General features: G+C 31.0%; 540 protein-coding genes, 3 tRNA genes, 5 pseudogenes and 3 riboswitches (1 of these 551 cut by a window edge). Of the genes and pseudogenes, 289 read left to right on the forward strand and 259 right to left on the reverse strand.

Annotation, left to right across the window (positions count from 1 at the left end; genetic code table 11):
* Nucleotides 1–144, forward strand: partial view of a gliding motility protein GldN gene (gene gldN, locus ACSIGE_RS12560; RefSeq protein ID WP_440882219.1) — the 3' portion only. It extends 720 nt beyond the left edge of the window; 144 of the gene's 864 nt are visible here — the last part of the coding sequence; its start codon lies beyond the left edge, outside the window; it ends in the stop codon at nucleotides 142–144.
* A 74-nt stretch (nucleotides 145–218) separates the two neighbouring features.
* The gene (locus ACSIGE_RS12565; protein WP_440880218.1) at nucleotides 219–1,262 is read left to right on the forward strand and encodes an NAD(P)/FAD-dependent oxidoreductase; all 1,044 of its coding nucleotides are present in this window, start codon (nucleotides 219–221) and stop codon (nucleotides 1,260–1,262) included.
* Here ACSIGE_RS12565 and ACSIGE_RS12570 read toward each other — a convergent pair.
* A complete protein-coding gene (locus ACSIGE_RS12570) occupies nucleotides 1,259–1,663 on the reverse strand; it encodes a DUF983 domain-containing protein (RefSeq protein ID WP_440880219.1) in 405 nt (134 codons plus the stop codon). The two genes, ACSIGE_RS12565 and ACSIGE_RS12570, sit on opposite strands and share 4 nt — an antisense overlap.
* 121 nt (nucleotides 1,664–1,784) lie before the next feature.
* On the opposite strand from ACSIGE_RS12570, the gene ACSIGE_RS12575 reads away from it, so the two are divergent.
* The 30 genes from ACSIGE_RS12575 to ACSIGE_RS12720 all read left to right on the forward strand — a co-directional run bounded on the left by ACSIGE_RS12575 (nucleotide 1,785) and on the right by ACSIGE_RS12720 (nucleotide 37,463).
* Nucleotides 1,785–3,704, forward strand: a complete 1,920-nt coding sequence (locus ACSIGE_RS12575) for an ABC-F family ATP-binding cassette domain-containing protein (protein ID WP_440880220.1) — start codon at nucleotides 1,785–1,787, stop codon at nucleotides 3,702–3,704.
* Nucleotides 3,705–3,707: 3 nt separating this feature from the next.
* Complete coding sequence (locus ACSIGE_RS12580; RefSeq protein ID WP_440880221.1) at nucleotides 3,708–4,640, forward strand: 1-aminocyclopropane-1-carboxylate deaminase/D-cysteine desulfhydrase; 933 nt, start codon at nucleotides 3,708–3,710, stop codon at nucleotides 4,638–4,640.
* 57 nt (nucleotides 4,641–4,697) lie between these two features.
* The gene (locus ACSIGE_RS12585) at nucleotides 4,698–5,477 is read left to right on the forward strand and encodes a glucosaminidase domain-containing protein (protein ID WP_440880222.1); all 780 of its coding nucleotides are present in this window, start codon (nucleotides 4,698–4,700) and stop codon (nucleotides 5,475–5,477) included.
* A gap of 1,291 nt (nucleotides 5,478–6,768) precedes the next feature.
* On the forward strand, nucleotides 6,769–7,284 hold the full coding sequence (locus ACSIGE_RS12590) for a gamma carbonic anhydrase family protein (RefSeq protein WP_440880223.1): 516 nt from the start codon (nucleotides 6,769–6,771) through the stop codon (nucleotides 7,282–7,284).
* A 23-nt stretch (nucleotides 7,285–7,307) separates the two neighbouring features.
* On the forward strand, nucleotides 7,308–8,705 hold the full coding sequence (locus tag ACSIGE_RS12595) for a glutamate-cysteine ligase family protein (protein WP_440880224.1): 1,398 nt from the start codon (nucleotides 7,308–7,310) through the stop codon (nucleotides 8,703–8,705).
* On the forward strand, nucleotides 8,706–9,971 hold the full coding sequence (locus ACSIGE_RS12600; protein WP_440880225.1) for a hypothetical protein: 1,266 nt from the start codon (nucleotides 8,706–8,708) through the stop codon (nucleotides 9,969–9,971).
* 588 nt (nucleotides 9,972–10,559) lie between these two features.
* The gene (locus ACSIGE_RS12605; RefSeq protein WP_440880226.1) at nucleotides 10,560–11,546 is read left to right on the forward strand and encodes an endonuclease/exonuclease/phosphatase family protein; all 987 of its coding nucleotides are present in this window, start codon (nucleotides 10,560–10,562) and stop codon (nucleotides 11,544–11,546) included.
* Between the two features lie 96 nt (nucleotides 11,547–11,642).
* Nucleotides 11,643–11,756, forward strand: a riboswitch (SAM riboswitch).
* 130 nt (nucleotides 11,757–11,886) lie between these two features.
* Complete coding sequence (locus tag ACSIGE_RS12610; RefSeq protein ID WP_440880227.1) at nucleotides 11,887–13,179, forward strand: O-acetylhomoserine aminocarboxypropyltransferase/cysteine synthase family protein; 1,293 nt, start codon at nucleotides 11,887–11,889, stop codon at nucleotides 13,177–13,179.
* A gap of 24 nt (nucleotides 13,180–13,203) precedes the next feature.
* On the forward strand, nucleotides 13,204–16,608 hold the full coding sequence (gene thrA / locus ACSIGE_RS12615) for a bifunctional aspartate kinase/homoserine dehydrogenase I (RefSeq protein ID WP_440880228.1): 3,405 nt from the start codon (nucleotides 13,204–13,206) through the stop codon (nucleotides 16,606–16,608).
* Between the two features lie 131 nt (nucleotides 16,609–16,739).
* Nucleotides 16,740–17,906, forward strand: a complete 1,167-nt coding sequence (locus tag ACSIGE_RS12620) for a trans-sulfuration enzyme family protein (protein ID WP_440880229.1) — start codon at nucleotides 16,740–16,742, stop codon at nucleotides 17,904–17,906.
* A 759-nt stretch (nucleotides 17,907–18,665) separates the two neighbouring features.
* Nucleotides 18,666–19,004, forward strand: a complete 339-nt coding sequence (locus tag ACSIGE_RS12625) for a hypothetical protein (RefSeq protein WP_440880230.1) — start codon at nucleotides 18,666–18,668, stop codon at nucleotides 19,002–19,004.
* A gap of 34 nt (nucleotides 19,005–19,038) precedes the next feature.
* Nucleotides 19,039–19,410, forward strand: coding sequence for a hypothetical protein (locus ACSIGE_RS12630; RefSeq protein WP_440880231.1), 372 nt, complete (start codon nucleotides 19,039–19,041; stop codon nucleotides 19,408–19,410).
* A 9-nt stretch (nucleotides 19,411–19,419) separates the two neighbouring features.
* A complete protein-coding gene (locus ACSIGE_RS12635) occupies nucleotides 19,420–19,614 on the forward strand; it encodes a hypothetical protein (RefSeq protein ID WP_440880232.1) in 195 nt (64 codons plus the stop codon).
* A gap of 492 nt (nucleotides 19,615–20,106) precedes the next feature.
* Nucleotides 20,107–20,514, forward strand: a complete 408-nt coding sequence (locus ACSIGE_RS12640; protein ID WP_440880233.1) for an RrF2 family transcriptional regulator — start codon at nucleotides 20,107–20,109, stop codon at nucleotides 20,512–20,514.
* 119 nt (nucleotides 20,515–20,633) lie between these two features.
* Nucleotides 20,634–20,888, forward strand: a complete 255-nt coding sequence (locus tag ACSIGE_RS12645; protein ID WP_440880234.1) for a DUF2061 domain-containing protein — start codon at nucleotides 20,634–20,636, stop codon at nucleotides 20,886–20,888.
* Entirely contained in the window at nucleotides 20,885–21,508 is a 624-nt protein-coding gene (locus ACSIGE_RS12650; RefSeq protein ID WP_440880235.1) for a phosphoadenosine phosphosulfate reductase domain-containing protein, read from the forward strand. The genes ACSIGE_RS12645 and ACSIGE_RS12650 overlap by 4 nt, the downstream gene beginning before the upstream one ends.
* A 16-nt stretch (nucleotides 21,509–21,524) precedes the next feature.
* On the forward strand, nucleotides 21,525–22,430 hold the full coding sequence (cysD, locus tag ACSIGE_RS12655; RefSeq protein WP_440880236.1) for a sulfate adenylyltransferase subunit CysD: 906 nt from the start codon (nucleotides 21,525–21,527) through the stop codon (nucleotides 22,428–22,430).
* A gap of 36 nt (nucleotides 22,431–22,466) precedes the next feature.
* On the forward strand, nucleotides 22,467–23,714 hold the full coding sequence (locus tag ACSIGE_RS12660; RefSeq protein WP_440880237.1) for a sulfate adenylyltransferase subunit 1: 1,248 nt from the start codon (nucleotides 22,467–22,469) through the stop codon (nucleotides 23,712–23,714).
* Nucleotides 23,715–23,725: 11 nt separating this feature from the next.
* Nucleotides 23,726–24,073: a 4Fe-4S dicluster domain-containing protein gene (locus tag ACSIGE_RS12665; RefSeq protein ID WP_440880238.1), complete on the forward strand. Its 348-nt coding sequence runs from the start codon at nucleotides 23,726–23,728 to the stop codon at nucleotides 24,071–24,073.
* A gap of 126 nt (nucleotides 24,074–24,199) precedes the next feature.
* Nucleotides 24,200–26,308: a nitrite reductase gene (locus ACSIGE_RS12670; protein WP_440880239.1), complete on the forward strand. Its 2,109-nt coding sequence runs from the start codon at nucleotides 24,200–24,202 to the stop codon at nucleotides 26,306–26,308.
* Between the two features lie 80 nt (nucleotides 26,309–26,388).
* Entirely contained in the window at nucleotides 26,389–27,156 is a 768-nt protein-coding gene (gene cobA / locus ACSIGE_RS12675; RefSeq protein ID WP_440880240.1) for a uroporphyrinogen-III C-methyltransferase, read from the forward strand.
* Nucleotides 27,156–27,770, forward strand: a complete 615-nt coding sequence (locus ACSIGE_RS12680) for a precorrin-2 dehydrogenase/sirohydrochlorin ferrochelatase family protein (RefSeq protein WP_440880241.1) — start codon at nucleotides 27,156–27,158, stop codon at nucleotides 27,768–27,770. The genes cobA and ACSIGE_RS12680 overlap by 1 nt, the downstream gene beginning before the upstream one ends.
* A 40-nt stretch (nucleotides 27,771–27,810) precedes the next feature.
* Nucleotides 27,811–28,866, forward strand: coding sequence for an NAD(P)/FAD-dependent oxidoreductase (locus ACSIGE_RS12685; RefSeq protein WP_440880242.1), 1,056 nt, complete (start codon nucleotides 27,811–27,813; stop codon nucleotides 28,864–28,866).
* Complete coding sequence (locus tag ACSIGE_RS12690) at nucleotides 28,866–29,198, forward strand: ferredoxin (protein WP_440880243.1); 333 nt, start codon at nucleotides 28,866–28,868, stop codon at nucleotides 29,196–29,198. Before ACSIGE_RS12685 ends, ACSIGE_RS12690 begins: the two co-directional genes overlap by 1 nt.
* 31 nt (nucleotides 29,199–29,229) lie before the next feature.
* The gene (epsC, locus tag ACSIGE_RS12695) at nucleotides 29,230–29,973 is read left to right on the forward strand and encodes a serine O-acetyltransferase EpsC (RefSeq protein WP_440880244.1); all 744 of its coding nucleotides are present in this window, start codon (nucleotides 29,230–29,232) and stop codon (nucleotides 29,971–29,973) included.
* A 24-nt stretch (nucleotides 29,974–29,997) separates the two neighbouring features.
* Nucleotides 29,998–30,894, forward strand: a complete 897-nt coding sequence (gene cysM, locus ACSIGE_RS12700; RefSeq protein WP_440880245.1) for a cysteine synthase CysM — start codon at nucleotides 29,998–30,000, stop codon at nucleotides 30,892–30,894.
* A 199-nt stretch (nucleotides 30,895–31,093) separates the two neighbouring features.
* Nucleotides 31,094–31,197, forward strand: a riboswitch (SAM riboswitch).
* Between the two features lie 51 nt (nucleotides 31,198–31,248).
* Nucleotides 31,249–32,247, forward strand: a complete 999-nt coding sequence (locus tag ACSIGE_RS12705) for a homocysteine S-methyltransferase family protein (RefSeq protein ID WP_440880246.1) — start codon at nucleotides 31,249–31,251, stop codon at nucleotides 32,245–32,247.
* A 142-nt stretch (nucleotides 32,248–32,389) separates the two neighbouring features.
* Nucleotides 32,390–35,068, forward strand: a complete 2,679-nt coding sequence (gene metH, locus ACSIGE_RS12710) for a methionine synthase (protein WP_440880247.1) — start codon at nucleotides 32,390–32,392, stop codon at nucleotides 35,066–35,068.
* 128 nt (nucleotides 35,069–35,196) lie between these two features.
* Nucleotides 35,197–36,153, forward strand: a complete 957-nt coding sequence (gene metF, locus ACSIGE_RS12715; RefSeq protein ID WP_440880248.1) for a methylenetetrahydrofolate reductase [NAD(P)H] — start codon at nucleotides 35,197–35,199, stop codon at nucleotides 36,151–36,153.
* A gap of 818 nt (nucleotides 36,154–36,971) precedes the next feature.
* Nucleotides 36,972–37,463 (forward strand): hypothetical protein, encoded by a 492-nt coding sequence (locus tag ACSIGE_RS12720; RefSeq protein WP_440880249.1) that lies wholly within the window; start codon nucleotides 36,972–36,974, stop codon nucleotides 37,461–37,463.
* 396 nt (nucleotides 37,464–37,859) lie between these two features.
* On the opposite strand, the gene ACSIGE_RS12725 is transcribed toward ACSIGE_RS12720, so the two are convergent.
* The 4 genes from ACSIGE_RS12725 to ACSIGE_RS12740 all read right to left on the reverse strand — a co-directional run bounded on the left by ACSIGE_RS12725 (nucleotide 37,860) and on the right by ACSIGE_RS12740 (nucleotide 42,611).
* Nucleotides 37,860–38,090, reverse strand: a complete 231-nt coding sequence (locus ACSIGE_RS12725) for a hypothetical protein (protein ID WP_440880250.1) — start codon at nucleotides 38,088–38,090, stop codon at nucleotides 37,860–37,862.
* Nucleotides 38,091–39,261: 1,171 nt separating this feature from the next.
* Nucleotides 39,262–39,882, reverse strand: coding sequence for a hypothetical protein (locus ACSIGE_RS12730; protein ID WP_440880251.1), 621 nt, complete (start codon nucleotides 39,880–39,882; stop codon nucleotides 39,262–39,264).
* 93 nt (nucleotides 39,883–39,975) lie between these two features.
* Entirely contained in the window at nucleotides 39,976–41,022 is a 1,047-nt protein-coding gene (locus ACSIGE_RS12735; RefSeq protein WP_440880252.1) for a M43 family zinc metalloprotease, read from the reverse strand.
* Nucleotides 41,023–41,561: 539 nt separating this feature from the next.
* Nucleotides 41,562–42,611, reverse strand: coding sequence for a zinc metalloprotease (locus tag ACSIGE_RS12740; RefSeq protein ID WP_440880253.1), 1,050 nt, complete (start codon nucleotides 42,609–42,611; stop codon nucleotides 41,562–41,564).
* Between the two features lie 537 nt (nucleotides 42,612–43,148).
* Between ACSIGE_RS12740 and ACSIGE_RS12745 the strand changes: the two genes are divergently transcribed.
* Both ACSIGE_RS12745 and ACSIGE_RS12750 read left to right on the forward strand, forming a co-directional pair.
* Nucleotides 43,149–44,180, forward strand: coding sequence for a S66 family peptidase (locus tag ACSIGE_RS12745; RefSeq protein ID WP_440880254.1), 1,032 nt, complete (start codon nucleotides 43,149–43,151; stop codon nucleotides 44,178–44,180).
* Nucleotides 44,181–45,126: 946 nt separating this feature from the next.
* Nucleotides 45,127–45,831, forward strand: coding sequence for a hypothetical protein (locus ACSIGE_RS12750; RefSeq protein ID WP_440880255.1), 705 nt, complete (start codon nucleotides 45,127–45,129; stop codon nucleotides 45,829–45,831).
* A 121-nt stretch (nucleotides 45,832–45,952) separates the two neighbouring features.
* Here ACSIGE_RS12750 and ACSIGE_RS12755 read toward each other — a convergent pair whose 3' ends face one another.
* The gene (locus ACSIGE_RS12755; protein ID WP_440880256.1) at nucleotides 45,953–46,312 is read right to left on the reverse strand and encodes a winged helix-turn-helix transcriptional regulator; all 360 of its coding nucleotides are present in this window, start codon (nucleotides 46,310–46,312) and stop codon (nucleotides 45,953–45,955) included.
* A gap of 463 nt (nucleotides 46,313–46,775) precedes the next feature.
* Here ACSIGE_RS12755 and ACSIGE_RS12760 point away from each other — a divergent pair, with 463 nt between their 5' ends.
* Together ACSIGE_RS12760 and ACSIGE_RS12765 are read left to right on the forward strand one after the other, a co-directional pair.
* On the forward strand, nucleotides 46,776–47,390 hold the full coding sequence (locus tag ACSIGE_RS12760) for a class I SAM-dependent methyltransferase (protein ID WP_440880257.1): 615 nt from the start codon (nucleotides 46,776–46,778) through the stop codon (nucleotides 47,388–47,390).
* A gap of 60 nt (nucleotides 47,391–47,450) precedes the next feature.
* Entirely contained in the window at nucleotides 47,451–47,723 is a 273-nt protein-coding gene (locus tag ACSIGE_RS12765) for an HU family DNA-binding protein (RefSeq protein WP_440880258.1), read from the forward strand.
* 322 nt (nucleotides 47,724–48,045) lie between these two features.
* Here ACSIGE_RS12765 and ACSIGE_RS12770 read toward each other — a convergent pair whose 3' ends face one another.
* The 3 genes from ACSIGE_RS12770 to ACSIGE_RS12780 form a co-directional block, all read right to left on the reverse strand.
* The gene (locus tag ACSIGE_RS12770) at nucleotides 48,046–48,444 is read right to left on the reverse strand and encodes a GlcG/HbpS family heme-binding protein (protein WP_440880259.1); all 399 of its coding nucleotides are present in this window, start codon (nucleotides 48,442–48,444) and stop codon (nucleotides 48,046–48,048) included.
* 106 nt (nucleotides 48,445–48,550) lie between these two features.
* A complete protein-coding gene (gene fdhA / locus ACSIGE_RS12775) occupies nucleotides 48,551–49,738 on the reverse strand; it encodes a formaldehyde dehydrogenase, glutathione-independent (protein ID WP_440880260.1) in 1,188 nt (395 codons plus the stop codon).
* A gap of 77 nt (nucleotides 49,739–49,815) precedes the next feature.
* Nucleotides 49,816–50,652, reverse strand: a complete 837-nt coding sequence (locus ACSIGE_RS12780) for a helix-turn-helix domain-containing protein (protein ID WP_440880261.1) — start codon at nucleotides 50,650–50,652, stop codon at nucleotides 49,816–49,818.
* Nucleotides 50,653–51,191: 539 nt separating this feature from the next.
* Between ACSIGE_RS12780 and ACSIGE_RS12785 the strand changes: the two genes are divergently transcribed.
* The 14 genes from ACSIGE_RS12785 to ACSIGE_RS12850 all read left to right on the forward strand — a co-directional run bounded on the left by ACSIGE_RS12785 (nucleotide 51,192) and on the right by ACSIGE_RS12850 (nucleotide 78,831).
* Nucleotides 51,192–52,481 (forward strand): sulfatase-like hydrolase/transferase, encoded by a 1,290-nt coding sequence (locus ACSIGE_RS12785; protein ID WP_440880262.1) that lies wholly within the window; start codon nucleotides 51,192–51,194, stop codon nucleotides 52,479–52,481.
* Between the two features lie 116 nt (nucleotides 52,482–52,597).
* Nucleotides 52,598–53,419: an oxidoreductase gene (locus ACSIGE_RS12790; protein ID WP_440880263.1), complete on the forward strand. Its 822-nt coding sequence runs from the start codon at nucleotides 52,598–52,600 to the stop codon at nucleotides 53,417–53,419.
* 458 nt (nucleotides 53,420–53,877) lie between these two features.
* Nucleotides 53,878–54,375, forward strand: a complete 498-nt coding sequence (locus ACSIGE_RS12795; protein WP_440880264.1) for a hypothetical protein — start codon at nucleotides 53,878–53,880, stop codon at nucleotides 54,373–54,375.
* Between the two features lie 1,621 nt (nucleotides 54,376–55,996).
* Nucleotides 55,997–58,723: a reprolysin-like metallopeptidase gene (locus tag ACSIGE_RS12800; RefSeq protein ID WP_440880265.1), complete on the forward strand. Its 2,727-nt coding sequence runs from the start codon at nucleotides 55,997–55,999 to the stop codon at nucleotides 58,721–58,723.
* A gap of 423 nt (nucleotides 58,724–59,146) precedes the next feature.
* Nucleotides 59,147–61,876 (forward strand): reprolysin-like metallopeptidase, encoded by a 2,730-nt coding sequence (locus ACSIGE_RS12805; protein ID WP_440880266.1) that lies wholly within the window; start codon nucleotides 59,147–59,149, stop codon nucleotides 61,874–61,876.
* A 1,227-nt stretch (nucleotides 61,877–63,103) separates the two neighbouring features.
* Nucleotides 63,104–65,191 carry a hypothetical protein gene (locus tag ACSIGE_RS12810; protein WP_440880267.1) on the forward strand — a complete coding sequence of 696 codons (2,088 nt, stop codon included), beginning with the start codon at nucleotides 63,104–63,106 and terminating at the stop codon, nucleotides 65,189–65,191.
* Between the two features lie 20 nt (nucleotides 65,192–65,211).
* Nucleotides 65,212–65,499, forward strand: a complete 288-nt coding sequence (locus ACSIGE_RS12815; protein WP_440880268.1) for a hypothetical protein — start codon at nucleotides 65,212–65,214, stop codon at nucleotides 65,497–65,499.
* Between the two features lie 130 nt (nucleotides 65,500–65,629).
* Entirely contained in the window at nucleotides 65,630–65,785 is a 156-nt protein-coding gene (locus tag ACSIGE_RS12820; protein WP_440880269.1) for a hypothetical protein, read from the forward strand.
* 1,304 nt (nucleotides 65,786–67,089) lie between these two features.
* Entirely contained in the window at nucleotides 67,090–68,250 is a 1,161-nt protein-coding gene (locus tag ACSIGE_RS12825) for an iron-containing alcohol dehydrogenase (protein ID WP_440880270.1), read from the forward strand.
* A gap of 894 nt (nucleotides 68,251–69,144) precedes the next feature.
* Nucleotides 69,145–70,674, forward strand: a complete 1,530-nt coding sequence (locus ACSIGE_RS12830) for a hypothetical protein (protein ID WP_440880271.1) — start codon at nucleotides 69,145–69,147, stop codon at nucleotides 70,672–70,674.
* A 238-nt stretch (nucleotides 70,675–70,912) separates the two neighbouring features.
* Nucleotides 70,913–72,046, forward strand: a complete 1,134-nt coding sequence (locus ACSIGE_RS12835) for a diaminopropionate ammonia-lyase (protein WP_440880272.1) — start codon at nucleotides 70,913–70,915, stop codon at nucleotides 72,044–72,046.
* A gap of 494 nt (nucleotides 72,047–72,540) precedes the next feature.
* Entirely contained in the window at nucleotides 72,541–74,736 is a 2,196-nt protein-coding gene (locus ACSIGE_RS12840) for a TonB-dependent receptor (RefSeq protein ID WP_440880273.1), read from the forward strand.
* Between the two features lie 615 nt (nucleotides 74,737–75,351).
* Nucleotides 75,352–75,843, forward strand: coding sequence for a hypothetical protein (locus ACSIGE_RS12845; RefSeq protein WP_440880274.1), 492 nt, complete (start codon nucleotides 75,352–75,354; stop codon nucleotides 75,841–75,843).
* Between the two features lie 1,905 nt (nucleotides 75,844–77,748).
* The gene (locus ACSIGE_RS12850) at nucleotides 77,749–78,831 is read left to right on the forward strand and encodes a hypothetical protein (protein ID WP_440880275.1); all 1,083 of its coding nucleotides are present in this window, start codon (nucleotides 77,749–77,751) and stop codon (nucleotides 78,829–78,831) included.
* A 112-nt stretch (nucleotides 78,832–78,943) separates the two neighbouring features.
* Here ACSIGE_RS12850 and ACSIGE_RS12855 read toward each other — a convergent pair whose 3' ends face one another.
* Nucleotides 78,944–81,229, reverse strand: coding sequence for a prolyl oligopeptidase family serine peptidase (locus ACSIGE_RS12855; RefSeq protein ID WP_440880276.1), 2,286 nt, complete (start codon nucleotides 81,227–81,229; stop codon nucleotides 78,944–78,946).
* 465 nt (nucleotides 81,230–81,694) lie between these two features.
* Between ACSIGE_RS12855 and ACSIGE_RS12860 the strand changes: the two genes are divergently transcribed.
* The 18 genes from ACSIGE_RS12860 (at nucleotide 81,695) to ACSIGE_RS12945 (ending at nucleotide 119,848) form a co-directional block, all read left to right on the forward strand.
* On the forward strand, nucleotides 81,695–82,036 hold the full coding sequence (locus ACSIGE_RS12860) for a cupin (protein WP_440880277.1): 342 nt from the start codon (nucleotides 81,695–81,697) through the stop codon (nucleotides 82,034–82,036).
* Nucleotides 82,037–83,368: 1,332 nt separating this feature from the next.
* Nucleotides 83,369–83,977: a hypothetical protein gene (locus tag ACSIGE_RS12865; RefSeq protein WP_440880278.1), complete on the forward strand. Its 609-nt coding sequence runs from the start codon at nucleotides 83,369–83,371 to the stop codon at nucleotides 83,975–83,977.
* Between the two features lie 389 nt (nucleotides 83,978–84,366).
* A complete protein-coding gene (locus ACSIGE_RS12870; RefSeq protein WP_440880279.1) occupies nucleotides 84,367–85,524 on the forward strand; it encodes a hypothetical protein in 1,158 nt (385 codons plus the stop codon).
* Nucleotides 85,525–85,902: 378 nt separating this feature from the next.
* A complete protein-coding gene (locus tag ACSIGE_RS12875) occupies nucleotides 85,903–86,673 on the forward strand; it encodes a hypothetical protein (RefSeq protein ID WP_440880280.1) in 771 nt (256 codons plus the stop codon).
* A 685-nt stretch (nucleotides 86,674–87,358) separates the two neighbouring features.
* On the forward strand, nucleotides 87,359–87,721 hold the full coding sequence (locus tag ACSIGE_RS12880) for a hypothetical protein (RefSeq protein ID WP_440880281.1): 363 nt from the start codon (nucleotides 87,359–87,361) through the stop codon (nucleotides 87,719–87,721).
* A gap of 1,630 nt (nucleotides 87,722–89,351) precedes the next feature.
* On the forward strand, nucleotides 89,352–99,275 hold the full coding sequence (locus ACSIGE_RS12885; protein WP_440880282.1) for an amino acid adenylation domain-containing protein: 9,924 nt from the start codon (nucleotides 89,352–89,354) through the stop codon (nucleotides 99,273–99,275).
* 108 nt (nucleotides 99,276–99,383) lie between these two features.
* A complete protein-coding gene (locus tag ACSIGE_RS12890) occupies nucleotides 99,384–107,525 on the forward strand; it encodes an amino acid adenylation domain-containing protein (RefSeq protein ID WP_440880283.1) in 8,142 nt (2,713 codons plus the stop codon).
* Between the two features lie 64 nt (nucleotides 107,526–107,589).
* Nucleotides 107,590–108,735 (forward strand): hypothetical protein, encoded by a 1,146-nt coding sequence (locus ACSIGE_RS12895; protein ID WP_440880284.1) that lies wholly within the window; start codon nucleotides 107,590–107,592, stop codon nucleotides 108,733–108,735.
* A 69-nt stretch (nucleotides 108,736–108,804) separates the two neighbouring features.
* Nucleotides 108,805–109,509, forward strand: coding sequence for an ABC transporter ATP-binding protein (locus tag ACSIGE_RS12900; RefSeq protein ID WP_440880285.1), 705 nt, complete (start codon nucleotides 108,805–108,807; stop codon nucleotides 109,507–109,509).
* Nucleotides 109,481–110,644, forward strand: coding sequence for an ABC transporter permease (locus tag ACSIGE_RS12905; protein WP_440880286.1), 1,164 nt, complete (start codon nucleotides 109,481–109,483; stop codon nucleotides 110,642–110,644). Before ACSIGE_RS12900 ends, ACSIGE_RS12905 begins: the two co-directional genes overlap by 29 nt.
* Nucleotides 110,641–111,915: an ABC transporter permease gene (locus ACSIGE_RS12910; RefSeq protein WP_440880287.1), complete on the forward strand. Its 1,275-nt coding sequence runs from the start codon at nucleotides 110,641–110,643 to the stop codon at nucleotides 111,913–111,915. Before ACSIGE_RS12905 ends, ACSIGE_RS12910 begins: the two co-directional genes overlap by 4 nt.
* 92 nt (nucleotides 111,916–112,007) lie before the next feature.
* Nucleotides 112,008–112,751: an outer membrane lipoprotein-sorting protein gene (locus ACSIGE_RS12915; RefSeq protein ID WP_440880288.1), complete on the forward strand. Its 744-nt coding sequence runs from the start codon at nucleotides 112,008–112,010 to the stop codon at nucleotides 112,749–112,751.
* 8 nt (nucleotides 112,752–112,759) lie between these two features.
* Nucleotides 112,760–113,479 (forward strand): thioesterase II family protein, encoded by a 720-nt coding sequence (locus ACSIGE_RS12920; RefSeq protein ID WP_440880289.1) that lies wholly within the window; start codon nucleotides 112,760–112,762, stop codon nucleotides 113,477–113,479.
* Between the two features lie 287 nt (nucleotides 113,480–113,766).
* On the forward strand, nucleotides 113,767–114,879 hold the full coding sequence (locus ACSIGE_RS12925) for a hypothetical protein (protein WP_440880290.1): 1,113 nt from the start codon (nucleotides 113,767–113,769) through the stop codon (nucleotides 114,877–114,879).
* Nucleotides 114,866–115,342 (forward strand): three component ABC system middle component, encoded by a 477-nt coding sequence (locus ACSIGE_RS12930; protein WP_440880291.1) that lies wholly within the window; start codon nucleotides 114,866–114,868, stop codon nucleotides 115,340–115,342. Before ACSIGE_RS12925 ends, ACSIGE_RS12930 begins: the two co-directional genes overlap by 14 nt.
* Complete coding sequence (locus tag ACSIGE_RS12935; RefSeq protein WP_440880292.1) at nucleotides 115,339–117,270, forward strand: DUF3732 domain-containing protein; 1,932 nt, start codon at nucleotides 115,339–115,341, stop codon at nucleotides 117,268–117,270. Before ACSIGE_RS12930 ends, ACSIGE_RS12935 begins: the two co-directional genes overlap by 4 nt.
* A 415-nt stretch (nucleotides 117,271–117,685) precedes the next feature.
* Nucleotides 117,686–118,603, forward strand: coding sequence for an alpha/beta hydrolase (locus tag ACSIGE_RS12940; RefSeq protein ID WP_440880293.1), 918 nt, complete (start codon nucleotides 117,686–117,688; stop codon nucleotides 118,601–118,603).
* Between the two features lie 585 nt (nucleotides 118,604–119,188).
* On the forward strand, nucleotides 119,189–119,848 hold the full coding sequence (locus tag ACSIGE_RS12945; protein ID WP_440880294.1) for a DinB family protein: 660 nt from the start codon (nucleotides 119,189–119,191) through the stop codon (nucleotides 119,846–119,848).
* Nucleotides 119,849–120,697: 849 nt separating this feature from the next.
* Here the strand turns inward: ACSIGE_RS12945 and ACSIGE_RS12950 are convergent.
* The 3 genes from ACSIGE_RS12950 to ACSIGE_RS12960 all read right to left on the reverse strand — a co-directional run bounded on the left by ACSIGE_RS12950 (nucleotide 120,698) and on the right by ACSIGE_RS12960 (nucleotide 121,206).
* Nucleotides 120,698–120,771, reverse strand: a tRNA-Arg gene (locus ACSIGE_RS12950).
* Nucleotides 120,772–120,815: 44 nt separating this feature from the next.
* Nucleotides 120,816–121,043, reverse strand: a complete 228-nt coding sequence (locus tag ACSIGE_RS12955; RefSeq protein WP_440880295.1) for a putative signal transducing protein — start codon at nucleotides 121,041–121,043, stop codon at nucleotides 120,816–120,818.
* A 10-nt stretch (nucleotides 121,044–121,053) separates the two neighbouring features.
* The gene (locus tag ACSIGE_RS12960) at nucleotides 121,054–121,206 is read right to left on the reverse strand and encodes an SsrA-binding protein (protein ID WP_440880296.1); all 153 of its coding nucleotides are present in this window, start codon (nucleotides 121,204–121,206) and stop codon (nucleotides 121,054–121,056) included.
* Nucleotides 121,207–121,994: 788 nt separating this feature from the next.
* On the opposite strand from ACSIGE_RS12960, the gene ACSIGE_RS12965 reads away from it, so the two are divergent.
* On the forward strand, nucleotides 121,995–122,936 hold the full coding sequence (locus ACSIGE_RS12965; RefSeq protein WP_440880297.1) for a calcium/sodium antiporter: 942 nt from the start codon (nucleotides 121,995–121,997) through the stop codon (nucleotides 122,934–122,936).
* 77 nt (nucleotides 122,937–123,013) lie between these two features.
* On the opposite strand, the gene ACSIGE_RS12970 is transcribed toward ACSIGE_RS12965, so the two are convergent.
* Complete coding sequence (locus tag ACSIGE_RS12970) at nucleotides 123,014–124,036, reverse strand: glutamine synthetase beta-grasp domain-containing protein (RefSeq protein WP_440880298.1); 1,023 nt, start codon at nucleotides 124,034–124,036, stop codon at nucleotides 123,014–123,016.
* 191 nt (nucleotides 124,037–124,227) lie between these two features.
* Between ACSIGE_RS12970 and ACSIGE_RS12975 the strand changes: the two genes are divergently transcribed.
* The 10 genes from ACSIGE_RS12975 to ACSIGE_RS13020 all read left to right on the forward strand — a co-directional run bounded on the left by ACSIGE_RS12975 (nucleotide 124,228) and on the right by ACSIGE_RS13020 (nucleotide 144,678).
* Nucleotides 124,228–126,411 carry a glutamine synthetase III family protein gene (locus tag ACSIGE_RS12975; RefSeq protein ID WP_440880299.1) on the forward strand — a complete coding sequence of 728 codons (2,184 nt, stop codon included), beginning with the start codon at nucleotides 124,228–124,230 and terminating at the stop codon, nucleotides 126,409–126,411.
* Between the two features lie 791 nt (nucleotides 126,412–127,202).
* Entirely contained in the window at nucleotides 127,203–128,384 is a 1,182-nt protein-coding gene (locus tag ACSIGE_RS12980) for an AIR synthase related protein (protein ID WP_440880300.1), read from the forward strand.
* A 650-nt stretch (nucleotides 128,385–129,034) separates the two neighbouring features.
* Nucleotides 129,035–130,195 carry a hypothetical protein gene (locus tag ACSIGE_RS12985; RefSeq protein WP_440880301.1) on the forward strand — a complete coding sequence of 387 codons (1,161 nt, stop codon included), beginning with the start codon at nucleotides 129,035–129,037 and terminating at the stop codon, nucleotides 130,193–130,195.
* Between the two features lie 100 nt (nucleotides 130,196–130,295).
* Complete coding sequence (locus ACSIGE_RS12990) at nucleotides 130,296–134,363, forward strand: hypothetical protein (protein WP_440880302.1); 4,068 nt, start codon at nucleotides 130,296–130,298, stop codon at nucleotides 134,361–134,363.
* Between the two features lie 5 nt (nucleotides 134,364–134,368).
* Entirely contained in the window at nucleotides 134,369–138,700 is a 4,332-nt protein-coding gene (locus ACSIGE_RS12995; RefSeq protein ID WP_440880303.1) for a DUF6443 domain-containing protein, read from the forward strand.
* Entirely contained in the window at nucleotides 138,700–139,170 is a 471-nt protein-coding gene (locus tag ACSIGE_RS13000) for a hypothetical protein (RefSeq protein ID WP_440880304.1), read from the forward strand. Before ACSIGE_RS12995 ends, ACSIGE_RS13000 begins: the two co-directional genes overlap by 1 nt.
* A 415-nt stretch (nucleotides 139,171–139,585) precedes the next feature.
* The gene (locus ACSIGE_RS13005) at nucleotides 139,586–139,942 is read left to right on the forward strand and encodes a hypothetical protein (protein ID WP_440880305.1); all 357 of its coding nucleotides are present in this window, start codon (nucleotides 139,586–139,588) and stop codon (nucleotides 139,940–139,942) included.
* A 340-nt stretch (nucleotides 139,943–140,282) separates the two neighbouring features.
* Nucleotides 140,283–142,679 (forward strand): AAA family ATPase, encoded by a 2,397-nt coding sequence (locus ACSIGE_RS13010; protein WP_440880306.1) that lies wholly within the window; start codon nucleotides 140,283–140,285, stop codon nucleotides 142,677–142,679.
* Between the two features lie 794 nt (nucleotides 142,680–143,473).
* Nucleotides 143,474–143,776, forward strand: a complete 303-nt coding sequence (locus tag ACSIGE_RS13015) for a hypothetical protein (protein WP_440880307.1) — start codon at nucleotides 143,474–143,476, stop codon at nucleotides 143,774–143,776.
* 470 nt (nucleotides 143,777–144,246) lie between these two features.
* Nucleotides 144,247–144,678 (forward strand): hypothetical protein, encoded by a 432-nt coding sequence (locus ACSIGE_RS13020; RefSeq protein ID WP_440880308.1) that lies wholly within the window; start codon nucleotides 144,247–144,249, stop codon nucleotides 144,676–144,678.
* Between the two features lie 120 nt (nucleotides 144,679–144,798).
* Here the strand turns inward: ACSIGE_RS13020 and thrC are convergent, their stop codons facing one another.
* The 4 genes from thrC to ACSIGE_RS13040 form a co-directional block, all read right to left on the reverse strand.
* Nucleotides 144,799–146,100 carry a threonine synthase gene (gene thrC / locus ACSIGE_RS13025; RefSeq protein WP_440880309.1) on the reverse strand — a complete coding sequence of 434 codons (1,302 nt, stop codon included), beginning with the start codon at nucleotides 146,098–146,100 and terminating at the stop codon, nucleotides 144,799–144,801.
* A 28-nt stretch (nucleotides 146,101–146,128) separates the two neighbouring features.
* Nucleotides 146,129–147,061 (reverse strand): homoserine kinase, encoded by a 933-nt coding sequence (locus ACSIGE_RS13030; protein ID WP_440880310.1) that lies wholly within the window; start codon nucleotides 147,059–147,061, stop codon nucleotides 146,129–146,131.
* Between the two features lie 27 nt (nucleotides 147,062–147,088).
* A complete protein-coding gene (gene thrA / locus ACSIGE_RS13035; protein ID WP_440880311.1) occupies nucleotides 147,089–149,530 on the reverse strand; it encodes a bifunctional aspartate kinase/homoserine dehydrogenase I in 2,442 nt (813 codons plus the stop codon).
* 234 nt (nucleotides 149,531–149,764) lie between these two features.
* Nucleotides 149,765–151,327, reverse strand: coding sequence for a hypothetical protein (locus ACSIGE_RS13040; RefSeq protein ID WP_440880312.1), 1,563 nt, complete (start codon nucleotides 151,325–151,327; stop codon nucleotides 149,765–149,767).
* 132 nt (nucleotides 151,328–151,459) lie between these two features.
* Here ACSIGE_RS13040 and ACSIGE_RS13045 point away from each other — a divergent pair, with 132 nt between their 5' ends.
* From ACSIGE_RS13045 to ACSIGE_RS13065, 5 genes are all read left to right on the forward strand, one after another.
* The gene (locus ACSIGE_RS13045) at nucleotides 151,460–152,635 is read left to right on the forward strand and encodes a 2-isopropylmalate synthase (protein ID WP_440880313.1); all 1,176 of its coding nucleotides are present in this window, start codon (nucleotides 151,460–151,462) and stop codon (nucleotides 152,633–152,635) included.
* Entirely contained in the window at nucleotides 152,636–154,018 is a 1,383-nt protein-coding gene (gene leuC, locus ACSIGE_RS13050) for a 3-isopropylmalate dehydratase large subunit (RefSeq protein ID WP_440880314.1), read from the forward strand.
* Nucleotides 154,019–154,618 (forward strand): 3-isopropylmalate dehydratase small subunit, encoded by a 600-nt coding sequence (gene leuD / locus ACSIGE_RS13055; RefSeq protein WP_440880315.1) that lies wholly within the window; start codon nucleotides 154,019–154,021, stop codon nucleotides 154,616–154,618.
* 21 nt (nucleotides 154,619–154,639) lie between these two features.
* Nucleotides 154,640–155,755, forward strand: a complete 1,116-nt coding sequence (leuB, locus tag ACSIGE_RS13060; protein WP_440880316.1) for a 3-isopropylmalate dehydrogenase — start codon at nucleotides 154,640–154,642, stop codon at nucleotides 155,753–155,755.
* A 292-nt stretch (nucleotides 155,756–156,047) separates the two neighbouring features.
* On the forward strand, nucleotides 156,048–156,914 hold the full coding sequence (locus tag ACSIGE_RS13065) for a M57 family metalloprotease (protein WP_440880317.1): 867 nt from the start codon (nucleotides 156,048–156,050) through the stop codon (nucleotides 156,912–156,914).
* Nucleotides 156,915–157,166: 252 nt separating this feature from the next.
* On the opposite strand, the gene argH is transcribed toward ACSIGE_RS13065, so the two are convergent.
* From argH to ACSIGE_RS13110, 9 genes are all read right to left on the reverse strand, one after another.
* Nucleotides 157,167–158,444: an argininosuccinate lyase gene (gene argH / locus ACSIGE_RS13070; RefSeq protein WP_440880318.1), complete on the reverse strand. Its 1,278-nt coding sequence runs from the start codon at nucleotides 158,442–158,444 to the stop codon at nucleotides 157,167–157,169.
* Between the two features lie 118 nt (nucleotides 158,445–158,562).
* On the reverse strand, nucleotides 158,563–159,627 hold the full coding sequence (locus tag ACSIGE_RS13075) for a M20/M25/M40 family metallo-hydrolase (protein ID WP_440880319.1): 1,065 nt from the start codon (nucleotides 159,625–159,627) through the stop codon (nucleotides 158,563–158,565).
* Nucleotides 159,624–160,403 carry an acetylglutamate kinase gene (gene argB / locus ACSIGE_RS13080; protein WP_440880320.1) on the reverse strand — a complete coding sequence of 260 codons (780 nt, stop codon included), beginning with the start codon at nucleotides 160,401–160,403 and terminating at the stop codon, nucleotides 159,624–159,626. The genes ACSIGE_RS13075 and argB overlap by 4 nt, the downstream gene beginning before the upstream one ends.
* Nucleotides 160,400–161,347, reverse strand: a complete 948-nt coding sequence (locus ACSIGE_RS13085) for an acetylornithine carbamoyltransferase (RefSeq protein ID WP_440880321.1) — start codon at nucleotides 161,345–161,347, stop codon at nucleotides 160,400–160,402. The genes argB and ACSIGE_RS13085 overlap by 4 nt, the downstream gene beginning before the upstream one ends.
* A 2-nt stretch (nucleotides 161,348–161,349) precedes the next feature.
* Nucleotides 161,350–162,495 carry an aspartate aminotransferase family protein gene (locus tag ACSIGE_RS13090; RefSeq protein ID WP_440880322.1) on the reverse strand — a complete coding sequence of 382 codons (1,146 nt, stop codon included), beginning with the start codon at nucleotides 162,493–162,495 and terminating at the stop codon, nucleotides 161,350–161,352.
* Nucleotides 162,492–163,292, reverse strand: coding sequence for a pyrroline-5-carboxylate reductase (gene proC, locus ACSIGE_RS13095; RefSeq protein ID WP_440880323.1), 801 nt, complete (start codon nucleotides 163,290–163,292; stop codon nucleotides 162,492–162,494). The genes ACSIGE_RS13090 and proC overlap by 4 nt, the downstream gene beginning before the upstream one ends.
* A gap of 41 nt (nucleotides 163,293–163,333) precedes the next feature.
* Nucleotides 163,334–164,311: an N-acetyl-gamma-glutamyl-phosphate reductase gene (argC, locus tag ACSIGE_RS13100; protein ID WP_440880324.1), complete on the reverse strand. Its 978-nt coding sequence runs from the start codon at nucleotides 164,309–164,311 to the stop codon at nucleotides 163,334–163,336.
* Between the two features lie 23 nt (nucleotides 164,312–164,334).
* On the reverse strand, nucleotides 164,335–165,519 hold the full coding sequence (locus ACSIGE_RS13105) for an argininosuccinate synthase (protein ID WP_440880325.1): 1,185 nt from the start codon (nucleotides 165,517–165,519) through the stop codon (nucleotides 164,335–164,337).
* Nucleotides 165,520–165,543: 24 nt separating this feature from the next.
* Nucleotides 165,544–166,110 (reverse strand): GNAT family N-acetyltransferase, encoded by a 567-nt coding sequence (locus ACSIGE_RS13110; protein ID WP_440880326.1) that lies wholly within the window; start codon nucleotides 166,108–166,110, stop codon nucleotides 165,544–165,546.
* 891 nt (nucleotides 166,111–167,001) lie between these two features.
* Between ACSIGE_RS13110 and ilvE the strand changes: the two genes are divergently transcribed.
* The 6 genes from ilvE to ilvA are packed head-to-tail and all read left to right on the forward strand — an operon-like array spanning nucleotide 167,002 to nucleotide 174,654.
* Nucleotides 167,002–167,889 carry a branched-chain-amino-acid transaminase gene (gene ilvE / locus ACSIGE_RS13115; protein WP_440880327.1) on the forward strand — a complete coding sequence of 296 codons (888 nt, stop codon included), beginning with the start codon at nucleotides 167,002–167,004 and terminating at the stop codon, nucleotides 167,887–167,889.
* Nucleotides 167,890–167,892: 3 nt separating this feature from the next.
* On the forward strand, nucleotides 167,893–169,569 hold the full coding sequence (gene ilvD / locus ACSIGE_RS13120; RefSeq protein WP_440880328.1) for a dihydroxy-acid dehydratase: 1,677 nt from the start codon (nucleotides 167,893–167,895) through the stop codon (nucleotides 169,567–169,569).
* A gap of 33 nt (nucleotides 169,570–169,602) precedes the next feature.
* Complete coding sequence (gene ilvB, locus ACSIGE_RS13125; RefSeq protein ID WP_440880329.1) at nucleotides 169,603–171,336, forward strand: biosynthetic-type acetolactate synthase large subunit; 1,734 nt, start codon at nucleotides 169,603–169,605, stop codon at nucleotides 171,334–171,336.
* 2 nt (nucleotides 171,337–171,338) lie between these two features.
* Nucleotides 171,339–171,863, forward strand: a complete 525-nt coding sequence (ilvN, locus tag ACSIGE_RS13130) for an acetolactate synthase small subunit (RefSeq protein WP_440880330.1) — start codon at nucleotides 171,339–171,341, stop codon at nucleotides 171,861–171,863.
* Between the two features lie 26 nt (nucleotides 171,864–171,889).
* Nucleotides 171,890–173,386, forward strand: coding sequence for a ketol-acid reductoisomerase (gene ilvC / locus ACSIGE_RS13135; protein ID WP_440880331.1), 1,497 nt, complete (start codon nucleotides 171,890–171,892; stop codon nucleotides 173,384–173,386).
* Between the two features lie 2 nt (nucleotides 173,387–173,388).
* Nucleotides 173,389–174,654 carry a threonine ammonia-lyase IlvA gene (gene ilvA, locus ACSIGE_RS13140; RefSeq protein ID WP_440880332.1) on the forward strand — a complete coding sequence of 422 codons (1,266 nt, stop codon included), beginning with the start codon at nucleotides 173,389–173,391 and terminating at the stop codon, nucleotides 174,652–174,654.
* 358 nt (nucleotides 174,655–175,012) lie between these two features.
* On the opposite strand, the gene ACSIGE_RS13145 is transcribed toward ilvA, so the two are convergent.
* Together ACSIGE_RS13145 and ACSIGE_RS13150 are read right to left on the reverse strand one after the other, a co-directional pair.
* Nucleotides 175,013–175,085 (reverse strand) — tRNA-Phe (locus ACSIGE_RS13145).
* Nucleotides 175,086–175,122: 37 nt separating this feature from the next.
* Nucleotides 175,123–175,195: transfer RNA gene (locus tag ACSIGE_RS13150), tRNA-Phe, on the reverse strand.
* Nucleotides 175,196–175,305: 110 nt separating this feature from the next.
* On the opposite strand from ACSIGE_RS13150, the gene ACSIGE_RS13155 reads away from it, so the two are divergent.
* The 7 genes from ACSIGE_RS13155 (at nucleotide 175,306) to ACSIGE_RS13185 (ending at nucleotide 185,469) form a co-directional block, all read left to right on the forward strand.
* Nucleotides 175,306–176,037, forward strand: coding sequence for a type III pantothenate kinase (locus ACSIGE_RS13155; RefSeq protein ID WP_440880333.1), 732 nt, complete (start codon nucleotides 175,306–175,308; stop codon nucleotides 176,035–176,037).
* Nucleotides 176,030–177,322 (forward strand): hypothetical protein, encoded by a 1,293-nt coding sequence (locus ACSIGE_RS13160; RefSeq protein ID WP_440880334.1) that lies wholly within the window; start codon nucleotides 176,030–176,032, stop codon nucleotides 177,320–177,322. The genes ACSIGE_RS13155 and ACSIGE_RS13160 overlap by 8 nt, the downstream gene beginning before the upstream one ends.
* A 17-nt stretch (nucleotides 177,323–177,339) precedes the next feature.
* Nucleotides 177,340–178,650 (forward strand): hypothetical protein, encoded by a 1,311-nt coding sequence (locus ACSIGE_RS13165; protein WP_440880335.1) that lies wholly within the window; start codon nucleotides 177,340–177,342, stop codon nucleotides 178,648–178,650.
* A gap of 7 nt (nucleotides 178,651–178,657) precedes the next feature.
* A complete protein-coding gene (lptC, locus tag ACSIGE_RS13170; protein ID WP_440880336.1) occupies nucleotides 178,658–179,221 on the forward strand; it encodes an LPS export ABC transporter periplasmic protein LptC in 564 nt (187 codons plus the stop codon).
* Between the two features lie 217 nt (nucleotides 179,222–179,438).
* Nucleotides 179,439–180,728, forward strand: coding sequence for a hemolysin family protein (locus ACSIGE_RS13175; RefSeq protein ID WP_440880337.1), 1,290 nt, complete (start codon nucleotides 179,439–179,441; stop codon nucleotides 180,726–180,728).
* 102 nt (nucleotides 180,729–180,830) lie between these two features.
* Nucleotides 180,831–182,951, forward strand: a complete 2,121-nt coding sequence (locus ACSIGE_RS13180) for a peptidylprolyl isomerase (RefSeq protein WP_440880338.1) — start codon at nucleotides 180,831–180,833, stop codon at nucleotides 182,949–182,951.
* Between the two features lie 706 nt (nucleotides 182,952–183,657).
* On the forward strand, nucleotides 183,658–185,469 hold the full coding sequence (locus ACSIGE_RS13185) for a T9SS type A sorting domain-containing protein (RefSeq protein ID WP_440880339.1): 1,812 nt from the start codon (nucleotides 183,658–183,660) through the stop codon (nucleotides 185,467–185,469).
* 194 nt (nucleotides 185,470–185,663) lie between these two features.
* Here the strand turns inward: ACSIGE_RS13185 and ACSIGE_RS13190 are convergent, their stop codons facing one another.
* Both ACSIGE_RS13190 and lpdA read right to left on the reverse strand, forming a co-directional pair.
* Nucleotides 185,664–187,445, reverse strand: coding sequence for a T9SS type A sorting domain-containing protein (locus ACSIGE_RS13190; protein WP_440880340.1), 1,782 nt, complete (start codon nucleotides 187,443–187,445; stop codon nucleotides 185,664–185,666).
* A gap of 157 nt (nucleotides 187,446–187,602) precedes the next feature.
* A complete protein-coding gene (lpdA, locus tag ACSIGE_RS13195; RefSeq protein WP_440880341.1) occupies nucleotides 187,603–189,003 on the reverse strand; it encodes a dihydrolipoyl dehydrogenase in 1,401 nt (466 codons plus the stop codon).
* Nucleotides 189,004–189,230: 227 nt separating this feature from the next.
* Here lpdA and ACSIGE_RS13200 point away from each other — a divergent pair, with 227 nt between their 5' ends.
* Nucleotides 189,231–189,704 carry a heme-binding domain-containing protein gene (locus ACSIGE_RS13200; protein ID WP_440880342.1) on the forward strand — a complete coding sequence of 158 codons (474 nt, stop codon included), beginning with the start codon at nucleotides 189,231–189,233 and terminating at the stop codon, nucleotides 189,702–189,704.
* 102 nt (nucleotides 189,705–189,806) lie between these two features.
* Nucleotides 189,807–191,054 (forward strand): glycosyltransferase, encoded by a 1,248-nt coding sequence (locus ACSIGE_RS13205; RefSeq protein ID WP_440880343.1) that lies wholly within the window; start codon nucleotides 189,807–189,809, stop codon nucleotides 191,052–191,054.
* Nucleotides 191,055–191,184: 130 nt separating this feature from the next.
* On the opposite strand, the gene ACSIGE_RS13210 is transcribed toward ACSIGE_RS13205, so the two are convergent.
* Complete coding sequence (locus ACSIGE_RS13210; RefSeq protein ID WP_440880344.1) at nucleotides 191,185–192,096, reverse strand: sterol desaturase family protein; 912 nt, start codon at nucleotides 192,094–192,096, stop codon at nucleotides 191,185–191,187.
* Between the two features lie 218 nt (nucleotides 192,097–192,314).
* Here ACSIGE_RS13210 and ACSIGE_RS13215 point away from each other — a divergent pair, with 218 nt between their 5' ends.
* Nucleotides 192,315–192,707, forward strand: a complete 393-nt coding sequence (locus ACSIGE_RS13215; protein WP_440880345.1) for a MerC domain-containing protein — start codon at nucleotides 192,315–192,317, stop codon at nucleotides 192,705–192,707.
* Nucleotides 192,708–193,019: 312 nt separating this feature from the next.
* Here the strand turns inward: ACSIGE_RS13215 and ACSIGE_RS13220 are convergent, their stop codons facing one another.
* The 5 genes from ACSIGE_RS13220 to ACSIGE_RS13240 form a co-directional block, all read right to left on the reverse strand.
* Entirely contained in the window at nucleotides 193,020–193,712 is a 693-nt protein-coding gene (locus tag ACSIGE_RS13220) for a PA14 domain-containing protein (RefSeq protein ID WP_440880346.1), read from the reverse strand.
* 341 nt (nucleotides 193,713–194,053) lie between these two features.
* Nucleotides 194,054–196,084, reverse strand: a complete 2,031-nt coding sequence (locus tag ACSIGE_RS13225; RefSeq protein WP_440880347.1) for a M3 family metallopeptidase — start codon at nucleotides 196,082–196,084, stop codon at nucleotides 194,054–194,056.
* A gap of 143 nt (nucleotides 196,085–196,227) precedes the next feature.
* The gene (purE, locus tag ACSIGE_RS13230) at nucleotides 196,228–196,707 is read right to left on the reverse strand and encodes a 5-(carboxyamino)imidazole ribonucleotide mutase (protein WP_440880348.1); all 480 of its coding nucleotides are present in this window, start codon (nucleotides 196,705–196,707) and stop codon (nucleotides 196,228–196,230) included.
* A gap of 6 nt (nucleotides 196,708–196,713) precedes the next feature.
* Entirely contained in the window at nucleotides 196,714–197,871 is a 1,158-nt protein-coding gene (locus ACSIGE_RS13235) for a 5-(carboxyamino)imidazole ribonucleotide synthase (protein WP_440880349.1), read from the reverse strand.
* A 65-nt stretch (nucleotides 197,872–197,936) separates the two neighbouring features.
* Nucleotides 197,937–198,362 (reverse strand): hypothetical protein, encoded by a 426-nt coding sequence (locus tag ACSIGE_RS13240; RefSeq protein ID WP_440880350.1) that lies wholly within the window; start codon nucleotides 198,360–198,362, stop codon nucleotides 197,937–197,939.
* A gap of 109 nt (nucleotides 198,363–198,471) precedes the next feature.
* Between ACSIGE_RS13240 and greA the strand changes: the two genes are divergently transcribed.
* On the forward strand, nucleotides 198,472–198,945 hold the full coding sequence (gene greA / locus ACSIGE_RS13245) for a transcription elongation factor GreA (protein WP_440880351.1): 474 nt from the start codon (nucleotides 198,472–198,474) through the stop codon (nucleotides 198,943–198,945).
* Nucleotides 198,946–199,017: 72 nt separating this feature from the next.
* Complete coding sequence (locus tag ACSIGE_RS13250; protein WP_440880352.1) at nucleotides 199,018–199,413, forward strand: HIT family protein; 396 nt, start codon at nucleotides 199,018–199,020, stop codon at nucleotides 199,411–199,413.
* 69 nt (nucleotides 199,414–199,482) lie between these two features.
* Here the strand turns inward: ACSIGE_RS13250 and ACSIGE_RS13255 are convergent, their stop codons facing one another.
* Together ACSIGE_RS13255 and ACSIGE_RS13260 are read right to left on the reverse strand one after the other, a co-directional pair.
* Complete coding sequence (locus ACSIGE_RS13255) at nucleotides 199,483–200,265, reverse strand: carbonic anhydrase (RefSeq protein ID WP_440880353.1); 783 nt, start codon at nucleotides 200,263–200,265, stop codon at nucleotides 199,483–199,485.
* Between the two features lie 571 nt (nucleotides 200,266–200,836).
* Entirely contained in the window at nucleotides 200,837–201,985 is a 1,149-nt protein-coding gene (locus ACSIGE_RS13260; RefSeq protein ID WP_440880354.1) for a sensor histidine kinase, read from the reverse strand.
* Nucleotides 201,986–202,061: 76 nt separating this feature from the next.
* Here ACSIGE_RS13260 and ACSIGE_RS13265 point away from each other — a divergent pair, with 76 nt between their 5' ends.
* Both ACSIGE_RS13265 and ACSIGE_RS13270 read left to right on the forward strand, forming a co-directional pair.
* The gene (locus ACSIGE_RS13265; RefSeq protein WP_440880355.1) at nucleotides 202,062–202,922 is read left to right on the forward strand and encodes a flavin reductase family protein; all 861 of its coding nucleotides are present in this window, start codon (nucleotides 202,062–202,064) and stop codon (nucleotides 202,920–202,922) included.
* Between the two features lie 7 nt (nucleotides 202,923–202,929).
* Entirely contained in the window at nucleotides 202,930–203,301 is a 372-nt protein-coding gene (locus tag ACSIGE_RS13270; protein ID WP_440880356.1) for a DUF3127 domain-containing protein, read from the forward strand.
* A gap of 294 nt (nucleotides 203,302–203,595) precedes the next feature.
* Here the strand turns inward: ACSIGE_RS13270 and ACSIGE_RS13275 are convergent, their stop codons facing one another.
* On the reverse strand, nucleotides 203,596–204,225 hold the full coding sequence (locus ACSIGE_RS13275) for a YqaA family protein (protein WP_440880357.1): 630 nt from the start codon (nucleotides 204,223–204,225) through the stop codon (nucleotides 203,596–203,598).
* Nucleotides 204,226–204,536: 311 nt separating this feature from the next.
* Nucleotides 204,537–206,093 carry an NAD(P)/FAD-dependent oxidoreductase gene (locus tag ACSIGE_RS13280; RefSeq protein WP_440880358.1) on the reverse strand — a complete coding sequence of 519 codons (1,557 nt, stop codon included), beginning with the start codon at nucleotides 206,091–206,093 and terminating at the stop codon, nucleotides 204,537–204,539.
* 63 nt (nucleotides 206,094–206,156) lie between these two features.
* On the opposite strand from ACSIGE_RS13280, the gene ACSIGE_RS13285 reads away from it, so the two are divergent.
* Nucleotides 206,157–207,536: a short-chain fatty acid transporter gene (locus ACSIGE_RS13285; protein WP_440880359.1), complete on the forward strand. Its 1,380-nt coding sequence runs from the start codon at nucleotides 206,157–206,159 to the stop codon at nucleotides 207,534–207,536.
* 67 nt (nucleotides 207,537–207,603) lie between these two features.
* Entirely contained in the window at nucleotides 207,604–208,227 is a 624-nt protein-coding gene (gene aat / locus ACSIGE_RS13290) for a leucyl/phenylalanyl-tRNA--protein transferase (RefSeq protein ID WP_440880360.1), read from the forward strand.
* A gap of 76 nt (nucleotides 208,228–208,303) precedes the next feature.
* Here the strand turns inward: aat and ACSIGE_RS13295 are convergent, their stop codons facing one another.
* On the reverse strand, nucleotides 208,304–210,229 hold the full coding sequence (locus ACSIGE_RS13295) for a CocE/NonD family hydrolase (protein ID WP_440880361.1): 1,926 nt from the start codon (nucleotides 210,227–210,229) through the stop codon (nucleotides 208,304–208,306).
* 473 nt (nucleotides 210,230–210,702) lie between these two features.
* Here ACSIGE_RS13295 and ACSIGE_RS13300 point away from each other — a divergent pair.
* The 5 genes and pseudogenes from ACSIGE_RS13300 to ACSIGE_RS13320 all read left to right on the forward strand — a co-directional run bounded on the left by ACSIGE_RS13300 (nucleotide 210,703) and on the right by ACSIGE_RS13320 (nucleotide 218,498).
* Nucleotides 210,703–212,663: pseudogene (locus ACSIGE_RS13300) on the forward strand (protein-disulfide reductase DsbD family protein).
* Between the two features lie 160 nt (nucleotides 212,664–212,823).
* Entirely contained in the window at nucleotides 212,824–214,779 is a 1,956-nt protein-coding gene (locus ACSIGE_RS13305; RefSeq protein ID WP_440880362.1) for a YgiQ family radical SAM protein, read from the forward strand.
* Nucleotides 214,780–214,828: 49 nt separating this feature from the next.
* Nucleotides 214,829–215,473 (forward strand): porin family protein, encoded by a 645-nt coding sequence (locus ACSIGE_RS13310; RefSeq protein ID WP_440880363.1) that lies wholly within the window; start codon nucleotides 214,829–214,831, stop codon nucleotides 215,471–215,473.
* Nucleotides 215,474–215,752: 279 nt separating this feature from the next.
* Nucleotides 215,753–216,388: a hypothetical protein gene (locus tag ACSIGE_RS13315; protein ID WP_440880364.1), complete on the forward strand. Its 636-nt coding sequence runs from the start codon at nucleotides 215,753–215,755 to the stop codon at nucleotides 216,386–216,388.
* A 244-nt stretch (nucleotides 216,389–216,632) separates the two neighbouring features.
* Nucleotides 216,633–218,498 (forward strand): Ig-like domain-containing protein, encoded by a 1,866-nt coding sequence (locus tag ACSIGE_RS13320; protein ID WP_440880365.1) that lies wholly within the window; start codon nucleotides 216,633–216,635, stop codon nucleotides 218,496–218,498.
* A gap of 43 nt (nucleotides 218,499–218,541) precedes the next feature.
* On the opposite strand, the gene ACSIGE_RS13325 is transcribed toward ACSIGE_RS13320, so the two are convergent.
* From ACSIGE_RS13325 to ACSIGE_RS13355, 7 genes are all read right to left on the reverse strand, one after another.
* Complete coding sequence (locus ACSIGE_RS13325) at nucleotides 218,542–219,081, reverse strand: sigma-70 family RNA polymerase sigma factor (RefSeq protein WP_440880366.1); 540 nt, start codon at nucleotides 219,079–219,081, stop codon at nucleotides 218,542–218,544.
* A gap of 539 nt (nucleotides 219,082–219,620) precedes the next feature.
* The gene (locus ACSIGE_RS13330; protein ID WP_440880367.1) at nucleotides 219,621–221,813 is read right to left on the reverse strand and encodes a DNA/RNA helicase domain-containing protein; all 2,193 of its coding nucleotides are present in this window, start codon (nucleotides 221,811–221,813) and stop codon (nucleotides 219,621–219,623) included.
* Entirely contained in the window at nucleotides 221,813–222,142 is a 330-nt protein-coding gene (locus ACSIGE_RS13335) for a nucleotide pyrophosphohydrolase (RefSeq protein WP_440880368.1), read from the reverse strand. Before ACSIGE_RS13335 ends, ACSIGE_RS13330 begins: the two co-directional genes overlap by 1 nt.
* Nucleotides 222,143–222,366: 224 nt before the next feature.
* Entirely contained in the window at nucleotides 222,367–223,056 is a 690-nt protein-coding gene (locus ACSIGE_RS13340) for an AAA family ATPase (protein ID WP_440880369.1), read from the reverse strand.
* 400 nt (nucleotides 223,057–223,456) lie between these two features.
* Entirely contained in the window at nucleotides 223,457–224,902 is a 1,446-nt protein-coding gene (locus tag ACSIGE_RS13345; protein WP_440880370.1) for a M20/M25/M40 family metallo-hydrolase, read from the reverse strand.
* Nucleotides 224,903–225,080: 178 nt separating this feature from the next.
* Complete coding sequence (locus tag ACSIGE_RS13350) at nucleotides 225,081–226,853, reverse strand: hypothetical protein (protein ID WP_440880371.1); 1,773 nt, start codon at nucleotides 226,851–226,853, stop codon at nucleotides 225,081–225,083.
* Nucleotides 226,854–226,888: 35 nt separating this feature from the next.
* On the reverse strand, nucleotides 226,889–229,909 hold the full coding sequence (locus ACSIGE_RS13355; RefSeq protein WP_440880372.1) for a tetratricopeptide repeat protein: 3,021 nt from the start codon (nucleotides 229,907–229,909) through the stop codon (nucleotides 226,889–226,891).
* Nucleotides 229,910–230,037: 128 nt separating this feature from the next.
* Here ACSIGE_RS13355 and ACSIGE_RS13360 point away from each other — a divergent pair, with 128 nt between their 5' ends.
* Nucleotides 230,038–230,727, forward strand: a complete 690-nt coding sequence (locus ACSIGE_RS13360; protein ID WP_440880373.1) for a cell division ATP-binding protein FtsE — start codon at nucleotides 230,038–230,040, stop codon at nucleotides 230,725–230,727.
* On the opposite strand, the gene ACSIGE_RS13365 is transcribed toward ACSIGE_RS13360, so the two are convergent.
* The 5 genes from ACSIGE_RS13365 to gyrB all read right to left on the reverse strand — a co-directional run bounded on the left by ACSIGE_RS13365 (nucleotide 230,717) and on the right by gyrB (nucleotide 237,540).
* On the reverse strand, nucleotides 230,717–231,844 hold the full coding sequence (locus ACSIGE_RS13365) for a hypothetical protein (protein WP_440880374.1): 1,128 nt from the start codon (nucleotides 231,842–231,844) through the stop codon (nucleotides 230,717–230,719). The genes ACSIGE_RS13360 and ACSIGE_RS13365 overlap by 11 nt on opposite strands.
* Nucleotides 231,837–232,931, reverse strand: a complete 1,095-nt coding sequence (locus tag ACSIGE_RS13370; RefSeq protein ID WP_440880375.1) for a glycosyltransferase — start codon at nucleotides 232,929–232,931, stop codon at nucleotides 231,837–231,839. The genes ACSIGE_RS13365 and ACSIGE_RS13370 overlap by 8 nt, the downstream gene beginning before the upstream one ends.
* Nucleotides 232,932–233,156: 225 nt before the next feature.
* The gene (gene mdh / locus ACSIGE_RS13375) at nucleotides 233,157–234,083 is read right to left on the reverse strand and encodes a malate dehydrogenase (protein WP_440880376.1); all 927 of its coding nucleotides are present in this window, start codon (nucleotides 234,081–234,083) and stop codon (nucleotides 233,157–233,159) included.
* Between the two features lie 364 nt (nucleotides 234,084–234,447).
* Nucleotides 234,448–235,485 carry a DUF6588 family protein gene (locus tag ACSIGE_RS13380; protein ID WP_440880377.1) on the reverse strand — a complete coding sequence of 346 codons (1,038 nt, stop codon included), beginning with the start codon at nucleotides 235,483–235,485 and terminating at the stop codon, nucleotides 234,448–234,450.
* Nucleotides 235,486–235,602: 117 nt separating this feature from the next.
* Entirely contained in the window at nucleotides 235,603–237,540 is a 1,938-nt protein-coding gene (gyrB, locus tag ACSIGE_RS13385) for a DNA topoisomerase (ATP-hydrolyzing) subunit B (RefSeq protein ID WP_440880378.1), read from the reverse strand.
* 531 nt (nucleotides 237,541–238,071) lie between these two features.
* Between gyrB and ACSIGE_RS13390 the strand changes: the two genes are divergently transcribed.
* Together ACSIGE_RS13390 and ACSIGE_RS13395 are read left to right on the forward strand one after the other, a co-directional pair.
* Nucleotides 238,072–239,241, forward strand: a complete 1,170-nt coding sequence (locus tag ACSIGE_RS13390) for a DUF3103 family protein (protein ID WP_440880379.1) — start codon at nucleotides 238,072–238,074, stop codon at nucleotides 239,239–239,241.
* Nucleotides 239,242–239,330: 89 nt separating this feature from the next.
* Nucleotides 239,331–240,290 (forward strand): hypothetical protein, encoded by a 960-nt coding sequence (locus ACSIGE_RS13395; protein WP_440880380.1) that lies wholly within the window; start codon nucleotides 239,331–239,333, stop codon nucleotides 240,288–240,290.
* 91 nt (nucleotides 240,291–240,381) lie between these two features.
* On the opposite strand, the gene asnB is transcribed toward ACSIGE_RS13395, so the two are convergent.
* Nucleotides 240,382–242,043, reverse strand: a complete 1,662-nt coding sequence (gene asnB, locus ACSIGE_RS13400; RefSeq protein ID WP_440880381.1) for an asparagine synthase B — start codon at nucleotides 242,041–242,043, stop codon at nucleotides 240,382–240,384.
* 593 nt (nucleotides 242,044–242,636) lie between these two features.
* Here asnB and ACSIGE_RS13405 point away from each other — a divergent pair.
* The 8 genes from ACSIGE_RS13405 (at nucleotide 242,637) to trpA (ending at nucleotide 250,211) form a co-directional block, all read left to right on the forward strand.
* A complete protein-coding gene (locus tag ACSIGE_RS13405) occupies nucleotides 242,637–242,807 on the forward strand; it encodes a hypothetical protein (protein ID WP_440880382.1) in 171 nt (56 codons plus the stop codon).
* 875 nt (nucleotides 242,808–243,682) lie between these two features.
* Nucleotides 243,683–245,074, forward strand: coding sequence for an anthranilate synthase component I family protein (locus ACSIGE_RS13410; protein WP_440880383.1), 1,392 nt, complete (start codon nucleotides 243,683–243,685; stop codon nucleotides 245,072–245,074).
* 31 nt (nucleotides 245,075–245,105) lie between these two features.
* Nucleotides 245,106–245,696, forward strand: a complete 591-nt coding sequence (locus ACSIGE_RS13415) for an anthranilate synthase component II (protein ID WP_440880384.1) — start codon at nucleotides 245,106–245,108, stop codon at nucleotides 245,694–245,696.
* 17 nt (nucleotides 245,697–245,713) lie between these two features.
* Nucleotides 245,714–246,703 carry an anthranilate phosphoribosyltransferase gene (trpD, locus tag ACSIGE_RS13420; protein WP_440880385.1) on the forward strand — a complete coding sequence of 330 codons (990 nt, stop codon included), beginning with the start codon at nucleotides 245,714–245,716 and terminating at the stop codon, nucleotides 246,701–246,703.
* 96 nt (nucleotides 246,704–246,799) lie between these two features.
* Nucleotides 246,800–247,588 (forward strand): indole-3-glycerol phosphate synthase TrpC, encoded by a 789-nt coding sequence (trpC, locus tag ACSIGE_RS13425; protein WP_440880386.1) that lies wholly within the window; start codon nucleotides 246,800–246,802, stop codon nucleotides 247,586–247,588.
* Nucleotides 247,589–247,592: 4 nt separating this feature from the next.
* Nucleotides 247,593–248,240 (forward strand): phosphoribosylanthranilate isomerase, encoded by a 648-nt coding sequence (locus ACSIGE_RS13430; RefSeq protein ID WP_440880387.1) that lies wholly within the window; start codon nucleotides 247,593–247,595, stop codon nucleotides 248,238–248,240.
* A complete protein-coding gene (gene trpB, locus ACSIGE_RS13435; protein WP_440880388.1) occupies nucleotides 248,237–249,415 on the forward strand; it encodes a tryptophan synthase subunit beta in 1,179 nt (392 codons plus the stop codon). Before ACSIGE_RS13430 ends, trpB begins: the two co-directional genes overlap by 4 nt.
* Before the next feature lie 13 nt (nucleotides 249,416–249,428).
* Nucleotides 249,429–250,211, forward strand: coding sequence for a tryptophan synthase subunit alpha (gene trpA / locus ACSIGE_RS13440; RefSeq protein WP_440880389.1), 783 nt, complete (start codon nucleotides 249,429–249,431; stop codon nucleotides 250,209–250,211).
* Nucleotides 250,212–250,304: 93 nt separating this feature from the next.
* Here trpA and ACSIGE_RS13445 read toward each other — a convergent pair whose 3' ends face one another.
* On the reverse strand, nucleotides 250,305–251,285 hold the full coding sequence (locus ACSIGE_RS13445) for a hypothetical protein (protein ID WP_440880390.1): 981 nt from the start codon (nucleotides 251,283–251,285) through the stop codon (nucleotides 250,305–250,307).
* A 2-nt stretch (nucleotides 251,286–251,287) separates the two neighbouring features.
* Nucleotides 251,288–252,316: a threonine ammonia-lyase gene (locus ACSIGE_RS13450; RefSeq protein ID WP_440880391.1), complete on the reverse strand. Its 1,029-nt coding sequence runs from the start codon at nucleotides 252,314–252,316 to the stop codon at nucleotides 251,288–251,290.
* A 128-nt stretch (nucleotides 252,317–252,444) separates the two neighbouring features.
* Between ACSIGE_RS13450 and ACSIGE_RS13455 the strand changes: the two genes are divergently transcribed.
* The gene (locus ACSIGE_RS13455; protein ID WP_440880392.1) at nucleotides 252,445–252,870 is read left to right on the forward strand and encodes an Lrp/AsnC family transcriptional regulator; all 426 of its coding nucleotides are present in this window, start codon (nucleotides 252,445–252,447) and stop codon (nucleotides 252,868–252,870) included.
* A gap of 126 nt (nucleotides 252,871–252,996) precedes the next feature.
* Complete coding sequence (recQ, locus tag ACSIGE_RS13460; RefSeq protein ID WP_440880393.1) at nucleotides 252,997–255,099, forward strand: DNA helicase RecQ; 2,103 nt, start codon at nucleotides 252,997–252,999, stop codon at nucleotides 255,097–255,099.
* Nucleotides 255,100–255,525: 426 nt separating this feature from the next.
* Here the strand turns inward: recQ and ACSIGE_RS13465 are convergent, their stop codons facing one another.
* On the reverse strand, nucleotides 255,526–255,783 hold the full coding sequence (locus ACSIGE_RS13465) for a hypothetical protein (RefSeq protein WP_440880394.1): 258 nt from the start codon (nucleotides 255,781–255,783) through the stop codon (nucleotides 255,526–255,528).
* A gap of 1,119 nt (nucleotides 255,784–256,902) precedes the next feature.
* Here ACSIGE_RS13465 and ACSIGE_RS13470 point away from each other — a divergent pair.
* Both ACSIGE_RS13470 and ACSIGE_RS13475 read left to right on the forward strand, forming a co-directional pair.
* Nucleotides 256,903–259,212 carry a TonB-dependent siderophore receptor gene (locus ACSIGE_RS13470; RefSeq protein ID WP_440880395.1) on the forward strand — a complete coding sequence of 770 codons (2,310 nt, stop codon included), beginning with the start codon at nucleotides 256,903–256,905 and terminating at the stop codon, nucleotides 259,210–259,212.
* Entirely contained in the window at nucleotides 259,212–260,681 is a 1,470-nt protein-coding gene (locus tag ACSIGE_RS13475; RefSeq protein WP_440880396.1) for a PepSY domain-containing protein, read from the forward strand. Before ACSIGE_RS13470 ends, ACSIGE_RS13475 begins: the two co-directional genes overlap by 1 nt.
* A gap of 347 nt (nucleotides 260,682–261,028) precedes the next feature.
* Here the strand turns inward: ACSIGE_RS13475 and ACSIGE_RS13480 are convergent, their stop codons facing one another.
* On the reverse strand, nucleotides 261,029–261,619 hold the full coding sequence (locus ACSIGE_RS13480; RefSeq protein WP_440880397.1) for an SRPBCC family protein: 591 nt from the start codon (nucleotides 261,617–261,619) through the stop codon (nucleotides 261,029–261,031).
* 339 nt (nucleotides 261,620–261,958) lie between these two features.
* Here ACSIGE_RS13480 and ACSIGE_RS13485 point away from each other — a divergent pair, with 339 nt between their 5' ends.
* Nucleotides 261,959–262,147 carry a hypothetical protein gene (locus ACSIGE_RS13485; RefSeq protein WP_440880398.1) on the forward strand — a complete coding sequence of 63 codons (189 nt, stop codon included), beginning with the start codon at nucleotides 261,959–261,961 and terminating at the stop codon, nucleotides 262,145–262,147.
* Between the two features lie 267 nt (nucleotides 262,148–262,414).
* On the opposite strand, the gene ACSIGE_RS13490 is transcribed toward ACSIGE_RS13485, so the two are convergent.
* The 21 genes and pseudogenes from ACSIGE_RS13490 to ACSIGE_RS13590 form a co-directional block, all read right to left on the reverse strand.
* On the reverse strand, nucleotides 262,415–262,810 hold the full coding sequence (locus ACSIGE_RS13490) for a YkvA family protein (protein WP_440880399.1): 396 nt from the start codon (nucleotides 262,808–262,810) through the stop codon (nucleotides 262,415–262,417).
* Nucleotides 262,811–263,503: 693 nt separating this feature from the next.
* Entirely contained in the window at nucleotides 263,504–263,644 is a 141-nt protein-coding gene (locus ACSIGE_RS13495; RefSeq protein ID WP_440880400.1) for a hypothetical protein, read from the reverse strand.
* Between the two features lie 110 nt (nucleotides 263,645–263,754).
* The gene (locus ACSIGE_RS13500) at nucleotides 263,755–263,979 is read right to left on the reverse strand and encodes a hypothetical protein (RefSeq protein WP_440880401.1); all 225 of its coding nucleotides are present in this window, start codon (nucleotides 263,977–263,979) and stop codon (nucleotides 263,755–263,757) included.
* 137 nt (nucleotides 263,980–264,116) lie between these two features.
* A pseudogene (locus ACSIGE_RS13505) lies at nucleotides 264,117–264,272 on the reverse strand (serine hydrolase); the annotation flags it as partial.
* A gap of 236 nt (nucleotides 264,273–264,508) precedes the next feature.
* Nucleotides 264,509–264,745, reverse strand: coding sequence for a serine hydrolase (locus ACSIGE_RS13510; protein ID WP_440880402.1), 237 nt, complete (start codon nucleotides 264,743–264,745; stop codon nucleotides 264,509–264,511).
* A 116-nt stretch (nucleotides 264,746–264,861) separates the two neighbouring features.
* On the reverse strand, nucleotides 264,862–265,347 hold the full coding sequence (locus ACSIGE_RS13515; RefSeq protein ID WP_440880403.1) for a GNAT family N-acetyltransferase: 486 nt from the start codon (nucleotides 265,345–265,347) through the stop codon (nucleotides 264,862–264,864).
* Between the two features lie 201 nt (nucleotides 265,348–265,548).
* Complete coding sequence (locus ACSIGE_RS13520) at nucleotides 265,549–267,381, reverse strand: serine hydrolase (RefSeq protein ID WP_440880404.1); 1,833 nt, start codon at nucleotides 267,379–267,381, stop codon at nucleotides 265,549–265,551.
* A 179-nt stretch (nucleotides 267,382–267,560) separates the two neighbouring features.
* A complete protein-coding gene (locus tag ACSIGE_RS13525) occupies nucleotides 267,561–268,619 on the reverse strand; it encodes a serine hydrolase domain-containing protein (RefSeq protein ID WP_440880405.1) in 1,059 nt (352 codons plus the stop codon).
* A gap of 153 nt (nucleotides 268,620–268,772) precedes the next feature.
* Entirely contained in the window at nucleotides 268,773–269,900 is a 1,128-nt protein-coding gene (locus tag ACSIGE_RS13530) for a helix-turn-helix domain-containing protein (protein WP_440880406.1), read from the reverse strand.
* Nucleotides 269,901–270,015: 115 nt separating this feature from the next.
* A complete protein-coding gene (locus ACSIGE_RS13535; protein ID WP_440880407.1) occupies nucleotides 270,016–270,834 on the reverse strand; it encodes a hypothetical protein in 819 nt (272 codons plus the stop codon).
* A 52-nt stretch (nucleotides 270,835–270,886) separates the two neighbouring features.
* Nucleotides 270,887–274,480 carry an ABC transporter permease/M1 family aminopeptidase gene (locus ACSIGE_RS13540; protein WP_440880408.1) on the reverse strand — a complete coding sequence of 1,198 codons (3,594 nt, stop codon included), beginning with the start codon at nucleotides 274,478–274,480 and terminating at the stop codon, nucleotides 270,887–270,889.
* 17 nt (nucleotides 274,481–274,497) lie between these two features.
* The gene (locus tag ACSIGE_RS13545) at nucleotides 274,498–275,382 is read right to left on the reverse strand and encodes an ABC transporter ATP-binding protein (protein ID WP_440880409.1); all 885 of its coding nucleotides are present in this window, start codon (nucleotides 275,380–275,382) and stop codon (nucleotides 274,498–274,500) included.
* A gap of 118 nt (nucleotides 275,383–275,500) precedes the next feature.
* Nucleotides 275,501–275,875 (reverse strand): hypothetical protein, encoded by a 375-nt coding sequence (locus ACSIGE_RS13550; protein WP_435262660.1) that lies wholly within the window; start codon nucleotides 275,873–275,875, stop codon nucleotides 275,501–275,503.
* 71 nt (nucleotides 275,876–275,946) lie between these two features.
* Complete coding sequence (locus ACSIGE_RS13555) at nucleotides 275,947–276,516, reverse strand: hypothetical protein (protein ID WP_440880410.1); 570 nt, start codon at nucleotides 276,514–276,516, stop codon at nucleotides 275,947–275,949.
* A 147-nt stretch (nucleotides 276,517–276,663) separates the two neighbouring features.
* Entirely contained in the window at nucleotides 276,664–277,158 is a 495-nt protein-coding gene (locus tag ACSIGE_RS13560; RefSeq protein WP_440880411.1) for a lipocalin family protein, read from the reverse strand.
* 86 nt (nucleotides 277,159–277,244) lie between these two features.
* Entirely contained in the window at nucleotides 277,245–278,462 is a 1,218-nt protein-coding gene (locus tag ACSIGE_RS13565; protein WP_440880412.1) for a hypothetical protein, read from the reverse strand.
* A 228-nt stretch (nucleotides 278,463–278,690) separates the two neighbouring features.
* Nucleotides 278,691–279,704, reverse strand: a complete 1,014-nt coding sequence (locus ACSIGE_RS13570; RefSeq protein WP_440880413.1) for a hypothetical protein — start codon at nucleotides 279,702–279,704, stop codon at nucleotides 278,691–278,693.
* A 72-nt stretch (nucleotides 279,705–279,776) separates the two neighbouring features.
* A complete protein-coding gene (locus ACSIGE_RS13575; protein ID WP_440880414.1) occupies nucleotides 279,777–280,916 on the reverse strand; it encodes a hypothetical protein in 1,140 nt (379 codons plus the stop codon).
* A 187-nt stretch (nucleotides 280,917–281,103) separates the two neighbouring features.
* Nucleotides 281,104–282,444, reverse strand: coding sequence for a hypothetical protein (locus ACSIGE_RS13580; RefSeq protein ID WP_440880415.1), 1,341 nt, complete (start codon nucleotides 282,442–282,444; stop codon nucleotides 281,104–281,106).
* 170 nt (nucleotides 282,445–282,614) lie between these two features.
* The gene (locus ACSIGE_RS13585) at nucleotides 282,615–283,139 is read right to left on the reverse strand and encodes a hypothetical protein (protein WP_440880416.1); all 525 of its coding nucleotides are present in this window, start codon (nucleotides 283,137–283,139) and stop codon (nucleotides 282,615–282,617) included.
* Nucleotides 283,140–283,298: 159 nt separating this feature from the next.
* Nucleotides 283,299–284,180: a tyrosine-type recombinase/integrase gene (locus ACSIGE_RS13590; RefSeq protein WP_440882220.1), complete on the reverse strand. Its 882-nt coding sequence runs from the start codon at nucleotides 284,178–284,180 to the stop codon at nucleotides 283,299–283,301.
* 333 nt (nucleotides 284,181–284,513) lie between these two features.
* Between ACSIGE_RS13590 and ACSIGE_RS13595 the strand changes: the two genes are divergently transcribed.
* A complete protein-coding gene (locus ACSIGE_RS13595) occupies nucleotides 284,514–285,263 on the forward strand; it encodes a thioesterase II family protein (protein ID WP_440880417.1) in 750 nt (249 codons plus the stop codon).
* A gap of 138 nt (nucleotides 285,264–285,401) precedes the next feature.
* Here the strand turns inward: ACSIGE_RS13595 and ACSIGE_RS13600 are convergent, their stop codons facing one another.
* Both ACSIGE_RS13600 and ACSIGE_RS13605 read right to left on the reverse strand, forming a co-directional pair.
* Complete coding sequence (locus ACSIGE_RS13600) at nucleotides 285,402–285,860, reverse strand: SET domain-containing protein (RefSeq protein ID WP_440880418.1); 459 nt, start codon at nucleotides 285,858–285,860, stop codon at nucleotides 285,402–285,404.
* Between the two features lie 469 nt (nucleotides 285,861–286,329).
* On the reverse strand, nucleotides 286,330–289,776 hold the full coding sequence (locus ACSIGE_RS13605; protein WP_440880419.1) for a methylmalonyl-CoA mutase family protein: 3,447 nt from the start codon (nucleotides 289,774–289,776) through the stop codon (nucleotides 286,330–286,332).
* A gap of 643 nt (nucleotides 289,777–290,419) precedes the next feature.
* Here ACSIGE_RS13605 and ACSIGE_RS13610 point away from each other — a divergent pair.
* The gene (locus ACSIGE_RS13610) at nucleotides 290,420–290,947 is read left to right on the forward strand and encodes a DUF4136 domain-containing protein (protein WP_440880420.1); all 528 of its coding nucleotides are present in this window, start codon (nucleotides 290,420–290,422) and stop codon (nucleotides 290,945–290,947) included.
* A gap of 278 nt (nucleotides 290,948–291,225) precedes the next feature.
* Here ACSIGE_RS13610 and ACSIGE_RS13615 read toward each other — a convergent pair whose 3' ends face one another.
* Both ACSIGE_RS13615 and trkA read right to left on the reverse strand, forming a co-directional pair.
* Complete coding sequence (locus ACSIGE_RS13615; RefSeq protein ID WP_440880421.1) at nucleotides 291,226–292,725, reverse strand: TrkH family potassium uptake protein; 1,500 nt, start codon at nucleotides 292,723–292,725, stop codon at nucleotides 291,226–291,228.
* Nucleotides 292,726–294,072: a Trk system potassium transporter TrkA gene (gene trkA / locus ACSIGE_RS13620; RefSeq protein ID WP_440880422.1), complete on the reverse strand. Its 1,347-nt coding sequence runs from the start codon at nucleotides 294,070–294,072 to the stop codon at nucleotides 292,726–292,728.
* A gap of 94 nt (nucleotides 294,073–294,166) precedes the next feature.
* Between trkA and radC the strand changes: the two genes are divergently transcribed.
* The 3 genes from radC to ACSIGE_RS13635 are packed head-to-tail and all read left to right on the forward strand — an operon-like array spanning nucleotide 294,167 to nucleotide 297,087.
* A complete protein-coding gene (gene radC / locus ACSIGE_RS13625) occupies nucleotides 294,167–294,853 on the forward strand; it encodes a RadC family protein (RefSeq protein ID WP_440882221.1) in 687 nt (228 codons plus the stop codon).
* Nucleotides 294,854–294,877: 24 nt separating this feature from the next.
* Nucleotides 294,878–296,185: a DUF7033 domain-containing protein gene (locus ACSIGE_RS13630; RefSeq protein WP_440880423.1), complete on the forward strand. Its 1,308-nt coding sequence runs from the start codon at nucleotides 294,878–294,880 to the stop codon at nucleotides 296,183–296,185.
* Nucleotides 296,182–297,087 carry a hypothetical protein gene (locus ACSIGE_RS13635; RefSeq protein ID WP_440880424.1) on the forward strand — a complete coding sequence of 302 codons (906 nt, stop codon included), beginning with the start codon at nucleotides 296,182–296,184 and terminating at the stop codon, nucleotides 297,085–297,087. The genes ACSIGE_RS13630 and ACSIGE_RS13635 overlap by 4 nt, the downstream gene beginning before the upstream one ends.
* Here ACSIGE_RS13635 and ACSIGE_RS13640 read toward each other — a convergent pair.
* Both ACSIGE_RS13640 and ACSIGE_RS13645 read right to left on the reverse strand, forming a co-directional pair.
* A complete protein-coding gene (locus ACSIGE_RS13640) occupies nucleotides 297,077–298,339 on the reverse strand; it encodes a hypothetical protein (RefSeq protein WP_440880425.1) in 1,263 nt (420 codons plus the stop codon). The two genes, ACSIGE_RS13635 and ACSIGE_RS13640, sit on opposite strands and share 11 nt — an antisense overlap.
* Complete coding sequence (locus tag ACSIGE_RS13645) at nucleotides 298,332–299,462, reverse strand: glycosyltransferase family 4 protein (protein ID WP_440880426.1); 1,131 nt, start codon at nucleotides 299,460–299,462, stop codon at nucleotides 298,332–298,334. Before ACSIGE_RS13645 ends, ACSIGE_RS13640 begins: the two co-directional genes overlap by 8 nt.
* Before the next feature lie 64 nt (nucleotides 299,463–299,526).
* Between ACSIGE_RS13645 and ACSIGE_RS13650 the strand changes: the two genes are divergently transcribed.
* From ACSIGE_RS13650 to ACSIGE_RS13665, 4 genes are all read left to right on the forward strand, one after another.
* Nucleotides 299,527–300,207, forward strand: a complete 681-nt coding sequence (locus ACSIGE_RS13650) for a YjjG family noncanonical pyrimidine nucleotidase (protein WP_440880427.1) — start codon at nucleotides 299,527–299,529, stop codon at nucleotides 300,205–300,207.
* A gap of 99 nt (nucleotides 300,208–300,306) precedes the next feature.
* A complete protein-coding gene (locus ACSIGE_RS13655) occupies nucleotides 300,307–300,852 on the forward strand; it encodes a hypothetical protein (RefSeq protein WP_440880428.1) in 546 nt (181 codons plus the stop codon).
* A complete protein-coding gene (locus ACSIGE_RS13660; RefSeq protein WP_440880429.1) occupies nucleotides 300,849–302,228 on the forward strand; it encodes a DUF5723 family protein in 1,380 nt (459 codons plus the stop codon). Before ACSIGE_RS13655 ends, ACSIGE_RS13660 begins: the two co-directional genes overlap by 4 nt.
* A 68-nt stretch (nucleotides 302,229–302,296) precedes the next feature.
* The gene (locus ACSIGE_RS13665) at nucleotides 302,297–302,998 is read left to right on the forward strand and encodes a hypothetical protein (protein ID WP_440880430.1); all 702 of its coding nucleotides are present in this window, start codon (nucleotides 302,297–302,299) and stop codon (nucleotides 302,996–302,998) included.
* Between the two features lie 24 nt (nucleotides 302,999–303,022).
* Here ACSIGE_RS13665 and ACSIGE_RS13670 read toward each other — a convergent pair whose 3' ends face one another.
* Nucleotides 303,023–304,294, reverse strand: a complete 1,272-nt coding sequence (locus ACSIGE_RS13670; protein WP_440880431.1) for a replication-associated recombination protein A — start codon at nucleotides 304,292–304,294, stop codon at nucleotides 303,023–303,025.
* A gap of 115 nt (nucleotides 304,295–304,409) precedes the next feature.
* Here ACSIGE_RS13670 and ACSIGE_RS13675 point away from each other — a divergent pair, with 115 nt between their 5' ends.
* Nucleotides 304,410–305,138 carry a rhomboid family intramembrane serine protease gene (locus tag ACSIGE_RS13675; RefSeq protein ID WP_440880432.1) on the forward strand — a complete coding sequence of 243 codons (729 nt, stop codon included), beginning with the start codon at nucleotides 304,410–304,412 and terminating at the stop codon, nucleotides 305,136–305,138.
* Between the two features lie 11 nt (nucleotides 305,139–305,149).
* Here ACSIGE_RS13675 and ACSIGE_RS13680 read toward each other — a convergent pair.
* From ACSIGE_RS13680 to ACSIGE_RS13715, 8 genes and pseudogenes are all read right to left on the reverse strand, one after another.
* Nucleotides 305,150–305,272: pseudogene (locus tag ACSIGE_RS13680) on the reverse strand (23S rRNA (guanosine(2251)-2'-O)-methyltransferase RlmB); the annotation flags it as partial.
* A 104-nt stretch (nucleotides 305,273–305,376) separates the two neighbouring features.
* A complete protein-coding gene (locus tag ACSIGE_RS13685) occupies nucleotides 305,377–306,861 on the reverse strand; it encodes a RagB/SusD family nutrient uptake outer membrane protein (RefSeq protein WP_440880433.1) in 1,485 nt (494 codons plus the stop codon).
* Between the two features lie 7 nt (nucleotides 306,862–306,868).
* Nucleotides 306,869–310,021 carry a SusC/RagA family TonB-linked outer membrane protein gene (locus tag ACSIGE_RS13690; protein WP_440880434.1) on the reverse strand — a complete coding sequence of 1,051 codons (3,153 nt, stop codon included), beginning with the start codon at nucleotides 310,019–310,021 and terminating at the stop codon, nucleotides 306,869–306,871.
* Nucleotides 310,022–310,340: 319 nt separating this feature from the next.
* Nucleotides 310,341–311,081, reverse strand: a complete 741-nt coding sequence (rlmB, locus tag ACSIGE_RS13695) for a 23S rRNA (guanosine(2251)-2'-O)-methyltransferase RlmB (RefSeq protein ID WP_440880435.1) — start codon at nucleotides 311,079–311,081, stop codon at nucleotides 310,341–310,343.
* A gap of 72 nt (nucleotides 311,082–311,153) precedes the next feature.
* The gene (locus ACSIGE_RS13700; protein WP_440880436.1) at nucleotides 311,154–312,551 is read right to left on the reverse strand and encodes a RagB/SusD family nutrient uptake outer membrane protein; all 1,398 of its coding nucleotides are present in this window, start codon (nucleotides 312,549–312,551) and stop codon (nucleotides 311,154–311,156) included.
* Nucleotides 312,552–312,561: 10 nt separating this feature from the next.
* Nucleotides 312,562–315,597, reverse strand: coding sequence for a SusC/RagA family TonB-linked outer membrane protein (locus tag ACSIGE_RS13705; protein ID WP_440880437.1), 3,036 nt, complete (start codon nucleotides 315,595–315,597; stop codon nucleotides 312,562–312,564).
* 418 nt (nucleotides 315,598–316,015) lie between these two features.
* A complete protein-coding gene (locus ACSIGE_RS13710) occupies nucleotides 316,016–317,512 on the reverse strand; it encodes a right-handed parallel beta-helix repeat-containing protein (RefSeq protein ID WP_440880438.1) in 1,497 nt (498 codons plus the stop codon).
* Nucleotides 317,513–317,565: 53 nt separating this feature from the next.
* The gene (locus ACSIGE_RS13715; RefSeq protein WP_440880439.1) at nucleotides 317,566–318,609 is read right to left on the reverse strand and encodes a glutaminyl-peptide cyclotransferase; all 1,044 of its coding nucleotides are present in this window, start codon (nucleotides 318,607–318,609) and stop codon (nucleotides 317,566–317,568) included.
* Between the two features lie 190 nt (nucleotides 318,610–318,799).
* Here ACSIGE_RS13715 and ACSIGE_RS13720 point away from each other — a divergent pair, with 190 nt between their 5' ends.
* From ACSIGE_RS13720 to ACSIGE_RS13730, 3 genes are all read left to right on the forward strand, one after another.
* Nucleotides 318,800–319,051 (forward strand): type B 50S ribosomal protein L31, encoded by a 252-nt coding sequence (locus tag ACSIGE_RS13720; RefSeq protein ID WP_440880440.1) that lies wholly within the window; start codon nucleotides 318,800–318,802, stop codon nucleotides 319,049–319,051.
* A gap of 92 nt (nucleotides 319,052–319,143) precedes the next feature.
* Nucleotides 319,144–320,655, forward strand: coding sequence for an FMN-binding glutamate synthase family protein (locus tag ACSIGE_RS13725; protein WP_440880441.1), 1,512 nt, complete (start codon nucleotides 319,144–319,146; stop codon nucleotides 320,653–320,655).
* Between the two features lie 37 nt (nucleotides 320,656–320,692).
* Complete coding sequence (locus ACSIGE_RS13730) at nucleotides 320,693–321,778, forward strand: class I SAM-dependent methyltransferase (protein WP_440880442.1); 1,086 nt, start codon at nucleotides 320,693–320,695, stop codon at nucleotides 321,776–321,778.
* Between the two features lie 28 nt (nucleotides 321,779–321,806).
* Here ACSIGE_RS13730 and ACSIGE_RS13735 read toward each other — a convergent pair whose 3' ends face one another.
* From ACSIGE_RS13735 to gcvP, 3 genes are all read right to left on the reverse strand, one after another.
* Nucleotides 321,807–322,475: a hypothetical protein gene (locus tag ACSIGE_RS13735; RefSeq protein ID WP_440880443.1), complete on the reverse strand. Its 669-nt coding sequence runs from the start codon at nucleotides 322,473–322,475 to the stop codon at nucleotides 321,807–321,809.
* 86 nt (nucleotides 322,476–322,561) lie between these two features.
* On the reverse strand, nucleotides 322,562–324,196 hold the full coding sequence (locus ACSIGE_RS13740) for a hypothetical protein (RefSeq protein WP_440880444.1): 1,635 nt from the start codon (nucleotides 324,194–324,196) through the stop codon (nucleotides 322,562–322,564).
* A gap of 298 nt (nucleotides 324,197–324,494) precedes the next feature.
* Nucleotides 324,495–327,344, reverse strand: a complete 2,850-nt coding sequence (gcvP, locus tag ACSIGE_RS13745; RefSeq protein WP_440880445.1) for an aminomethyl-transferring glycine dehydrogenase — start codon at nucleotides 327,342–327,344, stop codon at nucleotides 324,495–324,497.
* 128 nt (nucleotides 327,345–327,472) lie between these two features.
* On the opposite strand from gcvP, the gene ACSIGE_RS13750 reads away from it, so the two are divergent.
* The 3 genes from ACSIGE_RS13750 to ACSIGE_RS13760 all read left to right on the forward strand — a co-directional run bounded on the left by ACSIGE_RS13750 (nucleotide 327,473) and on the right by ACSIGE_RS13760 (nucleotide 332,853).
* A complete protein-coding gene (locus tag ACSIGE_RS13750; protein WP_440880446.1) occupies nucleotides 327,473–328,288 on the forward strand; it encodes a hypothetical protein in 816 nt (271 codons plus the stop codon).
* A 138-nt stretch (nucleotides 328,289–328,426) separates the two neighbouring features.
* A complete protein-coding gene (gene serA, locus ACSIGE_RS13755) occupies nucleotides 328,427–330,319 on the forward strand; it encodes a phosphoglycerate dehydrogenase (RefSeq protein WP_440882222.1) in 1,893 nt (630 codons plus the stop codon).
* Nucleotides 330,320–330,408: 89 nt separating this feature from the next.
* Nucleotides 330,409–332,853, forward strand: coding sequence for a T9SS type B sorting domain-containing protein (locus ACSIGE_RS13760; protein WP_440880447.1), 2,445 nt, complete (start codon nucleotides 330,409–330,411; stop codon nucleotides 332,851–332,853).
* A gap of 108 nt (nucleotides 332,854–332,961) precedes the next feature.
* On the opposite strand, the gene ACSIGE_RS13765 is transcribed toward ACSIGE_RS13760, so the two are convergent.
* Entirely contained in the window at nucleotides 332,962–333,747 is a 786-nt protein-coding gene (locus ACSIGE_RS13765) for an IclR family transcriptional regulator (RefSeq protein ID WP_440880448.1), read from the reverse strand.
* A gap of 137 nt (nucleotides 333,748–333,884) precedes the next feature.
* Between ACSIGE_RS13765 and kynU the strand changes: the two genes are divergently transcribed.
* The 7 genes from kynU to ACSIGE_RS13800 all read left to right on the forward strand — a co-directional run bounded on the left by kynU (nucleotide 333,885) and on the right by ACSIGE_RS13800 (nucleotide 341,187).
* Complete coding sequence (gene kynU / locus ACSIGE_RS13770) at nucleotides 333,885–335,144, forward strand: kynureninase (RefSeq protein WP_440880449.1); 1,260 nt, start codon at nucleotides 333,885–333,887, stop codon at nucleotides 335,142–335,144.
* Between the two features lie 56 nt (nucleotides 335,145–335,200).
* Nucleotides 335,201–336,613, forward strand: coding sequence for an FAD-dependent oxidoreductase (locus tag ACSIGE_RS13775; protein WP_440880450.1), 1,413 nt, complete (start codon nucleotides 335,201–335,203; stop codon nucleotides 336,611–336,613).
* A gap of 80 nt (nucleotides 336,614–336,693) precedes the next feature.
* On the forward strand, nucleotides 336,694–337,104 hold the full coding sequence (locus ACSIGE_RS13780) for a RidA family protein (protein ID WP_440880451.1): 411 nt from the start codon (nucleotides 336,694–336,696) through the stop codon (nucleotides 337,102–337,104).
* Between the two features lie 10 nt (nucleotides 337,105–337,114).
* A complete protein-coding gene (locus tag ACSIGE_RS13785) occupies nucleotides 337,115–338,560 on the forward strand; it encodes an aldehyde dehydrogenase (protein ID WP_440880452.1) in 1,446 nt (481 codons plus the stop codon).
* Between the two features lie 5 nt (nucleotides 338,561–338,565).
* Nucleotides 338,566–339,342, forward strand: coding sequence for an SDR family oxidoreductase (locus ACSIGE_RS13790; protein WP_440880453.1), 777 nt, complete (start codon nucleotides 338,566–338,568; stop codon nucleotides 339,340–339,342).
* 217 nt (nucleotides 339,343–339,559) lie between these two features.
* On the forward strand, nucleotides 339,560–340,087 hold the full coding sequence (locus ACSIGE_RS13795; RefSeq protein ID WP_440880454.1) for a 3-hydroxyanthranilate 3,4-dioxygenase: 528 nt from the start codon (nucleotides 339,560–339,562) through the stop codon (nucleotides 340,085–340,087).
* Nucleotides 340,088–340,098: 11 nt separating this feature from the next.
* Complete coding sequence (locus ACSIGE_RS13800; RefSeq protein WP_440880455.1) at nucleotides 340,099–341,187, forward strand: amidohydrolase family protein; 1,089 nt, start codon at nucleotides 340,099–340,101, stop codon at nucleotides 341,185–341,187.
* Between the two features lie 113 nt (nucleotides 341,188–341,300).
* Here ACSIGE_RS13800 and ACSIGE_RS13805 read toward each other — a convergent pair whose 3' ends face one another.
* The 6 genes from ACSIGE_RS13805 to rsfS all read right to left on the reverse strand — a co-directional run bounded on the left by ACSIGE_RS13805 (nucleotide 341,301) and on the right by rsfS (nucleotide 346,007).
* Entirely contained in the window at nucleotides 341,301–341,927 is a 627-nt protein-coding gene (locus ACSIGE_RS13805) for a YceI family protein (protein WP_440880456.1), read from the reverse strand.
* 66 nt (nucleotides 341,928–341,993) lie between these two features.
* On the reverse strand, nucleotides 341,994–342,263 hold the full coding sequence (locus tag ACSIGE_RS13810; RefSeq protein ID WP_440880457.1) for an acyl-CoA-binding protein: 270 nt from the start codon (nucleotides 342,261–342,263) through the stop codon (nucleotides 341,994–341,996).
* A gap of 19 nt (nucleotides 342,264–342,282) precedes the next feature.
* Nucleotides 342,283–343,077 (reverse strand): phosphatidate cytidylyltransferase, encoded by a 795-nt coding sequence (locus tag ACSIGE_RS13815; protein ID WP_440880458.1) that lies wholly within the window; start codon nucleotides 343,075–343,077, stop codon nucleotides 342,283–342,285.
* A gap of 3 nt (nucleotides 343,078–343,080) precedes the next feature.
* Nucleotides 343,081–343,665 (reverse strand): LUD domain-containing protein, encoded by a 585-nt coding sequence (locus ACSIGE_RS13820; RefSeq protein ID WP_440880459.1) that lies wholly within the window; start codon nucleotides 343,663–343,665, stop codon nucleotides 343,081–343,083.
* A 13-nt stretch (nucleotides 343,666–343,678) separates the two neighbouring features.
* Complete coding sequence (gene ftsH / locus ACSIGE_RS13825) at nucleotides 343,679–345,613, reverse strand: ATP-dependent zinc metalloprotease FtsH (protein ID WP_440880460.1); 1,935 nt, start codon at nucleotides 345,611–345,613, stop codon at nucleotides 343,679–343,681.
* Nucleotides 345,614–345,638: 25 nt separating this feature from the next.
* Nucleotides 345,639–346,007, reverse strand: a complete 369-nt coding sequence (gene rsfS, locus ACSIGE_RS13830; protein WP_440880461.1) for a ribosome silencing factor — start codon at nucleotides 346,005–346,007, stop codon at nucleotides 345,639–345,641.
* Between the two features lie 86 nt (nucleotides 346,008–346,093).
* On the opposite strand from rsfS, the gene ACSIGE_RS13835 reads away from it, so the two are divergent.
* A complete protein-coding gene (locus ACSIGE_RS13835) occupies nucleotides 346,094–346,825 on the forward strand; it encodes a biotin--[acetyl-CoA-carboxylase] ligase (protein WP_440880462.1) in 732 nt (243 codons plus the stop codon).
* Nucleotides 346,826–346,836: 11 nt separating this feature from the next.
* Here ACSIGE_RS13835 and ACSIGE_RS13840 read toward each other — a convergent pair whose 3' ends face one another.
* Both ACSIGE_RS13840 and pyrE read right to left on the reverse strand, forming a co-directional pair.
* On the reverse strand, nucleotides 346,837–347,226 hold the full coding sequence (locus tag ACSIGE_RS13840) for an SRPBCC family protein (RefSeq protein WP_440880463.1): 390 nt from the start codon (nucleotides 347,224–347,226) through the stop codon (nucleotides 346,837–346,839).
* A 21-nt stretch (nucleotides 347,227–347,247) separates the two neighbouring features.
* Nucleotides 347,248–347,892: an orotate phosphoribosyltransferase gene (gene pyrE / locus ACSIGE_RS13845; protein ID WP_440880464.1), complete on the reverse strand. Its 645-nt coding sequence runs from the start codon at nucleotides 347,890–347,892 to the stop codon at nucleotides 347,248–347,250.
* A 7-nt stretch (nucleotides 347,893–347,899) separates the two neighbouring features.
* Between pyrE and ACSIGE_RS13850 the strand changes: the two genes are divergently transcribed.
* Together ACSIGE_RS13850 and dnaK are read left to right on the forward strand one after the other, a co-directional pair.
* Nucleotides 347,900–348,505 (forward strand): NUDIX hydrolase, encoded by a 606-nt coding sequence (locus ACSIGE_RS13850; RefSeq protein ID WP_440880465.1) that lies wholly within the window; start codon nucleotides 347,900–347,902, stop codon nucleotides 348,503–348,505.
* Nucleotides 348,506–348,639: 134 nt separating this feature from the next.
* A complete protein-coding gene (gene dnaK, locus ACSIGE_RS13855; RefSeq protein WP_440880466.1) occupies nucleotides 348,640–350,547 on the forward strand; it encodes a molecular chaperone DnaK in 1,908 nt (635 codons plus the stop codon).
* A gap of 73 nt (nucleotides 350,548–350,620) precedes the next feature.
* On the opposite strand, the gene ACSIGE_RS13860 is transcribed toward dnaK, so the two are convergent.
* Genes ACSIGE_RS13860 through ACSIGE_RS13870 form a run of 3 tightly spaced genes read right to left on the reverse strand, consistent with a single transcriptional unit; the run spans nucleotide 350,621 to nucleotide 355,969 of the window.
* Nucleotides 350,621–351,916, reverse strand: a complete 1,296-nt coding sequence (locus tag ACSIGE_RS13860; protein WP_440880467.1) for an amidohydrolase family protein — start codon at nucleotides 351,914–351,916, stop codon at nucleotides 350,621–350,623.
* Between the two features lie 19 nt (nucleotides 351,917–351,935).
* Nucleotides 351,936–354,875: an amidohydrolase family protein gene (locus ACSIGE_RS13865; RefSeq protein WP_440880468.1), complete on the reverse strand. Its 2,940-nt coding sequence runs from the start codon at nucleotides 354,873–354,875 to the stop codon at nucleotides 351,936–351,938.
* Between the two features lie 53 nt (nucleotides 354,876–354,928).
* A complete protein-coding gene (locus ACSIGE_RS13870; RefSeq protein ID WP_440880469.1) occupies nucleotides 354,929–355,969 on the reverse strand; it encodes a WD40/YVTN/BNR-like repeat-containing protein in 1,041 nt (346 codons plus the stop codon).
* A 110-nt stretch (nucleotides 355,970–356,079) separates the two neighbouring features.
* Between ACSIGE_RS13870 and ACSIGE_RS13875 the strand changes: the two genes are divergently transcribed.
* Entirely contained in the window at nucleotides 356,080–357,003 is a 924-nt protein-coding gene (locus ACSIGE_RS13875; protein WP_440880470.1) for a patatin-like phospholipase family protein, read from the forward strand.
* Nucleotides 357,004–357,033: 30 nt separating this feature from the next.
* Nucleotides 357,034–357,933, forward strand: a complete 900-nt coding sequence (locus ACSIGE_RS13880) for a DUF72 domain-containing protein (protein WP_440880471.1) — start codon at nucleotides 357,034–357,036, stop codon at nucleotides 357,931–357,933.
* A 59-nt stretch (nucleotides 357,934–357,992) separates the two neighbouring features.
* Here the strand turns inward: ACSIGE_RS13880 and ACSIGE_RS13885 are convergent, their stop codons facing one another.
* Nucleotides 357,993–359,420: a S41 family peptidase gene (locus tag ACSIGE_RS13885; RefSeq protein ID WP_440880472.1), complete on the reverse strand. Its 1,428-nt coding sequence runs from the start codon at nucleotides 359,418–359,420 to the stop codon at nucleotides 357,993–357,995.
* Nucleotides 359,421–359,559: 139 nt separating this feature from the next.
* On the opposite strand from ACSIGE_RS13885, the gene ACSIGE_RS13890 reads away from it, so the two are divergent.
* The 5 genes from ACSIGE_RS13890 (at nucleotide 359,560) to ACSIGE_RS13910 (ending at nucleotide 365,725) form a co-directional block, all read left to right on the forward strand.
* Complete coding sequence (locus tag ACSIGE_RS13890) at nucleotides 359,560–360,069, forward strand: RNA polymerase sigma factor (RefSeq protein WP_440880473.1); 510 nt, start codon at nucleotides 359,560–359,562, stop codon at nucleotides 360,067–360,069.
* Nucleotides 360,056–360,535, forward strand: coding sequence for a hypothetical protein (locus ACSIGE_RS13895; RefSeq protein ID WP_440880474.1), 480 nt, complete (start codon nucleotides 360,056–360,058; stop codon nucleotides 360,533–360,535). Before ACSIGE_RS13890 ends, ACSIGE_RS13895 begins: the two co-directional genes overlap by 14 nt.
* A 46-nt stretch (nucleotides 360,536–360,581) precedes the next feature.
* Nucleotides 360,582–361,088 (forward strand): DUF4252 domain-containing protein, encoded by a 507-nt coding sequence (locus ACSIGE_RS13900; RefSeq protein WP_440880475.1) that lies wholly within the window; start codon nucleotides 360,582–360,584, stop codon nucleotides 361,086–361,088.
* Nucleotides 361,089–361,106: 18 nt separating this feature from the next.
* Nucleotides 361,107–361,652, forward strand: coding sequence for a DUF4252 domain-containing protein (locus ACSIGE_RS13905; RefSeq protein WP_440880476.1), 546 nt, complete (start codon nucleotides 361,107–361,109; stop codon nucleotides 361,650–361,652).
* A 275-nt stretch (nucleotides 361,653–361,927) separates the two neighbouring features.
* Nucleotides 361,928–365,725 carry a M36 family metallopeptidase gene (locus ACSIGE_RS13910; protein ID WP_440880477.1) on the forward strand — a complete coding sequence of 1,266 codons (3,798 nt, stop codon included), beginning with the start codon at nucleotides 361,928–361,930 and terminating at the stop codon, nucleotides 365,723–365,725.
* A 195-nt stretch (nucleotides 365,726–365,920) separates the two neighbouring features.
* Here the strand turns inward: ACSIGE_RS13910 and ACSIGE_RS13915 are convergent, their stop codons facing one another.
* The 14 genes from ACSIGE_RS13915 to ACSIGE_RS13980 all read right to left on the reverse strand — a co-directional run bounded on the left by ACSIGE_RS13915 (nucleotide 365,921) and on the right by ACSIGE_RS13980 (nucleotide 382,454).
* Nucleotides 365,921–366,970: a hypothetical protein gene (locus ACSIGE_RS13915; protein ID WP_440880478.1), complete on the reverse strand. Its 1,050-nt coding sequence runs from the start codon at nucleotides 366,968–366,970 to the stop codon at nucleotides 365,921–365,923.
* A gap of 9 nt (nucleotides 366,971–366,979) precedes the next feature.
* Nucleotides 366,980–367,273 carry a glycine-rich domain-containing protein gene (locus tag ACSIGE_RS13920; RefSeq protein ID WP_440880479.1) on the reverse strand — a complete coding sequence of 98 codons (294 nt, stop codon included), beginning with the start codon at nucleotides 367,271–367,273 and terminating at the stop codon, nucleotides 366,980–366,982.
* A 111-nt stretch (nucleotides 367,274–367,384) separates the two neighbouring features.
* On the reverse strand, nucleotides 367,385–368,392 hold the full coding sequence (locus ACSIGE_RS13925; protein WP_440880480.1) for a potassium channel family protein: 1,008 nt from the start codon (nucleotides 368,390–368,392) through the stop codon (nucleotides 367,385–367,387).
* On the reverse strand, nucleotides 368,382–368,684 hold the full coding sequence (locus ACSIGE_RS13930; protein ID WP_440880481.1) for an S-adenosylmethionine decarboxylase family protein: 303 nt from the start codon (nucleotides 368,682–368,684) through the stop codon (nucleotides 368,382–368,384). The genes ACSIGE_RS13925 and ACSIGE_RS13930 overlap by 11 nt, the downstream gene beginning before the upstream one ends.
* A 9-nt stretch (nucleotides 368,685–368,693) precedes the next feature.
* On the reverse strand, nucleotides 368,694–370,256 hold the full coding sequence (locus ACSIGE_RS13935; protein WP_440880482.1) for a polyamine aminopropyltransferase: 1,563 nt from the start codon (nucleotides 370,254–370,256) through the stop codon (nucleotides 368,694–368,696).
* Nucleotides 370,244–371,122: a DUF350 domain-containing protein gene (locus ACSIGE_RS13940; protein ID WP_440880483.1), complete on the reverse strand. Its 879-nt coding sequence runs from the start codon at nucleotides 371,120–371,122 to the stop codon at nucleotides 370,244–370,246. The genes ACSIGE_RS13935 and ACSIGE_RS13940 overlap by 13 nt, the downstream gene beginning before the upstream one ends.
* A gap of 19 nt (nucleotides 371,123–371,141) precedes the next feature.
* Nucleotides 371,142–371,975 carry a hypothetical protein gene (locus tag ACSIGE_RS13945; protein ID WP_440880484.1) on the reverse strand — a complete coding sequence of 278 codons (834 nt, stop codon included), beginning with the start codon at nucleotides 371,973–371,975 and terminating at the stop codon, nucleotides 371,142–371,144.
* A gap of 12 nt (nucleotides 371,976–371,987) precedes the next feature.
* Entirely contained in the window at nucleotides 371,988–372,539 is a 552-nt protein-coding gene (locus ACSIGE_RS13950; RefSeq protein ID WP_440880485.1) for a DUF4178 domain-containing protein, read from the reverse strand.
* 49 nt (nucleotides 372,540–372,588) lie between these two features.
* Entirely contained in the window at nucleotides 372,589–377,445 is a 4,857-nt protein-coding gene (locus tag ACSIGE_RS13955; RefSeq protein ID WP_440880486.1) for a DNA repair ATPase, read from the reverse strand.
* Nucleotides 377,446–377,563: 118 nt separating this feature from the next.
* Nucleotides 377,564–378,388 (reverse strand): GNAT family N-acetyltransferase, encoded by an 825-nt coding sequence (locus ACSIGE_RS13960; RefSeq protein WP_440880487.1) that lies wholly within the window; start codon nucleotides 378,386–378,388, stop codon nucleotides 377,564–377,566.
* Nucleotides 378,389–378,489: 101 nt separating this feature from the next.
* Nucleotides 378,490–380,586 carry a flotillin family protein gene (locus tag ACSIGE_RS13965; protein ID WP_440880488.1) on the reverse strand — a complete coding sequence of 699 codons (2,097 nt, stop codon included), beginning with the start codon at nucleotides 380,584–380,586 and terminating at the stop codon, nucleotides 378,490–378,492.
* Nucleotides 380,587–380,612: 26 nt separating this feature from the next.
* Complete coding sequence (locus tag ACSIGE_RS13970; RefSeq protein ID WP_440880489.1) at nucleotides 380,613–381,239, reverse strand: hypothetical protein; 627 nt, start codon at nucleotides 381,237–381,239, stop codon at nucleotides 380,613–380,615.
* Nucleotides 381,240–381,331: 92 nt separating this feature from the next.
* Nucleotides 381,332–382,048, reverse strand: a complete 717-nt coding sequence (locus ACSIGE_RS13975; protein ID WP_440880490.1) for a PspA/IM30 family protein — start codon at nucleotides 382,046–382,048, stop codon at nucleotides 381,332–381,334.
* Between the two features lie 10 nt (nucleotides 382,049–382,058).
* Nucleotides 382,059–382,454 carry a molecular chaperone Tir gene (locus ACSIGE_RS13980; protein WP_440880491.1) on the reverse strand — a complete coding sequence of 132 codons (396 nt, stop codon included), beginning with the start codon at nucleotides 382,452–382,454 and terminating at the stop codon, nucleotides 382,059–382,061.
* A 211-nt stretch (nucleotides 382,455–382,665) separates the two neighbouring features.
* Here ACSIGE_RS13980 and ACSIGE_RS13985 point away from each other — a divergent pair, with 211 nt between their 5' ends.
* The 5 genes from ACSIGE_RS13985 to ACSIGE_RS14005 all read left to right on the forward strand — a co-directional run bounded on the left by ACSIGE_RS13985 (nucleotide 382,666) and on the right by ACSIGE_RS14005 (nucleotide 390,789).
* Nucleotides 382,666–383,424 (forward strand): helix-turn-helix domain-containing protein, encoded by a 759-nt coding sequence (locus ACSIGE_RS13985; protein WP_440880492.1) that lies wholly within the window; start codon nucleotides 382,666–382,668, stop codon nucleotides 383,422–383,424.
* A 307-nt stretch (nucleotides 383,425–383,731) separates the two neighbouring features.
* Complete coding sequence (locus ACSIGE_RS13990; RefSeq protein WP_440880493.1) at nucleotides 383,732–387,073, forward strand: SusC/RagA family TonB-linked outer membrane protein; 3,342 nt, start codon at nucleotides 383,732–383,734, stop codon at nucleotides 387,071–387,073.
* A 15-nt stretch (nucleotides 387,074–387,088) separates the two neighbouring features.
* Complete coding sequence (locus ACSIGE_RS13995; RefSeq protein ID WP_440880494.1) at nucleotides 387,089–388,579, forward strand: RagB/SusD family nutrient uptake outer membrane protein; 1,491 nt, start codon at nucleotides 387,089–387,091, stop codon at nucleotides 388,577–388,579.
* Nucleotides 388,580–388,591: 12 nt separating this feature from the next.
* Complete coding sequence (locus ACSIGE_RS14000) at nucleotides 388,592–389,452, forward strand: substrate import-associated zinc metallohydrolase lipoprotein (protein WP_440880495.1); 861 nt, start codon at nucleotides 388,592–388,594, stop codon at nucleotides 389,450–389,452.
* 14 nt (nucleotides 389,453–389,466) lie between these two features.
* Nucleotides 389,467–390,789 carry a DUF4302 domain-containing protein gene (locus ACSIGE_RS14005; RefSeq protein ID WP_440880496.1) on the forward strand — a complete coding sequence of 441 codons (1,323 nt, stop codon included), beginning with the start codon at nucleotides 389,467–389,469 and terminating at the stop codon, nucleotides 390,787–390,789.
* A 395-nt stretch (nucleotides 390,790–391,184) separates the two neighbouring features.
* Here ACSIGE_RS14005 and ACSIGE_RS14010 read toward each other — a convergent pair.
* Both ACSIGE_RS14010 and ACSIGE_RS14015 read right to left on the reverse strand, forming a co-directional pair.
* Nucleotides 391,185–392,018 (reverse strand): annotated as a pseudogene (locus ACSIGE_RS14010) (IS982 family transposase).
* Nucleotides 392,019–392,186: 168 nt separating this feature from the next.
* Nucleotides 392,187–393,461 carry a phosphatidylserine decarboxylase gene (locus ACSIGE_RS14015; protein WP_440880497.1) on the reverse strand — a complete coding sequence of 425 codons (1,275 nt, stop codon included), beginning with the start codon at nucleotides 393,459–393,461 and terminating at the stop codon, nucleotides 392,187–392,189.
* Between the two features lie 236 nt (nucleotides 393,462–393,697).
* Between ACSIGE_RS14015 and ACSIGE_RS14020 the strand changes: the two genes are divergently transcribed.
* The 6 genes from ACSIGE_RS14020 to ACSIGE_RS14045 all read left to right on the forward strand — a co-directional run bounded on the left by ACSIGE_RS14020 (nucleotide 393,698) and on the right by ACSIGE_RS14045 (nucleotide 401,117).
* Nucleotides 393,698–395,002 (forward strand): NAD(P)/FAD-dependent oxidoreductase, encoded by a 1,305-nt coding sequence (locus ACSIGE_RS14020; protein WP_440880498.1) that lies wholly within the window; start codon nucleotides 393,698–393,700, stop codon nucleotides 395,000–395,002.
* On the forward strand, nucleotides 394,995–395,306 hold the full coding sequence (locus ACSIGE_RS14025; RefSeq protein ID WP_440880499.1) for a hypothetical protein: 312 nt from the start codon (nucleotides 394,995–394,997) through the stop codon (nucleotides 395,304–395,306). The genes ACSIGE_RS14020 and ACSIGE_RS14025 overlap by 8 nt, the downstream gene beginning before the upstream one ends.
* Nucleotides 395,307–395,920: 614 nt before the next feature.
* Entirely contained in the window at nucleotides 395,921–396,775 is an 855-nt protein-coding gene (locus ACSIGE_RS14030) for a PPK2 family polyphosphate kinase (RefSeq protein WP_440880500.1), read from the forward strand.
* Nucleotides 396,776–396,816: 41 nt separating this feature from the next.
* The gene (locus tag ACSIGE_RS14035; RefSeq protein ID WP_440880501.1) at nucleotides 396,817–397,644 is read left to right on the forward strand and encodes an exonuclease domain-containing protein; all 828 of its coding nucleotides are present in this window, start codon (nucleotides 396,817–396,819) and stop codon (nucleotides 397,642–397,644) included.
* Between the two features lie 28 nt (nucleotides 397,645–397,672).
* Nucleotides 397,673–398,158 carry an ABC transporter ATPase gene (locus tag ACSIGE_RS14040; protein WP_440880502.1) on the forward strand — a complete coding sequence of 162 codons (486 nt, stop codon included), beginning with the start codon at nucleotides 397,673–397,675 and terminating at the stop codon, nucleotides 398,156–398,158.
* 31 nt (nucleotides 398,159–398,189) lie between these two features.
* Nucleotides 398,190–401,117 carry a glycoside hydrolase family 3 N-terminal domain-containing protein gene (locus tag ACSIGE_RS14045; protein WP_440880503.1) on the forward strand — a complete coding sequence of 976 codons (2,928 nt, stop codon included), beginning with the start codon at nucleotides 398,190–398,192 and terminating at the stop codon, nucleotides 401,115–401,117.
* A 111-nt stretch (nucleotides 401,118–401,228) separates the two neighbouring features.
* Here ACSIGE_RS14045 and ACSIGE_RS14050 read toward each other — a convergent pair whose 3' ends face one another.
* From ACSIGE_RS14050 to ACSIGE_RS14070, 5 genes are all read right to left on the reverse strand, one after another.
* Complete coding sequence (locus ACSIGE_RS14050; protein WP_440880504.1) at nucleotides 401,229–401,825, reverse strand: DUF4159 domain-containing protein; 597 nt, start codon at nucleotides 401,823–401,825, stop codon at nucleotides 401,229–401,231.
* A 464-nt stretch (nucleotides 401,826–402,289) separates the two neighbouring features.
* Complete coding sequence (locus ACSIGE_RS14055) at nucleotides 402,290–403,498, reverse strand: helix-turn-helix domain-containing protein (protein WP_440880505.1); 1,209 nt, start codon at nucleotides 403,496–403,498, stop codon at nucleotides 402,290–402,292.
* Nucleotides 403,499–403,538: 40 nt separating this feature from the next.
* The gene (locus tag ACSIGE_RS14060) at nucleotides 403,539–404,249 is read right to left on the reverse strand and encodes a 16S rRNA (uracil(1498)-N(3))-methyltransferase (RefSeq protein ID WP_440880506.1); all 711 of its coding nucleotides are present in this window, start codon (nucleotides 404,247–404,249) and stop codon (nucleotides 403,539–403,541) included.
* Nucleotides 404,249–405,367, reverse strand: coding sequence for a GTP cyclohydrolase (locus tag ACSIGE_RS14065; protein WP_440880507.1), 1,119 nt, complete (start codon nucleotides 405,365–405,367; stop codon nucleotides 404,249–404,251). Before ACSIGE_RS14065 ends, ACSIGE_RS14060 begins: the two co-directional genes overlap by 1 nt.
* A 21-nt stretch (nucleotides 405,368–405,388) precedes the next feature.
* Nucleotides 405,389–406,900, reverse strand: coding sequence for a transporter (locus tag ACSIGE_RS14070; RefSeq protein ID WP_440880508.1), 1,512 nt, complete (start codon nucleotides 406,898–406,900; stop codon nucleotides 405,389–405,391).
* Between the two features lie 141 nt (nucleotides 406,901–407,041).
* Between ACSIGE_RS14070 and ACSIGE_RS14075 the strand changes: the two genes are divergently transcribed.
* From ACSIGE_RS14075 to ACSIGE_RS14090, 4 genes are all read left to right on the forward strand, one after another.
* Nucleotides 407,042–407,317 (forward strand): DUF4834 domain-containing protein, encoded by a 276-nt coding sequence (locus ACSIGE_RS14075; protein ID WP_440880509.1) that lies wholly within the window; start codon nucleotides 407,042–407,044, stop codon nucleotides 407,315–407,317.
* A 3-nt stretch (nucleotides 407,318–407,320) separates the two neighbouring features.
* On the forward strand, nucleotides 407,321–409,738 hold the full coding sequence (locus ACSIGE_RS14080) for a YfhO family protein (RefSeq protein WP_440880510.1): 2,418 nt from the start codon (nucleotides 407,321–407,323) through the stop codon (nucleotides 409,736–409,738).
* 104 nt (nucleotides 409,739–409,842) lie between these two features.
* Entirely contained in the window at nucleotides 409,843–411,129 is a 1,287-nt protein-coding gene (locus tag ACSIGE_RS14085; RefSeq protein WP_440880511.1) for a glycosyl transferase family 1, read from the forward strand.
* 15 nt (nucleotides 411,130–411,144) lie between these two features.
* Nucleotides 411,145–412,632, forward strand: a complete 1,488-nt coding sequence (locus ACSIGE_RS14090; protein WP_440880512.1) for a lipopolysaccharide biosynthesis protein — start codon at nucleotides 411,145–411,147, stop codon at nucleotides 412,630–412,632.
* Between the two features lie 187 nt (nucleotides 412,633–412,819).
* Here the strand turns inward: ACSIGE_RS14090 and ACSIGE_RS14095 are convergent, their stop codons facing one another.
* The 9 genes from ACSIGE_RS14095 to ACSIGE_RS14135 all read right to left on the reverse strand — a co-directional run bounded on the left by ACSIGE_RS14095 (nucleotide 412,820) and on the right by ACSIGE_RS14135 (nucleotide 421,081).
* Nucleotides 412,820–413,398, reverse strand: a complete 579-nt coding sequence (locus tag ACSIGE_RS14095; protein WP_440880513.1) for a Crp/Fnr family transcriptional regulator — start codon at nucleotides 413,396–413,398, stop codon at nucleotides 412,820–412,822.
* A 71-nt stretch (nucleotides 413,399–413,469) separates the two neighbouring features.
* Nucleotides 413,470–414,084, reverse strand: a complete 615-nt coding sequence (locus tag ACSIGE_RS14100) for a WbqC family protein (RefSeq protein ID WP_440880514.1) — start codon at nucleotides 414,082–414,084, stop codon at nucleotides 413,470–413,472.
* Nucleotides 414,084–415,655: a signal peptidase I gene (lepB, locus tag ACSIGE_RS14105; RefSeq protein WP_440880515.1), complete on the reverse strand. Its 1,572-nt coding sequence runs from the start codon at nucleotides 415,653–415,655 to the stop codon at nucleotides 414,084–414,086. The genes ACSIGE_RS14100 and lepB overlap by 1 nt, the downstream gene beginning before the upstream one ends.
* Before the next feature lie 61 nt (nucleotides 415,656–415,716).
* A complete protein-coding gene (gene dapB, locus ACSIGE_RS14110; RefSeq protein WP_440880516.1) occupies nucleotides 415,717–416,418 on the reverse strand; it encodes a 4-hydroxy-tetrahydrodipicolinate reductase in 702 nt (233 codons plus the stop codon).
* 3 nt (nucleotides 416,419–416,421) lie between these two features.
* Nucleotides 416,422–417,000 carry a DUF5683 domain-containing protein gene (locus ACSIGE_RS14115; protein ID WP_440880517.1) on the reverse strand — a complete coding sequence of 193 codons (579 nt, stop codon included), beginning with the start codon at nucleotides 416,998–417,000 and terminating at the stop codon, nucleotides 416,422–416,424.
* Nucleotides 417,001–417,888: a ParB/RepB/Spo0J family partition protein gene (locus tag ACSIGE_RS14120; protein WP_440880518.1), complete on the reverse strand. Its 888-nt coding sequence runs from the start codon at nucleotides 417,886–417,888 to the stop codon at nucleotides 417,001–417,003. It lies immediately after the preceding gene.
* Between the two features lie 9 nt (nucleotides 417,889–417,897).
* The gene (locus ACSIGE_RS14125) at nucleotides 417,898–418,662 is read right to left on the reverse strand and encodes a ParA family protein (RefSeq protein WP_440880519.1); all 765 of its coding nucleotides are present in this window, start codon (nucleotides 418,660–418,662) and stop codon (nucleotides 417,898–417,900) included.
* Nucleotides 418,663–418,939: 277 nt separating this feature from the next.
* Nucleotides 418,940–420,058: a DNA polymerase III subunit beta gene (dnaN, locus tag ACSIGE_RS14130; protein WP_440880520.1), complete on the reverse strand. Its 1,119-nt coding sequence runs from the start codon at nucleotides 420,056–420,058 to the stop codon at nucleotides 418,940–418,942.
* Between the two features lie 72 nt (nucleotides 420,059–420,130).
* The gene (locus ACSIGE_RS14135; RefSeq protein ID WP_440880521.1) at nucleotides 420,131–421,081 is read right to left on the reverse strand and encodes a lipid A deacylase LpxR family protein; all 951 of its coding nucleotides are present in this window, start codon (nucleotides 421,079–421,081) and stop codon (nucleotides 420,131–420,133) included.
* Nucleotides 421,082–421,146: 65 nt separating this feature from the next.
* On the opposite strand from ACSIGE_RS14135, the gene ppk2 (ACSIGE_RS14140) reads away from it, so the two are divergent.
* Together ppk2 (ACSIGE_RS14140) and ppk2 (ACSIGE_RS14145) are read left to right on the forward strand one after the other, a co-directional pair.
* Nucleotides 421,147–422,004 (forward strand): polyphosphate kinase 2, encoded by an 858-nt coding sequence (gene ppk2, locus ACSIGE_RS14140; RefSeq protein WP_440880522.1) that lies wholly within the window; start codon nucleotides 421,147–421,149, stop codon nucleotides 422,002–422,004.
* A gap of 4 nt (nucleotides 422,005–422,008) precedes the next feature.
* Nucleotides 422,009–422,791: a polyphosphate kinase 2 gene (gene ppk2 / locus ACSIGE_RS14145; protein ID WP_440880523.1), complete on the forward strand. Its 783-nt coding sequence runs from the start codon at nucleotides 422,009–422,011 to the stop codon at nucleotides 422,789–422,791.
* Nucleotide 422,792: 1 nt separating this feature from the next.
* Here the strand turns inward: ppk2 (ACSIGE_RS14145) and ACSIGE_RS14150 are convergent, their stop codons facing one another.
* A complete protein-coding gene (locus tag ACSIGE_RS14150; RefSeq protein ID WP_440880524.1) occupies nucleotides 422,793–423,434 on the reverse strand; it encodes a hypothetical protein in 642 nt (213 codons plus the stop codon).
* Nucleotides 423,435–423,515: 81 nt separating this feature from the next.
* Here ACSIGE_RS14150 and ACSIGE_RS14155 point away from each other — a divergent pair, with 81 nt between their 5' ends.
* The 3 genes from ACSIGE_RS14155 to ACSIGE_RS14165 all read left to right on the forward strand — a co-directional run bounded on the left by ACSIGE_RS14155 (nucleotide 423,516) and on the right by ACSIGE_RS14165 (nucleotide 426,567).
* Nucleotides 423,516–424,061, forward strand: a complete 546-nt coding sequence (locus tag ACSIGE_RS14155; RefSeq protein ID WP_440880525.1) for a Smr/MutS family protein — start codon at nucleotides 423,516–423,518, stop codon at nucleotides 424,059–424,061.
* Nucleotides 424,062–424,073: 12 nt separating this feature from the next.
* Entirely contained in the window at nucleotides 424,074–425,210 is a 1,137-nt protein-coding gene (locus ACSIGE_RS14160) for a cysteine desulfurase family protein (protein WP_440880526.1), read from the forward strand.
* Between the two features lie 433 nt (nucleotides 425,211–425,643).
* A complete protein-coding gene (locus tag ACSIGE_RS14165) occupies nucleotides 425,644–426,567 on the forward strand; it encodes a PorP/SprF family type IX secretion system membrane protein (RefSeq protein ID WP_440880527.1) in 924 nt (307 codons plus the stop codon).
* Nucleotides 426,568–426,805: 238 nt separating this feature from the next.
* Here ACSIGE_RS14165 and ACSIGE_RS14170 read toward each other — a convergent pair whose 3' ends face one another.
* From ACSIGE_RS14170 to ACSIGE_RS14205, 8 genes are all read right to left on the reverse strand, one after another.
* Nucleotides 426,806–427,003: a hypothetical protein gene (locus tag ACSIGE_RS14170; protein ID WP_440880528.1), complete on the reverse strand. Its 198-nt coding sequence runs from the start codon at nucleotides 427,001–427,003 to the stop codon at nucleotides 426,806–426,808.
* 104 nt (nucleotides 427,004–427,107) lie between these two features.
* Nucleotides 427,108–427,377, reverse strand: coding sequence for a hypothetical protein (locus ACSIGE_RS14175; protein ID WP_440880529.1), 270 nt, complete (start codon nucleotides 427,375–427,377; stop codon nucleotides 427,108–427,110).
* A 75-nt stretch (nucleotides 427,378–427,452) separates the two neighbouring features.
* On the reverse strand, nucleotides 427,453–428,145 hold the full coding sequence (locus tag ACSIGE_RS14180; protein ID WP_440880530.1) for an HAD family hydrolase: 693 nt from the start codon (nucleotides 428,143–428,145) through the stop codon (nucleotides 427,453–427,455).
* Nucleotides 428,138–428,878 (reverse strand): 3-deoxy-manno-octulosonate cytidylyltransferase, encoded by a 741-nt coding sequence (gene kdsB, locus ACSIGE_RS14185; protein WP_440880531.1) that lies wholly within the window; start codon nucleotides 428,876–428,878, stop codon nucleotides 428,138–428,140. The genes ACSIGE_RS14180 and kdsB overlap by 8 nt, the downstream gene beginning before the upstream one ends.
* Nucleotides 428,879–428,985: 107 nt before the next feature.
* The gene (locus tag ACSIGE_RS14190) at nucleotides 428,986–430,122 is read right to left on the reverse strand and encodes an energy transducer TonB (RefSeq protein WP_440880532.1); all 1,137 of its coding nucleotides are present in this window, start codon (nucleotides 430,120–430,122) and stop codon (nucleotides 428,986–428,988) included.
* Between the two features lie 521 nt (nucleotides 430,123–430,643).
* A complete protein-coding gene (locus ACSIGE_RS14195) occupies nucleotides 430,644–431,573 on the reverse strand; it encodes a peptidylprolyl isomerase (protein ID WP_440880533.1) in 930 nt (309 codons plus the stop codon).
* Nucleotides 431,574–431,596: 23 nt separating this feature from the next.
* The gene (locus ACSIGE_RS14200) at nucleotides 431,597–433,162 is read right to left on the reverse strand and encodes a hypothetical protein (protein WP_440880534.1); all 1,566 of its coding nucleotides are present in this window, start codon (nucleotides 433,160–433,162) and stop codon (nucleotides 431,597–431,599) included.
* Between the two features lie 39 nt (nucleotides 433,163–433,201).
* Nucleotides 433,202–434,791: a peptide chain release factor 3 gene (locus ACSIGE_RS14205; RefSeq protein ID WP_440880535.1), complete on the reverse strand. Its 1,590-nt coding sequence runs from the start codon at nucleotides 434,789–434,791 to the stop codon at nucleotides 433,202–433,204.
* A gap of 170 nt (nucleotides 434,792–434,961) precedes the next feature.
* Here ACSIGE_RS14205 and idi point away from each other — a divergent pair, with 170 nt between their 5' ends.
* Genes idi through ACSIGE_RS14220 form a run of 3 tightly spaced genes read left to right on the forward strand, consistent with a single transcriptional unit; the run spans nucleotide 434,962 to nucleotide 436,900 of the window.
* Nucleotides 434,962–435,483: an isopentenyl-diphosphate Delta-isomerase gene (gene idi / locus ACSIGE_RS14210; RefSeq protein ID WP_440880536.1), complete on the forward strand. Its 522-nt coding sequence runs from the start codon at nucleotides 434,962–434,964 to the stop codon at nucleotides 435,481–435,483.
* A gap of 5 nt (nucleotides 435,484–435,488) precedes the next feature.
* Nucleotides 435,489–435,902, forward strand: a complete 414-nt coding sequence (locus ACSIGE_RS14215) for a 6-pyruvoyl trahydropterin synthase family protein (protein ID WP_440880537.1) — start codon at nucleotides 435,489–435,491, stop codon at nucleotides 435,900–435,902.
* Between the two features lie 20 nt (nucleotides 435,903–435,922).
* Nucleotides 435,923–436,900, forward strand: coding sequence for a type I phosphomannose isomerase catalytic subunit (locus ACSIGE_RS14220; RefSeq protein WP_440880538.1), 978 nt, complete (start codon nucleotides 435,923–435,925; stop codon nucleotides 436,898–436,900).
* Nucleotides 436,901–436,920: 20 nt separating this feature from the next.
* Here the strand turns inward: ACSIGE_RS14220 and ACSIGE_RS14225 are convergent, their stop codons facing one another.
* The 4 genes from ACSIGE_RS14225 to ACSIGE_RS14240 all read right to left on the reverse strand — a co-directional run bounded on the left by ACSIGE_RS14225 (nucleotide 436,921) and on the right by ACSIGE_RS14240 (nucleotide 440,011).
* Complete coding sequence (locus tag ACSIGE_RS14225; protein WP_440880539.1) at nucleotides 436,921–437,376, reverse strand: hypothetical protein; 456 nt, start codon at nucleotides 437,374–437,376, stop codon at nucleotides 436,921–436,923.
* Between the two features lie 4 nt (nucleotides 437,377–437,380).
* Nucleotides 437,381–437,923 (reverse strand): hypothetical protein, encoded by a 543-nt coding sequence (locus ACSIGE_RS14230; protein ID WP_440880540.1) that lies wholly within the window; start codon nucleotides 437,921–437,923, stop codon nucleotides 437,381–437,383.
* A gap of 30 nt (nucleotides 437,924–437,953) precedes the next feature.
* The gene (locus tag ACSIGE_RS14235; RefSeq protein WP_440880541.1) at nucleotides 437,954–438,499 is read right to left on the reverse strand and encodes an RNA polymerase sigma factor; all 546 of its coding nucleotides are present in this window, start codon (nucleotides 438,497–438,499) and stop codon (nucleotides 437,954–437,956) included.
* 63 nt (nucleotides 438,500–438,562) lie between these two features.
* Nucleotides 438,563–440,011, reverse strand: a complete 1,449-nt coding sequence (locus ACSIGE_RS14240) for a TonB-dependent receptor (protein WP_440880542.1) — start codon at nucleotides 440,009–440,011, stop codon at nucleotides 438,563–438,565.
* A gap of 82 nt (nucleotides 440,012–440,093) precedes the next feature.
* Here ACSIGE_RS14240 and ACSIGE_RS14245 point away from each other — a divergent pair, with 82 nt between their 5' ends.
* Entirely contained in the window at nucleotides 440,094–440,879 is a 786-nt protein-coding gene (locus ACSIGE_RS14245; protein WP_440880543.1) for an MBL fold metallo-hydrolase, read from the forward strand.
* A 170-nt stretch (nucleotides 440,880–441,049) separates the two neighbouring features.
* Nucleotides 441,050–441,808, forward strand: a complete 759-nt coding sequence (yaaA, locus tag ACSIGE_RS14250; RefSeq protein WP_440880544.1) for a peroxide stress protein YaaA — start codon at nucleotides 441,050–441,052, stop codon at nucleotides 441,806–441,808.
* A 248-nt stretch (nucleotides 441,809–442,056) separates the two neighbouring features.
* Here yaaA and ACSIGE_RS14255 read toward each other — a convergent pair whose 3' ends face one another.
* On the reverse strand, nucleotides 442,057–442,950 hold the full coding sequence (locus ACSIGE_RS14255) for a Brp/Blh family beta-carotene 15,15'-dioxygenase (RefSeq protein ID WP_440880545.1): 894 nt from the start codon (nucleotides 442,948–442,950) through the stop codon (nucleotides 442,057–442,059).
* Between the two features lie 89 nt (nucleotides 442,951–443,039).
* On the opposite strand from ACSIGE_RS14255, the gene ACSIGE_RS14260 reads away from it, so the two are divergent.
* Entirely contained in the window at nucleotides 443,040–443,759 is a 720-nt protein-coding gene (locus ACSIGE_RS14260; protein WP_440880546.1) for a bacteriorhodopsin-like, read from the forward strand.
* A gap of 79 nt (nucleotides 443,760–443,838) precedes the next feature.
* Here ACSIGE_RS14260 and ACSIGE_RS14265 read toward each other — a convergent pair whose 3' ends face one another.
* On the reverse strand, nucleotides 443,839–445,266 hold the full coding sequence (locus tag ACSIGE_RS14265; RefSeq protein WP_440880547.1) for an L-serine ammonia-lyase: 1,428 nt from the start codon (nucleotides 445,264–445,266) through the stop codon (nucleotides 443,839–443,841).
* 88 nt (nucleotides 445,267–445,354) lie between these two features.
* Nucleotides 445,355–445,696, reverse strand: a complete 342-nt coding sequence (locus ACSIGE_RS14270) for a DUF2853 family protein (protein ID WP_440880548.1) — start codon at nucleotides 445,694–445,696, stop codon at nucleotides 445,355–445,357.
* 619 nt (nucleotides 445,697–446,315) lie between these two features.
* On the opposite strand from ACSIGE_RS14270, the gene ACSIGE_RS14275 reads away from it, so the two are divergent.
* From ACSIGE_RS14275 to ACSIGE_RS14340, 14 genes are all read left to right on the forward strand, one after another.
* Nucleotides 446,316–447,686: a tetratricopeptide repeat protein gene (locus ACSIGE_RS14275; RefSeq protein ID WP_440880549.1), complete on the forward strand. Its 1,371-nt coding sequence runs from the start codon at nucleotides 446,316–446,318 to the stop codon at nucleotides 447,684–447,686.
* Between the two features lie 463 nt (nucleotides 447,687–448,149).
* Nucleotides 448,150–448,548, forward strand: coding sequence for a VOC family protein (locus ACSIGE_RS14280; protein WP_440880550.1), 399 nt, complete (start codon nucleotides 448,150–448,152; stop codon nucleotides 448,546–448,548).
* Between the two features lie 547 nt (nucleotides 448,549–449,095).
* Complete coding sequence (locus ACSIGE_RS14285) at nucleotides 449,096–449,581, forward strand: cupin domain-containing protein (RefSeq protein ID WP_440880551.1); 486 nt, start codon at nucleotides 449,096–449,098, stop codon at nucleotides 449,579–449,581.
* A 627-nt stretch (nucleotides 449,582–450,208) separates the two neighbouring features.
* Nucleotides 450,209–450,964: a hypothetical protein gene (locus tag ACSIGE_RS14290; protein ID WP_440880552.1), complete on the forward strand. Its 756-nt coding sequence runs from the start codon at nucleotides 450,209–450,211 to the stop codon at nucleotides 450,962–450,964.
* Between the two features lie 74 nt (nucleotides 450,965–451,038).
* Complete coding sequence (locus ACSIGE_RS14295; protein WP_440880553.1) at nucleotides 451,039–451,572, forward strand: GNAT family N-acetyltransferase; 534 nt, start codon at nucleotides 451,039–451,041, stop codon at nucleotides 451,570–451,572.
* A 212-nt stretch (nucleotides 451,573–451,784) separates the two neighbouring features.
* The gene (locus tag ACSIGE_RS14300; protein WP_440880554.1) at nucleotides 451,785–452,651 is read left to right on the forward strand and encodes an alpha/beta hydrolase family protein; all 867 of its coding nucleotides are present in this window, start codon (nucleotides 451,785–451,787) and stop codon (nucleotides 452,649–452,651) included.
* A 100-nt stretch (nucleotides 452,652–452,751) separates the two neighbouring features.
* Complete coding sequence (locus ACSIGE_RS14305; RefSeq protein WP_440880555.1) at nucleotides 452,752–453,762, forward strand: FAD:protein FMN transferase; 1,011 nt, start codon at nucleotides 452,752–452,754, stop codon at nucleotides 453,760–453,762.
* Between the two features lie 421 nt (nucleotides 453,763–454,183).
* Nucleotides 454,184–454,519, forward strand: a complete 336-nt coding sequence (locus ACSIGE_RS14310; RefSeq protein ID WP_440880556.1) for a DUF2834 domain-containing protein — start codon at nucleotides 454,184–454,186, stop codon at nucleotides 454,517–454,519.
* A 363-nt stretch (nucleotides 454,520–454,882) separates the two neighbouring features.
* A complete protein-coding gene (locus ACSIGE_RS14315; protein ID WP_440880557.1) occupies nucleotides 454,883–456,103 on the forward strand; it encodes a DNA cytosine methyltransferase in 1,221 nt (406 codons plus the stop codon).
* Nucleotides 456,100–457,230 carry a restriction endonuclease gene (locus ACSIGE_RS14320; RefSeq protein WP_440880558.1) on the forward strand — a complete coding sequence of 377 codons (1,131 nt, stop codon included), beginning with the start codon at nucleotides 456,100–456,102 and terminating at the stop codon, nucleotides 457,228–457,230. Before ACSIGE_RS14315 ends, ACSIGE_RS14320 begins: the two co-directional genes overlap by 4 nt.
* A gap of 431 nt (nucleotides 457,231–457,661) precedes the next feature.
* Complete coding sequence (gene pfkA / locus ACSIGE_RS14325; RefSeq protein ID WP_440880559.1) at nucleotides 457,662–458,648, forward strand: 6-phosphofructokinase; 987 nt, start codon at nucleotides 457,662–457,664, stop codon at nucleotides 458,646–458,648.
* A gap of 12 nt (nucleotides 458,649–458,660) precedes the next feature.
* Nucleotides 458,661–459,695, forward strand: coding sequence for a type I glyceraldehyde-3-phosphate dehydrogenase (gene gap / locus ACSIGE_RS14330; RefSeq protein ID WP_440880560.1), 1,035 nt, complete (start codon nucleotides 458,661–458,663; stop codon nucleotides 459,693–459,695).
* Between the two features lie 166 nt (nucleotides 459,696–459,861).
* Entirely contained in the window at nucleotides 459,862–460,854 is a 993-nt protein-coding gene (gene gap, locus ACSIGE_RS14335) for a type I glyceraldehyde-3-phosphate dehydrogenase (protein WP_440880561.1), read from the forward strand.
* A 47-nt stretch (nucleotides 460,855–460,901) separates the two neighbouring features.
* Complete coding sequence (locus ACSIGE_RS14340) at nucleotides 460,902–461,264, forward strand: methylglyoxal synthase (protein ID WP_440882223.1); 363 nt, start codon at nucleotides 460,902–460,904, stop codon at nucleotides 461,262–461,264.
* Nucleotides 461,265–461,372: 108 nt separating this feature from the next.
* Here the strand turns inward: ACSIGE_RS14340 and ACSIGE_RS14345 are convergent, their stop codons facing one another.
* Nucleotides 461,373–461,753, reverse strand: coding sequence for a Rid family detoxifying hydrolase (locus ACSIGE_RS14345; RefSeq protein ID WP_440880562.1), 381 nt, complete (start codon nucleotides 461,751–461,753; stop codon nucleotides 461,373–461,375).
* 128 nt (nucleotides 461,754–461,881) lie between these two features.
* The gene (locus ACSIGE_RS14350; RefSeq protein ID WP_440880563.1) at nucleotides 461,882–464,503 is read right to left on the reverse strand and encodes a putative LPS assembly protein LptD; all 2,622 of its coding nucleotides are present in this window, start codon (nucleotides 464,501–464,503) and stop codon (nucleotides 461,882–461,884) included.
* Nucleotides 464,504–464,665: 162 nt separating this feature from the next.
* On the opposite strand from ACSIGE_RS14350, the gene ACSIGE_RS14355 reads away from it, so the two are divergent.
* From ACSIGE_RS14355 to ACSIGE_RS14405, 11 genes are all read left to right on the forward strand, one after another.
* Nucleotides 464,666–465,877 carry an N-acetylmuramoyl-L-alanine amidase family protein gene (locus ACSIGE_RS14355; RefSeq protein WP_440880564.1) on the forward strand — a complete coding sequence of 404 codons (1,212 nt, stop codon included), beginning with the start codon at nucleotides 464,666–464,668 and terminating at the stop codon, nucleotides 465,875–465,877.
* 65 nt (nucleotides 465,878–465,942) lie between these two features.
* Entirely contained in the window at nucleotides 465,943–466,893 is a 951-nt protein-coding gene (locus tag ACSIGE_RS14360) for an MlaD family protein (protein WP_440880565.1), read from the forward strand.
* 169 nt (nucleotides 466,894–467,062) lie between these two features.
* Nucleotides 467,063–468,379 (forward strand): 4Fe-4S dicluster domain-containing protein, encoded by a 1,317-nt coding sequence (locus tag ACSIGE_RS14365; protein ID WP_440880566.1) that lies wholly within the window; start codon nucleotides 467,063–467,065, stop codon nucleotides 468,377–468,379.
* 70 nt (nucleotides 468,380–468,449) lie between these two features.
* Nucleotides 468,450–469,229, forward strand: a complete 780-nt coding sequence (locus ACSIGE_RS14370) for a (Fe-S)-binding protein (protein WP_440880567.1) — start codon at nucleotides 468,450–468,452, stop codon at nucleotides 469,227–469,229.
* 856 nt (nucleotides 469,230–470,085) lie between these two features.
* Nucleotides 470,086–472,806 carry a TonB-dependent receptor gene (locus ACSIGE_RS14375; protein WP_440880568.1) on the forward strand — a complete coding sequence of 907 codons (2,721 nt, stop codon included), beginning with the start codon at nucleotides 470,086–470,088 and terminating at the stop codon, nucleotides 472,804–472,806.
* 279 nt (nucleotides 472,807–473,085) lie between these two features.
* Complete coding sequence (gene menA, locus ACSIGE_RS14380) at nucleotides 473,086–474,027, forward strand: 1,4-dihydroxy-2-naphthoate octaprenyltransferase (RefSeq protein WP_440880569.1); 942 nt, start codon at nucleotides 473,086–473,088, stop codon at nucleotides 474,025–474,027.
* 25 nt (nucleotides 474,028–474,052) lie between these two features.
* Nucleotides 474,053–474,730 carry a metal-dependent hydrolase gene (locus ACSIGE_RS14385; RefSeq protein ID WP_440880570.1) on the forward strand — a complete coding sequence of 226 codons (678 nt, stop codon included), beginning with the start codon at nucleotides 474,053–474,055 and terminating at the stop codon, nucleotides 474,728–474,730.
* Between the two features lie 12 nt (nucleotides 474,731–474,742).
* On the forward strand, nucleotides 474,743–475,300 hold the full coding sequence (locus ACSIGE_RS14390) for an SRPBCC family protein (RefSeq protein WP_440880571.1): 558 nt from the start codon (nucleotides 474,743–474,745) through the stop codon (nucleotides 475,298–475,300).
* The gene (locus ACSIGE_RS14395; RefSeq protein ID WP_440880572.1) at nucleotides 475,293–476,330 is read left to right on the forward strand and encodes an o-succinylbenzoate synthase; all 1,038 of its coding nucleotides are present in this window, start codon (nucleotides 475,293–475,295) and stop codon (nucleotides 476,328–476,330) included. Before ACSIGE_RS14390 ends, ACSIGE_RS14395 begins: the two co-directional genes overlap by 8 nt.
* A 3-nt stretch (nucleotides 476,331–476,333) precedes the next feature.
* On the forward strand, nucleotides 476,334–477,305 hold the full coding sequence (locus ACSIGE_RS14400) for a lysostaphin resistance A-like protein (protein WP_440880573.1): 972 nt from the start codon (nucleotides 476,334–476,336) through the stop codon (nucleotides 477,303–477,305).
* A gap of 3 nt (nucleotides 477,306–477,308) precedes the next feature.
* A complete protein-coding gene (locus tag ACSIGE_RS14405) occupies nucleotides 477,309–478,376 on the forward strand; it encodes an AMP-binding protein (RefSeq protein WP_440880574.1) in 1,068 nt (355 codons plus the stop codon).
* Nucleotides 478,377–479,363: 987 nt separating this feature from the next.
* On the opposite strand, the gene ACSIGE_RS14410 is transcribed toward ACSIGE_RS14405, so the two are convergent.
* The 4 genes from ACSIGE_RS14410 to ACSIGE_RS14425 all read right to left on the reverse strand — a co-directional run bounded on the left by ACSIGE_RS14410 (nucleotide 479,364) and on the right by ACSIGE_RS14425 (nucleotide 483,874).
* Nucleotides 479,364–479,837, reverse strand: coding sequence for a nucleoside deaminase (locus tag ACSIGE_RS14410; RefSeq protein WP_440880575.1), 474 nt, complete (start codon nucleotides 479,835–479,837; stop codon nucleotides 479,364–479,366).
* A gap of 132 nt (nucleotides 479,838–479,969) precedes the next feature.
* Entirely contained in the window at nucleotides 479,970–481,667 is a 1,698-nt protein-coding gene (gene ggt, locus ACSIGE_RS14415) for a gamma-glutamyltransferase (protein ID WP_440880576.1), read from the reverse strand.
* A 16-nt stretch (nucleotides 481,668–481,683) separates the two neighbouring features.
* Entirely contained in the window at nucleotides 481,684–482,277 is a 594-nt protein-coding gene (locus tag ACSIGE_RS14420) for an ACP phosphodiesterase (RefSeq protein ID WP_440880577.1), read from the reverse strand.
* A gap of 133 nt (nucleotides 482,278–482,410) precedes the next feature.
* On the reverse strand, nucleotides 482,411–483,874 hold the full coding sequence (locus ACSIGE_RS14425) for an aminoacyl-histidine dipeptidase (RefSeq protein WP_440880578.1): 1,464 nt from the start codon (nucleotides 483,872–483,874) through the stop codon (nucleotides 482,411–482,413).
* A gap of 126 nt (nucleotides 483,875–484,000) precedes the next feature.
* On the opposite strand from ACSIGE_RS14425, the gene recR reads away from it, so the two are divergent.
* The 5 genes from recR (at nucleotide 484,001) to ACSIGE_RS14450 (ending at nucleotide 488,772) form a co-directional block, all read left to right on the forward strand.
* Nucleotides 484,001–484,618 carry a recombination mediator RecR gene (gene recR / locus ACSIGE_RS14430; protein ID WP_440880579.1) on the forward strand — a complete coding sequence of 206 codons (618 nt, stop codon included), beginning with the start codon at nucleotides 484,001–484,003 and terminating at the stop codon, nucleotides 484,616–484,618.
* 544 nt (nucleotides 484,619–485,162) lie between these two features.
* A complete protein-coding gene (locus ACSIGE_RS14435) occupies nucleotides 485,163–486,053 on the forward strand; it encodes an ATP-grasp domain-containing protein (RefSeq protein WP_440880580.1) in 891 nt (296 codons plus the stop codon).
* Nucleotides 486,054–486,939: 886 nt separating this feature from the next.
* Nucleotides 486,940–487,386, forward strand: coding sequence for a peroxiredoxin family protein (locus ACSIGE_RS14440; protein ID WP_440880581.1), 447 nt, complete (start codon nucleotides 486,940–486,942; stop codon nucleotides 487,384–487,386).
* A 221-nt stretch (nucleotides 487,387–487,607) separates the two neighbouring features.
* Nucleotides 487,608–488,024 carry a DUF3592 domain-containing protein gene (locus ACSIGE_RS14445; protein WP_440880582.1) on the forward strand — a complete coding sequence of 139 codons (417 nt, stop codon included), beginning with the start codon at nucleotides 487,608–487,610 and terminating at the stop codon, nucleotides 488,022–488,024.
* Nucleotides 488,025–488,379: 355 nt separating this feature from the next.
* Nucleotides 488,380–488,772 carry a response regulator gene (locus ACSIGE_RS14450; RefSeq protein ID WP_440880583.1) on the forward strand — a complete coding sequence of 131 codons (393 nt, stop codon included), beginning with the start codon at nucleotides 488,380–488,382 and terminating at the stop codon, nucleotides 488,770–488,772.
* A 523-nt stretch (nucleotides 488,773–489,295) separates the two neighbouring features.
* Here the strand turns inward: ACSIGE_RS14450 and ACSIGE_RS14455 are convergent.
* The 4 genes from ACSIGE_RS14455 to ACSIGE_RS14470 are packed head-to-tail and all read right to left on the reverse strand — an operon-like array spanning nucleotide 489,296 to nucleotide 492,369.
* Nucleotides 489,296–489,883, reverse strand: a complete 588-nt coding sequence (locus ACSIGE_RS14455; RefSeq protein ID WP_440880584.1) for a CopD family protein — start codon at nucleotides 489,881–489,883, stop codon at nucleotides 489,296–489,298.
* A gap of 11 nt (nucleotides 489,884–489,894) precedes the next feature.
* Nucleotides 489,895–490,917, reverse strand: a complete 1,023-nt coding sequence (gene hemH, locus ACSIGE_RS14460) for a ferrochelatase (RefSeq protein ID WP_440880585.1) — start codon at nucleotides 490,915–490,917, stop codon at nucleotides 489,895–489,897.
* A 12-nt stretch (nucleotides 490,918–490,929) separates the two neighbouring features.
* Entirely contained in the window at nucleotides 490,930–491,442 is a 513-nt protein-coding gene (locus ACSIGE_RS14465; protein ID WP_440880586.1) for a TrmH family RNA methyltransferase, read from the reverse strand.
* Nucleotides 491,443–491,484: 42 nt separating this feature from the next.
* Nucleotides 491,485–492,369: a helix-turn-helix transcriptional regulator gene (locus tag ACSIGE_RS14470; RefSeq protein WP_440880587.1), complete on the reverse strand. Its 885-nt coding sequence runs from the start codon at nucleotides 492,367–492,369 to the stop codon at nucleotides 491,485–491,487.
* Between the two features lie 212 nt (nucleotides 492,370–492,581).
* Here ACSIGE_RS14470 and hemA point away from each other — a divergent pair, with 212 nt between their 5' ends.
* The 7 genes from hemA to ACSIGE_RS14505 all read left to right on the forward strand — a co-directional run bounded on the left by hemA (nucleotide 492,582) and on the right by ACSIGE_RS14505 (nucleotide 500,040).
* Nucleotides 492,582–493,853 carry a glutamyl-tRNA reductase gene (gene hemA / locus ACSIGE_RS14475; protein ID WP_440880588.1) on the forward strand — a complete coding sequence of 424 codons (1,272 nt, stop codon included), beginning with the start codon at nucleotides 492,582–492,584 and terminating at the stop codon, nucleotides 493,851–493,853.
* Nucleotides 493,834–495,426: a hydroxymethylbilane synthase gene (gene hemC / locus ACSIGE_RS14480; RefSeq protein WP_440880589.1), complete on the forward strand. Its 1,593-nt coding sequence runs from the start codon at nucleotides 493,834–493,836 to the stop codon at nucleotides 495,424–495,426. The genes hemA and hemC overlap by 20 nt, the downstream gene beginning before the upstream one ends.
* A 49-nt stretch (nucleotides 495,427–495,475) precedes the next feature.
* On the forward strand, nucleotides 495,476–496,453 hold the full coding sequence (gene hemB / locus ACSIGE_RS14485; RefSeq protein ID WP_440880590.1) for a porphobilinogen synthase: 978 nt from the start codon (nucleotides 495,476–495,478) through the stop codon (nucleotides 496,451–496,453).
* A 115-nt stretch (nucleotides 496,454–496,568) separates the two neighbouring features.
* Nucleotides 496,569–496,979 carry a hypothetical protein gene (locus tag ACSIGE_RS14490; RefSeq protein ID WP_440880591.1) on the forward strand — a complete coding sequence of 137 codons (411 nt, stop codon included), beginning with the start codon at nucleotides 496,569–496,571 and terminating at the stop codon, nucleotides 496,977–496,979.
* A 29-nt stretch (nucleotides 496,980–497,008) separates the two neighbouring features.
* Nucleotides 497,009–498,298 carry a glutamate-1-semialdehyde 2,1-aminomutase gene (gene hemL, locus ACSIGE_RS14495; protein ID WP_440880592.1) on the forward strand — a complete coding sequence of 430 codons (1,290 nt, stop codon included), beginning with the start codon at nucleotides 497,009–497,011 and terminating at the stop codon, nucleotides 498,296–498,298.
* An 88-nt stretch (nucleotides 498,299–498,386) separates the two neighbouring features.
* Nucleotides 498,387–499,412 carry a uroporphyrinogen decarboxylase gene (gene hemE, locus ACSIGE_RS14500; RefSeq protein WP_440880593.1) on the forward strand — a complete coding sequence of 342 codons (1,026 nt, stop codon included), beginning with the start codon at nucleotides 498,387–498,389 and terminating at the stop codon, nucleotides 499,410–499,412.
* 31 nt (nucleotides 499,413–499,443) lie between these two features.
* Nucleotides 499,444–500,040, forward strand: a complete 597-nt coding sequence (locus tag ACSIGE_RS14505) for a TlpA family protein disulfide reductase (protein WP_440880594.1) — start codon at nucleotides 499,444–499,446, stop codon at nucleotides 500,038–500,040.
* Between the two features lie 578 nt (nucleotides 500,041–500,618).
* Here ACSIGE_RS14505 and ACSIGE_RS14510 read toward each other — a convergent pair.
* Nucleotides 500,619–501,266: a hypothetical protein gene (locus ACSIGE_RS14510; protein WP_440880595.1), complete on the reverse strand. Its 648-nt coding sequence runs from the start codon at nucleotides 501,264–501,266 to the stop codon at nucleotides 500,619–500,621.
* A 631-nt stretch (nucleotides 501,267–501,897) separates the two neighbouring features.
* Here ACSIGE_RS14510 and hemF point away from each other — a divergent pair.
* Nucleotides 501,898–502,800 carry an oxygen-dependent coproporphyrinogen oxidase gene (hemF, locus tag ACSIGE_RS14515; RefSeq protein WP_440880596.1) on the forward strand — a complete coding sequence of 301 codons (903 nt, stop codon included), beginning with the start codon at nucleotides 501,898–501,900 and terminating at the stop codon, nucleotides 502,798–502,800.
* Between the two features lie 258 nt (nucleotides 502,801–503,058).
* Nucleotides 503,059–504,378: a dihydrolipoamide acetyltransferase family protein gene (locus ACSIGE_RS14520; RefSeq protein ID WP_440880597.1), complete on the forward strand. Its 1,320-nt coding sequence runs from the start codon at nucleotides 503,059–503,061 to the stop codon at nucleotides 504,376–504,378.
* Nucleotides 504,379–504,430: 52 nt separating this feature from the next.
* On the opposite strand, the gene ACSIGE_RS14525 is transcribed toward ACSIGE_RS14520, so the two are convergent.
* Together ACSIGE_RS14525 and ACSIGE_RS14530 are read right to left on the reverse strand one after the other, a co-directional pair.
* A complete protein-coding gene (locus tag ACSIGE_RS14525; RefSeq protein ID WP_440880598.1) occupies nucleotides 504,431–505,669 on the reverse strand; it encodes a glycoside hydrolase family 43 protein in 1,239 nt (412 codons plus the stop codon).
* Nucleotides 505,670–506,082: 413 nt separating this feature from the next.
* Nucleotides 506,083–506,712 carry a 7-carboxy-7-deazaguanine synthase QueE gene (locus ACSIGE_RS14530; RefSeq protein WP_440880599.1) on the reverse strand — a complete coding sequence of 210 codons (630 nt, stop codon included), beginning with the start codon at nucleotides 506,710–506,712 and terminating at the stop codon, nucleotides 506,083–506,085.
* A 359-nt stretch (nucleotides 506,713–507,071) separates the two neighbouring features.
* On the opposite strand from ACSIGE_RS14530, the gene ACSIGE_RS14535 reads away from it, so the two are divergent.
* A complete protein-coding gene (locus ACSIGE_RS14535; protein ID WP_440880600.1) occupies nucleotides 507,072–508,583 on the forward strand; it encodes a helicase HerA-like domain-containing protein in 1,512 nt (503 codons plus the stop codon).
* A gap of 46 nt (nucleotides 508,584–508,629) precedes the next feature.
* Entirely contained in the window at nucleotides 508,630–509,190 is a 561-nt protein-coding gene (locus tag ACSIGE_RS14540; protein ID WP_440880601.1) for a hypothetical protein, read from the forward strand.
* A gap of 251 nt (nucleotides 509,191–509,441) precedes the next feature.
* Here the strand turns inward: ACSIGE_RS14540 and ACSIGE_RS14545 are convergent, their stop codons facing one another.
* Both ACSIGE_RS14545 and ACSIGE_RS14550 read right to left on the reverse strand, forming a co-directional pair.
* The gene (locus ACSIGE_RS14545; protein ID WP_440880602.1) at nucleotides 509,442–510,128 is read right to left on the reverse strand and encodes a ZIP family metal transporter; all 687 of its coding nucleotides are present in this window, start codon (nucleotides 510,126–510,128) and stop codon (nucleotides 509,442–509,444) included.
* The gene (locus ACSIGE_RS14550; protein ID WP_440880603.1) at nucleotides 510,125–510,856 is read right to left on the reverse strand and encodes an SAM-dependent methyltransferase; all 732 of its coding nucleotides are present in this window, start codon (nucleotides 510,854–510,856) and stop codon (nucleotides 510,125–510,127) included. The genes ACSIGE_RS14545 and ACSIGE_RS14550 overlap by 4 nt, the downstream gene beginning before the upstream one ends.
* A 183-nt stretch (nucleotides 510,857–511,039) precedes the next feature.
* Here ACSIGE_RS14550 and ACSIGE_RS14555 point away from each other — a divergent pair, with 183 nt between their 5' ends.
* Both ACSIGE_RS14555 and ACSIGE_RS14560 read left to right on the forward strand, forming a co-directional pair.
* Complete coding sequence (locus tag ACSIGE_RS14555; RefSeq protein WP_440880604.1) at nucleotides 511,040–512,188, forward strand: THUMP domain-containing class I SAM-dependent RNA methyltransferase; 1,149 nt, start codon at nucleotides 511,040–511,042, stop codon at nucleotides 512,186–512,188.
* Nucleotides 512,189–514,654: 2,466 nt separating this feature from the next.
* Nucleotides 514,655–515,710, forward strand: a complete 1,056-nt coding sequence (locus tag ACSIGE_RS14560; protein WP_440880605.1) for a hypothetical protein — start codon at nucleotides 514,655–514,657, stop codon at nucleotides 515,708–515,710.
* 879 nt (nucleotides 515,711–516,589) lie between these two features.
* Here the strand turns inward: ACSIGE_RS14560 and ACSIGE_RS14565 are convergent.
* The 10 genes from ACSIGE_RS14565 to ACSIGE_RS14610 form a co-directional block, all read right to left on the reverse strand.
* Nucleotides 516,590–517,027 carry a lipocalin family protein gene (locus ACSIGE_RS14565; protein ID WP_440880606.1) on the reverse strand — a complete coding sequence of 146 codons (438 nt, stop codon included), beginning with the start codon at nucleotides 517,025–517,027 and terminating at the stop codon, nucleotides 516,590–516,592.
* A 34-nt stretch (nucleotides 517,028–517,061) separates the two neighbouring features.
* Entirely contained in the window at nucleotides 517,062–517,301 is a 240-nt protein-coding gene (locus tag ACSIGE_RS14570; protein WP_440880607.1) for a helix-turn-helix domain-containing protein, read from the reverse strand.
* Nucleotides 517,302–517,304: 3 nt separating this feature from the next.
* Nucleotides 517,305–517,466 (reverse strand): hypothetical protein, encoded by a 162-nt coding sequence (locus tag ACSIGE_RS14575; protein ID WP_440880608.1) that lies wholly within the window; start codon nucleotides 517,464–517,466, stop codon nucleotides 517,305–517,307.
* Nucleotides 517,467–517,480: 14 nt separating this feature from the next.
* Complete coding sequence (locus ACSIGE_RS14580; protein ID WP_440880609.1) at nucleotides 517,481–519,079, reverse strand: P-loop NTPase fold protein; 1,599 nt, start codon at nucleotides 519,077–519,079, stop codon at nucleotides 517,481–517,483.
* A gap of 54 nt (nucleotides 519,080–519,133) precedes the next feature.
* A complete protein-coding gene (locus tag ACSIGE_RS14585) occupies nucleotides 519,134–519,691 on the reverse strand; it encodes a hypothetical protein (protein ID WP_440880610.1) in 558 nt (185 codons plus the stop codon).
* 9 nt (nucleotides 519,692–519,700) lie between these two features.
* Entirely contained in the window at nucleotides 519,701–519,973 is a 273-nt protein-coding gene (locus ACSIGE_RS14590) for a hypothetical protein (protein ID WP_440880611.1), read from the reverse strand.
* A 2-nt stretch (nucleotides 519,974–519,975) separates the two neighbouring features.
* Complete coding sequence (locus tag ACSIGE_RS14595; RefSeq protein ID WP_440880612.1) at nucleotides 519,976–520,779, reverse strand: hypothetical protein; 804 nt, start codon at nucleotides 520,777–520,779, stop codon at nucleotides 519,976–519,978.
* A 77-nt stretch (nucleotides 520,780–520,856) separates the two neighbouring features.
* Nucleotides 520,857–521,048 (reverse strand): hypothetical protein, encoded by a 192-nt coding sequence (locus ACSIGE_RS14600; RefSeq protein ID WP_440880613.1) that lies wholly within the window; start codon nucleotides 521,046–521,048, stop codon nucleotides 520,857–520,859.
* Between the two features lie 49 nt (nucleotides 521,049–521,097).
* Nucleotides 521,098–522,072 (reverse strand): hypothetical protein, encoded by a 975-nt coding sequence (locus tag ACSIGE_RS14605; protein ID WP_440880614.1) that lies wholly within the window; start codon nucleotides 522,070–522,072, stop codon nucleotides 521,098–521,100.
* 215 nt (nucleotides 522,073–522,287) lie between these two features.
* Nucleotides 522,288–522,602, reverse strand: a complete 315-nt coding sequence (locus ACSIGE_RS14610; RefSeq protein ID WP_440880615.1) for a hypothetical protein — start codon at nucleotides 522,600–522,602, stop codon at nucleotides 522,288–522,290.
* Nucleotides 522,603–523,892: 1,290 nt separating this feature from the next.
* Here ACSIGE_RS14610 and ACSIGE_RS14615 point away from each other — a divergent pair.
* The 5 genes from ACSIGE_RS14615 to ACSIGE_RS14635 all read left to right on the forward strand — a co-directional run bounded on the left by ACSIGE_RS14615 (nucleotide 523,893) and on the right by ACSIGE_RS14635 (nucleotide 525,774).
* Complete coding sequence (locus ACSIGE_RS14615) at nucleotides 523,893–524,273, forward strand: hypothetical protein (protein WP_440880616.1); 381 nt, start codon at nucleotides 523,893–523,895, stop codon at nucleotides 524,271–524,273.
* Nucleotides 524,273–524,626 carry a hypothetical protein gene (locus ACSIGE_RS14620; protein ID WP_440880617.1) on the forward strand — a complete coding sequence of 118 codons (354 nt, stop codon included), beginning with the start codon at nucleotides 524,273–524,275 and terminating at the stop codon, nucleotides 524,624–524,626. Before ACSIGE_RS14615 ends, ACSIGE_RS14620 begins: the two co-directional genes overlap by 1 nt.
* Nucleotides 524,627–524,711: 85 nt before the next feature.
* The gene (locus ACSIGE_RS14625) at nucleotides 524,712–525,053 is read left to right on the forward strand and encodes an HNH endonuclease (protein ID WP_440880618.1); all 342 of its coding nucleotides are present in this window, start codon (nucleotides 524,712–524,714) and stop codon (nucleotides 525,051–525,053) included.
* On the forward strand, nucleotides 525,041–525,475 hold the full coding sequence (locus ACSIGE_RS14630) for a hypothetical protein (protein ID WP_440880619.1): 435 nt from the start codon (nucleotides 525,041–525,043) through the stop codon (nucleotides 525,473–525,475). The genes ACSIGE_RS14625 and ACSIGE_RS14630 overlap by 13 nt, the downstream gene beginning before the upstream one ends.
* A 50-nt stretch (nucleotides 525,476–525,525) precedes the next feature.
* A complete protein-coding gene (locus ACSIGE_RS14635) occupies nucleotides 525,526–525,774 on the forward strand; it encodes a co-chaperone GroES family protein (RefSeq protein WP_440880620.1) in 249 nt (82 codons plus the stop codon).
* Between the two features lie 35 nt (nucleotides 525,775–525,809).
* Here ACSIGE_RS14635 and ACSIGE_RS14640 read toward each other — a convergent pair whose 3' ends face one another.
* From ACSIGE_RS14640 to ACSIGE_RS14655, 4 genes are all read right to left on the reverse strand, one after another.
* Nucleotides 525,810–526,577 carry a phospholipase D-like domain-containing protein gene (locus tag ACSIGE_RS14640; RefSeq protein WP_440880621.1) on the reverse strand — a complete coding sequence of 256 codons (768 nt, stop codon included), beginning with the start codon at nucleotides 526,575–526,577 and terminating at the stop codon, nucleotides 525,810–525,812.
* A 145-nt stretch (nucleotides 526,578–526,722) separates the two neighbouring features.
* The gene (locus tag ACSIGE_RS14645) at nucleotides 526,723–527,055 is read right to left on the reverse strand and encodes a hypothetical protein (RefSeq protein ID WP_440880622.1); all 333 of its coding nucleotides are present in this window, start codon (nucleotides 527,053–527,055) and stop codon (nucleotides 526,723–526,725) included.
* 179 nt (nucleotides 527,056–527,234) lie between these two features.
* A complete protein-coding gene (locus ACSIGE_RS14650) occupies nucleotides 527,235–528,128 on the reverse strand; it encodes a hypothetical protein (protein WP_440880623.1) in 894 nt (297 codons plus the stop codon).
* A gap of 188 nt (nucleotides 528,129–528,316) precedes the next feature.
* Nucleotides 528,317–528,877, reverse strand: coding sequence for a hypothetical protein (locus ACSIGE_RS14655; protein ID WP_440880624.1), 561 nt, complete (start codon nucleotides 528,875–528,877; stop codon nucleotides 528,317–528,319).
* A gap of 95 nt (nucleotides 528,878–528,972) precedes the next feature.
* Between ACSIGE_RS14655 and ACSIGE_RS14660 the strand changes: the two genes are divergently transcribed.
* The 15 genes from ACSIGE_RS14660 to ACSIGE_RS14730 all read left to right on the forward strand — a co-directional run bounded on the left by ACSIGE_RS14660 (nucleotide 528,973) and on the right by ACSIGE_RS14730 (nucleotide 547,128).
* Nucleotides 528,973–529,740 carry an Ig-like domain-containing protein gene (locus ACSIGE_RS14660; RefSeq protein WP_440880625.1) on the forward strand — a complete coding sequence of 256 codons (768 nt, stop codon included), beginning with the start codon at nucleotides 528,973–528,975 and terminating at the stop codon, nucleotides 529,738–529,740.
* An 8-nt stretch (nucleotides 529,741–529,748) separates the two neighbouring features.
* Nucleotides 529,749–530,654 carry a hypothetical protein gene (locus ACSIGE_RS14665; protein WP_440880626.1) on the forward strand — a complete coding sequence of 302 codons (906 nt, stop codon included), beginning with the start codon at nucleotides 529,749–529,751 and terminating at the stop codon, nucleotides 530,652–530,654.
* Nucleotides 530,655–530,686: 32 nt separating this feature from the next.
* A complete protein-coding gene (locus ACSIGE_RS14670) occupies nucleotides 530,687–531,154 on the forward strand; it encodes a phage holin family protein (protein WP_440880627.1) in 468 nt (155 codons plus the stop codon).
* Entirely contained in the window at nucleotides 531,151–531,573 is a 423-nt protein-coding gene (locus ACSIGE_RS14675; RefSeq protein ID WP_440880628.1) for a TIGR02594 family protein, read from the forward strand. Before ACSIGE_RS14670 ends, ACSIGE_RS14675 begins: the two co-directional genes overlap by 4 nt.
* Before the next feature lie 17 nt (nucleotides 531,574–531,590).
* Complete coding sequence (locus ACSIGE_RS14680; RefSeq protein WP_440880629.1) at nucleotides 531,591–532,220, forward strand: hypothetical protein; 630 nt, start codon at nucleotides 531,591–531,593, stop codon at nucleotides 532,218–532,220.
* The gene (locus ACSIGE_RS14685) at nucleotides 532,221–532,817 is read left to right on the forward strand and encodes a hypothetical protein (RefSeq protein ID WP_440880630.1); all 597 of its coding nucleotides are present in this window, start codon (nucleotides 532,221–532,223) and stop codon (nucleotides 532,815–532,817) included. It abuts the gene before it with no gap.
* Nucleotides 532,801–533,415, forward strand: coding sequence for a hypothetical protein (locus tag ACSIGE_RS14690; RefSeq protein ID WP_440880631.1), 615 nt, complete (start codon nucleotides 532,801–532,803; stop codon nucleotides 533,413–533,415). Before ACSIGE_RS14685 ends, ACSIGE_RS14690 begins: the two co-directional genes overlap by 17 nt.
* 6 nt (nucleotides 533,416–533,421) lie before the next feature.
* Nucleotides 533,422–535,671 carry a hypothetical protein gene (locus ACSIGE_RS14695; RefSeq protein WP_440880632.1) on the forward strand — a complete coding sequence of 750 codons (2,250 nt, stop codon included), beginning with the start codon at nucleotides 533,422–533,424 and terminating at the stop codon, nucleotides 535,669–535,671.
* Entirely contained in the window at nucleotides 535,668–538,022 is a 2,355-nt protein-coding gene (locus ACSIGE_RS14700; protein WP_440880633.1) for a hypothetical protein, read from the forward strand. Before ACSIGE_RS14695 ends, ACSIGE_RS14700 begins: the two co-directional genes overlap by 4 nt.
* 83 nt (nucleotides 538,023–538,105) lie before the next feature.
* Nucleotides 538,106–539,227 carry a hypothetical protein gene (locus tag ACSIGE_RS14705; protein WP_440880634.1) on the forward strand — a complete coding sequence of 374 codons (1,122 nt, stop codon included), beginning with the start codon at nucleotides 538,106–538,108 and terminating at the stop codon, nucleotides 539,225–539,227.
* Between the two features lie 15 nt (nucleotides 539,228–539,242).
* The gene (locus ACSIGE_RS14710; protein WP_440880635.1) at nucleotides 539,243–540,619 is read left to right on the forward strand and encodes a hypothetical protein; all 1,377 of its coding nucleotides are present in this window, start codon (nucleotides 539,243–539,245) and stop codon (nucleotides 540,617–540,619) included.
* 45 nt (nucleotides 540,620–540,664) lie between these two features.
* Nucleotides 540,665–541,627: a hypothetical protein gene (locus ACSIGE_RS14715; protein ID WP_440880636.1), complete on the forward strand. Its 963-nt coding sequence runs from the start codon at nucleotides 540,665–540,667 to the stop codon at nucleotides 541,625–541,627.
* A 121-nt stretch (nucleotides 541,628–541,748) separates the two neighbouring features.
* Nucleotides 541,749–542,435 carry a hypothetical protein gene (locus ACSIGE_RS14720; RefSeq protein WP_440880637.1) on the forward strand — a complete coding sequence of 229 codons (687 nt, stop codon included), beginning with the start codon at nucleotides 541,749–541,751 and terminating at the stop codon, nucleotides 542,433–542,435.
* The gene (locus ACSIGE_RS14725; RefSeq protein ID WP_440880638.1) at nucleotides 542,435–543,256 is read left to right on the forward strand and encodes a hypothetical protein; all 822 of its coding nucleotides are present in this window, start codon (nucleotides 542,435–542,437) and stop codon (nucleotides 543,254–543,256) included. The genes ACSIGE_RS14720 and ACSIGE_RS14725 overlap by 1 nt, the downstream gene beginning before the upstream one ends.
* Before the next feature lie 2 nt (nucleotides 543,257–543,258).
* Nucleotides 543,259–547,128, forward strand: a complete 3,870-nt coding sequence (locus tag ACSIGE_RS14730; RefSeq protein WP_440880639.1) for a hypothetical protein — start codon at nucleotides 543,259–543,261, stop codon at nucleotides 547,126–547,128.
* A 210-nt stretch (nucleotides 547,129–547,338) separates the two neighbouring features.
* Here the strand turns inward: ACSIGE_RS14730 and ACSIGE_RS14735 are convergent, their stop codons facing one another.
* The 16 genes from ACSIGE_RS14735 to ACSIGE_RS14810 all read right to left on the reverse strand — a co-directional run bounded on the left by ACSIGE_RS14735 (nucleotide 547,339) and on the right by ACSIGE_RS14810 (nucleotide 556,104).
* Nucleotides 547,339–548,811 carry a nicotinate phosphoribosyltransferase gene (locus ACSIGE_RS14735; protein ID WP_440880640.1) on the reverse strand — a complete coding sequence of 491 codons (1,473 nt, stop codon included), beginning with the start codon at nucleotides 548,809–548,811 and terminating at the stop codon, nucleotides 547,339–547,341.
* A gap of 6 nt (nucleotides 548,812–548,817) precedes the next feature.
* Nucleotides 548,818–549,660: a ribose-phosphate diphosphokinase gene (gene prs / locus ACSIGE_RS14740; protein WP_440880641.1), complete on the reverse strand. Its 843-nt coding sequence runs from the start codon at nucleotides 549,658–549,660 to the stop codon at nucleotides 548,818–548,820.
* 65 nt (nucleotides 549,661–549,725) lie between these two features.
* A complete protein-coding gene (locus ACSIGE_RS14745; protein ID WP_440880642.1) occupies nucleotides 549,726–550,415 on the reverse strand; it encodes an NUDIX hydrolase in 690 nt (229 codons plus the stop codon).
* Between the two features lie 361 nt (nucleotides 550,416–550,776).
* A complete protein-coding gene (locus ACSIGE_RS14750; protein ID WP_440880643.1) occupies nucleotides 550,777–551,502 on the reverse strand; it encodes a hypothetical protein in 726 nt (241 codons plus the stop codon).
* Between the two features lie 94 nt (nucleotides 551,503–551,596).
* Nucleotides 551,597–551,860, reverse strand: coding sequence for a hypothetical protein (locus tag ACSIGE_RS14755; protein WP_440880644.1), 264 nt, complete (start codon nucleotides 551,858–551,860; stop codon nucleotides 551,597–551,599).
* 39 nt (nucleotides 551,861–551,899) lie between these two features.
* Nucleotides 551,900–552,130 carry a hypothetical protein gene (locus tag ACSIGE_RS14760; RefSeq protein WP_440880645.1) on the reverse strand — a complete coding sequence of 77 codons (231 nt, stop codon included), beginning with the start codon at nucleotides 552,128–552,130 and terminating at the stop codon, nucleotides 551,900–551,902.
* Nucleotides 552,131–552,155: 25 nt separating this feature from the next.
* Entirely contained in the window at nucleotides 552,156–552,296 is a 141-nt protein-coding gene (locus ACSIGE_RS14765; RefSeq protein ID WP_440880646.1) for a hypothetical protein, read from the reverse strand.
* A gap of 69 nt (nucleotides 552,297–552,365) precedes the next feature.
* Nucleotides 552,366–552,596, reverse strand: a complete 231-nt coding sequence (locus ACSIGE_RS14770; protein WP_440880647.1) for a hypothetical protein — start codon at nucleotides 552,594–552,596, stop codon at nucleotides 552,366–552,368.
* A 40-nt stretch (nucleotides 552,597–552,636) separates the two neighbouring features.
* Nucleotides 552,637–553,686 carry a nucleoid-associated protein gene (locus ACSIGE_RS14775; protein ID WP_440880648.1) on the reverse strand — a complete coding sequence of 350 codons (1,050 nt, stop codon included), beginning with the start codon at nucleotides 553,684–553,686 and terminating at the stop codon, nucleotides 552,637–552,639.
* A 49-nt stretch (nucleotides 553,687–553,735) separates the two neighbouring features.
* Complete coding sequence (locus tag ACSIGE_RS14780; RefSeq protein ID WP_440880649.1) at nucleotides 553,736–553,900, reverse strand: hypothetical protein; 165 nt, start codon at nucleotides 553,898–553,900, stop codon at nucleotides 553,736–553,738.
* Nucleotides 553,901–553,989: 89 nt separating this feature from the next.
* A complete protein-coding gene (locus ACSIGE_RS14785; protein ID WP_440880650.1) occupies nucleotides 553,990–554,133 on the reverse strand; it encodes a hypothetical protein in 144 nt (47 codons plus the stop codon).
* Nucleotides 554,133–554,411, reverse strand: a complete 279-nt coding sequence (locus tag ACSIGE_RS14790; RefSeq protein ID WP_440880651.1) for a hypothetical protein — start codon at nucleotides 554,409–554,411, stop codon at nucleotides 554,133–554,135. The genes ACSIGE_RS14785 and ACSIGE_RS14790 overlap by 1 nt, the downstream gene beginning before the upstream one ends.
* Before the next feature lie 16 nt (nucleotides 554,412–554,427).
* On the reverse strand, nucleotides 554,428–554,943 hold the full coding sequence (locus ACSIGE_RS14795; RefSeq protein ID WP_440880652.1) for a hypothetical protein: 516 nt from the start codon (nucleotides 554,941–554,943) through the stop codon (nucleotides 554,428–554,430).
* A gap of 25 nt (nucleotides 554,944–554,968) precedes the next feature.
* On the reverse strand, nucleotides 554,969–555,175 hold the full coding sequence (locus tag ACSIGE_RS14800) for a hypothetical protein (RefSeq protein WP_440880653.1): 207 nt from the start codon (nucleotides 555,173–555,175) through the stop codon (nucleotides 554,969–554,971).
* A 14-nt stretch (nucleotides 555,176–555,189) separates the two neighbouring features.
* A complete protein-coding gene (locus tag ACSIGE_RS14805; protein ID WP_440880654.1) occupies nucleotides 555,190–555,405 on the reverse strand; it encodes a hypothetical protein in 216 nt (71 codons plus the stop codon).
* 285 nt (nucleotides 555,406–555,690) lie between these two features.
* Nucleotides 555,691–556,104 (reverse strand): hypothetical protein, encoded by a 414-nt coding sequence (locus ACSIGE_RS14810; RefSeq protein WP_440880655.1) that lies wholly within the window; start codon nucleotides 556,102–556,104, stop codon nucleotides 555,691–555,693.
* Nucleotides 556,105–556,208: 104 nt separating this feature from the next.
* Between ACSIGE_RS14810 and ACSIGE_RS14815 the strand changes: the two genes are divergently transcribed.
* Genes ACSIGE_RS14815 through ACSIGE_RS14825 form a run of 3 tightly spaced genes read left to right on the forward strand, consistent with a single transcriptional unit; the run spans nucleotide 556,209 to nucleotide 564,817 of the window.
* Nucleotides 556,209–556,799: a hypothetical protein gene (locus tag ACSIGE_RS14815; RefSeq protein ID WP_440880656.1), complete on the forward strand. Its 591-nt coding sequence runs from the start codon at nucleotides 556,209–556,211 to the stop codon at nucleotides 556,797–556,799.
* Nucleotides 556,800–556,813: 14 nt separating this feature from the next.
* Nucleotides 556,814–558,457 carry a hypothetical protein gene (locus ACSIGE_RS14820; RefSeq protein ID WP_440880657.1) on the forward strand — a complete coding sequence of 548 codons (1,644 nt, stop codon included), beginning with the start codon at nucleotides 556,814–556,816 and terminating at the stop codon, nucleotides 558,455–558,457.
* 9 nt (nucleotides 558,458–558,466) lie between these two features.
* On the forward strand, nucleotides 558,467–564,817 hold the full coding sequence (locus ACSIGE_RS14825) for a hypothetical protein (RefSeq protein WP_440880658.1): 6,351 nt from the start codon (nucleotides 558,467–558,469) through the stop codon (nucleotides 564,815–564,817).
* A 55-nt stretch (nucleotides 564,818–564,872) separates the two neighbouring features.
* Here ACSIGE_RS14825 and ACSIGE_RS14830 read toward each other — a convergent pair whose 3' ends face one another.
* The 24 genes from ACSIGE_RS14830 to ACSIGE_RS14945 form a co-directional block, all read right to left on the reverse strand.
* Nucleotides 564,873–565,088, reverse strand: a complete 216-nt coding sequence (locus ACSIGE_RS14830; RefSeq protein ID WP_440880659.1) for a hypothetical protein — start codon at nucleotides 565,086–565,088, stop codon at nucleotides 564,873–564,875.
* A gap of 38 nt (nucleotides 565,089–565,126) precedes the next feature.
* The gene (locus tag ACSIGE_RS14835) at nucleotides 565,127–565,315 is read right to left on the reverse strand and encodes a hypothetical protein (protein ID WP_440880660.1); all 189 of its coding nucleotides are present in this window, start codon (nucleotides 565,313–565,315) and stop codon (nucleotides 565,127–565,129) included.
* Nucleotides 565,316–565,344: 29 nt separating this feature from the next.
* The gene (locus ACSIGE_RS14840) at nucleotides 565,345–565,755 is read right to left on the reverse strand and encodes a hypothetical protein (protein ID WP_440880661.1); all 411 of its coding nucleotides are present in this window, start codon (nucleotides 565,753–565,755) and stop codon (nucleotides 565,345–565,347) included.
* Nucleotides 565,756–565,807: 52 nt separating this feature from the next.
* Entirely contained in the window at nucleotides 565,808–566,251 is a 444-nt protein-coding gene (locus ACSIGE_RS14845) for a hypothetical protein (protein ID WP_440880662.1), read from the reverse strand.
* A 3-nt stretch (nucleotides 566,252–566,254) separates the two neighbouring features.
* Nucleotides 566,255–566,512 carry a hypothetical protein gene (locus ACSIGE_RS14850; protein ID WP_440880663.1) on the reverse strand — a complete coding sequence of 86 codons (258 nt, stop codon included), beginning with the start codon at nucleotides 566,510–566,512 and terminating at the stop codon, nucleotides 566,255–566,257.
* Entirely contained in the window at nucleotides 566,512–566,775 is a 264-nt protein-coding gene (locus tag ACSIGE_RS14855) for a hypothetical protein (RefSeq protein ID WP_440880664.1), read from the reverse strand. Before ACSIGE_RS14855 ends, ACSIGE_RS14850 begins: the two co-directional genes overlap by 1 nt.
* 17 nt (nucleotides 566,776–566,792) lie before the next feature.
* Nucleotides 566,793–567,134 carry a hypothetical protein gene (locus tag ACSIGE_RS14860; RefSeq protein ID WP_440880665.1) on the reverse strand — a complete coding sequence of 114 codons (342 nt, stop codon included), beginning with the start codon at nucleotides 567,132–567,134 and terminating at the stop codon, nucleotides 566,793–566,795.
* A gap of 109 nt (nucleotides 567,135–567,243) precedes the next feature.
* Nucleotides 567,244–567,399, reverse strand: a complete 156-nt coding sequence (locus ACSIGE_RS14865) for a hypothetical protein (protein ID WP_440880666.1) — start codon at nucleotides 567,397–567,399, stop codon at nucleotides 567,244–567,246.
* Nucleotides 567,400–567,404: 5 nt separating this feature from the next.
* Entirely contained in the window at nucleotides 567,405–568,058 is a 654-nt protein-coding gene (locus tag ACSIGE_RS14870) for a DNA cytosine methyltransferase (protein WP_440880667.1), read from the reverse strand.
* 189 nt (nucleotides 568,059–568,247) lie between these two features.
* Nucleotides 568,248–568,739 (reverse strand): hypothetical protein, encoded by a 492-nt coding sequence (locus ACSIGE_RS14875; RefSeq protein WP_440880668.1) that lies wholly within the window; start codon nucleotides 568,737–568,739, stop codon nucleotides 568,248–568,250.
* 9 nt (nucleotides 568,740–568,748) lie between these two features.
* Nucleotides 568,749–568,973, reverse strand: a complete 225-nt coding sequence (locus ACSIGE_RS14880; RefSeq protein ID WP_440880669.1) for a hypothetical protein — start codon at nucleotides 568,971–568,973, stop codon at nucleotides 568,749–568,751.
* 12 nt (nucleotides 568,974–568,985) lie between these two features.
* A complete protein-coding gene (locus ACSIGE_RS14885) occupies nucleotides 568,986–569,123 on the reverse strand; it encodes a hypothetical protein (RefSeq protein ID WP_440880670.1) in 138 nt (45 codons plus the stop codon).
* A 5-nt stretch (nucleotides 569,124–569,128) separates the two neighbouring features.
* Nucleotides 569,129–569,404 (reverse strand): hypothetical protein, encoded by a 276-nt coding sequence (locus ACSIGE_RS14890; protein ID WP_440880671.1) that lies wholly within the window; start codon nucleotides 569,402–569,404, stop codon nucleotides 569,129–569,131.
* Between the two features lie 8 nt (nucleotides 569,405–569,412).
* Nucleotides 569,413–570,120, reverse strand: coding sequence for a hypothetical protein (locus tag ACSIGE_RS14895; protein ID WP_440880672.1), 708 nt, complete (start codon nucleotides 570,118–570,120; stop codon nucleotides 569,413–569,415).
* Nucleotides 570,121–570,133: 13 nt separating this feature from the next.
* The gene (locus ACSIGE_RS14900) at nucleotides 570,134–570,289 is read right to left on the reverse strand and encodes a hypothetical protein (protein WP_440880673.1); all 156 of its coding nucleotides are present in this window, start codon (nucleotides 570,287–570,289) and stop codon (nucleotides 570,134–570,136) included.
* A gap of 9 nt (nucleotides 570,290–570,298) precedes the next feature.
* Nucleotides 570,299–570,868, reverse strand: a complete 570-nt coding sequence (locus ACSIGE_RS14905) for a hypothetical protein (protein ID WP_440880674.1) — start codon at nucleotides 570,866–570,868, stop codon at nucleotides 570,299–570,301.
* Entirely contained in the window at nucleotides 570,858–571,712 is an 855-nt protein-coding gene (locus tag ACSIGE_RS14910) for a hypothetical protein (protein ID WP_440880675.1), read from the reverse strand. The genes ACSIGE_RS14905 and ACSIGE_RS14910 overlap by 11 nt, the downstream gene beginning before the upstream one ends.
* On the reverse strand, nucleotides 571,705–571,911 hold the full coding sequence (locus ACSIGE_RS14915) for a hypothetical protein (RefSeq protein WP_440880676.1): 207 nt from the start codon (nucleotides 571,909–571,911) through the stop codon (nucleotides 571,705–571,707). Before ACSIGE_RS14915 ends, ACSIGE_RS14910 begins: the two co-directional genes overlap by 8 nt.
* A 290-nt stretch (nucleotides 571,912–572,201) precedes the next feature.
* Nucleotides 572,202–572,591: a single-stranded DNA-binding protein gene (locus tag ACSIGE_RS14920; RefSeq protein WP_440880677.1), complete on the reverse strand. Its 390-nt coding sequence runs from the start codon at nucleotides 572,589–572,591 to the stop codon at nucleotides 572,202–572,204.
* A gap of 5 nt (nucleotides 572,592–572,596) precedes the next feature.
* Nucleotides 572,597–574,684 (reverse strand): DNA translocase FtsK, encoded by a 2,088-nt coding sequence (locus ACSIGE_RS14925; RefSeq protein ID WP_440880678.1) that lies wholly within the window; start codon nucleotides 574,682–574,684, stop codon nucleotides 572,597–572,599.
* Nucleotides 574,681–575,361: a RecT family recombinase gene (locus ACSIGE_RS14930; RefSeq protein ID WP_440880679.1), complete on the reverse strand. Its 681-nt coding sequence runs from the start codon at nucleotides 575,359–575,361 to the stop codon at nucleotides 574,681–574,683. The genes ACSIGE_RS14925 and ACSIGE_RS14930 overlap by 4 nt, the downstream gene beginning before the upstream one ends.
* Complete coding sequence (locus tag ACSIGE_RS14935; protein ID WP_440880680.1) at nucleotides 575,361–575,792, reverse strand: hypothetical protein; 432 nt, start codon at nucleotides 575,790–575,792, stop codon at nucleotides 575,361–575,363. Before ACSIGE_RS14935 ends, ACSIGE_RS14930 begins: the two co-directional genes overlap by 1 nt.
* Before the next feature lie 31 nt (nucleotides 575,793–575,823).
* A complete protein-coding gene (locus tag ACSIGE_RS14940) occupies nucleotides 575,824–576,150 on the reverse strand; it encodes a helix-turn-helix domain-containing protein (RefSeq protein ID WP_440880681.1) in 327 nt (108 codons plus the stop codon).
* 240 nt (nucleotides 576,151–576,390) lie between these two features.
* The gene (locus ACSIGE_RS14945) at nucleotides 576,391–576,669 is read right to left on the reverse strand and encodes a hypothetical protein (RefSeq protein WP_440880682.1); all 279 of its coding nucleotides are present in this window, start codon (nucleotides 576,667–576,669) and stop codon (nucleotides 576,391–576,393) included.
* 88 nt (nucleotides 576,670–576,757) lie between these two features.
* Here ACSIGE_RS14945 and ACSIGE_RS14950 point away from each other — a divergent pair, with 88 nt between their 5' ends.
* Nucleotides 576,758–577,144, forward strand: a complete 387-nt coding sequence (locus ACSIGE_RS14950) for a hypothetical protein (RefSeq protein WP_440880683.1) — start codon at nucleotides 576,758–576,760, stop codon at nucleotides 577,142–577,144.
* A gap of 5 nt (nucleotides 577,145–577,149) precedes the next feature.
* Here the strand turns inward: ACSIGE_RS14950 and ACSIGE_RS14955 are convergent, their stop codons facing one another.
* From ACSIGE_RS14955 to ACSIGE_RS14990, 8 genes are all read right to left on the reverse strand, one after another.
* Nucleotides 577,150–577,335: a hypothetical protein gene (locus ACSIGE_RS14955; protein ID WP_440880684.1), complete on the reverse strand. Its 186-nt coding sequence runs from the start codon at nucleotides 577,333–577,335 to the stop codon at nucleotides 577,150–577,152.
* On the reverse strand, nucleotides 577,328–578,128 hold the full coding sequence (locus ACSIGE_RS14960) for a hypothetical protein (RefSeq protein WP_440880685.1): 801 nt from the start codon (nucleotides 578,126–578,128) through the stop codon (nucleotides 577,328–577,330). Before ACSIGE_RS14960 ends, ACSIGE_RS14955 begins: the two co-directional genes overlap by 8 nt.
* The gene (locus tag ACSIGE_RS14965; RefSeq protein ID WP_440880686.1) at nucleotides 578,100–578,288 is read right to left on the reverse strand and encodes a hypothetical protein; all 189 of its coding nucleotides are present in this window, start codon (nucleotides 578,286–578,288) and stop codon (nucleotides 578,100–578,102) included. The genes ACSIGE_RS14960 and ACSIGE_RS14965 overlap by 29 nt, the downstream gene beginning before the upstream one ends.
* A gap of 168 nt (nucleotides 578,289–578,456) precedes the next feature.
* On the reverse strand, nucleotides 578,457–579,236 hold the full coding sequence (locus ACSIGE_RS14970) for a hypothetical protein (RefSeq protein ID WP_440880687.1): 780 nt from the start codon (nucleotides 579,234–579,236) through the stop codon (nucleotides 578,457–578,459).
* Nucleotides 579,237–579,373: 137 nt separating this feature from the next.
* Nucleotides 579,374–579,985, reverse strand: a complete 612-nt coding sequence (locus ACSIGE_RS14975; protein ID WP_440880688.1) for a response regulator — start codon at nucleotides 579,983–579,985, stop codon at nucleotides 579,374–579,376.
* 113 nt (nucleotides 579,986–580,098) lie between these two features.
* Entirely contained in the window at nucleotides 580,099–580,470 is a 372-nt protein-coding gene (locus tag ACSIGE_RS14980) for a hypothetical protein (protein WP_440880689.1), read from the reverse strand.
* The gene (locus ACSIGE_RS14985) at nucleotides 580,467–580,796 is read right to left on the reverse strand and encodes a hypothetical protein (RefSeq protein ID WP_440880690.1); all 330 of its coding nucleotides are present in this window, start codon (nucleotides 580,794–580,796) and stop codon (nucleotides 580,467–580,469) included. The genes ACSIGE_RS14980 and ACSIGE_RS14985 overlap by 4 nt, the downstream gene beginning before the upstream one ends.
* The gene (locus tag ACSIGE_RS14990) at nucleotides 580,780–582,087 is read right to left on the reverse strand and encodes a tyrosine-type recombinase/integrase (protein ID WP_440880691.1); all 1,308 of its coding nucleotides are present in this window, start codon (nucleotides 582,085–582,087) and stop codon (nucleotides 580,780–580,782) included. Before ACSIGE_RS14990 ends, ACSIGE_RS14985 begins: the two co-directional genes overlap by 17 nt.
* A gap of 931 nt (nucleotides 582,088–583,018) precedes the next feature.
* Between ACSIGE_RS14990 and ACSIGE_RS14995 the strand changes: the two genes are divergently transcribed.
* From ACSIGE_RS14995 to ACSIGE_RS15005, 3 genes and pseudogenes are all read left to right on the forward strand, one after another.
* The gene (locus ACSIGE_RS14995) at nucleotides 583,019–583,987 is read left to right on the forward strand and encodes a phosphatidylinositol-specific phospholipase C (protein ID WP_440880692.1); all 969 of its coding nucleotides are present in this window, start codon (nucleotides 583,019–583,021) and stop codon (nucleotides 583,985–583,987) included.
* 364 nt (nucleotides 583,988–584,351) lie between these two features.
* A complete protein-coding gene (locus ACSIGE_RS15000; RefSeq protein ID WP_440880693.1) occupies nucleotides 584,352–584,627 on the forward strand; it encodes a hypothetical protein in 276 nt (91 codons plus the stop codon).
* 27 nt (nucleotides 584,628–584,654) lie between these two features.
* Nucleotides 584,655–585,322, forward strand: a pseudogene (locus ACSIGE_RS15005) (phosphatidylinositol-specific phospholipase C domain-containing protein).
* A 61-nt stretch (nucleotides 585,323–585,383) separates the two neighbouring features.
* On the opposite strand, the gene ACSIGE_RS15010 reads toward ACSIGE_RS15005, so the two are convergent.
* The 6 genes from ACSIGE_RS15010 to ACSIGE_RS15035 form a co-directional block, all read right to left on the reverse strand.
* The gene (locus ACSIGE_RS15010; protein ID WP_440880694.1) at nucleotides 585,384–585,923 is read right to left on the reverse strand and encodes a transposase; all 540 of its coding nucleotides are present in this window, start codon (nucleotides 585,921–585,923) and stop codon (nucleotides 585,384–585,386) included.
* Nucleotides 585,924–586,390: 467 nt separating this feature from the next.
* On the reverse strand, nucleotides 586,391–587,161 hold the full coding sequence (locus ACSIGE_RS15015) for a pentapeptide repeat-containing protein (protein ID WP_440880695.1): 771 nt from the start codon (nucleotides 587,159–587,161) through the stop codon (nucleotides 586,391–586,393).
* Nucleotides 587,162–587,361: 200 nt separating this feature from the next.
* A complete protein-coding gene (locus tag ACSIGE_RS15020) occupies nucleotides 587,362–587,634 on the reverse strand; it encodes an HU family DNA-binding protein (RefSeq protein ID WP_440880696.1) in 273 nt (90 codons plus the stop codon).
* A gap of 185 nt (nucleotides 587,635–587,819) precedes the next feature.
* Complete coding sequence (gene fmt, locus ACSIGE_RS15025; protein WP_440880697.1) at nucleotides 587,820–588,764, reverse strand: methionyl-tRNA formyltransferase; 945 nt, start codon at nucleotides 588,762–588,764, stop codon at nucleotides 587,820–587,822.
* A 66-nt stretch (nucleotides 588,765–588,830) separates the two neighbouring features.
* Nucleotides 588,831–590,720 (reverse strand): RecQ family ATP-dependent DNA helicase, encoded by a 1,890-nt coding sequence (locus ACSIGE_RS15030; RefSeq protein ID WP_440880698.1) that lies wholly within the window; start codon nucleotides 590,718–590,720, stop codon nucleotides 588,831–588,833.
* Nucleotide 590,721: 1 nt separating this feature from the next.
* A complete protein-coding gene (locus tag ACSIGE_RS15035) occupies nucleotides 590,722–591,258 on the reverse strand; it encodes an AAA family ATPase (protein ID WP_440880699.1) in 537 nt (178 codons plus the stop codon).
* A gap of 91 nt (nucleotides 591,259–591,349) precedes the next feature.
* On the opposite strand from ACSIGE_RS15035, the gene ACSIGE_RS15040 reads away from it, so the two are divergent.
* The 6 genes from ACSIGE_RS15040 (at nucleotide 591,350) to ACSIGE_RS15065 (ending at nucleotide 597,393) form a co-directional block, all read left to right on the forward strand.
* Nucleotides 591,350–591,631 (forward strand): DUF493 family protein, encoded by a 282-nt coding sequence (locus tag ACSIGE_RS15040; protein WP_440880700.1) that lies wholly within the window; start codon nucleotides 591,350–591,352, stop codon nucleotides 591,629–591,631.
* A 134-nt stretch (nucleotides 591,632–591,765) separates the two neighbouring features.
* Nucleotides 591,766–593,385, forward strand: coding sequence for a peptidylprolyl isomerase (locus tag ACSIGE_RS15045; RefSeq protein WP_440880701.1), 1,620 nt, complete (start codon nucleotides 591,766–591,768; stop codon nucleotides 593,383–593,385).
* Between the two features lie 65 nt (nucleotides 593,386–593,450).
* The gene (locus ACSIGE_RS15050) at nucleotides 593,451–594,248 is read left to right on the forward strand and encodes a hypothetical protein (protein ID WP_440880702.1); all 798 of its coding nucleotides are present in this window, start codon (nucleotides 593,451–593,453) and stop codon (nucleotides 594,246–594,248) included.
* Nucleotides 594,211–595,587 carry a peptidylprolyl isomerase gene (locus ACSIGE_RS15055; protein WP_440880703.1) on the forward strand — a complete coding sequence of 459 codons (1,377 nt, stop codon included), beginning with the start codon at nucleotides 594,211–594,213 and terminating at the stop codon, nucleotides 595,585–595,587. Before ACSIGE_RS15050 ends, ACSIGE_RS15055 begins: the two co-directional genes overlap by 38 nt.
* Before the next feature lie 84 nt (nucleotides 595,588–595,671).
* Nucleotides 595,672–596,625 (forward strand): AAA family ATPase, encoded by a 954-nt coding sequence (locus ACSIGE_RS15060; protein WP_440880704.1) that lies wholly within the window; start codon nucleotides 595,672–595,674, stop codon nucleotides 596,623–596,625.
* A gap of 315 nt (nucleotides 596,626–596,940) precedes the next feature.
* Entirely contained in the window at nucleotides 596,941–597,393 is a 453-nt protein-coding gene (locus ACSIGE_RS15065) for a DUF4440 domain-containing protein (protein ID WP_440880705.1), read from the forward strand.
* A gap of 73 nt (nucleotides 597,394–597,466) precedes the next feature.
* Here the strand turns inward: ACSIGE_RS15065 and fumC are convergent, their stop codons facing one another.
* Complete coding sequence (gene fumC / locus ACSIGE_RS15070) at nucleotides 597,467–598,864, reverse strand: class II fumarate hydratase (protein WP_440880706.1); 1,398 nt, start codon at nucleotides 598,862–598,864, stop codon at nucleotides 597,467–597,469.
* A 147-nt stretch (nucleotides 598,865–599,011) separates the two neighbouring features.
* Between fumC and ACSIGE_RS15075 the strand changes: the two genes are divergently transcribed.
* The gene (locus ACSIGE_RS15075) at nucleotides 599,012–599,185 is read left to right on the forward strand and encodes a hypothetical protein (protein WP_440880707.1); all 174 of its coding nucleotides are present in this window, start codon (nucleotides 599,012–599,014) and stop codon (nucleotides 599,183–599,185) included.
* A 366-nt stretch (nucleotides 599,186–599,551) separates the two neighbouring features.
* On the opposite strand, the gene ACSIGE_RS15080 is transcribed toward ACSIGE_RS15075, so the two are convergent.
* Genes ACSIGE_RS15080 through ACSIGE_RS15090 form a run of 3 tightly spaced genes read right to left on the reverse strand, consistent with a single transcriptional unit; the run spans nucleotide 599,552 to nucleotide 601,715 of the window.
* On the reverse strand, nucleotides 599,552–600,199 hold the full coding sequence (locus ACSIGE_RS15080; protein ID WP_440880708.1) for a Crp/Fnr family transcriptional regulator: 648 nt from the start codon (nucleotides 600,197–600,199) through the stop codon (nucleotides 599,552–599,554).
* Nucleotides 600,200–600,258: 59 nt separating this feature from the next.
* Complete coding sequence (gene coaD, locus ACSIGE_RS15085; RefSeq protein WP_440880709.1) at nucleotides 600,259–600,711, reverse strand: pantetheine-phosphate adenylyltransferase; 453 nt, start codon at nucleotides 600,709–600,711, stop codon at nucleotides 600,259–600,261.
* Nucleotides 600,712–600,740: 29 nt separating this feature from the next.
* Entirely contained in the window at nucleotides 600,741–601,715 is a 975-nt protein-coding gene (locus ACSIGE_RS15090; RefSeq protein WP_440880710.1) for a D-alanine--D-alanine ligase, read from the reverse strand.
* A 202-nt stretch (nucleotides 601,716–601,917) separates the two neighbouring features.
* Between ACSIGE_RS15090 and ACSIGE_RS15095 the strand changes: the two genes are divergently transcribed.
* The gene (locus ACSIGE_RS15095) at nucleotides 601,918–602,502 is read left to right on the forward strand and encodes a PASTA domain-containing protein (RefSeq protein WP_440880711.1); all 585 of its coding nucleotides are present in this window, start codon (nucleotides 601,918–601,920) and stop codon (nucleotides 602,500–602,502) included.
* Nucleotides 602,503–602,530: 28 nt separating this feature from the next.
* Nucleotides 602,531–603,538 (forward strand): RluA family pseudouridine synthase, encoded by a 1,008-nt coding sequence (locus tag ACSIGE_RS15100; protein WP_440882224.1) that lies wholly within the window; start codon nucleotides 602,531–602,533, stop codon nucleotides 603,536–603,538.
* 372 nt (nucleotides 603,539–603,910) lie between these two features.
* Here ACSIGE_RS15100 and cmk read toward each other — a convergent pair whose 3' ends face one another.
* Both cmk and porQ read right to left on the reverse strand, forming a co-directional pair.
* Complete coding sequence (cmk, locus tag ACSIGE_RS15105; protein ID WP_440880712.1) at nucleotides 603,911–604,603, reverse strand: (d)CMP kinase; 693 nt, start codon at nucleotides 604,601–604,603, stop codon at nucleotides 603,911–603,913.
* Between the two features lie 168 nt (nucleotides 604,604–604,771).
* Nucleotides 604,772–605,791 (reverse strand): type IX secretion system protein PorQ, encoded by a 1,020-nt coding sequence (gene porQ, locus ACSIGE_RS15110; protein ID WP_440880713.1) that lies wholly within the window; start codon nucleotides 605,789–605,791, stop codon nucleotides 604,772–604,774.
* Nucleotides 605,792–605,969: 178 nt separating this feature from the next.
* Between porQ and ACSIGE_RS15115 the strand changes: the two genes are divergently transcribed.
* The 13 genes from ACSIGE_RS15115 to ACSIGE_RS15175 all read left to right on the forward strand — a co-directional run bounded on the left by ACSIGE_RS15115 (nucleotide 605,970) and on the right by ACSIGE_RS15175 (nucleotide 672,649).
* Nucleotides 605,970–608,201, forward strand: coding sequence for a gliding motility-associated C-terminal domain-containing protein (locus ACSIGE_RS15115; protein ID WP_440880714.1), 2,232 nt, complete (start codon nucleotides 605,970–605,972; stop codon nucleotides 608,199–608,201).
* An 11-nt stretch (nucleotides 608,202–608,212) separates the two neighbouring features.
* Entirely contained in the window at nucleotides 608,213–610,054 is a 1,842-nt protein-coding gene (locus tag ACSIGE_RS15120; RefSeq protein WP_440880715.1) for a PorP/SprF family type IX secretion system membrane protein, read from the forward strand.
* Nucleotides 610,055–610,098: 44 nt separating this feature from the next.
* Nucleotides 610,099–624,756, forward strand: coding sequence for a lectin-like domain-containing protein (locus ACSIGE_RS15125; RefSeq protein ID WP_440880716.1), 14,658 nt, complete (start codon nucleotides 610,099–610,101; stop codon nucleotides 624,754–624,756).
* Nucleotides 624,757–624,762: 6 nt separating this feature from the next.
* Complete coding sequence (locus tag ACSIGE_RS15130) at nucleotides 624,763–625,710, forward strand: PorP/SprF family type IX secretion system membrane protein (protein ID WP_440880717.1); 948 nt, start codon at nucleotides 624,763–624,765, stop codon at nucleotides 625,708–625,710.
* Between the two features lie 73 nt (nucleotides 625,711–625,783).
* Nucleotides 625,784–626,596 (forward strand): 23S rRNA pseudouridine(2604) synthase RluF, encoded by an 813-nt coding sequence (rluF, locus tag ACSIGE_RS15135; RefSeq protein ID WP_440880718.1) that lies wholly within the window; start codon nucleotides 625,784–625,786, stop codon nucleotides 626,594–626,596.
* Nucleotides 626,597–626,709: 113 nt separating this feature from the next.
* Nucleotides 626,710–627,840 carry a tRNA guanosine(34) transglycosylase Tgt gene (gene tgt, locus ACSIGE_RS15140; RefSeq protein WP_440880719.1) on the forward strand — a complete coding sequence of 377 codons (1,131 nt, stop codon included), beginning with the start codon at nucleotides 626,710–626,712 and terminating at the stop codon, nucleotides 627,838–627,840.
* Nucleotides 627,841–627,843: 3 nt separating this feature from the next.
* Nucleotides 627,844–628,929 (forward strand): LptF/LptG family permease, encoded by a 1,086-nt coding sequence (locus ACSIGE_RS15145; protein WP_440880720.1) that lies wholly within the window; start codon nucleotides 627,844–627,846, stop codon nucleotides 628,927–628,929.
* Nucleotides 628,916–629,827, forward strand: a complete 912-nt coding sequence (locus ACSIGE_RS15150; protein WP_440880721.1) for a DMT family transporter — start codon at nucleotides 628,916–628,918, stop codon at nucleotides 629,825–629,827. The genes ACSIGE_RS15145 and ACSIGE_RS15150 overlap by 14 nt, the downstream gene beginning before the upstream one ends.
* Before the next feature lie 80 nt (nucleotides 629,828–629,907).
* A complete protein-coding gene (locus tag ACSIGE_RS15155) occupies nucleotides 629,908–630,861 on the forward strand; it encodes an acetyl-CoA carboxylase carboxyltransferase subunit alpha (protein WP_440880722.1) in 954 nt (317 codons plus the stop codon).
* Nucleotides 630,862–631,336: 475 nt separating this feature from the next.
* A complete protein-coding gene (locus ACSIGE_RS15160) occupies nucleotides 631,337–649,999 on the forward strand; it encodes a Calx-beta domain-containing protein (protein WP_440880723.1) in 18,663 nt (6,220 codons plus the stop codon).
* A gap of 258 nt (nucleotides 650,000–650,257) precedes the next feature.
* Nucleotides 650,258–669,457 (forward strand): Calx-beta domain-containing protein, encoded by a 19,200-nt coding sequence (locus tag ACSIGE_RS15165; protein ID WP_440880724.1) that lies wholly within the window; start codon nucleotides 650,258–650,260, stop codon nucleotides 669,455–669,457.
* A 332-nt stretch (nucleotides 669,458–669,789) separates the two neighbouring features.
* Nucleotides 669,790–670,713 carry a PorP/SprF family type IX secretion system membrane protein gene (locus ACSIGE_RS15170; protein WP_440880725.1) on the forward strand — a complete coding sequence of 308 codons (924 nt, stop codon included), beginning with the start codon at nucleotides 669,790–669,792 and terminating at the stop codon, nucleotides 670,711–670,713.
* A 31-nt stretch (nucleotides 670,714–670,744) separates the two neighbouring features.
* Nucleotides 670,745–672,649: an OmpA family protein gene (locus ACSIGE_RS15175; RefSeq protein WP_440880726.1), complete on the forward strand. Its 1,905-nt coding sequence runs from the start codon at nucleotides 670,745–670,747 to the stop codon at nucleotides 672,647–672,649.
* Between the two features lie 11 nt (nucleotides 672,650–672,660).
* Here ACSIGE_RS15175 and ACSIGE_RS15180 read toward each other — a convergent pair whose 3' ends face one another.
* Entirely contained in the window at nucleotides 672,661–673,773 is a 1,113-nt protein-coding gene (locus tag ACSIGE_RS15180; protein WP_440880727.1) for an ABC transporter substrate-binding protein, read from the reverse strand.
* Nucleotides 673,774–674,047: 274 nt separating this feature from the next.
* Nucleotides 674,048–674,241: riboswitch (cobalamin riboswitch) on the forward strand.
* A gap of 82 nt (nucleotides 674,242–674,323) precedes the next feature.
* Here ACSIGE_RS15180 and ACSIGE_RS15185 point away from each other — a divergent pair.
* From ACSIGE_RS15185 to ACSIGE_RS15210, 6 genes are all read left to right on the forward strand, one after another.
* Nucleotides 674,324–676,222 carry a TonB-dependent receptor plug domain-containing protein gene (locus tag ACSIGE_RS15185; protein ID WP_440880728.1) on the forward strand — a complete coding sequence of 633 codons (1,899 nt, stop codon included), beginning with the start codon at nucleotides 674,324–674,326 and terminating at the stop codon, nucleotides 676,220–676,222.
* A gap of 631 nt (nucleotides 676,223–676,853) precedes the next feature.
* Entirely contained in the window at nucleotides 676,854–677,009 is a 156-nt protein-coding gene (locus tag ACSIGE_RS15190; protein ID WP_440880729.1) for a hypothetical protein, read from the forward strand.
* Between the two features lie 601 nt (nucleotides 677,010–677,610).
* Nucleotides 677,611–678,318, forward strand: coding sequence for an ABC transporter ATP-binding protein (locus tag ACSIGE_RS15195; RefSeq protein ID WP_440880730.1), 708 nt, complete (start codon nucleotides 677,611–677,613; stop codon nucleotides 678,316–678,318).
* Nucleotides 678,311–679,540: an ABC transporter permease gene (locus ACSIGE_RS15200; RefSeq protein ID WP_440880731.1), complete on the forward strand. Its 1,230-nt coding sequence runs from the start codon at nucleotides 678,311–678,313 to the stop codon at nucleotides 679,538–679,540. Before ACSIGE_RS15195 ends, ACSIGE_RS15200 begins: the two co-directional genes overlap by 8 nt.
* Nucleotides 679,541–679,542: 2 nt before the next feature.
* Nucleotides 679,543–680,787: an ABC transporter permease gene (locus ACSIGE_RS15205; protein ID WP_440880732.1), complete on the forward strand. Its 1,245-nt coding sequence runs from the start codon at nucleotides 679,543–679,545 to the stop codon at nucleotides 680,785–680,787.
* A gap of 15 nt (nucleotides 680,788–680,802) precedes the next feature.
* Nucleotides 680,803–681,906 (forward strand): efflux RND transporter periplasmic adaptor subunit, encoded by a 1,104-nt coding sequence (locus tag ACSIGE_RS15210; protein WP_440880733.1) that lies wholly within the window; start codon nucleotides 680,803–680,805, stop codon nucleotides 681,904–681,906.
* Nucleotides 681,907–682,002: 96 nt separating this feature from the next.
* Here the strand turns inward: ACSIGE_RS15210 and ACSIGE_RS15215 are convergent, their stop codons facing one another.
* Nucleotides 682,003–682,500, reverse strand: a complete 498-nt coding sequence (locus tag ACSIGE_RS15215; protein WP_440880734.1) for a DUF1573 domain-containing protein — start codon at nucleotides 682,498–682,500, stop codon at nucleotides 682,003–682,005.
* Nucleotides 682,501–682,672: 172 nt separating this feature from the next.
* Here ACSIGE_RS15215 and ACSIGE_RS15220 point away from each other — a divergent pair, with 172 nt between their 5' ends.
* A complete protein-coding gene (locus tag ACSIGE_RS15220) occupies nucleotides 682,673–685,312 on the forward strand; it encodes a valine--tRNA ligase (protein ID WP_440880735.1) in 2,640 nt (879 codons plus the stop codon).
* A 1,224-nt stretch (nucleotides 685,313–686,536) separates the two neighbouring features.
* Here the strand turns inward: ACSIGE_RS15220 and folD are convergent.
* Nucleotides 686,537–687,415 (reverse strand): bifunctional methylenetetrahydrofolate dehydrogenase/methenyltetrahydrofolate cyclohydrolase FolD, encoded by an 879-nt coding sequence (folD, locus tag ACSIGE_RS15225; RefSeq protein ID WP_440880736.1) that lies wholly within the window; start codon nucleotides 687,413–687,415, stop codon nucleotides 686,537–686,539.
* 87 nt (nucleotides 687,416–687,502) lie between these two features.
* Nucleotides 687,503–688,831 (reverse strand): signal recognition particle protein, encoded by a 1,329-nt coding sequence (gene ffh, locus ACSIGE_RS15230; RefSeq protein ID WP_440880737.1) that lies wholly within the window; start codon nucleotides 688,829–688,831, stop codon nucleotides 687,503–687,505.
* 1,529 nt (nucleotides 688,832–690,360) lie between these two features.
* On the opposite strand from ffh, the gene ACSIGE_RS15235 reads away from it, so the two are divergent.
* The gene (locus tag ACSIGE_RS15235) at nucleotides 690,361–690,918 is read left to right on the forward strand and encodes a DUF3575 domain-containing protein (protein ID WP_440880738.1); all 558 of its coding nucleotides are present in this window, start codon (nucleotides 690,361–690,363) and stop codon (nucleotides 690,916–690,918) included.
* A gap of 133 nt (nucleotides 690,919–691,051) precedes the next feature.
* Here the strand turns inward: ACSIGE_RS15235 and msrB are convergent, their stop codons facing one another.
* On the reverse strand, nucleotides 691,052–691,525 hold the full coding sequence (gene msrB, locus ACSIGE_RS15240) for a peptide-methionine (R)-S-oxide reductase MsrB (RefSeq protein WP_440880739.1): 474 nt from the start codon (nucleotides 691,523–691,525) through the stop codon (nucleotides 691,052–691,054).
* A 14-nt stretch (nucleotides 691,526–691,539) separates the two neighbouring features.
* Nucleotides 691,540–692,412: an alpha/beta fold hydrolase gene (locus tag ACSIGE_RS15245; protein WP_440880740.1), complete on the reverse strand. Its 873-nt coding sequence runs from the start codon at nucleotides 692,410–692,412 to the stop codon at nucleotides 691,540–691,542.
* A 118-nt stretch (nucleotides 692,413–692,530) separates the two neighbouring features.
* Here ACSIGE_RS15245 and ACSIGE_RS15250 point away from each other — a divergent pair, with 118 nt between their 5' ends.
* The gene (locus ACSIGE_RS15250; protein WP_440880741.1) at nucleotides 692,531–693,340 is read left to right on the forward strand and encodes a M48 family metallopeptidase; all 810 of its coding nucleotides are present in this window, start codon (nucleotides 692,531–692,533) and stop codon (nucleotides 693,338–693,340) included.
* A gap of 59 nt (nucleotides 693,341–693,399) precedes the next feature.
* Entirely contained in the window at nucleotides 693,400–694,692 is a 1,293-nt protein-coding gene (locus ACSIGE_RS15255; protein WP_440880742.1) for an MFS transporter, read from the forward strand.
* Here ACSIGE_RS15255 and ACSIGE_RS15260 read toward each other — a convergent pair whose 3' ends face one another.
* From ACSIGE_RS15260 to ACSIGE_RS15270, 3 genes are all read right to left on the reverse strand, one after another.
* Nucleotides 694,693–695,556 carry a helix-turn-helix domain-containing protein gene (locus tag ACSIGE_RS15260; protein WP_440880743.1) on the reverse strand — a complete coding sequence of 288 codons (864 nt, stop codon included), beginning with the start codon at nucleotides 695,554–695,556 and terminating at the stop codon, nucleotides 694,693–694,695.
* A gap of 499 nt (nucleotides 695,557–696,055) precedes the next feature.
* Nucleotides 696,056–696,421 carry a hypothetical protein gene (locus ACSIGE_RS15265; RefSeq protein ID WP_440880744.1) on the reverse strand — a complete coding sequence of 122 codons (366 nt, stop codon included), beginning with the start codon at nucleotides 696,419–696,421 and terminating at the stop codon, nucleotides 696,056–696,058.
* A gap of 377 nt (nucleotides 696,422–696,798) precedes the next feature.
* Nucleotides 696,799–699,003: an endonuclease MutS2 gene (locus ACSIGE_RS15270; protein WP_440880745.1), complete on the reverse strand. Its 2,205-nt coding sequence runs from the start codon at nucleotides 699,001–699,003 to the stop codon at nucleotides 696,799–696,801.
* A 213-nt stretch (nucleotides 699,004–699,216) separates the two neighbouring features.
* Here ACSIGE_RS15270 and ung point away from each other — a divergent pair, with 213 nt between their 5' ends.
* Nucleotides 699,217–699,882, forward strand: a complete 666-nt coding sequence (gene ung / locus ACSIGE_RS15275) for a uracil-DNA glycosylase (RefSeq protein WP_440880746.1) — start codon at nucleotides 699,217–699,219, stop codon at nucleotides 699,880–699,882.
* A gap of 211 nt (nucleotides 699,883–700,093) precedes the next feature.
* On the opposite strand, the gene secA is transcribed toward ung, so the two are convergent.
* The 4 genes from secA to ACSIGE_RS15295 all read right to left on the reverse strand — a co-directional run bounded on the left by secA (nucleotide 700,094) and on the right by ACSIGE_RS15295 (nucleotide 704,951).
* On the reverse strand, nucleotides 700,094–703,447 hold the full coding sequence (secA, locus tag ACSIGE_RS15280) for a preprotein translocase subunit SecA (RefSeq protein WP_440880747.1): 3,354 nt from the start codon (nucleotides 703,445–703,447) through the stop codon (nucleotides 700,094–700,096).
* Nucleotides 703,448–703,569: 122 nt separating this feature from the next.
* Entirely contained in the window at nucleotides 703,570–703,791 is a 222-nt protein-coding gene (locus ACSIGE_RS15285; RefSeq protein ID WP_093668347.1) for a DUF2795 domain-containing protein, read from the reverse strand.
* 97 nt (nucleotides 703,792–703,888) lie between these two features.
* Nucleotides 703,889–704,461 carry a cob(I)yrinic acid a,c-diamide adenosyltransferase gene (locus tag ACSIGE_RS15290; protein WP_440880748.1) on the reverse strand — a complete coding sequence of 191 codons (573 nt, stop codon included), beginning with the start codon at nucleotides 704,459–704,461 and terminating at the stop codon, nucleotides 703,889–703,891.
* Between the two features lie 76 nt (nucleotides 704,462–704,537).
* The gene (locus ACSIGE_RS15295) at nucleotides 704,538–704,951 is read right to left on the reverse strand and encodes an acyl-CoA thioesterase (RefSeq protein ID WP_440880749.1); all 414 of its coding nucleotides are present in this window, start codon (nucleotides 704,949–704,951) and stop codon (nucleotides 704,538–704,540) included.
* Between the last annotated feature and the right edge of the window lie 175 nt (nucleotides 704,952–705,126).

A 705,126-nucleotide genomic window follows, 5' to 3' on the forward strand; every position in this document is an offset into this window, starting at 1 on the left:
GCTGTAGTTCAGAAAGAAGAAAATATGTACGGAGATAGACAGATTAAGGACTATGTAAGAGGAAATTCTTTATTTCAATTGCTTGAAGCTAATAGAATTAAAGAAGGTATAAGAGATAGAGAAATGGATATGTGGAATTACTAATTTCATATTTAACAAATAAAAAAAAGAGTATTTACATTGTGAATACTCTTTTTTTTATTGGTTATTTTTGTCAGATGAGTAATAAAGTCGATTATATTGTTGTTGGTCTTGGTTTAGCAGGAATTTCATTTTGTGAAAAGCTTTTAGAAAATAATAAATCATTTATTGTTTTTGAAAATAGTTCTCAAACATCTTCGTTGGTTGCCGGAGGAATGTACAATCCTATTATTTTAAAAAGATTTACACCTGCCTGGAATGGACACGAGCAGTTACAATATGCCATTCCTAAATATCAACAAATAGAAAATAAACTGAATATTAAAATTGATGTTAAAGTCAAAACTAAAAAAGCTTTTAATACTATTCAGGATCAAAATAATTGGTACCTAGCTCTAGATAAGCCAAATACAGGGTTGTATATGATTTCAGAAATCGAAAAAAATGAAATAAAAGGAATTATCTGTAAGAATGGCTTTGGAACACTAATTGGTACAGGTAGAATCCAGATGAGAGCATTTATTCATTCGTATAAAAATTATTTGAAAATTGAAAATAAATTAGTCGAGGATGATTTTATTTATGAAAAACTTGAGATTAATGAAAGTCTAAAGTACCAGGATTTAATTGCAGAAAAAATTGTTTTTTGCGAAGGCTTTGGTTTAAAAAAGAACCCTTTTTTTAACTATTTACCACTCAACGGTACTAAAGGAGAAACGATCGATATTTTTGCTCCAAAATTAGCTATTGATTTTGTTTTAAAGTCTTCCATATTTATTATGCCTTTGGGAAGTCATACTTATAAAATAGGAGCGACTTTTAATTGGAAAGATAAAACTACGGTGCCTACACAAGAAGGTGAAAATGAATTGATAAGCAAATTGAATAAAGTAATTAATGTACCTTATAAGATCATAGACCATTCAGCTGGTATAAGACCAACTGTAATTGATCGTAGACCTTTGGTAGGAACACACCCATTACATAAACAACTTGCCGTATTAAATGGATTGGGGACAAGAGGAGTCATGATTTCTCCAACCATAGCTAACAGCTTGTTTAATTATATAGAAAAAGGAATCCCTCTTGAAAAAGAAATATCTATCGAAAGATTTACTTAATTATAGTTTTTCTTAAGAATTTTACTGTTATTTTGTTGTTTGTATGAAACAAATAGATTAATCCATATAATTCTTGAAAGTCTTAGACTCACAGGAGTCAGCAAGAGAGAAACAATAACAATGGATATAAAGCTATGCAAAATAGAAAGCCCAATGAATACTTTTGCTATAATAAATATTGCAACGAAAAGAGCGACTGCTATGGCATAATTAACATACATAGCACCAAAAAAGAATGAAGGCTCCATCATATATTTCAAGTTACATTCAGAACAGTTGTCATGGAGTGTACTTATTTTTTTGGGATTAAAGGAAATTTTATATTTGAAAAAATCGCCTTCATGACATCTTGGACATTTATTTCTGAAAATACTGTATAGTTTGCTTCCTTTTCCGATCATAATAATAGGTATTTGAGTTAAATAAACTATTTGGTTTTTGTAAGTTTGTACGCATTTAAAGTATAAGTATAGAATCGCTTGTAATACGTTCTACAAAATTACATTAATTTAGTTCAAAAAAATGTTAAACGTACATAATTTAACGGTTTCTTTTATGGGAACCGATTTGTTTTCTGGAGTAACCTTTAAATTAAACAAAGGAGACAGAGTTGGCTTAATAGGTAAGAATGGTGCTGGAAAATCAACCTTACTTAAAGTACTTTCAAAGGATATAGAAAATAGTGGAGGAACAATAGCATTTGATAAAGAAGTAAAAATTGGTTTTTTAAGACAAGATATAGATTTTGTTCATGGCAGGACTATCTTGGAAGAAGCTTATCAAGCTTTTATAGAAATAAAAGATATTGAAAAAGATATAGAGTTTATCAATAAGCAATTAGTAGAAAGAACAGACTATGAAAGTGAATCCTATAGTCAATTGATTGTTGATTTGAACGAGAAAACGGAACGCTATGAGTTAATTGGTGGGTACAATTATCAAGGAGATACAGAGAAAATATTACAAGGCTTAGGTTTTAAAAGAGAAGATTTTGAAAAATTAACTGATACTTTTTCTGGAGGATGGAGAATGCGTATTGAGCTGGCAAAATTATTACTGCAGAATAATGATATTTTATTATTAGATGAACCGACGAATCACCTAGATATCGAATCAATTATTTGGTTAGAAAATTTTTTAAAAGGTTACCAAGGAGCAATAGTTCTAGTTTCTCACGATAAAATGTTTCTAGACAACGTAACCAATAGAACAATTGAAATTTCTTTAGGACAGATTTACGATTATAAAAAGCCATATTCAGAGTTTTTAAAACTTAGATCAGAGATAAAAGAAAAGCAGTTACAAGCACAAAAAAATCAGGAAAAAGAAATTGAGCACACACAGAAGCTAATTGAGAAATTTAGAGCCAAGGCAAACAAAGCTTCAATGGCGCAATCACTTATCAAAAAATTAGATAAAGTTGATCGAATAGAGGTAGATCAAGACGATAGTGCTGTAATGAATGTTAAGTTTGAAATTTCAAAAGAACCAGGCAAAATTGTTGTAGAAGCTGAAGGTTTGTGTAAAAATTATGGAGAGAAAAAAGTTTTAGAGAATATTGATTTATTAATTGAGCGAAATAGTAAAATAGCGTTTGTTGGTCAAAATGGACAAGGAAAATCTACTTTAGCTAAAATGATGGTTGGAGAAATTCCGTTTGAAGGACACCTAAAGCTTGGACATAATGTAGAAGTAGGATATTTTGCACAAAATCAATCGGAATATTTACCACAAGAAAAAACGGTACTGGAAATAATGGAAGATGCCGCTAATGATACTAATAGGATAAGAGTAAGGGATATGCTTGGAGCCTTTTTATTTAGCGGTGAAGCAGTCGATAAAAAAGCAAAAGTACTATCAGGAGGAGAGCGAAATCGTTTGGCATTATGTAAGCTATTATTGTCACCATTTAATGTCTTAATAATGGATGAGCCTACAAATCATCTTGATATTGCATCGAAAAATGTTTTAAAAAAAGCTCTCATAAATTTTAATGGTACTTTAATTATTGTCTCGCATGATAGGGACTTCTTACAAGGTCTAACAAGCACAATTTATGGATTTAAAGATAGAGAGATAAAAGAGTATTTAGGAGATATTGATTACTTTTTAGAACAACATCAGATAGAAAGTCTAAGAGAGGCAGAAAAAAAGACAGTTATTAAAGAAGATAAAAATTCATTTAATAAAATAGCTTTTAAACTATCAAAAGAACAAGAAAAAGAGCTCAAAAAACTCAAAAACAGATTGAATAAGATAGAAAATTCGATTCAAGAGCTTGAAAAAGATATAAAAAAAACAGACTTAGCATTGGCGGAAAATTATGATAAAGTTTCCTCCAAACCTGGTTTTTTTGATGAGTACAAGGCAAAAAAAGCAAAATTAGATGAATTAATGGAGAAATGGGAGAAAATAGAGGAAGAGGTTAATAATTATTCTTAATAGATGTTTGAATTTCATGATAAGATCATAAATCAAGAAATAGATTTACCTGTATTAAAGCAAAATCAAGTAAGGCTTTTTATAAAAAGAGAAGACCAACTCCATAATAACGTTTCTGGGAATAAATATAGAAAACTTAAATATAATATACTAGAAGCTAAAAAGTTAAAAGCTCAGACAGTTTTGACTTTTGGAGGAGCTTACTCAAATCATATTGTGGCAACTGCAACAGCAGCCAAAAAATACAATCTTAATGCAATTGGAATTATCAGAGGTGAGGAGCTAGGAAATAAGATTGAACATGTTTTAAAAAATAATAAGTCGTTAAAGTTTGCGTATGAGCAAGGAATGAAATTTAAATTTATTTCAAGAGAAGATTATAAAACCAAAACAAATAGTTTTTTTTTAGAAAAATTAAGGAATGAGTTTCGTGATTTCTACCTAATTCCTGAAGGAGGAACTAATAGCTTGGCTGTAAAAGGTTGTGAAGAGATTTTATTAAATGAAGATAAAAAATTCGATTATATTTGTTCATCAGTTGGAACAGGCGGTACAATTGCTGGTTTAATTAATACAGCTGATAAACATCAAAGAGTAATTGGCTTTCCAGCTTTGAAAGAAAACTTTTTAGAAGACGAAATTAAAAAGTATTCAAAAAATAACACTAGCTGGTATCTAAAAAAAGAATATCATTTTGGAGGCTATGGAAAGTTTAATAAAAATTTAATTGACTTTATTAATGACTTTAAAAAAAAGACGTTGATTCCATTAGACCCTATTTACACTGGAAAAATGCTTTATGGAATCATTGATATGGTAGCTAAAGGAGAGTTTATAAAAGGGACAACAATTTTAGCAATCCACACAGGAGGTTTGCAGGGAATTGAAGGTGCTAATGAAAAGTTAAAGAATAAAGGAAGAGAATTAATAGAATAGAAGCTTTTATGAATAAGTTTTTATTTGAGAAAACATAAAGGTTATTGAATGTATACGATGAAATTAAAAATAAGTATCACAATTTTGATAGTTTCCTTATTATTATCAAGTTGTGGGACAAAAAGAAGAACAGTAACTTCAGGCAGAAAAATTGTTATTGAGCATAGAGAGAAACAGCCTGAAATACCTCAATTGGAGCAAGTAAAAAAGGTTTCCACTACAACTCCAAGAAATACAGATGAGTATATTTTAAAATTTGCTTCCATTGCAATAGATAAAATGTACGAACATAATATTCCAGCAAGTATAACCTTGGCTCAAGGTATTTTAGAATCAGGAAGTGGAAGAAGTCCCTTAGCTATAAGATCCAACAATCATTTTGGAATAAAATGCCATAAAGGATGGAAAGGTAAAAGCGTTACTCATGATGATGATGAAAAAGGAGAGTGTTTTAGAAAATATAAATACCCTGAATCATCATATGAAGATCATTCGCAGTTTTTATTGACAAGAAAACGATATGCTAGTTTATTTAGATTGAAACATACAGATTACAAAGGATGGGCTTACGGATTAAAAAGAGCAGGTTACGCAACAGATAAAAGATACCCACATAAGTTAATTAGCCTTATTCATAAGTATAATTTAATGAAATATGATAGAAAAAGACCTACCAAAAGTAAATTAACTAAAAAAGAAGGTTCTTATCATGTAAAAAAAGGAGATACTTTATATTCAATTGCACGAAAGCATAATATCTCTGTGCAAAAATTAAAGCAAATTAACGGTTTAAATGATAATCAAATTAGTATTGGACAGCAGTTATTAATCAATTAACTAGCTCTTTTGATAACTTAGTATCAGTTTTTAAGCCTCTGAAAATAAAATAGTAATATTGTTTTACAGGTTTAAGTGGGTTAATATCATGTGATTGTGTTGCCAATTGTAATTGTTTTTTGCTTTTTAAAAAAGAGAACTTTACCCTTTTCATAATAATTTTTTTCATTCAATTTACTTTCATGTTATCTTATTACTCCTGATTGTAATGTTTTGTTTTACTAGCATTGTTAAAACGCAACTATGTTTTTATTAATAATTATAATTTCATTGTTATATAATGTTATTAGATGAAGTATGTTGTTATTATGCTTTATGTTAACCTCTAGTAATAAAAATTAATTTTTAATAATTTTATTTTTATTCCAAGTTAGATTCTTTATAAAGTTAAAAATAATTCACCATAATATTCACTATCTCTGTCTGTTTTGAAGGTGGCAATGTAGGTACTTAAAAATGTTATCTAAATCATTAATAAATGAAGTTGCTTTCCCAATAAAGGCACTTTTAAAATACAAAGCTTCTTAAACATATTTGCATGAAGAGATAATGGATTATCTCTTTTCGAGAAGGAATTTAAAGAAGAATTACCAAATTGAAGGAAAGCAGAAGCTTGATTATAATGAAAAATATTTACTTTTATTATAGGTAGTATTATTCAGTTTTTTAACGCGATATAATTTCTTCAAACCATAAACAAAACGTTTCAACTATTTTACTGTTGCCAAAATCACATTTCTATATCTGTAAAATTAGAGTGTGATAGATTATTAAGATAAAATTGATTAAGAGATTTATATTGATCAAAGAGTTCATTGAGATTATTATTCTATACTTCTTATATTTTTGAAACCTTTTATCGAAAATGTTGTTTGAAAAGAGGTACCTTATAAAAAGGAATAGGATATTTAAAGATTAACAAAGAGTAAATAGGCTGTTAGGGTTTAAATGTTTTATTTGGAGATAATGTTTAAGAATAAATAAAACTATTGAAGAAAAAATCTAAAAAAAAGAAAGAAAAATATTGAAGTTTTTAAAAAAAATAAAAGAATATTCTTATTGTAATACTTCATAAATCATATTTAGTTAACATAAATCCTAGTACAAAATATAATAAAAGAAAAGGAATAAGTGTTATTTTGAGAAATGGAAAAGAATTATCAATTTCTTCATGTAGAAAATCAAATTTGCGTTTTTTTTTTAAGTAATTTTATTTTGAAAAATGATAGTTATTATGTAGACAATTGTCGATATTTGGTAGCAAAACGTACTTTACTAACAAAAAAAACACATGAAAATAATAAAATCCGTGAAAGGAAAAGCTCCTCAAATTTCAAATGATTGTTATATAGCTGAAAATGCCACAATTGTAGGAGATGTTAAAATAGGAGAAGAATGTAGTATTTGGTTTAATGCTGTAATTCGGGGAGATGTCCATTATATTCATATAGGAAATAAGGTAAACGTTCAAGATGGAGCTGTTATACATGCTACCTATCAGAAATCGCCAACAAATATAGGAAACAATGTTTCTATAGGTCATAATGCAATCGTTCATGGTTGTACAATACATGATAATGTTTTAATAGGTATGGGAAGTGTTATTATGGATGACTGTATAATAGAATCAAACTCTATCATTGCAGCTGGGGCTGTTGTTACCCAAAATACGCATGTTGCGAGTGGAACCATATATGCAGGGGTTCCTGCAAAAAAAGTTAAAAATATTTCTCCTGAACATATTTCAGGCGAAATTAATAGAATAGCCAATAATTACATCAAGTATGCTAGTTGGTTTAAAGACTAAATAATTTAATTAATCCCCCAAAGATGAAAGAAAAAAGAACCAAAATTAAAGATGAGTTAACCACACAATTTAAAAACGCTTTTAAGTATGACAGTAAATTAAAACCAAGAGGAATTGGCATAGAATGTGAAATTCCAATTGTGACTTCCGATGGAAATATAGCTCCTTTTATAGTGATTAAACGAATGTTCAACTATTTGCATAAGGAAGGTTTTGAGTTGGTAAGAGATAAACAAAGTAGAGAAATAGAGTCAGCTAGAAGAATAAATGCAGATAGTATAGAAAAGTTTGATAGTTTTTTTGATACTATAACAACAGATGTTGGTTATAGTATAATAGAGTTAATTTTAGCACCTCAAAAGAATTTATTTATTCTTCAGGATCATTTATCTAAATTATTAAACCTACTTAAAAAATTTTTTAAAACGCAAGATTGCTTTATGTTAGGATATGGAATTCAACCATTAGGAGAACCTTCTGAAAAAATAATGATGCCCAAAGAAAGGTATTTTTTTTACAATAAATTTTCTTCGAATGAATTCATTTCCCAAAAGAGTGGATCAGATGCCTGTCTTTTAACAATTACAGCATCTAATCAATGTCATATTGAAATTGAATTAGAAAAATCAATACCAGCTGTAAATACACTGAACGCGTTATCTGCCTTGCAAATAGCGTTATGTGCAAATTCACCAATATGGCTAGGTAAAGTTGAAAAAGGAATTAAAGCTAATAGAGAAAACCTATGGAAACATTGTTTTCCAAATAGAAAAGAACAAATAGGAATACCACCTAGATTTAATCAAGAATCTGATTATATTCAATATTTACTTGACTTTAATCCCTTCTTGATTGAAAGAGAAGGACGATTTTATAAAATTTTAAATAAATCTACTTATCAAGAGTATTTTGAGAATGAGGAACCTTGTTTTGCAGAAGCTTTTAACGGAGAGGTTATAAAGGTGACACCAAAAATTGAAGATATTAATCAGTTATTTTCATATAGTTGGTTTAATACACGATTGGTTCCAAAGCATGGTACAATTGAGAGTAGAATGTGCTGTCAACAACCACCCCATGAGACCTTATGTTCTACAGCATTAACTCTAGGTTTAATAGAGAATCTTAAAAAAACACAAGCTTTTGAAAGTCAATATTCATTTGAGTTCTGGAAAGAACTGAGATTAAACGCAATTAAAGATTCATTAAATGTATTCATTGATAATATAAGTATTATTTCGTTAATAAAAGAACTACTTGATATAGCAAAAGAAGGGCTTATAAAAAGAGGGAAAGGGGAAGAACATTTTCTTGAACCGTTGTATACTAGACTAGAAGAGAAAAAATCTCCTGCTGATGCAGCAATTGAGTTTTTTAAGGACAAAGGAATAAAGAACCTTGTTAAAGAACTTTCTTTTTAGATGAATATTAAAATTAAGTCATCTCCCGTAATAGGAGGGCTTGACGGAGCATTTAAGTTAAAGAGAATCCCTGATCAAGTTTACAGAAGAATTTCTGATTATTTTGAATTGAATTACCAATTTAAAAATGGCAAAGAAATGCGATTGGGGAACTATTACCTATGTCTAGATAAAAAAATATCAGATAGCTTCGTAGCATTTATAAAACAGATTTTAGAAAGCAATTTTTCAGAAGGTGTTTTTCCTGAAGGTTTCAAGCCATCAAACGAAACATTAAGTGATGATGAAAGAAAAGGGAACTTTACCTTTGGTAGTTTCGATATGGCTGTCACTGAAAAAGGGCTGCAGAATATAGAATTTCAGGCGGTTGCAACTTATCCAATTAGCGCAGCTAAAATGAATACTATTTTACTGGATTCAATAGCAGAAACAAATGCTTTTGCCTTCCCTGACGATGTAAATATGAGATGGAATGATTTTATTCAGCATTACACTAACATATTTAGTAGTGAAAGCAATCATGTCGTCTTGGTAGATAGACGAATTAACCAACAAAAAACTAAATTTGAGTTTTTTGCAACTTCTAAAGAATTAGACATTCCCTTAAAAATTATCGATGTTAAAGATATTTTTGAAAAGAATAACTGTTTATATTTCAAAGAGGGTGAAAAAAATAATAAAATAACCACTTTTTATAATAGAATTTTAATAACTGAGGCATTATACAAAGACAATTACCCATACAATACGAACTATTGGAAATTCAGATTTGATAAAAAATATAATGATTTAAAATATATAAATCACCCATTAAAACAGTTTCAGATTTCAAAAAGATTATGTCCTTACATTAAGCATAATTATAATCCAGAATGTTACGAGCTTTCTGATATTAAGCATCTTTTTAAACAAGGAGAATTAGATTATAAAAAATTTATTTGGAAGCATAAATGGGGTGCGGCAGGAAGTGATCTCATTTTTGAACCAAACGAAAAAGAATTGAAAAAAATTGAGGATAAAACAGAGAATTATATTGCTCAAAACAAGATAAAATATAAACTTTTCAAGACAGATGATCATTTTGAAAAAATTGTTGAACTAAGATTTATGACAGGTGTTTTTAAAGGTAAATTAAATATTGTTCCAATGGCACGAGTTGGTCATGTTGAAAAAGGCAAGGGAGGCTCATTAAATTATAAAATACATTTTTCTGATAATAATAAAATGGGCTTTGGGTTTAGTCCTGTGATTATTTTTGATAATTAATAATTTTCTTGAGTGTTATTTTTATAAACTTAAGAAAATTATTCTTATTAAGATTTTGTTTTCGCCGGATCACTTTTTTATCGACTCTTTATTTTATTTATTTTTTAAACCAGTAGTCACTTTCTTTTTGAAATTTTATTCACTAGTAAAGGTATGGTTTTGTTTTTTTAAATATGGATGGGATCTAATATTAAACTCAGTCTTTTTTAAGTTAATTCGTTCCGTCGCCCTAATGTCGTCAAATTTTTAACTTATGTCTACTGTTATTTCGTTCAATATTGTGTTTAATACCATGAAAATACTACAAATGATTTTATTCTTTGCTTTTTGGAAGTTATCTCTTGTTGAATTAACGTTAAATACCCATTTCTTAGATTGATTTTAAAACTTCTATCGTGAATTAAATATCAGGGCATAAAATTTAATTACATTACTTTGGCAAAGCTTAATTAAAAAGGTTTAAATTTGAAAGCTATATTAACTTTATACAAAGTATTAATTCAAAACAATAGTTCCGTATCCTAATAATTATAATCTTTATTTTGTTCTATGGTATTTTGTGGGAATTTTAATTTAGTTTAATTCATAATGAAACAATTTTTTAAAGTACTGATCAAGTCGTTTGTAGTCTTATTTGCAATTCTATTAGTTTTTTTCTTTTGGGCATCTTCACCAACTCTTGATGAATCTAGTTATGCACAACTTTCAAAAAAAACATGTCCAATTTCAATCGATAATGATTCAATTTATAGTATTGTAACCTACAATATTGGTTATTTGAGTGGTATGACTAACAATAAGGCCGTTATAAAACCAAAAAAAATGTTTGAGAATAACTTAGAAAAAGTTCTTACTGAATTTAAAAAAGTAAATCCAGATATTATTGCCTTTCAAGAAATTGATTATGATGCATCACGTTCCTATAATGTTAATCAAGAACAAGAAATTTTGAATTTAGGTTATCCTTACTCTGCAAAAGGAGTTAATTGGGATGAGCGATATCTTCCTTTTCCTTATTGGCCTCCAAGCGTACATTTTGGAAAAGTAGTTTCTGGCCAGTCAATAGTCAGTAAATATCCATTAAAAGATTATGAAAGAATTATTTTAGAAAGAGTTTCAGACAGTCCCTTTTATAGAAAAGTTTTTTATCTAGATAGACTTTTACAAGTTGTAAAAGTAGTTCTAGAAGATCAAGAGGTTATCATTATGAATGTTCATTTAGAAGCTTTTGATAAAGGAACTAGAGAGAAACAACTAAATAAAGTAATTGACTTATTCAAGCAATATGCAAAGACAAATCCTACAATATTGCTTGGTGATTTTAATAGTGATCCGAATTATGAAGATGCTGTAATTAAAAAAGTATTTAGCATTCCAAATATAGGAAATGCTGCATATAGTAAAAATAATTATGAATTAACTTTCGATTCAGAAAACCCATTTGAAAGATTAGATTATATTTTTTACACAAAGAAATCAATTGAATATATAGATGGAAAAGTCTTAAAGGCTTTTGGAAGTGCTTCTGATCATTTACCATTAGAAATGAAGTTTAGTTTAAAAAATAAAGATTAAAAAGGGGGATTAATTAAAAAAAATAAAAAATATTTGGAAATTTAAAATTATTTTTAAAATATTTGTACTTGTAAAAGTTCAATGACTTATCTAACGATGTTATCAAGAAAGGTGGAGGGATTAGACCCTATGAAGCCTTAGCAACCCTTAGCTTAAAGCAAAGAAGGTGCTAAATTCTACCCGAAATAATAGTTTTAGGATAGATAACCCGAAAAAAGATTCAAATTACTTAAAAAAGAATCTTTTATTTTCTTAATAACATTTTTCTAGTAAGCAACATCTCATAAAAGGTGTGTTTTGACTTTTGTTTTAATTATTTATTAACTCAAAAACAGGAAAAATGAGTACACAAAAATTCGCAACAAACGCGTTGCATGCAGGACATGATGTAAAACAAAATGGAGGAACTAGAGCAGTGCCTATTTATCAAACTACTTCTTATGTATTTAATGATTCGAATCATGCTGCGAATTTATTTTCGTTAAAAGAATTAGGATTCATTTACACAAGATTAAATAATCCAACTAATCAAATATTGCAGGAGCGCTTAGCAGCATTAGAAGGAGGTATTGGAGCGGTTGTTTTTGCTTCGGGTACGGCCGCTATTTCAACAGGTTTATTAACTTTATTAAAGGCAGGAGACCATATCGTTGCTTCAAGTAGTTTGTATGGAGGTACTTATAACCTATTAAAAGTAACATTACCAAGATTAGGAATTACAACAACTTTTGTAGATGCTTCTAATCCTGAAAACTTTGGAAATGCAGTGCAAGAGAATACCAGAGCATTTTTTGTTGAATCTTTAGGGAATCCAAAATTAGATGTACTTGATTTAAAAGGTATTTCAGCTCACGCTGAGAAAGTACAAGTGCCATTTATTGTTGATAATACAGTGGCGACACCAGCATTATTAAACCCTATTGAGCACGGAGCAAATATTGTGATCCATTCTTTAACAAAATATATTGGAGGTCAAGGGAATTCTCTGGGAGGTGTAATTGTTGATGCAGGAACTTTTGATTGGTCAAATGGTAAATTCCCTGAGTTTACGGAGCCTTCTGCTGGATATCACGGATTAGTATATCATGAAGCATTGGGAGCGGCATCGTATACATTTAAACTAATTTTAGAAGGGTTACGTGATTTCGGAGGAGCCTTAAGTCCGACAAACGCTTTCCAAATAATCCAAGGATTAGAAACTTTAGAAGTAAGAATAAAAAAACATAGTGAAAACGCTTTAGCCATAGCTAAGTGGTTAGAAGAGCAGGAAGAGGTAGCTTGGGTAAATTACCCAGGATTGGAAAGTAGTAAGTATAAATCTTTAGCTGATGAGTATTTACCAAAAGGTCAAAGTGGTATTGTTACCTTCGGAGCAAAAGGAGGTTATGAAGCGGCAAAAACTATTGCGGATTCTACACAACTATTTTCTTTATTAGCCAATATTGGCGATACAAAATCTTTAATCATTCACCCAGCAAGTACAACACATCAACAATTAGCTGATGATGAACAGGAAAGTACTGGAGTTACAAAAGACTTAATACGTTTGTCTGTTGGAATTGAAAATGTTGAAGATTTGAAAAATGATCTTAAAGAGGCATTTGCTAAAATATCTAAAGAAATAGAAGCATAACGAATTGTTTTCTAAATACAATCAATGAGTTTAAATAAAAATTTAAATCACGTAACAGTTGAAAGTTACGTTACAGAAAGTGGTGCTCAGTTCAATAATTTACCGTTAAGTTATCAGTTGTTTGGTGAAGCACTGGGTACTGCACCTGTAATTTTAATAAATCATGCATTAACTGGGAACAGTGATGTTGCCGGAGAAGATGGCTGGTGGAAAGATTTAATAGGAGAGAATAAAGTAATTGATACCAATGAGTATACGATACTTTGTTTTAATATTCCTGGAAATGGTTATGATGATTTTTTAATTGATGATTATAAAAGTTTCGTAGCAAGGGATATTGCTAAGATTTTCTTATTAGGGTTGGAAAAACTTAAAATAGAAAAGTTGTTTGCTCTTATAGGAGGATCATTAGGAGGAGGAATTGCTTGGGAAATGGTAGTTATACAACCAAAAATAACTGAACACTTAATTCCTGTTGCTACGGATTGGAAATCGACAGATTGGTTAATAGCCAATTGCCAAATTCAAGAATTGTTTTTAACCAATTCGAACAATCCAGTGCATGATGCACGAATTCATGCCATGTTGTGCTACAGAACGCCAGAGTCTTTTAAGAAGCGTTTTCAACGAACTAAAAATGAAGAATTACAAATTTTTAATGTTGAAAGCTGGTTATTGCATCATGGAAAAAAGTTACAGGAACGCTATCAGTTGGCTTCCTATAAGCTCATGAATCAATTGTTAAAAACTATTGATGTAACAAAAGGTAGAGAAGGACTGAATGTATTAGAAACAATAGAAGCCGATATTCATATCGTTGGAGTAGATTCTGATTTATTTTTTACTGCCGAAGAAAACAGAGAAACACAAAAAGAATTAGCAGCAGTGCATCCAAATGTAACTTATGATGAAATTAATTCAGATCATGGACATGATGCATTTCTAATTGAATACGAGCAACTAAAAAAGATTGTTGAACCTATATTCAATAAAAATAGTACAAATAAAAAAATGAAGGTTTTAAAGTTTGGCGGAAAGTCATTATCGAATGACGGAATCCATGATGTAGTATCTATTATAGAACAAAAAATTAACGAAGGAGAAAAAATAGCAGTGGTTGTTTCTGCAAGAGGTAATGCAACCGATACTTTAGAAAGCATTTTAGAAAAAGCTGCTAAAAATGAAGTGTATACTGAACAGCTTGAAGCCTTCAAGAGAGAGCAAACGTTAGTAACCCCGCTTATTGATTTTTCACAAGAGTTTGATCGTTTGGAAAGGTTATTCGAAGGAGTAAGTTTATTGGGTGATTATAGCTCAAAAATTAAAGATGAGGTTTTAGCACAAGGAGAGTTGTTGTCTATTAAAACCGTTTCTGAGTTATTGGAGCAAAAAGGGATCAATGCAAATCCAACGGATGCTAGAGTGTTACTAAAGACCGACGAGAACTTTGGGAATGCCCAGCCAATTAATGAGGTTTCAAAGGAAAAAGTGACAAAATATTTTGAAACTAATAATGGAAATACAGTAAATGTTGTCACTGGTTTTATAGCATCAACATTAAACGATGAAACCACAACTTTGGGAAGAAACGGAAGTAATTATACAGCCTCTTTATTAGCGAATTACTTAAATGCAGGAGAATTACAGAATTATACACATGTTGATGGAATATTTACAGCGAATCCTGATTTAGTAGCAGATGCTAAGAAAATTGAAGAATTATCATTTTCAGAAGCGAATGAGTTAGCCAATTTTGGAGCGAATATCTTACACGCAAAAACTATCATTCCTTTATTAGAAAAAAATATCAACTTAAGAATTCTTAATACATTTAAACCGAATGATAAAGGAACATTAATAACCTCTAAATCTAGTCAAAAAGGAATTAAGTCATTATCAATCTTAGATAATGTGGCTTTATTAAACTTCGAAGGGAGAGGATTATTAGGGAAGGTTGGAGTAGATGCTCGAATCTTTAGAGCGTTAAGTAATCAAGATATTAGTGTAAGTATTATTTCACAAGGTTCGTCTGAAAGAGGAATTGGATTAGTGGTAGATAAAGCAAATGCCGAAAATGCTGTAAAAGCTTTAGAGGTAGAGTTTGAAAATGACTTTTATACAAAAGACGTAAACAAAATTTCTATTCTTGAAGACGTTTCTGTAATTTCAATTGTAGGTCAAGATTTAAGTGAGTTCCATCACCCGTATAATGCTTTAATTAAAAACCAAATTGTACCGTTACTTTTCAACAATACGATTACGGGTAAAAATGTAAGTTTAATTGTAAAAAAGAGTCAGCTTCATAAAGCTTTAAACGTTATTCATGGACAGGTTTTTGGAGTTGCAAAAAAAATAAATATTGCGGTATTTGGAAAAGGGTTAGTAGGAGGAACGCTTATTAATCAGATTTTAGACAGTACTAAGAGCATTTTAGAAAGAAAGAAAATTCAACTGAATGTATTTGCTATTACAAATTCAAAGCAAGTATTATTGTCTACAAATGGAGTAAATGGAGAATGGAGAGCAGCGCTAGATACCAGTGAAAAGAGCGATACCATTGTTCAAAGTGTAATTGATTATGCGAAAGAGCATCATCTAGAAAACTTAATCGCAGTTGATAATACAGCTAGTTTAGATTTTACAGCGAATTATATTCCTTTAGTAGAAGCAGGTTTTGACTTGGTTTCTTCTAATAAGATAGCGAATACAGTTTCTTATGATTTTTATAAAGAGCTACGTAAAACATTAGATTCAAATAGCAAGAGCTATTTATACGAAACGAATGTTGGAGCTGGATTACCATTAATAGATACCATAAAATTATTACACGATTCAGGTGAAAATATTACTAGAATTAGAGGTGTGTTCTCTGGATCATTAAGTTATATATTCAATAGATTTTCTGCAGATGAGGTTCCGTTTTCAACAGTACTTCAAGAAGCAATTGATAAAGGATTTACGGAGCCAGACCCCCGTGAAGATCTGTGCGGAAATGATGTTGCTCGAAAATTATTGATTTTAGCTCGTGAGTTAGATTTAGAAAATGAATTTGAAGATATCACGATTGAAAACCTTATTCCAGAAGCATATAGAGATATTACTGCGGATGAATTTTTATCAGACTTGACTAAGTTGAATCCATTCTTCCAAGAAATAAAAGAGAAGCAAGAAGAAAGTCATGTTTTAAGATATATTGGAGATTTACATGGAGATTTGCAACAAACAAAAGGGCAGTTAGATGTGAAACTGGTTTCTGTTCCTCAGAACTCCCCACTAGGAAGTTTAAAAGGTTCTGATGCGATTTTTGAAATCTACACAGAATCCTATGGAGAACAACCAATTGTTATTCAAGGCGCAGGAGCGGGAGCCCAGGTTACAGCGAGAGGAGTTTTTGGAGATATTCTAAGACTAGCAAAGAGTGGTAATTAAGACTTAACGATAAATAATAATTGAAATTATAAATAAAATGATGATAAAACTTTTACTTAATTGAGTGAAAGTTTTATCATATTTATTGTAGGTTTTTAAAGATTAATAAGATACGAAACACGAAAAATAAGATGAGCAAAAATTTTGAAACAAGAGCAATACGAACTCAGACTGAAAGAACTCAGTTCTCTGAGCATTCTGTTCCTTTATACTTAACTTCAAGTTTTACGTTTGATGACGCTGAAGACATGAGAGCTTCTTTTGCCGAAGAAAAAGAGAAAAATTTATACAGTAGATTTTCCAATCCGAATACAACAGAGTTTGTAAATAAAATAGTGGATATGGAAGGTGCTGAAGCAGGTTATGCTTTTGCTACAGGAATGGCAGCCGTTTTTTCAACTTTTGCAGCGCTTTTAAATTCAGGAGATCATATTGTCTCATCTCGTTCGGTTTTTGGATCAACGCATAGTTTGTTCACAAAATATTTTCCAAAATGGAATATTGAAACAAGTTATTTTAAAATAAATGAGCCTGAAACAATAGAAAGTCTTATTCAACCTAATACAAAGATATTGTATGCAGAAACTCCGACGAATCCTGCTGTTGATATTATAGATTTAGAGATATTAGATGGAATAGCAAAAAAGCATAATTTATTATTAGTAATTGACAATTGCTTCGCTACTCCTTATTTGCAAAATCCAATTAAGTATGGAGCGGATCTGGTTATCCATTCTGCAACTAAGTTAATTGATGGACAGGGAAGAGTGCTTGGTGGAGTAACTGTAGGTAGGTCTGATCTTATTAGAGAAATTTACTTGTTCTCAAGAAATACGGGGCCAGCAATGTCACCTTTTAATGCTTGGGTATTATCTAAGAGTTTAGAAACGCTTTCCATACGAGTAGAAAAACATTGTGGAAATGCATTAAAAGTGGCAACATTTTTAGAAGGACATGATCAAGTTAATTTTGTGAAGTATCCTTTCTTAAAATCACATCCACAGTATGAAGTAGCGAAGAAACAAATGCGTTTAGGAGGAAATATTGTAGCCTTTGAAGTCAAAGGAGGAATTGAAGCAGGTAGAACATTTTTAAATAGAGTCAAAATGTGTTCATTATCAGCAAACCTTGGAGATACCAGAACCATCGCGACGCACCCAGCATCTACTACTCATAGTAAATTAAGCGAAGCCGATAGATTAGAAGTTGGAATTACAGACGGATTAGTACGCTGTTCTATTGGTTTAGAGAATGTAGAAGATATCATTGAAGATTTAAACCAAGCTTTAAGTTTTTAATATTTATATTTCATAAGGTAGGCCTATAAGCTTACTTTATGAATATATTTTTATTAAATTCTCAATAAAAATAGTTAATGTATTTTTAAAATCTACTTGGTATACATAGTAGATAATTTTAATTACAATGAATGTAATATGATTTTCTGAATAAAGTATGACTGTTTTCATTTCTATTTTATAAGCTTCATAAAATTCATTCCGAAATGTTTTATTAATCTCCTTTCGTTTTTTGTGATTTTATAGATTTTCAAATAGTTCAGTTAAAAATATAATGCATGTAAAATTAATATTATTTACCTCTTATATAGTACTAATAATTCATTTTTAACTATTATTAGGCTATAAATCTTCTAAACAGTTTTTTGATGCAACCTTGAACTTATTTTTAATTATTTATTCTTTTTTTAGACACATCGTTTCTTTTTTTTTCCAAACATTACATTGTAAATACTTCATATTGTTTTTAACAACGGACTAAAAGTACTTTTGTCAAAACAATAAATATAATTCTCTTGATAAAGGGATAATAAATTTTTGATGCTATAATTAACGCTTTATTATAGTTGAAATATCTAAAAAAAGTATGATTTTTTTCTTTATGTAAAGAGGGATAATTTAAGAATTATCATAGCTATTATTCTCTTTTTATTCTTAAATAGAAGGTAAAAGAAATATCTTATAACGATAATTTCAACTTATAAAAGGTATAGGTAGCTAATTTTTATTTTTTAACAAATAACATTCTATAATATTATAATGGGAAAATTAGATCTTACTTCTATAGTAGAGAAGTCACAAGCAGAATCAGGGCTTATTTTCGATTCTGAAGGTCATATGTTAGATTCATATAAAGTATCAAATGAAAATAATGTTTCAGCAATGATAGGGGTAATTGTAACGATGTCAAATGAACTTCTTCAAGATACAATGGAAACAAAGATAGGAGATGATACTAACGCTATTTCTTTAGCTTCGAAAAGTGGATTTATAATTATTGAAAAAATAAGTAAAGATCAATTTATTTGTTTGATAACTAAAGATCTTTCAAATGCTAATTTTATGAAACTAACATTACGAAAAATAGTTTCAGCATAACAATAAAAAATTTTATTAATTCAATCTTTTAAATATGAAAGAAATTTTAAATGACCTAATTACAAATTTAAAAGTAATAGATGGGTTTATCGCAGTATCAATTACAGATGTATCTTCAGGTGAAGCTTACGATTCTTACACAGCTAATAAAGAATTTGACCCAGATTTAGCTTCTGCTTACAATTTAGAGGTAGTAAAGGCAAAGTTAAAGGCGATTGAAGCTTTAGGTTTAAATGAAAACATAGAAGACATTACGATTACATTGTCATCTCAGGTACATATTATCAATATCGCACCGAGCGGAAGTTATTTTATTTATCTAGCAATTGATTCAAAGAAAGCTAATGTAGGAATTGCTAAGGCTTTATTAAATAGGCATAAAGTTAAATTAAATGAGACTCTATAGAGTTAAAAAATGAAAAACACAAATCATTTATCGATAGACAAATCTTTAAAAAAACATTTGAATAACTATCTTAAAACATTCAGGAATTATAGAATATCAGATAGAGCTACTTTGATGAATAAAGAAAAGAATAAGAAGGTTTTTCTTGATGTATTATTTAAAGAATATGATAGTTTGGGAGAAATGATGAAGTCATTGTTTTAAAGAAAATAGATCTCTAAACCAAAAAAGGTGATAGGTGTGTAATTAAAAAAATATTTCTTGAAGAGATAACGAATAAATAATAAAATTTGATACTTATTAAATAAGTAATCATATTTGGATCAAAGTTAGCTTTATGAAATATATCTTATAATTCATAAGCCTTTTGCAAAGAACAATAAGGCTTATGGTTTTAATTTCTAATTAAAATATTCTTTTTTAGTTTAAACTTTCTAAAAAAATATGTTTCTATTTTTTAATTTAATTCTAAAAATGATTTACTTTAAAGATTTAGTGTTTTAGAATTAATATGTGTTTGAAAGCATGCTACAAATAGAATACTTCTTAAGTATATATTTCAGAATAGTATCGCTAATAAACTCTATTAATTTTAGTTGAAAATTGATTATTAATGACAATTGAGAGACGAACAATTTATTTATAATTTGAAATAATCTAAATTATTTGAAAGCTTAAAAATTTTATATTTGTAGCATGCTTTCAAAGAAAACTAAATATGGGATTAAGGCACTTACTTTTATTGCAAGGCAAGAAAAAGGAGTAAAAGTTCAAATAGCGACGATATCTCAACAAGAAAATATATCACATAAGTTTTTAGAAAGTATACTACTGACCCTTAGAAAGTCTGGAATTTTAGGGGCTAAAAAAGGAAAAGGAGGTGGCTATTATTTGTTAAAGAATTCTGGAGACGTTAAAATGACAGATGTTATTCGGACTCTAGAAGGTCCAATTGCCATGGTTCCATGTGTAAGTTTAAATTTCTATGAAAAATGCGATGATTGTCCAGATGAGGAAACTTGCTCTGTACACAAGTTAATGATTCAAGTACGTGATAATACGCTGAATGTTCTTCGAAATACTACGTTGGCTGATCTAGTCTAAATTTTATTCTAATCTTATCTAATTGTTAATTTTTTATTTTTTTCTTTCAAATTAAAGAAGAGTTTTTATATTTGTCAACTTAAAACCTACTATTCCGATAGGGTAAAAGGTAAAATTAAATGATTTTAGAACAAACAATAGAAGATAAAACAAATTATAAGACGGATAAGAAGTCCGAAAAACCAATTAGAAGTGTTGTAAAATCAATTAGTTGGAGAACTGTAGGAACCCTCGATACGATTTTGATTTCTTGGATAATTACAGGACAAGTAAAAACAGCTTTATCTATTGGAGGAATAGAATTAGTAACAAAAATGCTCTTATATTTTTTTCATGAGAGAGTTTGGAATAGTATAAAATGGGGTAAAAAATGAATTTAGAAACGATCGATTTAAAAGCAGTAAACGAACAATTAAAAAACAAAACACCTAAAGAGGTTGTGAAGTGGGCTTTGGATATGGGGCTAAAACCTGTGATTACTACAAACTTTAGACCTTATGAAGGTGCTATTCTACATTTAGTTACTTCATTAAATAATGATATTGAGGTTATCTGGTGTGATACGGGTTACAATACTCCTCAAACATACAAACACGCTGAGGAGCTAATACACAAGTTACAATTAAACGTACAGTTATATGTTCCAAAGCAAACGGTAGCGCATAGAAATGTAATCTTAGGATTACCAACTGTTGATGATCCTAACCATGCTTTATTTACGGAGCAAGTGAAACTAGAGCCTTTTAAAAGAGCGATGCAAGAGCATAAACCAAAAATTTGGTTCACTAATTTAAGAAAAGGGCAAACAGTTTTTAGAGATAGTATTGATGTTGTTTCACAAAGTAAGGATGGCGTAATTAAAGTAAGTCCTTTTTATAATTTTTCAGATGAAGAATTAGATGAGTATTTAGAAAAATTTGACATTCCAAACGAGTTCAAATATTTCGATCCAACAAAAGTAGAGAATAATAGAGAGTGCGGTTTGCATGTTTAAAAAATAGATTAGGAAGATGAATACGAAAGAAATTAGAGTAGGAGCCTTAGAAAGTGAAGCTATATATATATTAAGGGAAGTAGTCGCTCAATTTGAAAAACCAGTATTATTGTTTTCAGGAGGGAAGGATAGTATAACACTGGTGAGACTTGCTCAAAAAGCGTTTTATCCCGGTAAAATTCCTTTCCCATTAATGCACATCGATACAGGACACAATTTCCCTGAAACGATCGAGTTCAGAGATCGTTTAGTTGATGAGCTTGGAGTAGAGTTAATCGTAAGAAATGTTCAAGATAACATTGATGCAGGAAAGGTAAAAGAGGAAACAGGAAAGTACGCTAGTAGAAATATGTTACAAACAGAAACTCTTTTAGATGCTATTGATGAATTTGGTTTTGATGCTTGTATTGGAGGAGCAAGAAGGGACGAAGAAAAAGCAAGAGCGAAAGAACGTATTTTCTCAGTTAGAGATGATTTCGGTCAATGGGATGAAAAAAATCAACGCCCTGAATTATTTGATATGTTAAATGGACGTATTGATTTGGGACAAAACGTTAGAGTTTTTCCAATTTCTAATTGGACAGAATTAGACGTTTGGTCGTATATACAGCAAGAAAGAATTGAAATACCTTCAATCTATTTTGCTCACAATAGAGAAACTTTTGTTAGAGACGGACTTATTTGGTCTGCTAACGACGAAGTAGTCTATAGAGAAGACGATGAAAAAGTAGAAGAACGTATGGTGCGTTTTAGAACGGTTGGCGATATGAGTTGTACAGCAGCAGTATTATCGGTAGCAACTGATATTGATACAATAGTTGATGAAATAAGAGTATCAACAATATCCGAAAGAGGTGCAAGAATCGACGATAAAAGGTCTGAAGCAGCAATGGAGAAGAGAAAGCAACAAGGATATTTCTAAAAAAATAAAACGTAACTAAAAACAGAAACAAAGGCAATGAATGTATTGAAAATAGCAACGGCTGGAAGCGTAGATGACGGAAAAAGTACGTTGATAGGACGAATTCTCTATGATACGAAATCTTTAACAGATGATAAATTAGAAGCAATTGAAGAAAAAAGTAGACAAAAAGGGTTCGATTATTTAGATTTTTCACTGGCAACAGATGGATTGGTAGCTGAGAGAGAACAAGGAATTACGATTGATGTGGCTCATATCTACTTTTCTACTCCAAAAACTAGTTTTATTATTGCTGATACTCCTGGGCATATTGAATACACTAGAAATATGGTTACAGGGGCTTCAAATTCACAAGCTTCAATTATTTTAGTAGATGCTAGAAACGGAGTTGTAGAACAAACTTACAGACACTTCTCTATTAATAATCTTTTAAGAGTGAAAGATGTAGTTGTAGCGGTAAATAAAATGGACTTAGTAGATTTTTCGAAAGAGAAATTTGATCAAATAAAAGGAGAAATTGAGTATTTAGCAAGCAAAAGTGAGTACCAAAATCAAAATATAACATTCATACCAATTTCAGCATTACATGGAGATAATGTCGTGGATAGATCCGATAGAATTGATTGGTATAATGGGCCAAGTTTATTAGATCATCTTGAAAATTTAAATCCAGAAGATGTTCAAGAAGCTTCTCAAGTGCGTTTTCCGGTACAAAATGTGATCAGGCCTAAAACAGAGGAGTATCATGATTTTAGAGGATATGCAGGTAAATTATACGGAGGTGATTTAGCGATAGGTGATGAGGTAACCATCTTACCATCAGCAATAAATTCTAAAGTTAAAAGTATTCATTTCTTTGATAAAGAATATGAAGTAGCAAAAAGAGGAAGTTCAGTAAGTATAACTTTAGAAGATGATGTAAATATTAGTAGAGGTGATATGATTGTAAAGGCAGGTGAAGAGCCAAAGGTAGTGAAGCAATTGGATGCAACAATTTGTTGGATGGATAAAACACCTTTACAAGTGTCAGAGAAGTATTACATCAAACATGGAGTTAACGATGCTCAAGTAAAAATTATAAATATTTCATCAACTATTGAAACTGATTTTTCAGGAAAGAAAGGGTCTTCTGATCAATTAACCTTAAATGAAATTGGAGAAGTTTCGCTAAAAGTAAGCAAACAACTATTTATCGATAGTTATAAAAGTAATAAAGCTAACGGAGCATTTATTTTAGTAAACCCAAAAACTAATAACACAGCAGGGGTTGGTTTTATTAATTAAACGAGTGATCTATGGCAATTATAATAACCGATGAATGTATAAACTGTGGGGCGTGCGAACCCGAATGCCCAAACACAGCAATTTACGAAGGAGCCGTAGATTGGAACTATAGTGAAGGGACTTCCTTAAGTGGAAATGTGGAGTTCCCTGGAGGTAAGGAAGTTGATGCAAATGAGGCTCAGATGCCAATTTCAGATGAGTATTATTTTATCGTTGCTGATAAATGTACAGAGTGTAAAGGATTTCATGAAGAACCACAATGTGCGGCAGTTTGTCCAGTTGATTGCTGTGTGCCAGATGAAAATAATGTAGAGACGGAAGAAGATTTATTAGTAAAACAAAGCTTTCTACATCAATAGCCTTTGTCCTAGAAACCATAAAGAATAATAAAATTTAATTTCAAATTACAGAATATAATTAGCTATTAACTTGTAATTAAAATACTTTGAGAACTAATAATTTTTCAAAGAAAACTAATAAAAATCATGCAGAGTTTTAGATCAGAAATAGAAAACCCAGTTGTAGAAAAAGACATTCTAGAATTAGAACGCAAGATTCGTTTATTTAAAGAAGGTCAAATTGATGAAGAGCGATTTAGAAGTTTACGGCTAGCTCGTGGAGTATACGGACAGCGTCAATTAGGCGTTCAAATGATACGTATTAAATTACCGTATGGTAAAGTAACAAGTGAGCAACTTCATAGAATTGCTGACGTTTCTGACGAGTATTCTCGAGGTCGCTTACATATTACAACACGTCAGGATATTCAAATTCATTATGTGAGTTTAGATAGAACGCCAGAATTGTGGGCACAACTAGAAAAAGACGATATTACATTAAGAGAAGCCTGTGGAAACGCAGTACGTAATGTAACAGCATCGGAAACTGCAGGAATCGATCCTAAGGAACCTTTTGATGTTACTCCATATGCACACGCAACTTTTGAATTTTTCTTAAGAAACCCAATTTGTCAAGAAATGGGAAGAAAATTTAAAATGTCATTCTCGTCTACAGAAGAAGATACTGCTTTAAGTTTTATGCATGATTTAGGCTTTATTGCCAAAACTAAAAAAGTAGGAGACAAAGAAATCAAAGGATTCAAAGTTTTACTAGCTGGTGGTTTGGGGTCTCAACCTCGTCAAGCTGATGTAATGTATGAGTTTTTAGAAACGGATTTATTAATTCCTACTATTGAAGCAGTATTAAGAGTTTTTGACCGTCATGGTGAAAGAGCAAAACGAGCGAAAGCAAGATTAAAATTCCTAGTAAAAAGTTTAGGTTTAGACGGTTTCTTAGCATTAGTTGAAGCAGAAAAAAGAGCTTTAGCATATCAAACATATCCAGTTGATACCTCAAAATTTGAACAAGAATTAATTTTTGGAACGGATGAAATTCCGTCAGTGGTTATTGAAAATATAGAAGAATATAACGAGTGGAAAAAGACCAATATTTTAAAACAAAAACAAGAAGGTTTATACGCTATAGGAATCAAAGTTCACTTAGGAGACTTCTACACAGATAAAGCTCGTTTATTAGCTGATTTAATCAAGAAATATGCGGCGAATGAATTACGTTTTACTTTACGTCAAAATATTTTAATTCGTCATGTAAGAGAAGAGTTTTTACCCGTTTTTTATGCAGAATTAAAGAAGCTTGGTTTTACAGATGTTGGGTACAATACCCTTTTTGATATCACGGCGTGTCCAGGTACCGATACCTGTAATTTAGGAATTGCGAGTAGCACAGGAATTGCGGCCGAATTAGAACGAGTTTTAAAAACAGAATATCCACAATACGTAAACAATACAGATATCACAATTAAAATTAGTGGGTGCATGAATGCTTGTGGTCAACATAATATGGCTCATATTGGATTTCAAGGAATGTCGGTAAAAGTAGGAGCTTTATTAGCACCAGCTTTACAAGTGTTAATCGGTGGTGGTATTGTTGGAGACGGACAAGGTCGTTTTGCTGATAAACTTGTAAAAATACCAAGTAAAAGAGGTCCAGAAGCTTTACGAATTTTATTAAATGATTTCGAAGCTAATAAAGAAGAAGACGAAGAGTTCTTAAGTTACTATGATAGAAATGGGAAAACATATTTCTATAATTTATTAAAAGAATTATCGAATACTTCAAACCTAATTGATGAAGACTTTATCGATTGGGGACATAATGAAAAGTATATAAAAGCTATAGGGGTTGGAGAATGTGCCGGTGTTGTAATTGATTTAGTAGCAACTTTATTATTTGAAAGTGAAGAAAAAATTGAAAATGCTATTGAAGCTTTAAAAGAACAACAATGGGCAGATAGTATTTATCATTCTTATGCAGCGATCATTAATACTGCAAAGGCATTGTTAACTTCTGAAGGAGCTAAAACAAATACTCAAGCTGGAATTATAACCAATTTTGATAAGGTATTTGTTGAAACCAATAAGGTAGAATTATCAACTGCATTTGAGGAGTTGGTATATCAAATAAATAAAAATGAGCCTACTGAGGCTTTTGCAAAAAAATATTTAGAAGAAGCTAAAGCTTTCTATACAACAATCGATGTTTTTAGAAAAGCGAAGGTTGAATTAGAAAAATAAACATAGTAGGATGTTATTGTGTTAAACAATTGATTTTTAGTTGTTTTAACATTGTTTTCTTGCATTTAAATTGAGTAAAAATGAGTAAGCAACCTAAATTAACAGTAGTAGGAGCAGGACCAGGAGATGTTGAGTTAATCACGTTGAAAGCTATAAAAACATTGAAACAAGCTGATGTTGTTTTATATGACGCTTTGGTGAATCCAGAACTTTTAGAGCATGTGAATCCAATGGCAGAAATGATTTTTGTAGGAAAACGTAGAGGTTGTTACCGATATCAACAAGAACAGATTAATGAGTTAATTGTTGCTAGAGGTCATTCTCACGGACACGTAGTGCGCTTGAAAGGCGGCGATCCTTTTATTTTTGGTCGTGGTGCCGAAGAAATGGAATATGCTGCAGAACATGGGCTTTTAGTTGAAATGGTTCCAGGAATATCGTCGTCATTGGCGGTGCCAGCTTATCAAAATATTCCTTTAACAAAAAGAGGGGATTCTGAAAGTTTTTGGGTAATTACTGGAACAACAAAACAACACAAATTATCAACTGATGTGGCTTTAGCAGCCAAATCGAATGCAACTGTAGTCGTGTTAATGGGAATGGGAAAACTATCTGAGATTGTTGCTTTGTTCAAACAAGAAGAAAAAAACGAATTACCTGTAGCTATTATTCAAAATGGAACCACTCCACAAGAGAAAATAGGAATTGGAACCGTTGAAACTATAGAGGAAGTTGTTGCCGAAAGTCAATTGAGTAACCCTGCGATTATTGTTTTAGGAAGCGTGGTAAAGCATAGAGAGCAATTATTGAATTTGCAAGAAGAGGTGGCCTTAAAAGCTGTAGTTTAATGGAACAAGATAGAAATAATCTGTATCCAATTTTCTTAAAAGTAGAACAATTGGAAATATTAGTAGTTGGTGGGGGATTTGTAGCAGAAGAAAAACTTTCTTTTTTGTTAAAATCAAGCCCGAATGCAAAAGTAACTATGGTTGCTCCTTTTTTTAGAGAAACAACTTTAGAAGAAGCTAAAAAAGGAAATGTAGCCATAATTAATGATGTATACAATCAGAAATATTTAAAGGGTAAACATATGGTAGTTGCTACTACTGATGTACCCGAGATTAATATTAAGGTATATGAGCACTGTAGAAAACGATCTATTTTAGTAAACGTAGCTGATAATCCGCCGTATTGCGATTTCTATATGGGAGGAATTGTAACGAAGAAGAATGTAAAAGTTGCGATTTCAACAAACGGTAAATCGCCGACAACAGCAAAACGTTTAAGACAGTTTTTTGAAGAAGTAATTCCAGACGATATCAATCAATTTGTGAAAAACTTACATAATTACAGAAAAACGATTAAAGGAGATTTTGAACAAAAGGTAGATGAACTAAATAAGTTAACGGAAAATTTAGTAGCGAATCGAACAAATTATTTAAATCAAGATAAAATCAATTAGAATATTACTAATTTTCATTTAGTAAGTTAAATAAAGAAAAATGATAAAGACAGATATATTAATCATCGGAGCAGGTCCAACTGGCCTATTTACAGTTTTTGAAGCAGGATTATTAAAATTACGTTGTCATTTAATTGATGCATTACCACAACCAGGAGGACAGTGTTCTGAGATTTATCCAAAGAAACCGATCTACGATATTCCAGCATACCCAGAAATCTTGGCAGGAGATTTAACTAAGAACTTGATGGAGCAAATTAAACAATTTGAGCCAGGATTTACGTTAGGAGAGCGCGCTGATACTATTGAAAAACAAGAAGATGGTACGTTTATCGTAACAACGAATAAAGGGACAAAGCACCAAGCACCAGTAGTAGCAATCGCTGGAGGATTAGGTAGTTTTGAGCCTCGTAAACCAAAACTTGAGAATATTGAGAAGTTTGAAGATAATGGAGTTGAGTACATGATTAAAGAGCCTGAATTATATAGAGATAAAGATGTAGTGATTGCAGGCGGTGGTGATTCAGCATTAGATTGGTCAATTTTCTTAACAGATGTAGCAAAATCAGTAACGTTAATTCATAGAAGAAATGAGTTTAGAGGAGCTCTCGATTCAGTAGAAAAAGTACAAGAGTTAAAAAACTTAGGGAAGATAAACTTAATTACGCCAGCAGAGGTGAAAGGAATCTTAGGAGATGATAAAGTAACTGGGGTTGCTGTTGAGCAAAAAGATAGAGAGCCATATATCATTGATACGGATCATTTTATCCCATTATTCGGATTGGCACCTAAATTAGGCCCTATAGCTAATTGGGGATTAGAGATTGAAAAAAATGCTATCAAAGTAAACAATGCATTAGATTACCAAACAAATATTCCTGGAATTTATGCTATTGGAGATGTTAATACATATCCAGGAAAATTGAAATTAATTTTATGTGGTTTTCATGAGGCTACTTTGATGTGCCAAAGCGCATATCAAAGAATACATCCAAATAAAAAATACGTGATGAAATATACAACAGTTGGAGGGGTTCAAGGTTTTGATGGTACAAAGAAAGAAGCACCAAAAGCAGTAGTTAAAGCAATTGAGTAATGGAACAAGATATTAACATAAAAATAATTGATCGTGAAGGTGTAATGCATGAGGTATTAGCGCCGACAGATATGGCAATGAATCTAATGGAGTTGGTACGTTCTTATGAGTTGGCTCCAGAAGGAACAATAGGTGTTTGTGGAGGAATGGCTATGTGTGCTTCTTGTCAATGTTATGTTAAAACAGCACACAATTTACCAGAAATTACAGATGATGAGGATGCAATGTTGGCCGAAGCATTTGATGTTAAGTCCAATAGCAGACTAGGATGTCAAATCCAGATAACACATGAGTTGGAAGGTTTAGAAATAGAATTAGCACCAGAAAGTTAATTCGGTTTTCTTGTATAACTAAAAATATAAAATGAAGTTTAAACATTATAACTTATCAATAAAAGACGAAATAAAAAATTTTGCAAAACAGCTATTTTATTCTCTATTCGATGATGTTTGTCATAAAAAAGGAGCACATTTAAAAGATAGTTTTATAAATATTTTAGAAGTGCTTCAAATCGATAATGCAGAAAATATCTGGAAAGACTATCAAGAATCTTTTTGTAACATAAGAGAGCAATTAGATTTAGATGCTCAAATTTTTGAAAAAACAGATCCAGCTTGTAAAAGCTTATTAGAAGTGTATTTGGCTTATCCAGGGTTTCATGCTATTGCAATCTATAGATTGAGCCATAAGCTATATAAAATGCAAATTCCTATTTTACCAAGAATAATGAGTGAATATGCGCACAGTTTAACAGGTACAGATATTCATCCTGGAGCTACTATAGGAGAATCATTTTTTATCGATCACGCAACAGGAATTGTTATTGGCGAAACAACGATAATTAAAAATAATGTTAAAATCTATCAAGGAGTTACATTGGGAGGTTTACAAGTTAAAAAAGAATTAGCATCTGTTAAAAGACACCCTACTATCGAGAATAATGTTACTATTTATGCAAATGCAACTATTTTAGGAGGAAATGTTTCTATTGGAGCAGATAGTATAATTGGAGCAAATGTATGTGTAACAGAATCAGTTCCTCAAGGATCGATAGTTACCTATAAGTCAGAATATAAAATCACTACTAGAAAGTCATATGCCAAATGATTTTTGTGTGGTAAATACGAAAATATGAAAACTAAAACAATTACCGATAGTATTGGAAATACACCGCTAGTAGAGATTAACTCATTGCATAATAATAAAAATGTTAAAATATTATTGAAACTGGAGGGAAATAATCCAGGGGGGAGTGTCAAAGATAGAGCTGCCTATAATATGATTGCCGAAGCGATTCATAGAAAAAATATAAAAAAAGGAGATTATTTAGTTGAGGCTACTAGTGGAAATACAGGAATAGCGCTGGCATTAATGGCTAGAGTTTTGGGTGTTAATATGGTTTTAGTAATGCCAGAGAATGCAACTGAGGAAAGGATTAAAACAATGAAATCTTATGGAGCTCAGGTCATTTTAACCTCAGCAGCAGGGGGTATTGAAGGTTCTAGAGACAAAGCTTTAGAGCTTCGTTATAAAAAGGGATACTTTATGCTGAACCAGTTTGAAAATAACGATAATTGGAAGGCGCATTATAAAACAACAGGTCCAGAAATATGGAGAGATACAGAAGGGGAAGTAACTCATTTTATATCTGCAATGGGAACAACAGGGACGATTATGGGCGTTTCTTCATTTTTAAAAGAACAGAATCCAGATATTCAAATTATAGGAGCACAGCCAAAAGAAGGGTCAAGGATCCCTGGTATTCGAAGATGGTCTCCAGAATATTTGCCTACAATTTTCGATAAAAATAAAGTTGATCAAATAGCAGAAGTTAGTTCAGATGAAGCTATAGAAATGACTCGTAAATTGGCTCGTAATGAAGGTATAATGGCTGGTATGAGTAGTGGTGGAGCCCTTAAAATAGCTTTAGAAATTTCAAACCAGATTGATAAAGGAATAATTGTAGCAATTGTTTGCGACAGAGGAGATAGGTATTTATCTTCAGGTTTATATGATTACACTATTTAATAAAAAATAGTAATAAGGTGGATACTGAATTTTTAATGTTTATTTGAAAATATATTAGTGCTATCTTTTATTATTCGAAAAAATTATGATTTTACCCTTTTAAGAAACTAACTGATTTGTAATTGTTTTAAACAATAAGCTTTCATTATAAAGAATAATTCATTAAATTTGCTCTAATTAAGTTCATTTAACTCAATAAGTGTTATCAAGAAAGGTGGAGGGATTAGACCCGTTGAAACCTTAGCAACCCTTTGAATATCAAAGAAGGTGCTAAATTCTACTGTTAAAACAGAGAGATAACGAAAAGAAATACTTTTCTCTTTTCCTGATGACACACAACATAAAATGTCAGGAATGTCAAATATTTTTAAAGAAATACGTAACAGAATTTTAGTGCTCGATGGAGCAATGGGTACTATGCTTCAACGCTATCAGTTCACAGAAGATGATTTTCGTGGCGAACGTTTTAAGGATTATCCAATACCTTTAAAGGGTAATAATGATTTACTGTCAATTACGCAACCAGAGGCTGTAAAAGAGGTACATAGAAAATATTTTGCTGCAGGAGCCGATATTATTGAAACCAATACCTTTTCAGGAACAACCATTGCTATGGCAGATTATCAAATGGAGGATTTAGTATACGAACTAAATTTTCAGTCGGCAAAACTGGCCAAGGAAGTAGCTGATGAATTTTCAGTAAAAGAACCTCAGAAACCAAGGTTTGTAGCAGGCTCTATTGGCCCAACCAATCGAACAGCAAGTATGTCACCCGATGTTAACGATCCTGGCTATAGAGCTGTAACTTTTGATGAATTACGTATTGCCTATAAACAACAGGCTGAAGCTCTTATCGAAGGCGGTTCTGACATCCTTTTGGTTGAAACAGTTTTTGATACTTTAAATGCTAAAGCGGCACTATTTGCTATTGAAGAAATTAAAGCTCAAAGAAAAATAGAAATACCTATTATGGTTTCAGGAACTATTACGGATGCCTCGGGAAGAACTCTATCTGGACAAACTGCAGAAGCTTTCCTTATTTCTATCTCACATATTCCTCTTTTATCAGTAGGTTTTAATTGTGCTTTGGGAGCAAATCTATTACAGCCTCATTTAGAGTCTATTGCTCCTAAAACTAGGTTTGCAGTTTCAGCACATCCCAATGCTGGGTTACCAAATGCCTTTGGTGAATATGATGAAACACCAGAGGAAACAGCTGATCAGATAGAAGAATACTTAAAGAAAAGTTTAATTAATATTATAGGAGGGTGCTGTGGAACTACTCCTGATCATATCAGGGAAATAGCCAAAGTCGCTGCTAGATACAAGCCAAGAGAATTTAAATATGCTTGATCAATGAAAAAAGCTTAAAAATATGTTTAAAATGCTTATTGATGATTATATAATATGAAGTAAGTGTTTGGTGATTGTAATAGGTAGTATGATCACTTTTTTGAATAAAAAAGTACTTTATTAAAAAATAGATTATTGTGTAATGAGTAAAGTTGAAAGTAAGTATATGAAATTATCTGGGCTAGAGCCACTAATTATAACCCCTGAAAGTAATTTTATAAATGTAGGGGAAAGAACTAATGTAGCTGGATCCAGAAAATTTTTAAGACTAATTAAGGAGGAGAAGTTTGATGAAGCATTGGTAATTGCGAGACACCAAGTTGACGGTGGAGCTCAAATTATAGATATTAACATGGATGATGGTTTGATTGATGGTAAGCATGCAATGATCCGTTTTTTAAATTTGATTGCTTCTGAACCAGACATAGCTCGTGTGCCAATTATGATAGATAGCTCGAAATGGGAGATTATAGAAGCGGGGCTTCAAGTCGTTCAAGGAAAATCAGTAGTTAATTCAATTTCATTAAAAGAAGGAGAAGATAAGTTTATTTGGGAGGCAACACAAATAAAAAGATATGGAGCTGCAGTAATCGTTATGGCATTCGATGAAGTGGGACAAGCAGATACTTTTGAGCGTCGTATTGAAATTGCAGAGAGGTCATATAGAGTTTTAATTGATCAAGTAAATTTTCCACCTGAAGATATTATTTTCGATTTGAATATTTTTCCTGTAGCCACCGGGATGGAGGAGCATCGGAGAAATGCAATTGATTTTATTGAAGCGACCCGTTGGGTTCGTCAAAATTTACCTCATGCAAGTGTTAGTGGTGGGGTAAGTAATGTTTCCTTTTCATTTAGAGGAAATAATACGGTAAGAGAAGCTATGCACTCTGTATTTTTGTATTACTCAATAAAGGCAGGGATGAATATGGGAATTGTTAACCCTGCAATGTTAGAAGTCTATGATGATATTCCAAAGGATTTATTAGAGCATATAGAAGATGTAATTCTAGACAGAAGAGATGACGCTACAGAAAGATTACTTGATTTTGCTGAATCAGTAAAAGGAAGGAAAAAAGAAGAAGATCACACAGCTTTAGAGTGGAGGAAATTACCATTACAAGATAGAATTACTCATGCTTTAGTAAAAGGAATTGATACTTTTATTGTCGAGGATGCTGAGGAAGCTCGAAAAAGTGTCGATAAGCCATTATTAGTTATTGAAGGGCATCTTATGACAGGCATGAATGTAGTTGGAGATTTATTTGGAGAAGGGAAAATGTTTTTACCACAGGTGGTAAAATCTGCCCGTGTAATGAAGAAAGCTGTTGCTTACTTAAACCCTTTTATAGAAGCTGAGAAAAGTGAAGAACAAAAAGCTTTAGGGAAAATTTTAATGGCTACAGTAAAGGGAGATGTTCATGATATTGGTAAAAATATAGTAAGTGTTGTTTTAGGATGTAATAATTATGAAATTGTTGATCTAGGAGTAATGGTACCACCTGAAAAAATAATAGAAACAGCAAAAAGGGAAAATGTTGATGCAATTGGTTTGAGCGGTTTAATTACTCCCTCACTAGATGAAATGGTGTATTTAGCGAAAGAAATGGAACGACAGAATTTTGAAATTCCATTGCTAATTGGAGGTGCAACAACATCAAAGGCGCATACAGCAGTAAAAATAGATATACAGTATAAGAATGCGGTGGTTCATGTAAATGATGCTTCAAGAGCGGTAACAGTCGTAGGAGATCTATTAAATAAAAACACCAAAAATGATTACGTAGCAAAACTTAAAAACGACTATGAAGAGTTTCGAAATAAATTTTTGAAAAGAGGTAAAGAAAAGCATTATATATCAATAAAAGAGGCCCGAAAACGTAAATTTAAGATTGATTGGAGCTCAGTTAATATTTCAAAACCAAATGAATTAGGTGTTCAAAAGTTAGAGCAAGTAAGTCTGAGGGAATTAGTAATGTTTTTTGATTGGAGTCCTTTCTTTCGTTCGTGGGATTTACATGGTAAATTTCCCAATATATTAGAAGACGAATTGGTTGGTGAGCATGCGAGTAATTTATTTAAAGATGCTCAAGAAATGTTAACTCATATTATCGACAAACAATTATTGAAGCCCAAGGCAATTTTTGGGATTTTTGAAGCGAATAGTATTAATGATGATGATATTCTTGTCGAGAAAAAAGGAAAACAAATAGCTGTATTTAGAAGTTTAAGGCAACAGTTGAAAAAAAGAGAAGGAAAACCAAGTTACGCATTGGCTGATTTTATTGCACCGAAAGATTCTGGTAAGCAAGATTATATTGGCGCTTTTTGTACAGCTATTTTCGGAGCGGATGAGTTAGCTCAATTCTATAAAAATAACCATGATGATTACAATGCTATAATGGCACAAGCTTTAGCCGATCGTTTTGCCGAGGCTTTTGCAGAATATTTGCATCATAGAGTAAGAACAAAACATTGGGGATATGCGGTAAAGGAAGATTTATCAAATGAAGAATTAATAAAAGAAGCTTACAAGGGAATTCGACCAGCCCCTGGCTACCCAGCCTGTCCAGATCATCTGGAAAAAGAGACAATTTGGAATTTACTGCAAGTAGAAAAAAATATAGGAGTAACATTGACAGAGAGTTTAGCTATGTGGCCAGCAGCTGCAGTTTCGGGATATTATTTTGCAAATGAGCAAGCATCATATTTTGGCCTGGGAAAAATAGTTGATGATCAGGTAAGAGATTTTGCTTTTAGAAAAAATATTACGTTAGAAAAAGCAAGAAAATGGTTACACCCTGCAATTGCAGATAATTAATTTTAATAAAATAAAGCGCAATAAAATAGTTAACAAATAAAGCTTGTATTCCTTAAAGGTAAAGTGCTTGTAAGTTAGAATTTTAAATAGACATAACCAATAAAATAGCTCTTTATAAAGAGACATATATGAAAGTAACAGAACACATAGATAATGCTAAAGGAGAAACCTTATTTTCTTTTGAAATTGTACCTCCTCAGAAAGGCCAAAATATTGACGAATTATATAATAATATTGACCCATTGATGGAGTTTAAGCCACCTTTTATTGATGTAACAACCTCAAGAGAGGAGCATATATATATACCAAAACAGGATGGCTTATTAGAAAAAAAAATAACAAGAATGCGTCCAGGTACCGTCGGAATTTGTGCTTCGCTAAAGTATAAATACAATGTTGACGCAATACCTCATGTGTTATGTGGAGGGTTTACAAAAGAAGAAACAGAGTATGTATTAGTTGATTGTCATTATTTGGGGTTAGATAATATTATGGCACTTCGTGGTGATGCTAGGAAAGATGAACAATATTTTAAGCCCTCAGAAGGAGGAAATAATTATGCTTGTGATTTAGTGGAGCAAATAAATGATTTAAATAAAGGCAAATATTTACATGAAATTATTGAAACACCTTATAAGGCTGATTTCTGTATTGGTGTCGCTGGATATCCTGAAAAGCATTTTGAGTCACCTAGTTTAACAACAGATTTAAAAAGATTAAAACAAAAAGTAGATGCTGGAGCCGATTATGTTGTAACTCAAATGTTTTTCGATAATAAAAAGTATTTTGATTTTGTTAAAAAGGCAAGAGAAATAGGAATAAATGTTCCTATTATTCCAGGTATAAAGCCCTTAGCCATAAAAAAACATTTACAAGTTTTACCGCAGATTTTTAGGTTGGATTTGCCAGAGGAGCTTGTAGATGCAGTTGATTCATGCCAAAGTAATAAAGAAGTAAGACAAGTAGGGATAGAGTGGGCAATTCAACAAAGTAAAGAACTTATTAAAGGAGGGGTACCAGTACTTCATTATTATTCAATGGGAAAGTCAAGTAATATAAAAGCAATAGCCAAGGAAGTTTTTTAAGAAATCAAAATACAATTGCGAATAATAAAAAGATTTTATTGATCGATCGAATGATTATTATTTTTGTGTTGTTTTTGCTTTAAAATAGGAACTGCGCATTAATCTAGTTCATAGTATATAGTTAGAAGTTTGGTTAATACGCAGAATATTTATTAACAACCTTAACTTGCCCCTTAAACAAGTAAAAGCTGAACTTTAAAAATACATAAAATATTTTTATTAATGGTTAGGAATATCGTTTATGTTTAATATTAAGGGAGCTTTTATTATTTATAGGAAAACTTTAATAATATTAAGTAATTGATAAAAAGATTGTTGCTTGGGTTTGTTCAATTTTTTTATTATTAAAGACGAATTATTTTCAATTTAAATCGTACAAATACAAAGTTTGAAAAGTTCAAGAAAAGAAACTGCGCATTAACTTTTAATTAGAGTAATTTCTTAATTATACTGTTTGGTTAATACGCAGAAATTTTAAAATGCTCATACAAATTTGAATAAATAAAACGAAATAATAAATAGGTGATATTACTGAAAGTGTATCAGTAGATTTTTGTTTTTTAAATAGTAAAACTACTATTTGTGATTTTCAATCATTGAGACTAGGAATTAGTTTAATAAATGACTTCAAAAAGAATTGTATGTCTAATGTTGAATTAAAAGGGATAACTTACAAAAGTTAAATAACTATTTATTTTAAAAAAAAGCTTTGTTTAAGTAAATCAATTGTTTAGTGTTTATTGTAAAATAAGTGATGAATGAATTAGTAAAATTAATTTTAAATCAATATTTTTGATTACATAACTAAACCCATTACTATGATTTCAAAAACTATTAGTTCGTTATTTATTTTATTAGTGTTCGTTGTTTCTTGCAAACCAAAATTCAACGTAGAATTACATAAAGAATTAATGACAGTTCATGCTGACTTAGAAAAAGAACACGCAAAATTTAAAGAATCTCATAATGTTCTGAAAGAAAAACATAAAGTATGGCAGAATAAACATACATCTCTTCCAGAAACGGATTCACTTCACATTCAAATTGAAGAAAAGCATAAAACCTTAATTGAAAAACATGAAAAAATTATAGAAAGTCATAGTGTTTTGATGAAGAAGCATGCTGATATTGAGAGTAAGCATGAAAAGGGTACAATGACTGATGAAGAAGTAAAAGCAGAACACGAAGTGCTAAAGACCGAGCATGCTAGCATGCTTGCGGAGCATAGGAATATGGAGCAGGAACATAAAACTATGGAAACTGAACATGAAAAAATCATGAAGGAACATCAAAATCAAGAAACTAATTAATTCATAAAATAGATTTTCTATTAAAATTTTTATAAGATAGTTAATAGAGAGTAGTTCAAATATGATAAAACACCTATTTTAGGTGTTTTTTATTTTTAGAAAATAAAAGAATACATACCATGGTCAAAATGATTTTAAAATAAATAAAAAGGTTAGTTTATTATAAATAAGAACTGCGCATTAATTTAGTTCATAGTACAGATTGAAGTTTGGTTAATACGCAGATTTAAGATGTATAAGATACTCAAAGATAGTGAATTAAGTTATATGACGCAATTAGGGTTTTTACTGTTTTTTACTAGTGTTAACCATTAAGGGTTTTTTGTTTTTTAAATATATTCTAATGCTCTGAATATAAATTTAGACAAGAATGAAAATCGGTTATATTTAAAAAAATTACCTCTTTTTCCATTTCATATATCCTCTTACCATTAACAAGAAGTTAATGAAATGCATAACTGATAAAAACCATAATGAAGCCATTATGCATACAATAGTAGCCAAAATTTGCCCTAAAGCCATGACTGAATAACCTTTTATACTTTTTTGATTAATTAACTCAAAGGCAACTAAAATTAATATAGCCGATAAAATTTCTATGATTGTTTTTGGGAACTCAAACTCCATCTTTCTAGTTGTTTTAATTATTAAAAGTCTACAAAAATAAATATAAAGAATAATAGATAAAGTGTTTTTATTTGATTAAATAAGCTGAAGTACGTATAATAAACTAAGTTTTTTGTTACTTTTTAAATAATAAATACTGAAAGTAAAACACACCATTATTAACAAAATTATTAAAAATGACAGAAAACTGATTTACAATTTATAGGGTGATCAAAATAAAATTGTTTGACTCTTGTATGCATAAAACTGCGCATTAAACTATTTCAAAGTGTAGTTAGAAGTTTGGTTAATACGCAGTAGCAAACTAAATGAACCAAATAATTAAGATACTTAAATATACGAATAATAAAATGATAGTAGAAATAAAAATAATAAATAAGGAATAATTGGATAAAATACTAGATTTTTGAATCGAGAAAAACAACGAATATTTTTATTTGATACGATGAATTTAAAAGAATTGTTCGTTAGTTCGATATTATTCAAAAAGATATTTTTTTTATGAACTAATATAATATTTGATTAGCGGGGAATGATTATCGTGTGATTTTTAATTCATTCATTTTTTATGATATTTTTATTATTTTATAGAAAAAAATTAAATAAATTTGCTGGTGTTTAATAGTTACTGCGTGTTAACCAAACTTTCTACTATCTATATCCGACAACTCCATGAAGTGAGTTAATGCGCAGTTTTCCAAAGAGGCTTTATCGTATTTATTTGTCTATATATTTTTATTTAATAGTTCCTATATTTATTTTCATTATAACTTGACTACCATTTTAGCATAATTGCTTTTAGATGTTAATTTTAAGTAAATACATAAGCTTTAACTTTAAAACAAGAATGAATAGCTAATTTTTATTGAAAGAGATTGTTTGTTTTAAAAATAGATGGCTGGCAACACACTTTTACAGAAATTTAAAAATTTATTTATCTTTTATACTATCGTTTTAAAATTAAAAATTTCCTAAACTATTTTAGTCTAGAACTATACCTTATAAAACGATCATTAAATTTTTATTTACAGTAGCTATGATATCAAAAATAGTCAATAAGACTATGTCCTTAAAATCAGAAGAGCTCAGTTAAGAATTCTTCTGATTTTGTTTATCAAACAAGTTTTATTCTATTCTAAGAGGAAAAAATAAAACTCCTTGTTTTTTGATTTTACGTAGTTTCAACTGGTTTAATTTCAGTCACTTTCCATGCTAAAGTACCAGTATCGGGTTGCTCAATTTTCCAACGTATAACTTCAGTACCACCTGTCCCTGCTTCTGACTCTTGTTTATTCACTTTTACTTTACTTGGACTTTTCTGAATTTCCAAAATACAGTACATTCCAATTTCTACTGGTATTTTTCCAAGCGCTTTAACAAGAGTTCCATCTGATTTGAATACTTTATTAGTGTATCTAATCGTAAAACCTGAGTTTGGAATTACTGTTTCACTAACTTCTTTATCCTTGTAGATAAATAATTGGCTAGCGATAGTTTCTTCAGAGATAAAAAAACGACTCCCTGAAGCGCCTCCACAAACAAGGCTTCTTGGTATAGCGTGACTATCTATCATTGTCGCCTTTTTATTCCAAGAGCTATGTTTCGTTTTACCTTTTAGATTTCCTTTATTTTCGACACTTTCACTAATCTGACCATCCTCTGGTAAAATTCCGCCAATATCCTCATTGTTCTTTTGTCTAACATTTGCAACCGTTAATTTAAAGTTAGTTTCTTTGTAGCTAGCCGCAATAAAGTTTACTTTTGTTCCGGTAGGAATTCTTTCGTTAATCATTTATGTATTTATTTTTTGAAAATAATATTAATTTAATCTTAATCATTTTTTGAATCAAAAAAATGTATTAATTCGAAAAATTATTGTTATTTTTTATTTTATTAAACGATCCCTACCTCCTCCAGGCTTGAAGGTAGCTCTCATTCTTTCTACTTGCCCAAAAGTAAACATATGCATGCATTCATCATTTACATAATCCATGTAATTCATGAACATTAAACTTGTTTGGTATACTTCCTCTTTACCGCTAATTTTACAAACGATATCTTTTATCAAGGGATATGATGGACAATCATAATTGGGGTTAGAGGCATTTGGAGTATCATCTACGCCATCACCCAATTGACAGTATGTTGCTCCGCTTTTTTTATCGTTAGGTCCCCAGATATGAGATAAGTTTAAATAATGACCAATTTCATGTACTAATGTTTTACCTTGAGTATAGTCGTTTTTAAAATTATGACGTCCAAATGCTTTATATGTAACGACAACACCGTCATTAGAATCTCTTGTTTTGTATGGGTTCCAGGCATATCCTAAAATAGGATTGTCACTATTTGTTCCATAAATAGTATTGCATACATATACATTTAAGTACTTTTTGGGTTCAATAATTTTAGATCCTTCTTTTGGATTTTTTATAAGCTCTTCTGTTTTGTGCCAATTAATAATATTAGACTCTTTATTTATAATCTTATGAGTAAAAAATTCAATTTTAGGATTTGCCATTAAATCTTTAAATTCATCTGGAATATTTGATTTATCTAGCTTTTTGGGGTTATAGGCATCGTTTAAGGCGTTAATTTGGGATTGTATTATTTCTTTAGAAATTTTAGGCATATCTCCACTTCTCACAATATGAAATATAATTGGGACTTTTATAACGGGTAGGTCTTTATTATTTGACTTATTAAATTGCCCTGTTAAAATTTCCGTTTGTTTTTCAAGATGCTTTATTTTTTCTGCTTGCCCTTTGTTTTTGACTATTAAGTCTTGATCTGTGATTTCTTCATATCCGCAACTTCTTTGGATATATGCATAAGGGTCTTCATTTGTATTCTCAAATTGATTGCTTGTTTTTTCGCATGATACTAATGAAGTTAAAAGTAATAGAATGTGAAATAGATTTTTTTTTGTCATTATTTGTATTTTGAGGGCAAAGCTATTTTGTTTCTTGTGATCAATATTTATTATTAAAGCTCAATTTTATTTAAAAAATGATTTTATTTTGAATCGTATTCATAACATGTAGTAAAAGTAATTTTATAGTATTTTGATAAGTAATTGCCCACAGAAACACTTATTACACTGACAAAAAATAGCAACTATTTTAATTTTTTTTTAAAAGCTAAGGGGTAAAATATTTATTATTAACTAACAAACGTTTTAAAAAATAACGGTATTTATCCTTTTTGTTTTTTTGTGCATTCAAAATAAAAAAGATCGTAGATATTCTGTATTCGAAATTTATTAAGAGACGGAGGTTCTTCCAATTTGTATATATGAATGTAAAATAATTCTATATGATGACTAATTTTTTAAACCGTAGCGGTATTTTTTATAAGATTATTATACCTAAAGTTAGTTATGTAATTGATTAAGTTATGTAATAAAATTAATATTGCTTCATTAAAGGTCAATGAAGCAATATAGGTACAAAATATTTAGGGCTTATTTTTTTATTTTATTAGACGATCTCTTCCTCCTCCAGGCATAAAAGTAGCTCTCATTCTAGCTACTTGACCAAAAGTAAACATGTGCATGCAAGAATCGTCAACATAGTCCATGTAATTCATAAACATTTCATTAGTTTTAGACTTTTCTTCAATATTTCCAGTTCTGCAAATAATATCTTTTACAACAGGGTATGTAGGACAACCAAAGTTAGGGCTTGCAGCATTGGGAGTATCTTTTACGCGGTCTCCAAGACGACAATAAGTTGCACCTTTTTTATTGGTAGGTCCCCAGATATGAGATAAATTTAAATAATGACCTATTTCATGGACTAAAGTTTTACCTTGATTATATTCGTTATTTAGATTGTGGCGACCAAAAGCTCTGTATGAAACAACAACCCCATCATTAGAACTTCTGGTTTTATATGGGCTCCATGCATATCCTAAAATAGGGTTATTAGTATTTGATCCATATATTGTATTACATACATATACATTTAAGTATTTTTTTGGATCAATAATATCAGAACCTCCTTTTTTAGAATTTTTTATAAACTCATCTATTTTATACCACTCAGTAACGTCAGATTCTTTGTATATAACTCTATCAGTGAAAAATTCAATTCTTGGATTCGCCATTAAATCTTTGAAAAATAATGGAATATTTGATTTATTAAGTTTTTCGGGATTGTAAGCAGCGTTTAAAGCATCTATTTGTGATCGGATTAATGCTTTTGAAATTAAAGGCATTTTTCCGCTTCTTACAATATGAAAAATGATAGGAACCTTTATAATTGGTAAATTGGTTTTATTTTTTTTTTCAAAATTACTAGTTAAATTTTTGGTTTGTTTTTCCAGAGCTTTTATTTTATTTAGGTGGTTGTTATATTCAGTTGTATTTTCTATATTTTTATCTATGTTTTCTTGATGTCCACATCTTTTATAACTATTCAAGTATGTAGTTTCATCGATATTTTTCAAATTTTCATTGGTTTTTTCACATGAAGTTAACACAGAAAAGAGTAATAGAAAGTAATTTAATTTTTTTATCATTATTTTTATTTTGGCAGCAAAACTAATTTAAACACTACTTTATCTTTTATACATTTTACCTATGTAACTGAATTTTTTTAATAGCCAATGAAAATATGTATTTGAGAATATAAAGTGTAGCAGATTTATTTACCTACAAAAAAGGATCATAGAAAAACTGCGCATTAATTTATTTTCATGAAGTGGTTGGGTATAGGTAGTTAGAAAGTTTGATTAATACGCAGGATTATTATTCTTGAATAACTAAAATTAAACAATAATAATTTTAAATAAAACAAGTGTTAATGCTGAAAAACACACACTGTATTAATACTAATTTAATCAGGGGAACCCCACTGTGTAAAATCTCTTTTGGATATAATTCAAATATTCAAACTATGAATTATTAAAAGTATCATTGAAAAAGATTTTTGTTTAAATGAAAAACATATTTGATTGATGACTTTTTATGCTATAAGTTTAGTGTTATAAAATTTTTATTTTTGTTAAAAAATGATACTAAGTTATAATTTTAGCCTATTTGAAAAGAATAAAAAAATGATAAAGCCAAAGAAATTAAAAAGAGGAGATAAGGTTGCTACAATTTCACTTTCTTGGGGAGGGGCGGGAGATATTCCAAAAAGATATGCTGAAGGGAAGAAGCAATTAGAAAATATTTTTGGTTTGAAAGTAGTTGAAACAACAAATGCATTAAAACCATCAGAATGGATTTATGAAAACCCTCAAGCTAGAGCACTTGATTTAATGGAAGCTCTTGAAGATAAAAGTATCAAAGCAATAATTTCAAATATTGGGGGGGAAGATAGTATTCGAACATTACCATTTATTGATTTGGAATTAATAAGAAGCAATCCAAAAATATTTCTAGGTTTTTCAGATTCAACAGTAACTCACTTTTGTTTTTATAAAGCAGGAGTTACATCTTTTTATGGAACATCAACTTTAGTTGGTTTTGCTGAAAACGGAGGGATGCATCAATATCAAGTGAGCGATATAAAACGAACTCTTTTTTCAAGCAAAAAGATTTATGAAATAAAACCTAATTTAAATGGTTGGACTTCAGAAAGACTTGAATGGAAGGATGATAAAAATCAATTTATAAAAAGAAAGTTAGAAAAATCAAAAGGATGGCGTTTTCTTCAAGGAACTGGTAAGGTAAAAGGAGTTTTATTAGGAGGGTGCTTAGAAGTTATGGAGTTTATGAAAGATACAGATTTTTGGGTAAAACCTGCTGATTGGAAAGAAAAAATAATGTTTATAGAAACATCCGAAGCAAAAATGACTCCTGTTAATTTTAAGTGGATAATGCGAAATTATGCAGCTTCAGGAATTTTAAAAAATATCAAAGGATTAATCATGGCAAGACCTTATGATGATTTATATTGGAAAGACTATGATGCAATTTTATTACAAGTAATACATGATGAAGAGGGGCTAATTGACTTGCCAATAATTACAGGAATGGACTTTGGGCATACGTGTCCAACATTTACAATACCAATAGGGGTAAAAGCGGAAATTGATTCAGATAAACAAGTATTTTCAATTTTAGAAAGTGGAGTAGTTTAGTGGGTATGTATTTTCTGAATTGAAGTTAAAAACATGATTTTTTGAAAAAATAAAAACTGCGCATCAATTCATTTCTTTCGTAGTAAAGTTTGGTTAACACGCAGCGTATTTAAGATCAATATAAACTCTAATCATCCCAAAAGTGGGTAACTAGTAATCAAAACAAATATAGGTAAAAAAGAAGAATAAATAGAAAGTACTTAATTATTATTTACTTATTAATTGATTTTTAGAATCTTAATGTGTTGTTAGTCATTTTTTAATTAGTCAAATAAGATAGTAATCAACTTATTAAAAAATAGTTGTTTTACTAGTTGTTTAATAAAAAGTAAAAGAGAAAAAGATAGGTGTATTTATGATAAACAGAATTAGGCGGTTTACAATTTCACAAAATAACTAATGATCTACTTTTTAAATAGATTGATATTGTTTATTTATCAATTAGCGTTCTCTATAATTTATTTATGAGTTCTATAAATCTTTGTAGGATATTCTTGGATATTTTTTATATGATTAATATTCTATATTTGGCTAGAATTAATACTTATTTTATTCTCTTTTGATAAGAAAAAATAAGAGGTTACAAAAGTATAGAGGTGGTATAGGGGTTTATAGTTAAAAGGAATTAATAGTAAATAAAATTATTAGTTTTTTATTTATAAAACTTCTTAGACTATTTATTTATATCCTGATGTTTTTTGTAAAATTAGTTTCTAGTGATTTGCATTGTTTTGATTTTTAATTATGCATTCAATATTGTATTTATTGAGTTTAAGAAAATAGACTCTGTAATTTATTTTTCTAAAGGTAGTGTTAAATTATAAGATAGAACTTAGGTTCTCTCAGTATAAAATAAAAAATAGACTTACTTTTGCCTCCTTTTTTAAACGAAATCTACTTAGGTTAAAAAAAATGAGAACAATGAGAAATAAAAAGAATAAAAATTATGATAACTAATATTGATAAAGAACCTAGAGAGTATCTAAATGAACTTTTATTATATGCTAACTCTATGATAGAAGCTTCTGATAATAAAGGCTATGAAAACCTTGAAGAATCACCAGAATTATCAAATACATGGTATAATGTAAGTGAAAAATTTCAAGCTTTAATAGCAAATATAAAAATGGTTGAAAAATTACCTGATGTTGAAATTCCTGATTTAATTGAAACACTTGAAGATACTTTAGAGGAATGTAAAATTGCTTATAAAAAAGTAGAATCCGGAGAGGTAGAAGAGGTAAATAAAAAGTCTAAAAACGAGGATAAGAGTAAAGAACTTAAAGTCAATGGACTTTCAGCTAAAATTAACGCTTTACCAAATAGAGCAACTATGGCAAAGAAAGGAATCAAAGGAAATCAAAGTATTTCAAAAGCGAATAAAACTAAATTAACGAGCTTTTGTCAACAAATGATAGACTTAAAAGAAGATATGCTTCATAACGATGGTAATGCATTGATTAAATGGATGGAGTTATTTAATAAGCTTTTAGATTTTATACAAAATTTAAGTGAAATAAAACCAGGAGAGTATATGGCATTAATTCAATTGAGAGTTATTGATTCAGTAGGAGACATTGCCTCAATAGTTGATGGGGGAGAAATATGTAATGAAGAATTACCTCAAAGAATTTTAGAACAACTAAAGTAAAATTTTAATAAATAAGAAAAACTATCTGTCAATGAAATTATTTTTCAAGACAGTTTTTCTTATTTATTAAAAATAAGTTTAAATAATTCTTCATAAGTATTTATTATTGGTTTGGTAATATTTAATTATGTTGTTTAGCAGGAAGTTGATCACCATATTTTTCTGCAACAAAATCTCCCCAATCAGCAATAGATTTTATTATAGGGATCAGAGTTTTTCCAAAGTTGGTTAATGAATAGGTAACTTTTAAGGGCGGTTTAGTTGTATGAACTGTTCTGTTTATTAAATTATCTTTTTCAAGAGACTTTAGCTGTAAACTTAGCGTTCTTTCAGTCACTGTAGGCATAAGCTTTCTTATTTCATTATATCTTAATTTGTTATTCATTAAATGAAATAAAATAACTGTTTTCCACTTACCTCCTATAATTCCCATCGTTAAACTTGCGCAACATGGATATTCGTTTCCTTTAAACTTTAGCATTTTAATATAATTTAAGCTATTATTTTTTATTGTCATTACAAATATAAAACAAGAATTCAGTTTAGCACTATAAAAAGTATAGTGTTGTTGAATTGTAAATTCTTTATTTAAAGATAGTTCTTATTAAGGTTATTAATTTCTGAATTTATTTACTTAGTTTATTGATTTTTAACAAATAACATCAAAAAAACATAATAAATATAAAGTTTAAAATACTGCATCGTGTTGGATTGCCTCAATGAGGTCGGAATAAAATAAAGTAAAGCGAGCATTATTAAAACTTACAGCTATAATAAAAAGTATAAAGGTTGAACTAATTAGGGGCTTTGTCAAGGTAATAAAAACGAAATTGATAATTTAATTAGAATTAAATCTAATAGATAATTTTTTTGATATAAAATACTTCTATAGTATTGCAAAGCTTTACTAATTATTAGTTTTTTGCATGACAAATATTTAAAAAATGAAATTTGATAAAAAAACACATTGGGATAAGGTTTATAAGACCAAAACATCAGATCAAGTAAGTTGGACTCAGCCTATACCTACAACATCACTAAACTTTATAAAATCATTTGGATACAATAAAAATATTAAAATAATTGATATTGGGGGAGGGGATAGCCTTCTTGTTGATTTTTTACTAGAAGATGGTTATACAAATATTACTGTACTTGATATTTCATCAAAGGCAATTGAAAAAGCCAAAAATCGTCTTGGTGTAAAAGCAAAAGAAGTAAATTGGATCGTTAGTGATATCGTAAGTTTTGAGCCAGAAACCAGTTATGACATTTGGCATGATAGAGCAACATTTCATTTTTTGAGAGAACAACCAGAAATAAATAATTATTTAGAGCTATTAAAAAAATATGTTAAGGGGCATATTGTGATAGGAGTATTTTCAGAAAAAGGTCCATTAAAATGTAGTGGATTAGATATTGTACAATACAGTGAACAAAACTTATTAATAGAAATAGAAGATGATTTTGAGAGGTTAAATTGCTTTACTGAAGACCATATAACACCCTTTGAAACCAAGCAAAACTTTTTGTTTTGTAGTTTTAAGAAAATTGAATGATGATTTGTTTTTTATGTTTATTTTTTTAATTTGTAATATAATTTTAAATAAACCAAACTTATGAACAAATCAGAATTAATAGATCAAATAGCGTCTAAAGCCGATATTTCAAAACAAACAGCCTCGTTGGCTTTAGATTCTTTTATCGATGGATTAAAAGAAAATTTAAACAAGGGGGCAGAGGTTAGGATAGGAGGGCTTGGAACTTGGTGTGTTGCAGACAGAAAAGCAACAGAAGGAAGAAACCCGAGAACAGGAGAAAAAATTTCAATACCAGCACACAAGGTAGTGAAATTTAAAGCTTCAAAAGAGTTAAGAGAGTGCGTCAATTAAGTTTTAATTTCAGCGAGAATTATAAATATTGTTGCAATGTTTCTGTCTATTTAAAAAGTATTTCAAAAAACTTAAAGTATTTTAGTTAACTAAGTTACAGTTATGAATTTACAACTACTGAGTTTTTTTAAAACAGTAAAAGTTTTACTGTCAGATAATTGTTAATTATAGAATTCTATTTTTCAATGAAGAAAAACTTTTTTAATTTTCTGAAAGAGAGCTGATCTTTGAAGATTTCTTTTTTTAAGGTTAAAAAGAAACAAGTTTAGAAGTATCATATAATACCTCTAAACTTGTGTTCTTAATGCTACTTGTATTTTTCTTAAATTGCTAAAGCACCTGCTTCTGCTACCGTATGATCATTTTCTACTGTGCTTCCACTAACTCCGATTGCACCAATAACATTACCGTTGGCATCTTTTACAGGTACTCCTCCGGGAAATGTAATTAATCCGTTATTTGAATGCTCGATATTGTATAAAGAACCACCTGGTTGTGATAATTCACCAATAACTCCAGTATTCATATCAAAGAAACGTGCTGTTTTAGCTTTTTTAATAGAAATATCTAATGAACCTAACCAAGCTCCATCCATACGAGCAAAAGCTACCAAATTTGCGCCTGCATCAACAATTGCAATATTCATTTTTGTATCTAATTCTACAGATTTATTTTTAGCTGCTGAAATCATTTCTTCAGCTTGTTTTAATGTAATACTCATTTTTATTTATTTTAATTATTTTTAACTTCTGATGCAAATTTACAAATATATTTAAGTTCGTATTTTGTTTAAAAGTTCATTTGGTTATGAAAAAAGCTCATTTTTGTTAAGCTATTAACCCATGAGGATCAATTACAAATTTTTTGGCCACTCCTTTATCAAATTCAGCATATCCTTTTGGAGCATCCTTTAAACTTATCACCTCTACATTAACCGCCTTAGCAATATCAATTCTATCATATAAAATAGCGTTCATCAATTGTCTATGATATTTCATTACCGGACATTGCCCTGTATGAAAAGAATGCGATTTAGCCCAACCTAAACCAAATCGGATTTTTAGACTTCCTTGTTTTGCTTCATTAGCTTTAGCTCCAGGATCTTCAGTAACATATAGTCCTGGAATTCCTATTTGACCGCCAGCCCTTGTTATTGCCATAGCCTGATTAAGAACAACAGCAGGTTTTTCTTCAAAAGATTTTCCACTATGACTAACAGCTTCGAAACCAACACAGTCTATGAAACAGTCTACTTCAGGAATACCTACGATCATAGCTATTTGCTCTTCTATTGGAATGCCATTTGCAAGATTAATAGTTTCACATCCAAAAGTTCTTGCATGCGCTAATCGTTCTTCATTTAAATCTCCAATAATAACAACTGCTGCACCTAACAATTGACAACTAGCAGCTGCTGCTAAGCCAACTGGACCAGCACCAGCAATGTATACAATTGAACCTGCTTGAACCCCTGCTGTAACTGCTCCATGAAATCCTGTTGGCAGAATATCTGAGAGCATTGTCAGGTCTTTTATTTTTTCCATAGCATGATCCTTATTAGGAAACTTTAATAGATTAAAATCTGCATACGGAACCATAACATATTCTGATTGACCTCCTAGCCATCCGCCCATATCTACGTAGCCGTATGCTGCTCCGGGTCTTTCAGAATTTACGTTTAAACAGATGCCCGTTAATCCTTGTTTACAGTTTCTACATCGTCCGCAAGCAATATTAAAAGGTACAGAAACTAAATCTCCTTTTCTAATGAATTCAACATCATTTCCGCATTCGATAACTTCACCAGTTATTTCGTGTCCTAAAATTAGACCAGGTGAAGCAGTTGTTCTACCTCTTACCATATGTTGATCTGAACCACATATGTTTGTTGAAACTACTTTTAATATAACTCCATGTTCGCATTTTCTGTCACCCAAAGCTAATTTAGGGTAGTTTATTTCTTTCACTTCTACTTGTCCTTGGCCTACATAAGTTACGCCGTGATTTTTGCACATAGTAAATATTTTTTAAGATTGTTATAGCTCCAAAAATATTCTTTCATCGCTAAAAATGCTTATGAATAAAGGTCAAATTAGATCTCTGAAGGATTTATCCCAAAACGTTTTTTAAAAGCAATACTAAAGTTTGATAAGTTATTATAACCAAAATCAAGATAAATGTCTGATGGAGTTGTGTTTTCGTCAGATAATAGCTCTTTTACTTTTAATAAACGTTTTTCTTTAAACCACCTTCCTGGAGAGCACCCATATTCTTTAACAAACCGTCTTTTAAAAGTCGACAAGCTCATATTACATAAAAAAGCAATCTCTTCTAAAGCCAAATTGGAGTGTATATTTTGATTGATTACTTTTTTAAAAGGAGATATATCTTCGTTTACAAGCGAATGTAAGTAAGCTTCAAATGGCTTTTTATATTTATTTAACAGGTATAGTAGTAACTCTTCAAATTTAACAGATAGTAAATTTCCTATAAATAACGGAGGAGCAGTCATAATTGTTGATAGTGAATTCAGATAGGTGTCTATATAAGAGTCATTTCTTATAACAAAGTGTGAAGGTGTAATTTCTTTTTCTGAAGTTGAATTCACATGTTTATTTAAAAAGTCTTGTAATCTTTTTTCAGAGAAAAATAATAACTTACAGTAATAATTTTCTTTTTCCTTATCTATGAGTTCACTCCAAATACAATTTCCTTTTTTTATAAGTAATGATTGACTATTATTAATTTTTATGGAATCTTCCGCTAGATTTACTTGTTTCTCACCTGTCTGCAAAAAACTAAACATATGTCTCGTTAGAGTTACTTTTGTTTTAACGATATTATGTTGCATTTTTAAATCATATACGAATAAGTCTTTTAAATCGGTGGCTTTTTCAATATATATTTCAGGAATATTTTCTATTGGCATTTAAATTATTTTAGGGGTTAAATAAATTCTCTGTAAAAATAAAAAAACAGTCCATTTTCCATCTACAAAATTCATCATTATGTAACTTTACGTAATGATTTAACAGAAAAGATGAAATTATTACAGTATGAGATATTTTTAAGGTGTTTTTTTTTGGCTTATTCAAAAAAACATCTTAAAATTAATTTTTTGTTAATTCTTTGTGAAGATAAATTTGTAGGAAATGGAATTTTAAAAGTTTTGAAAATTTTTATAAAAATTGATAAAACTGCGCATTAACTTCTCTCATGAAGTTATGGGTATAGATAGTAGAAAGTTCGGTTAATACGCAGAATCCTTAATAAAATTCAAATTTACGTATTTATAAAGAAAAATATGATAGATAATACTACTAGTTTTTATTAAGTATAAACCATTAAGTAACTTCAAAATATTTATTGTTCTAATATAAAAGAATATTATTTTTACTTAAAAAAAATCAAATTAAACTTTTTTCACAAAAAAAGGTCAAAGTATAAAGTTAAAAAGTGAAATAAAAAATGATAGAGAAATTAAGCGTAACATTTGTGATTCTTATATTACTATTTTCTTGTTCTAAAGAAGACACAAATATTGTTGATTCAGGAATAAACCCTCCAAATATCCTTTTGATTATTGCTGATGATTTAGGCAAAGATGCAATAAATGGATATGCAGAGGGAAGTATCAAGCCAGCTACACCTAATATTGATGCGATAAGAAAATCGGGATTAACTTTTACTAATTTTTGGGTTTATCCTACATGTACTCCAACAAGATCTTCAATTATTACAGGTAAGTATGGCTACAGAACAGGCGTAAAATGGGCAGGAGATATCTTAAATAATACGGAAGAAATTTTACATCATTACATTAAGGAGCAAACCAATAATCAATATCAGACAGCTTTAATAGGAAAATGGCATTTGGCAGGAAATGTTAATACAACATTCAATCCAGAAGTTCTAGGAATGGATTATTATGCTGGGTTATTATCTGGTACAGGAGATTATTCTGCATGGAATTATTCAGAGGATGGAGTTGTTTCTGTTGAAAATGAGTATATAACTAAAAAACTTACTACTTTGGCTAAAGATTGGATAAATAATCAAACAAAACCATGGTTTTTATGGTTAGCATATACAGCTCCACATACTCCTTTTCATATACCTCCCAATGAAATGCACTCACAAGGAAACTTACCAGAATATATTCAAGGAATTGACCCAATTCCATACTATATGGCTGCAATTGAAGCAATGGATTTTCAGATAGGAAGATTATTAGAAAATATTTCAAAAGATGTAAAAGAAAATACAATTATTATTTTTATTGGAGATAATGGCACACCAAATCAAGTAGCTCAAATTCCTTATACAAATGATAAAGCAAAAGGAAGCTTATATCAAGGGGGAATTAATACACCAATGTTCATTTCTGGCGCAGGAGTTAATCGTCAAGGTGTCGACAATAATCTAATTAATGGGACAGACTTGTTTGCAACCATTGCATCATTATCAGGGATAAATGTTGATGTGATTTATGATAGTAAGAGTTTTACATCCTTGTTAAAAGATAATATTGATATTAGAAAATTTCAATACTCTGAAATGAGTAACGAAATTGATGAAATTTGGACTATTAGTAACGGAACCTATAAATTGATTGAAAATAAAAAAGGGAATATAGAATTATTTGATTTATTGATTGACCCTTATGAAGAACATAATTTAATAGGTAAAACATTAAATAGTAATGAAATTGATGCGAAACAAGAATTGGAAAACGAATTGTTAAAAATACGAAATTAAAAGAATAAAAAATATCAGTAAAAAGTATTATAGAAACAATAAAAATAACACAAAGTCAAAAGCAAATGATTATAACTTTGCTTTATAGTTCAATATAAAGTAATAATCGAAACAATATGAAAAAAGTAATTCTAATAACAGGAGCATCTTCAGGAATAGGTAAGGTAACAGCATTACAATTAATTAAAGAAGGACATATAGTATACGGGGCTGCGAGACGTTTAGATAATATGAATGATTTACTTCATGCAGGAGGAAAGTCTTTACAGTTAGATATTACAGACCCAAAACAAATTCAGTCAGTAGTTAGTCAGGTGATTGAGGAACAAGGTAAAATTGATGTATTATTTAACAATGCAGGATATGCTGTTTACGGTGCTCTTGAAAATGTAGATCTTGAAGATGCTAAAAGACAATTTGAAGTAAATATTTTTGGTTTATCGGAAATCACAAAGGCTGTTTTACCTCATATGAGAAAGCAAAACAGTGGTACTATTATAAATACGTCATCAATGGGAGGAAGAATATATACGCCGCTCGGATCATGGTACCATGCAACGAAACATGCTCTTGAAGGCTTGTCTGATTGTCTTAGACTGGAATTAAAACAATTCAATATCAATGTTGTTGTTATTCAGCCTGGAGGTATTCATACAGAATTTGGAGATGTATTGACCGGTCCTCTGGTAAAAAGAGCAAAAGGTACTGCATATGAGGAGATGACAAATACCGTGGCAAATGCTACAAAAAGAATGTATGACAAACCAGGAGAACTTTCGCCTCCTTCAGTAATTGCTGATTTGGTTAGTAAAGCTGTTAATACATCAAAACCAAAAAATAGATATGTTGCAGGAAAGTTTGCAAAACAAATGATGTTTATTAGAAAATATTTTGGAGATAATGTATTTGATAAACTTATTATGAATACGGTTAAATAATTTATTTCTACATAAAAAGTATAATGTATGCGGTGCTAATTATTAAGTGCTAGTTTGTTTATGAGTTACTTTTTTCTCGTAATTGATTCTTTATTATAATATGTAATTACATACAATTATTGAAAATACAATAGTTCTAAATTGATCTCAAGTAGGTATGGAGTTAATATTCATAAGTAGTCAGATTATTAAATTTTAGTTACTTTATATAAATTTTTGCTGTATTATAAAGTCTGTTAATAGATATTAAGAATAGATTTTTTTTAGAGAAAAATATAGGTTTATAGGATTGATTAGTATTTGTTAGTTTTTTAACTTGAAAAAAGAAATTTTGGAAAAAATAATGTTAAAGGATTTTACGAGAAGAACAACTCGAGAAATCACATAAACAATAATCGCTTTTTAAAAGCAGAATATCAGTATGCATAAGATAAATTTTTATAATTAATTTTAAATAGATGGATTTAGATTTTATAGAATATATAAATAATTGGGTAAAGAGTGAGGTAATTCAAGGTAGAATAATGATAGGTATAGGAATTTTATTATTATTTGCCTTTTTCGGAATATTGCAGAGTCAGAATGAATTATTAAAAGGAACATTAATACCGTTAGGTTTACTGATTTTACTTCTAATTGGTTATGGAAGTTATATATTATACAGTCGACCTAACCATGCTGAACAAAGTATTTTACTTTATCAGAAACAAAAAACAGAAGCCATTGAAAAAGAAAGAATAAAACATATAAATGATAATAAAGCAGGGAAGTTTCTAATGAAATTTGTTTATCCAGTATTTATGATATTGTTTGCAATACTATTAGTGTTTATTGATAATAGATACTATCAGGGTATGAGTTTAGGTTTTATCTTACTGTTTTTATCTACTTACATAGCTGATTATGGTTTTGTTTCTCGTTCAGATGAATTTTTAACTTTTTTAAATAACTTTTAACTTAAAAATTAAAAACGATAGAATTCAAGCTACTATAAAGTACAATGTACCTATTTGCGTTGAAATACGAATTTATTTAGACTATTTTGTTTAATCTGTTTTATAAAGAAGTAGAAAAGAAAATGGTATTTTAAACTGTAAAAACAATTGTTTCCAGAACTATGAGAATAACATTTATCAACTTTTAAATAGAAAAAAAGACCTTACAATACCAATAAATACTAATACTTTACGCTGTTTATTATCTATTTTTTAAAAACTTTTTTCAGAGATCAAGGGCTTTTTTTGATATACTAAAATTTCAAAAAAATTTTTTTTTATGTAAGGTGCTGTATACTAGGTGTGGTTAACAATAGTGAATATTTTACATTTATGATTAACCTTTTGTTAACAATTATTAGAAAAAAATATATATAAATTTGATCAACTTTAAACCCCTCAGAAAATGAAAAAAAGAAAATTACTTTCTTCTACTAAGCATAAAATCGTACTTATCACATCTGAAATTTTTTCTATAAAGAAGGCCTGATTGTTGGCTTTTAAGAGTGAGAGCTTTGTTTATATAATAAATATTTAAAAACTGTTTTCCTGTTTAAAATCACATTAATGCGATTCGAATTCACCATAGTTTACAATTGATTATTTAGAAACAAGGACGACTGTTTTAAAAGTTAAAATTAATAAGTAGAAATAATAATAATTATTTAGTTTAAATTTTAATCCCCTTTAGAATGAAAACCCTTTTATATTCCGTTATATTAATGACTTAGTATCTATTTACTAAATTATGATAATTAAAAAACAGAAACAGATTTTTTAATGAATACATTATAGTAAATAATAAAAACGACACAGTTTAAATTTTAATCCCCTTTAGAATGAAAACCCTTTTATATTTCTTTATATTAATGACTTAGCGTTTGTTTACTAAATTATGATAATTAAAAAAACAGGAACAGATTTTTTAATGAGTAAATTATAATAAATAATAAAAACGACACAGTTTAAATTTTAATCCCCTTTAGAATGAAAACCCTTTTATATTTCTTTATATTAATGACTTAGCGTTTGTTTACTAAATTATGATAATTAAAAAAACAGGAACAGATTTTTTAATGAGTAAATTATAATAAATAATAAAAACGACACAGTTTAAATTTTAATCCCCTTTAGAATGAAAACCCTTTTATATTCCGTTATATTAATGACTTAGTATCTATTTACTAAATTATGGTAATTAAAAAAACAGAAACAGATTTTTTAATGAATACATTATAGTAAATAATAAAAAACGACACAGTTTAAATTTTAATCCCCTTTAGAATGAAAACTCTTTTATATTCCATTATTAATGACTTAGCATCTATTTACTAAATGATAATAATTAAAAAAACAGAAACAGATTTTTTAATGAATACATTATAGTAAATAGTAAAAAACGATTCAGTTTAAATTTTAATCCCCTTTAGAATGAAAACCCTTTTATATTCCGTCATGTTAATGACTTAGACTTTCTGTACTATAAAATGATAATTTTATAAATAACAGATTTTCTGAAAATAACGACTACACTTAAACTTTATAAACTATTAATTTTTTAATAAAAAATACCCTTTAGAAAATGAAAAATAATTTATTTATCGCCATGGTTATGGTAAGTATTTCTTTGTTCTCTCAGAACAAAAATTTTTGGAAAAAAATTACACTATCAAAAAAAGCAATAAAAAAATCAGTAAATAACAAAAGTCTACCTACAAACAATATTTTTAGTCTGGATATTAATGCCTTGAGGGAAACTTTAAAGAAGGCTCCTAGCAGAGGTGTAAATGGAAGGTCTTCTCATCTTGTACTCTCGTTCCCAGATGAAAAAGGAAAACTTGAAGATTACAGAATTTTTGAAGCTTCTGTATTACATCCCGAATTAGCTGCTAAATATCCTGAAGCTAAGTCGTACGCAGGAGTAAATATAGCAGATTCAGGAGATAGAATTAGATTTAGCGTTTCTCCTGCGGGAATGCAAAGTATGCGTTTAGGAGTTGATAAAACAACCGTTTTTATTGAACCATACTCAAAGCAAGAACAAACCTATGCAGTTTTTGATAGAGCAGATAGACCAAGAAGTATTGGAGGGTTGAATTGTACAACCGATCCAAGTACTCAAACGAAAAACAAAAAAACAGGAAATGTAAATAAAAATGCGAATGATAGTGTTTTAAGAACTTATCGTATCGCTATTTCAGCTACTGGTGAATATACCAACTACCATGGAAGTAAAAGAGAGGCTCTATGGTCTATCAATAATACAATGACAAGAGTTAATGCCATTTATGAAACTGATTTTAATGTTACTATGATTGTAGTGCCAGGCACAGAAAGAGTAATTTACACGGATGCATCTGATGATCCATATAGTACTGGTAGACTCAATGGACAATTGCAAGCAACGCTTACAAGTATTATTGGCGAATCTAATTATGATATAGGACATTTATTTCATAAAGCAAGAAAAAATGGAAATGCTGGGTGTATAGGTTGCGTTTGCGTTGATGGGCAAAAGGGTAGTGCTTTTAGTAGCCATCAGAAGCCTGAAGGAGAAGAATTCGATGTTGATTTTGTAGCTCATGAAATAGGGCATCAATTTGGAGGTAACCATACATGGACCTTCGGCGGAAATGAAAGAACAAATGTACAAATGGAGCCGGGGAGTGGTTCTACGATAATGGGGTATGCCGGAATTACAGGAGATACTGATATACAAAAAAATAGTGATCCATATTTCCATGCTGCAACTATAGAACAGATAACAAATTACGTAAAGTCAACCTCTTGTCAAACAGAAAAAAATACTGGTAATAGTGTTCCTAGAGTAGAAGCAGGTCCAAATTATACCATTCCAAAAGGGACTCCGTTTGTTTTAACAGGAAGTGCTTCAGATGCCAATTCTAGAGATGTCTTATCATATTGCTGGGAGCAGTTTGATGAAGATAACGCAGCAACAATAAGCCCGAATAAAAATTCTCGTATGGGTGTTGCTTTTAGATCATTTCCGCCAACAAGAAAAACATTTAGGTACTTTCCAGATTTGGAGCAGGTTAATCGTGGAGCTACTGCTGGTCCATGGGAAAGTTTATCTGATGTTAGTAGAGAGTATAAATTTAGACTTACAGTAAGAGATAATAGAGAAGGCGGAGGAGCTAATAATAGTGATGATATGAGAGTAACTGTAAATGCAAACGCAGGCCCTTTTAAAATAACTTCACAAAACATAAAGGTTACTTATACTTCAGGGAGCGAGCAAATAGTAACTTGGAATGTTGCAGGAACAACAAATAATGGAATAAATGCCAAGTCAGTTGATATTTTGTTATCAAATGATAATGGTAGAACATATGAACATACTTTGGCTAAAAATGTTCCAAATAATGGTTCTCATAGCGTTGTAATTCCTGCAAGAGCAATTGGTAGATTAAATAAAATTATGGTAAAAGGGAGTAACCATATCTTTTTTGACGTATCAGATGAAAGTTTTAATGTTGTCGAGGGGGATGAAACAGAAAAACCTAAAGGAAGTTGCGAATCTTTAGATTTTAATGAATACAAAATTAATTCTTTTTCCAATCAAGATAAGGATGGAGATTTTTCTCTGCAATCTAATGGAAGCTCTATTAGCTTAAGAAATAATACATGGAAGTACATTAATTACCCTTACACTATTACTGCAAATACCGTTATTGAATTTGAATTTAGTAGTACATCAGAAGGAGAAGTTCATGGAATAGGTTTTGAAGATGATGATAGATTAACACCAAATAAATATTTTAAGGTTTTTGGAAATCAGAATTATGGAGTAGCTAATTTTAATAATTATGTACGTGGAACTAAAACTTTTTTAATCCCGGTAGGAGATTCATATACTGGAAAAATGAATAAAATCGTTTTTATAAACGATAATGATAAGGGATTAGGGAATAATTCTACATTTTCAAATGTTAAAATTTATGAGAAGTCTTGTCAGGAAAGTAAGCTAAAAGCAACCATAACTTTTGGAAATAGAGTCGATATCCTTGGAGACGAGAACGAAGAGTCGATATCTTTAATAGAAATAGCTCCTTCACCTGTTAAAAAAGGAGGGTACATAACTGTTTTATCAAGGACTAATCAAGATTTGTCCAATACTCCTTATGAAATATTTGATCTAAATGGTAAATTCATCACGAAAGGAATATTGAATAAAAAAGTATCAAATAATGTTATAGTGTATCTAAAAAACATAGAACCAGGTGTGTATATCATTAAGTTGAAAAATGATTTTATAGATACATCGAAGCGTTTTATAATAAATAATTAATCTTCTTATCGATTAATTGAATTTTATATTTTTATTAAACCTAGAAAGGTCAGAATTGTACAATTCTGACCTTTTTAAATACATGAGAAGTTTGAAAATTTCTAATTCATACTCTTTATTAAAATTTTAAAAACAAGGGTTTATACAAAAAAATATTTTTGAGTTAAAAGAATAAAAGTTTTTTTAAATCAGATAATTTTGGATTCCTCTATATTTTTTTATGTTTAACTCTTTATTAACAGTTTAATTGTTTTAAATTATTTCACTTATTACGAATTTTGTTGATCTAAAGAAGTGAGTTCAAAATAAATAGAATAGAAATAAAAAATAAGAAGACTTTATAAAAGTATTAAGAGTGTTATGATTTTCAATTATCATAGCAAAAAATAAGCTTTTTGAGTTAAAAAGACAACCCTTTATAAAATGAAAAATAATTTAGTTATTGTCATGCTGCTGATGGCAAGTCTTTCTTCGGTATCTCAAAATAACAATTTTTGGAACAAAGTTGTTCCATCAAAAAAAATAAAAAGCAGAAATATTATTGATAAGAAATTACCAATAAATAATATTTTTAGTTTAGACATTGAGAGCTTAAGAAAAGCCCTTACAAAAGCACCTTTGAGGAGAATTACATCAAAATCTTCTGATTTAATAATTTCATTTCCTGATGCAAAGGGTGTCTTTGAAAATTACAGAATTTTTGAAGCTTCTGTGCTACATCCAGAACTAGCAGCTAAATATCCTAATATAAAGTCTTATGCAGGAATAAATGTAGAAGATTCAGGAGACAGAATTCGTTTTAGCATTTCTCCAAAAGGGCTTCAAAGTATGCGTTTGGGAGTTGATAAAGCAACCGTTTTTATAGAGCGCTATTCTCAAAAAGAGCATATTTATAGTGTTTTTACCAAATCAGATAAGCCAAAAAGCTTTACAGGTTTTAACTGTACAACTGAACCAAAGATTAATAAAAAATCAACAAAAACAGTAGATCTCAAAAGAAATGCGAATGATGGTATTTTAAGAGTTTATCGGATTGCTATTTCGACTACGGGAGAATATACTAAATATCATGGGGGTACTAAGGAAGGGGCTTTGGCTGCTATCAACGCTACCATGACAAGAGTAAATGGAATTTTTGAAACAGAATTTAATGTTACGATGGAGATCATAGCAAATACAGATGCAGTTATTTATACAGATATGAATAACGATCCTTATTCAGCAGATTTAAATACCGAAACTCAAATAACATTAACAGGGGTAATTGGTGAATCAAACTACGATATAGGACATTTATTTCATATGGCATATCAAAATGGACAGGCATACGTAGCTAGCGTTTGTGTTGACGGAAAGAAAGGAGGTTCCTATAGTTGTCATCAAATTCCAGAAGGAGATGTTTTTGATGTAGATTACGTAGCGCACGAAATTGGACACCAATTTGGAGGAACTCATACTTTTACTTTTGACGAAGAATACCCAAGTAATGTACAAATGGAACCAGGGAGTGGGTCAACGATAATGGGTTATGCTGGGATTACATTAGATACTGATATACAGTCGCATAGTGATTCTTATTTTCATGCGGCAAGTATAGAACAAATAACAAATTATATAAAATCAACTTCTTGCCAGACAGACATAAATACAGGAAATAGTGCTCCAGAAGTTAGTGCAGGAGTAAACTATATTATACCAAAAGGGACTCCGTTTGTTTTAACAGGAATGGCTTCAGATGCTAATGCTTCAGATGTTTTATCATATTGCTGGGAACAGATTGATGAAAATGGCGCAGCACATACATTTCCAGATGCAAGTAAGACTTCAGGTGTTGCATTTAGATCTTACGCTCCAACAAGAAAACCTTATAGATATTTTCCTCATATGGATATTATTAAAAAAGGAGAAACACAATCGACTTGGGAGGTGATACCGAATGTAAATAGAGAATTAAACTTTAGATTAACAGTAAGGGATAATAGAATTGGTGGTGGAGCTAACAATAGTGATGATATGAAGATAACTGTGAATGCCGATGCAGGGCCTTTTAAAGTAACTTCGCCGAATACTGAACTTAGTTATCCAGCAGGAAGTGAACAAGTAATTAGATGGAGTGTTGCTGGTACAACTAGTAATGGAATTAACGCTAAGTCAGTTGATATTTTACTATCTACTGATGGAGGAGAAACATATCCAATTGTATTAGCAAATGGAGTTTTAAATGATGGATCTTGTAAGGTGTTGATTCCAAATTTATTAGGAGCTAAAAATAGGGTTATGGTAAAAGGAAGTGATCATGTTTTTTTCGATATCTCAAATAGAAATTTTAGTATTATTGAAAGTACAGCAAAACCAAAAGGTAATTGTATATCATTAGATTTTAATGAACATGAAATTAATTCTTTCTCAAATCAAGACAAAATAGGAAACTTTTCTCTTACTCCTGAAGGAAATGCTATTACTTTAAAGGACAACACATGGAAGTATATTAATTATCCCTATACGATAACACCGAATACTGTAATTGAGTTCGAATTTGATAGTACTTCAGAAGGAGAAATTCACGGAATTGGTTTTGAAAATGATAATGGTTTAACCCCAAATAAATACTTCAAGATTTTTGGGCGCCAAAATTTCGGAGTAACTAATTTTAATAATTTTGCTCAAGGTACAAAAACCTATGCTATTCCAGTGGGAGATTCTTATACAGGGAAAGTAGATAAAATTGTTTTTATAAATGACAATGATGAAGGTTCAGGAAATAACTCTACATTTTCAAATATAAAGATTTACGAAAAATCTTGTTTAGAAAGTAAGTTTAAAGGAAATATAATTTTTGGAAGCAGAATTGATATTTTGGGAGATGAGTATGAAGAGGGACTAACATTTTTAAATATAGCACCAAACCCGATAAAAAAAGGTAGTTCTTTAAAAATTTTGTCAACCACGAATAAGGATTTGTCAAACTTTTCTTTTATCGTAAATGATATGCTCGGTAGAATATTAATAGAAGGAATATTAGATAAGGGCAGAGTTACTAATTTGGAAAAAGATAAAGCAGAGGTTAATATTGAAAAACTAAACTCGGGAGTTTACATTATTCGATTAGAAAATGGTAATCTAAATGTAGTGAAACGTTTTATAGTAGAATAAATTGATAGAAGTCAATAACAGTAAAATAAATTTAAGGAAAGGATTAGAGTCAATGGATTCTAATCTTTTTGATTTATTCAAGTAAATGTTGAATTTTAAATAAATGATAATCAGTTATTTTACTGGGGTGTTAATTTTTCTTTTGAACGTATTTTAAACTTGTCTCATCGACAGATTTTATTAACTCATCTAATATTTTATCAAATCAATTTGGCTGTACGCTATATTTGGGTAAAATAGTTTGATATTTCAATTTTAGTTAGTTTGTATTAGTTTGGAGAGAAGAGTCTTTTATATAAAATAGCCTCTTCTCTTTATTATTTTGATATTGTAAACATGAATTTTTTTGAATTATTTATTGGATAAGTAGCTATTTGTAGTAGATAATTTTCATTATCTACATATTTCTGTTAATGGTTTTTACAGGTGTTTTATTAGTGTTTTTACCTATTTTTACGCAAGAAACTTTAAATTATATTTGAAAACGATAGAAGGGTACTGCGTATTAACTAAGCATAAAATTTATAAACAATGATTTAATTAATACGCAGTTTATTTTTTATTTCGCTTCCTCAAAAAGATATAATCTTTGTTTTTACGATTTTTTACTTCTTATCTTCCATTAGAATTATTATATTTACTTTTTATATTTGTTTTACTGCGTATTAACCAAACTTTTCATACTACTGTTTTTCTTTTAAGATGTTAGTACGCAGTTTTATAAAAGGTTATACACTTAATTTATTTTTTCTAAATCATAATTAAATTATCGCAAATGGAGAAACCCCTTCTTGTGACTGACCATCTTAGCAAAAATTTTTAAAAGCTATGTGTTAATGTCTTTGTAGATTATTGTAAGGAACATATTAGGTATATAAGTTTTTAATTATTTTAAAATTTAACCTCCCTTTTTAGATTACAATATTATGTTAATAAATCCATTCGTATGCTAGTATGAATATTTGAGTTCGTACAATTTTTATAGTATAATATTGGGGTTTCGATATTTTGTTGTTTGATATAGTTTTCTTTAAGTTTAATATCATTCTATCGTTTTTTTTAAAGAAAAGTTTAACACTTAATTAAACTCAATCTTTAGTACTATTGCAGCTTTTTAAAACAGTGTTTTGAAAAATTAATGTAATTCACAATCCTTAATAAACAATAATGCGAAAACAAATATTTAGTCAATTTTACATACGCTTAGTATTCTTTGTACTGTTTTTTATGAGTCAATTTTTAATAAAATTAAAAGCACAGGAAATAGAACAATTTGATCGAGGTATAAATGATTTTAGAACACTTTCTTATGCTCAATGGTATGTTTTAAATACCCATTTTCCTGCGAGTCAATTATATATTGATCAATGTCACGAAACAATGAATGAAGCATTAGTCAAAGCGACAGCTGAAGACAATAATGAGTTGTTAGCTTCGAACATGATTAGAACTTCTTTTTCTAATAACGAAAAGCTATTTATTGAAACAGCTTTATTTTTTTCATACGCTAATGATAAGATACCTAACTATCATGAGAATAAATTAACCTTGGAGGAGGTTGATAAAGCAATAAAATACTACAGTCGTCACCTTAAAGCTCAGTATCATTTTATAAAGGCAATGCAATTAATGGCCAATGTAAAGTCTTATCCTACAGCAGAAGATGTTGCTAAAGAGGCTCTTACTAAAGTTGGTTTAGACCCAGACTTATTGTATGTTTCTATCTACAATTTTTATTTATTGGGTGATAAAAAAGCGTATCCATTATGGAAGTATTACTTAAGATCAACTGCAGCCACAGGAAAATATAATCCTGTAATTGTACCTGATTACCCTCAGGACTCTATTAATAGCCGCAATATCGGTAAGTTCAAAGAGATATATTATTCTATGGAACTTGCTTCAAAACATTATAAAGATGTTACTAATAAGTTCGCTAACTCTCAGTCTTTTGACATAGACAAAAACTTTGAAATGAACTATATTTATGCAAGAATACTGAGTGACGACGGAGTAAGTGATGAAGTAGCTATGATGATAACAGAAAAGCCAGAGACAGCGCACTATTTAAGAGCGGCTTATTATGGAGATTCTGATAAGGCTTTGGTTTATCAAGATACAAGCATTATTGATTCTCAAAGAAAAATTTATCTTTTGCAAATCAATGGTATACAGTATGATATTTCTGTGTTTCAAAGTTTAAATGATTTTAAGTTAGCCTTATATAATAATCGCTATTTCTATGCTCCTCTGTGGACAAAAGTTGAAGAGGGAGATACCTATAGATATATTTATAACAACTTTAAAGAATATGCATTAGAGGATAATAGTGTATATATATGGGATCAGGCTAGATGGGAGCAAGGAATAAGTTTGGTACCTATAAATAAAGATTACCCAATAAAAGATTTAGTCAGTAAAGAATATAATTCCTTTATTAATACAAATTTAAATGAAATAACAGATATTGGAAGTGCTGCAAAAACTATTGTTAAAGAAATTGTTTCATATATTCCCGTAATTGGTCAGCCAATAGATTTTATTTGGAATTGTGTTGAAGGAAACGTTAAGGAATTATTACTTAATATTGCATTTATAACAGGAGAGATTACAGATGATATGGTTTCTGTTAATAATTTTTTTTCAGTTGGAAAAAGAACTGTTCAAATAACAAGAAACCATACAAGAAATATTAGTGAATCAATACATAGGTCATGGATTCGCAACCCTATTCGTTTGAAAGATGGACGATATGGGTATTTGGCAGGACCAACAAAGTCTCACGTTTTTCCTGGAATGGTACCAACAGTTGGAGATTTTGCTAAATTAAAAGCAAACTCAGCGGCTCATACCATTGAAAGGCATGGTTTTCATATTACTGAGGAAGCATTAAAAAGAAGAGCTACCGAAGGTGTTGCGCCAGATGGTTCATCCATTGCTAAATTACAAGGAGGGAGACGAATAGGAAATATAATACCTCCAATGTCATCTAAATTTATAGATGCCGGTAGTATAAAAAAGGCATTAAAAGCAGTAGATGAATCCACGGAGGTTTTTAAAGAAGCTTTAAGAATAAGTGAGACCGAACTTGGGAACGGAGAAACTGTGACTCAGTTTAAATTCCAAGTTGATCTAGGAGAAACTATCGGCTTAGGTTATAAAAAACCTGTGGGAGCACCGAATTATATTTTAACAGGTCAAAAGTTATCAGGAACGCCAATAAAGGTTAATGATTTAACCAAAATAGAAGTTCGTTATAAGTTAAATCGTACTTTAGGTAAATATGAAATAAATACAATGTTTCCAATAGAATAATTATGGTCAAATATAAAAAATTGAAATATTCAATCAAGGAGTTTTCGGCAGATTGGGAATTAACAAATGAAGAGTATGAGAATAATTTTAAAACTCTTTTAGAAATAAATCAAGGTTTAGCAGATGAAATAAAGGAAGAACTTATTCAAGCCTTACAAGATCCTGAATGGAGTTGGGTAAAAATAGGATATGATACCAATTTTATAGGTTCAGATGATTCAGAGGAAAATGTTTGGTTAACTGTAAAATATTTAATTTGGGATATTATTGCCCCTGATGAAGAGCCTCCTGCTAATAGGTTTGTCTAGTTTTGGTAATTTATTCATATTCGTTTTACTATTTTTCTTCTAGGCTTTAAAGTGGTGGATAACTTTATGATATAGACATTCCATTACTTTTAAATTTGGAGGATCGGGAGAAAAATTAAATATTGTTTTTATGCATGCTGCTATTAATAGAGTCAATAGTATTTTTATAAAACAATATGAATTAGAAGTAATTCGGTTAAAAGATCTTGATAATGTAGAAACGGTAAATGTTAAAACGGCTATCGAACATCAAATTGATATTTCCAGTTATTCAAAATTAGCTTAGAGTTTTTGACCATAAGAGTTTTCGATGATTAGCTGATTTTTACATTGGAAACATTTTATAAAATGAAAAAAGCTATCAGAACAATTAAAGGGGAAAAATATTGTGTTGGGGTGTTTTATTCTGATAGCTACAAAAAATTAACTATTAAGGGATAATTAATATTAGGGGGTTGATTAATTACACGGCAAATATATAAATGAATAGAGAAGGAATAATCAATGTAGTGTTTGTGAAGATGTAATTTACTTAAAATAGAAAAGAGATGTCCAAAAAGAGAAAAATAACTAACAAATTAAGTGTTATTTATATTTTCATTTTCAAGTATTTTTATTGGTTTGTTTAAAATAGACTTTACAAACATGAAGAATTATATTTAAAATAAGCTAATACATTTTTCTTTGATGAAGAAAAACAAAATTATGACCTGCTTGAAAAATAGAAAAAGCTATCAGAACATTAGAAGGGATGTAATCACATTTTGTATAATTTTTATTCTGATAGCTTAAGACAAAAACATAAATTACTCCAAGGAATAATTAACACTTAAAGGAAACGGCTGAAGATTTATAAAATTGTAAATGAATTAACTATTTTATTAAGCAAGAGATTTAATAAACATAAATTTTGTTTTAGAAATTAAGAATAGGTTTTGTAAAGAGGATTGCCTTCTTGTTGTATTATATTAAAAAAAATAATTATTAAATAAAGAGAAGAAAAAATAATCTAATTCAATCTTGATTTATAATAATTAATGCAAAAAAAAGAAAAGAAATGTCTAAAAAGAGACAGTCCTCTATTAATCATAAAGTCTGTTTGATGGAATTTATTATTACTTATCAAAATAATAGTTTTTATAATAATATAAGAAGCTACCAGAACCCTCTAAGATGAATTTATTTAATTCGTTTTTATTCTGATAGCTTAAGACAAAAACCATTATTTCTCTAAATGAACTAACATCAAGGAAATTAATAATATCATAAATTTATTACTACATTAATTGATAATACTAATTGTTGTGTTAATGAATAGGAATTTTACTTAAAAAATAAAAGAGATGTCTAGAAAGAGAATATTGTATGATAGGATATTATTTGATACTGAGAAATATAAAATTCATGAGCTTATTTCACTTTTAATTAAGGTTGTTTATTTGCCGTAAGGAGGGCTATAAGTAAACATTATTAAAATTCTTGTTGTTGGCTAATAGTAAGGTTATTAAGGTTAAAATTTTTATTAACATAGATCAACCTTATTTCGCTTCTGCTTATTTAAATTTGAAGTAATAAAGAAGAAAAACAAATATGAATAATTTTGAGTTTAAAAATCCGACAAAAATAATTTTTGGTAAAAATCAAATAGCTAAAATAGCTAATGAATTACCTAGAAATGCAAAAGTACTATTGTTGTATGGAGGAGGAAGTATCAAAAGAAATGGAATATATGATAAAGTTAAGCTAGCTTTATCAGAATTTGATGTGCTAGAATTCGAAGGAATACCGCCTAATCCAGAATATCAAGTTCTATTAAATGCTTTAAAAATTATTAAGGAAGAGAAAATAACTTATCTATTGGGTGTTGGAGGAGGATCAGTAATTGATGGAACTAAGTTTTTATCTGCCGCGGCATTATATGAAGGTAAAACTCCTTGGGATATATTAGAAAAAAAAATAAGAACTATAAAAGGGATTCCTTTTGGAACTGTACTAACATTACCAGCAACTGGTTCTGAAATGAATTCGGGAGCTGTTATTTCAAGAGCTGAAACTAAGCAAAAGTTATCAATGGGTGGTTCTGGTTTATTTCCTGAGTTTTCTATTTTAGATCCTGAAGTCGTTTATTCAATTCCATATCATCAAATATCAAATGGTTTGGCAGATTCCTTTACACATGTTTTGGAACAATATATTACATATCCAATTGGTGCAGTTTTACAAGATCGTTTTTCAGAAAGTATTTTACAAACAATTATAGAAACAGCACCAAGAATACTAGAAGACAAAACTGATTATAAGGCTGCATCTAATTTTATGTGGTCTTGCACTATGGCATTAAATGGGTTAATTCAGAAAGGTGTCCCCACAGATTGGGCAATTCACGGCATGGGACATGAATTAACAGCTCTTTTTGGAATTGATCATGCTTGCACATTGGCAATTCTCACTCCAAGTCATTACTATTACAACTTAGAAACTAAGAAAGAAAAGTTAGCACAGTATGCAGAACGTGTATGGGGAGTGACTTTTGGAAGTATAGAAGAGAAAGCGATAAAGGGAATTGAAAAAACAGAACGTTTCTTTAAAGATATAGGGATTTCTACAAAGTTATCTGATTATACAAATAATTATAAAGGAGCAGCACAAACTATAGCTAACACTTTTGAAGAAAGAGGATGGGTAGGAATGGGTGAACATAAAAAGATATCGCCTAAAGATATTGAAAAAATTATTGAAATGGCTTATTGATAATTTAGTTTTAAAAATGGTTTTGGAGTATTAAATAAACTCTGAAATTGATAGAATAATCAAAAAAGATAAAAAGCCATCAGAACTAAGAAACTGATATTGATTTGTTCTGATAGCTATGACAACGTTATATTACAAATGTATAATTTCATTACTAGAATAAATTTAATGTAGTACTAGTGAAGTACATATTTATAAAGTAAAAAAAGAAATAGTAAACATAAACTATCTGCTACAGCATTCTAATTATTAGAACTAGCTATAATCAAGGGCAAAACTTTTTTAAATAAAATAGGGCTTAGTAATATAGGAATAGTTTAGCATTCAAATTAAGAAAAGAAACTATTGGACTTTAAAATAAAGACTAAAATAAAATACTGAAAATTTGGTTAAACCCTTAAATAAGGGTTTACCAAACTTCAAAGCGGGAGACTTGCTTGCATGTCATATTAAGTTATTGTAATAGAGAGTTCTGAGGTTTTTATATACTCTATTTAAGTTAAAATTTTGTGTTCTAAATTAGAAATAGAAATGGAATTACGTAAAGTTTATAGTTTAAGGAAAGCATGTGTATTTTTAGCTCTACTAGTATTGATGATATCAAGTTCCATAATTTTGAAATTAATAATCTTTTTAAAAGGTTAATCGATTATTTATCAAATAGTATAAGTGAGATGTATCTAAGTAAATTATTCTCAACGTTAATAAAAAAATACGTCTTAAAAATAAAATAGATTAAAAAACTATTTTAATTGCCTTGTAATTACCGACTAGTATTTAAGGTTAAGATAAGTTTTTAATAATTATTTTGTTTAAATAGATCAATTGACAATGTAACCTTTTTGATTTTTTATTGTATTTATAATAACAATAGCCAAATTAATTTTAATAATTATGTTAGCGAAATACAGTATTTTTTTCTTTTCTCTTGGAGTATTATCCATTTTTAGTTGTTTAAAATATAAACAGGATCATAATAAAATAGCCTATACTTTATCATGGGACGGTAAATCTTCTGAATTAAAAGTACATTTAAAAATTCCTACAAAGGGGAAAAAAGAAATTATACTAGTTCATACTCCTGACCCTTTTGATACCGAATTTGAATGTATTTCAGAGTTTACCATAAAAGAGAATATTCCATTCATTAAAGAACATAATAAGTATACAATAAAGAATAAGGATCAAAAAAAAACCATAGAAATTAGCTATCGGATAAATGGTAAAAACAGATATGAAGAAAAACAAACATTGAAGAGTAATGATGTTTTTAGAATGTATTTTCTTCCTAATATAAAAGAAGAATATTTATCCCTATCAGGAAATCATTTTTTATTGAACCCTAAAGATGATGAAATAGCTTCCCTTTTACATACTGTTTCATGGGAAAATGTGCCAGATTATTTAAATAAGTTTGACATTATTGGTAATAAATCAGTAAAAACAGAAGAAATAAATAATTCCATTTTTATTTATAGTAGAGATTTAAAAGTTGAAAAATTTGATAAAAATAATATTTCCCATTATCTAATTGATATAGATAAATTAACACCATATAACCAAAAAAAGGTTAAAGAAGCAGTAAAGGTATTAGTTCCAAATACATTGCGTTTTTTTGATGATTATGATTTCCCATATTATATAGCCTATATTAGACAACCACCTGTAGCTAAATTAACAAAAGACATCTTAGGTAAAAGAAAAGGAGCCATGTCTGCAATGGCAAATGGGAATAGTTTTACTGCTGGTGTCATAGGTGAAATAGGAGAGCATGAATCTTTAATAATCCTTCATGAATCACTTCACAGATGGTTTAAATCTCTTGGGAAAACATTTGAACACCTCTGGTTTAATGAAGGGTTCAATGAGTATGTAACTTTTTGCATGGCAGTAGGATTAGATTATATAAGTGGAGAAAAATTTGAAGAAAATATTAATAGTAATATGAGGTATTATTATTCAACATTAAAGAATTTTCCAGAAAAAAGAAATAATGATTATGTTAGAAAAAATGTAGAAAAAAATCGCAGTTTAATGGGAGCTAACTATGTTAAGGGGTTTATTTTTGCTTTTTATTTGGATAATAAAATAAGATTAATCAGTAATGGATCAAAAACATTTCAAGATTTAATGATTGATTATGCAGTAGTTAGAAAAAACACAAAACTTCCACTGGGACAAAACATTAGTTTGGTAGCTTTTGAAAAAATAGTCGCAAACTATTTACCCTTAAAACAAGTGCAAGCTGATATTAAAAAATATATGATCAATGGAGAATATATAGATTTTAGTAAGGAAAAATTGATAAATGGCATAACTTTAAAAACGAAACCTATAGTTAATCATAAGAATGGGGAAACAGATACAATTCCGTTATTTAAATTTACTTCAAAAAATGAAATCAATGAAATGTTTAAGTTTTAAAAATTTTTTAACTAAATATTTTGTGTAATAACTTAAACATAGTACTTTTTCTAAACTGATTTACTTTTATGAAGTAAGTGAACTAGGAATTGAGCTATTTTAAAGGTGTAGTTGCAAAAAATGAAATTTTTTTATTTTTTTTGCGAAAAATCAAAAACACTAAGACTTTTATTACATGATTTAACTTTTTAAGTTGTTATTTTTCAGTATTGTAAGTTTGTGTAATAAATTATTAGATATGACTGATAAATTTTATAAAAATACTCCGAGTAAAAGTATTATTAATGATGAAGTAATAGATAAATTAAGAATGAATGATGCTTTTGATTTTCATAAATCTTTGAATGTATATCAATCAACCCCATTAATTAAGTTATCTGAGCTATCAAAAAAATATAATGTTGGAAATATTTTCGTAAAAGATGAATCTCATAGATTTGGTTTAAAGGCTTTCAAAGTTTTAGGAGCCTCTTACGCAATAAATCGTCTTTTAGCAAAAGATCCTTCTATAGAAACATTTTGTACAGCAACAGATGGAAATCATGGGCGTGCTGTAGCCTGGTCGGCGAAGACTTTATGTAAAAAGGTTATTGTTTTCGTGCCTCAAGATACAACAATTAAGCGTATTCAAGCTATCGAAAAAGAAGGAGCTAAAGTAATTCAGGTGAAAGGAAACTATGACGATGCTTGTAAACAAGCTAAGCAGATGAGTGAAATTTATGGTTATACACTCATACAAGACACTGCATGGGAAGATTATAAAGAAATCCCCAGTTTAATAATGGCTGGCTATTTAACAATGTTTAAAGAACTAGAAGAAAATCTAAAAACTGAAAAAGTAAAACAATTTGATGTTATTTTTTTACAAGCTGGTGTAGGAAGTATGGCCGCTTCTGGTATTTATTATTTTCTTAATAAATATGAAAAGAATAAACCTAAAATAGTTGTGGTAGAACCAAAAGAAGCTGATGGTATTTTGGAGTCATTTAGAAATAATAAAATATCAACATCAAAAGGAAATAGTAATACGATTATGGCAGGTTTAAATTGTGAAACTCCCTCTGTAATTGCATGGAATTTACTGAAAAGTGGTACGGACTATTCTGTTAAAATTGATGATGCGTATACAAAACAAGCTATGCGAGAACTTTACTTTCCAGAAGGCTCTGATGAAAAAATAATCTCTGGTGAATCGGGGGCCAGCGGTTTTGCTGGTTTTTTAACCATTGTAAATGAAAAAGACTTTTTATCAGTTAAAGAATCTTTGCAAATAAATAACCATAGTAATATCCTTTTTTTTAACACTGAAGGTAATACAGATGAAGATGTTTTTGAACAAATAATTAGTCCAAATTTCACTAAAATTACATAGTTTTTATAATCACAAATAAATCATCTATACTTTTGAAGATGTATGTTGAAAGTATATAAAAGTTTAATATTCAGAAATGCATAAAGTATTAGTTGTTTTGAATAAACATGTTGGATTATAAAATACACTCATCCTTGAAGTATTTATGAAGTTTAATTAGTTTCTAGTCTCCGAATCTCTTTTATCATAAGATAATGTAAAAAAACTAGTGTTTAACTTAAATTTAGCAATAAAGGAAGTGAAGATGTAACTTTTATCACATACTTCATTTTTCTTTTAGCATTAATTTTGGCCTGAATTTAAAATTAATAATGATTTTCTACAAAAAGATTAGGGAGTTTAGATACACGTATAGGTTTTGAAAAATACATACTGTTTAGTGTAAAAAAAGTATTCGTGAAAACTTTTTTCATAAACTCTTGATCTAAAAAATGTAGGAGATGGAATAATCAAATTTCATAATGAATAGAAAGAGGTTAGAAATTAAGAGCCGGATGATAGTATTTTTTATACTATTTATACAACAAATTTTTTCACAAAATATAAAAGGAAAAGTAATTTCTGCTGATAGTATACCTATTGAAGGAGCCTATATCTTAAATAAAAATAGTAATCATCATACACATAGTAACATAAAAGGTAATTTTGTGCTGTCTAATGTCAAAATAGGAGATACACTTATTTTTAGTCATATTAATTATATTAATAAACAAAAAATAGTAGATAATTTAAAGTCAATTTTTATTTCCATGAGAGATGATATAATGTCTTTGAAAGAAGTCACCATTGGTAAAAAAATAAATGCGCTAAACATAATTACAACAATAGATAGTCAAACGATACCAGTAAATTCGTCTCAACAAATTTTACAAAGAGTACCTGGTTTATTTATTGGTCAGCACGCAGGAGGAGGGAAAGCTGAGCAAATATTTCTTCGTGGCTTTGATATAGATCATGGGACCGATATAAATATTACCGTAGACGGATTACCAGCAAATATGGTATCGCACGCACACGGCCAAGGCTATGCAGATTTACATTTTGTAATTCCAGAAACAGTTGAACGAATAGATTTTGGCAAAGGTGCATATTATGGAAATAAAGGAAATTTCAATACAGCAGGTTATGTAAATTTTCAAACTAAATCTAGATTAAAGGATAATCTTATTAAGTTAGAAGCTGGGCAGTTTAACACACAACGGTTTTTAACTATGCTTAACGTGTTAAATTCAAGTAAGAAAAGTGCTTATATTGCCTCAGAGTATATGTCGACAGATGGTTATTTTAAAAGCCCACAGAATTTTAATCGCCTTAATTTATTTGGAAAGTACACAGTTGAGCTTACAGATACAGATAAAGTAGGAATTACTGCATCTCATTTTATGAGTAACTGGAATGCTTCTGGACAAATCCCTGTACGTGCTGTAGATAATGATTTAATAACAAGGTTTGGAGCAATAGATGATACAGAAGGGGGAAAAACAAGTCGCACGAATGTTTTATTTACATACGATAAAGTAATTTCGGATAATACATCAATTAAGAATAGTATTTTTTATAATACTTACGATTTTGAATTATTTTCAAATTTTACATTTTTTCTAGAGGATCCTATAAATGGAGATCAAATTAAGCAAAAAGAAAAACGTAATATTTTTGGAATTAGTAGCGATTACAAAAAAAACTTCACCAATTTAGATGGAGATATTTCAATAGGAATTAGTGTTAGAAATGATCAGAGTTTTGGTAATGAATTATCAAAAACTTTAAATAGGAAAACTGTTTTGAATAGTATTCAATTTGGAGATATTAATGAAATAAATTATAGCACTTATGTAAGTACGACTTTTAACTTTAACAAGGTTAATATCAATCCCTCTTTACGATTTGATTATTTTAATTTTCAATATAAAGATGCCTTGCAAACCAATTACCAAACATTTTCTGAAACAGCTAACATCGTAAGTCCAAAATTAAATGTTTTTTATAATTACAATCAAGACTTGCAATTATATTTAAAAACGGGTAAAGGTTTTCATTCAAATGATACACGTGTAGTTGTGTTAAAAAAAGGAAGAGATATTTTACCTGCTTCTTATGGTTTTGATTTAGGATTTCTTTGGAAACCAACTTCAAGATTAGTAGTTAATACAGCATATTGGTATTTATTTTTAGAACAGGAGTTCGTATATGTTGGTGATGCAGGTATTGTAGAGCCCAGCGGAAAAACAAATCGTCAAGGTATTGATTTTAGTTTTCGTTATGAGCTTATAAATCAGTTGTTTTTTAACGTTGATACCAATTACGCATATTCAAGAGCCTTGGAGAAAATAAAAGGAGAGAACTTTATTCCTTTAGCGCCAGACTTTACGTTAACAGGAGGTTTAAATTATAAGATAAAATCAGGTTTTAACGGAGGTTTACAAGTAAGGCATATCGGTGATAGACCTGCGAATGAGGATAATTCTATTATAGCCAAAGGGTATACAATAACAGATTTCAATTTAGGATATAAATTTAAAAATTTAACATTTGGTCTTCAAATTCAAAATATGTTTGATGTAGTTTGGAATGAGACTCAATTTGCGACAGAATCTCGTTTACAAAATGAAATCGTTTCTAAAGAAGAAATCCATTTTACACCAGGAACACCATTTTCTTTAAGGGGGTCTTTTACGATAGCTTTTTAGAAATATTAGATGATATATTGGGATAGTAATAGAAAAACAAAAACTCCTGAAGAACTATGCTTCAAGAGTTTTTTGAAAAAAACAAAAATATTCAGCCGATTTTTTTCAGTTCGTTTAAGACTTATTTCATATTTACTGCCTCGAACTAAAATTAACAACAAGTTTCCCCAAACTTATTTTGTCTTTATCCCCTTAATAATAAGAATGTCAAGATGACATACAAGTGCAAAGAAACAGGTTTTTCTAGACTAAATTATGTGACTTTTATCACAATTCTTATAATAAATAAGGATCGTTGAAGACAATGTGTTTTTAACACATTAGCGAGATATATCATATACTATAAAAAGAGAAGAAAGTTAAAAACTTTTATAAAGTAATTTAATTATAGGGTTGAAAACATATGTTTAGAATTATTTATGAAAATTTTATAAAGAACTAGATCGACTATAAGCTCTGAAAAGGAGTGTATTGACAACGTAAAAGAATTGGTAAAGAGTGCTCTTTATAAAAGAGTTCAATAAAAGTTTTAAAAATGTGTTTAAAGCCTAAACAAAATAGTAATTTTTAAATTTATTTAATATGAAAAATAATATGGTTGTATTGCTTTTAATATTGACATCAATATATCAAGTAAATGCACAAAAACAATTTACGAATGAACAAGAAGAAGAAAACGGTTTTAGGATAATTGGGATTATTGGACATACTCTTGTTAATAATAAAGGTTTGAATAATGTCATGGTACCCTCCTGGGGTTTGGATGTGGAGTATTGGTTTAATGAGCAATGGGGGATAGGATTTCATAATGATATTGAAATAGAAACTTTTATTATTAAAAATTCAAAAAATGAAGTGGTTGAAAGAGTAAATCCACTTGTTTTCACCTTAGACATGTTGTATCATTTTGGAAATGGATTTGTTCTTACTTTGGGACCTGGAGTTGAGATAGAAAAGGAAGAGTCTTATTATTTAGGAAGAATAGGTATTGAGTATGAAAAAGATATTAATAAATCTTTTTATGTCTTACCAAATATATTCCTTGATCAAAGATTTGATGGTTATAATACTTGGAATGTTGGATTAGGAATTGGGGTGCGATTATAACATATTATTCAAACTATTTTTTAGCAAATCTATTATATTTTTAGCCGTGCTAAAATAATTAGTACAATAATATATAAAAGTAATTGTTTATCGTTATTGTAAATATATTCCATCCAACTGACTGATTTTTATACCTAAGCGAATGCTTAATGTGTTGAAAACGAGTTTAAATTGATGTCGGTTGGATATGGTTATAAAATTATTTAGATGTCAAAAGATATATTTTATAAAAAAACATCTATTTATAATACTAGATACTTTTTTATACCAGTTATTATTGTTTTTTACTCTAAAAGAAAAGTGTAGAGTATAAGTTATCTTCTATTTAAAAATATAAGATTCTAACAGTTTTTTTGACCTAAGATTTGTGTTTAATTATCGAATTTATGGTTCCCTATTTTATAAAAAAGCGGAAAAACACTAAATAGCTGTCGGTTATCCCATTCTTAATAATCTTTTTAAGAGGTACCTTTATATTGTTGTTTTTTCAAGCACAGAAAATAAAGAGAATTTAAATTTTATTATTATGGGGAAATTATTGATAAAAAAAATGAAATTATTTTTAGGTCGCTTATTATTGATTTTAGGTGAATTTGGCAAAGGAGCGAGCTACGCTTTAAGACATTAAAAAACGTATCGAATCAAACTAATTTTAAATAAAACACTCTCAGAATATAATTCTTGAGAGTGTTTTATTTTTTAAGATATTTAGAGTTGTGGAAGTGTTGGTTTAATAAATTTATACTTAGGTTGAATTTCATCTCAATAGAGTTTAAAATATAAAATTTTATATTTTTTTTTAAAAAAAGAAAAATGATGTGCTTAATCATTTTAGGTAGTTCAATAAATTATTGAGAAAACGAAATGGGGTAATTAATTTTAATAATTATTAATTAGGCTATTTCGTTTACTACGATAGAATATAGAAATGATGATTATATAGATGTTTAATTATAAAATTATAAAGCATTGATGTTTATCAAGGCTGTTTACAGGTACTCAATAATGGAAAAAGTGTTTTTCGATTGACTTATTATAAAAAGAGTAAGAAGAAAATCATGTAGAAAAAAATAACTACGCTAAGTCGTTCTTATTTAAAAAATCCATAAGAGTATTTTTTACATTTGTTATAAGAACAAAAGATATTTAAAAATCAAATACAAAGAGAATGTTTATGTTGTTGTAAATTAATAACAAAGAGTTAAATGTATAGGGGGTATAAATGGAATCGAAAAAGATATTAAGTAACCAATTAAATGGTCACTTGAAAGCTATCTTCGAAAAAATAAAAATTTTACCAAGGAGGAACGGTAATGAAAATACTTATTTTTGAAAAAATGTTACAAATCCTTGTTATTAAAATAGTTCAATAAATTAAGAACTGCGTATTAACGATCACATGAAGTGTTGGATATAATAGGTAGTTTGAAAGTTTGGTTAATACGCAGTATTCAAAAAAATATAACGCTAAATTATACAAAAAGATTAAATAAATAAATAGTAGTACTACTGAAAGTATTCTACTTATTTCCCCTTTTAATAAAGGATGTTTAGATAATTTTAGGTAGATGGTTTTACTTCTGTATTTGTAGTTTTTTTATAATAAAAGAACTGATAATGATACTTTTAAAGTCAATAAAAAAAGGGATACAAATCTTAAGAAAGCTTCATTTATGTAATCAAATAATTTACTCCGAAAAGTAAAGAGAAATACTAATATTGAAAATGAACTATATTTGAATTGATAAAGTACAGATTAGTATTATTTATCATTAAAAGTATGAATTTTATGAAAGGATATTTTTAAAATTTAAACCTATCTTTTATTGTAAATAATAAAAGAAAATAAGAGCATAAACCTTTGATGGTCAAACAAACATAAAAAAGTAATTTTATTAAAACCAAATGAGTAAAATAGGGACACTAATTTTTTATTTTATGATGTGTAATTCTTGGAGTCAGGAATTGGCATTAACAAAAACATTTCCAAAAATAGAAATCATTGAAATAGATGAAGATAATCAACCAAATTTTGTTAAGTATGCCCAATTTCAAATTGAAGTACCTCTAAAGAAAGATAGTCAAACGGGGCTTTTTACTGTTCAAAATCCAAAACAACACACGAATAAAATAGTATCCTTAGTTAAAAAGAGTATTGAAATGAATGTGAATGTTCTCATATTCCCAGAATTGACAAGCAGTTTGCCAAAAAGCGAAAGGAATGAGTTAGAGGAAATCATATTAGAATTAGCAAAAAAACACGATTTATTTGTTGTATTGGGGAGTTATTATGATGTTACTAATAAGAGCCGAGTTTTAATAATTACTTCAAGAGGTATTTACAGAAGCTATAAAATAAAGTCTTCAAGATTTGAAGCATCTCCATTAAAAGGAAAAGGAATGGATTTAGGTGATTCATTGCTTGTATTTCAAACAAAATATGGAAATATATTGCCTATTACTTGTGTTGATCTAATTTCTGATGATATTCAGTACATTTCTCGTTACCTTAGTAACAATCAGATTATTGAGGTCTTAGTTAATATAAACTGGAATCCCGCAACATGGGAGTTCATGAGAGAGGTTTCGGCAATGGTAAATAGACATCCTCTTTTTGCAAGTATTACAAATAATGTAGTTGATATAACTAAGTTAAAGAGTAGGAAAACGAAAACATTTTCCTCTGGATGTAGTTTTTCAGGATACGGAGATTATGGAAATACTTCATTATTTGGATCTATTAGAAAAGATCAAAGGAAAAAGTTGTTGCCTTTTATTTCGAATTGTTTTAAACATTTTGAAAACAAAGAACTATTACCAAGTTATCAAAATTTGATTTATAATATAGAACCAGGAAAGGAAGCTATTTTAATTTATGATCTGAATTTAAGGGTTATAAGAGTACCCGAAAAAACGCAAGCACCTGATCAAGGATACCCTCTTGTAAGAAACATAGAACTAATCGATTTGAAAAGTACAGAATATTAATCATTTATTTTCAAGAGTGATACGAATTAAAAGTAAAAGGTATTAAAACAATCAAATCATTGAAGATAATTACAAAAAAAAGCCGTCTTATTTGAAACGGCTTTTTTTATATTTACTTGTTTTTTAGGTGTTTATGGTAGAATCCCATCATTGATTTATACAATGCTATGGTATTTTCTTCTTTACTAAATCCATGTCCTTCGTCGTATCTGACCATGTAGGGCACATCGAAACCTTTATTTCTTAAGGCACTTACAATTTGATCAGATTCATCAATATTAACTCTTGGATCATTGGCCCCTTGCACAACAAAAAGAGGTTTTTTTATTTTATTAATTTGGTATACAGGTGATACCTCATTCATAATAACCTTTTCAGTAGCTACATCTGAATCATACCATATTTCTTTTATAATTTTTATATAAGGTTTCCAATACGCAGGTATACTTTTCATAAAGGTGAATAAATTAGAAACACCTACATAGTCTACACCACAGGTATATAAATCAGGTGTTTTTGTTAAACCTCTTAAAACGGCATATCCACCATGACTAGCTCCATAAATAGCTACTTTATTTTTGTCAACCCATCCCTGATCAATAACATATTGAAGTCCATCTTCTACATCATCCATCGCTTTTCTTCCAATTTGTTTAAAACCGGATTCTAAAAATTTTCTTCCATAGCCACCAGAAATTCTAAAATTTACTTGAAGTGTAGCATAACCTCTACTAGCAAATAATTGTGCTTCTGGATTGAATCCCCATGAATCTCTAATACCTTGTGGACCTCCATGTGGATTAACAATAACGGGGACTCTTTCCCCTTTTTGTGCTTCTTTTGGCAATGTGATATACCCATGAATTGTAAGCCCATCCCTACTTTTAAAAGTAATAGGTCGCATTTCTGCCATATCTTTTTCGTTGAGATTAGGCATTAAATTATAAAGTAGCTTGAACGAATCCTTATTAGCATCATATGAATAGTAAGTTCCATATAGTTTATCACTTTGAAGGAAAATTAAATACTTACTTTCATCGTCGGTAACATCTGCTATAGAATAACTATACTTAGGAAACTGAGAAGTAATTCGCTTGTGTAATTTCTTGTAATAGGTGCTTACTGGAATAATATGGTCTTTCTCCCCTTCGTAGTAAAAATAGTCCAATTCATAATTTCTTTTTCTTGATAGAGACAAACCAGAAACATCATAGTTTTTATTAGAATATAATTTTTTTACAATTTTATTTTCTTTTAAGTTGTATAAGTATAATTGTGTTTTATCACTATCTAAATTTGAATAAACGTAGGCTTCATGTTTATTATCAGAAGCATAGTTGAAATTAATGATTGAAAATTTATCTTTCCAACTAAGTTTTTTTATAATTTCATAATTTTTACCATCGAGAGTATAATACATATCTACAAATACACCGTCTCTAAGTTTTGAAAAGCCTCTCAAGTTACCATCTTTATCAAAATCATATCCATCAATTGGATTAGCTAAATCTTTATTTTTGTATAGTTGTTTTAATTCACCGTTATTAATATTTATTTTGTAAGGTTCAAAAATGCTGGGATTATTTTTGTTCATTGAAACAATCATATGATCCTTATCTTCTTTTAAGATGTTTAATATTCTAACCTTAACACCATCAAAAGGTGTTAATTCTTTTTGATTTTTACCATCTATATCTACGGCAAATAAATGGTAATCTTCGTTCCCCCCTTTATCCATGACATATATTAATCTTTGATCATTTGCCCAGGCAAAACCTCTAATTAATTCCTCTCTCTCTTCAATAACTCTTTTTACAGTGCTCGTTTCAGTATTTTTTACATATATATGATTTTTTTTATTAGTATCTTTTTCTCGATATGACATATAAATACCGTTAGGCGAAAAACTAAAGCTTCTTGCCTTTGGTCTTGCAAAGTAATCTTCTACAGTATATTTGTAATTACCCGTATCAATATTCATTAATTTTTTTAACTCGTTTTCCGCTGTTGGTAAATCTGTGTTACCTGGAAGTGTTTTAACAGTTTTATTTAATATTAATTGAATTTCGCTAGGCCCTTGAAAAAGGGTTCCTTCAAATTTGTTTTCTTTCAGTTTCCCAACATATTTTAAGCTAGCTTTATTGAATTTGATAGTAAGTATGTTGTTTTCAAAAATTGTTTTATCCATTGGAATGCCAGTAACTCCAAGAGAGGGGCTATCCATTGTTGATGAATATGCACCGGCTTCAAACTTTACGTTAAAAAGTATGGGGCTACTATTCTCTTTAATGGTAAGTTTTCCTTCCCATGAGCCAGAGATATCTTGAGCATTTATTGGAGAGAATATACTAGAAAAAAGGAGTAATGTCATTAGACATTTCATAATTAAAGTTTTCATTGTTTAGTGAATTAAAAATTTTACTAATTGTTTAAATAATTTACTGTTTTTTTTAGTAAACTGTAATTCAGTCTATTATTCTATTAGATAAGAAGGTTTTTATTTTTTTTTGTTACATAAACTGTATTAATTAACAAAAAATTAAGAATTCAAGAAGGTTTCTTAATTTAGAAAAAAAATAAACTTTTTAATCTTTTGATTAGAAAAAGTCTTCTTTAAAATTGGTTAGTTTTTAATTTGGTAGTGGTGTAAATAAAAATTAATAAGTAAGCTAATACATGCTCTATTATTTGCATTTATATCTTAGCATAATCTCTGATCTCTAAAAAATAATTTCACCACAAAAAATTAATAAAAATCCAACAATTAACATAAAAAATAAATCGATAGAGTATGGCTATGATTCAAATCATATTTAAAATATATTTTAATGTATAATTTTAAATGATTACAAAATAATATTTTATGAAAACAGCCAATACCTATCAAGATATCTTATTTAACGCGAAAAGACCTATCATTAAAGTTTTATTGGAAACCGATTTTACTAAAGAACTAAGAATTGTTATGCAAAGAGGAACTATTATGAAAGAGCACAAAACCTCATACCCTATTGTAATAGAAATTTTGGAAGGAGATATTAATTTTGAATTAAAAGACGAAACAAAACAATTAGTAAAAGGAGCTTTAATTGCTTTAGACGGTAATGTAGTGCATGGTTTAAAAGCCAATAAGAATACCATTATTCGCTTGACTTTGACAAAAAAAGATACTGCAACAAGAGTAGAAAAGATAACTCGTAAATAAAATATGAGAAAAAAAATAGAAAACATTAATTAAGGACATTGGATACTTGTTAAGGTAAGACAAAATATTTTGTGTCCTGGAGGTAAAGAGTTTATGAAAAGCGAATATGAAATTTACAAATTAATTTAAAGGACGATGTTTTCGAGTTTGTAACAGAATTAGGTAAAACGGCTTCTACAGTCTTATTATATAACTCTGAAGCTTAAAGAGGTCTTGAAATCAATGAGGAAGTAGTTTGTATTCTTGATAAATTTTTTATAGGTAAAGAGCGGAAAATCATTCAAGCTAACGAAATTACATCTAAGTTGGAGTATAGTATTTGTAGAGGCAATTTTTATGGTAAAAGCTGATCTAAAGAAAATTGAAATTATAAGGTAAACTCATAGAATTTTGATAATTAAAGAACTATATGTGGTATGTATGAATTATTGTTGAGTCCAACACAGCTATATAGGTAAAAAAAATAAATACAAAAAGAATTAGCTAGGGTAATAAAAGTAAATTAAAGACCATTAATTATTATTGAATAGATATTTTTATTAGAAGAAAAAGGCTTCAAGGTTATACAAATAGAAATATGCTCGATACGTTTACTTGAATTTATATGAACCATTAGTGATGAGGGGGGGGCAGGTATTAAAAATTATTTACAGTATTGCACATAAAACAAACATAAATAAAATGGATTTTAGCAATGCAAAAGTTTTTAGAAAATATCAATTTTATTTAAATGTGATAAGTTTAATAGCTGAAAAAATAACGAGATGTAGCTAATATTTTAATGCAAATGATTCGAACAGGATTCTAAAATCATTGCTCTAATTAATTATTTATAGCAAGTGAAAAACAACTAAAATTATCATAGGCTTTCTTTTGAAAAATAGCTTGCTTTGTCCAAAAAAAAACACTAAAATATAAATTAAGGAAAGTAATTATTATTCATATCAATATAGGAAACTATAAAAAGTGTATGATGATGTTATTTAATCCCATATTTAAACCTAAAAAAATAAGTATTCATAAAATTTTTTCAGCAATTAAATACTTCAATTTTTCTGTTAGCTTTACTAATCTTAAATATTTTAATAGTTTTTATATCATGTAAATAGTGCTGTATTTGAATCAAATACCTAAATCATTGTAATTTGTGGTAAATGATGTTTTTACTGATTTTTTTATAGAAATAGTATAGAAAATTCCCTTAAAAATTAAAAAATGTGGTTTTCTGCAATTTATAACGAAGTAAACCGCATGTTTGATTTTAAAAATAAGTTGATCTTGTCAGCAGGGTATGAGCAAAAGCTTATGTATAATTTATAAAAAATAGATAGTATGAAACAAGTAATTAAAATGTTAGTTTGGGTAGGAATGCTTCTTCTTTTAGCAAGAGCTTATTATTTGATTATTCCTCAGATAGTTGGGAATATTTCATCAGCAGAACCACGTAACCCAAAATTAGAGATATCGGAGACAAGTGAAATTGGATGGTGGCCTTATCAGGAGTCTCTTACAATCGATTCTTTTACGGTTGAATTCGTTGAAAGTAAACTTAATTTAAAAAATAGTAAATCATTAATTAGGTATACTGTTAAAGGTAAATTAGTCAGTCAAGGTCATTTAAAACCATCAATCAAAAATATTCATGTTTCTAAAAGGTTTATAAGAAAGAGTGATGGAGAGCTAAATTCTAAACTTGATGCAGTTATAGAAATTACCCCAGTAATTCAGGTAATTAATGATAGAAATTACAATGGAGAAGTCTTGGATTTTGAATTCACTAATGAGTTGAAGTTAGAATCATTCCATTGGGGAAATAACTGGGTACGTTTTCAGTGTGTTGATAAATGGAAAGATTTAATTATGAAACAAAGAAAATTAACAATGTTGTTGCAGTATTATTCGCAAGTAGATGATTATGGGGTGTATAAACGTTGCGGGTGATTGCTTAATTCATTATTTAGAATACACTTAATTAAAAAATCTATTATGTGACATACATTTTGAGTTTTTTGTATTAAAGTGGATTACCTAAACATAGAATATCAAACTTAGCGTCCTAAAAATTATAAGTTGAACACCTATTTCTTATAAAAACTTTGCATAAGGTCATCAGAGTCCTGAGTGTTAAAGTTTTTATAAGAAATAGGTGTTTAAATTTATTATAAAATCATTTCAAAATATTATAACAATTTAATTTTGAGGAATAATGAAATTCTTTTTTATGTTTAATTTCGGTAAGCTACAAGAAAAAATATTTGAGAATAGAGCAACAAAATGACGTGATAAAAATGTAAATAAGTAGTACTTTAGAGGCTTAAATAAAATAAAAAATGATTAGTAAATTTAAAAAACTATCATCAACAACTTTGTTGATGATTTTATGTCTTATTGCTATTTCTTGCAGTAAAGACTTGCCAGACAGTATTATCGAAAATGAAAATTCTTTTGAGCAACATTCAAATTATGGTGCATTAAATGCAAAATATAATAAAAATTATGATGGACCAACTTCGGGTGTTGAGATCGAAAATCCTGCTAAATATAAAATTTGGTTAGAAAGATCCTTGGATCAAGGAGTAATAGCAGAGATTATGGTAGAGTCTACAGGCGAAATTATTGCTGATATTTCGACGGATATAGGAAAACAAAATGTCTATACTATTGAAAATAGAACTACTCCCGTAGTTGTAACAGATGTTAAAGGTCTTAATTTACGTAAAGAAGCACTTAAACTTGCTAAGGAAGCTATAGAAGATGCTGTAAATGAAATACATAGTCAAGCTATTCGGCCAGTCAGTAAAAATGGATTGAAATTAAAAGTTATCAAAGCAAAGCATAGTATTAAAGAAGATCGTAATACTGGAAGGCCTGGTGTGCAAGTTACACTTGGGGCTTCTTGGTCTGAAATGATTAATGACGCTCCACGCCTTGTAGGTGTTCTTAAAGATGCCAGAGGGAGGTGGATGGATCAGTATAAAACCTACAGTGAATCTTTTAAGAATAAATATCCTAAAAGTGGTAGAGGCGCTGTTGAGGTTTATGGAATGTTGGCTTCACTATTACATTATTATATGATAAGAATTGATAATTCGAATAAGAAAATAGCAATACAAAATAAGCTTGATTATGATACTATGGGGTCTCCTGGTATTGGAGGTAAAGGGGTGGATAATGACGAGTTAGTGAGACGCCCAAATATAGTTGATGCTAAGGAAAAAAATGCTTGGGGGTTATTACCAAAGACACCTCCTGGTAAATGGTTAGAGGGATTAAAGGATGAGCAAGATATATCAAATATAAAGACTGAATTAAGAAACATCCCTCCAGGTATTAATAAAACAGCTTGGAAGGAAATTAATACAGAACTTCTTAAAGGTAACATGATTGCAGGTCATAAAGTTCCTGAATTTACGATTAAAGGTGAAGTAGCATTTGCATTTGAAATTCGAACGCCAAGTTCAGTTGATAGACAACCTTATGGATTGTAAAATAAAAGTTATACACCAGATCTGATTCACTTGGTTATTATATGATAAGTTTTCTTAGAATAAGAAAAATATAAAAAACATCTTTTAAGAGGTGTTTTTTATATTTAAAAGTACATCTACAGCTTACATTATTTCATCAAAAAACTACCTTATATATTAAAAATTAATAAATTTTATCATTAGGCAATTAAAATAAAATCAACTGCTATAACAGGGCTAGTTAGATGCTGTGATTTTTGAGTTTAAAATATTTCATAATATCTATTTTTTAAAAGTGCTAAAAGTTAATGAAATTATAATTTTATACTAAAAAACCTTTTCAAACAAAAAATGATTTTTAAAACACTATTTTTGTCCGCAAATAAAATAAAATAAAAAATGATTGGTAAACTTAAAATGCTATCGACAGTATTGTTGATGGGTACAGTGATTGCAGTTACTTCTTGTAGCGATAATTTAACAGAAAACATAACAGATTCTACAAAGACAAAAAAAAATCTAAGTAATCAAAGAGGAAAGGAAAACAAGGACAAGGTTCTGTTTAATTTTAGAAATGATCCAGAATCATACATCAAAGAAGTTGACTTTATAGTAGAAGCAAGGAAGAGTTTTAAAAATACTCCTTTGATAGATAAAAGAACTGAATATGGTGGTCCTTGTACTTTGACTGCTGAAGATTCAGAAAATAAGGACGTATTTAGAGTCCATGTAAAAAATGGTGGGAATGATTATTATTTTCCATGGGTAAATAGAGGAGTAGGTGAAGTAAAAGTTCCTAAAGACGCTCCGAATGGAACAATCGTTACTACTGGGGGAATGAATGGTTGTGCACTAGTAGTAACAGAAGTGGGTAATCATTTTATATTTTATCATGATGCCGATTCTAACAGTTTAGGCGTAATTAAGGAAGCACAAGGACAAGAAGTCTTTAGGCTAGAACCAAAAGATTATGATCCCCTGGACACAGGCGTTAAATTAATGGAACAGAACCCAGGATCAGGAATATATTTTACTCATCAGTTTATGATTGTAAAGCACAAAGATAAATGGAAAGTTTTTACTAGTTCTATTCTTCTTGGCCCTGGAATAAATTTACCTGTAATAAGACCGTTTGCTGCAACAGCTTCAAAATATTTTGGTAGTTTTTAATCATAATAGATAATAGCTAAATTTTATATCCCGATTAAAAGCATCATCACATAAAAAAAGCGCCTTAAAAAGGCGCTTTTTTTATGTGATGATGCTTTTGAATAATTAATAATTAAATTAGATTTTCTCATAATTTAAAAAAAGTAAAAGCAGTTATTGATTTAAATTAATGGGACGTTTTAGGTTAGTTGTATAATACAAATAAAACCCGCTCAAAATTGAGCGGGAAAATTGCTATGAAAAAGAAAAGTCCAAAGACGTCTCTAAGGACAGTCTCAAATGTATTATTATTCTTTGGATAAAACCAATAAATTTGGCTATAATTTTCAAGAGGCTCAAAAATTAAATTAAGCCCAATTTTAAATCACCTAATTACTATGTTTTTAACAGGCAATAAATTAAAATAAACGAGTCCAAATTACGAATGACAAGCATCTGTTTCTTCATTTTTTATTATTAATTCTTTAAAAAAAATGATGTTAAATAAACATTAGAATTTTAACTGGTTTTGATAAAATGAATACTTATTAGTAAAAGTATAAGCTCATATTGAAAGCATGAAAAGTTATGTTTTATTAAAGTATGGTTATAATAATAGTATCTATCACAACAAAAAAACAGAAATACTGTTATACAGATTTTAAAGTAAAATCAAGTCTTTTAAAACATATATATATTATTTATCATGATTTGGAGTATTTTAATGTTATTGATTGTATTCTTGTTTTTTTTAACAAAATCAAAAATAGAGTATTGTAAATTAAGAAATCATTCCAAAAAAATCGAAGTAGAGGTTGTAGAATATAGAAAAGAAAATGGAGGAATGAAAAATGAACGAAAAAGTTTAAGCTATCCCTATGTGAGAATTAAAACAGAAAAAGATGAGTATGGCATTGTCAAATTACAATTTGCAAATAATTTTAAAAAGCCATTTAAAATAGGAGAAAAGATATTTGTTTTTTTGTATTTAGGCGATTTACTATATTGGAATGCTTATGATAATGAGATATATAAATATTTACCAGAAAGTTGGAGGATTACTAAATAGAACAATTACCAGATAAAATAAAAAGTGAAGCAATAAGTATAAATTTTTAGTTTTCTCTAAAGAATTATCTGCAAATTATAATTCGAAAAATTGATAAAATTCTAACTAATCATAGTCCATTTGTTAGGAGCAACTAAATTGATTAGCCTACAAGAGTTACTTAGAGAAAGAATTAAAGGTATTTTTGTTTGATCAAAAATTAAGTTTTAAAGATTTTTCCATAGGTAAATCTTATTTAGATGAATATTATGAATTTGCTTTAATGATAATGATTGCTTTTAGTATATTAATAAGAGTTTAAAAATCAAAATTTTGTATTGAACTCAGGTAGTAATAAACAAATTTAACTTACAGAGCCCAATTTTTCTAAAAGTAAAACTTCTAATGGTAGAAGGCTGTAAAATTTTAGAGTTAAAAATAGAAGTATCAAAACCTATTTATTAGTTGTACTTTATTTAACTTAAATAGTTAGGTGGAATATTTTGGAGAAAATTCAAAGACAATGTTTTTGAAAAAAAGTTGATGATAAAATGATTTTTAATTACAAAGTTTACAAGTTTTATAGATGAACCATATAAACATATAGACTATAAATAAGTTTTTCTTGTCATCTTTTTTAAATTAAAAACAGCTAATAACCCTAGGCTTAATGACGTAAAACCCGAGGTATAAAAATAGTGATATCACTATTTTTTTTTTCATTAACCTTTTGTAGGTTTGGAATAATGCAATAAAAAACATGATTTTTTTAAATTAATGGCATATAAAATAAATACTAAATTTTAATAAAATACTTAATATAAAATTAACTTTTTAAAATTATTTCTATATAAATTATAAAAGATTTTATAATTTAAAAATAAGAGAGGAGGTACATTAATCTTATCTCATAGTTTATTGAATAGAAATGTTGTGTCTTTAAATAGTTTAAAATGATGATATAAGTTGGTACGTATAAGTTGTTCTAAAAACATAGCTGAATTAAGATCTTCAACAATTATAAAATAAAGACTTAATATTTTGTATACGGGTAACATAATCGAAAAAAGAGGTGATAAATAATTTGAATATCAATAAAATAAATATAAAATTTTCAATTTTTTAAGTTTGCCTGATAACCAATGAGAATGGCAATCCATCTCTGTTAAGTCGCTTTTAAGTATCACATCATCAAAAGTATGTCATGTTAATATAATCATATTGTAGTTTTATATAGAAAAATGATGCTTGTATGTACATCAATTTCTTATATATGGTTTTTTATCATGTAGATGATATTTCTACTATACTAAAATCAAAGTAAAAGTCATATTTAATGAAGCTTCTCAAGTTTAAAAAAATAATTTTTGCGAGTTGAGGGATGAACAGTTGTGTTGATAATTGATAATATTTTAAGTGAAATATAAGAAAATCTACAGGTGGTTACACCTTATTATACCAAGGGGTTAAAAGCTTAAAATTGAAAAAGAACACTAATAAATTAACTGTTTTTCATTTTAGCGGTATTAAAAAGCTATATAAAACTGATTATAATTCTAAATACAAACTATTAAAACAGCTGTAAAGATAAATAATATACGTGTCGAAAGTCATTTTTACTTTCACAAACTATAAAACATTAACGAGCCATATGACCAAACTTAGTAATACAAACGATAATAAAAAAAAGGCATTAAAAAAAAATAAAAGCCTCACAAAATTTTCTATTAATGACACATTGGTTTTTAGACAAAAAACGAACTATCAAAAAAAAACCATTAAAATAGACTCACTAAGAAACATAAAGAATGAGTCTGATGACAGTATTAATTCTGGTAAAAGAGAAAAAATTAGTTGGCCAACTAATGCCCTTCCGTCTTTTGTGCAAGGAAAGAATTTAATGATACCATCAGATCATAAATATAAATTAGAGGACTTATTGAATAAAGCTGCCAACCAGCCCTTAACAAAAGGGATCCACTTTATAAATAGTGAAAATAAGGAACGGTTTATTAGTTATAATAGTCTTTATTTGGAAGCTCAGCAAAGGGCTTATGGGCTCCAAAAAAAAGGTATTCAAAGTGAGGATGTGGTTATAATGCAATATCATGAAAATGATGAGTTTTTAATCACATTTTGGGCTCTTATTTTTATAGGTGCCATCCCTACTCCTATGGGGGTTTTAAAAGACTTAAGAATAGAAAGTAGTGATGTAAAGAGATTAAAAAATGTTTCAGAACTATTAGATTTTCCTAAAATATTGTGCGATGAACTTCAAGAAGAAAAATTAAAGAATGTATTACAAGTTTGGGATGAGCTTTTTGAGAAGGATTCTAAAAACCCAGTTGTTATTAATACTGATTCATTAAAAAAAGAAGGGATTTTAGAGCCTAATTATAGAATTGATAGCGATTCAATAACCTTACATTTACTTACATCTGGAACTACTGGTAAACCAAAGTGTGTGCAGCATAGTCATAGAACATTATGTACCCATGTAGTTATTAATTCACAGGGTTTTGAATTAGAAAGTAACAGTGTTCATCTTAATTGGATGCCCCTAGACCATGTTGGAGGTATTGTTATGTCTCATTTACAAGCTTTGTATAAGCAATGTATTCAAGTACAAATTAATGTAAATCTCTTTGGGGCACAACCATCAAGATGGTTAGATTGGATAGAAAAATATAAAATAACACATACATGGTCTCCTAATTTTTCTTTTAATATCATAACTCAGCACATAAATAGTCAGAAAGAAAGAAAATGGAATTTAAGTTCTTTGAAAAGCATTTTAAATGCAGGAGAGCAAGTAACTAGCGCCGTTTGTCATGATTTTTTAAAGGCATTAGCTAAATTTGGTTTAAAAGATTCAGTTATGCAAGCAGGTTGGGGAATGTCAGAAACCTCTTCTGTCATGACAATAAATGATAAAATAACAGCTTTTAAAACAAAATCAGGAATACAAGGGATTGTCGGTTTTACAGAAGAAGGAGTAGTAATACCATCAGAAGAAGACTCTATAAACAAACAATTACTAGTTGAAATAGGAGAGCCTTTACCGGGAATTAGTATAAGGATAGTTAATGATAATTTACAGATTGTACCTCAAGGGGTTAAAGGACGGTTACAGGTTGCTTCTCCAACTCTAATGAGAGGTTATCGTAATAATGAAAAAGCAAATAAAGAAAGTTTTGTAGGTGATGGCTGGATGGATACTGGCGATGTTGCTTTTATGATAAATGATAGGCTAACTATTTCAGGAAGGGAAAAAGATATGATTATAATAAATGGGATTAATTATGCCTGCTATGATATTGAAGAAATATGTGAAAGTGTTTTTGGAGTAGAGGAAAATTGGTCCGTAGCCTGCAGTATTCCAAATGAAGAGGATGGGTCGGATGTTCTAGCAATATTTTTTGTTTGTAGTGGTACAGAACCTACTTTTATGACTGGTGTAATTACTCAAATTAAAGAGAAAATAACAGCTCAATTAGGTATTACACCAGAGTTAATAATTCCTATTGAAAAGAAAGATATTCCGAAAACAAATATTGGCAAAAAGCAAAGAGCAGCTGTTATAAGAAGTTATTTAGATAATAATTTTATTGAAGGAGAATCTTTTTATCAAACTAATAATAATTCAAAGAATACTATTCCAAACTGGTTTTCGCATATAGATTGGCAAGAAAAAAAGCTTATTAGAAATACAACTAAATCGAAACTACTAATTTGTTCTAAAAACTCGGATTGGAAAGACATAAAAAAAGGAAAAGTATTTGAAAATTGGCAAGGTTTAGTAAATGAATTAAATAAAAATGAGGAAAGTAAAAATATCGTAATTGATTTTACAGATAGAAAAGAGAATTTAGAATTCCAATTTTTAGCAATGTTAAAAGTATTTGATAAGGTGCAGAGCAGCATTGATAAAATATTGGTAATAACTAAGAATTTAATACCACATTTACAAAAAGATAGTACTTCTGGAATATCTGGAGTTTCGGGATTAATTAAAACATTACCACATGAGTTTGAACATATTAGATTAACCACTCAATTAGATGTTGATATTTTTAATAAAGACACTATAAAAACAATCATAAAAGAAGTAGAGAATGAAGAAGAAAACTGTTTGGTCTTAATCCGGAATAAACAGCGTTATGAGTTTGGATTAAAAAAATCAAGAGCTATTGAAGATGGAAGTTTTATAGATAAAAAATTACCACTTGAGCGAAATGGATTTTATTTAATTACTGGAGGGTTAGGTGGAGTTGGATTCCGTTTAGCGCACTTTTTAATTAAAGAATACAATGCCAAAATTTTAATTTCTGGTAGAAAAGCAAAAGAAGAATTAAAAGGAGAAAGTTTAAGTAAATGGGTTGATTTACAAGAAATAACAAGTGAAGTCTATTATACAAATGTTAACCTATCTTCTTATGAGGATCTTGAAAAAGAAATAAAAAACCTAGAGGCTAACTATAACCAAACTTTAGATGGAATATTTCATTTTGCAGGAATAATACAAGAAATTCTGTTGAAAGATTTAACAAAAAGTCAGTTAGAAGAAATGTATTTAGCTAAAGTGGAAGGAACAAAAAACTTGAGTAAACTGCTAGATTGTAGAAAAGAATGTTTATTAATCACTACCTCATCAGCTAGAGCGATCAAATCAGGAATGACAGTAGGAACCTACGCTGCTGCAAGTGATTTTGTAGAGAATTATACTACGAAACTGCATCTGGAAGGCAAAAAAGCCTATTGCTTTAGTTGGAGTTTATGGGATGGTGTCGGTATGGGAAAAGACTTAGCGATTAAACAAGTTTTAGCTTCTAGAGGGTATTTGCCTATGCCCGTTGAAAAAGCTTTTGCATCAATGCTAATAGGATTAAGGTTACATCAACCAGTAACCTATATAGGTCTTGATAGCAATGCGCATGAAATAGCTAGCTTATTAAATGAAACAACTGAAAGAAATGAAATTAAAACATTACTTTTTACTACGGATGACGATTCCATAGAAATTACTGAGGTTTTAAAAGAGTTTAGGAAAGATAAAAAAAGAGCAAAATCATTTCATGTTTTAAGAGTTACGCAAATACCTTATAAGGAGAATGGGGAAGTTGATTCGGAAAGAATTAATAGTTTATTAACGGCGAAACAAAAACAGTTTCAAGCACCCGAATCTATAACAGAGCAAAAATTAGCTGAAGTATGGAAATTAATTTTAAATATAGACTCAGTAAGTAAGACGGATAATTTTTTCTCATTGGGAGGAGATTCTTTAAAAGCAACAAGTTTAATAACCAAAATAAAAGAAGAATTCAATACAATTGTTAAAATTGAGCAATTATTTGAACTGGCAGAGTTGCAATCATTAGCAAAATTAATAGAGACGAACTCAGAAGAAAGTAATCAACTAAAGATTGAAGTAAAAAGAAGAACAAGTTTTCCTTATAAACTACCAATGTCATTGGCACAAAAGAGACAATGGTTTACATATATGTATGCACCAGAAAGTCCACTTTATGTAAATGCATTTTCATTACTATTTAACGGTAAGTTAAATGTTGAAATACTGAAGTCTACATTAAATATTATTGTAAAAAGGCATGAAGGGTTAAGAACTAATTTTAACATTGACTCAGAAAGTAATTTATGGCAAATTATTAAAGAGCCTTATCTTATTAATTTATCTATTATTGATTTAAGCCCTTTATCTATTCAAGAACAAGAAAAGGAGATCAATAAATTAAGAGAAGAGGAGAGTAATAAGGTTTTTCTTTTAGAAGAAGACAAAATGTTACGATGTAAGCTCATAAGAATTTCAGAAGAAAAGAATGAGTTGCTATTTTCAATACACCACATTGTCTCTGACGGATGGTCTGCAGGTGTTTTTGTTCGAGATTTACAGGCTTTATATGTAGCAAAAGCTAACAATTTAAAATTAGAGCTACCTGAATTAGCATTTCAGCCAGCAGATTTTGGAATATGGCAAGAAAATAATTGTAATATGGGAATTTATGATGAATCCATATCCTATTGGAAAAATCAATTGTTAAATACACCTAAAGTATTAGATTTTCCTTTTGATTACATACGCCCTGCAAGCCAAACATATAATGGAAGTGCCCAAATTTTATCATTAGACATAGATTTAAGCAAAAGGTTAAAGGCGTTTTCAGAAGAGAAAGGATGCACTTTATATATGACCATGATTTCTGCTTTTGCAATTTTAATCAAAAAGTATAGTAGGCAAGAGGAAATAGTTTTAGGGTCATTAATTGCTAATCGTCAAGATGCAACTATTGAGAAGCTTATTGGTTTTTTTGTAAATACATTGGCTATTAACTTTGACATGTCTGAAAACTTGAGTTTTGAGGAATTTTTACAGCAAACAAAAAAAGTAATTTTAAATGCATGGAAGCATCAAGATTTACCATTTGATAGATTAATTGATGAATTAGATGTAGAGAGAGAAGCCTCAATGCATCCATTGTTTCAATTTTTATTTGTTCAACAAAATGCACACGAGCAAAAAGTTGATTTAGGAGGGCTTAATGCCGAATTTATAATTCATGATCAAGAGGCAACGAGATTTGATTTAGAGTGTCATGTTTTTGATAGAGAAGCGCATGTAGATGTAAAAATTATATATAATACAAACTTGTTTAATTCAGCTACTATACATCAATTTTTAGAGCAATATGAAACAGTTCTAAATGCTGTTATAACTTCACCAGCGCTGTCAATAAATGAACAAAGCGTTTTACCAAAAACGCAAGAACATATTATTTTAAAAAAATGGAACAAAGAAATAAACTTTAATACTAAAGAAGCAACTGTTCAAGAACTTTGGTATGAACAGGTAGAAAAAAGAGGTGATGCTATAGCATTAAAAGGCTTAAAGAGAGAATATAGTTATCAATGGGTAAATACGTTTACCAACACAATTGCTAGCATAATACAAAACAAAGGAATTGAAAGCAAAACACCAATAGGATTATTATTCGATAGAGAAGACGAATTGTACCTCTCTATATTAGCTACTGTGAAATTAGGAGCAGTTTATATACCTATAGATCCAAGCTATCCAGAGGAAAGGATAAAGTGGATGATTGAGGATACCAAAGTTTCAATGATTTTATGTAGTTATCGTTTAGTAGATGTAGCTAAAGAACATAGCTCTGAAATTTTTGTAGTTGATGCTGATCTTATTTATGATAAAGAATCACTTAACGTAAACGATATAGTTGCCACAACAGAAGATCCTATATATATAAATTATACTTCAGGATCAACAGGAAAACCGAAAGGGGTGGTAGTACCTCAAAGAGGTATTTTAAGAACAGTAGTAAATAGCGAGTATACTGATTTTCATGAAAACGATGTTTTTCTTCAATTAGGAAACACAACTTTCGATGCCTTTACATTAGAAATATGGGGTGCATGGTTAAACGGAGGAAAACTTGTAGTTATTTCAAAAGATGACATATTAAACATACAAAAGCTATCAGAAATTATAGAGAGTGAAAAAATTACAGCTGGCTTTATGACTGTCACTTTATTTAATTCTTTAATTGATTTTAATCCTAAAGTTATCAAAACCTACGAGAAATTATTGATTGGAGGAGAGGCGATATCTGTTAGTCATGTAAGAAAGGCTCTAGAATACTTACCAAAAGGATTAATGAATGGATATGGTCCAACAGAGAATACTGTTTTTACAACCACATACCCGATTGATAAAGTTGTAGATAGACAGGTTTCTATTCCTATTGGATATCCTTTAAGGAATTCTAGGGTTTATATTCTAAATAAAAATAAAGAATTAGTACCACCAGGTGTTCCAGGAATTATCTATGCAGCAGGTAAAGGTATAGCTCTATCTTACTTAAATAACCCAGAAGCTACTCAAGAAAAATTTATTGAGGACCCTTTTGTAAAGCAAGGATTAATGTACCATACAGGAGATCTAGGAAGATGGCTTCCAGATGGTAGCATTGAATACTTGGGTAGGTTAGATAAGCAAGTAAAGATTAGAGGACACAGAATTGAATGTGGTGAAATCGAGACTAAAATTAATGATCATATAGATGTAAAAGATTCAGTAGTTGAAGTTTTTGTTGATCCAGCAGGAAATAAAAAATTAGCAGCATGGATTGTATTTAATAAGGAAGATAAAATAAATGAAATTCAATCTTATTTATTAGAAGAACTTCCGGGTTATATGGTACCAAGTTATTATACAACTATTGATACAATACCGTTAAATAATAATGGAAAAGTAGATAAGAAACAATTGCCTAACCCAGAATTAGGTACCATAAATGATCAAGTATTAGTTATGGCAGTAACAAAAGAACAACAAATATTATCTGAGGTATGGAAGAAAGTTTTAGGACTAAATGAAGTTAGTATAAAATCTGAATTTTTCTCATTAGGTGGTGACTCTATTGTAGTGGTGCAGATGATATCTAAATTAATGATAAAGGGGTATCAAATAAAACCAAAGCAAGTTTTTCAATTAAAAACTATTGAAAAGCTTGCAGAAGTAATGTTACCTGTAAGCAACAGATATTTAAAAGATCAAGGACAATTAAAAGGAAAAGTTCCTTTAGGTCCAATTCAAGAATGGTTCTTTGGTTTTAATAAAGAGGATGTTAGTCATTGGAACTTACCTGTTTTAGTCTCTTTAAAAACTAAGCCATCAGAAGAGCGTCTAAAAACAGCTTTAAATAGATTGGCAATACACCATGACATGTTAAGAGCTAAATATAAAAAAAATGGAAAAGAAAATTGGGAGCAGTTCGTATCAGAAAATATAACTCCAACTGTCATTGAATTTGTTACTTTAACTAATATCAAAAATCAAGAAAAGAAGCTATTAAAGCATGCAGAAAAAGTTCAAGAATCACTAAATATAAAAGAAGGAGTGTTATGCAAAGCAGTTGTATATGAGGTGGATGAAAATGATTTTAAACTGTTTTTATGTTTGCATCATTTGGTGGTAGACGGAATCTCGTGGCGGATTTTAATAGAAGACTTATTTTTATTATTAGAGAATCCGGAAGCAAAATTACCTCCTAAAACATCTTCTTTTAAGTCGTGGCAAGAAGCACTAAATAATTATAAAAGTAAACAGTTTAAAACACAAAAAAGATATTGGGAAAAGGTACAAGAGCAAATAGAAAATCAACAACTTTTAACAGAAATTAACTTTTCAAATAAAGATATAGAAGGAGATGCTTTTGAAGAAACCATACACTTAACCCGCAAAGAAACGAGTCAATTAATTAATAAAGTTCATCAAGTTTATAAAACAAATTATAATGACATTTTACTAATGGCTTTATCTAAGGCTATCCATGAGTTAACTTCTATCAATGATTTTATTGTAACTTTAGAAGGGCATGGTAGAGAATATATAAAAGATACTGTTGATGTTAGTAGAACAGTTGGATGGTTTACAACTGCTTATCCAGTAATTATTGCAAATAAACATGAAGCTAGTTTAAAAGAACAAATTCTAGGTGTTAAAAATATTCTTGGAAGCATACCAGAAAAAGGATTAGGTTACGGTTTATTAGAGAAAAAAGAGAACATTAAAACCCAAATTTGTTTTAACTATTTAGGCAGGTTAGATCAGTCTGAACGATCTTTTGAATTAGCACCTAACGCAACAGGGAAATTTCACGCTCCGACAGCAGTTAGGCCTTATCCAATAGAATTAAATTGTTGGATAAATGATGCAATTTTTACAGTAAAAGTTACAACTCCAGGTTATACAACGAAGTATAAAACATTAGGCGAATTATTTATAAAACATCTAAGGTTAATAATTAATCATTGCATAACAACAACAGAATTTAGCTATCAGGCAACTGATTTTAGTGGTGTGGAACTTTCCGAGAAAGAACTAAACTTACTGCCTTCAGGTATTAAGGATGTGTATCCTTTAACAAAAAACCAAGAAGGTATGTTGTATCAACATATTAATTACCCAAAGGCAAAAGTATATTTGACTCAAGTAAAGCAAGAGTTAATAGGTAAAGTAAATAAAGAAATTTTTCAAAAAGCAATTGAACAGGTTGTACAAAGTTACGACAATCTTAAAACTCAGTTTATTTGGGAAAATTTCAGAATTCCAGTTCAATTAATACATAATAATGTCAAAGCAGATATTAAATATACAAATTTTAGAAATAAAAAAAATCAACAAAAATATTTGCAAGAATTTCTAGATAATGATTTGAATAATTCATTTAATCTAGCCAATTTAACTACTCCAAGATTTAACCTTTTAGAATTAGAAGAAGAGCAGTCATTATTAGTTGTAAGCTTCCATCATATCATCTTGGATGGTTGGAGTTTATTTTTAGTTTTAAATGCAATCATAGATACCTATCATAACTTGTGTAATAACAGTAATTATGTACTGACAATTAATGCTAAATTTAACTTTAAGAACTACATATTAAAATACGGTAAAACCACCATCAATGAAGCGTTTTGGCAAAGATATTTAAGAGGGGTAGAGCCAATACCTGAGTTATCTTCAGAAGATAGAGAAAAAGGATTGATGAATAAAATTCGACAGGAATCAATTACTATTCCCCCTCATGAAACAGTGCAATTAAAAAAAATAGCTCAATTACAAGGTGTAACTTTAAACACAATGCTTCAAACAGCTTGGGCATTAACATTAGCTCAGTTTAAAGGTGTTAAAGATATATTATATGCCACAACTTTTTCAGGAAGGCTACCAGATTTTGAAGGAATAGATGAGGTTTCTGGGATGTTAATTAACAGCTTACCTTTAAGAGTAAATTTACATAATCAATATGAAACTATTTTAGAATTATGTAAAAGAATTCAGGGAATTGTGTTTGAGTTAAATGATTATCAGTTGGTTGAATTGAATGATGCCTACAGCGCGGCTAAGCTAGATGTATCAAGACAATATTTTGATTCAATTTTAGTCTTTGAAAATTATGTTAATGAGTCAAACACTGACCATAATTTGATTAAAATAGGAGAGACAACGGCTTATGAACATACTAATTTCCCCTTAAGTCTTGTCATTATACCAGAAGAAGATATATTGATCAGGTTATCATATCAAAGTCATATTTATTCAGAACATACTGTAGTTAGGTTACTAAATCAATTGAAAGTGATGTTGTATCAAATAGCAGAAAATATGAATGACTCGGTATTACGAGCACTTAATTTAACTCAAAATGAGGATACTTTTATAGTTGATGCACAAAACATAAGAATACACACTTTATACGAAGATCAAGAGGAAATCTATAGTATTCTAGACAAAGAAGAAGGAGCTCAGGTTTTTATATTGAATGAATCATTAGAAGAAATCAAAAATACAGAACAAATAGGAGAAATTTATTTATTAATAAATAATCCCATTGAAAGTTGTGGAGATTGGGGAGAATGGATGGAAGAAAATAAGATAGAAAATCCAACATTTAAAGGTTCATATTTGTATCCAACAGGAGATACAGGCAAGTGGAATAAAGATTCAACAATACAAATTCTAGAACTAGATGAGTACTAGATTCAAAAATATATTGAAATCATGTCTCTTTTTTCACCTATTTAGTAGGTGAGCTGAAGAGACCTGATTCAATTTTAACCAAACACAATCTTAAAAAATTACTACTATATGATGTTAACAACAAAAGCTAAAAAAGACACTAGTCTTATAAGGATTCATGGAAAAAGGTTTGATCTTTTGAAAATGACTTACAAGTTAATCGCAACGACTCAGATAAAAAATGCCTATCTTCTTCCTATTAAAAAAGACAAGGAAATCATAGCTTTAGTAGCTTGTATTGTTTCTGAAAGATTACTAAGTATATCAGACCTTACAAAGATTGATGACTTTTATAAGTTAAAAGATAAATTACATATTATTCATAAAGATACATTACCACTAACATCAAGTGGTAAAATAGATACGTTATTATTAAAACAGGATCTAGAACAACATATAAATAACCTTATAGCTACAAGTTCCCATAATTTGTTATTGAATGATAGTTGTTTATTACTAAAAGAAGTTGCAAACTATACCCAACCATTGCATCAATGGGATATTTCCTTAAATCCATTTAAAGAAGTTACATACACGCATAAAGAAGATTATTTATATAACGGAGATAAAGCTGAAAGCATTCCTTTAGCACACACCATAGGTCCAGAACTTAAATTACCAGAAGGCGCTCCTAAAACTCTAAAAGATGCATTAATTGGTACCGCTAAAAAATATCCACAGAGAGGTATTCAATTTATTTTGGATGATGGAAGTAGAGATTTTATTAGCTATGAAAGTTTATTAGTAAAAGCCCAAAAAGCATTAGCTGTATTTAGAAGTAAAGCAGTTAAGCCAGGAGATACTGTCATTCTTAACCTGGTAGATAATCGATTCTTTATAGAGGCATATTGGGGATGTATTCTAGGAGGTTTTTTACCCACTCCAGTGGGCGCCATCAGTGAATTTAAAAAAGAAAATGCCATAGTCCAAAGATTGGCAAATGTATGGAGGTTACTAGATAAACCTTTGGTAGTAGTTAATAAAGGCGATTTAGAAAAACTAAATTCTATAAAAGAAATATGGGGAGAAGAACCGCTAGAAGGAATAGAAGCTGAAGATTTTATGAAGGCAGAAGCTGATGAAGATGTGTTTGAGGCACAACCTGAATCACCCGCTATTCAATTGTTAACTTCAGGTAGTACGGGTGTTCCTAAGTGTATTTTACATAGAAACAAAACATTGGTGAATAGAATGTGGAGTAGTAAAACACAAGATTTTGGAAAAGAAGATGAAATTTCATTAAGCTTCCTTCCAATGGATCATGTAGGTGGATCACTAATGTTTTCTGCCAGAGATATTTATTTTGGATATCATCAAATAAATGTAAAAGTAAATCGATTCTTAGAAAATCCCACAAGATTGTTAGATTGGGTAGATGAGTTTAAAGTAACGATGACTTGGGGAGCTAATTTCGTTTTTGCACTTGTTAATGAACATGAAAATGAAATTCAAAAAGGAAGCTGGAACTTATCAAGCTTGCATCACATTATGAATGCTGCTGAGGCAGTGACTACAAACGTATGCCAAAAGTTTTTAGAGTTATTAACACCTTTTGGGCTCCCAAAGAGCGCTATGCAACCGAGTTTTGGTATGTCTGAAACAAGCTCATGTATATTAGTAAGTCATGAAATGAGGGCAGGAATGAAGTCGACAGGCGTAGCAATCGTAGAAAAAAGTTCTATGAATGGTTTACTAAAAGTGGCAACTCCAGATGATATAGAAAAAGGAATTGATGAAAATATTTATGCTTCTTTGCCTCATTGTGGTAAGATAGCGCCTGGTTCTGAAGCAAGAATTACTGACAAAAAAAACAATGTAATTCCAGAGGGAGTAATTGGTCGTTTACAGATTAAAGGAGCTACCATAATGGATGGTTATGTAGATAACCCGAAAGCAAATAAAGAAGCTTTTATAGGTAATGGCTGGATGAATACAGGTGATTTAGGTTTTATCTTAAATGAGAATGTATACATAACGGGGAGAGAAAAGGATTTAATTATTATCAATGGTGCTAACTTTTTATCTTTTGAAATAGAAGCGGTAATTGATGAAGTTCCTGGTGTTAAAAATACATTTTCGGCAGCTACAGGCATTTTTGATCCTTTAGAGGAAACAGAAAAATTAGTAGTGGTATACGTTCCAGAAGGAGAAAAAACATTGAATGAAGAGCTTATAACAATTGAAGCTGTAAAGAAGAGTATTTTAAGAAGTTTTGGATTAGAAGCGAGTTATATCATCCCTTTAGCAGAGGAAGATTTTCCTAAAACAATAAGTGGAAAAATACAAAGAGCTAAAATTAAAAACCGTTTTACTACAAACGAATACGACAAAACGATTAAAGCAATTGATGTATTAGAAAAAAATAAAAGGACAATACCACAATGGTTTGCAAAACCATCATGGCAGCTTAAAAAGTTAACGAACTTTAAAACAAAATCGCAAGAAGGAAAACGATTGTTGTTTGTAAATCAAAATGTTCATTCTGAAGATTTTATAACTGAGAATACGATTGTAATTCAAAAAGGCGAAGACAATGGTATTAAAGATACTTTACAAGGACAAACTTATATTATCAATCCATCATCAAAAGAAGGTTATAAATTGATAAATAATTTGTTGAAAGATGAAAAAATAAATGAAATAATCTACTTGTGGTCATACCAAAAAGAAGCGGTTCCTGTTAATAAAGTGCTTGGGAATCTTCATCATATGCTACAAAGTTTAATACCTTGTTTTACAGAGCATGTAAGGTTGTTAATTATTGTGGAAGATAGAGGGGAAGTAAAGCAATATTTAGGAGAAAATGAAGCCTTATTAGGGTATATAAAAACACTAAACGTTGAGCAAGAAACCGTAAAAGCGCAATTAATTAGTTTAGATAAACTAGATAGGCAAGCTTGTGAAGATATCCAAGATGAAATTCAACAGCCTATTATAGATGAAATTATATCATGGAGAGATTACAATCGATTTGTTTTAAAAATTGAAGCCTTAAGAGAAAAAGAAATAAAAACAAAATTATCATTTGCTGATACAACACAGTTTTACAATCAACAATGGTATATAACAGGAGGCTTTGGTGGCATTGGCGAAATTTTAGTGCCTCATCTACTTAAAAAATATAAGCTTAAGCTAGTTGTTTTGGGTAGAAAAGCATTATCAAGAGAAAGAGGCGATTTATTACAAAAATGGAAAAAGTTAGGAGATGTTTCTTATGAAAAAATAGATTTTGGAAGTGAAAAAGGAATAGAAAATGTAATAGTTAACTCAAAAAAAGAAATAAAGGGCTTCTTTCATTTAGCAGGAGCCTCATTAATTGAAAGCTTTGAAGAACCTCAAAACTATTCAGTGCTGAAACAACCATGGAGCTATATAGAAAGACAAATAAATGTAAAAGTCAGTATTACGGATAAAATTATAAAAGCATTAGGAAAACAAAAAAATAAAAGTCTATTCGTGCAATTTTCGTCTGTTAATGCCTTTTTTGGAGGAAATGGTTTTAGTGCATATTCGGCGGTTACATCTTATCAATCGGGGCTTTCTAATCAATCACCATTTGAAAAAGTATCAATTAAATCAATAGATTGGAGTGCTTGGGCAAAAATAGGAATGAATAAAGCTAGTGAAACTTCACTTTTAGCTAAACAAAGAGGATTCTTAAGCATAGATACTTCCAGTGGTTTGATAAGTTTTGATGTAGCAATGCAACTTGAAGAATCAAGAATTATGGTTGGATTAGATTTGAATAATAAATATATTAAACAAGAAATAATCAACAATGAAACAGAAATAGTTCCGGTATTATATACTACAAAACCGAATGTTCAAGAACTATTGTTACAAAATATAGCTGACCAAAACATAGTATCATGGTTTCAAAATGTTCAAATATTACAGCTATCTAAAATGCCCAAATTAGCTGATGACACCATTAATTCAAAAGAATTATTACGTCTTGATACTAAACAAAAAGTTAGAGAAGTACAAACTTTAGAAGGAGAATTACAAATAGCAATGGCTAAACTTTGGTCAGAGGTTTTAGAAGTACAAGTTACCGATGCAAAAGCTAATTTTTTTGATTTAGGAGGGCATTCAATAAAGGCAATTCAGTTAATATCAAAAATTAACAGTGCTTATAAAATCAATATAAATATGGCACAGCTATTTGAAAATGCTGTCCTTCATAAATTCGTTGATTTTATATCAGGACAAAAGAAAGCGAGTTATAAAAAAATAGCTCAGTACGGTAAAGCAGATAACTATCCATTGAGTCATGCACAAAAAAGAATTTGGACACTCATTGAACTAGAAGGACAAAGTAAATTATATAATATTTTAGGTGTTTGGCAAATTAGCGGCAGTATTAATGTAGAAAAATTAGAAGTCATTTTAGGTATTGTGCTAAGTAGACATCAAAGTTTACAGCTAGGATTTAGACAGGTAAATGGCGAACCAGTAATGTTTGAAAAGAAAAATGCAAAAATACCTTTGGAGTTTATTGATTTCTCTACAGTACCAGCTCAACTAATAACACAAACTTTAGATGATTTAATAAGCCAAGAGAGTGGTGTTGAATACGACTTAGAAAAAGGAGATTTAACACGTGTTAAGTTAGTGAAAATAAAAGAAGAAGAGCAAATATTATTAATAGGTCAACATCATATTATTTCAGACGGCTGGTCATTAAATCAATTGATTGAAGAAATAAATAGTTTATATAATAATACAGCAACAGAGGTTACAGAAAATAGTATTGACTATACAGACTATGTATATTGGGAAAAGGAGCAAAATACTAGTGATGCACAAAATTATTGGAGTAATAGGCTAAAAGATTACTCTAATGTATTGGAATTGCCAGTTGATACTACTAGACCAGCTTTGTATGAATACAAAGGAGATACTCAGATAATTAATTTGCCTCAACAATTACAAAAGGATTTAAGGTTATTGGCAAAAGAAAAACAAACTTCTTTGTATAATGTATTGTTTACGGCTTATGCCATCTTTATCAGTAAAATTACTAATGCGAATGATTTGTTAATAGGTACTCCAGTTGCAGGAAGAAACCACAAAGATTTGAATACTGTTGTTGGCATGTTTGTAAATACATTACCGATAAGAGTTCAAATAGATAATCAATTGAGCTTTGAAGAAAACTTAAAAATAAATACAGGTATACTTCAGCAAGACTTAACCCATGATAATTATCCTTTTGACCAACTATTATCAGATTTGAGTATCGTTAGAGATTTAAGTCGACCTCCACTAATCCAAACATTATTTGGTTTTTTAAGTGCAGATTTATCTATTGATTTTGCAGGCTGTAAAGCGACACCTTTACATGTTAAACACAAAATATCAAAATTTGAATTATCAGTTCAAGTACTTGATCAAGTAGATCAAATAGCTGTTAGCTTTGAATATAATACAAGTTTATTTAAGCCTGACACCATTGATAACTGGCAAAAGCTATTTGTTCAACTATTGAAAGAAATTACAGAATCTTCTTCATTACCTGTATTTAAATACACAATGCTTTCTAACAAAGCCAGCATACAATTAACAGAGACATTCAATCAAACAGAAACACCGTATCCTAAGGAAAGTACAATTTATGAACAATTCTTATTACAGGTAAATAAAAATCCACAGGCTATAGCTGTGCAATTAGAGAATAGATCGGTAACTTATAAAGAGCTAGATGAAAAAGTAAATAAATGGTCCAGAAGTTTACAGTCGCAAGGTGTTGAATGCGGACAGGTATTAGCAATATGTGCTAAAAGTTCTTTAGAACAAATAATTATTTTATTAGCCACGCAACAAATAGGAGTAACTTATGTAGCATTAGATTATGAATTGCCTTTAGAGAGAAGACAGTTTATTTTAGAAGATTCTAACGCTAAATTCTTGGTAATTCAACCTACATTAATGAATAGTATACCTTGGAATAAGGTTCCAATGATTGCATTAACTGAAGAACCCAATAAAAAAGGTATATTAAAAGCAGATTTAACACATGTTAAAGTTACCAGTGAAAGCAATTCTTATATCTGTTATACCTCAGGCTCAACAGGAGTTCCAAAAGGAGTAGTAGTGCCACAAAAAGCTGTTTTACGACTAGTTAAGAATACAAATTATTACAACGTAAAACCAGAAGATAGGTTTATGACAGTAGTAAATTTTGCTTTTGATACATTTACTTTTGAGTTTTGGGCTGCTATTCTTAATGGAGCGTCATATCATATACTAGAAAAAGAAGAAAGATTGAATCTTAAAAACCTGTCTAATTTTCTCATTGATAAAAAAATAACAGTAACCTTTTTTACGGTAACACTTTTTAATCAATTAATAGAACAATATCCTACCTGTATTAGTCATATGAAATGTGTTTTAGTAGGAGGAGAAGAGTTGTCAGTTTATCATATGAAAAAGGCACTTGAGTACTTGCCAAAAGGGCTATATAACGGTTATGGGCCTACAGAAAATACGGCTTTTTCAAATATATTTCCAATAACAGAAGTAAGTCATAAACAAAATTCAATTCCACTTGGAAAACCAATAGCTAACAGTAAATGTTATGTCTTGGATGACTTTTTACAACCTTTACCAATTGGTGTAATAGGTGAAATTTATTTAGCTGGAGATGGGTTAGCGACGGCATACTTAAATAGACCTACTTTAACGGCAGAAAAATTTATAGATAACCCTTTTGTTCCAGCAACAAAAATGTATAAATCTGGAGATTTAGGAAGGTGGACAAAAGATGGCTTTCTTGAGTATTGGGGAAGAATTGATAATCAAGTTAAAATACGAGGATATCGAATAGAGTGTGGAGAAGTGGAGCAAGTAATAAGTGCTATTTGTAAAGGGAAAGATGCAGCGGTGGTTCCTCAAGTAGATAAAAAAGGACATAAAAGATTAGTAGCATACTATACCGATAGTAAAATTTCAATTGAAACGATAATTAAAAGTTTAAAAGAGAAGTTACCCTCGTATATGATTCCTTCAGCTTTTATGTATTTGGACGAACTGCCGAAAAATGCAAACTCTAAATTAGATAGAAAAAGATTACCTAAAATTGAAGTAGCAAAATCTTTGGGGGAGATGGTTGCCCCAAAAACAAACTTGCAGGAACAATTATTTACAGTTTGGAGTGATGTTTTGGGTAGTAGTACATTTGGTATTGAAGACTCTTTCTTTGATTTAGGTGGAGACTCTATTTTAGCAGTTAGCTTAATCGGTAAACTTCAACGAGAAGGAATTCCATTAGACCCTAAAATGATTTTTATGTATCCTACTATTCAAGAACTCTCAGAAGCTATTGAGCAGGGTAAAAATAAAATAAAGCGAACTAGAACAGAAAAGGATTATCTAATGAAATTATCTTCTGGAAGTCAGGATAAGCCAAGAGTTTACTTTTTACCACCAGCGGGAGGAACCTTGATGGGATATATAGAGTTAAGTAGAAATTTAGAAAATGTTGGAGATGTTTATGGGCTTCAAGGACCTGGTTTATTTGAAGATGAAGTACCACAGTTTTTAAGTTATGAGCAAATGCTAGATATATTTGAAAAAGCAGTAAAAGATCACTTTAGACCGGGTGTAGATTATTTTGCTGGGCATTCTTTAGGCGGACACTTAGCCTTTGGACTTACACAGCGAATGGAGAAAAGGGGAATTCCAGCAAAAGGGCTACTCATTTTAGATACAGTTCCAAACATGTATGTTGAGGCAGAAGAAAAAGTAGAAATGTCTCAAGAAGAGTTAAAAATGCTAGCACTAGTTTTAGGAATGGGAAATATGGTTGGAATGCAACCAGACGATTTTAAAAATATGGATTATGAGTCGGCAAAAAAAATCATTATAGACAAAGCAAGAGAAGATGCAACAGTAAAAGAGTTTATGAATAATGAGTATTTAGATAAATATTTACAAATACAAATGAATCATATGCTTTTATCTCAAATGATGGAATTAGATACTACGCCAGTTCATACAAAAGTAACTGTATTTAAAACGGCATTTCACAATGAAGATTTTGAAAACCGATTTGATGAATGGAATGAATTAGCGATCAATCCAGTGCATATAATTCCTGCAGAAGGAAATCACGTAACCATGATAAGACGACCTCATGTGGTTAAGTTAGGAAATCAGATCGATGCACTTCTTCAAGATTTGACCATGGAAATTTTAAACGAAATATAAATTATTGAATACTAAAACATAAAGTAAACTACAGAAACTACTGTAGTTTACTTTAATATAATAGATGAAAATTATAAATAAAGTAAACTATCACACCTATATAATGTGTGGTATTTTAATAGTGTTCTGTAATAATCTATATGGGCAAAAAAAGGTGGAGTTTTCAGGACAATTATCAGGACTGGTAAATTATTCTCCCAATAATGAGATGAATATGTTTCTGGGGACAAGGTATATTCCAGAACTACAATTCAATAAAAAATTAGATACCATTAGCGATTTAAATATTGAAGCTTCGTTAAATGTATCTAGTAATTTATTATTTAAACCTTTTTATAAGTCGGTAACAACGAACGAAATTAATCCATATAGGTTGTGGATTCGGTATTCAAGAAGAAAATTTGAGGCTCGATTCGGACTTCAAAAAATTGATTTTGGATCAGCTTCTATTATTAGACCTTTACAATGGTTCAACCAAATAGACGCAAGAGACCCTTTACAGTTAACGAATGGTGTTTACGGAGCTTTATTCAAATACTATTTTAAGAACAATACTAATATTTGGGCTTGGGTATTATACGGAAACGATAAACGCAGAGGTTTTGATCTTTTTATCAGTGAAAAATACCAGCCAGAATATGGCTTTAGAGCGCAATTACCAATAACAAAAGGAGAAATAGCCTTATCATATCATAGTAGAGGTGTTTCTTTAAACTATAACCTACCAATAGATAATAGTCAAGAATATAGGTTTGGAGTTGATGTTAAATGGGATTTCATTGTAGGTGTATGGATAGAAGCTTCCCATATAAAGCTGCAAAAAAATATCGGAATTTTAACCAATCAATCTTTAATTAATGTAGGAGCTAGTTACACGTTTGGTTTAGGAAATGGATTGAATACAAATGTTGAGCATATGATCAATACCATAGAAGATGAAAGTTTTACTTTTCAAAACAATAACCATTTTACAGCCATTACACTGCAATACCCCTTTGGTTTTTTTGATAGCCTAAATCTTGTTAGCTATTTTACTTGGAAGGATAATTCTACCGTAGTTATGTTAAACTATCAACACCAGTTTGAAGCAGTAACAGGATATTTAATGGGGTATTACAACCCAACCAACGCTATAAACCTACCCGACAATCAATTTATAAATGCCTTTTCAGGCTTTGGAATACGATTAATGGCGGTTTTTAACCATTAAAAAGAGATGATATAACACAATAAATATATACCAATGCAAGACCAAAACATAGTAATAAAATTAAACAATATGTCTAAAAGCTTTCAAGTAGGAGGCAAGGACTTTTTAGCATTAAAAAACATAAATCTCAGTTTTCAATTAGGAGAGTTTACAGGATTAGTAGGGCCAAGCGGTTCTGGAAAAACAACATTACTCAATATTATAGGGAGCTTAGATAAACCAACAGCGGGAGAAGCAATTGTTTTAGATAAAAACATAGCCACTTTATCACACAAGGCAGCTGCAAAATTGCGTAATCAAACGATTGGATTTGTATTCCAAAGTTACAACTTATTGCCTATTTACACGGTATATGAAAACGTAGAATTTGCTTTAATTCTACAAAATAAAAGTGCTACCTACAGAAAAAAACAAGTTTGGGAAGTATTAGAGCAAGTTGGTTTACAAGACTTGGCAAATAAAAGACCCGATAAGCTTTCCGGAGGCGAATGTCAAAGAGTAGCAATCGCTAGAGCCATGGTTAAAAAACCTAAGATTTTATTAGCCGATGAACCAACGGCAAATTTAGATGCAGAAAATGCTCACAGAATAATGCAAACGCTACAAGAGTTAAATGAAAATTATGATACCACTTTTATTTTTTCAACACATGATGAAAAGGTAATGCAATATCTAAAAAGAAAAATAGTCTTGATAGATGGGGTTGTTGCGAATAATAGTGTTCAAAAAATAAAAATATCAAACCATGAAATTAGCACTCAAATTAGCCTTTAAAAATTGCATTAAAAGTGGTGTCAGAACTTGGTTAAATGCAGGAATTCTCTCCTTTGCTTTTATTTTAATTCTTTTCTTCAATGGATTAATGGACGGATGGAATGAAGAAACTAAAAAAGAAACGATTGCATGGGAATATGGAGAAGGTCAAATTTGGAGTAAAAAGTACGATCCTTTGGACCCTTTTTCATTGAAAAACTCAGTTACAGAAATGCCAGAAGAATTAAAAGGTGTAGGAACTCCAATACTAATTCAGCAAGGTAGTATTTACCCTCAACAAAGATTCATTCCTGTTCAATTAAAAGGAATCGACTTAGAGCAACATATTTTAAAAATTCCAACAGAGATATTGGCTCAAAGTAAGGCAGAAATTCCTGTATTAATAGGAAAAAGAATGGCAAAAATAACACAACTAAAAGTAAACGATCAAGTACTTCTTAGATGGAGAGATACGCATGGGGTTTATGATGCGAAACAGCTTACAGTGGTAGGAATATTTGATACAAATGTGGGAGCTATTGACAATGGTCAGCTTTGGATGTCATTAAAAACATTACAAAAAATGACCAGATTAGAGAATAAAGCCACTATTTGGATAGCAAATAACAAACAAGCGAAATACCGAGTCGCTGGATTAAAGGCATGGAAGTTTGTTGGGTTGAAAGAATTATTAAAAGATATTGAAGAAATGGTTGAAATTAAAAAATCTAGCAATGCTATTTTTTATTTGATGCTATTATCGATTGCTTTATTAGCCATTTTTGATACCCAAGTACTGTCCATTTTCAGGAGACAAAAAGAAATCGGTACTTATTTAGCATTGGGTTTAACCAAAACCAAAGTAATGCTCATATTTACATTAGAAGGTGTGATGTATAGTTTTTTGGCAATTCTCTTAGGAGCTGCCTATGGGATCCCTTTGTTATGGTATTTACAAAAAAAAGGTTTGTACATACCAAACTCAGATGATTTAGGAATGGCGATAGCAGATCGTATTTACCCTTATTATACGGTAGATTTAATCATACAAACTATTCTTTTAATCGTAATTTCTGCAACCATCGTTAGCTATTTACCAGCGCGAAAAATAGCAAAGTTAAATCCAGTCAATGCACTAAAAGGAAAATTATTATGATACAATTTTTTCTAAAAGGAATTATAAGAGACAAAGGAAGAAGTTTACTTCCGCTTACGATTATAGCTTCAGGAGTAGCACTAACTCTCCTATTAAGTGGTTACATACGTGGCGTTATGGGAGATATGGTAGAACAGAATGCAAATTTTGATACAGGACACTTAAAAGTAATGACCAACGCCTATGCAAAAGAAAGAGAGCAATTACCTAATGATCTTGCTATCCTAGCATTGGATTCTTTAAAAGGCACGTTGCAAAATAAATACACAAATATAACTTGGGTAGAGAGAATAAAGTTTGGTGGCTTGTTAGATGTACCTGATGAAAATGGAGAAACCTTAAAACAAGGACCGGTATCTGGTTTGGCTATTAATTTGAATACAGAGCAATCCTCAGAAATAAATAGACTGCATATCAAAGAAGCTATTGTAAAAGGGAAATTGCCCAATACTAAAGAAGAAATTCTTTTGGGAGATGCCTTATTTGAAAGGTTATCATTAAAAATAGGTGACAAAGTAACCTATATAGGAACGACTATGAACGGAAGTATGACTTCCTATAATTTCAGAGTTGCAGGAACACTTCATTTTGGTAATACGGTCATGGATAATAGTAGTATTCTGATTGATATTAAAGGAGCTCAAGTAATGTTAGATATGGAAGATGCTGCAAGTGAACTTTTAGGATATTTCAAGAGGGGGGCTTATAATGATCTAAAAGCTACCAATATTGCCGCTAACTTTAATGCAGCATTTTCGGAATCAAAAGATGCTTTTGCTCCTATCATGGAAACCTTAAAAAATCAAAATAATCTAGCTGCTTATATAGATTATACCGACCTATATGCAGGTTTGTTTATTATGTTATTTGTAATCGCGATGTCGGTTGTATTATGGAATACAGGACTTCTAGGAGGGTTAAGACGATTTCAAGAATTTGGTGTGCGATTGGCTCTGGGTGAAAGTAAAAATCACTTATATAAATCGTTGCTAATAGAAGCTTTTTTAATAGGTATTATAGGGTCGGTAATAGGAACAGTAATCGGAGTAGGAATGACTGTTTATTTGCAAGTGTATGGAATAGACATTTCGCCTTATTTGAAAAAAACATCCATGATGGTGCCATCAATCGTAAGAGCAAAATTTACTATAGATTTACTTTATATAGGATTTATACCAGGAGTATTAGCCATCATGCTAGGCAATATTTTATCGGGCATGGTAATTTATAAAAGAAAAACAGCTGAATTATTCAAAGAACTCGAAGTATAAAACAAAGTTAATATAAACAGAAAATAGTTGCAACACATATCGAAAGAACATTCAATAAATACCTCACCTGGTGAGGAAAAAACAACAAAATCATGAAAAAAATAATAAGCCTATTTATGCTAATAGTAACACTACACATATTAGGGCAAAAAAAAGCAGTAACAGCTGATCAAATACTAGCAAAAGTAGATGGAAACATAGTGTCTAAAGAACGTATAATACAATCGCAAATGGTTATTTATGGGAAAAGAAGAAATAGAACCATTGTCTCCAAAGGCTATTCTAAAGGGAATGAAAAATCGTTTATCGAATACTTACAGCCAAAAAGAGAAAGAGGTACTAAGATGTTAAAGTTAAAAAATCGTTTATGGATATACTCTCCTTCGTCAGACAGAACTATACAATTGTCAGGTCATTTACTACGACAATCGGTCATGGGATCAGATTTATCTTATGAAGATGTGTCAAGTAATGAAAAATATAGTGCCTTGTACCATTCAAAATTAATAGGGGAAGCTACTTTTAACGAAAGAAAAGCCTGGGTTATTGATTTGGTCGCTAAAAATGATGAAGTGAACTATCAAAAAAGAAAAATATGGGTAGACCAAGAAAGATTCATTCCTTTAAAAGAAGAAATGTATGCTAAAAGCGGACAAAAGCTTAAAGAAGTAAAGGTGTTGGATGTAATGAAAATACAAAGTAAGTGGTATCCTAAAGTAACCAATTATAAAGATGTACTAAAAGAAGGAAAGGGTACAGATTTTATCATTGAATCTATGGAGTTAGAAGCAACAATATCAGAAGATATTTTTAATAAATCATCATTAAAAAAATAAACGGACGTATGAAAATAATAGCATTTCCTTTTGCCGGAGGCAACAGTTATTCTTTTAAATTTTTAGAGACAGAGCTACTAAAGCATAACATCGCTATGGAAACCATTGAGTACCCAGGAAGAGGCAATAGAGTATCGGAAGCGTTAGTAGGCGATATTGAAGATATTAAGAAAAAAATAATGGCTCAAGTACTTCAAAAGGTAATGAATATTGGTGATCACGAACCCTACGTATTGTATGGTCATAGTATGGGAGGGCTCACCGCGTATTTAATTGCACTCGAATTAATGAAAACGAAATTACCTGCACCAAAACGTTTAATAGTATCAGGAAAAAGTGCTCCTGCTATTAAATACAATAGAGGAATTAGTAAAATGACAAGTGAAGATTTTTGGAGAACCATGCAGGCAATTGGAGGAACTCCTGAAGAATTATTGCAGAATGACATGTTAAAAAAGTTTTACGAACCCATTATAAAGTCAGATTACAAGGCCGTAGAGGATTTTGAATACAAGCAAGAAAGAAAACTAAAATATCCGATCGATGTTTTTTATGGGAGCGATGATATTTTTCCTTTGGAACAAATGACGCCCTGGGGACAAGAAACTGTTGAAAAGATGAAAACATACGAACTTACTGGTGGACATTTTTTTATTTATGATCACGTACCTGTTTTGGTAAATCATTTTAAATCTGTTCTAGAAGTTGGTAACGAATTGAAGGTATGATTGACTAACAATTACGGGTTGCCTTAACTCTAAAAGTAGTATCAAAAACTATTTTAGCGCTGGTAGTTCTGGTGACAAAAATAAAAAAACGTTTGTACTTATTGGTACATGAGTACAAATGTTTGTTGATATGGTTTTGGTTTTTAAAAGCTTAGTGTTTTAGGCAGGTTTAGGCGATTTTTTTAGACAAAAAGTGCTTAAAAAAAATATGAAATAGGCTATATTTACAAGAAAAATATATGTAATTCTGCATATCTGCTAGTTAATTCTTATAAATAGAATAAAATATGAGTTCGAAATCGGATGCTTCTACTAAAATTTTAGGCTTTAAATACCAAGAAATGGTTGCTTTAAAGGAATGTTTTGAAGCAAAAGATGGGACAAAAATTTATTTAGAATGCCTGGGAGATGTTTCGGACGGAAAAATATCAACAGAGGTTAAACACTCTATCCAAGATGATAAAAAATTAATCGATACCCATATTGACTTTTGGAAAACTCTTTACAATATAATTGAAGAATATGATACTTTTCGATTTTATGATAAATTCATTCTTCATACAACAGCAGAAATAAAAAAAGGATCAATATTTGAGCACTGGGAAACTTTAGATAAATATGCTAAAAAAAAGAAAGTAATTTCTATTGCATCAAATAAAACAATAAAAAAATATTCTAATAAAGTAAAAAAATTTGATTCAAATGGATTAGAGGACATTCTTGATAAATTTAAAATAAAGGACAATCAAAAATCAGCAAAAGAATATTATATAGATGTTCTTGTTAATCATATAGCAATCATAAGCATAATACAAGAACCATACAGAAAGCCTTTTTTATGTTCTTTACTTGGTTATATTTCAGTCTCGTTGATAGAATCTGAAGGATATAAATGGGAGATTGATATTGAGTCTTTTAGAGAAAACTTTCGATCATTTGCCAAACAATATGAAATTCAAGATCTAAAATTCCCAATTTCAAGTGTAACAGCAGATAAAACCTCCAAAGGTAATTTTCATTTCGTGAAAGCATTGGAAGATATAGGATATGAATTAAAAATAGGTTTGTCAATGAATAATTATTTAAAAGCATCAGATAGTCAGTTCAAAATAATTAAAGCAAGAAATAGTTTGAGTGAAAATCTCGAAAATTACGATGAAGATATTAAGGACATAGTTTTAGAGCTTAAAATTAGCCATATTGATCAACTTACTTCCAAATCTGATATAAATGAGAAGTCAAGACGTTTTTTTGATGATGGTATTGAACAAGTCTCTTCTAAGACAAAAATAGAAGGGATTACAAATACAAGAGCATATTATCCTAAAGGTCGATTATTACATAACATAGAAGTCAAAAACATAAATATTAATTTAGATACGAAAAATGAAAGCAACTGATTTAGAAAGATTGGTTTTTTCACCGTTTCATACAAGTAAAATTTTACATTACTTTTTAAGTGGTGCCAAATCTGTTAATTCAAAATGTATAAAAACGGAATTAGTATATCTTTTATTACCTTTTATCTATAATAATCAAATTCAAAGTAAACTAAAAAATTTAAAAACAAATTCTAAATTCAATGCTTTTATTGTCAACACAGATTTTGATATTTTCATTAGTTCTCTAAATCAAAGAATAAATGATTATCGTAAAACAACAAATACTGCTATTATTATTCTTGCAAATGAAATTGACTTAGATATAAATGAATTTTTGATTTCAAATATTGAAATTCATTACAGAGAAGAAAAAGATATATACTTAAAACCTATTTATAAATCAGCTTATAATTTAGGTGTTATATTAGGAAAAGAACAATATTTATCGGTATTTAAAAAGCTTAGAATTACAGAGATATGAGTACAACTATAAAACAAATAGCCATTTTTAATGATACTGGGAATAAGCGTTACATTCCTTTCAATGATGGTTTAAACATCATAACTGGCGATTCTAAAACTGGTAAAAGTGCACTTATCGAAATAATTGATTATTGTTTGTTTTCATCAAGGTCAAGTGTTCCTGTTGGTAAGATAACTGATTTTGCAAAGTTATTTGTAGTTGTTTATAAAGTAAACGAGTTTTACATTGTTATTGGTCGTCCTGCACCAAATACAGGGAATATGAGAAGTGCTTATCTAAATATTGAAACTGATTATAAAACAATTGAAGATATTAATTATGATTATTTTAATGAGATATCATTAAAACCAATTAAAAATGATATTCAAACTGAATTTGAAGAAATACTAGGTTTGTCGTTAAAAAATTTGGAATCAGATTACGAGAATTTCGGTAAATTATCGATTAGAGATACTGTTTCTTTTCTTTTCCAGCATCAAAACTTAATTGCAAATAAACATTCACTATTCTATAGATTTGATGAGATAGCCAAGCGTAAAAGAGTTATTCAAGCCTTACCCGTATTATTAGGTATAGTAGATAGTGAATATTATCAATTGGTAAAACTAATTAAAGAAACTGAAAGAAAAATAAAAGCTGAAGAAAAAGTTTTAGCTCGTATTCAGGAAAATAAAACGAACCAAATAGATAATATTAGAGACCAAATACAAATTTACTATACAATGTTAGACCTTACTCTAGAAGAAGGACTTTCATTACGTGAATTAAAAAAGATAGGTCTTAATCTCCCTATTCCACCAAAGATACTCACAGACCAAACAAAATCATTTACTAAACTAGCTCATTTAGAAAACGAAAGAGAAGTGCTCTATGTTGAGAAAAATGAAATTGAAAAAGCTATTTCCAGTCTTCTATCAAATTCAGAAGATAGTTTAGCTTATGCAAAACATTTACGACAAACAAAGGCTAAACAAAATTATAATACTTCAATTGATGAATTAGCTTGTCCGCTTTGTGACAATTCAGTTTCACATATAAGTGAAAATATTAATAAATTAAATGAATCTAAAAACAAATTAATTGAAGAATTAACTAAAGTAAATACCTTTTCAAAGGACAGTACCCAGATAATTGAGAAATTTAGAAAAGATAAAAAAGTTATTACAACCAAAATAAAATTAATTTCCAAAAATATTGAAATACTTACTAAAGAAAATATTGATTTAGAAAAAATAAAAGGAAAACGAGAATCAATAATACACCAAAAGGGTGTATTAGAAACGACAATCAAACATCTTTTAGAATCTAATGATTTAGCCAAGTTTAATACTGATTTAACTACTTTAAAAGAACAATTAAAAGAGTACAATAAAAGAATTTTAAAATATAATGATATCAAGCAATTCAAGGTTAAAACAGAATTATTCATAAAAGAACAAATGGATAGAATTGCGAGTAAACTAGATTTTGAAAAGGAACTTAAACCCATTGATTTTTATTTTAATATTGATGATTTTAGTTTTTATCATAAACACAAATCAGATAAGATAAGATTATATGAAATGGGAAGTGGAGCAAATTGGTTGGCTTGTCATCTTTCTTTGTTTTTATCTTTATTGCATTTATCTTGTAGCAATTCTGAATCTATAATTCCGTCATTTTTAATAATCGATCAACCAAGTCAAGTATATTTTCCAAGAACAGCTAAAAAAAGTGAATTAGACTCTGAAGACGCTAAAAAATATGATGAAAACATTGAACAAGTAATTAAAATATTTAAAGTATTAAATGAAGAAATTGAATTGATATTTAAGAATACAAATGTAAAGCCTCAAATAATTGTATTAGAACATGCTAATGAGAAGGAGTTTGAGAAATACATAATTAGAGATTGGGTGAAAAGTGAAGGTAAAGGATTAATATGAAAACGTCATATAATATAACATTGTTTACAATAAATAGCGGTTTTAGTACCAAAATATAAATGTAAAACCAAGGCTTTTTAAAAAAAGAAGAAGTTTATGTGTAAAAATTAATTGCTGTTCACACGCGAGATTTTTAGCAATAGCCTAAAATTCGAAAATTATACGCTTTGATACCAAATACTATAATTGATTAATTTAGTGGTTTTTCAATAAAAATAACTTATACCAAAGTATTCTTTATAATTCCGTCACCAACAGAAAACTTTGAGTAGGATATAGATTAGGCTAAGTTAAAACCTTAAGAATATAGCATACTATCATAATAAAATCATAAAAAAGATAAGTCTGTAACAAAAGTTACAATTACCAACATAGAAATAGCGTTTCTTTAGCTAAAATTTAAAAAATAAATAGCATGAAAGAACTTTGGAACTTTTTTTCAAGAGAGGAAACAGACTATCAGTACAGCCCAACACTTTGGACAAAACGTTTACCAAAGGAGGAATTACTTCCTACGCATATTGATAGTACAACAAATAGCAGTAATCAATATAGGGAAGCCATGGGTAATCAGCTTCAAACAGTGCCTTTCGGGAAAGGTGAATATGCTGGTCAGATGGATGTTTTTCGTCCAAATAATCTTCCTGAAAACGCCCCAATTGTTATCTACATCCATGGCGGATGGTGGCAATGGTTTTCAAAGGAACAATTTTCCTTTTTAGCAGCACCTTTCAATAAAAAAGGAATGGCGGTATATATGCCAGGGTATCGTTTGGCACAAGATTGGGAAAATGATGGGCCCATAGAGTCTATCGTTGCTCAAATGGAAGCTGCAGTAGCAGCCATACTGCAAGAGGCCTGTGATAAGAATTCGCCAGCAGTATACCTTATAGGGCACTCAGCAGGAGGGCATTTAGTATCGATGCTGCACCAAACTGATTGGAGTACCTACAATGTACCCAAAGAGGCACAGAATAAAATAAAAGCTGTTTTTTCTTTAGCAGGAGTGTTTGATCTTCGTTTTTTGCTTAACAGTTACGTCAATGATGTAATTAAAATGTCTATTCAATCGGCTGAGAAAATGAGTCCCCAATTACGAGAGAGGAATATAAACTCATTGTGTCCAATTCATTTAGTCTTGCCAGAATTTGATACTGCCGAGTTTTTTAGGCAAACAAAAGAATATCAACAAAAACTATTGCAAGAAGAACAGATCTGTCATTTACACGTGGCTCATAATAAAGATCACCTGAGTATCATAGAAGACCTAGAAAATGATCAGGACGAACTTTTCAATTACCTATTTCAGCACATGGAGAAAAGTAGGCAATAATAGCGTCAAAACTTAGATCACACTCATGGTCGGAACGTAATGCGTACCACTCTTTTGAAAGAATACAATTAGAAAACGTTTTGTAATTTAAAAATACAATTAAAAAAAATAAGCAGGAAGCCCTATAAAGCTTCCTGTTTTTTGCACCATAGTATCCTTGTAAAAGTGTTTTCTGAAATACAAAAAATATGAGTGAAAAAGTGCTTAAAAAAAATGAATAAAATTACACTCAGAAACAGTTGAAATACAATCTGAATTGATTACTTGACGCATTGGTATGTGTTTGTTTACAAGTATTCAATGTTAGTAACAAAATTGAATTGCGTTTATAAAGTATTTCCTATAATTAGATTCTTGTTATTTGGCTACATTTGTTAAGAAGAAAGCTATGTAAAAGTTAGATGCCTTACTAAATGATATTAAGCTTAAACATTGTAGTTTAGATAGATATATGAATTTTTTTCCTGATTGTTAGTAGAGAATGTAAAATAGTACATAAAAATGGAAAGCATAAAAGGAGCGAGAAAATCATACCATAGCTAATAAAGCAAAAATGATTAGCTAAAATTTTGAAATTTAATTATTATGAAAAATAATACAACAACCAGTCGAAGAAATTTTATAAAGAAAAGTACATTATTTGCTGTGGGAGCAGGAAGTACAATTGCTTTTCCAACACCTACTTTTGGAAATCACAAATCAGATTCAGAGAAAATTAATGTGATAGGGCCCAAAGAAGGGTATAGTTCACAAATAGGGACATTAGTTTCTATGATGAACTGGATGCGAAATACAATTTTAATGCCTGTAAAGGGAATGTCTGTTGAAGATTTAGATTTCTTAATAGATGATAAAGCAAATTCTATTGGAGCAATGCTTTGGCATTTAGCAGCAACAGAAAGGTTTTACCAAATTCACACATTCGAGGGGAAAAAATGGGGGGATTGGAGTTTGAAAGATAAGAAAGAATGGGAAATTGCATCTGGCCTAGGAGATAAAGCTCGACAAAAAATAAAAGGGAATAGTTTGGATTTTTATCTCGAAAAATTAGAGAATACAAGAAAAAATACACTTCAAGAATTTGCAAAACGCGATGATAATTGGTTAATGAAAGTTGATGAAGATTGGTTTTGGGGACCAACGAATAATTATTGTAAATGGTTTCACGTTTGCGAACATGAATCAAATCACAATGGACAATTTAAGTTTATAAAGAGTAGATTGCCATCAAGTAAGGAGGAATAAAATCTGTTTTTTTAAAAATCGTACTGAATAGGAGTACCGTAATTAAAGTAATTGATCATTTTAAATAAAGAGTCTCCTGGTGTTTCTATGGTAAAATAAAACAATACAAAAGTTGAAATCTTAGACTTGAGAAACTAGATAAAAAGTCTTAAAATAACCTGCTATTTTTAATAAAAAAAACCCGCTCAAAAAACTGAGCGGGAAAATTGCTATGAAAAAGAACTCAAGACGTCTCTTGAGTTTTGTAAAGTTACTGTATTTTTTGCTAACAAAATGCAACTAATTTCCTAAAGGAGCTTTTTTTTAGCTTTTAAGGTAAAAATTACTATAAAATTATATCATTTATAAGGTTATTGATTGAAAAAGAGAGAGGTATTGCTTTAAATAAGTAGCATAATAACGATTAATGGTTATAACAAGAGGTTTAATTTATTATAAGTAATTACTTTACTGTCTTAATATCATTTTAAATAGTGTATGCGTTAACAAACGCATTTAAAATAAAAGGTGTCGGAATTTAGTTTTTTAGATTCAGGTTAATTAAAATAATTTAAAATTTGTTGCCTTAGTTTTTTATTTAGCAAATCCCTTTGCTGAATAGATTCTAAATATGAGTTTTTTCTTTCTGTTTTTTTAGGTTAATACTCTGAAAAATGCACATAAAAATGATGATAATTAAAATGTAGAGGTAGTCGGAATTAGCTTGTTTAGATATATTCGCTATTTAATAAAAAAACTAAATGAAAAATTAGCAGTAAAGCGCTGGATTGAAGGGAATGTCAATATTTCTCACATACCTATTTTATAAAATAATAAAAGCTTCTCAATAAATTTATTGAGAAGCTTTTGTGACCTCGGCAGGATTCAAACCTGCAACCTCTTGAGCCGTAATCAAGTGCACTATTCAGTTATGCTACGAGGCCATTTTGCGGGTGCAAATATATAAATATATTTCAATTATTGAAGACTAATTTTCAATTTCTTTTTTAAAATTTTCAATAATTTTTTTAGCATTCTCTAAATCAGTATTTAATATGTGCAACTCAACAGAATCACCAGTAGTACCAAAACCAGCAAGCCTTGCCGATTCTTTTTCATCTTTAACAATGAACCTACTTTTGTTTTTTTCTAAAAGTGTGGCTAGGCGATTTACTAAAATGCCCGAACCAGTGTATACTCTAATATATTCTTCCATAATAATGATTTTATTTTAATGAATTTATAGTGACAAAAGCCCTCCATCCAATAATAGCTAGTTGAAGTTTTGAAGCTGAAGAAATGTCCAACTGTTTTTTTGTAAAGGAAGGCAGTAGAATTTTATTTAATTTGGCTAGTAATTTAAATGTGGTTGTTTTCATTTGGTGAATTTGATATAGTTCAAAAATAGTCAAAATAACTTTAGAATAGGCGGGTTTATCATCTCTTATGTATAGATTAACAGCCCTTCCTAAATTGAAGCTTTTCTAAAATGAATAAAATATTCTTCAGAGTTGTTACTGTTTTAAAAACAGTGTTTTATGTTTTGTTATATGGATGTATTTCTAGATAAAGGTACCCAAAAGAATCGTTTAAAACATACTGTTTTTGCAGAGTATTATATTTATTTTGATATTTTCAATAATATGTTCTCTAACAAAAAATACTGTTAAACAAATCATTTAAATATGGACTCTTTATAAAAAGACAAGCTAGACTACAAATCGATTTTTAATTCTAAAAAAGATAGCTTATTAAATTGATAATAGCTATAATTAATCTTAAGGTAATGTGAATCATAGGATTGGTTGGTTTTAAAGTAAGTTGTTCTTAATCATTGTGTTAATTCTTGTAAAGATAAGGTAAAGCCGACAGTCTGTACAAATGAAATTGAAAGTATTTTTTAAATGACATCCATAAGTGCAGTTAAATTGATGATGACCGCTTTATTAAGTTTATTATGTGTTTTTTGAGATGGATTGTGTTATTTGATCAGTACTTTTTTTAATTGTTTAACCAAATAAGAAAAACATTATTTTTCGAAATTCCATCCTATGGTATTTTTTAGCTAAGTAAGTACTAAAAATAGTTAGCTAATTGGAGTAGGATTTTACACAATTAAGAAAATCTTATACGTTTCAAAAACCCTATCTTCGCAAAAAAATATTCAATGAGCATTGTATATATTGTCATAGGTTTAACGCTGTTAGTTTTTGGAGGAAATTGGCTTTTAAAAGCTGCCGTAGGTCTTTCATTAAAATTGAACATACCGAAAATTGTAATTGGAATGACTGTTGTTTCTTTTGCTACTTCAGCACCTGAATTAATAGTAAGTATTAAGTCAGCCTTAGAAGGAGCTACCGGATTGGCTGTTGGAAATGTAATTGGTTCTAATATAGCAAATTTGGCATTGGTATTGGCGATAACAGTTATTCTATCGCCCATTCAAGTGGAAAAGAGTTTTTATACAACAGATTGGCCTATAATGATGATTGCTTCAGCAATGCTGTATTTTTTTATAGCTTACGATCATACAATTCAAACCTACGAAGGTGTAATTTTATTTATAACATTACTACTTTTTCTTATTTATTTATTACGTTTTCAGAAACAAGCAGTAGTAGACGAAATGCCTGAGGATGATGAGGCGTTACCAGTGCCCAAGATTATTTTCTTTTTAATTATTGGTGGATTCGGCTTATGGGGAGGCTCAGAACTTCTCATCAATGGATCCGTTACTTTAGCAAAAAGTTTGGCAGTAAGTGATGCTGTCATTGGCGTAACCATAGTTTCTGTGGGAACAAGTATTCCGGAGTTGGCTGCTTCTATTGTTGCTGTGCTTAAAAAAGAAAAAGCGATATCGTTAGGTAATTTGATCGGTTCTAACGTATTTAACATTTTAGCAGTATTGGGAATTACTTCTATTATTACACCTGTTTATGTGAAAAAAGAAGCAGTTAGTTTAATCAACCACGATATTTTTTGGATGTTAGCTATCTCATTCGTCATACTTCCACTAGTTTTTATTCCTAAAAGTAAAAAACTTAGTTGGAGGGATGGTTTGTTGTTGTTAGGAGCCTACGCTACTTTTATTTATTTAACCATTGTTTAGGAGTCAAAAAGTATCGTTAAAATATAGTTATAAAAAAACCGCTGATTTCAGCGGTTTTTTTGTTTGTATAAATAGTGTTATGCTTTAACTTCAATGTTAGCACTTTTCACAGTGTCAACAATTCTTCCAGCTACTTTATAAGGGTCTGCATTAGATGCAGGTCTTCGGTCTTCTAACCAACCTTTCCAACCTTTTTCAACAGTAATAATTGGAATACGGATAGAAGCTCCACGGTCAGAAATACCGTAGCTAAAATCATTAATAGAGGCTGTTTCGTGAAGTCCTGTTAAACGTTGATCGTTATATTCACCATAAACAGCAATATGTTCTTTTGTTACCGGACGAAAAGCTTCGCAAACCTTTTCATACACTTCTTGGCTACCGCAGGTTCTTAGTAAAGTGTTAGAGAAGTTTGCATGCATACCAGAACCGTTCCAGTCTCCTTTAACTGGTTTTGGATGGTACTCAATATAATATCCGTACTTTTCAGTTAATCGATCAAGTAAATAACGAGCTACCCATATTTCATCACCTGCTTTTTTGGCACCTTTAGCAAACAATTGAAATTCCCACTGACCAGAAGCAACTTCTTGATTAATTCCCTCGAAGTTTAATCCTGCAGCAATACACAAGTTAGCATGTTCTTCTACAAAATCTCTTCCGTGTGTGTTTTTACCACCCACAGAGCAATAATACATTCCTTGCGGACCAGGATAACCACCAATAGGGAAACCTAGCGGAAGTTGTGTGTGAGTATCCATGATAAAGTACTCTTGTTCAAAACCGAACCAGAAATCGTTATCATTGTCATCAATCTTTGCACGGGCATTTGTTGGATGCGGAGTTCCGTCAGCCTTCAAAACTTCGGTCATTACCAAAAAACCATTTTCACGAGCTGGGTCAGGATAAATAGCAACTGGCTTCAATAAACAGTCTGAGTCACCACCTTCTGCTTGTTTTGTTGAAGAGCCGTCAAAAGACCAAACAGGGCAGTCTTCTAATTTCCCACTAAAATCTGCGACAACTTTAGTTTTACTTCTCATGTTTTGAGTTGGATAGTAACCGTCTAGCCAAATGTACTCTAATTTTGATCTACTCATTGATTTTACTTTTTGTACTATAAAATATTGTTGTTGTGTTGTTAAGTGCAAAAATCAGTATTTTTTGTAATACCCCCAAATTTTTAGGGGTTGATTTTTAAAAATAAGTAAATTTTTTAATTGACCCTTGTTTTTTTGGGGGTGTAATTTAATATTTGTTATTTTTGATGTCTTAATATTAAGATTTTGTTATGTCGGTAAGTCGTTTTAGTGCTCTGAAAGAGGTTTTAAATAGAAAAGTTATCCCGGTTGAAGATAAAAAGAGAAGATCAGAGTTGTTTGGTGAGAATGTTTTTAATGAAAGGGCCATGCGTCAACACATGACAAAAGAAGCTTATCAAAGTGTAATGGATGCTATTGAATATGGTATTAAAATCGATAGAAAGATAGCAGATCAAATTGCCGTTAGTATGAAAGAATGGGCGCTTGCAAAAGGAGCAACCCACTATACACATTGGTTTCAGCCTTTAACAGGGGCTACAGCCGAAAAGCACGACGCGTTTTTTGAAACTATTGAAGGGGGAGGAGCAATGGAGCGTTTTGATGGAAGTCAATTGGTGCAACAAGAGCCCGATGCTTCTTCATTTCCTCATGGAGGAATACGAAATACTTTTGAAGCGAGAGGGTATACGGCCTGGGATCCTACCTCTCCTGCATTTATATACGGTACCACATTATGCATACCTACTGTTTTTGTAGCGTATACAGGTGAAGCATTAGATAATAAAGCGCCTTTGCTAAGGGCTCTTCAGGCAGTTGATGAGGCGGCAACGGCTGTTTGTAAGTACTTTGATAAGAATGTTACCAAGGTAAATGCCACCCTGGGATGGGAGCAAGAGTATTTTTTGATTGATAAAGCGTTGGCGGCTACAAGACCTGATATTATGATGACTGGTAGAACGCTTTTGGGGCATGCTTCTGCGAAGGGACAACAGTTAGATGATCATTATTTTGGAACCATTCCTTCAAGGATCATGAACTTTATGCGTGACTTAGAGCAAGAGTGTATGTTACTTGGAATACCGGTAAAAACACGTCATAATGAAGTAGCTCCGAATCAGTTTGAATTGGCTCCTATTCATGAAGAAGCAAATTTAGCGGTAGACCATAATTCGTTATTAATGGATGTAATGGAAAAGGTTTCACAACGCCATAATTTTAAAGTGTTGTTTCATGAGAAGCCGTTTGCAGGAATAAATGGCTCAGGGAAGCATAATAATTGGAGTTTGTCAACCAATACAGGAGTTAATTTATTAAGTCCAGGAAAAACCCCTATGAAAAATTTACAATTTTTAACCTTTTTTGTAAATACAATTAAAGCGGTTTGCGAATACGAGGAATTAATAAGAGCTTCTGTGGCCAGTGCAAGTAATGATCATAGGCTTGGTGCAAATGAAGCGCCTCCAGCAATTGTATCCGTATTTATTGGGTCTCAATTATCCAGTGTATTAGATGAGCTGGAAAATGTAACGAAAGGAAAGTTGTCTCCTCAGGAAAAAACGGACCTAAAGCTTAATATCGTTGGTAAAATTCCTGAAATTCTACTAGATAATACGGACAGAAATAGAACTTCTGCTTTTGCTTTTACGGGAAATAAATTTGAATTGAGAGCGGTTGGATCACGATCTAATTGTGCGGGGCCTATGACCGTGTTAAATACTATAATTGCGAAACAACTTAAAGACTTTAAAAATGAGGTTGATGAATTGGTTGATGGTAAGAAGTTAAAAAAGGACGAGGCAATATTTAATGTTTTAAGAGAGTATATCAAGGCTTCTAAAAAAATTAGATTTGAAGGAGATGGTTATGGGGAAGCATGGGAGAAGGAAGCCAACAAGCGGGGGTTAAGCAATAATAAAACAACTCCAGATGCTTTAAAGGCTCAGGTTTCTAAAAAAGCGATTTCATTGTTTGAAGAAATGAAAGTTATGAATAAGGTAGAAGTACAGGCAAGACACGAAATTGAGTTGGAAGAGTATGTAAAACGAATTCAAATTGAGAGTCGTGTGTTAGCAGATGTAGCTCGTAATCATGTAATTCCAACAGCAATTCAGTACCAAAATACGCTAATTAAAAATGTTAGAGGGCTAAAGGAAATTTTTGAAAACGAGTACGAGTCGTTTGCTAAAGAGCAAATTACATTAATAAAAAAAATATCCAATCACATTGCTGAAATTAATTCTACCATTGAATTGATGACAGAAGAAAGAAAAAAAGCAAATAAGTTAAAAGGTCAAAAAAGTGCAGATACCTATACGCAGAAGGTAAAACCTTACTTTGAGATAATAAGATACCATGCTGATAAATTAGAGTTGTTGGTTGATGATAATCTATGGCCTTTAACCAAATACCGTGAGCTTTTATTTATGCGCTAGTTAATTTAGGGCAAGTTTTTATGTTTACGTAGTTTACAAGGTAAAAAACATAAAAAAAACTTATCAAGTTTTAATTCTTGATAAGTTTGAGTGAAAACCAGCCAAATGTAATCCATTTGCTTTTATTATTTCAAATGTAGGTTGCATGAATGGAAGCGTTGTTTTGATTTTCGTCAATTTGTTTCAGTTTTTATTAAAGAGTTTCTTAAAAACGACAAGTAGTTGCTTTTTTTAAACGGTTAAATTATTTAAAAAAATAAGACAAGAATAATTGATTAGTTGAGTTAAAAAAAACTCCGATGAAGGAGTTTATTTCTATTTTAAAATAGCGTGTTATATACATTTTTGGAATGTATAAATATTTGAGATTCCCGTAACAAATATTACTTAAATTTAAATCAAAAAATACACAAAAGAAACTAGTAAAAACAGGTAAAAGTAACTAGGTGTTTTTGCTAGGTTTTAGCAAGGGTAAACACTTAGTTAAAAAAATGAAACCCACTCAAAAAAATGAGTGGGAAAATTGCTATGAAAAAGAAAGTCTTAAGACGTCTCTTAAGACGAGTGCAAATATCAAGAAGAAGAAGAAGTCAAACAATAGGTAGAATTACTAATTGATGCTCAGTGTAAAGCTGGTTTAGGTTAGGGTAATTGAGGGGTGTCTTTTGTTAAGTTATTTAAAGTCAGTGGTTTTTTTATGGTGGGTGCGATTTTTCTCTTAAATAATAAAGAGTATTCTCTTTGAAAGTTTCATGTTTTAAATTAATTTCGCGCAAACAAAACAACAACACATGAGTCAAGAAGTATCGAAAAGATATGCACAACGTGGCGTTTCTGCGTCAAAAGAAGATGTGCATAAAGCAATTCAGAATATCGATAAAGGATTATTCCCAAAAGCATTCTGTAAAATTGTTCCTGATTATCTTTCCAATGATGAAGAGTACTGTTTAATTATGCATGCTGATGGTGCGGGTACCAAAAGTTCATTGGCGTACATGTATTGGAAGGAGACTGGAGATATTTCAGTATGGAAAGGTATTGCTCAGGATGCATTGATAATGAATATAGATGATCTATTGTGTGTAGGAGCCACTGATAACATTATGCTATCTTCTACCATTGGTAGAAATAAAAACTTAATACCTGGAGAGGTGATTGCTGCTATTATTAATGGCACAGAAGAGTTGATAGAAGAGCTAAAGGAGTTCGGAGTAACTATTCATTCAACTGGAGGTGAAACGGCAGATGTGGGTGATTTGGTAAGAACAATCATTGTAGATTCAACGGTTACTGCTCGAATGAAGAGGGAAAAGGTGATTGATAATGCGAATATACAGCCAGGAGATGTTATTGTAGGATTGGCTTCTTTTGGACAGGCAGCTTATGAAAAAACATATAATGGGGGTATGGGAAGTAATGGTTTAACTTCTGCACGTCATGATGTTTTTCATAAATACTTAGCAGAAAAATACCCAGAAAGTTATGATGCATCGGTGCCTTCGGATTTAGTATACGCAGGAAATATAAAACTTACAGATGCGGTTGCAAATGCACCCATTGATGCAGGAAAATTGGTGTTATCTCCGACAAGAACGTATGCGCCAATTATTAAAAAGATTTTAGCAAGTTACACATCGGATAAGATTCATGGAATGATTCACTGTTCGGGAGGAGCACAAACAAAAGTTTTACATTTTACAGAAAAGAACCATGTGATTAAAGACAATATGTTTGATGTTCCGCCACTTTTTAAATTGATCCAAGAACAATCAAAAACAGATTGGAAAGAAATGTATCAAGTTTTTAACTGTGGGCATAGAATGGAGTTGTACGTATCGCCTGAAATAGCGGAAGATATTGTGGCTATTTCTAAATCTTTTAACGTAGAAGCTCAAATTATAGGAAGAGTGGAAGCATCTGACACCAAAAAGTTAACTATCAAAAGCAATTACGGTACTTTCGAGTATTCGTAAAAGAAATGAATTTCATATATAAAAGAAGAGATCCTTTAGAAAGGATCTCTTCTTTTATATATGAAATAACTGAATGAAGTAACTGAATGAAATTTGAAAAAGGATTGTTGAAAAGAATGAAAAAGTGAAGGGGTGGGTGTTGTGGAAAAGAAAAAATGTTAGTGAGTACTAAGAATACCATTTGCAATTTGAAATTATCGAAACAGATTGTTCTTTTTTTACTATTTCAACACCAAAATAAATAATAAAAAAAGCAATTTTTTTGCACTTAAATAAAAACAGAAGTTCTCTTATTTTTATATGTTTTTCTGTGTTAACTATATAAAAAACATTGTGCTGATTTATCGTTTCTAAAAGATGAAAAATAAATCATGGTTTAAGAATTTTTATAGGTGAATTTTTTGTAGAGTTGTTTGCTTAGTTTGTGTTAATATATATAGGGTAATTACAAAGCTCTCAAAAAAACAGTTTAGTTGTTTTAAACAAATAATTGGTATTTAGTGTGTTAAAAATATTTTTATATTTGCGCTCGGATATAGATGGATGTTTGCCATAAAAATATAAATCACCATACCATAGTTAAAATCGTTATGAACACTGTTTCCCTAAAATGGTTTTACTAGGGGGTAAAAATATCAAAAATAAAATAGATGAAAACAACAATGAAAATTGCTGCCATTGCTATGATGGGAATATTTTTAAATTTAAATGCTCAAAGTCATCATTTCGAAATAACAAAAAGATCGTCATACTTTCAGAATGATTCACCAAATCAAGTGGCATATATAGATTTTGGAGACGTTCAATTTTGGGGATATATGGAAGTAACTCTTACAGGCTCATGGAATCATCAAAATACTATTGGTAAATACACTAAGAGATATGAAATTGGTAAGAATGTCGGTAGACTATATCGAGCTACAAGCGAGGTTCCCACCTCTTTTGGCCTAGTTTCCAGTCAATGGAAATTAGGAGAAGCTGTATTAAATGATCATAATCACTTGGTAATACCTATTTACCATTTGGTAAGTACTGGTAATAAAATAACCATTAATATTAAAGGTGTTTCTACTTCAAGTTTTAATACAGAACAGGTCAAAATTACAGACCCTACTACAATAAATAATTCTGAAAAAAGAGATTATATAACTTTAAAAAATCAAATGAGTGTTTTAGGAAAAGTAGGTGTTGGCATAGTAGAACCTCATGAACAATTACATGTCGATGGTAATGGAATTTTCCAAAATTACTCGCCTTTATTGAAACTTAGAAGAAATACAGATACTGGCGGATTTATTCAAGGAATACAAACTCAGTTTAAAGATGGAACTCCAAACTTTTATTTTGGTAATTTACATTCAGAACAATGGATTATATCTAAAGGCGAGTACAATGGATCAAGATTATTAACGGTCAAAAGTAATGGTAACGCTGCTTTAAACGGTAAGTTTGAGGCAAAAGAAATAAAGGTAACAACTTCGCCAACTGCCGATTTCGTTTTTGAAGAGGACTATAAATTACCAACTTTAAAATCAATCGAAAAGCATATAAAAGAAAAAAAGCATTTACCAGATATTGCATCCGCAAAGGAAATGGAGAAAACAGGCGTTAATGTTGGGGACTTTCAAATTCAATTGTTGCAAAAAATTGAGGAGTTGACATTATATACCATTGCGCAAGAGAGAGAAATTAAAGAGTTAAAAAAAGGAAATTCAAAGATTGATAAACAACAAAAAGAGATCAATGCTCAGAAAAAAGAGATTGATGAATTAAAAGCGTTAGTTCAGAAATTATTAAAAGAGAAAAACTAAGCGTTTAAGCTTAAACAAAGTACAACCTTTATTAAAAAAGAGTTTGTGTAAAATAATAGATAAATGAAAATTAATTGCTAAATAAACATATTCAAACTATATGAAAAAATCAAAGTGCAATATTAAGGTGTTTAAAATAAAGTGTATAATTCAATTTATTTGGATGATTTTCTTTTTTAAGAATGCTTTTTCGCAAAGTAAATTATCAAAATTTTCTTCTGATCATTTTTACGATAATGCGGTACAAAAAATAACTTCACCAGATGCAAGTGCATTTCATGAATCAAAAATAAGTTCTTTAAATGGCGCTAGCGGTAGAGCTAGTATTAATGTACCTTTATATCAAATTAATCAAGGAGGGGTAACAATTCCAATTCAGTTAAATTATATTAGTTCAGGAGTTAAGGTCAATTCTTTGGCTTCAAATGTAGGTTTAAATTGGTCATTGGATGCAGGCGGTTCAATTACAAAGGTAATAAAAGGATTTGAAGATTTTTCTATGGTTTTTGCAGATGCTTTTCGAGATAAGTTTCCAGATGAACCAGCAATTACAAATGAATGTGGCGATACGCAATTATGTCAGTTTGAAAGAAAATTAAAATATGACGATTTTGATAGAGCAAAAGAAACTTTGCGTGGCTCAACTATAAAGTCAATAGGTTGGTTAGTAGGGGGGAAGGATCAGTCAATACAAGATTTTTTTGGTTATGAAAAGAATAGTAAAGATACCATTGTTACAAAAGATTTATTTAAACGTTTGGTTACAAAACAAGACCCATATCCAGATTTGTTTCTTGTCAATGCACCTGGTCTAAACACAAAGTTTACACATAAAAAAGATAAAACACCATTTGAAATAGATTATCAGGGAAATCAAATAGTTACTTCTATAGGAAAAAGTAATGTAATTCCTTTTTTAGATGTTTTTGAAAATACGAATATGCCTGCTATAATTCAAAAATTTCATGGAAGTAAGCCCAGAGCTATTACATGTATTAATAATATCGAGATTACCAGCAATAACGGAATTAAATATGGTTTTAGTGTGTTAGATGCTAATCAATATGTTACAAGAGGAGCTTCACGACAAGAATTATCTGATGGTGACGCTCATGTAAGTTCTCAAGAAATTACAACATATCATTTAAGTTATATAAAAGATAACAATGGCGATAAAATAGAATTTAAATACCAAGCATATCAAACGGCGCCAAGAATGTATAGTAAGTCTCAAAATTATGAGATTACAACGAATGAAAAATTTTATCCGTTAGGTTTACCTAATATAACAGAGGTGTTTTATCCGCAGTTACATCGTTTAACTAAAATTAAATTTAAAAATGGGGTGGTTGATTTTATATACTCACACAAACGAAAAGATGTAATTGGAGATAGAGCATTAACAAATGTTATTGTTAAAAATAACTCAAGAAGATTAATTAAAAAGTATACATTGAATTATGACTATTTTGTTGCAAATACAAATAATTGTAATAAACCAGAATGTTTACGATTAAAACTTAAAACTGTACAAGAGGAAAATATTTTTGGAGAAACGTTACCTCCTTATCAATTCTTTTACGATGAAACAAGACTGCCTGAATTTGGGGCGACTACAGTAGATTATTTAGGGTATGCAAATGGCATTAAAGATTCTTATGAAAATGACAAACACCCTTCAGTTTATATGGAGCCACCCACTTTATACTTTAGTTACAATAAAAAAAGATTTAGTTTTTCTCCTTTTAAAATATTTGATGATTCATATAAAACCAAAGGAAGAGATATTTCTTCCAACCTAAAATATACAAAAGCAGGTACTTTAGTGAGAATTAAAAAACCTACAGGAGCAAATCAATATTTTACGTATGAATTAAATACTTTTTCAACACCTACAGTTAAAAATATTTCAGCTGCTGGTTTGCGTTTGAAAAAACAACGTATTGAAGACGAAAAAAAGCATGTTAAACTATTGGAAGAGTATTTTTACGAAGATGAAAAAGGGTACTCTTCAGGTGTTATCAATAATTTACCGCTTTTTGGAGACATAAGGGTGACCCATGATTTTGCAAATAATTCCAGATTTGATGTACAAAATGGTATTAAACAGGGTAAGTTAGATATTCGGGTTTACTCTTCTTCTAAAAATCAAGTAAAATTAGCTGATGGAAATAATATAATTTATTCAAGAGTAATAGTGAAAAATGGCATCAATAATGGAGTCACTGAAAAAGAGTTTTCAACGGCTAATGAGTTTCCTGTTGAAGAGCCCGAATTACAGGATTATTTTGGAGGAGAGATATTTGATAAAGAAATAAAACGTTCTTTTGAAAATGGAGCTCATTTTTCTTTTTTAAATAATAATGATGTGAAATTAGGAAAATTAACCAAAAAAACAATAAGAGATGCTGAGGGTAAAATAGTTAAAAAAGAAACACATAATTATACCTATCAATTGTTTGATGCGATGAACCAAACAGTAGAAATGTCCAAGTCGCAAATTGTTCCTGTGTCGGGCCCTCGTGATTTTAAATTGAAATTTTTTCCGAAAATATTTTCCCATAGAAACTTAAAAACGGTAAGTGAAAGTAAAACGCATTATACAGATGGAGTAATAGATAGTAAAACAGAGATGGTTTATGATCCTTTGTATCCTTTTGTAAAGAAGCGTAAAACACAAATAGCGAAAGAAGAAACGTTGGTTGTTAAAAATTACTATCCAAATGATGTAATAAATAGTGGTTCAATTGGACATGAATTACTTAGTAATGAAGCATTGAATGCTATAAATCTTTTAAAACAAAAAAGACGTTTAGGTACCGCTGTACAAACGGAAAGCTATAGAGACGATCATTTACTAAGCACTCAACGGATAAATTTCAAAAACTGGGGTAGTGGAATTATAGCGCCAAGAAATGTAAAGATATCTAAGGAAAATAATGCTTTAGAGACAGGCGTAAAGCAAACATTTGATACCAATGGAAACTTGGTTGAAATTGCAAAAAACAAAGGAGTTCCCGTATGCTATATTTATGGTTATAATAACAGTTTTCCTGTAGCTAAGGTAGAAGGGGCTAGATTGGAAGATATTCCAGAAACGTATATAACTGAAATAAAAAATGCATCTAATAGAGATTACGATAGAACGTTGGATACGAAAAATAAGCAAGGAGTTGTAACCTCTTACGTAGGCTATGAAGGACAATTAAGAAAAGCATTGAATAAATTGTATAGCTTAAGCTCTTTGGCAAAAGCAGTAATAACAGTTTACACTTATGACCCGTTAATTGGTATAACAAGTACTACAGATACTAGAAAACGTACTACTTATTATGATTATGATACATTTAATCGATTACAATATGTTAAAAATCAAGAAGGAGAGGTATTAACACAATATTGTTACAATTACAAAGGAGAGAAAAAGGAATGTAATAAGGAAAATAATAGTTCAGGAAATGAAGTGAATAGCGATCCTAAGAATACAACAGATGAGGTGTCTGTAAGTATAGGAAACCTTAAAGAATACATGATTCCTTACCCTGCAAACAGATATGCGCCAAAATACTTTTGGAAACCTGAAGATATGTCGAGCGTATTAGCTTTTGATATTGTAAAAGATCAATTAATAAGCTATAATAATCTATTTTACACACCAACAATGATATCACGTCATGAAGGTGATATCATACCCGGTTCTATAGATGATCTCAATCGAAATTTTTATACATTAAATGATTATTTTCAAAAAGGTTATTTTCAAATTCTAAGAAAAGGTTATTCTTTTGCCTTGAACAATATAGAAAATTTAAAAAATATACCTGATTGTTATTACGTAAATGAAAAAATAAGAAAATGTAACTCTTTGCCCAATCAAAATAATTCTGAAGAAAATTTGAAATACAATTGGTACATTATTTCAGAAGGAAAACGTTATTCTTTGGCAAAAACCCTGGTTATTAAAACAGTGTTTTTTGTGCCAGCATGTTTGGATAATAAATTAGGAAAAGTTGTCTGTGAAATTTATAGAGATGATATAAGCACATCAAGTCCATATCAGACTATTGTATCACATGAAATATTATTTAAATCAGGTTTTAGAAAGAATGATAATAACAATTGGTGTCGTTTTAACATACCAATAGAAGAACTTCAAAAAAATAACTAAAAACTATGAAAAAAGTAATTTTATTAATAGCTATTGCATTGATTAATAGTTTTTCAATTTTAGCACAATTTAATAGTTTACCTCAAGCGATACCTGTTAAGCCTTTAGAATCAGTAGGTTTAGATGTTGCTTACAGGTTTGATATAGAAGGACCAATTACGGTATATGCATCTAAAATTGCTACTTATAAACTAGTAACGAGTATTAAAAATGTTGATTCGGTTGAATGGGCTGTTTTTGGAGGAGACATTATTAAAGAAACAAAGGATGAGATAACAGTTAAATGGACAGGCATTGAGTATATTATTGATCCAGTAACAGGGAATCCCTCGGTATTTGGTACTTCAAATTTAGCCTATGTGGAATGTTCAATTAAGGTATCTTCACCCACCCCTAATAGTCTCCAAATGCCTTTTCCATATAAGCATCTTCGTGTAAAATTTGATGAAGATTATGTACCTGTTGAAAAGCCTAAAAAACCTTTTATTAAAGCTCAATCTTGTGATAAAGCCATTATTCAAAAGCTAGCAGAACCCAATGATATAAAATGGTATTGGCAGGGAATGAATCCTTTGGGTACTGATACCTCTAATTCGAGCACAACTTTTGAAGCAAAAGTTTCAGGAACTTATTATTTAAGAGCGATGAGAAGTAATGGCGTATTTAGTGAAGAATCAAGTTCTGTTGATATTTTATTAACTGGTTGCGAAAAATATACTTCTGATGATGAAAATTATATTCATAAGATAGATTATCAGAGAGGGTATCAAGAAGAAGAGCTGACTAATTCAACTAATGAAAAGGTAGAAAGTATTACTTACTTTGATGCATTGGGTAGGGCTAAACAGATTGTAGGTGTAGGACAAAGTCCAAAGGGTAAAGATATAGTTTCGCATATAACATATGATGCAATGGGAAGGCAGGTAAAGGAATACTTACCTTATACATCTACTCAAGATAATGGAGCTTATAATAACGATCCAGAAAAATCGATTATTGAAACGTATACAGCTAAATTTTCGGAAGATATTAAAAAAAGTAACCCAAATCCATTCTCAGAAAAAAGGTATGAAAAATCGCCTTTAAATAGAGTGTTGCAGCAAGCTGCTCCTGGTTATGATTGGCGTATGGGGGGAGGTCATGAAATTGATTTCGAGTACCAACCTAACAAGGAAGAAGATCAGGTTAGGGAGTTTTCAGTAAGTATAAATAGTAATGGTAAACCTGTTTTAAATCAAGAAATTATAAAGTTCACTGAAGGCCAATTGTATAAAGTGATCACCAAAGATGAAAATCACAATGGAACAGCTAATAAGTTACATACCACTGAAGAGTTTAAGAATAAACAAGGTCAGGTAGTTTTAAAGCGCACCTATGCAAAAATAGATGGAGCCGAAGTGGCTCACGATACGTACTATGTTTATGATGATTATGGTAACCTAACATACGTTTTACCTCCTAAAGTAAATACCTCTAGTACTATTTCAATGGATCAACTGTCTGAGTTATGTTATCAATATATTTACGACCATAGAAATCGCTTGATAGAAAAGAAAATTCCTGGTAAAGGGAAGGAATATATCGTTTATGATGCCTTAGACAGACCTGTGTTAACTCAGGATGCTATGCAACGATCGTTAAGGCAATGGATGTTTACCAAATATGATGTGTTGGGAAGAGCTATTTATACTGGAATTTATACCCATGCAAGTGTATTGAGTCAACAAAAAATGCAGCATTATTTTAACGAAGAAAATTTACAAAATAGCACCGCTGATGATAGTAAAATGTATGAAAAAGAAAGTTCGACTGAAGCTTTACACTATACAAATACAAACTTTCCAAATGTAAATATTGAAGTGCTAACGGTAAATTATTATGATAACTATTCTTTTGATAAAGTAGAGGCACTATCAAGTATTACTGCTTTCGGAATAGCCAATACACAAAATGTTAGAAGTTTAGCTACTGGTTCAAAAGTAAAGGTATTAGGTACTGATAAATGGATTACCACTGTTTCTTATTACGATGAAAAAGCAAGGCCTATATATGTTTACAGTTATAATGATTATCTTGAAACTACTGATATTGTTGAAAGCCAATTGGATTTTGTAGGTAAAATAGTAAAAACCAGAACAACGCATATCAAAAAAGGAAAAGAGGCGCTAGTAACTATTGATAAATTTACTTATGATCATGTAGGTAGGTTGTTGTCTCAAAGCCAGTGTTTAGGGAATGCTAGTTTAACCGATTGTACTGCTGATGCGAAGGCATCAAATAGTGTTTTCCAAGCACCTATGGTACTAACGAATCACCGAGTTATATCAGATAAAAACTCCATAACATTGAAACAAGGATTTAGTGTAAAAGCAGCTATAGGTAAATCGGTTAGTTTTGTAATAGCCAAAGGGAGTGCTAATAGCATTATTAATAATACTTACGATGAATTAGGGCAGTTAAAAACGAAAGAAGTTGGGGGTGGATTGCAAAAAGTAGACTATGCTTATAATGTTAGAGGATGGCTAAAAAAGATCAATGCAGATACTCATAATGACAATGATTTATTTAACTTTACCATTAAGTATAATGATATTGATCAGGTGAACAAGCGTTTATATAACGGAAATATTGCACAAACAAACTGGGCTACTGCAAGTGTAAATGACACGCAGAGCCCCGTTAGCAATTCTTATACCTATAGCTATGATGCTTTAAACAGAATTACCACAGCTTTAGGAAGCAACACCTCAAATTACAATGTTTCAGGGATTACGTATGATAAAAACGGAAATATTTTAACACTTAATAGAAATGGTTGGCAAAATAAAGAAAGTTTTGCTAATATGGACCGATTAAAATATACCTACAATGAAAATAATACAGGAAATAAACTTATTAAAGTAGAAGAACTTTCTGGTGGAAATAAAACTTTTGGTTTCAAAGAAGGTAGTAATTCAGGAAATGATTTTGTTTATGATGACAATGGTAACATGATTAAAGATTTAAACAAAGGGATATCCAATATTACTTACAATCACTTAAACTTACCAACAAGGGTTACCATTAACGGCAAGCACATTGATTATGTGTATGATGCCAGTGGTGTTAAGCTTAGAAAAAAAGTAGAAAATACCACCACAGATTACGCTGGTAATTATGTGTATAAAAACAATACTTTAGAGTTCTTTAACCATCCTGAAGGTTATGTAACCAAAGACAATACAGGCTTTAAGTATGTGTATCAATACAAAGACCATTTAGGAAACGTTCGATTGTCTTATACTGATAATAACGGAGACGGCGTAATTTCAGCTAATACGGAAATCGTTGAGGAAAGTAATTACTATCCTTTTGGACTTAAACACAAAGGATACAATAACAACGTCTCATCCCTTGGGAATAGTACTGCGCAGAAGTTCAAATACAATGGTATTGAGTTAGAAGAATCGTTAGGGCTGAATTTGTATGAAATGGATTTAAGAAGCTATGATCCTGCTATTGGACGTTTTAACGGTATTGATCCTGTTACACATCATTCACAAGGAACAAGTGTTGCTTTTGATAATAATCCTGTTTATTTTGCTGACCCAAGTGGGGCAGATTCTATTTATAATTCTGATACAGGACAATATGTAATAAATGGGAAAGTTGTTACATTTGATGAAGCTCTTGCCTACGCTAAAAATGGAGGAAATGCTGATGGGAGTAATAATAATAAACCTGATAGTATTGCTAATGATAATAAAGAAGAAGCCCAAGCAATAGCAAATGATCTTAATAGAATATTTAAGGATAAGTTTGGACAAACACCTTTCTCTATTGAAAAATCTACAAGACTAGAATATAAATGGACTTTTTCACATTATTTCTTAGGAGGAGATCCAGAATATATAAAAGTAGAAACTTATAAAATTGTTGGAAGTATGGGGTTTGATTGGGATCAGCATTATTACGTAAGAATGTTGAAGGATATCATTGATGCTCATTCAGATATAGTAGTTGATATTGTTCCTGATAAATCAGATTATGATGGAGCTACAGGACATGGGTTAATGGTTGATTATTATGGAGGTCATACAGAATCACATCAATTAGTTATTTTATCTGATCTTTTAAAAATTTATTCAGGTAACTCTAGTCATTCAGTAGGAGGTGTAGCATTACATGAATTGTTAAGACATATACACCCAGAAGGAGATATCGATAATTCTGTAAATAGTATGAGAAAATATTTTAATCTAAAAAAAGGAAAAGAACATCACGGAGTTAGAGTAAAAAGTAATTATGGGATAAAACGTGATAGAAAAAAATTAGAAGAATTAAAAAATAGAAGATAATGGAGAACAGGATGTTTAGATTTACTATTTGTTTATTTTTTTTAGTAGTGAGTTATTCTTGTAAAGAGAATAAAAATATATCAAGTGATTTGTTTAATACGGACAACCTTAAAATAAAGATAAATTCTGTTTACGATTTAGATAATCAAGGTTTTATTCCTGAGAAGGGTAACATCTCTATTCTTAGCAAGAAAAATAAAGATACTATCATTAAACTTGAAGTAAATTTTGACCTTAAATGTTTAAATTCCAAAATATGGAAAGTAAAACTTAACTCTAATGACCGAATAGATATTGGAAATTTTCTACTTAAATATGATGTTCATTTACTAGGGCCATCTGGGTATTTTAATGATGAGGCTTATCAGGTACTTGCTATAAATTTTAAGACTAATAAACTTTTTGTTTGTACCGTTAGTAACGAAGAAGGAGGTTTTTATTTGACCATCAAGTATTATATACCCCGCTGATTGACATTTAGCGAAAGCGTAATGGCAATTAGTTAAAGGAAGTTTAAATAGAAAACGGTAGTATAAAAGCCATTTATTCACGAGAATTCTATTTTTAAAATCGGAGTTCATCAATTCACTTTGTTCGGGTGCAATGGCAAGTACTATATTAAAATAATAAAGATAAAGCCACGTTATAAGAGATTATAGCGTGGTTTTTTGCTCTTCAATATATTTTTTACAACATTAATTATTGCGACACCAACGCTTAAAGAATCTTAGTAAAGATGTTTTTTAATATCCAAGACTTAGCAACCGAATTATAAATAAAAAGTTGGTTCCATACTTTAAAAATGAAGAAAACCTTATTATATAATTGCGGTAAGTAACATGAACATATTATATTTTTGATCTATTTTTAAGAAAAAAGAATTAGATGCAAATACAGCCTACAGAACATCAGGTTCAATTAGTAAAAGATTTGATTAAGATAAAAAAAGAGATTTGGAAATCAGACTCAAGAGAAGAAATTATTAGCTTAGGGCAAAAGGCAATTGATCTATCAAAAGTAGTTATTCCAAAAACTTTTGTTCATTTTGATGGAAGAGAAATGATAAATTACAAAGGAAAAGAAAGTTGTATTGAAATAATAAACTATGATATTGCAGATATTGGTAAAGGTAGTTATAGTAATTTGGAAGCCGAACAAGATGCTCTTATTTTATCATTACACTTATTAATAGGATCGTTTGTAAGTTCGGATGATTCGAAAATGATTGAAGGTTTAAAGTGATGAAGTTAAATTGAAAAAGACATCAAAAACACACTCAAAAACACTTTAATTAAGGTGTTTTTTTATGTTCAAGATTTAGCAACCGAATCATAAATAAAAAGTAGATTCTATACTTAAAAAAATGATAAAGTTATTTGAGATCATGGTAGTAAATATAATAAACGTTTATAGTCTTTTGTAAATGGTTGTAAACGTTTGTATTCGGATAAAAGAAGTCTTTAAACTGTTTAAATTGTTGGTTTTTTCAAGGTTTATTAATAATTTCACGATAAAGAAGAAATATACACAATTGTGTATATCCACTAGTTGTGGGTAATGTAACAAGAGTAATAAGAAGTAAATGATTACAAAGTTTAAAACGATAAATAATCTTGCCGTATTTCAAGATTTTGATTGGAATTCAACCATTCGAGATAAAGGCAACAACATTGTTCTCTTTAAACCAATCAACATTATTTATGGTCGAAATTATTCGGGGAAAACTACCCTTTCTCGTATTGTTAGAGCATTAGAAACTGGAAATTTATCCGAAAAGTATGAGAACCCTCAATTTGAAGTTAGTATCACAGATGTTGCAGATAGCACACCTAACAATTTAACTGGACACGGAAAAAAAATCAGAGTTTTTAACGACGATTTTGTAAAAGCTAATCTTCGTTTTATAGTAAACCCAGATGAAAGCATTGCTCCATTTGCTATAATTGGTGGTAATGCTACAATAGAATCTGAAATTAAGGAACTAAAAAGCAAACTAGGTAAAAATGAAAACATTGAGGAAGAAATCGAAGCAACAGGATTTTACCTTGAATTAAAAAATGTTTCTGCAACGGCTAGAAATGCGCAGCTAGCATTGGAAAAAGCAAGTAAATCTTTAAACGACCAATTAAGTTATAAAGCAACTAACAATCCTAATGGAATAAAGTATAAGTCTGATAAGTATGGTGACCAAAACTATAATATTAACAAATTAAAAAAAGATATTGAAACTGTTGTAAAAGCCTCTTTTCAGCCTTTAACTGATGATGAAGTAGCCCAAAAACTTAATTTGCTTCGGGAGAGAACAAATCGAGATGTTCCAGAAATTTCAAAACCAAATTTAGAATTATCTACACTAAATTTAAAGGCAAAAGAACTTGTAACAAAGTCAATAAGTAGTTCTAATAAAATAGATCAGCTTCTAAAAGATGCTATTCTCAATCGTTGGGTTAAAGAAGGACGTCAACTGCACAAAGAAAAACTTGAACAATGTTCATTTTGCGGTAACGATATATCTCAGGAACGTTGGAAAGAGCTAGACAGTCATTTTGATGAAGAATCTGAAAAATTAGAAAAGGAAATTGACTCATTAATTACTAAGACGGAACATTCAATTCAAAATATTGACTCAGAGCTTCAAATAAACAAAAATGTGTTTTATTCAAAGTTTCATTCAGATTTGGACACTCTGATTATAAATAGGCAACAAACTATTAATTACATAAAAAATGAATTAAAAATTGTAAAAGAAAAACTTCAAGAACGTAAAGATGATTTACTTAATCCGAAAATATATAATGATATCACAGATTACAGTAAACAATTAGAAGATTGTTGGACAATGTTTGAAACTCTCAGAACGGAAGCAAACGAATACAGTAATTCTATAGGTACAGAAAAGGTAGAGGCGAAAAGATTATTACGATTAAGAGAAGTCAGTGACTTTAAAACAAACATTCATTATGATAATACAATAGCAGACATTCAATCTTTGAAAGAAACTTTTCATAGTGAAACACAAAATAAACAAGCTGTAGAAGAAAAAATCAAACAGCAAATTGCTCAAATTGAAGATAAAGAACGTTTGATACAGGATGAAGAAAAAGGAGCACTAAAAGTAAATGAGTATCTCAATAATTTTTTCGGTCATGACTTTCTATCATTAAAAGCTTTAGAGGAAACTGATGATTTTGGGGGTAAAAAAATAAAATTTGAAATTGTTCGAAATGGAATCAAAGCTCATCATTTGAGTGAGGGTGAAAGCAGTCTAATCGCTTTTTGTTATTTTATGGCAAAGCTTGAAGATGTCGAGACGAAAGGCAGTAAACCAATTATTTGGATTGATGACCCAATTTCAAGTTTGGATAGTAATCATATATTTTTCGTTTATAGTTTAATTAACGCTGAGATCATTTCAAAACAAGAATTTGAACAAATATTTATTTCTACGCACAGTCTTGATTTTCTAAAATACTTGAAAAGACTACCAAGTGCCTTAAATAAAAATCAGTGTAGCTATTTTTTAATCTCGAGGGCAAATGAAATTAGCAAGATCAATATAATGCCGAGATACTTAAAAGATTATGTAACAGAGTTTAACTTTCTTTTCCATCAAATTTACAGATGTTCGATTGTAGATGCTGAAGATGAAAATCAACACAATTTATATTATAACTTCGGAAATAACACACGAAAATTTTTAGAAGCTTTTCTATATTACAAATATCCAAATACTAATAGCGATATCGAAAAACTCACAAAGTTTTTTGGAAACAATAGACAAGCATCAACGATGACAGATAGAATCAATAATGAATTCTCGCATTTGGAAGGGCTGTTTGAAAGAAGTATGACACCTATAGATATTCCTGAAATGAAAAAAACAGCAAAATTCATTTTAGATAAAATCAAAGAAAAGGATGAAGAACAATATGACGCTTTATTACTAAGTGTTGGAATTGAAATGGAAAACGCAGTATAAAAAAACTACCCACAACAAAATTTATAGTGCATACCTCGCGGGATACGCACCATACACAAGCCGTTGCCATTCATATAGGAACACACTTAGAATCAAAAATAGATGATTAAAAAAATGCAGGAATTGTCTCTTTATTAATAGCATCTTATCTTACAATATACGCCCTCTTAAAAATACTAATCAAACCTACTCATTTATGGTTAGGTAGTAAAAAACTTTTTAGTGATAATTTTGAAACATTTACGATAGTTACATTGGTGTTTTACGGAGTATATCTTTTTATTATTTTCTTACTATTTAAATTTGGAATTAAATGGACAAAACTATTTAAAAGAACGGAACTAAATTAAAACTATATCACTGTATTTACTCCCGCTCCCGCACTGCCAGTTCCGTTATACGGAAAATCCTTTCGTGTGGATGTTATGAGTAAGCAATACAGAAATTAAAATTAAAAATACTAAAGATAAAGCCAGAGCAGGGATGTTGTGGTTTTATTGTTTTTTAGGAGTAGGCTTTTTGGGTTTTAACCCTGTTGATTGACATTTAGCAATAGCGTAATGGCAATTTAGTTACAGGAAATTTAAATAGATAACGGTACTATAAAAGCCATTTATAATTAGGAATAGTATCGTTTTAAAATTATAAGAATAGAGTTACAGCAGTAATTCGTAAAAATCAATTAAAAAGAAAATATGCACGTTTTAATAGAAGTATACGATGATTGAATAAACTTGGGTTTTTGATCAAAATAGAACAATATAGATTTGTCTTAAATATAAAATAATACAAAAATGGATAAATTTTTAGAACAAATGATTAACGAGATATATGCTGATGCAAAAGTATCTCCATCAGAAGTTATTAAATTAAATAAGTTTGCCGAAGAGACTATTGATAAACTGATAAGTTTTGAAGGTGGCGACGGTGTTTCAAGTGCTATGTGTAGATCTTTTCAAGTGACTAATCAGCTTGTTCAGAGTACATTATTGAAGATGCGTAAAAACAAAGAAACTGAGGAAAGAAAAAAAATATTTAAGAAAGTAATTGAAACTCAAATTGAATTATTAAAGGCTAATATGGAGTTGTTTTCGTAATTTGAAATCCGCTTTTAATAGTAATGAGTTAATAATTAGCGATTAATTTAAGAGTAATAAAAACCAACAAAACCACAACAGTAATGTTGTGGTTTTGTTGGTTTTTAGGAGTAGATTTTTCTGGTTTTAACATCGCGTAAAAAAGATATTTAACAAAGCAAATGAGTAATTTTTTGTCAAGTTCAAAATCCTATGGTTTTGGTTTATGATGACTTTTTTTTGAAGAGCCTTTGAATTAGTCATCTTACTTTAGAATAAGAGAGCATTAGTTTTGCAAGTGCTATCTTTATTTTTTTAGAAGATTTTTCAGAAATATACTTAAGAATATGTGTGTAGAAAAACGTTGTTTTTATGCTTTTCCATAGTTTAGAAAGTAAATAAATCCTTTATTTTATGGTATTCCATCAAAAGAGATAGAAATACTAGCTGATGGTAAAGTAAACAAAGTAATCAAACCATAACTTACCAAAATGAAAACAACCAACTACGATAAAAATCTTTTTATAATAGCCAGTTTATGGAATTTCGGAGCAGCCATACCTAGTTGGATCGGAATGCTATTGATACCAGATATTTTATTTCCGTATTTTGGAATGCCGATAGCCACATCTCTCTTCCCGTTTAATGCAATGTTTAGTTTGATCATTGTTTTTGGAATAGGCTACCTCATGGTTAGTGAAAATGTAACCCAAAACCACGCAATTATATTTACAGGTATGATTGGGAAAGTCCTCTTTTTTTGTAATTGCCTTATAGCCTTGTTTATCCAACAAGGAAACTTACTATTGATGTTTACAGGGGTAGTAGATCTTATTTTTGCTGTATTATTTTTACAGTTTTTACGTAAAAATAAATATGCATTTATTAAAAGAACAGAAAAGACCGTAGCGATAAAAAGCTAAAAAGAAATATTATTTTAAAAAATGATATCTTGAGTAAGAATACTTTATCGAAGTATTGATAAAAATAAAAAATGCCGTATAAAATTTATACCGGCATTTTTTATGATAATGAAATACTGTTTAAGCACGTATTTTTTCTGAGTTTAAAAAAGCTTTTAAATCACTATAAGTATTGATGAATTTAGCCTCTTTTTCTTTATGTAGAATTTCTTCAATTTGTTTCGGAATCTCTATATTAACAGAAAGGGTTGGTTCTACAACATCCAAAAATTTTACAGGATGAGCGGTTTCTAAAAAAATACATAAACTATCGGCATCATTTTTCTGATATTCTTTAGCTCCTAAATAACCAACAGCTCCATGAGGATCAGGTATATACCCCTCTTTTTGATGTATTTTTTTCATTGCTTCACGAGTTTCATGATCATTAAAAGCATAAGAAGAAAAGGTTTTTCTTAACGAAGAAATATCATTACCGTACAACTCTTGGATACGAATAAAGTTACTTGGGTTTCCTACATCCATGGCATTTGAAATGGTCATTTTAGAAGGTTTTGGTTCATAAACTCCTTTGACTAAGTAATTAGGAACGGTATCGTTGATATTAGTTGAAGCAACAAAATGTTTGATAGGAAGTCCTAATTTTTGCGCCATAATCCCTGCACAAATATTCCCAAAGTTACCACTTGGTACAGAGAAAACAACCTCTTTATGTTGCTTATAAACCTGTTTGTAGGCAAAGAAAAAGTAAAACATTTGGGGTAACCAGCGTGCTATATTAATAGAATTTGCCGATGTCAACACCCGGTTAATTTCAGTATCTAAAAAGGCTGTTTTAACCATTTCCTGACAGTCATCAAAAACACCTTCTACCTCAAGAGCAGTAATATTTTGCCCAAGTGTTGTCAATTGTTTTTCTTGAATATCACTGACTTTACCACTGGGGTATAAAATAACAACTTCTACACCCTTCACCCCCAAAAAGCCATGGGCTACAGCACCACCAGTATCTCCAGAAGTTGCTACAAGAACCGTTACTTTAGCATTATTATTTTTATTGAAATACCCCAAGCACCGCGCCATAAAGCGTGCTCCTACATCTTTAAACGCCATAGTAGGGCCATGAAATAATTCTAACGTAGCTGTATTTTCATCAATTGGAACAACAGGAAAATCAAAAGATAGTGTATCCTTAACAATTTCTTGAAGCGTTTCTTTAGGAATAGCATCTCCTACAAATTGTTGAATCGCTTTAAAAGCAATTTCTTCATTAGAGTATTTATCCAGATTAGCGATGAACTCTTTTGCTAAAGGTGTAATTTTTTCAGGAAAATACAAGCCTCTATCGGGAGCTAAACCGTTAACTACTGCTTCTTGAAAGCTAACATTAGGTGATTTTTTATGTAAACTATAATAATTCATTTTGCTTTGTTTATGTAATAAAGTTAGTTTAACTAGCGATGAGTGTTTTGACACCTTCTGTATTTATTTTAGACGTAAATACGTTAAAATCGATATTTGTATTGCTGTAAGTTGCGTCAATTGCGTTGGCCACTTTTTGAGCAACAACATCACCTTTACAGATTGCAAAAATAGTAGGACCAGATCCTGAGATGCCAGCTCCCAACGCTCCCGCTTTAATCGCTGCTGATTTTACAAGATCAAAATGAGGAATTAAATGCTTTCTAGCAGGCTCAACAATTACATCTGTAAGCGAATTGCTAATTAAATCGTAATTGTTAGAATACAGTCCGCTGACCAGCCCTCCAACATTAGCCCATTGCGTTACGGCTTTTTTTAAAGACACTTCAGTAGGTAAAACATCTCTTGCGTCTTTCGTTTTTACCTCAATTTGAGGGTGTATTGCTACCAATCGTAATTGATCAGGAACTGGAAGTTTTACAATATCCAAAGGCTGATAACTTCGTATCAGCACAAAGCCACCAAATACGGCAGCAGCAACATTGTCAGCAATAGCAGTACCACAAGCTGCTTTTTCGCCTAACATGGCAAACTTTGTTAATTCTAAATTAGAAAAAGGAGCTCCTAATAATTGATTAACACCATAAGCAGCCCCACTTGCACTGGCAGCGCTACTTCCTAAACCACTTCCAGGAGAAAACCCTTTATGCATTGTGATTTCAATACCAAAATCAGCAGGATGTTTCTCTAGCATTGCAAGTGCTACCACACCAGCTACATTTTGAGTTGGATCTAAGCTAAGGCCTTTTGTTCCTGAAATTTCGGTAATTTCGATGCCTTTCTGCGAGGTTTTTCGAAAAGTCATTTCGTCACCAACATTCTCTACAGCAAACCCCATAGAGTCAAAACCGCAAGAAACATTGGCAACAGTAGCCGGAGCAAATATTTTAATAAAATTCATTTCTTTAAAATTTCAAAAGGACATACCCTAGTTTCTACCTGTTCTAATAACATCTGCAAAAATTCCTGAAGCAGTTACATCGGCTCCAGCACCTGCCCCTTTAATTTGTAAAGGTTGAACAGGGTAACGATCTGTATAAAAAAGAACAATATTGTCACTACCCTCTAAATTGTAAAAAGGATGGTCACTTGGTATTTCTTGTAATCCAACACTTGCTTTACCATTTGCGAATTCAGCGACATACTTTAAACGACTGTTATTATCGGAAGCCTCTTGATAAAGCTTTTGAAAATGTGCTTCATACTTTAGTAGACTTTTATAAAAATCGTCATTATTAGTAGTTTCAAGTGATTCTTGAGGTAAAAAAGCTTTATTCTCAATATCAGTTAACTCTAATTCGTACCCGCTTTCACGCGCTAAAATCAATATTTTTCTGGCAACATCAATACCGCTTAAATCAATTGTAGGATCGGGTTCAGTATACCCTTGCTTTTGAGCATCTTTAACAACATCGTGAAAACTTGTAGTTGGATTAAAATTATTAAATACAAAATTTAAGCTACCAGATAGAACGGCTTGTATCTTTGAAACTCGATCTCCAGAAGCTATTAAATTCTTTAAAGTATCAATTATAGGAAGTCCAGCTCCAACATTTGTTTCAAATAGAAAAGGGGCGTTATACTTTCTTGATATTCTCTTTAAGCTTTGGTAGTTTTCAAGTTTTGAAGCACAGGCGATTTTATTACAAGTAACTACAGCAATATTATTTCGTAAATAGTTTTCATATACTTCCGATACCGCCTTATTGGCAGTATTATCAACAAAAACAGCATTTCTTAAGTTCAATGCTTTGGTTCGTTCAAAAAATTGTTCCAACGAAGCAGATTCTCCATTTTCCAATGTATCGTTCCAATTGTTCAGGTCAATACCATTTGGATCAAATACCATTTTTTTCGAATTAGATAAACCAACGACTCTAATATTCATTTTTAACTGCGCTTTCAAATAATCATTTTGTTGATGTATTTGTGCTAAAAATCGTTCACCTACATTACCAACACCAGTAACAAATAAGTTGAGCTGTTTTATTTTATCTTCAAAAAATTGTTCATGAAGCGTATTTAAAGCCTTTTTAGCATCATGACTGTCAATAACAGCAGAAATATTTTTTTGAGAAGCTCCCTGTGCGATAGCTCTAATATTAACATTATTTTTACCCAAAGTACTAAACATTTGACCACTTAGTCCTTGGTGGTTTTTCATATTATCACCAACCAATGCTATAATTGCCAAACCTTGCTCTATGGTTGCAGGGTTAATTTTATGTCTTTCAATTTCAATTTCAAATGCTTTATTAACAGCATGAATGGCTTTTGTTGCATCTTCGTCATAAATACCAACACAAATAGAATGTTCGGATGATGCTTGCGTAATAAGCACCACATTAATTTGGTGATTTGATAAGGTTTCAAAAAGTCTTTTTGAAGTGCCTGATACGCCAACCATGCCACTGCCTTCAACTGTTAGTAAAGTGATATTTTCAATATGCGTGATTCCTTTAACTGGCTTTGCATTAACAGAGTTTTTAGTGATTAGGGTACCTACGTTTTGAGGATCAAATGTATTTTTGATTACAATAGGAATGTTTTTCTCTAAAACTGGTTGAATTGTTGGTGGATAAATTACCTTGGCGCCAAAATGCGATAATTCCATCGCTTCCTGATATGAAATTTGAGGTATGGAAAAAGCCTGTTTTACAATACTCGGATTGGCAGTAAACATACCACTCACATCAGTCCAAATTTGAAGCTCATCTGCATTTAAAGCAGCCGCATAAATAGCCGCTGTATAATCAGACCCCCCTCTTCCTAACGTTGTTGAAAGCCCACTTTCTGATCTTGCAATAAAACCAGGTAATAGCGTAACTTGGTGTGTATTGTTCTCAAAAAAATCGCGACAATTTTTATTTGTTATTTCAAAATTAACTTGAGCTTTATCAAATAAGTTAGAGGTGGTAATAATTTCTCGACTATCCTTATAGGCGGTGTTTACGTTTTGTTTAACAACTTCAGAAATAATATATGAGGAAAGAAGTTCTCCAAAGCCACTTACCGTAGCCATTGTTTTAGGTGTGATATCTTTTAATAAATAACACCCTTCTAATAAGGTTTTTAGCTGGCTAAACATATTTTCAACGGTATTTCTGACGCTAGTTTGTTTATTTTCAGGAACTAACTCTTGAATAACTTGAAAATGATGTTGCTTAACTTCCTCATAAAGTTCTAGGTAATTAGGTTTATTATTTGCTGCATTATTGGCTGAACTAATTAGTTTATTCGTAGTTTTTCCAAAAGCTGAAACGACTACAGCAACCTTTGTTTCTGATGCAGCGTTATGTATGATTTGAACTACTTTGCTTATATTTTGACTATTTGCTACTGATGAGCCTCCGAATTTTAAAATTTTCATTTTAAAAAGTGATAAAATTGATTTATTATTAAAGAATGCTTGTTTTTTTTTTATTTTTTGTTAAAAAAATAAATAGTACGTAAAATGATATGTATTAATGCAACCCCCTAAAGGGTAATCCCAGTAGAAATAATAATTGTGCCAACAAAAGACACTCGCATAGAAGCGCTTACAACAGCTTGAATATGTCTTTTGTTAATTATCATGACTGCAAAAATACAAATGCTTTTTTAATTATTTAGCATATTCTTTAAATTTTTCTTGAATTATTTGTGATACGGTCTTGTTTTGTATTTTACTTTCAAGCCATGAAAGTATGTCAAGGTACAAGAAGGCTCGTTTTTCATATGGGTGATTTTCAAAAACTTTTAACCGGTCATATATTTTTTTAAATTCATTTTTGATTTGATGTGGGTAAACATCTCCTAAAGCTTTTATGGAAGAAATAAACTCTTTTTGCACTTCTTGTAAATTTTCCATTTTTATAAGAAAGCGGTAAGTGTCTTTAAATTGCATTTCTAAATGATAATCTAATCCTGATTCATAATGAGCAATTAGGCTTAAGACTCTGGCAAAACATTGTAGGTCTTCTGCTACATGTAAATTTTTAGAGTTTATAATTTTATTCAAGTAAAAAATGCACTCTGTATTTTTTCCCATTCCAAAATACAGACAAGCAATCTTATAATAAAAAACAACAATATGGTGGTTGTCTAGTAAATTTCTATAGAGTTCTATCTTTTCATTTATAATAGCTACTAAATATTCTCCTTCAATAAAACTACCCTCAAAAAAATGCAGATGAAGTTTATTTGTATAATAGTACTGAAACATTAAAATTTCAGTATTACTATTCTTAGGGATTACATTATTTTCGATTCCTTTTTCTAGGAACGAAAATTCTTCTTTCAGTTTCTTATAGTGTTTTATAAAAAATAAACTTTCTAATAAATAATTAACACCTTTAAGATAGAATACTGGATGTAAGGTTATGTTTTTGGGAGCCTCTTTAAATAAGTTAATCCATTTATTAGCATATTTATAGCTTTGTAAAAAGTCTTGAATTAAAAAGCTATGCCATAAATTAGCTTTGTAGAGCCAAAGTTTTTCCCTAAAACCAAGTTTGTCAAAGGCGTATTTAGGCAATCGTGCATTAAAATATTCATTTACCTTTTTTAGTTCATCATCATTTCTTACATACCCTTTTTTTAATAGGATTCCATATAACTGTAATGATAAGTTAGAAAGTTTACTTGTTATAACATTTTGTTGACTGATTCCCTTAGCTTGTATGGTTAATTCATCGGCTCTAGTATTGATGCTTCTTGTAATGTATTGGCTTTCAATAAGTTTTTCGAATTCAATAATTTCATAAGCCATGTTTTTTTCTTCACTATCTAAAGCCATATTTTTTGCTTTATCAAGTAACTTTAAGCTTTGTTTATAAAGTCCTTTTAAGTACAAAACAGTAGCAAAGTCTAATTGCTCTCTAATTTGAATTCTAATATTTTTATGAACAGGATTAAGCCGTAAACTTGTTAATATTTGTTTGTATAAATGTGCTTTCAGATTTGATAATTGTTGCTTGCTTACAATGCCAGTTTTAATGATCGTTTTTTCGTCGTATGTTTTTTGCTTTTCTAAAACTTTGAATAAAGCAAAAAATTTAGCATCAATATTTCCACCAAGTCTTCCTATATATAGATTGAATTGTCTTTTTTCTGATTTAGATAAAGACTTTATTAGTACAAAAAGAGAATCCGTTTGCTGGTTGGTTGATGTAATTGTTTTATTCATAATAAACTGTATTACAGTTATTTAAGTTTTTTTTTAATTAATTAAGTTTCGTAACTATCCCTTTATTTAGGGTGCTGTTACAAAATCCAATATATACATTTGATTTTAGAAACAGATCAAAAGATTTACAATATGTCAAAGGATAAAGTACAAATTTTTGATACCACTTTAAGAGATGGAGAACAAGTGCCAGGTTGTAAGTTAGATACAAAACAAAAACTTGTCATAGCAGAAAGACTCGATAGTTTAGGGGTAGATGTTATAGAGGCAGGTTTTCCAATATCTAGCCCAGGTGATTTTATTTCAGTAAGGGAAATAGCAAAAATTGTTAAAAACGCATCTGTTTGTGGGTTAACAAGAGCTGTTAAAAAAGATATTGAAGTGGCTGGACAAGCCTTAAAAATAGCTCAAAAACCGCGCATACATACAGGAATAGGAACTAGTGAGTCGCACATTAAATATAAATTTAACATTACGAAGGAAGAGGCTATTTTTAGAGCAAAAGAAGCAGTAGCTTATGCTAAGAATTTTGTTGATGATGTTGAATTTTTTGCCGAAGATGCAGGAAGAACAGAAAATTCATTTTTGGCTAAAATATGTGAAGAAGTAATTAAGGCAGGGGCAACAGTGTTAAATATTCCTGATACTACAGGGTATTGTTTGCCTGATGAATATGGAGCAAAAATAAAATATTTAAAAGATCATGTTAAGGGAATAGAAAATGTAACAATTTCATGCCATTGTCATAACGATTTAGGTTTGGCTACAGCCAATTCTATAGCAGGTGTTATGAATGGGGCTCGACAAATAGAGTGTACTATTAATGGAATAGGAGAACGTGCAGGAAATACAGCTTTGGAAGAAGTTGTGATGATTCTTAGACAGCATCCGTTTCTAAATTTAGACACTAATATTAATTCTAAGCTGTTATATGATACCAGTTTGATGGTTCGTGAAAAAATGGGCATGGTTGTGCAACCCAACAAAGCAATAGTAGGCGCAAACGCTTTTGCGCATAGTTCAGGGATTCATCAAGACGGGGTTATAAAAAATAGAGAAACGTATGAAATTATTAATCCCGCGGATGTTGGTGTTACTGAAAGTGCTATTGTTTTAACTGCAAGAAGTGGAAGGGCAGCCTTAGCATACAGAGCAAAGAAAATAGGTTATGAATTAACAAAAGTACAACTAGATAGTGCTTATGAAACTTTTTTAAATTTTGCTGATAAACAAAAAGAAGTAATTGATGAAGATATTCATTTAATTATGCAACAGGTTAATAAAATTTCAAAAATAGCAATAGCTTAAATGGGAAAGACATTATTTGATAAGGTGTGGGATGAACATGTAGTTGAAACAATACCAAATGGACCTCAAGTTTTATATATAGATAAGCATTTAATCCATGAGGTAACAAGTCCTCAGGCATTCAAAGAGTTGGAAGATAGAGGTATTTCAATAGCGCGTCCAGATAAGATTGTTGCCACAGCAGACCATAACACTCCTACGGTAGATCAGCATTTGCCTGTAAAAGATGCACTTTCTAGAAATCAGTTAGAGCAGCTTACAAACAATTGTAAAAAAAATAATATTAAACTTTTCGGACTTGGGCACAAATACAATGGAATTGTACATGTTATGGCGCCAGAATTAGGAATTACCCAGCCAGGTATGACCATGGTTTGTGGTGATAGCCATACTTCGACTCATGGGGCGTTTGGAACCATTGCTTTTGGAATAGGAACAAGTCAGGTAGCACAAGTTTTTGCAAGCCAATGCTTAATATTAGAAAAACCTAAAAGTTTGCGTGTTAACGTAAATGGTAAATTAAAAAAAGGGGTACTTCCAAAAGATGTTATTTTATATATCATTGCAAAATTAGGAACCAACTCAGGGACAGGATATTTTTGTGAATATGCTGGTAATGTTTTTGAAGAAATGTCTATGGAGGGGAGAATGACAGTATGTAACATGAGTATTGAAATGGGTGCAAGAGGAGGTATGATTGCTCCTGATGAAACCACATTTGAGTATGTAAGAGGAAGAGAATTTGCTCCTAAAGATGATGAATATGAAGCTAAATTAGCTTATTGGAAAACACTTAAAACAGATGAAGATGCTTGTTTTGATCAGGAATATTTCTTTAAGGCAGAAGATATTGAGCCAATGCTTACCTATGGAACAAATCCTGGTATGGGACTTAAAATTTCGGAGGTAATTCCAGAAGAAAATGATGCTTCCTTTGAAAAGGCATTGATGTATATGAATTTTAAGAAGGGAAAAAGCTTGATTAATACTCCTGTGAACTATGTTTTTATTGGAAGTTGTACAAATTCAAGAATAGAAGATTTTAGAGTTGCTGCGAGTTATGTAAAAGGAAAGCAAAGAGCTTCCAATGTAAATGCTTGGCTTGTTCCAGGCTCGCAACAGGTAGCAAAACAAATTAAAGAGGAAGGGCTTCAAGAAATATTTGAAGAAGCTGGTTTTAGATTGCGTCAGCCTGGATGTTCAGCTTGTTTAGCGATGAATAATGATAAAATTCCTGAAGGAGAGTATTGTGTATCAACATCAAATAGAAATTTTGAAGGTCGTCAAGGCCAAGGAGCACGAACTATTTTAGCAAGTCCTCTTATGGCAGCAGCAACTGCAGTAGAGGGTAAAATTATAAATTTCACCAAAAAATTAAATTAAATGGATAAGTTTGTTAAGTTAGTTGATACAGGAGTACCTTTGTCCATTGAAAATATAGATACGGATCAAATCATTCCTGCACGTTTTTTAAAAGCTACCGACAAAAATGGGTTTGGAGATAATGTTTTTAGAGATTGGCGTTATCGCAAGGATGGAGATTTGAATACTGATTTTATTTTAAACAATCCAATGTATAGAGGAAGTATTCTAATAGCAGGAGATAATTTTGGTTGTGGATCTAGCAGAGAGCATGCTGCTTGGGCATTAAGTGGATATGGTTTTAAAGTTGTTGTAAGTAGTTTTTTTGCCGATATCTTTAAAGGAAATGCTTTAAATAATGGGATTTTACCTATTCAAGTATCGAAAGATTTTTTGTCTAGGCTTATGGATATAGTTACAATTGATCCCACAGCGAGAATTATAGTAGATCTTGAAGAGCAAACATTAAAAACACCAATCGGAAAAACTAAATTTGAAATCGATTCTTATAAGAAAGTTTGTTTACTCAATGGATATGATGATATTGATTTTCTAATAAGTAAAAAAGATATTATAAAGAAGTTTGAAGAGGAAAACTTAAAACAAACAGTTTTAAGTTGATTGATAAAAATTAAAAAATAAATGAAAGTAAATATAGCCATAATTCCGGGTGATGGAATAGGACCAGAAGTAACTGAGCAAGCTAAAAAAGCTTTAAATGCTATAGCTAATGTTTTTGATCACACATTTTTGTTTAAAGAAGGGTTAATGGGGGCTTGCGCTATTGATGAAACAGGGACTCCCTTGCCAGATAAAACATTGAATTTATGCAAAGAATCAGATGCAGTGCTTTTTGGGGCAATAGGTGATCCTAAATATGATGAAGATCCAACATTAAAGGTTCGTCCTGAACAAGGGTTGCTAAAATTAAGAAAAGAATTGGGACTTTTTTGTAATATAAGACCTGTGAAAGCATACGAGACTTTAATTCATAATTCGCCATTAAAAGAAGAACGTATTAAAGGAACGGATATTAGTATATACAGAGAGCTGACTGGTGGAATTTACTTTGGTACAAAAGAATTAAGTAAAGATGGAACCATCGCAAAGGATGGTTGTACATATTCTGTTGAAGAGATTGAGAGAATTGCACATTTGGCATTTCAAGCAGCCCAATCAAGGCAAAAAAAATTAACTTTAGTTGATAAAGCAAATGTACTAGAAACATCAAGATTGTGGAGAAAAACAGTTACTTCATTAGCAGTCCAGTATCCTGATGTTCGACTAGATTATTTATTTGTTGATAATGCAGCTATGCAGTTAATATTAAATCCAAAACAATTTGATGTCATTTTAACTGAAAATTTATTTGGAGATATACTCTCTGATGAGGCTAGTGTTATTGGTGGGTCGATTGGTTTATTAGCATCAGCATCTATTGGTAAGAATAATGCTTTATTTGAGCCAATCCATGGATCATTTCCCCAAGCTAAAGGAAAAGATATTGCAAATCCCTTAGCATCCATATTATCAGCAGCAATGTTATTGGAGCATCTCGGATTACACGAAGAGGCAGGAGCTATTGATAAAGCAGTTCAAAAATCACTAGAATTAGGGATAACTACTGAGGATATAAATTTTGAAAAACCGTTTTCAACAAGTAAAGTTGGAGATTTTATTGCTGATTATGTTAATAATCAAGAAGATACGGATATTAATTTTCAAAATATCCATATGGGACAGAGTACTATAATTTAGATTCTTTTAAAGATATTTAACACAAAAGCTTATTCATTAAAATTATTTTCAATGAGTAAGTTTTCTTTTTTTAATTACTTTTATGAAGTAAATGTGTTTAATTTATATTTTTTTATTGTTTTGTTTGTTAATATATTAACATAACGTTGTTTTTTTTACATTTAAGTTACTTTTATGTTTAATTTTTGTGTTTTTTTAAGTTAAAGTTATGTTAAGGTTTATTTTTTAGTTAAGAATTGTGTAGTTTGGTTTCGATTTAAAACCCATTCTAAACAATTTAAACGCTAATATTATGAGCAAAGCTAAAATGGCCCTATACTTGGGGCTGATGGCAGGGGGAATCCTTGCGTCGTGTTCTAGTGAAAATGAACAAGTAAATGATTCTAATACTGATAATCAGGCAGTCGAACACCCTTGGACCAAGACCGTACCACAAAAAGTTGTTGATGCGGCGGCAAAACTAGAATTAAACGTCAACCATTTACGATATGACACTTTCTATTTCCCTGATGGGACTTCTGAAGATCGATTGTATGTTGAGGAAGACATTGCTATGACGGAGCAAGAAATTTTAACACTTGCAGCATCCAAAAAAGAAGACAAAACACGTCAATATTCGACCAATAATTTAGTCTCTCAAGGAAGAAATATTTCGATTATAGGTTACACCGGTGGTGGTGGGTATGGTCTTTCTTCAAAAGAAAGAGAAGGTCTACAGTGGGCTGTTAACAACTATAATAGGTTAGGGCTTTCAATAAGATTTACATTAACTTTTGGCACAAATTATAATTCAAAAGATATGGTAGTTTATCACAACCCGAATAATGGAGGTTCTGGAGGTCAAGCTGGTTTTCCTAGCGGAGGCCGTCCTTATAAGTGGATTCAAATTTATGGTTTACAGAATTATTCAACCAATGTTAATGAGCATGTAATTACTCATGAAATTGGTCATGCAATTGGATTTAGACATACGGATTGGTTTAGCCGTCAAAGTTGTGGTCAAAATTCAAATGAAGGATCTGCTGGTGTAGGGGCAAATCATATCGCAGGTACTCCAACAGGTTATGACGCAACTTCTATAATGGTTGCATGTTTTAGTACAAGTGCAGATGGTGAATTTAATAGTAATGATGTAAATGCACTAGAAAGATTATACTAGTTTTTAAATAGATTGTTATAAAAATTTTAAAAAAAGGAGCTCTTAAAAAGAGCTCCTTTTTATTTAACCTTAAATATAAAAGCCCCCCAGCTTTATTACTTAAATTACCTTTTTGACACATAAAAAAAAATAAGTCACATAAATATTTAGAAAAAAAGTAAAAAAAATATGAATTAATTAATAATGGGTGTTTTTTTTTGTTGATTTTTGTTTCGAAATTAAAATTCATTCTATTACCTAACCATAAAAAGATTAAACATCATTTAGCTTTCTATGTATTTGATCTAGGCTAAGATTATGTATGCTTCCTGTATGAATGTGTTTTTTTGATGTATCGGGAATATAAGATCCTTCAGATATTTCATTACCTATTTTTCTGTAGGCTTCTCTGAAGCTCATCCCTTGTTCTACTAAATTGTTTATGTTGTCAACAGTAAATAGATACTTGTATTTTTCATCATTTAGATCAATGTCTTTAACAATGATTTTCTTAATACTAAAATTAAAAATATCTAGAATGTCTTTAAAATCCTCAAAAGTACGTATCATATTTTCTTTTAGTAATTGATAGTCTCTGTGGTAACCACTCGGTAAATTATTAGTTAATAGGAGTGTTTCACTGTAAAGCGCCTGAATTTTATTGCACTTTGCTCTTATCAATTCGAAAACATCAGGATTTTTTTTATGAGGCATTATACTGCTGCCAGTGGTAAGCTCATCTGGAAAAGAAATAAAGTTAAAGTTTTGACTAATATAAAGACATATATCCATCGAAAAACGAGCTAATGTATTTGCTAGGCTTCCCAATGCCATTGCAGCTGTACGTTCACTTTTTCCTCTGCTCAATTGTGCGGCAACAACATTGTATTTTAACGTATGGAAGTTAAGTTCTTTTGTGGTAAATTCTCTATCAATCGGAAATGAACTACCATAACCAGCAGCAGAACCTAAAGGATTTTGGTCTACTATTTTCAAAGCAGCCTTAATAAGATGTAAATCATCAACCAATAATTCTGCATAGGCAGAAAACCAGAGCCCAAAAGAAGAAGGCATGGCAATTTGTAAATGAGTATAGCCTGGTAATAGTTGATTTTCATGATCTTTTGAAAGCGTTAATAAGGTTTCGAAAAGTATTTTTGTTTTTTGTATTATAATCTTAAAATTATCTTTGTAATATAGGTGTAGGGCAACTAATACTTGATCGTTTCTTGATCGAGCTGTGTGGATTTTCTTGCCAATTTCACCACAATATTTAATAAGTTCATGTTCTATCTTTGAATGTATATCTTCAAATGTATTATCAATACAAAAGGTTCCGTTTTCAATTTGATCAGATAAGTTTTTTAATCCTTCTAAGAGCTTAAATTGCTCTCGCTCTGAGATAATATCAGTTTTTGCTAGCATTTTAGCGTGAGCTATAGATGCTTGTATGTCATATGGTGCGATAAACATATCTATTTCTCTATCATTTCCAATAGTGAAATTTTCTATTTTTTTATCCATTTTTATGCCTTTATCCCAAAGTTTCATTTGTTTAATTGTTTGTGGTTAATATTATGTTATTTTAGTAAATGTTGAATAGAAATAATTTAAGCGATTACTCAATGATAACCTTATTATTGATTTGTTTTTACTTTTTGTAATCAATCTATATTAGTACTTTTTCAAGTAATTTTATATACAATTCAATTCCCTCTTTGATTTCATCCAAGAAAATATATTCGTTAGCGCTGTGAGAACGTTTGCTATCTCCAGGTCCAAGTTTTAAAGAAGGGCAATTCAATACTGATTGATCAGATAATGTGGGAGAACCATATGTTTTTCTTCCTAAATTAATGCCAGCCTGAACCAACGGATGGTCTTTTTGTATTGAAGAAGAATTTAAATTCAAACTCCTAGGAGTGATTTTATCACATGGCGCATTTTTTTGCAAAAAATCACTGATTTCTTGGTTGGTATATTTGTCATTAACTCGGACATCGATTACTAATGAAACATTTGCAGGAATGGCATTATGTTGTTTTCCAGCATTAATTTGTGTTACTGTCAATTTAACATCACCTAAGGTTTTGGAAGTTTTTTCAAAACTTATGTTTTGAAACCATTTTAGAGTATTGATAGTATTATAAATAGCATTGTTATTGTTGGGATGTGCTGCATGACTAGGTGTTCCAGTAATTTCAGCGTCAAAAACGACTAATCCTTTTTCAGCAATAGCTAGTTGCATTTGTGTAGGTTCTCCTACTATTGCTACATCGATATGAGGTAGTGTTTTTAGCAAGCTATTCAATCCATTTGGACCGCTGTTTTCTTCTTCGGCAGTTCCAGCGAATATAAGATTATAAGATAGATTATGTTGTTGATAAAAATAGGTGTATGTAGCTAATAATGATACTAAACAGCCTCCTGCATCATTGCTACCCAAACCATATAATTTGCCCTCTTCTATAATAGGTGTAAAGGGGTCTTTAGTGTATCCGTTATTTGGTTTAACTGTATCGTGATGAGAATTTAGTAATAATGTTGGTTTTGATGAATCGAAGTCTTTATGAATAGACCATACATTATTTTTTGTTCTTGTACATGGAATGTTATGGTATTTAAACCAAACTTCTAGTAGCAAGGCGCTTTTTTCTTCCTCTGATGAAAAAGAAGAGACTTCTATTAGGCTTTTTAATAAGTCTATAGCTTTTTGGGTAAGTTCTTGTATCATGATAAATGCAATGATGTATGCTTTTTTTGGCTATTTGTAATCATATCGATAGTTCCAATATTTACTTTAAGTACTTTATTTTTAAGTGCGTGAAAACAGTTGTCCAGTTTAGGAATCATACCGTCAGATATAATTTGTTCTTTTTTGAGTTTTAGATAAGTTTTTAAGTTAATTTTTTCAATTATAGAATCAGATTGATCAACGTTTCTTAGAACTCCATTTTTTTCGAAACAGTAATATAGCTCCGTAACATAGTTCTGTGCTAAAGCAATAGCTACTTCAGAAGCAATTGTGTCAGCATTAGTATTTAATAAATTGCCATTATTATCATGTGTAATTGCACAGAATACAGGTGTAATGTTGTTTTTTAATAATAATTCTATTATTGATGTATTTACTTTAATAACGTCACCAACAAAGCCAAAATCAATAGGTGTTGAAGGTCTTTGAATTGAGGTAATGGTATTAGCATCAGTTCCACTTAAACCTATGGCGTTTAACTTGTTTGATTGAAGTTGAGCTACAATATTTTTATTGATTTTGCCGGCATAAACCATCGTTGCGACATCAAGTGTGTTGGCATCAGTTACTCTTCTACCATCAATCATTTTCACAGGAATTCCGATTTTTTTAGATAGTTCAGATGCTAGTTTTCCTCCACCATGAACTAAAATTTTAGGGGTCTTTATTTCTGAAAAGTTTTTTAAAAAGATATCGAGAGTTTTTTTATTATTTACAATGTTACCGCCTATTTTTATGATTTTTATAGTTTTCACTTTATTTCATTTTTTTGTGTTAAAAGTTTTTTTAAAACTACTTGTGCAGCATAAACTCTATTATTTGCTTGTTCTGTTACTAGAGAGTTCATTCCATCAAGTACAGCGTCTTCTGCTACAATATTTCTGCGAATAGGTAGACAGTGCATGAATTTGGCGTTACCTAAAGTTTTATTAGTTATCATCCAGCTACTATTGCTATGCAGAACTCTACCGTAATTTGAAAAAGAACTCCAATTTTTTGCGTATACAAAGTCAGCATCTTTAAGAGCTTTTTTTTGGTTGTATAAGATAGGTATATCCCCTGTTATATTAGGGTCTAGTTCATATCCAGGAGGGTGCGTGATCATAAAATCAATATTTATTTTTTTTGCTAAATGAATAAAGCTATTTGCGACAGAATGTGGTAGCGCTTTTGGGTGTGGAGCCCATGACAACACTACTTTCGGTCTTTTTTTAGTTTTTTGCTCTTCTAATGTAATGCCATCAGCTAATGCCTGTAAAGGGTGATCTGTAGCGCTTTCCATATTTATAATTGGTACTGTAGCATATTTTTTAAAGCTATTAATAATGATTTCTGAAAGGTCTTTAGTTTTATCAGTTAAGGTAGGAAAAGCCCTGACAGCAATAATATCTGCGTATTGAGATATAACTCTAGCAGCTTCTTTGATGTGTTCAGAAGTATTCAGATTCATTTTAGTACCGTCTTCAAACTCGATATTCCAGGTGTTTGCTATATTTAAAATACTAACTTCCATGCCTAAGTTCTTTGCAGCTTTTTCAGTACTTAATCGTGTACGTAAACTGGCATTAAAAAACAACATGATTAAGGTTTTGTTTTTTCCTAATTCTTTGTATTGAAAAGGATTTCTTTTAAGCTGGATAGCCTTATTAATTATAACATCAAGATTTTGAATGTCATTTAAGTTAGTGTAATGTTGCATCGTTAATTAATTTTTTGTTTTGTACTTATGGTTCTTTTTAGAGCATTAATAAAAACATCAATATGTTTTTTTTGTATTGTTAGTGAAGGAAGTAATCTTAAAAGGTTTGGGTTTTTTGAATTTCCAGTGAAAATATGTTCGTTCAATATCAAAGATTTTCTGATAGAATTTACAGGGAATGAAAACTCTATTCCTAGCATGAGACCTCTACCTTTTATGGAATTTACCTCAGGAATTTCATTCAATTTTTTGATAAAGTATTTTGATGCTGTTTTAACATTAGTCATTAAATCTTCTTTTTGTAAAACATTAATAACAGCTAGTGATGCTGCGCAGGCGAGGTGATTGCCTCCAAAAGTAGTTCCAAGAAGGCCAAAAGAGGCTTCGATTTTTGGATGAATTAAAATACCACCGATAGGAAACCCGTTTCCCATTCCTTTCGCCATAGAAATAATATCAGGCGAAACATTATGCTTTTGATAGGCAAAAAAATCTCCTGTTCTTCCAAACCCTGATTGAATTTCATCCATAATTAGTAAAGTATTGTATTTTTTACTTAATTTCTCCAAGCCCTTATAAAATGAAGTTGAAGCTTCATTTAAACCACCAACACCTTGAATGGTTTCAATGATGATAGCGCATACGTCATTATTCTGTAAGGCTTTTTCTACACCATCTAAGTCCTCAAATTCTAAAAAGATAACTTCTTGTTGCCTATTTATAGGGGCAATTATCTTTGGATTGTCTGTTGCAACTACCGCTGCTGAAGTTCTTCCGTGAAAGGAGTTTTTAAAAGCAATAACTTTCTTTTTTCCAGTATAAAAAGAAGCTAATTTCAAGGCATTTTCATTAGCTTCTGCTCCTGAATTGCATAAAAATAGTTGATAGTCTTTACAGTTAGAAATTGTTGTGATTTCCTTAGCAAGTTTTGATTGTAAAGGATTTTGAATAGAGTTGCTGTAAAAACCAATAGTATTTACTTGATTGGAAATTGCCCTTGTATAGGTTGGATGTGCATGACCAATTGAAATTACAGCATGCCCTCCATACAAATCTAAATATTTTGTATCATTAATATCGTAAATAAAAACGTCTTTCCCTTTAACAGGAGTCACATTAAACAGGGGGTATACATTAAACAAACTCATATTTGTTCTTTTTTTATCGTATTAATTTTATTGAATGAGGCTACCATTCCTTGAATTAAAGCTGCGCTTAAGCCTTTATGTTCCATTTCATTTAGTCCCTCAATAGTACAGCCCTTTGGAGTGGTAACTTTATCTATTTCTTCTTCTGGATGATTTTTAGTTGTTATTAAAAGATTGGCGGCTCCTTCGCAGGTAAACATGGCTAATTCTTGGGCTTCTTTAGCATCAAAACCAAGTTGTATAGCTGCTTGTGTTGTGGCTCGTATTAAACGCATCCAAAAAGCAATTCCACTAGCGCATACTACGGTTGCTGCTTGCATTTGATTTTCAGGGATCACTAAAGTGTTTCCTAATACATTGAAAATTGAAGTAGCTATTTTTACATGTCCGTTGGCATAAGCATTGCTGCAAATGGAGGTCATGGATTTTCCTACAGCAATAGCTGTATTGGGCATAGCTCGAAGAATATTATTGTTTTTACCAATGGTAGCTTCAATTTTCGCTATTGAAAAGCCAGTAATGGTTGAAATTATAATATGTTTATCAGTGAGTATTGGTTTGATATCTAGAAGTATTTTTTCTAGATGCCTTGGTTGAACAGCAAAGATGAGTACTTCTGATTGTTTTACGGCTTCTGCATTGCTAGTACTTAAAAAAACATTTTTATTCTTATTAAATATATCTAATTCGTCTAAATTTCTTTTCGTTAAATAAAGACTTGTGAATGCGTTATTTTGTATTAATCCTTTAGCTATTGACTTGCCTAAGTTTCCTGTTCCTATAATGGCTATTTTCATTGGTATATGTTTAGTTTGATTTTGGTTTATTGTTTTTTTGTTTAGAAATAACTTGCTTTTAACTTTAGTCCAGTTTCTTCTGGTAGATTAAAAAGTAGATTCATATTTTGGATGGCTTGACCGGAAGCTCCTTTTAAAAGATTATCAATCACACTTGTTATTAAAATCTTGTTATCGTGTTTGTGAATATGTATCAGACATTTATTTGTGTTTATAACTTGTTTTAAATGAACTGGCGTTTCAGATACGTGTGTAAAAGGAGTATTTTTATAAAACGAAGTATAAAGTTTTTTAGCTTCCTCGAAACTCCCGTCAAAATCAGTGTATAATGAAACGAAAATTCCTCTTGAAAAATTCCCTCTGTTAGGTAAAAACAGAATATCAGCTTTAATGTTAGATTGTAAGTTTTCTATGGTTTGCCTTATTTCTCCTATATGCTGATGTGTGAAAGGCTTGTAATAAGAAAAATTATTATCTCTCCAAGTAAAATGGGTAGTTGATGACAATGAGGTCCCTGCTCCTGTAGCACCGGTAACTGCGTTAATATGAATATCATTTTTTATTTTTTTTGCATTTGCTATAGGTAATAATGCTAACTGAATAGCTGTAGCAAAGCAACCAGGGTTTGCTATATACTTACTGTTTTTAATAACTTCTTTTTGAAATTCAGGTAATCCATAAACAAATGTTTTGTCTTTGTATATATGATCTTTTTCCAATCTAAAATCATTGCTTAAATCAATGATTTTAGTATTTGAGGAAAAACAAGTTTTAGTTAAAAACTTGTTTGAGTTTCCATGACCTAAACACAAAAACAATAGATCAACGTTTTGATTGATCTCTTTCGTGAATCGAATTTCAGTACTTCCTTCTAGATCTTGATGGATATGTGATATTTTGTTTCCTGCGTTTGATGTACTGTAAACGAAATTAATAACTGCTTCAGGATGTTGTAATAACAATCTAATTAACTCTCCAGCTGTATATCCAGCCCCCCCTATGATTCCTACCTGTATCATGTTTTTAATATTTTTTAAAGGTTTTATGACAGTTGATTTACTTGTTGGTATATTTTATTTTGATTTCCAAAAAGTTTAATAAAACCTTTAGCTTCTTCAGCTGTCCAATCCTTATTTACCTCTCCGTAACTTCCAAATCTTACGTCCATCAGGTCATGAGGAGATTCAATACCATTTAAAGAGAAATGGTAGGGCATTAGAGAAATATAAACATCTCCCGTTACTTTAGACTGACTGCTCTCGAAAAAGGATTCAATATCTCTCATTACTGGATCTAAATATAGTCCCTCATGCAGATGCATTCCGTAAAAATTAGCTAGATATTCTTTGTGTTGCAACTGCCACTTTGTAAGCGTGTGTTTTTCAAGTAGGTGGTGTGCTTTTATTATTATTATTGCAGCAGCAGCTTCAAATCCAACTCTTCCTTTCATTCCAATAATAGTATCTCCTACATGAATATCTCTTCCAATACCATATTTGGAGGCAATTGAATTAAGTTTTTCGATGTTGATGATAGGTTGATTTTTAATACCATTAATTGCGGTTACTTCACCCTTTGCAAAGCTTATTTTTATATTTTGATGTTCAGTTTTCGTAATTTGAGAAGGATAGGCATGTTCGGGTAAAGGCTTTTTTGATGTTAAAGTTTCATCACCACCTATACTAGTTCCCCAAAGGCCTTTATTTACTGAATATTTTGCCTTTTCCCAAGATAGATTAATACCATTAGTTCTTAAATAATCAATTTCTTCTTGTCTAGAAAGTTTTAAATCTCTAATTGGAGTAATAATGTTAATTTCAGGAGCAATGGTTTGAAAAATCATATCAAATCGTACCTGATCATTACCTGCACCTGTGCTACCATGAGCGATATATTTGGCGCCGATCTTTTTTGCATAGGTAATAATTTCAATGGCTTGAATAATTCTTTCGGCACTTACAGAAAGAGGATAGGTGTTATTTTTTAATACATTTCCAAAGACCAAATACTTAACTACTTTTTCGTAGAAATTATTAATAGCATTAATGTTTTTGTAAGTGGAAACACCCATAGTGTAGGCGTTTTTCTCAATTTTCTTAATTTCTTCTTGAGAAAATCCGCCAGTATTTACGCTTACAGCGTGAATTTCATATCCTTGTTTTGCAAGGCTAACAGCACAGTATGAGGTGTCTAACCCTCCACTATATGCAATAACTAATTTTTCCATTTGTAACTGTTTTTTCTAATTTTATTAGGTTATTTCCATTTCTTTTTCTTCCTTATTTTTCAACTGTGTAGTTTTAGGATCGTAGAGCATTCCTGTACATAAGCACATTGTTCTATTGGTTCTTTGTAAGATATCATAATTTACACAGGTTTTACAGCCTTTCCAGAAAGAATTATCATCGGTTAGCTCACTAAATGTAACAGGTTGATAGCCTAGTTCGCTATTCATTTTGATAACTGGTAAACCGGTAGTAATACTGAAAATTTTTGCTTTTGGAAACTTGGTTCTTGATAGTTCAAAAATTTGTTTTTTAATTTGCTTAGCCAATCCAATGCCTCTGTAGGAAGGATGTACAATAAGTCCTGAGTTTGCCACAAATTTTCCATGTTCCCAAGATTCTATGTAACAAAAGCCTGCAAACTTTTCGTTGTCTAAAGCAATTACAGCATTACTTTGTTTTATTTTAGAAATTATGTAATTATGATCGCGCTTAGCAATTCCTGTCCCTCTTTTTTGAGCAGCCTTTTCAATAGTGCTACAAATAATCGAAGCATATGGGCTATGCGATGAATTTGCAATAACAATTTTCATTGGTGTATTTATAATTGAAAATTATTGATTCTTACTTGTTTATTAAATTGATTTTGTTGAGAGAAGAGCCGGACACACCTTAGCTCAATAAATTGAGTATCACCCTTACGGGCGAGGTCGCATTGATAAAGAAGAATAAGTAATGAAGTTATCTAGTATGACAACTTGATTGACTATGATAAAAAGATAAAAAGTTGATTTCAAAATTTGAAAATTAAATTATATAAATACTCAGTGATAAAAAGAAGTGGTTAGCGTAGTGAAAAACACCGCACTAACAAACTGGGTATGATATTATATAATTTGTTTTCTTGCATAAGATTGCAAATTTAGAAAAAATATTTTAATAATTAAAATAAGGAAGTGAAAAATAAGATTCAATTGTAATTTTTAAGAAATAAAATAAAAAATTTTTATTAAGTTAAAAATAATTTGTGTTGTTTGAAAAAAAAAGAGATATTTGCAACATAATGAGTAAAAATATAATAAATATAGTTTCAATTGTCATTATCATTGTGATTATTTCACTTTGTTGATAAGGAGGCGTTTGTTTATAAAAAATATATTGAAAGGCTTCCAAATTTTGGAGGCCTTTTTTAATTAAAGCTAAAATGAGTCAATATTTTAACATTATAAATATCATAATTATCGTCAATATTAACTTGCAGATGGGTTGATACAGATAACTTATGATATTTCAAAAGCCTGTGTCAATTAAAATGATTCAGGCTTTTTTTTGATATATGACCATCATTTATGTTTTTGAGTTAAATTGTTGTTTTTTAGTCTTTTAGGTGTTTTTCTGTATGGCTGAAAATCATTTAAATTATATATGAAAGAATTAAAGTAATGGAATATTAAAATAATTTCGAAAAATTCAAAAAGCAAGGTATGTATTACACAGATGAATCTATAATCTTTTACAATGGAAAGTTCGTTAAGGCGAAAGAGGTTTCTACTAGTACCTATGGTCAAACATTACATTATGGTAATGGTGTTTTTGAGGGTATTCGATCTTACAGTACCTCAATGGGAACAAAAATTTATAAATCAGATCAACATTACGAAAGATTAAAATTTGGTGTTAAGGTCATGGATATTGATTTTGATTATTCTATTCAAGAACTTACGGATATTACCTATAAATTATTAAAATTAAATAATCTGTCGGATGCCTATATAAGGCCTATTGTATTAGCAGGTGAAAATATGGGAGTTTTTTCAGCAAAAGGATCTGATTTGATTATTCAATGTTGGGAGTGGGAAAAGTTAATGGGAGACAGTCTTTTAAGGGTTAAAACCTCAAGGTTTCAGAGACCAAATCCAAAATCATGCTTTGTAGAGGCTAAAGTTACAGGTCACTATATCAATTCTATTTTAGCAAGTAATGAAGTAAAAAAAGCAGGTTTTGACGAGGCTTTACTCTTAGATATGAATAATAATGTAGCTGAGTGCTCGGGTGCTAATATCTTTATGGAAAGAACTGGAGTGATTTATACACCGCCCAAAGGGCATATAATGGCAGGAATAACAAGATCTACTATTATTGATATATGCAAGGAGGAAGGGATTCCTGTGCACGAAAGGCACTTTACTCTTGATGAGTTAAAGCAGGCGGATAATGCTTTTTTTACAGGGACAGCTGCTGAAGTTGTAGGTCTGAAATCAATAGATGAATATGAATTTCCTGTTAAATGGGAAGAGTCTTATGGATATAAATTAATGAAACTATATAAACAAGAAGTGTTAGGACTTCGTGAAAAATGCTTAACAAACTAACAAATGGAGTTAAATAAATTTAGCAAAAGAGTAACTCAAGATGATACCCAACCAGCAGCACAGGCAATGTTACACGCAATTGGGTTAAATAATGAAGATTTAAAAAAGCCATTCATTGGAATCGCAAGTACAGGGTATGAAGGAAACCCTTGTAATATGCATTTAAATGATTTGGCAAAATTAGTAAAGAAGGGAACGAATAACGAAGATTTAGTAGGGTTAATATTCAATACAATTGGAGTTTCAGATGGAATATCAATGGGGACACCAGGAATGCGTTTTTCTTTACCATCAAGAGATGTAATTGCAGATTCAATGGAAACTGTTGTTCAGGCGATGTCTTATGATGGCTTAGTAACAGTGGTAGGCTGTGATAAAAATATGCCAGGTGCATTGATGGCTATGCTGCGTTTAAATAGGCCTTCTGTTTTAGTGTATGGAGGAACTATCGAATCGGGGTGTCATGACGGTAAAAAGCTAGATGTAGTTTCTGCATTTGAGGCATGGGGAGAAAAAGTTGCAGGTAAAATTGATAATAAACAATATCAAAATGTTATTGAAAAAGCTTGTCCAGGAGCAGGAGCATGCGGAGGTATGTATACAGCAAATACCATGGCGTCAGCAATTGAAGCATTAGGGATGAGTTTACCTTATAATTCCTCAAATCCGGCAATAAGCGAGGATAAGAAATCAGAAAGTGTAAGGGCAGGTGAAGCGCTACGGATTTTATTAGAAAAAGATATTAAACCATCTGACATTGTTACTAAAAAATCTCTTGAAAATGCAGTACGATTGGTTACTGTAATGGGAGGTTCTACTAATGCGGTATTACATTTTTTAGCGATAGCAAAAGCAGCAAATGTGAAATTTACACTAGAGGATTTTCAAAGAATTTCAGATACAACCCCTTTTTTAGCAGATTTAAAGCCTAGCGGTAAGTTCTTAATGGAAGATGTTCATCGTGTTGGAGGAATTCCTGCTGTACTTAAGTACTTATTAGAGAAAGATTTACTTCATGGTGATTGTTTGACTGTTACAGGAAAAACATTGGCAGAGAATTTAAAGAGTGTTCCAAGTTTATTAAAAGGACAAGAAGTTATAAAAGCTGTCGAGTCTCCAATAAAAAAGACTGGGCATTTAAGAATGTTATATGGGAATTTAGCCAAAGAAGGGTCTGTAGCAAAGATTACAGGGAAAGAAGGATTGTTTTTTAGAGGAAAAGCTAAGGTGTTTGAGGGGGAGTATGATGCTAATGATGGTATTAGAGATGGTTTGGTTGAGAAAGGTGATGTTGTGGTAATCCGTTATGAGGGACCAAAGGGAGGACCAGGTATGCCAGAAATGTTAAAGCCCACGGCAGCTATTATGGGAGCAGGCTTAGGAAAGGACGTTGCATTGATTACTGATGGTCGTTTTTCGGGAGGAACTCATGGTTTTGTTGTTGGACATATTACACCAGAGGCTCAAGAAGGCGGTGTTATTGCTTTGGTTAAAGATGGTGATATTATCTCTCTTAATGCAGAGGATAATACGATTAATTTAGAGGTTTCAGAAGAGGAGTTAAAGGAGAGAAAAAGTAGATGGGAAGTTCCTCCTTTGAAAGTGAATCGAGGAGTCTTGTATAAATATGCAAAAACAGTTTCATCTGCATCAAAAGGATGTGTAACGGATGAATTTTAGATAAGGAGAATGTTAGTGAAAAAATAAATTAAGATGGCAACAAAAACACAAGAAAAGATGCAAGACACTACAAAGGTAAAAGAGACTATTACCGGAGCTGAGGCAGTTATAAAATCTTTGTTGGCAGAAGGAGTGGAAGTTCTTTATGGTTATCCGGGTGGAGCAATTATGCCTGTTTATGATGAGTTTTATAAGTATCAAGATAAAATACATCACGTCTTAACTCGTCATGAGCAAGGCGCTACACATGCTGCTCAAGGTTATGCACGAGCTTCAGGTAAGGTCGGAGTAGCTATTGCTACATCAGGACCAGGAGCAACAAATTTGATTACGGGAATAGCAGATGCTCAAATTGATTCAACACCAATGGTTTGCATAACTGGTCAAGTGGCTGAACATTTATTGGGAACTGATGCTTTTCAGGAAACTGATATCGTTGGTATTTCTACGCCAGTAACAAAATGGAATTATCAAATAACAAAAGCTTCTGAAATTCCGGAAATAATGGCAAAAGCATTTTATATTGCCAAATCTGGGAGACCAGGTCCTGTATTAGTTGATATTACAAAAAATGCGCAATTTGAAGAATTTGAATTCGATTACAAATTATGTACTTCTGTTAGAAGTTATGTGCCTAAGACAGTTGTTGTAGAAGAGTCACTAAAGGAAGCGGCATCTTTAATTAATACAGCAAAAAAACCAATGGTTGTATTTGGGCAAGGGGTTATTTTAGGTGAAGCTGAGGAAGAGTTTAAAGATTTCATTGAAAAGGCAGGTTTGCCATCTGCTTGGACAATTTTAGGGTTGTCTGCTTTACCTACCTCTCATAAATTAAATGTGGGTATGGTTGGAATGCATGGTAATTATGGACCAAATGTATTAACGAATGAATGCGATGTCTTAATAGCTGTAGGAATGCGTTTTGATGATCGTGTAACGGGGGATTTAAGTAGATACGCTAAACAAGCTAAAATAATTCATTTTGAGATAGATCCTGCTGAAATTGATAAAAATGTGAAAACTGACGTTGCTGTTCTAGGAGATGCAAAGGAAAGTTTGTTGCAAATTATGCCATTTATTAATTCAAATTCTCATGAGGAATGGTTGAAAGAGTTTAGGAATCATGATAAGGTCGAGTTTGACAAGGTTATCAAAGATGTTTTATACCCAGAAAAAGACGGTTTAACCATGGGAGAGGTTATGAAAGAGATAAATAACGCTTCTGGGGGCAATGCGATTATCGTATCTGATGTCGGGCAACATCAAATGTTTGCTTGTAGATATGCTGAGTTTAATCAATCTAAGAGTAATATTACATCAGGAGGTTTAGGAACGATGGGGTTTGCTTTACCGGCAGCAATAGGAGCAAAAATGGGAGCGCCAGAAAGAGAAGTTGTTGCTGTTATAGGTGATGGAGGGTATCAAATGACGATACAAGAGTTAGGTACTATCTTACAGACAAGAGCGGCAGTGAAAATTGTAGTGCTAAATAATGAGTTTTTAGGAATGGTACGTCAATGGCAACAATTATTTTTTGATAAACGGTATGCGTCAACAGAAATGGTTAATCCTGATTTTATAACTATAGCGAAAGGATATCAAATAGAGGCTACCAAGGTTACTAAAAGAGAAAATTTGAAAGCAGCAGTTAAGGAGATGATGCAATCAAAAGAAGCATACTTTTTAGAGGTCTGTGTCGAAAAAGAAGATAATGTATTTCCAATGATACCAACAGGTTCATCTGTTTCAGAAATAAGATTAGAATAATTATGGAAAATAAGCAAACGTATACTATATCAATCTATACAGAAAATAATGTAGGGTTGTTAAATAGAATTTCTTCAATATTTCAAAGAAGACATATTAACATTGAGAGTGTAAATGTTTCTAAGTCAGAGATTAAAAGTGTTTCAAGGTTTACTTTACTGGTAAAGCTAACTGAAGATCAAGTAAAGAAGATAATCGGTCAAATTGAAAAGCAAGTAGAGGTCATAAAGGCTTATTATCATAATGATGATGAAACCATTTATCAAGAATCTTGCCTTTTTAAATTACGTACAGATTTGTTAACAAGTAACGATGAAATTCAAAAAGTTATTAACGGAAGCAAATCAAAAGTAATTAATATAAATAAAGAGTTTTTTGTTCTCGAAAAATCAGGATCTAAAGAGGAGGTAGAAGAACTCTATCATATATTAGATAAGCATGGAATAATGCAATTTGTTAGATCGGGAAGAATAGCAATAACAAAAACAGCAATGCCAGTTTCTAAAATGTTAAAAACATGGCAATAATAACCAACATTAACTATATATAAAAAATGAAAAATTATTTTAATCAATTGTCATTAAGAGAGCAACTGGCTCAACTAGGAAAGTGCAGATTCATGAAGTCTTCTGAATTTGAAGGTGGAATAAATGCTTTGAAAGGGGCAAAAGTGGTGATTGTTGGATGTGGGGCGCAAGGTCTGAATCAAGGGCTAAACATGAGGGATTCTGGTCTTAATGTTTCTTACTCGTTGCGTGAATCGGCTATTAAAGAAAAACGTCAATCTTATAAAAATGCAATTGATAATGGGTTTGAAGTCGGAACTTATGATGAGCTAATTCCAACAGCAGATTTGGTGTGTAATTTAACCCCAGATAAACAACATACAAAAGTTGTAAATGAAGTGATGCCTTTAATGAAAGAAGGTTCAACACTAGCTTATTCTCATGGCTTTAATGTGGTTGAGGAAGGGATGCAGGTAAGAAAAGATATAACGGTAATAATGGTGGCTCCTAAATGCCCAGGCTCAGAAGTTAGAGAAGAATATAAGAGAGGTTTTGGTGTGCCTACACTAATAGCTGTACACCCAGAAAATGATCCGAAGAGTAAAGGTTTAGAAGAGGCCAAGGCTTATGCCTATGCAACTGGAGGGCATAGAGCTGGGGTTTTAGAGTCTTCTTTTGTTGCTGAGGTAAAATCAGATTTAATGGGAGAACAAACAATTCTTTGTGGTGTTTTGCAAACAGGTTCTATATTATCTTTCAATAAAATGGTAGAAGAAGGAATAGAGCCTTCATATGCATCAAAATTGATACAGTATGGGTGGGAAACTATAACAGAAGCTTTAAAACATGGTGGTATTACCAATATGATGGATAGGTTATCAAATCCTGCAAAAATTAAAGCGTTTGATTTGTCAGAAGAATTAAAAGTTATTATGCGTCCATTGTTTCAAAAACATATGGATGATATTATGTCTGGTCATTTTTCTAAAACAATGATGGAGGATTGGGCAAATGAAGATAAAAATTTGTTGAATTGGAGGGCAGAAACGGGTGAAACAGCTTTTGAAAAAACGGCTCCAATAAGTAAAGAAATTTCTGAGCAAGAATATTTTGACCATGGTGTGTTATTGGTAGCTTTCGTTAGAGCGGGTGTTGAATTAGCTTTTGAAACGATGACTGATGCCGGAATTATTGAAGCCTCTGCTTATTATGAATCACTTCATGAAACTCCCCTCATAGCGAATACTATTGCAAGAAAGAAATTGTTTGAAATGAATCGAATCATCTCTGATACAGCTGAGTATGGATGTTATTTGTTTGATCATGCTTGTAGACCTTTATTGGAAGATTTTATGAAAGGAATATCAACGAATGTTATCGGAAGGTCATTTAGTGATTCAAATGAAGTTGATAATCAGAGGTTAATTGTAGTTAATGATGTTATCAGAAACCACCCTGTAGAAGAAGCAGGAAAAGTTTTACGTACCGCCATGACCGCTATGAAATCACTAAAAACAGAGGTGGATAAACCTGTTCTGGCATAATAATGAATATAGAAAGTAAAACGTACTACCCGAAGTTAAAGGATATACAGAAAGCAGCTATCACCTTGAAAGAGGTGGTTGCTGTTACCCCTTTGTTTCCGAATCATACTTGTTCTGTAGAATATGAAGCAAATATTTTATTAAAGAGAGAAGATTTACAACAGGTTAGGTCTTATAAAATAAGGGGGGCATACAATAAAATAAATTCCCTGTCTAAACAAGAGTTATCAAATGGTATCGTATGTGCTAGTGCCGGAAATCATGCGCAAGGAGTAGCTTTAGCGTGCAGTAAGAAGAAAATTTATGGAACAATTTTTATGCCAGCACCTACACCAAAACAAAAAGTTGAACAGGTTAAAATGTTTGGAGGTGAATTTGTTGATATACAGTTGTCTGGAGATACTTTTGACGATGCGTACAATGCAGCAAAATATGTTAGTGATAGTTTGGGGAAAACATTTGTACATCCATTTAATGATAAAAAGATAATTGAAGGGCAGGGAACGGTAGGTCTTGAGATTATTGACCAATTTGAAAAATTCATAGATTATGTGTTTGTTCCAGTTGGAGGAGGGGGGCTTGCTTCAGGACTTTCTTCAGTATTCAAAATAATGTCGCCAGGCACTAAAGTAATTGGTGTGGAGCCAGAAGGAGCACCTTCTATGAAAACTGCTATAGGAAAAGGTAAAAATATAAAATTACCTAGTATAGATAAATTTGTAGATGGGGCTGCTGTACAACAGGTAGGAGACCTTACGTATGAAATTTGTAAAAAGAATTTGGCTGATATGATTACTGTTCCAGAAGGAAAGGTGTGTCAAACGATTTTAGACATGTATAATAAAGATGCTATTGTAGTTGAGCCGGCTGGAGCTTTGACATTGGCGGCATTAGATCAGTATCGAGATAAAATTAAAGGTAAAAATGTAGTTTGCTTGATAAGTGGTAGTAATAATGACATCACACGTACCGCTGAAATTAAAGAGCGGGCTTTATTATTTAAAGGGTTGAAACACTATTTCATAATAAGATTTCCCCAAAGGGCAGGGGCTCTAAAGGAGTTTGTAATGGATGTTTTAGGGGAAAATGATGATATAACTTTTTTTGAGTATTCTAAAAAAACAAATAGAGAAAATGGTCCTGCTGTTGTTGGGGTTGAGCTGGAAAAAATAGAAGATTTAAATCCTCTAATAGAAAGAATGAAAAAACGAAACTTTTATGGAGAATATTTAAACGATAAGCCAAATTTGTTTGAATTTTTAATTTAAAAATTAAAGATTAATCTTTAATTTATAGTGCTTAGAAGCGGGGAGTCGATTTTTTTGTAAAAGAGTTTTAAATAAATAAAAACAGATACATTATTACTTGTTTAATAAGTTTTAGAAAGAACTAACTTATTATTGTTTTTAGATGATATATGGTATCTGGTAATTTCTTTGAAGCGCGGAAAGAGAGAAAAGTAGATATCTTGTGTAATTTTATGTTTTCTGAGAAACTTTTATAAAAGGTTAATATATGGGCGTGTTTCCGAGTTGCTTGCAATTTTTTAAATCTCAACTTTTTTGAAAATGATCAGTTTTATATTTAAAAAAGCAAAAAGCCTAAACAAAGTGTTTAGGCTCTATGTGGTGCCTCCAGGAATCGAACCAGGGACACAAGGATTTTCAGTCCTTTGCTCTACCAACTGAGCTAAGGCACCATTTCGCTTAACGAAGTAGCTTTTAATTCTTACTGAGTGGTGCCTCCAGGAATCGAACCAGGGACACAAGGATTTTCAGTCCTTTGCTCTACCAACTGAGCTAAGGCACCAGTAAGCAACATTCGCTAAGCGGATGCAAATATACAAGGGTTTTTTAATTTACCAAAAGAAAAGAAATAAAAAAAGTATAGTAATTTTGAAACCTTATAAAAATTAAACAATGGACTTAGTTATTGATTCAGGAAATACTAGAGTTAAGGCAGCTGTATTTGAGAGAGGTAGGATTGTTGAACTTATTGTTTTTTCAAAAAATGAAATTTTTGAAAAATTAAAAAAAATTAAAGAAAAATTTAAGGTGGTAAATAGTGTTATTTCATCAGTAGCTGACTTTACTGATGAAGAAAGAGAGCATTTAGACGAACTATTAACCCCCTTATTTTTAAATTCAGAAACAAAAATTCCATTTATTAATAGGTACGAGACACCAAAAACTTTAGGCGTAGACAGAATTGCATTAGCAGCAGCAGCAGCAGATCAATATCCCGGTAAAAATGTACTTGTTATTGACGCAGGTACCTGTATTACTTATGAATTTATAACTAAAAGTAAAGAATATCTTGGAGGAGGAATTTCTCCAGGAATTGAAATGAGATACAAAGCATTAAATAAATTTACTTCAAAATTACCTTTACAAAAAGCATTTCAATTTGAAGGTCTTATAGGGGCAAATACCAGTGATTCAATTCATTCAGGTGTAGTTAATGGAGTATTTAATGAAATAAAAGGACTTATTTATGAATATAAAAGAAAATTCGAAGATTTAACAGTAGTTTTAACAGGAGGGGATACAAAATTCTTGGAAGAACAATTAAAAAGTGTCATATTTGCCCAACCAAATTTTGTTTTGGAAGGATTATACACTATTTTGATTTATAATTTAGCGAATGGTTAAGAGGTTTATATTTGGAATATTATTATTAGTAACAACTACAAGATTAGAAGCACAACGCAGCAACATATCACCATATTCTTATTTCGGAATCGGAGAAAGCTTTGGACAATTAACGGTGGAGCAGTCTTCTATGGGGGGCATTGGCGTTGCTATGAAAGATATCAATCATTTAAATTTTACAAATCCAGCTGCAATTGCTGATTTAAAAATAACTACTTACTCTTTGGGAGGAGAGGCAAGATTTTTAACCTTGAAGGAGTCAAATGCGATGACTTCAGGAAATTCAATAAACTTAAGTTATATTGCCTTAGGTATTCCGTTGGGGAATAAAATGGGGTTAACTTTCGGTTTACAGCCTTTTTCAAAGATGGGATATGCTCTTTTAAACAGAGAATACCTAGGAGATGAACTGCAAGAAGTTTCTCGATTTAGTGGAAGCGGAGGAACAAATAGGTTGTATGCTGGCTTTGGGGCCTATTTGATTAAAGGATTTTCTTTAGGAATAGAAGCTGGTTTTGTGTTTGGGAGTATAGAGAATAATATTTACAATCAAAAATATAATGTTTCTTTAGGTACAAAGCATGAGAGAGAATTAAACATTAGAGGCGGAGAAATTAAGCTAGGTGCTCAATATGAAACAGAATTAAAAAATAATCTAAAACTTACTACTGGAGCGACATTAGCTATGAATACGAATTTATCAGCCACTGGCTCTGAAAGATTATATTCACTTTCTTTATCGAATAATGGTTTAGAGATAGGTAAAGATACTTTATATTCAAAATCAATATCAGGAAATATTAAAATGCCTCTTAGGGCTATATTTGGAGTGGGTCTAGGAAAAAAAGATAAATGGTATGCTGAATTGAGTCAAGAATTCAGAGAAGAATGGTCAACATCGAACCAAATAAACCTATCATCTGGTCGATATCAATATGAAAGTGGAAGAAAACTTTCTTTTGGAGGGTATTATATTCCTAAAATTAACTCTATATCTAGTTACTGGGACAGAGTAACTTATAGAGCTGGTGTTCGGTTTGAGAAATTAGGTTTACTTGTAGATGGACTAGGAACGGGGAAATCCTTAACCTCAATAAATGATTATGGCATAAATTTTGGATTAGGATTACCATTACCAAAATTATTGTCTAGTGTAAACCTTGGATTCGAATATGGTCAGAGAGGAACAATTGATAATAATTTAATCAAGGAGAACTACTATAACATTAAATTGAGTTTATCTCTTAACAGTTTAAGTTGGTTCATTAAAAGGAAGATAGATTAATATAAAACTGATAAATGATGAAAAAAATTACGTATTTACTAACAGGAGTATTTTTGTTCGTAGCCGTAAATGGAGTGAAAGCACAAGCGAGTCAAGAATGTAATATTAAATATAACCTTTTCAAAGGGGATGTTACAAATAAAAAATATAATGGAGCTAAACCACACTTGGAGTATTTATTAACAAATTGTCCTTCACTATCAGTAAATATATATAAATATGGAGATAAGGTTGCTGAAAATAGTGGAGATCATGCATTAGCAAAAAGAATTTATGAAGGAAGATTAAAACACTTTCCAAAGAAAAATCCTGCAAAGGTTCATGGAGATTATGCAAATTATCTTTACAAAAATAAATTGGCAGGAGAAGATGAGATTTTTGTAATCCTTGATAAGGCCTTTAAGCTTGGGGCAAAAAATATGGGAGTTAAGAATATTCTTAGATATTTTGAACTCGTAACAGATAAATATAAAGATTCTGACCCTCAAAAAGTTTTTGATACATATGATGATGCTGTTGAATCAGTTCAGGAAAAATTAGACGATTACAGTAAAAGGTTAGCTATATTGGTGCCAAAAGAAGATGCTGGTACGCTAACTTCGAAAGAAAAAAGAAAACTAAAAGCTGCAAGAATTAATTCAACATCTCTGGGGCAAGTTGAAGGAGGTTTGGATGGTAAAATTTCTGAAATAGCAACTTGTGAGAGATTGATTCCAATTTATACAAGAGATTTTGATAGTAAAAAGACAGATGGAGTTTGGCTAAGAAGAGCCGTATCTCGTATGTATAATAAAGGATGTCAAGACGATCCGCTTTTTGAAAAGTTAGCAGTGGCTTATGCAGATGTAACCCAGTCTGCAGATGCATTTAATTTCGTGGCAGGGGTTTTAGACAAAAATGGAGATAAGAAAGCTGCTTTAGATATGAGAAAAAAGGCTTTCGATCTAGAAACTGACCCAATAAAAAAGGCTAAATTAAAATTAAGAGAAGCCCAAGGTACTTATGGTACTAGAGCTAGATCATTAGCACGTGAAGCATTAAAATATAATCCTAATTACGGTAAAGCATATTTATATATAGCTAGTTTGTATGCTAAATCTGCTAATTCTTGTGGTAGTGATGTTTTTGAAAAAAGAATGGTATACGTTGCTGCTTTAAACAAAGCACAAAAAGCACAAAAAGTAGATCCTGGTTGTGGAGCTGCTAGATATGTAAGGAATTACCGAGCAAATATGCCGACTAAAAAATTAATTTTTCAAAAAGGAGTAGCTTCAGGTTCATCTCATAAAATTGGTTGTTGGATTGGAGAAACAGTACGAGTTCCATAAAAAAAATATGAAAAAAATAATGAAAATATTTATGAAAAACATTGCTATCATTGGTTTGATAGCAATGTTTTTTTCATGTACAAATACAAAAAAAGAAGTTCAAGACTTTCTTGCTGATAAAAATCTACCGATTGCAATTGGAAAAAATATTTATCATGTTTATAAAGATTCGGGTAAAATAACTTCAAAATTAGTTACCCCAATATTACATGATTTTACGAATAGAAAAGAGCATCCTTACAATGAATTCCCGAATGGGATTAAAATTATCACCTACGAAAACAAAGGAAAAGATTCAATAACCATAACAGGTGATTATGCATTAACATATAATAAGACTAGAATTTCCGAAATTAAAGAAAACGTTGTAATTTTAAATCATAATGAAAAATCGAAGCTTGAAACAAATCAGTTATTCTGGGATCAAGAAGAAAAATATTTTTTTACGGAAGACGGTTTTAGATTAACAACTACTACCGATACTATTAATGGCTATGGTTTTGAATCTAAACAAGATTTGACAAAATGGATTGCTAAAGATATCACTGGTCAGATACTTACGAAAGAGTAATAATAAAGAATGATGAATAGACTTTGGAAATATTTACAGTTTGGTTACTTAGTAGTAGCTATTATTTTTTTTGTAGAGGGGTTGTTTAAACTTAAAACAGAACTTAATGAAGCACTCATAATGTTTGGTTTTGCGATATTTATTACACTTATATTTATATTTAAAAGACGTTTTAGAAAGAAAATAATTGATAGAAATAAACTTAATTAACTTTTTTATGGAGTTTAAGGTGGTAGTCATTCTTCTTTCTGTATTATTTTCAGCTTTTTTCTCAGGTATGGAGATAGCTTTCGTGTCAGCAAACAAACTTCATATTGAATTAGAAAAGAAGCGAGATGGTTTTTTATCTAAAATTTTATCGAAATTAACGGAAAAATCTTCTAAATTTATTACTACTATGTTGGTAGGTAATAATGTAGCTTTAGTTATCTATAGTTATTATATGGGAGAGCTTTTAATAATTTGGTTTCAGTTCTTTTTACCAACTGAAAATGTTATTGTAAATAATCTATTAGTGGAAGCAAAGTTACTTACTCAAACATTTATTTCAACTTTAGTTATTTTAGTAACAGCAGAGTTTTTACCTAAAACTATTTTTAGATTATATGCTAATGAAACTTTAAAAATTTTTGCAATACCTGCTTATATTTTTTATTATATTTTTTTCATCCCTACATGGTTCATAACAAAAATTTCTAATTTATTGTTACAAGTTTTTTTTAAGTCTAAGGAAGATTCGAGTCAAAAAGAATTTAGTAAGGAAGAGCTTGGAAATTATATTTCTGAACAGTTAGATGGAGGAATGAATGAGGAAGAGTTAGATTCTGAAATTCATATATTTCAAAATGCACTTGAGTTTCATAAGGTTAAAGCACGAGAAATTATGGTGCCTAGGATTGAAGTAGTAGCTGTAGATATTCATAGTTCAGTTGTTAGTTTAAGGCAATTATTCATTGAAACAGGTCTTTCTAAAATAATAGTTTACAAAAATTCGCTAGATGAAATTTTAGGTTATGTGAATGCATTTGAGTTGTTTAAAAAACCACGTACTATAAAGTCTATTTTATTACCTGTTGAGTTTGTGCCAGAATCTATGGTGAGTAATGATATATTGAATTCATTAATAAAAAAAAGAAAGAGCATTGCAGTTGTTGTAGATGAGTATGGCGGTACTTCAGGAATTATTACTATTGAAGACATTGTAGAAGAACTATTTGGTGAAATTGAAGATGAGCATGATACGATAGAGTTAATAGAAGAAAAAATTGATAGTAAGATCTATCATTTTTCAGCTAGGCTTGATGTGGATTATTTAAATGAAGAATATGGTTTAAATATCCCAGAAGAGGATGCTTATGAAACTCTGGGTGGATTCATAATATACCACACTGAAAATATTCCACATAAAGACGAAATATTAAGAGTATGTAACTTTGAAATTAAAATTTTAAAAGTAAGTGCTTCTAAAATTGAACTTATAAGTTTAGAAGTAATTGAGAATGATTAAGTGTTTATTATCATAGAAGCTACTCTAAAACAGCTAAAAAAACATTGCATTATTAAATGTGATATTGTATTTTCGCACTCAGTTAATTAAATAAAATGACGTATGGCAATTTTATCGAAGATTAGAGAGCGTTCAATGTTCTTGATACTTGTTGTGGGATTAGCATTGTTTGCTTTTGTTTTAGATCCTTCAACTATTTCAGATTTTTTCAATTCAACTAAGGTAAACGATATAGGGTCTGTAAATGGAGAATCAATATCTCGTCAAGAGTTTGCAGAGGCTTTAGACGCTTATAAACAAAATTCTGGAGGTAGAGTATCTGAAATGCAAGCAGCAAAAAATGTTTGGAATAATTTATTACGTCAAAAAATTTACGAAGGACAGTTAGAGAATGCAGGGATAACTGTTGGTGAAGCTGACATTATGAAAGCTTTAATTGAATCTTCAGGTGTTCAAAACCAAGAAAGGTTTAAAACTGAAGGTATTTTTGATAAGACCAAATTTACAGAGTTTCTTGCTACCATAAAAGATGCTAATTCCGATGAATGGAGAGCTTGGCAGAATTATATGGGGTCGTTAAAAGCTAACTTAGAAAAAACTACTTACGATAAATTAGTGTCATCTGGTTTAGGAGCTTCTTTGAAGGAAGGAGAGAATAATTATTTAGCAGAAAACACCAAGTTATCTGCAAAATATGTTTATTTACCATACACTTCCATAGCTGATAGTTTGATTACAATTACAAAAAAGGATATTAAAAATTATATAGATTCTAATGAATCAAACTTTAAAGTTGACGCATCGAGAGATATTAAATTGGTTAAGTTTAACATAGCACCTACAGCAGAGGATGAAAGTCGAATTGAAAAATCTGTGGGAGAGTTGATTGGAGATACTGAAAAAAATGGAATTATAGCTAAAGGACTAAAGAACACAACTGATTACGTAGAGTTCTTTGATGAGAATGATTCTGATATTGTTTTTGATGATAAAATTTTGTTTAAGGTACAAGTTCCTCAGGTAATAGCAGATAAGTTATTCGAAGGAGAACAAGGAGAAGTTTTTGGACCTTATAAAGATGAAAATTACTTCAAATTAACTAAAATTACGAAAGTAACCCAATTGCCTGATTCTGCTAAAGCGCGCCATATTTTAGTTCCTTTCGTAGGCGTTTCAAGTGCTGATCCAACAGTAAAGAGAACAGAAGAAGAAGCAAAGGTTTTGGCTGACAGTTTAATGAATGAAGTGAAAAAAAATCCAACTAAATTTGCCGATTTAGCGAAAGAGTTATCTTCAGACAAAGGATCTTCAACTAATGGAGGTTTGTATGAATGGTTTGGTTATAATAGAATGGTGCCTGAATTTAGAGATTTCGTCTTCGAAGGAAAGAAAAATGATGTAGGTGTTGTAAAAACAGCATTTGGGTTCCATGTAATCAGAATAGAAGATCAAAAAAACTTTCAAAGAGCATTAAAATTAGCAACTTACGGAAAAGAGATTATTGCTTCAGAAGCAACAGAAAATGCAATTTATCAAAAAGCAGAATTGTTTGCACAAGATTTAACAAACGGCAAAAATTATGATGAATTAGTAAAAGAGAAAGATTTATCATCTCAACCAGCAGTCGGACTAAAGGCTTTAGACGATAATGTACCAGGATTAGGAAGTGAAAGAGAGGTTGTAAGATGGGCGTTCGATAAAGATATACAAAAAGGCGATTTCAAGAGGTTTGATGTAAATGGTGGATATGCTGTTGTTATTTTAACAAATAAAACTGAAAAAGGATTGATGTCCGTTGAAAAGGCTACTTCTACAGTTCGTCCTATATTAGCAAATCAAAAGAAAGCCAAATTATTAATCGAAAAAATGGTTGGAAGTACTTTAGAAGAAATAGCAAAAAGTACAGGAGAATCTATTCGAAATGCTAGTAAAGTTAGTTTAAAATCTTCTACGATTTCAGGTATTGGATATGAACCAAAAATATTAGGAGCTATGCTTAACGCTAAAGAATCTGAATTATATAAAAATGTAATTGGAAATAGAGGTGTATTTAGCTTTTCAGTGGACTCGAAGGAATTACCTACAGTCTTACCAAATTATGATACTTATAGAAAAAGACTGGCTAACGATCGTAAAAATAAGTCTTACCAGATTTTCGAAGCAATTAAAAAAGCTTCTGAAATAGAAGATAATGTAGGGAGTTTTTACGGAATTGAACAGTAGTTAATAAAAGAAGTACATTCAAATAAAATAAAAAAGCTCAAAATATATTATTTTGAGCTTTTATATATATATTGTTTTATTAGGTTTTGAGTCTACTATATTATTTGTTATTTTAAACAAATATTAATTTATAAATACAATTGAATTAAATGTTCTTAATAAATATTGCTGATATTCAATGAGATATAAATTGCGAATACTCCTATTTAAATAAATGCTTGATCACAACGAAATAGCTGTTTTAATTTTGAAATTAGCAAAAACCTCTTTTTAAAGTAAACTGATCTTTATTCATAAGTATTCTTTTATGTAAATTAATATTTTTGATAAAATCAAAAATATAGCAACAAATAGGCAAATAAGAGAATGTCATAGGTAGGTTTTATTCTTTAAGGATGAGAAACGACTAAAATCTGTATACCATTAAACGAAGTTTGGGTTTGTAAAGTTTGAATCTGATAATCATAAAAAAACCTTATTTTAAAACACGATATTATAATTCAGTTTTTTATTTATGCTTAAATAATTAATTTAACGATATATAGAACTACCTACCTTTCACCATGTAAGATAAAGCTAATTTCTTTATCGTTGTAATTGAATTGTTATCATAAACCTGATCATATTTTTTGTTACAATATGATTTCAATTGTAAATTAATTAGTTTCTGTTGCAATAAACATTTATAACATAAAATTAATTTACCATGAAGTTAAAATTGTATTTTTTATTTTTTTATAGTAGTTTTTTATTTTCACAAAATTTTCAAGAAAAGCAGTTACCGTCTCCTGATAATATGAGTGTTTTCTTTGGGGGAGATTTAATTGATTCAACTATTCACTATGGTAGTAGACCTTCTAATTTTAATGGAGAAGTTATATTATTTAACCATGGCTATATTGATCTTAATCAATTTTTTTTTATTAATAATAAGTTCTATGAACAAACATATAATGAAGGCTATCAAGTTGTTTTTGTTTCAACTACACGTGGGCAGGGAATGTGGAAAAATGGTGAGTTATTAGCTGAGGCAATTGATATTATATGTGATAAGTATAATGTAAATTCACTTAGTATTATAGCACATAGTAATGGTGGTAAAGCCAGTGAAGTTGCCATGTATGAGTATGATAAAAATGATAAAGTAAAACGTGTATTTGCTCTTGGTACTCCGTATTGGGGTACTTTTATTGCAGATATTTCCCAGCAAAGTTGGTTTAACTGGTTGTGGAGCGTTACCGGACTGAACGATGGAAGTGTAACATCAACTACTTATTATTGCCGTGATGTCATACGTCCCTATTTTGATAATCATCCTAATAATAACCCAGAAAAATTTTTTATTATTGGAGGATCCGGATTTTCAAATGGTACAACTGGTTTAGCTCCATTAATGTTTGTTAGTGGTTCAATTTTATATATGCAAGAAGGGGCTAATGATGGTGTTGCTCCATATAAAAGTACTTTAAGGCCAGGAGCGAATTACTTATTTGAAGAAGGGGAACTTGGGTTAGATCATGTTGATATTATTTATGGACAAAATGTCTGGAAGTATATAGCACCAATACTCAGAGCAAATAAGAGGGAAACAAAATATGTGGTAAACAAACAATTTAAAAATAATAACATAGTTGTCAGCGACTATCAAATTGTTAATTCTGAAAATGAATATGAATATTTAGAATTAGATAGAAATAGTTCTGAAGGAAAGCTCATTGTTTTCCATGAAAACAAAAAAAAGTTATTGTCTTTAAAATCATCAGCTAAAGAATTTATACCTTATAAGTATCCTGAACCTTATGAAAAATCTAATTTTGAAAAACATATTAGTATCTATAAGGTGGCTTCAAGGCAAAAAAAAATAACACTGACTGCAAATTCAAAGTATGTAGCATATTTACATCAAGCAAATAAAGTGCGTATGATTTATGAAAACCATCCTTCTTCTAATCGTATTGAAGTAAAATTCAAGAATCAAAATACTAATATTGAGAGTACAAAAGTTACTGGTGTTATTACCCTTAAAACAGATCTAAAAGGAAATCCACTTTCTGAAAAAACGACTATCAAAGAATTCACTTTTAACAGGGGCACATCTAATTTTACACTTGATATTTCCAAATTTAAAGAAGGAGTATATAGTATTTTTATTTCTGCCGTTCATGATGATTTTAAGCGAAATATTGCTTCTGGATTTACAGTTGGAGAACTCAATAGTATACCAAAAGATAACGATTTTTATGAGGATATAGCTGAAGATAAAATAGATTTTAAGTTAAAAACTAGAATTATTAATGATTATTTATATTTTAAAATCTTAAAAAGACATAAAGAAAATACTGATAATTTTTACAATGTTGATGTATACAACATCAATGGAAAAAGAGTAATGCATAAAGCTAAAAATATAGATAACGAAATTTATAAGATAAGCATGGGAGGCCTAAAGGCAGGAGTGTATATTGTGCAAGTTATAAATAGAAAGTCTTTAAAAAGCTTTAAAATCCTTAAAAATTAGCCGTATTTATTATCGTAAATATTCGAAAATAGATCATACTAAAAAGAATGCTATGATCATAATAATGTTAATCTATTAATTTGGCACTTTTTATTACATCATAGTGATTTATTATATTAATTGTAAAGCCTAAATTTCGAAGAATTTTTCCTCAAAATTTAGGCTTATATTAATTTTAAATAAAAGAATGTACTCTATTGTTTTAATAATTTATAATTATCTAAATATTTGTTGTTTTTAATTTTAAGTATATACATTCCAGATACTAGGTGATTTATATTTAGGCTAAAATTGTTTTTTGTTACTTTTAATTGACGGTTTATTACTTCTTGACCGTTTAGGTTAAATACTTTGAAAGAGGTAGATGAATTTAAATTGTTATTATTGATATTATCAACAGTAAAATTTAAGTTATCGTCAACTTTTCTGTTAATCAGGTTAATTTTAAAAGAATTATTTAGATTATTAAAATCTTTAGGATTAGAGCTAGTATAACCTTTCAGGTTACCTATTGAAAAACCTGATATAATATTTCGTTTAAAATCATCATGAATAGCGGTAATATGAATCGTGTATACTCCTTTATCAAATTCAGATTTATCTAAGTAAAATCTATTTTTTAATTTGTCGTAATTTAATGTTCTTACAATTGTATTTCCTTTTGTAGTTTTACCAGTTATATCTGATTTTTTTGTTATAATTGCATTAATCTCAGTCTTATGAATATTATTTATTTGACGGTCGAAATAAATATTTATTTTATTTAAAATCTTATCATCTTTATAGACCATATTGATTCCTTCAGACTGCGTAAGAAAACCAACGTATTTTGAATTAGTAGACATAGAAAGCTTTCTATTTTCTGAATATATATTGAAAGAACTCACGTTATTACTTCCAGAAATTCTTTTGAATCTGGCATTTTCAGATGATTTTATTGCAAATTTATTATCTGATTTATGAAAGAAAGTTACCAGACCCTTCTTATTATTTTTGTCGAGTTTTAATTCATCGTATTTATTATCAGAGTAGAAGATTTGATAATTACTTTTTATGATTGAAAAATCATTTACAACGTTCTTGTTAGATGATTTGAATTTTGGTGCTTTTCCCGATAAAATGGGTTTAATATGTTGCCAAACCTTTTGACCTTCGGCTACTTCAGCATGATCTAAGTGAAGTTTATCCTTATTAAATAAGTAATTACCATTTGGTCTTTGTGTACTAGTATATGCGGCAATTCCATCATTACTTCCTTGAGCAATTTTTACAATGGATCCTGAAAAATAAAATAGAGCATTTGCTCTTGAAAAACTTGAGCCACCTACAATGTAAAATTTTTCAGGAGCATTATTAGGATGATTATCAAAATAGGGACGTATAACATCACGACAATAGTAGGTAGTTGATGTTGCTGTACCTTCATTGAGTCCTGTATGTTTCCAGAGCCAATTAAACCACCAAAATTGAGATATATCTGCCACATAGGTCCCCCAAAAAGGTGTTCCTAGTGCAAACACTCGTTTTACTTTATCATTTTTATTGTATTCATACATGGCGACTTCACTCGCCTTACCGCCATTACTGTGAGCAACTATATTTAATTGTTTAACCTTAAATTTATCACAAATTTGATCTATCGATTGTGCTAGAATTTCTCCATTTTTCCACATTCCATCACCGCGAGTAGTAGAGACAAAAGCAACCTGGTAACCGTCATTGTATGCTTGTTCGTAAAATTTATTATTAGAAAAATAAAGTTGAGTGAGTGCTGAAAAACCGTGTGTAAAGAGTATAACTTCACCGTTATAATTTTGAGGGGTGGCACCATAATGAATTGTTGACTGTTCTATTGTTTCAGTAATAGATGGAGTAATATTTTCAGGTGGATCTAAATGAACTTCATTTAAATTCTGAGAGAAAATAGCTTTAGAAAAAACAATAAGTACATAAAAGAGGAGTAATTTTAATTTCATAATTGGATTTTAATTTAATAATAGTCCGAAAAAATATGAATTTTACATCCTTTAAAATTGTATATATTGCAAATTAAGTATTCATTTATTGTAAATATTGCAAAAAAGCAATTCTTTATAAAGAATTGCTTTTCTATTATAATTGATTGAAGGTTGTTTATGCATTTAATGCTTTACCGTCCCAGGCAGCTTTTGCAGCTTCTTTTACAGCCTCTGAGTATGTAGGATGTCCATGACATATTCTAGCTATATCTTCAGCTGAAGCTCTAAACTCCATTGCAACAGCCATTTCCATAATTAGATCTGCAGCACGTGGACCAACAATATGTACACCTAAAACTTCGTCAGTAGTTTTATCAGCTAATATTTTTACAAATCCGTCAAGATCTCCACTTGCACGAGATCTACCTAGCGCACGCATTGAAAACTTACCAGACTTATAAGCTGTATTAGCTTCTTTTAATTCTTGTTCTGTTTTACCAATTGCAGCAACTTCTGGCCATGTATATACAATCCCAGGAATAAGGTTATAGTCGATATGAGGCTTTTGACCTGCAAGATACTCAGCCACAACAACACCCTCTTCTTCTGCTTTATGTGCTAACATTACACCTCTAACCACATCTCCAATAGCATATATATTATTAACATTAGTTTGCAGATGATCATTGACATCTATATGTCCTCTTTCAGATACTTTAATGCCAACTTTTTCTAATCCTAATCCATCTGTATAAGGTCTACGACCAACAGCCACTAAACAATAATCGCCTTTGAATTCGACTTCTTCTCCCTTTTTATTAGTTGCTTTGACAATTACCTCATTTCCAACCCTATTAACAGAAGTAACCCCATGACTTACGTTAAACTTAACTCCTTGTTTTTTCAAAACTTTTGTTAGTTCTTTTGAAATATCTTTATCCATCGTAGGCGTGATAGTAGGGGCATATTCAATAACTGTAACTTCAGCACCTAAACGTTTGTATACCGACCCTAATTCAAGGCCAATAACTCCACCTCCAATGACAAGTAAATGCTTAGGAACTTCTTTTAACTTTAAAGCTTCAGTAGAAGTTATAATACGTTCTTTATCTATTGAAATGAAAGGTAGAGAAGAAGGTTTTGAGCCAGTAGCTATGATGATGTTTATTCCTTCAATAGTTTCAGAAGAACCGTCACTTTGGGTAACTTTAATATGGTTTTTATCTTCAAATGAACCGATTCCTTCATAGACATCAACTTTATTTTTGTCCATTAAAAATTTTACACCCCCAGTAGTCTGATCAACCACTGAAGCCTTACGTGCAACCATTTTCGAAAAGTCAAAAGTAGGCTTTTCAACAGATATCCCATGCTCATCAAAATGATGAATCGCATCATAGTAATGGTGAGAAGAATCTAATAAAGCTTTTGAAGGAATACATCCAACATTTAAACAAGTTCCACCTAAGGTTGAATATTTTTCTACTATTGCAACTTTAGACCCAAGTTGAGCAGCTCTGATAGCAGAAATATATCCTCCTGGACCAGAACCAATAACGATTACATCGTATTTCATTTTTATGCGTTTTTAAAAGCCTGCAGCTTAATTTATTTAGTTCTTTTTAAGAAGTACAAATGTACAATTATTTACGATATTATAGCTTTTACTAAAGAATTACTATTTTTAAAGACTCAAAGAAATAAAATCTAAACAAAATGTTAAAAATAATAGATAATACTCTAAATTAGATGCTCTTTTAGAAACATATTAATATCATATATAATTTTGTATAAAGTAGTAGAATGAATATATATAAAAAGTTAGGTGTAGGAGTATTGGGAGGGCTTTTGATTAGTCAATTTTTTCAACCAGAAGATAATTTTGGTGATTATGAGAGTGTTAAAAATTTTTTAGTTGAAACAAATGCCGATTCAAATATTGAATCGATTCTTAAAAAGGCTTGCTTTGATTGCCACAGTGATAAAACAGTATATCCATGGTATAGTAAAATTACACCGATTAATTATTTGATATCTCATCATGTTAAAGAAGGGAAAGAACATATCAATTTCTCAAATTGGATTAATTATAGTATTGATAAAAAAGAACATAAAATGGAAGAGTTATACGAAGAGGTTGAAGAAAAACATATGCCATTAAAGTCATATAAAACTTTCCACAGTGGTGCTAGACTTTCTCCTAATGAAATTGACGATTTAGTTAATTGGGCAAAAAAAGTGCATGGGCAATATAAAAAGAGCTTATATTCTAAATAATTACTTTAAGTTTTTTAATCCAAAATCAATAAGGAATGTTAAACGTTTTTAACTATTTTTCGGGATTATGATTTAAAAAATAAAAATATTATACTGAGTTAATTGAAAAAACATATTGTAATTATTGGTTACGTTTGGGTTGAGCCAGATTCTTCGGCAGCGGGACAAAGAATGCTTCAATTAATTGATGTTTTCTTAAATAAAAACTTTACCATAACTTTTGCTTGCCCAGCGCAAAAAAATGAGCGATCGATTGACTTAACAAAAAAAGGAATTAAAGAAGAATTTATTTCTGTTAATTCAAGTTCATTTGATTTTTTTATAAAAAAAGAAAATCCATCTATTGTACTATTTGATAGATTTATGATGGAAGAGCAGTTTGGTTGGCGGGTTAGCGAAAACTGTCCTGAAGCAATGAAAATTCTTGATACTGAAGACTTACATTGTTTAAGAAAACTTCGTCATGAAGCATATAAGAAGAAAATAAAATTTGATGTATCCCAGTTAGTGATTTCTGATTTAGCTAAGAGAGAAATATCCTCTATTTTAAGATGTGATATCTCATTAATTATTTCTGAATATGAAATCCAACTATTAAGAGAGATTTTTAAAATAGATGAATGTTTATATGTTCATTTACCTTTCTTATTGCCAAATATAGATAATAAAATGCAAAAGGAATGGCATCCTTATTCAGATAGAAATCACTTTATTTTTATAGGAAACTATTTGCATGCTCCAAATGTTAATGCCGTTATTCAGTTAAAAAAGGTCATATGGCCAATAATTAGAGAAAAATTACCTAAAGCAGAATTACATGTATACGGTCCTTATGCACCTGAGCAAATTATACAAATGAATAGTAAGAAGGATAATTTTTTAATAAAAGGAGCGGCTAATATAGCTTTAGAAAGCATTGGTAAGTCAAGAGTGATGTTGGCTCCTTTGATGTTTGGCGCAGGGATTAAAGGAAAATTAATAGACGCTATGTTAGCAGGGACTCCAAGTGTGACCACTGAAATAGGAGTAGAGGGCATGAAGGGAGGTTTGTCTTGGAATGGCTTTGTAGAAAACGATTTACAAGCTTTTTCTGAAGCAGCTATTAGCCTTTACACAAGCGAAAGAATATGGAAGCAAAAACAATTGAATGGGGTAGAAATTATAAATAGAAGATACAACAAAGTAAGTTTAGAGTCTGCATTTTATAAGAATATAGAGAAACGATTGGAATCACTTGAGACAAATAGAAAAATGAACTTCATAGGAAGTATTCTTCAATACAAGACAATGCAGGCAACGAAGTACATGAGTAAATGGATAGAAGCCAAAAATGCAAGGGAGATTAAGTAGCATATTAAAATAATTTTTAGTTTCGTTTTTGTTATCTGAAGAAATTATTGAATTATAAAAACATAACTAGCTGATTTTAAATTAAAATTAAAGTGGTACTTAAACTTGTTTAGAAAAAATAATATAAATATTAACTATTTGTATAGTGCTTTGCAATAGCTTCTTTTCGAAAATCTTTTCCTAATTTACCTGTTTTCATATGGTTCCATCCTGGAGGCATAATTAAGTATTTAAATTTATTCGACCAGTTAGGAGCATTTTTTATGTCTTTATATAAGTCTATCCACATTTTAAATTGTGTAGATTTAAATTGTGTGCTATTGATTTCTCTATCCATTACTCCATATTTAGGTTTTACTTCTCTAATTTCTTCCTGGTAAGTTCCGAATAAACGATCCCAAAATGAAAACATATTTGCATAATTAGTATCCACGTACAATGGATTTCTTGAGTGATGAACTCTGTGTAAATGAGGTGTAATGAAAATTTTATCTAAAAAAGGTGTTTTTTTGAAGAAATTGTCATTAGCATGAGTAAACACTCCATAAAGTCTTGCTGTTATCTCAACGATATAAATCATAAAGGGATGAAACCCTAAAATAGGTAACCAAATTATTATATGAGGAGATATTAAAAAATCAAATAAAGAACCCCTTACAGCTACGCTAAAGTTCATTTCTTCAGGGGTATGATGAACACCATGTATGCACCAAAAGAAACGTACATTGTGACTTAGATAATGAACGAGCCACCAAATTAAATCATATACTATATAGCAAGAAATTAAAATAAACCACTGGTTAGGCAGTGTAAATAACCTAAGATTTTCATAGACCCAGAAGAGAATTTTATATTGAATAATAAAAATAATAAGTAAATAAGGAACTCCAGCTATAATATAATTTACAACATTCATAAATCCTTCTTTTTTGTTTTTAAAAAGTCCTTTTGAGAACAAAAAAATAAAATCGATGGCGATTACAGTAAAAAGAAATGGTTGTGAGAATTTTTCAACTATTGTAAAAACATGTTCTATATTCATTCTTTATTTCATTTAGTTGATGGCAAAACTAGTTAAATTAAATCAAAATAATGCTTATTTAGATTTAATTAACATATTAGTGTTAAATTTAGATAAGCGAATAGCTTGCAACAAAGAGAATAAATAGAAGTAATTAATGTTAAATAAAATCGTAAATAAATGATAATATCACTTAAAATAACAATATATTTGCAACTTAGTTGCTTTAATTAATGATTATGATCCGTAACGATACTATTGATTTTAATAACATAGGGATAATTAGTTCTACTCTGTGTTTTATACATTGTTTAGCCACTCCGTTTCTATTTTTAGCGAAGACATGTTCTGTAACTTGTTGTGATTCAAGTCCTGTTTGGTGGAGGGTACTAGACGTTCTATTTTTACTTTTATCTTTTTATGCGGTGTATTCAGCGACAAAAGAAACAAGTAAGAAATGGGTGAAAATAGCTCTATATATTACGTGGGTGTTATTACTACTGGTGATTTTAAATGAATATTTTCATTTTATATTATTATTCGAAGAAGCTATTTATTTCCCTTCGATTTTATTAATTGTGTTTCATTTTTATAATAAAAGGAGTTGTACAAATGGAAGTTGCAATATTTAACAAGCTAAAAATATGTAAATAGAATAACTATTATTTTTAGATCAGTTAATTTTTAATGTATTTGACTATATTAAGAAACGATTAGGAGTTTGTTATTTAGCTTCTTCTTTTTTTATCACAATTATTTATTGTCTTCTTAGAAATAAAAAAACACCAGGTAAATAATATTAATATAGTTCTATAATTAAGTCTAGTATTCAAAATTATATGAATTATAAAGTAATATTTTTTCTGATGTTTTTTATTAAATTTCCAATAGTAGTAATAACTTTTATGACATTACGGATTGCAAATATGTACTGATAAGCTATATTATTTTACAAAAAATTGAGAAGCTCTTATTGTTGAACCAAGAATGTATCCATCTGGATTGTTCCCCCATTTAAATTTCATGAATCCACCTCCTCTGTTCTGATAATACCAAAATTCAATCGAGTGTTCTCCTTTTGCTAGCGTAACATTACCAGTACTTTTTTTTATTTTTTGATCGTCCCAATTTTCAAGTATTAGAAAATTATCAACGTAAATTCTGGAACCATCACTTGAATGCGATATAAAATTAAATTTACCGGGATTATTTACTTTTAAAATTCCTCTTAAACATATAATGTATCCATTAGTTAAAGAGCTTATATTCTCTCTCAGGCGGTTGTTCAATCTTCCTTTAACACTACCACTAGATGTAGGAATTCCAAGTTTTGTGAAATTACTAATATCTGGTTTGGAAATATTACCAGTTACCCAAAAAAAATGCTGTAACCCCCTCTCTAATTCTCTTCCTGCTTTTATAGGTAACCAGTTGATCCCATTATAATAGTAGATTTTTCTGTTTTCTTTGTTCATAACTAACGAGCCTTCCTTCGGAGTAATAATACTTTTTAGCTCTAATTGTTTATTTATTGAAGGTAATGCAAGAAGTGAATTTCTGTCAATTTGAGCGTAAATTGAAGAAGTTATATTTAGTACAAAAACTAAAGAATAGTATGTGTTAATGGCCCAGTTCATTTTAAGTTTAGTGTTGATTGTTAAAATATTATTTTGAGTATTTGAATACCCATTTTAAATTTTGATTATAATAATCTTTGTAGTTTATAATCTTTTCTTAAAACTTTTGAAAAGTTACAAACACTAGTAGAAGGTTTGCTTGAAATACAAGGGCGGCAAATATAAAAAAAGGCACACTAAAAAATAATAACTACCCTTATAAAATAAGAAAAAGTAGGTGGTTTTTGTTTCTTTTTAACTACCTGAGAGAAATAGAATTTAATCAGTCTTTCATAAAAATAAAAAATCAATAACTGAATTATTGCAATTATTGATTTTTAAATACTGATTATGTTTAAGCTTTAGTCTTGATTAACAATTAAACCAGCCCTTTTAAGTAATGCATTTGAATCAGGTTCTTTCCCTCTAAAGCGCTTATATAGATTCATTGGTTTTTCGGTACCTCCTTTCGAAAGTATATTTTCCTTAAATTTATTAGCGACTTCCACATTAAATACTCCTTTTTCTTTAAAATATTCAAAAGCATCAGCATCCAGCACTTCAGCCCATTTATAGGAATAATATCCAGAAGAATATCCTCCTTGAAAAATATGAGAAAAAGAAGTACTCATACAATTTTCGGAAACATCGGGATACAGTTTTGTATTGGTGAAAGCCTTTTTTTCAAACTCCTTAACAGAGGTAGTTAGTTCTATAGATTGCCCAGTATGCCATTCCATATCAAGCAAACCAAAGCTTAATTGTCTTAAGGTTTGCATTCCTTCATGAAAGCTTGCCGATTCTTTTATTTTTTTTACATACTCCATAGGAATGGTTTCACCAGTTTCGTAGTGTTTAGCAAATAATTCTAGAGCATCTTTCTCGTAACACCAATTCTCAAGTAATTGACTTGGTAATTCGACAAAATCCCAAGAAACAGAAGTTCCAGATAAACTACCATAAGTTGTGTTGGCAAGCATACCATGTAAAGCATGACCAAATTCATGAAATAAGGTGGTTACTTCATTGAATGTTAGTAATGAAGGTTTGGTTTCCGTTGGTTTCGTAAAGTTACAAACAATAGAAACTTGTGGACGCTCATTCACGCCATTCAATATTTGCTGAGCTTTATATGAGGTCATCCAGGCACCATTTCTTTTTCCTGATCTCGGATGAAAATCAGTATACAAATACGAAATAAAATTACCTTCGTTGTCAGAAACAGCATATGTTTTTACTTCCTCATGGTATTTATCAATAGTATGAATTTCTTCAAAATTTAAATTGAATAGTTTATTAGTGATTTCAAACACTCCATTAACAACATTTTCTAATTTGAAATAAGGCTTTAAAAGTTCTTGGTCAAGAGAAAATAATTCCTTTTTTAACTTTTCCGAGTAATATGCGCTATCCCATTTTTCTAACCTATGAATATTATCAAGTTTCTTTGCATAATTTTCAAGGTTTAAAAACTCTTGTTCAGCAGCAGGCTTGGCTTTTTCTAGTAAGTCATTTAAAAAACTAAGTACTTTTTCAGGTGTTTCTGCCATGCGTTCTTCTAAAACGAAATTAGCGTGTGTTTTGTAACCTAATAAGTTCGCTCTCTCATGACGAAGTCTTGTTATTTGTAAAACAATATTTTCGTTATTGAATTCATTTTTTTGAAACCCTTTCTTCCCAAAAGCAATAGAAAGTGTTTTGCGCAGCTCACGATTATCTGCATAGGTCATAAAAGGAACATAACTCGGATAATCCAAGGTAATTACCCAACCCTCTTTGTTGCGTTGCTTGGCTAACATTTTAGCTCCCTCTTTAGCACTTTCAGGAAGTCCCGTTAAATCACTTTCTTTGGTAACATGCATTTCGAAGTCATTCGTTTCAGCAAGAACATTTTCACCAAATTGTAAGGATAATTTTGAAAGCTCAGCATCTATTTTGCGCAGCTTTAATTTACTTTCTTCATTTAGATTGGCGCCATTTCTAGAAAAGCTTTTATACTGCTTATCCAGAAGCATTTTTTGTTCTGGGGTTAAGTCTAAAAAATCCAGTTGATTGTATACTTTTTTCACACGATTGAAAAGCGTTTCGTTTAGAGTGATGTCATTTCTAAATTCACTTAACCAAGGAGATATTTCTTTTGCTATGGTTTGGATTTTTTCATTCGTTTCAGCAGCGTTTAAATTAAAAAATATAGAGGTTATTCTGTTTAATTTGCTACCAACTTTATCTAATGCGACAGTTGTGTTTTCAAAATTTGGTTTTGTTGTGTCTGAAATAATGGCATCAATTTCTTTTTTTGCAATAGAAATGGCTTCTTTTATCGCTGGTTTATAGTCTTTTTCTTGAATTTTAGAAAAGGGAGCAGTATCGAAATCTTGTAATAGTGGATTCATTTTCTAGTTTTTTAAAAGTCACTTTAGGTTTGTTATTCTTACTAAGATACTTATAATCTAATTGAAATAAATTATGCCTATTGCATAATTTGAGACTCAAAATATTTGAGTTCACTTTAGACTTTTTTGTGGTTGAAAGATACTTATTTTCTTACCTTTTTTGAGGCTTTTTCAACCTTTAATTTAAGTCCTTCTTTGTATGTAATTACTTTGTCTAAAACACATTTATCAGAAGCTCCTATAATTTGTGCTGCTAAAATTCCTGCATTTTTTGCACCATTTAGAGCAACTGTGGCTACAGGAACTCCTCCAGGCATTTGAAGAATTGAAAGAACAGAATCCCATCCATCAATAGAATTTCTACTTTTTACAGGAACTCCTATTACAGGGAGCGGACTCATGCTAGCAACCATACCAGGTAAATGCGCTGCACCACCAGCTCCAGCTATAATAACTTGAATTCCTCTTTTATGAGCATTATAAGCGTAATCAAATAATTTATTCGGAGTCCTATGAGCTGAAACAATATCAACTTCTATTTTTATATCAAAACTCTCTAAAATATCAATTGCTTCTTGCATTATTGGAAGGTCAGAGTCACTTCCCATTATTATTCCTATCATAATTTTTTATTTAGCGATAACCTTAATTGTTTCTTTTACTTTTTGAGCAATTTCACGTGCCTTTTTAATATCTGGATTTACTATAGTTACATGTCCCATTTTCCTAAAAGGCCTTGTTTGTTTTTTACCATATAGATGGGGAGTAACTCCCTCAATTTTTAATACTTCCTCTAGGTTTTCGTACACTACATTACCAGAGTAGCCCTCAGCTCCAACAAGATTCACCATAATTCCAGCAGCTTTACTTGTTGTTTTTCCTAAAGGCAAATTCAAAATACTACGAATATGTTGTTCAAATTGACTGGTGTAACTGGCTTCTATAGAATAATGTCCAGAGTTATGAGTCCTTGGAGCTACTTCATTTACCAAAATATTATCGTCTTTGGTTTGAAACATTTCCACGGCTAGTAGACCAACAAAATCAAAGGCATTAGCAACATCTAACGCTACTTTACGTGCTTTATTTGCAATTTCATCATCAATTCTAGCAGGACAGATTACGTATTCAACCTGGTTCGCTTCTGGGTGAAATTCCATTTCGACAACAGGATATGTTTTGATCTCTCCTTTTTTATTTCTGGCAACAATGACTGCTAGTTCATTTTTAAAAGAGATCAATTTTTCTCCAATACATTCTCCAGATGGTAAATTTTTTAAATCGTTTATTGATTTTATAATTTTTACACCTTTGCCGTCATAGCCAAATCGAGCCGACTTCCAAACAAAAGGAAAGTTGATTTTACCTTTCTTAATATCTTTTTCAAGTTCTTTGATCGAATTAAAGCGATCAAAGTTAGCGGTAGGAATTCCCTGATTTTTATAAAAGATTTTCTGAAGCGCTTTATTTTGTATAATTCTCAGGTTTTTGGGTTTTGGAAAAATAGGAAGTCCTTCTTTCTCAAGTTTATCAAGAGCATCAATGTTAATATTTTCAATCTCAATAGTTAGTAAGTCTACTTGTTTTCCGAAGTTATATACAGTATTAAAATCCAATAGACTTCCCTGATGAAACTCATTACATATTTGAGCACAAGGGGCATCTGAATTCGGATCTAAAACTACTGTATAAATATCAAATTTGTGTGTTTCGGTAAGTAACATTTTTCCTAGTTGCCCACCACCCAGAACTCCTAATTTAAAGTTCGAAGAAAAATAATTTTTCACGTTGAATTGTCAGTTATGTTGTTGAAACAACAAAAATAAGAATCTAATTCAAGTAAAATATGAATTTAATTACTTATTTGAAGAGTGCTACCACTTTGAGTAACCGTATATACTCTGGCTCCACCATTGCAATCGTTTTTCCCTGAAATTAAAGAGCCATCTAACATACTATACGTACTGGCATCACAAGAACATTTTAAAACAGGAGGGTTTACTATCATTGGCTCATTACAATTACGATTTGGTGATTTTCTATCAATCGCTATATATGGAGAAAATGTACCACCAGTCCCTTTATTAAAAAGAACAATACCATTCATGCCTCCATTTACGGTTACACTTCCGTTAGGAGTTAATAATCCGTTTAATTGTGGGTTATTTAAATCAAAAGAAAGTGGCTGAATAGAGTTACTGAAACAATTATTCTCAATAATGTTATCACCACAACTTACAAGAAATGCAATTATTAAAATAAAATGAAGTTTTTTCATGTATTAAGCAGATTGGTGTTTATATAACTTTACAAATTTACGAAAATTTTGTACATTTGTAATGCAATCTCATCCCAAAGGGTATGAGATTTTTAAATTTAAAACAGTTATGAGTAACGTATCTTACTACACAGAAGAAGGACTTAAAAAGTTAAAAGATGAATTAGCACACTTAGAGCAAGTGGAGAGACCTCGAGTGTCACAAGAGATAGCAGATGCCCGAGATAAGGGAGATTTAAGTGAAAATGCTGAATATCATGCAGCAAAAGAAGAGCAATCTTTATTGGAAACTAAAATAGCTAAACTTAAAAATGTTGTTGCTAGTGCGAGAATCATTGATGAAAGTGAATTAGATACTTCAAAGGTATTGATTCACTCTATTGTTGTTATAAAAAACACAATAAATAATATGGAGTTTAAATATACATTAGTAGCTGATAGCGAAAGTGATATAAAAAACGGAAAATTATCGGTTAATTCTCCCATAGGAAAAGGTTTACTAGGAAAAAAAGTGGGTGATTTAGCAGAAATACAAGTGCCTAATGGGAAAATGAACTTTGAGGTGATGGATATTTCTCGTTAACCACAAAAAGTTAAAAAATAATTGATTTTCAGGTTCATATAAATCTATAATAAACGTAAGTTAAATATCATTATGGCTAGTGTTTTTACTCAAATAGTTAAAGGAGAAATTCCTTCGTATAAAATTGCAGAGGACGAAAAGTTTTATGCGTTTTTAGATATAAATCCTAATACTCAGGGGCATACGCTTGTTGTTCCTAAAAAAGAAGAAAACAAGTTATTTGATTTATCAGAGAAAGAATACAGTGATTTAATGGCTTTTTCTTATCGAGTAGCAAAAGCAATTGAAAAAACTATAGATTGTGAGCGTGTGGGTATGAGTGTTATTGGTTTGGAGGTTCCTCATGTACATGTTCATTTAATACCCATAAAGAAAATGGATGATATACGTTTTATTTCAAAAGTAAAATTAACTAAAGAAGAGTTTATTACTACAGCTGAAAAAATTAAAAGTAATTTTATTGAATAATACATTAAAACTGGTTTATAGTTGTTTAAACCAGTTTTAATATACTTGTGAGCAAGTATTTTTATAAAATTATTCTGTCATTTGAATTTTTCTACCGTTTAAGGGTTGTTCTTTCCTATAATTATTTACAGGCATTAAAGTTTTTAAAATATTAACCTGTTCTACTGATATTGTAATCGGCTCTTTAAAGATAAACCACTTAACTCCTTCTGTACATGGAGGTGTTGTTAAAGATCCTGTATAGCTATAGTACCCTCTATTTAAAGGAAGATTATGATTTAAATTAAAAGGTTTGTTTATTTTTTTTACTTCACCTTTTTCTAAAGGTAAAAAGCTTTCAAGAAATTCAAAGGGAATACTTGTCTTGCCTTCTTTAGCCATAATAGCCAAAACTAAATACTCTCCTGTAGAATTTGCATGAACCATGTGGATAACTAAAGGATATCTGACGCCATCAATTGTATGTTCTGACGATTCGTGAAAATGAATTTGTTTCAAATTAAAACGTTCATTTTTGTAATTAATATAGTCTCCTTTTTCGAAATTATATTGTATCGAGTGGCCATTATTTTTTACGCTATGTATTTTTGTACTCTTTTCATAATGAATATCTAAAGAATTTAATTGACTATCAATTTTAGCATTAATACTAATTATATTGATTGGAGACTGAAATTTACCACCACATTCGGAGTTTTTTTCAAGTTCAGCCCAGTGCTCCGGACCACTTTCTCCGGAGTAACTCCAAGCTTCTTCTTCTTTATTGGTGTTTTTAGAAGATGTTTTTTTCTTTTGGCAACTAATTAGTATTACAAGTATCAAAAGAAATTGTATGTTATTTTTTAGTCTCATTTTTTTATGTTTTTATTTACCTAATAAGGTTATGAAGTTAAATTTTGTAAGATTATTTTTAGTGTTTTAAACGAAATAATTTTTAAACGACAATAAAAAATAAATAACCTTTTGGAGAAACTATTTAATATGATATAGATGTTTTTATTCGAATTTCGATGTGTTTTCCTTTTAAAAAATTGAAAAATATTTTTGTGAGATGTTATAAAGTTTTCTTTTTCTTCAAATGGAGAAAAATCTAGTACTTGAGTATGGAGTTTTATAGTATCTTTTATTATACTTTCGAAATTCTTTATAAAGTCAGCATCGGAAATTAAAGAGTTGTTTCCGTAGCTAATGGTTCTAGCAATTGATTTCGTGTTGGAAAAGAAAGTTAAAAATAGTAATGTAAGTAACTTTAATGAATGATATTTTAAAGTTTTGTTTTTCATAAGTATGGAGAAATAAAAATATATTGCTCTTATATTTCTCACTACAAAGATATTACCGACTTATTTTAGAAGCAAAAGAATAATTGCAAGTAATTTGTTAAATGTAAGTTAAATTAAATAAAAAATAAAATACTTAAATATTATTCTTTTTCTAAATTTATTTCAAATGTAGTACCTTTTCCAAGCTCAGATTTTTGGACAAAAATCCTTCCCTTATGATAGGTTTCAATTATTCTCTTAGATAAAGAAAGTCCTAGTCCCCAACCTCTTTTTTTTGTTGTAAATCCAGGGTTAAAAATATTTGTAAATTGTGATTTAGGGATCCCTTTTCCTGTGTCTGATATCTGAATGATAACATTCTTGGAATTTTCTGTTATCTTAAGAGAAATGGACCCTTTACCAGCCATAGCATCAATAGCATTTTTGATAAGATTTTCAATTACCCAACCAAATAACTCAACACTAATGCGAGAAGTTATATTTGAGCGAGAAGTATCGAAAAAGAAGCTAATTTGTTTTGAGCTTCGAGATTCTAAGTAATTGAAAACACGTTTCGTTTCATGAATAATATTATTTTTTTGTAAGTCGGGTAAAGAACCAATTTTTGAAAATCGATTGGCTATTATATTTAAACGATCTACGTCTTTTTCAATTTCGTTAACATACATTTCATTCACTTTTTCAAATCTTAAAATTTCAATCCATCCCAATAATGAAGACAAGGGGGTACCTATTTGGTGGGCTGTTTCTTTTGCCATTCCTGTCCAAAGTTTATTTTGTTCTGCTATTTTATTAGATTTAAAAACCATATAAATAATAGTTAGAAACAAAGCTAGAATTAAAAGCAGGGCTAGTGGATAGTATTTTAACTTGTAAAGTAAGTCCGAATTACGATAATAAATGTATTCTTTATACCCAGTATTTTTTATAACAATTGGATCATTTTGCCTTTTCATTAAAGAAAGTTGTTTTTTTAAATACAAAGTATCCTTTGACTTAATTGAGTCTAGATTATTGGTTCTAATAAAATTACCTTCTTCGTCAACAGCTAGTGCAGGAATATTTTTAATACCATCAAAAACCTTTATTTCTAAATTAAAACTGGCATTAGAATCAGGATTTGAGGCCATTTCTTTAATTGCTGATGCATACAATTCCATTTTCATTCGTTCTTCTTCCTTGAATCTCTGGAAGAATGTATAGGTGTTCCATAGTATTAATAGAACAATTATAAAAGATACAAGTATAACGATTCGTTTGATCCAAAAACTATTATAAGAAAAACTCATAGGTCAAATATAAACTATTCTCAGGTATAACTTCTTTAAGTAAACTGTAGTATATTTACACTAAAAATATAAAACGATGTTATCAATAGATCCTAAAAGCATTCCAACTTCAAAATTGCATGGGTATCTTCTTGGGGCTGTTGCACCAAGGCCAATTGCTTTTGCTAGTACAATAAGCGAAAAAGGGGTGCCAAATTTATCTCCTTTTAGTTTTTTTAATGTCTTTGGTGCAAACCCACCAATTATGATTTTTTCACCAGCAAGAAGCGTTAGAGCCAATAAAACAAAACATACTTTAGACAATGCAGAAGAGATAAGAGAGGTTGTTATTAATATTGTTAATTATGATATTGTTCAACAAATGTCATTAAGTAGTTCTATGTACCCAAAAGAAGTTAATGAATTTGAAAAAGCAGGTTTAACAATGCTTCCCTCAGATATAGTTAAACCTTATAGGGTTGCAGAGTCTCCTGTTCAATTTGAATGTAAAGTAAATGATATTATTTATACGGGAAACAATGGCGGAGCAGGTAATTTAATTGTATGCGAGGTTGTTAAAATTCACATTAACGAAAAAGTATTATCTGATGATGGAAGTATTGATCAATATAAAATAGATTTAGTTTCTAGGGCAGGCGGAAATTATTATAGTAGAGCAAGGGATGGTTTTTTTGAGATACCAAAGCCTTTATCAACCCTTGGAATAGGGGTAGATAAAATTCCGTTTGGAATTAGAAATAGTAAAGTATTAACCGGTAATGATCTTGGTATGCTTGGTAATGTTGAAAAATTTCCTACCGATGATGATGTTAATAACTTTGCTAAAGAACATCAAAGGTTTGTTGGTGTATCTGAAGAAAAAAAGCATACTTTTGCACACGAGTATTTACAAAATAATGACGTAGAAAGTGCTTGGAAAGTACTTTTATTAAAATAAATGATTAATGGAAGTAATTGGTAAAATTAAATTAATAAACGGAACACAAACTTTTGGAAGTAATGGATTTAGAAAGCGTGAGTTAGTAGTTACTACTGATGAACAATATCCACAAATGATTCTTATTGAATTTATTCAAGATAAATGTGATTTGTTAGATAGTTATCAAATAGGTCAAGACGTAAAAGTTTCAATTAATTTAAGAGGTAGGGAGTGGATTAATCCTCAAGGGGAGGCTAAATATTTCAACTCAATACAAGGTTGGAGAATAGAGAATTTAGCTCAAGCTTCCTCTAATCAAAGTATTCCTCCAGCTGATAACTTTGCACCAGCACCTGATTTATCATCAGATAATGAGCCTGATGATTTACCATTTTAACATAAAGAATTAAAATAGTTAATTAAAAGAGCCAGTTTAGGCTCTTTTTTTATGCTGAAACCTGAATTATATCGGAAATTACAATTTATTTAACGGAAACTACATTAATTATTAAGAAATAGCTACTTATATTTGAAGTATCCTCATTTAATGAGGGTGTTTTAAGGGGAAATAAAAAACCTTCTAGGTTTATCCTAGAAGGTTTAATGTAAAAGTTATTTTTACATAATATCGAGTTGTTTCTTTTACTAATTATTATTTTCTAATTAACTAGATGTTTCTTCCTGTTTTATATTAACTCACCATATTAAAAATAGCCCAAGCATAAATAGCGAATCGTAAAAAGCGAAACAATCCAAATGTGATGACACCTTTGATAGGATATTTAATCATTCCTGCTGTCATACAGCTTATCGAAAAAGGTAAAGGCAAAAGCGCACCAACTAAGATTAAAAAGCCCCCCCATTTACTTGTGTTTTTTAAATGCTTAGCCATTTTTACTTCTAAGTATTGATTGATGGTTTTTATTTTTCGAGTTGACCTACCAATAAAATAAGCGATAATACCTCCAAGATAAGATAAGAAAGCAAGTATCGAAAGATTAATTACAGGCTCTGTCGTTTTTTTTGACCAAGCAATAAAAATTTCAGGAGGAATTAACCCTAATATAGTTTCTGATACAAAGAAAGTAATTAATACACCAGCTCTAGAGAAGGTTTCTGTCATGGCTTGTAGACCATCATTGATATTATAAACATATTTATTGAAGATTATCAATCCTACGATAACAGCAATAATGGGACCTATAGCTTTTTTTAAACTTTCCCATATAAACATATAGAAACCAGTTCTCTTGTAATAAACATGTAGCCTTTTTGCTTTAGGAGATTTGTTTTTCTTTTTTCCTTTCTTACTATCTTTCATTTTATACCCGTTACACTCGTAATTTACGAGTTTGCAAAAATACAAGGTAATCCTTCATAAATCAAAGAAATAATATAATTATTAAAGGTTAATTGTTATTTATTTCAGTTGATACTATATTTTAGTTACTATATTTTTTCATGTTTATTTTATGATATGAGGTCAATATTTTTATTACGTAGTTTCTTCTTTTAAGTGGGGGTCATAAAGTAATTTTCTTTTTTATGATATTGTGATTTTTAAATATCACCTTTATCGAGTGCAACCGTTTAATTCACTATGTTGAATTGTTACTTTTATTTTAAGATATCTTACAAAATTTGCGAAGCAGCCTCAGCACAACGTTCACCATCCATTGCAGCAGATATAATACCTCCTGCATATCCACCGCCTTCACCACAAGGAAATAATCCTGTAACTTCAGGGTGTTCCAGTGTATTTTTTCTTGGGATATTAATAGGAGACGACGTTCGAGACTCTACCCCAATAATATTTGCCTCATTCGTATAATATCCATGCATCTTTTTTCCAAATGCAGTAAATCCCTTTCTGAGTCTACTTCCAATGGTTTTAGGTAACAAAGAATGAAGTGGGGATGATTTTAGTCCTGGTTGATATGAAGTAGTATTTAAGCTTGATGATAAATTCCCTTCAACAAAATCGGTGAGTCGTTGCGCTGGTGCAACTTGAGATTTTCCTCCAGCATTGAAAGCTAGCTTCTCAAGGTCACGCTGAAATTCAAGTCCTTTAAAAACACCAAATTTTTCATATTTTGGAATGTCTTCATCTACATTGATTTCAACTACAATCCCCGAATTAGCAAAAGCGTTGTTCCTTTTTGAAGGCGACATACCATTTACGACAACTTCTCCAGGGGCAGTTGCAGCAGGAACTATGAAGCCTCCAGGGCACATACAAAACGAATAAACGCCTCTGTTTTTCACTTGATGTACAAGACTGTAAGCAGCTGCAGGTAATAGTCCATTTCTTTGACCATTACAACTATATTGAATTTGATCTATAAGTTCTTGAGGGTGCTCAACACGAACTCCCATGGCAAAGGATTTAGCTTTTAAAAGAACATTTTTGTTATTAAGGAGTTCAAAAATGTCTCGGGCAGAATGTCCTGTTGCTAAAATAACGGCATTAACAGATAGCTCTTGCCCATTTTGAATTCGTATGGCTTTTAGTTTGTTGTTTTTTATGATAAAGTCCGAAACACGAGAATTAAAATGAATTTCACCACCGTATTTTAATATTGTTTCTCGAATGTTCTTAATAATTTTTGGAAGTTTATTCGTGCCAATATGCGGATGGGCATCAATAAGGATTTTTTCAGTTGCTCCATGATATACTAAATTTTCAAAAATACGTCTAACATCACCTCTTTTTAGACTGCGTGTGTAGAGTTTTCCATCGGAATAGGTTCCAGCTCCTCCCTCTCCAAAGCAATAATTAGAGTCTTTGTTGACTTCATGAAATTGATTTATGGCTCTTAAATCTCTTCTTCTATCTTGAACATTTTTTCCTCGCTCTAAAACAATGGGTTTGTAACCTAATTCAATACACCGAAGTGCAGCATACATACCTGCAGGTCCAAAGCCTACTATATGTATTTCTTTTGCACTGGAAACATCTTTATAGTCAAAATGGTATGCTGTTTGTTCAGGAGGGGGTTCATTTATGTAAGTGGCGATTTTATAATTAAAAAAAACTTCTTTTTTTCGAGCATCAATTGATTTTCGATGAACTTTTATACTAGTGATGTTTTCTGGTTCTACGCCTAGTTTTTTGGCAGCCTTTTTTATAAGTATATCCTGTATTGTTTCTTCAGTCAAACTAATACGAAGTTGTAGTTCTTTTACCATATTGCAAAGCTAGTAAAACAATTTAGTCTATTTGTTTATTTTTATCAAATCAAACTTTATAAAATGAATCTTACAGAAACCATAGAAAAAGTCTTCAAAAAGTATTTGCCATCTCCATTTACGATTGCAATTGTTCTAACCATTATCGCTTATTTATTAAGTGTGCTTTTTACAAAACCAGAAAATGTTTCATTATATCCTTATTCTTTAGAAGTGCTTAGTTTTTGGGAAAAAGGTATATGGACAAACGGATTATTGGTTTTTGCCTATCAAATGATGTTAATTTTGGTTTTAGGACATGTATTAGTTTTGAGTAATCCAGTAAGTAAACTAATTGTAAGGGTCACTAAATATTGTACAAATACGGCTGTAAGCGCCGCTATTGTTGCTAGTTTTACAATGCTGGTTGCTTTTTTTAATTGGGGGTTAGGCTTAATCTTTGGAGCTTTACTAGCAAGAAAAACAGCGGAGCATGCGCAAGCAAGAAATATAGCTTTGAACTATCCAATAATAGGAGCTGCAGGGTATGTAGGTTTAATGGTTTGGCATGGGGGGATTTCAGGTTCTGCTCCGATTAAAATTAATGAGGTAGGGCATATAAAAAGCATTATGACATCTGTGTCATCGAAAGATATTTTAAAACAGATCCCAAGCCTCATTGATTATTCAGAGACTGTTTTTAGTTTTTGGAATCTACTTATTTTCTTACTTGTACTTTTATCAGTAACAGTAACATTTTATTTTTTGGGGAGTAAATCAAAAGGCACAACGATAAATTTACCAGTATATAGTTTGTGTCCAAAAGAGGAAGAAAATGGAACAATGAGAACCTTAGATAGTTCTAAATGTTTAGCTTATGGTTTTGGTATAGCTATTCTTATAGTATTTTTTTATCAGTATGGTGCTGCTATTTTAGTTTTAAAAATAACTCCAAATTTAATCAATTTTTTTATGTTAGGATTGGGAATTATCCTGCATGGAAGTTTTAAGAAATTTACAAATGCAATTAACGAATCAATTAGTGATGTATCAGGTATTTTAATCCAATTTCCTCTTTACTTTGGTATTATGGGTATAATGAAAAGCACAGGAATGGTTGTTCTAATTTCTGATTTTTTCGTTTCCATATCGAACGCAACAACACTCCCGATATTTACATTTTTTAGTGCAGGTCTTGTAAATATATTTGTTCCTAGTGGTGGAGGTCAATGGGTTGTACAAGGACCAATTGTTGTTGAAAGTGCATTGAAATTAGGAGTACCTTTGCCTAAAGCAATAATGGCAATGGCTTATGGAGACCAAGTTACAAACATGTTACAACCATTTTGGGCGTTGCCCTTGTTGGGAATAACGAAATTAAAAGCAAGAGAGATACTACCTTATACGCTAATTGCTATGGTTGTTGGAAGTATTGTTTATTTAATAGGGCTTCTTGTTTTTTAGTTGGTTAAAAAATAACTATCGAAAGCTCTATGAGTTGCTTAATTTTTAAAATAGTAATTGAATTTATATGATATGGTTAAGTAAAGAAATTTCATTTCCACCATATAACACCGCTACAGAGGATGGTATTATTGCATTAGGTGGAGATTTATCAGTTGAAAGACTAAAGTATGCGTATCAGAAAGGTATATTCCCTTGGTTTAATGAAGGAGAACCTATTGTGTGGTATAGTCCTTATAAAAGAATGGTTTTATTTCCAGAAGAAATTAAAATTTCGAAGTCTATGAAGCAAGTGCTTCGGAAAAATGATTTTTTAATTACCGAAAATAAAGCATTTGCAGAAGTAGTTTATAATTGTAAATACATTCATAGATCAGATCAATTTGGAACCTGGATAACTGATGAAATGCAGGAAGCCTATTTGAGATTGCATAGATCGGGCTTAGCTAAGTCAATTGAAGTTTGGCGCAATAATAAAATTCTTGGAGGCTTATATGGAGTTGATTTGGGGAACGGTGTTTTTTGCGGAGAAAGCATGTTTAGCAAGGAGAGCAATATGAGTAAATTAGCTTTTATTCATTTAGCTAAAAACTGCAACTATAAATTAATTGACTGTCAAGTTTACAACGATCACCTAGCAAGTTTGGGAGCCCGAGAAATACCAAGGGAAAAGTTTTTAAAATATTTATAGTTGTTTTACACAAAACGTACAATGCTAATAACGCATTATTAGCATTGTGTGTTATAACATATCAAATAATTATTGTTTACTTAGCAATATTAAATTCAATAGTTGAATCTGTGAATACAGAATGTATTTGAGTTTTAAAGTCTTCCTTATTAGCTTTGTAAATGTTGTTAACGAAAGTTTGAGGATTAAGATCAATTAAAGGAAACCACGTACTTTGAACTTGAACTTGAATTTTATGCCCTTTTTTAAAAGTATGAAAAATATCTTGAAGCTTTATATTAACATTGGTTTTCTTGTTTGGGATAAATGGTTCAGGTTTAGAAAAACTATTTCTAAATCGACCACGCATAACCTCACTTCTTACCATTAAATGATAATTACTTAATTTTAGGTGTTTTTGCATTTCATCGTTATTATCTTCTAAGTCATGCGGATGTACATCAATAACTTTTACAATCCAGTCAGCAGCAGTACCCGTTGTAGCAACCTTAAGTTTGGCTAAAATATCTCCTGCTAAAGTAACATCATTATTTAAAACCTCAGTTTCAAATACTAATACATCAGGTCTTCTAGCCGCAAAACGTTGGTCGTCGGTCATATACTTTCTGGGTGTAAAAACTGTTTTAATATCCTCTGAATATGGAACAGGTTTTTTTACATCACTTATAAAGTTGATAGATTTCGATTTTGAGTGGGGAGTTGTAGATAGTTTTTGGTTGTCCGACAAAAAGAAAATTTGTTTGTTCGTGTTTTTTGGAGGCCAGGTATCATATGATTGCCATTTCTTTTTTCCTGTATCAAAAACATAAGCTTCTGGTAATGATAAGCTATTTGTTTCTTTGTTTTTTAAAAAATGGTTGAAAAATTTGGTTTCTATGTTTTTTTGAAAGTTTAAGGATATTGAGTCGCCGAAATAATAATTACCAACCGTGTTTTTGACTTTATCTCTAGACCAACCTCCATGATCCCATGGACCAAAAACTAAAATATTATTATTTTCAGTTTGATACTTTTCTATTGCTTTGTAAGTTTCAAGAGGTCCATATAAGTCTTCAGCATCGAACCAACCACCTACAACCATGGTAGCAACATTAGAAGGCACTTTGTTTAAGTGTTGTATAACCCCTTTACTTTCCCAAACGGAATCATAATTAGGATGCTCGGTAATTTCTTTCCAGAAAAAATCATCAATCAACTTTTTTGAGTCATCTTTATCTATCGAAGTATCGCTGTACTTAAAATAGTTATTCAAGTTTTTGATAGGGCCTTTATCAAGAAAAAATTGATATTGATCTTGGGTTTTCATTTCAGGAAATTGATACCAAGCGACATTAGTAGGTTGATCTTTGTAAGTTCCAAATAATGAAATAGCTCTAAAATAGCTAAGTAAAAACGCACCATTATGATGAAAATCATCGAAGAAGAAATCACCAATACATGCTTGAGGAGAAGCCGCTTTAAGCGCAGGGTGAGCGTCAATTGTTGACATTGTAGCGTAATGTCCAGGATATGAAATACCCCATGTTCCAACCTTTCCGTTATTATTGGAAACATTTTTTACTAACCAATCAATAGTGTCATAAGTATCGGTAGTTTCATCAGTTTGTTTTTCTGTTTTATTGGGAATGTAGGCACGCATATTATCATAAACCCCTTCACTCATCCATCTACCACGAACATCTTCGTAAACAATTATATTACCTTCTTTCATTAGGGTAATATTAGGACCTATTTTATCTTTGAATTTATTTTTACCATAAGGCCTACAGCTATAAGGAGTTCGTTGAAGTAAAATCGGATATTTTTTTGAAGTGTCTTTTGGACTATAAATTGTTGCATGAAGCTTAATACCATCACGCATGGTTATTTTTACTTCTTTTTTCTCATAGTTTTCTTTTACGTAGTTATTTTCGTTTTCCTCTATTATGAGAGATTTTTTATTAGAGGTGCAACTGCAGACTACTAATAAAAAAAGTAGTGTGGAGAAAAAATGTTTTTTCATAATTACTAATTTTTAAAAATACTAACAAAATTTTGTGAAATTAATTTTATCACTTTGATTTTGTAGTGAAGGATTGATAGTTTTGTTTTAAAAACAAAGCAAAACTAAATAATTAATTTTAGTTATATATAAAAGTTAACAGAATAGATAGCTGGTTTATGTTTTAAGGTGTCTTTTTTAGTGTGAAAATTTTTATGAATTATTCTTGCAAGGTGTTTATATTATTAGGAAGTATTTTAAGTAATAAAGGGCAGAAGTATTTATTATGTAGTATGCAAACATAAATCGTATAACACGATTTTGAGTTAAAATTTCATTTTTTAGTATTGTAACTAAGATTTGGCAGTTTTCGTAAGAAGTTGTCTTAGTATATTACGGCTGAAATTTTAAAATAACCATAAATTAAAAAATATTTATTTATTTTAAAATTTTATTTAATTACATTTATCGGATAATAAAAGCAAAATAGATAGATGAAATCAATAATAAACGTTCCCCTAAAAAGTAGTATTAAATTTATACTTGTTTTATTATTCATTACTTTTTCTAACAAAGGATTTTCACAAATATACGAGCCTGTTAAATGGAAGGCTTCTGTTGAAAAAATATCAGAATCAGAGTACAACCTTGTAGCAACTGCCATGATAGAAACGGGTTGGCATATTTATTCTCAGAATGTAAAACAAGGAGGTCCTATTCCAACAACATTCTTTTTTACTGAGAATAAAGGTTTCAAATTAATAGGAAAGGTTACAGAAGAAAAAGGGCATACTGTTATGGATGAAACGTTTAATATGAAAGTTAAATCTTTTTCAAACAAAGCATCTTTTAGGCAAAAGGTACAAGTTCAGAAAGGAACTCAAAAAGTTGAGGGATCAGTAGAATTTATGGTCTGTAGAGAAACACAATGCTTACCACCAACAGAGATTGACTTATCTTTTGATTTGACGAAAGCTAAAGCTCTTAAAAAAAAAAAGACAGTAGCACCGAAAAAGGTTTACTAGCTATATTTTTAATAGCTTTTCTTTCAGGATTTGCAGCATTGTTAACACCTTGTGTGTTTCCAATGATTCCTATGACTGTTAGTTTTTTTACAAAACAGAGTAAAAATAAATCGCAGGGTATAAGGAATGCCATTATCTATGGGGTTTCTATTATTGTAATTTATGTTGTTCTTGGTTCTATTGTTACAGGTGTTTTTGGAGCAAATTCTTTAAATGCTTTATCTACTAGTGTTTGGTTTAATTTGTTGTTTTTCTTTTTACTAGTTGTTTTTGCCATTTCATTTTTAGGAGCATTTGAAATTACCTTACCCAGTTCTTGGGGAACGAAAATCGATACGAAAGCAGATAAAGGAGGTTTAGTAGGCATTTTCTTTATGGCACTAGCTTTAGCGATTGTATCTTTTTCATGTACAGGTCCGATTGTAGGGACATTATTAGTTGAATCAGCTTCAAAAGGAGGACTTGCTCCAATTGTTGGTATGTTAGGATTCTCAATGGCTATAGCACTTCCATTTACTTTATTTGCAATTTTCCCTGGTTGGATGAATTCTTTACCAAAATCTGGAGGATGGTTAAATACAGTGAAGGTTGTTTTGGGTTTTTTAGAATTAGCATTAGCCTTTAAATTTTTATCAAACGCTGATTTGGTTCTGCAGTTGCACTTTTTGGAGCGCGAGGTTTTCTTAGTCATATGGATTGCTATTTTTGGAACACTTACTCTTTATTTATTTGGAAAAATTAGACTACCACATGATGACGCTTTATCACATATTTCTGTAGGAAGGTTAAGTCTTGGTTTGGTTTCATTGTCTTTTACATTATATATGTTACCAGGCTTATGGGGAGCCCCTTTAAATTTAATAAGCGCATTTCCTCCACCTCAGAATTACAGTGAATCTCCATATGGAGTAGGGTATCAAAAAGCGAGCTCAGTTTCTGTTTCTAAATCAAATGATTTTCAAGCAACGTTACCTGATGGAGCGCATTTAATGGCGCCTCACAATATACTAGCATTTAACGATTATGACAAAGGTCTGGCTTATGCAAAGCAGGTAAACAAGCCCGTGTTGATTGATTTCACTGGACACGCTTGCGTGAATTGCAGAAAAATGGAACAAAATGTCTGGGTGAAGGATAAAGTATTATCAGTGCTGAAGAATGAGGTTATTTTAATTTCCCTTTACGTAGATGATAAACGAGCTTTAGAAAATGATGAAATTGTAGCGTCAAAATTGCGCCCGGGAAAAAAGTTAAGGTATATTGGTCAAAAATGGAGCGAACTACAAACCATAAAATATAAAACAAATTCACAACCGTATTATGTTTTAATGGACTTAAATGAAGAAAATTTAATCGATCCTGTAGCTTATACACCAGAAGTAGATGAATATTATAACTGGTTGAAAAAAGGGATAAGCTCTTTTAAATAGTCAGTAATTAAAATATTGATTAAAAATACTTTCTATAGATAGAAAGTATTTTTTGTTAGCTTACTTTAATAGTCGAAAATAAAATAATTTAAAGACGTTATTTTAATGTTTCATAGTAACAACAGTAAATTAAATCAAAACAACGTACCTTTGCACTGGTATGAGAATTAGACGACTTTCAGATTGGTTACCTACCACAAATAAGGAGGTAAAGTTAAGAGGATGGGATGAATTAGATGTAATTCTATTTAGTGGCGATGCGTATGTAGATCATCCAGCTTTTGGACCAGCTGTTATTGGTCGAATTTTAGAAAGTTATGGACTACGAGTAGCGATTGTTCCACAACCAAGCGTTCATGATAATTTACAGGACTTCATTAAATTGGGTAAACCCCGATTATTTTTTGCTGTAACCGCGGGTTGTATGGATTCTATGGTAAGTAACTATACAGCAAGTAAACGGAGAAGAGATAAAGATGCATATACACCCAACGGAGACAAAGGGTTTAGACCAGATTATGCAACTTCGGTCTATACAAAAATCTTAAAAGAAAAATTTCCAGAGGTACCTGTTTTAATTGGAGGAATTGAAGCCTCTTTGAGGAGAGTAACGCATTACGACTATTGGTCTAATAAATTAATGCCCTCTATTTTGGAAAGCTCTGGAGCTGATATGCTGGTGTATGGTATGGGAGAACAGCCACTAAGAGAATTGGTAGAGCTTTTGCAAAAAGGAGTTCCCTTTTCAAGTTTAAAAACCATCAAACAGACCGCTGTTTTATTAGAAGATGGAGAAAAAATTCCCAAAAATAAAAACTGGAATGATATTGAAATTTCTTCACATGAAATCTGTCTGAAAGATAAAAAAGCATATGCCTCGAATTTTAAAATAATAGAACAAGAGTCTAATAAACTTTACGCAAGAAGAATTTTTCAAGCGGTAGGAGACAGGAAATTAATGATCAATCCACCGTTTCCAACGATGACAGAGAAAGAAATCGATGGTTCTTTTGATTTGCCTTACACAAGAATGCCGCATCCTAAATACAATAAGCGGGGTGCAATTCCGGCCTACGAAATGATTAAATTTTCAGTTAATATTCATAGAGGCTGTTTCGGGGGATGTAGTTTTTGTACAATTTCAGCACACCAAGGAAAATTTATAGCTAGCAGAAGTAAAGAATCGGTTTTAAAAGAAGTCGATGAATTAACTAAGATGGATGATTTTAAGGGATATCTTTCTGATATTGGAGGTCCCTCCGCAAACATGTATCAAATGAAGGGAAAAGTACAAGCAATATGTGATAAATGTGTTGCACCTTCTTGTATATCACCAGTTATTTGTAGTAATTTAGATACCTCACATAAACCGTTAACAGAGTTATATCAGGCTGTTGATAAGCATCCAAAAGTAAAAAAGTCATTCATAGGAAGTGGGATAAGGCATGACATGCTGGTACCTGAATTTAATAAAAATGCAGACCATAAGGAATTAGATGCCTATACAGAAGAAGTAATGTCAAAACATGTTTCAGGTCGGTTAAAAGTAGCACCAGAACATACTTCAGACCCCGTTTTGAAATTAATGCGAAAGCCTTCTTTTTCATATTTTCATAAGTTTAAGGAACGATTTGATAAAATAAATAAAAAGAGGAAGTTGAACCTTCAACTAATACCTTATTTTATATCAAGTCATCCAGCTTGTGAGCCAGAAGATATGGCTAACCTCGCTGCTGAGACAAAAGATATGGGGTTTCAGTTAGAGCAAGTACAAGATTTTACACCCACACCAATGACAGTAGCTACTGTTATTTATTATAGCGGATACCATCCTTACACTTTAAAAGAGGTAAAAACACCTAAAACAAAACAAGAAAAGTTAGATCAACATAAATTTTTCTTTTGGTATAAGAAAGAAAATAGAAAATGGATTAAGGATAAATTAACTAAAGTAGGTCGTGCTGACTTATTAAAAAAATTACTCCCAGAAGACGCATCGTGGCGAAAGAATTCACCGAGAAAAGCAAAGAACACATTTGATGATGCTATTACTTTTAAAGAGCATTCAAAATCACCAAGAAATAAATCAAGAAGATTAAAAAAGAAAAGAAGATAGTTTTACTTTTAATTTATATATTTGCCCCGAAATTGTTAAATTAATTATTATGAAAAAGCTATTAGTTGCTATTAGTATTACTATTTTATCTTTTAATTTTCTTAAAGCACAAGAAAAAGGAGACATCGAGTTAGGAGGAAATATTGGTGTTAATTTTTCGAATGTAACGCTTGGACGAAATACTTTTAATAATAGCAATCTAAGTACTGATCATACTACAGGGTTCAATATTGCTTTAACTGGAGAGTATTATTTCTCAGATCGTTGGGGAATTAAAACAAAACTTATTTATGATCAAAAAGGATGGGGTAATGGATTCTTAGATAATTATGATACAGGAGAGCGTGTTATTTCAGATTATGAGCTAAGTTATTTTACGATACCAGTTTTAGCGAATTGGCATTTTGGGTCAAATAGAAATTGGTACCTAAATTTTGGTTTATATGCCGGGTTTTTAATTGATGTTAATTTAAAAGATATCTCTACTAATATTGAATTAATGGAAAGCTTTGAGACGACAGATATTGGTTTAGCCTTGGGTATTGGATATAAGTTTCAGATAAGTGAAAATACACGTCTTTTTTTTGAATTTGATGGTCAAAGTGGTTTCAATTCCATTAATAAAGAAAATAATGGAGAAAATATAACAAACAGCAGAAGTTCTATTAACTTTGGTGCGCTGTTTTTCCTTTAAAAAAGTTAGTATACATTACTCACACCATAAAGTATATAAAATATAACCCCATTTTTTATGGGGTTTTTTAGTTGGCAAGAAGTCAACCTTTAAAATCTATATCTAAATAGGAATCATCAAAAAAATCTAAAATGAATAGGTGTTCTGCTCATAAAAAAAATAAACCATTAAATTTATCATGGCTAATTATAAATAAAAAACTGAATAGAGGAAATTTGTTTATTGTTTGTTTTTGTCAAATTATTATTTTTGATCTGCATTTAAAAAGATTACGCAGTAATGAAAGTTATTTTTCCCTTTTTCATGAGTATTATGATACCGTTTTTATCATATGCACAGCAAGATAATGTTGAGGTTATAGATGCTCAACGACCTACTTTAACAGAATCGTATTCGATTATTACACCAAATAAGCTACAATTTGAAAATGGATTGGATTTTTTTAATCATTTATCAGGTGTTCATTTTACTACTTTTTTAAGAGGTTCTATAACTAATAAAATAGAACTAAGAGTCGCTACTGATTATACAAGTTTAAATACAGCAGGCGTAAAATTTATGGTGATGAATCCTGAAAATACAAGTTATGGTATAGGTACTTCTTTTATTTACAATAGAGATTTAGTAAGTAATAAGAATGATTTCAGGTTGGCAATGTCCAAAAGTTTTAAAAATATATTTGTCAATTATAATCTTGGATATATTGATAATTTTTACAACATATTTTTAATTGGTACTCCTATTGGAAGTATGTTTGAATACTTTATCGAATATTATAACGACAGTGTTTTAAATCGTATTCATTCTGGTATTACATGGATCCCTCATAAAGATATTCAATTTGATATTAACGGGGGCTGGATGGATACTGATTCATGGTATGCAGGTATAGGTGTTTCATTTAGAATAAGGTAGAAAAAGTAAATATTAGATAGCACTTTTTGTGTTTGAAGAATAATAGAAAACTCTTTTTTAGGTCATATTTTAGTTGATCTGTTGGTTTTAATTAGAAGTATAATTTAACATATTAAAAATAGGAGCTTTCAATAATGATTTAAATTATTATCTTTGAGTAATTTAACCCCCCCCCCCCCCCACGTATAATATAATTAGTAATCACTAAAGAAACTTATTGATTGCAATTTTAAAAATATTTAGTATGTTAAATGTAGGGGTGTTCTCTTTTAAAAGTGTTAGGTTAGAATTCAAATCTTTAGTTATATTCTTAACACTATTTGTAAATCAAATAATCGTAGGTCAAATAGATCATTATAATGTTAGCACGGGGTATCGTGGATATGGCAATGAGAACGTAAATCATACCACCAATGTTGTCCTATCGTCTAATCTTCTCAATTCTTCAGCTCCTAGTGGGGGATATCGACTTTCATTTTCTTGGGCAGCCAATAATGGGCAAGAGGGAGAGGCTTGTTACTCAGGTGGAGAAAGCGCTTCTCTAGCTTTTCAGCTATTTGTAAATGGAATTGAATTTTGGTGGGCAAAAAGTCCAAGTAATCAGAATAGGGAGTCGGGAGATAATCAAGTTCGAAATGGTGCTAGTTGGGTTTCTGGTACAACAGGAAATTGGAATATGACTTGTAAATCACTTGCTCAAAATCCTAATATTTCTGCTGAGATTAGACTACCAACATGGGTTAATAAAATATCAAGTATTCAACTAAAATTGCACACTGTGAATCCTAATGGAAGAGGAGCTGATGATGGTATTTTAAGGTTGAATAGTGTTTTTAGAGGAAATGTAACAGGGGGTACTTGCGTTACTCAAACAGAAAATCCAAGAGTTGATACTGGATATCAGGGATATGGTAATGAAAATGTAAATCATACTACCAGTATTCCGCTATCTTCAACTATTACAAGTTCAACAGCTCCTTCTGGAGGTTACAGACTTCGATTTTCTTGGGCCGCGAATAACGGTCAAGAAGGAGAGGCATGTTATTCAGGAGGACAAAGTGCTTCACTCGCTTTTAGATTATTAGTAAACGGAACGGAGTTTTGGTGGGCGAAAAGTCCAAGTAATCAAAATGGAGAATCAGGTGATAATCAAGTTAGAAACGGTGCAAGTTGGGTTTCTGGAACAACCGGTATATGGCCCATGACCTGTAGGAGGTTAGCTCAAAATCCCAATCTTACTGCAGAAATACGTTTACCTAGCTGGGTAACCTCTATCAATAGAATAGAGTTAAAGTTAAATACGGTAAATCCTAATGGGAGAGGAGCTGATGATGGAATTTTAAGACTGGACAATGTTACTTATTGTCGTAAAACGAATACAACCAGCGCTGTAAACGATGGTTATAGTACTGACTACAATAGTATTTTAAAAGGAAATGTATTAGATAATGATAGTGATCCAGAAGGAAATACACAAACTGTAAGAAGCACTCCGGTAACCAACCCAAGTAAAGGGAATGTTGTTTTAAGCTCCAATGGAGATTTTACATATACACCAAGTCAAAATTATTCAGGAACAGATAGTTTTCGTTATCGAGTATGTGACAACGGAAACCCTCAAGCCTGTGATGAGGCAACAGTGACCATTACTGTAAGAAATTTTTCACCTCCCGATTACGCACCAACAATATATACACAAACAACTGTTGTTAATGGAAGTTCAGCTAATATTGATTTTGTTGTTGCTTTCGCTGAATCAAATGGAAATTTACCTAATATGGTTGATGCCATTGAATTTAGAATTGTAAACAGTAATACTTACACTTTAGACTTTGATACTGATTTGCTAGAATTGAATGGATATACTCTTAATAATTCTGACTGGGTATATACATTAGATGGCGGTTTGCATAAATTTGAATATAGAGGAAATGGAGGTGTTTTTCCTAGGAATTCATTGTCATATGTAGGAATAAAAGCCGTTTTTAATTCACCCAATAATTCTCAAGGAGAGGTGCCCTTAAAAGTAACGGTTAAAGGAAGCTCTGGAGGGCAAACCAATACCGTCAATGATAACGATCAGGACGTGATACGTTATAAAAATAAATAGGGGAAATTCAATTTGAAAATAGTTGGTAAATGATCACAATTTGTTACTGGCAAATTTTACAGTCATCTTTATCCTGAATTTCACCAACTAATTTGCCATTTTTATTCATAACAAAGCCGCAGCAATCCATAAACCCTTGTGCTATTAATTTTCGTGCTCTTTGGATTTGTGATTTCGTAGCAGCTAAACTTTGATTGAGTTGTTTAGCAATTTCCTGTTGCTTGAACCCTTTAATATCTGATAGAAATAGGGGCGTACGATATTTTTTGGGGAGATTTTTTAAAATAGCTCGCAAACAGTCTTGTTCAGTATGAGCATGATTTTCCTCCTCAGATGTTTCCTCAACATTGTGCGGGGTAGCTTTTTGACGGGACGTTTTAAAATAATCAATGATTGAATTTCTGGTAATACTAAAAATCCAAGGTTTTAATTTGGTGATGTCTTTAAGTGTATGAAGTTTTGTATGAATTTTTATAAACGTATCTTGCAGAATATCATCTGTAACACTTTGATCTTTTACTTTACTAAAGATAAAACGTTTTAAATCATCTGAATAGTTGCGCCAAACTTGTTTTGTTGTCATTCTATAAATTTACAAAAATACCGTTTATCAAAGCCAAATAGCTTTGATAAACGATGTTTCACACCATTTGATTACGATTTTAGTAATTAATTATATCGGGTGTTGGTTAACAATTACAATTAGTACACGTACAGTTAGTGCAGGTACAATTTTTACAGCTACCATTTGCACATCCATCACAGTTGCAAGAGCATTGATTTTTAAAGGTCATAATTATTGTTTTTATTATTCATATAATAGACGTATACTTTTTTAAAAAGATGCATTTAAAATAAATTTTTTATAGATTATTTTTTGAGAAAGTCGTTAAACCAGCATTTTGTTATGCTTATTGTATTTTGATATTAGTAGCTATTTTATTGTTAGAAAGTATATATGAAGTAAAGAAAGTAATCAAATTGACTAGAGCAAGTTTATTTAACAAAAGGAGGTAGCTATTTTATTGCCTCGTATAGTGAGTGTATTTTTAATATTTCGTGTATGGTGTCTTAGTAGTTCGAAGAATACTTTGAATAAAACACATTGTTATATTTTGGTTTTTAGTCTATTACACATTCAAAGATTCCTATTACTTTAAATGTAGACAAATCTTCATCTTTCAGTACTATATTTTTATATGAGCTGTTAGTAGATAAAGGTTTTAAAATAATCGATTGATGTTTCCAACCATCTTTATCTTCATATTTTTTACTTTCATATTCTTTAACTGTATAACATGAACCGAAATCGGAGTCATACATATTGGAGTTTTCAACTAAGACTATTTTACCATTTCTCGAACCTCCTGAATATTTTCTGAATAAGCATAATGCACCATTTGGAATTATCTTGTTCATAGACTCACCAATTACTTGACATGCAAATAAGTCTTTACTAGGTTTGATTTTTTTAGGAATTTTTAGCCATTCCATATCTTTTACTTGTTGTAATTTACCAAATACACCTGCTGCCACTTTTATGTTATAAAGTGGAATTGAATTTTCAAAAGGCTTGATATTACCAGTTTTTAATAATGTTTTGCTTTCATTCTGATTGGCTTTGTGTTTGTGTATAAAAAAATCAAAATGAGCTTTTAATAAGGGGTCACATACGTAAATGTACGTGCCTTTTATCCCCCTAAGCATAATAGTTTTGTATATATTTATAATAAAAGCTTTTAGTTCATTTGGGTCTTTAATGGATTGCTTCCCGTTTTTATCATAATAATTTTCTTCTTTTACTATAATTTCTTGTTTATCAGGGTCAAATGAAATTTCATTTCCGAAAATTATCCCAGAATAATTTAAGTCATAGCCTTGAGTAGTGTGTATACAGCCAACTTCATTAATTGCACCATCTGAATTAATCCAGTCATTTGATGTACCGTTCCATTTTAGGTGAACATCATTTATTTTGATATCAAAAGCATTTTTGTCTTTCTTTGATTTCCATTCCCATGAGTAACCAGCAATTAGCCTTGAAAGCCCACTTTCTTTATCACGTAGTTTTATTTGTTCAATCATAGTTTCTATTGAATCGAATAGAGTAAATTCGTACTCTTTAGAATTGAATTTTGCAGAGTCTAGATTTAACTTATTATTTAATAGAGAGTCTATGTACTCAACATAAGCATTTCCACCCTTTACTCTGAACTGAGATTTTAATTTTAGAATAGCGGTGTTTTTATCTTTTTTGATTAGGTCAAATTGTTCTTTTTTTACATCAGATGGCTTAATTGACTGTCCTTGATCATAGAATAATACAGTATGCTTAGATTGCATGGTTACCCAGTCCAATTCACTTGCATTATATTTATCAAGATCAAGTACTAGACAAGCTTTATCAAAAGCCCCGAAATAAGTGCCTAAGTTCACTCTTCTTCTTAACCTGTGGGACTCATCAACTACAAGTAAATCATATTTTTGTTTACTTACTTGAGCAGGCCCAATAACCATGCTGGCACTAAGTCCTTTTATACCTTTAAAAACTTTTTTTAATGTTGCTCTGAATGAGGTCATTGGTACAACTAATGCCATTTTAGGATCTGGAAGTATTTTTTTTATCTGATTAACTAAATCTAGATAAGTGTTTTCTTCTGCACCGAACTCTTTAAAACTAAAATCCTCTAATTGATTTGAAAGCATTTTAAACAAGAAAATGGCTAAAATTGTTTTACCAGTGCCAGCGCCTCCTTCGACAATAGTATTATTATATTTTTCTTTAGCAAGATTCTGTAAAATTTGAAGTAAACCTTGACTTTGTTCTTTAGTTAAACTTTTATAAGGTGAGTATTTAAAGAGGTCAGAATTGTTAATATGTTCTATTGAATGTTTAGATACTCCTTTTGATCTGAGTTGATTCCAAATCGTGTTAAAAATATCCCAGTATATCTCTTTTTTTTGATAATAATTGTGATTAGCAAGTCCAAGGTTTCCATTTAACAGAGTGAACTCATTATCCCCAGACATATATTTTATCAGATTGGATTCTATATCAAGGGTAGCAGATTTATTGAACTTTTCGCTTGTGATTAAATGGACAGATGAAAGTTTACTTTTAGTTTTATGTTTTAAGTGGGCTTTCATTCTAGAATAGGCATCAGTAGTCTCTCCAATATACGCTGTTTTGGTTTCGCCATCACTTAAAATGTAAACTAGGGGCCAAAGGTCTTTAGCAAAATGATTTGTGCTTAAATCTTCAAATAGACTGCTCTCAAAGTCGTAATGATTTATTTTAACTGGAGTTTTATTCATTAAAGCTCATTGTATTTTTTTGCAGTTCCTTTAGCTTTTTCCACGGGGTATTTTTCTGCGTTTTTCTTTATTTTGTCTAGTAGTATATTTTTGACATTAAACCCATATTTTTCAGCTAGCAGAAGTGAATAAGCAAGAACATCAGCTAATTCTTCTTTTACTTTTTCTTTATCTGCTTCTTCATGAGATTTCCATAAGTAGTTTTCTAAAAGCTCACCTGCTTCAATATTAAGAGCTAACGCGAGATCTTTTGGGTTGTGAAACTGCTCCCAATCTCTTTCATTTCTGAATTTAATCAGCGCTTCTGTTATTTCTTTTATGTCACTCATATTTTTTTGTTATTATTAATGAAATAAACATTTCGGTTATGATTAGTTCGGGATTAAAAGTAAAAAACTTTCCCGTTAAGAAACTTCCCAGAACTTTTTATTTTTTTAATTTTTTACTTTAAATCTGAATTTTAAAATTTGGCAATCTTTATTAATTAGCACAAAATTTGAGATCCACTTATTAACTTTATTATTTATATTGTCAGCTGTAGTTTTTAATTTTGTTATTTTTTAAATAACTCATGGAGCATTTTTTTAGGATTTTCTAGAAATGCTTTAGTTATTCTATAATGTTCAGTATCCTCATATTTTACTCTTGAGATTTTTTTGTCATTAAATTCATAGATAGTTGCCTTTGGATAGGCTAATAAAATTGGCGAATGGGTTGCTATAATAAATTGAGAAGAATCTGATGTTAAATCATTCATTCTTCTTAATAACGCAAGTTGACGAGTTGGAGAAAGAGCTGCTTCAGGTTCATCAAGTAGATAAATCCCTTTTCCTCCAAATCTATGAATCATTAGAGATAGAAAGGATTCCCCATGAGACTGCTCGTGCAGCGATACGGAACCGTAAGAATCAATAATTCGTGGACTACCTGGTTCTTTGTCTAAGTTTTCAATATTTGTAGCAACATTGAAGTAACTTTCGGCCCTTAAAAAATATCCATCTTTGGGTCTTTTATGAGATTTCGAAATTCTTAAGTATTCATTAAGATTTGAATGTGAATTACGTGTATTAAAGTTGAAATTTTTTGAGCCACCTTCAGCATTAAAACCCAACGAAACAGCTAGAGCTTCTAATAATGTTGATTTTCCACTACCATTTTCTCCTACAAAAAATGTAACTTCTTTACCTAACTTTAAAGAGTCAAGTTCACGTATTGCTGGAATTGAAAAAGGATAGCGTTCCATATTTTCAATTTTATTCCGTTTTAAAGATACTTCTATGATATATGGCAAGTTTTTCATTATAGCTAACTGGCGGATACACAAATTAGTATATGTTTCCATTACAAATATACTATTATTTGGAAATCAGAATATTTTGTTGTAAGCCAGTACTTTATGTTTTTTTACTTTTGTAAAGTAAACGTTTACAGGTTTTTATAAATAGTTGTAAACGTTTACCTCTCTGTCATAATTATGTTAAAAAAATCCCGTTTTTGAAGTTTTTTGTAATCTTTTGGTTTAAAGTGTGTTATTTGTTTTTGACATGACGCAATCATCTTTTGTTCCCATAAAATGAATACCGCTGTCTTATGAAACATCATTTCAAACGAGTATTAAAAGAAATAATAACAAGTAAATTAAACTATGGCTTCAAAGTATTTTTAGTGTATAGGTATTTATCCATTAAATAAATAATACTAGCCATTGAGGCACTTCCTAACTCAAGCTCGCGTTTATTTACTTTATCAAAAGTATCTGTTTCTGTATGATGATAGTCAAAATAGCGTTGCGAGTCTGGTCTGTATCCTATTAGAGTAATATGATCGTTTTTTAAAGGTTTAATATCGGCTCCAGCACCTCCTTTTAATAGATCATGTAGCCCGTAAGGGGCTAATAATTTTTTCCAACTTTTTACGAGGTCTACATTTTTCTCATTGGCGTCAATGGTAAACCCTCTGGGGGTGTGTCCGCCGGCATCCGCTTCTAAAGCACCAATATGTATTTCGTCATTTTCTTCGGCAAGTCGATTGTATTCTGTAGCACCCCGTAAGCCATTTTCTTCATTCATAAAAAAGACAACCCTCAGGGTGTTTTTAGGCTTTATACCATTCTTTTTTAATAAATAGGCTACTTCCAGTGACTGAACAACACCAGTACCGTCGTCGTGTGCTCCTTCACCTAAATCCCAAGAATCCAAATGACCACCGACAACCATGATTTTATCTGGATTTTCCGATCCATTGATTTGCCCAACTACATTAAAAGAAGGAGTGTCTGGTAAGGTTTTACAATTTTGTTTAAAATAGAATTTTAAGTTGGGCCTTTCTCTCAGGTGTTTGCTAAGATTTTCAGCAGCCCTAGAACTAATTGCTGCGGCAGGAATGTATTTGTTTTCTGGTAAATCTTTGTAGCTCATTGAGCCTGTGTGTGGGTAATCATCAATACCATTGGTCATAGAGCGAACAATCATACCAACGGCGCCAAACTTTCCAACAGTGGCAGCACCAGCAAACCGTTGTCCAACACACCCTCCATAAGCATGAAAAGTGTTAATTAGAGTATTATCAAAAGCGCCATTGAAAAAAACGATTTTACCTTTTGCTTTTTCGCCAAGAGCTTCCGCTTGGTCTAAACTTTTTACTTCAATTACTTCGGCTGTTATTCCTTCAGAGGGAGTTGCGATAGAAAAGCCAAGAGCACAAATAGGAACATTGACTTTTTTTCCGTTGTGTGTATAGTTTGCAATTTCTTTCTCGCCGCGAACCCAGTGAGGCACCATAACAGGTTGTAACCATACCGAATCTAACCCTACTTCCTTCATCACTTTTTCGCCCCAAACAACAGCTTTTGCAGCTTCTTCAGAACCTGAAAGTCGCCCTCCAATAGAAGTTAAATCTCTTAACCATTGGTAAGACTTACCTTCTGAAAGTACCGAGTTAAATAAGTGCTTAATATTGGTAGAATCTTTTTTTTCCTCGGCGGAAAGAGCTTTTGAGTTCTTTTGTTCCTGGGGTGTCTTGTGTTCCTTTTTACACGAAACAGTAAAAATACAAGCCATCGCCAGCGAAAGTATTGTTCGTTTTTTCATTTGTAAATTGATCATTTAATCTATGTAGTTGTTAAAGCTACGTAAAAATATGATAGTACTATAATTTAAATATGTTGCTGTTTTCTTGTAAATGTCTTTACTAACAAACCAAAAAGTCGAGGATTTATAGCTATTTAATCCTCGACTTTTTAATGATAATTATTTTGAAAATTGTTTGTTAAAATAAGGTGTCAAATTTCCAAGATATACCGGCCATTGCCTGAAAACCTTGCACTTGAAAATTAGTAAAGCGCTGGTAGTTATTACTAAGCACATTTTTAAGATTTAAGAAGACAGAAAAATCATCATGAAATTGATATCCTCCATTAAAGTTAATATCTATATAACTTTCTAAATCTACTGTGGTATAGGGAAAAGCACTGTTATTTTCATAAAGAATGCCTTTTCTATCACCTACGAAAAAGATATTGGCGCCAGCGTACCATTTTGATACTTTATATAAGCCCGCAAGTTCTCCTTTTATTTCAGGAGTATTCCACGGATGCTCAATATTTTCCAATGTAAATTGGTTGTACTGTAAATTGGCACTTAAGGCAAGGTCCTTAATTCCCTCAAAGGTAGCTTCTGCAGAAATAGTAACTAGTTTTACATTGTCATAAACTACTTTAAAAGAATTTCCGTATTCATAACCATAAAGTATAAAAGCATTTCCGTCGGTGGTTCTTTCTCCATTGGATTTTGAATGATTTAAAACAAAAAAGGGCATATCCTCAACATCAGAATAACTACCTTTTAAATTATAACCGAATTGTTGTCCCATTTTACCTCGAATGCCAGTAAATGCATTGTATTTTTCGTTAGTTTGAACAATATTCAAAGAAGGTGATAAGAAAGGGTTTTCATCAGTGAAATTTTTGTAACTGTTATTGTATAAGCCACCAGAAGCACCAACGTAAATATTAGCAAAGTTTTTAACAATTGGATGTGACAATAGTACATCCGGATACACCATTATATTATTAGTGTTGCTTTCGAGTTCAAGCGAAAAATAACCTTTGGCGCCTAGTTTAATTTCTAAATCATTTAATATAAATTCATAGGAGGGGTTTAAGCCGGCTGTAAAAAAACGATATTTCAACTCGTCTTGATTTTCATAGGCTTTATCGAACTTACTACCAATGTAGTTAAGGGTAGTTTTAAGAGATAAGTCATTAAGGTTTCTATGAATTCTATCCAATGAAAAATTAAAATCAGCCCCTAAATCAATATTAAATTCAGAGCTACTAAAGCCATCGGCAAAAAAAGAAATAGCACCATGCACTGTGTTAAGATAACTTTCGTCAAAATCAACACTACCATACAGTTTATAAGAACCAAAAGTTTGGCCTTCCTCAATGGCGTCTATTACACGATCTCTAAAGTTAATATTAGTAGGTAATCCATACCAATTGTATTTATCTCTATTAAGATCTAATCCAACTTTCCATGAAAAATAACGTTCCGATTGTTGATGATTTAAATCAAAATCAAGATTGTAGAAGGTACTACTTAATTGAGAGTTTTGAACCGGGTTTAAGGATAGTAAAAATTTAAAATAACCTGATAATTCACTCTCGTAGTTCATACTTCTTCTAAAATAACCCTCTAGGAAGGGAGCTGCCATATTGCCAAAACCAGCTGAGAGGTAATTGGCATAAAGTCTTTCACGTTTTCCGAGGTTAATTTTTTTTAATGAACCGCTTTTAGGAATGAAGGTAGAGGCTACAGGAACCGAATATATTTGATAATTAAGTTGTTTTTTTTCTGTTTCTTTAGTATGCGAAATAGTAGGCTTTTGCTTTATTTTAAAAGCGTCTGTGATTTTTGGAACATACGAAGTTACTACCTTAACAACTTCTGTTTTTACAGAATCTTTTACTTTTTGTTTTTTATCTTGAGCATTTATAATAGTTGTCACAAACACAACAAGTAACCATATATACTTTTTCATTGTTATAAATATTTAGCTTTGAGTTGTAACAATTATTAATTTTGTTTTGTTACTGATTCGTTGGTTTTTGCTTCTTTTATTTTTATTGTACTGAGTTGATTTTGAGCTTCTTCAGTAACATCAGGGAATTGCTTGAAGTTTTTTATTATATTTTCTAAGATATAAGTAGCTTGATAGGCATCTTTTAAAGCATAATAATTTTGAGCCATTATAACATAGCTTTTAACTCCCCAATATTTATAATTAGAATAATTAGCAATCAAATCTTGTACTGCTTGATTAGAGTCTTCATATGCTTTTTCGTCGTTTAAGAAAAAAGCATTGTAATAAAGACACTCAGCTTTTAACTTCCCGGAGGCACTTTTTCCGACTTCATGATAGAACTCTCTTGCCTTTTCATATTCATTGGTTCTAATAGAAGCACGTGCAATTATTATATTGGCATCTTCATTAACTTTTTTATCTACTTTCGGATTTTCAAGCACCTTCTCAGCATATTTTATAGCCTTTGCATATTCCTCACTTTCATAGTATCCTTTCATTAAATTGCTTTGCGCAAAAACAAGATTTTGTGGGTAATTGGCTTCATTTTCTAATTTATTCAGTACTTCAATTCCGTTTTTCCAGTTACCATTGTCTAAATAAATCTGCGCTAACTTAGCCAGTGATTCTTCTGTAAACTCATTTTTGGGTTGCTCTGTCACAAAAGAATAATGAGGAATGGCTTTATTTTCACTTCCTATTTTACTTAAAGACTGAGCTAAGTAAAAGTTAGCTTTTAGAGCATTTAATCCATTAGGAAAACGTTGAAGATAATTTGAAAAACCTGAGATGGCTTTTTCTGTGTTATTTTCTAAAAATTTATTTTCTGCGGACTGGAATGTTGCATCATCCAATTCGGTATCTGAAACATTTACAAATTTTATGTTTTTAACCCAAATAGCATATTCTTCAACTTTTCCTATATCGATATAGACATTTTTTATATTTGTTATAGCTTGACGAGACTCTGGAGAACTAGGAAACTTTGAAACAACAGCTTTATATTTTTCAAGCGCTTTATTGTTATTACCATTATTATAAAATAATAAGCCTTGCCTTAATAGTACGTTTGGAACATAGCTACTTTTGGGATGTTTTTTAAGTAATCTGTCATAGGTTGCTTGGGCGCTATCATCATTTCCTTTAGCGTTAAATGTATTTGCGACTTGATACAACGCATCATCTCTAAGCTGTGAATTTTGATAATTATTACTAACCTTTTGAAGGTTGGTTATTTTTTCATCACTTTTACCTAAAAAACCATAACTCATACCGGTTTGGTATTGCGCATAGTCAGCTCCAGCACCACCTTCTTCAATAACTTTTTTATATGCTAAAATTGCTTTTTCATAATTTTTAGAAGCATAAAAAGAATCTCCTAATCTGTTAGAGGCATCGTCATTTAAATCTGTATCATCACTGTTTTTACTTAAAAAAGCCTCAAAATATTTTGCTGCTTCTGGATAGTTTTTTAGTTTAAAATGAGCGTAAGCAATATTGTAGTGTAATTGATTGAATTCCTGGGTGTTATTTTCTAAAACTAAAGAAAAATAAGTAAGGGCTTCTTCATAATTTCCTTTTAGATACGAAGTTTCAGCTAACCAATAATTAGCTCTGTTAGCAATCTCTGTATTTTCAGCTTTTGAAGCATTTGTAAAAAACGAAACTGATTCAGCAATTTTTTGTTCATTGAATAGTTGAATTGCTCTGTAATACGATACTTCATTTACAAGAGCATCATTTCTAGTGTTTTTATTTTGCGTTAAATATTCTAGTGCTCCAACATAATCTTGTTGATGTAAATAGGAAGTGATCAGTAGTTCTTTTATACTTTCAGTTTCACTTGATAATGGGTATTTTTTTATGAATTCTTTAAGAACCTCAGGAACACTTTTGTACGGGTTTCCTTGTTCATAACTCAATTTTGCGTAATTTAACCAAGAACTTTCCGTAATTTTTGAATCGAAATCCATTTCACTCGAATTTTTAAAAGCGTTCAATGCTTCCGCTTTTTTGTCCAGTTCTAAATAACATTCTCCGAGGTGATAATAAGCATTTTGAGCTACTTTGTTTGTGCCACCAATAATTTTGTTAAAATTATTGATGGCAGTTTCATAATCTTTTTGTTTATAGTAGGCATAACCTAAGTAATAATAGTCTGTATTTGTCCATTTTCCTCCTTTTCCTCTGTATTTCTTTAAATAAGGAATTGCCAAATCGTATTTCTTTAAGTTAAAATAACTTTCACCTATTATTTTAGAGATTTGAGACCTCTTGTTTTTGTCTTTTGTAGATTCAAGTAATTTTTCACCAATTTGAACCGATTTATCAAAATTTCCACCTTTAAAGCTTATATCAAGAATATAATAATTTGCTTTTGATTGATACGTGGCATCATTCGCAAGTTGACTTAAATTATTTTCAGCTTCTCCAAAGTTTTCTTGCTTATAAGCAACGTAACCATAATAGTATCGAGCGTCGTTACCATAAACAGGATTTCCTAGCAATCTTTTGAATCGTGATTTGGCATCTTTGAGATAATTTGAAACTAAAAGAGAGTACCCCATTTTATAGTTTAACTCATCTTTTTCTTCTTGGTTAAGAAGATTTTCATTTACCTTTTGATACCAACGTAATGCATGTGATGCCTTGCGATTGGCAAAATAATAGTTACCGACTTTTAAAAAAGCAGTTTCCTTTTTGTTATGGTATGGGTGATTTTTTACAAAACCAAGTATTTTTTGATTGGCATTATCTTGGGTGAGTTTTATAGCGCACATAGCATCATAAAAATCAGCATTTCCTTTTAGTGTTGAGTTTGAAGGAGCCTTTTTTGAGGCATTTATAAATAATTTTTGAGCAGGAGCGTAAGCCTTGTTATTATAAAGTTCTAAAGCTTTATAATAGTCAGAACTATTATCTACATTCAGAGCAGTTTTTTGAGCAACTCCTTGCCAAGTCTCAACCAGTATTAGTAGAAAGAAAATTTTCTTTCTAAAACAATTAAATCTCATATTTTTTAGTTAACTAGAAACTATAACGTTTGTTTTTTGTATTTGTTTGCAGAATTATCTATCAAAAGTAATAAATGTTATATAGAATTAAATAATAAAATTTAATTTTGTAAAAATAATGTATGTTTATGGAATCACCTGTTTTACAACTTGAAAAGGCTGATATTTATCAGCGTGACAATTTAGTGTTATCTAAAGTCGATTTTACGCTTCATAAAGGAGACTTTTATTATTTAATTGGAAAAACAGGAAGCGGAAAAAGTAGTTTGCTAAAAACATTGTATGGCGATTTGAAGTTAATTCGAGGCTTAGGCAGCATTGTAGGTTTTGATTTAAAGAAAATGAAGCAAAAAGATATACCTTTTCTGAGAAGAAAACTGGGGGTTGTATTTCAGGACTTTAAGCTTTTGAGTGATAGAAATGTATATGAAAATTTGGAGTTTGTGCTAAAGGCAACAGGTTGGAAAAACAAGAATGATATGAAAGAGAAAATATACGAAGTGCTTAACAAAGTTGGAATGAAGGAAAAGTATTACAAAAAAACTTTTGAGCTTTCTGGGGGAGAACAACAACGTGTGGCTATAGCTAGGGCACTCTTGAATGACCCAGAATTGATACTTGCAGATGAACCAACAGGGAATTTAGATCCTAAAACATCACTTGAAGTTATGGGGTTGTTAAATGAAATTCATCAAAGTGGAAAAACAATTCTAATGGCAACTCATGATTATCAGCTTATTGTTAAATTTAAACAGAAAACAATGAAGTGCGAAGGAGGAGAGCTTTTTGAAGTCGTGCAACAACATGCTACAACTTAAAGATAATTGACTGGATACTAGCCGCAGCATTTACTGGGCAAAATTCTTTGAGTTTACGTTTTCTTTTTTTTCTGTCATTTTGAATAAACTCTTTGTAAAGAAGATTTTTTGTCTGTTCTAGTATTGCCTGTTTTGAGTTTGCCAAATGGCATAAGTCTTCAAGCCCAGTATCATCAATCATTTTAGTATTAGCGATAATGTGTTTGCCCTTGAATAAGCAATTCATCAATTTTAGTTTTATTCCAGTTTTTTGAAACGTAATAAGAATGTTTATTTGCGCCTTCGCTAGTAGTTCAGATAAATTATTTTTATCAGTGATGTTTTTAAAAGAAATGTTTTTATGCTTCGCTATTTGTTTTAAAATACGTTTTTTTTCAAAACTACTTGCTATCACGAGTCTGTAGGGTGAGTTTTTAAAAATATTTATCAAATAGATTGATGCTCTAATATTATCTGGTACACGAAGATCTCCATGATAAAGAAGAAATTTTTTAGTATTTGAGGAAATAGCAATAGAAGGTGTTGTGGTAGGGTGAAAGACAGGGATATATTTAGTTTTATATCCATATTTGGTTGAAAAATATTTTTGATCTGCTTTTGATATGGTAAATATTCCTTCGACTTTATCTAGTATTTTCTCATATTTTTTTAGCTTCAGGCCTTCTGTCCAGAAAAATATCTTTTTGAATATATTTTGTTCACTTTTACACAAGCCAAAATAAAATTGATGTTCAATATTATGCGTTCTCACAAATGCTCTTTTACACAATGCTTCATTATAAACAAGTGGAGAAGTGGTATGAAGTCCTTCAAAAATAATTGGGTAATGATTATTTTGTAATCTTTTAGTAAGTTTTTTAGAAGTTCTTGATACGATAATAAAAGGAGTTAACGAAAAAAAGTGTTTGAGGCTTCTTTTTCTATCATAGTAATAAACTTCTGTGCATAAATCATTGAGTTTTTTATTTTCTTTTCTGCTTCCGTATTTATAGGTATGCAAAATAATTTGACAACCAATTTCATTAAGCTTTTTGATTTTGTAGTAAATATCAATGACGCCTCCATAATTTGGAGGGTAAGGAATGTCAAAGGCCACTATGATAATAATATTATTCAAAAGAGTTAAATATTCGTTTTATAATAATTTCTTCGTTACCCCAAGTAAGTTCTTTTTTTGCATTTTTCAAATTTGCTGAATAATTTTTATTTAGGATATACTCAATTTTCTCAGCAAGTCTCTCTGGTGTTCTCTCTTCTAGAACTTCACCTATTTTATATTGATGTACTATTTTTTTCATTTCAGGAAGATTTGAAGTTATGACAGGGATTTGCGCATGTATATAATCGAATATTTTATTTGGTAAAGAATATCGATAACTAAGTCCTAAGTCCTCTTCAATACTTATGCCTACATGTGCTAAAGGAGTGATGTCTTTTAATTCTTGTGGTGCTATTTTTCCTAAAAAATAAACTTTATTGTTCAAGTTTTTCTGACTAACTAATTTATTAATTTCTTCAAAGATATCGCCATGACCTATGATTAAAAAGTAGCAATCTGTAAGGATGTCAATTGCTTCAATCATAAGTTCTATGCCTCTACCGACGTTAACAGCTCCTTGGTATAACACTATTTTTTTTTTAGTTATTTTAAAAGGAACTTTAGTAAAGTTCCTTGTTTTAGTCTTGGATAGAATAGGAATATTTCGAACAACATTAAAATGAGTATTGTATTCTTCCTTATAATAATGCGCAATGCTGTCGCTAACGGTATAACAATTTTTTAAATACGGGAGTAAAATTCTTTCAAGGGTTTTCCATATTTTTTTTTTAAAAGGGCGTTGTAAAAGTTCTGGAATTTCAGGAAATAATTCGTGGCTATCGTATACAAGCTCTTTATTTTTTATTCTACTAACTATAAAATTTGGAAGTAAAGTATCTAGATCATTAGCAAGAAGAATGTCACTTTTTGAAAAAAGTAAATAAAAGAATAAACGAATATTAAATTCGATATAAAATAAAACTCCTTTATTGAATAGTAATTTAAAGCGTTTGATTGGGTAGTGCCTTTTTAGATTTTTACTATTCGATAATTTTCTTCCAACTAAGCTTACATCATATTTTAAATTATAGAGTGTATCGCATACTTTTGACACTCTTTGGTCATTAGCGACATCATTGGTAACGGAAACTATTATTTTTTTCAATGAAGATCATTTATGACGAAAGATAAAAAACAAAACCCACTTCTAAAAAGAAGTGGGAAAATTGCTATGAAAAACTATGAAAAAGAAACATTATCGATGTTCCTTTGATTAATAAGACGTTTGTTTAAATATTAACTTACACCTTTCAAATAGTTTTTACTAAAAAAGACCTTAATAAATTTATTATTAGGTCTTTTTTAGTAAATAGATGAAAAAAGCTTTCTTTTAAAAAGTTAAAGCTTCATTATTTTTCTTTACTGCAGCAGCAGAGTCACTTAAATGTTTTTTCTCAGCATCACTCAAGTTGATTTCCACAATCTTTTCGATACCATTTTTACCTAATACAACAGGCACTCCTATACATAAGTCTGAAAGACCATACTCTCCTTCTAACAAGGTAGAGCAAGGAAAAATCTTTTTTTGATCGCATGCGATCGCTTGAACTAAACCAGAAACGGCAGCTCCAGGAGCGTACCATGCAGAAGTCCCTAATAATTTAGTTAAAGTAGCGCCTCCTACCTTAGTATCTTCTTTAACTTGAGTTAATCTTTCTTCAGATAAGAATTCAGAAACAGGAACTGAGTTTCTAGTAGCTAAGCGTGTTAAAGGAACCATTCCTTTGTCCGAGTGGCCACCAATAACCATTCCGTCAACATCAGAAATAGGAGCTTCTAATGCTTCTGCTAATCTGTATTTGAATCGAGCAGAATCTAAAGCGCCTCCCATACCTATAATTCTATTTTTAGGTAATCCTGTTGTTTTATGTACCAGATACGTCATTGTATCCATAGGATTGGAAACAACAATAATCATAGTATTTGGAGAGTGTTCTATTAAGCTTGCAGAAACAGATTTTACGATACCAGCATTGATACCTAATAACTCGTCGCGAGACATCCCTGGTTTACGAGCAATACCAGAAGTGATAACACAAATATCAGAGTCAGCCGTTTTACTATAATCTCCAGTAGTTCCAGTAATTTTGGTATCAAACCCATTTAAAGAAGCAGTTTGCATTAAATCCATGGCTTTACCTTCAGCAAAACCTTCTTTAATGTCCACTAAAACAACTTCTGAAGCAAAATTTTTAATAGCAATATACTCGGCGCAACTTGCACCTACAGCACCTGCTCCTACAACTGTTACTTTCATTTTTTTATTATTTAGTTAAGATAATTTATTAATAAGATGCACAAAAATAGCGATTTGCTAAGGGATAAAAAATAAAAGACCACCTAAATTTAGGTGGTTTTAACAAAAATTAGTCGTATTCGAAAATTTTAAACTTTTTAACAAAGGGGTAAATTATTAAGTAAATTTGTTGACGTTATATTGCTATTAAACTTCCATTGTCTTTATTTCTGTTGCGTTACAATAGTCTTTAATTTATCGGTTGTTATACCCAGGCTTGTTTTAATTTAAAATTAATTTTTTGTTTTTTTATGGTATTGATTTATATAAAATTTAAACTCAGCTTTAGTTAGCGCTTGAAGATGTTAAAATATTTCGATTTATTTTATCTAAAACTAAAGGCAATACCAGCATTTATGGTATTGTATTCTTGTAGAGAATAACTTCCGTATAATTTAAAAAAACCGAGACTTACCCTTGTGCCAATGGTTGCATTTATGCTCCCAGAGCTTGTTTTTATTGAGAAAGGATCAGTAATTGATTCCTCAACATCCGGTGCTCCGTTAATCGAAGTGTTATAGTTTAATGTGTAATTTCCAAGCATATTGAGTCGAATACTACCTCCATTATAACCGATGCCTCCAAAAACGTTTAATACAGGGAAGTTTAATGATGCAATAGCTTGAATTGTGTATGTATTTAAGCTAAAATTCGCAGAAGCATTTTGAGTAGAAACATCATTATTCACATTTCCAATTTCATAGTTAACCCCCATGTTTGAATAGGCTGCCAATATCGAAATATGTAAAGGAGTTTTATCTAAAGGACCCAATAATTCTGTAATTTCTTTTTTAATACCCAGTCCAAATATATCAGTTTTTACATCCTCAGAACCAACTTTTGGAACATACCGAATAATTAAATCAAGTTTAAATGGCAACCCAAAACCGACTTGAATAGCTGGAGCAGGAATAGTGTTTGCAGGAAGGTCTTCTTTTATTCCTGTTGGCATTGTAAAATTAGCAGAAACATTTTGTCCTTCTATTTGTGTAGAATATTGAAATTGTGCCGGACTTATTGAATTGCTACCAGCTACTGTTGGAGATGAAGTAGCTCCATTAGTTGTTATTGTATTGTTAGATAACTCAAGTTCAGCAATAGAAAATAGTTCTTCTTCGTTAGGAATAGTAGCAAAATTAGCACCGATAGAAATATCAAATCCAAATTTTTTATGAACTTTTGCGGTGTGGTACCAGCCATTGTTCATAGCGAAAATAAGCCCTTTAAAAGATGGGTTTAAATAAGCTTTTGTTAATTTCTGGGCATCATCTTTGGCAAGCAGAATTGTCTCTAATTCTTGTGAATATGAAGTAGAATAGAAAATAATTAATAGGAAAAGACTGATTTTTTTAAAGGTTTTCATTTTAAGTAAGATTGTGGTGTAGGGGTTAGTAAATTATCTTTAAGTTAAAATTTATATCACGAGATAAAAAACTTATATAAAAAAAACCTCAATTTTTGTTGAGGTTTTTAATATTATTTAAGCATCAATATTCGCATATTTAGCATTTTTTTCAATAAAATCTCTTCGAGGAGGAACGTCATCACCCATTAACATGGAGAAAACTCGATCAGCTTCAGTTAAATTGTCAATGGTTACCTGACGTAGCGTTCTGAATTCGGGGTTCATAGTTGTATCCCATAATTGCTCTGCATTCATTTCTCCTAGTCCTTTATATCTTTGAATATTAGCACCTCCACCTAGCTTTTGAACAATTAGATCACGCTGGTTATCATCCCAGGCATATTCTTTCTTCTGCCCTTTTTTTACAAGATATAATGGTGGCGTCGCAATATAAATATAGCCTTGTTCAACCATTTCTCTCATATAACGGAAAAAGAATGTTAAAATTAAAGTAGCAATGTGAGAGCCATCAACATCGGCGTCACACATAATTACGACTTTATGATAACGAAGCTTGGATAAATTTAAAGCTCTGGGATCTTCTTCAGTACCGATGGTAATTCCTAATGCGGTAAACATATTTTTGATTTCTTCATTTTCAAAAACTTTGTGTTGCATTGCTTTTTCCACATTTAAAATTTTACCTCTTAAAGGTAATATGGCTTGAAAATTTCTATCTCTACCTTGTTTAGCAGTACCACCTGCCGAGTCTCCCTCTACTAAAAATATCTCACAAGTTGCAGGATCTGTTTCAGAACAATCTGATAATTTACCAGGAAGTCCGCCAATACTCATCACTGTTTTTCGCTGAACCATTTCACGTGCTTTTTTAGCAGCGTGTCTAGCCTGGGCTGCTAAAATTACTTTTTGTACAATGGTTTTGGCATCGTTAGGGTTTTCCTCCAGAAAGTCATTCAACATTTCAGCAACTGCTTGAGAAACGGCTGAGGTCACTTCACGGTTACCTAATTTCGTTTTTGTCTGACCCTCAAATTGAGGCTCTGCAACTTTTACAGATACAATTGCTGTTAACCCTTCACGAAAATCATCACCTGAAATTTCAAATTTTACATTTTTTAACAATCCGGACTCATCAGCGTATTTTTTCAAGGTATGTGTTAGACCACGACGAAAACCAGAAAGATGCGTTCCTCCTTCATGCGTATTTATATTGTTTACATAAGAATGAAGGTTTTCTGAATACGATGTATTATAAACCATGGCAACTTCTACCGGAATTCCATTTTTTTCTCCTTCCATTGCAATAACATCAGAAGTCAATTGTTCTCTAGTACTGTCTAGAAACTTGACAAATTCTGATAGTCCTTCTGTGCTATAAAAAGTTTCGGAAAGATAATTCCCTTCATCGTCCTTCTCTCTTTTATCTGTTAAAACAACAGTAATACCTTTATTAAGGTATGCGAGCTCTCTCATACGAGCGGCTAAGGTGTCATAATTATACTCGGTAGTTTGTTGAAAGATACTTTTGTCTGGTAAGAAAGTTACTTCAGTACCTGTTTTGTCAGTACCACCAACGGTCTTAACTGGGTATAATGTTTTACCTCTTTCGTATTCTTGTTCCCATATTTTACCATCCCTATGTACGGTTGCCTTTAAGTGATCAGACAAGGCATTTACACAGGATACACCGACACCGTGTAACCCACCAGATACTTTATAAGAATCTTTATCAAATTTACCTCCAGCTCCAATTTTGGTCATAACTACTTCAAGAGCAGATACTCCTTCTTTTTTATGAAGCCCCACAGGGATTCCTCTTCCATTGTCTCTGACCGTAATTGAATTATCTTCATTTATATCAACAGAAATCTCGTCACAATGACCTGCAAGTGCTTCATCGATAGAGTTGTCAACAACTTCATATACTAAATGGTGTAGACCACGAACTCCAACATCTCCAATATACATCGAAGGACGCATTCGTACATGCTCCATTCCTTCAAGCGCCTGAATACTATCGGCAGAATAATTGTGCTTTTTTTCTTCGCTCATACTATTGAGTTTTTATTTCTATTTTTTTCTTATACTTTTTGGGATGACAATAACTTAATGGAATAAGAGTTTTATTCCTACGAAAAGTAAATTATGTGAAATCCCCCAAAAAAGATTATCAAAATGATAATCAATTTAACATACAAATTTACATTTTTTGATTCTTAAAATAAAGTTTTTAAGAGGCTTTATTTTGTCAAAATACAAAATATGTTGTTTTTCAAAAAAGTCCTTTAAAACCACTTAAAATGATTAAATAAGCTATTTAACAGTGTTTTTTATTTTAAAAAAAAAAGAAGTAGTGGAATAGTAGCTAAAAAGACCTTGTTTTTAAAAAATAATAAATCTTAAAAAAAAACAGTTGACCTCTTTTTTTTGTAAAAAAAATAATTTTTATGGCTTAATGTTGTTATTTTTTTTTCATATCTATTTTTTTGTTAGTTTTTGTTTAAAAAAACAACTTTTTTTTTGGTTGTTATTTCTTTGTTTTATAATTTTCTTCTTGAATATAATAACCTAAATTAGAATTAAATGAAAACCCTTCAATTTTTATTTAGAGGTCTTTTGACTTCTATGATCTTTGTTAGTTGCAACAATGAATCTTCAGAAATCGTTACACAAGATGAGCAACAAAATTCAATTAGTATTAATAAAAAAGAAATTGCTTTTAACCTTATTACGTTGATGAAAAATGATGCGTTTAAAAATGAAACTTTAAATGCACTTAATAATCAAAAACCAAGTGTTTTGCTATCTAAAATACTTAAAAAATCAGCGTCTTATGTTAATGATGAAAAAGCATATCAGAAGCTTCTTAAACAATCAACCAGTTTAGAGAAGAAAGCTTCTTCTAAAAAAGCCCCAGAAAAGATTGAGATTTTAGAAGTTTGGTTACATAATCCTCAAAAAAGAAAAAACTTATCCAACGTTTTATTTTCTTTTTCACCAGAAGGAGATGAGAAAAATTGGGAGCATTTGGTTGCTTATACACTTGATAAAGAAGAGGTTATTTTAGATGCAAAAAAAGCACCAGATAGGCCTGTAATTGTTATTGAAACAAATGGCTATGAAGCTCTAAAAAAAGAAGTTTACCATATGAATAAATATCTGAGGGAAGAAGGTGTTCAAAATCAGAGGTTTAATAAGAGTGATGCAGAGTTGAACAAGATGTTTTCAGGAAAAAATGCATTAGAAACAACGAAACTTGATAAAATCAGATTAAATAACGATGAAGAGCCATGGATTTCAGGAGCAGCTGAAATATACGCGATAACATCAGGTATAAAAGATGGTGGAAATAAGCCTGAAATAAAAGTGATTCCTATGTATTATTTGGATTATGATGAAACAGATTATTATCCAAATCAAATATTACTTTTTTGGGATGATTACAAATATCAAGCAGCGAATATTCAGTTATTTGAAAAAGACGATAATATAAATTATAAAAACTTAGTAACTACTATTGTCAATGGAGTCTTTCAAATAGTAGGTACTGTATCAACCCAACCATGGATTGGAGTTTTAGGACAAGTAGCTGGAGCAATTATTCAAGCTATGCCAAATGACTGGTATACTAATAATGACGATTATGTTGACTCTTTTTATACCATTGAAAAATATAAAGAATATCGAGATTATTGTGGGGCAAGAAAAAATGCAACAGTAGCTTTAAGTCCTTTTTATGTTTCTCCAAATTAATAACTAAGTAACACTTATAAAATAAAGCCTTTGAAGTAAAAGCTTCAAAGGCTTTGTTTTTTTGGTTTTAATTCAAAATTTATCATTTTATGTTTCAAGACCTTTTACTAAGTCAAATCAGAAAAAAAAACGCATCAAAGTCAATCATAGAAGAAATTTCAAAGGCTCTGGATATAAGTTATGATGCAGCACATAGAAGGGCTAGTTTGAAAAGTAAAATTTCTTTAGATGAAAGTGTTTTATTGGCTAATTATTTTGGTTTGTCGTTAGATTCGCTATTTGGTCAGGCTAATCATGGTTTTATTTCTATACAAAGAACCCCCCAAATACATAACGAAAATCAATTGGAAGAATATCTTAAAGGTTCTTACAAGTCATTAAAAAAAATACTTAATAAAAAAACAGCTAAAGTATTTTATTCCGCTAAAGACATTCCTGTTTTTCATTTATTAAAATCAAAAGAACTATGTCGGTTTAAAATTTATCTTTGGCTCAATTCATTTAGCAAAGATAAGGATAGTACCCCCTTCCATAAGTTCTATCCAAAACTCTCTACTGTTCAGGTAATAAACGATTTAATAGGCTTGTATAATCAAGTGTCTGTATCGGAAATATGGGATATAACCACAATTAATAGTTTATTAAAACAGGTCTATATTTTTTTTAAGAAAGGAAAGATAGCTGTAAAAGAAGCAATTATATTGTGTGATTCTTTAAAAATAGTATTGAAGGAAATTGTAAGTAAAGCGGTATTATCAAATAATAACTATAGGCTTTACCAAAATGAACTACTATTAGTAAATAATAACGTGTTGATTTGTAATGAGTATGAAAGAGCCCTTTTTGTGCCAAGTGGAATGCTTTCTTATTTTAAAACAAAGGACGAAGAAATCTGCGATAGAGCTTTAAAATATTTTGACAAACAAACTGAAAATTCTAGATCTCTGGATACTTATACAGAAATAGATCAAGATTTATTTTATAAAACTTTGGTGAAAAAGATAGAGGTTTTAATACGTCTATTGAAAGATGAAAAGACATGTGCTTAATTTTCTTGATAATTTTTCAAAGAGTTTCCATAAAAAAGACTGCCTAATAAGCAGTCTTTTACAATTTAAAAACCTATAAAATTTCAAGAATTTAATAAGAATCTTCATGAACAGTGGAAATCGCACGTCCACTAGGTTCATTTACGTTTTTGAAACTAGCATCCCACGCTAAGGCAGTAGGTGTACTGCAGGCAATTGACGGCACAGAAGGAACAGTCAATGAAGCGGTATTGCTAGGGTAATGCTCTTCAAAAATAGAGCGGTAATAATATTCTTCTTTTGCTCTTGGTGTCTGAATAGGAAAACGGTGTTCAGCACTTCTCATCATCTCATCGGTTACAGCTTTTTCAACAACCTCTTTCAATGTGTCAATCCAACTGTATCCAACACCGTCAGAAAACTGTTCCTTTTGTCTCCAAGCAACACTTTCAGGTAAATAGCTTTCAAAAGCTTTTCTTAAAACCCATTTTTCCATTCGTTCACCATTAATCATTTTATCTTCAGGATTGATTCTCATAGCTACATCCATAAATTCTTTATCTAAGAATGGTACTCTTCCTTCAATACCCCAAGCCATTAAACTTTTATTGGCTCTTAGACAATCATACTGATATAGTTTATCTAATTTACGAACATTTTCATCATGAAATTCTTGAGCATTAGGTGCTTTATGAAAGTACAAGTAGCCGCCAAAAATTTCATCTGCACCTTCTCCTGACAATACCATTTTGATTCCCATAGATTTAATTACTCTTGCCATTAAGTACATTGGTGTAGAAGCTCGTATAGTTGTAATATCGTAAGTTTCTAAATGATAAATTACATCTCTGATAGCGTCTAAACCTTCTTGGATAGTGAAAGTAATTTCATGATGTATTGTTCCAATATGTTCAGAGACCTTTTTAGCAGCTGCTAAATCGGGTGAACCTTCTAAACCTATAGAGAAAGAGTGTAGTTGAGGGTACCAAGCTTCATCTTTGTCACCTGACTCTATTCTTTTTCCTGCATATTTTTTTGCTATTGCAGAGGTTATCGAAGAATCTAATCCGCCTGATAATAAAACACCATATGGTACATCACTCATTAGTTGCCTATGAACTGCAGCTTCTAGAGCATCACGTAACTCATCAATATGAGTTTGGTTATTCTTTACAGCCTCAAATTCCATCCAGTCTCTTGAATACCATTTTTGTAAACCACCTTCTCTTGTATAATAGTGTCCAGGAGGAAATACCTCAATTTTATTACAGTAGCCTTCTAATGCTTTTAATTCAGAGGCCACATAAAAAGTACCTTTTTTATCCCAGCCCATATAAAGAGGAATAACCCCCATATGATCTCTAGCTATTAAATATTCATCGGTTGCAGTATCGTAAACAGCAAAGCCAAAAATTCCATTTAAATCGTCTAAAAAGTGTTCTCCCTTTTCTTTATATAAAGCTATAATTACTTCACAGTCTGATTTCGTTAAAAAATCATGCTCGTTTTTAAGCTGTTTTCTTATTTCTTTATGATTATATATTTCACCGTTTGCAGCTAAAACAAATCTCCTATCTTTACTGAATAAAGGTTGTTGACCAGATGTTGGGTCTACGATAGCTAAGCGCTCATGAGCTAAAATACTTTTATTATCACTATATATTCCGCTCCAGTCCGGACCTCTATGTCTAATTTTTTTAGCCATTTCTAGTATTTGAGGTCTCAAAACCTCTGATTTATCCTTTAGATCGAAAGCACACACGATTCCACACATAATTATAAATTTTATATTTACCTAGTTATTTAAATTGATAGTACAAATAAACATTAATAGTTTAATTATTTAAATTGTTTTTCGTTTTTTGATTATATATTAAAACTTTTAATACTTTTTTTGTTTAAATTATTAACTATAGTTGTCTTTTTTTATAAACTCAATGTAATATGTAAACTTTTCATTAAGAGACTATTTTATAAGAAAAAAGAAAAACATTCTAAATAGCTTATAGAATCAGATATAAGTACTTTGTTAAGTTTTAATAATCAGTTTTCTCTTAAATGGGTACAACCTCACCATAGAACTAGTAGCTTGTTTTTTCAGTCCATCTCAAATATGATTCTATTAAAGATTTGACGAAAAAAATACTATGTACTTCCTTAAAATGAGGCAAGTTAAAAGTTTAATAATGAGTTTTTAAAATTTTTGAATCAGTATAACTATAATGTAAAGACTCTTTTATATAAGTCTTTTCAGTTTAGTGAAATTTTTGACCCTAATGCATATTATAAAAAGGAATGCTACCAGTTTTACGGATCATATAGCATAAGGAATATGGAGTTTTTAAAGGGGATCTAAAGGATAAAGTCTTGAATGAAGTAATGGCAACATTCGGAGGGAATGCTAATTGTTTTGTTGCATATTCAGCAAATATAGTAGAAATTAAAGTGTCTCTTTATATTCTTAAAATAACTTCTACCTGTATTATTTCAAAAATACAGTTGTTTGAAGTAGATATTGAATTTTTTAGAGTAAATTGAGTTGAAACGCATAAATATGTATTAAAAATACCAGAAAAATTAAATATACCATATATTTCATCTTTTGACAATCCTTTGTTTTGGAAAGGGCATTCTTTAATAATAGATGAATGCGTTAAAGTATGAAAGGGCCAAATAAAGTTGTGGTTGCTTTAGAAGATTGTGTTTTTAGGGTATTCTTCTTGAGGGGATGCAAAGAAATAATTGAAATAAAGTTAAAGTGGTTGTTGCTTAAACAGAAGGAGTAGCTTCTTTTAAGGGAGATTAGTTGAATTGAAATAAATTACTACAAGAGATAAACAGCTTTGGTGCAAAGAAAATTGCTTTTATGGCTCTTGAAAGAGCTCAGGAATATGAGATAGAAACTTTTATAACAACAGCTAGAGATACTTTTTTAGCGTGTAAAATTTTTTTTGAAGAATTTTATATGTGATGGTAGAGTCTGCTTCTGGAGCAGTAATATTTTATATAAAATCTAAACAGTATATGAAGTCGCAATTAACAATACATTAACCATTACATGTGGAGGAGTAAATATGAGAACTGATAAATATAGGGAGCACTTAAATTATTTTGATTTTTAAAAGTAAATTTAAAGTTGCATCTTACCTAGGTGTTATCCTGACAGGATGTATTATTTTATGTTTTTATCGATGGTACCAATTTGATTCATAAGAAACAATTAAAAAATAAAAGTCAGATAAAATTTGTAAAATAAAAAATCTATTATAAATTTGTAATTCAATGATGATACAAAACAACATATGGTGGTGGAACTCTCTTAACTCAAATTAAGTGAGCGCATCCTCTATATAATAAATATAAAAAAAGGCTTATCTCACGATAAGCCTTTTTTTATGCTACAATAAATAAAGATGGAAAAAATAAAATTAAGAACAGTCTCGAAAAAAAAACTTTCAGATACGGTAACACCGGTTGGATTATATTTAAGGTTAAGGGACCGTTATGCGAATACACTATTACTAGAAAGTTCTGATTATCATAGTAAAGAGGAAAGCTTTTCATTTATTTGTATTGATCCTATTTTTGGAATGAAAGCAGAAAAAGATAATTTTACTGTTTTTAAGAAAGGAGTAGAAATAAGTTCAAACAATATTCAAAGTAATTTTAATTTCCTTTTTAATGAATTTACAAATTCAATCGATCTTGATTGCGCTTCAGAATTAAAGTCATTTAATGGACTATACGGCTACACAACATATGATAGTGTTCAATATTTTGAAACGATAAAATTAAATGTTAAACAAGCTCCTTCTTCAATACCAATGATGCAATATAATTTCTACAGATTTATCATTGCTATCAATCATTTTAATGATGAGCTTACCTTAATCGAAAATATAGAGGAGGGAGAAGAATCTAGTATTAAAGAAATAGAGACTATCGTTGAAGCACAATTTTACAACACGCAAAAATTTGAAATTGAAGGAGAAGAAAGTTCAAATTGTTCAAACGAGGAATTTAAAGAGTATGTTAAAAAAGCAAAAGAACACTGCAAAAGAGGAGATGTCTTTCAATTGGTTTTATCAAGGCAATTTCAGCAAAAATTTAAAGGAGATGACTTCAATGTATATCGAGCATTACGATCAATAAATCCCTCACCATATCTTTTTTATTTTGATTATGGAAGTTTTAAGTTAATGGGATCTTCTCCAGAAGCACAAATAAAAATAAACGAAGGAAAAGCGGTGATTAATCCTATTGCAGGAACTTTTAGGAGAACTGGTAATATGGTGGAAGATATAAAATTAGGGAAAAAGCTGTCTGAAGATAAGAAAGAAACAGCAGAGCATGTTATGTTAGTAGATTTGGCTCGAAATGATTTAAGTAAACATGCAGACAATGTAGAGGTAGAGGTTTTTAAAGAAGTTCAGTATTTTAGTCATGTTATTCATTTAGTATCTACCGTTCAGGGTAAGATAAAAGGTAATCCAATAAAAATAGTAGGAGATACATTTCCTGCAGGGACACTTAGTGGAGCTCCCAAATACAAAGCAATGAAATTAATTGATACATATGAAAATCAGTCTCGAGGATTTTATGGAGGGGCAGTTGGCATTATAGGTTTAGATGGAGCTGTTAATCTAGCTATCGCTATTCGATCTTTCGTGAGCAAAAAGAACGTATTATATTATCAAGCTGGCGCAGGGATTGTAATTCATTCAAGTGAAGAAGGCGAGTTACAAGAAGTCAATAATAAATTAGCAGCTTTGAAAAAAGCGTTGATTTTAGCGGAAAAAGTTTAATAGATAAAAGAACTAAATAGAAAATAAATCAATGAAAATATTAATTTTAGATAATTACGATTCGTTTACATACAACCTAGTTCATATGGTTGAAAAAATTACTGATATATATCCAGATGTGTATCGTAATGACGAAATCGGTATTGACGAAATCGGAGTTTATGATTTAATTATACTATCGCCAGGACCAGGAATACCAAGCGAAGCAGGAATATTAAAAGAGGTAATAGCAAGATATGCAGGAAAGATACCCATTTTTGGAGTGTGTTTAGGTTTACAGGCTATAACAGAGGTTTTTGGAGGAAGTATTCTTAATATGAATGAGGTTTTTCATGGTGTAGCAACAGAAATGAGAGTTGTGCAAAAAGAGGCTTCTATTTTTCAAGATATTCCAGAAACATTTCTAGCAGCAAGGTATCATTCGTGGATTGCTTCAAAAGAGGATTTACCAAATGTTTTGGAAATTACGGCTATTGATGAAGAAGGTGGTATCATGGCAATTCGCCATAAAGAATATCAAATAAGTGCGGTACAATTTCACCCAGAGAGTATTCTAACAGAGGTGGGAGAAAAGTTGGTAAGTAATTTTATAACCAGTGTTAGAAATAAAATTGTAGCTTAATTTAAAGAGTTTAAATAATGAAAGAAACCCTTGAAAAATTATTTGAGAATAAAAAGCTTTCAAAGTTAGAGGCCAAGAACCTATTATTAGATATTTCTCAAGAAAAGTATAATGAAGCTCATTTAGCATCATTTTTGACTGTTTATATGATGCGTCCAATTACTGTAGATGAGTTAGCTGGCTTTAGAAATGCATTATTAGATTTAGCCGTAAAAGTTGATTTTTCAGCTTATAATACGATAGATATTGTAGGAACAGGGGGCGATGGTAAAGATACTTTTAATATTTCGACATTAACATCTTTTGTCGTCGCTGGAACTGGTCAGAAAGTAGCAAAGCATGGAAATTACTCAGTTTCATCAAAATCAGGTTCTTCGGATATGCTAGAAAGTTTTGGTTATGAGTTTACAAATGATGAGCAAATACTAAAGTCTCATTTGGAAAGAGCAAATATTTGTTTTCTTCATGCTCCAAAATTTCATCCAGCAATGAAAGCTGTTGGCCCTGTTCGAAAAAGTTTAAAATTAAAAACTTTCTTTAACATATTAGGACCTTTGGTAAACCCTAGTAGTCCTCAAAATCAGTTTTTAGGTACCTTTGATTTAGAGGTTGCAAGGTTGTATAATTATATTTTACAAGAGGAGAAATCAAATTATGCCATTGTACATTCTTTAGATGGTTATGATGAAATTTCTTTAACAGGAGAGTTTAAATTATTCTCAAAAGATGGGGAACAGCTTATTAAACCTTCGGATTTAAACATGTTTAGATTGAAACAGTCTGACATACACGGAGGTAATTCGGTTAAAGATGCCGTTAAAATTTTTAAAGCTATTTTAAATGGTGAAGGAACAAAGGCACAAAATAATGTTGTTCTTACAAATGCTGCATATGCTTTAAAAATTATGAATAAACAAAAAACATTTGAGGATGCATTTGAGGAAGCAAAAGACTCGTTATTTGGCTTAAAAGCAAAAAAATGTTTAGAAAAATTAATAATGAATTGATAGAAGTACTATTATTTAAGGTTTTAAATTACGTTTTATTTCGATAAGATTAAAGTATTAGATAGTAGGCATAGATTGAAAGTTAACAATTAAAAAATGACAATACTTGACAAAATAGTAGCTTTTAAAAAAAAAGAAGTAGCTAAAATTAAAGCAGAAGTACCAGTAAAAAAACTAGTAGAAAGCCCTAATTTTAAAAAAGCACAATTTTCCTTAAAAGAGGGATTAATAACCAAATTTTCTACAGGAATTATAGCGGAATTTAAAAGACAATCACCATCCAAAGGAATTATAAATAATGATGTTTCTGTTCTAGAGGTTACTAAAGGTTATCTGGATGCAGGAGTTGCAGCACAATCAATTTTAACGGATACTTCATTTTTTGGAGGATCTATGACAGACCTAATGGAAGCAAGGACGATCAATCAACAAACACCAATATTACGTAAAGATTTTGTAGTTGACGGTTTTCAAATTGTTGAAGCAAAGGCGATTGGAGCAGATGCAATATTACTTATAGCAACATGCTTATCTAAAAAAGAAATAAAGGATTATGGTCAATTAGCTTCTGATTTAGGATTAGAAGTTTTGTATGAAGTACATACACAAGAAGATTTAGATAAAATTTCAGACTTAGATGGTAAAATTATAGGAATTAATAATCGAAATTTGAAAACGTTTGAAGTCGATCTCGAGCATTCTATCGACTTGGCTAATCAGATTCCAGATAGTGCGGTAAAAGTTTCTGAAAGTGGGATATCTGACCCACGAATTATAACAGGACTTAAAGAATACGGGTTTCAAGGTTTTCTAATCGGAGAAAATTTTATGAAAACAGATAATCCAGGACTTGCCTGTCACGAATTTATAAGTCAAATTAGATAAATAAATGAATAATATACCTATGAAGCTGAAAGTTTGTGGAATGAAGTATGTAGAAAATATAAAGCAGGTTGCCATATTGAAACCAGATTATTTAGGCTTTATTTTTTATGAAAAATCAAAAAGAAATTTTGAAGGAATTATTCCAGACATAGATAAAAGAATTAAGCGGGTAGGCGTTTTCGTAAATGAATATATAGAAATCGTAGTATCACTAGCAGAAGAATATAAATTATCTTTATTACAGTTTCATGGAGAAGAATCTACTGATTATATAGAAGAAATAAGAAAGTATTTACCTAATACAGAAATTATAAAGGTTTTTAGTGTTAAAGATACATTTGATTTTACAATGCTAGAGCCCTATGAAGGTAAAGTAAATTATTTCTTATTTGACACAAAGGGTAAAGAGAAAGGGGGCAATGGTGTCTCTTTTGATTGGAAGGTATTAGCTAATTATAATTCTAAGACTCCATATTTTTTAAGTGGAGGAATAGGATTAGAGGAATTAGATGCGATAAAAGCGTTTATAAAATTGCCACAGGCCAAACAATGCGTTGCTCTAGATGTAAATAGTAGATTTGAAATTCAACCAGGAGAAAAATCAATTAAAAAGTTAAAAGAGTTTATAAAACAAATAAAAAAAGAATTATGAAATTTCAACCTGATAATAATGGATATTATGGGCAGTTTGGTGGGGCTTTTATTCCAGAACTCTTATACCCAAATGTAAAAGAATTAAAAGATAATTATATTCAAATTATCAATTCATCAGAGTTTCAAGAAGCATATAAAGATTTATTAAAGCATTATGTAGGTAGGCCAAGTCCGTTATATCATGCAAAACGTCTTTCAGAAAAATACAATACGACTGTTTATCTTAAAAGAGAGGATTTAAATCACACAGGAGCTCATAAAGTTAATAATACTATAGGTCAAATCCTGATAGCAAAATACTTAGGAAAAACAAAAATCATAGCAGAAACTGGAGCTGGTCAGCATGGAGTAGCGACAGCTACTGTTTGTGCTCTTATGGGATTAGAATGTGTTGTTTTTATGGGAGAAACGGATATTAAACGTCAAGCACCTAATGTTGCTAGGATGAAGATGTTAGGAGCAAGAATTATTCCAGCTACTAGTGGAAGTAAAACTCTTAAAGATGCCACAAATGAAGCAATTAGATATTGGATACAGCATCCGGAGACTTATTATTTGATAGGTTCTGTTGTTGGGCCGCATCCTTATCCTGATATGGTAGCTAGACTACAGGCAATAATTTCAGAAGAAATAAAAATACAATTAAAGGATCAAACAGGTAATGAAAACCCTGACGCCATTATAGCCTGTGTTGGAGGCGGAAGTAATGCGGCAGGTGCTTTTTATCACTATTTGAATAATGATAAAGTTGAATTAATTGCAGTGGAAGCTGCTGGATTAGGTGTTAATTCAGGAGAAAGTGCTGCTACGTCGCAATTAGGTGAAGTAGGAGTTATTCATGGAAGTAAAACTATTTTAATGCAAGATGACTATGGACAAATAGTTGAACCTTATTCAATTTCGGCAGGTTTGGATTATCCAGGTGTTGGACCGTTGCATGCGTTTTTACATGAAAGTAAAAGGGCCAAATTTATGAATGCTACGGATAAAGAAGCTCTGCAAGCAGCATATGAATTGACAAAAATAGAAGGAATTATTCCTGCTTTGGAAACAGCACACGCACTTGCTGTATTGCCAAAAATGGATTTGTCTAAATACAATACAATAGTGATAAATTTATCAGGAAGAGGTGATAAAGATTTAGAGACATATATACAACACTTAGATAAATAAAGAAGAAATAATAATGAATACACTACAGAAGTTATTTAATCAAAAAACACACAATTTATTATCCATCTTTTTTACAGCTGGTTTTCCAAATCTAAATGATTCTGATAAAATAATTCATGAGCTTAATAGTGCAGGAGTTGATTTTATTGAAGTAGGTTTACCTTATTCTGATCCTATAGCTGATGGTCCAACAATTCAACATAGTAGTTCCGTAGCTTTGAAAAATGGAATGAATTTAGATGTTGTCTTTGATCAATTAGAAAGAATTAATGAGACTAATAAGACGCCATTGGTGTTGATGGGGTATGTAAATCAAATTATAAAGTATGGCGAGGAAGCTTTTTGTAAACGTGTAAAAGCTTGTGGTATTGATACTTTAATTTTACCAGATTTACCAATGATTGAATATGAAAATCATTACCAATCACTTTTTGATAAATATGGTTTAAGTAATGTGTTTTTAATAACACCTCATACATCAGAGGAGCGTATTCGAAAAATTGATCAATTAACTGATACATTTATTTATGTCGTTGCCTCTGCCTCTATTACAGGAGCAAAGGGTGAAATGTCTGATGATCAATTATCTTATTTTAAGCGAATAAAGAATATGAATTTAAAAAGTCATTTGATTATTGGATTTGGTATTTCAGATAATAAAAGCTTTACTTCGGCCTGTGAGTATGCTAACGGAGCTATTATTGGGTCAGCATTTATTAAAGAATTAGATAAATTTGGAATTAGTGGAGTACCTAATTTTATAAAGAAAATTAAAGGGGAAAATGCTTTAGTTTGATGTTCTTTTATGAGAAAGGAGCATTAATGCTTAAATGCTCCTTTTTTAGTTTAATCAATTCACCCTAATTTTATGATGAATAAAAAAGCAGTACTACGAAGACGCACTATTATGATAAACTTTCTTTGTATACATTGCAATGGACAGATCAAGAATTCCTACCCCAGTAAGGTCGCATATTATTAGATTATCGGTTTTTTTTCTAATTTTTTTTTGAATGCAAGCGTCACTAAATTCTTCAACTTTTGATAGATTTACAGAGCTGTCCTTTAAAACAGATCTTAACTCACCAAGCTCTAAAGATTGTGATTTTAAATCACATATAAATCGATCAGCAATTGAAAATAAATCAGTAGATAGCTCATTTTTGGTAGGAGCATCTGCTCCCATAGCTATGATTAATGTTGGTTTATTTTTATTTATCATAGCAGCGTTTAAAATAGGTTTTGTGGCACTGGTTGCGGTAATTATAATGTCAGCATTTTCAACTGCTTTTGCCGCAGAATTATAGGCTTTGCTTTTAATTTGAAGCTTATTTTCAAAAGATGTGGCTAATTCTACAGAGCGTTTAAAAGTTCTACTATAAATAGCAACGCTAGAGTAATCACACACTAATTGTAGGGCTTCTAATTGCATATTTGCTTGAAGACCAGCACCGATTACAGCCACTTTAGTAACTTTTTTAGGAGCAAAATAATATGCTGCAAGCGCCCCAGAGGCAGCGGTTCTTAACTGCGTTAAAACTCCACTATCATCTATAATTGTATCTAATTTGCCAGTTTTAGAGGAAAACAAACACATACAACCTTGAGATGTTTTTTCATTTATTTGCCGATTATTTGGGAAATTTCCTGCAATTTTAACTACGTAATATGGATACTTTGGATAATAAGCAGATTTAACGCATACTTGAGAGTTTATTTCTTGCATAGGGATTTGTTGAATTGAAGGAATGACTACTTCATTTTTATTTAGAAGACTAAAAGCTTCTTCCATTATAGGTAACAAGTCAATACTCAAAGTAATATTATTATTAATCCATTCAAAGGGTATAATTGATGGTGTATTTCTCATTATTATACTTGATTATAAAAAGTTAATGATTGATTCAGTATTTTTGAGTCTACATTTCGTCCACTTGCCACAGCAATTACGGTTTTACCTGTTAGTTTTTTATGTGTTTTACAGATAATTCCAAGACTACAAGCGGCACTAGGCTCTAAAACAATTCCAAAGTATTTCATAGCACAAGCGATTCCCATTAAGGCATCATTATCATTTACACAGGCTATGTGAGCTATTTTATTTTTTAAAATTTCCCAAGGAAGTATGCCAGGTATTGGATTTGGAGGCATGATAGCATCACAAATTGATTGCTCATTTACTGCTGTTTTTACTCTTGTTCCTTTATCTAAAGACGCAGCCCAGCAACGATTGGCGCTTGATTCAACTCCTATTAAGTCAGCATTTTTGAAAAATAGATCAGTACTTAATGAAAAACCACTTAAAAGTCCTCCTCCTGAAGCAGGAATATAAAACTGATCTGGGTTAATTTTTTTATCTCTTAATTGCATTGCGCACTCTAATCCTGATATTCCTTGTCCTGCAATCACATGAAAATCATCATAAGGGTGTATTAAAGTTAGTTTTTTTTCTAGTACATATTTTTTCGCAATTTCTTCTCGATTTTCGTTTTTAGGGTCAAATAATATAACATTTGCACCAAAATTTTTTGTGTTTTCAATTTTTATTTTAGGAGCAGATTTAGGCATAATTATGGTAACGGGTATTTTGAGTAAATTACCAGAGTAAGCCAATGCTTGAGCATGATTTCCTGTAGAAAAAGCAACAACACCTTTTGTTTTTTGTTTTTGAGATAAAGAATGTAATGCATAAAAAGCACCTCGTATTTTAAAAGCTCCAATCGGAGTTAAATTATCGCATTTTAAGTATAACTTAATTCCATATTTTTTGTCGAAAAGTGGAGAATAAAGTAAGGGCGTTTGTTGTATTATAGGCGCTAATATATTACTTGCATTTTGCACATCATTTATCGTGGGTAGCTTTATGTTTTTAGAAATAGATTTAGTGGTACTGTTTAGCATATAAATAATAAGATTTTAATAAAGCACAAAATTCGTAAGCATTGTGGTATTTGTGAAATGGATTTTAAGTTTTAAAGCTTCTTTTACCTTTGAAATAAAGTTTATCTTTATCAAAAAAAATAAAATCGATGGTTGATAATATTGATTTAAAAATTATTTCAATTTTAGAACAACATGCAAGAATGTCCTATGCAGAAATAGGAAGGGAAGTTAAGTTATCGTCTTCTGCTGTCAGGGAGCGAATTCAAAAAATAGAAGATTTAGGAATAATTGAAAAGTATACTATAAGGTTGAATCACAAATTGCTAGGGTATGGTTTGCAGGCCGTGGTACTTGTGAAAGCCCATGAGGGAAAATTATCTTTGTTGTTTAAAGAGGTTCAAAACTATTCAGAAGTACAAGAAGCTTTAAACATTATGGGAGAATATAATGTGCACCTAAAAGTTATAGTTAAAGATTTAGATGAACTTCAGTCTTTTTTAAATCAACTTATCGTTTATGGAGCAACTACTACTTTCATTACGAATAAAATTGATTTTCAGGACTCATTATAGGAAGTTAAGATTAATTTGCATAAAAAATATTTTTTGTTATTTCTTACAAGAAATAAACTTTAGAATTTTTAGTATCAATATCAATAATTGATTTACGATACTGTTTTTTTAAACTATTTTTGCGCTATGTCAGAGATTAAAGAAAAAGAATTATTATTAAAGCTTAAAGCTAACTTCGGGTACGACAGTTTTAGATTAAAACAGCAAAAAATTATTGAAAATATTCTTGCGAAAAGAGATACTTTGGTTATTATGCCTACAGGAGGAGGTAAGTCCATTTGTTATCAATTACCAGCGTTGTTTTTTAAAGGAATAACGATTGTAATATCTCCTTTAATTGCTTTGATGAAGGATCAAGTAGATAGTTTAAGAGCAAATGGTATTTCTTCAGCATATTTTAATAGTAGTCAATTACCGCAAGAACATGAACAGGTTTTTGACGGGATTGCAAAAGGTGTTATTAAACTTTTATATGTAGCCCCAGAAAGTTTACCGCTGCTACAAAATATACTTAATCAAACGTATGTAAGCTGTATTGCGATTGATGAAGCGCATTGTATTTCTTCTTGGGGGCATGATTTTCGGCCTTCATACAAGCAGTTGGGGTTTTTGAAAAAAAGTTTACCAGACATTCCTATAGTAGCATTAACAGCTACAGCAGATCGAGCAACACAAGAAGATATTTTAAATCAATTAGCAATTCCTCATGCAACACGATTTATTAGCTCTTTTAACAGAGAGAACATAACTTTAGAAGTTAGATCAGCAAATGATAGGGTAAAACAAATTATTAATTTTATAAAGGACAGATCAAATCAATGTGGAATTATTTATTGTTTAAGTAGAAAAACTACTGAACAACTAACAGAAAAGCTTAAAAGCAGTAATATTGTTGCCATTGCCTACCATGCGGGGCTCTCTTTTGAAAAAAGAGCCGAAGCACAAGAAGCTTTTATAAAAGATGATGTAGAAGTTGTTTGTGCTACAATAGCGTTTGGAATGGGAATAGATAAGTCTAATGTAAGGTGGGTTATTCATTACAATATGCCAAAAAATATAGAGGGGTATTACCAAGAAATTGGAAGATCAGGAAGAGATGGACTACCTTCAGAGGCTTTACTTTTTCATAGTTATGCCGACGTTATTCAATTAAGGAAATTTATAGAAAATACTGGAAATAAAGAGGTACAAGAGGCCAAACTAGAACGAATGAAACAGTTTGCAGAAGCTACTGACTGTCGACGAAAAATTTTGTTAAATTATTTTGGAGAACTTGTAGAAGAAAATTGTAATAATTGCGATGTATGTAAGAATCCTCCAAAGTTTTTTGATGGTACATTAATTGCACAAAAAGCATTATCTGCCATTTATAGATTAAAAGGTAAAGAAGCTATGGGAATTGTTATTGATGTGTTAAGGGGAGCGCAAAACGCTACCGTTATTGATAAGAACTACCAATTATTAAAAACATATGGAGTTGGTAAAGAGATTTCATGGAGAGATTGGCAGCATTATTTAATTCAATTAATGAACCAAGGATATTGTCAAATAGCATTTCATTTGAATAATGCGTTACACCTTACCGAATTTTCAAAGAAAGTACTTTTTGAAGGAGAAAAAATAAAACTAACGAGTCCTGTTGTAATTAAAAAGGAAGAAAATGTTGTTAAAAGAATTAAAAAAGAACGTTCAGATAATACGTTATTTGAAAGATTAAGGCAGCTTCGTTATCAAATATCTAAAGAAGAGGATATAGCAGCCTATTTAGTTTTTAGTGACGCTACTTTAAGAGAAATAGAAAAAGTTAGGCCAATAACAGATAACGAATTTTTATCTATAAGTGGAGTGGGAGAACGAAAGCTTGAGGTTTATGGAGGAGAATTCATGGAAGAAATTAAAAATTTTTTAAATGAAAAGAAAAAGAAGAGAAAGGATACTACTTTAGAAACTTATAAATTATATACGGAAGGCTTAACCGTTGAAGAAATAGCTATGAAAAGGAATTTAAAGTCAACCACTATTTTTTCTCATTTATCTAAACTATATCTTGAAGGGAAAGACATTAACCTGAATAAGTTTATAACACCAGATGTTTTAAAAGAAATTGTTAATGCCAAAAAAGTTTTGAAAGGTGAAGTTGCTTTAAAACCTTATTTTGAGTTTTTAGGAGAAAAAATACCTTATGAGCAAATTAGAATAGGGCTTACAATTTTACAAAAAAAAAGCTAGTATTTTTAAGTTGATTAATTAGTTTTCTTGTTGTAATTATAAGATAGAATTTGACTGAATTTTTAGAATTGAATTAATCATTTTAGTAATTTTTTTACCTTTTTTAATTTAGTTTGATAAGTTCTGAAGTTAAATTTTTTCTAGCTTGATATTCATATCTCTTTTTGAAAAAATCGGTCTTGTAAATTGAATCTTTTTCTAGAATCTTACTCAATACTTTTTTCCTTCCTTTACGATATATAAAATCGGGATATATTTTATATTCTTTCCTAATATTTCTAGTATATTTCAAATATTCTTTTTGACTTTGCCCTAAATTATTAAGTCCAAATCTAATAAAATATTTGTATCATAGTTGTTTGAAAAATTATGTTCTTTTGTAGCTTCAATTTGAATTTTACATTATTCAAATTAATAAAAGATGTATTAGATTCTCTTTTCAAAGGTCAATACACTTTGTAATTCATTATCACTTTGAGTTGGCTCGTATATAATGTCATGATAATAAATTGAAAATAATAAGCTGTCAAGATCTACTATTTTAGATTTAACTTTATCTAATTCAAATAACATTTTTTCGATGTGTTTAAGATTGTGATAATAACGATGTTTTGAGGAGTAACTGGCTTCAATTTCGAACCAACATTTCAAATTATAGCTTTTATTATTAGAGTATTTTTTCATTAGATCTAAAATTTTTTTTTAACCATATTTATCTTTTATTAACATTTGAAGCGTTATCGCCATTCTTTTTTTTAGCTAGATATTATAAAATATTTATTAGATTTTCATAAAACCTTTTTTTTGCTTTTGAATCATTATTATTAATAATAAATTGTGTCAATGGGTTGTTTCTTTGTTCTAATTTGAAATATATTTAATTGTTATTCAATTTATTATTTTTATAATGCATTATTGGGACCGATGGTTTGTTGTTGAGGTATAATTCTTGAGATTCACCAATAAAAAAAAATTTTTATTAGAACTTAAACCTAACAGTACTGGATATTTTATAACGGAGAGATCTTTATTTGAAATACTAAAACCATGTACTTGTACTTCACTGTCTTTTAATTCTTGCATTTTATTTAGATAGCTATTTTTTATTGGTGTTAAATTAAATATCCCGCTTAGACTAAAATAGAAAGAATATTTGAGCTTAAGCTTTTATTCATTAAGTAGGTTATAAAGGTAAGATGACCTCCTGCCGAATATCCACATAGTATATGTTTTTTTGAACTACCGTTATATTTAGATGCATTTTCGTGTATTCATCGGGTGGTCATTATGATATCATCTAAAATAGTTTTCATCGTTACAGCTTGGATAAGTCGATAATTAAGAGCATAAGTTGTTATGTTGTCCTTAAAAAAGGATTCTGTTACAAAATAATAACTTTTTATCCAAAGTTTTCCAATAGGCTCCATGAAAAAAAATAATACCGAAGAGTTTTTGTATTGGGCGGTAATATATCCATAGATTGTAAGATATTCTTTCCATATTTTAAATCCAAATAGGAGGAATGATGAGATCTTGTTCTTTCTGATTCGATTTTATTAATACTCATTAAATATTGAAAATCAAGATTTTTATTTTTTTAAAAGTAGCTTTTAAAAAAATATATTAATGCAACTATGTTGCATTAATATATTTTTTGCATATTTGCAACTCAGTTATTTTTACAGATTCATAATCGGAGTAGAAAGCAAAATAGGTTTGTATGCCTTCAAAATGAGTATTAAAGTGTATGTGTAACAAATTATTCAACTGGATATAATTATATAATCATTTTCTCTAAAAGTTATGAAGTTCAGGATCATTTTCACTTTATTATTGATTAGTCATTTTTTTATTTGCGCCCAAAAAAGCAAAGAAATTTCACTTGTAGACGCTAAAACAAACAATACGATCACTAATGCAAGTATTTTAAATAAAACTATAAATAGAGGTACTACATCTAATACTCATGGAGGTTTCCAGATTATTGGGAGTCCCAAAGACACAATTATAATTACACATATAAATTATATGAAGAGAATTTTCATACTTAAGGATATTCCAAAATTAATTTATCTACAACCCAATGAAACCAGACTAAATGAAGTAGCTATAACTGCTCATAGAAAAAAGATTTCAACGATTAATAAACTTTCCGTGAAGGACATTGATCTTCCTTTAATAACCAATGCTATTTCTGCTGGAATAATGGAAGAACGTAATCCAACAGATTTGGGGGATGCTTTAAAAAGTGCTACAGGAGTGCGTCCTATTAATAGATATGGAGGGTTTCAAACTTTCCGAATTAGAGGATTTAACAACTTTGTATTACTTGTTGATGGTGTTAGAGACGAGCGTCACAATCTTTCTACGAGTGCCCCATCAACTAATTTAGCAAATGTTGAACGTATCGAGGTCTTAAAAGGGCCTGCTAGTGTATTGTTAGGACACTCAGCTTTGGGAGGAGTCATTAATATTATTCGTAAAAAACCGACCTATTTTCAAACAGGAAATTTCAATGTTACATATGGTTCATTTGATACTTATAAAATGTCTTTAGGAATTGGTGGTCCTATTTCTAAAAACCTCCATTATCGTACTGATTTTGGCATTACAAGAAGTAGTGGATGGAGAGCTTTCGGTGTAGTAACAAACAATGGCTCTTTGATGTTTGATTACCAGCTTACAAAAAATGATAGAATAGAGATTTATCTGCAAGCTAACAATGATCAATATGATACGGATACTGGTATTCCAGTAGATGATGATGGTTCTCTTATAGAGGGGATGAATCCAGAAACGCGTTATAATGACCCTCAAGATTATTTAAAACACAAAAGAATTGATACACAATTAAAATATACCCATCATGTAAATGAAAAGCTAAGCTTTAGTAATCATTTTTCTTTGTCTGATGACAATATAGATTATCTTTCAACAGAATTTTTGGAGCTTAATAAAACCCGAGATACTCTTACTAGGTCATTCCCTTTTTATTTTAATCATAAAACTTTTACGCTTCAAAATCAGCTTGATTTAAATTACAATTTTAGTACTGGTACTATTAAGCATAAATCGTTGTTTGGATACAGTTTTAGTCTTCTTAAACGTAAGTCTTTTCGTGGAGATGTAATCGGTTCAGGTACTTTTACTTCGATTGCTATTCAAAATCCAATTCTTAATCAAGGTAATATTGAACCAATAGATAAAAAGGTTAACGTAAGAGAGGAATTAGTGAATGCTGTCTATTTTCAAAATTGGATGAAATTTTCAGATCAATTAAAGGCACTAGTAGGTTTAAGATACGATATATTTTCTGGAACATATTACGTAGATCAGCTAAACCCTGATAGAACTATTTTAAAATCAGGCGAACAAACGAGTATTCCTTCTACAGTTTTAACTTACCGGTTAGGAGCAGTCTATCAACCTATCAAATATATTAGTTTATTTACCTCTTATTCTAATTATTTTAAACCTTCAAGAACTATTGCGCCAAACGGAGCGATTTTTGATCCTGAAAAGGGATTTCAGGCAGAGTTAGGTATTAAATGGGAAAAGCCTACTTTAATTTCAGCTTCAATCTCTGGGTTTTATTTGGTTAAAAACAATATTGTAGAGCGGAATGCAATGGATGAGTTTGATCAAATTGGAGAAGCAGACTCAAGAGGTATCGAAGTAGATTTACAATATATAGCTACTCAAGGACTAAATATAAAAGGAGGGTACGCATATGTTGATGCTAAAGTAAGAGCATTTGATAAAATAGCTTTACAAGTAACTAGAGCAGGTAATAAGCTTAGATTCTCACCGGAACACATAGCAAACCTTTGGATTAGCTATGGTTTTCAGAATAAAAGTTTGAAAGGATTAGGGTGTGGTTCAGGAGTTAATTATACGGGATCTAATTATACAGACTCAGCTAATAGTTTTGAGTTACCTTCCTATTATAACTGGGATGCTACGATATTTTATAAAACGAAAGTAGGCATCAGAATTGCATTCAATCTTAATAACATAACGAATCAATTATATTTTACTGATGCTATTTATGGAAATCAATTTTTCCCAGGAATGGGGCGTAATTTTAAATTGTCATTAGGCTATCAATTCTAATGAAATTGAAGGATATATATAAGTTACATCATTATTTAGGAACATTTTTTTTCATAATGTTTTTAATCTGGTTTTTGTCTGGCTTTGTAATGATGTATAAAAGTTTTCCTTTTCTTTCTCAAAAAAAAAGAATAGAACATAATCAGGTTGTAAGTTTAGAAGAGAGTTCTTTAGTTCATCCTTCTATAGTTTTTGAAGAGTATCAACAAGAAAGTAACAACTCTCTGAGAGTGAATACTATTTTAGGAAAAACGGTTTATCATTTAGTTACGAATGAAGGCAAATTGGTTTCACGTTTTGCTCATAACAAAAAAGGCATAAAAATAAACAAACCTTTGGCAATAAAAATTGCCAGAAACTTTACAGGAATCAATTCAAATGCTATAGCAACAGTTCTTAATAAGGTTGATCAGTGGATTCCTCGTCCTAGATATTTGAAACATCTTCCTGTGTACAAAGTAAAATTTAAGGATCATCTAAATACTTTTGTTCATATTTCTTCACAAACAGGAGAAGTATTAAGCCAAACTTCATATACTGATCGTTTATGGGCATGGTTGGGACCTATTCCTCATTGGCTATATCTCAAAGAAATTCGTTCGTGTAAAACATTATGGAGCCAACTTTGTATTTGGTTATCTTTACTTGGCTTCATTATGTCATTAAGTGGCATTATCACTGGGGTTGCACGGTATAGAAAGAAACCTAAGGCAAGGTTTAAACGTTATAAAAATAAATGGTATAATGTACATTATTACACAGGTTTAGTTTTTGGGTTATTTATTTGTACTTGGATTTTTAGTGGGTTTATGAGTATGTCTCCATTCAATTGGTCTCAAGGTGCTATATTATCAGCAAAGGGATCAAAATTATGGCACGGGAGGTCTGATTATTTGAAGAACATAACCGATGAAGAATGGACTAATTTTAAGCACTCTATTATGTCTAAATCGGTAAAAGAAGCTCATTTTTCTTCTTTTTCAGGGAAGTTATTCTCCATTCAATTTCAGACGAATTTAACAAGTTCTATTTGTCTTAGTAATTTATCATATAGACTTTCGGAAGCTGATTTGTCAGAACAAGTTAATTATTTAGATACCGTTGATTTCGTATATAATATAGAACAAATTAAAGACTATGATAATTATTATTATGACAGACACAATAATAAAAAATTACCTGTATATAAGGTGTCTACTAAAAATGATATTGTATATTATGTTGATCCAGCAAATGGAAAAATGTTGTTGAGAAGTGATATTAAGAACAAACTTGAGCGTTGGTTGTATCACGGATTACATAGCTTGGATTTTCATTTTCTTATCAATAATCGTCCACTATGGGATATTGTTATGATACTACTTTTATTAGGAGGTACAACGGTAAGCCTTACAGCAGCAGGTTTAGGAATAAAATTTATTTTACGTAAAAGACGAGGTTTTTTAAAACGAAGGTATAAAAGAAGATAGGATCACATTAACATTCAGTACTTTTAAATTGATTATCATTTTTAGTCGATTTATATAATAATGTAATTACTTTACGTATTGGATAGCTTCAATTTCGAAAAAATAAATCAAATACTAGTTTTTATAATTTGTATATTTTTAAATTAAAATTAAAGTCTTCTGTTCGGTCATATTAATGTTTTTCTTTTCTCAAATATTACTTTATTTGTTTTTTTATTACAAACCTATCCTACCAAGATATTATAGAATATTGAAATTATCATAAAGTTTAATTTTTTATTAAAATTATATATGAAAAATAAACTACGAAAAATAATGTATTTAAATTTTTCGTAGTTTATCTTTCTTTATTCAATGCTCTCAACTTCTTGTTTTAGTTCAGTATTAAAAGTTATAAATAAGGGTAAACTAAAATTAGCAGCGCTCTCTGCAGTAAATATGTCATTTCCTTCACCATTATATTCATCAGACTGAATAAATCTTGTTTGGCAATCAGATATTTTTTCTACTATGTATTGATGATTATCAATAAATCCATCAAAAGGAGGCGATGTTTGATCAGACCATCCAAATCGCTCTCCCTCTACTAAAATTAATACATGAGGAAAATCAATTGTTTCATTTTCATTTAAAAAAGTAGCTTGTATTTTTCCTCCATTAGTGATATCTCCTGAAATACCTTGTAAAGAGGAGCTCCAGTTGGGCATGTGATTCCAGTCTGTTAAAACACTCCATACCGCTTCAGGAGAAGCATCAATAATTATCTCTGAATATATACTAAAATGATTTTCTTTAATTTTTGTTACGAATCCTGTGCTTTTTTCCATTGAAGTATTGGTTGTGCAGGGGTCAGTATTATCATCTCTACAAGTTGTAAATAGCATAGCTATTGCTAAAATTAAAGCGAAGTAATTCTTGAAATTGATTGATTTATTCATAATTATTATATTTTTTTTTGAAATTAAACAGAAGAATTTATTTAATTGTGTATTAATTACTGTTTATCTAGTCCTTTTTACTTTTTTCAATATTATGTGATTTTTGGGAGTTGTGTTTATCGAAAAAAACGGTCTTAAAAGTATCCGTAGATATTTTTAAAAAGGTAAGTAGTAGTATTTATCCCAACATATTTCATCAGTTAGTTCATCTTTTTGTTTTTGGAATAAAACGATTCTTATATTATTTTTTTGATTTTGTAATAAATAAACCTATTAACGGATTTCCATAAGTCCATATTCCTTCATAGGTTTTAGATTTATATAAAACTTCCTTTTTTTTTGATTATAATTTTAACGTTTAATAAACTAAATAGCTACAATATTTTTAACTTCAATTTGGTTGAGAGAGACAATGAAGGTATGAGTATTCTTTTTGGCACACACTTGAACGAAGTCCTTTTAGATTTCATTGGATGGTATATTGATGAATTAATTAAAGAATCTGGGAAGAAAATAACAAATAATTGAAACTGTTATATACTTTTAAAGGTAGTCAAAAAATAAATGAAAGGAGGTGTTTCTTTGAGTTGAGGTAGAATAGAAAACATATATAAGTAGTTTGTTTACAGGTTTAAAGACTTATAAAATTTTAAAACACTTGATTAATTAATATGAGCGAGTAGTTTTGTAGAAAGTGAATTTGACTGTTTATTAATAATAAAATTTAAGTTGCTAGTAACTAAAAGCTTATAATTTAAAGGTTCTAAAATTTAAATTTTAGAACCTTTAAATACCTTATTGTAGCTCTTTTTTATCGTAGTCACCAAACCACTCGCTAAGTTTGTTTTCCGCATTCTTTTTTACGTTAGCATCAATATGAACTGCAACAACAACTAATGCTGTTGCTAATACAGCTAAATCATCAGAATAACCAACCACAGGTGTTACATCAAGAATAACATCGATTGGAGCTATAAAATAGCCAAGTGCTCCAATGATAGTAGTTTTTGCCATTATTGGAGTTTCTTCTCTTTTGTAAGCATAGTAAAGTTTTAAACTTTGATAAATAACTTTAATTCCAGCTCTTTGAAAAACATCTTTTATTTTATTCCAAAAGTTATCATCTGAGTATTCACTTTCATACTTTGCTTTGTTTTCTTCAAAATTTTTTGTTGCGTTTTCAACTGACATAATATTTTTTTTGTTATTAACGAATATGTTATTTGTCTTTAAAGGTACTTATAGAAAAGACTAAATAAATTGGTAATTCTTTTAAACTGTCGTTTTGGACGAGTCAATTACATAAATATCCTTTTTAATTGATTTGATAATTAATTTATTGTATTGTTATTATGGGGTAACAATTGAAATAAAATATTCATGTGATTTTATTTGAGAATAAAATTATATGGTTTTTTGAAAAACTATATGAAGCGAATTGGATCGTAGAACGAAATAGGTTTAATAAAGTACTTTTTTGAACTATTCTTTCTTTATTCCGATGAAAATCAATTGTTCAAACTTCGTTATCTTTTACTACTCATAAAAGGATACTTATTTGCTGAGTTTCATTAGATTCTAAAAATTGTTTAATTTTTTTGAAAAATCATTGTGTTATAAGTTAATCTGATAGTAAACTATCGTATTTAAAACCTTTAAAATATCTCTGATTTGTATTAAATAAATTTATCTTTTTTGAAGAATATCCAATCTAAAAATCGATATATTTAGTTGTAATTTTTATTTTACAATGCTTTTCTATTTTTAAAAAAGATTAAGTATTCTATTGTTTTATAAACATATGCGCTTTATTTTAATTCTGAATATTAAAATTAGATTTTATCAAGTCAATAAACTCTGAATCGCTTAGCATTTTTCTTACTATTAAAAGAATTGTTCAGCATTTTCCCCAGCTCCATATCTTAGTGTGTCGGTATTGTCCGTTACAGTTTTAAAAATTACATAAATTACTTGTTCTGGAGTACCAATTGAATCTTCTTCTATTCTTTCATTAAATATATTCATTACTTTGAATACAAATTCATAGTATTCACTTAAGTTTTCATTGTGACGAAAATCCAGTCCACGACCACTAAAATCGGTATTAATTCCTCTTGGCTCTATAATTTTTACTTTTACACCAATAGGCTCTGATTCATAATGTAATGATTCATAAAAACCTTCAATAGTGTGTTTTGTAGCGTAAAAGATTGCAACAAAGGGAATGTTGTTTTACATCCTATAGAAGATGTGTTAGTGAATATTCCATTTATATTCTTCCTGAAATGAGGTAATATTGTTCTTGTAACATCAAGCTGTCTTGCTACGTTTTCTTTTGTTGTAAATTTAAATGTACCCATTAAAGCGTAACCAGCATTATTTAAAACAATATCAAATTTTTCAAACCTATTTATTTCTTTTTCATCTGCATTTGTTATAGTGTTTGCACCTTAAACATCTAACCTTGTAACTTAATCTATTTGGATTTTCAATAGTATCATTTGTTGAATTTGGATAACCAAAAAAAGGTATTATTCATTTCCAGTGGTTCTAAAATATTAGCTTTGATATATTTTTCAAATGATTGTTTTGATACTTTTTCTATAATTAATACTAAAATGTGATAGTTAGCATTAGAATATAGTTGATTTTCGTTTGGTTTATTTTTTTAGCTTTACATTTTCATAGTCTAATACCCTATCCAAAGCGTTTTCGCTCATATCTTTTAAATTCCAAGACTTGTTTTCATCAAGTTGTGAAAAACCCGCTTGAATGATAAAATAAATTTCTAATTTTTATTTGGTTAGAATAATTTGCGTTGTAAGTTTTGAAACTTGGTAAGTAAAGGGTTACTTTTTCATCTAAATCAATTGGCCCTTTTTCTGAAAGCTACATTATAGTAAAACCAGTAAAATATTTTGTCATCGATGCTATTCCAAATGCCGTTTTTGGTGTCATTTTAGAACCAGACTTTTTAATCAAATTAAATCCTTTTTCGAAATATACTTTTTCATTTTTCACGATAATTATAGAAGCTCCAATTACATCTTTTTCGTTGAATGTTTGAAGAATTAGTTTTTTAATTATAATTGTGTCGATTGCTCTTTTCTGCTGTGTGAAGAACAAAACGAAGTTGAAATAAATAAAAGTCCAAAGAATAGTTTTTTTAAATGTTTAATTATTAGAATAATGTTTTTTTATATTACTGCTAACGTTTTGGCTAAGTTACGTTTTAATGCAGTTTAGGTGATGTTGTAGTTAGTTTCATTCACCCATCTTATTTTTACAGCAGAAATTTTTTCTAATTCTAATCTATTTGCTGTCAATTTTCTAAATCCATTTTTTAGATAAAAGTTCAAAGGTGAATTGTATAACTCACCATTTTTCTTTTTGTCTTTATTATGGTCAATTACCCAACCATTTAATTCATTTTCTTGCTGTTTAGCGAGTTCAAGTAGTTTAGTTCCAAATCCTTTTCCATGAAGCTTTGAGTCCAAAATAATTGCAAACCATTTTTCGTTATCTCGCTTAAAGTCAAAGTACCAACCTTTAACTTTACGTTCTGAATTAATTAAAAGTAGATGCCTCTGTTCATTCAGATCATTGAGGTATACCTCAAATTCTTTAATAGAATTAAAAGACAACCTTTCAGGATATTCGTTGTTCCATAAATCAAAAATCTCAAGCTTTTCAGATTCTAATAATATAGGACGTTGTATGAGTTCCATTTTAGAGATTATTTTAATTAGCTACAACGTTAATTGTAAGAATAGTAAGGGGTTTTGGAATGCTTATTATTCGGTTAATCTTAGCAAAATTATAAATTTTGCGGACTTTGTAAAAAGTACTGAACTTTTTTTTAGGCAATAAAACCTTATTATTTTACACTTTGTTATGTATTTTAATTTTTTTATCAATAAATCTTGATTCTATTTCAAAGATTCAATTTTGATCTTAATTTCATTTTTATCTTTTTTGTCTTGTAACTTTGGCAGAAGTAGTTGATAATACTTTAAGGTTTCTTTCTTATTTCCTATGCGTTCATTTACTTGTGCTAAAACCCAAATGGCATCTGTACTTTCTGGATTTTCATTATGATTAAATTCAAGAATTTCAATAGCTTTTTCAATATCATTTCTCTTGTAAAACATTACACCTAATTCTAACAAGCTATTCGAGAAATCATATTCAGTTTCATCATTTTTTATCTTTTTATAGGTTTGCTTTGCTTCTGTAAAATCTGAAGTCGAGAAAGCTTCAACTAATTTAACTTTTACTGTTTTTAAAGTCTCAATTGGAATTCTCCATTTCTTATCTTCTCTTTCATTTTTCAAACGATGAATTTTTATAGTTTTTATTTCATTATTTGATTTCTCAAAAGTGATTAAATTAGGATAATTTTCAATTTTAAAAACATATTCTCCTAAGTGATACATTTTATTTTTTGGTTTTCCTGTTAATAACTTGAGAATTTGAGACGTAATATAGAGTTCCCCATTTTCATTTTCAATGGAAACTGTTTCCTCAAAGTTTCCGTACATAAAATCCAAATAACTCCCTACTACATTTTTTTCGAAAGTATCATCTAAGGGAATAATAGATAATTTAATATCTTCTCTCCAATTCAGTTGATTTATTACTTTTGAACGCAAGAAAACAAATACTGGCAATCTGTTTTTTGTTTCTCCATTAGCCAACATTACGATTCCTTTACCGTCTTTCATTGAAATATTTATCTCACCACCTACACCTGTATTTTGACCCATTATTGTCAACCAGTCTAAGTTACCAAATCCATAGGAACGCTGCCAGCCTAATGCACCACCACCTGCATACTTATAGGTAACTATTGTGCTTAATTCTTTTGCAACTTCGGAACTAATTACTTTGGTCTTTTGTCCGCCTAATGCCTTTTGTGTTTCTATTGCAAATAAAGCTAAATCTTTTGCTGTACTCCAAGTACCAGATGGTGCGAGTTGAGGGCAAATAGGTAATCCCGTCCGAATGATTTGTTGTTCTATGTTATGGACTTTGGCTACATTTTTCGAAAAACCTCTCTCATTTGGCTGGATCAATGTTGTATGGTTCATTTTTAAGGGTTGAAAAATGGTTTCTTTCACAATATCTTTGAAAGGTTTGTTTAAAGTATCTTCCAAAGCCATCTGTATAATCACATATCCACCACCACTATAATAAACGTCTGTTCCAGGCTCAAAAAGTATTTCAATTCCTTTATCGTAATTGGGAAGGCCCTCTCCATTTAGGATTTGCGTCAAAGAAGGGATTGCATCATTTTCATAAAAATCGGCATATCCGCTATGCGAAGTGCCACCTGTATGAGATAATAAGTGTCTAATTGTTAAATCCGTTTTTTCTAAATATTTAGACTTTGGCAGTGACCATCTCTTTAAATAATATCTAATTGGGCGGTCAATGTCTATTTTTTTAGCTTCATCTAAAATCAAACAAGTTGTTGCGGTTATTGCTTTAGTAATAGAAGCGGTCGAATAGGCTGTATTTTTATTAATTTCATTTTTTAATCCGTTTTCTTTGTAACCATACTCTTTACTCCATATGATCTCGTAGTTATCAATTACAGCAATACTCATTCCTGATAGTTTGTTTTCTTTCATAAGATCAAGTACTTCTGTTGTTAGATTTTCTAGTTTTTCAGTCGACTGTTTTATGTTTTTTTTATTTGTATTACAAGACACTAAAATTATTAATAGAAATAGAATATGTGTATTAGGAAGTTTTAGCATTATTTTTATTTTTTATTGCACATAACGTTTTGTGTATGATTAGTTGCGATTTTTTTATTCAAATGTATTTAAAAATTATTGTATTCTGTTTTTATAGAATACTTCCTAAAGTAACCTAAACTCAGCAATTAATTTTACATGGTGTTACCTGTAGGCTTTTCTATTCAGTTCTTAATAAATTAGTTCAATATTTTTTCATAAATATCATTCAATAATTTCTGACTCATTTTTGAGTTCCTTTGATCTATGAAGATTATAATGCCCCAATTTTTAATTCTATTGTAGCAAATAATGGAAGATTGCCCCATAGAGTCGCCTGATTTTAAAAATAATGTGTTATTATCATCAGTTATTATATTTAAACCTAATCCCATTTTTCTATTTCCATCTTCATAAAATATTTGCTCAGTTAAAATTGCAGCTTTTGATATTGGGTTTTCTTTATTTAATACAGCTTTTAAAAATGTAATCATATCTGAAGCATTTGATTTTACTATCCCAGCAGGTGCTGTTATATTCCATTTAATAAATTCCTGAATTCCACGAATAGGATTGTAACCATTAGTTCTGTTTTTTATATCAAAATCTTTAGTTAAGGTATTTGTCATTTGTAAGGGGTCTATTATTTTTTCTCTTAATATTTCATCATAACTTTTATTATAAACTTCTTCTAATATTTGTCCAAGTAATGTAAAGCCAACTGTGGAGTATCTGTATTTACCATAATCGATTAATTCATCACAATTATTGACAAGGGATGATAGTGTGTTTTCAGTAACGTTACTCACGGGTTGTTGTGGATTTAACTCTATTAACTTTCTAAAATCTAAATCGGGTAATCCTGATTGATGTGAAGCTAAATCAATTATTTTGATTTTATATTTTAGGTTTTTAGCTAATACATATTCCTTTGGAAGATAGTCATCTATATAATTATCTATTTTAATTTTATTTTCAATTACTGCTTGCGCAATTAAATTTGAAGTTAAAATTTTAGTTATAGATGCAATTTCAAATATAGAATTTTTATTGATAGCTATTTTACTACCTTTATTCAATCTGCCATAGGCTGTATAGTATTCTTCATTATTGTTTATAAAACCAATACTAACTCCAACCTCTGGATTGTTTAGATAGTAATTTTTTATTAATGAATCAATCTTTCGAGAAATTTTTTGTCCAAAAGAAAAGTTAGTTATTAAAATAAGTACTGTTAAAATTTTAAATGAATTTTTCATTGCATCGAGTTTTGGGTTAAAAATTATTTTCGATACAAATATGTCGAAGTAAATATCCTTGTGCGACCGAATAAAAATAGTCATACGCATTTACTTTAAAAAATAAGTATGAGTATTTTAAAGTTCAAGTACGAATAATCGCAAATTATTGATTTAAAATTTTTTACGATATGCTGTAGGTGTAGTTTTAGTGTGTTTTTTAAAAGCTGTATTAAAAGAAGATTTTGAATTGAAACCTACTTCATATAGAATTTCTAAAATTGTCAACTCACTTTTTGAATTATCTTTTAAAATTTCCATAGCTTCCTTAATGCGATAGCTGTTTACAAAGTCATAAAAATGCTGATTTAATTTATGATTAATAAGAAGAGAAAGTTCTCTAGTTGGAATTTCGATGGCATTAGAAATGTCTTTAATTGTCAAAGAATGTTTAAGAAATGGTTTTTCTTCAACCATGTATTTTTTTAATTTTAATAAATCCTTATTGTATTTGTTTTCATGTAATTGCCCATTCTGTTTTTCTTCTGAAATAATTTTTCTAACGAGTTTTAGTTTTGAATCAATAGTTCTAAAAAGATTAGGATTGTTAAGTGCTTTAAATAAATACCAGTTTATAATAACCAATTCAAATAGAAAAAGTCCAATTTTTAACAATTCTGCAACTTCTGTATATGTGGAAAATTTAAAAATATTTTTTAGAATAGCTAAAGAATAGAAAATTGAAATTGCCAATGTAAATTGAAATAGCCAATTAAGAGATTCCATACTTGCTCCTGCATAATTTTCGAGATATACTTTTTTTATTTTTCTTAATGTTGTAATGGCAAGAATTAGATAAAATACAATTTGAATATGAATGAATATATGATTAAACTGTATTTCTATCATACTACTACTTTTTTCAAGAAAACTAATTTTTGAATCGAGATTAACTGAATAAAATCGAGGTAATAAAATTAAGTTTGCTATTAAAAAAGGAATTATATGGGTTAAATGTTTGGTTTTCATGTTAAAATCAGAATAGCAAACAGATAGGACATATAAATAAAAAGTTGGAAGTTGTAAAAAGGTAAATAAGTTTCTAAACATTCCAATATTTGAAGGATTTTCATATAATAAGGAGAATAAACTTCCGCTAACATCAATTGCAGTTAAAATTAGAAAAAAAGCAAAAAGACGATTACTTAATTTATGCTCTGTTTTGACGGTAAACAAAAATAATGACAGAATGAATGAAATGAACATTGTAATTACTGCAACTAATAAATTTACTTTATCCATTATTTATATATTTATTTTCATAATCTCTTTTTGTAAAGTTGGTTTTCAGCTTGCAGGTAACGTATCTCAGCTAAACTGTCGTTTTAATGCGTTTAGCTTTTGTTGGCAATAGTTACTATTGCTCATTATCGATAAAACGTATTGTCTGAAAAATATTATTAACCCCTAGATTTAACCTGCTCAATCCAGCTATAACTTCTTTTTTATCAGGGAATTTATTAAGAAGAAATTTGGTAAATCTATATCTAGGAATTAAATATATATTATCGCTAATTTCTAAATAATAATCTTTTTCAACGGCGCCAAATAATTTATGTTGATTAATAATTCTTTTGTATTCATATAATTTTACATTTCCATTATAAATCAATTTAAGATAAGCTTTTCCTTTATCAAAAGGAGTTATTTTTCTTTTCTTTTTATAAAAATATTCAAATCCGTCTTTTCTAAAAAAATGAATAAATTTTGGTTTTATTTTTAGTTTTTTATTTACAAATTTAAATTTAGCAACATCATTACGAGATCGAATAACTCCTTTAATTGTATCTCCATTTATACTTAAAGCGTAATCTTGTCTAGATATCTTATCAATTTTATTGAAAAAAAGATGAGTTTTATCAATTGAAACTGGAATAAGAAAAGGAAAATAGTCTTCACCGTTCAATCTCGTTAAACTATCATTTTCAACAGAATTAAAACTTGTAGGAGAAACAGTTAAATTTTCATAAGTTAATCCTTGATAATACAATTTTACTATTGTTGAATCAATTACATATGACTTTTTGTCAAAATCATAAAATTTTGATTCTGCAAAATTAAAATTACCAAAGATTGTATCTTTGTTCTTTGTAATAAGAAAATCAGAGAACTTATTACTTTGGGAAAAAACATTTGTTGAAATTGCAATGATTAATAGTAATAATACCTTTTTCATATTTACCTTAAATTATTGCCAACGTCTGAATAAACACCTGTTTTAATGGTGTTTATTCTTTGTTAGGCATTGTTTCTTTTACAGTCTTTATATTATCACTATAAACTCTATCAATTAGCAAATGTTTAGGGTCTATGGCTAATTTAGCAGGAAGAGAATCAATGATAAAAGTGAATTTCATTTCAGGCTTGTTCACTTTTACTCGTTTTTGAAAAATTAAATTTTTCTCATCAGAATCGGCAAAAGCTCCCACATCAATCCAATCATTTAATTTCATAGGAGTTTCGTTTCCGATTGTATCTGCTAATAATTTTTTAGACTCAATGCTCATCGTAATTTGATATTTTCCATTATCTAATTTTTTATATGAAGCTTCTTTCATTCGGTTATCATATAAAGTGATTTCTTTAAACCAATCATTTATCAAATATTTCAAAGAATCAGGAACTTGTGGTTCTAAATGTTTCATGAAGTCCAAGGAAGTAGGATAGGGAGGCTTTCTGTATTTGAATTGTTCTAAGAAGTTTTTCATAGCCGTATTTACCTCGTCCTCACCAATGTAATCTTGTAAAGCATATAAAATCACACTTCCTTTTCCATAATGAATGTGTGTTTGGTTTTCAACTTTGTAAAGAGGTAGTTCTTTGTCATATTCACTACTTCGTCCTCTTAAATATCTATTATGATTATATTTTAAGAATTCACGCATTTTCATTGGAGTTTTAGAAATACTCTTCATTGTCATTAAAGAAGAGTATTCAGCAAAGCTTTCACTAAACATTGTTGCACCTTGCATTTCTGCTCCAACTACTTGGTGAGCCCACCATTGATGTGCCATTTCATGTGCAATTACAGCATCAACAACATTGTTTCCCTCTTCATCTTCTAAATTAATAACAAACCCAATAGCTTCAGAATATGGCATTGTACCAGGAAATGCTTGAGCAAAACTAGAATAACGTGGGAATTCTATGATTCTACATTGTTTATGCATGTACGGACCAAAGTTTTTAGTGTAATAAGCTAAAGATCTTTCTACAGCATCTAACATCATTTCAACATTTTGAGGATGTTTAGAATCGTAATAAACTTCAATGTCCACTCCTTGCCATTTTCGAGTTTTCACTTCGTATTTGGCAGACATAAATGAGTAGAAGTTTTGAGATGGATGGTCTACTTTGTAATGATAGTAGTTTCTCCCATCTTCTTGCCATTCTTTTAATTTTGTACCAGGAGCAATAGCAATTTGATCTCCAGCTGTAGAAATAATAGTTTCTACATTTATAAAATCGGAAGTTCCATTTGTTAGATAGTTTTTCATACAATGTTCAGAACAGTTAGATTCTAGTTCTGGCATTCTATCTTTTGGTTTTAAATCATATTTTTTACGCGTGTTTTTATCACCTAGTTCATTGCCAGCTTGATATCCTAAAGCAGGTAAAATTTGAAAGTTGTTTAAGAATGTTCCATTCTTTATAATTCCTGTATTTCCAATTTCATTTTCAAAACCTTTCGAAATATATTTAGTGTTTATTTCGATATTAATTCTATCACCCGGATTCATTGGCTTTGATAATTTGTAAATTCTATAGTCAAATTCTTTATCATCTAAAATGAGTTCCGCGTTAGGAATTAAAATTTCTGGTTCCCATCGTGAATCAATATTGTAGTGAATAGAATCAATTACTTTTTCTGATTCGTTTACTAAAGTCATTTTAGTATTTACAAATACATCTCTTTTGTAAGGAAACAAATCAATAGTATATTTTACATCATGAATTTTAGGAAGCGTAACTTTATCAAATTTTTTGTAAGTCTTTTCATAATTAGCGAAAAGTTGTTCAAGTTCATCAGCGGTCTTGTATTCGTTTAAAACTTGTGTGTTATAAAATATAAAACCAGCTACAGCAATCCAACAAGAAATTGTTCCTACAATAATTAATCTATAGCTTTTTGGGACTTGTTTTTTAGCTATTTGTATTCTTTCTTTTATAGAACTAATAGCACCCCTATTCCATAGTGCACCAGCAATTAACAAGCAAATAAATGAAAATAAAACCCAATAGAAGTTGAACCATATTACTCCAGTAAGTGATGGGCCAAATGAATTCATGTCAGAATATATTAATCCTGGTCTTCCACCAATTGTAAGCATATTTGATTGAACATCAAATATTGAAAGCATGATTTCCCAAACAAATACCACCATGATAGAAGCGAAATAGCCTATGTATTTGTTATTTAGTAAAACTTGAATCATAATCATTACTCCGCTCCAAACGATATAAGTTATTAAACTTGTAAATACAAAATCAAGTATATATACATCCAATTCAATTCGGGTAAATCCATTCAATAATTGATAAATAACTCCACAAATGATAAAAAATGCATGCAGAACAACGGTAATACTGACTAATGAAAGTGCTTTGGCTGATAATGATATTAATGATGTGTGTGGAGTAGCATCAATTACTTCATTAATTTTACTTTCTCTATCTCTCCAAATTAATTCTCCACTGAAGAATACCAAAATGATAATTACAAAAATTCCAGAGGCATTAGTAATTGTATCAATTAGCTTGTATGTAAGTGGATAAGCTTGTAATCCATAATATTCAAATCCCCCGATTAAGTTTGCTATTAAGATTATTGCACTAAAAGGAAACAGAATCTTGAAAGTGACACTTTTTACAATACTCAAAAAATTAATCAAAAAGAAACTTTTGAACTGGGTCCATTCTGTTTTACCTGTGTAAATAGGGTTCAGTTTAGGAAGTGTGAATATTTGATTGGATACTTTTTTATTTTCTTTTTGAATTTTAATTTTTTTATTTTTCTCTTGAAATGAGAAGCTGAAATATGAAATCAGTAGAACAACAACCCCAGTAACAATCCAAATCAATCTATTTAAAATTAATAACCCTGAAAAACTTGGGCTTAATGTGTTTTTCTCTATAGGAGTGTAGTATTTAGCATATAAAGAATATGCTCTAATTCCAAAAGTATCAGTTAATGCACCAATAGTTTCGTTATCTATATCAGAGATTAAAGTACCAGAAATGATGTATCCAATAATAATGATAAGCGAACCAACAAATGAAATAACAGTGCTTTTCCATTTATTTGCCATTGCAAAAATGATTGTTCCAGCAAAGAACATATTTGGTAAAATGAAGATAAAGTAATTGTTTACAAATGTTTCTAAATAGAAACTTCCAAAACGATCTGCATCAACCCATCCGAAAGCAGGCGCAAGTGTTGAACCTAATAAAACACCCAAAAAAACACCTAACATAGGGATAGTGGATAATACTAAAGCACCGAAAAACCTTCCGAAGAAATAACCTGATTTACTTAAAGGTGTACTAAATAATATTTCATTAAAATGATTTTTGTGATCTCGAAGAGCTGCATTGTTGTAAAATGCAGTAGCTATTAGTAGACCAAAAATTGTCATGATTGTTGTGTAGATAGTAATGATATGAGGAGCGTTTTTGTATACGTTCCCAACAGCACCACCAATAACAATATTATCGCTTGCGGTTGCTCCAAAAGTAAATAGAGCCATTAATCCCAAAAAGATGTAAACCATGGGTTGTTTGAGAGAATATTTTAATTCTGAAAGAAAGAAATTCTTAAACATGATAAATCAATTTGATATTAAACTAAAACATTAGATGTGTTGATTTTTGAGAAGAATACATCTTCCAAATTTGGCTTCACTAATTCAAATCCATTGTCAAGATTGGTTTCGCTAAACACATGAATCAATGGCAGACCACCTACCATTTTGTTAGAAATAATTGAATACTTATTTGCAAAACTTTCTAATTCTTCGCGTGCTACAATTCGTTGATAAACTTTTCCATCTAATTCGTCAATTGCATTTTGTGGGTTTCCTTGATACACAATTCGACCAGCATTCATCACTGCCATTTTTGTACATAACTCTCTTACATCATCTACAATATGAGTGGAAAGAATAATAATTACTTCTTTCCCTATTTCTGCTAATAGATTGTAAAAACGATTTCTTTCTCCCGGATCCAAACCAGCAGTAGGTTCGTCAACAATTATTAATTTCGGATTACCAATAAGCGCTTGAGCAATTCCTACTCGTTGCTTCATTCCTCCAGAGAATCCTTTTACACTTTTATTACGCTTATCGAATAAATTAACTTTATCCAATAAGTATTTTACTAATTCTTTACGTTCACTAGAATTTGTAATTCCTTTCAGAATACACATGTGATCTAGCAATTGTTCAGCAGTGATTCTTGGATATACACCAAATTCTTGAGGCAAGTATCCTAGATTTCTTCTTAATTCTTTAGGATTATTAAAAATATCAATGTCATCTAACATAGCTGTTCCTCCATCCGCTTCTTGCAAAGTAGCGAGTGTTCGCATCAATGAAGATTTCCCTGCACCATTTGGTCCTAAAAGACCAAACATTCCGTTTTCAATTTCGATTGAAACATTGTTAAGTGCTTTTACTCCATTAGGATAAGTCTTTGTAAGATTATTTATTTTTAAAGTTGCCATAGAATTTGTTTTTAATTTAAAGGTAGGACGATTAAGTGATTAATTTGTTACAGCTAATAATGTCTAACGTTTTGGCTAAGCTGCGTTTTAATGCAGTTTAGGTGGTGTTGTGTTTTCGTTATTTTTTGTTGTCATTTATATTTCCGTTTTTATCAAATCCAGGAGGCCATTCCCCATATTTAGATTTAAATTCCTCAGGAGTAGCTGGTTCTCCCATATTTCCATGAAATTTATACTTTTCTTTTTCTGCAATTAATTTATTCCATGTTTTATCGTCCATTGATTTTTTTCCGAATGAAGTTAACTTTTCAGTTTTAGAATAACTTAGGCTTTCAATTTTTTTATTAATCCTTACTTTTTGTTCTGAAGTTAATTTTTTTGCAATTGCTTTCCACAAGTCCGATATTGGATTATTAACTTGTAACATAGCCAATTTCTCAACATCCTGTGTTGTTAAGTTTTTAGGAAAATCATCTGGGTTAAATTCAGTCATAGGATAAAACTTCTAATCATATTTTTCAAATAAAACACAACGTTTTGTGTAAAATGCGTTTTAATGTATTTTTACATAGTGTTGGGTAGAGTTATTTTTATTCGTTCAATATTTACAAAAGGTTCTTTTTCCTCAACATATTCCAATAGGTCAAACGCGATTCCAGTTTTCCCTTTTTCAATTTCTACGTTTACAATTCGTTCCAATTTTTTTATTCCAATTGCATCAACACCATAATAATCGATAAGAATAGAATTGTTTTTTTCGAATAGAGCTTTTATTATCAATGCTTTTCGATTAATAAATCCTATTTTTTCAAATTTATCATTCAATTTAATTCCGATTTCGTCTGCAATTCTTATTGCGCTTCGCTTGTCAATCTTATTTTTCTTAATCAAATACTTCTCAACCGTAAGAGGAAATAATTTTTCCAAAATCGAATTTTGAGAGTAATTTTTCGCCCAAGGTAAATTGTTGTTCTTTTTTTGAAAACGCTTTATTAATTCAATGGTCAGGTCAAATCCAATAATTCTCACACTAGGAATGTAAAGTCGGACTAGTTTTCCGCTTTTTAATTCAAATTCAGGTACAGATATTCCGTTTAACTCAAACCCTTTGTTATAAAAAATGCTGTTTGTCATAATTGTACCCAACGGTCTAGTATAAGAATAGTAGCGGATTTTTAAACAGACTAGCTTTTCGGCTTATCACAGACCTTTTTTATATTTACTTACTTCTATTTTAGTTATTAAACCGCTATTATTTTTATACAATGTTACAAATCGTTTTTAATCTTTTGAATATTCTTGAATTAATATTGACCCAAATAATAAATTACCTGCTGCATCAAAACCTCTAGTTTCTTTTCGGACAGTCAAAAGCTTATTATTATTTGATAAAATAATTTCGTCATATTTTTGACTTAAATCAACAACGCTATTTTCAAAAATTACCATACCAAATATTTGATAACCGTTTGTTGAACTATAGGACCAAATTCCATTGGATATTGACTCAACTGAGTCGTAACACTCTCCGTTTGGGTCTTCATTAAATTTTGAGAAAGTATAATCCTGATTAGAAGAAAATGTCATAACATTTCTTTCTTTACATTCAGAAAGTGATTCTTCCGATATTAGGACTTCATCTAAATCGAGTTTTTTTTCGGATTTAAGATTCCAATTTCCAATAATTGGGTCTTGATTTCCAGATTCGTCCTCTCTCGAGCAAGATAAAATAATAAGCCCAATTAAAAATCCAATCAATAAATTCAGCTTTTTCATAGTATTAAATTTAATTCAAATTATTTGTAACGTTTTGTATAAACCCCGTTTTAATGGGGTTTATACGCTGTTATAAGCCGTTACGCTTATTTTTTATTTTTTAATAATTTCTGAACTAAAATTTCTAAATCTTTAATTCTAGAATTTTGCTCTTTCAACTCTTCAATTTCTTTTTGCTGAATGACTAATTTTTTCTCCTGCTCAATGGTATATAAAGTTAATTCCTCAATTTTTTGTAATAATTTAGCATCCATTTCGCCTAAAAAGAACCCATTTTGTTCTACCTCTTTAGCACTTGGAATATCTTTTAAATGTCCTTTTTCTTTTATATGATTTTCAACATCAAGTAAAGTTGGTAAGTGATAGTCTTCTTTAAACACGAAATCTGCCCAATTTGAATAAGTTGCAACTTTAACTTCTGTTGCTGCTATTTTCCCATTAACACCTAATTTGAAGCCTTTTGTGTTAGTTGTTCCTATTGCTACATTTCCTCCTGCATCATTCAATATTAAATCTCCTAAAGTACCATTTACCTTACTTCGAATATAAAGGTTACCAGTTGGAGCAATATTTTCCAAAACAAAATGGTTAGAACTCAATGAAGATGTCCTTATTTTAAAATAATTACCTAATTTAATACCATCATAATTGCTTAAACCACCTAGTTCCAATTTCATTTTAGGTTGGGTTACACCAATGCCGATATCTCCTTCATCTGAAATTCTCAATCTTTCATTCCCATTAGTAGAAAATTTAATAGAAGTATTTTCTCTGTTCAATAAATGAACCTCACTATCATTCTCATTTATAATAACAAATCCATCAGAGGCGTTACTTCCTGAGTGATTATTTGTTAGAGCAATCCTTGAATCAATTCCATTACTATGCACTTGTAAGTTCGTAAACGGGTTTTTTCCAATACCAATAAAACCATTTCTATTTATAAAAAACTTATCATTATTACCATTTTCGTCGACACTTCTAAAAATAGCAATACTTCCACCCGACTTAGCTCCAAAATATAATGTAGAACTTCCATAAATTTCATTTGGGTCAAGAATTAAAGATGATGAACTGGATCCTACTTTAATTGTACTATTCGCAGGATTCCAATATCCCCCAATAGTTGAAGTTGATGAAATATCTAGCTTTCCAATTGGGTCATTATTGCCAAGACTTATTTTACCATCCTTATATATAAAGTCTGACTTAGCTCCATTCTCCGTAGTTATTTTTTCCTGAGCTTCAACACTAATGTTCATTAATATAATAGCAATGATAGTAATTTTAATTTTTGTTTTCATAATAATTTAAATTTATAATTTTTTTTAAGTTGTTTTCTTTTATGGCTTATAACGTTAAATATATGGCAAGTAGGGCAGAAAATAAGTGGTTGTTTTCGGTTTAGCCACAAGCCAAATCTTTTTTATTTTGTTTCTATTTTTAATACCAAATCAAAAGATTTGGCGACTTTGTAAATAAGCAATGACCTTTCGTTTAAACACTAATCGCCCTATTTGCTATATATAGTGTTAGGCAATGCCATTTTTTATTTCTAATTCCTTTATCAGTTTTAAGATATCTTTTTTCGGCTTAGGTTCATCTAGAACTTTCTGTCTCCTCCTAATATTTAATTCGTTCATTTTTAAACTTATCATATCCCAGTCTTTTTCGTAACAAGGGAATTCAAATTCAGAATAGACAAACGCTCCGTGAATTTCATTTCCGCTTTTTACCACAGCTTTATTTGTCAACCTTTTAGATAGTTTAATTAAATTCTTGTCATTAGTTACAAAATAGGGCTTGTTTTGAATTCCGTTAAGAGGAATAGTTGATGAATACTGAGTATTTATTCGATAATGCATAATATCCCAAGCTGTTCCCCATAATTGTCTTTTAGCAAGGGTTTTATCATTTTTTAAACCAATCATTTGTAAAAAGTCATTTTCGCCAGCAAAAATTAGTTTAGCTAACTCTATCTCAGTACTTAAAATTATATCTAAGTCAGTTTCTAACCATCTTATGAAATCAAGAAAGTTATTAGTTGCATTTGTTTTTTTTGGATTATTATTTCTTAATTCTCTAATTTTTAACAAGCTACAATATGTATTGTTAAGCATAGGTGTTAGTGGAAATATATCTTCTTTAGAGATTATTTCTTTTTTTCTAAAACTAGAAAAATCACGAGTTTTTAATTTTTGAATAGGTAAATGCATAGCGAATTCAATTTTATTACCAAAATCACTAAATTTACTAACATCAATAGAATAGTTATTTCGATTATGAGATAGCTCTAGAACTCCAAATGAGCCTAGAATATCAATTTTAGAATTATCTGCATATTCAAATAAACCTATTATTTTTTTAGTTGTATTATCGTTCGTTTTTTTTCCGTCTATATAGTTAATAATATCAAGACAAATACAACTATCTAAAACTAATACGGGAGTTATTCCTTGGGCTAAATGTCCCAATACTTCAAATAGAGAAGGTAGTTCCTCACTTTTTAAAAAGTCAAAAAAATTATATTCTGTTTCGGAGTTCATTTTTGGTTTTGCCTAACGTTTTGTATAAACCCCGTTTTAATGGGGTTTATACGCTGTTATAAGCTGTTACGCTTAGTTTTTATCTTTTAATAATTTTTCAACCAAAGACTCTAATCTTTCAATCTTACCCCTTTGATTTTCGATTTCCTTTTGCTGTTTGTCAAATTTATCCTTTTGAGATTTCAATTTTTTTTCCTGCTCAATTGTATACAAAGTCAATTCCTCTATTTTTTGCAGCAATTTAGCATCCATTTCTCCAAGAAAAATTCCGTTTTTTTCTACCTCTTTAGCACTCGGAATATTTTTTAAATGTCCTTTTTCTTTAATATGTCGTTCTACTTCTTTTAAAGTTGGTAGTTTATAACCTTCGTAAAAGACAAAATCTGCCCATCCTCCTAACTTTATTTTAACTTCACTAGCTGTTAGTTTACCTCTTATGCCTAAATTACCAGTAGTACTATTTAAATACATTGGATAAAAATTTGGTTTACTTGCTGATTGTCCTGTACCCCAATAAAAATTTCCGTTAGAGTGAAGTCCAAACATAAGCTCGTTACTCTTTCCAGGGTTAAAAACTAGAGCTCCATGACTACCACCAATAAATTCTATCTTGTTTAAAAAACCATTTACTGAGGAGATTGAATTCGAACCTTTAATTTTTATTGAATTTGTAGTTAATTCTCCATTATTACCATTTAGATACATTGAATAATAATTTGGTCTACTTGCTGATTGTCCTGTACCCCAATAAAAGTTTCCGTTAGAGTGAAGTCCAAACATAAGTTCATTACTCTTTCCAGGGTTAAAAACCAGAGCTCCATGACTACCACCAATAAATTCCATCTTGTTTAAAAAACCATTTACTGAGGAGATTGAATTCGAACCTTTAATTTTTATTGAATTTGTAGTTAATTCTCCATTATTACCATTTAGATACATTGAATAAAAATTTGGTCTACTTGCTGATTGTCCTGTACCCCAATAAAAGTTTCCATTAGAGTGAAGTCCAAACATAAGTTCATTACTCTTTCCAGGGTTAAAAACTAAAGCTCCGTGAGACCTATCTGTAAATTGAATTTTATTATAAAATCCATTAACAGAAGATATAGGGTTATTACCTGATAGGTTAATACTTGAAAAATTCTCTTGTGCACTAATTCCGAAACTCATCCCCATCATAGCAATGACAGCAATTTTCATTGTTGTTTTCATAATAATTTAAATTTATAATTGTTTTTAAGTTGTTTTCTTTTATGGCTTATAACGTTTACTGTATGGTTAGTGGCGTTTTTATGATACTACAGTTTTCGTTAAGCAATATACTACATGAAAGAAACTTAACTTTAAGATAAACACTTTGTAGCCATTAACTATACAGATTGTTGTAATTAGTGTTTTCTTAGTTGCTACAATTTCCGTTTGTTATATCATCTACTGATGGGTTAAATAAATTATTTTCAACGCTATAACTTCCTGAAAAACCGTTATTAACTAATGGTGTGAGACCACAAAAATCATTCAAGGAATTATTTTTTTGAATGAATAATCCATCGGTAATTGAGGTTAGATTAGTTAGAGCATTTAAATTTTCTAATGATTGACATCGTAATATTTGCAAGAACTCTATAGATGTTAAATTAACTAAACCATTCAAATTTTGAAGATTTGTATTCAAATTAATTACTATTCTACCATTAAATGACGATAAGTTTTGAAGGCCATTTATGTCGAAAAGATTAGTATTATTTATTATAGTAAGGTTTTTAGAAAGGGTTTGAAGATTGTTTAAACCATTTAAATTTATGAGGTTGGGATTACTTTGTAAAATTAATGCCCCATTAATTGTTGTTATAGAATTTAAATCGAAAATATTATTTAAATTTTGATTTTGGTTGATAGATAAATTTCCGGTTATTGAAGTGATGTTATTTAGTCCATTTAAACTTGTCAAAGAATTGTTTTCTGTTATTTCACAAAAACCTTCTAGAATAGTAATATTTGAAAAACAATTAAGTGAAGTTATTTTGGGATTAAACTTCACTGATATAGATTTAAGAGTTGAAATGTTTTGCAAAGCACTTATATTTTTTAGATTTGGATTGTTGAAAATAGCACAGGTTTCTGCAGTTGTAATATTATTTAAACCATTTAGAGTTGTTAATTCACCATTTGCTGTTATACTCAAATCACCATGAATTTCTTCTAAAGTATTTAAATTAGACAAATCGGTAATTGGTGTTCCAGGATCATCTCCTTGAAATATGTCAATTTTCCCATTAATAACCCTATATTCATTGAGTGCAAAAGCATCAACATCCTCTTGATTTTTTAATAAAACATTTCCGTTAAATACATCTTCTACAACATCACTTATTGAAATTGATACAATACTTTCGGATGATATATCCCCATTAAAGACCTTAATTTTTCCAGTAATTTCTGTTATTATCTCGTAATCGTAAACTGAAACATTATCAACAAATAATTCGCCTGTACTTGAATTTATAGTAAAAGAATTTGCTGGATTTTGCTCATTTATGGAGAATTGAACACTCCCTTGATTTGTTGAGCCAATTACAGTACCAATAGATTGATTTTCATTTGGATTTTCATCAATGCTAAAATTCATATTTTGAGTATTAACGGTAACTGGAATTTCTTCTGGTGAGTCATCACTACTACACGATATAGAAAAAGTAATTATAAAAAACAGTACTATATAATAATATTTCTTTGTCATTTTATTTGGGTTTTAATTTTTTTTCTGAGTTGTTCTGCATTAATTACAACGGTCTAGTGTATGATTTCGTTGCGTGGTTTAAGCACTAAAGTTAGCAAATAAATCACAGATAGAAAGTCCGCGAGGACTTTCGTAAGTAGGCGAGTACTAGCAGTGAATTATACACGGTGTTACCTGCTGTTATTTTTCCATTCAATTAATATTTTCTTTCTCTTTTTTCTGTCTTTTCCTTTTACGCTTTTTAATCTATCCTCACTAAATAACCATTCCACGTATCTTTCTTTAAATACATTGTTATTTAGATAATTGTTTGTACTAAAATAATATTCAATTCTATTTGGATTATTTTCGCAAAAAGTCAGCGTGCAATTTTGAATTTGAGTAACAGTAAAATATGGCATAGGCTCAATTCTATCAGCCATTATGATTGCAATTTCTCCTTTTGTCAAATTCCTATTATGGCATTCCGATTTAATTTTTGTCAAGGTTGTATCAGTAAAATACTCCGCAAGAATTATCAAAGAATTTTCTCCAAATGCTTTTATTTTTTCGGCTTGAACGGTTTTTATTATTTCTTTTGAGTTTTCCGTTTCCGCAATTCCAATTAGCAAAGAGTCAATTTCAGATTCGGTTTGAGAAAATCCCGAGTTGAGATTCAGAAGTAGAATTGATATTATTAAACCAATTTTTTTCATTCGTTTCTATTTGTGTCCAAATTTACTTTTTGTTTAATTATTCAAAAACCTTAAATGAGTGAACAGTCGTTTTTGATTAGTTACAGGTGTTTTTTCATAATTGCAGGTAACTAGCGAATATACACAATTGTGTATATTTCCATTACAAATATAGATTAATTACTGAAAGTAATCGATAGGACTTTTTATATTGGTTAACATATCATTAGCTACGTGAGTGTAAATTTCAGTCGTTCTGCTTGAATTATGCCCCAATAGCTTTTGTATATATCTTAAGTTGGTTCCGTTTTCTAATAGATGGGTAGCAAATGAGTGTCTTAGGGTATGAACAGTTGCAGGAATATTGATCGCTGCTTTTTTCTTTGCTTTATGAAAAATTGAACGAATACTACTGCTGCTGTATTTTTGGTTATTTGGACCTTCAAAGAGCCATTCTTTAGGTTTGTATATAACATAGTAGTTCCTTAGTTCCTCTAATACTTTTGGAGATAATAGGGTAATTCGATCTTTTTTTCCTTTTCCTCCTCTAATCCATATCCGCATTGCTGATGAATCAATATCTTTTATTCGTAAGTTAATACATTCAGATATAAGTAATCCAGCGCTATAAATAAGACTCAGAATAGTTTTATGTTTTACATTGCTTGTAGCTTTGATAAGGTTATGAACTTGAACAGGAGTCAGAACACTTGGTAATTTTTTCTCTTTTCTAGGTCGTTCTAAATCAATTGATAAAATTGGTTTTTTGAGTACTTTTTCAAAGTAAAATTTTATTGTATTAATGCTTTGATTTTGAAATGATATAGATTTTTGGTGTTTAGTAATTAACGTTCTATGGTATTTCTTAATAATGATATCTGTTATTTTGTGAATTGGGATTGGATACACATTCTTAAGAAAAAGCGAAAACATATGATTGTATGATTTTTGAGTGTTTATACTGTAGTTTTTTCTTATTAAAAGATCCATTAAGTCTGCTATCGCTTGTTGATATTCTAAAGCTATTTGAGTTTTTTGATGGTTTAATTTTAAGGATTTTATGGGTTAAATATGAGAAAGATAAACTTAATTATCCGTTTACATTCATTTATAGTCGTTTGTAAACGTTTGTAAATGAATGTAAACGTTTAATATCGTTTAAAGGTTTTCTATTTATGATAAAGAATTTTTCAAGATAATTTAAAATCTTTTTTATATGTTTCGTCAAATTTAACTCAACGGAAAATTAATCTTAAATGATAAGGTCTTCTTAAAACAAAGTGTTGTGTTTGATTGTACTAGTTTTATAAGTATAATAAATAGTAAAAAAGTTTGCTTATATAGTGTTAATAGTAGTAAGTTCGTTAGAACAGATCTAACCAAATAAAAAGATAAATGATGAAAATAATAGCGCTGCCTTTTGCAGGCGGTAACAAGTATAGTTTTAAAAAATTAGAAAAATTTTTACCAAATTCTGTGGCTTGGATCACGCTTGAATTACCCGGTAGGGGAGGGCGATTCGATCAACCAATTTTAGAAGATATAAACCTAATGGTAAGTGATTTATTTGAGCAAATAAAGCTTTACGTGTCAGAGGATGAATACATGATTTATGGTCATAGTATGGGAACAGTGCTTGGATATGAGCTTACAAAGTTACTAGTTAAATTAAAGTATAAATTACCACAATGTTTATTTTTTACGGGTAGGGGAGCTCCAGGAGTTCACGAGATGGATAGAAGATCAATATTACCCAAAAATAAATTTTGGGTTAGGGTAAAAAATATGGGAGGATTACCAAAAGAAATTTTAGAACATGAAGAATTATTAGAGCTATTTTATCCAATTTTAAAAGCAGATTTTAAGGCTTTAGAAAACTATCAATTTATACCGATGCATACACCTCTTCCGATGCCTATTTTTATTAACATAGGAGCGGATGAGGTAGGGGATACGATAGATAAAATTTCAATGGAAGCCATTGAGGCATGGAAAAAAGAGACACTATTTCCGCAAAAAACTGAATTTATTCCAGGAGATCACTTTTTTATTTTGACCTACCCAGAACACGTTGTAACCAAAATAGTGAATGCTTTTCATACTGCTGTAAAAATTAACGAACAGCTAAAAAAAAGGATATATTAATATTATTTATAGATTGAAATTACTATCATAAAATTTTCTTTTTTTAGCAAAGAATCTTTATTCTTAGAATAAATTCAAATATTAAACGAAATAACACCAAAGTAGTCTATTCAATAGGCTACTTTGGTGTTATTAAATTTATTGAGGAACTAGATCCATTTCCAATAAGTAAGGAGCTGTATATTTCTTATACTTTAGTTTTAAAGACGCTGAAAGGTCTTTCCATCCTGTAATGGTTCCTCTACAATTTATAGCATTGCATTGACAGGTATACGGAAAAAAATCTACAGTATAGTTCCGCATGGCATAATCAAATGTAATTTCTTCATCCTGATTTATTTGTCGAATAGCAACAAAGTTATGCGCTCCAGTTTCATTTACCTCAATACCGCAATTAGGATTACAAGAGTGGTTTACCATTCGAATAGTCTTATTGTGCAATACAAAACGATTACTATCAATTTGTGAAGCATGAGAGTGGTTTTCGCTGAGTTCTTGTTCTATTTCTCCTATAATAACGGTTTCTCCTATTTCAATTTTTCTTGAAGCAAATACACCTTTACCTTTGTCTTTTGTTTGTTTTAGGGTTACTATCATTTTTTAGTAGTATTGGTTAAGTTTGATTGTTTGTACCATTCACATTTTAAAATTACCACAACATAAGGTTTTTATTCTCATATGGTCATTTTAAACATCAAATGGTGTTTTTTGTATATCATTTATTTCAATTTTGCTTTGAGCAAAAGAGAGTACCTAAATAATATAGCTGATGATTCATTTGAAGTATTTATGGTTAAATACAACAGTAATAATCACTCTAAAGTACTGTATTTACTGGGTAAATTAAAATAAAATAGGAGCTGGTGAAGTGGTTTTGCTTTATTGAATATGAATGGTCACTTTTATTGTCAGATGTGTAATATTTTCGTTTTTATTGCTTTTATTTTTATGATACTTCGTCTTTATTGTTTTTTATTTTCCAAACTGTGATGTCTTTTACAAAGTAATTAGATACTTAAAAAGTAGTAAGAAGTGTACTTTATTATTAAAGTACACTTCTTATTTTTTACATATTTCTTCTGTATTGACCTCCTACTTCGAATAAGGCAGCGGTTATTTGTCCCAATGAACACACTTTTGAAGCGTCCATCAATTTTTCAAAGATATTTTCATTTTGAATAGCAGCTTCTTGAATAGACTTTAATTGAGTTAAAACCTTTTCTTCATTCGCTTTGTTTAAATTTTCCTTAGTCTTTATCTGTAGTTGTTTCTCTTCTTCTGTAGCTCTAATAACTTCCTGAGGTGTTACTGTCGGAGATCCTTTAGAACTCAAAAAGGTATTCACCCCAATAATTGGAAATTCTCCTGTATGTTTTAATGTTTCATAATACAGACTTTCCTCTTGAATTTTAGAACGTTGATACATTGTTTCCATAGCACCTAGTACACCACCTCTCTCTGTAATCCTATCAAATTCTTTAAGCACCGCTTCCTCAACTAAGTCTGTTAACTCTTCAATAATAAAAGAACCTTGAATTGGATTTTCATTTTTAGCTAATCCAAGTTCTTTGTTAATAATTAACTGAATGGCCATTGCACGACGAACAGATTCTTCTGTAGGTGTGGTGATGGCCTCATCATAGGCATTGGTATGTAAAGAGTTACAATTATCATAAATAGCATATAGTGCTTGTAACGTAGTCCTAATATCATTAAAATCAATTTCTTGTGCATGTAAAGATCTCCCCGAAGTTTGAATATGATACTTTAACATTTGGGCTCTTGCATTTGCACCATATTTATACTTTAAGGCCTTAGCCCAAATTTTTCGTGCAACCCTACCAATTACAGCATATTCAGGATCAATACCATTTGAAAAGAAAAAAGATAAGTTAGGACCAAATTTGTTGATGTCCATTCCTCTTGATAAATAGTATTCCACGTAGGTAAATCCATTAGCTAAAGTCAAAGCTAATTGGGTAATTGGATTTGCACCTGCTTCAGCAATATGATAACCAGAAATTGAAACTGAATAAAAATTTCTAACATTTTTATCTATGAAATATTCTTGCACATCACCCATTAAACGAAGCGCAAATTCCGTGGAAAATATACACGTGTTTTGAGCTTGATCTTCTTTTAAAATATCAGCTTGTACTGTTCCGCGAACTTGTGTTAGTGTGGTTGCTTTAATTTCATTATAGATGTCTGAAGGTAAAACTTGGTCGCCTGTAATTCCTAAAAGAAGCAAGCCTAAGCCGTTATTTCCCTCAGGAAGCTTACCATTATACTGGGGCCTTTCAATTTTTTTATGATCGTATAGTTCTTGCAGTTTAGTTTCGACATCTGCTTCTAGCCCATATTCTTTGATATATTTTTCGCAATTTTGATCAATCGCTGCATTCATAAAAAAGCCCAATAGCATAGGAGCAGGACCATTAATAGTCATTGAAACAGAAGTCATGGCATGACTTAAATCAAAGCCAGAATATAATTTCTTTGCATCATCTAAGCAACAAATAGAAACGCCTGCATTTCCAATTTTACCATAAATATCAGGTCTGTGTCCAGGGTCATTACCATACAATGTAACGGAGTCGAAGGCCGTGGACAGACGTTTAGCTGGCATTCCTAAGCTTACATAATGAAAACGTCTATTGGTTCGCTCTGGTCCTCCTTCTCCAGCGAACATTCTAGTTGGATCTTCACCGGTTCTTTTGAAAGGATACAATCCAGAAGCATAAGGGAATTCTCCTGGAACATTTTCTTGTAAGTTCCAACGAAGTAAATCACCCCAAGCAGTGTATTTAGGTAAAGCTACTTTAGGAATGTCAGAATGTGAAAGTGATTTGGTATGTGTTTCAATATTAATCTCTTTATCTCTTACTTTAAAAGTATAAATAGGGTCTTTATACTTTTTAACTTTAGAATTCCAGTTTAAAATGAGTTCCCAATTGTACGGGTCTAAATTCATTTTAACACGATCAAACTCTTTGATTAATAGTATTAAGAATTGTTTGTTGTCTTCATTTTTACTAAATGTTAAAATTTCTTCTTCGTTAATTCCTGATTTATCTAAAAAAGAAACTGTAGATTTATCTATTTCAGCAACCGAAAGTATTGTCTGATAAATTCCGTAAAGCTTTTGAGCTACTTTCTCCTGATCATCAACTTTTTTATCGTAAGCTCTATTATTCTCTGCAATTTCAGATAGATATCTTGTTCTAGCTGGAGGGATTACAAAGATTTTTTCAGACATCTCTTTCGTAATCTCAAAAGTAGATTTTAAGTCAGCTCCAGTCCTATCAACAATTTTATCCATAATAGCTTTGTATAATGAATTCATTCCTGGATCGTTGAATTGTGAGGCAATTGTTCCAAATACAGGCATTTCATCCATAGGCACATTCCAAAGATCATTATTACGCATGTATTGTTTTTTTACATCCCGTAAAGCATCTAAAGCACCACGTTTATCAAACTTATTGATGGCTACTAAGTCAGCAAAATCTAGCATGTCGATTTTTTCAAGTTGTGTAGCTGCTCCAAATTCAGGAGTCATTACATATAAAGAGGCATCAGAGTGCTCTATTATTTCTGTATCAGATTGACCAATTCCAGAAGTTTCTAAAATAATTAAATCAAATTCAGCTGCTTTTAATACTTCAACAGCCTCATTTACATATTTAGATAGTGCCAAATTAGATTGACGCGTGGCCAGCGACCTCATGTAAACGCGGGGATTATTAATGGCATTCATACGAATACGATCACCTAATAAAGCCCCTCCAGTTTTACGTTTTGAGGGGTCAACAGAAATTAATCCAACAGTTTTATCAGGAAAGTCCACCAAAAAACGTCTTACCAATTCGTCAACAAGACTTGATTTTCCAGCACCACCTGTGCCTGTAATTCCAAGAACAGGGGTTTTTGACGTTTTGTTTTTTTTATGAATGGTTGCAAGAGTGTCTTTTGCCACTTCAGGAAAGTTTTCCGCTGAAGAGATAATTCTAGCAATACTCCCTATTTTTTTATCAGATAGATGTTTTACCTCTCCATTAAGAGTTTTTCCAATCGGGAAGTCAGATTTTTTAACAAGATCATTAATCATACCTTGTAAACCTAGTTCGCGACCATCATCAGGAGAGTAAATTCTAGTAATTCCATAATTCATTAACTCTTCAATTTCCTCTGGAAGTATTACACCACCGCCGCCACCGAAGATTTTTATATGACTAGCTCCTTTTTCTTTAAGTAAATCATACATGTATTTAAAATACTCATTATGACCGCCTTGGTAAGAAGTTAAAGCAATGGCGTTTGCGTCTTCTTGAATTGCGCAATTAACAACTTCTTCAACACTTCTATCATGTCCTAAATGAATAACTTCAACCCCTGTTGATTGAATAATTCTTCTCATAATATTAATAGCGGCATCATGACCATCGAATAAAGAAGCTGCTGTAACAATCCTTACTTTATATTTAGGTTTATAGGGAGTTATTTGTTCCATCCGTAATTTTAGTTGAATATTTAGAATGCAATTTACGGAAAACAAAAAAAAGATTAAGGTATTTTAAAAACTATATATAATTAAGAAAGGCCCAGGGCTTTCTATTATTTAAGTAATTAATATTTCCTTCATTTAAGTAGGCTTCTTTTTCAAAACTTATATTTTTATAGGCAAGTGCTGTATTTTGATATATCAGCAATTTTATAATCCATTCCATTATATAGAAAAAAAAGAAGAGTAAAATGAATGTTTCTCTTTGCTGTTTTAAGTGTATTTCTTCATGATTAATTAGGAAAATATCACTTTTAAGTGAAGTTTTCTTTAGAAAAATAAAAGGATATACTGCAAGCCCTGCGAAGCCTTTTGGAATAATGTATTTTGAAATAACTATCACAACACAAAGGTAGTCATTATTATATAGCTATAATTTGATTTCATATGTTATTCTTACTTTTTAAAGAAAAGGTTTAAATAATTTAATATTTATTTTGTTTGGCACTAAAATTGATAGTTATTTTATAGAAATACTACGAAGTATATCACGTAAATATAATCAAATTGGATCAACGGGAATCAACTGGTTTCTTTTAGGTGCTTAAGGTAAGCTAGTAAGCAGTGTAAAGAAGCTTTTAAATATATCAAAATGAGACTATCAAAGTTACTATTATTATTTTTTACTATCCTGCTTACTTCAGCATGCAGTTCGGTACGAGTATCAACCGATTACGATACAAGTATTGATTTTACGAAATATAAAACATTTGCTTTTTATAAAAAAGGTATTGATAAAGCACCAATTAATGATCTGGATAAAAAACGGATTTTGAGAGCTGTGGAGGCTAATTTAGTAGCCAAAGGAATGTCTAAATCATCATCTCCTGATTTATTGATTAGTTTATTTACAAAATCAAGAGAACGAATTAATATAAATGATAATAGGTTTAACGGATTTTGGTATCCATGGTATTATACACCAAATCCTTTAATTGTATCTCAACATACAGAAGGTACTTTATTTATAGATTTATTAGATGCGAAAAATAAAGAGCTTGTTTGGCAAGGTGTTGGTACAGGTGCTTTAATTATGAGAAATAGTAAGGAAAGAGAGGTTAGAATTAAAGAGTTTGTAAATGAAATAATGTTGAAATATCCGCCAGGAAATTTGCAATAAAAAATATATTTTAAGGGGGATCAAAGAGAAGTGTTGAGATTATTTATTAATCTTGAGCTTCTCTTTTCGCTAATTCATTTTATGTTTAAAGTTATCTTAAAATAAAAGCTTTACCGTTTTAACTGAATATTCTATTATTAGTAAGTGTTTATATTTCCGCCAAAAAAGGTTATTGAAGTATTTAATAAATACTACTAAAATGTTTGTTTAATTTGAAAACTTTGATGTTTTTGAATTTTATTAATTTATAAATACAAGTAAGTTAATTGGTTGGATAATTAATTTTTTTGCCAGAAAAAAGGTGTAAGTAAGATAAGAACAGTAAACAATTCTAAACGACCAATAAGCATTAAAAAAGAGCAAAACCATTTAGCTCCTATAGACAAATGAGAAAAGTTGTCCACAGGGCTTACACTGCCTATCGCAGGTCCGATATTTCCTAAAGAAGAAGCACATGCTCCAAGTGCTGATTTTAAATCTAATCCTAGGAATGCTAAAATAACTGCTCCTACTATAAAAATTAGCATGTATAAAATAAAAAAAGAAAGGATATTAAATACAATGGATTGATTTACCGCTTTTCCATCATATCGCACGGGTATTATGGCATTTGGATGTAAAGACTTTTTAAATTCTAAAAAACTATTCTTTAGCATTACAATATGACGAACAATTTTAATTCCTCCAGAAGTTGATCCAGCAGAACCACCAACAAAAAATAAGGCAAAAAATATTCCTGTAACAAAAAAATTCCACATTGTAAAATCAGCAGAAACAAAGCCTGTAGTAGTTACCACTGAGATAATGGAAAATAATGAATGTCTTATAGCACTTTCAATTGGACCAAAAGGCATTGGATGCTCTATAGTGGTTATTAGATTAGGATCATTAAAGAAAATAATTGCAAAAACAACGATTAATGAAATACCTAAAATACTGAATAAATAATATTTAAATTCTTCGTTTCTCAGAACTTTATTAATTTCTCCTTTAAGTGCATAATAAGTTAATACAAAATTTGTACCTGCTATGAACATAAAAAAAATGATAATGTATTGAATTATAGGTGTGTTATTCCAATGGGCTATGCTTGCATTTTTAGTAGAAAAGCCCCCCGTACTTACGGTTGCCATTGAATGGTTTATTGCATCAAACCAGGTCATACCAGCAACTTTTAGCAATAAAAATTCTGCAGTTGTTAACAAAACATAGATAAGCCATAATCGCTTTGCCGTATCCGTTATTCTTGGATGCAGTTTATCTGCTGAAGGACCAGGGGCCTCAGCCATAAAAAGCTGCATACCTCCAATTCCTAACAATGGCAAAATAGCAATTGTCAAAACAATAATTCCCATTCCTCCAATCCAATGAGTTGCGCTTCGCCAAAAGAGTATTCCTTTTGGCATGGATTCAATATCTGTTAATATGGATGATCCAGTAGTTGAATAACCAGAAATCGTCTCAAAAAATGCGTCTGTAATAGAAGAAATTGCCCCTGTAAGTAGGTACGGAAGCATACCTGTGGAAGTTAGCATTAGCCAACCTAAAGTAACAATAAGGTAGCCTTCTTTAGCTTGAATATTTTTAGAATTCGGTTTATTAAAAAAAAACAAAAGGGAACCGATGGTTATGGTGATAATTCCAGCATTTAAAATACCGAAAGCTTGATCTTCTTTGAAATATAAGCTAAAAGGTACTGCCATCCACATAAACAAACCGTTTAAAATAGCAGTAATACCTAGAAATCGATAAATGATTTTAATATTTAGATTTTCCATCTAGTTAAATAAATCTTCCACAATTGTTATTGATTCTGGTAAACAGAAGACAATAGCCTTATCTCCACTTTGTAATTGGAAATCACCAAAAGACATCAGAGCTTTACCGTCTCTTATAACACCTCCAATAATAGCTTCTCTTGGGAATCTTAATTCTTTGATGATTTTCTTTGTTACTTTAGCATTGGGTTGAACTTCAAACTCAAACACTTCAGCGTCAACATTGTGAAGGTTTGCTAAGGCTAAAATCTCTCCTTTACGAATGTGACGAAAAATATTACTTGCGGCGATCAATTTTTTGTTAATTAATGTGTCAATACCTATTGTTTGAGATATATTTATATAATCCATATTTTCAACAAGCGCTACCGTTTTTTTTACGCCTTTTGATTTAGCAACTAAACAAGACATTATATTCGTTTCAGAATCCCCTGTAACCGCTACAAAAGCATCCATTTCTCTAATATTTTCCTCTTCTAAAAGTTCTAAGTCCCTACCATCACCATAAATAACTAAAGTGTTACGAAGTTCTTCAGCTAACGCAAAGGCTTTATCTTTATTTTTTTCTACAAGCTTCACCTTGAAATCATCCTTACAAAGCTTTCTTGCTGTTTTTCTTCCAACCCTACTACCCCCGAGAATCATAACATTTTTTATATCAATGTGTTCTTTTCCGATAATTCCATAGAGTTTATCAATACTGTAATTTGGAACAGAAAAATAAACTTGATCATTTAATTTGTAAGTAGTATCTCCTCTAGGGATAATTGTTTGACTAACGCCTTCTCTTTTAATAGCAATAGTTATAAAGTCAACCAAACAAAATTTATCTTTAGCCTCTTTTACAGTTAGGTCTAGTATCGGAGATTTGTAACCGAGCATAGTTCCCATTACGTTGAAGACACCGTTTTCAAAGGCTACTGTATCGTTAAAAGAAGATTGATTTAATAACTGTTTAATTTCTTTGGCAGCAAGATCTTCAGGAGAAATCATGAAATCAACACCAAACTTTTTAAAATCAACAGTTTTATTACTTAAAAATTCAGGATTACTTATTCTAGCAATGGTTTTTTTAGCACCTAGTGATTTACCAATAACAGAAATCGTAAAATTGGTGTTTTGACTCTCTGTAACTGCCAAAAGTAAATCTGCACTATCAATTCCAATTTCTTTTAGAAGCTTAATGGAAGTGGCATCTCCTTTTTTTGCAATAACATCTAGGTGATTATTTATATAATTTAATTTGTCCCCATCATAATCTATGATGTATGTATCCTGAGATTCGTAGGACAATAGTTTAGCCAAATGAAAGCCTACGTCTCCGGCTCCGGCTATGATTATTTTCATATCAAAATAAAAAAAAGATATCATGCAAAGATACGCTGCTATGTTTGTCTGTGCAAAAAATGGTTTATATTTAAAACAAAAATTAATACAAAAAATGGAAAAGTTATCTATTAAAGCTTGGGCTATAGACGATAGACCACGTGAAAAAATGTTGTTAAAAGGAAAAGAATCATTATCTGATGCAGAACTCTTGGCCATACTTATAAGCTCAGGAAATAAAGAAGAGAGTGCAGTACAATTGTCAAAAAGAATTTTGAAATTTGTCAATACAAGCTTGGTAAAGTTATCCAATAGTACAATAGAAAAGCTTATGGAGTTTAGAGGAATAGGTGAAGCTAAAGCTATTACGATTATGGCAGCTTTAGAACTAGGAAAACGTAGGCAGTTTGAAGGGAAAACAAGTTTAAAAAAAATAACAAGTTCTTCAGAAGCTATGACTATAATGAAGCCTATATTGAGTGATATCCATCATGAAGAATTTTGGGTTTTGTACCTCAATAATGCTAATAAAGTAATTGCTAAAAAACAAGTAAGCAAAGGTGGACTAACCGCAACATTAGTAGATGTTCGTATTATATTTAAAAAAGCGATAGAGTTCAGTGCAGTTGCAATAATTCTGTGTCATAATCATCCGTCAGGAAAACTGAAACCAAGCAACGCAGATATTAATTTGACGCAAAAAATAAAAAATGCTGCTGAAATACTAGATATTAGACTACTAGACCATCTTATTGTAAGTGAAAAAACATATTTTAGTTTCGCAGATGAAGGAATTTTGTAAGTTTGTTTAAATGATTGAACAAAGATGCTTATAGTATACACGCATAAATTAACTCCAAGAATTAGATATGTTTTTAAGCATATATTAACAAGAATTCTTCAAATCCCAATCGGCTTTACCACTAAAGTCGAAGAATTTGTAGCACATAGCGGACCGAAATTTTCATATTCAAAAGTTCCGTTAGGAAAAGAGTTTTTTGTAAAGAGCCATGAGTTACTTTTTCAGCAAGGGATAAAAGATGTTGAGTTATCAATTGGGAAATGGGATGGGGTTCCTTGTTTTTTTTACCAAGGAGACAAATCAGACATACCGTTTGATATTTTTTCAGCTAGTTTTTATTTGATATCGAGATATGAAGAATATTTACCTCACATTAAAGATAATTATGAAAGGTTTAAAGCTTCTGAAAGTATTGCGTTTAAAAATAATTTTTTAGAAAAACCTGTTGTTGATATTTGGGCATATCAATTCTTGAAAGAGCTTAAAGCAAGGTATCCAGTATATACCTATAAAGAAAGAGTATTTCAGTATATATCAACGATAGATGTAGATAATGCTTATGCATATAAATATAAAAGTTTTGCAAGAACAATGGGAGGATTTTTAAAGGATATTTATCAATTAGAAGTTTTTAATATTTGGGATCGATTGGCAGTTATTTTTAATCTAAAAAAGGATCCTTTTGATACTTTTCAAAAAATAATTGACAGTAAGAAAAAACATGATGTTAGAACTATTTTTTTCTTTTTGATAGGTAATTATACTTCTTATGATACAAATGTTTCTGCTGCAAAACCTAAATTTAAGTTGCTTATAAAAGATATGGTAGACTATGCAAGGGTTGGGCTACATCCTTCTTATTATACGATGAAGAATTTTGAGATGTTAAAAAAAGAGAAGAATAGGCTAGAGTCAATAACAAACATGCCAGTAATTAGATCACGACAGCATTACTTGCGTTTTTCATTACCTGATACATATCGAAAATTGATTGATTTAGAGGTGTTAGAAGACTATTCAATGGGGTATGCTAGTAAGGCAGGTTTTAGAGCAAGTACCTGCACTCCTTTTTATTTTTATGATATAGATTTTGAAATTCAAACGCCCTTAAAAATTTTTCCATTTGCCGTAATGGATACTACACTTAATGATTATATGAAACTTACTCCGAAAAGAGCATTAGGAAAAATAAGTGATTTAAAAAAGGAAGTAAAAAAAGTAAACGGTTATTTTATTACTCTATTTCATAATGAAAGTTTAAGTAATTATCAAAGATGGAGAGGGTGGAGTAGGTTGTATGATTCTATGTTGAAAATTGTAAAAAGCGAATGATAAATTATTTAGAAAGAGAAGATTTAGATTTGAAAAAATACGATGATTGTATTCAACAATCTATTCAATTTAATGTTTTTGGATTTTCATGGTATTTAAACACTATTTGCGATCAATGGGGAGCGTATATTCTTAACGATTATGATGCGGTAATGCCAGTTCCCTGGAGGAAAAAAGTATTTATTAAATATGTTTACCCTCCTTTTTGGATGATATATTTAGGTATTTATTCTAAGAATTACGAGGATGAAAATGAATTTTTGATTGAACTACTTGGGGATTTTAAATTTGTAGAGCTGCGCATGAATACTAAAAATTCATTCAGTATGTTTAAGAAATTTCAAATAGAAAAAACGACCCAAATTATATCACTCAATAAAGAGTATGGAGAAATAAGGGCTACTTATAATAGAAATAGAAAAAGAGAATTGCAACGAGCAATAAAATTAGATCTAACAGAAAGATGGGAAGATACTCCAGGTGGTTTTATTGAGTTATTTAAAAAAAATATAGGAAAACGAATTCGTAAAGTAAAAGAGAGTGATTATAAAAATTTACAAGAATTAATAAATAATTGTTTAGAAAAAAGGGTAGGGGAGTTATTAACGATTTATGATAAAGACAATCATCTAGTTTCCGGAGCTTTTTTTTTAAAACAGAAAAATAGGGTTACTGAGTTAGTTTGTGCATCTGACTTTAATAATAGAAAAAATGGAGCTAATACTTTTATGAATGACCGTGCGATATATAAGTATCAAAAGCATTTCGAAGTTTTTGATTTTGGGGGGTCTTCTATGAAAAAAATAGCTAGGTACTATAAGAGTTTTGGAGGTATTGATGAAAAGTATGTTTTTATAAAATACAATAATTTACCCTTTTTTGTTAAGCTATTTAAGCGTTAGTGTATTTTTTATAATGATAAAAAAAAGCAAAACAGGAAGCCAAACCTGTAAGCCATAAAAGTATAGCTGATGTAATAGCCGCTCCCTTTATACCTAACTTTGGTATTAATAAATAGTTGGATACGATGTTGATAAAAATAGCAGTCATTAATATTAGGTAATTGCTTGTAGCTTTCCCTATAGAGGAAAGCAGATTGCCAAAAAGCCCTCTTAATATCAAAACACCCGCTGCGCCAAAAGATATGATGAAAAGAGTCTCCCTGTAAATGATGAAAGAAGTATCAAAAAAAGCTAATATATAAGAGCCAAAGTAAGCAACAATACCAAGAAAAACAATGCTAATTATTGAAAAGAGTTGTATGTAATTTCTTATGTAATTACATACATATTTTTTGTTTTCAATATTTTCTGTGACACTAACAAAGTCTGTTGCCATAAATACCCGAGGTAAAAAAAATAGACTATAAGGAATAAGAGTAATGTATTTTAAGGCTGTAATTTTCTCTGATAATTCCATAAAATATCCAATGCTTAAAATATCAATAGAAAACAAGAAAGTGGTTACTACATTTGAAAGGCTAGTGAATATACCAAATTTCCAAAAATTGTGATCGATTAATGGATAGGGAGGTCGATTTCTAAGACGAATATTAAGAAAAGAATCAATATGAAATAGCAAGACTATTGTGGGGGCAGAAATTAATGCAATAATATACCCAATCTCTTTAAAAAAATAACTAAATAAACTAACGAGTAATACAAGTAATATATTAAGTTTAATGTCAATAATGGCGTATGATTTATTCTCGAAGTTTAAACGAAACTTAGCTTTCACCATTTCAATTAAGAAATTTGGAATAAATAATAAAGACATGAAACATATATACGTTCCAGTATATTTAAAATTAAAAGGAAAAGCAATGCCTAAAAGATTCACTAAAATAGTCAGCCAGAAACAAATAATAATACCTTTTTTAATGACATAGTCAAATAGAATATTTTTATTTGATATGCTTTTTAATAATGCCCCGTATCTGATATAGCTTTGATGAAGGCCTAAACCGATAAATGGAAAAAGAAATAAAATGATATTCCACGCATATAACACTTCGCCAAGCTCTTTATTTGGAATCAATTTTATGGTGACCAAAGATGTTGTAAATGAAAGGACTCTTGAAATAACTGTTGCAAGCAGGACATAAGCTCCAGATCTGCCTAGAAAATCATAAATATAATCCTTGAGATCACTCATTTATTAACTTTTCATAAAGTGATTGAAACTTAAAGGCTATATTTTTTTTGCCAAAGTGTTTTAGTGCATAGTTGTGCATTTCATTAGTATTGATAAAGCTAGTTTTATAAATTTCTATTAAAGCGTTTTTTAGAGCCAGTTTATTGTTTTTATCAATTAAAAAACCAAAATTCTTAGGGAAATACTCGGGTATTCCACCGACATTGGTACTAATTACAGGAGTTCCACAAGAGAAGCTTTCTAAAATTACACAAGGTAAATTTTCATAGTTACTAAATAAGAGAAATACATGTGCCTTACTCATTTTTGAGGCTACATCTTTATGAGAAATATGTTCGAAAAATTGTACTTTGTTATGTATTTTAAGCTGGTTTACTTTTTTTTTATATTTCTCAGATCCTTCACCAATTAATAAAAGTTTAAAGTTATCAGTAACCAAAGAAAATTCTTTCACAGCATTTAAAATCCCCGAAATATTTTTTTGTGTATCTTTCATGTTAGATACATGAATAATGGTGAATATTTCATTTTTTTGTTTGTGTGGTTTAAAAACTTCACAGTCAACAACATTAGGAATTGGTTTATAATTACCAAATAAACCAAATGAAATCATTGCATCTCTTAGGTTATTAGAAACAGGGCATACATAGCTAGATTTTTGAACTATAAGTTTTGAAATTAAATATTCACCAAAACCTATCTTACTATTTAAAGGAGTGTGATAGCCTGTCCAATGCTCAGAAATTATATATGGTTTTTTCTTTACTGTTTTGAGATAAACAGCAAAAATCCCTAGAGGATAAATTCGGTTAACATGAACAATATCAAAGTCTCCTATTTGCTTCAAAATAGTCCTAAAAGCTTTTAAAAAAAGGACTCCTTTAAAAATTAGGTTTTTAATTCTTTTTACATAAGCAATATAGGTGTTAACATTATTAATATTCTGGTAATTAATTTCAATTTTTTTTTCAGAAAGATTATCTGTGATTATATGTAAAATAGAGACCCTATTATATCGAGCGACAGCTTCTGCATGCCGCATGATAAAGTCTCCGTTATTCGGTAATACTCTTGATGGATACCAGCTGCAAATGAATAAGATATGTTTTTTTTTATTTATCAAAGTTTTAAATAAATTTAAAATAAAATAGCTTTTTAGATGATAAAATATTTAAATTCGACCTATGATGAATACGAAACACCTTTTTTTTGATTTAGACCACACCCTATGGGATTTCGAAACCAACTCAGAGCTTACATTTAAACAGATTTTTAAGGAACAAAATATTGCCATCAATTTTTCGGAGTTTTTTAAAATTTATTCGCCAATAAATATGAGATATTGGAGGTTATACAGAGATAATAAAATTAGTAAAGAAGAATTACGTTACAAAAGATTAAGAGAAACATTTGATACGTTAGCCTATAAAATTTCAGATAATTTAATAAATCTTATAGCACGAGATTATATTGATTATTTACCAAACTATAATAACCTTCTTGAAGGAACCATTGAAGTTTTAGAATATCTTAAATTAAAATATAAACTCCATATCATAACAAATGGATTTGAAGAGGTACAGAAAAAGAAACTTGAAAAGTCAAATTTGTTGCGATATTTTGAAATCATTGTGACATCGGAGTGTGTGGGAGTAAAAAAACCCAACCCTAAGGTTTTCGAACATGCTATGGAAAGAGCATTTGCTAGTCCAGCAGAATCAGTTATGATTGGAGATAGCTTGGAAGCTGATGTGCATGGAGCAATTCAAATAGGAATGAAAGCAATCCATTTGACCAAAGAAGACAATAACAATTCAAGTGATTTCTTAAATATAAAAACGTTGAAAGAATTAAAAAAATATTTGTAAAAAATTAGTAACTTTAAACAAATGAAAAATTTTAACAAATTGATAGGTAGTTGTTTGTGTTTTTTTTGTTTTGAAAAAGAAAGTTTAAAATTGTAAAGTATGCGATCAAAAGTTATGAAATATGCGCTCTGTTTTTTTATTTTTTTTTCTTGTGTTGAAGATTTAGATTTTAATCAAGCAGATAAAATAGTATTAACGCCTGTTTATAATGTATCTCTTATCTATTCTAAATTACCCCAGACCTCGCTTGTAACTCCTTCAGGTGTTGAAATTAATCAAATATCCGATGTTACAAAATTAGAATTATTTACAAACTCCGTAGCTGATCAAATAAAAAAAATAGATCTTAATTTCGAATTAACAAATCCGTTTAATAGAGTATTTAAATTAAGTTTCAGATTTCGAAACGAAATGAATGAAGAGGTTTATAGAGTTCCCGATATTATAATTAACGAAAATGTTCAAAAATACAAGGTTAAGGAAGAGATATCTTTAACAGCGGGTGATCCTATTTTAGGGGCTACCAAAATAGAAGTGGTTATAGAGTTGTTGCCAAGCGCTGACGGTTCAATAATCGACATTAATAAAAATAAAAATTTAATTTTTAAATCAGCAGGAACTCTTTATTTCGAAATAAATTCATGAAAAAGTTAAGCGCTTCAATAGCATTATTTATGCTAGTTATTTTTAATTCAATATACAGCCAAAATCGGCAAGTACTCTATGGATTTGATCATATCCCTCAAACATTGTTATTAAATCCGGGCGGTGAAGTTGATTACAGGTATTCAATAGGTATTCCGTTGCTGTCTGGAATTTCTTTAGAAGCAGGAATGTCAGAATTGACAGTAGCAGATCTTTTTAGTGCTGATGGGGAAGACATAAATATTAAATTGAGAAACACTTTAGATAGAATAACTAGTAATGATTATTTACAGATTAATTCTCAAACTGAAATAATAAATATTGGCTACAGATTAGATCATCAGTATTTTATATCTGCTGGTTTTTACACAGAAATAGATATTTTTGGAAATGTACCAAAAGATGTTCTTACTTTGTTAAATGAGGGGAATGGGGTTTATGTAAACAAACAATTTTCTTTTTCACAAGGAAATTTTAAAGCCGAAGCTTTTGGTGTTTTACATTTTGGTGTTTCGAAAAAAATCAACGAAAAACTAAATCTAGGAACTCGTTTTAAGGTTTATTCAGGAATAGCAAACTTAACGACATCTAATAATACAGGAACTTTTACAACAAGGTTAGGTGAAGATAATATTTACAGACATTTTTTAAATGATATCAATATTGCAGCGTATAGTTCAGGTATATATGATAAAAATAATCAAACTATTAAACCTAATGTATTATTAGGGCGTTCCTTTTTTGGCGGTAACTTAGGAGTGGGTATAGATATAGGTTTCTCTTATAATGTAAATATGAATACAGAAATAACGGCAAGCCTTCTTGATATTGGTTTTATTGAATATTCTGAAGATAATAGAAATGTGCGGATTAACGGTACTTATTCTATTTCAGGAATAGAATTTCAATATGATGGAAGTACAAGTAATTATTGGGAAGATATTAAGAATGATTTTAAATCTAAACTACCATCAGAGGAGCATAGAGAGGTTTATTCTGTGATAAGACCAATTAAATTCAACTCTTCGGTAAAACATTCTTGGGGTAAAAGAAGAAAGGAAGAGAGTTGTGTGGATACAAGTTACTATGATTACTTTGATAATGGAGTAGGGGTTCAATTATTTTCTGTTTTTAGACCCACAGGACCAAAATTTGCGTTTACAGGTTTTTATGAAATAAGACTTTTGAGTTCTTTAAAGGGAAAGATAACGTATACTGTTGACGATTTTTCGTACACTAATATTAGTGCGGGTATTTCTGCTAAACTAGGTAAAGTTAATATTTATAGTATATTTGGAAATATATTTGGATGGCAGAATTTAGCTAATACAAATACAGCTTCAATGCAATTTGGAGTAAACTTAGTTTTTAATTAGTAGGATACCTCATAAAACTAATAGAATAAATGAAAAAAAAGATACTTTTTTTAACTGTTTTCTGTATTATGACCTTGAGCATAGTCGGTCAAAGCAAAATTAATAATTATAAATATGTCATTGTTCCAAGTAAATTTGAATTTCTGAAAAAAAAGGATCAATATCAAACCAGCTCTCTTACCAAGTTTTTATTCGAAAAATATGGTTTTAAAGCTTATTTAGATAGTGATAAATTACCTGGAGACTTAAATAAAAATAGATGTCTTGCTTTGACAGGAGTTGTAAAAGACGCCTCGAGTATGTTTACGACTAAAAGTTTCGTTGAGCTAAGAGATTGTTATAATAAGGTTGTATTTACTTCTGTTACAGGTAAAAGTAAGATAAAAGAGTACAAAAAAGCATATCATGAATCGATAAGGAAAGCCTTTTTGTCATTAAAGAGTTTAGGATATAAGTATTCAGTTTCAGAAAATAAAGAGTTAGAAAATAATACAGAAAAATCATTCAGTAATATTCCAAAGAATACTGCAGAAAAATATAGTGTGAATAATAATTCTTTTCCGTTGCTCTATGCACAGCCGCTAAGTAAAGGTTATCAGTTAATTGATGATCAACCTAAAAAGGTTTTTGTGATATTGAAAACAGAAAAAAATAATGTCTTTATACTGAAGAATAAAACAGGAATTGTTTATAGAGAAAAAGACTATTGGAAAATAGAATATTATGAAGGGGATCAAAAAATAATAAAGCAATTTAATATAAAATTCTAAAAATAAATTTATTTAGTGAAATCCCTAATAATCATATTTGTCTTTCCAACGTTTTTTTAAAGTATTTCTAAACTGAGTCTCACGTGCATTATTACTTGGCTCATACAACTTCGTGTTTTTTATTTCTTCTGGCATAAATTCTTGTTCTATAAAGTTTTCAGGATGGTTGTGGGCATATAAGTAATCTTTACCGTAGTTTAAATCACTCATTAATTTAGTTGGAGCATTTCTCAAGTGTAATGGAACAGATAGGTCGCCAGATGCTTTAACCAATTGTTGAGCATCATTAATAGCTGTGTATGAAGAATTACTTTTTGCCGAATTAGCTAAATATACGGTACATTGACTCAGTATAATTCTAGATTCAGGGTTTCCTATTACTGATACAGCTTGAAATGTATTATTAGCTAATATCAAAGCCGTTGGGTTTGCATTACCGATATCTTCAGAAGCGAGAATTAATAGTCTTCTAGCAATAAATTTGACGTCTTCTCCTCCCTCAAGCATTCTAGCTAACCAATATACAGCTGCGTTTGGATCACTTCCCCTTATTGATTTTATAAAGGCAGAAATAATATCATAATGTTGCTCCCCTGTTTTATCATATCTTGCTGGTGATTTTTGAATCTTCTTTAAAACAAGTTCATTTGTTATGGTAATCTCATCCTCTGCACCAACGAGTAAATCAAAGGTATTTAATAGTTTTCTGGCATCCCCTCCTGATACTCTCAACAAAGCTTCCGTTTCTTTTAGTACAATTGTTTTCTTTGATATGATTTCATCTTTTTCTAGTGCTCTATTCAATAACATAATTAGGTCATTTTTGTCAAATGAGTTCAGAATATAAACTTGGCATCTAGATAATAGGGCGGGAATGACTTCAAAGCTTGGGTTTTCGGTTGTTGCACCGATTAATGTAATCCAGCCTCTTTCAACAGCTCCGAGAAGTGAGTCTTGTTGCGATTTACTAAAACGGTGAATTTCATCAATAAAAAGTATCGGGTTTTTTTGTGTAAATAAACCATTGCTTTTTTTAGCTTTTTCAATAACTTCTCTTACATCTTTTACACCTGAACTAATAGCGCTGAGTGTAAAAAATGGACGTTCAGACTCTTTAGCAATAATATTTGCCAATGTTGTTTTACCAATTCCTGGAGGACCCCATAAAATTAAGGAAGGAATAATACCTTGTTTAATGTGATTCGTTAAAATACCATTGGGGCCAACTAAATGCTGTTGACTTATATAATCTTGTAAAGATTTTGGTCGTATTCTTTCAGCTAGGGGTTGATTCATTTTAAAGTGTATGAGTTAATTCAAAGTTACTAATTATTTTGACTAATTTTATTCTTAATGATCTGACAAATTTTCAGAATAAATTAATTGGTTGTGTTTTTGATAATAAATGATTATGAGTGAGAAAAATGAATTAAAGTCTTTAGAAAAAATAATTATAGTTCCTATAGTATTTGTTTTAATAATTTGGACCATTTACTGGTTTGAAATCAAATTTGGATTTAATTTCAATAAGTATGGCGTGTATCCTAGATCATTTAAAGGTCTCAGGGGAGTATTGTTTTCTCCTTTTATTCATAGCGGGGTTAGTCATCTATTCAATAATTCTGTTCCTCTTTTTGTATTGGCAAGTTTAACTTTGTATTTTTATAAAGAAGTGGCTGTTAAAATTTTTATTTATGGAGGTCTTTTAACAGGTTTTTTAACTTGGCTAATAGGTAGAGAATCTAATCATATTGGAGCCAGTGGGATTGTTTATTTGCTGTTTAGCTTCATATTTTTTAGTGGTATTATCAAACGACATTTTAGACTTGTCGCTGTATCCTTAGTAGTGATATTTTTATATGGAAGTATGATTTGGTATGTATTTCCGATAAAAGAAGGGATTTCATGGGAAGGACATTTGTCAGGTTTTATAGTTGGGGTGATTTTTGCTTTTATTTATAGAAAAAAAGGAGTTGTTAAAGAGAAATTTGTGTTTTCTAAGAATGGGTTTGATGATATGTTTGATGAAAATGGAAATTATATACCACCAGTTGAATTGGATGAGAATGAAGAAGAGATCAATAGTGTCCAGACAATAACTTATAAATATATTTATAAAGAAGATTCAGAAGATATCTAAATCTTCTTTTTTTATAGTGATCGTTGTCTTAGGGTTTCATATAAAATAGCGCCACAAGCAACAGATACGTTTAGTGTCTCAATTTCTCCTAATAATGGCTGTTTTACCTTGTAGTCGGATAACTTTAAAACAGCATTGCTGAATCTGTTATTTTTTAAAATATAATTATAATCTCTAAAATATTTAAAAAAACCAGGAAATATTTTCCTGGTTTTTTTAAAGTATTATTCCTTTCGAATTAGAAATTAGGGTTAGCGTCGATTTCTTTTTGAGGAATTTGAAAAATCATTTTAGGATCCATAGCAGGAATTACAAGATCTGCACCAGGCATTACTAGATTGGTTCTACCATCTTTTCTGTTTAATCCTACCCCATTTCTAGCCATATCAAAAGAAGCAAGCCCATCTCCCCAAAGTTCAATTCTACGATACAACAAAATTTCATCAATTAAATCTTGTCCTGTTTTTGTAGAAATAGTATAATTTGGATCTCTAACTGAGTTTAACTCAAATAAAGTTTGCTGTGCTTCAGTATTTTTTCCCTGCTTTGCTTGGGCTTCAGCTTTTGTTAAGTAAAATTCTGTATTTCTTAGATAAATATAATCACCTATGAACTGACCAGGTCCAGGGTGAGCAATAAATTTCAAGCTAGTATATTTAGGAGTAATGTTGTAATGAGACCAAGTACCAGGTACAATGACAACACCGTCACTATATTGTTTATCTGCAAACCAGGCTTTTCTCTTATCTGAATCTGGTATCATGTCATAAAGATTTGAATTCACTGTTTTAAAGTGATTCCAACCACTATATCCATCATTTATTTGACTTGCATGTGAAAAAAATGATGCATATATTTCGGAAGTTTGATTTGTTACAATAGCTCCCCATATAGCTTCTGATAAATTAAGTTCATCAAATCCATGCATTACATCGTTGCTAATACTTCCTGCTTGCATGGCAATATTGGCATAGAGCTCTGCTTCAGCCCAATTTTCATAAGTCAGATGATACCTAGCTAAATAGGCAGCAACAACATTTCCGTCAATTTCCTCTTTTGACGCTCTAGTATAGTTTTTTAAACCATCATAAGCTATTGTTAGGTCATCCAGTATTTGAGATTTAACTTCTAATACCGTAGATTTTGGTTGTCCTACAAAGTTACCAAAGTCGATAGGAATCGCTTCGGTAGCATCAGAAGCTTTGGTGTGTTGATATATTCTTAATAAATAAAAATATGCAATGGCTCGGTAAGTATGTGACTTAGATCTAAAAATTATTTGCTCTTCAGTAGGATTATTACCTATCGAGTTAATTACGAAATTAGCATTGTTGATTATTTTGTAAAAGAATTCCCACATAAATTCATTATTACGATTAGTTAAAATAACATTATCATAGTTATTGAATAATCCGAAATGGGTACTTACACTCATGTCAATATCGTTGCTTCTCATATCCATTCCTAAATCTACAGCCTTTAAACCGAATTCGATTGTACCATCCTCTCCGTCTCTTAAGTATGATAAAATTCCTGAATCGATAGCCTTAATACCTTGTGTGCCTCCGGTTGCTGCAATATCCTGATAATGAGAGTCTGTAAGGTATCGTTCATCTGAAAAGTCTTGATCAAAATCAGCACAGGAGGTAAAAAAAGAGGTTATTAAAAATATTGATAATATTTTTAGGAAAGTATTAATATAAAGTATTTTAAATTTTTTCATAATTAGTTTATTTTAAGTTGATATTAACACCTAAAGCAACGGTTCTGTTAGCACCGTATTCTGCAGATGAACGTCCAGTTGAGTTTAAACGCGGGTCATATCCTTGTCTAGCACTATAAAGTAAAAAAGCATTATTAATAGTCCCATAAAGTCTAACGTTATCGATGTGTAGTTTTTTTAAATACTTCTTATCAAGAGTATAAGATAAATTAATATTACTTAAACTCAAATAGCTAAGATCAACAAGATAAAGGCTAGATACCTGGTATTGATCTATTCTAAGAGGATCAACTCTAGGCAATTCTGCTTTAGGGTTATTTAATGTCCATGTTTTATCATAATCAACGATATTAGTAATATTAGAGGTAGAAGATAGTAATGAGATGTATTCTCTATCATAACCATAACCTCCAAATTGATATGCAAATTGCATTCCCAGAGAAACATCACCCAATTGAATGTTAGTACCAAACCCGCCTGTAAAGTCTGGAATGGCTTCCTTATTTAGATAGGTTCTTCCAAATTCAGCAGCGTTAGCATAATCTTCAGTAACAATTCTTTCTCCAGATGTTTGGTCTACTGTATAATATTGAGCATTACCGTTGTCAGGATTTACTCCTGCAAATTCTACCATATAGTATTCAAAAAGGCTCTTTCCTTCTTCTCTTCTAAAATTTCCGACTTGAATTGCTGTTCCGTTTGGTAGTTTTGTAATTTCATTGTTTAGAGTAGAAGCATTAGCATTAAAATTAAGTTTAAAATGCTCTTTATCGATTATATTCCATGACAATTCAGCCTCTAGACCACTATTGATCATGGTTCCTGCATTTTGAGGCTTTGAGGGTTGTCCAGTAGATAAAGGTATGGGAACATTGAATAGAAGATTATCGGTCTGTTTTCTGAAATACCCTAAAGACAAATTTAATTTGTTGAATAAACCTATTTCATATGTTACGTCAAAACTTGCCGATTCTTCCCATGTTATATCTTTACTTCCAATGGTATATAATTGTTGTGTTAAGGCTCCATTACTTTCATCGATACTGTATTGATTTTCATATGCGACAAGATTTCTTGTAGAAGTATTTGGATAAAATAATCTATCATTTCCTGTAGTACCATAATTTAGAGATAGTTTAGAGAAGTTAATAGTTTTAGAATCTCTTAAAAAATGTTCATTACTCATAACCCACGAAGCTCCTGCTGACCAAAAGAATCCCCATCGTTCATCTGGATGGAATACTGAAGAAGCATCATAACGTCCTGTTAGATTTAGATAGTAAGTATTATTTAATCCGTAAATAAATCTTGAAAAATAACCTTCTGTTAAATATTTTGTATTATAATTACTTGCAGAAGAATACACTGATGTATTATCTAAAATTGGACTGAAATCACCAATTATATTTCTTTTTGATAGCGCTAAAGTAGTAAATTTTTCTTCATAAGTCTCATGTCCCAGTAGGATATCAAAGTTATGATCTCCCAATTTTTTTACCCAAGTTAATAATTGCTGATTAGTAAAGGTCGTACGACTATTTCTATTATTTGTCAAAAGTCCATTTTGAGCCTTAGCGAATGCTCCAGCACCAGGCTTTGTAAAATCAGTGCCTTGATTCCCTTCTGATAAGTAGTTCATGACATATTTAAATTTAATATCAAAAGGTAGATCAATTTGAGCACTCATTCCACCATTAAAATTATCTCTCTTATTTGTTTCAATAGTATTTTCAATTACGGCCAAGGGATGTTCTCCAACAGCATATTGTCTTGAACCTCTACTTGATCCGTCAGAAAATATTTGAGGAGTTCCAAAATCGTATGCTAAACCACTAGGCGTATTAGGATCAAAAATAGGATTCCAATCTTTATCGTATTGGAAAACGGGATATATGGGAGCAATTCTTCGTGTCCATTGAAAAGTATTAGAGAAGAATGTAGTTGGTACACCATTTGCATCAAGCGTAGATGGAATTGCTTGACTAGACGATCTTGCATAGGCAACATCTCCACTAAGTGTGACAGCATCAAATATTTTTGCAGACGTAGCTTTTAAGCGAGCAGAATGTCTTTTGAAATTACTTCTTACTGAATAACCGTTATTAGTTTCAGTTCCCAAAGATAGGTAGTAAGTAACATCGTTAGAACCTCCTGATAAACTAATGTTATTTGAGTGAAATGTGGCAGCATCTCTAAATAAAGCATCTTCCCACTTATCGTTTACTTGTAAAACAGCAGCACTGTTCAATTTCCCTGTTAAGGGGTTTACTAGTTGATCGTCATCAACGTTATAAAGATTGTAATTTCCTAATTTAGTGATGAGGTTGTCAGAGGCGTATTGATTAGCTTCCTCTAAAGTTATGGGAGTTCCGTCATTATTTTGCTTGTAAAACTCAGAGTTAGCTAAAACACTGTGGTAAGTTTCATAAAATTTTCCAGGTGATGTAATAATATTATACTCTTTAGCTCCCCTTTGAGTAAATCCAATTCTACTATCGATACTAATATTTAATTGATTTTTTTTTCCTTTTTTAGTAGTAATCATTAAAACCCCGTTAGCAGCTTTATTACCGTATAAAGATGTTGAAGAAGCATCTTTTAATACGGTTGTAGATTCAATATCCTTAGGATTTATGCTACTAAGACTGCCCGAATATGGAATCCCATCTAAAACAATAAGAGGAGAGCTATCAGCAGAAATAGAATTGAATCCTCTTATTCTTATTATTGGATCTGCTCCTGGATTACCATCAGCTTGAATAACTCTCAATCCTGAAACCATACCCTCTAAGCTTTTTACAGGGTTAGAAAAGGTTGCGTTTTCAACTTGTTCTTGGTTGATGACACTTACAGATCCAGTAAGTGAATTTTTAGATTGTGTACCATAAGCCACAACTACCACTTCACTAAGTAGGTTATCGTTTTCTAATAAAACATCTATCCGATTTTTAGTTCCAACTGTTTTTGAAACTTGTTTGGTTCCAACGAAACTAAATGTTAGAATATCTCCAGATTTAGCTTTGATTGAATAGTTTCCATCAAAATCTGTCTCGGTACCTTTGGTAGAGCCTTTGATAAGTATTGAGACACCCGGTAGAGGGCCTGATTCATCAGAAACTGTTCCTGTTATTGTTCTAACTTGAGCAAAGATAGTTTGCACAATTAACACAAGGAACAGTGTTAAAAATTTATTACACATTGTTTTCATTAAAGTGATGTTTGAATTAATTAGCCACTAAATTCCTAAAAATATGTTAATTAAACAATTTTAATACAATGAAATATAAAAATTATGTTAATTTATGACAAGAAATCTTTTTATTCAAAACAAAATGACAACTTATTTTTCAAACAGTGATTTTTTAATGTGTTCGTTAATAATATATATTTAAATTTTGCGTTTTAAGGACTACATCAAAAAGATAAAGAAGGTGTCGTATTTCTTTAGAGAAAATCAATATACATTCAAACTTTCTGTTTTATAAAGAACGCTGTCTTATGGTTTCATATAAAATAGCACCACAAGCAACTGATACGTTTAGAGACTCAATGTCTCCTAATAGTGGTAGTTTTACCTTGTAGTCAGATAGCTTTAAAACAGCATTGCTTACTCCTTTATGTTCAGATCCCATTATAATAGCAATTGGTTGATTTAAGTTGACATCATAAAGAATTTCATCAGTTTTTTCGGTAGCTGCAACAAGTTTTATATCGGCAGATTTTAAATGAAAAACAGCATCTTTTATATGATCAACTTTGCAAATAGGTACTTTAAATGCAGCTCCTGCAGAAGTTTTGATGGTTTCAGCATTAACTGGAGCACTACCTCCTTTAGCTATAATAATACCATTAACTCCTGTACATTCAGCCGTTCTTATAATTGCTCCAAAATTGCGTACATCAGATACTTGATCTAAAAGAAGGAACAAAGGCGTACTATTATTTTTTAAAGTATCATTAATTAGAGTGTCAAGGTCACTAAAGTCTACTGGAGAAATCTTAGCAACAGCACCTTGATGATTGTTATGTTTTGATAAGCGATCCAATTTTTCTGTTGGAACAATGCTAGTAGAAATTTTATTTTTCTTAACTAGTTTTTCTAGCTGGTAATAAAGATCACCTCTTAAGCCTTTTTGTAAATAAATTTTGTTTAAAGAAGAACCACTTTCAATGGCTTCTATTATGGCTCTAAGTCCAAAAATAATTGTGTTTTCTTGCATAGTAGCAAAGGTATATTAAAAAAGAAAAACCTTTAGATATTATCTAAAGGTTTTTAAAAATCTGTATATTTTTTAGAAACTACCTGGGCTTTGAGTAATATTCGGGTTCAAATTCATTTCATCATCAGGTATTGGTAGTATAACTTTATCAGCACCTGGAGCTGATTCTACCCCATTATCGGGTCTCAAGTTTCTATTATTTCTTAATAAATCCATACGTCTATGTCCTTCGAAACAAAGTTCTTTTCTTCGTTCTGTAAGAATCTGATCAATATTTACAGAAGCTAAAGCAGGTAAACCAGCTCGTGATCTTAAACGATTAATATCATTTAGAGGTGTGTCACCAATACTTGATCCAGCATTTAGGTTTGCTTCAGCTCTGATTAAATACATTTCTGTTATTCTTAAAACGGGAGATAAAGATGCCGCATTTGTACCATCAGAATATTTTGTAGTGAAAAATGTGTTATTACCCCCAGCATCCGCTGCAGCAACAGAGAGGTCAGAAAACCTCAAATCTCCAGCCTCATCATTGAATGCATCTATAAGGTTTTGAGAAAATGGGGCATCACCTCTTCCTAAAGGAGCTGCGTTATAAAAAGCTGTAGAGCCACTTCCTACAATAGGATCAGCGCTCGAATTTATAACAGTAAATATGTGTTCTGGATTTTCACTTTTATCATTGTAAAAGTCATAATTACTAGACAAACTGTACTGACCAGATTGTATTACTTCGTTAGCTAAATTAGCGGCATTACTCCATTGTTCTCTATAAAGATATAATCTAGCTAAGAGAGCCTGAGCAGCTCCTTTAGAAGCTGAACCATTACTTCCATTAGGTAAATTAGCTATAGCATCGTTCAAGTCACTCTCAATCTGATTATGAACTTCATTCAAAGTTGACCTCTCCTTTTGAAATGGACTTATATCACCTTTGAAGAATTCAAAAACTAGGGGTATACCAAGATTTGTACCACTAGAAAATTGATAAGGTTGCGCAAATAAATTAACTAATTCAAAATTTGAAAGAGCTCTTATAAATTTTGCTTGTGCAATATAGGATCTCTTTTCAGCTTCCGTGATTAAATTACTAGAAATAGCAGGGAAATTTGTTATAATAAAATTAGTTGCTGCTATGTTTTCAAATGTATCTATCCAATACCCATCTATTGATCTATTGGTAGCAAGTGTTTGGTAATCTCTTATATCTCTTAAAGAAGGGAAACTTCCAACAAAGTCTACATTGTCAGCCATAAATTCAGCAACCATTTGTGGTTGTCCATAAATATCCGAATCTTGTAGCTTACTGTATATTCCTGTCACTGCACCTTTTATTAGGTTTGGACTTGTAAGAACAACACTTTGTTCGATACTATCTTCTGGTTTTAAATCTAAATTATCATTACACGCACTTATTGATAGTAATAGTGCAATGAAAGAAACTTTATATAATTTTATTATTTTCTTCATATTTGATTTTTTAAAAAGTCAATGTTAATCCAATTGAATACGATTTGGCTTGTGGCGCAGTAAAAAAAGACTCACCTTGAAATCTTGGGTCGATATCATCAGTTACTTCAGGGTCAATACCTTTTAATTCACTAGATTTGATAGTAAATAAGTTCGTTGCAGTTGCATATAACCTTGCACTTGTAAAGAATTTCGAGGTTCCTAAAATATCATTGGATATATTGTAGCCAAGTGTTATGTTTTTTAGTCTTAAATAGGATCCATCTTTTAGTTGTAATGTAGATGTTTGGGCATAACTATCAGCAGTAGAGCTTGAAGGGCTTGGTAAAAAAGCATCATCACCAGGATTCCTCCAAAAATTTAAATTTTGTTCTCTAACATTACCAATTCCGCCAATAGCATTAAAACCATCAATAAATCGCAGACCGTTAATCATTATTTTATTACCGTAAGAATAGTTCATTAAAAATGAAAGATCAAAATTATTATATCTAAATGTATTTGTGATACCTCCAGAAAAATCAGGTAGAGGATTACCTACTACAACACGATCATTTGAATTAGGGGTTGTCGTTTTATTGCCGTCTATATCTAGCCATTCAGCATCACCTGTTTCTGGGTTAATTCCCGAATATCTAATTAAGAAGAAGTTGTTTAGAGATTCTCCTACAATAGCTCTTTGATTACCATTGTCGAGTATTTTTCTGCCTTCATTATCTGTGGCTGCTTGATCAAATAGTTCAGTTATTTTATTGTCTATAAATGATATATTAAGACTAGTTTTCCATTCAAAATTATCGGTTGAAATATTGGTTGATGATAAATCAAATTCGAATCCCGAATTTTCCATCGCCCCCACATTAGCTGTTACAGTATTATACCCTGTTTGAGGAGGTAATGGGACACTCAATAAAAGATCATTTGTTTTCTTGATAAAGTAATTAGCATTTAACGATATTTTATTATTTAAAAATCTAGATTTGATTCCAATATCAAAAGTAGCGCTTTCTTCCCACTTTAGATCAGGATTCTCTGGTTGACTTGGAATAATACCAGATTGACTATTATAATTTCCTTCTGATCCACCTGAAAATAAGCCTAAGGCAGGTAGATAACCAATTCTATCATTACCCACAATACCATAACTACCTCTTAACGATAAGTAATTAAAGAAACTATTGTTCATGAATTCTTCTTGTGAAATAACCCAACCTCCTGAGACAGACCAAAAGTTACCAAATCTATTATTTCTTCCAAATCTAGAAGAACCATCACGCCTGAAAGATCCTTCTACTAAATACTTGCCTTTATAATCATAAGAAAGTCTTGAGAATAAACCATATAATCTATTCGCATCACGGTCACCTTCACCCCTTACAAAACTTACATTTTCTTGATTAGCTGCACCTAGGTTTCTAATGTCATCAGATATAAATTCTGTACCAGAAATATTAGATCTGGTACGCAATGTCTCTTCATAAGTTAAACCTGCAGTAATGTTTAAATTATGGTCATTAGCGAAAACTGTACTATAATTTAACGTTTGATTTGTCAACCATCTATCTTCATTAACTAAAAGTTGTTGGGCACTTCCTCCTGGTTTACCGTCTGCTCCGGGAGCATTGAATTCCGCTTGTCTTCCAAATTCTTCCAGTCTTAAGACATCTATTCCAAATTCAGATCTATATTTTAGATTAGGAAATAATTTAACCTCAGCGAAGGTGTTTCCGATTATTCTAAAGGTTTTCAAAACGTTTTCATTTAAATCAACACGCGCAAAAATATTCGGAATGAAAGTGCCTGATTGCAAGAAATTTCCTTCATTATCATATGCCAACTTTGTCGGGTTCTGTAAAAAACCTGTTGTAAAAGGTGCGTTAATTGAATTTTCAACAGCTATTCTGTTCAGAGTTGTATGAGTAACCCCCATGTTTACCCCCAATTTTAACCAGCTCTTAGCGTCCATGTCTAAATTAACTCTTGCGCCAATTCTTTCTTGGTCGTTTCCAATAATAAAACCTTCTGCATCTTGATAATTTAGTCCGAAAAAATATGAATTTTTTTCACTTCCTCCTCTTGCGCTTAAAGAGTATCTTTGGGTATAACCAATTTTTTGAACACCGTTTAGCCAGTCTGTTCCAGGGTCACCGAGTGCACCATGACCTAAATCTTCTGGATTAAGATTTGTTCCTTCTTGTATGTTGTGAACGTCAGTTCTGAATGTTCTCCATTGGTCAGCGGAAAGTATATTGGGCGTGTCAGTTGCTTCAGTTATTTGAGTACTTACGTCTACAGTTATTTTAGCATCTGTGTTTTTTCTTCCTTTTTTTGTAGTAATTAAAATTACACCATTTGCACCTCTAGACCCATAAATACTAGTTGCTGCCGCATCTTTTAAAACGGTAAAAGTACCGATGTCATTTGGGTCAATATACGACAAAGGATTTGCACCAGTATTCCCACCATTATCACTTGTATTATCTGTATCCGTTATTGGCATTCCATCAATAACAATTAGTGGCTGACTTCCAGCACTAATAGTGCTGATACCCCTTACTCTAATTACAGAGGCAGCACCTAAAACGCCCGAAGAGTTTACCAACTGCACTCCAGAGGCTTGTCCTTGAAGTAATTGATCAGCAGAGGTCACTTGAAGATCCTCTATATCTTTCTCTTTTACAATAGATACATTTTGAATAATTTTCTTCTCTGTTTGTTCACCATATCCAACAACAACGATTTCATCTAATAAATTGTCATTTTCCATCAAAACATTAACCTGGTTTGAATTGGCGACTGTTTTTTCAATATTTTTCATCCCTACGAAACTAAAAATAAGGACATCTCCTGTTTTCGCTTTGATAGAATAATTTCCGTCAAAATCAGTTTCAGTTCCCGTTGATGTTCCTTTTTTTAGAACTGAAACCCCTGGTAAAGGTCCGGATTCATCAGAAACTGTACCCGTGATAGTACGGTCTTGTGCAAACGATATCTGCACAGCCAACGCTAGAAACAGCGTTAAAATTCCGTTAAATTTTGTTCTCATTTATATAACTATTTGAATTAATTATTGGCTAAATTCTTAAATAAATCTTAAAGAAACAATTTTTTAACAGGAAAAAGAACTTGAAAGTTCAAAAAAAGCAAATAAAACGTTAAAGTATGCACTATTATTACTGTTTGTAGATGTTAATAAAAATTAACATAAATGTTTTTTATAAATTGAGTTGATCGAAAATTATTGAGCAAATTGTTTAAACAGTTTTTTATACTTAAACAATTATTTTTAAATAATTTTTTTAAGTATTTCTATCAACAAATCTCTCTTGAGAATGTTCTTAATATAAATTATAGAGAGATTATACACATACGTGTAGTGATCTGATACATTCTTGTTTGTAGAAAAGTTTTAAGGCTTTTTCGGAGCATTAACCTAAAGAAGAAAATGTATTTTATGTTTGAAGTTATTCTTCTACAAACTGAAAAGCTCCTATATCAATGCGTGTATTTCTTGAATTTCCCACAATATCTTCAGATATACTAGATCTAGTTCCTTTATTAATAGCATCACTATCTTTTAAAATAGAAAATTTATTTTTATTAATATTTTTGAATGCAGGGTTGCCATTTAATATATTATTTTGGTAATGAACATTATTGTTGAAGTTTAGTTCTTCAATATCGTCATAATTATCGTTGATATCGTTGAACTGAATTAAGCAATTTTTAAAATTATAATTAAAAAGACTTGTTTGTAATTTGTCTAGTACAAGTTCAATATTACTATTTCCATCAATAATCGAGTTGGTAAAGTTTGCTTCCATCAAATCTCTTATTTCAGTTACTTCTACACCGTCGTCATTTGTATAAGTAAAATGATTGTTTATAATCACGGCAGGCAATTCTCGTAATCCTTGTGACCAATTATTGGCAAAAGTCGCATGTGTAAAATTATACTTGCCTCCATGTGTACAGGCAAGAGAAGACTGTCCAGCATCTCCTATTACCAAATTATTGGCGATAATGTTTGAATTTCTAGCAAAAAGCCCATAGGCTCCTGAATCATAGATTTCACAATTTTGAATAGTAAGCGATGGTGTAGGAGAAAAGCCTTCGACTAAGGTTCCAACAACCGCATTTTTTATTAGTACGTTACTAAATTGATTATTTATACTACCAGATCTTATCCAGATAGTACCCCATTGGCTTGGAACATCATCAAACCGATGCTCTAAACGATCTCCTTGAAAAATGATTTTTTTATCTATCGAACCATTAGCTTTTACTTGTGCATTACGATCAACTACAAGTCCTGAGTTTTCATGAAAATGAATATTAGTGCCTTCTTCAATGGTTAATGTTTTACCTGAAGGAATGGCCGCATAACCATATATTATATAGGGTTTTTCTGCAGTGAAAATAAGCTCTGAATCTTTTAGAAATCGTCCTTGGATATCAGTTTTTTCTCCATTGATAACTAAGGTTTCTATTTGCAAGCCATTTTTATCTGGATAAATAAAATGGGCATCTTTAACCAATGTTACTAAGTCAACTATTTGTTCCTTATCACCATTATCAAATAACAGTTTGTCTGTATAAAGAGGATCTGATAGAGAAGCGTGATCAATTGTTGTTTCTATAAATATGTATATACTATCTTTGGCTAATATATCTATGTTATCGAATTCCTTACCCGGTATACCGTCTACATTCAGACGATAGTTAGAGCTAACTCCATTTTTGAGTTTTATTTTCGGAATGGTTAGATCATTGTTACTTCTGTTGTATACTTTTAGGTTGTAAGTTGAAGAACCAATATTACTGAAAATGGTATCTAAAAAAACAGTGTCCTTTGAAAATTCGAGTTTTCCTTGGTTTGGTTTAACTTCAAAATCTTTTCTACAAGAACCGATAGAAAATAAAATTAAAATAACCCCAAAAAATAATATACCTGATCTCATGAAAATACTAGAAGAAAATTATAGCCATTTTTAATAACCTATTATATCGTGAATTATTGTTTAACTATTTCTATTTCAAATAACTTGTTCCAGTGCTTTCCTGTTACAAAGAGCCTGTCATTTTCTTTATCGAAAGCTATTCCATTCAAAACTTCATCTTCATCAACTATGTTTTGCGTTTTCTTTACAGTTTTAACTAAGTCAGTTAGGTTAATAATACCTTCTACCGTTCCATCGTTTGAGTTTATTTCAGCGATTAGTGGTTTTTGCCAGTAATTTGCATATATTTTGCCATTGATTAACTCTAATTCATTAAGTCGTTTAATAGCTTTTTTATTTGTGTATACTTGTATGCTTCTCTTTTCTTTTTGATCTTTAGGGTCTAAGAACCATATTTTGTTGGTGCCATCTGATTTTATTAATTCTGTCTTGTTATGCGTTAATCCCCAACCTTCATTACTTTTGTCATAGCTAAAACTTCCTAGCCTTTCAAAAGTTTCTAGATTATAAATAAAACCTTTACGAGCTTGCCAAGTAAGCCAGTATATTTTATCATCATAAATGGTCATTCCTTCACCGAAATATTTCTTTTCTAGATCCTTTTTTTGTAAAACTTTACCTGTTTTAATTTCTACTTTTCTTAAGCTAGATTTTCCTCTTCTTCCTGTTGTTTCGTAAAGAAATCCATTATGATATTCTAGCCCTTGTGTATAGGCTTTTGAATCATGTGGAAATGTATTTTTTATTTTAAAAGAATATAATTTTGGAGATTTTGGAGCGAAAATTTCAATAGAATTATTGAGTTTTTTAGTTTTATTGGGATAAAAAGCGATAGCAGTAACCAAATGTTTTCCAACACCAAAGTCTATGGTATTTATAGTAATTGAACTTTCGTTTGTATTTACACGATTGCGATTAACATAAATTTGAACAGAATCAATTTTGTTACCTGTTAATTGTTCAAACTTTATGTTTGCCTTTTCTCCCAGTGTAGTTTTTTGGGTAGTATTTAGTTTGAATTTATAATTATTATCACTGCAAGACACACATAGTCCTAGAACTAAGCAAATAAAAATAAGGTGATTACTGATGTTCATGATAGTTTGATGATTTATTTTCAAATTTAATTTTGCACTACAAATTAAAACAATTTATTGTTTGGATATTAAAAAAAAGAATTAAATTTGCAAACTCAAAATAGCCATTGCAGGTTTTTGGTCTTTTGAATAAACTAAAAGATTTACCACCTTTTAGTAAGTTCAATAAAAAATTTAAAGTTACAAAAAAATGAAAAAAGGTATACATCCAGAAAATTATAGGCTCGTTGCATTTAAAGATATGTCAAACGGAGATGTATTCATTACAAAATCTACTGCTAATACAAAAGAAACTTTGGAAGTTGAAGGCGTAGAATACCCTTTAATCAAATTAGAAATTTCAAGAACTTCTCATCCATTTTATACTGGTAAATCTAAATTAGTAGATACAGCTGGTCGTATTGATAAGTTCAAAAACAAATATGCTAAATTCAAAAAGTAATTTGGATTTTACACAAAATCAAAGCTCTGAGTTAATCAGGGCTTTTTTTGTGTAATAGAACTTAGTATTTTTAGATTTTGTAACCTGTTATTATGAGAGATACCATTTTAGCTATTGTGCTTATAATTAATGCTTTGAGTGCAGTATTGACTTTTTTTAAACCAGAAACGGGAAGTTTTATATTATTAATTATCTCAACCTGCTTAACACTTTTAGCACTTTTTGATGCCTTTATTCAAAAAAAACATTCGTTAATGAGATCATTTCCGATTATAGCTAGACTTCGCTGGGTTTTTGAAGAAGAAAGAGAAAAAATTCAACAATACTTTATAGAAGATGATTTAAATGGAACGCCAATCAACCGAGAGAAAAGAAGTATTGTATATCAAAGGTCAAAAAAAGAAATAGAGACAGTGCCATTTGGAACTCAACACAATGTTTACGGAAAAGGATATGAATTTATTAAGCATTCATTGTTTCCTGACAACTATAAAAATATAAAAGGAGAACGTGTTTTGATAGGGTCGGATAAATGCATTCATAAATACAATGCATCTATAATTAATATTTCGGCAATGTCATTTGGATCCTTAAGTAAAAATGCTATTATGGCGTTAAATCAAGGAGCAAAAATGGGAGGATTTGCACATAATACAGGAGAAGGAGGGATCTCTCCATACCATCTACAAGGAGGAGACTTAATATTTCAAATAGGAACAGGGTATTTTGGTGCGGGTAAAACAGAGGGAGGTATTAGAGTTTTTGATGAAGAAATTTTTAAAAATAATGCAGTCAGACCCGAAGTGAAGATGATTGAAATAAAATTCTCACAGGGGGCAAAGCCTGGGCATGGAGGTATTTTACCAGCAAAAAAAAATACAGAAGAAATAGCGGAAATTAGATCGGTTGAACCTTTTACAAGGGTAGATTCACCTCCGATTCATTCTTCTTTCTCGAATTTTGAAGAAATGATATGTTTCATACAAAAGGTACGTGATCTTAGTAATGGAAAGCCTGTTGGGATTAAACTTTGTGTTGGTGATACAGAAGAAATAGAAACAATGATTAAACAGTTTTCCGATTTTAATAATTATCCTGATTTTATTGCAGTTGATGGAGGGGAAGGCGGTACAGGTTCTGCTCCTTTAGAGTTTACAAATTATATAGGAACGCCATTAATTGATGGTCTTGTTTTTATACATAAAACATTGATAAAGTATAATTTAAGAGATCAAGTTAAAATTATTGCAAGTGGGAAGGCTGTTGATGCTTTTGATGTGGTTAAATATTTGGCACTTGGAGCTGATGTTATAGGAATGGCTAGGAGTTTTATGTTAAGTTTAGGATGTATTCAGGCTCGTGAGTGTAATTTGGATACGTGCCCTGTTGGTGTAGCTACACAAGACGAAGACTTGGTTGAAGCTCTTGTTGTATATGATAAAAATCAAAGAGTTAAAAATTATCATGAAAAAACAATTGTAGCTGTTAAAGAGATGGTTGCCGCAATGGGTAAAGATTCTATCTCTAGTATAGAATCCAAAAATATTTTTAAGAGAGTTGAAGGGAAGGAAATCATAAATTACGAAGATATATATTACAATTAAAAACAAAACTTTAATTCAATATTAATTAAAAAAATCATTGGTTTTAGAAATTTATCAAGAGGAAGTTATTTTAGAACGTTATCCGAAAACAAACGACGCTAGTTTACGAGCTTGGAGTAATGCGGAGTTAATGTTACTTGAATATATAAAGGATTATCCTTCTCAAAAAGTTTATACATTTAATGATCGCTTTGGAGTATGGAACTGCGTTTTAAAACAGCGCGATATTAAAACTGTTGTTACTTATGCAAGCCAGCAAAAGGCAATACTTAAAAATATGGATTTAAATTCTCTTAATTTTGATCCGAATTTTGTGAACCCTTTGGATAAATATATAGATATTGATCTTGCATTGATTAAGATTCCTAAGTCTTTAGAGCTTTTTGAGTTGTTTTTACATAATATATGTAAAGATGCAAATGAAAATACGGAGGTGATATGCTGTTTTATGACAAAATATTTTACAAAAAAGATGGTAACTATTGCTAGCTTGTATTTTAATATAGTAGAGCAAACCAAAGCATGGAAAAAAGCACGCTTGATGATTCTCAAATCTCCTAAGAAGGAAATTCTTTCAAAAAAAATGATGAATTCGATTTTATTTAAAGAAAAGCAGTTTTTTCAATATTACGGTGTTTTTTCATCTAGTGGAATTGACTTAGGGACACAGTTTTTATTAAAGCACTTATCGCTTAGAAAAAATGAAATAAATGTTCTTGATTTGGCATGTGGGAATGGTGTTATCGGGTGCGTTATTGCTGATCAAAATCCAGATACCATTATTACATTTGTAGATGATTTTTCGCTGGCTATAGCATCTTCAAAGATCAATGCAGTAAATATAAAATCCAATTTTATTTATGCAGATACTATTGAAAGTCTAAAGGGAAGTAATTTTGATATTATTATTTCCAATCCACCTTTTCATTTTGAACATGAAAATAACATAGAAGTTAGCCTCTCATTATTTAAAATGGTTTTTTCCTGTTTAAAGAATGGAGGAAGGTTTGTCGTTGTGGCAAATAAACACTTAAATTATAAAACACACTTAATTAAAATTTTTTCTAAAGTTCAAATTTTAAATCAGAATGAAAAGTTTGCGGTATATGAATGTTTAAAATAATTTTTTATGGGTTATATGAGAGTTTTTTTCATAGAAAAATAGCTAAACCAAAGATTAAGTTTTCAGAATTAAAGTTAAAGTTTATGTTGCTTGATAATGTTTCTTTGTTTAGATCACTTGAAACTGTAGCAACAGAATAAAAACTTAAAAAACCAAAACTAGCTTCAAAAGCAATATTTTCGGATATAAATAAAGAAATCCCAGGTCTTAATCCTATTTCAAAAATATTAGACTTAATGTATGAAGTATTTGAGTTATTTTGTTGTTCATTATTGTTTTTTGTTTTTTGAGAAACATTGGTATCGATTAATTCGGTTTGAACAGAGAGTAAAAACCTATTATTTACAGTTAAAAGTTTTTTGACGAATAAAAATAAGCTTTCCGAATTGTATTCACTGCTATAGGTGGTATTATTACCATTAAAATTTTCACTATTATTATGGGTTATACGCATTCCAATACCAATAGATAAATTATCATGTATAAAATAGCCTAATTTTGTAGCTATATTGTACCCAAATATTTTGCTTTCGGGATATCTATTTATGCTACTTAAATTTCTGTTTTCAGATGAAATTGCTATGCCACCATAAAAATAAATATCTCCTTTATAAATGGTTGTCTTTTGTCTTCCAATTTGACTAAACGCATTTCCAAATATTAATAAACATGTAGTTATAAATAAAAGCCTTCTCATGAGAATGAAACTTCTGGAACAATATCAGTTATTTATAAGGTACGCATAATTCACTCAATAAAAATGTTTCGAGAAATATTTTTGTTTTAAATATTTGATTTGCCTATTCTAAAATTAAATATAAATGATTGAGCTTTGTAATATTTATCTTCGCTATTTTTCCAATTCGACTGTTTAACGTTACAATAAATCACATTATTATCATCGGGAAAAATCAAAAGTGTTTTAAGGTCAGGGTCAGCTTTAAGAAAACTTGGAAATTCGAAATGGGTGAACAAACCATGGTAATCAAAAACTTTATCATAGTTTGCTAAGAACCTGTTTGAAGGACTGCAAGCTCTAACAGGGGTATCAAAAGTTCTTAATATGTTAAGATCGCCATTTAACTGATAATTCTTCCAAAAAATATTTTGATTATCAGTTGAAAAGAAAAGCTCAGGAGATTCATCAGGTTTTATTGACTTGCTCAAAGGTTGTTCAATTAGTTTAATTAAATTGTTATTGTAAGAATAAGGGTATAATTGGCTATTGTAAGAATTGTTTTTTCCTGCGTAAATCGTATTACTTTTTGAATTGTAAATGATGTCTGAAAATGTTAATGGACTTACAATTGACTCCATTATAAGCGAGCCTGTATTGTTGTCTAATATTGTGAATTTTGATCCTGGTCTGCTATTTGAATTACTATAATAAAGTAATTTTCCACCAGAGCCAAGCCTTATTTTATTGATATTCCAATTATCATTAGAAGTCATTAAAGTAGAGGGTTGAAGATTGTCTAAGTTAAGTTTTATTATTTTTTTATTTTCAGATAAAAACAGGGTGCTACTATTTTTAGAGACTTCAAGATCAGTAAAAAATGATTGCTTTAATATGTGAGAAGAAATATGAAAAGTGTCTTTTGTTTGATTAATTATAACAAGTCCATAATTGTCAGATTCGTAATTTGGGTGTCCGATTAGTGCATATAATTGCGGTCTATTTGGGTCTTTAATAATTTTTCTAATATAATATGGAAATACTATGAATTCTCCAGGATGTGCTCTTTCAATATTACTACCGACGATATGCTTTGTGAGTTTTTTTGTTTTAACGATAATTTGATAATTTTTTTCATCAATGAAAGATTCGAAATTTTTATACTCTAATTTTAAGGTGTTTATATCATTTATTTCTGCTATTGGTTCAAATTTTTCGCTGAAAATCTGATATGAAATAAAGTCATTACCCTCATATTTTGTCCAATTTAATTTTACTGATCGGCTCGTATTTTTTGCTATTAACTGAATAGTGTTAGAAAGTGTTATAGAATCTTTTGATATGATTTTTTTATCTTTTAAAAAGGCTTCAAAGTAAATAGTATGAACTCCTACACTCAACTTTTTTGAGATGTTACTTTCAAAATCAACATCTGGTGAGCCTCTAAAAAGAATTCCATCAATACTGCTTTTCCAAGTAACTTCTATGTCTGTGTTTTTATAGGTAGCTGAATTATTATCAGTATATTTTAAGGAAACAAAACCGCTAAATTGTTTCGTGTTTTTTGGATTTTCAAAAATTCCCGTTTTTCCTTGACTATAAAAGGAATAGTCTCTTGATTGAATAGGGGACTTTATGGCTGTCGAAACATTGACTGTTTCTAAAATTTGGTTTTGATCAGAAGATATAGATCCTGAAAGGGATGCCAACTCATCTGAGCAACTAGAGATTACTACTAACATAAGTAGCAACAGAGTACAATTTCTCATTAAAGTATAAATTAAGATTGGTTTTTTAGCAGTAAGCTTTAATTTTTCATTTTTTTATTCTAAATCGATTTTTGAGTTAATAGTTTTGGGGTTATGGTTAAATCACGACGAAGGTAGGTTAAGAGAAATTCTGTTTGAAGTATTTTCTTTTACCGATAGTGTTCCCTCGTTTAGTGGTCTGTTTTTAAGGTTGAATGGGAAATGCATTAAATAAAAAAAGAGTAACAATATTGTTACTCTTTTTTTATTTAATTTAAGGCTTATTTATTATTTAAGCTTCGATGTAATCCTCAATAGGGTTGCATGAACATATTAAATTTCGATCGCCATAAGCATCATCTACACGTCTGACTGAAGGCCAAAATTTATTTTCGCTGATGTAGTCCAATGGAAATGCAGCTTCTTTTCTTGAATAGGGTAAGTCCCATTCATCTGAAGTTAGCATCTCTTGTGTATGAGGAGCATTTTTTAATAAGTTGTTTGTATCGCTTGATGTTGAGCTATCGATTTCTTTTCTTATAGATATTAAGGCATCACAGAAGCGATCTAATTCTTCAAGACTTTCACTTTCGGTAGGTTCAACCATAATCGTTCCAGCTACAGGAAATGAAACTGTTGGAGCATGAAATCCATAGTCCATTAATCTTTTAGCGATGTCAACTACTTCAATTCCGTTTTGTTTAAAAGCTCTACAGTCAAGAATCATTTCGTGTGCTGCCCTACCCATTTCACCCGTGTAAAGTGTGTCAAAATGCCCATGTAAGCGTTCTTTCATGTAATTAGCGTTTAAGATGGCATATTTTGTAGAATTGGTTAATCCTTCACCTCCTAACATTTTTATATATCCATATGAGATTAAGCAAGCTAAAGCAGATCCCCATGGAGCTGCTGAAATTGCAGAGATTGGCTTCTCTCCTCCGGTATTAACTACAGGATTTGTAGGTAAAAAAGGTACTAGTTGTGGAGCTACGCAAATAGGCCCTACACCAGGACCACCACCGCCATGAGGAATAGCAAAAGTTTTATGTAAATTTAAATGGCAAACGTCGGCGCCAATGGTTGCTGGATTAGTGAGTCCAACTTGCGCATTCATATTGGCTCCATCCATGTAGACTTGTCCACCATTTGTGTGAATTATTTGTGTAATCTCTCTGATGGACTTTTCATATACTCCATGTGTAGATGGATAAGTTACCATTAGAGCAGCTAAATTGTCTTTGTGCTGTTCTGCCTTTAAACGTAAATCATCAATATCAATATTGCCATTTTCGTCTGTTTTCGTAACAATAACTTTCATTCCTGCCATAACTGCTGAAGCTGGATTAGTTCCATGAGCAGATGAAGGAATTAAACAGATATTTCTGTTTCCATTTCCATTTGCCTGATGATAAGCTCTAATAACCATCAGTCCAGTAAATTCTCCTTGAGCACCTGAGTTAGGTTGCAAAGAAGTTCCAGCAAAACCAGTGATGCTATTTAATTGGGTTTCTAAAGTTTTTAAAACTTCTTGGTAACCTTTAGCCTGCTCAATAGGAACAAATGGGTGGATATTACCCCAATTTGGATTGCTAAGCGGAAGCATTTCAGAGGCAGCGTTCAATTTCATGGTACAAGAACCTAATGAGATCATAGAATGATTTAAAGCCAAATCTTTGCGCTCAAGTTTTTTAATATATCGCATCATTTCGGTTTCTGAATGATACTTATTAAAAACTTCATTCGTTAAGAAGGTTGTTTTTCTTTGAATTTCTTTTGGTATAACATCGTTAGAAATGAATTCCTTAACATCGATGTCTTTAATATTGAAAGCTTGTTCGAAACAATCAATAATGTCATTTATTTCTTTCAATCCAACCGTTTCATTGATTGAAATAGAAATGTTATTGTCATCAATATAATTAAAATTGATTCCTTTTTTTTCGGCAACTTCTTTTAGTTGTTTAGTTTCAACTTCAATAAGTAGTGTATCAAAATATGATGTGTTCTTTTGTTTAAATCCAAGTCTGTCTAGCGCAGAGGCTAAAGTGGTTGTGGCATTATGTACCCTTTCAGCAATGTATTGAAGTCCCTCTTTACCATGATACACAGCATACATCCCAGCCATAACGGCAAGTAATACCTGTGCTGTACAAATATTAGAAGTTGCTTTTTCCCTTTTAATATGTTGTTCGCGAGTTTGAAGAGCCATTCTCAAGGCACGGTTACCATTTTTATCTTTAGTGACGCCTATAATCCTACCAGGAATACTTCTTTTATAGGCCTCTTTTGTGGCAAAATAGGCTGCATGTGGACCTCCATAACCTAGCGGGATTCCAAAGCGTTGCGTAGTTCCAACTACAACATCAGCACCCAATTTTCCTGGAGCTTCTAATTTTACTAGCGATAGTATGTCCGCAGCAACAGCAACTTTTATATTGTTTGAGTTTGCGGAATTAATAAAATCCGAATAATCAAAAATTTGACCATATTTTCCAGGGTATTGAATAAGTGCTCCAAAGAAATCGTTGGAAAAATCAAACTCCTCATGATTACCAATAACTAATTCAATACCAATAGGAACAGCTCTCGTTTTTAAAACAGATAGTGTTTGAGGTAAAATTTCATTTGACACAAAAAATTTATTCGCTCCCGATTTCTTTTTACTTCTTTCTCTTACATCGAAAAGAAGTGTCATAGCCTCAGCTGCTGCTGTACTTTCGTCTAATAAAGAGGCGTTAGCTAATTCCATACCAGTAAGATCACAAACTAATGTTTGAAAGTTTAGTAAGGCTTCAAGTCTTCCTTGAGCAATTTCAGCTTGGTATGGTGTGTAAGCAGTATACCAACTAGGGTTTTCTAGTATATTTCTTTGAATTACACTAGGCAAGATAGCTTCATGATACCCAAGGCCAATGTAACTTTTAAAGACTTTGTTTTTTTGAGCGAGTTCGTTAATATGATTTAGATATTCGTATTCACTTAAAGCAGGTGCTAAGTTGAGGTCAGTATTTAAACGAATATCATCAGGAATTGTCTCGTCAATAAGAGTTTCTAGAGAGGCAATACCTATAACTTTTAACATTTTTTCTTGATCCTTTTCATTAGGACCAATATGTCTTAATTGAAATGAATTTGTGTTCATTTGTGCTGTCTGTTTTTGGTGTTTCAAAAATAACGAAAATTCGTGATTTCTTCTCTATCTTTTTAATTGTAAATTGATTATTTGTAAACTATTATCTTAGTTGTTATTTGAAGCTTTATTTTTGCTGTATGAATTATTTAAAAATAGCCTTAAGGTTTTACATTAATTCTAGTATACATGTAGCATTATCTGTGTATTGTTTACTGAATATCACTTATGTATATTGGGGTTTTACTCAAAAGGAAGAATTGAGTAATTTTCTTTTTTTTGGTACCATTATAGCATATAACTTCATCAAGTATTTTGAAGTTTCCAAGTTGCATTACAGCGGCTCTATTAAAAACTTAAAACAAATTCAGTTTTTCTCTTTCTGTTGTCTTCTCTTTTTTTGTTATTATTTGTTGCAGCTAAATTTAAAAACAATTCTTTTTATCATTCCTTTAGGTATTATAACTGTTTTATATGCTGTTCCTTTCATAGAGGGGTTTCGTAAAAATCTTCGAAGTATTTCTTATCTAAAAATACTCATTGTAGCACTAGTATGGAGTAGTTTAACCGTTGTTTTACCTATATATGATTATGGAATAAATATTGAAAATAAAGGCACTTTAATATTGATGACTGCCCAAAGATTTTTATTGATTTTTGTATTTGTACTCCCCTTTGATATTAGAGACATGAATTACGATGCCGCTTCATTACGTACCTTACCGCAAAAAATTGGATTGAGAGCTACAAAAAGAGTTGGTTTGCTAGTTCTTATATTGTGTTTAGTGTTAGAGTTAATTATTTCAAATGATCCAAAATTTTTGAAATGTTTTTTTGTTGTTTTTATAACTACTCTTGTTCTTTTAATGAGAGCTTCAGAAAAACAATCGTTTTTTTATAGCTCTTTCATAGTTGAAGCAATTCCTATAATTTGGTTTATAATACTTACAGTTTAAAAGGTTAGAAAACAAAATAATAAATTTTTTTAAGTAAAAAAAAGCGATTTTAAAAATGTTATCGTTTTGTGATACTTTTTTGTCAGAACCTTTGTAATTTGCACATCACAACACAATATATACTAAAAGATGAATACATTGAACGCTACGAAACGAAATTATATATTTGATTTTGACAGCACTTTAACTAGGGTCGAGGCTTTAGATGTTTTAGCAGAGATTACCTTAGCGAATAACCCTAAAAAAGACGAAATAATTGAAGGGATTGTAAATTTGACTAATCTTGGCGTTGATGGAGAAATTTCATTTACTGAATCATTAGAGCGAAGAATTAAGTTATTAAACGCAAAAAAGTCAGATTTAGAGCTTTTAATAAAGGAGTTAAGAAAGAAAGTGTCAAAATCTATTGAGAGGAATAAAGAATTTTTTGAAAGCTATTCTGATAATATCTATGTTATTTCAGCTGGTTTTAAGGAGTTTATAGAACCTATTGTTAAGGAGTATAACATACCAGGAGAAAGAGTATATGCAAATACTTTTGAGTTTGGAGATGATGGAACCATTGTAGGTTTTGATAGAGATAATGTTTTGTCAAAGCATAATGGAAAAATAAAATGCTTGAAAGATTTAAACCTTAAAGGAGAAATACAAGTAATTGGAGATGGTTATAGCGATTATGTAACCAAAGAAGCAGGAGTGGCTGATAAGTTTTTTGCATATACAGAAAATGTTTTAAGAAACAAAACGATTGCAAAAGCAGACCATGTTACTCCAAATTTAGACGAATTTTTATTTATAAACGATTTGCCAAGAAATATATCATATCCGAAAAATAGAATTAAAATACTTCTGCTTGAGAATATTCATGAGGATGCAAAAAAAAGACTAATAGAAGATGGATTTTCAGTAGAAACTGAATCAAAAAGTTTATCCGAAAATGAATTGATTGAAAGAATTAAAGAGGTACATGTTTTAGGTATTCGATCAAAGACCCAAGTGACCAAGAAAGTCATTGAGGCAGCAGAAAAATTAATGGTTGTTTCTGCATTTTGTATTGGAACAAAGCAAATTGATCTTGAATCATGTAAAGAAAAAGGGATCACTGTTTTTAATGCTCCTTACAGTAACACACGTTCAGTGGTTGAATTAGCTATTGGCGAGATTATTATGCTTATGAGAAGTGTGTTTCAAAGAAGTACAGAGATACATAATGGACAATGGAATAAAACAGCACAGGGTTCAAAAGAAGTTAGAGGAAAAAAAATAGGAATTGTCGGTTATGGAAATATAGGTAAGCAATTATCAGTTTTGGCAGAAGCACTCGGTATGGATGTTTATTATTATGATGTAGAAGATAAATTGGCTCTGGGAAATGCTACTAAAATAAATTCACTTAAAGAATTATTGAACATCTCGGATGTTGTTACCCTTCATATTGACGATAATTCTAATAATAAAAATTTTATAGGTAGGGAAGAAATAGCTCAGATGAAAAATGGGGCTCACTTAGTTAATTTGTCAAGAGGCTTTGTGGTTGATATAGAGGCTTTAGTAGAGGCTCTTGAATCAGGGAAGCTAGCCGGAGCAGCTGTTGATGTATATCCTGAAGAGCCAAGAAAAAATGGTAATTTTTATACAAAATTAAAAGGTTTAGATAACGTCATTTTAACTCCTCATGTTGGAGGAAGTACAGAAGAAGCCCAAAGAGACATTGCAGATTTTGTACCTAGTAAAATTATGGCATATATTAACTCCGGAAACACAGTTGATGCCGTAAATTTTCCAAATATTAGACTGCCAAAGCATAAAGATGCGCATAGGTTTTTGCATATTCATAAAAATGTTCCAGGGGTGATGGCTAAAATAAATAAAGTCCTAGCTAAATTTGAATTAAATATTATTGGACAGTATTTGTCAACTGATGAAAAAGTTGGTTATGTTATTACAGATGTTAATAAAAAGTATAATCAAGAAGTTATAAGTGATCTTAAAAAAGTTGAAGGAACGATTAGATTTAGAGTTTTATACTAATCAGTTCAAAAGAAAATATGAAAAATAGCTATTTACTGTTTATTTTTATAATTACAACTAGAGCTTTGTGGGGTCAGAATGATTGTAGTATGCCCTTAATAGTTTGCGGAAATGAAGGTTTTAATAATATTGAAGTTTCTGGACCAGGAATACAAGAGTTACTTGGAACAAATTCTTGTGCCAGTCAAGAGCATAATAGTTTGTGGTTTGATGTAACTATTAAAAATGGGGGTAAATTAGCTTTTACACTTAAACCAAAATCAACGGATATAAATGAAGATTTTGATTTTTTTGTTTTTGGTCCTAATGCTAGTTGTACAAATTTAGGTCAGGCCATACGGTGCTCAACAACAAACCCTGCGGCAGCAAGATTATCTAATAATCACACAGGGATGTCTCTTGCAGCTAATGATAGTTCAGAGGGACCAGGTGCTAATGGAGATAGTTTTGTGTCTTCAATTGATGTTAAAGCTGGAGAACGATATTTTATCGTTATTGATAGGCCGATTGGAAGCAGTAACTTTACAATTGATTGGACTGGAACAGCTGAGTTTAACGACGCTCCACAGGTAGAGATTCCTTCTGGATCGACAATAGACCTCGAAGAGTGTGATAATAAGGCTCCTTTTGATGACTTGATAGCAGTATTTGATTTGACAAAAAATAATTTTGTGATTGGTAATCAGGGTAATGTAACGATTAATTATTATGCTAATAATACAGATGCTAATACAGGAGCTAATCCAATTTCAAATCCAAGTAGCTTTGTTAATTCCTCAAATGACCAAAAAATTTATGTAAGATTAGAAAATAGTATAACAGGTTGTTACACCATATCTAATTTCAACCTTAAAGTTCTAAACGGAGCAAATATTCAGGAAACAAGTTTGGAAGTCTGTGACCAAGATAATGATGGTTTTGTTAATTTTAGTTTGAGTGATATAAATGCCACCGTTTTGGTTTCTGGTAGCCCTAGTGATTATAATTTTTCTTATCACCTTACTGAGGTAGACGCCAGAAATAATGAGAGGTCTCTAAGTAATAGCTATACTAATGCTACTCAAAATGAGCAAGAAATTTATGTGCGTGTTGTAAATAAAACTAATAGCTTTTGTAGTAACATCTCAAAAGTTAAATTAGTGACGGTGCCTACTCCAAAGTTGTCAAACACTGTTGAACTAGTTCAATGTGATGATGATATTGATGCCATAACTTTTTTCAATTTAGAGGAGGCAAAAAGTAAAATTTCCACAAACCATGAGAATGAGAGTATAACATTTTATGAAAGTCTAGTAAATGCACAGAATAATGTGAGTCAAATTATTAACACGATGGCTTATAAAAATAGCATACCGTCAACTACTAATATTTGGAGTCGTATAGAAAATGAAAAAGGATGCTTTAAAATTAAGGAGATCATACTTAGGGTATCAACAACTAATATACCAGATAATTTCTTGAGAGAGTTTGAGAGCTGTGATGATATTGAAAATGATAATTTAAATGGGGTGTCGTTATTTGATTTTAGTTCTGTTGATGGAGAAATAAAACGTATGTTTGAGAATATAAATCAACAAGTAATTATAAGTTATTATGAGAATCAATCAGATGCTTTATCAGAGGTTAATGTAATTAAGAATATTTCAAGTTATCGAAATGTAAATTCTCCATACCAACAAAAGATTTATGTTAGAGTTGATAGTAAAATAAATAATGATTGTTTAGGGTTAGGGCATCATGTGACATTAACTGTAAATCCATTACCTGATTTTACAATTACCGCGCCAGCTTTTTTATGTCAAAATTCTTTTGTGACATTAAAATCTGATATAGTGAATGACAGTCTAAATTACACTTATAAATGGAGGCATAAAGGTATGTCATCTGTACTAGGTGTTAATAAACAATTAATGATTTCTGACGCAGGTGAGTATGAATTGACTGTAACTAATGCTTTAACAGGTTGTAATCGTGTTAAATATGTAGTAGTGGGTTTGTCAGGAAGTCCAACTGTTAATAAAAACGATATTCTTATTTATGATGACTTAACAAGTACATTAAATGAATATAAAGTTATTGTAAAAAGAGAAAATATAGGAGTTGGAAATTATGAATTTAGTATCAAAAGTGAGGAGGGAGTGCAACGTCCATTTCAACTGAATTCAGAGTTTGAAAATTTAGATTCAGGGAAATATAAGTTGATTATTAGAGACGTTAATGGTTGTCAGCCTAATGCTGAAATTGATTTTAATATATTAAGACTGCCTAGGTTTTTTACTCCAAATAATGATGGAGAGAATGATATTTGGGTAGTTAAAGGTTTAGATCAAGCTTTATATAAAAGAGGAGAAATAACAGTAGTTGATAGGCTAGGAAACGTTATGTATAATGACTCTGTTTTTGGATTAGGGTGGGACGGAAAATTAAAAGGAAAAAGAATGCCAAGTGACGATTATTGGTTTTTTATGAGTCTAACAGATAAGCTAGATAATAGTTATAAATATGAAGGCCATTTTTCTTTACTTAGAAAGTAAATATTTATATTAACATAAAGAAAAGAAGTTGTCTTACTTAAATCTATAACTTAAAATCGAAGAAAGTGTGTTTATAGCTCAATAAATTTATGTTCAAAAGGTGAAGTTTTAAGAAAGGTTTTCAAAATCATAAAAAGCTTTCTCTATATTTTTTATTTCCTTATTTAGAATACCAATGTATTTGGTAATGTTTTTCATTCTAAACCTACTTAAAGGTCCTGAGGCACTTAGAGAAGCAATAATGTTTCCATTTTTATTTTTAACAGGGATGGCAATACAAATAAGCCCTGGTTCTAGTTCTTCAATGTCTAAAGCAAAACCTTGATTTTTAATCTTCTCCAGCTCTTTTAATAGTTCATTTCTAGATGTTATTGTGTTTTTAGTATATTTTTTTAAATCAGTATTGTTTATGATATTTTCTTTTTCATCCTCGTCTAAAAAAGAAAATAAAAGTTTGCCTGACGCTGTTGCATAAATAGGTTGGTATGCCCCAATTGATGTGTTCATTTTTAAACCATGTAAACTATCTGCTTTATTGATATGAAAAACTTGATTGTCTTTTATGATGCTTAATAGAACTGTTTCTTGAATTTCAAGCGCGGTTTTTTTAATCGAATCATTGGAGAGTTTGCGGATTGATTTATAAATAGAAACCCTATTACCTAGTTCAAATAATTTACTGCCTAAGCTATATTTGTCATTTGAGTTTTGATGAATAACATTAAGTACTGACAAGGTATTTAATATTCTATAAACCGTACTTTTGTTGTACCCTGTTTTTTGCGCAAGTTCTCTAACTCCCCATGTATTTTTTTCTACTGTGAAAGCATTTAATAATTCAAAAGCTTTGATAATAGATAGATTTAATTTTTTGTCATTATCAGTTGATTCCAAGGTTAATTCTTTCTTTTTACTTGCTAATATATAAAAAAATAGTTAATTTTATAAAACACCGTTTTAAATAGTGAAACGAATTTTAATAAAAATTAAATTTTATTTAAATAATCTATCTAATTTTAAAATAGATAAGCATGCATCAAAACACGCTAGAATATGCTCTACAACAAGATAAGAACGACCCACTTTCTTATCTTAGAAAAGAATTTCATATTCCAAAAGATAAGCACGGTAATGAATGGCTTTATTTTACAGGAAACTCTTTAGGGTTGCAACCTAAGAGAACACAAAAATACATTCAACAAGAGCTTGATGATTGGGCTAAGTTTGGTGTAGAAGGGCATTTTGAAGGGAAAACTCCTTGGTTACCATATCATGAATTCCTTACCGAGGGTATGGCGAAGATTGTTGGAGCAAAGCCTAAAGAAGTAGTTGTTATGAATACGTTAACTACTAATCTGCATTTACTGATGGTTTCTTTTTACAGACCAACGAAAGAGAAGTACAAAATAGTAATTGAATCAGATGCCTTTCCGTCTGATAGGTATGCTGTAGAGTCACAATTGAATTTTCATGGTTACAATATAGAAGATGGCCTTGTTGAGTGGAACCCTAGAGAAGGAGAAGAGTTATTAAAGATTGAAGATCTTGAAGAAATTATTGAAAATGAGGGGGAAGAAATAGCTTTAATATTAGTTGGAGGAGTAAATTATTATACCGGGCAATATTTAGATTTAAAACGAATAGCAGAGATAGGTCATCGTCGTAATTGTATTATAGGGATTGATTTGGCTCATGGAGTGGGAAATGTTTTACCAAAACTTCATGAAAGTGGAATTGACTTTGCAGCTTGGTGCACTTATAAGTATTTAAATTCTGGTCCTGGAAGTTTAGCAGGGCTATTTGTCCATGAAAGACATGCATATAATAAAAATTTACCTCGCTTCGCTGGATGGTGGAATCATAACAAAGATACTCGTTTTAATATGCGCCAACCTTTTGATGTTATGCCTGGTGCTGAAGGCTGGCAATTAAGTAATCCTCCAATATTATCAATGGCTGCTATACGAGCTTCTATAGATATGTTTGACGAAATAGGAATGGATGCTCTACGGTCTAAGTCAGAAAGATTAACAGGTTACTTTGAGTTTTTAATAAATGAAATTAAAACAGATAGAATTAAGGTGATTACTCCTAAAAATCCAAAAGAACGAGGGTGTCAACTTTCTATTCAAGTAAAAAATGCAGATAAGAAATTACACGAAAAATTAATAAATGAAAATATAATTACCGATTGGCGCGAACCAGATGTTATTCGTTGTGCACCAGTTCCAATGTATAACAGTTTTGAAGATGTTTTTAGAATGGTAGAAATTTTAAGAAAATTACTTTGACTTCTAATTTTTATTTAATAGTAATTTATGATTTTAAAATTATAAAAGAATAAAAAATGATAAAAAAAGATAGAGTATTAATTATTGGAGCAGGGCTATGCGGGAGTCTACTGGCGCTTAGGTTGGCGCAGAGAGGTTACAAGGTAACAGTTTTTGAAAGTAGATCCGACCTTAGAAAAGAAGATGTTTCATCAGGTCGTTCAATCAATTTAGCGCTCTCTAATAGAGGGATTAAAGCATTACGCTTGACAGGTATTGATGAAAAGGTAAAAAATATTTGTATACCTATGTATGGTAGATTAATGCATGATAAGGAAGGAAGAACATTTATTTCGAATTACTCAGGAAGAGAAGGAGAGTATATTAATTCTATTTCTAGAGGGGATTTAAATGGAATTTTACTTAATGAAGCAGAAGCTCATGAAAATGTAGTAGTTTATTTTAATTCGAAATGTTTATCCGTTGATATAGATAATACCAAAGCTCTGTTTAAAAATTATAAGACAAAAGAGGAGTTTGAAATAGAGGCTGATGTGATCTTTGGAGCAGATGGAGCAGGATCTGTTCTGCGAAAAAATTATTATTTAGACAAGAAATTCTTGTTCAGTTTTAGTCAAGATTATTTAGCACATGGATATAAGGAGTTGGAGATCCCAGCGAACACTGAAGGGAAGCACCAAATTAGTAAAGATTATTTACATATTTGGCCTAGAGGAGGTTATATGTTGATCGCATTGCCTAATTTAGACGGTAGTTTTACAGTTACGTTATTTTTGAGTTACGAAAAAGATGAATATAATTTTAAAAATTTATCCTCAGAAGATAGCATAAAAAAATTTTTTAAAGAGCAATTTCCAGATGCACTGGAATTAATTCCAGATGTAGCCTCAGAGTTTGCCAATAATCCGACCGGTCCACTAGGAACCATTAAATGTTCTCCGTGGTGTTATAAAGGAAAAACATTAATAATAGGAGATGCAGCCCATGCTATAGTTCCTTTTTATGGTCAAGGAATGAATGCTTCTTTTGAAGATGTTTGTGTGCTTGATAGCGTATTAAATGAATATGAGGGAGATTGGGAGGTTGTATTTAAAGTTTATCAAGAACGAAGAAAGATCGACACCGATGCTATTGGCAATTTAGCAATTGAGAACTATTATGAAATGCGTGATCATGTGGCAAATCCATTGTTTAAAGAAAAGCGTGCTTTAGAAATGGAACTTGAGAAAAATTTTCCGAAAGAATATTATTCAAAATATTCAATGGTAACTTTTAATGAGGGGATTGGATACAATGAAGCTCGAACCAAAGGTAATGCTCAGGATAAAGCTTTGCTCAATTTAATAGCTAATAATCAATTGAGAATAAAAGATAATTCCTGTAAAGAAGAATTATTACTACTTCTAAAAAGAGTTCAGGTTGAAACACAAGAAATATTGAAGGAAGATGAGGTAGCGGGACTCTCCTAAATCAAGTTTTTTTAGAATTTTAATATATATAGAGTTTGAAAGAAGTAAATAGTTGTAATAAGTGATAAATAAAGAAAAAAATGAATAGCAAAGTAATAAAAGGAAAGGCCATCCCCCGAGGTAAATTTCCTCATGTAAAAAGAGTAGGTGATTTTATTTATGTTTCTGGAACGAGCTCGAGAAGACCAGATAATACTTTTGAAGGGGTTGAGGTAGATGAGTTTGGAACGACAAATCTGGACATAAGGAAACAAACACGTGCAGTAATTGAGAATATTAAAGATATTTTAGTAGAAGTAGGAGCTAGTTTAGAACATATTATTGATGTAAGTTCTTTCCTTACGAATATGAACGATTTTGGAGGTTATAACGAAATCTATTCACAATATTTTGATTATGATGGTCCAACAAGAACAACAGTTGCAGTTCATCAATTACCACATCCTCATTTGTTAATAGAAATGAAGGTGGTTGCATATATGCCTAAGTAATAAACAAAGCATGAAACAAATTATTAAGAATTACATTGGGGGGGAATTTGTGAATCCAACGAATGATGAATGGATTGATAATTTGAATCCTTCGAATGGTGAAGTTTATGGGAAAATTCCTAATTCATCTGTTAAAGACATTCAAATGGCAGTTGATGCAGCAAAAAAAGCTTTTCCTATATGGTCAAATAGTACATTGAATAAGCGGAGTGAAATTTTAGCTAAAATTGCAAGACTTATTCAAGAAAAACAACAAGAACTAGCTACTGCTGAGGCAAAAGATAATGGGAAACCATTAGCTCTAGCAAAAAAAATAGATATTCCGAGAGCATCGTCTAATTTTCAGTTTTTTGCAAATGCTATTACACAATTTTCTTCAGACTCACATGAAAGTGTTGGCTATGATGCTTTTAATTTTACAGTTAGAGAACCTTTAGGAATAGTGGGGTGTATATCACCATGGAATTTACCACTTTATTTATTTACATGGAAAATAGCTCCAGCAATTGCGGCAGGAAACTGTGTCGTTGCAAAGCCAAGTGAAATTACACCGTTGAGTGCTTTTTTGCTTGGTGAAATATGTAATCAAGCAGGTTTACCAAAAGGTGTTCTAAACATAGTTCATGGTAAAGGAAGTTCTGCAGGAGAAGCTATAGTAAAACATCCTGAAATTAAAGCCATATCGTTTACGGGAGGAACTATTACTGGTTCACATATTGCAAAAATAGCATCCCCAATGTTTAAAAAATTATCACTCGAACTTGGAGGAAAGAATCCTAATATTATATTTTCAGATTGTAATTATGAAGACATGTTAATAACTACAGTTCGTTCTTCCTTTGCAAATCAAGGACAAATTTGCTTATGCGGAAGTAGAATTTTTGTAGAAGAGGGTATTTATGAGAAATTTAAAAAGGATTTTATAGCGGAAGTAGGTAAATTAAAAGTAGGAAATCCATTTGATGAGAGTACAGATATAGGTGCTTTAGTTTCGAAAAAGCACTTAGAGAAAGTAAAGTCTTATATTGATGCTAGTGAAGATTATGGAGGTAAAATTCTTTATGGAGGAGAAAAGGTAAATATCGAAGGATGTGAGAAAGGTTACTATTTACAACCAACAGTTATTGAAGTGAAGGACAATCAATGTAGATTAAATCAGGAAGAAATTTTTGGACCAATAGTAACATTGATGCCTTTTAAAAAAGAGAAAGAGGTCATAGAAATGGCAAATGGTGTAAAGTATGGTCTATCAGCTACTTTATGGACCAATAATTTAAATAGAACAATGCGAGTTAGTAAGTGTTTAGAAGTAGGAGTTTTATGGGTAAATACTTGGTTGCTTAGAGACCTCAGAACTCCTTTTGGAGGTATGAAAGCTAGTGGAATCGGAAGAGAGGGAGGGTTTGAAGCACTTCGCTTTTTCACAGAGTTAAAAAATATCTGTATAAAATATTAAAAACAATGAATTTAAAGTTACGAAATAAAAATGCTTTAATATGTGGAAGCACGCAAGGAATTGGAAAGGCAGCAGCAATATTATTAGCTGAAGAAGGGGTTAATGTAACTTTATTAGCTAGGGATGAGTTAAAGCTAAAAAAGGTTTTAAAAGAATTACCAAACCAAAGTCAAAAACACGGGTATTTGGTAGCAGATTTTTCCGACCCTAATATGCTTAAAAATAAATTGAAGCAGACAAGCTTGAACTTTCATATTTTAGTTAATAACACAGGAGGTCCTGCTGGCGGACCTGTATTTGATGCTAAGTTAGAAGAGTTTGACATAGCTTTTGCACAACACTTGAAATGTAACCATATTTTAACACAGGCTACAGTTCCTTTCATGAAAGATCAAGAATATGGAAGAATTATTAATATAATTTCTACCTCGGTTAAACAACCTTTAGATGGTTTGGGTGTTTCTAACACTATAAGGGGAGCTGTAGCCAATTGGTCTAAAACAATGGCCAATGAACTTGGTCAGTATAAAATTACAGTTAATAACGTGCTTCCAGGAGCAACGAATACGAAAAGATTAAACGAAATTATTGTTAATAAGGCAAATAAAACAGGAAAAACTCCAGAGGAAATAAGTGCACATATGAAAAATGCTTCACCAGCAAAAAGATTTGCAGAACCTTCTGAAGTAGCTAATGCAATTGCTTTTTTAGCTAGTGAAAAGGCTAGTTTTATTAATGGGATAAATATTCCTGTAGATGGAGGGAGGACAAAAAGCCTGTAAATATAATTGTAAATAAACATATTTTGTAGACTCAATAAGATGAATTTTTATTGTAAATTAAAAACAAAAAACAACTGGAATTTTTTTCAAAACGGTTGTAAGGCTGAGATATAGGAACGGTATTAGATTTACAGTAAAAATAGCACTAAAAAAAGAGTAAATAAAAATCATTATTTAAACTTTTTAATGAATATAAACTTTTCTAAATTTAAATAGTATGAGTAAGCTAGTAAAGCCGTTAAATTTTAAAAGATGGATTGATGAAAATCGTGATTTATTAAAACCTCCCGTTGGTAATAAACAAATATGGAAAGACGGAGAATACATTGTCATGGTAGTTGGCGGACCTAATGGAAGAAAAGATTACCATTATAACGAAACACCTGAGTTTTTTTATCAAATAGAGGGAGATATGGTTTTGAAAATTATTAACGATGAGGGGGAAATGATCAATGTTGATATAAAAGAAGGTGATATATATTTATTACCAAGTAAAATACCACATTCACCGCAACGAAAAGCAAATACAGTTGGCTTGGTAATAGAGTATCCACGACCTGAAAATGTAAAGGATGCCCTTGAATGGTACTGTGAAAACTGTGGTAACAAATTGTATAGAGAAGAATTTGCTTTAGATAATATTGAAACTGATATGCCTAAAATTTTTGACAGGTATTATTCCGATATAAATAAATGCACTTGTTCAATTTGTGGTACGAAAATGGAAGCACCGATAAAAAAATAAAAATTAGAAATTTGAAAAAAAGACTTCGTATTAATGGGCATTCCCATTTGTTACCATACCCTGAAGAGATACCGCAATTTATGAAAGATAAAGGGATTTTTTGGGTAGATAAAGATAAAAAGTTCATGTTACAAAAAAACTGGAAACGCCCAGTAACTGATTCTAGTTTTTTTCTTAATGAGAAGCTAGCTTGGATGGAACATTTTGATATAGATCATGCCGTAGTTCTCAATCTTTCTCAATTATATGGAAATGGTTTACGTCTAGAGGAAATGAAACAGGCGCTTCGGTTTCAAAATGATTTTAATGCAAGGGTACAACAAGATCACCCCTCTAAGTTTACATGTGGTTTTGTTGTTCATCCAGGTTTTGTAAGAGGAGCTTGTTGGGAAATTGAAAGATGTGTAAAGGAGCTAGACATGAGTTTGTTGTGTTTGCCTACACATTACATGGATACTATAGGGACATGGCGATGTATTTTTGATGAAGAAAATGAACCTATTTTTGAATTGGCTAATGAATACAATTTAGCCGTAGAAATTCATCCATATGATGGTGAAAAGTTTATTAAACTTGAAAATACTTCATGGAGATTTCATTTGATATGGATGTTAGCTCAATGTGCTGATGCTTATCACTTCTTAACATTAAATGGTTATTATGATAAATATCCTAATATGAGAATTTGTTTTGCTCACGGTGGGCAATTAGCGCAAATGAATCTAGGTAGAAGAATTCAGGGCTTTGATGGTAGGCCTGATTTATTTGAAGGTAAAGAACACCCAAGAAAAGCGGTTGGTCATAAAAATATTTTCTTTGATACACTAGTGCATGATACAGGTTCTTTAGATTTATTGATAAAAAATCAAGGTTCTAAGCAAGTATTAATTGGACTAGATGATCCTTATCCTTTGGGAGAAATGGAAAGTCATAAACAATCTTCTTACCCTGGGAAGATATTAGATTTAGCAATTAATAGAGAAATTATATCGGAAGATGAAAGAGACGATATGTGGGAAGGAAATGTCTTAAGATGGCTATTTGGAGATAATGAAAGTCTTAAAAGAAGTTTGATTGATAAAATAAATAATCGATTCTAATTTATAAAAAATGATATCAGTAATACTACTCAGTGTGTGTGGAGTTATTAAAAAAAAGAAACCTTAGTATATATAAATATCTAAGGCTTTATTTTTAAATTAGCGATGTTTTATTATTTAAATACTGTAGTAATTTCAATATCAACATCATCCCATGTTTTTGATACGCCATCTGCACCTTTATGTAAGTCTTTACAAACTGCATTAAGAGAATCAAGAGCTTTTTCAGCTTTCCATTGGCTAATTTTCATCGCAGCTTTTAAGCTAAATATTTTATTATTCAGATTATAAATGAAAGGTAACTTTTTTGTTACACCATTCATCGTAATTTCGGTATAGCCAATTGAATCATTCTCTAAAAATAATTTTCCAGATAATAATTGGGTTTTGTCCATAACGCCAAAAAAGAATTTTTTTATTTTGTAGTCTCTACTAGTATCGCTTGTAAAAATACTGCTCACCGGAACTGAAAAGCTAGCGTTATTAATAGCTTCTTTTATATTTTTACCTTCACCACCAGAAGTAATTTTTACTTTTTTAAACTGTCCTTTAACAGGAATTTTTTCAGTAGTTTTATAAGCAGTCCAACTTATTGTATTTTGTGCATTTTGCAACGAAAAAGGAGCTTGTTTTTTTTCAACAATAGGTTTATTCTGTTCTGTCTTATTTGTTTCTTTTTTACAAGAAATTAACTGCATAAAAAATAGACATGTTGATAAGCACAATGCTAAGTTTTTCATAATAATTGATTTAGAGTCTAAATTAAAATATAAAGATAAGTACAATAGATTAAATACAAACTATTGTTAATCGATTTCATCTATTATTGAATTAACAAGTTTGATATATTCTTTTTTAGCTTGTTTGGGACTCATTCCTTTAAGTTGAATCCATGCATTGAATTTGAAAGCATTTCTTAGTCCTTTATCATTATAAGTTGAAAATTGATCTCCTTTTACAGCTTGCTTATAGTATGCATACAGCCGAAGCATTACATCAGGAGGAAGTTTGCTTTCTATGTTTGATGCTTTTTTGAAGGCCTTATTAAACTCAGAATCAAGATTATTTTCTTGCATAAAAGAAAAAAGTTACTGACTAAATTATAAAATGAATATACAAATATACAAAAGGACTTAAAAAAAACAGACTGTCAAGTCTGTCAAGCAAGCCCCCGTGTCCAGGCATAATAGTGCCACTATCTTTTATATTGGCCAATCTTTTAAACTTAGATTCTACTAAATCACCCAATGTACCAAAAATTGAAATGATTAAAGAAATAAAGATCCAATCAAAAATAGAGAATAACGATGAATAGAAACCAATTATTCCACCTAAAATAAGAGAAGATAAAGCACCTCCTATAAAACCTTCAATTGTTTTCTTTGGAGATACACTTTCAAATAATTTGTTTTTACCAAAATTTTTACCAAAAAAGAAGGCAAAACTATCATTAGACCAAATTAATAAAAGAATATAAACTGTAAGATATTTATCATAAATACCATTAATAACTGGTAATTGAGTTAGAAAAAGAAAAGGAAGAATAACATAAGTAATCGAAAGATCAAATTTGTCAAACTGTTTATTGATGATTTTATTTTTTTTAGAATATAAGCTGACGATAAGTCGTATTGAACTTACTATTGTGATGACTAGTAGTATAAGAATTGTTTTATTTGATAATAGTGTTTTTTGATAAAAAACAGAAAGAGGTAAAATAAGAAAAGGAATTATACTTTTTAAACGAATAATTTTATTGAACTCCCATAGGCATATGGCAGAAATAAGTGTTACTAAAATTGTATATGACTCGATCGAATATATGGTAGCACAAATAAATAGAGTAGCATAAATAAGTGCAGAAATACTTCTTTTTACTATGTTTTTCATTTTTTATAGATCTTCGAAAAGAAGTAAATAAAGATTTTTAGAATTACTGCTGCCATAGCTTAAAAAATCATCATTATTCTTTTGTATTTTGTAATTGGTTACAGAGCTTATATTGGTGGGGATATTTCCTTTAAAATGCGTTTTAATACCTGTTAAGCCTTCACTTGTATTTTTTACTAACTGACTTGTTGTTGCATAAACAATAAAACACTCTGGTAGTTCGTTGATTTTTTTACTCCTTAATTGGTTGGAAGAGAATAGAATATCTCCTTTATTTGCTATTAAATGTTCACATGGTGTGAAAAAGGGAGTAAATTTATATGGTTCACTTTTTATATTTACTAAATTCTCAGGAATTAATTTTACTAAATCGAAATCAGTGCATGTAATTTGATTCCAGCTGTTTTCTTTAATTATGTTTTCTAAGTTGGTAATAATTTCATCAATACTTGTAGAATATAGAAACTTTCCTCCTTTATTGATAAAGTTATGCACAAACAAATCATCTAAAGAGAGGTTAACAAATTCGTTATTGATTTCTTCTTTAGATGATTTGTTTGATTTAAATAATTTCTTGAAAAAATTCATTAAAATAAAAAGCTTATTCTTCTGTAATTTTATTTTGAGTTTCGTTTTTTATTTCATCTTTTTCAAAAGGTCTTTTTCCAAATATTTTTTCTAGATCATTTTTGAAAATAACTTCCTTTTCTAGCAGCCTTTCTGCTAGTAATGTAAGCTTATCTTTATTTTCTTTTAAGATTTTAATAGCTCTAATATACTGTCCTTCTATTATTTGTGATATTTCATCATCAATAATTTTTGCAGTTGAATCGCTATATGGTTTTACAAAAGAATCATTTCCAGAAGAATCATAATACGTAATGTTTCCGACTTTATCATTTAGACCATATACCGTGACCATCGCTCTAGCTTGTTTTGTTACTTTTTCAAGATCGCTTAACGCACCTGTTGATATTTTATCAAAAATAAGTTTTTCAGCAGCTCTACCCCCCATGGTAGCGCACATTTCATCAAGCATTTGCTCTGTTTGAACAATTTTTCTTTCTTCGGGTAGATACCATGCGGCTCCTAAAGATTGTCCCCTAGGAACTATAGTTACTTTAACTAATGGAGCAGCATGTTCTAACATCCAGCTTACTGTCGCGTGACCAGCTTCATGAAAAGCAATAACCTTTTTTTCTTTAGGAGTAATTACCTTATTTTTCTTTTCTAATCCTCCCACTATCCGATCAACAGCATCTAAAAAATCTTGGTGTTCAATAAGGTCTTTACTTTTTCTTGCAGCTATAAGTGCAGCTTCATTACAAAGATTAGCAATATCAGCTCCCGAAAAACCAGGCGTTTGTTGTGCTAAAAATTCAACATCAACACTTGGTTCTAGTTTCAAGGGTTTTACATGTACTTCAAAAATTTCTTTACGCTCACTTAGATCAGGAAGGTCTACATATATTTGTCTGTCAAAACGACCAGCTCTCATTAAGGCTTTATCGAGTATATCAGCACGGTTTGTTGCAGCTAATACAATTACATTAGTGTCTGTACCAAAACCATCCATTTCAGTTAATAATTGGTTTAAGGTGTTTTCTCTTTCATCATTTCCTCCAGTCATACTATTCTTTCCTCTCGCTCTACCTATGGCATCAATTTCATCAATAAATATTATTGAAGGAGATTTTTGTTGAGCTTGTTTAAATAAATCCCGAACACGTGAGGCTCCAACACCTACAAACATTTCAACAAAATCCGATCCTGAAAGTGAGAAAAATGGAACTCCTGCTTCTCCTGCTACAGCTTTGGCAAGTAATGTTTTTCCTGTTCCAGGAGGACCAACTAATAAAGCTCCTTTTGGAATTTTTCCTCCAAGTTTAGTGTATTTTTCTGGACTCTTTAAAAAATCAACGATTTCTTGAACTTCTTCTTTAGCTCCTTCCAAACCAGCTACATTTTTAAATGTTGTTTTTACTTTTGTATCTTTATCAAATAATGTAGCTCGTGATTTTCCTATGTTAAAGATTTGTCCTCCAGCACCTCCTCCGTTTGCTCCTGACATTCGTCTCATAAAAAATAACCAAATAACAATAAGTAAAATAAAAGGAAGAAAACTTACAATACCATCAATAAAGCTTGTTCTTTCACCATTTTTTATATCAAAAGTTAGATTATTTTTTATTCTTGATTCTTGAAGGTTTTTTTCAAAATTCTGAAGATCTCCAAAATTATAAGTATAAAGAGGTGCTCCCTTTCTGTGAAAAGGATTACTCATTATTTTTTTATGACGCTCTTTTTTTACAGCTTCATCTTTTATATATATTTCCGCAAAGGATTTGTTTACTACCAGTATCCTTTCGATGTCGTTTTCATTTAATATTTCAGAAAATTCGTTTTTTGAAATATCACTAGATCCCATGTTTCCAGAATTGAAAAATGTAAGACCTATGAATAAAATTGCAATGGGAATATAAATCCAAAAGGAATTAAAACTAAATTTAGGTGTGTTTTTTTTATTGTCGCTCATAAAATTTGTTTCAATCGGTTATAAATTAAGCGGGATTAATTTGGGTTATTTTTGCATCGCCCCAAAGACTTTCTATATCATAGATTTCACGCACATGTTTTTGAAAAATATGTACCACAACATTTACATAATCCATCAAAACCCACTCTGAGTTACCTTGTCCTTCAACATGCCAAGGTTTGTCTTTTAATTCTTTTCCTACTGCTTTTTGTATTGATCCAGAAATTGCATCTACTTGAGTATTTGAGTTTCCTGAACAAATAACAAAATAATCACACACTGTGTTGTCAATCTCTCTTAAGTCTAGGAGCTGTATATTTTGCCCCTTGACATCATCAATTCCTTTTATAATGACAGCTAATAGATCGTCTGTACTGGGTTGTTTTTTTATCATTAACAAAAATAAAGTTTTAGCAAAGTTATTATTTTTTTGCGAGTAAATTGTGTAATATTGGTACTAGTTTTACTTTGAATACTATAATGAAAATAATCAAACTTGATGCCATCGATTCTACAAACACTTTTTTGAAGAAAATGGCAGAAGATTCATTAATTGAAAATTTTACAGTTTTATGGGCAAAAAATCAAACTTCAGGAAGAGGTCAGATTCATACAAAATGGATTTCTGAGAACGGTAAAAACCTTACTTTTAGTGTATTTGTTCGTATAAATGATTTACCAATTAAGCATCAGAAATTCTTGAATTTCAGTGTGTCGTTAAGTGTCTATGAAGCCCTTTATGAAATGAAGATACCCAAAATTTCAATAAAATGGCCAAACGACATAATGGCAGGAAAAAGAAAAATATCTGGTATTTTAATTGAAAACAGTTTAAAAGGAGAAATTATATCCTCTTCAGTAATAGGAATCGGACTAAATGTAAATCAAAAATTTACTTCTGAGAATAAGTTAAACGCAATCTCTGTTAAAGATGTTATTGGAAAAGAGATTGAATTAAATAGTATGTTAGATAAAGTACTCAAAAAACTAGAAAAAAATCTAAAGGATTTAGAAAACAAAAATCTTAGGGTGCTGGAAAATAGGTATTTAAATGTGTTGTACAAAAAAAACATTCCAAATATGTTTCGAACGAATCAGAATGTTTTGTTTATGGGTAAAATTATTGGCGTGTCACCAGAAGGTAAACTCAAAATAGAGTTAGATAATGAAACAGTTCAAGAGTATGGCGTCAAAGAAGTCTCATTTTCCTAAATTTATTTGCTTTAAAGTGCAGAAATATTTTTAGTTAACGTTTCTATAAATTTTGTCAATGGTTTTTTTACCATCATGGCCATCATGGGATTAAAATCACCATTAAATTTTAAGATAATGTTACTTTGGTTTTCAGATAATTTACTTATTTCAGACGTTAGTGTAAAAGGTAGTTTACTACTAGCTGCACCAAGAGTTACATTAGAAAACTCCGTTTTTTCTTTCATAACCAATCTTATCTCAGGCATTCCTTTTAGCCCAAAAATAAAACTATCACCATCAACTTCGAATTTTTGAGTGCTTTCAGGCATTAACTGCTCATAATTTTCAAGTTTCGTTAAAAATTTGAATAATTCTTCTGGAGATTTATTTGTAGTTACCGTATTTCCTATTATATCCATTATTTATTTTTATTTAAGGGTTTAGTTTTGCTTCCATTCTTTAGGATTAAGTCTCCATTGCTCAAGAGTTTTTAGCTCTTCATTAGAAATATAATTATTATCTAAAGCTTGTGCTATTAAAAAATTAAAATTGCTTAGAGTACTTAATTCAATATTATGTTTTTTGAAATTATCTGAGGCAACCTCAAAGCCATATGAAAATATAGCTACCATACCTTTAACATTAGTTTCAGCCTCTTTTAGCGCTTGTACAGCTTCAAGACTACTTTGCCCTGTACTTATTAGATCCTCAATCACTACAATATTTTGACCTTTTTCAAAATAGCCTTCTATTTGATTTTTACGACCATGTTTTTTAGGTTTTGGGCGTACATAAATAAAAGGAATTCCTAATTCTTGAGCAACTAAAATACCGATTGCAATGGCTCCGGTTGCTACCCCTGCAATTACATCTGGTTTACCGTATTTGTTCTCGACTAATTTGGCTATTTTTTCTTTTAAAAAGTTTCTGACAGGAGGATATGATAGTGTTATTCTATTGTCACAATATATTGGTGATTTCCATCCAGAGGCCCATGTGAAAGGAGTTTTCGGACTTAGTTTTATAGCTTTTATCTTTAGAAGAAGTTCAGCTGTTTCTTTTGCTGTATCTTTGTTAAAATCCATATCACAAATGTATAAAGTTTTTATTAATGATAAACCAATAATTTTAACAACTTCAACAAATAATGAAAAAGATTATCCATTACTTTTTTTTAATAACATTATTTTTGAAGAAGTGGTTGAAAAATTAAAATCAGCTATTTTTAAAGGTGTTTATTTATTCTCTACAAACAAAGAAAGAGATTTTAATAAAATAAAAAAAGTTTATAAACCCGTAGTTGCAGGTGGAGGTTTAGTGATTAATGAAAGAGAAGAAGTACTTTTTATTTTTAGAGAAGGAAAGTGGGATCTACCGAAAGGAAGAGTTGAAAAAGGGGAGAAGATTCAAGAAGGAGCCATTAGAGAAGTTGAAGAGGAATGCGGTATAGGGAATATTTCCCTTAAGAAATTATTATTAGTTACCTATCATTTATTCGTTTATAAAGAAAATAAAAGGTTAAAAGAGACTCATTGGTATTTAATGCACTCTAGTTCCAATCAACTATTAAAACCTCAATTGGAAGAGGGGATAACCGAAGTTTGTTATAAATCTAAAAAAGAAATAGAAAAGGCATTATTAAATACGTATGCAAATATTAAATTAGTTTATCAGAGTTACATTGATTTACAGTTATAGTGTCAATATGACACTAATTTTTGTATTAAGTGCGTATGTGCCTGCCAAAAGGTAGTTTAAAACTCTATGGCATGCACTTTGACTAATACTTAATCGTAAAATTGAATTAAAAATTTAAACTGTAAATAAAGATTATGAGTAAAATTATAGGTATAGATTTAGGTACTACTAATTCATGTGTGTCTGTAATGGAAGGAAATGAACCTGTAGTGATTCCTAATTCAGAAGGAAAAAGAACAACTCCATCTGTTGTAGCTTTTGTAGAAGGCGGTGAACGTAAAGTAGGTGATCCAGCAAAGCGTCAGGCAGTAACAAACCCAACTAAAACAGTTTACTCTATTAAACGTTTCATGGGGAATAAATATTCTGAATCTCAAAAAGAAGCTGACAGAGTACCTTATGAAGTTGTAAAAGGAGACAACGATACTCCACGTGTAAAAATTGATGATAGATTGTACACACCACAAGAAGTTTCAGCTATGGTGTTACAAAAAATGAAAAAGACAGCTGAAGATTATCTAGGGCAAGATGTAGCAGAGGCAGTGATTACTGTTCCAGCTTATTTTAATGATGCACAGCGTCAGGCGACAAAAGAGGCAGGAGAAATTGCAGGATTAAAAGTTCGTCGTATTATAAATGAACCAACAGCAGCTGCTTTAGCATACGGTTTAGATAAATCAAATGAAGATAAAAAAATAGTAGTTTTTGATTTTGGAGGTGGTACTCATGATGTTTCTGTTCTAGAGTTAGGAGATGGCGTTTTTGAAGTGTTAGCTACTGATGGTGATACTCATTTAGGAGGAGATGATGTTGATGAAAAAATTATTAATTGGTTAGCAGAAGAGTTCAAAGCTGAAGAGAATATGGATTTACGTAAAGATCCAATGGCTTTACAACGTTTAAAAGAAGCTGCTGAAAAAGCAAAGATTGAGTTATCAAGTACTACTTCTACTGAAATTAATTTACCTTATATTACGGCTACCGCATCAGGACCAAAACATTTAGTTCGTTCATTAAGTAGAGCTAAATTCGAGCAATTAATTGATGATTTAGTAAAAAGAACAATTGAGCCATGTAGAACTGCATTAAAAAATGCTGATTTATCAACCTCAGAAATTGATGAAATTATTTTAGTTGGGGGCTCTACTCGTATTCCTGCAATTCAAGAGGCAGTTGAAAAATTCTTTGGAAAAGCTCCAAGTAAAGGAGTAAATCCAGATGAAGTTGTGTCTTTAGGAGCTGCAATTCAAGGAGGAGTTTTAACTGGTGATGTTAAAGATGTATTATTATTGGATGTTACACCTTTATCATTAGGTATTGAAACTATGGGAAATGTATTTACAAAATTAATCGAAGCAAATACAACAATTCCTACTAAAAAGTCTCAGGTGTTTTCTACGGCAGTAGATAATCAACCGTCTGTTGATATACACGTATTACAGGGTGAGAGATCTATGGCAGCAGATAACAAAACAATTGGACGTTTTCAATTGACTGACATTCCTCCAGCTCCAAGAGGGGTTCCTCAAATTGAGGTAACGTTTGATATCGATGCTAATGGAATTATAAATGTTTCAGCAGCAGATAAAGCTACAGGAAAGTCACAAAACATTCGTATTGAGGCTTCTTCTGGCTTAACTGATGAAGAAATTCAAAAAATGAAAGCGGATGCAGAAGCTAATGCGGAAGCTGATGCTAAAGCAAAAGAGACTGCAGATAAAGTTAATGGAGCAGACTCTATGATTTTTCAAACAGAGAAACAACTAAAAGATTTTGGTGAAAAATTATCAGCAGATAAAAAGCAACCAATAGAAGCTGCTTTGGAAGAACTAAAAAAAGCTCATGAGTCTAAAGATTTAGCTCAAATTGATTCAGCAATGGAGAAAATAAATGAGGCATGGAAAGCTGCTTCAGAAGAAATGTATGCGGCTCAACAACAAGCTGGGGATGCTGGTTCAGGAGCTCAGCAATCGGAAGCTGACGCTAGCGGACAATCTCAAGGAGATAATGTAGAGGATGTTGATTTTGAGGAGGTAAAATAGTTTTCTCTTAAATAAATAAAAAAACTCATTGCATACGCAATGAGTTTTTTTATTTATATTCTTTTAGAATATCTTAATTTTTATATTTTTTCTCATATCGTTTCCACAGTTTAGTTTGATGAGTTTCTAAACTAATCTTTCGCCCTTGAATAAAAGCATTTGTTAAAATATTACCTCTCATATCCAATGCATTACCTTTTGAAATAAAGAGTGTAGCGTCTTTACCAACTTCTAAAGTACCAGTAAAATCATCAATTCCGAGAATTTTTGCATTATTTTCAGTAATCATTTGGATAGCTTTTTCTGTTCCTAAACCATAAGCTGCGTAGGTGCCTGCATAAAAAGGTAGATTTCTTGTACTCATTCGTTCCATTTCTCCATTCATGCCTAAACCGATTAAAATACCTACATCAGAGAGAATTTTTGCTGTGCGGTAAGAAATATCAATATCATCGTCTTCATTTGATGGTAATCGATGAGATCGTTCTAAAACAACGGAAATATTTTTTGATTTTAACAAATCAGCTACTTTTTCTGCTTCATAACCACCAACAATTACTATGTTTTTGATACTTAATTCATCGAAAGTGCTTAATGCATCTACAATTCTTCTATGTCCATTTACATGAATAAAAACTTTTTTATTCCCCTTAAAAAGATCCTTAACAGATTCGTAGGGTAGACTTATTTTTTTCTCTTTTTTTGCTAAATAATTTTTAGCGTCAGTAAAAAACTGTTCTATGTTTTTACAGTTGTTAACGTATTTTTCATCAGGTTTTAGCTCTGAGGATTCACCTAACCACCATTTTCCTTTTTTAAAATTTTTTGGCCAATTTACATGTATTGCATCGTCTAATTTTATAATTGCATCTTCCCAATTCCAAGCATCTAGTTGAACCACTGAAGATGTGCCAGAAATAGTACCACCTCTTGGAGTAATCTGCGCCATTAGAATACCATTAGGTCTTATAGACTCTATAATTCTACTTTCGGTATTATAAGCTATAATACTTCGAATATGTGGGAGCATTCCACCAATTTCATCATCATCTCTGGTAGCTCTAACCGCATCTATTTCAGCTAAGCCGAGTGTTGTATTAGCCGCAATAAAACCAGGGTAAACGTGCTTTCCTTTAGCGTTAATAACAGTGCCAACTCTGGCAATTCTCGCATTGGCATTTCCAATAAATGAAATTTTACCATTAGAAAACATAATTAACGAATTTTCAATTACAGTTCCGTTACCAATGTGCGCAGTAGCTCCCTCAATAGAAAAGTCTATTTTTTGTTTTGGCGCAGGAGTTTGTTGTCCAACTATAAATCCAATAGATAAGAAGTATAGTAACTTATATAAAATAATATTTTTCATTTGTAGAAATAATAAATTCTTATTCTGTATCACAATGAAACAGTTTTTTAATTTTTTTACTTGGGTTTTGTGTCGGCGATCCTTTTATCTTTTCTTTAAGCATTAGGTTAATTAATTTCGTGCGCTCTTCCTTAAGTTCTTCACGTTTGAGTCTGTCTTTTTGAATGTCAAAAAAAATAGCTCCATCAATTATTGTTTTTTCAACTTTAGCAAAAATAGATAAAGGGTTGTCACTCCATAGAACTACATCGGCATCCTTTCCAACTTTTATACTTCCTGTTTTTTTATCCAAATGAAGTAATTTGGCTGGGTTGATTGTAATCATATTCCAAGCCTCCTGTTCAGATAAATTACCGTATTTAATAGTTTTAGCAGCCTCTTGATTTAGGCGTCTTGACATTTCCGGATCATCTGAATTAATAGCTACGGTAATCCCTTGATTGTGCATAATGGCAGCATTGTATGGAATTGCATCATTTACTTCATATTTATAGGCCCACCAATCAGAAAAAGTAGAACCGCCAACGCCGTGCTCTTTCATTTTATCAGCAACCTTATAGCCCTCTAGAATGTGTGTGAATGTATTGATATTAAAATTGAATTTTTCAGCTACTTTCATTAACATATTTATTTCTGATTGTACATATGAATGACATGAAATAAAACGTTGCTTATTTAAAACTTCAGCTAGAGCTTCTAATTCAATATCTTTTCTGTAGGGTTTACCGCTTTTTTTAACATTATCATACTCTTTTGCTCGCTGGAAATAATCAATATAAACTTGTTCGACTCCCATTCTTGTTTGTGGAAAACGCGATGTATTATGATCTCCCCAGTTTGATTGTTTAACGTTTTCACCTAGTGCAAATTTGATAAACTTAGGACTGTTCTTGTAAAGTAATTTATCAGCACTCTCTCCCCATTTTAGTTTGATAATTGCGGAGCGTCCTCCAATTGGATTGGCGGAACCATGTAAAATCTGGATTGAAGTAACCCCTCCAGCAATATTTCTATAAATATTGATGTCATCTGGATTAATAACATCCTCTATTGTGACTTCAGCAGAAGAATTATGTCCTGCTTCATTGATGGCAGAGGCAGCAATATGAGAATGCTCATCTATAATTCCTGCTGTCAAATATTTGTTAGTACCGTCAATAATTTTAGCTTTTGTTGAAGAAAGATTTTTCCCAAGTTTTGAGATTTTTCCATCAGAGATCAATAAATCTGAATTTTTAAGAACTTTATTGTTTTCAGACGTCCAAATTGTTGTATTTTTTATCAAAATGGTTTCTTGCTTTGGAATCGTATAATTACCAAAACCCACGTTTGGATAACTCGAAGCGAATACTTCTGGTGCTTTTTTATTTTCTGTAGATTTTTTTGTTTTCTCTTTCTTTTGCTTTATAGCCTGCCAATTAATTTGATTTCCGTTATGATCAATGCCACTACCTTCTAATTTACTAGAAGTATTTGAGACCTTGGCTGTAATTCTTGAGAAACTATTTTTATCGTTAATTGTTAGCTGTATCCAATTATTTTTAAAGGAAAAATTAGCCTTGATTTTTTGATTTTCTCTTTTAATGGAGGCTTGGTATTTTCCCTTTTTTTGAGAAATATGCATTTTGTATTCTTTATCATCAATGGTTAATGTGTACTCTCCAATAATTTCAATACTGTTCATTGGATTAATTATGTGCTTAGTTCCTTGGATCCAGTTTTCATATAGCGTTGTTTTTTTATCGAAAAGATCTCCAGAGCAAATAATGAAATTAGCATAACTTCCAATATTAAGATTTCCAATATATGGGTTTTTTAATATTTGAGAAGGAATTGTTGTTAACGACTCAAGAGCGACAGTTTTGTCAAGTCCAAAGTTAATGGCTTTTCTTAGATTTAAATAAAAGTCGTCTAATGATTTAAGTTTATAAAGAGTTGTGGCAAATTGAATATTGTTTTTTTGTAAAACTCCAGGGTTAGAGGGTTCTTGATTCCATTTACGCAGGTCTCTTAATGAAATTTTTTTAGCTAGTTCTATATCTGTTACATCGTACGGTTTTCTAAAATTAAGCGGTATAATAAAAGTTGCGTTACTTTTTTTAATTTCTTTAATTCTTTCGTATTCATCACCACCGCCAAGTATAACATATTGAATTTCGAATTCATCACCTATTTTATCTGCCCTAATGGCGTTTAAATAGTCTCCTGCTTTAAAAATATGTGTTAGATTTCTATTATTATTTAATGCTTCAAGAGCTAAATCAGTGGTTTGAACATGTCCCTTTTCATACCATTGAGCGTCTAAATAGGCTTGCCTTAAGAGTGCCATTGCTCCCATTTTAGAGGTTGGGTACACTTGTTTTGATTTACTTTTTGAAAAAGATAAATAATTTCCTGACCGCTTAGAAAGTATTCGATGTGCCTTAGTACTTTTTGTGTTTAAAGTAACTAATACCCCACTACCTTGCATTATGCCATCATCTACGTGGGTATTAACAACACCAAAACCTTGTTTTAGTAACTTAGAAGCTTCTTCTTTATCAAACACAAATTCGTCAAAGGCATTAATATCTGGTCGAATATGATCATTCCAGTAATAACCTTTTCTTTTAGCATCGTATTGAGGATTTTCTCTGAAGTTAAAAGATTGTTTTGGTTTTTTTATTCCAAATTCAGAGTAAACATCAATAAAGGAAGGGTAAATTGATTTGTTTTTAAGATCAATAACATGTGTTCCTTTTGGTATGGCAATATTTTTACCTACATTAACAACTTTTCCTTCTTTTATTAATAAAGTTCCATTATTTATAATTTTCTTAGGAGTTATAAAAATTCTAGCATTTTTAAATGCAATTGATTTGTCTTTATAAGTTTTAACACCCGAGTTAATTGGGAAGTACTCCTGTGATCTTGCCTTAACTAGGCCAAAGAAGAGTAATAGAATTAAAAGTTTTTTCATTATTTATTGTTGATTTTTAAAACTGAAATATTCAGTAAATTATTTTATTGGGTTTATGGTTGTTTTAAATTTAAAATTCCAATTCTTCCTTGCCCTCCTAACCAGGCAAATGATTCGTTTATAAATTGAATAACAAAAAATGATTCGTCACTTAATTCTATCCAATTTTTGCCACCATCTTTAGAGTAAGAGATTCCTGTTTTACCAACAGCAATTATTTTCTTTCCTTTTGAATTAGGGATATATTTTACACAACTCTTATAACCTGGCCCTGCATTATCGGATATCAATTTCCACGTTTTACCTCCGTCTTTTGTTATGGCTTTATTAGCATTGTTACTTTTAGGTTTTGTAAAGTCTCCACCAAAAATAATTCCATTTAGTTCATCATAAAAGTCAACAGAGTAGATACCTTGAGTGTTTTTTCCTTGTATAATCGGAGTATCATGAATGGTCCATGTTAGACCAACATCTTCAGATTGCAGTACTCTGGCTTTTGAACCACCACTAACTAACCATATTTTTTTTTCAAAAATTTTGATATTCGTATTGCTTGCGGCAAAAAAGGCTTCTCCTTCTTCAAACTTTGGTAAGTAATTGCTTTTAATTTTTTTCCATGTGTTTCCATAATCATGAGAGATAAGTATGGATGGGAATACATCAGTTGGATCGCCAACAGCTATTGCTACTTTACCATCTTTTAAAAATTGCATTGAATCATAGAATACTTTTGGGTGACTTTCAGAGTAGATGAGTTTAGTAGAGTTTTTATAAGTTTTGTATAACAACGCAGGGGTACCTATTGAGAGAGAGAAAACAGTATCTTTATTAACAGCAATACTTCTAAAATTAGGAATTAGACGATCATTATTTTTAATAGATGTCTTTGACCATGATTTTCCTTTATTGTAAGTATAACCAATATTTCCTTTGGAATCAGCATAGTAAAGAGTGTCAGTACTTGTACCATGAATAGCTCTTATATCACCCTTACTTACTTTAAAATCTATAATACTAATTGATATAGGTTTTTTACTTCCTTTACAGGAAAATAAAAAAAGGATATTGAAAAAAAGACTAAGAAGACGGAGCATTTTTTGATATTTTTACAAACCTAAATATAGGTAAAAGTCATTTGATTTTTGTTAAAATTTAAATCAAGTAAAATATTACTTGTGTTTAAATAATTAAAAAATAGTAATATATGAAAAAAGCATTGGTTATTTCTGGAGGTGGGAGTAAAGGAGCGTTTGCTGGAGGTGTAGCAGAGTTTCTTATAAATAAGAAGAAAAAGGAATACGATTTATTTTTAGGAACATCTACTGGAAGCTTGATGGTTTCTCATCTATCTTTAGGACAAGTAAGAGAACTTAAAGAATTATATACAAATGTTAATCAACATACTGTTTTTAGTAATAGCCCATTTAAGATTAAACATGTAAAGGGAGAAAAAGTTATCTCAATAAGACACAGTAATACTTTATGGAATTTTATCAAAGGAAGAAAAACTTTTGGAGAAAGTAAAAACTTAAAAAAATTAATAAAGAAAAACATTACAAAAGGTATGTTTGATGAGATACGGCATAAGAATAAAGAGGTGGTAGTTACCGTTTCAAATTTAACAGCTAATAAGATTGAATATAAATCTATCTTAGATTGGAGTTATGAAGATTATTGTGATTGGATTTGGGGTTCATGTAATTACGTTCCTTTTATGAGTTTATTGGAAAAAAATAGTTGTCAATATGCAGATGGCGGTTTTGGTTGTTTAGTACCAATACGAGAGGCTATTTTAAGAGGAGCAAAGGAAATAGATGCTATTATTTTAGAGACAGAAATGACGCAAATAAATAGGTTACCTGCGAAAAACCCTTTTTCTTTAATGCTAGATGTTTTTGACTTTATGCTAGGACATGTTGAAAAACATAATGTTACAATTGGTAAACTATTAGCTAGAAATAAAGATGTTAAATTAAATTTATATTATACTCCGACTGTCTTAACGACAAATTCATTAGTTTTTGATAAAAAATTAATGTCAAAATGGTGGGAGCAAGGTTTTGACTATGCTAAAAAGAAAAATGAAAATAAAATGAATGATTTCAAAACAGAATTGATAGATGATTGATTTATATTCTAACATATAACAAGATGAAATATGAAATTTGGAAAAGTCGAACGTCCTGAAGTTATAGATTTTTCGCTGCCAGATACACATCCGAATACAACTATTGTACTTAATAGCAAAAAATATAAAATGAAACAGCAAAACGTTTATATTGGTTGTGCTAAATGGAATAAATCAGATTTGAAAGGTTTTTATCCTCAGGGAATTCAAGATGAACTTCAATATTACTCTAGTCAATTTAATTCAATTGAATTAAATGCAACATTCTACAAGTCGTACTCTGCTGATCAGTTTCTTAGGTGGAAGTATAAAACCCCTAAAGATTTTAAATTTTTTCCTAAATTAACACAAGAAATAAGTCATTGGAAGAGACTGGAAGGAGTTCAGGATAGCGTAAATGATTTTTTATTTCAAGTTCAACATCTTGGGGAGAAATTAGGAACTATTTTTTTACAATTAAATGAAAACTTTGGACCTGATAACTTTAAGAGAGTGGAAAATTTTGTAAATAGTTGGCCTAAAGAAATTAAACTAGCTATTGAAGTTAGGCATCCAAATTGGTTTTCTGATAAAAATTTCTCTAATGAATATACAACTTTACTTCGTGACAATAATATCACCAATATTATTGTTGATACTGCTGGAAGAAGAGATATGTTACATATGAATTTGACATCAAATGAAGCATTTATAAGATATGTTGGTTCTAATCATTTTTCTGATTACGATAGGTTGGATAATTGGGTCTTGAGGTTAAAAAAATGGAAAGAACTTGGATTACAAAATATTCATTTTTTTATACATCAAAATTTAGAGAAGGAATCTGTATCACTTGCAAGTCATTTCACTAAAAAAATAAATGAAAATCTTGGGTTCTCGTTAAAAATACCAGATCTTAAAAAAGAGAGTAATCAAATGACTTTATTTTAAATAATAATTAATATATAAATGAGATCATCTCCTATCTATTCAATGATTAATTACTGACATTATTTAGGCTCACCTATGTACATATTGTTGTATGTAGGTAGTCGTGATTTTGAACTATTAATAATTCTAAGTCTATTAGAAAGACTTTTTCTTGCTATTTTCTCTCTACGATTACTTCTACTTCCAGTGGTTATTAACTGGATGGTTCGTTGAAGTAATGGTTCGTCTATTTCACCTAAATTTCCTAAATTTCCAAAATCTTCTTCTATTTCAATAAAAGGGATGATTCCTTCTTTTTGATTTTTGTCGTCTTTATTAACAGTTTCCGACACAATTGGTTGCATAGCCCAATTATGATTCGGATTGATGTTGTTTTTCGAAGAAAATGTAGGTGAATCATAAAGAGTTATTGAAGCGACATATTTTCCTCGTGTTTTAGTACCGATTGTTTTTACGTCAATGTAAGGATCAAGACTATTTATAATAAGTTCTGAAGCAGAGACAGTACTTGCGGTTGTAATAAAGTAAATTCTTGACAAATTAAGGCTATTAATAGCAGTATTATTTCCTAGAGTACTTGGAAACCTATCAATTAAGAAATCAGGATTAACAACGCTCATGTATTTATTATTCCAAAGTTGCTTTGCAAATATTTCATTAGTAAACTGCCCAGTAATCATACTACCGAGTCTTGCTGCAGATTTTACAAAACCGCCATAATTATATCTAAGGTCTATGATAAGATCAGTAATTCCTTCAGATTTAAAATTAGAAAATGATTGGTTCAACTGATCGTCGAAAGAGCTTACAAAGGCATTATACATTAAATAACCAATTTTTTGGCCACCTACGTCAAGAGTTTTTGATATATGAACAGGATTTTCAGTGTACTTATCTTTAGTAAGGCTTATGGTGTTGGTTGTAGCTATCGGGTTACCAGAGTTGTAATCTGCTAAAGTGATTGTTATGGAAGGAGTGTTAGAAAATAAGAGCTCTCTATAATTACTTTTTGTTAATTTTACACCGTTAACTTCATTGAAAACCATTCCTCTTTTTATTCCTTTTATCATAGCATCTGTTCCCGGATTAACATACCTAACGGAACCAAACATATTTGTTGATTGATCTTTATATTCAATAATTTCAAATTCCATACCTGTAGTCAAAGAGGTGCCTTGAAGAGCTTCTTCTAGAGTGATATAATTGTCTACAATCCAAGACCATTTATCGACTATGTTTTTTTGATAAAGAAGGTTTTCGAAAAGAGTTTTAGGCGAATCAAATCCAGATAGGTAGTTGTATAATTGTTGATCTGAAGTAAAGCGGGTATCTGATAGGTCTGGAATATTTTCTTGCCATAAATAATAGGCATTAAGCCCTTTCCAAACAAAATTGTTAATTTCTACATCATTAGGCGCTTCATCTCTACTACAAGAAAAAACACTCGATAAAACAATAAAAACAAGGAATAATTTGTAAACTTTCATCCGAAACATCTTAAAACTAAAACAACGCAATTTAGTGAATAATATTATTTTTTTGCGAAATCACGTAACAAACTTTGCGCTTAATCGTCATAACACTGTGAACACTTAAAATTAAAGTAGTTCATCTAAATCAACCACAATGAAACAATCAGACTTTTTAAAAGCTGTTTTGCCTTTTAAAGATAGAATTTTTCGATTAGCAAAAAGACTTCTAGTTTCTACAGCAGAAGCTGAAGATGCGACACAGGAACTTTATCTAAAATTATGGAAGAATAAAGAGAAGTTAAAGAGGTATAAGAGTGTTGAGGCATTTGCAATAACAATGACCAAAAATTATTGTTTTGATAGATTGAAATCAAAACAAGCAAGTAATTTATCCTTGGTTCATACTAATTACAAAGAGAAAGGAATTACGTTAGATAAAAAGATAGAAAATAACGATGCCGTAGCTCAAGTAAGACTTTTAATTGAAAAATTACCTGAACAGCAAAAAGCAATTATTCAATTAAGAGATATTGAACAATATGAACTAGATGAAATATGTAAGATAATGGAAATGAAATCAACTGCAGTTCGAGTGGCTCTTTCAAGAGCTAGAAAGAAAATAAGACAAGAACTCATAAAAAGATATAATTATGGAGTTAGCTAATATAGAAAAATTAGTAGAAAAATATTTAAATGCAGATACTAGCTTGGAAGAAGAACAAGTATTATATAAATATTTTACTTCAGAAAAAGTAGCAGCGCATTTAGAGGAATTTAGTATACTTTTTAACTACATCAAAGAAGATAGGCAAGAAACTTTAAAAAAGCCCATATGGCTGAAGCCTGAAATTAAAATAAAGAAAAATTTTGAATGGCTATCTGTAGCAGTATCTGTAGCTTTGTTATTCGGTTTTTATTTAGGGTATAATATTTATCAAAAAAATGAGCAAAAAAAGCAATTTATGCAAATAAAAGAAGCTCTTCAAATGGTTTCTTTAAACCTTAATAAAGGAAATGAGGCACTATATACAGTGTCAAATAGTTTAAGTAAAAGTCAAGAAGCAATTGGATATATTGCGACCTATGAAAGGGTTGTAAATGAGGCGTCCAGAACAATAAGCCAAGAATAAAAAGATTTAAAAATAAAACCAAATAGATATTAAAATTAAGAAAGTCATGAAAAAAATATTGTTTTTACTAGTTGTCACACTAGCATCTAATTTAGTCTTCAGTCAATCATTTGATGAGTTGGAAGATTTAGATGCGGTTTCTTCATTTGTTATGACTAAAGACGCATTTGAACTGATATCAAAATTTCCCGAAGCAAAATCTGAAAGCCTAGAATTTTTTAATGTATTAAAGGGGTTAAATGAGTTAAAAGTATTTTCTTCCGAAAATACTAATGCGGTCGTAAAGATGGAGGCTATGGTTAACGATGCTGTGAAAAATTCAAGTTTAATTCAGTTAATGAGAGTAAAAGATAAAGATTCTAGAATTAGAATATATGTTAAATCTACCGCAAATAAAGATCTTGTAAATGAGGTTTTAATGTTTCAAAAAGAAACTAACAGTAAAGGGCAGATTAAAATTTCTATAATTTCTTTGATAGGTGAAATAAATGTTAATAAGCTTTCTAAGATAGCAAACAAGTATTCTGAGAAAGGAGAGATTAAAATAAAATAATTTAAGAATAATTAAATAATGAATTTATATAAATTAGTACCACTCTTTTGCTTAACACTAATATTATTCTCATGTAATAACAAAAAAACATTACAAAGTTATCTTGTTGAAAGTCAGGATAAAAATGGTTTTTTGAATGTGGATATACCTGTTGGTGTTTTTGAATTGACAGAAGATATTCTAAACGAAGAAGATAAAAAGATATATGAGAGTGTAAAAAAAATCAGTTTAACTGCTTTACCGATAAAAAAATCAAATGAAATTTCTTACGAAAAAGAGAAAACAGAACTAAAAAGTATATTTGATGATTCAGATTATAAGAAGCTTATAAGTTATAAGAAGAGTGGAAATAATATAAATATATATTATTTGGGAGAAGCAAATAGGATAGGAGAAATTATAGCCTTTGGTTATGGAAAAGATCTAGGTGTTGGCGTTGCTCGAATACTTGGAGAAGAAATGAATCCTTCCAAGATTATTTCTCTTTTTCGAAAAACGAATTTAAACTTTGATGGTGATGATGCTATTTTTGAAAAAGTAAAATCCATATTTAATGAGCAATAGATAGTATAAAAAATATAGTAGTAAATAGGCATCATATTATGATGCCTGTTTTATTTATAGACAGTGTTTTTCGAGAATAGTTAATTGATAAAAGAGATTGATCCTTAGACTGAAAAATATATAATTTTAAGCATTTAAATTTTTTAAAAAAACAAAAATTAAGCTTAAAAGTTAATTTTTTTGTTAAAATTTTAATTTTATTTTAAAGTTAGGTGATTTTTTGAAATGTTTTTTCATACATTTAAGTAATTTTTAAACCCTTCTAAATCAATATTATGAAAAAATATTGTCTGTTTGCCCTTCTACTTATGACTGGGCTAACAAACCATTCGCAAACAAAAAAGTCTAGTGATCTAGATGTAATTCAAAAACACTTTAACAATTTAAAAAAGAAAAGTAAAAAAGTAGCTAATGATTTTTCTGAATGGAAAGTATCTAGTTCAGCTTCCTCTTTAAAAAAAGGACTTACACATTATTATTTAACGCAATATTATAGGGGGATTCCAATTGTTAATGGAACTTATAATATGTCTGTTTTTAATGGAAAAGTAAATTTTACAAATAATCAGTTTATATCAAATATTCCAGAAAAAATATTACAAAGTAAATCTGTTATTATTTCAGAGAATGAGGCTATTGACGAAGTTATTAAAAGTCATCAATTGAAACCAGGTAATCGATTGGTTAAAACCATGAAAAGAAACAGAAATGAGGATGAAGTTTCTGTCTATAATAACACTGGTATTACAGAGGATAATGAGCCTATTTTAGTTAAAAAAGTTTATGTTTTTCATAAAAATAAACTTCATTTATGTTGGAATGTTAACCTTTACGAAAAAGGTGGTGATAATTGGTGGAATACTTTTGTTGATGCAACCTCAGGAAAAATTTTAATAGAAGATAACTGGGTAATATCATGTAGTTTTGGAGAAGAAAATGATCGTGCACATCAGTATCATACACATCCAAAAAAAATAATTGAAAAGCAAATCAATGAAGAAAGGATACCTTACAAGAAAGGAACTAGTATGGTAGCATCAACTTCTTACAACGTTTATGCAATGCCTCTTATGAATCCAGATGACGGAGGTAGAACAGTTGTTTCTGATCCATCAAATTCTGTAGCTTCTCCGTTCGGGTGGCATGATACGAATGGTGTATCTGGAGCTGAATACAATATTACGAGAGGAAATAATGTTTGGGCTCAAGAAGATACTAATGGAAATAATGGGACAGGAGCTTCGCCCGGCGGAGGAAATTCTTTGAATTTTAATTTTCCCGTTAATTTAAATCAGTCGCCAAGTAATTATCAAGATGCATCTACAACAAATTTATTCTATTGGAATAATATAATGCATGATGTATGGTATCAGTATGGTTTTGATGAAGCTTCTGGAAACTTTCAGGAGAATAATTATGGAAAAGGAGGTACAGGAGGTGATTCTGTTAATGCAGATTCTCAAGATGGTAGAGGAACAAATAACGCAAATTTTGCTACACCAGGTGATGGATCAAACCCTCGAATGCAAATGTTTTTGTGGAATAGAACGAACCCTGGTAGAGATGGTTCTTTTGACAATTTGATAATAGCTCATGAATACGGGCATGGAATTTCAACCCGCTTGGTTGGAGGACGATTTTCAAATGCTTTAGGTGGGTCTGAGCAAATGGGTGAAGGTTGGTCAGACTGGTTTGGATTAATGCTAACAATGAAGCCAGGAGATACTGGAGCAGATAAAAGAGGAGTGGGGACTTACGTGCTTGGGCAATCTTTAGATGGCTTAGGGATTCGACCAACAGTGTATTCAACAGATAGATCAATAAATGATACGGATTATGCCGATATAGGGGGCCTGAGAGTACCTCACGGAGTAGGCTATGCTTTTGCAACTATTTTATGGGACATGACTTGGCTGTTAATTGATCAAGAAGGATTTGATACTGATTTTTACAATGGAAAGGGAGGAAATAATATTGCTATGGCTTTGGTAATAGAAGGCTTAAAAAATACAGCTAGTAATCCTGGTTTTGTGTCGGGACGTGATGGGATTCTTCAAGCTGATAAAGATTTGTACAATGGTAAATATAGCTGTTTAATATGGAAAGCTTTTGCAGAGAGAGGCGTAGGAAAAGACGCAGATGAAAACAGAAATGGTGGTTCAAATACTAACAATGATCAAACGGTTTCTTTTGAAAATCCTTGTGGCGGAACGCCAACTCCAACTACTTGTGATGGAGATGTAGCTTCATTTCCATTTACTGAGAGTTTTGAGAGTGGCTTAGGTATGTGGAAAAATGCTTCGAAAGGTGATGATATAGATTTTATTAGAAATTCTGGAGGCACTCCTTCAGATGATACAGGACCAGCAGGAGCAGCAGATGGTTCGAATTATATTTATGTTGAAGCTTCAGGGAACGGTACAGGTTTTCCAAATAAACGAGCTATACTAAACTCACCTTGTATAGATTTAACTGCGTTAACATCTCCAAAGCTTAATTTTCAATACCATATGTATGGTAGTACAATTAATAAATTAACTGTTGAAGTTAGATTGGATAATTCAGGTGATTGGAATTCTATATTTAGTAAATCAGGTAGTCAAGGTAATTCATGGAAAGAGGCTAATATAGATTTAAAATCATACGCGGGCAGATCAAGTGTACAATTAAGATTTAATATACTTACGGGCATAGGAGATGATGGTTGGCAAAGTGATATTGCTATTGATGCTGTTAGTGTTTCTAATGATGATGGTGGGTCAAATGGAGGTTGTCAAGATGGAGAAGTAACTTCTTATCCCTTTAATGAGAGCTTTGAAAGTGATTTAGGTTTATGGAAAAATGCTTCTTCGGGAGATGATATAAATTTCACAAGGAACTCAGGAGGAACCCCCTCAGAATCAACGGGTCCTACTGGTGCAACTGATGGTTCAACGTATATCTATGTTGAGGCTTCAGGGAACGGTACAGGTTTTCCAAATAAACGAGCAATATTAAATTCACCATGTTTAAATTTAAGTAATTTATCTTCTCCAAATCTTAGTTTTAAATATCATATGTACGGTAGTGCAATTAATACTTTAATAGTTGAAGCTAGGACTAATAATACAGGTGCTTGGACTTCAGTATTTAATAAATCGGGTGATCAAGGTAACTCATGGTTGACAGCAAATGTAGACTTAAGTTCTTATTCAGGACAATTAAGTGTTCAATTAAGGTTTAATGTTTTAACAGGTTCTGGATCTAATGGTTGGCAAAGTGATATTGCTATTGATGCTATTTCTATTAATAACGATGATAATGGGGGAGGTTCAGGAGACGATTGTCCAGCCTTGAACTTTAATGATTTTTCAATAAATTCATTTTCAAATCAAGATAATGACGGTAATTATTCAGTATCTACCTCAGGAGAATCACTAACGTTGACTAATAATACATGGAAGTACATCCCAATGAATTACACAGTTACAGCAAATACAGTTGTAGAATTTGAGTTCAGTAGTACAGCTGAAGGAGAAATACATGGTATTGGTTTTGAAAATGATAATTCACTATCTGATTTTAGATATTTTAAAGTGCATGGTACTCAAAATTACGGTATTACAAATTATGACAATTATGCAGGAGGAACGAAAAAATATGTTATTCCCATAGGAAGTTCTTATTCAGGTGTAATGGATAGACTTGTTTTTATAAATGATAATGATGCGAGCTCAGGAAATAATTCAACGTTTACAAATGTTAAGGTTTATGAGGGCTCTTGTGGTAATTCTTTAGTTAATATAGATTCATTTGTGTCAAGAGTGGATGTATTAGGAAATCAAGATGAGGAAGTATTTAGTTCTTTACAAATAGCACCAAGTATTATTACTAAAGGATCGCCATTAAATTTAATAGGAGGTAGTAAAGGTCTCAATGAAATTGATTACGAAATAGCTAATTTAATAGGTCAAATTTTTGACACAGGAAAGTTGAAAGGCAAAACAATAAATATTGACTTAAAACCGGGAATATATGTGTTAAGTCTTAAAAATGATTTTTCTAAATCAAATAAACGATTTATCATAAAATAACTTTAGTAGATAAAATAATTTTCGGCAGAAAAACTCATAAAGTTTAAACTTTATGAGTTTTTTTAAATATTGTAAAAGTTAGCGAGAGCTATATGTGAATTCTAAAATAGAATCATAATATTGTTTGCAGTTTTTGTTCTGGAATGGCAAGCAAAAAAGAATGTTATACTACAATAATTTTAGGTTCTAAAAATACTAGTCACCACCACAAGAAGAACAACTTGAACAAGAACTACAGCTTGAATCAAAAAAACTAGAATCGGAGTCACTTCCCCATGAATCAAAATCAAACCAACTACTAGAACTATCTGCTTCAGGTTCATTAATTACCATCGGGTCATTTTCAAAGGTTGATGAAACTGTCTCTAGGTCGGTTTCGGGATCAAAAATATTATCTTGAGCATTCAATTCATTAGCGTACCCTAAATCTTCTCCGTCCTCGTTTTCATAATAAGATTCTTTGATGAGAATAGGTGAACTATCATGCATAATATCAGACCAAATTAAACTGTAGAATAAGTAGTCGTCAAAGCCATGATAACCACCATAAACGCCACCTCTTTGTGTGTTATGAGGGATCTCTTTTTTATCTTGAATTTTACGTTTCGGTAATATGAGTTTATTTTTTATGAAAGATTTAATATCATCGGTTTCAATTTCTTTTTTTAGCTTAAGTTTAATTCTATTCAAAAAGTAATCGAAGGCTTTTACTTTGGTATCTCTAAATTCGTCAAACACTTTCTGACTGCTTACCGCGTTGTTTATCTTATTTTTGAGGTTTCCATGTGAAAACTCTTTAAATAACCCAGATACTTTAATAACTATTGGATAAACTCCAACTTCATGATCTCTGTTTATTTCAACCTCGATGAGGTATTTGAAATCATTGTCTTCATGCTCTAAAACTAGTTTTAGTTGCTGAAAATGGATTGACATTGCTTCATTTATCTCAATTTCATACGTGTCTAAAGCTTCCTTTAAATCATCTTTCTTTCCATCTCTATCATGATAAAAATCAATATCATCATGAGCAATTTTAATGATATTAGTAATATTCAATCCTCGGAAAGTCGCGTTAAATTGCTGAAGTATGGCTACAGCTGTAAAAGTTTCTCTTTCTTGTTTGTCAGAGATTGTACCGAGAGTTAAATGATGGAAAAACTTTTTGAAAGCTTTGGAGGGCTTTACTTTTTTTATTTCAGTTAACTGAGATGGGTCGATTGTAAGAATTCCTTCTAAATACATAGTTGATTTTTAGTTATGACAGGCGCCGCAATCACTTGCAGCCCATATGTTAGTGGCATGCGATCCCCAGATGATTTCTGAAGGCTTACCATAATGTTTTATATAAAGTTCTATTGTTTTTTCGTAAATGGTATGATCACTGCCTTCACTTGGTATATGGTGAATAAATCGTCCAAAATGCGTTTTACAAAACTCGTGATAATGCCTAGTGAATAATATGAATTCATGCCATGCGAGATCAACTATTAATGATGGTGATAATTTTTCATTTGTTAGGTGAATAAGATTAAGAAATCTAAGCATTTCAAGAATCAAAATTTCCCCATTAATATCATGTTTGATAGCTATTTTTTCAATTTTTTTCTTGAGTAATGGAATATAAATTACAATATCATTTAATTGTTTTTTCATAGACTAAGTTAAATATTGTTTGTTTTCCCCATTTGCAATATAAACTAAAATATCGCCTTTAATTAGTTTGAAATTATTTTCTGGATTTTTTATGAGTTCACCATTTCTGCTGATAGCGACTAAAGTGATACCTAAATCTTTTTTAAGTTTAATAAATGTATCAATAAAGTTTGTGTTTACATGTTCACTGCTTTCTGATAATTGAGTTTCACAAATATCTAAATTGCTTTTTTCTGCTGAAGTTGAAATTAAATCTTCCGTTAGCAAAGCTACATTAGGTTCAAAAATATAGCTAGCAATGAATTTTGAAACAATTTCTTTTTTAGGAATTATAAATTGCACTCCCAGATAGTTGAAAGAAGACTTAAGTTCTACATTTTCAATCGCAACAACACAATTAATGTTTTCGAATCGCTTTTTTAAACTGATGGTGTAGACTAAAGTATCTGTGTCACTTTCAAAGCTGATGTATACTCTTCTTGAATCTATTATGTTTACTTTTTCGATAGCCTCATAGTCTTTCAGATTTGTTTGTAGAACAAAGCATTGATTATCTGTATAGAGTTGTCTGATTTCTTTTAAATCAGTTTCTCTATCAATCACAATGGCCAAGGGTTCATTCGCTTTAACGATTTGTTCAGCTACGCGTTTTGAAAAAGAATTCCAGCCAATAATTATACAGTGATTTTTCATTTTAGTTCCAAAAAATCCCATTTCTCTTTTTTTTAAATATTCTGATATTTTTACACTTAATTCCGTAATTAGGTACCCTAAGAACCCAAGACTTCCTATAACAAATAAAATTCCTATCAATCTTCCCCAAAATGTTATCGGATAAAAATCTCCATACCCAACGGTTGTTAGGGTAACTAATGAGTACCAGTAGGAGTCTGCCAAATTTCGAATATTCGTATTTTCGAAGTTCGATTCAAAATAATATAAACCATATACCAATAAATTATAAATACTTACGATTATAATTAGTGGTATGAATTTATGCTTACTTTTCATTTGCCATTAATTTTTGGAATTGATTTCGTTTTTCTTCATTGCAACTACTTAGCTCTAAATAAGTCTTGTTACTTTCAGGGAACGTATGAATAGCTAAATGACTTTCTCCTAACAACCAAAAACAGGTGTAGCCTTCCTTATCGAAATAATGTTCACTAAAATTAAGGATAGTGAAATTGCATTGAATAAGCAAAGCTTCGAATTTTTCTTTTAAATATTCAGGATTCGTAGGGATAATCCATTCTTGAAGATTAAATATTTTAGCTTCTATTTTTTTATATTCAGTATTCATTCGCTTTTTTTAGTATAAATCCCAGTTGCCATCGAGGTAATATTGATACAATACAGGGCTCTGAATTTTATTAATTTCTACTTCATTGACATTGGCATTGAAAAAATCATTCTTTCCAAATGATGTTAATAAAAGCATAGCTTCTTTGTGTATCCATTTTGTTTTTATTGACGAAAAATTTAAACTATGTAGTTTTTCTTTAAACTTTTCTTGAGATATCGTTTTATCTTTTGTTCCAATGATCCATCCCCATTCTCCCATGGATAAAATTTGATTGTGCATAGGAACAGTGATGAAGCCTGCTGATTGCAATGTTAGGTTAATACATTGAAAAGCTTTGCTTGCATAATATGGACTCCCAGACTGCGTAACGATAAGTCCATTTGGTCTTAATTTACGATAGCATAACGAATAAAATTCGTGTGAATACAGTCTTCCCAGTTCCACGCTTCTTGGGTCAGGTAAATCGATAATGATGATATCATAGAAAGATTGATTGTCCTGCTCTAAATGAACATACGCATCTTTGTTATAGATCGTCAACTTATCACTACTCATCGAACCTTCATTAATATTGATTAGGACTGAATGATTCTTACCTAGATCTGTCATGTTAGGATCCAAATCAACCATATCAATTTTATCAACTGAAGGATATTTCAATATTTCTCTAACAGCACATCCGTCACCACCTCCGAGTATCAAAACTTTTTGTGGATGTGGATGCGTTTGCATAATAGGATGAACCAATGGTTCATGGTACATTTTTTCATCGATAGAGCAGAATTGTAAATTTCCATTTAAATAAAGCCAATGCTCATTTTTCCATTCCGTGAGTACAATTTTTTGGTATTTACTCTGATTGGCATAGATAACCTTGTCTTTGTATTTTTTTTGTTCTCCCCATGTAATGATTGAATCAGTAAAACTTATTCCTGCTACTAATATGATACATACAACGGTCATCATCGTTAACATAGTTTTTAATTGGTTTTTAACCATTTTACCTTTGAATCGGTAAAATACCATGCAAGCAACAAAAAAGTTAATAAGTCCTAGGAGAAATGGAGTATAAGTAAGTCCAAGAATAGGAAGGCCTATAAAAGCAAAAAATACACCTCCTAGCAAACTTCCGTAATAATCTTTTTCAAGAATCGAGGAGATATTTGTTTTTAAATCTTCGTACTCCTCGTTGATTCGAACTACTAATGGAATTTCTAACCCAATTAACAAGCCAACGAGCATGCTCAAAAAATAAATAACAATGTCGTAATAAGAAGAAACAGCCGCTAAGGTATATACGAGGACCGAAGAAAATGCCACAATAAGAGATAACGAGAGTTCTAAAAGTAAAAAGTTTCGAATCAGGTTAGTTTTAAAAAGCTTACTAAGACGACTTCCTAATCCCATACAGAAAAGCATCAATGAAACAATCATTGTCCATTGAAAAACAGAGTTTCCTATGAAATAAGTAGCTAGTGTAGATAAAACATATTCGGCTACAATTCCGGCAAAACCAGTAGCGAATATCGCTAGTTTGAGAATAAATGAATTACGTTTTATATACTCCATGTAATTAAAATAGCTGACCCAACATAGGCAAATGCTTCAATTAAACCAGCCCCTATGTTTGGCTTTTCCTGATTTATAATTTCATCGGTTAAGTTGCGTTCAGGGATTAGAACTTTATCTGTGATAAATCGCATAATAGGCAGTAAAATGATGCCTAAAACGGTTTGTAAAAGTACATCAATTATAGTAGTTGTCCAATCAATAAAAGGATCGATTAAAGCATTCATAATAACAATTCCAATGGCTAAAATGGCCCCACTAAAACTAACACCAACGGCTACATTATCAGCTTCAATTTCTTTGTGAACATCAAAACGAATCCATACTGTATAAATTTTTGAAGCTGCAATTAGCATAATATTCCCAATAAACCAATAAGTAATAAAGGTGATAATCCCTTCTTGTAAACTTGTTGATTCTCCGATAAGAGCACCATGAAGTAACAGAGCGTTTGAAACATAGATACTTGCTTCAATAACACCTGTTCCGTTGTTTTTATCTAAAAGAATTTCTTTTTTAATATCAAAGTTGGGTAAAATAAGTCGATTGCTTATTCGAGTAGAAATTTGTAACAATACAATTCCTAATATACCGTAAAGACCTATATGAGCAAGATCAGTATAAAAGCCTAAACTTTCACCTAAAATTGTACCGCCAACAACAATAACTAATGCTACGAAATAACCAACATAAGAAAGGATAAAAGCGAAGTTGTCTTTATGAACTAGCTCCGCTGTAATGTCTGTTTTGGCATTTGACAATTTAAACACGATCTTACCAATATAAAAAATAGTTAACGAGACTAGCATATAACCTAGCGAATGACCAAAACCAGTAAGATCAATATATTCATTCAAATTTTCCATTTGTTTTTTTATTTAGTTGTTATTTACCGAAACCACCGCTTCGCGATCGAAAAGAAGAACTTCTATATCTCGATTGACTTCTGCTAGTTTTACTATAGCTCTTTCTTGAGGTGTATCCTCTTGATTTTAATTCGGAAGAACTTCTAGAAACTTTTGATTGAACTTTACTTTTGAAAGATTGCGGTTTATTAGCCCAAGAGGTGTTTCTATTGCTATTAGATCTTGTTCCATATTCATTTGTTTTACCGTAGTATGGTTTCTTATTTCGATAGTTACGATTGTAATCATTCCAATCAGTTCTTGGATAGCCATATCTGTATCCATAACCATAGGAAGGGCCAAAGAATAAATCAGAAAAAAGTCGATAACGACCATAAAAAGCCCAAAAAGAGCCTCCGTTACTATCTGTTTTCCATTCTCCATATTTGGAATTTCCAACATAGTTATTGACTCCTGCTGGGGATGAGTTTTTATCTAACTGACCGTTTTTTTTACTCAAAACTGTCATACCTAAATCGTTTTGATATTCTTCAAAAATGATTGGTGATACTTCTTGCCAGTCAGTATTGATGATTTTTATATCTGTTGGACTAGAAATGGTGTCGTTTAATTGTTCTCGAGTTAATGTGGGTTGGGATTCCTCAATTAGAATACGGTATTTATGAAAATATTTATCCATATCTTCCTTATAGTCCATATCAGATAAAATAACACTATAATTACTCTTATCAATATATTGAGTAATGATATGGTCTAGAGGAGATTTGATAAACTTTGGTTTTTGCTCTGTACTACATGAATATGTAACAATACTGGTGGCGATTAATAATATTAAGTATTTATAAAAAAGCATCGTTAATTTCTTTTATTTTGAGTAAGGAAGAATGTTGCTAATTTCAAAGTTTTTGATTTTTTTTCCATAACTAACCTCAAAATCATTATCGTCCCATTGTTCTATTGTTAAACATTTTTCTTCATCTTCATCTAAATAGCTGAAGGAAATAAGTTCTTCCCAATCAGAAGCTTCTACATTTCTGTAATAACCTGGAGATTCTTCCGATAAATAGTAGATTACATTTTCGTGTGTAATCTGTTTTGGAGGCTTTCCGTGGTTTTCAATATGAGTAATGACCTCCGGGGCTAGCTTTCGATATTTTAATTCTTTTGACATAGTAATTGTAAGATCATCATCTTCTTCGATATGCAAAAATAGTTTTTCTCGCTGAGATTCAATAGTAAACTCACGTGTAAAATAATTATTTCCCCAATCGTATTCGGACATTTTTATAATGCTCCAGGTTTTTAAATCGTAATCAAGTAAATACCCCTTTTCAAGATCCGTTATTTTTATATTGGTAGGATCGTAATGTGTTTCTTCTTTATCCTTGTTATTTTTAAATAGATCAAAAAATCCCATGTTTTTAATAGTTTAAATGTAAAATAAATTTTTTTAATAATTTAACATATTATTTCTTTAGTCCCTTTTCTAAAACTGATTTGATACCCTCTAAACTCTCAGTAAAAGCCATCATTTGATTTAATATTTGTGCCATCTCGTTATTATTACCTAAACCTTTAAGTTTATTGTTTTTGGCGAAAATATCCTTTATAATAGACCAACGTTCTATTTCTTCTTCGGATAAATTATCAATCAATTCTTTATATTTTAAAAGGTTTGCTTCTGCTGAAGAAGTTAGTGTTTGAGATTCACTTTCGTAATGCGATAATAATAATCGCTGTAATTCTTCTTGATTCATAATAGGAACAATTTTAGCAACAAGCTTATTCATGTCACGATAAGAACCTTGGAGTTTAAAAGAAGGTTCTGTTCTATAATCGTCTTCCATTGCTGCGGATTGAATATATGCCTGATTCACCTTTAAAATGGTATCACGAATCGTAATTACTTTTTCAAGAATAGCTGTATAATCTTGCACTTCTTGATTGGTATGGTTTCCTTTTAGATTAACATCTTTGGTATTGTTTTCAACCTTATCAATTAAAGTATACACATCTTCAAAATATTTACTACTTAATTGATGTAATACAGGATTAGAAGTTAAAGAGTTTTCTATTAAACTAAGTTTGAATAGCTGTGCTGTATCGCCAATAATATCTCCCAAATTATAAATATCAGCTCTGTTGGCTAACATGTCTGGAATTTGAAATTTATCACCACTTTCGGTATATGGATTTCCGGCCATGATTACACAGAATTTCTTTCCACGTAAGTCGTAAGTTTTAGGCTTGTTATTATAGACACCTTCTATTTTTCTGGTTCCATCAGAAAGTGAAATGAACTTTTGCAAAAACTCAGGGTTACAATGTTGAATATCATCAAGGTATAACATCACATTATCTCCCATTTCAAAAGCTAAATTCAATTTTTTAAGTTCTTCTCTTGAAGCGGAGTTACTAGCAGCCATTGGATCCACCGAAGTAACTTCATGTCCAATAGCAGGTCCATTGATTTTCATAAATACCAACCCTAATCTATTAGAAATATATTCCATTAAGGTTGTTTTACCATATCCTGGAGGAGAAATTAGTAAAAGCATTCCCATCCTATCAGTACGCTTGTTGTCTCCAACGGTACCAAGTTGTTTTGATAAGTTGTCTCCAATTAAAGGGAAGTATACCTGATCAATCAGTTTGTTTCTTACAAATGAAGACAATACTCTTGGTTTAAACTCTTCCAGTTTCAACTCTTCTTTCAGGTCTTCTGTTACTTGGTGTTTCGCTTCTTTGTATTGAATAAAGTTAGGAACCTCTACTTGAGTAAAGTGTTCAAGGTCTTTTATGAATTGATGATAATTGAACTCCCATTTTCCTTCATTAATAGTAGCGTGATTTCCTTTTAAATCTTCAATGATGGTAACCGGATGTACGTTAATGGTGTCTGCCGCTGAGAGGTCTTCAAATAATAGTAACGCCACGGTTTCATGGATATATTCATCCGTTTCAATTCCTGTTTCTAAAACGAAAGAACTTACCCATTGTATTGCTAATTGAATACTTTCGATATGGCTTTCTTGCTTTTGAATCCCCGTTTTAAATTTATGTAATGCGTTTTGCTTGTCTAATGTCTTAAGGAAGTTTTCCTTAAGATTCAAAGCAATATTACTCGTGTGAAAAATAGTATCACTTTGAAGTTCCTTAAACAAATACAAAGCGATTCTTTCAGAATATTCTGTAGCGAATAATTGAGATTTTTCAGCAAATGAATTTAAAGAGCTTGTCAGGTCATCAATGATATAATTATGTGTTACACTTTTCGGAAATACTTTTAATACTTCTCCTGAAGCTTTGATGTTCGTATTGTATGAATTTTGATCAGCTTCGGAAAGATGTTTCCAAAAATAGCGAGCAAAAGCTCTAACATCTGGTGTAAAAGTAAGTAGTCCAAGTTCATGGTGTTTGTGCATCAGTGTATACAATATCTTGGATGCATCTATATCGTGAACTCCTTTTACATAACCTTCAGCATACAAATTACTACTTTCCTTTTGAACAAGTTGTAAAACTTCTTCTTTAGTAAGGTTAATGAGTGCTGATTCGCTAAAATTTTTAAATAATTTGTAGGCTAAGTATGCTGATCTGTAAATAGTATCATTTTCTGACACTAATTCTTGATTCCAGTATTTTTTAGAGGTAAGTAATATATCATTCGTTATTTCTTCGTAAAAATCTGTACCAGTTAAGTGATAACACAATTGTTCGTTTTTATAAACAATGGTTAAATCTAAAACTTGTTTATTTACTCCAAATTTATGGCTACCTAATTTAATGATGTTTTCACCGTCTTCATATAACTCCTTTTTATCTTTGAGCTTACGCAAGGTGTCTTCTTTAGCAACTTTTAATTTTGTCTCAACAGTTTCTGCTTTTCCAATATCATCAAGTTCTTTTAATTGTTTTACAATATCACGCACCTTGTTGATTATGAGATCGGCGGCGAAATAACCATTGATATCTTCAATAGAATCAAAAGAAGTGGCTTTCTTGGTAATTCCTTTTAAAATACGTTCAGCAGCAGTTTGTAATGCGATCGTTTTTTTATTCCGCTTTTCAATAAGGCTATTCTTACGATTGTCAAATGCGGTGTGAACTTCTTCACGCTTTTCAATAATCTGAGTGGTGAATTCATCGTAATCAGCAAATTTGCCTTCTAATTCTTCTAGCTGAATCGTGATTTTCGTTAAAAATTCATCACATTTTTCAGGAGTATTCGCAATATCAATATAATTGATAATACTTTGATCAATTAATTTAAGTTGGGCATTAAAGTCAGCTATCGCTTCTTTACTTCCTAAGCTTTTAATGCTGTTTTTTATACCTGATTTTAACTGATTAAGTGTGGCAAATATTAAAGAAATATTGTCAATGATTTTTGTAGATTGAGAAGTATCTTCGATTTCTAGGTTCGATACAATATCGATAAGCATTTCTAAATCAGTAGTAATTTGATTGACCTCTTTTTCTAAGGCTTTTGCTCCTACCACTTTTTTAATGGTTGGTAAAGCTTCTTGCTTTTCAATAACCCGCACATGGTATGGTTGAAGTGCTTTGTCATCAAGAAGAAATTGAACACATCGTTTCGAGATTACGTTGTTTTGTTCTGTAACTTGTTCTTCTAGTTCCTTAAGCAGATTTATATTGATATAGCGAATGTCATGAAGACTTATCACTTCACCACGCAATGAGCGTAATTGACTTAAGAGCACAACGAAATCGTCAATAGATTTAAACGAGGTGCTTTTAATTTTACCAAACAGTTTATCAGATTTTTTGTTGATCTCGTTGGTTTCTTTTTCCGCTTGTTTTTTTAACTGGACAACTTTCTCGAATTCTTCGATGGCAGCATTGGCCGACTTATTGATCTCGGAAACTGGTTTGTTAAGCTCAAAAGTTTCTTTTTCGTGTAACCAATAATAGGTGTCGTTAATGTCTTTAGAAGTTTTGGCAATATCAGAATATAGACCAGTATAGTTATCTTCTTTGTTTAATAAAGTAATCAATTCGTGACATTCAGCCATGGCACGTACAATGTCTTTATTACCAATTTTATATAGTAAGCTATCTTCATGTTGTGAAGGCATATAATCGCCTTTTAAATAGGGGGTTTGCCATATTTGAACAACATGATGTTTAGTTTGCTCATTTTCTGTTTTAAAATAACAGAGTTCTCCATTTTCTAAAATGGTAAAACCATTACAAATTATAGGTGTTTTAACACTTTGCTCAATGATATTATATGACATAAGGATATATAACCCTCTTATGGTTGCATAAAAAACGTATAAAAAGTCTTCACCATTTGGTGAAATAATCTTTTCTTGGAATTTAACCTCTTTAATATCACTCTCGAATATCTTGTGCTCTCCAGTTTGAAGATAATATCCATTTGGAAAAATAATTCCTTGATCATCGGGAAGCTGAACAGCAGTATCCTTAATGCTATCTATCTTCTGAACTTCCTGAAGTTTATGGTTGTATACAAAGTGTCTTGGAGGTTCTTGAAATGGCTTAATTTCAAGGGCTATTAAATTTCCTAAATCGCCAAAGCGAAACTGACCATCATCTAAGGTTTGATCGATATGTTCAACAGGCTCTGAAAGTATTCCTTTTCCATCATTTGTATTGTTTTCAACTTTGATGGTTAAATCACCTCCAATAGTTTCAACAAATATTTTATCGAGAATTGATACATGTGAATGAGTACCGTAACGATGCATATCACGAGTTACTTCTTGCCACTTAAATTCGTGCTGAGTTGGGAATTTGTATTCATGCTCACTACGGTTATCAATATATCGTAGTGAATTATCATTGATTAACCATTTGAAAGCTTTAATATCACTTTTATTTTCACTTAATTGGAAAATCATATACAAATAGTTTCCAATAACAGCGAATTTTGAGAAAATAGTATTTCGGTAATATTTATATAAATTGGTAAAGTCATCAAGGAAAAGAGGATCATTTAATAACTCTAATGATTGTACATGGAATTGTCGGTCTTTAAACTCATAGATGCTAAAAACATCTGATAGTTTGATATCTGTTCTCAATCCAAAATGAACGTTATAACCGAAAATAGATATATTCCCTAATGAAATAATATCTCTAGCAATACAGTTATTTTCTGTATTGATTCTGTTATTTGCAATTAGTTTAGTTTCTATGGTGCCAAATACATGTTTTCTGGCATCATTTAAGTTATGAAGTCGTTCTTGTAGATGTTGCTTTTGTTTTTGTAATCTACTTTGAATGATTTCATACGTTCCACCATCTAGTTGTTGTTCGGTATGTTGGTTTTCCATAGGTGATTATAGGTGTTAAAACTTCTGTTTTTCGAAGTTTTTTATCTTATTCTTTAATTAATTATTGGTTACAACTACTATCTTCTTTAATTTCAAAGGCGCTCGTCATAGGTAGTTGTTATATTTTTAATTCCATCTCAAACTGATCAACAGTATTGGTTAATTTTACTTTGTTCAAAATGGAGTTTTTTTCATTCAATGTTTTATCAACATTATTGATCTTTATTTTTTCTGAAACTTGTTTAATTCCAGAAAATAGTCTGTCCCAGTTACCATTTTTAGTATTAAACACATCAAACTGGGCGATATAGTTGAGGTCTTTATTAATGATAAAATACGATTCAACTTTTCCATCTACGATAACTTCAAAATAGTTATAGTTACTATTTTTTATAGATTCTTTCTGATTGTCCCATGAATAGGTATCCTGATTTGGTAAGGCGTTCCATTCAATTGTATCTAAAGAAATTTCTTTCAAAAGAATAGCATGTTCTGATGTGTTGTTTTGAATATCCCCTTGATAGCAATGGTATTCTTTGCAAATGTTAAATCCGATTTTTTTATATAGTTGAATAGCAATTTTATTCTTGGTAATAACCTCAAGTGTTGTTTCTTTTATACCATATTTTTTTAAATCAGAAAGAGCATGATCGTATATCGTCCGTATGATACTTTTTCCTCTGTATTTAGGTATTACTCCTGTGCCAGTATTAAATGCTGTTAATTTCCCATTTCTGGTATCAATGGCATGTATAATAAAACCTACTAGCTTTTCGTTATGAAACATCCCATAGGATAAATTGAAATCTACTTTTGTAACTTTCCATCTGTTAATATAGTAGTCTCTTTCTGTAGACATTTTAACAAAGTAATTGTCAAAAGCCAGCAGAAGCGATTCTATTATTTCATCAATAGCTGTATTTCCTAGGTTTCTTACGTCCATTTTCAAATTGAACACTATTAGTGGTAGAAAATTAAAGTAGGGGAGTGTCAAAATAAAACAAAAGAAGTCGTTACAACTTCTTTTGTTTATGCTTTATATTATTATAATTTCTTATCAGATAAACCTAAGCCTTTAGCTAAATTGAAGAGGTTACTAAATAAATTTTCCTCATCAGCAGTAGAAGCTTTAGATTTTAAGTCTACTAATAAATTAGCAATGCTTAAGTTCTTTATGTCTTCAGAAGAGATGCCGTATTTAGTAGCAAAGTCTTTTACTTTTTCAAGTAAGTTTCCTTTTACATCGTCACTACCTAAAATAGCATCTTTTACATCCTGAATATTTGAACTGTGTTGAACAAGTCTATCAACACCCTTTGCTTTCGTAATTTGTCCAATGATTTGCTCGAAGAACATCGTTTCACCTCCAACAATATCAATATTTGCAGCTTTTAATGCGTCACCAATAACTTGCGCTTGAGCGTCAGCAATATCTTTTTGAATATTAATATGCGCTAAATCTACTTTTAATTCTTTTTCTAAACGCAGTTTAAACTCTTCGTGCTCTTTACCAACACCATCAAGTTTCTTCATTGCTTCGGCTTTTTCCTCAATACCGGCAGCCTCTGCCAATGCTATTTCTTTATCACCAGTAGCTTTTGCAAGTGCTTTTTCTTTGATAACTTCGGCCTCTGCAATACCTTCCTCTTTCAATGCTGTTGCTTTTGCTAAAATACCCTCAGCTTCGGCTTTTGCTTTCTTTTCAATAATGGTAGCCTCAACAAATCCTTCCCTTTCATAAGCATCAGCTTTGGCATGCATTACTTGCGCTTCAGATAACCCTACAGTAGCTTCTTCTTTCGCTTGTGCTTCCGCTAATGTTTTTCTAGCTTCTGCTTCTTTTTCACTTGCTTCTTTTTGAGCTTGTGCTTCGATATTAATTTCTTCTGCCTTCTGTTTGGCAGCTTCTTTTTGAGCTTCTGCTTGCTTCACAGTTTTAATTAATGCTTCTTGAGCTTGAGCTTCAGCAATGGTTATTTTAACTTGCTTGTCACGATCCGCTGTTTTAAAAGCCTCAATGTCTTTCATATTCTCTTTTTCCTCAACAACACCTTTTTCCAGCATTACACGATCGCGAATAACATCTTGGATATTCTTGTTTTCAATTTCAACTACTTTTTCCTTTTCAATTTGAGCAAGTGTTACAATTCTTTCACGTTCGGTAGCTTCTAGCGCTCTATCTTTTTCAACACGTTCCGCTTCAACAGCTTCCGTACGTTGTTTGTTTTTTTCTGCAACAATAATTTGACGTTGCATATTTTCTTCAGCAACTTGAACTTTTTCTTCGGTAGAAATTCTTGCCGACTCTGATTTTAAACGTTCTTCTTCTGCAACTTTTAATATTTCAGCTTCTTCACGAGCTTTGATGTTCGCTATTTCTCTTTTTTGTTGTTCCTCTTTTTCTGCTAATTGTTTGTCTAATTCTAAAATAGCTTCGCGAGCTTCAACATCCTGCTTACGAATAACTTTTTCTTCGTCACGCTTAATTAAGTTCGCTTTAATGTTTTGATCGGCAGTTAACTCGGTAATTTTTTTAATACCTTCAGCATCTAAAATGTTATCTGGTTTTAAGAATTTTACTGGAGTTTGCTCTAAATAATCGATGGCACAGTCATCAAGGACATATCCATTTAAGTCAACTGAGATAATATCTTTAATTTCATCTCTAAATTCTCTTCGAGCTTCATATAATTCAATGAATTGGAATTTTTTTCCTACAGTTTTAAGTGCTTCAGACAACTTTGCTTCAAATAGATCTTTTAAAGTTTCAATATGAGATGCTCTTTCACAACCAATCGTTTCAGCTACCTTTTTGATATCCTTAACATCCTCATTGATTCTTATAAAAAAAGCAACTTTAATATCGGCTCTAACGTTATCTTTACATACTAAGCCATCAGATCCTAATCTTTCTATTTCAATTTTTTTTACAGAAATATCCATTGTTTCTACTCTGTGGAAAACAGGTACAACGTAAAGTCCTTTATCCGTTGCAATTCTGGCTCCCTTAAATCCAGTTCTAACAAGAGCTTTCCCTTGTGGTACTTTTTTGTAGAACATCGCAACAATGGCGAAGTATATAATTAATAGAAATAGTAGCAAGCCTATTCCTATACCAAGAATTTGATAAATAATATCCATAGTAATTGTATTAGTTAATTTGATAATTAGTTGTCGTATTTCTGAGCGTAATAAAATGTTTTATCATCGCTTTGTTTAATTATAAGAATTGTGTCTTGATAATTAATAATTTCGTTATTAAGAGATTTTATATTTATGGTAAGGTTCTTATTTTCAGTTTTAACCTCTGCTGTTCCTAGTTTATTTTCTCTTAAAGTTGATAATGAGATTCCAGTAAGGCCAATGAAGTCAATGGGGTGGTCTCCGTTTTGATTTAAATTCTTAAAAAAGTTTTTAAAAGGAGTAGTAAAAATTTTTGTTAATATTAATGAAGGGATAATTCCGCCAAGCATCAGAATAAAGCCAAGATTACTATTTATGCTATAGGTAATTGTTGTACTTAGTATCGTCATTATCCACCAGATAAAAATCCAAGAGGTAAATGTGAACATGAAAGGTAATCCAACAAAGTTGAAGTATATCAAAAGAACTTGCCACCATTTTAAAGGTTTTCTCTTCTTCTGAATAATATCTTCTTTATTGATTTCTGTATTTGAAATGTCGTGGAAATCAATATTAACACCCTCAATTCCTGTATCGATATCGACGTCAGTGTCTATGTCAACATCGACGTCAATATCTACATCAAGATCGAAGTCAATACCAGATATCATTGTTACAAGCCAATAAACAATAAGGATTATAACTAGAATTGTTAGAGTTATATTGACATTAGAAAACAGTATATCGGTTAGTGAGTTCAAATTTACCCTTCGTTTTTATCGTTAAGCCCTAATTGCTTTTTCAGCTTAGCTAAATCGTCTTCGGCGTTATTATTTGTCTCAACTACGGCATCATTCAATTCGTCGTCAATCGTTTTTGTTGAATTCGCTAAGTCGCCATAAGCATCTGCTAACGCTTCTTCTTGAGCGACTTTGTCTTTCATTTGTTCAAGCATTGATACAGTACTACTACTATCTAATTCAGCCATTTGTTGGTTTAAATTTTTAGTAGCTTTCGAAACTTTTACGCGTGCTTTAAGAGTTTTGAGTTCATTTTCCCATTTTTGTATGTTATTTTTAATCTCTTGTACACTTTTTTCGAGTTTTGTAACTGAAGCATCTAGCTTATCAGATTCTAATTTCGTTCTATTTACTTCTTGAATGTTTTCCTCTTTTTTTACAAGAGCTTGTTTTGCCAGTCTATCAGCTTCACTAGCTTCTATTTCACCTTTTTTGGCTTTTTGAAGAATTAACATTGCTTTTTGTTGATAATCTTCAGCTTTTAGTTTGTAATTTTCGAGTTCGTTTCTTGAACGTATTGCTAAGGCTTTAATTTGTGCTAAAGATTCAATGCTTTTTTCTAAATCATCTTTTAGGTCTCGGATTCCTTGTTCTGTCATTTTGATAGGATCTTCCATCTTGTTGATCGCTGAATGTGCTTCTGCTTGTCCTATTCTAAATAGTCTTTTGAATATATTCATTATCTATTTTTTAATATTTTGAAAATGTAATAATTTGTTCGGAGTACTCGCTTAATAATAGGCTTAAAGAATTCAAACTTCCTTCAAGTTCATTTAGATCTAAGTTCTCTAGTTGTAATGTATCTCTAAATATTACTCGTTCACCTGTATCATCAAGAACAAAAGCACCATGAACAATATCTCTGTTTTTTATAAGTAAATTTTTGAAAATATCTTCGTTAGGTTCATTTACTTTAAAAATAAATTGTTCAATAATTATTATTGGATATGCTATGCCAATAATTAGGTTTTTAATTCCAGAGTTTTCTTTGTTAATAACTAAAATTCCGTTCTCAATATCTTCTTTATAGATATTGAAATTTAACTTTTGTAAAAAGTTTTTTGTTTTTGTAAAATGGTTGTCCATCTAGCAATTGAATTAGTTTGTTTATAGTTTCTTTTAGCGATGTAATATTACAAAAAAGTTCTTAATAATACGCTGAAAATGTAGAGTGTTATAATACTCATGCTTTTAAAATTGTTAAGTTGCTATTTTTTTTAGTTTTTCATATATTAGCTAATATTATTAGTGTAAAGATACATTTTATTTTTAAAATTGCAAATTATATTAGCATTTTATGTCTTTTTTTGGAAAAAATATTAAAAAAATAAGGAAAGTTAAGGGATTGAATCAGCACGCTTTTGCAGAGTTATTTGGTTTGAAGAGAGCTACTTTAGGTGCTTACGAGGAGGGAAGAAGTGAGCCTAAAATTGATACAGTTATTAAAGTTGCTAATTATTTTAGTATTTTAATTGATGATTTGCTAAGGTCCGAATTGACAGTAAATCAATTATTACAATTCAAAGAGGATTTAACTCTTGAAATTGAAAAGTTAGAAAAAGAAAGTATATTGAATATACCTATTGTCACTGGTAAAAATCAAACAGACTATCTAAAATATTGTGATAAGCCAAAGTTTGTTAAAGATTTACCTGTAATTTGTTTGCCTGTCGAGTCTAATTCAGATTTGAGGGCTTTTACAGTGCATAATCTAGAGATGACTTCAGGGGAGACTGGAATTTACCCTGGCGATATTGTCATTGCAGAAAAATACCCAATCGACCTTGTCCATCTTATCAAAAAAACTGATTTAGTAGTAGCGATTGTTGAAGATGAACTTGTACTCAGGTATGCCGAAAAAAAAGATGATTTATTGATTTTAGAAGCGGCTCACAAAAATATAAGTGCTAAAAATATTCTTATCCAAAATATAAAAGAATTATGGTTGGTTAAGCATGTTTTTTTAATGAACCTTCCTAAGCTTAAAGATACTTTTGAAGAGAAGTTGATCTTTTTAGAAAAAGAGCTAGCTAAACTAAATTCCAGTAAAAAATAGTTTTTTCACGAGATGTAAAATTATAGATAGCTTTTTTATTGTTTCTTCAGCTTGTTTTATCAATTTTTTTTGAAGTTAATTGTTGAAATTATATTTTATGATTTTGCCTATTTATAGAGAGGTTTTTTTTAAAAAAAAACAGATAGCTCTGTTAATCAATTGGTTAATTTTTATGCTAAAATAATAGTTTTTATTGTTTTTTTTGGCTTTAAAAATATGTATGATTTAATGTTTTATTGTTATTTTTTTGTTATTTGTATTAATTTAACATAGTTTTGGGAAAATAAAACTTAATTACAATTAATGAATGAAAAAAAAATTACAATTAATTATCACCTGCATCCTGCTGGTGATAACGCAAATTAGTTTTGCACAGGAAATGGTAGTTTCCGGAATCGTCACAGACGATTTTGGTCCTGCGACAGGAGTATCTGTAATAATTAAAGGTACAGTAAAGGGAACTGAAACAGATTTCGACGGTAAGTATTCTATCAAGGTTAATAAGGGAGCTACTTTGATGTTTATGTTTTTGGGTAAAGAAACCAAAGAAATTAAGGTGGCTGATTCAAATGTTATCAACGTTAAGTTGGAAGATTCTTCTGAACAGTTAAACGAGGTTGTTGTGACAACGGGTTATGAGACGATAAAACGTAAGAAGTTTACAGGAGCATCAAGTATCGTAAAGGGAGCAGATTTAAAAATTGATGGTGTTGTAGATGTCACTAGAATGTTGGAAGGACGAACAGCAGGTGTTAACATTCAAAATATTTCTGGAACTTTTGGTGCAGCACCGAACATAACCATTAGAGGGGCATCTTCTGTTTTTGGAAATAATTCGCCATTATACGTTATTGATGGAATCGTTCAAGAGGATATAATAGATTCAACTGGTTTAGAAGCTATTACTAATGGTGATTCACAAACATTATTGAGTTCTTCAATTGCAGGGATCAATGCAAATGATATTAAAGACGTCCAAATTTTAAAAGACGCTTCAGCTACTGCATTGTATGGAGCACGTGCTAGAAATGGGGTTGTTGTTATAACTACTAAAGCAGGTAAGAAAGAAGCACCTTTAAAAGTTACTTATAATCTGGAGCAGGCGCTGAGGGATATTCCTTCTTATAGTAATTTTGATATCCTTGACTCCAAAGAAAACATGAGTATTTTAAAAGAACTAGAGAGTAAAGGTTTTTTAAATCCGTCTGCCGTAGCTCAGGCAAGGTTTGGAGGAGTTTATTCCATTATGCAACAGCAGATTAATACGTATAACCCCTCAACAGGACAGTTTTTGTTACCAAACACTCCTGAAGCAAGGAGTCGTTTTTTACAACAGTATGAATTGGCTAATACGAATTGGTTTAAAACTTTATTTAGGAGGTCGATGACTCAAAACCATTCAATTAGTGTTACAGGCGGAAGTGAAAAAAATGCTACTTACGCCTCATTGAGCTTTTTTTCGGACCCAGGGTGGTCAATTTCGGAAGAAGTAAAAAGATTGACTTCTAATTTAAGGAATACTTATTTTTTCTCAGATAAATTTAATGTTACGGTAGCAACAGTTGCTTCTATTAGAGATCAAAAGGCCCCAGGGACTTTTAGTAGAGAGAGCGATGTTGTTAATGGAACTGTTGGACGTGATTTTGATATAAATCCGTTCTCATATGCTTTAAATACCTCAAGAACCATACGACCTAGAGATAATGCCAATAATTTGGAGTATTACAGAAATAATTGGGCACCGTTCAATATTTTAGAAGAGCTTGATAATAATTTTATTGACTTAAATGTTAATGATATACGTTTTCAGTTAGATGCTAATTATAAGGTTAATGATAATTGGACTTATACATTTAATTCTGCTGCTAGATACGTAAATAGTGCTACAGAACACCAGGTTAGAAGAAATTCAAATGTAGTAGGGGCTTATAATGCCAATGAGACTACCATTGTAAGAGATGCTAACATTTTTCTTTACAGAGATCCAGATAATCCATTATCTGATCCTATACCTGTTTTTCCAAGAGGAGGTTTATTTATCAAAACAAATAATTATATGACTTCGTATTATTTGCGTAATACATTGTCATATAGTAATCTTTTCAATGAAAACCATGGGTTAGATTTATTTATGGGACAAGAAATGAGGTATGTGGATAGGGTAAAAGATAATTTTACTGGGTATGGTTTACAGTATAATAATGGATATACGCCGTTTACAGATGCACGTTTACTCGAAAAACTTATTGCCGATGGGGAAAACTACTTTGAGGTAGAGGAAGAAAGAGAGCGAACTGTCGCTTTTTTCGGAAAAGCAACTTATTCTTTTAAAGACAAATATATTTTTACTTTAACAGGAAGGTATGATGGGTCAAATAGACAAGGGAGAAGTTCAAGTTCTCGTTGGTTACCTACTGGCTCTGTTAGTGCTAAATGGAATGCTACGGAAGAAGATTTTGTGATTAATTCACGTTCTATTAATAATTTAGGTGTTCGAGCGTCTTATGGTTTAACAGCCACCCCAGGGAATGCAACGAATTCTCTAGCTATATATCGAAGTCAAATTACTGATCGATTAAATGTTTCTGATAGGGAGAATTTTTTAAATATAGAGGATCTAGCTAATAATAATTTGACATGGGAAAAACAATATGAATTGAATCTAGGGGTTGATTTGGGCATGTTTGATAATTCCATTCAATTAAGTGCTGATTTTTTTAAAAGAGATATTTTTGATAACATCGATTTTGTAAGAAGTTCTGGTATTGGAGGTGAATTTATAAAACAAGGAAACAATGCTACCGTTGATGTAACTGGGTATGAACTTAACTTAAACACTAAAAATATTCGTACCGATGATTTTAGTTGGACAACGAACTTTAATGTTTCTTACATAAACCAAGAAATTACGGAATTGAAAAATCAACCTATTGCATTAGATTTAATCGATCAAACAGGTGGAAATTTAGAAGGATATCCAATTCAATCTTTGTTTTCCTTCAAATTTGATGGTCTTAACGAACGAGGGTATCCAACATTTGATTTAGGTGAAGGTAAAGACCCAGTTAACGATATTTATTTTCAGGAAACAGAAGGGCTGGCCGATTTATTGCACTATGAGGGATCAGTAGTTCCAAATGTTCAAGGTGGTTTTACCAATAACTTCAAGTATAAGAATTGGGATTTAAGTGTTTTGATTTCTGGCGCTGGCGGTAATAAAATAAGGTTAAATCCATTATTTGAAGATGAATATGATGACTTAGATGTTTTCTCTAAAGATTTTCAAAACAGATGGGTGTTACCAGGAGATGAAAATGTGACCAATATTCCGACAATAGCTTCTCTAAGGGATATTCGTAATAATACAAATTTAGAACGTGCTTACAATGCTTACAATTACTCTACAGCACGAGTGGCAGACGGTTCTTTTATTAGAATGAAAAATATTGCATTAGGATATTCTTTTAATAAAGAATTAACGGATAACTTAGGGTTGGATTATTTAAGGCTTAGGTTTCAGGGGACTAACTTGTTTTTAATATACTCAGATGACGCTTTAAATGGTCAAGATCCTGAATTTTATCAAACAGGTGGTGTGGCATTACCTATAAGGAGACAATACACCTTTTCAATTAACCTAGGATTATAATTAACAATTAATATCATGAAATTAAATTATAATACACATATAAAATTAATGTTACTTGCCTTGATCTTTATGTCATTAGGCTGTGACGAGTATTTATCTGAGCTTCCAGATAATAGAACAACAATTGATAGTCCTGATAAAATCTCTCAATTAATTACAGGTGCTTATTCTGAGGGTAATTATCAAAGAATGGCTGAAATTATGTCGGATAATTCAGATAGAAAAACAGCACTCAATGATGACAATCGTTTTGAAACAGATTTGTATAATTGGGATGAACTTACTGATTTTACGACAGATTTAGATTCTCCAAATTATTTTTGGAATCGTTCTTATGAAGCAATTGCTCAGGCCAACGCTGCGTTGGATGCTATTACAGAATTACAAGGAAAGTTTGATTTGGATGCGCAAAAAGGAGAGGCATTACTAGCAAGAGCTTACAATCATTTTATGATTGCTAATTTTTGGTCAAAACCTTATGATCCAAACACAGCTTCTGCAGATTTAGGTATTCCTTATGTGTTAGAATCAGAAGAAGAATTTATCAAAGAATACAAACGAGGTACTTTACAGGAAACTTATGACTATATTGAGTCAGATTTGCTTGAAGGGTTAAATAAAGTCGAAAATAGATATGATTCACCTAAGTTTCATTTTACAAAAGAAGCAGGTGCTGCTTTTGCAGCTAGATTCTTCTTATACAAAGGAGATTGGGATAAGGTTATAAAGTATGCTTCTGATGCAGTATCAAATCCACAAGTGCAATTAAGAGATATGGTCGCTTATCGTCCGCTAACGTATGATCAGAACAGTCTATTGTATGCAAGTAAAGACGAGGAGTCTAATTTGTTAATGGCTTCAACTTTAAGTGTTTGGGCAAGACGTTTTACACGTACAAGTTATGGATTGTCAGTAAGTAAATTGGAAGAATTATTTATTAATGGTAATCCTTTTGTAAAGCCTTGGGCTTATGCTGTTTATGGAACTGATCAGTTTTTTAGACTTCCTAAGTATGAGGAATATTTTAGAGTAACCAATCCTACTGCAAATATCGGTTTGCCATTTGTTGGTGTGGTTTTATTTGATAGAGATGAGGTTTTATTAAATAGGGCAGAGGCATATGTTATGAAAGAAGATTACGGCAGTGCTTTAAATGATCTGAATGTTTATCTTTCAAAAAAGACAATGAATCATGATCCTGCTACTGACGTATTAACAGAAATTATGGTTGAAAGCCAGTATCCCGTTGTGCCTAATGAATATACGCCATTTTATACAATGAATGCTAAGCAAACTTCTTTCGTGAAGTTTATAGCAGAGTTAAGAAGAAGAGAGTTTGTTCATGAAGGCTTAAGATGGTTTGATGTCAGAAGGTTTAATTTACAAGTAGAGCATAAAATAACACAATTTGGAGCACCTCTAGTTCTCGATAAAATGGATCTAAGAAAAGTGTTAAAAGTACCTGTTACCGCCATAAATGCAGGTTTAGAAGATAATCCTCGTTAAAAAAGTAGTAGTATGAAAAAAATAATTTTATTAATATTTGTTGTAACTTTAAGTGTTTCTTGTAATACAGAAGAAAAGGTTACTATTAGTGATTTAGATACTTCAACTCCAGTATTAACAGAGTTGGATGTGTGGTTGAGGGATAATTTTGTTGTTCCTTATAATATTGATGTTCAATATGAATGGGATGATGATGAAGTTGACTTTAATAGGTTTCTATTTCCACCTAAAGTTGAACGTGTAAAGCAAGCAATGGAGGCTGTTAAAACGATATGGCTTGATTCTTATAGTCAAGTAGGAGGAGAAGATTTTGTGAAAATTATTGCTCCTAGAAGTATTGTTTTAGTTGGTGGGTTCAATTTAAATCCTTCAGGGACCATTACTCTAGGGTTCGCGGAAGGGGGTAAAAAAATTGTTTTTTTTAATGTTGATACGATTGATTACTCTGATAGAGATTCCAATAATCTTGGAAGTATTATGCAATTTTTATCAACCATTCAGCATGAATATGTACATATTTTAAATCAAACAATTCCTTTTGACGAGCCTACGTATTCTCAAATAACACCAGGTAATTATACAGCACAATGGTATAATGAAACAATTCCGGGATCAAGAGAGTTGGGGTATATTACTGCCTATGCAAGATCAAATCCTTTTGAAGACTTTGCTGAGATGGTAAATATTATGCTTTCTAATGATAAGTCAAGTTATGATGCTATTATTGAGGGTATAACAAGTGATGAAGCAAAGCAAAATTTAAGGATTAAGGAGGCTTTTGTGGTAGATTATTACAAAAAAGAGTTTAATATAGATTTATACGAATTACAAGCAGTAGTAGCCGCTAATGTAGACAAAGTGATTGTTCCTTAAAAAAAATGAAAATTATGAAGTTATATATACAGAAAATTATTTTTATCGCATTGACACTGCTATTGTTTAACGCATGTCAAGATGATGATAGCGGGGCTCTTTTTGATCAATCTGCCACTGTTAGAAAAACAAAAAAAACTGAAGAATTAAGAAATATACTGATGTCTTCGGAAAATGGATGGATAGCTAGATATTTTACTGATGAGGAAGTATTAGGAGGGTTTACTTTTTTCTTTAAGTTTACGGATGAGAAAATGGTTGAGATGGCCTCTGATTTTACAAGTGACTTAACATCTACAATTAGCCAATATAATATTTCAGAAGGGGCAACAGTGCAATTAAGTTTTTCGACTAAAGGAAGAATTCATGAATTATCTGATGCTACCAATTTTCCGGATGCTGGATTGCGTGGTCAAGGTTATTTGGGTGCTTTTGAATTTTCAATATATAGTATTGAAGAAGATAAGTTAGTATTTAGAGATGTGAAGAATTTTAAAGAGTTGATTTTTGAGAAAGTTGATTCAGGGATAGATTGGACTACTGTATTGACGGCAAATAGAGACATGTTAGCTGATAATATCATACAAAATCCACTCAAATCAATATACAGGGATATGATACTGGAGTCTGAAGGAGAAACAAAAATATTTTCATTTAATTTTAATGAAAATAGAAGATATGTACAAGCAGTGCACATAACCGAAAATGGTGGTGAAGAAAAATTTGATTTTGGTTTAAGTCCTACTCAAAATGGATTTAGTATTAAACCTGCAATTGAGTACGGTGGTGGTGTTTTATCTGATTTTGTATATGATGCAGTTACTGATGAGTTTATAGCGGAGTCAAATGGAGTGAAAATAACACTTAAATACGTTAATGCACCTGCTATTTTACCTGATGGTTATCTGGAATTACCCTCAGTATTGTGGTTTCATCAACCAGCATACAATAGTCCTAACTTTAGTCCAGATTATTCTTCACCGGCATTTATTAATCTTTTACAAGGGTTGAATAGTGCTAATCCTTTTGAAATAAGACAAATTAATTTTATTAATTTAATTTCGGACAGTGGAATTTTTGAAGTTGAAACTGACATTGGAGTTATTCAAGTTGGCTTTACAAAGCAAATTGTGGATAAAAAAATGATATTGACTCAAACGGGCTCAAATGCTCCGGGTATTTTACCTTTTATACAACCATTGTTAGATGTTGTTTTTGATCCTAGCGGGTTGTATGTAGATCAACCTGCAAAATTGGATAATTTTGTGAATTTAGTCTTTACGTTTGTTCCTGTAAGTAATACAAGTATTAGATATAGTGCTATAAAAATAAGATAAATTAATCAAAACAATAATCCTGATTAATTAAAAAATCCTCATATAATTATGAGGGTTTTTTGTTTAAAGACAGGTAATTTATTATTCAATGAGTTAATATTAATTCAAAAAAGTATACTTTTTTAACCATTGACCGCCTTTTTATGGTTATTCTAGACTCTAGAATCTCAGTTATGGTTTATTCGTAAAATATATTGTAAGAGTATAATGTTACTAATTTGGGTTACGTTGTTTTTGTTTGGAGCATTTTATATCTTAATCTAAAATGACTTTGATGGGATTTCATAGAATACGTTACTTTTTAAAAAAGAACTTTTACTATTTAAGAGTGTTTATACTAACCCGCTGTGCATTAAGGTGGTGTTAATTTTCAGTTTATTAATATTTCTATTGAATTAAAACCTATTCATGTTCAAGCCTGTTAACGAATTGAATTACTGTCATTACTGTAATTCTAGATAATATTCTATTTTTAAATACTTCAAAAGATTAAGTATAATTTTTTCTAATCATAAATTGATCATAAAGTTGGAAAACAATGTTTCTATTCGTTTTTAGATTTTTTAAATATATAATGTTGCTTTTATAGTTATATTGGTTAATTCTCACAGGAGTTTGTATTCTGATATTATAATTTTCAAATAAATTTAGTTGATAGTCGGCAGATAAATATCCTCTAACTTCTAACAAGGTACAATCTTTGAATTGATATTTAATATTTTTTAAATAATTGATATTATGTGCCGAAGCTGGACTAATATCCGTATTTTCTATAAGGCTTTGTACAGAATAGACGTGAAGTTTGTATCTTCGCTTGACTAGCGCAATAGTCTTTCTCAGGCAACCTATAGTCTTGCTCTTTACAAATCTTACTTCTAGAACTTTTCGATAGCTTACATACCTCTAAAGGTATGCTATCAACAATATAACATTATGCAGATTGACTCAGTTTAAGAACCATAGATTTACGAAGTGATTTCTTGAAATAAAACAATTTACGTTTTCGTTTATTATAGATGCTATGCTCTATTTTTGTTAATAAATTACATGGAAGTATTCTGAAAAGTTGACATTCACTATCATACTTACATATTATGAAGTTAAATCAATAGCTATTATTTCTTTATTCTAAGTTTAGGTTTGCGAATTTGATATAAATAATTCATGTTAGAGTCTAATTCTTTTAAAACCCTAAGTATTTTATCGTAATTTACTTGAAAGTTGACCATGTAAACTAAAGTATTTAAATTTCAAATTACTGATATTTAATTATTTGTGTGGCTTTTTCAAAATGCGCAACGGGTTTGTAATAATTTGATTTTAATTAAAATAAAGTAGGCCAGATACTAAAATAGTACCAGGCCTACATGCTTTAAGACATATTTATGGGGGTCTTTTTATTTGCAGTAAACAGCAGTTTGACCGTACTGAAAATGAATAGGGTTTTGCTCAGGATCGTTTTTAAATAAGTATAAGTCTTTTGGTTGTTTTTGGAATAACATAATAACATCTGATCCTCCAAATTTAAATTTACCAAATTCTTGTCCTTTTACAACATTTTTATCTTGTAAGTCAGTGTACATATCAACACCTGACACATGACTCATTCCAATAGGTAAAATAGCAACTAAACCAACTTCAGGTCCAGCATCCATAATTACTAAACCTCTCGATTGATTAAATTCATAGCCATCTTTAGCATTATCAGGAGCATCCCATTGACCGTCTTCCATCAATTCAACACCTAAGTAGGTTTTTCCTTCAATTGGTTTAATTTCAAGTATCTTTCCGCTTACAGGAGTATGGAATCTGTGGTAATCGAAAGGACTTAAAAAATAATGAACAAAAGTACCATTATAAAATTCAGAAGCGAATTCACTGTCTTTTAAAAGTTCATTGATTGTTCCAATCTTGTGAGTACCCTTTAATGAAATACGAGTATTGATTCCTTCTTTGTCAAGAACATTTCCTTGACCATCAATTGGATAGTGTTGCTTGTAAGTACAATCAGCTGGAGACACAATTGTTTTATTGTTCATAGGTTCAGCGATAGGTCTTAAAGGACTTATTCCAGTTTCAGGATCTACGTCATTAAACTCTCTGTAGAAAAATTGGTTGAATGTTTTCCAGTTTTTTTCATCATTAGCGTATAGAGGAAAGTTATACATTGGATCGTGCTTAAACGACAATAAACTTTCTTTTGTTAATGACTCTTCTGTATCAAGAAAGCTTCCCCAAGTTTTAGAAAAATCTACTAACCAATTAGCAAATTTTTCAAAACTAGACATCGATAAATTTGTACCAGGTATTTTTTGATCTATAAGCCAATGAAATTGACACAAAAGATCATATACCTTTTGATTGTATCCATTTTTTTGATTAGTGCTTTTCCAGGCATTGGGATATTCTGGATCGATATTTTCGTTAGGTATTAAACGTACATAAAGATCAAGATAATCTAAATAGTGAGTAACAGTAGTAGGCCATCCGTTTCCTTGGAAAACATGATCTATGGCTTTGTATAATTCTTTATTAAGTTTTTTCTTTGCTGTTCTATCAGCAATATTTAATGAAGATTCAAGTGCTAATGACATTTTTGGATCTTCAGATAAAATCTCTTGCAACGCAGCTACCACGGGCTCGTGCGTAGCGTATGAGATAAGTGTTTCCATGTTTATTGGTTTTTAATCGTTTATGATATCTTCAAATTTCAATAAAAAAAAGGCGTATTAACTCGATTATGTCATGAAGGTAAAGTTTTGATGCTTGAAAGTTTTAAATTTTGTCACGAAAGATTATTTGTTGTAATACAGTGTGTTATGTATTTTTTGGTATTGTGATTTAAATTATTTTATTAATATCAATAGAATCATTGTTTTTATTAACTTTGTTAATAAATAAATAATTTATGAATATACCCCAAACCAGTTATCCAAGAGTTCTTATTATTGGAGGCGGTTTTGCTGGATTGGCTGTTGCTAGAGGATTAGAAAATCAAGAACTACAAGTTGTACTTATTGATAAACACAATTACCACACTTTTCAGCCTTTATTGTATCAAGTAGCTACGGGTGGGTTGGAACCCGATAGTATAGCGTTTCCACTGAGAAAAAGGTTTAATGATGTAGAAAACTTTTACTTCAGATTAGCTGAAGTTCTAAAGGTTGATCCAGAAACATGCAATGTTGAAACCACTATAGGATCTCTAAATTATGATATTCTAGTAATGGCAACAGGGTCAAAAACTAATTTTTTCGGTATCCAAAATATTGAAAAGTATTCAATGGAAATGAAATCAGTTCCACAAGCGCTGAACATAAGGAGTTTAATTTTAGAAAATTTTGAAGAAGCGTTACTTGAATCTGACTTAGAAAAACGAAGAGCTCTTATGAATTTTGTTATTGTAGGAGGAGGTCCAACTGGAGTTGAATTGGCAGGTGCATTGGCTGAAATGAAAAAAGGTATTTTACCAAAGGATTATCCTGATTTAGACATAAGACAAATGAAAATTAATCTTATTCAAAGTGGTAATAATTTACTTGCAGGAATGAGTAAGAAAGCTTCTAAAAAAGCAGAAGATTTTTTAAAAAAATTAGGGGTAGATGTATGGAAAGATTTAAGAGTTTTAGATTATGATGGCGGTACGGTGATTACTAATGGAGAGGATAATTTTCGAGCCGAGACAGTTATCTGGGCCGCAGGTGTAAAGGGAGCATGCATAGAGGGTATTTCAGTTGATTCTATCGATGTTAAATCAAATAGAATTGGCGTAGATGAGTTTAGTAAAGTGTTGGGGCATGAAAATATTTATGCAGTTGGAGATGTGGCATGCATGAAAAATGATAAGTTTAAAAAAGGGCACCCTATGATGGCACAACCTGCTATTCAACAGGGTAAATTGCTGGCTAATAATATTATATCGGATTTAAGAGGTGAGTTGCAAAAATCATTTGTTTACATTGATAAAGGCTCAATGGCTACTATTGGAAGAAATAAAGCAGTAGTAGATCTGCCAAAATTAAAGTTTCAAGGGGTTTTTGCTTGGTTTGTATGGATGTTTGTACATTTATTTTCATTAATAGGGTTTCGTAATAAAGTAATTGTGTTTATGAATTGGGTATATAATTATATACGGTTCGATCGGGAAACTAGGCTTATCATAAGGCCTTTTAAAAGAAAAAATAAGTATTCTTTTGATAAGCAAAATGTCTAAAATTAATTCACTAATAAAGTGTAAGTATTGTGGTTTTTTTTCTGCAAATTCAGAGAATTGTAAAAATTGTGGTGCCCTGATATCTTTTAAAAAAGAAAAAAAACTTAAAGAAGAGAGTTTTAAAAAACAACAAATAGAATTAGCTAAAATAGAGCTTGAAAATCCAGGATTAGCAATTCGGTTAATTCGACATCCATTTTTTATATATCAAATTGCTGGGTGGATTCTACATTCTGTTTTCTTAATTATTAGTGCAGTAGGGGCTTTTTTGGCTTGGTTCATAGCTATGGTTGCAGCAGGATAAAATTAAATTTTGAAAAGAGAAACGTATATTTTTGGGTACTTTTTGTTCTCTTGTATCAGTGGGCTATTAGTTTACTGTTTACAAAAATTAGAAATTCCTTTACCAACAATTATTCAGTTTTATTTAAATGATTTGTTGATAGTCCCTATAGTTCTTTTAGTTTGTTTATTTTTAATAAGAAGGTTAAGGCGTGACTATGTTTTTATAATCCCCACAATATATATATTATATGTTTGCTTTGGGTACTCTATTTTTTTTGAATACTATTTACCTAAGATTTCAAACAGGTATACATCAGATTTTGTTGATGTTTTTTTATATTTTATAGGAGGGGGGCTGTTTTATAGGCTCCAAAAGATTTCATAATTTTAAATTTAAGCAACTGAAAGCGGGTTTTTTATATGTGAATAGAAATTGACAAATTCTTTGACTTTTCGAATACTATTTTTATTTTAATATTTGTTTTATTCCTGTATTTGATGTTTGTAATATAAAAGTACTGAATAATTAGAAATTTGTCAAAATAGTTTTTAAAATACTGTTTAAATAGCAACTGTAAATAAACGATAAAACACTTTAATTTTAGTATTTTTATCCTATCATTAAAACAGGTCATGGACGTAAATAATTATAGAGCTTCTGATACATCTTCTTTGAATAAAATTTCAACCAAAGAGCTAATAATAGACGCAAAGAAGGGATTAAAAGTACTAAGAAAAAAAATTAGCAAACTCCAGGATACGATGTATGCAGAGGGTAAAAGAAGTTTTTTAATTTGCATACAAGGAATGGATACAGCGGGTAAAGATAGTTTAATTCGCGAAGTATTTAAAGATGTTAATGCAAGGGGAGTTATTGTTCATAGCTTTAAAGTTCCAACAGAGAAAGAATTAAAACATGATTTTTTGTGGAGGCATTATATCGCACTCCCTGAAAGAGGAAAAATAGGGGTTTTTAATAGAACTCATTACGAAAATGTTTTGGTAACAAGAGTTCACCCTGAATATATTTTATCAGAAAATATTCCATCAATTAAAAATATTGATGATATTAATGATGATTTTTATAATGAAAGAATAGACAGAATAAATCAATTTGAAAATCATGTAAAAAAAAGTGGTACTACAATTCTAAAATTTTTTCTACACCTTTCTAAAGAGGAACAAAAAAGTAGATTGTTAAGGAGGCTGAATACCCCTGAAAAAAATTGGAAATTTTCTGAAGGAGATTTAGAAGAGAGAAAATTATGGGATAAATATCAAGAATATTACGAAGATACTATTAAAAAAACATCTACATTTTATGCTCCTTGGTTTATTATTCCAGCTGATGATAAACCGACTGCGAGATATTTAGTGGCAAAAATTTTATGCACTGAAATGGAAAAGTGTAATTTTCAAGAGCCTAGATTACCTAAAGATATTATTGATAAATTAGAATTTTTTAAAAAACAATTAAATAACAAATAAAAGAAAAGGGATTAAGAATAAAGATCTCATGAGATTAAATAATGGAATTAAACTTAAAAAAACCAATCGTATTTTTCGACTTAGAAACAACAGGAATTAATATAGCAACAGATAGAATAGTCGAAATTTCTATTCTAAAAGTATTTCCTAATGGTAATAAAGAAAGTAAAACGTGGCTTGTAAATCCGGAAATACAAATATCAGAGGAGGCTACAGCTGTTCATGGGATTACAAATGAAAAAGTTGTGTCAGAGCCAACTTTTAAAGAGTTAGCATTAAAAGTTAACGAAATGATTGCAGGAGCTGATTTAGCTGGTTTTAATTCTAATAGATTTGATATTCCTTTATTGGCAGAAGAGCTTTTGAGGGCAGGAATAGATTTTGATATGGAAAATAGAAAAGCAGTAGATGTTCAAGTAATATTCCACAAAAAGGAACAAAGAACATTGAGCGCGGGTTATAAATTTTATTGTGGTAAAGATTTAGATGATGCACATTCTGCTGAGGCGGATACTTTAGCAACTTATGAGATTTTAAAAGCACAGCTTGAGAAATATTCAGATATTGAAAACTCAGTTGAAGCTTTAAGTGAGTTTTCATCTCATAGAGAGAGAGCTGATTTTGCTGGGTTTATTCTTTTTGATGATGGAGGGCAAGAAATTTTTTCATTTGGAAAGTATAAAGGAAGGACAGTAGAAGAAGTACTAAAAGAAAATCCAGGTTATAACTCATGGATTCAAAATGCAGAGTTTCCTTTGTATACTAAAAAGGTTTTAAGACAAATAAAAGAGAGAATGACAAAACCAAGAAAAGTGATGTCAGATGAAGAAAAATTAAAAGCTTTGCAAGCAAAGTTTAATGTAAGGTAATAATTTTTTAGGTGTTAAATTAAAAACAATGTATGTAAATTATAATGAGTTACCCAATGACTCGAGAGTTTGGGTTTACCAGTCTGATAGAGAGCTTACAGCTGAAGAGGTAATGCATATCAGTAAAAAAGCAGAGATGTTTATAAACAATTGGACTAGACATGGAGATGATTTAAAAGGTTCATATATAGTTAAGTATGGTTACTTTTTAATTTTGTGTGTTGACGAAAGTTTTAATAATGTCTCTGGTTGTTCGATAGATGCTTCTGTAAGATTTATTAAGGAATTAGAATCTGAACTACAAGTAGATTTAATGGATAAGATGAATATTTCATTTAAAGATGGAGGGCATATAAACGTTGTTAAGTTATCTGAATTTCAAGATTACATCAAAAAACAAAAAATAACGGGAAAAACAACTGTATTTAATAATATGGTTAACACAAAAAATGATTTTGAAAATCAATGGGAAGTAGCTGTTAATGAAAGTTGGCACAAAAGGTTTTTGGTATGATCATTGATTTTTAACAGAAAAAGATAAATCCATGAAAGTAAAAATATTTTTATTGTTAGCTATAATGCTATCTATGTTTGTTGTTGGTCAAGGGAATGATCCTTTAAAGTCTAACAATTTTACGCTTCAAGATAAATGGGTAGATAGCATAATGAAATCCATGACAATTGATGAGAAGCTAGGTCAAATGTTTATGATTCAGGCTTATTCTAATAGAGATGATAAGCACAAAGCTCATATTGAAAAAATGATTACTGAATATCATATTGGAAATTTAATATTTATGCAAGGAACTCCTCGTAAGCAAACTATTTTAACTAACTTTTACCAAGAGAGAGCGAAAATACCTTTGTTAATCGGTTTTGATGGTGAATGGGGGCTTGATATGCGTCTTAAAAAAGCATTTCGTTTTCCTTGGAATATGACTTTAGGAGCTATTCAAGATGACGAATTAATTAAAGAAACAGGTAAAAGGATAGGTGAACATTGTAAAAGAATAGGTGTTCATATAAATTTTGCACCTGTAGTAGATATTAATACAAATCCAGATAATCCAATTATAGGAAATAGATCTTTTGGAGAAAACAAAGAAAATGTTGCAAAAAAAGCAGTTCAATTTATAGAGGGTATGCAAGGAGTTGGTGTACTTGGAAGTGCAAAACACTTTCCTGGTCATGGAGACACAGCATCAGATTCACATATTGAACTACCAATAGTTGATTTTTCTAAAGATCGACTTGATTCAGTTGAATTATATCCATATAAAAAAGTTATCAATAGTGGTGTAGCTAGCATAATGGTAGCGCATTTAAGTTTACCACAAATTGAGAAGGATGTTAATTTACCATCTTCATTATCAAAAGTAGTCGTAACAGATATGTTGAAAAATGAACTAGGTTATCAAGGGTTGATTATAACCGATGGATTAAATATGAAAGGGGCAGCTAATTATAATACCTCTGCTGAAATTAATATAGCTGCAATTGAAGCAGGAAATGATATATTGCTAATACCATCTGATATCAAGGGTACATTGAAATTATTAAAAGCATCAATAAAAAATGGAAAGATAACAGAAGAAAGGATAGATGAGTCAGTAAGAAAAATTTTAAAAGCAAAATACCTGGTTGGGTTGAATAAGTATAGTCCTTCAAAACTTGAGAACCTTCATAAAGACATCAATAGTGTAGAAGATCAGATGCTTCACAGAAAATTAGTAAGAAATTCAATTACTGTGATTAAAGATGTAGTCAACAATATTCCTTTTAAACATTTAGAAAAAAAGAAAATAGCTTACGTGTCTTTGGGAGATGATAAAGGTGATGATTTTTTATCTATGTTAAAGAATTATACCAAAGTTGAAAACGTATCAAGTAAGTATTTGAAAACACTTCTTAAAAAGTTAAAAGGATTTAATACAGTAATTGTAGGCTTTCATAAGTCTAATAAAAACCCATGGAAGAGTTATAAGTATTCTGAAAAAGATATGAAATGGCTCCGTGCAATAGCAAGTGAATGTAATGTGATTTTATGTAATTTTGCAAGCCCATATAGCCTTTTAAGTATTGCTGAAGAAGATATAGAAACTATTGTTTTAGCGTACCAGAACAGTAAAATAGCACAAGAATTGACAGCACAGGCTTTATTTGGAGCTTTCGAACTTAAAGGAAGGCTTCCTGTTAGCATTAATTCTTACAAAGTGGGTACTGGGATTGAAAAATCTAGACTAAATAGATTACAGTATACAATTCCTGAAGAAGCAGGAGTTTCTTCGGAAAAATTAAAGAAAATAGATCAAAGAATTGATACGCTTTTAAAAAAAAAAATGACACCTGGGGGCCAAATTTTAGCGGCTAGAAATGGTAAAGTGTTTTATTATAAGTCATTTGGATACCACACATCTATGAAGAAAAAAAAGGTGAAAAATTCCGATATTTATGATTTAGCATCATTAACCAAAATCTTAGCCTCGTTACCTGCTGTAATGAAGGCAGAAGAGGAAAAAAGATTAAGTCTTTTTTCTAGTATAGGAGATTTGTTACCTGAGTACCGTAATTCAAATAAAGATACACTTATTTTAAAAGAAATACTATCACATTATGGTCGTTTAAAGTCTTGGATACCGTTTTATTTAGAAACGCAGCACGAGAAAACAGGAGAGAATTTAAAAAAGTTTTACAGAGATAGGTGGTCTGAAGAGTTTAGTATAAAGGTTGCCGATAATTTGTATCTAGTAAATAGCTATAAGGACTCTATAAGTAAAAAAATAAAAGAGTCAGATCAAAGAAGTAATTTAGGCTATAAGTATAGTGATTTGGGGTATTATATGATAAGAGAAATTATTGAAAAAAAATATAATAAGCCACTTGATATTATTGTAGATGAACTGCTTTACAATTCATTAGGAGCTTATAGGACATCATATTTGCCTTTGAAAAAGTTTAAGGAGTCCGAAATCGTTCCGACCGAGATAGATCATTATTTTCGTAAGCAGTTATTGCATGGTTTCGTTCATGATATGGGGGCGGCAATGTTAGGAGGAGTAGGAGGACATGCAGGATTATTTTCAAATGCAAATGATGTCGCAAAAATTATGCAAATGTATTTGCAAAAAGGAGAATATGGAGGAGTTAGGTATTTTAAAGAAGAGACCATCGATAAATTTAATAAAAGATATTATGCAGAAAAAAAGGTGCGCCGAGGTTTAGGTTTTGATAAGCCTCAAATAAAATTAGAAGAAAAACCAACTTGTGGTTGTGTGTCTGAAGAAAGTTTTGGTCATAGTGGCTTTACGGGAACTTATGCTTGGGCTGATCCTCAGAGTGGTATTCTATATGTATTTTTGTCAAATCGAGTATACCCAACTGCAAGAAATCGCAGACTTGTTAAAAGCAATATGAGAACAAAAATTCAAGCAGACCTTCAAAATGCTATTATAAAGAAGTCTATATCCATATAAGTTGTTTTTTCGTTAAAATCGGTTAGAAAATCACAAGAAATATTCTATTGTAGAAAAGAGACAAAGCTATAAAACATTAAAATAACTAACTTATCCTAATAGCAAATTCTATTAATTTGTAAAAGCATATTCAATGATATTAGACCCCATCTTGAGTGCCTTTAACCTTATATTTTTCGGATCATTATGAATTGATTGATCCTCCCAACCATCACTCAAATCACATTCGTAATCATAAAACACTACAAGTCTTCCTTTATGGAAAATTCCAAGTCCTTTTGGGGTATTATTATCATGCTCATGTATTTTAGGAAGTCCTTTAGGAAATTTATAGGTCTGGTTATAAATAGGATGAGTGCTGGGAATCTCAGTAAAATTATCGGAAGGGAAAACTTTTTTAAGTTCTTTTCTAATATAATTATCAAGGCCATAATTATCGGAAATATGCAGAAACCCACCTGAAATTAAATAATCTCTTAGTTTTTGTACATCTTGGTCGTCGAAATAAACGTTTCCATGTCCTGTCATAAAAACTATAGGATATGTATAAATTGCATTATCTCTTAGAGTGACTACTTGGGGCTCTTTTGAAATAGCGCATTTCGTAGAAGTATTAACAAAGCTTATAAGATTGGGTAACGCTGTCGGGTTTGCATACCAATCACCACCGCCTTGATATTTTAAAATAGCGACTTCTTGAGATTGCATTTGGCATACGCAGATCAGAAGTAAAAGGGTACAAAAATTTTTCACAAGTATTAAATTTGGTTACAATATAGTAAACTTCAAATAAAAACACCAACCTAAAAGGTTGGTGATTTTTCCCCTTAAGAAATCAATATCATTAAATAACGATTTCACTCCAAAGTTAAACTATAAAGAAAAAATAGGAGTTCGAATTCATCCAGAATAAGTGATTTTGGACTTGTTTTAGGTTAGTTTGAATAAAAAAAACATCAACAAAATATTGCTGATGTTTTTACATGGATTTCTTTCTTTTTCATGATTAAGCGATGGTCACTTAATAATATTATTTGATGTAAATTTTAGTTAAATGTATTTTATATTAAAGCTATTTTGTTTCAAAGCTCACATGTATACAAACTTATATAAACTTGATGATATGGCAGTTCAGAAACACCTGTTTTGGATGATTTCGAACTAACTTTTAATTAACTTAAAGTTGATTTCAAGGATTTTTCTCTAAAAGAGAAAGGCGTCAAGCCTGTATGTTTTTTGAAAACGGTATAAAATGTAGATTTTGAATTGAATCCAGACTCCAAACCTATTGCAGTTATGGTGTAATTTTCATAATGTTCATCCGTTAACAATTCTTTAGCTTGTTCAACACGCATTTCGTTTAAATATTCAATAAATGTCTTTTTTGAAATATTATTAATTATAAGTGAGAGCGTGCTTTGGCTAAATTCAGTTTCTGAAGCAAGATTTTGGAGGGTATAACGAGGAAGTAAAAATTTTTTTTCAGACTTAATCAATAGATCTATTTTTAAAAAATACTTTTGATATTTTTTATACTGCTCTTCCGTAACTGAGATATTACTATGTGATGATAAAATATTTTTTTCGTTGTCTTTTTTATTATTTTTTTTTAGTCTTTTACTGTTCTTTTGGTTGTTTATAATTTTATTTCTTATTTGCTTACGTTCTTTTCGAATTCGAGCCTGTTTTAACCCTTGATAGCCTAACCAATATATTAAAACAGTTGTATAAATTCTTAAGGGGTAATAGGAAAAAATAAACCCTTTAAAATTCAAGCAAACTTTTACGATCAATGCAATTATCCAAAGTGTATAACCTATAGATGATAATTTAAAAAATGTATCGATCCATTTAAAGTTATCATAAGATAAAGTTTTTTCCAGAATATTTTCTTTTTTATAAAATAGATAATATGAATAAAGAAATAGACTAATTGAAATAATAAAACTAATTATCTCCTCAATTGATGTATATCTTTCATAAATAAAATCTAGATTTTTTTGACTATCCTTATCACAATAGAATAGTACAAATGATATTTGTGCTACAATAGCAAAAAAGAATACAGGAAGTATAATTTTTAAAAGATTATATGTTTTTGATTTTAAATTAATGTAGTTAATTAAAAACATATATAAAAAAGGCATGGCTAAAAAATGCCAAGGAATTTGAATATAGTCAAGTACAAATTTGTGCTGGAAAAGTTTGTTTGCTAAAGCCCAAGATTGAAAATTATTCAAAGAAATGGAAAGTATTAAAAGATTCAAATATAACATACTCTTTCCACTGTCATTTTTAGAGTTGAATAGAATAAGGCTAAAAGCAAATCCGTGTAAGGAGCTAACCAAAAGAAAAATATTGAAAAAGTCCGACGTACTCAAAAAAATAGGTTAATCTTTGGTCTAAAGATACAAAAAAGAATTATTGATGTAAAAAATTAATATTTTGACAGCAAGTTATGCCTGCTGTTTCCGTTCGTAATCTAGTTTTTCCTAAATTGATAGGAATAAAGCCATTTTTTTTAGAATTTTCAATTTCATCTAAAGAAAAATCCCCTTCAGGACCAATTAGAATTGTATATCTTGAACGAAGCTTTACTATATTTTTTAAATAGTATTTTTTATCATCATTTTCACAATGAGCAATAAAGCCTTCTCCGGTAAACTTATTGTTAATAAAGTCTTTAAAGTCAGTTAAGCCGTTTAATTTTGGTAATTTATATTGAAGAGATTGTTTTAGTGCAGATTGTAAAATTTTATTTAATCTATCTATTTTTAGGTGTTTTCTTTCAGAGTTCTTACATAGTAATGGTGTTATTTCATCTATACCTATTTCTGTAGCTTTTTCAAGAAACCATTCAAAACGATCTATATTTTTTGTAGGTGCAATGGCTACATGCAAGTGATAATTTCTGTTATTTAATGTTTTCTGAAAATCTTTAATTTCAACAACACATTTTTTATCATTTGGAACTATTATTTGTACATTAAACAGATAATCATTTCCGTTTGTTATATGTAAAGTATCTCCTTCTTTTTTTCTTAAGACTTTTATAATATGTTTACTTTCTTCTTTACTAAAAGTAAACTTTTTTTCTTCGCTTGAAATTTCTGAGTTATAGAATAGTTGCATTATAGATCAATTCTGTATGTTCTTCTTCTTTTGTGGATAGTGGGAGAAAAGTCTTTCCAGATTTTATGAATAGCTATGTTATCTTCTAACTCTGGTGTTCTTATACAATTCTCAATTCCTTTATTTCTAAATGTTTTAGCGAATTCTCGGAAGATCACAGCGGTAACTCCTTTATTTTGATAATCAGGATGTACTCCTATTAAATAAAAAATAACATCTTTTGATTTTTTTCGTGCATTTAGTAATCGTAACAAACCAAAAGGAAATAATTTACCTTTATTTTTTTGTAAAGATTTCGAAAACGAAGGCATAACAATTGCGAAAGCAACCATATTTTCATCCCTATCCATTACAAATTTAATATATTCAGGGTTTATAAAAGAAATATATTTCTTTTTAAAATATTCTATCTGTTCTTGTGATATAGGAACGTAGGTTGATAGTTTCGAATACGTTTGACTAAATAAATCAAACATTTCATCTACATAAGGAATAATATCTTTCGTTGATTTAAAGTTAACTTCTTTTAAATCATATCTTTTTTGAATTAAATTACCAGCTTTAGTGTATTTTTCGAGATTAACATTTTTAAAAGGAAACTTACTTTCGACATATTCTTTTTCTTTTTTAAATCCTAATTTTTCTAAATGATCTTTATAATAGGGATGGTTATACCAGGTAATCATTGTTCCTATATGGTCAAATCCATCAACAAGAACTCCTGTTTTATCTAAATTATTAAATCCAACAGGGCCTTCCACAAAATTTAAGTTATTGTTTTTACCAATTGCTTTTACTTTATCTAATAAAGCTTTACTTACGTCAAGATCATCAATAAAGTCAAACCATCCAAAACGCATTTTTTTAATGTTCTGTTTTTTTACTTCATATGTGTTAACTATAGCTATAATTCGCCCTACTACTTCATTGTTCTTGTATGCAAGAAAGAAATTAGCATTTGCATGTTCAAATATTGGATTACTATTTGCATTGAAATTAGCTAACTCGTCATTAATGATCGGAGGTACCCAATAAGTATTATTTTTATATAGCGAGAAAGGGAACATAACAAACTGTTTCATTCCCTTTTTATCTTTTACTTCTTTAATAGATATCATTTACAATTAATGATTTTTCTTTTAATTATCATTCTCTTTTTTTTCTTTCTCTTTTTTTTCTTCCTCTTCTTTTATTTCTTCCTCTAATTCTTTTATTTCTTTCTCTAACTTTTCTTTTTCTTTTTCTTTCCTTTTTGCTTCCTTTTCAGCCTCTTTAGCTTCTTTTTCTTTCGCTTTTCTAGCTTCTTTTTCAATTTTCTCCTTTTCTTTTTGTGCTTCTTTAGCTTCCTTTTCTTGTGCTCTTTTTATTTCTTTTTCTGCTTTTTCTTTTTCTTTTTGTGCTTCTTTAGCTTCCTTTTCTTGTGCTTTTTTTATTTCTTTTTCTGCTTTTTCTTTTTCTTTTTGTGCTTTTCTCGCCATCTTTTCTTTTTCCTTCTTAGCTTTTTTTGCTGCCTTTTTTATTTCTTTAGCTGTTTTTTTCTTCTGTTTCTCATCTTCTTTCGTGATAACATCAACTAATGATTTTTGTCTTTCTCTTCTTGGTTTTTCTAATTTTTTATCTTCACCATTCTCGTCTTTGCTATTTGGAGAGATATCTAAGTCTACTTTTTGATTATTTTTGTTTTTTGTAAAAAGCTTCTTTATTTTACTAATTAATCTACCAAAAAAGTTTCTATTCTCATCATACTTTATTGGTTTGTCCTCTTCTATTTTATTTCCAGTGTCATCGAGTTCTACAAATGCATCTTCATGTTTATCTAATCTATAAGAAACACCTAGAGTAGAGGTTATACCAAAAAGGTTTCCTTCCAGATTACCTCTAACTGATGCGTTAAGTTGCAGATTAGGGTTTAATAAATAAGCTGCTCCACCACCAATACTACTTTTCTTTTGATATTGTTCAAAAACTCCTTGTAATTCAATAAAGCTTGACCAGTAGTCGTTAATGTTATATGTACTGGTTACAATAAATGAGTACTCAGAATAATCGGTGCCAATTTTATCTAAGAATACATTAGAAATAACGTTAAGTTTATTTGAAAATTCGTTTTGTAAGAGAAGACCAACTCTTGTAGAAAAGCCTCCTTTTTTGTAATAGTCTGTTAGAAAATTATCGAAATTAATTCCTGCAAAAATACCAATATGTGGAATCCATCTTTTCCAATCGAAAGAATGTCTCGCTCGCCAGCTTCTTATTTCTTTAGATTTATCCGAATAAGTGGGGGCATAAATCATGTATTTTGCTCCTAGTGTAAAGTTACTTAAACCGGTTGTATTGTAAGAGGAGCTAAAAAGATTTTTAAAACCTATTTTATCATGAGATAGTGAGGTGTTTAAGTTAAATTCTAATTGCTCAAGAAAGAAACTAGTTCTGAAAAGCAAATTTAAACCAAAAGATTCTGGATTGCTAAAAGTTTCAATAAGAGGCATGTTTCTATAGAATAACGAAGATTCCAACTGATATACACCAGATCCAACACTATATGGACTTTCAGAAATACCAGGTCTATTTGAATTTATAACTGTAGTGTACTGAGCTTGAACAAACACTGACGTGAAAAACGTAAAAAGAATAAAAAGCCTGTTAATCATGTTATAAAATCAATTTATGAGTAGCACAAAAATACCATAAAAATATGAAATACTATATAGTTACAAGATTTGTAATGTATTTAACGTTGCCTTTTCTATCAAATTGTTATTTTTGGATAATTTTTTGAATATTCTTTTAAGATGACGATACATCAAGCAGGTCTTATAAATTTCATAAGAACATTTCTCACAATTCTCTTTATATACTATTTAGTAAAGTTTATTATAAAATTATTGGGACCTTATTTACTAAAAAAGGCTGTAGATAAAGTCCACAAAAAAGCTCAAAGCCAATACGGTTACAAAGAAGAAACGATAGTGGAGGAAGGTAAAACGGTAATTGATAAGAAAGATACAAAACCCAATAGAAATGATAAGAATATTGGTGAATATATTGATTTTGAAGAGATAGATTAAATCATGGACAAAAAAAAGTTTTTACCGTACGTTTCTGTCGGTATTATATTTGTAATTGCCTCTTTGCTTTATTTTAATCCTGTTTTAAGTGGAAAAAAAATAAAACAAGGCGATATTATGCAGTATAAAGGAATGGCTCGTGAATCTACAAATTATAGGGTAGATCATGGCAAAGATTCCTATTGGTTAAGGAATGCATTCAGTGGTATGCCTACCTATCAAGTAGGAGCTCAGTTTCCTAATGATTTTATAAAATATATTGACAAAGTAATACGCTTTTTGCCAAGACCTGCAGATTATTTATTCTTATATTTTTTGAGCTTCTTCATTTTATTAACAGCTTTAAAAGTAGATTGGAAACTAGCAGTGTTGGGAAGTTTATCCTTTGGTTTTTCAACCTATCTAATAATTATTTTCGGAGCTGGACATAATGCAAAAGCACACGCCATAGGGTATATGCCAATGGTTCTTGCTGGTTTTATATATGTGTATCAAAGAAGGTATCTTTTTGGGTTTATTTTAACTTCAGTAGCCATGGCTTTAGAGGTTGTTTCTAATCACCCTCAGATGACGTATTATCTTGGCTTCTGCTTGTTAATGTTTCTCATATTCGAGTTTGTTGATGCATATAAGAATAATGAATTAAAACTGTTTTTTAAACATATTGTAATCGTTTTTACAGCATGTTTTTTAGGACTAAGTGTAAACGCTACGCGCTTATTATCTACAAAAGAATATGCAAACCAAAGTACGAGAAGTAAATCTGAGTTAACAATAAATCCAGACGGAAGCCCTAGGGAGAAATCTTCAGGGCTAGATAAAGCTTATATTACAGAGTACAGTTATGGAATATCGGAAACTCTAAATCTTTTAATACCAAGATTTATGGGTGGTGGGACAGTAGAAAGGCTTGACGAAAAATCTGCATTTTATGAAACAGTAAAACTAAGAGCGGGTGATCAAGTAGCAAAACAGTTCTCGAGCGAAGTATTAACTTATTGGGGAAAACAACCAATTGTTGAAGCTCCTGCCTATATTGGAGCAGTAGTTTTCTTTTTGTTTTTCCTAGGTGTTTTTCTACTTCAAGGAAAAGTGAAATATTGGTTAGTAAGTGCTACTGTATTTTCAATAATTATGAGTTGGGGAAAGAATTTTTCATTTATAACAGACCTATTTATTGATTATTTTCCTTTATATGACAAGTTTCGGGCTGTATCGTCAATTCAAGTGATAGCAGAACTTTGTGTCCCTTTATTAGGTGTTTTGGCATTAAAACAGTTTTTCTCAGATGAAGTATCAAAAGAAAACAAAAAAGAGGCTCTAAAAAAAGCATTATATCTTACCGGTAGTATTACATTGTTTTTTGCTGTTTTAGGTTTTAATTTATTTGATTTTCAGGGTTTAAGAGATGCTCAATACCAACAACAACTTCCTGAATTGGTGGATGCTTTAATCACAGATAGAAAATCTATGTTGAGAGGTGATAGTTTTAGGTCATTTATACTAATTTTGTTTACGGGGGGAGTTTTATGGGCATTTATCAATAAAAAAATAAAATATAATGTAACTATAATTATTATTACCTGTCTGATTGTTTTAGATTTGGTTTTAATCGACTTAAATTATGTTAATAAAGAAGATTTTACTAATGCAAGAAATGTTGATAAACCTTTTGTAGCTAACAATGTAGATAAAGAAATTTTAAAGGATAAAGGGTATTATCGTGTGGCAAACTTTTCAGGGAATGTATTGAACGAAGCAAGAACATCATATTTTCATAATTCAATTGGTGGATATCATGCAGCAAAAATGAAGCGTTATCAAGAGCTATTTGAGTATCAAATCGCAAAGAATAACTTAGAAGTGTTAAATATGCTAAATACCAAATATTTTGTGTTAGGGGAAGGTAAAGTTCAGAAAAATACAGAAGCTAATGGTAGTCAGTGGTTTATTAAAGAATTGAAAGTTGTAGAATCTGCGAATAATGAAATTTTAGGATTAGATAGTTTAAAAACAAAAGAGGGAGCGATTATCAGAAAAAAGGATTTCGAAAGACTTAGCATAGATAAATTAGTGAAATTTGAAAGAGATTCGACTGACTTTATCAAGTTAGTTGATCATAATGCAGCAAGTTTGAGGTACAAAACATCTGCGAAATCAATTCAATTTGCTGTTTTTTCAGAAATTTATTACCAAAAAGGATGGAATGCCTATTTGGATGGAAAATTAGTTCCTCATAGCAGGGTAAATTACGTATTAAGGGGAATGTCGATTCCAAAAGGTAACCATGTAGTAGAATTTAAATTTGAGCCTAAAGTTATAACTGAAGGAAGAGTGATTAGTTTAGTATCATATGTTTTTATGTTTCTAATTCCTCTAGGAGGGTTTATAATTAAAAAAAGAATGAAATCTATAACCTAAAGAGCCCTAAATAGACAGATATTGAATAGAAATTTGATGAAATTAAATTTGAAGCATGCGTTTAAAAACTTTAAAGTAATGTTAACTTATTATTATAAATTATATTGAAAGTACTAATTGTAACTTATTATTGGCCTCCTGCTGGTGGTCCAGGTGTACAACGTTGGTTAAAGTTTGTGAAATATTTAAGATACTATGGCGTAGAACCTGTTGTATTTACAGCGAAGAATCCTGTTTACCCTTTAACAGATGTAACACTTGAAAAAGATATTCCTGAAGGTACTGAAATTATAAAATGTCGTATTACAGAGCCAAATGCAATTCTTTCAAAGTTCAAAAAATCAAACGTACAAAACAGTATGGGGTTCTTGAACCCTAATCCAAGTTTATTTGAAAAATTATTACTTTATATCAGAGCAAATTTTTTTATACCTGATGCACGAATGTTTTGGGTAAAACCATCAGTAAGGAAATTAGAAAGGTATTTAGAAGAAAATAAAGTGGATGCTCTAATAACAACTGGACCACCTTATAGCGTGCATCTTATAGGATGGCATTTAAAAAAGAGATTAGCTATTAAGTGGATAGCCGATTTTCGTGACCCTTGGACCAGTGTAGATTATTTTCATTTATTACCGTTAAGCCAAAAGGCAATTAAAAAGCATCATTATCTTGAAAATTTGGTTGTTAGAGATGCGGATAGTGTCCTTATGGTTAGTAATCATGCGAAACAAAAATACAAAGATAAGGCTAGTTTAATTGATGTTATCACTAATGGCTATGATGAAGATAATGATTTCGTTAAGGAGGATACAGTTATAGACTCGAAATTTACATTAACTTATATTGGAATGATGAGCTCAGAAAGAAATCCTAAAGTATTATGGGAAGTTCTATCTGAAATTTCAGAGAACGACAGTAATTTTAGGGATGATTTTGTTCTACGATTCATTGGTAAAATTGATGATACGGTAAGTAAGAGTTTAAAAGAAAGTAACATAAAAAATATTGAGAAAATTGGTTATGTTCCTCATAACGATGCTAAAAGATTTCAAAGAAAATCGCAGGTCTTACTTATAGTAGTAAATGATTATCCTAGTGCGAAAGAGATGATCCCAGGAAAAACATTTGAGTATTTACAAGCAAGAAGACCGATATTAGGCATAGCGCCAACTGAAGGAGACTTGGCGGATATAATCAGAGAAACTAAATCAGGTGAAGTCTTTTCTTATCATGCAAATAAGAGAAAACTTAGGAGTTATATATTAAAGCTTTATAAATGTTACAAAAATGAAGGCATTGATATGTTAACAGAGGATATATCTCAATTTCACAGAAAGAAGTTGACGGAAAAACTAGTAACTTTTATCCACAAAACTATCAAAAACTAAAAAACGCATTTTACATTGGGAATTATTTTCAAACAATCGCTAAAAAACACAGTCATTATATATCTGGGTTTTTTAATTGGAGGTATTAATACGATCTTTCTTTATGCTCGTTTTTTAAAAGAGGATTATTATGGATTGGTAACTTTTGTTCTATCTTCTTCAAATTTAATTATGCCTCTGATTGTTTTAGGTATGCATAATACGATCATTAAATATTTTACAAGTTATAGCACCAAAGACGAAAAGGATAAGTTTTTAAGCTCTATTATGTTTTTGCCGTTAATTATAGCTTTATTAATTGGGTATTTTTGGGATATTTTTCACCATGGTATTTTAAGCGCTACAATTAAAGACAATCGCATTATTGAAAATTATACAATTTATATTTATATAGTTGCAGTAAGTTGTGCTTATTTTGAAATGTTTTACTCTTGGGCAAAAGTGCAACTACAGTCTGTTTTTGGAAATTTATTAAAAGAATTATACAATAGAGTAGCAGTAATGGTTCTGCTATTTGCAGTTTATTTTGATCTACTTAGCAAAGAGAATTTTATTGTATACTTATCTTATGCTTATATATTTCGTGTAATACTGATGATGTTATATGCATTTAAGTTATATAGACCTAAGATTACACTAAGCTTACCTCATAATTATATAGAAGTATTAAAGTATTCAGCATATATTTTGTTGGCAGGTAGTGCAAGTGCTATAGTTCTTGATATAGACAAAGTTATGATTCCAGGAAAAGAAGGATTTGCAAAGGCAGCGTATTATAGCGTAGCAGTTTTCATTGGTAGTTTTATTGAGGCGCCAAGTCGTGCAATGACTCAAATAATTCAACCCCTTACTTCAAAATCAATAAATGATAACAATGGAAAAGAGTTATTGTCTTTGTATAAAAAAAGCTCTATTAACTTATTGGTGATTGGAGGATTGTTTTTTGTGTTAGTAAATACTAATGTAACAGATTTATTTAAAGTAATGCCAGAAAAAGGGTACGCAGGGGGTGAGTTAGTAGTATTAATGATTTCACTTGCAAAATTATTGAATATGTCTTTAGGAAATAATACTGCCATAATTAATAATTCAAAATTTTATAAAATTGCATTACCTGTTAGTTTTGGCATGGCCTTTACAGTATTTTATTTGAATAATTATTTTTATTATGATTTGAACTTTGGAACCAATGGTTTGGCATTAGCAACATTTTTAGTGGTTTCTTTTTTTGGTTTTTTAAAGTTATGGTTTGTTAATGCTAAATTAAAAATGTTTCCTTTTACAATGAAAACACTTACTGCTTTTTTAGTGATAATTTGTTTTTATATTTTATTTAAAAATATAAATTTTAATCTTGCTGAATTTTATGTTTATAATTTTAATATAGCACCAGTACTGAATATAATTGGCAAAAGCATCTTAATTATTATATTATATACTTTTATAGTTTTAAGATTGAAAATATCTGATCAGCTTAATGATTTACAAAAGAGATTCATATAAATAAAGTTTTAAAATAAATATAAGGAGGAATTCTTTTTAGAAAGAATTAGAAAAGAGAAAAGGTTTGTAATAACAAACCTTTTTTCTGTAAGGGGAAACCAAATATCTGATAACAAATCAGATATAATATTTTATGGTGCAAATATATGTTTAATATCAAACAAAAAGATTAACATATGTTTATATTTTAAATAGAGTATATTTTTTTCCTAATACGACTGAGCTGTACAGGAGTAATATTTAAAAAAGAAGCTATATGGTATTGTGGTATAAGATTATCAATATCAGGTACATCTTTTTTAAGTTTTAAATAGCGTTCTGTAGCGTTTAGCAAAGCAAGTTCATCTAATCGTTGTTCTGTACGAATAAAAACTTTTTCTAAAACTTTTGAATATAAAAGAGAAATTTCGTGATGATTTTTAATTATTTTAATTAGTTCATTAAAGTCACCTATGAAAAATTCACAGTTTGTTAAGCATTCATAGGTAGCATTTGAACTCGACTTAACACTTAATGATGAAAGCGGACCAAATGTTGTTATTCCTGTATAAATAGTTCTTGTATGTTCTTTATTTTTAAGATTAACAAAACTTCTAGCAACACCATCAACTAATATATAAAAATTAGTAGGAACCTGCCCTTGTTTAATTATGGCTTTACCTTTTGGAAAGGATTCCCTTTTAATAATTGAGCCTAATATTTTAAGAGAATGGCCAGAAATTTCAGGCATAAAGTGTCTAGCAAAGGGTTCTAAATGATGTGGCATTATTTAGCTATATTGATACAAGGGTTGTTTAACGAAATAGATTCGTTATTTTTTAAGGGATAGTTAAATTTTTATAAATTTACTGAAATTTTATTTAAAAAGCTAAGAGAATTTCTTCCTTCCATAAATAAAAGGTCTAATATGGAAAGATTAGGAATAAACCCATGTTTGTCATCAAACATTTGAACATAAGTATCCATGTTAATAGATGTTCCTTTTTTAGCAATCGCTAGAGTACGAAAATCGTCTTCTGATGTTAGCACGTATTCACTAGTTTTAATAAATACAGGATCCAGTCCCAATGAGTCCATTATAAAAAAATGTGTATCAAACAAAAGATCGTGCAAATATTTATAATTTTTATTAAAGATTTTATGTAGATCATCTTCAAAAAACTCAAAAAAAGGAGAAGAACGATAAGCCGTTTGAAGCGATTTTAAATGTTGTTTTTGCCAGGGAAAATTTCTTTCTACTAGGGTATCCTTTGTTTTTTTTCTATCTTTATTTAAATTATGTTTTACAGGAACGTTTAAAGATAACTTACCGTTTGAACCATATATATAACATCGGTTTCTGTAGGTTTGTTTTTGAAAATTATCATTTACTTCAAATACAATATTTTTTGATTTATAAATTGCTGCATATTGAGAAATAGGAGCAAAATATGCTGGGATAAATAAAGACATTAAACTCTTTTCTTTTTTCTTTTTCTAAAACTATATAAAGCATATAACAATACTAGAGCAACAACAAGCCATAGATAAGAAACAGGCTTTCCATTACCGCCTACTGTTGTAAATAATCGTTCCCATCTAATTTTATTAAGATCACTATCAAAGCTAAACCAAATCATAACAGGTTTTCCAACTACATGATCGAAAGGAACATATCCCCAGTTTCTAGCATCTAATGAATTATGGCGGTTATCACCCATCATCCAAAAGTAATCTTGTTTAAAAGTGTAAGAAGAGGCTTTTTTGCCATTTATATATATGTCATTTTCAAATATTGTTAAATTATTATTTTCATACCTTCTAATAATTTGTTCATAAAAGGGAATGGTGTTTTCATTTAAAGAAACTGTTACCCCTTTTTTAGGAATGTAAATTGGTCCAAAATTATCAGAGGACCAAGGGTATTTTGGGTTATGTGGGAACACCGATTTTTGATATTGCCCCTTGGGTTCTATATGTTTTTTTATACTTTTAACAATTTTATTTTTCTCTAAGGAGGCTGCCTCTTCATCAGTCAAATTTAATAGATAAAGACCGTTTCCTAATATGCGTGATTCTTTTTGTAACTTATATTTTACAATATCATTACGACTAAATTCTTTTCCACCAGTATTCACTTCAAAATACCATTGCGGTTTTGCTCTATCTGGTAGAATGGTTCTTTTGTTATTTATATAAACATACCCATTTCTAACTTCTAAACTATCTCCAGGAATACCCACACATCTTTTAACATAGTTAGTTCTCTTGTCGATAGGTTTATAAGTTTGCTTTCCAGAAACATCTCCCCACATTGTTTTTGTTGTATCTGCAGGCCAATTAAAGACTACAATATCATTTCTTTTTATTTTCTGAATGCCAGGAAGCCTTAGATAGGGTAATGATAATTTATTTTTCCAGTTGTTTTGTTTCTTAGAATCATCTTCTGATACGAATGATTTAATACCTATTCCAGGAATTGTATCGTGTACCATAGGAAAAGATAAAGCGGTCATTGGGGGGCGTGCTCCGTAGTGAAACTTACTAACAAATAGATAATCCCCGACTAGAAGTGTTTTTTCTAAAGAAGACGTGGGAATTGTATAAGGTTGCATAAAATAAGTATGTACTATTGTAGCAGCAATGATAGCAAAAGAAATAGAGCCCAACCATTCATCAAAAGGAGTAGGAGCTTTGGTACTTCTATTTTCTTTATAAGGATCATTTGTGAAATAATTGATATAATAAATATAAAAACCTAAGGTTAGTATGGAAAGTGTTGTGTCTTTGCTCTTATTATATCCAAAACTTCTACAAGTCTCTATCCAAATTATAGGGAACATTAAAAGATTTATAATTGGAATAAATAATAAAATTACCCACCATTTTGGTCGGTTAATGATACCCATTAAAATAATAGCGTTATAAATAGGAATCGAAGCTTCCCATGATTTTCTTCCAGCTCTTACATAGAGCTTCCAGGTACCAATAAAATGAATAACTTGAATTATTAAAAAAAAGATAAACCATTCAGTAAATGTCATAATTTTATATTTTAAACTCTATTTATTATTAATACGGGTGTTTTGTTGCGAAAATTACCTTTTAAGTTAGACTTAATACATCTCTCATATTAAAAACCCCAGTTTTACCAAGTAGCCATTCAGCAGCAATTACAGCTCCAAGTGCAAAACCTTCTCGGTTATGAGCTGTGTGTTTTATGTCAATTGAATCTACAATTGAATTATAAGAAACGGTGTGTGTACCTGGAACATTAGGTGTTCTAATAGCCGTAATAGGAATATTATTATTATCATTATCACCTTCTAGAGTCCAAGAATTCATTGATGAACTTCCAATAATGTTTTCAGCTAAAGTTATAGCCGTTCCACTAGGAGCATCTAATTTACTTGTATGATGAATTTCTTCGATTGATGTACTATATTGTTCCAAATTATTCATTATTCGCGCTAATTGCTTGCTTAATTCGAAGAATAAGTTAACTCCTAAGCTAAAATTCGAGGCATAGATGAAAGCGCCCTTTTTATCATTACATTTTTGGATTACTTGATCATATTTTGCTAACCAGCCTGTTGTTCCGGATACTACTGGGATATTATGATCAAGGCAGTTTAAAATATTATCATAGGCAACATCTGGAAGGCTGAAGTCTATTGCAATATCTGCAGATGTTATATCATATTTTTCTTTTCCAGAATATTTTATAACAATTTCATGTTTTCTTTGTAAAGCTATTTTTTCAATCTCTTTACCCATTCTACCGTATCCTAATAAGGCTATTTTCATTTTTTAGAAAGAATATTTAAAAGTTAAACCAACCTGCGGAGTTTCTTGTAAAATCGAATTTATCTTTAGAGATGGTTTTATTGTTAGATTGTCATTTGTTTCAAATTGAAGCAAATGAGCATTAACACTAGCTTCAACTATTTGTAATACATACAGAAGTATCCCCGTTAATAACGATAAATCTCTATTTCTTCTAAGAACTCTTTGAGCATTTTCTAGTCCTGAAGTTGAAATTAGTTGATTACCGTTTTCATCTGTAAATTCATCTTTTAACCCTTGTGATCTTAATTTAAAGGCAGTTCTAAATCTATCGTAATCATTACTATTAATAACGTAATAATAAACACTAGAGCCTATAGCTCCCCATACAATGGGTGCTTTCCAGTATTTTTTATTATATATCTGCCCTCCTCCAGGGAAGATAGCTGAATAAAAAGCTGCTTTAGAAGGAGACAATGGATTATATAAATCTTCTACTACAAGTGTTTTTTTTACTTTAATGTTTAACGAATCTTTCTGAGCAAAAGAGAATGTAACGAAACATAAGTAAACAAAAATGAATATGAGTTTTTTTATGAACAATTATTGTAATAATTTTTTTATTCGATTAAAATCTTCCTCTGAATTAAAGTTGATAGCTATTTTTCCTTTCCCTTTATCGTTGACAGTAACATCAATTTTGTTGCCAAAATAGTTTGTCATTTCTTTAACACCGTCAGTAATATATTTGGGTAGAGCTTTTTTCTTAGAGGTTTTAGCTATTTTTCCTTCTTTTAAGTTTTTTACTAACTCTTCAGTCTGTCTAACAGACAATTTATCTCGAACAATTTTTTCATAAATATTCAGTTGATCTGAGTTACTATCAATATTTATTAAAGCTCTGCCATGGCCCATAGAAATAAAACCATCTCTCATTCCTGTTTGAATGATCGGGTCTAATTTTAAAAGACGAAGGTAATTTGTTACAGTTGAGCGTTTTTTTCCAACGCGAGTACTAAGTTCTTCTTGCGTTAATTTAATTTCATCTATAAGACGTTGATAAGATAGAGCAACTTCGATTGGATCAAGATTTTTTCGTTGAATATTTTCAACTAATGCCATTTCTAGCATTTCTTGATCATTAGCTAATCTTATATAAGCAGGAATTCTTGCATTTCCTATTAGTTTAGAAGCTCTATAACGACGCTCTCCAGAGACTAATTGAAATTTATCACTGGTAAGTTTACGTACTGTAATTGGCTGAATTACACCTAATTCTTTTATTGAACTAGCTAGCTCCCTTAAAGCTTCTTCATCAAAATAAGTTCTGGGTTGGAAAGGGTTAACCTCTATTGAATTAATGTCTATTTCAATGATGTTTCCCACTAATTTATCAGCATTTTTATCAGAAGCCGAATTAACTTCAGCTGTTTCTTTTAGTAAAGCGGATAAACCTCTACCTAGAGCTTGTTTTTTAGTTGCTTTTGCCATTATTTGTTTTTAAACTTTTTTATTTAAAATTTCATTTGCCAAATTTAAGTAATTTACAGCACCTTTACTGGTTGCATCATAAGAAATAATGCTCTCACCGTAACTAGGGGCTTCACTTAAGCGAATATTTCGATGAACTACTGTTTCAAAAACCATAGAACTAAAATGTTTTCTGACCTCTTCAACGACCTGATTAGATAATCGCAAGCGAGGATCATACATGGTTAATAGCAGACCTTCAATAGCTAAATTTTGATTGTGTATTTTTTGAACACTTTTGATTGTGTTGAGTAATTTACCGAGACCTTCAAGTGCAAAATATTCGCACTGTATAGGAATAATTACCGATTGAGCTGCCACTAACGAGTTTAATGTAATTAAACCAAGTGAAGGAGCGCAATCAATTAGGATATAGTCGTATATTTCTTTAACACTTTCTAAGGCAGTTTTAAGCATAAATTCACGCTGTGCTTTATCTACTAATTCAATCTCAATAGCAACTAAATCTATGTGTGCGGGAATTATATCAACATTAGGAGAATCGGTAGTAACAATGATGTCTTTAGGATCAACTGTATGTTCTAAAACTTGATAGGTACCGGCTTCAACAGACTCAACGTCTATACCTAGTCCTGAAGTTGCGTTTGCTTGAGGGTCAGCGTCTATTAATAGTACCTTCTTCTCTAAAACGCCTAAAGCAGCTGCTAAATTTACGGTAGTTGTTGTTTTACCAACTCCACCTTTTTGATTTGCTATTGCAATAATTTTACCCATTGTAAATTCCTCTAATTTGAAAAACGTAAATTTACAATTATTTATGGTTTTTAAAAGGGAAATGTTTTAACAATAATTAAAGAGATGTTAATTTATTTTTCGTTTAAAATATTTCCCAAAAATTATTAAAAATATTTTTTACTTTTTTTATCTTTTATTAAAATAAATAGCTCGAGAACTGTTCTTAAAACAATAAATATTTATTTTTAAATAAAAAAAGTATAATTAATTCTGCTGTAATTATACTTTTTATTATTTATTAATATTTTGTGGTTATTTAGGTGTTCAACATTACTGGCATAACTAACATTGTAATTAATTCTCCTTCTTCTGTCCCATCAATAGGTGTCAAAATTCCTGCTCTATTCGGTAAACTCATTTCTATTAAAACATCATTTGAGTTCAGGTTATTTAACATCTCACTTAGAAATCGCGAGTTAAATCCAATTTGCATATCATCTCCCTGATAATCGCATATTAATCTTTCATCAGCTTTATTTGCGTAATCTAAGTCTTCTGCAGAAATATTTAATTCTGTACCTGCCATTTTCAAACGAATTTGATGCGTAGTTTTACTAGAGAAAATAGAAACACGGCGAACAGAATTCAAAAATGTAGCTCTGTCAACAGTTAACTTATTCGGGTTTTCTTTTGGTATTACCGCTTCATAATTGGGGTATTTGCCATCAATTAAACGGCATATTAGAATAATGTTTTCAAATGAAAATTTAGCATTTGTATCGTTATATTCAATTAAAACATTTTCTTCTGTCGATCCTAGTATTCCCTTTAAAAGGTTAAGAGGCTTTTTGGGCATTATAAATTCTGCTGACTTGTCGGCAGTAATATCTGTTCTAGTGTATTTAACTAGCTTGTGAGCATCAGTAGCTACAAAGGTTAATTCTTTTGAATTAAACTGAAAAAAAACACCACTCATAACAGGTCTTAAATCATCATTTCCTGTTGCGAAAATAGTTTTGTTTATGGCAGCTGCCAAAATACGAGATGGAATTTCACTACTGCTAGGCGAAGGAAGTTCAACAGCCTTAGGAAATTCATCTCCATTAAAATAAGCCATATCATATTTTCCTTGTTCAGAAATAATCTCTATGGTGTTTTCTCCTTCGGTCTTAAATGTTAAAGGCTGATCAGGAAACGTTTTTAAGGTATCTAAAAGTAATTTTGCGTTAATAGCTATAGAACCTGAGTCTGTACTTTCTACTATAATTACGGAACTCATTGTAGTTTCAAGATCAGAAGATGATATTTTGAGTTGATTTTCTGATAGCTCGAGTAAGAAATTGTCTAGAATCGGTAATGTATTGTTGCTATTTATAACCCCTCCTAAAACTTGTAGTTGTTTTAATAATTGAGAGCTAGATACGATAAATTTCATGAATTATTTTTCTAATGATTCGAATTACAAATATATTTTAATTTGATGATTTTTAAAATTTATTTTTATGAACTATTTAAATTGATAATTAATTTGAATAGTACCAAAAAAGTTTCCTCTCGGAACTTGAGTGCTTTTTAGTTTTTTTGAGTGGTAGTTTACAGTATATCCAAAATGAAACTTACCAGAGGTGAAGCAAATTCCTATTTGATTTGTAAAAACAAAAGGCATTACAGGATAAGTTATAGGACTATCGTTGTTTAAGAAGCTACCTTGAATAGTAGCATCGTAAAATATATATTCAATTTTTGGTTTAATGAATAAAAAAAATTCTTTTTCATTAAAAGAGTTACTTCCTGATGCATTTAAGTTACTGCCGAAGGCGATAGAGTTTGTTACTTCTTGAAGTTGTATTAGACTAAACCTACCTAACAATCCTGTGTTAACATTACCTAAAACAGTTCCTAAACTGGCTTCACTAAGCCAGTTTAGATCAAAATATTTTGAGTTTGTTTCAAACAGTTTGGTACCAAAAGTTGTTTTAAAATTGAAAGCGAAAGCATCTTTTATTTGATATTGCCATCCGACAGCTCTTTTAAAACCATAAATATCGTGTATAAAATTTTGTAGTTCTTTTGCTATCGAAATTGGACCAATTGCACCAATCTCAATAGAATTTTTTATAAATGAATCGTCTTCATAAAATTGGTCGATACCAAATCCACCATATAAATATCCAGCAAAAGGCCTGTCATGGAGTTCTGGGGATTGAACAACCGCTTTAAACGGTGTGTACATTTTATGACCGAGTTGGATGTTGTATATTTTTTTTACAGCTTTAGATTTATTATTTGTATCGATAAATCGATATGTTAGAAATATCCCATTTGTATAATATCTATCTTGGTAATAAGAAATGTAAAGATCATTATCATTGATAAAGCTGAATTCTTTACTATATTGCTTTTGTGAATAACAATAAAAAGGAATAATAATAAATAAAAATGCTTTAAAATTTTTCATACTGCAAATATCATTTTATTTTAGCCTATCATGTGTTAAAAAATCAAAAATATTTATCATCTTTTATGAAAGAAAAAATTAAGCTAACCAGTTTTGATTTTCAAAATATTGGTTCTAATACTGAGCTGTTAGAATTGATTAAGAAGAAGGGAATCTCTATCGAGAAAGTTAAAACAAAAATTAATTATGAGAATGAATTAAAATTACTTCAAATAGAGTTAGTTAAATTACAGCAGTGGATAGCTAAAAATAATAAAAGAGTGGCAGTAATTTTTGAAGGAAGAGATGCTGCAGGTAAAGGAGGAAGCATAAGAAGATTTACTGAACATTTAAATCCGAGAGCAATGCGCTTGGTAGCACTCAATAAACCAACTGAAGTTGAAAAGGGACAATGGTATTTTCAACGATATATAAAAGAACTTCCAAATCCAGGAGAAATTGTATTCTTTGATAGAAGCTGGTATAACAGAGCTGTAGTAGAACCCGTAATGGGATTTTGTGATGATGGACAGTATAAGAAGTTTTTAGTTCAAGTTCCCGAATTTGAACATATGTTGTACGAGGATGGTGTGGTTATTATAAAGTTTTGGCTTTCTATATCAAAATCAGAACAATTAAGAAGATTTAATGCAAGAAATAATAACCCATTGAAGCGCTGGAAGTTTAGTCCAGTAGATAAAAAAGGACAAGAGCTATGGGATAAGTATACCTTCTATAAAGATGAGATGTTTAGTAAAACTCATACAGCCTATAGCCCTTGGATTGTAGTTAAAACAAATGATAAGAAAAAGGCAAGAGTTGAGTCAATGCGACATGTTTTATCTCAGTTTGATTATGAAGGGAAAAAAAAAGCACAAACAATCTTGAATCCAGACCCTAATATAGTAACACGTTATTATCGTTCTGTAAACCATTTAGACTAAATTTATGGAAAATCTAAGCAAGAAAGATGTTAATAAATTAAATTCCGTGAGAGGCTTAAAAGCTATTTTATCAAAAGAGCCATATAACCTTGAAAGAGCGATTCGTTATGTGAATTATGAGCGAAAGTTAAAAAAACTCCAGGTAGAATTAATTCGATTACAAACATGGGCAATTCAAAATGAGGAAAGAGTAATTGTTCTATTCGAAGGAAGAGATGCTGCAGGAAAAGGAGGTGCCATAAGAAGAATAACTGAACGAATTAATCCTAGACATATGAGAATTGTAGCTTTACCAAAACCTAATGAGGATGAAAGAACGCAATGGTATTTTCAAAGATATGTAGAACAGTTCCCAAAGGCAGGAGAAATGGTCTTTTTTGATAGGAGTTGGTATAACAGAGCTGTTGTTGAGCCTGTTAATAACTTTTGTACAATCGAAGAATACAATATTTTTATGAATCAGGTCAATGATTTTGAGAGAATGATACTCGAATCGGGTATTCGACTAGTAAAGATATATATGTCTATTAATAAAAAGGAGCAAGCAAAGCGATTTAATGAGATCAAAAATGATCCGCTAAAGCAGTGGAAAATGACTCCCGTTGACGAACGTGCTCAAGAGCTTTGGGATGAATACACAGAATATAAACGTACTATGTTTTCGAAAACGAATACAGAGATCTCTCCATGGAAAGTTATCAGAGCTAATAGAAAAACAATTGCAAGAATTAATGTTATTAATTATATCTTAAAGAGTATACCGTACGATAAAAATACACAAGTATAGCTTATATTTTAAGTATCTGACGATTTATTTCTTCGAAAATAAAGTATATTTCACCTGCAATAAGATTACTTGTTTCTAGATACTCTTCACGAGTTTTATGGGTATTGTCAAAAATTTTAGGATCAGAATAAGGTAAATGAAGCCTATGAATTGCATCTGGAATAAAAGGACAGCTTTCATGAGCATTATTACATGTGGTTATCGCTATGTATGGGAATTCATTAATAGGATCTTCAAATATTTTTGAAAAAGCTCTCAAAGGAGTTTTACACCCTTTAAATGATACTAGATATTTAGGATTTTGATGAGAAAAATTGTCTAGGTCAAATTCAAACCCAGCGTATTGTAAAACTTTTACTGCATTTCGATGAAATTTAGTAACTTCAGTTCCACCAGACAAAGAAAAAATATTAGGAAGTTGAAAGTAATTAATAGCAAAAAAAGCCCATACTTGTGCAAGTTGACTTCTTCTTGAATTATGAGTACAAATAAAATTTATATTTATTTTTTGCCTATCCAAATATGCTTCAGCAATGGTATCTGCTATTTCAATCAATAAACTTTCTCTTTTTTTTGATAGAAATAAATTGTTTTTCGCGTTTTCAAATAAAACTTTTGTATTGATGTTTTTTGAGCTAGTCATTTATTTAGTGTTCTTTTGCACATAATATTATTTACAAATGTAAATGCTAATTTATTTTAGTTAATTAAATAATAGTTAATTATGTGTTTTGAAATTGGAAACAAAGTAGCTGTAATTGATGATAAAATAGAGGGAGTAGTGATTGATATAGTTGAAGAAGAGGTTTGTATCAAAGATTCAGATGGTTTGAAATATCGATATTATAAGAGCGATTTAATAAAAATAGATGATAAGACAACGGATTTAGACAGTAAATTCAATTTAAGCGGTTTGAGTTGGAAAGAGAAAGATCGTCAAAATAGGAAAAAAAGAAAACTTTTTGTTAAGTCAAAGAATGAGGTTGTTTTGGAAATTGATTTACATATTGAGAAATTAATTCATTCTAATAAAGAGATAAAAAAGATTGATATATTAGATTATCAAATTAAAATAGCTCGAGAAAAAATAGAATATTGTATTAAAAAAAGGATTAATAAAATTGTTTTTATACATGGTATTGGTGAAGGTATTTTGAAGTCAGAGTTATATTTTCTACTTGATTGTTATCCGGTAGAGTATTATGATGCATCATATCAAAAATATGGATTGGGAGCAACTGAAGTTTATATATATCAAAATCCAAATTAGTACTTTTGTTTTATGGATAAGATATATTTAGATAATGCAGCTACCACTCCTATTTTACCTGAGGTTGTAGATGTAATGAGCAAATCAATGTTAGAGAACTTTGGAAATCCATCATCTACACATGGGTTTGGTAGAAAAGCTAAAGCAGCTTTAGAGGAGGCCAGAAAAAATATTTCTAGTTATTTTAACGTTTCAAGCAGTGAAATTATTTTTACTAGTGGAGGTACAGAGGCTGATAATATGATTTTAAAAAATGCCGTAATCAACCTAGGGGTAGATACCATTGTAACAACTAAAATAGAGCATCACGCTGTTCTCCATGTAATCGACTTTCTTAAAGAAACATATAATATAAAAGTAATTTATTTAGATATTGATTTTAAAGGTAATATCAATCTTAATAACCTATCAAATATACTTTCAAATTTAGAAGGTAAAATATTAGTCAGTTTAATGTGGGTGAATAATGAAGTTGGAAATTTATTGCCAATTAAAGAGGTAGCTACTATTTGTAAAGCGAATGGAGTTTTATTTCATTCAGATACAGTACAAGCTATAGGGCATTATAAGTTAGACTTACAAGAGGTTTCACTTGATTTTATGGTAGCGAGTGCACACAAATTTCATGGCCCCAAAGGTGTAGGTTTTACATTTGTTAAAAAAGGTATTGATTTAAAACCGATGTTACATGGAGGGAACCAGGAAAGAGGAGTTAGGTCTAGTACCGAGAATTTACATTCGATTTTGGGTATGGAAAAGGCGTTAAGTTTATCTTATATAAACTTAGATAATGATATGGCTTATATAAAAAGATTAAAAGAATATTTTATTAATAAGCTTAAGAAAGAGTTTGAAGGAGTAGAATTTAATGGAGAATCAGAGAATTTAAATAAAAGTAGTGATACTATTTTAAATGTTAGATTGCCTTTTAGCCACGACATGCTATTATTCTCATTAGACTTAAGCGGTGTTTCAGTGTCTGGAGGGAGTGCTTGTCAAAGCGGTAGTAACATAGGGTCTCATGTATTAAGTGAATTACTATTAAAACCAAAAGATCAGAATAGGTCATCCGTGCGTTTTTCTTTCAGTAAATTAAACACTTTTAAAGAGTTAGATTTTACTATAAATTTATTGAAGAAATTTAAATAATTCATTAGTATCAAACTAAAGCAATATTTTTTAATACCCTTTTTGAGAATGTTAAAATCTCGATAAGTATTAGTTGAAGTTATTTTAATTTCTTGTTGTATAAGATAAAGTTATTATTGATTAGTTTTTAAACTTCTTTTATTCCAAAAGAATAATAATTTATCTATGACTTTGACCTTTATGAATAACCTTAAGAAAACGTTTCTTATAATAAAATAATACTCAAAATTAATGCTTTTAAACTTTGATACTAATTATTTAAAGTCAAAATTTAAAGGATGTTGATAAAATTAAATTTATAGTCTGTTATTTATAACAAATATTAGAGTTTTTGTCATGTCATATTTTATATTTTAGATCTTTTAATATAATGGTGACGCGTGTTTACAATATATTAAAATAAAACTATACAATCAGACTAAAGAAACTAAAAATGAAACTACTTTTAACGTTAATTTGTATTTTTTGTACATTTTTTTCAAAGAAAACTTTTGGACAACAAGACCCTCATTTTACGCAATATATGTTTAATACAATGAGTATTAACCCTGCATATGCTGGTTCGCGAGGTCAGCCTGTAATTACTGCATTAGCACGTAAACAGTTGGTAGGGTTTAAAGGAGGGCCAAATACTCAAAATCTTAGCTATGATTCTCCTCTTGGTTCCTCAGGGCTTGGTGTGGGGGGTAATTTGATGAATGATAAAATAGGTCCCTCAAATGAGATATATTTTGATTTTAATTTATCATATGTAATAAAAACAAGCGATTTAGGAAAACTATCGTTAGGTTTAAGACTAGGAGGAAGGATTTTAAATATTGATTGGAGCTTGGGGAGTGTTATTGACGATGAAAGTTTATTTGAAAATAATATTAGTGGTAAGTTCTTACCAACTGTAGGTACCGGGTTGTATTATTATAATGAGAGTTGGTATATAGGGCTTTCTGTTCCAAATATATTGAAATCAGAGCATTATGATGCAGTATTAGAAAGAGAAGCAATTACAGCTGTTGAAAAAATCCACTTTTTTTTAATATCAGGCTATGTATTTGATTTAAATGAAAGTGTTAAATTCAAACCATCAGCTTTATTAAAACTTGTTTCCGGAACTCCTTTATCTTTGGATGTTTCTGCTAATTTTTTACTAGATAATAAGTATAGAGCCGGTATTGCTTGGAGGTGGGGAGATTCAATAAGTACTCTTTTCGCATTTCAGATTACCGAATCGTTTCTTTTAGGATATGCTTACGATTTAACAACATCAAATTATAATATTGCAAATTCAGGTACACATGAGGTAATGCTTAGATATGAACTCTTAGACTTGCTAAATTTTAGGTCTCCAAGATTTTTTTAAATATTAGATAATTTATTTCTGTCAACAAGATGTTTTCTACAAAGGTTAAAATATAAAGTTATGTTAAATTTATGGGTTATAATGGGTGTGAGAAAGGGGGGGTGTAGCTTTTTTTATTTGATTAACCTTATGACTGATAACGATTTTGTGATAAATATTATTTATTTAAAAATGATAAGCTAATTAATAAAATAAAAAACTTCTAAAATTTAGAAGTTTTTTATTTATAACAGAATTATTATTTCTTAACAAGGAGTACATTTGGTAAAAGATCCGGTTTGTTAGCGGTATATTCTTTAAGCCAAATTTTTAACTCTGTTATCTCGTGTGGTAAAAGCCTAGTCAAAGCTTTTTTAAGTTCTTTACGAAACAACTCAGAGTTAAAACTAACTTTTTTAAGTATAGTTTTTGTGTACTCGTACATAGCTCTAGCCATATTCAGGGGATTTAGTTAATTTAATGTAATCTAAATTACAAAAAAATAAGAAGTAATATGTTAAAATAGAGCAAAAAAATCTGGTATTTACCAGATTTCTTAATTTATAAGCTGTTAGCTCTTTCAAGTAAAGCTATTGCTTTGCTCTCAAGCTCTTGACTGATTTCTTTAAAGTGATTCTTTACATTTGTGATATCACGCTTTTGATTTATTCTGTTTAATAGATCGTCATATGTATTATATGCATCATCAAGTATAGCGTTGGATAAAGACATATCACTAGTAGCGTTTAATTTTTGCCACTCGTCACAAATGGTTGCAATTGCTCCTAAAGTATAATTGATATCTTTTTTTAAGTTTTTAATACTTGCCATAATTATATTTTACGGCAAATTTACAGGTTTTATTATTAATAGATATATAATAAGCGAATTTATTATAATTTGTGACTAGAGCAATTTAAGTAAATCTTTTATTGTGTCCAATGTTATGTAATTTTCATTCAAATTATCCGAATTAACTTGTTCATATTCCCAAGTTATATGAAAAGGAATATGAATAGCAGATCCTCCAATATTTAGTATTGGAAGAATGTCTGATTTAAGAGAGTTTCCAATCATTAAAAAATTTTCAGGTTGAATATCAATATGTTTAAGTAATTTTATATAATCATTTTCTTTTTTTTCACTCATAACTTCAATGTGATGGAAGTATTTTAAAAGACCTGATTTTTCAAGTTTTTTTTCTTGATCAAGAAGATCTCCCTTTGTAGCAACAATTAACTTATATTTTTTGTTAAGATTGTTAAGTACTAATTCAACATCATTAAGAAGAACTACAGGTTTTTCAAGCATTTTTTTTCCTATTTGAAGAATTTCATTGATGCTTTTACCATTAAGTCGATTATTAGATAACTCCATAGCGCATTCAACCATAGATAGAACAAATCCTTTTATACCGTAACCGTATAATGGCAAGTTAGCAATTTCTTTTTTCATTAATTCTTGCTTAATCTTGTTTTTGGTTTCGTAAGCTGATAATAAAGAAGCAAAATTATTTTCAGCTTCTCTAAAATATGTTTCATTTACCCACAGAGTGTCATCTGCATCAAATGCAATAACTTTAATATTATTTTTATTCATTGGTATTATTAAAAAATTCTATGGCTTTATCTAGATCTTCTGGGGTATCAATACCTATACTTTCATGCGTAGTTTCAATCATTTTAATTTTTTTGCCTATTTCTAAATAACGCAAACATTCAATTTTTTCTGATAATTCTAAAGGAGTTACAGGAGTTTTGTAAAATTCAATCAAAGCATCTTTTCTAAAAGCGTATACTCCCTTATGTTTATAGTAACTTACCTTTGCATCATTGTCTCTTAAATAAGGAATAACACTCCTTGAAAAGTATAGTGCAAAATCATTATTATCGGTAATAACTTTTACATTATTTGGGTTTTCAATTTGTTTTCTCTCAGTAATTTGTACCTTTAAAGAGGCTAGGTCTATTTGTTTATTTCTATCATCTGTAAATGCTTCTAGGAGCATTTTCAAAGAGTTTTTATCGATAAAAGGTTCGTCACCTTGAACATTGACAACAATATCAATATCTAATTCTTTAACAGCTTCTGCAATTCTATCGGATCCGCAATTATGATCTTTTTTACTCATTATAACTTTGCCACCAACAGCATTTATTGTGTCTTTTATTATTTCAGAGTCTGTGACGATATATACATTATCAAATAGCTTTGAGGCTAAGGCGCTTTTATAAGTTCTTACAATTACTGGTTCACCGCCTAAATCTTTCATTAATTTTCCAGGAAATCTAGTTGCATTGTATCTTGCAGGAATCATTGCAATTATTCGCATGTTCTATGTTTTTAAACAAATATAACATTATATGTTTAATAAATTAAAGTCATAAAAAAAGGAGTAGACTAATATCTACTCCTTTTAAAATTTATTTTATTACTTATTTAGTTTAATCTAAAATTAATAGGTATTGTATATTTGACATTGGTAAATTTACCTTCATGTTTACCTGGAATAAAATCTGGTAATTTTGAAACCATTCTTCTAGCTTCTTCTTCTAATAATTCGCCATTCTTAGGACCTCTCATTTTTATATTTCTTACTTTACCTTCAGAACTTATGATGAAAGTAACCCAAACTTTACCTTCGATATTTTCCCTCGCAGCTGCGGCAGGATAATGAAAGTTTCTTTGAATATGACTAATCATTCTTTCATTAAAACAGTTTAGTTTGTCAAAGTCAGAAGCTTTTGCACAAGCTTTGAATTGAGGAATAGAATGAGCTTTATTAAATTGTACAAAGTCCGTAATTTCTTCTTCAACAACGGTTGGTTTTACTTTCTTTACTTTACGTTTTTTAGCCACCACAGGTTTAGCCTTTCTAGCACTTTTGTTAGCGCTACCGGGTGTTCTAAACGTTATAGGTATTCCATATTTTACCTTTACTAATTTTCCATTATGTTTACCAGGAATAAACTTAGGGAGTTTTTCTATCAATCTTTTGGCTTCACCTTCTAATAAATCTCCGCCTTTAGGACCTCTTAATCTAATATCTTCAACATAACCTAGCTGGTTAATAGTGAAATGTGTTAAAACTCTACCTTCTATACCTTTACTAAGTGCTTCTTGTGGGTAATTAAAGTTTGAAAGTATGTGTTTAGCCATTTGTTGTTCAAAACACTTAGATTGTTTAATCAATGGTTCGTTTTCACATTTTTTGAATAGAGGTATTTCTTCCACTAAATTAAAAGGAATTTTTTCTAGTTTTACACCAGAGTCTTCCAATTCCAATTTACCTACTAATAATGTAGTTTTCTTAACGTTGGCAATTTGACGTGTACCACTATCTACACCTAAAGCAACTGCGGCAGCTTTGTTTTTTCTTACAACTCGTCTTCTTGTAGAAACTTCAATCGAAACTTGTTTGCTGGCATTACCTTCGGCATCTTTAACCTCTTCAACAGCACATTTTGTTATACTGTTCGGATCAGCGATATCCTCATCAGGGCTATCACAGTGCTCTTGAGCTATTGTTATTGTCGACAACAATATAGCTAAAATTAACAAGGGGAATCTCATCATAATCTTGCTTAATTTAGGGGTTAATACTTAAATTCATTATGTAAACGTAATAAAACTATACTTAAAAACAAAAAAATGTGTAATATTTTTTATAAAATAACGTTCTTCGTTTACTTTAAAAAGAATAATATAATTTACTTCTTCTATCTATTTAGACGCAAAAATATGTAAAAAGTTACAGTTTACATAATTTTATTGCTGATTTTTAAGTGTTTATGTGTTTTTTTTGTTAGCTCAAACTTTTTAAAACCTGAAATTACACTATATTCTCTATAAACATTAAAAAGGATTTTAGCCTTATAATAATTAACCTTTTAATTAAAGAAAATCTTTTTAAAATTATCTTTTACTTCCTTACCTCTTTAATTTGATTATTTCAGCTTTTTGATTTGTTAAACAATTAGTTTGGTTGGGTTTCGATTTTTTTTAATAGGTTTTTATTTGAGAAAGTTTTATAAAATAACAATTAGTTTTATGAAAAGTAGCATTTAAAAAAAGCCCTACTTAAGGGCTTTTTATGATTATTTTACTTTAACTAATTCAACATCGAAAATTAATGTTGCATTTGGAGGAATAACTCCTCCCGCACCATTTGCACCATACGCTAGTTTTGAAGGTATTACAAGTCTAGCTTTTTCTCCAACACTTAACAATTTAATGCCTTCATCCCAACCAGGTATAACCTGGCCTGTTCCAATTGCAAATTCTATTGGTTGTTTTCTTTTGTATGAAGAATCAAACACCGTTCCATCTAATAATTGTCCTTTGTAATGTACCGAAACCATTTCTCCATTTGAAGGTTTTTTGCCTTCTGCGTTTTGGAGTATTTGATAACGTAAACCGCTTTCGGTTTCTTTATAGCCTGAAGCTACCTCATCCATTAACTTTCTTTCACGTTCTTTTTCTTCAGCTTCTCTTTTTTCACGAGCTCCTTCAAAAGTTCTAAATGCTTCTACAGCATTCCATTTTTCCGCATTTTCACCAATACGAATTATTTCTAATTGCATTTCATCATCTTGTGCAACAGCATCAACAACATCTTGCCCTTCAATAACATTTCCAAAAACTGTGTGCTTTCCATCCAACCAAGGAGTTGCAACATGGGTAATAAAGAATTGAGAACCGTTGGTTCCTGGTCCCGCATTAGCCATTGACAATTTCCCAGGAGTATCATGTTTTAATTCAGGATGAATTTCATCATCGAATTTATATCCAGGATTCCCAGTTCCTGTTCCTAAAGGACATCCTCCTTGAATCATAAAATCAGGAATTACTCTATGGAATTTTAACCCATTGTAATACGGAGTTCCTTGAGGTTTTGCTGAATTCTCTAAGTTTCCTTCTGCCAAAGCGACGAAATTACCTACTGTACCTGGAGTTTTCTCATATTCTAAGTTAACTAAAATTTCTCCTTTAGGAGTAGAAAATTTTGCATAAATTCCGTTATTCATTTGTTCGGTTTTTTATTTATTATTTAATTTAAAGAGAATAAACTAGCAAAATTAAAGTTTATTCCTATGTTTATACTTGTTGAGTTAACGTTACCAAACGGAGCATAAAACTTGCCCGCTGATGTAGTTAACGATATGTTACTGCTTAAATTATAATTAATTCCAGCGGTGGCTCTAATAACAATTCCTTCTCCTGTATCTACTCCTGCACCACCAGCGGCACCACCTGAAACTTCAGCAAATAAATTTATTTTATTTTTTAAAAAGTTATTTGTTCTAGTTCCAAGCCCTACCATCCCATGAGCATAGCCTCCTGATCTACCGTTGTAAGCAAAACCAGCTTCACCAAGTATATATAAGTTCTTCGTTAGATCATAATTGATTTGAAGTCCTAAAAGTTGCAAGTCCACACTTAAGATTTCATCTCTATCATCTGTCTTGGCAACATCTAAGCATGATTGATTTTCTATACTGAAAACAATTCCTTTTGTTTTAAATATTGAATTATTATCGGTATTTTCAGTACCTCCGTTTTTACCTAGGTATTTAATACCAAATCCATATGTATAAGCTTCTAGGTCCCCAGAAATCGCTCTATAGTATCCAGCATGACCACTTAAAGCAATATGATTTGAAAGTCTTAAGTCGATTCCCGCTGAGGGATAAATCATTAAACCACCCTCAGGAGCAACGCGTCCTCCTGCGGCTCCTACGCTTAGTTTAGTAAACAGGTTTACAGAATTAGATTTGTAGGGGTGATATCCTGCTCCGAAAAATAAATCCATGAAACCAGCTCTTAATCCTTTATAGATAGCATCAGTATGCGCAAATATAAAAGTGTTTTCGTTTAAATATTTCTGATATTCAAAGCCTAAAACATATAACGTTTCTGTAAGTGGACTTCCATTGTCTTTTCTTGAATTGCCAATCGGATTGAAGAAATCAAAGCGTAGTTGTTGCACATTTTGTACAGTAGGGCGTTTCCAAAAACTATCGTTTTGTAAATTTTTATTGATGAATTCTTTATGAGCGGTATCGTAATCAGAAAATCTCAAAATACTAGGTATTTCAAGGAAGAATGAAACTGAATTACTTTTAATTTCTCCAGAATAGAAATTTACATGACTATATTGAATTCCGAAAGAATACCCTTTTTTCTTGTACTGTAATCCAATGTTCGGATTAATAAAGCCACCGTCATTTACTAAATAACGATACCCACCACCACCTCCAAAGTGGAAATTAGCATCAAAATATAGGTTTTTATAGAGTTGCTTGTTTACACCAAGTTCTATTCCTAAAGTAAATAACCCACCTTGATCACCAGTTACGGCAGCATACATTCCAGCACCTGTGTACAACCAATCGTTTAATGGAATATTGTATTGTAATCCCATCATTCCCATAGTAGGTTTCAAGTTAAGAAACTTGTCATTAGGCATGGTAACAGGGATAAAGTTTAAACGAACTTTATTATGCAATTCTTTTCCTGAAAGATTGTTTAGATCATTTTGAGCATTTAATGAAGTCTGAACGCATAAAATTACTCCGACAATCCCTATTAGGTGTGAATTTAAATATTTTTTCATGATTATTTTACAGCTGTAAGTTTTCAAAATTGGTTTTGATTACTTGAATTCACTAGTAAAGTGAAGCTTTACAGTTGGATATTTACTTTGAGTCATTTGAATTGTAAACGCTGAATCGGCTAAGAATACTAATTGTCCTTGTTTATCTTTTGCCAAATAGCGTTGTTTAACCCTTTTAAATTCTTTAAATTCTTCGTTTTTTTCATCTTCAGCTTGAACCCAGCAAGCTTTGTGAACGGATATGTTTTCATAGGTGCATTTTGCCCCATATTCATGTTCTAACCTATATTGAATAACTTCATATTGTAGGGCACCAACGGTTCCGATGATTTTTCTACCATTCATTTCTAATGTAAAAAGCTGAGCCACTCCTTCATCCATTAATTGATCTAAGCCTTTGTATAATTGTTTGGCTTTTAGTGGGTCTGCGTTGTTTACATAACGAAAATGTTCTGGGGAAAAGCTTGGAATTCCTTTAAAGCTCATCTTTTCGCCCTCGGTTAAAGTATCTCCAATTTTAAAGTTTCCAGTATCATGGAGTCCAACAATATCTCCAGGAAAAGATTCATCGACTATTTCTTTTTTTTCTGCAAAGAATGCATTGGGACTTGAGAACTTTACTTTTTTACCTAATCTAACATGCAAGTAAGGGGTATTTCTTTTAAATGTTCCGGATACAATTTTTACAAAAGCTAAACGATCTCTATGCTTAGGATCCATATTTGCATGAATTTTAAAAACAAACCCACTCAATTTTTCTTCTTTCGAATCAACCAAACGAGAATCAGATTGTTTAGGCTGAGGATTAGGAGCAATATCAATAAAGCAATCTAGTAATTCTTTTACTCCGAAGTTATTCAATGCAGAGCCAAAGAAAACAGGTTGTTGATCACCCGTAATATAGTCTTCCATTTTAAATGGAGGGTATACTTCATATACTAACTCTAATTCCTCACGTAAAGTATCAGCTGCTTTTTTACCAATAATTTTTTCTAATTCTGGAGAATTTATATTGTCAAATTCAACACCTTCCGAAATGTTTTGTTTGTTATCTCCAGAAAATATATTTAATTTTTTATCCCAAATATTATAGATACCCTTAAAATCATACCCCATTCCAATAGGGAAACTTAAAGGAGTAACTTTTAATCCAAGTTTTTGCTCTACTTCATCCAGTAAGTCAAAGGCATCTTTCCCTTCACGATCTAATTTGTTGATAAAAACAATCATAGGAATTTTACGCATTCGACAAACTTCTACTAGTTTTTCAGTTTGTGCTTCAACACCTTTTGCAACATCAATTACAACAATAACACTATCTACAGCAGTTAAGGTTCTAAAAGTATCTTCAGCAAAATCCTTGTGTCCAGGTGTATCTAGGATATTAATTTTTTTGTCTTTGTATAAGAAAGCTAATACAGAGGTTGCAACGGATATTCCTCTTTGGCGTTCAATTTCCATGAAATCTGAGGTTGCGCCTTTTTTTATTTTATTGTTTTTTACAGCACCAGCCTCTTGAATAGCTCCACCAAAAAGAAGTAATTTCTCTGTTAAGGTGGTTTTACCAGCATCCGGGTGGGATATAATACCAAATGTCCGTCTTTTTTGTATTTCTTCTAAAAAACTCATCTATAAAATTTAAGGGAGCAAAGTTAGTCTTTTAAAAGAGTTTTGACAATACCGTTTTGTAATTAATAAGTGTGATAATGATCATTATTATTTCAAAAAAATAGAGCATGATTTGTTGAAAATAGCGATAAATTCTATTTTTGTATGTTTATTTAGGAATATTGTAAATAATGAAGGAACAGGTAATTTTAGTTGATGAACAAGATAACCCCATAGGTTCTATGGAGAAAATAGAAGCTCATCAAAAGGCTTTGTTGCACAGAGCTTTTTCAGTTTTTATATTCAATAATAGAGGAGAATTAATGTTGCAACAAAGAGCAAAGAAGAAATATCATTCCCCATTGCTTTGGACAAATACTTGTTGTTCTCATCAAAAAGCAGGAGAAACTAATTTAGAAGCTGGAAAGAGGCGGCTTCAGGAAGAAATGGGTTTTTCTTGCGATTTAGAAGAAGTTTTTAGTTTTATATACAAAGCTCCTTTCGATAATGGGTTAACAGAACATGAATTAGATCATGTTATGGTCGGAAAGTATGAAGAAGACCCAAAAATAAATAAAGAAGAAGTAGAAGCGTTTAAATGGATGTCTTTAAAGGATGTTAAGAAAGATATAGGGAATGAACCTGAACTTTATACTGAATGGTTTAAAATTATATTTAAGGAGTCATATGAAAAAATTTCAAAACATATTTAGAGAGCATGCCGAGAGTAACAGTTCATAGAAAAGCACACTTTAACGCCGCCCACCGTTTGCATAACCCAAACTGGTCTGATGAGCGCAACTTGGAAGTTTTTGGTAAATGTAATAATCAATATTATCATGGTCATAATTATGAGCTAATAGTTTCATTAACAGGTGAAATTGATCCCGAAACAGGTTATGTATACGATTTAGGGAAACTAAAAAGTTTAATAAAAACTGAAATTGAAGACACTTTTGATCATAAGAATATAAACATCGAAGTTGAAGAGTTTAAGACTTTACCAGTTTCAACTGAATACATGGCCGTTGTTATTTATGATAAGCTTCGAAAACGTATAGAAGAAAAATTTAAATTGAAAATAACATTATACGAAACCCCAAGAAATTTTGTGACTTATGAGGGAGAATAGTTAGAAATACATTATTATACATGCCAATTAAACAAAGTTTTATAAAATTCAGTCCTATTCTAAAAGAAAAAATTTGGGGAGGACGAAAATTAATTTCTCAACTAAATAAAAAATCAGAGATTGATAATATTGGCGAAAGTTGGGAAATTTCTGATATTGAGGGAGATGTTTCAGTTGTAATAAATGGACTATTAAAGGGGTGCTCTCTGAAAGAGTTAATAGAAAAGTATAAAGGTGATTTATTAGGAGAAAGTGTTTATGAAAAATTTGGAAAAAAGTTTCCTTTGTTGATAAAATTTATTGATGCTAAAGAAGTACTTAGTATTCAATTACATCCTGATGACAATTTGGCAAAAGAGCGACATAATTCTTTTGGAAAAACAGAAATGTGGTATGTAATTCAAGCAGATGATAAAGCCAATTTAATTGTTGGGTTTAAAAAAGATTCAAATAAAAAAGAGTATTTAAAAAATTTAAAAAATAATTCTTTGCTTGATATTTTAAATGTAGATGAGGTGGCAAAAGGAGATGCTTATTTTATTCCAGCAGGAAGAATTCATGCCATTGGAGCAGGGGTCATGCTGGCAGAAATTCAACAAACTTCTGATATAACTTACAGAGTTTATGATTGGGATCGTCAAGATGCTAAGGGGAATTATAGGAGATTACATACAGAGGAGGCACTCGAAGCTATTGATTACTTAGCAGAAGATAAATATCACATCGATTACCAAAAAAAAGTTAATGAGTCTTCTGAAATTATATCTTGTCCGTATTTTACAACAAATATTTTATGTATTAATGGTGAGTTAGACAATAAAAATAAGGTAGATAGTTTTAAAATATATATGTGTACAAAAGGAAAAGTTACTTTTTCTAATGAAGAATACAATGAAGTATTAGAATATGGGGAAACATTATTATTACCAGCAAATGTTAAGGAATTTAATATTAGATCAACTCAAAAATCAGAATTATTAGAAGTTTACATTTCATAAAAAAAGAATAATTTTTTTAATTATTCTTTTTTTGATTGCCTTAACTTTCTCAAAAGCTTTCTATTGAATTCATGTTCAGTAACTTTCAATTTAAGTATTTTTCGATAGGATAGGAATGTAGATATTTTGTTGAAGAACGAGAATTTAAGTTCATTTCTTCTTTTTTCAATAGACTTTATGTGCTCAAGAATTTTTTTAGCTTGATTCTCATTTAATTTATTAATGCCGCCAAGTTTATCTATTTGTTTTTTTATTTTAAAACGTTCTTCTTTGTGAAGCTCCATTATCTGATTATTATAATCATTATATATGGGCCAGAATTTTTCGGCTTCTTTAGAGGAGAAATTGAGCTTATCAGTTATATGAGCAACTTTATATGCACGAATTTTTTCATGACGTCTTTGCTTATTATGATCCTGGGCGCTTAAGAGTGAGCTCAAAAAAATTAAGGTGAAAAGTAGTATGTGATTTTTCATTTTATTAAATTTCATTTATTATGGTACTTTCTTCTATGTTGTCTAAATAACCTTCTATATCTTCATAATCGAGTATGATAGAATTAAAAGCTTCATTTTCAAAATTAATATCAGTTTCGTCAAATGCAACAATTAATTCATTCTCAGAAGTGTCAATATAACCATCCTCATACCAATTTTCAATTTCTAAAGTTGATATGGTACCAAAATCTATAGAACTTTTAGTTTTTATATGCATGTATCCAGCTATAATCAATAAAGCAGCAGCTGCAGTTGTGGATAAAAGTTGAACTAATTTTTTGTATAAAGGAATAACTTTTTTCTCAGAATTCTGATCGTCTTTGATTTTTTTAAACAGCGTTTCTTCTAAGGATTCAAAATATGAGTCAGGTGTTTTAAAAGGTGTTTGTTTGGGTAAACTAACGTCTTCTTGATTTAATATTTTTACATTAAAATTATTTAAATAATTTTTTGGAACAACAAAGCCACTTTTCTTTTTAGTGCTCTTGTTAAGGAAATCGATACTGTTTCTTAAACCGTTACTCATACCTATAAGACTATTTGTTTACCAAAAGGTTTAATTTATGCTTTTAATGTATCGTTCTATTTTTTTTACTGCATGATGGTAGGAAGCTTTTAAACTACCAACACTGACACTAAGTATTTCAGAAATGTCGTTATATTTCATTTCGTCAAAATACTTCATGTTAAAAACTAGTTGTTGTTGTTGAGGAAGTGTAGCTATAGCTTTTTGTAAAATGAGCTGAATCTCATCTCCATCAAACCAATAATCACTACTTAAATTAGATGTAATTTGTTGTTGATAATCAGTAATATCAAGATTTTGCTCCTTTGCTTTTTTATTTATAAAGCTAATAGCTTCATTCGTGGCGATACGATATAGCCATGAGTAAAGTTTACTATTCCCTTTAAAAGAGTCAATATTTTTGTACACCTTTATGAAAGTGTTTTGAACAACATCATTTGCATCCTCGTGTAAATAGACTATTTTTCGTATATGCCAATAAAGACATCGCTTGTATTCATCAACACAGGTTTTAAAAGCAATTTCTTTTAAAGATCGGTCTTGTAGTTGTTTGATTAAAAGTTTCTCGTCTATCAACTAATATTAATTTAGTTTTTAGACTATAATTTATTAAAAAGGTTTAATTTGTACAAACAAAAGTTAACGCACTCTTTTTTTAGAGCATCCAAACAAACGTTTTTCCTTTATTGTTTCAGCAACCCCCTCAGGTAACATTTCTTCCCAACCTTCTTCGTTATTTTGAATCTTAGATAATACTGTTCTTGAGAAAATATGTAATACTTCAGGGTCAAAATTCTTTAAATCTACAAGACGACCATTTATCTTAAAGAATTTATAAAGTTCTTTAATTCTTGGATGCACTTTTAAGTTTTCACTAGTAAGGTATTCACCTGTGTCTTGCACCTTATAAGGGTATAAATAAATTTTCAGATCTCTATAAAATAATTTCCCAAAAGCTTCAAGAATTCCACCGCTTAACCCTCTATAGTATTTTTCATCAAATATTTGTATTAGGTTATTAACACCTATAGCTAATGCCATGCGTTCACGAGTAAACTCACTGAAATATTCAACAAGCTTAAAGTATTCTTGATAATCTGTTATCATAACGTTTTGTCCTAAGGAACATAGTAATTCTGCTCTGTCAAGAAAGTCACGTTCATTAATTTCTCCTCCTTCAGCTTTTAAATTACTCAAGGTAATTTCAAAAATTATTTGAGTTTTTTCTGGGTCTACTTTTTTCTCATTAAGAAATAGTTCCTTTGATTTCTCAAACATATCCATGTTTACCTTTGTAACGGGTCTGAAGCTACCTCTTAAAGCAAGAATATTTCGTTTATATAATACTTGAGCAGGAAGTAAATTATTTCCATCAGGTCCAAACATAACCGCATTTGTCATTCCATTTTTAACTAGCTGTAAGCTCATTAGACGATTATCGACATACATGAAACGAGGTCCAGAAAAATTAATCATATCTATTTCTAAACGATCTTTATCAATATTATCGTAAAAAGATTTTAATAATTCCTTTGGATTGTCATTTAAATAAAAGGCACCATAGATTAGGTTTACCCCCAAGATACCTAAGGTCTCTTGTTGTAACCTAGCATCCGTTTCTTTAAACCGTAAGTGAAGAATAATTTCATTGTAATCTTCTAAAGGGTCTAACTGAAATCTGATTCCTACCCAACCATGACCTTTGAATTTTTTTGAGAAATTTATCGTTGCTACTGTATTTGCGTAACTAAAAAAGAGTTTGTCTGGGTGCTTTTGACGGTCTAAACGATCCTCAATAAGAATCATCTCGTGTTTAAGCATTTTTTTCAACCTTTCTTCGGTAACATATCTTCCGTCGTTTTCTATGCCATAAATAGCATCTGAAAAATCTTTATCGTAAGCACTCATGGCTTTTGCAATAGTACCAGAGGCACCACCAGCTCTAAAGAAGTTTCTAACAGTTTCTTGACCAGCACCTATTTCAGCAAAAGTACCGTAAATGTGTTGATTCAAATTTATTTTTAAAGCTTTTGCCTTAACTGTTGGTACTGAGTTGATTTTCTGATCTCCTTTTAACGTAATTGCCATTATGTTTTTTTTTGTTACGCGGAACAAATGTACTGAAAATAGGTGCTATCAGTCAATTTTTATTGTATTTTTGTTAAAACAAATGAGTATTACAAAACAGTTAAAAATTACTTTTCTCGGTACAGGAACATCTACAGGAGTTCCTATGATTGGTAGCCAGCACCCGGTGGCTCATTCGAATAATCCAAAAGATAAAAGGTTAAGATCGTCTATCATGATTTCATGGGATGAATATATCTACGTAGTGGATAGTGGTCCTGATTTTAGACAGCAAATGATTCGGGAGAATGTTATGTCAATTGATGGAGTTTTATTTACACACGAACATTCTGATCATGTTGCTGGATTTGAAGATGTAAGGCCTTTTAGTTTTAGGGGTGGTGAAGTTCCAATATATCTAACGGAAAGGGTGTTTAAAGCGTTAGAAAAACGTTATGATTATATTTTTGCAGTAAAAAACAGGTATCCAAGCGCAGCTAAGGTTAAACCTATTATTATTTCAAAAAATGACTTTTTTCACCTCCACGGAGTTAAGGTGTTACCAGTAGAAGTAATGCATGGGAAATTACCTATTTTAGGTTTTAGGTTTAATAACTTTGCATACCTGACAGATATAAAGTACATTACAGATGAAGAGAAGAAAAAATTAAGCCAATTAGACTCTTTAGTTGTCACAGGATTAAGGAAAGAATTACATGATACTCATTTTAATTTGGAAGAAGCACTAAATTTTATTCAAGAATTAAAACCTAAACAAGCTTTTCTTACTCATATTAGTGAGTTATTAGGGTTTCATGACGAGATACAAAAAGAGTTGCCAGATAATGTTCATTTGGCTTATGATGGTCTTCATTTTATGAGTACTTAATGACATGGCCTAAATAGCTTTATTAAATAATACTATAAAATATAATTTGCTTTTCTTAAAATTTATATAGAATATTAAAATTATTTTTACTTGTTATTATTTTAGTTTTAATCTTTTTTTGATGGATCTTAAGCTAAAGATTAACATAATTTTACAGATAAATATCAAATATGAAAATTATAATCTCACCAACAAAATCGCTTGACTTTGATACAAAGGCGCAAACAGAAGTTTTTTCACAACCTCGCTTTCTTGAATATTCTAAAAAATTAAATAAAAAGTTAAAAACATATTCGAAAAGTCAGTTATCGGAATTAATGAAAATATCTGATAATTTGGGAGCATTGAATTATGAAAGGAATCAAAGATGGAATCCAGAGTTTACTGTTGATAATGCAAAACAAGCTGTTTATTCTTTTACTGGAGAGGTTTTTAGATCAATAGATGTTAATTCATTAACAGATGAAGGAGTTTCTATGCTGAACAAAAAAGTAAGAATATTATCAGGATTATATGGGATATTAAGACCTTTAGATCTCATTCAGCCATACAGACTAGAAATGGGTACCAAAATTAAAGTTGATAATACCGATAATTTATATAAGTTTTGGGGAGACTTACTTGCAGAGTCACTAAATAATGAAATGGAAAAAGGTGATTTATTGTTAAACCTAGCAAGTTTAGAATATTTTAAAGCAGTACCCAAAAAAGCATTAAAAGTACCTATGATTACTCCTATTTTTAAAGATTTTAAAAATGGTGATTATAAGGTGATTATGACCTATGCAAAAAAAGCACGTGGCTTAATGGTAAGATATATAATTGATAATAATATCGAAACTTTGGAAGAACTTAAGGGGTTTAATGTCGAGGGATATGCGTTTTCCGAGCCAATGTCAACAAATGATGAACTAATTTTTACAAGATAAAGCGTTATTCATCAATTTAAATCAATAAATATTAACTTTATTTTGCGTTTTTGTTTTCTTGAATAAAAGTAGAGGTGTTTAAATATAAAGATCATAAGCTCTTTTAAATAAATTTGCTTTAATAGGTAATTGAAAATCTAAAAAATGGCTCATACCTGTTACGATGTTAATATCCATAATTTTAAAACCTTGTATTTAAATAAATAATCATTTAATTAAAAATGTAATTATAACTAGCTTATGAGAATCTACGATTTCCTACTTCTATTTTTGAAGTAGGAGTTCATTATATTTATTATGAAAATATGAGGTATTGATATAATAAAAAGAATCGCAAAAATAAAGCTATTGAATAAAATGCTTTCTTTTAAATAGATAAAAGAAAGTGTTACAAGAAAGAGGCTAATTAGCCATAACAAAGAAGATTTTTTGAGGTAGAGTATTACTAATGATTTTGATTTTTTTTTATACAAAAATTCTATTTGATCAAAAATAGAAGGGATGCTATGCCAAATTATAAAATAAATACTAAAACTAACAATAAGAGAGGTAGCTTTAAACAAAATATAAAAAAAAGTGAAATTGAGTATTTCTTCCAATAAAGTTTTATAATCGTTATAAAGAAACCAATTATAAATTAGTATCATCGCATAGCAAAGACCTGAAAGTATTGAGAGAACTGTTATAAAATTAGAACTAACTATAATTGAGAAAAGAGATTCTGATATTGTAGTTACTTCATTTTTTTGATTTAAAAATAAAATTGAAAACAAAAATATTCCATGTAGTATTTGAAGCATGTTTTTTATGTATTTTCCTTCGAAATTTTTGTGGTTGAAATGTTGCTCACCAAAATGATAAGAGCTCAAAAAAATAAATACATAAAATGTAATTTTTTTTAAAAAAATAAAAAAAAGAATTGCTATAATTATAATACTAACGTAGCTTTTTATTCCATTTTTTTTTAAATCACTTTCTTTTTCAAATGAGTCTATTATTTGTAGATCATTACTGCCATGAATTATCCCTAAGGTAAGTATAAAAAAGTAACAAAAAAAATTGATTATTTGTTCTGGAACTAGTGTCATAAACCAAAATAAAAATAAACTAACAAAGATTTTAAAGTGTTGGTTTTGTGTCATTTTTGCTTCTTTTTTTATTAGTGAAATTAATAATTTTTTGTTAAATTAGTTTAGAGTTATTTATTTATTGTTAAACAAAAATATTATTTATGAATACTATACCAAACTTTTTAGCCATTGGTAAAATGGCAACAAACGATTATGTCGGTTTTACATTTTTTGTCGGATGCATGGCAATGATGGCAGCTTCTGTATTTTTCTTCTTTTCAATGAATACTTTTGATAAAAAATGGAGAACTTCTATTTTAGTTTCGGGATTAATTACTTTTATAGCAGCAGTTCATTACTGGTATATGAGAGATTATTGGAGTACGTATGGAGAGTCTCCAACATTTTTTAGATACGTTGATTGGATTTTAACTGTTCCTTTAATGTGTGTCGAATTTTATTTAATACTTAAGGCAGCAGGGGCTAAAAAATCATTGATGTGGCGAATGATTTCTTTATCAATCGTGATGCTTGTTACTGGATATATTGGAGAAGCCGTTAACAGAGATAATGCTCAGATATGGGGATTAATTTCTGGAATAGCTTATTTTGCAATAGCTTATGATATTTGGTTTGGAAATGCTAAAAAGTTAGCATTAACTGCTGGAGATTCTATTTTGACCGCTCATAAAGCTTTATGTTGGTTCGTTTTGGTAGGTTGGGCAATTTATCCACTTGGTTATATGGCGGGTACGCCAGGTTGGTACGATGGATTAAACGGTTTAAGTATGGATGTTATATATAATGTTGGTGATGCCATAAATAAAATAGGCTTTGGGTTGGTTATTTATAATTTAGCTGTTCAGAAGCAAAGTGAATAAAATTAATACGCATGGGATAAACTTATCCCATGCGCAATCTATAAAAAATAGTGGCTATTAATGGTTTTTAAACGGATATCTAACAATCTGCTAACCCTACGGTTACTGCTAGCCCCCCTTCAGAGGTTTCCTTATAATTTCTATTCATGTCTTTTGCTGTTTCCCACATAGTGTCAATAACCTTATCTAATGGAACTAAAGATGATTTTGGGTCTGTTTCAAGTGCTAATTCAGCAGCATTTATTGCTTTAATAGCTCCCATAGCATTTCGTTCAATGCATGGAACTTGGACAAGTCCGCCTATAGGATCACACGTTAATCCTAAGTGATGTTCCATTGCTATTTCAGCAGCTACCAAACATTGCGAAGGAGTACCACCTAATAATTCTGTTAAAGCACCAGCTGCCATTGCTGATGAAACACCAATTTCAGCTTGACATCCTCCCATTGCAGCAGAGATTGTGGCATTTTTTTTAAATATACTTCCAATTTCTCCAGCGACTAGCAAAAACTTTTTAATTTCCTCAAAACTTGCATTGTGATTTTCAATTACAAGGTAGTACATCAACACTGAAGGAATAACACCAGCACTCCCATTAGTTGGGGCTGTGACTACACGTCCTAAAGATGCATTAACTTCATTAACAGCTAAGGCAAAGCAACTTACCCACTTTAAAATTTCTCTAAATTTTACTTCGGTACCTCTAATAGCCTTTATCCACTCTTCTTGATTACTATATATAGATGATTTAATGAGTTTTTTGTGCGTTTCAAAGGCGCGACGTTTGACATTCAGTCCTCCAGGAAGTGTGCCTTCAGTATGACAGCCAATATACATACATTCTAGCATGGTATTCCAAATTTTTTTTAGTTCTGCATCAATTTCTTTTTCAGGTTTTAAAACTAATTCATTCGCTAAAACTATTTCGGATATGTTTTTTTTATTATTGTAGCAATAGCTTTCTAATTCACTTGCTCTATTTATTGGAAAAGGAAAGTTCTTTTTATTAATTAAGTTGCATTCTGAAATATCCGTGCTTTCTTGAATAACAAAGCCCCCTCCAATAGAATAAAAGGTTTCGTTTGAAACGATGGTATTAATTTTAGAGATTGCTGTAAATGTTATTCCATTTGAATGAAAAGGAAGGAACTCTTTATTGAATATTATTTGATCAAAAGAAAAGTTTATAATATTTTCATTGTTAAAATTAAGCTTATTAGTATTTCTTATATCGGCAATAATACGTTTAATGTCTACAATAGGTATGTATTCAGGATCAGTACCACATAAACCTAAAACAACTGCTATGTCGGTGGCATGTCCTTTTCCAGTTAAAGATAAAGATCCGTAAAGGTCAACTTTAATGCTTTTAACACTTTTAATTTGGTTACTTAATTTTAACTTGCTTATCCATTGTTGAGCAGCTCTCCATGGTCCTAGAGTATGAGAGCTGGAGGGTCCCACTCCGATTTTTAGCATGTCAAAAACACTAATAAATTGAGACATAAAAATATGGTTGTTTGTTGATGGCTAAAATAAAAAAATCCTGTATTAATTTTTAATACAGGATTTAATTTTTATTTACTAAAATGTTTTAAAAACCATAAATTGATTGCTTATCAAATTTTTCAGCTAACATGTAATAAACTACGGCTCTATACTTATTTCTTTCAGATTTTCCAATTTTTTCAATAACCTCAGCGATGGCTTCATCTAACTGTGGCCCATCTGATAGTCCCAACTTCTTAATTAAAAAGTTTTTCTTTACTGTTTCAAGCTCTTTTTTATCTGATCCGGATACCGTTTCAGCATCTTTTTTATAAATAGATGGTCCTAGACCTTTAGTTACTGCGTTCAATAAATCAGAATTGACAGAGATACTTTTATTATCCATAAACTTTTTGTACAATTCTACTTTTTCGTCAAACTTACTCATGATTTTTTGTTTAGATATTATATTTATTCATTTGAATATTAATTCTCTCAAATATAGAAAAATAATTGAATCATTCAAATTTCATCTATGAAGCTTCTTCTTTAAAAAACAGACTTTTTCTAATATATTTTAACCAAAAAAAGGAGTGAATACATAAAACTTTAAAACAAGTTAATAGAAAGAAAAATAATATTAAAAAAAATGAATGTTATTAAAAAAATAACTTAACTACACTAAATTAAATAATTTCTATATGAGTAAGTTATACTTGTTTATGTAAATAAAATTCCTTATATTAAGGTGTGTAACTTAAGTTTTTATTGGATAAGTAATAAAAATAACATTTAAGTTTCAATTAAAGCGATATGCGAATATTTGCAAAGGAGCATAAATTGATTTTATCCTTTCATTTTGATAAGGAACCAGAAATCATTAAAAAACCAATGATATTTTTTTCTGAGGCATTTAATTGAATCAGGGCTTAAAAAAAATAATTCTATGTGTAAGTAAGAGAGCAGGTTATTAAAATTGTTAATTACTTTGTTAACAATAAATGTGAAGAAAGGTAGGAAGCTAGCTATGTTGTTGTAATTTTAGATGTTTATCAAAGGAAAAGAATATGCCAGTATCGAAATTTGAATCAATGCTAAAGACAAACGATATTTATTTTTTTGATGCCACAGAGTTCGAAGAAATTATAGAACATTATTTAAATGTAGGAAAGCATTCGTTAGCAAAAAAAGCTGTTAAATTGGGGTTAGAACAGCATCCGACGTCAATACAGTTGAAATTAATGCATATCGAATTGTTGATATTTGATGAAAAGCTTTCACTCGCAACTAAATTACTAGCAGATGTTGAAGCAGTAGAGCCTTATAATGATGAGGTTTTTATTCAAAGAGCAACAATTTTATCTAAGAACCGAAAGCATAAAGAAGCGATATCAATTTTGAAAACATCTCTTGAGTTTGTAAAAGACCCGGAGGATATATGGTCAATGATAGGTATGGAATATTTATACTTAGATGATTATGAAAATGCGCTTTCAAATTTCAAAAAATGTATAGATGCAGATATAGAAGATTATTCGTCTCTTTATAATATTGTGTATTGCTATGATATGCAACAGAACAACAATGGAGCAATTAGATATCTAAATAGATATCTTGAAAAGAACCCTTTTAGTGAAGTAGCATGGCATCAAATAGGTCGTCAGTATTTTGAAATTGGGATGTTTGATGAAGCACTGCAATCTTTTGATTTTGCTGTTATTATAGATGATGCATTTATAGGAGGTTACTTAGAAAAGGCTAAAACACTTGAAAAACTTAAAAGATATCAAGAGGCAATTGATAATTATTTAATTACATTGGAGCTTGATGATCCTACTGCTTATGCCTATATTAGAATAGGAGAATGTTATCAAAAACTTGATAATTTATCTACTGCAATACATTTTTACAAAAAGTCTGTTCATGAAGATCCTCTTTTGGATAGAGGGTGGATGGCACTTGCTGCGGCTTACTACACAAATAAAAATTATCCTAAGTCACTTTATTACATCAATAAAGCAATAAGTATTGATGAATATAATTCGTTGTTTTGGAGAAAATATGGAGACATCAATTTAAAACTTAACTTTTTTGAAGAAGCAGTAAAAGCTTTTTATAAATGTATTGAATTGGAGGATAATGCGATTGAGATTTATGTTGCGCTATCAGATGTATTGTTGTTTCTTGGTGAATATGATGAAGCTCTCACTGTAATGGTAAAGGCAAAAAAGGTATATAAAGAGTTTGCAGAGATAGAATATAGATTATGTGGATTATTTATGGTTTTAGGAAAGGAAGATTATAGTTTAACTCATTTAAAAAATGCTTTAAGTTTAGATTATGAATACCATTTCATATTAAAAGATCTTTTTCCAAGTGAATTTTACCATAAAAAGATACAGGAAATAATTTTACAGTTTAAAAAGGTTATAAAATAAATCAACATAGTACCAAGCTATTTCTTCAATATTCTTTCTCTACATAATAGTAAATATTTGTTGTTAAGTGTTTGGTTTATACAGGTGTTTTTTTGGGGGGGTATCAGAGGTGTTAATTTTTGTTTTTTCGATATTTTCAAATTCATTAGGCAAGTTATCAAAAAAAGTAAATTTATAAATATTTCTTCAATTAATTATGTACGCTAAATTACTCCAAAAATTGAGGAGTTGATTTTGTATACCATTGATTAACAAAAAGAGAGTAACTCTCAGAAAAAGGAGATTGAACAATTGAAAAAGCAAAATTTTAGGATTAAGGATTTAGAAATTTTAGTTCAGAAATTATTAAAGAATAAAAACTAAGCGTAATGACTTATAACAGCGCATAAAACCCATTGAATGTGGTTTATACAAACCGTTATCGTTTTACGTAATGTGAATAAATAAGTACAAATACTGAATTTTGAAAGCGATAATAGGACATATAATATTAAACGTAAAAGATTTTAATGATTCTGAATTGTTCTATGACAAACTCATGATGGAATTGGGATTTAAAATTGATCATATTGACCAAGGTGATTTTGGTAAAATGAAATCATACAAACAAGCCCAGCATAATCTTTGGATAAGATTTGATAATCATAAAGCGAGTGAACCATTTGTTCGAGATGTGGGGCTCGACCACTTGGCCTTTGAGTTAAAAACTGATAATGAAGTCGATAAAGTTTATGAACTTATTAAAAAGCTGAATGTAACTATATCTCGTGAACCAAGAAAATATCCAGAATATACAGGCTCTTATTATGCTTTTTATTTTAGAGATCCAAATGGAATTCCTTTGGAGGTCTATAAACAATGAAATAATTGAATTTAATAAGTAATATTAGAAAAGCACTGTTCACAACAACACCAAAACTGACTTAAAACAATTTTGTGCGAAATTTTTAAAGCACACGCGCTAAAAAGTACCTTTTACGGTGTTTTTTATGCCTAAATTTTGTAAAACTGGCGATCAAAAATCTAAAATTTTTATTGCTAGATGTAAATGTTTGTAAATATTTATGTTACATGAAAATATCATTACAAAGCTCATAAACTCTACAAATAAATCCTTTTTTGATTTGAGTTTTTATTTGTTTATTAATAGATTCGTCTTTTTAAAAAGAAATATAACAGTTGTATATAAATGCTAGTTTGATACAATTCCTGTTTTTCGGAAAAGGAAATAATTTCTTCAAGCTAATTTTTAAGTAGCTGTAACAAAAAATTAAGACTAAAAATCAAAGATATTAACAGTTGGTCTTTAAAATGATATAAAAATATTAGTCAGAATTATGCATATTACACTTCGTATTCAAAAAATTTCAATACTTATACTCTTGAGTATATTTAGTTATAGTTGCAAAATGAATAATAAAAAATCCCTCCCAAGAAATAATGAAAATTCTAACAACCTAATACATGTAAAATCTGAGCAAGGTGAAGAATGGAATGTTTTGGGAGTAAAGATTGTTGGAAAAATTTTAAGTAGTCAAACAAATGATGAGTACTCAGTTATTATTTCCGAAACACCGCCTAATCAAGGCCCCCCTCTCCATGTTCATAAAAATGAAGACGAACTTTTTTATATTTTGAAAGGTAATTACGTGTTTAATTGTGGTAGTGAAAAAATTGAAGCAAAGGAAGGTGATTTTATTAAATTGCCGAGAGGCATACCCCATACTTTTGTAAATATGGATAGCGTTGTAGGTATTACTATGAATACTATTACTCCGGGTGGATTTGAAAATTTTTTTAATGAAATCTCAAAAGAATCAAAAGAGAATAAACTGACAAAAAATAAAATTGATTCCATAGCAAATAAATATGGAGTTTCCTTTGTGAAACGTTAACTGTATCTAACAAAGTATAAAAAAATAAGAGTTAAGTTCTAAATCCAACAAGTAAGTACGTTTTAGCCTATACTATTCTTATACAAAACGCCAAAAACACACGTGTCGAAAAGCACCTTTTAGGATGTTTTTTTATGCCTAGATTTTAGTGAAACTGGTGATCAAAAATTGAAAATTTTTATTGTTAGATTTAAATATTTGTAAACGTTTATATTTGCAACTGAAATATATAATTGTGTATATCCGCTAGTTCTACTTCAATAAAAATAGAAAGTGAAACGAATAATATTATCAGTTTTAATTCTTGTAAGCTAACAAACTTTATATGCCTGTAAATGTGTATCTAATTCACTGAAAATAGAAATAGAAAATTCTTCTGAAATATTTAAAGGTACAGTATTGGAGTTTAAAGAAGTAAATGACGGATACATTTATAAATTCAAAGTTGAAAAAGTATGGAAAGGTAATAAAGAGGAAATCAAAAATATTAAAATGTGATTTGGAGGAGGAGATTTTAGATAGTATTCGTTGAAACCAAAAACAGATAATTTTTATTTACATTTGGTAAAAAATCGCAACAAACCATACCCAAAACGTTACAAACAATTTGAAAGCAAAATTAATAATATGAAAAAGCATTTTTTAATAAGCACATTTTTATTCTTAATACTAGGATGTTCATCGATTGAAGATTCGATTGAGCCTTCTACAGAAAAAAAATACTATGTAAAAAAAAATACAACAGAAATAGGGGGTGATATTCAGGTGTTTGAGTACAGGTTTGATTTAAATTTTAGACCAATTGAATTTTTTAAAAATAACTCTAGTTACTTTAAAATAATATATTCAAATGCAAGAGTAGATAAAATAATAAGTAGCTATGATAATAGTTATTTTAGTATTTTTGAGTATGAGAATAATAAACTTACAAATATAAAGTCTTACGAGAATAATTCTCATTTTAAAAATACTTCTTATACCTACGATCAATATAATAGAGTAAAAAAAATAGAAGAATGTAATATTTCTTCAGATCTATGTGAAAAGTATGAATTTGAATATAATTTATTGGGAAATATAACTAAATGGAAATCTCTTTCTGGTAATTCAAATAACTACGAGATTAATTGGGAATTGAATAATCTTTCGTTTGATGTAATGAAACATCCATTTCTAAATTTTGATGACGATTTTAAATTGTATTTATTAATAAATAATAATTCCGTGAATATTAATAATGTAATTAAAAATAAAAGAGCTGAAGAAACGAATAAATATATTTACGAATATAATGAAGATGGCTATCCAATAAAAGTTCAGAGATATAATGTAGATAATACTCTCATATCTACTGATTTTATAGAGTATGAAATTCAAGAATGAACCTGTTTATAACACCACCCAAACTGCATTAAAACGCAGCTTATTTAAACCGTCATCACACATTAAAAAACTAAATGGAGAATTACACATTTAAATCTGAAAGATTAGGATTTAGAAATTGGACAGAGCAAGATAAATTTAAAATGGGACTAATTAACTCTGCCCCAAAAGTAATGGAGCATTTCCCAACTATTCCAACACAAAAACAGACTGATGAATTCATTGACCGAATGAAAAGTCAATTTTCTGAAAATGGATTCTGTTATTTTGCGGTTGACAAACTTGAAAATAATGAATTTATAGGCTTTATTGGAATTGCCAAACAGACATTTGAATCTGATTTCACCCCTTGCGTAGATATTGGTTGGAGATTAGCTGAAGCAGAGTGGGGAAAAGGTTTTGCTACAGAAGGCGCAAAGAAATGTCTTGAATATGCATTTGATGAATTAGGACTGAAAAACATTAAATCAATCTGTCCTAAGGTAAATGACAAGTCGGAAAAAGTTATGAAAAAAATAGGAATGAAAAAGATTAAAAATTTTAATCATCCTCTACTTTCTGAATTCACGAAATTAGAAGAGTGTGTATTATATGAAATTAAAAAATAACGTATGGTAATAAAGTATATAGTTAATTGCGACTCCTTGTCAAACTAAAGGTAAGTGATTTTTTATAAAGTTAGTGTTTAGCTGAAAAAAATGTACATTTAAAGACGCAACTAACCATACACAAAACGTTGTAGGCAATACGACAGGATTATGAAGAAAATTATATAATGAAATTAACAAATCGACTCTTATTATTAATCCTAATTGTAACTATGAACAGTTGCAATAAATCAGTCAAACAAAAAAAAATAACATCTACTCAAGAAAAAATTCAATCGATTGATTCTATAAAAACAGAAAATGTAACTTTTGAAAGTGAAGGGGTTAAATTGGCGGGTACAATTTATACTCCTAATCATCCACATTCAGCAGTCGTCATTGTTCACGGTTCTGACCAAGTACCTCGAATGACAAAGTTTGCCGAATTTTTAGCCAAGAACGATATTTTAGTATTTACTTATGATAAACGTGGGGTTGGAGAATCTGGTGGAGTTTATGCAGGACCAGAGGTAGGAACGAATAATATTAGTGTTGAAAATATAATTCTATTAGCAAAAGATGCAAGTTCCGCTGTTAATTTAATTCATAGTAAAGAAAAAGATTTACCCATTGGACTTATTGGTGCGAGTCAAGCAGGTTGGATAATTCCCATTGTAGCAAATGAAAATCCATTAGTAGAATTTATGGTTTTAATGAGTAGCCCTACAATAACTACTCTTGAACAATTGAGATTTCAATTCTATACAAATGGGAGAACCGATTTTTGGGATAATCATACAGAAAAAGAAGCACGTAAACATATTAAAAACGACCCCGATAGATTTCAATTTGAGGCTACTGATCCAAAAGAAGTTTTAAGAAAATTATCAATTCCGGGTCTTTGGGTATTTGGAGAAAAAGATATTCAAATTCCTGTAAAAATGTGTATTGAGCATCTCAACGATTTAAAATTAGTGAACAAACCATTTGAGTATGTTTTATTTCCATCATTAGGACATAATACTAATAAGACAGAACCAATAAAAATTTCTGTTAATTGGATAAAACAAAAATCATTGGAAATTAAGAATAACAAATAGAAATAGAACTACTGCTTACAACACCACCTAAACTGCATTAAAATTCAGCTTAGCTAAAACGTTACCAGATATTTGATAAACACATTTAAACACAAAAAAAATGAAACATTTAAGCTTATTCTTGTTGACTCTTTTGCTATTGGGATGTGCAAATAAAAAGGAAAAATTAATAACGCTGAACGGACTTGCTTTTGGAACTACATACAAAATTGAGTATTATAATTTTAACACAGACAATAACATTAAAAAGGGAATTGATTCTGTTGTTATTGCAATTAATAAATCTTTAAGCACTTACCTGCCTGAAAGTGATATATCCAAAATAAACAAAGGAAATACAGCTATAAAGACGGACATCCTTTTTCAGGATGTTTTTATGCTTTCAAAAGAAATACACCTAAAATCCAAAGGTTATTTTGACCCAACTGTTGGAGTTTTAAGAAATGCTTATGGATTTGGAGATACAAAACCGATAAAGTCTATTTCTAAATTTAAACTGGATTCTATGATGAATTATGTTGGGTTCGATAAAGTAGAACTTTTAAAAACTGGCCAAGTCATTAAAGAGAAAAAGAATATCTATCTTGACTTTAATTCGATTGCAAAAGGTTACGCTATAGATAAAATGGCAGAATATATTCAAAGTAATTCGATTGACAATTTTAGAATAGAAGTTGGTGGAGAAATAAAAACTATCGGCAAAAATTTGGCTTATGATATGAATTGGACTATTGGTATTGAAAGAATCGATTCCAAAGTGGATAATAGAAAATCAAGAGCAAGAATAGAATTGATTAACAAATCAATAGCTGGCTCTGGAAATTTCAGAAAAAATAGAGTTGACCCTATTACAAATAAAAAATATGTTCATACAATTAACCCATTAAATGGAAATGCGGAACAAGGGAATGTTTTGAGTTCATATGTAATTGCTAACACTTGTGCAGAGGCAGATGGTTATGCAACTGCATTTATGGCTATGGGAATTGAAAAATCAAAAAAACTTCTTTCCGAATTAAAAGAAATAGATGCTTATTTAGTTTATTCGGACTCTTTAGGGGAAACAAGAGTCTATATTACAAAAGGTTTTAAAAAATTAATTATAAAATAAAAATGAGTAGAAGTAATGTGTTTAAGTTGTTGTTATTGAGTTATTTAACATGGAGTTAAGAAGTGTTTGAAAATTTGGCTTGTGACTCAACCAAAAAATAATCACTAACTTGTAGGCAACAAGCTTTGCACAAAATCGTTGTGCGCCATATAAAACCAAACCGAAATAACAGCGCTGAAAGCAATGAATAGTTGATTTTTGAAACTAAAAATAACTACTCTAAATTGAAATAAAGCTGAAATATTTTATACTTATTTATAAACATAATATGTGTTTTAAAATCGACTCCTAAATCGAAAACTCCAGAAAAATGAGTTTGTAGCGAAAAGGTCTTCTAAATCTTTACCTTTACTCCTACTGTATGTTTTAAGGTAAAAGATGAGAAGAAAATATTTCAAATTATTTATTAAAAAATTAAATTATGTACAATAAAATCTTTTATAGTTTATTAGCTATTTTTTCCGTGTTCTATACGGGATTGTTTTTATGGCTTTTTGTTCCAGCACAAATTTCAAATCCAGATATGATTTTTGCTCTAACATCTGGTTTTGTGAATCCATACTCTTCCGTTTATTCGGCTGACCTATTAGTCTGTTGGGCTATTTTGGCGCTTTGGATTTGGTACGAAGCAAAAGTCCACTCTATAAAACGTGGATGGCTATGTATCCTTTTAGGTTTTGCTCCTGGAGTGGCTGTTGGTTTGAGTGTTTACCTGATTATGCGAAACAGACAGCTTAAAGTTTTGAGAAAGGTTTAAAAACAAACGTACCGAAAAGCACCTTTATTTAGGTGTTTTTTTATGTTCAAGATTTAACAAACGAATTATAAACAGAAGATTTTCCGACACCTTAAAAACGGAAAAAGTTTTTTGACATAATTGTGCTAAGTGAAATAAACGTATAGTAATTTGCAAACAATTGTATTCGGATAAAAAGTGTCCTTAATTTATTTAAGTTGTTGGTTTTAAGGTTTTTTTTAAGTGGTTTAAATCAATGTTATATTGGTTGTGAATATACACAATTGTGTATATCCGTTAGTTACCTACAAAGCAGTAAAAATTCTATCCACAAACTGATTTAGAAATAAAATGATATTTTTGTAAATATAAATAACTTGACCTTTGATAAAAACAAAAAATAGTGTGAGTATTGAAGAATTTGATGGTAAAAACTATCAAATAAAATTTGTTGAGCCAGAAGATAAAGCTGTTATAACTCATTATTTGCGCAATGTTCACAATGGAATTTCTAAACATTACAAAGATGATGCTCTAAAAATTCTGAAAAATTTCGTAAAATACAAACAAGGTGAAAATTATTCAATTGCAGAAGAAGAAGTTTTACAACAATTACTTTTTGAGGTAGAAAATGTTCCATTTCCTACACCCGAAAATTATTCTTTTAAGTTTATTGACCTATTTGCAGGGATTGGCGGTTTTAGAATGGCTCTACAAAACACTGGTGGAAAATGTGTTTATACAAGCGAATGGGAAAAAGCTGCTAAAATAACTTACAGAGAAAATTATGGAGAAATTCCGTTTGGAGATATAACAAAAGAAAGTACAAAAAATTATATTCCTAACGAGTTTGATATTTTATGCGCGGGCTTTCCTTGTCAAGCATTTTCAATTGCCGGAAAAAGAAAAGGTTTTGCGGACACAAGAGGAACTTTATTTTTTGATGTAGAAAAAATTATAGAGAAACACAAACCAAAAGTTGTTTTCCTTGAAAATGTAAAAAACTTAGTTTCACACGATAAAGGAAATACATTTAAAACAATTATTGAAGTTTTAGAAGAAAAATTAAAGTATAAAACTTATAGCTCTGTTTTAAATTCTATGACTCACGCAAATATACCTCAAAATAGAGAACGAATTTTTATTGTTGCTTTTGATCCAAATCAAGTTAAAAATCATTCTAATTTTAAGTTTCCTAAAAAAATAGAATTAACTAAAAACATTCACGATATTTTAGAAAAAGGAAAGCAAGAAGAAAAATATTACTATCCTAAAAATCACAAATACTATCCTGAATTAGAAAAAACAATGACTTCAAAAGACACTGTTTATCAGTGGAGAAGAGTTTATGTTAGAGAAAATAAAAGTAACGTTTGTCCTACTCTAACTGCAAATATGGGAACTGGCGGACATAATGTTCCTTTAATAAAAGACAATTATGGAATTAGAAAGTTAACACCAAGAGAATGTTTTTCTTTTCAAGGTTACCCAAAAAATTATATTTTACCAAACCTTGCGAACAGCAAACTATATATGCAGGCAGGAAATTCTGTAACTACAACTTTAATAGAACGAATTGCGAATGAGATAATGTCAGTTTTATGAAATCATTCGCAGAAATTGACATTGAAAGCAATGGTGACTATTTAAATTTACTTTCAGCGGTTTCTAAATTATCAGGACTTTTTAGTGATAGTGCAATTCCATTGATTAATTATAGAGTTGCTGAAAACATATTTTGTAGAAGTTTTCAAGCCAATAATCTATCTCGTTCAGATACTGCATTTGATGCAGATTATAATTCTATTGGAATTGGTTTAAAGACGTTTATTTCAAAAAATGACAGCAGTACTGAAAAAGTTGCAGAATTTAATAGTCTTTCACGAGATTTAAAAAATTATAAAGGCAAAGAACTTGCTTTAAAATTGGGAGAATATAGAAATGAACGGATTAATTTAGCAAATAGAGTTTATAACATTGATTCTTCTCTTTATCATATTGTTGCAAGACGAAAAAAAGAATTATTACTTTTTGAAACCGATTATAATCAAATTGATATTACAAATATACATTCCGTAAAAAGTAATAAAGCAAGTTTACAATTTGAAGATGGGTATAATTTTTATTCTTTTAATTACTCAAAAAATACTTTATTTAGAAAGTTTATAATACCTCAAAATGTTTTTCGTTTACCAGTCGACATAATCGATGACCCCTATAGTTTACTTCTTGATTTGTTTTCAAGTAACGATTTTAAATCAGCAACAGATAAATTGATAAAAGGAAATAACTATATAGTTTTACCTCTTTATGGAATTAAACAAAAAGAGAGATTTGTTTATGAAAAAAGCGGATTAAATCAATGGAATGCAGGAGGTAGAAAAAGAGATTTTGGCGAAATATATATTCCAATTCCGATAAATATTCATAAATATTATCCTAATTTTTTCCCAGAAAGAGATACTAATTTTAGTTTGCAAATTCCTACAGGAGAAATATTTGAAGCAAAAGTTTGTCAAGAAAACTCTAAAGCATTAATGACAAATCCAAATAAAGCATTATCTGATTGGCTTTTAAGAAAGATTTTACAATTAAAAGAGGGAGAATTAGCAACAATTGAAAAACTAGACAAATTAGGTTTTGATAGTGTGATTATAACTAAAAACGACAAATCTGAGTTTAAAATTGATATAATGAAAACCAATTCTTTTGACAGATTTTGGGAGAAATAAAAAAAGCAAATTAGGTAACAAAATATATTAATTATATATAGGTGTCACAATAGGTGTCAAATTTTATTAATTGAATTACAAGAAATCAATAAATAACCCCTAATAAAATGGATGTAATGTTGGTTTTTAGCGTTTTATTGTAAGGAGTTACTTAATTGTATAAAATCGTAAGAAAATACCTTTGCTATACATAAGATAAAGGATATTTTATTTGTATTTGAAATGTTACGAGAATATTTAATTAACACTCAAAACTGTTATTATGATGCATAATCTATACTAGATTTTGATAAAAAGTGAATTTAATTAATTTTATTGAACTAAGATTTATATGGCTGTTTTATAGGTCTCAATGAGGGGGATAATCGAAAACGATTTCGTTTTTTTAAATAAGACGAAACGAAAAAACAGTTAATTTTGATAAACAAATTATGAGAGAAAAATTAAAAAGAATAGCAGTAATGACATCGGGAGGTGATTCTCCTGGTATGAATGCCGCAATAAGGTCTGTGGTAAGAACGTGTGCTTATTATAAAATAGAATGTATTGGCATATATCGAGGCTATCAAGGGATGATTGAGGGAGATTTCATTAATATGACAGCTAGAAGTGTAAATCATATAATACACAAAGGAGGAACGATATTAAAGTCTGCTCGATCAAAAGAATTTATGACCAAAAAAGGAAGACAAAAAGCCTATAAGAACTTAATAAAACATGATATTAATGCTTTGGTTGTAATTGGAGGAGATGGTACTTTTACAGGAGGAGTTGTTTTTAATAAAGAATTTAAATTTCCTGTTGTTGGTATTCCAGGTACAATTGATAATGATATTTATGGTACTTCTCATACGTTAGGTTATGATACAGCTTTAAATACAGCAATGGAAGCAATAGATAAAATTCGAGACACGGCCTCTTCACATAATAGGTTGTTTATTGTAGAGGTAATGGGAAGAGATGCAGGATTTATTGCTTTAAATGCTGGGGTTGGAGCAGGAGCGGAAGAAATTTTAATTCCAGAAGAAAATTTAGGATTAGATCGAATGTTGGAATCACTTAAAAAGAGTAAAAGCTCAGGTAAATCCTCAAGTATTGTTGTTGTAGCGGAGGGAGACAAGTCAGGTAAAACTGTTTTTGAATTAGCAGATTATGTAGAAGAAAACCTCCCAGAGTACGAGGTGCGAGTTTCGGTTTTAGGGCATATGCAACGTGGAGGTTCACCGTCTTGTTTTGATAGGGTATTAGCAAGTCGTTTAGGTGTTAAAGCTGTTGAATTACTCATTGATGGTAAAACAAATATAATGGTTGGGTTGAAAGACAATCAGGTGGTATCAACAAGTTTAGAAAAAGCAATTAAAGGTATACAGGAAATTAATATGGAACTTTTGAGAGTTTCAGACATAATGACCACATAAAAAAGATATATTATGATAAAAATAGGAATAAATGGATTTGGAAGAATAGGTAGATTGGCTTTTAGATCTGCCATAAAGCGTTCAAATGTTCAAATAATAGCTATTAATGATTTACTAGACGATGTAAATTATTTAGCTTATATGTTAAAATATGACTCAGTACATGGTGAATTTGATGGAGTTGTTGAGGTTGTTGATAATAAACTTTTTGTTAATGGAAAAGAAATTAGAGTCACAGCAGAACGTAATCCAGAAAAATTGAAATGGAATGATGTAGGTGTGGAATACGTTTTAGAATGTACAGGTTTTTTTAAAACTATTGAAAAGGCACAATTACATATCACTGGTGGAGCTAAAAAAGTAATTATTTCTGCTCCATCACCAGATGCACCAATGTTCGTAATGGGGGTGAATAATCATAAGTTAAAAGATAGTGATGTTATTTTTTCTAATGCATCCTGTACCACAAATTGCTTATCACCAATAGCAAAAGTCCTCAACGATAAATTTGGTATTGAAGAAGGGTTAATGACTACAGTGCATGCGACTACAGCAACACAAAAAACTGTCGATGGGCCTTCCTTAAAGGATTGGAGAGGAGGAAGAGCTTCCTTACATAACATAATACCATCTTCCACAGGGGCTGCAAAAGCAGTAGGTAAAGTAATACCTGAATTGGACGGAAAACTTACAGGAATGGCTTTTAGAGTTCCTACTATGGATGTTTCAGTAGTAGACTTAACTGTTAGATTAAAAAATAAAGCGTCTTACGAGGATATAAAACTAGCGATGAAAGAAGCTTCACAAGGAGAAATGAATGGAGTTTTAGGTTACACAGAGGAACTCGTTGTTTCTCAAGACTTCGTTGGTGATACCCGCACTTCCATTTTTGATGCCAATGCAGGAATTGCACTATCTGAGAATTTTATTAAGGTTGTTTCATGGTATGATAACGAAGTGGGGTATGCAACTAAACTAGTAGACTTAGCAGAGTACTCGGCATCATTATCAAATGTAGAAAAAATAGAATTTTCTTCTTCATTATAAACGAATATTATAAATCTGTTCAAAACTTTTAGGAATTCTATTGTAACCAGTTTTTTTGTACTAATATGGCTTATATTTGTACTCCTTAGTAGGTAAGGTTTAATAATTTTTAAATCTTGTTTACCGGATTATTTGAAAGTTTTAATATGATAAATTAAAAAGGGACATGATAAAAGTAGGGATCAATGGTTTTGGTAGAATCGGAAGAATTGCTTTTCGTTCTGCTGTGATGAGAGAAAATATCCAAATTGTAGCAATAAATGATTTACTTGATGTAGATTATTTAGCTTACTTGTTGAAGTATGATTCAGTACACGGTCGATTTCCTGGCACAATAAGCGTGAAAGAAGGAAATTTAGTTGTAAACGGACAAGAAATTCGAGTTACTGCTGAAAAAAAACCTGAAAATTTAAGGTGGAATGAAGTTAATGTTGATTATGTGATCGAATCTACAGGCTTTTTTACTGATAAAGACAAGGCAGCACTTCACATTAAAGCAGGAGCTAAAAAAGTTATTATTTCAGCACCATCCAAGGATGCGAATATGTATGTAATGGGTGTCAATCATCAAAAATTGACAGCCGATGAAATAGTTTTTTCAAACGCATCTTGTACTACAAACTGTTTGGCACCTGTAACCAAAATAATTAATGATGAATTTGGTTTCAAGGAAGGGCTTATGACCACTGTTCATGCGGCTACATCTACTCAGAATGTAGTTGATGGACCGAATAAAAAATGGAGAAGAGGTCGTACAGTAGTAAATAATATTATACCAACAAGTACAGGAGCAGCAAAAGCTGTTACGAAAGTTATACCTGAGTTAAAAGGAAAATTAACAGGTATGGCTGTTAGAGTACCTGTTCCAGATGTGTCTTTAATTGACTTAACTTTTAGAACAGAAAAGAAAACATCTTTAAAAGAAATATTAGCTGCTTTTAAAAGAGCTTCTATTGGAGATTATAAAGGAATAATAGGATACACGACTGACGAAGTCGTTTCTCAGGATTTCGTCTCTGAACCTAGGACATCAGTAATTGATGCAGACGCTTCTTTAGAGCTAAATGATAATTTTTTTAAAGTAATTTCTTGGTATGACAATGAATTCGGTTACGCAACTAAAATAGTCGATTTGTTGTTATATTCGGCAAGTTTATAAACTAAAACATTAATTTTCCCGTTTTAATGCGGGATTTTTTATATTACATGGAAATTGCAATAATAGCACATAATGGTAAAAAAGAAGAGATGTTAAAATTTTTAGATGAAAATAGAAGCATTTTACTTAATAAAAAAGTTGATTTAATAGCTACGGGAACAACAGGTGCAATAGCTGAAAAATCTGGTTTTAATGTCAGGAAATTTTTATCAGGTCCTTATGGAGGCGATGCGCAAATTGCAGGTAGGGTAGCAGAAGGAATATGCCAAATGGTACTTTTTTTTAGAGATCCCCATGAAAAACACCCTCACGAACCAGATATTTCAATGCTTATGCGCTTATGTGATGTTCACAATGTTCCATTGGCTACAAACCCATCAACAGCAAAATTGTTAGTTAGAGCAATTTGACTTTCATTATGAATATATATATAAAATATTAAGAACTAAAAGTTCCTAATATTTTATTACAAAATAAACGTAAAAATTTATGATTTTAGTTTGCTATTGAAAATATAATTATTTAATAGCAATCATGCTAATCTCTACATTTACAAATTTAGGTAAATTAGCTACTTCTACAGTTTCTCTAGCTGGAGCAGTATTATCACTAAAATACTCTCCGTATACTAAGTTTATTTTTGAAAAATTATTCATATCAGAAATAAAAATTGATGTTTTTACAACATCTTCAAAAGTCATACCTGCTGCAGCTAAAACTTCTCTCATATTTTCCATAACTTGTTTAGTTTCTTCTTCAATTGATGATAAAACTAATTCACCAGACGTAGGATCAATAGCTATTTGACCAGAGGTATATAGGGTATTACCTTTCAATATAGCTTGATTATAGGGACCTATTGGCTCTGGGGCTTTTGTTGTTGTTATAATTTCTTTCATAAGATTGAATCATTTATTAATAAGTTATCAATATTAGATTGTAATAATAATTAAAATTATTTAATTACTGATTTTGATATGTTTTAATTAAGAAAGTCAGAATTAAATATTATAAAATGATTTTTGGTTTAGAATAAAACTCTATCTGGTGGTTTATTTTTATCCCATTTTAAATCACTCATAACCGATGATTTTACCCCAATGAAAAAATAATAAGCCGTATTTCTACCAAATGGTGTCCAATTAAAGTTAAATCTCCAGCTATCAAGGTCTCTAGAAAAACCTAACCTTGTAAAAGTAAAGGCATCATTTTTTATATCGTATCCAGAAGAGAAATCGACTTTCCATTTGGGAGATAATTCAAGGTTACCACTAAACATCAAAGAATTATTTCCAATACCGCTAGTTATTCCATTACTGGAATAGTTCATAGCATAAACTAGGTTTAAACTCCAAGGAATTTTTGAATTATATAATTTTGAAACTTTTGTTTTAGAAATATTGTTGCTATTAGTTCTCGTTTCGTTTACAAAAGCATTGCTGTTAGGTAAGTTTTGACCAAAAACATCAGGTGTATTTTGGGCTCCGTTACCATTGTTTTTTGAGTCGTCTTTTTCATCTTTTTCGAAATCTTGACTGGATATGGAGTAATTAGCTGTAACACCAACATTGGTTACACGGAAAATAGATGCGTTAAATTTGTTAATTCTAGTTCCTCTGTCATTTACTTGGTAGGGATCGAGTGTTGCATTTAAGTTTAAGGCTAATTTATCTTTGAACAACCTTGTACCCGCATTTGCACTAACAGGACTCCATTTTAAGCTATCTGCGGCAATATTATAACTTGTACTAAAGTTTAGGTTATTTAAAATGGTTACTTTTTTTAATTCTTCTTCACTATCTGGATCTTTTGGAGCAACCTTAGCTTCAATAACATTATTGATGGAAATTCCTATGGAATTGGAAATACCACTACTTGGTGCTCCATAGATACCGCCTTCAAAAGGAGTGTAGGTAAGTATATCATTAGGGTCACTACTGTTTTGGACTGTTAGTTCGTGTGCCTCTGCAAAATTGGGACGGTAACTATAAGAAATTGAAGGTCTAATAGTATGTCTAATGGCTTTTAATCGTCCTTTTTTAAAATTAAACGTTCCATAGATATTAGTTGACAGTGATGCTCCAAAATTATAATCATGAAACCTTGTAAATCCATTAATTGTATCATTTACTACAGCACCTTGATTTCCTTGACTATTTATTACATTAGAATCATATCTCTTATGAATACTTTTAAAATACCAAACATCTTTATAACTAACTGAAGGAGATATAGTGAAATATTTAAGAGCTTTTAAATTGGTATTAGTACTTAAGTTGTGTTGAATACCAGATTTGGCTTCTCTAAACATTTTTTTACTCAGGAATTCTTCATCTGTTGTGGTGATACTATATTGGCTGCTCATACTATAGTTTAACCCCATTTTTTGAATAGGATTATTTTTGATTCCTCCTTTACCTGTAAATGGATAAATCCTATCCATATTTACTTGCAGTGATGGAAAAGTCATCGAAATGCTGTTGTTATTTGTATTTTGCTGATGTGTAGCTGTCACATTCATATTAAAGGGTGTTCCTACAAAGTTTTTGTAATACGAAATAGATGAGCTTAATGTATTTGTTAGCCTTTGAGAATTATTAAATTCATTCAAAGATTGACTATAGTATTGACTACTTCCTAAATTAACAGAGGCTGAAAATCGGGAGTTTGGACTTGCTTTTGAATCTTGACTATGACTCCATTGAATATTAAAGTTTGATGATTTGTTGTAATTACTTAAACCTCTTATTCCTTGAATAATATTCTCAAATCTTACACTAAAATTACCACTAAATTTGTAACGCACGTAGTAATTCGAATCAGTTCGTAATCCCCAGCTCCCATTTGTGTAAATATCACCTAGAGCAGTCAGGTCAAAATAATCATTTATAGCGAAATAATATCCTCCATTTTGTAGAAAAAACCCTTGACTATTACTATCTCCCCAAGTAGGAATTATAAAGCCAGAACTTCTTTTATCTGTGAGGGGAAAATAAGCAAAAGGTAAGTATAAAGGGGTTGGAACATCTGCAAGTACTAAATGACTTCCTCCCACAATAATTTTTTTACCAGGGACAAGTTTTGCTTTGTTAGTAGCTATATAATAATCAGGAATTTCTTTCTGAGATGTAGTGAAACGTAATTTACGCATATAAATTGTAGAATCATTAACTCGCTTTGTTTTGGTTCCGTAAGTAATTATTTCATCTTGAATTGTTTTTACCCCATAAATTAAGGCTTTTTTAGTTTTAAAATTAAAAATAATAGAGTCCTGTTCACTTTCTTGTTCTCCTTGCTTAAACTGAGGAATCTGATGATATCCTAGGCTATCTTTAATTCCCTTGGCATAAACAGTATTGTTTTTGTAATCTAAAATTATTATTCCAGCTTTTAAATCTATATCAGTATATGTGACTCTTGCCTCATTGTACAGTGTAATAGTTTTGTTTTTTGCGTTTTGGATAGTGTAGTCTTTAGCATCATGTGTAATGATCCCGTCAATAACTTCTTTGGGTTTTGTAATGGAATCATTTGAAATAGAATCATTTGAATTAAGTAGCTTTTTTTCTAACTTTTTTTTATTTAAAGTATCATTTCGTTTATCTAATGAAGTTGCCTTTTTTAGCTGTAAAGTATCTTTAATACTCAAATTTTGAGAGTAACAAAGATGAATACTAAAGAAACTTAAAAATAAAACTATGTTAGTTAGATTTGTTCGCAATACTATAAATACTATTTTTGTGTTAAATTAAATTTTGGTCTTTTATTTGATTATCCAAATTCGAACGCCAAAATTACTTAAAAATAATTGATGAGAATCTTAAAATGTGGTAAATATATTATCAAAAAGTTAACTTTTACACTTTTTTTGATATTTACCTTTTCTTTGGGAATAAAAACAATAAGCGCGCAAAAAAAATTTACTATTGTTCTGGATGCAGGTCATGGTGGTAAAGATTATGGGGCGTCAAGAGGTGGTTATGTAGAAAAAAAAATTGCATTAAGTTTAGCTCTGAAAACAGGAGAAATTCTAAAAAAAGAAAAAGATTTAGATGTAATTTTTACTAGAAAAAAAGACGTTTTTATAGAACTCCACAATAGAGCAAGAATAGCAAATGAGAAAAATGCAGATTTATTTGTTTCGATTCATTGTAATGCAAATAAATCAAGTAAACCCCATGGAGCAGAAACCTATGTTTTAGGATTACGAGGCAATAAGGAAAATTTTGAAATTGTAAAGAAAGAAAATGAAGTAATCTTGTTGGAAGATGATTACAAGAAGAATTATGACTACGATCCAAATTCCCCAGAAACAGTTATAGCACTTTCTGTTTTGCAGGAAGAAAACTTAGATTTGAGTTTGGCTTTTGGTGGTTTCGTACAATCGAATTTTAGAGGTATCAAAAGATTTGATAGAAAAGTAAAACAAGCAAATTTTTTGGTTTTGAGAGAAACAGTAATGCCAAGTGTTTTAATTGAATTAGGTTTTATATCCAACAAAATTGAAGGTAAATTTTTGAATTCTAGAACAGGTCAGTATAAAATGGCAAAGGCGATAGCAAGTGCTATTGAAAAATATGTTAAAAGGATCAGAATAAATTCAGTAAAAGAATTGCCAAATATTTCAGTAAATACAAAAGAAACTACAAAAGAAATAATTCGTAATGACACTATTAAAAAAGAAATTTTGAACCATCCGCCAAAGAAAATAAAAGTAGAAAATCAAAATGAGGATACAAAATTAGAAACGATATCGATCAAAAACAAGATATATTTTAGCGTACAGATAGCTGCATCTAAAACTAAGTTGGGGGGTAAGGGTTTGAAATTTAAAGGGTTGAGTGGTGTTAGGACACTTTTTATCGATGGTTACTATAAATATTACTATGGTGAAACTGCTAGTTTTCAAGAGGTTAAAACATTTCAGTCAAATGTAAGAAAGTTAGGGTATAATGGAGCTTTTGTTGTAGCATTCAAGGGAAATAAAAAAATAACCTTAAAAGAGGCTCTCAATTCTTTGTAATTTAGATTAAATCTACATGATAACTACTAAAATAATTACTATTTTCGCTATAAGAATCAATTTGCATGTCTAAAGAATTAAAAACAGGAATAGTTTCAGTAATTATAATCGCTCTATTTATATGGGGGTATAATTTTCTTAAAGGTCAAAATATATTCAATCCTGGATCAAGATATTTTTATGTAGAGTTTGATAACATAAGTGGTTTAAATGAAGCTAGTATCGTTACTATTAATGGTCTGAAAGTAGGTAAAATTTCAAAAATAACGATTAATAACAGTCAAGAAAAAAGAGGTCAACTAATTGTTCGATTTACCATTGAAAATAAATTTAGGTTTGGTAAAAACAGTACTGCAAAAATATATTCAGCTGGTCTAATGGGAGGACAAAATTTATCAATAATACCGGATTATTCAGGAGAAGAGGCTGTCTCAGGAGACTATTTGCAGGGTAAAGTTGAAAAAGACCTTCTGTCTTCATTGAATGATAAATTAACACCAAAGATCGCACATACAATGGAAGGGGTTGATTCTTTGGTTACAGGATTCAACCAAATACTAGATATGAAGTCAAGAGAGAGTTTAAATAGATCTATTCTGAATTTTGAGAAAATTACACTCGATACAAAAAATAGTTTAACATTATTAAACTCAGTGATAAAAAATAGTAAGGAAAATATTGAATCATCAGCTAAGAATGCAAAAAAAATAACAGAAAATTTTTCAAAAATTTCTGAGAATCTAGCGAATTCTAATTTAAGTAAAACAGTTAAAAAACTAGAAACAACTCTAACAAATGTTAATGTTGTTTTAACAGATTTAAAACAAGGAAAGGGGACATTGGGTAAGCTGATGAAGGACGAAACAATGTATATGAATTTAACACATGCGTCAAAAGAACTGGAAGAGCTTTTGAGAGAAATAAAATTAAACCCAAAGCGATTTGTACACTTTTCATTGTTTGGAAAAAAAACTGAGCCATATACAAACAATAGTAAAGGTATAAAAACAAACTAATAGTTTAGTATAAACCAAAACTATGTATAAATTAACAAAACTAATCAATTATAAAATCTTAAGATTTTAGGAGATTATTTTTATCCTATAAAATCTCTTGATGAATATACTGCTTTATTTTTAATTTAATCGTACAATTTGAATTACCACAAATAATAATAAAAAACAAATGGAAAATTACGTGTCAAATATATTTTTTGCAATTACTCTAGTTGTAGGAATAGGATATTTTGTAATGAATGTTCGAAAGCTTATAAGGAATATAAAGCTAGGGAAAGATGTAGACAGAAATGATAGGAAGCCTGAACGATGGAAAAATATGGCCAAAATAGCTTTAGGTCAATATAAAATGGTAAGACGCCCTGTGTCAGGAATATTACATATTGTTGTTTATGCTGGTTTTGTCATAATTAATATAGAAATACTTGAAATTATTATTGATGGTTTATTTGGTACTCACAGGGTATTTCAAAAACCACTTGGAAATAGTATTTACGGTTTTTTAATAGGGACTTTTGAAATATTAGCAGTGCTTGTTCTAGTTGCAGTAATCATATTCTGGTTTCGAAGAAATATAGAAAAGGTGAAACGTTTTTGGAATAAAGAAATGAAAGGATGGCCCAAAAATGACGGAAATATTATTTTATATTTCGAAATAGTTTTAATGTCATTGTTCTTAGTTATGAATGCTACCGATGTAACTTTTCAACAGACAGGTGCAGGTAACGTAATCTCTCAATTTTTGGCTCCTTTATTTCAGGATTTTTCTTCTGATCAATTACATGTTATCGAAAAGGCAACTTGGTGGGTACACATTGTAGGAATACTTATTTTTTTAAATTATTTATACTACTCAAAGCATTTACATATTTTACTTGCTTTTCCAAATACTTTTTATGCAAGTTTAAATCCTAAAGGACAACTAACAAACGTAGATTCAGTTACAAAAGAGGTTAAAATGATGATGGATCCTGATGCAGATCCTTATGCGATGCCCGAGGATAGTGGGGAAGAAGGAGATCCGGAAAAGTTTGGTGCCTCAGAAGTGACTGATTTAAACTGGGTCCAGTTAATGAATTCATATACGTGTACAGAGTGTGGGCGTTGTACTTCTTCCTGTCCAGCTAATTTAACAGGTAAAGAATTGTCACCTCGCGCGATTATGATGAAAACTCGAGATCGTCTAGAAGAAGTTGGTAACAACATAGATCTTAATGGTGGGGAATTCAAACCAGATGGGAAACAATTATTAGATGATTACATCACAAGAGAGGAATTATGGGCTTGTACAAGTTGTAACGCATGTGTTCAGGAATGTCCAATAGGAATAGACCCTTTGTCTATAATTATGGAAATGAGGCGTTATTTAGTAATGGAAGAATCAGCGGCACCACAAGAACTGAATATGATGATGACCAACATTGAAAACAATGGAGCTCCTTGGCAATATAGTCAAATGGATAGATTGAATTGGAAAGATGAGTAATCATTCTAAATTTGATAAAGTAAAAATAGATCAATTAAGGAATATATCAATAATTAAACGTTAAAGAATTATGAACGTACCAACAATGGCAGACATGATGGCACAAGATAAGCAACCAGAGGTCTTGTTTTGGGTCGGAGCAGCAGGGAGTTATGATGATAGGGCAAAAAAAATTACAAAAGCCTTTGTTAAAATTTTAAATGAGGCAAATGTTGATTTTGCAGTATTAGGTACTGAAGAAAGCTCAACGGGAGATGCGGCTAAAAGAGCTGGAAATGAGTTTCTATTTCAGATGCAAGCGATGGCAAATATTGAAATATTAAATGCCTACGGTGTTAAAACTATTGTTACATGTGATCCCCATTCATTTAATACTTTTAAAAATGAGTATCCTGGTCTAGGTGGTAAGTATAAGGTATTTCACCACACACAATATATTAGTAAACTAATTAGTGAAGGAAGGTTGTCTGTCAAAAATCAAGTACTGAAGAGCAAAAGATTAACTTATCATGATCCCTGTTATTTAGGTAGAGCTAATGAGGTTTATGAAACACCAAGAGAACTAATAAAGCGTTTAGGTGTTAAGATGACAGAAATGAAACGGAATAAATCTACTGCTTTATGTTGTGGAGCAGGAGGAGCTCAAATGTTTAAAGAACCAGAAAAAGGGAGTAAAGACATTAATATTTTAAGAACCGAAGACGCACTTGAAACTAATCCGCAAATTATAGCTACTGGCTGTCCCTATTGTAATACGATGATGACTGACGGGGTTAAGTTCAAAGAAAAAGAAGAACAAATTCAAGTAAAGGATATTGCAGAATTAATTGCTGAAGCAAATAATCTATAAAGATTAAAGATAATTTAATTATTAGAAAAAGACAGTAGTTTGATCAAACTACTGTCTTTTTTATTGCTCAAGGAATTTTTTTAATTAAAAAGAACCTAAGCTATAATAGTTATTCGAAAATCATTCTTCTAACGTTTAATACGAGATAAAAAGATTTTATTTAGTCAACTTAGTATACGTTTAAATTTATTTATTTAATACAACTATATCATTTTATTCCTTAGCAAATGCCAGTAATAGTTAATCGCTAATAAATTCTGTTGATTGGAGTTTTAAAAGGAAACAATATCAAAAAAAATCAATATATAGTATTCATACAATATAGATTCTTTCTCCAAAAAATTTGCGTAATTAGATTTATTTTAGGGGTGAAATTGACAATAAAAAACTCTAATTTTAATTTTATTTTGAATAAATATCTCTAATAAAATAAATAATTTTTTTTATTGTAATTTCTTTTTTATTGATTAACAATTTGTTAAAAAGAGATGCTGTTTTTATTACTTTTTATTTGCATAAAGAGCCATTAAAAATTTGTTGTCTTAATTGAATATTTGTTAATTTGTCTTGGCTATAGATGGTTTCCCGACCTAAAATTATGAGTATTGTTACCAGTAAAATATTATGGTTTCAATGATTATTTTAGGCTTCATATTTACTAAATAATTCTTGCTTTTAATATTAAATTATTTAAGATTAAGGCTCATGATTATTTAAAATTCCAATTAAAAAATTTCATCGTCCTAATTAAATAAATGTGTTTTAGTTAGTCGCTAAAAATAATCTCCCGTAAAATTTATTTTATTGGCACAGGTGAATATTGAAAAAGTATTTAGATCAAATAATAATTACACAAATGAACAATCAATTAAAACTTAAGCAATGGTTTGCATTGTTTTTATTCTGTTATTCAACATCCATTATCTCCCAAACAATTAAAGGGAAAGTTGAAGATATAGATGGTAACGGATTTCCTTTCGCGGATGTAATCGTAAAAGGAACTTTTAACGGCACTGAAACAGATGAAAATGGAAAATTTACCTTAAATGTTTCCAAATTACCGACAGTGTTGGTTTTTAGTTCAGTTGGTTATAAAACTGAAGAAAAAACAGTATCAAAAATATCAGACATACGAATTATTTTAGAGGAAGATAAAGGTATTCTCGATAAGATAGTGATAACAGGTAACAGATCGAAGCCAAGGACTATTCTAGATTCTCCTGTGCCTATTGATAATATTGCAAGTCATGAATTACAGATGACGGGTAAGTCAAGTATTGATCAAATGTTAACTTATACTTCTCCCTCTTATAATTCAACAAATCACGCTGTTTCTGATGCAACATCTCACTTTGATCCAGCTGATTTAAGGGGCTTAGGACCAAGTAGAACTTTGGTTCTTATAAATGGAAAAAGAAAAAATCAGAGTGCCTTAGTTTATGTAAATGATACAGCTGGAAAAGGTGAAGTAGGAACAGATATGAAAAGTATTCCTACAGCAGCCATTGAGAGAATAGAAATTTTAAGAGATGGGGCTTCTGCTCAATATGGATCAGATGCCGTTGCAGGTGTGGTAAATATTATTCTTAAAAAAAGTATAAACACATCAAAAGTTAATATAAACTCTGGAATTACCTCTCGAGGAGATGGATTTAATGCAGATGTAGATGTAAACCATACACTGAGTTTTGCTAACGGATCTTTTATAAATGCTACTTTAGGGGTTGGACATCAGGATTCTACAAATAGAGCAGGAACACCAGGAAGAGACAGTTTATATGGCTTACGATATGTTGACGGAGAATATCCGATTGAAGCTGCTGATGGATATTTTGCAACGGATGGTGTTTTGGCCACCGGAGCAGACATTCTCTATGGTAACACAGATTGGTTAAAAGCAAACCCAGATTTAGGAATGACTATAGGTTTGCCAGAAATGACAAAAGGAGATATTTATTTAAACTCAGAATTTCCGTTAAATGATAATTCAAAAATATATGCTTTTGGAGGGTTTAATTTAAGAAAAGGAAAAAGTTTTATGATTTACAGAGCGCCATACTGGCCTGAAATACCTGGTCAAAATTCACCACAAGATAATGCGCTTTTTAATGGTGACGGCTTTTATCAAGGCTTTCAACCAACTTTTGAAACAGATATTAAGGATATTTTATTAACTGCTGGTAGTGAATTTTTAATTGCTGGTTTTAATGCAGATTTAAGTGCCACTTTTGGTAGTAATAAAGTCGATTACACTGTTAATAATACGATAAATCCTACCTTAAAATCAAGTAGTCCTACTAAGTTTAATGCAGGGGCCTATTCTTTTAGTAATTTTATTGGTAATTTTGATATTAACAGAACCTTTGGAGAGTTAAGTATGGCATTCGGTATTGAGGCTAGACAAGAACGATTCAAAGTAACTGAAGGTCAAATAGAATCTTATGTAGGTAAAGGAGCTTTATCTTTTCCAGGTCTACAACCAAGTAATGCGTTGAATGAGACTAGAACCAACATAGGATTATATGGAACATTGGATTGGGATATTTCTGATACATTTTTAATAGGTGGGGCAGTACGTCATGAAAACTACTCTGATTTTGGAGGAAATACTTCTTGGAAAATTAATTCAAGATATAAAATTGGAGAAGCTGGAGTTCTTAGAGGAGCTTATAGTACCGGCTTTAGAGCTCCTTCTTTACATCAAGTTTACTTGAGTAATATACAAGCAATTGTCTCAGGTAGTTCAGTGTCGAGTCAAGGTACCTTTAATAACGAAAGTGATGTAATTCAAGACTTGGGAGTTGCGTCTTTATTTGCTGAAACTTCGGAGAATATTTCTGCCGGATTAACGGTAAAAGCATCAAGAGATTTTACAATCTCATTAGATTATTACAATGTAAAAGTGAATGATCGAGTGTTATTTTCTGGAGAGATAGATGATTTTGATGATAATGGTGTTGCAAACCCAGTAATTGAGAAAATTTTAGATGATAATAATGTACAAAGTATTAAATTTTTTATCAATGCATTAAATACAATTACGCACGGTCTTGATTATACCATGCGTTATAAGAATATTGATTTTGCTTCAGGTAAATTAGGGGTTAATTTAGCTCTTAACGTTAATAAAACTAAATTAGATGGAGAAGTAGAAACTCCAAATAAACTAAGTGGTTATAAGAATGAAATTTTTAATAGAAAGGAGCAATCTAAAACTACAAGTGCTAGACCAAATATGAAATTTTTATTTGGAGGAGATTATAGAATTGGCAGTTTTTCAGCAAATTTAAATAATACTTATTTTGGAGAGATTACTTGGCAACATCCTTTTGCAAGGACAAAAGATCAAACATTTACAGGTAAAGTAATTACAGATTTATCAATTGGTTATGATCTATCTACAATGGTAGCTTTCAGAGCACAAGTGAATAATTTATTCAATATCTATCCAGATGAAATTGATCCTAAAGGGGATCCAAAAACAAATGTTGGAGGACGTTTTAGATATCCATTTGAAATAAGTCAATTTGGCTTTAATGGAACCTCATTTAGGGCAGGGCTAACATTCAAGTTTTAACAAATTTATTTTTTAATTAATTTAAAAAAGGGGAGGCAAATTAAATTTGTTTCCTCTTTTTTATTAATTGGACCTTTTAGATATTAATATTTGGTAAAGCGATTGAAGTATTATGTATTTAAATAATGAGAATAAGTATCATAACTGTATTTTAATGTCAAATAAGTATCTTTGATGTTTTATAAAAGTTAAATGATCTATGTGTCTTGATTAATAGTGTATGTGGTATGCATTTATTATGTTTTTTGACTATAGATTTATTATAATTTTAGCAAACAAATGAGAAATTATATAAAAGCGGCACGCTTACGAACTTTACCATTATCTGTTTCTGGCATAATTGTTGGAGCTTCTATAGGTTTTACTGAAGTATTAAAAAGCTCTGTAATAGAAAATTTACAAACAACCACACCAAATACCAATTTATTACAATCCTCTATTTTTTGGTTGGCTACATTAACAACTATTGGTTTTCAAGTATTGTCTAATTTCGCTAATGATTATGGAGATGGAATAAAAGGTACAGATGATAATAGAAAAGGAGAAGCTCGAATGGTCTCTTCAGGGGCTATTTCTCCTAATCAAATGAAACGAGCTATAGTAGTAACCTCTATTATTAGTATAGTTACAGCCATTTTATTAATCTATGAGGCTTTTGGCGAAGAAAATTTTGGTTATTCTATGCTATTCCTTATTTTAGGATTGATATCAATAGTTGCAGCTATAAAGTATACAATAGGTGAATTTTCTTATGGATACAGCGGATTTGGAGACTTGTTTGTTTTTCTGTTTTTTGGTTTGTTGGCAGTAGTTGGTACTTATTTTTTATATGTTAAACAATTAACATATATTGTTTTTTTTCCTGCTTTCACAATTGGATTGTTAAGTACAGCTGTTTTAAACTTAAATAATATGCGCGATAGAGTATCGGATAAAAATTCAGGAAAAAATACCTTAGTTGTAAAAATAGGTTCTGAGTTTGCAAAATATTATCATTATTACTTAATTGCTTCTTCATTTTTATTCACATTTCTATACTCAGTTTTGCAATATCGCTCCCCTTATCAATTTTTATTTATGGTAGCATATGTTCCACTAATAAAACATGTATTATTCGTAATGAAAAATAAAGAAGAAGCAAAATTAGATGGAGAATTAAAGAAAGTAGCTTTGAGTACTTTTCTTTTCGCGATACTCTTTTCAGTAGGATTATTTTTATAAAACATATTTAAATACAGTTAATTAAATGGACATTATATTTTACGGACATGCTTGTTTTGGAATAAAAGTTAACGGCATCAATATTCTCGTTGATCCGTTTATAACGGGAAATTCAAAAGCATCTAATATAGATTTAAATAGCATTAAAGCAGATTATATTTTAGTTACACATGCACATCAGGATCATATTCTGGATGTTGAATTACTGGCAGAAAAGACAGGCGCATTGCTAGTTTCGAATTTTGAAATAGTAATGTATTTTGGTGAAAAAGGTATCAAAGGATATCCTTTGAATCATGGAGGTACTTATCATACAGAAAATTTTTCTGTAAAATATGTAAATGCTGTACATACCTCATCATTTCCTGATGGAACTTATGGAGGGCAACCAGGAGGGTTTGTAATTACAGGAGAAAATAAATCTATTTATATAGCGGGAGATACAGCTTTAACAATGGATATGAAGTTAATCCCAATGACTACAAGTCTGCAAGCCTCAATTCTTCCAATAGGAGATACTTTTACGATGGGGGTTGATGACGCCATTATAGCTAGTGATTTTCTTGAATGTAATAAAGTAATAGGATGTCATTACAATACTTTTCCACCAATAGAAATTGATGAAAAAAAAGCAAAACAACAGTTTTCTAGTAAAGAAAAAGAACTTCTTTTATTAGAAATAGGGGATAGTATAAGCCTTTAAAAGTATCTTATCATGACAAAGAAAAGAAGCGCAGACAAGATAAAAATGAGGTACGTAAAGGTTATTTTAGGAATTATTATAGTTTTATCATTAGTGTTTTTTGCTCTCGGAGTTATTTTTCAAGAGATAAATTATACATCTAAGATAGTTATAAAAAAACCACTATCTGAAGTTTTTAAAATATTCAATGATGATTCGAAACTGATGGATTGGATACCAGATATAACATCTATAAAACCTATAACTCAGACAGAGTCAGAAAAAGGAAGTTTCTACGAAATTGAGGTTAATAATAATGGAAGTAAAATTATTTTAGAAGAGCGAGTTTTAGAGTTTATTCAAAATGAAAGAATTAAGTTATTCTTCAAAGGAGGCGGAATGTACAAAACAGATGATTATCTGTTTGAAGCAGCATCAAATGAAGTTACTACTTTAATTTTGAAGACTAATATTAAAAGTGAGAGTTTTATTTTAGGTTGTATGTTACCATTGGTTAGTAGTAAATTATCAAAACAGGATCAAGAGTATTTGAATAATTTTAAAAAACTTGTAGAAAGAGAAAATGATTAAAGCAGATTGCAGAAAATATATATTAGAATTTAAACAAGCCAGCGGAACTTCTAGAGGAATTTTGAAAACCAAAGAAACATGGTTTATCCTTTTGGAGAAGGAGGGAAAGAAAGGAATAGGTGAGTGTGGTTTGTTCAGGGGATTGAGTATAGATGATAGGCTTGACTATCAGACCAAGATAAAATGGGTTTGTGAGCATATAAATCTAGGTATTGAGAAGTTGTTAGAGGCAACTATAGAGTTTCCTTCTATTCAATTTGGCCTAGAACAAGCCTTTTTATCGCTGAATAGTAAGAATCCATATTTATTGTTTCCATCAAAATTTACAGAATCCAAAAAAAATATAGCTATTAATGGACTTATTTGGATGGGAGATAAAGCTTTTATGCAAAAGCAGATTAAAAATAAATTAAAGGAAGGCTTTACTACTATAAAAATGAAAATTGGAGCGATTGATTTTGATACAGAAATTTCACTTCTAAAATCAATAAGGAGTGAGTTTTCAAAAGAAGAAATAGAGTTAAGAGTAGATGCAAATGGCGCTTTTTCTTCTCAAAATGCACTAGAAAAATTAAAAAAATTATCGGATCTTGAGTTGCATTCTATTGAACAACCAATAAAACAGGGGCAATGGCAAGAAATGGCAGTGCTTTGTAGTAAAACACCTTTACCAATTGCCTTAGATGAGGAGTTAATAGGAATATTTTCTTTAGAGGAGAAGAGAAAGTGTATTGAAACAATCAAACCACAATTTATAATTTTAAAACCAAGTTTAATTGGAGGGATAAAAGGAAGTAACGAATGGATAAAAGTTGCGTCTAATTATAAAATTGGAAACTGGGTAACAAGCGCTCTTGAAAGTAATGTAGGTTTAAATGCAATAGCACAATGGACTCATTCTATGGGTAATCCTTTACCTCAAGGGTTGGGAACTGGAGGCTTATTTACAAATAATTTCGACTCCCCTTTAGAAGTCATTCAAGGAGGGTTGCATTATAATAAAGATAAAAAATGGAGCTTTAATTTTTAAATTATGAATTTTATACAGCAAGCTTATAAAGGAAGAAACGAATGGTTCATTTATTTAATGACGTTATTTGTTGTTGGTTTTGGTTGGCAGTTCTTAGGAGTAATTCCTTTACTGATCACTGCATTTGGACATGCGGAAGATATAAATGAATTTCACGCTGCTGCGCAAAGCAATTTTACAGGATTGGGTATTAATAGTAATCTTTACCTATTTCTAATTATTCTAATGTTTGCTTTTGGATTATTATTTTTAATGTTAGGAGTTAAATTTCTTCACAAAAGACCTTTTAAAACGGTCATTACAAGTAGAAATCGTATTGATTGGAAACGATTTTGGTTTAGTTTTATTAGCTGGGGACTTATTTCTTTTTTTGTTGTAACTATTGGAATCATGATAGAGCCAGAGCACTACACATGGAATTTTAAACCGTTGTCATTTTTAGTGTTAGTATTAATTTCATTTTTATTTTTACCAATTCAGACTTCTTTTGAAGAACTGCTGTTTAGAGGATATTTAATGCAAGGACTTGGAATACTGGTAAAAAATAGATGGTTTCCTTTAATTATGACCTCAGTAATTTTTGGTCTTCTTCATGGGGCGAACCCAGAAGTTGCTAAGTTAGGCCCTATTACGATGGTTTTTTATATCGGGACAGGCTTGTTGTTTGGCGTTGTTACTTTACTGGATGAAGGAATGGAATTAGCATTAGGATTACATGCAATTAACAATATCGTAGCTGCATTTTATGTAACCACCGATTGGACTGTATTTCAGACAGATGCTTTATTTATTGACTCATCAGAACCTTCGGTAGGATTAGAAATGTTTTTACCTGTACTTGTTTTATATCCAATACTATTGTTTTTCTTTTCGAAAAAATATGAATGGAAAAATTGGAAGGAAAAATTATTTGGTAAAATAGACCTTCCAAGGCAAGAAGCTATGAGTCAAATGGTAAATGATTCTAATTCATAATTAATGTATTTCCATTCAAGTTTCAAACTAAATGGTAGATCATTTGCATCATCAAGTGATATCCAAAAATTCACAAAGAATATTTCTGGAAAAGTTCACGATTTTCTTTATGATTGGTTTAATAGTAATAAATTTATTATTGTAAAAACTTCTGGGTCTACTGGTAAGCCGAAGCATATAAAGTTAAAGAAGGAGTTTATGATAAACTCTGCAAAAGCAACTGGAGAATTTTTTCAATTATATGAAAACACAACAGCATTGTTATGTATGTCTGTTGATTATATTGCAGGTAAAATGATGCTAGTTAGGGCAATGGTTCTTGGTTGGAATATAGATATTGTTCAGCCAATAGCGAATCCTTTAGCTAGCACAAAAAAAAGTTATGATTTCGCAGCGATGGTTCCTTTGCAGCTGCAAGCAAGCTTAAAAGACTTAAATAAGTTAAAAAAAATAATTGTTGGCGGAGGAGTTGTTAATAATGATACTCTGAAACAACTCCAAAACTTTTCTACCGAAGTTTTTGCAACTTATGGAATGACCGAAACGGTTACCCACGTGGCAGTTAAAAAACTTAATGGTTTTATTTCTAATACAGAAAAACCCTGTTATGAAGCACTTACAGGAATTTCATTTGAGAAAGACGATAGAGGATGTTTGGTAATTCATGCTCCTAAAATATCCGAAGAAATAGTTGTTACTAATGATATTATAAAATTATATTCAAACAGTTCTTTTGAATGGGTAGGGAGGTACGATAATATTATCAATTCTGGAGGTATTAAATTGAATCCTGAAGTTATTGAAGAAAAATTAGTGCAAATAATTCTAAGACGTTTTTTTGTAATGGGAATTCCGGATAAGGTTTTAGGACAAAAATTAATTCTTATTATTGAGGGAGAAGAAGTGAATATGAATCTTTCAGATTTAAAGAAAAAAATAGATAACTTAGAGATATTAGGAAGGTACGAAAAACCAAAAGAAATCTATGTAATTTCTAAATTTGTGGAGACGGATACTCAAAAAATTCAGCGTAAAAAAACAATGAATTTGATTTTAGAATCAAAAAGTTAAAAAAACAGCATAGTGTATGTATTGGTATAAAGTTGGTTTAGATATAGTTTTATAATTCCAGCTTTGTCTTTAAAAATTCCATTAGTATTATTTTGATTGTAATTTCACTCCATGGTTCAAAACAAATGAGAGAAATACCTTCTCTTTTTGTCCAGAAAGCAAGGTGTTTTCAATTTTGAATGTAAAAAATTATACCAGCCATATGTTTCTTACATTTTAAGCGTATTTTTTAAAATTGATTTTTTAAAAAATTATAGAAACCTTGTGTAGTGATTTGATATACAGGTTTTTTTTAATCTAATTTTATTCTTCTGAAGTCATTTTTAGGTTTTATATGCATAATAGGAAACCCTCTTTTGTCGAATTCGATATAGTGATCTTGAAAATTGAAGTTTTGTCGTTAAACGACTATTAGAAGTAGAATTAGTATCTTTGGTGAAAAAATAGTATCAGTATCGTAACTACAATCTCATTTTAAACTCAAAGGTATTTTATTTGTAAATCAAATTTAAAGAGATATTTTAAAAGTGTATTTTCTTAATATAGAATTTCAAAAAGAATATGTTTATTAGATTTTTCAATAATATTGAATGGTAAGTTTCCAGCGAAACCATTTCAGGTTAGTTTATACTCTGATTTTTTAGTTCGATAGGTATTAATGATTAGTTTACTACAATTCGAAATAATACAGGGGGTTTACGTTTCAAATAAATAGGATTATCAATGCATAGATAGTTTAATTTTGTTTTCTTTTAAAAATTTCATAAAGTTATAAACCTAGTATCTTTAATAGAATTCTTAAATATTCATTATCAAGTATTATTATAAGTTAAGGCGATGCTCTCTATTTTATTTAAAAGTATAAACAATTCATAGCCAAGTAAGCTGTCAAATTAAAATAGAACAAGCAATATTATTTACAAATAATACTGCTTGTAATTCGTTGTTGTATAAACTTTTTTGATAAAAAATGAATTGTATCAATTTTTAATAAGTGACTTTATCATTTTTATGAATCCATTTTTCAAAAGGTATAAGGGCCATTTCTCTTCCTATTTGTTCAAATGGAATATTTCTTTCATGGTAAGACAAAGGAATTTGTTTGTATATAAAAGAATCGTCAAAGCCTATTTTAGCGGCATCTTTTTGCCCACATCCATAGTATACTTTGTCAGGTCTTGCCCAATAAATTGCTCCTAAACACATAGGGCAAGGTTCGCAAGAAGTGTAAATAGTACAACCATGTAATTGGAAACTGTTCAGTTTTTTACAAGCATTTCGTATGGCTGTAACTTCCGCATGAGCTGTTGGATCATTGGTAGATGTAACTTTGTTATTTCCTTGCCCGATAATTTCACCATTTTTAACAATTATACATCCAAAAGGTCCTCCTTCATTATTTTTTATACCAATTATTGCAGCTTTAACTGCTTCGCTCATGAATTCGTGATGTTTGTTCATTACTTATATTTTTTTAAATGTAATGAATAACCATTGCAAAATTTGTTATTTCTAATTTTATTAGTCAATTGGTGTAAAGAAAAAATAGTAACTATATCATAGAGAACCTTATGGAATCATTTATTTTTAAGTTTAAAAACCAATGGCAGTGTCGTCACCTCTATGATCTGCTCCTCCTTCTAATTTGCCGTTGGGAAGTACTAAAATAGCATCAACTTTACCGATTACAGGTGCGTTTGTTTCATCTATACTGTATCCTTTTTCAGAAAGCATTGATTTTACCTCATTAGAAAAACTATTGGGTTCCATTTTTATCACATCAGGAAGCCATTGATGATGAAAACGAGGTTTACTTACAGCTTCTTGCATTCCCATTTTATATTCATGTACATTTAAAATGGTTTGCAACACGGAAGTAATGATAGTAGAACCACCCGGAGTTCCAACAACCATCCATAATTTATCATTTTTTTCAACAATAGTAGGTGTCATAGAACTCAGCATCCTTTTTTCAGGAGCAATTTCATTTGCTTTAGCTCCAACAAGTCCAAACATATTAGGCTCACCAGGCTTGCTGCTAAAATCATCCATTTCATTATTTAAGAAAAATCCAAGTTCTGATGTGAATAATTTAGCTCCATAAGCACCGTTAAGTGTTGTTGTTACGGATACAGCATTTCCAAATGCATCAACAATTGAGTAATGTGTAGTTTCATTGCTTTCAACAATTTCTACATTTCCATGTGATAAATCACTTGATTTAGTAGCTTTCTCAAAGGAAAAAGAACCCATTCTTTCAGAGGTATATTCTTTACTTGTTAATTTTTTAGTAGGAATAGATACAAAATCAGGATCTCCCAAAAAATAACTTCTATCTGCATAAGCCCTTCTTTCTGCTTCTGTAATTACTTGAATTGATTTTGCAGAATTATGCCCGTATTCATGAAGATCGAAAGGCTCAATAGCGTTCATGATTTCTGCTAAACATATACCACCACTAGATGGAGGGGACATTGAAATAATAGTTAAATCATCATATGGAAAAACAATAGGTTTTCTCCATTTAGCTTCGTATTTGGCAAGATCCTCTTCAGTAATATAGCCTCCTTCTTTCTGTAAAAATGCAGCTAGTTTTTTAGCTGTTTCGCCTTTATAAAATTCATCTCTACCATTCTTCTTAATTTTAGTTAATGTTTCCGCCAATGCGTTATATTTTATAGTATCTCCTTCTTTCCACGGACGTGTTAATAAGAATGTATCTTTATTAACCTCTAAAAAAATGTCTCGATATTTTTGTAATCTTTTCTCTTGTTTTTTTGTTATAACAATACCTTTTTTAGCTAAATCAATTACTGGTTGAATAATTTGTTCTATGGGGAGTGAACCTAATTTTTTATGAGCTTCAAAAATACCAGCAATTGTACCAGGAACTCCCACAGCAGAAGCGCCTTTAGTGCTTTTACCTGGAATTATATTTTTTAGTTCATCTAAATACATATCTCTATGAGCAGAAAGAGGTGCTTTTTCTCGATAATCTAACGCCCCGATTTCACCAGTCTGTGTTCGGTATACCATAAAACCACCACCACCAATATTACCTGCGTATGGATACGCTACCGCCAAGGCAAGTTCAGTGGCCATCATAGCATCAAAAGCATTACCACCTTTTTTTAAAATAGTAATTCCTATTTGAGAAGCTTCTTGTCTTGCTGAAACAACCATCGCGGTATTAGCAATTACACCAGTTGTATTTTTCTCTTTTAGGTAATTTGTTTTACAATTACTAAACAGGTAGCAGAGGCTGAGTATTACAATTAGTGATTTTTTCATTTGTTTTAAAGTTAAATTAGTTATTCAAAAGTTCTATTATTTTAATTTCAGAAAAATTTTTAAGGTCTTTGAAGAATATTGTAAAATCATTTTTAAAGTTATCATAGTGCAATAGTAAGTCTTCAATAGCTAAATTCATGTTTGATTTCCCATTTGTTCTATTATTCATTCCATTTAGTACTGCTTTTATCCCTTTAGCAAATTGATAATTATAAAGCCAATTATATTTTATCATGGAAGGAAGAATATCTTGTGTTTTCTGAGGAAGTGTATTGATATTTGATTGAAGTAAATCATATACTGAGTTCACGAAAATATCCAAAGGTATTTCTGAATAATCACGCCAGTTAATTGCTAGGAAATGATCATAAAATATATCGATAATAACCCCGTCATAATGACCATATCGTTCATGTAATCTTCGTTTACTGGTTCTTACAATTTCATGAGTATCTGTGTAACTATCGATAGCCCTATGAAGTAAAATTCCTTTCTGAATATTATCTTGGAAAAGAGAGAATTTATTCCCTTTTACATGGTCGGCAATAAAATTGCCTATCATTAACCCTTTGTTGTTATTTGAAAGATATAAATGTGCCAGAAAATTCATTGAGTAAAAGTAAAAAAAAAACAAGGATTTAAGTCCTTGTTTTTTAATAACCTTGAAATTTAAAATCTGTAGTACGTTGTTATAATAAATTTGAATTTTTTATGTGTTGACATGATTGTTCATGAACTAGATTTTAATTTTTACTAGGAGTATTTTTTAAAATTTCAATTAAAAAATTCCAAAACTTTTTAGTTGAAGAAATTTGGGCCTTTTCATCAGGAGAGTGAGCGCCTCTAATGTTAGGGCCAAAAGAAACCATATCCATATTTGGGTAGTTTTGACCTAAAATACCACATTCTAGTCCAGCATGACATGCAGCTACATTTGGTTTTTCTTTATAAAGCTCTTCGTATAATTTTGTAACTGTATTTAAAATTTCGGAATTAATGTTTGGTAGCCAACCTGGATAAGACCCGGAAAATTCAACATTAAAACCTGCCAATTCAAAGGAAGATCTTAAAGAGTTTGCTAAATCCCATTTGTTAGTTTCTGAAGATGATCGCGTTAACGAACCAATCATTATGTTTCCGTCTTTAACAATGACTCTTGCTATGTTATTTGAAGTTTCAACTAAGCCTTCAATATCTGGACTCATTCTATAAACTCCATTTAATGCTGAGTAAATAGCTTTAATAAGCTCCTCTTGAACTCCTAGATCCATGATTTTTTTTGGTAAAGGAATTTCTTTTAATGTAATCAAAAGATTTGGCTCAATACTCTTGTATTCTAATTGTATCGAATTAATTAAATCATTTAATTCAAATAAAAAGGGCTCTTTAGAAGCTTTGTCAATCACTATATTCGCAAAACTTTCTCTTGGGATGGCATTACGTAAGCTGCCCCCATTAATCTCGCTAATACGTAGCCCGAAATTGGTAAATCCATCAAATAATAGTCGATTCATTATTTTATTGGCATTACCGAGACCTTTATTTATATCCATTCCAGAGTGACCTCCATTTAAACCAGTAACAGCTATTTCGTATGAAATAGATTCGGTTCCAACTTCATCTTCCTTATATTTTCTTGTAGCAGTTATGTCAACACCTCCTGCACATCCCATACCAATTTCATCATCTTCTTCTGTGTCTAAATTTAATAGAATGTCACCTTTAAGAATATTTCCTTCAAGTCCCATAGCACCTGTCATACCTGTTTCTTCATCTATCGTAAATAAAGCTTCAATAGCTGGGTGCATAATATCAGTTGATGCTAATATTCCCATAATAGCAGCAACTCCTAAACCATTATCAGCTCCTAAAGTTGTACCATCGGCTTTTACCCAATCACCATCAATAATCATTTTGATACCCTCAGTATCAAAATTGAAATTTGTATCAGAATTTTTTTGATGAACCATATCAAGGTGTCCTTGTAATACAACGGTTTTTCTGTTTTCCATACCAATCGTTGCTGGTTTTCTAATAATTACATTTCCAACTTTATCTACAAATGTTTCTAATCGTAATTTGTTTCCAAAATCAACCATAAATTGAATGACTCTTTCTTCTTTTTTTGAAGGGCGGGGAACAGCATTTAAATCAGCAAAATGACTCCATATAGCTTTGGGCTCTATATTTTTTATTTCTAAATTCATAATGAAAATTTTAATTTTTGTTAAGCGGATCAAAGGTAATTATTTTGATAATGTTTGCCTAAAAAGAAGACTAGATTATAGCCCTTAAGTTAAGATATATAAGTTATAATATTGTAATTTTGCGGTATGGATTTTTCGTCAAAAATACTCGAAAATGCCGTAAATGAAGTAAGTCGTTTACCAGGCATAGGAAAGCGTACAGCATTAAGGTTGGTGTTGCACTTATTAAAGCAACCAAAAGAGATGACTAAATATTTAACGCAAGCGTTAAATACTATGAGAAACGAGTTGAAATCGTGTAGAAAATGCCATAATATTTCAGATAATATTTTGTGTGATATTTGTGCAAATCCAAAAAGAAATTCTGAAATAATTTGTGTGGTGGAAGATATTCGTGATGTAATGGCTATCGAAAATACGTCTCAATTTCATGGTCTTTACCATGTTTTAGGAGGTAAAATATCTCCTTTAGAAGGGGTTGGTCCGCAGAATTTACAAATAGAATCGCTGGTAGGTAAAGTTAAATCTGGAGAAGTGAAAGAGTTAATATTTGCTTTAAGCTCCACTATAGAAGGAGATACAACGAATTTTTATATTTATAAGCAGATAGAAGCGTATAATATAGTTACTTCAACTATAGCTAGAGGTATTTCAGTAGGTGATGAATTACAGTTTGCAGATGAAATAACACTTGGACGCAGTATTGTTAATAGAATTCCTTTTACAAATTCATTAGAGAGGTAATTAAAAGTTAACAAATATCACTTTTTTGCGTTAATTTGTAAATTACAAAGTAAGCTTTATGTTTGGATCTATGAAAAATTTCACCTTTCTTGAATTGAAAAGCTTTATAATATTGTTAATCATTTGCTTCCATTATCATACGTAATTATGTTAACCGATTTTTTTAATTGAATTACCTAAAAATTGGATTTTTTAACGCTAATGATAATGAATATATAGGTTTTTACAAATAATTACTTTAACTTATTTAATCATAAAAAATAGATTCAGTTATTGAAAGTACAATAACAATTTATTATAATATTATTCTTTTAGAATTTATAAATAGCCATGGGGTTTTGCTATTATGATGCTTAGTAGTAAATAAATACTAAAACAAGTAAAAAGAAAATTGAATCTCTTAGATTATCATTTTAGAGAGCATGTCTAATTTAAATATTTAGTGTTGAGTTTTGATTTTTAGTGTTTTAATATATATTTGTCTTAAAAATTTATTGTTTAATTGAAAAGTTATTTAATGTAGCTTGAATTTCATATATTTTGAATGGTAGATATTACAATATTAACACAAAGAAGCTATCATAAGCCTACTGAATTAACTCCTTATATTCAAAACATTTTAGAGGAAGCATATTTGTTAAGTAACGCTATAGAAAGCAAAGGATTGACCGTAGCTAGGACATATTGGGACAACCCCAATTATGATTGGACACAAACAAAAGCAGTTGTATTTAGAACTGTTTGGGATTATTTTGAACGGTTCGAAGAATTTAATAAATGGTTGGATGAGGTTAATCAACAAACAAAGTTGATCAATCCATTGAAGCTTATTCGATGGAATATAGATAAACACTATTTAAAAGATTTGTCTTTAAAAGGAGTAAAAATTATAGCCACAGAATTTATTGATACGGGGAAGCATAAATTATTATCAAGTATATGTGAATCTAGAGGATGGTCAGATATTGTGATTAAGCCTGCGATTTCAGGAGGTGCTTTTCATACCTATAAAATTAAAAAAGCGAATATATCAGAGTATGAGGCACTATTTAAAGAACTAGTGGCTGAACGTGATATGTTAGTCCAAGAATTTCAGCCAACAATAATGAGTAGAGGAGAAGCGTCATTAATGGTTTTTAATGGTAAGTATACGCATGCTATTTTAAAAAAGGCAAAGCCAGGAGATTTTAGAGTACAAGACGATTTTGGTGGAACCGTACATTCTTATGAACCTTCTAAAGATGAAATAAAATTAGCAGAAAAGGTTTTTACTAGTTGCAATCCTCTACCGGCCTATGGAAGGGTAGATATCGTTTGGAATGATAAAGGGGCACCGATGCTTTCTGAATTAGAAATTATTGAACCTGAATTATGGGTTCGTAACAATCCTTCATCTGCAAATAATTTAGTGGATGGAATTATGCAATATTTATAGTTCGTAGAGAATATGAATAGCTCACCGAATAGCAGGGAGAATAGTATTAGGAGGTAATAAAAACGATCTCTATAAAATGTTTATTGTTATAGTTTTATGAGCTCTTCAAAAAAAGAGTAATTGAGTTATTATGACAGGTGTCAGAAACACAAATAATTATGAGAATATAAAATTGTTCGATCAATTTTAAATGGATGATTTTGAAAAAATATGATATCTCCAAAAATATAAAGGAATGATCGGATAGTAAAAAGAAGTATTGGTTAGGGGGTTCCATAAAAAAATGGTAAACAATCTATTTATGATAACTTATTTTTAACTTAATAAATAATTTCTTATTAAAAATTTTTTGTTGTAAAAAACAGTTTTTTGAATAGGTTAAAACAAAAATAAAGACACAAAGAGACAGTAAATAAAAAAAACACTTTAACATTTTGTTTTTAGATGGTATTTTGTGGTTTTTTATGAGATAAATTTCACAAAACAACAGCTTCATTTGTGTGAACATCTTAATCCTAGTGATATGAGTAATAAAAAATAAGTAGTAGGTATAATTCTATTATGAGAAATTCTTTTTCGTGCTTAAAATTGTTATAAATAGTCATAAGGTAATCACCTTGTCTAAGGTTTTAATAGAGCAACTATTCATTATATAAATGTAGTTATTAGATTTAAATTGAAGGTTATTAGTTATTTTAAGAAAAGAATAAGTAATCTGTTTTTAGCATAGAAAATTACTTTAGAAAAACCAACAAGAATAATTTTTTACATATTGTGTAACTTTATATAAAATGTATTGTCTTGAGGTTATAATAAAATAATCATGAAATATATAAAAATAACAACCGTAACAATTTTGCTTTACATTTTTAGTTGCTTAAATACAATGGCGCAAAAGAAAGTTAAAAGTAGTTTAATCGGAATGAATGCGCCTGTCTTTTCAGTAACAGATATTAAAGGAAACAAAAAATCTTTAAATAGTTTAAAAGGAAAAATAATTGTTTTGAACTTTTGGTTTATTGAATGTAAGCCTTGTGTAAGGGAAATGCCAGAACTAAATAATCTAGTTAAAAAATATCACGATGATAACGTTGAGTTTTTAGGTTTTTCAGGGAATGGAGGTGCACAAATTAATTCTTTTTTAAAAGAACAGGAGTTTTTATATCATATAATACCGAATAGTAAGAGTGTTATTAAAGATTATAAAATATCAAGTTATCCAACGAATATTGTCATTGATGAAAATGCTAAAATTGTCTATTTAACTAAAGGGTTAAAGTCGACAACTATTAATGAAATAGAAGAAGTTATTGAAAGTCTGATAAAAGAATAATTGTCTTAAGTCATTCACTTTTAGTCTTGTTGTTTTTTTAGAATGAATAAAAATAATAGCCCTTGATTTTAGAAATGAATTGATGTATCCATAGTCATCAGTGCATGCTGCCAAATAATTATTATAAAAAGAAAAAATACAAGTATGGTATAAGAGAAGTAAAAGTTATGCCATTGATAAAATCTCTATATTTGGTGTTTTAAATATTCAAAAATAAAACTATGTTAGTTTTTGTTATGATAGGGGGAGTACTCTTATTTTTTGGTATAAAAACAGGAATAAAAAGAAAGTTACTTCAAAAAAATGGAAAAAAAGCTACGGGAATAATAATTGATAATGAACTCTCAGAGTTTGGAGAAAGTGTACTTTACTACACAATTGTAGAAGTAGAAGATACTAAAAATAATAAAAGAAAATTTAAGTTATCTACAGCAACTAATATAGCTAGGGAAGTTGGCAAACCTATTGACATAGTTTATGATCCAAATTATGAGAAAAGTGAAGTATTCGAGAACAGAAAAGTTGCGTCAGCTTCAGAAATAATTCTTAAAGTGGTAGGTGTTTTTTTTATTGTTATAGGGTTAATAGATAGCAAATCTATTTTTCACAATTTAATTTTAAAACATGTACTTAACTAAAAAAATGTAAGTATTCCATTTATGAACACCTTATTTAAGGTGTTTTTGTTTTTAAAGTTAATGCTTAGAATTACTGTAAAAGTAATTAGAATCGATTTTTCTATAGAGATAACATAGTTTAGTTGTTATTACTTATGTTGAAATAGAAAGGGAAAAATAATATTTATTTAGGTATACGTTTTTAAGTTTTCTTGAATTGATAAGTCAATTTTTTGAGAATAGACCTATTATATAGTCTATTCGTCTTACCATTTTTATATGAGGTTGTACTTTAACCTATGTTTTTTTGATTTTAACTAAAAATTAAAATTTTAGTTTTTTTGAAAAGTAACTTTAGAGCTCTTTGTTTTTTAGTATGTCAGAAATAAAAGTAGCAATTGTCGAAGAAAAGCAACGACTTGTTGAGAGTTATATTTCCTTGTTTAAATTTGAGGATTCTATAAAAATTGAAAAAATATTTACCTCTCATGATGAGTTTATTGAGTGGAAAAAACAACATAAGGTAGATGTAGTAATTGTTACTTTTAGTATACCACACTTTCATAGTATAGACTTATTAGAAAAGTTGAAATACAATAATTTAATAGAAAATGTTTTAGTGTTAAGTGAATATCAGCCAGTTGAATGTGCAAAAATTGCACGTTTTTTAGATTGTAAAGGATATGCCTTAAAAAGTGAACCTGAAGCAATTATTAAAGCTGTAAAATCAATATATGCAGGAAATAATTTTTTTATTAATTATAACTAAATATTATTATCATTTTTATGTGTAAAAAATCATATTAAATTAGAAAAGAATACTTTAAAAAAAACTACGCATTAACTTAATATGAATGAAAGGAATCACGTTGCTTGGTTAATACGTAGTAGTTTGAAAACGAGTTTACAAATTTCAGTAAATAAAATTAATTTTTATATAGATAATATTACTAATAAATACACTAGTATTAACCATTATTTGTATCTTGAAAATACTATTTTAAAGATATTTTAAATTAGTTAAGGTTTTGTTTTTAAGTGATATATTTTGGAGTGATATGCTTTTTTCGAGTTGTTTGTTTTTAAGAATGCTTACATAAAAGATAAATAAGTTTAAAAAAAGAAAAGAGAAAAGGCCAACTAGTTAGAAAACCTCTTCTCCCAACAACATATTTAAATTTACTTTTTAATTACTTTAAATTAAAGTAAATTAGCTAGGTTTACTTAATTTTAAGGTAAAGTTTAAATAGTTGTAGATGAATAAAAAGATATTAGATGGCATAAAAAAGATGTTATTCTTCTTTTTTTTCTTTTTTTAGAAGTTCTCTTTCGTATTTATCCCAGTTTTTTTTTTCCCTTGCTTTTTTGTAGCTTTTTATTCCAAACATTAATAAAAAAGAAAATAAAATAATTCCTATTACCCCCCAAACCCAGCTTATAGCATCTTTTAGAACAACCAAAAAAACTACAGAAAATAGTATAATGGTAGCTACCTCGTTCCATATTCGAAGTTTTAATGAGGAATATTTAATTATATTATTTTGTAACTGTGTATATATTTTATGGCAAGAAAAATGATAAAAATAAAGGGCGAGGACAAAAGATAATTTTACATGCATCCAAGACATTTCCAGATATATAGGGTTTTGATATAACATTAAAAAAGCAAAAAGACTAGCCAAAATAGCCGAAGGCCATGTGATAATATACCAAAGCCTTTTTTCCATTAACTTATATTGGTTTTGAAGTATTGATTTAACAGGTTCCTCTTCTTTTTCAGCCTCTACGTGATATATAAACAAGCGAACAATATAGAATAATCCAGCAAACCAAGTAACTATAAAAATAATATGGAGTGCTTTTACATACAGAAAATCCATTAAATTATTATTTATGGTTTTAAATTAAAATCATTAATCCATCCAGAAAGGACATTTACCCATTCTTCATTATCATTTATACAGGGCACAGTATAGAAATTTTTACCCCCAGCTTCAATAAATTCTTCCTTACCTTCCATTGCAATTTCTTCTAGTGTTTCCAGGCAATCAGACACAAATGCAGGGGTAACGATGGCTAAGTTTTTAATACCATCTTTTTCTGCTTTTTTAACGATAGTTCTATCAGTATAAGGTTGCAACCATGGATCAACACCAAGTCTAGATTGAAAAGAGGTACTTACTTTTTTATCATCTAATTTTAATTCATTAATTACATTTTTAGTAGTTTGATAACATTGGTGTCTGTAGCAATACTTATGAGCTTTTGAGGGAGTGTTACAACAACTACCATCAATTTTACAATGAGATTTTGTAATGTCTGATTTTCTAATATGTCTTTCTGGAACACCATGATAAGAGAATAATAAATGATCATAATCTTTATCGGATAAATAGTCTTTAATGCTATTTGAAAGTGCTTTAATATATTCAGGTTTATTATAAAATGCTGGTATATCCTTTATGGTTAGATCCTGAAAAAATTGTTGTCTTAATTTTTCGGCTAAAACTGTAATAGTCTCTGTTGTGGCCATTGCAAATTGAGGATATAAAGGTATGAGTAGAACTTCTTTAACTCCTTTATCGTAAAGCTCTTGTAGACCATTTTTAAGAGATGGGTTACCATAGCGCATCGCCAAAGCTACTGGAAGTTCTGTTTTTTGTTGAACTTTTTTTTGTAATCGTTCCGAAAGAACAATTAAAGGAGAGCCTTCTTTCCACCATATTTTTTTGTAAGCTTTTGCAGACTTCTTAGGTCTAGTATTTAAGATAATTCCTTTGACAAGAAAAGTACGTAACCATAAAGGGAGATCTATGACTCTTTCATCCATTAGAAATTCTCCTAAATATTTTTTTACATCTTTTGGATCAGTACTATTTGGTGAACCAAGATTTACTAATAAAACACCTTTCATTAAAAATATATTTTATGTATTAATTTTTGTTAACTGATTGGTTACTTCATACAGAGTAATGGCAAGACTATGAATTACATTCATAGATGAATTTCTTCCGTACATTGGAATAGAAATGGTTGCGTCAGCATAATTTATATCTTTTACTCCATGTCTTTCACTTCCCAAAAGTAGTACAATTTTCTGATGAAGCGTGAAATCATAATCGCTAATGTTTATGCTTTTATCGGTTATTTCAATACCTATAATAAAGTTATTTTTTTTTTTTAAGTTTTCAATTAATTTTGAAAAATCAGAGTAAGTATCGTACTTAATTTGGTCTAATGTATTTCTTGCTGTTTTTTTAACAATTCTATTATCTACAGAAGGAGATTGCTCATGTAAAAATATTTTAGCAACACCAAAGCTCTCTGCAATTCTGAAGCACATACCAATATTTTCTGGTGTTCGTATTGCATCGCATACAATAGTTAGAGGAAATTTTGTTTTGTTATTTTTAACATCGTAGTGTGTAAGCTGTTCCATGTTTTCGTAAATCTATAAATTGAAAATAAAAACTACTTGTGTTTATTGATTAAGATTAATAATATACTGTTTCGGTGTAGTTCCAAATTTTTTCTTAAAAGCGGCAATAAAATGACTTGAGGTGCTATACCCTACTTGAATACCTACTTCATTTACATTAAAACGATTACTCTCTAGAAGTTTTCGTGCGTATTCCATTTTATAATCAAATAAAAAACTATATACAGTATCTCCGTATATCTGTTTAAACCCTTCTTTTAATTTTTTTAGATTGAGCCCTACCTCATTAGCTAATTTTTGAAGTGTTGGAGGTTCACTCATATTTGAAATAATGATATCTTTTGCTTTTCGTATTTTTAATACTTCTCTGTCATCAACTAAAAAAGGACAATATTCATCATTTGTTTTTTTTCCACTATCAAATTGAAGACTCAACAATTCATATGTTTTTCCTTTTAGGTATAGATCTTTAATTGAACTATTACTATCGGCAGCGAATATTTCCTGTAATACAAATAAGACGGAGTTTTTAATTTCGGTATTATCGTAATACTTTTTATTCTTGTTTTTTTCACTTAAGAAAGGAATGTATTCAGCTTCTTTTGAAAACAAAGAATGAAACTTTTTTATTGAAATTAAAACTGAAATCACCCATGTTTTTGGAAGTATTTCCATGTCAATTGGTAATTTTTGCTGTGGGTTGTATAAAAATATAGAATGCTTATCTAAAACGTTAAAAACGTAATTACCATTATTAAAATTAAATTTAATGTTGCCTTTTATACAATAGTGAATTTGAATAAAAGTGTTATCGATGTCCCTTTGGTATTGATCTGCCTCTCCAGTATTGTTTTGAAACTTTAGAATGTAAAAACCTTTTTCAAGAGGAATTTCTCTAAATGTACTTTTTGCGACATTTTTTGACATGATTGTTTTTTATTAGCTAATTACTTTTATTTAGAATAATTCTATATTATAGTGTTTAAAGCACCTACTATCACTACAAAAATACACATTTTTAGGCTGTTTAGCTATAATACTGCATCAAAAAACTTGAAACGATATTAAAAGTTCTTTTAGCGGTGTTTTTAACGAAGTAAAGTTTCTATTTTTGAATGATTTTTAGGAAGAAGATATCGATGTATAAAGATAAAAGACCAACAAAATTTTATAATATAGGAATCAGTTATGTAAAAGCAGATGCCACAATAAGGGGGAAGTTTTCTTTGTCAAAAGAGAATCAAATCGCTCTTTTAGAGGAGGCTAAGGGCTTGGGGATGAATGAGCTTTTTGTTTTGTCAACTTGTAATAGAACCGAAATTACTGGTTTTGCAGAGCATCCGTTTCAACTAATCAGTATGCTTTGCAACCATTCAAAAGGTTCCGTTGAAGAGTTTGCTAAAGTATCGTATGTAAACAAAGGGAAAGATGCTATTCAGCATTTATTTAGAATAGGAACAGGACTAGACAGTCAGATTCTTGGAGATTACGAAATCGTAGGGCAGTTGCGTCAAGCCTTTAAACAAGCTAAAGAAATAGGAACTACTAACGGCTATTTAGAAAGGCTGTTAAGTAATGTAATGCAGGCGAGTAAACGTGTTAAAAATGAAACTAAACTAAGTTCAGGAACCACATCTGTTTCGTATGCTGCAGTTCAATATTTAATTAATAATTTAGAAGATTACAATACTAAAAATATCTTAGTTTTTGGTTTAGGTAAAATGGGAAAGCATACCTGTAAAAACTTAGCTGAGTATACTAAGAACAAGACAGTTAGTCTTGTAAATAGAACAGAGCATAAAGTAGAGGGTTTTATAAAGGAAAACAATTCTATAAGGCATGCTAAATATGAAGATCTACATCAAGAAATAATTAAGACGGATGTTCTAATTGTTTCGACTGGAGCTGGTCAGCCAACGATTGATAAAAGCCATATACCAATAGGTAAAAAAATATTGATTCTTGATTTATCAATGCCGGCAAACGTATCACCATCGTTAAAACAACAAGAGGGCGTAGAGATAATAAATCTCGATGAATTATCTAAAATAACAGACAAAACCTTGGCTATAAGAAAAAAAGAAATTCCTCTAGCTGAGTCTATTATCCTTACACATAAGGAAGAGTTCAATGAATGGTTAAATCATAGAAAATTTACACCAGCAATTAGTGCTTTAAAACAATCCTTACAAGCGATTCAAAAAGATGAAATTGATTTTCATAAGAAAAAAATAGAAAATTTTAATGAAGAACAAGCGGAGGTAATCACCTCTAGGTTAATTCAAAAAATAACAACACAGTTTGTAAAACATTTAAAAAACGAAAATACCTCAATTAACCAAAGTATCGAGGTTATGTCTAAAGTTTTTGGGAACAATTTAGAAACAATTAATGCAACAGAAGATTATTAGAATTGGTACGCGTGAAAGCGAACTAGCCATGTGGCAAGCGAATAAAGTAAGAAAGCAACTTGAAGATCATGGATATGAAACATATATTGTACCGATAAAATCTACAGGTGATATTGTTTTAGATAAGCCTTTATACGAATTAGGTATTACTGGAATTTTTACGAAGAATCTTGATATAGCTATGCTGAATGGTGATATAGATATTGCAGTTCATTCTATGAAAGATGTTCCAACTGTTTTACCCAAAGGAATTGTACAAGCAGCGGTTTTAAAAAGAGCAAATCATCATGATATCCTGGTCTTGAAAGATACTGAAGAGTTTATGGCGCAAAGGGAAGGAATAATAGCAACAGGTAGTCTTCGAAGAAAAGCACAATGGTTAAACAGATATCCAACCCATGAAGTAGTAGATTTAAGAGGAAATGTTAACACACGTCTTGAAAAGCTTGATAACAATGACTGGAATGGAGCTGTTTTTGCGGCTGCAGGATTAGAAAGAATTGGAAAAAGACCGAAAGGAGCTATATCCTTATCCTGGATGGTTCCAGCACCAGCTCAAGGTGCCATAATGATAACAGTTCTAGAAGACGATGAGTTCTCAAAAGAAGCATGTGCTTTAATTAATGATAGAGATACAGAAACTTGCACGAAAATTGAACGGGAGTTTTTGAATCGTCTAGAAGGTGGTTGTACAGCACCTATAGGTGCTTTGGCAATGATCAATGAAGTAGATAAAGAAATAAACTTCAAAGGGGTATTATTAAGTAGAGATGGGCGTAAGAAGCTAGAGGTTTCTAAAAAAGTAAAGTTGGGAGCTCACAAGTACTTGGCAAAAGATTGTGCTACTAAAATTATAGAAAGAGGAGGAAAGTTAATAATTTTAGAAGATGAAGGTATTGAAAAAGATTTTTCAATTTATTCAACTAAAAAACTTTCAGAAGTACAAAAAAAATTATTACCAAGTAGCATAAAAGTACAAGATAGTGATTTTATTAAAATTAGATTCAATAGAATTGCACCAAAAGAGGTTAAGAACGAACTAGAAAATGTAGTTTTAACAAGTAAAAATGGTGTTGAGGCTTTACTTTATAATTTTACGAAAGATGAGTTAAAGTTTAAAAATATTTTTTGTGTAGGAAGGCGTACAAAAAAGTTAATAGAGCAAAAAATCGGAAAAGTAACCCATGTAGAGAATAATGCCCAAAAGCTTGCCAAATATATAGAGGAGAACGTTGTGTCAAAAAAAATCACCTACTTCTGTAGTAGTTTAAGATTAGATGTTTTACCGACTTTATTAAGAGTAAAAGGTATTCTAGTTAATGAGGTAGAAGCTTATAAAACAATGTACAGTCCGGTTAAACTTGAAACTAAAATAGATGCTGTTTTATTTTACAGCCCTTCAACTGTTGAAAGTTATATAAAAGAAAATAATGCAGAAGAAATAGCTTTCTGTATTGGCGATTCAACAGCTAAGGAAGCTGCTAAATATTTTAAAAATGTACAAATAGCTAAAATACCTACTGTTGAGAGTGTTATTGAAATGGTAGGGATACATTTTGCTGCAGAATCATAAAATAAAAGAGATAAATTTTTATCTCTTTTTTCTATAATAAAAACTATTAATGTTACAAAATAGACGACCAAGAAGGAATAGGAAGTCTGGGGCCATTAGAGCGATGGTTGCAGAAAACACGCTAACAGCAAATGATTTCATTTTTCCATTATTTTTAATACCAGGGGTAAATGAAAAACAATCAATAAGCTCTATGCCAGGTATATATCGTTATTCTCTTGATTTATTACTTTTAGAAATAGAAGAATGCATAAGACTTGGAATTAAAGGTTTCTGTATATTCCCTTCTTTAGAAGACGATCAAAAAGATAAGTATGCAACTGAAGGTTACAATAAAAATGGATTATATATCAAGGCTTTGAAAGAGGTTAAATTACAGTTTCCGGATATTGTATTGATGACAGATATTGCTATGGACCCGTATTCAAGTGACGGACATGATGGAATTGTTGAAAAAGGAGAAATAATTAATGACAAGACTCTTGAAATTCTTGGTAAAATGGCTTTGATACAGGCTCAAGCAGGAGCTGATATCTTAGGACCATCAGATATGATGGATGGTCGAGTGGGATACATTAGAAGAATACTAGATGAAGCAGGATATACCAGCGTTTCCATTATGTCATACACAGTAAAATATGCAAGTGCCTTTTATGGACCCTTTAGAGACGCTTTAGATTCGGCTCCTAAGTTTGGTGATAAAAAGACATATCAGATGAATCCTGCAAACTCTAAAGAAGCACTTATAGAAGCCGACCTAGATATCGAAGAGGGAGCTGATATGATAATGGTAAAACCAGCCCTTTCATATCTTGATGTCATTAAGTCTTTAAAAGACAACTATAATGTACCCATTACAGCTTATAACGTCAGTGGAGAATATGCGATGATTAAGGCAGCAAGTGAAAAAGGGTGGCTTGATGAAGACAAGGTTATTATGGAAAGTTTACTATCAATGAAAAGAGCTGGAGCTGATATCATCCTTACTTATTTCGCTAAAGAAGCAGCTAAATTGTTAAAAAAGTAATTTTTCTTGTAGCATTTATTTAGAAGTTCTTTTACTTAGAGCTCTTAAAAACATGGATAAATTAATATTATTTTTATGAGTTATCTTTATTTTAGTAGTCAAAATAATTCCACTTATGAAAAAATACCTTATTATATTCGTTCTGTTTTGGTTTACGAATATTAATAGCCAAAATCTAAAAAATGAAGATATTTCAGGTGTTTGGAAAGTAACAAAGGTGTTGAGGTTACCGAATAAAAATATTGATAAAAAATTGATCACTAGTTTTAAAAGGGCTTTTTTTTATTTTAAAAAAACACAAAATTTTGGTTTGAAAACAGAACATATGTCTGAATCATTTGCTAAAGTTACATTGTCGTTATCAGGACGCAAATGGAAGATTGAAGGAGGTAAAATATATATAGGTTCAGAAAAAAACAACTACCATTCATTGATAATCAAGCCGTTTATAAAGAATAAAATATATCACTTTGAATTTTTTAAGAATAAAGATTTGTCTTTTCTTTTAAGGGTTGAAAAACAATAAAATAAATCAATAAAAATACGATCTAGTTTATGGATTTTAAAAAATCACAAGAACTTTATAATAAAGGATTAACAAATTTAGTTGGAGCGGTAAACTCTCCAGTGAGGGCATTTGCATCTGTTGGTGGAAATCCTTTGTTTGTAAAAAAAGCAAAAGGGAGTAAGATTATAGATGTTGATGGCAACACTTATGTAGACTTGGTATTGTCTTACGGCCCTATGATTTTGGGTCATCGTCATAAGAAAGTTCAAAAAGCTGTTTCAAAGGCACTGAAAAATGGTTATTCTTTTGGAGCTTCAACTAAAAACGAAATTAAATTAGCTAAAATTATTTGCGAAGCGTTTTCTGGAATGGATAAAATTCGTTTTGTAAGCTCAGGAACTGAAGCCGTTTTAAGTGGTATTCGGTTGGCCAGGGCATATACTGGAAGGGACAAAATTATAAAGTTTTCAGGTTGTTATCATGGACATCAAGATGCATTACTGGTAGCAGCAGGTTCTGGTTTAGCAACGTTGAGTTTGCCTGGAAGTAAAGGGGTTCCTGAAGGGGCTGTCAAAAATACATTAATAGCTAATTACAATGACCTTGAAAGTGTAAAAGCGCATTTTGAGGAACATGATGACATTGCTGGCGTTATTTTGGAGCCTATCGCTGGAAACATGGGAGTTGTTGTACCTCAAAACAACTTTTTAAAGGATTTAAAAAAACTAGTTAATTCAAAAGGAGCATTACTTATAGTTGATGAGGTAATGACAGGATTCAGATCGAATTTTGGAGGTGCTCAAGAGAAGTTTGATGTAGAAGCCGATATAACATGTTTAGGAAAAGTTATAGGAGGAGGATTCCCCGTAGGAGCTTATGGAGCTCGTAATGAAATTATGGAGATGGTAGCTCCTTTAGGTGGTATGTACCAAGCAGGTACATTAAGTGGTAATCCTATTGCAATGGCAGCAGGTATATCTACTCTTTCTGAATTAAAAAAACAAGATCCTTATGAAAAGTTTAACGAGATAGCAAAAATATTAGAAGTATTTTTGCTGGAGACAGCAAAAAAATATGATGTGAAAGTTACGGTTAATAGGTTTGGATCAATGATCAATACATTTTTCACAGATGTACATGTGACAAATTTCGAGGAAGCTCAAACTAGTGATACTAAAAAGTATGCTGTTTTCTTTTGGGAAATGATTAGAAATGGTGTTTTCTTACCTCCATCGCAATTCGAAGCATGGTTTTTGACTTCAGCTATTTCTAACAAGGATTTAAAAAATATAACAAAAGCGATTGATAAATCAATTCAAGCAGTATCGAATATGTAATTTAAAAAGTCTTTACTCTTTTGTAAGTTTCTGTTTTTTAGTTTGTTAAAAAATACTTTATTATATTAGAGGAGGCGTAATATTAAAAATGATTAAAAACGATTTATTTTTAAAAGCCTTAAGAGGTGAAACGGTGGATAGACCGCCTGTATGGATGATGCGACAAGCGGGTAGGTATTTGCCAGAATTTATGGAGTTAAAGAAAAAGTATGACTTTTTTACAAGGTGTAAGACTCCAGAGCTGGCCTCAGAAATAACAGTGCAACCAATTCGAAGGTACGGAATGGATGCAGCTATTTTATTTTCTGACATTCTGGTGGTTCCTCAAGCAATGAATGTTGAGGTTGAAATGAAACCCGATTTTGGCCCTTACTTGCCAAATCCTATTAGAGATCAAAAAGGATTGGATAATGTTATTGTTCCAGATATTCAAGAAGAATTAGGGTATGTTATGGATGCTATTAAGTTAACTAAAGAGAAGTTAAATGATGAAATCCCATTAATAGGTTTTGCAGGATCTCCATGGACAATTTTATGTTATATGGTTCAAGGACAAGGCTCAAAAAATTTTGATAAAGCTAAAGAATTTTGTTTCAGTAAACCAATTTTGGCACACGAATTGTTAAGTAAAATAACAGCGACCACTATTGCTTATTTAAAAGAAAAAGTAAAGTCAGGTGTAAATGCTGTTCAAATTTTTGATTCTTGGGGAGGTATGTTATCTCCGACGGATTACAAAGAGTTCTCATGGCAATACATAAATCAAATTATTGAGGCTCTTAAAGATGAAGCACCTGTTATCGCCTTTGGTAAAGGATGTTGGTTTGCGTTAAATGAGATGGCTAGGTCTAATGCCTCAGCCTTAGGAGTAGATTGGACCTGTTCTGCAAAAAACGCAAGGTATTTAACAGGCGGAAATATAACTTTACAAGGAAATTTTGATCCTTCACGGTTATTGTCTCCCCCTAAAGACATAAAAAAAATGGTACACCAAATGATAAATGAATTTGGTAAAGATAAATATATTGTTAACTTGGGGCATGGAATTTTACCCAATATTCCTTTAGAAAATGCGCAAGCATTTATTGATGCTGTAAAGGAATATAAAGTTTAAAATAATAATCCCCTTAATTATCCTAAAGTATATGAAGAAAATAGTATTCTTATTAAGTATTTTGTTTTCGATCGGAGCCCTTGCTCAAGAGAAAGTATATTACAATTTTGCCGTAAATAACTGTGAGGCAGAAACTGCGGAAGGATTAATAAGTGATTGCCTAATAGGTTCTTATCTCTTAAATTATGATTTCGTAGCAATTGATGGAAAAAAAATAAGTACAGACAAGGTTAAAAAACCTATAGTTTTGATAGCTGCGTCCACAAGATGTGCTCCATGTTGGGGTGATATTCCAGCCCTAAATAAAATGGTTGAAAAGTACGCTGGTAAACTGGAGTTTGTTATGTTCTTTTGGGACGACTTGAAAGGTATTCAGAGAATGCAAAAAAAGCTTGATCCACGAATTAAATTAATTCCACCAACAAAAAAATTTGATAATAAAGCCTATACAGAGTCTTTTGGTTTTTTCCATAAATTAGATTATCCTACAACTTATTTGATTAGTAAAGATAAGAGATTTCTTAGTGTAAGAAGAGGTGCCGCATATCCTTCTAAACAAATGAATTGGGAAAAAGTTAATGAAATTAACGAAAAAGAATTAGAGGAGTTTATAAAACCAGTACTTTAATAGAAAAACAAAATATTATAAATAACCAACCTCTTTCGTTTAAGAAAAGAGGTTTTTTTGTTATTTCAACTTATGGTTATGGATCCAAATGTTTTAAAAGGTATGAGTTTTTATACAAAGACATTAAAAGTAATTTTTAAATTAAAATTATGAAAGTTCTTTTGAGTGCCTATTTCGATAAGTTTACAGATATCAATAGTAATAGGACATGCCTTTACTTTAGTACTAAATAGGTAATTTCTTTTTTATCCATAATCAATTACCATTTTTTTATCAAAATGAAAAGTAATATAGGTAAATTAAGAAGGGGTAAAAGGTCAATTTTCTAATTTTTAACGATCTTTAAAGACTACGTTTTTATTTCTGCTTGATAGTATTAGAAATTAATATAGTAATTGTCCAGACTATTGTTTATGCTCTCACCTAGGGTATTTACGTTTCTTTTATTTCCTTGAATTATCATATAACCACTATTCTTTATTGGTAGTAAGCTTTCTAAATTTTGGTCATAAAAAACACTATAAATGTGCTTTGTATAACTGTATTTTTAACGGTCTTGTATAAGAATAGTGGTGGTTTTAAGACCACAAACTTTTCAGTTTAGACCAAAGTTTATTGTTATTACTGTTCTTGATTTTAGCAGAATTTCCGCCATTATTTTTATACTTTGTTGTAAGCAGTTTTTCTTTGATTTGCTTATGAATGGAATCAAATTTCTTCGCTATTTTTGAATATTCATTACTCCAACCATTTGACATTGCTAATTCTTGATAAGTGCTGGTCGGTAAAAATTCCACCATTATTTTCTCAAGAGTATCAAAATCCAAAAGTTCTATTTGTTTTTGGTCATAATCAAGTTCTTTTATCAAAACCTCCGTATTGTCAAATCCAGCCCAAACACTATCAGTTTCATCATTAATTCTTGATTTGATATTATCTACTATTTCTGAAACTTCTTTAAAGTCCGAATAAAATGGAATTTTGAATTTGAAATAGTCTTTGGTTTCCAAATCGCAATTTTCATTTAGCTTGATTAAAGATTTTTCTCTATATTCTTTTGATACAAGTCTATCAGAAATCAATTTTATATCCTGTTCAAATTCGTCAATTAAGAACCAATCATTATAACTAATCAAGTTTTTTTCAGTCGATTTTCCGACTCGGACTAATCCGTCAATGTCTCCGCCAAACTTGTTATAAATTTTTATTTTCTCAATGGTCAGCATTGGTTCGGTTTAATTGCTTACAACTAGTGGATATACACAATTGTGTATATTTCCGCTACAAATGTAATATTAATTTAAACCATCTAAAAAGCTTAAAAAACAACATATTATATAGTTACAGGGTGCTATTTATCCGAATACAAACGTTTATTTTATTTACCACAATTATGTCAAAGAACATTTCCCTTTTTAAGGTATTGGAGAACTTAAATTAATTTTCCGTTTTACATAAGTTTTTATATGACTTTTAGATTTAAAATCTGTCCTTTCGCCGTTGTTAGATGGGGATAATTTTTATTGTATTGTTTTTACTTGTTAAGTTGTATTGTAGTTGAGTTAATATCATCAATGTATTCTTTTTTTACTAATTAAAGTCTATTAAACGGAATCTGTAAATGTAGATTCTACTTTTGAAATATAATAAGGGTATTAAGAAAGCATCAATGTTTCTAAAGAATAAGGTATTGCTATAGTTAATTGAATTGTTTTTAAGTTAATGATGTTGATTCCCGTATTGAGTACTGTTTTCATTTTCCCCTTTTCTGTTATAGAAGTAATCGAAGAAACAATCAAAAGAATTTATACTTAGAATAGTCAGATTATTTATTTTTGTAATACAAATATTCAACAAATGAAAGATAAGTTTTACGCATATATACAAGAACTTCAGGACACCATAACAGACAAGTTAGAGGAAGTTGATGGTAAGGCAAAGTTTAAAGAAGATTTATGGAAACGTAATGAAGGAGGTGGAGGGAGAACAAGAGTAATTGAAAATGGGAATATTTTTGAAAAAGGAGGGGTTAATATATCAGCAGTTCATGGACAGTTACCTGATGTTTTAAGAAAACAATTTAACGTAGCAGAAGGTAATTTTTATGCGTGTGGATTAAGTTTAGTGATACACCCAAAAAATCCTTTTGTACCTACAGTACATGCAAATTGGAGGTATTTCGAGATGTATGATGAGAATAATAATGTTGTAACCCAATGGTTTGGAGGGGGACAAGATTTAACTCCATATTATTTGTTCGAAGAAGATGCATTTCATTTTCACAGTATTTGCAAGGAGGCGTGTAGCAAGCATCATGAAAATTATTATGTAGAATTTAAAGAAGCTTGTGATCATTATTTTTGGAATAAGCATAGGAATGAAGCTAGAGGAATTGGTGGTTTATTTTTTGATTATTTAAAAGAAACAGATACTTTCTCAATGGATGATCGATATAATTTTGTAACGGAAGTAGGAAATAGTTTTTTGAATTCATACATACCCATTGTTGAAAAAAGAAAGGACACCGAATACAATCAATTACAAAGAGAATGGCAAGAGGTACGAAGAGGTAGGTACGTCGAGTTTAATTTAGTGCACGATCGAGGAACTTTATTTGGGCTTAAAACGAATGGAAGAATAGAGAGTATCCTTATGAGTTTGCCACCGACTGTTAAATGGAAATATGATCATCAACCAAATGAAGGATCTCAAGAAGCTGCTTTAATTGAAGTTTTAAGAGAACCCAAAAAATGGGCGTAAATAAATATATAACGATCGTTTTTTGTCTAAAAAAATAATAGTAATACTAAATTAACTTGTTTTTTTTAGATAATTCGCAATATGAATTACGTAAAAAAAATATCGTTTTATATGATTATATTTTGTTTTAATATGTGATTAAGTGTTTTTTTTATGAATAATATAAAAAAAATAAAATATTATTGTAAATCTTTTGTGTCAAAATCATAGAAAAATCATTAGTTTTTACTAAATTCGCAAGCATCAAAATAATTGAATATGGCTAGATACGAACTCAAATTACCAAAAATGGGTGAAAGTGTTGCAGAAGCAACAATTACTTCTTGGTTGAAAGAAGTTGGAGATACGATTGAATTAGATGATACCATTGTAGAAGTTGCAACTGATAAAGTAGATAGTGAAGTGCCTAGTGAAGTTGAGGGAAAACTTGTAGAGATTTTATTTGAGAAAGATACGGTTGTTCAGGTTGGACAAACAATTGCAGTTATTGAAATAGATGGAGAAGATAACGAGGTAATCACTGAAAAAGAAGAAACCAACGATGAAGTGTCTTCACCAGCTGCTTTGGAGATAGAAAAAACAATTCAAAATGTTAAGAAAGTAAAAGATATTACAACCGAAACAACTTCAGGAGATCGTTTTTATTCCCCCTTAGTAAAAAGTATTGCCCAGGCAGAAAAAATTTCTTTGGGAGAGCTTAATGATATTCAAGGTTCAGGAAAAGGAGGGAGAGTGACAAAGACTGATATTTTGAACTTTATAGAGAATAAAAAAAATAATAGTTCCAAAAAAGCTTTCAAGCAGGAGGCTACCAGACCTTCTTCCTTAGAAGAAAATAAACAAGCTTCGACACCGATAACCCTTGGAGGGCAAGATCAAATTATTGAAATGAGTCGTATGGGTAAGCTCGTTTCAAAGCATATGATTAATTCAATTCAGACCTCTGCTCATGTTCAGTCATTTATAGAAATTGATGTTACAAATATTGTAAATTGGAGAAATAAAGTAAAGACAGCTTATCAGAAAAGAGAGGGTGAAAAGTTAACTTTTACACCAATTTTTATGCAAGCCGTTGCACAAACTATCAAGAAGCATCCTTTAATTAATATTTCTGTTGATGGTGATAAAATAATACAGAGAGGGAATGTTAATTTAGGTATGGCTGCAGCGCTTCCAGATGGAAATTTAATTGTTCCTGTGATTAAGAATGCAGATCAATTGAGTTTAGTAGGCATGACAAAGCAAGTCAATGATCTAGCTTCTAGATCAAGAGAAAATAAATTAAAGCCAGACGAAATACAGGGAGGAACATATACCGTTACAAATGTAGGTAGTTTTGGTTCAATAATGGGAACGCCAATTATTAATCAACCACAAGTAGCGATACTTGCATTGGGAGCTATTAGAAAAATGCCATCAGTAATTGAAACACCTGAAGGTGATTTCATAGGGATCAGACATAAGATGATAGTCTCTCATTCATATGATCATAGAGTTGTTAATGGGGCTCTTGGAGGAATGTTTATAAAGACATTAAAAGAAATATTAGAGTCTTGGAATGTTAATCAAGATTATTAAAAATAAAAAAGTCGTGTTTAACACGACTTTTTTATTTTAACACTTTATTTATTTACATTTTAGATGGATTTAATGCGTTTGGGGATATTTTAAGAATACCATTTGCATCGAATTTTATCTTATCCACAACAATATATCTTGTGTCGTTTTCGTTAGTGAATGTCCATTTTGGTGTAGATTTTTGATGATAAAATAAATATTCATTTCCATCATATCCTTTGAGATACGACGCATGACCGGGGCCCATAACATCTGTATGGATTTGAGATAAAAAAGGATTCTTTTCATATTTTTTAAAGGGACCAAGAGGAGAGTTTGATGTGGCATAACCTGTTGCATAACCGTTATTGAAATAAAAATCTCCTGAATAAATTAGGTAATATAAATCAAATTCTTCTTTATAAACAACTGTCGGGGCTTCTGTAATACCAAAAGGAATAATTAAAGGTCCATTTTCCCATTTTTTATCAGCTCTCATTATAAAAAATTCTTTTGAGTCAACTTTTAATGGATTCTTCATTTTTCTGACTACCATGTCATTAGTAGCATAAGGACCATTATCATAATTTGTATAGTATAAGTATAAATTTTGGTCTTTAGGGTCTCGAAATAAATGAGCATCAATACCAGAAGCAATCACACCGTGGTCTATAAATGGCCCAAAGGGAGTTGAGGATTTGGCAACACCGACTTTAAAGTTGACAGAATAATACAAATAAAACATGCCATCTGTGTGTTTGTATACATCAGGAGCCCATACATTGGGTTTATCAGAACTAAAAGCAACACCTTTATCGACCCAATCATAAAGGTTGTCTGATTCATAAACACGATACTCTCGCCCATTAGAAGTTGGATAGAGATAGTACTTGCCATTATGCTTAATAACACATGGGTCTGCTAGTCCTTTTTTACTAATTATAGGGTTGTGCGAATTGTAGTCAAATGCATAGCGATCTGAATGAAGTCTACCAAAAAAGTCGCCGAAAAAGTCAGAAAATAATCTAAATAAAAAATTATCGGTTAAGTTATCAAGTGTTAAAATACTTGTTTTTTGAGAAGAATTATTGTAGGTGTCGATGTAGGTTTTTAGATCTTTAAATAGCTTTTTTCTATCAGAAGCAGTATAGTTTTTAAGTTCATTTTCTAAGATTTTCTGAAAAGCTTTTGACTCAAAATTATCGACTTCATTAGATGTATTATTTTCAAATTGTTCTTTTGAGCAACTAAAATGAATTAAGAAGCAGCATGTAAAGATAAGAGCATAAAATCTCTTTGTAAATATTGTCATTTTATTTTTATATTTTGTTTTTTATAAAAATATGTTAAAAAAACAAACTACCTGATTTTAAGTGTTTTAGTTTTTGTAATAAATGCAATTTTAAGATTTCATTCTTCTTTAACTAAGTAGATAATCTAATTGTTTTTAAAGAAAAGTTGTTTTCTAGGTGCGTTTATAATAGATAAAGGTAAAGTGAATCTGACTGTTTAGGCTACTTATTTATTCAAGTATCCTTATATTTGAGAGTCATTTTATTTTTTATGTAACTATTTATACACGTTTCTAAGAAATTACCTCAAGGAAAGCCATTGTTTTTATTTAGAAAATGTGACAAATTCTAAATAAAAAAATAAGCTTTTTAAGTAGAATGGAGTTTCACAGTTTTGTAAGTTATGTTTTATATTAGCAAATATTGTTGTCAATTAAGGAATATTTAAATACTTATGAGTCTGTAATGATATTCTCCACTTAGGATTTTTCATAACATAATCAATTATCAAAGGAGTCATTTTTTCTTTCTTACTCCACTCTGGTTGTAAAAATAATTGACATTTTGTATTAACCTTTTTTGACTGCTCTTCTGCAAATAAAAAATCACTTTTATTATGAATGATCATTTTTAGTTCATTTGCTTCATTGTAACTTTTTTCTAATGGGAGTTTCGTTTTTTTTGGAGACAAGCAAAACCAATCCCAATTACCAGAAAATGAATAAGCGCCTGACGTTTCTATATGAGTCTTGATATGGTAACTTTTTAGTCTATTTGTCAAATAATCTAAATTCCACATTAATGGTTCCCCTCCAGTAACAACAACCGTTTTAGCATATTTTTTTGTGTTTTCAACAATAATATCAGCATGTGTTGGAGGGTGAATTGCGGCATTCCAACTTTCTTTTACATCACACCAATGACAACCAATATCGCAACCACCTATTCGAATAAAATATGCTGCAGTACCCGTATGAGCTCCTTCTCCTTGAATTGTATAAAACTCTTCCATTAATGGAAGCATTTCGCCTTTATTTACTAATTCTTTCGTCTTATTATCCATCTACTTTAAAATTTGATTTAGGTATCTTCCAATAAAATAAATCGGATGCAAAGGTAGTTCTTGTATGTTTATTTTAAGATAAATATTTATGGAAAATTCATTTTAATCTTGTTTAGACTAAAGAGAGTACTAAATTACTAATATGTTTTGTCAAAAATTATTAAAATCATTAACTGTTTTGTTAAAATAAAGATTAATACGAAATTGTGTTTGCTTATTATCTATTAGTTCAGATACACTTATAAAACATAATCTTGTAAAAGAGAATAGTTTGTATGGAGTTAATTTTATCAAGATTTTTAGAATCTTGTATTTGATTTGAAGCAATAAATAGTATTTTTATCAAAATTTAAACTACAATGAGTAATAAAAAGGCTTTTTTTAATCACATTGAGGAAGGATATGCTTGTAAAGGTGATTATTTAACTTTAGGTGCTGGTATGTTAGAAGAAGAAACAATAACAAAAGCATTTGTAAATATTCCTCTAAAAACAATAAATCGCCATGGTTTAATTGCTGGTGCTACTGGAACAGGTAAAACAAAAACATTACAGGTTTTAGCCGAAAATATGTCAGAAAAAGGAATTCCTGTATTACTTATGGATGTCAAAGGAGATCTCAGTGGTTTAGCTCAAAAAAGTTCAGGACATGTAAAAATAGATGAACGACATGAAAAAATAGGGATTTCATTTGATGCTAAAAAATTTCCTGTTGAAGTTTTGACAATTTCAGAGCAAGATGGAGTCAGGTTAAGAGCAACAGTGTCAGAATTTGGTCCAGTACTTCTTTCAAGAATATTAGACCTTACAGAAACTCAAGCAGGTATAGTAGCTATTATATTTAAATATTGCGATGATAATCAGTTGCCACTGCTAGATTTGAAAGATTTTAAAAAAATACTACAGTTTATAACAAATGAAGGAAAAGAGGATATACAAAAAGAGTATGGAAGAATATCTTCCTCTAGTACAGGAGCAATTTTAAGAAAAATAGTTGAAATAGAGCAGCAAGGAGGTGATTTGTTTTTTGGAGAGAGGTCTTTTGATGTTGAAGATTTAACACGTATTGACAATGATGGTAAAGGAATTATCTCAATTTTAAGACTGACTGATATCCAGGATAAGCCTAAGCTATTTTCCACTTTTATGTTGCAGTTACTAGCGGAGGTTTATGAAACTTTTCCAGAAAAGGGAGATAGTGGAAGCCCAGAGCTTGTTATATTTATTGATGAAGCACACTTGGTTTTTGATGAGGCATCAAAATCTTTATTAAGTCAGATTGAAAGTATTGTAAAACTTATAAGATCAAAAGGGATAGGATTGTATTTTGTAACACAAAACCCCAAAGACATACCTGAAGATGTTTTGGCTCAGTTGGGTATGAAAATTCAACATTCTTTAAGAGCTTTTACAGCCAAGGACAGGAAAGCTTTAAAGTTAGCTTCTGAGAATTATCCAGATTCTGAATACTACAAAACCGAAGAAGTTTTAACTCAATTGGGAATTGGAGAAGCTTTAGTTTCTGTATTAAACGAAAAAGGAATTCCAACACCTCTAGTAAGAACTATGCTAAGAGCTCCAATGAGTAGAATGGGTATTTTAACCGATAAAGAACTTAATGAACTTATAGGAAATTCACAATTAGCTAAAAAATACAATGATATTGTAGACAGAGAAAGTGCTTATGAAATGTTAAACAAGAAAATTGAAAGATTAAACAAAGAAGAAGAAAAAAATAAAGTAAATACAAAACCAGTAAGGAGAACATCCGCTTCTTCAAAGAGATCAACACCTATGAATCCCGTTGTAAAAGTACTTACAAGTGCTACTTTTATAAGGAGTGTGTTTGGGATATTAAAAAAAATAATTTAAGAACAATTTTAATAAAAAAAAAAACGTTATAAATAAAATTAATTACATGATAAAACTATTTAAAACACTAACAATTACAATTATAACTTTGACTTTTATTCACTGCAATAACAGCAGGTTTAATGTATCAAAGGGAAATGTGGGTAATTTAACTACAAAAACTAAAATAAATGAAATTGATGTTATTTTCGAAAACGATTCTATCGTAAAAATTTTAAGTGAAGGAGAAAAAGGAGAATATGATCTCAGTGAGGACGATAAGTATGAAATTTATGAAAAAGGAGGAAAACATTTACTTACTATAATTCCTAAAGATCAGCTAGATTTAAACTCAACAATTAAGAGTATCGAAATTTTTGATGAACGATTTCAAACTAAAACAGGTTTGAATATAAACTCTGATTTTCAAGAAATAAACGCGAACAATAACATAACTAAAGTAGAAACTTCTTTTTCCTCAGCTACGCTTTTTATTGATGATTTAAATGCTACTATTTCAATTGATAAATCTGACCTTGGATTAAAAGAGTTTAGTATGCAGAAAGTAAGCATTGATCAAATACCAGATTTAGCTAAAATTAAGTCTTTTACAATATGGTTTAACTAAAACTATGATAAAAAATTCTGGCTTATGTCTATTGTTGGTGTTAATTAAAATATTATTATAAACATAAGCCTTTGTTTTATTGAACATAAAGGTATACTAATTGAAAAATTATTGGTTCTTAATTATACTATTTTAAAAGTAAATTAATGATTAATTTGATTTAAGCTTAAAAATTGTTACATATTACTTTAAAGAATGTCTTTTTATTTTTCCTGACAAAGAAAATGAGTACTGTAATCTAAAAAAAATTACTAAAGGGTTAGTATAGTTAATAATATACCGAAAATTATAGCAGTAAATTTTTGAATGTTAAATTTATGATTTTCTGAACTTTCAAATAGAATTATTGTAGATATATGGAAGAAAATACCAATTGTAAAAGCGGTAATTTCAGAATGAAGTTTATGAATAAGTTTAGAGTGCTCAGATATTAGAATTCCAAGAGGACTCATTAGTGAAAAGAAAATTAAGAAAAATAAAATTGTTTTTTTGGAGTATTTTAATTTCAATAAAAATGTTGTTAATATAATAGCTATTGGTATTTTATGAATAAAAATAGCCCAAAGTAAATTGCTTTGATGACCACTATGTTCATGAATGGGCAACCCCTCTGTAAAGGCATGTATGCTTAAGCTTATAAATAATAGCTTAGGAAAATTTTTTTTATTTAGTGGTAAATGGATATGACCATGTTCAGCACCTTTTGAGAAAGATTCAAGTATTGATTGTAATAAAATTCCAAATAATATTAATATTCCAATTGTTTTAGGAGTATTTGAATCCAAATAGACTTCTGGAAGTAAATGTAAGACAGTAACAGAAAGTAAATAAGAACCACTAAAGGCTAAAAGTAAACTTATAAACTGTTTTGTTGGTTGAATAAATAAAACAATAAATGCTCCAACCAAAACCGATAAAATCAATAAAATAGAACTCATTCAGCTATAAGGATTAATCTATCCGAATTTAATTTTTCAAATTTGTTTAAAGAATAGTCGCCAAATATATGCTTAATTTTTAAACCAGCGGAATCAAAATAACGACGCATTTTATTAAGTGATAATAGCTTTACCTGTTCAGTATATGAGTATAGTTTGTTACTTGCTTTAAAATCAATGTGTTTTAATATGTAGTCATTTTTGATTTCTTTCTTTATTTTAAACTTAATCCCATCGATTGTTTTTTCCTCGTAAGGTATTAATGTCCTTTTAACTTTATCAACATTTAAAAAGTCTAGTACTAATTTACCTTTATTTTTTTTCAATGCTTTTTTAAAATTATTCAATACTAAAATATCTTCTCGATCATCTTTAAAGTACCCAAAACTTGTAAATAAATTAAAAATAACATTGTAGTCATTTTCCATAGGAGTTCTCATATCCCAAACCTCAAATTTTAATGTTTCATTTTCGAATTTTCTTGCGTACTCAATACTGTTTGGACTTAAGTCTCCCCCGTGAACATTAAAGCCAAGAGAATTTAGAAATAAAGAGTGTCTTCCTTTTCCACAAGGAATATCAGCAACCCAATCATTTTCTTTAATATTCAAAAACGAGGTTATGTTTTTAATGAAAAACTGAGCATCACTGTTATTTCTGTGCTTGTATAGTATGTGATAATATGGTGTATTGAACCATTCGGTAAACCAATCTTGTTTTGCTTCCATAGTAAAAAGTGTCGACAAAAATACGTAAAACTTGCAGTTTAACTATAAATCATTCGTTAAAAATCAATATATTCTTAGAATAAATGAAATAATGATTTTTTATAAATGTAAGAACTTAATTACCTATAATATTATTGATAGATTTTAAATTAATAGTACTTTTGTTTTGAATAAATAATGTACATGGAGAAAGATTTTAAAATGACAGCTATAACTATTGCTGGGTTAGAAGGGGTTTTAGCAGATGAGTTACGCAAATTGGGAGCAATGCAAGTTGCAGAAGGGGTTAGAAATGTTAGCTTCAGAGGAGATAAAGGGTTTATGTATAAAGCTAATATAGCATTGCGTACGGCTATAAGAATATTAAAACCAATAAAACGGAGTAAGATTTTTGATGAAGAAGATTTATATGAAGCAATACAAAGAATTAAATGGGAGCGTTATCTTGACGTAGAAGGAACATTTTCTATTGGAGCAGTTGTTAATTCAAAAAATTTCACTTCAAACTCTCATTATATTAGTTTAAAGTCAAAAGATGCTATTGCAGATTATTTTAATCATAAATTTAAGAAAAGGCCAAATGTAGATTTGAAATACCCAGATTTAAAAGTACATATTCATATCCATCAAGAGTGGCTAACAGTATCATTGGATTCTTCAGGAGAATCACTCCATAAAAGAGGTTATAGAAGTGCAACTAACATTGCTCCAATAAATGAGGTTTTAGCAGCTGGTTTAGTATTATTATCAGGATACAAAGGAGAAGAAAATTTTATTGACCCTATGTGTGGTTCTGGCACATTATTGATAGAAGCTACTATGATTGCTAATAATATACCAGCGAATATTAATAGAAAACATTTTGCCTTTGAGAATTGGAATGATTATGATGAAGATTTGTATTTTGTTATTCAAGATTCTCTTTTAAAAAAAATAAGAAGTTCTCATTTTAAAATCATGGGCTTTGATAAAGCTCCGTCAGCTGTAAAAAAAGCCAAACAAAATATTATAAATGCTAATTTAGATGAGTTTATAGGTGTACATCATGTAAATTTTTTTAATTCAAAAAAAGAGGTTTTTGGTAAAACAACAATACTTTTTAACCCTCCATATGGAGAACGATTGAATATCGAGGTAGAAGAGTTCTATAGAAAAATAGGAGATACTTTAAAACACAACTATACTAATTCAACTGCATGGTTAATAACCTCAGACATAAAAGCTTTAAAAAATGTAGGTCTTAGAACTTCGAAAAGAATACCTTTAAAAAACGGTGATTTGGACTGTAGATTTGTTAGGTACGAGCTTTATGAAGGAAGCAAAAAGAAATAATTAATAACTATTAAAATAATAATCACGAAAATTATTTCGGTTGTTAGGTAGCGCTTATTTAATTGAAGAGTATAATTTATATGTTTGCATCATAGTTACTTTTATTAAAAAAACGTTGAGTTTTGAGTTATATCCTATTTATTTATAAGAGGTGATTCAAGAACTCTAAATATCCCTTTTTAGAAGTATTACAGTAGTGTAAATATTTTTAAAAATTAAAATAATCAATTGTCTTAACGTATAATATTGTTTTTATTACATGGAATAATTAAAGTGTAATAAATACTGCGTATTAACGCTTTCTTAAGAAAGGTTTTTAATAAATAGTTAGAAAGTTTGATCAACACGCAGTTTAAAAACATATTTAATATAAAGTAAATAATTGAAATAAGAAAATGTTTTTTTTAAAATAAAATTACTTATTTAAGTTTGCTACTTGAGAATCTTTTCAATAAATCATTTTGTACATTATTTGAATACTCATATTAGAGGATAAAATTTTCATGTTTAAAAGTCAATTTTCATTAGTTGGTGTCGTAACTAGATAAACAGATCAGATTAAGTTGAATACGTTAAAATTTAAATAAAACAAAAAAACGAAAGAGTTTTAGTGCAATGCATATTTTATTATAGTCAATAATTATAGATATACTTTTATTTTTTAAAGAGAAAACGGAACTCTTCTTTTTCTAGCTAAATTTATTTTCATTGAAAATTGATTAAAAGATTCTTATCATTTTTAGAAGCTATTTCGAGATTACAAATATTCAAAAAAAGTTTAATTTGCCCTTTTGACAAATTTTTATACTTATTTTCGTGTTAATAAAAGCTTAAAAAAGTACGACATATGTACAACATCTATGTTTCATTATTTTTATTTTTTTATTTTTTAAAATATTTGAATATGAGTGTTTTATGTGGTTCAGACTGTTGCTTATAATAGTTGTAACATTTATTCAATGATTAAATTTGAGATTAACACACTTTAATAGGCTATATAAATATACTACACATGGTCAATTTTTCTTTTTTAAGTAATAATTTTGTAGAGTGGTTAAATTATTATAGTCAAGATCTATTATTTACCTTTTTCATAGGAAAAGAAATATTTTAAATTCCTTGAACAAAAGTTGTTTTTTTAACTCTCAAAAAAGAACCTGCTCAAAGAACTCGAGCAGGTTAAAATAAAATAAAAAATAAATATCTTAGATTGTTTCTAAGAGAATACAAATTAACAACTTATTATTAAATATACAAATAAGTAGTATCACTATTTTTAGTACAGTGATTACCATTAGTGTTTATGGGGGTTTTTGATAGGTTTTGGCTAATAATTTTGATTTTTTTTTCATTATTAGTGATATAAAACTCCTTATAGATTTCTAAAAAGGACTGTTTTAGAGTTTGAAAAATCTACAAAACACTGTTTACATCTTATTTGCGATCATAAAATTATATTGCTTATAATTTTATGCTAAGAATTTATTTGGTGAAAATGTTGCAAAATAATTATGCTCATTAGTACTATGTTTGCAGTCTTTTGAATATTTAAAATTAATAGTATCCAAAGTATCATATATAAGAAAAACAATAAGTTATATAATGAACTAATATGAGAGGTAATTGTAAGTTTGTGCGTGGTAATAACAACTAAAAGCTTTTTATGACTTAAATATTTTTATAAAGTTTAAACATAAATAAAAGTAACAGCCATCATTAATCATAATAAAGTTTAGAATAATTAATTTGACGGCTATTAAAAAATTAAATGTTCAAGATTTTGTGTTATAGTTTAGCTTATAACATCTTACAGTTGTAAAAGTATTTTATTTTTTTAAATTGAAATTAGGTGTAGTATTTTTGAAGTATTTGTATTTAATAATAAAAGCTATCAGAATTACATATTGAGTGTCATTTTATTCTGATAGCATAAGACAAATAGCTTTAATTATTCAAAATGAATAATTAATTTAATCACACTTTAAATTTAATACTTAATTGTCAATTAGCTATTAACAAATGTTAATGAACTTTTTTTATCTATAATTTAAAAATATTTTTTCAAAGTATTAATCGGCTGAATAGTTATCTTCCTTTTAGAAAAATTGCCAAATCTTGTTGAGAGCTCTAGTTTGCATCGATTAATCAGCCCTATGGTTACCCCAAATTATCTCTAAATTGTTTGGTCTTACTCCCAGATTTTAATAGTCCTTCTATAATTACCTTTAATTGTTATCATATTTTTTACTATAATCTATTATATAAATACTTTATGGGCTCTAAAAAAATCGCCACAACAAAGGTAGACACTCCTTTGTTTTTGTGTAAGATTAGTTGATAAATAAAAATAAACTCCTATAAAACATACAAGTATCGAATTTATTTGGTATAATTTTTGTATTTTTTTAAAAAAAACAGCTATTGTTAGTGTGTATGTAATTGCTATTGTTTTTTAAATTTAAAATTATGAATAAAAAAATATTTACAATTATTGCTATTTGGTTTATGGGTTTTAAGCTTAATTCTCAAAGTTTATCTATAAATTTTAATTATCAAGACGGTACTATAAATACAATTTATAAAAGCATAGACAAATATGTTTTTAAATTAAGCGAAAAGGGTGAATTAATCAGTATTTATGCTTTTAATTCACAAACCCAGGCCACTCGATTTTTAAATAGACCTGATTTTAATAGCATCCCCACTCATCATTTTGTTTTATCTAGAATAGGTTTTTATGTAAGTAATTTTAGCTCCATAGATTATATAGACTCTTATAATTCTGAAAATCGAGGTAAAATAAAGCAAATTAATGATATAACTTTTGATTATTATTCTTCTCATACAACAAGTCCTGGCAATGTAAATAGACTTTCAAGGATTCGAAATATAGCCATTAGATATGATAATATGGGTAGAGTGACTCGATTAGGAACCTTTAATATAAGATATTTTTCTTCATACTATTCAAATACGGGAAAAATTAGATCACTGGGTTCAGTTAATGTAGATTATTTTTCTTCATATAATTCTGTAAATGTTGGAAAGGTTCAACGTATTGGTCAAGTAAGAATTAATTTCTTCAATCGTTCTAACGGTTCTGCTAAGCAAGGTAAATTTAAAAGTATAATAGGTAATGACGATAGATTTGTTTTTGTTAATTCTATAAATAACCTAAACAATAATCAGGAACCATCTCCTATTAATAGTCCTACAGAATTTCAAAATAATTCTTTAAATAACAGACAAACAAGACCTAATGCAAATGAATTGTTAGAGGGTTTAAATAGTGAAGAATTTTTACAAAAGTCTAAGGAAGATTTTAAAAACTTTTCAGATACTTTTATACAAAACTCCATTAATCAGCAAAGAAGTGCTGAAGAAGATTTAGAAAGATCTATGAATAAATACAGTAAAGAGGAGTTATTATTTCTGTATGAGTTGAGAAAAAAAAGAAGAGAAGAAAGAAAAAAAAGAAGGGCAGAAAGAAAAAAAAGAAGAGAGGAGAAATTAAATAAATAAACGATATACTCTATATACTTAAGTTGAGTTTATTGTTAAAAAAAGCATGTTTTTTGCGGTAACTGTATTTATTAATTTATGATAAATGTGGCATTTTATCTATAACAAATTGTTTTTTTGCTTTTCAAACGTAAACTTATTTTGCAACTTTTTCAATTCTACATATTTGTGTAGTTGTTATATTCAAAATTACAAAATCAATATACTACTTAATTTTTAAGTAAGGACTAAATAGGTGTAATTTGTTAAAAATTTGACTCGTATTGTTCTTTGTTTTTTAAAAAAGTTTAAATATCATATGTAAATAAAACATGCTTATAGCTTGTTTTCCTATAAGTTCTTTCATGTTTAGGTAATATGAAATCATTAGAAGCTATAAAAAAAACCTAATGAACAAAGTTGCAAAGCGGCTTATAAAGCGAACAAAATAAGGCAAGGGATTACCTGTTGAAAATGTGGTATTACAGCTCACTATTGGAAGTGATACCGAGAGCAAATAGAATGTAAAAAGTGTAAACACCGTACTAAATTAAAAATCGGTACAGTGATGTAAAGTAGTAAGTAACCTTTTCAATATTGGTCTATAGCTATGCATTTTATTATGAGTACAAAGAAATCATTCTCAGAAATAGAGATTTAACATCAATTAGGATATAAAAATTCACGAGCCTATTTGATATATGGTTCACAAACTACGAAGTGCTATGAAGCTTAGATACGATTAGTATCAGCTTGAAAAACGAGATAGAACTTGGTGAGGGCTTTTTTGAAACTGTTTCGATAATAAATTAGTTTGTTTTTTATTAATGTTTTATTTCTAGGGGGTTATGTTTGTTTATTCTCAGTTTTTTGACGACCATTTGAAGACAGTGAAAGAGCTTAAAAAGCTCTTTTCCAAACGTCTTTGATTCCTGGGAACTCTCCAGATACTTCGTTCACCTCGTCCACTATCTCTGTAAATTCAAAAGTATTTTCATCAGGAAAGTTAATCCATGCTTGTTTTTGATAATCTCCGTCGTAAATAATCATTCTATCATCGGTTAAATCAAATCTGGTCGTCTTGGTGCCATTTTCTTTGCACTCCCCATTTATAATTTCGAAATTAATGTAGTCATATGTGCCCGTCGGTTTAATAATAAGAGTTCCTTTTTTCGAACACTCATCAATATCTAATGATTTTCCGTTCTCATCAAGTCTTTTGGTGAGTTTCCATGAGCCATAAATAAGCTCTTTATTTTTATTAGTTGATTTTTCGCTTTCACTACTGCATGATAAAGTTAAGGCTATTAATCCAACTAATGCTATCAATTTTTTCATTGTCTTTTACTTTTTTGGTTTTAATAATTTTTGTTTAATGTTCGATAAAATCTATAGAGCAATTTAAGCGATCTAAAATAAGACTTAATGTTTTAAGATTTGGCTCTCTTTTTCCATTTTCTATATCGTTTAAATAACTATTTTGAGACTCACTTCCATAAATAAGAATAGAAAATTTTCGAATTGAAAGTCCTTTCGCAATTCTTTTTTCTTTTAAGAATTGCGAAAATTTAGCTCCTATTTCACTAGTTGTTTTTTCGTTTTTTTGTTCCATTGCTTATTCGATTGTTAATGCTTTTATTTCTACTGTATTTATTTTCGAATCGTCTGTATAAAACAATTTTCCAATCGAAAATTGTTTTCTTATTTCAGGGGTTGTACCCGTAACTCGGTGTTTGTGTATACAACCATCAGAATAAAATATTGTCGCTGTTCTCATTTTTGATTTGTAAATTATTCTATTTCTTTATCTAATGTGATGTACTTTTCAAATGCATTTTTTACTAGTTGAGTAAAAGGAAGGTTAATTGAAATTGTGTCATTTTTTCCGTACCAATCTATTTCATGTTTATTATAGTTAATTTTATGTATTGTTGCAGTTCTGACACGGTTCTGTCTTGAAAATTCTTGTATGTAATCAATTTGTAGTTTTAAATCAGTATCAGTGAAATTGACATGTTTTTTATCTGAAAAACCTTTTTGTTTATGTTCTAGAAAAGGAATTATATATGATAAAATATAAAAATGAGTAAAACTAATTCTTTTTAAAGGTTTTTTTTGAATCAATTTATCAAGTGCTATTTTAACATTGTTAATTGATCCAAAAAATAATGTTAAAAGTTCAAAGATTGATAAAAGAGGAAATAATCTATTTGACATTGTTTTTAAATCACTTGAATAATAGAAATTAAAATATTCAAAAGAATATTTTTTTCCATATAATTTCAACAAGTTACGCATACTAAGGAGGTCAGAATTTATAAATTCAAAAAGTAGCTCTCTCAAAAGGTAAGTGCCTATGTTATTTTCATCTTTTAGATTTAAAACACTATCTGAGATACCAATTGTTTCGAGTGAATTTAAAACATAGTTTACAGTTTCATAAGTAATTTTTGTATTATTTAAATAAAAAATTTCTCTACTATAAAACTTGTCAATATAACCAGTAAAGTCAACATTAGCTCCATACTTAGTATGGAAGATGTTTCTAATGTTTTCTACATCACAAACTAGAATTATTTTATCAACTCCAAACTTATTGCCGTTTTCACCTTCTAAATCAAAGTGACAAGCAAATACATTTAAAATCCTAAAAATATGTTCAGGATCCAGTCTGTCTAAATCGTCAATAACTAAAACAACTTCTTTTTCATCTTCTGTTTCTTTATTTTTAAGCTTTTCAATTAAGATAGATATTAATTGAGTTATTCTATTTTCTTCATAGATAGAACCAATTTTTTCTGTGAATTCTTTTGAAAAATCAGTTAATTCTTTTTTCTCATCAATATTGACTTCTTTATTGTGTTTTTTGATGTTATCGTTTATCTCCTTTATGCTCTCATAAATGCCACTAATGGTTTTTCCTATTTTTACCGCATTCTTTGCGAGGATTGAAGCAGTATCTAAAAAGTTATCTTTTAAATAGTGTTCAGATGATAGTAATAAAGAAAAGTCCGTTTTTTCGAAGTCAATTTTTTTAGAAAGAAGATTAAATGCTAAATCGTTTTTAATATACTCTATTACGTCGTCATTTTTTGAAATGGAATAGTTTACTGGCGATAATTTTAATGCTACATACTTATCTTTATTTTCTTTAAAAAACTCTTTTATAAAGTGAGTTTTTCCTATCCCGAAAACGCCAGATAAAATAGTTTTGTCGTTGAAAGGAATGTTTAAGTGATCATAAAACCTTGAGTTCTCATTAGAGTTTTTAATTGGTTCTATTCCTGTTTTTATTTCTTTTTTTATTTCTTTTTTTGTTTCTATTTCTGGATTCATTTCTCTTTTTTGTTGATTATCAATTCTTTTTTTTAAAATTAAAATGGGAAGCAATATAGTTAAATTAATGAGTGGGGGGGAAGTCAATTTTCTAGCCTTTAACTATGTTTAAGCTCGTGTTTTTATTTCCGCTTGATAGTTTTCTAGAAACTTCTTTTTGTCGTCTTCTTTCAAGTACTGGAAGAATGCTGTGCCTTCTGGTTCATAGCTAGTTTCAATCACGTCTGGAAGTTCATCTTCGAAGACTTTCATTATGAATAAATGATAATCTCTTATAGAATGGTATTCCCAATATTTAAAACAATTATCATTACATTCTCCGTTTGATATTTCAGCCCATCCTCCAAAATCGCAGCCGCCTTCTTCATAGTCATATTCAATATGTAGTTTTGGGAATTCTTTACTTAAGGTTGTGAAAAGTGGTAGAGCTGGACTCCATGCACTGTCTCCAGTTATTGTTAAAGTTTCTTCGTCTGTTTTGTCTAAATCAATACAAAACCAACGTGTTCCAAGTTCTGTGTAATAATCCTTTATTTCGTCTTTTTGTAATAGTTTAGTGAAGCAAACAAAGTCATTATCTAAACTTTTTTCTATTCTTTCGTGTAGGGTATTTATGTCTTCTTTGTTTCCTTGAATTGCTATATAGTTGCTGCAGTAATTTGCCATGATGTTTATTTATTTTTTGTCAAGTCCTAATTCTTCGGCATGAAAATCGATAGCAAACCGGATTTGATCAATTGTTGCTTCATTGCAAAGGGCTTCTTCTAGTACTTCCATTGCTTCCTCCTCTGTACATTCATATTTGTTTTGTACATCTTTAATTTGCCATAGATTTAAGGTTTGAGATTCAGGGCAGATTTCTGGCATACTTTCCTTGCTATTTATTAACAACCCTTTTAAGTTATCTATCTCTTTTGGGTTTCCCCTTAGTATTATTTTTTTACGCATTTTCAAGCTGTTTTGTTGTGATTAAATATTGAATACTGTATGTTTTGATCTTTTCTTTTTAATTTAGGAGATTCGGAGAAATCGAAATTGACTATTTCAACTTGTGGGCTTACTCCTTTCCATTCATTTAAGTATAGTGAAGTATCTAATCCTAAATTAAATTCATATTCTAAATCAGTTTCTTTTATGAATTTTTTTACTTTGGGAGATGGGTCAACCCTTGTTAAACCTTGTTTTCCAGAATACTCAAAGGGAGTGCTCATTTGAGGTAAAATAAACGTTCCGTATTTGCTTATTTTTGATGCTATTTCAATTGTTTTTAGTTCAAACTCTGAGCCTTTGTAGTTTAGTTTAGTCTTAGTTTCTGATGTAGATTTAATTTTGCCAAATGGAGGGTTTGAAATTGATTGAAAAAAATTAGATCCAGCCTTTAGCAAAGTGTTTTCATCTAAAATGTTGCCTTCGATCCAGTTTGCTTCTGGTAACAGTTTTTTACCCACTCTTATGTAACCAGGATTTAATTCAATACATGTTACATTGCATTTTCTATAGTGATAAGCAAAAAAGGATAAGGTTCCTATTCCAGCACATAAGTCTATTATGTCACTGTCTGAATAAATTTCTAAAGAAAAATCATTTGCAAGACCTTGAGGAGTAAAAAAAGCGCCAGTTTTTGAATTCATATTTAATGCTCCTTCTTGCCAGTTCTTAAAGACAAATAGCTTTTCATCAAATGTAAGGTTGTCTTTTTTTAGTATCTCCTCTGATTGTTCGTGTAGTTTTATTTCTTTTTTAGATAGTTTCATAGTAAAAATATTTTAATAAGGCTTCAGTCTTTCATGAAGCCTTGTTTTTTAGATAGGTTTATTAACCCTTAAAGGCTTTAATTTTCTTCTTTTTCTAACTTGTAAATATTATTATCAGCAAGGCAAATGAATCCTTTTACTTTTTCTCTATCCATTTTTCCCGTAAATGCTTGGTATTTATATGGTTCTCCAAACTTTTGAAAAATCTCAAATTCATCTAGTCTTTTAAAGTTCTCTATTGCTGTATGTTGGTTTATTTGGAATGTCATTTGATGAGTTTTAAACCTCCCCAAACTAACTAGTCGGGGAGGAGGTTAATTATAGGTTTAAAAGTTGTTTAACTTCTTCTTGTTTTGTTTTTGGAAATACCCATCCAGCCCCGCAGGATAATCTGAAGTTAAACCTTCCGCCAAGTTTTTTTAAGTCGTCTTTAATTGGCTTTGTGTTTCCTATAACTGCAATAGCTTTTTCTGAATAGTCGATTATTTGGATGTCTCCAACATTTAAATTATTGTTTTCTTTTGTTGGTTTCTCAGTAGGAAAATGACAACGATTTTCAGCCGCTGCAATGTATATCATGTTTCTATTTTCTTCGTTGCTCAGATCAAAGAAAGAATCTGTTTTATTAACTTTTAATCCGAACCAATGATCAGTACCGATAAAAAAATTGGGTAAATAACTACTACTTTTTTTATGCTCTCCCGTTTCGGGATCATTTAATAATTCTTTTGTTTTTTCCCAGTTTTCACAAGCTTTTTTTAGTTCGTTCATGTTGTTACGAGTTGTACGCGAGAAAGCTAAATAATTGATTTCTTTAATGCTTGTTGAAAAATAATCAGTCATAGTATCGCTGTCATTTTGATAGTGGTCTGCAACTATAACAGCTTTTGCCCATTCGGGGATAGTTATAAGTTTCTTTCCTTCCTCAATTTTAGCGTTTCTTAGTTGTTTTTGTAGTAGTCTTTCTGATTCTTCGGCTTTTTTGTCCTCTTTGGCTTTTTTATGTGCATCAATTACCAAATTATCTAATTCGTCTTGTGTTCCATCGAATTTATATTCAGGTAAAAAATAACTACCAATACCGAAAAGATTATTATAATTTTTTACGAAATCTTTTGTCTGTAGTGCTAGTGTTGTTTTTTCAACGGTTAAATATTTTATACCAAATTTAGTATGCTCTATTTTGTATACAATATGCTCGTTTTTTGCGCTTCCTTTTGTTTTTCCGTAGCCGTCTAAAAATATAATTGTGCCAATTTCTGGCGTTGCCTTTGTATTTGTTATATTTGCCATGTTATAAGATTTTATTTATAAAATTTTATGTTTAAAACCCGTCCTTTCGTCGCTGTTAGACGGGTTTACTTTTTATAATTGTTTCGGTGTTTTAATTTCTTAATGCATAGCTTGCGCCTTTGCCGAACTCCTCTAATACGTTTAATAATTTCACTGTTTGTTTTTTGATAAAATTTGTCGCTGTTTTCATGATTAAAAATTTTTGTTTGTTGTTGTTAATTTATTAGTTCTTGTAGTTCTTCTAAACTTGATATAGCTGTCCACTGGTTGTTTTTACGGTTGTATAGGTGTGTATCTCTGCCATTTATAAAGCAATCCATTTCTAAGGAATAAATATTTTTTGCAGTTTCAACTATTCTACTTAATAGTAAGCTTTGATAAATATTTGTGAAGTATGGTATCTCTTCATATTCTCGCGCTATCTCCCAAACTTCGGAGTCTTTTATTTCAACATCTAAAAAAGACCCTATTTCTTCAAACTGCTTAATATTTACGGAAAGTGAATTTTCGTTATAATTAATAAAAGCCATGATTAAAAATTTTTGTTTGTTGTTGTTTTTTATTTGATTGCTTTCGCTATACAAATATACGGCAAAAGAATTAAAAAAGAATTATAATATAATACTTTTTGAATACAAATTGATACTAAGAATTTATAAAAAACATATTTTGTATAGTTTTAATTTATTTAGAATACAAAAGAGCTTTTGCAAGGGCAATAAGTATATAATAATTATAAATTTTAGAAGTACAGGCCATAGAAAGAAGAGCGAAATAATAAAAAGATCAAAACACTAAAGAGCATTACAAACGCTACAAATAAGATCAAAGAAGATATAAAAAACAAGTATTAGAAAGTGTACAATCTAAAAGACACAAACCCAATAAACAAAAGGGATAAGAATTAAAAAAGAATAGCTTAAATACAAAAAGAACAACAAAAGAAATAACAAGACAAAAACAAAACCAATTAAACTAAAAGCCTATAACAAAAAGAACGACCAAGTAAAAGAAAAGTAACCAAGCTAAAACAAAAGAACAACAACAGATATAATATAGAGACTATAAACAAAACACTATACAATCAATAAGGGAAACAATAAAATCTAACTTAGTTTAAATAGTAAGCTTATAAAGTAAATAAACTAAAAATGTTTTACACACACTAAACCAAAATTTTAAAAAAGCTGAGGCGAACTTGAACGCAGATAAAAAAAATATGTTTCTGAAATTCTATGTTTTAATATTGTTTAAAATAGTAGTTGTACAAATGGTCGTCAAAATGATATACTTAAATCAGTTTTCCCCAATAAAAACAAGGTGTTAGAAAACTAAGTATTATTTCATACAAAAGTAAACACCGAGCTAATACCAATAATTAGGCTAAACTAGAAAAGCTGAAAAACTACAGAGAACTAATAACAAAAAGTACCCCCATACCCTAAACAAAATCACTTTCTGAACGTGACATTTGCCTCGCAAGCCCCCCAACACTTCCAAACCTACTCACATAGATCATTTTTTTTATGAATTAGCTCGAAATCAGTTTTTTTTAAATATTTGCTTTTTAGGTAGTTAGTCTACTTCCTACACCGTGTGGATACAAGTTTTAATTCTTTTAGTATTCTATTATGTTTTTATATAGTTTTATTATTTGATTCTTTTATTTAAACTATTCTTTTTTAATTCTTTTTTTATTCTATATTTGTATTATAGATCGACTCAGACATTTCTTTGCTTGTCGGCAAGGTTGCTATCAATTATGTATTCGAATGGATATTGTTAAAGGTTGAGTCGAGGGGATTTGATACCCTTTTAAGTTGCCTTTAGAGAATAATTGTAAGACTGACTTTGGTTGTGGGAAAGAAACAACACCTAACTGGAAATATAACAAAATGAAATTTACTGAAGGAGAGTTTATTGAAACTATAGAGTCTATTAAAGATCAATTTAGCTATGACAAGAAAAAAGTAAAGCTTATTGAAGATAGTTTAAAACATGCTTTAAACACAAAAGAGACGGTTGTGGGCCCATATGATAATAGTAGGTTGGTAAATCAGCTTTTTAAATTATTACACTCCCAATTCCCCCCTTTAGAGAATAATTGTAAAATTCAACAGTATTGTTTCGATCATAACTTTGAAAGAGGAACAATCAAAGAGCTTTGGGAAGAGCTAAATAAAGAAAATGAAATAGTTTAATGGAAAAAGATTTAAGAATAGATGGTTTAAAGGTGGTCATGTTGAGCGCACTTCTAAGTGAAGCTATTGACGATATGAAAGGAACAAATCTTTACAAACAAAACATAAAGAAAGCCGGAAATAATTTTCAGAAGATGTTAGAGCCTTTTGTTAAGCAAGTGGACGGTATATATGAATCCAATCCAGAACTGACTTTAAATTTATTTAGAGAGACTGAGGAGTTTATTGAAAAGGTTGCGAAATTCAATTTAGTCGATTTTGCAATGATGAATCAAATTCGTGAAGCATACACAAAAGACCCAAGGAAGTTTCAAGAAGATTTTTCTATTGAATTAAAGAAAATTAATACTTAGTGAAGATTGGATAATATTAGACTAGATCGATTGCTAAACCTACCATAGCCAGTTGAGCAGAATTATTTAAATATCGATGTTTTAGATGCAGAGTTATACTAGAGTTTATTTAAAATCTTTTGGGTTAGATGAATCAGACTTTTGTCAATGCGAAACATGCTCAGAAAAGGTTAGAGCTACAGATATTCATCATATTTTGACTCGAAAAAAACACCCAGAAGGATTAAATCAGATTGAAAATATAATGGCAGTATGTCGCGAATGTCACAATAACTATGGAGATAGGATTTATTTAATACCCATTCTGTTTCGAATCCATAGAAAAGTATTGCAATTATGTGGAGTTAGGCACAATGGTATATGGATTAAAAAACAAATAGAGAAGTACGAAAATTTAGCAGCTTTAAAAGAACAATGCACATTTTAATAGGGATTGATCCAGATGTAGACAAAAGTGGCGTAGCATTAAAGATTAACGACCATATTGAAGTATTTAATCTCTCTTTCTTTGACTTGTTCGTGTTTCTAAGTGAGAAAAGTGAAAGAGTTAAAACAACCAAGGAAAATATTTTGGTTGTTGTAGAAGCAGGATGGCTTAATAAAAGTAATTGGCATAAAAATAAAAACGGTTCAGCCGCTATTAATGCGGAGATAGGAAAACGAACTGGTTCTAATCATGAAACAGGAAAGAAGATTGTTGAAATGATTGAGTTTTTAAAACTACCATATAGAACAATTAAGCCTAGAAAATCAAAAGTAAATAGCAAGTTTTTTAAAAGTATTACAGGAATAAATCGAAGTAATCAAGAACAACGAGATGCATATATGTTAATACACGGAATAAAGTGAGTTAGGTGCCGATTTTGAGTCTAAATAAAATATTAATTGAAATAAACAAAATGAAAATTTTAGGAGAAAGGGTCCTAGTTGAACCTATTAAATCGGAAAAGAACATTAATGGAATCTTATTACCGGGGACCGCGCAAAGTCAACAAATAGGAAAAGTACTAGAGGTTGGAATAAAATGTAAGGTTGTTAAGAAAGGGGATAGGGTAAAGTATTATTCAAATACAGGCGTTCCCTTCGAATATGAAAATATTGAAGGGTTGATCTTTCAAGAAAGTACTGGTTTAATAGCTGTTTTATAGCAGATTTATATATGTTGTAGGTTAATAGTATTTTTTCAATTGATAGGTTCTTTATATAATTGTTTACCCCAAAGCTGAATGTCTCTTTCAGGTAAATGAGAATGATTCATTAGTTGATAAATCTCGTCTTTAATTTCTTGGATGGCATTCGGGTCTTCTGTTCTTATTCTACTTTCGTAATTATTTTTAGTTCCATTAGATGTAAAATTTAGAGAGCCTAAATACGCTATTTGATCATCAATTAAATAGATTTTACTGTGGATAAATGTGTCACTTTGATCAGATTTGTCAGGTGACATGTAAACTTTAAAAGGGAAAAGTTGAGAATACCAATAGGAATAAATCTGCTTATTCTTTATTTTGTTTTTATAAAGTTTAACAATTAAAAACAGAATTATAATTGGGATTAATCCAAATATCATTTTTATGTTTTTAACATAGTAAGTAATACCGATTAATATTGTGAGAAGTCCAAATGCAATATAAGTTAGAATTTTAGAAATGGTTTTCCATTTTTCTCTTTTTTCAACGGCTATTTCGTCGGTTTCTACATTTTGATTTATTAGCTTATGTATGTTTTTGTCGTAATTTCCATAAAAGTCTTCAATATTATCTGTTGTTATTAATTCAATATCAAGATTTCTCTTTCGGAATTTTATTAATTCTGTAATTAAAAATGGAGATAAATATGGCGAAACAATTTTAATAGATTTCCGTGCATTACGTATGTCACTTAAGAGCTTTTTTCCTGCTCCCTTTCCGATATAGATATCACAATTTGCTCCATTATAAAACATTCCCATTCAGTTTGTTTTTTATTTTTTATTCACCGTTTCAGGTATTCTAGTCAGTTTTATTAAATGTTATAAAAAACAGATAATTACCTTATGAACTAGTCTAAACAGCTATAGTATTTAAAACTTTATTATTTTATCGTTATTTAATATTTTAGTTTGGACTGCTTGAAAACTTAATATCATCATCTTCTCCTATTTTCATTGTAATTGTTTCGATTACATCCTTTCTACGGATAAAATTATTTGCAACTGAATTTATACTGATAATACAATCATATTTATTACTACCGATTGCTATTTCATAAATTGGATGTTTTTTTTCTCTGAATGAAACTGGACCTTCAATTATTTTGTTTTTTTCAAGAACACTGGGGACTTTAGATAGTTTTCCAGTGTATATGCTGTTATCTTTTTTTATTTTAAGAGAGTATTCTTTACTTCTCCAAGAATTTCGTAAATGCTCTAAATTGATATCGGTTTTCATGATCTATTTAAACTTTAGATTTTTCAATAATTTTATCTATTAAATTTGTAGAGATATTTATGGATGGGTCACATGTTTTTTAACAGTCTCGGCTATGAGTGATTGCTTGGTTTGCTACTAACTTTCAGAAGTAGACGAGAACAAGCAATTTCTTAAAGCCATCGTCGGGCACAGTAATTTTAATTTATTTTACTCAGTTTATCAGCTATTGATTTACGCTTTTTTTCACGTTCTTTTCTCTCAATTTCTTCGTCTAAGATGATTTGAATTGCATCATTTAAAATTGGAAAAAAATCCTTGCATTCGTTTTCTTCTAATTCGTGGATTCCTTTACTCAAAATAGAATAAATTTTTCTGTTTTCAACTAGAAAATCAGGTGTTTTACTTTTTACGAGCTTAATTTTGCTTTTAAAATCTGATCGATCTATTTCTTCTTGAGTTATTGATTGCTCATTTAAAAGTTCATCAAGTTTAGGAGAAACAATATGTTTTTCAATGATACGTCTTAAATATACAAATGAACCAACTCCAATTCCGTGAGACGCTAGTCCAATTGCTTTATTTAGTTCTTGATATATATCTTCTTTTAATGCTCTATATTTTGCAATTTCTTTTTTTGATAGATCAGCAATTGAAGGGCTTTGTCCAACTTTAATAATTTTAGAGTCTTTAACTCTAAATATAAAAACTTGGTCGTGTGACGAATTACTTTCTGGTCTAGGGCATTTGAAGACTCTCTGATAGACTCCTTGGAGTTCTCTCTGATGGGTTCCTTTTTCCTTTAATATTTTTAATATTTTTACGTTATCTTTAGTAGGATCCCGTAAAATTTGATTTACTACATCTAAATCCGTAACACTACTAGTAAAAGTAGTTTCTTTATTGCAAACTGTGCAATAACTATCTATGGTTTTAAACTTATTTACAATGTGATAATCTCCAATTCGACAATGTTCATGAAAAAATAGAATGCTTAAGGTTTCCTCTAACCTTAAAGTATATAAGTCAAATTCAGAGTATAAAGGTTTCTTTAAAAAGAATTCTAGTATGTCAGTTTTTTGTTTACTCTCCATTCTGTTCTTATTGTGTGTTTAACTTTCACATCGTTAAATTAATAATAACCATTCAAAAATCTTCAAAAAAATCAACAATTTATATGGTTTTAGAACACTATTTATCCGAACAAAAACGTTTACAATCATTTACAAATGACTATAAAGATTTGTTGTACTTGTCACAATTTTGCTATGTAGTTTCTTATTTAAGAAAATAGGCTTCTTTTGTGTTCTGGGACCTCTAACTGATTTAGCTTTCTAATTGTTTCCATCTTCTTTCGGTCAAATGGTTTCTGTGTTTTTTTATTGGCCATGGGGTTATGGACACTATCTTCGGGTATTTTTTCTTCACCGGAAAGATATTTGTAAAATTTAATAACAATGTTTCTTCCTTTTGAGTTAAGTGTCCACATTCTTTTTTCGACATCGGGATGATCCATTATTAAGTTTAAGTAGCCACTTTTTACTATAGAATCCCATCGTGAATAAGTAAAGCTCTTCGAGATTTCAGAATATAGAGCCCGGGTAAAAATTTTCATTCCCATTAGCTTTAGTAGTATTTCTAAAATATGTCTATCAAGATCATAACGTTTTTGGATATAAATTCTTACAGGGTATAAATTTTCTAGAAAATCATACCCTTTATATACATAAGCAAATCTTTTTTTAGAATAATGGTCATTATCCTTGTTTACAAAAACAGGGCTGATTTTAGTTCCTTTCAGTAATTTCTGAGCATCGTTAGGTAATTCTTTTTTTGTACTCATGGTTCAAATATAACTATAAGTATTAAAAAAGTATTAATTTAGAATATAATAATAAAAATATTTTATATTTTTGTTTAAAGGAATAATATTTTCTTATGGCGAAAGCAAGTGATTTAAAAGTGTATAAAGTCAAGACTCCAGAAAAAGGAGACCTTGTTTTTGGAACATGCCGTAAAACAGGCAAAAACGTAAACTTTCTGATCGAAAGTATATGCGGTATTTGTAAAGGTAAGCCTAAAGATGCATTACAAGCAGTAGCAGTTAATGATGAGTTTAGTGTTAATATGAATGAAGTCTTAACAGGAAATGTATCTCATAATGATCAACTCGGAGATGGCGAAAATAAATTCACTAAAGCTTTTGAAACCAGTAATGGAAATTTGGATTTTTCAAACGATGGTTCTTTTACTTATAAGCCAAACTTAAATTATTTCGGAAGAGATCAGTTTGCATATAGTATATCTAATTCTGATGGTACTAACAGTCAGGGAGTAGTTCATATTGAGGTTATAGATACCGTGGTTGAACCTCCAGTTGAGTATTATAGTTTTCAGTTCAACAATTTGAATAAAGGGATTGATAACTTATCTGAAGTAAATGACTCATTTTTATCTAATTATGGAACATTGCATTCTGAGGACTCAGTATATGATGGTAAAAAATTTGTTTTTAAAAATGTAGGCAGGTATGGTTTTGTAATTAAAAATATATCAAGAGGAGATGAACCAATTATTTTCGATTTTTTGAATAACGACGTGACTGACATACTTTTTCATAAACAGTATGATGAAGTAACCAAAACAATATACTTCTTAAGTAAAGAGTATGTTGCTCCTTCAACAATATTTTATAAAATAGATTAAAAAATAAAATGAAAAATAGCAAAGTTCAAATTGGTAGTTCTATAGAAGTAGCAACTCAATCTCCTCTTGATGGTAAAACGATGTTTTTAACTCTAGATGAAATGAGGTTGAATATAGAGATAAATGCATTTAAGTATTATGAGGATATGGTCGTGAGGTGCATAAAGACTCATAAAGAATATATATGGAGAGAAACAAAACAATCGGATAAAATTTCAGATAAGGTTTTGAGAAATGATTTTACCTATCCAGATGGGGCTATTGCTTTTGGAATTAATTATTCAAATAGAAAGTTTAATTTTTTTGAAAAAAGGAATGGAGACGATTTAGGAGATCACACAGCTACTCAAAACCTAGATATGGCAGGGTATCGTATTATAAATGTAGAAATAATATCTCCTAAGAAAAATTCAACAGTAAGGATTTTAGGACATACTGAGATACATGGTATAGCTACTAATTATGTTCAAGCAAGAGACTCTGTTACTTGTAGTACAGCAGTAATGACTGGAACTTCTGGTGTAATGATTGGCGGAAATACAACTGAAAAAGGTTCTAGAGCATCAGGTTTCAAAATAGGAGCGACAGAAACCAATAAAGTTGTTTTTGGTTTAAGACATTCGGATTATGCTTTTTTGTTAGATGTTTCCGGTATAACAAGTAAACGCTCTTTAACAGTACAAGACAAAGATGGTACTGTTGCTCACTTGGATGATATAATGAACACACAGAGTCATGATTTATCTAACCCTACGGATGCAATTTTGAATAAAAAGTTTCCATTTGATAAATATCCTGTAGGTTTTAAAATAGTCAATACTAATCCAAGCAAACTTGGATATTATTATGTTCGTGTATCTGAAAATCAGTGGGCTTATGAAAAGTTGACTTTACTAGGTGCTAACGTAGAGTAGGAGTTTAAAAAAGATATCAGATGGAATAACTAATGGAAGTAGATTTTAGTTTAAAAGGAATTATCCAAGCTGTGAGTTATTTAGCAATATGTTTTTATTCATGGTTAAATAGTGTAGGAATAGATGCTTATGCGTTTCATGTTCTACTACTTTTCATGGTATTAGATATGTTCTTTGGAGTATTAAAAGCAAAGAAAATACCAGAGTTGAAAAATCCATCTTCCAGAGAGGCAAAAAAAGGAATTGTATCAAAAATTATAATGTTTTCGATACCTGTTGTCGTAGGTTTTACTTGGGGATTATTTGATAAAAATAATGCTATTAGAGTAGTAAACACCTCCTTAATTGCCTTGGCTATAGCAGAAGGATATTCAGTTGTGGCTAATGCAGGATCAGTTTATTCAGGAAAAAATTTACGAGAATACGACGCTGTTACTTACTTATTTAAAGTTGTAACACGGCTAATAAGAGGATTGTTAGAAAAATTTTTAATAAGATGAATAAAGTATTAGAAATAGCTCTTTCTCAAATTGGAATAGCTGAGATAAGAGGAAAAAAAGATAACCCAGAAGTTTTAAAGTATTTTAATGAAATAGGGTTTAATGGTGAGATGCTTAAAGATGAAACAGCTTGGTGTTCTGCTTTTGCGAACTGGTGTTGTCAGAGGGCAGGGGAAAAAATGACTAGAAAATTAACAGCAAGAAGTTGGTTGAAAATAGGCAGGACAGTTCACGATAGCCCAAGAATGGGAGATATAGTTGTTTTATGGAGAGAGAGTATGGAGAGCTGGAAAGGTCACGTTGGCTTTTTTATAAGACAAGATGAGAATTGGATTTGGGTGCTTGGTGGAAATCAAAATAATAAAGTTTGCATTAAAGCATATCATCAAAATAGGTTATTAGATTTTAGGAGATTGTAGATTTTTTAATTCTAAAAATGAATAAAGAGCGGATAGTATATTTTTTAATAATAGGGCTCCTTCTTTTCTTTTTTTTGGGAAGGAAAAATAAAAAGAACCATTCAAAGGATACCAACATCATTAGTGTTGATAGTTCTTTGGTGGTCAAGATAATCCCCGAAAAGTCTAATTCATTTAAAATAGAAAAGCCTAGAGAAGTTAATAAGGTAGTATATAAAGATAATAATGAACAGTATGTTAGATTGATTAGAGAGCTTGAGATCAGAAATAATCAAAAAGCAGATTCTCTTATGATATTACGGGAGTTATTGAAAGCTATTCAATTACGGGAATATAAAGAGATTGTTAAGGATAGTTTTCTTTCGGCCAAGATTAATGTAAAGACTAAAGGAACTCTAGAAAGTATCGATTTCTCATACAAAGTATTTCCACAGGAAACAAAGTATTATGAGAAGGTAATAAAGATTAAACCAAGATATTCAATTTTAGGAGGAGCAAGTATCATAACCTCAGACATTATTAATAAAACATCAATTGAATTAAACACAGGATTTCAAACCAAGACGGGAAATATACTTGAATTAGGAATTAATTCTAATAAAGGAATTAGGATTGGTTACAAATGGAATCTATTTACAAAATATTAAATGAAAGGACTAATTAATTATATCATAGAATTAGAAACTCCGTATGGCGAGAAGTTTAAAACAGAAAGTGGTATTGAACTCTTTGGAAACGTTGATTTTAATCCCGAAAGGCTATCTAATAGAGTTGCTTTAATTAAAGGAGTCCCGGCACTTCATGAAGGAGATTTAAAAAAAGGTCATGAGGTATTAATAGACTTCACCATTTTTTATAGACAAATCTATCATGGTGTTAAGCAATGGTATAATAGTGTTATAGATGCAGACCAGAATTTGTATCATATAACACCAAATATGATTGTTTGCTATCGTGAATCAAAAAATCATGATTGGAAAGGTTTTAATAAGAACTTACTGGTAAAACCAGTACTGGAGGAAAAAGAAATTAAATCAACATTATTTCTACCTGATAATGTTAAGAATACAAAGGAATTTAAAGGAAAGGTTAAGATAGTTTATGTAAATTCTGAACTACAAGATCAAGGAATTAGTAATAATGATGTTGTATTAATGGACCCAAGAGGAGGAGTTCAATTTTGGATTGAAGGAAAGGAGTATTGGTGGATAAGAACACAAGATGTTTATGGAAAGATTGTCTAGTTATAGAAAGGAGAAACTTCCGAGCTACATAAGAAAATTAAAAAGCATGGTAGCTCTAAACTATGAAGTTATGACAAAGGAAGTAGATAATGTTATTTCTGAGGATAAGTACCACAACATAGTAAAAGGAAGAAGACAAGCGGCTGAACAGTCTATTTGGGGTATGAAAGAGGTAGATAGAGCCTATAAAGAATTAAATAATTTATCTGAAAATGAACTGTCTAGTTATTACAAAGAGGAACTCCCTGAATTAATTGAGCATTTGAAAACCATGTGCGATTTGAATTTGGAAGTCATTGATATTGAATTGAACCCTCATGAAGATGATTACAATGAGTTAGTTTCAGTTGAGAAAGAATTGAATGAAATGTTAGGTCCAGATGTAACTAAGGCGGTTATGAGAGCAGGAAAAAACATATCTGTAACGGAGGATAGACTGCATAATGTAATTAAGTCAAGACAAATGGCCGCTATTGATTTTGATTGGGGGATTAGTAAAATTGATGAACTAGAAACAGAATTAAACTCTAAAGAGGAAGTCGGACAAAAAAAGAGTTGGGCAAAAAGGACAGCATCTAAGAATAAACAAACAAAATAATTTTAGATGATATTCTACTTAGGAAATAAAATAACAGATAAAGTTGAAGAAAAGGTTCGCTTAGGAAGAAATAAACTCAAGTCATGGTCTTATGGTTACGACCATGAACATGACATTATAGTTATATCTAAAGATGGTACTCTTGGATCAGTTTTTTATGTTAATGGAATTCATATTGGTTTGCCAGAACCGCCTTCAGACAGAAAAGAGATTATAAATTGGGATAAAACTACAAAGAATCAAAAATGGAAAAGAGATGAAGAACCGAAAGGGCTAAACTCAAAAACACAGTTTGAACAAAAATACGAGGGGTTTATTGAGAGACAAATAAATCTTCGTCTTTACGGTACCTTTATTTTTATCAAAGGGGAATTGGTTTACATGCCTGGTTCTTCACATTTCTTCTATCAATGGAATAAGTTAGATGAAGGCTACCCAGTCTTTAGAATCATTCAAAACGAATTGCTGATTTATTGGGAAGCCTGTAAAGCTGATCATAGGTGTTATGGTGTAGATTATGTAAAAAACAGGCGTTGGGGATGGACTTCTATTTGCAACTCTGAAGGAATAAATCTTGGAACTTCTAATGAAAACAAAGAAATAGGGATTATCTCAAAAACAGGAAAAGATAGCCGAAAAAACTTTGGAAAATTAGTAAGAACATTTAAAAAGCTTCCTGTCTTTTTCAAACCTTCATGGGATGGTTCCACAACACCGAAAAAAGAATTAGTTTTAACCGAACCAACTCGCAAAAAGAAACTAGGAGAAGATGAAGATGATTTTGAAGAAGGTCTAGACACAACCATCGAATGGCATAATACTGTTTTGAATTCAATGGATGGAGATAAAATTTTCCTGAGTTTAATTGATGAAGGAGGTAAATTCCCAAAGGAATGTCCATTCGATCAGTATTGGAGAATCGTAAAAACGTCACATAGGCAAGGAAAAAGGATTGTTGGTAAATCTATGGTAGGTTCAACGGTGAATTCCAAGAAGAAAGGAGGTAGAGAGTTTGAAACTGTTTTTATGCAATCGGATCCAAGGGAAAGGAGTAAAAATGGACAAACGGCTAGTGGTTTATACAACTTGTTTATCTCTGCGGCTTATGGTTTAGAAGGATTCTACGATACTTATGGCTTTAGTATTGTTGATGATCCAGAAAAACCAGTTCTTAACGATTTAGGTGAATGGATAACTATTGGTGCAAACACTCATTTGGATAATGAGCTAGAAGCCTTAAGAGAAGACCCAGAGGCATATAATGAGCAGTTAAGACAGTTCCCTAGAACTGTTAAAGAAGCTTTCAGAGACGAAAGTGAAGACTGTGAATTCAATTTGTCTAAAATTTTGGAACAAATTGATTACAATAAAGAAGAGCTGGAAGAGAAATTTACTGGAAGTGACCCTATAATAAATAATGATATTGAAAGAGGGAATTTTACATGGGAAAATGGAATTCAGGACACTAAGGTTGTTTGGAATCCTGATCCTTTAAATGGTCGTTTCTGGATTAGAAAAGGTTGTCACCCTCCATTAGAGTATAGAAACATAAAGGAAAAGAAATTTAAAAACGGTGTTCTAGCATGGACACCAAAAGGAGAGCATTTAGGTTGCTTTGGTGTAGACCCATATAATAGAGATAAAAGTGCTGATGGTAGAGGCTCAAAAGGAGCTATACATTTATCAACTACTTATAATACATCTACTTTGCCTAATGATGCATTTATTTTGGAATACATTGATAGAGCAAAAAAAGTCACCATCTTTTTTGAAGAGGTTTTGATGGCTATGGTTTATTATTCAATACCTATGTTGGGTGAGCTTTCAAACGAAGCTTTTTTACAATATATCTCAGACAGAGGATATCGCCATTATTCATTAAATAATCCATTTAAAAGCTATAACCAATTAAACCCAACAGAAAAGAAATTAGGTGGTGCTCCACCCCAAAATTCAAAAATTGCAGATCAACAATTTTACGCTATTGAAAGTTATGTCGAAGACCATATTGGTGTGGCTAGAGATGACAGAAATAGGCCTAAAGGAAATATGGGAGATATGCCATTTACTAGAACTTTAGAACAATGGAAAGATGTTGATTTAAAGGATAGAACAAAGTATGACGCTTTTATTTCAAGTTCATTAAGCCGACTTGGTTGCCAAAGAAGAATAAAGAAGCCAGATGAAAAGAAAAAACCAAGAAGAAACCCATTTAAAAGATACGACAATTCAGGTAATATATCCCAAGCAATATGAGTAAAACAACATTTCCAGACCCATTAGAAAAATGGAGTAATAAGTTAGATGATAGTTATGGTTTAGCCTTTGCAAAAACAATTTCTCAAGATTGGTTTAATGGAGGGTTGACAGATAGCGAGTGTGAATATTCTTATCGTTCAGCAAAGATTCGAGAAAATAGACTTTATGCTAGGGGGGAACAAGACACAAAAAAATATAAAGACTTATTTATGCGTCAAGACGGCGATTTAAGTTTGGTTAATTTGGATTGGCGGATCATAAATGCTTTGAAAAAATTTTGCCGAGTGGTAAGCAATGGAATTAGAGACGATCATTACAAGATTGATATACGAACTAACGATCGACTTTCTTTAAATATTAAAGCTAAAGAGAGGGAAAAGCATTTAAAGAATATGAGAGCAATGCCTTTACTCAAGGAAGCTACAAAATCACTAAAAGTTAATTTAATGCCTCAAGGTTTTGTACCAAGAGATTTACAGGAATTCAATATCTATGATCAGCTAAAAGAAAAGACTAAGATTGAAATAGCGGAAGAAATTATTATTAATCATGTAAAAAAAACAAATCGCTGGTCCATTATTGAAAAAAAGAAGAATAAAGATTTAGTAGAAAATGCAATTTGCGGTGTTCGTATTTATACAGATAGTCGAGAGGGTATTAAAATAGATTCTTTTGATATTGAACAGTTAGTTCATAGTAATGTAACGGAGAATGATTTTTCCGATGCCTTTTATTATGGGGTAGTCGACACTATTACGATCAATGATTTGCAAAGAGAATCCGGTCTTGAAAGCTCAGAATTAAAAAAAATAGCAAAAACGTATTCTAAAAGAAATAAATCCAATGATGATTTTAAGGATATAGGGTGGTGTAAAGTTGATATTTTACGATTTGCATTTAAAACAACGAAAGAGGAAAATTATAAAGTTATCAAAAAGAAGGGGAGTGCCATTCATATTTCCAAAAAGGACGATTCTTTTGAGCCTCCGAAAAGATCAGATTATGAGAAGAAGGTTGATTTTAAAGATACCTGGATGGAGGGTTCCTATGTGATTGGAACCGAATTTATATATGACTACAAAGAGAGTGAGAATATTATAGAAGATGAGTTAAATAAAGCGCAATCACCCTTCGTAGTTTTTTCTTCTGATATGTATGAAAATCGCTTACATTCATTCTTAGATGATATAAAGCCATTAGCTGATGAGCTACAGAACATCCACATAAAAATTCAACATTTACGTTCGGAACTAAAACCGGACTTAATTCATATTGACTTAGACCAATTAGCGGAATTGGAAACCGAAGGAGATAAGAAAAAAAATTGGGAACATTCCTTATCAATTTTAAATGTAAAAGGGGTTGTATTTAGTCAACGCATTAACATGGGAGAAGACGGGATGAAAGATGGTGCAGCAGTGCGTCCAATGTCTCAACAACAAGGAAGTGGTTTAGTTCAACTTTTAAACTTGTATGCTCATTATTATAATCAAATACGAGATATAACAGGAGTGAACCCAGCTCGTGATGGAAGTATGCCACATGATGCACTTTTAGGAGTTAATCAGCTGAATCTTTTGAGTAGCAATACTACCACGGAACATATTGTTGATGCTGCTTTAGGATTTAATAAAAAAGTTGCTGAAGTAATTAGTAGTCGTATTCATGCCATTTTTAGGAATCCAAAGGCCAAACACTTAAGGAAGAAACTCGAAAGAGCTGTAGGTAAACAAAATTTAGAAGCCTTGGAAAGTTTAAAAGATAGGCATTTACATGATTTTGGATTTACCATAGAAATACTTCCGACACAACAAGAAATTACTGAATTCAAAGAGGATTTAGGTTTATACTTACAGCAAGGATTAATCTCTCCAGAGATTAAGAGTGAAGCAGTGCGTATAGCTAAAACAAACATAAAGTTAGCTGTTCAGTACTTAGCGTATATGTCAAGACGAAGAATGGAGCAAATGAATGAGGAAAAGAAAGCTACCATGCAAATGAAAACTCAAAGTGATATTGCTGCAGCAAAACAAGCTTCGTCAGGAAGAATTGAAGAAGAACATATAAAAGCAAAGATGAAAATTACGATTGAAAAAGCTCTCAGTAGCATTAGAGTTGCAGAAGAGGTCGCCATCCAAGAGATAAGAGAGCCAGAAAAAGAGAAAAAGTTTCAGCAAGAAGTTTATTTGGAAAAATTAAAGAAATTATCTGAATTTGATATGGCTAAATTTAAAGAGAAAGCTAAAGACGATAGGCAAAATGTTAAATCGTCACATCAAAGTATGTTGATAGATCAACGAAAAAGAGATTCTGACCCTCATGATTTTAGTTTAGATTTACTTGATTAATTCTTTTTAAGTTCTTATTTAATTCTTTATTGTTTTTATTTAATTCTTTTATTATTTTTGCGTAAACTATAAATTATACTTATATGTCTTTTGGACTTCAATTTGGTAAAGGGGAAACAAATGGAAATACAGATGTGTCTAATCCTTTTGGGAGCGCATCTATCTTATCTACGGGTAAACAAGAAGACAGCACTAACACTCCAGATGGAGGTCAATCAGAGCAAACTAACCAAGTTGAGTTATCGGATGACGCAGTTCTTAGCTATATAAATCAAAAGGTTGGAAAAGAGTTCAAACAATTTGACGATATCTTTCAGGTTAAAGAAAAGGAAATTGAAAAGATCGTAGAAAAAACGGTTAATCCTTATGAGGGGGTAATGGATCAAAATGATATAAATTATTTTGAATTCAAAAAGAATACAGGAAGATCAAGAGATGAATATGATTTTATTCAGAAAGACTTAGACGCTATTTCTGATTTTGATTGGGTTAAGAAAAAACTTCAAAAAATTGACCCAAATAGTAAAATTAGCAATGAAGATGTTAACCAATATTTAGAACATAAGTTAAATATTGACTTAACAGACGAAGATAAAAGTCAGTACAACGCTTTAGAAATAAAATCCTTTGTAAAGGATATAATAGAAGAATCAAAAAAATTACAAGAAGAATATAAAAAACCTACTCAAAATTATAATCCTAATCAGCAAAAAGAGGAATTTGTAACTCTTGAAAACGGTCAGAGAATGTTAAAGTCTCAATACGATACTTTAATGGATGATCGTAAAAAATACATTGAATCAATGAAGCAAGGTGTGAGCAGTGCTGCATCATTAGCGGTTGAATCAATTATTGAAAATGACGGAGAAAAAACACCTCTAAACTTTACCTATGAATTTACGGATGATGACAGGCATAGTATGCTGTCAGATGCTTCAGACGTTGATTCTTTTATTCAAAAGAATTTCATGGGGGAAGATGGTTTGAACCATAAAGAATTGGCAACCTTTATTCACAAAGGAATCAATTTTGATAAATATATGGGGATGGCAATGAAACAAGTTAGAGCTAAAACTATTGAGGAATTCATAGCGAAATCCAATAATGAGAACTTCACACGCAAAGAAATCAAAAAAAATAACAAGAAAACAGGTTATGGAAGTTTTACGGAAAGAAATAATAGTGGGTTTGGAGTTAAATATTAATTTAAAATTTTAAAAATGGCTTTTGAGTTAAAACAAAATACAGTAACGGGACAATCGTCTTTAATATCTCCTTCAGGGCAATTAGCAACATCGGCTAATTTTATTGACCCTTATTCTTATGGAATGGTTTATGCACCAGACCAAATGAGAGAAATCCACTTACAACGAGGAAAGGGAAAGCTACTCCCTTTTTGTTCTATGATGGGTAGTTTGCTCACATTTGCTTCAGATCAAGTACAACACGCAGAGTTAGGTGATTTACATCAATCGCTTCGTGATGTTTCGTTTAACCCAACAAACGGTACATTTACTACTACGACAAAACACAATTTACGTGTAGGCGAAATTGTTATGATTTCTGACGGAACAATGGAAAGGCAAGCTGTGGTTGACCAAATTACTTCCGATACTACTTTCATAGGAAAGAATAAACAAGCAGGAAGCTTTGGTTTAAATGGAAGCTTAACTATTTCTAAGTTCTCAAACAGTTGGGGTAAAGGGGAAGGTAATTTTACAAAAGGAAGAAAAGACACCCCTGAGTTTAAGTATAATTATCCACAAATAATTAAAGATTTTTACGACACCCCCGAATCGGATATGGCGCATAATATATGGGTAGAAACACCCGGTTATGCAGGTGGAGAAGGGTGGTTTAATCCCGAGTTTCAGCGTACCATTGACTCTTACGATAACTTAATTGAATTAACACATCTTTTACATAGACGTTCAGATGATGATTCTGAAGCTACCGCCGCTGGTTATGCTAAAGGAATGAAAAGTATTGTTCAGCAAGTTGAAGAAGGTGGAAATATAGGAAACAGTACTGTGGAAGATATAGAAGAACTTTCTGATATTGCTTTTAGGATTAAGCAACAAGGAGGGGCAACTTCTTACTCATGGTGGCACGATCATAAACAAAGTGCCGCTTTTAGAAGAATGCTTGCATCAGTTAATGCCAATTATTTAAATGGTGGAAATTATGGAATGTTTAACAACAGTAAAGAAACTGCTCTAGAACTTGGATTTAAGGAGGTCTATATAGATGGTGTTACTTTCCATTCTTCAGAACTAACAACCTTAGATGAACCAGAATTATTGGGGTCTCAAAAGTTTAGAAATACGAGTGTTCAATCATTAATGATTCCGTTGGGAGAAGCAAATGTTTTGGAAAATGGAAACCACTATTCAAGACCTCGTTTAACGATTAGATACCGTCAAAAAAATGGTATTAATAGATACCGTAAGACAAAGATTTTTGGAGGTCCTTATGGAACAGAACATAAGGTAGATACTATGGAAATGCACATTGAAACTGAAATGACGAATCAGGTTATTGGGGCAAATCAATTCTTTGTATTCAGAAGAGGAACAGGGGTTTATACTGGAAATTAAATTTAATAAGGCAGTTGTTATGGCTGCCTTTAACAAAGTATTATCATGGGAGAGATTATATATAGATTAAAAGAATTTAAACAAGCAAAAAGTTTTCAAGTTCCGCTAAGGGGATTAACTCTTGAGAAATTTGTTGAAGATTTTAATAGGTTGAAGTCTTTAGGGCAACGCAGAGTTAAGTATGTACCAGGAGCCAATTCAATTTATGAGGAAGATCTAAAAGGAGATTATAAAGCGATTCCTTCTATTTGGTTTGAAAATGGAGAGTTAAGAGTACCCGAATCAGATATACTACTTAATGAAATTTTACAAAAGCATCCTTGGTATGGCAAGTATTATTATATATGGTCAGAAGAGGCAGAGGTTAATCAAAAATTAGCAGAGCATAAAAAGAGAGATGAAGTTCTAACCATCATAAACGAGACTTCAGACGATCAAAGAAAAGCAATTGCTTTGGCTGTTTTTGGAATTAATGCTATTCAGTGGACAGATAGTAAGGCTGAGCTTGAGCTACGTGAATATGCGAGGTTGAAACCTTTTGAATTGAAAAAAGTTTTAGAATCCAAAGATTATGAGAGTAAGTATTTAGCGGCCTTAGCGTTTAACAAGAAAATTGTGAAAAACAATTTAGGAAGTACCGCTGTAGTTTGGAATGATACTGAAGGTGGCGAAATATTACCTTTAGCTCGTGGAGAAAATGGCTTAGTTAAATTAGGTGATTTTCTTTCTAAAAACACAGAAGACAGCTTGTTGGTTTTAAATGCGCTTAATCAAAAAATTGACAACGTAGTTATCTCAAGCCAAGAAGAAAGTTTAAAGAATAATGAGCTTGAAAGGGAAAATGCTGAGTTAAGAGCAGAATTGGCGAAATTAAATAGTGTCTCTCAAGATCAAAGCGAAATAGGATTACTTAGAGACGAGTATTTTAAGAAGACAGGAAAAAAAGTGCCTAATGCCTTTTTAAATAAGGAAGAATGGATAAGAGAAAAATTAGAAGAGCATAGATAAATTTATATTCCCCTTCATTTATTGGTTGAAAAGGTCCTTGTATATAATGCAAGGGCTTTTTGTATTTGATAAGTATTAGAAAAGAATTAAATTATAATTATATTTGTTTGAAAATAATTAAATGGTTTCTGTTAATTCAATTCATAGGCTAGTAAAGGAATGGTCCAATACAGATAGTGTTGGAAACGCAAAACCAGAAAGCATAGACGGATTTATTAACTCATCAGTTCAAGAGTTATATGAAGAAATGTTTTTTGATGTAAATAGGTCTATAAATAGGCAAAATAGAGGATTAGTTAGTACACTTACTGAGAACACTACTCAAAAAATAAGAGATCGAATTCAACACTATCTTAATAAAGAAAATGCACCATTAATTAAGAATACTATTCAGCTTCCGCTTAATCTAAGATATGTTGATTTAATTTATGTTGGAGCCAATGAAGTTGAGCTATGCAAGGATAAAAGAGCATTTCTGTTAAACAAAGATAATGCAAGCAATAGCTATCCAATAGGATTAAGAGATGGCAACAGCGTACAAATATTTCCAGAACCTAAAAGCTCTGTAGAATTGTTTTATTTGAGAGAACCAAAACTAGCTAAATGGACCTACAGGGAGTTTAACGGTGTAGCACTATTCGACCCTTCGAAAAGTGATTTTTCTGATGTAGATATTCATTCTTCTCAGAAGTATGAATTACTTATAAGAGTCCTTCAAAAGCTAGGGATAAACTTAAAGGATAAAGATATTACCGCAATTGCTCAAAATGAAGAACAGAATATGTTTAATAAAGAAATCGCGAACTAATGAAACTTACTCCATTTCAATATCACAATAAAGAAGATTTACATGGTAGCTATCAATATGTAACATTGCAAAAAGTTGTTCAGCATTTTGAGAGAATCTCTTTGGATGATGACAGCCTTTTAAAACACATAAAACGTTCACAGATTATAGCTTCGATAAAGGCTGGCATATCAGATTTGACCTTGAATAAATTGAACGAAGTAAAACTAATGGAAATTCATGTTCCCGAAAGCTTGAGAATAGCATTGCCACACGATTTTGTTTCGTTGGCTAGACTTAGCGTTTTACTTTATGATCAGCTTAGTGAGTCATACAGATTATTTCCTTTAGACAAAAACAATAACATGCACACGGCCATAGCTTACTTGCAGGACCATAAACATGAAATTTTGTTTGACAAAGATGGATATGTACTAAAGGCTGACGCATATAATGCTCAGAATATACCTTATAAAAAATATGTTTTTCATTGTGGAGGGGACGCAAAACAGTACAGTCGAAATGGAGAATATAGTGTGACAGATAAAGAGATCGTATTTAGTAGTGATTTATATGATAAACCAATTGTTTTGGAATATTTTTCTGATGGATTATCATATGACACCTATGGAGAAGAAGAAATAAAGGTTCATAAAGAAATACTTAATGTTCTCATTGATTGGGTTTATTTTGATTTAATACAATTCAAAAGAAATGTTTCTCAATCAGAAAAAATAAGAGCTTCGAATAAACTAAAGTCTAGCCAGCATCAAGCGAAACTAAAAAGATCAAAGTTTAATTTAATCGAGATTGCTAGAAAGGCAAGAAATTCTAATTTTTAATTATGTCTAGAATATCTAATAATTTTGTTTCAGCACGAATGAATAAGGATGTTGACGAACGTTTATTAAGAAAAGGAGAAATAAGAAACGGTTTAAATATTCGTGTAATAAATAGTGAAGGTAGCGATGTCGGAGCTATTGAAAAAAGTTTAAGTAATAAACAACTAACAAGTTTAGAATTAGGATCAGATATAAAGACTATCGGTGGTGTTTCGGATGAATTCAATGAAAGCCTTTATTGGTTTGTAAAAAGTTCTTTAGGAAGCTTTATTATAGAGTATGATATTATAAATAAAGAAACTCAATTTGTTTTAAAAGACACAAGACTTCAAAATGTATTGAACTTTAAAGAGGAGTATCTTATAACATCATCCAGAATACTTATAGATACTGATAATAATTCTAAGTTCCTTTTGATAACGGACAACTATAACCAACCGTTATTTATAAATATTGAAAGAGCTAAAACTTTTATTGAAAACGGCTTTGATTTGGATGATATTATCTTAATTAAACGGCCCCCCATATTTGGACCTAAAATTTCACTAAAATTAAATTCAAGTCGAGAAAACAATTTAGAAGAAAAGTTTTTAAGGTTTGCTTATCGTTATGTTTACCGTGATGGAGAGTATAGTCCATTATCTCCTTTCAGTAGAGTATGTTTTAGACCAAAAGTGTTTGAATATGATTACTATACTTCTACTAATAAAAGCATGATAAACTCATTTAATGAAGTAGAGATAGAGTTTAATTCAGGGAGCAAGAATGTTAAGGCCATCGAGGTTGTTTTTATTGAATGTGGAAAAAATATTATTTACCTAGTAGATAATTTTAATAAGAAAAACAAAGGATGGAGTGATGATACAGATTATAAAACGTCCTTTTCGAAGAATAAAATAACTAGAAGCCTCCCTGAAGAAGAAATTTATAGATTATTCGACGCTTTACCATTGAAGGCTAAAGCATTGGAGCTAATTAACAATACACTCATTTTTGCGAATTATACCGAGAATTATAATTTGGTTAATCAGAACGGAGAGCAAATTTATATTGACTTAGAATTGGGCCAAAATAATGTTCCTTTTTCTGGTGTAGCTGAAAGTTGTAAAACAAATAGAGATTATGAAGTTGCTATCGCTTATTTAGATAGTTACGGAAGGCAGACAACACCTTTGGTAAGTGAAAACAATACTACTTATATTGAACACTTAAATACCAAAAATAAAAATAGCTTGGTTTTAAAAATAAAAAACAAAGCTCCATATTTTGCTAAATACTATAGAGTCTATATTAAACAGAATAAACTTGGATATCATACCATTGTACCTAATATCTTTTATGAAGAAAATAGTTTTGTATGGGTTAAATTAGAAGGGAATCAAAAGGATGCAGTGGTCGAGGGTCAGTACTTAAATGTGAAATCTGATACAAGAAAAGTATTAGACGATATAATTAAGGTAAAAGTAATTGAAGTAGTAAAAAAGGACAAAAACTTTTTAGATACAACAGGCACAGCAGAGTTTAAGCAATTACCTGGTTTATATATGAAGATTAAACCTGAAAAATTTAGTTTGGACTTAGAGGATTTGAATAGGTATTATTTTAATGGTTTTGAATGGAGTACGAGACCCTATTTTCCCATAAAGAATAATAGAAACGTGATACAGCCTCCAATTTTTTACGGAATTAGTTCTTTAAATGACCTTACTATTTCTGGTGATTATTTTGGAAATTCAGATAAAAGCTTCCATATAAAAATAACTTTTCAGGGGGATGGCAATACCACAAAAGATAAATTTATAGTAGAATATAATAATGAGATTATAGTTGAAGAGCAAGAAATTGAGTCAGATATTGAGGTCCCAGTTGCTGATGGTATTTCTTTGAAATTTGAGAATGAAATAGGGCATGTTTATAATGACGAATGGGTCTTGAGAGCTAAATCATGGAGAACAGCACATGATGATTGGACAGGAAGGTCATTAGCTGTTTATAGGGGGTTAGAAGATGATTGGATTGAAACAGGCTCTATTATTGATATAATCTATGAAGAATACAACAATAAGAATCAAAAACTCTATTTTCATTACATATCGACAACTAGTTATGAAAACTTAGAGGAATGGTTTTATGGAGATAAAATCGATATAGATTTTGCAAAAAAGGGAATCGCATCTAATCGATTTTTTTTTAGAAGAGGAGATGTGGGGACTCATGGTGTAAAAGACCCAGAAAGATATGTTAATATCAGTTCTGATGGAAAAACAGGAACTATGAATTTGTTAATTAAGTCCCTTGGGTATGAGGATGGAGGGAGGGATGATTCAACTCGTATTAGATTCATTATTGAGATTAAGCAATTCAAAAACAGAGTTATTTTCGAGACTGACCCAGTAGAAGAGAACTCTGATGTATTTTACGAGACAGAAAGAACCTATAAAATTGATCAAGGGTTTCACCTTGGTTTTGATGATTCCGATACATCGCAAACTGCAAATAGCCACGTCGTTTTAAACCTTCCTTTTTTTAACTGTTTCTCTTGGGGAAATGGTTTTGAAAGCTATAAAATTAAAGATCAGTTTAACGCAAAAGAAATGTCAATTAAAACTAGACCATCTTCGCCAATAGACGATTATAGGGAGAATATTAAAATATCTGGATTGACATATAGTAAGCCTTACGATCAAAGTTTAAACTACAACGGCTTAAACGAGTTTAATTTATCTACATTGAACTTTAAAGACTTGGATGATAAATATGGAGAGATTCAGACAATAATGGCATATAATACCGATTTAGATGTTTGGCAAGAAGATAAAGTACACCAAGTTCAATATGGTAAGACCACACTCTATAATGAAGATGGGAATTCGAATGTGGCTAAGAGCGATTTATTGCTAGGAAGTGTAAAAGCATATGTAGGAGAGTTCGGAATTAGTAAAAATCCTGAGAGCTTAGTTTCTTTTGGTAATTATAGATATTGGACTGATAGAAAAAGAGGAGTAGTTTTAAGAAAGGGGCAAAGTGGTATTGAGGTAATTTCTAATAAAGGAATGACTAATTGGTTTAGAGATTATTTTAAAAACAGTAATAATTTAAAGAATTTATTGGCTTATGATCCACATTATAACCAATTAACTTTATGTTTAAATAATCAAACACTTACTTTTGATGAAAAGGTAAAAGGGTTTACTTCCTTTCATTCGTTTTTACCAGATTGGGCCTTACGAATGAGTAATAACTTTTATACATTTAAAAATGGTCAGTTATGGGAGCAAAACGCTAAAGGAGCAGGGTATAATAATTTTTACGGTGTTCAATATGAATCAAAAGTAACTACTGTTTTAAATGATTTTTCAAAAACTGATATTATTTATAAAACACTCATACAAGATGCTTATGATAGCTGGTCTGTTAGGTTTAAAACAAACTTATCAAAAGGACATCTAAAATCATCTGAATTTCATAAAAGAGGATCACGTTGGTACACACATTTCTTCAAAGATGAGAGCCTAGAAAACCTATACGGAAGTTCACAAGGTTTTGGTACCGCAATAAAAATCAATAAGAATAAGTTACAATTCCATGAAGTACCACCCAATGTAAGTGTTGGTGATATTCTTTGTTTTATAGATGATGGTAATAAAGTTAATTCTCTTGGAAGAATTTTAGATATAAGCTCTAATACGATTTCTATTGACAATAGCAAGCCGATGAATTTGAATTGGTTTTATTTATCAAAGAAAAATAATCGAATTGAAGGTGGAGATATAAGAGGGTACTTTATTGAAATTGAGTTATCAGATAATTCAAGAGAAGCAAATGAATTATTTTCTGTAAGTACTGAAGTTGTTCCTTCTTACATAAAATAAAAAACACCTAAATAAAAGTGTTATGCGGTAAGTATGTTTTTCAACGTTTAGCATATGAGACGTAGGGCAGTAGACACGTATTTTCGCTTCAGTTTTGCATTTAGCTAAATAAAAATATTTTCCGTTTTAAATGGAAAATTTTATGTTTAGTGGACTTTGTAAATAAGAAAAGACGTTTGAGCTTAGCACCCAAACGCCCTATTATGTGTTTTATATACATTGTCGTAAAACGTTTTCGCGTATACGGTCTCTTATTTCACTTAATTTTTCTTCAATTAGGATTTTCCCATCTTTGAAAACCTCTTTTAATTCTCCTTGTTTTTCTTCTTCCCAACTAACTTGGTCATAGAGTTTATATTCTTCATTTTCCAGTTCTATTTTTAGAAGTCCTTTGGCAGATTTTTTTGTTCCATCATCAGTTATTGGGTCTTTAAAAATCTCACGACCAAGACCTTTAACCTCTCCATATGTTGCTTTCATAGCAAAACCAAAGGTATCTCTAGTATTGTATTGGTATGTGAAAGAACCAATACCTAAAACAACATTGGTAGAAGCAAAACCTTTTTGTTTTAAACGTTCACAAATTTGCGTTGCTCTATCTAATGTAATACTATCACCATAAATAGCTCCAATATGACTATCTAACTCTTTAAAACCTTTTTGATTTGTATTTCCTCCAAATGTTTCCCAGAGTAATTCTATAACACCTTTTTTCTCTTCTATACTTTTCCCATTAGGATTACCACAAATAATATCTACAGGATCACCACTATCTGGTCTAACTACGACTTTTCCATCACGAGCCAATACTTCATTTTTTAGATTTGGTAAATACTCTTTTAAAACTTTCCATAAATCCCAAGTATCAGATACTATTGAAACTATTCCGTTTGGATATACTTCTGTAATTAGACGTTTAAATGTTTCTTGCTCACCAGTATTTGTTCCCATACACATTACAGAGTGTTCCGTAGCTGCAACTGAACCACCAATTAACTCATTGTCTGAATTAGCGTTGTAATATTCTTCAAAAAAATCTATTGTAGGAATTGTATCTGTTCCTGTAAAACTTAAGAGATGTCCTGCTGAACTAATTGTTGCTGCTTCTAAACCAGCCATTCCCCTCATTGAAAAATCGTGACCTTGCCAATCTACAAACTCAGGAATAGATGATGTTTCGTTTGCGTATTTATCTAATATCATTCGATATTGTTTAGCGATAGTTGCCGAATTACAAGGCATCCAAACTGTAGTAGATAACAATGTTTCAAAATAATTAGTTAACCAGAAAAAATCGGGTAAAGTATTATACATTGTAAACATAGGAACTCTAATTGGTACAGAAACCCCTTCTGGCAGTGCTTTAATTACCATAGGAATATATCCTAAATCGTGTAAATCTTCAATATGTTTTATTCCTACTGAATTTTCGCCTAAATAGTTATTGATACGTCTACTATATTTAGTACAAACTACTTCTTTTGGTTGATTAAAGAAATTATTTTGAAAATCTTGAATGATGTATCTTTTTATAAAATATTGTAATCCAAAAAACACAACGCTATCTATACCTTCAATTCTACTTTTTCTTGGTGTCCAATTAGAATAAACTAATGTTGTTTGATTAGGGTACTGTCTTCTGTGGTCTACCTTGTAGCCGTCTGTATATAATAATGGATTCATAGTGTTTTATTTAATAATTTCTAAAATATTAATTTGTTCAAATTTTGTTTCTTTTTCAATTGTTTTAAAAGAATCGGTAGTAAATGTTTTATCAAAATATTTATCTATTTCTTCAAATCCTTTACTAAATATTCCGTGACTAATAGCTAAGTATAATTTTCCTGCATTCTTTTCTTTTAATTCATTTGCAAGGCCTAAAAATGTTCCTCCTCCATCACAAATATCATCTACAATTAAGCAATCTTTTCCTTTTAAATCATCTGAATAGACTTTAAATCCAGATAGTTTACCATTTTTAACATCTCGTGATTTAGAACATTCAACTACCTCATAATCTTTAAGATACTCGGCTACTTTATAAATTTTTTTTAAAGCACCTCCGTCTGGTGATATTAATAATAAGTCCTTTGGTAATTGCTTTGTAACTTTTTCTATGAATTTATAGTTTTCAATTACTTTACAGTTATTTAATAGGGCAGGTGTAACTTCTGAGTGTGGGTCAAATATTGTAACAGAGTTAAAGTTTTGATTGTTTATCAAGTCAGCATATACTTTAACCGAGAGGGCTTCTCCCGTAACCATTAATCTGTCTTGTCTTGCTGCTGGAAAATAAGGTAAAAACAAGTTGATTGTTTTTATACCTATATTTCTTAAGGCATTCACAGATAGAAATAGTATTCCTATATCATTAAATGATTTTACTCGATGACTAATGTTTACTTCTTTTACAGCTTCAAGATTTGACTTGATTTTTATGTGTGGTTCTCCCCCTGAAAATGTGAAGTACTCAAATTCAATTTCTTTTTGATTATCGTAAGGTTTAAAATCTTTGTCTAAGTTTAAAATCATATTGCGTTATTTTTACACAAATCTAAATGTTTTTATTTCCTCTGCAAAATTATTTTGTGTTTTTTTTACGCAAACTTAATTTCGAAATGGAAACCATTACTTTCTAACTCTTTATATTTTTTTTGATTAAATTGAAATAGCTTAGCAGGACGTCCACTTACTGGCTTATATATTTTTTCGGTTTCTTCTAAAAAACCAAAACTTAAAAGTTTTTTTCTGAAGTTTCTCCTGTCAATTTTTCTATTTAGTATTGTTTGATATAGATTTTCTATGTCGGAAAAGGGAAATTCTTTTTTTAATAATTCAAATCCGATAGGTTGGTAGTTGATTTTATTTTGTAATCGGGTTAATCCTGTTAGAAGTATTTTGTTATGGTCAAAAGCTAAGTTAGGTACTTCACTTATACTAAACCACTTTACATCTTTTGCATCTGTATCAGCTTTTATAGTAAAGTTTTTAGGGTTCAATAGTGCTAAATATGATATTGAAATAATCCTATCTCTTTTGTCTCTATCTAAGTTCCCAAACGTATATAATTGCTCCAAATAATTTGCTTTTACTCCTGTTTCCTCTTTCAGTTCTCTAATAACTGCTTGGTCAAGTGTTTCGTTATCTCTTACAAAACCTCCAGGTAAAGCCCATTTATTTTTTTCAATTCCAAATTTTTGTTGAATGAGTAATATTTGTAGTTTGTTCTCTGAATATCCGAATACAACAGCATCTACTGCAACCTTTATATTTTGAGGAATTTTCATTTTGTGTTGAATTTACACAAATGTACGGAAGTTTTTTTCAAAAGCTTGTTAGATATTTCGTAGGATTTTCTCCATATCTTAAATTTTACTGTTTTTGATTGTTTTTACTTTGGTATCTTCCTGCTAAAAAACCGATTACCTTAAAAATCATTATTGTAAAAAATGTTGTTTTCATACTACAGATTTAAAAGCCATCAAAGTCTGGCAATTCGTTCAATTCATCTTGTGTCATTAGCTCCTTAGTTAAAACATCGGTACAAAAAGCATTTGCGCGAAACTTCCCGATAAATGTTTACTTGTATTGCTTTCCACCCATCAAAGGGATCTTGTGTGCAATTTCTTTGATAGCTAATAGCTACAATTAATTAGATATATCCTCAAGGTTAGTAATTGATACTTTTATATCTCGAAGCGTTTTATGTTTGGAATAAAAGTCACAAGTCAATTCTTTCATCATCGCACTAGGATATTTTGAATTAATCAACCTTATTAACCTGTTTATATTTTCATCTGAGATTATAACACACTCATCTTCATTAAAAGAAAAACCTAAATCAATTAAATATTTTAGTTTTCTTTCTTTAGTAATCCTATCAGGTTTAGCATAATAACCTTCGCTAATCATACCAGAAAAAACTATTTCCATATGACCGTTCTGACCATATCCAATTTTAGAAGTATGACCAAAACCAAAAATATTCCACCATTTTTTTACCGATTCTGAAAGGTTTTTCATTTTTTCTCTGGCATCTTCGTTTGACACCTTTTCACCTAATTTTTTTCTCAATTCTCTGTTCTCATCATTTAAAGACCTAATTTCTGAAAGTCTTTTTTCTTTTTCTTTAGCCAGTATGCTATCATAATTAGCTTCCTTTAAAAAATCTATGGTGTAACTTTCAGTTAGAGATAAATGTGTTTCTTTCATTCCTTCCGTTAACTTTCCTTCTTTAAGTTGCTCGAAGCAAGAGGCTAGGTTTAAGTGTATATAACCATATAGTTTTTCTAATTTATTCGCTAAATTTCCGTCTTTATCTACTACCAAAGTAGGATCATCGTTTATTCTGAAATTGATTTTTCTTTCTTCCATTTCGTATCGTTTTTATTACAGGTTAAATGTTTACTTATATTGCTTTCCACCCATCAAAGGGATCTTGTGTGCAATTTCTTTGATAGCTAAATAGCTACAGTTCTTTGAATATTACTGAACCTTCCATGACCCCAAATGAAGATTCTTCTTTAAAAAGATATCGCTCTATCGGTTCACCTTCTCTTCTTTGTCTTGTCAGGTACCACAAATCTTTTCCTTTCCAAGTTGCTTCAATCAGTTTTTGACCTTTTGGCAATTTGACTTCAAATTGTCCCCCAAATGATCTAGATCTTTGTTTTTCTGTACAGGAGGTTAGTGTAGTGACTAAGATTATTGCTAAAATTTTAATTGATTTCATTGTATTTATATTTTATTTACTTGCGGAAATGCTACTGTCTTAAAATTGTTCTATTCTTTCTGTTGGAGGATACCACCAAACAAAGGGTTGGAGCATACCATTTTCATAAGGATCGGTTAAAGTATCTGTATGAAATTGCCATTCCTTATCTTTGAAATGATAGAAGCCGATATTTAAAAAACCATCAGGATTTGATGTAATAACATCAACAGAATAATTTTCATCTGCTTTTGAAACTTGCGGATATTCTGTGTTTTTGTGAAATTTCATAGTTTCTATTTTTACTACACAACTTTTAATATTCGATTTGTTCTTTTCTTCTGTTGTATCTCAACATCTTATTAATTATTTTGACTCTTTCTGTATTGATATCTCCAAAAGGATCATCATCTCCATCTCCTGAACCACCAATACTAATAGCGTTTTCTTCAGCCATTGCAAAAAATGCTTCAAATTCATCTTTTTACATTCTTAAAATTATATCTCTTGACATACTAACTACAATTTAAATTGGTTTTTGCTCTATTACAATTTTCTTAAAATCCTCTTCTCCTAAATAATATTTAAGAACATCATCAAAACTTTGTCTTACTTTATTTGAAGGGGCATTTCTTTTTTTAATTAAGTCTTCAACTGTAATTTTAAAAACTTGCTGATAAGCAATTTTTACGCTGATATCTAAACTGTCTTTTAATTCTTGATGATGCTTTAGTAATTCTAATTCTCTTTTCTTCATTCAGTATTGATTTTGATTTCAATTATTAATTGATTAGATGTTACTTTTCTGAATTGAAGAAAACCTTATAAAACTTCATTTTTTTACTCTCATCGAAACCCCTCTCTAAATATTCTGCGGAAGCATCTGGTGAATCGACATCAATTTTAATTTGAATTTTGGTATCTAATTTGATCTCTGTTTTTAATTTAGATTTCTCCTTTTTAAATACGAGATCAGAAACTTCGAATTTATCTTCTATTTGTAGGTCATTTGATTTTTGGAAATTATCTATATATTCTTTAAACAGATTTTTTTGTTTATCAAGAAGAGTTTGTTCTTGAAAATCCGCAATATCAATACTCTCATTTTCTTTAAAATAATCTACCGTATTTGCTAAGAATTTACTTTGTTCATGCTTTCCGAATTCCAGTTTAATTACTTCTTCTGAAAATTCTTTACATAAGTTTATATAATTGTAAGTGTGTAAGTTTCTATCATTAGCATACTTTACATCTAAGAAATTTTTAATCCAGTATTGAGTATCATAATTATTATTATCTACTGATAAAACCACATTTCCTTCAACATCTGAGGAATTTAAAATAAGGCATCCTTTATCAAGTTTTTTTGATGAAATTCCTTTTTGAACAGCTACATCATAACTCTCTTCATCATCTAAATATGTTTGGAAAAAATCTACCTTACTCTCAATTTTAAACACACCTATAGCTTCAACTAAAACATCTCTATATTCGAGTCCATCAAAATAAGCAACAATTACATCACCCGTTTTTATGTTAGCTGAGTTTGATTGTTCATACAAATGATTTACGATGTTTTTAGAATGTTCAATAAAAGAATCTTCTTCCTTAAAAATCTCTATTGAATACTTATTCATCTTGTTTAGACTATTATCAAATCGATGGTTAAAACGATAGCTTTGTGTAACAGAGCTAAAAGGTTTTAAAAGAAAAGGAAGAAATAATTCATAGCTTTTTTCATCAAATTTTATTAATTGTTCCGAAAGTGAATTTTTTCCTGTATTAAATTTATTAGCGACTTTGTGTACAATACACTTATTTAATTCTGATCTCGTTCTTTTTATCATACTTTTTTATTTTGGTGATTATTAAAATGTTTTTACAAGGCAAACATTTCTAAATTGAAATGATGGTTTTATCAGGTTTGGATATTTTTTTTCTGCAATCAACACAAATGAGCTCCGTTTCTTCCCATTCAGCAAAACCCGCAATTATGACTATCGATGTATTATTGTGCTTACAACCTAATACTGAAGGTTTATCTTTTTGACTTATTATCATCGTTTATTTATCCATTCTTTTTTTATTTTTTCTTGCTAAGTCATAATTTCTACAGTTCAAATTGATTTTTACTTTATTACAGACTTTAATTATTCTTCATCTTCCGGGACTGGTCCATATTTTTTTAACATCTTTATGCATTCTTCGTCCCATTCTTCATGTGTATATGGTTTTTCTGAAGCCCCAAAAACGTTGATCAATATTATTGCTACTACTATTACTATTATTTTCATTATTTCTTTTTATTTGAAAATTGAAAGCACAACTTGTTAGCGATATGATTAAAATCTAAAAAGTTTACTTTATCATCTACGTACTCGGCATAAAAAAATGTTGGCACACAATTAGCCAATACATGAAAAAACTCCGGTAATGTTTCGCTTTCTTTCATTTCACTAAATGAAATATGATTATCGCTGTCCTCATCAAAACATCCCTCTTGTAGAGCTGCTATTATTTTTAATTGATATTGATAAATAACCTCTTGTTTTTCTGTTGAATTTTTACTCATTTTATTGTTTATTCAATTACTGTTTTAGTGATTCGTTTATTATCAGAAGAGCTTCTAAGTATTTTCTGTTATTCCCATACCACAAATGTTTTAAACCTTCGTAAAATTTAATAATGTGGTCGTGGGTTTTAAATACTTCTTTTGGTAAATGGTAGGTGTATTCTTGTTCATAGTTGAAATTTATTTCTTGTCCGCTTTTGTAGTAGTCTAAAAGACATTTTATTATGGTTCGTGATTTATCCGCACTACAAGGACTACCTTCTTTTTGTTCTATTATTCGGGCGTAATTGTGCTCTATGTAGTTTTGATTTTTAATGATGAAAACTACGTCTTCATTATTAGCGATTTTACTTTTTACGAACCCTCTTATGAATTGGTCAAATGGGTATAAAACGCCATGGAAAAATTCCTCGTGATCTTTAAAGTTGGTAATTTCACTTGACTCAATTATTGACTTGAATAAATTGATTTCTTTCTGTTCTATGCTACCAGCTATAGAATCTAAAAAATTTGTTAAGTCTCGTTTTTTCATTTCGTATCGTTTTTATTAAGTTATTTTATGGTTCGACATAGTTTGCTTCTAGAATATCATTGACATGCTTGATATCTTCTTCAGTCAAAAAGTTTTTGTCTTCCATTATAACATTTGCTATTGGCATGTGTCTTAGCCCCCTTGTCGTATCGTATGATTCGTAAACAATATTATCTTCAATCCAAAAAAAGTTGTGATTATTTCGTTTAGTTAAACTTCTCGTGTTATTCATTTTCAACAGTTTTTTTAATTCATTATAAACTTGCTAGATTTAGATTTACATCTATGATAATCTCCATTTATGTTTTCCTCTAAGTAGCTAAACTTAACAGGAAACCCCATAGATTTAAATTCTTCAGGGTTTTGACTCCAAAGCTTTTCTCCCGTATTTGTATCAATCAATGCATAATGACTTAATGCTCCATTATCGGTATATATTTCTATTATTTGTGGTTTTTTCATGATATAGATAAATTAGATTTAAAAGAGGTAGAGCGTTTACTATTCGATGTTGGTTTAGCTTCACTTACACAATTTCTTGCTTTTTGTTTTTGGTTTGCCTCACTTTCGTTATACTCTAGCCTTTCACATCGCGCGATTGCTTCTTGACTGTACCTCTATTATTGACACTCTCCTGCCTAAAGCGGGGAGGATTCTTGCACAACACACGTACTAATGCACCACGTTAGCGTACATTGGCTCTGCCCGAGCCAAAATATTTTTAAAAAGAATAACCTTCTTTTAAGTTCAAAGTTTACAGACAACCTCAGTTGTATTTTTAGACCCACTTATAAATCCACATATCTCATAATGTTTTAATAAGTTTTCATTTCTAAGACTAGAGTAGATATACTTTACACCTTTAGATTTTGCTATTTCTTTTATTGTGTTAATCAAGAATTCTATGGCATTTTTTCTTATTTCTTTATTTTTAACCTTATGGGTTGAAACAATAAACTCCATCATACCATATGCTTTTGCGTTTGTAAAATAGATGAAACCCGCACAAATATTTTCATCTCCGAAACTGACTATTAGCCCGTATTTTAAGTTGTCTAAAAGATCGATACTCGGTATAGGGAAACGGTGCCATTTCCACCATGATTTCAATTCTTCGTAATCTGTGATTTTTGTATTTCTTATTTCTAGTCCTAATTCCAAATCTATTCTTTTGAGATGCTAAACTAATACTTTTACACTTCATTTGTTTTCTTTTTGTATTCTTTTTATTTATTATAATTATATTTGTAATAAATCAGAATTATATGGCAGCAGTTACATCAGCAGTGCTAGGAGCAACATCAGCAGCGTATTCTATCTACGATGGAGAACAGCAAAAGGCAAAAGCAAAAGAGGCGATAGCTAATTTGGAAATACCTGAATTAAAAAATCCATATGAAGATGTTCGCATAAGCACAATGGGGAGTGATTTAATAATAGAAGAAGGTCAAAGAAGGACAGCTAATATTTTAAATTCACTTCAAGGTTCTGGGGCTAGGAACATGTTAAGTGCATTACCCAAAATAGTTTCAATGAATAATCAGATTAATCAAGAAGCAATGAGGGATATAGATTCTCAAATGATTAAGAGAGATTATGCGATTGCATCATATGAAGAAAAACGAAATAGATTTGAAGAAAATAGATATCAGAATGAACTTGCTGGTTATGGACAAATGTATGATGTAGGGCAACATTCGGTTTGGAATGGAATTAAGACAGGAATTTCTTCATTAGGTAGTATTGGAAGACAAATGAATTTTGGAGGAAACTCTTCAAATAATTTTGAAAGAGGAATGTTTGGAGGAATGGATAGTCATGAATTGAATTTTGAGTTACCAGCTCTTTCTTTTTAATTAAAAAGCATAAAATGAATACTGGACAAGGAGCTACTTGGCAAAGACTTTCTAAGCCTAACAATGATCTTTCAGATACTATCTTGGTTCAAGAGAAACTTAATGATCAAAAGAAAAAAGAAGATCAGGCAAGATTAGATTTAGAAAATAAAAAAAAAGAAAGGGCTTTAAATAAAAAAGCTTCGGAGCTTAAAGGAATCAATAGTGGAAAATCTACAAAATACTTACATTTTGAACATTCCTTAAATGATGCATTTAGAAAAGAAGGTGGCTTAATTGACAAGTATGCTGAAGCTCAGGAAACATTAGAATCAGACCCTGGTAATACCAATGCCATAGCTATTAAAACCAATATAGAACAGCAAGTACAAAGAATTGCGGGGATAAAGAATGCCATTTTAGGCTACAATAAAAAGTTAGCAGAAGGCATTGCAAGTGGAAAGATTAGTAAAAAACTAAATGAAGGTTATTTAACTAATATGGATCGCATTAATAATGGAGAAGTTGAATTTGAAATTGGCGATTATGGTAATGTTCGAATATTAAACAAAGGTAACGTTGATTTAGATGGCGATGGGTTACCAGATGAACTTTCATTAGAATCTCTTTCAGATATAAATAATTTCGGAGTTTGGGAGGCTGATTTCAATTTAAATAATTTTAACACAGAGCTTAAAAAACAATTTGCAGAAAAGCACACGAAGAATGATGATGGAACTTTTACAACAAAAGAAAAGTTAGGTTATAATTTATCTCATACAGAGGATGTTAAGAATAAGTATCGAGAAGTTTTAGGAACGGATGTTAATTCTCTAACTAATCAAGGAAAGTCTTTTTTATATCAAAAAGGATATACACCTAGACAGGTTCAAGAAAATCCTGAAATATACGAAGGTATTATAGGTGAATTGGAACAAGATTTTAGAAACCTTTATAAATCTAAAGACTTTGAAACAACAAATCATAGTGCAAAGAATGCTAGAAGTAAAAACTCTTTAGCTTGGACCAAGTACAATAAAAAAGATAAGCCTAGTAATAGTTTAAAAACGACAGTGGATGGCATTTTAGTTGGTGATGACACCTATTTAAAGTCTTTAGAAAATCAAAAACTAGAAGAGCAGGGAAGCGATGGTAAAGATGTTTATATAAGAGAAGTTGATTATTCAGACGGAAAAATTGTTTTAAGATTAAATGATCAAAACCTAAAAGTTATTGATACGGCTGACAAAAAAAGTGCGGTAGCTAAAATTTTAAAAATGATCAGACCTAATGACGATCCAGATAGCAGAGAAGAGGAGTATAGAAAAGGGGTTTCGGAGGTAGAATATAAAAAGAACGAGAAAAAAGGAATCACAAAATTAGAAATAAGCAATAAACTTGGGAAGACTTCAAAATCAGGTGAATTAACTAAGAAACTTGCAAAATTAGGAATTATAAATGTTAAAGACTTGGGGGGGTGGTTTAAAAATAACATTTCAATTAATGGTAAAAAATTTGAAAATGTAGATACCGAAGACGGAATGAATTCACTAAAAGAATATATAGAAAACCATTGGGAGGCACTTACTACTCAAAAAAAGGATGATGAAGAAAAAAAGGATGTTAAATCAAAACAACAAAGTTTTAATAAAACTCATCTTCCAGAAGGAGGTTTTTAAATAGTATTTATGACAGATAATATAGATCCGCCTAAAAGAGAAAAATTATATAAGTTTTTGTCGCAAAACAACCTAACAAAATCCTCTTTTAAAGAGTTTGAAGTAAAATACGGAACAAATAAAGAAGCGTCTAACAAACTTTTTATGTTTTTAAAAGACAACTCTTTAACTAATGGCAAAAATTTTAACTCTTTTCATGATGAGTATTTTGGAGATATTACTGAAAAATCAAAAACGCATTATTTAACTAAAAATGGAGCAGTCAATAAGCATGAATCCGAGCAAGAAAGGAACCATAGGTTAATGAAAGAGAATGTCCCTAGTTACAGTGAATCAATAGACAAGTACAAACAAGCGACTCAATTAACCTCTGAAGAAAAAAATATCATAAATGCAGAATTGCAAAAAGACATTGAGGGTAAAGGTATTTGGAATACTTTAAAGAATAAAGCAAAGAGTTTATGGAATGATATATTTGATGAGGAAGGTTTAAAAGCAGACATTAGTCCTTTAGCTCGATCTAAAGAAGAAGTTGTAAAGCATCTTAAAGATAGTAAACAATTAGAACAATATTCAGAGGAAGAGATAAACACGAAAGCTAAGGAATTAGAGCTTCTAAAAAGAGAAAGGTCAAAAGAGGAGAAGAAGAAACAGGATTATCTAGAAAATATTCCAGAAACAGAAAAAACATTGTTAGCTGTTTATCAAAACTTCGAAAGAAAAAGTTTTAATAGAGAGGATAAAAGGCTTTTAACAGAGCAAGAGTTATTACGAGGAAAACTAGAAGGAGTTGTCAATGATATAAAAAATATAGGAGAAAGAAAGAAGCATGAGGGGGATTCTCAACATATTAAAAGTGAGTTGGTAGAGAAGAACAAAGAATATCTTCAAACATTAAACGAGGTTAAAGATAACTTTGTTAAATATTCAGAGAACCGAGATCAAATCGGAAACGTAGATGATAATCTTGATTTATTTAAAAGAGATTATAGCTTTTTTAAAAATTTAACAGAAAATGTGCGGGCCACGACTGCTGATTTAATTGGGGGTGGTATTGCAGGTTTGGCTTATCTAAACGATATGAAAGAACTTGCTGGTACAGGAATTAATTCTTATGATCCTGTTTCGGAGACTTTATTAAAAGGAGCTAATTATTTTAAAGAAGACGCTGATAACATAAGAAAAGGAATCAAAAGACCTATGAGTGTTGAACAAATCAGTTCAATGGGAGACTTTGGAGATTGGTTCATGAATACTGTAATAGCTCAACAGTTACCAATTTTAGCGATTACTTCAACAGGAGTAGGAGGTGTAAGTTATATTGGTGCATCTAGTGTCGGTAGCAAGTATGCTGAAATGACGGAAGAGGGTGGATATGGAAATATTGAAAAAATGTTGGTTCCTTTCGCTTATGGTAGTGCGGAAGCGGTAGGTTCTTTAGTGGATTTATCAGTAATGAAGAACGCTGGAAGAATTATTAAGTCGGCTTCAGCAGTTGAACGAAAATCAATTGCTCAAGGAATGTTTAATAGGGCCAAAGAGTATGCAAAAGATTCTTTCAAGATGATTTCTGCTGAAATGACAGAGGAAGGAGGAACACAGTTTTTTCAAAATGTCTTAGATCGATATGCACTTGGAAAAAAAGAAGTTCATTTAAGTGATGGTTTAAAAGACGCAATAGCGTCAGCAGGTGTTTTAGGTGTTAGTTTATCAAGCGGAGCGCATGGAACTAAGTTACTCAAAGAGACAATAAAGCCTTTTTTAAATAAAGAGTCAAAATTAAATTCCATTATCAATGAAATTTCTGTTTTGGAGAAGGAGCTAAATGAATCGGATAATTTACCTGAAGAAATTAAAGAGAAGCTAAAAAGTAAAGTAGATCAAAAGAAAATCAGTCTGAAAGATAACTTCAAAGAGGTAAGTGAAACGGTATCTAATTTAACAGATAATAATTATAGTGAAATTCTGAAGAAAGAAACTAAAAAAGAACAATTAGTAGAAGAATCAGACAAAATAAAGGGCAATAAACAAATTTCTGAAAATGTTCAGAAGATTCTTTTAAAAGATGCAAAGGAAGATTTTCAAAGATTAGAGAATGAGCAAAAAGAAATTCTAAGTTCACCAATAACCGAGAAGAAATTAGATTCTGATTCGGTAAAGATTTCAAATAAAGCATCAACTATAAAACTTTCAGAGAAAGGGAAATCATATAATGTTGTTTTTAATGAAGAAGGTTTGTCTATAACTGGTGCTAATAATGAATCAATTAGTCAACCTACATATAGGAAAGTAAGAGATAAGTATGCCGAAGGATTTGATTTTACGATAGGAGAGACGGCGAATATAATTGAAAATGAGGATTATCATAAAAGCATAGCTCAAAGTTCATTCAATCCTGGAGAAATAGCGGAAAGCTTATTATCTATAAGAAATACAAGTTTTATTGAAAACAATATTGATTACAAACAAAGAATAATAGCTGAAAATATAGGGGTTATTAGTAGGGATCAATTCATTAAATTTGGCGATGAAAATTTAATAAATAAATCTCTAGCAAAATCTTACTTAAGGAAAGATGGTAAAGCAATTGATACTTTAAGTGAAGAGTTATCAGAGGACCACAATATAGAAATATCTTCACAAGATATTATTGACTTCATAGTTGATAACCCAAATGGTAAAGAAGAGGTTTATCGGAAATTAAAAAATGAGCATTTCAAACCACTTGAGAATAAGTTTAGTGAACTAACAGGTTTACCAGCTAATGACAAGTATTTGGAAATGGCAATTAACCAGAAGCTTAAAAAAGAGAATGATTCTCATTTAATTGATAATTTAAGCGACGAGGAAGTTTTAGCATTGGCTAATGAGTATTTAGATTTTAATAAAGATTATTATTATGACAAAGCAAACACACAGCAAAGGAATGATTCAGAAGTTGAAACTGGACTTACTTCAGAAACAAAAGAAGGACCCGAAACTGAAGGAGAAGTTAGAGTCTCTAAAGAGAACGGAGAAAAAGACAGAGGAGGAATAACACATACTCTTGAAACTTGGGATAAAAAGTTAAAAGAAATTGATGATTATCTAAAAAAAGCCGGGTCAGAAACTTTAGGTATGAATATGCCTGTGGTGGTAGCTAGAGGTATGATTCAGGCCATGAGATTAGCTGTTAAGACTGCAAAAACTGGATTCGATATTCTTGAGGCTGGACGTAAATATGTTACTTCTACTGATTGGTATAAAAACTTAAATAAAGAAGAACAAAGCAAGGTTCTTAATGTTTTAAAAGACGAGAGAAACGTCTTCAACAACTTAAACAAAGTTATTGATGATGTTGTTAAAAGAGAGAAGAAAAAATCAGACATACGAGCTGAAAAACTTAAAGATACTACTAGAAGATTAAGAAAAAAGCATGCTGACGTTCAGGGGTATAAAAAAGACCTTATCAAAAACATAAAAGAAAGGATCAATTCTGAGACAATATCTAATTTTACTAAAACAGATATTTCTTTGATTTTGAACAGAATGAATAAGGCTAATTCTTTTAAAAGAGTAGACGCTTTGGCTGAAAAGGTAGGCTACACTATTTCTTTGGCGGAATACAAAAACATCGATAAAAAAGTTTCTACCTTATTAAAATACCCCAAAAAGTTTACAAAATCTATTCAAGGAAAACAGAAAGCGGCTATTGTCGATAATGATACTCGAAAATTGTTTAATTATATACTTAGGAAGTTAGATGAAAGTGTGGATTCAAATTATAACCGAAGTATTGAACTAGATGAAAGAATTAATGATGGAGACATCTCCGATAAAATTCTAAACGAGAAAGTTGCAGTAGAGACAGTTTTAAAAATAAAAGAAGCTGAAAAACTTTTTAAGGATACCAAGAAGATAGAGAACAAGAAAAATAACAAAGAAAACTCTGAAGCGGTACAAATAGCAACCTATTTGAAAGAAACTGTATTTAATGATTTAGAAGCTTTACTTAACGAGGGAAAATATAAGTTAAAAGAATTGCTAATAGAAGAATCACAAAGATTAAAAGGCATAACAGATACTTTTACAGAAGCTACCAATCATAAATGGAATGATGTAAAAAGCAATAATAAAAAAGCTACGGAACTAGAAAAAAGAAAAACATCTATTCTTGGAAAAATTACAGGGAAAAGAAAAAATATAAATGCTTTCTTTACTCAACCGGTTACAAACTCTTTCGAGTATCTTTTAGGGTATTTTGATCAAGTTCATAATCATGGAGAAGGAGATATTTATAAATATTTTTATTCTGGTGAAAATGGAGTTGTTCAGCTAGATGCAAACTTTAAGAAAGATCAAAAGCAGATCAGAGAGGATGTTAGAGTTGCTTTTGAAAAGATTTTAGGAAAAAAGTTAAACTCTCTTATTCGAACTCATAAATATGACAAAACGATTAATGAAATTAAACAAACAGATATAAAATTAATTGTAGATGGAGAAAGGCAAAAAGTTTCGCAAGAACTCTCTATTGGTCAAGCTTTATACATACATCTCGTTTCAAAAATGGAAACCGGAAAGGATAAGCTAACCAAGCAAGGGTGGGATGAAATTGCTTTTGAAAATCTTAATAAATTTCTAGGAGAAAAATATGTTAAGTTGAGTGAGTTTATGACAGATTATTTGAAAGACAAGTATAAAAAGTACAATAAAACTTACAATGATCTTTTACGAACTGATTTGAATTTCGAGGAAGGTTATTTTCCTTTAAAGTATCGCGAGGAGGATTTAACAATTAAAGTTGATTTAGGAGGAAGTAATTTTACTTTACCCAACGTCTCAAATGGTCATTTAAAAAACAGAGTAAAAAATAAAATTGAAATTGATACCACTACGAATGCTTTTGATGTTTTTGATGGTTATCTAAAATCAATGGAAAGGTTTCATCATTATGGAAGGTTTACAAAAGACCTAAACGCGGTGTTATCAAATAAGAATGTAAGAAGAAATTTAAAAACCTTAGATGAGCAGTCTTTTAATGATTTCACTAAGTTAAGTAAAGCAGTTATAGGCGATGTTTCAGAGATAAGGTCCCATGTATGGGAAAATAAGATATATAAATTTAATTCAGCTATTGCAGCGGGGTATATCGGTTATAAAGGTTATACAGCATTGAAACAGTTTCTTTCAATGCCTGCCTATACAGAAAAAGCAAATGACGTTCATATTGGGCTTAATGGGCATCAAATTCGGCTACCTTTTGTTGGTAAAATTGCTTTTGGTTCTAAAATGCTTATAAGTTTGAACCCTGCTTCAGTATTAAAATCTTATAAATTCTTAAAGAAAAACTCGCAACATTTTAGTGATAGAATAAGTAGAGGGAGTATTGGTGATGAGTTTATAGATAATTTATTTTCTCAAAAATCTAATTCATTTTATCAAAAGACGTTGAAAAAAATAGCTCAATTAGGAATTACACCGAATAAGTTTATTGATGCAATAACAATTAGTACAGGAGGAAAAGTTTATTATGATCAACAACATAAAAAATATATTAAAAAAGGATTAAGTAAAAAGGAAGCGCATAAAAAAGCAATTAGAGATTTTGAGATTAGTTTTAAATTATCTCAACAGTCGTCTGATGCATCCGATTTGAGTATTATACAGCACGGAAAAGGAGTTTTAACAAGTTTGTTTGTTCCTTTTAAAAACTCACAATTTAGTTATTTTAGAAGAATTTCGGCAAATAGTAATAACATACTCAGACGGTATAAAAACTATAAAGAAGAGCAAATCAATAAAGGAATAAATAATTCAAAAGCCTCTCGAATAGCTTTTAAAAGGGTTTCAAAAGAAGGAGATACTTTCAAAGATTTAGAGAATGTATTACTCTATACTCATTTATTGCCGATGTTATGGCAGTATGTAGCTAGCGGTGTTCCTGGTGTTTTAACAGATTGGGATGATGATGACGTAGATGAGATTACAAGAGCAGGGTTACTTGGGTTATTTGATGGTGTTTTTATTCTAAGTGATGTTTTAAAATGGGGCTACAATAATGCTGTTTTAGATAAGAATTGGAATTATCAATCTTCAATTATTTTTTCTGAAATGGAAACGATATTTAATGATATAAAAAAAGAGTATAAAGATTCCGGAGAGTTTAATGAGAATGTGCTTTTTGAATTATTAAAAGGCTATTTAAAAACGAAATCTATAAATGCTGATACTTTTAAGAATATTTATGATGGTGTTGAAAATATGATTCTAGGTGGGGATTATAACCAAGAAAATTTAATGAAGTTTTTAAACGCACCAAAGGAACTAAAAGAGAATAGTAGTTTGAAAGATAACGAGATAAAAAAAATAGGATACAACTAGGAAGTTTATTTCAAAAAAATAAAACTCGGAATTGCTTTTTCCGAGTTTTATTTTTTTATTCATCGTTGTCTCTAAAGTGTGAAGAAGGTATAAATGTTCTTAAGTACTCCATTGATGCATTTGCATGAGGGATTGTTTTTTTTATCAAGGGTAAAATTTTTTCTTTTTTTATTTCCCCCGTTTTAGGAGAAAAATATTCTTGAGCGAAACATATAAAATTTTGAGCTCCTTGCATTCTCTTTCTCAATAAATGTAGGTCATCGTCTTTCATATTTTTTTTAAATTTTAAATGAAGTTATTTTCTTTTAATTAAAAATTCAGGATTTTGTATTTGTGCATTTTTAAAGGATCAGAGGCTTTGATTTCATTAATCCTTTTGTTAGCCTCTTTATCAGAGTTAAATTGTTGCGCAAATTCTATTTTAGTAGTTCTTGGTGGATTTCCTTGTGGCCACCCTGCAACAAAGCAAGTCTCGTCTATTTGAATAATACATCTCATACCTATAAAGTTAATTTTAATTATCTTATTTATCTCTTGTTTTCCATGGTATTCATGAATTTATAAAAAGCAGTTAAAAATGGTTTTTCATTAGCTGAAGAACTCCATCCTGCAAAACCTATGAAGTGATTTCCATTTTTGTCTGGTGTGTTAAAGGAAATAGCTTCACGGTCTTTAAAAAGCTGTTCCAGACTATTTTCAATTAAATAACCATTAACAGTTAAAAAACATTTTTTGAGAGTTCCGTCTTCGTTGAATTCAATATCTTTTTTTCTTACTTTTTGTAATGTCATTCTAAAGCCGTTATTGTTAAATTTAGCGAGTTCTATCTTCAATATTTTAATAAGGATTCCTATTTCTTTACTTCCTATATTTGAGTATGAAAATCCTTTATTCTTAAATGTTTTTCTAGCTAAATCTGTTTTTCTTAATTTTTTCATTTTATACTGTTAGTTTAAATTTGATTTTGTTGTTTGTTCTTTTTTTTGATACTCATGATTTTATTTTTTTCAATTCATCATTAAATACGAAAACGGCTCTCCCAGTATCCCATAAAATACTAACCGCATAAATTAATACAGTTATCAAAATTGTATTAACTGCGAAGTCTTTATCTTCATAAGATATTTTAGAATTATCTAAAATTAGCAGGCAAATAATACTTACCAGAATCAATATTGCCTGTTCTAAAAGTGAAATTTTCATTTCTTTTTTTGTGTTGGAAAAGTTTAATTTTGGGTATTTAATTAAAGTATTATGAATTTTTGATGCGATTAAAACTAACATGGTGGTATTAATAGTCAACATAGCTAATAAAATACCAATAACATTTTGCCGTAGATAATTAAATAAAAACTTAAAGCTCAACACTTCTGTAATCAATGAAATTATAATTGCTATGCATACATAAAATGATATATCTTTTATTAGCTTCATTTACTACAAGTTTAATTGCTGTTGTTCATTCTTTGTATCTTTGAAGAAGTCGAGAACATGGTTTAATGCTGTTTTTTCATCTTCGAAAAATTGAAAGTGATTTGATTGTTTGTTCACAACACCAAATTCTTCAAAAAAACTAAATATAATCACATCGTTAATTTTATGGAGATGATATTTTTCATGACTAATGAACTCTTTCGCAAAAACCTTTTTTTGCCTTCCATTCATGAGATTGAATATGCTTGAATTTTTTTCCATTATCTCAGTATTTTAATTATTGATTTTACCTTATCTATTTTTAAAAAATTATCATAGTCCCAATTATGGAGTACCACTAAGTCCGTTACTTCGTTAGAAGCATCATCATCTTTTTGACCTATTACCATCATCTCGTTAGGTGTACCTATACAGGAAATTGATAAGAATCTGCCTCTAGAAAAATTGTAATTAAGAGGATTTCCTATTGCAAAATGTGATAATTCTTTGAAACCTATTTCTTTTAATTCTTCTCTTGTTATCATGATTTCTACTGTTTGTTTTACATTTCGTAATGAAAAGTAAAATACTTTTCATTGGTTATTTTTATCCAAATTTGCCCTGCGAAGTCATCTCCAGTATAGCCACCATTTCTATATTGATTAACCCAAGCGACCTTGATTAATTCGTAATCGCTTTCATCTTGTTTATGTTTATCATTTGGAGAATCATTTGTTAAATTATATTGTGAAGTATTGTCGCATTCCTCTAAATATTCCTCTAACTCCTCAAAAAAAGATTGGCTAACCATTTCTTTAACCAGATTCAATACTTCTTGGTTTTTTTCGTAAATCTCGTTTTCAGCTTTCGCCCAAACATTCATATAATCTTCATGTGTTTCCATATCTAAAATTTTACTGTTTTTGATTGTTTTTACTTTGGTATCTTCCTGCTAAAAAACCGATTACCTTAAAAATCATTATTGTAAAAAATGTTGTTTTCATACTACAGATTTAAAAGCAATCAAAGTCTGGCAATTCGTTCAATTCAATCCGAGTAAAATATGATATTCCTACAAAATCAAATACATTTTCTTCTCCTTCAACTATACATCTTAGTTTATGCGGTAAGTACAGTGCTATTTCTTCTGTTTTCAGCGTTCTTTTCATTAGTTCTAAGATTTTTCTAATAAGTCAAATATGTCTATTTGGTTTATATTTTGTTTTACTCTGACACCGGAAGCACAATTCAAAATGAATTTTCCTAACTTGGGATCAACCATGTTTCTTAATGCTTTACGCTTATTTTTAATTTTAGATTTACTAATATTGAAACCGTAGACTGTTGAATTTCCTGTAATTTTATCATGTCTACGTTCCTGTTTATCGACTTCATAATTACCTATAGGAAAATTGGACCAATATAAATGTCTGTGTAACTTCTTTGTTGCTGGTATCAATGGATCATAATAGGGTATTACATTTTCTATAACCCATTTAGTTCTTTTAGGTGCAAAATTTTGTAAAAGAATTATTTCTTGATATAAAGTCATTTCAGGATACAAGGCATTGTATTGACCTGAGTGAACTCCACACCGGCGAATGTCAGAATGAGTCGGACAAGGTGGAGAACTCCAAATAAAATCAAAGTCTTTATGGTAATCTAGGATAAACTTATGAGCATCAGTAACAATAACATTATCATTAGGAAAATAGTTACTATATACTTCTGCTGTTGCTACATCAAATTCTATTGCTGTAACTTCATGCTCAGTTCCCCACAATTTTCGATTTCCACCGATCCCTGCATATGCGTTTAGTATCTTCAAAATTTATTATTTTAGTTTATTCATAATTCTATTGTTTTAAAAATCGGTACAAAAAGCATTTGTGCGAAACCTCCCGATAAATGTTTACTTGTATTGCTTTCCACCCATCAAAGGGATCTTGTGTGCAATTTCTTTGATAGCTAGTTGCTATCGTAGTTCGTGATTAATATTTCGTTTTTAACCCAAAATCTATTTCATTTTTACTACTGTTATTCCTAATTTATCTGCTTTTGATTTTTCGATACCCATTAAATCATCTCCAAATCCCCAGGGCATTTCATCTTTGCTTTCGATATAATCATACTCTTTTGAATTAGAGTAATTTTTCATCCCTTCAAAATCGACGCTCCAAGCAATTGGGCAGGTAAAACTGAAACAAAGTCCAATAGTCTTGACTCCTATTTTAGTAAGTTCCATTCGTAAATCTGATTTTCTTGCTTTCTTCAAAAATTTTTTAGCTAATCTTCGATTGCATTTAATGTTCCTTTTTGTAAAGGATTGGGCAACCAATCGTATAGCTGTGTTGTTTTCAATTTCCGTTGTATAACCATCATTATCAACGGTAACCCAATCACTACAATCTGAATGAGAGCAAGCATAACCATTATTTGCGTTGGTGTTCGTATTAAAATAGCCACATCCATTGCAAACAGAATTCAAATCAGTTATAACACATTCCATATTCTACAGTTATTTAATTGGTTTAAATTTTGAAAGATGATCGTTCCAATTCTTTTTAGCTTCATCTTTAGATATTGGGTTATCGCTATCATCCAAATCAATCCATTGATTTTTTGGAAGTGATTCCAAAAGTTTTAAACGTTCTTCATCTTCCTTTCCTAGAATCGCTCCACTATCTTTAGCTGCTCTCAATATTCCAGCTTGAATACCTCCGTTATAAATTTGCTTTGCCATTTTTACTACTGATTAAATGTTAATTTTAGTTTGCTCATCAATTACGCTATCAACATACGATGTATTAAAATCATTTATGTCGAACTCTCCGTCTAATGCTCCTGAACTCAAATAAAAACCTCTAATAATTTCAATTATTAAATCTTCCACTATTTCTACAGATTTAATGTTTTTACTTTCCAAAAATTAATTGGCGGTCTTCCTGGTTCTTCACATCCGTACTCATAACAACTCGCACAAGTACTTTGACAATTTCCGCTTATAGATACTTTTTCAATCATACTTATATCTTTCATTTTTTTACAAAAAGAAATTACTCTTGATTTAGGAACTAAAAATTCCTTTGATAAAAATTCAGACAATGATTTGAATGTAAATTCAGTTATCTTATTCTTTTTCAAATATTTTAAGAACTCCTCAAATGTTTCCATAACTACAGTTAGTTTTTTATGTTTTTTGGATTCATTTTACATTTGTCTATGTGAGGATTCAAAGCCTTTTTAGATGTAAATGTTGTGTCGCAATGTGGACAAGTTCGTTCCTTTAAATCTTGTTCTATTATTGCTTTTTGTTGCTCTACTTCTGTTTTTTCTTGTTCTAATGTGCTAAGAGCTTGTTTTACGTTGTCAAGTTCTTGCTCTGTATTGTTTAGGGTTTGCTTCTTGTTGCTAACTTCTTGCTCTAAGTTGTTTAGAGTTTGTTTTGCTTCGTTAAATTCTTGCTTTCTTTTTGTTACAAATACATTAATTAAGTTGTAACCAACAAAAGCCATAAACACACTTAGAAATGATGTTGTTATTATATCTGTTCCTTGAGAGTTCAGAACATCAAATAGTAAGAATAAAGCAATGGCATCCATTAAGGCAATCAGGTAAGGTGTTTTCTTGTTATTCTCATTAACTGATACAATTAACAAGCCTACTGATAATGCTAATGCAGTAAATAAAGAAGTAGGTATTCTGATGTAGATGTTAGGGATTTTAGCGTTTAAAGCATCGCTAAATAGTACGGTAAGTTTAGCTGCATAGCCAATAATGTAAAAAATTACAGCAATTGAAACAGCTCTTAAGCTTGTCATTCTATCTTCTAATGACAAACTAAATGACGTATCGAAATAACCCTGTTCTTTTATTTTGTTTTTTGACATAGTTTTTTAGAATTTAATTTCTGAACCCTTTTTGATAGGCTTGTACTTTCCATCCTTCTTTCTTCGCCTTTTGGAATATATTCTCGTATCTTTTCATTGTCATAACCTTTGTCATCACTACTTCGACTTCAGTATTTGGAGGTAATTTGAATGATTTTGATTTAGCCACGTTAGAGGTTTATTTTTTATTGAAATTTTCCTTTGCAATTCTGACTCTCTCTTTAGCTTCGGATCTTTCTTTATTTCTTCTTAAAAAACTTTTTGCTTCTCGTATCGAGTTTCTGAAATCTGACTTTTCAGTATCTCTGGGAACATCTCTAAAAAAGTTCTTTGATTTAAAATGTTGGTTATCGCTGATTTGAGCAGCTGTGTTACATCTTTCATTGAAATATTCAATAAACCAATTAATTATAATATCGGGTCGAAGTCTGCCATAAAGCTTCCCGTAACCTCCAGCATAGGCTTTTTTGAATACGAAACTTAAATCGGCTATGTTAATATTTGAGAATTCAAATCGCTCCGATAAGATGTCTGCTGTATTTTCTATCTGAAATTCAGTTAAAGCCTTGTCTCTGTCGTTGCCATATATAAACTCATTTAGCCCAGCAATCCAAATAGAAATAGTTGACTTAACAAAGTTGATTCCTTTGTCTTTTTTTATCATTCCGAAAGTCTTCAAGTTATTTTCCTTGGCAAAAGTTAACACTCCTGAAATGCTATTAGTTCTGACTATTTTATTAACCACCATTGGAGCCAAATCCAGAGGTGTGTTTGCGGTAGAAATCTTCTGAATAGATTGTTCCTGTTGGCTCTGAATTATTAATTGATTTGATTTTTTTTGCATTTTTAATGAATTTTTCATTGAAAACAACGACATATGGAATGCCATCTGGATTGTTTTTTCTTAGTTTAGGAATGCTTAGAAAATTTGTTGCCCAGAACCTGTCTGCTCTCGTTTTGTTTACTATTTCTTCGATAAGTTTAAAAGGGATTCTATCAATTCTATTCAGCTTGTCTATGGTTTCTTTCCATTTAAAAATTACATCATCCTTTGGGTGAAGGTTTACAGGGAAATGGATTAGACAGTTTTTGTAACATTTTTCGACTTCGTTGCTAAATGATTTTTCTGTTAAGTTACCTGTGATTCTTTTTTTGATTTTTTCACTTTTAATTTCATCTACATCTACATCTACATCTTCTTCTACATCTTCTTCTTCTTCTACAAGCTTAAAGCAAGCTTGATTTAAGCTTGGTTGAAGCTTAAGGTTGTTTTTCTTTATACTCCTGAAAAGAGGTTTGTGGGGATTATAATTCTCCTTTAATTTTGAAAAATCACAATAGTTTATAACAATGTAATTTTTTAAAAGAACTTTCCCATTTGAAGCTTCAATTTCATTTGGTAGAGCTTTAGTCAAGCTTGAAGTATCGATTTCAAATCCATTCTCAAACTCGAAGAAATCTTCATCTATTTCCCAAACTCCAGATGGGTCGCAGTTATTCCAAAGCCAGTACCAAGTTAGTTTTAAGTTTGAATCAAGCTTGCGCCAAGTTTTGGGCAAGGTTGAAATATCAATAAATCGCTTTTTAGACATCTTTTTTACTATTAAATTTTAGTTCATTTCCAATTGCCTCCATTGGTTCTTTTGATCTAAAAGAGAACTTCTGCTTCCATTTTAGACGATTACATGCATCGATAGTAGAGAAGTATATGGCTGTATGTGTAGAGGGGGCTTTTTCGGTGTTTTCAAATGAGAAATTAAACCACCTTTTTGATAAAATAGAAGTATTCATCTGTTGTTGATTTTATTAAGTTTAGTTGCGCTCTTTAATAAGAGCGATTAATTTATCTACTATGTAACACACTTCTTAAGTGTTAAGATGTGTAAATACGTAGTTCTTACGGTTAATGATTTAGTTAATTGTTGCTCGTTAATATTCAGCATCTATGATTATTATTCTTTGTGCTAATAAGCTTAAAATGCTTTTAGGTGAGAGGGGAGGAGTTGGTCTATAAAGGCTTTCCTTTTAGATTAATTGTTCCTTATCAGCTACTATTTTCATAAATCATTGTTGTTTTAATTTTAAAATGGTAAATCATCATCGTCGTTACTTTTTATCTTATTTGGCATATTATCCAAAGGTGTTGGTCTTTCAGTTTTTTCAAGGAATATCACTTTATTTATATGAACTTCGGTAATATATTTTTTGGGTTCTCCATAGCTTCTGTGTCTTGGTTCGCCTTCTAGATAAACTTTACTTCCTTTTTTTAGGTATTGATGAGTTAAATCGGAATATCTACCTGAAGCAACTATATTATGCCATTGTGTGTCCGATTTCATTTCGTTAGTTAGCTTATCCCTCCATTTTTTGGTGGTGGCAACAGAAAACTTTGTTATTGAGCCTCCGTTTTCAAATGATATTTTTTCTGGGTCATTTCCTAGATGACCAATAATTTTGTGTTCGTTTAGCATAATTTTTATTTTTTGTAAAACCCTTGAAATCTCACTAAATCTGTGTACTCTGGTGAGTTAATTAAGCCATCGCCCTTACCTGTTAAAGTTTCAGCTCCTGGTTCTCCTAGAACTACTTTTGAATCTATTTCTTTAGGTACTCTGAAGCATATTTGAACAGGGAAGTTCACCTTGGTATCACCTGATATTACTTTTACGGATGCTCTTTGTGTAGCGGCTACAATTCTGAGCCCTGTAGACCTACCTTTTTGTGATAAAATTTTTAAGTTTTCTTCAAGAGATTTTTTGGTGTCTACATGTATTTTTTTTGTTTTTTCTCGACCATCTTTGTAATTACCGATAACTTGATGTTCGTAAACTTTCAGATCATTCCCTTTACTAGATGATGATAGGGCATCGGCAAATTCATCGAATATTATTAAGCGTAATTTTTGCTTGTGATTTTTAACATATCTATTCATTTCTTCCACTAATAGTTCCATCATGGACTCTATATCGTCAATGTCGCTATAAACATTTATGTTAGGGTTTTCATTGTATCTTCCAAACTCGTATTTGGGATCAAAAATTACGATGTCCTCAATTCCTGAAGCAATAGCATATTCTAACGTACTTTCGAGCATTTTTGATTTACCCGATCCTGTTGCCCCACCAATGATTGCATGAGGTGTAGATTGGTTTTCTAAATCCCAAAAAACCACATCACCGAAATTATTTATGCCAATTGGAATCTTTTTACCATGAAGGTGTTTTAAATCGAAATTCAGTATTTCTTTTCTCTTCTTTGGGGCTTCAATGGCCAAAAACGATTGTTCGTTATGAATAATAAGCTCTTTTTTTATAATTATGCTTGGAACATTCAGAGCGTGCGCTAGATCTAACTTGTATTTGTAAATACTTCCTAAGTTTGTTCCGGATGAAGCTTCTAGTAAATAGGTATCACTTGAATATCCTTCTAAAACGGTATTTACCTTAACTAAAACATTCAAGGTTCTCAAAACGTGTTCTATCTTTTCCTCATTCTTCATGTCTTTATCATTTAAATTGAATTGTATAAATTCTGATGCGTTCTTTTTGAATTTTTTTATAGCTATGGGGGAGATATTTGCTATTGATGAATCCCTGATTTTTTTAAGCCTTTTTTCGATAAGCTCTTTCTTAGATTCAGGAATATTGAAATCATCTACTTCTGCTATCATTGTTCTGGACCAGAAAGCATTTAACTCAGCTTTATCTACTAGGTTGTCGCTATCATTAAGTAAATAGACATAATTAGGATCTGAAACTGCCTCAATCATTCTTTTTAAAGGCTCGTATAACAAAGCTTCGTAGACAGCCCTATTATCTTTATTTAGCTCTATGTTAAAGCATGTAAGTTGATTGCTTCCATTTCTATTTTTACTGTATTTGTTTTCAATAAACCAAACTTCATCTACCTTTTGCTTGGTTTTTGCTTCAATTGATTTTACATAGGTAATGGCTTGTTTTCCTATGCTTAAAGTAATTTCCTTTTGATCAGAGAAAGATTTTTTAGACTTATGATCTATGATAATAATTTTATTATCTTTTTTTACTATCAAATCAATTTTTGAATGACAAGGTATAGGGATGTCCACACCGTTTATAGTCAAGAGTTCTTTGTTGTATATTTCTACAAAAAGTATTTCATCAAAGTCATAGACATGTTTTTCAGAATAGAAATTTGTAATAAGTGAGGTAACTGTTTTATTTGCTGAAAGAACACAAGCTTCAATGTTTGGTGTTGATTTTTGAATCTTCCACTCATTAGAAGGTACTTCTTTTATATACTTAAAGGCAACTTCTTGTATGTCTACAATATCTTTTTCTACTCCCTCTTTTTTGTTAGAGAAATAGTATTCTAAAGCTTCATGATATGCGCTACCTGCTATAGTAGTACTTGATTTTTTGAACGCTTCATTGTAGATGTATTGCTTTTCAAATGCTTTTTCATTTCTTGAAAAAGTATTGACTTTTGAATAGCTCCAGCTCTCTATCAAATAATTACTAAATAGCTCTTCGTATTGATCAGTACTTAACCCTTTGTATTGATGTATTCTTTCTGGTTCTATCATGGTAATTCAGGTTTAGTTCCTTTCTTTTTTAAAGCTTCTTTTTTTTCTTCAAGAGTTAAAGTGTTGTTTGGTATAGCAATACCATTTTTTATATTGAATTCGTATTCGGATTGTATTCCGCTAATACCGAATGCTTTTTTTAGGGCATGGGCTTCCGCAACTTTCTTAATCATTTCGGCTGGATGACTTTTCCAAGTGTTATAACCTTTGTTGTATGTATCGAAATCGGCAAATTCAATTGTTGGTTCACCATCCTTTCTAAATACAATACAATAGCCTCCAATGACGTTGCCTCTTTCTTTTAAAGGTTTGGTTATATCGTGTTTAATATGCCCATTAGGAATATCAATTTTCCAGTCATCATGTTCTCTAATTTCACCACTTCTTATTCCATTAAATAATGGGTTTTTTTGTGCTTTAGAAAGGAATCCGTCTCTACCAGCGAAAATTAGTAAGTTGCCTTTTTTGTCTTTATAGCACCATACTTCTTTGTTAAATGGATTTAGCTCCATTGTTTTACAAACATTGATAAAGTAGGCCAGTTCTACCTTAGAGGTGTCTTTGGCTACACTTTTTTGAATTACGGCAATTTCTGATGGTGAATACCCGAAAGTTTTAGCGATACTTTCATGTGACTCATTTGCCTCAATAAGTGTAAATTCCTTTTTTTCTCCCATTATGCTAAAGCTTGTTCGGTTGTTTTTAAGAAATTAATACATGTTTCACCGTTGTTCTTTGTAGTAAACCACATTGTTTTGTTTATGTGATTAATAAATAAACAGTTGCTTTCTGAGAAGGATTTGTGACTGTTGTTAAGCTCATGATACCCATCTTTTTCTAACTTTTCATAACTAGACCAAGGATCAGAAGTTTTCAATTCAAATTCATTTTTTAATCCTCTTTCAGAAAGGAGTGATTTCAGAATGGTCAATCTTCCACCGTTGTCTATTGTGGTTAAACACATTCTTTTACTATTATGATCAACAAAAAGAGAATTACATTCTGCTTTTGAATGTGTTGGGTTGAGTTCTTGGTAGTTGTTGTCTTCTGATTTTAAGTGTTTAAGCTTTTTTAGGTGATCAGTATATATTAATTCAAAGTTCTTCATCTTTTTAATATTTTATCTAAGCAGTGTTTTATTAAAATCTATTATTTATGTATTCTTGATAAGCTTCTGCGGTAATTCTTTTTTGCCTTCCAGGTCCGAAAGCTTTTAAATACCCTTTTTCTATATGTTTGTGTATCGTTTGAGTTGATAGCTTTGTGTTTTTGGCTATTTCTTGTGGAGTATATACGGTTGCTAGGATTTCAGCCTTTTTGATTTCAATGGCTTTTTCAGTTATTTTTTTAATAAAATTTTTTTTGGATGTCCTAATAAGTTCTTGAGCAATTTGTTCGTAAAATTTGCCTGTCATGGGTAGTTTAATGTCTATAGAGTTATCATTTTGTCCTGTTGGATTTTCCATATGTATATGTTTTTGATTTGAAAAAGGAGAAAAGGTGTAGATGACCTATTTTGAGTGAAATTAGAATCCTTTTACCATTCTACTTTATTCTCCTTTTTGTTGTTTAACAAACTTTAGTTTATCTTCTATTTTAAATTTTATTATCATCTTTTTAAATAAAGAGGGGAGGTCTTCCCCTCTTTTCTACAACAAAACAAAAATCATGACCGTTCTGAACTTATACAGAATTATCAAATTTTATTAGTTTAATGGAGGTAATCCACTGTGCTGTTTAAAAGAAGGTTTGTTTAAAACGGGAACCTTCAAAGTGTTAATTTTATATATGAAAGGTTTATAAACTGTGGGGTTTAGATTTTTACCGTTTGATTTTGAAACCATTTTAATTTCATCATAGTGTTTTTTCAATAAAATTTTAATATTGCTTAGTAAGGTTTTACTCTTTTTTTTAAAAATGTTTTTACTAGAATCAAAAATCATTCTTCTTGTAATAATTACTTTATAAATGGCTTTAATGTTCATTTTTTCATATTTTTGTTATTGTTGTGTAGCAAATATAGTACACTTTACGTCACTTTGCAACACAAAGGTTAACTTTTTTGATGTATTTATGAATAAAATTGATGAGACTTATAAAAAAGCACTTAAATACCTTATTGATAATGAGGTTACTGCTTATGAGATTCATAAATTTTCAGGTCAAAGTCAAACTGGATTGAGAAAAGTTTTCGAAGGGACTGTAGAAAACCCAAGAAGAAAAACAAAAGAAATAATTATTGAATTTTATAACAATCTAATAGAGACAAATAGTAATGTTCATAAAATAAATTCAGATTATACAAAAGGTCTGGAAAACTTCACAATTCACCAGATTGCAACGTATGTTATAGATAATGCTGATAAATTTGATAAAGAAGAGATGATGAAAGTGTTATATGAAAAATCAATTTTAGAAGAAGCAAACAAGCTTTTAGAAGCTAAATTAAAAGAAACCTAATATCACTACTTATTGTTTAGTTTTTGAATGTTGTTTAAAAGTTTGTTTTCGAGTCTTTCTTTTTCGTTTTGAAGCTTTTCAATATTAAGTTCATTTATACTTTTAATAAAGAAATCTTTATTCATTTCTTTTATTAATCCTTTTTTCTTGAGATTTCTATAAATATTATATCTTCTTATAATCTTATCCATTCTCGATAACATGTTCTAATGTGTTTAATAAATCATTATCAAAGTTTTCGCTAATGCTTGCTACACTTTTGCCATTTTTTAATGCTTCATCATACATTTCTGCATGAAGAGCTTTTGAAGCAATTTCCGGATAGTGTTTATTTCTAGCTCTATAAATAAAATCAACAAGTATTTGTACCGATAGTTTTTTACTTGCAAATAGCTTTATGGTTTTAAAAATTATAAAAAAGACAATAAGACTGAAAGTTAAAAACATAAAAAGATATAACAGGTTGTTTTCATTAATTATTGAGTTGAAGAAAACCCAAAATAGCCAAAAAAGAGATATACTTCCTGTGCAATATGATGCTATACTTGCAATTTTTCTAAGCATTATATCTTTATTATGATTTGAAAAAATAGAAAGAATAGATGTGAACACTAAAAGACAGATTAGAGACAGCATAAATGTAAATTGTCTTTTTGATTGAAAATTGAAATAAGAGTGTTTTTCTAATATTTCTCTCTTTCTGTTGTAGTATTCTTTTTCTTTCTGCTCGCTCTTTTTGATTGATTTGTCAAATTGAGAAGAAAATTTATTAATTGATATTTCGTTAGAAATCAATTTTTCTTTTAACTTGATTAAAGAGTTTATTCTAGCGTTTTTTATTTCAGGAATAAATGTTTTTCGATGCTCTGCTAACTCTCTAGGAACCTTTTCTTGGAAATAATGAAAAAAGGTTCCTGAAATTGATAATAGTGTAAAAATTATTAAAAAAGATATTTTAACCTTCTTCGCTACCTGACATATCATCTCCTGGTTCTCCTGTTTCAGAGGGAGAGATAAATATTTTTTGAACTTTTTTGTTGTTTTCATTTATTTTTTCTAGTTCTTCAAGGGTTTGGTCATTTGTACATGAGCTTATAGACATTGCGCTAATAAGCAATAAAGTAATAGCTGTTGTTTTTTTCATTTTACTCAATGATTTTAAATTTAAAGCAAGGTAAAATGAATAATTTTATAGAGGCTTGATATTGCTATATACTCTCTTAAATAGAAAATATTTTATTATTAGGGTGATGATTTTTTTTAGAATGTAGAAGGGGGGATTGATTGTTCATTTTTACGGGGTTTAGTATGTTTATTTTTTCAATAGATTGTCAATATATTTTACCATTTCCTCTCTTTTTGAAGGATCAGCGTTTTTAATAGCGGTTTCTGCTAGGTCTATGAAAGCTTTATTTCTTATTTCGTTATACTCTTTTCTGTCTTTAAAAAGATAGTATGAAGCAAAAGTTACTAAGCAACATACAATTATAGCCATAGAAAAGTATTCTAATTTTGACAAGTCTTGAAACTTTTGAAAAATCCAAAAATATGAGAATATAGTTGACAATAGAAAAACAAAAGCCATGAATGCTTTACCTAATAATCTATAAATAGGTTCCTCTTTGTGTTTCTTTAAAAAAGTTATCAGAACCCATAGAGAGAAAATAAAAGAACATGTAGTACTTCCAAAACGTTCAACAAAAAAATGGAATGACTTGAAGCCGTTAACCGATTCCTTAGTTTTTATTTTATTGAAATTATTTTTTGATTCCCGATATTTATTATTAATCTTTTCATAAGCAATAAAAGAGTTTAGTTGTTTTTCTTTAGCTTCTTTCTTTACTTTTTTTAAAGCTTTTGTATTTTCATTTTGTAACTTTTTAGCTTCTTTTAGGGCAATAATATAGCTATCGCTGTATTCATTAGTGAATTCATACGCATATTTAAGAGAAGCCAAAAGAATACTAAGTATTACGGTTTTGACAAAAAAAAGCAGGTTTTTATTCTTCTTCCAGTTCTGGTGTGTTTCCGTTGCTGTTTGGTGTAGTGGAATCTTGTTTTTGAATTCCATATGCTGCTTCGATGAGTCCATTTTGTTCTTCTGTTTGGTCTGTACAAGATGTAAATACTAAACAAATACCAAATACTAATAATGCTAATTTTTTCATTTTATCGATTAAAAAAGTTAATCGATAAAGATAATTATTTAGCAGATTTTACTAAACTTTATCAGTTTGTGATATCTAGGTATTTAGCTATTCCTGCATTGTTAAGTATGTTCAATTTTTTCCTTATTCTCTCCGTATATGTTCTAAAAGTGCTTTGACTTTTAATATCTAATTTTTGTTGAATTTCTTTAGGGTTTAGTCTTTTTGAAAAAAGATCTACAATATCTTTTTCCTTTTTTGAAAGCGTCTCAAAACACTCTATCTTTTCCTTTATTTCACAGACGAGAGGTCTTATTTGATGTGAAAAAATTTCTTTGTTATGATAGACGCTTCTAACTGCTGTTGCTAGACATATATCGATATCCTCTTTTAATATGTAGCCTTTGACTCCATATCTGATACTGTCTAAAATAAATTTTTCTCCATTAAATGCAGAAATAACAATAGTCTTAACATTAATGTTTTGGTTTTTTATAAATTTCAGTACTCCAAAACCATCTACAAGGGGAAGTGATATGTCTAATAATAGAACGTCTATTTCTTTTTTTATTAGGGCTTCAATAGTTTGTTTTCCGTTTAGAGAGTAACTACTTACTTTCATATTGGATTGTTGTAATAAGCTATCTACACCACTAATAAATAGTTTATGATCATCAGCAACATGTATTTTCATTCTTTTACTTTTTTAAGCTTCACAAAAATATATTTCTGAAAATAATTTTTTGTAGACGTTTCCCTGAGAATTCAGTTAAATTTTTGCCATTTTAATATTTATGTTTGTAATTTTTACAAGTTGCGATTATATATTTTCATTAATATCTCGTTTGTTTTTTTTTGTTCTTCAAGAAGTTGTAAAGTTAACTTAGGTAAATCGTTCAAAGTGTAGTTTGTTTTATCGCCCTGAAGTTCTATTGATGTATTTTGTTTCAGAATAGTTCCTTCTCCTTTTCTGAGAAATAATTTATCTACTAAAGGGTATCTATCTGTTATCTTAGCTATTAATTTTTCAGATATATTTTTTCCTTTTTCACCTCTTAAAATATTAGAAATTGCAGACCCATTAGCATAACCGAGTTCTCTTGAAAAGTGACTTGCATTAGTTATACCTAATTCATCCATAACTTCTTTTAAAATTTCTGAGTCAGACTTTGTTTTCATTGTATTGGTTTTTTATAAAATATATTTTGGGTTTTTGCTTTTAAACGAAAAGCTTTTTCCAATTGCGAAATTACTAATTTATACTTTTTATTCAAAATAAATACTTTTTTAATTCTTATGAGTGTTATAAACATTTTTAACTTCCTTTCAGAAAGATTTTTCAGGTAAAATGCCTGCGATTTTTTTTGATTTTTTCTATTTTTAATTTCATCTTCATCTTCATCTTCATCTTCATCTTCATCTTCATTTACATTTACTATATTGTTAACGATTGGTTCAACCATTGGTTGAACGAGTTTATGAATTCTTTTATTTTTTAGAACCATGTTCATTATATGTTTCGTCCCAATAATTTTTTAGTTTTGAGGCATATTTTGTTGGTCTAGTTTTAACATAATGATGCATTATTTCCTTGTTTTTCCAGCCTCCAATCTTCATTATTATTTCTTCGTCAATCTCTCCGAAATGATTCGTAGCAAATGATCTTCGTCCTATATGGGATGTTACCAATTTATATTTTTCGTAAGTACCTCTTATTTTTCGCTTTTTTTCATTGTCAAAAACAGATCCTTCGGTCAATTCATTAATTCCGCATAGTTTGCATACCTCTTTGATCCTTTTGTTAAAAAGGCTGTCTCTAACTTTGTCGGGGAGTTTTCCATCTCGTTTTTTTAGAATATATTTCACAACAGGGTGTAAAGGAATAACAACTTCCGCACCCGTTTTTGTTGTTTCTAAAAAAATATGACCATCTTTAGATATATTTTCTTCTGATAGTTTGTTGTTGAAATCTGAAATTCTTAGAGCAGTCCAACAAGCTATTAAAAGATTGTCTCTAGCATCGTCGAGTTTTTTATCTTTTATTTCGATTTTAAATATTTTTTGAAGTTCTTCAATATTTAAAAAAGGATAAAGAATTTCCTTCTCTTTAGGAATGAAAATTCTCCTTTGATAGCTTGTGTCGACTTCTAAATTATCTTCTACCGCTCTGCTTAGAAAAAAACGAAGTCTACTCTTCTTTATATTCACAGTACTATTAGAATGTCCCTTGTTTTTCAAATACTGAATATACTTTTTCAATGTATCATGACCACAATCTTTTAATAAAAGCTTTTTACTGTTGAGATATTCACTTTCAATAAAATTTGATAATGAATTAATAGAATTTTTATATCCATGTATTGTGTTTTTGCTAAAGGAAGTTTTGCCAGATGAGGAAGCCCAGTCATCAACTTTTTCTTCAATCCACCATTTGCAATAGTCTATTAGATAAATTTGTCTGTTTGGGATTTTTTCTTTTAAATCTTCAGTTGGTCTTTTAAAGAATTTTTTTATTGAATTTTCTAACCATAGTTTGTCAATTAAAACACCATTAGAATATGATTCATTAAAGTCATCGATTATATGTTGTTTCAGAAAACTGAGTTTTCTGTTTATATCGTTTCTGTTTTTTACCTCTAATGTGTTTTTAATTTTTTGTTGTTTTGCGTTCCAAAATTTTGGGTTGATGAAAATATTAGTTCTAGCTCTAAATTGATATTCTCTTGTGTGAATAAAACGACAATATATGTTTGATGGGGTGCTTTTTCCAAGCAGGTTAAAATTTACAGTTGCCATGTTTTTATAGTATTTTGTTGACGACTTAATGACGACGGGTAGTATTTATTAATATTTGTAATATTCTTTTTTGATTCTTTTTTAATTCCAAATATATAAAAAACTATTATTTAACCAATAATAAGTGTTTAAAAAGTATAATTATTACTTCGATAATAAATAGTAAATCCGAACCTTTGAGCGCTGTAAAGGTAGCCAACGTCAATACACGGTTCTTGTAAGTGTTGAATTCAAAAAGGCTAGTGGCAAGCAAAGCCTCACAAAGTACAGTATAAAAAATAAGTACGGTATTTAAATATGAAAGTTGTCGAATCTTTAAAAAAGAAAACTACATTTTTATAGAGCTCATTTTATAAATGCTTTACTCTTATTGAGTTAATAAAGGTCTCACTAAATTTTTTTCAGGAGATTTGTATTTAAAAGGATAAGCTATCAGAGGGGCTAATAGATACAAATTTATATCTTAAAAGTTTCATCTGATAGCTATTAACAACTTATGCATTTCAAATTTATATATTGAGAGGTAAATAAAGTCAGATGTAGTATTACTGAAGTATTTATTTATAGGTTTAATTTAATATATTGTAATAGGAAATTTCTATTGATTATTAATATTTATAAAATTGTAATCGAAACTTGGTTAGAAATTAGGTAGCAATAATACTAATAAGTAAGCATTAAGGTTGTCACTTGAGTTAGTTAATTAAAGAATAATTTTATGTTAATTGTCGTGTAATAAAAGTGAATTTATTTATGCTAAAAAATAGAAAATAGAATTGTGTAATGGTTTATTTATAAGTTTAATAATAAAATCAGTTTTGTTTTTAAACGAAATTTAAGTAAGACGTTTACAGTGATAATGTCTGTTAGATCAACTTCAAAAACTAATAATAAGCTTTCTAAAGTAACGTTCTGGTTTAAAACCAATATAATGAAATTATATAAATTACTATTATTATTCAATTTTTGTCTTTTAATGAGTTGCTCTAGAGATGATAGATTAATAGATGAAAACACTATTAATTTTCATAAAAGTGAAAAAGATAAACTCAAAGAAATAGGGTCAAAATCTTATAATGATGAAGAATATACATCTTTAAATAATTCAAAATGGATGTCCCAGCTTTTTGATTCAGTAAAAATTGAAGAAATTTCTATACCAGGAACTCATAATACATGTGCACTGTATGGTGGAAGCATTGCAGAGTGTCAATCAATGAATATTCAAGAACAATTAAAATCAGGAATTAGATTTATGGATATAAGATGTAGGTTAATTGATCAAGTATTTACAATTCATCATGGAGTTATATATCAAAAAATAAATTTTGGCGAAGTAATTATTAGTTTAAAAAAGTTTTTAAAAGAAAATCCTAGTGAAACAGTTTTTATTCGGGTAAAAAAGGAATATTCAGATGATGTGAAAGATAATGATTTTATTGAAGTTTTTGAGAAATATCTTGATAAGCATGGAAGACATAATTTTTATGTGCCAAAATCAAGTGAAGAACACAATATACCAGAAAGTTTAGGAAGTGTTAGAGGGAAAATAGTAATTATAGAGAATGTTTCGGGTTTACCTGGAATTAAATGGAATAGTTTGAAAATACAAGATGATTATAAAGTCGAAACGCTTTTTAATATTGATGAAAAATATAAAAAAATTACGAACCATCTTGAAGCTTCAACTAAAGATAAAGATAACATTTATTTAAATTTTACCAGTGGGAATTCGTCGTATGGGTTAGCACTTCCATATTTTATTGCAGGGCATATTAATGAGGATCTACTTGACTATTTAAAAGTTAACTCTAGAATTAAAACAGGTATCGTTGCTATGGATTACCCAGGAGATGATCTTATACAAGCTATTATAAATACGAACAATTTTATTAAGTAAATTTTTTACATAAAAAACGGTTAAATAAAGTTAATATTTATTTAACCGTTTTATATTTATTTATGTTTTATGGAACATAAAAGCTATCAGAGTAAAATTTTATTCTGATAGCCATAAACAAATTAAAAATTTAATAGAAATTATTATTATAATCTTATCTATTTTCAAATATACTTTTTAGGTTTAGTATAAAATTCAATGTAGTACTTCTGAAGTAATTAAAATGAATTTAAGTTATCGTTTTATTAAGAGAAAACTTGTTTTCTAATTAATATTTATGTTATTAAAATCAATCTAAACGTTAATTTTTTGTAAAATTTATTTTTTATTTATGATCTTTTTGTAAAAGATAAAATAAAAAATAATGAATTTTAAATTAAAGCTGACCGCTCTCGCGGTTGGGATAACGCTTCTTATAAGCTGTTCAAAAGATGACAGTTTAGAAGAACAAAATACTACTAATTTAACAATAGCTAGTAAGCAGAGATCAAATAATTTAGGATCAGAACACTATAATTCAGGGGAACTAACTAATTTGAATAACTCGAAATGGATGTCTGCTTTACCAGATTCAAAAAAAATAGGTGATATTTCTATTCCAGGTACACATGAAACTTTTGCACTTTATGGTCGTTTATGAGCGGATCTTTATGTGCAATGTCAGTCAATGAGTATTGAAGAGCAATTAAAAGCAGGTATCAGATTTATTGATGCTAGATGTCGATTCTTAAAAGAAGGTACATTTTCTATTCATCATGGAGCATTTTTTCAAAAAAAATTTTTGGAGAAGTGATTATGGCTTTAAAAAAGTTTCTTAAAAATAATCCAGATGAAACTATATTTATGAGGGTCAAACAAGAATATTCAACAGAATCGGATGAGAATTTTATAAAAGTTTTTAATGATTATTACAGAAGATTTGGAGGAGATGATTACTTTTTTGATCCAGAAGATCCAAATTCGTGCAATTTACCTGAAGATTTAGGAGAGGTAAGAGGAAAGATTGTTATTATTGAAAACGTCTCTGGTTTACGGGGAGTAAAGTGGAACTGTTTACGAATACAAGATGATTATAAACTAAATCTTTTTAGTTCTACTCACTCAAAGTATAAAAAAGTTGAAAAACATCTTGAAGCATCAAATAAGGATAAAGAAAATATTTATTTAAATTTTTCTAGTGCAACAGGTTGGTTATTTCCTTATGTTATAGCAGATGATGTAAATGAGTATTTACTAGACTATTTAAAAGCTAATCCAACAATTAAAACAGGGATTGTTGCCATGGATTACCTAGGAGATGATCTTATACAGGCTATTATTAATACAAATTTTTAATAATTAAGCCACATACATAAAAAAGACACAATTAATGTTGTGTCTTTTTATGTAAATGAAACTATTTTACATATTCTGGTTTGAGGGAAATATAAGGATCTCTAATAGTTCCTAGTTTTATTATGAATTTTTGATTTTCAAGCTGTCTATTAATTTCTTTAGTTAACGTGTTTTGTAGCTTTAAACTTTTTAAATTTTGATGAAATTTTGTGAGTGTTTTATGGTTTGGAGTTGTTTTAGCAGTATCTAAATTGCAAAATAATTTAAAAGACATCTTATCGTTTATTTGATGTTCTATTTCATTCTCATTTAATCTATACCATACTTGAAGTAAGCAGATTTTAAAAAGTAAAAGTGTGTTATAACTTCTATTTTCATGATAAAACTCATCGTTTTTAAAATATTTTTGTAATGCTAATTTTATTGGATTCCAATTTATAAGTTGATCAATTTGATTCAGGAATGTTTTTTGATGCTCATTTTTTTTTGAGGTAATTTTAGAGTTATTAATTTTTAATTCATTTGCTAAATAATTGTATCTGTTGATAAAGGAACCGTGTAAAGGAACTGTATTGTATCCATCGTTATATGTGTTACTCATCTTTATAATTTCATGTATATTTAATTGGTTTTTAAACTTGTAAGAGTGTTTTATTTCCGTAGTTAAATAAGTTATTTACTAATTAATCGTTATTAATATGTTTAATTTTTCATCAGCAAATTGATGATTTTTAGTAAATAGATCATACGGTAAACCGTAACTTATATGTAGTTTACTAGTTGTTTTTAATTTTAAATAGAGGTACGATAAAGATTTACCACAGGAGGATAATATGTAAAATAGCTGGTTTATTATTATAGTTCAAAAAATATATTTTGAATGAAATTAGTATAACGCTATTTAAATTTCAGATAAAAAGAACTGAAGTAAGTAATAAAATATTTGGATTACTTTTTTGTTTTAAAATTATCGATAAGCTATTGAAAGAAGGCTACAAAATTATTAAAGTTTTTAATTTTTACAAATTACATGATATATTTAAGAGGAACAAAACTACTTTTTAGATTTTATTTATTAGTTTGGTATTTGTTGAAGCTCTCTCCATTTATATTGGTATATTTTGCATCAATATTAAAGGTAACTTCCATATTTTTAATGTCAAAAGGTCCCTTTACTTTAGCATACTTCAGGTTTAAATCTTCTTTGAACTTAACATTATTAAATGACACACCTCTGTTAAATTTTGTGTATTTAAAAGATGCTGTTTCGTCGAAAACTGAATCTTCAAAGCTTATATATTCTTCAAAGTTTGCGTATTTAAAGGTTGTAGGTTCGTCAAAATAAGTGCCTTTAAAATTTGATTTATCCTTAAATTTAGCATATTTAAAAGTAGTATCGTTATAGAATTTAGATAAAGAACACTCAACTTTTTTATCAAATTCAGAGTATTTAAACAACGCTTTTTTTCGAAAAAAACAGTTTTTGAATGTAACTCTATTTTCAAAGTTAGCAACAAAGGTGTATCCGCTTTCTTCATGAGGAATGTACGCGAGTACATCATCTATAAAAGTGCAGTTTATAAAATAAATTTCATTTTTTATTTCTTTAGTAACTGTATTGGAACCGCTACTATTCCACCAACGATTGCGTTTTGATAGTTTTGGAAGGGTTTCGTTCATGAAGGTGAAATCTAAAACTCCTTTAATCGTTGTATTGGAGTACCTAATATCGCCTCCATTTTTAATAGCTAACATAATGTCTGAAGCATTGGTTATGCTTTGAGCATTTATAGTTCTTGCTGTAAGTGTAAGTAATATTATTAGAAATATATCTTTCATTATTGAAGTTTATGTTTATGTAATAAAGACACCATTGTTTTAAAAATGTTACGTCTAAAATTTAATTTATGAAATAAAAATATTAATTAAAGTATTGATTTTACCAAAAATATATGGAAATACCGAACTGATTATTTATTTAAATAAAAAAAAGACTACCAATTTTGGTAGTCTTTTTATATAAATGCTTTTGAATATTCTTAATTTACAGTATCATTTAGACCAGCACCTGGCTTAAATTTTACTACATTTTTCGCAGCAATTTGAATTTTTTTACCTGTTTGAGGGTTTCTTCCTTCTCTAGCAGCTCTTTTAGATACAGACCATGTTCCCCATCCAACTAAAGCTACTTTCCCACCACTTTTCAAAGTGCTAGATACGTTCTTAGTGAATGAATCTAATGCAGTTTTTGCATCGGCTTTTGAAATTCCAGCATCAGCAGCCATAGCCTCGATTAAATCTGTTTTGTTCATAATTTTAATAGATTTTAAAAATTAATTAATATTTCTCGCTAATAAGCTTAACAAAAATAGACGGAATGGACGATTGTACAACATTTGTGTGAGAAAAAATAGAGATTTGTTAATAAAAATCAAATAATTGTTAATAACCACTGTGCTTTAACTAGGAATAACTATAAAACCTTATAAATAAAGGGCTAGAGAGCTAATGCATCTTCATAAAAATGATAACCATTTAAAAGACTTTTCGCATCCATTAATTTTTTGCCAGGAAGCTTTAATTTAAGGACAACTAGAAATCCATCTTTTGTTGCAATTTTTAATCCGTTTTTAGAAGTGTAAATTTTGCCAATTTCTAAATTATGCACAGAATATTCTTTCGCAACATCATATATTTTTGTGTTCATCTCGGTATTATTATTTTTTATTGTGGTCCATGCTGCAGGATATGGATTTAAACCGCGTATATGATTAAATATTTCATTAAGTGACTTTGACCAATCAATTTTGCAGTTTTCAGGAAAAAGTTTATGAGCAGGCTTTTCTTCCCTTTTAGGTTGTTTTGTGGTAGTAACATTGCCTTTTGAAATTAAATCAACAGTTTCTTTCACAAGCTCTGCTCCCAAAAACATGAGTTTGTCATGAAGCTGTCCGCCCGTTTCGTTATCTTCAATATTCGTTTCTTTTTGAAGAATAATTTCTCCAGTGTCTATTTTGTCGTCTATAAAAAATGTTGTTACACCAGACTTAGACTCTCCATTTATAATAGCCCAATTTATTGGGGCTGCTCCACGATATTCTGGAAGTAAAGAAGCATGTAAATTAAAAGTGCCATATTGGGGCTTTGACCAAACTGAACGTGGTAACATTCTAAAAGCAACAACAATTTGTAGATTTGCATTCAAAGCCTCTAGCTCTTTTTGAAAATTTAAATCTTTTAAATTCTTAGGTTGAAGTAGTGGCAAGTTTTGAGATAAAGCGTATTTTTTTACCGCAGACACACTAAGTTTTCGACCTCTGCCAGCAGGTTTATCTGCGGCGGTTATGACCCCAACTATGTTGTAATCATTTTCAATTAAATGTTTTAAAACAGTAGAAGCAAATTCAGGTGTTCCCATAAAAACGATACGTAGGTCTCTCATATTGATTTTGTATTTTTAAATTCGATTAAAGTGCAAATATTTAACAAAGGTAAAATAATAGCAAAATTATTTTAAGAAATACTTATTGTATCGAGTAACTCCAATAATGTCGTTTGCAATTAATTTTCTTAATTGAATTAATATTTCTTCTTCATCGTTATTTAATAGCCTGCAAATTTCATGAGAGAATAATTCTTCTCTTGAATTAGAAAGAAGTTCTAAAATATTTTTACTTAAATCAGCTTTTTTTGTTTTCTGGTTTCTTAAACAAATATCACATATTCCGCATTCCTCTCCTTTTTCATTAAAATAGTTGAGTAGTACCATAGCTCTACAAATGCTTTTATTTTGAGTAAAACTTAGCATATACTGTGCTTTTTTAATTTTTTGATTAAAAAAAGAGTTGATATTTTTTGAAATTCGGTTTATACTTAGATCATCTTCTCTTGGTTGAAGAAAATAAAGATCTAAACCTTTATCAGTCTTATGATAGCTCAGTATACCTTCTTTCATTAATTTTTCCAATAGTTCAATAACAGTAAAAGAGGTTACATTCAGTTTTTTTGCAATATAAAATTCATCAATTTGAATTTGCTGTTCAAAGACACCTCCATAGAGACGTAAAATTATTTTAATAAGGGAACCATAAATTTTACTTTTTCCAATTTTAATTAGTTGCTTACTAGAAATTAAAAATTGAAGTGTTGATTTTTTTTGAATTGATTTGTTTAATTCAATTATACCGTTTGAATTAAGTAATTGAAGAATTACTGTTGTTTTTTTTATTGAAAAATGATATTTTTCACAAAACTCTGTTAAATTAAAATTAAAGCAAGATGAAGTAAGTTCACCCTTGGCAATTTGAAAGTGTTGATATAATTTACTATGAACAGCTTTAATTTCATTAATAGTTGGGATTTTATTTATATGTCGTTCTTTAAACGAGATGAAATCATTTTCATTCACTAGAGTTACTGAGTATGCTTTTTTTAAATCTCTACCTGCTCTTCCTGCTTCTTGAGTATAATTTTCAATCGAGGAAGGCAAATCTAGATGAATAACTGCTCTCACATTAGATTTGTCTATTCCCATACCAAATGCGTTTGTGGCGACCATGATAGGTTTTTTTTCCGAAAACCAATCACGAAAAGAAATTTGTTTTTGTATTGAAGTTAGACCGCCATTATAGAAGGTAGTCTTAAAGCCTATAGCATTGAGGTAATTACTAATGTCTTTGGTTTTCTTTCTAGTGGAAACATAGATGATTGTCGGAGCATTTATCTTTCGTATAATTCTTTCTAAACGACCTAATTTATCATTAACTTTTAGAATTTGATAGGCAAGATTTTTTCTTAAGGAAGATTTTTTAAAAATTTTTGGATTTTTTAAACCCAAACTTATAGCAATGTCGGCAAGTACTTTTTTTGTCGCTGTTGCTGTTAAGGCAATTATTGGAGTATTAGGTAATAAAGGTCTTAAGGTTTTTATATTGAGATAAGAAGGACGAAAATCGTGTCCCCATTCCGAAATGCAATGCGCTTCATCTATGGCTATGAAATTAACATTTAACTGTTTTATTTTATTTTGAATGAATTTCGATTGCAAGCGCTCGGGAGATAGGTAAAGAAACTTATAGTTTCCGAAACGTATGTTATCAAATAAAGTGATAATATCATCTTGTTTCAGCCCAGCAGGTATTGTTGTTGCTTTAATGTTTTTTTCAGTTAAGCCATTAATTTGATCCTGCATAAGAGCAACAAGCGGAGATATAACAATACATATACCCTCTTTTTGAAAAGCTGGTAGCTGAAAACATAATGATTTCCCTCCTCCTGTAGGCAACAAAACAATTGTATCATTATTACTTAAAATAGATGAAATAATTTCATTTTGTAGAGGTCTAAAGTATTCATATCCCCAATATTTTTTTAATAAATGGAGGACTTCCTCTGACATATTAATCGTTTATTGATTTTATTATAAAATCACAACGATCTTTTACTGAGCCAAAGGGAACATCTATTATTGAATATCCCAGTTCTTCATATGTTTTTCGTAAAAATTTATCTAACTCTATGGCTTGTTCAAATGATTCATAACGCTCATTGTCTTGAATATAAATTTCTTTCCATGGTCTTAGCATAAATACTTTATCATATTTATATTCATTACATTTTTTGATGTAGGTGTCAGGATAGTCTGTTTTTAAGTAGTCCATATAAGCATGAACATCAGGCATTCCTCTATCAAAAAATACCAATTTTTCACTTGATAAATCAGCATCTATGAACTGTTTTTCTCTTCCCTTTAGTAATAGCTCACTAAATAGTAATGGTTTCTCCAAAAAAAGTTGATCTATTCCTTCTTTTTGAGCTTCCAGAGTAACTTCTCTTGATATTTCAGGCATACATTCATAACCCCTACTAATAAACTCTTTTAAAACCGTAGATTTACCTGTGCCAGGACCTCCAATAAGAACTATTTTTTGTTGCATTTTGCAAAAATATAAGATTCAATTTATAAATTTAATAAATAGTGTAATTTTGTCCTGACAAGATATAAAAAAATACTGACGAAAATTAATTATGGCGGATAGAGAAGAATTTTATAAAAAGTTAAAAGCTCAATTGGACGATACAACAGAGTTTCCCTCAAATTATTTGTATAAGTTTATTGTTCCAACAACTCAAAATCAGTTAGCAGAAGTACAAGACTTATTTAATGATGGAGGAGCGGTAATAAGCACTAAGAAATCAAGAACAGGTAAATACATAAGTGTTTCAGTTCAAATAAAATTGAACACTTCTGATGAGGTAATTCAGTATTATAAAAAAGCTGAAAATATTGAAGGTATAATATCACTTTAGGTTCTCAAAAAATATAAAATATGTGCTATTTTATAAATCTCGAAATTAGTATATTACGATCAGGTTAAATTAGTAATTCTAGCAATTCATTTTAATATAAAGAAATAAACCAAACTAAATAAGCGTAAAGATTTATGAAACATACTATTTTAGTAATTTTTTTAATATTACAAGTAATTACAACTAATATTAGCTCTCAAACAAAAAGTAGAGAATTATTTAGAATTGATGATACTTCTGTTTCTGTGTCAGAATTTAAAAGAGTTTACGAGAAAAATCTGGGGTTAGTAGTAGATGATGATTCAAAAAAGATAGATAATTATTTAGATTTATACATTAATTACAAGCTTAAAGTAAAGGAAGCGTATGATTTAAATTTAGACACGTTAAAATCATATCGAATAGAATTAGAAAATTATAAAAATCAATTAATAGCACCCTATTTACAAGATAATAGTACTATAAAGAGATTGGTTGAAGAAGCTTATTTTAGAACAGTTAATGAGATAAAAGTCAGTCATTTACTAATTAAAGTTTCAGAAAAAGGAATTCCAGAAGATACTATTAAGGCTTATAATAAGGCATTAAATGCCAGAAATAGAGTTCTTAAAGGTGAAACTTTTGAAGAGGTTGCTTTAGATGTTTCTGAAGATCCATCAGTAAAAGTAAACAAAGGAAATTTAGGTTATTTTACAGCTTTTAAAATGGTATATAACTTTGAGAAAAATGCTTACAATACTAAAGTAGGGGAGGTTTCACAACCTTTTAGAACTAAATTTGGATATCATATAGTTAAAGTTGACAATTTACGGAAGTCAAGAGGAGAGTTTGAAGTAGCACATATTTTAATCAGAGATCAATCTTCTTTTGGAAAGGTAAGAATTGATTCTATATATCAAAAATTAAAGAAAGGATTACAATTCCATAATCTGGCCAAACAATATTCAGAAGATACAGGAACGAAAAACATAGGAGGTAAATTACCGAGGTTTGGCTCCGGAGTAATGGTTGAGGAGTTTGAAAATGAAGTATACAATATTAAAAAAATAAATGGCATTAGCAGTCCTTTTAAAACCCGTTTTGGTTGGCATATTGTGAAATTATTAAAAAAAATTCCAGTACCTGATTTTGAGAGTATCAAAAAGAAAATTGAACTAAGGGTTAAAAGGGGAGAAAGATCAAAGTTGTCTGGAGAGGTGATGATGAAAAAATTGAAAAATAAATACCACGTTCAAATTAATGATACTTTTTATAATGATTTAAAAGTTTCTTCAATTCCAGATGTATTATCATTTGAAAAGAATAAAACGATTTTAACAATTAATAAAAGTAAAGTAAAACTAGATAAATTTCAAGATTTTCTGAAATTACGAAATGGCCATAATCTGAAATTATTATTTCAACGATTTATTGATGAAGAATTAATAGAGTATTTTAAAAAAGATTTGATTAATATTGAACCAGAAGTTAGAAATACATATTCTGAGTATAAAGAAGGACTGTTATTGTTTGAGTTAATGCAAAAGAAAATATGGGAGAAATCATCAAAGGACAGTATAGGTTTGAAAAAATTTTATTTTTCCAAATTAGCTACATATAAGAGTCAGAGTTTAGAAGAAATAAAAGGTAAAGTAATTAGTGACTATCAAAAAACTTTAGAAGAGAAATGGATTAGCGAACTTCGAAAAAAAAGTAAAATAATAATAAGAGATAAAGAACTTAAAAAACTAAAAAAAACATATAATCAGTCATAATTGTGAAAAGAATTTTCTTATTATCTTACATACTTCTGTTCTTTGTGTCGTGTGATCTATTTACATTGAAAAAGCAAAATATAAATGAAGAGCGACCAATTGCTACTGTGTATAACAAACATTTATATAGAAAGGATGTAGTTGACTTATTGTCAAAAAAAATGACTAAGGAAGATAGTATTATTATTGTAAAGGGATTAATAAACACTTGGGCTAAAAAACAACTTTTTTTAATTAAAGCCGAAGAAAATATTTCAGAGATCAATAGTCTTGAAATAGAAAAGCTCGTAAGGGATTATAAGTCAAGTCTCTATATTAATCATTATAAAGAAAGACTCATAAAGCAGAAATTAGATACCGTTGTTTCAGAGCCCCAAGTTTTAGCTTTTTATAAAAAAAATAAAACAAATTTTCGTTTAAATAAAGAACTTGTTCAATTTGAATACGTTTATTTAGGAAAAGATCACTTTGAAAAAAAAGAAATCATAAACAGTTTTAAGTCATCAAAAAAAGAAAATAAAGAGAATCTAGAGAAGTATCTTTTGAGTTTAAAGTCATACAGACTTCAAGATTCATCTTGGGTAGATCTCGAATTTCTAAGAAGAGAAATTCCTGTATTTGCTACAGAATCAAAAGAGAATCTGTTAAAAATATCAAAATTCATACAAAAAGAAGATAGTTTAGGAGTATATTTGGTGTCGATAAATAATTTTTTGAAAAAAAACAGTATTGCGCCTTTAGATAATGTTAAACATAGGATTAAGCAAATTGTTTTACATAAGAGAAAACGAGAATTAATTAGAGAGATTGAAAAAACACTGATAAATGATGCTATTCAAAACAAAAATTTTAAAGAATATTAGTATACTACATATAATCCTATTTAGTATAGCAATTAACGCTCAAAAAAATAAGATTGATGGAGTAGCCGTTGTTGTTGGTAAGAATGTTGTACTTAATTCAGATATTGAAAAATTCAAGAAAGAAGTCGAATTAAGAAGCGAGGGAAAAATTAACTTTTCTGATTGTGAAATGTTAGAAGAGTTGATGAAACAAAAACTGCTTGCGCATCACGCAATTATTGATAGTCTTTCAGTATCTCAAGGAGAAATTGATAAAGGTGTCCAGAGAAGTATTGCCTTTTTTACAAAAGAATATGGGTCTGAGCAAAAAGTTGTAGAAGCTTATGGTTTTAATGATATTGAAGACTTAAGGAAAGAATTGGAGAAAGTTAAAAAAGAAAGCGAGCTCATACGTCTTGAGGAACAAAAGATTACTGAAAATATTGATGTCACTCCAGAAGAAGTAAGAGTATTTTTTAATGGTTTGAAAGAGAAAGGAGAACTTCCTGAAATACCTGCAGCTGTAGAGCTAGCTCAATTAGTTTTAAATGCTGAACCAACATCAGAGGAGGAACAAAGAGTAGTAAAAGAGTTGACTGAAATTAGAGAAGAGATAATAAATGGTTCTAGTTTTAGTATGAAGGCTATAATTAATTCAGATGATCCAAGTGTTGCACAAAACAAAGGTAATTTAGGGCTTATAGATAAAGAGACACCATTTATTAAGGAGTTTAAAGAGGCTGCCTTTTCTTTAGATGAAGGGCAAATATCGGAGCCAATAAAAACTCAATTTGGTTACCACATTATAAAACTTCATAAAATAAGGGGTAAATCAAGAGAAGTTTCACATATATTGTTACAACCTAAAATTTCAAGTGAAAAGTTAAACAAAACGAAAAAAGACATAGAAAAAATTGTTTCGGATGTGAAGAAAGGTATTTTAACCTTTGAAGAAGCTGCAACTAAATTTTCTGAAGATGAAAGTACAAAATTCAGTGGGGGAAAGTTAATAAATGAGTATACAGGTGAACCTCAATTTGAATTAACCAACATGGCACCTGATTTATTTGGAAGGATTAGTGAATTAAATGAAGGAGAAATGACAGATGTTTTTTATGATGAAACGCGTTCTGGTGAAAAAATGTATAAGGTTATTTTAGTACGTCAAAAAACAAAAACTCACAAAGCAGATATTGTCGAAGATTATGTTAGAATGCAACAATTCGCTTTAGAAAAAAAGAAAGAAGAAGCGGTGGATAAATGGTTAAAAGAAAAAATTTTTGAAACCTATATTAAATTAAATAGCGACCATAAAGAATGTAATTTCAAGAGAAACTGGAAAAAGAAAGAAAGCAAATAACGGTCAGCTAGGTTATAAGCTATCTTGAAATAAAGAGTTTGTTAGTTTTATTTTTTTATATAATTTTAAAATACTTTTAAGAATATGTCAGAAGTCACAGCTGTAAACAACTTAGTAAAAAAATATAAAAAATTACAACAAGAAATAGGAAAAGTAATAATCGGCCAAAGAGAAGCTGTTGATTTTACACTACTTTCTATATTTTGTGGAGGGCATTCTCTTTTAATAGGAGTTCCTGGGTTGGCAAAGACGTTGTTAGTAAATACAATTTCTGAAGCTTTAGGCTTAAACTTCAAAAGAATTCAATTTACCCCAGATCTTATGCCTTCTGATATTCTTGGAAGTGAAATATTAGATGAAACACGTCAATTTAAGTTTATAAAAGGGCCCATTTTTTCCAATATAATTCTAGCAGACGAAATAAATCGTACACCCCCTAAAACACAAGCTGCATTGTTAGAAGCGATGCAAGAAAGGTCAGTTACAGTGGCAGGACACCATTATAAATTAGATTTACCTTTTTTTGTTTTAGCTACTCAAAATCCTATAGAGCAAGAAGGAACATATCCACTTCCAGAAGCTCAATTAGATAGGTTTATGTTTTCAATTAATCTTGAATACCCAACTTTTGAAGAAGAGGTTGAGGTAGTTAAAAATACAACCTCTGCTGTAAAGCAAAATTTAAATAGCTTTTTTTCAGCTAACGAAATTATTGAGATTCAGGATTTGATTCGAAAAATTCCTGTTACAGACAATGTGATAGAGTACGCTGTAGGTCTTGTAGGTAAAACAAGACCAAAATCTGAACTAGCTACAGATTCTATTAAAAAATATATTGATTGGGGAGCTGGTCCAAGAGCTTCTCAAAATCTTATTTTAGCGGCTAAAGCACATGCTGCGGTAAACGGAAAATATTCTCCAGATATAGAAGACGTGAAGGCAGTAGCTATACCTATATTGTCTCACAGAATAGTAAAAAACTACAAAGCAGAAGCTGAAGGAATTACAATTAGTGAAATTATTAGATCACTATTTTAGTCTTTATTTCTAAAACAAAGTTTAGCTATTTTAGTTTATCCAAAGAAGAGCACAAAAGCCATATAATTCTGAATTGAAAGATGTCAATCAATTTATTGATAATAATTTTATATAAATGTAAATTATCTTATTTATCAAATTAACATTATGTTTTTTACCCACCTTATGAGTAAATGCTAAGTCTCTTATTGTTTGACCGTTTTAAGGTGATTTAGCGTATGTAATTAAGTATTTTATTTAAGTTTTTATAAAAAATATACATAATTAACAATATGATTATTTTCTTTATAAAGAATATTAACCTAAATTTTTAATATGATTATTAATTTTAAAGCTTCCAAATTTTTATCTGCTGTATTTTTTCTTATAGGATGTAATAATTTCGCTCAAAATGACCATAGTAAACAGGATATGAAGGAGATCATCTCTGTAATGAAAAAACAGGAAGAAGCTTGGTCTAAAAATGATTTAGAAGGCTTTATGAAAGGATATTGGAAAAGTAATTCATTAAAATTTTTTGGAAAAAATGGTCTTACTGAGGGTTGGAAAAATACTCTTAATAATTATAAAAAGAATTATCCGACGAAAGAACATACAGGTAATTTAAGTTTTAAAATAAGTGATATCTCAAAAATAAACAACGGTGCTTATTTTGTTATGGGAGAATACTTGCTCAAAAAAAAACAAGAAAAAGCTAAAGGAGTTTTTATGGTTATTTTTAAAAGAATAAATGGAAAATGGAAGATTATAGCAGATATGTCTTGTTAAAAGTCAAACGATTATTATAAAAAAAACCTTAATCTAAGATTAAAGGTTTTTTTATTCGTTTTTTTAATTTTTATTATTTTAAGCTTCCTGTCATGTCCTCGGGCTTTACCCAATCATCATAATGCTCAGCAGTGACATAACCTAAGTTAATAGCTTCTTCTTTTAAGGTGGTACCATTAGCATGAGCGGTATTGGCTATTTCGGCAGCCTTATAATAACCTATTTTAGTGTTTAAGGCAGTAACAAGCATTAGTGAATTATTTACAAGCTCCGTTATTCTTGCATAGTTTGGTTCAATACCAGAAGCGCAGTTTATATCAAATGAAACACAAGCATCTCCAATTAATTGAGCTGATTGCAGAACGTTAGCAGCCATCATAGGTTTAAAAACATTTAACTCATAATGCCCTTGAGTTCCCCCAACAGTAACAGCAACATCATTCCCCATAACTTGGGCACAAACCATAGTCATGGCTTCAGCTTGTGTCGGGTTTACTTTTCCGGGCATAATGGAAGACCCTGGCTCATTTGCAGGAATTATTAATTCTCCAATTCCAGAACGTGGTCCTGAAGCCATTAAACGAATATCATTAGCAATTTTGTTTAACGAAACAGCCAATTGTTTTAATGCGCCATGAGTTTCAACTAAAGCATCATGAGCCGCTAAGGCTTCAAATTTGTTTTCAGCAGTTATAAAAGGAAGGTTGGTAAATTCAGCAATATATTTAGCAACCAACACATCGTATCCTTGAGGAGTATTAAGACCGGTACCAACAGCAGTACCTCCTAAAGCCAATTGAGATAAATGAGCCATTGTATTTTTTAAAGCCTTTAAACCAAAGTCTAATTGAGCTACATAACCCGAAAATTCTTGTCCTAATGTAAGCGGAGTAGCATCCATTAAATGTGTACGCCCAATTTTAACAACATTTTTAAACTCTTCAGATTTCTTTTGTAGAGTATTTCTTAACTGCTCAACACCAGGAATGGTAACTTCTACTATTTTTTTGTAAGCAGCGATGTGCATTCCAGTAGGAAATGTGTCATTTGAAGATTGGGATTTATTGACATCATCATTGGGTTGAATAGTTTTTTCACCTTCACCAATTATTTTTCCCGCTATTTCATGTGCCCTATTTGCAATAACTTCATTAACATTCATGTTTGATTGCGTTCCAGAACCGGTTTGCCAAATGACTAAAGGGAACTGATCATTATGTTTACCTGATAAAATTTCATCACAAACCAAACCAATTAAATCACGTTTATCATTAGTTAAAACGCCTAAGTCAGCATTTGCATAGGCTGCAGCCTTCTTTAGGTAAGCGAAGCCATAAACAACCTCTAAAGGCATAGAACCAGCTGGTCCAATTTTAAAATTATTTCTTGAGCGCTCTGTTTGAGCTCCCCAATATTTATCAGCAGGTACTTCTACCTTACCCATAGTGTCTTTTTCGATTCTGTATTTCATTATTTAGTGATTTAAATATGCTAAGAATTAATCATCATCAAAATTACAAATTCTACTGATTTTAATAGATGATTTTTATTAGATTTTATTGTTTGATATAAAAAATAGTTATAATTTTGCTACGTAACAATTATTAATGTAATACAAATGTTAGATTTTTCACAGTTTTCAGGATTAGTTTTGTTCATGTTTATTTTTACGGCTGGTTTTTGGTTGTTGATATTCTTATTAACATTTGTGGTTCCTTACTGGATAGGTGGTACTATCTGGGAAAACTTTAAATTGAAAAAAGAGGCAAAAAAAGCTGCTGAAGGTAAGTAGTTTTTATATATAAAATTTTAATTAAACTCGTTTCTAAAAGTAACGGGTTTTTTTATTTGATAAACATACCTTATATAAAATTAATTGACAAAATTTTTATTGATAGGTACTTGGTTTCAAGTAAACTTTTCTTTTTTAGAAAACCTTTCTTCTATTAAACATAAATTAATGTTATAAGGCCTTCAAATATATACAGATAAAAGCGAACTCATTTTATGAACAGGTGTCAAAAAAATAATTAAAGTTGTGAGTTAGAGGTATTCGTTTCTGAAGTTTCAACAATGTATTTATGATTGGTTTAAATATAGCTTTTGTAATTTTTATTTTTTTAAAACACTTTCATCCATAATTTCATTCCTAAAGAAACTATTCTAAGTATGCATCAGGCTTACAAAGTTCTATTTGTTTAAATTTTAATTTTACAATACCTGATAATTCAAATTGTTTTAAGATTTTAGAAATTACTTCTCTTGTTGTACCAATTTCTTTAGAGAGTTCATTGTGCGAGAGTTTTATAATATTTGTATTCTTTTTTTGGGTGTATAATTTTAAATATTCAAATAATCTTTTATCAATTTTATTAAAGGCAAGGTTTTTAAACGAATGAAGAAGATCTTGATAGCTAAAAATAAATGAGCTGGTTGTGAAGTTATTCCATGATTTATATTTAAAACTCCATTCTTTCACATACCGAACAGGAATTTTAATAATGGTTGTCTCCTCTTCTGCTTTTGCTTGTACAAGGCTCAAACAGTCTCGAAAAGCAGCAGATAAAGATAGAACGCATGTTTGAACAGGAGTAACATAGTAAAGTAGAATTTGTCGATCTTCGTTTTCCTGCCAAACCCTAACTTTTCCTGATATTACAATAGCTAACCATTTTATATATTTACCTTTTTCAACTATAAAGCTTTCTTTGTTTACTGTTTGCACGATAGCATTATCCAAAATGTCTTTTTTTAGATTTTCTTCAGTAATAGATAAAGACTTAAATAATTGATCAAACTCTTTCATAGTTATGATTTTGTTGTTGTTTTAAAATTTTTTTGTTTCGGAAACTTAAACTTTTTAAATTATAAACTCACAGCGTTAGGAACTAATCCTTTATAATTACCATTGTTTCTTATAACGTCTCTTACAATAGATGATGAAATATAACTTTTACCTGACGAGGTGAGTAAAAAAACTGTTTCAATTTCAGAGAGTTTCCTATTCGTATGTGCAATAGCCTTCTCAAATTCAAAATCTGCAGGATTTCGGAGACCTCTTAAAATAAAATTAGCATTTTGTTCTTTACAGAAATTAACCGTTAGACCTCTATAGGTAAGAACTTTAATTTTTGGTTCGTGTATAAAAGTTTTTTCAATAAATTTTTTTCGTTCTTCTAATGAAAACATATATTTTTTTTCAGCATTGATACCAATGGCAATAATTAACTCGTCAAACAAGGTAACTCCTCTCTCTATTATGTCAACATGCCCAAGAGTTATGGGGTCAAAGGAACCAGGAAAAACAGCTTTTTTCATAAAGGTAGAAATGTATAATAGGTTGTTTATTATTTGTTTAAAGATTGTTGTACAGAATTATTAAATAATTCGGACAGTTCTATACCATATTCTTTTGCCTGTTTTGGTAAAATACTAGCTTCCGTTAAACCTGGTACAGTATTCATTTCCAGAAAATGAGGAACATCTTTCACAAGTATATATTCAGAACGTGAAAAACCAGTCATATTTAATATGGTATAAACTTTTTTTGCCATTTCTTTTACTTTCGTTTCTTGAAACTTGGTAAGCCTTGCAGGTGTGATTTCTTCAGATTTACCGTTATATTTTGCGTCATAATCAAAAAAATCATTTTCAGATACTATTTCAGTTATTGGGAGTACAGTTACTTCCCCTTTATATTCTATAACACCAACGGAAACTTCAATACCATCTAAAAAGCTTTCAATAAGTATTTCAGAGTCTTCTTTAAAAGCTTTGTCAATAGCTTTTGATAAGTTTTTTTCTTTATAAATTTTCGAAATCCCAAAACTAGAGCCAGCATTATTCGGTTTAACAAAACAAGGGAGTCCAACTTTTTCTATTATTTCAGAAGTAGTGTAATTAGCTCCTTTATTAAGGTAAACAGATTCTGCAGTAGGAATACCGTAATGTTTAACCGCACTTAAAGTGTCTCTTTTGTTAAAAGTTAGCGCCATTTGGTAAAACGGTGCAGATGTGTGTTTCATATTTATTAATTCAAAATAAGCAAGAAGCTTTCCATCTTCTCCTGGGCTACCATGAATTGCATTAAATACACAATCAAATGTTATTTTTTTATCACCTTTAAAAAAAGAAAAGTCTTTTTTTTCAATTTCATATTCCTTGTTATTATCAATAACTACCCATTTATTAGGTAAAATATGAACTTGGTACGGGTTGAATTTCTCTTTGTCAAGATGTTTAAAGGCGACACTACCACTTTTCATAGAAATAGCAACTTCCGAAGAGTACCCCCCCATAACAACGGCTATATTTTTTTTCATTTATAAATTAAGTTATCAATTATAGTAAAAGTAGTTTTTACAAACTTACCAAAAAAGTAAATTACATGTAATTTGTCAATTAACTTTAACAATAAGATGTTATCAATAAAACATAAACTAAAATAAAGAGAGCATTCGATAATTATTATAAACTGAGTTAACTATTTTTGGTGTAAATTTGTGTGATTTTACTAAAATTATGATGAGCAACATTTCAGAAAAAATTAAAGGAGTATTATTATTTCTAAAAAGTAAAAACTTTTTAAAACAAGTTGTGATTTCAGTTATTGGAATATTTTTAGCTGTTGTCTTGTTGCAATGGTGGCTAAATCTAACTACGAATCATGGGCAAAAAATTCAAGTCCCAGATTTAGATAAACTATTGTTAGAAGAGGTAGAAAGAAAGTTAAATGAGCTTGATTTAAAATATTTAGTTATTGATAGTGCTAGCTATAATCCAAATTATCCTAAAAAATCAGTGATAGATCAGAATCCATCGGCAGGTGATTTTGTAAAAGAAAAAAGAAAAATATACTTAACCTTAAACCCATCGAGATATAGAGATGTTGAAATACCTGACTTAAATGGCAGGACAAGAAGACAAGCAATTACACATTTAAGATCCATAGGTTTTGTAGTGGGAGAAAAAATTACATGGGTAAAGGATTTAGGAAAAGATGTTGTAAGAGGTTTGACTTTTAAAGGAAAAAAAATCAAACCAGGAGCTAAAATACCAAAAAGATCTAAAATTAATTTAATTTTGGGTGATGGGAACGGAGAAGAATAAAAAATCTAAGGAAGATAAAAGCCAAGATATGGATAATGATGAGTTATACGAACACTATCGTTTTATAGCTAATGAGGGGCAGGCTCCTTTGAGAGTGGACAAGTTTTTAATGAATTTTATCGAGAACGCTACTCGAAATAAAATACAACAAGCTGCTAAGGCGGGAAATATTTTAGTAAATGAAATTCCAGTAAAAGCAAATTATAAAATTAAACCAAAAGATGAGGTAAAGGTTGTTTTGGCATATCCTCCTCATGAAAATTTATTGGTAGCTGAAAATCTGCCTTTAGATATAGTGTATGAAGATCAAGATGTTATAGTTGTTAATAAATCACCAGGCATGGTGGTTCATCCTGGTCATGGAAATTACTCAGGAACTTTAGTAAATGGATTAATACATCATATAGAAAATTTACCAAATAATTCTAGTGATCGCCCAGGGCTAGTACACAGAATTGATAAGGATACAAGTGGTTTACTTGTAGTGGCAAAAACAGAACATGCAATGGTGCATTTATCAAAACAATTTTTTGATAAAACAACAGAGCGCTTGTATTACGCATTGGTTTGGGGTAGTGTAGAGGAAGACAAGGGTACAATTAAAGGGAATATTGGTAGAAGTCTAAAAGATAGAATGCAGATGTCAGTTTTTCCAGATGGAGAATATGGAAAACCAGCAGTAACCCATTATGAAGTAATAGAAAGATTTACCTATGTTACTTTGGTAAAATGTAGACTCGAAACAGGGAGAACTCATCAAATAAGAGCCCATTTTAAACATATAGGTCATACTTTATTTAATGACGAACGCTATGGAGGAAATCAGATACTCAAAGGAACTACTTTTAGTAAGTATAAACAATTTGTAGACAATTGTTTTAAAGAGTTGCCAAGACAAGCATTACACGCAAAAACATTAGGCTTTGTACATCCAAGGAGTGGTAAATATTTAGAGTTTAATTCTGAACTTCCAATAGATATTCAAAATTGCATTGAAAAATGGAGACGGTATTCTAAAAGCTCTACTACTGAATAATAAAATTATTGAATTTCTAAGAGTGTATTATTGTGTCAAAAAATAAGTTCTACATTTTTTGTTTTTACTATGCGAATAGTTAATATAAACAATACACAACTTATATACTTATTAAGTAACACCATACTGAATGACAAACAAAAGAAACCAAAGCTGTTCGGTTAATTTTTTGAACTTAATTAAAAACCTTTAATGTTAAATTAAGTAATCGAATCCATATTCGTAATTAAGTCTTTTATTTTGAAGGGGTTATTGTTTTTTTGTTTTTTTTAAGTGTTGATTATTAAAAGCTTTTTTGTAATCGCTGAGAATTGGATATTTCAAAAACTTTTGCGTAATTGGTTTAATATTAAAATCTCAGAGTAGTTTTTTTTATGTCAAAGCATGAGTTTTTACTAAGTTCAAAATTCTTTCAAATTGTTCTTTCAATCCCATGTCTGAATTATCAAACTCAATAGCATCTTCAGCAACAACTAATGGAGAATCAGCTCTTGTTGAATCAATTCTGTCTCTTTCTTGTACGTTATGAAGAATTTCTTCATAGTTGACACGATCTCCTCTGTCTACCAATTCTTTGTAGCGTCTTTTGGCACGTTTATCAGCCGAAGCAGTCATGAATAGTTTAAGCTCAGCATTAGGAAAAACAACGGTTCCAATATCTCTCCCGTCCATAACAACTCCTTTATTTTTACCCATATTTTGTTGCTCGCTGACCAATTTTTTGCGTATTTCAGATATTGTTGCTACTTTACTAACCAGTTTAGAAACCTCAATCGTTCTAATTTCTTTTTCAACATTAGTGCCATTTAAATAGACTTCAGCATAGCCTAGAGAGGGGTTAAATACAAAGGAAATAGAAATACTACTTAGATCATCGATTAGTTCTGTAGTGTTGAAATGATTTTTTGAGATTAAATTTTGTTGCATTGCATATAGTGTTACAGCTCTGTACATTGCTCCTGTATCTACATAAATATATCCTAATTCTTTAGCAAGTTGCTTGGCAATAGTACTTTTTCCTGTAGAGGAAAACCCATCAATGGCTATTGTTATTTTTTTGGTCATAAAATTTCTGTAATTATAACAAATATAGTGTATATTCTTATAAAAGATGGCTCAAATAAATAGAAAGATTTAGAGAGAAATCACAATAATTTAATTTCTATTTACATAGTAATTTGAATATTATTTAATAGAAATGGTTGCTTTCATAATTAAATATGACTAATGTAATTAATCTTTGTCAAGGTCAATTTGAATACCAAACGTATTTGTATTTGTAGCTGAATGAAACTTTGAGTAAGCATAATTGAACTTGAAATATTTATTTTTGATACCAATACCAAACGATAGGCCACCAAAAGAACGTACATTTTGCAATTGCAATTCTTTACCTCTTCTAAAGTTATACCCCATTCTTAAATTTATTGCTTTGTTTTTAAATAGTTCAGCTCCAAAACTTACGTGTCTTATTAAATTATTGAGAAAGGATATATTTTCTTCGTACTCGTTGCCTTCCAAATCTGTTTTCTGATTAGAAGGGTTAGGAACGCCTAACTTCCATTTTTGTAAGTTATCAACGGTTATATGCCATGTAAGTGGCATTTTTTCCAGATTATAGGAAAAAGCAATTGCTATGTCAAGTGGCAGTTTTTCACGAGTATTGATGAATGGAGTTAATTGTTTTCCAATATTTCTTAATAGTATGCTAAATATAAAAGGAATATTTTTCTTTCGATAAGAAAAACCTAGGTCAAAAGCAATTCCCGTAGAAGAAAATGTATCTATGTAAGCATAAATAAATTTAGTATTTATGCCCAAATACAAATTACAATCACATAATTTTTTTGCATAACCTATTGATAAAGAGATGTCATTTGCGTTAAAAGAACCGTTTTCTCTTCCTTCTTCATCAATTCTAAGCAAAGAACCATAGGTTAAATAGTTTATATTTCCGTATAAAGTCCCAAAACTTTTGTTGATATAATGCGCATATGATAAAGATCCAATTTGAATATCCGATAAATAGCTGGTGTAGTTGACTGATATTTGTTTGTGTAAAGTATGAGTTATAATAGAAGGGTTCCAGGCAGGTTGGTCAATGTCATTTTCTAACGTATATATCTTACCGCCCATCGCAACTTGCCTTGGTGAGCTAGAAATATTAAGAAATGAAAAAATAGAGTTACCACCTGTTTGAGTAAATGAAGGTGTGTTAAAAAGAAGCAGTAATAAGCTAAATTTTATGTTCACAGGTTTAAATTTATCTTAATCAAAAAGGTAATGAATTATTTTATTTTTTTGATTGTATTGAAATGTTTTTTTGTAAATGTGAGGATTATTTTATATTTTGCCCGCTGGCAGATTATTTATATGTTGCTATTTATTAAAACAATATGTATCTTTCCGCCCCCTAAAAAGAATTCCTTAGATGAGTGAAATATTAGCTAAAAGCATAAGAATACTTTTAGTAACAATGATGTTATTTTTAAGTTTGGTCCTAAAAGGACAATCATTGCTTGCTCCAGACTTAGGAGATATTGATGTTAATAATTTTGTTTGTAGTCAAGGTTCTAATGTTGACTTCGACTTGACTTTTAAAATTACAGGGGGGTTATTTGAACCTGACAATGTGTTTCAAGTTGAGTTATCTGATGAAAATGGTACATTTACTTCGACTCCGGATAGGTTTATTAGTCGAATAGCAAATAAAAATAATACTTTTCTGGATATACCAGCAACGTTTCAATTCCCTGCAGGTACTTTTGGAACAAAATATCGGATAAGAATTGTTGCTTCTAATCCACCAGTCCAAGGTCCAGCCTCCGATTTTTTTTCAGCTTATGATATGATAGATGATAACATACCTACGACGTCTCCAGGAACACAATACATTTGCGGTAATTCAGGAGATGCTGTTGAAATTGTTTTAAACACAACGAAAACAGCAAAATTTGAATGGTATAAAGATGGTGTTTTTTTAAAAGAAACGAATGAGCCGAGAATTAGTGTAAACGACGAGGGGAGATATGTAGCAAGGATTGAATATGGTGCTTGTGGAACTGTTAGTTCTATATCAAGTAGGGTGATTGTTGTAGAAAGCAATGTAGCAAATATTCTAGGGCAAAATGAAATTGAAATATGTTCAGATGAAACACATACTTTTGAGGCAGAAGATATTACTGTTCCTGGTGTCACTTTGATATATAATTGGTATAAAGATGATGAGCTAGTGACTTCTTCACCTTCTAGAACTTATACTACGCCTAATACACGTCAATTTGGAACCTACCACTTAGAAGTACAAGCAGGTAATAATTGTACTTTTCGGTCACAAGATATTATTTTAAGGCAAAAGTCAACGGCAAGTTTTACAATAACCAATAATCAAACAGGGAAAGATATAATACTACCCGGAGAAACAAAAGAATTAACGTTTGAAATAGAGCCTGCGTCTACTTCAGTTGATGTTATTTGGTTTAAAGACGGACAACAAATAAGTGTTTTTTCACAATCACTCAACGCTATAGAACCTGGAAAATACTATGCAAGAGTTACAGAAACAGCAGGTGCCAGTGGATGTCGTTTTTCGCAAGATTCTGAAATTTTTGAACTAGTAGGTTTAGATGAATTTGACTTAACCATTCGAACTTCTAATAATTATGTTGAATGTGATAGTGATTCTACAGATCTACTAATGGTTGGTGTTACAGCTATAGGAACAGATGGTGAAGAATATCAATTATCAGATGATCAAATAAATGAAAATTTAAACTACAAATGGTTTAAGAATGGTGTTGATACAGGAGTAACAACTAGTAGCTTAAATGTTCTATCTTACACAGAAAATGGATTATATAAATTAGTAGCGAGTACCCGATCTGGTAATAGCATTAGTAATGAATCAAATGAGATAGATGTCAAACTAACAGTAAGATCTCCAGAAATTTTATCAAGTTCAACATCCAACTCCTTGTGTGACGGAGGAACTATTACTTTATCTTTTTTAGAAATGGTTGCTGGATTTACGTATACATGGTTTAAAGATAATGAAGAGCTGACATTAAGTGATCCTAAAACTTTAGAAGTTATTGAGCCAGGAGAATATAAATTGCAAGTCTCTGGCTTTGGCTGTTTAAAAGAATTAGATCCTGTTAATATAATACCCTTTGATGATTCGGCTGTTCAGGTGACACCATCTCAAATAGTAGTACTACTATCAGGCGAAGCAACAATAATAACGGCAAGTGGAGCCGAATCTTATGAATGGTATGAAGAAGATTCAGGAGATTTATTGTCAACAAATGAAACAGTTGAAGTAAATAATATCGGACTTTATTCGTTAATAGCTAAAGTAGGTGATTGTCGGGTGACAAAAATGATAGAGGTTGTTGAACAAGATGATCAAATTATTGTGCCAAATATTATATCTCCTAAAACAATAGACGGAATAAATGATACTTGGCAAATATCAAATAGATATTCTTTTCAACCAACGGTGACCATTAGTATTTATAATTCTAACGGGGGCGAGGTTTTAACAACAACCGAATATAAAAATGATTGGCCTAAAGATGATTTAGGAAATCAAAGAATATTTTATTACAAAATAATAAGAGATGAGAAGCTTGTTAAAGCAGGAAGTATCTCAGTAATAGACTAGAAGGGAAATATATGATTAAAAGAAATATTATTTTAGGACTGCTCATGTACTCAGCCATAGTTGGGGCCCAGGTTTCTGGTGGTTCGCAAAAATATAATAGCTTTACATCAAGGAATTTTATGAAGTTTAATCGCTTTCTTACAGTGCCTACTTTTTCGGCTTTAAGAGAAAATAAAACTTCCTTAAATGCAATTGTTAGGAATAGTTTTGTTGATTTTGAGGATTCTCCAAAGTTATATCTTTTAAGTTATGCAGGTAAAATGAGAGAAAATGTAGGTGCAGGATTAGCGGTTTATCAGCAAGAAGTAGGAGTATTTAAAGATTTTGGAGCTTTAGCTAATTACGCTCACAGAATGCAACTTAGTGATAATTTAGATCTGACATTTGGTTTTAATGTACTTTACAGTAGGAGAAGTGCAGATGGCTTAAAAGTCAACACACAGCAACCAGACCCTGCCATAAGTAATTTTCAAGATATTCCTATAGTTAATTGGCAACCGGCAGTTACTTTGTCTTTTGGCAAGTTTGATGTTGGAGTGTTTTTTGAAAATTTATTGGATTTTGAACTTAGAGAAAATAAAATGGCAACATCATTCTCAGAAAAAACATATTCAGGTCATTTAGTATATACCCATGAGTTTACTTATGCTGGAGGAATTTTTGAAGCTGCAGTTTTCAGAGTTTTAGGTTTAGCTAGAAAGCCAGGTGATGGTGATTTTGGTTATGGAGGAAATGTTATTTTTGATCTACCTAAAGCAGGTTGGCTAAAAGCAGGTTATGATAAGGAATATGGCATTTCAGCAGGAGCAGGTGTTAATTTATCAGATAAAATTTCCATTGGTTTTTCATATGAAAAAGGAGATTTCGCAGCTACCAATGAGATAGGAATCATCTATAATTTTGGCGAAAAGAGTTTTTCAAGAAGAGTTCCAAAAAGGAGGTCAGGAAGTGTTAGTGTAAAACTTCCTGAAAGAAAGCCGAAAAATAAATTTAGAGCCAATGATTCATCTAAAGAATTAAATAGCGCTTATGATTCAATTAATAAATTAAATAAAAAAGTTGATGAAATTCTGCGAATTTTAAAGGAAAATCCGCCTCCAGCTAAAGAGTTGCCTGAGGAAAAAGATACTTCTGAACTTGTAGTAATTCCAGAAAACGAAGAAAAAGATACATCTTTAAGAAGAAGAACTGATACACCGTGGAGAAGAAGTACTATAACAAGAACAAGAAACGGTGGTAGTAGAACAGCTTATTATGTGGCAGCCAATCAATTCAAAAGTAAAGAAAATGCTGAAGCATATATAGAAGAAAAGAAATGGAAATTTGAAAAAGAAGGTATAGATGCTAAGTATGTATATGACTCGAAAACCAAGTTTTACTATGTTTATTTTGATAGTTTTGCTAAAAAAGAGAATGCAGAAAGAATGACCGAAGAATTCAAAGATAAAAAACTTTTCGATGGAGAAGATAATGATCCTTTGGCTTTAAAGAATAAAAAAACATATAAAGAAGCTGTATTTATTGTAAAAATAACTACAGGAGATGGTAAACAAACTTATAAAGAGCGGAAACCACAACCACCAGCAAAAATTTTAACAATAAAAAAAGTTGGAAATATGGAAGAAGGTTATTATATTCAGGTCGGTGCTTTTGGTAATAAAGCGTATGCAGATAGATTTGTAGATGAACTACAAAATGATAATATAGCTGCTGGTTACTTTATACATCCAAGTACTGGGCTAAGACACGTATACATATTAAAAACGATAAGCAAAGCGAAGGCTATTAAACTATATGAAAATAACCTAAATGGAGCTTATTACGATCGAAAATCAATCGTAAATATTAAATAATTTAAATTAAAAAAAGTACTAGTTAAATAAATTTTCCCCTTATCATGAAAAGACTTATACTTACCCTAACACTAATGCTCTACAGTCTGCTGTTCTATTCGCAAGAACATGAATTGGCTGGAAAAGAAATGACTGCAAAAGAATTAGCCATTTTGAAAGCTAATGCAGCCTTATCCGATGTGGATTTTACAAAACGTTTTCCTTTGATAGGTGATGGTAAACCGATTCGAGGTGATATGACTTTCATAGCAAATAACAATATTAACTTGCATCGCACCAATCCACATAATGGAAATGCAAGTAATGGAAGAAGTAATCTAGTTTATGTAGATATAGACAACGATCCAAACACTTTTTCATCATCAGCAGCAACACTCAATGTTCCAAGTTGTGCTACGATCGTATATGCAGGGCTGTATTGGGCAGGGATATACCCATATGATACCTGGGAAAATGAAGGAGCTCCCAGCCCCGATTTCAATAAGATTAAGATAAAATTACCAGGGAATTCTAGTTACCAACAAATAGAGGCAGGAATATTAGACCCTAATGAAATAATCTTTAATAACGGAAGTGCTACGTCACGTCCTTATGTTTGTTATAAAGACATTACTAATATAATTAACAAAAATAGTCCGAACGGTGAATATATCGTTGCAGATGTCAGAGGGACAATAGGCCGAGACAGGGAAAGAGGTTTAGGTGGAGCAGCTGGATGGAATATTGTAATTATTTACAAAAACGAAAGAGATACAAGTAAAGAATTCTTTACATTCGATGGTTTTTCATCTATATCTAGTGGAAATAATAGGACAGTTAATATCAGTGGATTTAGAACAGTTCCTTTTGGTCCGGTTAATGCAAAAGTTTTAGTAGCAACTTTAGAAGGTGATAAAAGTATTACTGGTGATCAATTTATGATTCAACAGAGAAATACAGCAAGTTTTTCAACTATTTTTAGTTCAAACAATAATAATAATCCAAGTAATAACTTTTTTAATAGTTCTATAACCAATATTACTGGGGCTGGTAGTCATCAACATGTTACAAACAGGCGACCAAACAGTCGAAACACATTGGGGTATGATGCAGATATTTTTAAACTAGATAATGATACTAAGTCTATACTTACCAACAATCAAACCTCCACAAATTTACGATTTTCATCTACTGGAGATATTTACTGGCCTTTTTTGGTAGGGATGTCCATTGAAGTTATTGAACCAAAAATACGTATTTTAAAAACAGTAGAAGATGCAGCTGGAAATGATATGGCTGGGCAAACAATAGGTTTAGGTGAAGAGCTTTATTACAAATTAACTTTTGAAAATATAGGTACTGATAATGCGATAAATACAGTAATCTCCGATATTTTACCAGCTAATGCTGATTTAGTGATTGATCCATCAACAAATCAACCTTCTGATTTATCTGTGCCTTTAGGCGTTACTCATACTTATACACCTGCTTCAGGAACTACAGGCGGAACAATTACTTTTAGAAATCTTGATCATTTAGTTCGCAAACAATCCGGTAGAAGTGAAATTAGGTTCAGAGTTAAATTAGTAGAAACTTGTAATGATTTGAGGGATGCTTGTTCTGATGTCATTGAGAACCAAGCATTTGCAAGTTATAGTTTTGATGAAGGTGGTGGAGATAGAGTTATAAATGAATCTAGTATTTTTGGTCTTGATCCTTGTGATTCTGGCATTACAGGACCTACTAACTTTTTAGCAGATATCTCTGGTTGTACTTTTGAGCATGAAGCAGTCGTTTGTGATGGTAGAACAGTTAAATTAGTTGCAGCATCAGGGTTTCAAAGCTATGAATGGAGAAATGAGTCTAACGTAGTAGTAGGGAATTCTCAATCTCTTACGGTACGTTCTTCAGATGTAGGAGTCTATACTGTAACAACAACAGCAAAACCTGGTACGGGTTGTATAGAAAAAACGGAAATATTTAACGTTAAGTTAATAGGGGCTGCTTCAAATCCTATTGAATCTTCTTTTGATAATTATTTAAATAGTTGTACATCCAATAACTTAAAGTTAGGTGAAATATATTTGTGTGGTGATGGAAGCTTTCGTACCTTAAATACTGGTGTTGATACCTCTGATGGTTTAACAACAATACAATGGAAGAAAATGGTAGAGGGAAGTTGCCCAGATGTAACAAATAATTGTGCTAATCCTAATAATGCCTGTAATTGGAATGATGTGCCAGGGTCATCTAACCAAAGCTCAATTGATGTTTCAGAAGAAGGGAAGTACAAATTAAAAATAAATTACAATGGTGAATGTACTAGCATTTATTATTTTAATGTTTACAAATCTACATTATCACCAAATATTTCAAAAAAACATATAATTTGTGATACTAATGGTGAAATTACTGTTAATAATATACCAAATGGGTATGAGTACAAATTAGAAGGACCTGGAGGAGCTATATTTCCTTATCAAGGAACAGGTACATTTACGTCCATTGCAACACCAGGCGACTATACATTAAAAATAAGACGAATAAGTAGTTCAGCAGCGGCCTCTTGTGAATATACATTTCCAGGTATAAATATTAGGAAAGAAGTACTTGAGGTAACGGTATCAAAACAAGATATTTTATGTCATGGGGGAACATCACAGGTCTCTATAGGGGTAAATAATAACGTGCCGGGTAGATATACTTATCAGTTATTGCAAGGTACAGATGTAAAAGCAGAAAAATCTTTTAATGATAACCGCCCTGTTACATTAGATGTGCCCGGTGCAGGTACTTACCAAGTTAGTGTAAAAACACCACAATGTGATTATATTGAGGAAATTACAGTAAGTGAGCCAGATGAGTTAACATTATTGGCCACTAAAACTAAAGATATTACATGTTTAAATGGATCTTCAAATGGAATAATAGAGTTACAAGCCAATGGAGGTATAACTACAGGTGTCTATAGTTATGCTCTATGGAAAAAACAAGGAGTTGATTTATATACTAGTATTTCAGATATATTACCATCTGATTTATTAACTTCAACTACCTATACTATCCCTAATGGTGAAGAGGGTGAATACGTGTTTGTAGTAATTGATAGCAATAATTGTTTTGCATTTTCGAGTCCAATAAACGTTTCACTTGAAGCACCTATAACTTTTACGCCTTCTATAAAAGACATATCTTGTAGTGGCCAAGCAGATGGACAAATTATTATTAATACTAACGATAAAAAAGGGTATACTCTAGATTATAATATAGATAACGGATCAGGACCAGGATCATGGAATATTGATAATAAGTTTATTAATTTGGCACCAGGAACTTACACCGTTAATATAAGAGCTACAAGAGATACTTTTCAATGTTTTTATCAATTAACAGATTTAGTTATTAGTAATAAAACAGCTCCATCTGTAAATGCAAGTGTTACACAAAATATTGATTGTGTTACAAGCGGTGGACAGATAACTTTCACCGGTGCTACTGGAGGAACGAGCCCTTATACTTATATTGTTGGAACAGAACAGTCAACGACGAAGACGGTATTTGATAATTTAACCCATGGTGATTATATTGTTAAAATAAGAGATAATAATGGTTGCGAATCAACACCTCAAACTTTAACAATTGATCCCTTACCAATAATTCCTGAATTTACTTACGATGTAACGTATAATTGTGATGGTACTGGAAATGTTACGCTCAATGCTCCAGCAATTCCGGTTTTAATTTATACTTATACTGATCAATCTATAGGAACTGTAAATCCTACAGGTAATGTTTTCCAAAATTTAGCAGTAGGATCCCATAACATTATAGTAAAAACAGATAGAGCTTGTGATAAAATAGTCACTGTGAATGTTGCACCAGGTAACCAATTTGGAGGAAATTTTGTTGATAGCTCAAATAATTTTTGTTTAACAGGTGGAAGTGGAAAAATACAAATTACTGCAGAAAATTATCAAGGGGGTGATTATGAGTATTCTGTTAATGATGGAGTTAGTTGGGATGTAGCAACGACATCACCTTTTGAAATTGTTGGTCTTCCAGCAGGAAATTACGATGTAAAAATTAAGGATCAAGGATGTATAATTGATTTGGCAGATGTAACTATTGAAGACTTTCCAGAACTTGATGTGCAAGCTACATTGACACCTGCTACTTGTGATAGTGGTGCCATCATTACAGCAGAAGGATCTGGAGGTATTCCTCCTTATGAGTATCGAATAATTGGGGTTAATGGAGATGCTTGGCAAACTTCGCCTACATTTACAAACATACCACCGGGTACTACTTCAACTGATTATACGGTTGAAGTAAAAGATAGCCGTGATTGTAGTGAATGTATTTTTGATACTGCTGTAACGGGATGTACAGATCCAAAAATAGATAGCTCAACAAGTTTAAATGATTTATTTGTATTTGACTTTGATACCGTTATTGATGATCAATTTACAGCGACCTTAACTCCTGCTTTAAATATGCAAAGAGGAAACTTAATGTCTAAAAATAAAATTTCATTTTCAGAAAGTTTTAAATTAGATTTTCAGGTTAATCTTGGATCAAAAAAAGGAAACGGAGCAGATGGAATTACGTTTGTGTTTCACAATGACCCAAGAGGTTCTGCTGCTGTAGGTGATTCTGGAGGAGGTCTAGGTGCCTCAGGAATTCAAAATGGAATCGCTTTAGAAGTAGATACATGGAATAATGGACCACCTAAAAACGATATTGCCGATGATCATGGAGCAATTTTTGACACTGATAATGATGCGGCTTTAACAAGTCCAATCGGATTTTCAGAGTTAGAAGATGATAATTGGCATAGCGTTCAAATAACGTGGAACGTAATTACCAATACGCTGTCATACACTATTGATGGCGCTAATGCAGGGTCTCATACAAATTCAGATTTTATAAATACCTATTTCGGGGGGTCTGACGCTATTTATTTTGGTTTTACCTCTGCTACAGGAGCGGCTAACAATAGACATCGAATTAGATTCAATGATTTTTGTAAACAAATTCCTTATTGTCCTATAAGATGTCAAGAGGTTTGTTCAGAAACTGATTCTACTGTAGTTACGGTAAATGCACCGATAGTAGTTACGCATACAGCAACACCGGTAGACTGTTATGACGGCTCAAATGGAGAAATTGTAGTAAATGTTGATCAAGGACTTAAAGACTATATGTTTAGAATTGATGGCGGTCCTTGGATAGAGCCAGTACCAAAAGATGCATCGACTCATACCTTTACAGGACTTTCACCAGCTACATATAGTATAGAAGTTAAAGATGGTGCAGGTTGTATTTCAGTAGCATCTTCTCATACAATCAATCAACAATTATCGGCTTCAGAAGCAATTAAAAACGTTACCTGTACCCCAGGTAGTGTAACTATAAATGCTACTGGTGGTGATGGAAGTTATGAGTTTGCTATTATAGAAACAGGTAGTGGTGCTACACCAGTTTACGGAGCTGTAAACCCATTACCTATAACAACATCAGGAAGTTATGACTATTTTGTTAAAGATGGCTTAGGATGTGTATTTACAAAGACCGTTAATGTTCAACTTGTAGCAACTTTAAATGTTACAACCAATATAACACAGCCCAGCTGTATTGGCGATAATGGAAGTATAGAAGTTGTAATCGCTGGAGGTTTAGCTCCCTATACAATTAATTTTGATGGAACAAATTTAGCATCAGGAGTAACATTACAGTCTGGTTTGGCACCTGGTGACTATCCAATACTAGTTACAGATGCTAATGGCTGTACTTTTGGACCATTTACCGAAACAATAAACACATTAACAAGAGTTGCCAGCACAGCAAGTAAAACAACAGACTTTACTTGTAACACTGATGGAGTGATTACATTTACAGCTGCTACTGGCGGAACACCTCCTTATACTTATGGATTTAACGGTGTTTATAGTGATGACTTAGTATATGATAATTTAACTGATGGGACATATGTATTAACAGTTAAAGATGATAAAGGATGTACAGAAGCTGTAGATACGATAGTAATTGATCCTTTACCAATAATTCCTGAATTTACTTACGATGTAACGTATAATTGTGATGGAACTGGAAATGTTACGCTTAATGCACCAGCAGCTCCGGTTTTAATTTATACTTATACAGATCAATCTATAGGAACTGTAAACCCTACAGGTAATGTGTTCCAAAACTTGGCGGTAGGAACTCATAATATTATAGTAAAAACAGATAGAGCTTGTGATAGAATTGTTGCAGTAACAGTTGAGGCTGATAAAGAGTTTAAAGGTCAAATATCTAATAGTGAAAACCCTTCCTGTAATGGTGGATCCGATGGAGAAATTATCATAACAGCATCTAATTTTAATGGCTCTTATCAATACAATGTAAATAGCACAGGTTGGAACACAACAAGTACTGCTCAAACCACTATTTCAGGTTTAACAGCAGGTGCCTATAATATTCAGATAAGACCTGATGCTAGTTCATTAGCGGTTTGTACTATTGATCTGCTTCCAGTACCAACATTAGTGGAACCAACTGCGTTATTAGCCCCTACGGTTAATGTGATCAAAGACGTAACATGTTCAAATCCAACTGATGCTAGTATCAGACTAACAGATGCAGCAGGAACCTCTGGAACTACACCTAATTTAGGCGGAACACCTCCTTACAAATACAGTATTGATGGAGGAGCATCATTCCCATTCCCAGTAAGTGAAAATGTATTTGATTTACCTCCGGGCAACTATACTTTCGTAGTAGAAGATGCTAATGGATGTACTTCACCCCCAACCGTTCATACAATAGATCCGGCGGAGAATATTGTTTTTACTGCGGTACCAACCAATTGCTATGACGGTACGAATGGTGAAATAGTAATAAATGTTACAGGAGGAAATGGAGAATATCAATTTATTTTAAATGGCGCTTCACCTCAAACACCTTCACCAATAAGTTCAGGTACATATACTTTTTCAGGATTATCTCCAGCAACCTACACGGTAGATGTTGTTGATAAAGCGGGTTGTACTGGAATTCAGAAAACTGTTACCATACATAAGCAAGTTACAGCTTCATATACGATTGAAGACGTTACCTGTAATGATGGAAATATTACGGTAAATGGGCAAGGAGGAGATAGTAGTTATCAATATGCAATCGTTGGAGTTGGCAGTGGAGCAACACCTAGTTTTGGAACTACTAATATTTTCCCTATCACAAGTCCAGGTGATTATGAATATTTCGTACGAGATGGATCGTTGTGTGAATATTCTGAAGTAGTTACTGTTAATCAAGTTCCTAATCCAACATTTACGTTAGCATTACCAAACGCAGAACATGAATGTAACAAAGAAACAGAATCGATTAATGTTGCTATTTCAGATGGTAAAGGACCTTATACTATTACGATAACAGATGGAGGAACATACAATAATAATGTTGTAACTGAAAATTTAAATCATTCATTTCATTCATTACCAGCAGGGAACTATGAAGTAAATGTTACAGACGCTAACTTATGTTCTCCAGGTAGTCAGTTCATTGAAATTTTTGAGTTACCTGAATTAACAGCTACAATTTCAGGAAGACTTCCTTCTACTTGTGTTAATTTTATTGATGATAGCAGTCAATATGGATTTGAATATGATTTATCAGGGACTACTTTACCAGTAGCACCATATATTCTTCAATTGCGCAGGTTAGATGGAACCTGGACTGCAGATCATACTGAAAATATATTTTTAAATATACCACCTGGTACATCAGTGGATCCAGCTATGAGAATTGTAAACGCTTCAGGTGACGTTATTTGTCTAGAGTTTTTAGAAAGATTTGAAACCCCATTTATTGTTGATGGATTAATAATAAATCCAATTGCAAATCCTTCAGATTGTTCAACAGGGTTTAGTGTTACAGTAGAGGCAGTAGGTGGTGTTGGACCTTTTGAATTTGCTATTGACGATATTACTGTATGGGTTGGACCTGATACTTCTAGTCCACCACCATTACCTCCAGCGCCTGTACCTTCGCAGGATCGTACTTTTACCTTTACAAATTTAGTACCTGGTCGTACTTATGATTTTTATGTAAAAGATACTAATGAAAATGCAGGTGGAGCAATACCAGGAGATCCAAGTGATGATTGTATTAAACTAAACGATGAAAAACTTGAATTTAAATCAAGTGTTCCAATTACGCCTGTTGTAGATTCTAATCAATGTAATACAGCAACGAGTTCATCAGCTACAGGAGAAATTACTTTTAATATAGATACTTCAGACCCAAATGTTACTTCTCCATTTACTTGGACGTTATTTAAGCGTGATGCCCTTAGTGTAGGAATTCCAGTTGCAGCTTTTGTTAATGTACTTCATAATTATACCGGTAATGCTACAAGTGTAGTGGCTACTGGATTAGATGAAGGAGAGTATTACATTGATATAACTTCAGGTGCTTCAGGTGTTTGTTCTTGGTCAAGTGAAGATACCTTAATCAAAAAAGGAGAACCAATAACAGGAAATGTTAATGTTGGAAATGATATATCTTGTGGACAAAGCGGTGTTATAAATATTACAAACGTTAGAGGAGGTTTTCCAGGTTATACATTCCAACTTAATGTAACGAATGCTACTGGTATTACAACACCAACATCACTAACTTCAATAGAAATACCTTATGCAAATGTGACAAATGTTGCATTACCTGTAGGTGTAGAAGTTACAGCAGTAGATTCTAATGGATGTTCTGATATCATTGGAAATGTAATCTTGAATGTAAGCCAATTACCTGTCATTAATTCGGTTAATTTAAATAGTTGTGGTGTAAATAATTCAATAACAATTGAAATGGCAAGCGGTTTAGCTCCATATCAATATTCTACTGATAATGGTGTAACATATACACCATCTTCATCAGATAGTCCCTATATAATTGCGGGAGTAGCAGAGGGTAATTATGATATAGTTGTGAGAGATGCAAATGGTTGTGAAAGTGTTAGTCAGCCTTTAACAATTCATCCAGATATTGATTTCAATTTATCGGTTTCTCAAAATCTTAATTGTGTACCGGGTGAAGCAGTCATAGATATTGAAGTATTATCTGGTGGACCAAGCAATTTCACTTATACGATTGCTGGTATTTCAGGAGGTGCAGTTACACCGGCAACAAATGCTGGAAATATAATAGGAGTTTCATCCACAGTATCACACACTGTAAACGCAGAAGGTGTATACAGAATAGAAGTAACAGATATGGCCTCTGGCTGTGTTGATTCTAAGGAAGTTACAGTAGCTCCTGTAATTAATCCAGATTTTATAGTGGAAGCAACTCAAAATAATAAATGTGATGGTTCTAATGCAGGTGAAATAAGAATTACTGAGTCAACAAACGCCAGTAGTCCTTCAGACTACACAATTTTTGTGGTAAGTGGAGGTCCTTATTCAGGTACCATAGATACCAGTGATTTAACCTTCAAAAACCTTCCTGAAGGGCAATACACAATTACTGGAACGAGTACCGTTAATGGTTGTTCAACCACAAGTCCAATCATTGAAATTAAAGAATTAGACCCAATTGAGGTAGTAACTTCAATTAACGATGCTTTTCCTGTTACTGAATTTGGTTGTACATCGGGTAATATTATGAATCAAGCTGTAATTACAGCAATTCCTTCAGAATTGAAAGGAGGTTCAGGAATCTATAACTATAACTTTGTTTACACACCGAATTCCGGTACTCAAGAAACTCTTGATTTACCTAATGGAACAACGCCTTTACAATTTACAACAATGAATGTTTCTGGCGGTCCAGTGGTTATTACAGTTACAGATAGTGAAGGTTGTACAGGTGTGTTTAATACACAAATTTTACCATTTAACGAGATAAGTAATGTTCGTGCAGATATAGATAAACTTATTGATTGTAATACTGGTGACAATATTACCATATTGTACGATGTAACTCCATCAGGAGCTACACCAAATGTAGAGTTCAGTGTTACAGGAATAAATGGTACAAGTTTTGCAAAGCTAACACAAAGCACGCCTTCATTTACAAATCTTCCAACAGGAACCTATGAAATAGAAGTTCATAATACAAATACAGGCTGTAAAGCAGTAGGAGTACATCAAGTAAACCCTGCCCCTGTATTTACTTTAAGCTTAAACCCTTTAAGCAATGTTTCATGTAAAGGGGATACCGACGGTTCTTTTGAATTCGCTTTTAGCGCGACTCCACCTTATACAGGAAATTATGATTATCGTGTATTTAATACAAATGGAACAACCGTTACAACAGATGATACTCAAGTTGGATCTTTAACAACGGGCGTATCTGGAAGTTCAACAGTGACCGGTTTGGGAGCGGGAACATACTATGTAATTGTAGTACAAAACCCTGATAGTCCATTTTGTACTATAACCTCTAATACTATTGAAATTGAAGAATCAGACATCGCCTTAACATTATCGGCGGTGCAAACACCGGTAAAATGTCATAATGGCAATGATGGAAAAATTGTTGCAGAAGCTTTTAACGGATGGGGTGGTTATAGATTTAAATTAGATCCTCTCACAGGAACTTCACCCGCTGTACCTTATTCAGGTTCTGATACTTTTAATAATTTAGCTTTCGGAGATTATAGAGTAACTGTAATAGATGCAAACGGTTGTGAGCAATTTCAAGATGTAACAGTAGGAAATCCTGCTCTTGTTGAGTTTACTTTAACTAAAGATGATAATTCATGTGATTTAACAACAGGTGGTAGCATTACTGTTATACCTACGGGAGGATCTGGTGACTATATTTTTGAATTAGTTGACCCAAGTACAGGGGAGACTATTAGAACAGAAGAAGGAACAGGTTCAGGAGTACCTTTTACATTCCCCGATTTAGCTCCTAATACGTACGAAGTAAATGTAAGAGATACTAATAATTGTTCTGCGGCAAGTCAGCCTGCACAAACATTGTTTAATAATCTTGAGTTTAATGTGTTACCAACTAAGGATATTGATTGTAGTACGTCAAGTCCAGATGGAGAAGTTACCGTTACGATTTCATCAGGTTCAGGGTCTTATGAATACGAAGTGAAAACTAGTGCAGGCGGAGATTTAGTACCTAGAATAGGTACCGGTGGTAATACGGTTACATTTAATGTACCTTCTACAGATACCTATACTGTGCGAGTTTTTGATACGGGTGCAACACCTAATTGTTCTCGTGAACAAGATATTACAATTCATCCGAAGAAAGATGCTCAGTTTACGTTAGCAGCTAGTGTAAATAATATTTGTAATGGAACTGCCTTAGGAGAAATTACAATCAATGAGGTTAACAATGGTATTAATCCATTGACGTATACCATTTCTCCAGATCCAAATGGAATAGGTGCAACAAACGAAAAGGTATTTGTAAATTTACCAGCGGGTATATATACGATAACAGGAGTGGGTACAAATAATTGTAGTCATAATGATGTTATAGAAATTGAAGAAAACAATCTTATTGAATTATCTAGCGCAGCTACGGTCACACCTTTTGGTTGTACTTCAGGAAATGAAACAAATTTAGCGACTGTAACAGTAGATCCAGCTTTAATAACAGGAGGAACAAATGTATATAGTAGTTATTCTTTTATATACACAGCTAATAACGGTACGGTTCAACAACTACTAAATAGCGCAACACCTTCGTTTAATGCAGTAGACCAGTCTGGAGGAACTGTTCAGATAATTGTTTATGACAGTAATAATTGTGAAGGCACTGCGTCTGTAGTTATTCCTGAATTTAATGCGATATCAAATCCAACTGTTGCAGTTGATAAACCAATTTATTGTACCACTGGAGAGGAAATAACCATTAGTTTCACTTCTGTGTCTTCAGTTGCAAATGTAGAGTATAGCGTTGAAGGTGTTAATGGAACAATTTTCCCTAAGGTAACTCAAACGTCTGGTACTACAACAAACCCGGAGAAGTTTATTGGCTTAGGAACAGGTGAGTACACTATTGAGGTTTATAATCCAGACACAGGGTGTAAAATAACGACGTCATATCGTGTAGGAAATCCTCCTGTATATACTATTGGTATATCCAAGAAAAACAGTGTTACTTGTTTAGGATCACCTACTGGATCATTTGATTTTGATTTAAATTCGAGTATCCCTTATACGTTAAGTTATGATTATAATATTGTTAATGCTAACACTGGCTTAACCACTGGAATCACTGGATCAGCATTAGGGTCAGCAGGTGCAATAACTGTTAATGGTTTATTAGCTGGAGTTTACCGTGTTGTTATAACACAAACTGATGCTCCATTCTGTCAAATTACATCAGATGATATTACCATTGAACAGCCTGCAACAGCATTAAAGTTGAATATGAAACCAAATTTAATAAGTTGTGTGAGTCCTACTTCAGGTCAAGTTGAATTAGATGCTTCAGGTGGTTGGGGATCATACGATTATCAATTGGTTAACGTATCAGCTGGAAATACAATAGTTCAGAGTTTTGATAAAAATAATATCATAAACGGATTAGCTGCTGGTGAATATGAAGCTTCAGTAAGAGATTCAAATGGATGTATCGAATCTGACACTTTTATATTGCTAGACCCAACACCAATTACAGCTATTCCAGTAGTTACAACAAACCTTTGTAATGGAGAAGAAACTGCCATAATAACGGTTACGAACACTACAGGAGGGCAAGGAGCCCCACCGTCATATAGGTATACATTAACTATGCCTAATGGAATAACAACAGATAGACAAGAAACTAATGTATTTACAGGCCTAAGAGAAGGAGTATATCAGATAACAGTCCATGATGAGTATTCATGTTCTAGTAGTCCTATTCCTGTGACGATTACAGATCCTTCAATGGTTGTAGCAACCGCAAATCTTAAAGAATTAATTACCTGTGATAGAAATCAAGCTGTTATTGAGGTAAGTGGTTCTGGAGGAACGGGTGGATATACCTTTAGTACTGATGGAGTTAATTTTGTCGCTGGGAATACATTTAATGTAGATCCAGGTACGCATAATTTCTATGTGAAAGATGCTAACCAATGTATTTCTCCACGACCTGATATTGTTACGGTAGCAGACTATGTTGATTTGGAAGCAAGAATTAATGTTGATTCAGGATTCGTAACATGTAATGGAGATGAAAATGGAGCGCTTTCAGCTGACGTTAGTGGAGGGCTTCAAACTTATGAGTTCGAGTTATTAGATGGTGGAGGAACAGTTGTTCAACCACGTCAAAATAGTAATTTATTTTCAGATTTAGGTGTAGGTACTTATAAGATTAAAGTATATAGTTCAAATCCAAATGGAGATGTTTGTACAGCTGAAACAGCTACCGTAGAAATAGAACAACCAGATCCACTGATGGTATCAGAGTCTCACACAGATGTTGGTTGTAATGGAGGAAATGATGGTAGTATTACAGTAAATGCAATTGGAGGAAATGGTGATTATGAATATAACATAATCGGAATGTCACCAAACAATCCTAGCTCTTTCCCTAATAATAAATTTGTAAAAGACCGTGTTTTCAATGACTTGTACCCAGATACGTATACCATAACGATTAAAGATAAAGTAGGTTGTTATGAAGTATTAGAGGTAATCATAGGAGAACCAACTGATTTAAATATTATTTCAACGAATGTTAACAATCAGGTTTGTATTTCAGATCCAGGCCCTAGTTTCACAATGAATGTTACGGGGGGGGCTTTAGCGGGCACAACAGCATCGTATATTTTAACTTTAAACGGAAGACCCATTTCAGGAACTTTCTCTGAAGGAATAATAACTTTAGATGCTAGTCATGGAGTTGAAAGCGGTAATAGATATGTTGTCTCTATTTTACCTGTTGGCAGTACTTGTGAGCCTAAAGAAGTTCCTTTTGAAACAGAAGAAGCAATTGAGCTACTTTTAGACTATAAACTATCTTATAACTGTCCAACTGGAAACACTCTAGATGTTGGAGTTCAAGATAAATATAAAGATGTAGTTGTTTATTCTTTGTATGACGGTGGTGGCTTAATTGATACGAATGATACTGGTTTATTTAGTAACTTACCTGCTGGTAATAATTATAAAGTAGAAGCAGAGCATATAAGTAAAGGATGTCCAGTTTCAAAAGATGTAGAAGAGATAAGAGAATTTAAAGCCTTAGAACTTTTTGTTGATGATTCTGAAAAGAATAAACTTATTGCGTCAGGTAATTTTGGACTTCCTCCATACGAATATAGTTTTGATGGTGGCAGTTTTAGCCCAGATAATGAAATGTTAATTCTAGAAACTAGAGATTACAAAGTAATCGTTAGAGATGATAGAGGTTGTGAGGAAGAAGTGATTATCGAAGGAGTTTATATTACAATTGAAGTTCCTAATATATTTACACCTGATGGTGATGGAGTAAATGATACTTGGTACCCTATTAATGTTGAAGATTACCACGATGTTAAAGTTCATATATATGACAGATATAGTCGTGGGATAACCAAATATGAAGGCCCAGGAGGAAGTCATAAACATAGAAGTGGCAGAATCGCTACACTTCAAGGGTCACACGAAGGTTGGGATGGAACTTATGAAGGAGTGGCACTTCCTTCAGGTGATTACTGGTATACGATTTATTTTAAAGAGTTATCAGGGCAAGAAAGACAAATAATGGGGCATTTCACACTATATAGATAGAAGAGAATGAAAAAGATATTTATAATTATAAGTATTGTATTTTTTAGTGCAAAGTTATCTGCACAGGAAGTAGATTTACCACAATATGTAAGCCATTTAGCTGATAACCCATTTTTAGTATCTCCCGCATATGCAGGAATTGGAACAGGGTTTCAGTTAAGGCTTAATGGGGTAAGTCAATGGGTAGGATTAAAAGGAGCTCCTGATACACAGTCTCTTTCAGTAGAGACTCGAATTGCCGATACATTTGGTGGAGGGCTCACGGTTTTTAATGATAAGAATGGTTTTACTTCACAGCAAGGAGCAAGATTATCACTTGCAAAACATTTAACCTTAAGTGATTTTCATGACAGTTTTTTATCATTTGCTTTTACATTTAGTTATACGCAATTTAATATTGATACTTTTGATAATAATACAACCCAGGCTGTACCTAATAGAGCATTATCAAATTCAAATTTTGATGTAGGATTATTATATAGATATGAATTTTTTAGCATTACAGCGAATGTAGTAAATCTATTAGACCGTAAAATAGAAGACTTTTCTTCGAATGAACCAAAAGTTCTCAGAAAATATAATTTCTTTGGTTCATATGTCTTTACTAGAATTAGTCGAGATTTTGAATTAGAGCCTTCTGTAATGGTTGAATACAGAGAGTTTGATAAACGTTCTAGAACTGATGTAAATATTAAAAGCCGAAGGCGTATAAAGGATGGTTATGTTTGGACAGGTTTAAGTTATACCTTTTTAAATGATCAGTTTTTTAAACCAAATGCTATAGCTCCGTTATTCGGACTTAAGAAGGGGGCTTTGTATGCATCATATGGATTCAGTATAAATCTAAATGAAACACAGGATTTTAACTATGGAACACATATGATTACGCTTGGATTTGACTATGAACGTAGACCAAGTTTAGCACGTTGTACCCAAAAAATGATAATATTCTAGAAATAAAGATAAAAATTGTTTAAAATCCTCAAGATCTATATAAATCTTGAGGATTTTCTTTTACTTTGCATTAATGAGTAATCAAGATTCAATTAATTTAAATAAGTTCATTAGTAGCACAGGTATTTGTTCGAGAAGAGAAGCCGAAAAATACATTATTGAAGGAAGAGTAACAATTAACAACCAGATTGCAAAGTTAGGAAATAGAGTTTTTGATGGAGATATTGTTAAAGTTGATAACAAGTTATTAAAAAGTAGACCAAAAACTTTATACATTGCTCTAAATAAACCCATAGGTATTGTCTGTACAACAGATAGTAAAGAGAAAAAAAATATTGTCAAATTTATTGGGCATTCAGAGAGGCTGTTCCCTATTGGAAGGTTAGATAAACCTTCTGAAGGACTTATATTTCTTACAAATGACGGAGATATTGTAAATAAAATTTTAAGAGCTGGAAATAACCACGAGAAGGAGTATACTGTTACAGTTGATAGAGATATAGATGAACGTTTTATTAAACGTATGGCTAACGGTATCCCAATTTTAGGAACGGTAACAAAAAAGTGTAAAGTTGAACGCATAAATAATAGAACTTTTAAAATTATTTTAATTCAAGGGTTAAATCGTCAAATACGGCGAATGTGCGAGTATTTAGGATACGAAGTCAAGAAGTTGATAAGAGTAAGAATAATGAATGTCACTTTAGGTAATTTGAAGGTCGGTGAATGGAGAGAACTAAGTAATAAAGAAATGTTAATAATTAATACCCTAGTCGCTGGTTCATCTAAAACAGAAGAGGCTTCCAATCTGGTACCTAAAAATCAAAAAGGGGTAGGGTTTACAAAAAAAACCAAGCAGAAGTGGGGAAGAAGAAGATCTTCATAAAATGATATTTCCTAAACATAATTAATAAGTTTAGTATAAAATCTTATTAATTAAAATAAACTTTTAACTTTCTACTTTTCAACATTAAACTTACATACGTATATTTGCTGACTATGCAGTTTGATTTAAAAATAACAGATTCCAAAAGTAAAGCCCGAGCGGGAGTTATTACTACGGATCACGGAACGATTGAAACACCTATATTTATGCCTGTAGGTACGGTTGCTACCGTAAAAGGGGTACATCAATCAGAACTTAAAAATGATGTTAATCCTGATATTATTTTAGGTAATACTTATCATTTATATCTACGTCCACAAACTGAAATCCTAGAACAAGCTGGGGGTTTACATAAGTTTATGAGTTGGGATAGAAATATTTTAACAGATAGCGGTGGATACCAGGTTTACTCTCTTTCAGGAAGACGAAAAATTAATGAAGAAGGGGTAAAGTTTAAGAGTCATATAGATGGATCTCTACATTTTTTTACACCAGAAAACGTTATGGAAACGCAACGTTCCATTGGAGCCGACATCATAATGGCATTTGATGAATGTACACCTTATCCATGTGACTATAGCTATGCTAAACAATCAATGCATATGACACATAGATGGCTTAATCGTTGTATTAAACATCTAGAGAAAGTACCACCAAAATATGGATATGAACAAACACTCTTTCCAATTGTGCAAGGTAGTACGTATAAAGACTTGAGGTTACAGTCTGCTGAATTTATAGCTTCAGTTGGAGCAAATGGAAATGCTATAGGAGGATTATCAGTCGGAGAACCTGCTGAAGAAATGTATGCCATGACAGATGTGGTATGTAGTATACTGCCCGAAGACAAACCAAGATATTTAATGGGGGTAGGAACACCAATTAATATTTTAGAAAATATAGCTCTAGGCGTTGATATGTTTGATTGCGTGATGCCAACAAGAAATGCAAGAAATGGAATGTTGTTTACAGCTCATGGCACTATTAACATTAAGAATAAGAAATGGGAAAATGACTTTTCGGCTATTGACGAAATGGGACATACTTCTGTTGACACAATGTATTCAAAAGCATATTTAAGACATTTATTTGCTGCAAGAGAGATGTTAGGAAAGCAGATAGCTTCTATACATAATCTTGGTTTTTATTTATGGTTAGTACGTGAGGCTAGGAAGCATATATTAATAGGAGATTTCACAGAGTGGAAGAATAAAATGGTAAAACAAATGGACAAACGACTATAGAGATTGAAGCTTTTAGATAAATATATACTAAAAAGGTACTTGACTACATTTTTATTTACCTTGCTTATTCTAATACCTATTGCGGTAGCTATTGATATTGCTGAAAAAATAGATAAGTTTTTAAGGCATGAAAACTTGTCATTATTTGAATTAGTAAATGATTACTACAAAAATTTTGTTATTTATTATGCCAACACCTTTATGCCATTGGCTTTATTTATAGCTGTTATCTTATTTACATCACGGTTAGCAAATAATACAGAAATAGTTGCTATAAATAGTTCACAAATATCGTTTACTCGCTTTCTATACCCTTACTTCATAGGCGCAACTATTTTAGCAACGCTAGCATTATTTATGAATCACTATTTCGTGCCAAACAGCAGTAAGACTAGAAGAGGATTTGAAAAAAAATATCTTTCTCGTGTTAAATATGAAGATAAAACTGTTCGAGATTTTAGTTTACAATTAAATGATAGCACTTATATTTTTATTCAAAATTTTAATCTTGAAAGAAATTCAGGATATAATTTCTCAACAGAAATATACAAAGGAATTCATCTAAAATATAAGCTGACAGCTGATAATATTAATTGGAACGAAAAAGATAGTACATACAAATTATACAATTGGAAAGAAAGAAAAGTTTTAAAAAATAGAGATAGTATTTTTACGGGAAGTTCCTTAGATACAACTTTTACCTTTACACCAAATGATTTAAATTATAAATCAATAGTAGCTCAAGAGATGAGATCAGGTGAAATTAAAGATTTTATTAAAATTTCTAAAAAAAGAGGAATAAAAAATTTAAATGCTTACTACGTAGAATTATACAAAAGATCAAGTTTACCAGTAGCATCCTATATTTTAACCTTAATAGCTGTCGCCTTAGCTCATAAGAAAAAAAGAGGAGGTTTAGGAGTCAATTTAGCTTTGGGTATTGCGGCAATGTTTGTTTATGTATTTTTTATGAAAGTAGGCGAAGTTCTTGGCGCTGTTGCAGGCGCAGACCCATTAATTAATGTTTGGATACCCAATATTATGTTTGGTATTTTTGCAATTTATTTATTTTGGAATGCAAGAAAATAAGCTAAAGAATTATTTGCATCTCCATTTAATTGTTTTTATTTGGGGGTTTACTGCTATACTAGGAGAACTAATATCGATAGAAGCGGTACCATTGGTTTGGTTCAGAATGTTTTTGGCTGTTATTTTTATACTTTGTTACTTTTTAATTAAACGAGAAAATCTTAAAATTGATACCAAAGCAATTTTTAAATTCTTCTTTTCTGGAGTTATTATAGCTATTCATTGGATTACTTTTTTCAAGGCTATTAAAGTTTCAAATGTTTCAGTAACATTGGTAACAATGAGTACAGGTGCTTTTTTCGCTTCTATTATTGAACCTTTGATTTTTAGGAAAAAAATACAACCACTTGAAATTTTTATGGGGCTATTAGTGATATTAGGATTGTATATAATTTTTAATTTTGAAGGCCAGTATATTTGGGGAATCGTTTTTGCGCTAATATCAGCTTTTTCATCTGCTTTATTTTCTGTTCTAAATGGGTTGTATATAAAAAAACACAAAGCAACTGTAATTTCATTTTATCAATTACTTTTTGGTGGAATAGGGGTCACTATTTTTTTGTTTTTTTCAAACCAATTCACCAATAATTTTTTTTATTTAAAAGGCTCAGATTGGTTTTATTTAGTGCTTTTAAGTAGTATTTGTACCTCCTATGCATTTATAGCGTCGGTTAAAGTAATGAAATATTTAACACCCTATACTGTTATGTTAACAATTAATTTAGAGCCCATTTATGGAATAATATTGGCTTTACTTGTATTAGGGGAGAAAGAACAAATGAATCCAGAGTTTTACTACGGGGCGCTAATAGTATTACTCGTGGTGATATTAAATGGAGTTATCAAAAATAAGAGCGTGTTGATCAGAAAAATATCGATAAAAAAATCACTCAAGTAAGTAAGCTGCATATTTTTTTTAGTATGTTTGTCTTCATTTAAACAACTGAAAAATTAAGTAAAAAATCAAACTATAACACTATGGAATATTTAGATTTTGAAATGCCTATTAAAGAATTAAAAGATCAATTGGCAAAATGTTATGACATAGGAAAGGAAAGTGATGTAGATGTTACTGAAATGTGCAGTAAAATAGAAAATAAATTAGAGAAAACTAAGAAAGACATATATAAAAACTTAACTCCATGGCAAAGAGTACAGTTATCACGTCACCCGAATAGACCGTATGCTTTAGATTATATTCATGCACTTTGCGGTAATACTTTCATGGAATTACATGGTGATAGAAGCGTTAAAGATGATAAAGCAATGATTGGAGGTTTAGGAAAAATCGGAGATCAATCTTTTATGTTTATAGGCCAGCAAAAAGGCTATAATACAAAAACTCGCCAATACCGTAATTTTGGGATGGCAAATCCTGAAGGGTATAGAAAAGCATTACGCCTAATGCGTATGGCAGAAAAATTTCGTATACCAGTTGTAACTTTTGTAGATACACCTGGGGCTTATCCAGGCTTAGAAGCAGAGGAAAGAGGTCAAGGTGAGGCTATTGCTAGAAATATTTTTGAAATGTGTCGATTAAATACACCTATTATAACAATTATTATTGGTGAGGGTGCTTCAGGAGGAGCTCTTGGTATTGGAGTCGGAGACAGAGTTTTAATGCTTGAAAATTCATGGTATTCAGTAATATCTCCAGAAAACTGCTCTTCAATCCTTTGGAGGAGTTGGGATCAAAAAGAAAGAGCAGCAGAAGCACTAAAGCTCACAGCTGATGATGGCATAAAGCTTAATATTGTTGATGGTATCATAAAGGAACCGTCAGGAGGAGCACATTCAAATAGAGAAGAAACATTTGAAGCAGTAAGGAATCAAATTATGACTGCATACAAAGAGTTAAATACTCAGGAAATATCTACAATAGTTAATGATCGTATGAATAAATACATTAACATGGGAGTTTATAAAGAGTAATAACGAAAAATAATCAAACTAAAAATAAAAGCCGAAAGTAAGCATTACTTTTGGCTTTTATTTTTAGTTTTCCATCCGTCTACATCTAATGGTATCTTATAGAAATTTATAGCATACTTGAAAGTCTATCATCTAACTTGTGTTTGATAGCGTTTTTGATATTTTACATGTTTATAAATTAGGGTTCGATAAATAGATTCATATGAAAAATAGCAACTAATTTATAGGATAACTATTATTTGATAATACTTTCAAATAAAAAGTAATTTTTTAGTTTTTTTCGAAATCGTAGTTATAAGTTTTAGTGTTTTTTGAGCTATTCAAAGTTCTCTAATTTTTCTTCAATAACGCTTCTAAAATTATTACTAATAACTCAAGCATATCACTTATAGTGTTTTAGAAGAATAAAATCAAAATAATTGAATTTATAAAATAGCTCTAAAATAAGTGGTTGTATACTAAATTATAAGGTAAAATGGAAAAACGAACCAAGAGAGGGAATTCTATTTTAAATTCAGTAAACGGATATTTTAAAAAAGAGTTTTTCACTTTGCTTTTTTTATTTATTGGCTTGATAAGTGTAAAAGCGCAATTAAGTAATTTACATTATCTACCACCATTAAAACAATATTCAAATAATGATGCAATTAAAGCTCAATCTATTTATCTTTCTACACCAGAAACGACAGGATTTACAGTACGCATATATAAAGGTAATGATCCTACTCCCATAAAAACATTTACTAATTTATCGAGAACTAATCATAAAGAATATGTATTGTCTACTATAAATCAAAATGGTGATAATAATATAACTTTAGTTTCAAATGCTAACACAGGAAAAATATTAACAAAATCTGGTTTACGAATAGAATCTGATAATGGAGAAAAATTTTATGTAAATTATAGAGGCCGTAGCTCAGCTCAGGCAGCGTCATTAACTTCAAAAGGGAGAAGTGCTTTCGGTAAAAAATTTCGTTGGGGTGGAATGCCTTTATATTCTTCTACGACATCTGCAATGTCAGCTACTTTAGGTATAATGGCTACAGAAGATAATACACAGATAACAATTTCTGGATACGATCAAGATTGCGTTTTTAGAAAAGGAAATGATATAGCAGGAATTACTGATGATACAATAGTTGAAACCTTAGATGAAGGAGAGTCTTTTGTGCTTGAAGCGAAAGTTGATGCTGCAAATGCCAATAGGCATGGTTGGATTGGAGCTCAAATTGAATCGGATAAAGATATTGTTGTAAGTAATGGTGGATTACTTTGTCAGGTACTCAATGGTTCTGCTTCTAGGGACGCTGGTATTGATCAGGCTGTTCCAGAAGAAAGGTTAGGTAAAGATTATGTTCTTGTTCGTGGCTATGGTTCAGATGGAATGGAGAGTCCTATAATTATTGCAACAGTAGACAATACAGAAGTATATATAGGGGGAATATTAAGACATACGATTCCAAATAAAGGAGATTTTTATTTAGTTCCAGGAAGTTATTATTCAGGAAATTCAGCCGGAGATAATATGTATATAAAGACAACCGAACCGGTTTATGTTTATCAAGCCTTGTCAGGATCTGGTGAAGCTCAAGGAGGATTGAATTTTATAGCTCCTGTTAATTGCCTAATGCCTGATACTCTGGATAATATACCTAATATAAGAGACGTAGTGGATGTGAATTATACTGGAGGAATAACAATAGTTTCATCTTCTGCAATAGCTGATTCAGACGTAAAGGTTTATCAGAATGGAAGTTTAGTAAATATGGGGTCTTCAAAGACGGTGGTTGGTAGTTCAGACTGGAGGACTTTTTTTAAGGCTGGTCTATCAGGAGATATTAAAGTAGAGTCAACAGGTCCAATTTCTGTTGGATTTATCGCACAGTCTGGCTCGGCAGGTATTGCAGGGTATTTTTCAGGGTTTGATACAGCACCAAATCTAGATATAGAGATCACAAGTAGCACAGGAAGTGGATGTATACCAGGGGGAACAGTTTCAGCATCAACAGAATTTAATACATATCAATGGTATATGGATGATGTTCTTCTTATTGGAGAAAATTCAAATACATATACTCCACCAAGCTATAAAACGTACGCCAAATTACACGCAGTGGTGACCAAAGGGTCCTGTGAATTTACAACAAACTCTTTACAGGCTTACTCGTGTGAGGCAGACATCGTTTTAAGTAAAACATCAGACAAAACAAGTTGCAAAATAGGAGATACTGTTACTTTCACAATTACGGTTGAGAGTAAAGGTGTTGATCCAGTAACTAATTTAGTGCTAACGGATATTATGCCTACTGGGTTAACAATTGTAAGCGGATCAGAAACTATGACTGCGGGTTCTTGGTCTTCACCAAACTGGTCCATTGAGACTATGAATTCTGAAGAAAAGCATACGTTAACATTAACGGCAACGGTTAATAGCGATGTTGCATCACATTATTTAATAAATACGGTTACAAATACACAAGATCAGGTTGATGGAAATAATACAGTCGATGATCCTTCAGAAACAATATTAATTGATTTTGACGGAGATGGTTTTTCTGGAATAAATGATTTAGACTCTGATAATGATGGAATCTTAGACATAAATGAAGGTACTTGTAAAGGTACTTCTTCAAATCGTTTTACAACTTTAGGAGCAGCGAGAAGTGTTGCTGTAGCTGGAATTTATTATTTTGATCTGAATGGACAAACATTTTCAACCTATGTAAATGAAAATGGATATGTTCAAGTTGCCATTGATTTTGGGGATGGTACAGGTAACTTACCACAATTAACAAGCTTAACAAATGCGACAAGAGGGTTGCTTTCTAATATTATTTTAGCTCAATTAACAGATGCCAATGAGATACGATTTACCTCCTCAACTGGCGAAATCGATGTAAGGACTTATAATACAACTTTATTATCACGTTTAGTAGCGGGTCAAACCTTACATGGAGGGTCCGCTAATAATGGTTTGCATGATGAATGGATAGGAACTAACAAACACTATTTAAGGGGTGATGCTATTTGTACATCCACATCAGGAACTATGTTAGCAGCCAATATTTTTCATCCTTGCGGAAATACCAATACCGTGCATTGGATTCCATCGAATGGTGTAGTCAGTGTAAGAAATGATTTAGGAAATATAGAAGCTACAGAAACACTTACTTTATGGGTTAGAGCTGGAGATACAAGTTGTGCAACGGATACAGATAGTGATCAATTACCAAATTATTTAGATTTAGATAGTGATAATGATGGTTGTTTCGATGCATTGGAGGCATCAGGATCATACAATTATACACAGCTAACAGATGGAGTATTTACGAGTGGAGTTGATGGAAATGGTATTCCTTTAACAACCTCAGGAGGGCAAGCAACAACGGCAGCAGTTACTAATATTTCTGACACCACTGCATGTTGTGATGTTTCCATTTCTGGTTTTTCAGACAATGACTCTGATGGTATAGCAGATTCCTGTGATTTAGATAATGATAATGATGGAGTCTTAGATTCTGTTGAATGTTCTTTAGAAGAGGTAGTAACGCCTATTAGTGTTTCCAGTACGGACAGTGATTTTAATTCACCAGTTAATGGAGTAGGTCTAGCTGGATCATTGAATAATACAATTGATGGTGATTTGGGAACCTATATTGCAGATGCGGCTTCAAGCGGAGGTTATTCGGATGTATCATATACATTTCCGGAAACGGATATGAAAAAAATAAGAATATATAACAATGGAGGAGTAGTTTTAAGTGACGCTCAAGCCATAAGTTATATTGGTGAAATAAGATTGTATGATGCGTCAAATATATTAAAAGCTGTTATAGCTGGTAGGTCAATTCCAAATGGAGATTCTGGAGGAAATCCTTTTGAAATAGATGTTCTTTACCAAGATATTACTCGAGTAGAATTTCTGAACTTGTCTGGCTTATCGGGAGGAATCGCATGGAGAGATATACAACTCATTGCATGTGTAGATTCAGATGATGACGGAACTCCCGATTATTTAGATTTAGATAGTGATAATGATGGTTGTAATGATGTTTTGGAATCAGGAGGAACCGATGGTGACTCTGATGGAGACTTAGACGGAACAGGATTTGATAGTAATGGACAAGTCACTGGAGGATCAGGAGGTTATGATGGAGTAACGGGTAACGAAACAGAAGCTACCAGTTTACAAGTAGATACCCAACCTAGCGATGCAACCATCTGTTTAGGTGATAATGTAACCTTTACGGGAGTAGCTTCCTCTTTAAGCACAACGATATTTACAGGAACAGCACCGACAACCACGCCAAATTATAGTGGAAGTACACCCAATACCACAGATTTAGAATATCAATGGCAAGAACAAGAAGGAGGATCGGGGCCATGGACTAATATTCCTAACGGAGGAGTTTATAGCAATGCGACTACAGCAAGCTTAACTTTAACAAATCCTTTAATAGGAGCGTCGAATAATAAATATAGATTATTAGTAACCAGTACAAAAAACACATGTGCGAGTGTAACTACTTCGGAAGCTACTTTAATCATAAATAATGTAACAGGTGGAACTGTTGGAGGAAATCAAACAATTTGTTCAGGAGATGATCCGGTAGCCTTTACAGAGACAGTAGCTTCAACAGGAAGCGGAATTTTAAGTTATCAATGGGAAAGCAGTACCGATGGATCTATTTTTACACCCATTGGAGGAGCTACTAATGCCACGTATGATGCAGGAGTGCATACTCAGAACATGTGGTATAGAAGAGAAGTATCGTCTTTGTTTAATGGAGTTACTTGTACCGCCTTAAGTAATCAATTAAAAGTAACAGTTAGTTTAGTCGAATCGAGTATTCTAAATCCAACGGTTATAGAAAATAATGTTTTATGGTTAGAGAGTAATGATCCTAACGGAACAGGAACACCTCCCTCTGACGGTAGCATAATAAATACTTGGGTGGATAAATCTCCTGAAAGTAATAATGCTACAGTACTTGCAGGTCAAGGACCAGCAGTATATGATTCAACAAATTCTATCAATGGAAATTCTGTGATGTCTTTTACAAGAGATTCAGGTTCGAATGGAGATGTATATGAAGTATCAGGTTTAGATATTAGACCTATAACTAATCCTGATGTATCGATATTTGTAGTTTACAAGCCAAAATCTATATCGGGTACTACGAATGGTATTTGGGGTGTAGATAATGGTACTTGGGATCGATTTTTTTACATGAATTACAATGGTTATGGTGGATCCGAGGATGGCATTGTTGGATTAGGTCCTGGAGATGATTACGCACTGATTAATGGAGGATCTACTTTAGGTGACACCAAGTTGTTATCAGTAGTTTATGACGGAGAAGTTAATGGAGGTGTAAATAGTGGTCCAGTTAATGGGTCATTGGTTAGGTTTGGCTCAGAAGTTGTAAAAACCTTTACTGATAATACCCAAATTTTAGATCAACAAAGTACGTTAAGAATAGGTTTTGATGGAGATGGTGGCTTTGGAAGTTTTTATTTAGCTGAATTTATTGTTTACAATAGGTTGTTAACTGAATGTGAGACGTTTAGGGTGGTTGAGTATCTAAGTAATAAATACGGAGAAAGTTATTCATCAATGATTACAACGCAACCAACTGATCAAGTATCTTGTACATCAGGGGTAGTTAATTTCACATCTCAAGTATCTTCCGAGGTAACTTCTATGGAGTGGGAGGAGGAAACTTCACCAGGAATTTGGAGTCAGATCAATGACAATAGTATATATAGTAATTCAAATACATCGACATTAACAATAACAAATCCGCCAGTAAATTATTCTGGACGAAAATATAGATTAAAAACGGTCTTATCCTCAGGGTTATGTCCATGTATAGATTATTCCGAAGAAGTAACTCTAACAGTGAATGATGTAAGTCCAGGAGTTATAGCATCGGATCAAACGATCTGTAGTGGTGATAGTCCATCGACTTTTACAGAAACTACTGCTTCATCAGGTGATGGAATAATAACCTACCAATGGCAAAGCAGTACAGATGGATTAAGTTTTACTAATATTGCGGGAGCAACCAGTGCTACTTACGATGCAGGAATATTAACACTAGATACTTGGTATCAAAGAATAGTTACTTCTACCTTATCAGGAGTAGCATGTACAGCAATTAGTAATTCAATTAAAATTACTATTAATGATGTAACAGGTGGAACTGTTGGATCAAATCAAACAATTTGTTTAGGAGATGATCCGGTCGCCTTTACAGAAACAGTAGCTTCCACAGGAAGCGGAACTTTGAGTTATCAATGGGAAAGTAGCACCGACGGATCTATCTTTACACCTATTGGAGGAGCTACTAATGCCACGTATGATGCAGGAGTGCTTACTCAGACCATGTGGTATAGAAGAGAAGTATCTTCTTTACTTAATGGAGTTACTTGTACTGCCTTAAGCAATGTTGTACAAATTACTGTAGATCCAGTTCCGACGATTAGCATTGATGATGTTACGGTTGCTGAAGGAACCATAGCAAATTTTACAGCTACCATAAGCCAAGCGATAGCCTGTGATGTTACTTTTGATGTAACTACGAGTGATGGCACGGCAATGGGAGGAAGTGATTACACATCACAAACGAGTCAAAGTTACACGATTACCGCAGGAAATACTACGGTAACGATTCCAGTAGTAACGACTAATGATAGTACGTATGAACCAACGAATGAAACGTATACAGTAACATTGAGTAATGTTCAGACAGGAACGGGAACTTTAATTACAACAACTGACTTGGTAGGATCCGGAACGATTACCGATTTAGGTGATAATGCTCCAACGATTAGTATCGATGATATTACAGTTGCCGAAGGAAGTACAGCAAACTTTACTGCTACCTTAAGTCATCCCTCCCAATATGATGTTACTTTTGATGTAAGTACGAGTGATGGCTCGGCCACCGCAGGCGATGATTATACAGCCCAAAGTAGTCAAAGTTATACGATTTTAGCCGGAAGTACCGTAGTAACGATTCCGGTGGTAACGATCAATGATACTACCTACGAGCCAACCAATGAGACCTATACTGTTACGATGAGTAACGTGAGTATTGGTTCAACTCCAGCAGAGGCCATTACAACAACTGACTTGGTAGGATCCGGAACGATTACCGATTTAGGTGATAGTGCTCCAACGATTAGTATCGATGATATTACAGTTGCCGAAGGAAGTACAGCAAACTTTACGGCTACCTTAAGTCATCCCTCCCAATATGATGTTACTTTTGATGTAAGCACGAGTGATGGCTCGGCCACCGCAGGCGATGATTATACAGCTCAAAGTAGTCAAAGTTATACGATTCCAGCAGGAAGTACCACGGTTACGATTCCAGTAGTAACGACTGAAGATAGTACGTATGAGCCAACTAATGAGACCTATACTGTTACGATGAGTAACGTGAGTATTGGTTCAACTCCAGCAGAGGCCATTACAACAACTGACTTGGTAGGATCCGGAACGATTACCGATTTAGGTGATAGTGCTCCAACGATTAGTATCGATGATATTACAGTTGCCGAAGGAAGTACAGCAAACTTTACGGCTACTTTAAGTAATGCTGCTCAGTATGATGTTACTTTTGATGTAAATACGAGTGATGGCTCGGCCACCGCAGGCGATGATTATACAGCTCAAAGTAGTGTACTTTATACGATTTTAGCCGGAAGTACCACAGTAACGATTCCGGTGGTAACGATCAATGATACTACCTACGAGCCAACTAATGAGACCTATACTGTTACGATGAGTAATGTAAGTATTGGTTCAACTTCAGCAGAGGCCATTACCACGACAGATTTGGTAGGAGCCGGAACGATTACCGATTTAGGCGATAGTGCTCCAACGATTAGTATCGATGATATTACAGTTGCCGAAGGAAGTACAGCAAACTTTACGGCTACTTTAAGTCATCCCTCCCAATATGATGTTACTTTTGATGTAAGCACGAGTGATGGCTCGGCCACCGCAGGCGATGATTATACAGCTCAAAGTAGTGTACGTTATACGATTCCAGCAGGAAGTACCACAGTAGCGATTCCGGTGGTAACGATCAATGATACTACCTACGAGCCAACCAATGAGACCTATACTGTTACGATGAGTAACGTGAGTATTGGTTCAACTCCAGCAGAGGTCATTACAACAACGGACTTGGTAGGATCCGGAACGATTACCGATTTAGGTGATAGTGCTCCAACGATTAGTATCGATGATATTACAGTTGCCGAAGGAAGTACAGCAAACTTTACGGCTACCTTAAGTCATCCCTCCCAATATGATGTTACTTTTGATGTAAGCACGAGTGATGGCTCGGCCACCGCAGGCGATGATTATACATCACAAAGTAGTGTACGTTATACGATTCCAGCCGGAAGTACCACAGTGATGATTCCGGTGGTAACGATCAATGACACTACCTACGAGCCAACCAATGAGACCTATACTGTTACGATGAGTAATGTAAGTATTGGTTCAACTCCAGCAGAGGCCATTACCACGACAGATTTGGTAGGATCCGGAACGATTACCGATTTAGGTGATAGTGCTCCAACGATTAGTATCGATGATATTACAGTTGCTGAAGGAAGTACAGCAAACTTTACGGCTACTTTAAGTAATCCCTCCCAATATGATGTTACTTTTGATGTAAGTACGAGTGATGGCTCGGCCACCGCAGGCGATGATTATACGTCACAAACGAGTCAGATATATACAATTACCGCCGGAAGTACCACAGTAACGATTCCGGTAGTAACGATCAATGATACTACCTACGAGCCAACTAATGAGACCTATACTGTTACGATGAGTAACGTGAGTATTGGTTCAACTCCAGCAGAGGCCATTACAACAACGGACTTGGTAGGATCCGGAACGATTACCGATTTAGGTGATAGTGCTCCAACGATTAGTATCGATGATATTACAGTTGCCGAAGGAAGTACAGCAAACTTTACGGCTACCTTAAGTCATCCCTCCCAATATGATGTTACTTTTGATGTAAGCACGAGTGATGGCTCGGCCACTGCAAGCGATGATTATACGTCACAAACGAGTCAGATATATACAATTACCGCAGGAAGTACCACGGTTACGATTCCAGTGGTAACGATTAATGATACTACCTACGAGCCAACCAATGAGACCTATACTGTTACGATGAGTAACGTAAGTATTGGTTCAACTCCAGCAGAGGCCATTACAACAACGGACTTGGTAGGATCCGGAACGATTACCGATTTAGGCGATAGTGCTCCAACGATTAGTATCGATGATATTACAGTTGCCGAAGGAAGTACAGCAAACTTTACGGCTACTTTAAGTAATCCCTCCCAATATGATGTTACTTTTGATGTAAGCACTAGTGATGGCTCGGCCACCGCAGGCGATGATTATACAGCCCAAAGTAGTGTACTTTATACGATTCCAGCCGGAAGTACTACGGTAATTATTCCAGTATTAACGATTAATGATAGTACGTATGAGCCAACTAATGAGACCTATACTGTTACGATGAGTAATGTGAGTATTGGTTCAACTCCAGCAGAGGCTATTATAACAGCTGACTTGGTAGGATCCGGAACGATTACCGATTTAGGCGATAGTGCTCCAACGATTAGTATCGATGATATTACAGTTGCCGAAGGAAGTACAGCAAACTTTACGGCTACCTTAAGTCATCCTTCACAATATGATGTTACTTTTGATGTAAGCACTAGTGATGGCTCGGCCACCGCAGGCGATGATTATACAGCCCAAAGTAGTGTACGTTATACGATTCCAGCCGGAAGTACCACAGTAACGATTCCGGTGGTAACGATCAATGATACTACCTACGAGCCAACCAATGAGACCTATACTGTTACGATGAGTAACGTGAGTATTGGTTCAACTCCAGCAGAGGCCATTACAACAACTGACTTGGTAGGATCCGGAACGATTACCGATTTAGGTGATAGTGCTCCAACGATTAGTATCGATGATATTACAGTTGCCGAAGGAAGTACAGCAAACTTTACGGCTACCTTAAGCAACCCCTCCCAATATGATGTTACTTTTGATGTAAGTACGAGTGATGGCTCGGCCACCGCAGGCGATGATTATACATCACAAAGTAGTGTTCTTTATACGATTCCAGCCGGAAGTACCACAGTAACGATTCCGGTGGTAACGATTAATGATACTACCTACGAGCCAACTAATGAGACCTATACTGTTACGATGAGTAACGTGAGTATTGGTTCAACTCCAGCAGAGGCCATTACAACAACGGACTTGGTAGGATCCGGAACGATTACCGACTTAGGTGATAGTGCTCCAACGATTAGTATCGATGATATTGCAGTTGCCGAAGGAAGTACAGCAAACTTTACGGCTACTTTAAGTCATCCCTCCCAATATGATGTTACTTTTGATGTAAGTACGAGTGATGGCTCGGCCACTGCAAGCGATGATTATACGTCACAAACGAGTCAGATATATACAATTACCGCAGGAAGTACCACGGTTACGATTCCAGTTGTAACGATTAATGATACTACCTACGAGCCAACCAATGAGACCTATACTGTTACGATGAGTAACGTGAGTATTGGTTCAACTCCAGCAGAGGCCATTACAACAACTGACTTGGTAGGATCCGGAACGATTACCGATTTAGGCGATAGTGCTCCAACGATTAGTATCGATGATATTACAGTTGCCGAAGGAAGTATAGCAAACTTTACGGCTACCTTAAGTCATCCCTCCCAATATGATGTTACTTTTGATGTAAGCACGAGTGATGGCTCGGCCACCGCAGGCGATGATTATACATCACAAAGTAGTGTACGTTATACGATTTTAGCCGGAAGTACCACAGTAACGATTCCGGTGGTAACGATCAATGACACTACCTACGAGCCAACCAATGAGACCTATACTGTTACGATGAGTAATGTGAGTATTGGTTCAACTCCAGCAGAGGCCATTACAACAACGGACTTGGTAGGATCCGGAACGATTACCGATTTAGGCGATAGTGCTCCAACGATTAGTATCGATGATATTATAGTTGCCGAAGGAAGTACAGCAAACTTTACGGCTACTTTAAGTAATCCCTCCCAATATGATGTTACTTTTGATGTAAGCACGAGTGATGGCTCGGCCACCGCAGGCGATGATTATACGGCTCAAAGTAGTGTACTTTATACGATTTTAGCCGGAAGTACCACAGTAACGATTCCGGTGGTAACGATTGATGACACTACCTACGAGCCAACTAATGAGATCTATACTGTTACGATGAGTAATGTAAGTATTGGTTCAACTCCAGCAGAGGCCATTACAACAACGGACTTGGTAGGATCCGGAACGATTACCGATTTAGGCGATAGTGCTCCAACGATTAGTATCGATGATATTACAGTTGCCGAAGGAAGTACAGCAAACTTTACCGCTATTTTAAGTAATCCTTCACAATATGATGTTACTTTTGATGTAAGTACGAGTGATGGCTCGGCCACCGCAGGCGATGATTATACAGCCCAAAGTAGTGTACGTTATACGATTCCAGCCGGAAGTACAGTAGTAACGATTCCGGTGGTAACGATCAATGATACTACCTACGAGCCAACCAATGAGACCTATACTGTTACGATGAGTAACGTGAGTATTGGTTCAACTCCAGCAGAGGCCATTACAACAACGGACTTGGTAGGATCCGGAACGATTACCGATTTAGGTGATAGTGCTCCAACGATTAGTATCGATGATATTACAGTTGCCGAAGGAAGTACAGCAAACTTTACGGCTACCTTAAGCAACCCCTCCCAATATGATGTTACTTTTGATGTAAGCACTAGTGATGGCTCGGCCACCGCAGGCGATGATTATACATCACAAAGTAGTGTTCTTTATACGATTCCAGCCGGAAGTACCACAGTAACGATTCCGGTGGTAACGATTAATGATACTACCTACGAGCCAACTAATGAGACTTATACTGTTACGATGAGTAACGTGAGTATTGGTTCAACTCCAGCAGAGGCCATTACAACAACGGACTTGGTAGGATCCGGAACGATTACCGACTTAGGTGATAGTGCTCCAACGATTAGTATCGATGATATTGCAGTTGCCGAAGGAAGTACAGCAAACTTTACGGCTACTTTAAGTCATCCCTCCCAATATGATGTTACTTTTGATGTAAGTACGAGTGATGGCTCGGCCACTGCAAGCGATGATTATACGTCACAAACGAGTCAGATATATACAATTACCGCAGGAAGTACCACGGTTACGATTCCAGTTGTAACGATTAATGATACTACCTACGAGCCAACCAATGAGACCTATACTGTTACGATGAGTAACGTGAGTATTGGTTCAACTCCAGCAGAGGCCATTACAACAACTGACTTGGTAGGATCCGGAACGATTACCGATTTAGGCGATAGTGCTCCAACGATTAGTATCGATGATATTACAGTTGCCGAAGGAAGTATAGCAAACTTTACGGCTACTTTAAGTCATCCCTCCCAATATGATGTTACTTTTGATGTAAGCACTAGTGATGGCTCGGCCACCGCAGGCGATGATTATACGGCTCAAAGTAGTGTACTTTATACGATTTTAGCCGGAAGTACCACAGTAACGATTCCGGTGGTAACGATTGATGACACTACCTACGAGCCAACTAATGAGATCTATACTGTTACGATGAGTAATGTAAGTATTGGTTCAACTCCAGCAGAGGCCATTACAACAACGGACTTGGTAGGATCCGGAACGATTACCGATTTAGGCGATAGTGCTCCAACGATTAGTATCGATGATATTACAGTTGCCGAAGGAAGTACAGCAAACTTTACGGCTACCTTAAGTCATCCTTCACAATATGATGTTACTTTTGATGTAAGCACTAGTGATGGCTCGGCCACCGCAGGCGATGATTATACAGCCCAAAGTAGTGTACGTTATACGATTCCAGCCGGAAGTACCGTAGTAACGATTCCGGTGGTAACGATCAATGATACTACCTACGAGCCAACTAATGAGACCTATACTGTTACGATGAGTAACGTGAGTATTGGTTCAACTCCAGCAGAGGCCATTACAACAACTGACTTGGTAGGATCCGGAACGATTACCGATTTAGGTGATAGTGCTCCAACGATTAGTATCGATGATATTACAGTTGCCGAAGGAAGTACAGCAAACTTTACGGCTACCTTAAGTCATCCTTCACAATATGATGTTACTTTTGATGTAAGTACGAGTGATGGCTCGGCCACCGCAGGCGATGATTATACATCACAAAGTAGTGTACTTTATACGATTTTAGCCGGAAGTACCACAGTAACGATTCCGGTGGTAACGATCAATGACACTACCTATGAGCCAACCAATGAGACCTATACTGTTACGATGAGTAACGTGAGTATTGGTTCAACTCCAGCAGAGGCCATTACCACGACAGATTTGGTAGGATCCGGAACGATTACCGATTTAGGTGATAGTGCTCCAACGATTAGTATCGATGATATTACAGTTGCCGAAGGAAGTACAGCAAACTTTACGGCTACCTTAAGTCATCCTTCACAATATGATGTTACTTTTGATGTAAGCACGAGTGATGGCTTTGCCACCGCAGGCGATGATTATACATCACAAAGTAGTGTACGTTATACGATTTTAGCCGGAAGTACCACAGTAACGATTCCGGTGGTAACGATTAATGATACTACCTATGAGCCAACTAATGAGACCTATACTGTTACGATGAGTAACGTGAGTATTGGTTCAACTCCAGCAGAGGCCATTACAACAACGGACTTGGTAGGATCCGGAACGATTACCGATTTAGGTGATAGTGCTCCAACGATTAGTATCGATGATATTACAGTTGCCGAAGGAAGTACAGCAAACTTTACGGCTACTTTAAGTAATGCTGCTCAGTATGATGTTACTTTTGATGTAAGCACGAGTGATGGCTCGGCCACCGCAGGCGATGATTATACATCACAAAGTAGTGTACTTTATACGATTTTAGCCGGAAGTACCACAGTAACGATTCCGGTAGTAACGACTGATGACACTACCTACGAGCCAACCAATGAGACCTATACTGTTACGATGAGTAACGTGAGTATTGGTTCAACTCCAGCAGAGGCTATTACAACAACTGACTTAGTAGGAGCCGGAACGATTACCGATTTAGGTGATAGTGCTCCAACGATTAGTATCGATGATATTACAGTTGCCGAAGGAAGTACAGCAAACTTTACGGCTACCTTAAGCAACCCCTCCCAATATGATGTTACTTTTGATGTAAGCACGAGTGATGGCTCGGCCACCGCAAGCGATGATTATACATCACAAAGTAGTGTACGTTATACGATTCTAGCAGGAAGTACCACTGTAATGATTCCGGTGGTAACGATCAATGATACTACGTATGAGCCAACCAATGAGACCTATACTGTTACGATGAGTAATGTAAGTATTGGTTCAACTCCAGCAGAGGCCATTACAACAACTGACTTGGTAGGATCCGGAACGATTACCGATTTAGGTGATAATGCTCCAACGATTAGTATCGATGATATTACAGTTGCCGAAGGAAGTATAGCAAACTTTACGGCTACTTTAAGTAATGCATCGCAGTACGATGTAACGTTTGATGTTTCAACCAATGATTTAACTGCTACATTTGGAACCGATTATTTACAACAAATCAATGTAAGTTATACAATACCTGAAGGAAGTACAACAGTTATTATTCCAATAACAACTATTGACAATAATGTTTATGAGACAACAGAAACTTATGAAGTCTTATTGAGTAATGTTTTTATAGGTTCCCCAAGTCCCGAGGCGATAACTATGACAGATTTAGTTGGTGGAGGAACAATTACAGATAATGATGTAAACAATCCATGTTTACCAGATTCAACAGATACTGATGGCGATGGTTATTGTGATGCTATAGATCCAGGTCCCAATGATCCTTGTATTCCCGATAATACCGATGCTGATAATGATGGCGTTTGTGATACGGTTGATCCAGATCCAAGTGATCCATGTATTCCTGACAATACCGATGCTGACAATGACGGTGTATGTGATACAGTAGATCCGAATCCAAGCGATCCCTGTATACCAGATGCTACCGATGCCGATGGTGACGGTTATTGTGATACAGTAGATCCGAATCCGAGTGATCCTTGTATACCAGATAGTACGGATGCTGATAATGATGGCGTTTGTGATACGATAGATCCAAATCCTACAGATCCTTGCGTTCCTGATAATACCGATGCTGATAATGATGGCGTTTGTGACACGGTAGATCCAAACCCGAGTGATTCTTGTGTTCCCAAAAGTACTGACACAGATGGTGATGGTTATTGTGATATTGTTGATCCAGGTCCCAATGATCCGTGTATACCAGATGCGACTGATAGTGATGGCGATGGTTATTGTGATACTGTTGATCCAGGTCCCAATGATCCGTGTATTCCAGACGCTACAGATGCCGATGGCGATGGCGTTTGTGATACTGTAGATCCAGAAGTTGTAACACCTTGTAGCTCTCTTGATTTAGATAGCGATGGCGACGGGATATGCGATAGTGTTGATCCTAACCCAACAAATCCATGCGTTCCCAATGGAGCAGATAGTGATGGCGATGGCGTTTGTGATATTATAGATCCAAATCCAAGTGATCCATGTGATCCCAATTCATTAGATGAAGATGGCGATGGTTATTGTGACACGGTAGATCCAAATCCCACAGATCCATGTATACCAGATGCGACAGATGCTGATGGTGATGGCGTTTGTGATACGATAGACCCAAATCCCAATGATCCATGTAATCCAAATTCTATGGATGAAGATGGTGATGGTTATTGTGATACTATAGACCCGAATCCCACTGATCCCTGTATACCAGATGCTACAGATGCTGATGGTGATGGCGTTTGTGATACCATAGATCCGAATCCGAATGATCCATGTGATTCAGATAGTGCAGATAGTGATGGTGATGGTTATTGTGATACTGTAGATCCCAATCCCACAGATCCCTGTATTCCAGATGCCAGGGATGCAGATGGCGATGGAATCTGTGATACGATAGACCCAAATCCAAATGAGGCATGTGATCCGAATTCAGTTGATGCTGATAATGATGGCGTTTGTGACACGGTTGATCCAGATCCAAGTGATCCCTGTATACCGAATGCTACAGATGCCGATGGTGACGGCGTTTGTGATACGGTTGATCCAAATCCAAATGATCCCTGCATTCCTACTGGAAGTGATATAGATGGTGATGGCATTTGTGATGTTGTTGATCCGATAGTCACTGACCCCTGTCCTGTAGGAGCTCCAGATAGCGATGGTGATGGTGTTTGTGATACGGTTGATCCAGATCCAAGCGATCCCTGTATACCAGATGCTACCGATGCAGATGGTGATGGCGTTTGTGATACGGTTGATCCAGATCCAAATGATCCCTGTATACCCGATAATACAGATGCCGATGCAGATGGTGTTTGTGATACGGTTGATCCAGATCCAGGTAATCCATGTATCCCAAATAGTCATGATGAAGATATGGATGGTGTTTGCGATACTATAGATCCCGATATAACAGAACCTTGTGTGCCTGATAGCGCCGATAGTGATGGTGATGGTATTTGTGATGTCATAGATCCAAACCCGAGTGATCCTTGTATTCCAAATAGTAACGATGAAGATATGGATGGCGTTTGTGATACAGTTGATCCAGATCCCACAGATCCATGTGTTCCAAATAATACAGATGCTGATAATGATGGGGTCTGTGATGTAATAGATCCAGATCCAGGTAATCCATGTATTCCCAATAGTCATGATGAAGATATGGATGGTGTTTGCGATACAGTAGATCCCGATATAACAGACCCATGTATTCCAGATAACACAGATGCAGATGGTGATGGGGTCTGTGATGTAATAGATCCAGATCCAAGTAATCCATGTATTCCAGACAATACAGACAGTGATGGTGATGGTACTTGTGATATTTTGGATGTTATGCCTAATGATTCTTGTATGCCAGATCCATTTGCTATAGGAACAGCAGACTGTGATGGTGATGGTATTAGTAATGCTGATGAATACGATTCGAATGGTGACGGCAGTGGTCCTGATGATCAGGATGGTGATGGAATATTAGATGTATTAGATATCGATGATGATGGTGATGGTATTTTAACTAGCGTAGAAGTAGGAGATGATAGAACGAATCCTGACGATACTGATGGTGATGGAGTTCCTGATTACCAAGATTTGGATAGTGATAATGATGGTATTTCTGATTTAGTAGAAGGAGGAGGAGATTCTAATTTGGATGCTAATAATGATGGTGTTATTGATGATCAAACAGATAGTGATAATGATGGCTTACCCGATTTGGTTGATTCAGATAATGGAGGCACAGTTTCCAGTACTCCTGATACTGATGGTGATGGAGTTCCAGATTATCAAGATTTAGATAGTGATGGCGACGGAATTAATGATGTTATTGAAGCAGGCGGAGCTGATACTAACAATGATGGTCAAATAGATACAGACAATTTGGTCGATGGTACCAATTTACCAGATGAAGATAATGATGGTACTCCCGACACTCAAGAACCAAATAATGATGCTTTGTCAGGAAGTTTAGACGTAGATGGTGATGGTGTTATTGATGACCAAACCGACAGTGATGGTGACGGAATAGCAGATGTAGTTGATGGCTTGGATGGCTTTGGAGATGCCTTGACAACGGATACAGATGGCGATGGCATAGAAGATTTATATGATTTGGATGATGATAATGATGGTATTTTGGATGTTGTAGAACAATTAGGAGACGAAAATAGAGATACTGATAATGATGGAATTCCAGATCATTTAGATTTAGATAGTGATGGAGACGGAGTTTTAGATTTAGTAGAAAGTGGACAAAACGCTAGTATTGTTGATGTTGATGGAGATGGTGTATTAGATAGCTTGCTTGATGCTGACAATGATGGAATTATCGATACAGCTGATGCTGACGATAGCGATATTAATGCAGGAAGCAAAACAATATTAGATGATACAGATGGAGATGGTAGACCTGATTTTCAAGATTTAGATAGCGATAATGATGGTATTTCAGATTTAGTAGAAAGTGGTACAGATATATCATTAGATATTGATGGAGATGGTGTTATCGATGATCAAAGTGATACTGATGGCGATGGTTTAGCTGACGTTGTAGATCCGAATCGAGGAGGTATGCGTCCTCGTATTCCAGATACAGATACTGATGGTATTCCAGATTATCAGGATATAGATAGTGATGATGATGGCGTTACGGATTTACAAGAAGGAGGCAGTGATCCATTATTGGATCTTGATGGTGATGGTATACTAGATACTTTCCTTGACAGTGATGGCGATGGTATGTTAGACTCAGTAGATCCTGATACTAATGGAGATGTGCCAGATACTCCAGATTTTGATGGTGATGGTTTACCAGATTACCAAGATATCGATGATGATGATGATGGTATTTTAACGATTTTAGAAGATGTTGATGGCGATGGTAATTTAAGTAACGACGATAGTGATGGCGATGGACTTCCCGACTATTTAGATATCGACGATGATGGTGATGGTATAGCCACGATTGATGAGTCAGCAGATCAAAATGGCGATGGAGGTCCAGAGGATGCATTGGATACAGATGAAGATGGAACTCCAGATTATTTAGACCCAGATACACTACCATGTTTGACGGTTTATAATGAGTTTACTCCCAATGGTGATGGTGCTAATGATACCTTCGTAATTTCTTGTATAGGGGAGGAACGTTATAAGCACAATCGATTAGAGATTTATAATCGTTGGGGAACTTTAGTTTATAGTAAGAATCGATATGATAATAGTTGGTCGGGTTTATCTAATGGACGTTTTAACATTCAACAAGAGGATGAATTACCATCAGGTACTTATTATTATGTATTGGATTTAGGGACTGGAGCTAGTCCAAGGATTGGTTGGCTATATATCAATAGGGAATAAATTATAAAAGTGTTTTTCTTTAGTTATTATAACTAAAAGCATATGTAATTATATTAAGTGTACTTTAAACTTTAGTTTTTTTTACTTTGGTTTGAATATGGTGACGGTTACCCTTTCATATATTTTTATTCATTATTTAACGACACATACTTGTATTTAATCAAAGTTTTATAGTGAGCTTTAATAAATTATTGAATTTTATAAAAAATAGTAGTTAGTATTTTATTAAGGGGATAATGGTAGTTAAATGTAAAATTTATGATAATACGTCTCTCTCAAAATATATTTTTTATATATATACTTATTTCTTTAGGAGTTACCAACAGTATTTTTTCTCAGATTCCAAATGCTCAAAAAGCTGGGGCTAATGCATATTTTAGAGGGAATTATATTGAAGCAGGGTTATCAGATAGAGGAACTTTTGGAGCACCTAATGGAACGAGGCCATCAGGATATCACAATTCAAGGATGTCATTGCTTGGTTTCATAGCCAATCCTGCAAAAGATGGTTGGATTAATTATGATGGAGATTATTTTATACCAGGTAGTCCAGAGGAAGGCTTTGCTTTAGAGATTAATACAATAGCTTATAACAATAATACACGTGATGCTTTAAAGCAAATAGGAGGTGCAATTACTTATGTTAACTCTAATATAAGTTATTGTGGAGAAAATGCCGCTGAAGTCATATGGGAGGGAGCTATTGGGGGAATAAATATACATAGATCTTACTTACTAACAGAAAACGGTTTGTTTATTAAAATGACCACTACTTTAACAAACATAACATCGACAGATTTAACAAATATTTATTGGATGCACAATGTTGATCCTGACAATAATCAAACTTTATCAGGAAATTATACAACAACTAATACAATTGAAGCTCAGTCATCGAGTTTCTTAGATAAATTAGCAGTTGTAAAGGCAGAACAAGGTGCGGTAGGAGGTGCAACAGATCCAGATGGATCTGTTGTATCAATAATGGCTTCAGATGATAGAGCACGAGTTACATATGGAGGTTTTTCCAACAGAGATCCATCAGCAATTTGGAATGGTACAGATAGTGGTCTGGTCAATACAGAAGGAGCATCCTTGTCAGCAGATGAAGCGATCTCAATAGCATTCAATATTGGTACTTTAAAAGCAGGAAAAAGTACTGAATTTACATATTTTTATATTTTAAGTACAGATTATGCTAGTGTATTAAATTGTAGTGATGAAGACGGTGATGGAAATCCAGATTTAAATGATCAGGACGACGACGATGATGGAATTTTGGATATTGAAGAATCTCATGGGAATCAACCTGATGGTGATGAAGATGGTGATGGTATTGTAAATTGGCAAGATAATTTTGATAATGGTTTTACTGGTGATGGATCTGTAACCGATTATACGGATGCAAATAATGATGGTATACCAGATGTATATGATAATGACCAAGATTTAATACCGAATCATTTAGACCTTGATTCTGATAATGATGGATGCTATGATTCTTTGGAGGGGAGCAATTCATTAAATCAATCAGATATTGATGAAAATGGACGCTTGACAGGTGGTGGAAATTTGCTAACAGGAATACCTTTAGTTGTTGGTAGTGGACAAAATGATATTAGTTCGCAAAATTCAATGATTACAGGAAATCAATGTGATGATGATAATGATACTATTCCGAATATTTCTGATCTATGTAATGGATATGATGATAGAATCGATTCAGATTCAGATTCTATACCAGATAGTTGTGATTTAGATTCAGATAATGATGGAATTTTAGATGATGAAGAATGTTCTTCTAGTTCAAGTAATTTTACTGTTGCGTCATCAACCAGTGGTAGTTTTATTTTAGCTAATTCTGGAGGAACAGCCAATTGGATAATATCTAATAGTGGACAAAATACAATAACTTCTAATGGTCTTTCCGATAAAAATGAACTTTATTTTGTTTATGAAGGAACAACTCCATGGGATTTGACAACAACATTTCAAATAAATGATCTCCCTAGTGGATCAGAGATAAGACTTAAATTGTATGGTTTTGTAGATAAAATATCTTCAGATTTTGAAGCTTCTTTTGGTTCTAGGTTTAGTACATATACAGTTTCTTGGGTTGGTGGTAATGGAAATGCTAAAATTTATGATCCAGAAGGGACTCAGATTTCTGGAGGAGAACAGTTTATTTCTAATGGAGGAAGCTTTACTCAAAATATAGGAGATAGATCAAGTGGCGCATGGAGTAATAATTTATTAGAATGGTATATCGTATTTCCTGTGGGAGCTACTGAATTTACTATTTCAGCTATTGGAGGTGCAGCAAAAGAAGGATTTAGGTTTACAGCTGATGAAGTATATTGTCCTGATTCGGATATAGATGGAACACCAGATTATTTGGATTTGGACAGTGATAATGATGGTTGTTATGATGCCATTGAGGCTGATGAGGAGGTTAAAGAATCTGATTTAGATTCAAATGGAAGAATAGCTATTGCGATCGATGGCCATACAGACGGAGTTCCTAATTTAGTGAGTTCAGGAGGAGTTGCCGATCTAGGAGGTGACGAAGGTCAAGGAATTACTGAAGGTGTTAAAGAGGCTTCGACTCTTGAAATTGATTTAGAACCAAGTGACATTACAATTTGTTTAGGTGAGAATGTAACCTTTACGGGAGCAGCTTCCTCTTTAAGTACAACGACATTTACAGGTACAGCACCGACAACCATACCAGATTATAGTGGAAGTACACCCAATACTGCAGATTTAGTATATCAATGGCAAGAACAATTAAATACTAGTAGCTCATGGACTAATATTCCTAACGGAGGAATTTATAGCAATGCAACAACAGCAAGTTTAACTTTAACGAATCCTTTGGTAGGAGCTTCGAATAATAAATACAGATTGTTAGTAACCAGTACAAAAAACGGATGTGCTAGTGTAACGACTTCGGAAGCTACTTTAATTATTAATGATGTAACGGGTGGAACTGTTGGATCAAATCAAACAATTTGTTTAGGAGATGATCCGGTCGCCTTTACAGAAACAGTAGCTTCCACAGGAAGCGGAACTTTGAGTTATCAATGGGAAAGTAGCACCGACGGATCTATCTTTACACCTATTGGAGGAGCTACTAATGCCACGTATGATGCAGGAGTGCTTACTCAGACCATGTGGTATAGAAGAGAAGTATCTTCTTTACTTAATGGAGTTACTTGTACCGCCTTAAGCAATATTGTACAAATTACCGCAGATTCAGTTCCGACGATTAGCATTGATGATAATACAGTTGCAGAAGGAACCACCGCAAACTTTACAGCTACCATAAGTCAAGCGATAGCCTGTGATGTTACTTTTGATGTAACTACGAGTGATGGCACGGCAATGGGAGGAAGTGATTACACATCACAAACGAGTCAAAGTTACACGATTACCGCAGGAAATACTACGGTAACGATTCCAGTAGTAACAACTAATGATAGTACGTATGAACCAACGAATGAAACGTATACAGTAACATTGAGTAATGTTCAGACAGGAACGGGAACTTTAATTACAACAACTGACTTGGTAGGATCCGGAACGATTACCGATTTAGGTGATAATGCTCCAACGATTAGTATCGATGATATTGCAGTTGCCGAAGGAAGTACAGCAAACTTTACGGCTACCTTAAGTCATCCCTCCCAATATGATGTTACTTTTGATGTAAGCACGAGTGATGGCTCGGCCACCGCAGGCGATGATTATACAGCCCAAAGTAGTGTACGTTATACGATTCCAGCAGGAAGTACTACGGTAATTATTCCAGTAGCAACGACTGATGATAGTACGTATGAGCCAACTAATGAGACCTATACTGTTACGATGAGTAACGTGAGTATTGGTTCAACTCCAGCAGAGGCCATTACAACAACTGACTTGGTAGGATCCGGAACGATTACCGATTTAGGCGATAGTGCTCCAACGATTAGTATCGATGATATTACAGTTGCCGAAGGAAGTACAGCAAACTTTACGGCTACTTTAAGTAATGCTGCTCAGTATGATGTTACTTTTGATGTAAGCACGAGTGATGGCTCGGCCACCGCAGGCGATGATTATTCATCACAAAGTAGTGTACTTTATACGATTTTAGCCGGAAGTACCACAGTAACGATTCCGGTGGTAACGATCAATGATACTACCTACGAGCCAACTAATGAGACCTATACTGTTACGATGAGTAATGTGAGTATTGGTTCAACTCCAGCAGAGGCCATTACAACAACGGACTTGGTAGGATCCGGAACGATTACCGATTTAGGCGATAGTGCTCCAACGATTAGTATCGATGATATTACAGTTGCCGAAGGAAGTACAGCAAACTTTACGGCTACCTTAAGTCATCCTTCCCAATATGATGTTACTTTTGATGTAAGCACGAGTGATGGCTCGGCCACCGCAGTCGATGATTATACATCACAAAGTAGTGTACTTTATACGATTTTAGCCGGAAGTACCACAGTAACGATTCCGGTGGTAACGATCAATGATACTACCTACGAGCCAACTGATGAGACCTATACTGTTACGATGAGTAATGTAAGTATTGGTTCAACTCCAGCAGAGGCCATTACAACAACGGACTTGGTAGGATCCGGAACGATTACCGATTTAGGTGATAGTGCTCCAACGATTAGTATCGATGATATTACAGTTGCCGAAGGAAGTACAGCAAACTTTACGGCTACCTTAAGTCATCCCTCCCAATATGATGTTACTTTTGATGTAAGCACGAGTGATGGCTCGGCCACCGCAGGCGATGATTATACATCACAAAGTAGTGTACGTTATACGATTCCAGTAGGAAGTACTACGGTAATTATTCCAGTAGCAACGACTGATGATAGTACGTATGAGCCAACTAATGAGACCTATACTGTTACGATGAGTAACGTGAGTATTGGTTCAACTCTAGCAGAGGCCATTACAACAACGGACTTGGTAGGATCCGGAACGATTACCGATTTAGGTGATAGTGCTCCAACGATTAGTATCGATGATATTACAGTTGCCGAAGGAAGTACAGCAAACTTTACGGCTACCTTAAGTCATCCCTCCCAATATGATGTTACTTTTGATGTAAGCACGAGTGATGGCTCGGCCACCGCAGGCGATGATTATACAGCCCAAAGTAGTGTACGTTATACGATTCCAGCCGGAAGTACCACAGTAACGATTCCGGTGGTAACGATCAATGACACTACCTACGAGCCAACCAATGAGACCTATACTGTTACGATGAGTAACGTAAGTATTGGTTCAACTCCAGCAGAGGCCATTACCACGACAGATTTGGTAGGATCCGGAACGATTACCGATTTAGGTGATAATGCTCCAACGATTAGTATCGATGATATTACAGTTGCCGAAGGAAGTACAGCAAACTTTACGGCTACCTTAAGTCATCCCTCCCAATATGATGTTACTTTTGATGTAAGCACGAGTGATGGCTCGGCCACCGCAGGCGATGATTATACAGCCCAAAGTAGTGTACGTTATACGATTCCAGCAGGAAGTACTACGGTAATTATTCCAGTAGCAACGACTGATGATAGTACGTATGAGCCAACTAATGAGACCTATACTGTTACGATGAGTAACGTGAGTATTGGTTCAACTCTAGCAGAGGCCATTACAACAACGGACTTGGTAGGATCCGGAACGATTACCGATTTAGGTGATAGTGCTCCAACGATTAGTATCGATGATATTACAGTTGCCGAAGGAAGTACAGCAAACTTTACGGCTACCTTAAGTCATCCCTCCCAATATGATGTTACTTTTGATGTAAGCACGAGTGATGGCTCGGCCACCGCAGGCGATGATTATACAGCCCAAAGTAGTGTACGTTATACGATTCCAGCCGGAAGTACCACAGTAACGATTCCGGTGGTAACGATCAATGACACTACCTACGAGCCAACCAATGAGACCTATACTGTTACAATGAGTAACGTAAGTATTGGTTCAACTCCAGCAGAGGCCATTACAACAACTGACTTGGTAGGATCCGGAACGATTACCGATTTAGGTGATAGTGCTCCAACGATTAGTATCGATGATATTACAGTTGCCGAAGGAAGTACAGCAAACTTTACGGCTACCTTAAGTCATCCCTCCCAATATGATGTTACTTTTGATGTAAGCACGAGTGATGGCTCGGCCACCGCAGGCGATGATTATACGTCACAAACGAGTCAGATATATACAATTACCGCAGGAAGTACCACAGTAACGATTCCGGTGGTAACGATCAATGATACTACGTATGAGCCAACTGATGAGACCTATACTGTTACGATGAGTAATGTAAGTATTGGTTCAACTCCAGCAGAGGCTATTACAACAACTGACTTGGTAGGATCCGGAACGATTACCGATTTAGGTGATAGTGCTCCAACGATTAGTATCGATGATATTACAGTTGCCGAAGGAAGTATAGCAAACTTTACGGCTACCTTAAGTCATCCCTCCCAATATGATGTTACTTTTGATGTAAGCACGAGTGATGGCTCGGCCACCGCAGGCGATGATTATACATCACAAAGTAGTGTACGTTATACGATTCCAGCCGGAAGTACCACAGTAATGATTCCGGTGGTAACGATCAATGACACTACCTACGAGCCAACCAATGAGACCTATACTGTTACGATGAGTAATGTAAGTATTGGTTCAACTCCAGCAGAGGCCATTACAACAACTGACTTGGTAGGATCCGGAACGATTACCGATTTAGGTGATAGTGCTCCAACGATTAGTATCGATGATATTACAGTTGCCGAAGGAAGTACAGCAAACTTTACGGCTACCTTAAGTCATCCCTCCCAATATGATGTTACTTTTGATGTAAGCACGAGTGATGGCTCGGCCACCGCAGGCGATGATTATACAGCTCAAAGTAGTATTCTTTATACGATTCCAGCCGGAAGTACCACAGTAACGATTCCGGTGGTAACGACTGATGATAGTACGTATGAGCCAACCAATGAGACCTATACTGTTACGATGAGTAACGTGAGTATTGGTTCAACTCCAGTAGAGGCCATTACAACAACTGACTTGGTAGGATCCGGAACGATTACCGATTTAGGTGATAGTGCTCCAACGATTAGTATCGATGATATTACAGTTGCCGAAGGAAGTACAGTAAACTTTACGGCTACTTTAAGTCATCCCTCCCAATATGATGTTACTTTTGATGTAAGCACGAGTGATGGCTCGGCCACCGCAGGCGATGATTATACATCACAAAGTAGTCAAAGTTATACGATTTTAGCCGGAAGTACCACAGTAACGATTCCGGTAGTAACGATCAATGATACTACCTACGAGCCAACCAATGAGACCTATACTGTTACGATGAGTAACGTGAGTATTGGTTCAACTCCAGCAGAGGCCATTACCACGACAGATTTGGTAGGATCCGGAACGATTACCGATTTAGGTGATAGTGCTCCAACGATTAGTATCGATGATATTACAGTTGCCGAAGGAAGTACAGCAAACTTTACGGCTACCTTAAGTCATCCTTCACAATATGATGTTACTTTTGATGTAAGCACGAGTGATGGCTCGGCCACCGCAGGCGATGATTATACGTCACAAACGAGTCAGATATATACAATTACCGCAGGAAGTACGACAGTAACGATTCCGGTGGTAACGATCAATGACACTACCTACGAGCCAACCAATGAGAGCTATACTGTTACGATGAGTAATGTAAGTATTGGTTCAACTCCAGCAGAGGCCATTACAACAACTGACTTGGTAGGATCCGGAACGATTACCGATTTAGGCGATAGTGCTCCAACGATTAGTATCGATGATATTACAGTTGCCGAAGGAAGTACAGCAAACTTTACGGCTACTTTAAGTAATGCTGCTCAGTATGATGTTACTTTTGATGTAAGTACGAGTGATGGCTCGGCCACCGCAGGCGATGATTATACAGCTCAAAGTAGTCAAAGTTATACGATTCCAGCCGGAAGTACCACAGTAACGATTCCGGTGGTAACGATCAATGATACTACCTACGAGCCAACTAATGAGACCTATACTGTTACGATGAGTAATGTAAGTATTGGTTCAACTTCAGCAGAGGCCATTACCACGACAGATTTGGTAGGAGCCGGAACGATTACCGATTTAGGCGATAGTGCTCCAACGATTAGTATCGATGATATTACAGTTGCCGAAGGAAGTACAGCAAACTTTACGGCTACTTTAAGTCATCCCTCCCAATATGATGTTACTTTTGATGTAAGCACGAGTGATGGCTCGGCCACCGCAGGCGATGATTATACAGCTCAAAGTAGTGTACGTTATACGATTCCAGCAGGAAGTACCACAGTAGCGATTCCGGTGGTAACGATCAATGATACTACCTACGAGCCAACCAATGAGACCTATACTGTTACGATGAGTAACGTGAGTATTGGTTCAACTCCAGCAGAGGTCATTACAACAACGGACTTGGTAGGATCCGGAACGATTACCGATTTAGGTGATAGTGCTCCAACGATTAGTATCGATGATATTACAGTTGCCGAAGGAAGTACAGCAAACTTTACGGCTACCTTAAGTCATCCCTCCCAATATGATGTTACTTTTGATGTAAGCACGAGTGATGGCTCGGCCACCGCAGGCGATGATTATACATCACAAAGTAGTGTACGTTATACGATTCCAGCCGGAAGTACCACAGTGATGATTCCGGTGGTAACGATCAATGACACTACCTACGAGCCAACCAATGAGACCTATACTGTTACGATGAGTAATGTAAGTATTGGTTCAACTCCAGCAGAGGCCATTACCACGACAGATTTGGTAGGATCCGGAACGATTACCGATTTAGGTGATAGTGCTCCAACGATTAGTATCGATGATATTACAGTTGCTGAAGGAAGTACAGCAAACTTTACGGCTACTTTAAGTAATCCCTCCCAATATGATGTTACTTTTGATGTAAGTACGAGTGATGGCTCGGCCACCGCAGGCGATGATTATACGTCACAAACGAGTCAGATATATACAATTACCGCCGGAAGTACCACAGTAACGATTCCGGTAGTAACGATCAATGATACTACCTACGAGCCAACTAATGAGACCTATACTGTTACGATGAGTAACGTGAGTATTGGTTCAACTCCAGCAGAGGCCATTACAACAACGGACTTGGTAGGATCCGGAACGATTACCGATTTAGGTGATAGTGCTCCAACGATTAGTATCGATGATATTACAGTTGCCGAAGGAAGTACAGCAAACTTTACGGCTACCTTAAGTCATCCCTCCCAATATGATGTTACTTTTGATGTAAGCACGAGTGATGGCTCGGCCACTGCAAGCGATGATTATACGTCACAAACGAGTCAGATATATACAATTACCGCAGGAAGTACCACGGTTACGATTCCAGTGGTAACGATTAATGATACTACCTACGAGCCAACCAATGAGACCTATACTGTTACGATGAGTAACGTAAGTATTGGTTCAACTCCAGCAGAGGCCATTACAACAACGGACTTGGTAGGATCCGGAACGATTACCGATTTAGGCGATAGTGCTCCAACGATTAGTATCGATGATATTACAGTTGCCGAAGGAAGTACAGCAAACTTTACGGCTACTTTAAGTAATGCTGCTCAGTATGATGTTACTTTTGATGTAAGTACGAGTGATGGCTCGGCCACCGCAGGCGATGATTATACATCACAAAGTAGTGTACGTTATACGATTTTAGCCGGAAGTACCACAGTAACGATTCCGGTGGTAACGATTAATGATACTACCTACGAGCCAACTAATGAGACCTATACTGTTACGATGAGTAACGTGAGTATTGGTTCAACTCCAGCAGAGGCCATTACAACAACGGACTTGGTAGGATCCGGAACGATTACCGATTTAGGTGATAGTGCTCCAACGATTAGTATCGATGATATTACAGTTGCCGAAGGAAGTACAGCAAACTTTACGGCTACTTTAAGTAATGCTGCTCAGTACGATGTTACTTTTGATGTAAGTACGAGTGATGGCTCGGCCACCGCAGGCGATGATTATACAGCTCAAAGTAGTATTCTTTATACGATTTTAGCCGGAAGTACCACAGTAACGATTCCGGTGGTAACGATCAATGATACTACCTACGAGCCAACTAATGAGACCTATACTGTTACGATGAGTAACGTGAGTATTGGTTCAACTCCAGCAGAGGCCATTACAACAACGGACTTGGTAGGATCCGGAACGATTACCGATTTAGGTGATAGTGCTCCAACGATTAGTATCGATGATATTACAGTTGCCGAAGGAAGTACAGCAAACTTTACGGCTACTTTAAGTAATGCTGCTCAGTATGATGTTACTTTTGATGTAAGCACGAGTGATGGCTCGGCCACCGCAGGCGATGATTATACAGCCCAAAGTAGTGTTCTTTATACGATTCCAGCCGGAAGTACCACAGTAACGATTCCGGTGGTAACGATCAATGACACTACCTACGAGCCAACTAATGAGACCTATACTGTTACGATGAGTAACGTGAGTATTGGTTCAACTCCAGCAGAGGCCATTACAACAACTGACTTGGTAGGATCCGGAACGATTACCGATTTAGGCGATAGTGCTCCAACGATTAGTATCGATGATATTACAGTTGCCGAAGGAAGTACAGCAAACTTTACGGCTACTTTAAGTAATGCTGCTCAGTATGATGTTACTTTTGATGTAAGTACGAGTGATGGCTCGGCCACCGCAGGCGATGATTATTCATCACAAAGTAGTGTACTTTATACGATTTTAGCCGGAAGTACCACAGTAACGATTCCGGTGGTAACGATCAATGATACTACCTACGAGCCAACTGATGAGACCTATACTGTTACGATGAGTAATGTGAGTATTGGTTCAACTCCAGCAGAGGCCATTACAACAACGGACTTGGTAGGATCCGGAACGATTACCGATTTAGGCGATAGTGCTCCAACGATTAGTATCGATGATATTACAGTTGCCGAAGGAAGTACAGCAAACTTTACGGCTACCTTAAGTCATCCTTCCCAATATGATGTTACTTTTGATGTAAGCACGAGTGATGGCTCGGCCACCGCAGTCGATGATTATACATCACAAAGTAGTGTACTTTATACGATTTTAGCCGGAAGTACCACAGTAACGATTCCGGTGGTAACGATCAATGATACTACCTACGAGCCAACTGATGAGACCTATACTGTTACGATGAGTAATGTAAGTATTGGTTCAACTCCAGCAGAGGCCATTACAACAACGGACTTGGTAGGATCCGGAACGATTACCGATTTAGGTGATAGTGCTCCAACGATTAGTATCGATGATATTACAGTTGCCGAAGGAAGTACAGCAAACTTTACGGCTACTTTAAGTAATGCTGCTCAGTATGATGTTACTTTTGATGTAAGCACGAGTGATGGCTCGGCCACCGCAGGCGATGATTATACGGCTCAAAGTAGTGTACTTTATACGATTTTAGCCGGAAGTACCACAGTAACGATTCCGGTGGTAACGATTGATGACACTACCTACGAGCCAACTAATGAGATCTATACTGTTACGATGAGTAATGTAAGTATTGGTTCAACTCCAGCAGAGGCCATTACAACAACGGACTTGGTAGGATCCGGAACGATTACCGATTTAGGCGATAGTGCTCCAACGATTAGTATCGATGATATTACAGTTGCCGAAGGAAGTACAGCAAACTTTACGGCTACCTTAAGTCATCCTTCACAATATGATGTTACTTTTGATGTAAGCACTAGTGATGGCTCGGCCACCGCAGGCGATGATTATACAGCCCAAAGTAGTGTACGTTATACGATTCCAGCCGGAAGTACAGTAGTAACGATTCCGGTGGTAACGATCAATGATACTACCTACGAGCCAACCAATGAGACCTATACTGTTACGATGAGTAACGTGAGTATTGGTTCAACTCCAGCAGAGGCCATTACAACAACTGACTTGGTAGGATCCGGAACGATTACCGATTTAGGTGATAGTGCTCCAACGATTAGTATCGATGATATTACAGTTGCCGAAGGAAGTACAGCAAACTTTACGGCTACCTTAAGCAACCCCTCCCAATATGATGTTACTTTTGATGTAAGCACTAGTGATGGCTCGGCCACCGCAGGCGATGATTATACATCACAAAGTAGTGTTCTTTATACGATTCCAGCCGGAAGTACCACAGTAACGATTCCGGTGGTAACGATTAATGATACTACCTACGAGCCAACTAATGAGACCTATACTGTTACGATGAGTAACGTGAGTATTGGTTCAACTCCAGCAGAGGCCATTACAACAACGGACTTGGTAGGATCCGGAACGATTACCGACTTAGGTGATAGTGCTCCAACGATTAGTATCGATGATATTGCAGTTGCCGAAGGAAGTACAGCAAACTTTACGGCTACTTTAAGTCATCCCTCCCAATATGATGTTACTTTTGATGTAAGTACGAGTGATGGCTCGGCCACTGCAAGCGATGATTATACGTCACAAACGAGTCAGATATATACAATTACCGCAGGAAGTACCACGGTTACGATTCCAGTTGTAACGATTAATGATACTACCTACGAGCCAACCAATGAGACCTATACTGTTACGATGAGTAACGTGAGTATTGGTTCAACTCCAGCAGAGGCCATTACAACAACTGACTTGGTAGGATCCGGAACGATTACCGATTTAGGCGATAGTGCTCCAACGATTAGTATCGATGATATTACAGTTGCCGAAGGAAGTATAGCAAACTTTACGGCTACTTTAAGTCATCCCTCCCAATATGATGTTACTTTTGATGTAAGCACTAGTGATGGCTCGGCCACCGCAGGCGATGATTATACGGCTCAAAGTAGTGTACTTTATACGATTTTAGCCGGAAGTACCACAGTAACGATTCCGGTGGTAACGATTGATGACACTACCTACGAGCCAACTAATGAGATCTATACTGTTACGATGAGTAATGTAAGTATTGGTTCAACTCCAGCAGAGGCCATTACAACAACGGACTTGGTAGGATCCGGAACGATTACCGATTTAGGCGATAGTGCTCCAACGATTAGTATCGATGATATTACAGTTGCCGAAGGAAGTACAGCAAACTTTACGGCTACCTTAAGTCATCCTTCACAATATGATGTTACTTTTGATGTAAGTACGAGTGATGGCTCGGCCACCGCAGGCGATGATTATACAGCCCAAAGTAGTGTACGTTATACGATTCCAGCCGGAAGTACCGTAGTAACGATTCCGGTGGTAACGATCAATGATACTACCTACGAGCCAACTAATGAGACCTATACTGTTACGATGAGTAACGTGAGTATTGGTTCAACTCCAGCAGAGGCCATTACAACAACTGACTTGGTAGGATCCGGAACGATTACCGATTTAGGTGATAGTGCTCCAACGATTAGTATCGATGATATTACAGTTGCCGAAGGAAGTACAGCAAACTTTACGGCTACCTTAAGTCATCCTTCACAATATGATGTTACTTTTGATGTAAGTACGAGTGATGGCTCGGCCACCGCAGGCGATGATTATACATCACAAAGTAGTGTACTTTATACGATTTTAGCCGGAAGTACCACAGTAACGATTCCGGTGGTAACGATCAATGACACTACCTATGAGCCAACCAATGAGACCTATACTGTTACGATGAGTAACGTGAGTATTGGTTCAACTCCAGCAGAGGCCATTACCACGACAGATTTGGTAGGATCCGGAACGATTACCGATTTAGGTGATAGTGCTCCAACGATTAGTATCGATGATATTGCAGTTGCCGAAGGAAGTACAGCAAACTTTACGGCTACCTTAAGTCATCCTTCACAATATGATGTTACTTTTGATGTAAGCACGAGTGATGGCTTTGCCACCGCAGGCGATGATTATACATCACAAAGTAGTGTACGTTATACGATTTTAGCCGGAAGTACCACAGTAACGATTCCGGTGGTAACGATTAATGATACTACCTATGAGCCAACTAATGAGACCTATACTGTTACGATGAGTAACGTGAGTATTGGTTCAACTCCAGCAGAGGCCATTACAACAACGGACTTGGTAGGATCCGGAACGATTACCGATTTAGGTGATAGTGCTCCAACGATTAGTATCGATGATATTACAGTTGCCGAAGGAAGTACAGCAAACTTTACGGCTACTTTAAGTAATGCTGCTCAGTATGATGTTACTTTTGATGTAAGCACGAGTGATGGCTCGGCCACCGCAGGCGATGATTATACATCACAAAGTAGTGTACTTTATACGATTTTAGCCGGAAGTACCACAGTAACGATTCCGGTAGTAACGACTGATGACACTACCTACGAGCCAACCAATGAGACCTATACTGTTACGATGAGTAACGTGAGTATTGGTTCAACTCCAGCAGAGGCTATTACAACAACTGACTTAGTAGGAGCCGGAACGATTACCGATTTAGGTGATAGTGCTCCAACGATTAGTATCGATGATATTACAGTTGCCGAAGGAAGTACAGCAAACTTTACGGCTACCTTAAGCAACCCCTCCCAATATGATGTTACTTTTGATGTAAGCACGAGTGATGGCTCGGCCACCGCAAGCGATGATTATACATCACAAAGTAGTGTACGTTATACGATTCTAGCAGGAAGTACCACTGTAATGATTCCGGTGGTAACGATCAATGATACTACGTATGAGCCAACCAATGAGACCTATACTGTTACGATGAGTAATGTAAGTATTGGTTCAACTCCAGCAGAGGCCATTACAACAACTGACTTGGTAGGATCCGGAACGATTACCGATTTAGGTGATAATGCTCCAACGATTAGTATCGATGATATTACAGTTGCCGAAGGAAGTATAGCAAACTTTACGGCTACTTTAAGTAATGCATCGCAGTACGATGTAACGTTTGATGTTTCAACCAATGATTTAACTGCTACATTTGGAACCGATTATTTACAACAAATCAATGTAAGTTATACAATACCTGAAGGAAGTACAACAGTTATTATTCCAATAACAACTATTGACAATAATGTTTATGAGACAACAGAAACTTATGAAGTCTTATTGAGTAATGTTTTTATAGGTTCCCCAAGTCCCGAGGCGATAACTATGACAGATTTAGTTGGTGGAGGAACAATTACAGATAATGATGTAAACAATCCATGTTTACCAGATTCAACAGATACTGATGGCGATGGTTATTGTGATGCTATAGATCCAGGTCCCAATGATCCTTGTATTCCCGATAATACCGATGCTGATAATGATGGCGTTTGTGATACGGTTGATCCAGATCCAAGTGATCCATGTATTCCTGACAATACCGATGCTGACAATGACGGTGTATGTGATACAGTAGATCCGAATCCAAGCGATCCCTGTATACCAGATGCTACCGATGCCGATGGTGACGGTTATTGTGATACAGTAGATCCGAATCCGAGTGATCCTTGTATACCAGATAGTACGGATGCTGATAATGATGGCGTTTGTGATACGATAGATCCAAATCCTACAGATCCTTGCGTTCCTGATAATACCGATGCTGATAATGATGGCGTTTGTGACACGGTAGATCCAAACCCGAGTGATTCTTGTGTTCCCAAAAGTACTGACACAGATGGTGATGGTTATTGTGATATTGTTGATCCAGGTCCCAATGATCCGTGTATACCAGATGCGACTGATAGTGATGGCGATGGTTATTGTGATACTGTTGATCCAGGTCCCAATGATCCGTGTATTCCAGACGCTATAGATGCCGATGGCGATGGCGTTTGTGATACTGTAGATCCAGAAGTTGTAACACCTTGTAGCTCTCTTGATTTAGATAGCGATGGCGACGGGATATGCGATAGTGTTGATCCTAACCCAACAAATCCATGCGTTCCCAATGGAGCAGATAGTGATGGCGATGGCGTTTGTGATATTATAGATCCAAATCCAAGTGATCCATGTAATCCCAATTCATTAGATGAAGATGGCGATGGTTATTGTGACACGGTAGATCCAAATCCCACAGATCCATGTATACCAGATGCGACAGATGCTGATGGTGATGGCGTTTGTGATACGATAGACCCAAATCCCAATGATCCATGTAATCCAAATTCTATGGATGAAGATGGTGATGGTTATTGTGATACTATAGACCCGAATCCCACTGATCCCTGTATACCAGATGCTACAGATGCTGATGGTGATGGCGTTTGTGATACCATAGATCCGAATCCGAATGATCCATGTGATTCAGATAGTGCAGATAGTGATGGTGATGGTTATTGTGATACTGTAGATCCCAATCCCACAGATCCCTGTATTCCAGATGCCAGGGATGCAGATGGCGATGGAATCTGTGATACGATAGACCCAAATCCAAATGAGTCATGTGATCCGAATTCAGTTGATGCTGATAATGATGGCGTTTGTGATACGGTTGATCCAGATCCAAGTGATCCCTGTATACCGAATGCTACAGATGCCGATGGTGACGGCGTTTGTGATACGGTTGATCCAAATCCAAATGATCCCTGCATTCCTAATGGAAGTGATATAGATGGTGATGGCATTTGTGATGTTGTTGATCCGATAGTCACTGACCCCTGTCCTGTAGGAGCTCCAGATAGCGATGGTGATGGTGTTTGTGATACGGTTGATCCAGATCCAAGCGATCCCTGTATACCAGATGCTACCGATGCAGATGGTGATGGCGTTTGTGATACGGTTGATCCAGATCCAAATGATCCCTGTATACCCGATAATACAGATGCCGATGCAGATGGTGTTTGTGATACGGTTGATCCAGATCCAGGTAATCCATGTATCCCAAATAGTCATGATGAAGATATGGATGGTGTTTGCGATACTATAGATCCCGATATAACAGAACCTTGTGTGCCTGATAGCGCCGATAGTGATGGTGATGGTATTTGTGATGTCATAGATCCAAACCCGAGTGATCCTTGTATTCCAAATAGTAACGATGAAGATATGGATGGCGTTTGTGATACAGTTGATCCAGATCCCACAGATCCATGTGTTCCAAATAATACAGATGCTGATAATGATGGGGTCTGTGATGTAATAGATCCAGATCCAGGTAATCCATGTATTCCCAATAGTCATGATGAAGATATGGATGGTGTTTGCGATACAGTAGATCCCGATATAACAGACCCATGTATTCCAGATAACACAGATGCAGATGGTGATGGGGTCTGTGATGTAATAGATCCAGATCCAAGTAATCCATGTATTCCAGACAATACAGACAGTGATGGTGATGGTACTTGTGATATTTTGGATGTTATGCCTAATGATTCTTGTATGCCAGATCCATTTGCTATAGGAACAGCAGACTGTGATGGTGATGGTATTAGTAATGCTGATGAATACGATTCGAATGGTGACGGCAGTGGTCCTGATGATCAGGATGGTGATGGAATATTAGATGTATTAGATATCGATGATGATGGTGATGGTATTTTAACTAGCGTAGAAGTAGGAGATGATAGAACGAATCCTGACGATACTGATGGTGATGGAGTTCCTGATTACCAAGATTTGGATAGTGATAATGATGGTATTTCTGATTTAGTAGAAGGAGGAGGAGATTCTAATTTGGATGCTAATAATGATGGTGTTATTGATGATCAAACAGATAGTGATAATGATGGCTTACCCGATTTGGTTGATTCAGATAATGGAGGCACAGTTTCCAGTACTCCTGATACTGATGGTGATGGAGTTCCAGATTATCAAGATTTAGATAGTGATGGCGACGGAATTAATGATGTTATTGAAGCAGGCGGAGCTGATACTAACAATGATGGTCAAATAGATACAGACAATTTGGTCGATGGTACCAATTTACCAGATGAAGATAATGATGGTACTCCCGACACTCAAGAACCAAATAATGATGCTTTGTCAGGAAGTTTAGACGTAGATGGTGATGGTGTTATTGATGACCAAACCGACAGTGATGGTGACGGAATAGCAGATGTAGTTGATGGCTTGGATGGCTTTGGAGATGCCTTGACAACGGATACAGATGGCGATGGCATAGAAGATTTATATGATTTGGATGATGATAATGATGGTATTTTGGATGTTGTAGAACAATTAGGAGACGAAAATAGAGATACTGATAATGATGGAATTCCAGATCATTTAGATTTAGATAGTGATGGAGACGGAGTTTTAGATTTAGTAGAAAGTGGACAAAACGCTAGTATTGTTGATGTTGATGGAGATGGTGTATTAGATAGCTTGCTTGATGCTGACAATGATGGAATTATCGATACAGCTGATGCTGACGATAGCGATATTAATGCAGGAAGCAAAACAATATTAGATGATACAGATGGAGATGGTAGACCTGATTTTCAAGATTTAGATAGCGATAATGATGGTATTTCAGATTTAGTAGAAAGTGGTACAGATATATCATTAGATATTGATGGAGATGGTGTTATCGATGATCAAAGTGATACTGATGGCGATGGTTTAGCTGACGTTGTAGATCCGAATCGAGGAGGTATGCGTCCTCGTATTCCAGATACAGATACTGATGGTATTCCAGATTATCAGGATATAGATAGTGATGATGATGGCGTTACGGATTTACAAGAAGGAGGCAGTGATCCATTATTGGATCTTGATGGTGATGGTATACTAGATACTTTCCTTGACAGTGATGGCGATGGTATGTTAGACTCAGTAGATCCTGATACTAATGGAGATGTGCCAGATACTCCAGATTTTGATGGTGATGGTTTACCAGATTACCAAGATATCGATGATGATGATGATGGTATTTTAACGATTTTAGAAGATGTTGATGGCGATGGTAATTTAAGTAACGACGATAGTGATGGCGATGGACTTCCCGACTATTTAGATATCGACGATGATGGTGATGGTATAGCCACGATTGATGAGTCAGCAGATCAAAATGGCGATGGAGGTCCAGAGGATGCATTGGATACAGATGAAGATGGAACTCCAGATTATTTAGACCCAGATACACTACCATGTTTGACGGTTTATAATGAGTTTACTCCCAATGGTGATGGTGCTAATGATACCTTCGTAATTTCTTGTATAGGGGAGGAACGTTATAAGCACAATCGATTAGAGATTTATAATCGTTGGGGGGTATTGGTTTATAGCAAGAATCGATATGATAATAGTTGGTCGGGAGAATCTACAGGTCGATTTAGCATCCAAGTAAAAAAGCAATTACCATCAGGTACTTATTATTATGTATTGGATTTAGGGACTGGAGCTAGTCCAAGGATTGGTTGGCTATATATCAATAGGGAATAAATTATAAAAGTGTTTTTCTTTAGTTATTATAACTAAAAGCATATGTAATTATATTAAGTGCATTTAGCATATCATTTGTTTAAATGCACTTAATTTTATTTAAATCTCCTATACTACATGCTAGATGAATTGGTCATTATTAACGATATTCTGTTTAACATCTTAAAAAGAAGTTTAGTCTAAAGGTATAGTTATCATGCCGTCATAACTTATAATTATATTGGTTAAAGAATTACCTTAGTTTACATACGGGTAGGGGTATTTTAAACAAACATATAATAAATAATAATCGAGACGTGTAGTATAATTATAAACCCCTAAAGTATACGAAGATGAATAAGATAGTACAGAACCTTATAATGCTAGGCCTTTTATTTACAGGCGCTACCCTTTATAGTCAACAAGATCCACATTATACACAGTACATGTTTAATACGATGAGTGTTAATCCTGCTTATGTAGGCTCTAAGGGACATGGAGTTATCAATTTATTAGGCCGAGTCCAATGGGTTGGTATTGAAGGCGCTCCTCAGACGTTTAATTTAAGTTATGATACTCCATTAGGCTATAGTGGAGTTGGTTTAGGTATCAATTTGGTAAATGATGTTATAGGTCCTTCACGTGAAACTTATATAGATGCGAATGTATCTTATACAGTGCGGACTTCTAAGGAAGGTAATTTATCTTTTGGCTTGAAACTAGGTGGAAGGTTATTCAATATAGATTGGACTAAGGGGATTTACAGAGATAAGGGCGATGAACAATTATCAGTTCCTATTAATAGATTTTTACCAACGATAGGAGCAGGTGTTTATTATTATACGAATAAATGGTATTTAGGTTTGGCTGTTCCTAATATTTTACGGACAGAACATTATGATGACACTTTAGCTGGAGGTAGTGTTGCCGTTGAGCGTATGCATTACTTTTTTATAGCGGGTTATGTTTTCGCTTTAAGTAAAAGTGTCAAGTTTAAACCAGCTTTACTAACTAAGGTTGTTAGTGGGGCACCATTGTCATTAGATGTTTCAGCTAACTTTTTATTCAATGAGAAGTTTCGCGCAGGTATTGCATGGCGTTGGGATGATTCGATTAGTGCTTTGTTAGGTTTTCAAGTAAGCAGATCATTATCTTTAGGTTATGCTTATGATTTAACAACATCGAATTATAGTAATTATAATTCGGGTACCCATGAATTCTTATTGCGTTATGAGTTATTTAGACCTCAAACGGTGAAATCACCCAGATTTTTTTAACATAATATAATAATTACAAAAACAGGAGATTATGAAACGGATTATAGTTATACTATTATTAGTTGTTTTTTTTAGCAGTTATGGTCAACGACGTTATGCTGCTGATCGTTACTTTGAAGAGTATGCTTACAGTAAATCAGCGGAGTTATATCAAGGACTTTATGATAAAGGAGATCGTTCTTATGAAGTTATTAGTAAGTTGGCAGATTCTTATTATTTTATTTCATCATATGCTCAGGCGTCTAATTTTTACGAAGTTTTAATGTCTGACTATCAGGGAGTAGCTTCTCCGGAGCATTTATTTCGATATTCACAAGTGTTAAAGAGTACAGGAAACACGATAGATTCCGATAAGTGGTTGTTGAAGTTAAAAAATTTAAAGAGTGATGATAGTAGGGTTATATCATTAGAGGGTAATACGAGTTATTTTTCAGACTATACCAATCGTCCTAAGACATATATTCATATTGAAAATATAGCTGTTAATACAAGATATTCAGATTTTGGAGGTTTTGTTCATGATGGGTATTTATATTTTTCATCCACCCAACCCGATTCGGATAATAAGAAGTTATACAAGTGGAATAATCAACCTTATTTAAATATTTATAGGTCATTAGAGGATCCGTTAAAAGAAGGAGCTAGTTTAAATGTTGGATCCTCTGAGAAGTTGAGTTCTTTAAGTAGTTCCCTTCACGAGTCCAATGCAATTATCAATAAAGAAGGTACGATTATTTATTTTACAAGAGATAACACTTCAGGAGATAAGAGCAAGACCGCTAAATTGAAGATTTATAGAGGCTATAAACAGAATGATGGTAGTTGGGGAGCGATAGAAGAATTACCTTTCAATGATGATGATTACTCAGTGGGTCACCCTTCATTAAGTTTTGATGAAAGTACGCTTTATTTTGTGTCAGATATGCCAGGGGGCTTTGGTGAGACTGATTTATATAAAGTATCGATTTCATCAGATGGGAGTTATGGAGTTCCGGAGAACTTGGGAGGTATCATTAACACAGAAGGTAGAGAGATGTTTCCTTACATTGGTTCTAATAGCCGATTGTATTTTGCTTCAGACGGACATTTAGGGTTGGGCGCATTGGATGTTTTTGAGAGTAGTATTGAAGGATCAGATTACGAGAAACCGATGAATTTAGGATCTCCAATAAATGGTCCTATGGATGATTTTGGTTTTATTTTAGATGATGTTCGTAAAGCGGGTTATTTTTCATCAAACAGGGATGGCGGTAAAGGCGATGATGATATTTATAGTTTTCGTATCTATCAGTGTAAAGAGTCAATAAGTGGTATTATAAGTGATTCTGTTACAGGTTCTGCGATTTCAGGGGCTTCAGTTCGTTTGATAAATAATAAAGGAGAACCACTATCAGAGCAGTTAACAGATAGTAATGGGTCTTATAATTTTACAGAGCTTGATTGTGATCAAGATTTTACAGTAGTAGCATCACAGTCAGATTACAAGCAAGGACAATTAGAGCAATCCACACTTGATGAAGATAAGAAGTCGCTTGAGGTAAATATATCATTACGTTCGTTAATAGTTGATGATCAAATAGTTATTAATCCTATTTATTTTGATTATGGGTCAGCTGCTATCCGTGCAGATGCTGAGTATGAATTGGAACATATTGTTAGTGTAATGAATAGCCATCCTACGATGGTGATTTGTATTGAATCTCACACAGATAACAGGAGCTCAGTATTATTTAATCAACGATTATCACAGCAGAGGGCAAACGCTACACGATCATATCTTTTATCAAGAGGTATTACCCCTGATCGTATAGAAAGTGCGATAGGTTATGGAGAGAGCCAGCCTCAGAATGATTGCGGATCAAATTGTTCGGAAGAAGAACATGAGCAAAACAGAAGGTCTTATTTTTTTATAACAAAAGGATATAAAGGAATATAAGATAGTTAGGGTTATTTTAACTTACTGAAAAAAGTTAATTCGTAATTATCCAATAAAGAGGGATTTGTGATTTTAATTAAATCTTTTAAAACTAAGTCTGGTCTCATTGGAGAAAGCTCAAAATATATTAATCCACCTGTTTCTCCTTTTTTATGAGCGATTGTATAGATGTTATTGTTGTTAAAACTTTTAAAATTTTTGAAAATATAATTTGATTTTTTTAGTTGATCCATAGTTTCAAATAAGCCACAATTTAACCAAAAGTCAGCATTTTTGCCTTTTTCAAGAACGCTTTCAAAATTTAAATTTAAACTACCTGTACCCTGCGTATCTTTCCAAGCGTAGTTTAAATTAGCATCTTTAAAAAATAAAGCAAGATAGCTGTTACCAGCAGGTACGTTCCATACATCTTTAAACATATTTCCAGATATCACAGTAGATTTATTTCTATAATCTTTAACAAGGGATTTAACCCTTAGATATTCACTTTCTATTTTAGAAAAAATACTGTCAGCTTCCTTTTCTTTGCCGTATAGCACACCAAAGAATTTAATCCATTCAGCTCTTCCTAAAGGAGATTCTTCTAACCAATCACTATTTAAAATAACAGGGATGTTTATTTTTTTTAGATACTTATAAAGCTTATTATTTGGATGTAAAGAATAGCCTACCACTAAATCAGGTTTTAGGTTTATAAGCTTTTCAGTATTGATCTCTTGTTTGATTCCTAACTCCATTATTTTTCCCTTTTTTATTCTGTCACGGGTAATTTTAGAGGAAATATATTGAGTATTGGGAAATCCAATTAAAGAAGGTTCAGTATTTAATGATTCAAGGATCGGAATGTGATTTGTACTTGTTAGAACTATCGATTGAATAGGAACTTTTATTTTATTTTCAAAGACATTTGTTTCATTACCTAAAATAAAAGTTTGTCGTTTATTATATGCTTGAGACATTCTTTTAAGTACTAATTTTTTTTCATTACCATCAATGATAATATCAAATCCCTTTGCATATTTAATGAAAGACTTATTTACTAATTCTTTTTTGTGTTTTTTAGCTTGATTCTTACATTGTACTAATGAATGAAGAGTTATAAAAAGAAGTAAATAATATTTCATAGTATGGATGATTGAAGTGTTTTATGATACAGCTAACCTAATATTTTTATTATTAAAATATTAAGATAAATTAGATTGGTCAATAATTTTAATAGCTTAACAAATATACATAAACAATAAAATACAATTAAAAAATACTTTCAAGTATCTGTATACATATCTTATTTAGAAAAGCTACTTTTTGTTATAATGTATAAATAAAAAATTAATTTTTTATTTATTGAAAAAATAATTAAAAGGTTGACTTTTAGTTGTTGTTATGAAATAATAGAATATATTTACCGCGATTTTTGGTTTTTCTTTAAAATCGTTTGAAGAAAATTAAAAGGGAATTCGGTAAAAATCCGAAGCTGTTCCCGCAACTGTAAGCTATTATGCTTGTAATTAAACTTTAGCCACTGTTTTATCAAATGGGAAGGCAAATTACAAGACGCAAGCCAGGAGACCTGCCATTTATCAGTATAAAACAAACTTTCGGGATAAAGGTTTGATATGGCATTGCTATATGCATACTTTTCCTGATAACAAAATTTAAAATAACTAATTAAGGATGAAAAAAAAGGTACTTTGTTTAAGTGTTTTAACATCAATGTTTGCGTTGAGTAGCTATGCTCAAGAGAAAGTGAAAAACGTAGAATTAGATGAAGTGGTAATTTCTGATTCAAAATTTAAATTGAAAAAAGAAAATTCAGGAAAGGTAATTCATAAAATTACTCCAGAAATTATTGAAAATAATGCAGGGAGGAGCGTGGTAGATGTAATTAATGGTATTGCTGGAATTGAGATTAATGGAAATACAAGTTCTCCAGGACAAAACATTGATTTATTTATTAGAGGAGGTAGATCGAAAGAGGTTGTAGTTCTTATCGATGGAGTACAAGTTTCTGATCCTGGTAACTTTTCAGGATCATTTGATTTGAGATATCTTGATTTAAGTAATGTTGAATCAATAGAGGTTGTAAAAGGAGCGGCAAGTACTTTATATGGAACAGGAGCAGCAACAGCAGTAATTAATATTAAATTAAAAGAGGCTCAGTCAGGAAAGTCAAACGTGGCGTTATCTATTTTTGGCGGAACGAATAATGATCAAGTATCAAGTAACGGTACTTCAATCCAAAGCTCGGTAAATGTAAATGGTAAGATTGAAAATTTTGATTACATAGTAAATTTCTCATCTTTTGACACACGCGGAACTTCTTCAGCAAAAGCAGAGGACGGGACTACTTTTATTGATGACCCGTTCCAAAGAATTGCTACAAATATAAAATTAGGATATAAGTTTAGAGAAAAGTTTTCAATAAAGACTTTTGGTAGTTATTCTGAATTTAACAATAGTTTTGACGCTGGTTCTTTTGCAGATGGAATAAACAATACACTAGATAAGAGTTACAGACTTAGTGTGAGCCCAAGATACACCTATAGAAAAGGAAGTATTCAAGTAAATGCAGCATATAGTAGATACAATGCTAATAGAGAAAAAACAAGTTATCCTGCGACGATGGAATCTGAAAACTATATCGTTGATGCTTTTGTTAAGCATCAATTCGATAAGTTTTATGTAGTTGGAGGATTAAATTTTCAGTACAATGAAGTTGTTGATGCTTTTAATACTCCTTTTGGGGCAACTAGCTTAACAAAAGTAAATTATTCTGAATCTCCAATTACGAGACTAATCGATCCTTATTTGAATGCAGTTTATGTTTCTGGATTCGGATTAAACGTAAATGCAGGAGCACGTTTGAATACTCATAATAAATATGGAAATCACTTTGTATATAATATTAATCCGTCGTATAGAATCAAACTACCAGAGGGTTATGTTAAGTTTTTAGGTTCTTATAGTACTGCATTTTTAGCACCAACAATTCAAAATTTATATGATGTACAATATGGTAATTTAGATTTGGAACCTCAAGAAAGTAATACAATCGAAGGAGGAGTGGAGTACAAATACGGCAGTTTAGTTTTAAATACTGTTTATTTTAATAGAGATTTAGAAAATATTATTGGGTTTGACAGTAACACTTTTAAATCAATAAATCAAGGTAAAGCAAAAATTCAAGGTATTGAGTTTAATGTAAATTATAGTATTTTAAATAACTTAAAAGTAAATGCAAATTATACTTACACGGATAACGAAGATTTGGTAGTAAGAATTCCAAAGCATAAAGTAAATGCTGGAGTAAATTATGGATTGAAAAAAACAAACTTTGGTATAACATATCAGTATGTTAGCGATAGAGATGATACAGATTTTAGAAATTATCCTTCGGTAAATGTTCCATTAGAAGCATATTCTTTATTAAACTTTTCAGCAAATCACGAATTAAACAAAAATGTTAAATTGTTTTTAGTTGCTACGAATATTTTCAATGAAGATTATCAAGAAGTTTTTGGTTTTACAACTTTAGGAAGAAATTACAATATAGGAGTTCGTTTGAACTTTTAAAAAAAATAAACAATAAAAATACACTAATTGTAATATTCTTTTTGTCTTTTATTTAATGCTAGACTAAAGTTATAAATAATGATTTGATTTATATTCAAAGTACTGAATTTATAAATAAGAACATAATAAACCATATAAATTTTATATTACCTATAAAGTTGAGAGACCTGTTGGGATAGAGTCAATATTCTAATATTGAAGTAAGATTATAGATTTATTTAACATAAACTTTGGAAGAAAGCTATTTCCTTAGGAAAGACTGAAGTTTACAAATGTTGGTATTATGCCAGTAAGGCGCAAAGATTTGCAGTTAATTGCGGCAAAAATGGATATTTAACTACAGCAATAACTAATGGAGTTAAGTTTTTTTACAATTTCTGATATTTATAATAATTGAAATAATAGGATTTTTGTAGATACCGATTCAGATGGAGATGATGTTTATGATGACCAGAACGATTGTCTTAATGAATATGGGCGTTTATCTAATAGAGGTTGTCCTCTCGATGTAGATTTATTATTTGATTTAGTTAATACAACTCAAACAAATGACTGTTATGATTGTATCGAATTTACCGACCGAATAAAAAAGAATAATATTATACCTGTTATTAATAGATATGGAGGAAATATGACTATAAATCCTATTGCATTAAAGGATTTAGGGGGCAACATGAATACACCTGTAAAGGTTAGATTCTATTTATACGAAAACGAAGTGTTATACTCAGATGATAAAGGAATTGGTAACCGAACTCGTATTTCACAAAACCTAGGTGGTTTTTAATCAACTTGTACAGATCGTTTTAGTAATAATTGTGAAATGTTAAGGGGTTCAAATGAAGGTCGTGATATTGGTGATAGTTTGGAATATAAAGACTATTATTTAATTATAGGTATTGACGAAGAAGAATAATTAACGCTTGAGACCAATCGAATTAATAATTAAATAGTTTTTAAAGTTAGGTGTACAGGGCAGAGACGAAGGACTTCTATCAAATCAGTAGATTTATAGTTTAATAAAGTTTTCGATATCACAGGAAATCTTATTAAATCTATTTTAGAGGATAAAGAAATGAATATCTATTTATCCTTAGGAAAACTATTATCACTGACAGGCAGAGGAGGAAAAGAATGAAAGTATATAAGAATTAAATTCTCTTAAGAGCAAAATAAGTTACTTAAAAAAAGACTTACCGTTGATGGTTTTTTTATTTATATGTTGTTTTTCTAAACATGTATTAATTTTTGAAAAACTTATAAAATACTTTATACCTAGTGTAACATTAATTTAATATAAACGTCTTGTATTAAGGAGATTGATGAATTAGTTGTAAAAATATATCATTCACCTTTTTAAAAGCTATTAGGCATAAAATAAAATATAAATGATAAGAATAGAAAATCTTCATAAATCTTATCCGATAGGGAAAGATTCTCTTCATGTTTTAAAAGGACTAAATCTTCATATAAAAGAAGGAGAATTTGTTTCTATTATGGGGTCTTCTGGTTCAGGGAAATCTACACTTTTGAATATCGTTGGATTGTTAGATACTCATGATGAGGGAAGATATTATTTAAATAATCAATCGATTGAAAATTTGAATGAGAAAAAGGCAGCAATTTTACGTAACAAATTTTTGGGATTTGTTTTTCAATCGTTTAATTTAATTTCTTATAAGACAGCACTTGAAAACGTAGCCTTACCACTTTACTATAAAGGTGTTAATAGAAAAGAAAGATTGAAAACGGCTTTATTATTTCTAGAAAAAGTAGGATTAAAGCAATGGGCAAATCATTTACCAAATGAATTGTCTGGTGGTCAAAAGCAACGTGTTGCTATAGCAAGGGCATTGGTAACGAAACCAATAGTTGTATTAGCAGATGAACCAACTGGGGCACTAGATTCAACAACTACTGATTCTGTAATGGATTTATTAAAAGAAATTAATGATGAAGGAATGACTGTTTTTGTAATTACTCATGAAGAAGATGTTGCTGAACAGACTGATAGGGTCGTAAGGTTGAAAGACGGAATTATTATAAGTGATGAATTAACAAATACAGGAAGATCTAAAGCTCATAATTATGTTTGATCTAGATCGTTGGAGGGAAATATTTCAGAGTATTAGAAAAAATAAACTTCGTTCAATTCTTTCAGGTTTTACAGTAGCTTTTGCTATTTTGTTATTCACATTACTTTTTGGAATTGTAACAGGTCTTCAAAACCAATTTAAAACAGCTTTTGTAGACGATGCTCAAAATGCGATTTTTGTAAGGGTATGGAAAACATCAAAACCATACAAAGGTTTACAAGCAGGACGAAAAGTTCAGCTTGAGAATAAAGATTTTGATTTTGTAAAGAAGGAGTATAAAAATAAAATTCAATACTTAACAGCAAGAATTTATAAGAATGTTAATATTTCATTTGGAAGAAATAAAAATAATTATTCATTAAGAGCGGTTCATCCAGATCATCAGTTTTTAGAGAAGACGATAATAGATGAAGGAAGATATATTAATGATCTAGATCTTCAGAGAAAGTTGAAAGTAGTTGTCATTGGGAGACTTATAAAAAAAGATCTTTTCGGGGGAAAACCAGCTTTAGGAAAAAGAATTAATATTAATGGTATTTTATATAAAGTAGTGGGAGTTTTCTCAGATGAGGGGGGAGATAATGAAGAAAGAATAGCTTACATGCCAGTTACAACAGCACAAAGATTATATGGGAATAGTGAATATATTGATCAAATTAACATAGGTTACGATCCCAAGTTAAGCTTAAGTGAGGCTGTTATATTAGGGAATAGAATGGAAAAAGAGCTGAGAAGCAAACTTGATATTCACCCAGATGATCAAAGTGCCTTATCAGTACATAACTTAGCTGAGGCAAATCAAGGAATAAATCAATTTATGTTAGCCTTATATTTCATAGTAATTTTTGTTGGTTCAGGAACTTTAATTGCTGGAATTATTGGAATTAGTAATATTATGATTTTTGTTATTAAAGAAAGAACAAAGGAATTTGGTATAAGAAAAGCATTAGGGGCGCAACCAGCATCTATTATTGGAATGGTTATACAAGAATCGATTTTAATTACTGCTTTATCTGGTTACATTGGCTTGTCAATAGGGACCTATATTTTAAGTGCCATAGGAGATAGTTTAGAGGAGTTCTTTATCAAAGATCCAAGTGTTAGCCCAAGAATCGTAATTATTGCAACTATTATTCTTATTTTATCAGGATTAATAGCTGGGTATTTACCTGCTAAAAAAGCCGCACAGATAAAACCAATTGTAGCACTAAGAGCTGATTAGTTATGAAATTTTTATTTGATACCGATACATGGCAAGAAATTTACGGTAGTATCCGTAAAAATAAAATTAGAACTGTAATTACAATTATAGGTGTTCTGTGGGGGATTTTTATTTTGGTCGTATTACTGGGAGCCGCAAGAGGAATGGAAAATAATTTTAAAAAATTATTTGGAGACTTTGCAACGAATAGTGTTTTTATCTGGACTCAAGCAACAGATAAACCTTTTAAAGGTTTTCAAAAAGGTAGAAGTCTAAACCTAACTTTTGATGATATTGAAATATTAAAACGTACATATAAAGATGAAATAAAACTATTAGCTCCTAGAAATCAGACTAACAGTAGGTTGATGAGAAATTTTAAGACAGGAGATTTTAAAATTAGTGGAGATTATCCAGTATTGGATAAAATTCAAAAGAAAGATCTGGTATATGGAAGGTTCATAAATGAAAGTGATATTACCAATACAAGAAAAGTATGTGTTATTTCTGAAAATATTTATAAACAACTTTTTGAAAAAAATGAATACCCAGTAGGAGAGTATATAAAAATTAATGAAGTAACCTATAAAGTTGTGGGTATTTATAAGTTGTCAAGTGGTGTTGAAATTGATGGAGAAACGGCTTACATTCCTTTTACCACTTTTAAAAAGATATATAATACAAGTAATAATATTGACTGGATGATGGTGACTGCTAATAAGAACATTGATATTGAACAGATAGAACAAAATATGATCCAAACATTAAAAGCCTTGCATAAAGTTCATCCTGATGATGAAAGAGCGTTTGGATCATTTAATCTTGGAACTAGAATAGATAAACTAAATGGATTTTTGAAAGGAATGCAGTTTTTGACATGGTTTGTTGGAATTGCAACTTTAATAGCAGGAGTTTTTGCAATTGGTAATATATTATTAATAACTGTAAAAGAAAGAACAAAAGAAATTGGAATACGCAGAGCTTTAGGAGCAACTCCATCAAGTATTAGAAGGCAAATTATATTAGAATCTGTTTTTTTAACAACGATAGCAGGTATGTTAGGGATAATATTGGGAGGAGGTATTCTTTTTTTATTAGATACTACGATAGCATCAGGAGAAAATCCAATATTAGTAAATCCAACGGTGAATATCCCCATAATAATAATTTCATTTTCAATATTAATTATACTAGGTACATTGATAGGATTAATACCAGCACATATGGCAACATTAATAAAACCAATAGAGGCCTTAAGAGAGGAATAAAACAATTAATAAATTATGAGCAGAAGATCAAAAATCATTTTAGTAATTATAACAGTTTTATTTATAACTGTTCTAATTTGGTTAGGCAAAAAAAATAAAGAGAATATTGTTACTTACGATACAGAAAAACCATTTAAAGCGACTATTGAAAAAAAGGCGGTGGCAACAGGTAGAGTTATTCCTTTAGAAGAAGTAGATATTAAACCACAAATTTCTGGTATTATTGAAAAAGTATATCTTGAAGAGGGCGTAATTGTTGAGAGTGGAGATTTAATTGCAACAATAAGAGTAGTACCTAATGTACAGTCTTTAAATTCTGCAAACGGAATTGTCAAGAATGCTCAGTTAACTTATGAAAATGCTAAAATACAGTATGATAGAAATAAAAAGCTATTTGATAAAGGTGTCATATCCGGTCAGGACTATGAAAATTCTCTACTAAGTTTTAATAATGCAAAGCAAGGTTTAAACAATGCTAAATCTGATTTGGATATTATAAAAAGAGGTACAACAGCAGGATTAGGAAGAACAGCGAATACAAATATTAGGGCAACAACATCTGGTATGATTGTAGAGATACCTGTGAAAAAAGGATATCAAGTAATTCAAAGCAATAATTTTAATGAAGGAACAACGATTGCTACAATTGCAGATATGACAAAAATGATTTTTGAAGGAAATGTAGATGAATCTGAAGTTGGTAAATTAGTAAAAAATAGCAATATAGAGGTTTCTATTGGAGCGATTGAAGGAAAAAAATTCCCAGCAAAGTTAAATTTTATAGCCCCAAAAGGGACAGAAGAGAATGGTGCTGTTCAATTTAAAATAAAGGCTGACGTATTTTTAGATGATACTCATTTTGTCAGAGCAGGTTATAGCGCTAATGCTAACATTATTTTAGAGAAAAAAGATAGTGTTCTATCAATTAAAGAATCATTACTTAGGTTTGATAAGGACACAGAAAAGCCTTATGTTGAAATTAAAACTAATGAAAATGACGACTTTGAAAAGAAAAACCTCGAGCTAGGAGTATCTGATGGAGTAAATGTAGAAGTCTTAGGAGGATTAAAAGAAAACGACGAAGTTAAAGTTTGGAATAAAGCATCAAAAGAAAAATAAAATTTAAGTTAGCAAGGTTCTAGTCTCTTCGAAATTACATTCATAAAAAAAGTCCTGTACATTACAGGACTTTTTTTATGAATAAGAGTTTGTTTTTTATTTTTCATCTGAAACCATGCTTTTAGCTTTAGCAGGAACAATTTTATTATCAACAAAACCTTTAATTTTTAATACTGTTCTTCCAGATTCTCTTGAAGTAGAAGCTTTTTTAGCTAATTTTTTAGCTAATTTTTTAACTTTATTCATTTCAGCTAACTTCTTTGGTTCTACAGATCTCTTTGCGTTTGAGATAATAGTAATTGCTTTTGAGAATCCTCCTTTTCTTTTGGTATCATAAGAAACTTCAATTTCACCTTTTTCTCCTGGCATTATTGGTTTTTCTGGCTTTTTAGGAACGGTACATCCACAAGTAGATTGAACACTTTCTATTATTAAGGGCTCATCTCCAACATTTGTAAATTTAAAAACTCTTTTTCCTTCAGAGCCCGGTGCAATTTTTCCATAATCAATTGTTTCTTCGTCAAATTGAATTTCTTGAGCATTAACAGTTAATGCAATAAATAAAATAGTTACAAACGATAAAATTGTTTTCATAAATGTTATTTTTTAAGGGGTTATTTAACCAATGTACAAATTTAAAATTATTTTTTTTGTTTTAAAAAAAACCAAACTATTTTTCCATTGCAGAGAGATAGTTGTATTTTTGCTTTACTATTTTCAAAAATAATGCCAAAAAAAATATTTAGGCTAAATATAAAAAAAACATATGAATATTCCATCAAAATATAACGCTAAAGAAGTAGAAGGAAAATGGTATGATTACTGGATAGAACATAATTATTTTCATTCAGAAGTAGATGAAAGAGAACCGTATACAATTGTTATACCTCCACCAAATGTTACAGGAGTTCTTCATATGGGACATATGCTTAATAATACAATTCAAGATGTTTTAATTCGAAGGGCACGTTTGCAAGGTAAGAATGCATGTTGGGTTCCAGGTACCGATCATGCTTCTATTGCCACGGAGGCTAAGGTTGTTGCTAAATTAAGAGAACAAGGAATTAATAAAAATGACCTAACAAGAGACGAGTTTTTAAAACATGCCTGGGAATGGAAAAATGAATATGGAGGCATTATTTTAGAGCAACTAAAAAAGTTAGGAGCTTCTTGTGATTGGGAAAGAACTTCTTTTACAATGGATCCTGCTTTGTCAGAATCAGTTATAAAGGTTTTTGTTGATTTATATAACAAAGGATTTATTTACAGAGGGTTCCGTATGGTAAATTGGGATCCTGAAGCAAAAACAACATTATCTGATGAAGAGGTAATTTATGAGGAACGTCAAGGAAATCTTTATTACTTGCAATATGATTTAGTAAATTCTGATGAAAAGGTAATTATTGCAACTACGCGTCCTGAAACTATTTTAGGTGATACAGCTATATGTATTAATCCTGAGGATGAACGTTACACTCATTTGAGAGGTAAACAAGTAATTGTTCCTTTATCTAATAGAGTAATTCCTATTATTGAAGATGATTATGTTGATGTAGAGTTCGGAACAGGATGTTTGAAAGTAACTCCTGCACATGATGAAAATGATAAGGTTTTAGGAGATAAACATAACCTTGAAGTTATTGATATTTTTAATGAAGATGCAAGTTTAAATTCATTTGGTTTACACTATGAAGGAAAGGACAGGTTTGTTGTAAGAAAAGAAATAGCAAAAGAACTTGAAGAGAAAGGTTATTTAGTAAAAATAGAACAACACACCAATAAAGTAGGAACTTCTGAAAGAACGAAAGCGGTAATTGAGCCAAGATTATCGGATCAATGGTTCTTGAAAATGGAAGATTTAGCCAAACCTGCTTTAGATGCTGTATTGGGAGAAAATAGAGATGTAAAATTATATCCAAGAAAGTTCGAGAATACCTATCGTCACTGGATGGAAAATGTTCGTGACTGGAATATTTCGCGTCAATTATGGTGGGGACAGCAAATTCCTGCTTATTACTATGGTGAAGGTAAAGAAGATTTTGTAGTTGCTGAAACTATTGAAAAGGCTTTAGCATTGGCAGTTGAAAAAACTAAAAATAATGATCTAACAATAAAAGATCTTCGTCAAGATGAAGATGCCTTAGATACTTGGTTCTCTTCTTGGTTATGGCCAATGAGTGTTTTTGATGGGATAAGAAATCCAGAAAATGAAGAAATTAAGTATTATTATCCAACCAATGATTTAGTAACGGGTCCAGATATTTTATTTTTTTGGGTGGCTCGTATGATTGTTGCTGGATATGAATATAGAGATCAACGTCCGTTCGAAAATGTGTATTTGACAGGTTTAGTGCGTGATAAACAACGTCGAAAAATGTCAAAGTCATTAGGTAATTCTCCTGATGCCTTAAAACTCATTGAAGATTATGGAGCTGATGGTGTTCGTGTTGGTTTATTATTAAGTTCTGCAGCAGGTAATGATCTTTTATTTGATGAAGCTCTTTGCCAACAAGGAAAAGGTCTAGGAAATAAGGTGTGGAGCGCTTTTTATTTGACAAATATTTGGGAAGTTTCAGAATCTTTGGAGCAGCCACAATCTAGTAAGATAGCATTAGACTGGTACAAAGCAAAATTCCAAAAGAACTTAACGGAAATTGAGGATCATTACAGTAAATATCGTTTGAGTGATGTAATCATGTCGATATATAAATTAATCTATGACGATTTCTGTGGATGGTTATTGGAGATCGTAAAGCCTGGATATAAGCAACCAATAGATGAGAAAACTTACAATGAAGTAATTGCATTATTTGAAGATAATTTGAAAATCTTACATCCGTTCATGCCATTTATTACAGAGGAAATTTGGCAAGCTATTGCTAACAGAACTCCTGAAGAGGCATTAATTATAGCGAAGTATCCAACTTCTCAACAAGTAGAGGAAAGCTTAATCACTCAGTTTGATTTTGCATCAGAGGTGGTTTCTGGTATTAGAACAATCAGAAAAGAAAAGAATATAGCTTTCAAAGAAACCATAGATTTAATAATTACTAATAACGAAAAAGTTACAGCTAATTTTGATAATGTAATTAAGAAGTTAGGAAATATCGAGGTATTATCATACTCTGATGAGAAGATAGAAGGAGCTTTGAGTTTTCGCGTGAAATCAAATGAGTATTTCGTACCAATATCAGCGGATAATGTGAATGTGGAAGAGGAGGTTCAAAAATTAACAGAAGAGCTTAATTATACCGAAGGATTCCTTAAATCAGTACAAAAAAAGTTGGCTAATGAGCGTTTTGTGAGTAATGCACCAGAACAAGTAGTAGCTAATGAAAAGAAAAAAGAGGCTGATGCTTTGGCAAAAATTGAAACGATAAAAAATAGTTTAGCTAGTTTACAGTAAATAAGAAATAGTATAATTTATAAAAGGGACTGTCGTATTTGAGAGTCCCTTTTTTAGTTATAAGAGCTAGTCAAGTTTTTAATATGAAATACCATTTTGAGTTATTTTTTTAGAATGCTAGCGAAGAAAAAAAGGCATTGAGAACTCTATATAGTTTTAAAAAAATACTTCTTGATGGCAGATTTTGCGAAGTCCTAGTGTTAATTTTTAGTTATTGCCTTTTATCTTTTAGGCATATGAGTTTTGTTCTGAAGATACTATGTATTTTTCTAAAATAACTTTTTACTGAAATTACAGAATTTAAAAATATTTTTATAGTTGTCTTCTTTGTTTTTTTAGAAATCATAAACCGAGTTAAGCACATTCGAATTTCGTTCGAAGGCTTCGGATTTCTGTCATTTAAAAACAAGAAAAGTTGTTAAGGTGAAAGACAAAAGTAAAGAACGCATTGCCAAATCTGCTCCCTAAAAGTTTAAGGTACAATTAGGTAAAACAGCAGTTCTAGTAGTTCAAGAATCAGCGAAAGAACAAAGGAGCATGTAGAAATAGATAATCTAGGAACATAACAAAATAACGCAAATCCAATCCAATTTTCTGGAGTAATAATTACGGTTCTAGTACTACAATTTCCTAGGCGAATAAAAAATAATGTTAACCCTAAAGAATACCCGCCGTTTGCTATGGAAAAGAAAGGGAAAGAAGAAAACATTCGTACGATTAAAAGTGTCGCAGAAGATTCTAGTTTTATCGCCTTAAAAACAGCACTTACCAGTAAAGCTAACTAACAAAGTCATCACAAGTGAGGGGAGGTGAAGTAGCATAAAAGGCTCAGCGTTCGACACCAGTACCAAGTAATGAGCGAATAAATAGTTCACAAGCCAATCAGATAGCTGCGATGGAACAGCAAGAATCGGGTGAATTTAATACTGTTGCTTTTAAAAAGCAATTGGAAGGCAAAATTACCAAAATGATGTTAACCTTAGTTTTAAATTTAAGCTGCTAAAAAAAGAAATATTAGGTTTTAGGAGTATATTATAGATATACAGCAATTATATTACATGCATCCTGTTCCAGAAAAAGAGTAGTCTGATGCTTTTAGGAATTATTATGAGGACTTAGTAAAGTTTTTTTCAATTCATAAAGGATACAAAAATGTCCATATTTTAAAATAAAAAAGACTACAATTCCGATTTATAGCCTTTTTTAGGTTTCTATGAATTAAATTTAGTTTTCTTGTCGATAATAAGCTAATAAGGTGTTTTTTAACAGCATCGCAATCGTCATTGGCCCAACTCCTCCAGGAACAGGGGTAATATGAGAAACTTTATCTTTTACCGCATTAAAATCTACATCACCAACCAACCTAAAACCATTTTTTTTGGAAGCATCTGCAACTCTTGTAATACCAACATCAATAATGATAGCACCTTTTTTTACCATATTACCTTTCAAAAATTCAGGGATACCAATTGCGGCAACTATTATATCGGCTTCCTTAGTTAAGGTTTCTAAATTTTGTGTCCTACTATGTGCCAACGTTACGGTTGCATTTCCTATTTTTCTTTTTTGAGAAAGTAAGATACTCATGGGGCTTCCAACAATATGACTTCGTCCAATAACAACGACATTTTTGCCTGAAGTTTTAATATGGTACCTTTCCAATAATTCGATTATTCCAAATGGTGTAGCTGAAATAAAAGTAGGTAGGTTTAATGCTAATTTACCGACATTCATAGGGTGAAAGCCATCAACGTCTTTTTTGGGGTCTATGGCCATTAGTATCTTGTGTTCATCAATATGATCTGGAAGTGGTAATTGCACTATAAATCCGTTAATGTCATTATCAACATTAAGAACCGCTATCTCATTAAGAAGTTCCTCTTCGGTTGTTTTTTCAGTTAGTCGAATTAATGTAGATTCAAAACCTACCCGTTCACAAGCTTTTACTTTCGCATTTACGTATGTTAAGCTAGCTCCGTCATTTCCTACTATTATAGCTGCTAAATGAGGTGGTTTTTTATCTTGATTTTTTAATTCTGAGACTTCTAGAGCAATTTCTTCTTTAATATCAGCTGAAGTCTTTTTTCCGTCAAGTAATATCATGATTTTTGTGTTGTGGTTTTATCAAGTATAATAAAATATAAAAAGAGAAGTTTTTACTTCTCTTTTTATATTGTTTATGTTTTAATTTTATCTCATTCCTCTCATCATTTGCATCATTTTCCTTCCACCGCCACCTTGCATCATTTTCATCATCTTACTCATTTGATCAAATTGTTTCATGAGTTGATTTACTTCCTGAACGGAAGTTCCAGATCCTTTTGCAATTCTTTTTTTACGACTTGAGTTAATCATGGTAGGGGTACTTCTTTCAGAAGGAGTCATAGAATGAATAATTGCTTCAATTCCTTTGAAAGCATTATCGTCTATATCTATATCTTTTAAAGCTTTTCCAGCTCCAGGAATCATGCCAACTAAATCTTTCATGCTTCCCATTTTTTTAATTTGTTGAATTTGGCTTAAAAAATCATCAAAACCGAATTGATTTTTAGCAATTTTCTTTTGAAGTTTTCTTGCTTCTTGCTCATCATATTGTTCTTGGGCACGCTCCACTAGGGAAATAACATCTCCCATTCCCAGTATACGGTCAGCCATACGATCTGGATGAAATATATCTATAGCATCCATTTTTTCTCCAGTACCAATAAATTTTATTGGTTTGTCTACAACTGATTTGATAGATAATGCTGCACCACCACGCGTATCTCCGTCTAATTTGGTTAGAACAACTCCATCAAAATTTAAAACATCATTAAAGGCTTTAGCCGTATTAACAGCATCTTGACCTGTCATTGAATCCACTACAAAAAGTGTCTCTTGCGGAGTAACAGCTTTATGGATTTCAGAGATTTCAGTCATCATCTCTTCATCTACAGCTAGTCGACCTGCTGTATCTATAATAACAACGTTTTTACTGTTTGCCTTCGCATGTTGAATAGCATTTTTAGATATTTCAACAGGGTTTTGATTACCTTCCTCAGCATATACTTCAATACCTATTTGTTCTCCAACTACGCGAAGTTGATTGATGGCCGCAGGACGATAAACATCACAACCGACTAGTAATACTTGTTTAGATTTTTTTGTTTTTAAAAAGTTTGCAAGTTTACCAGAAAAAGTAGTTTTACCAGAACCTTGTAGCCCTGACATTAAAATTACTGTCGGGGATCCTCCTAAATTTATGCCAACAGCATCTCCACCCATTAAATTTGTTAATTCATCCTTAACAAGCTTAACCATTAATTGTCCAGGGTTCAACGTAGTCAATACGTCTTGCCCAATGGCCTTTTCTTTGACAGATTTTGTGAAATTTTTAGCTATTTTAAAGTTAACATCAGCATCTAGTAAAGCTCTACGGACTTCTTTTAAAGTTTCGGCAACGTTAACTTCTGTGATTTTTCCGTGACCTTTTAGCGTATGTAACGCTTTATCTAATTTTTCGCTTAAATTATTAAACATGTATAGGCATCATTTTAGAGTTGCAAATATAGGGAATTTGTATCATATGTGCTTGTTTAAGAAAGACAAGTTTTATTTTGAAAAGTATAAAAAAGAGTCATTTTTTCTTCCACAATTTCTAGTTATACAACTTCTTTAATTGAATATTTTTAGATTTTAAAAAGAGAAAATACAATTGGCTATATAAAATTTACAGCTCATTAAATCTGAATTTTTTGACTAAGATTTCGCTATTACTTTTGATAAAAGATTAATTAAAAGATACCCTAATAACAGCTATAATTAGATGGTTAACTTTGTATTTGGAAATCTGTAAGCAAAACATTTTTATGGTTTAACGAACACTGAAAAGTACTGTTACTCTATTTTTATAGTAATAGAGTTTCCAATGTACGTTTAAAAAATAAATCTAATTTGTAAATTACAATTTGAGTGGTAGGTAACTCCATTAGAAGGCGATAAGAATATTGTAAGCTTCTCCGATAGAGGTTATTTTGAAGTGAAAATTTTAGTTTTGGATAACTAGGGAAGTAGTCATTAGATTATTAGGCAACTTATTACAAAAAATATCATAAAATATGGAGTGAGAAAAAAAATCAGCAGGAAAAAAATGGCTAGCGGAAATTCTTCTGGGAATCATTAAAAATTGTATTATCGGATCAGAGTCTATCAATAATAATATTAATCACCAATGATAATAAAAAGTTTATTATTGATCTCAAACTAGAAGAACTAGTTGAATTATCAAAGTAATTCAAGATGATATTGTATATTTTACTAATGGATTAAAAATCAATCAAGTGTTTTTATAGAAAAGGAAATTACAATAACTTGGGAAAATGGTTTCAAAATTTAAATATTTGTTTAAAGGAGTAAATGATTAAAAAGTGGTTTCATATTTTTTTAAAAATTGGAAAAATGAATAGAAGTCTATTACTAGTATCATATTTGAATAAATATAGGTTAAGATTTAAAATTATAGTTGATCAATGTTAATTTTTATTTAATTTGTCCAACCACTAATTGTCATGGATTTAGATTTAAAGTGATTCGAATGTTTTGACTAGATATTTTTTTATTTGATATATCTTGTAAAATATTTTAGCTATTAAAATGTAACATCAGTATTAAGTAAAGTTTAAAATTTTTTAGTTTCGACGATAGTAACCTTTTTAATTTTTTCGAGATCTTTTAGCCTATGTAAGGCTTTATTTACTTTTAGCTTAAAGTATTAAACACGCATTGATATTATTTTAAAGTATGGTAAATAGAAACTTTACTTATACAAATATCTTTTTATTGGTAACTTGATATTAATATTTTTCATAAAGGGCATAAGGAGCTACTATTATATGAAAATTTCTAGAGTATCATCTGTTTTTTAAAAGCTAAAATAAGACAGAAAACAATAGGAAAGCAAGAGGAAATTTTAATAAAATATATTTTTTTGTAAGCATTATTATTAGTTAGCTTTGCCCTTTTTAAAAAAAAGTATTTTGAGAAAGGTTCATGTTTTAATTTTTTTGTGTTTGTTATTAAAGATTCATTCTATTAATGCACAGATGGAGTTTAAATTCAATGCTTTAACGGGAGTTTTTTTAATTCCGAATGTAGGGTTGGAAGTTCAATTAACAGAAAAGAGTAGTGCTCAACTTGATGTATTAGCTTCTTTCTGGGATTCATTTAACGGAAGTCCTCTTCATATAACCCAAATTTTTCCCGAGTATAGAAGGTACTTTAAATCGAATATGAAAGGCTTTTTTATTGGAGGACATATAGGAGTTGGAATGTTCACATTAAAAAAGTATGGTAAAGCAAAGTATACTTATCAGTCAGGGCGTAATACTTACTTTGGGTTTACAGTAGGTTATAAACTAGATATTGGTAAAAACTGGGGACTAGAGTTTTTTGTCGGCGGGGGTAGCCAACAAGCTAATTATCGAGGATATGATAGTAATGGACAACGTGTTGATAGTAAAGATGAAATTAGACCTCGTCCTTTTAATTTGAGTGGTGAATTAATTCCTTATAGAGGAGGTATTATGGTTGTTTACCGAATTCCTTTATTTAAAAATGAAAAGAAATAATTTTAAATTTAAAATAGTCATACAAGATTGAAAATTGATGATTTTACATTTAGAAGTATCAATTTTTTATTGTACTACAAGACTGTTAAAACAATATTATTTAAATTAATATTTAATTGATACAGGATAAAGATCATTTAAAAGGAATAAATTTTAATGCAGTTCCATTGATACAATGACGTTTTCCTGTTGTCTTTTTAGGCCCGTCATTAAATAAGTGACCTAGATGCCCCCCACAGGAATTACATTTTAATTCTGTTCTTGCATAGCCAACTTTATAGTCAACATCAGTTTCAATACTACCGCTGATTTCTCTATCAAAAGAAGGCCATCCAGATTCAGAATTATATTTGTGTTCAGATTTATATAAAGGTGTTTTGCAAGCAGCGCAAACATAGGTACCTTTTTGATAATTATTATCTAATGAACTACTAAAAGGGCGCTCTGTACCAGATTCTCTCAATATATGGTATTGTTTTTCTGTGAGAATTTTTTTCCATTGGTCATTTGATTTAGATATTTTATATTCTTTTATCTGAGCAACAGATAATGAAGAGAATAAAGAAATAAGTAGGATAGTTAATAATTTACGTTTTTTAATTACCATGGATGAAATTTAATTTATTTGTTCGTTTTTATAAAGTCAATAATCCTTGAAGTTACTTTTTGATTCCTGAGTATTTTAGTGTGCCCCAATCCTTCAGTGATTAAAATTTTACCTTGTTTCAAGCTTTGACGAATTTTAAATGCAGAACTTACAAGGACATCATTATCCATACTGTCGTGAATAACTAATGTTGGAATAGATATGTTTTTAGAAACAATACTAGATGAATGATCATCAATATTTTTATGCCATTTTGTATCGAATGTTTTCTTTATTTTTTTAGAAATTACTTCTTTTAATTCCATACTATCAGTGAATCTTCGGATAACTTCTGATATTTTATCTGGAGCTCCTATAGTAATAATTTTCTTTACAGAAAAGCCTTCAGCTATAGAATTATACAAACACATTCCACCGAAAGAATGCCCAATGGCCACATCAAAAGGACCAAATTGTAAATTGATCTCTTTTATTGCTTCAATAAATTCAGGCATTGAAGTAGAGTTTCCAGATGAATTACCATGAGCAGGACCACTAAAAGAAATATACATGTATCCATTCTCTAAAAGCCTGTCTGCAGTTAAAAAAAGTTGAGTACTTCTACCTGACCATCCATGCACAAAAAGAACTTTTTTTTTCGAGTATCCATATTGTAAAACTTCAATTGTTTTACCTATGCTAGAGATGGTTAAGCTAGTTTTTTGAGCGCTTTTATAAAGCATTTTTTCTCTTTCAGTAGGAGGGAATTTAGCAGGTGTAACAAATAATTTTGCAGCAAATTTAGTAACCATTGATTTTGAAAAAAATTGTATTACTTTTCCTATTAGAATTATTTTTTTAGGTATTTCAATACTTCTTTGAAGTAATTTTTTTTGGTTAATATCCATTAAAACTTTTTATTAAGAATTGTATTTTGTAAAATTAATTAAATAAATAATTATTTGTTTTGTGACATGAAGTGTATTTTTGTGTCCAACGTTTAATAATATGAAAAAATACGGAAGCATGAAAAAAATAATAGTTTTATCATTCATTAGCATTTTTTTAATTCAATGTAGTACAGTACCCATTACAGGAAGAAAAAGATTAAATATGGTAAGTGACTCACAGGTTTTACCAGCTAGTTTTGCTCAGTATGAAGGGTTTTTAAAAGAAAATAAACTATCGAAAGATGTTTCTAAATCAACACAAATAAAAAGGGTTGGAAAAAGAATTTCAGAGGCTGTTGATAAATTCATGAGAGTTAATGGAATGCAGGCAGAGGCAAATTCTTATAAATGGGAGTTCAATCTTGTTGAGGATAAAACTGTTAATGCTTGGTGTTTACCTGGAGGGAAGGTAGTTTTTTATACTGGAATAATGCCTATATGTGCAAATGAAGATGGAGTTGCGGCTGTAATGGGACACGAGGTTGCTCATGCTTTTGCAAAACATGGTCAAGAACGTATGTCTACCGGTCAATTACAACAAATTGGAGGTGTAGCTGTAGCATTAGGGACAAGAAATAGTGAAAATGCGGCTTTATGGAACACTGCCTACGGAATAGGAAGCCAAGTAGGGGTAATGTTACCGTTTAGTAGAACTCACGAAACAGAGGCAGATAAATTAGGGTTAGTTTTTATGTTGATGGCAGGCTATAATGGTAATGAAGCAGCTGAAGTATGGGTGAGAATGAGCCAACGAGCAGGAAAAAAATCACCTCCTGAATTTATGAGTACGCATCCCTCGAATGAAACAAGAATTCAAACCCTAAGATCATATTTACCTGAAGCACGTCAATTGGCTTCAAAATATAATGTATCTGCTAAAAAATAAGTTATATTTTATATTATATTGCGAACCGTTCTAATAATAGAGCGGTTTTTTATTCTACTATGCATAAAATTGGAAGTAAAAAAATAATAAAGAGTTGGGCTTTTTATGACTGGGCCAATTCAGTTTATTCTCTAGTTATTAGTACATCTATTTTTCCTTTGTACTACGGAGCAATAACAGAAAATAAGATAGTAAACTTTTTAGGAGTTAAATGGGAACATCCAGAGGCTCTTTATAATTATGCTTTGTCTTTTTCATTTTTAGTAGTCGCTTTTATCTCTCCTATACTTTCCGGAATAGCTGATTATACAGGAAATAAGAAACAGTTTCTTAAGTTTTTTTGTTGGATCGGATCCTTGTCTGTAATGAGTTTATATTTTTTTGAAGACACAGATTCAATATCAATCGGTATTTGGTTTACCATTTTAGCAAGTATCGGCTTCTGGGCGAGCTTGGTTTTTTATAATGCATATTTACCTGAAGTAGCACTACCAGAACAACAAGATAGAGCAAGTGCAAAGGGGTTTATATTCGGATACGTGGGGTCAGTTATTCTTTTACTAATATGTTTGGGGATGATTTTATATCAAGAAAACAATGAAGATAAATTGACAATGATGCGTTATTCATTTGTTATTGTTGGAATTTGGTGGGTAGGTTTCGCTCATCTTACCTTTCGAAGGTTACCCAATAATATTTATAATAAGAAACCAGATAATGATTATATATGGAAAGGTTTTCGTGAACTTAAAGTTGTGTTTTTTGAATTAAAAAATTATGCTTCTCTAAGAAAATTTTTAGTTTCATTTTTTTTATTGAGTATTGGAGTTCAAACAATAATATTGACATCAACTATTTTTGGTTCAAAAGAATTAGGCTTGGATTCAACAAGTATGATAATCACTGTTTTGTTAGTTCAAATCGTAGCTATTTTTGGTGCATTTCTTTTTTCTAGAATTTCTGAAAAATTCGGTAACATTCGTGCTTTAAAAATAACACTAGCGGTTTGGACTTTAGTTTGTTTTTGCGCTTTTTTACTTGATAAAAATCAAAAAAATGTAGATGTTTATTTCTTTGGATTGGGGGGGTTGTTAGGGTTTGTATTAGGAGCTATTCAATCGTTGACAAGGTCTACTTATTCAAAATTATTACCAGATACTCAAGAACATGCGATTTACTTTAGCTTTTATGATGTAACAGAAAAAATAGCTATTGTCTTGGGTACTTTTGTATATGGGCTATTGTACGCTATTACGAGTTCTATGCAATGGAGTGTTCTGTGTTTAGCAATTTTCTTTTTAATATCTTTTGTGATCTTAAGTACTTTAAAAAAAACCAAATATGTAGCGTAGCTACTTTTTTTTCACTGATTTAATGTAAGCTTTGGGAGAAACACCAACATGCTTTTTGAATACGGTAGCAAAATATTGAGAAGAATTGTACCCTAAGTCATAAGCTATTTTCGTTACTAGGGTATCGGTTTTTTTCATCATTTCTTTTGCGTATTGTATTTTTATGCGGCTTATGTACGTATTCGGTGGAGTCCCAAAGTTTTGCTTAAACCAAATTTTAAAATATGCAGTGGATAAAGAAAAAAGAGTAGCTAGCTCGTCTACATAAATTTGTCTGTGTATATTTTTTTTTATGTAGTTTTCTATTTCATTTAATTTTTGAGTGTGGTCTTTAAACTCTTTTTTATTACTTTCAATAAAGGTTTGTATCAAAAGTTGAATAATTAAATTTTTAATACATATTTTATTAAAATCGTTGTACTCTCCCTCTAAGTATTCTAATATTTTTTTTAAAATAGGTTTTAAATTGAATGCTCCTTTAAAAATTTTTCTTTCTCTAGATCTTAATTTTTTTATTAAGTGTTTAGATTCATCTTTTGATAAATAGCATAAATTATCATTTTCACATAATTTTATTTGTAACCAAAACAGTTCACCAATGTTTTCAGGATAAGAACCTGATCCATGTGGAATGTTAGGAGGGACAATAAGAAAATCATTGCCACTTAACTTAAAAAGTTCTTGTTCTATTTCATAGAATTGTTCACCTTTTAAGTAATAACATATTTCTATAGAATCGTTATGCTTATGTATTTCTAGGTTAGGTTCAGCTATATGATAGTTATAATATCCAAAGTCTAAGCAACCATTGATACCAATTTTCTCAAGATCAAAAACTTTTCTTTTGTTATTAGGATGATACATTTAAATATATTAGGGGATTTCTTAATAGTTATAGTAGGAAGCATAATTAAAGAAAAGCAACTTAAAATTAATGTTTTTTTATAAAAAAATATAATTAAAATGAAATTTTGTTTTTTTTAATTTTTTATTTGCCCTTTTTAAAATAATTCTAATAAGTGTAATATAATAGCAGATAACAATATTAATAGAAAATTAATTATTTAATTATTTTATTTGTATTAAAATAGAAAAGACTGTTTTCAAAGTTTACAAAAAAATATAAATATTAGGTGAAGGGGATACCTTGTTTATTGGGTAAATTCAAATTGTTAAAAAGCAATAAGAATTTACCCTTTTTCTGTTAATGACTGTTTTATAGTTGTTCAGGTTGGTTGTTAAGGTGCCAGGAGTATTTCTTTATTTCGTCCATAAAAATAATTTTAGAAAGAATGAAAAAATTAGTTAAAACCAGCTTAGCTTATTGTTTAATATGAAAAATAAATAATGTTAAATTGTATTTCTATTGTTCTCCATCAAGTTTAATGCTAAAATTAATGGGTAGTTTTAGACCTATTGTTTTACCTTCTTCTATGGTTATTCCAAAATCTAATTTCGGTAAATTTTCAATTATTTTAACACTCTCTTTTATGAAAATTTCATGCGGACCTTCTGCTGTCACATCGACAGTTTTTCCCTCATGGTTAACTCTAAATCTTACTATAGTTTCAACTTGTTCACCGCCTTTGTAACCAATTGATTTAGCTAGACTATCAATTTTAGAACTATCATAGCTGTTAATAGCATTGGAGATAACTTCTTCATAATTTCCTTGGCAAATTGCAAAATGAGACACTAATAAAAGTAAGAAAGTTAAGAACTTTTTCATGGGATTAATTTAAGATTATACAGGATGGTAAATATAGCGTAAACTGCTGAGAAAACAAGAAGTATTTTTGATTTAAACAGTTACTGTTGTTCAATATTTTAATAATGCTTTATCTCTTTTTTGATTTTCAAAAAAGGGAATTAATTGACAAAATAGACTTTAATATAATCATTAAATTCTACTTTTTTAAAAAAACTATTTTTGTTGCAAGCATTAATAAATTTCGAATTAAAAATTACGATTTTTGAACAAATTCAAAATATTATTTCTGATAAATTGTTTATGTTAACGAGCATATTGATGCTAACAAATATTTTGAAAAGTTAAATTATTTTAATGTTACTCTAAATTTAGTTTATTATTTCAAGTAAAAATAATTATTTTGTTCTTTGTACTAATTCTAGTTGTTCAACCTTTGCCTCCGTGGTAAAAAAGCCATAATTTACAAAGATTTTGCTTTTTTCTATTTTATCAATAGTTCCTACAGCATTGCCATCAACTAATCTTACTTTATCACCTACCTTAAATATATACTCAGCCTTGGCTTTAGCAATTTTTTCTGCTTCAACTCTCTTTTCCTCTCTGACTTTGACTACTTTTTTGAGGACTTCTTGTTCTACCTTTTTAATTGCTTCATTTTGCTTTTTTTGAGCTATTAAGTCTTGCTTTTTTTCATTTTTTGTCTTCTTTTTTAGAGGATTTTTCTTTAAGAATTTAGTCTTTTCCGTAGTCACCCATTTAAAAAAGTTTGTTGAAAGCTCTTTTTTGTTATTAGTTTGAAAGTATTTGTTTAGTAATTCATTAACAGATCTTCCTAGTGACAGCATACGTTGATTATTGTCATACAATTCTTGAAAGCCTTCAAGTTTTTCACGAATTTTTTGTTCTCTATTCTGAAGATTTTCTATGTGTTCTTGTTCCTTAGTTTTTTGTTTTTCAAGTGTATCAGATGTTTTTTGCAGTCTATTCCTTTCTTTTTGAAGTTTAGAAATAGTTTTATCTAAACGAATTTTTTCATTTTCAACACGCTTTTTTGCTCGGTTGATTAAACTAAAGGGTATCCCATTTTTTTGAGCGACTTCAAAAGTAAAGGAACTACCTGCTTGTCCTATTAAAAGTTTATATGTAGGTTCTAATGTTTTTTCATTAAACTGCATATTAGCATTAGTTACATTATTTAATTCATTAGCTAAAACTTTTAAATTGGCGTAATGTGTCGTAATGATACCAAAGGCTTTTTTATCATAAAATTCTTCCAAGAATATTTCGGCCAAGGCGCCACCTAATTCAGGATCAGAACCAGTTCCAAATTCATCTATTAAAAAAAGAGTATTATCATTACATTTTCTTAAAAAATATCTCATGTTTTTTAAGCGGTAGCTATATGTACTTAATTGATTTTCAATTGATTGATTGTCTCCAATATCAGTTAAGATTGTATTGAATATAGATGTTTCACTGCGCTCGTGAACAGGTATTAATAACCCACTTTGGAGCATCAATTGCAAGAGACCTATCGTTTTTAAAGTAATACTTTTACCTCCTGCATTTGGACCAGAAATTACAATAATCTGTTGTCTGTCACTTAACTCAATGGTTTGGGGAATGGTTGTAATATTGTTTTTTTTATTTTTTCTCCATAAAATAGGATGATAAGCGTTTTTAAGATAAATTTTTCTATTATTTTGTATTTTAGGAAGTATAGCTTTGATTTCAAAAGCATATTTTGCTTTGGCTCCAACTGTATCCATATGTACTAAATATTTCAAATAACTTTCTAATAATGGAACATAAGGTCTTATTAAATCAGAAATTATTCGTAGTATTTTTATAATTTCTTGTTTTTCCTCATCTAATAAATTCTGAAGTTCCCTACTATAAGTCAATGTAGCTTGTGGAGCAATATATACTATATTTCCTGATTTTGAAGACCCTAGAAGGCTTCCTGAAACTTTTCTTCGATGCATTGCGAGAACTGCTAACACTCTTTGATTATCTATAATTGTTTCTTTTATGTCATCAAGGTAGCCGTTAGAAATATTTTTACTTAATGCCCTAGAAAAACTTTCTGAAATTTTTCCTCTTACATTGTTAATTTCTTTTCTTATTCTTTTTAGGTCTGTTGAAGCATTATCTTTGATTTCTCCATAAGTGGTTATCTTTTGAGTTATACTATCAATAATAAATGTAGTGTGTTCAATTGAGCTACTCAATTCATTAAGTTTAGGGTAGTACTCTCTAAATTTATGAAAAAAATGCTTTAGTTCATTTACAGTTGCTGACGTAGTTGCTATTTTTAGATAGCTATCAATTTCTAAAAAATTATTTTCGATACTTAATTTTTTAGTAAATTCAGTTATGTTGTCAAAGTAATGATTTGGTATTCTATTTTCATTAACAAAAGAACTTACATACTCGTTTACTAGGTGTAATTCAAAGTATAATAAACGCGGTTTTGAGATAGGTTTTATTTGTCTAACTACATTCTTACTCAATTCTGATGAACAGAATTCCGTCACTTGTTCTAAAACAGTATTAAACTCTAGGTCCTGTATTGTTTTCGTTATAACTTGTTGATTCAAAAAATATTTTATTTAGAAAACAAATCTATAAATTCTTTTTTGTCGATATAAAAAAGTTTGAAGCTTTTTTTAGTTGTTTTGATGTCTTTAAAAAATTAAAAATAAACTTGTTTTAAAAGATTAATAACAGAAAGTAAACTAAATTATTTTCTAACATGATAATTTTATATTGAAATTATTTTATCACTTATCTTTGAATTTTTAATATATTTTATGCAGATAAAAATTGAAGATAGTTGGAAGAAAATATTGAGTGAGGAACTAGATAAAAAATATTTTAAAGATTTGATTTCCTTTGTAAAGGAAGAATACAAAACTGAAGTTTGTTATCCAAAAGAAAAAGATGTCTTTGCTGCTTTCAATCAGTGTTCTTTTGAAAGTTTGAAAGTAGTTATCTTAGGTCAAGATCCTTATCATGGACAAAATCAAGCAAACGGACTTTGTTTTTCTGTTCATGAAGGTATTACTCATCCACCTTCGTTAGCCAATATTTTTAAAGAAGTAGGCAAAGATTTGGGAGGTCCGTATCCATTATCTGGTGATCTATCCCGATGGTCAAAACAGGGTGTTTTATTATTAAATTCAATTTTAACTGTTAGAGCAGGAAGCCCGGGAAGTCATCAGAACAGGGGGTGGGAATTGTTTACCGATGCTGTTATTTCAAAAATTTCAAAATATAAGGAAGATGTAGTTTTTTTATTATGGGGTGGTTATGCTAAAAAAAAGGGGGTAAAAATAGATAAAAAAAAGCATACTGTTTTGACATCAGGTCATCCTTCACCTCTGAGTGCTAATAGAGGATATTGGTTTGGAAATAAACATTTTTCTATGACCAATGAGATATTACAAGCTAAAGCTAAAACAATTATAAATTGGTAATGATATAAGCTAATAATGATATTAACTTTCCTAAATCTAATGTTTTTTATATCTACTTTTTAAACATAGTTTTAGCGTTACTAATCATTTAAAACGAATGAATATTTAGTAAAATCTTTCATAAAAAAGAAAAACGCGATTTATAAACCGCGTTTTTCTTTTTTATGAAAAAAATATTTTCTGAGTCATTAATAAAAAGCTATTCCTTGGTTTACTTATTATATAACACCCAAGTTCCTTGTTCTAATAGAGGAATTGCTTGTTTAAATTTTATAGTTTTTTCTTCACCACTCATAACATTTTTTATTGTTACTCGCTCATTCCTCCCGATTTTAGGCTGTTCTCTTATTACAGTTTCTATTACCTGTTGTTCCTGAGTTTGTTGGTTTCTTGCGCTGTTTATTGCCTGTTGTGTTGAATTTTGCACTTCGTCTTTACGAAGATCTAATTTTTCTCTTACTTGCTCTTTCGCTTCAGATATTTGAGATTCATCTTGATTAGGAAGCTTTCCTTTAAATAAGAATGAAAGTACTTCTTTGTTTATTTTATCTAAAGTTTGTTCAAATACTTTGAAAGCCTCAAATTTATAGATCAACAATGGGTCTTTTTGTTCGATATGAGCTGTGCTTTGAATAGAATGTTTAAGCTCATCTAATTTTCTGAGATGATCTTTCCAATTCTCATCAATGATGGCTAGCGTAATGTTTTTTTCGAAATCATTTACCAAAGATTTTCCTTCTGATTCGTAAGCTTCTTTAAGATTTGTAACAACTTGAAGTGTCTTAGTTCCATCAGTAAAGGGAACCACAATACGTTCGTAACGATCTCCTTCATTTTCAAATACATTTTTGATTACAGGGAATGCTAGAGAAGCATTTCTTTCTGAATCATTTCGGTAGTGCTCAGAAACAAGATTATATAATTTTCCGATTAATTCGTCTTCTTGCATTGAGTTAAATTCTTCTTCAGAAAAAGGAGAAGTCATTGAAGAGAATCTAATAAGTTCAAATTCAAAATTTTGATAATTTTTTACTGACTTGTTTGTTGTTACAATAGAATCACAAGTGTCATAAATCATATTTGCGACATCGATTTCTAGTCGTTTTCCATCAAGAGCATGACGACGTCGTTTATAAATAAATTCACGTTGAGAGTTCATTACATCATCATATTCTAGAAGACGTTTACGAATTCCAAAATTATTTTCTTCTACTTTCTTTTGAGCTCTCTCTATTGATTTGGATATCATTGAGTGTTGGATAACTTCTCCCTCTTTTAATCCCATTCTATCCATCATTTTAGCAATTCTTTCAGAACCAAAAAGACGCATTAGATTGTCATCAAGAGCCACATAGAATTGAGAAGAACCCACATCACCTTGACGCCCTGCACGTCCTCTTAACTGGCGGTCAACACGTCGCGAGTCATGACGTTCTGTTCCAATAATAGCTAAACCTCCAGCTGCTTTCACTTCGTTCGATAATTTAATATCTGTACCACGACCAGCCATATTAGTCGCTATTGTAACTTGACCTGGTTTTCCTGCTTCAGCCACAACATCCGCTTCTTTCTTATGAAGTTTAGCGTTTAAAATGTTGTGAGGTATTTTTCGAATTTTAAGCATCCTACCCAGTAATTCTGAGATTTCAACAGAAGTAGTTCCAACTAGTACAGGTCTTCCTGCATCAACTAGCTTCACAATGTCTTCAATAACAGCATTATATTTTTCACGAGTTGTTTTATATACCAAGTCTTGCTTATCGTCTCTCGCAATAGGTCTATTAGTAGGTATTTCAACTACATCTAACTTATAGATTTCCCAAAATTCACCAGCTTCAGTAATGGCAGTACCAGTCATACCTGATAATTTACGGTACATTCTGAAATAATTTTGAAGTGTTACAGTAGCAAAGGTTTGTGTAGCATCTTCAATTTTGACATTTTCTTTAGCTTCTATAGCTTGATGTAATCCATCAGAGTAACGGCGACCATCCATAATCCGTCCTGTTTGCTCATCAACAATCATTACTTTATTATCCATAACAACATACTCAATATCCTTTTCAAAGACAGTATATGCCTTTAATAATTGATTCATTGTATGGATTCGTTCGCTTTTAACACTAAAATCTTGATAAAGCTCTTCCTTTAAGTTCCCTTTTTCTTCTGGAGAAATATTTTTTTTATCAATTTCGCCTATTTTAACACTTATATCAGGTAATACAAAAAATTGTTTCTCGTTTGTTATTTCAGACAAATAAGCAATTCCTTTATCGGTTAAATCAATTTGATTATTTTTTTCTTCAATGGTAAAATAGAGTTCAGCATCAACTTCTGGCATTAACTTATTATTGTCTTGCATGTAGAAGTTTTCTGTTTTTTGCAATATTTGCTTTACCCCTTCTTGTGATAAAAATTTAATTAAAGCCTTGTTTTTGGGTAATCCTCTATATACACGTAATAATTGGAATCCACCTTCTTTTAGGTCTCCTTCTTTAATTAGTTTTTTAGCTTCGGCTAATACACCTATAAGGTATTTACTTTGAAGTGATACTAAATCCGAAACTAGGGGTTTTAATTCATTAAATTCATGACGATCTCCTTGTGGAACTGGACCTGAAATAATTAAAGGCGTTCGAGCATCATCAATTAAAACAGAGTCTACTTCGTCAATAATAGCGTAGTTTGGAGCACGTTGAACCAGATCTTCTTTTGAACTAGCCATGTTGTCACGCAAATAATCGAAACCAAATTCATTATTTGTTCCATAAGTAATATCGGCATTGTAGGCTTTTCTTCTATTTTCTGAATTTGGTTGATGGTAATCAATACAGTCTGTACTTAAACCATGAAATTCAAAAATAGGAGCCATCCATGCACGATCTCTTTTTGCAAGATAATCATTCACAGTTACTACATGTACTCCTTTTCCTGTTAATGCATTCAAGTATATTGGTAATGTAGAAACCAGTGTTTTTCCTTCTCCTGTCATCATCTCAGCAATTTTTCCTCCATGCAGTACAGAACCGCCTATAAGTTGTACATCGTAATGTACCATATCCCAAACAACTGATTTTCCAGCAGCATCCCAAGAGTTTTTCCAGGAAGCTTGATCATTTTTCAAAATTATATGATCTCTTGTTGCTGATAACTCTCTATCAAAAGATGTTGCAGTAACAGTGATTTCTGTATTTTCAGTAAAACGTTTAGCGGTTTCTTTTACAACAGCAAAAGCTTCGGCCATTATGTCTTGTAAAATAATTTCAGAGGCTTCATAAGCCTCGTCTTTTAATTTATCTATTTCAATATATATTTCCTCTTGCCTATCAATATCTGCATCTAAAACTTCTTTTTCTAAAATAATAATTTTATCATTTATTGGTTTAGTAGCCTCTGAAATTTTTGCCTTAAAATTAAGTGTTTTTGCCCTTAGTTCATCGTTAGAGATGGTGCTTAATTCACTTTCAAAAAACTTAACTTTATTTATGATAGGCTGTAAAATTTTTAAGTCTTTTTGTTGTTTGTCCCCAACAAATATTTTTATTATTGAATCTAAAATACTCATTTTGTATGCTGTTATTTTCTGTTTTAACTAGTCTGTGTTGTTAACGTAATTAAATTTTATTCCGTATGTTAAAAATAAGCAAAAAAAAAGCCTCTGAAATGAGACTTTTGTATGTTATTTGCTTAATATTCATCTTCATTCCAAAGATAATCTTCTTCGGAAGGATAATCAGGCCATATTTCTACAATAGAATCGTAAGCCTCTCCTTCGTCTTCTATATCCTGAAGATTTTCTACAACTTCTAAAGGCGCACCTGTACGAATTGCATAATCAATTAGTTCGTCTTTTGTTGCTGGCCAAGGCGCATCCGCTAAATAAGATGCTAATTCAAGTGTCCAATACATTTCTTTATCGGTTTTTTTGATTTTCGCAAAAATAATTTTTTTTTCTAAAAAGTCAAGTTTTTTTTAAAAAAACTGTTCTATTAATAAAAGAACTTAATTAGAGCTTTTCAGGAATCCATTTAACTTCCTCAGCCCCTAGGTCTTTTGACAATTTTCGTGCCAATACAAAAAGATAGTCAGAAAGTCTGTTTAAGTACTTTAAAATGCTGTCATGAATGTTTTCCTCGTCATTTAATGCAACCGTTAAGCGTTCTGATCGTCTACAGACGCATCTTGCTATATGACAAAATGACACGATTTTGTTTCCTCCAGGGAGTATAAAATGAGTCATTGGCGTCAGGTAATTATTCATTTCATCAATTCTATTTTCTAAAAAGGTTATTGAGGTTTCATTTATTTTAGAAATATTTAAACGTTCTTTTCCATTTTTTAGTTTTTTCATTTCATTGGGTGTCGCAAGCATGGCACCAAGTGTAAACAAATCAGTTTGAATTCTTACGAGCTCTTTTTTCAAATTTTGTGTTGTTTGTATATCCTTTATCAACCCAATGTAAGAGTTTAATTCATCAATAGTTCCGTAGCAGTCTATTCTAAGATGATGTTTTGGAACACGAGTCCCACCGAAAAGAGCGGTGGTTCCTTTGTCTCCCGTTTTTGTGTATATTTTCATTATTTTTTTAAGTATTTATTTGAAAAATTAACTTTTAATGATTTCGAAGTGTAGCGTCATAGAGTTATTCTGTTTTTTAACACTTTAGGTTAACTTCTTTTAATTTATCAAGAATGAATTCAGGGCAGCGAGTTGGTTTCATAGTCGTAGCATTTACAAATACCAAAATAGTATTTCCTGTACATAAAATTTCATTTTCTTTATTTGTAATTTCATAATCAAATTCTATTTTTACTGAAGGTATTTTTTTTATGTAAGTGTTAATTGTGATAATTTCATCGTAAAAGGCAGATTTTTTAAAATTAGCTTGTAATGAAACAACAGGTAACATTATTCCACTTTTTTCTAACTGTTTATAACTTGTTCCTAGATTCCTTAACCACTCTGTACGACCTACTTCAAAAAAGTGAGCGTAATTACCATGATGAACGACTCCCATTTGATCTGTTTCACCATATCTTATCCTTATTTTTGTTGAATTTTTTTGCAAAATAATTTGTATCTGTTCTTTTATAACATTACGTAAAAAAAAAATAATAATCAATAGCTATTTGGTTTTTTTTTACTGAATTTTATTCACACTTTTGTCACTCAAAGATGTGATTTTAGAGTCCCCTATAATCTGAATAATTTTTAATAAAGAAATTAATCCTTTTTTCACCAAT

The sequence above is a fragment of the Tenacibaculum profundi genome, from assembly GCF_052050075.1.
Lineage (GTDB): Bacteria > Bacteroidota > Bacteroidia > Flavobacteriales > Flavobacteriaceae > Polaribacter.

Coding starts and splice junctions, on each gene's coding strand:
- ACSIGE_RS12600 (WP_440880225.1), top strand. CDS start 8,706: ATGAATATTAAAATTAAGTCATCTCCCGTAATAGGAGGGCTTGACGGA.
- ACSIGE_RS13595 (WP_440880417.1), top strand. CDS start 284,514: ATGATGAAAATAATAGCGCTGCCTTTTGCAGGCGGTAACAAGTATAGT.
- ACSIGE_RS15040 (WP_440880700.1), top strand. CDS start 591,350: ATGGCGGATAGAGAAGAATTTTATAAAAAGTTAAAAGCTCAATTGGAC.
- ftsH (WP_440880460.1), bottom strand. CDS start 345,613: ATGAGCGACAATAAAAAAAACACACCTAAATTTAGTTTTAATTCCTTT.
- ACSIGE_RS14100 (WP_440880514.1), bottom strand. CDS start 414,084: ATGTCTTTATTTATCCCAGCATATTTTGCTCCTATTTCTCAATATGCA.
- ACSIGE_RS12745 (WP_440880254.1), top strand. CDS start 43,149: ATGATAAAGCCAAAGAAATTAAAAAGAGGAGATAAGGTTGCTACAATT.
- ACSIGE_RS13890 (WP_440880473.1), top strand. CDS start 359,560: ATGAAACAATCAGACTTTTTAAAAGCTGTTTTGCCTTTTAAAGATAGA.
- ACSIGE_RS12660 (WP_440880237.1), top strand. CDS start 22,467: ATGAATGTATTGAAAATAGCAACGGCTGGAAGCGTAGATGACGGAAAA.
- pyrE (WP_440880464.1), bottom strand. CDS start 347,892: ATGGATTTTAACAAAGATACAGCAAAAGAAACAGCTGAACTTCTTCTA.
- ACSIGE_RS14830 (WP_440880659.1), bottom strand. CDS start 565,088: ATGAAAGACGATGACCTACATTTATTGAGAAAGAGAATGCAAGGAGCT.
- mdh (WP_440880376.1), bottom strand. CDS start 234,083: ATGAAAGTAACAGTTGTAGGAGCAGGTGCTGTAGGTGCAAGTTGCGCC.
- hemE (WP_440880593.1), top strand. CDS start 498,387: ATGATTAAAAACGATTTATTTTTAAAAGCCTTAAGAGGTGAAACGGTG.
- ACSIGE_RS14205 (WP_440880535.1), bottom strand. CDS start 434,791: ATGAGTTTTTTAGAAGAAATACAAAAAAGACGGACATTTGGTATTATA.
- ACSIGE_RS13810 (WP_440880457.1), bottom strand. CDS start 342,263: ATGCAAGAAAATAATCTTGATTCTGAGTTTAATAAGGCCTTCAAAAAA.
- ACSIGE_RS14375 (WP_440880568.1), top strand. CDS start 470,086: ATGAACAATCAATTAAAACTTAAGCAATGGTTTGCATTGTTTTTATTC.
- ACSIGE_RS14770 (WP_440880647.1), bottom strand. CDS start 552,596: ATGAAGAAAAGAGAATTAGAATTACTAAAGCATCATCAAGAATTAAAA.
- ACSIGE_RS14690 (WP_440880631.1), top strand. CDS start 532,801: ATGGAAAGATTGTCTAGTTATAGAAAGGAGAAACTTCCGAGCTACATA.
- ACSIGE_RS14215 (WP_440880537.1), top strand. CDS start 435,489: ATGCCGAGAGTAACAGTTCATAGAAAAGCACACTTTAACGCCGCCCAC.
- ACSIGE_RS13395 (WP_440880380.1), top strand. CDS start 239,331: ATGTTTCAAGACCTTTTACTAAGTCAAATCAGAAAAAAAAACGCATCA.
- ACSIGE_RS14575 (WP_440880608.1), bottom strand. CDS start 517,466: ATGAGAACAGCGACAATATTTTATTCTGATGGTTGTATACACAAACAC.
- ACSIGE_RS14295 (WP_440880553.1), top strand. CDS start 451,039: ATGGAGAATTACACATTTAAATCTGAAAGATTAGGATTTAGAAATTGG.
- ACSIGE_RS12780 (WP_440880261.1), bottom strand. CDS start 50,652: ATGCCAATAGAAAATATTCCTGAAATATATATTGAAAAAGCCACCGAT.
- lpdA (WP_440880341.1), bottom strand. CDS start 189,003: ATGAAATACGATGTAATCGTTATTGGTTCTGGTCCAGGAGGATATATT.
- ACSIGE_RS14790 (WP_440880651.1), bottom strand. CDS start 554,411: ATGAGTAAAAATTCAACAGAAAAACAAGAGGTTATTTATCAATATCAA.
- ACSIGE_RS13910 (WP_440880477.1), top strand. CDS start 361,928: ATGAAAAAATATTGTCTGTTTGCCCTTCTACTTATGACTGGGCTAACA.
- ACSIGE_RS14685 (WP_440880630.1), top strand. CDS start 532,221: ATGAAAGGACTAATTAATTATATCATAGAATTAGAAACTCCGTATGGC.
- ACSIGE_RS13905 (WP_440880476.1), top strand. CDS start 361,107: ATGAATTTATATAAATTAGTACCACTCTTTTGCTTAACACTAATATTA.
- ACSIGE_RS13580 (WP_440880415.1), bottom strand. CDS start 282,444: ATGACAAAGAAATATTATTATATAGTACTGTTTTTTATAATTACTTTT.
- ACSIGE_RS13175 (WP_440880337.1), top strand. CDS start 179,439: ATGGAGTTTAAGGTGGTAGTCATTCTTCTTTCTGTATTATTTTCAGCT.
- ACSIGE_RS15245 (WP_440880740.1), bottom strand. CDS start 692,412: ATGGATATTAACCAAAAAAAATTACTTCAAAGAAGTATTGAAATACCT.
- lptC (WP_440880336.1), top strand. CDS start 178,658: ATGAAAAAAATAATGAAAATATTTATGAAAAACATTGCTATCATTGGT.
- leuD (WP_440880315.1), top strand. CDS start 154,019: ATGGATAAGTTTGTTAAGTTAGTTGATACAGGAGTACCTTTGTCCATT.
- ACSIGE_RS12900 (WP_440880285.1), top strand. CDS start 108,805: ATGTCTAAAAGCTTTCAAGTAGGAGGCAAGGACTTTTTAGCATTAAAA.
- ACSIGE_RS13270 (WP_440880356.1), top strand. CDS start 202,930: ATGGAAGTAATTGGTAAAATTAAATTAATAAACGGAACACAAACTTTT.
- ACSIGE_RS12730 (WP_440880251.1), bottom strand. CDS start 39,882: ATGATTAACGAAAGAATTCCTACCGGAACAAAAGTAAACTTTATTGCG.
- ACSIGE_RS13660 (WP_440880429.1), top strand. CDS start 300,849: ATGAAAAAGTTAAGCGCTTCAATAGCATTATTTATGCTAGTTATTTTT.
- ACSIGE_RS14930 (WP_440880679.1), bottom strand. CDS start 575,361: ATGGGAGAAAAAAAGGAATTTACACTTATTGAGGCAAATGAGTCACAT.
- ACSIGE_RS14410 (WP_440880575.1), bottom strand. CDS start 479,837: ATGAACAAACATCACGAATTCATGAGCGAAGCAGTTAAAGCTGCAATA.
- ACSIGE_RS15290 (WP_440880748.1), bottom strand. CDS start 704,461: ATGAAAATATACACAAAAACGGGAGACAAAGGAACCACCGCTCTTTTC.
- ACSIGE_RS12690 (WP_440880243.1), top strand. CDS start 28,866: ATGGAACAAGATATTAACATAAAAATAATTGATCGTGAAGGTGTAATG.
- ACSIGE_RS12635 (WP_440880232.1), top strand. CDS start 19,420: ATGAAAAACACAAATCATTTATCGATAGACAAATCTTTAAAAAAACAT.
- ACSIGE_RS14635 (WP_440880620.1), top strand. CDS start 525,526: ATGAAAATTTTAGGAGAAAGGGTCCTAGTTGAACCTATTAAATCGGAA.
- ACSIGE_RS14995 (WP_440880692.1), top strand. CDS start 583,019: ATGAAATTATATAAATTACTATTATTATTCAATTTTTGTCTTTTAATG.
- ACSIGE_RS15190 (WP_440880729.1), top strand. CDS start 676,854: ATGACTATAAATCCTATTGCATTAAAGGATTTAGGGGGCAACATGAAT.
- ACSIGE_RS14240 (WP_440880542.1), bottom strand. CDS start 440,011: ATGGCAATTACGTTAAAAGGAGATCAGAAAATCAACTCAGTACCAACA.
- ACSIGE_RS12965 (WP_440880297.1), top strand. CDS start 121,995: ATGAGCATTGTATATATTGTCATAGGTTTAACGCTGTTAGTTTTTGGA.
- ilvC (WP_440880331.1), top strand. CDS start 171,890: ATGAAAAATTATTTTAATCAATTGTCATTAAGAGAGCAACTGGCTCAA.
- leuC (WP_440880314.1), top strand. CDS start 152,636: ATGGGAAAGACATTATTTGATAAGGTGTGGGATGAACATGTAGTTGAA.
- ACSIGE_RS14590 (WP_440880611.1), bottom strand. CDS start 519,973: ATGCGTAAAAAAATAATACTAAGGGGAAACCCAAAAGAGATAGATAAC.
- ACSIGE_RS13760 (WP_440880447.1), top strand. CDS start 330,409: ATGCCCTTAATAGTTTGCGGAAATGAAGGTTTTAATAATATTGAAGTT.
- ACSIGE_RS12880 (WP_440880281.1), top strand. CDS start 87,359: ATGATTTGGAGTATTTTAATGTTATTGATTGTATTCTTGTTTTTTTTA.
- ACSIGE_RS13190 (WP_440880340.1), bottom strand. CDS start 187,445: ATGAAATTAAAATTACTCCTCTTTTATGTACTTATTGTTTTTTCTAAA.
- ACSIGE_RS13255 (WP_440880353.1), bottom strand. CDS start 200,265: ATGAGACTAAAAAATAACATACAATTTCTTTTGATACTTGTAATACTA.
- ACSIGE_RS13530 (WP_440880406.1), bottom strand. CDS start 269,900: ATGGATAAAGTAAATTTATTAGTTGCAGTAATTACAATGTTCATTTCA.
- ACSIGE_RS13000 (WP_440880304.1), top strand. CDS start 138,700: ATGGAGAACAGGATGTTTAGATTTACTATTTGTTTATTTTTTTTAGTA.
- ACSIGE_RS14665 (WP_440880626.1), top strand. CDS start 529,749: ATGAAAAATAGCAAAGTTCAAATTGGTAGTTCTATAGAAGTAGCAACT.
- ACSIGE_RS14520 (WP_440880597.1), top strand. CDS start 503,059: ATGGCTAGATACGAACTCAAATTACCAAAAATGGGTGAAAGTGTTGCA.
- ACSIGE_RS12765 (WP_440880258.1), top strand. CDS start 47,451: ATGAACAAATCAGAATTAATAGATCAAATAGCGTCTAAAGCCGATATT.
- ACSIGE_RS14175 (WP_440880529.1), bottom strand. CDS start 427,377: ATGGCAAGTATTAAAAACTTAAAAAAAGATATCAATTATACTTTAGGA.
- ACSIGE_RS15285 (WP_093668347.1), bottom strand. CDS start 703,791: ATGTATTGGACACTTGAATTAGCATCTTATTTAGCGGATGCGCCTTGG.
- ACSIGE_RS12630 (WP_440880231.1), top strand. CDS start 19,039: ATGAAAGAAATTTTAAATGACCTAATTACAAATTTAAAAGTAATAGAT.
- ACSIGE_RS14360 (WP_440880565.1), top strand. CDS start 465,943: ATGTCTAAAGAATTAAAAACAGGAATAGTTTCAGTAATTATAATCGCT.
- ACSIGE_RS14880 (WP_440880669.1), bottom strand. CDS start 568,973: ATGGCAAAGCAAATTTATAACGGAGGTATTCAAGCTGGAATATTGAGA.
- ACSIGE_RS12735 (WP_440880252.1), bottom strand. CDS start 41,022: ATGACAAAAAAAAATCTATTTCACATTCTATTACTTTTAACTTCATTA.
- ACSIGE_RS14155 (WP_440880525.1), top strand. CDS start 423,516: ATGTGTTTTGAAATTGGAAACAAAGTAGCTGTAATTGATGATAAAATA.
- ACSIGE_RS13960 (WP_440880487.1), bottom strand. CDS start 378,388: ATGGACGTAAGAAACCTAGGAAATACAGCTATTGATGAAATAATAGAA.
- ACSIGE_RS12995 (WP_440880303.1), top strand. CDS start 134,369: ATGAAAAAAGTAATTTTATTAATAGCTATTGCATTGATTAATAGTTTT.
- ACSIGE_RS15200 (WP_440880731.1), top strand. CDS start 678,311: ATGTTTGATCTAGATCGTTGGAGGGAAATATTTCAGAGTATTAGAAAA.
- ACSIGE_RS12720 (WP_440880249.1), top strand. CDS start 36,972: ATGATTTCAAAAACTATTAGTTCGTTATTTATTTTATTAGTGTTCGTT.
- ACSIGE_RS12585 (WP_440880222.1), top strand. CDS start 4,698: ATGAAATTAAAAATAAGTATCACAATTTTGATAGTTTCCTTATTATTA.
- ACSIGE_RS13390 (WP_440880379.1), top strand. CDS start 238,072: ATGAAAACCCTTCAATTTTTATTTAGAGGTCTTTTGACTTCTATGATC.
- ACSIGE_RS14490 (WP_440880591.1), top strand. CDS start 496,569: ATGAAAAAATACCTTATTATATTCGTTCTGTTTTGGTTTACGAATATT.
- ACSIGE_RS14895 (WP_440880672.1), bottom strand. CDS start 570,120: ATGTCAAAAAACAAAATAAAAGAACAGGGTTATTTCGATACGTCATTT.
- ACSIGE_RS13860 (WP_440880467.1), bottom strand. CDS start 351,916: ATGAAAAATATTATTTTATATAAGTTACTATACTTCTTATCTATTGGA.
- ACSIGE_RS13945 (WP_440880484.1), bottom strand. CDS start 371,975: ATGCTTTTTTATAAATACTTAATATTATTAATCGCCACCAGTATTGTT.
- ACSIGE_RS13540 (WP_440880408.1), bottom strand. CDS start 274,480: ATGTTTAAGAATTTCTTTCTTTCAGAATTAAAATATTCTCTCAAACAA.
- ACSIGE_RS13040 (WP_440880312.1), bottom strand. CDS start 151,327: ATGAATAAAACAATTACATCAACCAACCAGCAAACGGATTCTCTTTTT.
- ACSIGE_RS14395 (WP_440880572.1), top strand. CDS start 475,293: ATGATTAAAGCAGATTGCAGAAAATATATATTAGAATTTAAACAAGCC.
- ACSIGE_RS13380 (WP_440880377.1), bottom strand. CDS start 235,485: ATGAAAACCTTTAAAAAAATCAGTCTTTTCCTATTAATTATTTTCTAT.
- ACSIGE_RS12945 (WP_440880294.1), top strand. CDS start 119,189: ATGAAAAATAATACAACAACCAGTCGAAGAAATTTTATAAAGAAAAGT.
- ACSIGE_RS14040 (WP_440880502.1), top strand. CDS start 397,673: ATGTATGTAAATTATAATGAGTTACCCAATGACTCGAGAGTTTGGGTT.
- ACSIGE_RS13360 (WP_440880373.1), top strand. CDS start 230,038: ATGGAATCACCTGTTTTACAACTTGAAAAGGCTGATATTTATCAGCGT.
- ACSIGE_RS12985 (WP_440880301.1), top strand. CDS start 129,035: ATGAAAACAACAATGAAAATTGCTGCCATTGCTATGATGGGAATATTT.
- ACSIGE_RS12785 (WP_440880262.1), top strand. CDS start 51,192: ATGATAGAGAAATTAAGCGTAACATTTGTGATTCTTATATTACTATTT.
- ACSIGE_RS13675 (WP_440880432.1), top strand. CDS start 304,410: ATGAGTGAGAAAAATGAATTAAAGTCTTTAGAAAAAATAATTATAGTT.
- ACSIGE_RS14825 (WP_440880658.1), top strand. CDS start 558,467: ATGACAGATAATATAGATCCGCCTAAAAGAGAAAAATTATATAAGTTT.
- ACSIGE_RS15195 (WP_440880730.1), top strand. CDS start 677,611: ATGATAAGAATAGAAAATCTTCATAAATCTTATCCGATAGGGAAAGAT.
- ACSIGE_RS15125 (WP_440880716.1), top strand. CDS start 610,099: ATGAAAAGACTTATACTTACCCTAACACTAATGCTCTACAGTCTGCTG.
- ACSIGE_RS14305 (WP_440880555.1), top strand. CDS start 452,752: ATGAAACATTTAAGCTTATTCTTGTTGACTCTTTTGCTATTGGGATGT.
- ilvD (WP_440880328.1), top strand. CDS start 167,893: ATGGAGTTAAATAAATTTAGCAAAAGAGTAACTCAAGATGATACCCAA.
- ACSIGE_RS15260 (WP_440880743.1), bottom strand. CDS start 695,556: ATGTATCATCCTAATAACAAAAGAAAAGTTTTTGATCTTGAGAAAATT.
- ACSIGE_RS13075 (WP_440880319.1), bottom strand. CDS start 159,627: ATGATACAAGAACTTACCCAAAAAGCTATAGACTTATTAAAAAGCCTA.
- ACSIGE_RS13310 (WP_440880363.1), top strand. CDS start 214,829: ATGAAAAAGCTATTAGTTGCTATTAGTATTACTATTTTATCTTTTAAT.
- ACSIGE_RS14025 (WP_440880499.1), top strand. CDS start 394,995: ATGTCTAAAATTAATTCACTAATAAAGTGTAAGTATTGTGGTTTTTTT.
- ACSIGE_RS15165 (WP_440880724.1), top strand. CDS start 650,258: ATGATAATACGTCTCTCTCAAAATATATTTTTTATATATATACTTATT.
- ACSIGE_RS12855 (WP_440880276.1), bottom strand. CDS start 81,229: ATGAAAACTTTAATTATGAAATGTCTAATGACATTACTCCTTTTTTCT.
- ACSIGE_RS13180 (WP_440880338.1), top strand. CDS start 180,831: ATGGCAATTTTATCGAAGATTAGAGAGCGTTCAATGTTCTTGATACTT.
- ACSIGE_RS13705 (WP_440880437.1), bottom strand. CDS start 315,597: ATGAGAACAAAATTTAACGGAATTTTAACGCTGTTTCTAGCGTTGGCT.
- ACSIGE_RS12760 (WP_440880257.1), top strand. CDS start 46,776: ATGAAATTTGATAAAAAAACACATTGGGATAAGGTTTATAAGACCAAA.
- ACSIGE_RS13790 (WP_440880453.1), top strand. CDS start 338,566: ATGAATTTAAAGTTACGAAATAAAAATGCTTTAATATGTGGAAGCACG.
- ACSIGE_RS13470 (WP_440880395.1), top strand. CDS start 256,903: ATGAAGTTCAGGATCATTTTCACTTTATTATTGATTAGTCATTTTTTT.
- ACSIGE_RS14710 (WP_440880635.1), top strand. CDS start 539,243: ATGGCTTTTGAGTTAAAACAAAATACAGTAACGGGACAATCGTCTTTA.
- ACSIGE_RS13820 (WP_440880459.1), bottom strand. CDS start 343,665: ATGAATTTTTTCAAGAAATTATTTAAATCAAACAAATCATCTAAAGAA.
- ACSIGE_RS13280 (WP_440880358.1), bottom strand. CDS start 206,093: ATGGTAAAAGAACTACAACTTCGTATTAGTTTGACTGAAGAAACAATA.
- ACSIGE_RS14975 (WP_440880688.1), bottom strand. CDS start 579,985: ATGAAAATACATGTTGCTGATGATCATAAACTATTTATTAGTGGTGTA.
- ACSIGE_RS14845 (WP_440880662.1), bottom strand. CDS start 566,251: ATGAAGCTAATAAAAGATATATCATTTTATGTATGCATAGCAATTATA.
- ilvA (WP_440880332.1), top strand. CDS start 173,389: ATGAATATAGAAAGTAAAACGTACTACCCGAAGTTAAAGGATATACAG.
- ggt (WP_440880576.1), bottom strand. CDS start 481,667: ATGAAAAAATCACTAATTGTAATACTCAGCCTCTGCTACCTGTTTAGT.
- ACSIGE_RS12625 (WP_440880230.1), top strand. CDS start 18,666: ATGGGAAAATTAGATCTTACTTCTATAGTAGAGAAGTCACAAGCAGAA.
- ACSIGE_RS13735 (WP_440880443.1), bottom strand. CDS start 322,475: ATGAGAAGGCTTTTATTTATAACTACATGTTTATTAATATTTGGAAAT.
- ACSIGE_RS12930 (WP_440880291.1), top strand. CDS start 114,866: ATGAAAGCAACTGATTTAGAAAGATTGGTTTTTTCACCGTTTCATACA.
- ACSIGE_RS14985 (WP_440880690.1), bottom strand. CDS start 580,796: ATGGTTCTAAAAAATAAAAGAATTCATAAACTCGTTCAACCAATGGTT.
- ACSIGE_RS14540 (WP_440880601.1), top strand. CDS start 508,630: ATGATAAAACTATTTAAAACACTAACAATTACAATTATAACTTTGACT.
- ACSIGE_RS14700 (WP_440880633.1), top strand. CDS start 535,668: ATGAGTAAAACAACATTTCCAGACCCATTAGAAAAATGGAGTAATAAG.
- cobA (WP_440880240.1), top strand. CDS start 26,389: ATGAGTAAGCAACCTAAATTAACAGTAGTAGGAGCAGGACCAGGAGAT.
- ACSIGE_RS14875 (WP_440880668.1), bottom strand. CDS start 568,739: ATGGAATGTGTTATAACTGATTTGAATTCTGTTTGCAATGGATGTGGC.
- ACSIGE_RS12685 (WP_440880242.1), top strand. CDS start 27,811: ATGATAAAGACAGATATATTAATCATCGGAGCAGGTCCAACTGGCCTA.
- ACSIGE_RS13490 (WP_440880399.1), bottom strand. CDS start 262,810: ATGTCAGTTGAAAACGCAACAAAAAATTTTGAAGAAAACAAAGCAAAG.
- ACSIGE_RS14125 (WP_440880519.1), bottom strand. CDS start 418,662: ATGGGTAAAATTATTGCAATAGCAAATCAAAAAGGTGGAGTTGGTAAA.
- ACSIGE_RS14835 (WP_440880660.1), bottom strand. CDS start 565,315: ATGAGATGTATTATTCAAATAGACGAGACTTGCTTTGTTGCAGGGTGG.
- ACSIGE_RS15185 (WP_440880728.1), top strand. CDS start 674,324: ATGAAAAAAAAGGTACTTTGTTTAAGTGTTTTAACATCAATGTTTGCG.
- ACSIGE_RS13640 (WP_440880425.1), bottom strand. CDS start 298,339: ATGAGTGATCTCAAGGATTATATTTATGATTTTCTAGGCAGATCTGGA.
- ACSIGE_RS14705 (WP_440880634.1), top strand. CDS start 538,106: ATGTCTTTTGGACTTCAATTTGGTAAAGGGGAAACAAATGGAAATACA.
- ACSIGE_RS15150 (WP_440880721.1), top strand. CDS start 628,916: ATGCAAGAAAATAAGCTAAAGAATTATTTGCATCTCCATTTAATTGTT.
- ACSIGE_RS12800 (WP_440880265.1), top strand. CDS start 55,997: ATGAAAAATAATTTATTTATCGCCATGGTTATGGTAAGTATTTCTTTG.
- ACSIGE_RS15170 (WP_440880725.1), top strand. CDS start 669,790: ATGAATAAGATAGTACAGAACCTTATAATGCTAGGCCTTTTATTTACA.
- ACSIGE_RS12830 (WP_440880271.1), top strand. CDS start 69,145: ATGTTAGCGAAATACAGTATTTTTTTCTTTTCTCTTGGAGTATTATCC.
- ACSIGE_RS14015 (WP_440880497.1), bottom strand. CDS start 393,461: ATGGAAACACTTATCTCATACGCTACGCACGAGCCCGTGGTAGCTGCG.
- ACSIGE_RS13980 (WP_440880491.1), bottom strand. CDS start 382,454: ATGGACAACCATTTTACAAAAACAAAAAACTTTTTACAAAAGTTAAAT.
- thrA (WP_440880311.1), bottom strand. CDS start 149,530: ATGAAAATTTTAAAATTCGGAGGCTCATCAGTAGCAAATAGTCAAAAT.
- ACSIGE_RS12810 (WP_440880267.1), top strand. CDS start 63,104: ATGAGTCAATTTTTAATAAAATTAAAAGCACAGGAAATAGAACAATTT.
- ACSIGE_RS13480 (WP_440880397.1), bottom strand. CDS start 261,619: ATGAATAAATCAATCAATTTCAAGAATTACTTCGCTTTAATTTTAGCA.
- ACSIGE_RS12795 (WP_440880264.1), top strand. CDS start 53,878: ATGGATTTAGATTTTATAGAATATATAAATAATTGGGTAAAGAGTGAG.
- ACSIGE_RS13925 (WP_440880480.1), bottom strand. CDS start 368,392: ATGAAAAGTAAGCATAAATTCATACCACTAATTATAATCGTAAGTATT.
- ACSIGE_RS15075 (WP_440880707.1), top strand. CDS start 599,012: ATGTTAGATTTTTCACAGTTTTCAGGATTAGTTTTGTTCATGTTTATT.
- ACSIGE_RS12595 (WP_440880224.1), top strand. CDS start 7,308: ATGAAAGAAAAAAGAACCAAAATTAAAGATGAGTTAACCACACAATTT.
- ACSIGE_RS14020 (WP_440880498.1), top strand. CDS start 393,698: ATGAATATACCCCAAACCAGTTATCCAAGAGTTCTTATTATTGGAGGC.
- ACSIGE_RS14820 (WP_440880657.1), top strand. CDS start 556,814: ATGAATACTGGACAAGGAGCTACTTGGCAAAGACTTTCTAAGCCTAAC.
- ACSIGE_RS14355 (WP_440880564.1), top strand. CDS start 464,666: ATGAGAATCTTAAAATGTGGTAAATATATTATCAAAAAGTTAACTTTT.
- folD (WP_440880736.1), bottom strand. CDS start 687,415: ATGATATTACTTGACGGAAAAAAGACTTCAGCTGATATTAAAGAAGAA.
- hemF (WP_440880596.1), top strand. CDS start 501,898: ATGAAAGATAAGTTTTACGCATATATACAAGAACTTCAGGACACCATA.
- ACSIGE_RS14775 (WP_440880648.1), bottom strand. CDS start 553,686: ATGATAAAAAGAACGAGATCAGAATTAAATAAGTGTATTGTACACAAA.
- ACSIGE_RS14000 (WP_440880495.1), top strand. CDS start 388,592: ATGAAAAAAATAATTTTATTAATATTTGTTGTAACTTTAAGTGTTTCT.
- ACSIGE_RS14310 (WP_440880556.1), top strand. CDS start 454,184: ATGTACAATAAAATCTTTTATAGTTTATTAGCTATTTTTTCCGTGTTC.
- ACSIGE_RS13935 (WP_440880482.1), bottom strand. CDS start 370,256: ATGGAGTATATAAAACGTAATTCATTTATTCTCAAACTAGCGATATTC.
- metH (WP_440880247.1), top strand. CDS start 32,390: ATGAGTAAAGTTGAAAGTAAGTATATGAAATTATCTGGGCTAGAGCCA.
- ACSIGE_RS14695 (WP_440880632.1), top strand. CDS start 533,422: ATGATATTCTACTTAGGAAATAAAATAACAGATAAAGTTGAAGAAAAG.
- ilvE (WP_440880327.1), top strand. CDS start 167,002: ATGTATTACACAGATGAATCTATAATCTTTTACAATGGAAAGTTCGTT.
- ACSIGE_RS12570 (WP_440880219.1), bottom strand. CDS start 1,663: ATGATCGGAAAAGGAAGCAAACTATACAGTATTTTCAGAAATAAATGT.
- thrA (WP_440880228.1), top strand. CDS start 13,204: ATGAGTTTAAATAAAAATTTAAATCACGTAACAGTTGAAAGTTACGTT.
- ACSIGE_RS13720 (WP_440880440.1), top strand. CDS start 318,800: ATGAAAAAAGGTATACATCCAGAAAATTATAGGCTCGTTGCATTTAAA.
- ACSIGE_RS13930 (WP_440880481.1), bottom strand. CDS start 368,684: ATGAATACTGAATATAAAAAAATAGAAGCTAAAATATTTAATCTTCAA.
- ACSIGE_RS14990 (WP_440880691.1), bottom strand. CDS start 582,087: ATGGCAACTGTAAATTTTAACCTGCTTGGAAAAAGCACCCCATCAAAC.
- ACSIGE_RS13335 (WP_440880368.1), bottom strand. CDS start 222,142: ATGAGTGACATAAAAGAAATAACAGAAGCGCTGATTAAATTCAGAAAT.
- ACSIGE_RS14970 (WP_440880687.1), bottom strand. CDS start 579,236: ATGGACTCATCGAAGCAGCATATGGAATTCAAAAACAAGATTCCACTA.
- ACSIGE_RS13815 (WP_440880458.1), bottom strand. CDS start 343,077: ATGAAAAACATAGTAAAAAGAAGTATTTCTGCACTTATTTATGCTACT.
- ACSIGE_RS13655 (WP_440880428.1), top strand. CDS start 300,307: ATGCGATCAAAAGTTATGAAATATGCGCTCTGTTTTTTTATTTTTTTT.
- ACSIGE_RS14805 (WP_440880654.1), bottom strand. CDS start 555,405: ATGAAAAAACCACAAATAATAGAAATATATACCGATAATGGAGCATTA.
- ACSIGE_RS13525 (WP_440880405.1), bottom strand. CDS start 268,619: ATGAAAAATTCATTTAAAATTTTAACAGTACTTATTTTAATAACTAAC.
- ACSIGE_RS13545 (WP_440880409.1), bottom strand. CDS start 275,382: ATGGCAACTTTAAAAATAAATAATCTTACAAAGACTTATCCTAATGGA.
- ACSIGE_RS12665 (WP_440880238.1), top strand. CDS start 23,726: ATGGCAATTATAATAACCGATGAATGTATAAACTGTGGGGCGTGCGAA.
- ACSIGE_RS13210 (WP_440880344.1), bottom strand. CDS start 192,096: ATGAATATAGAACATGTTTTTACAATAGTTGAAAAATTCTCACAACCA.
- ACSIGE_RS14075 (WP_440880509.1), top strand. CDS start 407,042: ATGACGATACATCAAGCAGGTCTTATAAATTTCATAAGAACATTTCTC.
- ACSIGE_RS14340 (WP_440882223.1), top strand. CDS start 460,902: ATGGAAATTGCAATAATAGCACATAATGGTAAAAAAGAAGAGATGTTA.
- ppk2 (WP_440880522.1), top strand. CDS start 421,147: ATGAAAGAAAAAATTAAGCTAACCAGTTTTGATTTTCAAAATATTGGT.
- ACSIGE_RS13430 (WP_440880387.1), top strand. CDS start 247,593: ATGAATAATATACCTATGAAGCTGAAAGTTTGTGGAATGAAGTATGTA.
- proC (WP_440880323.1), bottom strand. CDS start 163,292: ATGAAAATAGCCATTATAGGAACAGGAAACTTAGGCAAGTCAATAGCT.
- ACSIGE_RS14270 (WP_440880548.1), bottom strand. CDS start 445,696: ATGAGTAAGTTTGACGAAAAAGTAGAATTGTACAAAAAGTTTATGGAT.
- ACSIGE_RS12620 (WP_440880229.1), top strand. CDS start 16,740: ATGAGCAAAAATTTTGAAACAAGAGCAATACGAACTCAGACTGAAAGA.
- ACSIGE_RS12590 (WP_440880223.1), top strand. CDS start 6,769: ATGAAAATAATAAAATCCGTGAAAGGAAAAGCTCCTCAAATTTCAAAT.
- cmk (WP_440880712.1), bottom strand. CDS start 604,603: ATGACCAAAAAAATAACAATAGCCATTGATGGGTTTTCCTCTACAGGA.
- ACSIGE_RS15215 (WP_440880734.1), bottom strand. CDS start 682,500: ATGAAAACAATTTTATCGTTTGTAACTATTTTATTTATTGCATTAACT.
- ffh (WP_440880737.1), bottom strand. CDS start 688,831: ATGTTTAATAATTTAAGCGAAAAATTAGATAAAGCGTTACATACGCTA.
- dapB (WP_440880516.1), bottom strand. CDS start 416,418: ATGAAAATAGCCTTATTAGGATACGGTAGAATGGGTAAAGAGATTGAA.
- ACSIGE_RS13010 (WP_440880306.1), top strand. CDS start 140,283: ATGATTACAAAGTTTAAAACGATAAATAATCTTGCCGTATTTCAAGAT.
- cysD (WP_440880236.1), top strand. CDS start 21,525: ATGAATACGAAAGAAATTAGAGTAGGAGCCTTAGAAAGTGAAGCTATA.
- ACSIGE_RS13185 (WP_440880339.1), top strand. CDS start 183,658: ATGAAGTTAAAATTGTATTTTTTATTTTTTTATAGTAGTTTTTTATTT.
- ACSIGE_RS14290 (WP_440880552.1), top strand. CDS start 450,209: ATGAAAAAGCATTTTTTAATAAGCACATTTTTATTCTTAATACTAGGA.
- ACSIGE_RS15265 (WP_440880744.1), bottom strand. CDS start 696,421: ATGAAAAAGTTCTTAACTTTCTTACTTTTATTAGTGTCTCATTTTGCA.
- ACSIGE_RS14065 (WP_440880507.1), bottom strand. CDS start 405,367: ATGATATCTATTAAAGAAGTAAAAGATAAAAAGGGAATGAAACAGTTT.
- ACSIGE_RS12610 (WP_440880227.1), top strand. CDS start 11,887: ATGAGTACACAAAAATTCGCAACAAACGCGTTGCATGCAGGACATGAT.
- ACSIGE_RS13865 (WP_440880468.1), bottom strand. CDS start 354,875: ATGAAAAAACTTTTAATTCTATTACTCTTCTTTGGCCTAGTTAAGGCA.
- ACSIGE_RS14630 (WP_440880619.1), top strand. CDS start 525,041: ATGCACATTTTAATAGGGATTGATCCAGATGTAGACAAAAGTGGCGTA.
- ACSIGE_RS14220 (WP_440880538.1), top strand. CDS start 435,923: ATGCCAATTAAACAAAGTTTTATAAAATTCAGTCCTATTCTAAAAGAA.
- ACSIGE_RS14955 (WP_440880684.1), bottom strand. CDS start 577,335: ATGGATAAGATTATAAGAAGATATAATATTTATAGAAATCTCAAGAAA.
- ACSIGE_RS13670 (WP_440880431.1), bottom strand. CDS start 304,294: ATGAATCAACCCCTAGCTGAAAGAATACGACCAAAATCTTTACAAGAT.
- ACSIGE_RS14080 (WP_440880510.1), top strand. CDS start 407,321: ATGGACAAAAAAAAGTTTTTACCGTACGTTTCTGTCGGTATTATATTT.
- dnaK (WP_440880466.1), top strand. CDS start 348,640: ATGAGTAAAATTATAGGTATAGATTTAGGTACTACTAATTCATGTGTG.
- ACSIGE_RS13895 (WP_440880474.1), top strand. CDS start 360,056: ATGGAGTTAGCTAATATAGAAAAATTAGTAGAAAAATATTTAAATGCA.
- ACSIGE_RS14505 (WP_440880594.1), top strand. CDS start 499,444: ATGAAGAAAATAGTATTCTTATTAAGTATTTTGTTTTCGATCGGAGCC.
- ACSIGE_RS13650 (WP_440880427.1), top strand. CDS start 299,527: ATGAATACGAAACACCTTTTTTTTGATTTAGACCACACCCTATGGGAT.
- ACSIGE_RS14070 (WP_440880508.1), bottom strand. CDS start 406,900: ATGATTAACAGGCTTTTTATTCTTTTTACGTTTTTCACGTCAGTGTTT.
- ACSIGE_RS12885 (WP_440880282.1), top strand. CDS start 89,352: ATGACCAAACTTAGTAATACAAACGATAATAAAAAAAAGGCATTAAAA.
- ACSIGE_RS14965 (WP_440880686.1), bottom strand. CDS start 578,288: ATGAAAAAAACAACAGCTATTACTTTATTGCTTATTAGCGCAATGTCT.
- ACSIGE_RS14855 (WP_440880664.1), bottom strand. CDS start 566,775: ATGATAACAAGAGAAGAATTAAAAGAAATAGGTTTCAAAGAATTATCA.
- ACSIGE_RS14585 (WP_440880610.1), bottom strand. CDS start 519,691: ATGGCAAATTACTGCAGCAACTATATAGCAATTCAAGGAAACAAAGAA.
- ACSIGE_RS13965 (WP_440880488.1), bottom strand. CDS start 380,586: ATGGATATTATTTATCAAATTCTTGGTATAGGAATAGGCTTGCTACTA.
- ACSIGE_RS14785 (WP_440880650.1), bottom strand. CDS start 554,133: ATGAAAATAATAGTAATAGTAGTAGCAATAATATTGATCAACGTTTTT.
- ACSIGE_RS14170 (WP_440880528.1), bottom strand. CDS start 427,003: ATGGCTAGAGCTATGTACGAGTACACAAAAACTATACTTAAAAAAGTT.
- ACSIGE_RS14755 (WP_440880644.1), bottom strand. CDS start 551,860: ATGAAATCAATTAAAATTTTAGCAATAATCTTAGTCACTACACTAACC.
- ACSIGE_RS15030 (WP_440880698.1), bottom strand. CDS start 590,720: ATGTCAGAGGAAGTCCTCCATTTATTAAAAAAATATTGGGGATATGAA.
- ACSIGE_RS14180 (WP_440880530.1), bottom strand. CDS start 428,145: ATGAATAAAAATAATATTAAAGTTATTGCATTTGATGCAGATGACACT.
- ACSIGE_RS14840 (WP_440880661.1), bottom strand. CDS start 565,755: ATGAAAAAATTAAGAAAAACAGATTTAGCTAGAAAAACATTTAAGAAT.
- ACSIGE_RS13570 (WP_440880413.1), bottom strand. CDS start 279,704: ATGAACTCCGAAACAGAATATAATTTTTTTGACTTTTTAAAAAGTGAG.
- ACSIGE_RS15160 (WP_440880723.1), top strand. CDS start 631,337: ATGGAAAAACGAACCAAGAGAGGGAATTCTATTTTAAATTCAGTAAAC.
- recQ (WP_440880393.1), top strand. CDS start 252,997: ATGTCAGAGATTAAAGAAAAAGAATTATTATTAAAGCTTAAAGCTAAC.
- ACSIGE_RS15055 (WP_440880703.1), top strand. CDS start 594,211: ATGATGCTATTCAAAACAAAAATTTTAAAGAATATTAGTATACTACAT.
- ACSIGE_RS14570 (WP_440880607.1), bottom strand. CDS start 517,301: ATGGAACAAAAAAACGAAAAAACAACTAGTGAAATAGGAGCTAAATTT.
- ACSIGE_RS14655 (WP_440880624.1), bottom strand. CDS start 528,877: ATGAGTACAAAAAAAGAATTACCTAACGATGCTCAGAAATTACTGAAA.
- ACSIGE_RS13110 (WP_440880326.1), bottom strand. CDS start 166,110: ATGAAAATTGTTATTGCAAATTCATCGCATAGCCCATATGCTTCGATT.
- ACSIGE_RS15045 (WP_440880701.1), top strand. CDS start 591,766: ATGAAACATACTATTTTAGTAATTTTTTTAATATTACAAGTAATTACA.
- ACSIGE_RS14445 (WP_440880582.1), top strand. CDS start 487,608: ATGTTAGTTTTTGTTATGATAGGGGGAGTACTCTTATTTTTTGGTATA.
- ACSIGE_RS15000 (WP_440880693.1), top strand. CDS start 584,352: ATGAATTTTAAATTAAAGCTGACCGCTCTCGCGGTTGGGATAACGCTT.
- ppk2 (WP_440880523.1), top strand. CDS start 422,009: ATGGAAAATCTAAGCAAGAAAGATGTTAATAAATTAAATTCCGTGAGA.
- yaaA (WP_440880544.1), top strand. CDS start 441,050: ATGAAAATTATAATCTCACCAACAAAATCGCTTGACTTTGATACAAAG.
- msrB (WP_440880739.1), bottom strand. CDS start 691,525: ATGGTAATTAAAAAACGTAAATTATTAACTATCCTACTTATTTCTTTA.
- coaD (WP_440880709.1), bottom strand. CDS start 600,711: ATGAAAAAAGCTGTTTTTCCTGGTTCCTTTGACCCCATAACTCTTGGG.
- ACSIGE_RS12825 (WP_440880270.1), top strand. CDS start 67,090: ATGAATAATTTTGAGTTTAAAAATCCGACAAAAATAATTTTTGGTAAA.
- ACSIGE_RS12640 (WP_440880233.1), top strand. CDS start 20,107: ATGCTTTCAAAGAAAACTAAATATGGGATTAAGGCACTTACTTTTATT.
- ACSIGE_RS14200 (WP_440880534.1), bottom strand. CDS start 433,162: ATGAAAAAATATTTAAATTCACACCTAATAGGGATTGTCGGAGTAATT.
- asnB (WP_440880381.1), bottom strand. CDS start 242,043: ATGTGTGGAATCGTGTGTGCTTTCGATCTAAAGGATAAATCAGAGGTT.
- ACSIGE_RS14800 (WP_440880653.1), bottom strand. CDS start 555,175: ATGAATAACACGAGAAGTTTAACTAAACGAAATAATCACAACTTTTTT.
- ACSIGE_RS14980 (WP_440880689.1), bottom strand. CDS start 580,470: ATGAAAACAAAGTCTGACTCAGAAATTTTAAAAGAAGTTATGGATGAA.
- ACSIGE_RS12605 (WP_440880226.1), top strand. CDS start 10,560: ATGAAACAATTTTTTAAAGTACTGATCAAGTCGTTTGTAGTCTTATTT.
- ACSIGE_RS12840 (WP_440880273.1), top strand. CDS start 72,541: ATGATAGTATTTTTTATACTATTTATACAACAAATTTTTTCACAAAAT.
- ACSIGE_RS15180 (WP_440880727.1), bottom strand. CDS start 673,773: ATGAAATATTATTTACTTCTTTTTATAACTCTTCATTCATTAGTACAA.
- ACSIGE_RS15080 (WP_440880708.1), bottom strand. CDS start 600,199: ATGAAAGAGTTTGATCAATTATTTAAGTCTTTATCTATTACTGAAGAA.
- metF (WP_440880248.1), top strand. CDS start 35,197: ATGAAAGTAACAGAACACATAGATAATGCTAAAGGAGAAACCTTATTT.
- epsC (WP_440880244.1), top strand. CDS start 29,230: ATGAAGTTTAAACATTATAACTTATCAATAAAAGACGAAATAAAAAAT.
- ACSIGE_RS14095 (WP_440880513.1), bottom strand. CDS start 413,398: ATGCCACATCATTTAGAACCCTTTGCTAGACACTTTATGCCTGAAATT.
- ACSIGE_RS14595 (WP_440880612.1), bottom strand. CDS start 520,779: ATGAAACTATCTAAAAAAGAAATAAAACTACACGAACAATCAGAGGAG.
- gap (WP_440880560.1), top strand. CDS start 458,661: ATGATAAAAATAGGAATAAATGGATTTGGAAGAATAGGTAGATTGGCT.
- ACSIGE_RS13315 (WP_440880364.1), top strand. CDS start 215,753: ATGAAAGTTATTTTTCCCTTTTTCATGAGTATTATGATACCGTTTTTA.
- ACSIGE_RS14265 (WP_440880547.1), bottom strand. CDS start 445,266: ATGTCTCAATTTATTAGTGTTTTTGACATGCTAAAAATCGGAGTGGGA.
- ACSIGE_RS14795 (WP_440880652.1), bottom strand. CDS start 554,943: ATGAAAAAACGAGACTTAACAAATTTTTTAGATTCTATAGCTGGTAGC.
- ACSIGE_RS15015 (WP_440880695.1), bottom strand. CDS start 587,161: ATGAAAGATATATTTCTAATAATATTACTTACACTTACAGCAAGAACT.
- ACSIGE_RS14030 (WP_440880500.1), top strand. CDS start 395,921: ATGGACGTAAATAATTATAGAGCTTCTGATACATCTTCTTTGAATAAA.
- ACSIGE_RS14245 (WP_440880543.1), top strand. CDS start 440,094: ATGAGTATTACAAAACAGTTAAAAATTACTTTTCTCGGTACAGGAACA.
- ACSIGE_RS13740 (WP_440880444.1), bottom strand. CDS start 324,196: ATGTTAGTAGTAATCTCTAGTTGCTCAGATGAGTTGGCATCCCTTTCA.
- ACSIGE_RS12755 (WP_440880256.1), bottom strand. CDS start 46,312: ATGCTAAAGTTTAAAGGAAACGAATATCCATGTTGCGCAAGTTTAACG.
- fmt (WP_440880697.1), bottom strand. CDS start 588,764: ATGAGAGACCTACGTATCGTTTTTATGGGAACACCTGAATTTGCTTCT.
- ACSIGE_RS13880 (WP_440880471.1), top strand. CDS start 357,034: ATGAAATTTGGAAAAGTCGAACGTCCTGAAGTTATAGATTTTTCGCTG.
- ACSIGE_RS14320 (WP_440880558.1), top strand. CDS start 456,100: ATGAAATCATTCGCAGAAATTGACATTGAAAGCAATGGTGACTATTTA.
- ACSIGE_RS15205 (WP_440880732.1), top strand. CDS start 679,543: ATGAAATTTTTATTTGATACCGATACATGGCAAGAAATTTACGGTAGT.
- ACSIGE_RS14285 (WP_440880551.1), top strand. CDS start 449,096: ATGAATAATAAAAAATCCCTCCCAAGAAATAATGAAAATTCTAACAAC.
- ACSIGE_RS13285 (WP_440880359.1), top strand. CDS start 206,157: ATGAATCTTACAGAAACCATAGAAAAAGTCTTCAAAAAGTATTTGCCA.
- argH (WP_440880318.1), bottom strand. CDS start 158,444: ATGAAACTTTGGGATAAAGGCATAAAAATGGATAAAAAAATAGAAAAT.
- ACSIGE_RS13265 (WP_440880355.1), top strand. CDS start 202,062: ATGTTATCAATAGATCCTAAAAGCATTCCAACTTCAAAATTGCATGGG.
- ACSIGE_RS14370 (WP_440880567.1), top strand. CDS start 468,450: ATGAACGTACCAACAATGGCAGACATGATGGCACAAGATAAGCAACCA.
- ACSIGE_RS13900 (WP_440880475.1), top strand. CDS start 360,582: ATGAAAAAAATATTGTTTTTACTAGTTGTCACACTAGCATCTAATTTA.
- ACSIGE_RS12960 (WP_440880296.1), bottom strand. CDS start 121,206: ATGAAAACAACCACATTTAAATTACTAGCCAAATTAAATAAAATTCTA.
- ACSIGE_RS13515 (WP_440880403.1), bottom strand. CDS start 265,347: ATGGAACTCATACAACGTCCTATATTATTAGAATCTGAAAAGCTTGAG.
- ACSIGE_RS14465 (WP_440880586.1), bottom strand. CDS start 491,442: ATGGAACAGCTTACACACTACGATGTTAAAAATAACAAAACAAAATTT.
- dnaN (WP_440880520.1), bottom strand. CDS start 420,058: ATGAAATTTATCGTATCTAGCTCTCAATTATTAAAACAACTACAAGTT.
- ACSIGE_RS13090 (WP_440880322.1), bottom strand. CDS start 162,495: ATGAGTTTGTTTAATGTATACCCCCTGTTTAATGTGACTCCTGTTAAA.
- ACSIGE_RS12850 (WP_440880275.1), top strand. CDS start 77,749: ATGAGTAAAATAGGGACACTAATTTTTTATTTTATGATGTGTAATTCT.
- ACSIGE_RS13600 (WP_440880418.1), bottom strand. CDS start 285,860: ATGATAGTAACCCTAAAACAAACAAAAGACAAAGGTAAAGGTGTATTT.
- ACSIGE_RS14550 (WP_440880603.1), bottom strand. CDS start 510,856: ATGGAAGCAAAACAAGATTGGTTTACCGAATGGTTCAATACACCATAT.
- ACSIGE_RS13700 (WP_440880436.1), bottom strand. CDS start 312,551: ATGAAGAAAATAATAAAATTATATAAAGTTTCTTTCATTGCACTATTA.
- ACSIGE_RS14920 (WP_440880677.1), bottom strand. CDS start 572,591: ATGCTAAACGAACACAAAATTATTGGTCATCTAGGAAATGACCCAGAA.
- ACSIGE_RS13785 (WP_440880452.1), top strand. CDS start 337,115: ATGAAACAAATTATTAAGAATTACATTGGGGGGGAATTTGTGAATCCA.
- ACSIGE_RS12820 (WP_440880269.1), top strand. CDS start 65,630: ATGCATGCTGCTATTAATAGAGTCAATAGTATTTTTATAAAACAATAT.
- ACSIGE_RS14890 (WP_440880671.1), bottom strand. CDS start 569,404: ATGGAAACATTTGAGGAGTTCTTAAAATATTTGAAAAAGAATAAGATA.
- ACSIGE_RS13215 (WP_440880345.1), top strand. CDS start 192,315: ATGATCCGTAACGATACTATTGATTTTAATAACATAGGGATAATTAGT.
- ACSIGE_RS13750 (WP_440880446.1), top strand. CDS start 327,473: ATGAATTATTTAAAAATAGCCTTAAGGTTTTACATTAATTCTAGTATA.
- hemL (WP_440880592.1), top strand. CDS start 497,009: ATGGATTTTAAAAAATCACAAGAACTTTATAATAAAGGATTAACAAAT.
- ACSIGE_RS13465 (WP_440880394.1), bottom strand. CDS start 255,783: ATGAAAAAATACTCTAATAATAAAAGCTATAATTTGAAATGTTGGTTC.
- trkA (WP_440880422.1), bottom strand. CDS start 294,072: ATGAAAATAATCATAGCCGGAGCCGGAGACGTAGGCTTTCATTTGGCT.
- ACSIGE_RS13240 (WP_440880350.1), bottom strand. CDS start 198,362: ATGAAAAAACTTCATTTTATTTTAATAATTGCATTTCTTGTAAGTTGT.
- ACSIGE_RS15175 (WP_440880726.1), top strand. CDS start 670,745: ATGAAACGGATTATAGTTATACTATTATTAGTTGTTTTTTTTAGCAGT.
- ACSIGE_RS12705 (WP_440880246.1), top strand. CDS start 31,249: ATGTCAAATATTTTTAAAGAAATACGTAACAGAATTTTAGTGCTCGAT.
- ACSIGE_RS14645 (WP_440880622.1), bottom strand. CDS start 527,055: ATGAAAACCGATATCAATTTAGAGCATTTACGAAATTCTTGGAGAAGT.
- ACSIGE_RS14765 (WP_440880646.1), bottom strand. CDS start 552,296: ATGGCTGAAGAAAACGCTATTAGTATTGGTGGTTCAGGAGATGGAGAT.
- ACSIGE_RS15120 (WP_440880715.1), top strand. CDS start 608,213: ATGATTAAAAGAAATATTATTTTAGGACTGCTCATGTACTCAGCCATA.
- ACSIGE_RS14535 (WP_440880600.1), top strand. CDS start 507,072: ATGAGTAATAAAAAGGCTTTTTTTAATCACATTGAGGAAGGATATGCT.
- ACSIGE_RS14745 (WP_440880642.1), bottom strand. CDS start 550,415: ATGAAAATTCCTCAAAATATAAAGGTTGCAGTAGATGCTGTTGTATTC.
- ACSIGE_RS14455 (WP_440880584.1), bottom strand. CDS start 489,883: ATGGATTTTCTGTATGTAAAAGCACTCCATATTATTTTTATAGTTACT.
- ACSIGE_RS15115 (WP_440880714.1), top strand. CDS start 605,970: ATGAGTGAAATATTAGCTAAAAGCATAAGAATACTTTTAGTAACAATG.
- ACSIGE_RS13005 (WP_440880305.1), top strand. CDS start 139,586: ATGCAAATACAGCCTACAGAACATCAGGTTCAATTAGTAAAAGATTTG.
- ACSIGE_RS14850 (WP_440880663.1), bottom strand. CDS start 566,512: ATGGAAAAAAATTCAAGCATATTCAATCTCATGAATGGAAGGCAAAAA.
- ACSIGE_RS13615 (WP_440880421.1), bottom strand. CDS start 292,725: ATGGAAAATCTAAATATTAAAATCATTTATCGATTTCTAGGTATTACT.
- ACSIGE_RS12790 (WP_440880263.1), top strand. CDS start 52,598: ATGAAAAAAGTAATTCTAATAACAGGAGCATCTTCAGGAATAGGTAAG.
- ACSIGE_RS14425 (WP_440880578.1), bottom strand. CDS start 483,874: ATGAATTTAGAAATAAAAAATATAGAGCCCAAAGCTATATGGAGTCAT.
- ACSIGE_RS12980 (WP_440880300.1), top strand. CDS start 127,203: ATGAGTCAAGAAGTATCGAAAAGATATGCACAACGTGGCGTTTCTGCG.
- ACSIGE_RS13995 (WP_440880494.1), top strand. CDS start 387,089: ATGAAATTAAATTATAATACACATATAAAATTAATGTTACTTGCCTTG.
- ACSIGE_RS13160 (WP_440880334.1), top strand. CDS start 176,030: ATGGTTAAGAGGTTTATATTTGGAATATTATTATTAGTAACAACTACA.
- ACSIGE_RS12990 (WP_440880302.1), top strand. CDS start 130,296: ATGAAAAAATCAAAGTGCAATATTAAGGTGTTTAAAATAAAGTGTATA.
- radC (WP_440882221.1), top strand. CDS start 294,167: ATGGAAAAGTTATCTATTAAAGCTTGGGCTATAGACGATAGACCACGT.
- ACSIGE_RS14300 (WP_440880554.1), top strand. CDS start 451,785: ATGAACAGTTGCAATAAATCAGTCAAACAAAAAAAAATAACATCTACT.
- ACSIGE_RS13165 (WP_440880335.1), top strand. CDS start 177,340: ATGAAAAAAATTACGTATTTACTAACAGGAGTATTTTTGTTCGTAGCC.
- ACSIGE_RS13450 (WP_440880391.1), bottom strand. CDS start 252,316: ATGCTAAACAGTACCACTAAATCTATTTCTAAAAACATAAAGCTACCC.
- idi (WP_440880536.1), top strand. CDS start 434,962: ATGAAGGAACAGGTAATTTTAGTTGATGAACAAGATAACCCCATAGGT.
- ACSIGE_RS15010 (WP_440880694.1), bottom strand. CDS start 585,923: ATGAGTAACACATATAACGATGGATACAATACAGTTCCTTTACACGGT.
- ACSIGE_RS13475 (WP_440880396.1), top strand. CDS start 259,212: ATGAAATTGAAGGATATATATAAGTTACATCATTATTTAGGAACATTT.
- greA (WP_440880351.1), top strand. CDS start 198,472: ATGAGTAACGTATCTTACTACACAGAAGAAGGACTTAAAAAGTTAAAA.
- ACSIGE_RS12970 (WP_440880298.1), bottom strand. CDS start 124,036: ATGAGTAGATCAAAATTAGAGTACATTTGGCTAGACGGTTACTATCCA.
- prs (WP_440880641.1), bottom strand. CDS start 549,660: ATGATTTTAAACTTAGACAAAGATTTTAAACCTTACGATAATCAAAAA.
- ACSIGE_RS13340 (WP_440880369.1), bottom strand. CDS start 223,056: ATGGAACGCTATCCTTTTTCAATTCCAGCAATACGTGAACTTGACTCT.
- ACSIGE_RS14470 (WP_440880587.1), bottom strand. CDS start 492,369: ATGTCAAAAAATGTCGCAAAAAGTACATTTAGAGAAATTCCTCTTGAA.
- ACSIGE_RS13575 (WP_440880414.1), bottom strand. CDS start 280,916: ATGAAAACAACAATGAAAATTGCTGTCATTGCTATGATGGGGATGAGT.
- ACSIGE_RS14675 (WP_440880628.1), top strand. CDS start 531,151: ATGAATAAAGTATTAGAAATAGCTCTTTCTCAAATTGGAATAGCTGAG.
- ACSIGE_RS14780 (WP_440880649.1), bottom strand. CDS start 553,900: ATGATAATAAGTCAAAAAGATAAACCTTCAGTATTAGGTTGTAAGCAC.
- ACSIGE_RS14545 (WP_440880602.1), bottom strand. CDS start 510,128: ATGAGTTCTATTTTATTGATTTTATCGGTTTTGGTTGGAGCATTTATT.
- ACSIGE_RS14565 (WP_440880606.1), bottom strand. CDS start 517,027: ATGAAAAAATTGATAGCATTAGTTGGATTAATAGCCTTAACTTTATCA.
- ACSIGE_RS13875 (WP_440880470.1), top strand. CDS start 356,080: ATGAAAAAAGCATTGGTTATTTCTGGAGGTGGGAGTAAAGGAGCGTTT.
- ACSIGE_RS12870 (WP_440880279.1), top strand. CDS start 84,367: ATGATTAGTAAATTTAAAAAACTATCATCAACAACTTTGTTGATGATT.
- ACSIGE_RS15155 (WP_440880722.1), top strand. CDS start 629,908: ATGGAATATTTAGATTTTGAAATGCCTATTAAAGAATTAAAAGATCAA.
- aat (WP_440880360.1), top strand. CDS start 207,604: ATGATATGGTTAAGTAAAGAAATTTCATTTCCACCATATAACACCGCT.
- ACSIGE_RS12725 (WP_440880250.1), bottom strand. CDS start 38,090: ATGGAGTTTGAGTTCCCAAAAACAATCATAGAAATTTTATCGGCTATA.
- ACSIGE_RS14625 (WP_440880618.1), top strand. CDS start 524,712: ATGCAGAGTTATACTAGAGTTTATTTAAAATCTTTTGGGTTAGATGAA.
- ACSIGE_RS12575 (WP_440880220.1), top strand. CDS start 1,785: ATGTTAAACGTACATAATTTAACGGTTTCTTTTATGGGAACCGATTTG.
- hemC (WP_440880589.1), top strand. CDS start 493,834: ATGCAACAGAAGATTATTAGAATTGGTACGCGTGAAAGCGAACTAGCC.
- ACSIGE_RS15090 (WP_440880710.1), bottom strand. CDS start 601,715: ATGAAAAAAAATATAGCCGTTGTTATGGGGGGGTACTCTTCGGAAGTT.
- ACSIGE_RS12940 (WP_440880293.1), top strand. CDS start 117,686: ATGAAAGAACTTTGGAACTTTTTTTCAAGAGAGGAAACAGACTATCAG.
- ACSIGE_RS14935 (WP_440880680.1), bottom strand. CDS start 575,792: ATGAAGAACTTTGAATTAATATATACTGATCACCTAAAAAAGCTTAAA.
- trpC (WP_440880386.1), top strand. CDS start 246,800: ATGACAATACTTGACAAAATAGTAGCTTTTAAAAAAAAAGAAGTAGCT.
- ACSIGE_RS14440 (WP_440880581.1), top strand. CDS start 486,940: ATGGCGCAAAAGAAAGTTAAAAGTAGTTTAATCGGAATGAATGCGCCT.
- ACSIGE_RS14405 (WP_440880574.1), top strand. CDS start 477,309: ATGTATTTCCATTCAAGTTTCAAACTAAATGGTAGATCATTTGCATCA.
- ACSIGE_RS13970 (WP_440880489.1), bottom strand. CDS start 381,239: ATGATATCTGGTATTGACTTCGATCTTGATGTAGATATTGACGTCGAT.
- hemH (WP_440880585.1), bottom strand. CDS start 490,917: ATGAAAGGTGTTTTATTAGTAAATCTTGGTTCACCAAATAGTACTGAT.
- ACSIGE_RS15020 (WP_440880696.1), bottom strand. CDS start 587,634: ATGAACAAAACAGATTTAATCGAGGCTATGGCTGCTGATGCTGGAATT.
- ACSIGE_RS14225 (WP_440880539.1), bottom strand. CDS start 437,376: ATGAAAAATCACATACTACTTTTCACCTTAATTTTTTTGAGCTCACTC.
- ACSIGE_RS15250 (WP_440880741.1), top strand. CDS start 692,531: ATGAAAAAAATAATAGTTTTATCATTCATTAGCATTTTTTTAATTCAA.
- ACSIGE_RS14135 (WP_440880521.1), bottom strand. CDS start 421,081: ATGAAAAATTTTAAAGCATTTTTATTTATTATTATTCCTTTTTATTGT.
- ACSIGE_RS14530 (WP_440880599.1), bottom strand. CDS start 506,712: ATGGATAATAAGACGAAAGAATTAGTAAATAAAGGCGAAATGCTTCCA.
- ACSIGE_RS15130 (WP_440880717.1), top strand. CDS start 624,763: ATGAAAAAGATATTTATAATTATAAGTATTGTATTTTTTAGTGCAAAG.
- ACSIGE_RS12895 (WP_440880284.1), top strand. CDS start 107,590: ATGAAAATTATAAATAAAGTAAACTATCACACCTATATAATGTGTGGT.
- ACSIGE_RS13295 (WP_440880361.1), bottom strand. CDS start 210,229: ATGAAAAAACATTTTTTCTCCACACTACTTTTTTTATTAGTAGTCTGC.
- ACSIGE_RS12835 (WP_440880272.1), top strand. CDS start 70,913: ATGACTGATAAATTTTATAAAAATACTCCGAGTAAAAGTATTATTAAT.
- ACSIGE_RS12580 (WP_440880221.1), top strand. CDS start 3,708: ATGTTTGAATTTCATGATAAGATCATAAATCAAGAAATAGATTTACCT.
- ACSIGE_RS14260 (WP_440880546.1), top strand. CDS start 443,040: ATGAATACTATACCAAACTTTTTAGCCATTGGTAAAATGGCAACAAAC.
- ACSIGE_RS14915 (WP_440880676.1), bottom strand. CDS start 571,911: ATGAATACTTCTATTTTATCAAAAAGGTGGTTTAATTTCTCATTTGAA.
- ACSIGE_RS15220 (WP_440880735.1), top strand. CDS start 682,673: ATGAATATTCCATCAAAATATAACGCTAAAGAAGTAGAAGGAAAATGG.
- ACSIGE_RS14960 (WP_440880685.1), bottom strand. CDS start 578,128: ATGATATGTCAGGTAGCGAAGAAGGTTAAAATATCTTTTTTAATAATT.
- ACSIGE_RS14720 (WP_440880637.1), top strand. CDS start 541,749: ATGGTTTCTGTTAATTCAATTCATAGGCTAGTAAAGGAATGGTCCAAT.
- trpD (WP_440880385.1), top strand. CDS start 245,714: ATGAAAGAAACCCTTGAAAAATTATTTGAGAATAAAAAGCTTTCAAAG.
- ACSIGE_RS12955 (WP_440880295.1), bottom strand. CDS start 121,043: ATGGAAGAATATATTAGAGTATACACTGGTTCGGGCATTTTAGTAAAT.
- ACSIGE_RS14620 (WP_440880617.1), top strand. CDS start 524,273: ATGGAAAAAGATTTAAGAATAGATGGTTTAAAGGTGGTCATGTTGAGC.
- menA (WP_440880569.1), top strand. CDS start 473,086: ATGAGAAATTATATAAAAGCGGCACGCTTACGAACTTTACCATTATCT.
- ACSIGE_RS13775 (WP_440880450.1), top strand. CDS start 335,201: ATGATAAAAAAAGATAGAGTATTAATTATTGGAGCAGGGCTATGCGGG.
- ACSIGE_RS13605 (WP_440880419.1), bottom strand. CDS start 289,776: ATGGAACAAATAACTCCCTATAAACCTAAATATAAAGTAAGGATTGTT.
- ACSIGE_RS14750 (WP_440880643.1), bottom strand. CDS start 551,502: ATGGAAGAAAGAAAAATCAATTTCAGAATAAACGATGATCCTACTTTG.
- ACSIGE_RS14045 (WP_440880503.1), top strand. CDS start 398,190: ATGAAAGTAAAAATATTTTTATTGTTAGCTATAATGCTATCTATGTTT.
- ACSIGE_RS13715 (WP_440880439.1), bottom strand. CDS start 318,609: ATGAACATCAGTAATCACCTTATTTTTATTTGCTTAGTTCTAGGACTA.
- ACSIGE_RS14650 (WP_440880623.1), bottom strand. CDS start 528,128: ATGGAGAGTAAACAAAAAACTGACATACTAGAATTCTTTTTAAAGAAA.
- ACSIGE_RS13020 (WP_440880308.1), top strand. CDS start 144,247: ATGAAAACAACCAACTACGATAAAAATCTTTTTATAATAGCCAGTTTA.
- ACSIGE_RS13985 (WP_440880492.1), top strand. CDS start 382,666: ATGTCTTTTTTTGGAAAAAATATTAAAAAAATAAGGAAAGTTAAGGGA.
- ACSIGE_RS13305 (WP_440880362.1), top strand. CDS start 212,824: ATGAGAATTAGACGACTTTCAGATTGGTTACCTACCACAAATAAGGAG.
- ACSIGE_RS13710 (WP_440880438.1), bottom strand. CDS start 317,512: ATGAGATCAGGTATATTATTTTTTGGGGTTATTTTAATTTTATTTTCT.
- ACSIGE_RS13200 (WP_440880342.1), top strand. CDS start 189,231: ATGAATATATATAAAAAGTTAGGTGTAGGAGTATTGGGAGGGCTTTTG.
- ACSIGE_RS14420 (WP_440880577.1), bottom strand. CDS start 482,277: ATGAATTTTCTGGCACATTTATATCTTTCAAATAACAACAAAGGGTTA.
- ACSIGE_RS12975 (WP_440880299.1), top strand. CDS start 124,228: ATGTCGGTAAGTCGTTTTAGTGCTCTGAAAGAGGTTTTAAATAGAAAA.
- ACSIGE_RS13565 (WP_440880412.1), bottom strand. CDS start 278,462: ATGAAAACAAAAATTAAAATTACTATCATTGCTATTATATTAATGAAC.
- ACSIGE_RS14905 (WP_440880674.1), bottom strand. CDS start 570,868: ATGGTGGTTAATAAAATAGTCAGAACTAATAGCATTTCAGGAGTGTTA.
- ACSIGE_RS14670 (WP_440880627.1), top strand. CDS start 530,687: ATGGAAGTAGATTTTAGTTTAAAAGGAATTATCCAAGCTGTGAGTTAT.
- cysM (WP_440880245.1), top strand. CDS start 29,998: ATGAAAACTAAAACAATTACCGATAGTATTGGAAATACACCGCTAGTA.
- ACSIGE_RS13835 (WP_440880462.1), top strand. CDS start 346,094: ATGAAAATAATCAAACTTGATGCCATCGATTCTACAAACACTTTTTTG.
- ACSIGE_RS14230 (WP_440880540.1), bottom strand. CDS start 437,923: ATGAGTAACGGTTTAAGAAACAGTATCGATTTCCTTAACAAGAGCACT.
- rsfS (WP_440880461.1), bottom strand. CDS start 346,007: ATGATAAAAAAACAACCCAGTACAGACGATCTATTAGCTGTCATTATA.
- ACSIGE_RS12865 (WP_440880278.1), top strand. CDS start 83,369: ATGAAACAAGTAATTAAAATGTTAGTTTGGGTAGGAATGCTTCTTCTT.
- ilvB (WP_440880329.1), top strand. CDS start 169,603: ATGGCAACAAAAACACAAGAAAAGATGCAAGACACTACAAAGGTAAAA.
- ACSIGE_RS14050 (WP_440880504.1), bottom strand. CDS start 401,825: ATGCAATCTCAAGAAGTCGCTATTTTAAAATATCAAGGCGGTGGTGAT.
- ACSIGE_RS13630 (WP_440880423.1), top strand. CDS start 294,878: ATGCTTATAGTATACACGCATAAATTAACTCCAAGAATTAGATATGTT.
- ACSIGE_RS13355 (WP_440880372.1), bottom strand. CDS start 229,909: ATGAGATTTAATTGTTTTAGAAAGAAAATTTTCTTTCTACTAATACTG.
- ACSIGE_RS13085 (WP_440880321.1), bottom strand. CDS start 161,347: ATGCAACATTACACTAACTTAAATGACATTCAAAATCTTGATGTTATA.
- ACSIGE_RS14160 (WP_440880526.1), top strand. CDS start 424,074: ATGGATAAGATATATTTAGATAATGCAGCTACCACTCCTATTTTACCT.
- ACSIGE_RS14190 (WP_440880532.1), bottom strand. CDS start 430,122: ATGATGAGATTCCCCTTGTTAATTTTAGCTATATTGTTGTCGACAATA.
- ACSIGE_RS14730 (WP_440880639.1), top strand. CDS start 543,259: ATGTCTAGAATATCTAATAATTTTGTTTCAGCACGAATGAATAAGGAT.
- ACSIGE_RS15065 (WP_440880705.1), top strand. CDS start 596,941: ATGATTATTAATTTTAAAGCTTCCAAATTTTTATCTGCTGTATTTTTT.
- ACSIGE_RS13445 (WP_440880390.1), bottom strand. CDS start 251,285: ATGAGAAATACACCATCAATTATACCCTTTGAATGGATTAATAATAAT.
- ACSIGE_RS14555 (WP_440880604.1), top strand. CDS start 511,040: ATGGAGAAAGATTTTAAAATGACAGCTATAACTATTGCTGGGTTAGAA.
- argC (WP_440880324.1), bottom strand. CDS start 164,311: ATGATACAGGTAGGAATCATAGGGGGGGCTGGATATACAGCTGGAGAG.
- ACSIGE_RS12670 (WP_440880239.1), top strand. CDS start 24,200: ATGCAGAGTTTTAGATCAGAAATAGAAAACCCAGTTGTAGAAAAAGAC.
- ACSIGE_RS13155 (WP_440880333.1), top strand. CDS start 175,306: ATGGACTTAGTTATTGATTCAGGAAATACTAGAGTTAAGGCAGCTGTA.
- ACSIGE_RS12750 (WP_440880255.1), top strand. CDS start 45,127: ATGATAACTAATATTGATAAAGAACCTAGAGAGTATCTAAATGAACTT.
- fdhA (WP_440880260.1), bottom strand. CDS start 49,738: ATGTGCAAAAATCACGGCGTAACTTATGTAGGCCAAGGACAAGTAGAA.
- ACSIGE_RS12935 (WP_440880292.1), top strand. CDS start 115,339: ATGAGTACAACTATAAAACAAATAGCCATTTTTAATGATACTGGGAAT.
- ACSIGE_RS14925 (WP_440880678.1), bottom strand. CDS start 574,684: ATGATAGAACCAGAAAGAATACATCAATACAAAGGGTTAAGTACTGAT.
- ACSIGE_RS14950 (WP_440880683.1), top strand. CDS start 576,758: ATGAATAAAATTGATGAGACTTATAAAAAAGCACTTAAATACCTTATT.
- ACSIGE_RS13350 (WP_440880371.1), bottom strand. CDS start 226,853: ATGAAAAAGTATATATGGTTACTTGTTGTGTTTGTGACAACTATTATA.
- ACSIGE_RS13320 (WP_440880365.1), top strand. CDS start 216,633: ATGTTAAATGTAGGGGTGTTCTCTTTTAAAAGTGTTAGGTTAGAATTC.
- ACSIGE_RS13725 (WP_440880441.1), top strand. CDS start 319,144: ATGAGAGATACCATTTTAGCTATTGTGCTTATAATTAATGCTTTGAGT.
- trpA (WP_440880389.1), top strand. CDS start 249,429: ATGAATACACTACAGAAGTTATTTAATCAAAAAACACACAATTTATTA.
- ACSIGE_RS12910 (WP_440880287.1), top strand. CDS start 110,641: ATGATACAATTTTTTCTAAAAGGAATTATAAGAGACAAAGGAAGAAGT.
- ACSIGE_RS13330 (WP_440880367.1), bottom strand. CDS start 221,813: ATGAATAAAACTCCAGTTAAAATAAATCATTACGACTTTGAGAGCAGT.
- ACSIGE_RS13955 (WP_440880486.1), bottom strand. CDS start 377,445: ATGGAAAACCAACATACCGAACAACAACTAGATGGTGGAACGTATGAA.
- ACSIGE_RS14400 (WP_440880573.1), top strand. CDS start 476,334: ATGAATTTTATACAGCAAGCTTATAAAGGAAGAAACGAATGGTTCATT.
- ACSIGE_RS14605 (WP_440880614.1), bottom strand. CDS start 522,072: ATGGCAAATATAACAAATACAAAGGCAACGCCAGAAATTGGCACAATT.
- ACSIGE_RS14275 (WP_440880549.1), top strand. CDS start 446,316: ATGCCAGTATCGAAATTTGAATCAATGCTAAAGACAAACGATATTTAT.
- ACSIGE_RS14560 (WP_440880605.1), top strand. CDS start 514,655: ATGAATAAAAAAATATTTACAATTATTGCTATTTGGTTTATGGGTTTT.
- ACSIGE_RS14860 (WP_440880665.1), bottom strand. CDS start 567,134: ATGGAAACACATGAAGATTATATGAATGTTTGGGCGAAAGCTGAAAAC.
- ACSIGE_RS13635 (WP_440880424.1), top strand. CDS start 296,182: ATGATAAATTATTTAGAAAGAGAAGATTTAGATTTGAAAAAATACGAT.
- tgt (WP_440880719.1), top strand. CDS start 626,710: ATGCAGTTTGATTTAAAAATAACAGATTCCAAAAGTAAAGCCCGAGCG.
- ACSIGE_RS13410 (WP_440880383.1), top strand. CDS start 243,683: ATGGAAAAAATAAAATTAAGAACAGTCTCGAAAAAAAAACTTTCAGAT.
- ACSIGE_RS12890 (WP_440880283.1), top strand. CDS start 99,384: ATGATGTTAACAACAAAAGCTAAAAAAGACACTAGTCTTATAAGGATT.
- leuB (WP_440880316.1), top strand. CDS start 154,640: ATGAAAGTAAATATAGCCATAATTCCGGGTGATGGAATAGGACCAGAA.
- ACSIGE_RS14435 (WP_440880580.1), top strand. CDS start 485,163: ATGGTAGATATTACAATATTAACACAAAGAAGCTATCATAAGCCTACT.
- ACSIGE_RS13560 (WP_440880411.1), bottom strand. CDS start 277,158: ATGAAAAAGCTGAATTTATTGATTGGATTTTTAATTGGGCTTATTATT.
- ACSIGE_RS14195 (WP_440880533.1), bottom strand. CDS start 431,573: ATGAATAACGGAATTTATGCAAAATTTTCTACTCCTAAAGGAGAAATT.
- gcvP (WP_440880445.1), bottom strand. CDS start 327,344: ATGAACACAAATTCATTTCAATTAAGACATATTGGTCCTAATGAAAAG.
- ACSIGE_RS13495 (WP_440880400.1), bottom strand. CDS start 263,644: ATGAATATATTTAATGAAAGAATAGAAGAAGATTCAATTGGTACTCCA.
- ACSIGE_RS14760 (WP_440880645.1), bottom strand. CDS start 552,130: ATGAAATTTCACAAAAACACAGAATATCCGCAAGTTTCAAAAGCAGAT.
- ACSIGE_RS14640 (WP_440880621.1), bottom strand. CDS start 526,577: ATGGGAATGTTTTATAATGGAGCAAATTGTGATATCTATATCGGAAAG.
- ACSIGE_RS14715 (WP_440880636.1), top strand. CDS start 540,665: ATGGGAGAGATTATATATAGATTAAAAGAATTTAAACAAGCAAAAAGT.
- ACSIGE_RS12925 (WP_440880290.1), top strand. CDS start 113,767: ATGAGTTCGAAATCGGATGCTTCTACTAAAATTTTAGGCTTTAAATAC.
- ACSIGE_RS14815 (WP_440880656.1), top strand. CDS start 556,209: ATGGCAGCAGTTACATCAGCAGTGCTAGGAGCAACATCAGCAGCGTAT.
- ACSIGE_RS13990 (WP_440880493.1), top strand. CDS start 383,732: ATGAAAAAAAAATTACAATTAATTATCACCTGCATCCTGCTGGTGATA.
- ACSIGE_RS13950 (WP_440880485.1), bottom strand. CDS start 372,539: ATGGGATTTTTTGATCTATTTAAAAATAACAAGGATAAAGAAGAAACA.
- ACSIGE_RS14610 (WP_440880615.1), bottom strand. CDS start 522,602: ATGGCTTTTATTAATTATAACGAAAATTCACTTTCCGTAAATATTAAG.
- ACSIGE_RS13975 (WP_440880490.1), bottom strand. CDS start 382,048: ATGAATATATTCAAAAGACTATTTAGAATAGGACAAGCAGAAGCACAT.
- ACSIGE_RS13535 (WP_440880407.1), bottom strand. CDS start 270,834: ATGAAAAAGGTATTATTACTATTAATCATTGCAATTTCAACAAATGTT.
- ACSIGE_RS12915 (WP_440880288.1), top strand. CDS start 112,008: ATGAAAAAAATAATAAGCCTATTTATGCTAATAGTAACACTACACATA.
- rluF (WP_440880718.1), top strand. CDS start 625,784: ATGAGTAATCAAGATTCAATTAATTTAAATAAGTTCATTAGTAGCACA.
- ACSIGE_RS13780 (WP_440880451.1), top strand. CDS start 336,694: ATGAATAGCAAAGTAATAAAAGGAAAGGCCATCCCCCGAGGTAAATTT.
- ACSIGE_RS13665 (WP_440880430.1), top strand. CDS start 302,297: ATGACCTTGAGCATAGTCGGTCAAAGCAAAATTAATAATTATAAATAT.
- ACSIGE_RS13045 (WP_440880313.1), top strand. CDS start 151,460: ATGTCAAAGGATAAAGTACAAATTTTTGATACCACTTTAAGAGATGGA.
- ACSIGE_RS13805 (WP_440880456.1), bottom strand. CDS start 341,927: ATGAAAAACTTAGCATTGTGCTTATCAACATGTCTATTTTTTATGCAG.
- ACSIGE_RS13885 (WP_440880472.1), bottom strand. CDS start 359,420: ATGAAAGTTTACAAATTATTCCTTGTTTTTATTGTTTTATCGAGTGTT.
- kynU (WP_440880449.1), top strand. CDS start 333,885: ATGCATCAAAACACGCTAGAATATGCTCTACAACAAGATAAGAACGAC.
- ACSIGE_RS12680 (WP_440880241.1), top strand. CDS start 27,156: ATGGAACAAGATAGAAATAATCTGTATCCAATTTTCTTAAAAGTAGAA.
- ACSIGE_RS12920 (WP_440880289.1), top strand. CDS start 112,760: ATGAAAATAATAGCATTTCCTTTTGCCGGAGGCAACAGTTATTCTTTT.
- ACSIGE_RS12645 (WP_440880234.1), top strand. CDS start 20,634: ATGATTTTAGAACAAACAATAGAAGATAAAACAAATTATAAGACGGAT.
- ACSIGE_RS12875 (WP_440880280.1), top strand. CDS start 85,903: ATGATTGGTAAACTTAAAATGCTATCGACAGTATTGTTGATGGGTACA.
- purE (WP_440880348.1), bottom strand. CDS start 196,707: ATGATAGGAATAATAATGGGAAGTGACTCTGACCTTCCAATAATGCAA.
- ACSIGE_RS14385 (WP_440880570.1), top strand. CDS start 474,053: ATGGACATTATATTTTACGGACATGCTTGTTTTGGAATAAAAGTTAAC.
- ACSIGE_RS15035 (WP_440880699.1), bottom strand. CDS start 591,258: ATGCAACAAAAAATAGTTCTTATTGGAGGTCCTGGCACAGGTAAATCT.
- ACSIGE_RS13840 (WP_440880463.1), bottom strand. CDS start 347,226: ATGGATATAATAGGAAATACGGTAACTACAAATAAATCTCCAGAAGAA.
- ACSIGE_RS14345 (WP_440880562.1), bottom strand. CDS start 461,753: ATGAAAGAAATTATAACAACAACAAAAGCCCCAGAGCCAATAGGTCCC.
- ACSIGE_RS13325 (WP_440880366.1), bottom strand. CDS start 219,081: ATGACAACAAAACAAGTTTGGCGCAACTATTCAGATGATTTAAAACGT.
- ACSIGE_RS14365 (WP_440880566.1), top strand. CDS start 467,063: ATGGAAAATTACGTGTCAAATATATTTTTTGCAATTACTCTAGTTGTA.
- ACSIGE_RS13275 (WP_440880357.1), bottom strand. CDS start 204,225: ATGAAAGATAGTAAGAAAGGAAAAAAGAAAAACAAATCTCCTAAAGCA.
- ACSIGE_RS15210 (WP_440880733.1), top strand. CDS start 680,803: ATGAGCAGAAGATCAAAAATCATTTTAGTAATTATAACAGTTTTATTT.
- ACSIGE_RS14450 (WP_440880583.1), top strand. CDS start 488,380: ATGTCAGAAATAAAAGTAGCAATTGTCGAAGAAAAGCAACGACTTGTT.
- ACSIGE_RS15060 (WP_440880704.1), top strand. CDS start 595,672: ATGTCAGAAGTCACAGCTGTAAACAACTTAGTAAAAAAATATAAAAAA.
- ACSIGE_RS14390 (WP_440880571.1), top strand. CDS start 474,743: ATGACAAAGAAAAGAAGCGCAGACAAGATAAAAATGAGGTACGTAAAG.
- ACSIGE_RS14120 (WP_440880518.1), bottom strand. CDS start 417,888: ATGGCAAAAGCAACTAAAAAACAAGCTCTAGGTAGAGGTTTATCCGCT.
- ACSIGE_RS13555 (WP_440880410.1), bottom strand. CDS start 276,516: ATGACAAACAGCATTTTTTATAACAAAGGGTTTGAGTTAAACGGAATA.
- ACSIGE_RS13940 (WP_440880483.1), bottom strand. CDS start 371,122: ATGGAAAATTTGAATGAATATATTGATCTTACTGGTTTTGGTCATTCG.
- ACSIGE_RS13065 (WP_440880317.1), top strand. CDS start 156,048: ATGAGCAAAGCTAAAATGGCCCTATACTTGGGGCTGATGGCAGGGGGA.
- ACSIGE_RS13685 (WP_440880433.1), bottom strand. CDS start 306,861: ATGAAAAAATTTAAAATACTTTATATTAATACTTTCCTAAAAATATTA.
- ACSIGE_RS13105 (WP_440880325.1), bottom strand. CDS start 165,519: ATGGAAAAATTAGTTATTGCATATAGTGGAGGGTTAGACACCTCATAC.
- ACSIGE_RS14725 (WP_440880638.1), top strand. CDS start 542,435: ATGAAACTTACTCCATTTCAATATCACAATAAAGAAGATTTACATGGT.
- ACSIGE_RS14600 (WP_440880613.1), bottom strand. CDS start 521,048: ATGACATTCCAAATAAACCAACATACAGCAATAGAGAACTTTAAAAGA.
- ACSIGE_RS13585 (WP_440880416.1), bottom strand. CDS start 283,139: ATGAAAAAAATTGGTTTAATAATATCAATTCTACTTCTGAATCTCAAC.
- ACSIGE_RS14660 (WP_440880625.1), top strand. CDS start 528,973: ATGGCGAAAGCAAGTGATTTAAAAGTGTATAAAGTCAAGACTCCAGAA.
- rlmB (WP_440880435.1), bottom strand. CDS start 311,081: ATGCAAGAAAACACAATTATTTTTGGACTTAGAGCCATAATAGAAGCC.
- ACSIGE_RS14035 (WP_440880501.1), top strand. CDS start 396,817: ATGGAATTAAACTTAAAAAAACCAATCGTATTTTTCGACTTAGAAACA.
- trpB (WP_440880388.1), top strand. CDS start 248,237: ATGAAATTTCAACCTGATAATAATGGATATTATGGGCAGTTTGGTGGG.
- hemA (WP_440880588.1), top strand. CDS start 492,582: ATGTATAAAGATAAAAGACCAACAAAATTTTATAATATAGGAATCAGT.
- ACSIGE_RS13915 (WP_440880478.1), bottom strand. CDS start 366,970: ATGTATTTAGAAGGAATTCTTACAATCGACCCATCTCAGTTAACTGAA.
- ACSIGE_RS13550 (WP_435262660.1), bottom strand. CDS start 275,875: ATGACTGAATTTAACCCAGATGATTTTCCTAAAAACTTAACAACACAG.
- ACSIGE_RS14940 (WP_440880681.1), bottom strand. CDS start 576,150: ATGGAAAATCCAACAGGACAAAATGATAACTCTATAGACATTAAACTA.
- ACSIGE_RS12650 (WP_440880235.1), top strand. CDS start 20,885: ATGAATTTAGAAACGATCGATTTAAAAGCAGTAAACGAACAATTAAAA.
- ACSIGE_RS13030 (WP_440880310.1), bottom strand. CDS start 147,061: ATGAATTTTATTAAAATATTTGCTCCGGCTACTGTTGCCAATGTTTCT.
- ACSIGE_RS15095 (WP_440880711.1), top strand. CDS start 601,918: ATGAGCAACATTTCAGAAAAAATTAAAGGAGTATTATTATTTCTAAAA.
- ACSIGE_RS13220 (WP_440880346.1), bottom strand. CDS start 193,712: ATGAACTGGGCCATTAACACATACTATTCTTTAGTTTTTGTACTAAAT.
- hemB (WP_440880590.1), top strand. CDS start 495,476: ATGTTACAAAATAGACGACCAAGAAGGAATAGGAAGTCTGGGGCCATT.
- gap (WP_440880561.1), top strand. CDS start 459,862: ATGATAAAAGTAGGGATCAATGGTTTTGGTAGAATCGGAAGAATTGCT.
- ACSIGE_RS14945 (WP_440880682.1), bottom strand. CDS start 576,669: ATGAACATTAAAGCCATTTATAAAGTAATTATTACAAGAAGAATGATT.
- ACSIGE_RS14060 (WP_440880506.1), bottom strand. CDS start 404,249: ATGCAACTATTCTATAACTCAGAAATTTCAAGCGAAGAAAAAAAGTTT.
- ACSIGE_RS12905 (WP_440880286.1), top strand. CDS start 109,481: ATGAAATTAGCACTCAAATTAGCCTTTAAAAATTGCATTAAAAGTGGT.
- ACSIGE_RS12740 (WP_440880253.1), bottom strand. CDS start 42,611: ATGATAAAAAAATTAAATTACTTTCTATTACTCTTTTCTGTGTTAACT.
- ACSIGE_RS13260 (WP_440880354.1), bottom strand. CDS start 201,985: ATGAGTTTTTCTTATAATAGTTTTTGGATCAAACGAATCGTTATACTT.
- ACSIGE_RS14680 (WP_440880629.1), top strand. CDS start 531,591: ATGAATAAAGAGCGGATAGTATATTTTTTAATAATAGGGCTCCTTCTT.
- secA (WP_440880747.1), bottom strand. CDS start 703,447: ATGAGTATTTTAGATTCAATAATAAAAATATTTGTTGGGGACAAACAA.
- ACSIGE_RS14005 (WP_440880496.1), top strand. CDS start 389,467: ATGAAGTTATATATACAGAAAATTATTTTTATCGCATTGACACTGCTA.
- ACSIGE_RS13500 (WP_440880401.1), bottom strand. CDS start 263,979: ATGGGTACATTTAAATTTACAACAAAAGAAAACGTAGCAAGACAGCTT.
- ACSIGE_RS14865 (WP_440880666.1), bottom strand. CDS start 567,399: ATGAAAAGAACGCTGAAAACAGAAGAAATAGCACTGTACTTACCGCAT.
- ACSIGE_RS15100 (WP_440882224.1), top strand. CDS start 602,531: ATGGATAATGATGAGTTATACGAACACTATCGTTTTATAGCTAATGAG.
- ACSIGE_RS13415 (WP_440880384.1), top strand. CDS start 245,106: ATGAAAATATTAATTTTAGATAATTACGATTCGTTTACATACAACCTA.
- ACSIGE_RS13610 (WP_440880420.1), top strand. CDS start 290,420: ATGAGACTATCAAAGTTACTATTATTATTTTTTACTATCCTGCTTACT.
- ACSIGE_RS13520 (WP_440880404.1), bottom strand. CDS start 267,381: ATGCTAAAACTTCCTAATACACATATTCTATTTCTATTAATAATTTTA.
- ACSIGE_RS13795 (WP_440880454.1), top strand. CDS start 339,560: ATGAGTAAGCTAGTAAAGCCGTTAAATTTTAAAAGATGGATTGATGAA.
- ACSIGE_RS15255 (WP_440880742.1), top strand. CDS start 693,400: ATGCATAAAATTGGAAGTAAAAAAATAATAAAGAGTTGGGCTTTTTAT.
- ACSIGE_RS12860 (WP_440880277.1), top strand. CDS start 81,695: ATGAAAACAGCCAATACCTATCAAGATATCTTATTTAACGCGAAAAGA.
- ACSIGE_RS12805 (WP_440880266.1), top strand. CDS start 59,147: ATGAAAAATAATTTAGTTATTGTCATGCTGCTGATGGCAAGTCTTTCT.
- ACSIGE_RS13225 (WP_440880347.1), bottom strand. CDS start 196,084: ATGAATCCACTATTACAAGATTTCGATACTGCTCCCTTTTCTAAAATT.
- ACSIGE_RS12565 (WP_440880218.1), top strand. CDS start 219: ATGAGTAATAAAGTCGATTATATTGTTGTTGGTCTTGGTTTAGCAGGA.
- ACSIGE_RS13345 (WP_440880370.1), bottom strand. CDS start 224,902: ATGAAAAAACGAACAATACTTTCGCTGGCGATGGCTTGTATTTTTACT.
- recR (WP_440880579.1), top strand. CDS start 484,001: ATGGATTTTTCGTCAAAAATACTCGAAAATGCCGTAAATGAAGTAAGT.
- ACSIGE_RS14510 (WP_440880595.1), bottom strand. CDS start 501,266: ATGCTGACCATTGAGAAAATAAAAATTTATAACAAGTTTGGCGGAGAC.
- pfkA (WP_440880559.1), top strand. CDS start 457,662: ATGAGAGAAAAATTAAAAAGAATAGCAGTAATGACATCGGGAGGTGAT.
- ACSIGE_RS13920 (WP_440880479.1), bottom strand. CDS start 367,273: ATGCTTAGATTTCTTAATCTTATTCACCTAACAAATGAAAAATTATCA.
- ACSIGE_RS13850 (WP_440880465.1), top strand. CDS start 347,900: ATGTATAAAGTTTTTATTAATGATAAACCAATAATTTTAACAACTTCA.
- ACSIGE_RS14150 (WP_440880524.1), bottom strand. CDS start 423,434: ATGACTAGCTCAAAAAACATCAATACAAAAGTTTTATTTGAAAACGCG.
- gyrB (WP_440880378.1), bottom strand. CDS start 237,540: ATGAGCGAAGAAAAAAAGCACAATTATTCTGCCGATAGTATTCAGGCG.
- ACSIGE_RS13455 (WP_440880392.1), top strand. CDS start 252,445: ATGGTTGATAATATTGATTTAAAAATTATTTCAATTTTAGAACAACAT.
- lepB (WP_440880515.1), bottom strand. CDS start 415,655: ATGACATTTACTGAATGGTTTATCTTTTTTTTAATAATTCAAGTTATT.
- ung (WP_440880746.1), top strand. CDS start 699,217: ATGCAGATAAAAATTGAAGATAGTTGGAAGAAAATATTGAGTGAGGAA.
- ACSIGE_RS13015 (WP_440880307.1), top strand. CDS start 143,474: ATGGATAAATTTTTAGAACAAATGATTAACGAGATATATGCTGATGCA.
- fumC (WP_440880706.1), bottom strand. CDS start 598,864: ATGAAATACAGAATCGAAAAAGACACTATGGGTAAGGTAGAAGTACCT.
- ACSIGE_RS13870 (WP_440880469.1), bottom strand. CDS start 355,969: ATGCTCCGTCTTCTTAGTCTTTTTTTCAATATCCTTTTTTTATTTTCC.
- ACSIGE_RS14165 (WP_440880527.1), top strand. CDS start 425,644: ATGAAACTACTTTTAACGTTAATTTGTATTTTTTGTACATTTTTTTCA.
- ilvN (WP_440880330.1), top strand. CDS start 171,339: ATGGAAAATAAGCAAACGTATACTATATCAATCTATACAGAAAATAAT.
- ACSIGE_RS14525 (WP_440880598.1), bottom strand. CDS start 505,669: ATGACAATATTTACAAAGAGATTTTATGCTCTTATCTTTACATGCTGC.
- ACSIGE_RS12770 (WP_440880259.1), bottom strand. CDS start 48,444: ATGAGTATTACATTAAAACAAGCTGAAGAAATGATTTCAGCAGCTAAA.
- ACSIGE_RS13250 (WP_440880352.1), top strand. CDS start 199,018: ATGGCTAGTGTTTTTACTCAAATAGTTAAAGGAGAAATTCCTTCGTAT.
- ACSIGE_RS14735 (WP_440880640.1), bottom strand. CDS start 548,811: ATGAATCCATTATTATATACAGACGGCTACAAGGTAGACCACAGAAGA.
- thrC (WP_440880309.1), bottom strand. CDS start 146,100: ATGAATTATTATAGTTTACATAAAAAATCACCTAATGTTAGCTTTCAA.
- ACSIGE_RS14910 (WP_440880675.1), bottom strand. CDS start 571,712: ATGTCTAAAAAGCGATTTATTGATATTTCAACCTTGCCCAAAACTTGG.
- ACSIGE_RS14255 (WP_440880545.1), bottom strand. CDS start 442,950: ATGACACAAAACCAACACTTTAAAATCTTTGTTAGTTTATTTTTATTT.
- kdsB (WP_440880531.1), bottom strand. CDS start 428,878: ATGCGAATAATTGCAATGATTCCTGCAAGATACAATGCAACTAGATTT.